The organism is Bacteroidota bacterium, from assembly GCA_016713765.1.
GTDB lineage: Bacteria > Bacteroidota > Bacteroidia > AKYH767-A > 2013-40CM-41-45 > Pollutiaquabacter > Pollutiaquabacter aromativorans.
Map to the genome: position 1 here is coordinate 402137 of JADJON010000003.1, position 787520 is coordinate 1189656.

At 53.1% G+C, this 787520-nt stretch carries 642 protein-coding genes, 4 tRNA genes, 31 pseudogenes and 1 riboswitch (1 of these 678 cut by a window edge); of the genes and pseudogenes, 282 read left to right on the top strand and 395 right to left on the bottom strand.

What is annotated here, in order from left to right; translation table 11 throughout:
- The 3 genes from IPJ96_12530 to IPJ96_12540 all read right to left on the bottom strand — a co-directional run.
- On the bottom strand, positions 1 to 80 hold the start of the coding sequence (locus tag IPJ96_12530; protein ID MBK7911154.1) for a Bax inhibitor-1/YccA family protein. 652 nt of this gene lie to the left of the window's left edge; only the first 80 of its 732 coding nucleotides appear in the window; it begins with the start codon at positions 78 to 80; its stop codon lies off the left edge, out of view.
- A 95-nt stretch (positions 81 to 175) separates the two neighbouring features.
- The gene (gene folE / locus IPJ96_12535) at positions 176 to 793 is read right to left on the bottom strand and encodes a GTP cyclohydrolase I FolE (protein ID MBK7911155.1); all 618 of its coding nucleotides are present in this window, start codon (positions 791 to 793) and stop codon (positions 176 to 178) included.
- 29 nt (positions 794 to 822) lie between these two features.
- The gene (locus tag IPJ96_12540; protein MBK7911156.1) at positions 823 to 1233 is read right to left on the bottom strand and encodes a 6-carboxytetrahydropterin synthase; all 411 of its coding nucleotides are present in this window, start codon (positions 1231 to 1233) and stop codon (positions 823 to 825) included.
- 72 nt (positions 1234 to 1305) lie between these two features.
- On the opposite strand from IPJ96_12540, the gene mqnB reads away from it, so the two are divergent.
- The 3 genes from mqnB to rfaD are packed head-to-tail and all read left to right on the top strand — an operon-like array spanning position 1306 to position 3811.
- Positions 1306 to 1932 carry a futalosine hydrolase gene (gene mqnB, locus IPJ96_12545; protein ID MBK7911157.1) on the top strand — a complete coding sequence of 209 codons (627 nt, stop codon included), beginning with the start codon at positions 1306 to 1308 and terminating at the stop codon, positions 1930 to 1932.
- Positions 1933 to 1958: 26 nt separating this feature from the next.
- The gene (locus IPJ96_12550) at positions 1959 to 2822 is read left to right on the top strand and encodes a 1,4-dihydroxy-6-naphthoate synthase (protein ID MBK7911158.1); all 864 of its coding nucleotides are present in this window, start codon (positions 1959 to 1961) and stop codon (positions 2820 to 2822) included.
- A 23-nt stretch (positions 2823 to 2845) separates the two neighbouring features.
- Entirely contained in the window at positions 2846 to 3811 is a 966-nt protein-coding gene (gene rfaD / locus IPJ96_12555; protein ID MBK7911159.1) for an ADP-glyceromanno-heptose 6-epimerase, read from the top strand.
- A 6-nt stretch (positions 3812 to 3817) separates the two neighbouring features.
- On the opposite strand, the gene IPJ96_12560 is transcribed toward rfaD, so the two are convergent.
- The 3 genes from IPJ96_12560 to IPJ96_12570 form a co-directional block, all read right to left on the bottom strand.
- Positions 3818 to 5974 (bottom strand): S46 family peptidase, encoded by a 2157-nt coding sequence (locus tag IPJ96_12560; protein ID MBK7911160.1) that lies wholly within the window; start codon positions 5972 to 5974, stop codon positions 3818 to 3820.
- 83 nt (positions 5975 to 6057) lie between these two features.
- Positions 6058 to 6513 carry a MerR family transcriptional regulator gene (locus tag IPJ96_12565; GenBank protein MBK7911161.1) on the bottom strand — a complete coding sequence of 152 codons (456 nt, stop codon included), beginning with the start codon at positions 6511 to 6513 and terminating at the stop codon, positions 6058 to 6060.
- A gap of 108 nt (positions 6514 to 6621) precedes the next feature.
- Positions 6622 to 7593: a M23 family metallopeptidase gene (locus tag IPJ96_12570; GenBank protein MBK7911162.1), complete on the bottom strand. Its 972-nt coding sequence runs from the start codon at positions 7591 to 7593 to the stop codon at positions 6622 to 6624.
- 87 nt (positions 7594 to 7680) lie between these two features.
- Between IPJ96_12570 and alaS the strand changes: the two genes are divergently transcribed.
- A complete protein-coding gene (gene alaS, locus IPJ96_12575; GenBank protein ID MBK7911163.1) occupies positions 7681 to 10287 on the top strand; it encodes an alanine--tRNA ligase in 2607 nt (868 codons plus the stop codon).
- A gap of 16 nt (positions 10288 to 10303) precedes the next feature.
- On the opposite strand, the gene IPJ96_12580 is transcribed toward alaS, so the two are convergent.
- The 12 genes from IPJ96_12580 to IPJ96_12635 all read right to left on the bottom strand — a co-directional run bounded on the left by IPJ96_12580 (position 10304) and on the right by IPJ96_12635 (position 23916).
- Positions 10304 to 11212: a hypothetical protein gene (locus IPJ96_12580; GenBank protein MBK7911164.1), complete on the bottom strand. Its 909-nt coding sequence runs from the start codon at positions 11210 to 11212 to the stop codon at positions 10304 to 10306.
- Between the two features lie 12 nt (positions 11213 to 11224).
- Entirely contained in the window at positions 11225 to 12382 is a 1158-nt protein-coding gene (locus IPJ96_12585) for a sigma-54-dependent Fis family transcriptional regulator (GenBank protein MBK7911165.1), read from the bottom strand.
- A 50-nt stretch (positions 12383 to 12432) separates the two neighbouring features.
- Positions 12433 to 13359, bottom strand: a complete 927-nt coding sequence (locus IPJ96_12590) for an exopolyphosphatase (GenBank protein MBK7911166.1) — start codon at positions 13357 to 13359, stop codon at positions 12433 to 12435.
- Positions 13360 to 13364: 5 nt separating this feature from the next.
- Positions 13365 to 14696 carry an ABC transporter permease gene (locus IPJ96_12595; GenBank protein MBK7911167.1) on the bottom strand — a complete coding sequence of 444 codons (1332 nt, stop codon included), beginning with the start codon at positions 14694 to 14696 and terminating at the stop codon, positions 13365 to 13367.
- A gap of 36 nt (positions 14697 to 14732) precedes the next feature.
- A complete protein-coding gene (locus tag IPJ96_12600) occupies positions 14733 to 15662 on the bottom strand; it encodes an ATP-binding cassette domain-containing protein (GenBank protein ID MBK7911168.1) in 930 nt (309 codons plus the stop codon).
- 117 nt (positions 15663 to 15779) lie between these two features.
- Entirely contained in the window at positions 15780 to 16937 is a 1158-nt protein-coding gene (dnaJ, locus tag IPJ96_12605; protein MBK7911169.1) for a molecular chaperone DnaJ, read from the bottom strand.
- Between the two features lie 32 nt (positions 16938 to 16969).
- The gene (locus IPJ96_12610) at positions 16970 to 17545 is read right to left on the bottom strand and encodes a nucleotide exchange factor GrpE (GenBank protein MBK7911170.1); all 576 of its coding nucleotides are present in this window, start codon (positions 17543 to 17545) and stop codon (positions 16970 to 16972) included.
- A gap of 171 nt (positions 17546 to 17716) precedes the next feature.
- Positions 17717 to 18238, bottom strand: coding sequence for a TlpA family protein disulfide reductase (locus IPJ96_12615; GenBank protein ID MBK7911171.1), 522 nt, complete (start codon positions 18236 to 18238; stop codon positions 17717 to 17719).
- Positions 18239 to 18325: 87 nt separating this feature from the next.
- Positions 18326 to 19639 carry a UDP-N-acetylglucosamine 1-carboxyvinyltransferase gene (gene murA, locus IPJ96_12620; protein ID MBK7911172.1) on the bottom strand — a complete coding sequence of 438 codons (1314 nt, stop codon included), beginning with the start codon at positions 19637 to 19639 and terminating at the stop codon, positions 18326 to 18328.
- Positions 19640 to 19777: 138 nt separating this feature from the next.
- The gene (locus tag IPJ96_12625) at positions 19778 to 20737 is read right to left on the bottom strand and encodes a fatty acid desaturase (protein MBK7911173.1); all 960 of its coding nucleotides are present in this window, start codon (positions 20735 to 20737) and stop codon (positions 19778 to 19780) included.
- Between the two features lie 20 nt (positions 20738 to 20757).
- Entirely contained in the window at positions 20758 to 21447 is a 690-nt protein-coding gene (locus IPJ96_12630) for a DUF4290 domain-containing protein (GenBank protein MBK7911174.1), read from the bottom strand.
- Positions 21448 to 21540: 93 nt separating this feature from the next.
- Entirely contained in the window at positions 21541 to 23916 is a 2376-nt protein-coding gene (locus IPJ96_12635) for a UvrD-helicase domain-containing protein (protein MBK7911175.1), read from the bottom strand.
- Positions 23917 to 24222: 306 nt separating this feature from the next.
- Here IPJ96_12635 and IPJ96_12640 point away from each other — a divergent pair, with 306 nt between their 5' ends.
- The 3 genes from IPJ96_12640 to IPJ96_12650 all read left to right on the top strand — a co-directional run bounded on the left by IPJ96_12640 (position 24223) and on the right by IPJ96_12650 (position 26183).
- Positions 24223 to 24753 carry a 30S ribosomal protein S16 gene (locus IPJ96_12640; protein ID MBK7911176.1) on the top strand — a complete coding sequence of 177 codons (531 nt, stop codon included), beginning with the start codon at positions 24223 to 24225 and terminating at the stop codon, positions 24751 to 24753.
- 85 nt (positions 24754 to 24838) lie between these two features.
- Positions 24839 to 25399 (top strand): hypothetical protein, encoded by a 561-nt coding sequence (locus IPJ96_12645; GenBank protein MBK7911177.1) that lies wholly within the window; start codon positions 24839 to 24841, stop codon positions 25397 to 25399.
- Between the two features lie 49 nt (positions 25400 to 25448).
- Positions 25449 to 26183: a methyltransferase gene (locus tag IPJ96_12650; GenBank protein MBK7911178.1), complete on the top strand. Its 735-nt coding sequence runs from the start codon at positions 25449 to 25451 to the stop codon at positions 26181 to 26183.
- Here the strand turns inward: IPJ96_12650 and IPJ96_12655 are convergent.
- The gene (locus IPJ96_12655) at positions 26149 to 27495 is read right to left on the bottom strand and encodes a saccharopine dehydrogenase NADP-binding domain-containing protein (GenBank protein ID MBK7911179.1); all 1347 of its coding nucleotides are present in this window, start codon (positions 27493 to 27495) and stop codon (positions 26149 to 26151) included. The genes IPJ96_12650 and IPJ96_12655 overlap by 35 nt on opposite strands.
- Positions 27496 to 27638: 143 nt before the next feature.
- On the opposite strand from IPJ96_12655, the gene IPJ96_12660 reads away from it, so the two are divergent.
- The 8 genes from IPJ96_12660 to IPJ96_12695 all read left to right on the top strand — a co-directional run bounded on the left by IPJ96_12660 (position 27639) and on the right by IPJ96_12695 (position 33784).
- Positions 27639 to 28679 (top strand): DUF4476 domain-containing protein, encoded by a 1041-nt coding sequence (locus tag IPJ96_12660; protein ID MBK7911180.1) that lies wholly within the window; start codon positions 27639 to 27641, stop codon positions 28677 to 28679.
- A gap of 131 nt (positions 28680 to 28810) precedes the next feature.
- Entirely contained in the window at positions 28811 to 29221 is a 411-nt protein-coding gene (locus tag IPJ96_12665; protein ID MBK7911181.1) for a DUF423 domain-containing protein, read from the top strand.
- A gap of 75 nt (positions 29222 to 29296) precedes the next feature.
- Positions 29297 to 29800 carry a hypothetical protein gene (locus IPJ96_12670; protein MBK7911182.1) on the top strand — a complete coding sequence of 168 codons (504 nt, stop codon included), beginning with the start codon at positions 29297 to 29299 and terminating at the stop codon, positions 29798 to 29800.
- 62 nt (positions 29801 to 29862) lie between these two features.
- Complete coding sequence (gene pckA / locus IPJ96_12675) at positions 29863 to 31479, top strand: phosphoenolpyruvate carboxykinase (ATP) (GenBank protein MBK7911183.1); 1617 nt, start codon at positions 29863 to 29865, stop codon at positions 31477 to 31479.
- 131 nt (positions 31480 to 31610) lie between these two features.
- Positions 31611 to 31976, top strand: coding sequence for a hypothetical protein (locus IPJ96_12680; protein MBK7911184.1), 366 nt, complete (start codon positions 31611 to 31613; stop codon positions 31974 to 31976).
- A 4-nt stretch (positions 31977 to 31980) separates the two neighbouring features.
- Complete coding sequence (locus IPJ96_12685) at positions 31981 to 32697, top strand: 16S rRNA (uracil(1498)-N(3))-methyltransferase (GenBank protein MBK7911185.1); 717 nt, start codon at positions 31981 to 31983, stop codon at positions 32695 to 32697.
- A 19-nt stretch (positions 32698 to 32716) separates the two neighbouring features.
- Positions 32717 to 33379: a DUF4159 domain-containing protein gene (locus IPJ96_12690; GenBank protein ID MBK7911186.1), complete on the top strand. Its 663-nt coding sequence runs from the start codon at positions 32717 to 32719 to the stop codon at positions 33377 to 33379.
- Positions 33380 to 33505: 126 nt separating this feature from the next.
- On the top strand, positions 33506 to 33784 hold the full coding sequence (locus IPJ96_12695) for a hypothetical protein (GenBank protein ID MBK7911187.1): 279 nt from the start codon (positions 33506 to 33508) through the stop codon (positions 33782 to 33784).
- Between the two features lie 92 nt (positions 33785 to 33876).
- Here IPJ96_12695 and IPJ96_12700 read toward each other — a convergent pair whose 3' ends face one another.
- Together IPJ96_12700 and typA are read right to left on the bottom strand one after the other, a co-directional pair.
- Positions 33877 to 35613: a hypothetical protein gene (locus IPJ96_12700; GenBank protein ID MBK7911188.1), complete on the bottom strand. Its 1737-nt coding sequence runs from the start codon at positions 35611 to 35613 to the stop codon at positions 33877 to 33879.
- Between the two features lie 83 nt (positions 35614 to 35696).
- Positions 35697 to 37493 carry a translational GTPase TypA gene (typA, locus tag IPJ96_12705; protein MBK7911189.1) on the bottom strand — a complete coding sequence of 599 codons (1797 nt, stop codon included), beginning with the start codon at positions 37491 to 37493 and terminating at the stop codon, positions 35697 to 35699.
- A gap of 210 nt (positions 37494 to 37703) precedes the next feature.
- Between typA and IPJ96_12710 the strand changes: the two genes are divergently transcribed.
- The 3 genes and pseudogenes from IPJ96_12710 to IPJ96_12720 all read left to right on the top strand — a co-directional run bounded on the left by IPJ96_12710 (position 37704) and on the right by IPJ96_12720 (position 44694).
- Positions 37704 to 39836, top strand: coding sequence for a T9SS type A sorting domain-containing protein (locus IPJ96_12710; GenBank protein MBK7911190.1), 2133 nt, complete (start codon positions 37704 to 37706; stop codon positions 39834 to 39836).
- 103 nt (positions 39837 to 39939) lie between these two features.
- Complete coding sequence (locus tag IPJ96_12715) at positions 39940 to 41769, top strand: PKD domain-containing protein (protein MBK7911191.1); 1830 nt, start codon at positions 39940 to 39942, stop codon at positions 41767 to 41769.
- 148 nt (positions 41770 to 41917) lie between these two features.
- Positions 41918 to 44694, top strand: a pseudogene (locus IPJ96_12720) (sodium-translocating pyrophosphatase).
- A gap of 54 nt (positions 44695 to 44748) precedes the next feature.
- On the opposite strand, the gene IPJ96_12725 reads toward IPJ96_12720, so the two are convergent.
- Both IPJ96_12725 and IPJ96_12730 read right to left on the bottom strand, forming a co-directional pair.
- On the bottom strand, positions 44749 to 45237 hold the full coding sequence (locus IPJ96_12725; GenBank protein MBK7911192.1) for a dihydrofolate reductase: 489 nt from the start codon (positions 45235 to 45237) through the stop codon (positions 44749 to 44751).
- 13 nt (positions 45238 to 45250) lie between these two features.
- The gene (locus tag IPJ96_12730; protein ID MBK7911193.1) at positions 45251 to 46045 is read right to left on the bottom strand and encodes a thymidylate synthase; all 795 of its coding nucleotides are present in this window, start codon (positions 46043 to 46045) and stop codon (positions 45251 to 45253) included.
- Between the two features lie 123 nt (positions 46046 to 46168).
- Here IPJ96_12730 and IPJ96_12735 point away from each other — a divergent pair, with 123 nt between their 5' ends.
- Positions 46169 to 47410, top strand: coding sequence for a nucleoside permease (locus tag IPJ96_12735; protein MBK7911194.1), 1242 nt, complete (start codon positions 46169 to 46171; stop codon positions 47408 to 47410).
- Between the two features lie 64 nt (positions 47411 to 47474).
- On the opposite strand, the gene IPJ96_12740 is transcribed toward IPJ96_12735, so the two are convergent.
- The 3 genes from IPJ96_12740 to IPJ96_12750 all read right to left on the bottom strand — a co-directional run bounded on the left by IPJ96_12740 (position 47475) and on the right by IPJ96_12750 (position 49901).
- Positions 47475 to 48077 carry a bifunctional nuclease family protein gene (locus IPJ96_12740; GenBank protein ID MBK7911195.1) on the bottom strand — a complete coding sequence of 201 codons (603 nt, stop codon included), beginning with the start codon at positions 48075 to 48077 and terminating at the stop codon, positions 47475 to 47477.
- A gap of 76 nt (positions 48078 to 48153) precedes the next feature.
- The gene (locus IPJ96_12745) at positions 48154 to 49131 is read right to left on the bottom strand and encodes an electron transfer flavoprotein subunit alpha/FixB family protein (GenBank protein ID MBK7911196.1); all 978 of its coding nucleotides are present in this window, start codon (positions 49129 to 49131) and stop codon (positions 48154 to 48156) included.
- A 35-nt stretch (positions 49132 to 49166) separates the two neighbouring features.
- Entirely contained in the window at positions 49167 to 49901 is a 735-nt protein-coding gene (locus tag IPJ96_12750) for an electron transfer flavoprotein subunit beta/FixA family protein (protein MBK7911197.1), read from the bottom strand.
- A 261-nt stretch (positions 49902 to 50162) separates the two neighbouring features.
- Between IPJ96_12750 and IPJ96_12755 the strand changes: the two genes are divergently transcribed.
- The 4 genes from IPJ96_12755 to IPJ96_12770 all read left to right on the top strand — a co-directional run bounded on the left by IPJ96_12755 (position 50163) and on the right by IPJ96_12770 (position 54663).
- Complete coding sequence (locus IPJ96_12755) at positions 50163 to 50393, top strand: hypothetical protein (protein MBK7911198.1); 231 nt, start codon at positions 50163 to 50165, stop codon at positions 50391 to 50393.
- Positions 50394 to 50466: 73 nt separating this feature from the next.
- Positions 50467 to 51444, top strand: a complete 978-nt coding sequence (locus IPJ96_12760) for a pyruvate dehydrogenase complex E1 component subunit beta (protein ID MBK7911199.1) — start codon at positions 50467 to 50469, stop codon at positions 51442 to 51444.
- Positions 51445 to 51653: 209 nt separating this feature from the next.
- Positions 51654 to 53546: a DEAD/DEAH box helicase gene (locus tag IPJ96_12765; GenBank protein ID MBK7911200.1), complete on the top strand. Its 1893-nt coding sequence runs from the start codon at positions 51654 to 51656 to the stop codon at positions 53544 to 53546.
- Between the two features lie 52 nt (positions 53547 to 53598).
- Positions 53599 to 54663, top strand: coding sequence for an acyl-CoA desaturase (locus IPJ96_12770; GenBank protein ID MBK7911201.1), 1065 nt, complete (start codon positions 53599 to 53601; stop codon positions 54661 to 54663).
- Between the two features lie 27 nt (positions 54664 to 54690).
- Here IPJ96_12770 and IPJ96_12775 read toward each other — a convergent pair whose 3' ends face one another.
- The gene (locus IPJ96_12775) at positions 54691 to 55692 is read right to left on the bottom strand and encodes a hypothetical protein (GenBank protein MBK7911202.1); all 1002 of its coding nucleotides are present in this window, start codon (positions 55690 to 55692) and stop codon (positions 54691 to 54693) included.
- A 378-nt stretch (positions 55693 to 56070) separates the two neighbouring features.
- On the opposite strand from IPJ96_12775, the gene IPJ96_12780 reads away from it, so the two are divergent.
- On the top strand, positions 56071 to 58260 hold the full coding sequence (locus IPJ96_12780) for a glutamine synthetase III (GenBank protein MBK7911203.1): 2190 nt from the start codon (positions 56071 to 56073) through the stop codon (positions 58258 to 58260).
- Positions 58261 to 58335: 75 nt separating this feature from the next.
- Here the strand turns inward: IPJ96_12780 and IPJ96_12785 are convergent, their stop codons facing one another.
- Entirely contained in the window at positions 58336 to 60438 is a 2103-nt protein-coding gene (locus tag IPJ96_12785) for a M3 family metallopeptidase (GenBank protein MBK7911204.1), read from the bottom strand.
- A gap of 297 nt (positions 60439 to 60735) precedes the next feature.
- On the opposite strand from IPJ96_12785, the gene IPJ96_12790 reads away from it, so the two are divergent.
- The 7 genes from IPJ96_12790 to IPJ96_12820 all read left to right on the top strand — a co-directional run bounded on the left by IPJ96_12790 (position 60736) and on the right by IPJ96_12820 (position 70470).
- The gene (locus tag IPJ96_12790) at positions 60736 to 63189 is read left to right on the top strand and encodes an OmpA family protein (protein MBK7911205.1); all 2454 of its coding nucleotides are present in this window, start codon (positions 60736 to 60738) and stop codon (positions 63187 to 63189) included.
- A 114-nt stretch (positions 63190 to 63303) separates the two neighbouring features.
- Positions 63304 to 64482, top strand: a complete 1179-nt coding sequence (locus IPJ96_12795; protein MBK7911206.1) for a phosphoribosylformylglycinamidine cyclo-ligase — start codon at positions 63304 to 63306, stop codon at positions 64480 to 64482.
- A gap of 68 nt (positions 64483 to 64550) precedes the next feature.
- Entirely contained in the window at positions 64551 to 65621 is a 1071-nt protein-coding gene (gene prfA, locus IPJ96_12800) for a peptide chain release factor 1 (GenBank protein ID MBK7911207.1), read from the top strand.
- 421 nt (positions 65622 to 66042) lie between these two features.
- On the top strand, positions 66043 to 66948 hold the full coding sequence (locus IPJ96_12805; protein ID MBK7911208.1) for a class I SAM-dependent methyltransferase: 906 nt from the start codon (positions 66043 to 66045) through the stop codon (positions 66946 to 66948).
- A gap of 101 nt (positions 66949 to 67049) precedes the next feature.
- A complete protein-coding gene (locus IPJ96_12810; GenBank protein MBK7911209.1) occupies positions 67050 to 67652 on the top strand; it encodes an SDR family NAD(P)-dependent oxidoreductase in 603 nt (200 codons plus the stop codon).
- Between the two features lie 162 nt (positions 67653 to 67814).
- Positions 67815 to 69890: a tungsten formylmethanofuran dehydrogenase gene (locus IPJ96_12815; protein ID MBK7911210.1), complete on the top strand. Its 2076-nt coding sequence runs from the start codon at positions 67815 to 67817 to the stop codon at positions 69888 to 69890.
- Between the two features lie 70 nt (positions 69891 to 69960).
- Positions 69961 to 70470, top strand: a complete 510-nt coding sequence (locus IPJ96_12820) for a transposase (GenBank protein ID MBK7911211.1) — start codon at positions 69961 to 69963, stop codon at positions 70468 to 70470.
- Here the strand turns inward: IPJ96_12820 and IPJ96_12825 are convergent.
- The 7 genes from IPJ96_12825 to IPJ96_12855 form a co-directional block, all read right to left on the bottom strand.
- Complete coding sequence (locus IPJ96_12825; protein MBK7911212.1) at positions 70464 to 71255, bottom strand: SOS response-associated peptidase; 792 nt, start codon at positions 71253 to 71255, stop codon at positions 70464 to 70466. The two genes, IPJ96_12820 and IPJ96_12825, sit on opposite strands and share 7 nt — an antisense overlap.
- A 255-nt stretch (positions 71256 to 71510) precedes the next feature.
- Positions 71511 to 72107, bottom strand: coding sequence for a transferase hexapeptide repeat family protein (locus tag IPJ96_12830; GenBank protein MBK7911213.1), 597 nt, complete (start codon positions 72105 to 72107; stop codon positions 71511 to 71513).
- Positions 72108 to 72531: 424 nt separating this feature from the next.
- Positions 72532 to 73578, bottom strand: coding sequence for an IS481 family transposase (locus IPJ96_12835; GenBank protein ID MBK7911214.1), 1047 nt, complete (start codon positions 73576 to 73578; stop codon positions 72532 to 72534).
- 122 nt (positions 73579 to 73700) lie between these two features.
- The gene (pcaF, locus tag IPJ96_12840) at positions 73701 to 74906 is read right to left on the bottom strand and encodes a 3-oxoadipyl-CoA thiolase (GenBank protein MBK7911215.1); all 1206 of its coding nucleotides are present in this window, start codon (positions 74904 to 74906) and stop codon (positions 73701 to 73703) included.
- 17 nt (positions 74907 to 74923) lie between these two features.
- Positions 74924 to 75346, bottom strand: coding sequence for a hotdog fold thioesterase (locus tag IPJ96_12845; GenBank protein MBK7911216.1), 423 nt, complete (start codon positions 75344 to 75346; stop codon positions 74924 to 74926).
- A 9-nt stretch (positions 75347 to 75355) separates the two neighbouring features.
- A complete protein-coding gene (locus IPJ96_12850; GenBank protein MBK7911217.1) occupies positions 75356 to 76894 on the bottom strand; it encodes a DUF853 family protein in 1539 nt (512 codons plus the stop codon).
- A gap of 13 nt (positions 76895 to 76907) precedes the next feature.
- Complete coding sequence (locus tag IPJ96_12855; protein MBK7911218.1) at positions 76908 to 78110, bottom strand: 3-hydroxybutyryl-CoA dehydrogenase; 1203 nt, start codon at positions 78108 to 78110, stop codon at positions 76908 to 76910.
- Between the two features lie 210 nt (positions 78111 to 78320).
- Here IPJ96_12855 and IPJ96_12860 point away from each other — a divergent pair, with 210 nt between their 5' ends.
- From IPJ96_12860 to IPJ96_12890, 7 genes are all read left to right on the top strand, one after another.
- On the top strand, positions 78321 to 78575 hold the full coding sequence (locus IPJ96_12860; GenBank protein ID MBK7911219.1) for a 30S ribosomal protein S20: 255 nt from the start codon (positions 78321 to 78323) through the stop codon (positions 78573 to 78575).
- Positions 78576 to 78695: 120 nt separating this feature from the next.
- The gene (radC, locus tag IPJ96_12865; GenBank protein ID MBK7911220.1) at positions 78696 to 79391 is read left to right on the top strand and encodes a DNA repair protein RadC; all 696 of its coding nucleotides are present in this window, start codon (positions 78696 to 78698) and stop codon (positions 79389 to 79391) included.
- Between the two features lie 29 nt (positions 79392 to 79420).
- Positions 79421 to 80725: a polysaccharide deacetylase family protein gene (locus tag IPJ96_12870; protein MBK7911221.1), complete on the top strand. Its 1305-nt coding sequence runs from the start codon at positions 79421 to 79423 to the stop codon at positions 80723 to 80725.
- A 1-nt stretch (position 80726) separates the two neighbouring features.
- A complete protein-coding gene (locus IPJ96_12875; GenBank protein MBK7911222.1) occupies positions 80727 to 81641 on the top strand; it encodes a GNAT family N-acetyltransferase in 915 nt (304 codons plus the stop codon).
- 8 nt (positions 81642 to 81649) lie between these two features.
- Positions 81650 to 82297 (top strand): uracil phosphoribosyltransferase, encoded by a 648-nt coding sequence (gene upp / locus IPJ96_12880; GenBank protein MBK7911223.1) that lies wholly within the window; start codon positions 81650 to 81652, stop codon positions 82295 to 82297.
- A gap of 71 nt (positions 82298 to 82368) precedes the next feature.
- Positions 82369 to 82935 (top strand): hypothetical protein, encoded by a 567-nt coding sequence (locus IPJ96_12885; GenBank protein MBK7911224.1) that lies wholly within the window; start codon positions 82369 to 82371, stop codon positions 82933 to 82935.
- The gene (locus tag IPJ96_12890) at positions 82932 to 83627 is read left to right on the top strand and encodes a noncanonical pyrimidine nucleotidase, YjjG family (protein ID MBK7911225.1); all 696 of its coding nucleotides are present in this window, start codon (positions 82932 to 82934) and stop codon (positions 83625 to 83627) included. Before IPJ96_12885 ends, IPJ96_12890 begins: the two co-directional genes overlap by 4 nt.
- 546 nt (positions 83628 to 84173) lie before the next feature.
- Here the strand turns inward: IPJ96_12890 and IPJ96_12895 are convergent.
- Positions 84174 to 84491, bottom strand: a complete 318-nt coding sequence (locus tag IPJ96_12895; GenBank protein ID MBK7911226.1) for a hypothetical protein — start codon at positions 84489 to 84491, stop codon at positions 84174 to 84176.
- 168 nt (positions 84492 to 84659) lie between these two features.
- Between IPJ96_12895 and IPJ96_12900 the strand changes: the two genes are divergently transcribed.
- Positions 84660 to 85892, top strand: a complete 1233-nt coding sequence (locus IPJ96_12900) for an ABC transporter permease (protein MBK7911227.1) — start codon at positions 84660 to 84662, stop codon at positions 85890 to 85892.
- 143 nt (positions 85893 to 86035) lie between these two features.
- On the opposite strand, the gene IPJ96_12905 is transcribed toward IPJ96_12900, so the two are convergent.
- From IPJ96_12905 to IPJ96_12915, 3 genes are read right to left on the bottom strand one after another with little or no spacing between them, the layout of a single operon-like run.
- Positions 86036 to 87541, bottom strand: a complete 1506-nt coding sequence (locus IPJ96_12905) for a T9SS type A sorting domain-containing protein (GenBank protein ID MBK7911228.1) — start codon at positions 87539 to 87541, stop codon at positions 86036 to 86038.
- A 7-nt stretch (positions 87542 to 87548) separates the two neighbouring features.
- The gene (locus IPJ96_12910; GenBank protein MBK7911229.1) at positions 87549 to 91355 is read right to left on the bottom strand and encodes a hypothetical protein; all 3807 of its coding nucleotides are present in this window, start codon (positions 91353 to 91355) and stop codon (positions 87549 to 87551) included.
- Between the two features lie 16 nt (positions 91356 to 91371).
- Positions 91372 to 93051, bottom strand: coding sequence for a SprB repeat-containing protein (locus tag IPJ96_12915; protein ID MBK7911230.1), 1680 nt, complete (start codon positions 93049 to 93051; stop codon positions 91372 to 91374).
- A 306-nt stretch (positions 93052 to 93357) separates the two neighbouring features.
- Between IPJ96_12915 and IPJ96_12920 the strand changes: the two genes are divergently transcribed.
- Positions 93358 to 93510, top strand: coding sequence for a hypothetical protein (locus IPJ96_12920; GenBank protein ID MBK7911231.1), 153 nt, complete (start codon positions 93358 to 93360; stop codon positions 93508 to 93510).
- A 203-nt stretch (positions 93511 to 93713) separates the two neighbouring features.
- Here the strand turns inward: IPJ96_12920 and IPJ96_12925 are convergent, their stop codons facing one another.
- Together IPJ96_12925 and IPJ96_12930 are read right to left on the bottom strand one after the other, a co-directional pair.
- Positions 93714 to 95333, bottom strand: coding sequence for a T9SS type A sorting domain-containing protein (locus IPJ96_12925; GenBank protein MBK7911232.1), 1620 nt, complete (start codon positions 95331 to 95333; stop codon positions 93714 to 93716).
- Between the two features lie 13 nt (positions 95334 to 95346).
- On the bottom strand, positions 95347 to 95532 hold the full coding sequence (locus IPJ96_12930) for a T9SS type A sorting domain-containing protein (GenBank protein ID MBK7911233.1): 186 nt from the start codon (positions 95530 to 95532) through the stop codon (positions 95347 to 95349).
- A gap of 85 nt (positions 95533 to 95617) precedes the next feature.
- Here IPJ96_12930 and IPJ96_12935 point away from each other — a divergent pair, with 85 nt between their 5' ends.
- Both IPJ96_12935 and IPJ96_12940 read left to right on the top strand, forming a co-directional pair.
- Positions 95618 to 95938 (top strand): transposase, encoded by a 321-nt coding sequence (locus IPJ96_12935; protein MBK7911234.1) that lies wholly within the window; start codon positions 95618 to 95620, stop codon positions 95936 to 95938.
- A pseudogene (locus IPJ96_12940) lies at positions 95938 to 96777 on the top strand (IS3 family transposase). Before IPJ96_12935 ends, IPJ96_12940 begins: the two are co-directional and overlap by 1 nt.
- 173 nt (positions 96778 to 96950) lie before the next feature.
- On the opposite strand, the gene IPJ96_12945 reads toward IPJ96_12940, so the two are convergent.
- The 4 genes from IPJ96_12945 to IPJ96_12960 all read right to left on the bottom strand — a co-directional run bounded on the left by IPJ96_12945 (position 96951) and on the right by IPJ96_12960 (position 102730).
- Positions 96951 to 98408: a hypothetical protein gene (locus IPJ96_12945; protein MBK7911235.1), complete on the bottom strand. Its 1458-nt coding sequence runs from the start codon at positions 98406 to 98408 to the stop codon at positions 96951 to 96953.
- Between the two features lie 7 nt (positions 98409 to 98415).
- Entirely contained in the window at positions 98416 to 100653 is a 2238-nt protein-coding gene (locus IPJ96_12950; GenBank protein MBK7911236.1) for a cellulase family glycosylhydrolase, read from the bottom strand.
- A gap of 159 nt (positions 100654 to 100812) precedes the next feature.
- A complete protein-coding gene (locus IPJ96_12955) occupies positions 100813 to 101331 on the bottom strand; it encodes a hypothetical protein (protein MBK7911237.1) in 519 nt (172 codons plus the stop codon).
- Between the two features lie 13 nt (positions 101332 to 101344).
- The gene (locus tag IPJ96_12960) at positions 101345 to 102730 is read right to left on the bottom strand and encodes a SprB repeat-containing protein (GenBank protein MBK7911238.1); all 1386 of its coding nucleotides are present in this window, start codon (positions 102728 to 102730) and stop codon (positions 101345 to 101347) included.
- 228 nt (positions 102731 to 102958) lie between these two features.
- Here IPJ96_12960 and IPJ96_12965 point away from each other — a divergent pair, with 228 nt between their 5' ends.
- A complete protein-coding gene (locus tag IPJ96_12965) occupies positions 102959 to 103498 on the top strand; it encodes a dihydrofolate reductase (GenBank protein MBK7911239.1) in 540 nt (179 codons plus the stop codon).
- Between the two features lie 55 nt (positions 103499 to 103553).
- Positions 103554 to 104381 carry a phytanoyl-CoA dioxygenase family protein gene (locus IPJ96_12970; GenBank protein ID MBK7911240.1) on the top strand — a complete coding sequence of 276 codons (828 nt, stop codon included), beginning with the start codon at positions 103554 to 103556 and terminating at the stop codon, positions 104379 to 104381.
- Between the two features lie 110 nt (positions 104382 to 104491).
- On the opposite strand, the gene IPJ96_12975 is transcribed toward IPJ96_12970, so the two are convergent.
- The 3 genes from IPJ96_12975 to IPJ96_12985 are packed head-to-tail and all read right to left on the bottom strand — an operon-like array spanning position 104492 to position 105595.
- Positions 104492 to 104938: a 50S ribosomal protein L9 gene (locus tag IPJ96_12975; GenBank protein ID MBK7911241.1), complete on the bottom strand. Its 447-nt coding sequence runs from the start codon at positions 104936 to 104938 to the stop codon at positions 104492 to 104494.
- 15 nt (positions 104939 to 104953) lie between these two features.
- A complete protein-coding gene (locus IPJ96_12980; GenBank protein ID MBK7911242.1) occupies positions 104954 to 105223 on the bottom strand; it encodes a 30S ribosomal protein S18 in 270 nt (89 codons plus the stop codon).
- A gap of 12 nt (positions 105224 to 105235) precedes the next feature.
- On the bottom strand, positions 105236 to 105595 hold the full coding sequence (locus IPJ96_12985) for a 30S ribosomal protein S6 (protein ID MBK7911243.1): 360 nt from the start codon (positions 105593 to 105595) through the stop codon (positions 105236 to 105238).
- A 562-nt stretch (positions 105596 to 106157) separates the two neighbouring features.
- Between IPJ96_12985 and paaZ the strand changes: the two genes are divergently transcribed.
- From paaZ to IPJ96_13000, 3 genes are all read left to right on the top strand, one after another.
- Positions 106158 to 108203, top strand: coding sequence for a phenylacetic acid degradation bifunctional protein PaaZ (gene paaZ, locus IPJ96_12990; protein ID MBK7911244.1), 2046 nt, complete (start codon positions 106158 to 106160; stop codon positions 108201 to 108203).
- Between the two features lie 32 nt (positions 108204 to 108235).
- Positions 108236 to 108688 carry a hypothetical protein gene (locus tag IPJ96_12995; protein MBK7911245.1) on the top strand — a complete coding sequence of 151 codons (453 nt, stop codon included), beginning with the start codon at positions 108236 to 108238 and terminating at the stop codon, positions 108686 to 108688.
- A gap of 84 nt (positions 108689 to 108772) precedes the next feature.
- Entirely contained in the window at positions 108773 to 109531 is a 759-nt protein-coding gene (locus tag IPJ96_13000) for an enoyl-CoA hydratase/isomerase family protein (protein MBK7911246.1), read from the top strand.
- 522 nt (positions 109532 to 110053) lie between these two features.
- Here IPJ96_13000 and IPJ96_13005 read toward each other — a convergent pair.
- Together IPJ96_13005 and IPJ96_13010 are read right to left on the bottom strand one after the other, a co-directional pair.
- A complete protein-coding gene (locus IPJ96_13005; protein MBK7911247.1) occupies positions 110054 to 111733 on the bottom strand; it encodes a hypothetical protein in 1680 nt (559 codons plus the stop codon).
- Between the two features lie 12 nt (positions 111734 to 111745).
- Positions 111746 to 114829, bottom strand: coding sequence for a tetratricopeptide repeat protein (locus IPJ96_13010; protein ID MBK7911248.1), 3084 nt, complete (start codon positions 114827 to 114829; stop codon positions 111746 to 111748).
- Positions 114830 to 115018: 189 nt separating this feature from the next.
- On the opposite strand from IPJ96_13010, the gene IPJ96_13015 reads away from it, so the two are divergent.
- From IPJ96_13015 to IPJ96_13025, 3 genes are all read left to right on the top strand, one after another.
- Positions 115019 to 115873, top strand: a complete 855-nt coding sequence (locus IPJ96_13015; GenBank protein ID MBK7911249.1) for a hypothetical protein — start codon at positions 115019 to 115021, stop codon at positions 115871 to 115873.
- 66 nt (positions 115874 to 115939) lie between these two features.
- Positions 115940 to 116143, top strand: a complete 204-nt coding sequence (locus IPJ96_13020; protein MBK7911250.1) for a fructose-6-phosphate aldolase — start codon at positions 115940 to 115942, stop codon at positions 116141 to 116143.
- A gap of 95 nt (positions 116144 to 116238) precedes the next feature.
- Positions 116239 to 116919 carry an ATP-binding cassette domain-containing protein gene (locus IPJ96_13025; protein ID MBK7911251.1) on the top strand — a complete coding sequence of 227 codons (681 nt, stop codon included), beginning with the start codon at positions 116239 to 116241 and terminating at the stop codon, positions 116917 to 116919.
- A gap of 4 nt (positions 116920 to 116923) precedes the next feature.
- Here the strand turns inward: IPJ96_13025 and IPJ96_13030 are convergent, their stop codons facing one another.
- Genes IPJ96_13030 through IPJ96_13040 form a run of 3 tightly spaced genes read right to left on the bottom strand, consistent with a single transcriptional unit; the run spans position 116924 to position 119170 of the window.
- Positions 116924 to 117088, bottom strand: coding sequence for a hypothetical protein (locus IPJ96_13030; protein MBK7911252.1), 165 nt, complete (start codon positions 117086 to 117088; stop codon positions 116924 to 116926).
- The gene (locus IPJ96_13035; protein MBK7911253.1) at positions 117046 to 118050 is read right to left on the bottom strand and encodes a hypothetical protein; all 1005 of its coding nucleotides are present in this window, start codon (positions 118048 to 118050) and stop codon (positions 117046 to 117048) included. Before IPJ96_13035 ends, IPJ96_13030 begins: the two co-directional genes overlap by 43 nt.
- Positions 118040 to 119170 (bottom strand): glycosyltransferase, encoded by a 1131-nt coding sequence (locus tag IPJ96_13040; GenBank protein ID MBK7911254.1) that lies wholly within the window; start codon positions 119168 to 119170, stop codon positions 118040 to 118042. Before IPJ96_13040 ends, IPJ96_13035 begins: the two co-directional genes overlap by 11 nt.
- A 109-nt stretch (positions 119171 to 119279) precedes the next feature.
- Here IPJ96_13040 and IPJ96_13045 point away from each other — a divergent pair, with 109 nt between their 5' ends.
- The 6 genes from IPJ96_13045 (at position 119280) to IPJ96_13070 (ending at position 123302) form a co-directional block, all read left to right on the top strand.
- On the top strand, positions 119280 to 119717 hold the full coding sequence (locus tag IPJ96_13045) for a hypothetical protein (GenBank protein MBK7911255.1): 438 nt from the start codon (positions 119280 to 119282) through the stop codon (positions 119715 to 119717).
- Between the two features lie 158 nt (positions 119718 to 119875).
- A complete protein-coding gene (paaA, locus tag IPJ96_13050) occupies positions 119876 to 120829 on the top strand; it encodes a 1,2-phenylacetyl-CoA epoxidase subunit A (GenBank protein ID MBK7911256.1) in 954 nt (317 codons plus the stop codon).
- 31 nt (positions 120830 to 120860) lie between these two features.
- A complete protein-coding gene (paaB, locus tag IPJ96_13055; GenBank protein ID MBK7911257.1) occupies positions 120861 to 121145 on the top strand; it encodes a 1,2-phenylacetyl-CoA epoxidase subunit B in 285 nt (94 codons plus the stop codon).
- Positions 121146 to 121185: 40 nt separating this feature from the next.
- The gene (gene paaC / locus IPJ96_13060; protein MBK7911258.1) at positions 121186 to 121944 is read left to right on the top strand and encodes a phenylacetate-CoA oxygenase subunit PaaC; all 759 of its coding nucleotides are present in this window, start codon (positions 121186 to 121188) and stop codon (positions 121942 to 121944) included.
- Positions 121945 to 121991: 47 nt separating this feature from the next.
- A complete protein-coding gene (gene paaJ / locus IPJ96_13065) occupies positions 121992 to 122477 on the top strand; it encodes a phenylacetate-CoA oxygenase subunit PaaJ (protein MBK7911259.1) in 486 nt (161 codons plus the stop codon).
- Positions 122478 to 122513: 36 nt separating this feature from the next.
- On the top strand, positions 122514 to 123302 hold the full coding sequence (locus tag IPJ96_13070) for an enoyl-CoA hydratase/isomerase family protein (GenBank protein ID MBK7911260.1): 789 nt from the start codon (positions 122514 to 122516) through the stop codon (positions 123300 to 123302).
- A gap of 64 nt (positions 123303 to 123366) precedes the next feature.
- On the opposite strand, the gene IPJ96_13075 is transcribed toward IPJ96_13070, so the two are convergent.
- Both IPJ96_13075 and IPJ96_13080 read right to left on the bottom strand, forming a co-directional pair.
- Entirely contained in the window at positions 123367 to 123639 is a 273-nt protein-coding gene (locus IPJ96_13075) for an HU family DNA-binding protein (GenBank protein ID MBK7911261.1), read from the bottom strand.
- Positions 123640 to 123810: 171 nt separating this feature from the next.
- The gene (locus IPJ96_13080) at positions 123811 to 124578 is read right to left on the bottom strand and encodes a TIGR00730 family Rossman fold protein (GenBank protein ID MBK7911262.1); all 768 of its coding nucleotides are present in this window, start codon (positions 124576 to 124578) and stop codon (positions 123811 to 123813) included.
- A gap of 88 nt (positions 124579 to 124666) precedes the next feature.
- Here IPJ96_13080 and IPJ96_13085 point away from each other — a divergent pair, with 88 nt between their 5' ends.
- Positions 124667 to 126472, top strand: a complete 1806-nt coding sequence (locus IPJ96_13085) for a DNA polymerase III subunit gamma/tau (protein ID MBK7911263.1) — start codon at positions 124667 to 124669, stop codon at positions 126470 to 126472.
- A gap of 393 nt (positions 126473 to 126865) precedes the next feature.
- Positions 126866 to 128851: a DNA topoisomerase (ATP-hydrolyzing) subunit B gene (gene gyrB / locus IPJ96_13090; GenBank protein ID MBK7911264.1), complete on the top strand. Its 1986-nt coding sequence runs from the start codon at positions 126866 to 126868 to the stop codon at positions 128849 to 128851.
- Between the two features lie 244 nt (positions 128852 to 129095).
- On the opposite strand, the gene IPJ96_13095 is transcribed toward gyrB, so the two are convergent.
- Together IPJ96_13095 and IPJ96_13100 are read right to left on the bottom strand one after the other, a co-directional pair.
- A complete protein-coding gene (locus tag IPJ96_13095) occupies positions 129096 to 130289 on the bottom strand; it encodes an amidohydrolase (protein MBK7911265.1) in 1194 nt (397 codons plus the stop codon).
- 42 nt (positions 130290 to 130331) lie between these two features.
- A complete protein-coding gene (locus tag IPJ96_13100) occupies positions 130332 to 133670 on the bottom strand; it encodes a hypothetical protein (protein MBK7911266.1) in 3339 nt (1112 codons plus the stop codon).
- A gap of 93 nt (positions 133671 to 133763) precedes the next feature.
- Between IPJ96_13100 and IPJ96_13105 the strand changes: the two genes are divergently transcribed.
- The gene (locus IPJ96_13105; GenBank protein MBK7911267.1) at positions 133764 to 134417 is read left to right on the top strand and encodes an MBL fold metallo-hydrolase; all 654 of its coding nucleotides are present in this window, start codon (positions 133764 to 133766) and stop codon (positions 134415 to 134417) included.
- A gap of 425 nt (positions 134418 to 134842) precedes the next feature.
- On the opposite strand, the gene IPJ96_13110 is transcribed toward IPJ96_13105, so the two are convergent.
- Positions 134843 to 135310: a hypothetical protein gene (locus tag IPJ96_13110; protein ID MBK7911268.1), complete on the bottom strand. Its 468-nt coding sequence runs from the start codon at positions 135308 to 135310 to the stop codon at positions 134843 to 134845.
- A 1058-nt stretch (positions 135311 to 136368) separates the two neighbouring features.
- Between IPJ96_13110 and IPJ96_13115 the strand changes: the two genes are divergently transcribed.
- Positions 136369 to 136581: a transposase gene (locus IPJ96_13115; GenBank protein MBK7911269.1), complete on the top strand. Its 213-nt coding sequence runs from the start codon at positions 136369 to 136371 to the stop codon at positions 136579 to 136581.
- 367 nt (positions 136582 to 136948) lie between these two features.
- On the opposite strand, the gene IPJ96_13120 is transcribed toward IPJ96_13115, so the two are convergent.
- Both IPJ96_13120 and IPJ96_13125 read right to left on the bottom strand, forming a co-directional pair.
- Positions 136949 to 137542, bottom strand: a complete 594-nt coding sequence (locus tag IPJ96_13120) for a hypothetical protein (protein ID MBK7911270.1) — start codon at positions 137540 to 137542, stop codon at positions 136949 to 136951.
- A 197-nt stretch (positions 137543 to 137739) separates the two neighbouring features.
- Positions 137740 to 138678, bottom strand: a complete 939-nt coding sequence (locus IPJ96_13125) for a hypothetical protein (protein ID MBK7911271.1) — start codon at positions 138676 to 138678, stop codon at positions 137740 to 137742.
- 341 nt (positions 138679 to 139019) lie between these two features.
- Between IPJ96_13125 and IPJ96_13130 the strand changes: the two genes are divergently transcribed.
- Both IPJ96_13130 and IPJ96_13135 read left to right on the top strand, forming a co-directional pair.
- Positions 139020 to 139955 (top strand): tyrosine-type recombinase/integrase, encoded by a 936-nt coding sequence (locus IPJ96_13130; GenBank protein MBK7911272.1) that lies wholly within the window; start codon positions 139020 to 139022, stop codon positions 139953 to 139955.
- The gene (locus tag IPJ96_13135) at positions 139952 to 141079 is read left to right on the top strand and encodes an IS91 family transposase (protein MBK7911273.1); all 1128 of its coding nucleotides are present in this window, start codon (positions 139952 to 139954) and stop codon (positions 141077 to 141079) included. The genes IPJ96_13130 and IPJ96_13135 overlap by 4 nt, the downstream gene beginning before the upstream one ends.
- Positions 141080 to 141355: 276 nt before the next feature.
- On the opposite strand, the gene IPJ96_13140 is transcribed toward IPJ96_13135, so the two are convergent.
- The 8 genes and pseudogenes from IPJ96_13140 to kynU form a co-directional block, all read right to left on the bottom strand.
- Positions 141356 to 142294, bottom strand: coding sequence for a Dam family site-specific DNA-(adenine-N6)-methyltransferase (locus IPJ96_13140; GenBank protein ID MBK7911274.1), 939 nt, complete (start codon positions 142292 to 142294; stop codon positions 141356 to 141358).
- Entirely contained in the window at positions 142284 to 143147 is an 864-nt protein-coding gene (locus IPJ96_13145; protein ID MBK7911275.1) for an EcoRV family type II restriction endonuclease, read from the bottom strand. Before IPJ96_13145 ends, IPJ96_13140 begins: the two co-directional genes overlap by 11 nt.
- A gap of 389 nt (positions 143148 to 143536) precedes the next feature.
- The gene (locus IPJ96_13150) at positions 143537 to 144949 is read right to left on the bottom strand and encodes a hypothetical protein (GenBank protein MBK7911276.1); all 1413 of its coding nucleotides are present in this window, start codon (positions 144947 to 144949) and stop codon (positions 143537 to 143539) included.
- Between the two features lie 68 nt (positions 144950 to 145017).
- Positions 145018 to 147771: a S8 family peptidase gene (locus tag IPJ96_13155; protein MBK7911277.1), complete on the bottom strand. Its 2754-nt coding sequence runs from the start codon at positions 147769 to 147771 to the stop codon at positions 145018 to 145020.
- Between the two features lie 25 nt (positions 147772 to 147796).
- Positions 147797 to 148267: a hypothetical protein gene (locus tag IPJ96_13160; GenBank protein ID MBK7911278.1), complete on the bottom strand. Its 471-nt coding sequence runs from the start codon at positions 148265 to 148267 to the stop codon at positions 147797 to 147799.
- 472 nt (positions 148268 to 148739) lie between these two features.
- A complete protein-coding gene (locus IPJ96_13165) occupies positions 148740 to 149399 on the bottom strand; it encodes a hypothetical protein (GenBank protein MBK7911279.1) in 660 nt (219 codons plus the stop codon).
- A gap of 6 nt (positions 149400 to 149405) precedes the next feature.
- Positions 149406 to 150754, bottom strand: a pseudogene (locus tag IPJ96_13170) (FAD-dependent monooxygenase).
- Positions 150755 to 150779: 25 nt separating this feature from the next.
- Positions 150780 to 152063: a kynureninase gene (kynU, locus tag IPJ96_13175; protein MBK7911280.1), complete on the bottom strand. Its 1284-nt coding sequence runs from the start codon at positions 152061 to 152063 to the stop codon at positions 150780 to 150782.
- Between the two features lie 69 nt (positions 152064 to 152132).
- On the opposite strand from kynU, the gene hemL reads away from it, so the two are divergent.
- Positions 152133 to 153446 carry a glutamate-1-semialdehyde 2,1-aminomutase gene (gene hemL / locus IPJ96_13180; protein ID MBK7911281.1) on the top strand — a complete coding sequence of 438 codons (1314 nt, stop codon included), beginning with the start codon at positions 152133 to 152135 and terminating at the stop codon, positions 153444 to 153446.
- On the opposite strand, the gene IPJ96_13185 is transcribed toward hemL, so the two are convergent.
- Genes IPJ96_13185 through IPJ96_13195 form a run of 3 tightly spaced genes read right to left on the bottom strand, consistent with a single transcriptional unit; the run spans position 153426 to position 155298 of the window.
- A complete protein-coding gene (locus IPJ96_13185) occupies positions 153426 to 153848 on the bottom strand; it encodes a hypothetical protein (GenBank protein ID MBK7911282.1) in 423 nt (140 codons plus the stop codon). The two genes, hemL and IPJ96_13185, sit on opposite strands and share 21 nt — an antisense overlap.
- Positions 153845 to 154705 (bottom strand): hypothetical protein, encoded by an 861-nt coding sequence (locus IPJ96_13190; GenBank protein MBK7911283.1) that lies wholly within the window; start codon positions 154703 to 154705, stop codon positions 153845 to 153847. Before IPJ96_13190 ends, IPJ96_13185 begins: the two co-directional genes overlap by 4 nt.
- Positions 154705 to 155298 (bottom strand): hypothetical protein, encoded by a 594-nt coding sequence (locus tag IPJ96_13195; protein MBK7911284.1) that lies wholly within the window; start codon positions 155296 to 155298, stop codon positions 154705 to 154707. Before IPJ96_13195 ends, IPJ96_13190 begins: the two co-directional genes overlap by 1 nt.
- 121 nt (positions 155299 to 155419) lie before the next feature.
- Here IPJ96_13195 and gcvP point away from each other — a divergent pair, with 121 nt between their 5' ends.
- Together gcvP and IPJ96_13205 are read left to right on the top strand one after the other, a co-directional pair.
- On the top strand, positions 155420 to 158284 hold the full coding sequence (gene gcvP, locus IPJ96_13200) for an aminomethyl-transferring glycine dehydrogenase (protein ID MBK7911285.1): 2865 nt from the start codon (positions 155420 to 155422) through the stop codon (positions 158282 to 158284).
- A 208-nt stretch (positions 158285 to 158492) separates the two neighbouring features.
- Positions 158493 to 160337 (top strand): T9SS type A sorting domain-containing protein, encoded by a 1845-nt coding sequence (locus tag IPJ96_13205; GenBank protein ID MBK7911286.1) that lies wholly within the window; start codon positions 158493 to 158495, stop codon positions 160335 to 160337.
- A 288-nt stretch (positions 160338 to 160625) separates the two neighbouring features.
- On the opposite strand, the gene IPJ96_13210 is transcribed toward IPJ96_13205, so the two are convergent.
- The gene (locus IPJ96_13210) at positions 160626 to 161375 is read right to left on the bottom strand and encodes an ATP-binding cassette domain-containing protein (GenBank protein ID MBK7911287.1); all 750 of its coding nucleotides are present in this window, start codon (positions 161373 to 161375) and stop codon (positions 160626 to 160628) included.
- On the bottom strand, positions 161372 to 162112 hold the full coding sequence (locus tag IPJ96_13215) for an ABC transporter permease (GenBank protein MBK7911288.1): 741 nt from the start codon (positions 162110 to 162112) through the stop codon (positions 161372 to 161374). The genes IPJ96_13210 and IPJ96_13215 overlap by 4 nt, the downstream gene beginning before the upstream one ends.
- Positions 162113 to 162541: 429 nt before the next feature.
- Between IPJ96_13215 and feoB the strand changes: the two genes are divergently transcribed.
- The 4 genes from feoB to IPJ96_13235 all read left to right on the top strand — a co-directional run bounded on the left by feoB (position 162542) and on the right by IPJ96_13235 (position 167996).
- The gene (feoB, locus tag IPJ96_13220) at positions 162542 to 164824 is read left to right on the top strand and encodes a ferrous iron transport protein B (GenBank protein MBK7911289.1); all 2283 of its coding nucleotides are present in this window, start codon (positions 162542 to 162544) and stop codon (positions 164822 to 164824) included.
- Positions 164825 to 164848: 24 nt separating this feature from the next.
- Positions 164849 to 165505, top strand: a complete 657-nt coding sequence (locus IPJ96_13225; protein MBK7911290.1) for a sprT domain-containing protein — start codon at positions 164849 to 164851, stop codon at positions 165503 to 165505.
- A 125-nt stretch (positions 165506 to 165630) separates the two neighbouring features.
- Positions 165631 to 166872, top strand: a complete 1242-nt coding sequence (locus IPJ96_13230; protein ID MBK7911291.1) for a pyridoxal phosphate-dependent aminotransferase — start codon at positions 165631 to 165633, stop codon at positions 166870 to 166872.
- A gap of 38 nt (positions 166873 to 166910) precedes the next feature.
- Positions 166911 to 167996 (top strand): NTP transferase domain-containing protein, encoded by a 1086-nt coding sequence (locus IPJ96_13235; GenBank protein ID MBK7911292.1) that lies wholly within the window; start codon positions 166911 to 166913, stop codon positions 167994 to 167996.
- 75 nt (positions 167997 to 168071) lie between these two features.
- Here the strand turns inward: IPJ96_13235 and fumC are convergent, their stop codons facing one another.
- The 17 genes from fumC to IPJ96_13320 form a co-directional block, all read right to left on the bottom strand.
- Positions 168072 to 169475 (bottom strand): class II fumarate hydratase, encoded by a 1404-nt coding sequence (gene fumC, locus IPJ96_13240; GenBank protein ID MBK7911293.1) that lies wholly within the window; start codon positions 169473 to 169475, stop codon positions 168072 to 168074.
- A 316-nt stretch (positions 169476 to 169791) separates the two neighbouring features.
- A complete protein-coding gene (locus IPJ96_13245) occupies positions 169792 to 170136 on the bottom strand; it encodes an arsenate reductase (glutaredoxin) (protein ID MBK7911294.1) in 345 nt (114 codons plus the stop codon).
- A gap of 334 nt (positions 170137 to 170470) precedes the next feature.
- Positions 170471 to 171557, bottom strand: a protein-coding gene (prfB, locus tag IPJ96_13250) for a peptide chain release factor 2 (protein MBK7911295.1) whose coding sequence is annotated in 2 segments (ribosomal slippage) — positions 170471 to 171496 and positions 171498 to 171557 — 1086 coding nt in all. Because the reading frame shifts where the segments join, the coding sequence is not laid out codon by codon here.
- A gap of 299 nt (positions 171558 to 171856) precedes the next feature.
- Positions 171857 to 172342 (bottom strand): RecX family transcriptional regulator, encoded by a 486-nt coding sequence (locus IPJ96_13255; protein ID MBK7911296.1) that lies wholly within the window; start codon positions 172340 to 172342, stop codon positions 171857 to 171859.
- 18 nt (positions 172343 to 172360) lie between these two features.
- On the bottom strand, positions 172361 to 173362 hold the full coding sequence (locus tag IPJ96_13260) for an SRPBCC family protein (protein MBK7911297.1): 1002 nt from the start codon (positions 173360 to 173362) through the stop codon (positions 172361 to 172363).
- Between the two features lie 282 nt (positions 173363 to 173644).
- Positions 173645 to 176308: a T9SS type A sorting domain-containing protein gene (locus tag IPJ96_13265; protein MBK7911298.1), complete on the bottom strand. Its 2664-nt coding sequence runs from the start codon at positions 176306 to 176308 to the stop codon at positions 173645 to 173647.
- Between the two features lies 1 nt (position 176309).
- Positions 176310 to 177191: a T9SS type A sorting domain-containing protein gene (locus tag IPJ96_13270; GenBank protein ID MBK7911299.1), complete on the bottom strand. Its 882-nt coding sequence runs from the start codon at positions 177189 to 177191 to the stop codon at positions 176310 to 176312.
- 64 nt (positions 177192 to 177255) lie between these two features.
- Positions 177256 to 179097, bottom strand: a complete 1842-nt coding sequence (locus tag IPJ96_13275; protein MBK7911300.1) for a SprB repeat-containing protein — start codon at positions 179095 to 179097, stop codon at positions 177256 to 177258.
- Positions 179098 to 179390: 293 nt separating this feature from the next.
- On the bottom strand, positions 179391 to 179993 hold the full coding sequence (locus IPJ96_13280) for an SRPBCC family protein (GenBank protein MBK7911301.1): 603 nt from the start codon (positions 179991 to 179993) through the stop codon (positions 179391 to 179393).
- 159 nt (positions 179994 to 180152) lie between these two features.
- Entirely contained in the window at positions 180153 to 181715 is a 1563-nt protein-coding gene (locus IPJ96_13285) for an Rne/Rng family ribonuclease (GenBank protein ID MBK7911302.1), read from the bottom strand.
- Between the two features lie 332 nt (positions 181716 to 182047).
- On the bottom strand, positions 182048 to 182878 hold the full coding sequence (locus IPJ96_13290; GenBank protein MBK7911303.1) for a tetratricopeptide repeat protein: 831 nt from the start codon (positions 182876 to 182878) through the stop codon (positions 182048 to 182050).
- A gap of 5 nt (positions 182879 to 182883) precedes the next feature.
- Positions 182884 to 183198, bottom strand: coding sequence for an integration host factor subunit beta (locus IPJ96_13295; GenBank protein ID MBK7911304.1), 315 nt, complete (start codon positions 183196 to 183198; stop codon positions 182884 to 182886).
- 290 nt (positions 183199 to 183488) lie between these two features.
- Complete coding sequence (chrA, locus tag IPJ96_13300) at positions 183489 to 184595, bottom strand: chromate efflux transporter (GenBank protein ID MBK7911305.1); 1107 nt, start codon at positions 184593 to 184595, stop codon at positions 183489 to 183491.
- Between the two features lie 6 nt (positions 184596 to 184601).
- Positions 184602 to 185030 (bottom strand): DoxX family protein, encoded by a 429-nt coding sequence (locus IPJ96_13305; GenBank protein ID MBK7911306.1) that lies wholly within the window; start codon positions 185028 to 185030, stop codon positions 184602 to 184604.
- A complete protein-coding gene (locus IPJ96_13310; GenBank protein ID MBK7911307.1) occupies positions 185020 to 185529 on the bottom strand; it encodes a hypothetical protein in 510 nt (169 codons plus the stop codon). Before IPJ96_13310 ends, IPJ96_13305 begins: the two co-directional genes overlap by 11 nt.
- Before the next feature lie 15 nt (positions 185530 to 185544).
- Positions 185545 to 186747 carry a T9SS type A sorting domain-containing protein gene (locus IPJ96_13315; GenBank protein ID MBK7911308.1) on the bottom strand — a complete coding sequence of 401 codons (1203 nt, stop codon included), beginning with the start codon at positions 186745 to 186747 and terminating at the stop codon, positions 185545 to 185547.
- An 86-nt stretch (positions 186748 to 186833) separates the two neighbouring features.
- Entirely contained in the window at positions 186834 to 187673 is an 840-nt protein-coding gene (locus tag IPJ96_13320; GenBank protein ID MBK7911309.1) for a helix-turn-helix domain-containing protein, read from the bottom strand.
- Between the two features lie 127 nt (positions 187674 to 187800).
- On the opposite strand from IPJ96_13320, the gene mutY reads away from it, so the two are divergent.
- On the top strand, positions 187801 to 188847 hold the full coding sequence (gene mutY, locus IPJ96_13325) for an A/G-specific adenine glycosylase (protein ID MBK7911310.1): 1047 nt from the start codon (positions 187801 to 187803) through the stop codon (positions 188845 to 188847).
- Between the two features lie 4 nt (positions 188848 to 188851).
- On the opposite strand, the gene IPJ96_13330 is transcribed toward mutY, so the two are convergent.
- The 5 genes from IPJ96_13330 to IPJ96_13350 form a co-directional block, all read right to left on the bottom strand.
- On the bottom strand, positions 188852 to 189379 hold the full coding sequence (locus IPJ96_13330) for a DUF1648 domain-containing protein (protein MBK7911311.1): 528 nt from the start codon (positions 189377 to 189379) through the stop codon (positions 188852 to 188854).
- 22 nt (positions 189380 to 189401) lie between these two features.
- Positions 189402 to 189866: a hypothetical protein gene (locus IPJ96_13335; protein ID MBK7911312.1), complete on the bottom strand. Its 465-nt coding sequence runs from the start codon at positions 189864 to 189866 to the stop codon at positions 189402 to 189404.
- A 189-nt stretch (positions 189867 to 190055) separates the two neighbouring features.
- A complete protein-coding gene (locus tag IPJ96_13340) occupies positions 190056 to 190712 on the bottom strand; it encodes an NAD(P)-binding domain-containing protein (GenBank protein MBK7911313.1) in 657 nt (218 codons plus the stop codon).
- A 191-nt stretch (positions 190713 to 190903) separates the two neighbouring features.
- Positions 190904 to 191326: a VOC family protein gene (locus IPJ96_13345; GenBank protein MBK7911314.1), complete on the bottom strand. Its 423-nt coding sequence runs from the start codon at positions 191324 to 191326 to the stop codon at positions 190904 to 190906.
- Complete coding sequence (locus IPJ96_13350; protein MBK7911315.1) at positions 191323 to 191745, bottom strand: DUF1801 domain-containing protein; 423 nt, start codon at positions 191743 to 191745, stop codon at positions 191323 to 191325. Before IPJ96_13350 ends, IPJ96_13345 begins: the two co-directional genes overlap by 4 nt.
- A 167-nt stretch (positions 191746 to 191912) precedes the next feature.
- Here IPJ96_13350 and ssb point away from each other — a divergent pair, with 167 nt between their 5' ends.
- The 3 genes from ssb to rlmD all read left to right on the top strand — a co-directional run bounded on the left by ssb (position 191913) and on the right by rlmD (position 195794).
- A complete protein-coding gene (gene ssb / locus IPJ96_13355) occupies positions 191913 to 192332 on the top strand; it encodes a single-stranded DNA-binding protein (GenBank protein ID MBK7911316.1) in 420 nt (139 codons plus the stop codon).
- 123 nt (positions 192333 to 192455) lie between these two features.
- Positions 192456 to 194378, top strand: coding sequence for a gliding motility lipoprotein GldD (gene gldD, locus IPJ96_13360; GenBank protein MBK7911317.1), 1923 nt, complete (start codon positions 192456 to 192458; stop codon positions 194376 to 194378).
- Positions 194379 to 194390: 12 nt separating this feature from the next.
- Positions 194391 to 195794 carry a 23S rRNA (uracil(1939)-C(5))-methyltransferase RlmD gene (gene rlmD / locus IPJ96_13365; GenBank protein MBK7911318.1) on the top strand — a complete coding sequence of 468 codons (1404 nt, stop codon included), beginning with the start codon at positions 194391 to 194393 and terminating at the stop codon, positions 195792 to 195794.
- Here rlmD and IPJ96_13370 read toward each other — a convergent pair whose 3' ends face one another.
- From IPJ96_13370 to IPJ96_13380, 3 genes are read right to left on the bottom strand one after another with little or no spacing between them, the layout of a single operon-like run.
- Complete coding sequence (locus IPJ96_13370) at positions 195795 to 196826, bottom strand: COX15/CtaA family protein (protein ID MBK7911319.1); 1032 nt, start codon at positions 196824 to 196826, stop codon at positions 195795 to 195797.
- 55 nt (positions 196827 to 196881) lie between these two features.
- Complete coding sequence (locus tag IPJ96_13375) at positions 196882 to 198375, bottom strand: hypothetical protein (GenBank protein ID MBK7911320.1); 1494 nt, start codon at positions 198373 to 198375, stop codon at positions 196882 to 196884.
- The gene (locus IPJ96_13380; protein MBK7911321.1) at positions 198359 to 199102 is read right to left on the bottom strand and encodes a type III pantothenate kinase; all 744 of its coding nucleotides are present in this window, start codon (positions 199100 to 199102) and stop codon (positions 198359 to 198361) included. Before IPJ96_13380 ends, IPJ96_13375 begins: the two co-directional genes overlap by 17 nt.
- 97 nt (positions 199103 to 199199) lie before the next feature.
- Between IPJ96_13380 and IPJ96_13385 the strand changes: the two genes are divergently transcribed.
- Positions 199200 to 199275: transfer RNA gene (locus IPJ96_13385), tRNA-Phe, on the top strand.
- 20 nt (positions 199276 to 199295) lie between these two features.
- Positions 199296 to 199706, top strand: a complete 411-nt coding sequence (locus tag IPJ96_13390; protein ID MBK7911322.1) for a response regulator — start codon at positions 199296 to 199298, stop codon at positions 199704 to 199706.
- Between the two features lie 100 nt (positions 199707 to 199806).
- Here IPJ96_13390 and IPJ96_13395 read toward each other — a convergent pair whose 3' ends face one another.
- On the bottom strand, positions 199807 to 200178 hold the full coding sequence (locus IPJ96_13395; GenBank protein MBK7911323.1) for a four helix bundle protein: 372 nt from the start codon (positions 200176 to 200178) through the stop codon (positions 199807 to 199809).
- Positions 200179 to 200450: 272 nt separating this feature from the next.
- Positions 200451 to 201908: a hypothetical protein gene (locus tag IPJ96_13400; GenBank protein ID MBK7911324.1), complete on the bottom strand. Its 1458-nt coding sequence runs from the start codon at positions 201906 to 201908 to the stop codon at positions 200451 to 200453.
- A 285-nt stretch (positions 201909 to 202193) separates the two neighbouring features.
- On the opposite strand from IPJ96_13400, the gene IPJ96_13405 reads away from it, so the two are divergent.
- The 14 genes and pseudogenes from IPJ96_13405 (at position 202194) to IPJ96_13470 (ending at position 211259) form a co-directional block, all read left to right on the top strand.
- On the top strand, positions 202194 to 202724 hold the full coding sequence (locus tag IPJ96_13405; protein ID MBK7911325.1) for a hypothetical protein: 531 nt from the start codon (positions 202194 to 202196) through the stop codon (positions 202722 to 202724).
- 244 nt (positions 202725 to 202968) lie between these two features.
- A pseudogene (locus tag IPJ96_13410) lies at positions 202969 to 203313 on the top strand (PKD domain-containing protein).
- Positions 203287 to 203586: pseudogene (locus IPJ96_13415) on the top strand (PKD domain-containing protein). The pseudogenes IPJ96_13410 and IPJ96_13415 overlap by 27 nt, the downstream one beginning before the upstream one ends.
- Positions 203560 to 203826 (top strand): annotated as a pseudogene (locus IPJ96_13420) (PKD domain-containing protein). Before IPJ96_13415 ends, IPJ96_13420 begins: the two co-directional pseudogenes overlap by 27 nt.
- Positions 203827 to 204291: 465 nt before the next feature.
- Positions 204292 to 204564: pseudogene (locus tag IPJ96_13425) on the top strand (PKD domain-containing protein).
- A gap of 15 nt (positions 204565 to 204579) precedes the next feature.
- A pseudogene (locus IPJ96_13430) lies at positions 204580 to 204807 on the top strand (PKD domain-containing protein).
- Between the two features lie 135 nt (positions 204808 to 204942).
- Positions 204943 to 205299, top strand: a pseudogene (locus IPJ96_13435) (PKD domain-containing protein).
- Between the two features lie 27 nt (positions 205300 to 205326).
- Positions 205327 to 205797, top strand: a pseudogene (locus tag IPJ96_13440) (PKD domain-containing protein).
- Between the two features lie 33 nt (positions 205798 to 205830).
- Positions 205831 to 206496 (top strand): annotated as a pseudogene (locus tag IPJ96_13445) (PKD domain-containing protein).
- Positions 206497 to 206631: 135 nt separating this feature from the next.
- Positions 206632 to 206997 (top strand): annotated as a pseudogene (locus IPJ96_13450) (PKD domain-containing protein).
- An 18-nt stretch (positions 206998 to 207015) separates the two neighbouring features.
- Positions 207016 to 207249 (top strand): annotated as a pseudogene (locus IPJ96_13455) (PKD domain-containing protein).
- Entirely contained in the window at positions 207229 to 208578 is a 1350-nt protein-coding gene (locus IPJ96_13460) for a PKD domain-containing protein (GenBank protein MBK7911326.1), read from the top strand. Before IPJ96_13455 ends, IPJ96_13460 begins: the two are co-directional and overlap by 21 nt.
- A gap of 98 nt (positions 208579 to 208676) precedes the next feature.
- A complete protein-coding gene (locus tag IPJ96_13465; protein ID MBK7911327.1) occupies positions 208677 to 209657 on the top strand; it encodes a GHKL domain-containing protein in 981 nt (326 codons plus the stop codon).
- Positions 209658 to 209729: 72 nt separating this feature from the next.
- Positions 209730 to 211259, top strand: coding sequence for a 2,3-bisphosphoglycerate-independent phosphoglycerate mutase (locus IPJ96_13470; GenBank protein ID MBK7911328.1), 1530 nt, complete (start codon positions 209730 to 209732; stop codon positions 211257 to 211259).
- Between the two features lie 139 nt (positions 211260 to 211398).
- Here IPJ96_13470 and IPJ96_13475 read toward each other — a convergent pair whose 3' ends face one another.
- Both IPJ96_13475 and IPJ96_13480 read right to left on the bottom strand, forming a co-directional pair.
- On the bottom strand, positions 211399 to 213612 hold the full coding sequence (locus IPJ96_13475) for a TonB-dependent receptor (GenBank protein MBK7911329.1): 2214 nt from the start codon (positions 213610 to 213612) through the stop codon (positions 211399 to 211401).
- Positions 213613 to 213683: 71 nt separating this feature from the next.
- Positions 213684 to 214181 (bottom strand): hypothetical protein, encoded by a 498-nt coding sequence (locus IPJ96_13480; protein MBK7911330.1) that lies wholly within the window; start codon positions 214179 to 214181, stop codon positions 213684 to 213686.
- A gap of 133 nt (positions 214182 to 214314) precedes the next feature.
- Between IPJ96_13480 and IPJ96_13485 the strand changes: the two genes are divergently transcribed.
- Positions 214315 to 215688, top strand: a complete 1374-nt coding sequence (locus IPJ96_13485; protein ID MBK7911331.1) for a dipeptidase — start codon at positions 214315 to 214317, stop codon at positions 215686 to 215688.
- A 72-nt stretch (positions 215689 to 215760) separates the two neighbouring features.
- A complete protein-coding gene (locus IPJ96_13490; GenBank protein MBK7911332.1) occupies positions 215761 to 218697 on the top strand; it encodes an insulinase family protein in 2937 nt (978 codons plus the stop codon).
- 66 nt (positions 218698 to 218763) lie between these two features.
- Here IPJ96_13490 and IPJ96_13495 read toward each other — a convergent pair whose 3' ends face one another.
- The 3 genes from IPJ96_13495 to IPJ96_13505 all read right to left on the bottom strand — a co-directional run bounded on the left by IPJ96_13495 (position 218764) and on the right by IPJ96_13505 (position 223071).
- On the bottom strand, positions 218764 to 219651 hold the full coding sequence (locus IPJ96_13495; GenBank protein MBK7911333.1) for an EamA family transporter: 888 nt from the start codon (positions 219649 to 219651) through the stop codon (positions 218764 to 218766).
- Positions 219648 to 220928, bottom strand: coding sequence for a DEAD/DEAH box helicase (locus IPJ96_13500; protein ID MBK7911334.1), 1281 nt, complete (start codon positions 220926 to 220928; stop codon positions 219648 to 219650). Before IPJ96_13500 ends, IPJ96_13495 begins: the two co-directional genes overlap by 4 nt.
- Before the next feature lie 97 nt (positions 220929 to 221025).
- Positions 221026 to 223071 (bottom strand): M13 family metallopeptidase, encoded by a 2046-nt coding sequence (locus tag IPJ96_13505; protein ID MBK7911335.1) that lies wholly within the window; start codon positions 223069 to 223071, stop codon positions 221026 to 221028.
- Positions 223072 to 223234: 163 nt separating this feature from the next.
- Between IPJ96_13505 and lptC the strand changes: the two genes are divergently transcribed.
- The 5 genes from lptC (at position 223235) to IPJ96_13530 (ending at position 228128) form a co-directional block, all read left to right on the top strand.
- Positions 223235 to 223819 (top strand): LPS export ABC transporter periplasmic protein LptC, encoded by a 585-nt coding sequence (lptC, locus tag IPJ96_13510; GenBank protein ID MBK7911336.1) that lies wholly within the window; start codon positions 223235 to 223237, stop codon positions 223817 to 223819.
- Positions 223803 to 224021, top strand: a complete 219-nt coding sequence (locus tag IPJ96_13515) for a hypothetical protein (GenBank protein ID MBK7911337.1) — start codon at positions 223803 to 223805, stop codon at positions 224019 to 224021. Before lptC ends, IPJ96_13515 begins: the two co-directional genes overlap by 17 nt.
- 7 nt (positions 224022 to 224028) lie before the next feature.
- A complete protein-coding gene (locus IPJ96_13520) occupies positions 224029 to 224295 on the top strand; it encodes a hypothetical protein (protein MBK7911338.1) in 267 nt (88 codons plus the stop codon).
- A gap of 258 nt (positions 224296 to 224553) precedes the next feature.
- Entirely contained in the window at positions 224554 to 225831 is a 1278-nt protein-coding gene (locus IPJ96_13525; GenBank protein ID MBK7911339.1) for an HlyC/CorC family transporter, read from the top strand.
- Between the two features lie 203 nt (positions 225832 to 226034).
- On the top strand, positions 226035 to 228128 hold the full coding sequence (locus IPJ96_13530; GenBank protein ID MBK7911340.1) for a peptidylprolyl isomerase: 2094 nt from the start codon (positions 226035 to 226037) through the stop codon (positions 228126 to 228128).
- Between the two features lie 135 nt (positions 228129 to 228263).
- On the opposite strand, the gene IPJ96_13535 is transcribed toward IPJ96_13530, so the two are convergent.
- The 7 genes from IPJ96_13535 to purH form a co-directional block, all read right to left on the bottom strand.
- On the bottom strand, positions 228264 to 228638 hold the full coding sequence (locus IPJ96_13535; protein ID MBK7911341.1) for a hypothetical protein: 375 nt from the start codon (positions 228636 to 228638) through the stop codon (positions 228264 to 228266).
- Between the two features lie 115 nt (positions 228639 to 228753).
- Positions 228754 to 230016, bottom strand: coding sequence for a rod shape-determining protein RodA (gene rodA, locus IPJ96_13540; GenBank protein ID MBK7911342.1), 1263 nt, complete (start codon positions 230014 to 230016; stop codon positions 228754 to 228756).
- 2 nt (positions 230017 to 230018) lie between these two features.
- Positions 230019 to 231935, bottom strand: a complete 1917-nt coding sequence (gene mrdA / locus IPJ96_13545; GenBank protein ID MBK7911343.1) for a penicillin-binding protein 2 — start codon at positions 231933 to 231935, stop codon at positions 230019 to 230021.
- Positions 231916 to 232449 carry a rod shape-determining protein MreD gene (locus IPJ96_13550; GenBank protein MBK7911344.1) on the bottom strand — a complete coding sequence of 178 codons (534 nt, stop codon included), beginning with the start codon at positions 232447 to 232449 and terminating at the stop codon, positions 231916 to 231918. Before IPJ96_13550 ends, mrdA begins: the two co-directional genes overlap by 20 nt.
- Entirely contained in the window at positions 232439 to 233272 is an 834-nt protein-coding gene (mreC, locus tag IPJ96_13555) for a rod shape-determining protein MreC (protein MBK7911345.1), read from the bottom strand. The genes IPJ96_13550 and mreC overlap by 11 nt, the downstream gene beginning before the upstream one ends.
- A gap of 160 nt (positions 233273 to 233432) precedes the next feature.
- Positions 233433 to 234455, bottom strand: a complete 1023-nt coding sequence (locus tag IPJ96_13560) for a rod shape-determining protein (protein ID MBK7911346.1) — start codon at positions 234453 to 234455, stop codon at positions 233433 to 233435.
- Between the two features lie 126 nt (positions 234456 to 234581).
- Positions 234582 to 236108 carry a bifunctional phosphoribosylaminoimidazolecarboxamide formyltransferase/IMP cyclohydrolase gene (purH, locus tag IPJ96_13565; protein MBK7911347.1) on the bottom strand — a complete coding sequence of 509 codons (1527 nt, stop codon included), beginning with the start codon at positions 236106 to 236108 and terminating at the stop codon, positions 234582 to 234584.
- Between the two features lie 130 nt (positions 236109 to 236238).
- On the opposite strand from purH, the gene IPJ96_13570 reads away from it, so the two are divergent.
- Both IPJ96_13570 and IPJ96_13575 read left to right on the top strand, forming a co-directional pair.
- The gene (locus IPJ96_13570) at positions 236239 to 237504 is read left to right on the top strand and encodes an ABC transporter permease (GenBank protein MBK7911348.1); all 1266 of its coding nucleotides are present in this window, start codon (positions 236239 to 236241) and stop codon (positions 237502 to 237504) included.
- A gap of 125 nt (positions 237505 to 237629) precedes the next feature.
- On the top strand, positions 237630 to 239549 hold the full coding sequence (locus IPJ96_13575; GenBank protein ID MBK7911349.1) for a hypothetical protein: 1920 nt from the start codon (positions 237630 to 237632) through the stop codon (positions 239547 to 239549).
- A gap of 6 nt (positions 239550 to 239555) precedes the next feature.
- On the opposite strand, the pseudogene mfd reads toward IPJ96_13575, so the two are convergent.
- Positions 239556 to 242746: pseudogene (gene mfd / locus IPJ96_13580) on the bottom strand (transcription-repair coupling factor).
- A gap of 240 nt (positions 242747 to 242986) precedes the next feature.
- Positions 242987 to 244008, bottom strand: a pseudogene (fbp, locus tag IPJ96_13585) (class 1 fructose-bisphosphatase).
- A gap of 135 nt (positions 244009 to 244143) precedes the next feature.
- Between fbp and serA the strand changes: the two are divergent.
- Positions 244144 to 245369: pseudogene (gene serA / locus IPJ96_13590) on the top strand (phosphoglycerate dehydrogenase).
- On the top strand, positions 245369 to 245836 hold the full coding sequence (locus tag IPJ96_13595; protein MBK7911350.1) for a GNAT family N-acetyltransferase: 468 nt from the start codon (positions 245369 to 245371) through the stop codon (positions 245834 to 245836). The pseudogene serA and the gene IPJ96_13595 overlap by 1 nt, the downstream one beginning before the upstream one ends.
- Before the next feature lie 343 nt (positions 245837 to 246179).
- Here IPJ96_13595 and IPJ96_13600 read toward each other — a convergent pair.
- Positions 246180 to 247227: pseudogene (locus IPJ96_13600) on the bottom strand (IS481 family transposase).
- Between the two features lie 137 nt (positions 247228 to 247364).
- Between IPJ96_13600 and IPJ96_13605 the strand changes: the two are divergent.
- Complete coding sequence (locus tag IPJ96_13605) at positions 247365 to 248636, top strand: aspartate kinase (GenBank protein ID MBK7911351.1); 1272 nt, start codon at positions 247365 to 247367, stop codon at positions 248634 to 248636.
- On the opposite strand, the gene IPJ96_13610 is transcribed toward IPJ96_13605, so the two are convergent.
- The 9 genes and pseudogenes from IPJ96_13610 to IPJ96_13650 form a co-directional block, all read right to left on the bottom strand.
- Positions 248630 to 249040, bottom strand: coding sequence for a protein-export chaperone SecB (locus IPJ96_13610; GenBank protein MBK7911352.1), 411 nt, complete (start codon positions 249038 to 249040; stop codon positions 248630 to 248632). The genes IPJ96_13605 and IPJ96_13610 overlap by 7 nt on opposite strands.
- Before the next feature lie 11 nt (positions 249041 to 249051).
- Positions 249052 to 249630: a hypothetical protein gene (locus tag IPJ96_13615; GenBank protein MBK7911353.1), complete on the bottom strand. Its 579-nt coding sequence runs from the start codon at positions 249628 to 249630 to the stop codon at positions 249052 to 249054.
- A gap of 3 nt (positions 249631 to 249633) precedes the next feature.
- The gene (locus IPJ96_13620; protein ID MBK7911354.1) at positions 249634 to 250050 is read right to left on the bottom strand and encodes a hypothetical protein; all 417 of its coding nucleotides are present in this window, start codon (positions 250048 to 250050) and stop codon (positions 249634 to 249636) included.
- Between the two features lie 102 nt (positions 250051 to 250152).
- Complete coding sequence (locus IPJ96_13625) at positions 250153 to 251109, bottom strand: hydroxyacid dehydrogenase (GenBank protein MBK7911355.1); 957 nt, start codon at positions 251107 to 251109, stop codon at positions 250153 to 250155.
- A gap of 53 nt (positions 251110 to 251162) precedes the next feature.
- Entirely contained in the window at positions 251163 to 251948 is a 786-nt protein-coding gene (rsmA, locus tag IPJ96_13630) for a ribosomal RNA small subunit methyltransferase A (protein ID MBK7911356.1), read from the bottom strand.
- A gap of 2 nt (positions 251949 to 251950) precedes the next feature.
- Positions 251951 to 252256 carry a DUF4286 family protein gene (locus tag IPJ96_13635; GenBank protein ID MBK7911357.1) on the bottom strand — a complete coding sequence of 102 codons (306 nt, stop codon included), beginning with the start codon at positions 252254 to 252256 and terminating at the stop codon, positions 251951 to 251953.
- A gap of 8 nt (positions 252257 to 252264) precedes the next feature.
- Positions 252265 to 254118, bottom strand: a complete 1854-nt coding sequence (locus IPJ96_13640; protein MBK7911358.1) for a tetratricopeptide repeat protein — start codon at positions 254116 to 254118, stop codon at positions 252265 to 252267.
- Positions 254118 to 255390 (bottom strand): annotated as a pseudogene (gene serS, locus IPJ96_13645) (serine--tRNA ligase). Before serS ends, IPJ96_13640 begins: the two are co-directional and overlap by 1 nt.
- A 72-nt stretch (positions 255391 to 255462) precedes the next feature.
- Complete coding sequence (locus IPJ96_13650; GenBank protein MBK7911359.1) at positions 255463 to 257814, bottom strand: hypothetical protein; 2352 nt, start codon at positions 257812 to 257814, stop codon at positions 255463 to 255465.
- A 162-nt stretch (positions 257815 to 257976) separates the two neighbouring features.
- Here IPJ96_13650 and IPJ96_13655 point away from each other — a divergent pair, with 162 nt between their 5' ends.
- Entirely contained in the window at positions 257977 to 258642 is a 666-nt protein-coding gene (locus IPJ96_13655; protein ID MBK7911360.1) for a DUF2461 domain-containing protein, read from the top strand.
- A gap of 60 nt (positions 258643 to 258702) precedes the next feature.
- Here the strand turns inward: IPJ96_13655 and IPJ96_13660 are convergent, their stop codons facing one another.
- The 7 genes from IPJ96_13660 to IPJ96_13690 form a co-directional block, all read right to left on the bottom strand.
- Positions 258703 to 259533, bottom strand: a complete 831-nt coding sequence (locus tag IPJ96_13660) for a T9SS type A sorting domain-containing protein (GenBank protein ID MBK7911361.1) — start codon at positions 259531 to 259533, stop codon at positions 258703 to 258705.
- Positions 259534 to 259598: 65 nt separating this feature from the next.
- The gene (locus IPJ96_13665) at positions 259599 to 260429 is read right to left on the bottom strand and encodes a T9SS type A sorting domain-containing protein (protein ID MBK7911362.1); all 831 of its coding nucleotides are present in this window, start codon (positions 260427 to 260429) and stop codon (positions 259599 to 259601) included.
- Positions 260430 to 260617: 188 nt separating this feature from the next.
- Positions 260618 to 261178, bottom strand: a complete 561-nt coding sequence (locus IPJ96_13670) for a DUF2807 domain-containing protein (GenBank protein MBK7911363.1) — start codon at positions 261176 to 261178, stop codon at positions 260618 to 260620.
- 207 nt (positions 261179 to 261385) lie between these two features.
- Positions 261386 to 261658: a hypothetical protein gene (locus tag IPJ96_13675; protein ID MBK7911364.1), complete on the bottom strand. Its 273-nt coding sequence runs from the start codon at positions 261656 to 261658 to the stop codon at positions 261386 to 261388.
- 341 nt (positions 261659 to 261999) lie between these two features.
- Positions 262000 to 262776, bottom strand: a complete 777-nt coding sequence (locus tag IPJ96_13680) for a response regulator transcription factor (GenBank protein MBK7911365.1) — start codon at positions 262774 to 262776, stop codon at positions 262000 to 262002.
- 29 nt (positions 262777 to 262805) lie between these two features.
- Positions 262806 to 263438: a histidine kinase gene (locus IPJ96_13685; protein ID MBK7911366.1), complete on the bottom strand. Its 633-nt coding sequence runs from the start codon at positions 263436 to 263438 to the stop codon at positions 262806 to 262808.
- On the bottom strand, positions 263362 to 263919 hold the full coding sequence (locus IPJ96_13690) for a hypothetical protein (GenBank protein MBK7911367.1): 558 nt from the start codon (positions 263917 to 263919) through the stop codon (positions 263362 to 263364). Before IPJ96_13690 ends, IPJ96_13685 begins: the two co-directional genes overlap by 77 nt.
- A 141-nt stretch (positions 263920 to 264060) precedes the next feature.
- Here IPJ96_13690 and IPJ96_13695 point away from each other — a divergent pair, with 141 nt between their 5' ends.
- Positions 264061 to 264756 carry a DUF1211 domain-containing protein gene (locus IPJ96_13695; protein ID MBK7911368.1) on the top strand — a complete coding sequence of 232 codons (696 nt, stop codon included), beginning with the start codon at positions 264061 to 264063 and terminating at the stop codon, positions 264754 to 264756.
- Positions 264757 to 265203: 447 nt separating this feature from the next.
- Here IPJ96_13695 and rpmA read toward each other — a convergent pair whose 3' ends face one another.
- Together rpmA and rplU are read right to left on the bottom strand one after the other, a co-directional pair.
- A complete protein-coding gene (gene rpmA, locus IPJ96_13700) occupies positions 265204 to 265476 on the bottom strand; it encodes a 50S ribosomal protein L27 (protein MBK7911369.1) in 273 nt (90 codons plus the stop codon).
- 32 nt (positions 265477 to 265508) lie between these two features.
- A complete protein-coding gene (gene rplU / locus IPJ96_13705) occupies positions 265509 to 265820 on the bottom strand; it encodes a 50S ribosomal protein L21 (protein MBK7911370.1) in 312 nt (103 codons plus the stop codon).
- 372 nt (positions 265821 to 266192) lie between these two features.
- On the opposite strand from rplU, the gene IPJ96_13710 reads away from it, so the two are divergent.
- On the top strand, positions 266193 to 268235 hold the full coding sequence (locus IPJ96_13710) for a thioredoxin domain-containing protein (protein MBK7911371.1): 2043 nt from the start codon (positions 266193 to 266195) through the stop codon (positions 268233 to 268235).
- A gap of 133 nt (positions 268236 to 268368) precedes the next feature.
- On the top strand, positions 268369 to 271809 hold the full coding sequence (locus IPJ96_13715; GenBank protein ID MBK7911372.1) for a pyruvate carboxylase: 3441 nt from the start codon (positions 268369 to 268371) through the stop codon (positions 271807 to 271809).
- 35 nt (positions 271810 to 271844) lie between these two features.
- Here the strand turns inward: IPJ96_13715 and IPJ96_13720 are convergent, their stop codons facing one another.
- The gene (locus IPJ96_13720; GenBank protein ID MBK7911373.1) at positions 271845 to 272414 is read right to left on the bottom strand and encodes a hypothetical protein; all 570 of its coding nucleotides are present in this window, start codon (positions 272412 to 272414) and stop codon (positions 271845 to 271847) included.
- Positions 272415 to 272461: 47 nt separating this feature from the next.
- Positions 272462 to 272863: a hypothetical protein gene (locus IPJ96_13725; GenBank protein MBK7911374.1), complete on the bottom strand. Its 402-nt coding sequence runs from the start codon at positions 272861 to 272863 to the stop codon at positions 272462 to 272464.
- Positions 272864 to 273324: 461 nt separating this feature from the next.
- Between IPJ96_13725 and IPJ96_13730 the strand changes: the two genes are divergently transcribed.
- The gene (locus IPJ96_13730) at positions 273325 to 274008 is read left to right on the top strand and encodes a response regulator transcription factor (GenBank protein MBK7911375.1); all 684 of its coding nucleotides are present in this window, start codon (positions 273325 to 273327) and stop codon (positions 274006 to 274008) included.
- Here the strand turns inward: IPJ96_13730 and tsaB are convergent.
- The 43 genes from tsaB to IPJ96_13945 all read right to left on the bottom strand — a co-directional run bounded on the left by tsaB (position 273948) and on the right by IPJ96_13945 (position 323771).
- A complete protein-coding gene (gene tsaB / locus IPJ96_13735) occupies positions 273948 to 274649 on the bottom strand; it encodes a tRNA (adenosine(37)-N6)-threonylcarbamoyltransferase complex dimerization subunit type 1 TsaB (GenBank protein MBK7911376.1) in 702 nt (233 codons plus the stop codon). The two genes, IPJ96_13730 and tsaB, sit on opposite strands and share 61 nt — an antisense overlap.
- A 53-nt stretch (positions 274650 to 274702) precedes the next feature.
- The gene (locus tag IPJ96_13740; protein MBK7911377.1) at positions 274703 to 276115 is read right to left on the bottom strand and encodes an efflux RND transporter periplasmic adaptor subunit; all 1413 of its coding nucleotides are present in this window, start codon (positions 276113 to 276115) and stop codon (positions 274703 to 274705) included.
- Positions 276116 to 276129: 14 nt separating this feature from the next.
- Positions 276130 to 277554: a TolC family protein gene (locus IPJ96_13745; protein MBK7911378.1), complete on the bottom strand. Its 1425-nt coding sequence runs from the start codon at positions 277552 to 277554 to the stop codon at positions 276130 to 276132.
- Positions 277555 to 277656: 102 nt separating this feature from the next.
- Positions 277657 to 278697, bottom strand: a complete 1041-nt coding sequence (locus IPJ96_13750) for a hypothetical protein (GenBank protein ID MBK7911379.1) — start codon at positions 278695 to 278697, stop codon at positions 277657 to 277659.
- A 167-nt stretch (positions 278698 to 278864) separates the two neighbouring features.
- Entirely contained in the window at positions 278865 to 279932 is a 1068-nt protein-coding gene (locus IPJ96_13755) for a threonylcarbamoyl-AMP synthase (GenBank protein ID MBK7911380.1), read from the bottom strand.
- 106 nt (positions 279933 to 280038) lie between these two features.
- A complete protein-coding gene (gene metH, locus IPJ96_13760; GenBank protein ID MBK7911381.1) occupies positions 280039 to 283734 on the bottom strand; it encodes a methionine synthase in 3696 nt (1231 codons plus the stop codon).
- 106 nt (positions 283735 to 283840) lie between these two features.
- Positions 283841 to 283964: riboswitch (SAM riboswitch) on the bottom strand.
- A gap of 140 nt (positions 283965 to 284104) precedes the next feature.
- Positions 284105 to 285718, bottom strand: a complete 1614-nt coding sequence (locus IPJ96_13765) for a T9SS type A sorting domain-containing protein (protein MBK7911382.1) — start codon at positions 285716 to 285718, stop codon at positions 284105 to 284107.
- Between the two features lie 157 nt (positions 285719 to 285875).
- Positions 285876 to 286898, bottom strand: a complete 1023-nt coding sequence (locus IPJ96_13770) for a rhodanese-related sulfurtransferase (GenBank protein MBK7911383.1) — start codon at positions 286896 to 286898, stop codon at positions 285876 to 285878.
- Between the two features lie 91 nt (positions 286899 to 286989).
- Positions 286990 to 287214 carry a hypothetical protein gene (locus IPJ96_13775; GenBank protein ID MBK7911384.1) on the bottom strand — a complete coding sequence of 75 codons (225 nt, stop codon included), beginning with the start codon at positions 287212 to 287214 and terminating at the stop codon, positions 286990 to 286992.
- A gap of 3 nt (positions 287215 to 287217) precedes the next feature.
- On the bottom strand, positions 287218 to 287766 hold the full coding sequence (locus IPJ96_13780) for a DUF420 domain-containing protein (GenBank protein MBK7911385.1): 549 nt from the start codon (positions 287764 to 287766) through the stop codon (positions 287218 to 287220).
- Between the two features lie 54 nt (positions 287767 to 287820).
- Positions 287821 to 288474, bottom strand: a complete 654-nt coding sequence (locus IPJ96_13785) for an SCO family protein (protein ID MBK7911386.1) — start codon at positions 288472 to 288474, stop codon at positions 287821 to 287823.
- A 5-nt stretch (positions 288475 to 288479) separates the two neighbouring features.
- Positions 288480 to 288830: a cytochrome C oxidase subunit IV family protein gene (locus IPJ96_13790; protein MBK7911387.1), complete on the bottom strand. Its 351-nt coding sequence runs from the start codon at positions 288828 to 288830 to the stop codon at positions 288480 to 288482.
- 26 nt (positions 288831 to 288856) lie between these two features.
- Positions 288857 to 289669 (bottom strand): cytochrome c oxidase subunit 3, encoded by an 813-nt coding sequence (locus tag IPJ96_13795; protein ID MBK7911388.1) that lies wholly within the window; start codon positions 289667 to 289669, stop codon positions 288857 to 288859.
- A 65-nt stretch (positions 289670 to 289734) separates the two neighbouring features.
- A complete protein-coding gene (locus tag IPJ96_13800) occupies positions 289735 to 290385 on the bottom strand; it encodes a heme-copper oxidase subunit III (protein MBK7911389.1) in 651 nt (216 codons plus the stop codon).
- A gap of 13 nt (positions 290386 to 290398) precedes the next feature.
- The gene (cyoE, locus tag IPJ96_13805; protein ID MBK7911390.1) at positions 290399 to 291301 is read right to left on the bottom strand and encodes a protoheme IX farnesyltransferase; all 903 of its coding nucleotides are present in this window, start codon (positions 291299 to 291301) and stop codon (positions 290399 to 290401) included.
- A gap of 68 nt (positions 291302 to 291369) precedes the next feature.
- The gene (locus tag IPJ96_13810; GenBank protein MBK7911391.1) at positions 291370 to 292590 is read right to left on the bottom strand and encodes a glycosyltransferase family 4 protein; all 1221 of its coding nucleotides are present in this window, start codon (positions 292588 to 292590) and stop codon (positions 291370 to 291372) included.
- 3 nt (positions 292591 to 292593) lie between these two features.
- Positions 292594 to 294159 carry a heparinase II/III family protein gene (locus IPJ96_13815; protein ID MBK7911392.1) on the bottom strand — a complete coding sequence of 522 codons (1566 nt, stop codon included), beginning with the start codon at positions 294157 to 294159 and terminating at the stop codon, positions 292594 to 292596.
- Between the two features lie 31 nt (positions 294160 to 294190).
- Positions 294191 to 295093, bottom strand: a complete 903-nt coding sequence (locus IPJ96_13820) for a histone deacetylase (GenBank protein ID MBK7911393.1) — start codon at positions 295091 to 295093, stop codon at positions 294191 to 294193.
- A gap of 3 nt (positions 295094 to 295096) precedes the next feature.
- Complete coding sequence (locus IPJ96_13825; GenBank protein ID MBK7911394.1) at positions 295097 to 297214, bottom strand: glycosyltransferase; 2118 nt, start codon at positions 297212 to 297214, stop codon at positions 295097 to 295099.
- Complete coding sequence (locus IPJ96_13830; protein MBK7911395.1) at positions 297211 to 298476, bottom strand: O-antigen ligase family protein; 1266 nt, start codon at positions 298474 to 298476, stop codon at positions 297211 to 297213. Before IPJ96_13830 ends, IPJ96_13825 begins: the two co-directional genes overlap by 4 nt.
- Before the next feature lie 36 nt (positions 298477 to 298512).
- Positions 298513 to 299775, bottom strand: coding sequence for a polysaccharide biosynthesis C-terminal domain-containing protein (locus IPJ96_13835; GenBank protein MBK7911396.1), 1263 nt, complete (start codon positions 299773 to 299775; stop codon positions 298513 to 298515).
- Between the two features lie 76 nt (positions 299776 to 299851).
- Positions 299852 to 301054 (bottom strand): UDP-N-acetyl-D-mannosamine dehydrogenase, encoded by a 1203-nt coding sequence (gene wecC / locus IPJ96_13840; GenBank protein ID MBK7911397.1) that lies wholly within the window; start codon positions 301052 to 301054, stop codon positions 299852 to 299854.
- A 35-nt stretch (positions 301055 to 301089) separates the two neighbouring features.
- The gene (wecB, locus tag IPJ96_13845; GenBank protein ID MBK7911398.1) at positions 301090 to 302214 is read right to left on the bottom strand and encodes a UDP-N-acetylglucosamine 2-epimerase (non-hydrolyzing); all 1125 of its coding nucleotides are present in this window, start codon (positions 302212 to 302214) and stop codon (positions 301090 to 301092) included.
- 62 nt (positions 302215 to 302276) lie between these two features.
- Entirely contained in the window at positions 302277 to 303323 is a 1047-nt protein-coding gene (locus tag IPJ96_13850) for an undecaprenyl/decaprenyl-phosphate alpha-N-acetylglucosaminyl 1-phosphate transferase (protein ID MBK7911399.1), read from the bottom strand.
- Between the two features lie 70 nt (positions 303324 to 303393).
- Positions 303394 to 304992: a hypothetical protein gene (locus tag IPJ96_13855; GenBank protein ID MBK7911400.1), complete on the bottom strand. Its 1599-nt coding sequence runs from the start codon at positions 304990 to 304992 to the stop codon at positions 303394 to 303396.
- A 17-nt stretch (positions 304993 to 305009) separates the two neighbouring features.
- Positions 305010 to 305882, bottom strand: a complete 873-nt coding sequence (locus IPJ96_13860) for a polysaccharide deacetylase family protein (GenBank protein ID MBK7911401.1) — start codon at positions 305880 to 305882, stop codon at positions 305010 to 305012.
- Positions 305879 to 306949 carry a GNAT family N-acetyltransferase gene (locus IPJ96_13865; GenBank protein MBK7911402.1) on the bottom strand — a complete coding sequence of 357 codons (1071 nt, stop codon included), beginning with the start codon at positions 306947 to 306949 and terminating at the stop codon, positions 305879 to 305881. The genes IPJ96_13860 and IPJ96_13865 overlap by 4 nt, the downstream gene beginning before the upstream one ends.
- A complete protein-coding gene (locus tag IPJ96_13870) occupies positions 306946 to 308025 on the bottom strand; it encodes a DUF1972 domain-containing protein (protein ID MBK7911403.1) in 1080 nt (359 codons plus the stop codon). Before IPJ96_13870 ends, IPJ96_13865 begins: the two co-directional genes overlap by 4 nt.
- The gene (locus IPJ96_13875) at positions 308022 to 309149 is read right to left on the bottom strand and encodes a glycosyltransferase family 4 protein (GenBank protein ID MBK7911404.1); all 1128 of its coding nucleotides are present in this window, start codon (positions 309147 to 309149) and stop codon (positions 308022 to 308024) included. The genes IPJ96_13870 and IPJ96_13875 overlap by 4 nt, the downstream gene beginning before the upstream one ends.
- Positions 309137 to 310045: a sulfotransferase gene (locus IPJ96_13880; GenBank protein ID MBK7911405.1), complete on the bottom strand. Its 909-nt coding sequence runs from the start codon at positions 310043 to 310045 to the stop codon at positions 309137 to 309139. Before IPJ96_13880 ends, IPJ96_13875 begins: the two co-directional genes overlap by 13 nt.
- Positions 310042 to 311328: a hypothetical protein gene (locus tag IPJ96_13885; protein MBK7911406.1), complete on the bottom strand. Its 1287-nt coding sequence runs from the start codon at positions 311326 to 311328 to the stop codon at positions 310042 to 310044. The genes IPJ96_13880 and IPJ96_13885 overlap by 4 nt, the downstream gene beginning before the upstream one ends.
- Before the next feature lie 39 nt (positions 311329 to 311367).
- A complete protein-coding gene (locus tag IPJ96_13890) occupies positions 311368 to 312705 on the bottom strand; it encodes an oligosaccharide flippase family protein (protein MBK7911407.1) in 1338 nt (445 codons plus the stop codon).
- Positions 312683 to 313486 carry a 3'(2'),5'-bisphosphate nucleotidase CysQ gene (gene cysQ, locus IPJ96_13895; protein ID MBK7911408.1) on the bottom strand — a complete coding sequence of 268 codons (804 nt, stop codon included), beginning with the start codon at positions 313484 to 313486 and terminating at the stop codon, positions 312683 to 312685. The genes IPJ96_13890 and cysQ overlap by 23 nt, the downstream gene beginning before the upstream one ends.
- A 25-nt stretch (positions 313487 to 313511) precedes the next feature.
- Positions 313512 to 314771 carry a sulfate adenylyltransferase subunit CysN gene (cysN, locus tag IPJ96_13900; protein ID MBK7911409.1) on the bottom strand — a complete coding sequence of 420 codons (1260 nt, stop codon included), beginning with the start codon at positions 314769 to 314771 and terminating at the stop codon, positions 313512 to 313514.
- Positions 314772 to 314793: 22 nt separating this feature from the next.
- A complete protein-coding gene (gene cysD, locus IPJ96_13905) occupies positions 314794 to 315699 on the bottom strand; it encodes a sulfate adenylyltransferase subunit CysD (GenBank protein MBK7911410.1) in 906 nt (301 codons plus the stop codon).
- A 105-nt stretch (positions 315700 to 315804) separates the two neighbouring features.
- Complete coding sequence (gene cysC / locus IPJ96_13910) at positions 315805 to 316401, bottom strand: adenylyl-sulfate kinase (GenBank protein ID MBK7911411.1); 597 nt, start codon at positions 316399 to 316401, stop codon at positions 315805 to 315807.
- A gap of 18 nt (positions 316402 to 316419) precedes the next feature.
- The gene (locus tag IPJ96_13915) at positions 316420 to 317343 is read right to left on the bottom strand and encodes an aldehyde dehydrogenase family protein (protein MBK7911412.1); all 924 of its coding nucleotides are present in this window, start codon (positions 317341 to 317343) and stop codon (positions 316420 to 316422) included.
- 29 nt (positions 317344 to 317372) lie between these two features.
- A complete protein-coding gene (locus IPJ96_13920; GenBank protein ID MBK7911413.1) occupies positions 317373 to 318851 on the bottom strand; it encodes an aldehyde dehydrogenase family protein in 1479 nt (492 codons plus the stop codon).
- Positions 318852 to 318898: 47 nt separating this feature from the next.
- Entirely contained in the window at positions 318899 to 319819 is a 921-nt protein-coding gene (gene deoC / locus IPJ96_13925; protein MBK7911414.1) for a deoxyribose-phosphate aldolase, read from the bottom strand.
- Positions 319820 to 319905: 86 nt separating this feature from the next.
- Positions 319906 to 320514, bottom strand: a complete 609-nt coding sequence (locus IPJ96_13930; GenBank protein MBK7911415.1) for a PorT family protein — start codon at positions 320512 to 320514, stop codon at positions 319906 to 319908.
- Positions 320511 to 321467: an Omp28-related outer membrane protein gene (locus tag IPJ96_13935; GenBank protein ID MBK7911416.1), complete on the bottom strand. Its 957-nt coding sequence runs from the start codon at positions 321465 to 321467 to the stop codon at positions 320511 to 320513. The genes IPJ96_13930 and IPJ96_13935 overlap by 4 nt, the downstream gene beginning before the upstream one ends.
- Positions 321468 to 321470: 3 nt before the next feature.
- Positions 321471 to 323099: a hypothetical protein gene (locus IPJ96_13940; protein ID MBK7911417.1), complete on the bottom strand. Its 1629-nt coding sequence runs from the start codon at positions 323097 to 323099 to the stop codon at positions 321471 to 321473.
- Positions 323100 to 323240: 141 nt separating this feature from the next.
- Complete coding sequence (locus IPJ96_13945; GenBank protein MBK7911418.1) at positions 323241 to 323771, bottom strand: redoxin domain-containing protein; 531 nt, start codon at positions 323769 to 323771, stop codon at positions 323241 to 323243.
- Between the two features lie 241 nt (positions 323772 to 324012).
- Here IPJ96_13945 and IPJ96_13950 point away from each other — a divergent pair, with 241 nt between their 5' ends.
- The 10 genes from IPJ96_13950 (at position 324013) to IPJ96_13995 (ending at position 340300) form a co-directional block, all read left to right on the top strand.
- Positions 324013 to 325674 (top strand): T9SS type A sorting domain-containing protein, encoded by a 1662-nt coding sequence (locus tag IPJ96_13950; GenBank protein MBK7911419.1) that lies wholly within the window; start codon positions 324013 to 324015, stop codon positions 325672 to 325674.
- A gap of 64 nt (positions 325675 to 325738) precedes the next feature.
- A complete protein-coding gene (locus tag IPJ96_13955; protein ID MBK7911420.1) occupies positions 325739 to 326440 on the top strand; it encodes a T9SS type A sorting domain-containing protein in 702 nt (233 codons plus the stop codon).
- Between the two features lie 138 nt (positions 326441 to 326578).
- Positions 326579 to 328852, top strand: coding sequence for an NADP-dependent malic enzyme (locus IPJ96_13960; GenBank protein MBK7911421.1), 2274 nt, complete (start codon positions 326579 to 326581; stop codon positions 328850 to 328852).
- 136 nt (positions 328853 to 328988) lie between these two features.
- Positions 328989 to 330413 carry a hypothetical protein gene (locus IPJ96_13965; GenBank protein MBK7911422.1) on the top strand — a complete coding sequence of 475 codons (1425 nt, stop codon included), beginning with the start codon at positions 328989 to 328991 and terminating at the stop codon, positions 330411 to 330413.
- Positions 330414 to 330491: 78 nt separating this feature from the next.
- Positions 330492 to 331070, top strand: coding sequence for a Holliday junction branch migration protein RuvA (gene ruvA, locus IPJ96_13970; protein ID MBK7911423.1), 579 nt, complete (start codon positions 330492 to 330494; stop codon positions 331068 to 331070).
- Positions 331071 to 331181: 111 nt separating this feature from the next.
- Positions 331182 to 338447 (top strand): cell surface protein SprA, encoded by a 7266-nt coding sequence (gene sprA / locus IPJ96_13975; protein ID MBK7911424.1) that lies wholly within the window; start codon positions 331182 to 331184, stop codon positions 338445 to 338447.
- Positions 338448 to 338502: 55 nt separating this feature from the next.
- Positions 338503 to 338883 carry a glycine cleavage system protein GcvH gene (gene gcvH / locus IPJ96_13980; protein MBK7911425.1) on the top strand — a complete coding sequence of 127 codons (381 nt, stop codon included), beginning with the start codon at positions 338503 to 338505 and terminating at the stop codon, positions 338881 to 338883.
- 6 nt (positions 338884 to 338889) lie between these two features.
- Positions 338890 to 339339 (top strand): VanZ family protein, encoded by a 450-nt coding sequence (locus IPJ96_13985; GenBank protein ID MBK7911426.1) that lies wholly within the window; start codon positions 338890 to 338892, stop codon positions 339337 to 339339.
- Between the two features lie 31 nt (positions 339340 to 339370).
- Positions 339371 to 339940: a UbiX family flavin prenyltransferase gene (locus tag IPJ96_13990; protein MBK7911427.1), complete on the top strand. Its 570-nt coding sequence runs from the start codon at positions 339371 to 339373 to the stop codon at positions 339938 to 339940.
- 174 nt (positions 339941 to 340114) lie between these two features.
- Positions 340115 to 340300, top strand: coding sequence for a hypothetical protein (locus IPJ96_13995; GenBank protein ID MBK7911428.1), 186 nt, complete (start codon positions 340115 to 340117; stop codon positions 340298 to 340300).
- Here the strand turns inward: IPJ96_13995 and queG are convergent.
- Positions 340269 to 341216: a tRNA epoxyqueuosine(34) reductase QueG gene (queG, locus tag IPJ96_14000; protein MBK7911429.1), complete on the bottom strand. Its 948-nt coding sequence runs from the start codon at positions 341214 to 341216 to the stop codon at positions 340269 to 340271. The two genes, IPJ96_13995 and queG, sit on opposite strands and share 32 nt — an antisense overlap.
- Before the next feature lie 75 nt (positions 341217 to 341291).
- On the opposite strand from queG, the gene IPJ96_14005 reads away from it, so the two are divergent.
- Together IPJ96_14005 and IPJ96_14010 are read left to right on the top strand one after the other, a co-directional pair.
- Positions 341292 to 342146, top strand: coding sequence for an SPFH domain-containing protein (locus IPJ96_14005; protein MBK7911430.1), 855 nt, complete (start codon positions 341292 to 341294; stop codon positions 342144 to 342146).
- Between the two features lie 30 nt (positions 342147 to 342176).
- Positions 342177 to 342371, top strand: coding sequence for an Arc family DNA-binding protein (locus tag IPJ96_14010; GenBank protein MBK7911431.1), 195 nt, complete (start codon positions 342177 to 342179; stop codon positions 342369 to 342371).
- 3 nt (positions 342372 to 342374) lie between these two features.
- On the opposite strand, the gene ruvB is transcribed toward IPJ96_14010, so the two are convergent.
- Genes ruvB through IPJ96_14030 form a run of 4 tightly spaced genes read right to left on the bottom strand, consistent with a single transcriptional unit; the run spans position 342375 to position 344958 of the window.
- The gene (ruvB, locus tag IPJ96_14015) at positions 342375 to 343397 is read right to left on the bottom strand and encodes a Holliday junction branch migration DNA helicase RuvB (GenBank protein MBK7911432.1); all 1023 of its coding nucleotides are present in this window, start codon (positions 343395 to 343397) and stop codon (positions 342375 to 342377) included.
- A gap of 41 nt (positions 343398 to 343438) precedes the next feature.
- The gene (locus tag IPJ96_14020) at positions 343439 to 344179 is read right to left on the bottom strand and encodes a hypothetical protein (protein ID MBK7911433.1); all 741 of its coding nucleotides are present in this window, start codon (positions 344177 to 344179) and stop codon (positions 343439 to 343441) included.
- 42 nt (positions 344180 to 344221) lie between these two features.
- Positions 344222 to 344476 carry an RNA-binding protein gene (locus IPJ96_14025; GenBank protein MBK7911434.1) on the bottom strand — a complete coding sequence of 85 codons (255 nt, stop codon included), beginning with the start codon at positions 344474 to 344476 and terminating at the stop codon, positions 344222 to 344224.
- Between the two features lie 29 nt (positions 344477 to 344505).
- The gene (locus tag IPJ96_14030) at positions 344506 to 344958 is read right to left on the bottom strand and encodes a hypothetical protein (GenBank protein ID MBK7911435.1); all 453 of its coding nucleotides are present in this window, start codon (positions 344956 to 344958) and stop codon (positions 344506 to 344508) included.
- 301 nt (positions 344959 to 345259) lie between these two features.
- Between IPJ96_14030 and IPJ96_14035 the strand changes: the two genes are divergently transcribed.
- From IPJ96_14035 to IPJ96_14045, 3 genes are all read left to right on the top strand, one after another.
- Entirely contained in the window at positions 345260 to 345982 is a 723-nt protein-coding gene (locus tag IPJ96_14035) for a hypothetical protein (GenBank protein MBK7911436.1), read from the top strand.
- Between the two features lie 192 nt (positions 345983 to 346174).
- Positions 346175 to 347068, top strand: a complete 894-nt coding sequence (locus tag IPJ96_14040; protein ID MBK7911437.1) for a hypothetical protein — start codon at positions 346175 to 346177, stop codon at positions 347066 to 347068.
- A 15-nt stretch (positions 347069 to 347083) separates the two neighbouring features.
- Positions 347084 to 347581 (top strand): hypothetical protein, encoded by a 498-nt coding sequence (locus IPJ96_14045; GenBank protein MBK7911438.1) that lies wholly within the window; start codon positions 347084 to 347086, stop codon positions 347579 to 347581.
- An 801-nt stretch (positions 347582 to 348382) separates the two neighbouring features.
- Here IPJ96_14045 and IPJ96_14050 read toward each other — a convergent pair.
- The 4 genes and pseudogenes from IPJ96_14050 to IPJ96_14065 form a co-directional block, all read right to left on the bottom strand.
- A complete protein-coding gene (locus tag IPJ96_14050) occupies positions 348383 to 349567 on the bottom strand; it encodes a DUF3238 domain-containing protein (GenBank protein MBK7911439.1) in 1185 nt (394 codons plus the stop codon).
- Between the two features lie 303 nt (positions 349568 to 349870).
- Positions 349871 to 350710, bottom strand: a pseudogene (locus tag IPJ96_14055) (IS3 family transposase).
- Entirely contained in the window at positions 350710 to 351030 is a 321-nt protein-coding gene (locus IPJ96_14060) for a transposase (protein ID MBK7911440.1), read from the bottom strand. Before IPJ96_14060 ends, IPJ96_14055 begins: the two are co-directional and overlap by 1 nt.
- A 16-nt stretch (positions 351031 to 351046) precedes the next feature.
- Positions 351047 to 353455, bottom strand: a complete 2409-nt coding sequence (locus IPJ96_14065) for a hypothetical protein (protein ID MBK7911441.1) — start codon at positions 353453 to 353455, stop codon at positions 351047 to 351049.
- Positions 353456 to 353630: 175 nt separating this feature from the next.
- Between IPJ96_14065 and IPJ96_14070 the strand changes: the two genes are divergently transcribed.
- The 4 genes from IPJ96_14070 to IPJ96_14085 are packed head-to-tail and all read left to right on the top strand — an operon-like array spanning position 353631 to position 356598.
- On the top strand, positions 353631 to 354110 hold the full coding sequence (locus IPJ96_14070) for a DinB family protein (protein MBK7911442.1): 480 nt from the start codon (positions 353631 to 353633) through the stop codon (positions 354108 to 354110).
- Positions 354111 to 354163: 53 nt separating this feature from the next.
- Complete coding sequence (locus IPJ96_14075) at positions 354164 to 354907, top strand: polyprenol monophosphomannose synthase (protein MBK7911443.1); 744 nt, start codon at positions 354164 to 354166, stop codon at positions 354905 to 354907.
- Positions 354908 to 354913: 6 nt separating this feature from the next.
- Complete coding sequence (locus IPJ96_14080; GenBank protein ID MBK7911444.1) at positions 354914 to 356248, top strand: dihydroorotase; 1335 nt, start codon at positions 354914 to 354916, stop codon at positions 356246 to 356248.
- Positions 356245 to 356598: a DUF4296 domain-containing protein gene (locus IPJ96_14085; protein ID MBK7911445.1), complete on the top strand. Its 354-nt coding sequence runs from the start codon at positions 356245 to 356247 to the stop codon at positions 356596 to 356598. The genes IPJ96_14080 and IPJ96_14085 overlap by 4 nt, the downstream gene beginning before the upstream one ends.
- A gap of 18 nt (positions 356599 to 356616) precedes the next feature.
- Here the strand turns inward: IPJ96_14085 and IPJ96_14090 are convergent, their stop codons facing one another.
- Positions 356617 to 357636, bottom strand: a complete 1020-nt coding sequence (locus tag IPJ96_14090) for an NAD-dependent epimerase/dehydratase family protein (GenBank protein MBK7911446.1) — start codon at positions 357634 to 357636, stop codon at positions 356617 to 356619.
- 83 nt (positions 357637 to 357719) lie between these two features.
- Between IPJ96_14090 and IPJ96_14095 the strand changes: the two genes are divergently transcribed.
- Positions 357720 to 359003 carry a tyrosine--tRNA ligase gene (locus IPJ96_14095; GenBank protein MBK7911447.1) on the top strand — a complete coding sequence of 428 codons (1284 nt, stop codon included), beginning with the start codon at positions 357720 to 357722 and terminating at the stop codon, positions 359001 to 359003.
- On the opposite strand, the gene IPJ96_14100 is transcribed toward IPJ96_14095, so the two are convergent.
- Genes IPJ96_14100 through nadB form a run of 3 tightly spaced genes read right to left on the bottom strand, consistent with a single transcriptional unit; the run spans position 359000 to position 361836 of the window.
- On the bottom strand, positions 359000 to 359227 hold the full coding sequence (locus IPJ96_14100; GenBank protein ID MBK7911448.1) for a hypothetical protein: 228 nt from the start codon (positions 359225 to 359227) through the stop codon (positions 359000 to 359002). The genes IPJ96_14095 and IPJ96_14100 overlap by 4 nt on opposite strands.
- 48 nt (positions 359228 to 359275) lie before the next feature.
- On the bottom strand, positions 359276 to 360259 hold the full coding sequence (locus IPJ96_14105; GenBank protein MBK7911449.1) for an acyl transferase: 984 nt from the start codon (positions 360257 to 360259) through the stop codon (positions 359276 to 359278).
- Positions 360256 to 361836, bottom strand: a complete 1581-nt coding sequence (gene nadB / locus IPJ96_14110) for an L-aspartate oxidase (GenBank protein MBK7911450.1) — start codon at positions 361834 to 361836, stop codon at positions 360256 to 360258. The genes IPJ96_14105 and nadB overlap by 4 nt, the downstream gene beginning before the upstream one ends.
- 87 nt (positions 361837 to 361923) lie before the next feature.
- Here nadB and IPJ96_14115 point away from each other — a divergent pair, with 87 nt between their 5' ends.
- Positions 361924 to 362511, top strand: coding sequence for a NifU family protein (locus IPJ96_14115; GenBank protein MBK7911451.1), 588 nt, complete (start codon positions 361924 to 361926; stop codon positions 362509 to 362511).
- Here the strand turns inward: IPJ96_14115 and thpR are convergent, their stop codons facing one another.
- The 7 genes from thpR to IPJ96_14150 all read right to left on the bottom strand — a co-directional run bounded on the left by thpR (position 362512) and on the right by IPJ96_14150 (position 370974).
- A complete protein-coding gene (gene thpR / locus IPJ96_14120) occupies positions 362512 to 363075 on the bottom strand; it encodes an RNA 2',3'-cyclic phosphodiesterase (GenBank protein ID MBK7911452.1) in 564 nt (187 codons plus the stop codon). It lies immediately after the preceding gene.
- Complete coding sequence (odhB, locus tag IPJ96_14125; GenBank protein ID MBK7911453.1) at positions 363065 to 364282, bottom strand: 2-oxoglutarate dehydrogenase complex dihydrolipoyllysine-residue succinyltransferase; 1218 nt, start codon at positions 364280 to 364282, stop codon at positions 363065 to 363067. Before odhB ends, thpR begins: the two co-directional genes overlap by 11 nt.
- 27 nt (positions 364283 to 364309) lie before the next feature.
- Entirely contained in the window at positions 364310 to 367045 is a 2736-nt protein-coding gene (locus IPJ96_14130; protein MBK7911454.1) for a 2-oxoglutarate dehydrogenase E1 component, read from the bottom strand.
- A 105-nt stretch (positions 367046 to 367150) separates the two neighbouring features.
- The gene (locus IPJ96_14135; protein MBK7911455.1) at positions 367151 to 367840 is read right to left on the bottom strand and encodes a DUF2306 domain-containing protein; all 690 of its coding nucleotides are present in this window, start codon (positions 367838 to 367840) and stop codon (positions 367151 to 367153) included.
- Between the two features lie 142 nt (positions 367841 to 367982).
- Positions 367983 to 368840 carry a LytTR family transcriptional regulator gene (locus IPJ96_14140; protein MBK7911456.1) on the bottom strand — a complete coding sequence of 286 codons (858 nt, stop codon included), beginning with the start codon at positions 368838 to 368840 and terminating at the stop codon, positions 367983 to 367985.
- A 66-nt stretch (positions 368841 to 368906) separates the two neighbouring features.
- Positions 368907 to 369881, bottom strand: coding sequence for a deoxyhypusine synthase family protein (locus tag IPJ96_14145; GenBank protein ID MBK7911457.1), 975 nt, complete (start codon positions 369879 to 369881; stop codon positions 368907 to 368909).
- A gap of 46 nt (positions 369882 to 369927) precedes the next feature.
- Positions 369928 to 370974, bottom strand: coding sequence for a hypothetical protein (locus IPJ96_14150; GenBank protein ID MBK7911458.1), 1047 nt, complete (start codon positions 370972 to 370974; stop codon positions 369928 to 369930).
- A 208-nt stretch (positions 370975 to 371182) separates the two neighbouring features.
- On the opposite strand from IPJ96_14150, the gene IPJ96_14155 reads away from it, so the two are divergent.
- Both IPJ96_14155 and IPJ96_14160 read left to right on the top strand, forming a co-directional pair.
- The gene (locus tag IPJ96_14155; GenBank protein ID MBK7911459.1) at positions 371183 to 373957 is read left to right on the top strand and encodes a TonB-dependent receptor; all 2775 of its coding nucleotides are present in this window, start codon (positions 371183 to 371185) and stop codon (positions 373955 to 373957) included.
- A gap of 23 nt (positions 373958 to 373980) precedes the next feature.
- Positions 373981 to 375414 carry a hypothetical protein gene (locus IPJ96_14160; protein ID MBK7911460.1) on the top strand — a complete coding sequence of 478 codons (1434 nt, stop codon included), beginning with the start codon at positions 373981 to 373983 and terminating at the stop codon, positions 375412 to 375414.
- A gap of 63 nt (positions 375415 to 375477) precedes the next feature.
- On the opposite strand, the gene IPJ96_14165 is transcribed toward IPJ96_14160, so the two are convergent.
- Complete coding sequence (locus tag IPJ96_14165) at positions 375478 to 376245, bottom strand: alpha/beta fold hydrolase (protein MBK7911461.1); 768 nt, start codon at positions 376243 to 376245, stop codon at positions 375478 to 375480.
- A complete protein-coding gene (locus tag IPJ96_14170; GenBank protein ID MBK7911462.1) occupies positions 376242 to 376973 on the bottom strand; it encodes a pyridoxine 5'-phosphate synthase in 732 nt (243 codons plus the stop codon). The genes IPJ96_14165 and IPJ96_14170 overlap by 4 nt, the downstream gene beginning before the upstream one ends.
- Before the next feature lie 185 nt (positions 376974 to 377158).
- On the opposite strand from IPJ96_14170, the gene IPJ96_14175 reads away from it, so the two are divergent.
- The 9 genes from IPJ96_14175 (at position 377159) to IPJ96_14215 (ending at position 386630) form a co-directional block, all read left to right on the top strand.
- Positions 377159 to 377821, top strand: a complete 663-nt coding sequence (locus IPJ96_14175) for a CBS domain-containing protein (GenBank protein MBK7911463.1) — start codon at positions 377159 to 377161, stop codon at positions 377819 to 377821.
- Between the two features lie 9 nt (positions 377822 to 377830).
- Positions 377831 to 379240, top strand: a complete 1410-nt coding sequence (locus IPJ96_14180) for a hypothetical protein (protein ID MBK7911464.1) — start codon at positions 377831 to 377833, stop codon at positions 379238 to 379240.
- A 29-nt stretch (positions 379241 to 379269) separates the two neighbouring features.
- Positions 379270 to 380148, top strand: a complete 879-nt coding sequence (locus IPJ96_14185) for an NAD kinase (GenBank protein MBK7911465.1) — start codon at positions 379270 to 379272, stop codon at positions 380146 to 380148.
- Positions 380149 to 380243: 95 nt separating this feature from the next.
- Complete coding sequence (locus tag IPJ96_14190; GenBank protein MBK7911466.1) at positions 380244 to 381137, top strand: hypothetical protein; 894 nt, start codon at positions 380244 to 380246, stop codon at positions 381135 to 381137.
- Positions 381138 to 381181: 44 nt separating this feature from the next.
- Positions 381182 to 382039 (top strand): hypothetical protein, encoded by an 858-nt coding sequence (locus IPJ96_14195; protein ID MBK7911467.1) that lies wholly within the window; start codon positions 381182 to 381184, stop codon positions 382037 to 382039.
- A gap of 137 nt (positions 382040 to 382176) precedes the next feature.
- A complete protein-coding gene (locus IPJ96_14200; protein MBK7911468.1) occupies positions 382177 to 382917 on the top strand; it encodes an isoprenyl transferase in 741 nt (246 codons plus the stop codon).
- A 6-nt stretch (positions 382918 to 382923) separates the two neighbouring features.
- Positions 382924 to 385416, top strand: a complete 2493-nt coding sequence (gene bamA, locus IPJ96_14205) for an outer membrane protein assembly factor BamA (GenBank protein MBK7911469.1) — start codon at positions 382924 to 382926, stop codon at positions 385414 to 385416.
- A 62-nt stretch (positions 385417 to 385478) separates the two neighbouring features.
- A complete protein-coding gene (locus IPJ96_14210; protein ID MBK7911470.1) occupies positions 385479 to 386099 on the top strand; it encodes an OmpH family outer membrane protein in 621 nt (206 codons plus the stop codon).
- 24 nt (positions 386100 to 386123) lie between these two features.
- Positions 386124 to 386630: an OmpH family outer membrane protein gene (locus IPJ96_14215; protein MBK7911471.1), complete on the top strand. Its 507-nt coding sequence runs from the start codon at positions 386124 to 386126 to the stop codon at positions 386628 to 386630.
- Between the two features lie 54 nt (positions 386631 to 386684).
- Here IPJ96_14215 and xth read toward each other — a convergent pair whose 3' ends face one another.
- Positions 386685 to 387452: an exodeoxyribonuclease III gene (gene xth, locus IPJ96_14220; protein MBK7911472.1), complete on the bottom strand. Its 768-nt coding sequence runs from the start codon at positions 387450 to 387452 to the stop codon at positions 386685 to 386687.
- A gap of 135 nt (positions 387453 to 387587) precedes the next feature.
- Between xth and IPJ96_14225 the strand changes: the two genes are divergently transcribed.
- The gene (locus IPJ96_14225; protein MBK7911473.1) at positions 387588 to 391094 is read left to right on the top strand and encodes a hypothetical protein; all 3507 of its coding nucleotides are present in this window, start codon (positions 387588 to 387590) and stop codon (positions 391092 to 391094) included.
- A 56-nt stretch (positions 391095 to 391150) separates the two neighbouring features.
- Here the strand turns inward: IPJ96_14225 and IPJ96_14230 are convergent, their stop codons facing one another.
- Positions 391151 to 392080: a hypothetical protein gene (locus tag IPJ96_14230; GenBank protein MBK7911474.1), complete on the bottom strand. Its 930-nt coding sequence runs from the start codon at positions 392078 to 392080 to the stop codon at positions 391151 to 391153.
- Positions 392081 to 392102: 22 nt separating this feature from the next.
- On the bottom strand, positions 392103 to 392369 hold the full coding sequence (locus IPJ96_14235) for a DUF1844 domain-containing protein (GenBank protein MBK7911475.1): 267 nt from the start codon (positions 392367 to 392369) through the stop codon (positions 392103 to 392105).
- A gap of 120 nt (positions 392370 to 392489) precedes the next feature.
- On the opposite strand from IPJ96_14235, the gene IPJ96_14240 reads away from it, so the two are divergent.
- A complete protein-coding gene (locus tag IPJ96_14240) occupies positions 392490 to 393668 on the top strand; it encodes a hypothetical protein (protein MBK7911476.1) in 1179 nt (392 codons plus the stop codon).
- Between the two features lie 6 nt (positions 393669 to 393674).
- Here IPJ96_14240 and IPJ96_14245 read toward each other — a convergent pair whose 3' ends face one another.
- Positions 393675 to 394391 carry a hypothetical protein gene (locus tag IPJ96_14245; GenBank protein MBK7911477.1) on the bottom strand — a complete coding sequence of 239 codons (717 nt, stop codon included), beginning with the start codon at positions 394389 to 394391 and terminating at the stop codon, positions 393675 to 393677.
- Positions 394392 to 394582: 191 nt separating this feature from the next.
- Here IPJ96_14245 and IPJ96_14250 point away from each other — a divergent pair, with 191 nt between their 5' ends.
- On the top strand, positions 394583 to 395575 hold the full coding sequence (locus IPJ96_14250; GenBank protein MBK7911478.1) for an OmpA family protein: 993 nt from the start codon (positions 394583 to 394585) through the stop codon (positions 395573 to 395575).
- Between the two features lie 98 nt (positions 395576 to 395673).
- On the opposite strand, the gene IPJ96_14255 is transcribed toward IPJ96_14250, so the two are convergent.
- Positions 395674 to 396675: a hypothetical protein gene (locus IPJ96_14255; protein MBK7911479.1), complete on the bottom strand. Its 1002-nt coding sequence runs from the start codon at positions 396673 to 396675 to the stop codon at positions 395674 to 395676.
- 217 nt (positions 396676 to 396892) lie between these two features.
- Here IPJ96_14255 and IPJ96_14260 point away from each other — a divergent pair, with 217 nt between their 5' ends.
- The 5 genes and pseudogenes from IPJ96_14260 to IPJ96_14280 all read left to right on the top strand — a co-directional run bounded on the left by IPJ96_14260 (position 396893) and on the right by IPJ96_14280 (position 402235).
- Positions 396893 to 398158, top strand: a complete 1266-nt coding sequence (locus IPJ96_14260; GenBank protein MBK7911480.1) for an NAD(P)/FAD-dependent oxidoreductase — start codon at positions 396893 to 396895, stop codon at positions 398156 to 398158.
- Positions 398159 to 398192: 34 nt separating this feature from the next.
- Positions 398193 to 398795 (top strand): YeeE/YedE family protein, encoded by a 603-nt coding sequence (locus IPJ96_14265; protein ID MBK7911481.1) that lies wholly within the window; start codon positions 398193 to 398195, stop codon positions 398793 to 398795.
- A 147-nt stretch (positions 398796 to 398942) separates the two neighbouring features.
- Positions 398943 to 400073 (top strand): annotated as a pseudogene (locus IPJ96_14270) (IS630 family transposase).
- Positions 400074 to 400151: 78 nt separating this feature from the next.
- Positions 400152 to 400565 carry a YeeE/YedE family protein gene (locus IPJ96_14275; GenBank protein MBK7911482.1) on the top strand — a complete coding sequence of 138 codons (414 nt, stop codon included), beginning with the start codon at positions 400152 to 400154 and terminating at the stop codon, positions 400563 to 400565.
- 71 nt (positions 400566 to 400636) lie between these two features.
- The gene (locus IPJ96_14280) at positions 400637 to 402235 is read left to right on the top strand and encodes a peptide chain release factor 3 (protein MBK7911483.1); all 1599 of its coding nucleotides are present in this window, start codon (positions 400637 to 400639) and stop codon (positions 402233 to 402235) included.
- 325 nt (positions 402236 to 402560) lie between these two features.
- Here the strand turns inward: IPJ96_14280 and IPJ96_14285 are convergent, their stop codons facing one another.
- The 3 genes from IPJ96_14285 to IPJ96_14295 all read right to left on the bottom strand — a co-directional run bounded on the left by IPJ96_14285 (position 402561) and on the right by IPJ96_14295 (position 404498).
- Complete coding sequence (locus IPJ96_14285) at positions 402561 to 404030, bottom strand: glycosyltransferase family 39 protein (protein ID MBK7911484.1); 1470 nt, start codon at positions 404028 to 404030, stop codon at positions 402561 to 402563.
- A gap of 126 nt (positions 404031 to 404156) precedes the next feature.
- A complete protein-coding gene (locus IPJ96_14290) occupies positions 404157 to 404411 on the bottom strand; it encodes a GIY-YIG nuclease family protein (GenBank protein ID MBK7911485.1) in 255 nt (84 codons plus the stop codon).
- 15 nt (positions 404412 to 404426) lie between these two features.
- A tRNA-Arg gene (locus tag IPJ96_14295) sits at positions 404427 to 404498 on the bottom strand.
- 470 nt (positions 404499 to 404968) lie between these two features.
- On the opposite strand from IPJ96_14295, the gene IPJ96_14300 reads away from it, so the two are divergent.
- Positions 404969 to 405376, top strand: coding sequence for a hypothetical protein (locus tag IPJ96_14300; protein ID MBK7911486.1), 408 nt, complete (start codon positions 404969 to 404971; stop codon positions 405374 to 405376).
- Here the strand turns inward: IPJ96_14300 and IPJ96_14305 are convergent.
- On the bottom strand, positions 405370 to 407403 hold the full coding sequence (locus tag IPJ96_14305) for an O-antigen ligase family protein (protein MBK7911487.1): 2034 nt from the start codon (positions 407401 to 407403) through the stop codon (positions 405370 to 405372). The two genes, IPJ96_14300 and IPJ96_14305, sit on opposite strands and share 7 nt — an antisense overlap.
- Before the next feature lie 65 nt (positions 407404 to 407468).
- On the opposite strand from IPJ96_14305, the gene IPJ96_14310 reads away from it, so the two are divergent.
- From IPJ96_14310 to IPJ96_14320, 3 genes are all read left to right on the top strand, one after another.
- Positions 407469 to 408380, top strand: coding sequence for a hypothetical protein (locus IPJ96_14310; protein ID MBK7911488.1), 912 nt, complete (start codon positions 407469 to 407471; stop codon positions 408378 to 408380).
- Between the two features lie 10 nt (positions 408381 to 408390).
- The gene (locus tag IPJ96_14315) at positions 408391 to 409077 is read left to right on the top strand and encodes a 2-C-methyl-D-erythritol 4-phosphate cytidylyltransferase (protein MBK7911489.1); all 687 of its coding nucleotides are present in this window, start codon (positions 408391 to 408393) and stop codon (positions 409075 to 409077) included.
- 91 nt (positions 409078 to 409168) lie between these two features.
- Positions 409169 to 410137 (top strand): cytochrome c, encoded by a 969-nt coding sequence (locus IPJ96_14320; protein MBK7911490.1) that lies wholly within the window; start codon positions 409169 to 409171, stop codon positions 410135 to 410137.
- Positions 410138 to 410251: 114 nt separating this feature from the next.
- On the opposite strand, the gene IPJ96_14325 is transcribed toward IPJ96_14320, so the two are convergent.
- From IPJ96_14325 to IPJ96_14345, 5 genes are all read right to left on the bottom strand, one after another.
- Entirely contained in the window at positions 410252 to 411319 is a 1068-nt protein-coding gene (locus IPJ96_14325) for an IS110 family transposase (protein ID MBK7911491.1), read from the bottom strand.
- Between the two features lie 306 nt (positions 411320 to 411625).
- A complete protein-coding gene (locus IPJ96_14330; protein MBK7911492.1) occupies positions 411626 to 412645 on the bottom strand; it encodes an IS110 family transposase in 1020 nt (339 codons plus the stop codon).
- A gap of 235 nt (positions 412646 to 412880) precedes the next feature.
- Entirely contained in the window at positions 412881 to 413444 is a 564-nt protein-coding gene (locus IPJ96_14335) for a DUF4468 domain-containing protein (protein ID MBK7911493.1), read from the bottom strand.
- A 173-nt stretch (positions 413445 to 413617) separates the two neighbouring features.
- Positions 413618 to 415150 carry a LysM peptidoglycan-binding domain-containing protein gene (locus IPJ96_14340; protein ID MBK7911494.1) on the bottom strand — a complete coding sequence of 511 codons (1533 nt, stop codon included), beginning with the start codon at positions 415148 to 415150 and terminating at the stop codon, positions 413618 to 413620.
- Positions 415151 to 415531: 381 nt separating this feature from the next.
- On the bottom strand, positions 415532 to 416740 hold the full coding sequence (locus IPJ96_14345; GenBank protein MBK7911495.1) for an amidohydrolase family protein: 1209 nt from the start codon (positions 416738 to 416740) through the stop codon (positions 415532 to 415534).
- A 330-nt stretch (positions 416741 to 417070) separates the two neighbouring features.
- On the opposite strand from IPJ96_14345, the gene rlmN reads away from it, so the two are divergent.
- Positions 417071 to 418147 (top strand): 23S rRNA (adenine(2503)-C(2))-methyltransferase RlmN, encoded by a 1077-nt coding sequence (gene rlmN / locus IPJ96_14350; protein MBK7911496.1) that lies wholly within the window; start codon positions 417071 to 417073, stop codon positions 418145 to 418147.
- 136 nt (positions 418148 to 418283) lie between these two features.
- Here rlmN and IPJ96_14355 read toward each other — a convergent pair whose 3' ends face one another.
- The 10 genes from IPJ96_14355 to IPJ96_14400 all read right to left on the bottom strand — a co-directional run bounded on the left by IPJ96_14355 (position 418284) and on the right by IPJ96_14400 (position 430964).
- Positions 418284 to 419444, bottom strand: a complete 1161-nt coding sequence (locus IPJ96_14355) for an ATP-binding protein (GenBank protein ID MBK7911497.1) — start codon at positions 419442 to 419444, stop codon at positions 418284 to 418286.
- A gap of 2 nt (positions 419445 to 419446) precedes the next feature.
- On the bottom strand, positions 419447 to 420043 hold the full coding sequence (locus IPJ96_14360) for a hypothetical protein (GenBank protein MBK7911498.1): 597 nt from the start codon (positions 420041 to 420043) through the stop codon (positions 419447 to 419449).
- Between the two features lie 193 nt (positions 420044 to 420236).
- Entirely contained in the window at positions 420237 to 421733 is a 1497-nt protein-coding gene (locus IPJ96_14365; protein MBK7911499.1) for an SAM-dependent DNA methyltransferase, read from the bottom strand.
- The gene (locus IPJ96_14370; GenBank protein ID MBK7911500.1) at positions 421730 to 422701 is read right to left on the bottom strand and encodes a type II toxin-antitoxin system death-on-curing family toxin; all 972 of its coding nucleotides are present in this window, start codon (positions 422699 to 422701) and stop codon (positions 421730 to 421732) included. Before IPJ96_14370 ends, IPJ96_14365 begins: the two co-directional genes overlap by 4 nt.
- A gap of 14 nt (positions 422702 to 422715) precedes the next feature.
- Positions 422716 to 424089 carry a restriction endonuclease subunit S gene (locus tag IPJ96_14375; protein ID MBK7911501.1) on the bottom strand — a complete coding sequence of 458 codons (1374 nt, stop codon included), beginning with the start codon at positions 424087 to 424089 and terminating at the stop codon, positions 422716 to 422718.
- Positions 424090 to 424289: 200 nt separating this feature from the next.
- On the bottom strand, positions 424290 to 425750 hold the full coding sequence (locus tag IPJ96_14380) for a putative DNA binding domain-containing protein (protein ID MBK7911502.1): 1461 nt from the start codon (positions 425748 to 425750) through the stop codon (positions 424290 to 424292).
- On the bottom strand, positions 425747 to 428536 hold the full coding sequence (locus IPJ96_14385) for a DEAD/DEAH box helicase family protein (GenBank protein ID MBK7911503.1): 2790 nt from the start codon (positions 428534 to 428536) through the stop codon (positions 425747 to 425749). Before IPJ96_14385 ends, IPJ96_14380 begins: the two co-directional genes overlap by 4 nt.
- Before the next feature lie 187 nt (positions 428537 to 428723).
- Positions 428724 to 429674: a DUF3883 domain-containing protein gene (locus tag IPJ96_14390; protein MBK7911504.1), complete on the bottom strand. Its 951-nt coding sequence runs from the start codon at positions 429672 to 429674 to the stop codon at positions 428724 to 428726.
- A gap of 240 nt (positions 429675 to 429914) precedes the next feature.
- A complete protein-coding gene (locus IPJ96_14395; GenBank protein ID MBK7911505.1) occupies positions 429915 to 430409 on the bottom strand; it encodes a helix-turn-helix domain-containing protein in 495 nt (164 codons plus the stop codon).
- Between the two features lie 45 nt (positions 430410 to 430454).
- Positions 430455 to 430964: a hypothetical protein gene (locus IPJ96_14400; GenBank protein MBK7911506.1), complete on the bottom strand. Its 510-nt coding sequence runs from the start codon at positions 430962 to 430964 to the stop codon at positions 430455 to 430457.
- Positions 430965 to 431231: 267 nt separating this feature from the next.
- On the opposite strand from IPJ96_14400, the gene IPJ96_14405 reads away from it, so the two are divergent.
- The 4 genes from IPJ96_14405 (at position 431232) to IPJ96_14420 (ending at position 436754) form a co-directional block, all read left to right on the top strand.
- The gene (locus tag IPJ96_14405; GenBank protein MBK7911507.1) at positions 431232 to 432470 is read left to right on the top strand and encodes a T9SS type A sorting domain-containing protein; all 1239 of its coding nucleotides are present in this window, start codon (positions 431232 to 431234) and stop codon (positions 432468 to 432470) included.
- A 332-nt stretch (positions 432471 to 432802) separates the two neighbouring features.
- Positions 432803 to 433780: a polyprenyl synthetase family protein gene (locus IPJ96_14410; GenBank protein ID MBK7911508.1), complete on the top strand. Its 978-nt coding sequence runs from the start codon at positions 432803 to 432805 to the stop codon at positions 433778 to 433780.
- On the top strand, positions 433780 to 434784 hold the full coding sequence (locus tag IPJ96_14415; protein MBK7911509.1) for an alpha/beta fold hydrolase: 1005 nt from the start codon (positions 433780 to 433782) through the stop codon (positions 434782 to 434784). The genes IPJ96_14410 and IPJ96_14415 overlap by 1 nt, the downstream gene beginning before the upstream one ends.
- On the top strand, positions 434781 to 436754 hold the full coding sequence (locus tag IPJ96_14420) for a DNA primase (GenBank protein ID MBK7911510.1): 1974 nt from the start codon (positions 434781 to 434783) through the stop codon (positions 436752 to 436754). Before IPJ96_14415 ends, IPJ96_14420 begins: the two co-directional genes overlap by 4 nt.
- A gap of 9 nt (positions 436755 to 436763) precedes the next feature.
- On the opposite strand, the gene IPJ96_14425 is transcribed toward IPJ96_14420, so the two are convergent.
- The 3 genes from IPJ96_14425 to IPJ96_14435 all read right to left on the bottom strand — a co-directional run bounded on the left by IPJ96_14425 (position 436764) and on the right by IPJ96_14435 (position 439619).
- The gene (locus tag IPJ96_14425) at positions 436764 to 438266 is read right to left on the bottom strand and encodes a pseudouridine synthase (protein ID MBK7911511.1); all 1503 of its coding nucleotides are present in this window, start codon (positions 438264 to 438266) and stop codon (positions 436764 to 436766) included.
- A gap of 64 nt (positions 438267 to 438330) precedes the next feature.
- Positions 438331 to 438708, bottom strand: coding sequence for a YraN family protein (locus IPJ96_14430; GenBank protein MBK7911512.1), 378 nt, complete (start codon positions 438706 to 438708; stop codon positions 438331 to 438333).
- Positions 438705 to 439619, bottom strand: coding sequence for an LD-carboxypeptidase (locus tag IPJ96_14435; GenBank protein ID MBK7911513.1), 915 nt, complete (start codon positions 439617 to 439619; stop codon positions 438705 to 438707). Before IPJ96_14435 ends, IPJ96_14430 begins: the two co-directional genes overlap by 4 nt.
- Positions 439620 to 440051: 432 nt before the next feature.
- Between IPJ96_14435 and metG the strand changes: the two genes are divergently transcribed.
- From metG to IPJ96_14455, 4 genes are all read left to right on the top strand, one after another.
- Positions 440052 to 442106 (top strand): methionine--tRNA ligase, encoded by a 2055-nt coding sequence (gene metG, locus IPJ96_14440; protein ID MBK7911514.1) that lies wholly within the window; start codon positions 440052 to 440054, stop codon positions 442104 to 442106.
- A gap of 199 nt (positions 442107 to 442305) precedes the next feature.
- Positions 442306 to 443340, top strand: a complete 1035-nt coding sequence (locus IPJ96_14445; protein MBK7911515.1) for a WG repeat-containing protein — start codon at positions 442306 to 442308, stop codon at positions 443338 to 443340.
- A gap of 345 nt (positions 443341 to 443685) precedes the next feature.
- Complete coding sequence (locus tag IPJ96_14450; GenBank protein MBK7911516.1) at positions 443686 to 443991, top strand: DsbA family protein; 306 nt, start codon at positions 443686 to 443688, stop codon at positions 443989 to 443991.
- A 239-nt stretch (positions 443992 to 444230) separates the two neighbouring features.
- The gene (locus tag IPJ96_14455) at positions 444231 to 445049 is read left to right on the top strand and encodes a DUF2490 domain-containing protein (GenBank protein MBK7911517.1); all 819 of its coding nucleotides are present in this window, start codon (positions 444231 to 444233) and stop codon (positions 445047 to 445049) included.
- Positions 445050 to 445070: 21 nt separating this feature from the next.
- Here IPJ96_14455 and IPJ96_14460 read toward each other — a convergent pair whose 3' ends face one another.
- Positions 445071 to 446378 carry an NAD(P)/FAD-dependent oxidoreductase gene (locus IPJ96_14460; GenBank protein MBK7911518.1) on the bottom strand — a complete coding sequence of 436 codons (1308 nt, stop codon included), beginning with the start codon at positions 446376 to 446378 and terminating at the stop codon, positions 445071 to 445073.
- A gap of 150 nt (positions 446379 to 446528) precedes the next feature.
- On the opposite strand from IPJ96_14460, the gene IPJ96_14465 reads away from it, so the two are divergent.
- The 3 genes from IPJ96_14465 (at position 446529) to infB (ending at position 451265) form a co-directional block, all read left to right on the top strand.
- Positions 446529 to 447002 (top strand): ribosome assembly cofactor RimP, encoded by a 474-nt coding sequence (locus tag IPJ96_14465; GenBank protein MBK7911519.1) that lies wholly within the window; start codon positions 446529 to 446531, stop codon positions 447000 to 447002.
- 6 nt (positions 447003 to 447008) lie between these two features.
- Positions 447009 to 448265, top strand: a complete 1257-nt coding sequence (gene nusA / locus IPJ96_14470) for a transcription termination/antitermination protein NusA (protein ID MBK7911520.1) — start codon at positions 447009 to 447011, stop codon at positions 448263 to 448265.
- 90 nt (positions 448266 to 448355) lie between these two features.
- On the top strand, positions 448356 to 451265 hold the full coding sequence (infB, locus tag IPJ96_14475; protein MBK7911521.1) for a translation initiation factor IF-2: 2910 nt from the start codon (positions 448356 to 448358) through the stop codon (positions 451263 to 451265).
- Positions 451266 to 451346: 81 nt separating this feature from the next.
- Here infB and IPJ96_14480 read toward each other — a convergent pair whose 3' ends face one another.
- Positions 451347 to 451763: an SPOR domain-containing protein gene (locus tag IPJ96_14480; protein ID MBK7911522.1), complete on the bottom strand. Its 417-nt coding sequence runs from the start codon at positions 451761 to 451763 to the stop codon at positions 451347 to 451349.
- A 109-nt stretch (positions 451764 to 451872) separates the two neighbouring features.
- Here IPJ96_14480 and IPJ96_14485 point away from each other — a divergent pair, with 109 nt between their 5' ends.
- The 9 genes from IPJ96_14485 (at position 451873) to radA (ending at position 457866) form a co-directional block, all read left to right on the top strand.
- Entirely contained in the window at positions 451873 to 452247 is a 375-nt protein-coding gene (locus IPJ96_14485; protein ID MBK7911523.1) for an MmcQ/YjbR family DNA-binding protein, read from the top strand.
- A gap of 16 nt (positions 452248 to 452263) precedes the next feature.
- Positions 452264 to 452863, top strand: a complete 600-nt coding sequence (locus IPJ96_14490) for a DUF502 domain-containing protein (protein MBK7911524.1) — start codon at positions 452264 to 452266, stop codon at positions 452861 to 452863.
- A gap of 57 nt (positions 452864 to 452920) precedes the next feature.
- The gene (locus IPJ96_14495) at positions 452921 to 453520 is read left to right on the top strand and encodes a hypothetical protein (GenBank protein ID MBK7911525.1); all 600 of its coding nucleotides are present in this window, start codon (positions 452921 to 452923) and stop codon (positions 453518 to 453520) included.
- Positions 453521 to 453544: 24 nt separating this feature from the next.
- Positions 453545 to 453973, top strand: a complete 429-nt coding sequence (locus tag IPJ96_14500; protein ID MBK7911526.1) for a hypothetical protein — start codon at positions 453545 to 453547, stop codon at positions 453971 to 453973.
- A gap of 68 nt (positions 453974 to 454041) precedes the next feature.
- Positions 454042 to 454395: an aspartate 1-decarboxylase gene (locus IPJ96_14505; protein MBK7911527.1), complete on the top strand. Its 354-nt coding sequence runs from the start codon at positions 454042 to 454044 to the stop codon at positions 454393 to 454395.
- Positions 454396 to 454397: 2 nt separating this feature from the next.
- On the top strand, positions 454398 to 455414 hold the full coding sequence (locus IPJ96_14510) for a flippase-like domain-containing protein (protein ID MBK7911528.1): 1017 nt from the start codon (positions 454398 to 454400) through the stop codon (positions 455412 to 455414).
- The gene (gene rfaE2 / locus IPJ96_14515; GenBank protein MBK7911529.1) at positions 455401 to 455904 is read left to right on the top strand and encodes a D-glycero-beta-D-manno-heptose 1-phosphate adenylyltransferase; all 504 of its coding nucleotides are present in this window, start codon (positions 455401 to 455403) and stop codon (positions 455902 to 455904) included. Before IPJ96_14510 ends, rfaE2 begins: the two co-directional genes overlap by 14 nt.
- 55 nt (positions 455905 to 455959) lie before the next feature.
- Entirely contained in the window at positions 455960 to 456370 is a 411-nt protein-coding gene (locus tag IPJ96_14520; GenBank protein MBK7911530.1) for a hypothetical protein, read from the top strand.
- Between the two features lie 119 nt (positions 456371 to 456489).
- A complete protein-coding gene (radA, locus tag IPJ96_14525; protein ID MBK7911531.1) occupies positions 456490 to 457866 on the top strand; it encodes a DNA repair protein RadA in 1377 nt (458 codons plus the stop codon).
- Position 457867: 1 nt separating this feature from the next.
- On the opposite strand, the gene IPJ96_14530 is transcribed toward radA, so the two are convergent.
- Positions 457868 to 463273, bottom strand: coding sequence for a CotH kinase family protein (locus IPJ96_14530; GenBank protein ID MBK7911532.1), 5406 nt, complete (start codon positions 463271 to 463273; stop codon positions 457868 to 457870).
- 226 nt (positions 463274 to 463499) lie between these two features.
- Entirely contained in the window at positions 463500 to 464915 is a 1416-nt protein-coding gene (locus IPJ96_14535; GenBank protein MBK7911533.1) for a hypothetical protein, read from the bottom strand.
- Between the two features lie 514 nt (positions 464916 to 465429).
- Between IPJ96_14535 and IPJ96_14540 the strand changes: the two genes are divergently transcribed.
- From IPJ96_14540 to IPJ96_14555, 4 genes are all read left to right on the top strand, one after another.
- On the top strand, positions 465430 to 466704 hold the full coding sequence (locus tag IPJ96_14540) for an ATP-binding protein (GenBank protein ID MBK7911534.1): 1275 nt from the start codon (positions 465430 to 465432) through the stop codon (positions 466702 to 466704).
- Between the two features lie 189 nt (positions 466705 to 466893).
- A complete protein-coding gene (locus IPJ96_14545) occupies positions 466894 to 467967 on the top strand; it encodes a tyrosine-type recombinase/integrase (GenBank protein MBK7911535.1) in 1074 nt (357 codons plus the stop codon).
- A gap of 52 nt (positions 467968 to 468019) precedes the next feature.
- Positions 468020 to 468952: a hypothetical protein gene (locus IPJ96_14550; GenBank protein ID MBK7911536.1), complete on the top strand. Its 933-nt coding sequence runs from the start codon at positions 468020 to 468022 to the stop codon at positions 468950 to 468952.
- A gap of 7 nt (positions 468953 to 468959) precedes the next feature.
- Positions 468960 to 469517, top strand: coding sequence for a hypothetical protein (locus IPJ96_14555; GenBank protein ID MBK7911537.1), 558 nt, complete (start codon positions 468960 to 468962; stop codon positions 469515 to 469517).
- A 32-nt stretch (positions 469518 to 469549) separates the two neighbouring features.
- Here IPJ96_14555 and IPJ96_14560 read toward each other — a convergent pair whose 3' ends face one another.
- On the bottom strand, positions 469550 to 469747 hold the full coding sequence (locus IPJ96_14560) for a hypothetical protein (protein ID MBK7911538.1): 198 nt from the start codon (positions 469745 to 469747) through the stop codon (positions 469550 to 469552).
- Between the two features lie 34 nt (positions 469748 to 469781).
- Between IPJ96_14560 and IPJ96_14565 the strand changes: the two genes are divergently transcribed.
- The 6 genes from IPJ96_14565 to IPJ96_14590 all read left to right on the top strand — a co-directional run bounded on the left by IPJ96_14565 (position 469782) and on the right by IPJ96_14590 (position 475415).
- Entirely contained in the window at positions 469782 to 469946 is a 165-nt protein-coding gene (locus tag IPJ96_14565; GenBank protein ID MBK7911539.1) for a hypothetical protein, read from the top strand.
- Positions 469947 to 469954: 8 nt separating this feature from the next.
- A complete protein-coding gene (locus IPJ96_14570; protein MBK7911540.1) occupies positions 469955 to 471712 on the top strand; it encodes a hypothetical protein in 1758 nt (585 codons plus the stop codon).
- A 47-nt stretch (positions 471713 to 471759) separates the two neighbouring features.
- Complete coding sequence (locus IPJ96_14575) at positions 471760 to 472095, top strand: hypothetical protein (protein MBK7911541.1); 336 nt, start codon at positions 471760 to 471762, stop codon at positions 472093 to 472095.
- A 210-nt stretch (positions 472096 to 472305) separates the two neighbouring features.
- A complete protein-coding gene (locus IPJ96_14580) occupies positions 472306 to 473742 on the top strand; it encodes a hypothetical protein (GenBank protein ID MBK7911542.1) in 1437 nt (478 codons plus the stop codon).
- On the top strand, positions 473727 to 474296 hold the full coding sequence (locus IPJ96_14585) for a hypothetical protein (GenBank protein MBK7911543.1): 570 nt from the start codon (positions 473727 to 473729) through the stop codon (positions 474294 to 474296). Before IPJ96_14580 ends, IPJ96_14585 begins: the two co-directional genes overlap by 16 nt.
- Positions 474297 to 474530: 234 nt before the next feature.
- Complete coding sequence (locus IPJ96_14590) at positions 474531 to 475415, top strand: IS3 family transposase (GenBank protein MBK7911544.1); 885 nt, start codon at positions 474531 to 474533, stop codon at positions 475413 to 475415.
- Positions 475416 to 475533: 118 nt separating this feature from the next.
- Here IPJ96_14590 and IPJ96_14595 read toward each other — a convergent pair whose 3' ends face one another.
- The 4 genes and pseudogenes from IPJ96_14595 to IPJ96_14610 form a co-directional block, all read right to left on the bottom strand.
- Positions 475534 to 476406: an IS3 family transposase gene (locus IPJ96_14595; GenBank protein MBK7911545.1), complete on the bottom strand. Its 873-nt coding sequence runs from the start codon at positions 476404 to 476406 to the stop codon at positions 475534 to 475536.
- Between the two features lie 35 nt (positions 476407 to 476441).
- Positions 476442 to 476708 (bottom strand): transposase, encoded by a 267-nt coding sequence (locus tag IPJ96_14600; protein MBK7911546.1) that lies wholly within the window; start codon positions 476706 to 476708, stop codon positions 476442 to 476444.
- A gap of 223 nt (positions 476709 to 476931) precedes the next feature.
- The gene (locus IPJ96_14605; protein ID MBK7911547.1) at positions 476932 to 477573 is read right to left on the bottom strand and encodes a hypothetical protein; all 642 of its coding nucleotides are present in this window, start codon (positions 477571 to 477573) and stop codon (positions 476932 to 476934) included.
- Positions 477550 to 477684: pseudogene (locus IPJ96_14610) on the bottom strand (hypothetical protein). The gene IPJ96_14605 and the pseudogene IPJ96_14610 overlap by 24 nt, the downstream one beginning before the upstream one ends.
- Before the next feature lie 64 nt (positions 477685 to 477748).
- Here IPJ96_14610 and IPJ96_14615 point away from each other — a divergent pair.
- Positions 477749 to 478738 (top strand): IS30 family transposase, encoded by a 990-nt coding sequence (locus IPJ96_14615; protein ID MBK7911548.1) that lies wholly within the window; start codon positions 477749 to 477751, stop codon positions 478736 to 478738.
- A 32-nt stretch (positions 478739 to 478770) separates the two neighbouring features.
- On the opposite strand, the gene IPJ96_14620 is transcribed toward IPJ96_14615, so the two are convergent.
- The 19 genes from IPJ96_14620 to IPJ96_14710 form a co-directional block, all read right to left on the bottom strand.
- Positions 478771 to 480147, bottom strand: a complete 1377-nt coding sequence (locus IPJ96_14620) for a hypothetical protein (protein ID MBK7911549.1) — start codon at positions 480145 to 480147, stop codon at positions 478771 to 478773.
- Between the two features lie 380 nt (positions 480148 to 480527).
- A complete protein-coding gene (locus IPJ96_14625; protein MBK7911550.1) occupies positions 480528 to 481100 on the bottom strand; it encodes a hypothetical protein in 573 nt (190 codons plus the stop codon).
- Complete coding sequence (locus IPJ96_14630) at positions 481097 to 482470, bottom strand: hypothetical protein (GenBank protein ID MBK7911551.1); 1374 nt, start codon at positions 482468 to 482470, stop codon at positions 481097 to 481099. The genes IPJ96_14625 and IPJ96_14630 overlap by 4 nt, the downstream gene beginning before the upstream one ends.
- A 311-nt stretch (positions 482471 to 482781) precedes the next feature.
- Positions 482782 to 483318: a hypothetical protein gene (locus IPJ96_14635; protein MBK7911552.1), complete on the bottom strand. Its 537-nt coding sequence runs from the start codon at positions 483316 to 483318 to the stop codon at positions 482782 to 482784.
- A gap of 333 nt (positions 483319 to 483651) precedes the next feature.
- Positions 483652 to 484929, bottom strand: coding sequence for a hypothetical protein (locus IPJ96_14640; GenBank protein MBK7911553.1), 1278 nt, complete (start codon positions 484927 to 484929; stop codon positions 483652 to 483654).
- Positions 484930 to 485021: 92 nt separating this feature from the next.
- Positions 485022 to 485357: a hypothetical protein gene (locus IPJ96_14645; GenBank protein ID MBK7911554.1), complete on the bottom strand. Its 336-nt coding sequence runs from the start codon at positions 485355 to 485357 to the stop codon at positions 485022 to 485024.
- A gap of 55 nt (positions 485358 to 485412) precedes the next feature.
- Positions 485413 to 486735 (bottom strand): hypothetical protein, encoded by a 1323-nt coding sequence (locus tag IPJ96_14650; GenBank protein ID MBK7911555.1) that lies wholly within the window; start codon positions 486733 to 486735, stop codon positions 485413 to 485415.
- A 462-nt stretch (positions 486736 to 487197) separates the two neighbouring features.
- The gene (locus IPJ96_14655) at positions 487198 to 487701 is read right to left on the bottom strand and encodes a hypothetical protein (GenBank protein ID MBK7911556.1); all 504 of its coding nucleotides are present in this window, start codon (positions 487699 to 487701) and stop codon (positions 487198 to 487200) included.
- Between the two features lie 7 nt (positions 487702 to 487708).
- Positions 487709 to 488971: a hypothetical protein gene (locus tag IPJ96_14660; protein MBK7911557.1), complete on the bottom strand. Its 1263-nt coding sequence runs from the start codon at positions 488969 to 488971 to the stop codon at positions 487709 to 487711.
- A gap of 738 nt (positions 488972 to 489709) precedes the next feature.
- Positions 489710 to 490978 (bottom strand): hypothetical protein, encoded by a 1269-nt coding sequence (locus tag IPJ96_14665; protein MBK7911558.1) that lies wholly within the window; start codon positions 490976 to 490978, stop codon positions 489710 to 489712.
- A 72-nt stretch (positions 490979 to 491050) separates the two neighbouring features.
- Positions 491051 to 491581 carry a hypothetical protein gene (locus IPJ96_14670; protein ID MBK7911559.1) on the bottom strand — a complete coding sequence of 177 codons (531 nt, stop codon included), beginning with the start codon at positions 491579 to 491581 and terminating at the stop codon, positions 491051 to 491053.
- A gap of 26 nt (positions 491582 to 491607) precedes the next feature.
- The gene (locus tag IPJ96_14675; GenBank protein ID MBK7911560.1) at positions 491608 to 492978 is read right to left on the bottom strand and encodes a hypothetical protein; all 1371 of its coding nucleotides are present in this window, start codon (positions 492976 to 492978) and stop codon (positions 491608 to 491610) included.
- A gap of 472 nt (positions 492979 to 493450) precedes the next feature.
- The gene (locus IPJ96_14680; GenBank protein MBK7911561.1) at positions 493451 to 494587 is read right to left on the bottom strand and encodes a hypothetical protein; all 1137 of its coding nucleotides are present in this window, start codon (positions 494585 to 494587) and stop codon (positions 493451 to 493453) included.
- A 46-nt stretch (positions 494588 to 494633) separates the two neighbouring features.
- Complete coding sequence (locus IPJ96_14685) at positions 494634 to 498020, bottom strand: RHS repeat protein (protein ID MBK7911562.1); 3387 nt, start codon at positions 498018 to 498020, stop codon at positions 494634 to 494636.
- A 14-nt stretch (positions 498021 to 498034) separates the two neighbouring features.
- Positions 498035 to 498301, bottom strand: a complete 267-nt coding sequence (locus tag IPJ96_14690; GenBank protein ID MBK7911563.1) for a helix-turn-helix domain-containing protein — start codon at positions 498299 to 498301, stop codon at positions 498035 to 498037.
- A gap of 121 nt (positions 498302 to 498422) precedes the next feature.
- A complete protein-coding gene (locus tag IPJ96_14695) occupies positions 498423 to 499304 on the bottom strand; it encodes a hypothetical protein (protein MBK7911564.1) in 882 nt (293 codons plus the stop codon).
- Positions 499305 to 499462: 158 nt separating this feature from the next.
- Positions 499463 to 499536 (bottom strand) — tRNA-Gln (locus IPJ96_14700).
- A 93-nt stretch (positions 499537 to 499629) separates the two neighbouring features.
- The gene (locus IPJ96_14705) at positions 499630 to 500406 is read right to left on the bottom strand and encodes a class I SAM-dependent methyltransferase (GenBank protein MBK7911565.1); all 777 of its coding nucleotides are present in this window, start codon (positions 500404 to 500406) and stop codon (positions 499630 to 499632) included.
- 530 nt (positions 500407 to 500936) lie between these two features.
- Positions 500937 to 502082 (bottom strand): T9SS type A sorting domain-containing protein, encoded by a 1146-nt coding sequence (locus tag IPJ96_14710; protein MBK7911566.1) that lies wholly within the window; start codon positions 502080 to 502082, stop codon positions 500937 to 500939.
- 329 nt (positions 502083 to 502411) lie between these two features.
- On the opposite strand from IPJ96_14710, the gene IPJ96_14715 reads away from it, so the two are divergent.
- The 3 genes from IPJ96_14715 (at position 502412) to IPJ96_14725 (ending at position 507112) form a co-directional block, all read left to right on the top strand.
- Positions 502412 to 505498, top strand: a complete 3087-nt coding sequence (locus IPJ96_14715) for a DUF2723 domain-containing protein (protein ID MBK7911567.1) — start codon at positions 502412 to 502414, stop codon at positions 505496 to 505498.
- A gap of 85 nt (positions 505499 to 505583) precedes the next feature.
- Complete coding sequence (locus tag IPJ96_14720) at positions 505584 to 506180, top strand: polysaccharide deacetylase family protein (protein MBK7911568.1); 597 nt, start codon at positions 505584 to 505586, stop codon at positions 506178 to 506180.
- Positions 506181 to 506197: 17 nt separating this feature from the next.
- A complete protein-coding gene (locus IPJ96_14725) occupies positions 506198 to 507112 on the top strand; it encodes a hypothetical protein (GenBank protein MBK7911569.1) in 915 nt (304 codons plus the stop codon).
- Between the two features lie 236 nt (positions 507113 to 507348).
- Here the strand turns inward: IPJ96_14725 and IPJ96_14730 are convergent, their stop codons facing one another.
- Positions 507349 to 508803, bottom strand: a complete 1455-nt coding sequence (locus IPJ96_14730) for a hypothetical protein (GenBank protein ID MBK7911570.1) — start codon at positions 508801 to 508803, stop codon at positions 507349 to 507351.
- Positions 508804 to 508897: 94 nt separating this feature from the next.
- Between IPJ96_14730 and IPJ96_14735 the strand changes: the two genes are divergently transcribed.
- Positions 508898 to 509590, top strand: coding sequence for a T9SS type A sorting domain-containing protein (locus IPJ96_14735; protein MBK7911571.1), 693 nt, complete (start codon positions 508898 to 508900; stop codon positions 509588 to 509590).
- A 126-nt stretch (positions 509591 to 509716) separates the two neighbouring features.
- Positions 509717 to 511738, top strand: a complete 2022-nt coding sequence (gene ispG / locus IPJ96_14740; protein MBK7911572.1) for a (E)-4-hydroxy-3-methylbut-2-enyl-diphosphate synthase — start codon at positions 509717 to 509719, stop codon at positions 511736 to 511738.
- Positions 511739 to 512138: 400 nt separating this feature from the next.
- Here ispG and IPJ96_14745 read toward each other — a convergent pair whose 3' ends face one another.
- From IPJ96_14745 to IPJ96_14760, 4 genes are all read right to left on the bottom strand, one after another.
- Positions 512139 to 513323, bottom strand: a complete 1185-nt coding sequence (locus IPJ96_14745) for a T9SS type A sorting domain-containing protein (GenBank protein MBK7911573.1) — start codon at positions 513321 to 513323, stop codon at positions 512139 to 512141.
- 236 nt (positions 513324 to 513559) lie between these two features.
- The gene (locus IPJ96_14750) at positions 513560 to 513865 is read right to left on the bottom strand and encodes a transcriptional regulator (protein ID MBK7911574.1); all 306 of its coding nucleotides are present in this window, start codon (positions 513863 to 513865) and stop codon (positions 513560 to 513562) included.
- A 5-nt stretch (positions 513866 to 513870) separates the two neighbouring features.
- On the bottom strand, positions 513871 to 514464 hold the full coding sequence (locus tag IPJ96_14755) for a hypothetical protein (protein ID MBK7911575.1): 594 nt from the start codon (positions 514462 to 514464) through the stop codon (positions 513871 to 513873).
- Between the two features lie 320 nt (positions 514465 to 514784).
- Positions 514785 to 515750 carry a tryptophan 2,3-dioxygenase gene (locus IPJ96_14760; protein ID MBK7911576.1) on the bottom strand — a complete coding sequence of 322 codons (966 nt, stop codon included), beginning with the start codon at positions 515748 to 515750 and terminating at the stop codon, positions 514785 to 514787.
- Positions 515751 to 515938: 188 nt separating this feature from the next.
- Here IPJ96_14760 and creD point away from each other — a divergent pair, with 188 nt between their 5' ends.
- Positions 515939 to 517291, top strand: coding sequence for a cell envelope integrity protein CreD (gene creD, locus IPJ96_14765; GenBank protein ID MBK7911577.1), 1353 nt, complete (start codon positions 515939 to 515941; stop codon positions 517289 to 517291).
- 24 nt (positions 517292 to 517315) lie between these two features.
- On the opposite strand, the gene IPJ96_14770 is transcribed toward creD, so the two are convergent.
- Positions 517316 to 517879 (bottom strand): hypothetical protein, encoded by a 564-nt coding sequence (locus IPJ96_14770; GenBank protein MBK7911578.1) that lies wholly within the window; start codon positions 517877 to 517879, stop codon positions 517316 to 517318.
- Positions 517880 to 518223: 344 nt separating this feature from the next.
- Here IPJ96_14770 and IPJ96_14775 point away from each other — a divergent pair, with 344 nt between their 5' ends.
- From IPJ96_14775 to IPJ96_14785, 3 genes are all read left to right on the top strand, one after another.
- Positions 518224 to 520017, top strand: coding sequence for a SprB repeat-containing protein (locus tag IPJ96_14775; protein MBK7911579.1), 1794 nt, complete (start codon positions 518224 to 518226; stop codon positions 520015 to 520017).
- 81 nt (positions 520018 to 520098) lie between these two features.
- A complete protein-coding gene (locus IPJ96_14780) occupies positions 520099 to 520968 on the top strand; it encodes a T9SS type A sorting domain-containing protein (GenBank protein ID MBK7911580.1) in 870 nt (289 codons plus the stop codon).
- On the top strand, positions 520965 to 523838 hold the full coding sequence (locus tag IPJ96_14785) for a T9SS type A sorting domain-containing protein (GenBank protein ID MBK7911581.1): 2874 nt from the start codon (positions 520965 to 520967) through the stop codon (positions 523836 to 523838). The genes IPJ96_14780 and IPJ96_14785 overlap by 4 nt, the downstream gene beginning before the upstream one ends.
- Positions 523839 to 524034: 196 nt before the next feature.
- Here the strand turns inward: IPJ96_14785 and IPJ96_14790 are convergent, their stop codons facing one another.
- The 3 genes from IPJ96_14790 to IPJ96_14800 form a co-directional block, all read right to left on the bottom strand.
- Positions 524035 to 524823, bottom strand: a complete 789-nt coding sequence (locus IPJ96_14790; GenBank protein ID MBK7911582.1) for a DUF3108 domain-containing protein — start codon at positions 524821 to 524823, stop codon at positions 524035 to 524037.
- A 249-nt stretch (positions 524824 to 525072) separates the two neighbouring features.
- Complete coding sequence (scpB, locus tag IPJ96_14795; GenBank protein ID MBK7911583.1) at positions 525073 to 525966, bottom strand: SMC-Scp complex subunit ScpB; 894 nt, start codon at positions 525964 to 525966, stop codon at positions 525073 to 525075.
- 135 nt (positions 525967 to 526101) lie between these two features.
- Complete coding sequence (locus IPJ96_14800; GenBank protein ID MBK7911584.1) at positions 526102 to 528888, bottom strand: leucine--tRNA ligase; 2787 nt, start codon at positions 528886 to 528888, stop codon at positions 526102 to 526104.
- Between the two features lie 139 nt (positions 528889 to 529027).
- Between IPJ96_14800 and IPJ96_14805 the strand changes: the two genes are divergently transcribed.
- The 5 genes from IPJ96_14805 (at position 529028) to queA (ending at position 532995) form a co-directional block, all read left to right on the top strand.
- Positions 529028 to 529903 (top strand): ABC transporter permease, encoded by an 876-nt coding sequence (locus IPJ96_14805; GenBank protein ID MBK7911585.1) that lies wholly within the window; start codon positions 529028 to 529030, stop codon positions 529901 to 529903.
- Positions 529904 to 529954: 51 nt separating this feature from the next.
- A complete protein-coding gene (locus IPJ96_14810; GenBank protein MBK7911586.1) occupies positions 529955 to 530200 on the top strand; it encodes a DUF3098 domain-containing protein in 246 nt (81 codons plus the stop codon).
- A gap of 55 nt (positions 530201 to 530255) precedes the next feature.
- A complete protein-coding gene (locus tag IPJ96_14815) occupies positions 530256 to 531074 on the top strand; it encodes an undecaprenyl-diphosphate phosphatase (protein MBK7911587.1) in 819 nt (272 codons plus the stop codon).
- A 10-nt stretch (positions 531075 to 531084) separates the two neighbouring features.
- Positions 531085 to 531816 (top strand): tRNA pseudouridine(55) synthase TruB, encoded by a 732-nt coding sequence (truB, locus tag IPJ96_14820; protein ID MBK7911588.1) that lies wholly within the window; start codon positions 531085 to 531087, stop codon positions 531814 to 531816.
- A gap of 129 nt (positions 531817 to 531945) precedes the next feature.
- Complete coding sequence (gene queA / locus IPJ96_14825) at positions 531946 to 532995, top strand: tRNA preQ1(34) S-adenosylmethionine ribosyltransferase-isomerase QueA (GenBank protein MBK7911589.1); 1050 nt, start codon at positions 531946 to 531948, stop codon at positions 532993 to 532995.
- A gap of 224 nt (positions 532996 to 533219) precedes the next feature.
- On the opposite strand, the gene IPJ96_14830 is transcribed toward queA, so the two are convergent.
- The gene (locus tag IPJ96_14830) at positions 533220 to 534644 is read right to left on the bottom strand and encodes a Glu/Leu/Phe/Val dehydrogenase (protein MBK7911590.1); all 1425 of its coding nucleotides are present in this window, start codon (positions 534642 to 534644) and stop codon (positions 533220 to 533222) included.
- Positions 534645 to 534763: 119 nt separating this feature from the next.
- Here IPJ96_14830 and IPJ96_14835 point away from each other — a divergent pair, with 119 nt between their 5' ends.
- Entirely contained in the window at positions 534764 to 535111 is a 348-nt protein-coding gene (locus IPJ96_14835; protein MBK7911591.1) for a phage holin family protein, read from the top strand.
- A gap of 18 nt (positions 535112 to 535129) precedes the next feature.
- Here the strand turns inward: IPJ96_14835 and recJ are convergent, their stop codons facing one another.
- From recJ to IPJ96_14850, 3 genes are all read right to left on the bottom strand, one after another.
- The gene (gene recJ / locus IPJ96_14840) at positions 535130 to 536899 is read right to left on the bottom strand and encodes a single-stranded-DNA-specific exonuclease RecJ (GenBank protein MBK7911592.1); all 1770 of its coding nucleotides are present in this window, start codon (positions 536897 to 536899) and stop codon (positions 535130 to 535132) included.
- A 163-nt stretch (positions 536900 to 537062) separates the two neighbouring features.
- Positions 537063 to 537512 (bottom strand): cupin domain-containing protein, encoded by a 450-nt coding sequence (locus tag IPJ96_14845; protein ID MBK7911593.1) that lies wholly within the window; start codon positions 537510 to 537512, stop codon positions 537063 to 537065.
- A 112-nt stretch (positions 537513 to 537624) separates the two neighbouring features.
- Complete coding sequence (locus IPJ96_14850) at positions 537625 to 538803, bottom strand: acyl-CoA dehydrogenase family protein (protein MBK7911594.1); 1179 nt, start codon at positions 538801 to 538803, stop codon at positions 537625 to 537627.
- A 116-nt stretch (positions 538804 to 538919) separates the two neighbouring features.
- On the opposite strand from IPJ96_14850, the gene IPJ96_14855 reads away from it, so the two are divergent.
- The 16 genes from IPJ96_14855 to IPJ96_14930 all read left to right on the top strand — a co-directional run bounded on the left by IPJ96_14855 (position 538920) and on the right by IPJ96_14930 (position 553899).
- Complete coding sequence (locus IPJ96_14855) at positions 538920 to 540191, top strand: DUF2029 domain-containing protein (GenBank protein MBK7911595.1); 1272 nt, start codon at positions 538920 to 538922, stop codon at positions 540189 to 540191.
- Between the two features lie 117 nt (positions 540192 to 540308).
- Complete coding sequence (locus IPJ96_14860) at positions 540309 to 541292, top strand: hypothetical protein (GenBank protein ID MBK7911596.1); 984 nt, start codon at positions 540309 to 540311, stop codon at positions 541290 to 541292.
- Positions 541289 to 542752 carry a B12-binding domain-containing radical SAM protein gene (locus tag IPJ96_14865; protein MBK7911597.1) on the top strand — a complete coding sequence of 488 codons (1464 nt, stop codon included), beginning with the start codon at positions 541289 to 541291 and terminating at the stop codon, positions 542750 to 542752. Before IPJ96_14860 ends, IPJ96_14865 begins: the two co-directional genes overlap by 4 nt.
- The gene (locus IPJ96_14870; protein ID MBK7911598.1) at positions 542749 to 543585 is read left to right on the top strand and encodes a methyltransferase domain-containing protein; all 837 of its coding nucleotides are present in this window, start codon (positions 542749 to 542751) and stop codon (positions 543583 to 543585) included. Before IPJ96_14865 ends, IPJ96_14870 begins: the two co-directional genes overlap by 4 nt.
- Positions 543582 to 544991 carry a B12-binding domain-containing radical SAM protein gene (locus IPJ96_14875; GenBank protein ID MBK7911599.1) on the top strand — a complete coding sequence of 470 codons (1410 nt, stop codon included), beginning with the start codon at positions 543582 to 543584 and terminating at the stop codon, positions 544989 to 544991. The genes IPJ96_14870 and IPJ96_14875 overlap by 4 nt, the downstream gene beginning before the upstream one ends.
- 58 nt (positions 544992 to 545049) lie before the next feature.
- Entirely contained in the window at positions 545050 to 545601 is a 552-nt protein-coding gene (locus tag IPJ96_14880; GenBank protein ID MBK7911600.1) for a sigma-70 family RNA polymerase sigma factor, read from the top strand.
- Positions 545598 to 546407 carry an anti-sigma factor gene (locus IPJ96_14885; protein MBK7911601.1) on the top strand — a complete coding sequence of 270 codons (810 nt, stop codon included), beginning with the start codon at positions 545598 to 545600 and terminating at the stop codon, positions 546405 to 546407. The genes IPJ96_14880 and IPJ96_14885 overlap by 4 nt, the downstream gene beginning before the upstream one ends.
- 42 nt (positions 546408 to 546449) lie before the next feature.
- Positions 546450 to 546815 (top strand): hypothetical protein, encoded by a 366-nt coding sequence (locus IPJ96_14890; protein ID MBK7911602.1) that lies wholly within the window; start codon positions 546450 to 546452, stop codon positions 546813 to 546815.
- 3 nt (positions 546816 to 546818) lie between these two features.
- Positions 546819 to 547385 carry a YceI family protein gene (locus tag IPJ96_14895; protein MBK7911603.1) on the top strand — a complete coding sequence of 189 codons (567 nt, stop codon included), beginning with the start codon at positions 546819 to 546821 and terminating at the stop codon, positions 547383 to 547385.
- Positions 547385 to 548269 (top strand): hypothetical protein, encoded by an 885-nt coding sequence (locus tag IPJ96_14900; GenBank protein MBK7911604.1) that lies wholly within the window; start codon positions 547385 to 547387, stop codon positions 548267 to 548269. The genes IPJ96_14895 and IPJ96_14900 overlap by 1 nt, the downstream gene beginning before the upstream one ends.
- Before the next feature lie 79 nt (positions 548270 to 548348).
- Positions 548349 to 549191 (top strand): DUF4271 domain-containing protein, encoded by an 843-nt coding sequence (locus tag IPJ96_14905; protein ID MBK7911605.1) that lies wholly within the window; start codon positions 548349 to 548351, stop codon positions 549189 to 549191.
- Positions 549192 to 549225: 34 nt separating this feature from the next.
- Positions 549226 to 549975: a uroporphyrinogen-III synthase gene (locus tag IPJ96_14910; GenBank protein ID MBK7911606.1), complete on the top strand. Its 750-nt coding sequence runs from the start codon at positions 549226 to 549228 to the stop codon at positions 549973 to 549975.
- Between the two features lie 12 nt (positions 549976 to 549987).
- Positions 549988 to 550392: a ribonuclease P protein component gene (gene rnpA / locus IPJ96_14915; GenBank protein ID MBK7911607.1), complete on the top strand. Its 405-nt coding sequence runs from the start codon at positions 549988 to 549990 to the stop codon at positions 550390 to 550392.
- The gene (yidD, locus tag IPJ96_14920; GenBank protein MBK7911608.1) at positions 550382 to 550594 is read left to right on the top strand and encodes a membrane protein insertion efficiency factor YidD; all 213 of its coding nucleotides are present in this window, start codon (positions 550382 to 550384) and stop codon (positions 550592 to 550594) included. The genes rnpA and yidD overlap by 11 nt, the downstream gene beginning before the upstream one ends.
- 14 nt (positions 550595 to 550608) lie before the next feature.
- Positions 550609 to 552288, top strand: coding sequence for a S41 family peptidase (locus IPJ96_14925; GenBank protein ID MBK7911609.1), 1680 nt, complete (start codon positions 550609 to 550611; stop codon positions 552286 to 552288).
- Positions 552289 to 552303: 15 nt separating this feature from the next.
- The gene (locus tag IPJ96_14930; GenBank protein ID MBK7911610.1) at positions 552304 to 553899 is read left to right on the top strand and encodes an O-antigen ligase family protein; all 1596 of its coding nucleotides are present in this window, start codon (positions 552304 to 552306) and stop codon (positions 553897 to 553899) included.
- Here the strand turns inward: IPJ96_14930 and IPJ96_14935 are convergent, their stop codons facing one another.
- Positions 553900 to 554661, bottom strand: coding sequence for a glycosyltransferase family 2 protein (locus IPJ96_14935; protein MBK7911611.1), 762 nt, complete (start codon positions 554659 to 554661; stop codon positions 553900 to 553902).
- A 79-nt stretch (positions 554662 to 554740) separates the two neighbouring features.
- Between IPJ96_14935 and meaB the strand changes: the two genes are divergently transcribed.
- Genes meaB through IPJ96_14950 form a run of 3 tightly spaced genes read left to right on the top strand, consistent with a single transcriptional unit; the run spans position 554741 to position 558859 of the window.
- Positions 554741 to 555682, top strand: a complete 942-nt coding sequence (gene meaB, locus IPJ96_14940; protein MBK7911612.1) for a methylmalonyl Co-A mutase-associated GTPase MeaB — start codon at positions 554741 to 554743, stop codon at positions 555680 to 555682.
- Positions 555683 to 555712: 30 nt separating this feature from the next.
- On the top strand, positions 555713 to 557758 hold the full coding sequence (locus IPJ96_14945; protein MBK7911613.1) for a gliding motility-associated C-terminal domain-containing protein: 2046 nt from the start codon (positions 555713 to 555715) through the stop codon (positions 557756 to 557758).
- A 12-nt stretch (positions 557759 to 557770) separates the two neighbouring features.
- Positions 557771 to 558859, top strand: a complete 1089-nt coding sequence (locus IPJ96_14950) for a type IX secretion system membrane protein PorP/SprF (protein ID MBK7911614.1) — start codon at positions 557771 to 557773, stop codon at positions 558857 to 558859.
- Between the two features lie 12 nt (positions 558860 to 558871).
- Here the strand turns inward: IPJ96_14950 and IPJ96_14955 are convergent, their stop codons facing one another.
- The gene (locus tag IPJ96_14955; GenBank protein ID MBK7911615.1) at positions 558872 to 561355 is read right to left on the bottom strand and encodes a bifunctional UDP-N-acetylmuramoyl-tripeptide:D-alanyl-D-alanine ligase/alanine racemase; all 2484 of its coding nucleotides are present in this window, start codon (positions 561353 to 561355) and stop codon (positions 558872 to 558874) included.
- 3 nt (positions 561356 to 561358) lie between these two features.
- Entirely contained in the window at positions 561359 to 561949 is a 591-nt protein-coding gene (locus IPJ96_14960) for a thymidine kinase (protein MBK7911616.1), read from the bottom strand.
- 137 nt (positions 561950 to 562086) lie between these two features.
- Here IPJ96_14960 and IPJ96_14965 point away from each other — a divergent pair, with 137 nt between their 5' ends.
- The 3 genes from IPJ96_14965 to IPJ96_14975 are packed head-to-tail and all read left to right on the top strand — an operon-like array spanning position 562087 to position 565601.
- The gene (locus tag IPJ96_14965; GenBank protein ID MBK7911617.1) at positions 562087 to 562932 is read left to right on the top strand and encodes a hypothetical protein; all 846 of its coding nucleotides are present in this window, start codon (positions 562087 to 562089) and stop codon (positions 562930 to 562932) included.
- A gap of 8 nt (positions 562933 to 562940) precedes the next feature.
- Positions 562941 to 563651 carry a 16S rRNA (cytidine(1402)-2'-O)-methyltransferase gene (gene rsmI, locus IPJ96_14970; protein ID MBK7911618.1) on the top strand — a complete coding sequence of 237 codons (711 nt, stop codon included), beginning with the start codon at positions 562941 to 562943 and terminating at the stop codon, positions 563649 to 563651.
- Positions 563652 to 563681: 30 nt separating this feature from the next.
- Positions 563682 to 565601, top strand: a complete 1920-nt coding sequence (locus IPJ96_14975; GenBank protein ID MBK7911619.1) for a T9SS type A sorting domain-containing protein — start codon at positions 563682 to 563684, stop codon at positions 565599 to 565601.
- On the opposite strand, the gene hemW is transcribed toward IPJ96_14975, so the two are convergent.
- The 6 genes from hemW to IPJ96_15005 form a co-directional block, all read right to left on the bottom strand.
- Positions 565588 to 566718 carry a radical SAM family heme chaperone HemW gene (hemW, locus tag IPJ96_14980; protein MBK7911620.1) on the bottom strand — a complete coding sequence of 377 codons (1131 nt, stop codon included), beginning with the start codon at positions 566716 to 566718 and terminating at the stop codon, positions 565588 to 565590. The two genes, IPJ96_14975 and hemW, sit on opposite strands and share 14 nt — an antisense overlap.
- Entirely contained in the window at positions 566718 to 567866 is a 1149-nt protein-coding gene (locus IPJ96_14985; GenBank protein MBK7911621.1) for a HAMP domain-containing histidine kinase, read from the bottom strand. The genes hemW and IPJ96_14985 overlap by 1 nt, the downstream gene beginning before the upstream one ends.
- 87 nt (positions 567867 to 567953) lie before the next feature.
- Entirely contained in the window at positions 567954 to 570491 is a 2538-nt protein-coding gene (locus IPJ96_14990; GenBank protein MBK7911622.1) for a hypothetical protein, read from the bottom strand.
- A 126-nt stretch (positions 570492 to 570617) separates the two neighbouring features.
- Positions 570618 to 571229, bottom strand: coding sequence for a superoxide dismutase (locus tag IPJ96_14995; protein MBK7911623.1), 612 nt, complete (start codon positions 571227 to 571229; stop codon positions 570618 to 570620).
- Positions 571230 to 571331: 102 nt separating this feature from the next.
- Positions 571332 to 572957: a S41 family peptidase gene (locus IPJ96_15000; GenBank protein MBK7911624.1), complete on the bottom strand. Its 1626-nt coding sequence runs from the start codon at positions 572955 to 572957 to the stop codon at positions 571332 to 571334.
- Positions 572958 to 573004: 47 nt separating this feature from the next.
- Positions 573005 to 573481 (bottom strand): dCMP deaminase family protein, encoded by a 477-nt coding sequence (locus IPJ96_15005; GenBank protein MBK7911625.1) that lies wholly within the window; start codon positions 573479 to 573481, stop codon positions 573005 to 573007.
- 112 nt (positions 573482 to 573593) lie between these two features.
- On the opposite strand from IPJ96_15005, the gene IPJ96_15010 reads away from it, so the two are divergent.
- Complete coding sequence (locus IPJ96_15010; GenBank protein MBK7911626.1) at positions 573594 to 574376, top strand: sulfite exporter TauE/SafE family protein; 783 nt, start codon at positions 573594 to 573596, stop codon at positions 574374 to 574376.
- 73 nt (positions 574377 to 574449) lie between these two features.
- Positions 574450 to 575058 (top strand): DUF3267 domain-containing protein, encoded by a 609-nt coding sequence (locus tag IPJ96_15015; GenBank protein MBK7911627.1) that lies wholly within the window; start codon positions 574450 to 574452, stop codon positions 575056 to 575058.
- 2 nt (positions 575059 to 575060) lie between these two features.
- Here the strand turns inward: IPJ96_15015 and IPJ96_15020 are convergent, their stop codons facing one another.
- A complete protein-coding gene (locus IPJ96_15020; GenBank protein ID MBK7911628.1) occupies positions 575061 to 575735 on the bottom strand; it encodes a DedA family protein in 675 nt (224 codons plus the stop codon).
- Positions 575736 to 575866: 131 nt separating this feature from the next.
- On the opposite strand from IPJ96_15020, the gene IPJ96_15025 reads away from it, so the two are divergent.
- Positions 575867 to 576307: a CopD family protein gene (locus IPJ96_15025; GenBank protein ID MBK7911629.1), complete on the top strand. Its 441-nt coding sequence runs from the start codon at positions 575867 to 575869 to the stop codon at positions 576305 to 576307.
- Positions 576308 to 576330: 23 nt separating this feature from the next.
- On the opposite strand, the gene IPJ96_15030 is transcribed toward IPJ96_15025, so the two are convergent.
- Genes IPJ96_15030 through IPJ96_15040 form a run of 3 tightly spaced genes read right to left on the bottom strand, consistent with a single transcriptional unit; the run spans position 576331 to position 581242 of the window.
- The gene (locus IPJ96_15030; protein MBK7911630.1) at positions 576331 to 579333 is read right to left on the bottom strand and encodes an ATP-binding cassette domain-containing protein; all 3003 of its coding nucleotides are present in this window, start codon (positions 579331 to 579333) and stop codon (positions 576331 to 576333) included.
- Between the two features lie 45 nt (positions 579334 to 579378).
- The gene (locus IPJ96_15035) at positions 579379 to 580338 is read right to left on the bottom strand and encodes a class I SAM-dependent methyltransferase (GenBank protein ID MBK7911631.1); all 960 of its coding nucleotides are present in this window, start codon (positions 580336 to 580338) and stop codon (positions 579379 to 579381) included.
- Between the two features lie 49 nt (positions 580339 to 580387).
- Positions 580388 to 581242 carry a hypothetical protein gene (locus IPJ96_15040; GenBank protein MBK7911632.1) on the bottom strand — a complete coding sequence of 285 codons (855 nt, stop codon included), beginning with the start codon at positions 581240 to 581242 and terminating at the stop codon, positions 580388 to 580390.
- 569 nt (positions 581243 to 581811) lie between these two features.
- On the opposite strand from IPJ96_15040, the gene IPJ96_15045 reads away from it, so the two are divergent.
- Together IPJ96_15045 and IPJ96_15050 are read left to right on the top strand one after the other, a co-directional pair.
- A complete protein-coding gene (locus IPJ96_15045; protein ID MBK7911633.1) occupies positions 581812 to 582774 on the top strand; it encodes a serine hydrolase in 963 nt (320 codons plus the stop codon).
- Between the two features lie 119 nt (positions 582775 to 582893).
- The gene (locus tag IPJ96_15050) at positions 582894 to 584741 is read left to right on the top strand and encodes a gliding motility-associated C-terminal domain-containing protein (GenBank protein MBK7911634.1); all 1848 of its coding nucleotides are present in this window, start codon (positions 582894 to 582896) and stop codon (positions 584739 to 584741) included.
- Between the two features lie 4 nt (positions 584742 to 584745).
- On the opposite strand, the gene IPJ96_15055 is transcribed toward IPJ96_15050, so the two are convergent.
- Complete coding sequence (locus IPJ96_15055) at positions 584746 to 586011, bottom strand: DEAD/DEAH box helicase (GenBank protein ID MBK7911635.1); 1266 nt, start codon at positions 586009 to 586011, stop codon at positions 584746 to 584748.
- Between the two features lie 451 nt (positions 586012 to 586462).
- On the opposite strand from IPJ96_15055, the gene IPJ96_15060 reads away from it, so the two are divergent.
- From IPJ96_15060 to IPJ96_15085, 6 genes are all read left to right on the top strand, one after another.
- Complete coding sequence (locus IPJ96_15060; protein ID MBK7911636.1) at positions 586463 to 587035, top strand: RNA polymerase sigma-70 factor; 573 nt, start codon at positions 586463 to 586465, stop codon at positions 587033 to 587035.
- A gap of 4 nt (positions 587036 to 587039) precedes the next feature.
- The gene (locus IPJ96_15065; GenBank protein ID MBK7911637.1) at positions 587040 to 587897 is read left to right on the top strand and encodes a FecR domain-containing protein; all 858 of its coding nucleotides are present in this window, start codon (positions 587040 to 587042) and stop codon (positions 587895 to 587897) included.
- Entirely contained in the window at positions 587845 to 588039 is a 195-nt protein-coding gene (locus IPJ96_15070) for a DUF4974 domain-containing protein (protein ID MBK7911638.1), read from the top strand. The genes IPJ96_15065 and IPJ96_15070 overlap by 53 nt, the downstream gene beginning before the upstream one ends.
- The gene (locus IPJ96_15075) at positions 588026 to 589933 is read left to right on the top strand and encodes a hypothetical protein (protein MBK7911639.1); all 1908 of its coding nucleotides are present in this window, start codon (positions 588026 to 588028) and stop codon (positions 589931 to 589933) included. Before IPJ96_15070 ends, IPJ96_15075 begins: the two co-directional genes overlap by 14 nt.
- Positions 589934 to 590001: 68 nt before the next feature.
- Complete coding sequence (locus IPJ96_15080) at positions 590002 to 590721, top strand: DUF2807 domain-containing protein (protein ID MBK7911640.1); 720 nt, start codon at positions 590002 to 590004, stop codon at positions 590719 to 590721.
- Between the two features lie 162 nt (positions 590722 to 590883).
- The gene (locus tag IPJ96_15085; GenBank protein MBK7911641.1) at positions 590884 to 593241 is read left to right on the top strand and encodes a TonB-dependent receptor; all 2358 of its coding nucleotides are present in this window, start codon (positions 590884 to 590886) and stop codon (positions 593239 to 593241) included.
- A gap of 73 nt (positions 593242 to 593314) precedes the next feature.
- Here IPJ96_15085 and IPJ96_15090 read toward each other — a convergent pair whose 3' ends face one another.
- Together IPJ96_15090 and IPJ96_15095 are read right to left on the bottom strand one after the other, a co-directional pair.
- Positions 593315 to 593944 carry a 50S ribosomal protein L25/general stress protein Ctc gene (locus tag IPJ96_15090; protein MBK7911642.1) on the bottom strand — a complete coding sequence of 210 codons (630 nt, stop codon included), beginning with the start codon at positions 593942 to 593944 and terminating at the stop codon, positions 593315 to 593317.
- Between the two features lie 105 nt (positions 593945 to 594049).
- Positions 594050 to 594982, bottom strand: a complete 933-nt coding sequence (locus IPJ96_15095; protein ID MBK7911643.1) for a ribose-phosphate pyrophosphokinase — start codon at positions 594980 to 594982, stop codon at positions 594050 to 594052.
- A gap of 178 nt (positions 594983 to 595160) precedes the next feature.
- Between IPJ96_15095 and IPJ96_15100 the strand changes: the two genes are divergently transcribed.
- Both IPJ96_15100 and IPJ96_15105 read left to right on the top strand, forming a co-directional pair.
- The gene (locus tag IPJ96_15100; protein ID MBK7911644.1) at positions 595161 to 595628 is read left to right on the top strand and encodes a CopD family protein; all 468 of its coding nucleotides are present in this window, start codon (positions 595161 to 595163) and stop codon (positions 595626 to 595628) included.
- 51 nt (positions 595629 to 595679) lie between these two features.
- Positions 595680 to 595763, top strand: a tRNA-Leu gene (locus tag IPJ96_15105).
- 100 nt (positions 595764 to 595863) lie between these two features.
- On the opposite strand, the gene IPJ96_15110 is transcribed toward IPJ96_15105, so the two are convergent.
- Positions 595864 to 609612 carry a S8 family serine peptidase gene (locus IPJ96_15110; protein ID MBK7911645.1) on the bottom strand — a complete coding sequence of 4583 codons (13749 nt, stop codon included), beginning with the start codon at positions 609610 to 609612 and terminating at the stop codon, positions 595864 to 595866.
- A 943-nt stretch (positions 609613 to 610555) separates the two neighbouring features.
- On the opposite strand from IPJ96_15110, the gene IPJ96_15115 reads away from it, so the two are divergent.
- The 3 genes from IPJ96_15115 to IPJ96_15125 all read left to right on the top strand — a co-directional run bounded on the left by IPJ96_15115 (position 610556) and on the right by IPJ96_15125 (position 612564).
- Positions 610556 to 610999, top strand: coding sequence for a hypothetical protein (locus IPJ96_15115; protein ID MBK7911646.1), 444 nt, complete (start codon positions 610556 to 610558; stop codon positions 610997 to 610999).
- Between the two features lie 111 nt (positions 611000 to 611110).
- Positions 611111 to 611695: an aminoacyl-tRNA hydrolase gene (locus tag IPJ96_15120; GenBank protein ID MBK7911647.1), complete on the top strand. Its 585-nt coding sequence runs from the start codon at positions 611111 to 611113 to the stop codon at positions 611693 to 611695.
- A gap of 92 nt (positions 611696 to 611787) precedes the next feature.
- Positions 611788 to 612564: a T9SS type A sorting domain-containing protein gene (locus tag IPJ96_15125; protein MBK7911648.1), complete on the top strand. Its 777-nt coding sequence runs from the start codon at positions 611788 to 611790 to the stop codon at positions 612562 to 612564.
- Positions 612565 to 612858: 294 nt separating this feature from the next.
- On the opposite strand, the gene IPJ96_15130 is transcribed toward IPJ96_15125, so the two are convergent.
- The 4 genes from IPJ96_15130 to IPJ96_15145 form a co-directional block, all read right to left on the bottom strand.
- Entirely contained in the window at positions 612859 to 613218 is a 360-nt protein-coding gene (locus IPJ96_15130; protein ID MBK7911649.1) for a four helix bundle protein, read from the bottom strand.
- A 297-nt stretch (positions 613219 to 613515) separates the two neighbouring features.
- Positions 613516 to 615921, bottom strand: coding sequence for a ribonucleoside-diphosphate reductase subunit alpha (locus IPJ96_15135; protein MBK7911650.1), 2406 nt, complete (start codon positions 615919 to 615921; stop codon positions 613516 to 613518).
- A 270-nt stretch (positions 615922 to 616191) separates the two neighbouring features.
- Positions 616192 to 617154, bottom strand: coding sequence for a ribonucleotide-diphosphate reductase subunit beta (locus tag IPJ96_15140; protein ID MBK7911651.1), 963 nt, complete (start codon positions 617152 to 617154; stop codon positions 616192 to 616194).
- 684 nt (positions 617155 to 617838) lie between these two features.
- On the bottom strand, positions 617839 to 618423 hold the full coding sequence (locus tag IPJ96_15145; GenBank protein MBK7911652.1) for a DUF3109 family protein: 585 nt from the start codon (positions 618421 to 618423) through the stop codon (positions 617839 to 617841).
- Between the two features lie 292 nt (positions 618424 to 618715).
- Here IPJ96_15145 and IPJ96_15150 point away from each other — a divergent pair, with 292 nt between their 5' ends.
- From IPJ96_15150 to IPJ96_15170, 5 genes are all read left to right on the top strand, one after another.
- Positions 618716 to 620263, top strand: a complete 1548-nt coding sequence (locus tag IPJ96_15150) for a glycine--tRNA ligase (GenBank protein MBK7911653.1) — start codon at positions 618716 to 618718, stop codon at positions 620261 to 620263.
- A 186-nt stretch (positions 620264 to 620449) separates the two neighbouring features.
- Positions 620450 to 622390, top strand: a complete 1941-nt coding sequence (locus IPJ96_15155; GenBank protein MBK7911654.1) for a T9SS type A sorting domain-containing protein — start codon at positions 620450 to 620452, stop codon at positions 622388 to 622390.
- A gap of 406 nt (positions 622391 to 622796) precedes the next feature.
- Complete coding sequence (locus IPJ96_15160) at positions 622797 to 624158, top strand: hypothetical protein (protein ID MBK7911655.1); 1362 nt, start codon at positions 622797 to 622799, stop codon at positions 624156 to 624158.
- Between the two features lie 12 nt (positions 624159 to 624170).
- Positions 624171 to 624401, top strand: coding sequence for a T9SS type A sorting domain-containing protein (locus IPJ96_15165; protein MBK7911656.1), 231 nt, complete (start codon positions 624171 to 624173; stop codon positions 624399 to 624401).
- A 7-nt stretch (positions 624402 to 624408) separates the two neighbouring features.
- Positions 624409 to 625962, top strand: a complete 1554-nt coding sequence (locus IPJ96_15170) for a hypothetical protein (GenBank protein MBK7911657.1) — start codon at positions 624409 to 624411, stop codon at positions 625960 to 625962.
- A 45-nt stretch (positions 625963 to 626007) separates the two neighbouring features.
- On the opposite strand, the gene IPJ96_15175 is transcribed toward IPJ96_15170, so the two are convergent.
- Complete coding sequence (locus IPJ96_15175) at positions 626008 to 626877, bottom strand: hypothetical protein (GenBank protein MBK7911658.1); 870 nt, start codon at positions 626875 to 626877, stop codon at positions 626008 to 626010.
- A gap of 333 nt (positions 626878 to 627210) precedes the next feature.
- Here IPJ96_15175 and IPJ96_15180 point away from each other — a divergent pair, with 333 nt between their 5' ends.
- The 4 genes from IPJ96_15180 (at position 627211) to IPJ96_15195 (ending at position 631365) form a co-directional block, all read left to right on the top strand.
- Positions 627211 to 627882, top strand: a complete 672-nt coding sequence (locus IPJ96_15180; protein MBK7911659.1) for a succinate dehydrogenase cytochrome b subunit — start codon at positions 627211 to 627213, stop codon at positions 627880 to 627882.
- Between the two features lie 29 nt (positions 627883 to 627911).
- On the top strand, positions 627912 to 629837 hold the full coding sequence (locus IPJ96_15185; protein MBK7911660.1) for a fumarate reductase/succinate dehydrogenase flavoprotein subunit: 1926 nt from the start codon (positions 627912 to 627914) through the stop codon (positions 629835 to 629837).
- 300 nt (positions 629838 to 630137) lie between these two features.
- Positions 630138 to 630509: a four helix bundle protein gene (locus IPJ96_15190; protein ID MBK7911661.1), complete on the top strand. Its 372-nt coding sequence runs from the start codon at positions 630138 to 630140 to the stop codon at positions 630507 to 630509.
- Positions 630510 to 630606: 97 nt separating this feature from the next.
- Complete coding sequence (locus tag IPJ96_15195; protein MBK7911662.1) at positions 630607 to 631365, top strand: succinate dehydrogenase/fumarate reductase iron-sulfur subunit; 759 nt, start codon at positions 630607 to 630609, stop codon at positions 631363 to 631365.
- 486 nt (positions 631366 to 631851) lie between these two features.
- On the opposite strand, the gene IPJ96_15200 is transcribed toward IPJ96_15195, so the two are convergent.
- The 3 genes from IPJ96_15200 to IPJ96_15210 form a co-directional block, all read right to left on the bottom strand.
- The gene (locus IPJ96_15200; protein ID MBK7911663.1) at positions 631852 to 632898 is read right to left on the bottom strand and encodes an IS481 family transposase; all 1047 of its coding nucleotides are present in this window, start codon (positions 632896 to 632898) and stop codon (positions 631852 to 631854) included.
- A 204-nt stretch (positions 632899 to 633102) separates the two neighbouring features.
- Entirely contained in the window at positions 633103 to 633534 is a 432-nt protein-coding gene (locus tag IPJ96_15205) for a hypothetical protein (protein MBK7911664.1), read from the bottom strand.
- A complete protein-coding gene (locus IPJ96_15210; GenBank protein ID MBK7911665.1) occupies positions 633527 to 633988 on the bottom strand; it encodes a DUF4920 domain-containing protein in 462 nt (153 codons plus the stop codon). Before IPJ96_15210 ends, IPJ96_15205 begins: the two co-directional genes overlap by 8 nt.
- A 77-nt stretch (positions 633989 to 634065) precedes the next feature.
- Here IPJ96_15210 and IPJ96_15215 point away from each other — a divergent pair, with 77 nt between their 5' ends.
- A complete protein-coding gene (locus IPJ96_15215) occupies positions 634066 to 635928 on the top strand; it encodes a M1 family metallopeptidase (protein MBK7911666.1) in 1863 nt (620 codons plus the stop codon).
- A gap of 515 nt (positions 635929 to 636443) precedes the next feature.
- On the opposite strand, the gene IPJ96_15220 is transcribed toward IPJ96_15215, so the two are convergent.
- A complete protein-coding gene (locus tag IPJ96_15220) occupies positions 636444 to 638336 on the bottom strand; it encodes a DUF885 domain-containing protein (GenBank protein ID MBK7911667.1) in 1893 nt (630 codons plus the stop codon).
- Between IPJ96_15220 and IPJ96_15225 the strand changes: the two genes are divergently transcribed.
- Together IPJ96_15225 and IPJ96_15230 are read left to right on the top strand one after the other, a co-directional pair.
- Positions 638335 to 638871 (top strand): hypothetical protein, encoded by a 537-nt coding sequence (locus tag IPJ96_15225; GenBank protein ID MBK7911668.1) that lies wholly within the window; start codon positions 638335 to 638337, stop codon positions 638869 to 638871. The genes IPJ96_15220 and IPJ96_15225 overlap by 2 nt on opposite strands.
- Positions 638872 to 638874: 3 nt before the next feature.
- Positions 638875 to 639360: an N-acetyltransferase gene (locus tag IPJ96_15230; protein MBK7911669.1), complete on the top strand. Its 486-nt coding sequence runs from the start codon at positions 638875 to 638877 to the stop codon at positions 639358 to 639360.
- 38 nt (positions 639361 to 639398) lie between these two features.
- Here IPJ96_15230 and IPJ96_15235 read toward each other — a convergent pair whose 3' ends face one another.
- From IPJ96_15235 to IPJ96_15255, 5 genes are all read right to left on the bottom strand, one after another.
- Positions 639399 to 641597 carry a hypothetical protein gene (locus tag IPJ96_15235; protein ID MBK7911670.1) on the bottom strand — a complete coding sequence of 733 codons (2199 nt, stop codon included), beginning with the start codon at positions 641595 to 641597 and terminating at the stop codon, positions 639399 to 639401.
- Positions 641598 to 641644: 47 nt separating this feature from the next.
- On the bottom strand, positions 641645 to 643714 hold the full coding sequence (locus tag IPJ96_15240) for a dihydrofolate reductase (GenBank protein MBK7911671.1): 2070 nt from the start codon (positions 643712 to 643714) through the stop codon (positions 641645 to 641647).
- 24 nt (positions 643715 to 643738) lie between these two features.
- Entirely contained in the window at positions 643739 to 645037 is a 1299-nt protein-coding gene (locus IPJ96_15245; protein MBK7911672.1) for an amidohydrolase family protein, read from the bottom strand.
- A gap of 11 nt (positions 645038 to 645048) precedes the next feature.
- A complete protein-coding gene (locus IPJ96_15250; protein ID MBK7911673.1) occupies positions 645049 to 648069 on the bottom strand; it encodes an amidohydrolase family protein in 3021 nt (1006 codons plus the stop codon).
- A gap of 73 nt (positions 648070 to 648142) precedes the next feature.
- Positions 648143 to 649327, bottom strand: coding sequence for a hypothetical protein (locus tag IPJ96_15255; protein MBK7911674.1), 1185 nt, complete (start codon positions 649325 to 649327; stop codon positions 648143 to 648145).
- An 81-nt stretch (positions 649328 to 649408) separates the two neighbouring features.
- Here IPJ96_15255 and IPJ96_15260 point away from each other — a divergent pair, with 81 nt between their 5' ends.
- Both IPJ96_15260 and hflX read left to right on the top strand, forming a co-directional pair.
- Positions 649409 to 650062, top strand: a complete 654-nt coding sequence (locus tag IPJ96_15260; protein MBK7911675.1) for a SirB2 family protein — start codon at positions 649409 to 649411, stop codon at positions 650060 to 650062.
- Between the two features lie 12 nt (positions 650063 to 650074).
- Positions 650075 to 651274: a GTPase HflX gene (gene hflX, locus IPJ96_15265; GenBank protein MBK7911676.1), complete on the top strand. Its 1200-nt coding sequence runs from the start codon at positions 650075 to 650077 to the stop codon at positions 651272 to 651274.
- A 97-nt stretch (positions 651275 to 651371) separates the two neighbouring features.
- On the opposite strand, the pseudogene IPJ96_15270 reads toward hflX, so the two are convergent.
- The 4 genes and pseudogenes from IPJ96_15270 to IPJ96_15285 form a co-directional block, all read right to left on the bottom strand.
- Positions 651372 to 652502, bottom strand: a pseudogene (locus tag IPJ96_15270) (IS630 family transposase).
- 152 nt (positions 652503 to 652654) lie between these two features.
- On the bottom strand, positions 652655 to 653059 hold the full coding sequence (locus IPJ96_15275) for a DsrE family protein (protein MBK7911677.1): 405 nt from the start codon (positions 653057 to 653059) through the stop codon (positions 652655 to 652657).
- Positions 653060 to 653082: 23 nt separating this feature from the next.
- The gene (locus IPJ96_15280; GenBank protein ID MBK7911678.1) at positions 653083 to 654030 is read right to left on the bottom strand and encodes a T9SS type A sorting domain-containing protein; all 948 of its coding nucleotides are present in this window, start codon (positions 654028 to 654030) and stop codon (positions 653083 to 653085) included.
- A gap of 259 nt (positions 654031 to 654289) precedes the next feature.
- On the bottom strand, positions 654290 to 655912 hold the full coding sequence (locus IPJ96_15285; protein MBK7911679.1) for a LysM peptidoglycan-binding domain-containing protein: 1623 nt from the start codon (positions 655910 to 655912) through the stop codon (positions 654290 to 654292).
- Positions 655913 to 656464: 552 nt separating this feature from the next.
- Here IPJ96_15285 and IPJ96_15290 point away from each other — a divergent pair.
- Together IPJ96_15290 and IPJ96_15295 are read left to right on the top strand one after the other, a co-directional pair.
- Positions 656465 to 656800 carry a hypothetical protein gene (locus IPJ96_15290; protein ID MBK7911680.1) on the top strand — a complete coding sequence of 112 codons (336 nt, stop codon included), beginning with the start codon at positions 656465 to 656467 and terminating at the stop codon, positions 656798 to 656800.
- A complete protein-coding gene (locus IPJ96_15295) occupies positions 656787 to 657044 on the top strand; it encodes a hypothetical protein (protein ID MBK7911681.1) in 258 nt (85 codons plus the stop codon). The genes IPJ96_15290 and IPJ96_15295 overlap by 14 nt, the downstream gene beginning before the upstream one ends.
- Positions 657045 to 657049: 5 nt before the next feature.
- On the opposite strand, the gene tatA is transcribed toward IPJ96_15295, so the two are convergent.
- The 8 genes from tatA to IPJ96_15335 all read right to left on the bottom strand — a co-directional run bounded on the left by tatA (position 657050) and on the right by IPJ96_15335 (position 665570).
- The gene (gene tatA / locus IPJ96_15300; protein MBK7911682.1) at positions 657050 to 657238 is read right to left on the bottom strand and encodes a twin-arginine translocase TatA/TatE family subunit; all 189 of its coding nucleotides are present in this window, start codon (positions 657236 to 657238) and stop codon (positions 657050 to 657052) included.
- 121 nt (positions 657239 to 657359) lie between these two features.
- Positions 657360 to 658634 (bottom strand): peptidoglycan DD-metalloendopeptidase family protein, encoded by a 1275-nt coding sequence (locus tag IPJ96_15305; GenBank protein MBK7911683.1) that lies wholly within the window; start codon positions 658632 to 658634, stop codon positions 657360 to 657362.
- Positions 658635 to 659179: 545 nt separating this feature from the next.
- A complete protein-coding gene (locus IPJ96_15310) occupies positions 659180 to 660013 on the bottom strand; it encodes a DUF4292 domain-containing protein (GenBank protein ID MBK7911684.1) in 834 nt (277 codons plus the stop codon).
- A gap of 95 nt (positions 660014 to 660108) precedes the next feature.
- A complete protein-coding gene (locus IPJ96_15315; protein ID MBK7911685.1) occupies positions 660109 to 661848 on the bottom strand; it encodes a tetratricopeptide repeat protein in 1740 nt (579 codons plus the stop codon).
- A gap of 20 nt (positions 661849 to 661868) precedes the next feature.
- Positions 661869 to 662873: an NTP transferase domain-containing protein gene (locus IPJ96_15320; GenBank protein ID MBK7911686.1), complete on the bottom strand. Its 1005-nt coding sequence runs from the start codon at positions 662871 to 662873 to the stop codon at positions 661869 to 661871.
- Positions 662874 to 663019: 146 nt separating this feature from the next.
- Positions 663020 to 663451, bottom strand: coding sequence for a dUTP diphosphatase (gene dut / locus IPJ96_15325; protein ID MBK7911687.1), 432 nt, complete (start codon positions 663449 to 663451; stop codon positions 663020 to 663022).
- 83 nt (positions 663452 to 663534) lie between these two features.
- Positions 663535 to 665034: an oligosaccharide flippase family protein gene (locus IPJ96_15330; GenBank protein ID MBK7911688.1), complete on the bottom strand. Its 1500-nt coding sequence runs from the start codon at positions 665032 to 665034 to the stop codon at positions 663535 to 663537.
- 266 nt (positions 665035 to 665300) lie between these two features.
- On the bottom strand, positions 665301 to 665570 hold the full coding sequence (locus IPJ96_15335; protein MBK7911689.1) for an acylphosphatase: 270 nt from the start codon (positions 665568 to 665570) through the stop codon (positions 665301 to 665303).
- An 85-nt stretch (positions 665571 to 665655) separates the two neighbouring features.
- Here IPJ96_15335 and IPJ96_15340 point away from each other — a divergent pair, with 85 nt between their 5' ends.
- From IPJ96_15340 to IPJ96_15350, 3 genes are all read left to right on the top strand, one after another.
- Complete coding sequence (locus IPJ96_15340) at positions 665656 to 667218, top strand: IgGFc-binding protein (GenBank protein MBK7911690.1); 1563 nt, start codon at positions 665656 to 665658, stop codon at positions 667216 to 667218.
- Between the two features lie 70 nt (positions 667219 to 667288).
- A complete protein-coding gene (locus tag IPJ96_15345) occupies positions 667289 to 667711 on the top strand; it encodes a hypothetical protein (GenBank protein MBK7911691.1) in 423 nt (140 codons plus the stop codon).
- A gap of 68 nt (positions 667712 to 667779) precedes the next feature.
- A complete protein-coding gene (locus IPJ96_15350; protein MBK7911692.1) occupies positions 667780 to 669015 on the top strand; it encodes a retropepsin-like domain-containing protein in 1236 nt (411 codons plus the stop codon).
- 32 nt (positions 669016 to 669047) lie between these two features.
- Here IPJ96_15350 and IPJ96_15355 read toward each other — a convergent pair whose 3' ends face one another.
- The 3 genes from IPJ96_15355 to IPJ96_15365 are packed head-to-tail and all read right to left on the bottom strand — an operon-like array spanning position 669048 to position 673758.
- Positions 669048 to 669830: an enoyl-CoA hydratase/isomerase family protein gene (locus IPJ96_15355; protein ID MBK7911693.1), complete on the bottom strand. Its 783-nt coding sequence runs from the start codon at positions 669828 to 669830 to the stop codon at positions 669048 to 669050.
- Between the two features lie 52 nt (positions 669831 to 669882).
- Positions 669883 to 670290: a cobalamin B12-binding domain-containing protein gene (locus IPJ96_15360; GenBank protein MBK7911694.1), complete on the bottom strand. Its 408-nt coding sequence runs from the start codon at positions 670288 to 670290 to the stop codon at positions 669883 to 669885.
- Between the two features lie 18 nt (positions 670291 to 670308).
- Positions 670309 to 673758 (bottom strand): HAMP domain-containing histidine kinase, encoded by a 3450-nt coding sequence (locus IPJ96_15365; GenBank protein ID MBK7911695.1) that lies wholly within the window; start codon positions 673756 to 673758, stop codon positions 670309 to 670311.
- A gap of 94 nt (positions 673759 to 673852) precedes the next feature.
- Here IPJ96_15365 and IPJ96_15370 point away from each other — a divergent pair, with 94 nt between their 5' ends.
- Together IPJ96_15370 and IPJ96_15375 are read left to right on the top strand one after the other, a co-directional pair.
- Positions 673853 to 675253 (top strand): MBOAT family protein, encoded by a 1401-nt coding sequence (locus tag IPJ96_15370; GenBank protein MBK7911696.1) that lies wholly within the window; start codon positions 673853 to 673855, stop codon positions 675251 to 675253.
- A gap of 1 nt (position 675254) precedes the next feature.
- Positions 675255 to 676217, top strand: coding sequence for a hypothetical protein (locus tag IPJ96_15375; GenBank protein MBK7911697.1), 963 nt, complete (start codon positions 675255 to 675257; stop codon positions 676215 to 676217).
- Here IPJ96_15375 and purN read toward each other — a convergent pair.
- Entirely contained in the window at positions 676151 to 676744 is a 594-nt protein-coding gene (gene purN, locus IPJ96_15380) for a phosphoribosylglycinamide formyltransferase (protein MBK7911698.1), read from the bottom strand. The two genes, IPJ96_15375 and purN, sit on opposite strands and share 67 nt — an antisense overlap.
- Positions 676745 to 676832: 88 nt before the next feature.
- Here purN and IPJ96_15385 point away from each other — a divergent pair, with 88 nt between their 5' ends.
- The 12 genes from IPJ96_15385 to IPJ96_15440 all read left to right on the top strand — a co-directional run bounded on the left by IPJ96_15385 (position 676833) and on the right by IPJ96_15440 (position 694197).
- Positions 676833 to 677480, top strand: coding sequence for a DUF47 domain-containing protein (locus IPJ96_15385; GenBank protein MBK7911699.1), 648 nt, complete (start codon positions 676833 to 676835; stop codon positions 677478 to 677480).
- A 20-nt stretch (positions 677481 to 677500) separates the two neighbouring features.
- Positions 677501 to 679078, top strand: coding sequence for an inorganic phosphate transporter (locus tag IPJ96_15390; protein MBK7911700.1), 1578 nt, complete (start codon positions 677501 to 677503; stop codon positions 679076 to 679078).
- Between the two features lie 380 nt (positions 679079 to 679458).
- On the top strand, positions 679459 to 679695 hold the full coding sequence (locus tag IPJ96_15395) for an acyl carrier protein (GenBank protein MBK7911701.1): 237 nt from the start codon (positions 679459 to 679461) through the stop codon (positions 679693 to 679695).
- Positions 679696 to 679792: 97 nt separating this feature from the next.
- Positions 679793 to 681046: a beta-ketoacyl-ACP synthase II gene (gene fabF, locus IPJ96_15400; protein MBK7911702.1), complete on the top strand. Its 1254-nt coding sequence runs from the start codon at positions 679793 to 679795 to the stop codon at positions 681044 to 681046.
- 20 nt (positions 681047 to 681066) lie between these two features.
- Positions 681067 to 681789: a ribonuclease III gene (rnc, locus tag IPJ96_15405; protein ID MBK7911703.1), complete on the top strand. Its 723-nt coding sequence runs from the start codon at positions 681067 to 681069 to the stop codon at positions 681787 to 681789.
- A 61-nt stretch (positions 681790 to 681850) separates the two neighbouring features.
- Positions 681851 to 682273 (top strand): IPExxxVDY family protein, encoded by a 423-nt coding sequence (locus tag IPJ96_15410; protein MBK7911704.1) that lies wholly within the window; start codon positions 681851 to 681853, stop codon positions 682271 to 682273.
- 20 nt (positions 682274 to 682293) lie between these two features.
- Complete coding sequence (gene pyk / locus IPJ96_15415) at positions 682294 to 683727, top strand: pyruvate kinase (protein ID MBK7911705.1); 1434 nt, start codon at positions 682294 to 682296, stop codon at positions 683725 to 683727.
- Positions 683728 to 683735: 8 nt separating this feature from the next.
- The gene (locus tag IPJ96_15420; protein MBK7911706.1) at positions 683736 to 684782 is read left to right on the top strand and encodes a M42 family metallopeptidase; all 1047 of its coding nucleotides are present in this window, start codon (positions 683736 to 683738) and stop codon (positions 684780 to 684782) included.
- A 90-nt stretch (positions 684783 to 684872) separates the two neighbouring features.
- The gene (locus IPJ96_15425; GenBank protein MBK7911707.1) at positions 684873 to 685940 is read left to right on the top strand and encodes a PAS domain-containing protein; all 1068 of its coding nucleotides are present in this window, start codon (positions 684873 to 684875) and stop codon (positions 685938 to 685940) included.
- A gap of 10 nt (positions 685941 to 685950) precedes the next feature.
- The gene (locus IPJ96_15430; GenBank protein MBK7911708.1) at positions 685951 to 687060 is read left to right on the top strand and encodes a PAS domain-containing protein; all 1110 of its coding nucleotides are present in this window, start codon (positions 685951 to 685953) and stop codon (positions 687058 to 687060) included.
- Positions 687061 to 687330: 270 nt separating this feature from the next.
- Complete coding sequence (locus IPJ96_15435; GenBank protein ID MBK7911709.1) at positions 687331 to 687648, top strand: hypothetical protein; 318 nt, start codon at positions 687331 to 687333, stop codon at positions 687646 to 687648.
- Between the two features lie 189 nt (positions 687649 to 687837).
- The gene (locus IPJ96_15440; GenBank protein ID MBK7911710.1) at positions 687838 to 694197 is read left to right on the top strand and encodes a hypothetical protein; all 6360 of its coding nucleotides are present in this window, start codon (positions 687838 to 687840) and stop codon (positions 694195 to 694197) included.
- Positions 694198 to 694267: 70 nt separating this feature from the next.
- Here IPJ96_15440 and IPJ96_15445 read toward each other — a convergent pair whose 3' ends face one another.
- The 11 genes from IPJ96_15445 to IPJ96_15495 all read right to left on the bottom strand — a co-directional run bounded on the left by IPJ96_15445 (position 694268) and on the right by IPJ96_15495 (position 704333).
- The gene (locus IPJ96_15445; protein ID MBK7911711.1) at positions 694268 to 695647 is read right to left on the bottom strand and encodes a lactate utilization protein; all 1380 of its coding nucleotides are present in this window, start codon (positions 695645 to 695647) and stop codon (positions 694268 to 694270) included.
- A 22-nt stretch (positions 695648 to 695669) separates the two neighbouring features.
- The gene (gene lysA / locus IPJ96_15450; protein MBK7911712.1) at positions 695670 to 696902 is read right to left on the bottom strand and encodes a diaminopimelate decarboxylase; all 1233 of its coding nucleotides are present in this window, start codon (positions 696900 to 696902) and stop codon (positions 695670 to 695672) included.
- A gap of 72 nt (positions 696903 to 696974) precedes the next feature.
- Positions 696975 to 697496 (bottom strand): DUF2480 family protein, encoded by a 522-nt coding sequence (locus IPJ96_15455; protein ID MBK7911713.1) that lies wholly within the window; start codon positions 697494 to 697496, stop codon positions 696975 to 696977.
- A gap of 265 nt (positions 697497 to 697761) precedes the next feature.
- Positions 697762 to 698115: a DUF59 domain-containing protein gene (locus tag IPJ96_15460; GenBank protein MBK7911714.1), complete on the bottom strand. Its 354-nt coding sequence runs from the start codon at positions 698113 to 698115 to the stop codon at positions 697762 to 697764.
- On the bottom strand, positions 698115 to 698540 hold the full coding sequence (locus IPJ96_15465; GenBank protein MBK7911715.1) for a SufE family protein: 426 nt from the start codon (positions 698538 to 698540) through the stop codon (positions 698115 to 698117). Before IPJ96_15465 ends, IPJ96_15460 begins: the two co-directional genes overlap by 1 nt.
- A 3-nt stretch (positions 698541 to 698543) precedes the next feature.
- The gene (locus IPJ96_15470) at positions 698544 to 699809 is read right to left on the bottom strand and encodes a cysteine desulfurase (protein ID MBK7911716.1); all 1266 of its coding nucleotides are present in this window, start codon (positions 699807 to 699809) and stop codon (positions 698544 to 698546) included.
- Positions 699806 to 701131, bottom strand: a complete 1326-nt coding sequence (gene sufD / locus IPJ96_15475; protein MBK7911717.1) for a Fe-S cluster assembly protein SufD — start codon at positions 701129 to 701131, stop codon at positions 699806 to 699808. Before sufD ends, IPJ96_15470 begins: the two co-directional genes overlap by 4 nt.
- A 4-nt stretch (positions 701132 to 701135) precedes the next feature.
- Positions 701136 to 701894: a Fe-S cluster assembly ATPase SufC gene (gene sufC / locus IPJ96_15480; GenBank protein MBK7911718.1), complete on the bottom strand. Its 759-nt coding sequence runs from the start codon at positions 701892 to 701894 to the stop codon at positions 701136 to 701138.
- A gap of 45 nt (positions 701895 to 701939) precedes the next feature.
- A complete protein-coding gene (locus IPJ96_15485; GenBank protein MBK7911719.1) occupies positions 701940 to 702392 on the bottom strand; it encodes a four helix bundle protein in 453 nt (150 codons plus the stop codon).
- A gap of 90 nt (positions 702393 to 702482) precedes the next feature.
- Complete coding sequence (gene sufB, locus IPJ96_15490; GenBank protein ID MBK7911720.1) at positions 702483 to 703928, bottom strand: Fe-S cluster assembly protein SufB; 1446 nt, start codon at positions 703926 to 703928, stop codon at positions 702483 to 702485.
- Positions 703929 to 704006: 78 nt separating this feature from the next.
- Positions 704007 to 704333, bottom strand: a complete 327-nt coding sequence (locus tag IPJ96_15495) for an iron-sulfur cluster assembly accessory protein (GenBank protein ID MBK7911721.1) — start codon at positions 704331 to 704333, stop codon at positions 704007 to 704009.
- Positions 704334 to 704708: 375 nt separating this feature from the next.
- Between IPJ96_15495 and IPJ96_15500 the strand changes: the two genes are divergently transcribed.
- Complete coding sequence (locus IPJ96_15500) at positions 704709 to 706901, top strand: T9SS type A sorting domain-containing protein (GenBank protein MBK7911722.1); 2193 nt, start codon at positions 704709 to 704711, stop codon at positions 706899 to 706901.
- A gap of 191 nt (positions 706902 to 707092) precedes the next feature.
- On the opposite strand, the gene IPJ96_15505 is transcribed toward IPJ96_15500, so the two are convergent.
- Positions 707093 to 707467 carry a hypothetical protein gene (locus tag IPJ96_15505; protein MBK7911723.1) on the bottom strand — a complete coding sequence of 125 codons (375 nt, stop codon included), beginning with the start codon at positions 707465 to 707467 and terminating at the stop codon, positions 707093 to 707095.
- A 372-nt stretch (positions 707468 to 707839) separates the two neighbouring features.
- Between IPJ96_15505 and thiL the strand changes: the two genes are divergently transcribed.
- Positions 707840 to 708892 (top strand): thiamine-phosphate kinase, encoded by a 1053-nt coding sequence (thiL, locus tag IPJ96_15510; protein MBK7911724.1) that lies wholly within the window; start codon positions 707840 to 707842, stop codon positions 708890 to 708892.
- Here the strand turns inward: thiL and IPJ96_15515 are convergent, their stop codons facing one another.
- The 6 genes from IPJ96_15515 to IPJ96_15540 form a co-directional block, all read right to left on the bottom strand.
- Positions 708893 to 710365 (bottom strand): peptidoglycan DD-metalloendopeptidase family protein, encoded by a 1473-nt coding sequence (locus IPJ96_15515; protein MBK7911725.1) that lies wholly within the window; start codon positions 710363 to 710365, stop codon positions 708893 to 708895.
- A gap of 87 nt (positions 710366 to 710452) precedes the next feature.
- Complete coding sequence (locus IPJ96_15520; GenBank protein ID MBK7911726.1) at positions 710453 to 710944, bottom strand: DinB family protein; 492 nt, start codon at positions 710942 to 710944, stop codon at positions 710453 to 710455.
- A gap of 621 nt (positions 710945 to 711565) precedes the next feature.
- Positions 711566 to 714976 (bottom strand): T9SS type A sorting domain-containing protein, encoded by a 3411-nt coding sequence (locus IPJ96_15525; protein MBK7911727.1) that lies wholly within the window; start codon positions 714974 to 714976, stop codon positions 711566 to 711568.
- Positions 714977 to 715444: 468 nt separating this feature from the next.
- Positions 715445 to 716749: an aminopeptidase P family protein gene (locus IPJ96_15530; protein MBK7911728.1), complete on the bottom strand. Its 1305-nt coding sequence runs from the start codon at positions 716747 to 716749 to the stop codon at positions 715445 to 715447.
- Positions 716750 to 716835: 86 nt separating this feature from the next.
- Positions 716836 to 717315: an SRPBCC domain-containing protein gene (locus tag IPJ96_15535; GenBank protein MBK7911729.1), complete on the bottom strand. Its 480-nt coding sequence runs from the start codon at positions 717313 to 717315 to the stop codon at positions 716836 to 716838.
- Positions 717299 to 717649 (bottom strand): winged helix-turn-helix transcriptional regulator, encoded by a 351-nt coding sequence (locus tag IPJ96_15540; protein ID MBK7911730.1) that lies wholly within the window; start codon positions 717647 to 717649, stop codon positions 717299 to 717301. The genes IPJ96_15535 and IPJ96_15540 overlap by 17 nt, the downstream gene beginning before the upstream one ends.
- A 136-nt stretch (positions 717650 to 717785) precedes the next feature.
- Here IPJ96_15540 and IPJ96_15545 point away from each other — a divergent pair, with 136 nt between their 5' ends.
- On the top strand, positions 717786 to 718352 hold the full coding sequence (locus IPJ96_15545; GenBank protein ID MBK7911731.1) for a TetR/AcrR family transcriptional regulator: 567 nt from the start codon (positions 717786 to 717788) through the stop codon (positions 718350 to 718352).
- A gap of 158 nt (positions 718353 to 718510) precedes the next feature.
- Here IPJ96_15545 and IPJ96_15550 read toward each other — a convergent pair whose 3' ends face one another.
- From IPJ96_15550 to IPJ96_15585, 8 genes are all read right to left on the bottom strand, one after another.
- On the bottom strand, positions 718511 to 720127 hold the full coding sequence (locus IPJ96_15550; GenBank protein MBK7911732.1) for a T9SS type A sorting domain-containing protein: 1617 nt from the start codon (positions 720125 to 720127) through the stop codon (positions 718511 to 718513).
- Positions 720128 to 720134: 7 nt separating this feature from the next.
- Positions 720135 to 722378, bottom strand: coding sequence for a cellulase family glycosylhydrolase (locus IPJ96_15555; protein MBK7911733.1), 2244 nt, complete (start codon positions 722376 to 722378; stop codon positions 720135 to 720137).
- 159 nt (positions 722379 to 722537) lie between these two features.
- Positions 722538 to 724451 carry a SprB repeat-containing protein gene (locus tag IPJ96_15560; GenBank protein MBK7911734.1) on the bottom strand — a complete coding sequence of 638 codons (1914 nt, stop codon included), beginning with the start codon at positions 724449 to 724451 and terminating at the stop codon, positions 722538 to 722540.
- Positions 724452 to 724936: 485 nt separating this feature from the next.
- Positions 724937 to 726541 carry a hypothetical protein gene (locus tag IPJ96_15565; protein ID MBK7911735.1) on the bottom strand — a complete coding sequence of 535 codons (1605 nt, stop codon included), beginning with the start codon at positions 726539 to 726541 and terminating at the stop codon, positions 724937 to 724939.
- Positions 726542 to 726630: 89 nt separating this feature from the next.
- A complete protein-coding gene (locus IPJ96_15570; protein MBK7911736.1) occupies positions 726631 to 727215 on the bottom strand; it encodes a PhnA domain-containing protein in 585 nt (194 codons plus the stop codon).
- A gap of 78 nt (positions 727216 to 727293) precedes the next feature.
- Complete coding sequence (locus tag IPJ96_15575) at positions 727294 to 727713, bottom strand: DUF1801 domain-containing protein (protein MBK7911737.1); 420 nt, start codon at positions 727711 to 727713, stop codon at positions 727294 to 727296.
- A gap of 49 nt (positions 727714 to 727762) precedes the next feature.
- A complete protein-coding gene (locus IPJ96_15580; GenBank protein ID MBK7911738.1) occupies positions 727763 to 728284 on the bottom strand; it encodes a DinB family protein in 522 nt (173 codons plus the stop codon).
- Between the two features lie 71 nt (positions 728285 to 728355).
- Positions 728356 to 728724, bottom strand: coding sequence for a VOC family protein (locus IPJ96_15585; GenBank protein MBK7911739.1), 369 nt, complete (start codon positions 728722 to 728724; stop codon positions 728356 to 728358).
- Between the two features lie 254 nt (positions 728725 to 728978).
- Here IPJ96_15585 and IPJ96_15590 point away from each other — a divergent pair, with 254 nt between their 5' ends.
- Positions 728979 to 730325, top strand: a complete 1347-nt coding sequence (locus IPJ96_15590) for a PQQ-dependent sugar dehydrogenase (GenBank protein ID MBK7911740.1) — start codon at positions 728979 to 728981, stop codon at positions 730323 to 730325.
- A 62-nt stretch (positions 730326 to 730387) separates the two neighbouring features.
- Here the strand turns inward: IPJ96_15590 and IPJ96_15595 are convergent, their stop codons facing one another.
- From IPJ96_15595 to IPJ96_15625, 7 genes are all read right to left on the bottom strand, one after another.
- Entirely contained in the window at positions 730388 to 731500 is a 1113-nt protein-coding gene (locus IPJ96_15595) for an acyl-CoA desaturase (protein ID MBK7911741.1), read from the bottom strand.
- A gap of 166 nt (positions 731501 to 731666) precedes the next feature.
- On the bottom strand, positions 731667 to 733304 hold the full coding sequence (locus IPJ96_15600; protein MBK7911742.1) for a T9SS type A sorting domain-containing protein: 1638 nt from the start codon (positions 733302 to 733304) through the stop codon (positions 731667 to 731669).
- Between the two features lie 159 nt (positions 733305 to 733463).
- Positions 733464 to 738266 carry a lamin tail domain-containing protein gene (locus IPJ96_15605; GenBank protein MBK7911743.1) on the bottom strand — a complete coding sequence of 1601 codons (4803 nt, stop codon included), beginning with the start codon at positions 738264 to 738266 and terminating at the stop codon, positions 733464 to 733466.
- Between the two features lie 120 nt (positions 738267 to 738386).
- Positions 738387 to 739964, bottom strand: a complete 1578-nt coding sequence (locus IPJ96_15610) for a hypothetical protein (protein MBK7911744.1) — start codon at positions 739962 to 739964, stop codon at positions 738387 to 738389.
- Positions 739965 to 740169: 205 nt separating this feature from the next.
- Positions 740170 to 740565 (bottom strand): SRPBCC family protein, encoded by a 396-nt coding sequence (locus IPJ96_15615; protein ID MBK7911745.1) that lies wholly within the window; start codon positions 740563 to 740565, stop codon positions 740170 to 740172.
- Between the two features lie 303 nt (positions 740566 to 740868).
- Positions 740869 to 741564 carry a CPBP family intramembrane metalloprotease gene (locus IPJ96_15620; GenBank protein MBK7911746.1) on the bottom strand — a complete coding sequence of 232 codons (696 nt, stop codon included), beginning with the start codon at positions 741562 to 741564 and terminating at the stop codon, positions 740869 to 740871.
- Between the two features lie 168 nt (positions 741565 to 741732).
- Positions 741733 to 742098, bottom strand: coding sequence for a VOC family protein (locus IPJ96_15625; GenBank protein ID MBK7911747.1), 366 nt, complete (start codon positions 742096 to 742098; stop codon positions 741733 to 741735).
- A gap of 241 nt (positions 742099 to 742339) precedes the next feature.
- On the opposite strand from IPJ96_15625, the gene IPJ96_15630 reads away from it, so the two are divergent.
- The 3 genes from IPJ96_15630 to IPJ96_15640 all read left to right on the top strand — a co-directional run bounded on the left by IPJ96_15630 (position 742340) and on the right by IPJ96_15640 (position 744881).
- On the top strand, positions 742340 to 743098 hold the full coding sequence (locus IPJ96_15630; protein MBK7911748.1) for a hypothetical protein: 759 nt from the start codon (positions 742340 to 742342) through the stop codon (positions 743096 to 743098).
- A 79-nt stretch (positions 743099 to 743177) separates the two neighbouring features.
- On the top strand, positions 743178 to 743672 hold the full coding sequence (locus IPJ96_15635; GenBank protein ID MBK7911749.1) for a hypothetical protein: 495 nt from the start codon (positions 743178 to 743180) through the stop codon (positions 743670 to 743672).
- 90 nt (positions 743673 to 743762) lie between these two features.
- Positions 743763 to 744881: a hypothetical protein gene (locus IPJ96_15640; GenBank protein MBK7911750.1), complete on the top strand. Its 1119-nt coding sequence runs from the start codon at positions 743763 to 743765 to the stop codon at positions 744879 to 744881.
- 12 nt (positions 744882 to 744893) lie between these two features.
- Here the strand turns inward: IPJ96_15640 and IPJ96_15645 are convergent, their stop codons facing one another.
- The 11 genes from IPJ96_15645 to IPJ96_15695 all read right to left on the bottom strand — a co-directional run bounded on the left by IPJ96_15645 (position 744894) and on the right by IPJ96_15695 (position 752944).
- The gene (locus IPJ96_15645; GenBank protein MBK7911751.1) at positions 744894 to 745493 is read right to left on the bottom strand and encodes a hypothetical protein; all 600 of its coding nucleotides are present in this window, start codon (positions 745491 to 745493) and stop codon (positions 744894 to 744896) included.
- Positions 745494 to 745549: 56 nt separating this feature from the next.
- Positions 745550 to 745993: a hypothetical protein gene (locus IPJ96_15650; protein MBK7911752.1), complete on the bottom strand. Its 444-nt coding sequence runs from the start codon at positions 745991 to 745993 to the stop codon at positions 745550 to 745552.
- Positions 745994 to 746020: 27 nt separating this feature from the next.
- Entirely contained in the window at positions 746021 to 746863 is an 843-nt protein-coding gene (locus tag IPJ96_15655; GenBank protein ID MBK7911753.1) for an alpha/beta hydrolase, read from the bottom strand.
- 10 nt (positions 746864 to 746873) lie between these two features.
- Complete coding sequence (locus IPJ96_15660; GenBank protein MBK7911754.1) at positions 746874 to 747761, bottom strand: alpha/beta fold hydrolase; 888 nt, start codon at positions 747759 to 747761, stop codon at positions 746874 to 746876.
- Positions 747762 to 747827: 66 nt separating this feature from the next.
- A complete protein-coding gene (gene ygiD, locus IPJ96_15665; GenBank protein MBK7911755.1) occupies positions 747828 to 748712 on the bottom strand; it encodes a 4,5-DOPA dioxygenase extradiol in 885 nt (294 codons plus the stop codon).
- A 50-nt stretch (positions 748713 to 748762) separates the two neighbouring features.
- Positions 748763 to 749215 (bottom strand): GNAT family N-acetyltransferase, encoded by a 453-nt coding sequence (locus IPJ96_15670; GenBank protein MBK7911756.1) that lies wholly within the window; start codon positions 749213 to 749215, stop codon positions 748763 to 748765.
- Between the two features lie 26 nt (positions 749216 to 749241).
- Complete coding sequence (locus tag IPJ96_15675; protein ID MBK7911757.1) at positions 749242 to 749778, bottom strand: 2'-5' RNA ligase family protein; 537 nt, start codon at positions 749776 to 749778, stop codon at positions 749242 to 749244.
- A 142-nt stretch (positions 749779 to 749920) separates the two neighbouring features.
- The gene (locus tag IPJ96_15680) at positions 749921 to 750538 is read right to left on the bottom strand and encodes an SGNH/GDSL hydrolase family protein (protein MBK7911758.1); all 618 of its coding nucleotides are present in this window, start codon (positions 750536 to 750538) and stop codon (positions 749921 to 749923) included.
- Positions 750539 to 750664: 126 nt separating this feature from the next.
- The gene (locus tag IPJ96_15685; GenBank protein MBK7911759.1) at positions 750665 to 751231 is read right to left on the bottom strand and encodes a DinB family protein; all 567 of its coding nucleotides are present in this window, start codon (positions 751229 to 751231) and stop codon (positions 750665 to 750667) included.
- Between the two features lie 13 nt (positions 751232 to 751244).
- Positions 751245 to 752006 (bottom strand): class I SAM-dependent methyltransferase, encoded by a 762-nt coding sequence (locus IPJ96_15690; GenBank protein ID MBK7911760.1) that lies wholly within the window; start codon positions 752004 to 752006, stop codon positions 751245 to 751247.
- Positions 752003 to 752944 carry a LysR family transcriptional regulator gene (locus IPJ96_15695; protein ID MBK7911761.1) on the bottom strand — a complete coding sequence of 314 codons (942 nt, stop codon included), beginning with the start codon at positions 752942 to 752944 and terminating at the stop codon, positions 752003 to 752005. Before IPJ96_15695 ends, IPJ96_15690 begins: the two co-directional genes overlap by 4 nt.
- 222 nt (positions 752945 to 753166) lie before the next feature.
- On the opposite strand from IPJ96_15695, the gene katG reads away from it, so the two are divergent.
- Positions 753167 to 755365, top strand: coding sequence for a catalase/peroxidase HPI (gene katG, locus IPJ96_15700; GenBank protein ID MBK7911762.1), 2199 nt, complete (start codon positions 753167 to 753169; stop codon positions 755363 to 755365).
- A gap of 114 nt (positions 755366 to 755479) precedes the next feature.
- On the opposite strand, the gene IPJ96_15705 is transcribed toward katG, so the two are convergent.
- The 3 genes from IPJ96_15705 to IPJ96_15715 all read right to left on the bottom strand — a co-directional run bounded on the left by IPJ96_15705 (position 755480) and on the right by IPJ96_15715 (position 757771).
- Complete coding sequence (locus tag IPJ96_15705; protein MBK7911763.1) at positions 755480 to 756664, bottom strand: DUF1624 domain-containing protein; 1185 nt, start codon at positions 756662 to 756664, stop codon at positions 755480 to 755482.
- A 53-nt stretch (positions 756665 to 756717) separates the two neighbouring features.
- Positions 756718 to 757161 carry a GNAT family N-acetyltransferase gene (locus IPJ96_15710; protein MBK7911764.1) on the bottom strand — a complete coding sequence of 148 codons (444 nt, stop codon included), beginning with the start codon at positions 757159 to 757161 and terminating at the stop codon, positions 756718 to 756720.
- Positions 757162 to 757288: 127 nt separating this feature from the next.
- Positions 757289 to 757771, bottom strand: coding sequence for a hypothetical protein (locus tag IPJ96_15715; GenBank protein MBK7911765.1), 483 nt, complete (start codon positions 757769 to 757771; stop codon positions 757289 to 757291).
- A gap of 165 nt (positions 757772 to 757936) precedes the next feature.
- Here IPJ96_15715 and IPJ96_15720 point away from each other — a divergent pair, with 165 nt between their 5' ends.
- A complete protein-coding gene (locus IPJ96_15720) occupies positions 757937 to 759340 on the top strand; it encodes a T9SS type A sorting domain-containing protein (GenBank protein ID MBK7911766.1) in 1404 nt (467 codons plus the stop codon).
- 23 nt (positions 759341 to 759363) lie between these two features.
- Here IPJ96_15720 and IPJ96_15725 read toward each other — a convergent pair whose 3' ends face one another.
- From IPJ96_15725 to IPJ96_15735, 3 genes are all read right to left on the bottom strand, one after another.
- Positions 759364 to 760758 (bottom strand): chloride channel protein, encoded by a 1395-nt coding sequence (locus IPJ96_15725; protein MBK7911767.1) that lies wholly within the window; start codon positions 760756 to 760758, stop codon positions 759364 to 759366.
- Between the two features lie 188 nt (positions 760759 to 760946).
- The gene (locus tag IPJ96_15730; protein MBK7911768.1) at positions 760947 to 761288 is read right to left on the bottom strand and encodes a hypothetical protein; all 342 of its coding nucleotides are present in this window, start codon (positions 761286 to 761288) and stop codon (positions 760947 to 760949) included.
- Between the two features lie 8 nt (positions 761289 to 761296).
- A complete protein-coding gene (locus IPJ96_15735; protein MBK7911769.1) occupies positions 761297 to 763246 on the bottom strand; it encodes a tetratricopeptide repeat protein in 1950 nt (649 codons plus the stop codon).
- 140 nt (positions 763247 to 763386) lie between these two features.
- Between IPJ96_15735 and IPJ96_15740 the strand changes: the two genes are divergently transcribed.
- Positions 763387 to 764019: a hypothetical protein gene (locus IPJ96_15740; protein ID MBK7911770.1), complete on the top strand. Its 633-nt coding sequence runs from the start codon at positions 763387 to 763389 to the stop codon at positions 764017 to 764019.
- A gap of 46 nt (positions 764020 to 764065) precedes the next feature.
- Here IPJ96_15740 and IPJ96_15745 read toward each other — a convergent pair whose 3' ends face one another.
- The 22 genes and pseudogenes from IPJ96_15745 to IPJ96_15850 all read right to left on the bottom strand — a co-directional run bounded on the left by IPJ96_15745 (position 764066) and on the right by IPJ96_15850 (position 777031).
- A complete protein-coding gene (locus tag IPJ96_15745; GenBank protein MBK7911771.1) occupies positions 764066 to 765871 on the bottom strand; it encodes a hypothetical protein in 1806 nt (601 codons plus the stop codon).
- Positions 765872 to 766191: 320 nt separating this feature from the next.
- On the bottom strand, positions 766192 to 766596 hold the full coding sequence (locus tag IPJ96_15750; GenBank protein MBK7911772.1) for a lactoylglutathione lyase: 405 nt from the start codon (positions 766594 to 766596) through the stop codon (positions 766192 to 766194).
- 34 nt (positions 766597 to 766630) lie between these two features.
- Positions 766631 to 767182 (bottom strand): antibiotic biosynthesis monooxygenase, encoded by a 552-nt coding sequence (locus IPJ96_15755; GenBank protein MBK7911773.1) that lies wholly within the window; start codon positions 767180 to 767182, stop codon positions 766631 to 766633.
- Positions 767183 to 767206: 24 nt separating this feature from the next.
- Positions 767207 to 767557, bottom strand: a complete 351-nt coding sequence (locus IPJ96_15760) for a VOC family protein (GenBank protein MBK7911774.1) — start codon at positions 767555 to 767557, stop codon at positions 767207 to 767209.
- A gap of 76 nt (positions 767558 to 767633) precedes the next feature.
- The gene (locus IPJ96_15765; protein MBK7911775.1) at positions 767634 to 768416 is read right to left on the bottom strand and encodes a methyltransferase domain-containing protein; all 783 of its coding nucleotides are present in this window, start codon (positions 768414 to 768416) and stop codon (positions 767634 to 767636) included.
- A gap of 15 nt (positions 768417 to 768431) precedes the next feature.
- A complete protein-coding gene (locus IPJ96_15770; GenBank protein ID MBK7911776.1) occupies positions 768432 to 768920 on the bottom strand; it encodes a PepSY-associated TM helix domain-containing protein in 489 nt (162 codons plus the stop codon).
- 203 nt (positions 768921 to 769123) lie between these two features.
- A pseudogene (locus tag IPJ96_15775) lies at positions 769124 to 769458 on the bottom strand (DUF86 domain-containing protein).
- Positions 769442 to 769749 (bottom strand): annotated as a pseudogene (locus IPJ96_15780) (nucleotidyltransferase domain-containing protein). The pseudogenes IPJ96_15775 and IPJ96_15780 overlap by 17 nt, the downstream one beginning before the upstream one ends.
- 141 nt (positions 769750 to 769890) lie before the next feature.
- Positions 769891 to 770340: a hypothetical protein gene (locus IPJ96_15785; protein MBK7911777.1), complete on the bottom strand. Its 450-nt coding sequence runs from the start codon at positions 770338 to 770340 to the stop codon at positions 769891 to 769893.
- 101 nt (positions 770341 to 770441) lie between these two features.
- Positions 770442 to 770807, bottom strand: a complete 366-nt coding sequence (locus tag IPJ96_15790) for a DUF2200 domain-containing protein (GenBank protein MBK7911778.1) — start codon at positions 770805 to 770807, stop codon at positions 770442 to 770444.
- Between the two features lie 122 nt (positions 770808 to 770929).
- Positions 770930 to 771205, bottom strand: coding sequence for a hypothetical protein (locus IPJ96_15795; protein MBK7911779.1), 276 nt, complete (start codon positions 771203 to 771205; stop codon positions 770930 to 770932).
- Positions 771202 to 771405, bottom strand: a complete 204-nt coding sequence (locus IPJ96_15800; GenBank protein MBK7911780.1) for a hypothetical protein — start codon at positions 771403 to 771405, stop codon at positions 771202 to 771204. Before IPJ96_15800 ends, IPJ96_15795 begins: the two co-directional genes overlap by 4 nt.
- 16 nt (positions 771406 to 771421) lie before the next feature.
- A complete protein-coding gene (locus IPJ96_15805; GenBank protein ID MBK7911781.1) occupies positions 771422 to 771847 on the bottom strand; it encodes a DUF1801 domain-containing protein in 426 nt (141 codons plus the stop codon).
- A gap of 39 nt (positions 771848 to 771886) precedes the next feature.
- Positions 771887 to 772307 (bottom strand): annotated as a pseudogene (locus IPJ96_15810) (VOC family protein).
- A 138-nt stretch (positions 772308 to 772445) separates the two neighbouring features.
- Entirely contained in the window at positions 772446 to 772670 is a 225-nt protein-coding gene (locus IPJ96_15815) for a helix-turn-helix transcriptional regulator (GenBank protein MBK7911782.1), read from the bottom strand.
- 3 nt (positions 772671 to 772673) lie between these two features.
- Positions 772674 to 773209, bottom strand: a pseudogene (locus IPJ96_15820) (DUF2975 domain-containing protein).
- 187 nt (positions 773210 to 773396) lie between these two features.
- Positions 773397 to 774299: a T9SS type A sorting domain-containing protein gene (locus tag IPJ96_15825; GenBank protein ID MBK7911783.1), complete on the bottom strand. Its 903-nt coding sequence runs from the start codon at positions 774297 to 774299 to the stop codon at positions 773397 to 773399.
- A gap of 328 nt (positions 774300 to 774627) precedes the next feature.
- Entirely contained in the window at positions 774628 to 774915 is a 288-nt protein-coding gene (locus tag IPJ96_15830; GenBank protein ID MBK7911784.1) for a DUF1905 domain-containing protein, read from the bottom strand.
- A gap of 83 nt (positions 774916 to 774998) precedes the next feature.
- Entirely contained in the window at positions 774999 to 775535 is a 537-nt protein-coding gene (locus tag IPJ96_15835; protein ID MBK7911785.1) for a GNAT family N-acetyltransferase, read from the bottom strand.
- Between the two features lie 139 nt (positions 775536 to 775674).
- Positions 775675 to 776224: pseudogene (locus IPJ96_15840) on the bottom strand (dihydrofolate reductase family protein).
- Positions 776225 to 776354: 130 nt separating this feature from the next.
- Positions 776355 to 776579, bottom strand: coding sequence for a hypothetical protein (locus IPJ96_15845; protein MBK7911786.1), 225 nt, complete (start codon positions 776577 to 776579; stop codon positions 776355 to 776357).
- A pseudogene (locus IPJ96_15850) lies at positions 776576 to 777031 on the bottom strand (SRPBCC domain-containing protein). Before IPJ96_15850 ends, IPJ96_15845 begins: the two are co-directional and overlap by 4 nt.
- Positions 777032 to 778153: 1122 nt before the next feature.
- Here IPJ96_15850 and IPJ96_15855 point away from each other — a divergent pair.
- The 3 genes and pseudogenes from IPJ96_15855 to IPJ96_15865 all read left to right on the top strand — a co-directional run bounded on the left by IPJ96_15855 (position 778154) and on the right by IPJ96_15865 (position 781288).
- Positions 778154 to 778720: a class I SAM-dependent methyltransferase gene (locus IPJ96_15855; GenBank protein MBK7911787.1), complete on the top strand. Its 567-nt coding sequence runs from the start codon at positions 778154 to 778156 to the stop codon at positions 778718 to 778720.
- A gap of 627 nt (positions 778721 to 779347) precedes the next feature.
- Positions 779348 to 780169: pseudogene (locus IPJ96_15860) on the top strand (tyrosine-type recombinase/integrase).
- A pseudogene (locus IPJ96_15865) lies at positions 780166 to 781288 on the top strand (IS91 family transposase). Before IPJ96_15860 ends, IPJ96_15865 begins: the two co-directional pseudogenes overlap by 4 nt.
- Positions 781289 to 781551: 263 nt before the next feature.
- On the opposite strand, the pseudogene IPJ96_15870 reads toward IPJ96_15865, so the two are convergent.
- A pseudogene (locus tag IPJ96_15870) lies at positions 781552 to 782477 on the bottom strand (DsbA family protein).
- A gap of 162 nt (positions 782478 to 782639) precedes the next feature.
- On the opposite strand from IPJ96_15870, the gene IPJ96_15875 reads away from it, so the two are divergent.
- Positions 782640 to 782951, top strand: a complete 312-nt coding sequence (locus IPJ96_15875) for a helix-turn-helix transcriptional regulator (protein MBK7911788.1) — start codon at positions 782640 to 782642, stop codon at positions 782949 to 782951.
- A 134-nt stretch (positions 782952 to 783085) separates the two neighbouring features.
- Here the strand turns inward: IPJ96_15875 and IPJ96_15880 are convergent, their stop codons facing one another.
- The 7 genes from IPJ96_15880 to IPJ96_15910 all read right to left on the bottom strand — a co-directional run.
- Complete coding sequence (locus tag IPJ96_15880) at positions 783086 to 783415, bottom strand: hypothetical protein (GenBank protein MBK7911789.1); 330 nt, start codon at positions 783413 to 783415, stop codon at positions 783086 to 783088.
- The gene (locus IPJ96_15885) at positions 783370 to 783855 is read right to left on the bottom strand and encodes a transposase (protein MBK7911790.1); all 486 of its coding nucleotides are present in this window, start codon (positions 783853 to 783855) and stop codon (positions 783370 to 783372) included. Before IPJ96_15885 ends, IPJ96_15880 begins: the two co-directional genes overlap by 46 nt.
- 109 nt (positions 783856 to 783964) lie before the next feature.
- Positions 783965 to 784543: a transposase gene (locus IPJ96_15890; GenBank protein MBK7911791.1), complete on the bottom strand. Its 579-nt coding sequence runs from the start codon at positions 784541 to 784543 to the stop codon at positions 783965 to 783967.
- A 466-nt stretch (positions 784544 to 785009) separates the two neighbouring features.
- The gene (locus IPJ96_15895; GenBank protein ID MBK7911792.1) at positions 785010 to 785441 is read right to left on the bottom strand and encodes an alpha-ketoglutarate-dependent dioxygenase AlkB; all 432 of its coding nucleotides are present in this window, start codon (positions 785439 to 785441) and stop codon (positions 785010 to 785012) included.
- A 188-nt stretch (positions 785442 to 785629) separates the two neighbouring features.
- Positions 785630 to 786520, bottom strand: coding sequence for a hypothetical protein (locus IPJ96_15900; GenBank protein MBK7911793.1), 891 nt, complete (start codon positions 786518 to 786520; stop codon positions 785630 to 785632).
- Between the two features lie 35 nt (positions 786521 to 786555).
- Positions 786556 to 787230, bottom strand: a complete 675-nt coding sequence (locus IPJ96_15905; protein ID MBK7911794.1) for a hypothetical protein — start codon at positions 787228 to 787230, stop codon at positions 786556 to 786558.
- A gap of 11 nt (positions 787231 to 787241) precedes the next feature.
- Positions 787242 to 787520 (bottom strand): hypothetical protein (locus IPJ96_15910; protein ID MBK7911795.1); only part of this gene is annotated, 279 nt, incomplete at its 5' end.

Genomic DNA, 787520 nt, shown 5'->3' on the forward strand with positions numbered 1-787520 from the left:
CCGGAAATGAAACTACGAGAGACCGCCTGCGATGCAGGAGCGGCCGACTGGCCAAAGGGAGAATTCCATTTATTTTCCATTCGTTGAAGATACGGTTTATGGCAGGTTAAGGTTGTTATGGATTTTTTAATTGTTCAGCGCGCATTTTCATCAAATCTCACGCCAAAGTTCCCATTCATGAAAGATTGGCAGCGATCAGTCGGATGAACTCGGAGCGTGTTTTTTCGTTCTCGAATGCGCCGGTAAAAGCGGAAGTGGTGGCAACGGAATTCTGCTTTTGAATTCCCCGCATGAGCATGCACAGGTGACGAGCCTCGATGACGACCGCAACGCCCAGCGGATTCAGGGTTTCCTGAATACAATCCCGTATCTGGGTCGTCAGGCGCTCCTGCACTTGCAGGCGACGAGCGAATGCATCGACGACCCGCGGGATCTTACTCAACCCCACGATATGGCCATTCGGTATGTACGCGATGTGCGCCTTTCCAAAGAACGGTAGCAGATGATGCTCGCAGAGCGAATACAACTCAATATCCTTCACGATCACCATTTGCTGGTATTCGTCTTTGAAAAGCGCTGAACGGAGGATCCCGGCCGGATCCAGGTCATAACCATGGGTCAGGAACTGCATGGCCTTCGCTGCGCGCTCAGGGGTCTTGGCCAGACCGTCGCGTTCCGGCTGCTCGCCTATCCGACGGATGATGTCTTCATAGTCGGATGCGATCTGCTTGACCAGGACCGGGTTGTACTGGTCGATCTTGGCGTAGCCATCCATTTCATTTTCCTCGTGCATATGGGAATCGATCGGCATGGGCGGGTCAATTATCCGAAATACTCAACCGAGTTCTTTTCGGTCTCCTGTAATTTAACACAGTGCAACGAACAGCCGAGCGCATTGATCGGTTGCTGCAATTGTTTCCAGATCTCCATCGCAAGCACTTCGGTAGAGCTTAACTTCCCTTTCATGAAATCCACATCCAGATCGAGGTTTCGATGGTCCACTTTATCCAGGACATTAACCCGGATTATGTTGCTGACTTCTGCCAAATTGGCTACGAAACCTGTTTCCGGGTTCACTTCACCCTTAACAGTGATCCACAAGGTATAGTTATGTCCGTGCCAGTTCGGGTTGGAGCATTTTCCAAATATTTCCAGGTTCTTTTCCAGCGACCAATCGGGCCGTGATAACTTATGGGCGGCGCAAAAGGTCTCTTTTCGGGTAATATAGATCATGACGGGACAAAGGTAGGAAATCATCGGGTGGGCCTCAGCGCCCGGAATCCTGCCCGTTCGTACCTTTGTACCATGCGAATTTTGGTCGTTTCGGCGACCCAGGCGGAAGCCGCTCCTTTGCAACAATTGTTGACGGAACATCCCGTCGATCACGATGTTCAGTATCTGGTTACCGGCATCGGCATGACTGCAACGGCCTATGCCCTCACCCGGTATTTGCTGACGCTTCCCGTCGACCTTGCGCTCAACATTGGGTTGGCCGGGAGCTTTCGACGCGACCTGGAGCCAGGCGCAAGCGTATGGGTCAAAGAAGATCGATTTTCTGATCTGGGCGCGGAGGATGGCGAGACCTTTCTTGGCCTTCGTGAGATGGGATTTACCGACCCTGTGAACGTGTTACCCTATGGGCTTGACCGAATTTCCCCTCCAGCCGGAATCCCCGGAGCGGTTGGCGCCACCGTTAATACGGTGCATGGGAAGGAGACCACCATTCAGGAATTCCGGAACCGGGAACAAGCCGACATCGAGACGATGGAAGGCGCCGCGTTCTATTACGTCTGCGAACGGGAAAAGGTCGCTTCACTTCAGCTCCGCGGCATCTCCAATTATGTGGAACGCCGAAACAGGGCAAACTGGAAAATCGCCGAAGCGCTGACATCCTTGTCGCGTGCAGCACATTACTTTATCGGGAAACTCTGAACATGCGAAAACTTCCTGACGGCACCTTGCAAATCGATCTGGCTTACTCCCCCTGCCCGAACGACACCTTTATGTTCGATGCCCTGGTGAATGGACGGATTGATACCGGCCCCTACCGGTTCGATGTTCATCTGGAAGATGTCGAGACCCTGAACCAAAACGCGTTTTCCGAAAAGCGAGACCTGACAAAGCTATCCTTCTTCGCTTTCGGCAAGGTGATCGATCGTTATATTCTGCTGGATGCCGGAAGTGCGCTTGGAAACGGCGTAGGCCCGCTTCTCATCACCCGGCCGGGCACGAGGCTGCAGCCTGGCGATGAAACGATCGTTGCCATCCCCGGAGAAAACACCACGGCCAATTTTCTGTTCAGCTTGTATTACCCGCATCTTACCAGAAAGCAGCCCATGGTTTTCTCCGCGATCGAAGACGCTGTTCTGAACCGAGCGGTGCATGCCGGTGTCATCATTCACGAGAATCGCTTTACGTACGAACAAAGAGGGCTGGAAAAGATCCGTGATCTTGGAGAGGCCTGGGAACAGGAAACCGGTAAACCGATCCCGCTGGGTGGTATTGTCGCAAAGCGCAACCTGCCCGCAACTGTGCTGCACGACCTGAATCGCCTGATGGCCGAAAGTGTTCGCTACGCATTCGCGCACCCTACAGCCGCCGCCGACTACGTCGCCTGCCATGCCCAGGAAATGGATCCGGCAGTTCGGCAGCAGCACATCGACTTATATGTCAACCCATACTGTGAAAACCTGGGGATAACCGGTCGTGAAGCCATTCGCTACCTGCTGCTAAAAGCGGCTGCCACCGGCATTCTTTCCGTCAACGCCAATGATCAGTTGTTCATCTCCGAGCTGCAACCATCGTTAACGGATAATTCCTGAACTTTGACCTCCACGTCCGACCTATGATCGTCATCACCGGTGCCGCCGGATTCATCGGCAGTTGTCTTGTTGCCCGACTCAACGAAGCCGGGTATAACGACTTGATTCTGGTCGATGATTTCTCCCGCCTCGACAAAATCAGGAATCTCGAAGGAAAGATCTTCAGCCAGAAAGTTGAACGATCGGAATTCCACGACTGGCTGCGGAAGGAACATCGTTTCGTCCAGTTCGTCTTTCACATCGGCGCGCGTACGGATACCACCGAATTCAGAAAAGAGATCTTTGATGAGCTGAACGTTCGTTATTCTCAGGAAGTCTGGAATAATTGCGTTGAATTCGGCCTCCCGCTCGTTTACGCCTCCTCCGCAGCAACATATGGAGCGGGTGAGTTGGGTTACTCGGACGATCATGCGATCGTATCCAAACTACACCCGCTGAACCCGTACGGCGATTCCAAGAACGAGTTCGATCAATGGGCCTTGACACAGGAGCGCGCACCGTACTTCTGGGCCGGGCTGAAGTTCTTCAACGTCTACGGTCCGAACGAATACCACAAAGGACGCATGGCTTCGGTCATTCTCCATGCCTTCCGGCAGATCAACTCCACTGGGGGCATGAAACTCTTTCGCTCGCATCGCCCCGACTTTAAAGACGGTGAGCAGTTACGCGATTTCGTCTATGTGAAGGATGTGACCAACGTCTGCATGTTCCTCATGCAGCACCGCAAGCACCCGGGCTTATACAATCTTGGTTCGGGCAAAGCGCGCACTTTTCTGGATCTGGCGAAGAGCACCTTCAAGGCCATGGGAAAACCGGAGCACATCGAATTCATCGACACGCCTGCCGATATCCGTGACAAGTACCAATATTACACGGAAGCCGATATGAGAAAGCTGCAATCGATCGGGTACGATCAGCCTTTCTATTCGCTGGAAGCGGGCGTCGAAGACTATGTGCGGCAGTACCTGTTAGCCGACAAGACCTGGTAAAATTCCTTAGCGCTTCTTTGCCGGAGGGTTTCCGGTCCGGATATCCATTTCCCGGATGAATCGTTCCGCCTCTCCATATTTGCTGATCACAAATAGGACGTAGCGAATATCACACGAGATGTTTCGGCTGAAGTCGGGTGCAAAATCGTAATCGCTCATCACGCCTTCCCACACCCGGTCGAAATTGATCCCAACCAATTCGCCCCGTGCATTGAGTACGGGCGAACCCGAATTTCCTCCCGTCGTGTGATTGCTGGCCAGGAATGCGACGGGTAGTTGCTCTTCACCCCTTGCAATGGACCGGAGACGCTGCGGGATGCGGTAATCTTCTTCTCCGGTTGCCGCCTTTTCCAGTACTCCCTGCAAATGGGTTTGCCAATGATAGGAAATACCATCCCGCGGTTGAATGGCCTGCACGCTTCCGAAGGTGATGCGCAGCGTACTGTTCGCATCGGGAAAGATGGGTTGTGATCCGGCACGCGTCATGAGGGCCGCCATGTAGGTCCGTTGCCATTGGTTGATTCGCCGCTGGATCAGCGAGGTGGGACGATCGATCTTGTCTGCCTGAAAGGAGCTTACCGATCGGGCGAAGGAGATTGCAGGATCGGTCGACAACAGTGCCCCGAATGCCGGTGTCCAATTCTTCAATAAGGTGAAGAGCGAATCCGGATGGGTTATTATCGAATGTTGGTAAAGCGAATCTACGCCCCGTTCATTGATCCAGCCGCCCTCTCCGAAAGCAGGTGCGCGCAAGTGATCCGGCAAGGCCTGAAAAGTAGTGGCCAACAACCGCCTTGCGACCAAATTATCCAGCGGTGCATGATAGTTCCTGAAAAAGGCTTCCAGATTTTTTACCAGCTTATTCGCCAAACGCTGTTGCGCATCCTTCGATGAGTCGGCTTCTACCGCCTTCAGCAATGGTTGAAACGAAAGGCTGGTGTTCATCAACTCGATCCCGAACAAGCCTTCCGTATAATAATCGGCCGCATGACTGAGCGGCCGCAGTTCACCGTAGGCCAGGTTCAGTTCATCGAGGCACTGCCGGTAGGATGCTGGAAGGTGCTTGTTTCCTGCCAGCCATTGACGGAAGTCCCGCTCCTCCCGTTGTACCCGGGAAAGCGTTTCGTTCCTCCGCATGCCGATGAGTTCTCCTTTCCACTTCTTATAGGCGTTCGCCAGCGTCCGGTTCTTGGCTGCGTACTGAAGACGAACGGTATCGTTCGCACTCATGGCGGCATCCCATGCTGACAGGCGGGCCTGCCGCAAGGCAATCCTGTTCGGATTCGTTTGGTCATAAACGGTCCGGAGTGCGCTGTACGGCAGATAGGCATTGGTCTTACCAGGAAAGCCCACCACCATCGTAAAATCACCTTCCTGCACACCGTTTGTCTGGATCGTAAACCATCGCTTCGGTCGATAGGGAACATTATCGGCAGCAAAAGGAGCGGGCTGATTATCCTTACCGGCGTAGATGCGAAAGACAGCGAAATCACCGGTATGCCGCGGCCATACCCAATTGTCGGTCTCACTACCGAAATTCCCGATGGACTCCGGTGGCGTACCAACGAGCCGTATGTCACGAAACACTTCCGTTACGTATAGAAAATACGCATTGCCCTGATAAGCCGAGCGCACATAGGATGTCAGGCCCGTTTCGGCATTCACCCCTTCGATCAGGATATCAGAAACGGCGCGAACTGCTTTTTCCCGGTCCTCTTCAGACATGGTATCACCGATCGCCTCCAGGACTTGCATCGTCACATTTCTTACTTCCCGAATGAAGGTTACGGTTAATCCGGGACAAGGTAATTCGGCTTCAAGGGAGCGTGCCCAGAATCCGCTGTCGAGGTAGTTCCGTTCCAGTGTACTCAGGGCTTGTATCTGGCTATAGCCGCAGTGGTGATTGGTCAGCACCAGTCCTTGAGATGAGACTACCTCGCCGGTGCAATTGCTTCCAAATTGTACGACGGCATCCTTGAGACTGGATGCATGCTCCTGATATATGGAATCCGGCGAAAGAATCATACCGGCTTTCCTGAGCTGATTTCCAATCGTAGAGGATGCCGATTGCACCATCCACATGCCTTCTCCCGCCCTGGCGGAAAGGATGTTGACCAGTAACAGAATCAGCAGGAAGGAATGGCGTTGTGTAAGCAGCTTCATGGCGGATGGTGATAAAATTACTCCGGCTGGAGTAAATAAAAAACGACCGCTAAGGGCGGTCGCTTTTCGTAAGATCGGATTCTTCAGGCTGTCAGAACTGCATCCAACTCACGGTCGAGCTCGAGGAGGGTCGAACGCATTTTATGCAGAGAGTCGCGGATCGCCATCTTATCGACATAGTCGCCGGAGAAGAGGCTGCCGGCAAACGGCATAGCAGAAGCCTGATCGACGGGTTGATCGAGTAAGGCCGGGGCTTCCTGATCGGGCTCATTCGAACGCTCACGGTGCCGCTGTTCTTTCAACTCTGTTTTTGCCCCTTTGAGGGTGTAGCCCTTCTCCTTTACGAGATGATAGATCTTCCGGAAGTTATCGATGTCCGCCTGCGTGTAAAGGCGATTGCCTTTTTTATTCGTCGCGGGTTTAATGACGTCGAATTCCTTTGACCAAAACCGGATGTGGGAAGTATTGACCTGAAACAGTTGCGCCACCTCACCGATGGTGTAGTACAGCTTCTCGATTTCTTTCTCTTTGTACGGCATTGTTCAGGGTTCTTTTTTTACGAATATAAGACGGTGCGGGGAATTTACAAGGTTCCGGGGAATCGGTTATGAACCGGGGGAAGGTGAAAAACCCTGGCCATTAGGCCATTAGTCGAAAGATTGTCCAGCTTTCGAAGAAATTTCCAGCATCGTCTGATACTCTTCAGGTGTCAAATCGTTGTAGTAATAGTTGACCGGATTGACCGGTTTACCGCCCTTCAGTACCTCATAATGCAAGTGTGGCCCGGTAGAAGTTCCGGTGTTGCCCACATAGCCGATCAAGTCGCCGCGACTGACCTTTTGCCCGGGCCGAACGAGGATCTTGCTCATGTGACCGTACAAGGTCTGGTAACCGAAACCGTGGCTGATGATCACATTGTTCCCGTAGCCGCGTCCGTCGTATTCCACCTTGTTCACCACACCGTTGCCTGTCGCGTGTATCTCGGTCCCAACAGGTGAGGTGAAATCCATGCCGGTATGCATCTTCTCGGTTTTGTAGATCGGATGGATCCGCATTCCATAGCCCGAAGCTACGCGGGTGAGATCCTTGTTCGCTACAGGCTGTATCGCCGGGATGCTGGCGAGCATGTTGTTCTTGTTCTTCACAAGGTCCCAAACCTCGTCGAAGGATTTGGACTGCACATATAATTGTTTCGACAGTTTGTCGATCCGTTTGGTCACATCCACCAGCAACTCTCCGTTGTAATCGGACCGCAGATTACGGTAGCGTTCCGCTCCTCCAAAGCCAGCCTCCCGCACCGACTGTGGGATCGGTTCCGCTTCGAAGATCACCCGGTAGATCGTGTTGTCGCGTTCCTGAAGATCGCCCAAGACAGCCTCCACCTGGTCGGCTCGTTGTTTGAGCAGTTCCAATTGTAAGGTAGATTCTTCCAACTGACGTTTCAGGCGTTTTTCTTTTGGTGAATCAAAGACGTTATAGGCAACCAGCATGATGAGCGCCCCAAACACCACGGCCGTGGCCAGCCAGCCGAAGACGCGGAGGAGTCGCTTCTTCCAACTGACGATGACCCGCTCGTACTTGAGCGTGGAGGTGTTGAAATGGTATTTGATCTTGGCCATCGGCTCGAATCCCTGAAAAGCTGCTTATCTTCGCCTTCCGTTGCAAAGATACGCCCTGAGCGGCTCTCTCCCAACCCAAGCTACATGCTGACTTCCAACGAAATACGCAAGGCATTCCTGGAGTTTTTCCGGGAACGGGGACATCAGATCGTCCCCTCCGCTCCTATGGTGGTCAAGAATGACCCTACCCTGATGTTCACCAATGCGGGCATGAACCAGTTCAAGGATATCTTCCTGGGGAATGCTCCCGCCAAATACAAGCGCATCGCCAATACTCAAAAATGTCTGCGCGTCTCCGGGAAACACAACGATCTCGAAGAGGTTGGCATCGACACGTATCACCACACCATGTTCGAGATGCTCGGGAACTGGTCGTTCGGTGATTATTTCAAGAAGGAAGCGATCGCCTGGTCCTGGGAGTTGTTGACCGGCATCTATAAACTTCCGGTGGATCGCCTGTATGTTACCGTCTTCGAAGGTGACGCGAAAGACAAACTCGCGTTCGACCAGGAGAGCTATGATCACTGGAAAGCGGTGATTGCTGAAGACCGTATCCTCCGGGGCAACAAGAAGGATAATTTCTGGGAAATGGGCGATACCGGCCCATGCGGACCCTGTTCGGAGATCCACATCGACCTGCGATCCGACGAAGAGCGAAAGAAAGTTCCAGGCAAGGACGTAGTAAATACCAGCCACCCGCAGGTGATCGAGATCTGGAACAACGTGTTCATGGAATTCAACCGCAAAGCGGATGGAAGTCTGGAACCCCTCCCGGCACGCCACGTCGATACCGGTATGGGATTCGAACGCCTTTGCATGGCGCTGCAGGGTAAGACGTCGAACTACGATACGGATGTCTTCCAGCCCACGATCCAGTTCATCGCCGCACGCTGTGGGATCCACTATGGCGCTGCCGAGAAGACTGATATCGCCATGCGGGTGATGTCCGACCACATCCGTGCGATTTCCTTCGCCATTGCAGACGGACAATTGCCCTCCAATAACAAAGCAGGGTATGTCATCCGACGCATTCTGCGACGCGCGGTCCGATACGGCTTCACTTTCCTGAATTTCAAAGAACCCTTTCTTAACAAACTGGTTCCGATCCTGGGTGAGCAGTTCAAGGATGTATTCCCGGAATTGAAGGCCCAACAAGACTTTGTTCAGCGCGTCATCCAGGAAGAAGAGACCGCGTTCCTGCGCACACTGGACACCGGTATCCGCAAGTTCGAGGAATACAAAGGCAAGTCCGTGAGCGGCACGTTCGCCTTCGAACTGTACGACACCTTCGGATTCCCGATCGACCTGACGCAGCTGATGGCGCGGGAAAAGGGAATGGACGTTGACATGACCGAATTCCAGCGTTGCCTGGATGAACAGAAAGAGCGTTCACGTGCGGCTGCAGCGGTGGATACCGACGACTGGGTAGTTGTACGGCAGGAAGAAGAGTCGGTGGAATTCGTGGGCTATGACGCGAATCAATGCTCCTGCGAGATTCTCCGGTACCGGAAAGTCAAGGCAAAAAACAAGGAACAATATCAACTGGTCCTGAACCGGACTCCGTTCTATGCGGAAAGTGGCGGCCAGGTGGGTGACACCGGTACGCTGACCGCTGAGGGCGATACCATTCGTATTCTGGATACGCAGAAGGAAAACAACCTGATCGTTCACTTCTGCGACCGCTTGCCCAAGGACCCGGCATCGACGTTCACCGCAACGATCGATGACAGCCGCCGGAAGCTGATCACGAACAATCACAGTGCAACACACCTGTTGCATGCCGCGCTGAAAGAAGTGCTGGGCACCCACGTCAACCAAAAAGGATCGCTGGTCAACGAAGCCGTTACACGCTTCGACTTTTCGCACTTCGCCAAAGTGACCGATGAAGAATTACAACGCATCGAACACCGGGTCAATGAAAAGATCCGGGAGAACATCGCCCTCGATGAGCGGCGCAACGTTCCGGTACAGGAGGCGATGAACATGGGCGCGATGGCCTTGTTCGGCGAAAAGTATGGTGAATTCGTCCGTGTGATCACATTTGACCCCGCATTCTCCCGCGAGTTGTGCGGCGGTACACACGTCAGTGCAACGGGTCAAATCGGACTTTTTAAAATCATTTCGGAAGGAGCTGTCGCAGCCGGCGTTCGTCGGGTCGAAGCCATTACGGCTGGTGCGGCGGAACAATACATGGAAGAGCAACTCCGGCAACTGCACGCTGTACGGGAGGCGCTGAAACATCCGAAGGATGCCGTCGAAAAAGTGAACCAATTACTGGAGGAAAACGCGCGTTTGCAGGAACAGGTTAAGGCGCTCATCGGAGAGAAAGCCCAGCAAGTGAAAAAATCCATCAGCGAACGTGCCCGGACCGTGAATGGACTCCGCGTTATTGCAGAACGCATCGACCTGCCCAGCGCAGATGCGATCAAGGACATCTCGTTCGAGTTGCGCAATCAGTTCGACGACCTTGTGTTCCTTGCCGGAGCCGAGATCGACGGTAAGGCGCATCTGTCGCTGATTCTATCGGACAAGGTGGTCAGTGAAAAGAAACTGAATGCTTCCGCCTTGATCCGTGAACTTGCCAAGGAGATTCAAGGTGGTGGCGGTGGCCAGGCCTTCTACGCTACAGCCGGCGGCAAGCAACCGGAAGGAATCGTGAAAGCGTTGGAGAAACTGACCGGACTGATCTCCTGACCAGCTTCCGAATCCATTAATAGTACTCGTATTCGTACCGGCTGCCGTAGTGCTTGTCACGGCCGCCACGGGATGTGTCGATCTCGTAGTTCTGCTCCGTCAATAGCCTGCCGTCGTTGTCGTACTCGTAAACGTTCTTACGCAGGAGCAGTCCCGATCCATCAAACAACTCCTGGGTCAGGAGCCTGTGCTGCTCATCATAAGTGAAGCGGGTGATCTTGCTGTAGAAATCCTGGTGCTTGCGTTCGAGGATGTTCCCGTGCTCATCGTAGACCGAGCTGACGGATGAAATCAGTTTCCCCTGCACATTTCGTTGCACGGAACTTACCTCTTTTCCATCCTTGTTGTAAACCGATACGGTCGTGGATACGGGCTTACCTGCCTCGTCAAATTCCTCCTCTTCCAACTTTGTGCCCTCTCCTTCCGGACTGAAACGCATCCGGCTGACCACGACCCCACCTCCACGCTTGCGCTCCCGCATCGTCAGGCTGTCATTGGCATCGTAAGAAAACGATTCTTCATAGTCGAAATCGCCTTCTTCATCGTACCGCTTTAACGATACCAGCAGGTCCTTGTCGCCATAAGTATACACCAATCGTTCGCCAGTATCGTCGCCATAATAACGCACCTCCTCCAACAGCAATCCCTTCTCATCACGCTGAAGCACGCGCCGCTCTGTCACATCGTCAACCGCATAGAACAAAACATGCTCCTCGAGCTTTCCATGAGGACCGAAGCGGTAGGTGTTCCGTTCTTCCAGTTCACCGGACGAGTCGAACTTGGACTCTTCCACGATGTTCCCCTTGGCGTCCATCTCGGTTACGCTTTCGAGGAATTCTTCGTCGGCTTTCGCCATCAGTTCGGAAAAACTGAAATTGCGATAGAGCTGATTAAAACGGCGGACGGTCTTGATCGATTGGGCCATAGCGTAGTAGCATCAACGGGAAGCGAACTGTTTCACATCCTTATCGGTTATCTTTTTATCACAAAGGATCACAAGGCGCTCAACGATATTGCGCAGCTCTCGAATATTACCGGTCCAGTCGAGTTTTTGAAGTTCCTTGAGGGCCTCCGGGGAAAACGATTTACGGGCCATTCCGTAATCGTCGCAGATCTCATTCATGAAATGCTCTGCCAGCATCGGTATATCATCCCGGCGTTCGTTTAGGGAAGGCACATGGATCAGGATGACGCTCAGACGATGGTAAAGGTCTTCCCGGAAATTGCCTTTGGCGATCTCCGATTTCAGGTCCTTGTTGGTTGCCGCGACGACGCGCGGACTTACGCTGATCTCCTTCTCTCCGCCTACCCGCGTGATCTTGTTTTCCTGCAAGGCACGCAGGACTTTGGCCTGGGCTGAAAGGCTCATATCGCCGATCTCGTCGAGAAACAAGGTGCCGCCGGAGGCCTGTTCGAACTTACCGATCCGCTGCTTGATGGCGGATGTGAAAGCTCCCTTCTCATGGCCGAACAATTCACTTTCGATCAACTCGGACGGGATGGCTGCACAATTGACTTCCACCAACGGACCACCTGCACGGTTACTTTTCTCATGGATCCAGCGCGCAACGAGTTCCTTACCGGTACCATTACTGCCGGTAATGAGGACACGGGCCTCGGTTGGTCCCACCCGGTCGATCATTTCCCTTATCTGCGCTATAGACGGAGAATTCCCCACCATCTCGCGGGTCTTGAACACTTTTCGTTTGAGCGTCTTGGTTTCCTGGACCAGGCTATTTCGGTCCAACGCATTTCGAACCGTGACGAGGAGCCTGTTGAGATCCGGTGGTTTCGCAATGTAATCGTAAGCGCCTTTCCGGATTGCATCGACGGCCGTTTCGATGGTCCCGTGGCCCGAGATCATCACTACCGGAAGGTCGGGGTTGTATTCCAACAGACGGGCAAGCACTTCAAGCCCGTCCATCTTTGGCATTTTAATGTCGCACAAGACCAGATCGTATCCGCCTTCTTCGGCTTTCTTGATTCCCTCAGCGCCATCACCGGCCTCGTCCACTTCGAATTTCTCGTATTGCAGAATTTCCCGGAGCGTGTTCCGGATCGGCTTTTCGTCGTCGATGATCAGGATCTTCGGCATAAGTTTGTTTGATTTCCGTGCCCGAAGATACGAAGGAACACGAAGGGAGACTATTTCCGGACAAGCGAAGCCAGCATACCTTCCTTCAGGGCGTACCGGGAAACCATCATTGATCCGACGCCTGATAATTCAAGGACCGAGGCCGTGCAAATACTTGCCATCACGATCAGGTCGCGGCGCATGCGGATGAGGCCGGGCATCTGCTCCCTTTCCCTGGCAGAGGATTTGAGCAAGTCACGGTGAAGCGACCGGTATTCATCCAAACGGAACGTATGACTTTTCCGGCCCTTCAAATAATCGCTACCGCGATGTCGAAGGCCCAGCATCGCCGCATACGTATCGAACGACCCGGAAGAGCCGATCAACACTTCGGGTGGATGCTTCTTCATGGCGGCAGCCAGGGGATCCAGTGACTCCCGAAAGTAGCTCTTCAGGGCGGCCAATTCGGACCGACGGATCGGGTCGGAAGGATTGAAATGTGCCAACATCCGGGCTGCACCGATATTAAAACTTGACTTCCAAAAAACGCGACGCTGATCGGCCAGTATGAATTCCGTCGAGCCCCCGCCAATATCCATTATAAGGGCAACACGATCTCCCCAATCCACGCAGGCCCGTACACCTTGGGCAATGTAATCCGCTTCTTCCTCACCGCTGATGATACGGATGCGGATCCGAGTATGCTTCCACGCTGCCTGCACGAAATCCTTCCCGTTTCCGGCACTGCGGATCGCCGAAGTGGCGAAAGCAATGACCTTATCAACCGCCAGCGTATCTATCCGCTTTCGAAAATCCTGCAACGTCTTCAAGCCACGCGCAAAGGGTTGGGGAGCAATCTCATTTCGATGGATTGCTCCTTCTCCCAAACGGACTACACGGCGTGTCTTGAAAATACGGCTCCAGGAACCATCGGGCTGCAAATCGACCACCAACAAGTGAAACGTGTTGGTGCCGAGGTCAAGTACCGCAACCCGCATCGGAATCAGTTATGGTAACGGAGCCACTTCCACATCTCCTTATAGGAGACTTTCTTACCATACATCAGGATACCGGTACGGTAGATCTTGCCGGCCAGCCAGGTGGTGAATAAAAAACCGCCGATCAACAGTACCATCGACAGGGCCACATGCTCCCAGGGAACGCCAAAGGGAATCCGGACCATCATGACGATCGGTGATGTAAATGGAATAATCGAAAACCAAAAAGCGATGTTGCCTTGCGGGTTGTTGAGCACGTTGATGGCCGCGACGTAGGCCAATATCAACGGGATGGTGACGGGAAACATGAACTGCTGGGTGTCTGTTTCAGAGTCCACCGCAGCGCCAATGGCCGCAAAGAGCGCACTGTACAACAGGTAACCGCCCAAGAAATAGAAAATAAACATGCCGATCAGCAGTGGAAAATTGATCGACCCCATCATCTCCCGCAACTTCGTCCCGGCTTCGTGCGTTTGCTCCGACATGGCCTCGTTCATTTGCGGATTCTGCTGCATGCCCGGCTGAACTTTCATCATCGTTTCGATCTTCTCCTGATCGGACTTTCCGGCCAGCATGACATTGGTGATTCCGGCGTATACGATCATGGTCAGCACGACCCACAGGAGGAATTGCGTCAAGCCCACCAGGGCTACTCCTATGATCTTGCCCATCATTAACTGGAAAGGCCGGACCGAAGAGATCACAACCTCTACGATGCGGCTCGTCTTTTCTTCCAGGACGCCGCGCATCACCATGGCGCCATAGATGAAAATGAACAAGTAGATCAGCAGACCGCCCGCGAAACCAAGTCCGGCCGTCAACGGCGTACTGGTTTCCTTGTTCTCCATATCCCGGGTATTGATCTCTACGTCCGTCTTGATCTTTTCCAGCTTCGCCTGATCAATGCCGGCCTCCACATATTTATAATTGTTGATCTCTTTTTCCAGCGTGTACTTGATCTTGCTGATCACATCCATGCCGGGCTGAGATTCGGAATAGAACGTAACGGCCTTCTCCAAACTTGAAAGATTCTCCGTCGCCGGAATCATCAGAATACCGAAGTACCCGGAGGCCTTGCTGGCACTGCGAAGGCTATCCACCGGACTATCGGAATACACGAACTCGATCCGGTCGTTGCTTTTGAACTTCCCCTTGAAAATGTGGGTGTTGTCGACCACGACAATCGTTTTCTTTTCCGTATCGACTTTGTCAAGCAGGAACATGGAGACGAAGAGCCCACCCATCAGGAGCGGACCGAGGATTGTCATGACCAGGAAGGATTTTTTCCGGACACGGGTCAGGTATTCCCGTTGGATGACCAGTAGTACTTTGGACATGGCGCTACTTGCTTTCGTTTAAATCGTTGAATCGGTTCAATGAATTTCCTGGTTGGAAGCTCCAACCTTCTGGATGAAGATATCGCTCATGGTCGGGATGATCTCGCGCAGTCCGAGGACCTCCACATTCGGCAACAACAATTGCAGCAGTTGGTTCGGGGTATGCCCATCCAGCATCTTGACAAATGCAACCTGATGGTCGTCCTCCTCCTTCACATCGAGCAGCTCGAAACCGGTCCAAAGCGCGTGCGTGAAAGAAATGCGATTACCCCGGAACGAAAGTTCATAGGTGTTGCTCTTATGCGCTTTGCGGATATCGCGTACAGGGCCCTGCAAGACCAGTTGAGAACGATTGATCAGTCCGATATGGCTACACAGTTCCTCCACGCTTTCCATACGGTGCGTGGAAAGGATGATCGTTGTCCCTTTGGATTTCAGCTCCAGCAGCTCGTTCTTGACCAGTTCGGCATTGATCGGATCGAAGCCGGTAAAGGGCTCGTCGAGGATGAGGAAGCTCGGCTCGTGCAATACGGTGGTGATGAACTGCACCTTCTGGGCCATCCCTTTCGAGAGTTCCTCGACTTTCTTTTTCCACCAGGCCTGTATCTCGAACTTTTCGAACCAGTATTTCAGTCGCTTCATGGCATCCGCCCGGCTCAGCCCTTTCAGTCGGGCCAGATAGAGCGCCTGCTCTCCGACTTCCATTTTCTTATACAATCCCCGCTCCTCCGGCAGGTATCCCATCCGCGCGATATGTTCTTCCGAGAGTGGCTTGTCCTCGAACAAGATTCGTCCACTGTCGGGCGCGGTGATCTGCGTGATGATCCGGATGAGTGAGGTTTTACCGGCACCGTTGGGGCCGAGCAGGCCGAAGATGCTTTGCTTCGGTACCTGGAGGCTGACATTATCCAGCGCCTTGTGGGCCGCATAGGACTTGCTGACGTGCTCGATCGTTAAAATATTCATAAGAATCCGGCGATTATTGACCTTCTGGAAACCGGATACGAAGAACGCAGGATCGGAGGACTTTCACAATAGAAAAGGCCGCTTGTCCGGCGGCCTTCATCTTTTCTTTCAGCATGATCAGGAATGGAAAAACTCCCGCATCTTCTCGTAAAAACTCTTATCGTTCTTGCCCGGGTTGGGGCGGAAGTTCGGAGACTCCCGAAGTTTCTCCAGCAGCTTCTTTTCTTCAGAAGACAAGTGTTGCGGCGTCCAGACATTGATGTTCACGAGGAGGTCGCCGCGGCCATACGCATTCACCGAGGGCAGGCCTTTTCCTTTGAGTCGCAGCACTTTCCCGGCCTGGGTGCCCGGCTCGATCTTCACCTTGGCTTTTCCTTCCAGTGTCGGGATCTCGACCGCGGTACCCAGGGAAGCGTCGGCGAAATTGACGTAGAGATCGAACAACAAGTTACTGCCGTCGCGTTGTAAATGCTGGTGGGGCACCTCTTCGATCACGATGATCAGGTCGCCGGGAATTCCTCCGCGTTCTCCCGCATTGCCCTTCCCGCTCATGCTCAACTGCATGCCTTCTCCCACTCCGGGCGGAATATTGATGGAGATCACTTCTTCCCCCTTCATGATACCGGCACCCGAACAGGTTTTACACTTATTGGCGATCGTTTGACCTTCACCGTTGCAAGACGGACAGGTAGTCGTCGTCCGCATCTGCCCGATGAAGGTGTTGGTGACACGATGTACCTGACCACTGCCGTTACAGGTCGTACAGCGGTTGAAGGATGCGCCTTCGGCAGCGCCGCTGCCGTGGCAGGTGCCACAGCCGACATACTTCGCCACCTTAACTTTTTTCTCAACACCATGCGCGATCTCCTCCAGCGTCAATTTCACTTTGATCCGCAGGTTGGATCCGCGGTTCACACGCCGCCCACGACCGCCGCCGCCACCTCCTCCAAAGAAACTTTCGAACGGGCTTCCTTCACTAAAAATATCTCCGAAGTGTGAGAAAATGTCGTCCATCGACATTCCACCACCACCACCGAACCCGCCGTTTCCGCCCATTCCCTGATGGCCGAATTGGTCGTAGCGCTTTCGCTTATCCGTATCACTCAGGACTTCGTAAGCTTCGGCAGCCTCTTTGAACTTTTCTTCCGCCTCTTTATCGCCGGGGTTTCTGTCGGGATGGTATTTCATGGCCATCTGACGGTAAGCCTTTTTGATATCGGCTTCCGACGAGGACTTCTGTACTCCCAGAACTTCGTAGTAATCTCTTTTGGCCATGTCTTAAACGCGAATGGTTCTCAATTATAGGATCATTGACCGACCACCACTTTCGCGTGGCGCAATACCCGGTCATGCAGAAAGTAACCCTTCTCCACTTCGTCCAACACGGCGCCTTTCATGCTATCATCCGGAGCTGGCATACGGGTAATGGCGTCGTGTAATTCCGGATCAAACGGTTTTCCGATCGCATCCATCGGCTTCAGGCCACGCGCCTCCGTTATGGATTTCAATTTGGAATAGATGAGGCGAATACCATCCAGTGCCGGATCAGCGGCAGCCTTTGACTCCATCGCTTTGATGGCACGCTCAAAGTCATCGATCACCGGCAGGATGGCCGACCAGGTATCGGCAGCAGCCATCCGGCTTTGATCGACCCGATCACGCGCCACCCGCTTTTTATAGTTCTCAAACTCCGAATAAAGGCGGAGGTATTTATCCTGCGCTTCGGAGAGACTCGCTTCCAAGTGCGCCACCGGGTCCATTTGTTCGACCTCGGCGTCCGGCAATGCGGCCTCGTTGACCGATTCTGGTGCTGACTCGGCGGTCTTTTTTCCATCATCCATCGGCTTTCCCTCCGTAGCTTCGTGCTCCGAATTGGTCTTCATGTCAGCTATCTTTTGTTTTTATTAGCAAACAGCCCTTTTACAAGGATGCTGCCACTGGTCGAGCCAGGCCAAATTGGCAGTATTCCCCTTTAAACGGCTGCAAAGTTCGCCATTTTCTAAAAAAAAAGAGGCCAAATCATTTGGCCTCTTTCAGCATGAACTCTGGTTCAATTATTTTACTTCCAGCTTTTCCAACTCTTGAGAAAGAGCGGCGCCACGGAGATTCTTCGCTACGATGATGCCTTTATCGTCGATCAACCAATTGGTCGGGATGGCATTCACGCCATAGTTTTTCGCTGCGTCAGAATACCACCACTTAAGGTCGGAGACGTGATTGGTCCATTCCAAACCATCCTGGCGAATTGCGTTCATCCAGGCGGTTTTGTCCTTGTCAAGCGACACGGAATAGACGGTAAATCCTTTTCCTCCCTTGAATTTGGAAGCCTTGAAGCGCTTATAGGTCTGTACAACGTTAGGGTTTTCCATCCGGCAAGGTCCGCACCAGCTTGCCCAGAAGTCGATCAGGACCATTTTACCTTTCAGGGATGATAGCGGAATTACGTTGCCTTCCGGTGAGCTGAGTTTGATGTCCGGAGCGAGGTTTCCTACTTCCGTACCGGTCTTCGGGCTCTGGGCATTTGCGACAAAGACCGAAAAGAACATGATGAGGGCAAATAAGCCTGATTTTTTCATTTTTTGGGTTTTTCGTGGTGCATTTTTGGCAAATACCCTGCCAAGTTAATCAATTTCGGGTCTGTACGCACTTAGGGTTTAGGTGGTTCAGACCCTGCGGATCTGTGCACCGATCGCGTTGAGACGTTCATCGATTCGTTGATAGCCCCGGTCGATCTGCTCGATGTTGTGGATGACGCTCTTTCCTTTGGCAGACATGGCCGCAATCAACAAAGCAACACCTGCCCGGATATCAGGCGACGTCATCTGTATCGCGCGAAGCGGCACCTTACGGTTAAGGCCGATCACGGTAGCGCGGTGCGGATCACAAAGGATGATCTGCGCTCCCATATCGATGAGCTTGTCGACGAAGAACAACCGGCTCTCGAACATTTTCTGGTGCACGAGCACCGTTCCTGCTGCCTGCGTCGCGGTGACGAGGATCACCGACAACAGATCGGGTGTAAAGCCGGGCCAGATCTGGTCGGCCACTGTCAGGATCGAACCGTCGATGAAGGTTTCGATTTCGTAGTGGTCGTGCTTTGGAATGTAGAGGTCATCGCCGCGGAGTTCCATCCGGATACCCAGGCGTTCGAACACACTGGGGATGATTCCAAGATTCGGGTAGCTGACTTCTTTGATCGTGATCTCCGAACGGGTCATCGCGGCCAAGCCGATGAACGAACCTATTTCGATCATATCGGGCAACAACTTGTGTTCAGTACCGCGCAGACTACTCACTCCCTGGATGGTCAGCAAGTTGGATCCGATACCGCTGATCCTGGCGCCCATCCGGTTGAGCATGTTGCACAACTGCTGCACATAAGGTTCGCAAGCCGCATTGTAGATCGTTGTCGTACCCTCCGCCAACACGGCAGCCATCACGATGTTCGCGGTCCCGGTTACCGATGCTTCGTCGAGCAACATGTAGGAGCCCCGGAGCTTCCTGGCTTCTACCGTATAGAAGCTGTCGCCTTCCAAAAACTCGAAGGTCGCACCCAGTTGCTGGAAACCGATGAAGTGCGTATCCAGACGGCGGCGACCGATCTTATCTCCACCGGGTTTGGGAATTCGCGCACGGCCGAAGCGGGCCAGCAAGGGTCCGACGATCATGATGGACCCGCGCAAGGCTGCGGCTTGTTTCTTGAACTCAGGCGTCTCGAGAAAATCAAGATTGATGTTTTTTGCTTCAAAGGAAAATTCCCCTTTGAGTACACCCAGTTGCTCCACATGCACACCCAGGTGCTGCAACAGCTCGATCAGCTTATTCACATCCCGTATGTCCGGGATGTTACGAATGATCACTTTCTCCGGAGTGAGCAATGTCGCACAGATCACTTGCAAGGCTTCGTTCTTCGCGCCCTGAGGTACTAATTCTCCCTGCAGTACTGTCCCGCCGGTGACTTCAAAACTATTTCCCATCGTTCGGTTCTTTCCGTTGCTGTTCCCCGGCATGGGGAACCACGCTACGAAATAAGAACCGGTGCGGTATCCCGCGGTTCACACTGCTGAATAGTTTTAAACAACCCGCATCTGACAGCGGGAAAGCCAGCGCCAGGATCAGTCCTGACCGGGTGTGCGATCGGCGCGCAACATCCGGGAATGCAGCGTGATCGACGGATCAAAGAGAAAGCGGAAAAAGAGCAGGGTCCAGGACCGATGTGCTTTGAGGGTGTTGTAGAATTCCGGCGCACGTTTCCGCAATTCCGGTAAGCGATTCCAGGGAACCGACGGCAGATCGTGGTGTTCGTTGTGATAGCCTACATTGAACGCGATCGTATTGAGGGGTCCGTAGTAGCTATAGGTCTCCTGCACGGGATCAAGTGTAAGATAGTGTTCCTGAATCCAGCGGGCACCCAGGGGATGCAGACCAACGGAGAAGAAGAAGCTCAACAGCAGAAATAAAACCGCCTGAGGACCGAATACGATCCAGATGAAAGCATCGAAGGCGAATTGGACGATCCAATTTGTTACGATCCATCCGTCCAAAGGGCGAATGTGCTTCAATCTGAATGTACGAAACAATTGAAAGAAGGGAAACAAGAGCAACCACAGTGCTTTCGAAAAGGGATTGTTACCGAACCAGGCGGCCTCCTTGCGTCCGGGCAAATCGGCATCCCATAGAAATTCACCCTGGTGCGAATGGTGGATGATATGATACCGCGTGAACGACACGGCACTGGGCAACCCGTGCGGCAGGTTAGCGAGAATGGAAGCCAGGTAATTCCAGGACTTCTTCTTAAAGAGCAGGTTATGCGAACACTCGTGGATCAGCACGAACAACGAATGATTAAAAAATGCTCCGACAAAATAGGCCAGCAGGAGCACCCAGTACCAGGCAGCATCCCGAACCAACCAGGCCAGTGCGACCATGGAGCCGACACAGAACAAGATCGCCAAAAAGGTGGTTGGGTTCTTGCCGATCAGCTCCCGTACTTCCGGGTGACTGGTCAATATCGCTCTGGTCCGCTGCTTATGCGGCTCTGGCTCGTTGGAAAACCGAAAATCCTGTGGTGACATATCCGGGAAGGAAATGCGAATTACTTCTTCCGCTTCTTCTTCATCATCATCATCCGCCCGCCCTTGTTGTTCTTGTTGGTGCCTGCGCTTTCACGCACCTTTTCCTTACTGAGCGCGAGGATCTCGGCGGTGTGATTCAACCGAGCCGACTCCGACATTCTGAGTTTTCCGTCTGAAAGATCTTCCAGGTGGTTGAAGATCGTTTCATCATCCACGGTATCCTTGTTCCAGGTCAGGTACGACATCTTCATGAAGTTGGCCAGGTTTCGCGTAATGATCTCGCGCTGTTGCCCTTCTTCCATCTCACCGATCTTTTCGATCATCTCCTGGGTCGTCTTGCCGTAATACTTATAGCGGATGTCACCGGAAGGATATGCAATCCGTTTGGGCTGCAACCGCATGGCTTCTCTTTCGGGAACCGGATACGGCGCATCGACATCCAGTTTGAAATCCGACATCACGAAAAGATGGTCCCACAGCTTCTGCTTGTAATCAGCGGTTTCCTTCAATTGAGGATTCAACACAGCCATCGCATTGACGATGGAAGCGGCCACGCGGGTGCGCAGGTCGCGATCCGGAATCTCCACGCAATGTTGGACCATTTTCTGGATCGCACGACCGTATTCGGAAATGATGAGTCGATCGCGCTGCGTGTTGTACTCGATCGTATCCACAGGCGGACGTTGAGTAGTCCGGACGGATTTAGCCATTATGAAAGGTATGAGGGAACCGGGAGCGTATTCCGCGTATTCGCAGATGCGAGCTGCCGGGAGCTTTTCACAAATGTAATTGTTGATTCGGTATCAACCAAGAATGCGCAGTTTGGCGAATTTTAGCAGCAATTGCTTATTCCCGACGCCCTGGAAAAATACGGTTGCCTTGCGGTCGTTTTCCCGACCCTCAATGAGCATGACCTTTCCACGACCGAACTTGGGGTGTTCAACCTCCATGCCTTGCTGGATCTGGCTGGTATCATCACCTTCAAAATCCCGCACTTCGGCCGTATTTACTTTCTTCAGGTTCGTCGGAACCGTTCGAGGCGGAGGAACCGGCGCAGAAGGTTTGTTCTTCGGGGGGGTTCCATAGACCGGTTTCGAATTTCCACCATTCCGTAAGCCGGGGCGCTCCCAACGATCTTCCAGGAAATCATCCTGATAACGGGGCTTGGGACGAAGGTTCTTCACGGCTCCCTCTTCGAGGAACTGGGGATCGATCTCTTCAATGAACCGGCTTGGCTCGCAGGAAATCAGGTTACCCCAGCGATACCGCGAATTGGCATACGAGATCGTCAGCTTTTTCTCGGCGCGTGTAACCGCTACATAAAACAATCGGCGTTCCTCTTCCAGGTCGTCCCGGGAGTCGAGCGACATCTGGGATGGGAATAGGTTTTCTTCGAGTCCGACCACATAAACCGCCGGAAACTCCAGGCCTTTCGCAGCGTGGATCGTCATGAGCGATACCGAATCCTCGTTCGCTTTCTCATCGTCGTCGGCATCGGTCAGCAGGGCAATGTCCTGCATGAACTGTTCCAGTGTCCGCAATTCGGGATGCGTTCCCGGTACGACTTCGTCTCCATCCGGAGTGATGCTTCGCCCCGACTCCGTAAATTCCCGGATACCGTTCAACAATTCCTGGACGTTCTCGTATCGGCTGAGGCCTTCCGGCGTCTTGTCGGCGTATAGTTCCCGCATGAGTCCGGAAGCTGACGAGAGCTGACTGGCCAGTTCATAAGCATCCGTGGTTTTCACACGGGCCGCGTACGATCGGATCATGGTCACAAATTCGTTGATGCGGTTCAACGTACCGGCATTGAATCCGCAGGGATTCGCGGAAGGTTCGGCGATCAGTGACCAGGGATTGGTGTCCTTTTCCGCTGCGACCAGGAGGATCTTCTCAATGGTTGTCTTGCCTATCCCCCGTGCGGGCACATTGATGATCCGCTTCAGGGCTTCTTCGTCGTTGAAGTTGATGACCAGGCGGAAATACGCCAACAGGTCCTTGATCTCCTTGCGCTTGTAGAAGGACAGGCCGCCGTAGATCCGGTAGGGAATGTTCCCTTTCCGCAACGCTTCTTCCATCGCGCGCGACTGGGCGTTGGTCCGGTAGAGTATCGCAAAGTCCTTGTTCCTCCACTGCCGGTTCATCTTGGTATTGAAGATGTCGCTGGCGACCATGACGCCTTCTTCGTTATCGCTCAGGGCACGCAGCAACTGGATCTTCTCGCCGATTTCATTCTCCGTCCAAACCTCTTTCCGGATCTGGCGCTCGTTCTTCGCGATGATGCTGTTGGCGGCATGGACGATATTCTTCGTCGAGCGGTAATTCTGTTCGAGCTTGAAGACATTCAGATCCGGGAAGTCCCGCTCGAACGACAGGATGTTGTTGATGTTGGCTCCGCGGAAGGCATAGATCGACTGCGCGTCGTCGCCGACGACACAGATGTTCTCGAACGTTTTCGCCAGCTTCTTCAGGATGACGTACTGGGCGTAGTTGGTGTCCTGGAACTCATCGACCAGGATATAGCGGAATTTATGCTGGTACTTGTGCAGGACATCCGGGAACTTCTGGATGAGGACGTACATATTGTACAACAGATCGTCGAAATCCATTCCCGACGATTTGAAGCAGCGTTTCACATAGAGCTCGAACAACAGTCCCATCTTCGGTTTCCCGGAGCTGTTATCATCGGCGATGAAATCCGTGTTTTGATGATACTCCATCCAGGAGTAAAGATTATTCTTGGCGGCCGATATGCGGTTCAAGACCACATCGGGTTTGTAGACCTTGTCGTCGAGACCTTGTTCACGCAGGATGTCTTTCATCAGACTCTTGGCGTCATCGGTATCGTAGATGGTGAAATTCGACGGGTAGCCGAGTCGCTCCGCTTCGATCCGCAGGATTTTGGCGAACACAGCGTGAAAGGTGCCCATCCATAAGTTCCGTGCTTCCGTTCCGGCGACCTTTGAAATACGTTCGCGCATTTCACGCGCGGCCTTGTTGGTGAAGGTCAGTGCCAGGATGTTGAACGGATCGACACCGGAATGTAACAGGTGGGTGATCCGGTACGTCAATACGCGTGTCTTACCGGAACCCGCACCGGCAATGATCATGACCGGACCATCGGTGTGGGTGACCGCCGCCCGTTGGGGCTCATTCAATTCATCGAGATAATGCTGCATCCGAATTCAGAGACCGGCAGAAAAATTCAGGCCCCGCCCCCTGGCAGGGAATTTCGTACATCCTGTAATCCGCTGGAGATTGAAATTTTTGCAAAAATACGGGAATACAGCCGGTCTGGAGCAGGTTCTTTTCAACAATCCCATCAGGGGTCAATTTCGGTTATTCTATTGAAGCAGAAGGGGCAAAATCTTGGAAATCCGGGAAGAAAGTCGTTTCTTTGCCGTCCTTTTAAACGCGTATCCGGAGAATACGCATCCGCCTGGGTCGGTGGAAAGGATCCGATCAACCATCAAAATTAACAGAAGATGCCTGCAAAGATTCGTCTGACACGTCATGGTAAGAAGCACAATGCTTACTACCACATCGTGGTCGCGGACGGTCGTGCTCCGAGGGATGGTAAGTTTATCGAGGTCATCGGTAACTACAACCCCAACACGAACCCCGCCACCATCAATCTCGACGCTACCAAAGCGTTGAATTGGCTCAACAAAGGAGCACAACCGACCGACACCTGTCGTGCTATCCTTTCCTACAAAGGTGTACTGTACCGTAACCACCTCAACAAGGGTGTCCTGAAAGGCGCGCTCACAGCTGAACAGGCTGATGCAAAATTCGAGCAGTGGCTGCAGGAGAAGAACCTGAAGATCGACGACAAGCGTAAGCGCGTCTCTTCGGAATTCTCCAAAGCAACCGAAGCCCGCATTGCCGATGAATCCAAGAAGAAGGAAGCAAAGCTCGAGGCGATCAAAGCCAAGAACACGCCTCCTCCGGCCGAAGAGGCTCCCGCAGAAGATGCAGCTCCCGCTGCTGAAGGCGAAGCTCCGGCAGAAGCCTGATCCGGTTTCCTCCTTTATATCGAACGGCGGCCTTCTGGCAGCCGTTCTTTTTTTATGCCTGATCCAAAGTCCCTAACTTTCCCCTGTGAAAAAGAGAACACTTCCCGCTTTGCAAGCTGTCGGCTTCGTGGCCCGGCTGCATGGCTTTAAGGGTGATCTGGTGCTTGCAGTGGAAAACGGCGACCCGGAAAAGATCGGTCAGGCGCCGTATCTCTTTTTGGAATTGGAAGGAATACCGGTACCATTCAAGTGCATGGAACACCGGATGCACCGGGGAGATCTGATCATTCACCTCGAATCCATCGATTCCTCAAAACTCGCCGAGCCGCTTCTTCAGTCTGTGGTCCTGGCTGAACGGAAATATAGCCGACAGACCGCCGAACAACCGGGATGGGAAGAATTGACGGGGTACCATGCGATGGACGCATCCTTCGGCAACCTTGGCCAAATCCTGGAGGTGCAGGAATTCCCCATGCAATATCTGGCGCGCTGTGAAGTGTATGGGCAGGAAGTCTTGCTACCCCTGAACGATAGTACCGTCGATACGATCGACGAAGAAAACAGACAGGTGAACTTTCGCTTACCTGCCGGCCTGCTTGATGTCTACCTCAAGCCCGGGGATGACGAAGAAGAAGAGCTGGAATAGCAACCCGAATTGCTCCGCCTGATTTTATGTATCTTGTATCAGGCATTTTATGAGTGAAACCATTTTCCACTTCAAGTATTTCACTGTCCACCAGGATAAATGCGCGATGAAAGTCGGCACGGATGCCGTCTTGCTCGGCTCCTGGGTTAACCCACCGGTTGAAGGGAATATCCTGGATGTCGGCACCGGCACTGGTCTCATCGCGCTGATGCTTGCACAAAAATCAAAAGCGCTTATCGATGCAGTCGACATCGACGAAGGGGCTTACCTGCAGGCGAGGGAGAATTTCCTGCTATCTCCATGGTTTTTTCAATTGACACCGATTCATGCGTCGTTTCAGGATTACGCAGCAAGAACCCGAACACACTATGACCTGATCGTTTCCAATCCGCCCTACTTCCAGCATGCATCCAAACCTTCGGAGGAAGCAAGGGCCGCCGCCCGTCATACCGATATGTTGGCATATGGAGAATTGATCGAGGGGGTGAAAAAATTACTCCAGCCGAACGGACGTTTCTGCGTCATCCTGCCCTTCAAGGAAGGCATGGACTTCCTGGACATGGCCCAACAGCACGGTTTGTTTTGTCAGCGCCTCGCCCGGGTAAAAACGAAGCCGGGCAAACCCGAGAAACGGGTTATGATCGAATTCGGATTTCGTTTTGGCGTCATGACCGAAGAGGAGATCATCATCCAGGAAGAGGACAACAGTTTCAGCGCCCAGTATGTTCGCCTGACGGAAGATTACTACCTCAACCTGCGGTCACCTGCTCCAGACGCTCACTGAAGCGAATGCCCAACGCTTCCAGTTCCTCCAGGATCGGTCGATAGATGTCGGCAACGACCGGAACCTGAACGCCTGTCATCGAGATAGTACCGGCCAGGATGCGACGAGCCGCGATGGCGACTGGCAGTCCGACGGTTTGCGCCATGGCCGTAAAGCGATTGTCCTTTCCTTTCACGATCAGCGAAGCATACTGGCGCCAGGATTTACCATCCGCCCGATACTCGAACTCATGCTGCATGACAATCATGTCCTTATCCGACGGACGTAACAACCAGCGTCGTTCGAGGAGTTGTTGCAGCGCTTGCGCAGGCGTCACGTTGTGGAGACCAATGGTGACAGGTTCAAAGATGCCGGTCCAGCGGACCATGTCCATTTCACGGCCATTCGGATCAAGGTCACACAAAGCGGCAACTTGCGCAGGGAGGTCTTCGCCCTGAAAGCCATCCGGGAGCAAGGCTTCGACCAGCTCCGCATAGGTCATGCGAGCGGATTGCTCGAGGATATAGCTGTCGTCCGTCAGTCCCAGACGTACGAAGACATCCCAGGCAGCACAATAACCTTCCTGCCGGAGCGTACCGCGTATCATGGTCGGAATGTTCTCGATTCCGTAGACTTTTCGGTAGGACAAGGAATCGCGGTTGGCATAGCCGTCGAATGTTCCGGCTCCTTCCACTACGATCTTTCTGATCTGGCGAAAAAGGCGTTGATAAGGAATGTACTTGTAATTACCCTTCTCGATGAATCGGGCAGTACCCTGCCCGGCCAGTATTACGTTACGCGGATTCCAGGAAAACTTATAGCCCCAGGGATTGTCATTCGACTCGGGCGCGACCAGCCCTCCGGTATAGGAACGGAACGCCAGCAATTCACCATCCTGTTGGCGGATCCGGTCGATGACCTCCATGGCGCTCATATGGTCAATACCGGGATCAAGTCCACACTCGTTCAGTAACAACACACCTGCCTGCTTTGCTGCGGTATCAAGCGCTAGCATTTCCGGAGACACGTAAGAAGCTGTGACCAGGTGTTTACCAAAACGAACGCAGGCTTCTGCAACGGGTACATGCATGTGTGCCGGCAGTAAGGAAATGACCAGATCGGCCGCTTTGATCTCCTCATCCCGTAGGCGGGCATCGTTGATATCGAATCGAATGCACCGGGCGGCAGGATGGCCGCCTGCTTTCTCGCTTGCCGAAGCCTCGCTGACATCCCCGATCGTAAGCCGATAGCCGTCCGAATCCGCATGTCGTAACAGGTATTCGATCAGGGAAGCGGAGGAGCGGCCTGCACCGATCAGAAAAATGGATCGCATTTTCAGGGAAATTTCTGCGAAGGTAAATGATTCCACTGCATCAGCCGGTAACACGTATTCTGAAGTCCGGATTATTTAAATTTGCACCTGTTTGGCACGATGTTGGCTTTTCGCCGCATCCGCAATTTCCAGTAAACCAACCCATGAAAAAAGTCCTACTACTTCTTTCGCTCTTGTCCGCCATGATCGGTCGAGCGCACGCACAAGCGAATAACGCTATTCTGTTCACCGAAAACGGCGAACGATTCCAGGTTATCCTGAACGGCGTGTTACAAAATGCCAGTCCGGAAACCAATGTTCGGCTCACCAGCCTGGTCGCACCGAATTACAAATGCCGTATCATTTTCGAGGATACGAAACTGGGGCATCTCGACTTTAATATGTTTTTCAATGATCCCGGTTCTGAAGTAACCTGGAACATCAAGAAGAACAACAAGGGCGAATACGTTACCCGTTGGGTAAGTTCGGTTCCGCTTGCACAGGCTCCGCCGGCACCGGCGAATCAGACGGTTGTCGTTTATACCACCACTCCCCCACCTCCTGTTGCTGTTGCCACACCGGCAACCACCACTACCACAACGACCGTTCAACAATCCCAGTCATCTTCTTCGGGTAACATGGGTATGGGTGATGAAAACATCAGTCTGAACATGGGCATCAACGTGGGCGGCGAAGGCGGCTCCATCTCGATCAATGCCTCCGGTATGGGAATGGATGACGGGATGAGCAGTTCTTCCAGCAGCAGCACGACCACCACCACTACGACGACTCACTCGGTTACCACGACCACGACCGGCGCTCCCGGTACGGTGGTAGTGGCTCCGGCTCCCGCACCGGCTCCTCCCCCTGCACAAGTCGTTTATGTGGTAGGTTATAATGGTCCGATCGGTTGCCCGGTACCGATGGCTCCGAATGATTTCCAGTCCTTCAAACAGAGTGTTCAGTCGAAAGATTTTGAAAACACCAAGCTAACGATCGCGAAGCAGGTCATCCAAAATAATTGCCTCACCGCCGACCAGGTCCGTGAAACGATGACCTTGTTCGACTTCGAGAATACCAAACTTGATTTTGCCAAGTTCGCTTATGACCGGACCTATGACCGTGCCAACTACTACAAGGTGAACGACGCATTCGAATTCGAGAGTTCGATCGAAGACCTCAACCGGTATATCGGTGGTCGCTGATCCCCATGAAAAGCCCCGGCCTTACCGGGGTTTTTCATTAGAACCTATTGATTCGCGCAACGTATCAGGTTCCTGCCCATTGCCTTCGACCGGTATCTCCAACTCCTTCACACGAAGACCTTCTGCCAACGATGACCTCTAAAACGATTTTGATTTCCGGCGCCATCCTGGCGGCAATCGCAGTAATACTCGGGGCATTCGGAGCACACGCGTTGCGGGAGAAACTTCCGGTGGATCAACTCCAGGTATTCGAAACAGGCGTCCGTTACCAATTTTATCACGCATTCGCCCTACTTCTGACCGGAGTTCTGCTGATACTGCTTCCGCATCCGGCAATTCAACGAGCCGGAGTGTTTTTTCTCCTTGGTATTCTACTCTTCTCGGGTTCAATCTATCTGTTATCGACACGAGAACTACTCGGCATTGCCGGATGGAAGTCAGTACTCGGTCCGCTCACGCCGCTGGGCGGGCTTTCCTTCATCATCGGTTGGATCATGCTGACCTATGGCATTCTGAAAAACGCCTATTGGTCAACACATTAAAAGCCCAACGTTTTCTGCAATTCGTCGAAAACGGTTGATTATCTTCACTCACTCAATCAGAACCCGCCACATCCTATGACACGCTACCTCCTGTTGATGCTTGCACTACTTGCATTTGGCAGTTGCAAACAGAAAAAACAGATCACGGCTAACACCCGGACGTTGGGTAAACTGCAACCCTCATCAAACCCGATGCCTCCTAAGCCTGTCGCGGATGTTGCAGAAACTGCCAAGGCCGAAGCTCCCGCTACTCCGGCAGCAGCTCCCGCCGCAACCGATTCGGTTGAACGGGTTCGGCTTGTCATTTCCTTTTACTCAATCGGTATGGGCTCCGATAACAAATCCATCCTGGCCTATGAGGATTTCATCGGAACTTACGCAGGCGAAGTGAAGAAGACCATTGACTATGAGAAAACGGCCTGGGGCCGGGAAGGCGAAACCGATTTTTGCCTCGGTTTGGCAGAACTTAGTCAATCCGAACAAGATCAATTCATTGCGCGATCCCGGGAGAAATTACGGGACGCTAAGTGGGTCAATCTCTACGAGAACAGTCCCTGCAGGCACCGCCGGGCCAAGTAATTGGCCAAACCGGCCTTTTTTACTACATTTGCGCCATCTTTCAGTTACCAAATCACCTGATCATGAACGAATTCGGATTGAAAGCCAAGGATGCCACGATTGCTGATCTTGGCCTTCGTAACGTTGCTGACGCCTATTGGAACCTGACTCCGGCCGAACTGGTCGAAGAAACGATCATCCGAGGTGAAGGCATGCTGACCGACACCGGTGCGCTTGCAGTCGATACCGGCAAATTCACTGGCCGTTCCCCCAAAGACAAATTTGTGGTCTGTGACGCCAAGACGGAAAACTCCGTATGGTGGGGCGACATCAACATCAAATTCGACCCTGATAAATTCGATCGTCTTTACGAGAAAGTTGCAGGATACCTTCAGGGTAAAACCATTTATGTACGCGACGCTTATGCCTGTGCTGATCCGAAGCACCGCCTGAACATCCGGGTCGTGACCGAATCACCCTGGCAAAACCTGTTTGCGTATAACTTGTTCCTCCGTCCGACGAAAGAGGAGATCCTACAAACGGTAAAACCGGAGTGGACCATCGTCGCGGCTCCCGGCTTCGAAGCGGACCCAAAACTGGACGGAACGCGTCAAAGCAATTTCGCCATCGTCAACTTCAGCAAGAAGATCATCCTGATCGGGGGCACCGGGTACACAGGCGAGATCAAGAAGGGTATCTTCTCGGTACTCAACTACATCCTTCCGCACGAGAAGAATGTGCTCTCCATGCACTGTTCTGCCAACATCGGGAAGAACGGCGACACCGCGATCTTCTTCGGTCTCTCCGGCACCGGCAAGACTACCTTGTCCGCTGATCCGAACCGCGGCCTCATCGGCGACGACGAACACGGCTGGGGCGACACTTCCGTCTTCAACTTCGAAGGCGGTTGCTATGCCAAGTGCGTCAACCTCTCGAAGGAGAAAGAACCCCAGATCTTCAACGCGATCCGTTTCGGCGCGCTCGTGGAGAACATCGAGTTCTATGAAGGGACAACGACGGTTGATTACGACAACATCAGCAAGACGGAGAACACCCGGGCCGCCTATCCGATCCATCATATCGACAACGCGGTCGAGCCTTCTGTAGCCGGCACTCCGAAGAACATCTTCTTCCTGACGTGCGACGCTTTCGGCGTCCTTCCTCCGATCTCGAAGTTGGATGCCGGTCAGGCGATGTATCACTTCATTTCCGGATATACCGCCAAGGTTGCCGGTACGGAAGTGGGCATCACCGAGCCGACCACCACCTTCTCCGCCTGCTTTGGCAAAGCCTTCCTGCCGCTTCACCCGACCCGCTACGCGGAGCTGTTGGGCGAAAAATTGAAGAAGAACAAAGTAAACGTCTGGTTGGTCAACACCGGCTGGTCGGGCGGATCGTATGGCGTGGGATCCCGCATTAAACTGTCGTTCACCCGTGCCTTGATCACTGCTGCCCTGAACGGAGAACTCGATAAAGTCGAGTACGATACCATGCCGGTTTTCGGACTTTCCATGCCGAAAACGTGTCCTGGCGTACCGACGGAGATCCTGAATCCACGGAATACCTGGAACGATAAGAACGAGTTTGATGCGAAGGCAAATACGCTTGCCGCCTCGTTTGTCAAGAACTTCGCACAATATGCTGAGTACGCGAATGCAGAGATTCTGGCAGCAGCACCGAAACTCGCTGTCAACGCCTGACTGCTCAACTGATTCGACAAGAAGCCGCCCTCAACGGGGCGGCTTTTTTTTGCGGTCGATTTTTTCATCCAGCATATAATGGTTGGACGACTACCCGGACGTAGGTGAATTTAGCCGCTCATTCGACAACCATGAATCATTCATCCGCTAAAGTCCACACCCATACGGCCATGGTCACCATCCTGGAACTTGAGGACGGAGACGAACTGGCCGGATCCTGGAGCACGCCTGATCATGACCGGTTCGGGACTTTCCGGTTGCTGCTTAAACGCACACCTGACAACCGATTGCTTTGGGCACATTACATCCAGGCACCGGACGGAACAACCGGCATGGTCATGCGTGGAGTGCTTCGGCATCCCGACGAGCTGAAGCAATTGCAGGATACGATCCACCGGACCATCCGGAAAGTCACCGGGGAGGAATTACGTTTGGAAGACTCCGACTATCTTGCGTCTTCCGCCGACGGGATCTCGCTCCGACCCGTACAGGAATAACTGCATGGAACTTTTCTTCTGCAACGCGATCGACGACAATCCGGTTATGCTGGGTCCGGACGAATCCTGGCACCTTTCCAAGGTGTTGCGGTTGCGTGTTGGAGATGCGGTAGCCGTAACCGACGGGCACGGAGGATTCGGGACCGGGGAAATAATGGATATCAATCCCAAGGCAGCGCTGATTCGTTTGAAAGAAGTCAGAAAGGCCTACAACCAACGCCCCTACTCCCTGCACATCGCGATCGCCCCCACAAAAAACATCGACCGGTTGGAGTGGTTTCTGGAAAAAGCGACCGAGATCGGCATAGCTGCCATCAGTCCGATCCGTTGCCAGCGCTCCGAGCGTAAGGATGTCCGCATCGATCGGCTGGAAAAAGTCGTAATGGCTGCAGTGAAGCAATCGCTGCAAGCCTATTTGCCGCAGATACATCCGATGGAAAGTCTTTCAAAATTCCTGGAATCCAACCCTGCGGGTCAACGATTCGCCTGCATTACACATCAGACGCCTGAAGACGGCCTTCAGTTCCTTGCCCGGCCGGGTGGTCGTGTGGTTATCGTGATCGGACCGGAAGGCGATTTTACGGAAGATGAAATCAACCTATTGGTGCAACACGGATACCGAGGATGCTCACTGGGACCCAACCGGCTCCGTACGGAAACGGCCGGTTTAGCCGCCTGCCATACTATCGCGTTGATCAACCAGGTTCGAACGAACGCCTGAGTATTCGTACCTTCGATTCATGGTGCGCATCGTATCGCTGTTGGTTCTGCTAATCTGCCTGACTTCGGCACGGCCGGTGGAACGCTCTTTTCGACTGGGCTTGTTGAAGTACAACGGTGGCGGTGACTGGTACGCCAATCTGGAATCTTCCCTGCGCAACCTTGCGGTCTTTGCCAATGAGCAGCTTGGAACAAACATCGATCCGGAGCAGGGCATCGTAGAGGTTGGGAGTTCCGACCTGATCAATTATCCCTTTGTCCATATGACGGGTCACGGAAATTGGGTGTTAAGTCCTGCCGAAGCCGCCAACCTGCGGAAGTACCTCATCGGAGGTGGGTTCCTGCATATCGACGACAATTACGGGCTGGACCCCTACGTACGTCCGCAACTAAAGAAGGTGTTTCCGGAACTGGACTTTGTTGAACTGCCCTTTACTCATCCGATCTATCATCAACGATTCGATTTCCCGAACGGCCTTCCGAAGATCCACGAGCATGACGGTAAGGCGCCGCAAGGATTCGGCCTCATTTACGAAGGACGGCTGGTTTGCTTTTACACCTTTGAATGTGACTTAGGTGACGGCTGGGAGGACCATGATGTACACAAAGACTCTCCGGAAACTCACCTTCAGGCATTGCGTATGGGAGCCAATCTGCTGGAATATGCCTTTGACCGGGAGTAAATCGCCTGATTTCTCCTAAATCATCCGCTTATTTCAAAAAAATCAAAGGCATTTTGTCGGAATAGAGAAATGTCTTTAATTGCGCCTATCAACGAATACACACCGCTTACTTTTCAGGAAACTTACATGAGCCTTCGGATCGAGAAGCATCCGGAGATCGATCGCATCTCCGAGTATTTCCGCAAAGTCGAGGAACTGGCGAAGCGCATGGGCGTCGATATCGACGATCTTGCCCAGAGCAGGCCGGTTGGATCACTGACCGTACACGTCCCGACGCGTGACCAGCAGCAACGGCTTGCACGTGAACGAGCCAATGTATTCGTTGGTGAGAGCCCGGCTCCGGAAGTGATCCGGGAGATGAGAATCCTTTTTGATCTGCCGACAAAACCGGGAGAAAGCATCTGACCAACTCTACCGCATTCCGCGATGCGCCAAAAGAAAAAGGGTGTCCGACCAAGCAGTCGGACACCCTTTTTTAATGGTGTTCTATGAGTGGATTACTGGATCGAAGCCTTGAAGCCAGCGTCGTTGAACCACTTGATGAATTCGCGGTCTTCAGCGGCAGCAGCCTTGAGGGAAGCGTCTTTTGCACAAGCGTTGCGGAGGTTGTCCGTTACACCGGCAGCGTTTCCGTTACGGGCAGCGATAATGGCTTTGAGGTAGTAACCGATCGCACTGTCTTTGTCGGGCGAAGCCTCGAGCGTCATCATAGCGCCTTCTTTGTCACCCGAGAGCAAACGAGCAAGCGCGGCGTTGAAGGTGGATACTCCGGAGTAGTTGGAGACAGCCGAGCTGTAATTACCGTTGCGGATATCGAGGATACCCATGTTCTCTTTTACTTCCGGACCAGCGTTTCCTGCTGCGGCGTAGGCTGCTGCGGCATTGGCGCGATCACCTTTGCGGCTGTAGCAGGCACCGATGTTGTTCTTCACGATACCGTTATTGGAATTGAGCTGGTCAGCCTTGTTGAACTCGGCCATGGCGCCGTCGACATCACCCTGCTGGAAGAGGATCATACCGGTGTTGTTGGCTGCGCGCCACTCTTGCGGGTACAAGCGCTGTGCCGTGCGGTAGATCGAGAGTTTTTCGTTCAGGTCCTGCGTGAGGGTACCGGCATAGAGGATCTCCTCAACGCTCAGGGAATCCGGATTCGACTTCGCGAGGGCTGCGATCTGTTCGTCGGAGCGACCCACTTTCTCGCCATTGATTGAAATCGCGGAGCGACGCAGTTTCGGCAGTACGCCTTCAGCGATCTCGGTGTAGGCTTTGCCCATTTTCTTGATTTCCATTTCGCGGGCTTCCGGATCAGAGTTGGAAGCTACGATGCGGAGGATCATGTCCTTCTGGGGCATGTTGCCAGCCTGCATCAGGTTTTGGAAACCAGCCCAATCTTCGTTGGTGGAGTTGAGGGTGAACAGGGAGCTGTCGGGGCTCACTTTCATCTTCATTTTCTTGAAGAGACCCGAAAGGTGTTTGGCAGAAGCTTTACCGCGGTTAACGGCAAGCTCGGTGTTCAGTTTCTCGGTACCGTCCGGGGAAGCATAACCCATGATGGAGATGCCCTTCAGGTTGTACGGAGCGATCGTCATGGCCTTGAGGGCGCTGTCGATGGCTGCGAACTCCGGCTTGTTGGAGATGCCGCACTCCTTCACTTTGAAGTTCGGGTTGACGTTGGCCGTGTTGATCAGGTAGTACATGGTGCCTTCGAAAGACACCGGCACGATGCGTACGAACTGATCTTTACCGACGATCGTCTTCTCGTCGTTACGGACCAGCAGCGGGGTCACGATCGTTCCGTCGGCGATCTTCATCGAACCGAGTTCCTTCGTGGTCTTGCCTTTGGTACCGGAAGCTTTCACCATTACATCAGCGGCTTTCATATCAGCCGTGTAAGCGATCTTGTCGCTATAAGTGAAGCTGCCACCCGTCTTGTAGTTGATCTTGTTTCCGGCGGTGGTGGATTTTTCGCCGACGTTGGTCACCGACTTAAAGTTATGCTCGCCGGTGGACGATTTCACCATCGGGGTGACGGTAGCGTCAACCTTTTTGGCGAAGTATTTAGCAGGATAAGAGCCTTTGACAGCGATTGCAACGCTGTCGCCGTGCATTTCCAGCGGGTTAGGCGTGACTTCATACTTCACAGTATTGAAGTTCTTGGCCATTTTGCCGAGTCCGTTACATCCGGCTACTGCCATTCCCAGCAGGATGTAGGAGAAAACTTTGATCTTACTCATGGTGTGGGTGTGAGGACTATCGAGGTTAAGTAATTCGAGGCCGCAAAGATTAAAATATTTTCGTATCGGGAAAATGCTGTAAGTTAATTTTTTGCAGCACGTTTACGATCATTCTCATCGAGCAGGATTTTACGCATGCGAATCGCCTTTGGTGTTATTTCGAGGTATTCGTCCTTCTCGATGTATTCCATCGCTTCTTCGAGCGAGAAATCGATTTTAGGAGTAATGCGCACGTTATCATCACTACCGGCCGCCCTGAAATTCGTCAGCTGTTTTGCGCGTGTAACGTTCACTACCAGGTCACCCGGACGCGTTGCTTCGCCGATTATTTGACCCATGTAGACATCTTCTGTAGGATCTATGAAGAAACGACCCCGATCCTGAAGCTTTTCGATGGAATAAGCGGTGGCTTTACCCTTATCCATGGAGATGATCACTCCATTAATACGACCCGGGATCTCCCCTTTCCAGGCTTCGTATGCCTTAAAGCGATGCGCGATGATCGCTTCACCCTGGGTTGCCGTTAAAAGAGAGTTTCGCAGACCGATAATTCCACGAGCGGGAATACTGAACTCTAAATGAAGAACGTCGCCCTTCGGTTCCATGATCTGCAGTTCACCCTTGCGTTGCGTGACGAGGTCGATGACGGCTCCTGAAAATTGTTCGGGCACATTCACCGTCAGCGCTTCCATCGGTTCCATCCGTTCGCCATCCACTTCCTTGATGATCACCTGCGGTTGTCCTACCTGCAATTCATATCCCTCTCTGCGCATCGTTTCGATGAGGATGGACAGGTGAAGGATACCACGGCCATATACATTGTATGCATCCGGCGAAGAGGTTTCATCAACGCGGAGCGCCAGGTTCTTCTCCGTCTCCTTGAATAAACGATCGCGGAGGTGACGTGAGGTCACGAACTTGCCATCCTTTCCGAAGAAAGGCGAATTGTTGATCGTAAAGAGCATGCTCATCGTCGGTTCGTCAACCGCGATCGGCGGAAGCGGTTCGGGATTTTCAAAGTCGGCAACGGTGTCACCGATGTCGAAGCTCTCCAAACCAACCAACGCGCAGATATCGCCGGCGCTAACCGACTCGTTCTTGCTACGACCCAACCCTTCAAAAGAATGGAGTTCCTTGATCCTGGCTTTGGTAATAGCGCCATCGCGTTTGACCAGGGAGATCGGCATATTCTCGCGCAGTTGTCCGCGGAATACGCGACCGATGGCGATGCGGCCCACATAGCTCGAGTAATCGAGTGAAGAAATGAGCATTTGCGGTGTTCCCTCCGGAATCACCGGTGCCGGAATATGTTCAATGATAGCATCGAGCAAAGGCGTGATGTCGCTGGTGGGTTGCTGCCAGTCGGTGCTCATCCATCCCTGCTTCGAAGAACCATAGAGGGTTGGGAAGTCCAGCTGCTCCTCGGTGGCATTCAGGTTAAAGAACAAATCAAAGACCTGTTCGTGCACCTCGTCCGGGCGGCAATTCTCCTTGTCAACTTTATTGATCACGACGATCGGTTTCAAACCCGCAGCCAACGCTTTTTGCGTAACAAAGCGGGTCTGAGGCATTGGACCTTCGAAGGCATCCACCAACAACAACACCCCGTCCGCCATGGTCAGCACCCGCTCCACCTCACCGCCGAAATCGGCGTGACCAGGTGTGTCGATAATATTGATTTTCACATCCTTATATCGAATCGACACATTTTTTGCCACGATGGTAATCCCTCGCTCCCGTTCCAGGTCATTATTATCCAGAATCAATTCGCCGGTTTCCTGGTTGTCGCGGAAGAGTTTGGCCTGATGTAGCATTTTATCCACCAGGGTAGTCTTTCCGTGGTCGACGTGGGCGATAATGGCAACGTTGCGGATTTGCATTTTCCTTTGAAATTTTGCTAAAAAGCGGGAAAGGGCTTTTCCCTCGCCCTCCCTTCAGCGGGCCGCGAAGGTACGGACTTAAATCCGAAGAAGATAGCCTGTCGTGACATTTCCCCGGTTAACCGATCTCTGGCCCGGAACAGGAGCTTTTTCATTTACCGCGCTGGCGGACTTTACTACTTTCGGCCCGGCCAAAACGGCTGAACCATCATGAAAAACTACCTGCGCATCGGATCACTCCTGACCCTGCTGCTTCTGCAGCTAACCGTTTCCGCCCAGCAACGCGTCCGTTGCTTTACGGAAGAACACAAAACTTACCTCCGGACGAAACAACCCAAGTTGGACGAGCAACTGCGACAAGCCCGAGCCAAAGCGGAACAATGGGCCGCGGCGCATCCTGATTGGCGAAACGAATCCGGCGGCCTGATGACCATCCCGGTTGTCGTGCACGTGGTGTATAATACCACCGGACAGAACATCAGTGATGCGCAGGTGGAATCCCAGATCGATGTGCTCAACGAAGATTTCGCGCGCCTGAATGCCGATACTGCCAACACACCTGCACCCTTCGCTTCCATTGCCGGGCCTACGCCGATCCGCTTCTGCCTCGCGCAGCGTACGCCGGACGACCAGCCCTCTACCGGCATTGAGCGCCGGCAGACCGGTACGAGTTCGTTCTTCGACGACGATGCCATCAAGGCATTCAGTTCCGGCGGACTCGATGCATGGGATCCGACCCGTTTCTTCAACATCTGGGTTGGTCCACTGGGTGGCGGTTTGCTGGGTTATGCCGAGTTCCCCAGCGGAACCATCAGCAACACCTATGGCGTCGTGATTGCCTATGACGCTTTCGGTCGTATCGGAACCGCGGCTTCTCCTTTCGATCTTGGCCGTACCGCCAGCCACGAGATCGGTCATTGCTTTGGTCTCTACCATATCTGGGGGGATGATGGCAACTCGTGTAGCGGCAGTGACGGCATCAGCGATACCCCCAACCAGGGCGGCGCAACCTTCGGTTGCAGAACTTTCCCGGCTACCGACGCCTGTACTTCGACCGGCAACGGCGTGATGTTCATGAACTATATGGATTACAGCGACGACAACTGCCTGAACATCTTTACCGAGGAGCAAGCCACCGTGATGGTCGGGACGATCAACAGCTTCTATTCTTCCCTGCTTTCTTCTGATGGTTGTACGCCCGTCAATATCGCGGCGCTCGACGCGGGGATCAACGCCATCACCTCCCCGACAGGCGCTTTCTGCGACACCACCATCGCACCGGTCGTGACGCTGCGTAATTACGGCGCCAACGTGTTGACCAGCGTCAACTTCAACTATTCCATCGACGGCGGAACGGTCAATACGTATGCCTGGACGGGCAACCTGGCCAGTCTGACCTCCGTGGCTGTCAACCTGCCGGCAATCAGCGTAACCGGCGGACCTCACACTTTCACCTGTTATACCAGTGATCCGAACAGCGGCACCGATGCCAATGCCGCCAATGATTCGGAATCATCCAATTTCAACGTGAACACACTGGGCGCTTCGCTGCCGGTCGTAGAAGGATTTGAAGGCACGTTCCCGCCCGTCAATTTCACGATCGAGAATCCGGATGCCGCTACTACCTGGGAACGTTCCACAGCAGCGTCCCATAGCGGCAGTGCCGTCTCTTTCCTGGATAACTACAACTACAATGCGGTCGGCCAACGCGACGATCTTGTCCTACCCGCCTTCGACCTGACAAGCATCTCCGATCCTGAACTTTCCTTCTGGCTTGCCTATGCACACTACGACGGATCGCTTGGCGTCCTGACCGATTCACTGGAGATCTCGATCTCTACTGATTGCGGCAGCACCTGGACCACGCTTTTCCATGACGGAGGCGCATCGCTTAACACAACGGCGGGCGGCGCGTCGGTCACCAACGAATTCGTGCCGACCGCTGGTGAATGGGAACGATTCGCCATTGACTTGAGCGCCTATTCTTCCGTAACCAGCGCGATCCTGCGATTCACCAACATCAACGGCTATGGCAACCAGATCTACCTCGACGATATCAACATCGACATTGCCACCGGACTTTTTTCCTTTGGCAACAAGAGCAAACTGCTCGTTTATCCGAACCCGGCTCACCATGCCTTTACAGTACAGACGCCGCGTCACCTCAGTGGCAATGGAGAATTGGTCATCCGCGATCTTTCCGGGCGTGAGTTGCGTCGCGAAAATGTCGAGCTTCAAGGACAATTGCTCCAGATTGATGCTTCGAACTGGAATTCGGGAGCTTATCCTGTCGAACTGACTACTGCCGCAGGTCAATTCCGCGTAGTGGTACTTATTCATTAATGATAGTCTCGTCATTTGTTTGATCAAAACAGGCGATCCATTGGGATCGCCTGTTTCATTTCTGCGGATTTCCTGTTAAATTGTCAACGCTAAAAAGGAAATCATGCGCTATCTGCTACTCTTCACCATCACCTGGTTGTCGCTGCAGCACCCTGCATCAGCACAAACTTTCAACGGAAGTGGTGGCCCGATCCACGATCTGAATGGAACACCACAGGCCCAGTATTTTCCGTGTGTCGTGAGTGGCCTACCGAACAGTATCGACAGTACAACCTTCGGACTCGAACGCATTTGCCTCGACATTACCCATACGTATACCAATGACTTGCGACTGCAGTTGATGAGTCCCGATAGTTTGCTGTTGGATCTTTGCAACCGGCACGGCGGTGGCGGTGACAATTTCACCGGGACTTGTTTTCGCGGGATGAGTGTGAACGGTATGATCTCCGCCACCGGCAATATTCCGCCTTACACCGGAGAATATGATCCGGACCAGGATATGGCCTTGTTCAACAACGGGCAGGATCCAAACGGCACCTGGTTCCTGGTCGTAACGGATATGGCCGGAGCCGATTCGGGTACGGTGGATACCTGGTCGCTGACCTTTGGCAGCGACCCTACTCCACACGGTCTGGAACCTTGTAACATGCTGCGACCAGCACTCTGCATTTGCCCGGATGGCACGCAGGATTGCGATTTACTGCCGGACATGACCGCATCCGAACAAGCCATTTTGGATGGATCCTATGAACGCAACGACACCCTGTTCGTCAACAATGCCACGCCCAACATCGGCTGGGGTCCACTCGAGATCCACGGCACCGGTGATTGTTATTGCGATACCGTTCCCGTGAATTGCAGCACTACTTGCCCCGACGGAAGTTCGCCAAAGGAAATCGTACAGCAGACCGTTTATCACAAATCGTTCAATACGATGACCTCCTATGTTCGCCAAGCAGGTACGATGGCCTATCATCCTCAACACGGTCACATTCACCTCGACGGCTGGGCGGAATACACCCTTCGGAAAGCCTGGCACGGCAAGACTCCGCCGGATTGGCCCGTCATCGGCACCGGTAACAAGCAAAGTTATTGCCTGGTAAACCTCGGACAGTGTACAGCCGGAAATGGTTATTGCGTTGATACCACCGGTCAAATCCGCTACAATGCCAACATCGCGAATTACGGTCTTGGATCAGTGACGGGATGCAGCCGCGATCAGGGCATCTTTGTCGGCTCATTGGATATTTACTCGGCCTCACTCTATGGTCAATGGATCATTTTGGACAGCGTCTGCAACGGCGATTATTATATCGTTTCGATCACCGACCCCAACAACTGGATCCTCGAGACCGACGACAGTAACAATTGGGCCGCAGCGCCATTTTCGCTCACCGGCCAGCTCAACGCTCCATTCCCGACCGTCAATTTCACGTACAGTGCTACGGGTTCATCGGTACAGTTCACATCCACCTGTGCCGATTTCGATTCACTCTCCTGGGATTTCGGCGATGGCGATACCAGCACCGCGCTGAACCCCTTGCACACCTATGCATCCACCGGCACCTACGAGGTGGTATTGACCGCCTTCAATCACTGTGGGTGGGAACAGCAGGTGCAATCGTTCACGATCACTGTTTCTGGCCTGGAGGCAATCGGTCATGAAGATCTGTTCGGTCTTCGTGTATTTCCGAATCCTTCGTCCACAGCATTCAATATCGATTTCAGCACGGCAAGCCGCACCGATGTTCGCCTGGAGTTACTCGACATCATGGGACGACCTGTGAGCGTATTGAGTGACCAATCCATGGCCGCCGGCAGTCACCGGTATCGGCTGGATGTTGAATCCGGCAACCTGCAAGCGGGTGTATATTTCCTGCGGGTTCAATCAGACGGTGTAGCACGGTTGGTGCGGCTGGTTGTCGCCCGTTAATTCAAGGCTGGTAATCATCCTGCGAAACTTGCAAGGGCTCCTGCGGGGACCTTGCAAGTTTCTGTTTTTCAGGGCCTTTTACCTTCAAGGGCAATTTGGTTTTTTGCTCTGATGGCTTACCTTTGCAGCCCTTCAAAAAAGCGTTAAAATGGAAAATTTCTTGTACGTCGTACCGGTTCTGGGTGTCGTCGGTCTTCTGTATATGGCCCTGAAAGCCAAGTGGGTAACCGCGCAAGATGCCGGTGATTCCAAGATGCAGGGCATCGCCACCGCCATCGCCGAAGGCGCCATGGCCTTTTGCGTGCAGAATACCGGATCCTGGCCATCTATATGGTGATTGCCGGTACCGCGTTGGGAATTCTGTCTCAAATCGTTGAGTCCTCGCACATCCTGATCGTACTTTCCTTTGTGATCGGCTGCATCTTCAGTGCATTGGCCGGTTTCATCGGAATGCGCATCGCGACCAAAGCCAACGTTCGCACCACGCAGGCCGCCCGCACTTCGCTGGCCCGGGCCTTGAATGTCTCCTTTTCCGGCGGACTCGTTATGGGACTCGGCGTTGCCGGCCTTGCGGTACTCGGCTTGAGCCTCTTGTTCATCTTCTTCTATCAGTACTTCATGAATGGCCAAATGGCCGGCTACGAGCAAATGACCCAGGTGCTCGAAGTACTAGCCGGATTCTCGGTCGGTGCGGAATCGATCGCGCTGTTCGCTCGCGTCGGTGGTGGAATCTATACCAAAGCCGCTGACGTTGGCGCAGACCTCGTCGGCAAAGTGGAAGCGGGTATTCCCGAAGACGATCCCCGCAATCCGGCCACGATCGCTGATAACGTTGGCGACAACGTCGGTGACGTTGCGGGTATGGGAGCCGATCTCTTTGGTTCGTATGTAGCAACGGTGCTTGCGTCGATGGTGCTGGGCAACTACATCATCCGCGATATGGGCGGCATCGAAGACGCTTTCGGCGGGATCGGTCCGATCCTCCTTCCGTTGTCCATTGCCGGTGTCGGTATTCTCGCATCGATCCTCGGTTCTTTCTTCGTACGGGTTGCCGACAATGCACAGGCCAACACTGACACCGTGCAGTCGGCCCTGAACAAAGGCAACTGGTTTTCCATCCTGCTGGCCGTAGTAGCTTCTTTCTTCCTGATCCGGCTCATGCTTCCTGAAACGATCACGATGAGCGTGTTCAACGCAGGAGAGTTCAGCGAGATGACGACCACGTCCATGAACGTCTTCTGGGCGGTCGTGATCGGCATGTTCGTCGGCGGCGCCATTTCCTACATCACCGAATTCTACACCGGACTCGGCAAGAAGCCGGTCCTTTCGATTGTCCAGAAATCCGCTACCGGCGCGGCAACCAACATCATCGCGGGTCTCGGCACCGGTATGCTTTCGACAGCCATGCCGGTCATCCTGTTCGCCGGAGCGATCTGGGGCGCTTACCTGCTGGCCGGTTTCTACGGTGTGGGTATCGCCGCCTCCGCCATGATGGCGACCACGGCTATGCAGCTTGCCATCGATGCATTCGGACCGATCGCCGACAACGCCGGCGGTATTGCCGAGATGAGTGAACTTCCTTCCGAGGTACGCGAGAAGACAGACGTACTCGACTCGGTGGGCAACACCACTGCCGCTATCGGTAAAGGGTTTGCCATCGCTTCCGCGGCACTGACGGCTCTTGCACTGTTCGCCGCATACGTGACGTTCACGGGCATCCAGGGCATCAACATCTTCGACGCGAAGGTGCTTGCCGCGCTCTTCATCGGAGGCATGGTGCCGGTCGTCTTCTCCGCGCTTGCCATGAATTCGGTTGGCAAAGCTGCCATGGACATGGTGAACGAAGTTCGTCGCCAGTTCCGGGAGATCCCGGGGATCCTCGAAGGAACCGGAAAGCCGGAGTATGGTCGTTGTGTACAGATCTCCACCGCCGCCGCTCTTCGTGAGATGATGCTTCCGGGTATCATCACTATTGTCACGCCGATCATCATCGGCCTCGTCATGGGTCCTGAAGCGCTGGGCGCTTATATGGCCGGTGTAACGGTGAGTGGTGTCCTTTGGGCTATTTTCCAGAACAATGCCGGCGGCGCCTGGGACAATGCCAAGAAGTCGTTTGAAAAAGGTGTTGAGATCAACGGCCAGACTTATTACAAGAAATCCGAGCCCCACAAAGCGGCTGTAGTCGGTGATACGGTTGGTGATCCTTTCAAGGATACTTCCGGCCCTTCGATGAACATCCTGATCAAGCTGAGTTCACTGGTCGGCTTAACCATCGCGCCGCTGATTGCCGTAAACGGCGGCGGTCATGGCGCCGGTATGGGCGACGATTGCTGCAAGGCGAAAACCGAATGTCACGGTGAGATGAAATCCTGCGACGGCATGCAGTCGGAGTGCGCGATGGATTCCCTGGGCAACTGCGTGATCGATTCCACGACCTGTGCGCAGTGGATGGCGGAAGGCAAACTCGACAGTACGGATTGTGTCATGACCGAGAACGGCAAGTGCCACGTCCGTCAGGCCGCTTGTATGAGCGTTTGCAAATCGAACGGTTCCGGTTGTCACGGCGAAGCCAAGGCCTGTGACGATGCTTGTAAAAAGCGTTGCGAAGAAAAAGGCATCGATTGCGGAAACGGCAAAGCATGCCCTGAGCATCAAGCTGCCTGTGACGAGGCCTGCATGAAGGCCTGTAAAGAAAAAGGCATGGATTGCGGACACGGAAAAGCTTGTCCGGCAAAAGATAGCCACCACGATTGCGCATCCGGTTGCGATGCCGCCTGCATGAAGAACTGCGAACAAAAAGGCATGAATTGCCATGGCGGCGGCCAATGCAGCGAAGCCTGCATGAAAGCCTGCGAAGCCAAAGGCATCAAATGCGGAAGCGGAACGCCTTGTCCGGAAAAGAAATCCGATTGCTGCAAGAAGTAACTTTCAACCAGCATTAAAAAAAATGTCCGCCAATGGCGGACATTTTTTTTGCAATCACTTCTTTCGTTCGAAGAGCGTAAAGGTACAGGGGTACTCGTTCTTTTCATCCGCAGGAAAACGCTCTTCCCTGATGACCTGCCACTGGTCGGGATCCAGATCGGGAAAATGGGTATCGCCGGTAACCTGACAATGAACGCGTGTATAGTAGATCCGATCCGTGACAGGCAAAGCGGCCCGGAATATCTCGCCTCCGCCAAAAATGAACGACTCCGAATCTGTCTGACTCACCTCGATCGCCTTGTCCAGTGAACCCACCACGATACAACCCGGAACCTGTAAATCCCTGCTACGACTGATAATCACCGTGGTACGGCCCGGTAAAGGCCGACCAATGGACTCATAGGTTTTTCTGCCCATGATGAGGTGGTGTCCCATGGTGATGGCTTTCACGCGCTGGAGGTCACCCGATAACCGCCAGGGCAACTTGTTCCCGGTACCGATCACGCCATTCTCCGAGGCTGCAACTATGATGGATAAGATCATCGTGACAACAGGATCAAACGGCTACCGCCGCTTTGATGTGAGGATGAGGATCGTAGTTTTCGATCACCAGGTCTTCAAAACGGAACGCGAAGATATCTTTCACCTCGGGGTTGAGCCGGAGCGTCGGTAAGGGACGCGGCTCACGGCTGAGTTGGAGCCGGACTTGTTCAAAGTGATTCGTATAGATATGGGCGTCACCCAGTGTATGGACAAAATCACCTACCTGCAGATCGCAAACCTGCGCGACCATATGAACCAGGGCGGCATAGGAAGCGATGTTGAACGGAACACCCAGGAAGGAATCCGCACTACGTTGATAAAGCTGACAGGACAAGCGACCGTTGGCGACGTAAAACTGAAACAGCAGGTGGCAGGGGGGTAATTTCATTTTATCGATCTCCCCGACGTTCCAGGCGCTGACGATGAGTCGGCGTGAGTCCGGATTCTTGCGGATCTGATCGATCACCTGGCTGATCTGATCAATGACACGACCATCCGTCGCCTTCCAGTTCCGCCACTGAGAACCGTAGACAGGACCCAGGTCGCCGTTGGCATCCGCCCATTCGTCCCAGATCGTCACCCCGTTCTCCCGCAGATACCGGATGTTGGTCTCTCCCTTGAGAAACCACAAGAGTTCATGAAAAATGGACCGGGTGTGGAGCTTCTTGGTCGTTACCAGGGGAAATCCTTCCTGCAGGTTGAACCGCATCTGGTATCCGAAAACGGAACGTGTACCTGTACCGGTACGGTCCTGTTTATCGGCACCATGTTCCATGATGTAGCTGAGTAGCTCGTGATACTGTTTCATCCTGCGGTAAAGATACGCACCAACAGCGGGTCTGCTGTTGCTGTTGAAAAGAAGCCCCCGCCCGGGACCGACCCGTTTGTTTCTTCGTCAATTCGACTAACTTTCGACCTCAAATCGATTCCTATGGGCATCAAGCTGCGACTGACCATTCTCAACTTCCTCCAGTTCTTCGTGTGGGGATCCTGGCTGATCTCGATCGGCGGGTATCTGTTCGGCTCCCTGCATTTCAGCGGAGAGCAGATCGGACGTGTCTTCTCTACCCTGGGCATTGCCTCGATCATCATGCCGGCCATTACGGGAATCATTGCTGACAAATGGATCAACGCCGAACGGCTGCTCGGTATTTGCCACCTGCTGGGGGCGGGCATGTTGTATTGGGCTTCCACCGTTACGGATCCCGACACCTTTTTCCTGGTCATGCTCCTGAATTCGTTCTTCTATATGCCCACCATTTCGCTCAACAATACCGTGTCCTACATCGTATTGGAAAGCAACAAGTACGATATCATCAAAGTATTCCCACCGATCCGGGTCTGGGGAACGGTGGGCTTCATTGTTGCCATGTGGACGGTGGACCTGGCCGGCTGGAAGTCGAACAACATGCAACTGATCTTTTCCAGTGTTTCAGCGCTCTTTCTCGGACTTTACGCATTCAGCATTCCGGCCTGTAAGCCCTTGCGGGCGAATAACGGTTCCTCGCTTGCCAGTAAGCTCGGTCTGGACGCATTCGTCCTCTTCAAAGACCGGAAGATGGCGATCTTCTTCTTCTTTTCCATGTGCCTTGGTGCCGCCTTGCAGATCACCAACGCTTTCGGCGGTGCCTTCCTCGACAGCTTCCAGTCGACCTTCCCCGACACCTTCGCCGTTCAACATCCGATCCTCTTGCTCTCCATTTCGCAGATCTCCGAAACACTGTTCATCCTGACCATACCTTTCTTCCTGAAGAAATTCGGCATTAAGAAGGTCATGTTGATGAGTATGTTCGCCTGGGTTTTCCGCTTCGGCTTGTTCTCCATCGGCAATCCCGGCAGCGGACTACCTTTGCTGATTCTATCGATGATCATCTACGGCATGGCGTTCGACTTCTTCAACATCTCCGGGTCGTTATTCGTCGAGAAAGAAGCGCCGCAGAGCATGCGCGCCAGTGCTCAGGGACTGTTCATGTTCATGACCAACGGCATCGGCGCGATGATCGGCGGCTATGGCAGCGGACTCGTGGTGGATCATTATACGTTGAACGGCGTCAGCGACTGGCCCAGCATCTGGATGGTTTTCACCATTTATGCCCTGATCCTCGGGCTGATCTTTCCATTCGCCTTCAAGTACAAGCACGAAACGGGTGCCGTTACCGAAGTCCGTCACTGAACCGCTTCATCGAAATAAAAAAAGCAGCCTGTCCGGGCTGCTTTTTCATTTTCATGAATGCTGATCAGTTGCTCTTTCGTTTGTTCAACTCGTCCCGGATACGGGAGGCGCGTTCGTAGGCTTCCTCTTCGAGCGCTTTCGTGAGCATCTCGTTCAATTCGTCCGTGCTGGCTGCGGACAATTCGCCTTCCGACAATTTCGTGGTGGTCACCGCGGGTTTCTCCACTACCTGTTGCTCTTCTCCGCCTTCAGCGCTCTCGTCAACGATGATGCCGGCGGTAGAGAGGATGAACTCGTATGTGTAGATCGGACAGCCGAAGCGAACCGCGATGGCGATGGCGTCGCTGGTGCGGGCATCGATCTCCATCCGTTTTTCACCGTTGTTGCAAATGAGCTTTGCATAGAACACGCCTTCGAGCAGGTTGAAGATGATGACCTCTTCGACGTCGATGTCGAACGATCCGGCCATGGACTTGAACAGATCGTGGGTCAACGGCCGGGTGGGCGTCATGTTTTCGAGTTCGATCGCGATTGCCTGCGCTTCGAACGCGCCGATGATGATCGGCAACCGGCGCTTCCCTCCTTCTTCACCCAATACCAAAGCATAGGCCCCGCTTTGCGTCTGGCTGTAGCTGAGGCCGATGATGTCCAGTTTTATTTTTTTCATAGAAAAGCTGGAGCTGGTACCCCGGCATTACCTAAACGAATATAAGAAAATTCTCCTGAGTTCTGGGTGAAACGAATCAATTCTGGCTTGCTTTGAACGTCTTGGCAGCCTCGATGAGCTTCGGCACTACTTCGAACGCGTCTCCGCAAATTCCATAATCCGCCGCTTTGAAGAACGGGGCTTCAGGGTCCTTATTGACAACAACAATCACTTTCGACGAACTGACTCCGGCCAAATGCTGGATGGCTCCGGATATACCGACAGCAATGTACAGATTCGGCGAGATGGCGATACCGGTCTGCCCCACGTGCTCACTGTGCGGGCGCCAGCCGGCGTCGGAAACCGGTTTGCTGCAAGCAGTAGCTGCACCCAATACGTCAGCCAACTGCTCGATCATTCCCCAGTTCTCCGGTCCTTTCATTCCGCGTCCGGCGGAGACGACGAGTTCAGCGTCGGGCAGGGAAACTTTATCGGTAGCGCGAACCGTTTCTTTCACCTGCAAGGCAAAGTCGCTGTCGGGAACAGCAGGCGTAAACACTTCTACAGTACCGGCAGCAGCGGCCTCCACTACCTTATAGGAATTCGGCACCAGGCTGATGACCTTGCTCTCGGAGACAACTTCCACGAAGGCGTAGGCCTTGCCCGAGTAAGCACCCTTTTTTACGATGAACGCACCATCCATTTGCGGAAGATCGATCGCGTTATCGGCATAACCTGCACCGAGTTTCACTGCAACCCGTGGAGCGATGGCCTTACCGGAAAAACTGGCCGGCACCACTACGATCTTCGCTCCGGCCGATTTCGCGGCTTCGGCGACCACCGTGCTATATGGCTGGATGTTGGTTTGCCTGAGGCGGGCGTCGGTCGCGGATAGTACTTTCGCCGCACCGTATTTGCCCAGGCGGGCAAGTTCTTCCGCGCTGACCTCGCCAATGGACAAGGCCGTGAGTGGCATGCCGAGTTTGCCGGCAATGGCATTGGCATAGGAGACCAGTTCGAAAGCGGATTTCTTGAACCGTCCCTGGAGATTTTCAACGTAAACGAGTACTGACATGATGATCTGCTAAAAGTGATTGGCCGTGGACCGGATCAGATGACTTTTTTCTCTTCGCGAAGGATATCGAACAACTTCGCCGCATCTTCGGCAGCGATCATTTTCACCGCGCTGCGCGGAGCGGGTTTGTCGTATGAGACGGTCCGGACAAGTTGTGGAACTTCCACCGGCTCGACTACCTGCAAGGGTTTCGTACGCGCGGACATGATCCCCCGCATGTTCGGGATCTTCCATTCGGCCATGCCTTCGGAAGCGCCGACTACCAGCGGTGTGGGGCAGGCAACGATCTCTTTACCGCCTTCGATCTCCCGCTCCATCACGACCTGTCCGCCTTCCACTTGCAAACTCTTGGCGGAGGGCACGCAGGGAATACCGAGCATTTCGGCGATCATCGCCGGAACAGTCGCGCCATTGTTGTCTGACGACTCGCGGCCGCACAGGATCATATCGAAGGGATTCTTTTTCACATAGTCGGCGATCTGGGCGGCAACAAAGTAGCTGTCGCGTGGAGCCGCGTTGATCCTAACTCCGTCGGTAGCACCAATTGCCAGCGCTTTCCGGATCGTCGGTTCGGTGGTACCGTCGCCGATGTTGATCACCGTCACCGTACCGCCGGTGGCAGCAAGGTCCACCGCTTTGGATAAAGCGATCTCGTCGTAGGGATTCAGGATGAAGGTCACGCCGGAAGAGACGAACTCTTTGTTATCCGGAGTGAAATTGATCTTCGCCGTGGTATCCGGCACGTTGGAAATACAAACCAGGATTTTCATGATGACACGTCTGTCGTTGGCGGTCGGACGAACCGAACGTCCGGTTAGTTGAACAGCGGATCCGGAATAAGGTTCCGGCAATACTTCGTAATTTCGTACGAAAGGCCGTTTTTCTTCGACCGCTCAGGCGCGCGAAGATAAGGAATTACCCCTTTTGACCACCGGATGTCAACAGACCGAATCCCATTGCTATTGAGCTACTTACAAGACGATCCCCTGGATTGTTTTTCCCGTTATGCATTGGGACTTGAATATTTCAAAATGAACGAGTTAGACAAAGCCTGGGGATGCTTTGACCACTTGTTGAAGCATGCACATGATTACCTGCCGGCGTACTACCAGGCAGGCCAGGTATTGCTCCGGCTGAACCGACCGGGAGAAGCGGCGAAAGCCTTGCGGGAAGGGCTCGTGGTAGCCAGCCAACAACGAGATGAACATACGCGATCGGAATTGCAGGGAGCGTTACTTCAACTGGAAGATCCCGACGAATGATAAACCCGGAATTACCTACTTTTGCCGTCCGCCGAAGTGATCGTGACGAACGATTGCGAAGAACGATAACGCTATGCGCGAATTACAATTCCGAGAAGCCCTGCGAGAAGCCATGAGCGAAGAGATGCGCCGCGATGAGCGCGTCTTCCTCATGGGTGAGGAAGTTGCCCAATACAACGGGGCATATAAAGTAAGTCAGGGTATGCTGGACGAGTTCGGTGAACGGCGTGTGATCGACACCCCGATCGCGGAACTAGGCTTCGCCGGTATCGGTGTCGGAGCCGCGATGAACGGACTTCGTCCCATCATCGAATTCATGACCTTTAATTTTTCACTGGTAGCCATCGACCAGGTCATCAATTCCGCTGCCAAGATGATGAGCATGAGTGGCGGACAGTACCCTGTGCCAATCGTGTTTCGGGGCCCGACCGCCTCGGCCGGCCAGCTTTCCTCCCAGCACAGTCAGGCATTCGAGAACTGGTATGCCAACTGTCCGGGTCTGAAGGTCGTAGTGCCGAGCAATCCCGCTGACGCAAAAGGCTTATTGAAAACGTCCATCCGCGACAACGACCCGGTGATCTTCATGGAGAGTGAGCAGATGTACGGGGACAAAGGCATGGTTCCCGACGGAGAGTACCTCATTCCGATCGGGGTTGCTGAAATCAAGCGCGCCGGTCGTGATGTCACCATCGTTTCGTTTGGAAAGATGATGAAAGTCGCCCTGAAGGCTGCTGAGGAATTGGCGAAGGACAACATCGATGCGGAAGTGATCGATCTCCGCTCCGTTCGGCCGATCGATTACGCAACCCTGATCAATTCCGTGAAGAAGACGAACCGCATGGTGATCGTGGAAGAATCCTGGCCTTTGGCTTCGATCGCTTCCGAACTGGCCTTTGCCGTGCAGCGTCACGCGTTTGACCATCTCGACGCGCCGATCCGACGCGTGATGGGTGGCGACGTGCCGCTTCCTTACGCTCCCACCCTCATCGAGGCCTACCTGCCGAATCCGGCACGTGTGATCGCGGCGGTGAAGGAGGTTTTGTACCTGTGAAAGGGGTTCCGTGTTCCGTGTTTCGTGTTCCGTGTTTTGAGTTTCCTGCCTTCGCTAAAGCTACGGCAGGCGGGCGGTTTTAGGGCTATTAGTCTGTAATTACTAATTACAAATTACTAGTTACTAGTTTCTTTTTTCCCGTCCCCCCTCCTTTCCCTATTTTCTAATCTCCTAATTTTCACTACCTTTGCACCCGCTATTCCATAACTATGTCCAATTTCCCCGAATTGGGGTTGGGCGAAAAGGTGTTGAAAGCCGTAGCTGCACTTGGATTCGAGCAGCCCACACCGATTCAACAACAAGCCATTCCGCTCCTCCTGAAAGACCGCACGGATTTCGTGGGTCTTGCTCAAACCGGTACCGGTAAGACCGCAGCCTTCGGACTGCCTTTGATCGACCGGGTTGATTTCAAATCCCGCGAAACGCAGGCCCTGGTGCTTGCACCGACCCGCGAATTGTGTGTCCAGATCACGACCGATCTAACCAAGTTCAGTCAGTTCGAACCCGCTGCGCACATCGTGGCCGTTTACGGCGGCGCGAACATCGGAACCCAGATCCGTCAGTTACGCCAGGGCGCACAGATCATCGTCGCTACTCCGGGTCGCCTGATCGACCTGATCGGCAAAGGCGCGGTGGACCTGGAAACCATCCGCTTTACCATCCTCGACGAAGCGGACGAAATGCTGAACATGGGTTTCCAGGAAGACATCACCGAAATCCTGTCGCATACACCGGAAGATAAGAATGTCTGGTTGTTCTCGGCGACGATGCCGCGGGAAGTCCGTTCGATCGCCGAAGAATACATGCGCGACCCCGTCGAGCTGACGATGGGTCGTCAGAACGAAGCTGCCAACAACCTCGAACACCATTACTACGTTGTTCATGAACGCGACCGTTACGCTGCCCTGAAGCGCATACTCGATGCGAGTCCGGGCATCTTCGGCGTGGTGTTCTGCAGGACGAAGATCAATACCCAACAGGTTGCCGAACAATTGATCAAGGACGGATACAACGCCGACGCCTTGCACGGCGACCTGAGCCAGCAACAGCGCGACAAGGTCATGGACCGTTACCGCAACCGCGCTTTGCAAGTGTTGGTCGCGACGGACGTAGCCGCACGCGGTATCGACGTGCGCGACATCACGCACGTGATCCATTACCACCTGCCCGACGAATCGGAAAACTATACCCACCGCAGCGGCCGTACCGCACGGGCCGGTCGATCGGGCCTTTCCCTTGCCTTGGTGAACGTGCGCGAGCTGGACAAAATCCGGCAGATCGAAAAGAAGATCAACGCAAAATTCCACCTGTCACGCATTCCGGACGCGCTGGAGATCGGCGAACAGCAACTGATCAACTTCATCCGTAAAGTTCACGAGGTGGAAGTCGACGAACGCGGTGTGGAAAAATTCACCGAGATCGCGATGCATGAACTGGCGGATCTCAGCAAAGAGGATGTACTGAAGCGCATCATCAGTATGGAGTTCAACCGTTTCATCGATTATTACCGGAACGCTCCCGATCTGAACGTCGACCTGGCGCATCAGGGGAAGCAGCGACAAGACCGGTACCGTTCGAACGGCCCGAAAGTGTTCATCAACCTCGGCACCGTCGATGGATTCGACAAAGGCCGCATGTTGGGATACGTCTGCGACATCACGGGGCTGAAAGGTTCCGACATCGGTCGCATCGAACTGAAGGGGGTTTATTCCTTCATCGAAGTGACCGATGAAAAGATGATCGCCGTGTTCGAACAATCTTTCCAGGGAGAATTCCATCGTGGCCGACCGGTCCGGATCGAACGCACCGGAGGCGAAGAGAGCGGAGGCGGGAAAAGAAATTCGAGCGATTTCAAGGGCAAGGGCAAGCCGGCATTTTCGAAACCTTCCTACGAACAGGATCGTGGTAAGAAAAAAGGTTATCCGAAAAAGGAATACGGCGGAGGAAAGTTGGGCTTCGCGGATAAGAAGACCGGCAAAAACGCCAAGCAGGATAATTACGCCCCAAAAAAAGAAGGATTCTCCATCCCGGAACGCAAGTATTCCGGCTATGGCGGCAAGAAATCTGTGAATAAGAACAATAAAAAACAGGGGCGCTGGTAAATAGCCGAATAATCCGGTCGCTTATCTTAGCAGCAGCCTGTAATACATCTGCATGTCTACTTTGAAATTCAGCGGTAATCATTCCGCCTACTACCTCGAACTCAAGAGTAAAGTCGAAGCCTACTTCGCCGAGCACAAAATCGAAATGCATGGCGATTCGCGCAACGTGATCAAGTCGATCGTGTTGCTTTCGGCGTTCCTGACCTGCTACATCCTGCTTGCCTTCGCGATTGTTCCCGGCTGGTGGGCGGCGCCGATCTGTGTCCTTTTCGGCATTGTTACTGCCGGCATCGGCTTCAACATCATGCACGACGGCGGTCACGGTAGCCTATCGGCCAACCCGGCCCTGAACAAGCTTGCAGCCTTGTCGCTCAACCTGCTCGGCGGAAGCTCCTTCTTCTGGAACATCAAGCACAACGTCATCCACCACACCTACACGAACATCGACGACCACGACGACGATATTCTGATCGAGCCATTCTTCCGGATGACGAAGGCGCAAAAGAAGATCGGCATCCATCGTTGGCAGTACATCTATTGGCCGCTGGCCTACGGCACGATGTACCTGGCCTGGGTTTTCATCCTCGACTTCAAGAAGTATTTTTCACGCCAGATCGGCCAGCGCGACAACATCAAGCTGCCGTTGCAGATGCACATCGGATTCTGGCTGACCAAGATCCTGTATGTACTGTTCTATGTCGTGTTGCCGCTGCAGTTCCATAGTATCACGGCCTTCCTCATCGGATTCGGGATCTACACCTTCACCACCGGCTTGATCATCAGTGTCGTATTTCAATTGGCTCATGCGGTGGAAGAAGTCAACTTCATCATCCCGGCGGCTGATCAGCATCACCTGGACACCGACTGGGCAACGCACCAGTTGCGCACCACGGCCAACTTCGCGACCGGCAACCGCATCGTTTCCTGGTTCACCGGCGGACTCAACCACCAGGTGGAGCACCATCTATTCCCGCGGATCTCCCATGTGCATTACGGAGCCATTAGTCCGATCGTACGCGAAGTGAGTTCGCGGCACGGATTACCGTACTACGAAGCTCCGAGTGTCCGACACGCGATCCTATCGCACGTGCGGTTTCTGCGTCGGATGGGACGATAAGTCCGATCCAGGCAGACAGGCTGCCATTCATTTTATCGTTCCGAGTCTTTTCTCCAAAGCGGGCAACTGCTTCTTGTACTCTTCCACGTCCCATACCAGGCCGAAGTTCAACAGGTAGTCGGAGAGCGGGCCCAGTCCCACCTCGGCTCTGCGCTGATCGACCTGATCGGGATCTTCTAGCGGAGACAGGTATTTCTCGCCCGTCTCCGGATCAAGACCGATCTGGCTACCATAGCGTTGTCGGCCACCTTTCCGCAGTGCAACCCGGTCTTCCAGCAATGCAAGGCTTGATCCGCTGGCTTTCCCGGCCCTTACGGCTTCGCGCATCATGGGCAGGTACTTTTCCTGTACCGGAAGGTCGGCATGCTGAATGACCAGGAAGAGCGCCTGACTTCCTTCTGCTCCTACCAGGTCGGAGCCCAGCCAACCGCGCGTCTCCAGCACCGCGATCACTTTCTCCTGATTCACCGAATCGTGGAACTGGATGCTCCTCCATAGCGAGTCCATTTGTTTGGAGCCTGCGCCGTATCTGCGTTCCACCTCCGCGATCATTTGACGACCGGCCTGGTCTTGCTCAAAGACGGAATCGAGCATGGGCGCCAGGACCGGATCGAGTTTTGCTTCTGCGGCCTTTTTATTCGCCTCGACACGGCTGATCAATTGTTGCCATCGTTCATCCTGATGGATGGGCTGCAGGTCCGGATCCGTCGTGAGATGCCCCAGGTTGGTATAGTTCGCTTTTTCCGCGAGTCGAAAGAGGTGATAGAATGCGGAGTCCGGTCGCCCGGCCAGGGACCAGCTACAGGCTGCATTGTAGCGATCATCGAGGAGTCCTTTCCCATCGAGTGCGGCAAATGCCTGATCGTAGGCACGTGCGGAAGCCAGAAAATCTCCGGTCATATACAATTGCTCCGCTTTTCGCTTCCACTCGTTGTACACCGCATTTTGTGCAGACATGGTGGACGGTGGGAGCAGGAGTAAAAAGATTACCAGGCGGGTCAGCAAGGAAACGGTTACACGCAGTTTCATGATCAAATGTACAGGATACGGTACCAGCTTCGGGCAGGGTGTATTTCCCAACATTCCACCCCGGACCCCCTCATTTTTCAAATACTCCTTCCAAAAAAGCAGGCTTTTCGGACCACCCCTCCAAAAAAATCGAGTCTGGATAGGGAAAAAGTAATGTTTTGAGCATTATTCGCTCCAAATCCCCCTGTTTTGACCGTTACTTGCCATGCATCAAGCCTGGCGGAGACTTTAAATTCAATATTCTAAACCCGATGACTGAAATTTTAGGGGGTCTGTTTAAAAATAATATCATTTTTATTGACACACCCCCCTCTTTTATGATATGTTTGCATCCGAAAATACATTTTTAACGTTAAACCCCTAAAAAAGTAACCCATCATGAGTCACGCGCGCTTTCGGGCCCTGGAGCTGATGTCTGTTCGTCAGCCGATTTCTGTGAACCTGCCATCCGGCAAAGTGTCCGATTATTACGGGCAACACGTGTTCAGCCAGGACGCCATGCAGCGATTCCTTTCCAAGGATGCGTACCGGGCTGTCATGGATGCCATCAATCATGGCGGCATGATCGACCGGAAAATGGCGGGACAGATCGCACTGGGCATGAAAGAATGGGCGAGCGGAAAAGGCGCCACGCATTACACGCATTGGTTCCAGCCGCTCACCGGCCTGACGGCCGAAAAGCATGATTCTTTCTTTGAACTGAACGACGGTCGGGCCATTGAGTTGTTCTCCGGCAACGCCCTGGTTCAGCAGGAGCCGGATGCGTCGTCCTTCCCATCGGGTGGCATCCGCAATACGTTCGAGGCACGTGGTTACACGGCCTGGGACCCGAGCTCCCCTGCCTTTATCATGGAACGTGCCGGCGGTAAGACGCTGTGCATTCCGACCGTTTTCGTTTCCTACACGGGAGAGACACTGGACTACAAAGCTCCTTTGCTGAAGGCCTTGCACGCGCTCGACAAAGCCGCTGTCGATGTTTGTCAGTACTTCGATAAGGATGTCACGAAAGTCATGGCCACGCTGGGCATTGAACAGGAATATTTCCTGGTCGATGCCGCGCTCCTGCAGTCGCGCCCCGACCTGGCCATTACCGGTCGCACCCTGTTCGGCCATTCCCCGGCAAAAGGCCAGCAGCTCGAGGACCACTACTTCGGATCCATTCCGGAGCGGGTGCTCGGTTTCATGCTGGACCTGGAGACGGAGGCCTATAAACTGGGCATTCCGCTGAAGACCCGCCACAACGAAGTTGCCCCGAGCCAGTTCGAATGCGCGCCGATCTTTGAAGACATCAACCTGGCGGTGGACCACAACTGCCTGTTGATGGACGTCATGGACAAGATCGCCCGTCGTCACGGCTTTCACATCCTGTTACATGAGAAGCCGTACGCCGGCATCAACGGTTCCGGCAAGCACAACAACTGGAGTCTTGGCACGAACACGGGCAAGAACCTGCTCTCGCCCGGCAGCACGCCGAAGAGCAACCTGATGTTCCTGACCTTCTTCATCAACACGATCCGCGCGGTCTTCGAACACGCTGACCTGTTGCGCGCCAGCATCGCCTCGGCCAGCAACGACCATCGTCTCGGCGCCAACGACGCTCCGCCGGCGATCATGTCGATCTTCCTGGGCGGTCAGTTGAGCAAAGTGCTCGATGATCTGGAAAAGAGCGTGTCGGAGAAGAAGATGACACCGGACGAAAAGACCGAGTTGAAACTGAACATCGGGAAGATCCCGGAAATCCTGCTCGACAATACCGACCGTAACCGTACTTCTCCTTTTGCTTTCACCGGTAACAAGTTCGAATTCCGGGCAGTCGGCTCCTCCGCCAACTGTTCCAACGCGATGACGGTACTGAACACCATCGTCGCTTCCCAGTTGGCCGCTTTCAAGAAAGAAGTCGACGGGCTGATCGAGAAGGGCACGAAGAAAGACGAAGCCATCCTGAAGGTGTTGCGCCGTTACATCGTCGAGTCGAAGAATATCCGCTTCGAAGGAAACGGTTACAGCGACGAATGGGTGAAAGAGGCGAAGCGCCGCGGACTCTCGAACGTGACCACGACCCCACCCGCACTGGACGCGTACGTTTCCAAGAAGTCGCTCAAACTGTTCGAGGAAGTCGGCATCTTTTCTCACCGCGAAGCGGAAGCCCGCCACGAGATCATGCTGGAGACCTATATCAAGAAGATCCAGATCGAGGCGCGGGTTATGGGAGATCTCGCGATCAACCACATCCTGCCGGCGGCGGTGAAGTACCAGACGATCCTGGCTGAGAACATCACGGCTTTGAAATCGGCCGGTATGAAAGCGGACACGTACAGCATGCAGCTCGAGCAACTGAAGGAGATCTCCGGCTATATCGCCTCGATCAAGTCGAATGTTGACGCGATGGTGGAAGCACGGAAACGTGCCAATAAGCTGGAGAACGTCCGCGACAAGGCGATCGCGTATTGCGACAAGGTGAAGGCCTACTTCGATCCGATCCGCGACGATGTCGACCATCTCGAAATGCTTATCGACGACGCGCTGTGGCCGATGGCGAAGTACCGGGAACTGGTGACCATTCGTTAACAACGAATACAAAATGAAAAAAGGCCTGTCCGAATCCGGACAGGCCTTTTTTTCTTCCTTGCGGAAATCATTGGATTAGTTCGTGAGCGGAAATCCGCGGTCGCGCATCAGTCCATCGATCTTCGCGTCACGACCGCGGAAGTTGCGGTATGCCTCTGCGGGATCAAGGGTGTTTCCTACAGAGAAAATCTCCTTCTTCAATTTCGCGCCAACCGATTTGTCATAGGGCCCACCGGCTTCGGTGAACGCCTCGTACGCATCGGCCGTGATCACATCGGCCCACAGGTAGCTGTAATAGCCGGCGGAATAGCCGTCGCTGGAGAATACGTGACCGAATTGGGGAGTGCGGTGACGCATGACGATCTCCTTGGGCATCCCGAGCTTTTCAAGCGTTACACGCTCGAATTTGTCCGGATCGATCTCCGCTCCGCCCTCGAGGTGCAGTTTCATGTCGACCAACGCGCTTGCGAGGAATTCGGTCGTGATAAAGCCCTGGTTGAAGGTGGCAGCCTTTTCAATGCGTGCGACAAGTTCACCCGGAATGGGCTCGTTGGTCTTGTGATGCAGGGCAAAACGCTTGAGAACCTCGGGAGTCGAGAACCAGTGCTCCAGCAACTGGGAAGGGAATTCTACGTAATCGCGTACAACATTCGTTCCTGACAAGGAGGGATAGGTTACGTTCGAGCAGAGACCATGCAGCGCGTGGCCGAACTCATGGAACAGGGTGTTGGCATCATCCCAGGAGATCAATACCGGCTCACCGGGTTTGCCCTTGACGAAGTTGGAGTTATTCGATACGATGGTCAAAATCTCCCCATCGACGCGTTGCTGGTTGCGGTAGGAGTTCATCCAGGCACCCGATCGTTTTCCTTCACGGGCATAGGGATCAAAGTACCAAAGGCCAATGGCTTTGCCGGAGGTCTTTTCTTTTACCTGCCATACGCGGACATCCGGATGATTGACCGGAACATCGGTAACCGGGGTGAATTCAAAATCGAAGAGTTCACCGGCAACCCAGAACATTCCTTCGCGGAGTTTTTCCAGTTGGCAATATTGCTTCACCTCATCCTGATCCAGGTCGTACTTTGCCTTACGGACCTTTTCAGCATAGTAGCGATAGTCCCAGGGTTCGATCGTGATCTTATCGCCCTCTTTCTCCGCCTGCGCCTGCATATCAGCTACTTCTTCCTTTACCCGGGCAACGGCCGGCGTCCAGACCTTCTCCATCAGTTCGACCGCGCGCTCCGGAGTTTTAGCCATGGAATTTTCGAGGCGCCAGTGGGCATGCGTCGAATATCCGAGCAGTTTGGCTCGCTCGGCGCGCAGCTTCAGAATGTTGGTGATGATCGAATTGTTATCGAACTCGCCACCGTTGTCGCCACGGTTGACGAACATACGCCAGGCCTTTTCGCGCAGGTCACGTCGGGAGGAATAGGTCAGAAACGGTTCGACAGAAGAACGCGTGTTGCGGATCACCCAGGTACCCGGCTCCTTCGCTGCAGCCGCGGCTGCGTCGACGAGTGATTGGGGCAAGCCGGCCAGATCCTCCTTGCTGGTCAGTACCAGACGAATCTCCATCTCGTCGTGGAGCTGATTCTGACTGAACTTGGTGAAGAGCGAAGCAAGTTCCTGGTTGATTTCCGACAGACGCGCTTTCGATTTAGCGTCCAGCTTGGCACCGGCGCGGGTGAAGTTGGTGTAGTAGTTCCAGGTCAGACGCTTCTGTTCGGGCGTCAAAGCCTTCATCGCCGCTTCGTCGGTATAAACCTTTTCGATCCGCTGGAAAAGCTTTTCGTTCTGCACGATCTGGTCGTAGAACGCCGCGAGCTTCGGCTCCATCTCCTCCTCTACACCCTGGAAATCCTTGGTCGACATGGTCGAACTCCAGATACCGTAGATCGTCTGCACACGGTCCAGCAATTTTCCGGAACGTTCCATTTCAACGATGGTATTGTCAAACGATGGCGCTGCGGCATTCGCCGTGATCTTGTCGATCTCGGCAAGGTTTTCCTTCATCGCGGCTTCCAAGGCCGGCTTAAAATGGGCAACCTGGATCTTATCCAGGGGCGGAACCCCGCCGTAATTTCCCGTCCATTTCTCCATGAGCGGGTTTGTGGTAGCGGAACTTTGCTCCGTTTGCAGCAGCTCACCTGCCGCAGTGGCGTTTTGGAAGTTCATCGGAATTGCCATAAGGCAGAGGCTGCCGCCCAGCAGAAGCCGGCGGAACATTCGTGTTTTGTTTTGCATGGATGGAAGTAGCATTTCGTGTGAGGTGTGAGGACACATTGACCTTGACCAAAGGTAAACAATCGTGTTTCCCACCCCAGTTAAAGGATGTTAAACAAAACGTGGGAAACGTCGTAGAACGTCCTCAAAAACGAGCGGAACTTCCATATTTGCCCCCTCGAAAATTCTTCCTTTCTTTGCTTACACGGGAAAATTCCCAACCAATTTCAGGCACCAAATTACCATCCTATGAAATCAAGCAAGAAGCTGATTTTCACATGCTTATTTGCAATCTGCAGCCTCTTTGTCAGCGCCCAGCGCGGACCCACCTGGCAAGCTGACCAGGCCTGGACCAAAGGCGACTATTACGACGCTGCCTTGTTGTACAAGAAGGCTTTCACAAAGGAGAAGAACAAGGCAAAGAAGGCCGAGATCATTTTCAAGGTTGGCGAAGCCTACCGGATGGTCAACGACAGCAAGAATCAGGAGGTTTGGTACGCCAAGGCGATCAAAGCCAATTACAAGAATCCGGAGGTTTTCCTGCGTTATGCCGACGCCTTGAAACTCAACAGCAAGTACGACGAAGCGATCGTTCAGTACCAGAAGTATGTCGCAGCCAATCCGGCCGACCCGAGAGGCGACTTCGGCGTTCGTTCCAGCCAACAGGCGCAGAAATGGAAAGACAAACCGACCCGTCTGAAACTGGAGAATACCGCGATGATCAACACCAAGTACAATGATTTTGGTGTTACGTATTCAAAGAAAGACAAGCGCTCCATTCTCTTCACTTCTTCCCGTCAGGAAGCGATGGGTAAGAACAACGATGGCGGAACCGGCGAAAAGTTTCAGGATCTTTTTGAAGCTACGGTCGATAAGAAGGGAAAATGGTCCTCGCCCAAGCCGCTGCTGGAACCGGTCAACTCCAACGACAACGAAGGCTCCGCCTGTATGGACCCCAACGGCAATCTGCTTTATTTCACGCGTTGCGAAGTGGAGAAAGGTAAATACGGCATTTGCCAGGTATGGTTTACCAAGCGTAAGGGCCAGACCTGGGAAGACCCTAAACTGATTCCGCTTGCAGCCGACAGTTTCACGGTCGGGCAACCCTGCCTCTCTGCCGACGAACAAACACTCTATTTCGTTTCCGATATGAGCGGTGGACAGGGCGGCAAGGACATCTGGCTGACCCGCTGGAATAAGGACAAGAAATCCTGGGGCACTCCTGAAAATCTGGGCGGCCGCATCAATACCGAAGATGACGAGATGTTCCCGTTCATCACCAGCGACGGCACCTTGTACTTCTCTTCGAAAGGCCATTTGGGCATGGGCGGTCTCGACATCTTCTCCTCGAAGATGAGTGGCAGCAACTGGAGCGAACCACAAAACCTCAAGTATCCAACCAACTCCGCGGCCGACGACTTCGCTTATGTATTGAATGAAGTGGCGGGCGACCGTGGCTTCCTGAGCTCGAACCGCGAAGGCGGCAAGGGCGGTGATGACATCTACGCCTGGACGCTCCCTCCGCTCGTCTTCACGGTTTCCGGTAAAGTATTCGATGCCGACACCCGTGAACCAATCGCAGGCGCATCCATCGAATTGTTCGGCAGCGACGGCAGCTCGATCCCGTTCAAGACCGATGCGACCGGCACCTACAAATTCGACCTGAAGCCGGAGACCAGCTACAAGCTGAGCGCCATCATGTCCAATTACCTCAACAAATATCTGGAGGTTTCCACGGTCGGGCTGGAGCAGTCCAAGGACTTCATCGGTGATTTCGACTTCGCTCTCCGCTCCACCTTGCGCGCGATCGAATTGCCGGAAGTCTACTACGATCTCGCCAAGTGGGATCTTCGTCCGGAGTCCAAGAAAGCGCTCGACGGACTGGTGTCGGTGCTGAAAGAAAACCCGACGATCGTGATCGAACTCGGATCACACACCGACTCCCGCCCGATCCCGATGACCAACGACACGCTCTCCCAGCGTCGCGCAGAGTCGGTTGTGAAATACCTGATCAAATCCGGCATCGAAGCCGAACGCCTGGTCGCCCGTGGTTACGGCGCTTCCCAGCCGCGTTCACTCGATCGTGACATGGGCAGTTTCAAGAAGGGCGATGTGCTGAACGACCCGTTCATCAGCGGCTTGAAATCCGTCAAACTGAAAGAAGAGGCGCATCAGCTGAATCGTCGTACCGAATTCAAGGTACTGCGCACCAACTTCGTCAAAGGACAAACCGGCTCCGAGAACATCAACCTGAACGAACCGGCCAGTGGTCTGATCATCGAGAACAACGACCTGAAGGCGAAAGAAGACGCCAGCGCACCCACCAAGGTCGAAGTGAAGGAGGTCCAGAAAACCGAAGCGCCTAAAGTGGAGGAGAAAAAAGGACCCGGCGAGATCTACACCTGCAAGAAAGGCGACACGTACACCGCCGTAGCCAAGCAGTACAGCATGACCGTGAAAGACCTCAAAGCCCTGAACGGCCTGAAGTCGGAAGTGATCTATGAAGGCATGGAACTCAAAGTGGATCCGGCCGGCGATTATTCCGAATACGATAAGAAGTTCACCACGCTTGAGAAAGGCGACGACAGTTGGAAAGCGCTTGCAAAACGACTGAGTCTGAAAGATTCCGATCTCAAGAAGCTGAACAAGGGCATCGACGACGACAGCTTCCGACCAGGGAAGCGGATTCGGATTGCGAAATAATTGAAAGAGAAAGGCCACCCGAACGGTGGCCTTTCTCTTTTCGGCACATGGACAGCATGGGAGCCATAAACCCATCCACCTTCTTCCATCGCCTTTCCGTATCTTTGCATACTCATGACAGGCGGCGATTTATACCTTTCCCGTGGCGCCAGCGCTTCCAAGGAAGATGTGCATAACGCCATCCGCAAGCTCGACAAGGGCCTGTTCCCGAAAGCGTTTTGTAAGATCGTTCCCGACACCCTTTCGGGAAGCGAGGACCACTGCCTGATCATGCATGCCGATGGCGCCGGCACCAAATCCTCCCTTGCCTATGCCTATTGGAAGGCCACCGGCGACCTGAGTGTATGGAAAGGTATCGCCCAGGATGCGATCGTCATGAATACCGATGATCTCCTTTGCGTAGGCGCGACGGACAATATCCTGCTCTCCTCTACCATCGGACGCAACAAGCGACTGATTCCCGGGGAAGTCATTCAAGCCTTGATTGAAGGTACCGAAGCCATCTGCGAACAACTGCGTTCGTTTGGCATCGATATCCGGCTCACCGGAGGCGAGACCGCCGACGTGGGCGACCTGGTCCGTACGGTGATCGTTGATTCAACGGTTGTAAGTCGGATGCGCCGCGACCAGGTGATCTCCAACGACCGGATCCGTGCGGGTGATGTGATCATCGGGCTGGCTTCCTATGGACAAACATCCTACGAGACCGAATACAATGGCGGTATGGGCAGCAACGGCCTTACCAGCGCCCGACACGACGTCTTCTCCAAAGCCGTCGCGGAACAGTTCCCGGAAACTTATGACCCGGAGTTGGACCCCAACGTAACCTATTGCGGCAGCCGCAAGCTCACCGACCCGGTTGATATCGGCAACGGCAAGACGATGCATGCTGCCAAACTGGTTTTGTCACCCACACGTACCTATGCGCCGGTCATCCGCCAGGTGCTGGCCGAAATGCGACAAGACATTCACGGCATCGTGCATTGCAGCGGCGGTGCACAGACAAAGGTGTTGCATTTTGTCGACGGTCTGCATGTGATCAAAGACCAGCTTTTCGCCATTCCTCCGCTCTTTAACATGATCCGTGAATCCAGCGGAGCCGATTGGAAGGAACTGTACAAGGTCTTCAACATGGGCCATCGCATGGAGCTTTATTGCGAAGCCCGACATGCAGAACGCATCCTGGCCATTGCCACAGCCTTCCAACTGGAAGCGAAAGTGATCGGGCGATGCGAAGCGGCGACAGAAAATCGCCTCAGCCTGACCACACCGGAAGGCGTCTTGGTGTATTAGCGACCGGACCGTCGATTTCGCTTCCTTAGGTTTCTCCATACTTCCTTACCTCCCGTTGACCCTTCATGTTGTTAGAACAACTCGACGCTATCAAGCAACGCTTCTTCGACGTAGAGCTTGCCATCAGTTCGCCGGATGCCGTATCCGACCGTAAACGCTTTGCCCAGTTGAACCGGGAGTACAAAGACCTGAAAGCGTTAGTGGATAAAGCGGACGAATACCGGACAGTCGTCAGTAATCTCGAACATGCACGACAGGTTGTCCAGAACGAGAAAGACGAAGAATTCCGGGAAATGGCTCGCCTGGAACTTGATGACCTCAGCGCACGATCCACCGTTCTCGAGGAAGAGATCCGACAACTCTTATTACCCGCCGATCCCGAAGATACCAAAGACGCCATCCTGGAGATACGCGCGGGCACCGGCGGTGACGAAGCCAGTCTTTTTGCAGGCGACCTCTACCGCATGTACACGCGTTACTGTGAACGTCGTGGCTTGCGCGTCGAAACGGTTGACTTCACCGAAGGTACGGCGGGTGGGTTCAAGGAAGTGATCCTGAACATTCATGGCGATAGCGCATACGGAATCCTCAAATACGAATCCGGCGTGCACCGGGTCCAACGCGTGCCGGCGACGGAGACGCAAGGACGCATCCACACCTCGGCCGCCACGGTGGTCGTATTGCCGGAAGCCGATGAATTCGACGTGGACATCAAGGCGAACGATATCCGCAAGGACCTGTTCTGCTCCTCCGGCCCAGGCGGGCAATCGGTCAACACCACCTACTCCGCCGTCCGGCTGACACACCTTCCGACCGGTATCGTCGCGCAGTGTCAGGACGAAAAATCACAGATCAAGAATTACGAGAAGGCGCTATCCGTGCTTCGTTCACGCATCTACGAGATGGAATTGAACAAGCGACTGGAGGAACGTGCGAAAAAACGGAAGACCATGGTCAGCACCGGCGACCGCTCCGCCAAGATCCGCACGTACAATTATCCGCAAAGCCGGGTCACGGACCACCGGATCGGCATGACGGTTTATAACCTTCAGGCATTCGTCGACGGCGACATCCAGGACATGATCGACGCGCTACAAGTTGCAGAGAACGCGGAGCGGATGAAGGAAGGGCGTGGGTGAAGATTGGTGATTGGAGATTTGTAATTGAAAAATGATACGGAGCCGGATTAAGATGGAAGAAAAGTTGGTAACTAGTGATTTGTAATTAATAATTAGAAACTAGAAACTAACTTTAAAAGCCGTGTTCAACTCATAAACGTAATTTTTCTAAGATAACTTGGCTGAATGTGATTTTGAGACATATGCAATCCGTAGATTCAGCTTCTCAGCCAAAAAATACCCCCTGGACCCTATGGTCTTGGGGGTGTCTTTTTATCTTTGGTGTTGCATTTATGACTTGAACTCAGGACTAGTTACGAGTTACTAGTTGCTAGTTATCAATGTATCATTGCCTAACTAGGGTTGACCGTTTTTAGTAACTCCTTTGATTGTTTTTTTGCCTAGTAATTGCGTACTTTGAAACAAATAAACCTGGGTCGCCATGAAGAACATATCTTACAAATTTAGAGTTGTCACTAATTGCGATATGTGTAAAAGTGATTCTTCAAATTTCAAATTGCTTGGTAGGAGGATGAACCGGTCGCAGGGACTAAGCCCGCGAAACAAAGTAGCCTTAATTACATCGATCGAAAAATGTAAGAAGTGCGGATTGATTTTCTCTAATCCACAACCAATTCCATTAAACATTGAGGATCATTATGGGATGGACCCGGTAGAATACTGGCAAGAGGACTATTTCAAACCGAACGTCAACGGCAATAAGGCAATAATAGAGAAGGCGATTCTATATGGCGGAAAGAATGGAAAAATACTAGACATAGGAATTGGGATTGGATTAGGAATGAAAGCCATGTTGGATGTCGGTTTAGACGTAATTGGCGTCGAGCCTTCTGCGGAGTTTAGAAATTACGCAATATCCAAAACAGGCATTCCTGGTGAAAGAATCGTGCTCAGCCCTATTGAAAATGCCAAATTTCCCGAAGATCATTTTGATTATATCAACATGGGGGCCGTGCTTGAGCATCTAGCTGATCCATCCGACTCTATCAAATTAGCTCTCCAATGGTTAAAGCCTGGTGGTAAAATAGAAATCGAAGTTCCCAATGCGGAATGGATGGTGGGCAAACTTTTTAACTTGTATTATTTTCTCACGCTTCAACCCTATGTAGCCAATATTAGTCCTATGCATCCTCCATTTCATCTTTTTGAATTTAATCTGAAGTCGTTCCAATTAAACGGTGAAATAAGTAAATACAAAATCATTCACCATCACTATTTTGTCGGCCCGACCTATTTACCCGCAATTTTTAACAGGCTTATGAATAAAATCATGAAAATTACCAATACGGGAATGCAATTAATTGTAGTTCTTGAAAAACCAAGATAAGAGAGCTGATTTTATGGTCATTCTGTCTTTGACCAGGAGCGTCTTATTTTGTGGGAACTGAAGAAATATTTAGTCAGTCATTAATATCGCATCGGCCGTTCATGACGGGCTGGGATCACAAGGCCTTGTTGAAAGCGCAGGAAGAATTGGATCCATCGGGTGAAAAATCGGTGGTGATTGACCTCGACGTTCGCAGCGCTGAATCGATCCAGGATGCGGTACGACAATTCCGGCGACATTTCGACCGGCTGGACGGCCTGATCAACAACGCGGGTCTGCTGGGCGAGTCCGATGGTTTGACAACTACGGAGTGGCCGGAACTGGACGAGCTCATTGAAACCAATGTACAAGGCCCGCTGCGGGTGATTCGCGCCTTTCTACCCTATTTACATAAGGGATCCGACACCTGCATTATCAATCTCTCGAGCGGCATGGGCGCGTCGGACAGTCTTCACGCCGACTATGGCCCTTACCGGTTTTCCAAGTATGCCATTAACGGCCTTACACGTCAGCTTGCGGAAGAATTACGGGAAGAAGCGATCGCCGTGCATGCCGTATGTCCAGGCTGGGTGCGCACCGATATGGGCGGAGCATCAGCGCCACGCTCCATTCACAAGGGAGCTGAGACACCTGTTTGGCTGGCCGTAACACCCGGGCTCACTACAGGAATGTTCTGGCGAGACAAGGCGATCATTCCCTGGTGATTCGCATTTTCAAACTTCCTCTGTCTCGACCCCAGACGTTGGCAAATGCGTGAAGGTCGAAACCTTTGTCGGGACAGAATGAAGCGATAATCGACTACAAACAAACTACTTATGCCAGTACTGCCGTTTGATTAAACGCCTCGAATCCCGTAGGTTTGCAGTATGCTTACGGAAACGCGCCGGAAGGGCGCCGCATTGGACAAAGCCCTTCTGAGCAAGGCCTGGGAATTGATGACTACCGCCCGGGCCATGTCGGATCTTTACGAAGAGAAATCCCAGATTACCCAGAAATATGTACACGCGACCTCGCGTGGACACGAAGCGGTGCAGTTAGCTCTGGGCCTTCAACTTCGTCCACAGGATTTTCTTTCCGCCTATTACCGCGATGATTCCATTCTGTTGGGCATCGGCCTACAACCCTACGAACTGATGTTGCAGTTGCTGGCCAAGCGCGACGATCCGTTTTCCGGTGGACGTACGTATTATTGTCATCCCAGCCTGCGCCGCGACGACATGCCGAAGATCCCGCACCAATCCTCGGCTACCGGCATGCAGGCGATTCCGACCACCGGCATCGCGCTTGGGGTTCATTACCGCGAGATGACCGGCATGGATCCGGTCAGCAAAGAGGAGAATCCCGTTGTCGTTTGTTCGCTCGGTGACGGATCGGTGACGGAAGGTGAAGTTGCCGAAGCCTTCCAGATGGCGGTACTGAAGCAGCTTCCGATCCTTTATTTCATCCAGGACAACGAGTGGGATATTTCTGCCAACGCGAAGGAGATCCGTGCGATGGACGCCAACGAATACGCGAAAGGATTTCCCGGCATGGAAGTGCGTTCCATCGACGGGACCGACTTCCGGCAGTCGTTTGAAACCGTGCAGGAAGTGTTGGCCCTGATTCGCAAGGAACGCCGTCCGTTCATGATCCACGCGAAAGTGCCTTTGCTTGGTCATCATACCTCCGGCGTGCGGCGAGAATGGTATCGTCATGATCTGGACGAACACGCGAAGCGAGATCCGCTCCCGCGTTTCCACTCCTTCCTGCTGAGTGAAGGATTCACAGTAAAAGAACTTGATACGATCCGGGATCGGTCGAACGTACTCGTACGCGCGGACTTCGAGAAAGCGATGAAGGCGGAGGATCCCCGTCCCGAGGATCTCTATACGTATGACTATGCCCCTACTCCTGTAACCGAAGAAAAAGGAGAGCGCGAACCGTCGGGAAAGGAACGCACGGTCATGGTGGATTGTGCCCTCTTTGCGGTACAGGAACTCATGAGCAAACATCCGGAGTGCCTGTTGTACGGGCAGGATGTCGGCGGTCGCCTGGGTGGAGTCTTTCGTGAAGCCGCTACCCTTGCGCAAAAGTTCGGGGACGAACGCGTCTTCAACACTCCGATCCAGGAAGCATTCATCATCGGCAGCACCGTCGGGATGAGCGCGGCCGGACTGAAGCCGATCGTGGAAGTACAGTTTGCCGATTACATCTGGCCCGGACTGAATCAATTGTTCACCGAAGTAAGCCGATCCTATTATCTGTCGAACGGAAAGTGGCCGGTCAGTTGCATCATCCGCGTTCCAATCGGCGCATATGGCAGCGGCGGACCGTACCATTCCTCCTCGGTGGAAAGCGTATTGACCAATATCCGGGGCATCAAGATCGCCTATCCCTCCACCGGAGCGGACCTGAAGGGCCTGATGAAAGCGGCCTATTACGATCCGAACCCCGTCGTGATTCTTGAACACAAAGGATTGTATTGGTCCAAGATCAAAGGCACCGAAGAAGCTCGGACCATCGAGCCGGACGAACAGTACATCGTTCCATTCGGGAAAGCCCGCATCGTACAGCGCGCGGAGCCGGGAAAAAATTCCTCCCTCGCGATTATCACCTATGGCATGGGCGTCTACTGGGCACGAAACGCCTCGCGCGAGTTGGCTGATCGTGTCGAAATTCTGGACCTTCGCACCCTGGCGCCGCTTGACGAAGCCGCGATATATGCCGCCGCGCGCAAGCACGGCCGTGTACTGGTCGTTACGGAAGAACCGGTCAACAACTCCTTTGCCCAATCCATTGCCGGTCGTATTTCTGAAAATTGTTTTGAATCCCTCGATGCCCCGGTACAGGTGATCGGCTCGAAAGACCTTCCCGCGATTCCACTGAATTCCACCCTGGAAGCGGAGATGGTCCCGAACACGCAGAAAGTCGCCGAAGCGATCGATCGGCTCCTGCGTTACTGATTACTCCGATAACGCACTATCCCGCTTTTATTGGTTGTCCGACTACCGGTCGTGAATGCAACTTCACGCCATGGAATCCACCATCTATTGCCGGATGTACATCCAGTTCATTGTCGCGGTACGGGATGTCAATGCGCTGCTTCCAATGGAAGAGTTGGAAACCGTGCGACAGCACTTCATCCGTTTCTCCAACAAGCAGGGAGTTGACGTGCTTGCGTTCAGTTTCCGTCCGGACCACTTACATGGATTGATCCAGGTCCCCCACGATGTCGTACTGAGTTCTTTCATTCAATCGGCTCGTGCCGATATCAGTCGCTTCCTGCGACGAAGGAAGCCGGAGCAACCGGCCGTACGTTGGCAACGCGAGATCGTACTCTTATCGTACAGTCATTCGCAGTTACCGGCTGTGCGGGAATTCATACTTGGTCAGGAGGAATACCATCAACGCCGGAGTTTTCAGGAAGAACTGGATTATATTCTGAACCGCACGCAAGCCGAAGTCGGCGAGAAACCCTTTGATTATATCCTGGAAGAAGGCCACGAGCGTATGGCGGAGTGCTTTCCGGACGCCGTTCAATGACGGTGGTCCCGCTTGCCGGCGCCCATTCCCTGAAGTCTTAATTCCGTCTTCATGCGCAATTCCAGCTCGGGCTGTAAGCGTTCTCCGACCGGTTCGATCAATTCACGGCCGGTAGCTTTCGGGCTCTTGACCTTGGGCGAGATCGGATAGGCATTCATCTCTTCGGCCGGATAGGGCTCCAACAAAGTTGTGATCTCCTGCAAGTGCTCGGCCCGCAACCAGCGGCGTTCGTCCCGCTCGTGCAGAATGACCGGACTGCGATGGTGAGGGATCTTTTGTAGCAAAGGATTGGCCGTTGTCGTGATGATGGCGAAAGAGTGCACCTCCTGTTCCGTTTCCGGATTCTTCCAAACATCCCAGATACCGGCGAAAGCGAATGGACGACGGTACAGATATACCAAATGCGGCTTGTCCAGTCCCTCTGCATAGCTGCCCTCGATGAAAGCATCGGCGATCACCAGGCAACGCTGAGAACGGATCGGCTTCCGGAAAGACGGCTTGCTGATGATACCCTTGCCGCCTTTGTAGTCCGGATCATTGTCCATGTTGCCGTCACCTTCCGCGCGTGCATTGAACAGGTACATGCGCTTCTTCGCCCAGAAAGGTGTCATCCCGAAGGTGAAGAACTGGAGCTCGTTGGGTTTGTCGTTGGTGATTACCGGCGCGAGGCTGCCGGGTCCCAGGTTAAAGTTCGGCTGAAAATCAAAAGGCAATTGCGCAGCAGTAACCTGAAATCGCTTTTCGATTTCCTCGACAGATGCAACAACGACATAGCGACCGCACATGATGGGGTTCCGGGTTTCCTGCCTGCGCTAAAGCTTCGGCAGGCAGTAGGGTTTGGGGTTTGGTGGTTCCTGCTCTTGTTTGAGGTTAGGTGGTTCAGAAGGGTTCGGAGTCGGAATGTGGAAGGAAATGAAGTTAGCAGGAATTAGTAACTGGTAATTAGTAACTGGAAACTGGAAGTTAAGCAATAATCACCATCATACAAAATCTAGTTACTAGTTACCAGTTACTAGTTACCAGTTACTAGTTACCAGTTTCTATTTCCCAGCTTCCTTCTTCCAATTCGCATAAACCATTTCCTGTCTTGGCCGATTGGGTTCTACTTCGGTGAGTGGTTCGCAGGCTTGCAGGGTTTGGTGCAATTCCGACGGTAGGCGCTGGTAGAGGCGGGTTCCTTCGGTTTTCCAGGCGAGCATTTCATCGCTGACCTCCTTAATGATCTTCGCGGGATTGCCTACGGCGATCTTCCGATCGGGGATCTCCATTCCTTCGGGAACAAAGGCGAGTGCACCGACGATACAGCCCTCCCCCACTTTCACGTTATCCATGACCACCGCGTTCATACCCACCAGGCTATTCCTCCCGATCGAAGCGCCGTGTATGATGGCTCCGTATCCGATGTGCGCTCCTTCTCGCAGATAAACCGTAATGCCGGGAAACATGTGCACGATGCAATTCTCCTGCACGTTACAACCGTCCTCGATAACGATCCCACCCCAATCGCCCCGAATGGCTGCGCCCGGACCGATGTACACATCTTTACCGATGATCACATTCCCGATGATCACCGCCGATGGGTGCACGAAACTGCTCGGATGCACGACAGGACGGAAGCCATTGAATTGGTAGAACATTTGGTGGGGAGTGAATAGTGAATAGTGAACAGTGAACAGTGAACAGTGAACAGTGAACAGTGAACAGTGAATAGTGAATAGTGAATAGTGAATAGCGAATAGCGAATAGCGAATAGTACTTAGTTTCTAATTTCTAGTTACCAATTACTAGTTACCAATTACTAGTTACCAATTACTAGTTACCAATTACTAGTTACCAATTACTAGTTACCAATTACTAGTTACCAATTACTAGTTACCAATTACTAGTTACCAATTACTAGTTACCAATTACTAGTTACCAATTACTAGTTACCAATTACTAGTTACCAATTACTAATTTCTAATTATCTGTAATAGTTAGAACTTCACCTGACAGACAGGGTTGGTTAAAAGTTATTTCCGGTCTGACGGATTTTTAAGGATCCGTCGCCCGGAATAACTTTTAACCGGTTGCTAATTTATCGAGCATTTTACTTTGCGCCAAGGGTATGCTGTCCAGGAATGTCTCCATTGGTGTTTTACCAAAGCAGTATTTTCCGGTGTGTGTCCTTTCACAGTTGTACTCTTCTATCCACTGATCCAGATCCTTCTGTAATTCCTCCAGCGATCCAAAGACCTTTTTTCGGAAGGCAACCGCATAAAACTCGTTCTGGATTGTCCGATGGAAGCGTTCGCAGATGCCGTTGGTTTGAGGATGCCGGGCCTTGGTACGGCTATGATCGATATCCTCCAGTGTCAGATAAAGACTGTACTCATGACTCTCCCGCTTGCCGTTGTACTCTGTACCCCGGTCTGTGAGTACCCGAAGCAGCGGCAAGCCATGCTCCTCAAAGAATGGTAGCACCTTGTCGTTGAGCATATCGGCTGCCGTCAAGGCGTTCTTACGGTCATACAATTTGGCAAAGGCTACTTTGCTGTAGGTGTCGATGAAGGTTTGCTGGTAAATCCGGCCTACACCCTTGATATTGCCCACATAATACGTGTCCTGGGCTCCAAGGTAACCGGGGTGTTCGGTTTCAATCTCGCCAATGGCTTCCTGCTGTTCCCGTTTCTTTTCCATGGCAACCAGTTGCGCTTCGGTGAGAATCAGTCCGTCTTGAGCCACTTTCGCCTCCAAAGCGCTCAGACGCTTGGCAAAGGTCTCCAGATCATGCCGCATCCAGATATACCGTACCCCGGCCGGTGAAACAGAAATCCCCTTCTTACGCAACTCGTTCGATGCACGAAGCTGACCGTAGGCCGGATAGTCGGTGGCCATCTGTACGATGGCGTTCTCCCAGGCTATATCCATCCGATTGGCCAGTATCGGCTTCTTCCGACTGATCTCCTGCAGAGCCGTCTCCCCACCGGTATCGTACAACTCTTTGATCCGATAGAAACTATCCCGTGAATAGCCCATCACTTTGCACGCCTGGGATACATTACCCAATTGTTCGGCTAACTTCAACAAGCCTAACTTGGTTTTGATTAACTTAGCTTCTGTATTCATTGTCTGACAGTTTAGGGGTTATTGTTATGTTTCGTATCCTAAAGATAACCCTTATCTGTCAGATTAAATACTAACTAGTACAAATTATCAATCACTAATCACTAATTACCAATTACCCGCTACTATGCTTTCTCGATAATTACCGCATAACCCTGACCGACGCCTATGCACATGGTGACGAGGGCATAGCGTTGGTTGCGATGATGGAGTTCACGGGCGGCTGAGCCGAGTATGCGTGCTCCGCTCATGCCGAGGGGATGTCCCAAGGCGATGGCTCCTCCGTTGGGATTGATGCGGGGATCGTCGTCGGCTAGTCCCCAGGAACGGATACAGGCCAATGATTGCGCGGCAAAGGCCTCGTTCAACTCGAGGATACCGATGTCGTTCCAGCTCAAGCCGGCTTTTTTCAGGCAACGGTTGGCTGCCTCTACCGGTCCGATGCCCATGATGCGCGGTTCGACGCCGACTGCTGCACCCGTTACGACACGTGCCAGAGGTTTCAGCTTATGTCGCTTTAATCCGGCTTCGGACGCGATCAACATGGCCGCGGCGCCATCGTTCAAACCGGAAGCGTTTCCTGCCGTTACCGATCCATTCTTGCGAAAGGCGGGTTTCAATCGGGCGAGCGTTTCGAGGGACGAATCCGGTTTCATGAATTCATCGCGCCCGAAGAGCAAGGGGTCGCCTTTCTTTTGCGGTATTGAAACCAGAACGATCTCTTCCTGTAACCGGCCACGTTCGTATGCTGCCTTCGCCTTCATTTGGGAATGCAGCGCGAAGCGGTCCTGATCTTCTCTGGAAATCGTATCACGATCGACCAGGTTCTCGGCTGTTTCACCCATCGCGTCCGTGCCGAAGCGTTCCTTCATGACCGGGTTGACAAACCTCCAGCCAAAGGAAGAATCGAACAATTGCGCGTCCCGACCATAGGGCGTGGAGGTTTTGGACATGATCCAGGGTCCGCGGGTCATATGCTCCACGCCACCAGCGACCATGAGGTCGGCATCGCCGGTCATGATGACGCGGGAAGCACTCATAGCGGCCGAGAGTCCCGAAGCGCAAAGCCGGTTCACGGTTTCACCAGGCACGGTGACCGGATAACCTGCCATGAGCAAGGCCATACGGGCTACGTTCCGGTTGTCTTCGCCGGCCTGGTTGGCACAGCCCATGATCACATCACCGATCATCGCGGGATCGGCCGAGGGGTTTCGTTTGAGGAGTTCCTGTAAGACAATCACCGCCAGGTCGTCGGCACGTACGGATGACAGCGTTCCCGCAAAACTGCCGATCGGCGTCCGGATACTGTCAACGATATAAGCTTGCTGCATAATCAGGTTGTTCGGGATCAGACATCCCAGTCGTGGCTCGTGCGGTAAACGGTTCCCTTGAAGAGGGCAACGGTCTTTCCGTCCTGCCGGGTGATGGTGATATAATACACGCCGATCTTGTCGCTCAAAGACACCTCTTCCGCGGTCGCGGTAATAACATCGCCTGTACGGAGGGCAACCGTATGCGAGATCGAAGTCTCAACCGAGACCGCCCTGCGTCCATGACCATTCGACGCAAAGGCCAGGGCGCTGTCGGCCAGTGAATAGGTGATCCCGCCGTGGGCGATCGCGAATCCGTTGGTCATCTCCTGGCGGATGGTCATGCGCAGCACGCATCGGCCGGTGGCGACTTCCAGACGTTCGATGCCGAGCCATTGGCTGAACGCATCGTGGTCATACATGCGGTCAACGACCCGTTCGGCAAGAGGTTTATCGGACATTGGGCTAAATTATCTGCGTCGGCTGGGTTTTCCAAGGAAGGCGCCGAGCAAACCTCGGGTCAGTTCCCGTGCAACTGTTTTGACAAGCGGATTCTTCGTCGCCGAGACGATGCTGTCGAGGATCCCGCCGCCGGCCGATTCTTTTTCTACTTTTTTCTGCTGTGCCGGTTGATCTTCGGCAGCACTTTCCTGATCAGCCTGACGGTCGAACTTTCCCTTCAGGATTTCATAGGCGCTCTCGCGATCGACTGATTCATTGTAAGCACCCGCAAGCGGTGATCGACGCACGATCTCGTCCTGTTCGGAAGGCGTGAGCACGTCCATGCGGGAACGCGGTGCGCAGAGCAGGGTATGAACGAGTGGCGTAGGAATACCCTTCTCATTCAGCACCGTGACGAGCGCTTCCCCGATTCCGAGGCCGGTGAGCAGTTCTTCGGTCTGATAGTAGTTCGTTTCGGGATAGTTCTGCGCAACGAGTTTGATGTCTTTCCGGTCTTTTGCCGTGAAAGCACGAAGCGCATGCTGGAACTTCGCACCGAGCTGACTCAGGATGATATCGGGAATATCGGAAGGCACCTGCGTGCAGAAGTACAAGCCGACACCTTTGGAGCGGATCAGCTTGACGACCGTTTCCAACTGGTCCATCAGCGTCTTGGTCGCGTCGCGGAAAACGAGGTGCGCTTCGTCGATGAAGATGGCCAGCTTCGGAGCGGCCTTATCGCCCATCTCCGGAAACTTCTGATAGATCTCCGCCAGCAGGCAGAGCATGAAAGTCGAGAAGAGCTTGGGCTTGTCCTGGATATCGCACAAGCGAAGTACATTGATCCGTCCCTTCGCAGGATCATCCGACAGGAAATCCTCCACATCGAACGATCGTTCTCCAAAAAAGCGGTCGGCGCCCTGCTGTTCGACCTCGAGTAGTTTTCGGAAGATCACACCCGCGCTCGTGGTACTGATTTGTCCGTATTGTTTGACTTTCTCCTTACCCTCCTCTGTCAGGAAGCGCAAGGCTTCGCGAAAGTCCTTGATATCGAGCAAGGGCAAACGGTTGTCATCACAATAGGAAAATACGATGGTCACGACGCCCTGTTGATTCTCGTTCAACTCGAGGATCTTGGAGAACAGGACGGGGCCGAATTCCGAGACGGTCGCCCGCAGCCGGACACCCTTTTCTTCCGAAATGGAAAACAGTTCTACCGGTGCAGCAAAGGGTTGCCAGGCCTGACCGATCAGTTGATGACGTTCTTCGATCTTCGCATTGGAAGTGCCCGGTTGCGCAATGCCGCTGAGGTCGCCTTTGATGTCCATGAGCAGGACATTGACGCCCTGCTCCGACAGACTTTCCGCGAATTGCTGGATCGTCTTGGTCTTTCCCGTACCGGTTGCCCCGGCGATCAAACCATGACGGTTGACCGTAGCCAGGGGAATACGTACCTGCGTACCCGGAACTGCCTTGCCATCCAGCATCGCGGCACCCAGCAGGATGCTCTTTTGCTGAAATCCATAGCCGGCAGCAATATCCTGTTTGAACTCTTCCGTTGTTGCCATAGCGCCGGAGTAATTATGCGTGGAATTTCTGACCGGATGTGGCCATTTGCTTTAACAAAACACTCGGGCGGTAACGATCCTCCTCGTAAGTTTCCCGTAGTCCGCGCAGCACATTCAGTACTTTATCAGCCCCGAGTTCGTCGCACCAGCGCAACAGGCCTTTGGGATAATTCACACCCTTCGTCATGGCCGTTTCGAGATCGTCGCGGTTTGCGATGCCCATGTGTAAAGCATCCACTGCCTCGTTGATCAGCATCGCGACCACGCGGTCCACGATCTTCTTACCGAGTGCTTCGTCTTTCACCGGTTCGGGCATGACCGCTTCGTTCGTATAGTCGTAATAACCACGTCCGGTCTTCTTTCCGAACCGACCGGCTTCCACTACCCGCTTTTGCGTGAGCGAAGGCCGATAGCGCGGATCATGATACGTTTGTTTCCAAACCGTCTCCGTTACCGTGTAGTTGATGTCGTTGCCGATCATGTCCATCAGCTCGAAGGGTCCCATGCGGAATCCCCCGAACTCCTTCATGGCCCAATCGATCGTAGCCATACCGGCAGGTCCTTCCGGCACACCGTGCCAGCGTTCTTCCAGGATGCGGATCGATTCACCGTAGAATGGCCGGGCGACGCGGTTGACGATGAAGCCGGGCGTATCGCGGACCAGTACGGTTGCCTTTCCCCAGCCATCGATCAGTTGGCGTGTCGCCTGCACCACTGTTGATTCGGTCTGCAGTGCCGGAATAATCTCGACCAACGGCATGAGCGGTGCGGGATTGAAAAAGTGGACACCGAGCACACGTTCCGCTTGCTTGCAGGCGGCAGCAATGCTGGTGACGGAAAGCGAAGAAGTGTTGGTGGCGATCACCGCATCCGCCGCTACCCAGCGTTCGATCTCCGCGAATACTTTCCGTTTGACATCCAAATCCTCGACAATGGCTTCGATTACCAGCTTGCAGGGCGCGAATGCGTCCAGGTTGGCGGCATAGTGGATGCGGGAAAGATTGGCTTTCGCCGCTTCGGGCGTCAGTTTTCCCTTGGCTACCAATTTATCCAGTACCTGGTGATGGATCGCCCGAGCCTTATCCAGCACAGCGGCATTTGCGTCGAGTAGAATCACCCTGTGGCCGGCGCCGGCGGCAACCTGTGCGATGCCATTGCCCATGGTACCGGCTCCCAGCACGCCAATGGTGGCTTCTTTCGTTATTTCAGTGCTCATTCGAAGTACAAAAGTAGCAATAAATCGAGGGTGCCATTTTTACACGGTATCGCCCGATTAGTCATATCTTATTGAATATTAAGTATTTAAATGAATGTCGCCAATTTGAAGAAAAGCATCGGCTGGTATTTGGTTCAATAGTTCCGGAATCGTATATTTGCACTCCTTTTCCGCGATATTGGCGGAATTTACCAACAGCATTCATTACCCATGGCGAATCATAAATCAGCATTGAAGCGCATCCGCAACAGCGAAGCGAAGCGCAACCGCAACCGTTACCAGGCTAAAACGATGCGTAACGCTTTGAAGAATTTCCGTTTGTTGAAGAACAAGAAAGAAGCAGCAGCCGCACTTCCGGGACTTGCCTCCATGCTGGACCGTCTTGCCAAGAAAAACGTCATTCACAAGAACAAGGCGTCCAACCTGAAGAGCGAGTTGGCCATCCACATGAACCACCTGAGCTGATCAGTTCAACGATATTCCTGAAAAGGCTGTCTTTCCCGACAGCCTTTTTTTTTGGCCCTGCTGAATTATTCCGCATCTATTGGATGCAGCATTGCAGACGACTCGCCAACTTGCCCGACCATGGAGCATGTAACCGGGTCGATCAAAGAATGGGCGGAAGCCGACCGTCCGCGGGAAAAGCTGATGCAAAAAGGCCGGCAGTCGCTCAGCGATGCGGAACTGTTGGCCATTCTGATCGGCTCGGGTACCCGACACGAATCGGCGCTCGAGATCGCGCGCCGCATCCTCACGAAAGTCGACAACAACCTCCACGCGCTGGGTCTGATGCCGCTGAACGAGCTGCGTTCATTCCGGGGTATCGGGAACGCCCGGGCGATCATCATCCAGGCTGCGTTGGAACTTGGACTCCGACGCACGCGCGACGAAACCCGTCCGCCGCAGGATAAGATCCGCGGCGCTGCCGATGTCGCGGCCCAATTCCGGCCGCTTCTCTGCGACCTGATGCACGAAGAATTCTGGGTGCTGCTGCTGAACAGAGCCAATACCATCATCGGTAAGGAGCAAATCAGCAAGGGCGGGCTGACGGGTACCGTAGCCGATCCGCGGCTGATCTTCCGCTCCGCCATCGATCGTCGGGCTGCGGCCATCGTGGTCTGCCACAACCATCCGAGCGGGAACCTGAGTCCGAGCGAGCAGGACATCCGGCTGACGAAAAACCTGGTGGAAGCCGGGAAGGTTTTGGAGATACCGGTCCTGGATCATATCATCATTACACAGCATGGTTTTTATAGCTTTGCGGATGAGGGCCGGATCTGAGCAGGAAGACTCCCCGGCCCACCCGTTTCATGTTGCTGGTATTCGTCCGCTCGATCACTCCCCGACTCCGGTACACCTTCGATTTCATTTTCCGGGACATTCTCGGAATGGAGTATTCCTTCACACAGGACGCGGATCAATTCTCCTTTCATACGGGGCCGCGCATGAGTTATACGGACCGGCCGGTGGGCGACGAACCCTTCTTCTTCGCGACATCGTTGCTGTTCGAAAAGGGTGTCCATCAGCAGGAGATCTCGGTCTTCGACTGGGAGAGCGGTAAAGTATTCTTCGCGACCCACCCGAAATTCCTGTTGCCATTCGATCCGTTCGCGGCGACTTTTTATCTGGTCAGCCGGTACGAAGAATACCTGCCACACAAGCGCGACCAGCACGACCGGTTCGACGCGCGAGAAAGTCTGGCCTATCAGAAAGGTTTCCTGCACCTGCCGGTAGTCGATCAATGGGCCTACCGTATCCGCGACCTGTTGTTGCATCACTTCCCGGGTTTGACGTTTCAACGCAGAAGCTATCAGTACATTTCTACGGTGGACATCGATAACGCCTGGGCGTATCGGGAGAAAGGATTCGTGCGAACGGTCGGAGCGCTCGGCAAAGCCTTGTTCCGATTCGACTTCTCTTCCATGGTTGATCGTTGCGCGGTCTTGTTGGGCAGCCGGAAAGATCCGTACGATACGTACGAGTTGCTCAACATCCTCCAGCAGCGCTACCGCTACCCGTCGATCTATTTCGTCCTGTTGGGTGATTATGGCGAATACGATCGAAACGTATCGCCGTATCGTCGTGCTTTCCAGTCTTTGATCAAGTCGTTAGCCGACTACAACCGTTGCGGTATCCACCCCTCGTATCGTTCGGGTGGGGATGCGGAACGTGTTCGGCTGGAGAAAGGACGGCTGCGGAAGATGATTCGACGCGACGTAACCGACAGCCGGCAACATTTTCTCCGGATACGCTTTCCGGATACCTACCGCAATCTGATCGACTGCGATATCACCGACGATTACAGTATGGGGTATGCCAATGAAACCGGTTTCCGTGCCGGGACGTGCACGCCTTTCTACTTTTACGACCTGGAACAGGAACACCCGACGCATCTGCGCATCCATCCCTTCGCGGTGATGGATGCGACCCTGCGCTTCTACCAACGCGTTCGTCCGGAGGAAGCAATGGGGACGGTCGGGCCCTTGATCAAAGCCGTGAAGGCGGTCGATGGCAACTTCGTTTCCCTCTGGCACAACGAATCACTCAGCGAACGCGAGCCCTGGGTCGGTTGGCGAACTGTTTACGAAGAACTGGTAAAATCGGCGAGCGCCTGATATGATCCGCTTCCTGCGTCACGAGGAAATCGACCGGCATCGTTGGGATGAGGTCATTACCCATTCTCCGGAAGGAACCATCTATGCAGAAAGCTGGTTCCTGGACGCGGTTTGTCCGGGCTGGCACGCCTTGGTCGAAGATGACTACAAAGCCGTCTTCCCGCTGACCTGGCGAAAGAAATACGGACTGCACTATCTCTTCCAGCCACCGTTCTGTCAGCAATTGGGACTCTTCAGCAAACAAGAATCGCCGCTGATTGACGCGGCACCCTTTCTCGAGGCCATACCGAAACACTACCGTTTGGTGGAGTTGCAGTTGAACAGCGGGAATCGTTGCACGCATCCGGCGTTTACGGTAACGGAGCGACCCAACCTGGAGTTGAGGTTGCAGCGCGACTACGCGGCACTGGCGAAAGGCTATTCGGACAATACCAGCCGCAACTTGCGTAAGGCGCAGCAGTCGGGGCTGGTCGTTGAAACGGCGGATTCGATCGAGCCGGTCATCCGATTGTTCCGGGACAACCGGGGAAGCACACTGGAGCGTTTTGACGAACAGCAGTACGAGCGACTGCGCAGCTTAGCCGGCAGTGCACTGGAAAAAGGCAGGGGAATCATCCGCCTTGTCCGGGATCCAAGTGGACAGTTGCATGCCGGCGCCTTCTTCTTACAAAGCAAAGACCGGCTGATCTTTCTCTTTTCCGGCACCAGTGCGGAAGCGCGGAAATCGGGTGCGATGAGCGCGCTGATCGATCGTGTCATTCACGCGCATGCCGGAACGAACATGCGCCTGGATTTCGAAGGCTCGGTCGATCCCAATCTTGCACGATTCTACCGAAGCTTCGGTTCGGAGGAAGTCGTATATTTACAAATCCGAAGGAATCGGCTTCCGTTCCCCTTCCGGCTATTCAAATCCTGACCCGACGTATGGTCCACAACCTCAGCCAATCGAACTCCCTCATCAATGAATTCGTATCGGAATTGCGCGATACCGCGATCCAGGGAGACCGGATGCGCTTTCGCCGTAATCTGGAACGTATCGGGGAGATCTTTGCTTATGAGATCAGCAAGACGCTGCCGTATGTCAGTCGTGACGTGACGACACCGCTGGGTATCGCCAACATGCAGGTGTTACGGGAACAACCGGTTGTCGGTACAATCCTGCGCGCCGGCCTTCCGCTGCATCAAGGTGTACTGAACTACTTCGATCGCGCCGACAACGCGTTCATCAGCGCTTATCGCAAGCACCACAAGGATGGCACTTTTGACATCAAGTTGGAATACGTCTCCTGCCCTTCGCTTGAAAACCGTGTGCTGATCCTGGCCGACCCGATGCTGGCTACCGGTTCGTCGATCGTCATGACTGCCAAGGCGATCCGGGAGCGTGGCAACCCGTCGCATACGCATATAGTCGCCGCTGTTGCCAGTACGTACGGCGTGGAATTCGTCAAGAGTCATTTGCCTGAAAACGTCACGATCTGGTGCGCCGCGATCGATGACGAGTTGACCGCGCAGTCCTACATCGTTCCCGGTCTCGGCGATGCGGGCGATCTTGCTTACGGCACGAAACTTTGATCCCGGCCGGGGGTTGATATCTATAGTAAGCACTGACTGCTGCCCCACCGGTGGAGGAACTCCTGAAAATATTGTCCCTGATCCTGATCAGCAGCGTCAAGTTCGCGATCGGACCTCCCCTTGTATATCTCACCGAGGAGTATGATTTCACCTGGCTGGAGACCAACCTGTACGCGATACTCGGCGGCATGATCGGTGTGGTGTTCTTCATGAACTTCAGCGACTGGCTGATCATGGGTTGGAACAAGCTACGCGACTATTTCCGAAAAAAGCCCGAGCCGGTCAAAGACCAGGTCTTCACCGATCCAATCGCCGATACCGACGAACCGATCCACATCCATTATTCCTATGTCGAGCATGGGTCCGTCGTTGTTCCTGAAGCCAGGAAGCGCAGGGTCTTTACGCCCCGCACGCGCAGGATCGTGCGGATCTGGCGACGCTACGGATTAACCGGCCTCGCGGCACTCACACCGATCCTGTTCTCCATTCCCCTGGGTATTTTCTTCATGGTGCGTTTTGAGAAAAACAAACGGAAGATCCTGCTCTATATGTTCGTCAGCATCCTGAGCTGGTCGCTGATCCTGACCACCTTTTTCGAACTCACCCACAAACGAACGTTACACGAGATCATCCGATGAGCAAGTACCGGCATATCTTTTTCGATCTGGACAATACCCTGTGGGACTTCGAGCGCAATTCCCTGGAAACGCTGACCGAGTTGTTCGACAAGTACCGGCTGACCGAGCTGGGCGTCTCTTCGTTTGAGGCTTTTGTCACCGCCTACCATCACCGGAACGAGATCCTCTGGGATGAATACCGGAAAGGGCTGATCGACAAAGCCACCCTGCGCGATCAGCGCTTCGCTTTCACCTTCTGGGACATGGGACTGGAGCCCGGTCTGGCGCCACCGATGCTGGCACACGACTACGTGACCATCGGGCCGCGGAAGAACCGCTTGTTTCCGCACGCGCACGAGACGCTGCGCTATCTGAAAGAGAAGTATACGCTGCACATCATCACCAACGGATTCGAAGAAGCGCAGCACATCAAGATCGAAGCGGCCGAGCTAAAGCCGTACTTCGAAGCGATCATCATCAGTGAGCATACAGGCTTTCGGAAGCCGGACGCGGGAATTTTCCGCTACGCCGAGCAACAGGCCGGTTGTAAACCGGAAGAATGCCTGATGATCGGCGACGGGCTCGAAGTGGACGTCATCGGCGCGCAGGATGCCGGGTGGGACGCGGTCTATTTCAACCCCGGACAAAAGCCGCACACGGCGAAGCCGACGTACGAGATCGGGTCGTTGGATGAGTTGAGGTTGATGCTGTGAAGGAGATGCGAGGGACGTGGGGCGAGGGACGAGAAACAATCACTGCTCACTCACCTTGTTTCTCAAACTCACACTACTTGAGGGGGGACGAGGGACGTGGGGCGAGGGACGAAGAACAATTACTGCTCACTCACCCTGTTTCTCAAACTCACACTATTTAAGGAGGGGCGAGGGACGTGGGGCGAGGGACGAAGAACAATCACTGCTCACTCACCCTGTTTCTCAAACTCACACTACTGAAGGAGGGACGGGGGACGAGGGACAAGGGACGAGGGACGAAGAACAATCACTGCTCACTCACCCTGTTTCTCAAACTCACACTACTTTAGGAGTGACGAGGAGCGAGACCGTGACCGAGGTAAAAAGATGCGGGGTGCGAGAGACAGGGAACATGGAACTAAAAAGTACTGTTCACTGTTCACTGTTTACTGTTTACTATTCGCTGTTGGCTATTCGCTACAGTGACTTATCCCTCTGTCCCGTACAGGGCAAATAAAAAACCGCCCCTTTGCAGAGGCGGTTTCACTTTTGGCAAAAGCGATTGATTTACTTGTTCGGTTGCGTAGCCGGGGCGTCTTTCTCGACAGCCGCTTCGGTGTGCTTGTCGGAGCAGGAATGCGCCTTCTCGGCTTTGGCTTTGTCGCAGGCCGCCTTTTCTTCCGGTGTGCAGGAGGCTGCGGCTTTCTTGCTGCAAGAGGACATGGATGCGCTCTTCGAGCAGCAGGAGTGCTTCGCGCCACTTTCCGATGCCTTGGTCACAGTTTCCGTCTTGGCAGCTTTCTCGGCTGCAGCTTTCGGTTCTTCAGCCTTGGTCACGAATGCGAAGAAGCAGACCAGGGACATCAGGGAGAGGATCTTTTTCATTGTTTGTGCTTGTTGTTAGACAAATATAACGGTTAGACCGGCCAAATGGTGTGCAATCTTTGAGAAAATATCCCCAAAGGCCAGAAAACGCCCCGAAAAGGCCGTTTTTTAACACTGATTAACGCCCCTGGGGCCCGCCGTACCCCCTTTTCGTACTTTCACCCCCGGATGGAAGTCTCCGAAAATGTTAAAGTCGCCCTTCAGAGCGTCCGCAGTCAGCTGTTACGGACAGTATTGACGGCCCTGATCATCGCGATCGGCATCATGGCGCTGGTCGGGATCCTGACCGCGATCGAGGCGATCAAAGGATCGATAAACTCGAACTTTTCGAACATGGGCGCCAATTCGTTCACCATCCAGAACCGCGGGATGCACATCCGCATCGGCAACGCGGGCAAACGACCGAAGCGTTTTCGGGCCATCACGTATCGTGAAGCCACGCGTTTCGTGCACGAGGCGGATTTTCCGGCGACCGTTTCCATATCGGCGATGGCATCGGGTGCTTCGACCGTGAAATTCGGTGACAAGAAAACGAACCCCAACATCCTGGTGATGGGCGGGAACGAAAACTATCTGCAGACCAGCGGCTACACCATCGCATCCGGGCGGAATTTCTCTCCGCAGGAAGTGCAATACGGCGCGAACGTCGCGATCATCGGGAATGACCTGGTGGAAAAGATCTTTCCGAATTCCGACCCGCTCGACAAGGTGATCTCGGTAGGCAACTACAAGTACCGCATCATCGGGGTGCTGAAAGAAAAGGGAACCGCGATGGGATTTGGCGGCGACAAGGTCTGCATCCTGCCCGTCTCGAATGTGAAAGCCAACTTCGCCCGGCCGAACATGTCGTTCTCGATCAACGTCAGCGTGAACGACATCGCCCACCTCGAGATGGCGGTGAGCGAATCGACGGGACTCTTCCGGACCATCCGCGGCGTTGGCATCAAAGAGGAGGACAACTTCGAGATCACGAAGAGCGACAGCATCGCCAACCTCCTGCTCTCGCAGATCAGCTCGGTCACTGTTGCCGCCACGATCATCGGTTTCATCACCTTGCTCGGCGCGGCCATCGGGCTGATGAACATCATGCTCGTTTCGGTGACGGAGCGCACGCGGGAAATCGGGATCCGGAAAGCCCTGGGCGCGACGCCGAAGCTGATCCGCCGTCAGTTCCTGACCGAAGCGGTGATCATCTGCCAGATGGGCGGCATCCTCGGGATCGTGCTGGGCCTGCTGGTCGGGAACGGCATGTCGCTCCTGCTGGAGTCGGGCTTTATCATTCCCTGGAAATGGATCCTCTCCGGCCTCGTCCTCTGCTTTGGCGTTGGCGTGGTGTCCGGCTACTACCCCGCCTCCAAAGCCGCCCGGTTGGATCCGATTGAGGCGTTGCGGTATGAGTGAGTCGGCTGTATGATCGGCATGCAGCATTCAATATTTCAATTTCAAAAAACCGCACGACTCGATTTTCAGGGAGACATTGCGGTGCGCGGGAATTTCCCGGTTCGTGGAGTGTTTTCGGCTCCTGCGGACGCTAAATTACTCCATCACTCCACTTTCACATAACGCTGATATCCGACCTCCGGAGAACCGATAAAATAAATTCCCGGACCCATATCTTCCAACCGGCAATTCATGGGATTTACAATAATTGAAAAATGCTTGATCACTCTCCCCGTCAAGTCTTTGACGTACAAATCCTGGGGTGTTTTATCCGAAAAGTTAATAACAACATGGTCATTACCGGGATTTGGATAGAGGGTAAACGACCGACCTCCCAATTCGTCAATCTTACTTTGCAACGTAGTGTAAGAGACCACCCAATAATCGCTTTGACCGTGATTTCCTGAGACCATGCCATTATTTGAAAAGGTCGTCCCCACCATTAGATTATCCCCGTGCTGATCCAGTCCCATCGCAAAAACGAGGTCCTCGCTGGCGCCTCCAAGACAATAGGAATTCAGAATGTTACCAACTGAATCCACGTGTAAAAACCAGGCATCGATATATCCATGGTTACCCGATACATCCCCATCAAAGGACAAAGTGTTGGCCCCAATTAGTACTTCATCGTCTTGCAAGTGAAATATTGAAAAAGAATATGTATCGCCATTTGAACCACCATAGCATCTTGACCATTGTACCCCCCCCATCGAATCAAGACAGACTAACAGGATATCATAGGAGCCATGATTACCAGTCCCATAACCGTCTATAGAACTTATTCTTCCAGACAATACAATACGGCCTGAACCAAGCTCCGTAATTGAATATGCTTCCTCCATATTGCTGCCGCCATAACTCCCCTGCCAAAGCACATTACCTATCGAATCACATCGCACAGCCCACAATTCAGAACCAATCAGACCAGCTAATAACAGGTCTCCATTATTGGCCTCATAAATATTATTAAAATACTCATTACCAATTGTGCCAATACACTTAGACCAGATTACAGTTCCATTGGTATCCACCTTTACCAATAAACCGTCCTGACGGCCGTGTGAACTTGCCGCTTCATTATTAGCGGAATTCGTCATACCAGAGATCAATATCTTACCATCTCTTGTTTTTATCATCTCCGGATAACGGTCATAATTACTCCCGCCCAATCGTCTACTCCACAATTCATTTCCCACAGAGTCAATCGCCATCACGAACAAATCGTCGTCACCATAGCCAGACGAACCATTGGCAGGCCAATCCGGACTATTGGTGATCCCTGCAACGATAAATATATTCGGGCTAAACTCAATAATTCCGAGGGCACAATCCTCCACTGAGCCGCCATATAAATAACTACTTTGAATATTCAATGCACTATTTAACTTGAGAATCCAAATATCTACTCCTCCTGAAATACTTGCCGACACATCGCCATCCATTGATGTGGTGCAACCACACACCAGATACCCGCCACTTGAAGTTAAGCAATAATGCTCAGCATAATCAAGTCCACTTCCACCAAAACATTTTGATTGGTTTATCACAACTTGAGCAGAAATAGTATTTATACAAGCTATTAAACAGAATAATATATATATATATTTCATGTAATGTTTATCTAAGGACGATTAATTTACCCCTTCGCTCACCTCCTTGTTGCAGATAATAAATGCCGGAAGGAAGTTCCGAAACATCTATACGCGCTTGTCTTTCACGAGGTATTAACTTGAAAATGAGATCGCCGAATGCTGTGTAAATATGCAGCACCTGATTGATTACAAGATTCTCAAGTGTTACACTACCAGTTGATGGACTCGGGTACGCACGTATTTGATCCGCTTTTGAATTGTTGATATCATCCGGCATATACCTCCTTGCTACTGGAAATGTAACTGAACAAATAATGTCGGCAAGTACATACTGGCCATGCACTAACGGAGAACAAGGCGAAGGGCCACAACTAATTTCAAGTTTGGGGATAAAGAGCCTTTCATAAGGTTCAACAATACAAGGGGGCGTTCCGGGTATATAACTGGCATCAGAATAGCCATCCGGAAACCAATCCACACAATAAGTAGCTGTTGATCCAATTGGACCAGGGTCGCAAATCCCTCCGGCGTTTCCACGTGCTAATCTCAATCGACCAACAACATTATTAACACTGCACATATTCCCCCACCAACAGCTAGTCGGGTATGCGTCGTTATCCTGACAAAAATTCTGAGGATTGTGCGGAACAATTGTCACGTTCCTGCCGATAAAATTCGTATTATCCGCCTCTATTAACAATCTAGTCATGCCCCAAGATGTACCAGGTATATCTGTTCTATCCCCCCGAATTTTTTTAAATGTGCAATTTTTAATCAAAGCATGTAAGTTATTTTGAGGGAGCGAATTTATACCACCAGAAATCTTCATCCAGTTTGTAAATCTGTTGCTGATAAATTTACATTTATTAAACTCGACTCTACTCTTATTCAAATCGATATGCACCAAATAAGGCAAAGGACCCAAAGGCGGAGCTGAGCAACTTGAATAATTGTAACTAAAGGAATAGGCGGTGTTAATTTCAGGATCGGTATATTCTTCTTCAAAGCTGCAATTGCTAAAAATAGTTCTATCTATTTCATTATTTAGTGCATCATATGCAGACTGAACCTGTCCGATGAACTTGCAACATTCAAACGTGGTTCTTGCCGAATTCCAGAATGAAGAATAGGAATTTTGACCCGAAGAAACCATAATGCAGTTCTTAAAGGTGTAATTGTAATACTTCCAGTACCATTGCGAAGATTGCCCATTATTCTGGATCGCACAACCGTTATTGTACTTGAACTCGCAATTGATGAATAATCCATTAGCAAGGTCCTCGTAATTCATATTGTCTATTTCTATTTCTAGTCCATCCCTCTCTTTCGTTCCTCCCCAACTACTGAATCCGTTTTGATTCATCTTGACATTCTCAAGCTTCAGGCCCTTCCCGCCATTCCAATGGATGCCACACCGTGCATTATGCTGGCAAACCACATTTTCAATATTGAAATCCATGTGATCAATCGGATCGGGGAAGTTCCGCATGTCTTGAATAATGATTCCGTCCTGACCGAATTTTTCGATATTACAATTTCTTATACTTACATTTTGGCTATGATTCAATTGTATTCCGAAATATGGTAAATTTATTCCTGCCAGATCGGTTGAAAAATAGCCACCTATTTCCTGTTCGTCCAAATTTCCGTTTAGGTTCAGATTTCTGAAATCAATACCCGCACAATTTTGAAGACTGAACATGGCACCTGGATAGGCAGCTAAATAGAGATCATTCACATTGCCGATTCTGGTGCCAGGCGTAGTATTGTGCAGGTGCCGTTTCCCAGTCGCCGGATCAAAGGCACCATAATAGAGACAATCATCAAATTTGATAGTCGGGTTATTACCGGTTATGGGATCCGAAATTCCAACGATTGCAAGATTCTGACATCCGACAAAACACATCACCGTATGACCCTTCTTGTAAGTATAGGGCAGTTGATCCTGTCGCCCCACAATATATTCTCCCGGGGGAATCTCTAATCTGACGGGGTTTACGCCACAGTAGTAGGTGCTGATAAACTCGTTTGCCCACTCGAATGATTCTTCATCGCTGATACCGTCATCGGGAACAGCCCCAAAGTCCGTAACAATGTTCAATTGCCCGCAAGTTGTACACGGATTACAGGTAGTGCAGCTTTGAACGATATTGGGATAACTATAGGGCGTATTGTTGTTGCAATTGGTTAGCGCGGCCAGTCGCAAATCCTTCACTTCTATGGAATCCACGATTGAACATCCATTGGCGTCAAGTATGGCTATGTCGTGTAGGCCGATAGCCAGGGATCGGACGATGAATCCGACGATAACGCTATCAACTGAAACTGAATAGGGCGGCACCCCTCCGCTTACGCTGATTTCCAAGGTTGCAACGGAGTCATTCTCCGCGATCAAGATACTCGAAAAGCTTAGTTTTTCAGGCTGGGTCACCGTTATCAAATTCACACGGGTACTGGAACTTGTATCAACCCAAAGCAAGTAGTAGTTGCCGACCATACAATTGCTAAGAGCATTGCCGTTTCCAATAAACTGCCATTCGCCATCGTACCAGGCCGGATTTCCCACAAACAAGGAATCCAAAATAAGTATTTCTCCGTCCTGACCACCATAACAACTCGGCCCGCTCACCTGAATTCCCAAATTTATCACATCCAATGACCCAAGATAAAAGGTCTTTTCCTGTCGACACCCAGCACTGTCCACAACGCTAACGGTTCTTATTCCATTGACAGCCACCACCTGATTCGAAGGGATAGACACGCCATCCAATTGAAATGAATAGGGTGAATACCCGCCGTCGGAATTCAGGGTCAGGAGACTTGAATCAGTCGATGAGGCGGATGGCTCTTGGGCGAAGGATAGTGTCAGCGGTACCCGATCTGGAATGTTAATCGTTTGAACAGAGACACATCCACTTGTGTCTTCGAACACAAAATCGTGAGTCCCGGCAGCGTAGCGATAGGGCATTTCATCGCACGTGTTTACCGGAACTGCTTCATCCTGAGCCGGTGACAGGAAGTTCAGTATCACCGTACTCGGATCATCACACAGAAAGAGCGGAGTGATCAGGGTGCTAAACTGCGCGCTCATACTATCGCTTAACGAAAGTGTCGTATCTACCATGCAACCCTTAGCATCAAACACCACAAGATCGTATAGTCCGCCCGGAATTCCGGTCAAAATTGAATCCTCTGAGTCATAGCCGATCCAATCATAAATATACGGTCCGCTACCGCCGGTACAAGACAGGCTGATGGATCCGTTGGACAAATTGCAGGTGGGACTAACCCGATGGGCATCAATAACCAGTTCAGCAGGCTCAGCTATTTGAACTGAGCCGGTTGTAATACAGTTCGAGGTGTCAAATATCGTGTAGGAATACGTACCCGCTTTCCTGCCGTTGATGAAACTACCAACCTGACCAAGGTTATCCCATTTGAAGTAATATGGCTCCCGTCCGCCGGAAGACAAGAGTTGCACAGCTCCGTTTGTTCCACCGTTACAAGAAACCTGTGTGACAGTAGCGGTTGATTGCAATGTAGGGCAATTGGCAATTCCAAAAACGTACTTCCCGCACAATTCACCGGCGGATGCAACGAATCCTTCCCGAAGTTGTATGTACTCCGTAGATTGAATCACCAGCGCACGGGCAGTATCTGTAAAGACAAAATTCCCAGTAGAGGGCAAAGAAACAGGACTGTTAAACAGGTAGTTGGTGCTATCCTGATAAATCGTATCGATCCTGGGTTCTGTATACCATTGTGAATATGCTGATGGAATATAACTTGTGTAACAGCATAGTAAGAAAATAAAATTCAAGCGAATTTTCATGGCGCATCAATTGAGGTCATTTCAAATCGGAAAGTTCATTTTCAAGTTTTGAAATCCTTTCATTCTGCTCAATGATGTACAAGGACAATTCCTCTATCTTCTTAAAAGCAATATTCAACAATTTGCCGGTATCAATTCCCTCTCTTTCAATCTCACCCCCGCTTGGCAGGTCCGGCAAATGTTTATGTTCATCAATATACTCCTTCAACAAACTGATCGGCATGAGGGTATAAGAATCTTCAAAGACATAGTCGGGCCATTGCGACTTTAATTGTACACGCACTTCTTCAGCAATCATCTTCCCGCCTACAGCCAATTTGAAACCAGCCGGCACTGAGTTTGCGCCTACGGCCACTGAAATTGAGGAGTCTTTCAAAAACACAATACTACCGGAATCACATCCATTCTGAATCCAATTATTCGTAGGTCTAAGGCATGGAACCCCATTGTTGGCGGGATTATAAATAGCCAGTTCTCCATCCTGATTAACAAAAACATCCCGGGTTGAATCAGTGCTTGATTCAAAAAGCTGTAATCGCCCTCTTAGTGATACAACTCCGTCTTTGTCAATTAAAACACGCTCCGTGTTATTGGTTTGAATGGAAATACTGGATGTATCCAGGGTGCCAAGAATTCCAACACCAGAAGTTATTGTTGTATTACCCATCAACGTCCAATCATCCCGATCCGGCTCCGTCAGGTCGATCTTGACGTCGGGTTTGGTGCAACCGTTGGCATCCGTTACCAGCACCGAGTAGGTGCCGGCCATGAGGTTGGAGAGGTTCTGGGTGTTCTGACCGGTGTTCCAGGAATAGGTGTAGGGCATCACCCCGCCGGTGACGGTGGTGGTCACACTGCCGTTGGAGCAGTTGTAACAGGTCGTGTGGTGGCCGTTGGGGTAGGTCGGGGCTGTCAAATCCACTTCGATCGAACCGGGTTGCGTGAGCGTGATACTGGCCGTTACGCCAACACCGTTCAGGTCCTTGACCAGCACCGTGTACTCACCGGCTTTCAGGTCTGCCAGGTCCTGCGTGAAGTTTCCATTACTCCATTGATAGGTATAAGGCGCAACACCGCCGGAAACCGTCAGGTCAATGGCGCCGTCATCGCTGCTCTTGCAACTGAGGTTGTACCCGTTGTGCAGCGGACTGGTGATGCTGACAATATGCAAAGGCGTGGGCTGCGTCAGACTGGTCGACAGTTGCAACTGGCACTGGTTGACATCCCGGACAATCACCGAATACGATCCGCTCGACAGGTCGTGATTCGTCTCCGTCTCCGCTCCATTGCTCCACTGATAGGTATAGGGCGTCGCGCCACCACCGATGAGAGCGGTGATCCAGCCGTCAGCAGCCCCTTGTGCGGAAACATTGAACCCGCCTCCATAGGTCGAAACGTCGAGCGAACCGGTCAGGGCCTCCGAGGCGATCAGCGTATAGCTCTTGGTGATGGTGTCCTGCGCAGCATCTATGACCGAAATGGAATACGTTCCGGTTGCAAGGTTGGTAATGGTCTTCGTGTATGCACCCGTTGACCATTGAAAAGAATAGGGTGGCTGTCCGCCAACGATGATCGCCTCCAGGGTACCATCACTGGCTCCGTTGCAACTCACATGGTATCCACCATTGAACACGGAAGGATTAAATGTCACATCCAATGACTGTCCGGAGATTCCGAGGGACAACAGCAATAACACAAGCGAAAATCCCCCCCCCCTTAAAATATTCGAAAAACGAAGATTAATAGTATTTGTTTTCATGGCATCGGTTTAAAATCGTTAGCATTATCAAAGGATAACAATGAATTTTAAAAATGCAAGTGTTTCGGAAAATTTAACACTAAAGGCAATGTGCTTTATTCAAGTTAACATCCATTTCCATGAGCACTTCAACTTTTTCGCAAAAATTCTGATTGCATTCTTGAACGCCTTATACCGAAATGACAGACCCACCAGTAGGACTGCATCCTTGGGCTGTGCCAGTCCCTGCCGGTCGGGAACGGCATGTCGCTCCTGCTGGAGTCGGGCTTTATCATTCCCTGGAAATGGATCCTCTCCGGCCTCGTCCTCTGCTTTGGCGTAGGCGTGGTGTCCGGCTACTACCCCGCCTCCAAAGCCGCCCGGCTGGATCCGATCGAGGCGTTGCGGTATGAGTGAGTCGGCTGTATGATCGGCATGCAGCATTCAATATTTTAATTTCAAAAAAACCGCACGACTCGATTTTCAGGGAGACATTGCGGTGCGCGGGAAACAAGCATTGTTATGTACGCTAAGTTCCCAGGACTTATTAGTTACACCTTTGGGGATTTTCGAATTTGAAAAGGCAGCTGTCAGCCGGGAAGGTCTTCATTGCGGTAACACTACTTCACTATCAATCTCCCTGAAAACACCCTTCCATCCTGTTCGAGCCGCAAGACATACTGACCGGGCATGGCATTGTGCAGCCGTACGATGGGTGCTTCTGCATGCGAGTCAAAAATAAATTGCTCTACCAGCGATCCCTTTGAATCGTACACGGTTAAACGAGCTCCTTTGAGGGTGGATAGGGATGCCGGAACACGGATTCGAAAACTGCCATCATTGGGATTGGCATATATCACCAGACCATTACCATCCATTCTTGCCTCATTGGCAATGCCGGTGATTTTATCCATGCGACCGATGAAGGCATCGCCTTGCCCCCAACTCGAAGAGGTTATTCCCTGAACCTGGATAGAATCATAAAAAATTCCAGAAACAATCGGAAAACCACTTATGTCAATTGCAATGGTATTGCCAAAACCGCCTGAAAAAGGCAAAACGCCGATGCAATCTCCAGATCTTGTAAATCGAGAGAGAAATAAACAATCATAACCTGGGGAAAAAAGTTGATGAGTACCGAAAGTTAGGGTATCGGTGAAACCTCCGATTATGTAGAAGGTTGAATCCGTTTCCATTGTCAGTCCGAAACCCCGTGCGTAATTAGATGCCCCGTTCCTTAACCACTGGTTGACTCCATTAGAATCAAAACACGCAATAAATACATCCTGGTAGTTAGTGCCGCCATTATAGTTTCGAATTGAATTTCCATCGGCCAACAGACTGTCATAATAGCTTCCAGAAACAAAGATTGATCCTGCTGGGTCTATCTTCAGCTGACCACCTACACTTCCGCTACGGCCGGATACCAATCGTTTACCCCAGATCGGATTACCACTCAAATCGCATTTTGCCAGAACAATATCCTGGGGATTGGTGCCTACCCACTCAATAGGTCCAAAAGCGGCAGTATCATTTTGCGTCTGGCCGGAACAATAGATCGAAGAACCCTGTATAGCCATGGAATAGAAACGCACGGCAGAGGTAAAGTGATCTTTAACTGCCAGAACATTTCCATCTAGATCCAAAGTGATCAAATACCCCCCCTTCGACACATTGATTGTATCAATGGTTCCCGAATTCTCACCATATACCATCCATAGGATTTTGTCGTCGTAAGTCAAAACTATAGGTCCATACTTATCGTCCATTAATCCTCCCGCAGATTTTAACCAGAGACAATTACCCGAATAATCAAATTTAGCCAAGAATGCATCTTGCCCACCCCTTACAACCGCTTGATGAGCGTCTACAGAGAATGGACCACCAAAAGTTCCAGAGATATAAAAACCATCATTAGAAATAGCCACAATGCTACAATCCTCGAAAACACCAGGTGCATTATACCCTCCTATTGACCGGATCCATAGAATTTCGGACAAGGACTCATTCATAAGGCCAATGAACATGTCTCCCAAGCCATTGGATGAATATAGTGTATCCCCACCGACAACAACACCAGTGCCCCCGTATCGGCCCGCAAATAAAATGCCGTGATCTGAATGGGCTACACTTACAGCATCATCACCATAACCCTGGATCAATGTTATGTCACGAAGTTGTTGCGCTTTGACATCTGCTAAGATGCCGAAACATAGAAATACAATGATTATAGCTCTCATGGTTATTCAAGGCTTATTTCACTATCAATCTCCCTGAAAACACCCTCCCATCCTGTTCGAGCCGCAAGATATACTGACCGGGCATGGCATTGTGCAGCCGTACGATGGGCACTTCGGTATGCGAGTCAATTATAAATTGCTCTACGAGAGCTCCCTTTGAATCGTACACAGATAAGCGCGCGCCTTCCAGGGTAGGCACGGATGCCGGAACTCGGATTGTCTTAGCCCCCTAAATACCTGGACAAATTGTAGAGAACAATTTGTATAGTAAATTTAGGGAAACGATGACAAAAACCAAGCGAACATTTTCGGCAGAAGACCGGATGAGTATTCTGCAGGAAGCAGAACGGACAGGGTTCATGGAAACCTGCCGTAAGTACAACTTATCGCCGAATCTGCTGAGTAGGTGGAAACGGAAATATCTGGCCACAGGCTCCACGGTGAGTAGCAAACCTGGGCGTAAGCCTTTGGATCCTGAACTGGTTCAGTTGCGGGAGGAGAACGAACGGCTCAAGCGTTTGGTTGCACGCCAGGCGTTGGAGCTGGAGGTGAAGACTGAGCTTTTAAAAAAAACTCCACTCCCGTCTCAACGAAGATCGAGCTGATGAAGCACTACTGCACAACTGTTCCTGGGAGCTCGCTTGCTAGTTGGCTGAATCTGGCCCGCAGCAGCTTCTACTACAGACCTTCCTGTGGTAAACGCGGCGTGTTGCCCAGCCTATCGACCTTGCGGAACGGACAGCCGGTGAGCAACGAATCCGTCGTGGAGGAGATCAAGGGCATCCTGCAGGGGCCCTATACTGCTTATGGCTACCATCAAACCGCCGTCGGGCTCAAAGAGTTGGGCTACCGGATCAACCACAAAAAGGTCTACCGGTTGATGAAGGAACACGCCCTGCTGTTGGGAAGCAAGATCAAGACCCGGGGCAAGCGTCAGTTCGTAAAGTTCCGGCGGATCCATACACGCCGACCGATGGAGCACATCTGTCTGGACATAAAGTATGTTTGGGTGCAGGGTGATGGACGTTGGTATTATCTGCTCTCCATTCTTGATGTTTACAGCCGCTTCATCCTGATCTGGACCTTCCAGCCCAACCTGCGCCAACACGACGTAATCCGGCTGATGCGAAAACTGCATCTGATGCACAACCTTAAGAGTGTAACCATCCGTAACGACAACGGATCACAGTTCATCGCTCATAAGGTCCGTGAGTACCTCCGTCAGTTGGAGGCCAATCAGGAGTTTACGCACGTATCGACCCCGGAGGAAAACTCCTACATCGAGTCATTCCACAGCATCTTGCAGCGGGAACTGATCGACCGCTATGAATTCGAAAGTTACTACGAGGCCAAGATCCACTTGGGAAAATACATGTGGTGGTACAACTACCTGCGCCGTCATGGCAGCATTGGAAACATCACTCCGAGCAGGAAATGGGCGCAGGGTATGACCGGAGCGACCGTTAAGCAACTGAAAGAGGCAGACGAGCTGCTCCTGTCAAGGCCGGCAAATACCGCCGGATTAGAGGTGAATCATTTGCCGCCCGGCCTGAGCCTTGACAGGGGCAGTTCGGCGGCCTATCTTCACTTAACGGGCGAGCAGGTCAACCAACAACACTACACAGAATTAAACCAAAAAATTGTCCGAAGAATAGGGGTCTGAGACAGGATCCGAAAACTGCCATCATTGGGGTTGGCATATATCACCAAACCATTACCATCCATTCTTGCCTCATTGGCAATACCGGTGATCTTATCCATGCGACCGATGAAGGCATCGCGTTGGCCCCAACTCGTATAGGTTATTCCCTGAACCTGGATAGAATCATAGAAAGCACCTGAAATTATTGGAAACCCGCTAATGTCAAAAGTGACTGAGTAACCACTACTATTCGCGAATGCTGAACTCCCCATACACTCGCCATCTATTCTAAAGCGAGAAATAAACAATGAACCGGAGCTAGAGGAAAACAGTTGATGAATGCCCATTGTAAGGGTATCAGAAAATCTACCGATAACATAAAATGTTGAATCGGTATCCATATTTAATCCAAACCCCCAAGAGTACCTCGATGCTCCGTTTATCAACCAGAGGTTGGTTCCGTTACTATCAAAACGCGCAACAAAAACATCTTCCGAGTTCGAGCCGGTAACCCTGTTACCATCTACTGAAAGGCTATCGTAGTAACCCCCAGTTACGTATAAACTACCCTCATCATCTACTTCTAGTTCACAGGCACCACTGCCACTTCTGCCCGAGACCAATTGTCTGGCCCATATGGGATTACCATTTAAATCGCACTTTGCCAGAACAATATCTTGCATGTTATTGCCTACCCATTGAATAGACCCAAACGCGGATGAATCATTCTCGGTCTGGCCGGAACAATAGATCGATGAGCCCTGTATAGCCATTGAATAAAAACGCACTGAAGTGGTAAAATGATCTCTAACTGCCAACACACTCCCATCAATATCCAAGGTAACCAAATACCCACCCTTCGATACATTAAACGTATCAATGGTTCCCGAATTCTCCCCATATACCATCCACAGGATTTTATTATCGGCAGTCAAAACAGCAGGCCCTCCTCGATCATTCATTACTCCTCCTGCGGATTTTAACCAGAGACAATTACCCGAATAATCGAATTTGGCCAAGAATGCATCCTCACCCCCCCTTACTAATGCTTGATGAGCGTCGATTGAGTATGGGCCACCAAACCTACCAGAGACATAAAATCCGTCATCAGAAACTGCGGCTACAAAACAACCTTCCAAATCACTGGGATTATTATATCCTCCTATGGATCTTATCCAAATTATATCACTTAAAGACTCATTCATAAGTCCAATAAACATGTCGCCCAAGCCATTGGAGGGATAGATTGAATCTCCACCCACAACAACACCAGTGCCTCCGTATCGACCCGCAAACAAAATACCATGATCGGAATGCGCTATATTTACAAAATCGTCACCGTAACTTTGAATCAATGTTACGTCACGAAGTTGTTGCGCTTTGAGATCTGCGAAAACACTGAAACATAGAAGTAATATTACTATTGTTTTCATTGGCCTGTTATTTAACAATATATACGGGCAAACACCAATTCATATCGCTCGTTTCTATGCGAATCAGATAAGCTCCTGCTTGAATTGAAATAAGGTCAAGGATTTGCATTTCATTCTTCATTTCTTCTTCCAAAATCAACTGACCCTCCATTGACAGCAATTTAAGCAGATAGCGCATATCCGGCCCGTATTCGGGAACTACGACGCTCACTTGGCGAGTTGCAGGATTAGGAAAGCAGCGAACGGTTACTGAATTACTCCTTGAATCAACCAGGAGCACTATTTCATTATTGTTTTCCTGATAATTCAATTCGTTAGAATTTTCGTGACTGCTGTGTCTAAAGCCGGAATAATCGTTACAGTCCGGCCACACAGCTTGTATGCCGGCATCAAATACGCAACCGTTCATCGCGAAGAAGCCTTCCTTGATCTCTATACTCTCCCTTGCCCTGACTGTCATAGAGCCATAAATCTCATTCGTTCCTTCAAAATTAACCCTCGCCCACGCTTGCTCGCTTATCGTTTCGGTCGACAAAACCGTTTGTGTTACGGTAGAAGCATACTTAGGAGTTGCGCCGGGTAGTGTGAATTGAATGTTAGCAGAAACCGGTTGGCCTTGAAGAGTTCCTTCCTCAACAGTTTTATAACCAGGCGCGGTTACCCGAACTTGTGTGATGAATTCATTTAATCCAGGAGTGTGGTAATTAAAGGGAACTAAAACATAATCCCCATTAGAGTCAGAAAAAGTATGGGTCCAATAATAGTGAAAAATATCTCCATCGGAAGGATCTTGTTCGGTGTATAAATAATTCGCCGCCGCTATTACAGCCCCGGCTATTGGTCTTCCTTCACTGTCGCGACAAGTGCCGGTAACCGCTCCTGTCAAGCCCGGATTGGATATGTGATTCAGATAGGGGTCGTAATAATGATCACTCAGTGTTACGGTGTTGGGTGGGTTGATGCTACATGGAGCGGTAGCCGTCCACGGGAAGGTCTGTAAGGTCGAACATGCCGGCTGCTTCATTAACAGATTGTAGCCCCAAGTCGGGTCGGGATCACCGGACATAAGAAAGGCCCATGATCGGCGGGAGTGGTCCAAATTCGCCTGGCCCGGAGGCACTTGGAGTGAACAGTCAGGAGGGGTGTAGCCGTTCTCGAAGCTGTCCTGAAACCCCCACCATGCATAGCCGGACGGGCCACAATCCCGGATGATCGGTAGCAAATCTTGCATGAATGCGTTCAGGTCACTGTAGTCTCCAAAAGTGCCACAATCCCAACTTCCGGAATCATCGCTGGACGTAAATCCCGTCTCTTCCAATATCCAGGGTCGCTCCAGATAAGTGCTGGCCCAGTAGATCTGATCCATCATTCGGTCGATTGCATGTTGCATAACATCTTCCTGGATATTCACACCATAATCATACTGCCATTGCGGTTCCGGGTAGATATGCAAGGAAACAAAATCCGTTTTCATCACACCGGGATCCCATGTCCGGGTGGTACCCGCGTGCCCTAAGCCAATTGTGATCAGGTGGTTCGTGTCGCTTTGTTCTTTGATGGCGTCATACAATTGACCACTGAAATCACAAACCTCATTTTTTTTGCGATTCCAAAGGTCGTTATCATTGTCTTTATAGTTCGGTTCATTGTCCAAATCATACGCCATAATCGCCGTGTTGGTGGCTAAGTAACCGGTCATGACCTTCAAAAAGGCCTTATAGTCATCGACCGCTGTTTGATTGGGTTGTCCAAACCCACCCCTGAAGAGGTCAAACCCGTCTGCTGTGAGCAGGATTACCCGCAAGTCCTCACGATCAGCTACTTCAATCACATCTTCGAGCATTTGTAAAAAGATCGCCATCTGAGGATTGGATGGCAGATCATAAGGCGCCTGTATCGCATAGCACTTATTATTCTTCGCGTTTAAAGAAATATTCTGATTCCAGCCGGAAAGAAACCAATCAAATGAAAATACCGAATTGCCAATAACTCCATTACAGGGGTGACAATAGCTTCCCTGACCAGTGGTACATGGGGGAGTATTGTACCTTTTTAACTCGGTAATAAGTCGGATTGAATTGAAACCCAATCCCCGGATCGCTGCAAAATCCTGGCGAATCTGGTCTAAGCCATCCGGATTTTCCAAATGACGATACTGGCCATATTGCGGCCACGGGCCTACCCACATGTCGCTATTGGAGTTAACTGGGAAGGAATTATATCCGGGTGAAATGGAGTAATTCATGATTTTTGGGAAAAATCGACTTCCATCTCGATCATAAAACTGTTTTCCCTTTATGGTGACATACTGACCATTGCCCGTATGCGCTATTGAAATTAGTATAAAAAGCCACAGCGCTCGCATTATCTTGTCTTTGAAAAGTTTGTATACTGTTAAGTAGAACTATTTGCGGTCTGCCACCAACTGTTCCTCCAGTGAAGAAACTTTCTTTTCCAGGAGAATTACGTATAGTACCAACTCTTCCATCTTCTCCAGCATTTTGGCCTGCATGAAACCAACATCCAAGCCTTCTGACTTAATCGTTCTTGCAGACGGCAGGCCGGGTAGTTTCCGGTTTTCCGAAACATACCTTTCCACCTCTTTCAAACTCATGAGGGAGTAGCCGGGATCAAAAACATAATCCGGCCAGTTACCTGGAAGATCTACCCGTAGTTTTTCGGTACGAATACCCTGGGCTACATAGAGCCGATAACCAGTACTTCCAGTATAGGGAGTTGGGTCAATTCCAACTCCAATTATTGAGTTTGTCCCACCCAGCTGCACATTACCGCCATTCGGACCTGTGCAGATGAAGGCATCCCTGCCACAATAATAGTTCACTAACAGGCGATTGGAATTAGGTGTTTGCGGAGCGCCAACCACGTCTATGAACGAGTTCGTGCCATCAAAACCCATTTCCATAACTCCAATCCCACTACCAGCCGAAAAATTTCCGTAAAGCTGTAGCGATCCCTGAAATTGATAGTTCGTCGGAACGTTCAGTACGGGATTGGCAGGACGTGATCGAACTGATACTCTCATCCGGATCTTGCCCGAAACCGAAAAGACCCACCCCGTTTTGTGAGGATGTACGATAACCCATGAGTCTGCGACCACCCAACGATAAGTTCTGCTGAATGTTAAGACTATCGACGACAAGACCAGATTGAATTGCTACACCTCCGGCTCCCCGGATGCGAATGCGTTCAGCGTTATTGGTCTTGAGGATCAGGCTGGTACTGTCTGTTGTACCCAGGAACTCCGATGAAGAGTCGATTCCGCCATTCCCCGTCATCGTCCAATCATCCCGGTCCGGCTCCGTCAAGTCGATCTTGACGTCGGGTTTGGTGCAACCGTTGGCATCCGTAACCAGCACCGAGTAGGTGCCGGCCATGAGGTTGGAGAGGTTCTGGGTGTTCTGACCGGTGTTCCAGGAATAGGTGTACGGCATCACCCCGCCGGTGACCGTGGTGGTCACACTGCCGTTGGAACAGTTGTAACAGGTCGTGTGGTGGCCGTTGGGGTAGGTCGGGGCTGTCAATTCCACCTCGATTGAACCGGGTTGCGTGAGCGTGATACTGGCCGTTACGCCAACACCGTTCAGGTCCTTGACCAGCACCGTGTACTCGCCGGCTTTCAGGTCTGCCAGGTCCTGTGTGAAATTTCCATTACTCCATTGATAGGTATAAGGCGCAACACCGCCGGAAACCGTCAGGTCAATGGCGCCATCATCGCTGCTCTTGCAACTGAGGTTGTACCCGTTGTGCAGGGGGCTGGTGATGCTGACAATATGCAAAGGCGTGGGCTGCGTCAGGTTGGTGGACAGTTGCAACTGGCACTGGTTGACATCCCGGACAATCACCGAATACGATCCGCTCGGCAGGTCGTGATTCGTCTCCGTCTCGGCTCCATTGCTCCACTGATAGGTATAGGGCGTCGCGCCGCCGCCGATGACAGCGGTGATCCAGCCGTCGGCAGCCCCTTGCGCGGAAACGTTGAACCCGCCACCATAAGTCGAAACATCAAGTGAACCGGTCAGGGCCTCCGAGGCAATCAGCGTATAGCTCTTGGTGATGGTGTCCTGCGCAGCATCAATAACGGAAATGGAATATGTACCGGCTGCCAGGTTGGGAATGGTCTTCGTGTATGCACCCGTTGACCACTGAAAAGAATAGGGTGGCTGTCCGCCAACGATGATCGCCTCCAGGGTACCATCACTGGCTCCGTTGCAACTCACATGGTATCCACCATTAAACACGGAAGGGTTAAATGTCACATCCAAGGATTGTCCGGAGATTCCGAGGGACAACAGCAATAACACAAGCGAAAATCCCCCCCCCTTAAAATATTCGAAAAATGAAGTTTATTCGTATTTGTTTTCATGGCATCGGTTTAAAATCGTTAGCAATATCAAAGGATAATAATGAATTTTAAAAATGCAAATGTTTCGGAAAATTTAACGAAGCACACGCCTGACTTTTCTACACTTGTATACTTATTCATCTTATTTTTGGGATAAACACAATCTAACCCGACACTTTACTACCTCATGCACGCACGCTCCACACACCTCTTCATCGCCGCTTCCCTCGACGGTTTCATCGCGGATGCGAACGACGATCTCAGCTTTCTAAGCAAAGTGGAAGCGCCCGGGGAGGATTATGGATATACCGCTTTCATGGAGAAGGTGGACACGGTGGTGATGGGTCGTCGCACCTATGATAAGGTCATGAGCATGGGCATTCCGTTTCCGCATGCGGACCGTTCCTGCTACGTCATCACGCGCACGCCTCGCGCGGCGATCGGGCGAACGATTTTCCATACCGGCGATCCCGCGGCACTCATCCGGGAACTGCGGGCCAAGCCGGGAGGTATCATCTTCGTGGACGGAGGCGCGCAGGTCGTGAACCGGTTGTTGCAGGAACGCATGATCGACGGCATCACGCTGTCGATCATTCCCGTCCTGCTCGGCGACGGTATACGGCTCTTTTCCGAGGGGGGATTGATGCAGGACCTGGAGCTCCTGGACCATCGCGCCTATCCCTCGGGACTGGTACAGCTCCGTTACCGGATCAAGCCGGGCAGTTGATGCGACTTCCAGCTCCGGCTTAGGTAAAGCGCCGCTCAAACACTACCTTGACACGATGTCGTCACTTGCTGCGCAATTTGAACGCGACGGGTTCCTCGTCTTGCCCGACTTCCACCCGGCCGCGGCCTGCCGGGAATTGATGGAGCGCGGACGACACTTGTCCGAAAACTATCGGCTGGACGGAAAAGGTTCGGTCTTCCAGACCTCGGAACAGACCAAGACCAGCGACGCGTATTTTCTGGAGAGCGGCGAGCGCATCAGTTTCTTCTTCGAGAAAGACGCTTTTGACGAGACCGGCGCTTTAAAAGGCGACCTCTTTCGTTCGCTTAACAAGATCGGTCATGCCTTGCATGACCTGGACCCGGTCTTTGACCGCTTCTCGCGATCGCCGCAACTGAAAGTGCTTTCGGCTTCGTTGGGTATGCAGGACCATCTCCTCATCCAAAGCATGCTGATCTTCAAACACGCCCGCATCGGGGGCGTGGTCGACGTGCACCAGGACAGCACCTTCCTGTATACCGAACCGGATTCCTGCGTCGGGTTCTGGTTCGCGCTCGAAGACGCGACGATTGAAAACGGCTGCCTCTGGGCCAAGCCGGGCGGGCATCGTACCAGCCTGCGATCGCGCTTCGCGCGCGACGGAAAGGGCGGAACGCGTTTTCTCGAACTCGATCCCGCGCCGCTCGAGACGGACGGGATGCAAGCACTCGAAGTGAAGCAGGGCACCTGCATCGTCCTCCACGGTCGCCTGCCGCATTTCAGTCAGCCGAATACCAGCGGCAAATCGCGCCAGGCGTATGCGATCCACACCATCGATCCGACAGCCCACTATCCGATGGACAACTGGCTGCAGCGCGACCGTAGGGCGTTGAAGGGATTTTGAAAATCGCCGACTTCTCCGTCCGCGGTGAACCCAGACGATTCGGTCAGGCACTCTGAAAAAGCAAGAGGCCGTCCTTTCGGGACGGCCTCTGTTGGTCAGGTCAGGTCGTATTACTCGGCCACGACTTCGAAGTTCACCTTGGCCTTTACGTCCTTGTGCAGGTTGACAAGTGCGGTATAGGTACCGAGGGTCTTGATGTGGTCGGTATCGAGCTGGACTTTCTTGCGGTCGACGTTCACGCCGTGCTTGGCCAGCGCGTCCGCGATCTGCAGGGCGGTAACGGAACCGTAGATCTTGTTGTTCTCGCCCACCTTGGCGCCGATCTTCAGCGTCATGGCTTCGAGTTGCTTGGCTACGGATTCTGCGTCGCCTTTGATCTTGGCGGCCTTGTGCGAGCGCTGCTTCATCGTCTCGGCCAGCATCTTGCGGTTGGCTTCGGTCGCCACCACGGCAAGGCCGCGCGGGATCAGGAAGTTACGGGCGTAACCGGGACGCACCTTTACGACTTCGTCGGCATAGCCGAGGTTGTCGACGTCTTGTTTCAGGATGATTTCCATGTGCGTTCCTCCTTCTTATTTTAACATATCGCTCACGTACGGCATGAGTGCCAGGTGGCGTGCACGCTTTACTGCCTGGGCCACCTTACGCTGGTACTTCAGGGAAGTACCGGTAATGCGGCGCGGAAGCATCTTGCCCTGTTCGTTTACGAACTTGATCAGGAAGGTCGCGTCTTTGTAATCAATGTACTTGATGCCGTTTTTCTTGAAGCGGCAATACTTCTTCTTGTTGGTGTCCACCGCCGGGGGGTTGAGGTAGCGGACTTCATTTGCTGATGCTGCCATGTTGTTCCTCGATTAAGCGGTTTGTTCCTCCTGTTTCTTGAGTTCAGCGTTCTTACGCTTCTTCACGTTGTACGCGATCGCGTGTTTGTCCAGTGCCACAGTGAGGAAGCGCATGATCCGCTCATCCCGTTTGAACTCCGTCTCCAGTTTGGAGATTACCTCGCCCGGACCTTTGTACTCGAGCAGGTAATAGAACCCGGTGTTCTTCTTTTGAATCGGGTAAGCCAGCTTGCGCAATCCCCAATTGTTCTCATGAACAATCTCGGAACCGTGGTCGGTGAGGATTTTGCGGAATTTGTTGACGGCGTCCATCAGCTGCTCTTCCGAAAGAACAGGCGTAGCGATGAAGACCGTCTCGTACTGGTTTAACATGTTGGTTTAGTGACCCTTGGGGTTTTTGTACAAGGGGTTGCAAATGTAGGAAAACGAAGCGGAATGTGCAAGTGGGTGGTCGGAAAAGGCTCAACAGGCGGTAGAGAATTGTTACGAGGAACGAGACCGGGACCGAGGGAGGGAAATAGTTGCGAGGAACGAAACCGAGGGCGAGGAAGGGTGAATTGAGCACGACGAGCTGGACCTTTATTCATTTTTTTGCCTGAATATCAGCTATTTGGAGTGTTAATAGTTTAATCTCCAGCATCTGGTAACCAGCCTTCAGTCCCTAGTTCCCTTTCGCCGACCCTCGTCCCAAAACCGTCCATTAACCTCAAACCCGCCTTTACCCTGAACTATTGTCTCCCAATCCCTTGACTCCCTTTCAGTTCGGGTTATCTTTGTAGCGGGATAATTACTTCCGGAAACCGCCTGAACAGGCCAATACCATCGACGAACTGTCGACTCCACGGGGAAGCGGAGTGAACCGGAAACTCAGTTAGAGCAATACACTACTGCCTCCAACTACAGGCGGGCGGAGGGTGTTTGCTTTCTTGATTCAATGGCAACGCAACTTAAGAACTACGCCCAAGGGCAATGGATCGCAGGCGCCGGTAAAGGCATGCCGCTTTACCATGCCATTACGGGCGAGCACATCTATACCGCAGGGAGTGAAGGGCTCGATTTCAAAGGCATGCACGATTATGCCCGTTCGACGGGTGGTCGCGCACTGCGCAAGATGAGCTTTCACGAGCGCGCGCGCATGATCAAAGCGCTCGCCTTATTCCTGAACGAAAAGAAGAAGGACCTCTACGCCATATCCGCCGCCACCGGCGCGACCAAAGGCGATTCCTGGATCGATATCGACGGCGGCATCGGCAACCTCTTCGTATATGCCAGCAAAGGCCGTCGCGAACTGCCGGACGAGACGTTCCTTGTCGACGGTCAGCTCGAAAAGATCTCGAAGAACGGAACGTTTGCCGGACACCATATCTGTGTACCGCTCGAAGGCGTGGCCGTTCACATCAACGCATTCAACTTCCCCGTGTGGGGTATGTTGGAAAAAATCGCGGTTAATTTCCTGGCCGGCATGCCGGCCATCGTGAAGCCCGCCAGCGCCACCTCCTACCTCACCGAAGCCGCGGTCCGTCAGATCGTCGAATCCGGCATCCTGCCCGAAGGCGCACTCCAGCTCATCTGCGGAAGCGCGGGCGACCTGCTCGATCATCTCGATTGCCAGGATGTCGTCACCTTCACCGGCTCCGCGGAGACCGGCAAGATGCTGAAGCGGCACCCATCCATTGTCGAACATTCGATCCGCTTCAACATGGAAGCGGATTCGTTGAACTGCTCCATCCTCGGCCCCGACGCCGAACCCGGAACGGAAGAATTCAACCTCTTCGTCCGCGAGCTCAGCCGGGAGATCACCATCAAGGCTGGACAAAAATGCACGGCCATCCGCCGCGCCATCGTACCGAAGCATCTGACGGAGGCCGTCGCCGCCGCCGTATCCGACAAGTTGAAGAATACGGTGATCGGAGATCCTTCCGTGGAAGGCGTCCGCATGGGACCGCTGGCCCACAAAGGCCAGGTGGCCGATGTTAAAGCGAAAGTGAAACAACTGCTCGGCGCCTGCGAAGTCGTGTATGGTGACCTGGATGCGGTGAACGTCGTCGGCGCCGACAGCGAGCGCGGATCGTTCATGTCGAGCATGCTGTTGCTGTGCAACGAACCCTTCCGCCACCGCGAGCCGCACGAGGTGGAAGCCTTCGGTCCGGTCAGCACGCTGATGCCGTATGCCAATGCCGACGAAGCGGCCGAACTTGCCCGGATGGGTAAAGGCAGCCTGGTCGGTTCCGTCTTTACGAACGACAACCGTTTTGCCAAAACACTCGTACTCGGAGCGGCCAGCATGCACGGGCGGATGATGATCGTCAACCGCGAGTGCGCGGCCGAGTCGACCGGACACGGTTCTCCGCTCCCGCACCTCGTACACGGCGGCCCCGGTCGCGCCGGCGGAGGCGAAGAAATGGGCGGCGTCCGCGGCGTACACCATTATATGCAGCGCACGGCCTTGCAGGGTTCCCCGACCACGCTCTCACACATCCTGAATGTTTATCTCCCGGGAGCGGCGATCACCGAAGACCGGATCCACCCGTTCCGCAAATACTTCGAAGAACTCGCCATCGGCGAAACCCTGATCACACACAAGCGTACCGTTACCGAAGCCGATGTCGTGAACTTCGCCGGCATCAGCGGCGACTTCTTCTATGCCCATACCGACGAGACCTCGCTGGAAGGATCCATCTTCGAGCGGCGCGTCGCGCACGGATACTTCGTCATTTCCGCGGCCGCGGGATTGTTCGTCGATCCGAAAAAGGGACCTGTGCTGGCCAACTACGGCCTGGACAACCTCCGCTTCGTACAACCCGTTTACCCGGGCGACACGCTGCAGGTGAAACTGACTTGCATGCGGAAAACGAAAAAAGACAAACGTGACGACCAGGTGCCGCAAGGCGTGGTCGAATGGTATGTAGAAGTACTCAACCAGCGCAACGAGGTTGTCGCGCTGGAGACCGTGCTCACCCTGGTCGCCTGTAAAGAATAACTCCACTCCCCCACCCTTCAATCCACACCGCCATGATGCTTTACGAAACCCTTGACCGCTTCGAGAAAAAATTCTCGCACCTGAAGAAGAAAGGCCTTCGTATCAACGGCCTTAAGATGACCGATCCGAAACGCAAGAAACACGTGATCGACATCAGTCGTCCGCTCGTGTTCGACAACCGCCTGCTACCGAAAAGCTTCGAGGGGCTCGAGGTGAAGGCGGTAGTGCACGGGGAGATGCCGCAGGAATTCCAGATCGACCGCACCCAGCCCGACTGGCAAAAACGCGAGTACATCTGGGCGCCGGAGCGTTTCGAACATTTCGTCGATCGTTGCAGCGATTACATCCGCAAACAACTCGGCAACCCGAAGATGACCCGCGACGAAATGTTGTCGGCGCTCGCCTTCGGCGACTTTGACGCGCACAAGGAAAAGACCTCCCAGATGATCAAAGAAGGAAAAGTCCCGGCCTTTCCGAAGAATTGATTCGTTCAATCCGTAATCCTCCGACCGCGGCCGACATTCCTGGCCGCGGTTTCTCTTTACCCACTCCTCCTACTCCACTATCCAATGTCCAACGGAACCGTACAGCACAAGATCGCCGATCAGGTATCAACCGTCACCTTTTATCATCCGCAAAGCAACTCCCTGCCGGGTGCCTTGCTGCGCGAACTGGCGGCTACGATCGAAGCCGCGGGGAACGATCCGGGCTCGCGCGTGATTATCCTGCAAAGTGAAGGAGAGAAAGCGTTCTGCGCCGGCGCTTCGTTCGACGAACTGGTTGCGATCAACGACATGGAAACCGGCAAGGTCTTCTTTTCAGGTTTCGCCGCGGTGATCAACGCCATGCGCAAGGCGCCGAAGTTCGTGATCGCACGGGTTCAGGGGAAAGCGGTGGGTGGCGGAGTCGGACTCGCTTCCGCAGCCGACTACGCGATCGCGCACGAAAGCGCGTCCGTCAAGCTGAGCGAACTGGCCGTGGGTATCGGACCGTTCGTGGTAGGTCCGGCAGTGGAGCGAAAGATCGGCACGGCGGCCTTCGGCTCGTTGTCGATCAACGCGACCGAATGGCAATCGGCCAAATGGGCTGCTGATCGCGGGCTGTATGCCGAAGTACACACTTCGATCGAAGGCGTGAACGAAGCAGTCACCAAGCTCGCCAACAAACTGGCCGCTTCGAACCCGGAAGCCATGCTCGAATTGAAGCGGGTACTCTGGCAAGGCACCGATCACTGGGACCAATTGCTCCTCGACCGCGCCATGATCAGCGGGCGGTTGGTGCTTTCGGATTTTACCAGGGCGGCGATTGCGAAGTTTAAGGGGAAGTGAGGAGGGAGGAGTGAACAGTGAATAGTGAATAGTGAAGAGTGAACAGTAAACAGTGAACAGTGAATAGCGAATAGCGAATAGTAAATAGTGAATCTTGCCCGCCGTAGCATTAGCGTTGGCGGAAGCGAATTGTGATTTGTGATTAGTGATTTATAAATTTATCCTTTGACACTCGCTTAATTCAACTTTTTTTGATGTAACATTTTTATTAGCAGTTCTTTTTCGAATACATGATTGCCGGTTTCGAATACATGGCACCCATTCCGCTTCTTGTTGATGTCATTTCTCCTCCAGCAGGTCAACTCCAATAAAAAAGAGGCGTCCACAGGAACGCCTCTTTTTACAACGCGGAAGTAATGAATTAGCTCAGGTTGAGGATTTATCAGAGACCACAATGCTGTTTACTGTTTACTGTTCACTGTTTACTCCCACCTACGCTAAAGCTACGGCGGGCAAGATTCACTATTCGCTATTGGCTATTCGCTATTCGCTAAACCCTCCCATCAACACACATCGCACCGCTCAAAACGAATACGCCACACCGGCCATGACGTTGAAGCGCATGCTTTGGTAGCGGTACCAGTAGTAGTAGCGGCTGAAGCCGAGGTTGTTCAGGCGGACGAATCCGGAGAGGATCTTGCTGTACTTGTACTCCACACCCAGGTTGGCGTCGATCCAGCCGTTGATCTTTTCGGCTACGGCACCGTTGGCATCGAGTGTACGGGCCTGGATGGGGCCGCGTGCGAAGATGGCGGCGTTAACCAGGATCTTGTCCCGGAAGTTGTAATCGGCCCGCAGCGCGACTTCGGTATTCGGCCGGAACCAGGCTTCGGCCTCGGTGTCCATCTTGTAATTGTACTGGTCGACGTGCAGGGAGAGCGCAAACTTCTCGTTTGATTTGTAGATCACTTCCGCATTCAGGTTGAGCACCTTGGCATCGTCGTACAGGACATTGAACTTGTTGAAGTAGTCCAGGTCGTTGTAAAAGAGCTGCAAGTTCTCAATCGTGCTGTAACGGACGCCGGCCGTAAAGCCGATGGTCGAAGAGAAATTGCCCCGCATACCCGCCCGGATGTTCAGCTTTTCGATCGTATTAAGCGGAATGATCGCTGAGGTGATGAATGGATTCTCCTCCGCCAGCGTGTGGAAGTTGTTCTTGACGACTGCGCCATCAGCGCCAACGAAGGCATACAGCACCTGGTCGGCGATCGGCGCCGTGATGTCGAAACGCGGGAAGATGTGGAATTCCGATTTCTTGTTTTTCTCCAGCTCGAAGCCAAGACCGAGCCGGGCGCGGATCTTCTCGCGATCGATCCGTACTTCGGGTCGCAGGCGGACGATGTTCCGGCTCTGATTCGAGAGCAGGGAGAGCACCTGGTACTCGGCATCCTTCTTCTTGAAGAACTCCATGGATACCGGCAGGTTGACATACAGATCATTCACCTGCTTACCGGCCTCAAGGCCGACGCGGATCTCGTTCTCGGAGGCAGCGAAGTTGTCGCTCAGGGTCGAGAAGCCGAAGCGGCCCTGATAGTTGATGCGATCCTTCCGGATCTCGCTGGAGCCGAAGCCCAGGTCCACGCCAAACTTCCCGAACTGCTGGCGGGAGTCTTTCTTGTCGATGACGGTATCGTTCTTGTCGTAGCCGTAGTAATGCACCACGTTCCGGTCGTAGCGGATCCGGCCATCGAAGGTGGCGTTCTCCAGGAAGTACTTCCCGTACACCATGGCCGAGTTATCGCTGAAATCGGCGGGGCCGGCATCTTTCAGGTTCGGCGAGGCGGAGAGGTGACGCAGGGCGAGACCTAAGGAACCGGTCTTGGAGCGCAGCGAGTTGATGTAGAGTTCGCCGAGGTAGGACGTGTAATTCCCAACACCTCCGCGCACGAGCGAGCGATACAGTTTCGGCAAAGGTTCGTCCTTCACCTTCACCGCTTTGATCACCGCGGTTTCGTAGTTCGTTTCCGCTTTCTTCGAGCGCAGGTTGTACTGCATGGGCGGGGCTGTAAAGGTGGAGGTATCGCCCTCGGGCGTGTCGGAGATCTTCGCCGATTCCGCGAGTACCGGACGATAGTCCTTGACGATGATATACTCCTTATCACCGAGGTCGCCCTTTTCCTGTTGCGCGACCACCGCTTGCGGCAGCAGCGAAAGCAACAGCCATCCGAATGAAACGCGCAAGCTTTTCTTGATAGTATGCATAGTGGTGTCGTGCTATTTGATTTCCAGGGTATCCTCTACTGCGGGCTCGCCCTTCAATTTCTCGTTCATTTCTTCTCCGATGACCGGAGGCGTATCTTTTTCCAGTGCCCCGAGTTTCTCCTGGGCGATCGCCTTGAGGTCGTCGGGATCCGACGACTCTTTCTGATAATTATCGACGATGCTCTTGTAGGTCTCCTTCGCCTGGAAGGTGTCGCGTTGCGCGAGGTAGTTATCACCCAACAGGATGAAGCCCTTGGCGATCCAGTAATCGTACGACGGCACCTGGTTCTGGATCTCGAAGATCAGCTTCTGACTTTCCTTATAGTTCGACAACCGGAACTCGATCATGGCGAGGTAGTACTTGCTCTCCGCCGTCATTTCACTGTTCGTGCGCTTCGCTACGATGCTGAGCGACTTCCTGGCTTCTCCCAGATCGTCCTGTTGGAAATAGGATTTACCGGCCAGGAGGTTCGCCTCGTTCTGCAGGTCCTTGTCGGATGTACCGGATTCCAGGACACGATTCGCCATGGCGATCGTCGATGAATAGTCGTTCAGCCGGAAACTGGACCGCATTTGTCCGGCCTGTGCGAGGACGATGTTCTCCTTCACCTCGGCGACCGACTCGAGGGTACGGTAGTACCGCAGGGCTTTCTCGTATTGCTTCAAGCGGTATTGGATGATACCGGCATTGAGAAGAGATTTTTCCGTGAACGGTGAACGCGGTTGGGAGATCACGTATTCATAACCTTCCAGCGCGTCTTCGTACTTCTTGCTCCGGAAGAGACAATCGGAGCGATAGTAGCTGGCGTTGACCCGGAAGATCGCGTCCGGGAAACGCTTCAGGTACTGGTCGAAGTCCTTCGTCGCGTCTTCGCAGTTGCCCTGGGTGTACCGCAGCTCGGCCGCTTCGTAGGTGACGCTGTCCTGTCCGGCGATGGACACATCCGCGTTCGGAACGCCTTTCACATAGGTGAGGTAGTCGTCCACTTTGTTCTGAGCCACCGAGATGTTCTTGATCTGCACCAGGGCGTCGCGCGCTTCGGCGGAGTTCGGATATTTCTCCACGATCCGCTTGTAGGCGGCCATGGCACGTTCGTCCTGACGGGTATTGTAGTACACCAGCGCCTCCCCCAACTCCGCCTTCTTCACGTAGCTGCTGCTCGGATAATCGGTGATGATCTTCCGGAAGTTCTCGAGCGCTTCTTCGTTCTTCCCGATCGTCAGGTTGGCCTGTGCGATCTCGAATACGGCGTCGTCGAAGTACACCGACTTGGGATACTTCTCGACGAGCTTCTCGAGCGTGAGGATCTTGTCGTTGAAACGGCCTTGCACGCCGAGGATTACGCCCTTCTGGTACAGCGCGTAGTCGCCCGATGTGGCGCCGCTGGAAATAGCCTGGTTGTAATAATCCAAGGCGCCGACCTGGTCCTTCAGCATGAACAGGCAATCGCCTACCCGCAGGAGGGCATCGCTGTAGCGTTTCGGGTCGGTCTGTGATTTGTCCTTCACGTACTTCCGGAACGCCTGTTGGGCTTCGGAATAGTTCTCGCGCTTGAAATTGGCGTAACCGACATTGTAGTTGGCCAGGTTATAGCGCGGCGACTTGACCGCGGCCGGCGTAAAGAGATAATCGTTATACGCACGCACCGCCCCGTCGAAATCGTTCTGGCGATACAAGGCTTCCCCTTTCCAGTACTGGGCTTCCGCAACCAACAACTGGTCGACGGGATACTTCAGTGAAGTAGCGAAGAGTGTGACCGCATCTTTCAGTTGGTTGTCCATGTAACACTCCACACCCCGGTAATAAGCCACTTTCTGATAAGCGGCTTTGATATAAGGCGTCTTGTTCTTCACGGCTTCGATAGCCGTGAGCGCGTCCTTGTAGTTACGCGTATTGGCATAGATGCCGACGAGCAATTCGTTCGCTTCGTCAACGTGGGTGCTGTTCGGGAAATCACGCGTGAACGTCCGGAACGCTTCGAGCGCGGCCGACTGGAAATTCAGTTCATAGGAAAGCTTGGCATAGGCGAAGCGTGATTCTTCCTGGATCTCCGGATCGAAGGAAGATTTGCCGGCAGACTGAAAGGACGTCCGCGCGCTGCGTCTTGCATTGGTTTTGAGATAACAATCCGCCAGGTGGTAGTAGGCATTCTGCGTCAGGGAGTCGTCGGCTCCGATCACTTTTTGGAAATACGGGATCGCCGCTTCGTGCCGGTTGGTGCGATAATAACAGTAGGCCAATTGGTACCAGTCGCCACGGCCGGCGGCACCCGAGTTCTTCTCGTAATCCGAGAGGTAAGGCAAAGCGTCCGCATAGGCTTCCTTGCGATAAAATGATTCGGCGACCATGCGGGAGATTTCCATACCGTTTTTCGCGGCATTTGAGTCGAGTGCCCCGGGCGCGAACTTGAGTATCTCGTCGTACTTGCCCTGCTTGTAATAGATCTGCGTGATGTAGTAAGGCGCTACCGGGGCAAAGGCTTCCGATTCGCGGAGCTTCAGGAATTCCTTCAGCGCCGTTTCATAGTTCTGGTTGACGTAGGCCATGTGGGCATAGTAGTAGCGCGCGGCACTGGCGTACTTGCTGTTCCCATCCTTCACGGCATAGAACGAACGGGAGGCTTTGTCGTAATCGTTCGTCATGTAATACCCGTAACCGGTCTTGAAGTTCACCTCATCCTTTCGCTCCTGACTCGCGCGGGCCATGTCGATCCGGCCAAACCAGTCGGCCGACTTCTTATACTTCTTCTGGCGGAAGAGATAATTGCCGGTCACATAGAGCGCTTCCTGGTAGTAGGGGCTTTCCGGATACTCGGTCAGAAACTGCTCCAGCCTGGCCTCCGCATCCTTGTGAAACAACTCGGCCGCACAAGCGCCGATGTAATAGGCGGAACCCATTCGGGACTCTTGCGAGCCCTTGGGATTTTTCAAAACGGCTTCGAAATACTCACGGGCGGCGCCGTACTTCTGTTTACCGAACAGATCGAGTCCTTCCCGGTAGTTCCGGTCGGGGTCAAGGAAGATTGCGGTTTTCTGGGCAATTGCGGGCTGTAGGATCAGCAAAAACGCCAACACGAACCAACGTCGTAAGGTCATACTTGGGGCGGATTTCGGGTGAAACGCTGTAACGAGCAAAGTTATTGGCGGAGCCCCAGTTAGTTCGTTTTGAAGGAGTTGTTATTACCAACACAGTTTTAAACACGGCAACAAATCCGGGACTCGACCGTTTAAGGCTAAACCCTGGTAATACTTTGCAGTCAAAGGTGTCCCGGTAAATAGAAAAACATGAAAACGATTCGCATCACAGCGATTGTCCTGGCCGTGTTCGCCAGCATTACAGCCTGTAAGAAGGATGAGAAAGAAACGCTCGACTTCGACTATCAGTCGGCGGTTGACAACAGCCTTGCAGAAGGTATTTACTCCGACGTCAATAACATATCCAACCAGGCAGTCGAGAACGGCAATACCGGCCTGGCGACCTATCGCACCGGTGAAGGCAACGGCCTGCTGAGTGTGTGTGCAACAGTAACCGTCACACCCGACAGTGCAGGTAACGGCGGCAGCCTGGTGGTGGATTTCGGAAGTACCAATTGTCTGTGCCGTGATTATCGTTACCGTCGTGGCCGCGTACTGGTCGATTATACCGGACGTTATCGCGATTCCGCCTCCGTCATCACCACGACCTTCCAGGATTATTATGTCGGTACCGATTCAAGCAATATGTACCAGGTCCTGGGCAGCAAGACGGTGACCAACAAAGGCCGAAACGGTTCCGGCAACATCTGGTTTACCGTTGAAGTTGACGGTCAGCTCAGGAACAGCAACAATCAAACGATGGAATGGAACTCGAGTCGGACGCGCACCTGGACGGCGGGGGAATCCACTCCGCTCGACTGGCAGGATGATGAATATCTCATCGGCGGAACTGCCGACGGGATATCGTTCGAAGGTCGTCCCTATACGCTGAACATCACCACCCCTTTGCACATCGATTTCGATTGTCGCTGGATCCGTGCCGGCGTGATCGAACTGACCCCGCAGGGTAAATCGGCCCGTATCCTCGACTATGGCCCGGACAACTGCGATGCGGCCGCGACCGTTACGGTCAACGGCACGACGTTCAACATCACCCTTCGCTGATACTCCAAAAATTTAGCGCGGGCTTGCCAAAACCGGCAGGCCCGCTTTTTTGTTAGCTTTGCCGTGATGTACATTTTGAAAGTGAAAGGCACCGCCAAGATCCCCGATTACGTACAGTTGCGGGACGAAAATTTCACTTTGCTGGCTTACTTCCGGGTGGATCGCCCTGAAAAAGCCTTGTCGAAAGCAGGACTTGGCAACCGGGAAGCGGAGTTGATCGAACTTATCCGGAACATGCCCTACGGCAAGATCCAGAAACTGGACGACTGAAGGCGCATTACACGGAAGCCTGTTAGCAGGTGGGCGTAACCACCGGCCAATCCGGTTAACTTCCTCCTACCTTTGCACCATAAGCACCGTCAGCCATGAGTGTCGTCCGACTTTCCAATGCAGAAATTTTTCAGGGAAACCATCTTGTGCTTTCACGTGTCAACCTGGAGATCGGCAAAGGCGAATTCGTTTACCTGATCGGCAAGACCGGCAGCGGAAAAAGCTCGCTGTTGAAGTTGCTTTACGGTGACCTTTCCCTTACGCAGGGTGAAGGTTCCGTCGCGGGTTTCTCCCTTCCGCAGCTGACCACATCGCAGGTTCCCTACCTCCGCCGCAAACTCGGAATCGTATTTCAGGACTTCCAACTACTCACCGACCGCTCCGTCAATGCCAACCTGTTGTTCGTGTTGCAGGCAACCGGTTGGAGCGACAAGGCGAAGATGCAGAGCAGGATTCAGGATGTCCTGGAAAAAGTCGGGCTTGGCACCAAGGGCTTCAAGATGCCGCACGAACTCAGCGGTGGTGAACAACAGCGGGTGGTGATCGCGCGTGCCATGTTGAACGATCCGGAACTGATCCTGGCCGACGAACCGACCGGTAATCTTGACCCGGAGACCTCGGAAGGGATCATGCGGTTGTTATTCGATATCAGCAGGACCGGCACCGCGGTGATGATGGCAACCCACAATTACCTGCTGATCGAAAAGTTCCCTTCCCGCATCCTCAAGTGCGAACAGGGCATCGTGCTCGACTCCAGCGTGAGCGAGCCTGCTTAACACGTCAATCAATGAAGATCATGCCGGCTAGTTTACCGGCATTTTTACGGTTGGAGAAATCGCGATCCAAGACCGACTTCCGCAATTCCTGTTGGGTAGCCGCGTAGTCCTGTTGCAGTAGGCCGGCTACCGCATTCCGGAAATCGTCCGGATCATCTTTATCACACACAATTGTTCCAGGCCTGTTCCGCTGACCATGGGTGTGTTGACGAGACAATAACGACCGGTAAATAGTGCGGCGAGCAATTTGAGCTTGATGCCCGTCGACTGAAAAGTAGGCAGGACGTTGACCTGGGCCTCCCGGACAAGCCGATAGATCGTAGCCGGATCGGGGTCGGCCACCAGTCGGATGTGCGGCTTATCGCTGATCGTCTTTTTAAGTTCCGCTGAAGGACGGCTTCCGGCGATTACCAATTGGAGACCGGGGTTTGCGAAAACTTCTTCCGCGAGCCATACCGCGGCCCGGTTGTTCTCGCCGATGCTCAGGTTACCATGATACAGCGCGAAGTCGCCACGCCCGGGCAGCGCAGCCACTTCGTCGTGTGGATGAAACGCGGGCACACAGTCGACCCGTGCGTATCGTGTGGACAGTTCCAGTGCATCCGCAGGAGCGATCGCGGCAATTGCATGGGCACGAGCGAGGACCGCTTCGTAGGATTTGAGTTTCTCCGCCTCCGCATTGAAATACCATCGCTTGAACGGGTTGCGTTCGACCAGGGCGAGATGACGGTAGTAGTCGTGTTCGATGTTGTGCATGCGCACGACACGTCTCCTTGGCGCCAGGGCCGGCTCGTTCAGCAGCCAGGTCGTATGCAGGCCTTCGAACAGGATGGGGTATTCGTCTTGTTGCAAATCCGCCAGCAACTGATCGGATTGGCGACTCAGGACGATGTACGGGAATGTATGGAAGAGCAACGTCTTGTTGGTCCGGCGAGGATAGTATCGGACCGACGCACATAGATCATCCAACTCAGCGGCAGGCTGGCGCCCGTAGGTGAACGCGTGCAAGTGAACGCGAACGCCCGCTTGCTGAAGTGCCCGGATCTTATGATAGATATCGATCACACCGCCGTAGTCGGCCGGGTACGGAACATCGAAGGCGATGATGTGCAGGTGACGTTCAGCGGGCATGTTCGATAATATCAAGCAGGCGGGTCTTTTCCTGATCCCAATTCAATTCGTCGGCGGCAAGTTGTGCATTTTCTTTCCAAGTCCTGATCCGTCCGGGATCCGAGAAGGTGTCGCGAATAAACCCTGCCAGAACTTCCGGCCGGAGATCGCTTACAATACCACCGACCCTATACTGTTCCACGATGCGTTGAACTTCCGGAATCGACGTGGCGATGACCGGAATACCAGCCTGGATGTAATCGAAAAGTTTATTCGGCAGGGAGTAGCGGTAATTCAGGTTGGTGTCCTTATCGAGTGATAAGCCGACATCGGCCAGGCGCGTGATTGCACGTAATGTTTCGGGACGCTGACGGGGAAGGAAAATGACCCGGTCAGACAGTCCCTTGCTGCTTACTTCTAACCGTAGTTGTTCGTACACATCACCACCGCCGACGAAGACCAGGAGAAAATCGTCGAGGAACTCCATGGCGCGTATCGCTTCCTCCGCTCCGCGGTCGACATTGATTCCGGTACCCTGGAAAACCAGCACCCGGCGATCCCCGGGCCATTGGAGGTCGGCACGCGTAAGTGCAGGAATTGCCTGAGCAGGGAGACGCAAGGGCACATTCCGGACGACCTTGAAATCGACGCCGTATTCTTTCCTGTAGATCGAAGCGATCGATTCGTTCACCGTATAGGCGTTTCTCAATTTCGGCAAAAGGAATCGTTCGATGCGTTTCCAGATATTCCGGGTACGAGGGCGATGCGTCAATTCCGGTACTTCGCAAAACAGTTCGTGGCTGTCGTACACGACCTTGCTTCCCTTGATGAAAGCTGCAAGCCAGACGGCCGGTAAGGTATCCAGATCATTCGCGAGGAGGATATCGGCCTTCTTCGTCAGTAAAAACAAGAAGAGCCGGAGATTGAACGCCGCATAGAACAGCGGACCTTTTTCCCACCACAGCCGAAAACGTCTGACCGCGTATGGACGCTGATCCAGGGGCAAGCTCGCCTTGCGTTGACGGCCAACCAGCAGCACCGGATACCCTGCTTCGTGCAGTGAAAGCGCCGCGCGATGGACCCGTTGGTCGGTGACCAGATCGCTGATGACAGCACTGATGATCCGGGGTTTTTCCGTCATGGTGTCGCAAAGAACGGCAAGTGGTCCGATATTATTGGCCAATGACAGCAGGATTTCTTGGCCGGCACCGGGTATTCCGGTAGTTTTAATTCGTTCAACTTTGTGTGTTATGAAGCGTCAAAGCTATTCCAATCATCGGCGGTTCGTCTGGTGGTTCCACTACCTGCTCTTAGCCCTCTGCGTTTTGTTCTTTCTCGGAACCTCGGTGTATCTGTATCGGGTCGTTCGTCATGCTGCAGGCGACCTGCTGCTTGCATCGCTGATGAGCCTGTTGAGTGTCGTGCTGCTCTTGTTCTATTATACTTTGCGGAAGTTTCCGCTGGGTGTACAGGACCGTATCATTCGAGCCGAAGAAAACTTCCGGCACTATCAGTTGACCGGACAGCACCTGGATCATCGCCTGCATCTTCGTCAGATCATCGCGCTTCGGTTCGCACCGGATGATGAGTTCGTCAACCTGTGCAAGGAGGCGATCGAACGGGAATTGAGCGAAACGGAAATCAAGAAAAAGATACGCCGCTGGCGGGGTGATTATCACCGGATTTGAGTTGATTAACTCAACCAGTCTAATTTTTGGTCCACAACCCGCTTTTTAGGCAATTTTCAAAGCTTACCTTGGATATTTCCGTGAAACTGCATGACTCTGGTCATTGTTATAGCTGGGTGTATTGAGTAAATTCGGAACCCAATAAATCAGCGAATTCCATGATGCAAAGCATGACTGAACAGGAACGGGAACAGGCATTCCAAAATCGTATCGACCAGGGAGAAATCATCGAACCGAAGGATTGGATGCCCGAGCGATTCAAGAAGCAGTTGATCCGGATGATGAGCCAGCACGCACACTCGGAAGTGGTCGGTATGTTACCGGAAGGCAACTGGGTCACACGTGCTCCCAGTCTGCGGCGCAAGGCTGTACTCCTCGCCAAGATCCAGGACGAAGGTGGCCATGGCTTATACATTTATTGCGGAACGGAAACACTCGGTGTTTCGCGTGAGCAGTTGGTCGATGAACTGCTGAGTGGAAAAGCGAAATATTCCAGCATCTTCAACTACCCGGCTCTTACCTGGGCGGATATGGGATCGATCGGCTGGCTGGTCGACGGCGCGGCCATCGTGAACCAAACCGCCCTGGCCAAGTGTTCTTACGGCCCTTATGCGCGCGCGATGGTGCGTATCTGCAAAGAAGAGAACTTCCACCACAAGCAAGGCTATGAGATCCTGGCTACGCTGATGAAAGGAACACCGGAGCAACGTGCCATGGCCCAGGAATCCGTCAATCGTTGGTGGTGGCCTTCGCTGATGATGTTCGGCCCGAGCGACAAGGATTCGCCCAACAGCGGTGAGCTGATGCGTTGGCGCGTGAAGCGTTATTCGAATGACGATCTGCGACAGCGATTCATCGACCGGACTGTTCCGCAAGCGGAGAACATCGGTCTGACCCTGCCTGATCCCGATCTGAAATGGAACGAAGCCCGTCAGCACTATGACTTCGGCACCATCAACTGGGAAGAATTCTACCAGGTCATCAGCGGACACGGTGTCTGCAACCGCGAGCGTCTGAAAGCGCGGGTGAAGGCCCACGAAGAAGGCCGCTGGGTCCGGGAAGCCGCGAACGCGTATGCCCGCAAGAAATCCGAAAAAGTACTGGCCGCCTGAGCCAGATCGCCTACCAACCACACAACCTGAAATGGAAAAAGATCATTGGCCGGTATGGGAAGTCTTCACCCAGAAAAAGTCCGGTTTGCCTTTTGAGCACGCAGGCAGCCTGCACGCTCCGGATAAAGAGATGGCGCTGATGAACGCCCGCGATGTGTACTCCCGCCGAAACGAAGCGACCTGTATCTGGGTGGTACCGGCGGAATCGATCACGTCGAGTACTCCGACTGATATGGGCCCCTTCTTCGATCCCTCGAACGACAAGGCCTATCGTCACCCGAATTTTTACAAAACACCCGGCGCCAGTTTCGACTGATCGCTGAAAAACCGGTCGCCAGCTAACGGCGGCACTAGTCATGACCAAACAAGAAGCGCTCTTCGAATATTGTCTTCGCATCGGTGATACCGGCGTGGTGCTGGGTCAGCGTCTTGGCGAATGGTGCGGACACGGGCCCGTGCTCGAAGAAGATATCGCGATGACCAACATCGCGCTCGACCTCATCGGCCAGGCACGCGGCTTTCTCACCTACGCCGGCGAAGTGGAAGGCAAAGGACGGTCTGAAGACGATCTCGCCTACATGCGCTCCGACCGCGAGTACCGGAATGTATTGCTGGCCGAGCAACCGAACGGCGATTTTGCCGTCACGATGATGCGTCAGTTCCTGATCAGCGCGTTTTATCATCACTTCTTCCAGGCTCTTACCAAAAGCAAAGACAGCACGCTCGCCGCGCTCGGCGAGAAGAGCCTGAAAGAAGTCACGTATCACCTGCGTCACAGCCGTGACTGGATGCTCCGACTCGGCCAGGGTACCGAAGAAAGTCGGCGGCGCTTGCTTGCCGCGTTGGATGAACTCTGGACCTATACGGGCGATCTGTTCGATATGGATACCGTGGATGAACTCCTGGTGCGCGAAGGCATCGGGGTCGACCTGAAGTCCATTCGTCCGCTCTGGGAACATACCGTTCGGGAAACCTTTACCGAAGCGGAGATTCCTTACCCGGCTGATTCGTTCATGCAGCGCGGTTCGCGCGATGGCCGACATACCGAGCACCTGGGGCATCTCTTGTCCGAACTCCAGATCCTGCATCGTTCGATTCCGAACGCGCAGTGGTGAGTAGCCGGCGAGTCCTTGTTTCCTACTGAGTCAATTTGTTTTCAACGATGGTCACCACCGATCAGGTTTGGCGAATCCTGGAAGAGATTCCGGACCCCGAAATCCCGGTCATCAGCATTGTGGACCTCGGTATCGCACGGGAAGTCAACATCCACGATACCGGTGTGGAAATCTGCATCACCCCTACCTATAGCGGTTGTCCGGCCATGCACGCGATTGAGAACGATATCGTGCGCAAACTGACGGAAGAGGGTATACCGAACGTCCGTGTGCGCATGGTCTATTCTCCCGTCTGGACCACCGACTGGATCACCGATGCTGCCAAAGAGCGCCTCCGGCAATACGGTATAGCGCCTCCGGAGAAAAGCACTACCAACAAAGGCGCCTTGCTGGGCAAAACGCGAGAAGTCGCTTGTCCGCGCTGTGGCGCCAAACAGACCAGCCTGGTGAGCGAATTCGGCTCGACAGCCTGTAAAGCGCTTTACCGCTGCGAAGTCTGCAAAGAACCGTTTGATCATTTCAAGTGTCATTGATCGAATCCGGTCAATGATTCCTACCTTCTCCTCCCCATGACTGAACAACACCCGCTTGTTATCACCGAACTCCGTGGTTCGGTCTTGTGCATCACCTTTAATCGACCCGACAAATTCAACAGCTTCAACCGGCAGTTGGCGCTGGAGCTTCAGGCGGCACTGGACCGTGCGGCGAACGAAGCGAATATCCGCGCCGTTTACATGACGGGGAACGGCAAAGCGTTTTGTGCCGGACAGGACCTATCGGAAGCGATCGCGCCTGACGGACCGGGGATCCAGCGCATTGTCCGCGAGCACTACAATCCGGTGATCCGGATGATCCGGAGCCTGGAGAAGCCGGTGATCTGTGCCGTGAACGGCGTAGCGGCAGGCGCGGGTGCCAACATAGCGTTGGCATGCGATATCGTGATCGCAGGAAAGAGCGCCTCGTTCATTCAGGCGTTCAGCAAGATCGGACTGGTACCGGACAGCGGCGGCACGTTCACCTTACCACGACTGATCGGCTGGCAACGTGCCTCCGCACTGATGATGACGGGCGACAAAGTCGGAGCAGACGACGCCCTGGCGATGGGCATGGTGTACAAAGTATGCGAAGACGAAGCGTTGACAACAACCGCTTTCGGAATCGCCGAGACCTTGTCGCGCATGCCGACGAAAGGAATCGGACTGACGAAGCGGCTGTTGAACCAGTCGTTCGACAACAACCTGGAGCAGCAGTTGGCCGCGGAAGAAACGGAACAAGCGGCAGCCGGAACCACCTACGATTACCAGGAAGGTGTACAGGCATTCCTGGAAAAACGAAAGCCGGAGTTCCGGGGCTCATGACCCGGATCAAGTCATAAAAAAACCCGCTCGATGAGCGGGTTTTTTCATTTCGTAGAACTGAAAATCACTTCAGCTTCGAGGACAGTTCTGCACCGGCCTTGAACTTAGCGACTTTCTTAGCAGCGATCTTGATCGGTTTGCCGGTCTGCGGGTTACGGCCGTTACGGGCAGCACGCTTAGACACGGAGAAGGTACCGAAACCCACGAGGGCAACGCGGTCACCTTTCTTCAGGGTCTTGGTGGTCACAGTCATGAAAGCTTCGAGCGCACGGGATGCGTCGGCCTTCGTAATCTTGGCTTCGCCAGAGATGGCTTCGATCAGTTCAGCTTTGTGCATTGTTGTTGGTTTTAGTGATGACGTAAAAGTAACTTCAACTCAAGCGCTTACGACAGTTATAAACACAAATGTTGATAAATACATTCATTTGTTGAAAACTTAACACGCGAATCCGCCACCAGTGCGGCTTGTCGAAGCAGGAGCGTTTGCAGGTCGCGCCAGCAGTACGATTCAGCGAATACGAAAACGACGTTCACCGAAAAACCGGAATGCGCGTGGTCGTCGGAAACGACTCAGACCGAATTCATCGATGGCGTGTTTGCGGATGTGTGCCAGCGCTTGTCCGGGTTCATCGGTAACGATGAGGTGCTCGAGATCTTTTTGCGCAGCGGTGCCTTCGCGTACCATCTGGTGCAACAGGTCGAGCAGCGGTTTCCAATAGTCCTTGCCCATCAGCACCACCGGGAAGTCGGAAATCTTTCCGGTTTGTATGAGTGTCAGCGTCTCGAAGAATTCGTCCATCGTACCGAAACCGCCAGGCATTACGACGAACGCGTAGGAGTATTTCAGCAACAGCACCTTGCGAACGAAGAAATGATGCAGCGTGACGGTACGGTCGAGGTAGGCGTTGGGCTTTTGTTCTTTCGGCAAATGGATATTGCAGCCTACGCTGAAGCCACCGGCATCCTTGGCACCGCGATTGGCCGCTTCCATGATACCGGGTCCTCCGCCGGTCATGACCGTGAATCCCATCCGGCTAAGCGCATGTCCCATCTCCCGGGCCAGCAGGTAGTGCGGATGGTCTTCCTGAAAGCGGGCTGAGCCGAAGACCGTCACACAAGGCGGCAGGAAATGCAACGCGCGGAAGCCGCGGATGAACTCCCGTACAACGCCCAGGGTGAAACCCAATTCCCGCCAGCGGGAGTGTGGTCCCTGCACGAAGTAACGCTCCGCGTCGCGTCGGTGATTGCCGTTCTTTCCCGGGTGTTGTTTGGCCATAAACGCCTGTTAGAATCATCAAATATCGACTTAGTTCCCGATCCCTGAAACTCCGGGAATGGCCGGACAAATCGTATCTTTGGAACCTATGGAACGCTTCATCGTCTCCGCGCGGAAATACCGTCCTGTCACGTTCGACACCGTGGTAGGGCAACCGCACATTACCCAGACGCTGAAGAACGCGATCCGAAACAATCACCTGGCGCAGGCCTTCCTCTTCACCGGTCCGCGCGGCGTGGGAAAAACCACCACCGCACGCATTCTCGCCAAGACGATCAACTGCAGCAAGCTGAGTCCCGAGCTCGAAGCCTGCAATGCCTGTGATTCGTGTACCGCCTTCAATGAAGGACATTCCCTGAACATTTATGAGTTGGACGCGGCCTCGAACAACTCGGTGGACGATATCCGGGCGCTGGTCGAGCAGGTGCGGTACGCTCCCCAGATGGGGAATTACAAGATCTACATCATCGATGAGGTGCACATGCTCAGCGCCTCGGCTTTCAACGCCTTTTTGAAGACCCTTGAGGAGCCCCCCTCCTACGCGGTTTTCATTCTGGCGACTACGGAAAAGCACAAGATCATCCCCACCATCCTTTCCCGCTGTCAGATCTTCGACTTCAACCGCATCTCCGTGGACGATATCGCCGGTCATCTGAAAGGCATCGCGGAGAAAGAAGGCGTCACGGCCGAGGAGGACGCCTTGCATGTCATCGCACAGAAGGCCGACGGCGCGCTGCGCGACGCTTTGTCGATGTTCGACCAGCTTGTCAGCTTTGCCGGGAACAACCTGACGTACAAAGCCGTGATCGAGAACCTCAACATTCTTGATTACGACTACTACTTCCGGATCACCGATGACGTGTTGGCCGGTCATACCGCGCAGGTACTGTTGGCCTTCGACGAAGTGCTGGCCAACGGTTTTGACGGGCACCACTTCCTCAGCGGACTCGCCAGTCACTTCCGCGACCTCCTGGTATGCAAGGACGAAGCGACGCTTCGTTTGCTGGAAGTCAGTCCGAACGTCCGTGAGAAGTACAAGCTGCAAGCCCGTCGCTGTAGTGCCGAGTGGTTGCTCCAGCAACTGGATAATTGCAATCAGTCGGATCTGCAATACAAGTCCGCGAAGAACCAGCGACTGCTCGTTGAACTGTTATTGCTGAAACTTTGCCTGCAGCATGGTGCTGGCGTTGCCACGCCTGCCGCAGCGTCCCCGAAGGCTGTAGTGGCCGCTCCGGCTCCTGCGGCGACACCTGCAGCCAGTCCCCCTCCTGCAGCCGTGCCTGCAAGTCCGGGCGCGACGACAGTACCCGCAGCGTCTCCGCCCCCTCCGGCAGCCAAGCCGGCGGCTCCTGCTACGGAAGCAGCCGCACCCACGCCACCACCGGCTTCCACGCCGCCGCCTTCACGCACAGGCGGTAGCGGTACCCGACGCACGGTTTCCATCAGTGGTTCGCCCCCTCCGGGTCCTGAAAAAAAAAATGACGTAAGCGATCCCAACGCGCCTGCTGATCCTTCGTTGCCACGCCAGCCGTTCAGTCAGGTACAGTTGGAAAAAGCCTGGATGCAGTATGCCCAAGGGCTCGCGGCCGACCGGCCGGCCATGCATGCAGCGCTGACGAAGCGTAAGCCCGAAGTCAAGGAAGGATCTGTATTGCTTTTCACGGTCGACAGTTCCGCCATCGAGAAAGATTTGCAGGAGTTGAAGATCGATCTGCTCACAGCACTGCGTAAACAGCTATCGAATTACTCCATTCAATTGCATACCGCGATCCAGGTCAATGCCAACCCGACCGAAGTCCCGTATACACCTACTGAGAAGTATCAGAAGCTGGCCAGTAAGAATCCGCTCCTGCACGAATTACGTAAGCGATTGGATCTGGAAACGGAGTATTAAAGCCGGTTTTTTCGATCCGGTTTTGGGATCACGATCAATTGTTTTTCGCATTCCTATCGGGTTATTAACAAGCCTTGCTAAAAGTTCGAAAAACGATTAAAAACAAGGTTTTTGAAACTCGCCAAAAGTCAGTTTTTGCTTAAATTTTCAACTTTTCTGGCACCCATCCGGGTCATCGCTTGGGATGGGTAATTATTTGCATGAATTCCAATTATTTAAAGCATTAAAAGCGGCTTTCATACGAGTCCGAAAATGTTGATTTTAAGATAAAATCCGCTTTGTCATGCTGCATCATTTTCGTATCTTCACCAACCAGGTCAAAATTCCGCTGGATTCTTTTGTCAAAAACAGCGATGGACCTGTATCATCGGGGGGGATTATTTTCCATCAATCATGGGCGACCTGATCAACCAAACTGTGGCTGCAGCTAACGAAAAGAAGAACGGACAAGATTATTCGGCCGAGAGTATCCAGATTCTGGAAGGTCTCGAAGCGGTGCGTAAACGCCCCGCGATGTACATCGGCGATATCGGCGTAAAAGGATTGCATCACCTGGTGTACGAAGTAGTCGACAATTCGATCGACGAAGCGTTGGCGGGTTTTTGCAAGAACATCGAGGTGTTCATTCACCCCGATAATTCCATCTCCGTCATCGACGACGGACGTGGTATCCCGACCGACATCCACCCCAAGGAGAAACGCAGCGCGCTGGAAATCGTGCTCACCGTCCTGCACGCCGGTGGTAAGTTCGACAAGGACAGCTACAAAGTATCCGGTGGTCTGCACGGTGTCGGTGTTTCCTGTGTGAACGCGTTGTCGACGCATTTGAAAGTCGTGGTACATCGCGAAGGCAAGATCTTCGAGCAGGAATATGAACGCGGCAAACCGCTCTATCCGGTTCGTGAAGCCGGAACGGCGGACCGCACGGGAACGACGGTCACTTTTCTTCCTGATAATACCATCTTCAACAGCACGGTTTATCATTACGATACCTTGTGCGCACGGTTGCGGGAACTCGCCTTCCTCAATAAAGGCATCCGGCTCAACATCACGGACGAACGTGAAACCGACGCGGACGGCAATCATCCGACGGAATCCTTCTACTCCGAGGGCGGACTACGGGAATTCGTTTCCTACCTCGACGAGAACCGGGAGCGGCTCATCGCCCAACCGATCTACATGGAAGGCGAACGCGCCGGCATTCCGGTCGAAGTGGCTATGCTATACAACAGCTCGTTCAACGAGAACATCCACAGCTACGTCAACAACATCAACACGCACGAAGGCGGCACGCACCTTTCCGGCTTCCGTCGCGCGCTGACCCGCACCCTCAAGAGCTATGCGGATAAATCCGGTCTTCTGGAAAAAGTCAAGTTCGAGATCTCGGGCGACGATTTCCGGGAGGGTCTGACAGCGATCATTTCGGTGAAGGTCGCCGAGCCTCAGTTCGAAGGACAGACCAAGACCAAACTCGGCAACAGCGAGGTCATGGGCGCGGTCGATCAGGCCGTCTCCGATATGCTGGAATCCTACCTCGAAGAACATCCGCGCGAAGCGAAGATGATCGTCGACAAGGTGATCCTGGCCGCTACTGCCCGACATGCCGCCCGCAAGGCGCGTGAACTTGTGCAACGCAAGAACGCGCTCTCGAGTACGGGCCTCCCCGGCAAACTGGCCGACTGTTCCGAAACCGACGCTTCCGCTTGCGAATTGTACCTCGTCGAGGGCGACTCCGCCGGCGGCACGGCCAAACAGGGCCGCGACCGTCGCTTCCAGGCCATCCTGCCGCTGCGCGGCAAGATCCTGAACGTCGAGAAAGCGATGGAATACAAGATCTACGAAAACGAAGAGATCCGGAACATCTACACCGCGCTCGGCGTCTTCCGCGACGACAGCAAGGAAGGACGTCCGTTGAACATGGACAAGATCCGCTACCACAAGGTGATCATCATGACCGATGCCGATGTGGACGGATCACACATCACCACCCTTATCCTGACCTTCTTCTTCCGGCACCTGAAGGAACTGATCGAAGCCGGCTACCTCTACATTGCTACGCCTCCGCTCTACCTCGTCAAAAAAGGCAAGGATTCTACCTACGCCTGGAATGACGAACAGCGGATCGCCGCCATCAAGCAACTCGCCGGCGAGGGTAAAGAAGAGAACGTAAACGTACAACGCTACAAGGGTCTCGGTGAAATGAACGCCGAGCAGTTGTGGGAGACCACCATGAATCCAAGCACGCGCACCCTGCGCAAAGTGACGATCGAAAGCGCGGCCGAAGCCGACCGCATCTTCTCCATGCTGATGGGCGATGATGTTCCGCCGCGTCGGGATTTCATCGAGAAGAATTCGAAGTATGCGAAGATTGATGCTTGAGGATAGTGAATAGTGAACAGTGAACAGTGAACAGTGAATAGTGAATAGTGAATAGCGAATAGTTATTGGGGATTAGGGTCTATTGATTTTCCAGGAGTTCGATTCGAGAATAAACGCCTAGAGTTGCTTTACAATAGTTACTAATCACTAATCACTAATTACCAATTTCCAGTTACCAACCACATTTCCGCGATAAAAAAAGGCAGCGTTTCGCGCTGCCTTTTTTTATTGGGTGACTTGGTTTTTAGGTTTGTTCCAGTTCGCGGATGGCCAGCCAGGCCATGAGACCCATGCCTGTTTCCAGGGCGCTTTCGTCGATGTCGAAGGTTGGGGTGTGAACGGAGGAAGTAATGCCTTTCGCTTCGTTCCGGACGCCGAGGCGATAGAAACAAGCCTTGGCTTGCTGGGAATAAAACGCGAAGTCTTCCGCGGCCATCCAGATCTCGAGATCTTCCACATTCTCCTTGCCGACATACTCCTCGGCCCAACGGCGACTGCGATCCGTCAGGTCTTCGTCGTTGACGAGGAAGGGGTACCCGCGACGGATCTCGAACTCACAACGGCCTCCCATGCTTTCGGCGATTTGTTCGGCCATGTGTTTCATACGCCGGTGAGCTTCGTCGCGCCATTCCTCGTTGAGGGTACGGAACGTTCCTTCCAGGCAGACCTTGTCCGGGATGACATTGGTAGCACCGTTGGCGATGACTTTCCCGAACGAAAGCACAGTGGGAAGTGAAGGCTTGGCAAAGCGGCTGACGATCTGCTGCAAGGCAACCAGGATCTGCGCGGTAATCATCACCGGATCGATGTTCAGGTGGGGCATTGCCCCATGTCCGCCTTTGCCGTGTACGGTAACATACAATTCATCCGTGCTGGCCATGTAGAGACCTTTCCGGAAACCGACTTTGCCGGCCGGGATCTGCGGCATCACGTGCTGACCAATGACCGAAGCGGGTTTCGGATTCTCCAAAACGCCCTCCTTGATCATGAGTGACGCGCCGCCGGGTAATTTTTCTTCTCCCGGCTGGAAGATGAGCTTCACGGTGCCTTCAAAGCGGTCGCGCAGTTCATGCAGGATGCGTGCCACACCGAGCAGTGAAGCAGTATGCACGTCGTGACCACAGGCGTGCATCACCCCTTCGTTCTTCGACTTGTAGTCAACCGCATTCGCCTCCACGATCGGCAAAGCATCCAGATCGGCTCGAAGGGCGACCGTACGCTTGTCGGCGTTCTTGCCCTTTAAAAGCGCGACCACGCCGGTGTTGGCCATGCGCTTAAAATCGGTGATGCCGAACTCCGTCAGACGTGTTTCCACAAACCGCTGCGTCTCGAATTCGTGAAAGGACAACTCCGGATGTTGGTGCAGATGGCGGCGGCATGCGATGATGTCTCCGTGGTACTTGCGGGCGAGGTTGCGGATCGGTTCGAGCAGGGACATGAAGGGAGGGACGAGAGACGTGAATCGAGGGACGAGGCGCTGTCAGAAATCGAGTCCGAGAGAGAAATAGAAGCGGCGAGGCTGGACCACCTGGTCTTCGACCCCCCAGGCCCAGTCGGCGCGGATGAAATAACCGAGCAGGCGGCTGCGCAGGCCGAAGCCGAAGCCACCGACGATCGGTTCACGCTGGCTGATGAGTGTGATCACGAACGGTTGACTAACCAGTGTGCGGTTGTTGAGCGCGTTGGTAGAGTCGTAGGGCGAAGCGCCATTCCAGGCGGTACCAATATCCCCGAAACCGACAACCTGGAAGTTGCGGATGAAATCCGACTTGATCGGACGGTTGAGCAGGTAACGGAAAATCGGCACGCGCACTTCGCTGTTGATCACGACGAATGAATTTCCATTCCGGATATTCTGCTGGAATCCCCGCATGTTCGTAGCCAACGCCTGGTAATAGTAGTTCTGGGAAAAGTCGATTGGCGTATCGTAATTGAAGCGCGGGGTGATCCAGTTATCCGTTCCCCCGAGGAAATGAATCAGACGCTCCTCACCGAATGATGTTCCTCCGGCGACTCGGTTGGCCCAGATGATCTCCCGGTGGAGCTTTTGATAGTGGCGCACATCACCTCCCAGCACGAACATGCCCGTTATCGAGGTATCCACCTGCCGCCAGTACTCCCCGAAGAACTTCAGTCGGGTACCGTTGTACAGGTTGAGGCCGGTCGGTAACGTATTGTCGAAGACGTACTCCAGTTTCCCGGTAGCCCAATTGAGCGACTGGCTCGGGTAGATGAGTGAGAAGTAATCGGTGGCAAGGACGGTAAAGCGGTCGTTCCGGTACGCGAGCGAACCGCGTATGCTGGCTACCTCGCTGAAAGGCCATTTAAGACTTACCCGTGCTTCGTGGGTATGAAGCTTACCGCCGAATTGAGAATACAGGATCGCACCTCTGTAGAACGTGTATTGCTTGTCGAGGCGCTTTTTCAGGTTCTCGTAGCTCATGTAATACTCGTTGCTGTTGAGATCGCCACTCAGGCGGAAGCCGCCGGTGATGCGGTAATCTTCCAACAGGTCGCGGATACCGAGTTTGAAGAAACCGTTGAGTCCGGGATTAAAGAAGATCTCTCCCCCACCCGTAAAGATCTGATACGTCTGGTTCAACAGGGTATTGTCGAGCTGGCTGACGAAGTAGCTCGATGAAAATGCCGGGTCGTAGTTGCGCTGCTTGGGTAGCGAGAGCAGCGTGGAGTCGGCCCGTGCTCCCGAAGGAGTCGGCGCGGGCAGGAACTGGACGGCTTCGCCGTTGACCGGCACGGCGGCTGTGTCGCGGTTCGCGTCCTGTCGGTGCTCTTCCTGCAGCTGGTCCTTCTTACGCTCCTTGCGTTTTTTCGGAAAATCGCTCTGGAAGACGTAGTTGTTGATGTCGACCTTGTTCGTGTCGGCCGGCGCGGCGGGTTCGGCGCCGGGGGGTGTCGTGCCGGGTTCGGCGGCGACGACCGCTTGCACGGGTTGGGGACGTTTGCGGGCCTCTTCGGCGCGGAAGAGCACCGGGCTGAGCTGGGTGCGCGCCGAGGTCGCCTGCGGCTTGCGCTTCACGAGCAGGCGGTACTTGCCTCCGTAGTACACGATCTCGCTCACCCGATTCTGGCTGTAGTTGATGTCCTGGGTGAGGATGCCGCGGCGCTGGTCGGTCTGGGCGAAGTTGTCGACGATCATCCGGTAGTGCTCCACGGTATCGACGTAGGCGATGGCGCTGTCGAGGTGCGCGGTGTACCGGTTCACGATGCCGTTCTCGTCGCTGAGGTACGCGATGTTGGTCGAGTCGTACTGCATGGGCATCGTCTCGTCCGCGTAGGGCGTGCTGGTCAGCCGCCGCAGCACGGAAGAGCGGCCGGCGTAGTCGTAGTAGAAGATATCGAGGTTGTAGTCGGCCGGCAGGATGTTGGGCGCCGGCACGCCGAGGGTGTCGTTGTTGCGGTTCGAGGCGAAGACGATGGCGCCCGACCGGTTGATGAAGCGCGGGTGCAGGTCGTCCCAGAGGTCCTTGGTGACCTGGAAGTAGGTGCGCGTACGCAGGTTGTACACGAAGATGTCGCTCTGCCCCTTCTGCACGCCCGAGATCACGAGCGACTGACCGTCGTCGGAATACGCGAAGTCGAGGACCTTTTCGAAGTTGAACAGTTTGCCTTCCTCGTACTTGCCGGTCTCGAGGGTGAAGGTGCCGTACCAGAGGAAACCTTTGCGTTCGCGGATGATGCCGATGAGTTGTCCGGTCGGATGCCAGGCCACCACCGGGTACGAGAGGTCGGTCTCCTGGGAGTACGAGCGGTAGCCGCCGCGCAGGATGCGACGGGTGCGGTGTTTCTGGTCGTCGTACAGCATCACCTTGTAGCGGCCGATGTCGTTCATCACGTACACGGAGTAGCGGCCGTCGGCGCTGGTGTGGAGCTGGTTGTAGAGACGGCGGGGTTTGGTGCGTTTGAGGACGAGGGTGCCGTCGATGGAATCGCGGCCGGCGTCGGAGCGGGCGTACAGGTTCATCATGGCCTGCCGCCAGTTGTCGGTGAGCGTGCGCATGCTCAAGCCCAGGACGTAGTTGAACCCGCTCTCGACGTTACGGTTGATCCGCGTCATATACAGCAGGTTGGAAACGGAGGACTCGCTGTACGTATCGATGATGTATTTCCAGACGGAATGACCGGCGTATAGCGCGTCGGTGCCCGTCAGGTGATTGAACTTCCTGTACCGGCCGGAGATGATCCCGTCGCGTACGCGGTTGTCGATTTCCGCATCCCAGGAACGAGCTACGTAGGAGATCAGTCCGTTCAGGTACCAGTCGGGCAGGGTGAGCAGCGCCGAGTTCTGGATACGGTCTTTCACGTCGCCGCCGTACATGATCTGGTCGGTCAACACCCGGGCGATGCCGGCCCGGATCTGCCGGTGAAATTCCTCGTGGTTGCCGGTGAAGTACAGGAACACCTTGTTGCCCACGATCCGGGTGACGCCGCCGATGTTGTTGTTGGCGGTCTCTTCGGTCTCCAGGCCGATGTTGGTCTGCTTGGCCTCGCTGAGCTTGTTGTAGATGATGAACTGGATGCGGCCGTCGAGCTTGTAGTCGAACAGCTTCTCGATCTCTTCGAGGTCCTTGTCGGCCGTGCGGCCGGTGAAGGCGGCCAGTTCGAGACCGCCGAGGTAGTAGTAGGTGTCGAAGTTCTTGAACTTCATGAACGTCCAGAACCGGTCGTCGTACTGGACGCGGTTCTTTCCGAACTCCATTTCGTAGCCGTTGTAGAACTGGGCCGAGGCTTGCCGCGCAAACAGGAGGAACAGGAAGACCCGGAGGGCAAGGGAGAGCCGAAACGGTGGTACCGAACGCATGGAAAAACAGGCGGGAAACCTTTTCGCTAAGGTAACTATTTTTGTGGCTGCCACCGGCCGACGCAAGGCCGTTTTGCCCATTCCGGCCGCCCCATGTCAGCTGAACGTAAAACCTCCCGCATCCATTGCCTGCCCTTCAATCCGTTCCAGGAAAACACCTACGTGGTCGCCGCCCCGAACGGGGAGTGTGTCATCATCGACCCGGGTTGTTACGAGGCCCGGGAGGAACAGGCGCTGGAGCGGCTCATCGAGCGGGAGGGCTTAAAACCGGTGCGCTTGCTGAACACGCACGCGCACCTGGACCACATCCTGGGCAACGCCTTCGTGACGGAGCGCTGGAACCTGAAGCCGGAGTTGCACCGTGCCGACCACGACCTGCTCCGGGCGGCGCCGGTCTACAGCGAAGCCTGGGGCATCCGCCTCACGCCCTCGCCCGAGCCGGGGGCTTTCCTGGAGGAAGGCGACTGGATCCGGTTCGGAGGCGTGGAGTTCCGGGTGCTGTTCACGCCCGGGCATTGTCCGGGCCACGTGGTGTTCTACAACGAGGCTGAAGGCTACGTGATCGGCGGCGACGTACTCTTCCAGCGCAGCATCGGCCGCACTGACCTGCCGGGGGGCGATCACGCGCAATTGCTGAGCAGCATCCGGGAAAAGCTCTTCACCCTGCCCGACGCGACGGTGGTCTGGCCAGGGCACGGACCGGAGACGACGGTTGGGGAGGAACGGGTGGAGAATCCGTTTTTGTGAGTGTCCGTTGCGGTTTGGCTTTGGTAGGTCGTGCTGGGGTTTTTGTGCTTCGTAGGTTTTAGTAGCACGGAGTATCACGGAGGGTTCACAGAGGGGCACGGAGTGGGGCTTCGTTGATGCGTGCGGTGATGACTCGTTAGTGTATAACCCTAATCACCTGTTTTGATGTTCCCATGACTACAAACTTTGAGCTTACGAATTCACCGTGTCGGGAGCAACCTTGCTTTAGCCTTTGGGAATACTATAACCTGGACCGCCTTACCGCTTTTCGGTGCCGGTGTTGGGCGCCTAGTAGACGGAAAAAAAGTTTACTGACCATATATGTCAGGATTAAATAGCTCTTTGCTTGCAATATAGCTAACCAATAAACAATTGTTACGATCGTATATACATTTGTTATTCTGCAAAAGGTAATTATCTAACCCTCATAGCCTGTCCATAAAATAGTTATAGCCAGGGCACTCTTTCTCCATCAAGTCATTATAAATGAATTCTAGTAAATCCTCAGTATTTTCAAAAGTTCCCTCAATCTGTATCTCGCCTGATTCCCATAGTTTGGCAAGCTCCCCGTTGATTGATGACTTTATAAGTGATTCAGGTAATTTCATTATACCAATAAGCCTTTGGATTGATATCTGATCGCCGGTCAATATAGCCCCTTCAACTACAGCTCTCTCTATCAAAGTATTATCTATATTCAGTTTATACTCAAATACATATAGCCTTAACTTTTCAACTATTTCAGTTAGCTTGCCGAAGCTAATGGAATCTTTAAATAAGTTGAGCTCAGATGAAACGTCATGTGTAGTTTTGTAGTAAATCTGCTTTTCCTTATTTGAACCAATGAAATGTTCAATGTTAACTTGACAATCTTCGTTAAAGAGAGATGTCAACTTCGACCATGATAAAGGTTCAAAGTAACATGAATATGCGTTTTTTGAACTTTTGTACCAATATTTCATCACTTCATATATATTAACCGGGCTCCGTGCAACAATGGCTTCATTGTCCGCCCTCCGGACACAACGATAACTTGTTTGATAGGAAATCTTGCCTGTCCTTCCTGTCAACTTCCCCAATCTTCGTCCATTTAAAATTAGTGGTTTAGCCGCAGATCCGCAAAATCGGATCGAAGCGATTGAATCTAAAAACTAACTTTAAAGGAAAAACCATGAAAAAAAGCGAGATTTACTGAATCGCCGTTTGTTGCCATCATGAATCAGCACAAAGGCGGTGTCCGTGTTGCTGACATCTGCCGGGAATTCGGCATTAGTGTGTAAACTTTCCTTAACTGGATAGCCAAATACGGGGAAATGACTATGAGTGAGGTGAACAACCAGAAGGATTTGGAAGAAGAGAACTTCCGGTAAATGAAGATATATGCGAAGTTAAGCCTGGCCTACAATGCCCTGAAGGATGTAATGGAAAAAAGGTTCCAGGCCTGAAGTAAAGCCGGAACTAGTAGTCGAGTTGATTAACGCTGACGGATTTTCAAAGCGACAAGCCTGTGCAACAATTCGTTTATCCCGCTCCACATACAGATACAGACGACGTCCGGATAAGAACAGTCGGATCATTGGTGGGTTGGGGAAACATGTCGAAAAGTAACGCGGCATTGGATTCTGGAGTAGTTGTCATAACTTCCGCAGAAACCACTACTTGAATCATAAGAGAATCTATAATACATATACAACCAAGGGACTAAGCATACGGAGAAATGCTAAAAAGTGGCTTCCAGCATGCACTAAGCAAGCGCTCTTTCAACCCGAATCTCCAAACCGGTTTTGGTCTATAGATTTTATCAGCGATAGTCCTTGGGATGGAAATACATTCTGGTTGCTAAACAATCTCGATGATTACAACCGCAAGATGTTGAGGATCGAAGCCAACACTTCACTGCCTGCCTTACGTGTCATTCGAACTTTGTAATCGTTGATCCGCGTAAAAGGGAGTGTCTGAAATGATCCACTTGCATAATGGGCCGGGTTTTATCTCCAATCAACTGGACGCATGGTGTAAAGATCATAAGATTGAGCAGACAATTAATCAACATGGGAAGCCGATGCAAAACGGTTTTATAAAACGTTCGAATGACTCTATCCGAATGAAACTCCTGAATACCTATGTGTTCCGAATGCTGAATGAAGTACGTATTATGCGATAGAAAGGCGTGTGTACAACAACAATCACCGGCCCTAGAAAGCCTTGCCCGAAAGACCAATTAATAAATGCTCTTTAACTTAATACAGCTGGTTTAAATTGAACCGAAAAACGGAGAATCCGACAGATTGAAGCAGGTGAGTAATACGGGTGACAAAAGTTGTGTGAGCTATGATGTTTATACAAGTCAAAATGGTTGATGAATCACTAAAACCTGACTTTCTTTATTTCACTAAACTTAGCAGCACTTGTATCTTATTGTGATATTATGTCTCAATTTGCTGTTAATCTATCCACCGCTGCTGTGCGATAGCGTGGGATTGCGAGCGCAAGGATGTTGGAATTAAAAGCTGAGATTTACCCATTTGCATTCATCTATCCGCAGGATAATAGCCATAGAAATAAACTTTTGGAAAATGTATTTTATCACTATTGGTTATATTTTTTGCCATAGTCATACATAAAACAAAATATCGCTTTAACTCCTTTGTATCAATCTTAGGATGTCCTTGATAACAATATGCTATATAATGAATTTCTTTGTAAGGGACATGCGGGTGATAAATAAACGCAAGTCGCGAAAAGAACTTTTTAGCAACTTGGTCTGCACGGTTCGCATCAAATTCAATAATAATAATCCTTTTCTCCTTTTTATCCAGTCTAATCAGGTCAAATTGAGGGTTTATTTCATTTAAATCATCGTGTGCTATTTTGATTATTTCCTTTGCATATTTCCAGCTTAGCCGCACAAACCATTTATTATAAATAAATTCCCTTCTTTTACCTTTTATAGGAATATTTGCATTTAATTTTCTACTGAAATGATTCTCAATAATTAATCCTTGCTTTCGATTGTTTCTCCAATTATATTCCTTCGGACTATTTAACAGGATTCTGTGCAATGCACCAGGAGGTTGAAATTGTTGTCCTTTCGAAGATTGAGGCTTATACAACTGCGGCTTCATTTTGCTCCCATTCATAATTACCAATGCTAAAATCCTAGTAACTCTTTTATTTTTTTTGCATCCGACTTAGTGAAGTTCTCCGCACGAATAACACCTTGACCATAACTATAAATAATTATATCGGTACCAATTACGCCAACATTCAAATCCACAGAAGATATTTTATCTATCGGAATAGTGACTGACTTACTTTCCAATTAATATCTCATTCCTTTTTTCCAGATTACTTTACCAGCCTCAATGATGATTATATCAGGATTCATTACATCACCGCCTCTTGTGATCGATGAAGTAAAAACATGCTTATCGTTGTAAGAACCGCTCTGAGCATTGGCCAGATCATCCTTAGCAGAATCTAACGATTGACGAGCCTTATCTCTTAGTTTAAATATCTCCTCTCTCAATTGCCGCTTGATTTCCTCTTTATCACGTTCTTTTTTTTGCTCTTCTTCATAGTTACTATCATTCTTTTCAAAGTTGTACTCGTCATCTTCGTTTACTACACTATCTTCGGTTTCAACCCTTTCTTCATTTTGCTTTCCCCTTCCTTCTCTTTTCTTTTCAACTATTTTATTTTGCTTTTCAATTTCAAGTTTTTTTTCTAAGTTCTCTCCTCCTACAATTTCACCAAAAAAATCGTTCATTTCTTTTCTAATTTCATTCGCCCACGATAGAGCACACTCGCCATCATAATACTTCAGGATCAGAATAATATCTTTGGTTGTAATAAAATATACCTGATCCTTCAGATTAATAAATTCTAATTCAGTGATTAACTCGATCTTTGGCGAAACGGTTCCTATTTTTATTTCTAATTTTCTTTGTTCTTCATCCACCCATTTAAATTCAATCGGATCTCCAGGATCTGAATCCCAAATTTCAAACGTACTATCTGTCTTATTCACAGCACCATAAGTGCCATTTATTACTTTTCGTTCGGATGGAAGCGAATCTTTATCAGGGGTAACAGAATTTGAATCATTTAATAATTCCATTTCAATTATTGTCTCTAATGAACTCGAGTCTATACCAAGTTCTGCTGCCTTTTTTGCAAGAATTATTTTTTCTACGGATGTAATTTTTCCATCTTTGGCAAAATCTTTGACAAGTTTTAAAAATTGTTCAATTGAGTCCATGATTATTTTTTAGCTTTTAGAATGACGAAGATAATTTAATTAATTAATTAATTGGTGAGTGTACCGTTTTTCTTCTTTTGAATTCGTACGATATTTATGAGCGGCGGAAGGCTTGCAGAGAACGTTCTCGGGCTTTGCGTTCGGGCGGGTTTCGGAGCACAAAGTTTCAATTTATTACTGAAGTTCATTAGAAGCACAAAGCTCCAAGTTTGCACGTCAGCCCGCCTGACGCAAAACCCGTGTTGCACTAAACCCCGCTATCGCGGGGTAGCCTGTGATACCTGAGCAGAACCGATTTCAGACGGATCGTCGTAGAAGGTTTTACCACAAACATTCTATGTATGAAGAACAAATCTGAAAAACAGCCCTACAGGACGCTGGTAAAACAAGCCTGTTTAAAGGTACAGGGATTCGAGGATTTTTACAAGCGCCTCGCGCGCAAGATCCGCATCGCGGGGAAGAGTCCCAGTACGTTGAGTAATTACACGCGCTACCTGGCACAGATGGCACTGCATTTTGAGTGCCTGCCTACAGAGTTGGATACCGAACAGGTGGAGGAGTATCTGGAGCAGATGCTCGACCAGCACGATACACCCTCGGAGTCCTACTTCAAGTTCGTGGTGTACAGCCTGCGATTCGCGTTCAAGGCCGAGGGGTTGGATTATAAGCGGTTCACCCTGCCGAGCATTAAGCATGAGAAGAAGTTGCCGGTGATCCTGAGCCGGGAGGAGATGCGGCGATTGTTGCGGGCCCCGGCCCTGCTCAAGCATCGGCTGCTCATCGGTCTGCTCTACGGCTGTGGCCTGCGGTGCATGGAGGTGCGCAGCCTCCATATCAAGGACCTGGACCTGGACCGCCGGCTTTTGCACGTGCGTAAAGGCAAAGGGCGGAAGGACCGGTATGTGCCGCTGGGCGAGTTGCTCTGTCGGGGTGTGCGCAGCTACCTGGAAGCGGAGAACCCGCAGACGTTCCTGTTCAACGGCAAGCCCGAAGGCCGCAAGGGCGGTGATTTTGACAGTCGCTACTCCCAACGCGGGGTGCAGTGGGCTGTACAACAGGCAGCCAGGGCGGCCGGCATCAGGAAAGACATCTCGGTGCACACCCTGCGCCACACCTATGCCACCCACTTGCTGGAAGACGGACTGGACATTGTCTCCATCAAAGAACTGCTGGGCCATGAGCGCATCGAGACCACGATGGTGTACCTGCACGTGGCCAGGCACGGCCGCAAAGCGCCGTTCAGTCCGCTGGATACACTCTTCGCTCCTGCACTGTGAGGCCGGCCTGCGAAGTAGCGCAGGTCATACGGCAAACATGGGCACAGGTTGAGCAGAGCACGCAACTCAACAACTGGCAAAAGCGCACCCTGCGCCTGATCCGGGACTGCCGCACCGCGGCCCTGGGCGGGCATTTGGATCAGTGCCCCGCCTGTTCCCACCTGCGCATAAGCTACAACAGTTGCCGGAACCGCCACTGTCCCAAGTGCCAGGTCCTGGCCCGGGAAGACTGGGTGGCAGCCCGCAAGGCCGAGCTCTTGCCGGTGCCGTACTTCCATGTGGTGTTCACCCTGCCCGGGGAGCTGAACCGTTTGTGCCTGTATGGGCCGGATCGTGTCTATGATGCGCTCTTTGCCACAGCCTGGAGTGTGATCGGTTCCTTTGCCGGCGATCCCGCCCACCTGGGAGCGCACACGGGTATGATCGCCGTGCTGCACACCTGGGGTCAGAACCTCTCCCTGCATCCGCACCTGCACTGCATCGTACCCGGCGGGGGCATCACCGCAGCCGGGTTCTGGAAGAGTGCACGCTCCAAAGGAAAGTTCCTCTTCCCGGTAAAGGCGCTGAGCCGGGTGATGCGCGGTCGGATGGTGGCGGCACTGCGCAAAGCCTTCCCGGGAGAAGATCCGCAGCTCTTCCGCACGCTCTTTACAAAGCCCTGGGTGGTCTATGCCAAGCGGCCCTTTGCCTCTCCCGGTGCGGTGATCGATTACCTGGGCCGATACACGCACAAGATCGCCATCAGCAACCATCGGCTCTTGTCCGTTGACAAAGACCGTGTGCGCTTCCGTTACAAGGACTACCGCGACGGCAGTCAGAAAGTGATGGAGCTTGCGCCGATGGAGTTCATCCGCCGCTTTGCGCAGCACATCCTGCCCAGGGGTTTTGTGCGCATCCGGCACTACGGCATCCTCTCCAGCCGCAAGAAGGCCGGGAGCATCCCGCAGATCATACTACAGTTGCAGGGAAAGACCATTACCCTCAGCCGGCACCTGCGTAGCAAAACCCCGGCCGTGCTTTGTCCCTGTTGTAAAAAGTCTCTGATGAAAACCATCCTGCGGTTCGATCACCGCGGCCCGCCCGCGCGCTATCGATCACTGCTGAACAACACTTCCTCACAATGAAAAAAACACCTGCATGACGGGCTGGAGTTGTATTGCTCATGCCTGAAAATCTGCTGAATGATACGAACGCCACTAAGCCCTTTTACGCGCTGATCCGCCTCTGACCGGCCCCAGTATCTACCTTTGTGTGATCGGAAGCGATGACGAAACGACACACATTACTCATTCAATCCCCATAGTAACCTGCACGGCGCCGCGATAGCGGGGTTCCGTGCAACAGCGGCTTCATTGTCCGTCCTACGGACGCAACGAAGCCTTAGTTGTTATGCCCAGTGCTTATTTATCTGTCCAGTTTAACTCCAACTGTTCAAGCTTCACCTTGTCTTTTTGCCCGTGATTATGCTGGTCAATTTGGTCTGTGTCAAAATTGCAAACCAACGCTTCCACAACAGTCCTCCTATTTTCAATGCTTCCCCCGTTATGATAAAAATGGTCTTTGGTCACAATATTGAACTTATTCCAAAACTTACTTATCATATCATTTTCTCTCCAGTCATTATGGTGCCAAGTCGAAAGAATGAATTTTGCTTTTGTTTCAGAAAGTAGGGTGAATAATATTTCTTCGTCTTGCTCTGTCCAGCCGTTGTAATAGTCAACGTGCCTGCCGTAATAAGGTGGGTCGCAATAAATAATGTCGTTTTCAGTCGCTAATGGTATAATGTCAGCAAACGATTTATTATGGAATGTCCAGTTTGGTTCAGGTTGAATAATTTGAGAAACTGTCGCAACCTGATTGGTGATTTTTGTGATGTATGCTTGTGCAAAACGGTCAGGCTTTTTGCAAAAAGGAATATTCCAGTTTCCTTTGCTACCAAACCGCATCATTCCGTTAAAACCTGCCCTTGAAAGGAAAATAAAGTCATATGGTGAAAATTCGCCACCATTAAAGCGAGAACGAACTTTTAAGTAATGCTCATACCCGTTGTTTTCTGCTTCACTTAGATGTTTTCCTTCTTCTTCCAAATATTGTTTCATCAAAGGAGCAGAAATGGTTTTGTTCTGAACTCCTTTATAAAAGCCAATAATGTGAGGATTTGTATCATTTAAGATTGCCTTTTTAAATCCTGAATTAAATGCAACTACGCCAGTTCCTAAAAATGGCTCAATCCATTTTCCATTTTGGTTGGCAATAGTTACTAAATCCTTTATCCAAGGGATTAGTTTGGTCTTAATACCTTGGCTTTTGATTGGCGGTATGACAATTCTACTCTTCATCTCCTTCTAAATCTTCATTAATTTCTTCCTCATTCATTTCGAGAATTTCGGCTTTATGTTCACGCAGTGTATCTATTCCTTTACTCTTGTATTCTAAGTAGGTCTTTAGATTGATATATGGTCTTTTTATCTCAAGAGCTTTTGCCATATCATTTGTCAAGTAAAAAGTCCAGTAATCGTCATAAACTTCCTCTCCAAGTTCGGAAAAAACACCTTGTCCGTTTATTAGCTTCTCTAAATTGTTAACTGCACCTATGTTTTTCGTATTTCCACTTCCAGGACTTGCGGCTGCGATTTTATATTTTGGCTGTACAAAGAATTGAAAGTCTTTAATCACAGATTCAATACTTTCTATCTCATCTAAGCTATAAACTTCCTTTTCATTAGCTGATTCAGCTACTTGAGTATAAATCACGCCCAAAACCAAATGGCATTGATATTCTTGATAAGGAAAAGTGGTATTTTTTGTTGATTCTCGGTTTCTAAAATAGCCAGTAAATGCTCCCAAAGTCATACTCTTAATTTTATCCTTTGAGTCCTTAAAGGTGCTTTTGATGTCTACGGCAAATTTGTTGCCCGTTTCGCTACAGACAAATGAAAGGTCAGGATAGAAGTTTTGTTGTGCTGGAAGAATTAATTTAAGATTGTACTTTTTTGCGAACTTCTCAAACTCAGGGATTAGTAATATCTCAATAACCTTTGAAACTACCTTTGTGTCAATAGAAATTGTATAAATGTTTCGGTATATGTCAATAAATCCTTTAACAATCCAATCTCCCTTTTCGGTGGCGATTATCTTGTTGTATTCTAAGACCTCTTCTTGTAATGCTTTTAAAAAATCTTCTTTTGTCATCTGTCAAATTTACTAAATTTTTGGTCGTTTTCTCTGTGAGTTGATGTCCGCACAGTTGCTTGGTAGCATTGGGCATAACGGTTTCGGGCTTTGCGAAGGCGGGGCGTTTCAGCACTCACTTTGCTACGAAGAACAAAGTTTGCCTTACTACTTTCCTGTCCTACGAAGCACTGCACCCCCGCTTTTGCAAAGCCCGTGTTACCAGCATACCCTTCTTTTTCTGTCGTGCTGTGTCGGTGTCTGTCCGCTGTAAACTTTGTTGTCATGGCTTGCGTGTCGGGTGTTTTAATTTTTTTATTTAAGCGTTGGAAAAAATTTAAAATTCTTCTTGCGTGGCGAAAAAATACTCTCTTAAAAGCTTTGGTTCGTGGGCTGGCTTGCAGCGGTTTTTAAGAGTGTATTTTTTCTGCGTTGGCATATTGTATTTCTTTTTCAATTCCATTTTCTACAAAGTCTTCAAAGTTTTTGTAAACTATTGTTTCAATATTCGGTCTGCTTAAAAGTTCCTTCAAGTTGTCCGCAACAATTTTGTCATTTGGGTCTGCGATAACAACTTTGCGAATTTTATGTGCATGTGTCAAAAGCTGTCTGTTGAAAGCATCTTCATTTCCTTTCCATCCAATTAAGATTAGCGTTTCCACATGAGAGAAATAAAACTGCATGTTGTTAAAGTGTCGCAATGGCATTGTAAACTCGTCCTTGTCCCGATACGGAAGAAGCAATGCGGGATAGTAATTATTCAAGTTGTCACTGCCGATAATTTTCAGTTGCGATTTGTCAATGGTGTGTCTGCCTAAATGATGTTTATTGAGCGATGCTTCAAGTCCCCAAGTTGCCCAGTCAATCATGTTCACATGGTCGCCAAGCAACTCAAAGTAGAGATTGAAAAAATTCTTGTTGTTGTCAAACAGCCAGTCAGCCGTTTTGCCTCCAAACATCGAACTGTCGGGAAACTTCCAACCCCAATTCCATGAACCGTGCGGTTTGAAAAGACAAAAAGCATTTTCATTTATATTCACATAATCGTCAAGCGAGGCAAGCGGTTGATTAAATTGCTCTGAAAGAAATGCGTCAAGAATGGTATCCTGATTGAATGAAACGAACGCAAATTTTTTGCACGAATGATTTCCGTAATGATTTTTCACACTTGCTGCGTAAATCTTTTGAAGTTGGTTTGCCAACTTCGCATAAAGATTTTTGGCGAAATATTCTTCTGTTACTTTTTGCGAAATATCTCTCAAAAGTTCCTGCAAGTAATACTGAATGTTGATGTGCCGTTTCATTACGGCTAAGTTGTTTTCTTTGGAAATGTTTTTCCATTCCCGCTCAAACATTTCCTCAACGTCAGGATTGTCGCCTTGCAGAAAAGTGAGTGATTGTTTTACTCCTTTATATCGGCTATAATAATTTTTGAACCGTTTGTCAAATAAAGAAGGTCCTAAAGGCGGTCTTAAAACATCGCTTCTGAAATCTTCGCAATCGCTACCGTAAACGCAATTAGCCGATGCACCTGCACCAAACACAAACATTACTTTCCTGCCGTAATCTCCATACCATGTGTCGCTTTGCTGATGGTTGCCTTGCGGGTCAAAATTTTCTCCGTTAATTGTACTCTGAACTGCTTCGTTTGCAACTACCCAACCGTATTCACAAATCTTTTCAATCGTTTTTTCAGAGTGAGGCAACTCTCGGTAGTCCTTAATTTTTGAAAACTGAATAATAATAGTGTAATCCCGCAAGTGCAATTCATTCCACAATGCACCTGCATATACAACACCATATTTGGTATAAACATAAGTCATTCCGTTTCTCACTTTAAGTGGCTTACAAATGTGTGTAACTATTGCGTTTGATTATTCATTGCCCAAAATTATCGTGTCAATACTAACCGATGATTACTTGAATTATTATTAGTTTCAATTCGCAGGTTATAAACACCATCAGAATACTTGTCAAGAGCAAGAGTTTCAATATGTCCAGACGGTGTGTTGCGAATAAAATGATTATAAACTTGTCTGCCGGAAAAGTCATAAATTTCAATTTTTATATTGCTCTCCGTCCCTGTAAATTGAATATTAAGTAATCCACTCGAAGGATTCGGATAAATTGCAAAAAATGAAGCATTGCTATTTTCGGCAATACCTGTTACTGTAACAGAAACGGAACTGGATTGATTGGAACAATTGTTTGAATTTGTAACAATTACATAATAATTGCCGGTCTGCTGTGCTGTATATGTTTGCTGATTAGCACCAGATATTATGTTCCCATTAAAATACCACTGATTGCCAGTAGCTGAACTTGATGTTAATAAATTTCCATTTACTGTTATCGTTGGGATAGGTGGATTAGAATTTACAGTTACTGTTTTTGAAGCAGACCATGGGCTAATAAATCCTTGACTGTTTGTAACCCTCACTGAAAAATTACCTGCTGTCGTAACATTAATTGTTTGAGTAGTTGCATTGTTTGACCATTGGTAAGTCGGATATCCACTCGTTGCAGATAATGTTGCAGATTGCCCTTGACAGAATGAAACAGTTCCCGCAGGTGAAATTGTCGGTTGTGGTGGTATTTTAGTTAGTAAGTCCTTTAATCCTTCATGTGCGTCAATTTTACCCCAGCCCCAAGTATTACTACCATTTGCAGGAATTGTCCCGGTGTAGCTGTCAGTCCATGCATTATCTTTCAAAAGAGTTTTGGCTTGTGCAGGTGTCAAATTCGGATACGCTTGTAACCACAGAGCTAAAATACCTGTAACCATTGGCGAAGCCATTGAAGTCCCTTGCATTTTTGCAAACCACCAATTATTGGTTCCGTTTGTTACTCCCGAAACAACATCATTGCTGCTACTTGGATAATTGCTGTCAAAACGATTTACAGAGGATACAATAACATCTCCCGGGGCTGTAATATCTGGTTTTGTCCTGCCATCAGCAGTTGGACCTTTACTTGAAAAGTTTGCAATCGCACCATTAGTTGCTCCACTTGATTGGTTACTACCATTATAAGCAGTCCATGAACTTTTTGACGTGTATGCTCCAACAGTAATTATATTATTTCCCGTTCCGCCAATTTCACCAACGGTTGAATTGGTTGAACCATTAACCCAAGGATAACCCTTGCCATAGTTTGTAAATTCTGCATGTCCAGGTGAACTTTGTATATCATCTGCCCACATTTTTGTTTGTGTATTATATGCGATAATTTCAATCATAGCCCACCTGTAACTGTCATCTTGAGCAGTATGGTCAATTCTTACATAAGCTCTTGGCTTATTATTTAAGCCATTTATTTCTGTTGCAATAGTTACAGAACATGCATCTGGCGAAAAAGTATCATCATCATATAATGTATATGAATTAGCAGTATTTGAACTTGCCGATATGTAAGGAGTCCAATCCTCAAAAGAATTTGAATTTGTATTGTATATATTTACAGCAACCCAAAAATTTTGACTTTGAACACCCCAAATATCTATACTGGTTTGCCCATTTGTTCCTTTTGATGAATAAGGAAATTGAACAAAGGAATATAATACTGTGTCGGAAGATGTATAGGATTTACCATAGTATAATGCCTTACTACCTTCGTTACCCGCTGCACCAACAAGTATTTTCCCTTGTCCAACCACTCCATCACAATATTGATCTAAAAACGAAGTCCCATCGTGTGGTCCAGTATGTTGCCCTAAACTCATATTAATGACGCAAGGTTTACCAACTGAGTTTGCATAGTTTATAATGTATGCAATTCCATCTGCCACAGAAGTATTATTTGTTGAACCTTTATATGCAACAAGAACAATATCGCTTTCTGGAGCAACTCCTATATAGGTGTTACTTGCACCCCCGCCTGCTCCTGCTGCAATCCCTGCCACATGCGAGCCATGCGAACCATTTGCACTACTTGTTTGAGCATTTAATATTGCTGTTTGTGTTGCTAATTCCCTTCCATAAGAAAATCCGCTTGGTGGCGTTCCTGTTCCATTTTGCTCCCAAACTCTTTTAATCCTATAATTATTAGAACCTGTTCCGTCATAAAAATTCGGATGTGTATAATCAAAACCCCCATCAATAATGCCCACAACAACACCGTTACCTTTATACGATTGTGGTAATTGATTACCTTGATGAACCCAATCAACCCATGTTGCTGCTCGTGCTGCATCCATTAGAGGTTTAGCGGGTTCGCCAATCTGAATATACTTAACCGAACTGTAATTAGAAATTGCAGCGATTTTCTCAATAGGAATTAAACCCGTAATAATTTCTCCTGACTGGCTACCAGATAAAAAACCTAATCCTGAAAGATCCTCTTGATTATAATTGTCTGAAACGACAATAAACGCATTTGCATAAAGCGTGTTGTTTATGTTCTTTAAGCCATATTTTTCAATTAATAAACTGTCCATATAATTTCTGTTTCCAGAAATATTCTCTTGTGTTTTTAAATCTGTAATTAAAAACGCTGTAAAAGGTGAAATCCCTTTTGCCGAAAATTCAAGATTTGATTTTCTCGGTTCACCTTGCTTTTTTGGCAATTGAATTGGAGAAACAAAATTTTGGGCAATAGTTACATTGAATGTTACAATTGCTAAGAGAAATGTTAAGTGTTTTTTCATTGTGATAATTTTTAACTGGTTATTATTATTTTGATTGAGCCTTAGTTGAGATTTCAAAATATTCAATTCCTTTATCAGAAAGGAAATCGGGTAAAACATAAAGTGGAACATTTACAGTTACTATTTGCCCAGACGGTTGACCGAATGTAACTCCTGATTTTTCTAAATTTGATTTATCAAAATGTTCATTAGTTTTTATAAAGCCGCTTATCAAAAAAGATGTTTCATTGACTTGTTTAATATTGTATTCGTCAATAAGTTTTTTTGAAGGGGAAAATGTTTTCAGATTTTTATTACTTTCTGAAAGTTCCTTTTCAAATTCATTTAGAAATTGTCTGGTTTTTGCAGATATGTTGTATGTTACTTGTAATGATTCCGTTTGGATGACTTTTTCATTTTTCTGGGTTGCGGTCTGCTTGGTTCCGTTACAGGAAAAGGTCACTGAAGTAATAAGTAAGAAGCAAACAAAAATTGTCCCAATAGATTTTCTTTCCATGTTAGTATATTTTGAGTGTTGATAAAATTTGGCTCTTTGGCTTTTGTGAAGCGTTGGATTGTGTGTCGGACAAAAGGCAATGTGCCAAATGTGAGGCTGCGAATTTAAAATTTTTCGTGCGGTGGAAAAAAAATTAAAACACGATGCGGTCGGCTTATCGTGTCGGAAAGTTGTCCGCACCATACGGTTAAAGAAATTGACTGCTTGTATATGTCTCATCATTGTCAAGGTTGCACTGTCGTTTTTAGGGTTGCTGGTAACTCTATATTAAACGAAACAACCCTTCGCTTTATCCCTCTACTTTTTTCGATTGCACCCTAAAATACAAGTTTTTGAAAGATAAAAGAAGTACGTATTATCCTCAAAGGGGACTTCGCTTTATCCTCCTGGAAGCATGGCTTGGCGAAGGCGGTGATGGTTTGGGTTTGTGGTGGCGGCGGCTTGCTTGCAGGGAAAATACACCTGCAAGGGATTAGGCAACCGGCGGATGCGCAAGGCCGAGATAGCGCTGCACCCACACCCCCGCCCGATAGCTCAAAAAAGTCCCCAGAAAGGCGGCCAGGACGTCTACGGTGTAGTGCACGTGTTGGAGGAGGACGCCGATGGAGACGAAGCCTGTGCAGAGCAGGAGGTATTGGCGGGCGGTGCCTTTGGGGAGGGCGAGGTAGAAGGCGAGGATGGTGGAGACGTGGCCCGAGAAAAAGAGGTCTTTGGAGATGATGGTGCCGCCCGGCGTGAAGAGCTGCACGAAGGGCTCCTGGAGCGGGATGTAGCCGACGGGCGGCTCCAGTGGGATCAGGCTGAGGCTGAGGACCCGGAGCAGGTTCACGCCCAGGTAGGTCTGTATGGCCAACAACAGCCGGTCGGGCAAGGCCCGCAGCCGGGCGAGGCCCAGCAGCACGCCGGAATACAGGAAAAAGAAGACGACCCAGGAGACGTCGCGGCCCGGCAGCGTTTCCAGCAGCGGGTCGGACCAGCGGTCGCCCGTGCGGGCTTCGATGTAGCCGAAGAACCAATGAAAAAAGACGGGCATGGCCGCCAGCAAAGCGAGGCAGGCCAGGAACAGGTACCGGAACGCGGGCAGGCGCCAACGGCTTCTCCAGGCTTCCCGCAGCGGACTGTGCGCGCGCATGTTCACTTAACCGGCGATGGCCTCCAGCACCATGCGTTCCACTTCGGGTGAATCCCAGCGCCGGTCGATGTCGGGCAGGGCCATCACGCGCGCCATCACTTCTTCCTGCCGCAGCCCGTTGGCCAGGGCCACGCTGTACGGGATGTCGCTGAAGGTGACCTGCGCATACAGCGGCAGCCATTTGTCGGGATGCCGCTCGTGGATCCGGGCTTCGATCTTCTTCTGCAGGAGGAAGCGCGGGTCCCCTACCCGGTCGCGCATTTCTACGAAGTTGAGGATGGCGAGGTCCGCGATCGCGTCGCCGTTGGGCTTACGCGCCTGCTGGTAGGCCGGCAACACCTTGTCCCAGTCGTCGCCGTGCTCGTCGAGCAGGGCGTTCAGCACGGTGCAGTCCTCGAACCCGCAGTTCATGCCCTGCCCGTAGAAGGGCACGATGGCGTGCGCGGCGTCGCCGATCAGCGCGAGCTTGTCTTTGTAGGTCCAGGATAACACTTCACGGTCACCAGCGAGCTGGTGGGGTTGGCGAAGAAGTCCTCGGCGAGCGTCGGCATCAGCGGCACCGCGTCGGGGAACACCCGGTGGAAGAAGGCCATCACGTCGTCCTTCGATTGCAGGCTGGCGAACGACTCCTTGCCCTCGAAGGGGAAGAAGAGCGTGCAGGTGAAGCTGCCGTCGAGGTTGGGCAGGGCGATGAGCATGTAGCCGCCGCGGGGCCAGATGTGCAGGGCGTGCTTCTCCATGCGGAAGCCGCCGCCCTCGGCCGGCGGGATGTAGAGTTCCTTGTAGGCGTGGTCGAGGTAGTGCTGCTTGTACTCGAAGCGGTCGGTGGAGAGCTGCATCTGAAGGCGCGCGGCGGAGAAGGCGCCGTCGGAGCCGAAGACGAGGTCGGCGGTCACGGTACTCTCCTGCTTCGTCTGCGTATGCTCGAAGCGGGCGGTGGCCGTGTTCAGGTCGATGCCGGTGCAGCGCTGGTTGAAGTGGATGGTCGCGCCCGACTGCTCGGCGAGGGTCATCAGCTCGCAGTTGAGGAGGCCCCGACTGGCGGCGTAGATCGCCTGGCCTTCTTCGCCGTAGCGCTGGTAGCCGAGCTCGCCCTGCACCGGATGCAGCATGCGGCCGTGCATGGGGATGGCCACCTTGCGGATCGCTTCCTCGATGCCCACGCCCTTCAGGCCTCGCCAGCCGCGGTCGGAGAGCGCGAGGTTGATCGACTTGCCCGCGGAGATGTTGGCCTGCCGCATGTCGGGGCGGCGTTCGTACACGGTGACCTTGTAGCCGCGGCGGACGAGGTAGATGGACAAGAGGGAGCCGACCAATCCGGCACCCAGCAGGGTGATGTGCTTCTTTGCGGGCATGATGCTATCGGGATGGCTTGGTCAGTCAGCCGCCGAGGGCGGATTCCAGGAGCTGACCAAAGCGGTACACGTCTTCGAAGGAGTTATAGAGCGGCACGGGGGCCGCACGGATCACGTCGGGCTCGCGCCAGTCGACGATGACCCCGTGTGCTTGTAAGGCCTCGAACACTTTCCGACCGTTCGGGCGAACGATCATGGAGAGTTGGCAACCACGTCGCGCCGGTTCGGATGGTGTGATGATCGTAACGGGCGGAATTTGGTGCTGACGATTCACCTGCGTTATGATGTACTCCAGGTAACCGGTCAGTTCCAGGCTTTTCCTGCGCAGCGGTTCCATCATGCCGGCCTTTGAGAACACATCGAGCGATGCGCGCAGAGCCGCCATCGAAAAGACCGGGGCGTTGCTTTGCTGCCAGGAGCGCGCTCCCCGTGCCGGCGTGAAATTTCGCGGCATCTTGAAGCGCGAATCAGGATCGTTGCCCCACCAGCCGGCCAGGCGCGGCAGTGCAGCATCGTCGGCGAAGCGCTCGTGCACGAAGATTCCTGAAACACCACCGGGGCCCGCGTTCAGGTATTTGTAAGAGCAGAAACAGGCATAGTCGACGTTCCAGGCGTGTAAAGACAAGGGCACATTGCCCGTAGCATGAGCCAGGTTGAAACCGCAAGTCGCGCCCACCGCGTGCGCAGCAGTCGTGATACCGGCAAGATCGAAGAACTGTCCGGTGTAATAGTTCACGGCACCCAGCATAACCGTTGCCAGCGATTCCCCGTGTTCGCGGATCGACGCAAGAATATCTTCGTGACGGAGGGTGTGTTCGCCTTCGCGTGGTTGGAGGTAAATGACCGCGTCTTCGGGATCGAATCCATGATACCGCGCTTGCGTTTCAACCGCGTACAGATCCGATGGAAACGCGTCGTATTCCACCATGATCTTGTACCGCTTCGAAGTAGGACGGTAGAAGGAGACCAACAGCAAATGCAGGTTGGAGGTCAGCGATCCCATGGAAACGACTTCGACAGGTTTCGCACCCAGCAATTGAGCAAGCTGGTCGGTCAGGAAGTCCTGATAACGGAACCAGGGATGCCGTGCGTGGAAGTGGCCTTCGACACCAAGGTTGGCCCAGTCCTCCAGATCGTCGACGATGTAATCCTGGGTAGACCGGGGTTGGAGTCCCAATGAATTACCGGCAAAGTATACTGCCGGCTGGTCGCCAAAGACCGGAAAATAAAACTCTTCGCGTAGCAACCGCAAGGGGTCTGCAGCATCGCATCTTCTTGCGAAATCCAGTGAATTCTCGAATCGGGACATAAAGGCGTTCCGGATTTCTTTCCGACCTTTGCGACAGCGAGATTACTTCATTTCGCGAGATCCTGCAATATGCAACGTCAGCAATCCGAAGCCCTCTTCGAAGAGGCCAAACGATATTTTCCCGGAGGAGTCAACTCCCCAGTCCGTGCTTTCCGATCGGTTGGTGGAACACCTTTGTTTTTCGAAAAAGGTGATGGTTGTCATGTCTGGGACGCGGATGGGCAGCGCTACATCGATTTCTGTTGTTCCTGGGGGCCACTGATCCTCGGTCACAATCATGCTAAAGTACGGGAAGCGATCGTCGATGCAGTCGGCCTGGGCACTTCCTTCGGCGCGCCGACGCGCAAGGAGAACGAGCTGGCCAAGCTCATCCTGGAAAACAACCGGTACATCGAGATGATCCGGTTCGTGAGCTCCGGCACGGAAGCGGTGATGTCGGCGATACGGCTGGCTCGAGGTGTTACCGGACGCCCCCTCGTTATCAAGTTCGAAGGATGCTATCACGGTCACGTCGACGCCTTATTGGTCAAAGCCGGTAGTGGCCTTTCCACGTTCGGAATCTCTTCCTCTGCCGGTATTCCGGAAGCGGTAGCCAACGACACCATCGTTGTTCCGTTAAACGACCGCCGCGCTCTTGAAGTAGCGATCTCGGATTATGCGCACGACATCGCGGCGGTGATCATTGAACCGATCCCCGCTAACAACGGCTTGCTGTTGCAGACGAAAGAGTACCTGGAATTCCTCCGGGATATTACCCGGCGCCACGGCATCCTGTTGATCTTCGACGAAGTGATCTCCGGATTCCGCGTCGGCTTCAGCGGTGCCGCGGGCTACTATGACATTCGACCCGACATCATCACCTATGGAAAGATCATCGGCGGCGGAATGCCGGTCGGAGCCTATGGTGCAAGCCGGGACATCATGCGACACATCGCGCCGGAAGGCGACGTCTATCAGGCCGGCACCCTGAGTGGCAACCCGGTGGCGATGGCTGCCGGTCGTGCACAACTGACCGAATGTCTTCAACCGGATTTTTACCAGGACCAGGCGCAGCGAACGGAAGCATTCGTAGGCCGACTCAACCGCTTTGCCGTCGCTCAGCAAATCCCGTTCAAGGTATTCAGTATCGGCTCCATTTTCTGGTTTGCTTTCACGGCGAAGGAAGCAATCCGTTCTTCGGACGAGATCGATCCGAAGAGCATGGAGCATTTCCGGGCATTGCACAAAGTGTTATTGGAACGCGGCATCTACCTTGGCCCATCGGGCTATGAAGTAGGATTCGTGTCCTCCGCTCATACGGAAGCGGTGCTGTCGGAAGCGGCCGGTCTTATCGAAGCTGCGCTCGCGGCGGTCTTCAACCGCTCAGCGGAAGGGGTTGCCTAAATTGATCAGGCTCCAGAAGAAATTCTTATCGCGTTTTTTCCTTCGTTCATCCAATTCTCTTGCGATGAGCAACAAGCCTTTTTCACCGGCCTTGATGAGCCACTGAACGGCTCCGGCCTGACCGTTGCAGGCATCTACAAAAGCCGCCAGTTCCCGCTGCCGGTTCGAGAGTAACCACACTTTGGCTTTGTCGTTGCCATTCATGGCGTCAACGGTCGCGGCGAGTTCCGGAAAACGGTTTTCCATCAACCATTTGAACGAGCGTTCCACATTCTCCAACGCGTCCCAGAAATGCGGCAGTTCGGGATAACCTTCACGATCCAGCCAGGCCCGTGCCTCCACGTCCTCATCGCGTACCAGCAGGAGCAATTGCTCGAACACCTTGGGTGAATAGTCTCTCATAGCTTGCTGAATAAATATAATACAAAAAAACGCAGCAGCATCATGCCATCCACCACACCTTTGTAAAACCAGCGTTGCGGAAGCGGGTGCTTCAAGGGTATCCAAACCACGGACAAGGCGACAACGACGCTCAGCAGCCAGGATTGCCTTGGTTCAAGATAACCCGGAACATGCTGCAACGCGATCAAAAGAAGAGCGATACCATACGCCACCCAACGGGTAAACCATTCGCCGTGTAGTACGGCAAATGTCAAGACTCCCTTCTCCTGCTCCTTTTTGATGTCGCGCAATTCGAACGGAATACAGAGCAGGTAGATAAAGCCAGCGACGTTGACCGTCAGCAATATCGGACGCGTATCGGAGAGGGGTATCCCGGATTCCAGCAGCGGGAGGGTGACCGTCATCACAGCCCAAACGAAAGAAAGCACGGATAATTTGAGGTAGACCAATTCCCGCAACCGTCTTTTTCCTCCGGCGAGCGGGATAGCCGGAACGGAATAAGCCAGCGAAACCGTTGCCATGACCATACTGACGAGGCTGATCAGCCAGCCAGACTTATAAAAAAGAACCGGCAGCCAGAGTATCGCGATGAGGAATAACCACCGGTCGAGGGGTCGGACCGGGGCCCGGATGCAGGACCTGAAGAACATACCCGGAGAATGCAGGGAAAGGTGGCCCGCGTACTTATGCAGGTTGTAGTAGGAAACCGTCAGTAAGAAAACCAGTACGGTGACCGGTGTCAGTGACAACGGCAATTGGAACAAGAGGCGGGTCGACTGCACCATGGAGGCGGCGCAAAGCCCGAGGAAGAGGTGGCTGTAAAGGAAACGTTCGCCGATCCTTTTCAGCAGTTCCATCAATTATTGGCCAGGTTCAGCACCACAAAGCCGGTTACAAAGCCGGCCATGCCACCGATCAATGCATTCCGGATCTTCCGGTCCCTCGCTTTACGTTCGTAGCCCTCCCGGTATTCGGAAACATTCAGCAGGTTGATGTCGGTCTGATACTTCTCAATGCGTGGTGAAAAGGAACCGATAATGGTGGCATACAAGGGTGGAATTACCAAACCATAGATCGTAAAGTAAGAGGCGCCGCCGCCAATGAGAAAAGCCGCGACTTTATTGGTCGTGTTCTTATAATATCGGTCGGCATCCTGCTCGCCCCGGATGAACATGCGCATTTGCTCCACCGAGAAATCCACCGGATCCAGGCTATCGCGTTCATAGATCACACGTTCCGTCCCGTCGGCATAGGAGATGGAAAACACCCGGTACGGGTCAATGGTACGTAAGCGGTTCTTACCCAGCGTCCGGTACGCGATTGTAAAATCCTTCAGGTCGACGGATTTGACGATCATTGTTTTACCGTTGATCAGGAGCAGTGTATCCTGCGCGAGGGCCGGTACGGAGGTGAGGAGAAAAATGAGCAACAGCCCGGAAAGGAATCTCATAGGAAGGAAGGCAAGCTTTCAAAGTTAAGAAAAAACCAGTGGTTCCGGGTTACCAGGGTCATACCCTACCGGTCCCCCGGATTCCTTACCTTTGCACCGCAAAATCACTGACCTGTCCATCATGTCCAATCGTCCGTTTTCCGCCCGCCATCTGGGTCCGCGACCGCAGGATGTCAACACCATGCTCAAGAGTATCGGCGTCGGCTCCCTGGACCAACTGATCGCCGAAACCGTTCCCGCCAGCATCCGTTTGCCAAAGGCTCTGCGCCTGCCGGCTGCCCTTAAGGAGCACGAGTTCCTCCGCGAATTGCAATCGATCGCTGCGAAGAACCAGGTGTTCAAGTCGTATATCGGGATGGGCTATTACGACACCATCGTACCGGGTGTCATTCAACGCAACATCCTGGAAAACCCGGGTTGGTATACCGCCTATACGCCTTATCAGGCGGAGATCGCGCAGGGGCGTCTGGAAGCCCTGTTGAATTTCCAGACCATGATCATCGACCTCACCGGCATGGAGATCGCGAACGCGTCCCTGCTGGATGAGGCGACTGCCGCGGCGGAAGCTATGCACATGTTCTATGCTTCGCGCCCGAAAGAAGTAGCCGCCCGTAACGCGAACAAACTATTTGTTTCCCAAACCTGTCTGCCGCAAACCCTCGACGTTCTGAAGACCCGTTCCGAGCCACTCGGCATCGAACTCGTCATCGGCGACGCTTCCGCATTCAAGGCTGATCCGGCCGTGTTCGGCGTGATCCTGCAATATCCCGACCTGAACGGTGAAGTCAACGACTACCGGTCCCTTATCCACTCGGCGCATGCGGCCGGCATTCAGGTTGCTCTTGGTGCCGACTTAATGGCCTTGGCGCTTGTAACACCTCCGGGCGAATGGGGGGCCGATGTGGTCTATGGGAATACCCAACGCTTCGGGGTTCCGATGGGCTTCGGCGGTCCGCACGCCGCTTATTTCGCTTCCCGCGAAAGCTACAAACGCGAAATGCCCGGCCGTATCATTGGTGTTTCGATCGACAGTCATGGTCACCGTGCGTTGCGCATGGCGCTTCAGACGCGCGAACAGCACATCCGTCGGGACAAGGCCACTTCGAACATCTGCACCGCGCAGGTGTTGTTGGCCGTTATGGCGGGGATGTACGCGGTGTACCACGGTCCCGACGGTATCCGTGCCATCGCACAGGACATCCACGATAAGACCCGTCGTTTCGTTCACGAAGCTTCCAAGCTCGGGTACACGATCGAAACCCGTACCTATTTCGATACGGTCGTCATTCATACCGGAAAGCATACGGATGCCTTGCACCGGAAAGCCGAAGAAGGACGTATCAATCTTCGCCGCATCGACGGTGAGCGCGTGGGTGTGAGCATCGACGAGACCACTTCAGGGGAAGATTTGCACCAACTGCTGAACGTATTCGCGGCCGTTGCCGGCAAGGCATATGCCGGACCGAACGGCACCGTTCCGGCGGATGTTATCACCGGCGATCTTTCCCGCCGTTCCGACTATCTCACGCACCCGGTCTTCAACAAACACCATTCGGAGCATGAAATGCTTCGCTATATCACCGCCCTGGAGAACAAGGATCTTTCGCTCAACCACTCGATGATCGCGCTCGGATCCTGCACCATGAAGCTGAATGCTACGGCTGAAATGGCGCCGGTAAGCTGGGCGGCTTTCAACAGCATCCACCCGTTCGCACCGGCTTCGCAAACCGCCGGTTACCAGCAGATCACCCGCGAGCTCGAACAATGGCTGTGCGAGATCACCGGCTTCGATGCGGTTTCGCTGCAACCCAACTCGGGCGCACAGGGCGAATACGCGGGCCTGATGGTGATCCGCGCCTATCATTATTCGCGTGGCGACCAACACCGCGATATTGTGCTCATCCCTTCCTCCGCGCATGGCACCAACCCCGCCAGTGCAGTAATGGCCGGGATGAAGGTCGTAGTCGTAAAATGCGACGATCATGGAAACATCGACGTCGCCGACTTGCGCGCGAAGGCTGAACAGCACAAAGCGAACCTATCCGCCTTGATGGTGACCTATCCGTCGACGCACGGAGTATTCGAAGAAGCGATCCGCGAGATCACGCAGATCGTTCATGAGTGCGGCGGACAGGTTTACATGGATGGCGCGAACATGAACGCGCAAGTTGGTCTGACGAATCCCGCCACCATCGGCGCGGACGTCTGTCACCTCAACCTGCACAAAACCTTCGCCATTCCACATGGCGGTGGCGGCCCCGGCATGGGCCCGATCGGCGTGGCCAAACACCTCGCTCCGTTCCTGCCCGGACATCCTGTTGTCAAGATGGGCGGCAATACACCGGCCGTATCCGCGGCACCCTGGGGCAGCGCGAGCATACTCCTGATCTCGTATGCCTATATCCGCATGCTGGGTCCGGACGGAGTCACCGACGCCACCCGCTACGCGATCCTGAACGCGAACTACATGAAGTCGCGCCTGGAGCGGGACTTCCAGGTTCTTTACGTCGGATCGCACGGCCGGGTCGCGCACGAGATGATCATCGACTGCCGTTCCTTCAAACAGGCGGGAATTGAAGTGGAAGACATCGCCAAGCGCCTGATGGATTACGGCTTCCATGCACCGACGATGTCGTTCCCGGTACCGGGCACGATCATGATCGAACCCACGGAGAGCGAACCGAAGGATGAATTGGATCGCTTCTGTGACGCTTTGTTGAGCATCCGGAAGGAAATCCAGGCTGTAGAAAACGGTTCGGCGGACCGGAAGGACAACGTCCTGAAAAATGCTCCGCATACCATGCACGAAGTGACTCGTGACAACTGGTCGCACACCTACAGCCGGCAGGAAGCCGCCTTCCCGCTACCTTATGTGGCAGCGCATAAATTCTGGCCATCGGTCGGACGGGTCGACAACGCCTATGGTGATCGCAACCTGGTTTGTGCTTGTCCGCCCATGGAAGCGTATGAAGACGTGGTAGCGTAAACGCAACCCATACAGCTCGAAAGCCCGGTATTTCCGGGCTTTTTTCATTTGAAACGGGTATTTTCCGGGGAGGCCGGAATTCGAACCCGGCAATGTTGCAATAGGCTGACCTTGTGGATAATAATTAGCGAGAAAGCACATTTGCGGAACCCCGCCGGATGAGTACATTTGTCGTCCTTATACTTAGTGTCTAACCTTAACCAACATCATGAAAAAGTTCTACTTTCTCCTGACCGTTGCCGTAGCGCTCGGCCTCGCCGCATCCGCGCAACTGTCACGTAAGGCTTCGACTGGCAAAAACCACGCGCGTTCCTCGAACGTTGCTGTTGCCCGTCAGGCTAATCCGCTGAAGAAGCACTCCGCTTCCATCCAGCGCACCGCTACCACCTTATGGTCGGATGATTTCAGCGTCCCGGCAAACTGGACCCTATCCGCTTCGGTTGGTACGGATAACTGGGTCATCGGCGTCAACGGCCCGAGTGGTTCGTTCGCGATCGATCCGATCAACTCTACCTCCGCAGCCAACGGTTTCGCCATGTTCGATTCCGACCTGCTGTGCAGCGGCGATCAGGTTGCTGAGCTCACGCTTGCCAACAACATCGACCTGAGCGGCACTACTTCCGCTCGTCTGGTATTCGAGCAGTACTACCGTCGTTTCTTCGACTCCACCTACGTGTTCGTATCCAATGACGGCGGCACCACCTGGACCCAATACTCGGTCAACGCCAACACGGTGAACAACAACTTCAACTCGAACAACGCTCCGTTCGGTTCCGAGTCGAACCCGGACGTGGTTTCCATCGACATCACCAGCGTTGCTGCCGGTTCTTCCCAGGTACGCGTTCGCTTCCAGTTCTACTCTCCGGCTACGCTGGATCCCAGTGCCGGCTGCGCTTACGCGTGGATGGTTGACGATGTCGCGATCGAAGACATCCCTGCCAACGACATCGGTATTGCCGAGACCGCTAACCCGAGCCAGTACAGCTCGACCCCGATCCTGCAGGTTACCCCGTTGACCCTGGCTGCCCGTGTAGTCAACAACGGCGGCGCTGTTGCCACCAACGTTGGTGTGACCATCGACATTTTCGATGCCAACCTGAACAACGTCTTCACCGGAGCCACCAGCACGGCATCCAGCCTTGCATCCGGCGACACCACGGCGCTGCTGAGCACCGCAACCAGCTTCACCCCGGCCGATACCGGCATCTATTACATCCAGTATGTATGTTCGATGACCGATCCGGACGCCAACACCTCGAACGATACGACCTACTCATTCGTTTACGTTGACGATTCCACCTACGCGCGCGATGAGACCTTCTTCGACGCTGCTACCTACCTCGGCGGCTTCGGTTTCAACGGCAACACCGGTTACCTCGGACACATGTTCGATATCATCCAGGCTTCTTCACTCACCTCGGTTTCCTTCTTCCTGGATGCCGCCACGCTGGGTGATGTAATGTCTGTCGACGTGTTCACGGTTAGCGCTGGCGAACCGAGCCTGGTCATTGGCGGAACCGGCAACTACACCATCTCGGCGGATGACACCGGTGGCGCTTTCATCACGCTTCCGTTCCTTTCCGCTATCAACGTGATCCCTGGCCAGTATTTCGTAGCTGTCAACCAGCAAAGCACGAACAACATCACCCTCGGCGCTTCGAGCGGTTACTTCACCCCGAACACCGGTTTCTTCCAGGTTGCCGGCGGCGCATGGACCGCTCTCGAGACCGTGTTTGAACTCTCGTTCATCCTCCGTCCGAACAACCCGTCTTCGACCCTGGTTGGCGTGAACAACGTCGAACTGAACAAGAACATCACCGTGTTCCCGAACCCGTCGAAAGGTTACGTCTTCATCATGACCAACAACGGTGCTGAGAAAGACGCGCTGGTAACCGTGAGCAACACCATGGGCCAGATCGTTTACACCAACACCTTCTCCGCTCTGGACAACGCGAAGATCGATCTCCGCAACCAGGCTGACGGCATCTACACCGTACGCGTACAAACCGCGAACGGCGTGATGACCAAGAACATCATGGTTTCGAACAAGTAATCGATTCCTCGAATAGCTGAAAAGGGCTGCCCGGGAGGGTGGCCCTTTTTTTTATAGGGACGAGGGGCGAGGGACGAGGGACGAAGGACGAAGGACGAGGGACGAGGGGCTAGACCGAGACCGAGACCGAGACCGAGACCGAGACCGAGACCGAGGGACGTGGGACGAGAAGCAAGAAGCGATACTTCCACATACTATTAATCAAATAAAAAAACCGAAACCCGAAACGCGTCTGCCTGCCGAAGCTTGAGCGGAGGCAGGAAACTGGAAACTCGAAACTGGAAACCCTCAAACTTTCTTGATTCCTTTGGCCAGCTTGGAGGCGAAGATGAAGTCGTTGAGTTCGGGGTTGTCGGTGCGGAGGATGTCTTCGACGGTTCCCTCCCACCACTTTTGCCCTTTGTGCAAGTACAGGATCTTGTCCCCGATCTCCAACACGGAGTTCATGTCGTGTGTGTTGACGATCGTGGTGATGTTGAACTCCTCGGTGATTTCCTTGATCAGGTTGTCGATGACGATCGACGTACGCGGATCGAGGCCCGAATTGGGTTCATCGCAGAAAAGGTATTTCGGATTCGGAGCGATCGCGCGCGCGATGGCTACACGCTTTTTCATTCCGCCGCTCAGCTCCGACGGCGTGAGTTTGCTGGCCTGCGGAAGATTGACCCGGTTGAGGCAGAACTGCACTCGTTCGCGTTTCTCTTCAAGCGTTTGATCGGTGAACATGTTCAGGGGGAACATGACATTCTGTTCCACCGTCAGCGAATCGAACAAGGCTCCTCCCTGGAAGACCATGCCGATATCCTGGCGAAAGGGCTTCCGCTCCTTTTTGCCGAGTCCGGAAAAAATGTGACCGTCGTAGACGATCTCGCCACTGTCGACTTCTTCGAGGCCGACCATGCATTTCATCATGACCGTCTTCCCGGAACCGGAGCCACCAATGACCAGGTTGATGTGCCCTTTCTCGAAAACGGTACTCACGTTGCTGAGGATCGACCTTCCGGAAAAACTCTTCGATATGTTCCGGATCTCGATCATGTCAGGATGAGCTGAGTGAGGATGTAGTCGAAAATGAGAATGAGGATACTGCTGTAGACCACACCCTGGGTGCTGGATTGTCCGACTTCGAGCGCGCCACCGGCGGTATGGTAACCATGGTAGGCGGCAACGGTGGTGATGATATAGGCAAACGTCACCGTCTTGATGATCGCGAACACCACGTTGAAAGGCACGAACTGATCCTGCAAACCGGTGATGTAATCGGCGGATGAGATCACACCCGCCGCAGTGCCGGCCACCCAGCCACCGGCGACACCCAGAAACATGGATATCGAGACAACGAAGGGGAAGATCATGATCGCGGCCACGATCTTGGGTAACACGAGATAGGCTGCCGAATTGATGCCCATGATCTCCAGGGCATCGATCTGTTCGGTGACCCGCATGGTACCGATCTCCGAAGCGATGCTGGAACCGATCTTACCGGCCAGTACCAGGCAGATCATGGTGGGAGAGAATTCGAGAATGATGGAATCGCGGGCGACGATGCCGACCGCCGACATCGGCACCAGGGGATTGACCAGGTTGTAAACCGTCTGGATCGTGATTACGGCGCCCATGAAGACCGAAACCAGGGCCACAATGCCCAGTGATCCCCAACCGAAGTTGTCCAGTTCACGGACCAACTGCTTCCAGTAGATTGAGAACTTCTCCGGTTTACTCAGCAGGTCCCTGATGAAAGACCAGTACCTGCCCATGTGAAACATCCAATTCATACGCCGCGGGCCAAAAATACGAAAAGCGAATCTGTGAACATTCCAGCACAATTCGCCAATCAACAAACCGTTGTGTATGTACCTTCGCTGTATGCTCCGTCGCCGGTCGTTCTTCCTGTTGTCTCTGGTCCTCCTGCTCTCCAGCGGTTGCGGCATTTTTAAGAAGAAATGTGATTGTCCCCGCTTCGGAAGCGCCGAAAACCGGATCAAACACGGTTGATCGGCAGTTTATTGGAGGAATTAAGGTTTATATGACGTTTGTAATGCTGTTTTTCGAGGAATAACCCTACTTTTATCCCCCTATTTAAATTCATTCTAAATAACGATGGGGGCAGAAAACCGCTACTTATCCCAGCTTAAAAGGGGCCAGAAAGGCGTCGTGGAGAGTTTCACCGACTACGCGCTTTCGCTTAAACTCCTTGAAATGGGATGCATCCCGGGAGAGGTGGTGGAAGTGCTGCGCATCGCTCCTTTCGGCGACCCCATTGCCATTGCCGTTTCGGGTTATCAACTCAGCCTGCGAAAGGACGAAGCCGCCACGGTTCGCGTCCGATTGATCTCCTGAAGAGTACCTTACAGCCCTTGTCGAACAACTTGAAAATAGCCTTGATCGGTAACCCCAATTCGGGGAAGAGTACCGTATTCAATGCCCTGACAGGGCTGAACCAAAAGGTCGCCAATTTCCCCGGTGTCACAGTCGACAAGCGCACCGGCACGACCGTCATTCGCAGTGAAAGCGGAGAAGCCGTGAACTGCGAGTTCATTGATCTTCCCGGTACGTATTCGCTTTACCCCAAGTCGCCCGACGAACAGATCCCGTTCCAATTGTTGTGCAACCCGGACCACGAACTGCACCCGGACCTGTCGATCGTCGTAGCCGACGGCACCAACCTGAAGCGCAACCTCTTCCTTTGCTCGCAACTGATCGACCTGCGCATCCGCGTGATCCTGGTGATCAACATGATGGATATCGTGCGCGCGCGCGGAACGGACATTGACCTGGATTGTCTTTCGAAAAAACTGGGCGTGACCATCGTTCCGATGAATGCACGGCGCAGCGACGGCCTGGAAGAACTGAAGCGTGCGATCGTATCCGCCCAGCCTGTCTCGAATGCCTTCTTCCTCGACACGCGCGCGTTCGCTCCGCAACTGGTGGATCGCATCCGCGAGGAAGTGCGCGTCAACAGCGATTACAACGCCTTCCTCGTAGCCAACAACCTCGGACTGATCGAGACCTTCGCGCTGCCGGAGTTCAAACGCGAAAAGATCCGCGAAGCCTGCCAGCAGTTCGGCTACGACCCGCAACAGATGCAGGCACGGGAATCGCTGGAACGATACAAGGCGATCACCAACATCCTGCAAGAATGTGTACGATCGGAAGAACATCCGGTCCGCAAATCGGGCACATACAAGATCGACTCCATCCTCACCCACCGGGTGTTCGGCTATCTGATCTTCCTGTTCATCCTCTTCCTCATCTTCCAGGCCATCTTCGCCTGGGCGACCTATCCGATGGACCTCATCGACCGGGGCTTCGCGACCCTGAGCCAGCGGCTGCACGACAACATGGCGCCGGGTCTGCTGACCGATCTGCTCATCGACGGCATCCTCGCCGGCTTGAACGGTATCGTGGTCTTCATCCCGCAGATCGCCCTGCTCTTTTTCTTCGTCGCCATCCTGGAAGATTCGGGCTACATGGCGCGGGTCTCGTTCCTCATGGACCGTCTGATGCGGCGGTTCGGGCTCAACGGGAAATCCATGATCCCGCTGATGAGCGGTGTGGCTTGTGCCGTACCGGCGCTGATGAGCACCCGCACGATCCAGAACCGGAAAGAGCGGCTGATCACGATCCTCGTGACGCCGCTGATGAGTTGCTCCGCGCGTTTGCCCGTCTATACACTCCTGATCGCCCTGGTCATACCGAATGATCTCATGCTGGGCATGAGCATGCAGGGACTGGTGCTCATGGGTCTTTACCTGCTCGGTTTCGTATCTGCTCTTTTCGCGGCCTTGGTCTTCAAGTACATGCTGCGTTCGAAGGAACGCAGTTTCTTCGTGATGGAAATGCCGCTGTATCGCTTACCGCGCTTCTCGACCGTTTTCCTGCACATCCTGGAAAAGGTGAAGATCTTCCTCTTTGATGCCGGTAAGATCATCATCGCGATCTCCATCGTGCTCTGGTTCCTTTCCTCCTTCGCGCCCGGTAACGCTTTTGAACAAATCGAAGCAACCTACCGGACCGAGAAGATGAGACAATTGCTACCCGCGGAAGAGCTCGAACACCGGATCCAGACCGAGAAGCTGGAAACCTCCTATGCCGGTCGCCTCGGACATTTCATCGAACCCGTCATCAAGCCGCTGGGCTTCGACTGGAAGATCGGCATCGCGCTCATCACCTCCTTCGCGGCGCGGGAGGTATTCGTGGGGACCATGTCGACGATCTACAGCGTGGGTGATGAAGAATCCGCTTCGATGACGGTCAAGCAGAAGATGCGGGGAGAGATCAATCCCGACACCGGCGGGCCGCGGTATACCCTGGCGGTCGGGCTTTCGCTGATGTTGTTTTACGCCTTCGCCATGCAGTGCATGAGCACGGTGGCCACAGTGTTCCGGGAGACACGACGATTGAAGTATCCGGTCTTCCAGGTCGTGTACATGAGCGGCATGGCCTACCTGGCCAGCCTGATCGCTTATCAGTTGCTCAAGCCTTAATTTCCGCTTCGTATTTTTGCGCGGATGTCGGTCACGATCGAAAGCGTACTCGCGAAATATCTCCCTGCGGAATGTGTCCGCGAATGCGCGAGTTGGATCGTACACAAGAACATCCACTTGCGGATCACCGGCATGCGGGCTTCCAAGCTTGGCGACTACCGTCCGCATCCCACCGGTAACGGACACCAGATCACGGTCAACCACGACCTGAATCCGTTCGCCTTCCTGATCACCTTCACGCACGAAGTCGCGCACCTGGTCTGCTACGAACGCTATGGCCACCGGCACGAGCCGCACGGGCGGGAGTGGAAGCACCATTTCCGTGAACTGCTCCTCCCATTTCTTGATCGAGGCATTTTCCCTCCCGAGCTCGCGCAGTTCGTTTATGCCTATCTCCGCGATCCCGGCGCGTCCAGTTGCAGCGATCCCGGATTGATGCGGGCCTTGCGCAAGCACGATGAACGCGGAAACGACACAATCGTTCACCTGGAGGACCTCCCGGAAGGTTCGCGCTTCAAACTTGCCGGAGAACGCAGCCGGCTGCGATTTGAAAAGGGTCCCCGCCTGCGGTCCCGCTTCCGGTGCTTCGAAACCGACAGCGGAAGAGAGTACCTGGTGAGCGCAATCGCGGAAGTTCTGCCGCTGCAGGAAGCACCTCCGGCGGCCTCCGCAACGAGTTGATCCACAGCGCCATTTCCCGCTCCCAGCGCGGCACTCATTCGCATATTTGGCTAACTTTGCGCTACAACCAAAGTAGCATGGCAAACACCACGCAAGCCACGGCCGTTCACCTTCCGGTTTCCGATATGGCGGAAAACCTGATCGGTTCCGAGATCATCAAGCTGGCAGCGGAGATCAACGAAAAGATCCGAAACGGAGAACGGATCTTCAACTATACCATCGGCGATTTTGACCCGAAGATCTTCCCGATCCCTTCCGAGCTCAACGACGAGATCATTCGCGCCTACGAGCAACACCATACGAACTATCCCGCAGCCAACGGAATGCCGGAGCTCCGGAAAACCGTTGCGGAATTCCTGCGCGACTACGAAGGTCTGAACTATACGGCCGACGAGGTGCTCATCTCCGGCGGCGCGCGCCCGCTCATCTACGCCACGTATCTGACACTCCTGGATCCGGGCGACACGGTCATTTTCCCGGTACCGTCCTGGAACAACAACCACTACACCCACCTCTCACGCGCGAAAGCCGTATTCGTCGAGACCCGGCCGGAGAACAACTTCATGCCTACGGCCGAGGAGTTGCGGCCCCATCTGGCCGGCGCCACCCTGCTTGCACTTTGTTCGCCGCTCAACCCGACGGGCACGGTCTTCAGCAAAGAGCAACTGCTGGCGATCTGCGACCTGGTCGTGGAAGAAAACAAACGCCGCGGCCCCGACGCGAAGCCCTTGTACCTCATGTACGACCAGATCTACTGGGTGCTGACCTTTGGAAAGACGGAACACTACAACCCGGTCAGCCTGCGTCCGGAGTTGCGCGATTACACCATCTTCGTCGACGGCCTGTCGAAGTCGCTCGCCGCTACCGGCATCCGGGTCGGCTGGTCCTTCGGTCCGCAACGCATCATCGACAAGATGAAGGCGATCCTCTCGCACGTCGGCGCCTGGGCCCCGAAAGCGGAGCAGGTCGCTTCGGGCAAGTACATGAGCAACCGTTCCGCGATGGACCGCTTCGTTACCTCCTTCAAAGGCGAGATCTCCGAGCGGCTCGACGGATTCTACCACGGCTTCCTGGAACTGCGTAAGGAAGGATTTTCGGTGAATGCGATTCCACCTCAGGCCGCCATTTACCTGACCGTTCAGTTCGAACTCGTCGGTAAGAAAACACCCGACGGCCGTGTGCTGAACAATCAAAAAGCCGTCACCCAGCATATTCTCGACGAAGCGAAGCTTGCACTCGTTCCGTTCTCCGCGTTCGGAGCTTCGGACGATTCGAACTGGTACCGCTTGTCGGTGGGCACGTGCAACAAGCACGAGATCGGTGAAGTATTTTCCACCCTGCGCCGCGTACTCAAGGCGCTGGCTTAATCTTTCTTCGGTCGCGTACCGGGGAATAAGCAATTGAGATGAAGAACAATTACTGCATCATCATGGCCGGCGGCATTGGCAGCCGCTTCTGGCCCATGAGCCGGAATAATTTCCCAAAACAGTTTCTTGACATCCTGGGCACAGGCAAGACACTGATCCAGCAGACGTTTGATCGTTTCCGGTCGATCTGTCCGGTGGAGAACATCTACATCGTCACCAACGACAGCTACCTCGAGCATGTGTACCAGCAGGTACCGGAAGTGCCGAAGTCGCAGGTCCTGGCCGAGCCGCAGCGCCGCAACACCGCGCCCTGCATCGCTTACGCGGCCTTCAAGATCGCCGAGCGCAATCCGGACGCGAACATGATCGTGGCGCCTTCGGACCACATCATCCACGACGAAGCATCCTTTCACGCGGCGCTGACCAAAGGGCTTGCTTTCACCGCCGGCAACGACAGCCTCCTCACGATCGGCATTCATCCCAGTCGTCCGGATACCGGCTATGGTTACATCCAGTTCCAGGAAGAGGGCGGGGACGACAAGTTCCGGATCAGCAAGGTCAAGACCTTCACCGAAAAGCCGAACCTGGAGATGGCGAAGTTCTTTCTCAAGAGCGGCGAGTTCGTCTGGAACGCCGGGATCTTCCTCTGGAACCTCCAATCCATTCTCAAAGCCTTCCAGCAGCATTTGCCCGATATGTACCACCTCTTCGAGGAAGGCAAGGGCATTTACAATACACCCGGTGAAGCGGACTTCCTGCGCAAGACCTACGAATTGTGCACCAATATCTCGATCGACTACGGTATTCTGGAAAAAGCGAAAAACGTTTATGTCCTGAGCGCCGAATTCGGCTGGAGCGATCTGGGGACCTGGAAATCCCTGTACGAAGAGCTGCCGAAAGACCCCGCCGGCAACGCCGTGGTCGGCCCGCATGTGATGCTGGACCGCACCTCCAATTGCATCGTCAATTTCCCGAAAGACAAACTGGCCGTCATCCAGGGCCTGGAGAATTACATCGTCGTATATGCCGACGATGTCCTGCTCATCTGCCCCAAAGACGACGAACAACAGGTGCGCAACCTGGTGAATGATGTGAAGATCAAGAAGGGGGATAAGTTCGTTTGATATCCTTGCCAGATCGATGAAATAAGAAAGGCTGTCGCGAATCGACAGCCTTTCTTATTTCATTCGTCTCCGGGATCACTTATTCTCACCCACCATCTCCTCCGGCTTGACCCATTCATCAAACTGTTCGGAAGTGAGATGCCCGAGTTCGATCGCGGCCTGCTTCAGCGTAAGGCCTTTCTTGTGCGCGGTCTGTGCGATCTCGGCTGCCTTGTAGTAGCCGATCTTCGTGTTGAGTGACGTTACCAGCATGAGCGAGTTCATGAGGTTCTTCTCGATATTCTCGCGGATCGGTTCGATGCCGACGGCGCATTTGTCGTTGAAGGAGACGCAGACGTCGCCGATCAGGCGGGCGGAGTGCAGGAAGTTATAGATCATCACCGGTTTGAACACGTTCAGCTCGAAGTGTCCGGTGGCGCCACCGATGTTGATCGCTACATCGTTGCCCAGCACCTGCGCGGCGACCATGGTCATGGCCTCGCACTGGGTCGGGTTGACCTTTCCCGGCATGATGGAAGAGCCGGGCTCGTTGTCCGGGATGTGCAGTTCGCCGATGCCGCAGCGCGGGCCCGAGGCCAGCAGGCGGATGTCGTTGGCGATCTTCATCAGGGAACAAGCGACGGTCTTCAGAGCACCGTGGGCTTCCACGATCGCGTCGTGCGCGGCCAGCGCTTCGAACTTGTTCTCGGCGGTGACGAACGGCAGGCCGGTCAGCTTCGCGATGTGCTTCGCTACGTTGACATCGTAGCCTTTGGGTGTGTTGATCCCCGTACCGACGGCCGTTCCGCCCAGTGCCAGTTCGGCCAGGTGGGGCAGCGTATGCCGGATCGCGCGCAGGCCGTGTTCGAGCTGGGAGACGTAACCGGAGATCTCCTGTCCGAGCGTCAGCGGGGTCGCATCCATGAGGTGGGTACGACCGATCTTCACGATGTTCTTGTATTCCTTCGCCTTCGCCGCGAGGGTATCGCGCAGCTTCTCGATGCCCGGGATGGTCACATCCATCAGGATCTTGTAGGCGGCGATGTGCATGGCAGTCGGGAAGGTATCGTTCGACGACTGCGACTTGTTCACGTCGTCGTTCGGGTGCACGGCTTTCTTCTCGTCGGTGAGCTGACCGCCGCTGATGACGTGTGCGCGGTAGGCGACCACCTCGTTCACGTTCATGTTCGACTGCGTACCGGAGCCGGTCTGCCACACGACCAGCGGGAACTGATCGTCCAGCTTACCCGCCAGGATCTCGTCGCAGACCTGTCCGATGAGGTCGCATTTCTCTTTGGGTAATACGCCGGCATCAAGGTTAGCCAAAGCCGCAGCTTTTTTGAGGTAGGCGAACGCGCGCACGATCTCCTTCGGCATGCGGTTGATATCCTGCGCGATCCGGAAATTATCGATCGAACGCTGCGTCTGAGCGCCCCAGTAAACATTCGCGGGCACTTCCACGACACCCATGGTGTCTTTTTCTTTACGGTAGGATTGCATGGTTTGGTGTTCCGGGTTTCGGGTTTCGGGTTTCGAGTTTCGAGTTGCTGAACCCGATAACCCATCTACTTTTTAGTGCTCACGATAAGCTATTGACTAATCGCTATTGGCTCAACTCAGCTTACTGTTTACTGTTCACTGTTCACTGTTCACTGTTCACTGTTCACTGTTCACTGTTCACTGTTCACTCCCGCCTACGCTAAAGCTTCGGCGGGCAGGATTCAATATTCACTATTCACTATTCACTATTCACTATTTACTATTCGCTATTCGCTATTGGCTATTCGCTAAACACTGTTTACTGTTCACTGTTCACTCAATACAAGTCCAGCACCCTCTCCGCCGGTCTCCCGATGATCGCCTTTCCGTCTTTGACGACGATCGGGCGTTCGATGAGTTCGGTGTGTTCGCACATGGCGGATATCCATTCTTCTTCTGAGAGTTCCTTACCGGCGTATTTTTCGGCAAATACCTTTTCGGATTCCCGCACGATATCGCGCGCCTTCAAGCCCAGTAACTGCAACGCTTCGCGCAGGTCTTCGGGTTTCGGTTGCTCTTTCATGTATTCGAAGATCTCCACGTCCTCTTCACCCTGGTCCTTAAGGTAGGCCAGCGCGGTTTGGCAGGTAGAGCAGGTGGGTTTGAACCAGATCCTTAACATAGGGACGAGGGGCGTGGGGCGTGGGGCGAGGGACGTGGGACGTGGGACGTGGGACGTGGGACGAGGGGCGAGGGACGAGGGACGAGGGACGTGGGGCGAGGGGCGAGGGAAAATTGTTCCGGGTTCCCTGCCTTCGCTAAAGCTACGGCAGGCAGGCGAGTTCGTTAGCTCAACTCACTATTCACTGTTCACTATTTACTATTCACTATTCACTATTCACTATTCACTATTCGCTATTCGCTATTCGCTATTCGCTATTGGCTCCTGCCTTCGCTAAAGCTACGGCAGGCAGGATTCGCTAAACACTGTTCACTGTTCACTATTCACTGTTCACTCAATGCACACTCTCCTGCATCAAAAACGCCTTGATGAACGGATCCAGGTCGCCGTTGAGGACGCCCTGGGCGTCGGAGGTTTCGACGTCGGTTCGGAGGTCTTTGACGAGCTTGTAAGGATGCAGCACGTAGTTGCGTATCTGCGAGCCCCATTCGATCTTCTTCTTGCCCGCCTCGGTGACGGCCTTGGCTTCGTTCCGCTTGCGGATCTCGAGTTCGTAAAGCTGCGAACGCAGCATGTTCATCGCGCGCTCGCGGTTGGCGCCCTGGGATCGTTCCACCTGACAGACAACGACGATGCCGGTCGGCTTGTGCGTGAGCTGCACCTTGGTTTCGACCTTGTTCACGTTCTGTCCGCCCGCGCCGCCTGAACGCGAGGTCTGGATCTCGATGTCGGCGTCCTTGATCTCGATCTCGATCGTATCGTCGACCATCGGATACGAGAACACGGAAGCGAAGGAGGTATGTCGGCGCGCGTTGCTGTCGTAGGGCGAGATGCGCACGAGGCGGTGCACTCCGCTCTCCCCTTTCAGGTAGCCGTAGGCGAATTCACCGTCGATCTGGAGCGAGCAGGATTTGATCCCCGCCGCTTCGCCCTCGGACAATTCGAGTTCGGAGACCTTGAAGCCGTGCTTCTCCGCCCACATGATGTACATACGCATGAGCATGGAAGCCCAGTCCTGGCTTTCGGTACCGCCTGCGCCCGAGTTGATGTTGATGATGGCGCTGAGGTGGTCCTCTTCGGAGCCCATCATGTTCTTGAACTCGAGGTCTTCGAGCAGCTCAAGGGTGTGGGCGTAGGCAGCGTCGACTTCCGCTTCGGAAGCGTCGCCGGACTTTTGAAATTCGAAGAGCACGGAAAGGTCATCGTACGAACGTTCGATGGCCTGGTAGGCGTCCGTCCAGTTCTTCAACTGGCGGATGGATTTCATCACTTTCTCGGCTGCGGCGGGATCATCCCAGAACCCGTTGGCCAGCGAAAGCGCTTCTTTTTCTCTTATCGATAACAGCTTGCTATCGACGTCAAAGATGCCCCCTTAGCGAATCCAGGCGCCCTTTGAGATCTTTTAGTTGATCGGTTGTCATTGCGGGCGCGAAGGTAGCAAATAGTGAATAGTGAATAGTGAACAGTGAACAGTTTGGAGGGAATCCTGGCTGATGAAGCTTTAGCGGAGGCAGGAGCGAATAGCGAATAGTGAATAGTGAATCTTGCCCGCCGTAGCTTTAGCGTAGGCGGGAGTGAACAGTGAACAGTGAACAGTGAACAGTGAGCAATGTTGAGGGAGGATGGGGTTCGGGACCCTCGCCATTAGGAAGATTTCGGACCGAGGCTCCTGAGAGTTCGCGGTTAGCAAACTCAATATTCTGATAATTAATTACTTAGATTATTCCTGGTCGCGGAGGATGGACCAGACCAGTTCCGGTTCGAAGCCCCGGCGGATGGCGTAGTCGGCGGCTTTGCGGTTGCGGATGAAGGGGTCGCTGTCCTTGCTGGCGGCGAGGCGGGTACGGAGGAGCGTTTCGAGGGTCTTCCGGTACTCGCGATCGTCGATGCCGGCCAGGGCCTGGCGGATGAGCGGGGAACTGACCTGCTTCCCTTTCAGAGCCTGCTCGATGCGGACACGGCCCCATTTCTTAATGCGGAACTTACCGCCCGCGAAAGCATGGGCGAAGCGTTCCTCCTTGAGGAAGCCGTCCGAAATCAGCTCTACCAACAGCGACTCGACTTCACGCCGGTGAAGGCCCCAGCTATACAACTTGTCGCGGACCTCCTGCTGACTGCGTTCCTGGTAGGCACAATAGCGCTGCGCCCGCTTGAGCGCCTGCTCGGGCGACAGGATAACCTTTGGCTTTGCTCTCCCCTCTTCCATCGCGTCAAATAAGCCGGATCACTGCAAGGGGTAGTAGATATCGGTCTCCCACTTCATCGTATCCTTCTCCATCATCGGGTCGGTCACGTACGACTCCCAGGGAGCGCCGGCGATCTGGAGGTTGTTGGCGCCGAGGTAGGCATGAATGGCGGCATGTCCGTCGCCGGTTTTTTCGTAGGGACCGTAGAAACGAACCATGGCAACTTTTCCGGCCTTCACTTCGCCGGGCTTCACCTGGCCATCCGCCTTACCGGGCTTGTCGACCGGGATGGCGATATCCATATCGAATACCGTACTGCTCTCCGAATAGTAGAACGCGGAAGGAGCGCCCGCCATGTTCAGCCCTTGCTTACCCATGACCTGACCGATCCTGCCGTATCCTTGGCCGAGCTTTTGCCCGATGGTGGCCAGCGAGGCGGTATCGCGCAAGGCGAGGTAGTGCATACCGGGGAAGTCGATCACCTCGACACTCAACGCAGGACCGGCCGGCATTTTTTCCAGGATGCTCTTCAGGCGAGCAAGGCCCTTTTCGAAGTCCTTGCCGACCATGCCGTCCATGAACTTACCGATGATGCGCAGCAGCGGGTTCATCCCCACTTCGAACTCAAACGCCCAGGTCACCCTGGTGCCTGCTTCTTCCGGAGCAAAGGTGAAGGTCGCGAAGGCCGAGCCTTCGTCCATGAAGCTGAGCTCCTCCCTGATCATCTGCCCATCGACCACCTCGACGAACTTCATCATGCCCTTCCCAACATCCTTGTTGTTGGACTCCCACTTCATCGCTGCACCGACGCCGGTTTCCGGCCCTTCGTAGGTGTAGGTCGCGGCCGTATCCATATCATGCCAGGGCGACCAGCTATTGAAATTGTGGAGGTTGTTCACATAAGCAAAGACTTTTTCCTTCGGTTGGTTGATGACCGTAGCCCGTTCCACATGGACCTTCGACGGGAACATAAAACCAATAGCGGCAATGACCAACAAGAGGATCGCGATGGCGATCAGGACGCGTTTGAAGATTTTCATGACTGTGTGGCAAACAAGGTTGAGGGGGATAATGTCGTGATTTTTTCAGAAATACAGTACAATTTGCCCTGCCAACGAGTCCTGTCATGTCCTATAGTAACCTTAGTACTGATACTGAAGGATATACCGCTCAGCAGCAGTTCTATCAATTTCAGTCCGGTAGCTAATCTTAGCTAAATTCGCGTACAGTTCAAGCAAAAGAACTGCACTGATTCAAACCTAAAAACTATTTAGAGAATTGGGGGTTGAGACAACTACTTTGCAGCAGCCTTGACAATTGACCTATATTTTTACAATCTTTCTCACTACTTTTCCAACATTGGTATAGACAATTATATAATAAATTCCGCTATTCCAGGATGATGAATCTACAACTTTTACATCGCCTCCCAATTTCCCATTTGCAATTACCGTACCTGATACATTAATTACATCGTACTTCATCCAGTTTAAATCGGAAAATAAGTCCAGCTTAATACAAAATGATTCCTTAACAGGGTTTGGAGCGACCAGTAAATTAAGTTCCTTCCAACCTGTTCTATTACCAATCTCCTCATCCGATAATTCAGAAGCTGTCCGCATTGATGACCTCCCTGTCACACAATCCCGAATAAAAGCAGTAAAATCAGAGCCCTCAGCCGCCTCGAATCCTGCTGTCAAAGTAACTTCATAAGTTGACCGATAGGTAACTTCTTGATTAGCTGCTATTTTTTCTTCTGAAACTAAATTTCCTATACTCTCCTCAATCTTATTAGATTGCACGATGCCAGTTAAAAACAAATCAGTATTAATCGGGCAGAACAAATGCGATTTCCATGCCCCTCGTCCATGGGTGGCAGCGAATATTTCATTTGATCTATAATTTATCTTAGTACTTAATACCCATACCCGTGGTAGTAAATGATTAAATGCCTGCCATTGTCCAACATCATCATTATAAACATATACTCCATTAGATGCCGCTGCATAGATATTCTTTGAGCCCTTCTCAGTACATAGGCCATAAAAATCGGCGTCATCCGGCAAGCCTTGCATAAAGTCAGTCCATGTCATCCCTCCATCACTCGAGCACATCATCCGGTGAACAGTTCCTTTAAAAGATACAATTACTCTTAGGGGATTATATGGGTCGACTGCAATGCCACCGATCTCCCCACCTCTTAATCCTTCAAGGCCTGGAGTCCGATCCAACCAAGTAACTCCTCCATCCGGTGAATACCAAAACCATCCTTCGAGCGGAGCCGGGTGCCATATTGTATATCCATAATTAAAATATATATGTTCCGGTTTCAATTCACATATTGCAATATTTTTCACCTTTTGAGTTGCTGGCACATTTGTAATTTGCGTCCAAGACAATCCATAATCAATACTCTTAAATACATTTTCAAAACCAACATACATAACATTAAATTCCTCTGGGTGTTGAACAAGGGGAAACCTAGAATCATCAGACGTCGTGCCTGGCGGCCTAAGATTACTGGTCCATGAATATCCATTGTCATTACTTCTTAATATGACTCCTGGAGTTTGTGCATCTGTATGATAATAATATTTAGCTTCAGAATTATCTATTAATGTGGTAAATCCGTCGCCTCCCATTATTTTTGACCAACTGTTTGACAAATTACCAATATCACCGTCATGCAATATGGTACCATTATCCTGTGTCCCAATTATGATCTTCGTGTCCTCATTTTCATCTGTATCAATATCCCACAATTGAGTTATTCTTAAGCCCTCATTCAAATAAACCCAAGTTGAGCCATTATCGTATGAGACTGACAATCCGCCATCTGTGCTAGCGTAAATAACGTTTGTATTTGGTTCGAATTTCAATTCATGAACATCCATGTGTGGAATTGGCAGATAAAATGGGCTTACACTCCAAATACCATTGACATTAACCACACGTTTAATGTAATTACTAGTAGTTACATAAATATTATTGACATCTGTTTCGTCTACTGCTAAACTTGTTCTAGATGGAGGACTTTTGTCTAACTGCGTTATAATAGAATATGAATCTCCTCTATCCGTAGATATATATAAATAATTAAAGTGCAAAGTTGGATTTGAGCATAAGACATATATGGTATTATCATTACTTTCACTCATCTCGATTTCGGATCGCTCTACTCCTGCATTAATACTAAGGCCATTTGCACTTTCGGACCAGTTTTCACCTCCATCGACGGATTTATATACTGAAATACCAGAAAGAAACATTATTTCAGGATCAGAAGGACAAAATTCTAAATCACTCAACTTTTCACTGAGAAACACATGCTTAATATACCAATCCAAGCCAGAGTTATCTGACTTATACAAATAAGATACAGGCTGATGCGCCGCCCAATTATAAGTCTCTATAATTGAATATATTTCCGATGAGCTCCCGGGTTTAAATGCAATTCTTCGTGCCTTTTTTTGCGATGGGAAGTCCCAAAAATTTGTCAAAACAGTCGATGAGTTCAAATCATACCAATTTCCAATTGCTGTTAGGGACCATGTAATACCTCCGTCCATCGACCGAAAGATACCTCTGCTGTGTTCAGCTGTATTACCTAGATATGTTCTATTAAAATCCATCGGAGCATCTGGGTCTCCTGTTGAAACGTAAATAATCAGCGGATTATTTGAATCAACGATGATGTCAGATATACCTATATTTGGAAGAGCATCTGTATTCATAATCTCCCATGCACTTCCTGACCCTAATGTTCTTTTCCATAACCCTCCAAGTGGAGAACCTACAAACAAGGTACCATTAGAGGCAAAATCCGGGTGAAATCGAATACAAGAAGTTCTACCTATGCCTCTGCTGCCTAAATTGCTTGTTAACAAATCAGGTGTTTGAAATGGGCCTAGCTCTATCCAATTCGCTGTTTGAGCTAGACTAAAGCTATTTAAAAACACTATGATAATAAATACACCTTTCTTCATACTAGTAAATAACTATATATTTTACATAAACTTTTTCTTCAGTAAAAAGATGAATGAGGTACATGCCCGAAGTTAATGTTGATGTAAGGTTAATAGCTGTTCTTTTTTCTTCCCCACATATTAACATTTGTTTCACTTCTACTCCTGATATAGTACTTATTCTTATTTCTTTAATAGGCAGTAAAGATTGAATATTAATATCGCCATTACTTGGATTAGGGTAAATTGATACTTTTTCAGCCTCATCCTGAGTTTCAATAATATTTGTAACTAACTCCCCACACGTGTAATTAGGCATATTGAATAATACTACTCCCGTCTGCTGAAAGCAATTGAGTCGAAAATATTGCTCGAACATGTCATATTGATAGAAGCCCCCTAATGTGCTTCCAATCCCCTCAATTATTTCAACTCCGGTTACTTGGTGAGATCCATTTTCGAGTGTGTATTTTTTTCGGTAATCTGATCCAATTAAAACTGAATCTATAGAATGAATGTAATTATATAATCCAGTTTGCATAAAACAATTTAGGTTAATTACAGAGTCACCGACTTCTAAGTTAAAATTGTATAAAACACTATCACATGTATTGCATGTTAAACTAAATATGTCCTTAAAATAAACAATTTTCTGAATTGTATCCTGCCATAAATATCCGAATCTTCTTTCACCGTAACCGTATGACCATGGATGATTGATCGCATGCTCAATCTTTATATTTAGTATACTAATAAGATTTCCATTGTAAAGCGTATCTCCAACAAAATAGATTTGGTAATCGCTAATCTCTACCCCACCCGGATAGGAATAATCATATTCAGTCACACGCCAAAAGGCATCTGATTGAGGAAACGGGAAATACCGTGATGTTTGCGCAAGCACTCTACTGTCCCATTGAATAAAGTGAATTAGTATCCCGAGGGTTACGTATCTTAATATCCTCATTTCAATGTTGATTTTCCAATTTTTGAATACGTTTTTCCTGCTCAATAATATAGAGTGTCAGCTCTTCTATCTTAAGGAGCAGCAGCCTAGATGTTTCGCTTAAGGATATTCCCCCATCTGCTTTAACCTCAGCGGCTGATTTCAGCCCGGGTAAACACCTGTTATCCTTAATAAAAGCTTCCAATTCTGTCAGGCTTCGAAGCGAATAGTTATCCCCAAATACAAAATCCGGCCAATCTGCATGCATCTTAACCTTGATTTCTTCACAAATAATCTTTCCATTAACCCCCAACTTATAACCAGTCGGAATTAATGAGGTATTTATTGCCAGCGAGTTTACTACTCCTGATCCCGTATTTCCGATTTTGAACATTACATTATTGTTATTGTCCACGACTTGTATCGGATCAGATGCATCCGGGTAATTATTCATGGTTATCTTTAATGCAACATTATCGGAGTAATTCAGATGCAAATGCGCCTGAGGATCGCTTGTTCCAATCCCAACATTTCTGGTATCACATAAGAATATATTCTCCATGGTAGCATCCTCGGAGTACCAGGGAATTACAGGTGCATAACAAAAAGGTAGTTGATTTCCGCCTCCACCTGTACCAGGGTTTGTTCGAAACAAATTTCCTAAACTGTCAACAAACAGGTAATTAACATAATTGCCTCCAGCGAGCGCAGAAAATCGAATATTACCCGATGAATTTATCTTGATCCCTTCTACATTATTGGATTTGAGAACTAACTCCGTTGAATCTGTCGTTCCAATAAAATCGGTTTCCTCGTTCAAGAACGAATTACCATTAATCGTCCAATCATCCCGATCCGGCTCCGTCAGGTCGATCTTGACGTCGGGTTTGGTGCAACCGTTGGCATCCGTAACCAGCACCGAGTAGGTGCCGGCCATGAGGTTGGAGAGGTTCTGGGTATTTTGACCGGTGTTCCAGGAATAGGTGTACGGCATCACCCCGCCGGTGACGGTGGTGGTCACACTGCCGTTGGAGCAGTTGTAACAGGTCGTGTGGTGGCCGTTGGGGTAGGTCGGAGCTGTCAAATCCACTTCGATCGAACCGGGTTGCGTGAGCGTGATACTGGCCGTTACGCCAACGCCGTTCAGGTCCTTGACCAGCACCGTGTACTCGCCGGCTTTCAGGTCTGCCAGATCCTGCGTGAAGTTTCCATTGCTCCATTGATAGGTATAAGGCGCAACACCGCCGGAAACCGTCAGGTCAATGGCGCCATCATCGCTGCTCTTGCAACTGAGGTTGTACCCGTTGTGCAGCGGGCTGGTGATGCTGACAATATGCAAAGGCGTGGGCTGCGTCAGACTGGTCGACAGTTGCAACTGGCATTGGTTGACATCCCAAACAATCACCGAATACGATCCGCTCGGCAGGTCGTGATTCGTCTCCGTCTCGGCGCCATTGCTCCACTGATAGGTATAGGGCGTAGCGCCGCCGCCGATGACAGCGGTGATCCAGCCGTCGGCAGCCCCTTGCGCGGAAACGTTGAATCCGCCTCCGTATGACGAAACATCAAGCGAACCGGTCAGGGCTTCCGAGGCGATCAGCGTATAGCTCTTGATGATGGTGTCCTGCGCAGCATCAATAACGGAAATGGAATACGTTCCGGCTGCCAGGTTGGTAATGGTTTTCGTGTATGCACCCGTTGACCACTGAAAAGAATAGGGCGGCTGTCCGCCAACGATGATCGCCTCCAGGGTACCATCACTGGCTCCGTTGCAACTCACATGGTATCCACCATTGAACACGGAAGGGTTAAATGTCACATCCAATGACTGTCCGGAGATTCCGAGGGACAACAGCAATAACACAAGCGAAAATCCCCCCCCCCTTAAAATATTCGAAAAATGAAGTTTATTCGTTTTTGTTTTCATGGCATCGGTTTAAAATCGTTAGCAATATCAAAGGATAACAAGGAATTTTAAAAATGCAAGTGTTTCGGAAAATTTAACAGCTCTGACTTTACTCGCATCCGACTGATTAAAAGATTCGGAGCTCAGTACTTGTGTCCTGTTGCCCATTGCTGCTATGCTGAACCAAGTGTAACCAATAAAAAAGCCATCTGACTTTCCAGGCAGATGGCTGCACAATAAAATTGAATTGATCAATTCACCGCAGTCGTATCCGAAGCGGCAGCGGTGCTGGAATCTGTCGCCGCCGACTGGATGTTGACCGAAGCGGCTTTCGCGGCTGCTTCGAGGCCGGTGAGTCCCTGGGTGAAGGTTTCGCCGAGCATCTTGTCCATCATCGGACCCATCAGGCGGAAGATCGGGTTGTTGCCGAACTCGGCATCGAGTCCCCAGGTCACCTGCGTGCTTTCACCCTGCGGCTCGAGGCGGAAATAGCCGTACGCTTCCTTCATGCCGTCGAACTCCAGCTTGGTCTTGATGTATCCGTTATCCTGCACTTCGACGATGGTCATCTTCCCTTTGCCCACGTTCTTGTTGTCGCTTTCCCAGGTGTACCAGGCGTTGAGTCCGGAGGATGGCTCGCTGTACACGATCTTCGCGTTCGGATCGAGTTTGTACCAGGGCGACCAGTTCGGCCAGTTCTTCAGTTCGTTGATCTGTCCATAAATGGCCGTTGCCGGGACGCCCATGGCGACCGAGCGTTCGATCTTGCGCGAGCCCGGCATCAGGAAGCCGATCACGACCGCCGCCAAAACAAGCACCAGCAAGACAAGGAGAATGCGTTTTACAATTTTCATGTTTTCCGGTTTGAAGGTTGGTACAAAATAAGTACAAGGAACCACCGCCGCAATCCGCAAAAACCGACTTCTGAACAAGCCGACCTGCACAGCCCGCCGATTGAAAATAAAAAAGCGGGAATTCGTTTCCGTTCCCGCTTCTCGTTCCGGCAGATCCGGTCAAATCTTGATTTCTTCCTCCGATTTATTGAAGAAGTGATACTCCATGATGTGGTAGGCCGAATTGCCCGTCACGCGGATCTTCGCCTTGAATTTCTTCTTCCACTGGTGCACCATGCTGTTCCACAGCAGACCCTTGTTCAGATAGGCCTCCAGGTACGGATGCACCTGGATGTGTAGTTGCTTTTCGTTCTGCTCCTGCACGAAATAGCGCAGGTTGTTCTCGATCTCGTCGATCAGCAGGATGCTGGCCTTGATCTCGCCCGTTCCTTCGCAGGCCGGACACTTCTCGACGGTGGTGATATTCGTCTCCGGGCGCACGCGCTGCCGGGTGATCTGCACCAGACCGAACTTGCTCGGCGGCAGGATGGTGTGCTTGGCGCGGTCGCGTTTCATCTCCGTGCGCAACTTCTCGTACAGCGCTTTCCGGTTGTTCGGATTGTGCAGGTCGATGAAGTCGACCACGATGATGCCGCCCATGTCGCGCAGGCGCAACTGGCGCGCCACTTCTGTAGCCGCGTCGAGGTTCACTTGCAGGGCGTTGTTCTCCTGGTTGCCTTCGCTGTCGGCGCGTACGCGCCCGCCGCTGTTCACGTCGATCACGTGCATGGCTTCGGTATGCTCCACGATGAGGTAGGCGCCGTTGGCCATGGTGACCGTCTTGCCGAAGCCCGACTTGATCTGCTTCTCGATCCCGAAGTGCTCGAAGATCGGCTGCTTGCCTTTGTAGAGCTTGACGATCTCGACCTGGTCGGGGGCGATGCCGCTGATGTAGCTGCGGATCTCCTCGTACATGACCTGGTCGTCCACGTGGATGTTCGCGAAGTTCGGGTTGAGCAGGTCGCGCAGGATGGTCGAGGTGCGGTTGAGCTCACCGACCAGCTTGGCCGGGGGCTTGGAAGTCCCCGCGTTGGTGATGGCCGATTTCCAGCGGGTCACCAGGTCCTGGATGTCCTTGTCGAGTTCGGCCACCTTCTTGCCGTCGGCCACGGTGCGCACGATGAGGCCGAAGCCTTTCGGCTTGATGCTCATGGCGAGGCGCTTCAGGCGTTGGCGTTCTTCCGAACTTTTGATCTTTTGGGAAATGGAGACGACGTCGGAAAATGGTACCAGGACGACGTAGCGGCCGGCGAGGGAGATCTCGGAGGTGATGCGGGGACCTTTGGTGGAGATCGGTTCCTTGGCGACCTGGACCAGCACCCATTGGTTGGCCGACAGCACGCCGGTGATCTTACCGCCCTTGTCGATATCGGGCTCCAACTGCAGGTTGGTCAGCAGCGGATCCGGATTCTTCCCGGTGGTGGCCAGGCGTACCAGTTTCAGCAGCGACTGGGCCTGAGGGCCGAGGTCGAGGTAATGCAAGAACGCGTCCTTTTCGTGACCTACGTCGACGAATGCCGCATTCAAACCGGGAATCAGTTTCTTGACACGTCCCAGGTAAATGTCACCGACCTGGAACGACTGATCCTTTTTGTCGTTGTTCAGTTCAACCAGTTGCTTGTCTTCCAGCAGGGCGATGGTGACTTCGCCATTGGTTGAATGAATCACCAATTCGTTGTTCAACGAAATATGTTTTAGCGACCCGATTGGCGCGATGGCCGAGGGGTAATCCGCAGAAAAACACCGAACAGCCGGAACTGTTCACGCATCCGTATGCAGGGACCGGTTGGAGTGCCGGCGACGCATCGCGCGGCGAAGGGAGTGATTCGAAAAGGCCCTGTTTTCCCGTGGGAAAAGTAGGATACGGAAAACGGGCGCGGAAGCGTTCACTTCCGCGCCCGGCAGTATTACCGGTTCTTCTTCTTATGTCTGTTCTTTCTCAGGCGTTTTTTACGCTTATGCGTCGCCATCTTGTGTCTTTTTCTCTTCTTACCGCTTGGCATAGTCCTACGGGTTTAGTGGTTATTTTGAATCTGGTTTATTAACTGATCCGCCTCTTTCAACAGCTGCGGATCCGAACTTTCTTTTTTCACCTGTTCCAGCGCGGCGAGCGCTTTTTCCTGCTGCCCCTGCTGGGCGTAGACCCTGCCGATCATGAAACGCGCCAGTGTTCGTTTCGGATCGATCTCCAGCACCTTGGAAAAGCGCTCGAGGGCCTTGTCGTATTGTCCCGACCTTACCGAAAGGATCCCGAGGTTGAACTGGGCATTGGCGTGCCCGGGATTCTTTTCGACCACTTCGCGCAAGAGCATGATGCCTTGCATCGGCGTGGTGGTTCCTTCGGCATAACAGATACCGAGGTCGGTTTTGGCGTCGAGGTTGTCGGGATTGATCGCGAGGACCTTTCCATACGACTCGATCGCCTGCTGCACCATCATGGACTGGAGCGTGGAATCGCCCGAGAGCTTGAAGGCATCGAAGTAGCGGTAGGCTGCGTTGATCCAGGTGTTCTCACCCGGCGCCGCTTCGGCTATCCGGCGGAAATATCCCGAAGAGATGGCCGGAAATCCGAGCCGGTCCCAGGACCTTCCCAACTCGCCCAGCACCGCGGTATCCTGCGGAGCCTGTTGCAGTTTGTCTTCCAACTGGTTGATCGGGTCCAGTTCCTGCCGCTTCACCTGCGACTTCGCGTCGGCCAGGAGGCCTTCGAAGGTGTAGGTGGATTGACGGGTCTGCGACTGGATCGCCGCTTTCTCTTCGGAAGTCTTGCGTGGAAGAAGATACAAGACTCCGGTCAGTGCGATGGCACCCGCTACCAGGACCAACTGTGTACGGCGGGCACTCATCGGGATCAATCGATCGCTTCGGAGGTTTGGTTCTTCTTGATCTTGGCGTTCTTCACCTTGTTGGCAAAAGTCTTGGCCGGCTTGAAGGACGGAATGTTATGCTCCGGGATCACGATGGTGGTGTTCTTGGAAATGATGCGGCCCAGTTTCTGAGCACGCTTCTTCACGATGAACGAACCGAAACCGCGCAGGTAAACGTTCTCGCCATCTGCCATGGTGTTCTTGATCACCTTCATGGCTGCCTCTACTGCCTGGAGGGCTACCGTCTTCTCAATACCCGTCTTGGTGGAGATCTCGGCTACTAGTTCTGCTTTCGTCATTGCTTTGACTATTAAGTAGTTGACCTTAGGGGGCGCAAAGATAATGCTTCCGGCCCAATGGAAAAAGTGCTAATAATCATATAGTTCCGGATAATTGACCGGAGCGGGAGAATTTTCACTAAAATCGACGAAAATGGAATAAAAAACGACAATTGGAACGATCTTCCTTTTATTAACAATCTGACTCGTGTCGTTTACACCTCTAACATAAGCCCAACCCGGAGGTCAACAACTCTATGCCCGCTCTTCTACTGGCCTCGCGCGGAGGGTATAGGTGATCGGGAAAGCTACTATATAAGGTAGAGCAGAAAGCCCGCAGCCGCTCCTCCCAGAACAATCCAGGCCGAATTGATTCTGGGGTAACGAAAGGTCAGCAACAAACCGGCGAAAGCGATCAGGATTGTTCGCCAGTCGTTCACACTTGCTTTCGCCATGTCGAAGCAAACGGCAACGATGATCGCCACCGAGGCCACATTCACCGCATCGAGAAAAGCCGAGAAACCGACCGAGTTGCGCAACCGGCGGACAAGCGGGTTGAGCATTGCGACGAAAACAAAAGAAGGAAGGAAGACACCCAGCGTCGCGACCATGGCTCCGCTCCAATCCCCGATCTGATAGCCGATGAAGGTGACCGCGGAAAAAACCGGACCCGGCGTGAACTGTCCAACAGCAATCGCGTCTATCAATTGCTGCCGGCTCAACAGGCCGGTTGCCACCAATTCAGTATCAAGAAACGCGAAGAGCACATATCCACTCCCATAAAGTACAGCTCCTATCTTGAGAAATATCCAGAACAATTGTGCATTTGAGGCCGACACGAGTACGGTTGACGGCAACTTTAAAAGTGTCAGCGGAAACAGGGAACCTTTTCCGCGACCCGGGCCGACTCGTTTCCAGGCAAGGTACGTCAGTCCTGTGCCGAACATCAGATAGATCTCGTTGCAACCCGCGAGGGAGAGCACCAGCACGACCAGTCCGGCGATCGCCAATTCCACCGACTTAAACGAGCGTTTTGCAAGTGGAAAGACGGCCGACAACACAACCGCGATAATGGCCGGTTTGATCCCGTATAGATACGGCTGTAAATCGGGAAGCGTACCATAGCGTTTATACAACCAGGCCAGGCAGGCTGTCAGGACAACAGCGGGAAAAATGAAACAAACGCCCGCGAGCAGCAAGCCTCTCCAACCGGCACGTTCATGGCCGATGTGTATGGCCAACTCGGTGCTATTCGGGCCCGGTATCAGGTTGGTCGCGCCCACGAGATCGAGGAAATGATCATGCGTCATCCACTTCCTCTTCGTAACCACCTCCTCTTGCATCATGGCGATGTGTACAGCCGGTCCTCCGAATGCTGTAAATCCCAACCGGAAAAACAAAGTGGCAAGTTCTTTCATCCCGGGCTATTGCTTGTCGCCAAACCAACGATGATCCAGAGACAGCCGTCCACCGCCATAGCGGACCAACATCAGGAGCAGAAGAGTCATCGCGAAATCCGTCCTGTATTCGTGCGCCATCGGAAAGAAGCCTTGTTTGACGAGGGTAGGATACTTCGTCGTAATGAACGCAACGATCATCACGACCAACAATGGCAGGGCAGCCAATCGGGTAAAAAGTCCGAACAGCACCAACAGTCCGCAAACAATCTCGAAACACCCGGTAAAACCAGCCCAGAATTCAGCGTTCTCAAAGCCGATTTTCGCGAACCTTCCCGCTCCAACACTGTCTGCAAATGTGAATTTCTGAATCCCTTCCGAGAGGAATACCAGTCCGACAATGATTCGCGGAATCAATGTCGGCACGGTCGATGTAAGCAACCACCTATTGACCATCCTTCAACTTGAATTCCTGGTTTGTGAATGGCGGCTCATCGGGGATCTTCACCACATTGAATCCGAAATCCGTGGCCCGATGACAATCGTTGCAGGCGTCGGTCAGCAATGCGTATTGCTCGCGGAACCGATCGACCTTTCCTTCCGATACAGCTAATTGAATACTGTCCAATCCCGGGAGCAGCGATCCGGTCATCCGACTCTCCTCACGTTCCTGTTGAAACTTCGTGATCTGTTCCAGTGTTTCCTGAATCTCATGGATCTCGAATGCCGCAAGTTTCCAATTCGCGTTCACACCTGCGAACCAGAGTTTGTTGTGATGGACCTGAATGCTTCCCATCATTTCACCGAATCCCGGCTTGTATGCTTCGGACAGCCTGGCTTCCAGACTATCCAGCCTGATCTGCGTGTTTGGCTGCTCTACGTTCCCCGATCCGCAACCTGACAAGGCCAGCAGGAGGATCATTGAATAATACCGCTTCAGCTTTTCTTGCATCATGCAATTCCCAATCCGTTAACGATTAATTAACAAGATTTCCCGGTGAAGCAATTTACCATTTTCCATTAGTTGAATGACATACTGCCCCGAAGGAACATCCGTCAAATCGACGCTTCCCTGAACTCCACTGATCGTCTTACGATGCACACACGCACCTTGCATATCCACGATTTCCATCAAACCTGTGCAGGCACTGAGGGTTTCCCAATGAAGTACGGTCCCGTTCGCCAATGGGTTTGGGAAAACTTTCATATCGGTCGCCCGGGGAGGGATGTGAATAGCAGTACTCCCTGAGGATTTAAAGATTGCACCCATATCACCGACGACGAAACCGGTCTGCGCATCGAGAAAGCGAACCGCATACAGGTTGCCCGTAAATCCGGGAATCGTATCCTGGCTCCAGGTATCGCCCCCGTCCTGGCTCCGGCAAAAAGTCGAATGCCAGCCGCAGGCGAATCCATGCAAACTATCCGGGAAATGAATGGAGTAAAGATCGACCGGACCTGCGGTTGCCAGGTCGCTCCAGCTTACACCACCGTCATCCGTTCCGACGAAGGTGGCGATGTACCAACCGCCGATGAATCCGCGGGTCTCACTGGTGAAAAAGACCGCTTCCAGCGAGCAGATATTACCGATCGGGCGGATGGTATCCATCACCCAGTTCAGTCCGCCATCGGTGGTCTTCAGGAACTGCCAGTTATATCCGACCCCCGTCGCGTATCCCACCTGTGCACTGGGAAACGATAGCGATGCCAGCTTACGTACCAGGGGTGTTGAAAGGATGGTCCAGGTTTGTCCGCGATCCGCCGTACGTGCGATCTTCCCATCCTCTCCCGAGACAAATCCGGTGTTCGCATCGGAGAATTCGATATCGTACCAGCCGTCGCGAGACAGCGAAGGCTCCAGGGTCCAGGAATCGCCGGCGTCCATCGTATGATAGAGGCCGCTGTCACTGGCCACCCAACCTTCGTGTCCGTTAAGAAAGTGAACGGCATTCAAGCCGGCACTTGTCGGGAACGATAATGCCGACCAACTTTCTCCTACATCGAACGAACGAAGTATCACACCGTCTTGTCCGACCACATAGCCGGTATCCCGATTGGGAAAATAAAGATCAAATAACGCAACCGAAGTACCGGATGCTTTCTGAACCCACTGGGCAGAAAGGTCGAGGGCGGACAGGAGCAGGCATGTACAGGCAAGCAAATGTGATTTCATGATCAGGGAGTTTAGTGACTCAAAAATAAATCAGGCCTGTTCCGACCCACAGGTTGAATCCTCGGACTCAAGGGTAAAAAATTAACCTAACGGATACCGGCCCGGTACTCCAGGGGCGTAAATCCGGTAGCGGAGCGAAAGTACTTGGAAAAATTACCCGGCTCGTCGAAGTTCAGGCGATAAGCGATCTCCTTTACCGAAAGGTCAGTATGATACAGGAGCTTTTTGATCTCCGCGACAAGATGGACGCGAATGATGTTGAGCGGCGTATTCCCGGTATGTTCCTTACAAACAGCGATGAGGTGCTTCGGGCTGATGTGCAGCAAGTCCGCATAATCCTCCACCCGCTTGTGATCCGCGTAATGTCGCTGCACGAGGAGCATGAAGCGGTCGACCAACGGATTTCCCACACGCAAAGCCGCTCCCGGCCGGTCGCGTTCCCAGAAGCGCGACAAATAGATTGCCAGCGATTGCACGAGCGAACGAAGCACCAGCTCGTTCCCGGCAGCCTGTTCCCGCGTTTCAGTACGGATCAGGTCAAGGTAAATGAGCGCCCGTTTGAATGCGGCAGCCGGCAACTGAATCACCGGTCGCTCGGTACCGAAAGGTAGGGATCGAAGCAAGGGCCGGTCGATCACGCCGGGAAGAAACAGCAGGGTGCAACCCGAAGATGCTTTTTCACGAAAGACGAGGTGCACGTCGTCGGGTCCGACGAAGTGTATCTCGTATTTCTTCATCGGCAGACTGGAAAAATTGAGGTCGTGCTCGCCTCCGCTGCCGGTGATGATCAGCAGTTCGTAGAACTGATGCCGGTGCGGCTTTTCCGGCGCGAAAGCCTTTGCACGCGGCGCCCAGTCGATGAGGTCGATCTCCCGGATCGTGCCGGGCGGCGGTTTCAGGATATGCCGAGGGATGGTACCGGACATGTTGTCGAAAATACTGATTCCGGGGAAATGCCTATTGGGCTCCGAATTATTTGCACACGGATGACACGGATAATGCGGATGATCACGGATTCAAAATTCACACTTGTCGTACCTTGTGTGGAGATTTATGGCGGCATTCGGCGGTACGTTATTGCGTTGGTATAAAAAGCACGCGCGGGAATTGCCCTGGCGGGAAACGCGTGACCCGTATGTGATCTGGTTGTCGGAGGTGATCCTGCAACAGACCCGCGTCGAACAAGGGCTTCCCTACTTCCATCGTTTCACCGAGGCATTACCGACCGTCCACGATCTTGCCCGCGCCAAAGAGGAGAAAGTGATGAAGCTCTGGCAGGGTCTGGGGTATTACAGTCGTGCCAGGAACCTGCACAAGGCGGCCAAGGTTGTGGCGAATGAATATCAGGGAAAGTTCCCTCGCACCTTCGACGAACTGCGCAGCTTACCGGGTATCGGCGACTACACCGCTGCGGCCATCGCTTCCTTTGCCTTTGACCAGGCAGTCGCCGTGGTCGACGGTAACGTGTTCCGCTTTTTGTCGCGTTGCTTCGGTATTGATACGCCGATCGACTCCCCACGCGCGAAGCGGGAATTCCGGGAACTCGCGGAGTCGTTGATGGAAGGCCATGCGCCTCACCTGTTCAACCAGGCGATCATGGAGTTCGGGGCGATCAGTTGCAAGTCGGCACAGCCGTTGTGTGCAAGCTGTCCTTTCCGGGATACCTGTCATGCCTTTCAACGTGATCTGATCACCAAGCTTCCCGTAAAAGCCAAAAAGCAAAAGGTCCGTGACCGCTACTTCCACTATCTGATTCTCAACACGCCGAAAGGCGTGTACTTGCGGCAACGAGCTACCGGCGACATCTGGGCGAAGCTCTACGAATTTCCGCTCATTGAAACGGATCAGCCCACTGAACCGGCATCACTCATGCGTTCGTCCGCCTGGAAACGCATCCTGGGAAAGCAACCGATCCATATCCGACAGATCAGTCGGGAATACAAGCACCTGCTGAGTCACCAGCGCATCCATGCCCGCTTCTATCTACTGGATGGCAAGGTGAAGCCGGAGCAAGATTGGATACTCGCCGATAAGGCGAAACGCAAACGGCTGGCCGTATCGCGCCTGGTCGAGACCGGCTTAGAGCAGGCAGGCTTTTGAGGGATCAGCCTTTGTTGCGCAGCGAGAGAAAAATGTAGCCGGCTGTCGGCAACAACAGCAATGCGAGCACGATGAACAAGGTAGCGCTGTCCGGCGGGCCGGATGATTGCGCCGCAGCCCGGATCGAAAGACGGACAACAAGTCCCAGCACAACCAGGATCGACAATTTCAGCACACGCAGAAAACGCGTTGCCAACCGGTATTGAAAAGCCGCATTGTCCTGCGTGATCTTCAAACCGTAGTTGAACAGGTGCGGGAAGCGTCCGATCACCGTCATCACCAGAAAAACAAACGTCCCGATCGCGGGAAGGATCAGTAACGACCATCGGCTTCCGAAATCATTGGGAGATCCGCTGCCGTCGAAATGGGTGGGCACGGTTTCCGGGGCCTGGAGCACCGAAGAAACGGTGTACGTCCACAGCACCGCCAGTGCAATCCAGCCTGAAACTTCGAGGATACGATCCAGCGGTCCGCTTTCCAACGAAAGTCGGGGCCTGCCTTTGTAGGAAGGATCACCACTCAAGATGCCCATAGGTGTCGGTTAAACTGCGAAGTTACAATTTCCGCATCGGGAGTTCCTGCCGCCGAAAGGTCCCTTCGATCATGCCCTCAATGGACGCGACCAGGGAATCGCGGCCGACGCGCCGATAAACAATGCGGCTCGGGAAATCGTGCTCCGGGTTCACAAAGCTCACGCTATCACCGGCATGATCGGCCATCCGGAACACAACCGACTTCCCATCGTTCTGTCCGCTAACGGTCGGCACGTAGAAAACCTCGGTACCGCTCAGATAGCACTCCATCGTTTCCGAAAAGACCGTATCGCCCTGCACCACCTGGTAGCTGAATCCCTTCATCAGCGTATCGTTCACCTTCGTCCACCGCTCCACCAGCCGCCCCTCAGCATCGGCCATTTCCCATTCACCAATGATCCACTCCGGAACAGACCGGGGTTCTCTCCAGTTGCAGGCAAGGAGCAGGGAGAGGAGAAAGGTGGAAAGGACATGGCGGGTGGGCATGGGTGGTGGTTGGTTGGTGGTTGGTGATTGGTAACTAGTAACTAGTAACTGGTAACTGGTAACTGGTAACTGGTAACTGGTAACTGGTAACTAGAAATTGGCTACTAGCATAATCTCTTTCAATTACTAATTTCTAGTTACTAATTTCTAATTACTAATAACAAATTACTAGTTTCTAGTTACCAGTCCTCACCGAACAATTCCAAAGTTAAACACTCCCGTCTTCGTTGCTCCCCAGACGCGGAGCCAGATAGGGAGGACGGCTTCGGTGCCGCGGGCGTTGGTGATGTCGCCGAGGTCGAGCAATTGCTCGTCTTTCCAGCCGAAGGTCTTGAGCAGCGCGCGGACTTTTTCCTTCGCTTCGGCTTCGTTGCCGCAAAGGTAGTTGATGTGGTTACCGTCGCCGATCATGCGCGGGTTGATCATGAGTCCGCACCACATCGTGTTGAGGGTCTTCACCACCTTCACATTGGGAAACGTCCGCTGGATCTCTTCGCCCAACGAGTTGAAATTGCTGAGCGCGGGCACGAGTCCCGGCGGCATACCGCGGGAGAAGTCGAGCGGATTGGCCACATCGATGAGGATCTTCCCGTCGAGTGCGGCTCCGGCGAGTTTCAAAGCATCGAGGCTGGCTTCGCCTTTGGTACAGTTGAAGATGATCTCTCCGAATGCCGCCGCATCCGCAAAGGTGCCGGCGGAAGCCTTTCCGCTCTGCTTAGCCACGAAGGCCAGGGCCTTTTCGTTATTCGCGCTGCGCGAACCCATCATGACATCATGACCGAGTTCGACCAGTTTACTACCGATTGTATCACCGACGTTGCCGGTGCCGAGGATGGAAATACGCATTTTCAGTTTAGAGTTTCCTGCCTTCGCTAAAGCTACGGCAGGCAGGCGGGTTCCGCGTTTAATTAGTTTTTCCTTAACTTGTATGGTTTATCTTCTATTCGCTCCCGCCTACGCTAAAGCTTCGGCGGGCAAGATTTACTGTTTACTGTTTACTGTTTACTGTTTACTGTTCACTGTTCACTGTTCACTATTCAAGCTTTCTCCAACGCCGCAATCTCCAGTTTGACCATCTTCAACAACACCGGCCCGACGCGTTTGGCCCGTTCGGGATCGCTCATCCATTCGCCTAGTTTTTTCGGGATGATCTGCCAGGAGACACCAAAACGATCCTTGAGCCATCCGCAACGGCTTTCTTCACCGCCGTCGAGCAGTCGGTTCCAGTAATGGTCGATTTCTTCTTGCGTATCGCATTCCACGACCAGCGAGACCGCTTCGGTGAATTTGTATTTGGGCCCTCCATTGAGGCCCATGAATTTCCGGCCATTCAATTCGAAGGTTACAACCATCGGATTTTCCTGCAGGATCTTCGAGTTGGGAAAAATCGAACAATAAAAGTCCGCTGCTGCACGCGCCTGACCGTCGAACCAAAGACAAGGATGAATGGGGTGGCTCATTTTTTCGTAGTCAATTTCTTCTTCGAGGATATTTTAAGAGCTGCTTTCTTCGCAGTCTTCAGTGCCTGCTGTTCGCGCTCCCAGGCAGCGCGGTATTTTACAATTTGAGTAATCAACTTCTTCGGGAGTGGTTGATCGAGTGGCAGATGGATGCTGCCCTTGGTAAAGGTGAACCCCTCGAGTTCATTGGCAAATGCAGCAACCCCGGTGCCGGTCGGGTACAAGCCGATGTGGTTCTTACAGGCGGCGAAATAGACCAGCACTTTCCCTTCGCGAAAGGCCGGCATGCCGTAGCTGATCGTTTCGGTGGATTTCGGAGCAGCTTTTTTAATGATCTCCCGGAGCTCGCTGAGTTTGGGTCGAATCCCGCGTTCACAGGCGGCAATGTACTGATCGATGGAGGTGACGGATGTGCGCATAGCTGTCTGAAATTTATCAATTCTTTCGAAAATAAATGAACCGAACCGGAGAATATCCAACCGAGTTCGCTCCGCATTTATTATCCCGCATCTACGGTTTTACATCGCCCGATTTCGTACCTTACATTTGTCGGATAAACCATTATCTAACCTCAAATCACAATTCCATGAGCGGAGTGAACAAAGTGATCCTGGTCGGCAACGTCGGTAAGGATCCGGAAGTGCGGTACCTGGAAGGAGGCGTGGCAACGGCCCGCTTCCCGCTGGCGACCTCGGAATCGTACAAGAACCGGGAAGGCCAGAAAGTCGAAACCACCGAATGGCACAACATCGTGTTGTGGCGCGGTCTGGCGGAAGTGGCGGAGAAATACGTCCGCAAGGGCAAACAACTCTACATCGAAGGACGCATCCGGACGCGCTCCTACGGCGAAGAGAACAACAAAAAGTGGATCACCGAGATCGTAGCGGATACCATGACCATGCTCGGCGGACCGCGCAGCGAACAGAACGGTTCCGAACCGGCCGCCGTCCAGGCACCGATCGAAACCAGCGCGATCCCCACGGGCGGCGACGACCTTCCGTTTTGATTGTTAGGCTAGTCGGAAATTGTTGAAAGTCAGCTTTCCCGGCTGCCAACCCGAAGTACAGCTAAGCGTGAAGTTTTATTAGCTTTGCGCTTAGCTGTTTTTAGTCAAAGAAGTTAATTCCCCTTGGATCCCGGCCCTGACCCCCTGCTCCTTTCCGTATTCTCGGTCCTTAACCCCGCTTTTACTTTCTCCTTTTCCTTTATAGTCGAGTCGGTCGTACTGGTCGTGTTGCTCTTCCTGTCCGGTTTCGTCTCCGGAGCGGAAACCGCCTTCTTCGCCATCACACCTGCCCAATTCATCGGGTTGCGTAACGCCCCGGGGACCGCTTCCCGGATCGTCTACAACCTGCTGAATCGACCCAAGCGCCTGTTGGCGACTTTACTGATCGTTATCAACTTCATCAACATCGCCATCGTGGTGATCTCGTCACTGCTGATGGAACAGGTCTTCGATTTCTCCAGTCATCCGTTGGCTGGTTTTCTTATCCAGGTGGTCGCCGTCACCTTCGTCATCATCGTCTTCTGCGAACTGATGCCGAAGATGTACGCCACCCAAAATGCCATCTGGTTCTCCAACCTGGCCGCGCTTCCGCTTTTCGTGGTCGACAAACTGCTCCGGCCCATGTCGTGGCTGCTGGTCAAATCGACCGCGCTGGTCGACCGTCGCATTCAAAGTAAAGGGTACGACGTGACCGTCGATGAGTTGACGCATGCCATCGACATCACCTCCGACAAGAACACTCCTGAAGACGAAAAGAACATCCTGAAAGGCATCGCCCGGTTCGGCAACATCGATGTCAAGCAGATCATGAAGCCACGGATGGATGTCTTCGCGATCGAACGCGAAACGCCGTTTTCGGAAGTGATCAAGCTGGTGAACGAACACCGGTACTCCCGCGTTCCGGTTTTCGAAGAAAGCTTCGACCGCGTCTCCGGCATCCTGTACATCAAGGACCTCCTGCCCTACCTCGACCAACAGGACGGCTCCAGCTTCGACTGGACGAGCCTCCTCCGCCCGGCTTATTTCGTTCCGGCCAGCAAGAAGATCAACGACCTTCTGCAGGAATTCCAGGAAATGAAGAACCACCTGGCCATCGTGGTGGACGAATACGGCGGCTCCTCGGGCATCGTGACGCTGGAGGACATCCTCGAAGAGATCGTGGGCGAGATCAACGACGAATTCGACGACGACGAACTCAACTATTCCCGACTCGACGACCGCAATTTCGTGTTCGAAGGCAAGACCTTGCTGAACGACGTCTGCCGCATCACCGACCTCGACCGGAAATCCTTCGAGCTTGGCGAAGAGGAAACCGATACGCTGGCCGGATTCCTGCTGGCGGTGAAAGGCGGACTCCCTCAGGTGAACGAGGTGCTGCGTCATAACGGACTTGTGTTCACCATTGAGTCGGCAGATCGTCGTCGTATCAAGCGCGTAAAAGTTACTCTGCCGGAAATTGAACCTTCCAACGGAAGATCGCTGGCAGCCTGGCTCCTGCCCCTCGGTTTCGCGCTCTTGCTGAGCGGTTGCGACGAACCTTATAATCCCAAACCGCGTGGCTATTTCCGGATCACACTCCCGGAAAAACAATATGCCCTGTGGGAAAGTCCCGGATGCCCCTTCGGCTCCGAGCTACCCTCCTATGTGCAGGTGATACCCGACACCAGTGCCGAGGCGGAGCCCTGCTGGATGAACCTGGAGTTTCCGGATTTCAAAGCAACCGTTTACCTCACCTACAAGCCGGTCAATGGAAACCTGAACCGATACATTGAAGACAGCCGCACCTATGCCTACAAGCATGTGACGAAAGCTTCGGGTATCGACGAGATCATCCTGCATGAACAACCCGGCGTGAGCGGACTGTTGTATAAGGTCAAAGGCAACGCGGCTTCTCCCCTGCAATTTTGGTTAACGGACAGTACCGCCCATTTCATCCGTGGTTCACTCTATTTCTACGCCGTTCCGAACCCGGATTCGATCGCGCCGGTTCTCGACTTTGTACAATCGGATGTACAGCATTTCCTGGAACGATTCCACTGGAAGTAATTTACTCCTTCGATGAAACTGGGTCGACGCGTCGAAGAATTCGCGATTACCGCCATCGACCGAGACGGACTTCCGTACGGGCCGTTCGAAGGAGGAAAACTCTACGTCGACAAATCCCTTCCGGGAGATATCGCCGATGTGCAGGCGATCCGCGTCAGCAAAGGCGACTTTCCCGTCTCCACCGGAAGGATCGTCCGCTTGTTACAAGCGAGTCCCGATCGCATCGATCCGTTCTGTCCGCACTTCGAACACTGTGGGGGTTGTCAATGGCAGCATACGTCCTATGCGCACCAACTGGAGATCAAGCACGGACAAGTCAGCGAACTGTTCGCCCGGCATCTTCCCGACGGGATGACGGTCCCTCCGGTCTTGCCATCACCACAGCAACTGCGTTACCGCAACAAGATCGTCTTCACCTTCTCCAACCGGCGTTGGATGACGCCGGAAGAAAAGACCTCGCCCGATACCATTCGGCGTCCTGCCGCCGGCTTCCTGATGCGTGGCAAGTACGATCACACCCTGGAGATCCATGAATGCGCATTGATCGACCCGATCGCCGTCCGCATCCTCCACCGGCTGCGCGACATCGCACTCGAAGCAGGCATGAAGTTCTACGACATGCGCGAGGAATACGGCTTCCTGCGCGGACTGGCACTGCGCTTCGGCGATCCCGGCCATCTGCTGGCGGCCATCATCACGGCGGAGCAGGATGATGAAAAACTCAACGTGCTGACAGAAGGCCTGACCCGTGACTTTCCCGAGATCACCGGTTATTTTCAATTGTTCAACCCCGACAAGAGCGGAGTCAACATGGATGCTCCTGCCCGACACCTGCGGGGTGAAACGCAACTGCCCATGAGCCTGGATGGCTTTCAGTTCCTGGTCAGTCCCAACGCCTTCTTCCAGACGAATACGGGGCAAACACTTCGTCTCTATCAAACCGCATTGGATTTCGCCGCATTGAAAGGAAGCGAACGTGTGCTTGACCTCTACTGCGGTACCGGAACCATCAGTCTTTTTCTTGCACGACAGGCGGCATTCGTCACCGGGGTAGAATTCGTCGATGCCGCGGTGAACGATGCACGAACAAATGCCAACCGGAACGGAATCACGAACGTCGATTTCATCGCCGGCGATCTGAAGGACGAAATCAGTCGGTTCACGGAATCATCGACCGAAGTGATCGATGTGGTGGTAACCGATCCGCCCCGTGCCGGCCACCACCGGGCGGTTAATCAGGCTTTACTAAAACTCGCGCCTAAGCGTATCGTTTACATCAGCTGCAATCCGATCACCCAGGAACGGGACACCCGCATGCTGTCGGATCGCTACCGGCTCACGCGCATTCAGCCGGTCGATATGTTTCCGCATACCGGTCACGTGGAAAACGTCGTGTTGTTGGAACGTCGCGACTGATCAGGCAGTCAGGGCGGTGCCGCGAAAACGGAACTGCACGTAGATCATCGCGGTGAACAGGAAAAAAGCACCGATCTGGTGCACGGACGCGAGCACGATCGGCGCCTGGTAAAGGATCGTCAGCACGCCAAGGACAAACTGCACTGCCAAAGCCGCATAGAACCAGTTAAGCGCCGTCCGCTGGCTCGTTTCCATTCGCTCGTTCCGGGCCAGGTTCCACACATAGCCGGCCATGGCGAGGAGCGTGAACGCGAAGAAGCGGTGAATGAACTGCACCAGCTCCGGGTTATCGAAGAAGTTGGCGATACCGTCTTCCGCATACCAACCACCGACCGGAAACACCTGTCCGCTCATGAGCGGGAACGTGTTGTGCAACTTACCGGCATGTAATCCCGCGACGAATGCTCCGTACACGAGCTGTGCCATCAGCACCGAGAAGGTGGCTACGCCCAGCTGCCGGAGCTTCGTCGAAGCCGGCACCAGCGCGCGTGGATACAGCAACTGCAACGCGTACCACCAGGTGAAGCCGAAGGTGATGAAGGCCGTGATCAGGTGAATGGCCAGCCGGATGTGCGACACACTCGTACGTTCGGTGAGCCCGCTCTTCACCATGAACCAGCCAAGGAACCCCTGCAAGCCACCGAGTGCGAACAGGAAGAGCGCCTTCCGGGTCATGGCGCGATCCAGTTGACGGGTGATCAGGAACCAGATGAACGGCAGCAAGAAGACCACACCGATCAACCTGCCTACCAGGCGGTGAATGAACTCCCACCAGAAGATCGCCTTGAAATCCTGCAATTCGAAATGCGCATTGATCTTCTCGTACTGGGGAATCTGTTTGTACTTCTCAAAAGCTTCCTGCCACTCCTGGTCGTTCAAAGGAGGTACAGCGCCCATGATCGGAGCCCATTCCGTGATGGATAAGCCGGAACCGGTCAGGCGGGTGATGCCGCCGATGACCACCATCGCGAAGATCAGGAAACAGCCGCTCAGCAGCCAGATTGCGACGTAACGACGAGATCGATCGTTCATATGCTTTGCAGCTATAACCATTCCGGTACGGCAAAGTTCAAATCGAAGCAGGAGATCAGTCGTACTTCGGCTTGAGGAACCAGCGGTCGGAAATGGTAAAGCCCAGGGTGAAACGCAGGTAACGTTCCTTGAGCAGGTCGGATTCGACCGTACCGCGTTCGCCTGCCTCCGCAGCGAACTGGATGAAGGTGGAAGCACGCCGGATCGGAATTCCGAGTCCGATGCTCACACCCATTTCGTTCAACTGGTTACCGCGCAATTGGAGAAATGTACGGGCATAGTGGAATCCGGCACGGTACTGAACGGTCTTATAGCGGTTTTTCAAGACGCGATCATTCGGAGTGAACTGCCCGCCGACGGAAACGCGCCAGCTATCGGCCAGTGAATCGGATGCACCGAAGTAACGATAGGTATTCCAATTCTGCGTCTGGAAGTCGGCGCCGGCCAACCAGCGCGTACCCTGCCGGATAGAAGCGCCGAAGCCAAGGCCGACAGGAAGTTTGACACGCCCCTCTGCTCCTTCAACATAAGCGATCGTATCCCGCACGACAATCTGGTCGCGCGAGGAATTGTCGAAGTACTTGAACGAAGTGGCCGTATACGTCTGCCGGGCATGCAATTCGGCGGCAGGCGAATACGTCGCGCCGAACGTCAGGCTCCAATCACCCCGTTCACGCCGACGCTTCACGTCTCCCCGTTCCTGACGGAGTTGCCGAATGCGGTTTTTCAGGAATTCGCGACGCTCCGCATAACCGGCTTGCAGGCTGTCGGAAGCTTTGCGCGCAACATCGTCCAGGTGCACGAGCGAATCCTCCAACGGACGAATGAGCTTGTCGAACTCCAGCAAGGAATCAGACGGAGAGAGCCGCAGACTGTCGATGGTGTATTGAACACCGAGGTTATAGGTAAACCAGCCGAGCGATGTATTCTCCAGTAAACGCGTGTTGAAGTTCACCGGATTGTCGAATTCGATCCGTCGGTCCTGACCGAGTACACCGAAGAGGTACGAGACATTCGCGCCGATACTCAACGGCGTATTCTTGAAGGGACGAACTCCCGTAGAAATGAAAAAGTTGTTGAGCCCGCCGCTTCCCTGGTAAATACGTGTCTCCACTTCACCGAGCACATTGGTCTGCGGATCTTTAACGGAGTACCCGATGTTGCTGTAGGGCATGAGTCCGAAACCGAGTCCCCACCGCTTCGACTTGAGCGGCACTCCGAGCGCGAAGTAGCTGAAGGAAACCGTATGCTGTTCCTGTCGGGCGTCGGCTGAATTGATCTCCATCAAATTGGCATTGGCGCCCAACTCGAAGGTGGTCAGGAAGAGGTTGGAATAAGCCGCGGGGTTCTGAAAGTTCAGTTGAAGGTTGAGCGGAACACCGATGGAAACGCCCCCCATCCCGAGGTGACGAGCGCCGCCCTGGAATTGCAGGTCGCCGATGCCATACCGGGAGTAAGGCGAGGAAGTAGCATTCTGAGAACGCGCGGAAAACACGCACAGGAAAAGCGCCGCCAGCAGTAGGATGCCGGACTTAGCGGTTCGCGTCATGGTAACGATAGATTTCATAAAGTCCGTAGAGGACCAAATCAGGGGCGGCAAAGATGTTGATTTTTAGCCGTTCAGCCAAACCGGCCGCGTCTCCGCCGGTGATCAGGACTTTCAGCCGCGGATACATCTTTTTGTACTCTTTGACCATTTCACGGATCTCAGCCATTGCCCCATTCATGACGCCCGAACGCATACTGGAAAGCGTGTCACTGCCAAGCAAGGGATTATCCCATTGCAGCTTCACTTTCGGCAGTCCTCCGGTAAAGGCATGGAGTGCTTCAAAACGCATGTGAAGGCCGGGGGAAATACTGCCGCCTATATAGGTGCCACCCGCTTGAACCAGATCAAAGGTGATGCAGGTCCCTGCTCCGATTACCAATACGTGCTGACGGGGGTAACGGGCCGCCGCTGCTACGGCCATCGCGATCCGGTCGCGTCCCAGCGTAGCCGGCGATTTGTATGCATTCCGGATAGGGAGTGGAGTACGATGAGAGAGTTCCAGGAAACCGGGCAACTTTTTTAAGAATTTTAATACCGGAGCAGGCAGTGGTGCGACGGCAGATAATATGGCACCGGAAAATTCGAAACGACGCGAGAGCGATTGCAAGCGGTTCAGGCTCAGCACAGAGAACGCCTCCTGGTGGATCAACGTACCGCCCGAAAAGACACCGATTTTCACCCGGGTGTTACCGCGGTCGATGGCCAGCAAAAGAGCTTTGCTTTTCATGCGGTCAAGATACGCGGGTACATGCGGGCGGAAACGCGGTTTTTGAAAAGAAATTTTGTGAATTGAAAATTTCCCTACTTTTGCCCCACTCTAAGCCGGTGATGTAGCTCAGTTGGTAGAGCAAAGGACTGAAAATCCTTGTGTCAGTGGTTCGATTCCACTCATCACCACCACTTTAGGCCTCCATAGGTCAATGAAACAAACGGATAAGCCCTTCAAGTTTCAGCGGGTCCTCCTGATCGACGACAACGACATTGATAACTTCATCAATGAGCGTATGATCACGACCAATTCCTTTTCGCAGCAGGTCGTCGTGAAGAATTCCGCCGAAGGAGCTCTCCAGTTTCTCCGTGACAATGCATCCAATGCGGCCGTGTTGCCCCAGGTGATTTTCCTGGACCTTAACATGCCTGTGATGGACGGTTTCGGTTTTCTGGCCGAATACGAGCAGTTGCCCGAGAGTATCCGTTCCTTCTGCAAGGTGATCGTGCTTTCCTCCTCCATCAGTCCCGAAGACATCAACCGGGCCTCCACGAATCCCTATGTCGTCAAGTACGTCAACAAGCCGTTGAACGAAAAGTACCTGGACGCGATAAACTTCTAGTAGTAATTAGTAATTGGTAATTAGTAATTAAGGACTCAGCGTAGTCTTTTTATAGATTGTTTCCGCACGCTAATCAGCGTTTTTTCTTTCTGTCCGGAAATCATGTATCACCGCCCGATTTCCTGGCTCTATTGATAAAGGCGTTCAGTAACGGACCTATCTGGGTGACCAGCCTGGTCACTTGTTCCACCTCTTTTTCTGCCAGCACTTTTCGTCGGATCAATTTCCTGGCGAAGGCTTTGGATTCCTCGAATGAGCCGCGGGCACAATAATAAAATCGCAAGCGGTCCCTATAGTGAAACCTTCCGAAGCCCTCCGCAATGTTTGCGCTTATACTATCCGCCGCCCGGATGATCTGTAAACCAATCGTCATTTGAACTTTCTTAGGCCACTTATCATACTCTTCCCAAAACACATCCGACAACTGCTCGGCGTACTGATAGACCAGAAACTGCGTCACATCCTTATTCACCCAACAAAGTAAATTTGAATTATGCCGGATGTCAACCGCATAAAAGCGGGAAAAGGAATCGGAATGAAATATTTTTCGTGAAATGGAAACTGGTAACTGGTAATTGGTAACTAGTAATTGGTAACTAGTAATTGAAAACTAGTAATTCGTTACCGGTTATCAGTTACCAGTTTTTAGTTACTAGTTACTAGTTACCAATTACCAGTTACAAAAAAAAAATGCCTCCCGGCGAAGTTCTCCGGGAGGCATAACCTGGCGGGGCAAAAGAAAAATCAGTCTTTGATCGGGTTCGCCATGCGACGGATCATCTGCTCGTCGAGCTGGATGTACCAGAACATGCGGTGCGCACCCTGATTAACCTGGCGGAACTGCTCGTTCAGCTCGGTGAGTTTTTTCACCTTCTTACGGAATTCTTCGGGTTTGATAGCCGCCTTCAGCATCTTGATCAGGTGCAGGGCAGGCTGGTAATTGTTGTCGTTTTCGACGATCTGGCGCTTCACGCTCTGGAGGAGCTGGTTGCACAGTCCGTCTTCTCCCTGGAAGCAGTACTGCATGGCCTGGAAGAGCTTGTACTCCACGTCGGTGAACAGAAATTTCTTCAGGCTGGTCTCGTTGCGGAGGTTGTTGATGATCCGCGCAGCCCCGGCGAAATCCTGCTGGTAGAACTTACCGATGGCATTGAAACGCTGGAAGCTGATGTACGGATAGGGTTCGTTCACATCAACGTCGAAGTTCGATTCGAGCTCGGCGTTAAGGTCCAGCAATTGCTGCGTATCGCGGGTTGCGAGGAAGCGGGCGACTTTGCTGTTCAGGAATTCGGTCACATAGAAGCTGAAAGCCGGCTTGAAAGCGATGTCCGGCACCTGCTTGTTGATCATTGAATAGTAATGATCGGCGCGGACCTGGTTTCCGGTACGCTGGTAATATTCGAAGTACAGGAAGTCGACGAGGAATCGTACGCCCTGATAAAAGGTATCGAGCTCGTATTTCTCAAAGTGCTTCCGAATCTGCTGGAGGATGGAATCCACCTCGATCTCGAGCGCTTTCAATGTCTCCACCCGGCTGGTGAACAGACAGAGGTAGTAAATGCGCACCAGGTTGTAGAGCACGAACAGGCGGTGTCCGTGATACAGTTCGGAGATGTTGGTCAACTCCCGAAGGATGGACTGCACCGCTTCGAAATCGCGCTCGTCGCGGGTCAGCTGGTAGCTGCCGGCACGCTTCACGAATTCGTAGAAGAGATCTTCCGCCTTCACCACCGCAAGGGAGTACGCTACGTGACGGTTGTATTCTTTCTCGTAATAATCGAAATCGCCGTTATACATGCTCAGGCGTGCCAGCGCTTTGTAAACGACGATCAATTCATTCGAGAGATCATATTCGATCAGCTGCTTTTCGAGGTTCTTGAGCGCACGAATGGCCACATCGCGGTCGTTGCTGAACAACATGGCCGGCACGAGGGCCACCTTGTCTTTCAGCGCGGAGATCGGGTTCTTGACGTTCGTCGACAAATACTGTGCGATGCGTTCGTTCAGGCGCGACTTGAGCGTATAATAGGTACTCGGGTTCACACCCAGCATATCCATCATCTGGCTTTCAGTATAGCTGCCGTTTCGCGCGGCTTCCAATACCAGATAAGGCTTGTTGTTCTTTCGGCCGGCAACCGCGGAAAGCAGTTCCTGATACTCGCCATCACTCAGTTTCTTGATCGTTTTGTTCAAAGTATCCATGGTGCGCTGTAATAGCTGTGGAGCGTTTGTTCTGAAGAGGTTTAACGGGGGTGACCGGAGAAGGATACACCGGAGTCAAGAGGAATTGAGGGCTTGGGTTTGCAAGGGTCTCAAAAGGTTAAAAGGGCAAATTCTCCGTTTTTTCAAAGACTATAAGCCGGATCTGGAGGAAAATGCAGCGGAACCGGACAAAACCTTACATCCGTAAGATGCGCCGCTTATTGCGGGAACTGCCGGGGAGCCACTCAGTATATATTGTCACTAGAATCCTCAAAAGCTCTCACGATGAAAACTTTTATCGCGAAATCAACGGACGGCATGATGCAGCCCACGATCCGACAGAACATGAAACAGAAGATCGCGGGCAACCGCTTCTTCGTGTACGCCCTCGAACTGGTACTCCTATATGTACTGGTGTTCGCGGCAGTCAGTGCCTTCGCACAGGAACCCGCCACCGCCTCGAAAGAGCCGGGTAAGCTGGAGTTCGCGAAGGAGACCATTGTCTATAATTCGGGCAAGGTCTACATGAACTGGGTGGCAAAAGCCCATTCGGAAGACTGCATCTACGTCATCGAACGCTCCGTCGATGGACAGGAGTTCGAACCGGTAGGCCTTAAAGAAGGTATCGGATCCCCGCTGGAACTCCTCTATAGCTGGGTCGACACCAAGCCGGTTGCCGGCACGGTGCACTACCGCATCAAACAGATCAATAATGAAGGGAACCTGGTAGCCCAGGCCGAGCCGAAAACGGTGACGTCTCCGGATGCCAGTCCGCTCTTCATGGATAAGAGCAGCCGTATGGTGCAGGTCAAGTAATTGACCTGCCCGTAAGGGCACTCGAAGGGTGTTTAGGGTGTAAGATCGTTCAAACAAGACAATGGGAAACCAACCGACCACAGGCTGGGGTGAATGCCTGGGACGGATGGCGGGATTCCTGATACTGCTGACACTGTCGGCCGTCCTTCGGGCGGGCGCGGTACCGGTAGCCTCCTTTTCCGCCAGCCAAACCACCGGGTGTCCCCCGTTGAACGTACAGTTCAACAACACGTCGACCGGCGCCGTGTCCTACTACTGGGACCTCGGCAACGGCAACACGTCGACCCTGGCGAATCCGTCGAATACGTATACCGTTCCGGGCACGTACACGATCCGCCTCGTGGCGATCGATGGTGCCGGCAACCGCGATACGCTGACCCGCGTGAACTATATCACGGTGGTAGGTCAGCCCTCGGCCGACTTCTCCTCGTCGGTACGTTCTTCCTGTCTCGACAACAACAGCTATTCCTTTAGCAACCTTTCGACCGGCGCTGTCAGTTACCTCTGGGACTTCGGCGACGGTACCACGTCCACCCAAAGCAATCCGACACACAGCTATGCGATGTCGGGTGTCTTTACGGTGACCCTGATTGCGACCAACAGCTTTGGTTGCCAGGATGTGGAAATCAAAAACACCTACATCACGATCTTCCCCAAGCCGGATGCCACCGTCCAGGCCACCTTTACTTCCAGTTGTGATCCGGCTACGGCTTTCCAGTTTTCCAACAACGCCCAAGCCACCAGCTGGCTCTGGAACTTCGGCGACGGAACTACAGCCAATCAACAAAATCCTTCGCACGTTTTCTCGACCCCGGGCACTTACAACGTAAGCCTCATGGCCACGAACGCATTCGGATGCAGCGATACCTCCGATGTTCCGGCCGAAATCAATGTCGGTGTCGCCAACTGGGCGAACTTCAGCGTTGCCTATGATACCGGTTGCGCTCCCTTCACTGCGAACTTCTCCAACCCGAATACCAACTTGCTGAGCTGTCATTGGGATTTCGGTGACGGTACCACCTCCACCGATGTTACACCTTCACATATCTACGTCAATCCCGGAACCTATACGGTAACACTTATCGTCACGACGAACTCCGGTTGTGTGGATACGGTACGAAAAGTGAACTACATCCTTGTCGGCGCGAAGCCTAACGTGAACTTCTCCTACAACATCACGAATGGCTGTGCTCCGCTCTCGGTTCAATTCACCAACCTGTCTTCGGGATACGACAGTTGTCAGTGGATCTTCGGTGACGGCACCAGGTCCAACGACATCAGTCCCCTGCATACCTACACGGCTTCCGGCGTATTCTCCGTCACGCTGAAATGCTGGAGTCCGAGCGGCTGCTCAAAGAGTGTCCAGTTGGACAGCATCATTTCCGTCACCTCCACTCGCGCGCTCCTCAATGCCAGTCCGCGCGTCGGTTGTCCGCCACTTTCCGTCAACTTCAATGCCCTGTCTCCGGGCAGCGGGCTGAACTACTTCTGGTCGTTCGGCGACGGTACGACTTCCACACAACAGAATCCAACACACAATTACACCACCTCCGGTTCATTCGATGTCATGCTGGTCGTGGCCGACTCGCTCGGATGCTCCGACACCCTGCGCCGACCGGCATACATCCAAACGACGAACCCGGCCGCCAACTACGTGCCACCACCTACCACCGTAGGATGCGCGCCGCTCACCACCCAGTTCACCGACGGAACAGTCGGAGCGAACGGCTGGGCCTGGGATTTCGGTGATGGCTCCACATCCACGCAACAAAATCCGGTTCACACCTACTCCACCCCCGGCTTTTATACGGTCAGTCTAACCACCACTACTGCCAACGGCGGTTGCGAACAGACCATATCGAATTTCTCCACCTTCGATGTCAGAGGAGGCTATGCGGGATTCACGCATTCGGTAACCACCTGCCCTCCGTACGAAGCACAGTTCACTGACACCTCGAGCAACGCTGTTTCCTGGTTGTGGGATTTCGGCGATGGCACCACGTCGACGGACCAACATCCGAATCACACCTTCGCCAGCCCGGGTTACCACAGTGTTTCATTGACGATCACCACTGCGGACGGATGCACGTACACCACCATGCAATCCAATGGCGTGTACTTCACACCCTTCGGAGCCAACTTCTACGGCATCCCGCAAGACACGGTGTTCCCGATGCCGGTACAATTCTATGCCAACTCCGTTGGTGCCACACAATGGTTGTGGGACTTCGGCGACGGCTCTACCTCTACGCTGGAGAATCCGTTCCATACTTATCAGTCAAACGGCAATTACAACGTAACACTCTGGATCAGCAACGGCGTCTGTACGTTATTCTATGATCCGCCACCCTTCAACTTCGGGGAACCCGATACCACTCCGGTGGACGTCGGTAACCCCGGCGAGCCGGTCGTACAGCAGGGATGTGCACCGCTGACTGTTACATTCACCAAGGACCTTCCGAGCGCGGCAAGCTGGAACTGGGACTTTGGCGACGGACAAACCTCCACCGAAGAATTCCCGGTACATACCTATCTGAATGCCGGGATCTACACGGTCGTCCTGACCGTAGTGGATACGCTTGGTCTTACGTCCGTGATCCAAATGGACAGCATCGTAAGGGTTTCCGGTCCCAGGGCCGGGTTCATTATCCAGCAGGCCGGCAGTTGCACCAACACGACCATTACCCTCATCGACACGTCCGCGAATGCCACTTCCTGGCTGTGGAACCTGGGTGATGGCACCACCTCCACCCAACAGAACCCCGCACACGTTTACAATACGACCAGTCCGAATTTCATCATCACCCAGACCGTGAGCGATACGATGGGCTGCTCTTCGTCGATTTCGACCAGTATCTATTCCAACTTCATAGCGCCTGCATTGGTCAGCGAAAGTGAAGTATGCGGTCTCGATACGCTGCAGTTCTACACCAGCATGCAGAACTACGCAAGTTACCTGTGGGATTTCGGCGATAATACGACCTCAACGGCTGTCAATCCGTCGCATAGTTTCACGCAGGAAGGCACCTTCCAGGTGTCGCTCACCGTGACCGACAACAATGGCTGCGCGCAAACCTTCCAGGTGAATCCGCCGATAACCGTCAGCATGCCTGTGGCCGATTTCTCGACCTCCACCAGTCGCCAGGCATGCAACAAACTGAACGTAGTCTTTACAAACCTGTCACAAAACGCAGATATGTACCTGTGGAGTTTCGGAGACGGCAACAGCTCGTCCATTGAAACGCCTACCTATCGCTATCTGGAAGCGGGTGTATTCGATGTCAGCCTAACGGTGTTCCGCGGAAATTGCGTCTCCAGGATGGATAAACCGCAATACATCAAGATCGATACAGCGCATGCCGAGTTCAACCTTGCAGTCGATCAGCCTTGTCTACCGTCAACGGCAACCTTCACGGACCTGAGTGCGAATCCGGTCTCCTGGACCTGGTACTTCGGCAACGGCGATTCCGCTACGGTTCAAAACCCGTCTTATTATTACTCCGAGGTTCCTGCACGATATCCGATGCTGGTCATGACGGACATCAACGGTTGCGTCGATTCTGTCATGCACGACATGAATTACCTGCTGTTTGCGGATTTCGACGTGTCGGTTGACACTGGATGTATACCGATGCAAGTTGATTTCCAAAACCATTCTTCAGCAATGGCTACTTCCTATCAATGGGACTTCGGCGATGGGATTAGCTCGACTGATGCCAACCCTACGCACACCTATATCCAGCCCGGCAATTACGACGTAACGCTTGTTGTCAGCTCAATGTGGCTCAACTGCACTGACACTTTGCACATCCCCACTCGTATCCTTGTTAAAGAGCCATTGGCCAACTTCGTCACCGATGACCGTTCGGCCTGCGCACCGTCCGTGGTAAACTTCCAGGACCTGTCCGTGGATGCGGAATCGTATTTATGGGATTTCGGCGACAGCACGTCGTCCACGAATGCCGTCACCTCACACATTTACAATACTCCCGGGGTATATACGGTCTCGCTGATTGTCAGTGCCCAGGGTTGTTCGGATACGCTGGTACGGCCACAATACATTGAAGTGCTCGGACCCCGTACTGATTTCACTGCCTCGGCATTTGAAGGTTGCGTTCCCTTCACGGTTGACTTTACCGATCAGTCGCAAAACGCTATCGACTGGAACTGGAACTTCGGCGACGGCTATGCCGGAATACCCCAGCATCCGACCCATACCTACCAGGATACCGGCACCTACATCGTTTCACTGGTCACCCGTGACACTTCCGGATGTTCCTCTTTCTACGAAATGCCGCAACGCATCATCGTACATCCCGTCCCACAAGCCAACCTTACTGCGGCCAACATCTCCGGCTGCCAGCCTATCACCGCAACCTTCCAAAATCTCTCGCAGGGAGCTACATCCGCGGTCTGGAACTTCGGCGATGGCGGCACCAGCACCGACTTCTCCGCCTCCCACGAATACACGGAGGCCGGCAACTACCTGGTCGACCTGATCGCAATGAACCAATACGGTTGCGCGGACACCATGCAATCCCAACAACCGATCAATGTACTGGCCGCGCCACAACCATTCTTCTCCGCCAATAACACCACCGGCTGCGCTCCGTTGAACATTACCTTCTACAACGGCAGCTTGAATGTCGAAGGGCCCTCCTACCTGTGGGACTTCGGCAACGGCCAGACTTCCACGGCCGCCAACCCGCAAGTCGTTTTTGACGCGCCTGGTTTCTACACCGTCTCGCTGACGGTGACGAACGCCAACGGCTGCACCGATTTCCTGTCGTTCCCCGCCATGATCCACGTCATGGATACGTTACCACCGCCGGAATCGAAGATTTACAGTGTTTCCGTGCTCTCCAACACCAGTGTGGAAATCACCTGGGAGAACAACCCAGCGATCGACCTGGGTGGTTATATCCTGTACCGTCTGAATCACCATAACGGGTACTACGAAGTGATCCACACCGAAACGAATATCCAGAATACCGGGTTCTCGCTGAACCCGACGTACACCGATACTGGCCTGAACTGTCTCACGACGACGTATACGTACAAACTGCAAGCCTACGACATCTGCGGCAACGTCATCCCACTGGATCAGTTGACCGCTCATACCACCATCAATGTTTCGTCGCAGCGACAGGGGAATAACATCTACGTGAGCTGGACTCCGTACGGCGGCTGTCCGGTCAGTTCCTACGAGATCTACCGTTGCGAGCCGGGCGAAACCCCGACTTATCTGACCACTGTTGCCGCCAGCCAGCTCGATTATCTCGACACGACCTTTACTTGTCCGAATCCCTATTCGTACAAGATCATGGCGACCGACTTGTGCGGAAATCCGTTCACCAGTTTCTCCGATACCTCGGTCACGATCCCGCTGAACTACCTGGCCAATCAGGTGGTCGACGTGATCCGCTCCACGGTGGTTGATAATCAGTATGTGCTGACCGAATGGCGACAGCCGTCCGTGCGTCCGGAGATGGTTGCCCAATTCGACGTCTATCGTTCTACGGACAACGTCAACTTCAACTACCTGCGTACGGTACCGGCACAACAGACCGACCTGAGCGACTATGCCGTCGATGTGCAGAACAATCGTTACTTCTACAAGATCCTGGTCGTGAACACCTGCGACATCACGCAGGACCTCAGCCCAAGCACGAATACGATTCTGCTCCGGGGCGAAATGGATGAAGCACGACAGGTCCATCTTCAATGGACTCCTTATTCGGCCTGGGAAAACGGCGTCGAATATTATATCCTAGAAAAACTTGACGAGCAGGGACACTGGCAAGTGCTCCGGCAGGTCGACGGACAAACGCTCCGTTACGATTACCAGGAATGAACGATCCACTGAAACACCCTCCTGGTGAACGAGTGCCCTCACCCCGGGCGCTCGTTCATTTTTTATAGGCTTGTCAAAAGGCGTATCTTAGCCATGCCATGCGCCGGCCGATACTGATCCTCTATATCCTGGCTTTTTATGTGATCTTCCAGTTCTGCTGGTGGGCCTATCTGTTACTGGACCTGAACGTGGAGATCTACGAGCACAGGATCGAGAACGTCCGCTTGTCCGTCGATGACAAACAACAACAGGAAGACCTGATCGCCGAACTCGAAGAAAGGAATCAGCAGCGTCATTGGATGGTGCTCGGTGAAGGAGGAGTATTTCTCGGATTACTGATGTGGGGAAGTTTTGTAACCCTACGCTCGATCCGCAAGGAAGTCGGACTGGCACGACAGCAGAAGAACTTTCTGCTTTCCATCACCCACGAGTTCAAGTCACCGCTTGCCTCGATCAAACTCTACTTACAGACGCTCCAACGTCATGACCTCGACGCGGACCGCGAAGCCGCGTTCATCCAGGGAGCCATCAACGACACCGAGCGCCTCAACAACCTGGTCGAGAACGCGCTGCTCGCCAATCTCATCGACCATAACGGCTACTCCTTCAACAAGGAAGAACTGAATCTCTCCGCGTTCATCCGGCTGCTGCTCCAAAAACTACCCGGCGCGAATCAACGCAACCGGATCGACGGGCAGATCGAAGACGGCATTTCCATCTTCGCTGATCGCAACGCGATTTCCGTCGTCTTCAGTAACCTTTTGGAGAATGCCATCAAGTATTCACCCGCCGACTCGACCATTCGTATTACACTGGTCAAGGATCGCGGACAAGCACGCTTACAATTCATCGATGAAGGCATCGGCGTTCCGGCCGCAGAGAAGAAGAACATTTTCCGAAAATTCTACCGCATCGGAAAAGAAGAAACCCGAAAGACAAAGGGAACCGGCCTGGGTCTTTACATCGTCAAATACATCATCGATGAACACGGTGGCGACATCACGGTAGCGGATAACACACCGAAGGGTTCCATTTTCGACGTGCATCTGCCGATCTCGAAAACAGCGGGGAACGGCTAGTCGCCTCTTTTTCGTATCTTTGCATGCTGAAAAGGCGATTTTAAGGTCTTTTCACACAAATTCTCCATCCACATGGCGAATGCCAATAAAGTCGTCCTCATCGTCATGGACGGCTGGGGGCACGGTCCAAAGACTGATGCCAACGCGATCTTCAAGGCGCGTACCCCCTTCATCGATTCCCTTTACGCGAATTACCCGAATGCCGAATTGCTCACGTCCGGCGAAGACGTTGGTTTACCGGCCGGACAAATGGGCAACAGCGAAGTCGGTCACCTGAACATCGGTGCCGGACGCGTCGTGTACCAGGATCTTGTCCGCATCAACCTCGCGATCCGTGACGGATCTATCTTCCGGGAAAAGACCCTGGTGGAAGCATTCGCTTTCGCGAAGGCGAACAACAAGCCGGTTCATTTCCTGGGTCTGGTTTCCGACGGCGGCGTTCATTCGCACCTCGAGCACCTCAAGGCCCTTTGTGACGCGGCGAAAAAAGACGGGGTGCAGGATGTTTACATCCATGCCTTCACCGATGGACGCGATACGGATCCGAAGGGTGGCCTGGGTTATCTGCGCGAGTTGCAGGAACACTTGAAACATTCATCCGGTAAAATCGCCAGCATTGTCGGCCGGTATTACGCGATGGATCGCGACAAACGTTGGGAACGCGTCAAGGAAGCCTATGATCTGCTGGTATCGGGCCATGGCACGCCCGCAACCGATCCGCTGAAAGCAATTGAATCTTCGTATACTGCCGGCATAACCGATGAATTCATCAAACCGATCGTTATTACACGTCCCGACGGACAACCGACGGCGATCATACGGGAAGGCGATGTCGTTATCTGTTTCAATTTCCGAACCGACCGCTGTCGGGAGATCACGCAGGCGCTGACACAGCAGGATTTTCACGAGCAGAACATGCACCGCATGGATCTGCACTACGTGACGATGACGAATTATGACGATACGTTCCGGAACGTTCACGTCATTTACGATAAGGATAACCTTGCCATGACGCTTGGAGAAGTGGTGGCCAATGCGGGTTTAAAACAGATCCGGATCGCGGAAACGGAAAAGTACCCGCACGTTACGTTCTTCTTTTCCGGCGGTCGTGAAGCACCCTTCGAAGGCGAGCAACGCATCCTGGTCCCTTCTCCGAAAGTCGCCACCTACGACCTTCAACCCGAGATGAGTGCCGAAGAGGTTACGCGTAAACTCTGCGCCGAACTGGAGAAAGGCGAAGCCTCGTTTGTCTGCCTGAATTTCGCCAACTGCGACATGGTCGGACATACTGGTGTGTTTGACGCGGTTGTCACGGCTGTCGAAAAAGTGGACGACTGTGTTCGTCGCGTCGTAGAGACCGGTCAGCGCAACGGCTACTCATTTCTGATCACCGCCGATCACGGCAATGCCGATTACATGATCAACGAGGATGGATCACCGAACACCGCTCATACGACCAATCCCGTTCCGGTTTTTCTGCTCGACTCCCATCACCGCACACTCCAAAACGGCCGCCTTGCCGACCTAGCTCCCACCGTGTTGCACCTGATGGGTTTGGAGATTCCGAAGGAGATGACGGGAAAGGTGTTGTGCGGAACCTGATGCAGAGGCAGAAAAAATCCGGCATCGTGATGCAGGTAATTAACAACTGGAAAACTGGAAGAAGAAACTTCTCCAATCACCAATCACCAGTTTCCAATTACTAGTTACTAGTTACTAGTTACTAGTTTCCAGTCTCCACCTACCAATTCACCCTTACCGCCGCGATCAAATTCCTTCCCGGCGCCTGGATACCGCTGGCGAATGCCCGGTAGTTTTGATCCAGGATGTTATCGAGCCCCAGCTGCAGGGTCAGGAATGATTTCAATCTGTACTGCGTGCGCAGGTTGACGGTATACCAGGAAGGCATGCCGTCGGCGGTAGCGTACTGCTGGTTATCTTCTCCGAAGGGATTGTAGTCGTCGATATCTTTCTTACCGTTGAATACAGTAGACGCTTCAGCTTCGAATTTCTCGTACTGATAACGCACCGCCAAACGACCGTAGAGCGGAGGAATATGATCCAGCGGAATTTCCACTGTATCGGTTTTCACCCGTCCATAGGTGTAATTGACCGATCCCACAATATGCCAGTCGCGGGCAGCTTCAATCTCGATGGCGGAACTGAAGCCATAGATATAGGCTTCCTGCTTATTCTGATTGCTGTAAACACGGCTCATGGTCCCGTCGTAGAGCACGCTATCCTGCCCGTTGAATTTCGTAATGTCCGTTACGATGGCATCGGTAAACGCCGTATAGAACCCGGTATTTTCCCACCGTACATTCTTACCCAGGAAAAGCGTGACCCCAAGTTCCCCGGAGGTCGTCCGTTCCGGCTTGAGATCGGCATTGGGAATGATCAACTCACCGGGCGTTGATTCGAATACCTTGGCCAGGTCATCCACATTCGGTGCCCGGAAACCCGTGGTTCCCAGCAACGACACCTTCACGTGCAGGTCGGGGCGCCATACGACTCCCAGGTTGCCGGCCAGCACGGTATTCTCCTGCGTTACACCGCTGACCGGGAACGGGAAGAAACTGGTATCCTCGAATGAACTCTCCAAACGCAAACTGGTGAACCGTAGTCCGTCATGCACGGAAAACTTCGGGGTCACCTCCCAGGTATGTGTGACATAGGCCGCGATTGAGTTCATGGAATTGTCGCCGTCAGGATAACGCGTGCTTTGCGCAGACAACGCACCCGTGTTCACGTTGTAGCGGTTGGCAACAGAGTTGACCGCACTGTACTGACCATCGATACCGAGCCGCAGTTGGTGCGGTCCGCGGTTGCGATCGAGTCCAAACGTATAACCCGCGACATTCACGTACTCCACCCGGTTGGTCCGGTTGGATCCGCCAAAGCCGCGGTTGTGGCGGCTTTCGACGACATACTGGTAACTCAAAACGGCGCGCGCGGCATCGAAGAAACCTCGGGTAAGTTTACGGTCGTAATGATAGGCGGCCAGGAGGCGATCTTGCGGACCGTAATACCACTCAGCGCTGTTCAAGGTAGTGGAAGCGTTAGGATCCGTCAGGCGGTCGTAGCGTGGAATATCGGTAGATGTACTGTACTGCAGATTGAGACCGTGCACGGTATGTTCGCCTGTCTTCAAGCTGAACTTCTGCATCAGGTCCAACTGGTCGTACCCGCTGAATTTCTGCACATACGGGTCGTCGTTTATAACGAGTGAATCTTTCCCGTTGATCCGTTCCACATAGTAATACCGCTTTCCCCAGACGGAGTCCAGCGAACCGGCTTGCTTGCCCATCCGCAAGTCATCGAACATGCTGTAGGTAATCGAGGTCAGGGATGCGAACTTACTTTTACCCAGATTCACATTCGCCTGGACGGTCCGTTCCCGGTTAGCTGAAGCATAGCGCATCATGCCCGAACCTTTGGCCAGCAAGGTTCCGTCGGTGGAGAATTCCGGTTTGCGTGTACGCAGGTGGACGACACCGCCCAAGGCATCGCTGCCATAAACGGTTGAGGATGGTCCGTACAATACCTCGACGCGATCCAGGATGTTCGGATCGACGGTGATGACATTCTGCAAGTGGCCGGCCCGGTAGATCAGGTTGTTCATCCGGACGTCGTCGATGACCAACAGCACACGGCTGGCTTCGAAGCCGCGGATCACCGGACTTCCTCCTCCCTGCTGGCTCTTTTGGACGAAGAGGGTGCCGGAATTCTGCAACACCTCGGCCATGGTCGGGAAGTTGCCGAAGCGGATCTTGGAAGCCGGAATGGCGGCGACCTGCTGCGGAATGCTCATGCGATTCTGCAGGGTACGGTTGGCAGAAATGATCAGTTCCGGAAGGTCTTTTTCTTTATTGGTAGTATCGTTTGATAGGGTTTGTTGTGCTGAGGCCGGGATGCCGAATAGGCACGCCGCCATCAGCCATAGGATGGTACGCATTGATGATTGGTTTGGAAAGATGAATATTCGATCAGCCTCCGCGCAGGCAGGCCGTAGCTAAAAGGAAACCATTAACCAAACATCAATGGAGGTGGCACCATCGGGCTAACGATGGGCTCGGGTAGTCCTTGAAAGGGTTCTGCGAACGCCAGTTCCAGACAAAACTGTTTATTCCAGGCGGGTGTTTCAATCGATTCCAGGTATACCGGCGGCAACAACACCGGCGCCCAGTCCTTTCCCCGCTTTCCGATCTCTTCGGAAAAACGGTGCACCCTTTTTAACAGATCATCCTCGTCGTCATCGTAATGACCGGTGACATACAAGTGTCCTTCTTTCTGGTCGAAACGCTTCACATCGAACCAACGACCGTTGAGCCTGATCTCGCAAGCGCCCTTCAACAAGTCGGGATGATCGGGCGCATTCACCTCGACCGTTTCATGAGCGGTGTGGCTCATGCGCGCCATCCGGTAATGGTGCAGATGCAAATGCAGCGTGGCGAATACCAGCATTCCCGCCGAAGCGGATAAGATGGCTAAAAGCAGAATCCAGGCGGATAGCCGACGATGCATACGACCAAGGTAAGGCAATTCTCCCTGCTTTAACAAGCAGGCCGGGAAGGGTATTTGGTTAACTTTGCACCTCTCCTGACGGGCCGGTTTCCGTCAGCTCGATCCAACCCGGAATTCCTTAGACTTATCCGTCATGCAACAGATCCTCGATTACATCAAAACCAACGAACAACGATTCCTCGACGAGCTTTTTGAGCTGCTACGCATACCGTCCGTAAGCGCCGACAGCAAGTATAAACAAGATGTCGCACGGGCTGCCGAATTCATCAAGACCAAGTTGATCGAAGCAGGTGCCGATAAAGTGGAAGTTTGCCCGACAGCCGGACACCCGATCGTGTACGGTGAGAAGATCATCGATCCGAAGAAACCGACGGTAGTGGTCTATGGTCATTACGATGTCCAGCCTGCCGATCCGGTAAACCTCTGGACGACACCTCCCTTCGAGCCGGTCGTTCGGAACGGGAAGATCTATGCCCGCGGTTCCTGCGACGACAAGGGCCAGGTATACATGCACATCAAAGCGTTCGAGTTGATGATGCGCACCAACTCCCTGCCGTGCAACGTCCGGTTCATGATCGAAGGCGAGGAAGAAGTAGGTTCCGCCAACCTGGGCGACTGGATCAAGGCAAACAAAAGCCGATTGACCGGCGACATCATTCTGATCAGCGATACGTCCATCGTTGCCAACGATATTCCCTCAATTGAAGCCGGGCTGCGTGGACTGAGCTACGTGGAAGTGGAAGTAACCGGTCCGAACCGCGATCTTCACTCCGGGGTGTACGGCGGCGCGGTCGCCAACCCGATTCAGGTCTTGTGCGAGATGATCGCCTCGATGAAAGACGAAAACCAGCACATCACCATTCCGGGATTCTACGACAAAGTGCTCGAACTCTCCAAAACGGAACGCGAAGACCTCAACCGGACACCCTTCGACCTCGATGAATACAAGAAGGACCTGGGCGTGGAAGACGTGCGCGGCGAAAAAGGATATACGACCCTGGAACGCACCGGCATACGGCCCACCCTCGAGCTGAACGGTATCTGGGGCGGATATACCGGCGAAGGCTCCAAAACCGTACTGCCATCGAAAGCCTTTGCGAAGATCTCCATGCGCCTCGTCCCCAACCAGTCGAGCGACGAGATCACAAAACTGTTTGCTGACCACTTCAAGAAGATCGCGCCGAAATCGGTGAAAGTGGAAGTCCGTCCGCACCATGGCGGAGAACCCGTCGTTACCCCGACTGATTCCGTCGCGTTCAAAGCAGCCAGCATGGCCATGGAACAGACCTTCGGCAAGAAACCGATCCCGACACGCGGCGGTGGTTCAATTCCGATCGTCGCCTTGTTTGAAAAAGAACTCGGCCTCAAATCGGTACTCATGGGCTTCGGCCTGGATTCCGATCTCATTCACTCCCCGAATGAAAACTACGGCCTGTTCAATTTTTACAAAGGCATCGAAACGATTCCGCTGTTCTTCAAGAACTTTGTTGAATTGAACGGAAAATAATCAAGCAGAAAGCCACCCGTAAGGTGGCTTTCGCTTTATCCGACCATTAACCTACTCACACCTCCTACCATTATGCGCAACACCTATCTCGCCATCCTTGGCTTCCTGCTTGCCTTGAATCTACATGCCCAGCCAGCGGGTTTCAGCTGGACGGAAAAAACGTCCGCCGGTCGCACGTACCGTACGGTCACCAACGATCCAAGCGGCACCCGGTTCTATACGTTACCGAACGGCCTGACGGTCATTCTCTCGGTAAACAAGAACGAACCGCGCATCCAGACGCTGATTGTCACCAAAGCCGGCAGCAAGACCGACCCGTCAACGAACACCGGTCTGGCGCACTACCTGGAACACATGCTCTTCAAAGGCACCGATAAATTCGGCACCAGGGACTGGGCGAAGGAAGAACCCCTGCTGAATGAGATCGACCGTCTTTATGAAGTCTACAACAAGACGAAGGATCCTGTAGAACGCACCCGCATCTATGCGCAGATCGACTCGGTAAGCTACGTCGCTTCCGGCTACGCCATCGCCAACGAATACGATAAGATGTGCTCCAGCATGGGCGCCAAAGGCACCAACGCATCCACCAGCTTCGATCGTACCGATTACATCAACAACATCCCGGCCAACATGCTGGACAAATGGCTGGAGCTCGAAGGGGAACGCCTCCGCAAACCGGTGTTGCGCCTCTTCCACACGGAGCTCGAAGCGGTTTATGAGGAAAAGAACAACGGATTGGACGATGATGACCAGAAGGTCTTTGAAACCATCTTCGCCAACCTCTTTCTTAAACACAACTACGGTCTGCAAACGACGATCGGCACGATCGATCATCTGAAGAATCCTTCCCTGAACGAGATCCGGAAGTATTTCTATGCCAATTACGTTCCGAACAACATGGCCGTGATCCTGGCGGGTGATTTCGATCCCGATGCTGCCATCGCCAAGATTGAAAAGACCTTTGCATTCATGCAACCCAAGCCTGTAGCCAACTATACCTATCAGGCGGAAACGCCGATCTCCCAGCCGGTTGTCCGGGAAGTGTTCGGCCAGACTACATCCAAGGTCAACATCGCGTTCCGGATGCCGGGGGCGGCTACCGACGACGCCATGATGCTGTCGCTGGTCAGCAACATGCTGAACAACGGCAAGGCCGGCCTCATCGACCTGAACCTGGTGAAGAAACAGCAGTTGCTCGAGAGTTACGCATTCAACTGGAACCTGAAAGACTACAGTGTGTTGTGGCTTGGCGCTACGCCGCGTGAAGGCCAGTCGCTCGAAACCGCCCGCGATCTTTTGCTGGGTGAAATTGAAAAACTCCGTAAAGGAGATTTCGACGCCAGCCTGATCACCTCCATCATCAACAACAACAAGCGACAGAAGCTGGAGACCTTCGAGACCAATATGGGGCGCGCATTCACGCTGGAAGAATTCTTCTACAATGAGGTCGACTGGACCCGTTACTTTTCGGACGACAACTTCTACTCCAAAGTGACGAAGGAAGACGTCATGGAATTCGCCAACAAGTATTTGCCTGCCAATGGCTACGTCTGTGTCTTTAAACGCCAGGGCGAAGATCCGAACGTCCTGAAAGTCGACAAACCCAAGATCACACCGGTGCAGGTCAACCGCGACGACCAGTCCGATTTCCTGAAACAGTTCCTCGCCAAACCGGCCGTGCCGCTGCAGCCGGTCTTCCTGGATTACAACCGCGACATTGCCCGCGCCGCCGTTGGCAACAACAAGGTGCTGGCCGTTCAGAACAAAGACAACAGCCTCTTCTCTCTCTACTACGTTTTCGAGATGGGTAAGAACAACGATGCCAAGCTGCCCCTGGCCGTGAAATACCTGGAGTTTCTCGGAACGGACAAATACTCCTCCGAAGCCATCAGCAAGGAATTCTATCGGCTTGCCTGCAACTTCAGTGTTTCGAGTAACGACGAGCAGACCTATGTTAACCTGTCCGGCCTGCAGGAGAACTTCGCTGAAGCGCTCGGACTCTTCGAACACCTGCTTGCCAATTGCAAACCGGATGAGACGGCCTTGAAGAACATGATCGAGGACGAGATCAAGGCTCGCGAAAACAACAAACTTGAGATCTCTTACATCAGCGGTTCCGCCATGAACGCCTATGGCAAGTACGAAGGAAAGAATCCGTTCAACGATGTACTCAGTTCGGAACAATTACGTGCCCTCAAAGGCGGCGAACTCACGGAGATCCTGCATGGTCTTACCGGCTATGCACACAACATCCTTTACTATGGACCGCTCGCGGTAACGGAAGCGACGGCCGTTGTGGCTCGTCATCATACCGACGGAAAGGCCCCGAAAACCGTTCCGCCAGCGAAGCAATACCGCTACCGTACGGTGACCGACAATCAGGTGTATTTCACCCAGTACGACCAGATGGTGAAAGCCCAGATCAACTGGACACGGAATGTCATGCCGTTCGACGTTGCGGTGCTTCCGAAAGTTCGTTTGTTCAACCAGTATTTCGGTGGCGACATGTCTTCGATTGTGTTCCAGGAGATCCGCGAAAGCAAGGCCCTGGCCTACTCCAGCTATTCGTTCTTCGCCGCGCCCGGTCGCAAGGAAGATCCGTACAGCCTGTTTGCCTACATCGGCACACAGGCCGACAAGATCACCCAGGCGATCCCGGCCATGAATCAGTTGCTGACCGAACTGCCAAACTCGGAAAAATCGTTTACGCAGGCCAAACAGGCCATTCGCAACAACATCGCCGCTTCCCGGATCACCAAGTCGCAGATCCTCTTCGATTACCTCACTGCACAGCGTCGCGGGATCGAATTCGACATTCGTCGTCCGGTTTACGAACAAGTCGAAAACCTGAAGTTCGAAGACATTCAAACCTTCTACAACGAACACATTTCCAAAAAGCCGTTCGTGATCACGGTTCTCGGCGATAAGTCCAAAATCGACCTCACCTCTTTGGGAAAATTCGGGGCGGTGAAAGAACTTTCAATGGAAGAATTGTTCGGCTATTGATCCGGACAAGAATCCAACAAGAAAGCCGCGCTGAACAACAGCGCGGCTTTCTTGTTTAAGGCGATCTCACTTCCCTCCCCTGCCGATCAGGTAAACGCCTGAAAGGATCAGTCCGAGTCCCGCCAGGTGCAGCAGTCCGATCTCTTCGTTATCCAGAAGCCCCCACAGCGCGGCAACAGCCGGCGCCAGGTAGGTGACTGAACTTGCCACCAGCGCGCCCGACTGCTTGATGAGGCGGTTGAACAGCACGGTAGAAAAGGCGGTCGAGAGCATGCCCAACAGTAAGATGCTGCCCATACTGACAAAAGCCTTCGGGTGTTCCGAAGTCCGGGTGACAAAATCGGTAGTGAAGAGATAGATCCCCATCGGTGTCCCCATGAGGAGCAAAGAGTAAGAAGTCGTTGAGATGGGATCAAGATCGTGGAGCTTATGGCGGAGAATGTTCACGCTGAACGCGTAACAAACCGTTGCCAGGACCACGAACATGGAGTATCGCGCATCCGCGGAGGCTTCACCCCAGCCACGTCCCAGGATCAACAAGACCGCGCCGGCAAGACCGATCAGCAGTCCGAGCATGCGGTAGCGGGTAGCTTGCATACCGAACATCAGAAAACCGATCAGCAAGGTGAACAAGGGCGTCAGGGTATTGATCATCCCGGCAAGGGCGCTGGAGATTCGTGTTTCGGATAACGGAAAAAGGATCGAGGGGATCGCGTTACCCAACAGGCCGGTCAGGATCAGGAACTGCCAGTGGTGGCGCTGCACTTTCGCGCGCGATCGCCACGCAAACGGCAACATCACCAGGCCAGCCGTGAAGATGCGCAAAGCGCCAATCTGCTGTGGAGAGTACGCCAGCAAACCGCGCTTCATCAGGATATACGAACTGCCCCAGATGATCGCCAGAATGGCCAATAAGAAGTAGGTATCGCGACGCGTGTGTGTCGGGGCGTTCATGAACGACGCTTTTTCGTTTTATCGGATTTGCGTTTCCGTTCGTGAAAGGCTCCCTGATAAGTGGGATCCTCCTTCCGTCGCTGCATGTCGATCTCCCGCAAGATGCGTTGTTGTTCTTCGAAAGGCGTTTCCGGCACCTCCACCCGCTCCGGCAACGACACAACGGGAATTTTCTCACCGATCAATTTCTGGATCTTACGCAAGTGGTACTCGTCATCGGGCGCACAGAAGGTGATTGCCGCCCCCGTTTCAAAGGCACGCCCGGTGCGTCCGACCCGGTGCACATAATCTTCGTACACCAGGGGAACATCGAAATTGAAGACGTGCGTAACGGACGGAATGTCGATACCGCGTGCGGCGACATCGGTGCTGACCAGGAAGCGTACCTCATGACGGCGGAATTGTTCTACCGCGTTCAGGCGCGTATTCTGCGCCTTGTTGCCGTGGATCACCCGGACGGTCTCTTCACCGTACTTTCTTGACAAGTAGCGCGCGATGTTGGTAGCGGTCTCTTTCGTCTTACAAAACAGGATGACCCGGTTATAGCCATCGGCAGCAAGCAACTCTCCCAGCAAATTGATCTTGGTCTTCAGGTTGGGTGTGAAATAGACCGATTGCGTGACCGAGCGAGCTGGCCGGATTCGCTCCTCGATACGGATTTCCATGGGCGCCACCAGGAATTCTTCGGAGATCCGTTTGACGCGGTCACCGAAGGTGGCGGAGAATAACATGTTCTGTCGTTTTCGCGGCACTACTTCCAGGATACGACCGATCTGTGGCCGAAAACCCATGTCCAGCAGTCGCTCCGCTTCATCGAGGACCATCGTCGTTATCTTCTTCAACGAAACATGACCCGGCAGGTAGAGGTCCATGAGGCGGCCTGGTGTCGCGACGATGATATCGCACCCGGCTTCAAGCGCTGCCGCCTGCGGTTTGATACCCACGCCGCCGTAGAGCGCTACCGTACGCAGGTCGGTGTTCTTTCCAAGGGCTTTCACCCAATCCGCTACCTGGATCACCAACTCCCTCGTCGGAACGAGGATCAAGGCACGCGGATCTTCCCCTTGCGCGTATTTGACCTTCATCAGGATGGGCAGCACATACGCGGCTGTCTTACCGGTACCGGTCTGGGCAACGCCCAAGATATCGTGGCCGGCGAGGATCTGCGGTATGGCCTTCTCCTGGATGGGTGTGGGCGCTTCCCATCCCTGGTCGGCGATCGCCGTCAGCAGTTGCTTGTTGAGTTTGAAATCGGAAAAGGCGGTCACGGGTGGAATTGGCTGCAAAGGACGCAAAAGTAAAGGAGAAATGCAGTGGACTAAAAACAGGAAAGCCCCGGAATGTCCGGGGCTTTCAGTTTATACGTACAATCGATTACCAGATCTTGGCACGGGTAGAATCCGGACGATACAGGGCATCTCCTTCTTTGAGGCCGAATGCGCTGTAAAACTCCTGCAGGTTACTCAACGGGCCATTCACGCGGTATTTAGCGGGCGAATGCGGGTCCGTGATGAGGCGCTGTGCCGCCATCTCGGGACGGATGCTGCCGGCCCAGATCGTTGCAAAGCCCATGAAGAAGCGCTGATCCGGCGTGAGGCCGTCGATCTTTTCGTTGCCTTTTCCTTGCGGCGTACGCTTGAAGGCTTCATACGAGATGCTGATACCGCCGAGGTCGGCGATGTTCTCGCCCAGGGTCAGTTCGCCGTTCACATGCAGGCTGTCGAGTACCACGTAGCCGTTGAACTGTTCTACGATGCGCTGCGCCTTCGCCGTGAACTTCGCGGAATCTTCCGAGGTCCACCAGCTGTTCAGGTTGCCGTGCGCGTCGTAGTTACGACCTTCGTCGTCGAAGCCGTGGGTGATCTCGTGACCGATGACCGCGCCGATGCCGCCGTAGTTCACCGCGTCATCCGCCTGTGCATTGAAGAACGGAGGCTGCAGGATGCCGGCCGGGAATACGATCTCGTTCAGGGAAGGATTGTAGTAAGCATTCACGGTAGGAGGCGTCATGCCCCACTCGGCGCGATCCACCGGTTGGCCGACTTTCTTCACCATGTATTCGTAGTTCCATTTGGCGGCATTGAGGATGTTCTGGTAGAACGAGCTCCGGTCGATGCTCAGACCCGCATAGTCCTTCCACTTGTCCGGGTAGCCGATCTTGCGTTGAATGGTGCTGAGTTTCTCCAGCGCCTTCTTCTTCGTTTCGTCACTCATCCAGTCGAGTTTCTGGATACGGTCGTTGTACACGGCCATCAGGTTCGACACCAGCTCATCGGCCTTCTTCTTGGCTTCCGGCGGGAAATACTTGGCAACATACATTTGACCGAGTGCATCGCCGACCATTCCGTCGGTCATCGCGACCATGCGTTTCCAGCGTGGCTGGATCTCTTTCTGGCCGTTCATGAACTGGTTGTTGAAGCGGAAGTCCTCCATCACGAACGCGTCGCTGAGGATGTTGCCGGCATTATTCAGCACATTCCACTTGAGGTAGATTTTCCAGTCGTCCAGCGAACTTGATTTGAGTTGCTTCTCGAGCTCTTTCAAAAAGTCGGGCTGACCCAGCACCAGGTAATCGTACTTCTTCGGTACTTCCAACTGGTCCATCATCGTAGCCCAGTCGATGCTCGGCGTGAGTTTGTTGAGGTCGTCGATGCTGACCTTGTTGTAGGTCTTGAACGGATCGCGTTGTTCCACGCGGGTCATCGACGCGTTGGCAAGCGCCGTCTCGATGCGCAGGACCGTATTGGCGTATTTCGTTGCCGTTGCGTTGTCAAGTCCGTAGAGTTCGAACATCTTCACCACGTGAGCGATGAACTCCTTCCGTACTTCCTGGGAACGCGCGTCCGTCTTCACGTAGTAGTCGCGATCCGGCAGGGAGAGGCCGCCCTGGTATAACTGCGGAACAACGACTTCGCTGTTCTTGGGATCCTGGTAAGCATAGAACGTGAACATCGGATTGGCTCCCCACTTCTGCAGGCGGGAAACGTATTCCAACACGCTCTTCATGTCCTTCAGACCGTCGATCGTGCTCATGTCGCCCTTGATCGGTTCGGCACCGGCTTTCTCGATGCTGACGGTATCCATGGCGGTGAACCAGAAATCGCCGACCATTTGTTCAGGACTTCCTTTCGCGGCGCCGGTCTTGGCGGCTGCTTCTTCAGCAAGGCCACGCAGGTTTTTCCGGTTGTTGTCGCCCAGGATGTTGAATGTGCCCCAACGGGATTGATCGTTCGGGATCGGATTGGCTTTGATCCAACTGCCATTGGCAAATTGGAAGAAGTCGTTACCGGGAGCTGCGCTCGAGTCGATGTTGGCGAGATCGACGCCGACACCCTTCTTCGCTTCCGACTGTTTGCAAGCGGTCGTCGCAAGCGCAGCTGCGGCGGCGGCCAGCGAAACCAGGAGGAGAGTACGTTTCATTACAGGTTGTTTGGTTTAAGGCTTGCAAAAATAAAAGAATCAATGCAGGGCACTTGACCCTTAACCAACCTTAACACAAACCAACATTCTCATTCTCAATATGTAGGATTATTCCTGAAAGAACAGGCCATTTGCCGTTCACCGCAATTCGGCTTAGGTTTGCATGGTGAAGGATGTTAAGACGGAAAATCGCCGGAGTCCACTGTGGCTGCTCATCCTGAGCATGGCTGTGCTGACTTCCTGTGAGAACGACCTTGAAAAAGTCAAACTCTACGGAAAGGCGAAGGAACTTCCCGTCGAAACCGGAACAAACATCAAGATCCTGTACAGCGATTCCGCCCGCGTGCAGGTAGAAGTCAATGCGCCGGTCCTCGACCGTTACGACCAGGAGAACCCCTATGTCGAGATGCCGAAAGGATTGCGTGCGTTCTTTTATAACGACCGAATGGAAGTCAAAAGCCGGTTGACAGCCGATTATGGCATTCGTTACGAGCGGCAGCAGCGTATGGAAGCGCGAAAAAACGTGGTCGTTGTGAATGAAAAAGGCGAACAATTGAATACCGAACACCTTGTCTGGGACGAAAAACAGGAAAAGCTGCTGAGCGACGAATTCGTCAAAATCACCACAAAAGACGAGATCATCTTCGGAAACGGTTTCGAGGCTAACCAGGATTTCTCGAAATACCGTATCTTTAAGATCAAAGGAACCATCTCCATCAACAACCCGCGCAATGCTTCGCATCCTTGAACTCGCCTGGCTTGGCATCGCGCTGGCCAGTGCCGGTATAGCGGTCTATCAATTCATCAACGACGGATCCGAATCCGCCATCTGGATGCTTTTCGTCATGGTCGTTTCCGGCATCATGTATACGATCCGGCACCGCCAGCGGGTTCGTTACGACCAGGGCCGTCAGCAACCGCAACAGGACGAAGAAAGCCGCTATCACTAATCCATTCATGTACCAACGCATCCGTGCCTGGGCTTACCGGAACCTCATTACCCGCTTCCTGTTCCACTTTTTACAGAACATCGTCCTGTGGTTCGTCGTGTTCTACGCGCTCCACCTGATCTGGCCCGACGAAAAAGAACAGGTCTTCTCCCGCACCCTGCTGCGCGCAGGCTTCCTGGCCATGGTCCACACCCTGATCCGACAAGGTGTCACAATCCTCGAAGAGGAAGAAAAGGCCGGAAGAAAAGGCGAAGAAGGGGGGACGGGAGAATAGTAATTAGTAATTAGTAATTAGTAATTAGTGATTGGTGATTGGTGATTGGTGATTGGTGATTGGTGATTGGTGATTTGAAACCGGTGGTATAGGATGAAGTGTAAGAAGCATCTTTCAACTTTCAACCTTCAACTTTCAACCTTCAATTTCCAACCTTCAACTTCCACCCCACCACTCAACCCCTCCTACCTCAAACGCACATCTGTTCACTGTTTACTGTTCACTATTTACTGTTCACTATTCACTACCTTCGTCCGCATGTCCGACTGGACGATCATTCTGCTAACACTCGTTTTTTCCGCCTTTGCCGCCGGTAGCGAGATCGCATTTCTTTCTTCCAACAAGTTACGCATCGAGCTCGACCGCAGCCAGGGAAGTTTTCCGGCCCGGATCATCTGGAACTTCGTCAAGTCTCCTTCCCGCTTCATCGCGACCATGTTGGTGGCCAATAACATCTCGCTGGTCATTTACAGTATCGTGATGTCGGAGCGGCTACTCACCCACGAGGTGCTCACGGACCGGCTGCCGAAGGGACTGCATTCGGAAGGATCGCTGTTGCTGATCCAGACGTTCCTCAGTACCATCGTCATTCTCATCTCGGCGGAATTCATTCCCAAGGTCTTATTCCGTTTGAACCCGAATGGCATCCTGAATATCCTTGCCCTCCCCATCCAGGCGGTGTACTATCTGCTCTACCCGATCGTATGGGTATTGCTGGGCATTTCGCGTTTCATCATGCGCAGGGTTTTCCGTATCGATTATGTGGAGGAACGGCCCATTTTCGGCCGCATCGACCTTGATCTGTACATCCGCGATATCACCAGTAAGAACTCCCAGGCGGAAGAAATGGATACCGAGATCCGCATCTTTCAGAATGCGCTTGATTTCAAAGACGTCAAAGTCCGCGAGACGATGGTCCCGCGCAATGAGATTGTTGCCGTCGACGTGACCGAATCCATCGAAGAGTTGCGGAAGTTATTCGTCGAGACCAAACTTTCCCGCATTCTCGTGTACCGGGAATCGATCGACAACATCATCGGATTCGTTCACCATTCGGAACTGTTTCGCAGACCCGCAACCATCCAGGAAGTCCTGTTGCCGGTCAGCATCGTACCGGAAGTGATGAACGCGAACGACCTGCTCAAACAATTCACCGCCCAACACCGCAGCGTTGCCGTCGTGGTCGACGAATTCGGAGGCACGGCCGGCATGGCGACTTTCGAAGACGTGATGGAAGAGATCTTCGGCGAGATCCAAGACGAACACGATGTTCCCGAGGAAATCGAAAAACAACTCGGCGAACACGAGTACATCTTTTCCGGCCGACTGGAAATCGACTACCTCAACAAGAAGTACGGCCTGGAAATCCCGGAACACGAAGCCTACGAGACACTGGCCGGATTCATTTTCCACCACCACGAGAACATCCCGGAGCAGAGCGAAGAGATCGTGGTGCCGCCTTACGTCATCACCGCGTTGAAAGTGCGCAACAACCGCATCGACCAGGTGCGGTTACGGGTCAGCCACGAACGGTGATACCGGCAATGCGGCCTCTGGCTTGATTTTCAAGAGTTCACGCCCTTTTGTATATTCGCCGCTCGTTTTCGGGAAGCGTTCAGCCGAATTATATTTAAGTGATTGTTTTTCAATTACTTATCATTAATCCGTAACCTTCGCTTTCGCTTCCCGTCCAACGAAATCTTATTTAATTGTTCAACCCTTAATTAACACGACCTGCAATGGCCGTAATCGGAAGAATTCGGAAACGCGTTGGCCTCGTAATCGCCTTCGTTGGTATTTCCATGTTGCTCTTTATCCTCGGTGACCTCGTTACCTCGAACACCGGACTCATGAACCGTAACAGCGATGTGGTTGGTGAGATCGGCGGAAACAAGATCCGTTACTCGGAGTTCGAAAAACGCGTGGAGACGCTCACCGAGAACTACAAACTCAACACCCGTCAGGAAACTGTCGATCAGAACACAACCGACATGCTCCGCGAGCAGGCCTGGTCGCTTTTCACGAACGAACTGACGCTGGGCGAAGAGTACAAGAAGCTCGGCATCTCCTGCTCCCCGGAAGAACTCTACGATATGTGTACGGGTAAAACGCCCAATGCACAGGTTGCACAGGCCTTCACCGATCCGAAAACGCAGCAGTTCGACCCGAACGCTGTGGTGAAATTCCTGAAGGACCTTCCCAACCGTGAAGAGAACATCCAGCGCCAGTGGAAGAACTTCGAGGACGCCATCAGTGAAGAGCGCATCGCGGAAAAATACCGTTCGTTGATCAAAGGCGGTTTGTACGTGACCACCGCGGAAGCCAAGCGCAACTACGAGGAGACCAACCGCATGGCCGCCCTGCGCTTTGCCCGTCTCGACTTCAACACCATTCCGGACTCCTCCGCCAAAGTAGAAGACAGCGACCTGCAGGCTTACTACAATGCCAACCAGAGCCGTTACAAACAGGCTGAAACCATCCGCAAAGTGGAATACGTCGCTTTCGACGTGACGCCTTCAGGCGAAGATCGCCAGGCTGCCATGGAATGGATCTCCAAGAAGAAAGAAGAACTGGCTGTTGCTACGGATGTTCCGATGTTCGTGAACCAGAACAGCGATACGCCCTTTGATTCCACCTACCACGCCAAAGGCTCGCTCAAGCCGGCCGTTGATACAATCGCCTTTACCGCCACCCCCGGCACGATCATCGGGCCCTACGAAGAGTTCAATTCCCTGAAGGTATCGCGCGTCATGGGCGATAAGTTCGTCGCGGACTCCGTGAAGGCACGCCACATTCTGATCAAAGCCGACAATGGCGATACGGCCAAAGCCCGTGCTACTGCCGACAGCCTCAAGAACGCCATTCAGAAAGGCGCATCGTTCGCCGATCTCGCGACCAAATTCTCCCAGGACCCCGGTTCCGCCGTCAAGGGTGGCGACCTGGGTTGGTTCCGCCAGGGTGTGATGGTTCCTTCGTTCAACGACGCTTGCTTCAACGGCAAGAAAGGCGATATGCCGATCGTGAGCTCCCAGTTCGGGGTTCACCTGATCGAAATCATGGATAAAGGCGCTCCTTCGCGCCAGGTTCAGATCGCTACCATCGAACGTAAGATCGAACCCTCCCAGCGTACCTACGACGATTTCTTCAACCGCGCCAGCCAGTTCGCCGCGTCCTGCACTTCACCGGAGTTGTTCGACAGCCTGATCATCAAGCAATCGATGGCCAAGCGCATTGCGGACAACATTCGTGAGTCGGATAAGAATGTGCCCGGCCTCGAACAGCCACGTGAGCTCGTTCGTTGGGCGTACGGCGCCAACAAAGGCGATATCTCCAAAGTATTCACCTTCGGCGACAAGTATGTCGTCGCGAAACTGGTCAACATCAAGAACAAGGGAATTCTCCCACTGGAGGAAGTGAAGGAAGCCGTCACCGCCGAAGCACGTAAGCAGAAGAAGGCTGAAATGCTGGTGGCCAAATTCGAAGGCGCAAAGGCAGGCTCCATCGACGAGATCGCTGCCAAGCTCAACATCACCGCCACCGATGCCGAGAACGTCAACTTCGTCAACGGCTACGTACCGGGAATGGGTAACGAACCGAAAGTCGTCGGTGCCGTCTTCGCGATGAAGCAAGGTCAACTCTCCGGTCCGCTCACCGGCGAAACCGGTGTTTGTGTAGTTTTCGTAAAAGGTTTCACTGAGCCGGGTCCGACCACTGACTATAGCGCACAAGCCAAGTCATTGGCGGAGCAACGCCGCTCCCGCAGCGACTACGAGGTAGGCGCCGCGCTGAAGGAAAAAGTCGGAGTAGAAGACAACCGCGGTCGCTTCTATTGATCAACGGAAAGACTGTCAATAAAAAAGCCGCATCAACTGAGTTGATGCGGCTTTTTTATTGACACACACTATCGCCGGTTCAACCGGCGGAGGTCCGTTCGCCCACACACAGGCAAACCAGACTTATTGGAAACCTCACTGATTAAGGGCCGCCTTGTGGCAGGAATTGCAACTCGTACCGCGGGAGCTGACGCCGTCGATGACATTCCCATCGGTTGTAAACCGCGCCCACAAGAGGCCGCCGACCGCATTGGGATCATTTTCGGCTCTTAAAACGACGTCGTGTACCAGCTGGCCGTCTACCATGTGACTATGCACCAACGACTCCCGGTTCCGCAACGAAAGCACGCCATCGTTGAGGTCACCATTCTGATTGGAGACTGACGATTGACCGATACGTGCAGACAGTGCATTATCGGAAAGGCCGGCGGAAGAATCAGCCTCTTTCATGCAAGCCGAAAGGCTCAATACAGCGGCGATGACGCCGAGGGTTAGGAGTCGTTGTTTCATGGTTGGATGGTTTTAACGTAAATGTAACCGGACACAGCCTGCGGAGTGTCGGCGGATTGTCAGCTTATTGCCTGAAGATGAAGATGTTAAAACGCGATTGTACGCTAAAAACGAACTAACGCAGGATCTGAAGCCGATAGGCATCCAGCTTAATGAAGACAAAAAGGAGGATCGTGAACGACCAGAGCGAAGAACCTCCGTAGCTGAAAAAGGGTAGCGGAATACCGATAACCGGTGCCAGTCCGATCGTCATGCCAATGTTCACCATAAGGTGAAAGAACATGATGGACGCGACACCATAGCCGTAAATCCGGCTGTATTGGGAGCGTTGTCTTTCAGCGACCTGAATGATGCGTACGAACAGGAACATGAATAGCGCGATCACAATCAGGCTGCCTACGAAGCCCCACTCCTCCCCTACGGTGCAGAAGATAAAGTCAGTACTCTGCTCCGGAACGAAGTCATACTTCGTTTGCGTTCCCTGTAGAAACCCTTTGCCCAAAAAACCACCGGAACCGATCGCGATCTTACTCTGGTTGACATTGTAACCCGCCCCCTTCAAGTCGGTTTCCTTACCCAACAACACATCGATGCGGGTGCGCTGGTGTTCCTGCAAAACGTGCTTGTACACGTGGTCGACGCTATAGACAATGCCCGCCGCCATGATCGCGCCGGTGAGGATCACCGCGATGTTACGGCGCGTCTTGCGGACCAGAAAAAAGAACACGAGGGCTATGGCTCCGATCACGCTGAACAGAATCATCTTGTCGACCAACAGGGATAAGATGAACAGGACAACCAGCAGGAAGCCCAGCAGCAGTACATTCCCGGAGAGTCCTTCGCGATACAGGACAAAGATGAAGGATCCAAAGACCAGCGCTGACCCGGTATCATTTTGCAACAGGATGATGAGTGTCGGCACCCCGATGATGATCGCGGAAACCACCTTGGTACGCATATCCTGTATCCGGATACCGAGCGTGCTCAGGTACTTCGCCAACGCCATATTGGTGGCGAACTTGGCGAATTCAGCCGGCTGCAGTTTAAAGGACCCGATATCGATCCAGCCGTAAGAACCTTTCACGTCGCGCGCAAGGACGAACGTGGAGAGGCACAATAACAGCATCACGCCGAAGATGGGATACGAGAAGGCCGCGTAGAATTTACCGTCGATCACCAGGATCATCAACGCCAGCAAGACGGAACCACCGATCCAGATGGCCTGGCGACCGTAACTCTGGGAAAGGTCGAGGATACTGGTATGCTCCTCGTTGTAAACGGCGGCATAGATGTTCGCCCAGCCCATGAACATCAGGAGCAGGTAGAGCCCGACGAGCACCCAATCGAGGTTTTGCCATATGCTTCGTTGCTCACGCATGATCAGTGCTCTTTCAGGACCGCCTCCCTGCGGACCTTCACGGCGGTAACCGGGGATGTCTTGGGTTGTTGCTTACTGGTGTCCTTGGGTTGCGGACGGAATTGCGCGCCCTCCGGCAGGATCACGCCTTCCCGCATGCGCTTGTCCAGATCGGGACGGGAGATGGAATCCCGAAGATACTCTTCGATCATCAGTGTCGCGATCGGCGCCGCCCAGGTGCCGCCCCACCCGGCATTCTCCACTGTAACCGCGATTGCGATCTTCGGATTATCCTTCGGCGCGAAAGCGACGAATACCGAGTGGTCCTTGCCGTGAGGGTTCTGTGCCGTACCGGTTTTTCCGCAGATGCTGATGCCCTTCACCTTTGAAGCGGCAGCCGTACCGGCTTCCACCACGTTCTCCATGCCATCAATCACCACGGGAAAATACTGGGCGTCAATTCCCAGGCTGTGCTTCACTTTGAATTGCTCCGGCAGATAATGGCGGGAACCGATCTCCTTCACGACGTGAGGTGTGTAAAACCAGCCACGGTTCGCGACCGCCGCGAGAATGTTCGCGTTCTGCAAGGGCGTGATACCCAACTCCCCCTGGCCGATACCCAGGGAAATGATGGTGGATGATTTCCAGGACCCCTTTCCGAAGTACTTGTCATAATAGGCGATGGTCGGCACCGACCCCCGCAACACACTGGGCAGATCGGAATCCAGCTTCACGCCGATGCCGAACTTGGCAATGGCTTCCCGCCAATGCGTGAACGCCGCCTCCGTGTTGCCGAACTTCCGGTTGTCGATGACGGATCGGAAAACATAGCTATAGTACGAATTGCACGACTGTGTGATCGACCACTGCAGATCAAGGGGAGACGCGTGCGGGTGACACTTGGGTTTACCACCCATCGGCGGGTACCCGTGCGCGCAAGGGTAACGGGTCGTGGGGAACAAGACACCGTCCTGCTGCGCCAGCAGGGCCATCACCAGTTTGAAGGTCGAACCCGGCGGGTACAAGGCCATCTGGGAGCGGTTGAAGAGCGGCTTGAACGGATCAACCAACAGCCTGCCGTAATTCTTGGTTCGCGACCGACCGACCAGCAAATTCGGATCGTAAGCAGGTGAGCTGACCATGCAGAGGATCTCGCCGGTAGCAGGCTCGATCGCTACCACGGACCCCACTTTGTTCGCGAGCAATTGCTCACCGTACTCTTGCAGCTTGGCGTCGATGGTCAGGGTCAGGTTCTCTCCCGCCACCGCGACAGTATCGAACCGACCATTCTGGAATTTTCCCTTCTCTCGGTTGAATACATCCACCATCACACGGTGGGATCCGCGCTTCCCGCGAAGGGCTTCTTCGTACGACAGCTCCACACCGCTTTTCCCGATATAATCACCCTCTTTGTAATAAGGGTTCTTACGGGTCGTGGCGGAGTCGACTTCACCGATATATCCGAACAAATGCGCCGCGACCGGTTTGGGATACTTGCGCAAGGTGCGCGGCTCCACGAAGAACCCCGGGAACTTGTACAACTTCTCCTGAAGCGTCGCGTAGGTCTCGACCGATAATTGCTTTTCAAACAACGAAGGCTTCACCGGCGAATAGGCTCTGGCCTTCTGAAACTTGGCGATGTAATCTTCCTTCGTGATGCCGATCAAACCGCACAATTCCAGAGTATCCAGATTTCGGGCCTGCTTCGGAATGATCATCAGGTCATAGACCGGTTCATTGTAGACAAGCAATCGTCCCTTGCGGTCATAAATCAAACCGCGTGATGGATAATCCGTGATGATCCGGATGACGTTGTTGTCCGCTGAATTCTTATAGGAATTGTCGAGCACCTGCAGAAAGAACAGGCGCATGAGGTACACCAGTCCAACCGACAGGAAAATGAAGATGATGACGTTCTGTCTACCCGAGGATGCGCTCATTGGATTTTCCCGAACGGATGAACAGGTAGGTGCCCATGACGATGAGCAGGAGCGAAACCGCGGAGTTGATCACCACCTTCAGGAAGGTCATGCCGAACTCGGTAAAGCGAAAGACCTCCAGATAGAAATACAGGAGGTGGTGCAGGAAGGTGAGAATACCCGCGTAGGTCAAAAACCAGTTCAATCCCATCACCTGGGGAATCAACCGGACCTCGGCATCATACCCGTCCCGTGGTGCGATAAGGCGTAAGATCCCCGGACGGGCGAACATCAGAAACACGCTCGCCGCGGCGTGTAAACCGCTGGTATTTCCGAACATGTCGATGACCAGTCCGGTTACGAGCCCGAGTACGAGTTGCAGAGCCTTGGGAGTCTCGACCGGCAACAACAAAAGGAATAATATATATACATACGGGTTCACGTACCCGCTCCACTGTATGTGATTCAGCACGACCACCTGGATGGCGACCAGGAAGAGGAACCGGATGAGGTTCTGGATCAGCTTAACGATCATTCGATAGCGAGTCCTCCAACGCTCGTTGTTCTTCTTTGTACAGGTTGCCTACGATATAGACATAACTGAGGCTGGCAAAGGGTGTCGACAGCTTCACGTCAATGTCCTGAAAATTATCCGATGTCTCCGGGTTCACCCGGTCGATCACGCCGATCATCACGCCTTCCGGGAAGATGGCAGAGAAGGAACTGGTGACGATCGTATCGCCCGGAGCGAGTTTTACGTGCTTTGCGATGTCGGTCAATTGCCCGTGCGCGTCGTCCGTGCCGCCCCAGACCATCGACCCGATATAGCCGTTCTTCCTGATGCGCGCGCTGATCCTGGAATCCTTGTGCAGGAAGGAGATGACCGAGCAATAATGCTCTGATACGTCTTTGACGATGCCGACAACGCCGTCTGGACAAATCACGCCCATTTCCGGCTTCACACCCTGAAGGCTGCCGCGATCAAGGGTTAAGTAGTTACTCCGTCGGTTCACCGAGTTGTTGACGACTTTGGCGGTCAGAAACGTGTATTGCTGACGGTAGTTCGTATCACTGACGGTTCTCCGCAGGGCGGAATCGATGTAGTAAACATCCGGAAAGAGTCCCCGCAAGGTCGCGTTTTGTCGCGCCAGCGCTTCGTTGGTCGTCCTGAGGTTGATGTATTCCGTCACGGCGCTCACCCCGGAATTCACTTCCGCCGCCACACGATTGGTGGAATTGATGAAACTTGCCCGCCGATAGTTGCTGTTCTGCACGATCAGATAAATGCAGCATGCTTCCAACAACAGGAAGAAGATGAAAAAATTGTATCGCCAGAGAAAGAGGAAGAGGTTCCTCATGGGTTCATTCCCGGTTTTGCGGTCGTACCGGCCCGGGACTCACCGCAAGACAAAGGTACGGCTTCCCGCGACGGCAGGCTCGGTAAAATCCGAATAATAGGCTGGAATCCCGCAGGTACCACAGGACTGATTTCACACGGGAAGATGTTCATGACCCCGATCAGGGGATGAGGAACTTGAAGCGACCGATATTCTTCAGCGCGATACCCGTTCCACGTACAACCGCACGCAGGGGGTCTTCAGCTACGTGTACCGGCAGTTTGGTCTTCCGGGAAATGCGCTGGTCAAGGCCTCGCAGGAGTGCCCCGCCACCGGTCAGGTAGATGCCCGTCCGGTAAATATCAGCGGAGAGTTCGGGGGGCGTCATCTCCAACGCCTTCAGGATGGCCTCCTCGATCTTGGAGATGGATTTGTCGAGCGCATGTGAGATCTCCTGGTAGCTGACGGTAATCTCCTTCGGGATACCCGTCATGAGGTCCCGACCATGCACCGCGAAATCGGGCGGAGGATTGTCGAGTTCGGGCAAAGCCGATCCAACCTGGATCTTGATCTGTTCCGCCGATCGTTCCCCGATCATGATATTGTGCTGGCGGCGCATGTAATCCCAAATGTCGTTGGTGAAGACGTCACCGGCCACACGGATGGATTGGTCGCAGACAATGCCGCCAAGGGCGATCACCGCGATTTCGCTTGTACCACCGCCGATGTCGATGATCATATTGCCCATCGGCTCCTCCACATCGATCCCGATGCCGATCGCGGCTGCCATCGGCTCGTGAATGAGATAAACCTCTTTGGCTCCGGCATGCTCGGCGGAGTCGCGTACGGCACGCTTTTCCACTTCGGTAATACCGGAAGGAATACAAATGACCATCTTCAGGGATGGCTGGAATAACCGGCGCGCAGGATTGATCATCCGGATCATTCCACGGATCATGTGCTCTGCCGCATCGAAATCCGCGATCACGCCGTCCTTCAGCGGCCGAATGGTCTTGATGTTCTCATGGGTCTTCCCATGCATCATCATGGCCTGCTTGCCGACCGCGATCACCTTTCCGGTCATCCGGTCAATGGCAACGATGGAGGGTTCATCCACCACCACTTTGTCATTGTGGATGATCAGCGTGTTGGCGGTACCCAGGTCAATGGCAATTTCCTGGGTGAGAAAATCAAAAAATCCCATGTGGGGTCCTGTTGTTGTTTTTGGGGAGGGGACAGAGGACACACTCCCGGTCGCCTATATACGGGTGCGAAGTTAATAGGTTGTGTTTTGCATTCGGGAATCGGAAAGAATTTCCCGGTAAAATCCTTAGTGCTTGAAGTGGCGGATACCCGTCATGACCATGGCCATCTCATGCGCCTCGCAGTAGTCGACCGACTCCTGGTCTTTAATGGAACCGCCGGGCTGTACAACCGAACGAATGCCGGCCTCACAAGCGATCTGAACACAGTCGGGGAACGGGAAGAACGCGTCGCTGGCCATCACCGCGCCATCAAGTGAAAAACCGAAGTGACGAGCCTTGGCAATGGCCTGCTGCAAAGCGTCTACGCGCGATGTCTGACCAGTGCCACTGGCCAGTAACTGGCGGTCTTTGGCCAAGACAATCGTATTCGATTTGGTGTGTTTGACCACTTTGTTCGCGAACACCAGGTCACGTAATTCAGCAGCCGTCGGCACTTTGCGGGTCATCGGCTTCATTTGTTCGGCCGTTTCGGTCGAAACATCGCGATCCTGCTCCGCAACCCCGTTCAGGATGGTCCGGAACTGCCGGGGCGGAAGAGAAAACTGCTTCTGTATCAATATGATACGATTCTTTTTTTGCTTCAGGATCTCCAGTGCTCCGGCATTGTAGGCCGGCGCGATGCAAACTTCGAAGAAGAGGTCGTGCATGGCCTGGGCGACGGGTTCGGTCACTTCCCGGTTACACACAAGAATGCCGCCGAACGCGGAAACAGGATCACCGGCTAATGCTGCTTTCCAGGCATCCAGCAGGAGGTCCCGACTGGCAACCCCGCAGGCATTGTTGTGCTTGAGAATGGCGAACGTCGGTTCGTCAAACTCCGCGATCAGGGCTACGGCCGCATCGATATCGAGCAGGTTATTGTAAGAGATCTCTTTACCATGCACCTGGTCGAAGAACGCATCGAAACTGCCGAAGAAGCGTGCCTGCTGATGAGGATTCTCCCCGTAGCGAAGTCCGCGCGATTCGAGGATGCTTTGCGCGAAAGCGGGAACTGCCGCGGTACGGTTGAAATACTGAAAGATGGCCGTATCGTAATGCGAGGACGTCAGGAAAGCTTGTGCCGCAAAGCGCTTCCGGTCATCCAGCGAGCTGCGACCGGAGCTGTGTTCGAGGATCTTCAACAGATCCGTGTATTGTTCACGGGAAGAAACGATCAGCACATCGTTGAAGTTCTTAGCACCAGCCCGGATCAGGGAGATCCCACCGATGTCTATTTTTTCGATGATGTCGGACTCCCCTGCTCCGGACGTAACAGTCTGTTCGAACGGATACAAATCAACGATCACGAGGTCGATATCCGGAATGGCATATTCGGCTACCTCCGCGACATCGTTTTCGTGGCCGCGACGGCTCAGGATACCGCCAAAAACCTTCGGATGAAGGGTCTTGACCCGGCCGCCAAGGATCGAGGGATAATTGGTCAATTGCTCCACTGGAACGACCGGAATGCCCATTTTTTCAATAAAATCCTGGGTTCCGCCGGTGCTGTAGAGGGTTACACCCAACTCATGCAACCTGCGAACGATCGGTTCGAGGCCGTCTTTGTGATAGACTGAGATCAGGGCGCTACCGATCTTTTTTTCGCTGGACATGAAGGGTGTTTTTGGCTGGGGCAAAGGTAGAAAATTCGGGCCCTGCCCTTTCCGGAATTCAACTGCATCCACGACGTTAATTTGCGTTAAGTATCCATCGGCCGAAGTTGCGCTGCTTACATTTGCCTCAATGTCGCGCTTCCGCATTTTCTTACGCCTTTTCAGGGAAAGTTTCCTCTTCGCCTTCGAAGCTTTGCGCGTCAATAAACTACGTACCCTCCTTTCGTTACTGGGCATCACCATTGGCATTTTTGCCATCATCTCGGTTTTCACCGTCACGGATGCCCTCGAGCGGAAGATCCGTTCCGATGTGGAATCACTCGGCGACAATGTCATTTACATCCAGAAATGGCCCTGGGTGCCGGAGGGCGGAGAAGAATACCCCTGGTGGAAATACATGAACCGACCCTTGCCCGGTTACAAGGAAATGACCGAGGTAGGTAGAAAGGCCGAGTCGGCAGGAATCCTGGCGTATGTCGCTACGCTCGGCGGACAGGTGATCAAATACAAAAGTTCATCGGTCGAAAACGCTACCGTACTGGCGGTATCACACGATTACGACCTGATCAAGAGCATGGAATTGACCGCCGGACGCTACTTCACGGAGTCCGAATCCGCCGGCGGTCGCCCCCTGGCCCTCCTGGGTTCCAGTGTTGCTGATGCGCTCTTCCCGAACGGCGACGCGGTAGGAAAGGAAATTTCGGTGAGAGGATACAAGTTCGCTGTGATCGGCACGATTGAAAAGGAAGGTTCGAGCATGGTGGACAACTCGAACGACAACAACGTCATCATCCCCGTCAATTACGCGCGCAACATCATCAACCTGCGATCCGACCAGATCGATCCGTTCATCATGGTCAAAGCGCGTGAACAGGTCCCGACGCAGGAAATGAAAGAAGACCTGCGCGGCGCGATGCGCTCCATCCGACGTATTCACCCGAAGGAGGAAGACGATTTCGCCTTGAATGAGACGAGCCTGCTTACCAACAGCCTCCAATCACTCTTCTCCACCCTCGGACTTGCGGGATGGATCATCGGAGGATTCTCGATTCTAGTAGGCGGCTTCGGTATCGCCAACATCATGTTCGTTTCGGTGAAGGAACGGACCCACATCATCGGTATCCAAAAATCGCTGGGTTCGAAAAATTACTTCATCCTCCTGCAATTTCTGATTGAAGCGGTGGTGCTCTGCATCTTCGGCGGATTGATCGGCCTGCTGCTGGTCTATGGCCTGACCTCCGTAGCCAGCAGCATGACCGGTTTCGACCTTTCGCTGACAGCCGCCAATGTTTTCATGGGACTGATCATCTCCGCGACGATCGGTATCATCAGCGGTTTCGTTCCTGCCCATCAGGCTTCTCGGATGAATCCGGTCGACGCGATCCGGGCTAACTGATCAGGGTTTTCAACAGCTGTGGTGACAAATTCACCCGCAAAGGGCGCGGTTTTAAAGGGGCTCCGGGACTTGTTTTTCCTAAGTTTGTGCTCCACGCTATGCCCAATTTCGCAGGAATACCTCACTTGCCTCATTTCAAGTCCATCGCACACGGACTGTTCTTTCTCCTTCTCGCGACACTGATCATCACTACCGGTTGCGGCTCCGATCGGGAAGGGGATGAGATCGGCGCTCTGCAACAGACCGAATACCCGGAGACGTATGACGTCCGGAAAAATGAGTTTTACCAGATCCCGGGTGCCCGCGGACCGGAAGACAAATCCGTCCTGGCCGAACGTGTTCCCACCCGCTGGCAGAAATACTCCGGAGGCGCCGATAGTCGCCTCTGCGTCCTCCTGACCGACACGGCTTCCTCCTGGCTCGGTGTCGCGCATGGCCTGAAATCGTTCGGCATCCCGTTCAGCATCACCACCGACTACCGCGTCGCGCTGCAACATAAGGTCGTTATGGCGTACCCGGTGATCTCCGGAGCGGCACTGGCACCGGATGCTTTGCAGGCACTAGCCGCCTATCCGCGCAGTGGCGGCACCTTGATCGGCATCCAGGTTCTCGGAGCCTTGAACGAAGTGTTCGGATTCAAAGAGCCGGTTCCCTCCCGCCAGCATTTCGAAGTCAACATCGTCAACGACAGTTCCGCCATTACAGGAGAATTCACCGACCCGAAGGAGTTGCGCATTTCCCTCGGCAACAAAGAGCGTTTCAAGGAAACCATCGGTACGTACAGCTATAGCGGCAACCAATTGCCCGCACTCGCGGTGTACGAAGACAAGTCCGCCGCCGTCTCCTACAAATTGTATGAAGGCGGGGCCGCGTATGCCTTCGGATTCGACATCGGTTATTTCATTCTAAAGGGACACAACAACCGGCACGAAGATTTCCATCACAACGTCGTCAACGAGTTCGAACCTTCGATCGATGTGATCATGCGCATGATCCGGAACATCTACCTCTCCGGCAACCCGGATGCCGCCTGGATTCCCACGGTACCGTACTTCAAGAATCTCTCCGTTGTCATCACGCACAACGTCAACTTCGGAAAAGCGCTGGATGAATCCGTCGAGTACGCCCGCAAGGAGCGTGAAGCCGGCATGCTCTCGACCTACTTCATCCAGACCAAATACATCAACGACCGCAGTCCGTTCATCCTTTCCAAGGACGAAGACCTCACCCACCTCAAACAGATCCATGCCGTTGGTCATGACCTGCAGAGCAATTCCGTGATCGGCTCGCCCTTGTTCGATCAGTTCGAACAGGGAACCGGCGACGAGACCTACCCGGATTACAAGCCTTACGTCATGGCCTGGGACAAAACGTACCACGGTACGATCTTCGGCGAAATGCGTGTCAGCCGTTACCTCATCGATCGCATCGTGCCGGGCAACCAGACGCTGGCATTCCGCAATTCCTACCTCTACACGCCCTTCACCTACCCACAAAGCCTGCTCGCAACTGGTTACCGCTTCAGTTCATCGGTCGCGGCGAATGCGCACCTGACCCATCTCCCCTTCCAGTTGAATTACAACCGAGAGTTCGACTCCGAACTGGAAGCGTTTGAATTCCCGGTTACGGACGACGATGAACTCCCGCCCTACAACATCACACGGGCGCAATCCGCCATCCGGCTGGCGAAGAAAATCGCCCGCTACGGCGGTTGCTTTATCGGACAGGTTCACCCGAACGCACTCGGCTGGAAAGTCCAGAAAGCGTTCTACGATGATCTGAAAGACGAAGCCTGGTTTGGTACACTTCGGGATTTCGGTCTGTGGTGGACTGCCCGCAATGAAGTCAGCATCGACATCACGCGCGAAGGCGCTCAACGGGTTGTTACAGTCAATGTGCCCAAACGGATGGAAGGCCTCGCGATCATGCTACCGATCCGCTCCACACCGGTAGCGGTCACTGGCGGCGGAAAATACTCCGTCGACGGCAAGCTGATCATCTTCGAATTGGCGGAAGGCACCATTCGGATCACCCTGAATAACTAAGCTGGTTTACTGTTCCGGATACGCGAGGATTTCGCGCAACACCGCGTTGGCATCGTCGACGCCCGGTACCGACTGAATCGTGATGGACAATTTGTCCTTCTCTTCTTTCAAGCGGCAACGGTTCGGATGCTTTTGCACATACCGGATCATGCGCATGAAAGCGATGGATTGGTAAAAAGGTGACTGCTGGTTGGTCACGAAGTTGCCGAAGAAGCGGCTGTTCTTCAATTGAATCTTCTCGAACCCAAGCTCCTCCGCGAGCCAGCGCAAACGGATCGTGTTAAGTAATTCGCTCGCCGGCTTGGGCAAGGGACCAAACCGGTCGCGCAATTGCGCCTCATAGGCAACCAATTGCTCTTCACCGACCAGGCTGTCGATCTCTTTATACAACTGCAAACGCTCGGTCACGCTGTTCACATAGTCGGACGGCAACCGGATCTCCAGGTCAGTATCGATCTGGCAGTCCTGTACGAACTTCCGCTTCTCTTTGATCTCCTCCGAGAACAGGTCGGAAAATTCCGTTTCCTTCAACTCCTGAATCGCCTCGTCAAGGATCTTGTGGTACATCTCATAACCGATCTCGGAGATGAACCCGCTTTGTTCTCCGCCCAGCATATTGCCCGCACCCCGGATATCGAGGTCGCGCATCGCGATGTTGAATCCGGAACCAAGGTCCGAGAACTCCTCGATGGCTTTCAGTCGCTGACGCGCCTCGGAAGTCAGGACCGTAGCCGGCGGAGCAAGCAGGTAGCAGAATGCCTTCTTGTTCGATCGGCCTACACGTCCACGCATCTGGTGCAGATCGCTCAGACCGAAATGGTGCGCCTGGTTGATGATGATCGTGTTCGCATTCGGAATATCGAGACCCGATTCGATGATCGTGGTAGAAACCAATACATCCAATTCCCCTTCGATGAAGGAGAGGAGTACTTCTTCCAACTGCTCTCCACTCAACTGGCCATGCCCTACTCCAACCCGGACATCCGGGACGAGTTTCCGGATCATTTCAGCCAGATCATAGATGTCGCTCACCCGGTTGTGGACAAAGAATACCTGCCCGCCGCGGGATAATTCGAAGTTGATCGCTTCCCGGATGATCTCGTCCTTGAAGGTGTGCAACTCCGTGGTCACCGGATAACGGTTTGGCGGCGGTGTATTGATAATGCTGAGGTCACGCGCACCCATGAGCGAGAATTGCAGCGTCCGGGGAATGGGCGTAGCCGTAAGCGTCAGCGTATCGACATTCACCCGCATCGCCTTCAGCTTCTCCTTGCTCGCGACACCGAACTTTTGCTCCTCGTCGATCACCATCAGCCCGAGGTCGCGGAACTTCACGTCCTTGCTCAACAGGCGATGGGTCCCGATGATGATGTCGATCTTGCCTTGTACAAGATGCTCAAGAGTTTCCTTTTGTTTGGCGGCACTTTTGAATCGGTTGATATAATCGACGGTCACTGGGAAATCCTTCAGCCGTTCCCGGAACGTATTGTAGTGTTGCAGCGCGAGGATTGTCGTTGGCACGAGCACGGCCACTTGTTTCCCGTCCGTCACTGCCTTGAAGGCCGCGCGCAACGCGACTTCCGTCTTCCCGAATCCGACGTCTCCGCAGATCAGCCGGTCCATCGGATAGGGACGCTCCATGTCTTTCTTTACATCGCGCGTCGACTTCACCTGATCAGGCGTATCCTCGTAAATGAAACTGGCCTCCAATTCGTTCTGTAGATACGTATCCGGTTGAAAAGCGAATCCTTTGGTCGCGCGACGCTTCGCATACAACTGGATCAGGTCCTTGGCAATGTCCTTGACCTTCTTCTTCGTCTTCTGCTTCAGCGTGCTCCAGGCGGTGCTGCCGAGTTTGTGTAACGAGGGCGTAGTCCCTTCTTTACCGGTATACTTGGCGATCCGGTGGAGGGAATGAATGCTGACGTAGAGGATGTCGTTGTCCTTGTACACCAACCGCACCGCCTCCTGCGGCTTGCCATTCACCAGGATGGTCTCCAGGCCGGCGAAACGGCCGATGCCATGATCGATATGCGTAACGAAGTCGCCGGGTTTCAGCGCATAGAGTTCCTTTAACGTGATCGCCTCGCTCCGGCTGTAATTCTTCCGCATCCGGAAGCGGTGGTACCGGTCGAAGATCTGGTGATCGGTATAACAGGCGAGGTTCAGGTCCTCATCGATGAATCCTTCGTGTAACGAGAGTAAGAGGGATGTGAACTCCACATGCCCTTTGATACCGTGCTTCTTCTCGAGGTCTTCGAAGATGGCGTAAAGGCGCTCGATCTGACGGGCGGAATCCGCAAACAACACGTTCGTCAGTCCTTTCCGCTTGTTCTCCTGAAGGTTGGCGATCAACAGGTTGAAGTTCTTATTGAACGAAGGTTGCGGGTGCAGCTTGAACTTCCAGGCATGGTCTTCCGGAAAACGGAATCGCTTCCCGAACTCCACCGTCGTGAACTTCGCCCAACGCTCTTCCTGCTCCGGGGCCGGCTCGAAGACCAGATCCAGTTGCTCCGGCTCATAGGTCTTCTCTGCCGCCACCAACTGTTTGACCTTGCTCAGGCCTGTTTCCAGTGCAGACAAGGCCGCGCCCGCGTCGCGGAACCAGACGGCGGTATTGCCAGAAATGAACTCGAAGAACGAGGATCGGCTCTCTTCCAGCAACTTCGTCTGAACATTCGGCATGATCATGACGTGATGCATGGCCTGCACCGACAACTGGCTCTCCGGGTCGAACGTCCGGATACTTTCCACTTCATCACCGAAGAACTCTACCCGATAGGGCAGTTCGTTGGCAAAGAGAGAATATCCACGATTCCGCCGCGTACGGAAAATTCGCCCGCCTGCGCAACGAAATCGACACTTTCAAAGCCATGGTGTAATAGGAACTCTGTGATGAAATCGGTGGAGATCTTCTCCCCCACACGTAACTCAATGCTGTTTTGTTCCAGGTTGCGTTTGGTGACAACCCGCTCCGCAATCGCTTCCGGATAGGTCACGACCAAGGTCCGGCTTCCGCGGTTGATGCGGCTGAGGACTTCCGCACGCAACAGAATGTTACCATTGTCCGGATCGTCGAGTTGGAAGGATTTCTTGTAGGATGCCGGAAAGAACAACAAGGCTTCTTGTCCCAACAATTGCTCCAGATCATTCAGGAAATACGAAGCATCTTCCCGGTCATTCAGTACGAACAACATCGGGACTTCGGTCGATCCGGCAACGGCTGCTGCAACGACTGCATCGGCTGATCCCAACAAGCCGTGTAAATGAAGATGAACGCGCTCAGGCTGACCCAGGCGCGCACTCAGAGAAACGACGGAAGGCCGGGAGCGGTAGGCGCCCAGCAATTCTTCAACGGTCACAGGCAATGTGCCGGCTTGAAATACCGGCGCTGCGAAGGTCGGAATTGGAACGCAATCGCCCTAACAGGAAACGCCTTAACTGGCGGTAACCGGCGAGTAGCGCGACATGTACTCCTCTGCCATCGTCACCATGTCTGCGCTGCCGATGAAAAGCGGCGTGCGCTGGTGCAGGGAAGTTGGCTGAACGTCGAGGATACGGCGGAAGCCGTCGGAAGCCTTTCCACCGGCCTGCTCGATGATGAAAGCCAATGGATTGCATTCGTAAAGCAGACGGAGTTTGCCTTTCGGCGATTTGTGCGTGGACGGGTAAATGAAAACGCCGCCTTTCAACAGGTTGCGGTGAAAATCAGCCACCAGCGATCCGATGTACCGACTGGAGTACGGCCGCTCGGTCGCCGAATCGATCTCCTGGCAATACTTGATGTACTTCTTAACACCGTCGGGGAAATGCGCGTAGTTGCCTTCGTTGATCGAATAGATCTTGCCTGATTTCGGGCACTTCATGTCAGGGTGCGAGAGGCAAAATTCCCCAATACTGGGATCCAACGTGAAGCCGTTGACACCCTTACCGGTCGTGTAGACCAACATGGTTGATGATCCGTAGATGATATAGCCGGCGGCGACCTGCTCGGTTCCCGCTGCAGGTAATCGGTCTCCTCCACGATCCCGCCGAAGGAGGTACGGCGATAGATCGAGAAGATCGTACCGATCGAAACGTTCACGTCGATGTTGGATGAACCATCAAGCGGATCGACGCACACCACATACTTCGCGTTCTTGGACACTTCCGAATCGATGTTGATCAAGCCTTCGTTCTCTTCGGACGCCACAGCGCAGGTTTCACCGCCTGCACTCAAAGCCGAGATGAACTGCTCGTTGGCAAAAACGTCCAGTTTCTTCACTTCTTCCCCCTGCACATTCATGGTTCCGAATTCACCCAGGATGTCCACCAGGCCGGCCTTGTTCACTTCCCGGTTCACCACCTTGGCTGCAATACCGATATCGCGCAGCAAGCGGGAAAGCTCCCCTTTGGCATACGGAAAATCGGATTGGCGTTCGATAATGAACTGACCGAGCGTGGTGACGAGTCTTTTCATAAGGGCTTTTTCAATGCGGGCTCAAATATCGGAAAAACGGAGGAACATGAAGGAAGACAAAAATCAGGTCAATCGTTGATATTTCGTCAGTCAAAAGCCGCGCTCATTGCGCCGACTCCTTACTTTTGAAGGCTTATGCAAACTTCCTATCCCCGGGAAAAAGTGCGCGTTCTGCTCCTGGAAGGCGTACACCCCTCCGCGGTCCGCATGTTCCGCGATCACGGTTACAGCCAGGTTGAATCCGTGACCGGCGCTCTCAGCGAAAGCGAGTTGTGTAAAATGGTCAAGGACGTTCATTTGTTGGGCATCCGTTCCAAAACCCAACTCACCAAAAAGGTCCTGGAATCCGCTGATCGCCTTTTGGCAGTTGGTGCTTTTTGTATCGGGACCAACCAGATCGATCTTCCAACCGCTACCGGACTTGGTATCGCGGTATTCAACTCCCCGTTCTCCAACACCCGGTCCGTAGCGGAACTGGTGATCGCTCATTGTATCAGCCTCCTGCGCCGCGTCCCGGAAAAAGCGAAGCCGCGCATAAAGGCGAATGGCTGAAGTCGCACGAGAATTGCTTCGAAGTGCGCGGAAAGACGCTCGGAATTGTCGGCTATGGCCACATCGGCTCCCAGGTATCAGTCCTTGCGGAAGGCATGGGCATGCAGGTCATCTTTTACGATGTGGAACCTAAACTCAGCCTGGGCAACGCGCAGTCCGTCCGATCCCTCGACGACCTCTTGCGAAAATCGGATATCGTGACCCTTCATGTTCCGGGAGGTGCGGGCACCAAAAACCTGCTGAACGCGGCTCGTTTCGCCAAAATGAAAAAAGGCGCGACCCTGATCAACTACAGTCGGGGTGATGTCATCGATCTTGAAGCCCTGGCGAAAGCAATTCGCAACGGACACATCCTCGGCGCTGCAGTAGATGTGTTTCCCTATGAACCCAAGAACAACAAGGAAGCGTTTGAAACGCCATTGCAGGGTTTACCGAACGTGATCCTTACTCCCCACATCGGCGGATCAACGCACGAAGCCCAGGCCAGCATCGGCCTGGACGTCGCCGGCAAACTGGTACAGTACCTCGAAACCGGTACCAGCGTCGGATCCTTGAGCGTTCCACCCTTGACTCTTCCGGTACAACAGGACACGCACCGCATCCTCCACATCCACGCCAACCGGCCCGGTGTCCTCGGCGAAATCAACAGCAAGCTCTCCAAATTGAACGTCAACATCCTCGGGCAATACCTGCAAACCAACGAACGTATCGGCTATGTAGTAACCGATATGGACAAACGCACATCGTCCAAGGCATTGGAAGCGCTGAAGAAAGTCAAGCATACCATTCGCGTCCGCAACCTGTATTGATGGCGAACTTGCAACCATTTATCATCCGTCCGGCGCGTGCAGCGGATGTACCCGCGATGTTCGCGCTGGTAAAGGAACTGGCACTCTTCGAAAAAGCGCCAGAACAGGTTACCAATTCCGAAGCGGACATGCTCCGCGACGGATTTGGGGAACAACCCGTGTTCCGCTCATTGGTTGCTGAATGCGAGGGCCAGGTCGTGGGGCTGGCCATCTTCTTCGTAAAGTACTCCACCTGGAAGGGTAAAGGCCTCTACCTCGATGACCTCATCGTTACAGAAACGTACCGCGGCCGCGGCATTGGACTGGCACTGCTCAAGGCCTACCTCGAAGAAGCCCGACGCTCCGGTGCCCGCCAGGTGCACTGGCAAGTCCTCGACTGGAACCAACCCGCGATCGACCTCTACAAGAAAATGGGCGCAAGTTTGGAAGCGGAATGGTTGGATTGCAAGATGAATGTTGGTGAATAGTGAATAGTGAACAGTGAACAGTGAACAGTAAACAGTAAACAGTAAATAGTAAATAGTAAATAGTAAATAGCGAATAGCGAATAGCGAATAGCGAATAGCGAATAGCGAATAGCGAAAAATAAACTGTAAACAGTGAATAGTGAATTTTAGCTGCCGAAGCTTTAGCGTAGGCAGGATGGAATAGTGAAAAATAGTGCGACCGACTGCTTTCGCAAGGGTTATGGAAAAATTATTTGCAAATTTTATCCTATGTAATAGTTAGAACTTCACCTGACAGACAGGGTTGGTTAAAAGTTATTTCCGGTCTGACGGATTTTTAAGGATCCGTCGCCCGGAATAACTTTTAACCGGTTGCTAATTTATCGAGCATTTTACTTTGCGCCAAGGGTATGCTGTCCAGGAATGTCTCCATTGGTGTTTTACCAAAGCAGTATTTTCCGGTGTGTGTCCTTTCACAGTTGTACTCTTCTATCCACTGATCCAGATCCTTCTGTAATTCCTCCAGCGATCCAAAGACCTTTTTTCGGAAGGCAACCGCATAAAACTCGTTCTGGATTGTCCGATGGAAGCGTTCGCAGATGCCGTTGGTTTGAGGATGCCGGGCCTTGGTACGGCTATGATCGATATCCTCCAGTGTCAGATAAAGACTGTACTCATGACTCTCCCGCTTGCCGTTGTACTCTGTACCCCGGTCTGTGAGTACCCGAAGCAGCGGCAAGCCATGCTCCTCAAAGAACGGTAGCACCTTGTCGTTGAGCATATCGGCTGCCGTCAAGGCGTTCTTACGGTCATACAATTTGGCAAAGGCTACTTTGCTGTAGGTGTCGATGAAGGTCTGCTGGTAAATCCGGCCTACACCCTTGATATTGCCCACATAATACGTGTCCTGGGCTCCAAGGTAACCGGGGTGCTCGGTTTCAATCTCGCCAATGGCTTCCTGCTGTTCCCGTTTCTTTTCCATGGCAACCAGTTGCGCTTCGGTGAGAATCAGTCCGTCTTGGGCCACTTTCGCCTCCAAAGCGCTCAAGCGCTTGGCAAAGGTCTCCAGATCATGCCGCATCCAGATATACCGTACCCCGGCCGGTGAAACAGAAATCCCCTTCTTACGCAACTCGTTCGATGCACGAAGCTGACCGTAGGCCGGATAGTCTGTGGCCATCTGTACGATGGCGTTCTCCCAGGCTATATCCATCCGATTGGCCAGTATCGGCTTCTTCCGACTGATCTCTTGCAGAGCCGTCTCCCCCACCGGTATCGTACAACTCTTTGATCCGATAGAAACTATCCCGTGAATAGCCCATCACTTTGCACGCCTGGGATACATTACCCAATTGTTCGGCTAACTTCAACAAGCCTAACTTGGTTTTGATTAACTTAGCTTCTGTATTCATTGTCTGACAGTTTAGGGGTTATTGTTATGTTTCGTATCCTAAAGATAACCCTTATCTGTCAGATTAAATACTAACTAGTACATATCCTATTTACTGTTCACTGTTTACTGTTAACTAAAATCGAATAATCAATCCCCATGCTCGTCTTCAAATTCGGTGGTGCTTCAGTCAAGGATGCGGATGCGGTGCGCAATGTGGCCGCGATTCTTGCCGAGTATAAGCGTGAACAACTGGTCGTCGTAGTTTCGGCCATGGGAAAAACGACCAACGCGCTGGAGGCGGTCGTTGACGCGTACATGAATCGCTCCTCCGATCTCGCCGACAAACTGCAGGTGGTTCGCGAATTCCACGAACAAATACTGGACGGCCTCGGATTCGAAGCCAATCATCCGGTTCGGACCGAGATCAACAATGTGTTCGTGGAGATCGACTGGGTATTGGAAGAAGAACCCAGTCGGGGATACGGCTATAGCTACGACCAGATTGTCGCGCAAGGCGAACTGCTTTCCACCCGCATCGTGAGCGCTTACCTCGAAAAAGCCGGCTATGCCAACACCTGGCTCGACGCGCGCGACGTCATCCAGACCGACAACAACTACCGCGAGGCAAAAGTGAACTGGGACACCACCACCAAACTGGTCCGCTGGCGGATCCCGGAACTGATGAAAAAGCATAACATCATCATCACCCAGGGCTTTATCGGTGCCACCTCTGAAAACTTCACGACCACATTGGGCCGGGAAGGTTCCGATTATTCAGCCGCGATCTTTTCCTTCTGCCTCGACGCGCAGGAAATGACCGTTTGGAAGGACGTTCCCGGCGTCCTCAGCGCCGACCCTAAGTTCTACGACGACGCCGTCAAGCTCGAACAGATCAGCTACCACGACGCGATCGAACTGACCTACTATGGCGCAACGGTCATCCATCCCAAAACGATCAAACCGCTCGAGAACAAAGGCATCCCGATGCGGGTACGCTCGTTCAAAGCGCCCCAGGAGAAAGGAACGAGCATCGGCAACTACCAGGCGACCAAACCCCTGGTACCCTGCTTTATCTTCAAAACAGATCAGATCCTGCTCTCCATTTCTGCGAAGGACTTCTCCTTCATTGCCGAGGACAACCTCAGCCGGATCTTCTCACTCTTCGCCGAACACCGCGCCAAGGTGAACCTGATGCAGAATTCCGCCATCAGCTTCTCCATCTGTCTCGACAACGATCCGCACAAAGTCCCCACGCTACTCGAAGCCCTGGGCCGGGATTTCCGTGTACTCTACAACGACCAACTGAAACTGGTTACTGTCCGCCATTACTATCCGTCCACCATCGAACAACTGACCAAAGGAAAAACGATCCTGCTCGAACAGCGAAGCCGCCAGACGGCACAGGTGGTGATTCGGGAAACTTACTGATTACTTGATTTTTTCTTTTTCAAAGCGAAATCAACAAAATTTACGGGAGGTAATATAAGTGGCCCTAAACCCGCCTTTACAGCCGTGCTAGCAACGTGCTCCCTGATAAACGGAAAGATAATAGAAGGCGCGTTCACATTTGCGAAATCTGTTGTACTTAACTTAGGTTGACCAATTACATTAAAACTACCTCCAAAAGTACAGGACATTGTGGCAACCTCTTGATCTTCAATTTTAAAACTGACAGAGAAAAATAGTTTACATAGAATTTCCTTTTCATTGATCACTACTGAATAATCGATATTTGGAGTGACACTAAGCTCCTTCTTAAAGTCGATGATCTCATCTCGATCTAATTGTGAACTTAGAAGCCAAATTGCAGTTGGTTGATAACCTGTATTCATATGTTATTTTTTCATGCTGCTAGAGCATAATTTTCGTCAGTAATATCCTCCACACTTCCAATGTCAACATTCGACTTCATGCCAATGTTGAGCCAATTGAAAGTGAATTCGTTGAATGATAAACTCCCCATTGTATGAGACAATAAGAAGTTGCTACACTCTAACACCTTAAATTGAATCTGATTGTCTGTCTTCTTTGGAAAAGCAAATTCATAACCAGGCAAATGATACCAGCTTGGATTATCATATGGTATCCAATCTTTATCACCTGGTATTAATATTGGAAAGTAATTACCCCAATAGAGCTGAATTTCCGAGCTATGCGATTTCCATAGTTTTCTAGAATTAGTAGAAAACACAGGGGAATTCTTATCTATTACACAAATCGAGTGGTTATCAAAATCACTCTCGAACTTAATTACCAGATCATTTAGAATATCCCTAGTAGTTTCATCAAGAATCTGAAACGATGGTTTTACAATCAAAAAATGAACATAAGAACCTTCGTCAAAGAAATAGGCCACCTCTTCTAGCTGAGTCTTATCAACGTTTTCAATTATCCAATCATTAATATACTCTATCGGTTCCATTTTCTAGGAGGTTGTTAGAATGTAATTTAAAAGAATCCTATGCACATCTTTAGCTATAGAATATGCATTGCTACTCTTCTCAATAGTAATCTCAAGATTTTCATAGTCAGCTTGATTCCTGAGAGATTGTAATTCTGAAATTCTGTTTACATCACTTATTATTTCTCTTCTATCTATTGATATTCTCTCAATTGCAATCTTTTTATAATAAGCATGAGTTCCTCCTTTCATTTCCCTACTTCGTATTTCTCGCCACATTTCAGAATCAGACTTACCGACTATTACTTTAACTATGTGTATTAGTAACTGTAAACAACTGTAATATGAACAATGAATAGAAGAGCAATGACTTGGGGGGTCAAATCTTAACGAATTGGCAGCGTTTAAGTTAGCTTTTGCTTTTTCAATTAAAAAACTCATAAAATGAATCAAATTCTTATAAAGTTACACAATAGATACTTATTTCGTTAAGATTTTAACAATATTAACTATATACGCTTCATCACTAATTAATAATATTGATTAGGAAACATTCATTATATCTAATATTTTGATAATCAAACATTTACATATCCTTTCGTGCGATTCAAAACTCCAACCCGCAATGTGCGGCGACAAGACGACCCGGTCGGAGCCGGCCAGGTATTTCCAGGTGTCTGAATCGAGGAATCCCGCTGTCCTGGGATCGAATTTTTCAAAGCTGAGGTCTTCGTATTCCAGCACGTCGAGACAAGCGCCGGTGACTTTGCCTGCTTTCATCGCGGCAACCAGGTCGTCGGTTCGGACGCATTTCCCCCGGGCAGTATTGATCAGGACGATGGACTTCCGGAAACGGTCCAGGAACCCGGCATTCACCATGTATTCGGTATCCGGCGCCAGCGGAACATGCAGGCTCACGATGTCGCAGCTTTCGTATAACTCGAACAGGTCGGACTCCTTCGCATACGGATCGCTGTAGTTCTTGCGGTACTTGTCGTAGGCCAGTACCTCGCAATCGAAACCGACCAGCTTGCGGGCAAACGCTCCACCCATGTTCCCGTATCCGATCAAGCCCACGGTTTTACCGCCCAGCTCCGTACCGCGGTTGGCTTCGCGTTGCCATTCACCGGATCGTACCTGCCGATCGGCCCGGCCCAGATTGTTCAGCAGCATCAACAACATGCCCAACGCGTGTTCACCAACGGCATCCCGATTGCCTTCCGGCGAATTCAGGCAGCGCACACCTTTCGCTTCCGCATACGGCACGTCGATGCTTTCCATGCCCGCGCCGGCACGGGCAATGAACTTGAGCGCGACCGCAGCATCCAACAGCTCCCGGTCGATGCGGATCCGGCTACGGATCACCATGCCGACCGCATCACCACATTGCCGCAACAGCTCTTCTCTGCTCCAGCCACTGGCTTCCACGCAGACGAATCCCGCCCGCTCCAGGCCTTGCCGGAGTGCAGGATGAACCGTATCGATGAAAAGAACCCGCATATCGGATAGCTTACCGCCAAGTTCGGAATAATCCGGCATATGTACCGGCGCGATCAGTTACCGGGAAGCTGTGCCACGGCATTCGTGAGGATTTCAAACTGCTGCCAGCTCAGGGCTTCTGCCCGCAGTTCCAAATAGGGTAACCCGGCCATTTGCTCTTTGGGCACCAGCGATGACAAGGCATTGCGAAGTGTCTTGCGTCGTTGATTGAACGCCGCTTTGATGACCCGCTTGAAGAGTACTTCGTCGCAAGACGGCACCTCGGCATCCTTCCGCTTACACACGATCACCGCGGAACGCACCTTCGGTGGCGGCTGGAACGCTTCCTGCGGCAGTGACAACAACAACTGCACATCGTACCAGGCCTGCATCAGCACGCTGAGAATGCCGTAATCCCGGTTACCAGGACGCGACGCGATCCGTACCGCCACTTCCTCCTGGAACATGCCGACCACTTGCGGAACGCGATCACGAAATTCGAGTACGCGAAACAGGATCTGTGTCGAGATGTTGTACGGAAAATTGCCGATCACGGCGAACTGCCCGGAGAATATCGTAGCGGGATCCCATTGCAGATAATCCGCCTCGACAATCTGTTCCGAGTGTGCGGGGTAATGCTTGCGCAAGAAGGAGATGGACTCCGTATCAATATCCAGGAGGATCGTCCGAAGGTCCTCCCGCTTCAAAAGGTATTTGCTTAAGACACCCGTTCCCGGGCCGATCTCGACAACATCACGATAACCATTCGCGTCCAGCGCGTCAACGATCCGTCCTGCCGCATCCTCGTCGATCAGGAAGTGCTGGCCCAGGTGTTTTTTCGCGCGAACGGGCTGACTCATGTTCAGTCGATCACTTCGAGAAGTGTCCGGAAAGCGACAAATTTATTCGGGTAGCGGCGCAAGGCATCAGCCCGCAACTTCTCCGCGAACTCGCGTTCATACCGCTGGAAGTCCTCCATGCTCGCGCAGGAATATTGAATCGAATAGGTAGTACCGCCGCTTTCCTCCTGACTCATCACACGCAACATCCGGTTTCCGGAAAACAGTCCGGTGGCCAGTACGTCCGGAATATGAACGGACCGCATCCAGTGCAGCCATTCATCGTGCACACTATCGTCGATATTGACAGTCACATTGTAAATGATCATCGCTTCGTTCAATTGACCAGGTCGCCACGCAGGGCACGGTAACGCTTGCGGGCATCCGCCGCGAACAAACTGCCCGGGTAGTTCGTGAGCAGTTCCTGGTAGAGCTCCATGGCTTTGGTGGTGTCCTTCAGTTTGTTCTCATACAATTCGGCCCGGCGGTAAAGGGCATCATCGGCCAACACGCTTTCCGGAAATCGCTGAAGGATCTCCTTATAGAGCGAATCCTCCGCACTCCAGTTCCTGCGTTGGTCTTCGATCTCCGCCATCTTGAACCATGCCTCATCGACCAGTGAATGATCGGGATATTCCTTCAAGAGCGAATCGAGAACGGCCATGGCGTCGTTCTGCTTATTGCGGTATTCCAGCAAGTCGGCGCGCGCGTACAGGTTCAGCGCATCGTACGTTGAATCGAGGCCGATGTTGTCGCTGATCAGCAACGAAAGGGCCAGTGCATCGTTGGCGATAAGTTGCGACGTAGCCGACTGCAGCACATCGAGTTGAGACTGCGCCCAGAGGAAATCGCCCCGGAAATAGTCCAGGCGCGCGCTGCGGAACTTGGCTTCCTGTCCGAGCGGATCGTTCTTGAAATCCTTATCCACCTGCGCATACAGCAGGTCGGAATCCCACACGTTGCCGATGAAAAGCAAGATGTCACCCAACTCCAACTTGCATTCCGCCTGGCTCTGGCGCGAGATCCCCGGCAGATCGATCGCCGCTTCAAGGTCGGATGCCGCTGAATCCGGTTGGTCAAGGTAAAACGCCCGCAGGTGCGCGAGTCCCCGCACGAGCTGCGCTGTACGACCCGTCCGCCCAAGTTCATTCAGGGTCGACAGATAATCGGACTCCAACTGAACCAGCTCCGCACGGGTATAGGTATTACCGCTGGTCAGCTTCCTGTTCCGCGCCTGGAGGAGCTCCATGCGCGCCGGGAGGTACTGGCCATTATCCGGGCCTTTGCTCACAACGTATTCGTAGCATTGAATGGCCGCGTCGTACTGCTGATTGGCCATCGCGAGATTTCCAAGGGTGATCACCCGCGTTCCGTCTTCTCTCAATCGCTTGTCCAACGCTTTTGCCTGGATGAAGGCGGAGCTGAAATCCTTCTGCTGAATGAACAGCCAGATCAGCATTTCCGCATAGACCGGCTGATCGGGATTTTTCTGAATACGACGCAGCAGCGACTGCCGCAAGACGTCCGCTCGTCCGTTCTCGGGATCGTAACCCACCCTGGCCTGCAGGATATTGAGAATATTCTGTTGCATCTGCGGATTGTCCGCAACCGCATCCAGGTACTGATCGATCATCCCCTGGGCATCTCCTTTTTGAAAGAACACCTCCGCGGACTCAAAGAAGAAACCATACTGCTCGCGCAGACTCTTTTGTCCGTACTGGTAGACTTGAAGCGCATAATCCCATTGCTGTCGCTGGGTGAACGCGCTGCCCATCATCATGACATACCCCTGATCGGGTTTAAGAGAGCGAATGGCTTTATCGTACTGACCCTTTGCTTTGTCTCCGGAACCCGCCGCCTCATACACAAACCCGAGATCGACCAGATACTGGGGATTCTCCGGTGACTTGCGCGTCATCTTTTTGACGAGCTTTTCCGCGTCCTCGAAACGCTTCAATGCCAGAAGGGCGCGCAGATATCCGCCGTACGTGAGAAAAGGGTCTTTGTCGAATAACCGGTCATACAACTCGGCAGCTTTCTCGAACTCCGAACTGTTCAGGTACTGCTCCGCCAATTGCCGGTCCGTATTCTGCTGGGCCGTGACAGTACTTGTTCCACCGACGAAAAATACCGCCAGCAAAGTCAGGCAAGCGAGCGAGCGTAACAGTCGTTGGCGGAAGTGAGGGGTCATCAATTGATTCGGTCGAAGCCGGTATAGGCCCGGAGCGCGTCCGGTATGACAACGCCGTCCGGGGTCTGGTTATTTTCCAGCAAGGCAGCGAGGATGCGCGGCAAGGCCAGGGCGCTGCCGTTGAGCGTATGGGCGATCTGGGGCTTGTCCGATCCGCTGCGGAATCGCAGCTTCATTCGGTTAGCCTGGAAGGTCTCGAAGTTGGAAACACTGCTCACTTCCAGCCATTTTTGTTGAGCTGCCGAATAGACTTCAAAGTCGTAGGTCAAAGCGGAAGCAAAACTCATATCGCCTCCACAAAGCCGCAGGATGCGAAACGGCAACTGCAGGGCACGCAACAAACCGGTCACGTGCTTCACCATACCGTCCAGTGTTTCATAAGAACGATCCGGGTGCTCGATCTGCACGATCTCGACCTTATCGAACTGATGTAAACGATTCAGTCCGCGCACGTCTTTTCCATAGCTGCCCGCCTCCCTGCGGAAGCAGGGCGTGTATGCGCACATGCGGATCGGCAACTCTTCCGTCTTTACGATCACATCCCGGTAGATATTCGTGACCGGCACTTCCCGCGGTCGGGATGAGATAGAATTCGTCAAGTCCGACATGATACATCTGCGCATCCTTGTCGGGCAACTGTCCGGTGCCGAATCCGGAATCCTTGTTGACAAGGATCGGCGGCTGCATTTCTTTATAACCCGCTTCCGTTGCCTTGTCGAGGAAATAGTTGATCAGAGCGCGTTGCATGCGTGCGCCTTTCCCTTTATAAACGGGAAATCCCGCTCCCGTCAACTTTACGCCCAATTCAAAATCGATGATGTCGTATTGAGCTGCAAGTTCCCAATGCGGTTTTGCTCCCGCGGGCAATACCGGAATCTCCCCTTCCTGGTGGACTACTTCATTGTCTTCCGGCGTACGTCCCTTCGGAACCTTCTCGGACGGCAGATTCGGCAGCTTGACCAACTCGTCTTGTAAAGCGGATTCCAACTCACCGAGACGACGATCCAGTTCCGCGCTCGTCGCTTTCAACGCAGCGCTCTTGTTCTTCAGATCGTCAGCCTCAGCCTTTTTGCCGGTCTTGTACAATTCGCCGACCTGACGGGCAATGGTATTTTGCTGATTCAGCAGTTGATCAAGTTCGGCTTGAACCTTTCGGCGGTCTTCGTCGAGCTGAAGAATACGATCAACGACGCCTTTCGCATCAAAGTGCTTAACGGCCAGTCGTTCGACTATGAATTCCGGCTTGTCCCGGAGCAAGGGTAGCGATAACATGAGAATACGGAAACCTCAAAAGTAAGCAATTGAAGCCTGTAAAAGGTGGATTTCCGCCTGTTTTATCCCCTTTTATCGACCCGGAGTCGACTTTTTCCAGCCGTCTTTATATCCCTTTTCGAGCGCTTTCAGACGCTTATCCGCCTTGGAGTGCTGCAATACCGCCTGCTTCCAATCACCACTGACGCCCCGCTGCCGGTCTTGAAAAGCCAGTGCACGTCCCAGCCGGATCAGTGGTTGCCTGAAATTGGCAGGAGGTACATGACGGGTCAACAATTCCCGGGCGGCCGTCAGCGCTGAGTTCGGATCCTGCTGGTTGACGAAATGATCGATCAGGTGTATCAACCAGCCTTCGCTGCCATACTGTTGGACGAAAATCAGAAACGCGGGAAGTTCCACCTTGTAGCGCGACAGCATAGCCCTGTCAGTCTCCCGATCGAGTTTCAGATAAGCTTCGGTTGCCTCCGCATACCGTCCATTGCTTTGCAAGGCGTTGACGTTGCGCAATTCGCGACCGAAGACGACCACCGGTCGAATACTATCCCGGACCGCCTTGAAGGCCTGATCGTTCAACGCGCAATCTTTGTTGTCGGCCGCCAGTCGGATGGCCCGCTCCATCTGCTCGTCGGCGAGGATGTAATCTCCAAGCTCCATCGATTGTCGGCTGGCACTTGCCAGGGAATCCATGCTGCGCTGTGCATTTTCACATTCCTTGGAGAAAATCCGTTTACGTAACTGATCCAGGGTGGCGTTGACATCCGCGTCGATGTCCAAACCGTTCTGCAATTGCAGGGCCTGCGCCTCCCGCAGGGTTACGCGTGCACCGGAGAGGTTATTGGCGGCGGCTTGTACGTTACCATTCGAAAGTGCCTGCAACACCAAGGGCTTTGCCGCGCTTCTCCGCAATTCCATGTACTGATCCGGCAAAGGGAAACCGTATTGCTGTTGGATGCGACTTGCTTCGTCCAGTTTGGCGACCGCAGCGCTATACTTGTTCTGGGTAATCTGCGCGCGCGCGTCATTCAGCATACGATCGAAACGCATCCGGTATACCCCGTTCAGCATCTCCTTCGCGTCGACTGCACTGGGAATGTACTTTGCATGCCGGTCCTGATAGTTAATGGCAGCACGAATCCCACGTTCCGCGCCATCGAGGTCACCGGTCTGGTAATCGCGACGCGCCTGATCCAGCATCGAGCGATACACACCACCTCGAGCCTGGCGAAAAGCTGAATCCAGCCGGTTGTCGCAGCGCAGTCCGTTCAGGTCCTGACAGAGGTTGCGTGCTTTCATCAACGGATCCAGCGCATCTTCCCAACGGGAAGCAGCCAATTGTCCAAAAGCCTGTTGCAGATAACCCTGGTAAATACCGGCAGCCAGTTGCTCGGAGGATCTCCGGGTGTCCGGGTCGGGATCCATGTTTTCCAGGATCTCGCGGATGCGACATTCTGATTCATGTATCCTGCCATCTTCGAAATCCAGTACGGCCAGTTGATAGGCAGCCGGAGCAAAAACCGGAAGCGCGACCAGAGACCGACGGAAAGCTTCCCGTGCCTGTAAAGGACGATGCTGATCCAATAGGCGCAGACCGGCATTGTAATAGAACAAATGGAGCGTTGCACGCGCCTGATTGATGGCGACTCGTCGCTGGGCGGCATCCTGCTGCAACTGACTCAGACGGCGCTCGAATTGTATGGGATCAAACGTGTGGAGTGGCAAACGGTCGTCGAGCCCTTTGTCGGCAAGTCCTTGCAACAAGCCTTCCGCTTCGGTCAGCGTGGCGTTGTGGAAATCGAGGGCTTCCATGTCACCGGGGTTCACCGTTGACAGACGGCTCATGGCCCTGTTCAGTACGGCATCCGCAGCGTAATACTCCCGAATGGCATCCAGGTATTCGTCGAGCTGCTGCAGCGCGCTCGCATCGTAGTTGAAACGAACTTGTACCAGCTCCAGTTTGACCCGTTTGCTGATGCTGTCGTTCAGGTTCACAGTGGCTCGCTCAACAGTTCGATCGTCGATCGCGCGGTTGGTTTCAAATTTCATGGGCACCTGACTCAATCCGTCCAGCGTCGTAAACAAGAGGGAAAGATCAGCCGAGGACGGCATCAGGTATTGCTCAACATTGAACCCCTGCACCAGGAACTGACCGCGAAGGCGCAAATCCCGGATGTCGGCAGTGAGGTTGATCTTCCTTGGATTCTCCCGCGATACCCGCAGTTGCTGTTCCGTCTCCAGGGTGAAGTCGACACTGGTTGCCGGTCGGCCCTGTGCCTGTGCCAATTTATTGATGACCTGTCCGATCGACGAACTGCTGTTCGACCGGAACAGATAGGCTTCCCGCCGGGTCTCGTTGAACAGCAAGGCGGATTGCGACCAGGCCTGGTTGGACACCAGGAGCAAGAGCAGAAAAAGGATACGTTTCATAGGAGCGGCAGAATTGGCAAGGATGGTGCCATGAGCGAAAATAAGTCGTGGCAGCTTACCACCCGTTAACGGCAGTTGGAAATTATACCGCAAATAGTAACTTGACCATCACGGCTCTGACGGTATTGCGATCCGATAGATTTTCGTCCAACCCGACTACCCATGACAACCATTCAACCCAAGACGTTCGCCTTCCTGAAGGCATTGAAGAAGAACAACAATCGCGACTGGTTCAACGACCACAAATCCGAATACGAAAACGCGAAGGACAACGTACTCGGGTTCATCCAGGAGTTGGTTGTCGCGTTCAGCACCTTTGATTCGAGCCTGCGCGGACTGGAAGCGAAGGACTGTCTGTTCCGGATCTACCGGGACACGCGTTTCTCCAAAGACAAGACGCCCTACAAGACCAACCTGGGGGCTTCCATCAACGCGGGTGGAAAGAAATCGATGGGACCAGGTTATTATGTGCACCTGGAGCCCGGCGGAAGCTTTATCGCAGGCGGCATTTGGATGCCGCCTGCCGATGAAGTCAAAAAGATCCGGCAGGAAATCGATTATAATGGTAAAGACCTGAAGAAAGTCCTCACCAAACCTTCGTTCAAAAAAGCCTTTGGCGGGTTAAGTCGCGAGCATGCCTTAAAGACCGCGCCTAAAGGCTACCCGAAAGATCATCCGGATATTGAACTTCTTAAACTGAACAGCTTTATTGTTTGGAAAAACGTTTCCGATAAAGACATCCTTGGGCCGAAGTCGATCAAAACACTGACAACGCTTGGCAAGGAAATGAAGCCGTTGATGGATTTCCTGAAGACGGCTTTGGATTGACGTGAGTTGAAGGTTGAACGTTTGAACGTTACAACGTTCAAACGTTCAAACGTGCAACGCTTATTTCACTACGACTTTTACGACTTCGTTGGCCTCGCCGGAGACAAGGCGCAGCAGGTAAAAGCCTGGAGCAATACCGTTGAGGTCTATTTTGCGAGCTTGTTGATTCACGGCCGCTTCGAAATTTTCCGCAAACACCGATTTACCCTGCAGGTCGAGAAGTTGTGCATGGATCTGGCCGCGCATATTGCCGGATGGCACATAGAACAAATAGCTGCTGGCCGGATTCGGGAACACTTTCAATTGATCAGCCGAAGCCCGATCCTGGATGTCAGTGGATGTGGTAAGTTCCAAATCATCTACGATAAAATAAGAACCGACCGTGCCATCACCGGCTCCGGAGGTATCCGCAATGGAGAAGAAGATTTGATAAGAGGCCGTCGGCGTACCGTTGGTAAAGATCGGAACAGTGAAAGCGGTGTATCCGGCACTGTTGCCAAAGTAATCGCTACCACCACCGACCGGGTTGTTGGATGCATCGTAGGCCGCGATCGTGATCTGAATGATGTCGTTATTCAACACATTGCCTTTGTACCAGCCGATCAGGCTGGTGTAATCCTGCGTGACCGGGAATCCGCCGCCTCCGTTGGCAACGTACAGCAAAGGAGGAACGACACTGCCGAAGAAATCAACGATTTCTCCGCGCGCCGCGGACGTGCCGGAATGAACATCCGCAGATTGGGTTACCGGAGTATAGGTCCCCGGCACATTGTTGGACAACCAACTATCCGGGTTGCCACTCGTCCAGGTTTCGAAGCCGGCATTGGGGATTTGAGCGAACAAACCGCCCGAGAAGAGACCGGCTGCAAGCAGCGTAAGGATTTTTTTCATGATGGTAGAATTGGTACGTAAAATTACCAAGCCTGCCGCATGAAACCAATGACCTCGGATATTAATTACCGGACAACGAATCGTTGTTTCGGCGTGTCATTCAGGACAAGGGTATATGTCCCGGGCTGCCATCCGAGGATATCCAGGCGGATTTCGGCAACATCCCGTTCCTGACGTACCTGTTGACGGAACACTTCCCGCCCCTCCTGGTCCAGCACGAGGAGATCGGAAGTGCTTTGCGCACTGTTCCGACCAGCCGGTGGCAGCAGGATCCGAACAACTTCCCGTGCCGGATTCGGAAATACGGTCAACACAGCCTGTTCTGACGCGAGATTTTTCGTTCCACTCGCTACCGAAAGTGCCTGCAGGTCATCAACGACAAACGATGATTGCAAATGGGCCGGGACAGTTCCGCTGCCGTCCACGATGGTCATCGCAACCATCGCAAAGGCCGCTCCACTCCCGAACACGGTAACCGGAATATTCAACAAGGTGAAATCCGCGCACGACTGGGTGATCATGACCGATCCTCCGCCTACCAGCGCGTGACCGGCGTCGTACACATAGACGTTTGCATTGAACACATCACTGGAAAACAACTGGCACTTGTACCAGCATTGCACGGCCGTGATCGGTTCGTCCAATGGAAATCCTACGCCGTTGGTTTGAGATTGTAAGAGTGGCGGCACCGCGACACTGGTGGTGCCGGCTACCACTTCTCCGCGTACCGCATAACTACCCCCGTGGGCATCAATGGTCCGGGTAAGGGGTAGCACAGGGCCATTGTTGTTCACCGACCAGCCAGCTGGTGTGCCGCCGTTCCATTCTTCAAATCCGGGATTCGGTACCGGATTTTGTGCATGAGCGGATCGGGGTCCGATTGCTGTCAGGAGCACGATTAGTATGAAAGGTAACCGCAGCGTAGTTTTCACTTCATAGGGCCTGCGGTCGGGAGAGTACCGCCTCGACCGCAACAGAAAGATAGGTCGCGTGATTACCGGAAGAATAAAAAAAAGCCCCGCACCTTACGGCGCGGAGCCCCACACTTGAGAAAAAACAAATTATCAGGGTTTCCGGGGAGGGATTACAGTACGCGGGCTTGACGCAAAACGACATCCAGGCCTGAAATATCGAGCAGCTTGCATTCGCTGGCGGAACAGGTAAGGTCGCCCGTGGTTCCGGTGAGGCGGATCTTGCTGCATCCGAATACACGGGTTTTAACCTGCAGCGCACGAACATCCAGGTTGACCGTCGCGCCTTCGTTCGCACGAATGCTCAGGATATCGGTATTGATGTGGCCGCTGGCATAGACGGACGTATTCCCTGTGACATCCAGCAAAGCCAGGTCTTTTACACGAATCTCCACGCGGGCAGGAGATTTACGTCGTCCGTTCTTATTCACTTCCGTGATGTAGAGCGTGTCATTATTTCGGTAAACCGAGACATTCCGTACCTGATACGCGGTGCCCTGTACCGCTACTTCGAAATTCTCGGAGGGTACAAGCACGACTTCCAGGTCTCCCTTGATCACGATCGCGTGATAAGGATCAGACTGTAAGGTTTCAGTGACCGGCTGCCTGGTGCCGGCAAATGCAGCACTGACTTGGAGGACAAGTGCGGCGAGGAGGGTGAACATTGTTTTCATGACGTAACGGTTTGAGGGGGTGTTGCGGGAGCAAAGATGCACCCGACAATTGCGGTCAGACCGGAAGAAATGACCGAAGCGACAGAAATGCTGGTTGAAACGAAGACATGCGATTCGAACCTTTAAATTTTCGCGAATCGAAGAATGGGTGGAAATAAAAAAAGCAAACGATAACGTTTGCTTAAGAATAGCAGCTTGCGTGGCGGATCAATGCGGCATCAGCTTATCAGCTCCCGGCAAACAACGCAAGAGTGCAGGGAGGGCTTTATCCGTCATCTGACTCGCCGCGTCCTTGCAGGCAGGCTCGTCATTATCACAAAGTCCGGAAGGCTCCTGGCAACGGGCCATTTGCTCGGTTTCGCGCTCTAAGGATTTCGCATATAAGTGCATTCCCAATCCGATCCCAAGCATCAGGATCAACATTCCACCAACAACGATGGTGAGCAGGTTCTTGAAGGTCATGGCTGAAAATTTCTTCAATGATGGCGAATTAAGTCAATTTAAATATCCGAAATCTTACCGAAACGTTAATCTTCCGCACCGAAGCGTGTTGAAAGGAGGGACGAGGGGCGAGGGGCGAGGGACGTGGGGCGAGGGACGTGGGGCGAGGGACGTGGGACGAGGGACGTGGGGCGAGGGACGTGGGGCGAGGGACGTGGGGCGAGGGACGTGGGGCGAGGGACGTGGGACGAGGGGCGTGGGACGAGGGGCGAGGTGCGAAGAGTTTAACGGGGTAATTACGTAATTTTCGGCGTTTCAGTGAACCCGAAACCTGCCTGCCTGCCGAAGCTTTAGCGAAGGCAGGAACCCGCACCCCTCCTTCACTCCCCCATCCACGCCTTGAAATCCCCTGCCTTTTCCCGGGAGACGATCACTTCTTCTTCGGTCTTGGGTCGCACGTTGACTTTCAGTTTTCCATTGAACCAGGTGTGGACTTCTTCGATACAGTAACTGTTCAGAATGAACTGTCGGTTTGCCCGGAAAAACCTGCGCGGGTCTAACTGGTGTTCGAGTTCGTCGAGGGTATAATCCAGGACGAACTTTCTGTTATCGCAGGTGCGCAGAAAGACCAGTTTGTCCTCTGTAAAGAAGTAGGCGATCGCGTCTGAACTGACGGGCATGAGGCGCTGACCGGATCGTACGAGAAAGCGTTCGCGGTATTGCGTTCCTTGCTGTTGCGCGACCAGGGTTTCGATCAGCTTGCCGATATTCTGCTGGGTCGCGCCTTCCGAGATCTGACTTTGGCGAAGCGAGCGGAATTTTTCCAGGGCCGTTCGCAACTCTTCCGGCTTCACCGGTTTCAACAGGTAATCGACACTGTTCACCTTAAACGCCTTCAGCGCAAATTCGTCATACGCAGTTGTGAAGATGACCGGGCAACGGACATCGACCCGGGAAAAGATCTCGAAGCTTTGTCCATCGGCCAGTTCGATGTCCATCAGGATCAGGTCGGGTAATCCGTTTTCCTTGAGCCAGGATACCGTACCGGCAATACTGTCCGTGATGGCCAGGCAGCACATGTTCGGCTCCAGCTCCAAGACCATCTTGTTCAGCTTTCGGGCAGCCAATTCTTCGTCTTCGACGATCAGGAGATTCAGTGATTCTTTCATGGGCAGGGAAGGCTACTTCAGGAAGCAAGGCTGACATTCTCGGCACTACCGGCGAAGGGACGATACGGCATCCGGCTGTCCATGAGCGGAATGCTCACACGGAATTCTGTTGCCGTCTCGTTGATCTGTGGCTGCGGTTGTTTCAGCAAGCGGAACTTTTCGGTGATGTTGACAAGACCGAGGCCGCTGCCGGGAACCTGTTGGATCTTGCGCTGAAGGTTATTGACCACGTGCAACCAACCGTCGGAGGTGGCGGTGATGCGAACAAGCAAGGGACGTGAAACGGAGATGACATTGTGCTTAACCGCGTTCTCGACCAGCATCTGCAGGGTAAGCGGCGGCAACAAACGCTCCCGCATCCCGTCGGGAACCTCGATCAGCAGGTCGACGCCCTGGCGGAAGCGCGTGCGGAGCAGGAAGAAATAGGCTTTGATGAAGTCCAGTTCGCTTTGCAGGGTGGTGAGCTCCCGCTCGTTGCTTTGCAGGAGATAGCGATAGACGCTCGACAGTTCCGCGATGAAACTGACGGCCTGTTCCTTGTCTTCCTCCACCAGCGAGGACAACGAGTTCAGGCTATTGAAAAGAAAGTGCGGATTGACCTGGTTCTTCAGTGAATCGAACTGGCTCTGGAGATTGGCCTGTTTGAGCAACTCCGTCTCGGCGAGCAGTCGTTGCCATTGGTGGGAAGTAGTACAGCGATTCGTAAATGCCCGTGATCACCAGCGCGTAGAACATGTTCATCCCGAATCCATAGAAGTAGTCGAAGATGCCCGAATTCATTTCGCCGTAAAACTCGATCGCGTCCTGGAACCAGACTTTGAAAATCGACAACGCTACGGTTGCCAGGGTGACGTAGATCGTCAGGCGGATGATCCGGGTGCGCATGTTCTGCAGACCGGGAAAACGTTTCCGTACCTGCAAGACAACCCAGCGGGTGACTTCCCACGACAGGAAGACGAAAAACGTACTAAGCAGAAATATCTTCCAGAACGGAATGTTCTTCTCCTGCGAAAGGTGCAAATAGAAGAAGATGTTCAGAAAAATGTTGAGCGCGGTAATACCGCCGACCCTGAGCCAGAAGTCATTCACACGTTCCCGAACGGGTTGGGGGCCTTCATTTTCCTGCTTCATCAAGCTAAAAATAGGCAAATGATCCGGAGGGCGTCGCTTCCGTACTCCGAAACGTCGGATTCGCCCACCGAAACGGCATTACGACCGGATAGAGGGTAAAAAGAGAATTCCTAAATTGCCCTTACTTCAACCGTTTCGCGTATGTCCGAACATCATCCCCAGCCATCTCCGACTGAGGAGATCCGCAAAGAATTCCAGCTCGAGCGCATGATCCTGTTCAGCGATGCCGTGTTCGCGATCGTGATCACGCTCATGGCCATCGAGATCAAATTGCCCGAAAGCGATGGCCCGCGCACCGCGGAGCAGCTCATGCATGGCATGCACCACCTCCTGCCGATCCTGCTGGCTTACGTCGTGAGTTTCTGGTTCATCGGCATGTTGTGGTACCAGCACCTCAAGCTGTTCGGCCACCTGAAAAGTTACGACAAAGGACTGGTCTTCCGTAACCTCCTGCTGTTGTTCTGTGTCGGCCTTTTCCCCTTCAGCGTCTCCCTGCAAGTCAGCGGCTACCACGATTCCCTGATCCCGTTCACCATCTATTTCTCCGTCCTGGTCGCCTGCATGCTGGCTCAGGTCGTCCTCGTCCACTATGTTTTGGTCAGCCGTCCGCAACTGCGTATCGGATCCGACATCACCGACGACCTGCGCGAACTGAAGAATAAAAAAATAGGACTCCTCTCGCTGCTGCTCTGTTTTACTTTTAGCACGATCACGTATTACATGATCGGTGATGAAGAGCTGAAAACAATCGGTACACTCTGGTTCACCCTCATGTACCCCTTCATGCGACTGATGGGTTATCAGAAAAAGCCGAAAATGCCCAGGCATGCGGATTAACGTAACGCCAGTCGATCATATAACGATGACCCCATAGGGGTCTCATAATCCTATCCATTGGGATATATCGCAATGGAATTGCATTTCGATGACCCCGTAGGGGTCACAGTATCCCAGGGGGTCGTATAAAGGGTTCATCGGGCAAGCGGCTTGGAATTACAGCAGGACGGTCCCCCTTGAGGCGAAGCCGAAACGTTGCAGGCTAGCCCCGGGTGAGTGAGGCGCTCCCTGCGTTGAACAATGCAGGGGTGTTGATGCGCCGAGCGAACACGGGACCGGTGGTGAGAAGGAAGAAGGCGGTGCGCTGCTGATTATTCCAAATGAAGGATAGTTATTGGACAGGAGATCATCCAAGTCGGTCTACCGGAAAAAGTCCAAAACGACAAAATGGTAGAAACAAAAAACCCCGCTAGTGCGGGGTTCTTCATGGGTGTCTTCGGTTCAGGATCAAGCCTGGGCTTCGCTGCTCAGCGGGAGAACAGAGACAAAGCTCTTGTCCTTCTGGCCCTTCTTGAAAACAACGGTGCCGTCGATCAACGCGAACAGGGTGTGGTCCTTGCCGATGCCGACGTTCTGGCCCGGGAAGTGTTTGGTACCACGCTGACGCACGATGATGTTGCCGGCAATGGCCGACTGACCACCGTAGATCTTGATGCCAAGTCGTTTACTGTGTGACTCGCGACCGTTCTTGGAACTACCTACGCCTTTTTTATGTGCCATGGTATGAGGATGCTTTAGTTGTTAGGATTGAATCAGGCTTTGATGCCTTCGATTTGCAGGACGGTCAGGTCCTGACGGTGACCACTCTGCTTCTGGTAACCTTTCCGGCGCTTCTTTTTGAAGATGATGACTTTGTCGCCACGCTTGTGCGTAACGATCTTGGCCGAAACGCTGGCTCCCTTCAGAACCGGAGCGCCTACTTTCACCTTACCGTTGTCGTCGACGAGAAGAACGTCGCTGAACTCCAGCTTTTTGCCTTCTTCGCCTTCCATGCGGTTGACGACGACTTTCTGGTCCTTGGCAACCTTGAGCTGCTGGCCGGCAATGTTGACGATAGCGTACATCGTATTGATAATTAACTGTTTACAAGAATTTCCCTGAAATGCAGGGATGCAAATGTACGGAATGGTTGAGAAATGGGCAAAAAAATTAGAGTAGAAAATAGGGGCTGGTAATTAGAAACTGGTAATTAGAAACTGGTAATTAGAAACTGGTAATTAGAAACTGGTAATTAGAAACTGGTAATTAGAAGCTGGGATTGGGGAGATTCAGAGCGACTTGGGCTGAATTATTTAAATTTTGACTAATTTGTTGGGTTTTTCTTCTCCTCGTCCCTCGTCCCTCGTCCCTCGTCCCTCGTCCCTCGTCCCTCGTCCCTCGTCCCTCGTCCCTCGTCCCTCGTCCCTCGTCCCTCGTCCCTCGTCCCTCTCCTTCCCATGCCCAACCGTCTTCTCCACGAATCGAGCCCTTACCTGCTCCAACACGCCCACAACCCGGTCGACTGGTACCCCTGGGGGGAAGAAGCCTGGGAGAAAGCCCGAAAGGAGAACAAGTTGGTTCTGGTCTCGATCGGCTATTCGTCTTGTCACTGGTGCCATGTCATGGAACGACAAAGCTTCGAGCAGGAAGCAGTGGGCAAGCTGATGAACGAACATTTCGTCTGCATCAAGGTCGATCGGGAAGAACGGTCGGATGTGGACCAGGTGTACATGTCGGCGGTGCAACTCATGACCGGCGGCGGCGGCTGGCCACTCAACTGCTTTACCCTGCCCGACGGCCGTCCGATCTACGGCGGCACGTACTTCCCGCGACCTCAATGGGAAGATTTGCTGGTTCGCCTGCATCATTTTTACCTCACCGATCCCGAACGCGCCCGCACGTACGCGGATGAGCTCATGAACGGTCTCCGGCAGATGGAGCAGTTTGCAACAAAGGCCGGTCATCCGGAATTCTCCATGACCACTATCGACGAAATGATGGTGAACTGGAAGCGTCGCTTCGATCCACGCGAAGGCGGGCCGGACCGTGCACCGAAATTTCCCTTGCCCAACAACTACAGTTTCCTGCTTCGTTACCTCAGCTGCGCCCATGATCCGGAAACCGAAGCGCAGGTACACCTGACCCTCGGGAAGATGGCCATGGGCGGGATCTACGATCAGATCGGCGGCGGCTTCTCCCGCTATTCCGTAGATGCGGAATGGAAAGTCCCGCACTTTGAAAAAATGCTCTACGACAACGCCCAGTTGGTCACCCTTTATGCGGAAGCCCATCGGCGTTCGCCGAACCCGCTCTACGAAACGGTGATACGCGAATCACTGGCGTTTATCGAACGTGAACTCAGTGACCCGAACGGTGGAGGTTACGCAGCCCTCGATGCCGATTCGGAAGGCGAGGAAGGACGATTCTACACCTGGGAGCCGGAGGAACTTCGCACGGTGATCGGTCGACTGCAATTCGACCTGCCTCCGGGTATCGACCCGGTGACACTCCTCTTCGACTATTATCGCGTAGGTGCCGAAGGTCACTGGGAATTCGATCGCAACATCCTGCTTCGGAAAGAACACGACGACTCCTTCGCTGCACGGCATCAACTTTCACAGGAGACATTGCTCGCGTTTCTACGAACAGCGAAAGCAGGACTGCTACACTCCCGGGAAAAACGCGAACGACCCGGACTCGATAAAAAGATCCTGCTTTCCTGGAATGCCCTCCTCCTGGAAGCCTGGTGCGAAGCCTATCGGGCGCTCGGCGACCCGGCGTTTCTTGAAAATGCCATTCGGTTGGGAGAGCGATTACGTTCACATGCACTGGCGGATGGTCGTTTGCCCCATCTGCTGGAGAACGGGCAGAAGCCCGCCAACCCGGGGTTCCTCGACGACTATGCCTTCTTTGCACAGGGCATGATCTCCTTGTATGGCGTCACCTTCGACGAAGCGTGGCTCTGGTCGGGACGGAACGCGGTTGCGTATGCGTTGGAACATTTTTCGGATCCGGAAAGTCCGTTGCTTTGGTATACTTCCGATCTCGACCCGCCATTGGTCACGCGCAAGAAAGAGGTGCACGATAACGTGATCCCCGCTTCCAACTCCTGCATGGCCCGGGTGTTGTTTACACTCGGTCGTTACTTCGGTGAAGAGGCGTGGATGCTGCGCGCAAGACAGATGCTGTTTCAGGTCACCGGTGAAATGCCCCGGTACGGAAGCGGTTTCTCCAACTGGGCGATCTTGCTGCTCGAACAGCTCTTCCCGTCGCGCGAACTGGTCTTGGCCGGCGAACCGGAACCTAGAGCCTTGGACCATTTACGTTCCGCCTGGCATCCACACCTCCTGCTTGCCTGGGCCCGGACCGGTCAGGAACGCCTGCCCCTGTTGCAGGGACGATACCTGCCTGCCAAGACCCTCTATTATGTCTGTGAAAACGGTAGTTGTCATTTGCCTAAGGACAACTGGGCGGATGCGCTTGCGGAGATCAAGGGTTGAACCCGGGAACCCTGGATTACATTTCGCCGCCGGACCCGAACTCCGAACATCCTTCTGTTAAAACTCCCCTGCTCTCCTCGGAAAGTGAGGGGCGCGGTTGCTTTTCTTTGGATGGCCAATATTTTCCTCTTCCATGGACCGTATCCAGAAATTGCTGGTCGCCAACCGCGGCGAAATCGCTATTCGTGTATTGCGTGCAGCCTCCGAACTCGGCATTCGCACCGTCGCGGTATTCACGTACGAAGACCGTTACTCGCTCCACCGTTTAAAAGCCGACGAAGCGTATCAGATCGGACAGGACAGCGATCCGCTGAAGCCCTACCTCGATATCGAAGAGATCCTGCGTGTCGCGAAGCTGAACAAGGTACAGGCGATCCATCCCGGCTATGGTTTTCTCTCGGAGAACGTCCAGTTCGCGCGTCGTTGCCGGGAAGAAGGCATCATTTTCGTCGGCCCCGATCCGGAAGTCATGGAACAACTGGGCGACAAAGTCCGCTCGAAAGAAGTGGCACGTGCCTGTGGAGTACCGGTCATCGAAGACAACAAGGAACGACTGGAAGATATTTCGATGGCGTTGAAAGAGGCGCGGCGCATCGGCTATCCGATCATCTTCAAGGCCAGTGCCGGCGGCGGCGGACGCGGAATGCGGGTCATCCGGCAGGAGGAGGAATTGGAAAAAGCCTTCACTGAAGCGCGCCGCGAAGCAGGCAATGCCTTCGGCGACGATACCATCTTCATCGAAAAATACGTCGACGACCCGAAGCATATCGAAGTGCAGATCCTCGGCGACCGGCACGGTAACATCGTCCATCTGTTCGAACGCGACTGCAGCGTACAGCGTCGATTCCAGAAAGTGGTCGAGATCGCGCCGGCTCCGCGTCTGCGGCAGGAAACACGCGAAGCGCTCTATCGTCATGCACTCGCCATCGCGACGAAGGTCGGTTACAACAACGCCGGCACGGTGGAATTCCTGGTCGACCACGCGGAGAATGTCTTTTTCATCGAAGTGAATCCGCGCATCCAGGTCGAGCACACGGTCACCGAAGAAGTGACCGGCATCGATCTCGTCCGCAGCCAGATCCTGATCGCGGACGGACAACCCCTGCATTCCTCCATCATCGATATCCAGGGACAGGATAAGATCCGCTGCAATGGGTTCGCCATCCAGTGCCGCATCACCACGGAAGATCCGCAGAACGAATTCAAGCCCGACTACGGCACCATCATCGCTTACCGGCATGCCGGCGGCTATGGCATCCGACTCGACGAAGGCAGTTCCTACCAGGGCGTGAAAGTGTCGCCTTTCTTCGACTCCATGCTTGTGAAAGTCACGGCCAAGGGACGCACACTGAAAGGCACCGGGAAGCGTTTGTACCGTGCCCTGTCGGAATTCCGAATCCGTGGCGTGAAGACCAACATCGAGTTCCTGCAGAATGTGATCACGCATCCGGTGTTCGAAGCCGGGGAAGTGACCGTACGTTTCATTGAAAAGCACCCGGACCTTTTCCAGGTACGCGCCAAACAGGACCAGGGCACCAAGCTGCTGCGTTACCTGGCCGACGTACTGGTGAACGGCCATCCCGACGTACCGAAGCCGGACCCCAGCCGTGTGTTCCAACACGCGGTGGTTCCTTCCTGGGATCGTAGTGTAAAAGCGCAATCCGGAACCAAGCAACGCCTCGACGAATTGGGGCCGGAGAAGTTCGCCGCGTGGATGAAAGAACAAGCTGGCGTTCAATTCACCGACACCACGCTCCGGGACGCGCACCAGTCGCTGCTTGCCACCCGGGTGCGCACGCAGGACATGCTGCGCGTAGCCGAAGCCTTTGCTCAGCACCATCCGCAGCTCTTTTCGATGGAAGTCTGGGGCGGTGCGACCTTCGACGTAGCGCTCCGCTTCTTACACGAAGACCCGTGGAAGCGTTTACAATTGCTCCGTTCGGCTATTCCGAACATTCTCCTGCAAATGCTCATCCGCGGCGCCAACGCGGTCGGTTATACCTCCTACCCCGACAACCTGGTGGAGAAGTTCATCGAAAAAAGCTGGGAGAACGGCGTCGACGTCTTCCGCATCTTCGATTCGCTGAACTGGATCAAGAGCATGGAAGTAAGCATCCGGGCTGTTCGCGAACGCACCGGCGGACTGGCGGAAGCCTGTATCTGTTACACCGGCGATCTGCTGGACCCGAAGCGCAGCAAATACAACCTGCACTACTACCTCGACATGGCGCGGCGACTGGAAGATGCCGGCGCGCACGTACTCGGCATCAAGGACATGGCCGGTTTGCTGAAGCCGTACGCGGCGGAAGTGCTGGTGAAAGAACTCCGCAAAGCGGTCAGTCTGCCGATTCATTTGCATACACACGACACCTCGGGCATTCAGTCGGCGACCCTGCTGAAGGCGATCGAATCGGGCGTACACGTGGTGGACGTCGCCCTGGCGTCGCTTTCCGGGCTAACCTCCCAGCCCAACTTCAACGTACTGGCCGAAGCCCTGCGCAATACGCCACACGCGACCAATTTCAACATCGACTCCCTCAATGCCTTCTCCAACTATTGGGAGACGGTCCGTGAATATTACTATCCTTTCGAATCAGGCCTGATGGCCGGAACGGCCGAAGTGTACAAGCACGAGATTCCAGGAGGCCAGTACTCCAACCTGAAGCCGCAAGCCATCTCGCTCGGCCTGGCCGATCGGATGGATGATATCAAGAAAGCCTACGAAGAAGTGAACCTCTTGTTCGGGGACATTGTGAAGGTCACGCCTTCCTCGAAGGTGGTGGGCGATCTCGCCATGTTCATGGTCACGAACAAGCTGACCAAAGAAGACCTGTTCACCCGTGGTGAAACGCTTTCGTTCCCCGAATCGGTGAAAGGCATGTTGCGCGGCGACCTTGGTCAGCCCGACGGCGGCTGGCCGAAGGAACTGCAACGGATCGTCCTGAAAGACGAGCAGCCGTACACCGACCTTCCGAATGCCCACCTCCCGCCGGTGGATTTTGAAAAGGAATTCGAGACCTTCCAGAAGCAGTACGACAACTACCAGGGATTCTCAGACTTCCTGTCCTGGAAATTCTATCCGAAAGTATTCGACGAGTATTACCGCTTCCGGAAGCAGTACGGCGACGTGAGTTCGCTGCCGACGGTGAACTTCTTCTACGGCATGAAACCGAACGAAGAGATCCTGGTCGACATCGGCACGGGAAAAACGTTGCTCATCCGTTTGCTCTATGTAGCAGCCGAAACCGACGACAACGGCAACCGCGCCGTGTTCTTCCGGTTGAACGGACAGACGCGCAGTGTGGAAGTAAAGGACCGCAAGGCGCAGGTGAAGAAAGTCACGAATCCCAAAGCGAGCGGAGCCGACCAGATCGGCGCACCCTTGCAGGGACGGCTTTCGAAAGTCTTCGTCAAGGGCGGTGAAGCGGTGAAGAAGAACACGCCGCTCTTCACCATCGAAGCCATGAAAATGGAAACCACCATCACCGCTCCCCGCGACCTGACCGTCAAGCAAGTCAGCCTCTCGGAAGGCTCCATGGTGGAGACGGATGATTTGGTGGTGTCGGTGGGTTAATATACACCGGTCTACTTCCGGAATACTGCCAGGAATTATTGTTGTCGTTTTATCCTGTCAAAGCAGACGAAATAGTGTTGAAAAACACAGTCTTTGTTCTGCAACAGGTCTTCCTGCCATTTTGGTAAATGCTCCTTGGCTACTGGACCCAGAAATCGGCCCCAGGCTATCAGGATGGTATACGATTTCCCCGGCGGAAGAATCGAAGTCACAACACTAGAATCGCTTTTGCGGAGATTTGAGAGATAATACTCTACTTGCTCGGATGAATCTGGGGATGAAAACGTGTAATTGCAGAATTCTTTGGCCAAACTAAAACCGGCTGCATTACAGGCTGCATTATCTCGATAGGGCAGCCAATTACCATTACTATCAAATACATATAAGTCAGGGATATAATTGAACTTTCTCCAAAATTTAGCTTTAGCATCAGACGATGTCCAGAAGAGAATCCGGCTTGTATCTATGCCTATACTCTGGGCAAATGAAATTACTTCTTCCAGGGCAACCGGTTTCTCAGGGTTACGCATACCGTTCATTCTCAACAGAAGCGAATTACAGGATGACAATACGAGTACAAAAAAAAGGAAGACGGTGTTTTTCATCGTTATCTTAAATGTCCCGGAATTTACGGATTCCGGGACATCTTCTCTTACTGCTTGAAATAAATGGTGTAGCCTACCTCCGTCTTCTTCATGTCATGCTTTCCGGCCCGGATAAACAATTGCTTCTTTGCGCCTAAAGCTTTACAGATATCCGACGGGATTTGATACTCTTCGTCCGCCTGGAAAACTGATCCTGAAAATTGCTTTTCATAACCCTTCGTCAACGCTAAAGGCACGTCCATGATTACGGTGCCTTGGTCCGAAGATAGGCGCACCTCGGACAATGTCCCAAAGCCAACAGAAATTCGAAGACCACAAATTCCAAAGCCGGTGCAATCGTGGCGCGGGCGACCCCAATCGCCTTCGATGCGAATTTTCGCAAGTTGAGCGAAGGAGAAAGAAACGAGACAAGTAAACAGGAATGAGAGAATAATCGATTTTACTTTCATTTTAATTTGATTTTAGTGGTTAATGAATGATGAATGATTGTTAATTTCTGTACTAATGCAGTTCCTTAATCAACATCGGAAACGATGATGCTTCGGGCAACGAAAGGGCGGAACAAAGTAGTTCATGCCTATTTTTTGAGTTGTTGTTTTAGACTACCGATAACATATTATTTCTGATTCGCCAGATCCGTTGACGGGACTTGTGTATCAGTCATTCATGCAGTGAATTGTTGCCAGTTACTGCGATGTGCTCGACGCCTTAATTCAATTGCAAAACAAGAGTTCAATAAGCCAATGAAAGGCTTAAAATCTTACCAGTTTCAGTAAGCCATCTTTCCGCCATCTATGCACCTGCATTTATTGAACAGCCTGCTCTACTGACAGGTGCTTGTCAATAGTGTTGTCATTCAACTGCATTAATTGAACGGGGAGAAAGCCGGCGTGGCGGCACATTCGCCTGCATGAAAACATTCCCCGACACCACCCTGACCATCGTCGCGCCGGCCTGGGCGCAGGCTTGGTTGCGACAATTGGCTGCGCCCCTGACCTTCCGGATGACCGCGCCGGAAGAGATCGGGCAGCAGGAGCCGGCACTACTCCTGTTTCTTGTGCCGACGCATGCTGCCTTGTTCGAACGACAGATGCGCGAATGGACAGCACGCTGGCCCGCTTGCCGGTTCATCGGCTGGACCGCCGCGCATCGTCCCGACGATTCAGACATCTTCCGACTGCTCAATGCGGGCGTACAGGCCCTGTTACCCGAAACTTCCGACAGCGAAGACCTCTACCGGGCTTGTCGCGACGTGTTGCAGGGCGACATCCACCTCAACTGCCATGTGACGCAGGCGATGCTGCATTTCCTCCGGCGGCAGCAAATCCTGAAAACAAAAAGCGCCGACGGTCTCATGAGTCCCCGTGAATGCCGCATGGTCGAACTGCGGCGGGAAGGAAAGACCGCGGAAGAGATCGCCGATCGCCTCTGCCTGAGCCGGAAGACGGTCGATAAACTCTTCTGCGAGCTTTACAGGAAAACGGGTACCCGGAACTTTTTCGAACTGCTGAAAGAGTACGAACAACGGGCCTATCAACCCTGGGCCGGTCCCGGGAGTACGGAGCCTTTTCCGGCTACGAACTCTTTGAGATAAAACGGCTCCGAAAGTCCGAGGTGCTCGAATCGTCGGTCTTCCCAGGCCCGCAGCGCCGGTTGAGCATGATGCTGCGCGGAACACAGCACGTCCGGCAGGAAGCGGGCGTTCGGATGAGCCGATAACAAGGGGCGCGCTTTGGTCAACGCATCGCCGAGAAACCACACCGGCCCCTGCGCCAGTAACGCAGCGAAAGCCTGTTCGTCGAGCACAAGTGCTTCAGGTCCTGATTCGGGATGGCCGCTGAAGTCGTACACCTGCGTGTACACTTCCATCCGTCGGGCGTCGAGCATCGGGATGATGCGATCACCCGCCTGCACGACGGAGGTTGCGGCGAAGGCGAGCGCATCCAGCGTGGGTATCGCGATGAGGGGCTTGTCGGCAGCGAAGCAAAGTCCTTTCGCCGTGCTGATCCCGATCCGCAGACCGGTATATGAACCAGGACCTGAACTATAGCTGACCGCATCCAGGTCAGGTGCCTGTATACCGATTTCGTCGAAAAGTTCCCGGATGAAAACAGCCAGCATGGCCGCATGCGCCTGCGGCTCCAAAGTTTCCCGCAACGCCAGGAGCTTGCCGTCGCGGCTGATGGCCGCGGAACATACCGCCGTCGCGGTCTCGATGTGCAGGAGTGTGGGCATAAAAAAACCGGGTGTAAAGGTAACACCCGGTTTTGATTCGCTCAGGATCAGCGTCAGTCCTTTTTGTTGAACAACTGCTCTTTGGGTACGACTTTCACGGGATCGCCGTCCTTGAGAAACTTCGCGATCGCGCTGTAAGGGGACGAAACCACCTGGTCGCCGACTTTCAGGCCGGCTTTGATCTCGATGTAGCTGTTATCCTGAATGCCGGTTTTCACAGGTACGAGTCGAACTTTTCCGTTGTCCAGCAGAAAGACGCATTCGACACGCTTATCCGACTCATCCAACTGATCGGCCTTTTCCGCTTTCTCCGCCTTTTCATCCTTGACGGTGATCTCGGTCTCGTCCTCCATTTTATTGTCTCCGCCTTTCATACCCGTCGTGCCTCCGCCTTTCTCGGTCGTATCGCGCGTGGTGACCGATTGGATCGGTACGGATATGACATCGGAAACCCGCTTGGTCATGATATCGACCGTGGCCGACATGCCCGGATGAAAAACACTCCGTTCAGGATGCTCCGGATCGGCCATCTGTTCATACGACTCGCGCAGTACGCGCACCTTGACGGTGAAGTTGGTGACCTGATCCACGGTCAGTCCCGAGATGTTCGCGGAATTCGCCACTTCGGTTACCACACCTTTGAACTTCTTCCCCATATAGGCATCCACCTCGATGGTAGCCGTATCGCCGGTATTGACCCGAACAATGTCGTTCTCGTTCACATCGACACTGACTTCCATCTCGTTCAGATCGGCCAGCGTCATCATCTCGGTTCCGGCCATCTGGGAAGTACCCACGACCCGTTCGCCTTTCTCTACATTCAGTTTGCTGATGGTACCGTCGACCGGGGCGAAGATGGAGGTCTTGCGCAGGTTGTCCTGCGCCTCTTTCAAGGAAGCCTCCGAACTGCGTACGCTGTAATCGGCGGCGGAAACACTTTGCTCCGATGCGGAGACTTCGGCTTGTGCCACTTCGTAAGCGGATTTCACACCTTCCCATTCTTGCGGGGAGATCAGCTTCTCGTCGAATAGTTTCTTGCTGCGATCGTAGGTCTGCTTCGCTTTGTCGAATTGGGAGCGGGCCTGCACCAGGCGGGATTTGGCATTTTCGAAATTGGCTTTCGACCCGTTCAAAGCCGCTACGGAGCGATCGACATACGACTGATAGATGTCCGGTAGGATGCGGACAAGCAGTTGTCCTTTCTTCACACGGTCGCCCTCTTTCACCGGCAGTTCGACGATCTCTCCGGAAACGTCCGGGCTGATCTTGACGGATACCTCGGGCTGGATTTTTCCGCTGGCCGATACGGTTTCGGCGATGTTACGCTTTTCGGCTTTCTCCACGGCTACTTCCTTTTCCTCCGCTCCTCCTATCCATCCGGCTTTCTTGCCGACAATGGCAAAGACGATCAGGACGGCTACCGTGATCAAGAGCCATTTCATCAGGTTGGACTTTTTCTTGGCCATGTGCGAAGGGGTGATTAGAAGGACAACGGTTTGCCCTGGTAGAAGTCAAGTACTTTTAAACGAAACAGGAAATCGTATTTGTTCTGCAAGGCCGTTGCACGGGCGCGGGCCAGGTTGTTTTGCACCAGCAGGAAGTCATAGGTAGAGATCGCACCTACCTCGAAGCGTTTCCGGTTTTCCTCGAAGGAACGTTCGAGTGCCGACAAGCTGCGGTTGCCGGATTCATACCGCGACGAAGCTGCCTGGGCATCCGTTACCGCCTGCTGAACGGATTTGTAGAGTGTCTTGCGGGTCTGCTCACGGCTGATTCGGGCCTGTTCGAGTCCGATCCGGGCACGCGTAACATTGTTGCGCGCGGCCCAGCCGTTGAAGATCGGAACCGACAACGTAAAGCCGACCGATTTACCCAGGTTGTCTTCGAATTGCTTGGAGAAGGGTGTTTCCCGGGTCTGAATGACGTTGTTGGGAACAACCGAATAAACAGTATCGCCGCCGGAGGTGAATCCTGACTCCACGATCGAGGGAGGCAGGGCCAGAAAACCGGTTACTTCCTGAGCAGAACTGGAGATGTTGGTGTTGAGGTTACCGGACACGGAAAGTCGCGGATAGCGTGTGCCGCGAGCGATCGACAGTCCGCGCTCAGCGCTGAGGTAGCGATATTCCGAAGCACGGATCTCGGGCTGATTGGTCATGGCGGCGTTGAAGACGACCTCGACCGACGCGGAAGTGGCGTCCCAGGCAGGCAGCAGGACGTCGGGACGCGTGATCTGGAAATTGCTGACCGAATCCAGTTCCAGGAGTTGGGTCAAGGAAAGGCGGGATTGTGCCAGTTGCGCGCGTGCGTTCACCAGGTTGAGGTCATCGGTGGCGAACTGGGACTCCAGATCCAGGTAACCCGACTGCGCGATGGCACCGAGTTCGTACTGGCGTTTTGCCCGGTCGCGCTGCTGGCGGGACGATTCCAACTGTCCTTCGGCTACGCCGACGAGGTCTTCGTTGTACAACACCTGCAGGTAAGCCGTCGCGACGTTGAGCGCGATATCGTTCCGGATCTTATCAAGGTCCGCCCTGCTCGCCATGTAATTCAGTTTGCTTTGGCGCAGGGTGTTCATCAACTGAAAGCCTTCGAAGATGCTCATCGATGCATTCAGGTTGAAGTTATTGTTGGTGATCTGCTGATTGGCGAAGACGTTGGTGAACGGGTCGATGCTTCGGCCGAAGAAATAGCTCTGGGAAGCGGAACCATTCACCGAGGGGAATAGCGTGGCGGTGCTTTGCTGTACCTGGCTTTTGTTCTGGTCGACGCTCAATTCCGATTGCCTCACCTGCAGGTTGTGCGACAAGGCATGGTCGATACACTGCTGCAGCGTCCAGGCTTGTTGCGCACGCAGGGAAAGCCCGGTTAGGAGCAGAAAAAAGGTGAAACCGATACGTCGCATGCGGAAGGGGTAAAGGATCAGGGACGGGTCAAAGTAAGGGAATCAATTTTAACATTTGGAAGCCCTTAACGTAGATTAACGTTAAAAAAAGGCATTTCGGAATCAATCCCGGAAGCCCGTATCTGGTTCGAAGAGTTGATCCAGGGAGATCCTGAGAATATCGCCCATGCTTTTGGACTTGTTGAATTGCGGGCGGTGGTAATGATGAGCCATCTCTTCGCGCAGCTGCTCGACCTTCACCTTGAGCGAAATTTCGTCGCGGATCATCACGTCGAGCAAAGACGCCACCCGGAAGCGCGCGGTCTTGACCCGGCGGGCCATGAGTGTACGCTCTTCGAGCTGGTACTGCCGGGCGGTTTCCCGGTTGATGAACTTGACACAGAGGTTGACGTAGGGATTGTTCTCCTTGAAATATTGCGGCAGGTACAACGACTTCTTCCCTTCGTAGCATTGCTGGTCGAAGTCGATCGCGCGGAAGCGGAACTGCGTATCGTCGAAATCGGCGGTCATGTCGATGACGAAGTTGTAGGACCGCATATCGCCGAGCAGGCGTACGAAGCAGCGTTCGTTGAACTTGATGAACTCCTTGGCAAGGCGCGTCGGGTTGACGGCCTGGTCGTTCAACTGGTTCTTGATAAAGAGGTCGCCGGGAATACCGACGATGTGTTCTTCGATGAGCGTATCGGCATCGACCAGGTAGTTGATGCGGTTCGGCGAGAGGAGATCTTCCAGTTCCAATCCGTAGACGCGCGAAGCATCGGCGAGTTTGACATAGAAGTAGTCGTAGTTGTCGTTGTACTGGTTCTTGATCCGGATGCGAAAAGGCCGCGAGTTGCCGAAGGGGCAGTAGTCGATGCGGTCGACGTACAGGTGCTCCATGAGGCTGATGTTCCCTTCCACCTTCATCATGGCGTAGGTCTTCACGAGTCGCTGGTTGAGCTCCTCCATTTCCGTAGGCTGGAAATAGACCGTTTCCCAGAGCGTGTCCTTCCCGTACTTGTCGTAGAGCGGTACGCTGTAGGTATACCGGAGCAGGTCCGGATACCGGAACGGAAGTTCTTCGAGCCGGCCGAACTCTTCGAGGTACATGAACAGTTCCTCGTTGATGCGGTAGCTGAGCTTCTTCTTTGAAATGGAATTCATCCCGCTACGAAGATGCGGCAAGGGAGGCGGGGTTCACGCTGCAGGCTGCGGAGTTTTCAAACAACAGCCTGCGGATATGCCTCATCGCCGGTTTGTCAGCGGCTCGAAGCCGGAGACGTTCCAGGCCAGCCCCGATGGAGCCCCGGCACGCCATCGCCAGTCGAATATCAACGGGCAGCCGCCCGGGCGGGACGGGGCGAGAGCGGGACGGGTGGCGATGTGAAAACGTTCGGCTCCGCTCCTGTTCTTTCAAATGCGGCTCTGCGCAAACGGTCGTTGAGGGCGCGACCGATGCCTTCGTCGGGGAAAGGTTCAACGATGATGCGGTCGGGGTCGGTTTGCTCGGCGAGTCGGAGGACGTGGAACAAGTTGCGCGCGGCTTCTCCCATGCTGCCCTCGGGAGAAAGCACCCAGGATCGCTCGGGTAGTGGCCCGGTCGGTAAACAAAAAAAGATGCGTGCCAATTTCTCGCCGGGGTACTTGCCGGATCGTTCGCGGGGATCACCGATCTGCAAGGGGCAGCGTGGCGCGTAATGCCGACTCAGCATGCCGGGTGCTTCCTGCAGGCGGTGTTGGTCGATGCTGGCAGCTTCCTTCCACAGTGATGGATGGAGGCGCACAGTACCGATACGCTCCTCGATCAGTTCCAACGGTACTCCGCCGTGACGAAGCAGTACGGGTTGGGGTTCGAGAAAAGAAAGGATGGTGGATTCCAGTCCGATGGCACACGGGCCGCCGTCGAGGATGTAGTCGATGCGATCGCCGAGGCCTTCCAGCACGTGCCCGGCGCGGGTCGGGCTCATGTAACCGCTCGGGTTGGCACTCGGTGCTACGAGGGGGAAATCGAGTTGCTGCAACAATTCCAACGCAAGCGGGTGTGCGGGGAAGCGCACGGCAACGCCGGCTTGTCCGCCGTTCACCTCCGGTATAACCCGACGGGAAGCAGGGATGACAAAAGTGAGCGGACCGGGAGAAAATTCACGGGCAAGTTCTTCGGCGAGTGGTGGCAGGACCATTCCCCAGTCTGGTAAACGTTCGGGATGATCCGTATGCAGGATGAGCGGGTTGTTCGAGGGGCGTCCTTTCGCCGTGTAGATCGCGCGTACGGCTTCCGGATGGAACGCATGAGCCGCCAGGCCATACACGGTTTCAGTCGGGATCGCGACCAATTTTCCGCGCTTGAGCAGGCGGGCGGCCCGACTGATATCCGTACCCACCGAACAGGACAACGACATGCCACAAAGTTACGGGCATTTTTGAAAAATAATAGTATTACTATCTTATAATAGATTAAACCTATCATTTTCAAATTTTTCGACCAGGCCTCCTGCATGGAAGTGATCAGTACGCCAGGTTCGGGCCCAGCCAGCGTTCCATCTCCTCGAGGGAGAGGCCTTTGCGTCGCGCGTAATCGGCGACCTGATCGCGCTGAATACGACCAATGCCGAAGTAGTGCGCGTCGGGGTGTGCGAAGTAGAGACCCGACACGGCAGCGGTGGGGAACATGGCCAGGCTTTCGGTGAGTTGAATGCCGGTATTCTTCTCCACGTCGAGCAAGGACCAGAGCGTGCGTTTCTCGGTATGGTCGGGTTGCGCCGGGTAACCGGGTGCGGGACGGATGCCGCGGTAGGACTCGCCGATGAGTTCTTCGTTGCTGAGCCGCTCGTCGGAGGCGTAGCCCCAGAACTCCTTGCGCACACGCTCGTGCAGTCGTTCAGCAAAAGCTTCTGCCAGGCGATCGGCGAGTGCTTTGAGGAGGATGGCGGAATAGTCGTCGTGGTCGCGTTCGAACGCAGCGACGCGTTCGTCGATACCGAATCCTGTCGAGAGCGCGAAGGCACCAACATAGTCGGCGGGTGTCCCCGGGATCACCGGCTCGCGAACGAAATCAGCGAGCGCCAGGTTATGCTGCCCGGCCGGTTTCTTTGTCTGCTGACGCAGGGTATGAAAAGTACAGCGTGTGTGTTTTCCTTCCGGGTCGAAAACCAACACATCGTCGCCTTCGCGGGAAGCGGGGAACAGACCGATCACGGCACGGGCCTGCAGCCAGCGCTCTTCCACGATGCGTTTCAGCATCGCCTGTGCGTCGTCGAACAGTTTCTTCGCTTCCGCGCCGCGTTCCGGATCCTGCAGGATCTTCGGATACGAACCTTTCAACTCCCAGCTATGGAAGAAGGGCGTCCAGTCGATGTACGGAACCAATTCGGCCAACGGATAATCGTCGAGCACCGTCACGCCCAGCCGATGCGGTTTCGGTACCGGTTGGTCGAGGTGGTTACTGACGAAGGCATTCTCGCGCGCGAGCTGCAATTGGAGATACTTATCGGCCGCGTTCGCCTGCTTGTGTTGTTCGCGGACACGGGCATAATCGGTTCGCTGCGACTGCACGAAACCATCGCGCTGCTCCCGAGAAAGCAAGGCGCTGACAACGGGTACGCTGCGGGACGCGTCGTTCACGTGCACGACCGGTCCGGTGTAGTGTGGTTCAATGCGCACGGCGGTGTGCACGCGCGAAGTCGTAGCGCCGCCGATCAGCAGCGGCGTCTTGAAGCCTTCCCGTTCGAGTTCCTTGGCCACGTGCACCATTTCATCGAGCGAAGGGGTAATGAGTCCGCTGAGGCCGATGACGTCCACCTGCTCCTTCCTCGCGGCTTCCAGGATCTTCTCGGCCGGCACCATGACCCCCAGGTCGATGACCTGGTAGTTGTTGCAGGCCAAGACCACACCGACGATGTTCTTGCCAATGTCGTGTACATCGCCCTTGACGGTAGCCATGAGTACCTTGCCCGCGCTGCCGGGGCCGCCCTTCCCTCCCGTCTTCGCGTCAGCCTCCGCGGCCGCGTTGATGAGTGGTTGCAGATACGCGACACCCTTCTTCATCACGCGTGCGCTCTTGACGACCTGCGGGAGAAACATCTTGCCGGCACCGAACAGGTCGCCGACGATGTTCATGCCCGCCATGAGCGGACCTTCGATGAGTTGCAGCGGCTGCGGATACTTCTGGAGCGCTTCTTCCAGGTCCTGTTCGATGAAATCGACCACCCCTTTCACGAGCGCATGCGCGAGCCGGTCTTCGACAGAACCCTGTCGCCAGGCTTCTTCCTTTTCCTCCTTCTGGAGGCCCGTACCTTTCAGCGTTTCCGCGTGGGCGATCAGCCGTTCCGTCGCATCGTCGCGCCGGTCGAGCAATACGTCTTCGACCAGTTCCAACAGATCTTTCGGGATCTCGTCGTACACCTGGAGTTGCGCGGGGTTGACGATACCCATGTCCATGCCTGCCTGTATGCCGTGATAGAGGAAGGCCGCATGGATGGCTTCGCGTACACGATCGTTGCCGCGAAAGGAGAACGAAACGTTACTGACACCTCCGCTGATCTTGGCATGTGGAAGATGTCGCTTGATCCAACGGGTAGCCTCGAAGTAATCGAGCGCGTTGCGCCGGTGCTCATCCATGCCGGTGGCGACCGGGAAGATGTTCGGGTCGAAGATGATATCCTGCGGCGGGAAACCGACTTTCTCCGTAAGGATCCGGTACGCGCGTTCGCAGATCTCGATACGACGGGGTAGTGTATCCGCCTGGCCCTTCTCGTCGAAGGCCATGACGATCACCGCGGCGCCATAGCGGCGTACGAGCTTCGCCTGCCGGATGAACTCTTCTTCGCCTTCTTTCAGGGAGATCGAGTTCACGATCGACTTCCCCTGCGTGCATTGAAGGCCCGCTTCGATGACGTGCCACTTGGAGGAGTCGATCATCACCGGCAGTTTGGCGATGTCGGGTTCCGAGGCCATGAGGTGCAGGAAGCGGGTCATGGCGTCGGCCGCGTCGAGCATGCCTTCGTCCATGTTCACGTCGATCGCCTGTGCTCCGCCTTCGACCTGGTCGCGGGCGACGCTGAGCGCTTCTTCGTAGTTTCCTTCCTTGATCAGTCGCAGGAACTTGCGTGAGCCGGTGACGTTGGTGCGCTCGCCCACGTTCATGAAATTCGAATCCGGTCGCAGCACGACGGCTTCGAGCCCGCTGAGGCGCAGCCAGGGTTCTACCGAAGGAATGACGCGTGGCGGTGTTTTCTTCGCCAGCGCGGCGATGTGGCGGATATGATCGGGCGTGGTCCCGCAGCAACCACCGACGATGTTGAGGAAACCACTGCGCAGGAAGTCTTCGATCTGGTGGCCCATGTGGTCGGGCGTCTCGTCGTATTCGCCGAACTGGTTGGGCAGTCCGGCATTGGGATACGCGCTCACGAAGAAGGGCGCCTTCTGGGCGAGTTCTTCGATGTGCGGGCGCATCTCCTTAGCGCCGAGCGCGCAATTCAATCCTACACTCAGCAGATCGAGGTGCGATACGGAAATGAGAAACGCTTCCACCGTTTGTCCGCTGAGGGTTCGTCCGCTGGCATCGGTGATGGTGCCGGAAACCATGACGGGCAACTGCACGCCTTTTTCGTCGAAGACGGTTTCGATGGCGAAGAGAGCCGCCTTCGCGTTGAGCGTATCGAAAATGGTTTCGACGAGCAAAACGTCGGCACCGCCGTCGATGAGGCCGCGGGTTTGCACCGCGTACGCTTCGACCAGGTCGTGAAAGCTCACGGCCCGGAAGCCGGGATCATTCACATCCGGAGAGAGCGACGCAGTCTTGTTGGTAGGCCCGAGCGCGCCGGCAACGAAACGCGGCGTGCTGTTTGGATGGTCCGCCGCGAAACCGGCTACGGCTTCTTTCGCGAGGCGAGCGGCGGCGAGGTTGATCTCGTACGCAAGGTCCTCCATGTGGTAATCGGCCAGGGAGAGGGCTTGCGCGTTGAAGGTGTTGGTCTCGATGATGTCGGCTCCAGCCTCGAGGTATTCCCGGTGGATGGCGCGCACGATCTCCGGTCGGGTCAGACAGAGGAGGTCATTATTGCCCTTCAGCGAATGTGGAAAATCCCGGAAGCGATCGCCGCGGTAACCGCCTTCGTCGAGACGATACCGTTGGATCATGGTTCCCATGGCCCCGTCGATGACGAGGATACGTTGTTGCAGTGCAGCTTTAATCGGATGCATAATCGTTCAGGTTCCTTCCGCTCCGCGACCCCAGGAGAAAAAAAAATCCCTCCTGCGCTAGTCAGAAGGGATCGTATGGCGATTTCGATTGGGCAACGATCATTCTGACTTATCTCTCTCCACCAAATGGCGGAGTGCGAGGTGGCACCTTATTCTATTGTTTTTCAACAATTTAGAACCGGTTGCCAAGGCTTCACAGGGCGCAATCCCTCAGCCTTTCTGGATAAGCCGTCTCGTCGAAAGACGAGAGGAGGTGGAAAGAACTGGTGCAAAGATAACGAATTTGCTTTCGTCTAAAAGTGACTCGCATAAATACTTAAAAACACGAAAGCCTCCCCGAAGGAAGGCTTTCATGTGATGATCATTGGGATTAACGCTGCAACACGATCGGCTTGGTGATCGAGCCGTTCGGAGTTTCCACTTTTACGAAGTAGATACCGTTGTTGTAAGCACCCAGGTCGAGCTGGAGGCTGACGAGGTTATCGTTGTTGAGCATTTGCAACTGGCGGCCCATGCCGTCGAACAGACGAACCGTGCACTGACCCTTCATGTTCGGGAAGAACACGTTGAGCAGTCCATTGGTGGGGTTCGGGTAGAGCACCGAGCCGTTGAGTTCCGGCGCGATGGTACCGACATTGAAGTCGAGGCCGATCAGGTAGTCTTCCGTTTCACCGGAACCGAAGGTCAGGCAGGAGCTGGTAGCGTCGTTGGTATTGTTCACCAGGCGGGAACGCACACGCATGATCGCGGGGCCCTGGGTGGCGCCGCCCGGAATGGTCCAGTTCACTGTGTTGGGAGTGCCGGCGATAGAGGTCGTGCAAACCTGTACCCACTCGTCCGCAGCGAGGTCGCCGTTGGCGTTGAAGTCGATCCAGATCGAGATGATGTTGTCGTCGTTGGTGGTGACGCTGAAATCGTACGCATTGCCGCGTACCAGCTCCGCGGTAGTCGATGCTGTCACCGGCCAGTAGGTGTACGCCACACCGGTCTGCTGGTCACAACCGGAGCTGTTGTTCAGCGAGGTGCCGGTGATGGTGACGTTGTCGATCTCGGAGTTCACACCCAGACAATCCACGCCTCCATGGTCACCTGGGCAGGGACAGAGGTAAGCGGGCTTGTTATCGACCATGATGGAACCGGAAGGCGTGGTGCTGCCGGAGCAGGTAACCAGGCACTGGTAGTAGGTCATGGACGACTGGTTGGTGTCGAGCGAGGAGGCGGTGGCACCGGGAATATCGGTCCAGGTGCTGCCGTCCGGCGAGTTCTGCCACTGATAGGTGATGCCGATGCCGTTGTCGTTGCCGACAAGTTCGAGCAGGAAGTTCTCGTTGGCACAGACCAGCACCGAAGACGACGTGGCGTCTCCGGCCACCGGAGGCGCGGTGCAGTTCGGGTAGCTGATGACTTCGACATTGTCGAGTGCCCACCACCAGTCCCAGGAACCGGTCCAGGTGAAGCGCACTTGAAGCGCGGTCGCGGTGCCGATGAGGCTGCTGATATCGTAGCTTGAATGGACCGCCGGATTCGGGTAGCCAAGATCCACACTGTCTAACACTAAGGTCGTCCAGGTCGCGCCGCCATCGGTCGAATATTCGATGTGACGAGCGGAGCCGCCTTGTCCCGGGCCAAGGAGCGATCGGTACTGCTCGTCCACTTCGATGAAGAGCGAGATCGTAGCCGTACTGATGTCGATGCTCGGCGTGGTGAGGCTGGCGAGTTCGTCGATACCGTCGTCTGTGCTGCCCTGGTCGGAATCGAAGATGGCAAAGTTGGCATCAAAGCCGGCGCCGGTGATGGCACGGGCAAACGGATTGTTGAATTCCCAGGCGAGTGCGGGCACGTTACCCAGACTGTCGTTCGTCCAGCCTGCCGGCAGACTTTGGGAAGCAAAGTCCTCTGTAAAGAGAACCGTTTGTGCACTTGCTCCGAACGGCAGAGCCGCCAAAGCAAACGCAGCGATCGTGTTGCGTAGTTGTTTGATCATCGGTTGGTGGTTTTAGGTGTGTATCGGTTAAAAGGGATGCCTCCGGGTTGGTGCCGGGGGTTGACCGAAGTTAGATAAAAAATGTATCCGGAGAAAAGAGCGGAAGGGGCAGGCCGGTATCCGGTTTTGGTCTTTCGGGGAAAAACGGCCGAAAAAACTACTCCTCCAGTCGCTGAATCGTGGGCCGGTAAAGTTGGTGCACTTCGGTGTGCCGGCCTTTGCGGCGGGCCTTTTGCTCGGCCAGCGGGAGGTGGACTTCGTCGCGGCATTCGACGGAGCAGCATTGTTCCATCTTCGCGGCGCATTCGGAACACTGGATAAAAAGCACGTGACAGGCTTCGTTGGCGCAGTTCACGTGGGTGTCGGCGGGCTTTCCGCACTGGTGACAATGCGCGATGACATCGTCGGAGATCCGCTCGCCCATGCGTTCGTCGAAGACGAAATTCTTTCCGATGAAACGGTTCTCCAAACCCTCCGCCCTCACCTGCCGGGTGTAGTCGATGATCCCGCCGTGCAGTTGATTCACGTCTTCGAAACCATGATGCCTTAAAAAAGCGCTGGCTTTCTCACACCGTACACCGCCGGTGCAATACAACAACACTTTGCTTTGCTCCTTGCCTTTCAGGCTATCGAGTACGAGCGGCAGTTCTTCGCGGAAGGTGACGACGTCCGGACAAAGGGCGCCGGGAAAGCGGCCCACTTCGCTCTCGTAACAATTGCGCATGTCGACCACGATGGTATCGGGTTGCGCCAGTGCGTCATTCCAGGATTTCGCGTCGAGGTGACGACCGACGTTCGTCGTGTCGAATGCGTCATCATCGAGGCCGTCGGCCACGATCTTTTTCTTCACCTTGACGATCAGCTTGAGAAAAGACTTTCCGTCATCCTCCACGGCGATCTTGAACGGGATTTGTTCGAAGCCGGGGCAGGCATCGATCCAGGCACGGAATTCGTCGAGACGCGCGGCCGGTAACGACAACTGTGCATTCACTCCCTCCTTCGCCAAATAGATCCGACCACGAATCCCCATGCCCGGCCATTCGGTGAACAGCCGCTGGCGCAGCGCGGAAGGATCGTCGATGTTGACATACCGGTAAAATGACAGCGTAGTACGCGGTTGATTCTCCGCTTCCAACTGCCGGATCAGGGTGTCGCGATCGAAGGTGTTATAACCTTGCATGGGGCTGCAAAGGTACGGAACTAAAAAAGGTGTGTCAAAGACGCCTTTTTATGATAAAAATCAAATTTCTAAGATCGAATTGAGGGCGGCGCTATTTTTTCCGGGATTTCATCCAGGAGTAAATCCCGATGGCGCCCATGAGATAGGGAACGGCCATGAGGTACAGAATGCCCTGGTTCAGCCCTTTTCCGACCTTGTTGGTACCCTGCTCACGATTGGTTTCCACATTTCGCTTGCACATGGCGCATTGCGCGGACACATCGGATGACGCGAGGAGCAGAAAGATGGCGAAGAAGGGTACTGCGAGGCGTTTCATGGTTCAGAAACGATAATGGGGCGCGATCATCAGGTAGACAATCACACCAGTGAAGGTTACATACAACCAGACCGGATACGACCAGCGGACGATTTTCCGATGACGATCAACCTGGTTGGTCAATCCGCGATACAAAGATAGCAAAACGAGCGGGAGGACAATGGCCGCCAGGAGGATGTGGGTAGCAAGAATGACGAGGTATACGGGCCGCAGTGGATCATCGGCCGGAAAGCGCGTTTCTTCCACGAAGTAATGGAAGGTCACGTAAGAAGCCAGGAAAATGACCGATAAAGCCGAGGCCAGCAGGTTCAGCCGGCGATGCATCGGAATGTTGCGCTTTCGGATAAACCAGAGGGATGCCAACAAGAGGAAAAAGCAAGTGCCGTTGATGATCGCATTGAACGCCGGCAGTTGTTCGACCCAGGCCGGATGATCGGGTACTTTCGGAAGTCGACCGAGTACGGCTACCAGGGCAAAGACGACCACCGAGAATATCCCGATGATCCAATAGACCGGGCGATCGTTGGCCTTGTTGAGAGAAGTTGAATGCATGGCAGAAGTCGGTGACTGGAGAACAATCGGATCGGTCCGATGTTCGCGTGCGGCTTACTTTTCCTCGACGTACTCGTGCAGGAGCACCTTCATTTCGGCGATAAGGGTATCGACCGCGTAAGGGTCCATGCCGTCGTACAAGCCGCGAATGCGTTTCTCCTTATCGATGAGGATGAGCTGATCGGAATGGAAGAAATCTTCGGCTGTCTTACCGGAAGCCGCCGGCACGAGGTAGGATTCTCGGGCCAGGGTATAGATTGAATCCTTGTTACCGGTCAGGAACCACCAGAAGGAATTGTCGGCGTACATCTTCTCGGCGTAGGCTTTCAGGGCAGGAACCGAGTCCTGTTCGGGGTCAACGGTATAGGACACCATCCGCACGTCGTTGCTTCCCTTGAATTCCTGCTGCACTTTCCGGAAGTTTTCGTTCATCTTAGGACAGATGGTGGGACAAGTGGCGAAAAAGAAATTGGCGACGTAGATCTTGCCGGTGAGATCAGCCTGTGTAATGACCTTTCCCTCCTGATTGGTGAGGGAAAAATCGGCAATCGTATGGTAAATGGTATCGCCGTTGGCGGCAACATCGGCAGGACCTATGACGGGCAGCCGTTTCAAGTGGTTTTCCCCGCGCGAGATAATCAGCCAAAAGGCGACGGGGAAGGCAAGGATGATAAGCGGGACGGCCAGCCGCTTCCAACGGGCAGCCATGGCGGTCAGTATCCGACGGATGTACCTGCCATACTGAGCGCGGAGCCTTCGTAGAGGGCGATGAAGATCAGGTACACGATCAGGATGAACGGCAGCAACACCGACCACTGGAACGGCATCACCTCGAACTTCATGTGCATGAAGTAGCCGACGATGTAGTATGACTTAACGATCGTCAGGGCGATGAAGATGTACATCAGGATCGTCGGTGAGATCGAGGTGAACGCGATGCCGACTTCGAAGATGGTCACGCCAAGCAGGATCCAGAATACTTTCCAGATCACTTTGGTATTCAAGGCAGAGTGCGCCTTGTCTTCGCTGGCGTGGGAGATGACTTCGTGATGGATATCAGACATGGTGATGCGTATGCGGAGTTAGACGATCAGACGAGGTAGAAGAAGGTAAACACGAAGACCCAGACCAGGTCGACGAAGTGCCAGTAGAGACCTACTTTTTCGACCAGTTCATAGTCCTTTTTCTTTTCGCAGAAATTCTGGTAGACCAGCGCGAGCACGATGATGTTAAGCACCACGCCGCTGAATACGTGGAAACCGTGGAAGCCGGTGATGAAGAAGAAGAAATTGGCGAAGAGGGGTGTACGGCCGTATTCATTCTCCTTCAGGTTCGCGCCCTGGATATTGCGAACCGCCGTTGACATGAGTTCCTGGGCTTCGGCGCCTTCCACTTTCGAATGGTCGTGGAAGATCAGCGTGCCCGGTTCCAGATCATCGGTACGGGCAAAACGGCCGTCGGCGAGGATGAAAGAACCTTTTTCAGAACCGTGAATGAAGTGATACCATTCCCATGCCTGAGAGCCAAGGAACATGAAGCCACCGATAATGGTCAGCCACAACCAGCGGATCACACCGTTCTTTTTCAGACTGTGTCCGGCGTCAACGGCGAGCACCATGGTCACGGAAGACATGATCAGGATGAAGGTCATCAGACCGACGTACGCCAGAGGCACGTGCCCATGGATGAACGGGAAGTGCGTGAATACGTCGCCCGGCTTCGGCCAGATCTCCGTGAAGCGGTGACGCATATAACCATATGCGATCAGAAGACTGGAAAACGTGAAGGCGTCGGATACGAGGAAGAACCACATGAACATCTTCCCCCAGCTTACCTGGAAAGGTGAGCGACCGCCTCCCCAGACGGACTGTCCGGATTCGGCTACGGCAGCGTGATTGGCCATTTATTTCGCTGAATTATGAGTTTTCGGTGTCGTTGTACTCCGGGAAAGCCCCAAAGTTGCTTTTTTTAGCGGACGTAAAGTAAAAAGAAAAACAGGTACAGCCACAAGCCTGAAAGGAAGTGCCAGTATAGTGCGCACATCCTCACGCCATTATGCTTTTCAACCGTGTATTTCTTTCGATTTGCGCGCCAAATTACAATAAATAGGGCGATCATACCGCCCAAGAGGTGAACAATATGTAGGCCGGTAATGACATAGAGAAACGAACCGGCTACATTACCGGCGTCGCCAGCCTGTTCAAAGGTTTCCTTTCCGGAAGGGACGTAAACGATGTCGGTGGTCTTGATGTCTTTGATCCGGCCGGTGAGCGCGATACCCTGGGAGAAAAGCTCGGTCCAGGCGATGTACTGAACCAAGACGAAGCCGATACCCAGCAGGAGTGTCAGCCACAGGGCGGTGACCAGGTTTTTTTGGTTACCCTTTTCGGCCGACTTGACCGCCCATTGCATCGGCACGCTGCTGGCAAGAATGACCAGGGTACTGATGATAAACGTATTCGGGAGAGCGAACTGCACCCATTTGCCGTCTCCCATCCGCACGATGTAAGCGGAGGTCAGGCCGGCGAAGAGCATGACGATGCTGATGATGCCGAACCACATCAGTCCGCGCTGCGCTTTCACCTTATCGAATCCGGACTGTTCTGTGCTTGCCGTCATGGTAGTCATGGTATCAGACGAGTTTATCGAGCATCCAGATCAACTGCACAACCGGTAGGTAAATGAAGGATCCGAACATGAGTTTCTGTGCGTCTTTGATTTCGAGCGAACGATAGAGGCGGATTGCCTGCAGGGAAAAGTAGATTCCACAGGCTGCCAGCAGCAAGGCGGTGAACCAACCGGTGAAGTGAAATGCCAATGGCAGAAAAGCCATGGGTACCAGACCGAGCGTGTACACCATGGTCTGAAACGCTGAAGAACGATCGCGCCCGTGGGGTCCGGGCAACATGCGGAAGCCGGCCTTCAGGTAATCATCGTGCAAGACCCAGGCAATCGCCCAAAAGTGCGGGAACTGCCAGATGAACTGAAGGGCGTACAGGATGAGTGCCTCGAGTCCGATCTCACCTTTACCGGCCACCCAGCCCAGCAGGGGCGGAAAAGCTCCCGGGAACGCGCCGATCAATACCGCGAATGGAGTCACCCGCTTTGCGGGCGTGTAGATGGTCGTATAAATGACCAGACTGACCAGACTGAGAATTCCGCACAAGGCATTGATTCCCAACCACAATATCAAGACCCCCGAGACACCCATCAGAACGGAAGCAACAAGGGCTTCGGGGACGGACATCCTGCCGGCGGGTAGCGGGCGATTGGCCGTTCGGTCCATCAATTTATCCAGATCACGCTCAATGACCTGGTTGAACGCGTTGGACGACCCCGTTACCAGGAAGCCGCCGAGCATGAGCAACAATAAAGTAGACCACTGAAAGTCAGCGCCTTCCGCGATGATGTAACCCGTTGCCGCTGAGAATACTACCAGGGAAGAGAGCCGAAACTTCGTGAGCTGGATGTAATCCTGGATGCGTGCCGAGAGGGTCACGGGTTTATCCGATAAAGCGATTGATTTTTGCGCCATCCGGTAGCAGGGATGCCTTGTAAAAGGGCTGCAAGTTTAGGGAATTCCGGGAAGGGTTCCAAGGCGCGTCAGGCCTCCCGAAGGGACCAATCCGCTCTGCTCTGAGCATCCATCCCGATGGGCTCGAGAACCGTAACCCGTTCCGCTGGATCTTTTAACAAATCAAGGTAGCGGAGGTTCAGGTGCTCCCGGATGAAATTGGACTCCACACGCAGGATATTAGCGAATGAGCGGGGCGGAGTCAGCGTCTGCAGTTGCCGGATCGCGCGGCGCAATTCTTCCTGATCCTCCTGCCGAACGATGAATACATTTTCGAAGTCTTTCAGGAAGCGGGCGGCCTCCCCGTTGCCGTAGAACAAGACCGGTAATCCGGTGGCCAAATACTCGAACAATTTACTGGGCAACGCGCTCTGATAATTCTTGCCGAGACGTGCGAGGAGAATGGATGAAGTCTGATAGAACGGCAACAGACGATTCCACTTCATCTTTCCGAAAAACTGCACGTTGCGGATGTTTTCCTGCCGGATGTATTTTCGGTAGCGTTCCAATTCGATGCCATCGCCGATCAGGTTCAATTTCACGTCCGGCAAATGGCGCACCACATCGATCACAGGCCCCAGGTCCTGTCCATTGCCGATGTTACCGATGTAGGTAATGACCAACGGGTGCTCCGGCGGATAGTAGGCGATATTACTGAGTCTGCGGAATCGATCCTGCGAAAGTCCGTTGCTTACTATGCTCAGCCGGGCACGAGGAACAGCCGCCGTTCGGATCATCCACTGTTCTTCGCTGCTGTTGGTTACGGTGATGTGGTCGAATTTCCGCAGGGACCGTACGATCACGCGTTGCAAGAGGGAGCGAATGGCCCGCTGGAAGATGTTACGGTCCGGCATGTAGCACCATACGAGGTCGCGGACATCCATGATCTTCCTTCTTCCGCGACCGAAGAACGCGATAGCCGGAATGAGGAACATGAAGGGCGAAGTCGCGATCAGCCAATCGGAACGGCGCCGTGTGGCCGCAAAGGCCAGGCGAACCGAATACCAGGCTTCCACGAATGCGCGAAGGAAGAATAAGGCCTTGGGGTATTCCGGCAGCGCGATGTAGCGCACCGTCAGGTTGTCCGACAGCATCACTTCCTTCTCGGCGGGTGTGACCCCGCGTTCAGTCAGTGCATACACGATAACCTGGTGCTCGCGGGAAAGCGTGTTCGCCAACGCTTCCATGCGATGTGCCGCGGCGGTGATTTCCGGCGCAAAGTGCGGTGTGACCAGGTGGACCTTTGACATCTTTCAACTCATGGACGCCTCCCGCAATATGAAGCGGGTCTCAAGACGTCTCCGAAATTCAACTTTTACCGCAACAGCTTCCTTGAATAGTCCGAAATCAACGGCATAGTGAAATTCCGATAACTCAATTCCAACAACTCCGTGAAATTGAATCGTAACAAACTTAGTCGTTAACATTCCATTCTTCAAGACCGGACCGGTTTTTTTATCGACAAGCCAACAGGCAAATGCAGGTTCCTCCGATGAGATTTCATCTACGACCTTCAGTTCGTGGGAGTTCAACTGAACCTGGCGCTGATGACGATACGTTGAAGTCAGTTCAGCCAAAACTTCATTCACCGACACATTCATCAACTTCACCCCGGGCGATCTGCCAAGTCGAAATGCCCCGAGCAATTCTGCCGGATCATCTCCCCGCTGATGAACAGTGTTGTGAAAATACACTGAACGTTCCCGGCTTCTTTGCTCACCTGCTGCATAGGTACTTGTACCGGGGTCCACCAAAAGGGATTCTCCATGCACATTCAGCAATAGTTGTAAAGTGTCGGAATGTGCGTGTCCCGGACAATGCGCGGGCTCCATACCGGACACATCGAAGCAACATTCGAAGCTATCGTTGGTCAAACGAACCTGCGGACCTGCGACCACCGGCTGCTGCTGATCGATCCCCAACGCGCTCAGCGCCGCGCTCAGTTCGGAAAACTCGGGAAGCGGCCGTTCTACGCTGTCGTTGATTACGGGAAAAGCACCGTTCCGCCATTGCAGATAACTTAACCATCCTGCCAAGGATGCAACAACCGGTACCAGGAATCCTGCTTCCGTTTCTTTGCTGCAATTCCGCATGAGCGCAATGGTCTCGATGCAGCGGGCCAACAGGATATGCTGATACATCGGGGATTGCTCCGAATGGCTACCCGAAGGAAGCACCTGGCTTTGCCAGGCGGTTCGCAGGATGTCCAATCCACGGGAGCGATACGAGGCATTGTCCAGGATCAAGCCCGCCCAACACAGGGCGAAACCGTTTTCGAGCAAATGATTGTTGGATAAGTGCTCTTCCGTCAGCCAACGCAATCGTGCGGCTGCATCGGCAATGTATTGCATGACGATTACGTCGGCCCGGTCATGATAACCCAGCCACCAACATGCATGTTGGATCCGCAGCGACAATTCATACGGCTCCGCACGATACGTGAAACCATTCTCCGTGGCGATGAAATCCAGTAATGCTCCAAGCGCGTGTTCTTCCTTCAATCCTTCGGTACGCAACCAGGACCAACCGCGAAGTCTGATCCCAACAAGTGCTTCCCTCCTGCTCTGCTGCCAGTCCATTCCGTGGCTGAACGGTATGTCGTGCGAGTCGATCCGGAATCGCTGTCCGTCGAAGTACTCCGACTGTTGCAGCCGGAACGTAAACAACCTGCCCGGCCGACGCGTCGTTGAAACGTCCCGCCGTTTGTACCAACCGGCCTGTACGATTCGCTTCGCGACCATCAGTCGGGCTGCCGCGAGCCATTGGCTGGCACGGTAGCGGCGGAACGATCGCCAACCTGCGGTCATTGAAACGGACATGCGCACAAAATACGACCTCGGCCGTTAACCCTCAGCAATACAGATCTCGCGCGATCCGAAAAGTATCGCAATGCGCCTCGACGATGGTTCGCAGGTCGGGCGAATAGCCTCCGCCCATCGCAACTGCCACCGGGATGTTGCGGTCACGAAACGTCGAGAAGACGATTTTGTCGCGCTCCTGACAAGCTGCGCGGGTAAGTTTCAACTTCCCGAACTTATCAGTAGCCAGCACATCAACACCCGAAAGGTAACAGACAAAATCCGGCGAGAACTCCCGGAGTAGTTCCTGCAGATGATCGCGAAGTAAACCCAGGTATTCGTCGTCACCGATACCATCGCGCAACGGCACATCACGGTCACTTTGTTCCTTGTGAAAAGGATAGTTGTGCGCACCGTGCATGGAAAACGTGTAAACGCGATCATCCTGATGAAAAATCGCCGCTGTACCGTTGCCCTGGTGTACATCGAGGTCAACGATCAGGATCCGATGAGCCCTGCCCGATTGCAACAGGCAGGCAGATGCCACGGCAAAGTCATTCAGCAGACAAAACCCCTCGCCCCGATCACGAAAAGCGTGGTGCGTTCCACCGGCAACGTTCAGTCCCACGCCCGCCGAACTGGCCGCAACACAGGCGTTGATCGTTCCCTGCACGATCCGGAATTCGCGCTCAACGAGTAATGGAGATTGAGGAAACCCGATCCGGCGCTGCTCGCGCTCGTCGAGTTTTAGTCCGTTGAGTTTGTCCAGGTAAGCCGGGTCATGCACGAGTGCGGCAATTTGATCCGGACATCGATCCGGAGCGTCGAGGTCGTCCGCGGTGATTACACCTTCCAGCAATAGCTGCTGCGGTATCCAGTCATACTTCGCCATCGGGAACCGATGTCCCGATGGTAAAGGATGCGCATAGATCGGTGCGTACGAAACGTGCAACACGGTTTAGCGGACAGACAAGCGGCGATAGAGGGAGATCAAAGGCGCGAGGTGGTCCGGCTGGACAAACACCTTGCGTTCCGAATTGTTCAAGACCGCTTCCAGGGCTGTTGCCAGGGCATCGACTTTTCCCGACGGAAAGATCGTGACACCGGTCGGACGCGGCGCGACATCACTGGCAATGACGGGCACCCCGGCTGCCAGCGCTTCCCGAACCGCGAGGGCATCACCATCCGATCGGGTCGGACGCACATACACCGTGACCCAGGGTAAGATGGAAGGCAGGTGAATCTCTTCTTCGGGGTACCAGCAATCGATTCCTGCTGTCCGCAGTTGCTGCAACAGTGGCTCATAGGTTGCCCGCATGGTACCGGCAGGGTCCAGGAGCACGATACATGTTCCTTCCCGGACGGCATCCGGAAAATTCAGCGCGGCTTGCAGCAACAGGTCAAAACCGTAAATATCCCGGCCATACAACATCGATGGTCGCCCCGGAAGATGAAAGGCGCTGGAGAGCATTACATGCCGGTATCCTTGCAGGCGCGCGGCCACACCGGCGCCAACACCGGAACGCGGACGGGAAGGCAGATAAGCAGGAATCACCTGCACCCGTTCTTCCGGAATGCGTACGTCTTCCAGAGCGCCCGGGGTGACGAGCACCACCTGATGGGCAAGCCGCATCGTCCACCGCGTATCAAAGCGCTGCAACTCCCGGCTGTTGTGGTGCGTGTACACGAGCTTCTTTCCGCTCATGCGTGCCCAACATGCGATCAGCAATTTGACTGGATGCGCAAGATGTAAGTGCACGATCTCTGCTTTCCGGAAATAATGAAGTAAGGCGACGAAGCCTGTAGCACGGCGTTCTTGTCCGATGAGCACCCTTTTGCGGAAGTCGGCAATGATGAAACGGAAAGGACCCGCGCCGGCATGTGCTGCCAGGCGTTCGAGATGGGTGGACACGCCTCCGCGGGGAGGAGCGACAGGCCCGACCAGCATCACCAGGTGTTGACTGCGCTCCGGCAACAGTTCGGCCGCGAGATCTTCATAACGGATCGCGACACGATTGGCGTGAAAGTCCTTTACCGCATCTTGCAACACATTCGAAGGGATCGGTGAACGCAGCGTCTTCTTGATTGCCTGTGCCAGCGCGGCATCATCACCAACGGGAACGAGCTCACCGTAAATCCGGTCGCCTTGTCGAAGGATTTCGCCGGAACCTCCCGGACAATCGGTGCTGACGACCGGGCAACCCAAGGCCATGGCCTCGATAAGCGCTAACGGCATTCCTTCATAGTCGGAACAGAGGACGAACAAGTGACTTTTCCGGATCCAGGCGTAGGGGTTACTAACCGCGCCCGGCAAATCGACGATGTCGTCCAGACCCAGTTGCGTGACGAGACCTTTCAACCTGTTCCGTTCAGGTCCATCGCCCAGGATGATACAACGCAACTTGACCTCGTCACGAAGACGCGCAATCGCCTTGAGCAGTAAGGGAAAGTTCTTACTCTCCACCAGGCGGCCAACCGCGACGATGACGCGCGTTCCGGACCTGAAGTAAGGGTGATCGACAGCTTCGTTGCTGAGGGAAGCGAGTTCATCGGTGACGGCGGGATTCGGAATGGCGCGTATTAGCAGACCGGCCGCCGGAAATGCCTTTCGGAGACTTTCAGCCGATGCTTCGGACACAGCTGTCCAGGCTGCGATTCTTTTCCAACTGCCTTTCAACCACCGCTTCAGCAACCAACCCTTCCAGCCTTGTCGTCGCAGGTTTTCATCGAGCGAGCTCTGTTCATTCAGGATGAGCGGAACCGACTGCTTCAACCGGTTGTTCGCACGGAGGACGGCCCATTGCATATGATTCTGAACGGCCACCAGCAGGTCGGGCTGAAGTCGTTCCAGCAGGATGGTCAGTGAGGGCACTGCCCTGCGTGCACGGTCGACGGGAAGCACGTGCACAGCTACAGCGGGATTCAATTGCTCACGCAGGGTGCCATCCTCATGCAAGAGCACAAGGCTGACGCGATGTCCGCGACGTATCAGTGCATTGGCCAGGTTAAGGGTAGCGCGCTCCGCACCACCGGTACGCAGGGATCCGAGCACGAAGGTCCAATGCAACTGATTCATGCTTTGACTTCCTCCCTCCGTTCCTTATCAAAGAGTTCCCACATGCGTGTGCCCAACAGCATACCAAGACCGATGGAAAACGATTTATGATAGAAGCTGTGGTAGAAAAGGAAGATCATCGGTATCATCAATGCGAAAACAAAGATGGCGGACTTCCTCCGGTCGCCTTCGATCCGCGTGTCTACGGCCCTGGCGTACTCCCGTATCAGCAGAAAGAAGAGGATCAGCGCCGGTAAACCCCAATAGATCCACACCTGAAAGAATGCGTTGTGTGCGGCCGCCGCCACTTGCGGTGAGAACCGATCGGTAATCCCCGAAGCGACCGCCCATCCATCCCAGTAATGCCCGGATCCAACACCCGTCAGAACATAGTCGTCGAAGTTACGCAGCACCGCTCCGTAAACCCTTGTACGGGAATCCTGTTCCTGCAATTCAGAAAAACGCATGAGTGAACCGAGCCGTACCCAGACAACCTCCGGCACGACCACGATCAGGAATACCAGAAGGGTGAGTGCCGGAATCACCCAACGGCGAAGGCTGAAACCCGAACGCCACAGGAACACGAGCATGGAAGCGAAGAAGATGACAGCGCCGGTACGGCTGGCCGGAAGAAAGACACCCAGAATGGACGGGAACGTCAGCGACAGCAAGAGTACCTTTTTCCAGGTTTCCCGTTCGAAGTAAGACCAGATGATCCCGATGATGGCTCCGATGGAAGAGAAATAAGAGATATCATTGAGGTTGCCGCGCAGGTAAAACTCCTCAAAGGCCTGTAGTCGAACACGGGAAGCATCGTAAAAACCATCCGCCGAAAACTGGTGGAGGATGTTGAATGTACCGGTGATCAGGATCACCGATTGCAAAGCGCTGGCCAGGACGAAGGTGAAGAGCGCGATGTCGAATGCGACCAGGTCCCGGCAAAGTACCGCGATACAGAAAATGCCGATGGTCATGTTTAGGAATCGCGTGATGAAATCATAGGTCGGGTCCGGGTGCAGGTTCTCCATGAACAGACACGTCAGCGCGAATAAGAGGGAAACGATAAAGTATCGGCTGGACAATTGTCTGAGCAGGCTGCGCCCCCTGTAAAAACTCAGGTACGCCAGCGTGAACGCGAAGAGGAGAAACGGAGTGCTCGCCCTTCCGACAAAGGGCAGATTGGCTTCGAAGTAGATGCTGAAAACCAGCAGGAAAATCAACAAGCGGTCGAACCAGGTGGATCGAATGGATAAATCCGGTGCGGCCGCAGACTCTACAAGCATCTTGCCGCTAAGTTAGTCAAAAGCGACGGGCGTTGTTCAGACGGAAGCCACCAGGTCGAGCTTACGCCGCAGGTACGTGTAACCCAAAAGATTCAGGGCAATCAGCGCGGTTGAAGTAGCGATCGCCGCGCCGGTCATGCCGAAGGACGGAATGAGCAACCAACTCAGCGTCAACTGAACGAGAAAAGCAACCAGATTGAATAAAACAAAAATGCGGTGATGCCCGGTCATGCTCAACACACCGCCTACCATGCCGGTAGCTGCATTGACCGCCTGACCGGCGAGCAGGATCACCAAGGGCAAATAGGCATCCCGGAACGAATCGCCAAACCAACCCAACAGCATCTTTCCCGCGATTGCCAGTAACAGAATCACCGGCACGGAGATCAACAATATCTGACGGCTCGCCTGTCGCAGCATTTCCTGCAAGGCTCTTTTCTTTTCCTGTTGGAACAAGGCCGCGATACGGGGCATGTAAACAAAATCAGCGGCCGACAATCCCAGCGCTACGAGCGATGCCATGCGGGCGGCTGCTCCATAGTATCCGGCCTTGGTATGGTTGAGCAAATGTCCTACATACAGTACGTCCGCTTGTTTCAGGGCCAGGTTGAGCAGCGTCGCCACCAGGAAACTGGCGGCTACCGGCATCCAGGTCTTGCGCTCGAACTCCGGCTCAGCCTGATCAAGGCGACGATGCACGTATCGGTTGAGCCAGCGGTTGAGCACTATACTGACCAATATGCCGCAGAGGATATACAGGGCAAAGACCGCGTCGGCCGTCAGCCTTCCATACTTATAGTAATGCAGGAGTGAAGAGATCCCAAGCAAGACCGGCAACATCAGGTACACCGGAACCATGGCCAGGTTCGTACGCTGCAAGGATCGCAGTACGGCACTACCCTGATAAATGAACGCAAGGATGGGTAAAAGGAACAAGGACCAGAAGAAACCTTCCGCAAAGCTCACGGAACTTTTCTTAGCGGTAGTCAACAGGAAGATGAATGCTATCACCGCACATACAATCGCCATGATGGTGATGAAGCGAAACGAGAACTTCAAAAAGCCCTGAGCCTTGGAGAAGGACTTTGCCTTGAACAGGGAAGGCAGGAACCGCAGCGCGGCCGTATCAAATCCGAAGATGCTGACGACCAGCAAGACGTTCAACCAGGCTTGTATGACGGTAAAATCACCGAAGCCCTTCGGGCCCATGAGCCGGGCCAACAATACCTGCAAGAGGTAGATCAGGCCTAAACCTGAAACCCGCAGCAGCAGTGTATTTCGGACGTTGGGCGATATCATCAGCAATCAAACGAAGAACCCGGTCCTTACCGGATCGGGTTCGGGACGGTGAATTCGAGCGAACCGTACCTCACCATCAACGGGCGATGCCGCAGAAGTCGAGGATGATCTTACCGCTACCGGGATCAAGATTCCGGAATTCCTTGTGCGCGACGAGGTAGACAATGATATCCGCCTCTCCGACAGCCTTGAGCGTATCGGTGATCTCAAGTTCCGGGTGTTTGCGGAGATTGGGTTCCACGGCCATTACCCGGAATCGTTCCTTTTCCAGATCATGAAAGATCTCCAATGCCGGAGATTCACGAAGATCGTCGATATCGGGTTTATAGCTCAGACCCATGCAGGCTATCACCGGCGCCCGTCCGTTCTTTTTCTTGAACTCGTTCGCCTGTGAACGGATCTTCTTCAATACCCAATCCCGCTTGTTATTGTTGATCTGACGGGCGAGCCGGATGATGCGCGCATCGGATGGGAATTCAGAAACAATGAACCACGGATCGACCGCAATGCAGTGCCCCCCGACACCCGGCCCGGGGCGCAGGATCTTCACCCGTGGGTGCTTACTGGCAAGGTCGATGAGTTCATTCACATCGATCCCGGCTTTATCGCAGATGATGGAGAGCTCGTTCGCGAAGGCGATGTTCACATCGCGGTAGGCGTTCTCTACCAGTTTGCACATCTCGGCGGTCTTTGAGTTGGTCTTGTGCAAATTCCCTTTCACGAAGCGCCCATAAAACCGGACGGCCGCGTCGGTCGAAGCGGAATCGATACCACCGATCACCCGGTCGTTCTGCTGCAATTCATAAATGACACTACCCGGCAAAACACGTTCCGGGCAATAGGCGATGTGGATTTTTCCCTTGAGTTCGGGTCGATCCTTGAAAATGAGCTTTGCCATCTTCTCCGTCGTCCCGACCGGACTGGTGGATTCGATGATGAACAGGTTCCCGGCTCGCAACTGCGGCAGGATCATACGGGTTGCTTTCTCGACATAGGCGAGGTCGGGCTCGTGGTCGCCTTTGAAAGGCGTGGGTACTGCGACGAGAAACACATCGGAGCTCTTCACACTGGTACTGGCAACCAGCAAACCCTTTTGTACGGCATAATGCACAAGGCCTTCGAGGTCGGGTTCCACGATGTGGATCTTTCCTTTGTTGATCGTATCGACGACCTTTTTGTTGACATCCACCCCTTGCACCGGAATTCCCTTGCTCGCGATCAAAGCCGCGGTCGGAAGTCCGATGTACCCCAAACCCATGATTGTTACCTGCGCAGACATGCTATTCCTTCAATAGGATCCGGAGACCCCGTTTATCAAATCAATTCGTTTACTTTTTCCACGATCTTCCTGCAGGCCGTGCCGTCTCCGTAAGGATTGACAGCTTTGGCCATGCGTTCATACTCCGTTTGATTAGTGAGGAGTTTGTGCAATTCCGTTTCGATCAATTCACGGTCAGTACCCACCAGTCGGGCCGTACCCGCATCCACACCTTCCTGCCGTTCGGTGACGTTGCGCATCACCAGGACCGGTTTCCCAAGCGCCGGAGCCTCTTCCTGAAGTCCGCCCGAATCGGTCAGCACGACCGACGAACGGTTCATCAACCAGATGAAGTGCGGATAATCGAGCGGGCTGATCAGGTGAACATTCTCCAATCCTTGCAGGATCCTGTTGACCGGGTCCTGCACATTGGGATTGAGGTGTACCGGGTAAACGAATTCCACATCCGGATGGGCGATCGCGGTATTCCGGATCGCATGGCAGATCTGCTCAAAGGGTGCGCCGAAACTCTCCCGGCGGTGGCCGGTGATTAAAACCAACTTCCGGTCAAGGTTGACCCCGTTAAAGGCGGCACGAAAAAACGCTTCGCCTTTCGGTCGCAAGAGATCAAGACCCAGAAACAAAGCATCGATCACGGTATTCCCTACGTTGAAAACCTGTTGGGTGATCCCCTCCGCCGCCAGGTTCCGGTTCGATTGCTCCGTTGGTGTGAAGTGAATATCCGCCAGATGTCCCGCCATGATCCTGTTCATTTCTTCAGGATAGGGCGCATACTTATCCCCACTGCGCAGACCCGCTTCCACGTGAGCGACCTTCACCTTTTTGTAATAAGCGGCCAAGGCTCCAATGAAAGAAGTCGTGGTATCGCCTTGTACAAATACAAGGTCCGGTTTCGCATCATCGAAAACCTGTTGCAAGGCCTTCAGGCCATCGGCTGTTACGTCGAACAGGGTCTGATTCGGCCGCATGATGTTCAAGTCATAGTCGGGTCGGATCGAGAAGAATTGCAACACCTGGTCCAGCATTTCCCGGTGCTGCGCCGTCACGGCAACCTTGACGGTGAACCCGGGTCGCCATTGAAATTCACGGATCAGGGGAGCCAATTTGATGGCTTCCGGACGAGTTCCGAAGATGAATAACAGGCGTTTACCGGGTGACATGAGTAGATTCCGGACCTAAGTCCGGGACTTACCTTATACCAAAAGCAACGGTCAGGGTTGCACTATTTCAGTGCAGAATCGCTGATTTTACGCCGCAAAAGCCAGTACGGAAGCTGAGAAAAGAGCAATCCCATCAGAAGGGTAATCAGAAAGGTTTGAGATGGCGACCCGATTCCCGAAGCGAACACGGTGAAGGATAAAAAGCCCAGGTTCACCACGAACAAGGTCAGGCTGACACGCCGATGTGACCAACCGAGTTCCAGCAATCGGTAATGGATATGGTAACGATCCGGTGAAAGGGGCGACTTTCCGGCAAACACGCGCAAGGTGATTACCCGAAGCAGGTCAACGACCGGTACAATCAACAAGCCCAGGAGAATCGAAGGCAGCTGGCCGGCCGGGAGAAAATCCAGGTCAGGTGATAAAGCAAGCATCCGAATGGAAAAAACCGCGAGCAGAAGCCCAACCGGTAAAGAGCCGGCGTCCCCCATAAAGATCCTGGCGGGTTGCATGTTGAACGGAAGGAAACCAAGCAGTGCGCCGGCTAAGGACGCAGCCATCAGCGCGAATAATTGATCACCTGCCAGGGAGAAGATGGCTACGAATGCAATCGAGGCCATGCCGCTCAGCAGTGCTGCTAAACCATCCGCGCCGTCGATGAAGTTAAAGGCGTTCATCACAAAAAGGACAAAGAGGACGGACAATGCAACGGACAGTCCGCCATCCAACAGATGCATCCCCAACAAGCCATTCAAGTCATGCAACCGGTAACCGGCAGGTACGACTACGATCAAGGCTGCAACACCCTGGCCGGCGAGTTTGAGCTGTGGCCCGAGCGGCAGCAGGTCATCGCGCAGTCCCATCAGGAAAACCACCAACAAGGCTGTTAGCAGGAAAAGTTGTTCAGGGACAAACCAGGGAGCAGACCAGAACAATACGGCAAGGAGAAACGAGGAGACAATGCCAAGGCCGCCCAGGAGGGGAATGGGCCGCTGATGCAGTTTTCGCTGGTCGGGCAGATCAACAAATCCACGTTGCTGCGCGATCCGGATCAGGACCGGCATGGCAGCCAGCGCAAGGACCAACGCTGTCAGGAAAGACTGAAACACGACCATTCGGGATACGAAGGTAAAGCAACGGAACCAAAGTGGATGTTAAAGTGAAAAGTACCGGACAACACTAAAAATCGAAGTAGTGCTGATCCAGGCTGGTACGCAAACCGAAGAATATCAACTGCGTTGCCTGTGTGCCGTCATCGTTGGATCGTTCCCGTTGGGTCAGTCCGGCTTCCAGCACCAATCCCGTTGCCGGGTTGATGCAATAGGACAATTTCCCGGTGAAGGCGGTGAGGTTGGTGCGCAGGCCCTGGTACATGCGGTTCCCATATTCACCCTGACGCGTTTCATAACTTTTGAAAATGTCGTTACCCAAATTACTGGTTCCGGTATCCTGTCCGGAAACCGCGTATTGGAACCGCACTTCAACTCCGAAAGAACGCCAGCGGTAATTGGCAAAAGCCAGCCACTCCGTAAAGTCAGCTCCCAACGGATGGGCCAGCGGCTGGTTCGCATGCGTGTAATCCTGAAAATTCGTTCGATGCTGGTACGTGAACGGGCGAACAAAATTGATCTCCGACTGAAATCCCAGTGCAGGAACGCCGAAAAGATCGAATCCCTTATAACCGAATTGAAGTCCCTGTTTGTTTCCCCACCAACCCTTGCCGGCCCTCACCTCGTCCAACAGGAATTCGTCGAGCAACAACTGCCCGTACACGACATGGCCCTTGTGGATATTCCAACGGACATTGAGACCCAGCAGTGCATTGTCAGGTGAATCCAGCGAATTCTCCACAGGGCGCAGGAAGAGCATCGGATTCAGGTAATGCAGTTCAAATCCGCGATATGCCGCGGGCTTCCATAAGACACCCTCAAACAAACTCAGGTTCAAACGATTCATCCGACCGACATTGACACTCAGGTAGTGGATCGTTGCGTACTTTCGAAAGTATCCCGAATTGTCGTCGTGCGGTTCCCGCATATTCTGCAAGACGGTATAATAAACGGCATAGCGGAATTTCCAAAAAGACATTTGGGCACGAAAAAACGGATAACTGTAGGCATTGTCTGACAACAACAACGAACGATACCCATCACCCAGAAAGTTCTTATCGGTAGCCAGCAGGAAATCGAAATGCTCGTTCAACCGATAACCAAGGCCGCCAACCGCCTGACTAAAATCGAATGTTTCCGATTCGAGGAATTTCACTTTTCCCTGTCCCGGCACAACCGAGTCCCGCCTTACCAGGCTGTCGACATAATTCACGAATCGCTCCTGATTCTCGTAGAAGCGCGTGTAGAAATAGAATTTGTCTTTATAGTCGCCTTGCACCATCACACCACGCGTGTTGGTGAATACATTTCGGCCCTGCTCCTGTTCCCGTCCCATTCGAAGGTTGACAATCGGATCAATGTCCAATCGAAAATCATCTTGCCGTACCTGGAATAGATGTTCTTTCCGGAGCTTGCGCCCGAACCAGGTCGATAGCCATCGCGCATCCCTACCATGATACTGCCGCAATGAATCATACGGCATGATGTTCCGAAGCTCGCATGCCATATATGGCCTGACGGAAGTATAGAACCCGGTAGTGTCAACGGAAAGGAACCCTCCGGTCAGTATAGCCCAATCCCGGTGCATGGGTGAAAAAAACTCCTGAGCCTTCAGCGGGAGCAGGCTTACATAGAGCGGGATAAAAACCAAAAGGAATCGCAGGCGCATGCTGAAAGGTAGATAAATCAACGGAAAAGTTCCTCGTGCCGGAAGACGGGTCGATCCGACCAATCGATCGTCCGGTCAGCTGTTTCGATGGATGAGAATTCGAAGTCCAGTATGTACTGCCTGAATTTCGCCGGTGCCGTGCGTAAGCCGGTATAGGACATCCACTGGCGCTTTACCGGCAATGAAGACAATACCGGCTGGTCCGGATCGAAATCGCGCGGATGGAAATAGGTCATTGTATAATCGGCACGCGCAGTAAATCGTCGGATCAGCGGATACGGCAATAACCGGAAGTATCCACCTCCGCTGAATACTAATCTACGACCTGCTATGGTTTGATACATCAGCGGAAACTCCCGGATCTGCCAACCGTCTCCCTGAACGATAAACGGCTTGCTCCATTGCGCTCCCGGAAGTCCGCCATGATTGCGGGCAGCCGGGAAGATCGATCCATCGATTTCAATTCCCGCATGAGCAAGCTCTTCGAAAAACCAGGGCGTGGCTTTCGTAACAGAGAAGCCTCCGGCCCGATAGACCGATACGTCACGACCGATGGCCTGTCGGATGCATTCCAGACACCTGCGTGTATCCTCGCGAAAACTTTTACGATCGGACTTGTACACTAACTGGTGGGCATACCCGTGCGCGGCTATATCATGTTCCGCAGCGATCCTACGGACCAGTTCCGGATATCGTTCCGCCACCCAGCCCAGCACGAACCAGGTTGAACGGACCTTCCTTTCACGCAACCAGTTCAGGATGCGCTCGGTATTCCGCTCGATGCGGGATGGGAAGGAGATCCATTGTTCCGGTCGTTCCGTTTCCGGATGGTCCAGGATGTGGTACCAGTCTTCCAGGTCGAATGTCAGTAGCCGCAACGAGGGTTTCACAAGACGTCGTAGTCCCCAAAAGTAAGAAACCACGACCGCAAGTCCGTCGGTATCCCAGAACTGGACTGAGGGATGTGGGTACGCAGGATCATATTCAGGGGTTGAGGTAAAAATCGTACCGGCACACGATAAAATCCTTCAGCGATCAGTTGATCCGCTTCTTCCGATGCAGGGACGGCTGCAGCGACAACGGTTTCGAGACCCGATGCCTGAAATCGTCCGATGGCAAAACGGAATAGCTCTGCCAGCGCCGACATCGTATCGGGCAGGCATCCGAAGTCTACCAACACGCCACTGCGCAAGCCGGACAATTCGAGTGCGCGTATGACGACGAACCCCAGCATACGTGTCCGACCAGGATCGGTGATGCGGAGAAAACGATAGTGGCGCGTCGGGCACTGTTGGTACCGCCACATTAAATAAGCCGATGTGCGGTGGGTGGTCGCCAGCTTGCTTTCATGAAAATGCCGGAAGAACGTTTCGGACAATGCCCCCGGTTCCCAATCTTCAATACAGTATTCTTTGCTCCGGTAAAGACAAGGTGACGGTAAGGCAATGGGAAGGTCGGAACCCTTCCGCTTTCTGGTACGACTTACCAATCGCCTGAGGATACCCGTCCATCGCAAGGGCATTGCCAGGAATTCGAGATTGCCCAGTGACCGGAATTCCAATCGCCCGACAAAGCCCGAATGCGATTGCCTGTTCGGAAAACCGATGGTGAATGCCAGTCCCTCCTGTTGACAGGCCGAATAGGTTGCTTCAGCGAGCCGAACAAACCAACCTTCGCCCCGATGCATCGGATCCGTCAGCGTATTGACCGATAGCGATCCCATGACAGGTGCTCCGCTGATCCAATAAGTGTGCGGCACGACCAGATACTGGGCAGCGACCCCTTGATCCGACTGTCCAAGATGCAGCAGAACAGGGCCATCCGGATTCCTGCGATATTGCCAATCAAGGTAATCCTCGCTGGTCAGTTCCTGCCCTGGATAAGTGGTCGCTGCAAGACGAAGGAGGGGCGCCAGGCTATCCCCGACTCTCCAACGAGCGATCTGATCGGCATTCATCGTCCCGCAAGTTCGAACAATTCCAAATACTGGTCCACAATCCGTTCCCAGCTATAGCGCTCCTGAGCCAGTTGCAACATTTGCAGGCGTGCAGCCTGTCGCTGTCCGGCAGATTGCTGTTCCAGTTCAATCAGCTTCGACGACAGTTCCCGGTCGCTCGAGAAGTAAATTGCTGCACCAGCCGTTGTCTCCCGGTTGAACGGATTATCATGGCAAAGACAGACTGCCGCAGCCGCCATCGCCTCCACCAGGGCCGGATTCGTTCCACCTACCGAATGTCCATGCAGGTAGGCGAAAGCGTGAAAGCGCAGGGCCGCCAATACCATCTTGTCATACACGGGGCCGATAAACAAGATCCTTTCCCGATCCGCCTGGCTTAAAAAATCATAGAGCATTTCTTTCCCGGTGGACCCTACGATGACCAGATGCTTCGGGGTACCTGAATCGGACCATGCACGCGCTATCATGGCCAGGTTATTCTCCGGCACCGGTCTGGCCACCACGAGGTAATACTCGCCAGGCACGAGCGATTCCGACAACAGCGAACGATCCGCAACAGTCACAATATCCGCTCCATACATGATCGTACGCAGCAAGCCCTTATGCTCCAACTCCTCACGCCAATAAGCGGAGACGGCCGCCGAATCTGAAACGACCGGGGCGGAACTACGACACAACAATCTCTGCGCTTTCCGAACATACCATTTCTTCAAGCTGGAAAATTTGTCCCGAAGATGCTCCAGTCCGTCGACGTGCGTGATGCGAACGCCTTCCTTCATTGGATAGAGCGAATAGAATGGCGCCCCCCCCACTCCACAGACCAATACGCGATCAAATCCCTGTCTGGAAAGTCGAAGACTTTCCAGGTAGAACAGTACGGGGTGATCCTGCTTCTGAAAGCGGGTAGGAATTCTTTTAATTCCCTGCCACCGATCATGCGCCGAACCGGAATTTCCAATCACGGTTACATCATGCCCGCGCGCATGAAGTCCGAGCGCAAGACGCTCGGCCAGCGTTTCAAAACCGCCATAGGCTGCGGGGATGCCGCGGGTACCCACGATCGCGATGCGCATCATGCCAGCAAGTTGGAAAATTCCCGCGCAATATCCTTCCAATTATGGTCGCGCACCAATCGCTTGCGACCACCCTCCGACAAGGATGAACGGAGTGAACCGTCATCCTTCAAACGCATGATGGCCTTCATGAGGGCTTGTCGATCACCTGCCGGAACGAAGAGCGCGTCCGACCCCTCCGCTGCCACCTCCCGAAATGCAGGCAGATCGGAAAGTACTACTGGTATTCCTTCACACCAGGCGCGGAGCAAGACTCCGCTCTGGTAGACACGACTGTATGGCAAGACTACAACATCGGCAGACTGGAAAAACGAACTGACCGCTTCGGGAGGAATTGAATGAAGAAAAAGTCGGGCACGCCCTTCACGCTCGAGCGCTTGCAAATCCCTGATCACAGACCCTTTCATACCAGGCCGAGTCCGTCCGGCGACCAACAACTTCACATCGGGCGGCAACGATGCCATCGCACCAATTACGGTTTCCAAACCCTTCGTCGGTTTAATCATGCCGAAAAACAGGATCGTGAACGCCTTTTCCTGACCAACCCTGAATGACTCTTTCCCGATAACAGGCGCTTCCTCACCCGGAAATTCCGCGACCTGACCGTGTGGAATGACCCTGATCTTTTCGCCCAACTTGTTGCCTGAAATACGCAACAACTCATCACGACTATATCGGTTATGGACGACCATCCGGTCCAAACCATGCTGAACGATGTTCAGCAATCGCCGATTGTTCGTGGGCCGGACAAACCCTTCAACATCGTGGACGATACCGATGAGATAAAAACCCATCCGCCGGGCTTTTCGCACCAGCCAGGCGTCGAACTGGTTGAAATGAAACAAGTGGATGATCAGCGTTCCTACGTGATCAGTCTTACACTTCCTCAAAACTTGAAGATATCTGAAATACAAGGCCGCCAAATTCCACCAACGCACTTCTCCACGCCCGAAACTATTAAATGACCGCACGCGGCTTTCATCGCTGGTGAAATTGGAATGTATATCCACTTCATTTCCGAGTTCCGCTAATCCTCGCGCCAAACCGAGATCATAGTGATCCATCCCCGCCTTCATGCCCACCGGATCCAGGATAGCAAGCCTGCCACGCGATTTCATTGCAGCCATGACGCAAGATTTCTTCCGGTTATCGATTGTACCGCCAGGATGTCCTCGGTGAACCGCTCCGTGAGCTGGCGACGATACTCCGGATCCAACTGCTCCTCTGCGTGTTTAACAGCATTGATCTTGGTAAAGCCGGCACGGATGGAATCACGCCAATGTCCAGGAATCCTATTAAGTAGCCGGTATTTCAACGGGTGCTCGAAAGTGACCAACCTGCTCAACCAGGGATACCGTGGCGACCAGGTCCCGTTCACTTCCCCGATGGCTTCAAACGGAAACTCCGGATCGACTCCCAGGAATCTACAAAGCCCTTGCATCACCAGCAGCGGATCCTTCCGCAGGTCTTCATAAAAAATAATGTGTACATGCAGGAATTGATCCCGGTAAGCTTGCAAAGCCGCAGCATAATAGGAACGTTCCAGGTAGAGATAGTCAAAACTGAATCCTTCTCTTTTCCGGATCGGTTCCGCCGCTACCGCTTCAGCGAAACTCAACTCCTCCCGGCCATCCCGCAAGCGCCAGCGATACTGTGAATAGGCCCGATCGACCGGTTGACGCAACAGGATAACGATTCGCAATCGTTTCGGATCAGGATGATACCGCTGAATGTTCTCCAGGGTCTGCTTGTAAAGGAACAGGTAGGGTGTGGAAAGATCTCCCGCCAATTGATTGGGCTTTCGGTCCTTGAAGAGTTTTTCATAAGATTCGGAGTCCGTCACGGCAAACGAGAACTTTCCCCGCTTGTATTCAGTTGTCATTCCTGCAAAAGCGAAAAAACAGGGCTCCTTGACACGGGGTAAGAAAATTTCCGGATGTTGTCGCAAATAACGATCAATGGCGGTAGTACCGGCTCGCGCAGCTCCCACGAGAAGAAAGTCCGGATAATGCTTCTTGCTCATCCGACTACGGCTCGCTCGTTCGCAGTGAAATAGTAGAACCGGAAATAATACAGCAGGCAAACAAGGAACATGATGCTGCTCGAGTCCCGGATATTCACGGCAGAGAAGAACATCGACAGGAAAAAGAACAACAACATGTATTCACAGGTTTTGAAGAATACGTCGTTGGACCGGATCTGCTTTGCCAGGGTATACGAGTAGGCGTAGGGCAGGTAAAGGAGCGTAGTACCGATCACACCGAACACGAAAATATTGCCCAGCAAGCCGATATCGACCGGATAGAAATAACCCAGGATGTCATGCCAGCCTCCATTCCATTGATTGCTGATGAATCCGTTACCCAACAGCGGGTTCTTACTGATATAATCGAGGGCAATGTTCATCTCCATAAAACGGACCGCGGAGCTGGCTTCGTCCGGCGACTCTCCGATGAATACGTTGAAGACATTCTTATACAGTACCTGGTATTTGTCAAAAAGCGAGGTATAGCCCAAGCTGAAAAAGATCGCGACCACAACCAGCGCAAAGCCCCCATACAATACGGTGTTCCGGAATTTCTCGCGGAGAGAAAAATTCCGGACGAAAAAGATCAGGAGCGTGATGGCCAGTACCGCCAGCGTCGTCCTCGACTGCAGGTACCAAATCAGGTAGAACAGGATCAACAGGACAACGATGTAATACCGGCTGCGTTTTTCCAGGGAGATCTTGAACAAGGAGTAAAACAGGAGCATGATCACCAGCGCAAACTGAAACCGGTAACGATAACCCCGTATCGGGCTATAAGCCACAAATTCCGCATCGAGGAATTTCACCGGGTTGACGAACAGGAAGAAAAAATAGAACACCGCCAACAGGACCAGGGACAACACGACAAATGTCCGTTCCACCTGCCGGATATGGATCATCCCCCGGTTCATCATTGAAATCAGCAACACGCCCGAGATCGACAACAAGACGGATCGCTGCGCCATGATGCCGAAGTAATACGGCTGGCCGAAAACAACCCGACCCTGATAGGCCGCAAAGAAATTGACCAGAATGAAGATCCACATCAATACATCCAGCCAGGTCAGGCGGGAGGCGCGCAGATCAACATAAACACTACCAATATAATAAAGTGTCAGGCTGATGATCGCGACGGAAGAAAGCGTCTGATGAAGGGTTTCGAGCGGCAACGTAGCGAAGACCCGAAATGTCGACGTGAAGACCAGGAACAGCAGGAGATAGGCGATTCCCGGCGGAAGCCGCCGTCCGCTCATCGCAACCGGTTCGAGACGGTTCATCAACATGCGTCGAAGTTACAAAGGAAATAGCAGCGGGCTTCAGAACCGGACCCCGGACCAGAATCCGAACTCCTTGTAGACTGCATAGACGCAAAGGCTGTTCCAGACCAGTGTGCCGACGATCTGAGCGATACATGCTCCGATCACCCCGTATGCCGGGATCAGGAACAGGCAGGAGCCGATATTGATAACCGCAGAGACGATGGAAATATTCCGCAAAGCAGCCTGCCGGCCGGTCATGTTCAGGAGTTGCGATGGTAATCCGACCAGTACCACGACAAACTGACCCGCCAATAGCAGATAAAGTGGAAGTTCATGTCCGGCAAAGTCTTTCCCGAAAATGGAGAGCAGGGTTGCAGGGAATATGGCCAGTATCAGGAAGATCGGCAACGAACTCAGGAAGATCATCCTCGCCGCTGATCGTGTGGTTTGACGGAGGGCTTGTCGGTCGCTGGAGGACCAAGCCTCCACAAACCGGGGAAGCGCGATACTGTTGATGTCCAGGATCGTGATATTCGTAAAAACGGAGATACGCACAAGTGCGTTGTAGATCCCGACTTCCGCTTCGGGCACATGGGAAGCCAGGATCAAGGTGCCCGCCCAGGACATCAGCAATTGCATGATCGTGGTGGTGAACATTGGACCGGCGGTGGCGCGCAATTGCTGACCGCTCACCTCATGCCGGGTGGCACTTTGAAAGAACCTGCTACCCCGGAGCCAGATCAGGCAGGATGCCAGGCCGACCAGCGTGATGCATACGAACTGTATATACACAGGGATGAATCGGCCGGTAGCGACCGTCATCATCAGAAACAACAGCAGCGTCGCAGCAGTGGATACCGCGGCGGTTTGGAAAAAGGTGTAGGATCCGATGTGCTTCAACCCACGCACCGCCTCCGAATGCAACAGCAAGAGAACGAGCGGAAGGGTGCACCATGCGTTGATCCGAAGGACAGGAGCAAGATCCGGCTTGTGAAACAGTTGGTCGGCCATCGGCTCTGCAAGTAACCAGAGCAGCACGGCGATCCCCAACGAAATCGGAACGACATGGCGCATCGCCGTCACATAGACCCCTTTGATGGAATCGAATTGCTGCCGGGTTGCAAAACCGGTAATGAAGCGCATCAACGCGACATCCATGCCGAGTTTTCCGAAAACCGACGCGAGACTGAGAATCGCAACACAGATCGAAACCACACCCAACGCATCGGCACCATAGAATCGAGCGGTGATCCAGGTGACCAGGAAGCCCGTTGACACTCCCAATCCTCGGATCAGTAGAGAAATGAAACTGGAATGGAGCAGTTCACGGTGAGCAGGATCCTGACGGTATCGCTGCCATAGATCCGATATCCTATCGCGCGATGAACCAGCCATTACCGAGATCAGGTTTATTGTATGGGAAAATGGCATACCCCGGATAAGACCGGACATCTTTGCCCGCAGCCAGCAGGATCGCGTGGCCCGCGGCGACATCCCACTCCATCGTACGCCCAAACCGCGGGTAGATATCCGCCTTGCCTTCCGCTACCAGGCAAAACTTGAGTGAACTACCGGCGGAAACCAGCGCAGCTGAACCGAACTCCTGTTTTAGCTCTTCAATGAACCGGTCGGTTTCCGGCGTACGATGAGAGCGACTGGCAACCACCCGAATACCGCCTGTGACAGATGCAGGCTGGGAAGCCACTCTGAAATCGCCGAGTCGATGGAGCGAATTCCTGTTGATCCGGGATGCATCCTGAATAAGATGGAACGCATGCCCCGCCACATCGCCCGCATACAACACATCGATCACAGGAGCATAGATGACGCCGGCGACGGGCCGGTCATTTTCCATCAACGCGATATTGACCGTGAACTCACCGGTGCGCGCGATATACTCTTTGGTTCCGTCCAATGGATCAACGAGCCAATAGCGGCTCCACGATTTCCGGGTAGCATATGGGATCTCCTTCCCTTCCTCGCTCAGGATTGGTAAACCGGTTTCAACCAAAGCCTGTTGAATGACTGCGTGAGCAGCCTTATCCGCGGCGGTGACGGGACTGCGATCATCTTTCAACTCTACCTGGATGTCGCCGGAATATAAGCGCATGATCGAGCGCCCGGCTTCAATGGAAGCAGTGATCGCGGTGATCAGTAGGTCGGAAATTGCCGTCACGAACTGGATGTGCTAAACGTTGGTTTCAAAGGATCATGGCCGCTCCGACCGTTTCGTTCGTGTGTTCGTCGATCAGGATCAGGCTACCTGTCAACCGGTTCCGACGATAACTGTCGTACGAAAGCGGCACCGTGGTCCGCAGTTGTACCCGACCGATATCATTCATGCCAAATGTCCGCTCCTGTTCCAGCCGCCGCAAGGTCGTGATGTCGATCTTATACCGGATGTCTTTTACGATACACCGTGCTTCCCGAGTAGTGTGCATCAACACATACCGTCCGCCGGCCTGCATCGGTCGTTCGTGCAGCCAACAGAGCATTACATCGAGATCCTGGCCGCTCTGCGGAACGTTATTCTCCCGAACGATCATATCACCCCGGCTGATGTCGATATCATCTTCCAGCCGGATACTGACCGACATCGGGGCAAAGGCTTCCTGCACCTGCCCTTCGTAGGTATCGATTGATGCAATTCTGGAAGTGAATCCGGACGGTAAGACCATCACACGGTCTCCTTCCCGGAAAACACCAGCCGCCAACCGACCGGCATAACCCCGGTAGTCATGAAAATCATCCTGCTGAGGTCGGATGACATATTGAACCGGGAACCGGCAATCGACATGGTTGATATCTCCGCTGATGTGGACGTTTTCCAAATGATACAGGAGCGTGGAACCTTCGTACCAGGGCATCCTGTTCGATCGTTCCACGACATTATCGCCTTTCAAAGCACTGATGGGAACAAATTGCACGTCCTGAATATCGAGCCGCGAAGAAAAATCGCGAAAAGCCTCTACGATGCGGTCGTAGGTCTCCTGGTTGTAGTCGACCAGGTCCATCTTATTGACACATACGATCATGTGCGGAATGCGCAACAGCGAGGCTATGAATGCGTGGCGGCAGGTTTGTTCCAATATTCCTTTCCGCGCGTCGATCAGGATGAGGGCAAGATTGGCGGTGGACGCACCGGTGACCATGTTCCGGGTATACTGCCGGTGCCCCGGGGTATCCGCGATGATGAACTTCCGCTTAGCGGTGGCGAAATAACGATACGCCACGTCGATGGTGATCCCCTGCTCGCGCTCCGCTTTTAACCCGTCGGTAAAAAGCGACAGGTCCACATAATCGAATCCTCGCTGTTTGCTGGTTGATTCGATCGCAGCCAGTTGATCGTCGAAGATGTTTCTGGTGTCCAGTAACAATCGGCCAATGAGCGTACTCTTTCCGTCATCTACACTGCCTGCAGTCGTAAACCGCAACAACTCCGATTCGCCTCGATTAGCCATAGCTGAAGACTGAACTTACTGATTAAAAATAACCCGCCCGCTTACGATCCTCCATAGCCGACTCGGAACGCTGGTCATCAATGCGTGTACCACGTTCCGTCAGCCGGGAGGCGGAGATCTCGTCAATGATCTCGCGCACACTGTTGGCGCCTGAGACCACCGCGCCCGTGCAACTCATATCCCCGACGGTCCGGAACCGCACTTCCTGTTCTTCGATCTTTTCCTCCGGGCTGAGTGGAATAAAATCCGCCCAGGCATAGATGTTCCCGCTTCGTTGGAAGACTTTACGACGATGACTGAAATAGATGGACGGAACCGACAATTGCTCACGCTCGATGTACATCCAGATATCCAACTCCGTCCAGTTACTCAGCGGGAAGACCCTGAAATGCTCCCCGGGAAGATGCCTGCCATTGTACAGATTCCACAATTCCGGTCGCTGGTTCTTGGGATCCCATTGCCCGAATTCATCGCGGTGGGAAAAAAAACGCTCCTTAGCCCGCGCCTTCTCCTCGTCCCGTCTGGCCCCTCCGATGGCAGCGTCGATCCGCATCTCCTGTATGGCATCGAGCAAGGTGACCGTTTGCAGCACATTCCGGCTGGCATTCAAACCCTTCTCTTCCACTGCTCGTCCGCGGTCAATCGAATCCTGAACATATCGCACTTCCAATTGAAACTGCATGTCCCTCGCCCATTTGTCACGGAAGGAGATCGTCTCTGGAAAATTGTGTCCGGTATCTATGTGCAAGAGCGAAAACGGGACCCGTGCAGGAAAAAAAGCCTTTCGTGCCAGATAGGACGCCACAATGGAATCCTTACCCCCACTGAAGAGCAGAACCGCCCGGGAAAACTGCGCGGCCGTTTCCCGAAGCACGCCGATGCTCTCCGCTTCCAGTTCCTGGAGGTGACTTAATTTATAACTGAACATACCAGCGTCGACGACAGGTTATCCCGGTAAAGATAAGGCTTCCTGAGCAGTCCGGCATTTCGAAATTGGATCCGTCTCTTTCCGACCAAGCTCGTCACCGCAACCTCAAACGGTCTTTGTGATGATCGGTATCAGGTAACGTAATAATTGATCAGCCGATTCTCCCGGCGATTGCTGTCCGGTTGGAACCCGGAGCTCAGGATGCAAGGGTTCCTCGTAAGGAGAATCGATTCCGGTCATGTCGGATATCGTTCCTTCCCGCGCCTTTCTGTATAACCCCTTCGGGTCACGTTGTTCACAAATTGCAAGGCCCGCATCCAGGTAAATCTCTGAAAACGCACCAGCGGGAAACAACTGCCGAACCTGGTCACGATCACGCCGAAACGGAGAAACGAATGTCGTGATGACTACCAGCCCGGATTCCCACAGCAACCGACAAACCGCTCCCGCACGGCGAATATTCTCTGTTCGGTCAGCAGGGCTGAATCCAAGGTCCTTACAGAGCCCCCCGCGTAAATGGTCGCCATCCAGGATGAAGGTCTTGAAGCCGGCAGCATATAGTGCCTGCTCTACCCGATCCGCCAAGGTGGATTTACCCGAACCGCTAAGGCCTGTAAGCCAAAACACGTGGGCGCGCTGTTGCAACAGTTTTTCCCGTTGCTCCCGCTCAATACGGAAAGCGAATGGATGCAGGTCGCTCATCAAACTTCCGCCAGCGCTTTATTGACCGATCGGATGCCAGGTCGTCTTCACTTCCTGTAAGTCCATGATCCGGTAAGGGCCTTGGGCCGTTTCAGCGGTCCAATCGCCATGATAGAAGAATGGCCGCTTCACATTGAGGGCCGCATGCTCCTGAATGGTCTTTCTGAATCCGGCATCGTCGCCGCAATACACAACAGCGTTCACGTCCATGTGATTGGAAAAATGCGCCACAAGCTCCGCCACTTGCCCGGTCAGGATGTTGACTACACCTCCCGGAAGGTCGGAGGTATGCAACACTTCGGAGAAAGTGATCGCTGTCAGCGGATGCGCTTCGGAACTCAGCACGATCACGGTATTGCCACCTACGATCGCAGGTGCGATAACCGAAACAAGTCCGAGCAGCCCATGTGCCGCGGGGGCGATCATGCTGACAACACCGGTCGGTTCCGGCATCGAAAAATTGAAATGGGACGATTCCACCGGATTCACCGCGCTGAAGACCTGCTGGTACTTATCACTCCAGCCGGCATAATAGATCAACCGGTCCACCGCCGCGGAAACTTCCGCGCCGGCAGCGGCAGGACTGAGCCCTTCCGTTCCCAACTCCTCGATGAATTGTGCACGCCGGCCTTCCAGCATCTCGGCGATGCGGTACAAGATCTGTCCTTTATTGTACGCTGAACGCGCCGCCCATCCGGGTTGCGCCTTGCGCGCGGCAACGACGGCGTCGCGAAAATCCTTCCGGGAAGCTCGACAGATGTTGGCGATGGCCTTTCCCGAGGCGTCCGTGAAAATATCGTAGCGTCCGGATTCTGTCCGAGGGAATTTCCCGTCGATGTAGAGTTTATAGGTTTTCATCACCCCGATGCGTCCCGCTCCGGCAGCCTGCCCGTTGCCGACAGCCTGCTGACCAGTCAGGGTGGAAGATTTCTCGTTTGCCATTGTTTCGATTCTTAACTACTGTTAGCGGATCAGGCGTTGATCTTTACATAAGGATGCAAGCCGTGCAGGCCTCCTTCACGGCCCATGCCGCTTTCTTTGTAACCGCCGAATGGCGAGGTGGGATCGAATTTATTGTAGGTATTCGCCCACACCACCCCGGCACGCAATTGACCGGTGATCTTGAAGATGCGTGAACCTTTGTCTGTCCAAACACCACCACTCAATCCATACGGAATGTTGTTGGCTTTCTCAATGACTTCTTCAATGGTTCGGAAAGTCTGCACAGCGAGCACAGGACCGAAGATCTCTTCTTGCACGATTCGAGATGACTGCGACACATCGGTGAACAAGGCAGGACGGCACCAATAGCCCTTTGACGGAACCGCGCAGGAAGATTGATACAGGGTGCCGCCTTCGTTCACTCCGATCTTGAGGAACTGACGGATCTTTTCCAGCTGGGGTTTGGAGTTGATGGCACCTATGTCGGTATTCTTATCCAGCGGATCGCCGACAACCAGCGTCTCCATGCGATCCTTTAGTTTACGGATCACCTTGTCGGCAACGGATTCCTGCACGAACAGGCGCGACCCGGCGCAACAGACGTGACCCTGGTTGAAGAAGATCCCGTTGATGATCCCTTCCACCGCCTGATCGATCGCGGCATCCTCGAAGATGATATTGGCCGCTTTGCCGCCCAACTCCAGCGTATATTTCTTATCGGTCCCGGCCAACGCGCGCTGGATGATCTTACCGACATCGGTCGAACCCGTGAAGGCCACTTTATCGACTCCCGGATGATTGACGATGGCCGCGCCGGTAGCTCCGGCACCGGTGATAATATTGACAACGCCGGGGGGAAGGTCAGCCTCCTGTATGATTTCAGCCAGTTTCAGGGCGGTTAGCGGCGTGGTCTCTGCCGGCTTGATCACTACCGTATTTCCGGCGGCAAGCGCAGGCGCGATCTTCCAGGCCGCCATCAGGAGCGGGAAGTTCCACGGAATGATTTGACCGGCAACTCCCAGGGAGCCCGCACGAGCGCCCGGCATCGCGTAATCCAGCTTATCCGCCCAGCCGGCGTAATAGAAAAAGTGCGCAGCCGCTAATGGAACATCGATATCGCGTGATTCACGGATCGGTTTACCGCCGTCCATACTCTCAATCACCGCCAGTTCCCTTGCACGCTCCTGCATGATGCGCGCGATGCGAAAGATGTACTTACCCCGCTCGCGCGCCGGGAGCTTGCTCCAAACCTGCTCGTAGGATTTCCTGGCGGCCTTTACGGCAATATCCACATCTTCCGTTCCCGCTTCAGCGACGGAAGCTAATTTTGCTTCCGTGGCCGGGTTGATCGTATCAAAATACTTCCCGCTCTTCGGGGCAACGAATTTTCCGTTTATGAAGAGATCGTACTGCTTTTGCAGGCGGATATGATCCTTGCTTTCCGGCGCGGCGGCATAATCCCATCCTCCGTTGAACTTCAGACCTGCGATTGGTTTTTTCTTTGCCATCTGTTGAATGCCTGTGAACGGTTGCGGCCAGGCTGCCGTTCCCCTGATTAGTCTTTGGAAAAATAATCGATGCTCTGATACACGCCAGTCTGCTCTTTCAGAATCTGCATGAGCAGATCGTTGGCCAGAGCGCTTGCTCCGAAACGGAACAGATCGGCGTTCAACCAATCCTGTCCAAGCGTTTCACGCACCATGACCAGGTATTGCAAGGCCAGCTTGGACGTGGCGATTCCACCTGCCGGCTTCATCCCGATCTTCACTCCCGTGTTGTAATAGTGGTCGCGAATGGCTTCCAGCATGACCAGTGTAACCGGCAAGGTGGCGGCCGGCTGGATCTTACCCGTACTGGTCTTGATAAAATCCGCTCCGGCCTGAATGGCGAGATCACTCGCCCGGCGCACGTTGTCCAAGGTGCTCAACTCGCCCGTTTCCAGGATCACCTTCAGGTGAGCCTTTCCACAGGCTTCCTTTACCGCAGCGATCTCATCGAATACAAAACCGTATTCACCACGGAGGAAATGTCCGCGCGAAATGACCATGTCGATCTCATCCGCACCTTCGTCGACTGCCCAACGGGTCTCTTCGAGTTTCACTTTACGGGTAGACATTCCACTGGGGAACGCTGTGGCTACCGCGGCAACTTTGACCTTCGAGCCCTGTAGCGTCTCTTTCGCGACTCGTACGAGGTTGGGATAGACACAAACAGCGGCAACGGAGGGTATGCCAGGAACCGCATCGTGCGGATGCATCGCCTTGATACACAGTTGACGGACCTTTCCAGGCGTATCCCGGGCTTCCAGGGTCGTCAGGTCAAGCATGCTCATGGCAATCTTGAGTGCCGACAACTTCGACTCTTTCTTGATACTCCGTTTGCCCAGCCGGGAGATCCGCTCTTCCACGCCAACCTGATCGACGGGCGGACTGTCCCATGCTCCGAATACGGCAGCACGACGTTCTTCTCTCATCATGAAAAGTTATTCCTACGAAGGTAGGAAATTACGGGAAAAATGAAGGAATGGGAAAGACCTCTCTGGCTATTGCAAAAGCCGACTGATCAGAATGCGAAATAGAAGCCGCCTTGAAGAACAGCATTGTACTGGCCGCGGTCCCAATAGTTGTAATTGTAGGATCCTTCAAATGTCCTGACCGGCGTGATCGAATGATTGTACCGGATATTGAAGAGTACCTTTTCGCCTAAGGGATAATCCATTCCCAGTATCCAGGACAATTCGTACTTACGGAAAGGGGGTGTTCCCAGGATCTCCCCGAGTTCATTGTCCTCCTGTGAGAATAACATCGATCCATACGTCGCTCCGGCCTCAAATGTCCATTTCTTGCCCGGTTTGACACGCAACAACACCGGCACCTCAGCGTAATGCAACCGCATCCGGTAGTAGGTATTGTCGTCCTTGTTGAGTGGTTTCCGGCTTCCTTTCTGAATGAACTGGATTTCCAGTTGCAATGCCACCTGTTCACTCAGATCCCGTCGCACGAACATGCCGGCCGCGAATCCTGCTTTATCGAATCCCGACAGACGATCACCTGAAACCTGGGAAGCACATAGCACCGCCTTGATTCCTGCTCTGAAATCCTGCGCGTTAACGGACAGGTTACAGGAGAGCAGGAACAACGTGATCCCGGCGATACAACATGCATTTCTCATTCGATGAGGGCGCGCTCGGCTACTTGCAGGACTTCGTAGGTATCGGCATTATAAATAAAGGCGATCGCATAGCAGTGAGCGGCGACCTGCCCCGCAGGCAATGTTGCGCTATAACCGCGCAGCACTTTGTCGCCGGCAGCGACAGTCCCTTCGTAGATCTTTTCACCGAACTCCGAGTTCAGGGAACTGCGCAAGACGTGACGATGCAGGAAACTGGGATCGTATTCCGGCGTACGGGGAGGATACCAGACCTGCCAGTCGACAAGACTATCCTCTGTGATGACAACCTGCAATTTATAGGTGGCATTCAGCGCGGCGACATTCTCCGATTGCACCGCAACTTTCACTTCGCGGGAAGCGTCCACGAATTCCGTTTGGATACGCAACCGGAACGGCGTGCTCTCCAGCAATCTGTTCTCGATCAAGCCCCGCCATTGGTTCGGGAACTTCACCTGCTGGTTGGTCGGATACCCGATCCGGTCAACGAGTCCGTTCGGGTTACCGGCATTGGAATTTCCAAACTTGGTGTCCCAGGCATCGCCAACGGCTGTACGAAAATCAGTCTCCAGGGCACCGGCGGGTTGACTTCCGGAACAGGCCAATCCCTGCGGACAAGGATCAGCAAAGAATCCCGCATGCACCGCCATGGCCACCAGGCGATCGCCGAACAACGGTTTGAGGGTGTCGTTCAGTTTGAGTCCGGCATACGGGCAATTGCCACATAGGATGCCGGTGTAATCTTCTATGAGCACATGCTTTTCAGGTGTGGTGTTGTCTGCCGGAAACTCAAGGGTGTCTCCGTTGATGACCACCGCATCATCGCTCAGGTAAGTCACACCGACAGCCGTTTGCTCGCGGTAAGGGGCATCGATTTTGTCGCATGCGCTGAGACTGATCAGGGCCAACAACAGAACTCCACAGGAAGCGGATAAGAGGAAACGATAGTTCTTCATGCGTCAGAAGCTACTGGTAACAGATAAGGTAAAACCATTGGCGGCGGGCACATTCCGGCAGACACCGCCCACGCACAGGATACCCGGGCGTTGGCGTCCGTACCCGACTACCACACGATTGGAACCGCGTGTATAACCGAATTGCCCGGTGATGTAATGAAAGCGTTCGTTGGAATCGTCGTTGCCGTAATTCCACTGGTCAAATGCCGCCACAAACCAATGCGGTGCCACGGTATATTCCGCTAACAGCACAGCCCAGCTCTTCGTATTCTGTTCGGTGTACATGTGCTGGAGCTCTGTCCGGAAATTCTTCTTCGGACTGATACGGTAAAAGACTTCGGCGATCCCGATGTGGCTGTAAATATGGCCGAAGCCGGTTCGCCCTTCGATGACATCGCGGTTGTAATTTTGATAGAGGTAGGTGAGCACCAGTCGGACTTCCTTGCTAAGCTTCCGGTTCAATTCGATGTTGAAGTCTTCAAAATAGACTTCCTTACCCAACGCAAAAAAATCCGATGTATAGCCAAGATCCGCCTGCTCAGGATCGGTGATCGCCTTCTTTTCGATGGATTGAGCGCGGGAATAATTAAGGTTGATGTCCGTGCCGTACTTACCCCCAAGGCCACCGGGCTTCAGCTTGTAGAACAATTCTCCCTGGAAACCAAATTCACCGTTCGGCTGGGTGGCGTAAGGATAAAACGCGGCCATCAGGTAGGTATGGTTTTTCGTCAGGGCGGGAAGATAGTTGACGAGTAAACTGTTCACCGTGGCATAGCGGTCGCTTCGGAACGACATGTTGTCGATGCGCTTGGCACCCAGGACGAATCCGAATCCTTTCTTCGTATAGGACGCATTCAACAAAAGCGCCTGACCTTCCTTAAAGATGAAGCCGTTGCTGGCGGAAGGGTCATTGGCTTTATAGGCATACTCGGCACTGGCCGACCATCCGCCATTCGTAAATGAAACGCGTCCGGAACCCGAACCGACATTCTCCGGCAAGCGGAATGTGGGATCCTCATCCGACTGATACTTGCTAACGTAATTGCCGCCAATGATCCACTGGGTTTTTGCTGCGGCTCGCGACTCGAAGGATTCGTTCACCACCCACTCTACATCACCACCACGCACGATGCCCTGGCCCAAATTGAAAAAGTCGCGTTGCTTACCGATCACTCCTTTGAAATAGACGCCCTTCGCAGGATTATACATGAAACGAAATCCGTCGATGGCGTTGTCGTAGCCCAGTCCCCGCTCCTCATAGGCACGAAGCAGGATGCCGCTACCGAACTGTTCGTAGAAGGTGCCGGCGGTGATATCCAGTTCATTGTTCTTGTAACGGAGGAACCGGTACGGAATACCGCTTCCTTTGTAGCGTTTGTCGAAACCGAGAATCGGGTTCTGATACGATTCATAACGCAGGCCGGCCGAAAAATTGTCTTTCTCGTAGGTAAAGTTGGCGAAACCGTTGAACAACATCTGCTCCGGTACGTCCGGTGCACCGATCAGGCTGTCCTCAAAATAATACTGCGCGTCCAACTGAACATTACCGTGAATAGGCAGGTTGGGTAACCCCTGGGCTTTGCTCGCGCCGGCCAGGGCGAACAAACCCAACAGACATAGAATACGCTTCACTGGAGGTGGATTAGGTGTGGAATGGTCAGCCCGAAGGTACCGTATACAAGTTTATGGAAAAAGGCCGGCGGCAGGATGGTTCGAAATACGGCAATAAAAAAAGCCGCGGTTGCGGCTTTTCAAACGAGCTGGATAGCCCGGTCACTTCTTTTCGTCGAGGGGCTGGCCAGCGGCCACTTTCTTGACAACTTCATACAATTCCAACTCATTCCCTTCGGCAAAACCGACGTGTTGCCAAACGATCTCTCCCTTTCCGTTCAGGACAAATGTGTGCGGCGGCATGTTCACGTTCAATGCCCGGGCGAGATCCTTGTTGGGGTCGACGTAATTCTCATAGTTCCATCCACGGCCATTCACGAATGGCGCCACGCGCGTCATGGTACGCTGATCATCCATGGAAACGGCGATCAGTTTCACACCGGTTTCCTTTTGCCAGTCGGCGTACAGATCATGAATGGTCGTCAACTCCTCGATGCACGGCTTACACCAGGTTGCCCAGAAATCGATGATGATGGGCTTCCCGTCGTTTGCGATCGTTTCGGTATTCACCGTCTCACCACTGAGGGTCTTGACATTGACTTTGGGCAATGGCCGAACGGTGGCCGGCTGGTCCTGCGCAAAACCGGTAAAAGCGGTCAAGAACAGAAGGACAACTACTAGGCTTTTTTTCATTTTTTCGATCCGATAAGTGATAGAGGCCGGATGGCAATTTTTTCAATTTCTGGAGCCCTCCAGCAAATTCCAGTCCGAAATAAGGCAAACGCGGTCGGATTCCCTATGCCGGTTTATCACAGATTTGTTAAAAAGCTGGAATTCAAAGCGAAATCAGCCCAATGCCGTTGGATTTTTCCCAAAATTTTACTTGCTTTGGTGAACTGCTATAAAAGCTAACCAACCAAACACCAACTGCGAAATGAAAAAACTGTTACTAAGTCTTGTCGCGTTGTTTGCCCTCGGTACCGCCACTGTGAACGCACAGATGGCCGCCGGTAACATCGCACCCGATTTCACCGGTACCGATATCAACGGTAACACCTGGAACCTGTATTCCCTGCTCGATCAGGGTAAGACCGTTTACATCGACGTATCCGCCACCTGGTGCGGCCCTTGCTGGAATTACCACAACGGTCATGCGCTGGAAGACCTCTATGCTGCGCACGGCCCGACCGGTACCACATCACAGGATGTAATGGTCTTCTTCGTTGAAGGGGACGCTTCTACCACCCTGGCCGACCTGCAAGGAACCGGCGGTAATACCCAGGGCGACTGGGTGACCGGCACTCCTTATCCGATCATTGACGACGCCACCATCGGTGACGCACTTCAGATCAGCTACTTCCCGACGATCTACATCATTTGCCCGGATCGTATCATCAAGGAAGTCGGACAGTTGACCGCTACCGCTTTGTATGCGCAACGTAACTCGAACTGCTCCTTCGCAACCTCAACCGACGATGCCGGCATCACGAACTCCTTCACCGCACTCAACGGAACCCTGGCGACCTGCGACGTGGTTGACCTCGACTACCGCCTGTGCAACTACGGTACTTCCCCGCTGACCAGCGCCACGATCGATCTCACCGTGAATGGAACGGTTCAACAGTCTTACAACTGGACCGGTAGTCTGAACACCTACAACTCCGAAGTGCTGACCTTCTCTGGTGTAACCGGAACCCCGGGCACCACCAATGCGATCACCTTCACCGTTTCGAACCCGAACGGAAATACCGACGGCAACTCGGCCAACAACTCCCGCAACGCATCCTTCATTACTTACCCGCTTGTCGGCGGCCCGGCTGTGAACGAAGCGTATGCAGCAACGGCGTTCCCTCCTTCAGGCTGGTACCTGCTCAACGGTGGCAGCTCGCCTACATGGACCCGCAGCACCGCAGGCCTCAACGGCGCAGGTTCGGCGAAGATGGACTTTTACAACTCGCCCAGCGGTGACCAGGACATTCTGCAACTTCCGGCCATGGACCTCAGCGGCCTCAGCGACGCTGTCCTGACGTTCGACCTTGCACATGCCCTTTACGGATCGTCCAACGACAACCTGAAGATCAAGATCAGCACCAACTGCGGTACCACCTGGACCACCCTCTACAACAAGACCGGCGCTGCCCTTTCTACGACCGCGGCCAGCACTGCCGCCTTCACGCCTTCGAATGCCGCTCAGTGGCGTAACGAAATCGTGAGCCTGAGCAACTACATCGGCAACGACAACGTGTTCATCAAGTTCGAAGCCAACTCGAACTACGGTAACAACGCCTATGTCGACAATGTGAACGTCTCCTTCAACACCGCCGTTGGTACAGTGACCAAGACCATCTCTTTCGAAGTTTACCCGAACCCGGCTTCCAGCGTGGCTTCGGTCGACTTCACGCTCGACAGCAAGGACGATGTGACCGTGGAGGTATTCTCCAAGGTGGGCACGCTTGTTTACAGCAACACTGCCGCCAGCCTGAACGCCGGCGACCACTCCTTCAGCATTCCGGTAGAAGGCTTCGCGAAAGGCCTTTACATGGTGAACATCCGCACCTCCGCCGGCTCCGTGATGAAGAAGCTCGTAGTGGAATAATTCTTGCTTAGATCAACGGAGCCGGATATCCGGCTCCGTTGATTTCTTAAAAACACTACCCCGAATGAAAAAACTGCTACTTCTCGCCTCCTGTTTCCTGCTGATCACCGGAATTTCCGGAACTCGGGCACAATCACTGCAGATCACTGCCGATGAGTTGGACCTGACCGGGCCTGCGAATCTGACCATGACATCGCACATCGCGATCTCCAATATTGGCAGCGGAACAGTCTCGCTTGTTATCGAGCGAATCACGAATGACCTGGCGACCGGCCACTCTTCTTATTTCTGCTGGGGCGCGTTGTGCTACCCTCCTACTACCAACGTTTCTCAGCAATTCATGGTCAACCCGGGTGAAGGGGACACCATGAAGGCCTACCTGAACCCCACCGGAGATGTCGGCACCAGTCACGTGACCTATCGTGTGTACGATGCCGACAATCCAACCGACAGCGCTTCCTTCACGATTACGTACAATGCCACGACCGTTGGCGTAGAAGAATTGTCGCTCGACAAGATGCTGTCTCCAGCCACACCCAATCCGGCCGACCAGTATACGCGCCTGAACTACAACGTCAATTCACTGAACAGTAAGATCGTCATCACGAATCTGCTGGGCGGAGTTGTACGCGAGATCCCGTTGACCGACAAGAAGAACACCCTCTTGATGCCGACCAGCGACCTGCGTGCGGGCATCTACCTGTATTCCCTCATCGTTGACAATCGAACGATCGGTTCGCGTAAACTGATTGTAACCCATCGTTAACCTTCTGGAATTCCTGGTTAAAAGCCGGCACCAACAGTGCCGGCTTTTTTTATGCTCCAACCGCGGCCGACGGTTTAGGTTGGGATGGATAGTCGGGATTGATACCTTTGCTGGTTCCCACTGAAACCGAAGGGAAATATGCCAAGCAAAAAACTCAACCAGGAAGCGTTGGATTACCACGCGATGGGACGCCCGGGAAAGATCGAAGTAATCCCGAGCAAACCCTACAGCACCCAACGCGACCTCTCCCTCGCCTATTCGCCCGGAGTAGCAGAACCGTGCCTGCGCATCGCCGATCAACCCGAGGATGTATACAAGTACACCGCCAAAGGAAACCTGGTCGCGGTGATCTCTAATGGCACGGCTGTGCTGGGTCTCGGAAACATCAGACCCGAAGCAGCCAAGCCGGTCATGGAAGGAAAAGGGCTGCTCTTTAAGATATTCGCCGACATCGATGTCTTCGATATCGAGATCAACGAGACCGACATCGACCGTTTTGTTCAAACGGTAAAGGCCATTGCACCGACCTTTGGTGGCATCAACCTCGAAGACATCAAAGCGCCTGAATGCTTCGCGATTGAACAGCGTCTGAAAAAAGAGCTGAACATCCCGATCATGCACGATGACCAGCATGGCACCGCCATCATTTCCGGCGCCGCGCTGTTGAACGCACTCGAACTGGCCAGAAAAAAGATCGAGGATATCCGGATCGTGGTGAGCGGTGCCGGCGCCTCCGCGATCTCCTGCGCCAAACTTTACCTCTCACTCGGGGCCCGGAAGGAGAACATCATCATGTTCGATTCCACCGGCGCAATTCACAGCGATCGCACCGATCTCGACGAGAATAAAATATTCTTCGCCAACAAGACTTCGGTACGCACCCTCGATGAAGCCATGAAAGGAGCGGACGTCTTTTTGGGGCTGTCCAAGGGTAACATCGTCAGCCAGGACATGGTCCGTTCCATGGCGAAGAATGCGATCGTCTTTGCACTGGCCAATCCGGATCCGGAGATCACCTATCCGGAAGCACTTGCGGCACGGGAAGATATCATCATCGCCACCGGAAGATCCGATTATCCGAACCAGGTGAACAACGTTCTCGGATTCCCTTACATCTTCCGCGGCGCACTGGATGTCAGGGCCACCCAGATCAACGAAGCGATGAAACTCGCTGCTGTACGCGCCATCGCGGAGCTCGCCAAAGATCCGGTTCCGGAGATCGTTAACCTGGCTTACAACCAGAAGAATATCGTGTTCGGCAAGGATTACATCATTCCAAAACCGCTGGACCCCCGTCTCATCACGACCGTTGCACCGGCTGTCGCTCGCGCAGCCATCGAAAGCGGTGTCGCGCAGGCGCCGATCGCGAACTGGAACCACTATGTCGAGAACCTGCAGAAACGACTGGGGCTCGACAACAAGCTGATCCGCGTCGTTACCAGTAAGGCCCGCCAGAATCCCCAGCGCGTGGTCTTCGCGGAAGCCGACAACTACAAGATCCTCAAAGCCGCTCAGATCGTACGCGATGAAGGGATCGCCAAGCCCATCCTCCTTGGCAACCAGGAGCGCATCCGTGCCTTGCTGGAAGAGAATAAGCTGGACTTGGGCGACACGCCGATCATTGACCCGCGCCGGGAGGAAGAGAAGCGTCACGAATTCGGTGAGATCTTTTTCCGCAAACGCAAGCGCCGCGGCTTCACGCTGTATGAGGCGAAGAAGATCATGAACGAGCGCAACTACTACGGCGCCATGATGGTGGAGACCGGCGAAGCGGACGCGCTCATTTCGGGTCTCACGCGAAAATACAGTGACACGATCCGTCCGGCCTTGCAGATCATCGGCACCCAGGAGGACGTGAAAAAGGTAGCTGGCATGTACATCATGATGACCAAGAAGGGTCCGTTCTTCTTTGCCGATACCACCATCAACGTGGATCCCACGGCGGAAGACCTGGCAGAGATCACGGTCCTCACAGCCTGGGCAGTCCAGCAGTTCAACGTCAAGCCGCGGATCGCCTTACTTTCCTTCTCCAACTTCGGCGCGCACGACGACCCGCATGCGAAGAAAGTGCGTGACGCGGTGGCGATCCTTCATCAGAAATATCCCGGTATGCTCGTCGATGGCGAGATGCAGGCCAATTTCGCCCTGAATCCCCATCTGCTTTCCGACAATTTCCCGTTCTGCGAATTCGCGGATCAGGGTGCCAATACGCTCATCTTCCCAAGCCTAGATGCCGGCAATATCGCCTATAAGCTCCTGCAGGAAATGGGCGGCGCTGAAGCCATCGGCCCGGTCCTGCTCGGCATGAAGAAACCCGTTCACATCCTCCAGTTGGGAAGTTCTGTACGCGAAATCGTGAACATGGTCACCATTGCCGTGGTCGATGCGCAATCGAGAAAGTCGACCCGCTGAGTAACCGCATCCGCTGAAAGCTCCGTCGTCAAGCACCGACGGAGCTTTTCATTTTCAGCACAGGTTCTCCGCCACGATTGCACAAGCAATAAAGCTACCTTCGTGACGTTGATTCATTGAACGATCCACACTTGCCATGATGCGTCTGCTTTCTGTTTTCGGATTACTGTTGTTGATGGTAATTCCATCTTCCCATGCACAAGAAATGTGGGGCATCAGCAACAGCAACTACGCCGGGAATATGGGAATATTCCTCAACCCGTCGACGATCGTACACGCCCCTTATCGGTATGAGCTTAATCTGATCGCATTCGATGCATTCGCGGAGAATAATTATTTCTTTTCACCGCGTGACCGGCATTTCGTTCCCCGGACGCTATTCGGAGGCGACGTAAAGGAACGGGCCTTTCTCCCGGAAACCGCAGCCGGTTACTACGACGGGTTTTCGCACTTGCTGGTCATCGGCCCCTCGTACATCCGCAACCACGGCGACCATGCCTGGGGAATCCATACAGCCCTGCGGGCTTCTGCCAGTGCGCAGAACTTTCCGGAGCCGCTCGCCCGTTTGCTCTACGAACGTTACGGCTACGCGCCCTATGCCGGCCGGAAGTTCGAATCGGAGAAAACACTGCGCAGCGACATAGTCTCCTGGTATGAACTGGGAGGTACGTATGGCCGTGTCGTATTCGATAGTGAAAAGCACATGCTGAAATGGGCGGTAAGCGGCAACCTGTTGATCGGCACCAACGCTTTGCACCTGCAAGCTGATCCGATAGCGTATTCCGTTGCGGATACCGGTACGGTCATCGCCACCGATCTCGACGCACGGCTTCGTTATGCGCTCGATCCCGAAGGTTCGACGCTGGGCAATCTCCTCGCCCCACGCGGCGCCGGACTTGGTACAACGATCGGCGTCACTTATTTCAAGCCCTTTTATCGTGGCGGCTTTGATTGTAACCGAAGCAATGACCGGGTAAAAAAATACAAGTACCGGATCGGAGCATCCCTTATCGATATCGGACACATCCGCTGGTTCCGACAGACAACCCAGGTCGACATCAACGCGCAGGGTAACAGAGCCTGGACCCAACTGGATTCGTTGCGGTTTTCCTCCATGCAGGCGGTACAAAACAGTGCCGTGAACGCCCTGGGGGGTACGATTTCCGATGCTGGTTTCGGTTCCTGGTTACCGACCGCCCTGAGTGTTCAAGCGGATTATTCCATCCTGCCAACCGTGTACGCCAATCTGAGTTGGGTGAACCGGATACGATTCGCTCCCAACCAGGCCGTACGCGGAAATCAGGTAACGCTTTCAGCGCGGTATGAAACACGCAACTTCGAAGCGAACATCAACTCGAATCTTTACGAGTACGAACGCATTCACCTCGGCCTCGGCTTGCGCTATCGTTTTCTGGTTATCGGGACCGATCGCTTACCGGAACTCCTGGGCCTCAACAATACCCGAAGTTTCGATCTGTATTTCGGCTTGAAGTTCCAATCCTGTACACAGCTCTTCAAGCGCAGTGAACCCGACTGTCCCGGTGTCTTCAGTCTGCGCTGAGGTCGGAAACGAATCCGTACTTTGTGGCAACCGCTGTAGAGGGGAACTCTTCTGCCTGGCGAACTTCCGAATCCTACCATGTACCACCACCTGCAGGGCCGACTGATTGAAAAGAATCCCGCGTATATCGTAATCGAATGTGCCGGGGTCGGTTATTTCGTCAATATATCGGTTCACACCTATTCAAAAATAGGTGATAATGAGAACTTTAAGATTCTTACATACCTTCAAATAACCGAAGACCAGCATGCGTTATACGGCTTCGCCGAAGAGGAAGAACGGCGATTGTTCCGGCTTCTGATCACCGTTTCAGGGGTAGGGTGCAATACGGCCAGGATGATGCTGTCGTCCATGAATCCGGGAGAAATCGAGTCCTGTATCCTGCAGGATGATGCCCCCAGGCTCAAAGCGATCAAAGGGATCGGTGAAAAAACCGCTCAACGCATTATTCTGGAATTGAAGAGTAAACTGCGGAAAGACGTCAACGCACCGTCTGTTTCCGTTGCTTCCTTCAAAGTCAAGGATGAGGCGCTGACCGCCCTTCTGACCCTGGGATTTCCACGTGCCAGCGTCGAGAAAACACTCGACAGTCTGGTTCGACAACAACCCGCGGCAGGTGTGGAAGACCTTATTCGGTTGGCCTTGAAAAACCTGTAATTTCAGGCCTTCGAATAGTTGAAAAGCGCTATTTTAGGGGCTGCTAACCACACCACCATTGCGCGACCACAACTTTTATAAGTTGCTGTCGCCCAGATCATTATTTTAACCTTGAAGAATATAAGGCGATACGCTTTCGGCATTGGCACCGCCTTGTCCTTTATCACCTTCGTCTGGGCTGCTGACCGGCCTGCCCGATTCGCGGACTTTAGTGAGAGAACAACTGATACGGAGGAAAGTTTATCTCCCCCTGACAGTGGTGATGGCGACCTGCACTATCCGCTTCAGGACCGCTTTTCCGATCCGTACAATTCTCCGGTCGATCACAATCCACTGCTGCTCGGGGATCCGTCGAACATCAAGACCAATGTCGAGTACGACACGGATGAGAACAAATACATCATCAACGAAAGCATCGGTTCCATGTTCTATCGAAATCCGTCGTACATGGATTTCGACGAGTTCGTAGAACAGGAATTCCGAAAGTCGACCGGCGACTATTTCCGTCAGCGCGCTTCTGAAGAGGACAAACTGAGCAAGAAAGCCTTCGCGCCAAAGATCACGATCAATTCGCAGGTGTTCGACCGCATCTTCGGCGGTAATACCATCGATATCCGCCCGCAAGGTTCGGCCGAACTCAGTTTCGCGCTCAACACGAACCGGAACCAAAACCCCGCCCTTCCCGAGCGACAGCGGAAAGTGACTACGTTCAACTTCAACGAACGGATCCAAATGAACGTGATCGCCAACATCGGCGATAAGATGAAGCTTTCCACCAACTACAACACGGAAGCGACCTTCGACTTCGAGAACCGGATGAAGATCGAGTACACCGGTTACGAGGACGATATCATCAAGAAGATCGAAGCCGGTAACGTTACTTTCCCGATCAATAGCCAGCTGATCCAGGGCTCCCAGAGCCTCTTCGGTATCAAGACCCAGTTGCAGTTCGGACGCTTGATGGTGACCAGCGTGTATTCGCAGCAGCGCGGTCAGGCGCGTACCATCGATGTTCAGGGCGGCGCGCAGACGACCAACTTCGACATCCGCGCCGACCAATACGAATCCAACCGCCACTTCTTCCTCGCCCAGTATTTCCGTAACAATTACGATCGTGCCTTGCGCGACCTGAATCGACTGCAGACCAACATTATCATCACACGGATCGAAGTTTGGGTCACCTCGCGTACGTTCGTCGCCTCCCAGAACCTGCAGAACCGAAACATCGTCGCGTTCGCCGACCTTGGTGAAAACAATCCGGATACGACGCAGTCGTTCATTCCGGATTTTGTACCCGGCTTTGACATCGCCGAACCTTCGGATTCCTCGAACGGTCTGTACCCGACCTTAGGCACCGCCAATCTCACCGCGCTCCGACAAGTCTCGAATTCCTCCTCCATCCTGGACCCGTTGGGGATTCCGTTCAACTTCAGCAGGAACAAGAACTTTGAAACGGTTGAAAACGCCCGACTCCTTCAACCCAACGAATACACCCTGAATTCCCGACTCGGCTACATCTCACTCAACACCACCCTTGAACCCAACCAGGTTCTTGCCGTCGCATTCGAATACACGGCGAACGGTATGGTACACCGGGTGGGTGAACTGACCGCAAACAATACGGGTACGACGGGTACGGAAGCCTTGTTCGTCAAGCTTATCCGCAGCACCAACTTCACCCCGAAGACCTACACCTGGGACCTGATGATGAAGAACGTCTATTCACTCGGCGGCTTCAATATCTCGCAGGAAAAATTCCGACTGGATGTATTGTATCAGGATGATCGCATCGGCGGATTCGTGAACTTCATTTCCGAAGGCTGTTCCGACGTCAAAGGACTTCCGCTGTTGCGCGTCCTGAACCTGGACGACCTTAACCCGAACGGCGACCCGCAACCCGATGGCGTATTCGACTTCGTCGACGGATTGACCATCAACCGGCAAACGGGTCGCATCATCTTCCCCGTCCTCGAACCGTTCGGCAGTTCTTTGCGAGCCAAGTTCTGCGGCGATTCCCTGTTGGCGGATTACTATTGCTACGATCCGCTCTACGATTCGACGAAAGTCGCCGCCCAGCAGATTCCGGAAAAGAACAAGTTCAGTCTGCGTGGTACGTACCAATCCTCTTCGGGCTCGGACATTCCGTTGAACGCCATCAACATTCCGCAAGGATCGGTGAAGGTTACCGCCGGCGGTGTGCCGCTGCGGGAAAACGTGGATTATACGGTCGACTACACGCTCGGTCGGGTGAAGATCATCAACGACGGACTGCTCAAATCGAATACGCCGATCCGGGTGTCGCTCGAAAGCCAGTCGCTATTCAATCTGCAGCAAAAGACCTACATCGGTAACCGATTCGACTACACCTTCAACAAGGACTTCCAGGTAGGCGCAACTGTCCTCCACTTGAACGAGCGTCCGCTCACCCAGAAGGTGAACATCTACGACGAACCGATTTCGAACACCGTTGTTGGTGTCGACGGAACCTATCGGACCGATTCGCGCTTCCTCACCCGCCTGCTGGATAAGCTGCCCTTCTACAACACGAAAGAAACCTCGACGCTGACTTTCAGCGGCGAAGTAGCGAAGCTGTTCCCGGGTCACAACAAGGCCATCGGCCAGAACGGTGTCTCCTATCTCGACGACTTCGAAGGCGCCATCACTCCGCTTGACCTGCGGGTTCCCGGCAACTGGTACCTCGCCAGCGCTCCGCAGGGGCAAGTGCAACCGGGAATGTTCCCGGAAGCGCAATACAACGACAGCCTCGTTTACGGTTACAACCGCGCGAAGGTCGCCTGGTATTATGTCGACCCGCTGTTCCAGCGCGACCAGCCCGGTATTACGCCTGCCGACATCGACGACGACGACCAGAGCAACAACTTTGTACGGGAGATTCCGCAGCGCGAGATCTTCCCGAACGTTTCGCAGCCTACCGGTCCGCAGGTCATCACCTGCATGAACTTAGCCTATTACCCCACCGAACGCGGCCCCTACAATTACGACGTCGACAGTGTCCCGGGGCTTTCCGCTGGTATCGATACCGACGGCCGACTGCGCGACCCTGCTTCACGTTGGGGTGGAATCATGCGTCGTCTGGAAACCACCGACTTCGAAGCGAGCAACATCGAGTTCATCCAGTTCTGGATGATGGATCCCTTCGCAACCGGTACAGAGAACGACGGTTCGGGCGGTGAACTCTATTTCAACCTCGGCAACCTGTCCGAAGACATCCTGCGCGACGGACATAAATCTTTCGAAAACGGTCTGCCCGCTCCGACGAACAACTACACGACGGAGAATTCAGCCTGGGGCCGTTATCCTGTCGTTCAAACGGTCGTCAACGCGTTCGACAACGATCCGGCCAGTCGCGCGTCCCAGGACATCGGCCTCGACGGTCTTACCACGACGGACGAACGGAATTTCTTCCAGACGAGCTACATTGACCGTGTTGCAGCGCGTTACGGAACCGGATCGGTCGCCTACCAGCTCGCGGTGCAGGACCCGTCCAGCGACGACTACGCCTACTTCCTCAACCCGGATTACAGTACCACGAACACAGCGCCGCTCGACCGCTACAAACGATTCAACGGACACGAGGGTAACTCGCCGGCCAATGGAACCATTGACGGTGTCCAATCCACCGCGACCACGCTTCCTGACATGGAAGACGTGAACCGCGATAACAACATGGAGATTGGCGAGAACTACTTCCAGTACAAAGTCCTGCTCAAGCCGGCGAACATGGTGGTAGGTCAGAACTACATCACCGACATGATCGAATCGCCGGTGCGCTACGCGAACAACACCACCGGCACCGTGAAGTGGTACCAGTTCAAGGTTCCAGTACGCAGCCCCGATCAGGTCATCGGAACGGTCGACGTACAGAACATCCGCTTCATCCGGATGTTCATGAAAGGCTTCCAGACACCGGTTGTCGCCCGCTTCGCCCGTCTGGAACTCCTCCGCGGCGAATGGCGCCCCTACATTTATTCGCTGCTCAACACCGGCGAATACGCGCCCACACCGGAAGTTCCCGGAGACACCAAGTTTGATGTCGGCGTCGTCAGCATCGAAGAAAACGGCAGCCGCATTCCGGTCCCGTACGTGCTGCCTCCCGGTATCGATCGGGAGCGGGATGTATCGGCCACGCAGTTGGCTACGATCAACGAAGCCTCGCTCTCCATGCGCGTTTGCGAACTTTCCGACGGCGACGGACGTGCCGCTTATCGTAACACCCAATTCGATCTCCGCTCTTATAAAAAGCTCCGGATGTTCGTTCACGCGGAATCCCGCGGCGCATCCGATGGGTTGCAAAACGGCGACCTGCACATGTTCGTCCGACTCGGAACCGACCTGAGCGACAACTACTACGAATACGATATTCCGCTCGTCGTAACGCCCTGGGGAGCTACCGCGCGTGATCAGGTTTGGCCGGAAGCGAACAACATGGAGATCGAGTTGAACAAGCTCGTGCAGGCAAAACTCGCCCGCAACAACGCGATGCAGGTAAACGGAACGGTAACCCTTCGCACCCCTTTCGCCGTTCAGGATGGTGACCGTACGATCACCATCAAGGGATCTCCGAATCTCAGCAACGTGCGTTCACTGATGATCGGTGTCCGCAACCCGAAAGACCCCTCGGGGACCGGGCCGAAATTGTGCGCGGAAGTCTGGGTGAACGAATTGCGCTTGTCCGACTTCGACGAGAACGGCGGCTGGGCAGCCACCGCACGCATCAATGCGAAGCTGGCCGATCTCGGAAACATGACCATCGTCGGAAACCACAGTGCGGCGGGCTGGGGAAGCATTGAAAAGAAAGTGAGTGAACGCGACCGTCAGGATAAAACCGCTTACGACTTCTCGACCAACATCGAGCTCGGAAAATTCCTGCCGGAAAAATCGGGTGTCAAGGTTCCGATGTACTTCGGTTACTCGGAGCAATTCATCAAGCCCCAATTCAATCCGCTGGACCCCGACGTTCCGCTCAACCAGGCAATCGACGCGATCCCGAACGCCGAAGGACGCGATTCGTTGCGGAAGCAGACGATCGATTATACGCAACGGAAGAGCCTCAACTTCACGAACGTCCGCAAGACCAAGACGGGAGCCGCTCCCAAGACCAGGATCTACGATGTAGAGAACCTGAACTTCACCTACGCCTACACCGAAATCTACCAGCGTAATTACAACATCGCGTATAGTCTGTACAAGACCCATTCCGGCCTGATCGGGTACAACTACAACAAGACCGGTAAACCGATCCAGCCGTTCGAGAAAGTCCCTGGCAAGCTGATCAACTCGAAGTGGATGAAGCCGGTGAAGGAGTTCAACTTCAACCCGCTTCCGTCCAGCCTGACCTTCAGCACCGCCCTGGACCGTACGTATTCGGAAACCCAACTCCGGAACAACAGCGGATTGCTCTTCAGCATCGATCCGTTGTTCATCAAGACCTTCATCATGCAGCGCCGCTATGGCCTGAACTGGGACCTCACCCGTTCGCTGAAACTCGATTTCAACGCCGATGCAAACGCGATCATCGATGAGCCTCCGGGAAAACTCGATACCCGCGAGGAACGGGATTCGGTTCGGACCAACCTGATGCGCCTGGGTCGTCTGCAACGGTACAACCACACCTCGAACCTGACCTACAACCTTCCGTTCAACAAGATCCCGGCGACCGATTGGGTTTCGGGTAATGTGCGCTACGGCGCAACTTACAATTGGCAGACCTCGCCACTGTATCGCGACAGCGTGACCAACGAGATCGTTCCCAACCCGTTCGCCAACACGATCCAGAACTCGCAGACGATCGCGTACAACGCCAACCTGACCTTTACCACGCTGTACAACAAAGTGCCCTTCCTGAAGAAGATCAACCAGGGTGCTCAGCGACCAGCGGCCGACCGACAGCCGAAACCGAAAATCAAGAGCCCGACCGACAGCCTGAACAAGGCTCCGAAGGACAGTCTGCGGGAGAAAAAGTCACCGCTTGAACCGGTGTTCCGCGGATTGGCCAACCTGCTCATGAGCGTCAAGTCGGGTAACATCACCTATACCGAGACCAACGGTACGCTGCTGCCGGGTTTCCGCGGCAAGCCTGATTACCTGGGCATGGACTTCAATTATGCCGGGAACTCGAACGCTCCCGGATGGGGTTTCCTCTTCGGCAGCCAGCGCGACATCCGACCCGACGGGATACGGAACAACTGGTTCACCTTCGATACGACACTCAGTTCGTTCTTTACCCGAACGCAACTGCAGAACCTGACCGCCCGACTGACTGTCGAACCCGTGAAGAGCTTCCGGATCGAACTGACCGGCAACCGCAACTACACACTTAACCGAACCGAAAACTTCCGTTACGGATCGGACGGCCAATTCCGCAGTTACAGTCCGGTGGAGAACGGCAACTTCTCGATCTCGTACCTGACGTGGAATACCCATTTTATCAAGGACGCCAACGACTATTCGAATAAGAACTTCGATGACTTCCGCGCGTATCGTTCCCAGATGTCGGGGCTACTCGCTGCTGAAAACAGCAACTACGTATCCGGCAGCGATACCATTTCCGGTTTCAAGAACGGTTATGGTCCCGCGCAACAGGAGGTGGTCGCCTACGCTTTCCTGGCAGCTTATACCGGTCGGAAGCCATCGGATCGGTTCATTGATCGCTTCCCGAAGATCCCGCGCCCGAACTGGCGTATCACCTACGACGGCTTGTCGAAGCTGAAGTTCTTCCAGAAATTCCTGCAGTCCTTCTCGCTTTCTCACGGCTACCGCTCGATCTACAGCATCAACTCCTTTAACCAGAATCTGCTATACAGCGAGGCCGGCGGAGATCCTTTCAAACGTGATACGGTTGGCAACTTCATCCCGCGCTACGACATGCAACAGATCACGATCGCGGAACAATTGGCGCCGCTGATCGGCATCGACATGACCTGGAAGAACAGCCTGCAGACTCGCTTTGAGATCAAGCGCGACCGCACCCTGACTCTTGCCTTCTCCAACATCCAGGTCACGGAAGTTCGCGGTACGGAGTACACCCTCGGACTGGGCTATAAATTCAAGCGGGTGACGCTTCCGTTCCGGACCGGCAACGGCCGGCAAAAACTCAGCAACGACCTGAATGTGCGTGCGGATTTCAACTGGCGGGAGAATACCACCATCCTGCGCAAGGTGATCGAGAACACGAACCAGCCGAGCGCGGGCAGCACCGTGCTGAGCATGAAGTTCAACGTGGATTATCCCGTCAACGACCGGTTTAACGTTCGGGCCTTTTACGAGTACAGTTCGAACAATCCGTTCGTCTCCTCCACCTTCCCGACCTCGACCACCTTCGCCGGATTCGCGATCCGGTTCACCCTCGCCCAGTAAGGACGGCCGGTCCCGGGCCATCCCGGATTCCGAAAAAGTACGTACGTTTGGGGCCATGAATTTCCCGGACAATCTGAAGTACACCAAGGACCACGAATGGGTCCGCGTAGATGGAAACATCGCCACCATCGGCATTACGGATTTCGCTCAAAGTGAACTGGGCGATATCGTGTATGTAGACATCAATACGGTCGGCGACACACTGGACAAGGAAGCGGTCTTCGGTACCGTTGAAGCCGTGAAGACCGTATCGGATCTTTTCATGCCGGTCAGCGGCAAGGTGCTCGAAATGAATCCCGGCCTGGATGGCAGTCCCGAAAAAGTGAACAAGGATCCTTACGGCGATGGTTGGATGATCCGCGTCGAAATGACCAACGCATCCGAAGCTGCCGGTCTGATGTCCGCAGCCGACTACAAATCCAGCATCGGCGCCTGATCCGGCATGAAGCTGAAAGCCCTTGCGCCCGCGCTGGTGTGGGCTTTCATCGTACTGGTCCTTTGCGGGATCCCGGGCAGCCGACTCCCTGAACTGAGTTTTTGGCAATGGCTTCGGCCCGATAAGATCGTACACCTCGTACTTTTCGGTACGCAGTCGTACCTGTTGCTGGTTGGTTTTACAGGTATCCCTGTCACCAGCCGCTGGCATCAACAGGCCGGCTGGCGCGCGGTCACGATCAGCATCCTTTATGGAGCCCTCCTAGAATGGCTCCAGGCCCACGTTTTCATTCAGCGCTCCGGAGATGTCCGGGATGCGATCGCCAATGCTCTCGGCGCCATCCTGGGCTGGTGGCTCTTTCCAGGTTCCACCAGCGCCTGCTTCGGCGATTGCGGCGGGAGGCCTGATGCCGCGCCATCCGATTGCTTATCTTTAACCTGGTACGCTTACGCATGAACAATGCGGGACTCCAATCGTTCTAACTCCCATGACCTCCGCCAGAAAAATCGTTGTTGCGGTCACCGGTGCCAGTGGCGCGATCTACGCCAAGGTACTCTTCGACAAACTGACACGTCTGCATGATCAAATCGGGGAAGTCGGGGTAGTCTTTTCCGACAATGCACAGGATGTCTGGAAATTCGAATTGGGGAATGAATCCTACCGTGAATTGCCATTCAAAACATATGGCAAGAGCGACTTCATGGCCCCCTTTGCTTCCGGCTCCGCCCGCTTCGATACCATGATCATTTGCCCATGTTCGATGGGGACACTGGCCCGGATTGCTGCGGGTACCAGCAACGACCTCATCACGCGGGCAGCCGATGTTATCCTGAAGGAACGCCGGAGACTGATCCTCGTTCCCAGGGATACCCCCTACAGCCTGATCCACATCCGGAATATGCAAACCGTAACGGAAGCAGGTGCGATCGTTTGTCCCGCAAGTCCCAGCTTCTACTCCCGACCTGCTGATTTCGAAGCGCTTGCGGCTACGGTAGTGGACCGCGTCATCGACCTGGCCGGTCTGCAACAATCTTCCTACCGCTGGAACGAGTCCTGAGCGGGCCTCCAACAAGTTCCGTGCAACAGCCTGTTTTTCAACCGATCCTGTTGAAATCCGGTAATTAGAATAAAATTGGCTTTCACACGTTTCCTTCAAGGGTAAGGTTTTACGTTAAATCGCTTGACACTAATTCGGCTTACGGCTAAATTCACGTCACCTTAACGGATCAACATGTTCGAATACACGAAGCAGATTCTAACCAAGGTTAGTTTCGACCGGAACCTCTTCCGGAAGGAGTTGGTGAAAGCTCTTCAATTGCTGAAGAAGGAAGAACGAAGAATGTTGAAGATATGGTGCGTGGCCTCTTTCGCCGCGTATTCCGATATCATTCTGGAAGTTTACCGGAAGGTTTACTGAGGAACACCAGGTTCCGCATCAGTCCACGGTAGCCCGTACGCTTTACTGCTGAATTTCTAAAGACCCGACGGAAGACATCTTCCGTCATTTCCTCCCATTCCTTCCGGTTCATTGTTTTCAATTCCTCGGAAAGACTAAAAGCCTGTTCATTATGCGGCTTGGAGAACCGGTTCCAGGGACAGACATCCTGGCAAACATCACAACCGAAGACCCAGTCGTCGAATCGACCTTTCATATCTTCCGGTAAGGCGTCTTTCAATTCAATGGTAAAGTAGGAGATGCAACGACTACCGTCGACCACATAGGGCTCCACGATAGCGCCGGTCGGACAGGCTTCCATGCAGCGGTTGCAGGTGCCGCAATAGTCGCGCATCGGCGCATCGGCTTGTAACGGAAGATCGATGATCAATTCAGCAATGAAGAAAAAGGATCCCTGCTGACGGGTGATCAGGTTACTGTTCTTCCCAACCCAACCCAAACCGCTCTTCTTTGCCCAGGCACGTTCCAGCACCGGCGCTGAATCGACGAATACCCGTCCATTGACTTCTCCAACCTGCGCCCGAACCGCGTCGAGTAGTTCGCGCAGCTTATCCTTGATCACGAAGTGATAATCGGTGCCGAAAGCATAGGCCGATAATTTCGGCGCATCGGGATCCGTGGGGCGCTCCGGCGGGTAGTAATTGTACAACAGGGATACGACCGACTGCGCGCCGGGTACCAACAGGCGGGGATCCAGGCGCTCGTCGAAGTAGCGCTCCATGTAACCCATTTTTCCGTGCCGGTTGCCTGTCAGCCATTGCTCCAGGCGGGGCGCTTCTTCATCCAGGAATCCGGCCGTTGAAATGCCACAATGGTGGAACCCCAGTCGCCTGGCCGATTCCTTAACAACCTGTGTAGCTTGTTCCCGGTTTGTCACGCCGAAAAATACTAAACAAGGGGACTTGACACGCACGATTCAATTATATATCTTTGTGATATCAAATTAATATCAATGGAAACTGAAAAATCCCTCCGCCCCCTTTCCGGTTACGTCTTGTTACTCATCAGCCTGCTGGCGCTGGCCGGATCCGTCTATGCTTTCATACTCCAGTTGCCGGTGGTCGGCGGTGTACTGCTGCTGACATCGGTTTTCCTGATGTGCGGCTTCATGGTGGTCAATCCGAACGAATCGCGGGTGCTGACCCTCTTCGGCGATTACAAAGGCACCGTCAAAGCGAATGGTTTCTTCTGGGTGAACCCGTTCATGACCAGCAAGAAGGTATCACTTCGCGCCCGCAACCTCAACGGACAAGCCCTCAAGGTGAACGATAAGATCGGTAACCCGATCGAAATCGCAGCCGTCATCGTCTGGCAAGTCGAGGACACCTGCAAGGCGGTCTTCGATGTCGACGATTACCAGACGTATGTCTCCATCCAGAGCGAGGCCGCGGTACGTCACCTCGCCGGCACTTGTCCCTACGACAACTTCGAGGACAATGATGCCGTCGTGACCCTCCGCGGATCAGCCGAGAAAGTACACGACATGCTGGTGACCGAACTGAATGAGCGACTTTCACTCGCCGGTATCCGGGTATCGGATGCCCGCATCAGCCACCTGGCGTACGCACCCGAGATTGCCGGTGCGATGCTGCAACGACAGCAAGCCACCGCCGTGGTCGCCGCCCGGCAGCAGATCGTGGAAGGCGCCGTGGGCATGGTACAGATGGCCCTGGAACGTTTGTCGCAGCACGATATCGTCGAACTCGACGAAGAACGAAAAGCGGCGATGGTCTCCAACCTGTTGGTTGTCTTGTGCGGCGATAAGAATGTGAGCCCGGTGGTCAACGCGGGGACGCTCCACAATTGATGTTATCGGCTTTGGTCCAATCACTCCTGAATGGCTAACGAGAAAAAAGCGTTCATCCTGCGGGTCAGTCCGGACTTGCTCAAAGCTCTTGAGAAGTGGGCCGGCGATGAATTCCGCAGCGTGAACGGCCAGGTCGAATACCTACTGCACAAAGCGCTGGCTGAGAGTGGACGGCTGCGAAAAAAACAGGATGGTAAGAGCGGAAAAAAAGATGGCGACCACTAAAAGTTAGAACAACTCTCCCGGACGTTTTTGTGAGGCACCGAGATGCAGATAAGCCTTCTCGGTGGCTTCCCGTCCGCGCGGGGTTCGTTTGAGGTAACCTTCCTGAATCAAAAAAGGTTCGTACACTTCCTCGATGGTACCGGCTTCTTCGCCGACGGCCGTAGCAATGGTACTGAGGCCGACAGGACCGCCTTTGAACTTTTCTACGATCGCGGCAAGTATCCGGTTGTCCATCTCGTCCAGCCCGTGTTGATCCACGTTCAGCGCGGACAACGCCAGGTGAGCAATCTCGAGCGTAATGGTTCCGTTTCCTTTGATCTGCGCGAAGTCGCGGACGCGACGCAGCAACGCGTTGGCGATACGCGGGGTGCCGCGACTCCGTCGGGCGATCTCGTGCGCGGCGTCTTCCTGCATCGGCGCGCGCAAGATATCGGCACTGCGTTGCAAGATGCGTTGAAGCAAAGAGGCCGGATAATATTCCAGTCGGGATGTTATTCCGAAGCGGGCACGCAGCGGCGCGGTCAATAGTCCCGAACGCGTCGTAGCGCCGATCAGGGTGAAGGGATTGAGTTTGATCTGCACCGCCCGGGCATTGGGACCGGTCTCGATCATGATGTCGATCCGGTAGTCCTCCATGGCGCTGTAGAGATACTCCTCCACTACCGGACTTAGACGGTGGATCTCGTCGATGAACAGGACATCGTTCGGCTCGAGGTTGGTCAGCAATCCGGCCAGGTCGCCGGGCTTGTCCAATACCGGGCCCGAGGTGGTACGGATATTTACACCCAGTTCGTTTGCCAGAATATAGGCAAGGGTCGTCTTCCCGAGACCGGGAGGACCGTGTAAGAGCACATGATCCAAGGCTTCGTCTCGCAATCGCGCCGCCTCAACGAAGACTCTGAGGTTGTCCAGGATCGCGGCCTGCCCGGTAAATTCCTCGAAGCCCTGTGGCCGCAATGCTTTCTCGATCTCCTGCTCGGTAGTCGAGAGCTGGTCTTTGTTCGGGTCGAGGTTCGGGTTGGACATGACGTTCCAAAGGTACGGACTCTGATGGCTGGCAGCTCAGCTCATCGTTCCCATTCTTCCACAGGCGTGGGGCGCTTTTTTCTGAAAATCCCGTTGGGAAACAGGCTCTTGTAGATCTCGTCGATGAAGATCTTGACTCCGGCGGAAAAGGCCGGGGCGCTGAAGTCCTCCCGAAGTTCCCTGGATGAATAGGCCGTGAACCGGTAACCGGCGTTGGCGGTCAATCCGAACCATCGTACGATGTTGAACTGCCCGGTGAGTTCCGGCTGGAGGATGAAAAGAAATTCATCCGGCGTGGAAACCCGTCGGTTCGTGTCGAGCCGGCTATTATACTCGTAATGCGCCCCGCCGATACCGGCCTGGAACGGAATCGCGGAGAATTGCCAGGGATACTTCGAATAGAAAATATACTCTCCACTGAAGGTCAGGAACGTGGTCTTCAGTTGACCGTTGGTGATGTAGGAGATGTCCCCCTCCCGGATGGAAACCGCGCTCACCACGGCGTTGCCGTCGAGGGTCAACAGACCCATCCCGAAGCGCAGGCGATGATTATAGTTCAACCCCATCCGAAAACCGGAAAAGTTGGCAAAGTCGCTACTGACAAAACTATTGAAGGAGGTAAGTTGGAAAAAGAATTTGGGGCGCTGATGCAAACTGTAACGGAGCGTATCGACCCATGCCGGCTGTGCGTGCAGACTTTTCCGAGAAGCGACCAACGAGAGCAACAGGAAACAAAAGAAGAAACCCGCAGACCCCAGTGGTCGACGGGTTTTTTGTTTCAAGCGGAAGCTTTGCTGTTGGTGCATGCGAGGATGCGTCGTCGATCAACCGCCAGCTCCCTTTTCCAGCGCTTCCATGATGATCAGTTTTTTCCCGACCAGTTCCTTGCCTTGCAATTCATCCATCGCCTTCATGGCATCCTGACTATTCTTGAATTCCACAAATCCGAAACCGCGGGATTCCCAGGTGATCTTATCGTACACGATCTTGGTGCTGACGATCTCGCCGAATTGCTTGAAGATGGCTTCCAGTAACGCTTCGTTTACGGACTCCTCGATGTTTTTGACGAATAACTTCATTGCCCTAAAGGTACCAATAATCCAATGGTTTATTCCGTGTAAAAGAGATCAAATTTGCCTTCGGTCACCGACAGGTTACCCGAAAGCGGGCTCCGCAAGGTCACCGTGAAGGTGCCTTTGATCTGGTTCGTCGACGTATTGTTGGAGGTGATGACGAGCGTGCCCGGATTATCGTTGGTCGATTCCCAACCGTCGCCATTGAGGTAGATCATGTGATTGACATCCTCCGTGATCTGATAGGTTCCCGGCATGACGCTGTCCAGTTCCAACGTCAGGGATGAACCATTGCCATTCAACCCATTGATCGTCATGACAACGGCGAGATCTCCGAAACAACTCTGATCGGAGCACCATTCCTGATTGGCTATTTTCGCGGAAAGTTTGTTGGGAAGAAGGCTCGTACAACCGGTAGCAGCCGGCGGATTGGTTGTTGATGAATCGTCGTCTTTCTTGTCACACGCGACCAGGAATCCGATCATCATGGTGCGGCAAATATCCGGGCATGCTGCCAACAGCAAAGAGTTTTTCAGGTATGTTAAGCTAAGCCAAAGTTATATGGATAAAGAAACCGAAAAGGTATTTGAAAAGTTAGAGTTTAGAAATGTTGCTGTTAGCTAAAACCTCAGCTAATTAGAGACACAGATTGCACAGATTAACACAAATTATTTTTATTAAATTAAATTGGTTACATCTAACATTATTAGCGATAATCTGTGAAATCTGTGTCAAGTATTTTTTATTATAATTGTAAACAAATTCCTAGCATTATTAAAAATTTAAACTATGTATAAAGCTAAATTATTGTTTACAGCACTAACCCTCTCATGTGTAAGCGTTAGCGCGCAAACTGTTACCGAAAAAGTAAATACAATTTTGTATGAGAAGAAGACACCCGATGAACAACTCAAAGCACTTAAACCATATGCCTGTAACTTTTATAAATCTATTGAGGATTATTATAACGATAAACCTGTTGAAGGCAAAAGGGTTAAACCTCGTAGCTACACCGTTGATATTGCAGGTGTAAAAATTGAATCGTGGGCAAACGGAAAGGCTGAAAAAATAAAAGTATCTGAATTAGCGGGGCAATACCTTACTAACGAGCAAGGCTTTTTGAACCGTGTTGAAGGAAAAAATTTTTACGTTTTAGCTATTGATGGCCCCTTTTGCTATTACATAAAAGTAGGCGACCATGATGGCGTTGCAGGAGAGCCCACCTATGAACAGGTTAAAAACGGTAAAACAGAAGCTAACTTTTCTTTTGGGTTAGGGCAAGATAATTCTATTGATGAGTATTACTCCCTGACCAACAAAGGTGAGTTAAAAGACTGGAGCAATAAAGATTTTGAAAAACTCTTGGAAGAAAACGGCTTAATGGAACAGTATAAAAAAGAAGGCAACCCTAAAAGAGAAATGCGCGATACCGTTGATGCATACAAAAGTAAGGTGATGAACAAAAAAATAAAATATATAAGATTGCTTAACGAAAAGATGAGTAAAAAGTAACCTGAAATTTTAATTTTTAAAAAACTACTGCACGTTTATTTTGCAGTAGTTTTTTTTATGCCTTTTTTGGCAAAAAATTAAAGCACTTTTTTGCTGTTTTATGTGTTATTAGGCAATAAACTACCTGTTTAAAAGCCAATAAAAATATTATAAATCAATCTTTTAGAAAACGAATATTACTATCCGTTCGGGATGATTATGCCCGCAAGGGATTTTAGCAGCAGCGGGTATAGGTACGGGTTTAATAAGGGGTCAGAAAAGGATAATGAAATTGCTGGAAACGGTAATTTTTATACAACACATTTTCGTGAATATAACTCCCGTTTAGGTATCTGGATGACGGTTGACCCTAAGGATGATTTGCAGCCATGGCAATCACCTTACTGTGCAATGAACGGAAATCCAGTATTATTCTCTGATCCTAATGGAGATATAGTTCCAATTATATTTGTTATATGGGCTGTGGCTGAAGTAGCCATGACAGCTTATGATGCATATGATACCTACAAGACTGTTTCAGATCCCAAATCGACACCTGCTCAAAAAACCGCTGCAGTCGCTGGATTTACTGGCGGGTTGCTTCTACCTGGTGGAGGATATGGTGTTGCTGCAAAACAGACCGTTAAAGTAGTAGAAAAGAAGATTCTAAAAGAAACAGCAGAGACAATCAGCGAGCAAGCAGCAAAAAATATTGAGAGATTAGCAGCAATTAAAAAGTCTAATTTTGTAAAATCAGCCGATGGTGCATGGAGTGCTAATTCTTACAGAAAGAATCTTCAAAAGTATACCGGAAAATTGGCAGATGGGTTTGATGCTCATCATACATTACCTAAGTCAGCAGAATTTGCAGCTTATTTTAAGAAGGCTGGCCTTGATGTTAATGATCCCGTGAATATGGTTTGGAGAGAGGCTAAGGAACACAGTACTACAGCGATTGGGCAAGCAAAATCAAAGGAACATCTTAAACTATGGAAGGATTTTATGTCTGGCAATCCTAAAGCAACGAAAGAACAAATACTTAAACAAAGGGATGTTATTGAACAAAAAATTTGGGGAAACGCGAAAGGTAATACGCCAACTCAATAACTATATTTGCAAAATATGGAAAAAAAGTTTTATAGGTTTAGAGCAGAGGATAAAAAAGGCTCTGTAAGAATTAAGTCTAAAGTTGATTATGATACTTTAGATATTCTCAGGAAAGATTCTCCACTTATTGAGAACAACCAATTCTTTATTGCAAACGGGACGAAGTTTTTTGATATTGTCCAGTTTGATGATAGTTTAAATTTTGCAATATCAAAAAAAATGAAGAATTTGTTGGATTCAAATAATATTACTGGTTGGAGGTGCTTTCCAATTGTTATCGAAAATTCTAAAGAAGAGTATTTTGGATTTCAAAACACAGGAATAGCAGGTCCGATAACCAACTTGGAGGCTGTGAATAATTATGAGACCGAGTTTAGGGAATTTGACATTACTACTTGGGATGGGTCTGATATTTTTAATTTGGATGGAAGTTTGTTCAACGTATGTACAGAAAGGGTAATTGATTTATTACAAAAGGAAAGAGTTAGTAATTTAGAGATAGCATATCTGTAATTTTCCTGTAAGTATCCCCAAAAACCGGACAATTTAAAAGTAGAGAAAAAAGCTCTAATTTTAATTTGTAATGAAAAAAAGCAAATTCACCGAAACACAAATTATCACCATGCTCAAGGAGCATGAGAGTGGTAAAAAGACGACAGACATATGTCTTTTTTATGAGGATTTATGAAGGATGTGTTGTTTGATTTTTGCAAACAAATAGGGAGCCACAATGATTAGTATTGAACTGGTAAGCGAAGTTGATAAAAATGGAATTGAACTTTGTGATTTATCTTTTGACATAGCTACAAACCAAATTAAGCTTAACAGTAAATTAATGTAAGAACTTCTTAATCTTTGTTTTGTAAATAACGTAATAAAATAAAATAGAATTAAATAAAATAAAAAAAACATAATAGTTTTGTATGTAATTATCCATACAACAAACTGAACGTTTTCAATAAATAAATTAGCTAATGAAAAATCAAAAAGAAAAGAATTGCCACTATAGCAAATTATCAAAATTACAAGTATCTCAATTAAACCCTGAAGAATCCAATATTTACAACCTTCTATTAATACATTAAAAATATTTTTCATTTCACTTACTAATTACAGTAATGTAGGCAAAATTAGATAGTTCTTTTTAGGCCTTGTTGTTTCTATTGGCATCTAATATCTCTACCAAAACCCAACAGTAGTCCATTTTATTTTTCAATTTTAGCACAATCTTAAGCAATTTTATTATTCCCATCCTAAAACCGTTTGGAATCCACCTCCTATAAAGTTTAGCCAACTATTTCTGTTTATTGTTTATCAATTACAACCATCTCCTGTACATTCTTCTGAATTTTTAGAATCACTAAAATTAACTTGGGTTGCTGGAGTTTCAGTAGAGCTATTCCCAGTAATACTATACTGATGTTCCATAGGTGGAAATAATGAACCTGGTCCCTCTCCGGATTGAGTTGGTGTTCTATTAAATAGAAGATATGAATTTCCGCTTTTCTCATCAGTTATCCATAATTCGTAAGCAGGAAATCCATCAGTAGTCCCTTGTATTTTATAATCGAAAGTTTGATTTCCGGATTTATCAAGAACTGGGCTGCCATCTGAATTTACATTTGGAGTAATTGTAACTGCGAGATAATAATCTATTGAAGGAGCGCCTGGCGCCAATTTATTAGAAGCATTAACGGTCAAATAAACTGTTGTTGATGTTCCACTTTCTAAAGCCGGTTTATCATAAGTTGGAGTGGGTCCAGCTTCTCCAAGGGAAGAGGTCTGGGTAACTGTCGTTCCGTCAGAGGCTAGCCCAGTACTCGAACTTGCTGTATTATTCAGTTTTGTAGCCGTTTTATTTTCAAAATCAACTTTAACTTTTTGTTCTGTTCGATAAGCTGTTGAATTTACTGAATAAAAATTTCTATTATCTCCAGCAAAATACTTTGTAGGATTACAAGGGATATAAGGAGAAATACATGGAATATATTGAGGGTTGTATACTTTCTCCATTGGTATAAAAGCTCTTGCCGTAACAATATATTTTTCTAAACCTTCTAAATCAATAGCCCGAATTACATCATTTTCTGCAAATGCATAAGGGCTATTCCAAGCATATGACTTTGCAAACGGATCGATACTTAGGAATTTTCCTAATCTAGGGTCATAAATCCTAAATTTAAAAATATAGCTATTCCCCACACCCTTCACCTCATCATCTTTCTCCTCACTATTAAACCCGTACCTATACCCGCTGCTGCTAAAATCCCTTGCGGGCATAATCATCCCGAACGGATAGTAATCTTGTGCGTTAACAATGTTGGCAATGTAGTAGTCGGCAATGCCATTGGCGGTGCTGTTTGAGCCATCGTCAACGGGTATTTTAAAGTCGAGAACTACAGCCTGTACATTACCTAAGTGGTTGCTGATTTCGTACTGGCGCTTACCAAGCAGGTTACTAATATTAGTTGGTGCAGGTGTACCATTTGTACCTAACATATCTACCAAAGTAACGTCCATTCCCAGCCTGCTTGAGCCATATATATGCCGCTCCATGAGGGTAAACGCAGGCTCATTGGTGTCTCAGACCCCTATTCTTCGGACAATTTTTTGGTTTAATTCTGTGTAGTGTTGTTGGTTGACCTGCTCGCCCGTTAAGTGAAGATAGGCCGCCGAACTGCCCCTGTCAAGGCTCAGGCCGGGCGGCAAATGATTCACCTCTAATCCGGCGGTATTTGCCGGCCTTGACAGGAGCAGCTCGTCTGCCTCTTTCAGTTGCTTAACGGTCGCTCCGGTCATACCCTGCGCCCATTTCCTGCTCGGAGTGATGTTTCCAATGCTGCCATGACGGCGCAGGTAGTTGTACCACCACATGTATTTTCCCAAGTGGATCTTGGCCTCGTAGTAACTTTCGAATTCATAGCGGTCGATCAGTTCCCGCTGCAAGATGCTGTGGAATGACTCGATGTAGGAGTTTTCCTCCGGGGTCGATACGTGCGTAAACTCCTGATTGGCCTCCAACTGACGGAGGTACTCACGGACCTTATGAGCGATGAACTGTGATCCGTTGTCGTTACGGATGGTTACACTCTTAAGGTTGTGCATCAGATGCAGTTTTCGCATCAGCCGGATTACGTCGTGTTGGCGCAGGTTGGGCTGGAAGGTCCAGATCAGGATGAAGCGGCTGTAAACATCAAGAATGGAGAGCAGATAATACCAACGTCCATCACCCTGCACCCAAACATACTTTATGTCCAGACAGATGTGCTCCATCGGTCGGCGTGTATGGATCCGCCGGAACTTTACGAACTGACGCTTGCCCCGGGTCTTGATCTTGCTTCCCAACAGCAGGGCGTGTTCCTTCATCAACCGGTAGACCTTTTTGTGGTTGATCCGGTAGCCCAACTCTTTGAGCCCGACGGCGGTTTGATGGTAGCCATAAGCAGTATAGGGCCCCTGCAGGATGCCCTTGATCTCCTCCACGACGGATTCGTTGCTCACCGGCTGTCCGTTCCGCAAGGTCGATAGGCTGGGCAACACGCCGCGTTTACCACAGGAAGGTCTGTAGTAGAAGCTGCTGCGGGCCAGATTCAGCCAACTAGCAAGCGAGCTCCCAGGAACAGTTGTGCAGTAGTGCTTCATCAGCTCGATCTTCGTTGAGACGGGAGTGGAGTTTTTTTTAAAAGCTCAGTCTTCACCTCCAGCTCCAACGCCTGGCGTGCAACCAAACGCTTGAGCCGTTCGTTCTCCTCCCGCAACTGAACCAGTTCAGGATCCAAAGGCTTACGCCCAGGTTTGCTACTCACCGTGGAGCCTGTGGCCAGATATTTCCGTTTCCACCTACTCAGCAGATTCGGCGATAAGTTGTACTTACGGCAGGTTTCCATGAACCCTGTCCGTTCTGCTTCCTGCAGAATACTCATCCGGTCTTCTGCCGAAAATGTTCGCTTGGTTTTTGTCATCGTTTCCCTAAATTTACTATACAAATTGTTCTCTACAATTTGTCCAGGTATTTAGGGGGCTAAGACAATAATCAACACCCTGTACCTGGTTTTGTCCCAGTTCTATGCGCGCTAAGGGACCATGGTCATAATAATCGTAACGGGCATCTTTAGTCCAAACTATATTGTCTTTACTTGTTTTAACTTCTGTAATGCGGTTATCGGCATCGTAAGTATAAGCATGTATAAACTGGTCGTGCAAATCCTTTTGGTAAGTAACCTTGTTTACCTTTCCGCTTATAAGATCATACTCATAATCAAGTCTCTTATATTGTTCGTTAGGGTCTGTTGCACTTAGTTTTTTATTATCCTGTACAAGAGAGTTAACATTGCCATGTATGTCATAATCGTAATGTGTGGCATGTTCGTAGGAGAGATCGTTAGGTTCACCTGGAGGAATGCTTGTGGTAAGTCTGTCAAACCAATCTTCGTATGTTATAGAAGCAACACGTTTACGCATTGTTTCCTCACTTTGGGTAAGAACTGCTAAAGGAACAATAGAATTTGGTGTATCATAAAATGTTCTTACAACCTCGCGTTTGGTTTTGTAATCGTTTACTGTAGTTGAGTTGGTGTTGTCAAACCATTCAATGAAATCTAAATATCTATCATCATCAATCAATTTGGGATTGTAAACACCGCCCAATGTTGAACCAAATATGCTTTGGAAATGTGGGGGCTCAACAATCAATCCGTATGGGTTCTCAATTTTTTCACCCACCTCCTTAATGCGACCAAGTTCATCGTATAAAGTGTAGCTGTATCTTGGTCTAGTGTTACCAGGCACACCGTTACCATTAAATTGCTTGGTGTTTTGCGAAAGAATTAATCGTCCTAATTTATCATACCAAAAACGTGTTGAATAAAGTCCGCTTTCGCTATGGTATAATTGAGCATATAAAGCATAGCTGCTGCATGCTGAGTTGCTACCACCAATAAACCCATCTAGCCTGCTTGGGAAGTTTACAGTTGTAAGATTGATGTTTGCAGAAGTTGTTGTGCAGACATTATTAGCTTTAGTGGGTAAATCGCATGTTACCTCAAACTGAACAACGCTTGGCGGTGCTGAAACCGGTATTGGTCCTCCATAGTTGGCATATCCTGATGCAGATTTTGTTCTCCAAGAAACTCCAGTGGAACCAACAATGTATCCTACCTTATCATCAACAAAAGTTACATCAGTTAAAATTGCCGATGTCAAATTAGGCATGTTGGTAGTCTGGTATTGGTGATTAATATTTTGATTTGCAGTAGTTAAATCGCCATAAACAACAGTACTACCCTCACCCACACCAACAAAATGCATGTTATCAAAAATATGTATGGCATTAACATCTTTGGTTGTTGCATTTGATGGTAACGTAAATGGGAATTGACCAGCTAACGTAGGAACAGTTGCAATTGTTGTAAAGGTAACTGGGTTTATATTTGAGTTAACAACAGAAGATCCATACCATGTATTTCCATTATCATTCGTTTTGTAGTAAGTAATTCGTTTTAAAGCACCAACCAATGTGCTGCCTATAATCAAGCCTCGTCCGTTCTTAAAGTCTATGTCCTTTAAAATAATATTAGGATAACTTGCATTTGAATAATATGTGCCAAATAAATTACCGTTTATACGACCCATAAATGACATTGCACCACCAACCATGGCTTTATTGTTTGTAATCATGTGTACTGTTTTTGCAGAAAGCAAAGTAGTACCGTTGTAAACAGGGGGGATTACGTTCCAAGATAATGATGAATTGGTGGTTGAACGGTAAATACCAGATTCGCCAACAACATATCCGTTAGGTGCATCATAAAAATTAACATCGTTAAGTTTAGACAGAAACAGATTATTAACCTTCATTGAATAGCCAGTTCCATATAAATACATCTGCCCGCCTGAGGCTGCAATATAGGTATCTGTGGTAGTTGGTTTTAAGGTAACGCCTTTATAGTTTAAACCTGAATTTATTGTTCCGTGTTGAGTAATAACAGGATTTACAACAGTTAAATCGCTACTTGTCTGTTGGATTCCTCCATTGCCTACCCACACCGCATTACCATTAGCATCAGACTTTAGGTCGTTTATGGATGACATAGAACCCGGCAGAGTAAATTCGCTTGATGTAACTACATTACCAACAGTTGAAACAATCTTGTTTAGTTTTCCATTATCGGATCCATACATCCAGAAAGTTGTTCCTGATTTAGTATAAAGGTTGGTAGGGTTTATGTTGAAGGTATGATCGTTTTCAAGTTCTAAAGTAGCAATAGAGGCTACGTTAGTAACATCGGCATTAGAAGATGAAATCATAGTTCCATTATCACCTACAGCTAAAATATTAGATGTATTCCTTGCCTCTATATCTCTTAGTGGCAAAAGCTTTACTGTCAATAAATTTGTAGATGAAATTGTAGTAGTAATAGTATTATAGGTATGAATGGCTCTTCTTAATTTTCCGCTAACAGTACCGAGTTGTACATTTCGGTTTGTACCATACGAGGAAGGGGAGCATTTTTTTCATAGGTTGCGAAATTAATAAGGGATTGTTTTCGTTTAAAGCCTTACCATGAATCATACCACTTCTACCGTCTTCCAAACGGATTTCGCCTTTACCCTGCACCGTCAGCTCAATCTGTTGGCGGATGAAATCCGCGCGTATCCTTCCGACACCGCCCTATGGATCGTCCCGGCCGGTATTACCAATTCAGGCGGAAATCTATGCCTGCACCTGATCGGTAATCTGCGCCATTTCATCGGTCACCTGCTGGGTGGAGGAGACTACGCCCGTGACCGGGAATACGAGTTCAATGCGAAAGACCTGACGCGCGCGCAACTGCTCGACCTCATCAACACCTGTCAGCATGAATTTGATACCGGCCTGGCTAACATTGAGACCAACCGGCTCGGGGAGATCGCCCCTGCAAAGGCGGCCGGTCATGAGGTGACCGTTCGCCAGTTGATGTTCCATCTGCTGGCGCACTTTGCCTATCATCTCGGCCAGATCAACTACCACCGTCGCTTCGGAATGAACGGCAAAATCGCCTGAAAATCGGGTTTACGCCGATTCCGTATCTTGCAAACTGTCTACTCCCCCGGTTTGTGAACGACGAATCTTTGGTATTAATTCCTACTTACAACGAGAAGGAGAACATCGAACGGATGGTCCGCAAGGTCTTTTCCCTTCCCCACCCGTTCCACCTGCTCATCATCGATGACGGCTCTCCGGATGGAACAGCCGACATCGTCAGAAAGCTACAGTCCGAATTCCAGGGTCGTCTGTTTTTGGAAGAGCGGAAAGGAAAGCTCGGTCTGGGCACAGCCTACATTCATGGATTCAAATGGGCATTGGCAAGGAGTTATCAGTACATCTTCGAGATGGATTGCGATTTCTCACACAATCCCGACGACCTCATACGACTGTATCAGGCCTGTGCTGTGGAAGGGGCCGACGTCGCGATCGGCTCACGCTATATCCGGGGTGCCAACGTCGTGAACTGGCCGCTCGGACGGGTCATCATGTCCTACTACGCTTCCGTTTACGTGCGGATCATTACCGGCATCCGGATCATGGATACTACGGCCGGATTTATCTGCTATCGTCGACGCGTGCTGGAAACGATTGAACTCGACCGTATCCGTTTCATCGGATACGCGTTTCAGATTGAAATGAAATTCACCGCATGGAAGCACGGCTTCCGCATTGTTGAAGTTCCCATCATTTTCACCGACCGTACCGAAGGCACGAGCAAAATGAGCAAGGGCATCTTCAAAGAAGCCATACTCGGCGTGATGCAGATGCGATGGAAGAGTTTTTTCCGTAAGTACCAAAAAGTAAAGAACTGATCCATGTTGCCCTCGTACCTCATCCGTAATGCACGCATCGTGAACGAAGGTCGCATCACGGAAGGCGATGTCAGGATCCGAAATGGCAGGATCGATGCGATCGGCACCCTAACGGCTTCCAGTCAGGACCGGGTGATCGATGCACGCGGCCATTACCTCCTTCCCGGCGCCATCGACGACCAGGTACATTTTCGTGAACCCGGACTCACGCACAAAGGCGATCTTCATACCGAGTCAGTGGCCGCCGTTGCCGGTGGCATTACCTCGTATATGGAAATGCCCAACACGCAACCTCCGGCATTGACCCGCGACCTGTTGGAGGACAAATACCGGCGTGCGCACGAGGTGTCCCTGGCCAATTACTCGTTCTACATGGGCACTTCGAACGACAACCTCGAGGAAGTTCTGCGAACGGACAATCGCACGGTCTGCGGAGTGAAGATCTTTATGGGCTCCTCCACCGGCAACCTGCTGGTGGACGAACCCAATACACTCGAGGCCATCTTCGCACGTTCGGAATCTCTCATTGCGACGCATTGTGAAGACGAAGCGACCATCCGTGCCAACCTGGAAGCTGCCCGAATTCGATATGGAGAACAGGTTCCGATCCGGGAACATGCAGACATCCGCAGCGAAACCGCCTGCTATTTGTCCAGTTCCTTCGCTACCGGGCTCGCGAAAAAACACGGCACCCGCTTGCACGTGCTGCACATCAGCACGGCCAAGGAGTTGGAACTCTTCAGCAACGAGCTGCCGCGCACGCAGAAAAAGATCACGGCTGAAGCCTGTCTTCATCACCTCTGGTTTTCCGAAACCGATTATGACCGCCTCGGAACTCGCATCAAGTGGAACCCCTCCATCAAGCGTGCTGAAGACCGCGACGCGATTCTAAAAGCCGTACTCGACGGACGGATCGACGTGGTCGCCACGGATCACGCCCCGCATACTGTGGAAGAAAAAATGCGCGACTACTTTCAGGCGCCTTCCGGCGGACCTTTGGTACAACACCTGCTGCCGGCACTTTTCGAATTCGTGAAACGCGGAACGATGAGGGTAGAAGACGTCGTGGACCGCAGCAGTCATGCCGTAGCCGACCTGTTCCGCATCGTGGACCGTGGTTATATACGCGAAGGTTATTGGGCAGACCTCGTACTCGTTGACCCGGATCAAGCCTGGACGGTACGAAAAGAAAATATCCTCTATAAATGCGGCTGGAGTCCGTTCGAAGGAGAACGCTTCAGCAGCCGGGTTACCCACACCTGGGTGAATGGCCACCTGGCTTACGAGCAGGGGCGTTTCGACGAAACCCGTAAGGGGCAACGACTCAACTTCGACCGGTGACGCGTTTCGGATTCTGGCTGATAAGCATCACGTTCTTCTTCTCCGCATGTTCACGGAAAGAGACCCCGTTGCCGGAAGGCATCCTGGACCGAAAAGCATTGGTACCCGTTCTGGTGGATGTACACCTGGCGCAAGCATCCGTCGCCATCCTGCGAACCGCCGATACTACTGCCCATGCCATGGGCGATTACATGGATTTCATTCTCCGGCAACACGGATTGGATACCGCGACCTATGCACGCACCATCCGTTATTACGGTGAGCATCCGGATTTGCTCTCTGAGCTTTACGATGATGTCATTGACGAACTGAGCAGGATCCAAGGGGAAGCACAGCAGAAAAACGACTGACCCGCCACCGGTGTCAGTCTAGCGTATTGAATCCAGAAAGATCCTGCAATTTTCCAGTACCGATTCCCTGACCGGAATGAAATCCATTCCGAGCACTTTTCGCGCTTTGTCATTCCGGTAAACCCACTGCTTACCGCTGCTGCGTGCCGTCTCCCGGGTTACCAGTGGTTTTCGCCCCGTGATGCTGGAGAAAAGCGATTCCCACCGCCATGCCAATCCGGCCATCCAGGGTTTAACCGGGATACGTGGCGCCTCTTTGCCAAATCCTTCACTCATCCACGATAACAGTTCTTTATACCCGACGTTTTCTGACGAAAGCAGAAAACGTTCACCTGTGATGCGTTGATCCCAGCAGCGTAGTAGCGCACTGCTGACATCCCGAACGTCGACGAAGCCCGTCGATCCCAACGGGTAGAGACGCAGGCCTTCGTATACACGCCTGAACAAAGCGGAACTTCCGAAATTCCAATCACCCGGGCCCAATACAATGGTCGGATTCACCATGCAGGCGTTGAGTCCTTCCTCCATTCCTCTCCAAACCTCCCGTTCGCCTCCGTACTTGCTGATGGCGTATGCGGTATTGTAACGCGATGTCTTCCAGAATGTGTTTTCATCGACCGGCACCCCTTCATCCGTCCTGCCAAGTGCAGCTACTGAGCTGACGTACCCCAACCACTCCACGCCCAACTCGAGGCAGGCATTCACGAGGTCCGCCGTCACGTCCTTGTTGACACGCAAAAGCAGATCACGGTCGGATGGGGCAAAGGAAACCAGGGCCGCGGCATGAAAGACGAAACGAATCCCCGAAAGCGCTTCGTTGATATCATATAGGTCAAGCAGATCGCCTTCGAACCAGTCTACTCCTTCCAGCAGGGATTCCTGCCCCCGGAACATGCGGTTAACCACACCCATGGAAGAAGTCGGCCTCCTGAAAGCCCGGACTGAATGGCCACGCATACGGAGATCCAGCAGCAGGCGAGCGCCCACCAGGCCGGTTGACCCGGTCAGCAGGATATCCGGTTTGGCGCTTCCGTTCATGGCCTGCGAAGATGGGAATAGTTTTGAAAAAGGAGGGTAGCCATAACGTAGATGACGGCTATCTTTGACGCCAAATCCGATCTATGAAAAAGGACTTTGTCGAGGAACTGAAGTGGCGGGGCATGTTGCAGGATATGATCCCCGGGACCGATGAACTTTTAAGAAAGCAGATGGTCCGCGGGTATATCGGATTCGACCCGACCGCTGATTCCCTGGGTGTCGGCAACATGGTGCAGATCATGACCTTGCTGCACTTCCAGCAAGCCGGGCATCAACCCATCGCCCTCATCGGAGGCGCTACGGGTATGGTCGGCGATCCTTCCGGCAAATCGCAGGAACGCAATCTTCTGGATGAAGCACAATTGCAGCACAACCTGCAGCGGCAGAAGGCACAATTGGAGAAATTCCTTGATTTCGATTGTGGCGCGAACTCAGCGCGCATCGTCAATAATTACGACTGGTTCCGCGAATTCTCCTTCCTCGATTTTATCCGGGATGTGGGAAAGCACATCACGATCAATTATATGCTGGCAAAGGATTCGGTTCAAAAGCGCCTTGAGACCGGCATGTCGTTTACGGAGTTCTCCTACCAGTTGGTCCAGGGCTACGACTTCTATCACCTGTGGAAAAACGAAGGAGTCCTGTTACAAATGGGCGGCTCCGACCAATGGGGCAACATCGTGACCGGTACGGAGCTGATCCGCCGCAAGTCATCGGGAGAAGCTTTCGCGTTGACCACTCCGCTGATCAAGAAATCGGACGGAACAAAATTCGGCAAGACGGAAGGCGGAAATGTCTGGTTGGATCCCAAGCGGACCTCTCCGTACAAATTCTACCAGTTCTGGTTGAACGCTTCCGATTCCGACGCATCGAATTACATCCGCATTTTCACGCTCCGTTCCAAGGAAGAGATAACCGCAATCGAAGAGGAACACGCCAAGGCTCCACACCTTCGGTTTTTGCAAAAAGAACTCAGCGCCGATATTACCGCGCGTGTTCACTCAAAGGCGGACCTGGACGCAGCTATCGAGGCCTCCGAGATCCTGTTTGGCAAAGGGACCGCCGATGCCCTGAAAGCATTATCGGAGGACGACCTGTTGGCGGTATTCGAAGGGGTGCCACAGATGAGGATCGCGCGCACGGAACTGGAAAATGGAATTCCCGTGATCGACCTGCTGGCCGACAAGACCGGGATTTTTCCGTCGCGCGGTGAAACGCGCAAGATGTTGCAGGGTGGCGGAGTCTCCATCAACAAACAAAAAGTGGAAGACATCGAGCGGGTCGCCGGAAAGGATGACCTGCTGAACAACCGCTATCTCCTCATTCAGAAAGGCAAGAAGAATTATTACCTGATCATCGCCGATTAAGGCTGATCCTGCTGATCATCGGATTGATCGCGCTTGTTCATTCTCCCTAAGAAAATCATCAGCCCAACGACCACTGCGGCCGCGAAAATGAAATTGAACATCAGGCTCATGTAATTCTCGCGGCTCAGGTGGCCCATGCGTTTTTGCATGATCCAACCGGCGAGGAGGCTGCCGATGGTGACGGAAATGATGACAATGAAAATTCGGCGGCGGTTGGAAATCATACGCTGAGTATAGGCGGCAAAGGTAGGAAGTTTCCGAGAGTAGCCCGGCTATAACACCAGGAGGTTGCAGCCACGAATATCCGCATGGTCGAAGCGACCCAGCACTTCAAAACTGCCTGCTCCGGCAATTCGACCGAGGTCGCCGGTCTCCAGGAAAGAACATGAATACAGGTTGGCCAGGTCGATCACGTTGATGCCCCCGCTACCGCTGTTCCTTGTCTCGAACGGATCATTGGGATCCCGAATCACGATGCGCATCCAGGGTGGCGTTCTGAACAAACCTTCCCCGCTCGAGTAGGCTTGCGACAACAACTCCGTCATGCCGTATTCGGAATGGATCCGACTTACACCGAAGGCCGGGCACAGGCGTTGGTGCACTTCGGCTCGTACCAGTTCTTTCCGGCGGCCCTTCATACCGCCTGTTTCCATCACAATCAGTTCGGGCCAATTCAGTTGGAATCGTTCCGCGAAATCGAGCAGGGCGAAGGTGACACCGAGTAGAAGCGTGGGCTGAGCCTGCTCACGCAACCGCAGCAGGGCATCGTGCAGATGGTCGAACTTGTCTAAGAAAAACCCTGAATCAGGATGGGCGGATGCCCGGATCAAATGATCCGTCATGTAGACAAGGGAGGAATCATTCCGCTCCAGGTAGGACGGCAACAAGGCCAGGATGCAGTACTTTTTCGGATCACCGTAAAACAACCGGAAGCACTCCAAAAACGATCGCTCATAGAGTTTCCGATCAAGCACGTGATGCAGACTACCCGACAGACCGGTCGTGCCGCTGCTGTGGAAAAGTACGGCGTCCGGCGACGGACCGGTCACGACACGATGGGTGCGGAAGAAGTCGATGGGAAGGAAGGGTACCTGGCGCAGTTCGCGAAGGTCGGCCGGATCGCGCTGGAGTTGTCGCAGGTATTCCCGATAAACAGGGTTCTCCGATGCCTGATACCGGAATACCTCCATCGCGACCGATTCAAACTCCTGTTCGTTGCGGATGGAAAATACCTGATCAGCGAACGAGCGGTTCATGCTGATGTCTCCTGATTCGCCGGAGGGTAATCGAGCGTATAATGAAGCCCTACGCTTTCCGGTCTAGCCATGGCCGCTTTGACGATCAGATAACCGATCGTTATCATGTTGCGAAGCTCGCACAACATCGGACTCAGCACCGTGCGTTCGTAGAGGGCTTCTGTTTCCCCATAAAGAATGCGTAATCGGTCCAAGGCTCGTTTAAGGCGAACGTTTGACCGGACAATGCCCACATAACTGCTCATCACTTCCTGCAATTCACGGCGGTTGTGGGTGATCAATACCAACTCGTTCGGCTGGGTGGTACCTTCCGCGTTCCAATCGGGTACGCGCTCTTCGAAGCGGATACCGTCGATCACCTCTTTCGCATGCAGCCAGGATCGATGCGCATAGACCAAGGCTTCGAGCAGGGAGTTGGATGCCAATCGGTTCCCGCCGTGTAGTCCGGTACAGGCACATTCACCGGCCGCATAGAGGTTTTGAATACTGGAACGGCCATGCTCGTCGACCAAAATCCCACCGCAGATATAGTGGGCGGCCGGCACCACCGGTATCATCGCTTTACGAATGTCGATGCCGAGCGATTCGCACTTCGAGAGGATATTGGGGAAATGAGAACGAAAATCCTCCAGGTCCAGATGACGGCAATCCAGAAAAACGAAATCCTCCCCGGTGATCTTCATCTCGTTGTCGATGGCCCGCGCCACAATATCGCGGGGAGCAAGTGAGCCACGTTCATCGTACCGTTTCATGAATTCCTCTCCAGCCTCGTTGCGCAATACCGCGCCGTGCCCCCGTACCGCTTCGGATATCAGGAAAGACGGATGCTCACCGGGATTGTACAAGGCTGTCGGGTGAAACTGAATGAACTCCATGTCCTTCACCTTCCCCTTGGCGCGATACACCATGGCGATACCGTCGCCGGTCGCGATGATGGGGTTGGTCGTTGCCTTGTAAACCTGTCCGGCGCCTCCGGTAGCGACCAACGTAATGCGGGAGAGTACGGTCTCGATCTCGCGTGTCTGGGTGTTCAACACATAAGCGCCATAGCAGGCTACACCGGGCATACTGCGACGGACTTCTTCACCCAGGTGATGCTGGGTGATCAGGTCGACCGCGAAGTAATGCGAGTGGATCTCAATGTTCGGATGTTTGCGAACCTGCTCAAGCAAGGCCCGTTCGATCTCGTTCCCGGTCGCGTCCTTGAAGTGGAGCACCCGGTGTTCGCTATGACCACCTTCCCGCGCGAGGTCGTAGTCGCCCTGCGCATTACGATCGAAACGTGTCCCCCACTCGATGATCTCGCGGATCCGCTCGGCACCTTCGGTGACCACCATGCGGACCACGTCCTCCCTGCACAGTCCGGCACCTGCGATGAGGGTATCCCGGATGTGCTTTTCGAATGTATCCGGCGCATGCATGACACCGGCGATTCCTCCCTGGGCGTATTTGGTGTTGGATTCATCGGCTCGCGCCTTGGTCATAATCATGACCTTGCCCTTTTCCGCCGCTTTCAGGGCGAAGGTGAGCCCGGCAATGCCGGAACCCAGAACGAGGAAATCGGTTTCCTTGCGCATAATGCCGTTTCAGGCGATAAAAATACAAAATGCCCCGGCCTGCCTGAACTTTCCTCCTCCGGTAAGGGTTCTTACCTTTGCATTATCATGATAGCGCCGAAGAAAGTCTGGACCGTTTACGCCGAATCGACCCCGAACCCTGCGACGATGAAATTCGTCGCCAGCCAGTTTCTCCTGCTGGAAGGGCACGTTGAATACACCGATCCGGCACAGGCAGGCAACTGCCCGCTCGCGCGCCGGCTGTTTGAATTTTCCGGAATAACCGGGGTGTTTATCATGAGCAACTTCGTGACGATCACCAAGCGCGAAGGAATCGAGTGGTTTGAATTCATGCCGATCCTGCGGGAGTTTATCAAAAGCTACCTGGAATCGGGAGACCCGGTCTTTACGGGACCCGCTAACCAGATGGCCGATGCTTCGATCGGACGCACCACGGTCGGAAACGAACTGGAAGACCGTATCATCGCAACACTGGATGAATACGTTAAGCCGGCCCTCGAACAGGACGGCGGAGCGATCCAGTTCAAATCGTTCGAAGACGGAAAAGTCACCGTGATCCTTCAAGGCGCATGTTCGGGTTGCCCCTCCTCTACCATGACGCTGAAATCGGGAATCGAGCAATTGCTGCGCACCATGATTCCCGAAGTAAAGGAAGTCGTCGCGGAAGCCAACTGATCACTCCCGCAGCCGGGATTCGCTGAGCCGTTCATAATGAACTCCGGAAGGGGTGGAATGCGTCCTCCACAGTCCGATCCGATCAACCTTTAATGCTGCCGGAAGTTCATCCGGAAGTACCACTTCCGACCGAACATCATGACCGCCCCGTATCCTCGCCAGCGTTATATGTGGTACGGGTTGCTGAATCGAATTCCCCGTATTCTGAAAGGTTGCCAAAGCAAGTCGCAGCCGGTCGTGCAGCTTCAGGAAATCAACTGATTGTTCGAACGCCAGCCAGATCATCGACGGGTGTGCCGCCTTCCCTCTGAATTCGAAAATCCGCGGAGATAAGGTGAAAGCCGGTAATTCGAGCGCGATCCTTTCCACGTTCGAAAGAATAACGGGAGTCAATTCCGCTTGAACAGGACCGATAAAGTATGCGGTCAGATGAAGATTGGACCGAAGTGTCGGGCGGACACCGGCTACGCCGGCAAGGTGATCCAGAAAAGGCAATATGGCATGCTCTAGTTCCGCAGGTAACGGAACCGCGACAAACAACCGGTGTTGGGGATCAGAGTCCAAGCAACGAACGCATCGGATCGCCTCCGCCGAAGAGCATCCGGATCGGATCTTCCAACTGTTGTTTCACCTTCACCAGGAACCCAACCGATTCACGGCCGTCAATGATGCGGTGATCGTACGACAGCGCCACGTACATGACCGGTCGGATCTCCACCTTGCCCTGAACCGCCACCGGTCGTTCCACAATGTTATGCATGCCCAGAATGGCACTTTGCGGCGGGTTGATGATCGGTGTCGAGAGCATTGAGCCGAAGACTCCGCCATTCGTGATCGTGAACGTTCCCCCGGTCATCTCTTCCAGTGATAACTTGCCTTCGCGTGCACGGCCGGCCAGTTCGAGGATGGTACTTTCGATCTCGGCGAGCGAGCGTGATTCCGCATTCCGGATGACGGGGACCATCAAGCCTTTGGGAGCACTCACGGCTATACCGATATCGCAGTAATCGTTGTAAACCAACTCGCTTCCGTCGATACGGGCATTCACCGCCGGGAACGCGGCAAGGGCTTCACAGACCGCTTTGGTGAAGAAGGACATGAATCCCAGGTTGACGCCGTGAGTTTCTTTGAACGTATCCTTGTACTGCTTCCGGATCGCCATGATGGCACTCATGTCGACTTCGTTGAAGGTGGTCAACATGGCGGTCTCTTGCTTGACTGCGACAAGACGTTCCGCTACCCGCTTGCGCAGCATCGACATTTTCTCTCTGCGTTCCTCTCTGCTGCCGGGCTTCCGCGACGGGGCAGGTGTTGCAGCCATCGCATCAGCTTTGGTGATCCTTCCTCCGGGGCCACTGCCATTCACCTGGGCGGCTTGCACGCCTTTTTCCCGAAGAATCTTATCGGCTGCAGGAGAAGGGATGCCTGCTGCAGCGGCTTTAGCCGGTTTAGCGGCAGGAGTTGTTGCAGGAACCGCTGCAACTGCCGGAGCAGCTTTGGGTTCCGCCTTCGGTTTGGCGGCGGGAGCTGCTACGGACGAATCGATGGAACAAACGACCTTTCCGACCGGAACGGTCTCGCCTTCCGCTACCAGGATCCGGATCTGACCGGAGGCTTCGGCATTCAGCGTCAGGGTCGCTTTGTCTGAATCAATCTCGCAGATCTCCTCGTCCTTCTCGACATAGTCGCCATCCTTTTTCAGCCAGCGGGCGATTTGAACTTCCGTGATCGATTCGCCGGGGCTCGGCACTTTCATTTCTACAACAGCCATGATTATTCGGAGTAGTAAGGGTAAAAATCAATGGGCGACCAGGTCGCGTGCGAAGGCACGGTTGATCAGCTCGCGCTGCTCGCGTTCGTGCGTTCGGTGCGAACCGGTAGCCGGGCTTGCACTTTCTTCCCGGGCAATGACCTTGAACGGAATATCGCGTAAGACGCGGAGGATATACGACCAGGCACCCATGTTGACCGGTTCTTCCTGTAGCCAGATCCAGTCCGTCGCATTAGCGTATTTCTTGCGCACAGCTTCGATCTGCTTGAGCGGAAGCGGATACAACTGTTCCAAGCGCACGATCGCGACATCGTTCACCTGGTCCTTTTCTTTTTGCTCGAGCAGCTCGTAATACACTTTGCCACTGCAGAAGACGACACGAGCGACTTCGTTCGGCTTGGCCGTGGTGTCGTCCATGACCTCCTGGAAACCGCCGGTAGAAAGCTCGGCGATATCGGAAACACAACGTGGATGACGCAACAGGCTCTTCGGCGTGAAAACGATCAGCGGTTTGCGGAACGGACGATGCATCTGCCGGCGCAACAAGTGAAAGAAGTTGGCGGGAGTCGTACAATTCGCCACCTGGATGTTGTTCTCCGCGCACAGGTTCAGGAATCGCTCGAGTCGGGCGCTGGAGTGCTCGGCGCCCTGCCCTTCATAGCCGTGCGGCAACAGCAGCGTGATGCCGTTCATCCGGTTCCATTTATCCTCCGCGCTGCTGAGGTACTGGTCGATGATGATTTGCGCACCATTCATGAAATCGCCGAACTGCGCTTCCCAGATCACCAGCGAAAAAGGAGACGCAAGCGCGTAGCCGTACTCAAAACCCAGCACCGCGTATTCCGATAGAAGTGAATTGTAGATATGGAATGGTGCCTGTTCTTTTCCAATGTTCGCCAACGGAACATACTGGGCCTCGGAATCTTCGACACGCACGACGGCATGTCGGTGGGAGAAAGTACCCCGCTCAACATCCTGACCACTGAACCTCACCGGATGACCTTCTGACAACAGGGTTCCGTATGCCAACAGTTCAGCCATGGCCCAATCGAAGCGGCCTGATTCGACCATTTTTGCGCGCTCGGCAAACAAGCGCTCGGTCTTGTTGAAGAATTTATTGCCTTCCGGCAAACGTGTGATTGCAGCACCGATCGCTTTGAGTTTCCGGATATCGACTCCCGTATCCGGTGAACGGTCAAAGTCTTTCGGTGTCGCAAGGCGTAATCCTTTCCAGGAGCCTTCGAGGTAGGGAGATACCTTCTTGTTCTTTGCCTGCTTGGCCGTATCGAGGCTCTTTTGAAGCGATGCTTTGAACGACTTTTCCATCTCCCGGGCCAGATCAGCTTCCACAGCTCCCAACGACATCAGCTTATCGTTATAGACTTCACGCGGGTTCGGATGCGCGGCGATGGCTTTGTAGAGCAAGGGCTGGGTGAACCGGGGTTCATCGCCTTCGTTGTGGCCATACTTCCGGTAGCCAAGAATATCGATGAATACATCGCGGTGGAACTTCTGTCGGAATTCCATCGCCAGTTCAATCGTGTAGACCAGCGCCTCCACATCGTCAGCGTTGACGTGAAATACGGGCGACAAGGTGACCTTAGCCACATCGGTACAATAGGTACTGGAACGCGCGTCCAGGTAGTTGGTCGTGAATCCGATCTGGTTGTTGATCACCAGGTGAATCGTGCCGCCGGTGCGGTAACCGCGCAGCAGCGACATCTGGATGACTTCATAGACGACTCCCTGCGCAGCCACGGCAGCGTCGCCGTGAATGAGGATCGGCGCGATCTGACTCTCGTGTCCGCCCGGGGTATTGTCGATCTTGGAACGCACGATACCCTGGACAACCGGATCAACCGCTTCGAGATGGGAAGGATTCGGTGCGACACTTAAGTGTACAGACTTGCCGGACGGCGTCGTCACATCGGAAGAATAGCCGAGGTGATACTTCACATCACCCGCATAGCCCTCTTCGTCGTACTCGAGTCCTTCGAACTCCGTGAAGATCTCTTCGTACGTTTTGCCCAGGATATTCGCCAACACATTGAGGCGCCCGCGGTGGGCCATCCCGATCACAAATTCCCGGATACCAAGATCGGCACCCGAACTGATGACCGAGTCGAGCGCCGGGATGAGCGTTTCACATCCTTCGAGTGAAAAACGCTTTTGTCCGACGAACTTGGTATGAATGAAATTCTCAAAGGCAACTGCCTCGTTGAGTTTTTCCAGGATTCGCCGCTTCCGCTCGATGCTGAAGGCGGGGGTATTCTTCCGGCCTTCCATCCGCTGCTCCAGCCACTCGACGATCTCCGGATTCCGGATGTATTTGTATTCGGCACCAATGGAAGCGCAGTACGTCTGGTGCAGGTGCTGCACGATATCGCGCAGCCGGGCCTTCCCGATACCGATGAGTGAACCGGCCTGGAACTCCTGATCAAGATCCTCCTCGCCAAGTCCAAAATTGACCAGGTCAAGGGTCGGGGTATATTTCCGACGTTCCCGAACCGGGTTCGTATCCGTAAACAAGTGGCCCCGGGTCCGGTAACCATTGATCAGGTTAATGACGTTGAATTCCTTTCGCAGGTGCTTCGGCACCACGCTTCCGCCGGCATCCAGATCATAGTTGGTACGTGCGAACTCAAACCCGGAGAGAAAATTACGCCAGCCGGCATCGAGGCTATCGGGCTGCTGGAGAAATTGCCGGTAAAGTTCCTCCGCCTGGTTGACATCCAGGTTGGAGAGGAAGGAGAATCGATCCATGGGAGGGGTTATTCCGGTACACTAAACAAACGCGAAGGTACGAAGTTCCCTGCGCGCTGGTTCCGGACTGCGCCCTTTACGTGTCCCGGCCCTGCGGGTTACCGCTCATGAATTGCGGATTTCATAGCGTTCATGGTCCGATCGCCCGCTCTTGCGATGACGGCGATATTGGCTGGTGAAGTAGAATATGACCGGAACACCTATCATCGTCGGCCACAACCATTGAAGAACGGTTGGCATCCAGGAGAATCCCAGATTAACGGCTGAAAATGCGGATACCGCGGCTATGTAACCACCCATCATACCGGTTATATGATTCACCAGCCACTGCTTTTTGTTCTCGACCGGCCGCTGGAAGAAATGAAGATCCTGCCGGGTGTAAGAAAGGCCTATTAATCCAAAGACAATGGATATGTAACCGAACGCATCGGGCAGGAGGGTGATGCCCAGGATCAATAGGCCTACTGCAAAGAGTGCATTCAGACCGGAAATGACCCAGTCGATCAACGGTATCTCGGACCGGCTGCGCACTTTCTTTCTATAAACTGCCCGGTAACCCGAAAAAGCCATATAGAAGCTGAAGACAGCCACCAGCGTCAGGAACCAATTCTGCTTATATGGTGCCATGACCAGGGCAGAAGCCGCAGCTCCGGTCATACTCCAAAAAAACACCTTACCCCACTGGCGATGAGCATTGCCTCCTTTTTTTACTGCCAGCGCGACCGGGGCAACAAAGAACCCGGTGAAGCCGGTTATCACATGGACAACCAGCATTATTTTCATGAGTGTTTCCATTGTTTCCATTGGTTTGATTCGGGCACAAGGATACACCCATACTAAGTGAAAAGATTAAAATTTGGGCCAAAATGCAAGTTTAGGGACGATTGGCAGGGCTGGAGACCGTTTGTATACCCGACTGGGATGTTTGGCAACCGGATCAAGACCTCCGAAAGTAACGGTGCAATTCGGGACCTGCCTTTCTGGACACCGGTATGCCATCTTCCAGGCCTTCAAAATGTGCCCGATAACCCTGCGAGTTGCCGGTGATGCGTCGGACTGATCGGAGATTGACGAGATAAGAACGATGACACCGCACGATGGAAGTACCACTTAACTGCTGTTCCAACATCCGAAGACTTCCCCGCAGCAACTGGCGCCGCAGCTGTTTCCCTTCCCGATAACAAACCGAGGAATAATTGTCTGCGGATTCGATAAACAACAGATCGTCCAGCTTCAGGCTCAGGCTCTCTTTCCCATTTTCCGCGGTTAACACGATTGTTTCACCAGTCGCAGGTACGGCTTGATCGTGCAGTTCCTGATCCAAGGACTTCGCTTCAGCTTCATGGAAGCGGAGATTCCGGGTATACCGGAGAAGCGTGAACATGGAAGCCACGACCGCTCCGACCGATAAGGTGCTGATCTGGAAGAAGAGGAATCCTTCCGGTCCGACGTGTTTGCCAAGAACCTTTGCGGTGTAAAAGGTATTCCCAAGTCCGATGCCGGTGATCAGGATGGTATAGAACAGGATGTTCTTGCCAATGGTCCATCCGGATTCCTGAAACCAGGCCGGAATCAAGATGGGAACCACCACGACCAGTAGTCCTGCTACCAGGAAGGTAACAAGTCCGTAACCGGCTATGAACAGATCGAGCGACTCCACTTCCACCCGGTCGATACCAAAAGGCCGGAAGACCCAGAGGAATAGGAAAACGATGACGGCACTGATCGAGACGAATCGCAGTCGCTTCAGCGGGTTCTCTTCGCGCGGGTAGGGCTGGTTCAACAACCGGAACATCCAACGAAAATAGAAAGCGGAAGCAGCAATCGCTACTTCCGCCGCATGAAGTTAATTACACGCTGATCACCAACCGAGCACCCAGGCAAAAATCAAGGGAGCAACGATGGTCGCATCACTTTCCACGATGAACTTGGGAGTATCGATCCCCAGTTTACCCCAGGTGATCTTCTCGTTCGGGACAGCGCCTGAATAGGAACCAAAGCTGGTCGTTGAATCGCTGATCTGACAGAAGTAGCTCCACAGGGGCACGTCGTGCCATTCCAGATCCTGGTACATCATGGGCACCACGCAAATCGGAAAATCACCGGCAATTCCGCCTCCTATCTGGAAAAAGCCGACGCCTTTGCCCGAGGAGTTCTTGCGGTACCAGTCCGACAGCCATACCATGTACTCGATGCCGCTCTTCATGGTCGACGCCTTCAGCTCGTTCTTGATCACGTACGAAGCGAAGATATTGCCCATTGTCGAGTCTTCCCATCCGGGAACTACGATCGGGATATTCTTCTGAGCGGCGGCCAGCATCCAGGAATCACGCGGATCGATCTCATAGTATTGTTCAAGCGCGCCGGAGAGCAGCAGCTTATACATATACTCGTGCGGAAAATAACGCTCACCCTTGTCCTCGGCGCTCTTCCACACTTCGTGGATGTGCTTTTGTAAACGACGAAATGCTTCCTCTTCCGGAATGCAGGTATCGGTCACCCGGTTGAAATGGTTTTCGAGCAGGTCCCACTCATCCTGCGGCGTCAGGTCACGATAATTGGGTACACGCTTATAGGAATGATGGGCCACCAGGTTCATCAGGTCTTCTTCCAGGTTGGCCCCGGTACACGAGATGATGTCCACCTTGCCCTGTCGGATCATTTCAGCAAGTGATTTGCCTAGTTCTGCCGTCGACATGGCGCCGGCGAGTGTAACCATCATTTTACCGCCTTCGAGCAGGTGTTTTTCATACCCCTTGGCAGCATCCACCATGGCGGCGGCATTGAAATGGAGATAGTGTTTCTCCATGAACTGGGAGATCGGTCCGCGATTCATTTTTCTATTGGTAATTAGGATAGGGAACGAATGGAAAGGACAAGCATCAATCGATCTGCTTGAGCAACACCAGGTAGGTCGGGAAGTGATCGGAATACCCGCCCGCATACCGGTCGAAGTCATACGTTCGCTTCGGGTAGCCTTTCCAACGGCCGTCGGTCTGCATCATCCAGGGTTTTGAGAAAATATGCCATTCCCGGTAGAACCAACCGCTTTGATGCTGGTCGAGGAAACCGTACGAAATCATGATCTGATCAAACAGATTCCAACTGTCATTATAAGCCAGCGTGCCGATGCCTTCCTTATACGGTTTGACCCAGGGATTGAACATTCCGCCCGGTTGAACCTCTGATTTTTCGCCCTTTGAGCCGATCACTTTGGCTACACTCGGGCTCACCGGATCGTCGTTGAGGTCACCCATGACGACGATCTTTGCCTTGGGATCGATCGCTGTGATGGAATCCATCTTCTGCCTTACAATGCCAGCAGCCTTCGCCCTTCCCGGAGCACTGGCCTCTTCCCCGCCTCTGCGCGACGGCCAGTGATTCACAAAAATGTGCAGGGGTTCCCCATTGAAATTTCCCTTTACGTAAAGGATGTCTCGCGTATAACGGATGGAACCATCCGGATCATGCAGTTCGACAAAAAGCGGTTCGCTGTGTTCCGGGTTGAAATATTTCGGGTTGTACAACAATCCTACATCCACCCCGCGAAGGTCCGGTGAATCATAGTGAACGATCTTGAGGTTTCGTTCCTTAAGTTTGGGCTGACTGATCAGATCCTGCAACACCCGGTCGTTCTCGATCTCGGCACATCCCAGGATCGCCCAGCCGTCGGGCGATTTGTCTGTACCGACCTGGGACAACACTTCTGAGAGTTTTCCGAGTTTATCCTGGTAAACTTCCGATGTGTAATGCTTGTTTCCTCCCGGAAGGAATTCTTCATCGCTCTTGTTCGGATCGTCGATCGTATCGTACAGGTTCTCGAGGTTGTAAAAGGCGATGATCGACACCTTATACTGATGCGATTGTGCGCATGCGATACTCGTCCAGGAAAGGAGGATCGCGCTGATGAGGAGTTTGTTGATTTTCATCTTTTAAGGGCCGGCAAACTTACAAAAACCAAACCGCGGTTCCGTTAAACTAAGCTGAAGATTAAAATTGGCCGGTTTAACCTTGAAAACGCCATTATTCTTGTAAATAATCAAGAATTAACCTAACCATTTGAACCCTCGCGGCTTAATTCGTTAGCTTTGCCGCCCCTCCGCCGGAGATTCCGGTAAAAGGCTATAATCAAACCCTATGAAACGAAGGATACTCCTTCTTCCCTTCCTGCTCCTGTTGCCGTTCCTATCCCTGGCACAGCAGGCGGTTCTGTCCGGAACCATCCGTGACGAAAGCAACCAACCCGTTACCGGAGCCAATGTTTCGCTGAAAGGAACAAACTTCCAAATGGTTACCGATTCACTCGGCGGATTCCGCTTCGACAAGGTGCCATTCGGCGATTACCAATTGGAAATCAAGCGGGTCGATTTCGCGCCGGTCAGCCAACCCGTCAAGGTGGATGCACCGGAATCCTTCTTCGGAACGATCCTCACCGGCGTTAACAACGAAGTGACGGTCAACAATGCCGACAACATCCCTACGGTGTCGCTGAACGACGAAGAGGTGAAAGAATCCTCCTCGACTTCCGTGGCCAGCGTCCTGAGCGCGGCTCGTGATCCGTTCGTCTCCGCGGCGACCTTCAACTTCAGTGCCGCCCGATTCCGGATTCGCGGCTACGACGACGAGAACTTCCTGACACTCATGAACGGCGTTCCCATGCAGGATCTCGCCACCGGTCGCACGATGTATAACACCTGGAGCGGTCTCAACGATGTGATGCGCAGCCGGGAAAACTCCATCGGACTTTCCGCCGCGCCTTTCACATTCGGCGGTGTAGGTGGAGCCTACCACATCGACAGCCGTGCCTCGAAGCAGCGCCGCCAGCTTTCGGTCGGTTACGCCGCGTCCAATCGCGCCTATGAGAACCGCTTCATGGTAACCTACGGTTCCGGCATCATGAACAAGGGTTGGGCCTACTCCCTCTCCTATTCCCGCCGCTGGGCAGAGGAAGGATTCGTTCCCGGAACGTTCTACGACGGACACGCCTACTATGCAGCGGTCGAGAAGATGATCGGCGACAAGCATTCGATCTCGCTTACCGGTTTCGGCTCCAGCGTCATCAATGGCCGGGGCGGTTCCGCCATTCGGGAGATGTACGATATCGCCGGCACCAACTATTACAACCCGAACTGGGGTTATCAGAATGGTGAAAAGCGCAACGCAGTCGTGGGCAACAACCACCAGCCGGTGATCATTCTCTCCCACGAGTGGAAGATCGACGACAAGGCGAACGTCCAGACTTCGATCGGCTACACCTTCGGCAAGACGCGGCTTTCGGGCATGGACTGGTTCAACGCCGCTGACCCGCGTCCCGATTACTACCGCCGCCTCCCCTCCTTCGATCCGAACTACGGCGAAGATCCCGCAGCCTATGCCGAGTACAAGGCCCAGATCGACGCGCTGCTTCGTAACAACGAGGAAGAACGTCAGATCAAATGGGACCAGTTGTACGCCGCCAACGCGATGGCGGACACCAACTTCAACGGTACCACGGGTAAATGGTCGAAATACATCATCGGCGATCGCGTGACCGACAACAAACGCCTGTTCGCCAACATGATCTACAACCGTGTGATGAGTGACCACGTCACCCTCGACGCGGGCTTGCAGTACCTCACGCAGACTTCCGAGTATTACCGCGAAGTCAACGACCTGCTCGGAGGCGACTTTTACGTTGACCTCAACCAGTTCGCCGAATTGTCAAATCCGAACGATTCCGCCGCAGCACAAAACGACCTGGACAACCCGAACCGCATCCTGAAAGAAGGCGACAAGTACCAATACGACTACGTCGCGCACATCAACCGCGCCGGTGCCTGGTTCCAGTCGACCTTCAAGTACGACCGGATGGATTACTTCCTGGCGCTGAATCTTTCCTCCACCTCCTTCTTCCGTGAAGGAAAGGTCCGCAGCGGCATTTTTTCCGACAACTCGCTAGGCGACTCGGAGAAACAGAATTTCTTCAACTATGGTTTCAAGGGCGGTGCCACTTACAAGTACAACGGCCGGAACTATTTCTTCGCCAACGCGGCCTACATGACCCGCGCGCCTTATTTCGACAACGTCTTCATCTCTCCCCGTACCCGCAACGAGATCGTGAAGGACCTGACCGACGAGAAGGTCTTCTCTACGGAAGCCGGTTACCTGCTGAAAGCACCTCGGATCAAGGGTAAAGCCGTTGCGTACTACACGCAATTCATGGACGCTACCGACTCCAAGATCTTCTACCACGAAGACTTCCGCAACTTCGTGACCTATACGTTGACCAACATCGATCGCCGTCACGTCGGCGTTGAGATCGCGGTGGAAGCGGCGCTGGGCAAAGGATTCAGCGCGAATGCGGTGGCCGCCGTCGGCCAGCACGTTTATTCCGATCGCCCGATCGGAACGGCTGCTCTGGATAATGCCGACTCCCTGCTCGTCGAGAATGAGACGCTGTACATGAAGAACCTCCGCGTATCGAACGGTGCCCAAAGCGCCTACAGCTTCGGTCTGACCTATCGTTCCCGCCGCTTCTGGTTCGTGAATGCCAACCTGAATTACTTCGACAATCTCTACATCGACGCCAACCCGGTTCGCCGGACCCTGGCAGCGCTCGACCTCGTCAACGAAGGCGATGCCTTGTGGAAGCAGATCCTCCAACAGGAAAAAACCGAAGGCCAGTTCACCCTCGACCTTTCGGGCGGCTGGTCCTGGCGGCTGAACAACAAGTTCAAGGATCTCAAGCGCCAGACCTTCCTGGTGTTGAACCTGGGCGTGAGCAACGTACTGAACAACCAGGATCTCGTCACCGGCGGGTTCGAGCAACTACGCTACGACTTCGCCGACAAAAACGTCAACAAATTCCCCACCCGTTACACCTACGCGTTCGGAACGACCTTCTTCGCCAACATCGTCCTGCGCATCAACTAATAGAAAAAGAAAACACCAAGGATATGACCAGCTTCAAGCACCTCTTCCGTTTCTTCCTGATCGCACTCACGGCAGCTTCGCTGTCGGGTTGCGTGAAGAAAGACTACGACGAACCGGAAACCGCCAACGTGGACCCGGACCTGACCGTCGACTTCACCATCGCGCAATTGCGTTCCATGGCCGTCGGCACTGCTCCCATCGAGATCACCGGTGATTCCATCATCGCCGGTATCATCGTAGCCGACGACGAATCCGGCACGTTCTACAAACAAATGATCATCCAGGATTCGACGGCCGGTATCGCCATCAACCTCGATATCTCCAACTACAACTCCGACTACCCGATCGGGCGCCGTGTGTTTATCAAGTTGAAGGGTCTTTACATCGCCAACGACGGAGACGACAACTACTCGCTGGGGGTGAAAGACAACGCGGATATCGGACGTATCCCGGCAGCGCTCGTCAGCCAGTATATCATCAAAGGCAAATGGGGCCTTGAGGTTACTCCGGTGGCGGTGTCGCTTTCGACCTTGAACTCCAACGCGAGCGATTATACCCAGCGACTGATCCGCCTCTCTGGCGTAGAGTTCGCATCCGCCGACGCCGGTGTAGCCTGGGGCGGCGACCCGAACAGCACGTTCGACAACAACCGTACGGTTGAGGACTGCTCCTCGCCGACCAATACGGCGATCGTGTACACCAGCAGCTTCGCCAATTTCGCGAATGCGCTCACCCCGACCGGCAACGGCCCGATGACGGCCATCTTCACCATCTACAGCGGTGACCCGGAACTGATCCTGCGCACCACCGAAGACGTCTCCGGCATGACCGACACACGCTGCGACGGTACGTCGGGCACCTTGACCGTCATGAGCATCGACAGTGTTCGACTTGCCTACACGGGCACCACCACTACGGCGCCTTCCGGTAAGAAGATCCGGGGCATCGTTACCAGCGACTACACCAACAGCAACCTCGTCAGTCAGAACCTCACCATTCAGGACGCCTCGGGCGCAATTGTCGTTCGTTTCGGTTCGAGCCACAGCTTTACGCTGGGTACCGAGATCGAGGTGAACATCTCGGGACAGGAATTGTCTGAGTTCAACGGTTGGTTGCAGGTGAACAACGTTCCGCTCGGCAACGCCACGGCGGTCGGCACCGGTACTGTGACCCCTCGCACCGCCACGATCGCGCAGGTCCTGGCCAATTACGATGCCTGGGAATCACAACTGATCAAGATCACCGGCGTTACCATCAGTGGAACCGGCACCTACAGTGGATCGCAGACGCTCAGCGACGGCTCCGGCACGATTACCATGTTTACGCGTACCGGCGCATCGTTCTCGTCTCAGTCGTATCCGACCGGAACGGTTTCGGTTACCGGAATCCTATCCGAGTACTCACCCAGCACGTTCACACCACAGATCATCATCCGCAATACCAGCGACGTGCAGTAAGTCACTTCGCTGAATGAGAAAAGCCATACGCAAGCCGCGTATGGCTTTTTTTATTCCCATCGATCAGGAATTCAGAAAGGGGAGAACGGCTTCCAGAAAGCCTGTGGGATTCTCGGCATGGACCCAATGACCGGCGGCTGGAACGGTGACCACACTCGCCGTGGAAAAATGTCGGCTGATCTCCACTTCATCGCCCGCTGTGATATAACCGGACCGCTCGCCCCGCACAAATAAGGTCGGGGTTTCGATCACCCGGTCGTTGGGCATGGCATCGCCAACCGAGTCGATCGAGCGGGAAAGAGTATCCAAATCGAATCGCCAGGCGAGCCGGTCGTCGCTTACCCAGTAAAGATTCTTGAGCAGGAACTGCACCGTAGCTTCTTCGTGCAATGCGTTTCGCAGCATGTCTTCAACTTCCTTGCGCTTTCGCATCTGGTCAAAATCCACCGCGTGCAAGGCTGCCAACACCGCCTGGTGGTGAGGAGGATAGTAACGCGGAGCGATATCGACCACTATGAGTTTGATCGCAATCCCCGCATGATCCAATGCAAATCGGATGACCGTCTTGCCGCCCATGGAATGTCCGAGCAGGATCGGTTGGCTGATTCGTTGGTCTTGCAGCAACTCGAAAAGGTCTTCTGACATCAACGGATAACTGAAATCCGGACTGTGCGGACTGCGGCCATGATTTCGCTGGTCGACCAGGTAACAGGCAAATCCATGGGTAGCCAATTGACGAGCGATGGTCGCCCAGTTATCCCCCAGGCCGAACAAGCCATGCAGAATGATCAGCGGCCGGCCTTCGCCGATCTTATTGAAGAAAAGCTTCATGCAGGGTCCACGTTGCCGCGCAAGGCACGCAAATAAAGTTGAACTGTATTCTCCAATCCAAAATAGAGCGCGTCGCTGATCAACGCATGCCCGATGGAAACCTCTTCCAGTCCGTGAATGCCTGCTGTGAAATATCGCAGGTTTTCCAGACTGAGATCATGTCCGGCGTTGATGCCGAGGCCTACCTCCCGGGCTTTCGCCGCCGCCGCCGCGTAGGGAGCGATCGCCGCCGCACGATCGTGTGAGAAGTTGGAAGCATAAGCCTCCGTGTATAACTCGATGCGTTCCGTGCCAACGGCAGCGGCCGCTTCGATCATTGCCGGATCCGGCGCGATGAAGATTGAAGTGCGTATGCCGTAACTTTTGATCTCGGCGATCAACTCTTTCAATTGAGCAGCATGGCGAACCGTGTCCCAACCGGCGTTCGATGTCAGGACATCGGGCGGGTCGGGTACCAGCGTAGCCTGCTCGGGATGGACCTCACGGATCAACTTGAGGAAGTCGGCGGATGGATATCCCTCGATGTTGAACTCGGTGGTAACCACTTCACGCAACGCATATACGTCGGATCGACGAATGTGCCGCTCGTCGGGTCGAGGATGAACAGTAATGCCGTCGGCGCCGAAACGCTGGATGTCGATCGCGGCCTTCACCACGTCGGGAATGTTTCCGCCCCGCGCGTTCCGCAGGGTGGCGATCTTGTTGATGTTGACGCTGAGCCGGGTCATCCGTTTGTAAAGAAGACCAAATTTCCCGGTTCTGTTACAACAATGCAAACGACTGCGTGTTTTACTGATGAAAGGGGCAGAATGTCATAAAACTCGCATCGGGCGCGCCGTTCCCGGCATCGGCACGAAAAATGCGTATACTTGTCGCCCGAAAACCTTCCGGGTACTTACAACGTAAACCCAACATGATCGCGCGCGAACTCGTCAACGACTCGATCCCTCCACTCAAGCTCAGCGATACCGGACTGAAGGCGCTGAACTGGATGGAGGAGTTCCGTGTCGAACATCTGGCGATCGTCGATGGCGTCAGTTATATCGGGCTGATCTCTGAGGAAGACATTTTGAAACTGAGCGCGCTGGACCAGCCGTTGGCCAACTCCAAACTCTCGCTAATCCGCCCTTACGTACGTTACAACCAGCCGGTCTTCGAAGTAGTGCGGCTGATGTCGAAAGACAAGCTCACGCTGGTCCCGGTGCTTGATGCATCCGATCATTATCTCGGCCTCATCACCCTGGGCGATGTCCTGAAACACTACTCGGACAGCGGCATCTTCGAAGACGCCAACGGCGTGATCGTTCTCGAGATGAGTCCGAAGGATTATCTTCTTTCGGCCATTGCCCATCTGGTGGAATCGGAGAACGCGCGGATCCTCTCCGCCTACGTCACGCCCAATCCGGAACACGAGACGATCGACGTGACGATCAAGATCAACCAGCCCGAGCTCACCCGGATCCTTTCTTCCTTTACCCGTCACGGATACCTCGTCAAAGAGCATTACCATCAGAGCGAATTCATGGACGATTTGAAATCACGCTATGATTCGCTCATGAATTACCTGGGCATTTAACTTTACGGAATGCAGCCCCGGCGCATCCGCAGGCCGTTACTCAGCACGGTTTTACTGATCATTACCCTGATCGCAGATTTTTCGGCCTTTGCCGATGAGCCCGGACTCGTCGTGCTGGATGTCACGTTGATCGGTAACCGGCACACACGCGACCACATCCTCCTGCGGGAACTCACCTTTGCCAAAGGCGATACGCTCCCGACCGGCGAACTGGAGAAGATCTTCAAGCGTTCGGAGGACAATCTATTCAACACCTCGCTCTTCAACTCCACCAAGATCACCTGGCTGCGCGATGGCGACGGCATCCGGGTCTTTGTCATCGTCACCGAACGCTGGTACATTTTTCCTGTCCCCATCATCGAAGTGGCGGAACGCAACCTCAACACCTGGTGGAAAACCAAGGATTACTCGCGACTTATCTATGGCGGGTCGTTGGCCTGGAACAATTTCCGGGGACGACGGGAAACCTTCTCCACCACCCTGCGCCTGGGCTATACACAACGCATGAATTTCTATTACAGCGTTCCTTTCCTCGACAAGGCCCGGCAGTGGGGGGCCTCGGTGAGCGCTGCGTTTTCAAGAAACCGACAGAACGTTTACAATACCGTCGATAACAAGCAGCTTAATTTTCGCTGGGATGACGTCTATTCAAAAAGCGAATACAGTTTTTCAGGAGCCGTCTCTTACCGACCCGATCTGTATGAATCACATTTTGTGGAAGCCGGATTTCGTCACATCGAAATAGACGATACGCTGCTGAAACTCAATCCCGATTACCTGATCAACGGGCAGCATACGCAACGCGCCATTTCGCTTCGTTACCTTTTTCGGGTGGAGCACCGCGACCTGGTGGTATATCCCCTCAAAGGGACCTATTTCGATATCGAGCTCGGTAAGAACGGGTTTCCGGTACTCGGCGACGACATTAACATCGTTTACCTGGCATCACGTTTCAAATGGTATGTGCCACTCAGCCGACGGTGGTATTGGGGAAGCAGTTTATCCACGAAACTTTCGGGGACCGACGGCCAGCCGTTTATCAATACCCGCGGATTGGGCTACGGACGCGAGGCGATACGGGGTTATGAGTACTATGTCATCGACGGGCAACGGTACTTCCTCACCCGGAACAACATCAAGTTTGAACTGATGTCGAAGAAAGTGGTCCAGGCAGGATTTATTCCGCTCAACAAGTTCAATACGATCCCCTTTTCCTTCTACCTCAATCTCTTTTTTGATGCCGGATATGTGCGGGATGCATTGTACTTCAATGGGAATCCCCTGACCAATAGCTGGCAATACGGCTATGGGGCCGGTCTGGACCTGTTCACCTACTACGACCTGGTCTTTCGTCTGGAGTATTCGTTCAATAAATTGGGGGAATCCGGAATTTTTCTTCATTTTACTGCTCCGATTTAGAAGGAAGAGATCGGAGCCCTGCCAACACTATGCACATCGCTTTATACGGTCGTCCGGTCAACCTGAACCAGGTGGAATTGGCCGAAGCCGTTTTCAACCTGCTCCGGCAGGCCGGGTGTACGGTCAGTATGCACGCACCGTACTATAAGTTCCTGCATCAGCATCTGCCCACCATCGGTGACCTGCCCCTGTTCGAAAGTCACGGCGATCTTCGAAAAGGCGTCGACTTCCTGTTCAGTATCGGCGGTGACGGCACCTTGCTCGACACGGTATGCCTGGTCAAGGATGCGAACATTCCGATCGTCGGTATCAATGCCGGTCGGCTCGGATTCCTTTCGAGCGTTTCGCGCGAAACCCTCCCGTTAGCGATCGAAAGCATCCTGAAAGGTCATTATACCCTCGACGCCCGTACACTGCTCAGACTGGAATCGAACAAGCCCATCTTTGCGGGTGAAAACATCGGACTGAACGAATTCACCCTCCACAAGAAGGAAACTTCGTCCATGATCACGATCCATACGTACCTCAACGGGGAGTACCTCAACTCTTATTGGGCCGACGGGATCATGATTTCCACGCCAACGGGATCCACCGGTTATTCCCTCAGTTGCGGCGGACCGATCATCGTTCCCCAATCCGAAAGTTTCGTCATCACGCCGATCGCTCCACACAACCTGAATGTTCGACCGATCGTCGTTTCCGATAAAAACGTCATTTCCCTGGAAGTGGAAGGCCGGTCGCAGCATTTCATGGCAACCCTGGATTCGCGTTCGGTGACAATCGACAATAGTTACCAATTAGCCGTACGAAAAGAGTCGTATGCCATTCAGCTGGTGCGGCTAAACAATGAAAACTTCCTCAATACCCTCCGGAAAAAACTCAGTTGGGGACTGGATACACGTAATTGACAAAATTTAAGCCCGGATGGAACATATCGGGTCATTATAAGCGTATACTGCCTCATATTGTTAATTCCTTATATTTGCCCGGCTCGCTGATCCGTATGAAAAAAGCCCTATTGCTTTTCCTGCTTTCGGTCACGCTCCTGCCGCTTGCGTCTGAGGCGCAACGGTGGAAGCGTCAGCGCTACGAATTCAGCTTCGGGGCAGGAGCCAGCAACTTTTTAGGTGAATTGGGCGGCGCCAATCAGATCGGCACCAACTACTTCAAAGACCTCGAATGGTCTCAGACCCGTTTCGCCGTCGCGATCGGCCTTCGTTACAAGCTATCCAATTATTTCGCACTCAAGAGCCACCTGACCTACGGTCGCGTTGCCGGGGATGACAAACTGACCACGGAATACTTCCGGAACTACCGGAACCTGAATTTCTTCTCGGACATCTATGAGTTCAATGTCAACTTCGAAGGCGCTTTCCAGCAGGAACAGGTAGGTCACCGCTACCGCCTCCGCAAGGTTCGCGGTCTCAAAGGCTATGAACTTTACACCTACGGCTTCGTCGGCGTCGGCGTCTTCTACTTTGATCCGCGTACCGATTACCTCGGTTCAGTCGTGCGCCTCCAGCCTCTGGGAACCGAAGGACAGGGCCTGATCGCTTCCCGTACCAAGTATTCGCTCATCGGAATCTGCATTCCGGTGGGTATCGGATTCAAATACACGATTGACCGCTACTGGGGCGTCGGCCTTGAAATAGGACTGCGGAAGACCTTCACCGACTACATTGACGACGTCAGTACAACCTACTTCGACTTTGCCAATTACCCGGATGCGAACGATCTGGCAGCCGTACTGGCTGACCGTTCCAATAAAAGCGACCCGAAAGTCACCACAGCGGGCCAGCAACGCGGAGATCCCCGCGATAAGGATTCTTACATGTTCGGGATCTTCAGCCTGAACTATAAGCTCCGCACCGGCAGGAATAACCTGCCCCGGTTCTGATCTTCAATTTCTCCCCGAATTTTCCGTTAACGGAGGCCTTGGGCATGCTTCAGAAAAAAAGCATACTGATTATCGTTGTTTCCGTCCTGTTGTCAGGGTCACCAGCCCGTGCGCAATATGACGAGATGGGAATCGTCCTTGGCGGATCAAACTACAAGGGTGAGCTTTCCAACCACCTCTTCAATACCGACTTCCTGCATTTCGCTGCCGGGGGCTTTTTCCGTCACAATTGGGATCGTCACTGGGCCTGGAAACTGGCCATCAACTACGGTAAAGTATCCGGCGATGACGCGAAGTCGAACGACGGATTTCAACTCGACCGTAACCTGTCTTTCCATTCTACGATTCTGGAGGTTAGTCCTCAGATCGAGTTCAATTTTTTTCCTTACGAAACCGGCAGCTATCAGTATCCGGTAACGCCCTATGTATTCACGGGCTTTTCCGTTTTCAAGTTCAACCCGAAAGCGGACTTTGGCGACGAGACCGTTGAACTGCAGCCGCTCGGCACCGAAGGACAAGGCTTCGACGGAAAGAAAAAATATCGTCGCTTCAGTTTCGCCCTCCCGATCGGCGGAGGTATCAAGATCTCTGCAGGGAAGATCGGCATCGGAATAGAAGTCGGTGCCCGAAAGACCTTCACCGATTACCTCGACGATGTCAGTACCGTTTATCCCGATCCGGTAGCGCTGCGCAGTAATAACGGCAACCTCGCGGTCGCACTTTCCGACCGTTCATTCTCTTCCCGCGATACCTTGATGGTCCTGACCGGTATCAAAGGGAAGCAACGGGGAAATTCTTTCGACAAAGACTGGTACCTGTTCGGCGGCATTACCCTTTATTTTCGCGTCGGTAGCATTCTGCGCGATATCTGCGAACCGTTCAAACGGCGTCGGTATTTCTGATCCGAAAGTTTAATAGTTTTTAGCTTTTTTATATTGTCATTTGCGTGAAGTTGGCGCATTTTGAATGTTCATTTACACAAATTCAACCAAGTTCCTTCATTCCCTTTTAGTAAATTGCGCCTCCTTTTCACGGAGGAATGAGCCTAAAAGACAAAATAATTCCGGAAAAATTGCCGTTGCATGTGGCTGTCATCATGGACGGCAATGGACGTTGGGCGCAACGGCAGGGCCAGCTGCGTGTATTCGGCCATCAACATGGGGTAAAAGCCGTGCGGGACACGACCGAAGCCGCCGCTGAACTGGGCATCAAATTCCTCACCTTATACGCCTTCTCCACGGAAAACTGGAACCGCCCCAAGGAAGAAGTCGATGCCTTGATGGAATTGCTCATCCACACGATCCACCAGGAAAAGGAAACCCTGAACAAGAACAAGATTCGTTTGCAAGCGATCGGTGATATGGACGCGCTCCCGCCGAAATGCCGGGAGGAATTGAACGCCGCCATACGCGACACCGCCACGAATGATCGCATGACGCTGATCCTCGCCCTGAGTTATTCCTCCAAGTGGGAATTGAGCCGCGCCATGCGTTTGATAGCCGAAGATGTGAAAGCAGGTCGTCTGGATCCCGCATCCATCAGCGAAGAACACATCGCCGATCGGCTGTGCACCCGGGATTTCCCGGACCCGGAACTTCTGATCCGAACCAGCGGAGAACATCGGATCAGCAACTTCCTTTTGTGGCAGATCGCCTATGCCGAATTCTACTTTACCGATAAACTCTGGCCGGAATTTGGCAAAGAAGACTTCTATGCCGCTATTGCCGACTACCAATCCCGCGAACGACGATTCGGTCTCGTCAGCGAGCAACTCAAATAACCTGTGATCAAGCGACTGCTTTTCTTTTTCGCCGTATTGCTTAGCACCCCGGCGCTGGCACAAATCCAGATAGGCGGCGATTCCCTTTCCGTCGACTATGGCCGGCCCAAAGACTTCGAAATCGGAGGCGTTACGGTAAGCGGAACCCAGTTCCTGGACCCTGGCGTACTGATCAACATCTCGGGCCTGACCATCGGTGATACGATCGCCGTGCCCGGTGACGATATTTCAAATGCTATCCGCAACCTCTGGAAGCAGGGCCTCTTCTCCGATATTAAAGTAATCGCTACCCGCATCCAGGGAAGCACCATTTTCCTGGAACTCCGCCTCACGGAACGCCCGCGCCTGTCGAAGTTCACCTTCAAGGGTGTCAGCAAGTCGGAAGCCGACAAGATCCGGGAAAGCATCAAGCTGGAGCGCGACAAGGTCATCACCGAAAACGTACTCAACAATACCCGCAACTCCGTGCGAGCGTTCTTCATTGAGAAAGGATATCTCGATACGAAGGTCGACATCCGTGAGATCCGCGACAGCAGTTATGCCAACCGCGAGATCCTGGAGATCATCGTGGACAAGCAGGAGCGCATCAAAGTCGGACGCATCAACTTCATCGGCAACAATTCGCTGCCGGCTTCGAAACTGCGTCGGGCCATGAAGGATACCAAAGAGAAGCGCTGGTACAAAGTCTTCACCTCTTCGAAATACCTCGAAGACAAATACGCCGACGACAAGGTGAAAGTCGTTGCCAAATACAACGAAATCGGTTACCGGGATGCCAAGGTCGTCCGGGATTCCACCTACCGCATCGACAAGAAGCGGATGGGCATCACCATCTGGGTCGACGAAGGCAACAAGTATTTCTTCCGGAACATCAACTGGGTCGGGAACACCAAGCACACCTCCCAGGAACTCTCTAACATTCTCGGCATCAAACGTGGCGATGTCTACGACCAATCAGTCCTCGACGAGCGACTGTACATGAACCAGAACGGCCGCGACGTCAGTTCGCTCTATATGGACGACGGATACCTGTTCTTCCAGGTGACACCGGTCGAAGTGGCGGTGGAAAGCGACTCCATCGATCTGGAGATGCGCGTTTACGAAGGCCGTCAGGCCCGCATCAACCGCGTAACGGTGAGCGGCAATTCAAAGACCAACGACCGTGTGATCCTGCGGGAGATCCGCACCAAACCGGGCCAGTTGTTCAGCCGCTCCGATATCATCCGCACCCAGCGGGAACTTGCGCAGCTCGGTTATTTCGACCAGGAAAAGCTGGGAGTAAACCCAAAGCCCAACCCAACCGACGGCACGGTCGATATCGACTATACGGTGGAAGAACGGCCGTCCGACCAGCTCGAACTTTCCGGCGGTTACGGCGCGAACCAACTGGTCGGTACACTCGGTATTTCGTTTAACAACTTCTCGGCCCGGAACTTTTTCAAGAAAGGCGCCTGGCACCCGCTTCCATCGGGCGACGGTCAGCGACTGAGCCTGCGTGCGCAGACCAACGGTAAGTTCTTCCAGAGCTACAACGCTTCCTTTACCGAACCCTGGCTGGGTGGCAAGAAGCCGAACAGTTTCTCGGTAACAGCCTTCCACTCCATTCAGTCGAACGGCAGGACGAAAGAGGATCCACTGCGCTCTTCGATCAAGATCACCGGTCTGTCGGTCGGACTGGGCAAACGGCTGCGCAAACCCGACGATTACTTCACGATCTACAACGAAGTCAATTACCAGTACTACGAACTGCAGAACTACGGATCGACCTTCCTTTTCAGCGACGGTACGGCCAACAACCTGAACTTCCGCGAAACGATCTCCCGCAATTCGGTCGACGCGCCGATCTATCCGCGCAGCGGCTCCAACATTTCGCTCTCGCTGCAATTCACGCCTCCTTACTCGCTGTTGAACAACGTCAACTATAAGACGGCGACCGACCAGGAGAAGTACAAATTCATCGAGTACCACAAGTGGAAGTTCACGTCTCAGTGGTACACCCGCCTTGCCGGCAACCTGGTGTTGCATGCCCGCATCCAGTACGGCTTCCTGGGTCTCTACAATCGCAATCTCGGCGCTTCCCCGTTTGAACGCTTCTTCCTCGGCGGCGACGGACTTTCCGGCTTCGCGCTCGACGGACGCGAGATCATCGCGCTGCGTGGCTACCAGAACAACTCGCTTACCCCGATCGACGCCGGTACCGGTCGCCAGGTGGGTGGCACAATCTTTGACAAATACACGCTCGAAATGCGTTATCCGCTCTCGCTGAATCCTTCCGCCACCATTTTCGCGCTGGCGTTCGCCGAGGGCGGTAATTCCTGGCTTCGTTTCCGCGAATTCAATCCGTTCGAAGCACGCAGGTCACTCGGTGCCGGTATCCGCATCTTCCTGCCGGTCTTCGGCCTGCTTGGTCTCGACTGGGGCTACGGATTCGACAAACTCCCGGATGCTCCTGACGCCAACGGCCCGCAATTCCACTTCTCCCTCGGACAACAGTTCTGATTACATTCCTACATTTGCAACCCTTCAAAACAGAAAGGAGCGAACCCATGGTCGCAGTACAAATGAAAAACCTCCTCCGTTCCATTTTCATCGCCGCAGGATTCCTGTTCGTAACGACAGCAGCCTCTGCACAGAAATGGGCCTATGTCAACACGCAGTATATCCTGGAGAACATCCCGGAATACAAGCAGGCGCAGCAACAGCTCGACAACCTGAGCGTTCAATGGCAGAAAGAGATCGAAGACAAGTACGCGATCATCGACAAGCTTTACAAAGCCTACCAGGCTGAGCAGGTATTGCTGACGGAAGAGATGAAAAAGCGCCGCCAGGACGAGATCATGCAAAAGGAGAAAGATGTAAAAGACCTCCAGAAGCAGCGTTTCGGTTTCGAAGGCGATCTCTTCAAGAAGAAGCAGGAACTCGTGAAACCCATCCAGGACAAGATCTACAACGCCATCAAGAAACTGGCAACGGACCAGAGCATCATGGCGATCTTCGACAAATCGGGCGACCTGACCATCCTCTACGCCAACGCCAAGTACGACAAGAGCGACGATGTCCTGCTCGCGCTCGGTTATAAGCCCGCCAAGAAAGACGCGGCCGGCAGCGGCAAATCGGGCAGCGGCGCTCCTTCTTCCGGCGGCGACAAGGCGCCGGCTATGGAACAAGAACCCAAGAAATAATCCATTCTAAACCACACCTGAACAATGAAACGTATTCTCTTCCTGGCCTTCGTGCTGACTGCCTTTGTGCTGAATGTCCACGCCCAGGGTCCTAAACTCGGCCACATCAATTCCGCCGAACTCATCCAGATGATGCCGCAGACCAAGCAGGCCGACAGTACCCTGCGTCGTTTCGCAGAATCGCTCGACGGCCAGATGAAAACCATGACCGCCGAGTACCAGGGCAAGCTTCAGACGTACCAGTCGAAAGTGGACTCCATGCCGGAAGCCATCCGCACCACGAAGCAACAGGAACTCCAGGATCTCGGAACCCGCATTCAGGATTTCCAGCAAAGCGCGCAGGAATCCATCCAGAAGAAGAAAGAAGAGCTCTACAGCCCGATCCTGCAGAAAGCTGAAGATGCCATCAAGGAAGTCGCTAAAGAGAAAGCCTACAGCTATATTTTCGACACCAGCGTAGGCGCTGTCCTCTACTCCACCGATAGCGACGACATCTTACCGCTGGTGAAAGCCAGACTGGGTATCAAGTAATCCGCAGCCTTCAAACAAAAAAGCCATCCGCCTGAAACGGATGGCTTTTTTATTTCACTTCAGCGATGTCTCCAACAACACCGGGCAGTGATCGCTGTGCACAGCCTGCTGCAGGTGGACGCAGCGCTTCAGACTGGAGGCCAGCGGATCGGTAACGAACTGGTAGTCGAGCCGCCAGCCTTTGTTCTTTGACCGCGAGCCCGCACGAAAACTCCACCAGGTATATTCATCCTTACTATCTGAAAAATGCCGGAAGGAATCGATCCAACCTTTCCCGGTGAACCGGTCCATCCAGGCCCGTTCCTCGGGCAGGAAACCGGAAGAAGTGGCGTTGCGGACCGGGTCGTGGATGTCAATGGCCTTATGGCAGATATTGAAATCGCCACAAACGATCAGGTTCGGACGCTTCTTCCGCAGCTTAACCAGAAATCCGTCAAAGCGCTCCAGCCAGTCCATCTTGAACGACTGCCGCTCCTCGCCGGTTGTACCTGATGGCACATAGACGCTGAGTACGGACCAGTCGCCAAAATCGGCCCGGATAACGCGACCTTCCATATCCGAGGGATCATCCATACCGTACACGACGCGATCCGGCTCCTTACGGCTCAGGATCGCTACTCCGGAATAGCCTTTCTTCTCCGCCGGAAACCAATAGGCCCCATAGCCGATACGTTCCAGTGTACCGGACGGAAGCTGGTCCGGCATCATTTTGATCTCCTGTAAACACACGATATCCGGCGCTACGGTTCCGATCCACTGGTCCCAACCCTTGCTGAGCGCGGAGCGCAAACCGTTTACGTTATATGTCAAGATACTGGCCATGGCACAAACATACGGGCTGCGCACGAACCGATGAACAAAGCCTTCCTTACCTGTCGAATTTTCCGGGGTGATGCTGGAAAAACAAGGCTTCCGGTGTCCGCAGGCTCCCCCGGCAACCTGTACCTTTAAACGTTCATGCGGCTGCAACGACTCCTGGTTCTTTTTCTCCTGACCGCAGGGCTGTTCCCGTTCCGGGGATGGGCCCAGTTGAGTTCATTGCGGGAGATGAGCATACCCGTCAGAGCGGACTCTGTCCAACTCGATACGCTCAGCATAGCACCCGGAACCTTTCAGCTCAGAAGAGGATCAGGTGAAGCCGTCGATAGTTCAGCCTACCGCTTAGACTGGGTGCAGGGCCGTTTGTACTGGCTCCGCAATGCTCCGGCTTATAAGGCCTTAACCATCGACAGCGTCCGGGCGCGGTTCCGGGTATTCTCTTTTCTCTTCAACAATACGGTCCGGCACAAAGATCCGCAGCGTATCGCCAGGGGAACCGGAGGCGCGGTAAACCCGTTCGTTTACGAACCCGGCGCGCAGGAACCGATGTTCTTCCGGTCACAGGGACTGCAACGCAGCGGTACGATCTCACGCGGCATCACGTTCGGTAACAATCAGGACGTATTCGTGAACTCCAGTCTCAACCTGCAACTTGGCGGTAAGCTGAACGACAATGTCGAGATCGTTGCGGCCATTACGGACGAGAACATTCCCATCCAGCCCGAGGGAAATACCCAGCAGTTGCAGGAATTCGACCGGGTGTTCATCCAGTTGAACGACGAGCGCAACCGACTGATCGCGGGCGATTTCGAACTACGAAGACCCGACAGTTATTTCCTGAACTTCTTCAAACGCAGTCAGGGTGGTTACTTCACCACCAATCAGCCCGTCGGGAAAGGTACCGACGGCAAACCGAACATCCTCCGCGCCGGCCTGAGCGCGGCCGTGGCCAAAGGCCGGTTCGCCCGGAACACCTTCACGGCACAGGAAGGAAACCAGGGCCCCTACCGTCTGGTCGGTAACAACGGAGAGACTTTCATCATTATCCTCGCCGGGACGGAAAAAGTGTACATCGACGGCGCGCTCATGCAGCGTGGAGCACAAAACGACTATGTGATCGATTACAATACCGCAGAACTGGCCTTCACCCCACGCCGACTGATCACCAATCAGTCGCGCATTGTGATCGAGTTCGAATATTCGGACCGCAACTACGTGCGTTCGCTCTACTTCCTGAACACCGAATACGAAACGCGCAAGACCAAGGTCAAGCTCAACTTCTACTCGGAACAAGACAGCAAGAACCAGCCCTTGCTGCAGGACCTTGACAGCGCACAGCAGGCGACCATGGCTGCCGCCGGTGACAACATCCAATTGGCGTTTACACCAACTGCCGACAGCGTCGCGTTCGACGGCACCCGGGTACTGTATGCCAAACGGGATACGATCGTCGGGGCGGAGCAATTCAGTATCTATGTCTATTCCACCAACCCCGACAGCGCCTACTGGGCCGTGACCTTTACGGAAACCGGCCCGAGGCAGGGAGATTATATCCTCGATGTCACGTCCGCCAATGGCCGCGTATTCCGATGGGTAGCACCGGTCAACGGCATCCCGCAGGGTAATTACATTCCCGAACGTTTGTTGGTCACGCCCAAACGTCTGCAAATCCTCACCATCGGTAACGACTGGCAACTGGATGCCCGCAACAGGATCACGCTGGAAGGCGCTTTTTCCCGTAATGATATCAACCTGTTCTCCCGGCTCGACAAAGCGAACGACGACGGTTATGCAACCAGAATCACCTTCAACAACCAGACACCGCTTTCCGCCGATACAGCCCGCGGCTGGCGACTGGACAACATGGTCAGCTACGAATACGTGGCACGCGACTTCAAGCCGCTCGACCGGTTCCGTCCGGTGGAATTTACACGTGACTGGAATACCGCTTCCGTCACGCAGCCGCAGGACGAGCACCTCGCCGGTTTGCAATCGACACTCGTCCGACCCGAATTCGGCAGCGTGGGCCTGCAGGTAAAGACGTTTCAACGGGGTAGTCAGTACAACGGCCTCCTGAACGGCATGAGCACCCGGATCAACTGGAAGAAGATCGTGATCAACAGCGACGGCAGTCTGCTTTCCACTTCGGGCAGTGGACTGAACACGCGCTACCTCCGCCATATCGTCGATGTTTCCCGTGCATTCGGGCCGATCATACTCGGCTTGCGGGAGTACGGAGAATACAACCGGTTCCGCAGCGACGCCGCCGACACGCTATTGGCCTCCAGTTTCGGCTGGCAGGAGTGGCAGGGATCGCTTGGTTACGCCGACACCAGCCGCGGAAGAATTCAACTCAGCTACAAAAAACGATACGACTTCGGTCCATTCGGCGATCTGCTGCGACAACTGACGGAAGCGGATGAAGCCAGTCTGCAGACGGAGTTCAGTCGTAATCCCAAACACACGCTGCGGACCACGACGACCTACCGAGAGTTGCGCATCTCCGATACGACGCGCACGACGCAGGAACCCGCCAAGACACTGCTGAATCGCATCGACCATAGCCTGACACTCTTCAAGAACATCCTCATCGCCACCACCTATTTCGAGATCGGTACAGGTCAGGAACGCCGGCAGGAGTTCTACTACCTTGAAGTACCGGCCGGGCAAGGCACGTATGCCTGGCTGGGCGACCTGAACGGAAACGGCGTAAAAGACCTGGACGAATTCGCCATCTCCAATTTTCCGGATCAGGCGAAGTATGTGCGCGTTTCCGTCAACACCAACGATTACATCACTGTTCGCAGCAACCAGTTTTCAGAGGTACTGAACATCAATCCCGCCGCGGCGCGCACCAACTATTCCGGTAAGCCGAGATTCATCGAACATTTTTCCAATCAGTTCCTCCTGCGTCTCGACAAGAGAACCCGGGGTGAAGAGTTGTTGTCTTCTTTGAATCCATTCTCCCGGCGCCTCGACGACAGCCTCCTGGTGACAATGAACTCCAGCTACCGGAACATGTTTTTCATCAACCGGAACGATCCGGTGTGGGGCATGGACTACACCTGGCAGCAGAATCGTAACAAGTCGTTCCTTTCGAACGGTTTCGAATCGCGCACACTCACGACTCAATCCATCAACGGGCGCTGGAACATGAGTCAGCACTTCCAGCTTTCAGGAACTGCCGAACAGGAACTGCGGGAAAACAACTCGGAATACTTCAAGACCCGCAACTGGCGGATCTTGTCAAACGCCCTGGAGCCGCGCATCAGCTATCAACGCGGGGTAGATTTTCGTACTACCCTCTCCTATCGGTATACCGAAAAGCGCAATTTGTACGGGGACACCGGCGAAAAAGCCGTCCTGCACAAGTTGGGAATCGACAGCCGGCTCAACTCCGTCAATGCCGGTACTTTTAACGCGCGTTTCAACGTCATCCGCATTGACTACAATGCTCCCGACAACAGTCAATTGGCCTACGAATTATTGGAAGGCTTGAAAGACGGCGACAACTATACCTGGGGTCTTTCCCTGCTGCGTTCTCTTGGAAAATCGATGCAGCTTACGCTGAATTACGACGGGCGGAAGTCGACCGGAAGTCCGGTCGTACATACCGGCGGTGTTCAGTTCCGGGCATTCTTCTGAGCGTGACAAAAAAAAGCCCGCCAAACGGCAGGCTTTGGTTATTATTCGCTTCAGGCTTACTTGAGATCGATCCCTGATTTCCCGACCACCAGTCCTGCGTGGTAGATCTCGACCGTGTACTTTCCTTTGGGGAATTCCGACCCTTTTGCCCAGCTTACTTCCACCGGCGTGTCGGAGTTGGTGTATTCCACCGTTTGCTTCAGGGTAAAGTTCAGATCGTTGCCGTTGGCCTTAAAGGTCTCGGTAGAAGCCGACATGACCGCGCCATCGGGACCAATGACCCGGATGTAGAGATCGACCGGACCGCGATCGATGACCTTGTTTTCCGCCAGCGTGAATTTGGTTCGGATCTTCTGCACCTGCTTAGCCTTGTTGGTGAGCACTTCCTTTCCCGTACTGCGGAACCGGACGCCTTCGGTGGTAACATTCAGGGCCTTCAGGACCGAGCCGGCAGCTACTTTAGTGGACAACCGGTTGTTCTCGCTACTAAGATTCTCGGAACGGGAACGCTCTTCAAGCAAGTTGGAGTTCAGGTTCATGTTCTCCGCCTGCAGCTGGGCATTCACCTTGTTCAGCGAGTCGATCTGAACCGTGTAAACCTGGTTCATCTCCTTCAACTTTGCCAACTCCGCCTTGGCCCGCGCGATCTGGGCCGGACCACCCAACGCGATCAGGCGCTGGATCTCGGCCATTTTGGATTTGATCTCCTCATCGCGCTCCGCGAGCTGCGACTGAAGGCCGGCATTGTCCTGTTTGATCTTCTCGTACTCCGCCCGAACCTGGTTCAACTGGTTCTGCAACGCGTCCTTCTCGGCCGTGGTGCTGAGGATGGTCTGGTTGGCGGCATCGAGGCTGTTCTTTTTCTCGAAGAACTGCCACAACAAGAGACCGTTGGTGCCCAAGAGAATGGTGATCACAATGATCACGATCCCCTTCTTGGGGCCTTGTTCCTGGTAATCGGTCTTGTTGGCGTCTTGTGAATCCATGGATTCGTGTGGTTAGGTTGGGTCAGTTAGCGCTGATCTTGTCTTTATTGACTTCGTCGACGTAATTCAGGCGGAGCTCGGTAAGGACCCCGTCCAACATACGTTGTTCCTCGTCGGTCAGTCTTCCGCTGGTCTTGTCTTTCAACATTTCCAACATTTCAATCGACTGCTTGGCCTGTCCCAGGTCGCGTTCGATCTTATCGGTAGCCGGATTCTTCAGCTTTCCGAGTGCGACCATTCCGGAGGAATGAAAGATATAAATCAGCTGAACGAAAGGAGGCAGCTGCATGTTACTTTTGGTGTTAATTAGCGTAAAAAACAAAGGTAATATTTTTTTAAAGCAGGCAAAGTTTGTCTTGCCCGGCACTTATTACCTTTTGCAACACTCATCATCGGACCAAAATCGGATATGGCGGCATCGAGGAAAAAGTACAGCCTGCGCAACCGTGTAGCCTTGCTGCGCAGTGGCGAACGCTACTTCGAGGTGCTGTTGCGGATGATCGCGGATGCCCGGCAGGAATTTCATCTGCAGACCTACATCCTGGAGCCCGATACCACCGGCCGTCTTGTGCTGGAAGCCTTGATCGCTGCAGCGGCAAGAGGGGTCGCCGTTTACATCCAGTTGGATGCATACGGTTCAGGAAAGCTGGATGACACCTTGTTGTCGGACCTTCGAAGTAAAGGCATCCGCATCCGGAAATACGGTCGGCTCATTTCCAGGGGAAAGCTGCACCTGGGGCGCAGGATGCATCACAAGATCACGGTCATGGACAACCATACCGCGCTCGTGGGCGGGATCAATATCTCCGACAATTACAGCGGTTGGAACGGCAAACCGCCCTGGCTCGATTATGCCGTGGTCGTACAGGGCGAAACCGCCCGCCAGCTCAATCGCATTTGCCGGAAACGCTGGAAAGACCCGGATCCGCAGCATGAACTTCCTTCCCGCGAGTCGGATCGAGTGCCGTTCGAGGGATTGTCAGCCAACGACCGCGTTCCCGTCCGGATCACACAGAACGACTTCCTGCGCCGTAAGCAGGAAACGGCGGCTTCGTACCGGCAGGCGATCCGACAAGCACGGAACAGCCTTGTGTTCGTCGGCGGCTACTTCCTGCCCGGCGGGCTTGCCCGACGACTCTTGAAAAAAGCGGCACGCCGGGGAGTAGCCATCAGCCTGATCGTCTCGGCGGAATCCGATGTGGGAGTGGTGCGGAACAGTCGACGCTACCTCTACGGCTGGCTGTTGCGCAACGGGATCCGGATCTTCGAATATCATCCGTCCAATGTGCATGGGAAACTGCTGTTGAAGGACAATAGCTTTGTCAGTATCGGGTCCTACGACCTGAACAACCTGAGTACCTATAGCAACATCGAACTCAACCTGGATATCCGCGATCTGGAATTCTCGGAAATCGTGCGGAGTGAATTGGAAGCGGTCGTTGCCGGATCGTGTCATGAAGTGACGCGGACCCAGCACGGACAGGAAGGCATTTTCAGGAAGTTCGTCGATTGGGCCTCGTACCAACTGGTCAAGACGCTGTTTATCCTCAGCGTATGGCTGGCAAACCGGGACGACCGGGACATCTGATCCGCCTCAGGCAGCGGTCGATAAGGCACGCACCAGGGCACGCTTGGCGATCGGCAGGAAGGTTTCGTCGAACGGCAGCAGGAACTCCGACTCGATCACGTAGGCTGCAGGGTTGGGCAGGTTCCGGTGGAAACGCAGGAGATCCGACTTGATCGATTCATACGTATTCAAAAGTCCCTTTTCATAGGTCGCTATATAACCGACCTGGATACCCCGGAAGCGTTCGTGCGGACTTTCGTATATGCTCAACTGGTATTCGTAAACGATCGTATCCGAAACATCGCCGGCACGCAGGAAAATATAACCCGCGTCTTTGTTCAACGGCAGAAGTCCTACCGGAAAAATCCGGCAATGTTCTTCGACAAAATCATAGATCTTCTTGCCTTCCCGTAGTGCAAGCTCCATCTGGGGAAGCGAAAAATCGATGATGCTGTTCAACTCCTGCATCAGGTTGTCGTCACGGATCAGCTTTTCGTACACCAGCCGGAATTCCTCCAGCCGTGCGCCGTTGAGCCGCTCGGGGAACTGCTGGTAGAGCTGATTCTTGTTGTCTTTCAATTGTCGCAGATCGCGGTAGTGCTCGATCAGATCGGCCAGGTGGGGATACAAGCGCTGCTCCGTGAACTGACCGGACACATGCTGCAGGTACGCCAACAACAGGTACTTCTTGTATTCGAAGTCGATGTGATGTTCGGTGATCCAGTTTTTATTCAACTGCCGCATAGGAGTATGGCTTATGACAGGTTCTACGAACACCCGTAAAACCGGGTTTCTCGGTCGGTATGTTGATAAACAACGTTTATCTACGGCGGGCATTGAAATCGCCCGACTAATTTTGGAAGGATAAAACTATCCTAATTTAAACGAAAATGAGGTCAAGGGCAAGAAATATCACGTGGATCCTCACAATTCCGATGGTAATCGCCATGTTTTGGGGGTGTGTTCCGGCACGACAACTGGAAGATTCCAAGGCACGCGAACAGCAGTGTCAGGAAGAGAACGCCAAGCTCAAGGACTCCAATCAGCAACTGAACACGGGCAACAACGAGCTCAAAGCCAATGTGGAGAAACTCAGCAAACAGGTCGGCGACCTGGTGGCCGACACGACCGAGCAGGGTCGTTCCTCGCGTCGACTGTCGGACCTGTACAACGAGCTGATGAAGTCATACGACAAACTGTTGGCCAACAACGAAAAGCTGCTTTCGGGTAATACGGAAGAAACCCGCAAACTGATCTCACAGCTCAACGATCTGCAGAAGGACCTTCAACTGAAGGAGGATCGTTTGCGCCGCGACTCCCTTGCTCTCCTCGAGCGGGAAGGCAAACTCGGCGAATTGCGCACCAGCCTGGAAGACCGGCAGCGCCGCGTCGACGAGCTTCAGGGCATCCTGGGCAAGAGCGACTCTACGGTCGGCGCACTGAAGAAAGCGGTCAGCGATGCCTTGCTGGGCTTTGAGAACAAAGGACTGACCGTGAAACAAGACGGCAGCCGGGTGTATGTCTCCATGGAAGAGCGCCTGCTTTTCGCTTCCGGAAGTACGGCCATCGAGAAAGAAGGTGAGAGCGCTTTGCAGGAGCTGGCCAAAGTGCTTGAGAAGAACCCCGACATCAACGTAACCGTCGAAGGGCATACCGATAACATCCCCATCAACGGTGTCCTGCCCAGTGGCGCGCGCGACAATTGGGAACTCTCCGTACTGCGCGCGACTTCTGTCACGAAGATCCTCCTGAAAGGAACGACCATCGATCCACTGCGTGTCACCGCAGCCGGTCGTGGCCCGTACATGCCGGTAGATCCGGCCAATACGACCGAAGCCAGGAAAAAGAACCGCAGAACGGAAGTGATCCTGAGTCCGAAGTTCGACGAATTGCTGAAAGTGCTCGAGCAACTCGGTCAACAGCAATAAAGCGGATCCGGCTTCAACGAAAAGCGAAAGGCTGCCCTTGTTCCTCAGGGCAGCCTTTTCCGCTATGAACGGAGCAGTTCAAGGTGTTTCATGTCAAGTTACTGTCCGTAGATACCTTTCTTCTTGTAGTAGAACTTCCAGGCAGCCTCCAGCGAGACGTAGGTAAATGAATCGTTCTTCGATGGATTACCGCGCGGACTGGTGACCGGACCGATGAAACCGTTCGTGCCACGGCCGGTCGGGTCGGAAATGTATTTCGCCAACTCGAAGGTCGCGTCGTCCGGGAAGGCCGCGCGAAGTTCTTCGTAGGTAGCGTAGCGACCACTCACATCATCGACGTAATCCGTGATCAGATAATAGTAATTGAATTCCGCCGAGAGGGTCAGCATCTTGTTGTAGTGATACCGGACGCCGAAGCCCGTCGGCACGCCGAGGTTGCACAGTTCGTACGGCGCCTTGCGGTGGATTTCGTTGTTATAGCCCTGTCCCTCGGTATAGAAATCACGCAGATTGGTTTCGTACTTCCCGTCTTTCTTGATCTCCTGCCCGATGCCCTGTGTATTCTGCGGAGCATTCCGGATGGTGCCATCGTTCCAGAAGTAGTAGCGATTGCTCAGATCCTGACTGCCGTTGAACAGGTCTGCTCGCGGTGTTCCGTAGTAGGCGCCGATACCGGCCATCACGAAAAAGCTCCAACGCGGCTTCCACAGCGGGGTGGCCTTGTTGGGGTAGATGTTGTAGGTAATGCCGACTTCGGTTCCGAAGAGGTCGTTTCGGAAACTCAGGCCGCGGAGGTAATTGCGCAGGTCCATGCCCTGCTTACCGTTCAGCGGTTTTGTCTCGTCGTACTGCAATCGGTGCCAACTCAGGCGCACCTGCAGGTCGAAGGTACTGTTGACCGAATTTCCGCCGCCGAGGAAATTTCGCAGCGTGACATTCGCGCCATTGCTCAGGGAGCTGAAGGGAAAATACTTCTCGTTGCCCAGGTCACCCATGTAATTGGTAACGCCGGTAGAGACTGCCACGACCGCGGCTTTCTGAGCGGCCACCTCCGTGAGCGAGAGGGGTACCAACAGGAGGAGAAGGAGAGCTTTCTTCATGACACACACACCTGTTTTAGAACAAGTCGTGGAAGATAACGGTTTTCCTGAAAGCTGCAACCCCGATTTTGGCGAACTAATCAAAAGGTCGGGTGATCGCATTTTCCCGTTATTTGAACGAATTTTCATATGTGACGAATTTCAGGTTCCTACGTGAGGATGGTCACATAGTAAAACCCATATCTGAACTTTCTTTGATGTACCAATTCAGCATATCATGAAAACCCATTATCAGGTACTCATCATCGGCGGCGGAACAGGCGGCATCATGACCGCAGCCCAATTCCGCCGGAAACGTCCTACGGCTTCCATCGCCATCGTGGAACCGAACGAGGATCACTGGTATCAGCCTGCCTGGACACTGGTGGGTGCCGGAACGTTCGATTTCGAAGCGACCCGCAGAAAGGAATCGACCGTGATACCGGCCGGGGTGGATTGGATCAAGGATAAGGCGACGGTTTTTCTTCCCGAAGAGAACAAGATCCGTACGGAGAAGTCGGGGGAAATCTCTTACGATTACCTGATCGTAAGCGCCGGCATTAAAATGGACATCGACGCCCTGCCGGGTTTGCGTGAAGCCTTGCAAACCGATTTCGTTTGCAGCAACTACCTCGACCCGCGGAAGACCTACCGGTTACTCAAGAATTTCAAAGGCGGCAACGCGATCTTCACCCAGCCTACCACCCCCATCCGCTGTGGCGGCGCACCACAGAAGATCATGTACATGGCCGAAGAATACCTTCGCAAGCATGGCTTGCGAGAGAAAACGAATATCCTCTTCGCCACGCCGGGTTCGGTCATCTTCGGTGTGAAGGAATTCGCCGACACGCTCAACAGTATCATCCGCAGTCGGAAAATCATCTTCAAACCCTTTTATGCTCCCGTACGGATCGATCCTGTCAAACGCGAGATCATCTTCAAATACGTCAACCCGAACGCGGCGATCGATCCGAACAGCCTCAACGGCAATCTCGGTGAAAGCCTGAACGATCAGGGCGAAGTGGTGATGAAATACGACTTGCTCCACCTGGCTCCGCCGCAGGCAGCACCCGACTTTATCCAGTCTTCTCCGTTTGCCTACCAGGACGGACCGAACAAAGGCTGGATGGAAGTCGACATCCACACGCTTCAACATCCCCGTTACCGGAACGTCTTCGGCGTCGGCGATGCCGCAGCACTTCCCACCGCCAAGACCGGAGCAGCCATTCGCAAGCAGGCCCCGGTGGTCGTAGGCAATATCATTCACCTGATGGAACACAAGCAGGAGGCGATGCAACAGTACTCCGGCTATTCCTCCTGCCCGATCGTCACCGGTTATGGCAAGATGCTCTTGTGCGAATTCAAATATGATAACGTCCGCGACAGCGATCCGTTCCTCAAACGGTTCGTGGACACGACGAAGGAACAATGGAGCATGTGGATCCTTAAAAAATACGGCCTGCCCTGGCTCTATTGGAATATGATGCTCAAAGGACGCATGTGAAGCTTATCTTGTTGTCCTCCCCAAATCACCCTATATGCTACTCAACATCCTGATTGACCTGAAGGATCTCATCTCCCAGCCGTGGCCCTGGTACGTGGCCGGCCCGATGCTGGCGATCCTCATGTTCATTCTCCTCTACTTCGGCCACGAATTCGGCATCTCGGAAAACTTCCGCATCATGTGCGCAGCCGACGGCGCGGACCAGTTGAACGAGTTCTTCAAGTTCGACTGGAAATCCGGTGGCTGGAACCTGATGGTCGCGCTGGGAGCGGTCTTCGGCGGGTACATCGTCTCGCACTACTTCCTTTCGCCTTCCGGCAACTACGCCAACGTTTCTCCGGCAACCGTCAACAGCCTGGAACAGCTCGGCTTCAAATTTGAGAACGGCAAGGTGCCCCTTGTACCCTACTTCTACGACTGGCAGTACCTCTTCACCTGGCGCGGATTCCTGATCATCGTCGGCGGAGGATTCCTCGTCGGCTTCGGAGCCCGTTACGCCGGCGGCTGTACCTCCGGACACGCCATCAGCGGCCTCTCCGCCCTCCAATTCCCGTCGCTCATCGCCGTCATCGGCTTCTTCCTCGGCGGATTGCTCATGACCTGGGTGGTGTTTCCGATGATGTTTCCGTGGAAGTGATGGGCGAGTGAACAGTGAACAGTGAACAGTAAACAGTGAATAGTGAATAGCGAATAGCGAATAGTATTGTAGTTACTAGTTACTAGTGTCATGTCAAGTGTAATATGACGCAAAATAAAATGTGTATTTTTGTCAAAACCTTATCCTATGACAAAATACACCATTCATCTAACCAAACCAGAACGCGAGGAACTGATGACCATCATTAATAAGGGTTCTCATTCTTCGCACACATTCAGAATCGCATACATTTTGTTGAATTGTGACCGGGGCAAGTTTGCTGAGCCCGTTACTAATGAACAGATCAGTACGGTATTGAAAGTGGGTATGCGAACCATTGATCGGGTAAAAAAGCGCTTTATAGAGGAAGGTCTTGAGAATACTTTGGAAAGAAAGCCCTCCACGCGCAATTATGAGAGAAAGGCTGACGGTGAAGTTGAAGCAAAGTTGGTGACCCTTTGTTGCAGCAAGCCACCAAAAGGCCAGGCCAAGTGGTCTTTGCGGCTTCTGGCAGACAAAATGGTCGAGTTAAATTATGTAGATAAAATCTCTCACGAAACGGTGCGAACCGTTTTAAAAAAACGACTTACGTCCCTGGAAGGTAAAAGGATGGGTTATTCCGCCAGAAGCTAACGCCGAGTTTGTTGCCAACATGGAGAAAGTACTGGATGTTTATAAAAGGCCTTATGACAAGGCGAATCCAGTTATCTGTATGGATGAATCTCCAAAACAACTTATCGCAGAAGCCCATCGAAGTATTGAAATGAAACCGGGACAGCCCGCCAAAGTTGACTACGATTACATTCGCCATGGAATGTGCAATGTTTTTATGGCGAATGAGCCCTTGAAAGGAAAACGATTCGTAGATGTAAAGGAGCAAAAACAAAAATTGACTGGGCAACCTTTGTAAAAAGAATTGCGGATGAATGGTATCCCAAAGCCAAGAAAATCACTTTGGTCATGGATAATTATAAAACTCACAGTCCAGGCGCTTTTTATGAAGCTTTTGAACCAACAGAAGCAAAGAGAATCTGGGATCGATTTGAATTTGTCTATACTCCGAAACATGGAAGTTGGCTCAACATGGCCGAAATAGAACTCAATGTCCTAAGTCGAAAATGCCTAAACAGACACATTCCCACAATGGAGGCGGTAACCGAGGAAGCGCTCGCATGGCAAATTGATCGGAATAAAAAAACGAAAGCAATCAACTGGCAGTTCACTACAAAAGATGCCCGCATAAAACTAAAGCGCCTTTATCCGTCAGTCCATGCTTGACATGACACTAGTTACTAGTTACTAGTTACTAATTACTAATTACTAATTACAAATAACAAATAACCATTCCCTCACCCCATGAAAATGTCCCGTTATATCCTGGTTGGTATGCTGCTGGGATTCATCCTTTATAAGAGCGAAGCGGTTTCCTGGTATCGGATCTTTGAAATGTTCCACTTCCAGAGTTTTCATATGTTCGGCATCATCGGTTCCGCCATTGTCTCCGGCATCATTGTCGTGCAGCTGATCAAGCGGGAGCATATGAAGAATGTCGAAGGACAGGAAATCACGATCAAAGACAAGAACAAAAGCGTACCGCGCTACCTGATCGGTGGCTTTATCTTCGGTTTGGGTTGGGCGCTTGCCGGTGCTTGTCCGGCCCCGATGTTCATCCTCCTGGGCAGCGGATACACCGTGTTTGTGGCCTACCTCCTGGCCGCTATGACGGGAACCTTCTGCTACGGATTGCTCCGCAAACGGCTACCCCATTGAGCCTTGCGGGCAAATGAGTACTTTCGCGCCGCGCCGGGAATTCCGGCGCGGCTTTTTTATCCTCCCGTTCCATGGAGCTCGAAAAGGAAATCGCGAAACGCCGGACTTTCGGCATCATCAGTCACCCCGACGCCGGTAAGACGACCCTCACCGAAAAATTCCTCCTCTTCGGCGGCGCGATCGTCACGGCCGGTGCGGTGAAGAGTAACAAGATCCGAAAAGCCGCTACCTCCGACTTCATGGAGATCGAGAAACAACGCGGTATCTCGGTTGCCACCTCGGTGATGGGCTTCGATTACCAGGGCCGGCGGGTCAACATCCTCGATACGCCCGGTCACAAGGACTTCGCCGAGGACACCTATCGTACGCTGACCGCCGTGGATTCGGTCATCCTGGTGATCGACTGTATCAAAGGTGTCGAAGAGCAAACGGAGAAACTCATGGCGGTCTGCCGCATGCGCAGTACGCCTGTGATCATCTTCATCAACAAGATGGACCGGGAAGGCAAGGATCCCTTCGACCTGCTCGACGAATTACAGGAGAAACTGCACATCCATGTCCGGCCGCTGAGCTGGCCGATCAGCCAGGGTGAAAGCTTCCAGGGGGTTTACAACCTCTACCGGAAAGAACTCAACCTCTTCGAAGCGCACAAGACGCGCATCGGCGAAAGCAAGGCGAAGATCTCGGACCTCGGCGATGAACAACTCGACGAATTGGTCGGAAAAAAATTCGCCGACAAACTGCGGGAAGACGTGCAACTGGTGGAAGGCGTCTTCGAACCCTTCGATACCGGCCTTTATCGCGATGGACTGCTCGCTCCCGTGTTCTTCGGAAGCGCGATCAACAACTTCGGTGTGCAGGAACTCCTGGAAACGTTTCTCGAGATCGCACCGAGTCCGCGTCCCCGCCCGACGGTGGAACGGGAAGTCTCCCCGACCGAGCAGAAATTCAGCGGCTTCGTATTCAAGATCCACGCGAACCTGGACCCGAACCATCGCGACCGGATCGCCTTCCTGCGTGTCTGCTCCGGAAAATTCGAGCGCAACACCTTCTACTGGCACACACGGCTCGACAAGAAAGTCCGCTTTTCCAACCCGACCAGCTTCATGGCGAACGAAAAATCGCTCATCGAAGAAGCCTATCCCGGCGATGTGGTCGGACTCTACGACAACGACATCTTCAAGATCGGCGATACCCTGACCGAAGGAGAAGAACTGCATTACAAGGGCATTCCCAATTTTTCGCCCGAGATCTTCCGCGAGTTGGAAAACAGGGACCCGTTCCGCACCAAGCAATTGGAAAAAGGCATCCAGCAACTCACCGAAGAAGGCGTCGCGCAGTTGTTCGTCCAGCAACCGGGTAACCGGAAGATCATCGGCACGGTGGGAGAACTGCAGTTTGATGTGATCAAGTTCCGCCTGGAGCACGAATACGGCGCCAAGTGCGATTTCCGTCCGCTCAATTTCACAAAGGCCTACTGGATCACCGCCGATTCACCGGCCGAGCTGCAACAGTTCATGACAAGCCGCGCCAGCTCGATCGTCTACGACAAAGAGAACCGTCCGGTCTTCCTGTCGGAAAGCGACTGGATGATGAAGATGATCAAACAAACCTTTGCGGCGATCCACTTTCATACCTCCTCGGAAGCGACGACGAAGGATGAAGAATAGTTCCGCGTTTCGGGTTCAGGGTTCAGGGTTCAGGATTCGTTGAACGTTTGAACGTTTAAACGTTGAAAATTGAAAGTTGAAAGTTGAAAGTTGGAAGTTGGAAGTTCGCCGACAGAAGGTGGGGCGAGGGACGAGGAATAGTTCCGCGTTTCGGGTTCCGGGTTCCGGGTTCGTTGAAAGTTTGAAAGTTTGGAAGTTTGAAAGTTTGAAAGTTCGCCGACAGAAGGTGGGATGAGGGACGAGGAACGAGGAAAAACAACCTTCATCCCATACTATTCGCTATTCACTATTCGCTATTCGCTACCCACTGTTTACTGTTCACTGTTCACTCAATGCGATATACATACGCCGTAAAATTCGCGTTGTGGTGATTGAGCCAGTGCATGACCTCGTCGACGAAGCTCGGATAAATGGTGGTTTCGTAGGTTAAACCCGGGAACTCCCGATTGAACGCGGCGACGCGCGCGTCGATATCGTCTTCCTGGTTAAAGACCACGTAATTCGGTCGGTGCGCCGGTATCCGGGCTGCCATTCTTGCTTTGAGCGTATCCATCGTGATCCCGCTGTGCAGCTCCAGCGGACTGGTCCAGTGTCGCAGGTAGAACAAAGGCGGCTGGGTGGTATAGTCGTGGTTGGTCTCTTCCACGATCAGCTCACGGAAGTCGGCTTTCCTGGAAAGATAAACCATCGCTTCTACCCTGCTGCGATGGGAATACGTCGTGGAAACAAACAGCAGCGGGGCCAGGTTCACCGACCAGAAGAAGATCCAGATGCCGCGGTAGAGTCGGGTGTTGCGCATCCAGAACTGCGAACCGGCATGGAAGGCCGACCAACCGATTGATCCGAGGATAATGACAAACGGAATGGCGGGCAGGATGAAGCGCTCTTGCTTATTCGGGAAGGACGAATGGAACAAGAGAAAAGCGAATGCAGGGAGGAAAAGCAACAGATGTTTCCGCCAGGAACGGAGGTAGCCGAACAACAGGAACAGGCTGACCGGCGGGATGAGGATCCCGGACAATAGCAGGATGTAATTGTACCAGCGCTGCACGCCGTAGGTCTCGGCGTTGTCGATGTTGTAGCGGATGTAGGCCATCAGCTCCATGAACGGCGTGCCCCAGATGATCATGTCGGTGACCATCTGCACCAACACGAGGCTTCCTACGAAGCCTGCACCCAACGCAAACGCCTGCCGCCAGCGGCGCAGGATCAACAAGGCGAGTCCCATGCCGCCGGAAAAAACGATCGTTTGGAACCGCACGCTGCACGCGAGTCCGAGTAAGAGTCCGGCCAGCAGCAGGGGTTTCCAACGTTGGTCGTGCTCTTCCCGCACGGCGATCACACTGGCGTACAACAGCGCCGGAATGCACACGAACTCCGCCAGGTTGCGGACGCTCATCATCGGCATGAAGAACAACATGCCCAGCAGCAGGCCCGCGATCTTTGCCGCGCCCTTTCCCTGCAGGCGGTCCGCCAGTCGATAACCCATCACCACGATGGTCATCGACAGGAGCGCATGGAGCAAGCGTACGACGTACATCTTCGCCTGCGGGTCGAACATGCCGATACCTTCAAGCAGGCGAAAAAGGAAGTAGTGCAATCCCGGATAAAGCAGGCTATGCCCCGTCGGTTCCGTGACCTGCGGACTGAGTGACGGGATCCAATAGTTGTAATCTCGTCCATCGACCCAGCTTTGCGCAGCCTCGATCACCAGGAAATGATCGTCGTGCATGCCATAGCCTTTGCTGAACAGGACAGCGAGCAGACGAAAAAATGCGGCACCGATAAGGATCAATGCGAGCGGGGCACTATTCCATAATTTTTGGATATAGTTCGTTAATGTCATGTTTGATGCAATCTACAAAAGTGAATAAAACTGGCACCAAATCCTTCGAGGCAAGTAATTCTCAATCACGAATTCTCAGTGAATCTGAAATACAAGTAATCTCTTCAATGCCTCTTTACCTGAGCCACTTTTAAAGAACTTTTCACGATCACGTGCTTTCGCCCTATCCACACACTTTTCCGAATAAACCAATTCCCATGGGCGATACCCTTTTGTAGATTTTGTTGATCCCATGTTATGTTGATTCAACCGCTTGGCAACATTCTCTGACATACCAACATATATTCGACCATCCTTCAAACTACGAATCGCATAAACAAAATACTCCATATGAATAAAACTATGCAGCCCCGACAGGAATCGAACCTGTATCAAAAGTTTAGGAAACTTCTATTCTATCCGTTGAACTACGGGGCCGTTGATTACTTATTTCCCCTGTCAAAGTTTAGAAACTTCCCTGCCTAACGGCAGGCAGGTATTCTATCCGTTGAACTACGGGGCCGTTGATTACTTATTTTCCCTGTCAAAGTTTAGAAACTTCCCTGCCTGACGGCAGGCAGGTATTCTATCCGTTGAACTACGGGGCCGTTGATTACTTATTTTCCCTGTCAAAGTTTAGAAACTTCCCTGCCTGACGGCAGGCAGGTATTCTATCCGTTGAACTACGGGGCCGTTGATTACTTATTTTCCCTGTCAAAGTTTAGAAACTTCCCTGCCTGACGGCAGGCAGGTATTCTATCCGTTGAACTACGGGGCCGGAAATTCCCCTTCGCCTGATGATGGGGAGCGCAAAATTACTATTTTTCGGGGCATTTAGCGCAGAATTCCGGGTGTTCGTCGACTGTGATGAACTATTTGTAAACGTCCTTGTTTACCCGTTTAAAGCCATGCCACACCGTCGCAATCAATACAAACCGGGTGTATGCAACATCGGACAGAAAGAGGTTTCCGTCCGCTGGAAATTCATTCGGCTTTTTCTGCCGGTGACGGCCTTCTTGTCCATCGGCAGCTTTTATTGGTGGGACTCGCTTTGGGTCTGGTTCTTCCTGCTGTGCTCCACGTTCTCCCTGCTGGTACTATGCTGGGAGGTGCGTACCCGCTTCTGCATCATCTTCGGATTTTTCAGCCTGCACAATTTCCGTCACCTCGGCGAACTGGAAGAAGTGGAGAATCCCGACGACATCCGGCGCGATCGCAAACGGGTCTGGGAGATCACCCTCCAGGCGATGGCGATCGCACTGGGCTACGCCACCTCGGTTCATTTACTCGCCTCCTATCTGGGGCTGCATCACTGACGCGCTTCCGCCTGCTTCCAGGCTGATTCGATAGCCCGCTTCAGGTTCGCTGAATCTCCTTTGCTTCCGATCAACACCTCCTGCCATCCCTGGAAGCCTTCGATCCATGGAAAATAGCGCGCGGTATCGCGTACCGCATTCATATCGGAACGGGCGATCGCGCTGAGGATGACACGCGCGTAGGTCGTGTACTTCTCCCGTTCCGCTTTCCGGAGCGTAGCAGGATCGAGTTTTTCCAAGGTGGCCGCAGCCTGCCAGGCACGACCGGCATTGAACCAGGCCGCGGCGAGATTCAATCTTCCCTCGACGAAATGCGGTGTGATGCGCAACCCCCGTTCGTACAAGCTTACTGCACTGTCGCGCTTGCCCAACTGCTCGTAGCAAGTCCCGAGATCGTTGATGACCCGTAAATGCCAGGGCGATAGTTGTGCCGACCGCTCGAAATAGGGCAAGGCCTTCGCCACTTCTCCGCGATAGAACGCGTGGGTGCCTTCGTACCAGATCAGCGGCGTGGTCGTAAAGTCCACTTGCATCCAGTATCCCGCGGCCTTGCGCACCTCCCGGATCTGTCGCTCCGGCTGACGCTTCGCCTGCCAGACGAGCGACTGAAAAAAGTGCAACTCGGATCCCAGCCGCTGCCAGAGCACGCCGAACGAGCCGAGGAAAAACAAGGCGAGCAACCACCAGCCGCGTCTGCCCGCCTTCAACGATAGGTTCGTGCCGATGGTCCGCGGAACCACGACGATCAGGATCGCCGCGTGCAGTTGGAACAGCATCCGCTCCATCGGTCGCAGGGCCGGATACGCCAGCATTGACAACACCAGGAAACCCGCTACTCCGGTCACGCTCCAACGGGCTGCCTGTCGGGCCGGGGAAGTTGCCTGGTCATCTTTCATCAAACGCCAGGCCGGCACGAGCAGGGCCGTGATCATGGCCAGCCAGAGCAGGAGACCCGGCAAGCCTTGTTCCGCCAGCAACAAGAGGTATTCGTTGTGCGGATGCTCAAAGCGAACGTGCCCGCTGTTGAGGTGCGGCGTACCACCGACTCCGTATTGCGCCTGCAACATCCTGTAATTCGAAACACCCGCGCCGAACGCCGGATGATCCCGGAACTGCAACCAGGCGTTGCGGAACATGAGCTCCCGTTCGAAGAGCGAATTCTCGTTTCGCAGATCGGCTTCCGCGATGCGCTCCGCGATCGAACCGCCCTGGCGCAGGTCCTTCACTTTGCCGATCAGCAATTCGTCGTAATTGGAATAGCCGCTGATGGCAAACACCCCCGCGATCAGTACTCCAACCACTCCGGCGCTCCACCGGACCAGCTTCAAACGCGCAGCAACACCTCCCGGCAGCAGTACCGATACCAACGCCATCGCCAGCAGCGCGATCCAGGCGGCGACCGATTGCAAGAGCAGCAATTGCAAGACGACCAATACGACGGCGACGCGTCCTGCGGTACGCCATCCGCTTTTTTCAGTTGTCGCCTGCGCCAGTGTGAAAGGCAGCAACAGGATCAGTACGCCGCTGTAATAATTCTTGTTGCCGAAAAAGGATGACAAATGATAGTCGACGAAGAATCCCTTCGGATGATTCATCGCTTCCACGACTTGGATCACCATCGGGATCAAGCAAAGCAAGACCGTGAACAAAGCGATCCGGCTTACGATCCGCATCGGATCGGGCAGCAAACGCAAGGCCGCCACCAGCAGGATCGTCCAGCCCGCGTATATACCAAACCGCAGAAGATCGAGTATCCCTTCGCCGGCGATCCAGGAGGTCCGCAAAGAAAGCATCATCCACAAAAACTGGAGCGCGCTCAGCAGGTACCAGGGATGCAACAAGCCGTCCAATTCCTTCCCGGGTTTCCGGAACGAAAAATAGCAGGAGAACAACAGGCCCGCGAGGGCGAGGAGCAGTTGCGGTGGGGTGAACGCCGGGTCCTGCAAGGCCAACAGCCTGCAACAGGGTAGCAGCAACAAGACAACACCGACGACCAGCGGTGACCAACGCGAAGAAACGGCGCTCATGGAAACGGAACCGATGATACGATTTTTTTGGTTTGTCGTACGGGTCTTTCTATACTTACAGAAGAATGGCGACGGAAATCACCACACAGGAAATTCTGCAGGAGGCCGGGAAGACCAAATTCCGGACGATCCTCCTCACCGTCCTGCTCTCCTTCGCCACGTTTTATTTCTGTCGTTTCCATCTTTTCCTCTACCAGTCGGAAGCGAAAGTGACCTGGGTGGACCCGACGGTCGTTGATGCACGCATCATCGAGGATCAGGGCGCCAATCCGTTCAAAAGCGATTTCTACAACCGGTTGTTCGCCACGGTGCACTCGAACGACATGTACCGGCACCTCATCCGGAAGTTCGGCTTGTTGCAACACTATGGCATCGATACCACCAAAGAATTCTACGAAGAGCGCGCCATCCGGATCCTGAAGTCCCGTATCAAGCTGGTCAAGACGCCGTTCAACCTGATCATCATCTCGGTGGAAGACGCTTACCGCTATCGCTGCGCCGAGATCGCGAACGAGGCCGCCACCTATGCTGACGAGCTCAACCGGAAGAACACCGTCACCGCGCTGCGCAAACGACTGCGCATCAACGAAGAGATGATCGGGAAGCTGCGCGCGGAACACGATGCCCAGGCACAGCGTCTGCAGAAGAGCCTGGATGAACTCGAAGGCCTTCCCCACTCCGCGACGATGGACCGTTCACAGGAGGCGCTGGCTCAGACGATCTACGCTTTGCACAGCTCGACCGATCAGCTCATCAACGCCGGCAAGTACTACCGACTCCTCGAAGCCTCGCTCCTCGACCGCAACCTGCCCAGCATCGTCACGGTGGAGTCGGCGCGGGCCAGCGCGTCTTCGCTGAACGGAAAGGCCGGACTCATCGCCGGTCTCGTCGCGATCGGCTGTTTCCTGTTCGCGCTCCTTTCCACTTATTTCCGCTTGCGGTACCAGCACCTCGCAAAGGCGTATCTTCGCGGCTGAGTTCAGCACGATGCGCAAGATCCTGATCCTGGTCGCCGGAGGTTCCGGAAGCCGCATGGGAAGCGATGTTCCCAAGCAGTTCCTCCTGCTCAACGGCAAACCGGTCCTGCTGCATACGCTCGAGCAGGCACACCAGGCCGATCTTGCGCTGGAGATCGTCGTCGTACTTCCCGCCACTCAACTGGAACGCTGGAACGCGCTCTGCCGCGAACACGCTTGCGCGGTGAGCCATCAAACCGTCGCCGGCGGCGCGACCCGCTATGAGAGCGTCCGCAACGGACTCTCCGCGGTCAGCGCCTCCATCACCTCGCCCGCGCAAACGGTGATCGGCATTCACGATGGTGTTCGACCTTACCTGCCGGAAGAATTTCTCCAGCGTTGCTTCTCTGAAGCCAGCGAAAAAGGAACCGCCATTCCCTGCCTGCCGGTGACCGACTCGCTGCGACAGCAAATCGGTGATCGGTACTCGGCCGTCGATCGCTCCCGCTTTTTCCTGATGCAGACGCCGCAGTGTTTTCGCGCCGACCTCGGCTTGCGCGCTTACGCGGGTGAAGAACAAAGCGGCTTCACCGACGACGCTTCGGTGCTGGAACAAGCCGACATCGCCCTGCACTTCGTGGCCGGTGAGCGTTGGAACATCAAAATCACGTACCCGGGCGATCTTGCCGTTGCCGCCGCGCTGCTTGCCGGGAAGTAGGATTTTTCTCCGAAAAAATTGACCGATTTCCGGCTGTTGTTCAATGCAAGGAATTGCATTCTAATTTTCTAATCCCCCCAACTCTTTGATCATGAAAACGTTCCTTCGGATCCTTAAAAGGATCGGTTTGATCCTGCTTGTTATTCTGGTATTGTTTGTCGCTGTTGTTTACATCCGGGCCGACCGGACTTTTGAGGCCCCACTGCCGGAGATCTCCGCGAGCCGCGACAGCGCCGTAATCGCACGGGGCGAGTACCTGGTGTACGGTCCGGCACACTGCGCCGACTGCCATACTTCCCGCGACCAGCGGGCGGATGTGCTCGCCGGTAAGCATGTGCCGCTGCACGGCGGCGGCTATTTCGATCTGCCGTTCGGCAGGGTGTACACGCACAACCTGACTTCGGATGCCACGGGCCTGCTGTCGTTCAGCGACTACGAGATCGCCCGCTCGTTGCGGTATGGTGTCGCGAAGGACGGACACGCGCTGCTCGACTTCATGCCGTTCCACAACCTGAGCGACGAGGACCTGACTGCCGTGATCTCCTTTCTCCGCACCCTGGAACCGGTGAAGTACGAGGTGCCGAAAACCGAATTCAATTTCATCGGCAAGGCGATCAAGGCGTTTATGATCAAACCGATCGGGCCGGATGGCGAGGTGGCGAAAAGCGTGACGCCTGCTTTGAGTGCGGAATACGGAAAATACCTGGCGAACAGCATCGCGAACTGCCGCGGTTGTCATACGAACCGGAGTCTGGCGACGGGTGAATATACAGGACCGTTCTTCGCAGGTGGATTCCATATGCCGGTCGATGATAAACCGGGCGTGTTCGTGGTTTCACCGAACCTGACGCCGGATCCGGAGACGGGACATATCGCGAAGTGGAGCGAGGATGATTTCGTGAAGCGTTTCCGGGAGGGGAAGAAGATCCCCGATTCGCCGATGCCCTGGGGACCGTTCTCCAACTTCAGCGACGACGACCTGCGATCGATCTATCGCTTCCTGCATACCATAGAACCCGTCAAACAAGTGAATGGCCCGACGATCGTGGTGGAGAACTGAGTACGCTAAAAAAGAGTAGCACAGAGTAACGCGGAGGGCACACAGAGATTCTGTGTTAACCGCCAAATTTCCGTGTTAGATTTTTTTCTAAATTCGGGATTACAAAGAACGGCTTTAAGCCAGTTCCGTTAGGGCAGGTCTTCGGGTCTGCCCTAATTCATTTTGTTGCTTTTTTGATTCGTAGTTGGGGTCGTAGATTGTTCCGTTTTTCCAGATCGCATACATCATGACCAATAACTTTCTTTGAACCGCAACCGCTGCTTTCATCGCAATTCCGTGTTTGCTGATGAGCCTGTTGTACAACGCCTTATGGTCATTTGAATGACGTGCTGCAGTCATGGCCGGGAAGTACAGGCACTTTCTTAAGTACCGGTTCCCTCGATGCGATATGCGGGACCTTCCCCTGACCGATATACCGGATGTCCTTTCCACCACATCCAGCCCCGCATAGCTGACTAGCTGTTTCTTGTTCCTTACCAGATTGAATCCATTGGTTTCCGCCAGCACCGTTACTGCTGTGAGCATCCCAACACCTACAATCGATGTCATGCGTCTTACAGCCTGATCAATCTCAGGTGATTCAGCAACGACTTCCCGGATGGACGTTTCCACTTCTTCTACCTGTCGTTCAATCAAAGACAATCGTTGATTCATCCGTTTAATGCTTGACTTGTTGGGCCAGGCTCCGCTCTCTTCTGCGTGTAACTGACATTTGATCTGCGTACTTTCCGCTTTGAGCTGATCTCGCTCCCGGGTTAGCTGCCGCAGCTGATTGTAAATCGGATCCGGCGGCGACCAGACGTCCAGTTTCTTCTCCAGGCCCATGGCGGCCAATGTCTGGGAAGATACTTTGTCATTGACCGTCTTTACTGTAAGTGTCTTGGAAAAGTACTTTGCCCGGTTGGGAAGTACTACGCTCACCGGCCAGCCCTTCTCCGTAAGGAAGCACGCCAGCGTTTCATGATAAACACCGGTGGCTTCCAACACAAACTGACAGGGCATGGATGGATCCATCAGCTTCCGGATCCATTTGGAGAGCTTGACGAAGCCTCCCGGGCCATTGGGGATGGTCAGCGTCGATACATACTCCACCCGAAGGTCGGCATACATGCGGCTGAAGCTGGCAACATGCTCCTTCATCCCGCAATCAATTCCAATGCATTGGCGAATAACGTTCTCCATGACTGAATGGGTTTTGATCTCGGATGATAAGCATACTCCCCCTCGTCTTTACTCGTAACCTACTCAAGCTGTCTCTGACATCCAGGACGCCTTGGATTCTGTTCAGACTCTAAAGAGTAAGAAGATGACGGGGGCATATCTCTGTGAGAGCATGTCTCACGGACTGCTTGGGCACGGATCACCTCCCGCCACCTTACTTATCAACCTTGCCTCTAATTTCCTATTTTTAAGGAATGGCGCTAACGTACGAGTATCACAGAGTTCGATCTCTGTGGGACTCTGTGTGCCCTCTGTGTATTCTAAGACTTACGCAACGTTTTGATTGATTTTTTTCTCGTAGGTTAGGACGAATGGGGTTTTTCTTTTAATGACTGCAAAGACCCGATTGATCAGTTTGCAGGCTACGGCGTTTGCGATGACTTTGTGGTGTTTGCCCTCGGCCTTTTTCCTTTGGCAGTAGACCCTTATTTCAGGGTCGTAGATCATGGCGCTATTGGCTCCGTTGAGCAAGATTGCTTTCATCTGCTTATTTGCCATGGGATGTACCCTGGTCCTTCCCTTGGTTAATCCGGAGGAGTGTTCAAAAGGCGCCGTTCCGGCATAGCAGGCGAACTTACGACCATCATCGAACTGAGTGAAGTTCTGGGTTATAACGAGCATCATCGTTGCAGCAATGAGTCCTATTCCCTTGACAGATTGTATCAGATCAAAATTCTGTTTGAGCTCCGGATCGGAGGCGATCACTTTTTCAATGGCCTCGTTTACTGCCTTAATGCTCTTTTCCAGCCGTTGAATGTGTTGTTCCAGATCCTCGGTAACCAGGTGATTGTCGATCACAATATTGAGCTTTGAGCGGCTCTTGAGGCTATTGACATTCTGGGTATGTTGCTGCACCAACGAGGCGCGGTAGGAGATCAGCTCTTTGAGTTGAAGGATGGATTTTTGAGGGATCACAAATGGCCGGAGCTTGTGATGATGGATCAAGGCGTAAACGCCGATTCGCTCTGCATCCGTCCGGTCACTTTTACCTCGGGTTACGCCCAGGGATTGTTGGATCTCTCTTGCCGGTATTACCGAATAGGTCATACCCTTTTCCTGTAACAGGCAACACAAAAGCAATCCGTAGTTGCCGGTGTGTTCCATGCAAAACCAGGGAGGTGATCCCGCTGGCACCTCCTTTTTCAGGCGTTTAAACATGGATTCAATTCCCTCCTGGCTGTTCTTCACCCGGAACAGACTCAAGGGTTTGGCTGAAGGGTCCACTACCAGCGCTACATCCAGCCATTGCGATGAGATGTCAATGCCAACGGTACAGACTGTTTTCATAACTTTGGTTTTAAGGTTTATTTGTCTGTACTGGAACAGGATGTGCTGCTAAAACCTTTAATAGGCCTGGATGCCTATGATTCTAACTGGCACCGCACCCTGAAAAGAGATAGAGGACTGATACACAGATTAGCCCTGAAGGCTCTAACTCTGCTTAGTTCACCTCTATCTCTTCCAGCACAGTCAGCTTGAAGTTACGAAGGCAAGTCTAAAGGAAACTCTGTGTTACTTGAATTCACCAATTGTCCCGATCCTTCACCGGCTTCTCGTGGGTCATGGCCTCGTGGAGCTTCGCGACGAGGTCTTTGACGTAGCCGTCGACCTGGGTGAGGTAATCGTTGTAAACGGGTAGATAAGTCTGCGACTTGGTATCCATCCAGCGCTCGCAAGGATAGTAGCTGAGTTGCTTCCAGTTGAACTCGGTAAGCTCGTAGCGGAACCGGCCATCCTTCACCGCCAGCGTGATGGTGTATTGAACCAGCCCGGCTTCGGTCTTGAGGCCGGTCTTGTCGGGCGCGTTGTAGATCTTGAAGCGCGGCTTGCCGGTGATCTTGAGTTTGATGGAGTCGTTCTCGCGGATCACTTCGCCGGGGTTTTTGTAAAAGCCGCGGAACCAGGTGAGCGCGCGCTGGTACAAGGCATCGGCGCCGACGCCCTTGGCTTCGAGTACGCCTTCGTAAGTGATGAGTTTGGTGATGCTGTCGACCGGTAGTACGACCGGCGCGACGGGCGCGTTCTTCTGCGCGAATGAAATCTGGGCAACGAAGACCAGCAGGAACAAAGCAAGCGATTTTTTCATCGGATCAAGATCAGTGTTTTGGCCGCCGCCAAAATACTAAAATCATGCCGAGGTGCTCATTTAGTGATCGATTCAATGGGCAGTGGATGGTAGGCAGTAGGCAGGAGGCAGTAGGCAGTAGGCGGTAGGCAGTGGGCAGTGGGCAGAATTACCCTCGCATCACACACCTCGCATCATCCTTTGACCGGGACCTTTAACTTCTGTCCGGGTTTCAGGCTGCGGATGTCGTGGATGTGGTTGAGTTCTTTCAACTGCTCCACGGAGATGCCTTCGTATTTGCGTGCGATGGAGAAAAGCGTATCGCCCGGGGCGATCGTGTGGTAGATGAAATCAGGTTTCGGTTTCGCCGGTGCCGGCTTGGCTTCGGCTTTCGCGACGGCTGTATCCGGCGCATCGGTATCGGTGACGGTGGTCTTGCCCGCCATCAGGGTCTGGTTATCGTCTTCCTCGCCTCCGTTCGCCGGCTTGGTCATCCAGACCTTGCGCGAGACGGTGGTGTACACGTTCAGGCGTTGTCCGGCCAGCACGCGGCTCGACTTGATCCGGCCTTTGTTCCAGGAACGCAGTTGCGACATGGACACACCATAACGATCGGCGATGCCGCTGAGGGTTTCGCCGCGACGGACGGTATGTTGCTTGCGTACTTTCTCCTTTACGGTGATGTACTCGCCGTTGCTCGCGGCCGGCTTCACGGTATCTACGCCCGCCGGCGCGGTGGTGGCCAGCAGTCCGGGAGGCGCCACGCAGGGTCCCAGCGGATCGAGGTGGATCGAGGTGTAATAGTTGTTGAACAGGTCGCGCACCAGCTCGTTGCGCAGTGCCGGTCCGCGGCAGCCGAGGACGACACTGATCAGACGGTGACCGCACTTCGCGGTCGTGCCGACGAGGCAGAAGCCGGCGCGGCGGGTGTAACCCGTCTTCAGGCCGTCCACTTCACCGGTGTATTGGATCGTCAGGCCGTTGTGGTTGCGGATGACGCTGTTGCTTTTGCCGTTGTCGATCTGGGCATAGCCCTGACCGGTCACTTCGAGGATCTCTTCGTACTTCAGCATCTCCAGCGCGAGCCGCAGTTGGTCGGTCGGAGAAGAATAGTTGTCGGGGTTGCCGCCGGTGCCGGGTAGTCCGGTAGGGTTGCCGTACCAGGTGTTGCTCATGCCCAGCGAGGCGGCCTTCTCGTTCATGCGACGCAGGCTCGACGCCAGGTCGCCGCAGCCGAGGAAGCGGGCCATCTGATCGGCGCATTCGTTGTTGGACGCGATCATCGACGCCTTGAAGACGTCGTACAGCGAGTAGTTCACGATCGTGCGGACGATCCGGCGGTGCTTGCGGCGACCGACGACCGTCTCGCGCGTCCACTGCACCCGGTCCTCCCAGCGATACTTGCCGGCGCGCACGTCTTCCACCGCCAGCAGGGCGACCATCATCTTGGTCAGCGAGGCGATGGGATAGGACGAACTCATGTTCTTTTCCCAAACGATCTTCTGGTTGACGGCATCGTACAGCAGTCCGGCGCGGATCTCGCCTTCGTTCACCTGCAGGTTGGTGTCGGGCTGGTACACGAACTCGTTCGTCACCATGGCCGCCACATCCGTACGCACGGAATCCTCCGGTCCCGCCCATACCGCACCCGTTACGCTGAACAGCAGCGTCAGGCTCAGGCAGGTTGCGAGCGCACAAAAAGAATACTTACGGCCGGGTTTCACCATGACGGGGTCGTAGGCAATGGATTAATTTACGCGTTTCGGTAGCTTTTGGTCCTTAAAAAGGCCAAAATTCTTGCAGTTTGCTCCACCCGATACGATGACTCTAAGATAACGTTTCCGGATGAAGGAAATTTAATTTTTTGGGCCGAAGGAGAGGGACGTGGGACGAGGGACGTGGGACGAGGGACGTGGGACGAGGGACGAAAAGGGAGGGACGTGGGACGTGGGACGAGGGACGAAAAGGGAGGGACGAGGGACGAGGGACGAGGGGCGGGGGGCGGGGGACGTGGGGAAAATACTGCCTGCTGCAAACTGCCTACTGCATACTGCCTACCGCCTACTGCCTACTGCCAACCGCCTACCGTCCTTCGCCTCCGTGTGCCATCAAATCGAAGCAATCAGCCTCGAACCCGATTCTGGCGTCAAAGCCCCCGAAACCGGATCGAGACCGCTCAGATGCACCAGCCCAGGTTTCGTTCCCACCGCCAGGCTGCCCAGCTCCCTGTGCCAACCGAAGAACTCCGCCCCGTTCCAGGTCGCCCAACGGATCAGCTCCTCCGTCGCGATCTGCGGAAACGCCTGCGCAAGCACCTTCAGTTCATCCACGACCGACAACGTATCATTCGAGGCCAGGCTGTCCGTTCCCACGGTCAGCTTCACGCCCATGCGTTGCAGCATCGGCACATCGGGCAGGCGGTCTTCGATGTAGCGGTTCGCGCGCGGGCAGAGGCACCACCACAGGCGCAAACTGTACAGGCTCGCCCACTGCACGTCCTCTTCGGTGCTCAGCGTATTGTGCACCAGCAGCAGGTTGTTGCAGGTCGGCAGGTGCACCAGGGTCGAGGCGATCGATGAAAAGCCGGTAGGTATCCAGTCGTTGTAGAAGGGCGTAGCCCTGCGCAGGAACTCGAGCAACTCGCCATCGCCGCTGCGGAACATCGCCTCCTCGCCGGGCGTCTCCTGGTTGTGGAGCGTGAGCGGTCCGCCCTGCTCCTTCGCCTCGCGGTCGATGCGTTTCAGGAGTCGTGTCGAGACCGTGTAGGGCGCGTGGGGAGCAACGCTCGCCGACAATCCCGCCGCCAGGTAGCGGTCGCGCAGCGCGATCTTTTTCTCGAACTCGGCTTCGGCACGGTCGGGGTGCAGGTCGAAGGCTTCGATGAACGTATGGTAGCGCAGCGGACTCTTCCGTTTCAGTTCCAGCGTATGGTCGGTGTTGGCGATATCGCCCGCGCCCACCACACCCGCTTCACGCATGGCCCGGTCGCCGGCGACGATGGCTGACCCAATGATTTCCGGATCGGCGGCGCGTTGGGCATTCACCGCCGCCAGAAATCCCGGCAGGCGCGTATGCCGCGGCAGTTGTCCGAGCAAATGCGAAAGCTCCAGGTGCGTATGCGCGTTGATGAAGCCCGGACAAATCCCGCCCCGCAGCGCCTCCAGTTCTTCCCGGCCGTTCAACATCTGCCAGTCCGCGCCACGCGTAGCAGGATCCACGATGTCCACGATCCGGTCGTCCTGATCCAATACTACGATCCCTTCCCGAATCAAAGACTCGTTGCCGGGGTAGAGGAAGTCGGCTTTGAGGATACGCATTGCGGGTTGTTTGTTCCGGGTTTCGGGTTCCGGGTTCCGTGTTCAAGCGGTTTTATTGGAAGGCGTGAACGATGGAGTAAAAGTAGGTTTACCGACTTGAAAACAGTTATATTAAAACAACTGAATCCCAAAACTCGAAACTCGGAACACGAAACCCGGAACCTCATAGGGACTGCGCGTTCTATGTAACGGATGGCACGCGGATAACGCGGATATTGCGGATTAACGCAGATACTATCCGCGAGCATCCGCTTAATCCGCGGAATCCGCGTGCCATCAATCACTCGCCACTACCGCTTCCCCTGATTCTCAGTATCTTTGCACCCAGAAATGCCCGAAAACACCACAAAAAAGAACATCCGAGCGCTGAGCCTGGAAGAACTGCAGGCCTGGTTCATGGATCACGGCTATACCAAGTTTCGCGGGAAGCAGGTCTATGAGTGGCTGTGGAAGAAGACCGCGCACGAGTTCGATGTGATGTCGAACCTACCCCTGCCCCTGCGCGAGACCCTGAAGGAGCATTTCGTGATCAACGGCGTGGCGATCGACACCTTCCAGGTGAGCAGCGACCGCACCATCAAGAACGCTTTTCGCTTACACGACGGCAACATCGTGGAGGGCGTACTCATCCCCACCGACACGCGCATGACCGCCTGCGTCTCCTCGCAGGTCGGCTGCAGCCTCACCTGCAAGTTCTGCGCGACCGGTCGCCTCGAGCGCCTGCGCAACCTCGACGCCGACGAGATCTACGACCAGGTGGCCCTCATCCGCCGGCAGTCGGAAGAACGGTACCAGCAGCCCCTGTCGAACATCGTCTTCATGGGCATGGGCGAGCCCCTGCTCAACTACGCCAACGTGCTCCGCGCGATCGACCGCATCGGCTCGCAGGACGGACTGGGCATGGCCATGAAGCGGATCACCGTGAGCACGGCCGGCATCGCCAAGATGATCAGGAAGCTGGGCGACGACAAAGTGAAATTCAACCTCGCCCTCTCCCTGCACGCCGCGAACGACGCCAAGCGGGCGCAGATCATGCCGATCAACGACACGAACAACCTCGACGTCCTCGAGGAAGCCCTGAACTATTTCTACGAGCACACCGGCTCCCGCGTCACCTTCGAGTACATTGTCTTCAATAATTTCAACGACACCCTCCAGGACGCGCACGAGCTCCTGCTCTACTGCCGCAAGGTGAAAGCCAAGGTGAACATCATCGAATACAACCCCATCGAAGGCGGGGAATTCAGCAACGCCCGGGAAGACCGTTTCAAGGCCTTCATCCAATACCTGCTCGACAACGGCGTCATTCTCAACATCCGTCGCTCCCGCGGCAAAGACATCGACGCCGCCTGCGGGCAGTTGGCGAATAAGAATGAGGGGGCGGTGGTGAGGTTGAAGAGGGGTTAATCAACAATGACCTGACAACCCTTCTTTAGTAGATAGATAATTTTCAACAACTCATATTTTAAATACGCCTAAAAGCGGGACTGCTGGATCGCCAACATTTATTATAGACACTCGTTCAAGGAACACAATAAGATTATTAACCGTTGGCACCCCACTTATCGATACAATAATTTACAATTTCTTCTATTTCAATAATTCTACGACTAGAAGCCTCACCTCTTACATAGAATTCCTTTTGATCTCCATTTTTCAGAAATATTGGCCTACGCTTGCTGGGCATAACAGATACCATGAATATCTCGCTCCCATTTATCTCATAAAATTGAGTTGATACATAATTTCTAACAACAGGAGACATAAAATAGTCAATCATTTGGTCGAATTCCAGATGGATAAAGTCTCTTTTGTTCTTTGAATCTGAGAGCGAATAGTCAAAGGACAAACCTTGCGGAACACCTTCATCAGTAACTCCAATAAACAATAAGCCTCCATTTGAATTCAGGAATGCACAAATGGTTTTAGCGATAATATTCTTAATGCCAATACCGGCTTTCCCGGTTTTGAAATTATAGACTAAAGCTGGCTTAAATTCCACCGTATTGCTTTCTCCTTCTCGTAGAATTTGCTCTATGGATTTAGGTGGTGGTTGCAACTCTGAGACCTTTTCCACCCGAGGCTCTCCCCACCAAAAGGGTTTGTCAAGCCCCGACCAATCGAAAGGGGTCTCAATAATGTGATACTTTGCCGGCTCTTCTTCCCAATGACCCGCCTCCCATTCATCTCTGCTGCAATACACTACTTCAATATCCTGATTATTGGTATCGCAATGATAGGATTGATAGTAATTATACTCCTCTTCCAGGTGTAAAATCAAATCGTCAGAATCAAATGGGAAATAAGCGATATTGCCGATTCCGTGAATAAACAACTCTTCACTTACTGATTCAGAAAATAGAGTGCCTTGATCCGGGGCGTTCAGAACTAAAAACACACCAATCCCATTACCAAAAGCATCACTAAATTCAACCTGCTTGTTTTCAATATTTATCTTTGATTTAGTGCCAGGATCTATAAATGATACCAAATCCACCCTAGCCTGCTTGTCTGATACATACTTTTTGTTCTTTCCCTCTAAAAGTACATCTATGTAGCTTTGATAACGTTTAAAAGCTAAATTTCTTGCCTTTATCGGATTATCATCCTCAAACTTTTCTTCAAATTGCAAAAACTCTAACTCGCCATCTTTTTTCTTATGTCGAATTAGTTTAGCCTTAACTACATAATGGAATGCCGGCATAATTAGCTTAATTTTAATTTTAATAGTTCCTCTATTTTATAAAAGGCCACTTTACCCATTCCAGATATCCCAGCCACCTCGAACTCATTTATACGCAAAGTTGGATTAAGTCCATGAATCTCCGGGAGAAGATCACGGAAGGAGTCTAAATACGCTCTTTGTGCTGTCCTTCCACCAATGAAATTGAAATCTGCCGTTTTCTTAGACTTTCGATAATTGTCCGCCTTATCCTTGTGTTTATTGCATAGTTGTTTCCAACTCTCCAAATCGAAGTTGAGTTTTAAACCTGGTGGGTAGCAATCGATTGTTGTTAGTCTGGAAGAACTAAAGTGCTGAAACTCATCGAACTCGAAAATGAAATTGTACTTTCCTCCGAAGTAAGCATCGCAGTCAAGTGATACAGTACGCTTTTCCTGATTTGCCGTTACATCGCCATTCAAGACTTCGAATATTCTACCAATAGTAAAATAGTACTTGCGAAAGTTCTCCTTCGTATGCTTATTAATGAACCAATCAAAACGCTTTCGAGTTTGTGCTGGCTCATTCAGCACCTTGCTGATAATTTCGGTTATGAATTTTTGCTTGTCTCCTACTGCCAACTTTGCGATATTTTATTTAATTGACTTAGACACACAATCGCTGCTAGATCTACCTCCACATAAGATAGGAATCCTAACACACTCTACGCCTCGACTCACCTTTCTATGATTTAATTTCAAGATGATCGTACATAATTTGACCATATCTGCAATTTGCAGCATTTAAATTAATAACTACAAATTTCCACGGTCTTTACCTCACCCCCGCCATCACCTCCCGAAAGCTCTCAATCCCCGCTTCCAGGTTCTCGATGATCTCCTCGGCCAGGACGTCCGGGTCGGGGAGGTTGTCGAGGTCGGTGAGGCTTTTGTCTTTGATCCAGGTGATGTCGAGGCTGGTCTTGTCGCGGGCGATGATCTCCTCGTAGGTGAACCTGCGCCAGCGGCCTTCGGGGTTCTTCCGGGCGTCGTAGGTTTCCTTGCGTTTGGCGATGTTCTCCGGATGGTAACACTTAATGAAATCCGCCAAGTCTTCGAATCGTAACGGATTCTTTTTCAGGGTGAAATGGATGTTGGTCCTGAAATCGTAGAACCAGACCTCTCTGGTCCAGGGCGTCTTGGAGGCGGGCTTGTTATCGAAGAACAGCACGTTGGCTTTTACGCCCTGCTTGTAGAAAATGCCGGTGGGCAGGCGCAGGATGGTGTGCAGGTTGGTCCCTTCCAGCAGCTTTTTCCGGATGGTCTCTCCGGCTCCGCCCTCGAACAACACGTTGTCGGGCAGTACCACCGCTGCTTTGCCGTCGGCTTTGAGCATGGTTTTGATGTGCTGCACGAAGTTGAGCTGCTTGTTGCTGGTGGTGACGAAGAAGTCCTGCCGGTTATAGGTCAGGTCTTCGGTATCCTGCTCGCCTTCTTCGTTGGTGAAAGTCATGCTGCTCTTTTTACCGAAAGGCGGGTTGGCGAGCACGTAATCCACGCGGAGGCCGCTGTCGGAGATGAGGGCATCGGCGGGTGAAATGAAGTTCTCGCTGTCGAAGTCGCCGATGTTGTGCAGGAAGAGGTTCATCAGCGCCATGCGGCGGGTGTTGGCTACGATCTCGTTTCCGTAAAAGGTCTTCAGTTTCAGAAACTCCTTCTGTTTCTTGTCGAGTGTGTAATTGTTCCGGTCGGCGAGGAAATCGTAGGCAGCGAGAAAGAACCCGCCCGTGCCGCAGGCCGGGTCGGCGATGGTCTTCATGGGCTCGGGACGCACGCAGGCCACCATGGCCCGGATGAGGGCCCGCGGGGTGAAGTACTGTCCGGCGCCGCTCTTGGTGTCCTCGGCGTTCTTCTCCAGCAGGCCTTCGTAGATCTTGCCCTTCAGGTCGGCACCCATGGTGCTCCAACTTTCCCCGTCGATCATGGCGATGAGACGGGCCAGCTTGGAAGGATCGTTGATCTTGTTCTGGCTCTTAGTAAAGATCTGCCCGAGGAAGCCCTTGGCGTTGGACAGCGTGTGCAGGGTGTTCACGTAATGATCGAACAGCTCCGCGCCTTTCTTGTCGGTCAGACTTTGCCAGTTGTACTTCTTCGGGATCTTCAGGTCCCGGCTGTAGGGCGGCTTGCTGAACTCGTCCGCCATCTTTAAAAACAGCAGGTAGGTAAGCTGCTCCAGGTAATCGCCATAGCCCACCCCGTCGTCGCGGAGTACGGTGGCGAAGCTCCAGACTTTGGAGATGATGCTGGAAGTGTTCTGTTGTTCAGTACTCATTGTTTACTCCGGTTAAGAATGCTAATGATCAGTCGTTTCACTGTATCCATTTCTTCGCTTTTACTTGAAGCGACAAATAGTGTAAGAGCGGCCAGCGCGTCATTGCTAATGATGGCACTGCCGTTGGCATCAAAGAGCAATTGATTCCGCTCTAAAAAAAGTAAAAAGCAGGCCGCTGCAATGCGTTTATTGCCATCCACAAATGCATGGTTTTTTACAATCAGATACAATAGCACCGCGGCTTTTTCTTCGATGCTGGGGTATATGTCCTTTCTGCCAAAGGTCTGCCGGATCTGATTGATCGCACTATCAAAACTGTCATCTTTCTTCTTACCAAAAAGATCCGAGTTAAAGCTCGAACGCATATGGTCAATGATAGCCTTGTACTCGACCGGGGTTGGGAAATACGCGGCGGCCTTGCGCTTTCCGCTTCGATCAAGCTTTTCATGATCGTAATCATCGAGCAGCTTTAATCCCTGGCTAAATTGCCGGAGCCAAGCGTTCTCATCCTGACCGGTTTCTTGCTCGATGACCCTGCTGAGAATCCTGATCCCGTCGTGTAATATTCTGATTTCCTGTTCCTTTTGCTGTAGCCGTTTCTCGTTTATGGCAAGCCCTTCTATCAGGTAATCTTTCAGGCGTTGTGTTGCCCACTGTCGAAACTGAGTCCCCCGGTTGGATTTTACTCTATAACCTACTGAAATGATCACATCCAGATTGTAATACTCAATCTTCCGGGTAACCTGCCTGTTCCCTTCTTTTCGAACTGTCAAGGATTCCTTGACAGTTGCTTTTCTTGATAACTCTTTCTCTTTAAAACAATTTGTTATATGCAGGCTGATATTTTGTTTAGTCTGCCCAAAAAGTGACGCCATTTGAGCCTGACTCAGCCATACGGTCTCTTCTTCAAACCGCACCTCCACCTGAGCTTTACTGCCCTTGTCTTTATATATTTCGACACGTTGCATGTTGGCAGCCTGTATTATGCTTTTACTCTTCGTCCTTTTTTCGCCACGGGTTTATTCAAGGGAGCTGATGCAACACGACCGGCCCGGATCCGCTCCAGCAACACACTGGCCGGTTCTTCGTTGGGGTCCTGGGATACCAGCTTGCCTTCGAAGGCCTTTTTAAGGATGCTTTGGCGGAGGGCTTCAGATTGATGGAGTCCTAATTCGATGATTTCCCTCAAATTCTCGCTTGAGGATAGGCGCGCTTCTATCTCCTCCACAACTTTCAGTTGATAACGTGAGGATGTCGGAAGCGAAATAGGAATCTGACGACAGGTTGAGACTTTGACATTCCATTGACCCGCAGTCGCTTTTGATGTATTTTCAAGCCAATCTATAGTTACTGGCGATTGCAAAAAGTAAGACAAATATTTTGATGAAACTTTAGCATTAGGCCTGAATAAAACTATTGCTTGATTAATATTCCATTCAGGATAATGGCTTGTAACAATTGACACCTTGCCTAGTGGTGGTCCAACAATGTTGATTAATACATCTCCGGGATAACATCTTGATCTCTTCAATTCCCTTTCATGAATTGACCTTGGAATAAATGTTGGATTCTTCTTATAATTTAATGTACCATCAAAATTCAAATTGTAAATTTTAATAAAGGGAATTTCCCCCTGAGCGTCTGTTAAGTACTTCTTATCAGGTGTATATCCATTGCTAATTGTCTCAATCAGTTTACCAGTAGTAGTTTTTATCCACCCCTCCGGCAACTCCCCCTCCTTCAAATCCGGATGGGTCAGCCGCCCTTCAAACGCATACTTCAACACCGCCTGCCGGTACACCTTGAGCTGCTGCTGCGCGGTCTTGAGGGCTTCGATGCCTTTGTCCAGACTGGCAAACAACTCCTCGATCTTGGTTACGATGCGGTGTTGTTCGGGGAGGGGAGGGAGAGGAAATGAAAATTCAGCAGTAAGATTCGGATTTGCTCTTGTCAGTGACCCTCCCACACCAGATATCGTTTTCATAAATTTCTGGTGAAAATCATAACTCAACAGAAAGTATCTCAGATACTCTGCTGAAATCTTACTGCCATCAAAGATTATCCATTCACTGGATCCAATCTGTCTTCTACCTTGACTTGGACCCACAATCCAGCTTCTTTGAATGTGAGGGACGATTCGCGACAACAACACATCGCACTCTTGGACAACCTTTTTTGATGATCCAATTTGTGTACCTAATAGTTTCTCTGGGACAAGATTGTCATAGGCCGGAATACTATATAGGTCGAACTCTTCCTTCGGGAAAAGAGCCGGGTTAACTACGCCAGTACCTCTCTTCATGAAGAACCCTAGCTCAATACAAACCCATCCTTTAGGCAAACTATCTTTTGTCATGCCGCCAACACTACATTCGGTTCAACAATAATATCATTCATCTCCATTCAAACAAGAGGTCTCTGACAGTTTCGCATGAGCTACCACGACTCTGGGGTTGTCAAATAACAGTCAAATAACAGTCACATTGTATTTCATTGATTTTCAGTGCTAAACAGGGCCAAAAACACCCCGAAATCAAATAACCGTCAAATAAGAATTTAGACCCAGAATGGAACATACTTTACGTGTTTTCTGGAAGAGTTTCGAGGATCAGAGTCTTTCACCAAGCCTCTGTCGATCGTATCTGAAATGATACGGGAAGCTATTGCAGCATTGTGGTCGTCGATTCCAAAACGTTCACGAAGTGACTGGTTGGTCATGTATTGACCGGAAACGTACTTGAGGCATGCATGGTGGTAACATGCCCTGATCTTTTCACCTTTATCAAGGTCTCGAAACGGGCGGGGGCCGTAAAGACTAATCCGCGTATGGTTATTCCCAACATCAATCTTAGGGGAAGGAAGTTTATGTTCTTCGCAGGCCAGGATGACCTTATCCATTCCACTCCCGCGTTCTTCACAAATTTTCAATCTACGCATCATACGCGCGAGCAACTCATTTCGGCTTTCCGGGCTATGGTCAACAAAACGCAGAGCTTCGATTAACGGTCTACCCGGATTAGTGATCTCAATTCGATCATCAAACATTTCTACCATGGGAGACGCCCCTCCCACAGAAAAATCCTGGTGAATCAGGGCATTTGCAACAAGTTCTCGAATGGCAATAACCGGATAATCTGGCAGTTCCTTTCTGAGAGCCCCTTCGATCACTTCTCGACTTGGTGCCTGTTCCGAAATAAAACGTACCAAACCCTCGAACCCAATTGCATATCCTTTGCTTCCGACTTGTTCCCGCTTAGTCTTGGTACGATTTACACCTTGATATACAATGACGCGTACAGACTTTCTCGCCAATCGACCGAATCGCTCAACATCTTTCCCGATGGCAAGAGCTCCCAGATTCGTAATGCGATAAACACCCTCCGTACGTCTTGCAATAAGCTTATCATCCGTTAAACGGGCTAAGATTCCTTGCGGATCAGTTGGTACTGGCATACCGAGAAGCGTGAAATAAGAACCGAAATCGAGCAGTTCTAAAACTTCAGCACCTGAAATGTCTTGTGTTGCAGATTCCGATTCGAAAAACGCATTGTCCTCTCGTCTCCAGATCTTACGCTCTCGCTCAGGGTGATCATCGAGTCGTTTCTTGTAAGAACCAACACGTATATACGATTCGCCTTTGAAAAGTACCGGTGTATTTCTGGTAGCCTCTATTTGGAAGAGTGCGAAATGCTTCCCTTCAAAACTGAATTCATAGATAGCGAAGTCAATCCGGGGATCAAGTTGAGTAGCAAGCCAATTCTCCAACTCCTGACTCCCCTTCTTCTCAGTCAGAGGATGAAATTTCGTGCCAATCAAGGCATGACTTCCATCCTCTACCCCATAGACCAGATAGGCTATTTTCACCCCATGATAACAAGCGCTGTTACTCAACGCAGAAATCAGTTCACCGATCTCCTGCGGATCACTGTTATTCAACTTGAACTCAACCCATTCACACTCTCGTGGCATGGCGGTGAGCTCCTTTAACAGGATAATAAGTTGCTCCTGATCAATCATGCCGCCAACACTTCATTCAGTTCAACAATAATGTTCTCCGTCTCTGCCCCGAAGAGCTGCCACATTTTGCCCCGGCCACCGAGGGCGTCGAAGGGGGTGTAGTCGAGGTCGTCGGCATCCAGGTGGATGCTGCCGGCGATGTGGTCCTTGATCATGCGCAGCCAGTGCATGTGTTCGTCGGTGAACTTCATGCCGGCCCCGGCCTGGCGTTTCCAGACCCAGTCGGCGAAGTTCTTGTCCACGGTCTTGTCGTAGCTGGTCAGCGTCTGGTCGATCCCGGCCACGCGGCGGATGAGCGAGACGAGGGCTACGAGTTCGTTCTTCGGGGAACCTTCGGCTTGCTCCAACTCGGCGTAGGCCTTCCATACTTTCATCGGGGCCAGGAGCGGTCGTTCCAGCAGGATCCGTTCGCTGAGCTCCCGGATCATCTGGTAGGTGAGCTCGCGCCGCCGGTAGGGCTGGCTGTAAAAGATCTGCAGGGCTGTGATCTCGTTCTTGTGCTCCTCGATCCAGACCTTGAAATGATTCACCAGCTCTTCCGCATGGGACTTCTGGTCTTTCACCCAACCGCTTTTGGTCACCGAGTCGAGGTTGATCACGTCGATGATCTGGTCGTATTTCCGCCGCACATCCACGATGTATTCGCGCAGGTCGGGGTTGTGAAAACATTGCACCGATTCTTCCAACAGCTTTTGCTCCCGCTTTTTGATCTCTTTGTCGATCGCGATCGGCGCCTGTCCTTTCATCTCCTTGTTCACCGCCACGCGAATGTCATCCCGGACATCCGGGTCGTGGGCGGTCAACAACATCCGCACCACCTGTTGGATGCTCTTACCTTCCGCTTTTTGCACGAACTGTTCTTTTTCGTGCTCGTTGATCTGCTTGTCCAGCCGCAGCAGGCGGTTGGCCAGGGTGGTCATCATCTCTTCGGAGCGGTCGCCCACGGCAATACGCTCAAGTACTTCTTTCAACGACATGCCCGGCGCTTTTTCGAGCGGCCGGCTGTCGGTCTTCTGCGACTGCTCAACCCCGATAGCGTCGATGATCACGAAATGATCCTTGGAAAAGCGGGCGCTGGGCGTACCGGTTTTACGCAGTTCTTCCACGGAACAGGTGCGGGTGCCCCGGCCTTTCATCTGCTCGTAATAGCTGCGGCTTTTCACGTCGCGCATGAAAAGGAGCACTTCGAGGGGGCGGATGTCGGTACCGGTGGCGATCATGTCCACGGTGACTGCAATACGCGGGTAATAGCTGTTCCGGAAACTGTTGAGGATGGTCTTGGGGTCCTCCTTACTCTGGTAGGTGATCTTTTTGCAGAAATCATTGCCTTCGTTGAACTCCTCCCGCACGATCTCGATGATGTCTTCCGCGTGACTGTCGGTCTTGGCAAAGATAAGCGTCTTGGGTACTTCGAACTGGCCTTCCGCATCGAACCGATCGGGGAACATGTGCTTGAGTTGTTCCTTCACCTCGCGGATGATGGTCCGGATCGTGCTCGGGTTCACAATGTCCTTGTCGAGTTGCTTGCCGCTGTATTCCACATCCTCGTCCACCGTCTCCCAGAACTTCTTGCGCGTGAGCCGCTCCCGCTTGTCCACCCGTTCACCCATCTGGATGGCTGCGCCATGCTTCGTGATGTGGGTTTCGATGGTATATACATTGTACGGGACCAGCACGCCGTCGATCACGGCCTTCTCGTAGCCGTAATCGGACACCACGTTCTGATTGAAATAGCCGAAGGTGCGGTTGTCGGGCGTAGCGGTCAGTCCCACCTGCAGAGCGTCGAAATAATCGAGCACCTGTTTCCAGACGTTGTAAATGCTGCGGTGGCATTCATCGATGAAGATGAAATCGAAGAACTCCACCGGCAGTTTCGGGTTGTACACCACCTGGTGTTGCTCGCCGTTATTGGAAAACTCGTTGGGGTTATCCTGTTCCGCGCTTTCGTCCAGTTCCGTACCCCGCAGGATGCTGTACAGGCGCTGGATCGTGCAGATGTACACCTGGCTGTCGGGCGGGATGTAGGAACTCGTCAGGCGGGTTACCCCGTAGAGCTCGGGGAAGAGGCGGTTATCGTCCTGGGGCTGGTACTTGCGGAACTCGCCTTCGGCCTGCTCGCCCAGGTTTTTCGTATCGACGAGAAACAGGACACGGTCAGCCTTGGCATGTTTAAGCAACCGGTACACCGAGGTGATGGCCGTAAAGGTTTTGCCGGATCCGGTCGCCATTTGCACCAGAGCCTTGGGCTTAGCCAAGGCGAAGGACTTTTCCAGATTCGTGATCGCGTCAATCTGGCAATCGCGCAGTCCTTCGGTGATCAGAGCAGGGATATCGTTGTGCAGGGCCTTTCGCAACGACTTGCCCTTACGCATCCACTTTGCCAAAGTCTCCGGCCGGTGGAATGTGAACACCTCCCGGAAACGGGGCTTCGGGTCCCGGGCATCAGTAAAGCGGGTGAAATCTCCGGTACTCAGGTAAATGAACGGAAGCGGCTCATTATCAATATATTTAAGCTTGGATTTGGAGTATTCTTCCACCTGTTTCTCGTGGGAAGACAGCTTGCTCCCCTCCTCAATCCGCTTGGCTTCGATAATTCCAACCGGCTTCTGATCAGCAAAAAGTACATAATCAGCCGGACCCACATCCGTCTTGTATTCACGCACCGCCACCCCCATACCGGCAGCCAGGTTCATCCGCCTAAAATCCTGCACCAACCAACCGCTTTCTTCCAAAAGCTGATCGATCCGGTCGCGGGCGATTTGTTCGGGGTTTTGGTTGCGGGGCATGGGGTAAAACAAAGCTAAAAAGAGTCTTCTCAAATAATCAAAACTTACTTATTGGCCCTACTAAACCCATTAGTCGTGGGCCACAACAACGGAATGTCACAAGACCACTAATTTCTGGTGTCGCAGATGTCTAATTCAAACATAGTAAAATTCATCTCCATCAACAAAATAGTTGAGGATCACAAAACTATACAAAAGCTCGCGCAGCTTTCAACTCTTTAAACTTTAGTGCACTATTTCTCTTTTCATCAATCCAAATCTTTTCATTGTTGGAGTAACTGAAAATGTAGAGTGACGGATTAGTGAGAGCTTTCGATACAACACAAAGTCGATAGTTATTATCCTTTCTCTTTAACTGGGAATACTCATTATGCGTAAGCTGAACACTTATAACGTCTCCGGAAAGCCCTTTAACCTCCAACATCAATCTTGACCTACCCCTTGTAGCCTCTAAGTCCCATCCAACTTTTTCTTCCTCTACAGAAGATATCTTATACCCTAATCTCTGGTAATATTCGCATATTTTACTGATTGCAATTTTCTCGACTTTTCTCCTTTTCAAACTGTCCACCTGGAATGATGCACCAACACCTCTAGCCCTAACTTTCGGTAATTTCCCCTTGTTGATATAATCTAAGACTTTTGAAACATATTTTTTGTTATTGAAAGCATACCAAATATTTCGCTGCCCAAAACCACCTTTGCCTCTGGGGACTTCAAATATCCGTTCATCTTCCGTCAACAAAGTCGCCTTCTTCTGAGGGCACACTACTGAAAAAAGAATTTTTGATTTACGAAATGCACGAGGCTGATTCTGCATAGATCGATAAAGCGTGGCATTCTTATACCAGCCGATTATCACATTGCCACCTGTAGGTCTTGTCGCAGTCCAAACAACTGTAACGCCTTCAATAAAATCATCAGAACTGTCTGCTCCAAGTCTGTCAATATTGATATCTCCTTGTGCTGCGACGTAGCCAAACACTTGACCTTTAAGTGGCGAGAAGTTAAATATTTCGTGCCCCCATTTATTCTTTTTTATGTAGGCACCTCCCCCAATAGCGGTGTCGTTGCGCAATCCAGTATAGCTGCGCATCCAGGCAACGTTGAAAAAAATAATTTTTTTACCAGTACTCATCGGTAGTTAGATCTGCATGCTGAAGATAGTACATATTCTTAATTGCTGATATTTCGCCACGATTTTAATATCTCGCCTTCACATTCTTTACGGCATTCACCAAATATTTTCGATGTCGACTTCGATCCACCATTGAATTGAAAGCAACAAAGCACGCCCTCGATAATCCAGATGACGAATCCCAAATTTACAGGAAGATTTTTCGTCCAAAATAAAACCCAACTACACCTTTAAAACTACTCACGAATCCGCCTTCTGCAACACTACCTTTTGATAGTCGTACTTCCGGTACTTCCTGATCTTCTCCTTCTCGCCGGCCAGGTCGAGCAGCTCATTCTTGACCTGGAGGTAATACCAGAGCTCCGGCGGTGTATGCAGGAAGTGGCTCAGCTTCATGACCAGATCGCTGTTCAGCTTACGTTCGCCGGTGAAGTATTTGTAGAGGTTGGAATCCTGCATTTCAAAGATGTCCGCCAGCTCCCGTTGGCTGATCGACAGGGCCTTCAGGTACAACTTCACGAAATCGAGCACGCTCATTCTATGCTCGTGTGCATCCCGCTCGATATAGTCTTCCAGCTGATAGCGGATCGCGAGTAATTCATTCCGGAGTTTCCGCTCCCTGGACTGTTTCGCGGATTCGGTCAGGATATGTTCCCGAAGCTTTGACACTTTACCGGTTTCCCGGATGCGGTTAGCATCCGTTTCTTTGGTTTTCGTCTTTCTTGCAGTCTTCATCGTTCGAGTATGGTTCGTTGGTTGTATCAGGCTATCCGATCGCGATCACCGCAGGTACCGGTCTATCAATGCCTCTCCGTCTTCCGGGCTGATCACCAGGGTGGTCGTGCCGGCCAATCGCTTCGCTTTGTATTGGGTGCAATAATGCGCCATTAATTGGATCTCCTCTTTCTTGTCGGGCTCCTGCACATCGAAGGCCAGCCATCCCTTATAAGGCCCCTCTCCCAGGATAAAACTCAAGCGGCAGGCAAACGCGATCAGGCATCCGGCAACCCGGTCGTATCGTTTGCCTTTGCCCCGGTTATGCGGAGCAAGCTCGATGAACGCCATGTAGGGCTCGGTCTCGTTCAGCATCTTGTAGATCAGGCATCCTTCGATCTCCTCCGGCGACGCGTGGGTCACCAGCACATAGGTCCGGGCACCCTTCGCCTTCGCATGTTTTGGGAAGTTGAAGCGCCAACCTTCCTGAAGGGATGGCAGGCGTGTCCCCTTGTTGTTTTCCCGAATTTCTGCATCAACTTCCTTCCCTTCCTGATCCAGGAGCCTGACTCTCATACCTTAAAACTTGATATTTCCCATCCAATACGAATATACAAAATGTATAAGATTATACAAAATGTATCATGTTGAATTTTAGTACTGTCTTGATTATAAATACATTACAATCATCGTAGCAGCCCGCTTTGCTTCCAAAATACTGCAGTATTGCCGAACCAGGTAGTTATCCGTTGCTTCCAACGTGCACAACGGTTTCGATTATTCCCCATGGACCATCGCTCGCTGATTGGCAGTCAATTTCTCTACCTTAGTAAAAAACCCCCCATGCGTAGCCTGCTCGCCATTTCCGTTCTACTCCTCGCCTCCCTCCCCGCCTCCGCCCAGAGCGACACGCCCTGCAACGCTCCCCTGCTGCCGGTGGCGGAGGATACGTGCAGCTTTGTGACGGTGAACACGGCCGGGGCGCTGTATCAATCGGACCCGGCCAACGGCGGGCTCGCGCCCTGCGCGTTTCCGGGATCGCCGGATGTGTGGTACGCGGTGATCGTGCCGCCATCGGGCGCCATCAGCTTCACCACCCGCGAGGGCAGCATCACCGACGCGGGCATGGCCGTGTACGCCGGTCCCTGTACCGCGCCCGTCCTGCTCGAATGCGACGACGATGACGCCGCCGGCTTCATGGCCGTGGTCGATCGCAGCGACTTCCCGCCCGGCGATACACTCTTCATCCGTCTCTGGAAAGCGGCCGGCAGCGGCACGGGCACCTTTGAGCTTTGCGCGGTGGAGTCGCATGCCGACTGCCGCGTGGCCACGCCGATCTGCGAGACCACCCGCGTCGAAGGCAACGCCTACGGCCCCGGCTCCAACCAGGACGCCTTCGCCAACTTCTGCGATATCTCGGAGTTCCAGTCGCACTGGTTCACCTGGCGCTTCCTGAGCTCGGGTACGTTCTGGTTCAAGATCTTCCCCGACTCGGTGGCCACGGGCTTCTACCCCGACTACGACTGGCTGCTCTGGCAGGACAACGCCCCTGGCTTTTGCAGCGCGTTCAACAACAACCTGCCGCCCATGGCCTGCAACGGCAGCAGCTCCACCGGACCCAGCGGCGAAACCGGCCTCGATACCAGCGGCACCTCATTCTCCGTGCCGGCCGGACCGGGTAACCCCTTCTGCCCCATCCTCAACGTGAACGCCGGCGAGACCTACTACCTCCTGCTGAACAACTTCTCCACCAGCAGCACCGGCTTCACCCTCCGCCTCGGCGGCAGCGCCGTGACGGATTGCGACATCCTCACCTCCGTCGCCTCCGCGACTTCAACCACACGCAACAACCGCTTCGACTGCTACCCCGTGCCCGCGCGTGAGCGCGTGTACCTCCGCGCACACGTGCGCACCCAGGGCTACACCTACACCGTACTCGACCTCCTCGGCCGCACGATCCTCCCCACCCAAGCCCTCCAACCCGACACCTTCCTCGACCGCGCCACCATCGGCAGCGGCACGTTCTTCGTCATCATCGGGAATGGGGAGTGGCGGGAGGTTGAGCGGGTGGTGGTGGAGTGAGGGACGAGATAGAGTTGCGAGGAACGAGACCGAGACCGAGGAAGGAGGGACGAGGGACGAGGGACGAGGGACGAAGTAGAGTTGCGAGGAACGAGACCGAGACCGAGGAAGGAGGGACGAGGGACGAGGGACGAGACCGAGGGTTAGATGCGAGGAGCGAGGAGCGAGGAGCGAGAAAATGGATGCGGTTTCGGCTCTGGCTGTTACCAAAAACTATTCGCTAATCGCTATTCGCTATTCGCTACTTACTGTTCACTAAAAAAACTATTCGCTGTTCGCTATTCGCTATTCGCTAAGAAGCAAACCGCCAATCCGTACCTTTGCCGCCTGCTATGTCCCAAAAACTGGACGAAATAAAGGCGCCGATCGCGCCGGTGATGGAGGAGTTCGAACGGAAGTTCCGGGAGTCGATGAAGAGTCCGGTGCCGCTGCTCGACCGCATCACGCACTACATCGTCAAGCGCAAGGGCAAGCAGATGCGGCCGATGTTCGTGTTCCTCTCGGCCGGACTGCACGGACCGGTGGGTGATACCAGCCACCGCGCCGCCACGCTCATCGAGCTGCTGCACACGGCCACGCTCGTCCACGACGACGTGGTCGACGATTCCAACGAGCGCCGGGGCTTCTTCAGCCTGAACGCGCTGTGGAAGAACAAGATCGCGGTGCTGGTGGGCGACTACCTGCTGAGCAAGGGCTTGCTGTTGTCGATCGGCAACAAGGACTTCCGCCTGCTCGAGCTGGTCTCCGAGGCCGTGAAGGTGATGAGCGAGGGCGAGCTGCTGCAGATCGAAAAGGCCAGGCGGCTCGACATCACCGAGGACATCTACTACGAGATCATCCGCCGCAAGACGGCTTCGCTCATCGCCGCCTGCTGCGCCTGCGGGGCTTCCTCGGCCGGGGCGAGCGACGAGACCGTGCAGCAGATGCACCGCTTCGGCGAACTGATCGGCATCGCCTTCCAGATCAAGGACGACCTCTTCGACTACGGTCCCGAAGGCGTCATCGGCAAACCGACCGGCATCGACATCAAGGAAAGCAAGATGACCCTGCCGCTGATCCACGCGCTGTCGAAGGCCTCACAGGCCGACAAGAAGCGGATCATCCACATCATCAAGAACCACAACACGGACAACAAGAAGGTACGCGAAGTCATCCGCTTCGTGGAAAGCTCCGGCGGCATCACCTATGCCACCGAACGCATGTACCATTATCAGGAGGAAGCCTTCCGCCTGCTCGACACCTTTCCGGCCAACGCCTACCGCGATTCGCTCCGCAGCCTCGTTCGTTACACCACCGAACGCCCGCTCTGATGAACCTGCGCAAGTCGTACTACCTGCTGTCAACGCTGCTGTTACTCGGCGCGGCCTTTCTTGCCCTGTCGCCTTCGTTCGTGCAGCCGGATTTCATCCTGCCCAAGCGTGTCGATTCCCTTTTCGTCATTTACGAAACCGAAACGGCGCATCGTGTCAACCAACAAGCCGACACCCTGCCGCTGGCCGCGCCGCTCTTCAATCCCGGCGAACTGGGACTGGCGTACGAACAACTGCGCATCTACACCAGCGACAGCATCGTCCTGCACGGCTGGTATGTGCCCTGTGGGGACACGGCTGCGAATACCTTGCTGTTGGTCCACGACCTCAACGACAGCAAGCTGCGGCTGCTCGACGCGGTGAAACAGTTCCACGACCGCGGCCTACACGTGGCGGTGTTCGACCTGCGCGCGCACGGCGAGAGCGAAGGAAAGATCTTCTCGCCCGGCATGATCGCGGTGGAAGACCTCAAGCACGTGACCGACGCCCTGCTGCGACGAACGGAGACGAAGCACATCTGCCTGATGGGCTACGGGATCGGTTCGGCCATCGTGTTGCAGTCGGCGGTGGTCGACGGACGCGCCGACGCGCTCGTGTTGCAGAGCCCGTTCGCCAACCTCGAGAACTACCTGGCCCGCTATGCCTACGCGAAGTGGGGACGGCTGAAACCCCTTTGGTACCCTGTTTTCCACCGGAAAACGGAACAATTGCTGGGCCACCCCGTCGAAGCCATGGACCTGCCCCTGCTCGCCAGCGTGGTGAAAACTCCCACCCTGGTCGTGACCGGCAGCGAGGACGAGCTGGTCTTCCCGACCGAATCCCTGGCCGTTTTCGACTCCTCCGCCGCTCCGAAAAAAGACTTACTTTTGATACGCAAGGCGGGGCACCAGAACATCGACGAACTGGGCGGGGCGGACTATTACAACCGCATCGCCGCGTTCCTGGTGACCGCGGTTCCCAGAAAACAGCAGAAAACGCGTTTCAAACGACTGGCGCAGCTATGATCGCGCGCGAGACCATCGACCGGATCCTTGACGCCGTCCGCATCGATGAGGTGGTCGGCGATTTCGTCCAGCTTAAAAAGCGTGGCACGAACCTGCTCGGCCTTTGCCCGTTCCACAACGAGAAAACCCCTTCGTTCAACGTCAACCCGGTCCGCAACATCTACAAGTGTTTCGGCTGCGGCAAGGGCGGCGACGCGGTGAACTTCGTGATGGAGCACGAGCACTACAGCTACCCGGAAGCCCTGCGGTACCTGGCCAAGCGCTACAACATCGAGATCGAAGAAACCGCGCCCGACCCGCAGGAAGCGCAACTGCGCGACGAACGGGAAAGCCTCTACATCCTCAACAGCTACGCGCAGCGCGTCTTTTCCGAGCAGTTGTTCGAGGACGAGGAAGGCCGTGCCATCGGCATGTCCTACTTCCGTGAGCGCGGATTCTCCGAAGAAACGATCAAGACCTTCCAACTCGGCTTCAGCCGCTCCGACTGGAGCGCGTTCGCGGAGCGCGCGGTGAAGGAAGGGTACAAGGAAGAGTACCTCGAAAAGACCGGGCTGTGCATCCGCAAGGACAACGGCAAGCTGTTCGACCGCTTCCGCGGGCGCGTCATGTTCCCGATCCACAACCTGAGCGGTCGGGTGATCGGTTTCGGCGGGCGCGTGCTGAAGAAGGACGACAAGACCGCCAAGTACCTCAACTCGCCCGAGTCGGAGATCTACCACAAGAGCAAATCGCTCTACGGGATCTACTTCGCCAAGAAGGCGATCGTGCAGCTCGACAACTGCTACCTCGTCGAAGGCTATACCGACGTGATCTCGCTCCACCAGGCGGGCATCGAGAACGTAGTGGCCAGCAGCGGCACCTCGCTCACCAGCGAGCAGATCCGGCTGATCGGTCGTTATACGAAGAACATCACCGTCCTGTACGACGGCGACGCGGCGGGCATCAAGGCCTCGCTGCGCGGGATCGATCTGATCCTCGAAGAAGGACTGAACGTGAAGGTCGTCCTCTTTCCTGACGGCGACGATCCCGACTCCTATACGCGGAAGCACGGCAGCAGCTCGACGGTCGATTTCATCGAAGCGAACGCCAAGGATTTCGTCCTGTTCAAGACCGGCCTGCTGCTCGACGACGTGAAAAACGACCCGGTACGCAAAGCCGGGCTCATCCGCGACGTGGTGGAAACGATCGGTCACATTCCCGATCCGATCCTGCGTTCGACCTATACCAAGCAGTGCAGCGCCTTGCTCGACATCCAGGAGAACATCCTCGTTTCGGAGCTGAACAAGATCCGCCGGAACCAACTGAAGAAAGAGACCGGCGCACCGGAAATCGACGAGCTGTTGACGGTTACGATCGCGCCGCCACAGACACCGGCGGACGACCTTTCGACCGAAGCGCAGGAGCAGCACATCATCCGCCTGCTCGTGCAGTACGGCGAAAAGGCGATCGAATTCAAAGAGGACATCGAAGACCCGGAGCGGCCGGGGCATTACGTGCAACAGGTCCATCACGTCAGTGTGAGCCGTTTCATCGTGGAAGAGATCGCCCACGACGGGATCGAGTTCGAACATCCGGTGTACAACCGTTTACTGCGTCTGTACGTCGAATCCGCCAAGGCGAATCCCGATGCTTCACCCGATGTGGACCGCCTCATCCAGGAATCGGACGCGCCGGTTCGGGAAGTGCTGGTGGAACTGCTGAGTCCGCGTTACACGCTCAGCGACAACTGGGCCATCATGCACCAGATCGAGGTGCCGCTGGAAGAAAATCTGCTGCGGCAGCAGGTGGAACAGTCGGTGTACCACCTCAAGAACAAGAAAGTGATGCGCCTGCTGGAAGAAAGCCGTCAGCGACTCAAAGAAGCGCACACGAACGGCGAAGACTTCACCGCGCTGCTGGAACGCCACCAGCACCTCGAACGGGTGAAGCAGGAGATCTCCCGGATATTGGGGATCGACGTACTCCGATAAAATTTACGATCAGTCTTCCGCGTACTTGCGTCCGACCTGCATGTGCAGGTTGGCCACTTCGAGCGGCGTAAGGAAGCGCCAGCGACCGCGGGGCAGGTCCTTTTTGGTCAGGCCGGCGAAGACGGTGCGGTCGAGTTTCTGGACTTCGTAGTGCAGGTGTTCGAAGATGCGGCGCACGATGCGGTTGCGGCCGCTGTGCAGTTCGACCCCGATCACTTTGCGGTCGCGTCCTTCGCCCGTATAAGCGATATCGTCGACCTTGATCGGGCCGTCTTCGAGGGTCAGGCCCTTCGAGATCTTTTCGAAATCTTCCGGGCTGAGGTTCTTGTCGAGTTCGACCTGGTACACCTTCTGCACTTCGAAGCTCGGGTGCATGAGGCGGCGGGCGAGTTCACCGTCGTTCGTAAAGAGGAGTACGCCTGTGGTGTTCCGGTCGAGGCGACCGACGGGATAGACGCGTTCCTTGCAGGCGTTGGCGATGAGTTCCATCACCGTATGCCGCTTGCCCGGATCATCGACGGTGGTGATATAATCCTTCGGTTTGTTGAGGAGCAGGTACACGGGGCGTTCGCCGCGCAGCACCTGGTTGTTGTATTTGATGGTATCGGTGAGGCCGACCTTGGTACCGAGCTCGGTCACCACTTCACCGTTCACGGTGATGACGCCGGCGGAGATCAGCTCGTCCGCTTCGCGGCGGGAACAGATGCCGCAGTTGGCGATGAACTTGTTGAGGCGTACGCGACCGTCGTCCTCCTTCGGTTCCGCGAACTTGGAACGCTGGGGAGCGAAGCGACCGGCAGGCGATCTCTTCTTTTCAAATTTCTTCTTGGCGAATTTCTTCGCGCCGAATTCCCGGGGCGAGCTGCCGCCCTCGCGTCGTGAAAAACCGCCACGCTCGTCGTCGCGCTCGCGCGGACTGAACGAACGCTCACGCGATTCGGAGGAACGACCGCGCGGGCCGGAGGAACGTTCCCGCGATTCGGGAAAACGGCTACGGGAACCGGGTGCGCGCTCACGCGACTCGGTGGAACGACCGCGTGGACCGGAGGCACGCTCACGCGATTCGCCGGTACGACCACGCGGGCCGGAAGAGCGTTCGCGGGATTCGGACGAACGGCCGCGGGGTGCGGAAGAACGCTCGCGCGATTCATCCGATCGGCCACGCGGACCGGAGGAACGTTCGCGCGATTCTGAAGAACGACCGCGTGGAGCGGAGGAGCGTTCACGCGATTCGGAAAAACGCTCGCGGGAAGCGGGGCGTTCCGAGCGGCTGCGGGGAGCCGGTGCTTCCTCTTCCTTCACGTTGCGCTGACGACGCTTGCGGCCATCGGCATGAAAACTCGGACGATCGTTCTTGTTGGGATCATCTTCGAAATACTTCGGCCGGGGTGCGGGACGTGCAGTTGCCCGGGCAGCCGGACGTCCTTTGCCGCCACTTCTTGGCGATGAATTGCGGGACGCGCCGCGTGTACCTTTCCCCCTGTCCTGTCCGGAACCCCTTGAATTTCGCATGAATTTGAAGATGAAGCTGCAAAGATACGGAATCCCCGCGAGGGGCCCCGAAAAGCGCTGAAAATCAAATTGTCGGGTAAAACGCGTCTTCGATGTGATCGATCCGCGTGTACTCTGTGTTGTGCACGATGATGATGATGTCGAAACGGCTCGGCCGTTCCTCGTTGCGCTCTTTCAGGTAACCGTCGGCCGCTTTGATAAGCTGGCGTTGCTTCTTGAGCGGTACCAACTGGATCGGTTCGGTGAGGTAACTGCTCTCGCGGGTCTTGACTTCGGTGAAAACCAGCATGCCGCCGCTTTCGGAGACGATGTCGACCTCCGCACGATCGTACCGGAAGCGCCGATTGAGGATCGTATGGCCTTTCGACCGAAGGTGTTCGCTGGCGATCTTCTCTCCTACCTCCGCCAGTTCCTTCTCCCGCTGCGAGTTGGCTCCGCTCATGCCTGGAAGGTGAGTTCCATTTTTTCCGTCACGTTGAGCGTGACCTCCCGCCCGAAGATGAGCGGGTAGTTGTTGGGGATGTGACCGGCCGGGAAACCGTACACAACCGGGTAGTCGTACTCCGCCACTGCTTCGGCGATGATCTCCTCCGCTGTGCGGCCAAAGGGTGTGGGATTGTCCTTCATCTCCGTCATGCCGCCGACGATGAGTCCTTTGAGTCCGGCGAGCTTGCCGTTCCGCTTGAGGTTCATCATCATGCGGTCGATGTGGTAGAGGTATTCGTCAAGGTCCTCGAGGAAGAGGATCTTGCCATTGGTATCCGCATCGGAAGCGGAGCCCATCAGCGAATAAAGGATCGAGAGGTTGCCACCCGTAAGCACGCCGCTGGACTTGCCCTTGCGGTTGAGCTTCTCGAGGGCGGGTTGTTGCTTCGAACTGGAGTAACGCAGGCGTTGTCCGAAGAGCGCGTCCTTCAGCACCTGCAGGCACTGTGCGCTCAGCTTGGGCAGGTTGAGGCACATGGGCGCATGCAGGGTTTCGACGGAGCTGTGCCGGTGTACGTGGTTGTGAATGACGGTGATGTCGGAGAACCCGATCAGCCACTTGGGGTCCTTGTTGAACTTTTTCCAGTCGATGCTGTCGATGATCCGCACCGATCCGTAGCCGCCGCGGGCGAAGAAGACCGCCCGTACGTTCTTGTTGTTGAGGGCTCGTTGCAAGTCACCGGCGCGGTCTTCGTCGGTTCCGGCGAACTGCCGGTCGTCCTTGTACAGGTTCTTACCGGCCTGCACCTTCAGTCCCCAGGATTCGAGGATGCTGATGGCGGGACGCATCTCCGCTTTACTCACTTTTCGGGCCGTCGCGACGATGGCGACAGTATCTCCTGCCTGTAGGAAGGGGGGTCGGGTCATTCTTGTATCTTTGCGGCGCGAAATTCGGGAATTTGGGGGGATAATTGGTTGCAGAAAGTAGGGAAAGTGAGGGAGAGGGGCGAGGGACGTGGGGCGAGGGACGTGGTAGAGTTGCGAGGCGCGTGACCGAGACCGAGGAGGGAGGGACGAGGGACGAGGGACGAGTAACTAGTAACTGGTAACTAGTAACTAGTAACTAGTTACTAGAAATTAAAATAAGATCGTCTCACTCATTCTTCTGGAATGCTGAAAGCCAAAATCGAAACCTGATCCTAAATCCTGCCACCAGAAAGAACCAATAAAACCAGTTACTAATTGCAAGTTTCTAATTACCAACCACTAATTACTAATTACTAATTACTAGTTACTAGTTACTAGTTACTAGTTACCAGTTACTAGTTAATAGTTCCCTCTCACCCACCGCTCCGCTCCATGCCCCACCACCTCATCACCGCCGCCCTGCCCTATGCCAATGGTCCTGTTCACATCGGGCACCTGGCGGGGGCTTATTTGCCTGCCGACGTGTATGTGCGTTACCTGCGGGCCATGGGCGAGGATGTGGTGTTCATCTGCGGGTCCGACGAGCACGGCGTACCGATCACCCTGCGTGCGCGGAAGGAAGGCGTCTCGCCGCAACAGGTGGTGGACAAGTACCACGGCATCATCCGGCAGAGCTTTGCCGATTTCGGCATTTCGTTCGATATCTACGACCGTACCTCGTCTCCTATTCACCACGAGACGGCTTCGGATTTTTTCAAAACACTTTTCGGGAAAGGCGAATTCACCGAGGAGTCGAGCGAACAATACTACGACGAAGAAGCCGGCCTCTTCCTGGCCGACCGTTACATCACCGGCACCTGTCCGAATTGCGGCAACACCAATGCCTACGGTGACCAGTGCGAGAAATGCGGCAAGAGCCTTTCGCCCCGTGAGCTGATCAACCCGCATTCGCAGCTCAGCGGCAAGCCGCCGGTGTTGCGTCAGACCAAACACTGGTACCTGCCCCTCGACCGCTACCAGCGCGAATGGCTGGAAAAATGGATCGACGGCCACCGCGACGACTGGAAGCCGAACGTATTCGGTCAGTGCAAGTCCTGGCTCGACCAGGGGCTGCAACCGCGCGCGGTGACCCGCGACCTCGACTGGGGCGTTCCCGTTCCGCTGCCCGACAGCAAAGGCAAAGTGCTGTACGTCTGGTTCGACGCGCCGATCGGCTACATCTCCGCGACAAAGGCGCTCTTCCGCCAGCGCGGTGACGCGAACGGTTGGGAAAAGTACTGGAAGTCGAAAGACGCGCGGCTCGTGCATTTCATCGGCAAGGACAACATCGTTTTCCATTGCATCATCTTCCCGGCCATGCTGCACGCGCATGGTGGTTATGTATTGCCGGAGAACGTTCCGGCCAATGAGTTCCTGAACCTCGAAGGCGACAAGATCTCCACCTCCCGCAACTGGGCGGTGTGGCTGCACGAGTATCTGCAGGACTTCCCCGGCAAACAGGACGTGCTGCGCTACGCGCTTTGTGCCACGGCGCCGGAGACGAAAGACAACGATTTCACCTGGAAAGATTTCCAGGCACGCAACAACAGCGAGCTGGTCGCCATCCTCGGCAACTTCGTGAACCGCACGCTGGTGCTGACGGCCAAGTATTACAACGGAAAAGTTCCTGCCGCGCACGCGCTCAGCGATGAAGACCGCGCCTGCCTCGAAGCCATTCAGGCAGCGCCGGGCAAACTGGGCGATCTCATCCGTCGCTACAAATTCCGGGAAGCCCTGTTCGAGCTGATGAACCTCGCGCGACTCGGCAACAAGTACCTGGCCGACAACGAACCCTGGAAGAAGCAGGCGACCGATCCGCAACGTGTGGAAACCATTCTGCACGTCTCCCTGCGCATCACGGCCGCCCTCGCGCGTCTGATGGAGCCCTTCCTGCCGTTTACCAGTGAGAAACTGCACGGCATGCTGAACCTCGTGCATGCGAAATGGACGGCTGCCTGGGACGAGACTCTGTTGCCTGTTGGTCACCAACTCGGCGAAGCCGGCCTTTTGTTCGAGAAGATCGAAGACCCCGCCATCGAAACGCAGGTAGCACGTCTGCAGGCCAGCAAGGCGGCGAATGAAGCCGCCAGTGCAGCGGCACCGGCCGTGAGTCCGCAGAAAGCGCCGACCTCCTTCGATGACTTCCAAAAGATGGACATCCGCATCGGTACCATTCTCGCCGCGGAGCGCGTTCCGAAGACGGAGAAGCTGCTGAAGCTGACCGTGGACACCGGCATCGATCAGCGTACGGTGGTTTCCGGCATTGCCGCACACTACGATCCGGAAAAGATCGTGGGGCAGCAGGTGACCATCCTCGTGAACCTTGAGCCGCGCAAGATCAAGGGCATCGAATCGCAGGGCATGATCCTGATGGCCGAGAACGCGAAAGGAGAACTGGCGTTCCTGCAACCGACGAAAGCGGTGGAGAACGGCGGTACGATCTCCTGATCCCCGACGGATCGTATCAACTTATTCGTACGGGCAGTCGCGAGTCGTTATTTCTACCGGTTTAACCACCTCGTCTTGTTGTACTCTCTATGGTCGATGATACGACCAGGCACCGTCGAGGTGGAACGCATCCTATCCCCAGAATATCGGATTCCATATATTTACATCCATCCCCATTACACGAGAGCCCGTTGCTGTTATGAAAAAAATTCTCTCCATCACCCTCTTGCTTTTCAGAGTTGTCGCCGCTGTTGCCCAAACGCCGCTATCTTTCAAGGATCCGTTGACGGGCATGTATGGTTTTAAAGACGCTCAGGGCAAAGTAATCATACCTGCTGTGTTCAGGGCAGTCACCCAGTTTAACAGCGACCTGTCCCTTGCGCAGGAACCAACCGGAGGAATCGCCATCCCGATTAAACCCAGTGGCTTCCCTTTAGGCAACGATTACCATATAGCAGATGCTCAGAAAGTACTGCTTGGTGGGCTATATGGAGAACACGGAGGCAAGACGATGGAACCGAAAAACCCGGAAGCCATCCCGTCAACCTATAACTCCATTCTTTTTAGCTATGTGGAACCCGCTAAGAGAATGTCCGTTGTCAAAAATTCAGCACTATCGGTCAACAAGAACGCGAAAGAAGGTGAAGTGCCTGTCGTTGTGCATAAAAAATCAGGACTGAGTTACATGCACATGTATACTTTTTTCGATCGCGAAGAACATTCAAGCATCATTGCCAATTCCTCCCTTTTCAGAATGCGGATTCCGATAGAATTCGTGTCTGAAAAGACCGATGCACCGTACGGCTTTGGACTGGAGTTTCAGTTCTGGCTCGACGGGAGTGGCGAATGCAAGGACGCGCAGCACATCGCCCTGATTGTGAGGAGCGATAACACCCTCCAGGTCTTTGACAAGCGAATTCCTTATGCAGACAACTTTGTTTGCGGTGGATGGAATTGCTGGAACGGAAAGAAAAAGATGGAATATCAAGATATCGGAAACTACAAACAAGTTGCGACTTATTCGACTGACAAAGGCAAACCTGTTGTGCTTGAAGTGATCAGAAACCGTGAAGAATTTTACATCTACCTGAACGACCAGTTAGCTTACCAATCACCCATACCCGCTTGCGATTTCGGGTATGGGGATTTCCCAATCCCGCTATTTTACAATAAAGGGGAGTTTCGGTTTTTACCCGGTACAGAATATACAATTTACAGACATAAAAGCCGCTAGTCGGAAGATCCTCCCACATCCCTATTTCAAGCGTGTTTCACTTTGTCCAAAGCGTATCGGATAGGGAGTTAGAATAAACAAAAATGTACAGAACGTTTGGCAAAAAACCTGTCTGAAATAAAGTTTTCTGATACTATGCTGTTCGAATAACGGAACAAGAACTAACGTGTAACTTTCATAGATAGATTGAACGAGCCGTTTGAAATCCTGAGATGGCATACTCCTTTTGAAATTCTGTTTTTCAACTGAAATGATTTTGGTTGTCCTTACTGAAAATCCTCTTTACGCGAATAGAAAAGGACCCCTCCGTTACCACCCAGGAAGCAATCGGCTATGGAAACGAAAATAAAAGTGGAGATCTGGTCGGACGTGCAATGTCCGTTCTGCTACATCGGCAAACGGCATTTCGAGCAGGCGATGGCACAGTTCGCAAATGCCGGACAGATCGAAGTGGAGTGGCACAGCTTCCAGCTCGATCCGGAACTGCCCAAGCCGGCGAGCCACCTGAACATTTACCAGTACCTGGGGGTCGGTGTGGTTGATGTGGCGCCTGGATGCGGGGAAGGTGTGAGATTAGATTTATTTCACTGCTCACCCACACTGTTTCTTAGTCTTGCACTTAAATCTCCCCACAAAGAAAATCCAGTGTAAGTTTGAGAAACAGTGTGAGTGAGCAGTGTTTTTCAACTGGCACGGGAGATCGGACTGGACGAAGCCGTATCAGGCGCGCAACCGTCGAATGTTTTCCTGTCGGCTTTGCTGAAGTCGTTCGAGGAGTGGAAGACGTCTGCCCGCTAATTCCTTTCGGGTGCGGTCTGTTGGAGCACCACTGATTATTCGTTGACCTTCCTTCCCTGCGTAATTTCCTTTTAACTTACGCGAATATGCCCATGCTTTCCGAAGGACGATTCCTTTCAACCCGCGCACGGTCTAACAGGATCGTGTGGTTCGTGCTGCTGTTTCAAGTAGCGACCAGCATCGTTTCGCAGGCGGCGACCAATCGCATCCGGACAGCGCACAGCATCGGCTGGTACAACACTTTTCTCACGTTTCGCCTTTCCGACAAGAGCAGCATCCAGGCGGAGTACCAATGGCGGCGGGAGGAATGGATCTCCAACTGGCAACAGAGCCTGTTGCGGATCGGGTATCATGTGCAGTTGCATCCGCGCGTGACAGCGCGCCTGGGTTACGGTTGGATCGAGACCTTTCCCTACGGTGACATCCCGCTGAATGGTTTTGGAAAGCAGTTCACCGAGCACCGCCTGTTCCAGGCCATCGTGCTGCAAGACGAAGTAAAGCGCTTGTCGATCTCCCAACGCTGGATGCTGGAAGAACGCTGGCTGGGACGGTATGCCAGTGCCGCGTCCACGAAGGAGGAAGGCTTCGACCTGCTCGGGCGCATTCGCTATCAGGTTCGCTTACAACATCCGATCTGCAAGCCCGGCGACGGCCAGGGCCATTTCTACATCGCCACCTACGACGAACTCTTCATCGGCTTTGGCAAGAACGTGAAAGAAAACGTGTTCGATCAGAACCGCCTCGCGGGTTTGATCGGCTTTCAGTCACGTTCATCGTTCCGCGTCGAGGCGGGATTCCTGCAGCAATTGCTGCAACTGGGAAGGGAAGTGAACGGTAAGAATGTGTTTCAGTACAACAATGGGGTTACGGTGAACCTGTATTACATGCTGGATCTGCGGAAGCGAAACTGACGCAGCACTCTCCGATGTTTTTCAACTATTGTTCGTTCGGCCTTTGTACGGTCGTATGATCAACCGGATCGCCCGGTCGTAGGAAAAGTAGTTCCAGATCCAGTTGAAGAAAACCACCACACGGTTGCGGAAGCCGACGAGCAGCACGAGGTGGATGAACAGCCAGGCCATCCAGGCCGGGAAGCCTTTAAGGCGAATGCCGCCGGCCAGTTCCGCGACCGCCTTGCTGCGGCCGATGGTGGCCATGGTGCCCCGGTCTTTGTACACGAACGGCTGCCAGGCCTGACCTTTCGGACGGTTGAGATTTTTCGCGAGCAGCTTTCCCTGCTGCATGGCCACGGGACCCAGCATCGGATGCGGAGCACTGCCGCCTTCCGTCATCGCCGCCACGTCGCCGATCGCGTACAGACCATCCGCACCGGCCACGCGATTGAACGAGTCGACGCGGATGCGGTTACCGCGTTCCAAACCCTGCTCGGGGATGCCGGCGATCACCGCACCCTTGACACCGGCGGTCCAGAGCAACGCGCTCGTACGGATTTCGGTACCGTCGTTGAGTTTCGCGACCATCCCATCGTAGGACGACAAGCGAACGCCGAGACGGAGTTGCACGCCCAGGGCTTCCAGTTGCGCGCGCGCATTGGCGTAGGTCTTGTCGCTCATGCCGTTCAGCACGTGTTCGGAGGACTCGACGAGCGTGATGTGCATGTCTGCAAAATCGAGTTCGGGGTAATCGTGCGGCAGGACATGCCGCTTCAGTTCGGCCAGTGCGCCTGCGATCTCGACGCCGGTGGGTCCGGCGCCGACGATGACGAAGTTCATGCGACTGGCTCGCTGTGCAGGGTCTTTTTCGAGCAGCGCTTCTTCGAAATTCTGCAGGATGAAACTGCGCATGTCGAGCGCGTCGCGCACCTGTTTCAACGACAGGGCATGCTGTTGCAGTTGTTGATCCCCGAAAAAGTTCGTCATCGAGCCGGTCGCGATCACGGCATGGTCGTAGGGTAAGGTCCCGATGGACGTCACCACTTGTCTGGCGATCGGATCCAGGGATTCGATCTCCGCCACGCGAAACAGCACACCCCTGTTCCGGCGAACGATCTGCCGCAAAGGATACGCGATCGAATCGGGTTCCAGTCCGCCCGTGGCGACCTGATAGAGCAAAGGCTGGAAGGTGAAATAGTTGTGTCGGTCCAACAGGAGGACTTCGAACCTTCGGGTATCGAGCCGGAGCGCCGTTTCGATGCCCGCGAAACCACCGCCCAGGATCAGCACCCGTTCCTTGTCGGGCGACTTTTTAAAAACATCGAAAATTTGGCTTTTTTCAGCCATTTAGGAAAGTGTCCTGCGGGACATTGGGAGGCACTAAGTTAAAGCGCATCCGGGGGCTTTTGTTTTCATTATCAGAAGATTTTGCGTACATTTGCAGTCAACTTCCAAACGTAAAGGGGGTCCCTCGGGGGCCCTTTTTTGTTGATAATCATGACTCTGCACGACGAGATCGCCCGGTTGACCCAGGAAAAGATCGCCGGCAGTCCGCTCTTCCTGGTGGAAGTCAAGGTTTCCCCGAACAAAGTGACGGTGTACCTGGACCATCCAAAAGGAGTCGGAATCGAAGATTGCGTTGCCGTTTCCCGGCATTTGCAATCGGCCTTCGACGGCACCCCGGTGTTCGAGCAACATGAATTGGAAGTCAGCTCACCCGGCATGGATGAGCCGCTGAAAGTGCTGCCCCAGTACCACAAGCGGATCGGCCGGCGGGTGAACGTGATCACCTTCGATGGTCTGAAGCACACCGGCACGCTGGTGTCGGCCGACGACCTGGGCATCGAGCTTGACCGCGAGATCGCCCGCAAGGTGAACGGACGAAAGCAGATCACGCACGAGTCGGTGCGTCTGCCGTTTGAACAGATCAAGGAAACACGAGTTATCTTTAATTTCGACCAACTGCGTTAACGCGTCATGAAAAAGACACTGACCCGCAACGAGCACTCTGAACTGGTAGAAGCCTTCTCCGAGTTCAAGGACTTGAAGAACATCGACCGCGCGAGCATGATGAGCATTCTCGAGGACGTGTTCAAGAACATGCTGAAGAAGAAGTACGGTACGGCCGACAACTTCGATATCGTGATCAACACTGACAAAGGAGATCTCGAGGCTTTCCGTAACCGCCTGATCGTGGACGACGGCGCGGTGGAAGATCCTTCGACCCAGATCGAGTACTCGGAAGCGATCCTGATCGAGCCCGACTTCGAAGTGGGCGAAGAAGTGTCGGAAAAAGTCCGTTTCACCGACTTCGGTCGTCGCGCCGTGCTGGCCGCCCGTCAGAACCTGATGGCCCGGGTGCAGGAACTCGAAAAAGAGAGCATCTTCCAGAAGTACAAGAACCGCGTGGGTGAGATCATCACCGGCGAAGTGTACCAGGTCTGGAAAAAAGAAATGCTGGTGATGGACGACGACGGCAACGAGTTGATCCTGCCGAAGTCGGAACAGATCCCGGCCGACTTTTTCAAAAAGGGCGACGCCGTGCGCGCCGTGGTCTTGCGTGTGGAGATGATAAACGGTACGCCGAAGATCGTGTTGTCGCGCACCTCTCCCCTCTTCCTCGAAAAACTGTTCGAACTCGAAGTACCGGAAGTATTCGACGGGCTCATCACGATCAAGAAGATCGTGCGCGAGCCGGGCGAGCGCGCCAAGGTGGCCGTTGAAAGCTACGACGACCGCATCGATCCGGTGGGCGCCTGCGTCGGTATGAAAGGTTCGCGCATCCACGGCATCGTACGTGAGTTGCGGAACGAGAACATCGACGTCATCAACTATACGAACAACATTCCGCTCTTCATCTCCCGCGCCTTGTCGCCGGCCAAGATCTCTTCGATCAAGCTGGACGACGAGAAGAAGCGCGCTTCGGTGTTCCTCAAGCCGGACCAGATTTCCCTGGCGATCGGCAAGGGCGGTAACAATATCAAACTGGCCGGCCGTCTGACCGGCTTTGAGATCGACGTATTCCGTGAGTCGGAGGAAGACTCGGAAGACGTGGACCTCGACGAATTCACCGACGAGATCGAACCGTGGATCATCGACGAACTCAAGGCGATCGGTTGCGATACGGCCAAGAGCGTACTCGATCTCCCGATCGACGATCTGGTTGCACGTACCGACCTGGAGGAAGAGACGATCCGCGAGGTCATCCGCATCCTCCGCGCGGAATTCGAGTAATGGAACGCGCGATGAGAACGTTCATCTCCAATTAACCCCCGTCGCGGGAACGGGGGCAAGCAATAAAAACACCCCCGTCAGTATTTCGCTATGGCAGAAGCAGAAAAAACGATCCGACTCAGCAAAGCGGTCAGGGAATTCAACCTGAGCATGGACCACATCGTGGACTTCCTGACCAAGAAAGGCATCCAGGTTGAAAGCAACCCGAACACCAAGTTGCCCGGGGAGGCATATGCCTTGCTGTTGAAGGAATTCCAGCATGATAAGTCCCTGAAGGAAGAAGCCCAGCAATTGGCTCAGTCCAAAGTCAAGCGCGAAGGCGCTGTGGTGCTGGACGCCCAGGATCAGAAGAAGCCTGCTTCCCGCAAGGAAGATGAGTCGCGTGAGATTCTGATCAAGAACGTAGCCGGTGCAACCGGTGCGCCGACCGAGACACCGAAGAAGAAGAAGGCCGAACCGGAAGCCAAGCCGGAAGCGGACGTCAAACCTGCCGCAAAAGCCAAGAAAGCCAAGGAAGAAACTCCTGCCGAAGAAGAGGTCATCAAAGCCAAGGCCGAAAAGGTCGACGGCCCGAAGGTTTTGGGCAAGATCGATATCGAAGCTGAAACCAAGGCACCGAAGAAGACCACCAGCCGTAAGAAGAAAACCGACGAACCGGAAGCAGCCGCACCGGCTGAAGTTCCGGCTCCCGCTCCTATCCCGACTCCGACACCGGTTGCCGAAACTCCTGTGGTTCCGGAAGCACCGGTAAGTCCGGCTCCTGCTGTAGCTGCCGAAACACCGGTCACGCCCGCGGCACCTGCAGCACCCGTTGCGACACCGCCCGCTACTCCCGAGACGCCGGCCAAGGACGCCGACTCCGAAGTTCACCGAGTACAGTTCGCCAACCTGACCGGTCCGACCGTACTGGGTAAGATCGAACTGCCGACTGAAACGCGCCGCAAGCCGGCCGCGTCTTCCGACGGCGAGAAGAAAAAACGCAAGCGTACCGAACGCAAAGGCGGCGGCACACCTGTTCCGCAGGACAAGCAACGCGGCGCGGGCTCTACGGACCGCAATGCCCAACAGCAGAAAGCCCGCAAGCCGGGCGAGAAAACCGAGATCAGCGACAAGGAGATCCAGGACAAGATCAAAGCTACCCTGGCCCGCCTGAGCGGTGGCGGAAAATCGAAGGCTTCCAAGATCCGACGTGCCAAGCGCGAAGAGCGTGCGGAAGAGCGCGAACTGGAATCACTCGAACAGGGCCAGAAGATCATCAAGGTCACCGAATTCGTTACGGCGAATGAACTGGCCAAGCTGATGAACGTCACGGTCACCGAGATCATCTCGACCTGTATGTCGCTCGGTCTGTTCGTTTCGATCAACCAACGCCTCGACGCGGAAACCCTGAGCGTGGTCGCGGAAGAATTCGGCTTCAAAGTCGAGTTCGTCTCCGCCGACGTACAGGACTCCGTGAAAGTGGAAGAAGACAGCGCCGACGACCTCAAGCCGCGCAGCCCGATCGTCACCGTGATGGGTCACGTCGACCACGGTAAGACCTCCCTGCTCGACTACGTCCGCAAGGCGAACGTGATCGCGGGAGAAGCGGGTGGCATCACCCAGCACATCGGCGCTTACGAAGTACAGCTCGAGAACGGCAAGAAGATCACCTTCCTCGATACGCCGGGTCACGAAGCCTTTACGGCCATGCGCGCACGCGGCGCCAAGGTCACCGACGTCGCCATCATCGTCGTTTCGGCGGATGACAGCGTCATGCCACAGACGGTGGAAGCCATCAACCACGCCCAGGCGGCGGGGGTACCGATGGTGTTCGCCATTAACAAGATCGATAAGCCCGAAGCCAACCCCGAGCGCATCAAGGAACAACTTGCCAAGATGAACATCCTCGTGGAAGACTGGGGCGGTAAATACCAGTGTCAGGAGATCAGCGCCAAGAAAGGCCTGAACGTCGACAAGCTGCTCGAGAAAGTGTTGCTGGAAGCCGAACTCCTCGACCTGAAAGCCAACCCGGACCGCCGCGCGAACGGTACGGTCATCGAATCCTCGCTCGACAAGGGCCGCGGTTACGTGATGACGGTACTCGTACAAGGCGGCACCCTGCGTGTCGGCGACATCCTGCTCGCGGGTTGCTACAGCGGCCGCGTGAAAGCCCTCTTCAACGAACGCGGCTTCCGGTCGAAAGAAGCCGGTCCTTCGGCTCCCGCGCAGGTGCTCGGTATGACGGGCGCTCCGCAAGCCGGCGACGTGTTCGTGGTCATGGAAGACGAACGCGAAGCGCGCGACATCGCCAACAAGCGACTCCAGTTGCAGCGTGAGCAGGGCATCCGTACCCACAAGCACATCACCCTCGACGAGATCGGTCGTCGTCTGGCGATCGGCAACTTCAAGGAGCTGAACGTGATCATCAAGGGCGACGTGGACGGTTCGATCGAAGCGCTCACCGACGCCATCCTGAAACTTTCCACGCAGGAAGTACAGGTGAACGTGATCCACAAGTCGGTGGGTCAGATCTCGGAATCCGACGTACTGCTCGCCTCGGCCTCGAACGCGATCATCATCGGCTTCCAGGTCCGTCCTTCCACCAGCGCGCGTAAACTCGCCGAGAACGAAGAGATCGAGATCCGTCTTTACTCGATCATCTACGACGCGATCAACGAACTCAAGCAGGCCATGGAAGGCATGCTGGCGCCGGAGTACCAGGAGAAAATCGTCGGCAACATCGAGATCCGCGAGATCTTCAAGATCCCGAAAGTCGGTACGGTGGCCGGTTGTATGGTGCTCGACGGCAAGATCTCCCGCAACACCAAGGTGCGGGTGGTCCGCGACGGTATCGTACAGTACAGCGGCGAACTCGGCTCGCTCAAGCGTTTCAAGGACGATGTGAAGGATGTATCGGCCGGCTACGAATGCGGTCTGAGCGTCCAGAACTTTAACGACATCCGCGTGGGCGACATCATCGAAGGTTACGAGCAGGTGGCGGTCAAGCGTACGCTGGCCTGATCCATCTGAACATACAGCAATAGAAAACGCCCCGGTAACCGGGGCGTTTTTTTATGGTGGTGCGTGAAGAACAGTGACTGATTATTTCAATCCCGGCAGCCGTACCTCGTCCGGCACGATGAACATCGTCGGATACTGGCCTTCGATCTTTCCGAGAAACTGCTGCGCTTCGAGGCGGGAGCGGAAATCGCCGACCCGGACCTTGTAGTTCGGCTGCTGATAGGAAAGGTAGGCCGGGACGTCCGGGTAGCGGGACGTGAAATCGATCTTGACTTCCGAAGCTTTTGGGCGGTTCGAACCGAAATAGATCTGTACCCGGTAACCGGTTACGGTCTGGCGGGTGATGTTGAGTCGGCGTTGCTTGGCCACCAACAGATCGTAGCGCTTGTCGCGCCCGATGACGAGCGAACTGTCGGCGTTGGAAGTGACGATCCAGTCCTGTGCCGACACGCTAATGCCCGACAGGAAGAGAAGCGAAAACAGCCACGACCTTTTCATGGCTCAAAAATACGGTTTGAACCGGAGATTAGCGCTTTTTCGACGCTGGGTTCATTTTCCGGTCAGGTTCATCCGGGGAATCGCTAAATTCAGGATCGAATACGCGGCGATGAACATCGAAGAGCTTCGAAACTATTGCATTCGAAAACCGGAAGTCACCGAGGGCTTTCCGTTCGACAGCGAGACGCTTGTCTTCAAGGTTGCCGGTAAGATGTTCCTGCTCGTATCCCTTGATGAATCGCCTTTGCGCTTCAACGTCAAATGCGATCCGGAGCTGGCGATCGAGTTGCGGGAAAAATACCCTTGCGTGCGACCCGGATTTCACATGAATAAGAGCCTGTGGAACACGGTTACAGCCGACGGATCTGTCGGCGCTAAACTCCTGCAGGAATGGATCGATCATTCGTACGCGGAGGTCGTGAAGAAACTCCCAAAAAAAGATCAGGCGCGCCTCCGCGAAGGCGCGCTCAATTCGCATCTTTGAGGCTCAGTTAACGCCCATGAAACGTCTGCTCAATTTCTTCTTCCAGGGACTCTTATTCGTCGTACCCATCGCGGTGACCCTCTGGGTGCTTTTCCGGGCGATCCTCTGGGTTGATGGCTTGCTACCCTTTCAGGTTCCCATCCACCTGCCCGGGAAAACCGAGATCGACATTCCCGGCCTGGGCCTCATCACGATCTTCCTGTTCATCGCGGCGGTGGGCTGGCTGTCGGCACGCTACATCCGCAATCCGCTCTTCAGCTACCTCGAGCAACTGATCGATAAGGCGCCCCTGGTCAAACTCATTTACTCCTCTGTGAAAGACCTGGTGCAGGCATTCGTCGGTGAGAAACTTCGTTTCAATCAACCTGTCCTCGTCCGACTGGAGAAGGAATCCGAGATCAACCGCATCGGTTTCATTACGCAGGAAGACCTCAGCGATCTCGGGCTGGAAAAGGAGAAGGTCGCCGTCTATCTGCCCTTTTCTTACTCGTTCGCCGGGGAACTGATCATTCTTCCGCGAGAGAACATCCGGCCGTTGAATGCTTCCGGTACGGATATGATGAAGTTCATCATCAGCGGCGGCGTTACCGAAATCAAGGAAGACGGAAAGAAGTAACGGATCCCGGGCTCAGTCCTATTATCGCATGCAGCATCAGTAGTCGATTCGATCATCATGTCCTTTCGTAACGTTTTCAAGCAGGACGAAACACGCGAGTTCGGTTTCGGCAGCCGGGTGGAAGGCCGCGACCAGCGTCTGATGAACCGCGACGGTTCCAGCAATGTCCGCCGGAAAGGCCTCCCCTATTTTCAACGGTTCAACGTCTTTCATGAATTGATCCGGATGGCGTGGTGGAAATTCTTCACTATTCTGTTCTCGACCTATCTGGTCATCAACCTGATATTCGCATCGCTCTACTGCTTCACCTGGCCGGACAGTATCGGCGGTATGATCTACCAGAGTGAATGGGAGAAATTCCTCGAGATCTTTTTCTTCAGCGCGCAGTCGCTTACGACGGTCGGTTACGGTCGGCTCAACCCGACCGGGGTCTTTGACAGTGCCCTGGCTTCGATCGAAGCGATGGTCGGGTTGTTGGGTTTCGCCGTCGCGACCGGTTTGTTGTACGGACGGTTCAGCCGACCGGTCGTCCGTTTGTTGTACAGTGAACAGGCGGTGGTGGCGCCCTATCGCGACCGCAGCGCGCTGATGCTGCGCGTCGCGAAAAAGCATCGCAGCGAACTCATCGACATCCAGGCAAGCATCGTGATGTCGTAGGTGTTGCAGGAAGCCGGGAAGCCGGTGCGAAAATTCGCCAACCTCAAGCTCGAGTTCACGCGCGTCAACCTGCTCACCACATCCTGGACCATCGTACACCCGATCGACGACGAAAGTCCGATGCTCGGCTGGAGTGCCGACGACTTCGTGAACAACCGTACGGAGCTGTTGGTGTTGTTGCAGGCGTACGAAGAGACCTTTGCCAACAACGTGCATTCCCGCACCAGCTACAAGGCCAATGAAATCGTGGTAGGTGCCCGATTCATCTCCATGCTGGACGCCGTGAAGAAGGATCCGTTGCCGTTCACCTGGACCGGATCTCCGCCTACGAGCCGGCGGCACTTCCGGTCGAATCCGGTTCCGGGCGTTCTTCTCTTTCGTGAAACGCCTTTCGTCCGCCTGCGTATGAGCAGCATGGTTCGCAACAATGCCGGAACCTGGTCAATATTCTGAAATTCAATTAATTACCTGTTCACAAGGTTTGGCCGAATGCGCTGAAGTCCGTAGGTTTGCAGCCCGCTATGATGATCCGAGTACTGAAATCCAAAATACACCGCGTCAAGGTAACCGAAGCCGATCTCAACTATGTTGGCAGCATCACCATCGATGAAGACCTGATGGATGCCGCCGGACTGATCGAGAACGAGAATGTTGACGTTCTGAACGTCAACAACGGCGAGCGATTCGATACGTACGTGATCAAGGGCAAGCGCGGCACCGGACAGATCTGTCTGAACGGTCCTGCCGCCCGTAAAGCAATGGTCGGCGACGTTGTCATCGTCGTCTCGTATGCGCTGATGGATTTCGAAGAAGCGAAGACGTTCAAGCCGACGCTGATCTTCCCGGATGCACACAACCGCGTGCATCCTTCTTGATCGTGCAAAAAAAAGCGCTGTCCATCTTCCGCAACCTGCTGCTCCTGGCGATCGCCGGATTGCTGTTGTGGTGGTCGTTCCGGGGTGTCGACCTCCGCGCTACCCTTTCCGAATTTTCCGAAATCCGTTGGGGCTGGTTGTTGCTCTCCGTAGCCGCGTCGCTCATTGCCTTTCTCAGCCGTGCTGAACGCTGGCGGTTGCTGATGCGCCCGCTGGGGTATCATCCCGGACTGGGCGTAACCTCGCTCAGCCTGATGACCGGCTATCTCGCCAATCTGGCCTTACCCCGCTTAGGTGAGGTGACCCGCTGCGGTTCGCTCAGTCGCGCCACCGGCATGCCCTTCGACCGACTGCTTGGTACCGTGATCGTAGAGCGAGTCATTGATGTGTTGTCCCTCGCCGCGTGCATGCTGGGTACCGCCTTGCTGGAACGCGAACGGCTCGGTGGATTTCTCCACGACAACCTTTTCGGACCGCTCGGCGAGAAGCTGTCGGGGCTTTTCGGTAATCCGTTCGTGTGGGCGACGCTTGTCGCCGTCACGCTCTTCATCATCTGGTGGAAGCGACGGTCCCGTGCCGCCGGCACCCCGAAGGCAGGATTCCTGCAACGTCTCACCGGAATGTTACAGGGCATTCTCGAAGGATTCCGTTCCGTACGCAAGCTGGATCGTCCGTGGGCATTTCTCTTTCATACGGTGCTGATCTGGGTGATGTACTTCCTGATGTCGTACACCTGTTTCTTCGCGCTACCCGCAACCGATCAGCTCAGTCCGGCAGCCGGCTTGTTTGTCCTGGTCGTCGGCGGGATGGGGATGTCGGCGCCTGTACAGGGAGGCATTGGCGCCTATCACCTGCTGGTTTCCCGCGGACTGATGCTCTACGGACTGACGCAGACACACGGGCTGGCCTTTGCCACCCTGATGCATACCTCCCAGACACTGGTGGTCCTCATCCTGGGTAGCATCTGTTTCGGTATCTTAGTGTTCATGCAACGCAAACAGGTCGATGGCAACGCTTGATATCATCCGCCGGAAAATTCTCGCACCGGAGCAGGTCGCCAATTGGGTAAGCCTGCAGCGCTTCCTGAGTAAGCGCATCGTCTTCACCAACGGATGCTTCGATATCCTGCACCTGGGGCACGTCGATTACCTGGCGCGTGCGGCGGATGAGGGCGACGTCCTGGTCATCGGTTTGAATACGGATGAAAGCACCCGCCGGCTGAAAGGTCCGCACCGTCCGATCAACGATGAAGTGCAACGCGCGATGTTGCTGGCGAGTATGCACTTCGTGGACGCGGTGATCTTCTTTGGTGAAGACACCCCGCTTGAGCTGATCCGCAAGGTCATGCCGGATGTGTTGGTAAAAGGTGCCGACTATTCGCTGGAAAACATCGTGGGAGCCGATCTTGTATTGGCCTCCGGCGGGCGGGTCAAGACCATCGAGTTCCTACCCGGATATTCAACAAGTGCCATAGAAAAGCGGATTTTGGACGGAAAAAGCCGTCCGTAAGAAAGGTGAAGGATTTTGAACAACTTTATTCCGTATCTTTCATAAAACCAGTATCATGAAAAGGATCCTCATCCTCGCGCTGTTTCTTATTACTGCCGGCTTGTCTGGTTGTGAGAAAGTTGAAATGCTCAAATCTGAAAAGAGCGTTGAGAAAGAACTGGAAGGTACCTGGAATCTGATTCCCATTCCGCGAACGAATCCGGCTGAAGAATGGGCATTCCGGGAGAATACCATCATTCGAAGCCAGATGCTTGGCAGCGTCATGACACCGATCGATACCGGTCACTATACGATCAGGACAACCCTGATGAAATCATATGTCAAGTTTGAAGACTTTAGTCTGGTGCTGGATGAATTGAATGGCGAATGGCAGATCGTTGAACTAAGCAGCAACGTCTTCGTGATCGCTACTGACCATAACGGAGCAACCGGTATCATGGAACTCGACTTTTCAAGAAAAGACTGATTCCTCTATCCCCCTCATTTGAAAAGCGAAGGCATCCCCTTCGCTTTTCTCATTTTATGGAACGGTTATAGCCAGCCGACTCTGAACGCAACGTAGAATTGGCGTAACTTCGGCGCGCCGTGGCCAAAGCGAAAACCGTCTTCTATTGCCAGAATTGTGGCGCCCAGTCACCCAAGTGGGTCGGACGTTGCGCATCCTGCGGGCAATGGAACACCTATGTGGAAGAGGTGGTCCAAAAAGAAACTTCCGCGAATCTCTGGAAGAAGCCCGACGACCGTAAACGCAAGACGCCGAAGCCGCAATTGCTGCAGGACATCAGCGCCGGTGGTGAGAAACGCGTGGTCTTGCCGGATGCGGAACTGAATCGCGTGCTGGGCGGCGGACTGGTACCTGGATCGCTGGTGTTGTTGGGTGGCGAACCGGGGATCGGTAAATCCACCCTGGTGCTGCAGGTCGCCCTGGGTATGAAAGGAGTACCGGTCCTGTATGTCAGCGGAGAAGAAAGCGAGCAGCAGATCAAGATGCGCGCCGATCGGCTGAAGCTGCGCAACGACCGGTTCTATGTGCTGACCGAGACCCAACTCGAAAACATCTTTCAGCAGGTTGCCGAGACTGATCCGGGCTTGCTGGTCATTGATTCCGTTCAAACGATTTTCACCGATAAGATCGAATCCTCGCCCGGAAGCGTTTCGCAGATCCGCGAATGCACGGCTGAACTGCTTCGCTTTTCCAAACAGTCGGGCGTACCGGTTTTCCTGATCGGACACATCACCAAAGACGGCACCATCGCCGGACCGAAGATCCTCGAACACATGGTCGATACGGTCCTGCAATTCGAAGGCGACCGGCACCACCTCTACCGCATCCTCCGTTCGGTCAAGAACCGTTTCGGATCGACCGCCGAGTTGGGTATTTACGAAATGCAAAGCAGCGGCTTGCGCGAGGTATCCAATCCTTCGGAGGTGCTCATCGCTCAACGCGAAGAGTTACTGAGCGGAGTCGCGATCGCCGCGACGATGGAGGGCGTTCGCCCCTTGCTCATCGAGACGCAGGCACTGGTCAGCTCGGCGGTGTACGGCACGCCCCAGCGTTCTTCGACGGGATTCGATCTTCGTCGTCTCAGCATGTTGCTGGCCGTACTCGAGAAACGTTGCGGCTTCCGGCTGGGCGCGAAGGATGTATTCCTGAACCTGGCCGGTGGCATCCGCGTGGAGGATCCGGCGATCGACCTGGCCGTCATCTGCGCGATCCTTTCTTCCAACGAAGACATCGCGATCACGCCGAAGATCTGTTTTGCCGCGGAAGTCGGACTGAGCGGAGAGATCCGGCCGGTGGCTCGCGTCGAACAACGGATCGGCGAAGCCGAGAAGCTCGGCTTCGAACAGATCATCATCAGCAAGTACAACAAGAAGGGGCTCGACCTCTCCCGCTTCAAAGGCATCCGCATTCATGCCGTATCGAAAGTGGAAGAGGTCTTTTCGCTGCTCTTCGGTTGAATCAACGGTGCGCGATCACCACCGGCAGATTCCACACCTTTCCTTCGAACTCGACCCGCAATCGGTACAGGCCGGAAGGCCATGAACCGGTATCGATCCGATAGAGTGTTTCGGCCGTAAGCCTCGGCACATCGTAGAGCACGATCCTTCCGGCTCCGTCGTACACCGTGATGCCGACCTCACCCTGCAGTCCGTTGTGCAAGAGCAACAAGTGGTCGCCCGCCGGATTGGGATACGCGATCACCCGCAGATCGCGCGGCGTCAGGTTCGCAGCTGCCGTAGCGACATTCACCACGACCGTATCGGAAGCCGAACAACCGTTGGCATCGGTCACCGATACCGCATACGTACCATCCGAATTCACCACCAGGGTTTGCAGCGTTGACCCATCCGACCAGAGATACCCGCTGAATCCGGCGCCCGGATCGAGTACCGCAGAATCACCGGAGGCGATCAGCAGGTCGGGGCCGAGATCCGGCGACGGCAGTGCATGCACCGTGGCAGTTACCGCCACCCAGTTGCTTGGACAAAGTGTCCCGGCCTGCACATAGTACGTGGTGTTCACCGCGATGATGGGCGTGAGGTAGGTTCCGCCGGTTTCGACCACGGCTCCTCCCGGTGTCGCCGCCCAACTCATCGGATCAGCGGCGCTGGCGGTCAGCAGCACCTGGCCGAATCCGCAAACCGAACCGCCGGTGACGACCGGATCAACACTGACCAGATTGATCTGTGCCAAGACCGGTATGAAGTTGCTCAGGCAACTGCCGCTGCCGGACTGCGCGTAGTACGTGATATCGACACTGATCGAAGGCGTGGTAAAGCTCAAGCCTGTTCCCAACAGGTTGCCGCCGGGGGCGTCGTACCAGGAGACCGGATCGCTGCTGACGGCAGCGAGTGTCAGCGTTCCGCTGCCGCATCGTTGCGCGCCAGTTACCTGCGGATCGACCGGGTTCGAGGTGATGATCGCGTCAACGGAGATGCGCGCCGACGGACAACTTATTCCGGCCTGAACATAGTACGTCGTGGAGGTGTTGAGGACCGGCGTCGTGTAGGTGTTACCGGTTGAAAGCAATGTCCCACCAACAGCGGCATCGTACCAATACAGTGTCGCGGTATCGCCCGGTGTGGCCGTCAGCAAGAGCGTACCCGGACCACATCGGGTGGCATCCTGCGTTGCAGGAAGAGCAGCGCCGCTAATAATGATCGCATCGGCAGGAATCCGCTGGCTCGGGCAAACATCGCCGGCCTCCGCGTAGTAGGTGGTCGTTGCGGTCAGTATCGGGGTAGTGAAGCTACTACCGGTAGCCAGCAAGGTGCCGCCGACCGGCGCATCGTACCAGCGGATCTGCGCGGTATCGGTTGCCGTCAGCGTTACCGAGCCGGGTCCGCAGCGGCTGTCCGACTGTGTGACCGGATCGGCGGTAAGCGGAAGTATCGTTGCAACCGCCGGCACGCGGTTACTCGGACAAAGCGTTCCTGCTTCCGCGTAATAGGTCGTCGTGGTGGTCAGGGCGGGCGTGACGAATGTGTAGCCCGAAGCCAGTACGCTGCCACCACTTGCGGTTGCATACCAACGCACAGCGGCCGTATCGGTTGCAGTAAGCGTCAGGCTGCCATCGCCGCAGCGACTATCGTCTTGTGTTACCGGATCCGCGGTAACGGCATTCACTACCGCGGTCACCGCCACCAACGGGCCGGGACAGTTGCCTGCGGCCTGGGCATAGTAGGTCGTCGTTGTCTGAAGTACCGGTGTGGTAAAGCTCGTGCCCGTTCCTACCAAGGTCCCGCCGCTGGCGGCATCGTACCATTCGATCGGGCTGGTGGACACAGCCTGCAATTGCACACTGCCGTCACCGCAACGGGAAGCGCCGGTGGTTGACGAGAGTGAACTGATCGCCGAAACGGTTACCCGCAGCGTGTCACTCAGTCCGGTACATCCGCCCGCGTTCACCCGCGCACGATAGACACCGGTAAGGGAGGCGACGTAATCGACCGCGGTCGCACCGGGAATATCGACACCGTCGCGCTGCCACTGATAAGTTGTCGCGTTGGCGGGAGATGCCGTCAGCGTGACGGTTGCTCCCTGACAAAGCTGTGTCGTGCCAGCAGCGGTGAGTCCGATGGTTGGCGCACCATAGGCGCGTCCAGGAGAACCGCCGTAGCAGCCGGCGAACCAACTGGCCGGATCATTGGGATCTGCAGACCCGGCGACACGCTCGAGTGTGAAGCCGGCTCCATCGGCGGTAACCGGCCAGGGCGCGAAGTCGTCATAGAAGACCGAGCCGAACAATTGGTCATCGCGGTTAAAGAGCCGGAGCTCTTCGCCTCCATTATTGAAATCAAATCCGAAGTCGCCGATCACATTGGTTACTGCCGGATTGATCGAAGCGAACTTGTCAAGATCCGAGGCCAGGACCAGGTAACCGCCCGCCGGGAGTACGGTGCCGGTCGGAAGGGTGTAGGTATGATTATCGGCATCGTCGCGGAATTTCCAACCGGAGATATCAAGATCGAAAGCAGCAGGGTTGCGCAACTCGATCCAGTCGCCGGTGTTCCAGGCGGAATCGCTGTTGAAATTGATCTCGCTGAATTCGACCTGCGCAGCGGCCGCGCTGCCGTTGAAGTAGGCCGTGATCGCGTCGCTGGAAGTGAAATTATAGGTGACCGAACGGTTCGGGTTGTTCGAGCTGATGGTCGTGTTGGAACGCCAGTGATCGAACGAATAACCAGGGTTGGGAATGGCGGTGATCGTCACCGGATTGCCATTGAAGTAAACGCCGGACCAGGGATAGGATGTCGGGGTGATCGTGGAGATCTCGATACGTCCGGCACCGGCCGGTTGGACCTGGAGCGTCAGCGTGACCTGACCGGAGAGTCCGAACTCACTTTGAATTTGTCCGCGCACGTTCGAAGGTCGCTGACTGGCAAAGGTCAGCATGCTTTGAATGTTGCTGAGCCAGTCGGAGTTATTGCTGCCCCAGGCGAATTGGTACGCCATGTCGGTCGAGATCGTATCCCGATACATATACGCCACCTGCTGCACGTTCGACGGCAGGAAGATGGTGTTGATCAGGTCCGCGTAACGGTTGATGAAGTAGCGACGGAAGACCGTGTTCTGCGTCAGCGCGTCGAAGATGTCGGAGTTGTAATTCTGCGGGCTGGGATTGCGGGCCACGGACAACATGTTATTCGTGACCGAACCGTACAGGCCCAAACCGAAGTCGAGGTCGTAGATGAGGTAGCGGAATTTGCCTCCTTCCTTCCGGGGCCGCCAGAGCTTCAGGTTGTTGTTGCCTCCCCCCATCCAGTCGTCGTTCGGATAGTAGGTTTCGGCGATGAAGTAATCGGCCATGTTCTGAAGGTCCAGCATGGACGCGACGGAATCGTAGTAGGCAGGATCGGAGGGCGAAACCGTCGTAGCATAGTTGTACAACTTCCAAAAGGCATCGGTGCTTCCACGCTTGACCTCGATGCCGGAAGCGAAATAACTTTCCTTCAGGAGGTCGATCTCATCGTCGTCGTAGCCGTAGTTGAGTTTGACCCAGTGATGGTCGTCGTTCTCCCGGGTATAGTACACGCCCCAGTTGCCGCCGTTGAGGAACAGGAGACAAGGCTCATAGGCCACATAATCGTTGAACGTCGTTCGGAGAAGTCGTTGCATGAGGGGATCCCGCATGCGCGCATTCGACCGATCATTGCCGGTCATGTGCAGGATGAAATTATCCCAGCCGGTCATCCAGGGTTTCAACGACTCCATCGGGTAGTCGAGGCTCGACAAACCGTAGCGATCGCCGAGGCTGATCTCGAAGCTCTTTTGCGGCGCGGAACGCGACCAGCCGCCGGTAATCTGCAGTCCGCCGTTGAAACGAAAAGCACGCTGGCGCGCGCGGTCGAAGAACTCGACCGTGACCGGCTTTTCCCAATCCATCCAGTAGTTGGCGCCCCAGTGCGGAGTGTTCGGATCGGCGTTGGGTCCTTCGACGTATATGCCGGTGTTGTAATCCCAGAGGTTGTCGGGATCGGTGGTCAGAGAATACACCGGCAAGCGACTGTTCACACCGATGAAATATGAGTTCGTAATGGTAGTACCCGGCAATACGCCGGAGGCGAACACCCGGGCGCGTACGGTGATGGCGGTATCGTTCAAGGTGATCGGACCGGAAGCAAGCGGAGATGAGGATGTCACATCACTGCCGTCGAGCGTATAGCGTACCTGTCCGCCCGGATAGGTGGTGGTGATCGTCAGCGATTGCGCGGATGCATAGAAACCCGCGGCCTTCGAGAAGACGGGAATGCCGGCATACCCGCTTCCGCAGGAAGAGGTGTTGTTCGAAGCATCGGGTGTCGGTTGGTCCGTGAGGCACCAGGAGCCACCGTCGGGAATGCGGGCAACGGAATGGTCCGCTTCGAGACTTCCGGTAGCTTTCGAGTCAAGGACGTTTCCCGCAGGATCGGAAAGCCAGACCGTCTCACCGGTCCGACTCAGTTTGAAACCCGTATGGAAATACATCTTCGCCGGAGCGCGGAACCAGGAAGGAAGACTGTAGAAGGAACCCGCGCCGGGATTGCACAGGAAGCTCAACCAGAAACGACCGCTGAGGTCGGTGTTGGTGGAGTTCAAATTATGGACCTCGATCGCGAGGACATTATTCCCGGGCAAGAGTGCAGCCTTCAGTGTCGCTGCGTCCACATGAAAAGAATCGGGTAACTGTCCCTGGTACATCACCGCTTCGTGCGAACTGGCCGAGACGGCATTCCAGGCGGGACGAATTCCGGGTACGCCGATGTTGGCGCGGGCGATCTCGATACCATTGAGGTAGGCGACGAAAGCGTCGTCGTAATCGGCATGGAATACCGCGTCGAGGATCTTCGCTGTATCGGCAATGGAGAATGTACGGCGAGAATAGGCCGATATCGTGGTGGAGATGGTCGTACCGTCATCCCCATCGCCGTAGCCGATGCCTCCGGTACCGGAATTCCAGGAACCGTCGTTGAAGGACGTGTTGCGCCAGTTCGTATCGGGTGGCGCGGAAGTGTTGGCGCGGTAACGCCAGGTATCGTTCTCCCGCACGGCGGTTTGCCAGGTGGCGGTGATCTCCGTTTTCACCGGATCGGCAGCCACCAGCAGCAGGTGGTCTTGCGGTCCGAGCGAATACGACGGAAAGACGAACTTCCGCAAGTCGAGTGAATCGTCCGAGATCGCGTAACCGTTCAGGTCAACCGGAGAACTTCCGCTGTTGAACAATTCGATCCAATCATCCGACTCCTGGTACTCGTCGAGGAAGGTCGCAAGGTTAGACGGTTGAATCTCGTTGATGCGGATCTGCGCACTGACGGTATTCAATGAAAAGCATAAGAGCAACAGCCAAAGCCGAAAGATGGCCTGGCCCGAAAAAAAACGGTGCATGAGAGGGTCATTGGTGTGTGTTACGAAATTGTATGCATTTCAATCGGAGCAGGAAGCAATCTGAGCCAAATCTTACAACTGCGTTTTTTGCCGGGATACTCAAGGGCGTAGCAGCTACTGCCCTTTCGATTCGATAGCTTCATGCTAAACTACTGAAAATCAGAAATCATTATGTTAAACAAGTTGCCGAAAAGCAGGCTGGGAGCGGCTTTGAGCCATCAACCCCTTATTTCCCCGGCCCCGAAGCCTGAAAATATCGCCGATCGGCCGGAATAACGCCCCAATGATTCAAAAGCATACAGTTCAGGCGGGATTCCTCCAGGTTCCGGATCGGCCACCATCCCATGACGGGTTGGTCATCCGGCAGTTGAACGACGGGTTGGGAAGCATGCATCAGTTGGTGCAGGTAGCGTCGCTCTTCCCGGTTGAGTTTCATCAGGGAGGCATCCGCGATCGTGAAGTAAAGTATCACCACCAGCACCCCTGCTCCAGCGACCTGTGTAGCGGGTGTACGAATGAAGGCGATCAACAGCCGCGAAGCGAAAAAACCGAACCAGCCGAACAACCAGAGCATCACCGGTTGCAAGGTGTCGATGCGGACGATCAGCGGACGATACGTCCGATAACCACCAAAGGGCAGCAGGAGCAGATAAGCCAGGACCAGCAATCCTGAAGCCGTGAAAAAGTACTTCACTTCTTTTGTGAGCATTTCCTTCCTGGCGGCATGAACGTAACTGACCAGCACCACCGACAGGACAACGATCAAGGATGGATAACTGAAAAAATAGTCGGTCAGTCCCTGGAGGAGTAATCCATACCGACCGATCAACGACGGTCCGTTGGCTGGGTTTTCCGCATTGAACGAACCGAGCCAGAGTGAATAGCACGACAACACGAACCACCATGCCCACGATAGGCTCCAGCCACGGAGCAGCGGACGATCCGTCCATCCCTGCTTTTGCATCATCCAACGCTCCATCAGGTGTGCGCCGCCCAAGAGGCAGCCGATCGCGGGCGAAAGCGGACCCTGAAAGGCCATGATCACCGGCAGCAAGAGCAACAACACACGACTCATCCGCGATCGGGCAGTCCATCTTCGCTGCAGCAGGATGTATCCCGCGATGAAAGCCGAAGGAAGCGCGTAGAAACAGGTGTAGGCAATGGCCCGGTCGATCACCCCCATGCTGGTGTTGAAGCCGTAGTTCTGGAACAATGGTTCTATGCAGAACGCCGCGGCGATCCAGGCCGATGACGTAACGCGTTGGTTTCCGGCAACGAGTGAGGACAAGAAAAAGAGCAGGGAAAGTTGCACGATCAGTTTGATCAGGGAGCAGGCGGCGTACACCGCATCCACCGGATCGGCGAACGGCCTGAACCAGTCCGGAGCATGCAGGAACCACCACTGCATAGACGCGTGGGCGAAATAGCGATTGGTCGCGTAATACGGCTGGAAGTCTTTCCAAAGACCGAAACCGAACGGATCGCTCAGCACGCGCTGATAAGCTTCAGACGGCACGACGACTGAAGCGATATCACCATCCAATGGAAAACGACCGAATTGGATAAACGAATAGATGAGATCCGCCAGCACCAGCAGTGCCAGCAGCCAGGTCCAGGTGCGAATTGATCGGGAAGTGGTCATGGATAGGAATACATACACCCGGGTGCGAGCCGCTGCATTGCCATCTCGAACCTTTGCGTTAGAAATGTACGCCGAACAGGTAGATAAATCCCGCGAATAGCACGCGTTGTATCCGCAACCCTATACAGTAGCCTAAAGAAGCATCCATAGGAGCGGGAACAAATGCACGACTTAACCCGAAAGTACGCTTCCGGTTTCCTGCAGGATTCAGGCTTTGAGCAGCGGACAGTGATCAACCATATAAGCGAGGTCTGCTGTAGGTCGGGCACCTTCCAGTTCCTTACAACGGAGTTAATCAACCGGTTCAGACACATTCACGTTCCAGGATGTTGAACATTTGTTGTCAGTTCAATATAGGTATGGTAAGATCTAAAACAGGGTTCGGGCAAGTTTTGGAGAATAAGGGAAAAACGATGCAAACGCCAGGAAACGCGATAAAAATTGAAAATATGTAAGATATTATTTTACATTTTTGTAAATCACTTGACTAAAATTATGTAAATTATGCCTAAATTTGAATGAAAACATTGTCCTGATGCCATACCTTGCCCGAATCACCGACTTAGAATTAAGACGAAAATTATCCGCTTCCGGTGCTGTGCTGGTTCGCGGCGCGAAGGCTTGCGGTAAGACCGAGTCGGCCAAGCAAATTGCCGGAAGTACCCTGCGCGTTGATCAGGACGAACAGGTTCCTGCGCTGATCGATACGGCTCCCAGGCGTTTGTTATTGGGAGAGACACCAAGGCTGATCGACGAATGGCAAGCTCAACCTAAGCTATGGGACTACATACGACATGAAATCGATGACCGGCGACAACCCGGACAATTCATCTTAACCGGCTCGGCGAATCCGGAAGAGACGGTCAGGATGCATTCCGGGGCGGGGCGTTTTACCATTGTTGAAATGCGCACGATGACCTGGCAGGAACTGGGCTACTCGACCGGAGCCGTCAGTTTGGCGAATCTCTTTGAAGGAAAAAGTATTGATGTGATTGACCAGCCGACAGCGCTTGAATTCATCCTTGAACGGTTGATCATCGGTGGTTTTCCCTCCCTGATCGACAAGTCTGTACAACAGGCAACGGATATAAATCGTGCTTATGTTGAGTTGCTTGCCGAAGTGGACATGAGTCGTGTTTCGGAAATCAAACGAGATCCAAATAAAGTAAGAAGTCTACTCCGGTCCATCGGAAGAAACACCGCCACGCTTGCGGAGATCACCAGGTTAGAAAGCGATATCCGGGAAAAAGAAAGAACCTCCATCACCCGGCCGACCATTTACGATTATCTCGACGCGTTGAAGCGCCTCATGATCATCGAGGAGCAGCCTGCGTGGAATACACATATTCGTTCATCCTATTCCTTGCGTAAATCTTCCAAGCATCACTTTACCGATGTCGCGTTGGCAGTCGCCGCCCTGGGAGCCAATGAGCAATCCCTTTTAAACGATTTGCATTTCACCGGCTTTTTATTTGAATCACTGGTCACCCACGACTTGCGGGTCTATGCACAGGCTAACGATGCCAAGGTCTATCATTACCGGGATTCCAGCGGATTAGAAATCGACAGTATCGTTCAAAAATACAATGGAGATTGGTGTGCATTCGAAATAAAACTGGGGAGCGGACAAATTGAGGCAGCCGCGAAGAATCTCCTGAAGTTTGTCTCGATCCTTGATACTAAAAAGATTGCGCCACCGAAATCGCTCAACATCATTACCGGAACCGGGATCAGTTATACGCGAAAAGACGGCATTCATGTAATATCGCTTGGGTCATTGGGCGTTTAACGACAAAAAGGGAAAGGCTGTGCCGCCAAAAGAGGAAACGCTTTTAACCCCGCATGCTACTTTCGATCTACATGCAGCAAAATCATCGCATCACGGCACCCAATGCCGCCCGGTTAGTAGGCTGTTCAAGGCAGGCCTGTCCTTTTGCAATATTGATCCATCCGGATTCGTTGCCCGGAAAAACTCAAGATGGCTTCTCGACCAGGTGCCGCTCAACTGCCATTAGTACAGGCATTCGAGCAATTTATCCATGAGAGCGCTTCTGGCTTGCGGCGCAAGCCCGATGGCACCAAACTACTTACCGGTAGTGTCCAGAATTACCGTGCCACCCTGGAAAAGATCAAAGCCTTCCAAATCGAGTGCGGTACCGATTTGTTGTTACACGACCACCATCGGCTCAGTCTCAAGCAGGTGGAGCGTGAAAACGCTCGTTGGAAAAGGTTCATCCGACGATTTTCTGAATTCCTGAGAAGGCACAACGTCCGATCCGATAATTATCTCGGCTTTCATTTCAAGCATCTGAAAACATTTTTGCGCTACCTGGAGGTGGCGCACGGTTGGGAGTTGGGTAATATTCCCCGGCTGTTCTTCGTGCGCAAAGAACCCGTACCCATCGTTGTGGTGCCGTTACATCGCATCCGTTCCTTGCTTCAGGATCACGGACTGTTGCAACGCCTCAGCCCGGAACTGCGACAGGCCCGCGACATCTTCCTGGTCGGTTGTTCTACCGGTTTGCGGGTGTCCGATCTTTTGTCACTCCAACGGTCCAACCTTGAGCAGACCGGTTCGGCTACCTACCTGGTTATTGCCAGTCGTAAAACCGGCTCATTGCTTCGAATCCCTCTACCGGCGTATGTTCTCGAGATCTTTCGCCGGTACCGTTCAAGAGGAATCCGTCTCTTACCCCACATCAGTAACTCCTGTCTGAACAAACGTCTAAAACTGCTGGGAGAGGCTGCGGGCTGGACCGAACCACACATCCTTTGGCGAAACCGTGATGGCCGCCCGCGCATGGTCTTTAAAGACCCAACCAACAAAACTCACTTTCGATTCTGTGACCTCATCACCTCCCACACGATGCGCAGAAGCGCCATCTCCATGCTACTGGCCAGCGGCATGGCCGAACACCTGGTGCGCAAAATCTCCGGCCATGCACCCAACAGCGCCGAATTCTTCCGGTATGTGGACATCAGCCAGGACCAACTCGATACGGAAACTTTGAAATTCTACGCCCTCTTAGAGGAAAAACCAGCCTTGAATTGATGGAATATGATCGAAAAATGTATCTTTCCCGGGTCTTTTCGATCAGCGTATCATGCTTTCGATCAACTACTTATACGGTTTTGATTATTATCCCTTCGGGATGTTGATGCCTGGAAGGAACTACAATGCTTCTGACTACCGATTCGGACACGGTGGCCAAGAGAAAACGGATGAAATATCTGGTGTAGGAAACCATTACACAGCACTATTCTGGGAAATGGATCCGCGAATTTTGAGAAGGTGGAACCAAGACCCTAAGCCGAACCCTTCCATATCTAATTATGCCATTTATGCCAATAACCCGATCTGGTTTGTAGATGTATTGGGAGATACAGCATATCAGTTTAGGCTGGACGGTTCATTCTTTAGAAAATTTGATGATGGCAAAAAAGACGTGATTGGTCAGTTTTTTCAAACATCCACTTCCAATTATGATAAGGACGGAAACTTAACCTCTTACACATATAGTGACCCTGTAAACTTCACGTTCAATGATTTGGATTTAGACAGGGAAGCTATTGTAAGCGGAAGCATGAAAGCAACGTTAATTACGGAAAATGATATTGACGCTGCAATGGATTTTAATGGGGTTAAAACTCCAGAAGCCCAAAATAGTCCATGGACCTATATTGAAAGGGAAAGCAGACCAGTAGGTGACGAATCCATTCTGTCAGGCAAAAGCACTGGGTTGTTGGATCATTACTCAACGAGCCCCATTGTTAAAAGTGGATACCTTCACGTGGTTAAACCTGCTTCTGGAAGCACGGGTTTTGGAGCAGGGTATAATGATATGGATTTTGGAAATTTCCTTTGGGGACACTCAGGGAAAATGTTAGGCTTCTCTCTTATTACTCTTAAATCAACAGCCCATCTTAATAATGCTGTTAATGGCCGATCTGATAACCCAGGGAAAGATGTGCCTTTATTAGATGCAGAAGCCGATCAAAGAGCAATAAAAGGAGGTTACAATTATCCTGTTAAATAGTGATCCTATGGTAAAACTCCTAAGTTTATTCATGTCTCTGTTGTCGGTGCTTTGCTCTTGTAATAGTCAAACAACTGTGGAAGAAACCGAGAAATATAAGTTTATTGACAGCCTTTCTTTAGATGACTTGGAAACGTTGAGAGGTGTAAATATTGCTGTTAGAAACAAAGAAGATGCGGCATACTCTTTTGGGATATTGCTAAGAGACATTTACTATCGAATACCAGCCTATGATACCTTGAAAGAAAGAGAAATAATAATGAACCCGAATTGGTATGATGTGGTGAAGTATGCAAAAGCTAATAATGTTGATAGTACGCAGGCGTATGTTTTTGTCAAGATAATCAGTGATAAAATTACTTCCGTATTTCATAGGGCAAACGTTTACAGCATCAAACAGGATGCTTCTTTAGGCGACTTTGTAATTTTTGAATTGAGTAGTCCAGAAATTGATAAGCCTAAAGAGAAAATTATTTGCTTATATCCCTCTGGTGAGATAAGACACCAATACTGGAAAGATTATTTTACAAAGGCAGAAAAGATTAAGGACGGTTGGTATAAATAGAATGCGAAAACTGGCCTGTCCGGAATTTTTCCTTATTCCGAATACGCCTTTTTCATTTTCCTGTCTCTGAGGAAAGCATCCACCATCTCAAAGACGTGCGCCTTGTCCGCTTCGTTCAGCTTCTGAACATCCTGCAGGCGTTTTAGGGTTTTCTTATCCAGCTCCACGGAAGTTTTACCGAGCAGGAAATCCAAGCTCACCTCCAGCACATCGGCAATTTTAGAAGCCACTTCCTCGGATGGTTTTACTTCGTCCCGTTCCTACTTGCCTACTGGCTCAGCCAATCCGCAATTCGGACGTGATGCGTTCTCCTATTCGCTGGGTTATCACGATGGCGACTACGAGCCGATCGGACAAGTTTCACCGGTGGCCGGCAACTTCAACGAGGGAACTCACTATACAAATATTCATACCGGTACGACCAGCTGAACCGGCTGGTGGGTAAACAAACCTATCACAATTGGTGGAACCGGGCCGACAACCTCTTCGTGACCGGAGGGACGCAGGACAAGCGTTACGATGAAGGCTTGTCGTATGATCCTAACGGGAATATCCTGGAATACCTCAGAAATGGGGTGGACGAAGCACCCATGGTCCTGGATATGGACAGCCTCCATTACCACTACGATGCAGGCACGAACCGGCTGAACCACGTCACAGACGGGGTAAATTCGGCCAATTATGCCGAAGACCTTGATTCTCAATCGCCGAATAACTATACTTACGATGGCAACGGCAACCTGACCGGGGATGTCTCGGAGGGTTTGACGATGTATTGGAACAATTACGGCAAGCTGGATTCGTTGAAGAACACGAACAAATCAATCGCCATGAAGTTCCGCTACGACCCGATGGGCAACCGGATCGAGAAACGATTGTACCATCTGGACGGCAGCGGATCGGTTATTCGTCAGAGCGCCACGCACTATGTACGGGACGCGCAGGGAAATCCGTTGGCGGTATATGATCTCTTGGGCGGAGATACCATTGTCCTTAGCGAGTTTAATTTATACGGCACTAATCGCCTGGGCATGCTGACCACAGCGGATACGTTAGTATGTGCAACCTGCACCACCGCGACGGCTCCATCTGTCTACCTGAGTCCTGTGGGAAATAAACGCTATGAGCTGAGTAATCACCTCGGTAACGTCATGACAGTCATCAGTGACAAGCCGGTTCCGATCGATACGACCAGTGATGGATTGTGGGATTATTTTAATGCTTCCATGATTTCTGCGACTGATTATTATCCCTTCGGGATGGGGATGCCGGGAAGAGTCTTATATGCTGATAATTATAACTATGGTTTTGGATCCCACGAAATTCTAAAAGAAGTTACAGGGACAGGTAATCGGGTAGACTTAGGTGATCGATGGTTAGATGTAAGATTGGGAATATCAAATAAGCCAGATTTTAAGGCGAGCAAGTTTCCTGATACTTCTCCTTATTCTTATTCATCAAATAGCCCCATCCTCTTTATTGATCCCGATGGTATGGAAGTAAAGGCATATTCCTCTGCTTCACAAGCTCTAGTATTAAGAACACTTAACTATGCTTTTGGTAACCAGCATGGTTTTAGTTTTGTCAATAATGTACTAATTCACAGTGGCGTTTTACCTAAAGATATAACACCACAGCAAACGCTTATATTTCACTATATCAACGAAATATTAGTCAAATCTACAACTCAAACATTAATTACGGTAAACTCATATACATCTGCCCGCATTGATGCTGAAGGCAATTTGCAAATCGGAGGCATAGTTAATGATGGAGAGGCAATGACATTTAGTTATAGTTCGTCAAAGAGTATAGGAAATAATGAGTTAGGCAATTTGCCATTGATTTTAGCCGTCACTCCATCATCCAATGAGATTGTTATTACGCCGAAGCTAATATCAAACGGAATTTCTTTGGAAACGGAAGCTGGAACTAGAATTTTTGGCGATGATCATGCTACACTACACGAGTTTGGTCATGCTATAGTAAATACAATAATGACAGAGTTTAATGGAGAGTTTAATGGTATTAAGTTTGATGCAATGACTAAGCAGCAAAGAAGCGATTGGGCAATTCAATTTACAAATACTTTGTTACAATCTTTACAGAGTCCATTGGAAACAGGTGTTGGACAGCATGGTAAAACGCGAAGTCATAAAAGTAATAATAATGAAGTTCTACCGCTGATAAAGTAAGATGCATGAGACATATATTTATTATTTTACTCATCTATACCATTACAATGAGCAGTAAAATATTTGCTCAGGATAATGAAGAGATTGTTATTAAATCCTTGTTGTACTTTAACGAAAAATTATCGCTACATCTAGAATTAATGGGGAAACCTATATTAATATCTTACAACAATAACGAATATATATTTAATATGTTTGTGAATCAAAAGGAATTGCAACCACTGGAGAAGTTACAATTCAAGTATACCCTGAAAAAGGTAGAGAGTAGTAAGTATGAGTTTGCATTAAATGTTGTGTCCGTATACAATGGCACATTTAGAGTGAATGAAGATGATTCAAAAAAACTAATTCGAAGTGTATCATATGTTGAAAGTCTAAAATAAGGGACTATCAGATTAGAAATAAATTTATTTATATTTCCCCAAAAATCTAGCTAAGAGAGCAAACTTTTCTAATTCGTACATCATTCGAAGCAACATTTTTTGAAATGCGCTATATATATGATGGAAGCCATTTCAAATATCCTTTAGCAATAGGGCCTCCATTACCACTACGATGCAGGCACGAACCGGCTGAACCACGTCACAGACGGGGTGAATTCGGCCAATTATGCCGAAGACCTTGATTCTCAATCGCCGAATAACTATACTTACGATGGCAACGGCAACCTGATCGGGGATGTCACGGAGGGTTTGACGATGTATTGGAACAATTACGGCAAGCTGGATTCGTTGAAGAACACGAACAAATCAATCGCCATGAAGTTCCGCTACGACCCGATGGGCAACCGGATCGAGAAACGATTGTACCACCTGGACGGCAGCGGATCGGTTATCCGGCAGAGTGCAACGCATTACGTGCGGGACGCGCAGGGAAATCCGTTGGCGGTATATAATCTCTTGGGCGGGGATACCCTGGTGGTGAATGAGTTCAATCTCTATGGAAGCAACCGGTTGGGTATGCTTACGACTGCTGATACGCTAGTATGTGCAACCTGCACCACCGCGACGGCTCCATCTGTCTACCTGAGTCCTGTGGGAAATAAACGCTATGAGCTGAGCAATCACCTCGGTAACGTCATGACAGTCATCAGTGACAAGCCGGTTCCGAGCGATACGACCAGTGATGGATTGTGGGATTATTTTAATGCTTCCATGGTTTCTGCGACTGATTATTATCCCTTCGGGATGGGGCAACCCGGAAGGTCGTTTTCTAGTGCAGATTATCGGTTTGGTTTTAACAGTCAGGAGAAGGTGGGTGAAATAGCAGGTAGCGGTAATCACAACACCGCTTTATTTTGGGAATATGACACGCGATTAATACGAAGATGGAATATTGACCCTGTGGTAAAGTCATGGGAAAGTGGCTACGCAGTTTTTGCAAACAATCCTATTTCTTTTGTTGATCCTTTCGGAAGCGATTCAGCATACTTCTTAGACCAACAAGGAAATCCCGATAATAAGAGGGTTTATACAGCGGATGTGTATATTGTTAAAGACGGCAACGTAGTTGGTCACTACTCAGGGAGCACTTTTCCTAACGACGCTTCTAGGCATAACACTGTTCAGTCAGGAGAATATAATTACAATAATAAAGCCGGACATAAGGGCGGCACAAAGAAAGGGTTAAATATTGTCAATGAAAGAGGAGTTCGTGAAGCTCCTGGCACTGACCCTAATGGGAATGATATTACAATGATCTATGTAAATATTCATTCTGGTGTTCCACCAGAAGATGACCCCGCTGGACTAAATAGACAAAATAGAGGATCAGAAGGTTGTCCAACAATTCACCCCTCCGATGCGGAAGCTTTTTTTGGCAATTTTAATTGGACAAATACTAATCAAACAACAGGAAATAGTACCGGGACGGTGATTATAATGCGAAATCCTTCGTCGCAAGAAAATTTAAAACAGGTACTTGAAACGAAGCTATTATTGTATAGACAAAGTTTACCAACTAATGAAGGATCTGAAATTAAGCTTGATAACCAGCAGCGTAATACTTTATCGATATGGCAAACAAAATAGATCATGTTTTTGCATTTTCTGCAATCCTAATACTATTAAATCCAATCAAATCATTTTCTAAAATAGATAGCTGCGATATCAATTTATTGATTGAAAAACAAATAATATATTTAACTAATGCCCCTAAATCAAATTACGATTCCTTGATATATTTAATGAGAATAAACACTATTGATAAAGTAAGGGAATGTTATTTTCCTAAAAATGATTTTCAGCAGAACTTATTATTCCATCTTATTGACTCCTGCTATGAAAGAAGTAAATCAGATATTAATAGTTTAAGCTTCTTGATTAGTCTGTATTTGAGCGAAATGTACAACATTGAACTTAGAGAATATGTAGCAAGCATTATTCCATATGCAGTTATTAATAACCCGCTTAATTACGTATTACTTTATAATCGTTTAAAATATGATGAAAGGCAAATTATTAATGGAACATTTGTGTACTTAAAAAAAGAATCCGATATTAAATATTTAATTGATCGTTTAGATTCAATAATATTAGATGTTAATATATTAAGAGAGAAGATAATATTAGAGATAAATAAGTGATGTTATGTTGTATCCCTCCCCTAATTCGGACTGCATTCGAAGTTACATTTTTAGTTAATGTGCTGTAGATCGGAAGTATTCCGGTATGGAAATCTCCGAGTTGAAGCGACTCAAGGAAATGGAGCAGGAGCTGGCCCAGTTTAAACGAATTGTGGCGGATCTGACCCTGCAGAACCGGGTATTAAAGGATGCGATCGAAAAAAAGCTCTGAGGCCTGCACAGAAGCGGGAGCTGGTGGATTATGCCAGGTCCAGATACAAGGATCTGAGTCTGCGGCAGGCCTGTCGCATCTTCAATATCAGCAGTTCGGTCTACTGCTATCATCCGCTCAAACGCGCGGATGATAGTGCGGTTTATGATCGCCTGGTCGGTATGGCAGAAAAGTGGCCTACCTGGGGGTTTTGGAAGCTGAACCACCGGCTAAGGCTGGAGGGTAGTAAACTGAATCATAAGCGTGTTTATCGGCTCTACAAGGAAGCCCGGTTACACCTGCGTCGCAGAACCCACAAACGTGTTCCGGCCCGTATCAAACAGCCCTTGCTTCAGCCATTGGTCCCTAATCTGAACTGGAGCATGGACTTCATGCGCGATACGCTCTGGATCGGAAAACCCTTCCGGACGTTCAACATCATCGATGACTTCAACCGGGAGGCCCTTAACATCACCATATCCAAAAGCATTACCAGTGAACGGGTCGTAAAGGAGCTGACAGAACTGACCCAGTGGCGGGGCCTGCCGTCTTCCATACGCGTGGACAACGGCCCGGAGTTCATTGCACAGGCGCTGAAGGAATGGTGCGAGCATCCTTCCAGGAATATCGAGCTGATCTTCATTGAAAAGGGAAAGCCGAGCCAGAACGGATACATTGAACGGTTGAACAAAACCTTCCGGGAAGATATCTTGGACTCCTACCAGTTCGAAGAAGTCTCTCAGGCTCAGGCGTTCGCCTATGAATGGATGTGGATGTACAACAACGAAAGACCCCACGAGTCGCTCAACAATCTTCCGCCAACCCACTTCCTGTTGAAATATGGAAAACTCCATCCCCACCCACGGGGCTATACCGAGTTTCCCACATTTCAACAGGACATTAACACAGACAACTTTTTATATATTTGAGTGTAGCTGAAATAGGGAAGCCTTCAACTTCAGTTATCCTTTAGCAATAGGGCCTCCATTACCACTACGACGCAGGTACGAACCGGCTGAACTGAAGGCTTCCCCTTTTCAGCCACACTCAAAGATATAAATTGATGTCGGTATTAGTGTCCTGTTGAAATGTGGGAAACTCGGTATAGCCTCGCGGGTGTGGATGGAGTTTTCCATATTTCAACAGGAACTGTGTTGGTGGTAGTTCGTTGAGTGATTCGTGCGGTCGTTCGTTGTTGTACATCCACATCCAGCGATGAGCGTACTGCTGTACCTGGGGGAGTTCTTCAAATTGATAAGCGTCCAGAATGTCCTCCCGGAAGGTCTTGTTCAGTCGTTCAATGTAGCCGTTTTGGCTGGGTTTGCCTTTTTGGATAAAGTTCAGCTCGATGTTGCGTGCAGGATCCTCGCACCAGTCCTTAAGTGCCTGCGCAATGAACTCAGGCCCGTTGTCGACGCGGATCGACACGGGTAGTCCCCGCCATTCTGCCAGTTGATTCAGTTCCTTCATCACGCGTTCGCTGGTGATGCTTTTTGCCACGGTTATGTTGAGCGCCTCGCGGTTAAAATCATCCATGATGTTAAAGGTGCGGAAGGGTTTACCGATCCACAGGGTATCCCGCATAAAATCCATGCTCCAGTTCAGGTTCGGCATCAGGGGTTGAAACAAGGGTTGTTTGACGCGCTCCGGGACACGCTTACGGGTCCTGCGCCTAAGAAGCAGGCGGGCCTCTTTGTATAGCCGGTAAACACGCTTGTGATTGATCGTACAGCCCTCCATCCGTAGACGACTGTTAAGCTTCCAATAGCCCCAGGTGGGCCATTTAGCTGCCATGTCAACCAACTGATCGTACACCGCTGCATCGGCCTCCTTCTTCCGGGGCTGGTAGCGGTAAACCGAAGTGCTGATCTGTAACAGGTCACAGGCCTGCCGCAGGCTTAGTTCCTTGTAGTTGGCCAAGGCATAGCCTACCAGCTCTCGCCTTTGGGCAGGCCCTACAACTTTTTTTCGATCACATCCTTTAGCACCCGGTTTTGAAGGGTCAGGTCGGCCACGATTCGTTTGAACTGCGCCAGTTCCTGTTCCATCTCCTTGAGCCGCTTAAGTTCGGAAACTTCCATCCCCGAGTACTTCCGCTGCCATTGATAGAACGTCGGCTGGCTGATACTGTGCTCCCGGCAGATATCCGCCACCTTAACGCCTTGTTCATACTGCGCCAGGATGGCCACAATCTGAACCTCTGTGAACTTTGATTTTCGCATACGCTTTACGAATTTGGTAGTTTAGAGCGTAGCTGTTTTTGGGGAAGCCTTCAAGCAAATCTTCATTATTTGTGATGGATATCGATTTGCTTGAAAGACTATATGAAATAATAAAGCTGCCAATGATTAAACAAACTGAATTCTCTATCGTGATGGATGCCTACCTTCGGGATTAAAGAACCAGTTTTGCGTATAAAAAGTAAAAAGTTAGGGTTTGACTAATTCAATATTTTGGAAGTTTCCGTGTATAGGAACTTTTTCCATCTTTAGCCACTTTAATCACTAACGTATCGCTCAACGTAGTTGATGTAAGGGTATCTTGAATCCGGGCGATGTGCAAGATGTACAGGTCGTTTTCAGGATTTTGCTGCCGGCTGTAATTTACCCGGTTGAACTCATCGGGGTTGTAGGTTTTTTCGTTTTTTGCATGCGCCTGTAATAAATCCCAATCGCTTACTGTTACCTCCGTTTTACAGTTGGGGGGATCGGATACAAGTAATTCTACGCTAAACTCTTTTCCTAATGGATATTCCTTTTCCTGTACCCAACTGTAAATAAGGTCTCCATCGTATTTTTCAGGCTTCCCAAAACTGTCGTATTGAATGATATACATTAATTCTTCATGGTAATTGTTCGCTCTGTAATATTCCAAAGTGCCATCAGAGCGGTATGTGATTCCGTTCCTGTATTTATTATTGATATAAGTCGACAAGCCATAAATGTTTCCATTTTCATGATATTCATAGCGTTTTCCATGGAACTTGTTGTGGGTTATTTGTGCAGAATCTTTCAATATACCACTGGGATAAAAATAGCGGTATGTTCCGTGCTCAATACTGTCATTAATATATTCCTGTTCTTTCATCAACTTACCGTTTTCATAATGCCACTGGCGTATACTAATGGGTGATTTATCCACATGCTTACAACCGAATAAAACAACATAAGCCATTATACATAACCAACACTTGTACATGCTTACTTATCTTTTCTTACTTTCAAGTTCCTAACGCAACATAAAAATAAACATATGTTGCATCATGGGCAATTACAAACGAATTGATTTTCAGGAGCGAATCCGGATTGAGACGCTCCTGAGCCAGGGATTTACCTGTACGGCGATAGCTGAAACCTTGGGCCGCCATACCAGCGCCATAACGCGTGAGCTGGATCGGTTAAAGGGGTACTATTCTGCGGTAGAAGCTCAACTGGTGGCTAATGAAAGGCGCATAACCCAGCGGAGAACAAGGAAGCTGGATGCCAATCCCGAGTTACTTGATGCTGTGCGCCGGTTACTGAAAAAGCGATACTCTCCCGAACAAATTTCCAGACATTTGAGGAAAGAGTTCGCAGACGAATCAGGTATGCAGATTTCGCACGAAACGATCTATACGTTCATCTATATGATGCCTCGTGGAGACTTACGCAAGCAGCTAGTGGAGAGTCTGCGGCATAAGAAGCGGAAGCGCAGTAAGCGTGGCTTGACTATTGAGCGCAGAGGGAAGATCCCGGATATGGTAAGCATCGATCAGCGCCCTGACTACATTCTTCGCCGTTCCGTTCCCGGTCATTGGGAAGGGGACCTGATTATGGGAAAGCGGCATCAATCGGCTATCGGCTCCATTGTAGAGCGAAAAACCAGGGCGGTAATTCTGGTGAAACTGAAAGCGAAGGATGCAGAAAGTGTCCGAAAGGCCTTCGAGAAAGAGTTCAAGTCTGTACCAGCCCAATTGAAGAAAAGTCTGACGTATGACCAGGGCCATGAGATGGCTGAGCATAAGCTCTTCGCCAAGAATACACGGATGAAAGTTTTCTTCTGTCACCCTGGATCACCATGGGAGCGAGGGTCTAACGAGAACATGAATATGCTGATCCGCGACTTCTTTCCAAAAGGCACCGACTTCAATTTAATTACTCGAAAGAAACTCAAGCAAGTGCAGTATCTCTTAAATGAACGACCTCGGAAGACGCTCAATTGGAAGTCGCCCTTCGAGGTCTTCGAAGAGGAAATCATGAAAAAATGCATTTAACGGTAATGTTGTACTTTTAACTAAATGTTGCGCTACAACCTTGAATGTACCTTTGGAAATGATAAAAACGGACCGCTTTCCCTACCAAGACTTTCGTTATGTCCTGCAGTATCATATGCAGGGAAGTCACTATTACAGGTAGGACAAGTATAAGTCACTCCAGAAGTTGATTGACTTGCACCCTTCTGATTTTTGTTGTATTCCACCACTTCCTTTGTTTTATCCATTAGCTCAGCCAACTTGGTTCCTGAAAATTCAGATTCTATTGTATTTTCCACTTTGGAAGAGATGGAAGTATTTACCAAGCCCATATATTCACTAAACTCGCCAAAGTCAAATGAACCCCACACTTTCCCTTTTGTTTTTGTTCCTGGAGAATCTTTACTAGAACTGGCAGAACCATAAATCAACAATCCTCCAAAATCCGTTAAATCATTATACTCTTCTAACCAGCTGTCCGGTTTTGTATCTCCCGCTTCATCGCCTCCGAACCAAACATTGTCTGAATCTTTGTACTTATCATATAGGATGGTGGATGCTGAGCTTTGTGTTACTTTTCCGTCTGCTCCAACTGTTCTTAGCGTAGTGGTTGCATAATCATAGTAGTCATTCTCATAGTGCCATGCATTGCTTGGGCCTCTCATGTGCTTTACACCATCGGTCATTACACGATTGGCTTTCATGGTTTCAATTTTTGTTTCTCCTGTTTTCTGATTTTTAGTAATAATTGTAATGTACTCAGTCTCCCCTTCTGGGTCAGTGAATAGAATAGGATTACACAAAAAGGCTTTATAAGTTGACCATCCTGGTTGTAGTTTAAACAAAGGGTCTGGAGTCCACCATCTGATTAATCTTGGGTCGTATGGTCGTGCTTCCGTTGTGTAAATGTCTTCGTTCCCATTTACTTCATCATCCTTTTCATATCCGAAAGCACCGTATTTGTAACTATTGCTTGTGTAATTCCTTCCAGGCATCCCCATCCCGAAGGGATAATAATCAGTCGCAGAAACCATGGAAGCATTAAAATAATCCCACAATCCATCACTGGTCGTATCGCTCGGAACCGGCTTGTCACTGATGACTGTCATGACGTTACCGAGGTGATTGCTCAGCTCATAGCGTTTATTTCCCACAGGACTCAGGTAGACAGATGGAGCCGTCGCGGTGGTGCAGGTTGCACATACTAGCGTATCAGCAGTCGTAAGCATACCCAACCGGTTGCTTCCATAGAGATTGAACTCATTCACCACCAGTGTATCCCCGCCCAAGAGATTATATATCGCCAACGGATTTCCCTGCGCGTCCCGCACGTAATGCGTTGCACTCTGGCGGATAACCGATCCGCTGCCGTCCAGGTGGTACAGCCGTTTCTCGATCCGGTTGCCCATCGGGTCGTAGCGGAACTTCATGGCGATTGATTTGTTCGTGTTCTTCAACGAATCCAGCTTGCCGTAATTGTTCCAATACATCGTCAAACCCTCCGTGACATCCCCGGTCAGATTGCCGTTGCCATCGTAAGTATAGTTATTCGGCGATTGAGAATCAAGGTCTTCGGCATAATTGGCCGAATTTACCCCGTCTGTGACGTGGTTCAGCCGGTTGGTGCCTGCCTGCTAGTGAAAAGGGAATCTGCCCGAGACTCTTTGGGAAAACCAATAAATCACTTTACAACATCATTGGCTCACTCATTACCAAAAAACGGTTAAAAGATAATTTACAAAACCTTCTTAAGGGATAAAACCACGCCGGCCAAGCTGCAAGTCTAGGCGGTGTGATTTTTGTTCAAGTTTTATTTCTCTGACAAAATACTTCTAAATTTATCAATATCTGTAAACACGATCGAGTCTTCTGCTGCGTAAAATTCTATACGCTTACCTTGTAAATTTATTTTATGATCTTCACCTGCTATTCGCTTATAGTTATACATTGGTTCGTTTGCAGCCATAAGGCGAAAATAGCAGGTGTCATCCAAGCCGTTATAACAACCAAATTCCAATTGAGCTTCTGAACCTTTGTAATTTTTAAAATTGTTTTTTGCTACATGGTCCATTCTTTGATAGCAATATGTGCGTCCAATTTCACAAGGAGCAATCCAATTATTCGCTATAAATAAATCCATACCCGCATTAGATTTTTCAACTTGCCAACTATCACTATTGATATAAGCAACCGTATCATAAGCAAGTATGTGGACATAAGACATGTTTTCAAATAGCCATAAAAACTCCTGATCACTTGTTTCAGTTCGACTACAGATATAGAAGCCCTCAAGCCCATTACTATCATCACATTCGCAGGAATTACACCCTGAAAATAAACGTGAAAATATAAATAACAATCCTATTAAACTAAGCTGTCTCATTTTATTCTTAATGAACTAATGTCAAACAAGCCTAAATCTATTTTCATCTCGACAGTGCTTAAAGGCCCTGTTTTAGGCGGATTATCATAAGCCCATTTTGAATGCAGCAACAAAGAACCCATTGACATATCATTCACCAAATGAATGCGAATAATATTTTCATCGCTTGTAGGTGTAATTATTGCTGTATACCCTCCAACTGAAAGTCGGGCTAAGTTACCGTTTGTTAGGAAATCCAAATGGGCTTCTATTGAAGTCGGCAATGTTTCCCAAAACATTTTCATACTTGACGTATTGGGACTAAAACCATAAGATGTCTTTGTTCTGTCCTTATCATTCAAATAATTGTCTAAAGCATTTCTTACACCTGGTGAGTTTTTCATCATATATGAAAAACCTGAACTTGGTTCAAAGTATTTTTTGTTATCGCTTGTTCCTAAGAAAAAGGTTGTAATTTGTCTTTCTGCGGAAAGTGTTCCTGCAATACGTTTGAAAGGATTTTCAAATAATGGGTCGCTCCAAAGATTACTTATATCTTGCACTTCTGCACTGCCTTTTCCAAAATAATTCTGCTTGAAGTAGTGGGCCCAATCCCCATCCTTACCTCCAGCAAAACCATATTCATCCCCACTTTTGTATACATTTCCCACATTATATCCAGCAGCTTTTGCTTCACTTCTCATTTGTCTTGCCTCTCTTTTTGCACCATAAATCCCTAATGGGTCTGAGAATAAAATAGGATTATTGTTGTTTACGGAATAATGGGATTGATATGGATAACCAGCAGGGTCTAAGTTCCACCTTCTTCCGGTTCTTGGGTCATACTCCCAATATGGTGCAGCGTAGTGATTTCCGCTTCCTGATACTACGTCCACTTTTTCTTGGGTGTTGAACCCGAACCGATAATCTGCGTTAGAAAATGACCTTCCGGGTTGCCCCATCCCGAAGGGATAATAATCAGTCGCAGAAACCATGGAAGCATTAAAATAATTCCACAATCCATCACTGGTCGTATCGATCGGAACCGGCTTGTCACTGATGATTGTCATGACGTTTCCGAGGTGATTGCTCAGCTCATAGCGTTTATTTCCCACATGACTCAGGTAGACAGATGGAGCCGTCGCGGTGGTGCAGGTTGCACATACCAGCGTATCCGATGTGGTAAGCATGCCCAGGCGATTAGTGCCGTATAAATTAAACTCGCTAAGGACGATGGTACCCCCACCCAACAGGTCATATACCGCCAACGGATTCCCCTGAGCGTCCCGTACATAGTGCGTGGCACTCTGACGAATAACCGATCCGCTGCCGTCCAGGTGGTACAATCGTTTCTCGATCCGGTTGCCCATCGGGTCGTAGCGGAACTTCATGGCGATTGATTTGTTCGTGTTCTTCAACGAATCCAGCTTGCCGTAATTGTTCCAATACATCGTCAAACCCTCCGAGACATCCCCGATCAGGTTGCCGTTGCCATCGTAAGTATAGTTATTCGGCGATTGAGAATCAAGGTCTTCTTGATAACTGCCCCCCCTCTCTCTTCCAGCATGTAATTTAGTCTTCTGCTACTGGCATTGTAACGGTAGTGCCTTTCGGATTATGATATGGGTTACATCTTCACTTAAGATACTAGTATCCATATAGAGTTATTTCCATCATCATGTCACTTTGAAGTAAAAGATATTTAGTTAGGTTCAATTTTAAAACTCTTTACAATTTCTTTGATTAGATTGTTGTACCTATTTAGTTCCGCATATTCAATAACAAATGTAAGTAGATATGTCTTAGGATGGCCTGTTTCTACGAAGTAGAATGCTAACACACTTGCAACTTTAGTATGTTTTACATTATAAGATACAACTACAATTTCAGTGTTTTCATTCTTACAATCTACTATATCTCCAATCTCAGTTGATGTTAACTCTGTTACATCTGTGAAACTATTTCCTAAATCTTGAAGATTTAATATTATCATGGAATCTCTTGAATAGTTTGCCTCTAATTCAACAAGTGTAAATCCGGGTCCTATTTTATTTATTTGACTTGTGTCAATCGCGTATATGATCGGATCAACAGAAGATATATGTTTCCAGTTATTGGGTGTCAGAATACTTACACCAGCAGTATAATTCGAGACTTTAACTAACTGATATGAGTCATTTACAATGTTTAGATTGCAACTCAGGATTAGCAAAATAGTAAAAGAATATATTAGTTTCATTAAACTAGAATGTCTAATACTAATTTCAATGCAACTAATACAATAATATAAATTATTATGTAATATATTGACCTCCTAATCAATTTATTATATTGATATATTGCCAAATTTAGATCTAGGTCATCAGATTTAGTCTGGATATAATAGGGGAATAATATTAACTGATTTCTATCTTGATATACTGAATTTAAACTACTGGAATTCATTTGATGCAACAGCTTGTTGCACTTGTCCAAAGCAGACTTTATATTTATAATACAGTGCCAAAAACCTACTAGTCCTGTTATGGAAATAATTGCAATTAGAATGATGAGAAATGCACGCATTTTATCTCTATTCAGTAGAAATAATTTCAGTCGTGGTTTCCGCTTTGCCGCCAAGAATAAAACTAACCTGTGTAGCCACTTTCGCAGCGGCTTTAACTTTTGACTTACCTTCAATAGAGATATTACCTGAGGCTTCTGCGCCGCCAAAACTAGAAATACTTAAATCTTGAGATACGCTTCTTTTCGTAGTTGCAGGCTTCAGATTCCCGTTTAAGTCAATTTTAAATGATTGTGATATTGTAAAGCTACTTCCAGGAATTTCAAGTGAGGCTTCATTCTGAATTTCACCATTAAATATCTCAAACCCAAACGACCAACTACTTTTACCAGAATTTAGTTCACGCTTTTTTTGCACAGTGAATTCCAGTAAATTGAAGTTTATTGGTGTAAAGTTAAATCCGAAACTTGACTTGCCTTTCTCACGCTTAACTCCAGCTTGCGCGCCTATTGTTGCTTGAAGGGTCATGGTTGTAACAACCATCATTCCCTTATCAGGATTCTCGCTCTTATAAAGATAACGCATTACAGTTTGCGGGCTGCGTTTAATGTTCTCTTCGTTGATAACGGTGATGCTTTTAGGGCCAGTTACGATTTGACCTATGTTTGATATTTGCAATTCACATCCTTCCAAGTCTCGCCCCACAATGACAGAATTTTCAGCAAATGCAAATGAGCTATTCCATGGATATACTTTAAAAAGTGGATCCGGACTAAGGAAGCGTCCCACCGATGAATTATACTCTCGAAACTTGTAACTTAATAGTGTGAATTGATGATATATTTCGTTATTAATTTCTTGTCCATTGAATCCAAATCTGCTTTGGTTAATTTGAAATACTCTCCCCGGCATTCCCATCCCGAAGGGATAATAATCAGTCGCAGAAACCATGGAAGCATTAAAATAATCCCACAGTCCATCACTGGTGGTATCGATCGGAACCGGCTTGTCACTGATGACTGTCATGACGTTACCGAGGTGATTGCTCAGCTCATAGCGTTTATTTCCCACAGGACTCAGGTAGACAGATGGAGCCGTCGCTGTAGTGCAGGTTGCACATACCAAAGTGTCAGCTGTGGTAAGCATGCCCAGGCGATTAGTGCCGTATAAATTAAACTCGCTAAGGACGATGGTATCCCCGCCCAACAGCTCATACACCGCCAACGGATTTCCCTGCGCGTCCCGCACGTAATGCGTTGCGCTCTGGAGGATAACCGATCCGCTGCCGTCCAGGTGGGACAATCGTTTCTCGATCCGGTTGCCCATCGGGTCGTAGCGGAACTTCATGGCGATCGATTTGTTCGTGTTCTTCAACGAATAAAAATGAGATATGCAACTCGATAGGATAAGTAATCTGCATTGCTACATATACTTGATTCTCAATGAGCGATATTCTTATAATAGTAATAATTATCTACATCAAAGTAAATGTTTTCTATCTTTCCGAAATAGTTACTCTTAAAGCTAAATGCAACAGAAGTTTCTGAACTTGTTTTAATTATATTGTCTGTTTCGCCATGACTAATCCAATTATTAAACCATAAGCGCTTTTCACGTAAGAACCATGTACCACTATCTCTAATAATATTTTGGTTATTGTAAATAAATCTCTTATAGTTTCCGTTATTGTAGATGAACAAACTGTCTTTTCTATTTTTTGTGGAAACAAAGCGTTCCTCTGTATCAAATTGAGCTTGACAACTTAAAAGTATCATCAAGAAATAAATGTATATGTATTTCAATTTATACATATTCTATTTTGTCTGGTCTTTAGTTTCCTTTTGCTCTCAATTTCAGTTCTCTCATAGTAACAGTAAAATCATATGTCTGTATTGTCTCGCCCATAATTGGGTTTTCTATTCTTTTATGTCTATCGGTGTTCGGGAAATGATAAAGAAAGGAATATTCATTTTTAGTATCATATACTTGAATATTAAGTATATTAGATTGTATATCAAGCGAAAAATTAAACATTGCCGTTCCTGTAAACTGTGCCGATGACCATCCATCCTTTGCATACTCTTTAAATGGTCCAGTGTCACCATCAAGAGGATAGAAATAGCTAAAGTCAACTCTATACTGCGTTGGCACGTTCTTTCTATTTCCCTTTAAATAGTCTTGATATCCCACATAAAAAGCCTTCAAAGCCTCAGTTGTAAGATTGGAATTTTTCAAGGATTGTGTAATTGGTTCATTTGGGCCGAAGTTCCTAACGTCTGGTCCTTTCCCAGTTAAAAATTCTAGTGTTGTCCCAATTTCTTGCTGTTGAGCTATTGTTGTTTTTTCTTTGACCTTCTCTGATATCCTTTCCGCGGCATAATCAGATGTAAACTCATACAATCTAGCAATTATATAGGAAGTAGCTTTGTTTAAGATTGTAATTCCGGCTCTTTTACCCGATTCAAATAACTCATTTGGAATTCCTTCAGCACCATCAAGGTCAATATTTAATATTGGGTTATTATTATAGAATTGATATTGTGATAGTCCCGGGTACTGTTTAAATAGTGGATCTACGGATATTGGTCTGCCAGCTTTGGAATCGTAAATTCTTAAGCCATAATCGTAGAAACTAAAACTCGTTGAAATTTGATTTTCCATCTCTTTGCCATTAATTCCATACCGATATGAGCTACTTTCCAAATGTCTCCCTGGCATCCCCATCCCGAAGGGATAATAATCCGTCGCAGAAACCACGGAAGCATTGAAATAATCCCACAATCCATCACTGGTCGTATCGATCGGAACCGGCTTGTCACTAATGACTGTCATGACGTTACCGAGGTGATTGCTCAGCTCATAGCGTTTATTTCCCACAGGACTCAGGTAGACAGCTGGAGCCGTCGCGGTGGTGCAGGTTGCACATACTAGCGTATCAGCAGTCGTAAGCATACCCAACCGGTTGCTTCCATAGAGATTGAACTCATTCACCACCAGGGTATCCCCGCCCAAGAGATTATATACCGCCAACGGATTTCCCTGCGCGTCCCGCACGTAATGCGTTGCACTCTGCCGGATAACAGATCCGCTGCCGTCCAGGTGGTACAATCGTTTCTCGATCCGGTTGCCCATCGGGTCGTAGCGGAACTTCATGGCGATTGATTTGTTCGTGTTCTTCAACGAATCCAGCTTGCCGTAATTGTTCCAATACATCGTCAAACCCTCCGAGACATCCCCGATCAGGTTGCCGTTGCCATCGTAAGTATAGTTATTCGGCGATTGAGAATCAAGGTCTTCGGCATAATTGGCCGAATTTACCCTGTCTGTGACGTGGTTCAGCCGGTTCGTACCTGCATCGTAGTGGTAATGGAGGTTCTATTGTTAGAGGATACTTGAAATGGCTTCCAACACATCTACAGCACATCAACAAAAGATGTAACTTCGAATGCAGTCCGAATTAGGGGAGGGTTACAGGATGGCCACAAGCTGAACCTTTGTGAACTTTGATTTTCGCATACCCTTTACGAATTTAGTAGTTTAGAGCGTAGCTGTTTTTAGGAAAGCCTCCAGTTCTACTAAATCGAATGCATAGAAATATTTCAAATTTATTTTGCACTAAACTTTAAAAAACTCCTTCATCAGACTGCTCCTATATATGTAAGATACTGTGCCATAGATTAGAGCAGAGGCTACTAAACCAATCGCAAAATATTGCGCACTATTTAAATTTGAGTCTTTCTTCGCTAGCATATATATAGTAATAGTCGTGACTGGAATTAACCAAAGAGTGAGTTTTGAGAAGTATATCCTTGCTTTATCAAATCGATAAATTAATCCAATTCCGTAAGACATCAATAATAAAGATATTGGAATATATACTATATTATTAATTACAAACACGTTCCCATCTAATAAAGATAGATTATCTCTCCAAATTGCTATTGTTTTATTTTTATCTGAAATTAATTTACCTATGATTGTAAATACATCAGCATGAATTACGAGTGTAGCAATTGTCACAATAAAATGTATAGATTTAGCCAATACATGACCAGGGCCTATAGACTTATATTCTTTTAAAATGAAGAATGCAGCTATAATTCCAATAACAATATTCATATTAATATTATTTGTGCTCGAGCATTTTCGGTTTTTTTGAATTCATCCAATTATGTATATATTCGAATAATTGGCCTCCCATTTCTTGGTAAACATCATCCGATGTAATCGGTCCCATGGGCGCAGGTGTTTGCTCTCTCACAGCTTTTAGTGTTCCCCCAAGGCCTATTCCATAAATAACTTGTCCAACAGGCGTATTAGTGCCAATAATTGCCGTTTCCGCAGCCTCTTTAACTTGAAGAATAGTCCTTGATGCCGCTGGAAGATTGGGCAGTACGGTTGCACCCAAAACAGTGCCGACTACAATGACTCCGCTTACAGCCATTGCTTTTGTTGCCGGATCATACTTTGCTAATTGTAAGTACTGATGATCCAATGCAGGCGGTTGCATTTCTGGAGTTTGGTATACTATTCCTTCTCCAGGTAAAGGCTTAACAGGTATAGGTGCTTCGGGAAGCATACCCGTCCGTAATGATTGATTAATTAAAGCTTCTGGTACAGGTATATGTGTAAGGTTATCTTTTGCCGTGGCAAGTTGAGGACGGAGAGGAGTCGGATCCTTGGCTGGTTTCCCAGTCGAATGATCGTCTGGATCAAACTCTTTCAACCCCAGTAAATCAATCTTCCAAATCGGTTTATTACCAGCAAACTGATAGTTGGCGTAATCCGGATAGTTTCTAAACAGAGGATCTACAGACCAAAATCTACCGCATCTTGCATCATACTCTCGGTATCTAAATTCATAATGATCTGAGATACCGCTCACGTCGTTGAACTTTTCAATTCCATTAAACCCAAACCGATATTCCGTCGCAGAGAAGTTTCTTCCGGGTTGCCCCATCCCGAAGGGATAATAATCAGTCGCAGAAACCACGGAAGCATTAAAATAATCCCACAATCCATCACTGGTCGTATCGATCGGAACCGGCTTGTCACTAATGACTGTCATGACGTTTCCAAGGTGATTGCTCAGCTCATACCGTTTATTTCCCGCAGGACTCAGGTAGACAGCTGGAGCCGTCGCGGTGGTGCAGGTTGCACATACCAGCGTATCCGATGTGGTAAGCATGCCCAACCGGTTGCTTCCATAGAGATTGAACTCATTCACCACCAGTGTATCCCCGCCCAAGAGATTATATACCGCCAACGGATTTCCCTGCGCGTCCCGCACGTAATGCGTTGCACCCTGGCGGATAACCGATCCGCTGCCGTCCAGGTGGTACAATCGTTTCTCGATCCGGTTGCCCATAGGGTCGTAGCGGAACTTCATGGCGATTGATTTGTTCGTGTTCTTCAAGGAATCCAGCTTGCCGTAATTGTTCCAATACATCAATAACAACTATGAAACATTTTCGTTTGGATTACCAAATTATTTGTGTGTAGCGCATTAACTATTTTACCAAGCAATATGTTCTGAATATTTATCGAAACGTTGTAATAATGACTAGGCTATCACAAAAGTCCATAGAATGAGCTAACATCGAGTCTATTCTATTATTCCACAACGATTGATTATCCCGACTGAGACTATGGTTAGTTTCTAAATCATACGCTTCATGTAGTGAATCTTGAAACTGCTGACATCTATTAGAATAAGTATATAGTAATTTTATCGCTTCAAAATAGGTTAAGGGTTCAATATCAGCACAAAGTTCTCTAAACTTGCGTACAGAGACTTCTGCGATATTAAAATGCCCTTGTTCATGAATTAATCCATACAAGGATGAATCAGACTGGAGCCTCCAGGATTCGGTTGGTAACATATAAGCTCTACTAGTGACATAAATCAAAGAGTCCACTTTTCTTGTTGAATATTCAAAATTCACATAAACAGCAGCGCTAAAATTTTGGCCTGAAATGTCTTTGGGATCACTTCTGACAGTAAACATATTCCAACTTAGATTGATATGAGGACTCCAAAATACTTTTGTGTCTGTATAATCTTGGACATCACCATTGAAAATACAGTAAATGTAACTCAATAGAATAAAACACTTCAACATAAATGTTAATCTACTTTAATTTGCGATTCTCCCTCGTAGTATATCGAAATATCATTCTTGCTATCAATTTCACTGTTGATCTTGTCTATGTTAACCGTAGCATTTGGATAAAATTTAGAAAGTAAATGTAATATTCGTTCACTGTAGCGAGTATACGCATCCGTTGCAAGTCCGACATTGATTCTTTTTACGTCTTCCCTTGTTTGACGATACTCTTCTTGATTTGAGTTGATGAGTAATTGAATCTTATTAACTAAGGAATTTGCTCCAGAAGTTAAGTCATTATAATCAGCAATTATACTATTGGTAGAACCACCCCAACCTGATACTGGTTTCACTATTTCAGGCTTCCTGCGCCTTTCTACTTTGCTCTCAAGTTTTTCAGCATACCAGTAGCCCATAAATCCATTTTGCCCATTTACTCCATTCATTCCTCTAACTTCTGGATGTTCGGGGTCTGCATAAGGCATATAAATGTATGAGTAACCACTTCTAGGTTTTACTCCGCGTAAACCGCTGGTCTCATACCAAAGCTTCACTTGCGAATAAATGTCGCTAGTTATAGGAATAGCAGTTCCAGTTTCATTTGTTGGGCTTGTTATCCAACTGCTATTGGCGGCATTATAACCCTCTAACCCGTCAAGATCGATATTCAGAATGGGGTTTAAAGATGAAAATTGATACGGTGATAATTCCGGGTATTGCTCGCATATGGGATCAGAACTGCAAAATCTGGAAGTTAATACCGAGTAGTATCTATTTCCATAGTCTTGCATACTTGCAACTCCGTTCATATTGTCAGTCTCTTTCTTATTAAACCCAAATCTATAGTTTGACGAACTGAACGCTCTTCCCGGCATCCCCATCCCGAAGGGATAATAATCAGTCGCAGAAACCACGGAAGCATTAAAATAATCCCACAAACCATCACTGGTCGTATCGATCGGAACCGGCTTGTCACTGATGACTGTCATGACGTTACTGAGGTGATTGCTCAGCTCATAGCGTTTATTTCCCACAGGACTCAGGTAGACAGATGGAGCCGTCGCGGTAGTGCAGGTTGCACATACCAAAGTGTCTGCTGTGGTAAGCATGCCCAGGCGATTAGTGCCGTATATATTAAACTCGCTAAGGACGATTGTATCCCCGCCCAAGAGATTATATATCGCCAACGAATTTCCCTGCGCGTCCCGCACGTAATGCGTTGCACTCTGGCGGATAACCGATCCGCTGCCGACCAGGTGGTACTGCCGTTTCTCGATCCGGTTGCCCATCGGGTCGTAATTAAAATTATATTAGCATCTTTATTCATATAGAAAAAATATATATTTGTCCAGATATCTTTATTATCGTTTAATTCTGGCAGGAACCTCTAAAATTAGTTGCCTAGAATTTTCCAAAAATATATCTGTATTTATATATATGTACTGATCTAACTTGCTAATAACTGGATTCGTATCATTGTTTGCTCTTTTAATTTGATTCATTACAAATTTGACAACAACATTGCTATCACAATTGGTAAATGGTTTAATATTTTTAGCCGCTATATCTGCAGTGTATTTACTCGATTTATCTATTTTGAATGTTGTAATCTGATTGTACCTTGCTGGCTCAGAACTTGATAAATTATCAATAAAGACATACTTGATTGAGTCACTTTCGACTTCTTGAGCTTCCCAACCAATAGGAATATAATAAGTGTACTCATCACAAGTTGAATTTATTTCCAAATGAAATGAGCCATTTAATATATTATAATCAGACAATTGTATATTAATACATTCATCAGTAATATTAAATAATATAGGGTTATGCCCTTGGCAAACAGATGAGTAAATAAAAGATAATATTAATATAAATCGAGTAGAGTGCATTGAAAATAAATAATTATGCATATAACTTACTCTATATCAGCGACTCCAGGTTGTGCGGATCTGCTATAGTATCTTTCTTCTGCTTCGCTTGCAAGTTGATGCGCACCATTTTTGTAACTATAGTCATATACATAATCATGGATGCCCAATTCAATTGCGTTACCTTTCGAATCAAACTTTGGCACTCCCCATGGTTGTCGATTCGTAGTTCTTTGATAATTTTCAAATAATTCATGAAATACAATTGATCCCCGAGGTTTGGCTCCGTAGTCATCAACAAAACTAGCAATAGCTGAAATCACAACGATTCCATCGTATTTTCTTGAGGATTCATCCACTTTGGGTCTATGTTGTTTGCTTGACGGTGTATTCTGAAACCATGTTTTCCATTCTCCTAGTGTATTCGGCTGCATCTTGGTTTTCGACCAACTATAAATACCATTTTCTGAAATACCTAGTAAGTCATATTTCGGCGTTGAGAGATTGCCGGCAGCATTGACTAATTGAATGTGTCTATTCGCGCTCATATACATGTAATTTTCTTCTGCACTAGCAAGGTTGTAAAGCAAAAGTAGACCTTCATCCTCATTTTGTTTTAAAACAGGGGTTACAGCTGAAGCGGTTAAGTTAACAAGTAGTTCACCATCAGCAGTAAAACTAATTCGATCTTGATACTTGGTTTGCACCAGCAAACGAATGTCAGACTCTGCATTTTCACCACTTAGCCAGAGACGTCCACCATCCTTGTCAACAAGTTTTGTAGGAGTGTTTCCCATCCCACAATAACTACTAAGTGTTGGATATAGCGAAGCAAAAGGATCGGGCGAAACCCACCTGCTAATTCTATTATCGAAAATGCGATGCCCAAAGTACATTAGCTGAGTACTACCTGAACCAAGTCCCTCTTTGCCGCTGTGACCAAACCTATAATTAGGCTCAGGTAGTGAGCTCCTCCCCGGCATCCCCATCCCGAAGGGATAATAATCCGTCGCAGAAACCACGAAAGCATTAAAATAATCCCACAATCCATCACTGGTCGTATCGATCGGAACCGGCTTGTCACTAATGACTGTCATGACGTTACCGAGGTGATTGCTCAGCTCATAGCGTTTATTTCCCACAGGACTCAGGTAGACAGCTGGAGCCGTCGCGGTGGTGCAGGTTGCACATACCAGCGTATCCGATGTGGTAAGCATGCCCAACCGGTTGCTTCCATAGAGATTGAACTCATTCACCACCAGTGTATCCCCGCCCAAGAGATTATATACCGCCAACGGATTTCCCTGCGCGTCCCGCACGTAATGCGTTGCACTCTGGCGGATAACCGATCCGCTGCCGTCCAGGTGGTACAATCGTTTCTCGATCCGGTTGCCCATCGGGTCGTAGCGGAACTTCATGGCGATTGATTTGTTCGTGTTCTTCAACGAATCCAGCTTGCCGTAATTGTTCCAATACATCGTCAAACCCTCCGTGACATCCCCGATCAGGTTGCCGTTGCCATCGTAAGTATAGTTATTCGGCGATTGAGAATCAAGGTCTTCGGCATAATTGGCCGAATTTACCCCGTCTGTGACGTGGTTCAGCCGGTTGACGCCGGTGTTGTAATGGTAGAGGAGTCACCAATGTTGGCTGTTACGAGTGTGGCGATATGATGCCATCAGTGAAGATTGCTCTCATGACTCCAGAAGCGCTGGAAGTGTCTTTAGATTTTTTTGGTCAGCAAATCTTCATTACTTGTGATGGATATCGATTTGCTTGAAAGACTATATGAAATAATAAAGCTGCAAATCCCTAAACAAACTGATTTCTTTAACGTGATGGATGCTTATCTCAGAGATTACAGAACCAGTAAAGCGTAGAGAAAGTAAATCAAAATTCTCTGTAATAAATCTTGTTACCCTCTGCTATACCCATTAGCACTCCATTGTTAAAACTTATACAAGACGCATCGGTAAAGTAAGGGAAGTTCTCTTTGTGCCAGGATTTTTCATTGAACTTCTTATAAAGCAGGATATAAGTCGGGATAAAATTTGTCATATCCATATAAACTACTATGAACTTGTCTTTGTGGATAAACAATTCAATAGGGGATTGGTCTTTCGTTAGCTCAAAGTTCTCCTGTACCTCTATTTTTTTATCGTTAACATTCATCTTCCATATATGCCCCATGTTTTTGGTTTCATCCTTGCCTAAAAGGTAAAGGGTTTCATCTTGAGCTACTATTTTGGTTATTTCATGAGTATTGGCTCTCCTACTTTTTCCCTTTTCATCAGTATAGTCATGAAGGGTTCCAAGAGGTATTTCGTCAATTACTTCCCATGTATCAAGGTTGATGGATACCAAAAGGTGCTGGGTGGTTTTTCCTTCTATATATTTAAACCGGATACCCCATAGTTTATTTCCCTGTACACATTTCTCATAAAAATGATCCCACATATGAAAGGGTAAAGAATGTTCTATCCAATTTTTCCCTCCATCCCGAGTTACCAAATAAAAATAAGGCTGGCTTTCATCTCTTTGTTTGTTTCCTGCAATGTAAATCTCACTAGAAATAATTTCGGATAAGCCGCTTATTCTCTCATCTGTTATTTTTAACTCTTCCCATTTGTTTTCTGCTATATAAAACTTATAATATTTATGTGCAATGTCGCTGTACAGTGAGCCGTCCCTATGATATTCATGATTTATCCATCCATCAATGATAATCACAATGTCATTGAAAAACAGTATCTCATTCAAGGAATTGCAGTCAAAATCAGTTTTTTCTTTCCATGATTTTCCGCCATCGGTAGAAATGCGAAAAAAAGGGCGATCAGTTTTTAAATCCCAATTTGTGGGGGCAATGGCTTTAGCGCCTATTAAAAAAATAATGGAGTCCCCCACATGATGCAGTGCTTTGACACTTTGTTCCTCTGGTTTGACATCAAATCTTATTTCCCTCCAAAAGTCATTATTGTTCATCGGCACACAAGCCATTAATAAAACCGTTAGCAATATCGATAACATAAATCTCTCCATCTTTCATACTATTCTCTATCTGTGTAAGATGAGATCATCTTGTGATTTCCTTTATTCCTTTCTCGAATATTGCTCTTTGTATCTCGTATTTCTGATACTGATACTTCAACAAGTGGATTCCCAACACATCCGGATTATCTTTATAATATTTCATCTGTAGGGTCATCATGGTTCTTACCTGCTGCATACCTTCATCACTTGTAATATGGCGAAGGGGTGGCGTGAGGCCGACATATGTCTTATCCAAAAAATCTAATCCTAAAAATCCTGCTCTTGCGTAAACAGGTGCATGAGACTGGAAGGCAAAACCTCTGAAGTTACCTCCTAATTCAAATCTTGCAGCAGCACCTTTTTCCTTAAACGAACTAAATTTATTTTCAATGGCTCCCTGTAAACCTACTGCTGCCTTGTCAATAAAACTCTTACCAGCATCAGACACTTTAGAGTACGTTTCCCCTTTGAATAATCTGATATTTACGTCCCCATATTCCATATAATAATCTGGTATTTCTTCAGCGTCCCTTGTCAATCCGGTTCTTATAGAAACATCCTCATACCTGAATTTATAATAATCTTCGCTTCCCAGTTTTTCCTTTGGAAAAGCAATAGGATCAAATAACTGAATATTGTATTGTTTAGATAAATCCGATACATTGGCTGCTTGCCCATTAAAGTAAACTTGTTCTGTAGGGTTCTCCAATGGTTTAGCATTCCAATCGTAAGTTAAACTAAAATTCCCTTTATCATCTTGATTAAGTACATGGGCTTCCAATCCCTCAAACTCAATCGCGTCAATCAACCTATTTTGAGAGAATGTATAAGGACTCCATCCCGGATAACTTGATTCTAAAGGATCCGGTGACCAGAAGCGAATTAATCTTGGGTCTTCTTCCCTAAACTCAAATGAATAGAGATTTCCAGAACCGTAGACTTCATCCGTTTTTAACTGCCCCTGATAACCGTAAGTATATGATGTTGAGTTGAAAACTCGCCCGGGCATCAACATCCCGCCGGGATAATAATCAGTCGCAGAAATCATGGAAGCATTAAAATAATCCCACAATCCATCACTGGTCGTATCGATCGGAACCGGCTTGTCACTGATGACTGTCATGACGTTACCGAGGTGATTACTCAGCTCATAGCGTTTATTTCCCACAGGACTCAGGTAGACAGATGGAGCCGTCGCGGTGGTGCAGGTTGCACATACCAGCGTATCCGCTGTGGTCAGCATGCCCAGGCGATTAGTGCCGTATAAATTAAACTCGCTAAGGACAATGGTATCTCCGCCCAAGAGATCATATACCGCCAACGGATTTCCCTGCGCGTCCCGTACATAGTGCGTGGCGCTCTGACGAATAACCGATCCGCTGCCGTCCAGATGGTACAATCGTTTCTCGATCCGGTTGCCCATCGGGTCGTAGCGGAACTTCATGGCGATTGATTTGTTCGTGTTCTTCAACGAATCCAGCTTGCCGTAATTGTTCCAATACATCGTCAAACCCTCCGAGACATCCCCGGTCAGGTTGCCGTTGCCATCGTAAGTATAGTTATTCGGCGATTGAGAATCAAGGTCTTCGGCATAATTGGCCGAATTTACCCCGTCTGTGACGTGGTTCAGCCGGTTCGTGCCTGCATCGTAGTGGTAATGGAGGCTGTCCATATCCAGGACCATGGGTGCTTCGTCCACCCCATTTCTGAGGTATTCCAGGATATTCCCGTTAGGATCATACGACAAGCCTTCATCGTAACGCTTGTCCTGCGTCCCTCCGGTCACGAAGAGGTTGTCGGCCCGGTTCCACCAATTGTGATAGGTTTGTTTACCCACCAGCCGGTTCAGCTGGTCGTACCGGTATGAATATCCCAGCGGATCCAGGTTCTTCCCAAAATCATAAACCGCATGCCGGATGTTGCCATTGTATAGTGAGTTCCCCTCGTTGAAGTTGCCGGCCACCGGTGAAACTTGTCCGATCGGCTCGTAGTCGCCATCGTGATAACCCAGCGAATAGGAGAACGCATCACGTCCGAATTGCGGATTGGCTGAGCCAGGAAGTCCGTCCTGGCCCATGTCGTGCCAGGGGGTACTCATAGAGGAGTTCATGGATTTGATCCAGCCCTGCAGTGTATAGGCGTAGTCCAGCCCCTGGACCTGGTACTCGCCCAACTCGGTGCGGTACAAGGGGCCATGCAGGTAGTACTCGTAACGGGCGTCGCGCTCCCACAAGATGCCGTCACGACTGGTCGTCACTTCCGTCAGGCGCAGGTTCGCATCGTACCGATACTTGTGGATGAATTGGTCCAGCGAATCGCGCTGATAATACACCACATTCACCTTACCGCTGACCAGGTCGTAGTCGTAGTCGATCCGCTTGAACTGCCGGTCTGCAATTGCCAGGCTGCGGTTTTCCTGAATCAGGGCATGCACATTCCCGGCTACGTCGTAGGAGTAATGTGTGGCTGCGTCATAGCTTGCATCATCCGGATCGTACACATCGGAATAGGTTACGCTGGCAACACGGTTACGCAGGTTGGTGGGTTCCAGCACCGAAGCAGGCAGAAGCGACTCATCGTAGTAGGTCCGCGTCACTTCCGTACGATCGGCAGTACTTACCGCGGCGATCCAGGCATCCGTGCCGGATTGACTACTGCTGATGGCATCGGTCATTGCCGTCGTCGGCTGATGGATCTTGCCCACTTCCCGGATCCGGCCGAGGTTGTCATAGCGGGTATAGCTGTAATGGTCGGTGGTGGATTGTTCGGCATTCTGCGATACGACCAGACGACCGAGACGGTCGTACCAGAAGAATGTTGTGCCGGCATCGGGTGTTTGCTGTCTGACGACCTGGTTGAAGCTGTTGTAATAATATTGCGTTCGTAATGTGTGAGCAGGATAGATTTCGGATATGCCGGGATTTACCCGATGCGCTGCAGCCTGGCTGCTTTGGGTTGCATCCAGCAGTTGTACTCCGGCCGGCGGAACGGTCATGGTCAGGTTCCCCGCCTGGTCATAATAATAGAGGGTGAAATGATACTCGCTGCTGGGTCCGGTAACCGTGTATTCCTCTTCCAACTTACGGGAACAATGGTCGACATAGTTGCTACGGAAAATTCCCCGAACCGAATCCTGGTAGGCGGTATAAAGGGTGACCGCATTGGCGAAGGCGGCAGCATAGGCCTCCTCCATGCAATGATCGGCCGTATCGTTGCTTAGCGTTATCTCAGGAAATACCGGACGATCACACAAGACCAGGTTGGGTTGTGCACCGTTACAAGCCCGCAACATATCGCGGTATTCTGTCAGGGTGTGGATTCCGAAGTAGTAGTTCATGTACGCATCGAGAGGACCGGGGTAAGGTAGCGCCAGGTAGCGGTCCATGGCGGGATTCTCGTTAAATGATAAGGAGAGGCCAGGATAGACCATGATAGCAGGCAGTTTCAATTTTTCTTCAGCAGGGCGACTACTTCCGACATCAAAAAGTAGACTTTGGCTCCCATATACCGCCGCTTTAGCTTTCCGCTCCTGCACCAGGCGTTGATGGTGGTGAGAGAAACGCCGAACAACTCCGCGATCTCCCTCCGGCTCAAGATGCGGTCCTCTTTCTGGTTCGTACCGACGGCGGCGAGCGCAGTGGTGATCGCCGTTTCGATCAGGTGCTGGAGCTCTTCGCGTGTGAGCTGGAGAATGAGAAGCCGATTATCCAAAGTCCGAGCTTGCTGAATGTCAGCTCGAAAGTCGATCATCAGGACCGCCAAGTCAATTTGAAAAAACCAATCCGAATCAAATTGACAATTCAAAAAACACTTTACTGATTGACTATCAAAATCACACAAACAATTCCAGCCGGTCAACGAAATCGAAAAGAGCTGATGTTTGTGCATTCAACTTCGTACCATTTTCGAAATCGTAACTATAGGTGCGTAGCGTCTGGCTCATGCTTTCCTGCTTTAAGGGTTCAGCGGACTTATCCCTGAACAGCTTCATCACTACCAGGTGTATTGGCTCCGCTTTATAATCTCTTCTAAAGCGATTCAGCTTGAAAAAAAGTCCTACGAGTATTTTTTTCTCACCCAGCCAAGGTGTAGCATGCTTAGGGTTCACATTATAGTCACGGAAGGAATCCATGAAGTAAGGATTCTCCGCGATCAATGCATGATCCAGAAGGTATTCGTACAACCGCTCCAGTTTTGCAGGTGGATGAGGCCAGTAGTGCAAACGATCCTTCACGGTTCCGGGCTTGGGCGCGATAACCGCTTCTTGTCTCTGATCCCGGAGCCAATCCGCCATGTACCGGGTGCGTTGGTCTGTATCCGGTGTGTTCCAGTGGTGTACGTAATCCATCAATCGGAACTCGACCAACTTCAGAAACTGATTCCGGGATTCGTCGCTGTCCTGATGGTATTGCTCCAGATGATGGTCGAGGATGAACCGGACCTTTACCGGCGGCTCAACGGACAGGCGCAAGGCTAACCAGTGGGGATAGTTCACGGATTCCGGGGTGATCACCCTCAGTGGCAGGCTCGCGGCCTGAGGATCCAGGCCGAACTCATCAAGGACCACCTCCTTCAGCAATTCAAGCTTTGCTACTTGCCGCTCGCGAACCATCTCCGAATAGCGGTTGGCCGGATCCTGAAAGATCCTTTTCGCCCCGTCGATGATCGCAGGTAGCAAAAGGTCGTAGCGGTGATAGTTGACTTTGGAACTCATGGGCGGCGGAAGGTGAAAGTAAGACCCGCGCCGGGAAAAAGTAAGGTCGTAATCAGGGTTAACGAAAAGAAAAAAGGGGATTTTACATTCCCCTATACATTCCCCTGTCAAAATAAAAGCCCTGATTAGTGTTGACTATCAGGGCTTTATGAGGAATTTGGTTGACCCGTAAGGATTCGAACCTTAACAGACAGAATCAAAATCTGTAGTGCTACCGTTACACCACGGGTCAATCAATGGGAGCGCAAAGGTAATAAATGGTTTGAAATCCAAGCAGGTGGAGGGCAATTTTTTGCGAAAAAACGCCCTTTTTCGCTGATTCCTCCTATTGGCGAGTGCCAATGAGGTAGATATCCCAGGTGTCGTCGAGCGCGTTGTCCTGCAGGTGAAAATCGCGGGTGGAGATGTCGACCGTCTGCTTCACCTTGTCCTTCAGCTTGTTCCGCATCAGGTTCGTGATCAGGTTGTAGGGCGCCGTCAACCAGGAGGCCGGCAGGATCTTGTGCAGTCCGAAGATGTCGAAGCGCAGGATCATGCGCACGAACTTGCCGTTCTCCGCGTAGTAGGTGTTCACTTTCTCGTTGCCGTTGAGCCCTTTCAACTCGAACTGCTTCGTGAGCGAACCGATCTCCGAACGCATTTCGTCGAAGGTGTACTCGTGCACGTGGAACGGATTCCGCGCGAGCGACTTCTTCACGTTCGGAGTCGTGACCAACAGTCGCCCTCCGGGGCGCAGGACGCGCAGGCACTCGGCCAGAAACTCCTTCCGCTTCTCGATGTGCTCGATGAACTGAAAGGCCGTCACCACATCGAACGACTGGTCCGGAAAAGGCAAGGGCGGCACCGCTCCCTGTCGGAACGAGAGGTTGGTGATCGAACTGTAACGCTGCGCGTTATCGGCCACCGTGGCCGCGTCGTAATCGACGCCTTGTATGTTCCGGGCCGAACGCGCCATCAGAGCCGTTCCGTAAGCATTGCCACAGCCGACATCCAGTACATCTTTGCCTGTGATGTAGGGTACGGCGAATTCATACGCGAACTGACATCGCTGATACGTAACGTTGTTGGCCTCGTCCTGGTGGGCGCGTTCGTGGGTGCTCATGGGGTGGCAAAGATAGGGAAAGGGAGGGACGAGGGACGTGGGAAGTAGTTGCGAGGAGCGAGACCGTGACCGAGGGACGGGGGACGAGGGACAGGGGAAGTAGTTGCGAGGAGCGAGACCGTGACCGAGGGACGTGGGACGAGGGACGGGGGGCGTGGGACGTGGGAAGTAGTTGCGAGGAGCGAGACCGGGACCGAGGGACGAGACCGAGACCGAGGGACGTGGGACGAGACCGAGGGACGAGCGATGTGGGGCGGGTGACGAAGTGAGGTTTGGTTGTATCACGCTATTCAGCTACAAGAATGAATGACGAAGAATTCCCTTGACAGTATGAATTACCTCCGTAATTCGTCGCTCGTCCCTTGTCCCGTTTCAATAGGTAAATGCTGAAGACTTCCCATAACCACACGAATAACCTTCGCCATTCGTCCCTCGCCCCACGTCCCTCGTCCCGTTTCATCACAATGGCCGTGCTCTGAAACGAAAAAAGCCCACCATTCGGCGGGCTTTGATATCGTTGGAGGAACTGTTTATCGGCTGATCAACACGCGTTTGCTGCCGAGTTCGCGGTTGTCGAGAAAGAGCTTGCAGAAGTAGACGCCCTGCGGGAGATCGGCTACGTCCATGCGGAGTTGTTCCGTGGCGCTTTCGCGGCGAAGGGTGCGGACGGCTTTGCCCGTGAGGTCGTAGAGTTCGAACAACAGGCTGCCGTTGATGTTCCCGACGTTCGCCTGGAGGAAGTTGCGCGCAGGATTGGGATAGACCGAGAAGTCGACGCTCTCGTTGATGTGCGACAAGCCGGTGGTCATCGCCGGGATCCACGGACTGAGGTCGATGTAATCGAGTTCGTTGCCGTCGCCGGCGTCTTCATTCGAGAGATAAATCTCGTTGTTGCTCCAGAAGCTGACGGCCTCGCGCTGTGCCCAGGTGCCGTTGATGCTGATCAGGGTATGCTGACCGCCGAAGAAATCATCGCCACTGAAACCGCGGAACAGGTGGATACGCGTGTTGGCAATGAGAATGACGCTGCTGCCGTCGGGACTGATATCCGCCGAGGTCGTGCGGTCGTTGGTGTAAAAGCTGTCGACAAGCGTCGCGCTATACGAGCCGGGATCGTCGGACAAGCGGTACATCTTCGTGTAACCGATCGCGTCGCCGTCCGCTTTGGTGAACAGGTACAGGTGGCCGTTGAAATGAAAGAAGGCTTCCACATCAAAGTTCATCCAGGGAGACGGGAACGCATGCTGGTCCGGAAAGGTGAAGCTGATCTCCTCCGCCGTTACCGTCGTACCAGAGACATAGGACGGATACGGTACCCGGTAGATCCGGAGGTTGGTCCGGTCACAATCGTTATTACCGAAATCACCGATGTACAACCAGGTGCGCGAAACATCGTGGCAGAGGTCTTCCCAATCGTCGTTCACCGCGTTCAGCACGGTGACGGTGCGTGAAAGCGTTCCGGTATTGGAGACCTTGTAGAGGTTGTTATCGCCGTACCCGTCGTTGTGCGTCCAGAAGCTGGAACCGCCGGTGAACGAAAGTCCGGAGGACTCATTCACCTGGGCAGGAAGCGTACCCATGTAAACCGGGTTGACCGCCATCGACGGCCAGGCCGCTGCCGTGAGCAGAGCGGCCAGGATGATCAACCGGAGTATGTTGCGTAGGATGTTATTCATGTGTCGAACTTTGAGGTTTCCCGCGCCTGCGGGAACTTTTCAAAGTATACGGCGGCGGCAAATGTAAAAAAATGATAAACAGTTGTTTACCTTACAATGAAAGTAGGTGCCCACCCTTTCCAACCATTCATTTTCAAACCTACTTTTTGCCATTGACAGACGAAAAAGCAGCCCCATTTGCGCCTTCAACTGCCACCTTGTTGCATTCCTCTCATTTTGGGAAATCCGGGAGATTAACCGATGTCCCAAATTCACCTTAAAAAGGCTTCCTTCCTTAAAATTTTTACCTTCGCACGCACTTCTTTTTGCTCCCAACGAATTCAAATTCCATGAATTATAACCGCATCAACAACCTGGTGGGCTGGCTGGTCTTCCTGATCGCTTCCTACGTTTACATCTCGACCATCGAGCCTACCGGATCCTTTTGGGATTGCGGCGAGTTCATCGCCACCGCCCACAAACTCGAAGTCGGTCACCCGCCGGGCGCTCCTTTCTTCCTGCTCCTCGCGCGCGTGTTCATCATCTTCGGCGGACCCGACAACATCGCCCACGTACCGGTGATGGTGAACATCCTGTCGGCGCTGATGAGCGCCTTTACCATCCTCTTCCTGTTCTGGACCATCACGGCTATCTCCAGGAAGCTGACGATCGGCAAGGGTGAGGTAACGACCGACAAACTCGTCGCCGTCATGGGTGCCGGAGTGGTCGGTGCGCTGGCCTATACCTTCTCGGATTCATTCTGGTTCTCCGCTGTCGAAGGGGAAGTTTACGCCAGCTCCTCGTTCTTCACGGCGATCGTCGTGTGGCTGATCTTCAAGTGGGACGCCGTCGCCGACGAGAAGCACAACCTGCGCTGGCTGATCCTGATCGCCTACCTGATGGGCCTCTCTGTGGGAGTTCACTTGTTGAACCTCCTCGCGATACCGGCCCTTGCCTATGTGATCTATTTCCGCAAAACGCAGAAGGCGACCACCAAGGGGATCATCTACACCTTTCTCATCAGTTGCGCGGCACTGGTCTTCATCCAGTATGGCGTCATCCAGGAAGTCATCACCCTCGCCGGCTCTTTCGACCTGTTCTTCGTGAACACGCTGGGCCTGCCGTTCGGATCGGGTATCATCTTCTACGGACTCCTGATCGTCGGCCTGCTCACCTGGGCGCTGATCTACACCAAGCGCAAGGACCTGCCGGTCTGGAACACCTCGATCCTGTGCGTGGTCTTCATCCTCATCGGTTACACCTCGTTCGCGCAGATCCTGATCCGCTCGAACGCCAACCCGCCGCTCGACGAGAACAATCCGGAAAACGTTTTCAGCTTCATCTCTTATCTGAAGCGTGAGCAGTACGGCGATCGTCCGCTCTTCTATGGTCAGTTCTACAACGCGAAAGTCGTTGACCAGAAAGAAGGCGAGCGCACCTGGGCCAAGGTGCCGGGTGAGTCGAAGTACGTGGATGCCGGCCGCAAGTTGGAAGCGGTGTACGAAGCCGACAAGACCACCATCTTCCCGCGCATGTGGAGCAACCAGGCCAACCACGTACAGGAGTATAAGAAGTGGGCTGATGTCAAAGGCGACCGCACGCCGAGCTTCGGTGAGAACCTGAAGTTCTTCTTCGTCTATCAACTGGGCGAGATGTACTGGCGTTATTTCATGTGGAACTTCGTCGGACGTCAGAACGACCTGCAGGGTCCCGGCGGCATCACGAAAGGCAACTGGCTTTCGGGTATCAAGTTCCTCGACGAAATGCGTCTCGGTCCGCAGGACAAGCTGCCCGAAAGTATGACCAACAACCGGGCGCGCAACACCCTGTACTTCCTGCCGTTCATCCTCGGCATCATCGGACTGATCTACCACTTCAACCGCGACAACAAAGACGCCTGGGTCGTGTTCCTGCTGTTCTTCATGACCGGCATCGCGATCGTCATTTACCTCAACGGTACTCCGCAACAGCCGCGCGAGCGTGATTACGCCTATGCCGGCTCCTACTACGCCTACGCGATGTGGATCGGTATCGGCGTGCTGGCGATCTACGACTTTTTGCGAAAACGCATTCCGAGTACGGTGGCGGCCTTCACCTCCACCCTGCTCTGCACCTTCGCCGTGCCGGTGGTCATGGCCAAAGCCGAATGGAACGACCACGACCGTTCGAACCGTTATACCTCGCGCGACTTCGCCGTCGATTACCTCGAATCCTGCGAACGCAACGCGATCCTGTTCACCAACGGCGACAACGACACCTTTCCACTCTGGTACGCCCAGGAGGTGGAAGGCGTGCGCACGGATGTGCGGGTCGTCAACCTGAGCCTGCTGAATACCGACTGGTACATCGACCAGCTCCGACGCAAGTATTACGATTCCGACCCGATCAACATCAGTTGGACGCAGGACAAGTACATCCTGGGCCGTCGCGATTACGTTCCGTTCTACGATCGCGGCATGACCGAGCCGATCGAACTGAAGAAGCTCGTGGATTTCATGGGCAGCGACGATCCGGCTGCCAAGGCACGCACCCAGGGCGGTGAGATGATCAATTACTATCCCGGAAAACGCATCAAGCTCACGATCGACTCCGCCGCGGTGATGGCGAACGGCGCCGTATCGAAAGAAGACGCCGATAAGATCGTGAAGGAGATGGTGTGGGACGTTTCGGGCAACTACCTGATGAAGAACGATCTCATGATCCTCAACATCCTGGCCAACAACAACTGGAAGCGCCCGATCTATTTCGCCACCACCGTTGGTTCCGACAATTATCTGAACCTCGAGCCGTACTTCCAGCTCGAAGGCCTCACCTACCGCATCGTGCCGATCCGCAACGACCAGCGTACCGACATCGTTCCGGGCCGCGTGAACAAGGACATCATGTACAACAACGTGATGAACAAGTTCGTGTTCGGCAACATGAACGACGAGCACGTGTACCTCGACGAGAACAACCTGCGCATGACCACCAACTTCCGCATCAACTTCTCCCGCCTGGCGGAAGAGCTGATGAATGCCGGTCGGCGCGACTCCGCCATCAAGGTGCTCGACAAATGCGTGGAAGTCATGCCCGACAAGCAGGTTCCATACAACTACTTCATGACCAAAGTTGCCGAACTGTACTACCGTGCCGCCGGCATCTACGGAGTGACCGATACGCTGGCGGGCAACGATCTGGAGCTCAACCGCAAGAACGAGTTGATCGGCAAGGGCAACGCCATCGCGGAACGCATCTCGGAGATCTACAACAACAACATGGAGTATTACCTGTCGCTCAAAGGCACTCCTTATTACAAGTTGGTGGATACCGACATGAACCAGGCCCTGTACATCCTGCAGGCGCTTTCCGGTACGATGAAACAAACCAACCAGAAGGAACTCGCCGACAAGATCGAGAAACGCTTCATGGAGCAGGCACAGAAAGCCGGCTTCTGATCGGAACGTCCTATCTTCGGGTTCCGGCTCGGAACGAAGGAGACCACTCTTTCGCCCGGCCCGGAACCCGAAGTGTTTTCAGCCCATGCTGTTGCTTCAACAACTCTTTCGTTCGCTGCTCTGGCGGGTGGAGACCACGGAAAAGGTCCTTTACCTGACGTTCGACGACGGGCCCATTCCGGAGGTGACGCCCTGGGTGCTGGAGGAATTGCAGCGTCATCAGGCGAAGGCGACTTTCTTTGTGGTGGGCGAAAACGTCCGGAAGCACCCCGAGCTGTTGCAGCGCCTGCAGGCCGGCGGTCACACGGTAGGCAATCACACGGAACATCATGTCAACGGCTGGAACACCCCGACCCGCGCCTATCTGCGCGAGGTTCAGGAATGTGATCGCCGTGTCGGATCCCGGCTGTTTCGTCCGCCCTACGGTCGCATCCGACTGACGCAGATCCGGGCGTTGCGCAAACGTTTCCGGATCGTCATGTGGGATGTCTTGAGCAAGGATTACGATCGCGGCATCCAGCCGAACGAATGCCTGCAACGCGTGTTGCGCAGTGCAAGGCCGGGATCGATCATCGTTTTCCACGACAGCCTGAAAGCCGAAGAACGATTGCGCCACGCGCTTCCCCGGGTTCTCGGACATTTTTCGGAACTTGGTTATCGATTCGAGGCCTTACCCGCCTGATCCAGCCTGCGCCCTCCATGTCGTTCCATTACCGCATCCGGTCAGCCGCGCGTGCCGCAGGGATCCTGCTGCTGTTGCTGGTATGCTTACAACGAAGCGCAGCTCAGGAACAGCGCGGCGTGATGGGCATCGGCATCTCGGCCGGCGGCACGAATTACATCGGCGAACTGGACGACAACTTCACGCTGGTGTTTACCCGGCTCGGTGCCGGTGCGCACGTCAACTTCCTTTTCTTCTCGCGCGTACACATTCGCCTGGCCGCTTTCCATGGACGGGTGACGGCCGACGACGCGCGCGGTACGTTTTCCGGAAACGAATCCCGCAACCTGAATTTCTTCAGCGACATCGACGAGGCCGGCATCCACGTCCTGTACAAACTCGAATCGCGCAACAAAGGCTTTTCGAAGCGCAACCGGATCGCGCCTTACCTCTTCGCCGGTCTCGGCTACTTCCGTTTCGATCCGAAGACCACGCGCAACGGCGTCACGTACCGGTTGCAGAAAGTCGGTACCGAAGGACAGTACCTCTCTTCGGGCAACTATCCCGATCCATACAAATTGCAGCAGTTCTGCATTCCAATGGGCATCGGTTTCCAGGTGAAGATCACGTCCAACTTCGACTTCGGTGTGGAGACGGGCTTTCGCCGGCTGTTTACGGATTACCTCGACGACGTCAGCGGTCGCTATCCCGACAAAGCGCAAATGTTACAGGAACAAGGACCCGTCGCGCTCTACCTTTCCGACCCTTCCAACGACCCTGATCTGCCAAACGGAAAAGCCAGCTTCTCCAAACGCGGCAACCCCAAGGCGATGGACTGGTACGTCTACACCAACGCCCATCTCACCTACTATTTCACCACAGCACTCTTCGGTTCCTATAAATTGAAAAATCAGTTCCGGGACGGGAGTTGTAAGGGGTTGTTGAGGAGGTGAACGTGGTGATTGGTGATTGGTGATTGGTGACTAGTAATTGGTAATTGGTAACTAGTAACTAGTAACTAGTAACTTGAAACTAGTAATTGGTAATTGGTAATTGGTAATTAGTTCTTAGTTACCAGTTTTTAGTTTCCAGTTTCTAGTTACCAGTTTTTAGTTTTTAGTTACCAGTTTCTAGTTACCAGTTTCTAGTTACCAGTTTTTAGTTACTAGTTCCCAGTTCCCAGCTCCCCCTACCCCAGCTTACTCTTCAGCCAATTCCCATACTGCAGGATCTCCGCGTCTTCGGTTTCGGGTGTCGGGGCCAGGAGTTCCTGGATTTGTTTTTGGAGCACTTTGTCTTTGTGCAGGTTTTCGCTTTCGAGCATGCGTTGCAGGATGTGGAGCATCTTGACTTCACGCGGATGCTGGCGTTTGGTGATGAGGTCGCGGAAATCCTTTTTCGCTTCGCGTAGTTTCCGTTCGAGCAGTTCTTCGTCTTGCAGTTCGTAGCGGATCATCAGCTCGGCGATGGCGATCTTGAATTGCAGGGAACGATCGGCATCGCGGTAGGCGTCGAGCAGGTAGAGGCGGCTGAGTTGGCGGATGGATTGTCCGAACTCGGCTTTGTCGAAGTAGAGAACCGCCAGGTTGAGGTACACGAACATCTCGTAGAACGGTGTCGAGCGGATGCGTTCGTTCGCCTTCATCTCCTGCAGGATGGCGATCGCCTTGTCCTTATCCAGTTTCGAATAATTGATGACCAGCGCGTTGTAATGGAAGAACAGGTACTTGCCATAGAGGAACTTCTGGTGCTCCTCCATGGCGGTATGCAGGATGGCGGCATAGTGGAGCGATTCCTTGCTCTTGCCGTTCTTGAACAGCGTATTGACGATGAAGACCAGCATCTGCAGCTTCGCGTCGTGGTTGCCGCGGTTGAAGAGTTTCGTCTCGTTGAATTCCTTCCAGGTCCCCAGGAGGTACTCTTCCAGGGCAGGGTAGTCGCGCTTCTGCAGGAGAATGCGGGTGACGGCCTCATACAACCGGAAGCGTACCTGCGGATTGCGCAGCAGTGCCGGGTCGTGCGCGTACTCGTTGACGATCTTTTCGAGCAGCGGCATGACCGGATTTTTTCCGCTGCCGAAATTCTGGGTCACGCGCATGCGGTAGCTGACGGCCGCGAGGAGATCATCGATCGCGCGCACCTGGTGGATACGCTCCAGGTTCTCGCGGCGGCGTTTGATGTACTCTTCGGGATTCACCGAGACCTGCTCGTGCGATAGGCGGATGAGATCGCCGTAGATGAGGTCGAGCAATTCGTACTGGTTCAGCTTCACGGCCTCCGACTCCGCCCGGCGCAGGTAGTAGTGCGCCGCCCGGGTGTTGCTTCGTCCCAGGTGGAACTTCGCCAGTCCGAGCAAATGCAGCGCGTGGACGGTATCGTCGTCGTCGAAGTGTTGGAGTGTGAGGCTCTTGCCGACATCCTGCAAGAGGCGGTTCTTGAGCCGGTAATAAGCGTTCTTGTTTCCTTCCTCGTACAAACGTTCGAACACCTTGTCGTCGTCGTACTCCTCCCCGGCCTGTCGGATGAGATCGAAAAGTCGCTTGTCGAGCCGGTCGGCACGATCGTGACTGCGACCGCTGAACAGCTTGAAAAACCTCACTTCATCGCGGGTCATGCGGTGAATGACCGAAGGCAGGATATCCATGATAAACAGGCTTTGAACGCGTAAGGAAATTTACAAATTCTGTGGGAAACCGCCAAATCCCGCCGTACTTTTGATTTGGGTTAATACCAACGCTATGAAACGGCTCCTCACCTCTGCAATTTACGTGTTGATCGTCGGCCTGACGAACTTCACGACCCTATACGCCCAGGCTCCCCGCCTGACCATCACGTCGATCACGGGGATACCGACGCAACAGGGCGATACCATTACGGACACTACGCGCTACACCTTCAGTGCCGTGGTCCAGAACACCGGTGGGGGAGCCTTTCAGGGCGCCATCGACATTCTGGCCATAGCGAACCCGCAGCTCGTCGACACTCTGGCCGGCGACTCGGCCAACTTCATCCTCACCCCCGGCAGCGCGGCCACCTTATCCAATCCCAACCTGCAGTTCCGTCCCACTTACTATGACGGAGGCGACAACATCATTGTCGTTTGGCCGGCAGCGCGCGGCATGGTGGTTCCCGCCGACAGCATCACCCTGCAACTGTATTACCTGCGGCTGACCCAGACGGCTCCCGAAACCCGTCTGGAACCGATCCGCATCCGTCCGAACCCGGCGACCGATCATATCCTGCTCGAAACCGGCGAAATTAAATCCCTTGAATGGGTAAGAATCTACGATACTCGCGGGGCGATGGTCCGGAGCATCCCGCGTCCGGAATCGAGCCTGATCCAGCTGGGTGACCTGCCGGCCGGACTGTATCTTTTGGAGATCACTCAAAGCAACGGCGCGCGGTTGAGCACGCGTCTGATCAAAGAATAGTTCCAGTTTTGTGTTTCAGTGGTGTGTCACTGCGTGTTCCCCGCAGTACCAAAGCCGCCGGTCGTTTTCCGGCGGCTTTTTTCGTGGCCTGCCCGTACCGGTGGCCTGAACCATTAACCCCTATCTTTGTTTCAAGATTTTCAGGTTCCCGTGAATCAGCCGCAACGTCCTTACTGCAACGATCTGCTACACTACTCCCGCTTCGTGACACGAGAGGTCAGGATCGGCGAACTTTTAATGGGTTCGCATCACCCGATCCGGGTGCAGTCGATGACCACGACCGACACGATGGACACCGCCGCCACCGTCGCGCAGAGTATCCGGATGATCGAAGCAGGCTGCGAGTTGGTGCGGATCACGGCGCCCAGTGTGAACGAGGCGAAGAACCTGGAAAACATCAAGGCGGAACTGCGCAAGCGCGGTTATGCCACACCGCTCGTCGCCGACATCCACTTCACCCCGAACGCGGCCGAAGTCGCCGCGCGGATCGTGGAAAAGGTGCGGGTCAATCCCGGCAATTACGCTGACAAGAAGAAATTCGAATCCATCGATTATACCGATGACGCCTATGAAGCCGAACTGGATCGTATCCGGGAACGCTTTACCCCGCTCGTGCGCATCTGCAGGGAATACGGTACGGCCATGCGCATCGGCACCAACCACGGTTCGTTGAGCGACCGCATCCTGAGCCGCTACGGCGACACGCCGCTGGGCATGGTGGAATCGGCGATGGAATTCCTCCGCATCTGCGAAGCGGAAAACTTCCACCAGATCGTGCTTTCGATGAAAGCCAGCAACACCCAGGTGATGGTACAGGCGTATCGCCTGCTCGTGGCGACCATGCGCGAGCACGGCATGAACTACCCGCTGCACCTCGGCGTCACCGAAGCCGGCGACGGCGAAGACGGCCGCATCAAGTCGGCCGTAGGCATCGGCACCCTGCTGGAAGACGGACTGGGTGATACGATCCGGGTATCGTTGACGGAGGATCCCGAGTTCGAAATTCCTGTCGCACTGGCGTTGGTTAGGAGGTACGAGGAGCGAAAAGGGAGGGACGAGGGGCGAGGGACGAGGGACGAGACCGTTGGACTGTCCGCCTTCGCTGAAGCTTCGGCGGATGGTGGATGGAGTTTGCCTTATTCGCCTTATGATTATTCGCGGAGGGAGACGCGGGAGGTTTTGCATGTGGGTGGCAAGCAGGTGCCGCGGGTGATCGCGGACTATAGCAAGAAAGAGACGATCACGCCGGCTTCGTTGTTCGGTGTGGGTTATCAGTATTCGGTTCCGCTTGACAAGTGGAACCTGACGGATCAGGCGTGTGATTTCCTGTACACCGGCGATCAGGTACTCGACTTTGAAATCCCCGGCACGCTGGGGATCATCGTGAACTCCGGGACCTTTGCAAGGCTGGAAAATAAAGAACGCTACTATCCGCTCTTCTGTGCCGACGAATACTTCCGGGCGAAGAAGCGTTCCGAACGGTTGAACTTCGTTGTCATTGATCGGAAAACACTTACAGAAAATTCCGCATTCGATCTCCAGCGGCTCGATGCGACGGTCGTGCTGGTGGTCGACACCATGGCGGAACACGGCATGGCGGAAGAGCGCGACGCGATCCGGATCCTGATGGAGCGCAGCTGTCCTTGTCCGGTCATCCTGAAGCGCAACTACGCCAACTTATCTCCGGAGCAGTTACAGCTCTTCTCCTCCACCGACCTGGGCGGGCTTTTGCTCGACGGCATGGGCGACGGCATCTGGATCAAGGCACCGGGTGTAGCGTCGGAAGCGACGATCAACAGCACCGGCTTCGGCATCCTGCAGGCGACACGTACACGCATCTCGAAGACGGAATACATCTCCTGTCCGAGTTGCGGACGTACCTTGTTCGACTTACAGGAAACGACGGCGAAGATCCGCGCGCGTACCGATCATCTCAAAGGCGTCAAGATCGGCATCATGGGATGTATCGTGAATGGTCCGGGTGAAATGGCAGATGCCGACTATGGGTATGTCGGCACCGGCCCCGGTAAGATCACCCTCTACAAAGGCCGCGAAGTCGTGAAACGCAACATCGACGAAGCGGAAGCGGTGGATCAGCTCATCGGGCTGATTCGGGAGCATGGGGATTGGGTGGAGATAGGGAGGTGAGGCGAGGAACGAGACCGAGACCGAGGGACGAGGGACGAGGAAAGTTACGAGGAACGAGACCGTGACCGAGGGACGAGGGACGAGGAAAGTTACGAGGAACGAGACCGTGACCGAGGGGCGAGGGACGAGGGACGAGGAAAGTTACGAGGAAAGTTACGAGGAACGAGACCGTGACCGAGGATCGATGGAAGTTACGAGGAACGAGACCGTGACCGAGGGACGAGGAAAGTTACGAGGAACGAGACCGTGACCGAGGGACGAGAAAAGGTACGAGGAACGAGACCGTGACCGAGGGAAAGTGGTGCGATGGAATAAAAGACTAATAACTAATATCCAATTACCAATATCTCCCAACAAAGTATCCTGACCCTTTTTTCTGACTTTTTCCTGCGCGTACGGATCAGAACTTCACGAGACGAGTGACGTTTCCATCTTCGAGTTTCAGCCAGTAGATACCTGCTTCCACGGAAGGCAACTCCAAGGGTATGTCATCGGATACCGTTCCGAACCAGACGCACCGTCCCTCCGCCGAGAGGATCTCCAGTTGGTGAATGCCTCGGTCGGCGAAATTGAAACTGATGCGGTCGAAGGTCGGGTTCGGATAGACGGAGAAAGCCGGCGTACCAATATCCGGCAGACCGGAAAGGATTTGTCCGCATTGCCACTGACTAAAATCGATGCCGTTCGTATCGCGCCAGTTGAGGAATGCGTCGAAACTTTCACGGATCGTTGCCCATTGCAATTGTCCGGCTGGAAAGGTGTTAAGGGAGTCGATTACCCGCGCGATCTTCTGAAAGAACATCGGTCCATATTCCCGTTGGTTCGTCATGATACGGGTCACATAGAAGCGATCGGGCGGCCATAACCCCTGTTGGATGCTATCGACCTCCCGCCGGATCTGATCGATAATGGATTGTTCGTCGACCATCGAATCCAGCAGCGGGGCGCAACCGGTTCCGATACACCACAACTCGCGCGCCGGATTGTGCTGGTAGAAATTCGTGGTCGTGTCCGGCTTGAACACGCCGAAGTCGTTCAGGTCGTTGCAATGCGGTTCCAGGCTTCCTGCACCTGAGAGAAGATCGAAACGCACGCGGTTACCGTACACGTTACCGGCGAGCGTATCGGTGTATGGCCACCAGTCGATGAGGTTCTGGTTACCCGGGGGGCAGACGTAATAGATGAATCCCCCGACTGTCGTTGTCGGATGCGCTCCGAGGGAATCGAGCAGGTACCACTGATCGGCGATGTTCCTGCCGGGGAAATTCTTGCTCCGCGGGTCGATCTCGATGTTATCGTCGTAGGGCGGAGCAGAAAGTGTCGAAAAGATATTGGTGCCCGACGTGCTCTGATCCTGACGCGCCCCGAAAACGAAGCCGTCGGAAGTCTGGAGGTTCCACTTCGCGTTCTTGGCATCGACGATGGCTGCCAGTTGCAAGGCATTCGCTTTCGCACGGGCGTAGCGGGCCGGCTGTTGCAAGGTATCGGTCGGTTCGTTATGCGAAACGATGTGGATGTAAAGCGGAGGAGGCTGCGCGGTTGCAAACGATGCCCAGCCCAGAAATAAAAGTAGGAAGCGGCGCATACAGAAAGTTATGGGCGTGGCTCAGTTTTCGGAATCATGTTCGGAAAAAGTTTTCGACACGGTAGGACGAGGAAAGTTACGAGGAACGAGACCGTGACCGAGGATCGATGGAAGTTACGAGGAACGAGACCGTGACCGAGGGACGAGGGACGAGGGACGAGGGAATAAAAAAACCCAATCACTATATCCAATTACTAATTACTAGTTACCAGTTACAAGTTTCAAGCCTCTACCTTCTACTCTCCCCCCTTCTTCCCCACACCCCCCAAATACGCCTTCAGATCTTCCACGTATTTCTCCATCGCTGTTACGCCTTGTGGGGTGATGGCGCAGATCGTCAGTGGATATTTCCCGCGAAAGGTTTTGTTCATCGTGATGTAGCCGGCTTCGGTGAGTTTCGTGAGCTGCACGCTGAGGTTCCCGGCTGTCGCTCCTGTCTTTTCCTTGAGGAAGTTGAACTCCGCATCCTTGACGGAGATCAGGAGCGACATGAGGGCGAGCCGCAACTGGGAATGAAGTACCGGGTCGAGTTCGTTGAACATCGTACTCAGGCGGGATCAGCGATGCGGTTGCGTTCCATCTTGAGCCAGTGGCCGGGGATGATATAACCCAGCAGCACGGCCAAAGCCAGCAACAACAGTTGCGTGCTGAAACCTACGGAAAGGCTGACAATCGCCAACACCCAGTTGATGATGCCGCCGACGAGGAGCGGCTTGAAGCGGATGACGCCTCCTGATACGAAGAGCCACATGCCATACACGAGTATGACCATCGGGTACGTGTACAATCCGAGTTTGTTCATCGACACGAGCACGATCATCAGGCACACGACGAAGGCGATCAACGGGTATTTGAGAAACACCTCCGCGTGGGAGCGCGACTTGCGGCGCTTCTCCTGGCGGATGCCGTAGATCATCGTGGCGATTCCACCCAAGGGCATCAGGATGGCCCAGGGCAACCACGCAAACTCCGCAAAGCGGTCCATCAAAAAGAAATGTCCGAGAGCGGCGGCAAAAACCAACCAACCCCAGACGAGGTAGTAGAAACTGTCGTCGTCGATATCCGACTTCGCACGCTCGATCATGGTGCGGATCAACTCGAAGCTCTCGCGTTCGTTGATGTTTTCGTTCGTTGCAGACATGGGATGTGAAGTTTGATGGGGACAAATGTAATAAAGTAGTTTACATTTTAAACTACATCATCGACCAATATTGCTATTTAATTGATATTCAATACATTAATTTTAATGGGACGAGGGACGAGGAAAGTTACGAGGACCGAGACCGTGACCGAGGGACGAGGGACGAGGGCGAGTGACGAGGGCGAGTGACGAGGAAATGATACCGGGCAGACTGCCTACCGCAGACTGCCCACCGCCCACCGCCTACCGCAATCCGCCTACTGCCTACTGCCTACCGCAGACTGCCAACCGCCTACTGCCAACCGCAATCTGCCAACCGCTTACCGTACTCCAAACACCTCACGCGTAACCCAACTCTTCCCCCACTCTGCCAGTTCCGCTTCGGACCAGAGTTCGGGATAGAAGATACGTTTCTGGAAACGCGGTGGCAGGTACTTCTGCCAGTTGGTGCCGCCGGTGGCTTTGATGTCTTCGGGATCTTTTTGCAGGTAACGGACCGCCGACTTGTAATGGCTGAGTGGCCAGTTGACGTTCACGTTGACGTCGAGCATGCGGAACGCGTTGCGGAGCGCTTCGTTCTGTTGCTCCTCGGGAGAGAGTCGCGAAAAGATCTGCCAGAGGTTCTTCTTACCGTAGGCTTCGGCCAGGGCGATCAACTGCTCCGAGTACTTTCCCTCGAACTGCTCGAGCGTGAGCGTCTTCTTTCCGCTCTTCAGTTCGGTGGCGCCGGCTTTCCAATAGATGTGTTCGAAGAGCTCCCGCACCGATTTGTTCTGACCCTGTAACTGCTCGCGCACATCCTTGCTCACGAGGCGGATGAAGTCCGTCGCGCAGATCTCGATCATCCGGTACTGGGCGCTTTGGAAGCCGCTGGCCGGCAGCAGGCTCATCCGGAACTTGAGAAACTGTTCCGGCTCCATGCCGTCAACCATGATGTCGAAGGAGCGTACCAGGTTTTCGAAATACCCATTGATCCGCTCCATCCGGCGAAGCAGGAACTTACCGTCGACCGTCGCGCGATCGCTGATCTGTTCGATCTCGCTCAGACAGAGCTTGAAATACAGCTCGGTGATCTGGTGATAGATGATGAAGATCTTCTCGTCCGGAAAGCTGGTCTTGGGATTCTGCAGCGACAGGAGCGTATCGACGTGGATGTAATCCCAGTACGTGAGGTAATCGGCATACAGCAGGCCGTCGAGGTACGAGAGGAGGTCCTGTCCCATGACGTCGTACTTCTTCTGAAGCGCTTCGATGCGGGAGAGGATATCGGGCGAAGGACCGGACATTTGAACCAGAGTTTATCGATCAGAGCGCTAAAAGTATTGAAATCCTCCGAAAGCTGCGGCTGACCGGCATCAGTGCGGTGGGTATCTTTTTGCAGGTCGACCGACACCGCTGACAGGAATTAACGTTACTTAACTGCCGCGGAATACACGATATCGAACCGGATTCCGTTACCAGTCAAACTCCCTCCATGGACCAACCCTCCCTCTTCGAACGACTGAACGCCTGGGCACGCCGTTCCGTCACGCTCAAGCTTTTCTCGATCGGCATCCTCATCCTGTTGCTGCTCATTCCCTCCACGATGATCCAGTCGCTGGTGTATGAACGGCAGTCGATCCGTGCCAGCGCTGTGGAGGAAGTGAGTTCGAAATGGGGCCGCGAGCAGACCGTGGCCGGGCCGGTGATCACCCTACCCTACCTCGAGCGGCGCACGAACGAGAAAGGACAGGTCGAGCTGGTCAAGCAATACGCGCACTTTCTGCCGGACGAATTGAACGTCAGCGGCGACCTGAAAACCGAGGAACGCCACCGTGGCATTCACGTAGTCGTGCTGTACACCGGAAAGATCCGGGTACAGGGACGATTCAAAGCGCCCGACATCGGATCGTTGGGGATCGCCGCTGCCGATGCGCGGCCGCAGGAAGCGAGCATGATGCTGGGCATCACCGACATGAAAGGGATCAAGGGCGAAATCAACCTACGCTTGAACGACACCACCTACAGCTTCGGGCCTGGGCTGCCGGCGAAAGACCTGTTCGCCAGCGGCGCCAGCATGCCGATAAGCCTTACCGGCGATACGACTTACACCTTTGATTTCACGCTGGACCTAAACGGAAGCAGTGCCCTGCATTTTCTGCCGTTCGGACGCACGACCAGCGTGACCTTGAAATCACCCTGGGCGAGTCCGAGCTTCGAGGGCTACGCGCTTCCGGAGTCGCGGGACGTACAGACCAGCGGCTTTACGGCGACCTGGAAGATGACGCAACTCAACCGGAACTATCCGCAGCAGGGCTTGGGCAACTTCATCGGCGGCAACGCGGATGAATACAGTCTGGCCAATCAGGAAGCCTATGCCGGATTCGGTGTGCGGCTGTTGTTGCCGGTGGACCATTATACCGAGACCTACCGCTCGGTGAAGTACTGCCTGATGTTCATCGTGATCACCTTCCTCACCTTCTTCTTCGTGGAGATCCTGAACAAGCGTCGCATCCACCCGATCCAGTACCTGCTGGTAGGTTTCGCGATTTGTCTCTTCTACGTATTGCTGCTGTCGATCTCGGAGCACCTGAACTTCGGCAAGTCGTACCTGATCGCCTGCCTGGCGATCCTGGGCCTGATCACGTATTACGTCTGGCACATCTTCCACAACCGGAAAATGACGCTGGTATTCACCGGCCTGCTCGCGTTGCTTTACGGCTTCTTCTACTCCCTGCTCCAGTTAGAAGACTACGCGCTGCTGCTCGGCAGTCTCGGACTGTTCGTGATCCTGGGGACGATCATGTACCTGACGCGGAAAGTGGACTGGTACGCGGGTCGAAGTTGACGGTCGCCAAGACCGCCGCAAGTCTCAGACGTACAAGCCCCATTCGTCTTCGAACTCGTCTTTCCGGAACTCCTTCACCCAGTCACGGAAAGCGAGACGGAACTGCGTGATTTCCCTGCGGACGGCATCCACGTACGCGCGGCTGACCATGTCTTCGGCCGCGAAGAGCAACAGGGAAGAAAAGATCATGCGCGCCTTGGCGCGGATCTCCGAAGCGTTTTCCATCCGGATGATGTAGAGGCAGTGACCGCTCGACTGCAGCTTCACCTGCGCCAGCATCGCCTCCGAAAGGATCATTCCGGCGTGATGACTCAGGAAGTCGCGGGCATCTTCCGGCCCGGGTGTTTTATCGGGATCAAACTCGGCCGGCGGCAGGGAATGCACATCCTCCGGGGAGGTCGCGGCGGTGGCGGGACCTTCCAGGGCTGCTTCCAGCAGGTTCATCACGCTTTCCCAGCGCTTGCAAGCAAGCTGCCAGGTTTCGTACAAAGGGCCGGACTTCCACACGTCATTATCATCGTCCAGGTAACCGCTGAATTCGTGTTCGAAATCCTCCTCGTCATCAAAAGGATTGTTGTCGTGGTTCATGTTGGTTGGTGTATGGGGCAAACCTACCACGGCACTTGGACAAGCGCAACCGCATTTATGCGGGAAAAACACAGGAGAAATAATTCAAAATAATTTTTAGGAAAATATTGTATATATCAAATATTATATTATCCTTTGCTGTAGTTAAAGTTTTAATCAAACCATCATGAAATCAACCCAATCGAAAAAAAATTCCCTAAAAAATTTATGGGGGGGGGGTATTTTCAGCGGTATTGCTTGCGATTAGCGTCTCCGCCTTCGGTCAATCCCTGGATGTCACATTCAACCCATCGGTGTTCAACGGAGGCTATCACATCAGTTGTAACGGGGCCAGTGACGGATCGTTGGAGGCGATCATTGTAGGTGGACAGCCGCCTTATTCGTTCCAATGGTCCACGGGAGCTTATACCAAGACCATTACGGGATTGTCCGCTGGAACCTATTCGATTTCCATCACGGACGCTGCCCAGAATACGATCAGCAAGAGCTACACGCTGATCGCCTCCGAAGCGATGAGCGGTTCCCTCGATAAATCGACGTACGGCGGAGGTTATAACGTTTCCGCGCAGGGTGCCAGTGACGGATGGATTACCGCGGTGATCGGAGGCGGCGCGACGCCGTATTCCTATCAATGGAGTAACGGCGCCGAATCGGAGACCAACCACGACCTGCCCAGCGGCTCTTATTCGGTGATCGTTCGGGATGTGAACCAGTGTCAGTTGCAGCTTTCGGCCAACCTGACCCAGCCAACACCCCTGCACATCGTAAGTATCACAAGTCCCTTGCACAACGGATACAACCTGCGTTGCAAGAGCAGCGATGATGGCGCCATTGATCTGACCGTTTCCGGCGGTGTTGCGCCTTATACCTATCAGTGGAGTAATGGAAACTTCACGCAGGACCTGGCCGACCTGAAAGCGGGTGAATACACCGTACTAGTGAAGGATTTAAACGGAGTGGGCGTTACGGCCAGTATCACCCTTACCCAACCCGGCTCCATCGAAGTAGACCTTTCTGCCCCTACCTACCCCAACGGCCACCACACCACCTGTTACAACTGCTCCAACGGCAGTGTGACCACCACCGTGACCGGCGGGGTGATGCCCTATACGTACTCCTGGAACACCGGCCAAAGCAGCCAGAACCTCGCCAACCTCATGGCCGGGACCTACGCGGTGCAGGTTACCGATGCCAACGGCTGCACCAAAGCCGACGTCAAGATCGACCTGACCCAGCCGGATCGGGATGATTGGACGATGGTGGGGAATAGCGGTATTGATTCGACCAGTGAATTCCTGGGAACAACGGACAGCACCAGCCTGGTTTTGAAAACGAATGGAGCTGAAAGGCTTCGCCTGAGAGGGACCGGGGGTGTCAGGATTCAATCCGGACTCTCGGTTGATAGCCTTGACATCTTAAACAACGTGTCCCTGGGGGGTAGAAGATTAATGGGGTATCGGGTTTCATCACAAACCGGAACAGGCTTGTTCGGTTTTGGACAGGACCCGGACGAATCAATCAACGGAATAACCTCGTGTACAAGCCCCGCTCTTAATGTTCCGACTAATTATCAGTTTCAGGGTACCCTTCAGCTATATGGTAATTTTTCTACTGGAAGCGGGATTGGTGTGATGGAAATGGGATTTGATGGGGTGAATTCGTTCATTGATGTAGTTGGCTCAACACAAGATCCCAACGCGAATCGCTTGTTAATAAATTATTACTGTGGTAAAGACGTTTTTATTTGCTCAGGGCAAAGTGGAGGAAGGATTCAGCTTGGAGGAAGTAATACAATTGTCGGAATAGGTATTGACCCTGCAATTTCTGTCAACCAAAATGGTGATTATCGATTATTTGTGGCTGACGGAATTCGTACAGAAAAAGTGAAAGTTGATTTAAAAGGGAATTGGCCAGATTATGTTTTTAACTATAGCTATAAGTTGATGAGTTTGAATGTGCTTGATGAGTACATAGAAAAGAACAAACATTTACCAGGCGTACCTTCAAGTAAAGATGTGCAAGATTCAGGTATTGATTTAGCTGAAAATCAGATTCTATTGCTAAAGAAAATCGAGGAACTTACACTATATATTATCGAGATTAATTCAGAAATCGAGAAATTAAAAAAACAAAAGTAAGCATAGGGTAAAATAATGATACTATCTATCGGTCAATCCATTGCAAGAGGCTAACAAATTCAAATTGAATCAAAGTATCAAATGAAAAAGACGCTTAGAATTGGTTTGTGTTTTTGTATCGTATTATTATCGAATTCTAGTCTTGCATTTATTCCTTTCCCATTTAATAATGCGGTTTGGAAATATGGCAGATACGATTTCAGCTGTCCAGGAATGGGAAACTATTGTGGACAAATTGTGTATAAATTTCTAGGAGATACTACGATTTCAGGGAGAAACTACAATAAGCTATACAGCTCTTCCTTTCCAGATACTAATTATCTATATACCGCAGCATTACGACAAGATTCAATAAACGGCAATATTTATATTGTAATGGCAAATGGACAATGTAACTCGGCCGATACTTTATTATATAACTTTAATTTATCTCTAAACGATACAATTAATCAATGTATATATTTCCTTGGCCAATTATATACTACAATTCAAGAAATAGATTCCGTAAACCTAGGAGGTCAATGGAGGCATCGAATAAAATTAAGCGACAACAATAACTCAAATTTAATTGAAGGAATAGGATCTACTAGTGGGTTGATTGGTCCATGGAATGGGTGGCTTGGAGGTTATTTATTACTTGAGTGCTTTGAACTGAACGGTACTGCGATATTTCCTTATTCAAGTTGCTTTTCTACATCTGCTGAAAATCCAATTCAGGAAGCGGTAATGGAGCCAGTGATCAACTCTGGCAAACTTTTGCTGCGAATACCAAGTTCCCAATCATTTTCCAACGCTGCATTGTATTCAATCACTGGACAGTATATTTCTTCATTGAAGAAGGAAGGAAGTTTTTTTACATGTGATATCGAAATGATTCCATCAGGAATGTATATTATCAGAGTGTCTTTATATGGTCATTTAATAAATATTAAATTGTTTTTAGTCAAATGAAAATATATATATCATTCATTTTGATTCTGTGTTCATTTTTGAGCTATGCTCAGGATTATGCAACAATTAGAGCTAATTTTTTGCAGAATTACGATAACATTACTGATGAAAACGAAGGCAGTCCCCTTAATCAGTTTTTACGATTAGATAATTATCAACGATTGAGATTAAGTTACGCGAATAGTCTTCAGGAAATAGAAACCTCCTACAAGGATTATTTAATAAATAATAATTTACATAGAACCCAAGGCGTACAAGCCGTAGCAAATTGGGAATCAATAGGTCCCAATAAACGTCCTATTAGCGTTTCGCCAGTTCTTAATTATGCCTCAGGAAACGGACTCTTTACAACGATTCGATTAGATCCTGTTGATCTAGACAGAATCATTATTACATCTGCCCATGGAGGAGTATGGGAAACGACTAATTCTGGAGGTTCATGGATAAATCTATCTGATTTTAGTTTGCCATCCGTGCAAGTATCTGATATTGCAAGAGATCCAACAGATCCGAATTTTATGTATGTGGCGATGGGGAATCGTGATGACTACCATCAATTGACATTGTGTAGTGGCATATATCGTAGTAACGATGGCGGGGTTTCTTGGAATGCAGCCAACAATGGGTTAAATAGTTTGATTGGATTTGAGTCAATTTCTAAAATATTAATAGATCCACAGGACCCTAACATAGTTTATTTAGCAACTTCAAATGGTATTTTTAAAACAATTGACGCGAAAGGAGCCTGTTCATGGATTCAACTGTCGGACCCACTAGTTTACAATAACTATTTCCGGAATGTTCTTTATATACCAAATGGTCAGAATAATGTACTATTAGCATCTGGCGTAGATGTGGTAAAAAGTCATGATGGAGGGCAAACCTGGATCAGTTTAACGGGTGTTGGAACAGGAATGGATTTCTCCACTTTTGTTGCAACGCCTTTTGTATCGCGTATTAATATTGCAGTCACACCTATTAACCCTGATGTAATTTATGCATCAGTTATATTGAAAGATACCCCTGGGTTGCCGCAGTGGAATACTACTCGTAGGCACTATTTGTTTAAGTACAATCGTTCAACCTGGAGTCAAAGAAACAATATTCCACCAAATTACAATTACAATGGCGATCATACCGAAAGCTGGATAGCAATCGATGTTTCACCGGTTAATGAGAATATGATTGCGGTAGGTCATTCATCTGGTTTTTTCAGTTTTGATGGAGGATCTACAAATCTTACACCAGCATATGTTTACTTTGGAGGAATCGTACACCCAGATGTGCATGACATTCAATTTAGTAGAGATGGCTCTTCTGTTTATTTTGCTACTGATGGTGGCGTTTATAAATACTTATTTTCCACTTCTACATGGAGTATGATTTCAAATGGTATAGCAGCAAATACAGTCACAAAAATAGCTCTTTCAGATATTGACCCTAACTTGATGCTGATGGGGGCATTTCACAGTGGGAGTAATAAATATGACCCCATTAATTTACCTCCAACAGACCCATGGGTGATCTATAATGGAGGTGACGGCACTGAGCAAGGGGTGGTAAAAAACCTTCCGCACATGTTATTTGCCTCGTCTCAAAAGAACACGATTAGTTTGTCTATGAATCGCGCAATCTCGCAAGCTGCGCCTATTTCTAGACCATTAGATCCTGGTTGCTCTAATGGACCAGAAAACTCAAGATTTGTTGGAAATTACAAATTGGATCCCTCTGAAAGCACCACAGTAGTTGTAGCGTATACTGATTTATATAGCTATAATTCAATCAACTCTGTATGGAAAAAACTAACTGATCTACCGTCTGATTTTGGGTTTAATGATTGTAATCAAGGAGTAAATGCAGTTTCTATTTCAGAATCAGATCATAACTATATATATATATCTGGTGAGAATGCAAATAGGTTGTTCAAGACAAATACAGGAGGTTATGGAAATCAGTGTACTTCGAATTGCTGGACAGAGCTTTTCCCACCAAATCCATTACCAATAACTTCAATTGCAATTTCATACACCGATCCAAATAAAATCTGGGTGGCCTATTCAGGATATATTTCTACCGAGAAGGTGAAATACTTTGACGGATTTAGTTGGATAGATTATTCAAGTGGCCTGCCTAATCTTCCAATGAATGAGATTGTATATGAAAAAGGATCTAATGATGCTCTTTATGTAGCAACAGACATTGGAGTTTATTATCGCAATGCGACTATGCTTCAATGGGAACCATTTATCGACAATCTTCCGAATGTAATGGTGTCTGATCTCGAGATTAATTATGCAAACAACACAATTGTAGCAGGCACCTTTGGGCGAGGTGTTTGGCAATCTGATCTTAATTGCCCTCAATCTTTCGATTTAACAGCACAGCCAGGGGTTAATTTTTATGAGGCGGAGAATAACTTGTTAGCGTTTTCATCGTTTACTCTATCCCCAACATTGACGTTTAGGGCGGGAAACACTGTGAAACTTGATCCGGGTTTTGAGGTGGCATCAAGTTCTGCCGGTTATTTTCAAGCATTCATACACCCTTGCAACCACCCCGGAAACAGCTTTAAAAAACGTTTTAACCAAGTATCTGGCGGCCTAAAATCAATAAGTGAACCTGAGTTTTCAATTTCAGTATATCCTAATCCCACTCAATCATTAATAAACATTGAAGTTAATACAGATTCAGATGAAGATTCCTATGTAATAGAGATTTATAATGTAACAGGAAATAAGTTAGCTCAGAAGAATGAAAATAAATTTCCTTGTTTAATTGATATGACCAAATTTGGGCAAGGAATTTATTTTGTAAGAATATTTTGCAAGCAACTTAATCGTTACGAATGCAAAAGAGTTGTAGTCATATAGAATATCAAGTAGTCAAACTACTTTAAGGAAATTTGCTAAGAGGGTGTTACAAAAAGTATGTCAATTTAAAGGAAGTACTTGAAGCCTTCCCCCAAAACAGCTACGCTCAAAACTATCCAATTCGGTAAGCTGCCGGGTAATTCCATTTTCATCCGGAAGGTATCCGGGAAAAACCGCTACACCTGAACTGTTTTTTTTACTTCCCGACGATCGCCGGCTGGTTGGCGAGGTTCTCGTAACCGACCAGGTCCATTTTGATGGAACCGACGAGGATGTCTGTTTGCACGCGGACGGGAATGCGGTTGGAGTCGTCGCTGACCCAGACGGTCATGTCTTCGTTGTCCTTGAACACGCGGCCTTCGACCAGCATGGGGCGGAACTTGATGCAGCGGAAAGTGCCCATCTTGGTCTTGATTTCCTCTTTACCGATGTATTTGATGTTCATCGGAAAAATGGCGTCGTCGAGGTAACCGTTGATGGGGAATACATCGCCTTCTTTGGCGTTGCTGAAATCGATGGTGCGGGCGTAGTAGAACGCGGACACGAGGTCCTGGGTGTTCTCGGGGATGGAGATGGTGGCCTTCTCGCTCTTCGCCGAGTCGCTGAAATGGTTGAAACTGACGTTCTGGTTGATGATGTAACCGCCTTCGTTCACGCGGCGGATGAACAGCCAGGGCAGCATGGCGTCCTTATCGATGACGGATTCGTAGCGGTCGCGGACTTTGAAGAACCAGTCGAAGGCGCCGACGGAGCGACCGGTGCCGACGACGTGGTAGCAGTCGCGGTTACCGAAGTTCTTGAGTTCGGGTTTGACTTCGAGGGTGGCTTCGCCGGCATCCATGAATCCGTAGTGGATGCGGAATTTGAGCACTTCGCCGGGACGGAAGGCGTTGTGGTTCAGGGAGCGGAGTTTCTTCTGGCCGGCGGCGCTGGTGATGGTGCAAGCGGCGAGGAAGAGGATCAGGAATCGGATGCGAAGATTCATGGCGCCTTGACTTGGCAAAGATTGTTCCAAGGAGTAAAATGCTGGTTTACAGCCTTATTCTTTAGCAAAGATAGGGTATGGAACAAAACAATCGAATGGATTAACGGAGGATTAACTATTTCGATTGTGGCAACTGCCAGGTAAAAAAACCACGGAGGACACCGAGGGCGGAAGGCAGTTGGCAGTATGCAGCTAGCAAGACCCTCGCACCTCGTCGCTCGTCCCACGTCCCTGATCGAACGATCGGAATTACTCGCTTTCGTTCCGGAAGGGCGCTTTTTCGTCAGCCGCTTCGGATTCAGGGGCGCCGGGCTGGTTTTCTAAAAAAATCTGCTTGCGGTCGGGCAGTTCGAGGTCGGCGGCTTCGCCGGCGGCGGGCGGAACCGCTTCGTTCAGCTCCTCCGCTTCTTCGCTGAGCATAACGGGCGCGCTGTAGTCTTCGGAGCCCATGAGCGGCGCTTCGATGGTGTCACCTTCTTCGTTGAGCGTTTCCGAGAGTACCGGTGTTTCGGAACCGGCTTCCGACATGGCCGTCACTTCGCTGTCCTGCGTGTTGGCTTCCGTTTCCGGCTCGGCTTCCATGAGTTCGGACGGCTGACCGATCTCGTTCTGTTCGAGGTGGAGGTCTTTGAGCTGCGGCAGGTCTTTCACCGACTTGATGCCGAAGTAATCCATGAAACTGTCGCTCGTGGAGTACATGATCGGTCGGCCGGGGCCTTCGCTCTTGCCGGAGATGGCAACGAGTTCTTTCTCCAGCAGCTTCTGGATGGCGTAGTCGCAACTGACGCCGCGGATGTGTTCGATCTCCGACTTGGTGATCGGCTGCTTGTAGGCGATGATGGCCAGGGTCTCCATCTGGGCGACGGAGAGTTTCTTCTTGGCCTTGTGCTGTATGAGCGCGCTGACCGTCGGGTAGTAGTCCTTCTTGGTCAGGAACTGGTACCCTTCCGAAATCTCTTCCAGGCTGAAGGCGAAAGTCTCATCCTGATACTTTTCGCGGATCTGGGCGATTGCGGCCACGATCTCATCGTCGGTCAATTCCCAGCCGTAAGACAGCTTAAGGGAGGCGGCGATTTCGTCGAGTGTAATGCTTGTTTCCGAGCAAAAAATGAGGGCTTCGATATGCTGGTTGAGGAGATTCATCGGTCGGGAGGAGGCGAACGGCGATTGCCGCCGTTCAGACTCCAATATTAGAAAAATTCCGGCTGTTTCATCCAAATTTTCAGGAAAAATCAGGATAAAAGGCTGTTCTTAAACAGGATAAATTCTACACCTAAATCAAACGACGATGTTCACGATCCGACCCGGAACAACGACGATTTTTTTCGGTGTTTTTCCGTCGAGCAGCTTCAACACTTCTTCGCGTGACAGGACTTCCTTTTCGACGTCCTCCTTGGACAGGCCCAGGGCGATCTCGATGTTGAATTTCGTTTTACCGTTGAGCGAAATCGGATAGGCGAACGAGTCCTCGACCAGGTATTGAGGGTCGAGTTCAGGAAACCGGGCGTGCATGACCGAGCCTTTGTTGCCGAGCAGTTCCCACAACTCCTCCGCGATGTGCGGAGCGAAGGGAGCGACCAGGATGGCCAGGGGTTCCAGCACCGCACGTTTGTCGCACTTGAGATCAGTGAGTTCGTTCACGGCGATCATGAAGGCGCTGACCGAGGTGTTGAACGACAAACGTTCCGCGTCTTCTTCCACCTTTTTGATCAACTTGTGGAGCGCCTTGAGTTCGTCGCGCGAAGCGGCCTCCTCCGATACGCGGAAGGATCGTTCCGGACCGGCATGATAGAGGCGCCAGAGTTTGCGGATGAAATTCGAGGTGCCGCTGATGCCGCTGGTGTTCCAGGGCTTGGAGAGTTCGAGCGGGCCGAGGAACATCTCGTACAGGCGGAAGCAGTCGGCTCCGTACTTTTCGATCATGTCGTCGGGGTTGACGACGTTCCACTTCGACTTCGACATTTTCTCCACCTCCGCGCCGCAGATGTATTTTCCGTCTTCGAGGATGAACTCGGCATTGGAAAAATCGGGGCGCCACTTGCGGAAGGCTTCGATATCGAGTACATCGTTCTCGACGATGTTGACGTCCACGTTGAGCGCCGAGGTTTCGTAGTTACCGCGCAGGTTATAAGAGACGAATTTGTTTGACTCTTTTACGCGGTAAACGAAATTCGACCGCCCCTGGATCATGCCCTGGTTCACCAGTCTGCGGGCCGGCTCTTTCACCGGAATGTGTCCGAGGTCGTAGAGCACTTTCGTCCAGAAGCGGACGTACAAGAGGTGACCGGTCGCGTGTTCGGAGCCGCCGATGTAGAGGTCGACGTCGCGCCAGTAGTCGATCGCCTCTTTCGACGCGATGGCCTTGTCGTTGCGCGGGTCCATGTACCGCAGGAAGTACCAGGAAGAAGCGGCCCAGCCGGGCATGGTGGTCGTTTCGAGCGGATGGCCGCGGTAGGTCCAGTTGTGCGCGCGCGCGAGCGGCGGCTCTCCGTCTTCGGTCGGAAGGAACTTATCGATCTCGGGCAGGCGAAGCGGAAGATCCGCGTCGGAGACCGGGAAGGGGATGTCGTCGTTGTAATAGATCGGGATCGGTTCGCCCCAGTAGCGTTGTCGCCCGAAGGCGGCATCGCGCAGGCGATAATTCGTCTTGCCTTTGCCGTATCCGCGGGCTTCGATCTCGCCGATGATCGTGCTGATCGCCGTTTTGACCTCGAGTCCGTCGATGATGCCGGAGTTGATGCAACGGCCTTCCTTACCGTCCCAGCTCTCGGCCTGGATATCGTGGCCGGCGGGCGCTTCGATGACCTGCACGATGGGCAGGTTGAAGTGGCGTGCGAACTGGTGATCGCGCGCGTCGTGCGCGGGCACGGCCATGACGGCGCCGGTGCCGTAACCGGCGAGTACGTACTCCCCTACCCATACCGGCACTTTCGCGCCGGTGAACGGATGGAAGACGTATGCTCCGGTGAATTGTCCGGAGACCTTCTTCTCGGCCTGCCGTTCGCGTTCGGTCTTGTTCTTCGCCACATTCACGTAACGATTGACCGCATCGCGGTATTCCGCTGTGGTGACGCGGTCGACCAGTTCGTGTTCAGGCGCCAGCGTGACGAAGGTGACACCGTAGATCGTGTCGGGACGCGTGGTGAACACCTCGACGGAGCCGTTGTGGCCGTCGAGCTGGAAAAAGACCGAGCAGCCTTCCGACTTTCCGATCCAGTTGCGCTGGTGTTCTTTGATGGAGTCGCTCCAGTCGATGCCGTCGAGGTCCTGCAGTAAACGTTCCGCATACGCAGTGATGCGCATGCTCCATTGTTTCATCTGCTTGCGCTCGACCGGGTAGCCGCCGCGTTCGGAGACGCCGTCTTTGACCTCGTCGTTGGCGAGCACGGTCCCGAGGGCAGGGCACCAGTTCACCCAGGCATCGCCCAGGTAGGCCAGGCGGAAGTGCATGAGGAGGTCGCTGCGTTCTTTTTCGGAGAGCGCTTTCCATTCTTCCGCCGTGAAGGGTTTGACGGGATGTTCGATATCGCCGGTCAGGACGCGATGGTCGCGACCCTGGCAGCCGTGCGCTTCGAACTTGTGAATGAGTGTTTCGATCGGCTCCGCTTTGTTGGAATCATGGTTGTACCAACTGTTGAAGAGCTGCAGGAAGATCCACTGCGTCCAGCGGTAGTACTCCGGATCGCAGGTACGTACTTCGCGGTCCCAGTCGTAGCAGAAGCCGATGTTGTCGAGTTGTTCGCGGTAGCGGCGGATGTTCTGCTCGGTGGTGACGGCCGGATGCTGACCGGTCTGGATGGCGTATTGTTCCGCGGGCAGACCGAAGGCATCGTAGCCCATCGGGTGGAGCACGTTGAAGCCTTTGAGCCGCTTGTAGCGGGCATAGATATCGGAAGCGATATAGCCCAGCGGGTGACCGACATGCAAACCCGCTCCGGACGGATAGGGAAACATATCCAGCACATAACACTTCGGCCGGGAGGGGTCGATGTTCACGCGGTACACCTGGTTGCGTTTCCAGGCTTCCTGCCATTTACGTTCTATGTCACGAACGGGGTACTCCATAAAGGGGGATCGGTGCGGATGAGGAGAAAGGAAACGAGGCTTCCCTTCTGAACATGCGAATGTAGAAAAAAGCGGCGGAGGGAAGCGGATTGCGGACTCCCGCGGGGAGGCTAATGCGTACTTTTGCAGGCACTTCCAGATGGAAAATCCTCAAGACGGTAACCGCAGGCTTCGCAGCTCCTATGTATCCGCGATCATCAGCATCGCGTTGGTGCTGTTCCTGGTCGGCTTGCTGGGTCTGCTCATCCTGGAAGCGCGCCGGCTTTCGGAGTATGTGCGGGAGCACGTACAGGTGAGTATTTTCCTGCAGGATAATCTGAAAGACGAGCAGCTAAACGCGTTCATGCAGGAACTGGAAAGCATGTCGGAAGTACGACAGGCACGCTACGTTTCGAAGGAAGCCGCGCTGGACAGCTTGAAAAAGGAGCTCGGAGAAGAAGCGACCGGTATGCTCGAGGCGAATCCCTTACCGGCCACGATCGACCTGAAAGTACGCGCGGAGTACGCGGATCCTGACAGCCTGAAGGCCTTGCAGACGCATCTGCAGGCACGTTCGGAACTGGTACGGGAAGTGGTTTACCAGCAGACGGAAGTGGAGCGCATCAACAAGAATTTCCGGACGGTCGCCTTGGTGGTCTTCGCGTTCAGCCTGTTGTTGCTGGTGGTCGCGATCGCGCTCATCAACAACACCATTCGTCTGACGCTGTTCTCCCGACGGTTTACGATCAAGAGTATGCAACTGGTCGGAGCGACCCGCGGGTTCATTCGCCGTCCGTTTCTGCTGCGTTCCTTACTGCACGGGATCTATGCGTCTTTGATCGCCTGTATCCTGCTCTCGGGACTCTATGCCTTGCTCTATGCCCGCGTTCCCGAGCTGGCAGGCTTGCTGGATTTCCAAACCCTGGGTCTGTTGTTCGGCGGTGTCGTGGTGCTGGGGATGATCATTTCCGGCGTAAGCACCTTTTTCGCCGTGAACCGTTACCTGCGGCTTCACCTGGACGAGCTGTATTACTAAGGCCGGCATTTTTCCGGAAAACGCTATACTTGCATCCGCAACCGCATTTCCATGGCCAAGAAAGAGACCAAATCCACGATCGACTTCCCCTTCGGGCGGGAGAACTATGTACTGATGCTAATCGGTATAGTGGTGATTTTCATTGGTTTCGCCCTGATGGCCGGCGGCGGATCCGACGATCCTGCCGTTTGGAATCCGGAAATCTTCAGTGCACGCCGCATTACCGTGGCCCCGATCGTTGTCATGATCGGATTCGTCATTGAGGTCGTTGCCATCGTGAAGAAGTCGAAGGAATGATCCGTTCCACGCTTCGACGACCGCTCCTTTCCCACCCGATCAACTCCTTATCTGCATGAACTACGCTCAGGCAGTGGTCCTCGCTATTGTCGAAGGCCTGACCGAATTCCTGCCGGTCTCTTCGACCGGGCACATGATCATCGCTTCTTCGGTGATGGGCATCGCGCAGGAGAGTTACACCAAGACCTTCACCGTGGCCATTCAGTTCGGCGCGATCCTGTCGGTGGTGCTGTTGTATTGGAAAAAGTTCCTGCCGCAGGGCAGTGACTGGGCGGGGATGATCCGGTTTTACCGCAGGCTGATCATCGCGTTCATTCCCGCGGTGATCTTCGGTTTGCTCTTGAAAAAATACATCGATCAGTTGTTGGAGAACGTGATCGTTGTCGCCGTCGCCTTGCTGGTGGGCGGTATCATCTTCCTCTTTCTCGACAAGTGGTTCAAAGCCGCGGAAGAACGCGGCGAGCCCGAGCTGACCAACGACGGTAAGGCGTTCCGCATCGGCTTTTTCCAGGTGCTGGCGATGGTTCCGGGAGTTTCGCGTTCGGCCGCTACCATCATTGGCGGACTCACCCAGGGTCTGAATAAAAAAGCGGCGGCGGAATTTTCCTTCTTCCTCGCCGTGCCGACCATGTTCGCCGCCACGGTCAAGGACCTGTGGGACTTTCACCACGAGGGTGGCGGATTCACCGGCGATCAGTTGCCGGTGCTGGTCGTTGGCAACCTGGTAGCATTCGTCGTTGCCGTCCTGGCGATCCGATCGTTCATCGGCTACCTGACGAAGCACGGCTTCCGGGTGTTTGGTTACTACCGGATTCTGGTCGGACTGGCGATCCTGGTGCTGCATTTTCTGGGCATCGACCTGCAAATGTTCTGATCGCGCGGACATGTATTCTCCCGAAACGGACCTGCTGACAGGGCGGGTTTTACTGATCGACAAACCCGAAGGCTGGACCTCGTTCGATGCCGTGAACAAAGTGAAGCGAGCCTTGCTGCATGCGGCATTGCAGGGTGTGGAACAAGCAGAGGAACGGAAGCGCATCAAGAAAAAACTCAAGATCGGTCATGCCGGAACGCTCGACCCGTTGGCGACCGGATTGTTGGTCGTGTGTACCGGTCCGAAGACCAAGACCATTTCCGAAATTCAGGATGCGGAAAAAGAATACACCGGAACCATTTTGGTCGGTGCGACGACACCTTCGTATGACCGCGAGTTACCTCCGGACCGGCACTACCCGACCGATCACATCCGCGAATCGGATATACTGGAAGCGACCCGTTCGCTGACGGGAATGCAGGAACAATTGCCGCCAGCCTTTTCCGCGCTGAAGGTCGGTGGTAAACGCGCCTATGAACTCGCGCGACAGGGGAAGGAAGTGGAGATGAAACCGAGGACCGTCGAGATCCTGGAGTTTACGATCACTGACAATCGGTTTCCGGAACTCGACTTCCGCGTCCGTTGCAGCAAGGGCACCTACATCCGGACCCTGGCGCATGACCTCGGAAAGCGGCTCGGCTCGGGTGCCTACCTGCTCGCCCTGAGACGGACCCGTATTGGGAATTACCGGGTAGAAGATGCGCGGACACCGGAGGCGATCGCAGCTCAATTTGCTGAATAGCAAATCATTAACCCCATTTTGAACACGACAAATTTTTATCGGCAAACCCTTTACAAGGGGGGTAGCACGATTGTATCTTTGCCGCCCTCTTGATTTTCAGAGGGTTTGTAAAAGTCTACTGCTCCAAAGATGAAGCTGAGTCAATTTAAGATTTCCGTGCCTGATAACCTGATCGCCACACATCCGGCAAAAAACAGGGAAGACGCACGGTTGATGGTGTTGGACCGGAAGACCGGGAAAATCGAGCACAAGAAATTCAAGGACATCCTGAATTATTTCGACGACGGGGATTGCATGATCGTGAACAACACGCGCGTGTTTCCGGCCCGTTTGTATGGTAATAAGGAAAAGACCGGAGCGAAGATCGAAGTCTTCCTGCTCCGCGAGCTCAACCGTGAAAGTCGTTTGTGGGATGTGCTGGTGGATCCGGCCCGGAAAATCCGGATCGGCAACAAGTTGTACTTCGGCGATGACGATCTGTTGGTCGCGGAAGTGATCGACAATACCACGTCGCGCGGACGCACCCTGCGTTTCCTGTTCGACGGCCCGTACGAGGAGTTCAAGAAGACGGTCTTGTCGCTCGGACAAACCCCGCTGCCGAAGTACATCAAGCGCAAGGCGGAGCCGGAAGATGCCGACCGTTACCAGACCGTGTTCGCACGGCACGAAGGAGCCGTTGCCGCTCCTACAGCCGGCCTGCACTTCAGCATGCCGCTGGTAAAGCGCCTTGAGCTGAAAGGCGTACACTTCGCCGAAATGACCTTACACGTCGGCCTGGGCACCTTCCGTCCGGTCGAGGTGGAAGACCTTACCAAGCACAAGATGGATTCGGAGCAGGTGATCGTTCCGAAAGACTGTTGCGATATCGTCAACAAGGCGAAGACGGCCAAGAAACGTATTTGCGCAGTCGGCACGACCGTGATGCGCGGCGTTGAGACCAGCGTATCCACGCAGGGCGAGTTGAAGCCCTTCGACGGATGGACGAACAAGTTCATTTTCCCTCCCTACGATTTCTCGATCGCCAACTGCATGATCACGAACTTCCACATGCCGGAATCCACCCTCTTGATGATGGTAGCGGCCTTTGGAGGTTATGAGCACATCATGCACGCCTACAAAGTGGCGGTGAAGGAGAAGTATCGGTTTTATAGTTATGGGGATGCGATGCTGATTATTTGAAGAAGGGACGAGGGACGAGACCGAGGGACGAGGACCTGCCTGCCGAAGCTTTAGCGAAGGCAGGGGAAGAAGGTGCGAGGAGCGAGACCGAGGAAGAAGGGACGAGGGACGAGGGACGAGGGACGAGAAATTGATATAACTCGAAACCGGTAACAAGAAACCGGTAACTTTCAACAACAAAAAAGCCCCGCTGTGCGGGGCTTTTTTGTTTGGGTGTTACTTGATTACGGGAAGATCCCGAGTGACTGGTAGGATACCCCGAGTTTATTGATGCCGCTGACGAATGCCGCGGTGCGGAGGTCGGAGATGCCGCTGGTGCGGTTCCGGATCTCGCGGATTTCGTTGTAGGCGAAGATCATCGTTTCTTCGAGGCCCGAGCGGACCAGGTCGATCTCGTCGGCGCCGCGGGTGAGCAGGCTACGTTCGCGTGCGTCGAGGTATTTACCGGTGATCTTTTCGATCGAACTGAGCATTTGCAGGTTCGTCATTTCCTGGAAGCGCTTTTCCATGCGACCGAAGCGGACGTGCGAAAGGTTTTTCAGCCATTCGAAGTACGAAACCGTCACGCCGCCGGCGTTGAGGTAAAGGTCGGGGATGATCATCACGCCACGCTGGGTCAGGATCTCTTCGGCTTCTTTGGTGACCGGGCCGTTGGCGCCTTCGGCAATCACCTTGGCCTTGATGCGGGGAGCGTTCTCAGCGGTGATCTGGTTTTCCAGCGCAGCGGGAACGAGCACGTCGCAATCAAGTTCAAGGGTCTGCATGGTGTTCTCGACATTCTTCGCACCGGGGAAGTTGAGGATGGAACCCGTCTCTTTACGGTGCTTGAATACCGCTTCGATGTCGAGGCCGTTCTCGTTGTAGATACCGCCTTCACGTTCGGCGATCGCGACCACGATGCCTCCGCCCTGGCTGATGAACTTAGCCGAGTAGAAGCCTACGTTGCCGAGACCCTGCACGATGACACGCTTACCTTCGATGCCGGTAGACAGTCCGAGCTTCTTCATGTCTTCCGGCCAGCTCATCGCTTCGCGGATTCCATAATAGACACCCTGTCCGGTAGCCTCCGTGCGTCCCTGGATACCGCCCTGTCCGAGCGGTTTTCCGGTCACACATCCCAGCGCGTTCAGGTCGTCGTAACGGAAGGTCGCATAGGTATCGGCGATCCAGGCCATTTCGCGGGGACCGCTGCCGTAATCGGGAGCCGGTACGTCGATGGCCGCGCCGATCATACTCTTCTTAATGAGTTCCGTGGTATAGCGGCGCGTGATGCGCTCCATTTGCCGGACATTCATTTGAGCAGGATTCACCTTGATGCCGCCCTTTGCTCCGCCGAACGGAACATCGACGACCGCGCACTTGAAAGTCATCAGGGTAGCCAGCGCTTTTACTTCGTCTTCATCGACGAACTCGCTGTAGCGGATACCACCTTTCGTCGGAGTCTTGTGGTGACTGTGTTGTACCCGGATGCCTTCGAAGACCTGGATCTTGCCATCGACTTCGATCGGGAAATAGAACTTGTAGGTACTGTTGCAGATCTTGATCTGGTGCAACAAGCCGGGCTCAAAACTGGTGAAAGCGGCGGCCTTGTCGAAGGTGGACAGCACGTCGTTGTAGAACTTGCTGCCGCCCGAATTCGCATTACTCATGATGATGATTTGTCGCGTTTGGAGGCGTAAAGGTAAAAAAGTGCCGGAAGCCCCAAGGTGATGAAACCGCTTTCCTGCGGTTGTTTTCCCGGTAAGGGAGGTGTACCTTGCAACGACCCATGGAATTTCTTGCCCGCCTGATCACCAGCGCTTTAGCCGTCATCGTGACCTCCTACCTCCTGCCCGGAGTACATGTTGACGGGGCCATTACAGCCATCATTGTGGCGGCCGTCCTCGCCTTTCTGAACGCGATCGTCAAGCCGATCCTGGTGCTGCTGACCATTCCGATCACGGTGGTCACCCTGGGACTTTTCCTGCTGGTCATCAACGCGCTGATGATCCTGGCCGCGCAAAAGATCGTACCGGGTTTTTCGGTCGACGGTTTCTGGATCGCCTTGTTGTTCTCGATCGTGTTGTCGGTCGTGAATGCCGTGTTCGAAGGCATCGCCGGCAGCTCGAAAAATTAAGCGTAGAATCTTACGGGATCAGTGGACTTTAATGTCCTTCACATTCAGTTGAATGGTAGTCTTGCCATTGAACGTGTTTTCTTCGATGGTATAACAAATGTCGAAGGGGATCCGGCGGGAGATGAACGGATAGAACTGTCCGAGCTGGAAGGCGATGCCATCCATACCGAAACGGGTCGTTTCGTCCTCCGCCAGGTTCAATTTCAAATGGTTGTTACCGACGATGCGTGAGAGGCCGGTATCGCGCACATTTTCCGTCCGGAATACCGGATTCATATTACCGGGACCAAAGGGTGCAAACTGCTTGAGGACATTAAAAAATGAAGACGTGATGTCGGTCAGGCGCAGGTCGGCATCGATCTCGATCTCCTGTACCAGCATGTGGTCCTGGATCGTGGCTGCGACGACCTCTTCGAATCGTTCGGAGAATTTTTCGAGGTTCTCCTTACGCAAGGTGAGACCAGCCGCGTACATGTGGCCGCCGAACTGTTCGAGCAAGTCGGAGCAGGATTCGATGGCATTGTAGATATCGAAATCCTTGACGGAACGGGCGGAGCCGGTGATGATATCGTCGCCGGACTGGGTCAGGACGATCGTGGGGCGGTAGAATTTTTCCGTCAGGCGAGAAGCAACGATACCGATGACGCCTTTGTGCCAGTCGGGGCGAAAGAGCAGGGTCGCCTTCCGCTTGGCGAATTGGGCATCGCCTTCGATGATCTCCATCGCTTCCTGGGTGATCTTGACGTCGAGGTTTTTCCGCTCCGTATTGTGATCGTTGACCGTGATGCTGTTGGCCAGGGCGTCGGCGGAGTTGTCGGAGATCAGCAGGTTAACGGCGTGGCGCGCATCGTGGATACGACCGGCGGCATTGATGCGTGGCCCGATGATGAACACCAGGTCGCTGACCGTGAGATTATACCGTTGAACAACCGTTCCGTCCTTTTCCGCGAAGGGCTGCCGGGTGAGGTTATTCAATTTCAGGATGGCCTCAATGCCGTGGCGCGGGTGTTCGTTCAGCCGCTTCAATCCCCAGTAGCACAAGACCCGGTTTTCTCCAACGATAGGGACGATGTCGGCGGCGGTGCTGACGGCAACGAGATCGAGGTAGCGTTCCAATTGTTCGAAAGGAATCTGGTGGCGCTGGGCATAGCCGCACACCAACTTGAAACCGATCCCGCAACCCGACAGTTCGTTGAAGGGATAGGTATCGTCTGAGCGTTTGGGGTCGAGCACCGCGACCGCAGCGGGAAGTTGTTCGCCCGGACGGTGGTGATCGCAGATAATGAAATCGACACCGTTCTGTTTTGCGTAATCGACCTTGTCGTTCGACTTGATACCGCAGTCGAGGGCGACGATCAGGGAGAAGCCATTTGCAATAGCAAAGTCGATTCCCTGGGTAGAAACACCGTACCCTTCCTTGTAGCGGTCGGGCAAATAGAAATCAATGTTCGGATAAAACGAATGGAAGAACGAATACACCAGGGCGACCGCCGTAGTACCATCGACATCATAATCGCCGTAGACGAGGATCTTCTCATTATTCTGAACAGCGCGCGTCAGGCGGTCGATGGCAAGGTCCATGTCCTTCATCAGGAACGGATCATGCAGATCGGATAAGGCGGGACGGAAGAACGCGTGGGCTTCTTCGTAGGTGGTGATACCGCGTTGTACGAGCAGGGAAGCGAGCGTCGGGGTGATCCGGAGGGCTTGTGCCAACGCGGCGACAACCCCTTCTTCGCTTGAAGGTTTCGCTGCCCATCGTTTCTCCCGGATATCCAACGTGATCATTGTTTCGCTTAAGGCGTGCAAATTACGGATTAAACCCCCGTTTGCGCACATCATTTAAGCGGGTTATTATCAGATTCTGTGAATGAAAATGAAGTGAAGCATTCATTCCGGCGGTTACGAAATCCTACTAACCGAACGGTCAACGGGTGAATTTCCGTGATTATTATTCTTTTCGACTGATAAATTCAATTCCCCAGGGACCCTGACAGGTAAGCTGGATGACGGCTCCATCCTTACCGCTGTACACATAGTGGTGCAAACCGGCGGGGTTGACATAGAAACAACCGGCGGTAAATTCCCGTGCGGAGGAGGCGTCCAAGGAATCGCCGACACCCACGAATACATGGCCCGATAAGACGGTTACCCGTTCATCTGTGGGATGCGTATGCGGTGCGAGGGAATAATTCGGAGGAAGACGAAGACGCATGGTAAAGATCCCGTCCGACTTCGGGTCGCCTTCCAGCAATTCTGCTTCCGCTCCGGCCGGCAGCGGGGGTTTTACCGGCGTCCAGTGTTCCGGTTGCTGACAATGACGAAGCGGAGCAGTGGTTTGAGCGCGGGCTGAAAGGAAGTATATCGAGAAAGCCGCGAGTAAGATTATCCGTCGTAACATGTATTTGGGGCTGGGTCCCAACAAGGTAAGGAGATTCGGATTGTGAGGGTGTACATGAGCTGTATCCATAAAAAAAGGGGCCGAAGCCCCTTTGACACTTTTGTAGATTCTATTATTCGAAAGCGTTGATGCCCGTCACGTCATAACCGGTGATGAGCAAGTGGATGTCGTGTGTTCCCTCGTAGGTGATCACGGATTCGAGGTTCATCATGTGGCGCATGATCGGGTATTCGCCGGTGATACCCATACCGCCATGGATCTGACGGGCTTCCCGTGCGATCTGTAGCGCCATGTTGACGTTGTTCCGTTTGGCCATGGAGATCTGCTGGGGTTTCGCGCGGTTCTCATTCTTGAGCACGCCGAGTCGCCAGCAAAGGAGTTGCGCCTTGGTGATCTCGGTGATCATCTCGGCAAGTTTCTTCTGTGTCAGCTGGAAACCGCCGATCGGCCTGCCGAACTGGATGCGTTCTTTCGAGTAGCGCAGCGCGGAATCATAGCAGTCGAGCGCCGCGCCGATCGCGCCCCAGGCGATGCCGTAGCGGGCGGAGTTGAGGCAGCCGAGCGGACCTTTCAGGCCTTTGACATTCGGCAGGAGGTTTTCCTTGGGCACCTTTACGTTATCGAAGACCAGTTCGCCGGTGGCGCTTGCGCGCAGCGACCATTTACCGTGCGTTTCGGGAGTGGAGAACCCGGCCATGCCGCGCTCGACGATCAGTCCGCGTATGACACCCTCTTCATCCTTCGCCCACACGACCGCGATATCCGCGAAGGGCGCGTTGCTGATCCACATTTTCGCTCCGTTGAGGAGATAGTGATCGCCCTTGTCCTTGATGTTGGTGATCATGCCGGCAGGGTTGGAGCCGTGGTCCGGTTCCGTCAGACCGAAGCAACCCACCATCTCACCGGTCGCCAGTTTGGGGAGGTACTTGCGCTTCTGCTCTTCGCTGCCGTAAGTGAAGATCGGGTACATGACGAGGGAGCTTTGCACCGACGCGGTCGAACGCAGACCGGAATCGCCGCGCTCCAGTTCCATCATGATGAGTCCGTACGCGATCTGGTCCATGCCGCCGCCGCCGTATTCGGTTGGTATATATGGACCGAAGGCACCGATCTCTCCGAGGCCTTTGATCCATTGCCGGGGGAATTCCGCGCGTTGACAATAGTCTTCGACGATCGGCGAAACCTCCTTTTTCACCCATTCGCGAACAGAATCGCGTACGAGTTTGTGTTCTTCACTCAGGAGTTCATCGACTTGGTAATAATCGTGGTACTGAAAACGGTCTTTGGCCATGATTGACAGGGTGATCTTTGAATACGTCCTGCTTCGGACGGGGCTGCGAATTTACGGAGTTCCGTGGGAGAAACCCCTTGAATGGCTGGAACAGTCAAATTTGTTTCTTTGTTGCGATGCCACTGCCCCGACTCTTGTCCGGTAAAGTCAATTTGTTGAAATACATGTTCTTATGTATAGCTGGTGGATTGATTTTTTTAGCCGGCGTACGACCTGGCTGGCAACGCATGCAAAGTGACTTTCCGAATTATTGGCTTGGCTCACGACTTCTGGTGGAGCAACATGCTTGCGACAGCCTTTATCACAATGATTGGTTTCAGGAGTCCTTGCGGAAACATGGCTTTACAGAGCAAGGCAAGTTTTCTCCGTTTCCTCCGCCGACCACCTATTTGTTTTTGCCGTTGACTCCGCTCCCACCCCTTGTGGCCAAACGCGTGTGGATGGTCATCAGTCTGCTTCTGGTAGCTTGGATCATTTGGCTCTTTGGAAGGATTTCCGGGATGAATGGGCGGGATGCCACCGCCTGGGTGTTGGCAACGGGCCTGGCACTGATCAACAACCTTTACCTCGGACAAGTGTATCTCCTGATGGTAGCCTTCATGCTGTATGGGTGGATTCAATTCCGGAAAGGGAAAACGATCGAACCGGGCATATGCTTCGGCATTGTCGCCGCGATCAAGTATTTCCCGCTCGTCATGTTACCTGAATGGCTGCTGAAGCGACGTTGGAAACTCATCCTGACATTCGCACTTACCATCACCACGCTGGGTTTGGTTTCGCTTTACAGTCCGGGTGTACCAGCCTGTCGGGACTTCCTGAACCGGGTCGTCTTCGCGCATCTGGACGGACGACTGGAAGGGCAATCACCCTTCGCGACTGCTTTCCAATCCTGGAACGCGCTTTCCCATCGTTTATTCCTGTTCGATGCTGCAGAAAACCCACAACCCTGGTTCCACGCGCCAATGTTGTTGCAACTGGTCCGACATGGAATTCCGGCATTGCTATTATTCTTCGGGATTGTTCACGCAAGGCGATTGATTCTGCGAAATGCCAGCGGAGCAGGTGTGGCGATCCTTTGCCTGAGTATGTTGGTTGCTTCACCTGCGTCGGCGTCTTACCATCTCCTGCTTTTACTCTTTCCAATGGCTTTGCTCCTGGAAGATGAAACCGGCAGATCCCGGATGAGTCCTGCTTCCACCCGACTTTCATTTCTCCTCCTGATGGGAATCGGTTGGGCGCCGCTTTTCATTGGAAAATTCTTAGCGCCCGCTACCTGGCCGATACCGTTTCAATTCTATCGATTGTGGTTGATGCTGGTCATCTGGCTGGTCGCCATGCGACTGACAAGTCATCGCTTCCAGGTCAATCCTGACCGTTTCATCCTCTGATTTTACCCGTTCGTCATGATTTTGTGTGGGAATCGTCATGGGCGTGCATAATTCGCAGGCTGGCAACAATTCCCTTGCGGGAAGATTAGTAGCTTTGAAACATTCACCTTAACACTTGTGACCCCTCCTCTGACCACCACGCTTACGGCGCCGGAAGTACAAGTTGTCGCCCAACCCGAACCTAAGCGGGCGGTGGTCAACGCCGTTCTGCGGTGCCTCCTTTACTTCGATATTTTTCATCACCCGCTGGACGCGAAGGAGATTCAGGAGTGCCTCTCCGTTCCATGCGATACCGGCGCTTTGGAAGAGACCTTGTCGTATTTATTGGAACAGGGAATGATCCACCATACGGATGGTTATTTTCGGATCAACCAGGACGCTTCGATCAATTACCGGCGTAAGTCGGGTATGAAACGCAGCACGGCTTCGTTGCAAACGGCGATGCGCTATTCACGCCTGATTGCCGCGTTTCCCTTTGTTCGCGGGATCAGTCTTTCCGGCTCGCTCTCCAAGGGCTACATGGATGAGCAAAGTGATATCGATTATTTCATCATCACCGCTCCCGGTCGGCTTTGGTTATGCCGCACACTGCTGGTCATTTTCAAGAAGATCTTCCTGTTGAATTCCAAGAAGAATTTCTGCATCAATTATTTCGTCTCCGAGGACGCCTTATCCGTCCCCGACCACAACGCCTTTACGGCAACCGAGATCGCCTTCGTTATTCCCACTTATAACTACACCCTGTACCGTAAGTTCCTTCATGCGAACGACTGGTACCGCCACCACTATCCGAATTTCCCGCAACGTGACCAGCGTTACATCGTGCAGGAACGTTCGCCCCGCATTAAACGATCCGTCGAATTCCTCCTGAGTGGTCAACCCGGCACCTGGCTGGACCGGTGGTGTTTTGTCAAGACGCTTGGTTTCTGGAAACGAAAATTCCGGCATTTCGATCCGGGAACGTTCGACCGACGACTACGAAGCCGCCGCAACGTGTCCAAGCATAATCCGTTGGGTTATCAGGACCGGGTCCTCCGTCTGCTCGACGAACGCTTACGTTCATTCGAGCAACGGTTCGAACTGGCGCCCTTCTCGCTATGAAAAGGCTGCTGTTCACGCACAGTTACTTTTTACGCTTCGACCCCAAACAGTGGAAAGCGCAGCAAGCCTTTCCGCCGCTGGGCACCCTCTATGCTGCCGGTGTTGCGCGCGAATCGGGCCATGTCGTATCCCTGTTTGATTCGCAGTTTGAACGATCACCGGAATCGTTGCTCCCGCGACTGGAGCGTGAGCGTCCGGAGGTACTGGTCGTATGGGACGACGGCTTCAACTACCTGACCAAAATGTGCCTCACCAACATGCGCGAGGCCGCGTTGCACATGATCCGTTCGGCCTCGGAACGTGGTATCACGGTGCTGGTATCGTCCAGCGATGCCAGTGATCATCCGGAGTTGTACCTAACTGCCGGAGCAAAATATGTACTGGCCGGAGAAGGCGAACAGACCTTGAAGGAATTGTTGGATCAAGGCATACCCCCGTTTGCCCCGGAGATTCCCGGACTGATCTGGCAGGAAGCGGGCGTTTTGAAACGTTCGGCAGCCCGTGAAGTCCTTCGCGACTTAGACCGGCTGCCCCGGCCGGCCTGGGACCTCGTGGACATGCAATCGTACCGTGAACGCTGGCTGAAATCGGCCGGCAGGTTTTCACTCAACATCAGTACGACCCGTGGATGTCCGTTCAAATGCAACTGGTGCGCGAAGCCGATCTACGGGAATCGCTACAACATACACGGTCCGGAGCGGGTGGTGCAGGACCTGATCTACCTGAAAGAACAGTATCAACCCGATCATCTTTGGATCACCGACGACATCTTCGGGTTAAAGCCAGGCTGGGTGGAAGCATTCGCCGGGCTGATCGAAAAAGCGGGCATCCGCATTCCATTCAAGATACAATCGCGCGTTGACCTGTTGCTGGAGGAGAATACCGTCGCCGCTTTGGCACGTGCCGGTTGTGAGGAAGTCTGGGTAGGCGCAGAAAGCGGCGCGCAACACATTCTCGACGCGATGGACAAAGGCACCACGGTGACACAGATCCGGGAAGCGACGCGATTGTTGAAGTCACACGGCATCCGACCCGCCTTCTTTCTCCAATTCGGTTATCCGGGGGAAACCCTCGAAGACATCCGTGCAACCATTCGGATGGTAGAAGAACTGGAGCCTGCTGACATAGGCATTTCGGTGAGTTATCCCCTGCCCGGAACGGTATTCCATGAACGTGTGCGATCGGACATGCGATCGAAACAGAACTGGACCGACTCCGATGAACTGGCGGTGATGTTTCGCAGCACCTATCCCGGCTCCTTCTATAAAGAATTGCAACGCTATGTTCACCGGCGTTTCCGCGCCCGACAGGCATTAGCAGCCTTGCGCGGATGGAGGGCGGAGCGCTCCCTCTCCCCGAAAGCATTGCGTCGCATCGCGGCATTACCGGTTTACTATACCCGTGCGCTGCTGCACCGGCGAAAGCTGGAGGCGCAGTTGGAACAAAAACTCCTGGCATGAATCCCACCGTGCCGTTCGATGCGGTCGCGCAGGCGTACGACCAACAGTTCACCCGGAGTGCCACCGGCCGACTCCAGCGTGAACGCGTCCATCGTTTTATCGAAACGATGCCGCTGTTGAAGAAGCCCGCACGCGTGCTCGAGTTGAATTGCGGCACCGGAGAAGACGCGCTATGGCTGGCCCGGAAAGGACATCAGGTCACCGCCACCGATAACTCAGCAGGCATGCTGGATGCCGCGCGAGAGAAATTCCGGAATGCCGATCCACTGCACGGTAGCGTTCGCTTTCTTCATTATGATTTGAACGGCCCCCCGGCAGCGGGTTGGCAATCCTCCTACGATTTGATTTTCTCGAACTTCGGCGGACTCAACTGTCTGGACGCGTCATCGATCCAACGGCTGTCCGGAAAGCTGGTCCAGTACCTGCGACCGGGAGGCAAGCTCGTGCTGGTGATCATGGGACGCCGTTGTCTGAGTGAGCAATTGTATTTTCTATCGAAAGGTCATCCGCAAAAAGCCTTTCGCAGGAAGAGCAAACAACCGGTTACCGTGCATCTGGCCGATGGCCATGAACAATTGACATGGTACTACCGGCCGGGCGAGTTGGACCATCTCCTCAACCCGCATTTTCGGCGTTCTCATTTGGAACCCGTCGGCTTTTTCCTGCCGCCGAGCTATCTCGATCATCGGGTGGCGCGGCATCCCCGGTTGTTGCGCCTGCTCAAACGGTTGGAAGACTCCCTTCAAGGCTGGTCGCTGCTCGCCGACCGGGCCGATCACTACCTGGCTGAATTCACTTCGCTGCGTCAGGATAATCCGGTCAAGACCGCTTGAAAATCCTCTTTACCCACGGCTATTTCCTGAGGGAAGATCCGCGTGAACAGCAGATCATGAAACCCTATCCGCCACTGGGCATCTTGTATTTGTCGGCCTGGCTGGAACAGAACGGCTTCATCAACGAAGTCTTCGACTCGACCTTTTCGGATTTCGAAACGCTCTGCCGCAAACTCGAGCAAGAACCTCCGCAGGTGCTGGCCGTGTACACGAACCTGATGACGAAATTGAACGTCCTGCGCCTGATCCGTCATGTACGTTCAACCGAAGCCTTGTCGGGTACGCGGATCGTGCTGGGCGGACCGGAGGTTCGGAATCACGCGGAGAATTTTCTCCGTCACGGCGCCGACCTGATCGTGGTTGGCGAGGGGGAAGAAACGATGCTGGACATTGTACGACGTTTACAGGAACGCGGAGCAGGTATCAGGAACTTCGAACTCGCAACGGGAATCGACGGCTGTATCACGCTTGATGATCGCGGCGAACTGAGCCAATCGCCGGAGCGCCGGCTCCTCCGCGACCTGGACGAACTGCCGGCTCCCGCGCGACATCAGATCCAATTGACGCGCTACCTGGATGCCTGGCGATCCCGTCACGGCTACAGCGCCATCTCGGTGAGTACCATGCGCGGATGTCCGTATACCTGCAAGTGGTGCAGCCGGGCCGTGTATGGCCAGACCTACCGAAGGCGCAGTCCCGAAAAAGTCGTGGATGAACTGGCACAATTGAAACAGCGTTACGACTTCGACACCATCTGGTTTGTGGACGACGTGTTCACGATCAGTCATCGCTGGCTGGAAGGATTTAGGGACGCGTTGGTGAACCGCGGGCTTGACCTCCGGTTCGAATGCATCACCCGGGCCGACCGGATGAATGAAACCGTCATCCGCTTGTTGAAGGAAAGCGGTTGCTTCCGCGTCTGGATCGGGGCGGAAAGCGGCTCACAGTCGGTGATTGACGCGATGGACCGGCGCGTCGACGTGCAACAGGTGCGAACCATGATCCGGGCAACGCGTGCCGCGGGGATGGAGGCCGGTACTTTCCTGATGCTGGGATATCCGGGAGAGACGGAAGCCGATATAGAAGAAACGATCCGTCATCTGAAGGATTCACGTCCCGATCATTATACCATCACCTTAGCCTACCCGATCAAAGGCACCCCCTTGTACGGCGAAACGGAGGGATCCTTCCTTCATGATCCGGATTGGGCTCATTCAACCGACCGGGATATTGATTTTCAAAGAACCTATCCGAGGAAATTCTATGACTACGCGATCAGGAGGATGCACAATGAAGTTGCCTTCACACGCGCATGGGTCGCCGGGGGACGTGGAATTGCCCGTGCTTTGGTATTCAAGATGAAATCATTGGCAGCCAAAGGCGGTATGTTGATACACCGCCGTTGAAACCGGAATAAAGCCGGGGCTTTTTCGTTTCTTTAACCTCCACATTCACCCCTTACCAGTGGTTTCCAGAAAGACGATTCCCGAACAGGAACTGATCGAACTGCTTGCATCCCGCGATGTCAAGGGACTGGAATACCTGTACGATCGCTATTCGGCTGCCTTATACGGTGTGATACATCGCATTGTGGGCGTGCAGGAACGTTCAGAGGAGATCCTGCAGGAAACTTTTTTGCGCATTTGGGAGCGGGTCCGTCATTATGATCCTGCCAAGGGCCGTTTGTTCACCTGGATGTTGAACATTGCGCGCAACCTGGCGATCGATGCCGTTCGCTCACGCGAATTCAGGGAACACCGGCAAGACGATCCGCTGGAAAAAGCGGAACATTCCCACACCCGAAACGGCTTTAACCCGGAAACCATCGGGCTACGAAACCTCGTAGATACCCTTGACGCGGATTACCGGGAGATCATCGATCTGCTGTATTACCGCGGTTTGACCCAGGCCGAGGCGGCGCTGAAACTGAACATTCCGCTGGGAACCGTCAAGACCCGATCGCGGGCGGCGCTGCTGAAGTTGCGGGCCTTGTTTGAAACAGAAATAGAGCATTGAACGGAAGCATGGACGTGAAGGAGTACATAGAATCCGGAATTGTGGAGCTGTACGCGATGGGCAACCTCTCGTCGACCGAGCGCATGGAGTTCGAGCAGCGCCTGCTCCTGTATCCGGAATTGCGAGCTGAATTGGATCGGGTCCAGCAGGCACTTGAACAGTATGCCGAGGCGCATTCCATCAATCCACGACCCTCGACGCGTCGACGGCTGATGGATCACGTGCGTGAACAACAACGTTCCGAATCCGGGGAAGCACAGCGTGACCGCTCCTTCTACCTCACCTATAAATACCTGATCGCGGCGAGTCTCGCGGCCTTGTTCATCAGCACCTTCGCATCCTGGTTCTTTTATTCCCGCTGGAACGATGCCGAAGAGCGCTATACGGCGGTGCTGCAGGAAAAACAATCACTTTCGCTGAATCTGAATACGCTCCAGGCTTCCTTCGATAAACTGTATGCGGACCACATGATCGGACGTGATCCCGATGTCAGGATCCTGACACTTGCCATGGCCGACTCCAGCGCGAAACCGATGGCACGCATCTACTGGAACCCGCGCTCCCACGAGACCTGGGTCGAAGTATTGGAACCCATGCCGGCCGAAAACGGCATGCAATACCAGTTGTGGGCCATGGAGGCCGACACGCCTGTCAATGCCGGCATGTTCGATATGCCGGAGGAGGACGGTATGTTCCGGGTAAAGGACGTCGCCATCGCGACCGCCTGGGCCGTCACCGTGGAGCCGAAAGGCGGAAGCGAACGACCCACCATGGAACGAAAGGTCATGGTCACACCGGGTAGTTAAAGCCTACCGACGCGTTTACCTTTTTCTATCTTTGAAGGAGTCATGCGCCTCCTGTTCACCGGCCTGCTCCTGCTTAGCTCGCTTTGGTCGTGTACCAAGGATAAGCAAACGATCTTGTTCGTCCGGCCTGCCGGATGCGACAGCAGCCTGGTCAGTTACAGTCGTCAGATCCGTCCGATCATCCTGAACAACTGCGCTTTCAGCGGTTGTCATGTGGCCGGAGGCGAGGGCGCGTACGACTACCGGACCTACGGGGTACTGGCCGACCGCATCCGGAGCGGTCGATTGTTGCAGCGACTTCGGTTGGATCCGGAAGACCCGATGAAGATGCCGGAAGATTTCGAGATGAATCCCTGCGACCGGTACACGCTTGAATTATGGATACAACAGGGATTTCCAGACAACTGAACCATGCGGCTCTCCCCTCTCGCCATCATGCTGCTGATTTCCTTCCTGTTCGTTTCAACATGCACAGAAGGGCAAAGCGTCTACATTACCGATAAAGGATTCGTTTCATTCTTTTCCGAAGCGCCGATTGAGAATATCGAAGGCCGCCACCTCGGACCGCAATCGATCCTGAACCTTCCCAAACGTGAGCTAGCATTCATCATTCCGATCCGGGGATTTCATTTTGAAAAGTCGCTGATGGAGGAGCATTTCAACGAGAAGTACATGGAGAGCGACCGGTTTCCGAACGCCACCTTCACGGGAACCCTCAGCCAACCGATCCATCCGGGCCTTGACACGTCGATGGCCATGGAAGCCGCGGGAAAGATGACCATCCACGGCGTCGAGCAAAGCCTGCAGATTCCCGGTAAAGCCGAAGTTCGGAATGGCGTGATCCGTCTGACTGCCAGCTTTCCAATCGCGGTCAAGTCTTACGGGATCTCCATCCCAAAACTTCTTACGGAGAACATTGCGGATACGGTCCGCGTGGATCTGGACATTACCTACAAGCCATTTCGTAAAAACGACTGATGGTCAAACGACTCCTTCTGCTATCGTTGCTGGCCGCTTTGTGCGCACCGGCGTTCGCGCAAGACGACCTGTTGAATCAGTTGCGACTTGAGAGCGGGTCGGGTGAGCACGAGCGCGTCATGGCCACCTTCAAGGGCAACCATGTGGTGAACATGCAGAGCACCGAAACCGTCCGAAAGCACAACCTGGATTTCCGTGTCAGTCATTTGTTCGGCACCATGGGAACGGAAAGCGGCGGAGGAAAGCACACCTTGTATGGGCTGGACCAGTCGAATGACATCCGGATCGGGCTGCATTTTGGCATCACCGACAAGTTGATGGTCGGTGTGGCCCGCTACAAACGCATGGAGAACTTTGAAGGATTCCTGAAGTACCGCATCCTGGAGCAAACGCAGGATGATCACGTTCCCCTCGCGCTGACCGCATTCTCCAACGTAGCGCTTTCGGCTGTCGCCGGGGAAGTGATTGAGCGAAACACCGACCGGTTGACCTATCACAGTTCGCTGATCATCGCCCGAAAATTCTCTCCCGGCTTCTCGCTTGCTGCCGGTGGAGGTTTCCTTCATCGCAACATTACTGCGGATGGCGATCCTTCGGATCTGTTCAGTTTTCAGGCCGGTGTTCGCTGGCGATTCACCAAAAGCGCATCCGTTCTCGCCGATTACTCGCACGCCTTCGGCCGCGAAGAACTTCTGCCGGATTATCAGGATGTGATCGGTGGCGGGCTGGAACTGGAAACAGGCGGGCATGTCTTCACGATCATGCTGACCAATGCAAGTGGATTGATGGAAAACGATTTTCTCGTGAACACGCTTGATTCCTGGAGCAAGGGGGGAATGAAATTCAGTTTCATCATCTCGCGCGTTTTCGGGTTGAAGAAATAATCCGGGACAGCACATTCCGGAACGGGAAACTCTTCCAGACGGTATTCCTGACAGCGCGTAAACTGCTTACCTTCGCGGCATGCCGGACACCTTGAGCCTGATAGGTTTGCCGAACGACAGCCTGGCCTTTGCCGACTCTGTCGGGGTGAGCGCTACCGACAGTCTGGTTCGGATCGTGCCGGCCCCGCCGGTCAAGACCAGCCCGGCGATCATCAATCTGTACGGTGACCACGCGCTGCAGCCGACACACAACGGACCGATCGACCGGCCGTATGTTTCGCCGGATTGGTTGTTTCCAATCCTGCTGCTGATCGCGGCGGTGTTCACCTGGCTTCGCGTCTTCTACAACAAGTACTTTACGCAGCTCTTTGAGGCGGTCGTCAACAACAACCTGACGAACCAGATCGTACGCGACGAGAACATCCTGGTTCAACGCGCTTCGGTTTATCTCAGCATCGTCTTTTACCTGGTAGGCGCCTTGTTCCTGTACGAATTCAGCCTGCATCGGAACTGGCCGCTTGCCGGCATTGGCAGTGGATTTCCCCGCTTTCTTTTCTTCGCGATCCTGGTGTCAGCCGTCTATGCTTTGAAATTCCTGATATTAAAAATCGCCGGCTGGCTGTTCGATGTAGAAAAGGAGACCGCCCTCTACATCTTCAACGTCTTTCTCCTGAACAACCTGTTGGGCATCCTGTTACTGCCTTTCATCGCATTGCTGGCCTTTCACGGAGCGCTGCCGGGAGACCGCTTGTTCCAGGCCGCCTTGATCCTGATCGGCCTGGTTTATCTGTATCGGCTGTTTCGCGGATTCCTGGTCGGGATAGGAACCTCCGGATTCTCACCGCTTTATTTGTTTTTGTATCTTTGCACCCTTGAAATCGCCCCTTTGTTGGTGCTCCTGCGCCTGGCGTCAAGGAGTTGATTTCGACTGACGACCGAAACGGAAATTGCAGCCCATGAGCCTGAAAGTGAAGACCATTCTGGTTACTCAGCCGAAACCTGAAACCGATAAGTCTCCTTATTACGATTTGGCGAAGAAGTTCAGCCTCAAGATCGACTTCCGTCCGTTCATTCAGGTCGAGCCGATCCCGGCGAAAGACTTCCGAAAAGACAAGGTCAATCTCGCTGAGCATACGGCGGTCATCCTGACGAGCCGAAACGCCGCCGATCATTTTTTCCGGGTTTGCAACGAATTGCGCGTCACTGTGCCCGAAACGTTAAAGTACTTCTGCATTTCGGAATCGACTGCTTACTACCTACAGAAATTCGTTGTCTACCGGAAGCGGAAGATCTTTTTCGGCAAGCAAACCATCAGTGATCTGATGGACGTCATCAAGAAGCACAAGAAGGAGAAATTCCTTGTTCCCTGCACCGATATCCACAAGCAGGAAATTTTCGAGACCCTGGACACTCATCACATCGATTATACCAAGGCGGTCATCTATCGAACCGTTGCCAGCGACCTATCCGACCTGGCCAATGTGAACTATGACGTGCTGGTATTCTTCTCCCCTTCCGGCATCACTTCGCTCCTGAAGAACTTCCCGAAGTTCAAGCAGAACAATACCCGGATCGCCGCTTTCGGACCGACCACCGCGCAGGCTGTGCTGGATGCGGGTCTTCGTCTCGACATCCAGGCTCCCGTACCGGCAGCGCCTTCGATGACGATGGCGTTGGAGCAGTACATCAAGAAAGCCAACAAGTAATTCCCGGGCGGCATGGCAGCGCTCCGCCGCAATACGTTCCGTAAACTGGAGCGACTCGTCAGTCGCAAGTCCTTCGAAACCCTCGTTCAGGAAGGTCAATCCGTCCATCATCCCCCTGTTCGCCTGACCTGGCAACGACAGGTCCTTTCCACGGGATTTCCGGCAGCCACGGCCTTTTCAGTACCAAAACGAAACTTCCGCAGGGCGGTGGACCGGAATCGCATCAAGCGGCTGTTGCGCGAAGCCTTCCGGAAAAATAAAGCGGAACTTTACACGTTGCTGGAAGAACGCAAACAAGAGGTCGCGCTTCTGTTCGTGTTTACCGGCCGGAAACTCCCCGACTACCGACAGGTGGAAACCCAGGTCATGCGTTGTCTGCAACAACTGACCGGTCAATTGCGGAGCCATGATGAGTAGACTATTCATCGCGATCATCCGTTTCTATCAGGGTGCCTTGTCGCCCCTGCTCCGTCCGAGTTGTCGTTTCACGCCCACCTGTTCGCAATACGGCATTGAGGCGATCAAAAAGCACGGTGCATTCCGAGGCGGATGGCTTACCTTGAAGCGCATCGCCCGGTGTCATCCCTGGGGAGGACACGGTCACGACCCTGTTCCCTGAAAAAAATCGTTGGAATGAAATACAATCTGCGCCGTCTAAAAACCGCCCTGCTGGTCCTGGGCACGGTAGTGGTCACGCTGGTCAGTTCAGCATTTGTTGACGACTATTTCGAGGTGTCAAAGAACCTGGACATATTCTCCACCCTCTACCGGGAGGTGAACATGTACTATGTGGATTCTACCGATCCGGGCAAGTTGATGCGGAAAGGCATCGACTCGATGCTGGAAAACCTGGATCCTTATACGAATTACATTCCGGAATCCGACATTGAAGATTATCGCTTCATGACTACCGGGCAATACGGTGGAATCGGCGCACTCATCCGGCAGCACGGAGATTACATCCAGATCAGCGATCCGTACGAAGGGTATCCGGCGCAACTGGCCGATTTGCGGGCGGGCGACGTCATTCTTGAAATCGACGGCCGCAGTGCAAAAGGAAAGAAGACCGACGAAGTGAGCCGGGCGCTGAAAGGATCACCCAATACGGACGTCAAGTTGCTCATCCGACGCGAAGGCGAAGAAAACCCGATCCTGAAAACGATCACGCGGAAAGAGATCAAAGTGAAAAGCGTTCCCTACGCCAGCCGGATCGGTGACAATATCGGTTACATCCGCCTCAGCAGTTTCACGGAGAATGCAAGCGGGGAGGTCGGCGATGCGCTCAAGCGACTGAAGCAGGAAGGCGAGCTAAAAGGCGTCATACTTGATCTCCGCGGAAATCCCGGCGGTCTCCTGAACGAAGCGGTCAATATTTCCAATCTGTTCGTGGAACGCGGACAGGAGATCGTCAGCACCCGCGGTAAGATCCGCGAGATGGACAAGAGTTATAAGGCCCAGAACAATCCGCTGGACCCGCAGCTACCGGTGGCTGTACTGGTGAACAGCGGCTCAGCGTCCGCCTCGGAGATTGTCAGCGGTTCATTGCAGGACCTCGACCGTGCCGTCGTGGTCGGACAACGCACATTCGGCAAAGGCCTTGTACAAACGACGCGTCCACTCTCCTACAATGCGCAATTGAAGATCACGACCGCCAAATACTACATCCCGAGCGGCCGGTGTATTCAGGCATTGGATTATTCCCACCGCAATGAGGACGGCAGTGTAGGCAAGATCGCGGATTCACTGACGCACGAATTCAAAACCAAAGCAGGGCGAACGGTCCGCGACGGTGGCGGTATTCTGCCCGACCTGATCGCGGAATCGGACAAGCTCAGCAACATCGCGCAAAGCCTGCTGAGCAAAAACCTGATCTTCGATTACGCGACCCGCTATCGTCGCAACCATCCAGACATACCGGCTGCCAGGGATTTCCGATTAGGCGATGCTGACTTTGCCGACTTCGAGGCCTTTTTGAAAGACAAGGATTACGATTATTCCACCCGCAGCGAAAAGACGCTGGAGGAATTGCGCAAGATCGCCGATGAAGAGGCTTACCTCACAGCTGTAAAGACGGAATACGAAGCCCTGAAGGCCAAACTCTCCCACGATAAGCAAAACGATCTTCGGAAAAACAAAGCCGAGATCCTGGAACTGCTTCAGGAAGAGATCGCTTCCCGTTATTACTATCAGGTTGGCCGTATCGAAGCCGCCCTGCAACACGATCCGCAGCTGAATGAAGCTTCCAACTTGCTCCGCGATGCCACCCGCTACAGTGGAATATTGAAAGGGACCATCCGCGCTGAAGCGAAATAAGTTGGTACCGCCTGCATGAAAGCGCCCGGCTATTTCCGCGACAATCGACTTTATACACTCGGGCTGGTGCTGCTGGCAGCGGGCTTGCCGCTATCGCTCTTTCTGACCAGCGTATCCCAGTTCGTACTGGCCGGCGCCTTCTTACTGGACGGCGGCTCCGTTCGTGAGAAGTTCCTCCGCTTTTTCCGCAACAAGGCCGCAGTTGCGCTTGCCGGGATCTGGTTGCTGCACGTGATCGGATTGGCATGGACACACGACCTGGCAGAAGGTTGGAAGGATGTCCGCATCAAGCTCCCGTTGCTGGTGCTTCCGTTGATTTTCTCCGGTCACTCGCCCCTGTCGCGAAAGCAATTCCGCCTCGTGGCCGACATCTTGCTATTGTCATTTCTCGCGGGAAGTTTGGTCAGCGTAGCGGTGCTCCTGGGCTGGATCGACCGACCGGTGCATACGGTTCGCGACGTTTTCATTTTCGGCATCTCGCACATTCGCTTTTCACTATTCCTGTGCGTAGGCGTTTATCTGCTGGCTGACCGCCTGCTTCGAAAGGAACCGGCCGGCCCGATCGCACGACTCTTTGAGTTCCTGCTGGCCGTATGGTTCATCGTCTTTCTCGTGATCATCGAATCGATCACCGGCCTTGTGATCCTGCTGTTGACGGCAAGCTTCTTCCTCCTCCGCGCCTTGTTTCAGCGGGGACGAAGCTGGACCAAAGCACTCGCGTTGATCGTCCTGATCGCCATTCCGGTGGTGGTGATCAGCACCGTCCGGACGGCCTGGCAGGAAACCTCCGTGCGTCATCCTTATCCGATCCGGCAATGGGAAAAGACGCAGTACGGGAATCTTTACACCTTTGATCTCGAGCAGCCGACCTATGAAAACGGTTATCCGGTCAATGCGTACGTATGTGATATCGAATTGCGCGAACATTGGAACAAAAGGAGCCTGCATGCATTCGACTCCACCGACCTGCGCAACCAACCCTTGCGTTGGACGCTCGTCCGCTTTCTCGCGTCAAAAGGTTGGCGAAAAGACGGCCGGGCCGTGGACGCGTTAAGCGCGACCGAAGTCGCGTCGATAGAACAAGGTGTGGCGAACGTAAACGATCAGGAACGGAGCAGTCTCAGCGGACGCATCCGTCAGATCGTGTGGGAATTCGAACGTTATCAGCAAGGAGGAAACCCCAGCGGCCATTCGGTCACCCAACGCCTTGAATTTTGGAAAGCCGCCATGGGTGTGATCCGTTCCCATCCGCTTTTCGGGACGGGCACCGGCGACCTCAAGGAAGCATACCAGGCAGAATACAAACGAATGGGAACACAACTCCGGCCGGAATTTCGTTTGCGTGCGCACAATCAATACCTGGCTGTAACCGCGGCACTTGGCATATTCGGTTTGGCGGTATTTCTCGCTTGCTGGATTTATCCGGTGTTCGCATTTGGAAAAGCTAAGGGATTACTGGTTCAGGCAGCCTGGCTGATCACCACGATTTCCATGCTGACGGAAGACACGCTCGAAACCCAGGCGGGCGCCACGTTTGCGGCTTTGTTCATCAGCTTGTTCCTGTTTGCACAACCCGGGAACCCGGCGGAAGAGCGACAGGAGGAATCCTGATCAGGCCTTCTTCTTTCGCTGCAATTCGTACAACTTGACGTACTTCAGAAAGTTGGCGTGCGCTGAAATTCGTGCAGCGATGAATCCGTAGTAGCCATCGAGAAAGCCCGCCAGAAAAAAATAGTCGCGCAAAAACTTAACCGCGGGCCGGAACAGCAAGGCCAGCCAGGTTGTGCGTTTTCCGCCGCGATAGGCTGCTTCCGAAGCGATGTCCGTGAAGCGGTTCATTTGCCGGATGTGTTCGGAGACACTGAAGTACGAATAATGCAGGAGGTCGCCCTTCAGTTTACCGACTCGTGCGGGATCGTGCGGAATGAACCGATCGTGTGGGTTCTCCCCACCCCAGGCGCCCTTGCCCCGGACGAAGAGGCGCACTTTCGTATCGGGATACCAGCCACCATGTCGCATGAAACGTCGGCAATACCAGGTCAGGCGGTTGAACGAGTAAGCATCCAACTGCCAGTTCGCCTTCAGGTCCAGGATGGAAGCTCTTAACTGAGGGGATAGTGCTTCGTCAGCATCCAGGGAGAGCACATGATCGTAGTGCGCCAGGCGCAGTACTTCGTTCTTCTGTTCAATGTAACCGCCAAAAGGATGACGAATGAAACGGACTCCGTGCTCCCGGCAGATCGATTCGGTCTGGTCGGTCGAGAAAGAGTCCAGCACGACGATCTCGTCCGCCACGCCCTTGAGCGACTCCAGGCATCTGCCGATGTTCTTTTCCTCGTTGAAGGTGATGATGACGGCGGAAAGTCGGATCATGACTTATGAACCCCGGCAAGTTAGGGATAAATACAGGAAGGGATTGATGGCAAACGATCCGAACCTTTACTTTGTCGAGATGCAAGAACCCGGATACGATGCCGCTGCCGACCTGTCCGCCATTCGGGGCGGAGACCGTAAGGCACTCGCACGCGCCATTACCCGGGTGGAAAATGAACTTACCGGATATCGGGAACTGCTCCATTTGCTGACACCGGAAACAGGTGTGCCGGTCACAGGATTTACCGGACCGCCGGGTGCTGGTAAGAGTACCCTGATCAATGCATTGGTACGCCATTTACGTAAGGCCGGTAAAACGGTAGCGGTCATTGCGGTAGATCCCACCTCTCCGTTCAACTACGGTTCGCTGCTCGGTGACCGGCTCCGGATGCAGGAACACTTCAACGACGAAGCTGTCTTCATCCGCTCCATCGCTACCCGCGGTTCCCTCGGTGGGCTATCGGAAAAGGTCATCGAGCTCGTTGACCTGATGCGTTGTGCAGGTTTCGACCACATCATCGTGGAAACCGTCGGCGTCGGACAATCCGAAGTGGAAATTGCCGGACTTGCGGACACCACCGTAGTGGTACTTGTACCGGAAGCGGGCGACGAGATCCAAACGCTTAAGTCCGGCATCATGGAAATCGCGGACGTATTCGTAGTCAACAAAGCCGATCGCGAAGGCGCGGAAACCTTTGCCAACAATCTGCGCAAACTGGCTGCGCATCCGCGTCCGGATGGGTGGGAAGTCCCGGTCGTTAAAACAACCGCCAACGCGGATGTGGGCGTACAGGAAGTCGTAGACGCGATCGAACGTCATCATACCAGCAGCAGCATGAATGCCAAACGCCCTTACCTGCTGGCTGAAAAAGCTTTCCGGCTCATCCGCCGCGAACGGATGCGCGGGCTGACCAAAGCCCAATTGAAAGAAGCTTTGGAAAAGGAGCTCCACGCCCCCCGCTTTAACTTGTATCAGTTTGCCGATCAATGGGTTAGGCGAATTGCCCGGAATGACAATTAGTTGTAAATTGAACCGCTTTCCACGATTGATATGAACCTACGCTCCCGCGCAGGCAGGGTTTTCCGTTATCTCTTCCAGACCTTTCTGGTGCTGCTTTTTGCCGGCATGAACAACGCTGTGCAGGCACAGTTTTTCTGGGTAGAGGATTTCGGAGACAACGGCGGCATCTGCGACTCCTATTCGTTTGCGAACAATTACGTCACGGCAAATGGAATGTGGGAAGTGGCGCTGATCGGCGTCAACGATACTGCAGCCAACGACTTCTTCATCAGTGCGGGTGAACCCGGTAAACCGGAAGGCGACTGCAGTTCGGAAGGTTGTTGGAGCACAGCCATTTTCGAATCCAACCGAACCTTACACGTCGGCAACGTCACCAATTCTCCCAACGCCTTGATCATTTGTCCCGCGGGCGACTGCGGCGCACTCTACGATCCGGGTGGATTTCAGAATGCTGTTGAAACGAAAAAACGCGCCCAGTCGCCGGTCATCGATTGCAGCAGCCAGAACAACGTCGTGCTGACGTTCCTCTACATCGAGAACGGCGATGGCGCTACGGACAACGCGCTGGTTGAATACTACGACGGCACCACCTGGTCCGTCATCGGCGACATGCCCAAGTCCACGAGTTGTGGCGGTTATTCCACCTGGACGCGTTACACGGTCGCACTTCCTACTTCTGCCGATTTCAACCCGAACGTTCGTATAGGTTTCACCTGGGTGAATGACAACGGCGGAGTCGGCCTCAACCCTTCGTTCGCAGTCGACAGCATCGCACTGGCCGGTGTCCCGGCCCCGGTCGCCGACTTTGAAGCCAGCGATACGTTGATCTGCGTAGGCGATTGCATTGATTTCTACGATCAGAGCCTCAACTTTCCGGATGCTTTCACCTGGAACTTCTTTGGCGGCACTCCCGCAACTTCATCTTCTCAGAATCCGACGAGTGTCTGTTTCAATGCGCCCGGCACCTATACGATCCAATTGATCGTTGGCAACGCTGCCGGCAGCGACACCCTTACGCTTGCCAACTACATCCGTGTTGAACCCTGCGTCGGACCTACAGCCGATTTCTCGGTCAGCGACTCTTCCGTCTGTGAACGCAGTTGCGTTGACTTCACCGATCAGAGTGTGAACGGCGCGCTCAGTTGGTTGTGGCTGTTCCCCGGCGGAACACCCTCCACTTCCACGGACCCCAGCCCTACCGGCATTTGCTACAATACTCCGGGTTTGTACGATGTCACGCTCATCGTATCGAACGCCTTCGGAGCCGATACGCTCACGAAGTCCGGTTACATGAACATTGAAACCTGTCCGTTACCGGTCGCCAATTTCGCCACCTTCACGCCGGCGATTTGTTCGAATCAGTGCGTCGACTTCTTTGATCAGTCGCAGTTCACCGATACTTCCACGCAGTGGTTTTGGTATTTCCCGGGTGCCACTCCCGACACCAGTACGCTCCGCAACCCGACCAACATCTGTTACCCGCAGGACGGACTGTATGACGTACAATTGATCGTAACGAATTCCTACGGCTCCGATACCACCTTAAAATATTCGTTCATCCAGGTTGAGAGCGTCCCCACAGCCTTTGTCGGGCCCGATACCTCCATGTATTACGGCAGTTCCTACCAGCTGACCGCCGGCGGCGGGGTGACCTACCAATGGTCACCGGCGGCGGGGCTGGACAGCGTGAACAGCGCGACACCGATCGCGACGCCGAATGAAACCACGATCTACACGGTTCAGATCGGTGACGGCACGGGGTGTACCGCTGTCCGTCAGGTGTTGGTGGAGATCCTCTTCAACAACAACTACTTCGTCCCGAATGCCTTCTCTCCGAATGGCGATGGAGCGAACGACTACTTGTTCGTACGGGGGAACAACTTCTTCAGCATGCAATTCACCGTCTTCGACCGCTGGGGCGAACAGGTCTTCGAGACCAAAACGCAAGAGATCGGTTGGGATGGAACCTATAAGGGTAAGGATGCCGTATCAGGTGTTTATACCTGGGTGTTTAAACTATTCTATGCAGACGGTAAAACGGTCAACCAGACCGGCACCGTCCTGTTGATCCGGTAAAGAGGAAAAGGCATGCAACGCATTGATCAAATCCTTCGCGAATTCGGGCGCCGCTTTCTGGCGGTGGCTGCAGGATGCCTCCTGACCGGATCTCTCATTGCCCAGGATGTACATTTCTCCCAGTGGCAAACGACCCCCATGCGGATCAACCCGGCCATGACCGGAGTATTCGACGGTACGGTACGTTTCTCGAATAACTACCGGAGTCAGTGGTCATCGCTCGGTAAGGGTTACAAGACCATCCATGCCTCACTCGACGCACCGATCGGAAAAGGCAAGCTGAACAACGGCAGCTTCTTCGGCGGTGGCCTGCTGGTGATCCAGGACAAGGCCGGATCTGCGGAACTGACCTCCACGTATATTGAAGGTTCTCTTTCCTACACCATGGCCATGGACGATGCCGGGGATCACTGGTTCTCGCTCGGTTTCCAGGGAGGGCTCAACCAGTTATCGCTGGATCTCACGAAAACGACCTGGGATGCGCAGTGGAATGGGGACAAGTTCGATCCGGCGCTGCCTTCCATGGAATCGATCCAGTTGCAGCAGTTCGCCTACCTGGACTTCCACGCCGGGTTCATGTACTATTTCGTTCCCAACGAATACAATGCCTTCAATGCCGGCGCCAGTATGGCGCACATCGGCAGCCCGAACATTTCGTATTTCGTCAACGGAGAGGACGCGCTTCCCAGCCGGTACACCATTCACAGTTCAGGTCTGCTTTCGATGAACCGCGACAACTTCCTGTTCTTCGAACCCCGCTTGCTTGGGCAACTGCAGGGAAAACAGCTGGAGGTCGTGGGTGGCGGTCTCCTGCGTAACAAGCTCCAGTTCAAGTCGCGCTACACGAATTTTCGTAAGGAGATGTATTTCAGCTTCGGCGGCTACTACCGGTTCAAAGATGCGATCATCGCCGCGGCCCGGTTCGAATTCAAGTCACAGAAATCCGCCTTTGGACTGGGTATCAGCTACGATTTCGGCACCTCGCGTCTTGCACGCCTGGGAGGTTCTGCGAACGCGTTCGAGATCAACCTCAGTATCGCCGGTCTGGTACCGCGCGGCCAGCGCGGCAGTCAGTTCAACAAGATGCCGCTCTTTTTCTAAGCCGGCACTCGATTATTCCTGATAATACACCCGCTTTACCCGCTGGGAAATACCGGCGAGTACTTCGTATGGGATGGTACCCAACGACTCTGCCAGTTTCGTCACGGGCAACTCCGGACCGAAGACAATGACCTCGTCGCCTTCGCGCACGGGAATGTCAGTAACATCCAGCATGCACATGTCCATGCACACATTGCCAACGATCGGCGCCAGGCGTCCGTTGACGAGGAACTTCCCGATGCCGTTGCCCAGTCGACGGTTGATGCCGTCCGCATAACCGATGGCAACGGTTGCGATCACCGAGTCCCTTTTAAGACGACCTTTTCTGGAATACCCGACGGTTTCGTTCAACGGCACGTGTTTGATCTGCGACACGGTCGTGCGCAGGGTCGCGACCTGCTGCAATTGCTGTTGCTCATGGCTCGTAGAGGCGATGCCGTAGAGACCGATCCCCAGTCTGACCATGTCGTACTGCGCTTCGTTGAATCGGAAAATACCACTGGAGTTGAGGGCGTGCCGGAGAAACGGCTGCGGGAGCGCTTCTTCCAACACGGCGCTCATGCGCTCGAATCGCTCGAACTGAAGGCGGGTAAATCCGTCGTGCTCCGACTCGTCGCTGGCGACCAGGTGGGTGAAAACGGACTGCACCCGGATGTTCCTGTGGTTCCGCAGACGAACGGCCAACTCATGGATGTCTTTCTCTTCAAACCCCAGACGGTGCATGCCGGTATCCAGTTTCACATGGATCCGAAAAGGATCGCCGTCGTGTTTGCGCAGCATGTCGACCAACTGACCCAACAGGCGGAAGCTGTAAATCTCCGGCTCCAGGCGGTAGCGCAACATCGCTTCGAAATTTTGCACTTCCGGATTCATGACCATGATCGGCAAACCGATTCCGGCTTTCCGCAGCTCTACCCCTTCATCGGTGTACGCTACCGCTAGCCAGTCGACATGATGGAACTGCAAGGTATTGGCGATCTCGTAGCTGCCGCTGCCATACGAGGCGGCTTTGACCATCGCCATGATCTTCGTGCTGCCGCGTAGCCGGGACCGGTAATAATTCAGGTTATGCACGAGCGCATCGAGATTGATCTCCAGCACCGTCTCGTGCGCCTTTTGCTGGAGGAACTTCCCGATCTGTTCGAATCCGAAAGGGCGTGCGCCCTTCAGTAAAATAGTCTCATCGCGGAAATCGGCCGTGGTCACTTCCCGCAGGTAGGCTTCGGTAGAGCGATAGAATTGCGCCGGCATGCGGAACAATTCGCGCTGCCGGAGCAACGCATCGCCGATCCCGATCAGCCGGTCGATCTTGCGGGCTTGCAGGAGCGCTGCCACTTCCTCGTAGAGCGTTTCTTCATTGCGCCCGCTTTGCAGGATATCGGACAGGATCACCGTCCGCTTCGCGTGCTGCTTCTGCTGACAGATGAAATCCAACGCGATCGTCAACGAGCCGAGATCGGAATTATAGCTGTCGTTGATGACCGAACAATTGTTGATGCCATTCTTCAGCTCCAGGCGCATCGCCACCGGGCTGAGGTATTGCATGCGTTCCGCAATCGATTCCTGGCTGAGGCCGATGACCAGCAACACGGCCCAGCAGTGAATGGCATTCTCGATGGACGCATCGTCGGTAAACGGAATGCGGATGCGTACGAACCGGTCCTGCCAGATACCCTGGATCTCCGTATCGTCGTCCTGACGGGTGATACGACCGATCTGCAGATCGGCTTTGACCTTCCGCGACCAGGTGAAACGCTTGCAGGCAGGATCGCGGAATGGCAATTGTCCTACCGCAGCATGGATCTCCGGGAAATCTCGACAATAGATCAAGGTGTGAACGGATGGGAAGAGCCGGAGCTTCTCTTCCACTTTTTGGACCCTGTTCTCGAAATTTTCGTCGTGCGGGGCGCCGATATTGGTGATCAATCCGATCGTCGGCTCAATGATCGCCGCCAGTCGGGCCATTTCGCCGGTCCGGGAAATACCCGCTTCAAAGATTCCCAGGGCGTGTTCGGGCTCCATTCCCCAGACCGACAAGGGTACGCCGATTTGTGAGTTATAGCTTTTCGGACTACGTACAATGTTTTTATCCGTGCGCAGCAATTGATATAGCCATTCCTTGACAATGGTCTTTCCATTGCTGCCGGTGATGCCGATGACGGGTATATTGAATCGCTTACGGTGAAAGGATGCCAGTTTCTGGAGCGCGACCAGGGTATCGGGCACCAATGCAAAATTGGCCGGAAGGTCCCGCAAGGCGTCCGTAAGCCGGCTGACGACAAAGTTCTTTACACCTTGTCCGGATAGTTCATGGATAAAGCGATGGCCATCGTGCCGTTCGCCACTGAGGGCGAAGAAAACGGTCTCTTCGGGATGAACGAGTTTTCGGCTGTCGGTCAGGAGTTCGGTAAATCCGTCGCGGTCCGGTGCGTTCAGCAACAGTTCCGCTCCCGCGATATCAGCAAGTTCCCGGAGTGTATACGTCGTTGCGCTCATGCATCAGGTTCCGGGCGTGTTCTTGAGTTCTTCGTTGAAGCAGGCTCTGCACAAGGGAACATACGACTCCTGTTCGCCCAGCAGGATCCGCGAAGAATTCTGCACCGTGCGGTGCGAATAGTTGGCCAGGTTGCCGCAACGGATGCAGATGGCGTGAACCTTGGAAACATACTCCGCGATGGCCAACATCTGGGGCATCGGGCCGAACGGACGGCCCAGAAAATCCATGTCGAGACCGGCCACGATCACGCGTATCCCCCGGTTGGCAAGCGCCTGACAAACCGCCGGCAGTTCATCGTCGAAAAATTGTGCTTCGTCAACGCCCACGACTTCCACCTCGTTCGCGAGCAGCAGGATATTGGTGGAGGAGTCCACCGGTGTGGAAGGAATGAAATTCGAGTCGTGCGATACGACATTCACTTCATCATACCGGGTGTCCAGCTTCGGCTTGAAGATCTCCACTTTCTGGCGGGCGATGCGGGCGCGCTTGAGGCGACGGATGAGTTCCTCCGTCTTGCCGGAGAACATACTGCCGCAAATCACTTCGATATGTCCCCGGTGGGGATCGGAATTCCTGAGGTGCTCGAGAAACATGGGAAAAGGCCGAACAAACCTACCGATTTCACGGAAAACGGCCAAGATGAATGCGCCCGGGAGACACGATACACGGGGGTTTGTTCGTTATTCAGCCATACCACGGCCTTTCCGGTCGGGGCGTTACGTAACTTTACATGAAGTACCGAAAAATCATGGACCAAATCACCCTTCATCGCCTCATCCAGGAACACCTGGAACGGATGCGTGATCTTCACCGCAGCATGCAGCTTCATACCGGCAGCATCCCCTCATCGGAGATCGACCGGTTTCTTGCCGAATTGCGCGGGACCTACGAATTGGCGCTGACCCTTTACCACCGCAACGCCATCCGGAGCATGGATGATCTCGAGGCGGTAATCGGAAACCGCTATACGGCGGAGTCAGGCCCCTTACGGGAGATCGAACAACGCGCAGGCGAACGCATGATGGGTAGTTTTAATATGCCAAAAGAAACGTCGCCCGAAGCTGTGCCAATGAAAGAACCCGTCGCAGAAACCCCGGCTCCGACGCCTGAAGCCGTAGCGGCCACCCCGTCCACGCAGCACATTTCCTCCGATCAGTTGATGGTGGATGCCATGACGCATGCAGAAGAACTTCAGTCACGCGCGACACGCGACCTGAACGAGAAATTCGAAGAACAGCCGACGCTTGCCGACCGGTTCGAAGAGAAGACCACCCTGGCTGAACGCATCGCTCCTTCGAATTCCTCCGCGCGCGTCGCGGAAAAGATGCAACGTAAACCGATCCGGGATTTGAAGGCAGCGATCGGGATCAACGAGCGTTTTCTTTTCATCAATCACCTGTTTGCAGGCGATTCGAATGAGTACCACAAAGCCATTGACACGGTCAATGGTGCCGCAGACATCCAGGCTGCGCGCAAGTTCGTGGAAGAGCAATTGATCGCCCGGTATAAGTGGAACCTGAGCGGTGATCCCGCCGACGCGTTCATGGACCTGCTCGAACGCCGTTTCCTGGCCTGACACCCGGCATGGCAAAACTGGTGCTGGTACCCACGCCTATCGGCAACCTGGAAGACATCACCCTCCGGGCTATCCGTGTACTGACCGACGTCGACCTGGTTCTCGCCGAGGACACCCGCACCAGTGGCAACCTGTTGAAGCACCTTGGTCTGAGTAAGCGACTCCAATCGTACCATGCGCACAACGAACACCGGGTGGTGGAAGAACTGGTCAAGCGCATTGAGCTGGGACAATCCGTAGCCCTTATCACCGATGCCGGAACTCCGGGCATCTCCGATCCGGGTTTTTTACTCGTACGGGAGTGCCTGCGGCAAGGCGTAGAAGTGGAAACCTTACCGGGAGCCACCGCGCTGATACCAGCACTGGTCAATAGCGGACTACCCTGTGACCGGTTCTGCTTTGAAGGATTTCTTCCTCAAAAAAAAGGACGTCAAAAACGGCTGGAACAATTGCAATCAGAAGAGCGAACCCTGGTCTTCTATGAGAGCCCGTATAGACTTGTCCGGGCGTTGGAAGAGTTTGTCCAGCATTTCGGAAAAGACCGGCTGGCAAGTTTATCCCGTGAATTGAGCAAGTTGCACGAAGAAAACAAACGCGGCACGCTCGAGGAGTTGCTCGCCTATTTTGGAAATAAAGTCGTTAAGGGAGAAATCGTGATCGTTGTCGCCGGTGCACGCTATCAGGCCGGTACTGCCCCTTCCGAGACGGAATCGGATTGACCGTTCTTCATCGGCGACTGATCTAATACCATGCATCGCCTCCTCATCCTGCTGTTGTCCGCGCTCCTGCATACAGGAATATCGGAGGCGCAACCGGTCGTGAGCTATTGCAAACGCCGACCGATCGATACCACTATTCCCTCCTCACTTGTCAGCCGCAACCTGGATCTTTTGCACCAGGAATGCAGATTCCGGGTCGACCCCCAGGTGGCCGCAATCAGCGGATCGGTCAGATCGACTTTTCGAACAACAGCGATCGTTGATGCGATCGAGTTCGATGCCTCGGATGCGCTTGTGGTCGATAGCGTAGTGTATCACGGTATCAGGCTTCCAGCAATTCGTCCCGGCGACGACCTGATTCGCATTGAACTTCCCGCAACACTGGCCAACGGCTCCTATGATTCGATCGACGTCCACTATCACGGCACCCCTTCCTCCGGCGGATTCGGTTCATTCGAGACGGCGCAACACGACGGGCAACCGGTGTTGTGGACCCTGTCGGAACCCTATGGCGCCCGCGACTGGTGGCCCTGCCGGCAGACCCTCGACGACAAGATCGACTCGCTCGATGTCATCGTCACCAACCCGGCCGGTTATCGCAGCGCGTCGAACGGCCTCCTGGTCCTCGATACGATCATCGGTAACGAACGCGTCACGCATTGGCAGCACCGCTATCCTATTGCCACGTACCTGGTGGCGATCGCCGTTACCAACTATGCGCGCTTCAACCTGACTGTTCCGCTGCCGGGTGGCGACGTTCCCGTGATTAACCTTTGCTTTCCCGAGGACAGCGTCTATGCCGCCACGGGCGCTTCCGTAGTGATCGGTCAGATGCAACTGTTCGATTCCTTGTTCGGCGCCTATCCCTTTCGGCAGGAAAAATACGGACAGGCGCAGTTCGGCTGGGGTGGCGGAATGGAACATCAAACCATGACATTCCTTGGCAGTTGGGAGAAAGAGCTGATCGCCCACGAACTTGCCCATCAGTGGTTCGGCGACATGATCACCTGCGGGAGTTGGGAAGATATCTGGCTCAATGAAGGCTTTGCCACGTACCTCAGCGGGCTCTGCTATGAATTCCTCGAACCCGAGCTGTGGAAACCGTTCCGGGAAAAACTGGTGGCAAACGGCACGCAGCTTGACGAAGGCAGTGTATTCTGCGATGACACCACTTCCGTCAGCAGGATCTTCAGTGGCGCACTGAGCTATTCCAAAGGCGCGATGGTACTCCACATGCTGCGGCAACTGATCGGAGATTCGGCTTTCTTCACCGGTGTCCGTCACTATGCGCTGGATCCGACCCTCCAATATTCCTTTAGCCGTACGACTACCTTGATCGCGCACGTCGAATCCGCCTGCCAATGCGACCTTGACCTGTTTTTTAATGAATGGTACGCAGGTAGCGGCTTCCCGCGTTACACCGCCTATTGGGAGAACCTGGAACAAAACAAGGTCCGGGTACAGTTGTTTCAATCCGGAAGCGCCGGTGATGGCCTATTCTTTCACAACCCCATCGAACTGGGGTTTTCAGGAGCAGCTCAGGATACCGTTGTACGCATACTACCACAAAGCTCTGGTGCGTTCTATGAATTCGAACCGGGATTCCGCGTAAGCGATATCACGATTGATCCACACGTGAATACCTTTACTGCCGGGAACAGGGTGTATCGGAAAGCTGTAAACGCTGAAGATGAACTCGTACTATTTCCCAATCCCACCGACCGGGAAATCACTATTCGCTGTGACCGCCCGAGCCTGTTCAACCGAACTGTATCGGTCAATCTGTTTAGTACGGATGGGCGATTGGTGTATTCCGAAAAAACAGCGTTCACCCCCACTGCATCCTGTTCGATATACTTAGATGATCTTCCTTCCGGCTTGTACCTCGTGGAGTTGACCGATGACCAGGGTCTGCGATGGACCCGGAAGTTGGGTGTTACACATCCTTGAAAAAGCCCGCTGCGACCGTATCGGCGAAGAATTTTCCTTGCCGGGACAAACGGAAACCTCCGGCATAGGACTCCAGCCAACCTGTTTCCCGCACTTTCTCCAGTTGTTCCATTACCTGCTTTAATGCGGCTGATCCGAATCGCGCCCGAACATCTTCAAAGGGCACTCCCCATTGCGTACGCAGACGGGTCAAGAGATACTCGTTGAATACTGAGGCCGGAGCGATAGACTCCCGTTCAAGCGGCAGTTGGCCGGCTTGAATGCTGCGGATATATTCATGATTGTTACGAATGACGGCCGAACGGATGCTGCCGTCGAAGGAATGAGCGGATGGCCCGACACCCAGGTAGGGCGCTCCGAACCAATACGCGGTATTGTGCTGCGAGTACCTTCCGGGTCGAGCGAAGTTGGAGATCTCGTAGTGTTCGAACCCGTTGGCCTCCGCCCAATCCAGTAGTAGTCCGAACTGGCGTGCCGCCTGCTCTTCATCCGTATCGTGCAGTACTCGTTGCCGGATCAATTTGTCAAGGGCCGTGCGGGGTTCTACCGTCAGCGAGTAGGCGGAAAAATGATCCAGCCCGAGTCCGCGCAACACTTCCAGGTTCTCCAGCCACTTTTCATCATCCATTCCTGGCGTGCCGTAGATGAGATCGATCGTCAGCAACTCAAAACTCGCGGCGCGTGCCCGTTGAACCGCTGACAAGGCTTCCTCCGCCGTGTGGACCCTGTTCATGTAGCGCAGATCGGCTTCGTGAAAACTCTGTATCCCGACCGAAAGCCGGTTGATCCCCAAGGATCGCCAGGCTTCCAGTGCAGCAGGATCAAGATCATCCGGGTTGGCCTCCAGGGTGATCTCCGCCGTCTCGGACACATGGAACAATTCCCGGATAACGCGAAACGTCGCTTCGAGCTCACCGATTGGAAGCAGGGAGGGCGTACCTCCGCCGAAATAAACGGTATCGATCGTTGGTCCTGGAAGTTCGGCCGCACGCATCCGCAACTCCTGTCGCATCGCGCCCATCAGGTCGGGAAGAGACTTCTGAACCGTACTGAAATGGAAATCGCAATAATGGCAGGCCTGCCGGCAGAAGGGAATATGCAGATAGAGACCGGACATCACTTCTTCAGCACGATCCGGAAAGTCGTTCCCTTTCCGATCTCCGAACTCTTCACGAAAATCTGTCCGTCGTGGTATTCCTCGATGATCCGCTTACTCAGGGATAAGCCCAACCCCCAACCGCGGTTCTTGGTCGTGAACCCTGGTTTGAAAATAGTCTTGTAGCTCGATTTGGGAACACCTTTGCCCGTGTCGGAAATGTCGATGTAGACGAACTGTTGCTGGTCGGTGATCATCACCAGGATTCGTCCGTTGCCCTCCATGGCGTCCAGGGCATTCTTGAGAATATTCTCCACCACCCACTCGAACAAGGGAACATTCATCGGCGCCTGGATGTCGTAGGCCGGCGCTTCGAGCGAGAAGGTGACCTTGTCCGACGAACGTGTCCGTATGTAGTCGATGCTGTGCTGCATGACCGTGCGCACATTTTCCTTCTTGAGACTCGGAGCGGAGCCGATCTTCGAAAAGCGGTCGGTAATGGTTTGCAGCCGTTGAATGTCCTTTTCTATTTCATTCGTATACTCCGAAGAAGTCCCTTTTATCTTGAGGAACTCCAGCCACGCCAGCAGCGACGAGAGCGGTGTACCAAGCTGATGCGCGGTCTCCTTCGCCATTCCGACCCACACCTGGTTTTGTTCCGCCTTTCGGGAACTGGAGAAAGCCAGGTACGAAACGAACAGGAAAAGCGCGATGACACCCAACTGGAAGTAAGGATAATAACGTAATCGGATCAGGAGATCCGAATCACGGTACAAAATGTATTGCTTCAGATTCTGGCCGATCCTGATCTCAATCGGATCATGCTCCGTGCGCATGATCAGGGCTTGCCGGTTGAGGTAAGTCGAGTCGAGTGCTTTGAGTGAGTCGAGATTCCGGTATGAAATGACCTTGAACTCCTCGTCGGCCCAGATGACCGGGATCGAATTGTTGTTGCTGATAACGGAGGAGAGGAAGTTGATGTCCGTATTCATCTCCGTCACATCGGCGAGCCGACGGGTCGCCTCCGCCCAGAGCTGGATACGCTTGTATTCCTCTTCCGACAGTTTATTGACCAACTTGTTGGTATACCACAGCGAGGCGGCGCCGATGAGTAGCGCGGCCACCAACAGCAGCAATTTCCAACGTTGTTTTTGGGTGTAAATGTTCACCGTGGAGGACGGTTTTTCCCCGTTTTCAGGCCTAAAAGGCCATTCGGACAGGTTGGCAAAGATGGCAGAATTTCAGAAAACGGGAAATCAATCCCCGTTATTATCCCAATCCACCTGCAATTCCTCCTTTTTCCTTGCAGGCGGGGCCTTTGCGGTGTCCTTGCGGAACAGCCCGAACTCCTCTTTCAGCATCGACTTGATGGTCTGCTTTTCACGGGCCAGGTCAGACCGCACCTTCTCCCCTGCACCTTTCCGGTCGTATCCGATCTTGGGATCATCGACCGGACCTTTCATGCTAAGAAAAAGGCGGGTACGTCCCAGGCCGTCGTCTTCGACCTCTCCGAATTCCGAATTCTGTTGCTTGACCTTTCGACCCAATACATCCGATAAAAGGAGCTGAAGGCGGTAGTCAACGATGTTGTCGAAGTCATGCACACCGCTCAGGGAAAGGTTCAGGGCGCTGGATTGCACTTCCATCTGCGGGATGTTGATCCGCCTGCGCTCGATGGTGATGGTATTGCGGAGTGTGGAAAATCGGATGCGGTTCAGATCGGATAAGTGAATGTACTTCGCAACCGGTTGTAAGGGCGCGAAGTCATTGAGCTCTCCGTTCTCGATGGTCAGTTCGATGGCGGATCGGGTCTTGCGCGGATCATTCACCAGCCCGCTGGTCCAGGTGGAACTGAACTGTACCGACGCGCTGACCAGCCCTTTGACGTTCTTATCCGTCATCGTTTCCTGATCGAAGTTTTCCAGCTCGTAGAACAATTCCCGAATGTCGATGCGCTTGATATCCGCCACACAGCGCATGTACACACTGTCGTCGCGTGCCGCGTCAATCGTAGCGTCCATCGTACACGTTCCGTTCATCGAACGGAAACGCAGCTGTCGCCCGGTGATTACTTCGTGATCAAGCAGGATCCTGCCGGCAATGTCCTCCGCTTTGAATCTCCTGAACGTAAGTTGACCGACTTCAACGTCGAGGTCCGCGCGCAAACGTGGATTGAATTTCAATTTGTAACTGGTATCCTCCGCACTCGTGGCACTCTTGTCGGACAAGAGTTCATCCAATTCCAGACGCGAGCTTTCCAGTCGCGCCCGCATGTAACCGGGTTGATTCGGGATGAGCAGAAACGTGATGAAATTGTCGAACGTTCCGCTCATCCGGAGATCGCTGGAAGAGATCCTGCCGCTGAGCGACTCCACGTCCACTTTGTTATTGTCGAGATGGAAGGAGCCGTCGAAATCCCGGAACTCCAGCGGATTCCGCTTCAGGGTGAAGGCCACATCCGTCAGGCGAACGGATCCCGACGCCTGCACCTTGTAGAGATTCTCTGCGTTCACGCGCGGCAGGTCGCTGACCTTACCGGCAAAGGATACATCCAGGTCCATGCGCCCTCCCAAACTGGCGAGGGTATCCATCGGTATGAAGCTGCGCACCTGTGCGAGGTCCAGCCCGCAGGAGGCATGCAGCGTCAGGTACGGATGCTCCAGATCGTCCAACCGAAGATCGGCCTTGATCGGATGACCGCCCAGCTGCGCGGCCAGTGCCGGTATGACCAACTCGCTGCTCCCCTTCGCATTCCTGCTTCGAAACGAGCCGTTGAATTGAATCCGCTCGAGTGCCACGTCTTCTCCCTTTGGTTGCAATCTTCCGTCTCGGATGGAAAAGTCGACCACAATGGCGGGGGATGATTGTTTGTTGGCAGTTCCACGGATCGTTCCCCGGAATAGAAAACGGCCCGACGTCTTGTAATCCTTAAAATAGACCTCGTACCCGGCAGGCAACAGGCTGATGAATTCTTTCAGTCCCGCTTCGCTTGCTTCTACCGTCAGGTTGAGTTTCGTGGCAACGGAGTCAACGGTGAAATCTCCGCCGACATTGAAATCGACCGCCGCGACTTTGAGCCGGGTCGGTTCGAGCCGGTATTGTCCGGTGGTCGTGTTTACATCAAGTGCTCCCTCGAGGCGCACCGCTTTCTCTTTCAGGTAAACCGTTGAGTCGGATACGAACCGTCTGCAAAGCAGGTCACCTTCCGCTTTCAGGTTGAAGCGGTCGGAGGAGAATTTACCCGCAATGCGGGCGTCGCGGAAATTGAAGTCGTAATCCTGCCGGTTCTTTCGATCATCGTATCGCACATCCATGCGCAGCAGGTGCACAAGGGATAAATCGATTCCACCGCTGCCGGTCGCGGCCGTTGAATCCGTTTTCCAGATAATGTAATTCGGTTCCCCTTGTTCGTCTATCCGAAGCCTGATGAATCCGTCGTTGGCGGTGATGCGGCGGATGACAATGTCTTTACGTAACAGACCGGCCAGGTTGAACTGCAGGGAGATCCGTTCGGCCCGCAACAAGGTGTCGCTTTCTTTCCCCGCGACCGCGTCCATTGCCGTCACCTCCTTCATTTCAAAGGAAGCAAAAGGGAAGTGGCGCAGCAGGGAAATATCGAAATCACTTACTTTGATCTCCGACCGCAAATGCCGGTTCAATTCCGAAATGATTTTCTGCTTAACCTCCGCTTCGTAAAATACGGTGACCACCAGCACCAACGCCAGGAATGCGCCACCTGCTACCAGCAGCAGGCGGAGGAATATGCGCAACAGGCGAGAGCGGGCGAACTGCATCCGATCGGATGAACGAAGACATCCTTCAAAGGTTGCATAACGCCGGGGAGCCGGGGGAATTGTTATCCCGGGGACAAAAAAAGCGAACCCTCGGGTTCGCTTTTTAAAGCAAGTTTGCTGGAATAATCACTTCATCGCAGCAGTGAAACGACGGGCGACTTCGTCCCAGTTGACCACATTCCACCAGGCGGAGATGTAATCGGGTCTGCGGTTCTGGTAATGCAGGTAGTAAGCATGTTCCCAAACGTCGAGTCCGAGGATCGGCGTCCCTTTGAGATCCGAAATATCCATCAAGGGGTTGTCCTGATTCGGGCTGGATCCAATGGCCAGTTTCTTCTCGGGCGTTACGACCAGCCAGGCCCAACCGCTTCCGAAACGTGTCGCGCCGGCCGTGGCGAACTTGGATTTGAATTCATCCACCGAAGAGAACGTGCTTGTGATCGCGTCCGCGAGCGGGCCGGAGAGCGCGCCGCCACCCGGCTTCATCAGTTCCCAAAAGAGACTGTGATTGTAGTGGCCGCCGCCGTTATTGCGTACCGCGACCGGAAGTGTCGAAATCTTGCGGCAGATCTCTTCGATGCTGAGTTTCTCCGCATCGGTTCCTGCAATCGCGTTATTGAGATTGGTTACATAAGCCTGATGGTGCTTACCGTGGTGGATCTCCATGGTACGCGCATCGATGTGCGGCTCCAGCGCGTTGAACGCATAAGAAAGGACGGGAAGTTCGAATGCCATGATGTGTCTTTTTTAACAATAGTTGGACGGGAAATCCGGATGATTTCCTGATGCAAAAATACGAGAAATGAACCAGTAATATCCTGCCAATACAAGGCAGAAAAATCAACTCCCCTTGACCGCTACCTGCTGCTTGCCGATCAATTCGAGTGCCTGTCGAAGTGTCTGGTCCAGCGAGTGGATAACCGGATAAAAGCCATCGTTCTTCCAGATCTGTCGGGCAATGAGGGCCTTGAGCTGCGTCCGGATGATGGCCGATGAAATACGCGCCCCGGCAGGGTCCGCCTTCATGCCGGACTTCCGGGCATAGGTCAGGAATTCGTTGTAGATCTTATCATCGACATGGAAACCCTGGTTGAAGGCGTCGAAATCCTTGTACCCGGTAATTTCCTTGCGGTGCAAGTCGAGGTAATCGTAGGCAAACTGGTTGATCAGCCCCTTACCGTTCGCTTCACTGTAGTAATCGGATGTTCCGGCAGTGTCGAGTGGAACGAATACATCCGGCATGATGCCACCGCCACCGTAGACGATCTTCCCGCCGGGTGTTGTATATCTTAAAGAATCCGCGAATTTGATGCTGTCCTGCGAGAGCAATTCTCCATGCTGGTACCGCGAAAGCAGTTCGGTCTCGTACTGCTCATAACCGGCCGTGTAGGGCTTTTGAATGCTACGTCCGGTCGGTGTATAATAGCGTGCGACGGTGAGCCGAACCGCTGAGCCGTCGGGAAATTCGCTTTGCTCCTGGACCAGGCCTTTACCGAACGACCGACGGCCAACGATGGTGGCACGGTCCCAGTCTTGTACGGCTCCGGATACGATCTCACTCGCCGAAGCGCTGCCTTCATCGATCAGGATCACCAGCGCGCCCTCTTCAAAGAAACCGCGGGAGGTTGCCCGGAAGGTTTCCTTGGGACGGTTCCTTCCTTCGGTGTAAACGATCATTTTTCCGTCCGGGAGATATTCATCGGCAATCTGGATGGCCGTTTTCAAATATCCTCCCGGATTTCCGCGCAGATCGAGGATCAGGTTTTGCATACCCTTCTCCTTCAGGTCGGCGAAAGCCTTGAGGTATTCATCATAGGTCTTGTCTGCGAAGTGGCCGATCTTGATATAACCGGTTTCACGGTTCAGCATGTAGCCTACGTCGACACTGTAGATCGGAATCTTACCACGCTTGATGGTGAAATCGATCGTTTGTCCGGTTGAACGACGGAGAATCGTCACCTTGACCATGGTCCCGCTTGGTCCGCGCAACAATTGCATGACCTGGGTGTTCGTGATCTTGATCCCGCCCACATTCTTTCCTTCGACACGGATGATGCGGTCACCGGCCTGGATTCCCAGTTGCTCCGAAGGTCCTCCCGCAAGGGCGGAAACGACCATGATCGTATCGTCCTGAATGTGAAACTCGACGCCGATTCCGTCGAAGTTCCCTTCCAGCGGTTCATTCATCGCTTGCAGGTCTTCGCCCGGTATGTAAGAAGAATGCGGGTCGAGCTGGTGCAGCATATCCTCGATCGTACTTTCGACCAGCGCGCGGGAGTTCACCGTGTCAACGTACTCGTTCGAGATGTAATTGATCACATCGTTGAGCTTGTTGAATTGCCCGGTCCGGAACGTGAAAAAGCCCCGCGAGCTGCGATACGGTTCACTCATCCGCATACCGATATATATGCCGGCCGCCAGCATGATCGCCAGCAGTAAGGGTTGCCAAATCCTGGAACTACGCACGGATGATTACTTGTAAATGAGCGATAACGTAAAACGCGGAAAAAGGTTCAACTATTGAGTTCCGGGGCTGGTGCATATTGCCGCACTTCTACCCCGAATCGACGCAGGAAATCAACGCCTTCGTCGGTTCCGATGCCCTTATAGGTCGCGTAGGACTGCAGGTAAAAGACCCGCTTGATGCCCATGGTATAGATGATCCGGGCACAAGCCAGACAGGGCGACAGGGTGATGTACAACGTACAACCGTCCACTGAAACATTGTTCTTGGACGCGTACAGGATGGCATTCTGTTCGGCATGAAGGGCCAGGGAGCAGGAGCCTTTGCTGTCGCGCGGACAGCCTGTCTCAGGCCATTCTTCGTCACAGTTATGGGTCCCGGCAGGCGGACCATTGTAACCCAGCGAAACGATGCGGGTGTCTTTGGTCAATACGGCACCGACTTTGATCTTGACGCAATGCGACTTACGGGCCAGGTTCTGGGCCAGATCCATATAGATCTCATCAAACGAGGGTCGGTCTTGCATGCTGTAAAGATAGCGAGAATTCCACCTTTCGACTTTCCGGCTGTAACGGAATAGGACAATCCCCGTACTACCAGTTTAAATCCGGTTTCGGCCTTGAGCCGATTGCTGCGCGATGAATCCATTCGAAGCTCTTCTACTTTGCCTGGTAGCCTTTGGCGGCAGCCTGCTGACCTTCTTTTCCGGTTTCGGCCTGGGTACACTCCTGATGCCGGTGCTGGCCGTATTCTTCCCGATCGAGATCGCCATCGGGATGACGGCAATCGTACACCTGAGCAATAACCTGTTCAAACTCGCGCTTGTCGGCACCAAGGCGAAAAGTGATATCATCCTTCGTTTCGGAATCCCGTCCGTATTGGCCGCCTTGATCGGTGCATTCCTGCTGAATTTCCTCACCGAGATCGCGCCTTTGCACACCTGGCAGTGGGGAAGCCATACCTGTACCATCACACCGGTAAAATTGGTGGTGGCGATCCTGCTTGCCTTCTTCTCCGTCTTCGAACTCGTGCCCCGGTTGCGTCACTGGCAAGTCGATCAGCGCTATATGATCCACGGAGGACTGTTGTCCGGTTTCTTTGGTGGCTTGTCGGGGCATCAGGGAGCCTTACGCTCCGCCTTTTTGATGCGGGCAGGCATGGACAAGGAAACGTTCATTGGCACCGGCGTGGCGATCGCTTGCATGACCGACCTGGCCCGTATGTCGATCTATCTCGGTCATTGGACACAACTCCCTCCTGAAACCAGCATTACCCCGATCATTCTGGCCATCCTTTCTGCTTTTGCAGGCGCTCTGATCGGCCGGCGCTTCCTTCGGAAGATGGGAATGAAGACCGTTCAAAACGTCGTAGGAATCGCGCTGTTGCTGTTTTCCGGCTTACTCGCGGCAGGCATCGTCTGATTAGAGGGAGTACCCCTATTGTTGATTTTCAGGATTTTTCTTATTTTCATCCTAACAGGAACTGGAACATCCTATGCAGCTGAGTCCGGAACAACTCAGCGCGAATGGCTATCGCTTTCAATCCAGTATACGGTTTGAAAGCATCAATCAATTCGTGCAAGATCGATTGCAGCGAGGTGGTGCATTGCTACGCCTTTACTGGCTTTGCGTGGTTGCCTCGGTATTTGCCATGTCGCATGTCCTTTGGAAGCAGGATATCGTGACCCTCGACCTGCTGGCGGGTGGGATCGGATTCGGACTTGCAGGATTTCTTGTCATCGTGTTACCGGCACACGAAGCCATCCACGGTATCACCTATAAATTGCTTGGCGCCCCGAGCATCAGCTTTCATGCCGACTGGAAACGCATGTTTTTCTTCGCCGCGGCCGATCGCTTCGTACTCAACCGACGCGAATTCATCCTGGTTGCCGCAGCTCCTTTCATCCTGCTGACCATCGGATTGCTGGCTGCGCAGTTTTTCACCAACGGCATGTTACAGCTCGCCATCGCGACCAACCTGGTGCTGCATACCGGCGGCTGCATTGGTGATTTCACGCTGGTAGCCTATTCCATGTCACTCGGCGAAAAATTCTGCACCTACGACGACCTGCAGAAACAGGAAACCTTCTTCTATCAGAAGTGAGTTTATTGCGACTTTCCTGAAAAACGGTGACGCAACCAGGTGATGATCATCGGAAGGATCGAGAGGAAAATGATTCCCACCACGACCGCCTCGAAGTGCTTCTTGACCCAGGGATTCTGCCCCAGCGCGTAGCCGGCAAGCGACATGGAAGCGATCCAGAGGAAGCCTCCGGCGATATCGTACGGAAGGAACTTTTTCTTGTAGTTCATCCTGCCTACACCGGCTACAAATGGGGTGAACGTGCGTACGATCGGAACGAAGCGTGCCATGATAATTGCCTTGGTCCCGTACTTTTCGAAGAACGTATGCGTGCGGTCCATGTACTCCTGCTTGACGAGTGCTTTCCCGCCAATTTTCATTTTTAATGCGCGTTGTCCGAAAAATCTCCCGATCGCGTAGTTGGAGTTATCCCCCAACACCGCCGCTATGAACAGTAGCCCGATCAGGAATCCGATCTGTAAAGGCGCATCCGGCTGATCGGCCGTGCGTGCGCATAACGCCCCCGCCGCGAACAACAAGGAATCACCGGGAAGAAACGGCATGATCACCAGACCCGTCTCCACGAAAATGATCAGGAACAGGATGGCGTAGATCGTACTGCCATATTGAAGGACCAATGCATCCAGATGGTCGTTGATGTGCAGGATAAAATCCAGTAAGAATTTGATCGTTTCCAAGAAGAGCCGGTTGAATTTGCGTAAAAGTACTATTCGGGACGCACATAACCCGGTAGCCATGACGCCGGTCAAAGAAGCGCCTACGGTTCGGCAGAAAGAATCAGCCGGCAGAGCAATACATTTGCCCGATGATGGCCTGGTTGATCTTCTTTCATCTGGTCGGTGCAACGATCTGGACAGGCGGTCACCTCATTCTTGCGACGCGTATCCTTCCGGAAGCGTTGCGGAAACGGGACCCCGCGATCCTGAAAGTCTTTGAAGAGCCGTTTGAAAAAATCGGCATACCGGCCTTGCTGGTGCAAACGATTACCGGCTTATTGCTTGCCGGACATTACCTGAATCATTGGTGGTATGCATTCAGGTTCGAAACGCCGATGCATACCTGGATCGCCTGGAAACTGATGTTTCTGGGAGCGACGATCCTGATTGCCGCACACGCCCGCATACGGCTGATCACGCGACTCAAAGAAGAGAACCTCGGCTACCTCGCGGCCCACATTATCGTGATCACCCTGCTGTCCATCGCATTCCTGGTGCTGGGCACAACCCTTCGCATGGGCGGATGGAGTTGATCACCCGGTCGTAAAATGCCGGATCAACGTTTGGAAACTCTTGCAAAGAACTGCAGCAAGCGGCGTAACAGGTCGGTGTAAAGGGTAACGAACAGCAACAGGCACATCGACCAGATGACGAGCAGGTTGGACGCATAGGTCGACATGCTCGTGCCGGATCCAACCGGCTTATCGGCAATGAAGAACGGGCTCGAAAAAAAGCGCTTGTTACCCGGATCCTGAAAGACCGGCTCATAACGCTGATAGATCCTGTTGTTCACGACTTCCACCCGCTCTTTCACGGTGGCACCCCGCACCAGGTCCGAGAGGCTCTCGTTAGAGCCTTTGCGGCGGACTACCTCCAGGGACTCATCGCTTCCAAATCGTTTTACCTGGGCGGCATGAGCACGTTCACGCGCTTGTTCGGCGTTGTTGTATTGTCGGATGTACACGTCCTTCAACTGCTTCAGGAGATTCCGGGCCGCTTCAATGGCCGCCATGTTCGCTTCGCCTGCGTTCCCTTGCAGGAAAGTCGCGGTAGCCAGCCGGTAACGCGTGGCTTCAGGACCCAATTCCTCCCTGACCAGTTGCCAGGACTGTGTTGCTTCTTTGTCGCGCTTGCCCGCTTTGAGCAACCGCTCGCTGCGATCAATCCGTTCCCGCACCACCGGCATCCACCAGTCCTTTCGATACGTCGCCCGGCTCATCGCCGCGTCGGAAGCAAACAGGGGTTGCTCGAAATCGTTCTCCCGAAACTGCGCAACCGCCAGCGCTTCAAACGCCCAGCGGGAAGCCATGATATCGCCGATGACCGGTACGGAAGTAGCGGCACCAATGACCGGATTGAGTTTATCAAACCGCACGATCACGCCGCTCAGCAAGATTTGCGGAATGATGAGAAACGGAATCAGAATGTAAACGGTCACGGCGGAATCGAACGCCGAGGAGATATTCAACCCCAGGAGATTGGAAAAACAGGAGACCGCGAAAAGTATCCCGAAGTACGTCATGCCCATCCCCTGAATATCCAGGATAAGATTGCCGACCAGGATGAATGTTGAAGTCTGAATAGCCGAGATGAGGAACAGGATGAAGATCTTCGACAACAGGTAGGCCAACGGACTCAAATGAAGGAATGATTCCCGCCTGCGAATCTTCCGGTCACGCAGTATTTCTTCAGCACTGACCGATAATCCCAGGAATAAAGCCACGATGACACAGATGAACAGGTACGCCGGTACGTTCGGATTGGCTGACATGCTGTAGTCCGTATCGGCCGGCGCATACCGGAGTATGAACCCGAGTACCAGGGCCAGGATAGGCGCTTCCAGCAGGGTGATGGCCAGGTACGAAGTATTGGCCAATTTCGATTTGATGTCGCGCAGGAAGAACACCAGCCATTGCCCGAAGAACCCCGCCTTCCTCCAGGGCGGAGGAGGGAATAGAATTCTACGCGACTCCGCTTTGGGGCGCGCTTCCACTTGTTGGCGGTAGGGCGCGTACCACTCTTCCGGTTGCACCTTCCGCTGTTGCGTCGCGAAGCCCGCGTCATCCAGTACCGGCGCTTCGAGTATGTTGAAGATCTCTTCCGGATTGAGGTGACCACAAGTGGCACACTCACTATCGTCCGCATCGGCTTGTCCCGACAAACGCCGGAACCAGGCAACGGACTCTACCGGATTACCGTCGTAAACCGGATATCCTCCGCGATCCAACAGCAACAGCCGGTCGAACAATTTGAATATCTCCGACGATGGCTGGTGAATGACGACGAATACCAGCTTGCCGTTCAGGGCCAGTTGCTTCAACAGGTCCATCACGTTCTCCGCGTCCCGCGACGACAGACCGGAGGTCGGTTCGTCTACGAACAGGATGGACGGTTCCCGGATCAGCTCCAGCGCGATGTTGAGCCGCTTGCGTTGCCCGCCGCTGATCGTCTTATTCAGCGCATTGCCCACTTTCAGGTCCCGGGTCTCGCTGAGACCGAGCGCCTGCAACATATCGCTCACTTTCCGGTCGATCTCGCTGGAGTCAAGCTGACCGAAACACAACTTCGTATTATAGTAGAGATTCTGGTAAACCGTAAGTTCTTCGATAAGCAAATCATCCTGCGGGATGTTTCCGATCAGTCCCTGAACCTTGCGGGCATCCGCGTAGAGGTCCAGTCCGTTGATGCGGATCGCGCCTTCCGCGGGCTCGGCAGTCCCGTTCAGGATCGACAACAAGGTCGACTTACCCGCTCCACTGCCACCCATTACACCGACCAGGTTACCCCCGGTCACTTCAAATCGGAAGGGATGCAAACCGGTCTTGCCACCCGGGAACAGGAACCGTACTTCGTCGACGAGATATTGAATGCGGTTTTCCGCTTCGCCCACCAGGAATCGTCTTCTCAAATCGGAGAAGTAGAGCGGTTTCATCCTGCCGCCCCGTATCACGGTCCCTTGCGACAGCGCGGCGATGGTATTTTCAGGAAGCGGACTTCCCCCTGCGGATAGATTTTCCAGGCCCTCATATCGCAGGTACAGCAAGCGCGTTCCGGCGATGTACAGGACCCAGAGTCGCCCGCCCAGTCCTTCGTGGACTCCTGACTGAATCAGCGGATTGGTCACCTCATGCTCCTGCAAGAGCAGGATGTTGGGTTCTTCCTGCTCGCCCAGCGACTTCAACGGATCCCGCCTGGCGAAATGCCGGCAGCGCAACCGCTCTTTCTTTCCAAGGCGAAAAGCATCCTGGATCTGATCAAGCCAGTCTTCCTCCGCCGGCTTTGCATCCCGGTCGAGTAGTACCAACTCACAGAGTTGCAGGAAGACGGTATACTTCTGACGGATACTCAGTTCGCGAGCCGTCGATTGCAGTAATTCCGCCCGCAGATCCGACGCGAGCGAGGAGCCCCAGTTCTTTTGCAGAAATACTTCCGCGGCCGTCCGGCTCATCTGCTGTTGTACCAGCGATTCCGCCGCACGACGCGATGCGTCCACCCGGTCTACCAGGGTTCCGGTGGTGACAAAAAGCGAAAGCAGCTTTTGGAGTACCTGCTCATTCATAAATTGCGGTAAGGCTCCCGAATGTAGTAAATTCCCCTGAAGGACTTAATTTCCGATGTAGGGATTACGGGGTAACGGTTCGAATACGTAGCCGGCAGCTTTCAATGTTGAAACGGTGGCGGCAGCTGGCTGTTGTTTGAAAATGACAAAGGTGATCATGGTCGGAAAGTTTGTTCCCTTCGATACCTGACGATCCCGTCTCCGGATGCCTGCCGCGATCTTCTGATACAAGGGGCCTCGATCAACCAACCGTTCTTCGGCAGCGCCTTCCTCATAATGGTCATTGAACCCTTTCCAGGCGATGGCCGGATAGTTCAGGGCGATGGCAACCTTCTTCAACTCATGATAGTTGAGCGTAAAAACGAAGTTTCCTGCCGGTTCATAGAAAAGAGTATAATCGAGTGCGGGTTTATCCGAAGGGCGCAAGATCCGGCTAAGGCTTTTCTTAAGCGTACGGACGAACCAGAAGAAACCATTTTTCAGGTTGAGATCCGGTAAGGAGATCGTATCCTGATCATTGGGTTCGATTAACACCACACCCTTTTTCGCCACCCGGAGCATCTCGTAAAGCGCGATGTACGGGCGGGGAAAATGATGAAACGCTTCTTTTACCAATGCAAAATCAAAGCTATCGTCACCGAATGTCAGGTGTTCCGCGTTTTCGATCTTGAATTTCCGAATGAATCCCAACTCGAGCGCAAGATCATAAGAAGGATTATTCAGGTCTGTTGCGGTCGCATCAGCACCTTGACTTAGCAGATAATTTGCATCCTTTCCGAAATTTCCGTCGCCGATCGTGATCCAACTTGCACCCGGATAATGTTGGAGAAGCGGCAGCAGGGTGCTGTACATCCGCTCATGCCGCCAATAGTCGACCGTGGATTTATCCATCACCAACTCTGCAGACTTGCCGGAGAATTTCCGACCGTCCTGATGTGCTTTATAGCTGGCTTCTTTGAAATCAACCATGGACTCCATACAGGTGATCTGGCCTGATCCGGACAACCCGACAGGTACTGCCGGTTATTTCAGGATGATAAGCTGAAAATACTCCTTAATTGGTCATGCGGTTGCGGACCTTATCGACCGTGACCAGCAGGTTCGTGAGACGATCCTTGGTCAACTCATCCGCCGATTTGACCGCGTTAAACGCCGCCTGCAATTCCTGGAGGTCTTTCAGTAGTTTGCCGCTGTCCGGATCCTTTTCAAACTCCTTGAACAGGTTGACCAGATTGTCCAGGTACATCCGCTGATTGAAGATCTTTTCAAAGATCGCAGCGTTTCCGGGAGTGCGCTCCTGTTCCTTCATGAGCGCGATGCTCAGGTGTTGAACTTCGATGATCGCGCCGGCAAGCACGTGGGCAGCCGTCATGTACCGGCCGTTGTTGCGCAGATAATTATCGGTCTCCGCATAGGCTTTATCGATCATCCGAACCAGGGAATCCTGGTTGTCGGAGTTCTTCTGAAAGCTCTCGGTATACCGGTCGAAGGTTTCCTGAACATTCATCTTTTCGGCCAGGGCTTTTGTCGTAGAATAATAGGAAAGCAAGTCCTGGTTCTGACCATAAAAGGCGGCATAAGCCATGTCGATGCCGTAGATGCCGTAGTTCACCGATTTTTTATAGGCGCTGGTGTATTTCTCCTCATGGTCGGTCGAATTGAGCAAATCGCTGTTGAATGGCACCTCATTCTTGTAGATATCGTTGATCAACTCCATGGGAGAAGGCAAATTCGCCAGGGTGAAGAAGAATTTGAAATCAACGAGTTCCTTCTGCTCCTTGGACATCGTATCCTCAATGGTCGGCAAGGTGTCCTGCGAACTGGCAGAATCGGTCGAAGTCTGCTTACAGGCGGTGGCGGCACTCAGTAGGACCGAGGCTACAAGCAAGACTCGTTTGTGGAGTTTCATACGAGAGACGGGTTTCCTGCAAAAATAGGAATAGAGGGCGGAAATGAAAGTAAAATGTTAATCCCATTCTGCGCCGAATCAGCTCAGACTCGGGGCGGTAGGCGATTCCGGGTGAGCACCGGCGCCGGGAACTTACAGGATTCCGGCGCCGGCAGATGCGTTACGGCGCATCTCCTGGATGGTTAGTGGCTGGAGGTCATTGTTCTTGGTCCAAATCACGGTGTAAACGCCGGGTGAATGAACCCTGCCTGAACAACTGGCAGGTTTCCCGGATATCCGGCGGAAGGCTGAGCAGTTGCTTCACACAACCTGATAAAAACATGACAATCATCCGGGAGTTTTTTCGCCAATTTGTACAGAAGCAACGGGCCAGATTCACCGACCAATAACTTCCGTATACCGCTCATTCAATTTCATTCGCCCGAATTTCATTTTGACATTAAAATGTCAGGGTAGATTAGGCGTTCTTCCACCATTGCTTCACTGATCGGTTTACATCCCCGGCTACTCAAGTCCTCACTGCCCTACCTATGCAATTGCTATTGAAACCCAGAGTCCCTCTACTTTGGGTGTTTCTCCTGCTGCTGGTGGCATCAGGGGCTTCCTATTATGTAGCCAATCGGGGTAAGACAACCGTTAAGAGTGAAGTCGTTCCGGTACCTGCCGGTAACGATGTCAAAATGAACCGGAATACCGCATTTCGGTTCATCCGTCCGCTGCTTTTTACGGATTATAGCCTGGAGGATGAGAAACTGATGCCGCTGAAAGGCGATATCATCCGCTATATCGAAGGCCAGAAGAGTTCCGGGAATATCCAATCCGCTTCCGTTTACCTGCGCAGGTTGAATTCGGCCTCCTGGATGACCATTAATCCGAAAGAGGAATATCCGGTCGCCAGCCTTTTTAAAGTACCCGTCATGATTGCCATCCTGATGACGGCTGATCAGGACCCGAGTTTCCTGAATAGGAAGATCTTTTACCCGGAGTTCCCGGCAGGCGTATTTCAGCACAATGTCGCTCCACTGCCAACGAATAAACACTATACGATCCGGCAACTTCTGGAAAGCATGGTGGCTCGTTCCGACAACGAAGCCTATGACCTGCTCTGGAAAGCGATGGATCAGCGCAACTTCAACAAGATGCTGTTCGACTTCCAACTCAAGTCGTTTCAGATCCAGGATACTACCGATTACAGCCTGAGTGTGGTAGACTACTCCCGATTCCTGCGTGTACTTTACAATGGCGGTTATCTAAGTCATGAACGAAGTGAGATCGCGCTCGACATCCTCTCCAAATGCGATTATAAGGAAGGACTGATCCGTGATCTTCCGGCTGATCTGATCTCCTCCCGAAAATTCGGTTATCGTGTCAAGCCTGATCTTGCTGCTCTCAGCGAGTTCGGAGTTTTTTACCTCAAAGGTGAGCCGTATCTCCTTGGAGTCATGACCAAGGGTCTTAATTACAACCATCTTACCGAGACCCTGGCGCATATTTCGAAGCTGGTATATAACTCCCAGTTACCCAACAGCTGAGTCGGCACAGGATTTCAACAGCTGTTTCCTGCACTCCATCCTGATTCTCCTACATTTCCACAAGGAGATCGTGGCAACCTGCCCAATTGCCAGTAACTTGGCGTGTACGCTGTAAGGCCATGCCCCGGATCCTGTTACTTACCCTTTTGCTGGCTCTGAATTCGATCACGCTACTTCGAGCCCAATCCTACTTTCTCAAAACTTACGGAACGACTCAATCCGAATACGGCACCTCCCTGCTGGCCATGCCCGATTCCGGATATATCCTGCTGGGGACCTGCTTCCTGACTCCCAGCCGGATCGCGTTGGAAGTGGTGCGAACCGACCGAAGAGGAGATACGCTCTGGACCAGCACCCTCCTGGTCGATACGACCAACGTGCCCGTAAAACTCCTGCCTACGGAAGACGATGGAGCTTTCGTGCTGGCCAACTGTTGGTCCGACAACTGGAACGATGCGTACATGGCGCTGTTGCGGATGAATTCGGACGGAACGGTTCGCTGGTGCAGAAAGATCGATGCCAGCGCAAACGACCTGGCGAATGATATGGTGCGCAGCGGAAATGAACTGGTCCTCCTTTCCACCACCGACTACAACCTGGGTACTTACCCCGGTATGCTGCTGACCGGCCTGGATACCGCCGGTAATCTGCTCTGGTCACAACATCATCTGGGTAACCTTATGACACTGCCAGGGGGTATCGCCGTTCAGGATGACGGCTCACTGGCCGTCGTTGCCAGCCAAAACGGTTTCGGTACCGGAACCCCCAGTTTTTACAATGGCCTCTTGCTCCTGCTTCATCCGGATGGAACACTTCGTTCCAGCCTCAGCTTCGGAACCTATTACGACGAAGACTGGCTGCGCGTCGCTGCCGCTCCGGGTGGCGGTTGGGTCGTCAGCGGCAAAGCCTATTTCATCAACCACGAATGGGATGGCATGCTCTTTCATTTCGATGCAGACGGAGGATTGCTGAACAGTCGGGCCTACGATGCCGGCACCAACAACGGCGAGATCTTCCGCAATCTACTGATTGAGCCGAATGGCAACCTGGTTGTCATCGGCGACAAAGGCACGTTCGACGAACGCAACATCTTTCTCACGCGCATCGATCCGCAATTGCAGCCGTTCATCACGAATGAATATCCGTTCTCGGTAAACTTTACCAACTATCCGTTCGATGTCAAAGTCACGACCGATGACGGATATGCCATCACCGGCGATATGCGACCGCCTTCCTGGTACCGGGATATCTTTCTGCTCAAAATTGACCGGAACGGACGGGCGCCTTGTCAGACCGTAGGATTCGATTTTACGACCCGATCCGAAACGGTGGAAGTTACCGCTGCCGCAACGACTCCCGGCAATGCAGTACCGGTACTAACCGCCGTTGCAACCCTCCGCATCCGGCCACTGCTGCGTCAACAAGTAGTCTGTGAATCGCATCAGCCGTTAGCGGTCTTTTCGGAATCGCCGGACGATAGCTGTAGTCTGTGTTTCGACTTTACGGACAATAGCATCAACCAGCCGACGAGTTGGAGTTGGGAATTCCCCGGAGCGACGCCTTCCACCTCCGATCAACAGGCTCCGACAGGCATTTGCTATCCGGAAGCCGGCGAATATACCGTCCGCCTGACGATCGCCAATGCCACCGGAACTTCCGTAGCCGAACGATCGATCAGCATCGATGCGTGCGATGTCTGGTTCATTCCGAATGTCATCACACCGGGAACGGATGGCAAGAACGACCGTTTTGTTATCAAAGGGTTGAAAGAACCTTACGAGTTGAAGATCTTCAACCGTTGGGGAAACGAAGTCTTCCGCTCACAGGAACTGGCATCCACCTGGGCAGGTGAAGGCCGACAGGATGGAAACGTCAGTGCCGGTGTCTACTTCTACGAACTGAAGGTGGTGTCCGGGAAAAATGCCGGACAGTATCACGGTACGATCGAAGTACTGCCCGAAGACTGACGACTTAACCGTGCGCTTTACGAGGCGCAGGCTTCCGGTGCCTGGATTTATTCGCGCTCTTTTTCGGTGCAGCACTCTTCGAAACCGGCCGGGACGTATGTCGGTGATGACCGCCGGCTGAATCGGTTACTGGTGGAGGTGCAGGCAAGTCGGGCGTAGGCAAGATTGGAATGGTGCGCTTCAAGAGTTTCTGGATGTCGCGCAGGTACTCGATCTCATCCGGACAACAGAAACTGATGGCGACGCCGTTAGCACCCGCGCGACCGGTGCGACCAATACGGTGCACATAGGTCTCCGCAACTTCCGGTATCTCGAAATTGATCACGTGTGAAAGCTTGTCGACGTCGATGCCGCGTGCTGCGATATCGGTTGCGACGAGTACGCGCACCTTACGGTCTTTGAATCCTTGCAATGCCTTTTGGCGTGCCGTCTGGGATTTATCACCGTGGATGGATTCCGCACGTATGCCGGATTTGGTCAAATCCTTTGCAACTCGGTCGGCGCCACGTTTGGTGCGGGTAAACACCAACACATGATCGATGCCCTGGTCTTCGATCACCTTCTTGAGCAGGAAGCGCTTTTGCAACTTTTCTACCAGGTAAAGGGATTGTCGGACCGTTTCCGCCGGAGTTGAAACCGGTGTGACATTCACTTGCACAGGTTTCTTGAGAATGCTGTCGGCCAGCGAACGGATCTCCTGCGGAACCGTCGCCGAGAAGAAGACCGTATGTTTCTGCTCGGGAAGTTTCGGCAAGATCTTGCGGATGTCGTGAATGAAACCCATGTCCAGCATACGGTCCGCTTCATCCAATACAAAGTACTGGACCTTGTCGAGGCGAACCAGCCCTTGCTGCATGAGGTCCAGCAAACGACCGGGTGTGGCGACCAGGATGTCGACGCCTTTTCTCAGTGCCTGTTCTTGCGGAACCTGCGAAACGCCGCCAAAGATCACCGCATGACGCAGTCCGAGGTGCTTGCCATACGCTTCAAAGCTTTCACTGATCTGCAAAGCCAGTTCACGCGTTGGCGCGAGCACCAGCGCATGTACGTGGGGATTCTTTGCCGGATGATTCTTGGCGTGCAGCAGTTGGAGGATCGGCAAGGCGAAAGCTGCCGTTTTACCGGTTCCGGTTTGCGCGCAACCAAAGACATCATGTCCCTTTAAAATGTGCGGAATGGATTGTTCCTGAATCGGGGTTGGGGATTCATACCCTTTTTTGTGCAATGCCTCCAGGATGGGAGGGATTAAATGCAATTGCTCGAATTTCATCGAATTTGGAAGGATTTGGATAAAAATTGCCGCTGCCGGCAGGGCCGGTAAGGATGGCTGGCAGGAAATTCAAAGGAAGAAGAGGCCCTAAGCCCGGTGAATTCCAAAGCCGCTGATCTCAGCGTTTTGCAAAGATACGAAATATCAGGGACTTGGTTCCAGGAGACGAGGAACGCGAGGACAGTCGGCAGTAGGCGGTGGGCAGTAGGCGGTGGGCAGTAGGCGGTGGGCGGTGGGCAGTTGGCGGTGGGCAGTAGGCGGTGGGCGATGAGCGGTGGTTCAAATTATAGTTTCCAGTACCGTTTACTGTTCACTGTTTACTGTTCACTATTCGCTATTCGCTATTCGCTATTCGCCATAAAAAAAACACACACCAATAGGGGTCACCGCCTCTTCGGGTGTCTTTCCTTCAAACAGGGCTTTCGTACTTTCGTGACCGACACAGATAAACGTGGCCGTTAACGAACAGGATATTCGAAATGCTCTGGTGCAGGGCGACCAGCGGGTCTTCGGGGAATTTTTCCGCGACCACTATGCCCGCCTCTGCACCTTCGCGCACTCGTTCGTCAAAGACCCGGATGAAGCCGAAGAAGTCGTTCAACAGGTCTTTATCCAACTCTGGGAAAAACGGCTTCACGTGGATATCCAACTCTCTGTCCAGGCGTACCTCTTCCGCGCTGTCCGCAATTCTTGCCTGAACAAAATCCGGCACGAACAAGTGCGGCGTGCGTATGCCGATGAGCAGCAGGCACTCGCCGCGGAGTCTCCTTCCGCATCCGGTCTGGCCTTCAAAAATGAGTTGCAGGAACAGATCTTCAAAGCCATTGAAAAATTGCCGGAACAATGTCGGTTGATCTTCCGCTTGTCCCGTTTCGAAGAACTCAAATACGCGGAAATCGCCGAACAGCTCGGCATCTCCGTCAAGACCGTCGAAAACCAGATGGGAAAGGCGCTTCGCATCCTGCGCAATGAATTGCAGGAATACCTTGTGCTCGCCATCGTCTTCCTCCACCTGCTCGACTGACTCCATGGATCCCCGGTTTGAACATATCGACGACGTAATCGCCCGCTTCCTGGCCGGAGAGGCTGGAGCGGACGATCTGCGCCTGCTCGAAGCGTGGAAGGCTTCGGATCCGGCTCACGCCAGGGAGTTCGCCCAGCTCGAACGCATTTTCTCCGAAAGCGCTTCGTTGCGAGAAGTGTTGCCGGTCAATACCGATAAAGCCTGGGGAGAAGTACACGCCAAACTAGGCGGCGGTAAGGTGATCACCCTCCGTCCTAACTTCTTCGCCTCTCCCGCACTGCGTATCGCAGCCATGGTGTTGCTTGTGCTCGGACTTGGCTTGCTGATCCGCTTCCTCGTCGCGCCGGTAGCCGGACCTGAGACCATCCTGGCGGCTGCGGACTCTTCCATCACCCGTGCATTACCCGACGGGTCCACCATTTCCCTCAACCGGGGCAGTACGCTTACTTATGCTTCCGCTTCCTATGCCAAACAACGCCGCGTCAAACTGAAAGGCGAAGCATTCTTCGACGTACGCCACGATGCGGAGCATCCATTCATCGTCGAAGCAGGCGGGCTTGAAATCCGCGACGTTGGTACGGCCTTCAACATCCAGGCCCGTGAAGACAATCGGTTGGTCGTGATCACCGTGACCGAAGGCGAGGTCAGCGTCAGCATTCCGAAGCATGGCGATGAAGCCCTGTGGCCTGGCCAGGAACTGGTCTACGATACCGAAGCGGGCAGCGTTGAACGCCGGGAGAATAACGACCCGAACATCGCCGCCTACAAAGGACAAAATCTTCATCTTCGAAGACGCCTCCCTCGGCGTGGTGATCCATACGCTCCAGGATGTTTATTCCGTACGGATGTACCTGGAAAATGAACGACTCGGTGACTGCCGCATCACGGCAACTTTCAATGACGAACCGATCGAAGAAATCACTCAGATCATCGCTGAAACGCTTGGCCTGGAAGCCAGTCGCACCGACAGCGGGTATGTTTTCAACGGCAATGCGTGCTACTAACCTCCTCCTCCTTTTTCTGTTGACTTTCTTTTGTGCAGGCGTTTCGCGTGCACAGCAGATACCCTTACTGGAACGCAAGATCAGCATTCGGGCAGTCAATCGCCCCGTTGATGAATTCCTGCAGGAAACCGGCGTCGTCGCGGGCTGCACCTTCAGTTACGCCGTAACGGTGACCCGCGGCATGCAACCGGTGACCCTGGATCACCGCGACCGTCCACTGCGGGAATTGCTCGACCGAATATTTTCCGGAAAGGTCAACTACAAGGAGCGCGGAACACATGTCATACTCCTACGGGTGCAGCCGATTGATCAGGAACCGGAGCCTACCCTCTTCTCCGTCGCCGGTTACGTGACGGACGCGTCAACGGGAGAACGCATTGCATCTGTGACGGTGTACGACAAGTACAGCCGCGCATCCGCCGTTACGAACGAATACGGCTATTATTCACTCGACATAAAGAATAAGGAACGCTTACGGGAAGTCACCTTGTACATCAACAAGGAGCAATATGACGATACGATCGTTTACATCCGGCAAACCGGCCGCAGCGTGGTGAACCTGACGCTTTTTCCATTGCACGTTCAACCCGTCAGCATCGACTCTACGGCGATCCACGACAGCTTGTTCGCCGTCAATCAACTCGCGCTGGTCAAATTGATCCCGAGTGAAGACGAACAGACCAATACGCGCAACGTCCGCGATACGCTTTACCGGAAATTCCAGGTTTCGTTCATCCCCTATATCGGCTCCAACCTGAAACTGAGCGGGAATACGGTCAATGACTATTCCTTTAATATTCTAGGCGGCTACGCCATGGGGACACGCAAGCTGGAAGTGGCGGGACTTTTCAATATCGATCGCGACTCCGTAAGCAGCGCTCAGTTGGCCGGACTGTTCAACATGACCGGTGGTCCTGTCAAGGGCGTACAAGGTGCCGGCTTGTTCAATCTGAACCTTAAACCGGTGCGGGGCGCGCAGTTCGCAGGATTGGTCAACGTGAATTATGACAGCATCAGCGGTGCGCAGGCGGCAGGATTGATCAATGTCAATTTCAAACCATCGAGCAGCGTCATGATGGCGGGGCTCACCAACGTCTCGCTGAAGAGTACGGCAGGTCCACAGTTCGCTGGCTTGAACAATGTCGCCTTGGAAGAAGTCAGCGGCGGACAATTTTCCGGCTTGCTCAACACCGCGTTGAAACGCGTCGGCGGCGCGCAGGTAGCCGGCTTGTTGAATGTCGGCTTGCAGGAAGTGAACGGAGTACAGGTCGCCGGCTTGATGAACGTGAACGGAACCGATGTGCGCGGCGCCCAGGTCGCCGGTCTGCTCAATGTAGGACGACGCGTTCATGGAACGCAAGTTGGTTTCCTCAACGTCAGCGACACCTGCGAAGGGGTTCCGGTTGGCTTCCTCAGTTTTGTACGCACAGGATACCACCAATTCGAACTCTCCGCTGACGAAACGTATCCGCTCAATGCCTCACTGCGCACCGGCATGCGACAATTCTACAACATCCTCAGCGCCGGAATGAAACTCGACAGTACGCAACATCATACCTGGGTCTTCGGTTACGGACTCGGCAGTGCGATCAACCTCGGAAAGCGCTGGCAAGTGAACCTTGATCTGACCATGCATCAACCGATGCAGGAGAATCATCTCCATCAATTCAACCCCTTAACGAAATTTAACCTAACGGCTGAAAAGCGTCTTTCAAAATACTTTTCGCTCGCAGCGGGGCCCAGCCTGAACGTTTTTTACGCCCACCTCGACGACCCCGATTATGCGCAGGTTTTCAGCCAATTGCCGCCTGCGTCCCTGCTCGACCGACAGACGATCGGGAACTACGATCGCAGCATCTGGCTGGGAGGGAAAATAGCGCTGCGCTTCTTCTGATTTTTTTTCGCGAGGGATAGGGGTAAGACCCCTTGGACTTGTCTTCTGTATATAAACAGAACAAGCCCATGAAACCTACCCGCCTTTTCATCAGCATTTTGCTCCTAGTGTCCATTGCAACGCTCAGCTCTTGCCGTAAAGACTGGAACGGCGTTCGTGGTGATGGTCCCATCCTGACGGAAGACCGCATCGTCTCTTCCTTTCACGGTGTCGAATATCACCTGGAAGGTGATGTAAACATCCGCCGTGATTCCATCTTCTCCGTAACCGTTAGCAGCTATGGCAACTACCTGCCGCTGATCCGTACGGAAGTGATCGGCGGGAAACTGATCATCAACTCGTCAAAAAGTCTCCGCGACAACGAGATCACTGTCGATATCTCAATGCCCTCGCTCGATCACCTCTCGCTTTCCGGCTCGGGCGACATCCGTACGATCGACCGTTTTTCCGACGCGTCCCTGTATGTCAATCTTAGCGGATCGGGAAAGGTGAGTTACTTCGGAGACGTAGACGACCTGCGTGCCAACATTTCCGGCAGTGGCATGATGGACCTCGACGGTACTGCCAACGACGCGACCATGACCATGAGCGGTTCAGGAAAGATCGCCGCGTTCGGCATGATCACCAACAACAACTCCGCTACCATTTCGGGCTCCGGCAACATTGAAACGTTTGTCAGCAATCACCTCGACGCCACCATCTCCGGATCCGGCACGATCCGCTACCGCGGCAACCCTTCGGTTACGACGCACATCTCGGGTTCTGGTTCGGTGGTGAGAGTGCCTTGAGGGAGTGAACAGTAAACAGTAAACAGTGAACAGTGAACAGTGAACAGTGAATAGTGAATAGTGAATAGCGAATAGTAAATAGTAAATAGTGGATACCAAAACGAATACTAGTTACTAGTTACAAGTTACTAATAACCAATTACCAATCCCCCCCCTCCAATCATGAAAAACAAACTTCTTCTGACGATTCTTTTAACCTTCTTACACTATTTCTCCTTTGGTCAGGTCTTGACGCAGACGGTGCGTGGTACGGTCGTGGACATGATCTCGCAAGCTCCGCTTCCCGGTGCGACGGTGGTGGTGTTGGGTGTTGAGCCGATCATCGGTACTGCCGCTGATATCGACGGCAATTTTCGTTTAAACAAAGTGCCGGTTGGAACGCGTTCGTTGAAGATCAGCTTCCTTGGTTATAAGGAACGTGTCCTGCCGAACATTACGGTCACTTCAGGGAAAGAAGTGGTTCTGCAGGTGACGCTCGAAGAAAACGTGGTGCAGGGAAAAGAAGTCACCATCGTCGCTCAGGTGGAAAAAGACAAACCGCTGAACGAATTCAGCACTGTCAGTGCCAGAACATTCTCCGTCGAAGAGACCCAAAAATACGCGGCCGCGGTGAATGACCCCGCCCGAATGTCGTTGGCCTATGCCGGTGTGGTGGCAACGGACGACGGCAACAACAACATCGCGATCCGCGGCAATTCCCCGAACGGATTGTTATGGCGTATGGAGGGTGTGGAGATTCCGAATCCAAACCACTTCAGCAATGTCGGAACTTCAGGAGGAGGAATCTCCATCTTGAGCGCGCAGACGCTTACCAACTCCGATTTCATGACCGGCGCATTCCCTGCAGAATACGGCAACGCGAATTCGGGTGTTTTCGATTTGAAGCTTCGCAAAGGGAACAACCAGAAGACCGAACGCACCATCCAGGCCGGATTTCTCGGAACCGACCTGGCGATCGAAGGGCCTTTCAAGAAAGGGTATAATGGCTCCTATCTCATCAACTACCGCTACTCCACCCTTTCCATGCTCGGAGCCCTGGGTGTTCCGGTTGGCGACGCGATCACCAACTTTCAGGATATCTCTTATAATGTCTTCCTCCCTACTGAAAAAGCCGGGAACTTTTCCCTCTTTGGATTCGGCGGTTTGAGCAACCAGAATTTTGACGCCAAGAAAGACTCGTCTGCCTGGAAGAACAACTACGACCGCTACAGTTGGAACTTTCGCAGTAATACCGGCGCGGCGGGACTTACCCACTTCTTACAATTGGATTCCAAAACTTATCTGCGAAGCGTTTTCCTGGTCGCGGGAACTGGAAAAGGCTATGAAGAAGAACGGCTCGATGACGAATACGCAGCCGTCAGCCAGGGCGAGCTCGTGTATGACCAGCACCGCGTCACGCTCAGCACATCGTTGACGCGGAAGATCAACGCGCAACACAGTTACAAGACGGGCATTATCGCGAATGAATTGTTTTACGATTTCCTGAACACCGACCGAAAGGACGAGGAAGACAGGATCGTCACCGTCATCGACCAGAAAGGTCAGGCAACATTATTACAGGGTTATGGTCAGTGGAATTACAAGCCGAGTGAACGCGTAACCATCAACGCCGGCTTGCATGCACTGACGCTGACCACCAACAAGACCTACTCGATCGAACCACGGGCATCGGTAAAAGTGGATATCCGCCCTGGCCAGGCGATCAGCTTCGGTTACGGTTTGCACGGACAAGTCCAGCCGCTGGGTGTTTACTACTCACGGCAATACACCTCTGACGGAACCTATACAGAACCGAACAAGGATCTTGGCTTCACGAAATCACATCACTTCGTCTTGGGTTACGATCGCTCCCTGAACGAATTCACCCGGGTAAAGGCGGAAGTATATGCCCAATTCCTCTACAATGTTCCGGTCGGCACGGAAGCGAACAGTACGTACTCCATGTTGAACAGCGAGGGCGGGTTCACGGACAAGGAACTGCGTAATAGCGGACTGGGTCGCAACTACGGGTTCGAGCTCACCGTCGAGCGGTTCCTGCACAAGGACTTTTACTTCCTGCTGAGCTCCTCGGTATACGACTCCAAGTACAAAGCACAGGACGGTCGTTGGTACGATACGCGCTTCAATGGGAATTTCGCCGGAAGCTTCACTGCAGGTAAGGAGTTCCGCACAGGAGAAAAATTCAAGAAACGCATCGTGGGCGTCAACCTGAAAGCGATCTACACCGGCGGGCTGCGGAACACTCCCATTGATGTACCGGCTTCCGTTGCAGCCGGAGAGACGAAGTATCAGGAGGACCGTCCGTTTATATTACAAGCACCGAATTATTTCCGCACCGATGTAAAATTCAGCCTGAAGCGGAACCGGGAAAAGAGCAGCGTCACCTGGAGCCTGGATCTGCAGAACGCGACCAACCGGAAGAACGTGTTTGGTGATTACTTCGATCCGAAGACCGGTACGACCAAGACCGCTTACCAAATGACGATGATCCCGGTACTGTCCTACAAAGTGGATTTCTGACCGGATCAGGCAGCAATAAAAAAAGAACGGCCCTTCCTGGAGAAGGGCCGTTCGCATTTCCAATCGTAGGAAATTACTTCTTGGCAGGCGCGGGTGCGGCGGCAGCAGGAGCGGCGGCGGCGGCGGCGGGTGCAGCGGCTGCAGGAGCAGCGGCTGCGGTATTCCGGGTCGTCTTCACGCCGGTCACAACGCTCGAAGCCGTATCGAGGAAAGTGACGCCCTCGAGCTTCAGGTCGCGAACGCGGATATCGTCGCCGATATCGAGGTTATCGACCTTCACTTCGATGGAATCCGGCAGGTGCTTCGGCAGGGCCGAAACTTTCAGGCGGCGCAGTTTGGTGATCAGGGCACCACCGGCGCGAACGCCGATTGCATTACCCGATACCTTCACCGGCACTTCCATGACCACCGGCTTGTCGTCGCGCAGCTCCATGAAGTCGATGTGCTGCAGCGCGTCCGTCACCGGATTGAATTGCAGTTCTTTCATGACAGCCTTGTAGGTCTTGCCAGCAATGTTTAGTTCTACCGTATACACGCTCGGGGTGTACACCAGGTTCTTGAAGTCAAGGACCGGTGCGCTGAAGTGGACCTGTTCGGAGCCACCATACAACACACACGGAACTTTACCCTCTGCTCGCAGTTTTTTCAGCTCCTGCTTAGACTGAGCTGCTCTCAAGTCTCCGTTAAGTGTGAATGATTTCATTTTGATGTTGGAATTAGTAATTGGTTACTAGTAATTAGAAACTAGTTATTGAATATTAATTATTGAGACTACTGTTTACTGTTCACTATTTACTGTTCACTCCCCTCACACCAGGAACAACTGGCTGATACTCTCATACACATACACCCGTCGGATGATGCGCGCGAAGAGTTCGGAGGAAGGGAGTACTTTGATCTTATCACATTGTTCGCGCAGCGGGATCGTGTCGGTGACAACGAGTTCGGTTAAACGCGATTTGTTGAGGCGTTCGTAGGCGCTTCCGGAAAGTACCGGGTGGGTACAGAAAGCACGAACGCTGTTCGCTCCTTTATCGAAGAGCATATCCGCGGCCTTGGTGAGGGTTCCGGCAGTATCGCAGATATCATCCACGAGAATGACATCGCGACCTTCCACTTCTCCGATTACCGTCATTTCCGCGATCTCGTTGGCCTTCTTGCGGTGCTTGTCGCAGATGACCATGTCGGCGTTGAAGTACTTCGCGTAACCCCGTACCCGGTTCACACCGCCCATGTCGGGAGCTGCGAAACAGAGGTTGGGCAGATTAAGCGATTCGATATAAGGGACGAACAACGAGGAAGGTTCGAGATGGTCGACGGGGATGTCGAAGAATCCCTGGATCTGCGGAGCGTGCAGGTCCATGGTCATGATTCGCGTAACGCCGGCAGCGGTCAACATGTTGGCCACCAACTTGGATGCGATGGAGACCCGCGGCTTGTCTTTCCGGTCGGAGCGTGCGAAACCGAAGTAGGGAATCACCGCGGTGATGTAGTGGGCTGAAGCGCGCCGGGCGGCGTCGATCAGCATGAGGAGCTCCATCAGGTTATCGGATGGCGCGAAGGTGGATTGGATGATGAATACATCACAACCGCGCACCGACTCATCAAAAGCAGGAGAGAATTCGCCGTCGGAAAAACGGGCTACATTGACTTGCCCGAGGGGCAGGCCGTAGGCGCCGGCGATCTGTTCGCCCAGGTACCGCGTGGCGGTACCGCTGAACAGTTTGACATTACGCTCCATGATGCTCGTGGGAACCCTTTTTTCGGGGATGCAAAGGAAGGCAAAAAAGGGCTAAAAAACAAGGCCGAAACGGCATAAAAGCCCTGAAAATTAAGGGATTTTGCCAATTTAGGCCTGCCTGCGCTGCTGAAATCCGGGGGGAACCCGAACCGTTCCTACCGCTTACCTTCGCATCAACATGATGGCGTATCAACTGAGCGTACTGGTCCACCTACTCGCCGGAGCCTGCTGGATCGGGGGTATGCTCTTCCTTCCCCTCGTCCTTTTGCCCGCCTTAAAAGGTCACCCGGAGCGAAGGCGACTCCTGCTCTCCACCGGTTTGAAATTCCGGACGGTCGGTTTAGCGGCGCTGGGAATATTGTTCATCTCGGGCCTGACCAATATGCATTTCCGTGGAATACCCTTTTCCCTGGATTTCTTCCGACAAACTAACTACGGAAATTTGGTCCTCTGGAAAACCGTCTTGTTCCTGCTGCTCATTGGATTAAACCTGGTTCACGACCTCGCTTATGGCCGAAAAGCAGTAAGAGAATCAGCTGTGGAAAATCCACGACTGGTCCGATTGGCAAGGTGGTCGGGACGACTAACCTTGTTAATTTCCCTCCTGATGGCATGGCTGGGCGTGATCATTTCACGTGGCGGCTGAGGATGTAGATTTTTCCAACGATTAAACCGGATTACTTATCTTCGCGTCCCTGCCCGGGTGGCGGAATTGGTAGACGCGCTGGTCTCAAACACCAGTGAGCTAACACTCATGTCGGTTCGATCCCGACCCCGGGTACGCAAAGAGGAGTGACGATTACGTTCACTTCTCTTTTTAATTAGACAGGGGTTGTAAGTAGCTACTTACAACCCCTGTGCTTTTCTTAATACTGGTTGTTCTATTCGATGATCACGCGCTGTACCGATGGTGTACCGTTCGTGGTCATGAGTGAGAACAAGTAAATGCCGCGTTCGAGTCCGCTCAAGTCGATCTCGTATTCATTACGACCTTCTGTAGCGCTCAGTCGATGGATCGCGACTTCTTTTCCAAGGAGGTCGCTGACCTTCAACAGATACTCCAGCGTACCCGTGGAAGCAAACTGCACCCGGATGCGATCACGCGCCGGATTCGGGAATACCGTCATCGCGGTCGCTTGATCGGGCTCGCCCGCTGTGCGGCAGGCGAGGTTAACGACGACGGCCAGGCTGCGAGCCGGACTGAATCCACAGGCGTTGCCGGTGCTGACTTTCACTATGGCTGAACCCGATAGCGCCGAATTGAAATTCACAATGGCTGAAGTTCCCTGAGGCGCTATGGCAGCGCCACCGGTGACCGTCCAGTTATAGATCGAAGCGCCGCTTACCGAAGCAACCGAGTAGGTCTGCGTGCTCGACTTACATACCGAAGCAGGTCCGGAGATCGTCGCAGGCTGCGCCGGTACGAGTGTGACGGCCAGACAACGCGCCGGGCTGGCACCACAGGCGTTGTTCGCGATCACGCAAATGTTACCGGCTACACTTCCGAAGTTCACCGTAATGGCTGTTCCGGAGTTGGTTACGATCGTTGAACCGGCAGGCACGGACCACGAATAACTCGTCGCGCCGGCGACCGGAGAGATCGAGTAGGCGACATTCGTACCATTACAAAGCGCGCTGGCCTGACCGGTGATGCCACCGGGCTGAGCAGTCACCGAACGGATCGTAAAGGTCCGCTGGAAAGCTCCGCAGGTATTGGTCGTCGTTACCGTGAGGTTGCCACTGGTCCACGACGGACCGAAGTTCACCGTAGCCGAAGGGCCGTTGCCGTTCACAACCGTAGCATCGCCGGTAATGGTCCATGCATACGTGTCAGCGCCGGTGACGCTTCCGATGGAATAGTTCACGCCGTTCGTTCCGGCACAGACGTAGATCGGTCCGGTGAGTGAATAAGAATGGAACGGCAGACCCGTGATCGCCATGGCACGGCTCGGGCTGTTTCCGATACAGTTCACGGCATCGACACGAACACTGCCCTGTCCGAAACCGGCCGGAACCGATACCGTGATGCTGGAAGTACCCTGTCCGCTGAGGATGCTCACACCGGTCACTGTCCAGCTATAACTGGTCGCTCCGATCACCGGAATCACCGAGTATACGGCTGTCGTACCGCCGCAAACAATCGCCGGTGCAGTGTTGAACACCGGTCGTGCAGGCCGTACCGCTAGGAGCGGAACGTTGATGCACGAAGATGCTCCAGTGCCGCATGGGCTGATCGGAGTGACACAGATGAAACCTCCTGCATAGGAAGGTCCAAACGAAACAGAAATGGTGTTGCTGGTTGAAGTTCCACTCGCACCGCCAGGGAGCATCCACTGATACTCGCTGGCATTCGCGACCGGATCGATCGAGAAGACGATCGTCGAGTTACGACAGGCGCCGGAAGGCCCAATCACAGGTCCTGCCGCAGCCGGTGAAGTGCCGGTTCCGGTCACCTCGATGGAAGCAGTGCCACTGCAGCCGGAGCCGTCAGTGATCTGAACCGTGTACATGCCGGCGGTCAGACCCGTAGCCGTCGCGCTCGTTTGTCCGCCCGGACTCCAGAGGTAGGTATAACTACCCGTACCACCGGTGGCTACTACCGTAGCAGTACCGGTCGCACCACCACAATCCGAAGGTGTAGAAGAAGTGGAAAGCGCTTCGACTTTCGCAGGCTGACTGATCTGTCCGGTGCAACCGCTGATACAACCGTTTGCATCGGTTACATTGAAGATGTAATACTCACCGGCGGGTACCGAGAAGGTTCCGGTACCGGTCGTAGCCCCTACCGTTCCGGTCGCCTCGACGAGCACGGTTCCGTTCTCGCCATAACACGTCGGTTCGGTCACGGTACAATTGACCACGATGGGATCCGGTTGTGTTATTGTCACGGAAGCCGAGGCGGTACAGCCATGCCAATCTGTGACCGTGAAGGAATGGGTACCGGCAGGCCGTAGGATGGTGCCGGTTCCGCTGTAGGAATAGCCCCAGCAATTGAAAAACGGAGTACCACCTGTTGCCGACACGGTTACGTTCGTCGTGCCGCCAGCACAAGTGATAGTACCTGCCGTGGCAGTAACTGAGAGCGGAGCAGCGGGTTGTGAAAGTGATACAGATGTGGAAGCTACGCAACCGTTGGCGTCGGTAACGGTGTATACCGTAGTGCCGGCCGACTGGTTGTAAGTACCTGCTCCCGTGTAAGGTCCTGTGCCACCAATCGCTGAAACGGTGATCGGCACTGAACCGCCATAACAAAGGATCGGCTGCGGCACATCGTATCCGCCGTCGCAATCCGTTCCCGGCAGGAGGAACAGCGGACGGGAGGTCGTAACCTGCAGTTCGGCAGGCTGGTTCACCGTCGCGCTGCAGGAGGCCGTACAGCCGTTCGCGTCGGTCACGGTGTAATTGTAGGTACCGGCAGGAACCGAGAATGTACCGTCGCCACTGTAAGGCGACGTTCCGCCGGTGGCCGATACCGTTACCGAACCGTCACCGCCAAAGCATACAGCATCCGTTGCCACGCAGCTAGCTACCAGCGATACCGCCGGAGCGATGGTCACCGTAGCTGAGGCGGTACAACCATACCAATCCGATACGGTGAACGTATAGGTTCCCGCCGGGCGGGTGAAAGTACCGACGCCATAATAACCAGGACCGCAATACGTCGGAGCTCCGCCGGACGCGGTGACGACCACGCTCGTTGTACCGCCAAAGCAATTGATCGTGCCTGGGGTCACGGTGATCACGAGCGGTGCAGGTTCGGTGAGCGTCAACGGGGTCGATGCGACACAGCCGCTGGCGTCCGTTACCGTGTAAACCGTAGTGCCCGCCGACTGACTGAAGGTGCCGGTACCGGTATAAGGTCCGATTCCTCCGGAAGCCGATACGATCACCGTTGTGGAACCTCCGTTACACGTAATCGGTTGGGGAATGTCATATCCACCATCACATCCCGTGTCGAACAGAAAGAATGGTGGGCGTGTGACTACAGCCTGGAGTTGGGCAGGCTGGTTCACCGTCGCGCTGCAAGAGGCCGTACAGCCATTCGCGTCGGTCACGGTGTAATTGTAGGTACCGGCAGGTACGGTGAATGTACCGTCGCCGCTGTAAGGCGACGTTCCGCCGGTGGCCGATACCGTTACCGAACCGTCAGCGCCATAGCACACTGCATCCGTCGCTACACAAGAAGCGATCAGTGGAACCGGCTCTACTACTGTAGTAGTGCAAGTGGCAGTACAACCCAGGGCGTCTGTAACCGTATAGGAATAGATACCAGCGGAGACCGTGAAGATGCCTTCACCCGTGTAAGGACCTGTTCCACCACTGGCTGTTACCGTGATGGTGCCGGTATTGCCAAAGCAGTTCATACCGGACAATACACAGGATACGATCAGCGGCTCGGGCAATGTCAGCGTTCCCGGCTCGTAGGTAATCACGTAATTCGAATCTCCCGGGAACGTATAACCGTACGGCATGATTTCATACTGGCCGGCTGTGGCGGGTTGTGTCACGAGGTCGCCGTTACTGTCACGCAACTCGAACTGCGGCGGGGTTCCGTCGTAGAGATGCAGGGAGTCCTCGTATTGAAGTCCCATGATCGAATCACGGAATGCCGGTACCACGAAACAATCCGGAGCGGTATCCAGCGCATATACCGTAACCGGTGCAGGCTCGATGGTCAGGCTGCCCAGTCCGTAGCTGATGGCGAAGTTGTCGTCGAAGAACGCTCCGGGTACGATCAGCCAGGTTCCGACCGTCGTACCGGTGATGAGGTTGGCCGACTTGAGTTCCGTGCTGGTGTCCGGCTGGGTCACGTCATCCTCGTCGAGGATGACCGCGATGTTGTCGCTCGAGCTGGTGTTCACATCGAAGCTATCGACTTCGGTGCCGCCGTTGGTCACCACGCGCGGGTTGGTCACCACGCGCGGATTGGTTACCACACGCGGGTTCGCCATGGCACGACTGCGCATACCGGCAGTTGGCGTTTCCAGGATGATGACCGATGAATCGTTGTCGTAGTTGAACACCGATTGAGCGGACAGGTCGATCAACTCCATGGTATCCACCATGAAGGTGGCGTTGGTGACCACGCGCGGGTTCGTGACGACACGCGGGTTCGTCACCACGCGAGGATTCGCCAGCGCCTTGTCGGTCACGACCATCGCCAGGTTGGCGAAGTCGGCATTGGTGACCACACGCGGGTTGGTTACCACACGCGGGTTCACCAGGATCAAGGCGTTCGAGAGTGTAAGCTGGTGCGTCTGGCTGATCGAATCGATCAGGAACGGACGCATGGCCGGATCAACATTGCTTTGGTCGAAGTCGTAATTGAATTGGATACCGCCAATCTTGTCGCCAAACAACAGGGTGGTGTCGCGCGGCGTGATGGTGATCGGCATCTTATTTATCTTCAAGACTCCCGGGAAGAATTCATATTCGTAGGTGGTATCGCGCGCGATATCATCGCCGTCGTTCAGGTCCAGCGGTTCCATCTCGGCAACGACCTGGTAGAAGCCGGTAGGACTGAGTTCGGTCGCCTGCGTGAGGAAGTGCATGTCTTCCAGACCGAGATCTTCCAACGACAATCCGGTTGAATCCAGCGGCTGACCATCAACAAGGATCGTGGCCGTAAACTCCGGCAGGGATTCACCATACCGTTTGGTCGTATTGTCGACGCGAACGGTGACAATCGCTTCCGGATTGTAATAGAAGTAATACCCGTTCGAATAACCGCCGTCAGTTCCATTGGAGGTAGAGGGCGAATTGAATACCTGCAACATCGGATTGCCGATGAAGGTCGGAATCTCTGTCAGCAGGTGTTGCTCGTCCTGATAAACGGTCGGCAGTGCTGCTCCATCAAGATAAACCTCCGCTCCATTCACGAAGTGGTCACCGACCACCGTAACCGAAACCGGCGCCTGTCCGAACACAGCCGAGGGCAGGTCCGGAATGACCGTATCGACCTGCGGAAGCGGACGCGCGAATGTGCGTACGGCGGCCATCGGGTTGATGAGGCCTGCACCGGTCGTAAGATCGAAACCGTCGCCTCCGATATCAACTGCCGTTGCCTTCATCAGGTTGCGGAGGGAATCGGGTGAGAGTTTCGCATCGTTGAACTTCTTGGCGGCTTGCTGGATCAGCGCGGCTGCACCGGCGGCATGAGGAGCCGCGCAGGAAGTACCATAGAAGTTGTAGAGGCCGTCACTCTCCAGATCGCGCGAGAAGAAATTGACCGACGTGTTGACACCGTTTGGTGCGCTGAAGTCTGGTTTGTTACGCACGACGCCGCGAACTGCCGTACCACCGCGAGAGGTAAAGCTCTCTGGTTCCGGCACCTGGCCGAACGCGGGGGTCTTGGTATAGCGCACCGCGCCAACAGACATGGCTCCATCACAGTTGGCTTGTCCGATGATGGTCGAGCTGCCGGCCTGGTGCTCCAGAATGGTAGCGTCGCCGCGGAAGATGATGTACTTGATCTTCATCGGCGGGCCCATCGGATCGTCGGTCCAGGTGCGGGTGATCACGATGTTGGCCAACACATCCGCCGTTACGGTAAAGGGCAGTACTTCGATCGGGTCACCCCAGTTGTTCTGGCGGTTTAATCCGAACAATTTGGTACCGGTCAGGTCGGTGAGGTAAATGTCAAAGTTGTTCCGTGCACCCGGCAATTGTCCGAGTGAATACAGGGAATCATCCCATTGCATGACCAGCGTGTAGGTACCGCGCTTCAGGCTGATGGCCTGGAGATAATCTCCTCCACCGAAATCGTGGACCATGCCCGGAATGCTTGCAGGTCCCTGCATCGGGTTGTAGTAGGACTCGTAGGATACTCCACCGAAGTTACCTGCTGAAGTGAAATAGGCAACGCCCTGATCACGCACTTCATTTACTGCGCGGGAAACGATACCGTCCTGGAAGTAAGGTTCGGTGATGTAGGTGACGTCGTCCACGATGATGTCGCAGCTATCCTGCTCCGCCAGTGCGTGGATACCTTCAGCCATGTCGCCGGCGGTGATGAAACCGGTGCGGAAGGAAAGTTTCGCTTTGGGCGCGATATCGTGTACGATCTGCAACATGGCACGACCTTCGTCAAGACCACGTCCATACGGATAATCGAGCATGACGTTGACCGGGTTGGCGTTAACCGGGTTGCCGGCACCGGGGAGGTCGCGGTTCACGATATCATTGCCTGCCGGATTACCGGGAAGCGTATTGTAACTGTCGGAGATCACACCTACCCGAATGCCGTCGCCATCGAGGCGGAAGAGCTTGCGGGTGGAATCGGACTTCATGGCGCGGTCACCCTGCGAAAGGATGAGACCGGCACTGTTGACCGGCGCGTACTTCGGTCGGGCGAAGTTGACCAGCGCCGGGATCGAATCCAGTTTGCGCAGATTGGCTACCGGATAAAGACCCGTGATGATCAGCGTGGAATCACCGTTGTCGATCAGGTTGGTCATGCCATAATCAGGCGACTGCAACAAGGGTAGCAGGGTATTGTACTGTCCGACATTGGCAATGACATCGATGAGGACGGAACCGGCATTGACCACCTGGAAGACCTGGTTATTGCTCGACGGGCCGGCGGAATCGGGATCTTCATACAACTGCGTCAGCTCGGGACCAAGCGGAGTAGTGACGATACCGGAATCCGGCGGATTATAGTAAGGAATGATACAATTCGTGAGAATGACCTGCGTGGAAGCAGTGTAGGAACATCCATTCGCGTCGGTGACCGTATAAGTATAGGTACCGTTGCCGAGACCGGTGGTATCGTCGCCCGTATAAGTATACGGCGGTGTACCTCCAGAAGTAGAAAGCGAAACCGAACCGGTGATCGCGTTTTCCAGACAAACAATCGTTGAATCCGTCACGCCGGTCAGTACCAGCAGGTCGGGTTGGGTTACCGTTACCGGGAACATCACCAGGCAACCTACTGCATCCGTCACAGGGTAGAAGAAGGATGTATCGCTGCCGGCAAAGCCCGGGAAGGTCTGAAGGCCATCGCCCGTGTAGGGGGGCGTACCGTCAAAGACGTTGAAGTTGATGGAATAACCATCCCCATGGCAGGTCGGCGGAGTTGCCGAGTAGGAGCCTGCCAGCGACGGATGAACGGTGATGGTAATGGTACCGCATGCACCATCCGTAATACAGCCGCCTTCGCCGCGCACATAGTAGGTGGTCGTCAGGAGCGGTACAACCGTCAGTGAATTACCCGTCGCTACAGGTGTTCCACCGCCACAGGAGCCCTCGTACCAGGTCCAGTGATCGGAGCCATTGAGGTTACCACTGGTAACGGAAATGTACACGTTGCTTCCGGCACAAATGGTGGTCGAGGTGGCGGAAGCGATGGGTTGATCGGCAACCGTACAAGCCGGTGCGCAGTTCGTACCGCTCACTACACCACCCGGAGCAATGAAGTTGCCGGTGGAACCGGTCAGCGGGAAGTTGACCAACGCGCCATCGTTACCCAGGCCGCTCGCATCCGTGAGGACAGAGATGGCACTGTTGTCGCTGCTTGCCTGGCCCTGGTTGAAATAGTAATTGGCCAGTAAGCCATTACCGGTAGCCGTCACTTCACAGTTCATGTTGGCCTGGATCTCGGCCTGGGTAAGGCCGCGGTCCCAGATACGAAGGTTGTCGATCCCGCCGATGAGCGTATATCCGCCCGGATCACCGCCAATGAACAGGTTCTCGGCGCTGGTGCTGACCGGTCCCGTATAGTTCAAGGTGGCATTCAACGAACCGTTGACGTAGATCTTCACCTGGGAACCATCGTAGGTACCCGCGATGTGGTACCATACGCCTGTACTCATCGGTGTGGTCGTTTCTACCATTCCGCTGCCCCAGCCGTTCATGTAGAACTGGTAACTGGTATTGTCCACGTTCGCAACCAGGCCGTAACCACCGGCAAAGGTGACCGGTTGCGACTTCATCGCGATGACCGAATAGGAAGTGCGGGTATCCATGCGGATCCAGCCTTCGATGGTAACACCGGCGGTGGGATTCAGGCTTGGGTCATCCGTTACTTCGACACGGTTGTTTCCGTCGAATTGCAGCGCGGCTCCGGGAGGCGCACACGATAAGCTGAAAATCGTTCCCGGATCAATGGCCGAACTCCAGTTGGCATTGGCAAAGGAAACGTTGGAAACCTCAATGCACGAAAGACTCGGAAGCGAAGTGGCCTGCAGTGCGCCGACAATCGCCACGTTGCGAAGGTTCAGGCTGGCAAGCTGGCTGTTGTTGCTGCAATAGAGCAAGCTCAAGGCAGGGCAGCTGGATACGTCCAAAGCAGTCAAACTTGTGCTGGAGCAGACGATATCCTCTAACACGGTGTTCTGCGAAAGGTCCAGGCTGGTTATCGGGTTGTTCTGAATGTTGAAGTGCCTCAGATTCGTCAGGTTCGTGATGGTGAGCGTACCAATGTTATTGTAGCCCGTGTATAAGTAAACCAATAAAGGATTATTGGATACATCCAGTGCGGTGAGCAGGTTATCGTTGCAGGTCAGGTTATCAAGCAACACATTCTGACTTATATCAAGTGTCGTGAGTTGGTTCTGAGAACAGTTCAACTGCTCCAGCGCGGTGTTGGCGCTCACATCCAAATTCGTCAGTTGGTTGTTCGAGCAGTTCAGGGACGTGATATTGACGAACGCCTCAATGCCGGTAAGATCGGTGATGGACAAACCGTCTACCTGGATCTGTCCGGTGTAAGCCGCAGCTTCGTAACACTGAATCTCTCCATCGCTGTTAGTGTTGATGGAGTTGTTCGCCAACAGGGCGTTCTTGAAGTTCGCGTCGGGAATGCTCACGATGCAGGAACAATCGGTGCTGAATGACGCAGAGGCGTCTTTGGCAGCACTCCAGTTCGCGTCCATGAAGGTTACGTCGTCGACTTGTATACACGTCAGGGACGGGTTGCTGGTTGCGCTGAACGTCGTGAGTAAGTTGTTGCTGCCGTTCTGCATATTCAAACTGGTCAGCGCGTTGTTGGAGCAGTCAAAATAAACCACACCTGGGTTCGCCGACAAGTCGAGGCTTTCAATCAGGTTACCACCGCACTGGACACTCAACAAGGTATTGGTTGAAGGCAGGCTGAGGCTGCTGAGTTGATTCGACTGACAGTTTAATTGGATAAGCGCGGTATTGGTTTGCAGATCGAGCGTGGCGAGTTGGTTGCCGGAGCAGAGGAGGTCGGCCAGTGCGGTGTTCACAGACAGATCCAGGCTGGTCAGTAAATTGGCTCCGCAATGCAGGGAGTAGAGGCTTGGGTTCGTAGAAAGAGCCAGGCTGGTCAGTTGATTGTTGTAACAAGCCAGATTAACCAACTGGGTATTCATGCTGAGATCTAAAGAAGTCAGGCTGCAGTTGTGGCAATCTAAGGTAACAAGTGAGGCGTTAGAGGAAAGATCGAGAGTCCCCAAAGGATTACTATAACAACGCAGTGTCTGGAGTGCCACATTGGTGGAAAGATCCAAACTAGAGAGACAGTTCTCACTACAATCAAGTTCTACCAGCGCGGTATTGTTGCTGAGGTCCAGTGTAGTCAGACAGCTCATGTAGTTGCAATGCAGGATCGTCAAAGCAGTATTGGCGGAAACATCGAGCGTTGAAAGCGAAGTGTTGTTGTCGCAATACAATTCGGTAATGTTGACGAATGCTTCGAGTCCTGTCAAATTGTTGATTCCAAGATTCGAAATCGCAAGCGCTCCGGAATAAGCGGTCGCTTCCGAACATTCGATTTCACCGTTGCTGTTGGTGTTAATGGCGGGATTGGACAGCAGGGCGTTTCGGAAATCCGAATCCGGGATATAGACCATGCACACCGAACAGTTGGTGCTGAAAGTAGCCGAGACATCCTTCCCAGCGCTCCAGGCAGCATACGCGGCGTAGGTATCATCTACCTGTATGCACGACAACGAAGCGTTGCCATTCGCCAGGAAGGAAATGAAGTTGTTATTATTGCCGTTGTTAACCAGCAGCGACGTCAGGCTGTTGTTCCGACAATCGAGTTCATTGAGCAATGGGAAACCGGACAAATCGAGAATTGAAAGCTGGTTCGAGGAGCAATTCAGATTGGTCAACGACAGGTTGGTAGAGAGATCGAGACTGGTGATCTGGTTGTTCTCCAGAATGAGCGCCACCAACTGGGTATTGGTAGTGGTATTCAGGGCCGTCAACTGGTTGGCAAACGCAGCCAGACCCTGTAAGGCGGTATTGCTGCTGATATCCAATGCGGTCAACTGGTTGGCTCCCACGTTCACATTCAACAATCCCGGTGCTCCTGAAAGGTCGATCGTGGTCAACTGGTTGCCTTCAATGTTCATATCGGCAAGCACGGGGTTGTTCGAGATATTGACCGAAGTGAGCTGATTGTAATAAGCCAACAGCTCCGTCAGGTTCGGGGAGTTGGATACATCCAGCGTGCCGGTGAGGAGGTTGCTGTAACAACGCAGGCTGGTCAGGCCGGTGAAGGCTTCGATGCCGGTGAGGTCGGCGATGTTCATGTTGTTCACATCGATGCCGCCGGTAAAGGCCGCGGCTTCCGAACATTCGATCTCGCCGTTGCTGTTGGTATTGATGGAAGGGTTCGCCAGCAGATACGATTTGAAGGTGGCGTCAGGGATGTTTACGAAACAAGCCGCCGCCTCCCCAATCTGGAATTCACTGAAGGAGGTAAGGTCGAGCACTGATAAGCTGGTTCCGGTCACCGTATTCACCGGTGGCAAGGACCAGGTACCGTCTTTCTTCGCCAGTACAAAGTTGGCGGGTGTTGCGGCGCCGTCTACGTTAGCTGGATCCCAATTGAACACGACATCGCATTGACTGAAACCGAGGCTGAGGTTTGTGATCGTCCAATTCCGGTTGACGGTCTTGTTCGCGTCGATTCCGGAATTTCCAATATCAGGATGGTCACCCGCATCTGTACGAACCAAGACGGACCCTCCTCCAGTAACATCAGGATCCAATGTAACCGGTGTAAAGGAAGTACCGTCGCCGATGGGGAACTCCAATGCCCCAGGGGCTGAGAAGAATCGTTCAACATTTCCGTTCACATAACTGGCAGCGGAAGCGTTCGTCACCGTGGAACCGGAACCCAGCACGACCCGGTGGGCACCGGTTTGAACCACACCATTGACCAGGTCCAGGGTCTGCAAAACGGTGGCATTACCGATCAGCTCGACACCACTTGCCGCATCCACCCGAAGATTATTGATCGAGCCTGTACCGCCCAGTCGCTGCAGGTCAGCACCGTTCATGTGCAACAGCGGCAAATTGATGGCGCCATCAACCTGTACCGTATCGCCGGTGAATGCAATTTGAGCTGTACCGTCCACGATGCCTGCAGCGTCCACTTTGATATTGCCGCCGTACTCACCGGCCGACTCGTAAAGCGCTAGCGTACCATCCTGAACATGGATGGTTCCTGCATTGATAAGATGTACATCGGAGGTGATCGTACAGGTGGTGGACGGACTGTTCACATTCAACCTGCCGGTATTCCTGAAGATGCCTCCCGGCGGGTTGCTGCTACCGATATACATCCCGTTAATCAGGTTCAACTCATTTTCGTTTATGACTTCTGCGCCGGCCTGTATGTATAACTGGAGGCTCGGGCGGGTAATGCTTGCCTGGTTATAAAGCGTGGACTCGAGGTACAAGAATCCATCGGTGGCGTTGATGAAGTTGCATCCATTCAGCAGTGTCATGTCTCCCGGCCCGCCCAGAAGGCCGTCCGCGGCCCATTGAAACGTGCCATCAACTTCAATCATCCCTTCGTTGATAAGGGTCGAGGCCGACAACTCCAGTAAGCCATGGACAGAAAGATCCAAATCGTATCCATCAAGAATCGTTAAGCCGCCCAGTCCGACGAAGACTTGTGCACCGGCTTCGATGGTCATTTCATCCGCTGAAGCCGGGATGTTATCGTTGATGATAATCGTATGTCCGTTGCGGATTGTAATCGCTCCGCTATTGGATCCATCCGGTACATGGGGAGCCGGCTCGAACAAGCCGGTACCGACATTGTACACCTCCCAATTCGCGACATCTTCCCATGGTCCCGAATTGGTTGTAAAAAACGCCCAGGTGGAATAATCGAACTCCAGGCCGAGTTGAATATCCCGGACGGTGGTGGGATTGAGATCGTCGATAATAAGGTCGATGTTTCCGGAAGCGTTTTCATTAACCGAGAGACTCGACCAGCTGCCACCTGCATAAGCATAAGCACCGAGTAGCATCGGATCGGTTAAAGGGTCAAGGTGCGAAGCATCGAAATTGAACACGCAGTTGAGCGTGCCCGACATCGGGTTGGCTTGTTCGATGCGCCAGTGCAGATTGCACGATTGATTCGGGTTGATGGTTGAACTTCCGATCGAAGGATGGTCGCCAGGGAACAGGGAAATCGTTACATCGGCATCGTCATCCGGGGTCACCGCAACCGGCAGATAATGGGTACCATCACCGAGCGGATAGACCTTCAGATCCTGGTAGTTCAACTGCTGTTGCAGGTTGCCGATGACGTGGCTGTTGTCGTTGCCTCCCGTGAGGGTTGCCGACGAGCTCAGGATCAGCCGATAACCGTTGGTAGTTATCAGGCCCTGTGTCAGTACAAGGCTTTGGCTGATGGTCAGATTATTTCCAAGGTTGAGGCCGGCTCCGTCGATTTCCAGGTACTGAATGGTTCCGGTACCGTCAGACAATTGGGTTGAACTGCCCGTCAACTTCAGCAAATCAAGGAATACGCTGCCGTTATTGGTAAAAGTATGACCGGAGAAACTTACCGTGTTGGCGCCGGCTAAATTTGCACCGCTGTCAATGATCAGGGTGCCGCCAAAATTGTGCGTTGTAGAAATAAATGCAACGCTTCCGTTTATGATGTGAAATGTGGAAGAGGAACCGCCATTGAAGATAATGTCGGCGTTGATCGTGAGTGTAGCGAAGTTGTTGACTTCCAGGGTTCCGTCATTCTGGAAGGTTCCACCCAAGGTGGTAGCGAGATCGGCGCTATTAGAAAAAATTACCGTTCCATTATTTTGAAATACCGCGCTGTTGTCGATGGTCAGTGCATTGCCGAAACCGATGTTGTTGAAATCAATGCTGGTATTGTTCACGAAATCGGCATTGATCGTCCTGTTACCCGTCGCGGCGAAATCAACCGCTGAGCCGGCATCTAGGGTATACGTTCCGGCTCCGCTGAGTACGGAATTGAATCCCCAACCGAAGGTGGAACCCGATTCGAAGCGTACCACGCCGCTGTTCGTCATGGTTCCCTCCTGGGTATAGAGGGTTCCCTGACAGACCAGGTCCTCACCTGCTCCGTTCAAGACATCAAAATCCGTTTCCGCGATGTACAACGTAGCACCCGATTCAATGACCAGTTCGTCGGCGGTGACCGGAACCGTAGTGGTCACCGATACTGTCATCGGACTTTGAATCGTAATCAGGCCACTGTTGGTGCCATCCGGAGCAGCCGAGGCCGGCTGCCAGGAAGCGCCGTCGTAGGTTTCCCAAGTGGAGATCGTAGACCATTCGCCCGTGGATGCGCTGCGGTAGTCTCCGGCGTTCTGCGCGCGAAGGGTGTTGACTCCGAGCAGCAGCGTGGCAAGCAACAGGGTGTAGATGTGCTTCATGTATTGGTTGTGTGTGTGTTACAATAGTTCATTCCATCCGATTCCGCTCCGTCTCAGCAGATGACCGGCATGGTACTTCCTGTCGTTGCATCATCGTCGCTTCAAACTAGGATGCAGCGTCAGGTACTTTGGTTCTTGTTATGAATAGATGATATCGGAGTTGCTCACTCCGCGATGCTGTGTGTTTGCTGACATGGATAAATGTTAAATACCTTTTACAATCATTTTTTATAGCAACAGGACATGATTAGAAGCCATGTCCCAATCAACCGCCACATTAAAACATCAATAGGGGTTCAATATATCCAAAATGCATGAAAATCAAAACATTTTTGGGTGAATGTTAGATTATCAATTCAACTTTATGCCTCGAATTTGGTCATTTTTAATGTCAAATTGGTTAATAATGCCCTTTTCGTGGTTAATGATCGGTTGTAAACCTGGAATCCAAGAAATTATCCAACACTTGTCTTACCCTGACAGGCAGACGCTGGAAACCATATAAAACATTTATTTTACTTATTTTCAGTCACTTATAAAAATCAATGTAACTGCTGACCCGTATCGAATTCGTTAAAATTTCTGTATTGCGCTGTATTTCAGCTATATAACATCGTTTAGCCAACCCCGGCGCGGTGAATTCACGGTAGATCGAACTAATGAAGACCCGCCTACGGGCCATACTAGCTCCTGATCGAGGGTCCGTTGTTGCGGTACTCCGCAGGAAAGAGCCTGTTTGATAATACCCAAACGTCATACCTGATTTGCCGGGCTTGTGCGCGTGACTTCCTCCAATTGATGGCTGATGGCAGACAATCGACTTTTCCTTTCAAAGAATCAATCATCCGTTTCATCCGGTTATTCCGACCGTCTGTCGGACCGCAGGCGCGAACTTCCATTATCTGCCTACCTTCGGCGAATAAACCAGTTGCAACTAACCCTTATGAAAAAAATCCTCCTCTTCGCACTTCTGCTGGGCGGCACCCTGACCGCTTCCGCACAGGAATTCAAGATCATCACCATCATTGAATCAATCGTACCCGGCGGTATGGGACGTTCCCGCATCGTGGAAAATCAGGGCGCCGTGAACATCGAGGCCATCACCACCGAACGTGACGGCAAGAAAAGCAATGCCGACAAAGTGGATCGTGGCGATCTCAAGGATGCTGCTGACAACCTGAAAGAGACCAAGCTGCTCAACTTCTACTCGCTCGTCGGTATCAACTTCGGCAACATCGCTTCGAATGACGCGATCATCGCCGCCAAGATCAACGAGATGATCGGCAAAGGCTGGAAAGTCTCCTACATCACCAGCGGCGTCGAAGCCGATGCCGGCAAGGACGACGGTACCGGTATCTTCATTACCCGCATCTTCTTTACGAAGTAATACGTTCCCGCATCTTTTCAAAGCCTGTCGCCACTCAAGGTGCGACAGGCTTTTTTAGTTATCACAACCATCGGGCGACCTGACTATCTTTGTCGGCCACCTGCAATCGTCATGAGTAAGTTCTTAATCGCCGGACTCGGTAACATCGGAGAAGAGTACACGCGCACACGGCACAACATTGGCTTCCTCGTTGCCGAACGCCTGGCTGCCGACCTGAACAAGGATGAAACCGGCGGGAAATTGTTCTCTACCGACCGCCTCGTTACGATCCATCATACCCGGTTCAAAGGGAAGGGCGTGGTCGTCATCAAGCCCACCACCTTCATGAACCTGAGCGGCAAGGCTGTGCAGTACTGGTTGCAGGCTGAAAAGATCCCGGTGAATCACCTGCTCGTGGTAACCGACGACCTGGCCCTGCCTTACGGCACCTTACGGATGAAAAAAAGCGGCGGCGCCGGTGGCCACAACGGTTTGACCGATATCATCGATACGCTTCAAACCGAAAACTTCCCCCGGCTTCGGTTCGGGATCGGTAGTGAGTTTCAACGCGGGAAACAGGTGGATTATGTTTTGGGCGAATGGAGCGAAGACGAGCAAAAGATCCTGAACGAGCGGATCGATCAGGCTGTTTTGATGATAAAAAGCTTCATCGGCATCGGCATTGACCGTACGATGTCGGATTTTAATAATAAATAAGGCCTTCTCGCCAATACTTGACATTTCCATAACGGGCCGCCCCTTTTCCGGCATCGTGGGAATGCTTAATTTTATCCCCCAATCCAAATTCGATGAAAAAGATCTTTACGCTACTTGCAGTACTAATTGGTCTGGGCGCACAGGCTCAAACCATTCTCGTTCAAACCGACTTTGCAGGCTACAACGGCCTTCCGAATTCCGTTCCTTTCGGCTGGTTCATCAGCAACAACGACACGAGCTCGACCGGTAAAACCTTTTACACCGGCGCCAGCACCTGTGGTGTGACCTGTCCGGCTTACAAATTCAACCTGACGGGCGCTGAATCCTACATCATCACCCCGCAGTTCAGCAATGCCGACTCCGTTCACTTCTACATGAAGGGCAACGGCACCTACAAGCCGAATAAGTTCCGCGTGTACGGCGGTGCCGACACCACCACCTGGACGCTGATCCAGCAGTTCGATTCCGTCTCTGCAACTTCCCGCACCGTGAGCCTGCCCGTCGGTCCGGCTTACAACTACCTCAAGTTCGGCTACCTGAAAGATTCCACCGGTTACAACGTCGGCTTCGATGATGTCATCATCTTCCAGGGTTCGCTTAGCTCGGTACCGGTGACCGAAAATTTCTCGGCCAACCTCTACCCCAACCCGACCAACGGTGCTCTCACCATCGACCTCGGCAGCCTGCACACCAAGAGCCTGAACGTGACCGTCATCAACGTGATCGGCAAGGAAGTGAAAGCCCTTACGCTTAACACCTACTCCTCCGAATACACGATCGACCTCGGCGACCTCGAAGCCGGCGTCTACATGGTACGCGTCCGCTCCGAATACGGCGAAACGACCCGTCGGGTGGTTTTGAGGAAGTAACAGCGGTTATTATTTCATTCGCAGACGCCTGAGGTAGATTCCTCGGGCGTTCTTTTTTATAGTAAGGAACGAGACCGGGGAACGAGACCGAGGAAGATTGGGAAGTCGCGAGACCGGGTAACGAGTCCGAGGAAGATTGGGAAGTCGCGAGACCGGGGAACGAGACCGAGGAAGGTAGGGAGTCGCGAGACCGGGGAACGAGACCGAGGAAGGTAGGGAGTCGCGAGACCGGGGAACGAGACCGAGGATTTTGCGTGTATATTTTTCTATGTATTCCTTACCTGTGATCTCTAATTATAACTTTCTCTCAATGCTTTTAATGATTCCATTTTGCATGCTGATGATCTCATCAAGGAGTAAGATTCTTTCCTTCACAACGTCCTTTGGTAGCAGTAATTGACCACGCAGGTACCAACCTCGGCTTTCGCGTGCAGACCCTCTTGAATACCTCAGGAATTGCATATACTCTTTGCCAAATCCTCGTCCCAGCCCTTCTTCAATATTAGCAGAGATTGAGCCTGCTGAACGGGTCAATTGCCTTGCAATCTCGCGCCCTCGCAGATCGGATTTCAGTAGATCAAAGTCATCCCAAAAGTTGGTCCATAATGTCATTGACTTGGTATGGCATTGGTTGTTCTCTAACAGATCCTTCATCTTTTTACCGTAAATAAACTGGCAACTCAAGGATCTGACAACCAATAAAAGCGGGATAATGTGAACGGGTAGACACTCCAAATCTCATTCAATTACCACGTCTAAATAATTGCCCATCTCGCGACTCCCTGCCTTCTTCAGACTCGTTCCCCAGTCTCGCGATTACCTACCTTCCTCGGTCTCGTTCCCCGGTCTCGCAACTTCCCGTCCTCCCTCGCACCTAAAAAAAAGCCCCCGAAGCAAACTCCGGGGGTGTGTATTGCCGGGAGTCGTCCCGACCTATGGCAAAAGCAAAGATCAACTGCCGCAGGCAATACAACTATCGGGATCGTCGAGGGAGCAGGCGACTTGCGCCATGGCTTCTTCGTGACTGATCGTGGCGGTGGCGGTGGCCGTCGCGACGGTGGCTGCTTTACCGCCCGTCTCGGCGACTTGCTTGAGGATGTCGCGGTCGACGGTGAATTTGATCGCGTCGGCGGCCGACTTCGAACGCAGGTAGTACATGCCGGTCTTCAGGCCTTTCTTCCAGGCGTAGAAGTGCATGGAGGTGAGCTTGGCGAAGTTCGGGTCCTGGATGAAAATGTTCAGCGACTGGCTCTGGTCGATGTAAGCGCCACGGTCGGCGGCCATGTCGATGACGGAACGCTGCTTGATCTCCCACACCGTCCGATAGATCTCCTTCAGTTCTTCCGGGATCTCGGCGATACCCTGGATGGAACCGTTGGCGGCGATGATCTTGCTCTTCATGGTGTCGTTCCACAGGCCGAGCTTCACGAGGTCCTTGAGCAGGTGTTTGTTCACGATGGTGAACTCGCCCGAGAGGACGCGACGGGTGTAGATGTTCGACGTATAAGGTTCGAAGCACTCGTTGTTGCCCAGGATCTGCGAGGTCGAAGCGGTCGGCATCGGAGCCAAGAGCAACGAATTACGTACGCCGTACTTCTTCACTTCGGCTTTCAGGCCTGCCCAGTCCCAACGGTCCGAAGGCGTGACGTTCCACATGTCGTACTGGAAGATGCCTTTCGAAACCGGCGAACCTTCGTAGGTCTCGTACGCCCCGAATTCCTTGGCCATGTCCTTCGACGCAGTCATCGCGGCGAAGTAGATCGTTTCGAAGATCTCGCTGTTCAACTGACGCGCTTCGTCGCTGTCGAACGGCATGCGCAGCATGATGAACGCGTCGGCCAGGCCTTGCACACCAATACCGATCGGGCGGTGACGGAAGTTGCTCTTCCGCGCCTCTTCGATCGGGTAGTAGTTGATGTCGATGATCTGGTTCAGGTTGCGGGTAATGACCTGGGTGATCTCGAACAGCTTCTGGTGGTCGAACTGTCCGTTGATGACGAAGCGCGGCAACGCGATGGACGCGAGGTTGCAGACGGCCACTTCATCCGGCGCAGTGTATTCGATGATCTCGGTGCAGAGGTTGGAGCTCTTGATCGTACCGAGGTTCTGCTGGTTGCTCTTGCTGTTGCAGGCGTCTTTGTAGAGGATGTAGGGTGTGCCCGTTTCGATCTGCGACTCGAGCACGGAGAACCAGAGCTCCTGCGCCTTCACCGTCTTGCGTGCGCGGCCTTCCTGTTCGTAGCGCGTGTAGAGCGCTTCGAATTCGTCGCCCCAGCAGTCGGACAGACCCGGCGCCTCGTTCGGACAGAACAGGCTCCAGTCGCCGTCGGCTTCGACGCGTTTCATGAACAGGTCGGGGATCCAGAGCGCGTAGAACAGGTCACGGGCGCGGAGTTCTTCCTTACCGTGGTTCTTCTTCAGCTCGAGGAAGTCGAATACGTCGGCATGCCAGGGCTCCAGGTAGATCGCGAAGGAGCCTTTGCGCTTGCCGCCACCCTGGTCGACGTAACGGGCGGTGTCGTTGAACACGCGCAGCATCGGTACGATGCCGTTGGACGTGCCGTTGGTGCCGCGGATGTAGGAACCGGTCGCCCGGATGTTGTGCATGTTGAGTCCGATGCCGCCCGCCGACTGCGAGATCTTGGCGCAGTTCTTCAGCGTGTTGTAGATACCGTCGATGCTGTCGTCCTGCATCATGATGAGGAAGCAGGAAGAAAGCTGCGGCTTCGGCGTACCGGCGTTGAAGAGGGTCGGCGTGGCGTGGGTGAACCAGCGCTCGCTCATCAGGTTGTAGGTCTCGATGGCGGCTTCGATGTTCTCCTTGTGGATACCGACGGCGACGCGCATCAACAGGTGTTGCGGACGTTCGGCGACCTGGCCGTTGATCTTCAGGAGGTAGGATTTCTCCAGCGTCTTGAAGCCGAAGAAGTCGTAGCCGAAGTCGCGGTCGTAGATGATCGTCGAATCGAGCACCTCGCGGTTGTCCCAGATGATCTTGAATACATCATCCGCGATCAGCGGAGCCGTCTTGTTGGTGTGCGGGTCGATGTACTCGTAGAGGTCCTTCATCGTCTGGCTGAACGACTTCTTCGTGTTCTTGTGCAGGTTGCTGATCGCGATGCGCGATGCCAGCAGGGCGTAATCCGGATGGCGGGTCGTCAGCGACGCGGCCGTCTCGGCAGCGAGGTTGTCGAGTTCCGTCGTGGTTACGCCGTCATAAATGCCCTCGATTACTTTCTGTGCAACGAGAAAAGGATCGACGTGTTCCGAAAGGCCGTAAGCCAGTTTCTGGATACGGGCAGTGACTTTGTCGAATCGAACCGCTTCCTTGCGGCCATCGCGCTTGAGTACGTACATGTGTGTGGAAAAGGGTTGTTGGTTTCGAGTTTCGGGTTCCGGGTTCCGGGTTCGGACTCAGGAGCCGAAAACTTTAACCCGAAAACCTATTAATTATTCAATACCTTGTATGGTTTATCTTCTATTCGCTATTCGCTATTCGCTATTCGCTATTCGCTATTCGCTATTCGCTATTCGCTATTCGCTATTCGCTATTCGCTATTCGCCTACGCTAAAGCTTCGGCGGGCAAGATTCACTATTTACTGTTTACTGTTCACTATTCACTCTCTTCAAAAATCCTCATCCAGCTTAAACACATTCTCCTCTTTCTGCTGACCGACACCGGCTTTCTTGTATTCGCTGACGCGTTTTTCGAAAAAGTTGGTTTTGCCTTGCAGGGAGATCATCTCCATGAAGTCGAACGGATTCGTGCTGTTATACACTTTGTCGCAGCCCAGGGCGAGCAGGAGTCGGTCGGCGACGAACTCGATGTATTGGCACATCAGTTTGGAGTTCATGCCGATCAGGGATACCGGCAGGGCGCTGGTGACGAACTCGTGTTCGTAGGCTACCGCTTCGGTGATGATCTCAACGATGCGGGCTTTCGGTAGTTTGTTCTCCAGCATGCTGTAGAGCAGACAGGCGAAGTCGCAATGCATACCCTCGTCGCGCGAGATGAATTCGTTGGAGGTGCTGAGGCCCGGCATGAGGCCGCGCTTCTTCAGCCAGAAGATGGAGCAGAACGAACCGGAGAAGAAGATGCCTTCCACCGCCGCGAATGCGACGAGTCGCTCGGCAAAGCTGCCGTTCTGGATGAAACGAAGAGCCCAGTCGGCCTTCTTGGTCACAGCCGGTACGGTCTCCACCGCGTTGAAGAGGTAGTTCTTCTCGGCGGTATCCTTGATATAGGTGTCGATCAGCAGCGAGTACATCTCGGAGTGGATGTTCTCGATCATGATCTGGAAGCCGTAGAAGCAACGGGCTTCCGGCAACTGCACCTCGCGCATGAAGTTGACCGCGAGGTTCTCGTTCACAATGCCGTCGCTGGCCGCGAAGAAGGCCAGTACGTGCTTGATGAAGTGCTTTTCGTCGGCCGAAAGACGTTCCCAGTCTTTCAGGTCGGCGTGCAGGTCGATCTCTTCGGCGGTCCAGAAGCTCTGCTCCGCCTTCTTATACATTTCCCAAATTTTCGGGTATTTGATTGGAAAGAGTACGAAACGCTCTTTATTCTCTTCTAACAGGATCTCGGCCATAAATTCAATCTAAACGGTTAGGGGTGTGCACTATTTCGGATTAGGGGAGACACTTCCTACGCCCTCGGGAACCTGGTTTTTAAAAAACGCCCGTGGGAGGAGGGTTATTTCCTTTAAAGTCGCTTGAATTCGCACATCGAATCATTCCCGGTGTGCGAAACAAAAATTCTCATCTCTATCCGACCCTGCAATAGTCGCCCGGGATTTTTTTCGACAATTATGCACCGCATCGTGTGAAAAAATCCGCTCGACCTCAGCAAACCCGCTCCAGTCAAGGGTTTCCGGAGGTATGAACAAATTTTGTTCAAAACTCCTGCTTGACAATCATGCAGGATTTCCTAACTCAGGAAGCACCAATAAGCGTCCGAAAAATTTTTTGAATTGATAATCAGGGAGACGCCGGAAATGGCGCTGGGGGTTGTTGCAAATGTCGGTGAGACGGGTTTCAAGTTTCGAGTTTCGAGTTTCGGGTTCCGAGTTGGTTGAAAGTTGAAGGTTGAAAGATGAAAAAGTCGATGCGAGAAGTAGGGTGTTCCGGGATTCGAGTTGGTTGAAAGTTGCAGGTTGAAAGTCAGGTTCCTTACGCCGTCCCTGCCTTCGCTAAAGCTACGGCAGGCAGGCCTCGCCCCTCGTCGCTCGTCCCTCCCTTCCAACCCGGAACGCGAAACCCGAAACCCGGAACAATTAAACTCCCTTAGCGGCTTCGTACTCCTTCGCCGCCAGTTCCAGCTTCTTGTACCAGGCCTTTCCGTACTTCCGGATGAGGGCGTCTTTGAGAAACTTGTAAATGGGTACTTTCAAGCTATCGCCGAGTTTGCAGGCCGGGCGACAAACCGACCAGCGGTCGTAGTTGGCGGCCTCTAGTCCGCTGCGGTGCTTGTTCAGGCGAATCGGATACAAATGGCAGGAAATCGGTTTCCGGAAACTGATCTTGCCGTCAAAATATGCCTTCTCGATCCCGCATTTGGCTGTACCATCGGCCTCGAAGATCGTGTACGCGCATTCCTTACCTTTTACCAATGGCGTTACCCACTCTCCGGTGTTGTAACGCAGGTAAAGCCCTTGTTTTTCAATGGCTTTCACCCCGGAGGCCGGCAGATACGGCTTGACTTTCGGGTACACCTTCTCCAACTCCTTCAATTCCTCCTCTTCCAGGGGAGCCCCGTAATCGCCCTTTACACAACAGGCTCCTTTACAGGCATTCAGGTCGCACACGAAGTGCTTTTCGATGATCTCGTCGGAGACCAGGGTATCGCCGATGGCTAACATGGGGCAAAGTTAGTTGTTTCGGGTTCCGAGTTCATAAGTAGGAACGAGTTGCGAGACCGTGACCGAGGGACGTGGGACGAGGGACGAGGGACGAGGGACGTGGGACGAGGTGCGAGGTGCAAGGAACGAGGATGGCCAGCAACTTTCAACCTTCAACCTTCAACTATGAACCAACCCGAAAGCTGCCTGTCTTAGCTTAAACGCAGGCCGTGCCACGGGCGAACTGCCTACCGCCTACCGCCATCTGCAATCCACCCAACCGCTACCATTCGATTTGTCGTATTTTCGCGCCATGGCCAGCACGAACCAGGACGACCTCTTTAAGAACATCATTTCCCACGCCAAGGAATACGGCTTTATTTTCCAATCCAGTGAGATCTATGACGGACTCAGCGCCGTGTACGATTACGGCCAGAACGGCGCCGAACTGAAAAAGAACATCCGCGAATACTGGTGGAAGTCGATGGTCCAGATGAACGAGAACATCGTCGGGATCGACGCCGCCATCTTCATGCACCCCACCACCTGGAAGGCTTCCGGGCACGTGGACGCGTTCAACGACCCGCTGGTCGACAACAAAGACTCGAAAAAACGCTACCGCGCCGACGTGCTCATCGAAGATCACGTGGCCAAGATCGAAGGCAAGATCCGCAAGGAAGTCGAAAAGGCCCGGACCCGCTTCGGCGACAGCTTTTCCGAACACCAGTTCCGCACGACCAACGCGCGGGTCCTCGAATACCAGCAACAGATCGACACCATCAACCAGCGCTTCAAAGCCGCGCTGGAAGCGAACGACCTCAACGAAGTCCGCCAGATCATCCTCGACCTGGAGATCGTCTGCCCGATCTCGGGCACCCGCAACTGGACCGAAGTGCGTCAGTTCAACCTGATGTTCTCCACCCAGCTCGGTTCCGTCAGCGAAGAGGCCAGCACCATCTACCTTCGCCCGGAAACGGCCCAGGGTATCTTCGTGAACTTCCTCAACGTCCAGAAGACCGGACGGATGAAGATCCCCTTCGGCATCGCGCAGACCGGCAAGGCGTTTCGCAACGAGATCGTCGCCCGACAGTTCATCTTCCGCATGCGGGAATTCGAGCAGATGGAGATGCAATACTTCGTCAAGCCGGGTACGGAGATGGAGTGGTACAACTTCTGGAAAGAAGCCCGCATGAAGTGGCACCGCGCCCTCGGCTTCCCCGACGGCAAGCACCGCTTCCACGACCACCTCAAGCTGGCCCACTACGCCAACGCCGCCTGCGATATCGAGTTCGAGTTTCCGTTCGGCTTCAAGGAGCTGGAAGGCATCCACTCGCGTACCGACTTCGACCTGGGCAACCATGAGAAATTCTCGGGTAAGAAACTACAGTACTTCGATCCCGAACTGAACCAGAATTACGTGCCGTACGTCGTCGAGACCTCGATCGGTCTTGACCGCATGTTCCTGGCCGTGCTCTCCACCGCCTACGCCGAAGAACAACTCGAAGACGGCAGCGAACGCGTCGTGCTCCGCATCCCGCCTTTCCTCGCTCCGATCAAGTGCGCGGTGTTGCCGTTGGTGAAGAAGGACGGTCTGCCCGAAAAGGCGCGCGAGATCATGGACCGGCTCAAGTTCGATCACCTCTGCGTGTACGAGGAAAAAGACTCCATCGGCAAACGCTACCGCCGCATGGACGCGATCGGAACGCCCTTCTGCATCACGGTCGACCACGACAGCATCGAACAAAACACCGTCACCCTCCGCGACCGCGACAGCATGCAACAAGAGCGCGTTTCCATCGACCGCCTGCCGGAGATCGTAGGCGAAAAGGTCGATATGCGGAAGGCGCTGCGGGGACTTTAGGGAGGATCGAGGGACGAGGGACGAGGGACGAGGGCGGTTTGGTGGGGGGCAGTAGGCGGAGGGCAGTAGGCGGTTGGCGGTAGGCAGTAGGCGGTGGAGGGGCTTGTTGGTTGTGTTAAGCAGTTACTATTCGCTATTGGCTATTCGCTATTCGCCAAACTATTCACTGTTCACTATTCACTATCCATGCGCTGCATCATCCTCTGTTACTTGTTGATTCTCGCTCTGCCTCTGTCCGGACAAGTGGCGGACTGGCGGATCGGGTTTGAGTATAACGAGACTGATCCGGGACTTTTCGGGATCACCGAGCAGACGCACGATTCCCTGCTGAGCCGGCTCGGCGAGGTGACCCGCAGCCAGTCGGTGCGCGGGGTGGTGAACATCAACTCAATCGGCGGCGGCTGGGAAGGGATGCAGTCGGGGCCGACGGCCACGATCAATTTCAACTCGACGGACAACTGGGTACGGCGCTTGCAGCGGAACGGCTTCGGACTGGTCTGGAACCTGGAACCCAACGCGCGCTGGTCGTTCGCGCAGAATCCGGATTGTATCACCCCTCCCCTCTTCCAGATCACCGAGTGCGCGCCCGACTCCCTGCACTGGCAGCACTGGTACGACTATGTGCACGCGATCGTGGAACGCTACGACGGCGACGGTACCGACGACATGCCCGGACTGGTACTGCCGGTGCGGTATTACGTGATGGAACAGGAAGCCTACTTCGGCGGGGCAGCCAACGGGATCGCCGGCGACAGCGGCGAGGTGCGGGGTTACGGCTATTGGGAAGACAACGTACACAACCTGTTGCGCTTGCACGAAGTGGCGTACCAGGCCCTGCAGGACGCCGATCCGTCGGGCAATACCAAACTCATCGGCAGCGGCGGATTGCTCTTCGATCTCTACGGCGATTTTCCCGATTACCCCGATCCCGATGGTCCTGTCGTACAGGCGCGACTGGCCGGTAACAACCTGATGAGCGCGGACTACCGCCACGGCTGGGACAGTCTGAAGACCCTGTTGCGCGGACTGGCGGTCGATACTCCGCTCAGGCGTTGCGACTACATTGGCTGGCATCCGCATCTGGGGTGGAAGTCCACCGATCAGTGCCTGCGCCTCATCCGACAGGAAGCGCCGGGTAAACCGGTCTTCATCGACGATATGTGGTCGGCGATGCTGACCACGACCTTGCCGAATGGCGGCTTCACCCAGTTCATCGGCGGCGATTCGCTGGAACGCGATTTCCCGAACGCGACGGTTAGTAGTTATGCTGCGCTGCTCAACGGACTCGATGCCGGCGACAGTACGGTGATCGACTGGTACAACGCCCACACCGCACGCGAAATCGTGAAATGTTTCAGTCTGTGTTTCGGAGAAGGAGTGGAACGCGCCTCCTGTTCCATGGCGAACGATGCCAATCCGAACCATACCCTGCTTTGGCCCTTCACCGGACCGTATCGTTACACGGGATTGCACGCCAGCGCGCCGAACGGTTTCGCGGCCAAGCCTGCCGCCTACGCCTTGCAACTCCTCTGCGACCAGTTGCACGATTTTACGAGCGCGAGTCCTCTTGTGGTGAGCGCCGATCCTTACACCCGCGCCTATCGCTTCGAGCGACAGCGCGGCACAGCCTGTGTGGTGGCCTGGAGCGAATCGGCGCAGGACCCGGCCGATCCGCACCTGCCGAACGGCGAATCGGTCAGCATCGGCTTCGCGACGGATTCGATCATCCTGCACCATCCGGTCGTGACAGCCGGCACGACCGTACACGACAGCACGGTAATGGGTCTCGCAGTGAGGACCTGGAACGGGACCCTTGGATTTGAGCCGGTGCTACTCGAAGAAGTTGGCGGCAGCACCGGTATCGGGGAACTCACGCAGCCACGCTTGTTGCTCGCGCCGAATCCGGCGCAAGAGGTCGTACGCGTCAGCAGTTCTAACAATGCCATGATCCGCACCATAACCTTATCGGGAGCCGATGGTCGCGCGATCGGTTTACCCGCCGGCATCAGCAGGGAGGAAAACGGCTTGCTGCTGCCCTTAGGTGGAATACCGGACGGCATCTACCTTCTCCGCGCGACACAACAAAACGGCGAAACGATTCAGCGCCGACTGGTTATTCTTCATTGAGCGGATTTTACGTTCCCCGTACATAGCACGGGGCGGAATGCCATTTTCGAGCAAATCATCGAATTTATCGGAGGGGATGATCGTAGTCGCGTCGTTTTGAAATTTAATTTTCAGGACGCTCTGATTTGTCAACCACCTAGAAATTCAATTAGTTATTCGCTCGAAGAATGCGTAATTTAGGTAGCGGATAAACGGTGCTTATCACCCTGTTACGATGAAAGCCATTTTTCTTTTCATTCTGCTTGTACTGAATTACAATTTGAGCCTAGCTCAATTCTGCCACAATTATGGTGGTTCCGATTGGGACGAGTTACTTTCTGTTACAATTAATCGAAGTAGTCAAAATATTATTGCTGTCGGAACCTCTTACTCTTCTAACTATGATGTTGTTCCTGTAACCTATCCTTTGAATTTTGGCGAAGATGCCTGGTTGCTCGTTCTAGATAGCTTTGGAACCATACTTGATTCCAGGTGTTATGGTGGTGATCAGAGAGAAGGTTTTAACAAAATCATTACTACCGCCAATGGCGGCTATGCCTGTATCGGCATTTGTGAGGAAGACGGTTTTGATGTAAGCGGCACCCATGGCGCCACCGATATGTGGCTGGTGCAACTTGACTCCAATCTCCAGATCCTCTGGCAACATGCCTACGGCGGTACCATGCTGGAGAGCGGGTACGACCTGCTCCAACTCGACGATGGCGGCTTTGTCCTGACCGGTCAGTCTCATCTGGCAAACGGTGACATCACTGCCAATTACGGTGAACGGGACTTTTGGATCATACGAACCGACTCATTGGGTAACATCGTCTGGCAATATTCCTACGGAGGCCCTTCATTCGACCAACCTTATTTTATCAAAAAATGGGGAACCCGCTTCGTTGCCGGAGGTTATCTTTATCAGCCCGGATCCGGTATCTCCGGATACCACGCCCTCGACGAGGCATGGCTATTAGTGGTGGACGAGAACGGAAACCCGCTTTGGAACCGTTGTTATGGAGGATCAGGCTCTGAATTTCTTTCGGATGGAATCGTGCTGGCTGACGGCAATCTGCTTATGGTGGGTTACAGTTCCAGTAATGACGGGGACCTTAGCTCGAATGCCGGAAGCACGGATGGCTGGCTCATGATCATCGATACTACCGGTGCGGTGGTACAATGCAAATCCATCGGTGGTCCCTGGGGCGAATACTTCTCGGCCATCACCCCGTTGGATAACGGAAACTATGCTTTGACCGGCACTATCGGCTCCCAGCTTCCGGGCAGTAACCCCGTTCACGGATCCTTTGATATCTGGCTGGCCGTAGTAGATCCCAACTTTGACCTCGTTGCAACCCTCTGTATAGGAGGTAGCGCTTATGATGAGGGAACAGCGGTCACCAATACACCCGGCTCGGTTGTTATTGCCGGGATCAGCGAGTCGAATGATGGAGACTTACCCGGAAATTATGGATACAAGGACGGAGCAGTTTCCAGTGTCAGCAATGGCCTGATCAACTCCGTCGCCTCCGTTGGGAACTCCATTGGTTTTGAGCAGGCCGGCAGCCGGCTGTCCTGGACCTTTGGATCTGCCGGTAACGGACAAGCCGTGACCGAACTGGTCGACCTGCAGGGGCGTGTGGCGGCACGCAAGGCATGGAGCGTATTCCCCAGCGGCAACCGCATCGAATGGCTGCTGCCCGATGGCCTGGCCTCCGGTATCTACCTGGCCCGTATCAGCCTGCAGGGCGAGACAAGGACCGATCGTGCCTGGGTGCGCGGGTACTAATGAAAGTATCGAATGATACAGGATCAGGACATCTCCATCACCAACCCGGTCCACAATATGCTATCCGGGAAAACATCGATTGCCCCGGGATCCTATTCCATTTCAACCATCGATGGAAGGACAGTCCTTTCCGGGACAATAAACGGAACCGAAAATTTTGAGATCAATGTGGAGCGTTTGCTTCCGGGCATCTACATCCTGAATGTCAATTACCAGTACAAATGCAAGTTTGTAAAAATGTAGTCATTGCATGAAAAACATAGTCATCATAGCAGCCATTGTCTTTCACTCCATCGGTGTTACTGCCCAATACTGTCGTCATTACGGTGGTTCAAATTGGGATGAATTATTCTCTATAACAGTTGACCCTAACAATGGCAGATATGTTTCTGCAGGACTTACATATTCCCACGACCTTGATGTAGTTCCTGTTCTCTATCCGTGGAATTCAGGGTCAGATGCATGGATATTGGTGCTGGATAGCACGGGTACTATCCTTAATTCCAAATGTTTTGGCGCAGATCAGACCGAGGGGTTCTACAAAGTAATTCCCACTGCCAATGGCGGCTATGCCTGTATCGGCATTTGTGAGGAAGACGGTTTTGATGTAAGCGGCACCCATGGCGCCACCGATATGTGGCTGGTGCAACTTGACTCCAATCTCCAGATCCTCTGGCAACATGCCTACGGCGGTACCATGCTGGAGAGCGGGTACGACCTGCTCCAACTCGACGATGGCGGCTTTGTCCTGACCGGTCAGTCTCATCTGGCAAACGGTGACATCACTGCCAATTACGGTGAACGGGACTTTTGGATCATACGAACCGACTCATTGGGTAACATCGTCTGGCAATATTCCTACGGAGGCCCTTCATTCGACCAACCTTATTTTATCAAAAAATGGGGAACCCGCTTCGTTGCCGGAGGTTATCTTTATCAGCCCGGATCCGGTATCTCCGGATACCACGCCCTCGACGAGGCATGGCTATTAGTGGTGGACGAGAACGGAAACCCGCTTTGGAACCGTTGTTATGGAGGATCAGGCTCTGAATTTCTTTCGGATGGAATCGTGCTGGCTGACGGCAATCTGCTTATGGTGGGTTACAGTTCCAGTAATGACGGGGACCTTAGCTCGAATGCCGGAAGCACGGATGGCTGGCTCATGATCATCGATAGCACCGGGGCGGTGGTTCAAAGCAAATCCATCGGTGGTCCCTGGGGCGAATACTTCTCGGCCATCACCCCGCTGGATAACGGAAACTATGCTTTGACCGGCATTATCGGCTCCCAGCTTCCGGGCAGTAACCCCGTTCACGGATCCTTTGATATCTGGCTGGCCGTAGTAGATCCCAACTTTGACCTCGTTGCAACCCTCTGTATAGGAGGAAGCGCTTATGATGAGGGAACAGCGGTCACCAGTACTCCCGGCTCGGTTATCATTGCAGGGATTAGCGAGTCGAATGATGGGGACTTACCCGGTAACTATGGAGACAAAGACGGGGTAGTTTCCGCTATTAGCAATGGCCTGATCAACTCCGTCGCCTCCGTTGGGAACTCCATCGGTTTTGAGCAAGCCGGCAACCGACTGTCCTGGACCTTTGGATCTGCCGGTAACGGACAAGCCGTAACCGAACTGGTCGACCTGCAGGGGCGTGTGGCGGCACGCAAGGCATGGAGCGTGTTCTCAAGCGGCAACCGCATCGAATGGCTGCTGCCCGATGGCCTGGCCTCCGGTATCTACCTGGCCCGTATCAGCCTGCAGGGCGAGACACGGACCGATCGTGCCTGGGTGCGCGGGTACTGAACGCGCAACGAAGCCTTATCCGTACCGCGTACCGCGCAGATCCCCTCACTCCACCAGCGTCTCGATGGGCCTGTAACTATATTCCAGCCGGTTCTCCGCGCGCGTCCAACTGAATTCGAGGTAGTAGTTGTCGCCTCCGCAAAGGGAGCACATGCCGCCGGCCAGCAAGCGGATGTCGTCGGCGGTCGTGTGTTCGAAGCGGCGGACTTTGTAGCCGATATCTCCCGCGATGCACCATACGCCGATACCGCGGTCTTTCAGTTGCACGAGTAGGGGATAGATGTCGGTGTAAAAGTTATTGGGGTTCACGCAGAAGAAACAACTGCCGTAGTATCCGTTGCTCACCGAGTCGATCATCGCCTGCAAGGGACCGTTGTCGGCCATCCAGATCATCTTATGCGTCAGGACGAAAACCTGTTTGGATTCCCGCACGGTATCGAGCACCGCCCGCGCGTAGAGCAACTGATCCCCCACGATGTTGCTGAGGCTGTCCTGCGTATCCAGCACGAGGAAGGTGATGCCGTTGTGGTACCAACTGTAATACAACGGCCGTCCCACCAGGTCGCGCACGCGCCAGGGATCGTCGTAGTCGTGGTTGCCGATGGCCCACAGGGTCTTCTCGTCGCGGAAATCAAAGATCGAATCGGCCCATTGCAACGTGGCCGGGTCCAGCGAAGTGTTCGGAAAAAGGTCGCCGCCGAGCATCACCGCGGCATAGCGGGAATAGTCGGCCCGCTCCACGAAGGTGTCGATGTCCTGGTAGGTGAGGTACGGCACATACGTATGCCCCAGGTGCAGGAAACGTTCCGTCACCGGCCCGGGAGCCTGCTCCAACTCCGGCTCCGGCAAATGATCGTACCGGCAACCGAGTGTCGCGAGGAGGAAGGTGGTGAGGAGGAGGAAAGGGCGAGGCACGCGGGTTTCCAGTTTCGGGTTTCCGGTTTCGGGTTGATGCGATACGAAACTTGATGCAAAGTATCCCATTTAGCCGAATGCATAACCAAACCCGAAACCGGAAACCGGAAACCCGAAACTATCCAACCTCCCATGCTCCAACTGATTATTAAGCAGTTACACCCCCGCCGCTGGCCTGCTTCACCTGCTGAAAGCCTTTTGAAATGCGGCCTTGCCTAGATACATTTGACACGCCAAAAGCGGAACCAAATTGACCCGTGCTTGTTTAAATGCCGGTACAAAGACGGTTCCTGTCCTTATCGTTCCCTTCAGACCATGATCGCATCCTTACGCATGTTTTATTCTTCGGTGGGCCGCAAATTGTTGATGGCGTTGACCGGACTCTTCCTTTGCCTGTTCCTGCTGGAACATCTGTACGGCAACCTGCAATTGTACAAGATGGACGGCGGCAAGGCCTTTAACGAGTACGGCGAGTTCCTCGTGGGCAACATCGTGATCCGGACGGTTGAGTTCGCCTTATTCGGCGCGATCATCCTGCATATCCTCGACGGCTTGTACCTGACCCTCTCCAACCGCAAGGCCCGCCCGGTGCGTTACGCCGTGAGCCATTCCTCCGGCAACAGCAGTTGGTTCTCCCGCAACATGGGCCTGACCGGCTCGGTCGTCTTCATCTTCCTCGTCGTTCACCTGAAAACCTTCTTTGTCGAACATCGCTTCCTCGGCGCGGAAACGTCCATGGCGCACGATGTGGCGTCGGCTTTCCAGTCGAATATCTACAGCGCCCTGTATGTGGTCGCGATGGTACTCCTCGGCGCCCACCTGAACCACGGCTTTCAGTCGGCCTTCCAGACGCTCGGCTGGAACAACCACAAATACGCCAAAGGCCTGAAGACCGCCGGCACCGTCTTCGCCATGCTGATCATGATCGGTTTCGCTTCGTTCCCGATCATGTTCTACTTCGACATCTTCGGTGTCGCTTCGAACATTCTCAACGCCGGTATCTAATCCTTCATCCGTAAGCTGTACCCCACCCTATGGCCTCTTCTCCTAAACTGAATTCCAGGATCCCGACGGGTCCGATGGCCGATAAATGGACCAACCTTAAATCCTCCGTTCGCCTCGTCAGCCCCGCCAACAAGCGCCGCCTCGACGTGATCGTCGTCGGCACCGGACTGGCAGGCGCTTCTGCCGCCGCCGCGCTCGCCGAACTGGGTTATAACGTCAAGGCGTTCTGCTTTCAGGATTCCCCGCGTCGCGCGCACTCGATCGCGGCTCAGGGCGGCATCAACGCGGCCAAGAACTACGCCAACGACGGCGACAGCGTACACCGTCTCTTCTACGACACCGTGAAGGGCGGCGACTACCGCGCCCGCGAAGCCAACGTCCACCGCCTCGCCGAGGTCAGCACGGCGATCATCGACCAGTGCGTGGCCCAGGGTGTCCCCTTCGCCCGTGAATACGGCGGCCTGCTCGACAACCGCTCCTTCGGCGGCGTGCAGGTGTCGCGTACGTTCTACGCCCGCGGACAGACCGGACAGCAGTTGCTGCTCGGCGCCTACAGCGCCCTGGAGCGCCAGGTGGCCAAAGGCGCGGTGAAGATGTACTCCCGTCACGAGATGCTCGAAGTGGTGGTGATCGACGGCAAGGCCCGCGGCATCATCGCCCGCAACCTGGTGACCGGCGAACTGGAACGTCACTTCGGCCATGCCGTGTTGCTCTGCACCGGCGGCTACGGCAACGTCTTCTACCTCTCTACCAACGCCATGGGCAGCAACGTCACCGCTGCCTGGAAAGCCTACAAGAAAGGCGCCTTCTTCGGCAATCCCTGTTTCACCCAGATCCACCCGACCTGTATCCCCGTTTCCGGCGAGTACCAGTCGAAGCTGACGCTGATGTCGGAGAGTCTGCGCAACGACGGTCGCGTGTGGGTCCCCAAGGCCGTCGGCGACAAGCGAAAGCCCGAAGACATTCCCGACGAAGAGCGCGACTATTACCTCGAGCGCCGCTATCCGTCGTTCGGTAACCTCGTGCCGCGCGACGTTGCCTCCCGTGCGGCCAAGCAGGCCTGCGACGAAGGCCGCGGGGTGGGCGCTTCCGGCCTTGCCGTGTACCTCGACTTCCGCGATTCGATCAAACGGCTGGGCCACCATGTGATCAGCGAACGCTACGGCAACCTGTTCGAGATGTACGAGAAGATCACGGGCGAGGATCCGTACAAGACACCAATGCGCATCTATCCGGCCGTGCACTATACGATGGGCGGCCTGTGGGTCGACTACAACCTGATGACCACCGTGCCCGGACTTTACGCGCTGGGCGAGGCCAACTTCTCCGACCACGGCGCGAACCGCCTCGGCGCCTCGGCGTTGATGCAGGGCCTGGCCGACGGTTACTTCGTGATCCCTTACACCCTCGGCGAATACCTCGCCGACGATATCCGCACACCCGCCATCGCCACCTCCCACCCCGCTTTCGAAGCGGCCGAGAAGGAAGTACGCGACCGCATCGAACGCCTCATGAACGTGAAAGGCAAGCAGACGGTGGAAGACCTCCACAAGAAGCTCGGCAAGATCATGTGGGACTACTGCGGCATGGCGCGTAACGAACAGGGCCTGAACAAGGCGCTGGGCATGATTCGCGAGCTGAAGAGCGAATTCTGGAGCGACGTCCGCATCCCGGGCGCGATCAACGAATTCAACCCCGAACTCGACAAGGCCGGCCGCGTGGCCGATTTCATCGAGCTGGGCGAGCTGATGGTGCAGGACGCGCTGTACCGCAAGGAATCCTGCGGCGGACATTTCCGCGAAGAGTCACAGACCGAAGACGGCGAAGCGAAACGCGACGACGAGAACTTCAGCTTCGTAGCCGCCTGGGAATACACCGGCGACTCCGCTCCCACCCTCCACAAAGAGGAACTGACCTTCGAGATCGTGAAACCGACGCAGCGGTCGTATAAGTAAATAGTGAATCCTGTCCGCCGAAGCTTTAGCGTAGGCGGGAGCGAATTTTACCTGCCGAAGCTTTAGCGTAGGCAGGAGCGAATAGCGAATAGCGAACAGCGAATAGTAAAAAGTGAATAGTGAATTTTACCTGCCGAAGCTTTTGCGTAGGCAGGAACAAATAGTAAAAAGTGAATCTTGTCCACCGATGCTTTTGCTTAGGTGGGAGTGGTAGAAATAGAATCCATTATTAATTCTAATAAAAGAAACAGCATCTATGGCGTTGTGAAAATGGGTGGGCGGTTGGAATCTTTGAAAAAGATGATACAAAGCTTCAAAGACCTCCAAATCTGGAACCGATCCGTTGACTTATCGATCGAGATCTATCAGGCAACTGCTACCTTCCCAAAATCTGAACTCTTCGGACTAACCAGTCAGATACGCAGAGCAGGGGTTTCACCAGCAGCAAATATCGCTGAAGGCTGGAGCCGGAAAACCAGCAGAAGCTTTCACCACTTCCTCGATATCTCCCGAGGATCACTCGCCGAACTCTATACGCACTTGGAAATATCCCGACGATTGGATTTCATTCCTGATCTCTCCGCCCAACGACTAATGGTCGAGAGTGACGAAATCAGCAAGATGATCCACGTCATGCAACTTAAAATAGACCCTCAACATAAGCTGAGATAATAATCGGATCGAACCGCAGCAACTGCGATCCCAAATACTATTCGCTGTTCGCTATTCGCTATTCGCTCCGCTCGAACCTGACTAAATAAACCAACATATGGCAGAAACCATCAACCTCAAACTGAAGATCTGGCGTCAGAAGAACCATTCTGACCGCGGAACCTTCGAACTTTACGACATGCCGGGCGTGAGTACGCACATGTCGTTTCTCGAGATGATGGACGTGTTGAACGACCGCCTCATCCGGGAAGGAAAAGATCCGGTCGCGTTCGACCACGATTGCCGCGAAGGCATCTGCGGCATGTGCTCGATGTACATCAACGGCCGTGCACACGGACCGCTGAAGGGCACCACGACCTGCCAGCTCCACATGCGCCACTTCTCCGACGGAGAAACGGTCACCATCGAACCCTGGCGCGCCGAGGCGTTCCCGGTCATCAAGGACCTGGTGGTCGACCGCACCGCCTTCGATAAGATCATCGCCGCCGGCGGTTATATCTCCGCCAATACCGGCAATGCTCCCGACGCCAACGCGATTCCGATCGAGAAGGCGAAGTCGGACGAAGCCTTCGACGCGGCCGCCTGCATCGGCTGCGGCGCCTGCGTGGCCTCCTGCAAGAACGCTTCCGGCATGCTGTTCCTCTCCGCAAAAGTCTCCCACCTCGCGCTGCTGCCGCAAGGCGAACCCGAGCGCCGCGAACGCGTGCTGAAGATGATCATCGCCCACGACGAATCCGGCTTCGGCAGCTGCACCAACACCGGCGCCTGCGAAGCGGAATGTCCGAAAGGCATTTCCATCAGCCACATCGCCCGGATGAACCGGGAGTATGTGCGGGCGTCGTTGACGAAGGAGTGATCTTAGTGAACAGTAAACAGTGAACAGTGAACAGTGAATAGTGAATAGTGAATCCTGCCCGCCGAAGCTTTAGCGTAGGCGGGAGTGAATTTTACCTGCCGAAGCTTTAGCGTAGGCAGGAGCGAATAGTGGCGAATAGCCAATAGCGAATAGCGAATAGTAAAAATTAAATAGCGAATCCTGCCTGTCGGAGCTTTAACATAGGTAGGAGTGAGTAGTTTTCTTTTATGATTGTAGCCTGCCCAGGCATGCCTGGGTGGGCGATGGTAGTTCGGAGAAGAATTGGTTAGTGAGCAGTGAATCCTGCCCGCCGAAGCTTTAGCGTAGGCGGAAGCCAATAGCGATTAGTTTATTGAGATTGGATTGTGAAGTAGAAGCGTTAGACGCTTGAATTGTAATAGTTAGAACTTCACCTGACAGACAGGGTTGGTTAAAAGTTATTTCCGGTCTGACGGATTTTTAAGGATCCGTCGCCCGGAATAACTTTTAACCGGTTGCTAATTTATCGAGCATTTTACTTTGCGCCAAGGGTATGCTGTCCAGGAATGTCTCCATTGGTGTTTTACCAAAGCAGTATTTTCCGGTGTGTGTCCTTTCACAGTTGTACTCTTCTATCCACTGATCCAGATCCTTCTGTAATTCCTCCAGCGATCCAAAGACCTTTTTTCGGAAGGCAACCGCATAAAACTCGTTCTGGATTGTCCGATGGAAGCGTTCGCAGATGCCGTTGGTTTGAGGATGCCGGGCCTTGGTACGGCTATGATCGATATCCTCCAGTGTCAGATAAAGACTGTACTCATGACTCTCCCGCTTGCCGTTGTACTCTGTACCCCGGTCTGTGAGTACCCGAAGCAGCGGCAAGCCATGCTCCTCAAAGAATGGTAGCACCTTGTCGTTGAGCATATCGGCTGCCGTCAAGGCGTTCTTACGGTCATACAATTTGGCAAAGGCTACTTTGCTGTAGGTGTCGATGAAGGTTTGCTGGTAAATCCGGCCTACACCCTTGATATTGCCCACATAATACGTGTCCTGGGCTCCAAGGTAACCGGGGTGTTCGGTTTCAATCTCGCCAATGGCTTCCTGCTGTTCCCGTTTCTTTTCCATGGCAACCAGTTGCGCTTCGGTGAGAATCAGTCCGTCTTGAGCCACTTTCGCCTCCAAAGCGCTCAGACGCTTGGCAAAGGTCTCCAGATCATGCCGCATCCAGATATACCGTACCCCGGCCGGTGAAACAGAAATCCCCTTCTTACGCAACTCGTTCGATGCACGAAGCTGACCGTAGGCCGGATAGTCGGTGGCCATCTGTACGATGGCGTTCTCCCAGGCTATATCCATCCGATTGGCCAGTATCGGCTTCTTCCGACTGATCTCCTGCAGAGCCGTCTCCCCACCGGTATCGTACAACTCTTTGATCCGATAGAAACTATCCCGTGAATAGCCCATCACTTTGCACGCCTGGGATACATTACCCAATTGTTCGGCTAACTTCAACAAGCCTAACTTGGTTTTGATTAACTTAGCTTCTGTATTCATTGTCTGACAGTTTAGGGGTTATTGTTATGTTTCGTATCCTAAAGATAACCCTTATCTGTCAGATTAAATACTAACTAGTACACTTGAATTGCTATAGAATTTAAAGCCAATAAAAAAGCCCCGCATGCGGGGCTTTTTTATTGTTGCCTTACTATTCACTGTTTACTGTTCACTGTTTACTGTTCACTGTTCACTATTCACTGTTCACTCCTTAATCGCCAACTTCCGGATCCGGCTCACCGGCCCCGGACAATGTTGCGAATGACAGGCCAGACAGGTATTGACGACGTTGTTGTAGTTCTCCGTGAGTTCTTCCGGCTTGCTGGCGAGGAAGGACTTTACGGACTTCAGATAAATGTCGGCGAACACCGGAAAGGCTTCGGTCTTGGTCTCCGCGTCGGTCGGCTTGGCGGTGTTGATCTTGTCGATCTCCGTCGGATAGTTGCGGTCGTTGAGTTTCCCTTCCAGCACACCGGGGCGCGCGTCCACGAGTTGCTTCTCCATGCGGCGCATGAGCAGGGAAAGCTCGCTCGATCCGTTCGGATTGCGATCCTGCACCGGTTCCTGGGGCGTCATCCAGGACGCCAGCAAGACGACCGATGCGACAACGAGGGAAGAGATCCAGTGCTTATTCATAGAGCAATACGCCGTCGGCTTCGAACGAAAGTGATTTCTCTTCTTCCGTGATCTTTTCGATTTCTTCTTTCGACTTACCCGCGTCCTGGGCATAGTGGCGAAGTTCTTCCACCGTCGTGACCTCGTAGGTAGCGACGCCGTTCAACACCAGTTTCTTGCCCGCGCAATCCTTCGGCAGGAAGAAGCCGTAGTCTTTGAAACGGATCATCATCGTTTCGCCATTGCCGACGTCCATCTTCGCCCAGCAGCCTTTCTTCTGGCAGACTTCGTTGACCGTTCCGGTGATTTTCGCCTGGACGTTTTCTTTTCCTTTCAGGAGCTCCGGCAGCTTGGATGCCTCCATGGCATTGTCGGCCGTGATCTTTTCGCCGAACGATTTCGGTTCGGACTGTTTCTGTGCGCTGACCGCCAAAGTCGTGACGACCAGCAGGAGCAGGGTGATGATTCGTTTCATGATCGGTTTTTCGTTAAACAAAGTTAGCCAATTTACCCGGAAGGGGCCGCCTTCCGCCGGATTGCTATTTTTACGGCATGATCAAACGACTGGCCCCCTGGATCTTTTCTGCGCTTTTTGCAGCCTGCGCTTCCAAAAAAGAGGCCAACCATGAAAAAACGTTCATGACTACTCAAGATCCGCACACCTTCGCACAACCCGATTCCGCCCGGATGACCCACCTGAGCCTCGACCTCACGGTCGACTTCAAACGCCAGGTCCTGGAGGGCACCGCTACCTGCTCCGTGGACGTCCAGCCGGGCAGTACCAGTGTCATCTTCGATACGCGCGACCTCCACATTGCATCGGTCGCCGTTGACGGACAACCCGTTCAGGATTTCCAGCTCGGCGATTCCGTCGAATACCTCGGACAAGCCTTGCGCGTACCGGTAACCACCGGTAAGCATTCCGTCTCGATCCGCTATTCGACATCCCCACAAGCTGCAGCGCTGCAGTGGTTGAGTCCGCAGCAGACCGCCGGAAAAAAGTACCCTTTCCTGTTTACCCAGTCGCAGGCGATCCTCGCTCGCACCTGGGCGCCGGTACAGGATAGTCCGGGCATCCGTTTCACCTACGACGCGACCCTGCATGTACCCGACGGGCTGATGGCCGTGATGAGCGCCGAAAACCCGACTGCCCGATCGAAAGACGGTGTGTACCGATTCAAGATGGAGCAGGCGATCCCCGCTTACCTGCTCGCGCTGGCGGTCGGTGATTTCGACTACCACCGCTACGACGATCGTTCCGGTGTTTACGCCGAGCCCGCCACCCTGCCGATGGCCGCCGACGAATTCACCGACCTGCCGAAGATGATCACGGCCGCCGAGCAATTGTACGGACCGTATGCCTGGGGACGTTACGACCTCATCATCCTGCCGCCCTCCTTCCCCTTCGGCGGCATGGAAAATCCGCGCGTCACCTTTGCCACGCCGACCATCATCGCCGGCGATAAGTCCCTCACCACGCTGGTGGCGCACGAGCTGGCCCACTCGTGGAGCGGCAACCTGGTGACGAACGCGACCTGGAACGACTTCTGGCTCAACGAAGGCTTCACGGTGTATTTCGAGAACCGGATCATGGAAGCCTTGTACGGAAAAGATTTCGCCGACATGCAACGACGGCTCGGACAAGACGACCTGCTCGAAACCGTCAAAGACCTCGGCGCATCCAATCCGGATACCCGACTCAAACTGGATCTCAAAGGCCGCGACCCCGACGAAGGCGTGAGCGATATCGCCTATGAAAAAGGCAACAACCTCCTGCTGGTGATCGAACAATACACCGGCCGGGAAAAGTGGGACCGCTTCCTCAACGATTACTTCCGCAAACACGCGTTCAGCACGATGAACACCGAGGCATTCCTCGAAGAACTGCGCGCGGGCTTGTTTGCCAATGATCCCAACGGCTGGGACTCGCTGAAGATCGAGGCATGGGTTTACCAGCCCGGCCTGCCGGCGAATATGCTGCGCATCGAATCGGAACGCTTCAGCAAAGTTGAAAAAGTGATAGCCGACTGGAAAGGCGGCGTTGCGCCGACAACGGAAGCCACCAACGGCTGGAGCGCGTTCGAATGGGTGCACTTCCTCCGCTCCCTGCCCGACAGTCTTCCGCACGACGATCTACGCTACCTCGACCAGACGTTCGGGTTCTCCCGGACGGGCAACAACGAGATCCTGTTCAGCTGGATGGAATACTGCATCCGTGATCGCTACACCGCAATCTATCCGGCACTGGAAGCTTTCCTCAACGAAGTCGGCCGCAGGAAATACGTCAAGCCACTCTTCCAGGCACTGCTGCAAACTCCCGAAGGAAAGATCGAAGCAAAAAAAATCTACGCCGCCGCCCGACCGAACTATCATTTCATTACACAGGCAACGGTGGATGAGTTGATGGCGGAATGAGGGACGAGGGACGAGGGGTGTGGGATGAGATGCGAGATGCGAGGTGCGAGGAGCGAGGAGCGAGGAGCGAGGAGCGAGGAGCGAGGAGCGAGGAGCGAGGAGCGAGGAACAAATTGATACAGGCAAAATATACTGGCAAAATATTTAGCGAAGGAAGGAAGGATTTTGGGAGCGCAACGCCCTCACGCTGCTCACCAGCGGTCCCGTGTTCTCTCGTCATGTAAACGTTCGTCCGCTTATCAGCCAGATACGTGACGAGATCACCCGGGGCTAGACCGGAACGGTCTTCTTCGCCTCATCAGCAGACCGGATTCGCTATTCACTCCCACCTTCGCTAAAGCTCCGGCGGGCAGGATTCACTGTTTACCAAAAAACTATTCGCTATTCGCTGTTCGCTGTTCGCTCCTTCCTTCGCTAGAGCTTCGGCAGGTAAAATTCGCTCCCGCCTACGCTAAAGCTACGGCGGGCAGGATTCACTATTCACTGTTTACTGTTCACTGTTTACTGTTCACTGTTTACTGTTCACTCTTTTTCTGCTCGATCCAAACCCTCACCTGCTCACCCAGAATATTCAGCGGAAGCGGTCCGTTGGTGAGAATGACGTCGTGGAACTCGCGGAGGTCGAATTTCGGGCCGAGTTCGCGCTGTGCCATTGCGCGTAATTCGAGGATACGCAGCATGCCGATCTTGTAGCCGGTCGCCTGTCCGGGCCAAACGATGTACCGGTCGATCTCCTTGCGGCAATCGCCTTCGGGATTCGGCGTGTTTTTCAAAAAGTACTCGAACGCTTGTGCGCGCGTCCATTTCTTGTAGTGAATGCCGACATCTACTACGAGCCGTGCAGCGCGGAAGACCTCATTGGACAAACGGCCGAAATCGGAGTACGGGTCTTTGTAGAAACCGATCTCTTTCGGCACCAACTCCGAGTACAGCGCCCAACCTTCCACGTACGCGACGTTGCCGCCGTGGCGGCGGAACTTCGGAACACCTTTCAGCTCCTGCGCGATGGCGATCTGCATATGGTGACCCGGTATGCCTTCATGATACGCCAACGCCTCCGCCTGGTAGATCGGCTGGTCCTTCATGTTGTACAGGTTGATGTAGTAGGTGCCGGGACGTTTGCCGTCCTCCGAAGGATCTTCGTAAAACGCGCCACCCGCCGACTGCTCGCGGAATGGTTCTACCGGCTTGACGACAATCGTCGCCTTCGGTTTGGTAACGAACAATTCGTCGAGGTGCTGCCGCATGGTATCGATGATGCCGGTAGCCAACAAGCGGTAATTTTCTTTTCCCTCCCGCGTGTCGGGAAAATAGAACTTGGGATCATCCCGCAGGTAGGAAAAGAAAGCGCTGATATTGTGGTCGCGCCATTTCACCTGTTCCATGATCTTGCGCATCTCGTCGTGAATGCGCTTCACTTCCCGGAGGCCCGTATCGAATACCTGCTCCGGGGTCATGTTCGTAGTCGTGGTTTTCTCAAGCGCATGACGATAGAACTCATTCCCCTTCGGGAACTTCCAAGCGCCGTCGTCATCCTTGGCCCGCTTCTCCTGCTCCTTCAGATAGGCCATGAGTCGTTCATACGCCGGCTTCACGACTTCCACCAATGCACGGGAAGCTTCACCCTGCAATCGGGCGATCTTCGAACCGTCGATACCTTTCAGCGCTGACAGCTTTTTCGAGAAGTCCTCATACAACGGACATTTACCGCTACCGCTGAACGGATAACCGCTGATCAAGTTGTTACAGTCGTTCAGGACCATCGGATAGACAAATCGTGGAGGAATGATCCCAAGGCTGTCGCGTACCCGCAATCCATCCAGGACCTGATCCATCAACGGTCCGATTCCCTTCAACCGTTGCACATACGCTTCCGCGTCCCCGATGGAATCGATCCGGTGCATGTTGATCAGGAATGCCGGAATACCCGATTGAACGCCGTCCATCTGGTTCACCGGATAATTGTGATAGCGCCACGGAAACGCGTCGAACAGTTCCTGCGTGTCGTGTTCGAACAAGCGGTAACTGAGTCGCGCCTGATCGTCCAGCTTGTCGAATTCGACCGTCTTCTTCAACTCCTCCAACTGCCGGCGCGCAAGTTCATTTCGCTTCACCTGAAACGAATCCGAACGATCGGTCCACTGACCGTAATCCTGCTTGATCCCGAGGTAGGTTTGTAGTTCGGGATCCATATCGACCATCTCATCGAAGCAACGATCGAAGAAGGCATTCGCCTTGGCGGACTCCGCGGTAACTTCCTCCGGTGTGAATTTTTTAACAGATGACTTCGAATCCTGACGGCAGGATGAAGCGAATAAAATCAGTAATAGAAACGTTAAACGAAGGGGATTAGCTGCTGCCAATGCTTTATTTTTGAATGTCGAACAAAGATAAGGGACGAACGCCATGGCCAGACTCAAAAAATCGAAAAGTATCCTCCGACTGGTTTTCATAACCACCCTCCTGCTCTGCTCAACAGTTCATGGGCGCGCGCAAGGCGGCTATAAGACCGGACTCGGCTTTCGCCTTTCCGGTGTCACCTCCGGCATTTCCATCAAGCATTTTACCGGCGGTACCGGCGCGATCGAAGGGATCATCGGCTTTCGTTATCACAGTTGGATCATCACCGGGCTGTACGAAAAGCACCAGGCCATTCCGAATGCGGAAGGCTTGTCTTGGTTCTACGGCGGAGGCGCGCACATCGGATTCTACGACGAAGGTTACCGTTACTATTATTACAAAGTGCGTGGCAATAAATACGTGATCGTCGACGAAGATCGAAACGAACGCATGGCGCTGGGCGCGGATTTCATTCTGGGAATGGAATACAAGTTCAAAAACGCTCCCATCACGATCGGGCTCGACGCCAAACCGTTCATCGACATTGTACCGGATTTTTCCGGCTATTGGGACGCGGCACTTTCCTTCCGCTTTACGCTTTGATGCATGCTCATTCGACCGGCAACGCTGCAGGATCAGCCAGGCATTCTGGAAATTTACAATGAATCCGTCCTGCATTCCACGGCGACATTCGATACCGATCCACGTTCGCCGGAAAAACAACTGGAGTGGTTCAACCGCCACAAGGCCAACCATCCGGTACTGGTAGCAGAAGACGATGGCAAGATCGCCGGATGGGCGTCGCTAAGTCCCTGGAGCGATCGCTGCGCGTATGATTCAACCGTTGAGGTCAGTGTCTACCTCGCGCCGGAGCAGCGCGGAAAGGGATTGGGATTTCAGCTCTTGCAGCAGGTAACGGAAGCAGGCAGGAAAGCCGGCAACCACACGGTCATTTCCCGCATCTCGAGCGACAACCTCGCCAGCATCCGCATCCATGAAAAAGCCGGATACAGTACAGTCGGGACCATGAAGGAAGTAGGTTTCAAATTCGGACGGTTCCTCGATGTGGTGATGATGCAGATCGTCTTTTAACTCCTACTCGCCTTTACCGCTCTTCAACCAGGCCACATTCACAATACGACAAACCGGGTGATCCGTGGCAGACCATTCCGGTCGATTAGTCGTAGCACATAACTTCCGGCTGCCAGTCGTGAAAAATCGAGCCGGAACCCCTGGTCGTTTCGCGGACAAGCAATCGTTATCGTTTTCCCTTCCGGGCTGATCACCTGCGCGCTGACCGGCAGATAATCATCATCCCAGGTCAGGGAAAGGTGCTTTGAACCCGCATGATAATGGATCCTGAACGGTCGTTCTGCCGGCACTTCCGGCGCATCGAGTACTACTCCACCATCGCGATAAGCAAAAAGCCCGACCGGATACCCGAACCAGACATTGCCGTACTTATCCGCCTCCACCGCGGTGCAATTCACGTCCAGCGGGCTGTTGGCGGCATCGAATAGCTGCCAATTCGAACCGTCGAAACGCGCCACATGCGAATAGCTCGCGGCCCAGACCGACTGATCAGCGGCGACCGCAAGGTCCTGATAGGTTCCGAAACCGAAACCGAGCGGGTTCGGGTAGGTTGTCCAGGATGTTCCGTCGAAACGCGCCAGACCGAAGTCATTCAACGACACCCAGATGCCGCCGCTGGAATCCTCAGCGAGTCGCGAATTGCCATTCAGTCCCGGAGGCTGCGGTGGTTGTATCCAGCTCGTGCCGTCGTAACGCCACAGTCCGAGTGATACCATCCAGACCGCATCGTTACGATCGATGAACAAATGTTCAACCGGTCGGTCCGGCAATGCGGAGTTGGTATCGCACCAGACCGTCCAGCTTGCTCCATCGAATCGTGCGACGCCCTCATGAAACACCGGGCTACCGCCCGGGGAAGTGACGTAAGCGACAACATCGGTCCAGATGTTATTGGCGCGATCGATCTTCATCTCGTGCAGATCCGTGTAATAGATCGTAGCACCCGACAAGGGCCAGGACAAGGTATCCCATACGCCGTTGATCAGGCGGTGGAGGTTGTCCCGACGTTTGATGTACAGTTCAGCACCGGGTCCTATGGCCGTCGCCAATGGATTGTTACTAAAATGTCCTTCCGTGCCGGTCCATTGCACTCCGTCAAAAAGCACCAGGTCACCGGAATATTGAAACGGATCCGCATAACCACCACCCGTGAAGACCTTACCATCCGGATGAACGAGCAAGGTCGCGATCGACGGATGCGTCAGACCGGAGTTCTTTACTTCAAGCGGATAAACGATGCCGGCATCCAGATTCGCAATGGCGCCATCGGTACCGCCCACCCAGGGTCGACCGCTTTCATCGAGGTCGAGTGCAACCTGCGACAAAGGCGGCATATCCGAATTGGAGGTGTCGTACTTCATCCACTGGGTTCCGTCGAAACTTTGCAGACCACCCGAACAGGGTGAACAGGCCGGACCGAAATACTCACTGACCGCCATCCATACCACATCGTTGGCATCGACGCGTAAGGCTTCCACGTGCTGGTTCGGCATCGGGGAATTCAGATTATCGTAGAAAGCATACGAACCGTTCCGGTAATGATACAGGCCGTAGGCGTTGGAGAACCAGAGCGAAGAATCACTCGCCTGGCCGATCGCCTGCACCAGACTGGAATTAAACCCCGAATCGGCAGGGTTGATCACATTCCAGTTGGAACCGTTGTAGAAGAATAAGTCGCCGGAACTGCAGCCAACCACCAATTGACCATCCAGTGCCTTGTACAAGCGACGTGCCTGCCAGGGCTGCAAGGGCGAGTTGGTCGTGTCGAATGTCGTCCATTGGATTCCATCGTACCAGTGCAGCCACTCCTGCGCCACCCAGCCCGACCCTGCTGTATCGGCGAGGACCGCAGCGATGATTTGTCCGTTCAGTATCGGCGCATTCTGTTGATCGTAAATCGTCCAGGTTACGCCGTTCCATACAGCAAGACCATTGTCGGTTCCGATCCAGAAGGTTCCATCAGCCGCGCGGTCCATGCAATCGATCCGGTAAGAAGGCAGGGCGGAGTTCGACGGATTGTAAAACTCCTGCGCACCGGAAGCACGATCGACTCTGGCCAGGCCGGAATAGCCGCCGACCCAGACGTACAGTGAATCAGCGATGATGGCATTGACCTGATAAGCTCGCGTGAAAAAGAGCCAATCCGGATTACTTGCTTGCGAGTGAGCGAAGACGCATGAACAGGCTATTAAAAAAAATAACCGGAGACGGGACAGGAAGAATGCATTCCAATACATTCCACCAATTTACCGATTCCGGTTTTATGGTTGCTGTCAGACGCCTGTCAGTTCTTCACCGGCAGCAGCGAATAGTGCTTCCCGTACTCCAGCATCTGGTCGAGGAAAGCCTTGGAGTACTCCACCCTGACATCCATGATCTTTTCTCCGGCCATGACAGGAACAAGTTTAGGTTGGATAAAACCCATATACGGCGCGATGTCCAGTTTGGCGTAGCGTTCCAGAACCTCATTATGCAAGGCAGGTTCAATGCGTACACCATAGGTTTCTACCAGGTTCTTTCCGGCTTCGAAATCGCCTTCGGATTTAATCCGCTGGATCTCGCGTAACAATTGCCCGAAAAGTCCTCGGAGTTTGGCGTAATCGTTGATCACAAAATAGGTTTTGCCGTTCCGGTTTTCGCGCGTGATCACCCGCTCCTGTTGACCTTTATCGACCGCCCAGGCCGAGATCAACTGCCGGTTCCGCATGTGCGACTCTTCAAGATTCTTCCCCGGCTCGATGCGGTTGAGCTGGGTCATGAGGCCGTTCATGATGTAATTGTCGTATTGGGCTTTCCCGACTTCCAGGCTTTCCATCACGCCGATCTCGACCAGTTTGGGATCGTAGATATAATACAAGGCGACCAGGTCGGCGCGTGCTTCCTCCAGAACGCCGGCATAGTTCTTCAACGTCTGATCGGTTGTTCCCACGCCTTCGTTGATCTTACCGGAAGCATGGCCGATCACCTCGTGCATATCCGTATGCAACTCGCCGGAATAGGCGGCATGCTTCCGTGCGCGCTCGATCACTTCAGGAGAACTACCGAATTCGTCCATCAGCGGGCTCCGCGAACGATAATAATTGTAGGCCTCGACGATATTTCCGAGCGAAACGGATTTGGAACCATAGTCTTCCCGGATCCATTCGTTGTTCGGCAGGTTGATCCCGATTGGCGTGGCCGGGCCGGCATCGCCGACCTCTCCCACTACCGTGATCACTTTGGCCGAGATGCCGGTCACGACCTTTTTCTTGTGATCATCCATGATCGGCGAATGGTCTTCGAACCACTGCGCTTCCCGGGAAATGGCCGCGATCCGCTTCGTCGCTTCCAGGTCTTTGATCGATACGATGCTTTCATATGCACCCTTCTTCTGCAGGGCATCCTGATACACCTCGATGAAGCCGTTCACGAAATCTACGCGCGCGCTGGTGTCCTGTACCCAGGCGATGCTGTAGTCATCGAAGTGCTTGGGATCGCCGGAACGATAAAAGGTGATTAGCTTAGCGATGGTGGTCTTCTGCTCCGGCGTCTCCGCAACGTCTTCCGCTTTCTCCAGCCAGTAGATGATCTTGTCGATGGCCGCGCCATACATTCCACCCGACTTCCATACCTGTTCCACCAGTTTGCCGTTCTCTTTCACCAGACGGGTATTGAATCCGATCTGCGAACGATTGGAGGTGTCGGCTTCCTTGATGCCGTCGTAATAGGTCTCCACTTCCTGCTGGGTAACGCCGGAATAAAAATTGTTGCAGGACGCGACGATCACGTCTTTGGCATCCAGATCAACTTCCTTTGCATCGACCTTCGGATCGAAAACGATCGGAACGATCCAGGCGGTGAAAGCTGCAGGCTCGCGGCCATCCAAGGGCAATTGCCCGACGTCTGATTTCCGGATCAGCTCGGTAAAGTACGCCTGGCTGCAGCCCGGCATCATCTTCTCGGCGCCGTAATGATGGTGATTGCCGTTCGAAAAGAAGAAGCGCTTCGCGTAGGTTTCAAAGTCCGCCCATTCCTTGCCGGCGCGCTCGCCCTGGTAGGTATTCAGGATCGCTTCCAGCGTCTTGCGGATGGTCAGACCATAGCGATACTTCTGGTCATAGAAAATATCGCGGCCGCTGAGTCCGGCTTCATAGAGGTAATACGCCAGTTTCTTTTGCTGCAGGCTGAGGGTTTCCCATCCACGCACCTCGTAACGCAATACCTGGATGTCGGCAAAGCGATCCGCGATGTAGTCGAATGCGGGCGCATCGGTCGTTGTGGCCTTGGCCGACGGATTGTTGTTCCCGGAACCGTAAGCAACGAACAAGCCGCTGCCGGCCAACAGCGTGGCCAGGAGAATGATCTTTTTCATCATGAAGTGTATGGTGTGATGTACGGCTTACTTGGTTAAGCCGTATTTATCGGAATACTTTTGGTAGAGTTGTTTCTGCACATTGTCCAGGCTGATGCTTCGTCCGTTGATGAACGCCTGTTCAACCGTCGAGCTGCGCATATCGAGCAGATCGCCTGAAACGATGAGGAGGTTCGCGTCTTTTCCTGTCTCCAGTTTACCGGTACGATCGGCGATGCCGAGGATGGCGGCCGGCGAAGCAGTAATCGCGGCAAGCGCTTCCTCTTTGGTCAGCCCGTAACCGGCGGTCGTGCCGGCCATGTAGGGCAGGTTGCGCAACTGCCAGCTGCCATCGATGCTCAACGCGAATACGACACCCGCTTTCCGGAGCAACCCCGGCAGTTTGTAGGGCAAGTCCGTATCGTCGTCTTCGCGCGGCGGCAGGGAATGCGTACGTCCGAGGATCACCGGCACCTGTTCTTTGCGCAGCAGGTCGGTGACCCGCCAGGCGTCCGCGCCGCCGACGATCACCAGCTTCGCGCCCCAACGTTTGGAAAATGCCACGGCGGCTTCGATCTCCTTCACGTAGTCGCAATGCACGAACAATTTCTTCGAGCCGTCGAACAAGCCGCGCATCGCTTCGAGCTTGACGTTCTCTTCCAGCGGTTTTGCGCCAGCCGCATACGCTTTCGCTTCTGCAAAGAGTTGTTCCAGGGCGGCGAGTTCCCGGATGGTGGTGTTGCGTTGGTTCTCTTCCTGTTCAGGACTTGAACGATAGACGAACATACGCGGCCAGTTGAGGTGCAGGCCGATGTCGGTGCGCACAGCCGCGTCTTCCCAATTCCAGGCATCCAGTTGCACGATCGAAGACTGTCCGGTCAAAAACGAACCCTGTGGAACGACCTCCGCGAGTAACACGCCGTTGGAACGAACTGTCGGGATGATCTTGGAATCGGTGTTGTAAGCGATGATGCTGCGGACGTTGGGATTCAGTTCCCCGACTTCGTTGTAGTCGCGCGTCGAACGGACCAGGTCGATCTCGGTCAGGCCGAGTGAGCTGTTACAGGCGATGAGTCCGGGATAGACGTGCTTGCCGGCCGCGTCGATCATGCGGGCGTACTTCGTCCGATCGATGCGAATGGTGGTGGCATCGGCTACGAGCGTCAGTTTTCCGTTCTCGAAGCCGATGGCGGCGTTCGGGATGACTTGTCCGTCGCCCAAATGCGCGGTGGCGTTGAGGATGAGTGTGGCTTCGCGCTGAGCGGGCGCCGGCGCGGGATTCTGGGCCTGCAGTCCGAAAGGCAGCAGCAGGAGGAGGGTGCGGAGCATTCTGTTCATGTTCTTCATGGCTGCCGTGATCATTCGAAGTGATGGATTTCTTCTTCAACGCAGTGCTTGATGACCTGCGCGTTCATCGAAGGTTTCTGTACGTTCTCGCCGCGCCCTTTGGCGTCGGCTTGTTGCTGGGTCAGGCGTGCCCGTTCGGTGCGGATCTCTTCACGCAACGACTGATCACGCTTCAGGTCGAAATAGCAGGTGCCGTCCACGTAGGTGCGGGAAGGCTTGGCATAAATGCTCATCGGGTGATCGGTCCACAGCACCAGGTCGGCATCCTTGCCGACTTTGATACTGCCCACGCGGTCGTCGACGCGCAGCATCTTCGCCGGGTTGAGGGTGACGAACTTCCAGGCTTCTTCTTCGCTCACGCCGCCGTAGAGGACCGCTTTCGCAGCTTCCTGGTTCAGGCGACGGGCCATCTCCGGATCGTCGGAATTGAAGCCGACGGTCAGACCGAGTTTTTGCATGATCGCTCCGTTGTACGGGATGGCTTCGTACACCTCGTACTTGTAAGCCCACCAATCACTGAAGGAGGACACGCCGCGAACGCCGTGCGCTTTCATCTTGTCGGCGACTTTGTAGCCTTCCAGGATGTGCGTGAAGGTGTTCATCTTGAAACCGAAGGAATCGGCTACGTGCATCAGCATGTTGATCTCGCTCTGCACATAGGAATGACAGGTAATGAAACGTTTGCCGTTGAGGATCTCGGCCAGCGCGTCCAGTTCCAGGTCGCGGCGGGGCGGGATTCCGCTCCGCAGCTTCGGATCACCCTTGCTCCAGGCGTTCATGGCCTGGTCGTATTCGCGTGCGCGGGTGAAGTAATCGCTGTACACCTGCTCCACGCCCATGCGTGTTTGCGGGTAACGAATGACTTGCTTGTCGCCCCAATGGCTTTGCTTCACGTTCTCGCCCAGCGCGAACTTGATGTATCCGGGCCAGTTTTCGAATTTGAGTTCTTCGGGAGAGCGGCCCCAGCGCAGTTTGATCAGTTGCGTTTGTCCGCCGATCGGATTCGCCGATCCGTGCAACAGGTGAGAAGCCGTTACGCCGCCCGCCAGTTGGCGGTAGATCTGGACATCGTCCGCGTCCAATACGTCGCCGATGCGCACTTCGGCGGAAGACGACTGTGTGCCTTCGTTGACCGAACCGCTGACGGCGATGTGCGAGTGCTCGTCGATGATGCCGGCAGTGAGGTGCATGCCGGTCGCGTCCACGACCTCGGCGCCTTCCGGAGCTTTGATGCCGCTGCCGACCTGCCGGATCTTGCCATCGCTGATCAGGACATCCGCGTTCTTCAGGATGCCGTCGGATTCGTTGGTCCATACGGTCGCGTTGCGGAACAGGACGGTCGTGGCTTTCGGAAGTTCCTTCCAGCCATAAGCCATGTTCGGATAGCGCACGGTGGCCGTCACCGGCGCCTCTTTCTTCGCGCTGTCGGTTTTCGCAACGGGGACGAAGGCGGAATCCAGCGTTGCGGTCCACGCGCTCCACTCACCGGAAGGCAACAAGACATTTCCGGAGAAGGCGGATTTCTCTGCAAGGCCGGTGAAGCGGTACAATCCTTTCGGCTCACGCTTCTTCGCTTCGAAGCTGAAGTTTATTTGTTGACCCAGGCGACTTGCGGCAGCCTTGATGGCCGAGGTATCGTCGTAGAGGTACCATTCCGGAGCAGCGGCTTCTCCGCCTACTTTCAGGCGCAGGCTGTTGCCGTTGGCAATGCGTACCGTATAGTTGCCGCGGAGATCGGACAGTTGCGGGTCAACGAACTGATAGCGCTTACCCTTCACCCAGTTTTCCAGGATCGCATTGTCCTTTTCAAACAGTCCCTTCGACGTCACGAGGAAATTGGCCAGCATGCCCTTGCGCAGTGCCCCGACCTTGTCGGACAGGCCCAGGAAGGAAGCGGGGGTAGCGGTCAGTGCTTTCAACGCCTGCTCCTCGGACAGTCCGCGCGCGATGGCTTTCCGAATGTTCTTCCAGAAGTCGCCGCGGTTTTTCAGGTCGCTGCTGGTCAACGCGAACTCGATGCCTTGCTGAGCAAGCGTGGCAGCATTGCCGGGAGCCAACTCCCAGTGGCGCAACTGGTGCAACGAAATACCGAGCGCATCATACGGATCCGAGAGGTCGTACGCATCGGGGAATGCAACGGGAACGATCAGGCGGCAACCGGCGGCTTTGAGTTCCGCCGCGCGCTCGTACTCGTCTCCGCTTCCTTTGATAAGAAAGTTCACCCCGAACTCTTTGCCGATCCGTGCGACCCGGAGTTCGTTTTGTTTGTCGCCTGCTTCAAACCATTGCGGCAGCTCGAGGTTACGGTTGAACGATTCGAGCGTGATGTTGTATTCTTTCTTGTTGCCGCCTTCCTTGTACCAGCGTGCATCGTACCAGGTCTGGCGCAGCAGGGCGATGCTGCCCATCAGCGACGAAGGATAATCCTGCGTCGAGATGCCTTTGTCGAATGAATAGGCCGCGGCAGCGCGGTCGCGCAGGATCAACTCATGCTCTTCGCCATCGCCGAGCAGGACACAGGCCGCTGTGCCGCGAACGACGCCGTCGCGTTGCGTCGAGAGTACCGTTCCGAAACCCAGCTTACGCCACTCTTCGGCTTTCTTGGTATCGGCGACAAAGCTGCGATAGGCATCCACCTCCGCCTTGACGGCCTGGTTCCAGTCGTAGGCGCCTTTGGTATTCGTCAGCAACTGCGGGTCTTCGAAATTTCCCTGCGGACGCTTCAGCTCGGGTTGACCGTAATCGGAAACCAGTTCGATCAGCGACGGATAGATCGACTTTCCTTTGTAGTCGTACACGACCGCGTCGGATGGAACCGTGACACCGGCGCCGGCCTCCAGGATCAATCCATCGCGTACCAGGATGGTGGCGGGATCGACCACGGTCTTGTAGTTCACGTAGAGGCGGACATTCGTGATCGCATAGGTGATGTGCCGGGGGTCGGTGGGACCGTTGACAGGAAAGGTTTGCTGCGCGTTGGCGTTGATGAACAGAAAGAACAGGCAGCACAGGAGCGTAAAGAATCGTTGCATGCAGGTCGTTTAAGGCGACCGAAGATAACGATTCGTCAAGTGTTAAAAGGTGAATGAAACCTTAAAATCGGTGTTAACGGAGAACCTTTCCGGCCCAAATAACCATCGAATTACGCTCCCAGCGCAGCAGGATGGCTCCAGGTGGCAGCACCGGCAGGTTGAGCCGAAATTCATTGGCCGCCGCCGGCAACCGATGGAAGGCCAACTCCCTTCCGGATAGGTCCGACAACCTGACAGCATCACCAGCTTCCAGGTTCAGGCCGCTGAACAGCAGTTGGTCGCCGGACGGACTCAGTGTCACGCTCGGCCCAGCCTTCGCAGGAGGAGAGATTGCCGTTGTGACACAGGCCGCACAAGTCCGCTGAACCGATACGCTGGTATCGTTGAGCACAAGCGAATCGAAAATCAGACCGGCCGCGCAATCGGCTTTCAGTTGTGCGTCGAGCCAGGGAAGCAGGAACCGGTTGATGCAGTCGTGCTGGACCGTGCGGGAAATCGCGGGAGACGGAGTGCAACTGGCCTCACCGATGTTGCAATAGAAATTCGATTCCGCCATCTGGCAATGACTGCCGCCCCGGATAGTCACGAGGTTGCGGCAGTTGCTGCCGAGCGCATCGTACATGGGTTGTTGATGTGCCGCGATCGGTGTCACGCAGTCATTTTCACCGGCAAACAAAAGTGCGGGAAGGTCGATGCCAGCCGCAGCGGTGATCGCGGAAGGCGTTGTTTCGGCAGCAGCGAAATTGACGAGCACACGGAAACCCGTATCCTGTGCAGCAGCCAGAAAGCTGGCGCCTCCGCCCATCGAATGCCCCATGGCGGCGGAAACCGTTGCAACGCGCTGATAGAAAAAGCCGGAAGGATCGCTGTTTTCATTGAGCAGGGCGGAACGCACAAAGGCGATGTCCTGTCCGAGTGCGGCATGTTGGGGAGACAAGCCGGTTTCGGTGCGCGGAAACGCGATGATGTAGCCGGAAGGAACGACCGCTTCCCAGATGTTCTGATACGCATCCCAACTCATCACGAAGCCGTGTCCGAATACCAACAAAGGATACGCTTCCCCGTTGCCCGCAGCGACCGGAACACCGTCGCCGGCCTGGTCCGCAGGATAGTAGATCTCCACCGGAACCGGTCTGCTTCGGGCAGCATCCGTATAGGTGGTGCTGAGATGACCGATGGCAAAGGGCTGGGCAAAGCCTTGAAAGCCTGTCAGCATCAGTCCGAAAAGGGTAAACAGCAGTCGCCTGGTCAGTTCCATAGGATCGGAAACAAGTTAAGCCGATTTTCTGTTCAGAAGAACACGCTTAAAAAGCCTACTTTTGACGAAAATCCTCCCCCCATGAGTTCCGCCCTACTCGCCAAGATCCACTTTATCAGCGCCCTGCTGTTCCTGATCCTGTACCTGGTCAAGCTGATCTTACTCTTCACGAACAAGAAGGCATTGCAGTCGATGACCGCCGTGACGAAAGTTCCGGAAATGATCATCAGCACGCTCTTTCTGGTGACCGGCGTATGGCTCTTGGTGATCCTTGGTGGAATCAAGCTGTTCCACATCATCAAACTGGTCTTCGTGTTCCTCGCGATCCCACTGGGGGTGATCGGCTTCAAGAAACAGCGCTATGCTGCCGCGATCCTGTCGGTGCTCTTTATCGTCCTCGCGTACGGCATGGCGGAGATGAGCAAGAACAAGCCCTTCCTGCCGGCCAAGGTGGTGATGAATAACGACGACGGCAGTCCGTTGGCACAAGGCGCGAAAGTGTATCATGCCAACTGCGTGTTCTGTCATGGCACCGACGGCAAGAAAATGTACCGTACCGCGCCGGACCTTAGCACAAGCAGCCTCGACGCCCTCAGCATGCAAGGCATGATCACCGATGGCAGCAAGGGTAAGATGCCCGCCTACGGCAAAGTGCTCTCCGCCGATGAGATCGCGCAGGTCGCGCTCTACGTGCAATCGTTGAAGACCGGTTCCAACATCCAGGTGAATCCCTGAGCATAAACATCCTTGTCCAAACACCTTCACCCGACCGGTCGTAAGCAGGAAACTGCGGTGCTCATCGGCCTACTGCAGAAAGGACAATCGGACCGGCAGTTGACCGAATACCTCGACGAGCTGGCCTTCCTGACGGAGACGGCCGGCGCCCTCACACTGCGTCGCTTTTCCCAAAAGCTGGACGCGCCCGACTCCAAGACCTTCATCGGCAGCGGCAAGCTGAACGAGATCCGTGATTTCATCGCCGAACACAAGGTCGATCTGGCGGTCTTCGACGACGAACTGAGCGGCACACAGATCCGCAACATCGAAAAGGTGTTGAACTGCCGCGTGCTCGACCGCAGCAACCTCATCCTCGACATCTTCGCCAAGCGTGCCCGCAGCGCACAGGCCAAGGCACAGGTGGAGCTGGCGCAATACCAGTACCTTCTCCCCCGCCTTACCCGCATGTGGACGCACCTCGAGAAGCAACGCGGCGGCATCGGGATGCGCGGTCCGGGCGAATCGGAAATTGAAACAGACCGTCGGGCCATCCGGGACCGACTGGCCCGCCTGAAGGAACAGTTGCGCGCGATCGAAAAGCAAAGCGCCACCCAGCGCAAGCAACGCGGAGAATTCGTGCGCGTGGCCCTGGTGGGTTATACGAACGTCGGGAAATCCACGCTGATGAACCTGCTCAGCAAAAGCGACGTCTTTGCCGAGAACAAATTGTTCGCCACACTGGACACCACCGTTCGCAAGGTGGTATACGACCGGATCCCGTTCCTGCTCTCCGATACGGTGGGATTCATCCGGAAGCTGCCGCACGGACTGATCGAATCGTTCAAATCAACGCTCGACGAAGTTCGGGAAGCGGACGTGTTGTTGCACGTGGTCGACATCTCCCATCCGCAGTTCGAGGACCAGATCGCCGTGGTAAAAGAAACCCTGGCCGAACTGGGTACGGCCGACAAGCCCACCCTGATGGTGTTCAACAAGATCGACGCCTATCATTATGTACCGAAGGAAGAAGACGATCTGACGCCCGAAACGAAAGAGAACCTTTCGCTGGAAGAATTCAAAAAAAGCTGGATGAGCCAGTTGGGCGAGCAATGCGTATTCATCTCCGCCGCCAATCGGACCAATATCGACGAGTTGCGACTACGCCTTACTTCGATGGTGAAGGAGATACATTTGGTGCGGTATCCGAATTATTTGGGGAGTGAACAGTGAACCTTGCCCGCCGTAGCTTTAGCGTAGGCGGGAGTGAATAGCGAATAGCGAATAGCGAATAGCGAATAGTAAAAGGTGAACAGTTACTAGTGTCATGTCAAGCATGGACTGACGGATAAAGGCGCTTTAGTTTTATGCGGGCATCTTTTGTAGTGAACTGCCAGTTGATTGCTTTCGTTTTTTTATTCCGATCAATTTGCCATGCGAGCGCTTCCTCGGTTACCGCCTCCATTGTGGGAATGTGTCTGTTTAGGCATTTTCGACTTAGGACATTGAGTTCTATTTCGGCCATGTTGAGCCAACTTCCATGTTTCGGAGTATAGACAAATTCAAATCGATCCCAGATTCTCTTTGCTTCTGTTGGTTCAAAAGCTTCATAAAAAGCGCCTGGACTGTGAGTTTTATAATTATCCATGACCAAAGTGATTTTCTTGGCTTTGGGATACCATTCATCCGCAATTCTTTTTACAAAGGTTGCCCAGTCAATTTTTGTTTTTTGCTCCTTTACATCTACGAATCGTTTTCCTTTCAAGGGCTCATTCGCCATAAAAACATTGCACATTCCATGGCGAATGTAATCGTAGTCAACTTTGGCGGGCTGTCCCGGTTTCATTTCAATACTTCGATGGGCTTCTGCGATAAGTTGTTTTGGAGATTCATCCATACAGATAACTGGATTCGCCTTGTCATAAGGCCTTTTATAAACATCCAGTACTTTCTCCATGTTGGCAACAAACTCGGCGTTAGCTTCTGGCGGAATAACCCATCCTTTTACCTTCCAGGGACGTAAGTCGTTTTTTTAAAACGGTTCGCACCGTTTCGTGAGAGATTTTATCTACATAATTTAACTCGACCATTTTGTCTGCCAGAAGCCGCAAAGACCACTTGGCCTGGCCTTTTGGTGGCTTGCTGCAACAAAGGGTCACCAACTTTGCTTCAACTTCACCGTCAGCCTTTCTCTCATAATTGCGCGTGGAGGGCTTTCTTTCCAAAGTATTCTCAAGACCTTCCTCTATAAAGCGCTTTTTACCCGATCAATGGTTCGCATACCCACTTTCAATACCGTACTGATCTGTTCATTAGTAACGGGCTCAGCAAACTTGCCCCGGTCACAATTCAACAAAATGTATGCGATTCTGAATGTGTGCGAAGAATGAGAACCCTTATTAATGATGGTCATCAGTTCCTCGCGTTCTGGTTTGGTTAGATGAATGGTGTATTTTGTCATAGGATAAGGTTTTGACAAAAATACACATTTTATTTTGCGTCATATTACACTTGACATGACACTAGTTATTAGTTACTAGTTATTAGTTACTAGTTCCCGGTAATAAAAAAAGAAACCCCGTTCGCCGGGGTTTCTTTTTTTGTTATCGGGGTTTATCGGCCGGCTTTGATGTAGCTCCAGCCTTCTTGTTGTTTGTCGCTGAGTTCGATGATGGCGGCGGGGACCACGTCGGATTCGGGTAGCAGTTGCTCCGCTTTGATGTTCATGCGTTTCATCGAGTTGCCGCAGGCTTTGAACTCCACCTGTTCCTTTTTAAGGCTGACGACTTGTTCACGAAAAAAAGTGCTGTCGGTCATGAGCAGTTTCACCGCCGGGCCATGGCAGACAAGTTCCAGTTGCGCCTGCGGGTCGGCATTACGGAAGTTGCGAAGTTGCCGTAGCGTGACCGACATCACCGCCGTGTCTCCGCTGGAGAGGTCGACCACCGCTTTGCGCTGACTGGTTTGAGCAATGCCCTCGCCGGCCAGCAGCAGCATGCACCCGCAAAGCAGAAGCATCCGAAAGTAACCCATGGTTGAGATCAATGCTGGATGGATACCGGCTTGGATGAGAAAACCTGTCCGCGCTCGTCGGCGATGTTGAGCAGGTAATTGCCGGCCGGCAGGTTGGCAACATCGAGACGTCCGCGGTTCGATTCAAGCGCCTGGGTGAGTACCAGCTTACCGGACAGATCCAGCAGGCGCGCTTCGAGTTGCAGCGGGCGCTCCAGCTCGAAGGATACGTTCAGGTTGGCAGCGGCCGGCTGGGGGAACACGCTGAGGTTCTTCACGGGCGAAGCCAGTTCGTCGATGCCGACGGTACCGGAGAACGCGAGGTCGTCGATCCACAATTCCGTGCCCACTGTGCCCGAATTGAGTGCAAGCGGACCAGTGGCGATATACATGAGCATCGAGTCCGGCTTGTAGCCTTCTATATAGGTCAGGTCAAGATCAAAGGATACGTAAGCGGTGCCGCTCGTGGATTCGCCGATCTGCAGCGTACCGGCTGCAACGGTTTTGCGGGTATTCGTACCCGTGTCATACTTATAGAGTCCGACCACGATGGAGGCCGTGTCGTTACCAGCTTTGGTATAACGGTAGTACCCTGTCAGTTTACGGTGACGCACGGTATCGGGTGTGCCGCCGATGATCGACAAGGTCGTCGTGTTGATGCTGCCATTGGACGCTACACCGGGAACAGGCGCATTGATCGGAAGCGGAATGTTCAGCGGCCAGGTCTTGAGATGCAGGGCCGAAGCACCGCCATGCACATTCGCGGTTTCGCGGATGGCGCTTCGCTGCAAAGGACCGTTGGCCATCGACACGCTATCGGTGGTCTTCCAAAAGTCGGGCAGGTCATAATTATACGAGCCGGTACTACCGGAACCGGTAAAGGTGGCCCAGTCTTCGAAACCACCATTGGGAACGTCCTGCGCAACGGCAGTGAAACTGAAGAGGCAGATCGCTGCCAGGTAGGAGAGAAATTTCATGAGGGAGAATGGTTGGTGAACCAAAGATAAGGAATTGCGGGGTTCGGGTTCCGGGTTCCGAGTTCCGAGTTTCGGGTTTCCTGCCTTCGCTAAAGCTTCGGCAGGCAGGCGGGTTTGATATAGGGACGAGGAGCGAGACCGAGTAGCTAGGAAATATAGCAGAAGTCCAACGTTCAAACGTTGGAACGTTGGAACGTTAATCGGATAAAATGAAAAAAGCCGGTAAAAACCGGCTTATCAATATTCTTGTAGCACTTCATCAACCGCCTATGACCACTTTGAGCTTGGTGCCTACTTTGATCTCGTTGTCGCGGAGGGCGTTCATCTCCTTGATGCGCTCGACGGTCACGCCTTCGTAGCGTGAGGCGATATTCCAGAGCGTGTCGCCGGGTTGAACTATGTGGTAAACCACCTTCATGTTGTCCGGCGTCGGGATCGAGGGTCCGTTATGGGAAGCCGTGGTGTTTACGGAGGCAGTGGATGCTGTGGCTTGCGCGGAATCGTTCGCAGGAGCGGCCGTGTCGGTACCGGCAGGTTGGGGCGCCGGTTTGACGCGCGCCGCCATCACCGGCGATTTCTTCTTCACGCTGACGTACACGGCGAGGTTTTGTCCGGCCATCAGGCGGGTGCTCTTCAAGCGGTTCCAGCGCTTGAGGTCGGATACGGTGCAATTGTACTTCCCGGCGATGCTGCCGAGGTTGTCGCCGCGACGCACTTTGTGGTACTTCCTGACGGTCTCGCTGACGTAATCCGCTCCGTCGTCGTCGGACGCTTCGTTCGAAGCAAACAGGGCGGATGCTACCGGGGTCTCTTGCGGCTTGTAAATGCGATCGAGGCTGCCGAGGTAGGTGTTCACCTTGTTCACCGGAAGACGCAGCGCCTGTCCTTCCTCGGCATCGGGGATGATACCGCGTTTGTACACCGGGTTGAGGTACGCGAGGAGGTCGTACGGGATGTCGATGGCGTCGGAGATATCACGCAGGGCGACCTTCTGGTCGACCAACACCGTGTCGATGTCGAAGAAATTGACCACCGGAGGAACCGCGGTGAGGTTGTGTTCGCCGGTGTAGTTCATCAGGTAAGTGACGGCGATGAAGGCCGGTACATATCCGCGTGTTTCCCGCGGCAGGTATGGACTGATCTCCCAGAACGAATGCTTGCCACCCGAGCGGGTGATGGCGCGGTTGACGTTGCCGGCTCCGCAGTTGTACGCGGCGATGACCAACAGCCAGTCGTTGTAGATCGCGTACATGTCCTTGAAATACTGACAGGCGGCATAGGTCGACTTCACCGGATCGCGGCGTTCGTCGATGAGGGAATTGACCTTGAGACCGTACAAGCGACCGGTCGGCAGCATGAACTGCCAAAGGCCCGTCGCGCCGACCGGCGAAACAGCCATCGGGTTGAGCGCGCTCTCTACAATGGAGAGGTATTTGAATTCGAGCGGAAGTCCCTGCTGGTCGAGGATCTGTTCGTAGAGCGGGAAATACAGGTTGGCCAGTCCCATCACGCGTTCGGTCAGACCGCGCTTTTGAACCGCGTACATGTTGATGTAACGCTTGACCTCGTCATTGAAGGTCATCGGGATGGGCGTCTGGATGCGTTCCATCCGCTTTGCGTAGATGTCGTCGTCGTAGATGGGAACCTCGAACGGCTGAAAGGCCGTGGAGCTATTGGTGTTGGCAGCGGCGTACATCCGTTGCACGAAGCTCTGGTTCACCAGGCTGTCGAGCGTTGCGGCGATCGGGTCGTAGCAGGCCGGGGAGGCCGGGTCGCTGCAATCGGGGCCCTGTGCTGCAACGGGTGCAACGGGTACTATGGCTGCGGCCAGGAACAGGAGTCCTGACAGAAGGGATAAACGGAGATTGAGCAGGCGCTTCATCGGGATGGCGTTCGGTCAGAGGTCTACTTCGTGGCAGAATCTCGTGAAGTGGGTCGCAAAAATATGATTTCGTGGCCGTTATAATCTAAATGTACGATGAAGCGAACCCCAGGATCATGGTAAAAGCCTGATAATCTTACCCTTAAAAATGGGCCCCGACCGGAAGTGGTCTATCTTATTGAAATTTAGATTGTTACGAGTCTGGCGGGAAGATGAGGGGGGGTGGTGATTGGTTATTTGTGATTTGTGATTAGCGACTGGGAATGTGAAGTTGGAAAAAGGAGACTGCCTGCTGCCTACTGCCAACCGGGGACCGCCTACCGCCTACTGCCAACCGGGGACCGCCTACCGGTACCCCTCACCCTTCCTCCCCGGCCCCTCGTCCCTGCTTCCGGCCATTTGGCGGGATTTATTGGACTTCCGGCCGCTGCAGGCCCATTTTTGTCATCGTCTAATCAAGCGCCGTCCCGCTCTGCGAAATGCGGGAAAGGTGAATCCTCCGACCAGTCTGGGAATAACGCCCGCTTAACCGCGGCTGAAAATGTATTGCCCATGGCAATGGAAACGGCGCTGCTTGGCTGCGCACTACCGGTAGTGGCTCACCTGCTCGAGGACTTCCTCCGCAGCAGGGGCTATCAAATCGAGTCCGACAAGGACCATCCTGAACACATCCTGGCTTACCAGGATGGTTCCTGGTTCAGGAGTCCCCGACGGGTGGAGATCAACCTCCTGCCCGTCGGGGAGAAGACCACCCGGGTGGAAGTCACCGCCGAAATCGAATCACGCAAACGTAACGAGGAAGCCGAAGAGATCCTGGAAGAGAAGATCATCGAGGCCATTTGTAAAAACTACCAAACCACCCTACAACAGAACAATGGGCTACGATGACATCACCCCGCATCTGAACAAGATCGCCACGCTGTACCTGAAAGGCAACAAGCGAAAGGTCGGCTGGATCTTTGTCGACCGCAAACAAGCGAACTCCACACCGCCTGCGGAGATCTCCTTCATTAGTGTACAAAAAGGAAAACGCCTCCTGGAGGCGTTGGAAAACCGGGAAACCGAAGCGCTCGAGCCCTTCCGGGAAGTGCTTCCCGTCATGCTGATCGAACGTATCCGTTCGAGCAAGTAAGGGTTTTACTTGGCGTCTTCTTTGGAGTCGGAGCCGTTCTTGGCGTCTTTGAACTCCTTGATGCCCTTGCCGAGACCCTTCGCAAGTTCCGGAATGCGCTTGGCGCCGAAGAACAAGAGGAGGATGACGAGGATGATGAAAATCTCGCCGCCACCAAGGCCTCCGAGGAATCCGAGCAGAATGGATGCTAACATCGCTGAATGAATATGTTGCAAAAGTAATCAATTCCCGACCGCCGGCGGGTGAATTCCGGCTGAACCGTCCCGCTTACGATCGCTTTCGCCCTTTTCAGGCGAATTGAGCAGTTTCCGAAGATCACCGGGAAGCCAGCCAGCCTTCGGGATCCATCTTCGTACTGCCTTTCCAGATCTCCAGGTGCACTTCCGTACGCCCGTCTTCGTCGCTGGTCTGGATCCGCCCGATCGGTTGCCGGGTGGTCAGTTTATCCCCTGCTTTCACGAAGACTTCGGAGAGATTCGAATACAAAGTGAAGTACTCGCCATGCTGAACGAGCACGGCGTACTTGTCGACCACCATGATCACGCGCAGTACCTTTCCTTCAAACACCGAACGCGCGCGTGCGCCGCGTGCGGACCCGATGTCGACGCCGTTGTTGTTCACCACCACATCGCGCCAGACCGGGTGGGGATGACGACCAAAGGAACTGGTGATCACGCCCTGCTCGACCGGCCAGGGCAAACGACCGCGGTTGTTCTCGAAGTCGCTGCTCAGCTTCGCCGCTTCCGGCGTATTGGAGAGCACGGAAGGTGAATTATATTTTTCCGTCGTACGGGTGACGTTGTTGCTCTTGCTGGCGGTAGCGCCCGACGACGAACGTTTTCTCGCCGCAGCCTGGGCCGCTTCGATCTCCTTCCGGATGATCGATTCGATGCGGGCCGAAAGCTGCTGTTCCTTGCGTTGCTTCTCGCGCAACTCGGCGCGCAATTTCTTTTCCTTCGCGCTGAGGTTACTCAGCAGCGAAACCTGTTCCTTCTTCTCCTTGTCGAGCTCTTTCTTCTCCTGCTCCTTCGCCACGAGCAGTCCGCTCTTCTCTTTGCGTACATCCTGCAACTGACGCTTCTTGCCGCTGAGCGAATCCTGGATTGCGACGATCATGTCGTGCTGCCGATGGCGGTAGCGGCTCAGCTCGCGCAGGTACTGCATGCGCTTGAACGCCTGGTTGAAGTTCTCCGCCGAGAAGACGAACAGCAGTTGCGAGGCCGGGCGCTGGTTCTTGTACGCGTAGTACAGCATCCGCGCATACTGGTCTTTCAGTCTTGCAAGACGCAGGTTGAGCGAATCGATGTTCGTCTCCACCGTACCGATGTTCTTATCGACCGAACCGATCTCCGACTGGATCGTCTGGATCAATTCCGTGCGCCGGTTGATCTTCCGGTTCAGGTTGACCAATTGATTGAGGGACGAACTCTTGTTCTTCTTGGTCTCCTTGAGCAATTGGTTGGTGTACTCGATGTCCTTGTGCAGTTGCGCTTTCTTGCGTTCCAGCTCTTTCTTACTCTGCGCAAACGCGCCGGAAAGCAGCACCAGCAGGCAAATGCCTACCAGTCCGAGCGTCCGGACAAGACTCACAACTTGCTTATTTTCAACAAAAAAGGACATTTCTACTGCTTGCCAACTCTAAGATAACGGAGAATTCAGCAAGGAAGTTGAACGGGGAAATGGGGAAAATGTTCGGGAATGTTACGGTTTCGGGTTCCGAGTTTCGGGTTTCGAGTTGTTGGAATGCAACTGTCTTCAGGACTTATGAAATAAGGAATTACTCATCCCAAAACCGGAAACCCGAAACAGGAAACTGGAAACCCGAAACAACAAACAACTGATACAAGCTACCAACCATGCAACCTAGCCCCGGGTGAGCTCGTCGAGCAGTTCGTTGAGAAACGGATCGGCGCTTAGCTGACGAGCGAACACGGGACCGATGGTGAGGAATGCACGTCCGTTCAGCTCCTAATGATCATGATGGATCCTTTGCGACTTGCCTGAGGAAGGTGCGGGGGAGTTCCGGGTTCCGGGTTCCGGGTTTAGTTCGGTCAAGTGGTGTTTGGGATAATCCTCGACGCCCATCTTCAACTCCATAACCCGGAACACGAAACCCGAAACCCGGAACAATAAACTCACTTGCGTTCGTACTTCTCCGGCACGGTAAACGGCATGGCGACGGGTTCGTCGGGGGTGATTTTGTCGTAGGTGATCTTCATGATGACCGGTGTGGAGCCGGAGACCGTGACGATGACTTGTTGCGGGAAGAGGCCGGTGGAGACGGAGTCGAAGGCGGTATAGCGTGCTTCGACCCAGCGGTCGAGTTTGTCGTCGGTGATCTTAGCTTTGGCGATGCGGTAGTTGCCGTCGATCCAGAAATCCTGCACGACCGGCGTGTTGGGATCCTTCTCCTCCATCGCGCGTCGGGCCTGGCGCTTGTTGAGGGTGCTGAGGATGAAGTAGGGTTCTTCCTCGTAGAGGGATCTGATCTTTTCGTTGGTACGGTAAGGAAAGTAGTTGCCGGCGATCACCGCCTGGATCATCGCGAAGCTGACGGGCGCGTGCAGCATTTCCTCGAGGTAGTCGTACTTGCGGATCGCCACTTCCTTGTGTACGCGGTCGAGGATGACGATCGAATCGGGCGTGATGAGTACGCGGGCCGCTTCGATGCCCAGCAGCGGGGTGATGGAGATCCACAGCAGGCTGTCCTTGCGGAGCCGCATGTTCACGTCGAACGAATTGGTCTCGCCGCGTTTGTCGGTATAATCCACCTGCGCTTTGGCGGTGAGCCATTCGCTGCGGAAGGCACGGGCCGAGACGCTGTCGAATACCGCTGCGGCATCATCGCCTTTCACCTTCACCGGGACCGGCACGGACTCGACGATCTTCTTGCTGGTTTTGCAGGACGAAAAAAGCACAAGTGTGCTGATCAAAATGCCGAGTGCTATTCCGAAACGTGTGGAGTTCATGGGCCGGTAACGAATGTAGGCATCCTGCACGAGATCAAGGCAGGCGGGCGGGGCCGGGTTGCAGGTACACGATAAACAGGAAGGAAAGCGGCAGCTTACTCGACGTACTTCCGCTCCAGGATCTTCTTCTCCAAAAACTCGGAAGCGCCTTCGCCGGCATTCTTTGCGCGCTGCCAGTAGTCGAGGGCGCCGGCGCTGTCGCCCAGCTTGAACAATACATCGCCGTAGTGTTCGAGCACCGTGGCGCTGTTGTCGCTGCCGTTCTTCAGTGACTTGCCGATCCACTCTTTGGCGTCGTTGTACCTGCCGAGGCGAAACATGATCCAGCCGTAGGTGTCTTCGTAGGAAGCCTGGTTGGGTTCGAGCTCGTTCGAAAGCTTCGACATCTGCTCCGCCTTTTCGAGCCGCTCGCCGCGGACGGACAAGTAATAGGCGTAGTTGTTCAGCACGTTGGCGTTCTTCGGATCGATATCCAGCGCCTTGTCGTAGTTCTCGTCGCTGCGCGCGAAGTCCTTCAGCTCCTGGTAGGCGTCGCCGAGGCTGGCGTAGAAATTCGATTCGAGCTCCTTGTTATCGACCACCAGCTTGACGCCGGCATTGAGCGAAGCCACCGCTTTGGCGAACTGTTTCTTCTGGCTGTTGGCGATGCCGTTGAAGAAGTACACCAGCGGCTGGTCGGGGAACAGGTTCATCGCCTCCTCGCTGTCGCGGATCATGGCGTCCCAGTCCTGCAACTGTGAGTCGAGGAAGAGGATCTGGCTGATGACGGTGAACTCCTTCGAGCCGAGTTCCTGTGCCTTGCGGTAGGCGACGCGGGCTTCTTCGTACTTTTTCTCCTGGATCAGGAAATCGCCGCGGACGGCGAAGGCGCGGGGATCGCTCGGGTGGGTCTTGACCAACAGCTCGGTCATCTCCATGGCCTGCTCTTTGAGTTCCGGATGAAGCTCGATGAGGGCGTAGTACGAACTCAGGATACTGATCTTGGTTTCGATGCCCAGCTCCGGGTTGTTGAACGCCTTCTTGAGTTCGACAACCGACTTCTCTTTCTCGCCATTGCTGCGGTAGTAATCGGCCAGCGAGAGGTGGATGAAAGGATTGTCCGGGTCGATCTCGAGGATGCGGTTGTAGGTCTCGAGCGCTTTTTCCTTCTGTCCCATCGCCTGGTAGACCTCGGCCAGCATGCCGTAGGCCTGGGGATCGTTGGGGTCGTTGGCGATGAGTTTCTGCAATTCGGATACGGCCAGGTCGTTCTTGCCCATGCGCTGATAGATGCGCGCCTTGGCCGTGCTGATGTCTTTGTTGACGCCGGTGCGGTCTTCGAGCTTGTCGTAGGCCTTCACCGCTTCGGCGGGCTTGTCGGCGAAGATGAGCGCGTCGGCCCACTGCAGGTAGAAATCGGAACGGTCGGGGTTCCGCTTCACCTGTTGTTCCCAAACGGCGGCGGCTTCGGTGAAGCGGCGGTTGCGTTGCAGGACCTCCGCGTAGGTCTGCGCGTACCATTCGTTGGCGGGATTGATGCTGTAGGCCGACTTGGCGAAGAAGAGCGCGTCGCCGAACTTTTTCTGCTCGATGAAGATGCCGGCCAGCTCGTACATGGCGGCGGCATTACCCGGGTCTTTTCGGATCACCTCCGCGAACAGGTCGGCCGCGGCGTTGTAGTTGCCGAGGATCTTTTCCTTGTTCGCGTTGAAGAAGAGGTAGGTCACGTCCGCCCGTTGGGAGGGCGTCAGCGCGTCTTTCGCAGCCGGGGTTTGCACGCGCGTGGTGGCAGACTCCTGACTTTTACAGGCGCCAAGGAGGAGAAGCGCGAACAGGAAATAGCGGGAGTTACGCATGCGGGCGGGTTGATACCGGATCAATGGTGGGACGTGGAGTAATCGCTGATGCTCAATTGCTCGGGGCGAAGGTGCAGTTGCGCGGAATGCCCGATCATTGAGTTGTCGACATTGGCATGCTTCAACGTCACGCCGGTTTGGAGGATGCTGTTACTCACCACCGACGACTCGATGCGGGAATTGGCGCCAATGCTAACGAACGGACCGACTACGGAATTTTTCAAAACGACATTTTCTCCGATAAAACAGGGCGGGATGATGACCGAATGCTCCTGTTTAACGGAAGCGGCCACGGTCGCGGCGCCGGCCTGGTAGTCGAGCACGCGCTTGTTGGTATGCACGGTGGCGTCCTTATTACCGCAGTCGAGCCACTCTTCCACCTTACCCGGGACGAAACGCGTGCCTTTACGTTTCATGTTCTCGAGCGCGTTGGTGAGCTGGTACTCGCCTTTTTCCCGGATGTCGTTGTCGAGCAGGAACTGCAGCTCCTTGCGCAGGTATTCGCCGTCCTTGAAATAATAGATCCCGATGATGGCCAGGTCGGAGATGAACTCCTGTGGTTTCTCGACAAAATCGGTGATGAATCCTTCACCGTCGAGCTTGACCACGCCGAACATGCGGGGGTCGTCGATGCGGTTGACCCAGATTACACCGTCGCGGCTTTCGTCGATGGTGAACTCGGCACGGAACAGCGTATCGGCGAAGGCCACGATGACCTTTCCCTGCAGTGCGCTCTGGGCACAGAGGATGGCGTGGGCGGTACCCAGCGGCTCGTCCTGGTAGTGGATGGTTCCGCGGGCGCCAAGGCGTTCGGCGATGGCAATGAGTTGCTTTTCCACTTCGGCTCCGAAGTCGCCGATGACGTAAGCGATCTCGTCGACCTTTTCCTTACAGGTACGCGTGATGTCTTCCACCAGCCATTCGACAATTGGTTTTCCGGCTACCGGAATGAGGGGTTTCGGAACGGTCAGCGTATGCGGCCGCATCCGTTTGCCCATACCGGCCATGGGGACGATGATCTTCATTTGTGGGTTGAATGTTCAGGGTTCCGGGTTTCGGGTTTCGGGTTTTGCATGCCCGCGTTACCTTCCCGATTCTATCGCTACCCGATTTATTGATTGAAGTTAAACTTGAATGATTTCGTCAAATGCACCATCCAGGTGGCCTTGCCTTATTTTCCTGTTGAACCGAAACCACCGGCGCCTCGATCGGTGAGGGAGAGTTCTTCGGCATCGGTCCATTCCACCCGTTCGTGGCGGGCGACGACCAGTTGCGCGACGCGTTCGCCGTCTTCGATGCGGAAGGTTTCGTTGGACAGGTTCACCAGGATCACCTTGACTTCGCCCCGATAGTCGGCGTCGATCGTGCCGGGGGAGTTGAGAACCGTTACGCCGCGTTTGGCGGCGAGACCGCTGCGCGGGCGCACCTGCGCTTCATAACCAACCGGAAGTTCGAGGAACAAGCCCGTGGGTACGAGCGCGCGCTCGAGGGGTTTCAACTCGATTGGAGTTTCGAGGAAGGCGCGAAGGTCCATGCCGGCGGCGTGGGCCGTTTCGTAAGCAGGTAGCGGGTGTCGGGAACGATTGATGATCTTGACGTTCATCGTGTAGAGTTTCGATGGTTTTAAAAATGAAATGACGGTAGAAAATCCGCGTATGACATTTCAAATGGCATTTTCGCGAATTGTTACCGACTCCATAGTCTCGACAAAGGTAGCTTTTTCCGATGCTCATAGGCCGCTGCAACACCTATCCAGGTCAGGAGGAGGCCGGAGTTGATCAGCGTAGTTTGCCAGGTAGAACCGCTGAATCCGCGAAGCCATTCGCTGAGGAAAAAGATGAGGAGTGCCGAGCCGATCAGGTAGGCGAAGGCAGCCAGGTCGTACGGGACGGGATAATACCGCTGGCCATAGTAGTACGATACCGCCATCATGGAAGCATAGCAGACGAGCGTCGCCCAGGCTGCCCCGAGATAGCCGAAGAACGGGATCAGCAGGACGTTTAGCACCACGGTGATGACCGCGCCAAAAACCGAGAACCAGGCACCCCATCGGGTATGTCCGGTGATCTTGTACCAGAACGACAGGTTGAGGTAAACGCCGAGGCAGAGGTTGGCGATCAACAGAATCGGGACAACGACGAGCCCGGATCGGAAATCGGGGCCTATGAACTCCTGGATCCAGTCCATGTACAATTGTACACCGAGGAAGATCAGCGCCCCCGCCAGTACAAAGTAGTGCATGACGGTCGCATAGAGTTTCGGCGCGTCTTCCTTGCCGGCTTGAGTGAAGAAAAACGGCTCGGCCGCGTAGCGGAACGTCTGAACGAACAGGGTCATGAGGATGGACAGCTTGTAGCAGGCACCATAGATCCCCAGTTGCACCATGGACGTCGAAGGGTCGCGCACGAGTTCCGGTAACAGGATCCGGTCGATGGTTTCGTTGATCATCCCGGCGAAACCGGCGATCATCAATGGGAAGCCATAGCGCAGCATGTTTTTCCAGAGCGCCGTGTCGAAGCCCCAACGTACAGGTAACAACTCCGGCAACAAGAGTAATAAGGTGATGCCGCTCGTAACCACGTTGATCACGAAGACATACCCTACTCCGAACGAAGGATCATAGAGCGCTGCGCAGAAACTGTTCGGGTCCTGCCTGATCGCGTAGGGGCAGTAAAGCAGGAAGAAGCAATTCAATCCGACGTTCAGCAGGATGCTGATCAGCCGGATGGTCACAAAGCGCGTGGCGCGATTCTGAAGGCGTAATCGTGCAAACGGCAGGGTGGCGATGGCATCGAAGGCGAGCACAGCCGCGAAACAGGAAATGTAGAGCGGATAATCCTCCGTGCGTGTTCCTTCGCTCAGCTCACCGGACAACCAGCCGGAAGCGAGGATGATCGTTACTGCACCCAGTACCGAAGTCAACAGCAGGGATAAGAGTCCGGTTGAGTAGACCTTTTTGTTATCACCGGATGTTTGGGAAAACCGGAAGAAGGCGGTCTCGAGTCCGTACGTAAAGAGCACATTGAAAAATGTCACATACGCGTACAACTGCGTCACCACCCCATACTCCGCCGTGTCAAATACCCGTGTGTACAAGGGTACCAGCAGGTAGTTCAGCAGACGCCCGAGGATGCTGCTCAAACCGTAAACGGCGGTTTGGGAGGCGAGCTTTTTGAGGAGAGACAAGGTGGGTTTAGGGTTCCGAGTTTCCTGCCTTCGCTAAAGCTTCGGCAGGCAAACGGGTTTCGGGTTTCGAGTTTCAGGTTGGGAGCGTGTTATGGTTCCATCCGGGATAAACAATACACTACCTCCATCTGAACAGCATCTGCTTGGTGCGCTGTCCCGGTCAGGAGTTCACATTCCGGCGGTAGTTCCGTACGCCCAAACCGATTCCGATAGTCGTTTCAGGATCAGTGCTAACGAAAACCAGGTGGTCAAATTTCCTTCAATGCTCATCTCACAATGACGAACTCGCGGAAATTTTTCAAGGGGGTGGGGTGGATTTCTACTTCGTCGACGCGCGCGGCCTCCGGTCCTTCGTGACACCAGTGGATGAATCGCTGGAGTCGTTCAGGGTCCCCTTCGGCCACGACCTCCACCCGGCCATCGGGAAGGTTGCGCACCCAACCCCGAATATTGAGCTCCAGGGCCTTCAGATGCGTGAATTTTCGGAAAAACACACCCTGTACCCGTCCCTGAATCAGCAAATGCACCGCCTCCATCTGTGGCTAAAGTTAAAGCGGCTGCTGAAATTCCGGATAAATCATCCTTTTTATAACTTGATGGGCTCAGTTCAACCTTATTATCATGCGTTTACGGCTACTCTGCGTCTTACTCGGCCTCAGTTTGTTTGCCAGTTCTTCCCGGGGACAATCCACCCGGGGAACGGAATTGTGGCTCACCTTCGGCGAGAACCTGGATCTCCTGTTCAATGGCATGCCGAATTTTTCGGTGATCGTCAGCAGCCCGGTGAACACGCAGGGCGCCGTGTCGATTCCCTTCACCGGATTCTCGGTGCCCTTTATCGTCACTGCCAACCAGCCCGTGGAAGTGCAACTTCCCCAGAATATCTATTATGGAACCGGCGACGAAGCCATCTTCAATTTTGGCGTCAAGATAACCGCCAACAATCCTGTGGATGTTTTCGCGTACCATCATCGCCTCTACTTCTCGGACGCGTCGATCGTATTGCCGATCGACGAGATGGCGACGGAATACACCGTGATGGCCCAAGAGGATCTGTCTGGAAATTCACCCTCCGAATTCGTGGTGCTGGCCACACGAGACAGTACCGTATTGGAAATAACGCCTTCGGACGTGACCATCAACTTCCGCCCGCCGAATGTACCTTTCAACGTACGCATCGACGAAGGGCAAACCTTCCAGTTGCAATCGTACGGTGACCTGACCGGCAGCCGGGTGCGGGTACTCACCGGCGGTAAAGTCGCCGTGTTCGGCGGCGCCCGTCAGGCGCATGTGCATTGTCTGGGAGCCGACAATACCTTGTACGACGAATGTTATCCCATCGAACGTTCCGGGAAGTTCTATGTTACCGTTCCGTTTCTCGGTCAAGGCGGTGATATCTTCCGAACGCTTTCCCTGCAGGACAGTTGCATCCTGAGCATCAACGGCACGACGGTGACTACGCTGAATCGCGGAGAATACTTCGACACCCTGCTGGCCACGGCTTCCACGTTCAGTTCGACGAAGCTGATCCTGATGAGTCAGTTCAACAAGAGCCAACAATGCAACACCAGCATGCTGGGCGATCCGTCGATGGTGAACTTGGTTCCCCTTGAATTGAAAAAAGAAGATGTATCCTGGGTCTCACTGGATGGCCCTTCAGGACAACAATATGTGAGCAGTCATTTCGTGAACATTCTCACAGCTACTTCCGGCGTAAACGCATTGCAATTGGACGGCAACACGGTCAACTTTTCTCCGGTCCCTTCCCTGCCCGGCTTCTCCTTCGCCCGAGTCGCGATCAACTCCGGCCCGCACCGACTGACCAGTCCACTTGGTTTCCAGGCGGTGGTCTATGGATTTGGTGATTACAATGCCCATACCTTTCACCTGGGTTACGATGATCCGGACAGTCCGGTGGATGTGCTCGATTTCGAATCGGACGGTACGTTCGTCGAATGGCCGGAAGGCGGTTCGGTGAGGATCACTCTTTCCGATGCATTGCTGGCTCTGAAAGGAACGCTTCGACTGGAACTGTTCGATGCGACCGGAAGGTCCTGCGGAAGTTATCCGCTCGACCACCGCTCGGTGCAGCGCCTGCAACCGGAACTGGCGGCAGGAATTTATCTCTACCGGCTGACCAGCGACGGCGAAATCCTGACGCACGGTAAGGGTTATTTACGCTAAAAGTCGCTACCAGCGCGGGTTTGGAGGGCTTACGCAAGTTGACTACATTCGTGCACCACCATCCGATACCATGAAACGCGCAACCGCTTCCCTCCTGCTCCTTTCCCTTTTCGTCGTACTCTTCGCCTGCAATAAGGACGAAAATCCTATTGTAAAGGAAGACACGGTCGAAAGCACCATGAAGCAAGGCAGTTGGCAGGTTACGCAGATCCAGGATCTCGGCACCTATTACTCCAGGCAGTTCAAAGGCCGCACCTTCGTGTTCAATTCCGACGGCACCGCGACCTCTACGGATTCCCTTGGCCAAACCGTTCGTGGCAGCTGGTACATCAATGCACAGGGCGACATGGGCGTGAAGATCTCCTTTGGCAACGCCAATCCCGAGAACCGCCTGAACCGTACGTTCAAGGTCCGCGATTTTTCCAATCACAAGTTTCGCTTGTATACGAATGGCGCTACGGCCTCGGCCACGTACGTGACCTTCGAACGCTAACCAACCCTTAACGCTTCCGGAAAAACCGGGAAGCTATCTTGCGCCCGGAACTGATTCACCTGACTCAGATGGGAGCAGTACGTGTCTGTATACTTTTTCATCTTTTACTTTCCGGCATCAGGGCGACTGCCGCAGATGATTTCCTGACCGCTTTGCAACGGCGTGACTGGCAAGCGGCGTCCCGGTTGGCCAATCGCGCTGACGGCGCTGCTGCGGATCGCAGCCGCCTCATCGACGGATTCCGGTTATGTCTTTCCGGCGCTTACGCTGAAGCCCAGCGCACTTTTCATACCCTGCTGCAATCGGACGACAGCCTGACTCGCGCATTGGCGATAGAAGCAGACGGTCAATTGTTATTCCTGGCCGGCGAATGGAATGCCCTGGCTGATCTTCCCGCGACACCGGGCGCTGATACCAGCGGCCAGGCCGCCGAACGGGACTTTTACCGATTCTTCGGAAGGCACGAGCGTCAAACAGTCCGCTTTGATCGCGACAGCAGTACGGTTCCCATGCCCTTGCGTGTCTCGGAAAATCCTACGCTCGAAGCCGTCATCAACGGAAGAAAAGCCCGGGCTTGCTGGGACACCGGAGCCGGCATCTGCATTCTTTCGTCCAGCCTTGCTTCTAAACTGCAGGTGAAAACGGATGGAGATGTCACTGCGCCGGTTAGTTCCGCTTCAGCAAAGCAACTTCGTATGCAAGCGGGAATCATCGACAGCATCCGGATCGGTGCTATTACCTGGCGTAACGTGCCCTGCGGTATCCTGGACGACCGACTGCTCGAGTTCCGTGTCGCGGGAATCCGCGTTGCCGGTTTCAAGGCGATCCTTGGGTGGCCATTGATGCAATCGGTAGACATGACCCTCGACTTTGCAGCTGAACGTCTGACCCTACGCCGCCCGCAACCGGCAACGCAGCCGCGCAATCTGTCGTGGTACGGCATACCGCAAGTAACCACGAGGATGGAAGGTTGTCAGGATACGTTGCTGTTTCAGATCGACTTCGGCGGTTATCCGACGCAGGCATTCGCCGCGATGCATGGAAGGATCCAGGACAGCAGCAGGATCGATTCGATCGAAACCCGGATCGGCGGGGCAGGTGGATTCACGAACTACCGTGCTGCAACCTTTTACGACGTGATCCTTAATGCCGGTGGCAGGAGTCGCGCGCACACGCGACTGGTTGAACGGATCGAAAGCGGTAACCTAAACGGGGTTCGACCGGAAGGGGTCTTCGGGGTCGCCTTTGTGGAAGAGCATCGCGTACGGATGGACTTCACGAACGGCGTTTTTATGGTCGAATGAATACGACATTCCCGGGCTAAGTAAACTCGAGATCAGGAACGCACGAAATTGGCTTTCCGTTTTTCCAGAAATGCCGACACGCCTTCCTTGAAATCGTCGGTACCGAAGCAGCGTCCGAACTCTTCGATCTCGAATTGGAATCCGTCGACACCTTCCTTGTAAAAAGCATCCACACAGCGCACGATACCGGCGATCGCGCGGGGAGATTGGGCTGTGATCTTGCTCATCAGTTCCAACGTCTTTGCCATGAGCTGGTCCTGCGGTACGACATAGTTGACCAACCCCAGCCGGTGCGCTTCCTCCGCTCCGATCATGTCGGCCGTCATCAACAACTCCAGTGCCTTCCCTTTTCCGATCAACTGGACCAATCGTTGGGTACCCGCGTAACCGGGGATCAGGCCCAGCTTCACTTCGGGTTGACCGAACTTCGCATTGTCGGATGCGATACGCAAGTGACAGGCCATGGCCAGTTCGCAACCTCCGCCCAGCGCGAATCCGTTTACGGCTGCGATGACCGGCTTGGTGCAGCGCTCCACGGAATTGAAGACTTCATGTCCGGCAGCACTCAGGGCCTGACCCTGTTCGATGCTGTAGGAAGAAAATTCGGAGATGTCGGCACCGGCGATAAATGCCTTGGCCCCCACACCGGTCAGGATGATCCCCGCGATCGCAGGATCCCGCTCCGCCGTTTTCACCGCGTCACCGATCTCCTGGATGGTCTCTTGGTTGAGTGCATTCAGCTTGTCGGGACGGTTCACCGAGATGGTAAGGATTCCGTTTTCGATGTGGAGGAGAATGTTGGTGTAGGTCTTCATGGAGATGGGGCGAGGGACGAGGGACGAGGATAGACGACTGAATCTTGAAGGATCAGTTTCTGCGACGAGCGTCGACTTCGTTGCGGATGTAGTCGACGACGACATTGGTGTCGGTACCGGGCGGAAACAGCCGGCCGACGCCGAGATCCATGAGTTTTTTCATGTCGGCATCCGGAATGATTCCGCCACCGGTCAGCAGGACATCGTTCAGGCCTTTGTCCTTCATGAGTTGGATGATCTTCGGGAACACCGTATTGTGCGCGCCGGACAGGATACTCACGCCGATCACATCCACATCTTCCTGCAGGGCGGCATTCACCACCATTTCCGGCGTCTGGCGCAGCCCGGTGTAAATGACTTCCATACCCGCGTCGCGCAGGAAGGAAGCGATGACTTTCGCGCCGCGATCATGGCCATCGAGGCCGACCTTGGCGATCAGAACACGGATCGGACGTGACATAGTCTCTTGAGTGGACGGCTAAGATACGGTTTCGGTACGGGCTTCGGGAAGCCAGACGTGAAACCGGGTACCCAGGTTTTCCGTGCTTTCGTATCCAACACGGCCGTCGCTCTGTGTCACGATGTTGTACACCATGGCGAGGCCAAGTCCGGTACCGCCCGACTTGGTCGTAAAATTCGGCACGAAGATCCGCTCGCGCTGCGATTCCGGAATGCCGATTCCGTTATCTGTCACGGATACTTCCCAGCCGGAATCCTTCGCTTCCAGTTTCACTTCGATCAATCCCACGCGTTCATCCGGAATTGCCTGAACAGCATTCTTCAGCAGGTTCTGAAACACCCGCGAGAGCTGGTCCTTGTCGGCCAGGACAAAACATGCCCGCGCGGGTTCGGAATAGTCGATGCGCAAGCCGGGAGAATCCCGGAATAGATCAACGGTCGGGCGTAATACGCTGCGAAGATCAAGTACCACGCGCTGTGCTGCGGGCATGCGGGCGAAGTCGGAGAACGCGCCGGCGATGTTCGACAGGGTTTCGATCTGCTGCAACAGGGTTTCCGTCACGCGACGCACTTGCGCAGCGTCGGTCGTTCCGTCCGAAACCGTACGCTGAAGATGTTGTACCGACAATTTCATCGGTGTCAACGGGTTTTTGATCTCGTGTGCTACCTGACGCGCCATTTCCCGCCAGGCGGATTCGCGTTCGCTGCGTGCCAGTTTGTCGGCGCTGATCGCCAGTTCGGAGACCAGCCGGTTGTATTCGTTCACCAGGGCGCCGATCTCGTCGGCTCCCGAATAGGCGATCTCCTCGTTCCGGCGGCCAAGTCGTATGCCGGCAAGCTTTTCCTGCAAGACGGAAAGCGGCTGGGTGATGCGCGCGGAGATCAGCAGGGTAAAGAGCAAGGCGATGGCGAAGAGCAATACATAGATGTTGAGCAAAGCGGAGATAAATCCGGAGATCTCCTGGTTGAGTTCGTTTTGCTTTTCGAAATACGGTAAGTGAAGATACCCCGTGATGTTGCCGCGTTCATCGGTGAACGGCGCATAGGCGGCGACATACCGCAGTCGACCCACACTTTCCCGGTGGATGAACTGCGTGCGTCGCTCCTCCTGCAATTCGAGAAACGCTTCCGGATTCATCCGGGTCGAAACGATTCCCTGGTCGAAGATGCGCGGCTGGGAAGAATAGTAGAGTTGTCCGCGTTCGTCGAAGAGGTTGTAGTCGATGTTCGTGTTCGCGGCGACGCGCGAGAGTGTCGGCTCGAACGGAAGCGGTGAAGTACCCGATAAGGGCGAATGTACCGACGGTTGATCGTTGATCAGCAACCACAAGCCGTTCACCTGTTCCGCGATGCTCTTGCGCTGATCGTCGGCATACTTCCGTTGGATGTACCAGACCGTGCCCGTACCGATGGCTGCGAAGGAGAGAACAACGAGGGAGAAGACCGATACCTGTATCCTGCGGGTCAAGGTTCCGGTTGATGCGGTTTGACCGGAGGTCAATCGATAGACCATCCAGGCGATCGCCAGAAAACCGCCGATGAAACTGAAGACCCAACTGAAGAGCGTCAATACATCGATCGGACGAGGTGCCGGGCGGCTGACCACGATGAGTGTACCGGTTGATGGGCGGTACAAGAGGTGCTCGAAGCCGTTCCGAACCACCTGCGTGTAGTCACTGGAATCCGTCGGGAATTCGTCAGGAGTAAACGCGTACGAATAACTGCCATATTCGAATACCAGGGCATCGCGGTTGTACCGGGCCAAAGAATAGGCTTCCGGCCAACGGCTTTCCCGGGCTGTGCCACTCACGAACAACTCCGGAAAACCGGAACCGGCGGGGAAGAATCTTGCGTCGAACGTCAGGGCTAACCAGGTAGCGGCCGTATCCGAACCCAGTCGCACAAATCCGATGTAGGCGAGTTGTCCGGATTCATTCGGTAAATAATACAGGTCCGGAGCGATGGTCGGGCGGCCAAGATCGACCGCTGCACGGCGGAACTCATCCAAGGTGCGGGTATCGGCGGAATCCTGTTGCACACCATCGGATCGGAACAGGCGTACCGACAGCTCGAACTTGCTCAGATAGCCTGTCAGGTTGGTCGTGGCGATATGGGTTTTGATCGCTTCGGCGCGGTTGAACTGGAGATCCAGCAGTTTCTTCAGTTGCTGATCGCGCGGAATCGACAGCAGTTGCTCCTGCAACAGGTATTCCGCAACGTGGTCCTGTCGCGCATCGATCTTCTGTGCCAGCAATTTCCGTGTCTCGAGTTCTTTTTCCCGGTTGAATGACTGAAACGCAACCGCGGTATAACCGCTCAGCGCGAGGAGTACTACGAAACCAAGCGTATCCGTATAACGAACCGGCCATGACAACTTAACCAGAGTAGCCAGGACCAGCAGCAGGGCCGTCAACCACAGTACTACTGAAGCGCCAGCCAGGAGTGTATAACGGTCAAGCGAAGAAAAGTCAGCGACATTGAACGATATCCTGGAATTGAGCACCAGTCCGTGCAGTAGATCATGCAAGGACAACAGCACGATCACCGCGGCGAGCAGGCAGGCGATCACGGTGATCGGTCGGATACGTCGCGTTTTCCGGGCCCTTCGGTACACGACATATGCAGTACCAACGGCCATGAAAGCATTCAGCAGGAAGTCGCCGAGCGAATTGAAGAGTACAGAACTGGCATAGTACCGCGGGCTGAACAGTTCCCCTGTGTACAAGGCAGCCGGCCAGTGGGCGATGATCATGAACAGCCGCAACGTCCAGGGCAGAAGCGTCAACAATATACCCGGAAGGAGATGGAGACGTACCGCCCACAACCAGCAGCCAATACTCGCGAGTAAAAAGGCGAGTAGTGTTGCGGTCCGCTGTACCGGTCCGCTGTTTTCCTGCGGATTCCAGTCGAGCCGGAACCAGGATCTTCCGTCGGGGCCCGATAATTCCGCCCCGGCAGTTGGAACTTCCTTGGCTGATTCCGGTATTCCGAGAACCGGATTGAATGTATTCCGCAGATATTGATTCTCGTAAGCGAAGGCTGTACGAACCTCCAACAGCACAAAGACGGTCCGGTCTCCGGAAGTAGCCGTGCGCAGGTAATACCATCCGTTCGGAAGCCGCAACAAACGGCGGTCCGTAAGCGAATCGGGTGGCTGGTTGATGAAGTCGGGATTGTTATCCGACCAGTCGGTTAACCAGCCGTGTTCGCGTACATAGACGCTGATTCCGTCTTCCGTTCCGTTGTCGTGCAGAAATCGTTTGTGGAACTCGGAAGATGCGACGGGGCCCGAAAGTTCGCGGGTCAACTGGCCCATCCGCTCATCCAGTTCGGCCAGACGAACAGATGCTTCCTTCAGGACCTCCGCAGGAGGCGCGCTGCCGAACCGCATGGCAAGCAATGCGACGATCGCGAAGATCAACGCGAACGCAAGCGATGAATTTGCCGGATTTCTGAACAGATGACGCACGCCGGTGAATGGAAACAAATGTCTGTTAACGATAAAACGACACAGAAGTTCATCTTCTCAAAACTATTCTTTTTTTTACACGCCCTGCCGAAAGATGCTGTTCAACTCCCTCGCCTTCGCGCTGTTTTTTCCCCTGGTGACGTTCGGGTACTTCCTGCTGCGGCCAGGGCAACGTTGGTGGTGGTTACTACTGGCCAGTTGCGTGTTTTACATGTACTTCCGGCCGGTTTACATTCTTGTTCTGGCACTGACGATCGGTATCGACTACGCCGCCGGCCTGCTGATGGAACGCAGCAGCGATTTCCGGGTCCGCCGGAGGTGGCTGGGTGCCAGCCTGATCGCCAACATCGGCATTCTGGCGTTCTTCAAGTATTGGGGGTTTCTGGACGAAAACCTGGCGGCGCTGACCGGCTGGACCGGATCCCCCTTGCGATTGCCCGTGCTGGATGTGGTGCTGCCGGTCGGGTTGAGTTTTCATACGTTTCAGGCGATGAGCTACACCTTCGACGTGTACTACGGCCGGCAAAAAGCCGAGCGCCATCTCGGCATTTACGCGTTGTACGTCATGTTTTATCCGCAATTGGTGGCGGGTCCCATCGAACGACCGGGACAATTGTTACCGCAATTCCGGGAACATCATACGATCGATTACGGACGTATCAGCAAAGGGCTGGTGCGTATGCTCTGGGGGCTTTTCAAAAAGATCGTCGTCGCCGACCGTTTGTCTTTGTTTGTGGATCCCATCTTTCGGGAACCCGAGGGATATGGCGGCATCACGATGGTGTGGGCGATTCTCTTTTTCTCCATTCAGATCTACGCGGATTTTTCCGGGTACTGTGACATCGCATTGGGCGCCGCGCAAGTAATGGGTTTCCGGTTGATGGAGAATTTCCGTCATCCGTATTTCAGCGCCAGCTTCCGTGAATTCTGGACCCGTTGGCACATCTCGCTTTCACAATGGTTCCGCGACTTCGTCTACATTCCCCTGGGCGGGAATAGGGTTCCGATCATCAAAGAAATCCGTAACCTGCTGATCGTTTTCGCGCTGAGCGGTCTCTGGCATGGCGCGAGCTGGACGTTCGTAGTCTGGGGACTGATCCACGGTTTCTTTCTGATCACCGAGCGCCTGTTATTCCCCAACGGTCGAAGTTCAACGATCCTGAATCGCCTGCTCACCTTTACGGGCGTTTGCCTGGCATGGGTCTTCTTTCGCGCCGACAGCTTCGACGACGCTATGCAAGTCTTTGCCGGCTTGTTTCGACCATCGGCAGGATGGATCGGTCTGCCGCTCATCACTACACAGTCGTTCATTACGGATCTGCTCCTGCTGCTCCTGCTCTTTCTTGCCGAATGGCGTCAATGGCATCAACCCGGAACAGCCTCCGCTGCTCCTTCCCGGCGATGGGCGGCTTACGGCTGGCATGCAGCCCTGGCCGTGCTGATCCTGTTATACGGCGTCTTCGAGGCCCAATCGTTCATCTATTTTCAATTCTGACATGCGCAGGCTGATTCTGGAACTCTTTCTTCTATTAGCCTTCATGGGTGTGGTGTATGGCTTGCTTGAATGGCGCTACCGCGACTATTCCATTGGCCTCGACGGACAGTACGCGCAATTCCGGATGGAACAAACCCAGGCTGAAGTGCTTTTCCTCGGCAATTCGCATATCATACCCTTAAAAGCCGCCTCGGATTCCATGCGCAAGGTGCGCTCCGCCTCGCTGGCATTTGTGGGGATGGACTTGTTCTGGACAAAAGTGCTGCTGAACCGCCAGCAGGATGCTCTTCCCCGTCTGAAAGAAGTGGTCTTGTATGCCGATCCGGAAATACTGGGCTACAATCAGACCTTACACGGCCAGGCCTGGATCAACCGGGTCTTATATCGTTACGGTGACACCCTGTACAATGATCGCCTTTCCGATCGCTGGATGGCGCGCAGTAATTTTTTCCGGTCAAATCGGGACCTTTCGTACCTGTTCAAAGAGCGGAACGGAAGTGCCGAACTTCCGATCGTTCGCGACCGACTCTCCCTGCCACTGGACGATACGATCGCTTGCAAAGTCAGGGCCATCGAAAACAGCAGATCAAGATTTGACGAACGCCTGTTTCCGGAAAATCTACGCTACCTGAACACGATCCTTGATTGCTGCAAACAACACGGGTGGCAGGTAACGCTTGTGCGCACACCGAAACGATCCGCTTTCCTGCGCTACTTTGAACATGCCGGGATCGAACGGGCCCGTTTAAACTTGGATTCCCTGGCAAAAGCCAGAGGCTTGTTTCTGTTTGAACCCGGCTGGTCGGCTGAAGACGATCGGTTGATCGCGGATCCGGATCACCTCCTGCTGGATGGCGCGAAACGATTCTTAGAGGAACTTGATTCGGCAAAGGAGCATCACGCGCGCGAATCCGGGATGGGCAATCCGGATTCGATCAGCTTTTCGATGACTACCGGAAAATAACGGTGTTCAAGGGCATGGATCTTGAGCGCGAGCTGATCGGCGTTGTCCGACCGATCAACATGACAGGCGGCTTGAAAAAGTATATCGCCCGAATCGAACTGCTCATTCACCGCGTGTACCGTGATGCCGGAAATCGGCTGGCCGGACTCGATGACAGCACGGTGAACGTGTTCGCCGTAAAAACCCTTGCCGCCGAACTGCGGTAGTAAAGCGGGATGGATGTTGATGATCCTCCCGTGAAAAGCGTCGATCAGGTTGGCCGGCACCAGCCAGAGAAAACCGGCAAGGACGACCAAATCGATCTTCTCCGATTTCAGGAATTCGACTACAGCGGTTGTTTCGCGGAATTGCCGTCGGTCGAACAGGTGACAAGGGACATGCAGCGCTTTTGCACGACCGATCACACCGGCATTGGGATTGTTGGTCAACACCCAACTGACCCGTATCGCCGGATGTTGTTGAAAATAACGGATGATTTTTTCGGCATTACTTCCTGAACCGGAAGCGAATACAGCGATGCGCGTCATGCCCGCCAAAGATAGCAAATGAGGGTACTTGGGAATCCCGTGTTCCTTGCTTTTTCGTTACTTTGCCCCCGTTCAACTTCCACACCTCATGTCGGCCAACAGTTTCATTCAACTCTTCGTTCCCAAAGACCGGAAATTCTATCCCATGCTCGAACAGGCTTCCGCCAACCTGGTGGCGGTTTCCAAAGTCCTGTACGAACTGATGAATACCTCCAGTCCGGAAAAACGCATACCGCTTTTCCGCCAGATTGAAAAACTGGAACATACCGGCGACGAGATCACCCACCAGATCTTCAACGAAACCAGTAAGACCTTCATTACTCCCTTCGACCGGGAAGATTTGCAGCGCCTCGCCAGCGGACTCGACGACGTACTCGACTACATCCACGGCTCCGCCAAACGCATTGAACTGTACAAGGTCGAAACGATGCACCCGAGCATGGTCAAACTCGCCGAGTTGATCATGAGCTGTTCCAATGAACTGTACAACGCGATCAGCGGATTGCGCAGCATGAAGAACCAGATGAAGGTCCGCGAAGCTCTGGTGCGTGTCAACAGCATCGAAAACCACGCGGACGACATCTTCGATAACGCGGTTGCACGCCTGTTCGAAGACGAAAAAGACGCCATTCAGATCATCAAGATAAAGGAAGTGCTCAGCGCGCTGGAAACGGCCACCGATAAGTGCGAAGACGTCGCCAACGTCATCGAAACCATCATCGTGAAACAGGCCTAAACGGAACCGCCGAACCATCCATGACACTGCTGATCACCGTCATCGTCCTCGCCCTCCTGTTCGATTTCATCAACGGGTTCCACGATGCCGCCAACTCCATCGCTACGGTTGTATCGACCCGCGTCTTATCGCCGGTCAGCGCCGTGATCTGGGCGGCTTTGTTCAACTTCGTCGCCTTTTTCATCTTCAAGGACCACAGCGTCGCCAACACGATCGCCAAGACCGTTCAGGACCGCTTCACCGCTCCTGAAATGAGCCCTTTGCCGATGATTCTGGCCGGACTGCTCGCAGCCATATCGTGGAATCTCATCACCTGGTGGTACGGGATTCCATCTTCTTCATCCCATACACTTATTGGCGGATTCGCCGGCGCTTTCATCGCTGCTTACGGTTTTGAAGCCGTTCGATCCGGTGTTGTCTGGGCAACGGCCATCTTCATCGTCGTCGCCCCGGTCGCAGGTATGTTGATGGCCTACCTCATCTCGCTCTGGTTCCTGCACAGTTTCCGAAAATCCCTGATTGCGAAATTCGTATCCATCACGATCATGGTCGGCGTGGCATGGGCTGTCTGGAATACGTTGGAATTCAAGAAGGATTTCAATGGCGGCGCCTCCTATACCTACATGTTCGATCGCAAGGTGAGCAAGGACGAGTTGAAGAAAGCCCTTACGTTCAAGGACGATCACTACAAAGAATATGCTCCGGTCATTGCCGCCGGTAAGGACAGTCTCGGCCAGCCGGATGCCAGTGGAACCGTGTACACGATCAGAACGGACTACCTGAAAAAGCCCGGACAAACGACCGAACTCTCCGAACTGACCGTGGCGATCGAACAAGGAATCGGAAAGACCAAAGCGGGTTATCGCTTGCTGGAAACACACCGCATCAGCGAACAGGCTGATCCGAAAGAACGGTTCGATACTTCCAATCTGAAGAACGGCTTCGAAACCTATTGGCTGAAGGTCATCTTCCATGGCGCGAACTTTAAATGGATCCTGCTCGGCTTCATCGTGTTGGTAATCGGCGGCACGACGCTGGTCCTCAGTTCCATCAACATGTCGCAAACCAATACCCTGTTCAAGCGCCTGCAACTGTTCTCTTCCGCCGCCTTCTCGATCGGTCACGGTGGTAACGACGCGCAAAAGGTCATGGGTATCATCTCCGTCGCGCTCATCGCGAATGGCAACATCGCGAGCATGAAAGAGATGCCGACCTGGGTGCCGCTTGCATGTTATACCGCTATTGCAGCCGGAACACTCAGCGGCGGTTGGAAAATCGTTAAGACGATGGGCGGAAAGATCACCAAGGTGACTCCCTTCGAAGGTGTTGCAGCCGAAACAGCCGGCGCGATCACGCTCTTCTTTACCGAAGGCCTGAAGTTCCCCTGGAAGATCGGCGGAGAAGTCATCAAAGGCATTCCGGTCAGTACTACCCATACGATCACCGGATCGATCATCGGTGTGGGTGCTACGAAACGACTGTCGGCGGTACGCTGGGGTGTTACCATCAACCTCGTTTGGGCCTGGATCCTGACCATTCCGGTGTCCGCTTTGCTGGCGGCTATTTTCTACGAGTTGATCAAACTTTTCCTTCGATAAACACGTCGAATCATGGTATTGAAAGCCCTTGCCAATGCGAGGGCTTTTTTATTGTCATTCTGTAAACTGGAAATAATCGAACCGCATTTTTTCTTGAATTAAAATTTTCAATCATCATTACAAACAATTAAATGGCCAATTTGAAGGCATACCCGATGGTAATCGTCTTTTCAAATGTTCTATTTAGCAAGGCTTCACCCGGACATCCACAGGCCGGCCGGGCGGAAGCGAGCCGCGGATTTCTATTCACATTAAAGCTAAATCGTTCATTATAAGCAAGAAACACGCCTGTCCGAATACCCTTCCTATTTTGATATTAAGGTGAATCCCCTTTATTTTGCACCTCATTCAAATCCCTACACAACTAAAACGGATCTACAATGGCTGACATCGCAGCAAAAGTGAAATCCATCATCGTCGACAAACTTGGTGTTGATGAAAAGGAAGTGACCCCGGAAGCCAGCTTCACGAACGACCTGGGCGCTGATTCCCTCGACACCGTGGAACTGATCATGGAATTCGAAAAGGAATTCAACATCGCCATCCCGGATGACCAGGCCGAGAAAATCTCTACGGTCGGTCAGGCCATCGAATACATCGAGAAAAACGTGAAGTAATCACGATTCTCCTTTCAAGATCCCCGGCCTTGTCGGGGATCTTGTTTCTCCCTCCCTCCTTTTTTCCGTCTCTCAACCTCTAGGTTTCCCGCCTCCTATGCAGCTCAAACGCGTTGTCGTGACCGGTCTTGGAGCGCTAACACCGCTCGGTAACTCTGTTCAGGATTATTGGAACGGCTTGATCCAGGGTATCAGCGGAGCGGATTTGATTACCAAATTCGACGCGTCGAAATTCAAAACGCGTTTCGCCTGCGAAGTCAAGAACTTCGACCCGAACAACTACTTCGATCGCAAAGAAGGCCGCAAACTGGACGGCTTTTCACAATACGCCTTGGTTGTAGCGGACCAGGCTGTAGCAGACGCCGGCATCAACCTGGAAACGATCAACCACGACCGCGTGGGGGTCATCTGGGGTTCCGGTATCGGCGGTCTAAAAACCTTTCAGGACGAAGTAATCGCCTTCGGTCGTGGCGACGGCACTCCGCGTTTCAATCCTTTCTTCATTCCGAAGATGATCGCCGACATCGCGTCGGGTCACATCTCGATGAAGTTCGGTTTCCGCGGCCCCAACTTCACCACCGTTTCCGCCTGCGCTTCCTCTACCAACGCGCTCATCGACGCGTTTACCTACATCCGCCTCGGCAGGGCGAACATGATCCTGTCCGGCGGTTCCGAATCCACCGTCAACGAGACTTGCGTCGGCGGCTTCAACGCCTTGCAGGCACTCTCCCAGCGCAACGACGACCCGAAGACCGCCTCCCGTCCGTTCGATCTCGATCGCGACGGCTTTGTCATGGGTGAAGGCGCCGGTTGTATCATCCTCGAAGAACTCGAGCACGCCAAAGCACGCGGCGCAAAAATCTACGCGGAAATCGTCGGTGGCGGTATGTCGGCCGATGCGTATCACATGACTGCACCGCATCCGGAAGGACTGGGCGCAGCCTTGGTTATGCGTGGCGCGTTGGAAGATGCCGGCATGACGACCTCCGACATCGACTATATCAACGTTCACGGCACGTCAACCCCGATCGGCGATCCGCAGGAAATCAAAGCCATCCAGACCATCTTCGGCGAGGATGCGTACAAGCTGAACATAAGCTCGACGAAGTCGATGACCGGTCACCTGTTGGGTGCAGCCGGCGCCATCGAAGCCATCGCGTCGATCCTTTCCGTCGTGAACGATATGGTTCCGCCGACCATCAACCATTTCACCGACGACCCGGCCTTCGATCCGAAACTGAACCTGACCTTCAACAAGGCGCAAAAGCGCACTGTTCGCGCGGCCTTGAGCAACACCTTCGGTTTTGGCGGGCACAATGCTTCGGTCATCTTCCGCAAGTACGAAGGCTGAGCACAGCATCGTCCAACCGATTGAGTTTCCTCTCCGGCATACGGCACCTCTTTTCCAAGGACAAATCGTTCGTCCGCGCCCTGCGCAACCTCCTGGGGTTTACGCCGCGTAACCTTTCCTTATACCATCTTGCGTTCAAGCACCGGTCCACTGCCGAAGAACATCCGAGCGGCATCAAGATGAGCAACGAACGCCTCGAGTATCTGGGAGACGCGGTTTTAGGAGCCATCATCGCCGAACACCTCTTCAAACGATTCCCCTTTCGAGAAGAAGGCTTTCTCACGGAGATGCGCAGCCGGCTCGTCAACCGCGAACAATTGAACAAGCTGGCGGTAAAGATCGGTGTCGACCGCTTCATGCAGAACTCGATCGATCCCGGCGCGAAGAACCGCTCCGCTTACGGCGACGCGTTCGAAGCCCTGATAGGGGCCGTTTACCTGGACCAGGGATACAACGTCACCCGGCAGCTCGTCCTGAACCGCATCTTCCGGCATCACATCGACGTCGATGTCGTTGAACAGACCGACAGCAACTTCAAGAGCAAGCTCATCAACTGGTGCCAGAAGGAGAAGCGCACGGTCGACTTTGAATTGGTGGAGGAAGTGGAAAATGGCGGGAAACGCCTGCTTCGCGTCCGGGTACTGGTGAACGGCGAAGAAGTGGCGCAGGGCGAAGACTTTTCGAAAAAGCGGGCTGAACAGATCGCTGCCGAAAAAGCGATCGGCATTCTGGGAATTTCCTGAAGTCAGTAAGATTCCGGCGGGGCGGACGACGGTCGCATAATCCTCCGTAATTTCACACGGGATGAAAAAAGTCGTGTTGCGGATCGACGAGGATGAACAGTACGGATTCGTGCTGATCGGAATCGTTTGCCAGCACCGCGATTATCGGCTCTGCCGGGAAATCAACCTGGCGCTCGACATTTCCCTTGCGCGTGATAACGATTTCGAGGTCTTCACCAAAAAGCGCATGGAAGCGATGACCTTCACCCGCTTCTCCTTCATCAACGAGGAAGAGGACGAATATTATATGTTGGCGAACAAAGGCGACGGCGGAATGTTACTGCCGGAGCAGAAGCAGATCGATTACTTCCTCCTCATTCGCCCCGGGAGGAACGAGATCGACTCCGGCAATCTCTTGCCGGAACTGAAAAAAATCCCCATGATCCTCGGCGCCTACGCCTTCGAACCGAAAGAACTCAAGTCGCGCGAGAACCTGCTCTTCTGAGCTCCTTCCCATCCAACCTTATGGCATCCATTCCTTTCAATAAGACCAAGATCGTCGCGACGATCGGCCCCGCATCCAATACCTATGAAGTATTGCGCGAACTGATCCGTGCCGGTGTCGACGTCTGCAGACTGAACCTCTCCCACGGCGACTATTCCGTACACCAACAGGTGATCGAAACGATCCGACGGATCAACGAAGAACTGCGTGTCCATACTGCCATTCTGATCGATCTGCAAGGCCCGAAACTTCGTATCGGCCAGGTGGAAAACGAACCGGCCCTGCTCGTACGCGGCGAAGAACTCGTGTTCACCTCGCAGGAATGTACCGGTAACGCGCAGCAGGTGTACATGAACTACCGTCAGTTTCCGCAGGACGTAGCCATCGGCGACACCGTGTTGATCGACGACGGGAAACTGTCCCTCCGTGTCACCGGCACCAACCGCACCGACCGTGTCACGGCGGTCGTGGAGATCGGCGGCCCCCTTCGCTCACGCAAAGGCGTCAATTTACCCAATACGAAAATCTCACTGCCCAGTCTTACCGCGAAGGACCTCGACGACCTCCAGTTCGCGCTGCGCATGAACGTGGATTGGATCGGTTTGTCCTTCGTACGCACCGCGCGCGACATCATCGAATTGAAACAGATCATCGCGCGCGAGGGGAAACGCGTCCGGGTGATCGCGAAAATCGAAAAACCGGAAGCGCTGCAGGAGATCGACCACATCATCCGGGAAACCGATGGCCTGATGGTAGCCCGGGGAGATCTTGGCGTGGAACTTCCGATGGAAGATGTCCCCCTGATCCAAAAGATGCTCGTCGACAAATGTATCCGTGCATCCAAGCCGGTCATCATCGCCACGCAGATGATGGAAAGCATGATCAACAACGCCACGCCTACCCGCGCGGAGGTGAACGACGTGGCGAATTCCGTACTCGACGGAGCGGACGCCGTCATGCTGAGCGGCGAAACTTCCGTCGGCGAGTATCCGGTCCGCGTCGTGGAAAGCATGCGCCGCATCATCCAAACGGTCGAAACACAGGGTTATCGCTACAACCGCAATAACCAGCCCGACATCACCAGCGATACGTTCATTTCCGATTCGGTTTGCTACAATGCCGGCGTCATGGCTTCCCAGGTCGGCGCGCGCGCAATCGTCGGTATGACCCGTTCGGGATACACGGCTTACCGCATCTCCGCGCAACGGCCCTCCGCCGACATCATCATCTTCACCGATGTACCGTCGCTGCTCAGCGTCCTGAGTTTGGTGTGGGGCGTCCGCGGCTATTTTTACAACAAGGCGGTCTCCACCGACCAGACGATCCGCGACCTGCAGCAAATCCTGAAAGAACAAGGCCACGTGAAATCCGGTGATATCATGATCCACCTGGCCAGCATTCCGCTCGAAGAACAAGGTCGAACGAACATGATCAAACTCGGACGCGTCAACTGATCCCGTATATGGCTCTCAACATCTCCCTCCTCAAAGAAATCTGCGAAACGCCCGGGGCACCCGGCTTTGAACAACGCGTCCGCTCCGTCGTACTGCGTGAATTAAGCAAGTTGCCGGTTGATGTCAGCATCGACAACCTCGGCAATGTCACGGCTTTCCGACGCGGCCGCTCGCCGAAGAAAGTGATGATCGCCGCGCACATGGATGAGATCGGTTTCATCGTCACGCACATCGACGACAACGGATTCCTGCGCTTTCATCCGCTCGGCGGTTTCGACCCGAAGACACTGACGGCTCAACGCGTGATCGTGCACGGCCAACAGGACCTCATCGGCGTCATGGGCAGCAAGCCGATCCATCTGATGTCGCCGGAAGAACGGAACAAGACCGTGCAAATCCAGGACTACTTCATCGACCTCGGGCTTTCAAAAGAAGAAGTAATCAAACACGTAAGCATCGGTGATCCGATCACCCGCCAACGTGAGTTGATCGAGATGGGTAACTGCGTCAACTGCAAATCGATCGACAACCGAGTATCCGTATTCATCCTCCTGGAGACGATGAGTCGTCTGAAAGATTTCCCTTACGATGTCTATGGCGTTTTCACCGTTCAGGAAGAAGTCGGCACCCGCGGCGCGAATGTAGCCGCGCACCAGATCGGTCCCGACTTCGGCTTCGGACTGGATACCACCATTGCCTTCGACGTACCCGGATCACAGGCGCACGAGCAGGTGACCAAACTGGGCAAGGGAGCCGCGATCAAAATCATGGATGCCTCGACCATCTGCGATGTCCGGATGGTGGATTATATGAAAAAGACCGCTGACAAACATGGGATACCGTGGCAGCCCGAAATCCTGGCCGGCGGAGGAACGGATACGGCGCCGATTCAACGCATGGGGAAAACCGGTTCGATCGCCGGGGCGGTATCCATTCCCACCCGTCATATCCACCAGGTGATCGAAATGGCGGATCGAAACGACATTGATGCGGCCATTCGCCTGCTGACCGCTTGCATCGAAGGACTGGATACTCATTCCTGGGAATTCCAGTAAGCGAAATTTACCCGTGATTATTCTGCGTCTGCGAAAAAGTGGTTTTGCAAATTGGCGCGAAAGATTATCTTTCCGTGAATTTCCTTTTTCATGATTGCTCCTGCACTTGAGTTTCTGCAACCCGCACTTCCGGTGTTCGACACCTCGGAAGATGCCGTGTTGCTGCTCGACCTGCACGGCATCGTTCAATATGTAAACGGTTGTTTCCTGGACCACCTCGGTTTCAGCCGACAGGAAGTGCTCTATTCCCCCTGCACACGATTTCATTCCGAACTGAGTTTTCGCTTCGATGACTTATTGTCGCGCCTGGCCATGGAAGAGACCGTGGTACAGGACGTGACCTGTCTCGATAAAAAGCGACGCGAAAAACAATTCAGGCTCGTCAGCACTTTGCTCCGCGACATACAAGGACAAGTCCGCGGAGTCATGGTAGTCCTCAACGGGCGGAAATCGCTCCGGGAACAGGAAATGAAACACTTCGAGAATCAGCGCATGCTCCTGTCCGCGCTCAATGCTCGCAGGAACGAACTGATCACGATCATCGATGTGCAACTACAATTGACCGTCTTCATCTCCAATTCCGTGGGTTCGATCCTCGGATGGAGGCCACAGGAATACCTGGAAGGAGGATGGCCGTTTGAGTTCGCCAATTTCCATCCGGATGACATGAATCTCATCGCCCTGGTGTACTACCGGGAAATGGTTCGCCGGAACCAGAACAAGGAACTCGACGACCAACCCATCAAATGGGAATTCCGTCGTCGTCACCGAACCGCTACCTGGCGATGGATCCGGAGTGAATCGTACATTCTTGAACGTGATGAACGCGGCAACATCAAATACCTGATCAGCTTCGAACAGGACATCACGGAAGAAAAGCAGGGAAAGAACGAAACGGTCAGGCTGGTGGAATCACTGCTGGAGATGCCAGCGAGAAAATTCCCCGACCCGTTTGTCCTGAGCGGATATAGCCTCTCTCCGCGCGAAAAGGAATTGATCGGTCTCTTACAACGCGGATTGTCTGCCAAGGAAATGGCCCTCCGAATGGGCTTGACCCTTTATACGATCAACTCCTACAAGAAAAAACTACTGGCGAAGTTGAATGCCAGGAATTCCGCCGAGCTGGTGCGGATCGCGATTGAACATCACCTGATCTGACTCGTTTTTTATGGCCGGCGCCAAACGGTTCCTCCAACCGATCCGAAGCATCCTGGAAACCTCCAGAAGCGGAATTCTCATCGTGTCAACGAATGGGAAGATCACGTTCATGAACGAAAGTCTTGAAAAACACTGTGGGATCTCGTTCAACGCTTTACGTGGAAAACCCCTTTCGCATTTGTTTCCTGAGAACAGTGTGGATGACCTTAAGGAGGTCACCGAGGGCTATACGATTTCCAAAAAGTTCCGGATGCAGATGCGTCATGCCAGCGGTTTGCAGAATAACTTCGTCTTCGTTTCCCGGATTATCGAACAGGCTAAACCGGAAGGATTCCTGCTCATCATTCAAGCTTCGGAAAAAGTCAGGGGCAAGGGGTTGGCAAAGGACCAAAACTCGATCCTGCGGGTCATGGACCGGCGCACCAATGAAGCGTGCTTGATTACCGACATCCTTACGGGTGAAGATCATTTCATGAGTAACTCCATCCGGCAATTGACGGGATGGGACAAGGAAGATTTTCTCAAAGGCGGCTTCGGATTCGGTCTGTCACTCATTCATCCCGACGATGTTTCTCAGGTCATGAAGATCTATGAAACCGAAGTCGAGAAACGAAACCGGGAACCCTTCCTGCACGATCATCTTTCCTGGCAGGTGGAATTCAGGTACCGTCGGTCCGATGGCCGGTATGTGTGCCTGGCGACCGAAACGATCGTGCTCGACCGGAACGAGCAGCAACACGTACGCATGATCATGACCACCTTCCGTCCGGCTGAACACCTTCGGGCTTCATCCAATTCAATTGCAGGCGGCTTGTCGGAAGAGTCCATTCGCTTGATCGACGGTAAACCGTACATCGATATCGGCTACCTGAACAGACTCAGAAGCCAAACACTCACACTTACGCCGGCCGACCGGCCGGAACAACCGAACCTGACCAACCGGGAACTCCAGATCCTCCGCCTGTTGGCGGACGGGTTTTCTACCGAGAAAATATCCGAAAAATTGAATATCAGTTCCCATACGGTATCGACCCACCGGAAACAGTTGTTAAAAAAACTGGACGCCCGAAATGGGGCAGAATTAGTCACCAAGGCCCAGAAACTGGGTATTCTGACGTAGAAGGAGTCGAATAAAGTAGGGTATTCTTTCGCCAAATCAGGCGATTTTAATGGAAAAATCAACCTCTCACCTTTGAGGTCAGTTTTTCCACACTAGCTCCACTTTCTTTACACCGTTTTGGCAAAACCCGGCGGACGCAGCTGCCGGGTTTTTTTATTTTTTCACGGTGATTTTCGATGGATTGGTCCGGTTGAGGCTGAGGTTTACCAACAATTCTTGAATACCCCCCGTCCCGGGAGTTTCCTTTGTTCCGAAACAAACAACTTCCTCATGACGGCAATAGAACTTCAGGATTTTCTGCACGTGTACAGCATGATCTCTTTCCGCGACGGCAGAAAAGAGCCCGGCTTACTCTTGAACAAGTACGACGCGGTACTTCAACAAGTACGTTTTTACTTCATTCCCCAGGCGGAAATGCAGGCATACAAAACCGCCTTTGACCGATACGATCGGGAAGTGTGTAACCGGATCCTGCAGCCGGTCGAACCGACTCAAATACTTGGTGTACGACCGGTTTCACTCAGCGACTACAAGATGATCCTGCAACTGCTGCATGACAGAAATCAGGAACTATCGCAAATGCGCTGATTTGCTCAAAAATTCATGGTCAAACCCGCCGGAAATTGATTCCGGCGGGTTTGTCATTTCATAACGGTTTATTGACCTCAAAGTAATGGACTGGAAGCCCCTTTTTTCATTACTTTGTAACCCCTGCAACCCGCATCCTGAGCGGGTTTTAGCCATTATTCAAGTTTCGAAACACACAACCAAAATACCATGCGTAAAAACAACTTGTTGCGCGGATTGCTGTTCGTAAGCGGCATTCTGCTGAGCTACTTTGCAAATGCTCAAACCAACCCGACAGCGCAGTCGCTGCCGTATTCACAGAATTTCGGTACCACAACCTTCTCGACAATGCCTACGGGCATGGCTTCGTGGGGAGGATTGAATGGCGCGAGCATTACCACACAAACACTTGCGGAGGGCTCAGCACCCACCGCCAATGCAACCGTGACAGCGCAGGCTACAGTCACCACCACGGGTGGAACATTCGGATACAATGCCACTGCCACCACCAATGCGAAGGCCTATATCCAGACATCCGGCAACGCAACAGCTGGTGTAAATCAATTGGTACTTGCGATCAACACCACCGGCAAACAGTCCATTACTCTTTCATACGATGTTGAGATCCTATCCGCTCAACCACGAACGATCGGCGTCGTCGCCCAATACCGCATCGGTACCAGCGGTTCATGGACGACGATCACAGGCTCCGGCAACCCCTACAGCCAGGCCGGTGGCACCACCGGCCTTAAGACAAGTCCGTCACTCACCTTACCTGCTGCTTGTAACAACCAAGCGGTTGTCCAGATTCGCTGGGCCACCTGGCGTGGTACAGAATCGGGTAACAGTTCGGGTCTGGCTATCGACAACATCAGTGTCAATGGCTCCAACTTATCCCCCACGATTACGTTGAGTAAGGCTACCATCAATTTTGGTAATATTCAAGTTGGATCAAACTCATCCGATTCGGTTTATGTTGTTTCCGGGCAGGGACTTTCTAATGATGTAACCATCACCGCCCCGACAGATTATACTATTACGCTCACAAGCGGCTCTGGCTATACCAGCACTCTTACGCTTACACAAGTAGCTGGCAACATCGCCAACACCAATATCTACGTGCGTTTTTCACCTTCCGTTGCAGGTCCAAATGCAGCTTCAGTTACGCATGTTACAACTGGCGGTAATAACCCTGCTCTTGCTGTCACCGGTACCGGTGTTTCTTGTTCGCCACCCACCATTTCCCCTGCCGGACCTCTCCTGCTTTGTGACGGTGCCTCTCAACTACTGACGGCGAGCAGCGGCGCCAGTTATACCTGGTCGACCGGTGCCACTACGCAAAGCATCACTGTTTCCACTGCCGGCAGCTATTCCGTTACAGTTGATGATGGTGCGGGATGTGTAGCTACCTCTGCACCGGTGGTCATCACAACCAACACGTTCAGCTATACCGGAACGGTCTTTTCGGAAAACATGGGAACCACAGGTGCCAACACGCTCGTTAATTCGTTCACGGGTTGGCAAAATAACGGCACCTTCTCGTTTTCTTCAACTACTGCAAGCCAGCCTGATGTCCGCACCTCATCCCCCTCCAGCTACGTCGGTGCTTCCGGATCTGACAACGTGTTCTTTACCTCCGGCGCTGCACGTAATTTCATTATCAGCGGCATCAATACGACGGGCTATACAGGCCTGACCATGACATTCGGGATGTTACAATCCTCCGTCGCGGGAGGTACGGCACCGCTTACCCTGGAATTCAGTTCCGATGGCATCAACTGGACGCCTATCACCTACGGCACCCCAACCGGCGCCACGTGGCAGCAGTACACGATCAGCAGCGGTATCCCTGTCACCGCCAATCTCCGGATCCGATTTTCCAAGACATCCAGTAATTCCGCACAGCATCGCCTGGACGACGTCGTAATAACGGGGACCACCACCACTGCCAACATTGCCTCGACTACGGGTACAGTAATCTGCGGAACAGGCAGCATCCACCTGATCTCCAACATTCCAAGCGCCAACCTTTGGAACACGGGGGCGACGACGCAATCGATCGATGTGAATACCAGCGGAAGCTACAATTCGGTTGTAACCATTGCTAACGGATGTTCTAAAACCACCAACACTATCAACATTATCGTTGCAACGCCCCCGTCTCATACGGCAACAGGTACCAACCTGAGTTGCAACGCGAGTATGGACGGCTCCATCGGCTTCAGTGTAACCAACGGAACCGCTCCGTTCGAGTACTCGGTGAACAACGGCAGCACCTACCTGCCCGCCTCGCCGGTAACCGGACTCAACACCGGCACGTACGTGACCATTGTGCGCGACGCGAATGGTTGCACCAGCCCGGCGCAAAGCGTCACCCTTACCCAACCCTCGGCCATTACGTTCTCCGCTTCGGGTTCCCCGGTAAGTTGTGTGGGCGGAACGGATGGAACGATCACCATCACCGGTGAAGCCGGTGGTGCCGGTGGCCCTTACGAATTCTCCATCGACAACGGTGGCAGTTGGCAAACCAGCGGCAGTTATACAGGACTTGCCGCCAACACTTACCAGGTTCGTGTCAAGGATGCCAGTGGTTGTATTTCGCCAGCCTCCCCGGTGGTCGTTGGTACCAGCCCCATCGTTTATACCATCAACGCTACGGCTGGCTCGAATGGTTCGATCAGTCCGGCAGGAGTTTCCAATGTCGACTGCGGCACCAATCTAAGTTACACCATCACGCCCGGCAGTTGTTATCAAATTGATGATGTACTGGTGGATGGAGTTTCTGTTGGCGCGGTAAGCAGCTACACGTTCTCGAATGTAACCACGAACCATACGATCAGCGCTTCCTTCAGCATCATCACCTATACCGTCACCTCCACTGCCGGTGCAGGTGGTACCGTAACTCCGCTGGGTGTTCAGACGGTCAATTGTAACGACAACAGCAGCTTCACCATCACGCCCGATCCCGGTTTTGTCATCTTGGACGTAGTCGTTGACGGTGGTTCCGTAGGACCGGTAGCGTCTTACACGTTCAACAACGTGGTGGCTAATCATACCATCGATGCCACCTTCGCTGCTTGTAACAATCCCGCTACCGCCAATGCCGGTCCCGATGCAGCTGTTTGCGCAGGTTCCAGCATTGCACTGGCAGGTGTGATCGGAGGCGGCGCCAGCGATGGCGTTTGGTCCACTTCGGGAAGCGGCTCCTTTAACACCAGCACATTGTACAGCCAGGCAACCACGTATACTCCCTCGCTCGCTGATATCACCTCCGGCACGGTCATACTGACGTTGACTTCCGACGATCCCGACGGAGCCGGCGGCTGTCCGAGCGTTTCCGACCAATTGGTCCTGACCATTAACCCGGTTCCGGTCGTGAGCATTGGCGGCAACAACTTCTTCTGTACCGGCGGCAGCACGGTACTGAGTGCAAACGTCAGCGCAGGCGGACCCGCCACCAGCTGGTCATGGTCGATCGGAGGTTCTCCGATCTCCGGCGCGAACAGCGCCACCTATTCCGCAAGCGTTGCAGGTGATTACACCGTGACCGTTTCGAATAGCTTCGGTTGCTCATCGACCTCCTCCATCCTGACTGTTTCCGAAAATACACCGCCGACTGCGCCGACGATCAGCCCGGCCGGTCCGGTTTCTATCTGCAACGGCAGCTCGGTTGTGCTGACGTCCAGCTATGCATCCGGAAATACATGGAGCAGCGGCGCCACTACTGAATCGATCACCGTCACTGCAGATGGAAGTTATACCGTTACCTACACCGATGGCAACGGCTGCAGCGCAACTTCTGCTCCTGTCAGCGTGACGGTCATCGTCGCCAGCGCCAGCGTTACGCCCGGCGGACCGACCACCTTCTGTGCCGGCGACTCCGTATTGCTGAGCGCCAACAGCGGCTCTGCCTATCTCTGGTCCAACGGCGCAACGACCCAGGACATCTATGCCACAACCGGTGGCAACTATACCGTTGTTGTGACTGATGGAAACGGATGTACGGCCACTTCCGCTCCGGTTACCATTACGGTGAATAATTACAGCTTCACCGGCATCTTCTTCTCGGAGAATATGGGGGTACCGACCGCGAATACGGACATTACCGCCTATACCGGATTCCAAAATCAGAATGTGCTCTTGTATACGTCATCCACCAGTCCGCAAAGCCAGGTACGCTCTACAACAGCGTCAACCGGTTATACCGGTGCCAGTGGTGGCGGAAACGTGTTCATGGGCTTCTCCGCGACGCTCGGTAACAACCGCGACTTCATCATCAGTGGAATTAACTCCCAGTATTATACCGGCATCACACTTTCTTTCGGTCTTCTTCGCACAGATGCGGCGACCAGCATGGTTGTCGAAACCAGTACCGACGGTGTCAATTACACCCCGCTGACGGTACCGCAACCCGGCACGAACAACCAATGGACGAAAGTGACCGCTTCCGGTACAATTCCAGCCGCTTCGAATTTATATCTGCGCTTCCGGAAGAGCGCTGCCAACACGACTCAATTCCGTATCGACGACATCCAGCTCAGCGGTACCGCCAGCCAGGTAGCGGTAACGGCTCCGTTTGGTACGAACATCTGCGACGGTGCCTTCCGCCCGGTTCTTTCGAATATCCCGCTCGGCAATAACTGGTCGAACGGCGACATCGCCCAGGCGACTTTCGCCTTCTTTGGCGGCGACTTCTTTACGAATGTCACCGATGGCAACGGCTGCGTTTCTTATTCGGATACCGTGACCATGACCGTCATCCCGAATCCTACCATCGTTACCTCGACCCAGGATCCCACCTGCGGCGTGGATACGAACGGTATCGCGATTGCGGAAGGCCAGAGTGCAACAGCACCGTACACGTATTCGTGGAACACGGTACCGGTAACGCTGAATGACACGGCAAGCAATCTGATCGCCGGCAGCTATACCGTCACCGTCACCGACGCAAACGGCTGTTCCGCTCAGACCAGTGTAACCCTCAACCCCGCACCGGTAGTCGACTTGTTCGTAACGCCGACCATTGCCTGCTTCGGCGAGTGCAACGGTACAGCTACTCCGACTCCGCTCAGCGGCACCGCTCCCTACACCTATGTGTGGGATACAGTAAACACCAACATCGGCAGTTTCTATAATATCGATGTTACGCCCAAGACCGCTGCTCACCCCTTCTTTGCTCAGGGTAACGTGAACGGCTACTCGGTCAACGGTATCGAAGGCCGCGCCCTTACACTCGTACGTGGTGTAACCTACACGTTCAATGTCAATGCAACCGGATTCCCCTTCATCATCAGCACCGACTCCATTGCCGGAAACTATACCGGTGAAGTACTCAGCGGCGTGACCGGTAGTCGTGTTCAAACCGGCTTCCTGACCTTCACGCCGAACAATACCCACCCGAGCCTGCTGTACTACGCCAGCGGAACAGGAACCCTGATGGGTTACCGCCTGAATATCGTAGACGGTCTCAGCTCGACTTCCCTGACGGATCTCTGCACCGGTGTCTATACCGTCCGTGTGGTGGATGCCGCAGGTTGTTCCGGTCAGGTGACCACCTATGTCGCGGAGAACGCTCAATTGATCGCCACCTGCTCTGCTTCCGATGCTACCTGTTTCGGCGGTGACGGATCGATTACCGTGAGTGCTACCGGCGGATCTGAGCCGTACAGCGGTGTCGGCACGTTCAACGTTCCGGCAGGCAACTATACGTACACGGTTACCGACTTTGCAGGTTGTACTGCATCCTGCTCCGCAACGGTGGCAGAACCTGCCGAGATCATTGTTGCTTCGTTCACACCGACCAGTGGCTCGGTTGGCAATAGCGTCACGATCAGCGGCTCCGGCTTCACCGGCGCTACCGATGTTTCCTTCAACGGAACGTCGGCATCGTTCACGGTCGACAACGACGGCCAGATCACCGCTACCGTTCCAGTTGGCACCACCAGTGGACCGATCACGGTCTTCGTTGGAAGTTGTTCGGGAATTTCCGCCACCAACTTCACCATCAATACCACCCTGAATGTGAAAGCGTTTATCCAGGGCTATTACGCTGGCAGCGGGATGATGAATTCGCCGATGTTCAATAACGGTGTTTCACCCGATCCATCGGATTGTGATACGATTACCGTCTGCCTGATGGATGAGTTCACCTATGCTTCCGTAGCCTGTGCTACCGTTATCCTGGACGTTAATGGTCAGGCGGATTTGTCGGTGTCCATTCCGGGTAATTACTGGATCAAGATCACGCACCAGAACGCTCTTCAGACGTGGAGTGCTGGTCCGATAAGTATCAGCGGAACGACCTCCTACGACTTCACGACGTCATTCACACAGGCATTTGGCGGCAACATGGTGGAAGTAGAAACCGGAATCTGGGCATTCTGGAGCGGCGACACCAATCAGGATGAGTTGATCGAAGCGACCGACTATAGCAATGTCGAGAACGATGTCGTAGGCTTCCTGTTCGGCTACCTGGGAACGGACCTCACCGGCGACGGACTCGTAGAGGCTTCCGACTATTCACTCGTTGAAAACAACGCACAAGGTTTCCTCTTCTCTGTACATCCGTAAACGAAGAGGTAGAAAAAATGAAAAGGGCCGGCTCATTCGAGTCGGCCCTTTTCATTTTAGTACACAAAGGTCATCTCTTCATCCGCTCCCGCCATTGCTGATTGAACGAACGGTCAGCCACCTTCGGCAACTCGCGCCGCGAACCCCAGGACTTGCTGAAGAAATTCTTCAAAACGAAATTCCGGATGCCCGAACCTCCGAGGTTCATCAGCGTCCGGCTGAGCATGGCCCTTTTCCAGATCGCATACACCCAATTTTCACTTCTGGGCTGCGTGTGCTGATCCACCGAATCCCGACGATTCAGCAAGAGTAGTTTGTGTAACTCGATTCGCACGGGGCAGACTTCCGTGCATTTACCACAAAGGGAAGAAGCATAGCTGAGGTGCTTGAATTCTTCCATACCCTTATAATGCGGGGTGATCACCGAGCCGATCGGACCGCTGTAGGTGGAGCCGTATGCATGTCCGCCAACACCTTTGTAGATCGGACAACCGTTCAGGCAGGCGCCGCAGCGAATGCAATACAAGGCCTGCCGCTGCTCTTGTTGAGCGAGCAATTGGGTGCGACCATTGTCCAGCAGGATCACATACATCTCCTCCGGCCCTTCGGTTTCGTCCTGCTGCCGGGGACCGGAAGAAATACTGTTATACACGGTGATGTTCTGACCCGTTCCATGCGTTGCGAGCAGCGGCCAGAAGATATCCAGGTCGGTCAGCGACGGAATGATCTTCTCGATTCCGGCGATGGCGATTTGCACACGCGGAAAGGAGATCGACATCAAGCCGTTGCCTTCATTCTCCGTTACTGCCACACCGCCCGTATCCGCGATCAGGAAATTCGCTCCCGTGATTCCCACTTCCGCCCGCTGATACTTCTCACGCAGGGTCTTGCGCACAAACGCGGTGATCTCTTTCGGCGTACTCTCGATCGGCAGCTGGTACTTTTCATGAAACGTCTTGGCCACGTCTTCCTTCGAAAGATGCATGGCGGGCGTAACGATGTGATAGGGATGCTCCTCGCGAAGCTGAACGATGAACTCCCCGAGATCGGTCTCGATGGATTCAATCCCCGCTCCGGCCAGCGCTTCGTTCACGTGAACCTCTTCCGTCGTCATCGACTTCGACTTGACCACGGTTCGTGCGCCGACCTGCTTCAGGATCTTCAACAGTTCCGCCTGCGCTTCTTCCGCATCGCGCGCCCAAATGACCCTGCCTCCCCGGCGGATGAAATTCGCCTCAAACTCGATCAGGTACTTGTCGAGATTCTCCATCACCTTCCACTTCAGGAAATTCGCGCGGTGACGGGCCGTATCGAAATCAGCGTACTGCTGCTTCCCTTCAACTACTTTCTTGTCGTATTGGTGGATATTGAACGCAAGCTTCCGCCGGTGTTCGGGATCGAAAACGCGTTGCTCTGCGTCGGCTAAAAATTGTTCAGAGGCGGAAGACATGAGAAGTCACAAAATTAACGAATCAGAGTGGTACCTCCACCTGGTTGCGGAGCAGGTCATCCAGGACTTCCCGCTTCCTTGCCAGGTAAGCTTTCTCCTTGTAAATCAGCACTTCAGCCGGTCGCAAGCGGGAATTGTAGTTGTTGCTCATGGCAAATCCGTAAGCGCCGGCATTGCAGATGGCGAGTACATCACCCTCCCGCACCTCATTCAACCGTCGGTCAAGTCCGAAGGTGTCCGTTTCACAGATATAGCCGACTACGGTATATACACGCGGCTTACCGGCGGGATTGGATAGATTGACGATCCGGTGATAAGCGTCGTAAAACATCGGACGGATCAGATGGTTCTGTCCGGAGTCAACCCCGACGAAAACCGTCGCCAGCGTTTGCTTCACGACATTGGCACGAACCAGTAACAGACCGCTTTCACTCACCAGGTACTTGCCCGGCTCGAACCACAACTGCAACGGCCGACCATAGGCCTGACAAAACTCCCGGAACCGGGCACTCATGTCCCGACCGAGTTCCTCCAAATCCGTTACGACGTCGCCTTCTTTGTACGCTACTTTGAAACCGCTGCCAAAGTCGATGAACTCCAGATCGGGAAACTGACCCGCTGCTTCGAACAGTAATTCCGCAACGCGCAGGAAGACCGATGCATCCAGGATCTCGGACCCGGTATGAATGTGAAGCCCGTTGATGCGAAGCCGGTAACTTTTTACGATCCGCTCGATGTGTCGAAGCTGGTGGATCGAAATGCCAAACTTGGAATCGATGTGACCGGTCTGAATGTGCGTATTTCCTCCCGCAAGAATATGCGGGTTCAACCGAATGCAACACGGATAACGATCGGCAAACTCGTTGCCGAATTGTTCGAGCGTGGAAAGATTGTCGATGTTCACCACAACGCCGGCCTGAACACCGCGACGGATCTCCTCAAACGAAACGCCGTTGGGCGTAAACAGGATTTCCGCAGGGGCGAAACCTGCCAGCAACCCCAACTCCACCTCTTCCATCGACACCGCGTCCAATCCGGCTCCGATCGAACGCAAAAACCGAAGCAGCGACAGGTTGGTGTTCGCCTTGCATGCATACTTGATCTTCAGATCGACATCCGGAAAGGATCGTACCAGGGACAAATACTGGGACCGGATCTTGTCGGTATCGTACACATACAAGGGCGTCCCGAATTGCGCGGCCACTTCCAATAAATCAACTCCACCGGCACGGTATCGGTCCTTGGTCAGTTCCATGGGTAAATCGTTTACCCAAAAGTAGAAGTTGGAAGTAGCGGTCCGAAACCCGCCTGCCCGAGTTATTAGCCGTCAGCTATGGGAATCATCCTGCGATTTCGGGCGCTTGTACACCGGTACTGTGCTGCAAGGTTCGCCGTAATGTATACTGCGGGCGATGGGGCGAAGAAAGGTTGTCAAGGCAGTATAGGCGGAAATCGGTACGGGCACCTTGCTGCAACCCTTGATGACGATCCGCTGGTCCCGGTAAACCTCCGGATCAAGCGCGGCGATTTTCTCAGCATACAGTATTTCGTCCAATCGGTCCGGCGTTCCGAACACCACCCGCCTGGCAACAGGCTCCAGCCAGCTGGCCGCCAGCATGAACGCCCAGGTCGGTACGATCGCGTCGGCGCTGCACAGGAGCGAGACCAATTTATTCTGATACCGGGAAAAATCATGCTGCTTCAAGCCTTCCCGAAAATCCTTCTCACGCAAGATCAGCCCTTCAAACAACCAGTCTTTCAGATCAAAAACCATCCGTTCCGTCGGATCATACCAATCCTCCAGGTCGATGGTCAGCAGACCGCTTTGGGCGACTTTGTTGGGAAGCATGAGAGGGGGTTAGTAGTTCCGGGTTCCGTGTTTCGAGCTCCGGGTTAGTTGAGTTTACCTTTCAGGAAGCGCGTCTCGGGAGGGAAGTAATTGGTAATTGGTTATTGGTTATTGGTAATTAAAAATTTGCCAATCGTTGTATGGTATTGGCGATTGAATCTCGTTTAATTGAAAACTAAACTATTTACTATTTACTATTCACTGTTCACTGTTCACTGTTTACTGTTTACTGTTTACTGTTCACTATTCACTATTCACTACCTCATCACCAGAACCCCAACTCCATCCTCGCCTCTTCACTCATCATATCCTTATCCCAGGGCGGATTGAAGGTGATTTCTACTTTGGCGGAATTGACATCCGGTATGTTGCGGACTTTTTGCTCGACATCCGGTGGAAGCGTCTCCGCTACCGGACAGGCCGGTGAGGTGAGTGTCATGAGAATGTGGACATCGTTACCATCGCTGATGTTGATCTCATAGATGAGGCCGAGCTCGTAAATGTCAACGGGAATCTCCGGGTCATAGCAGCTCTTGAGCACGTCGATGATCCGATCGCGTAGCGGCTTTACCGGAGTATCCGGCGCAGGGGAAGCGGCTGGTGTCTGAGGAGTATCCATCAAATATGCTGCGACTGGAATCCCAGTGCATAGAGTTTAATTTGTTTGATCATGGCTGCCAGTCCGTTCGCCCGGGTCATCGCAAGGTGCTGGCGTAGTCCGATCTTATCAATGAAACTGAGTTCGGATTTTAATACATCTTCCGGTGCTTGTCCGGATAGCACACGCAACAACAAAGCGATCTCCCCTTTCACGAAGGTGCTGTCACTATCGGCTTCGAACCACACTTTTCCATCCTGCATGGAAGCCGACAACCAAACACTGCTCTGACAACCCTTGATCTTCCGGTCTTCGGTCTTCAACGCATCAGCCATCTCGGGTAACTGTTGCCCCAATTCAATGATGTACTGATATTTCTCCGTCCAGTCATCGAACAGGGCGAAATCCTCCACGATCGCGTTTTCCAATTCTTGAATCGTTGCCATGACTCAGCCTTTCCGGAGTAAGTGAATCGCTTTGCGCAGCGCTTCGACGAATCGATCGACTTCCTCCGCCGTATTGTAAAACATGAACGATGCCCGTACGGTTCCGGGAATACCGAACCGGTCCATCACCGGCTCGGTGCAATGATGACCGGTACGCACGGCAATACCCTGGGTGTCGAGGAACATGCCAATATCCAGTGCATTAAGGCCTTCAACGATGAATGACAGGACTCCGGATTTGCGCTTTGCTGTTCCGATGATGCGTACTCCGGGAATCGTTGCTATGGAGGCCGTGGCGTAGGCGAGCAATTGCTCCTCCCATTCAGCGACAACCGTTCGATCGAGGCTAGCCCAGTAATCCAGCGCGGACCCTAAGGCAATCACATCCGCGATATTCGGGGTGCCGGCCTCGAACTTGTAAGGAAGTTCATTGAACGTGGTGCCGTCAAACGAAACGGAATGGATCATCTCGCCTCCACCCTGATAAGGTGGCATGGCTTCCAGCAACGCTTCCTTTCCATAGAGCACTCCGATGCCGGTTGGACCCAGCATCTTGTGTCCGGAGAAGACGAGGAAATCACAATCCAACTCGCTTACATCCACGGTTCCATGCGCAAGCGTCTGAGCGCCGTCGACGAGTACCGGGATGTTCTTTGCATGAGCCGAGTCGATCATGGTCTTCACCGGATTGACGGTTCCCAACGAGTTACTGGTATGGACGACAGCCACCAATCGAACCTTCGGCCCGAGTAATTGATGATAAGCGTCAAGATCCAGTTCACCGTTATCCAGGATCGGAATGTGCCTGACCGTAGCGCCGCGTTCCGCACATACCAGTTGCCAGGGCACGATATTGCTGTGGTGCTCCATGCCGCTGACCAGCACTTCGTCTCCCGGGTGCAGGTTGGCACGTCCCCAGGAAGAAGCGACCAGGTTGATCCCTTCCGTCGCGCCCCGTACGAAGACGATCTCCCGTTCGGAAGCCGCATGAATATAGTCGCGTAACTTCAACCGTACTTCATCGAACTCCTGCGATGCCTTCTGGCTGAGGAAATGTACGCCGCGGTGGACGTTTGCATTCGAGGTGCTGTAGTAACGAACCAACGCGTCAATGACCGCCTTCGGCTTCTGGGAAGATGCGGCATTGTCCAGATAAACCAGGGGCTTCCCGTAGGCGCGTTCGCTGAGAATGGGGAAATCCGCACGGATCTTCCCCAGGTCCAGCTGGGTGGACGGAACCGAAATTGCCGGTGACGCGGCGGTACTCATGGAGCGGAATCCAATAGTTTTTTCTCGATGCGCTGCATCAATTGCTCACGCAATGATTCAAGCGGAATATTGTTGATCACATCGGCTGCAAACGCGATGTTGAGGAACGCGCGCGCGCCAGCTTCACCGATACCGCGGGAGCGCAGGTAGAACAGCGCTTCTTCGTCGAGTTGTCCGGTGGTCGCCCCGTGCGAACACTTCACGTCGTCGGCGAAGATCTCCAGTTGCGGCTTCGCGTTCATCACGGCATCGTCGCTAAGCAGGATATTCTTGTTCGACTGATACGCGTTGGTCTTTTGCGCGTCCTTGCGGACGAGGATCTTGCCGCTGAAGACGCCTTCCGACTGCTGATCGAGTACCCCTTTGTACAGTTCATTGCTGAGCCCGTGGGGAACCGCGTGATCGACCAGCGTGTGATTATCGACGTGCTGGTTGCCCGCAAGCAGGTAGAGGCCAAACAAATGCGCCGTCGCATGCTCTTCGGACAACAGGATGCCCAGGTTGTTGCGCACCAGCGCGCCACCGAGGGTTATGGTATTGATGTTGAAGGTAGCGTCGCGCTGAACCGTGGCCTGGGTATGACCGATGTGCAGGGCGGAGCGGTCCTCCAGTTGCAACTTGACCAGCTCCAGTTTCGCGTTCCGACCGGTAAACGCTTCGGTAACCGCGTTGGTGAATCCGGACTGACTGCCGGGCAGCGAGTGCCAGGACTCGACCACGACGACGGAAGACGACTCCTCCGCGATGATCAGATTGCGGGGAAAAGCAACCGATGCTTCTTGCCGCGCATCATTCACGAAAACGAGGTGGATCGGTTGTTCGATCTGCACGCCCCGTGGTATGAAAACGAATGCCCCGTCCGGCATGAAGGCGGTATTGAGCGCGACGAATGCTTCGTTTTCCAGCGGAAGGTTCTGTTGGAGATACTCCTTCACTTTCGGGTGGTCGTGGTGACGAGCAAGCGACCCTACGATAGCGCCGATAGGCAAGGACTGTAAACTGCTGAGCGATTCGCGGTAACGACCGTTCTCGAAAACCAGCCGGATGCCGTCGAGCCGTACCGCTTCCAGTTTTTCCAATTCCAATGCCTGCAATTTCTCGGTGGAAGGCGCAGGCACAAAGGGCATGGCCGACACCTTGGCAAGGTTGGTATAACGCCAGGCTTCCGTACGGGGACCGGGTAGGCCGATCGATTCGAACGACTGCATCGCCGAACGGCGCATGGGCAACCAGGTATTGTCCTTCTCACCGGAAAATAGACGGTCGAACGTCTCCCGGTAAACCGGTGCAAGCTGCAGCGTGGATGTTGATGTCTTGCTCATGGGATCAGACTCCTGCCGACACTTCTTCTTTGATCCAGTCGTAACCCTTGGCTTCGAGCTCAAGGGCGAGTTCCTTCGGACCCGATTTTACAATGCGGCCTTTGTACAGGACATGCACGACGTCGGGCACGATATAATCCAGCAATCGCTGGTAATGGGTAATGACTACAAAGGAACGTTCGGGAGATCGCAGGGCGTTCACGCCATTGGCGACGATCCGCAGGGCGTCGATGTCGAGCCCGGAATCCGTTTCGTCGAGCAGGCACAGCGAAGGTTCCAGCATGGCCATCTGGAAGATTTCGTTACGCTTCTTTTCTCCGCCGCTGAAGCCCTCGTTCACGGACCGCTGGGTCATCGCCTTGTCCATTTCCACAAGGGCCATCTTCTCCTTCATCAGCGCGATGAAGTCCTTGGAGTCAAGCGGGTTTTGTCCGCGCGCTTTCCGCACTTCATTCACAGCGGTTTTCAGGAAATTCGCGTTGCTGACACCCGGTATCTCGACAGGATACTGGAATGCGAGGAAGACGCCCTTGCGCGCACGGTCCTCCGGAGAAAGTTCCAGCAGGTTCTCGCCCTTCAGACTGACCGAGCCGCCGGTCACTTCATACTCTTCGCGTCCCGCCAATACGGAAGCAAGCGTACTCTTACCGGAACCATTCGGCCCCATGATTGCATGGACTTCTCCAGGCTTAACTTCCAAAGAAAGTCCGTGCAGAATCTCTTTTCCTTCGATGGAAGCGTGGAGGTTTTTTATCGTTAGCATCTCTAATGATGTTCGTTTAAGGTTGAATGTTGGCAAGTTGAAAGATCACGGATTATTGACCTTGATTCTTTGCTTGATGATCCTTTGATATAGTGCTTCAGGTTCAGTTACCTGGTAGTTCTTCTTTCGAAGGTTGGCGTTTTGAAGATAGCTCATCAAACCGGAAAGCATCTTGCTTATCGTGGTGACTTTATCGTATAGTTCCTTGAATTCTTTTTTATCGATGTAATTCTGGTCGAATGACAAATAAAGTTGTGCTCTGAGTTCTCCAGCACTTCCTTTCGCCATGGAAAGAAAATGGACGAACTCTTTCGGGCTATTGCGCTCGAACCCCTCTGCTATGTTTGACAGAATGGAGACTACTGCTCGTCTGACCTGATCCCGCAGAACAAAATCTTTTTGGAAATTTGATAAAGAGGATACCCTATAAGTCAGGTTGGCCAACACACGTGCTTCCTGCCAAATTTTCAGATCCTCAAACCGCTCAATAGTAGCCATTCCAACTTTCAACTTTCAACTTTCAACCTTCAACTTTCAACGTGAAAACGTTCAAACGTTACAACGTTATAACGTTCAAACGCCCCCACATCACCCCACCGACCCCTCCAACGATATCGCCAGCAACTTCTGGGCTTCAACGGCGAATTCCATCGGAAGCTGGTTGAATACTTCTTTGCAATAGCCGTTCACGATGAGGCTGACGGCATCTTCGGTGGAAATGCCACGCTGGTTACAATAGAAGATCTGGTCCTCGCCGACTTTGGAGGTCGTCGCCTCGTGCTCGACTTTCGCATTCTTGTTGTGCACTTCGAGGTACGGGAAGGTGTGCGCCCCGCAACGATCGCCAAGTAGCAGCGAATCGCATTGGGAGAAGTTCCGGGCGTTGTCGGCTTTCTTGCTGATCTTCACCAGTCCCCGATAGCTGTTCTGACTGCGCCCGCCTGAGATTCCTTTTGACACGATCGTGCTCCGGGTATTCTTTCCGAGGTGGATCATCTTCGTGCCGGTATCGGCTTGCTGGTAGTTGTTCGTTACGGCAACGGAATAAAATTCTCCGATGCTGTTGTCACCTTTGAGGATGACACTCGGGTACTTCCACGTGATCGCTGAGCCGGTCTCCACCTGCGTCCAGGATATCTTGGCATTCGCCTCCGCACACAGACCGCGCTTGGTGACGAAATTGTAGATACCTCCTCGCCCTTCTTTGTCGCCCGGGTACCAGTTCTGGACGGTGGAATATTTCACCTGCGCGTCCCGGTGCGCGTAGATCTCGACCACCGCCGCGTGCAACTGGTTCTCGTCGCGCATGGGCGCTGTGCATCCTTCGAGGTAACTCACATACGCGCCTTCGTCGGCAACGATCAGCGTACGCTCGAACTGCCCCGTGCCGGCAGCGTTGATCCGGAAGTAGGTCGATAACTCCATCGGACAACGGACGCCTTTCGGGATATAACAGAAAGAACCGTCGCTGAAAACGGCGGAATTGAGCGCGGCGTAGAAATTATCAGTGTGCGGAACTACCGATCCCAGATACTTCTTGATCAGTTCCGGATAGTCGTGCACCGCTTCACTGAAGGAGCAAAAGACAATACCTAATTCGGCAAGCGTTTCCCGAAAGGTGGTCTTGACCGAAACACTGTCGATCACCGCGTCGACGGCTACTCCCGCGAGTCGTTTTTGTTCTTCGAGCGAAATACCCAGTTTATCAAAGGTCGACTTGATTTCCGGATCCAATTCGTCCAGGCTGTTCAGTTGTTTTTTCTGCTTGGGAGCGGAATAGTAGATGATGTCCTGGAAGTCGATCGTCGGATAGTGAACATTGGGCCAGGTCGGCTCAACCATGGTCTGCCAATGCCGGAACGCTTTGAGTCGCCATTCGAGCAACCATTCCGGTTCGTTCTTCTTCATGGAAATGAAACGAACGATGTCTTCGCTCAGACCCTTCGGAGCCGTTTCCGACTCGATGTTGCTGACAAAGCCCCACTTGTACTCGCTTTGCGCGAGATCGTCCAGTATTTTCTGGTCGTCTGACATATCGGTCCGTCTAATGCACCATGAATTCCGATGCTTACGGTTTAATTGGACTAATTCTAAATTAGGCGTTAAAAAAAATCAGACTGCGAAGCTTTCACCGCAGCCGCAGGTGCGTGAAGCGTTCGGATTGTTGAACTGGAAACCTTTTCCGTTCAATCCATCCGAAAAATCCAGTTGCGTTCCGACCAGGTAGAGGAAACTCTTTTTATCGCAGACGATCCTCATCCCCTTATCTTCGAACACCTTATCGTCGGGCTGCGTGACGTTATCGAATTTCAATTCGTAGGTCAAACCCGAACATCCCCCTCCAGCCACGCCGACCCGAATAAAGGAATCGGATGGCCGGTTTTCTGCCTTGATCAACTCCAGGGCTTTCTCTTTTGCCCGCTCGGTTACCGTGATCATTTCTTCGTTTTTACTTAATTATCAGGCACAAAGGTACGGATTAGCCCGCTAGGAAGCAATCTGATTCCCCTGCCCTGATGCCGAAACACCTGGGAAGCTAAAAGGTTGTCCGACAATGGATAAAATAGCTAAAAATCGAATATATACTCATTCATGACTTTTTGAAATTTAGCATATTATTGAAAATTAATAATTTATGAATAATGACGGCTAATGGCCTGAATTTGACTTAAAAAGCTACAGAAGGTGCCTGCAACCCATCAATCTGGCCAGGTAGTGTCATTTTAATAAAAACATCGAATTTCTTACGCTTTCCCAATTCGGGACAACTACTTGACCCAGAGATCGTAATGATTCCTTAGTTCAGTTAGAACCATGGCCTCCCGACTCCGTCGCAGAACCCGTCAACGCCAGCGCATGAGCCCTACCCTTCGGTGGGTAGCTTACAGTGCGGCATTCTTTTTCCTGCTAGCAGGTGGCTTCTTCCTGATCGGCAACCTGGGTACTTCTCAGGATGCAGTGGCCGGTCTGGGACAACACGGTGCCAAGACCGTTACTACTTCGAATACTATCCTGAACGAATACACGGCCCTGACCAATAATGCTTCTGCCGGTTCGACCAATATCCGGGTGACCAGTTCATCTTTGAATGCCAATGGCAGGTTCAGTGCCGCTCTGGAAGCAGGCGACCTTTTGATGATCGTGCAGATGCAAGGAGCCAGTATCAGCGTCGCGGATGCCTCCACCTACGGTCAGATTAGCAGCTACAACAATTGCGGGAACTTCGAATTTGTTCAGGTGGCCAGCGTTCCAAGCGGTACACAGATCAACTTATCCACGGGTCTTGCCCGTTCCTATAGTATTTCGGGTAAAGTACAGGTGGTTCGAGTACCACGCTATTCTTCACTGACCATCAACTCAGGTGCCAGCGTTACCTGTCCTGCGTGGAACGGAACCACCGGCGGTATCGTGGCAATCGAATGCAACGGCGCTACGGTCATCAACGGCAGCATCGATGTTTCCGGAAAAGGATTCCGCGGCGGTGCAACCGAACAAAACACATCTACTCCTGGCAATTCAACGATCTGGCGATCCACCCTGGATACCGACGGCGCAGAAAAAGGTGAGAGCATCGCCGGTCCTGCCAGCAGCCTTTCCAACGGCCGCTATGGCCGTGGCGCTCCTGCCAATGGCGGTGGCGGCGGCAACTCCCACAACGGCGGCGGTGGCGGCGGCGCTAACGGTGGCAGCACGGCCCTCTGGAATGGAAAAGGCAATCCACACAACCTCAACGCCAACTGGACCACCGCCTGGAACCTCGAAGCGGTTGGCTTTGCTCTCAATACTTCAAGCGGAGGCGGACGTGGCGGTTACTCCTGGTCCAGCAACTTCAACAACCCGATCACCACTGCCCCCGGTAATGCTGCCTGGGCAGGCGACAACCGCAAGAACGTGGGTGGTTATGGCGGTCGCCCGCTCACCTATGCTGCCGGAAAAATTTTCATGGGCGGCGGCGGTGGAGCCGGTGATTCGAATAACAACGTCGGCACTCCGGGTGGCAACGGCGGCGGAATCGTTTACTTGTTGAGCGGTTCAACTGTTAGCGGCAGCGGTACCATCAACGCGAACGGCGCTTCTGTCGCTACGTCCTCGGGAACTCCTGGTGATGCAGGCGGCGGCGGCGGCGGCGGCGGAACCATTTTCATCTACAGCTACAGCGCTACGGTAACAGGACTTACCCTCAATGCCAACGGCGGCAATGGCGGAAGCCAGAACCTCAACAACGGCGGCGAAGTGGAAGGCAACGGCGGCGGCGGCGGCGGCGGATACATCAGCACGACCAACCCTGTACTTCTGACCAGAAACGTAAATGGCGGCACATATGGCACAACGAACGCTCCGCCCATGGTGAACTTCACCGCCAACGGGGCCACTTCGGGAGGCGCAGGAACCATCGTGAATAATCCAACCAATCCGTACACGACTCCCACCGCCCTGCCGATCGAACTGAAATCCTTCGACGCGAATCCGGAAAGCGAAGGAAGCGTCACGCTGAGCTGGGTCACGGCTTCGGAGATCAACAACGACTACTTTACACTTGAACGCAGTACCGACGGTATGCATTACTCCGTCATCAACAAGCAACCCGGTGCCGGCAATTCCACCACCGAACGCTATTACAGTTTTACCGATACGGAACCGGATGACGGCGATAATTTCTACCGGTTAACGCAAACAGACTACGACGGCAAATTCGAAACGTTCGACCCGGTCCATGTCTATGTAAAGAATAAAAATGCCTCCGGTGCGGCGATCGCCAACGCCTATCCCAATCCGTTCAGTGATCGCTTCGAAGTAAACATGAAAGGGGTGTTGGATTCACGCGGTGAACTCACCCTGGTGAACAGCGGCGGCGTCACGATTCGCAGTATTCCCATCGGACCCGACGACATTTCCCGTACCCAGGCGTTCGACAACCTCGAGGGTCTGCCTTCCGGTCTCTACATCCTCTACCTCACCGACGCCGAAGGCAAAAACGCGTCGATGGTGAAGCTGGTGAAGCGTTGAGGGGATCATCACTGCTCACTCGAACCGTTATTTACACACACACCAGGATATTGGAAGAGTGTCCGGAGAAATGAACTGGTAACTAGTAACTGGTAACTAGTAACTAGTAATTAGTAATTACCATTCTTTAGTTACTAGTTTTTAGTTACTAATTTTTAGTTACTAGTCTCAAGTCACCAATTTCCTTTCCCTCACCTTATCCTCAACTTCCTCAACTTTCCCGTTTCATCGCGAAAGTGATAGCGTCCGGGTTTTAATCCGGATATCACGACCATCTGTACTTCTTTTCCAGCTGGCAGAACATGCCCCTCCGCGTCGAGCAGGAGAACTTCACCCGGCGCTTCAAGATACAATTCACGTACCGGGGTTGATTTTGCAGACACTTCCTGCCCTGCAACATCAAACAACTTCTTGCCTTTAACGGACGACGCTTCGACTTCAGGCTGCCTGGTCGCACTCGAATCCGCTTTGATTTCCCTGGGCTCCAGAGCCGTTGTCAAAAACGGATGCAGCAGGAATACCAATACATACAAATAATGCTTTTTCGCTTTCAACAGATTTTTCATGCTGCAAAGAACTTCCCCTAACATTACGTCACGTTCAACCCACGCTGAGTAAAAAGTTAAATTGCTGTGAAGGCGATGTTAGGAGGGGGTCTTGAAGGTTGAAGGTTGAAAGTCTAAGGTGGGGAAATAAAGGGACTCTCCTCACAGGAACTTCTTCCCTTCCGGAAAAATCTGCTGTAAAGACAACACTTGAATTAATTCGTGTTAAGGGATGGTAGCCCGAGATAGCCAACCGAAATCGTTCGAACGCTAATACCCTAAAATGGGCCAGTCCAAATCAACCAACATTCAGTCGATCATCCCGAAATCCAACTTTCAACTTGCACCCTTCAACTTGCAACCCAATAAAGTTCAACTAACTACCTTTACAACATGTTCCAGGACAACACCTCCCGCACCGAACTCGGGCAAATGGGCGAATTCGGCTTTATTGAACACCTTTCACGCTCGGTCAAAATCCATCATCCGGAGGAATCATTAAAAGGCATCGGCGACGACGCGGCCGTTTTGGATACGAAGGGGGAGCTGTCGGTTGTCTCAACCGATATGCTGGTCGAAGGGGTGCACTTCGATCTTGCCTTTCACCCGTTGCGCCACCTGGGATACAAGGCGGTCGTGGTCAATGTATCCGACCTCTGCGCGATGAATGCGGACCCTAAACAGGTATTGGTCAGCATCGCTGTATCCAACCGCTTCTCGCTCGAAGCCCTGGACGAACTGTACGAAGGCATGCACCTTGCCTGCGAACGCTATAAAGTCGACCTGGTCGGGGGCGATACCACTGCTTCCCGTTCCGGTCTTGTCATCAGCATCACCATCCTGGGCACCGCGAAAAAAGAACAACTGGTTTATCGAAACGGCGCCAGGGCGAAAGACCTGCTGTGCGTGACCGGCGACCTCGGTGGCGCCTATATCGGACTGCAGGTGCTCGAACGTGAGAAAAAGATCTTTCTGGAAAATCCCGGCATACAACCCGACCTGTCGGGCAACGAGTATGTGATCGAACGGCAACTCAAACCGGAAGCCCGCCGGGAAACGATCCTCAAACTTCGGGAACTCGGCGTTCATCCGACCTCGATGATCGACATCTCCGATGGCTTGTCGTCCGAAACCCTTCATCTTTGCCGGCAATCCGGAACGGGTTGCGACTTGTACGAAGACAAATTTCCCATCGATCCGCAGACGTACGACCGGGCACGTGAGTTCGGTCTCGACCCGACCGTCTGCGCTTTAAGTGGCGGAGAGGATTACGAACTCTTGTTTACCATCCGCCCTGACGATTACGAAAAGCTCCGGGAGCACCTGGATGTTTCGATCATTGGTCACATGACCGATCAGGCATCCGGCGTGAACCTGATCACGCGCTCCGGCGGATCGGTACCGATCACTGCGCAAGGTTGGGATGCGCTGCTATCGCAGAACTGATCAGCGTACGATCAGCTTTCGGCTGAGCGATTTGCCATTGCCTGCCAGTTGCAATTGATAGATGCCGGCCGACAAGCCATCAATCGGCTGCTCCACCGTTTGCTTACCGGCGACGACATCAAGCGCACGGCTTACAATACATCGTCCGGTCGCATCAAGGATCTTCAATTCAAGATTTTGGCTCTTAGGAGACTGGAAACTCATCATCAGTCGTTCTGCGGCAGGATTCGGACTCATGATAAAATCCAACAAAGGCTCAGCCGGGTCAATTCCTACTGGCGCCTCAATCACAAAGGAGTGAGCATACGAATTCCCGCCGAAGTCTGCGGCGAAAGTCCAGGTACCCGGCGTCCACCAATTGTTGAGCACATAGTACCACTGGACCCAGGTAGTCGCACCGAAAAGCCACGGGCTGTCGAAGTCCCACGTGATCTGTTGTACGCCATTCGGATCCAGGATACGGAGCGTTGTTCGTGCATTGTTGTCGAGGTCCCGGTAATAGAGTTGCAGGACGAGCGAATCGCCCCAGGCAAAGGTGTCTTTCTCGTAGGTGATTTCGGGGTCGGGACAGGAATAGTATTCCGTGGTAGTGGATTTCGTCAGGATCCTGTTGATGCGTGGAATGATGTAATCCGGCTGTGACTGCCACCAGGAATCCGGGTTGAAATTGTTACAGGGACCCTGGTAGGGATCGATCAGTGCACCGGTGTTATCCAGAACCTGGAAATGCAAGTGGGGCCAATTGGAACTGCCGGAGCTGCCGGCCGTTCCGAGGTACTCGCCTTCCGAAACATAATCGCCCACACCTTTTGTCGTGAGTGAGCCGGACTTGAAATGGAGGTACCACGACTGCGAACTGTCGGCATGCAGAAGATGAATGGCGTTCCAGACTCCGGTACCATTGTTCACGCACTGCCGGTCGAAATTACCGTCGACCTTGTTGATGATGACGCCGGGAGCAGCCGCCACAACTTCCATCACCTGTTCGTCCATCCTCCGCCAGGGATAGGGCCAAAGGATGATATCGGTTCCTGCATGGTTGCCGGTCCCCCAGTCGTAGGTACGCATACCGCAATTCCAGTCCTCCAGGAGGTTGGGAAATCCCCAATCATGATCGACGAAGTTCTGGACGGTATAGTAGCCATAATCGGAAAAACCCGCCTTGGATCGAACCGGCCAGGCGAAAAGCGGATGAACCTGCGAACGCCGCTGCAGAAGGTCGGGGCGTTGCAACTTCAAACGCTCGATGTTCGTCCGGATATCAACCTTCATCTGTTCCATATCCGTTAAGGACAGGCACTCGCCTGACGACACATCGACGCGTACTGCACGAGCAGGAGATGGGGGCTCGGGGTTGCCCGAGACCAGATGCCGATTGGGGACCGTGCGGGATTCACTTCGCGGTTGTTCCGCCCGTGTCATCATGGATACCAAAGCGAAGAGCAATACGGAGAACAGGTAGCGTTGCACCATGGGAGCGTACTTTATTACGATTGGAGAAATCTTTAGTCGAACTAAAATACGAAATCATCAAAATCCGGAAAAGCCTTTACAGTGGCTTTAATCCCGGGAAAACGCAATCAAATCCGTCGAGAACAGTTTTTTAAAACCCAACTGCCGGAACATCGTGATCAACTGACCACGATGAAAGGTGCTGTGGTTCATGCAATGCAGCACGGCTTCGGCGACCATGTTGTGATACTCCGTACCGTCCAGCGACTTGTACCGGAATTGGGTCTGTAAAAATGCATCCCCGCTGGTTTCGATGAAATCGATCCAGGCTTTGTCGTTCTCGATGATCTCACCGTACAATTCCTGAAAACTACCGCCGAACTCCATCCACTTCCAGGTAGTCGGGGATTCGCCCTTCAGGCGCATCAGCCAGATGCATTCCGCACCCCACAGGTGCAACAAGGTCGTCCGCACCGACGGGAAGCTGCTCACGATGGACTGCTCCAGTTGTTCCGGTTTAAAATTCTCCGAGACAAACGACAAGAGCCGGTCGTTGGCCCACTGGTTGTAGGTGACGTAGCGAAGGAGGATGGTTTTCATATGTTGTATGGACTAGGTACCACTCACTGCTCACTCGCCCTGTTTCTTAGACTTGCACTGAGGGTGGGACGAGGGGCGTGGGGCGAGGGACGAGGGACGAGGGACGAGGTGCGTGGTGCGTGGGACTAATCACTGTTCACTCGCCCTGTTTCTAGCTCTCACACTACGACAGGAAGTGCGAGGTGCGTGCTCCGAGGAACACCACTGCTCACTCACCCTGTTTCTCACCCTCACACTACGAAAGGAGGGGCGAGGGACGAGGTGCGAGGTGCGAAGACCAATCACTGCTCACTCACCCTGTTTCTCACCCTCACACTGCGAAAGGAGGGACGAGGTGCGAGGTGCGAAGACCAATCACTGCTCACTCACCCTGTTTCTCACCCTCACACTACGAAAGGAGGGACGAGGTGCGAGGTGCGAAGACCAATCACTGCTCACTCACCCTGTTTCTCACCCTCACACTGCGAAAGGAGGGACGAGGTGCGAGGTGCGAAGACCAATCACTGCTCACTCACCCTGTTTCTCACCCTCACACTACGCCAGGAGGAGCGATAAACAAATCTATCAAATTTCCAATGAACTCGACATGCCTACCGCCAACCGCCCACTGATCCCCCCCCCTCATTCCACTACCAGCTTCGCTACCGACCGTACGGCGGTTTGATCTTCCGTGAATGACAGCGTATAAACGCCGGGCTGGACTCCTGCCAACTGCATGGCAATATTGATTCCCTGTACCCGATTGGAGCGCAGGGTTCTTCCTTGCAGATCGACAAGTTCCAGCAGTCCACTTCGATTCCGGTCTTTGGACAAAGTAACCAGAACCCGTTCGTGTGCCGGATTAGGCTGTACTTCGAGCGAGTGGGTTTGCTTTGCTACTACCACCGGAGTTCCCATGATGAGCGAATCGAGGTCGCAAACCGGCTGACCAATATCGTACCGGTAGAAGTGGTTTCCGAATCGCGGCCCCTGGTCGTAAGTCAGCGTACTAAAGAACACCTGGTTGTTGATCGTGAAGCCTGCGCTGAAATCGACGGAAGTATCTCCCGGCATGACCAGTGTTTGCAGGGGGATCACTTTCATTCTTTGCAGATCGATTTTCCTGATGTACTCTCTGAACAGAAACGCATCATTGCCCACCACAGCTGCAAAAGGTTCCCCGCGCAATCCATCCCATTCCAACAATTCATCCGACCATTCACCGGTTGCCGGATCATATGCGTAGAGACCCGGGTACGGTCCTCCATCCATGAGTACATTATACCCGGCGTATACTTTACCATTCCAGGTGAACGCTATAGGTGTCGCTGAGCCGGACTTGCCATAAGGCCATCCCGAACTTGTCCAGGTGTCGGAAGAGAACGAATATTTATCAATCTGCCCGGGATTGTTGAACGGATAATAACCCAGGCCGGCATAAGCCGTATCGCCAAGTACTGTCGCGCACAGTTCGTAACGTCCAATACCGGGGATCGGCGACTGCTGCGTCCACACATCCAGGGCCGGATCGTACTTCCAGGTCTCGTTGAAGTAACAGGACATACTGCCGAAGCAACCTTTGTTTCCACTGCTGATATATCCATAATTGTTGTTGGCAAAACAGGCTGAGCCGGTCCGGTCATCCGCCGCGGGCAATGAAGCGCGCACCGACCAGGTATCCGATGCGGGGTCGTAAGCGTACCAATCCTTATAGGCTTCCACCAGGATATCGACGTACTTGTTTCCCATGCCCATGTACCCGGTATTGCCGATGCTGAACGCGTTCATGGTGTGCCGGATATTGTATTGTCCCAAGGGCATCTCCGCCCGAGATTCCACATTATAAATCGGATGAGCGGTCTGATAATAGGTTGTAGTATCGGCACAGCCGGATCCGGTAACGATGAACCGGAGTTGGTGTTCTCCACATTGGCGAAACGTATGCTCCAGGGTGGTCTCAAAGCCATTCACCGGAGTCACCGACTGCCCGTCAACCAATAAGGATAACTGCGACGAATCTTCCGGTAACTGCAGGAAACTATAGTTGGAGAACACATGCGGTACGCCGATTCCGGCTTCATCAATCTCCACCGGAACATAATAGGGCAAGGTGGTACAGGCAAGCTGTTCGTAACGACAAATGGCTGTACTCTTGGAACTGAGAAACTGACCGAAACAATAATAGAATCGCCCATCGATTTTCATCCCGGTGGCAAATGCAGTCGTGTTCGTAGTTCCTGTTGAAGAAAAGAGCGAAGCCGCAGGACTCCGCAACCCTGTGAGGAGATCAAAGTAATATCCCGTATTCAGATAGGATAATGGAGAGGTGCCGCTTACTTTCCCATTGACCACCCAGATTTTACTTCCATCCAAAAAAATGACCGCTCCCGCCCGATTATCCGGCGTGAAGTTGCTGGTTAATAGGCCCCAGGAATCGAGTGAAACATCGTACTTCCATATCGAACCGGTACCCGACACTTGTATGGAATAGAGATCACCCTGAAAGTCCACCATAGCATCCGCGAAGGTCAAGGTTGGATGAGATGCCAACGCTGTCCATGTCGAAGAAGGTATATCGTACCGATACAACTCTGCCGCGCCTCCGAAACATAAATACACCTGGTCATTGATTACGCTCGCAGCAGCAAAAGCCCGGGCTGGTCCCGGGAAATCCGGCAGTCGGTTCCAGCCGCCGGTCGCGGGAATGAACTCGTAAAAAAGATTCGTCTTCCACGGAGCAACATTCGTATCGCCTCCGAGTAAGAAATAATGTCCGGCCGCAAAGATGAATTTGCCGTAACGCACGGGGCTAAAAGGAAAATCGGGTAATCGCTCCAACCGCTGACTGTTGCAATCGTACCGCCAAAAGTCGCGTAACAGATTATTGTCCTCATCATTCCCCAAACCAAAGTAGGCGACTCCGGCGTTACCGGCTCCTACTGCGAAGTTGCGTCCTTTGGCTTCCAGCGGCAAAGTGGTCTTTCCGGACCACATCCCTTGCGCGATGTGAACTCCCGTTGCAATGGAGTCGTAACAATAGCCATTCGTTGCCACCATGGACACCGGCACTGTACCATAACGAAAGGCTACGACAGCCGTATCGCCGGAAAACCAACCCCAGTCGGCCGTATCGACACGCCAGTGATATAAAAACTGGCTGGTCGTTGGAGCGATCGAACTGGAATTGAGGAGGGGATTTCTTGCGCCAACAAAACTCGTATCGGGAGCTGTAATAGCGGCCGTGATGGTGCTGGCACATCCGGGATAGTACGTCCATACATCCTGTGTGAAAGCCGACAAGCCGGTACCACCGCCAATTATTTTTACTGAATCGGCGAAAGCCATAAAGGCCGTCTCCGAATGAAACAAATTATTATGAAGGTTGGTGCCACGCAGCCACGAAGAGCTGGGAAAGTGAGCATACTTGACAAAGTTTTCGGTAAAACAATGAACTACTCCTTGAATGGTCGTTGAAAATACCGGAGCACCGGTTCCACTTCCCGCTGCATTCGGCCAGCTGTTGGACCAGGTCTGGGAAGAGAAATCATAGCTATAGGTCCACGCGCCGGATGTGTCCAGAAAATAAACTTTGTTCCCCAGGACGGCTCCGCGGCTAACTATGCTGACAAAGGGTACATCGGCCAATTGATTCCAACTGTCGGTTTGAGGGTCGTATTCCCAAAATTGTGATGAGGCTGAAGATGATCCGCAGGAGGCATAACCAAAAACGACGTAACCTTTTCCGTTATAAGTGAATGCCGCATATTGGTTCCAGTTGTTGCCGGGAAAATCAGTTCGCTGCAGCCAGCTATCGGTCGCCGGATCATACTGCCAAAGGTCCCGGTAACAATTGGCGCCCTGGTTGCCACAGCCTAAATAGATTTTCCCATTGATCGACCAGGTGAATGCTTCCCGACGGGACGGCCCTGGGAATGTATCTTTCTGGGTCCATTGCGATGTCAACTCATCGTACTCCCACACGTCGTTTATGTAAAAGCCTCCGGCGATGAAACCGCAGAAAAGGTATCCTTTGTAACCCGACGTTTCAGCCATACACCTGGTCCTCGGCGAACCAGGGAAATCGGAGGACTGAACGCAGAAACCTTGTGAAAATGACCTTTCCGGGACTACCGCAAACAACAACAGGAAAGCAAGGAAATATCCGTGGGAACGGCGTAGGAAATGCATATGGTAAGGATTTGATCTAAACCAAATGTAGGTATTCCTGTTGAAGTATCTCCATGTCAGGAAGTGCGAGGAACCATCACTGCTCACTCTCCCTGTTTCTTAGTCTCACACTGGGGGGGGGGGACGAGGGACGTGGGACGAAGACCACTCACTGCTCACTCACCCTGTTTCTCACCCTCACACTACTTCAAGAGGGGCGAGGGACGAGGCGCGAGGTGCGATTGACACAACCAACAAACAAGTCAAAGAATGCAACATGTCCACTGCCTACCGCTGTCCGCCTACCCCTACCAGCCCACTGTTCACTGTTTACTGTTCACTGTTCACTACGAATCAAGCCATCACCTTCCGACTCGCCATCAACGCCTCGATCTCCTCGATCTCGATCGGAATGGCGGCCATCAGGTCGACGGGGCCTTTGGCGGTGATGAGGATGTCGTTCTCGATGCGGATGCCGAGTCCTTCTTCCGGGATGTAGATGCCGGGCTCGCAGGTGAAGACCATGCCGGCAGCCATCGGTTCGTAACGGTTGCCGATGTCGTGCACGTCCAGTCCGAGGAAGTGCGAGGTGCCGTGCATGAAGTACTTCTTGTACAGCGGCTGCTTCGGGTCCTGGCGCTTCACCTCCTCGGCTTTCAGCAGTCCGAGTTTGATCAGCTCGTCTTCCATCACCCGACCCACTTCTTCGTGGTAGCGTGGGATCGTATTGCCGGGTACCAGCATCTTCATGGCCGCGCGCATCACGCGCAGGACCGCGTTGTACACGTCGCGCTGCCGCGGACTGAACTTACCGTTCACCGGAACGCAACGCGTCAGATCGGCCGCGTAGTTGGCGTACTCGGCGCCGAAGTCGAGCAGGATCACGTCGCCGTCGTTGCAGGGACGATTGTTCTCGTTGTAATGCAGGACACAGGCGCTCGGCCCGCTGGCGATGATCGGCGTATAGGCATGTCCGGTCGCGCGGTTCCGGATGAACTCGTGGATGATCTCGGCTTCGATCTCGTACTCCATCACTCCCGGACGCGTGAAGCCCAACACGCGACGGAACGCTTTGTCGGTGATGTCGATCGCGGTACGCATCAGTTCGATCTCCGTCTCCGACTTGATCGACCGCAGCTTCGCCATTAAGGGGCCACTGCGTTCGAAACGGTGGTGCGGATACTGCGCGCGGAGTTTTTCCGCGAAGCGCACATCCCGGTACGGCACTTCGGTGACGAAGCGGTCGTTCTCGTTGAGGTTCAGGTAAACCGTATCGGTATGGTGCATCAGGACCGGAAGGATCGCCGCGAAATCGTCGACCCAGTAGATCGATTGCACGCCCGAAACTTCCCGCGCTTCTTCCTTGGTGTATTTATGTCCTTCCCAAACGGCAATGTGCTCGTTCGTCTTCCGCAGGAATAGGATCTCCCGGTATTCCGGCAGTGGATGCTGCGGCGCCAGCACCAGGATCGTCTGTTCCTGGTCGATGCCGGTCAGCCAGAACAGGTCGCTCTGCTGACGGAACGGGAAACTGGTATCTCCGCTGCGCGGCATCTCGTCGTTCGCGTTGAAGAACGCGATGGAGCGCTCACCCAAATGGCTGAGGTACTTTTTCCGGTTTTCAATGAAAAGCTGGCGGTCGATGGGAAGGTATTTCATGATGGAATAGCTTGCTTCCGTAAAAGTAGCAATTTTCCCCGCTACGAACCGGAGATCGGGGGCCTACCGCGTCCGCTGCACCAGCCTCAGCTTCCGGAAAACAGTTTCTCCGCGTACGCTACGAGCTTGTTCAGCGTCTGCTTTCCGCCTTCAATCGCGTTCACCTTTTGGTTGAGTTCTTCGATCACGGCCTTGGAGGAGAACTCCGAGCGCATGGTCAGCCAGGTGCCTCCCTCCTGCTCTTCCAGGGTTACCTGCACGTCAAAGCCATAGGGATTGTCGATAGCGCCGTTGCGGAAACACAGCGTATGCTCGGGCTCGATCCGGGTGTAACGGATGTCGTTCTGATAGTCCTTCCCGAATCCGTGCATGACGAAATTCCAGCTGCCTCCCGTTTGCAACTGCAGCTGCGCGGTGGTCAGGGTGTATCCTTCCGGGCCGTACCACTTGGCCAGGTGCTCCGGTTTGGTCCACACTTCCCAGACCAGGGAGAGCGGCGCCTTGATGAAGCGCTTGTGCTCGATTACCTTGTCTTCCCAACGAAAGGAATCATTTCTTTTTTCCACGGTGTTTCTTTTTTGATTGTTGCAACTGATCGAGGTAAGCTTCCAGTCGGTCGAATTTCCGTTCCCAGAACCGGCGGTACTGATTTACCCAGGCATTCACCTCCGCGAGCTGATCCAGACGGGCTTCGCAAAAGCGCTCACGTCCCTCCTGCCGGACATGCACCAGGCCGCATTCTTCGAGCACCTTGACGTGCTTCGATACGGCCGGTCGGCTGATGTCAAAGTTCTCGGCGACCGCGTTGACCGAGAGCGATTGGAGCGCCAGCAGGCCGAGGATCGCCCTGCGGGTCGGGTCGGAAATCGCCTGGAAGACATCGCGTCGCGGGGAGCTCATTGTGTAACCGTTTGGTTACAAATATACGCGTAACCCTTTGGTTACACATATTGTCGCTTAACTTTAACACTTGAACAGGTAGAATGCCTGTTTCTGCCAAATTTTTAAAATTGTAAAAGGGTTATTTTTACCCGGCATGGTTTCCAAGAACGAACTGCCCTGGATCGAAGCGGGCTACGAATTGTTCGCCGCGCAAGGACCGGACGGCTTGCGGGTGGAGACTTTGGCGCGCAAGGTGGGCATCAGCAAGTCTTCGTTCTATCACCACTTCGCCGATATTGATGTCTTCACCGAACGGCTGCTGGAATGGCACCTCGACCGCGCGGTGGAGATCGCCGGACGCGCTTGCGACTGCCGGACGTTCGATCCCGACTTTTTGCATTTACTGGCCGAATATCCCGGCGACCTGCTTTTCAACCGGCAGTTGCGCGTACACCGGGAGAACCTTTCCTACCAGCTTTGCTTCACCCGCGCCATTGCATTCGTCGAAGACGCGATCCTCCCCTGCTGGTCAGCAGAACTCGGTATTGCCGGCAAACCGGACCTGGCGCGCAGCCTCTTCGCGGTGATCAACGATATGTTCTACCAACGTGTGACCCGGGAAAACCTGCACTATGCCTGGATGAAACAGCTCCTCGGCGAGATCAAAGCGATCCTCACCGATATGATCAGGGGGAGTGGGATGGGGAATGAGTTGAAATAGTCCTACGTTGAATAAATTCAGGAATTCCGATCCAATAAAGCCTCGGCTGTCATTAGCAGGACGCCGGCCGTCTGATACCGTACTGCTGGAATTTAAACTTTTCGACAATGAATCGGAAGAGCGTAGGTATAATCGGCGGAAGTTTTAGCGAGAGGACCCTACTTTAATATCAATCGTCCGGAAAACGCCCTCCCATCCTGTTCGAGTCGCAAGACATACTGGCCGGGCATGGCATGGTGCAGCCGTACGATGGGTGCTTCGGTATGTGAGTCAATTTTGAATTGCTCTACAAGGGCCCCCTTTGAATCGTACACAGATAAGCGCGCGCCTTCCAGGGTAGCCACGGATGCCGGAACTCGGATCCGAAAACTGCCATCATTGGGGTTGGCATATATCACCAGACCATTACCATCCATTCTTGCCTCACTGGGAATACCGGTGATCTTATCCATCCGACCGATGAAGGCATCGCGTTGCCCCCAACTCGTATAGGTTATTCCCTGAACCTGGATAGAATCGTAAAACGTTCCAGAAACAATCGGAAAACCATTTACATCCATTGTAACACTATTACCAAAACCGCCTGAAAAAGGTAAAACGCCCATGCAATCTCCAGTTCTCGTAAATCGAGAAAGAAACAAACAATCATTACCAGGGGAAAACAGTTGATGAGCCCCCAGCGTAAGTGTATCCGTGAACTCTCCTGTTACGTAAAAAGTAGAATCGGTATCCATAGTCAATCCAAAGCCCCATGAGTACCTCGATGCTCCATTCCTTAACCAATGGTTGACTCCATTCGAATCAAAACAAGCAATGAATACATCATGGTAGTTAGAGCCATTATAGTTTCGAACTGAATTTCCATCCGCTATAAGACTATCATAATAGTTTCCAGTAATATAAATTGATCCGGTTGGATCTACCCTCAATTGGCCGCCAGAACCGCCGCTTCGGCCTGATACAAACCGTTTACCCCAGATGGGATTACCACTCAAATCGCATTTCGCCAGTACAATATCCTGGGGATTGGAGCCTACCCACGCTATGGGCCCAAATGCAGCAGTATCATTCTGCGTCTGGCCGGAACAATAAATCGAAGAACCCTGAATGGCCATGGAACCGAAAATTACGGCAGAGGTAAAGTGATCTTTAACTGCCAGAACGTTTCCATCCAGATCCATGGTGACTAAATAACCACCCTTCGATACATTAAACGTATCAATGGTTCCCGAACTCTCACCATATACTATCCAAAGGATTTTATTATCGGCAGTCAAAACAGCAGGCCCGCCACTATCATCCATTACTCCTCCCGCGGATTTCAACCAGAGGCAATTACCCGAATAATCAAATTTGGCAAAGAACGCATCCTCGCCCCCCTTTGCTATTGCTTGATGAGTGTCGATGGAGAATGGACCACCAAACCTACCAGAGACATAAAAACCATCATTTGAGATTCCAAGTATTGCACAATTTTCCCAATCTCCGGGATTATTATAACCTCCCATTGATCTTACCCATAGCATATCGGTTAATGACTCATTGATAAGACCAATAAACATATCACCCAAGCCATTGGAGGGATAAAGTGTATCTCCGCCCACAACAACACCTGTGCCCCCATAACGTCCGGCAAATAAGACACCGTAATCCGTCTGAATTGCATTTATTATATCATCACCATAACTCTGAATAAGCTTTACGTCTCGAAGTTGTTGCGCTCTGACATCTGTCGAAATACCGAAACATAGAATTATTATAATTATAGCTTTCATTAGCCTGTTATTTAACAATATATACGGGTAAACACCAATTCATACCACTCGCTTCTACGCGAATCAGATAAACTCCTGCTCGAATTAAATTAAGGTCTAGGATTTGTATCTCATTCTTCATCTCTTCTTCCAAAATCAACTGGCCTTCCATTGACAACAATTTAAGCTGATAGGCCTTATCCGGCCCACAATCGGGAACTACAATGGTCAATTGGCGATTTGCAGGATTTGGGAAGCAGCGAACAGGTACTGCATTATTCTTCGAATCCAGCAGGAGGGTTATTTCATTATTGTTTACCTGATAATTCACTTCGAAGGAACTAGCGTGATTGGCGCGTCTAAAGCCCGAATAATCGTCGCAGTCCGGCCACACAGCTTGTATGCCGGCATCAAATATGGAACCGTTCACCGCGAAGAAGCCTTCATTGATCTCTATACTCTCCCTCGCCCTGACTGTCATAGAGCCCTGAATATCATTCGTTCCAGTAAAATTAACCCTCGCCCAAGCTTGCTCGTTTACCGTTTCGGTCGATAATACCGTTTGTGTTATAGCAATAGCATACTTAGGAGTTGCGCCGGGTAATGCAAATTGAATGTTAGCAGAAACCGGTTGGCTTTGGAGAGTTCCTTCCTCTACTGTTTTATACCCGGGTGCGGTTACCCGAACTTGCGTGATGAACTCATTTAATCCAGGGGTGTAATAATTAAATGGAATTAATAGAAAGCTTCCATTAACATCTGAAAACGTATACGTCCAGTAACTTTCATACCCTATAACTTGCATAGTCATAGGGTCAAACTTCGTATATAAATAATTCGCCGCCGCTACGACAGCCCCGGCAATTGGTCTTCCCTCACTGTCGCGACAAGTGCCGGTAACCGCTCCTGTCAAGCCCGGATTGGATATGTGATTCAAATAAGGGTCGTAGTAATGATCACTCAGGGTTACGGTGGAGGGAGGGTTGATGCTGCAGGGAGCGGTTGCGGTCCACGGGAAGGTCTGTAAGGTCGAACATGCCGGCTGTTTCATCAACAAATTGTACCCCCAAGTCGGGTCGGGATCACCGGACTTCAGAAAGGCCCATGATCGGCGGGAGTGGTCCAAATTCGCCTGGCCCGGAGGCACTTGGAGTGAACAGTCAGGAGGGGTGTAGCCGTTCTCGAAGCTGTCCTGAAACCCCCACCATGCATAGCCGGACGGGCCACAATCCCGGATGATCGGTAGCAAATCTTGCATGAATGCGTTCAGGTCACTGTAGTCTCCAAAAGTGCCACAATCCCAACTTCCGAGATCATCGCTGGACGTAAATCCCGTCTCTTCCAATACCCAGGGTCGCTCCAGATAAGTGCTGGCCCAGTAGATCTGATCCATCATTCGGTCGATTGCATGTTGAATAACATCTTCCTGAATATTCACACCATAATCGTACTGCCATTGCGGTTCCGGGTAGATATGCAAGGAAACAAAATCCGTTTTCATCACACCGGGATCCCATGTTTGCGTGGTGCCCGCGTGCCCTAAGCCAATTGTGATCAGGTGGTTCGGGTCGCTTTGTACTTTAATGGCGTCATACAATTGACCACTGAAATCACATACTTCATTTTTTCTGCGATTCCATAGTCCATTATCACCGTCTTTATAATTCGGCTCATTGTCCAAATCATACGCCATAATCGCCGTGTTGGTGGCTAAGTAACCGGTCATGACCTTCAAAAAGGCCTTATAGTCATCGACCGCTGTTTGATTGGGTTGTCCAAACCCACCCCTGAAGAGGTCAAACCCGTCTGCTGTGAGCAGGATTACCCGCAAGTCCTCACGATCAGCTACTTCAATCACATCTTCGAGCATTTGTAAAAAGATCGCCATTTGAGGATTGGATGGCAGATCATAAGGCGCCTGGATCGCATAGCACTTATTATTCTTCGCGTTTAAAGAAATATTCTGATTCCACCCGGAAAGAAACCAATCAAATGAAAATACCGAACTGCCAATAATTCCATTACAGGGGTGACAATAGCTTCCCTGACCAGTGGTACATGGGGGAATATTGTACCTCTTTAATCCGGTAATAAGTCGGATTGAATTGAAACCCAATCCCCGAATCGCTGCAAAATCCTGGCGAATCTGGTCTAAGCCATCCGGATTTTCCAAATGACGATACTGGCCATATTGCGGCCACGGGCCTACCCACATGTCGCTATAGGAGCTCACTGGGAAGGAATTATATCCGGGTGAAATGGAGTAGTTCATGATTTTGGGGAAAAATCGACTTCCATCGCGATCATAAAATTGTTTTCCCTTTATGGTGACATACTGACCGTTGCCCGTATGCGCTATTGAAATTAGTATAAAAAGCCACAGCGCTCGCATTATCTCGTCTTTGAAAAGTTTGTACTCCGTTAAGCAGACCTATTTGCTGTCTGCCACTAACTGTTCCTCCAGTGCGGAAACTTTCTTTTCCAGGAGAATTACGTACAGGACCAGTTCTTCCATCTTCTCCAGCATTTTGGCCTGCATCAAACCAACATCCAAGCCCTCCGACTGAATCGTTCTTGCAGACGGCAGGCCGGGTAGTTTCCGGTTTTCCGAAACATACCTTTCCACCTCTTTCAAACTCATGAGGGAGTAGCCGGGATCAAAAACATAATCCGGCCAGTTACCTGGAAGATCTACCCGTAGTTTTTCGGTACGAATACCCTGGGCTACATAGAGCCGATAACCAGTACTTCCAGTATAGGGAGTTGGGTCAATTCCAACTCCAATTATTGAGTTTGTCCCACCCAGCTGCACATTACCGCCATTCGGACCTGTGCAGATGAAGGCATCCCTGCCACAATAATAGTTCACTAACAGGCGATTGGAATTAGGTGTTTGCGGAGCGCCAACCACGTCTATGAACGAGTTCGTGCCATCAAAACCCATTTCCATAACTCCAATCCCACTACCAGCCGAAAAATTTCCGTAAAGCTGTAGCGATCCCTGAAATTGATAGTTCGTCGGAACGTTCAGTACGGGATTGGAGCAGGACGTGATCGAACTGATACTCTCATCCGGATCTTGCCCGAAACCGAAAAGGCCCACCCCGTTTTGTGAGGATGTACGATAACCCATGAGTCTGCGACCACCCAACGATAAGTTCTGCTGAATGTTAAGACTGTCGACGACAAGACCGGATTGAATTGCTACACCTCCGGCTCCCCGGATGCGAATTCGTTCAGCGTTATTGGTCTTCAGGATCAGGCTGGTACTGTCTGTTGTGCCCAGGAACTCCGATGAAGAATCGATTCCACCATTCCCCGTCATCGTCCAATCATCCCGATCCGGCTGGGTGAGGTCGATCTTGACGTCGGGTTTGGTGCAACCGTTGGCATCCGTTACCAGCACCGAGTAGGTGCCGGCCATGAGGTTGGAGAGGTTCTGGGTGTTCTGGCCGGTGTTCCAGGAATAGGTGTACGGCATCACCCCGCCGGTGACCGTGGTGGTCACACTGCCGTTGGAACAGTTGTAACAGGTCGTGTGGTGGCCGTTGGGGTAGGTCGGAGCGGTCAATTCCACTTCGATCGAACCGGGTTGCGTGAGCGTGATACTGGCCGTTACGCCAACACCGTTCAGGTCCTTGACCAGCACCGTGTACTCGCCGGCTTTCAGGTCTGCCAGGTCTTGTGTGAAATTTCCATTACTCCATTGATAGGTATAGGGCGCAACACCACCGGAAACCGTCAGGTCAATGGCGCCATCATCGCTGCTCTTGCAACTGAGGTTGTACCCGTTGTGCAGCGGACTGGTGATGCTGACAATATGCAAAGGCGTGGGCTGCGTCAGGCTGGTCGATAATTGCAACTGGCATTGGTTGACATCCCGGACAATCACCGAATACGATCCGCTCGGCAGGTCGTGATTCGTCTCCGTCTCGGCTCCATTGCTCCACTGATAGGTATAGGGTGTAGCGCCGCCCCCAATGACAGCGGTGATCCAGCCGTCGGCTGCCCCTTGCGCGGAAACGTTGAATCCGCCTCCATAGGTCGAAACGTCGAGTGAACCGGTGAGGGCTTCCGAGGCAATCAGCGTATAGCTCTTGGTGATGGTGTCCTGCGCGGCATCAATAACGGAAATGGAATACGTTCCGGCTGCCAGGCTGGTAATGGTCTTCGTGTAGGCACCCGTTGACCACTGAAAAGAATAGGGCGGCTGTCCGCCAACGATGATCGCTTCCAGGGTGCCATCACTGGCTCCGTTACAACTCACATTATATCCGCCATTGAACACGGAAGGATTAAATGTCACATCCAATGACTGTCCGAAGACTCCGAGCGACAACAGCAATAAGACAAGGGACCCCCCCCTTAAAATATTCGAAAAACGAAGTTTAATAGTAGTTGTTTTCATGGCATCGGTTTAAAATCGTTAGCAATATCAAAGGATAATAATGAATTTTAAAAATGCAAATGTTTCGGAAAATTTAACACCTTCCGTGACTTAAAAAAGTTGTCCTTGTCTATCCGGTTTTTCGAATCATCGCAATTGATGGAATCTTGTAAGCACTAATCTCAGTAGCGCTTTTCCATTTTTTGTTTAAAAGCCATAGTGCTTGTTACCAAAGAATCTGAATTTGCCAGGAATTTTCTTCTCCATGCTGGTATAGACGATTAAGAAAAAAATATGATTGCCTGCCGAGACCGTTGGTCGAATTCCTGAGTTATAGTGGAATTAAGCCGTAAAATAATCAGCCCCGTATCCTGATTTCAAATTCAGGATCCGGGGCCGGAAAACAAGTGACGAACGTTGGTTCGTCAAATGATCAGCGGTACTTATTCCACCACCAGCAATCGCGTCTGAGCCAGATTGCCGTTCTTGTCGGTCATCCGCAGTTGGTAGGAACCGGCTGCAAGCGTTGCCGGCAGGCGGATCTCGATGGTGGATTGCGCGAGGGCCGGCGCTCCTGCATGGAGCAGCGTGGTCCGGCCGTAGAGGTCGGTCAGTTCGATGCGCTCCGCCTGGAGGGTGGACGATACATGCAGTACGGATCCCGTCCTGACCGGTATGGGCCAGCAGCTCAGGTTGGCTGTTGCAGTTGGTTCGGTGATGCCGACCAAGAGATCGTTGTTGAATCGCATCACGGCTACGTCGTTGTTCGGACCGGTATTGCCCTTTCCAGCCGCGAGGATCTTGCCATCGGCCTGCAGGCAGATCCCGTTGGCTTCGTCGAAGGCGGTCGCTACCGTGGTGACCGAATAGCCGTCGCCGTCGAAATCCGTGTCGAGTGAACCGTCGGAACGGTAACGCACCAGTAAGAAGTCGCGATCATCCATGAAGAAACCGCCGGAAGTGCCGGCCAGCAGGGGCTTTCCATCGGGTTGCAGGACCATATCGTACGCCACATCCTGCGCGGCGCTATCCCAGATGGCGATGCCGTCGGTATCGAAGCCGGTATCGAGCGTTCCGGTACTGTCGTACTTCGCCAGCAACAGGTCGAACGAAAAGTCGGGTTGCGTGGTGTAACCGGCTACATAACAACCGCCGTCCGATGTCAGCGCCAGACCGAAACCGTCTTCTACATATTCGGCCGAATAGGGCGTCATGACGATCCCGTTCGTGCCGAAACCGTTGTCCGGCGAGCCGTCTTCCCAGTAACGCGCAACGAGCACGTCAAAATTGAACTGGCCGGAACCGGTCAGACCCTGGTCATAGTGGCCGCAAGCGGTGATGCGACCGTCCGCCTGTACGGCGATGTTCCAAAAGCGACTGTCCTGTCCCGTCACCGGCATCGCCACCACGCCGTTGGTGCCAAAGGTGGAATCCAGCGAACCGTCCTCTTCGAGTCGAATGATGACGGGCGCCTTGTTGAAGGCCGGATCGGTCATTTGTCCCGCCAGGAGGATGCGACCATCGTTCAGCTCGGTCATGCCGTAGGCGATATCGTCACTCGGGCTCAGGTCAACACTTGCGATGCCGCTTTGGCCGAAGGTCGTGTCGCGACTGCCGTCCTCGAGGAAGCGCATGACGAGGAAGGAAAAATTATAGGACGGATCACAGGAAGCGCCGCCGACCAGAATCTTACCGTCGTCCCGGACGATCACACGATACGCATACGATTCCGTGAAATCGGGAACGGTCAACACGCCGGTGCCATTAAACGTGGAATCGGGCGTACCATCGGTCAGCAGCCGGATCACCAGGAGCTGTCCCGCGAACGCGGGCGTCAAGGCAGTACCCACGGTGACCACCTTCTGGTCGGCCGGTTGCACCGCGATGTGCGTGAGGTTGTCCTGGAAACCGAAGTCCTGTACATAACGACCGGCGTTTCCGAAGGAAGGATCCAACGTACCGGCCGGTTGCGCAGAAGTTAATAAGGGCAGGATCAGCACAAAGAGGCCGGCTGATCGAACACAAAGGGAGGTAAGAAGTTTGCTCATCCGGCGAAGATAAACCCAACGCCCGGATCACGATTAGACGGGGCCGTACAACTTTCAGGATTTATTCTGCGAATCGGCCAAATTTTCGTTCAGGCCGTTGTCTTACGCACATATTTGGTCAGGATAACGATCTGCTGTCCTTCGATCTTACCCTCGATCTGCTCCGTGTTATCCGGAACAAGTTTGATATTCTTCACCGTCGTCCCGATGCGGGCGTTGATCTGGGAGCCTTTTACGTCGAGCGATTTGGTCAGCACGATCGTATCCCCGTTCTGCAGGCGCGCGCCGTTCACATCCTGGTGTACGGCAACGGGGTCGCGGTCTTCATGATCGCCGGTCGCCTGTGCCCACTGCAACAGTTCGTCGTCGAGGTAAAGTTGATCCAGCGCATCCTGCGCCCAGCTCTCGCTCTTCAGCCGGTGCAACATGCGCCAGGCCAGCACCTGGACAGCGGGAACCTCGCTCCACATGCTGTCATTGAGGAAGGTCCAGCGGGAGGGCGTCAGTTCATCTTGCCCGGAAAGCTGGTGCAGACAGTCCTGGCACACCAGGATGGCCCGGTCGGCCGAAGGTCCTTCGTCGGGCGGTACCGCATAAACCGATAATTGATTGGAAGCGCTGCACAATTCGCAGCGGTCGTTGGCCCTGGCTCGGACCTGCATTTCAACGGACATGTTAACGGGTTTGGGGCTGCAAACTTAAGAGAATGCCCCGTTCCGGGAAAAGACCATGGTCATTGGAGCCGATGTTCCTTACGGGTACTTCGACTTGATGTACCGGATGGACTCCTTCATGAGCCGGATCAGTTTCTGCCGGTCGATATCGCTGAGCTTGTTCACATAGATGCAGACTTTGCCGATTTTATACTTTCCCAGTCCTTCCAACAGGTGTTCGTGTTCGTCGAGTCCGGTGTACACATAAAGTGAAATGGCCGCTTTTCGCGGAGAAAAGCCGATGATCGGGGCGTCGCCTTCATGCCCGCTCGCATATTTGTAATGATACGAGCCAAACCCGATGATACTGGGGCCCCACATCTTCGGTTCGTGACCAGAGACCTTCTTCATCAGGTCGATCAGCTCATAGCTGTCTTTCTTCTTCTGTTCGGAATTGGCAAACGTGCGGATGAATCGTTCGACGCTTGCCTGAGTGGGTTCGGTCTTGTTCTTAGCCATTGAGGATGGTTATTTCAAAAGCAATAGGATCATCGTGTTGACATCAGGTTCATTGAAGTATCCTCAGGTAGGCGGTCCAGGGTCCGGTCGCAGCTTGATACTGTTTCGCCATGACCCGTGCGATTTGAGCAAGGTGATCCAGGTCGTGTACCATCCAGGTAGCGAGCAATTCAGAAAGTCTTACTGCTCCGAAAGCGGGATGAATGCCGGTGCGTTCCAGTTGTTCGTCGGACAGGTTCAATTCCCGAACCTGTGTAATATTTCGCTTTCGAAGCGCTTCGAACTCATCCAACAATTGCAACATGTCCTTCCCCCTACTCTCCTCCAATTGAGCGAACCGGTCAAAAGGTCGAAACCTCCGCTCTTCCTGATCGGAGAGTATGATGCGTGTGCGTTCCATCCAGTCGGTACGTTCGCCGTGTATGAGGTGACCGAGCACATCGAACGGACTCCAGGTCTCCGCTCCTTCGTTGGCATGTGCCCAGGATTCCGGTAACCCGCCCAGCAGGTGGCGAAGCACACCCGGAGTGCGGGAAAGTATATCGAGTGATGGATCGATCGCGTACTGCATATTGCATAGTTAAAGAGGAAGAAGAAACATTCAAGCGGTCAATCGAAAACAGCCTGTGCAGTGGACACTGCTCATTTCGCCTGCGGATCGTTCTGATAAAGCCCGTGGATGTTTCCATCCGGATCCTTGAAGTAGGCCAGCCAACCGACCGTGGGGATCGGCATCTTTGGAACGACGATCAGACCGCCGGCTCCTTCCACGCGGCGTATCGCTGCATCCATATCCGGTACATCGATGGAATTGACGATCGGCTGGTTGGGATCCCGTTTGCGCATCACGGCGCCGTTGATACCCGGACCTTCGTCGTTACCGGTGATGGCCAGCCAATAATCTTCCTCGCCGAATTTCTGGAATTTCCAGTCGAACGCTTCTTCAAAAAACCGGATGGTCTTCTCCGGTTGGTTACAGGGGATCTCGAAATGGACGATGCGGTGGCTCATGGCGGTCATGGAATCATTGGTGAAATTCCAAGATAGCGGCTTGAAGGATTCGGTTCAATTCAGCAACACAGTTTAACATTCATGCGACAGGACAAACTCCGCTTGCAAGAGTGTTCTACGAAAAACTGGTACTTTTTTAAGTCGGGTCGTGAAACGATCCTGCTTCATGACCACCTGTAATCGAATATAGTTTGCCCAACATCTTCTTCCATTCGGGTTCCGGCCACATTCCGGCAAGCCGTTATCTTAGCCTGATGAATCGCCTCCTCTGTCTTTTACTGATTTGCATCATCGGACAAATTCGATTGTCGGCTCAAGGAATCCTGGATACCCTGGGGAATACCATCGTACGGATTGAAACCGCGGTGGACAGCGCGCAATTCGCGGGCGGTTATGCCAGCGGGCCCTGGGACCTGCACATGGGTCCTGACGGGCAATTGTGGTTCACGGACCAGACAGCCATTCGCCGTTGGCATCCGGTCACGGGTGTGATCAGCACCGTATTGCGTGTGCCCAGCGGGTACTTCATGGGGCTGGCGCATCACAGCGATTTCATTCATCAGCCCTACGTATATGCTACGATCGATACCGGCTATTACTACGGACAAAGCACGCGCATCGAAGTGTGGCGCTATCGATACAATTCGGCTGTCGACTCACTGGAAGATCCATTGTTCCTGCTTTCCTGGTACCACCCGGGTGAACACTCAGGCGGACGCATGGTCTTTGGTCAGGATAGCTGTCTGTATATCGGGACGGCCGATTATGCCGGACTGCAATGGCAGGATACGCTGTTCATGAATTCGGGCAAAGTGCTGCGGGTACGTCCCGACGGTTCCGTGCCGAGCGACAACCCACGCCCCGACTACAGCTGGACCTGGGGACACCGGAATCCGCAGGGAATCGTACAGGTACCGAATGGCAACATCATCGTATCGGAGTACGGACAGATCAACGACGAACTCAACCTCATCCAACCGGGCAATCATTACGGCTGGGTGATCTTTGATGGGAACCAGTGCATAGGAAGCATTGACACTTGCAACGCCTATCAATCCAGCCTGACCTTCCCGATCGATGTCGGCCAGAACCCTCCCTCGGGAATCACCTGGTACGACCATCCGTCGATTCCGGAGTTGCACGGACTGGTACAGGCGGTGACCGGCATCAACCAGGGACTCATCGCCTACACGATGAACGCAACGATGGATTCCGTCCTCAACAAGCAGTACTTTCTGCGTTACGAGTACGGTCGCGTCCGCGATGCCTGCGCCGGCCCCGACGGAAGTTTGTATTTCATCGCCTACGACCGTTCCTCGCCGCGGATCATGCGGGTGCGGAACGCGTTGAATACGGGCGTGTCATCCACAACATTCCCCGAGATAGCGGTATTTCCGAATCCATGTACCGATCGAATCCGGTTTTCGACAGCACTTCCTCCCACGACCACCTCCGCCGTCCTTCGCAACATACAAGGCGAAATCGTGTTACACCAAAAAGTCGAAGGAAATTCCGACCTGCTGGATGTCGGGATGTTGCCGGCAGGAGTGTACTACCTGCAGGTCGGCAACAGCGTTCCGAAAATGCTGCTAAAGTTGTAAGTAAATTCCGTGAAAATCCGTATGCTCCGTGTGCCTCAATACAAGGCACACCGGTCCACCGATCAACCCATCGTTTCAATCAGGTGGAAATAATCCTTCCGCCCCAGCTTCTGCAGCATCCGCACATGTGAACGAAGCGCCTTTCCGAAAGATGGATAAACCGTATACGGAACACCGAACTCCTTCGCTGTCTGTGCAACGATGGGCGCCAGCTTGGGGTAATGGATATGACAGATCCTTGGAAAGAGGTGATGTATGGCCTGGTAATTCAGTCCGCCGACATAAAAAGTAATGATCGGGTTACCCGGCGAGAAATCCGCCGTAGTCCGCAACTGGTGAATGGCCCATTCCGTCTCGAGGTTGCCCTCCGCATCCGGCATGGGAAATTCCGCTGCTTCCACGACATGCGCAAGCTGGAAAACCACACTCAGTACCGTGCCGGCGATCAGGTGAAGCAACAGGAAGCCGGCGAATAACTTCAGGAATGAAACCTCCAGTACGAGTGCCGGCAATACGAGCATATAGCCTACATAGAATAGCTTCCACACAACCAGCGAAAGGATGGTGCCCACTTTCTTCCAACCGGTTTCTTTATTCAATCCTTTGCGCTGATAACGGAAATGCTGAATCAGATCCTTGAGCAGCACCCAATAAAAGGTCATGATCGAATAGAGCACGAAGGCATACAGAAACTGGAACCGCTGAATGGAACGGTGCTTACCGGCCGGCGAGAACCGCATCCCCAACTTATCGTTCACGTCTTCGTCCGCGTTGTAAACATTCGTATAGGTATGATGCAGGATATTATGCTGGGCCTTCCAGTTGCGCGCGTCTCCTCCTACTACATTCAAGGTCTTACCCATGATATAGTTCACGGTGTCGCTCGACGAATAGGCCTTGTGATTGGCATCGTGCATGACGCTCATGCCGATTCCGGCAAGGCCGAAGCCCATCAGCGCCCAGCAGGCCCAAAATCCCCAACCGGTAGCCGTTCCGCTGATCAACAAGGCATACGGGACGAAATACAAAGCCAGCATGAAGATGGTTTTGAATACCATCGCTGCATTCGCATGCGGACTGATACCATTGGAGGTGAAGTAGGCATCAACTCGCTTTCTTAATTCGAGAAAAAATCGGGTATGACTGGAATTGACGAATTTCAGTTGATGATCCATAATAATACTGGAATTTGTGGGAAAAATACAAAGTTTTCCCTCGACCTATTCCGGCAAGTAAGTAAAAAAACGGCAGTTTAACCCTGACATTTCTCTGCAATTTCAAAGATTCGGAGCATTCTTCCTCTAAATCCCTGCGATACCCGGAACCGCATGGGCATCAACTCTAACGACGATGTCCATTTTTTACGACCAAACTGCAATGGCTACGATCACCGAACTGCAAGCGCAGCAGGTAGATTCCCTCCGGCAAGGCTCCAAGGTCGAGTTGATCGGTATGCGCGATCGCGTAAACTTCCCGACCGCTGAGATCAGTTACCTGCATCCAATCGGGAAAGAGCCCTGTGACCCGAATTATTCCGGTGGTCGGGTTCGGAAAGATGTTCAGCGTCTCCGCTCCATTTTCCCCGAGCGTTGTCGGCAAACGATCGGAAAACTGCTGCACGACTGTCGTGACGTAATTGCCGCTCAGCCAATCGGAGCGGGAGAGATACACATTGCACTCCGCATCCAGCGTCATGCCGCCGGGCTCCATGACCATGCGGGTCGTATCCATCCACCGCACGGTCCCCGAGGTATCGAAGCTGTTAATGGCCAATACGGTTCGTTCACTATCGAGCGCGTGCCGGCTCAACACGTAAAAATCTCCTCCGCAGGCACCGATCAGAACCGCGCCGCCGGTTCCATTTTGTACAGCGAGTGAGTCGAGGTCACTCAGGTAATCGCGCCGGAAAACGGATACACCAGCCGTATCGTATTTATACACCGAATAGTCGAAGTTGGTCCAATGACCACCCGAAAATGAACTGTCGGGAATCCAATAGCGGTAGTTGAACAAGAGATACGGGTTGGCACCGTCGAACGCCAGGTCCACCGGCGCGATCGAAGCGGAATCATGCGTATAGGGCAAAGACCAGACGTTTGAACCGGTCGCGACATCCAGCTTCTGCAACCAGAGTTGTCCGTTCTGTCCGTGAGAGCGATAGAAATAACCGAGTCCGTCAAGCTCCAGCCGGCTAGTGCTCGATGGAATCAGGTTCCCATTGGAGAAACGAATCCAGTTCAGGCTTCCTGCAGGACTCACGCTGAAATAATAGCTGCGGATGATCGCGGCCAGGCCGTTCCCTCCGTTTCCGGTGCAGATGATCGTACCGGCGGCATCAATCTCCATATCCGTGATGGTCTCAAACAAATTCACCCCGACAGGACCCTGGTCCGGGATCGAGATATCCCATAGCAAGGTCCCATTCGTCGTATCGAAAGCAGCCAGCGCGAAGTCGTCACCATCCACGGGGTTCACTTCGTTGACCATGGCAACCACGAGTGAACCGTTCGGACTGAACCTCGCGATCAGCGGTCGCACCGACATATAGGGATAGGCCCAATCCTGTTGCCAGCGCAAGGTGCCGTCGAGGTTGTAGCGTCGCAGACGGAAATCCCGGTTCATCAGCGAGTCGTCATAACCACCCAGGAAGATCGCGCCGTCGTTATCCACCGGAACGACCAGATGATAAATCGCCTGGCAACCGCTGAAACAACTATCATTGACGATCTCCCAGCGTTTGTTACCATGTACATCGTAGGCGAAGAAGCGATCGATCAACCAAAAGCTGGTCGCGTCCTGGGTATTCTGGATCGTGTAGGTGTTGCCGAACGCATCGGTTGCCGCCGCACGTAGCATATTGGCCTGCGCTGTCGGGGTTCGCTCGCTGACGGTCCATTGCAGGCGTGACTGTGCCAGACAAGCGGTCGAGATGAGCAGGAGAGTAAAAGTGGAATAAATACCGCATGGGAGACGATTCAAGCTTGAACGAACCTCGAAAGAATGCCATTAATAACCAAGCTGAAATTGACGGAAACCCATTCCGGAGTGGTTAACAGGCGTGATTTTACACTCGGCTGACAGCTTTCTTTTCCAGTAAGGGTGCGCCGGATATTCCGAAGAGTACAGACCCAAGTCGGATCAGTATACTACGATCCGTATCCGTTCACCGGTGCGAGCAAGCAGAACATAAACACCGCTCGCAAGACCCTGAAGGTCCATGGACGTCTGGCGTTCAGTGAACCTAAGCATCCGACCGGTCTGATCGAACAGGCTGGCGTCGATGCTCCGACTGAAAAAAATCTGTCCGTCGTGAACGGGATTGGGCCATACCAGCAGCTGTTTCGCAACCGGAGCATTCGGCAATCCAACCGACAGGTCCACATTCGTAGAATCCGGCGTCGGGATGGAGAAGTCGCGCCAATCCGGATCACCGTCGCCGTCACGTCCATACGAATGATCGGGCTGTACATTGGTATAACAGATCTGGTCGGAGACATTTTCATCCGGTTTGATCAGGTAAACGCAATCGTTCAGACCATTCAGCACGAACCAAAGGTGCAAGGCACCCTGACCCGGTGCTGCATCGGCCCACAACAGGCGGAAACCATCGCCGGGGATCTTGGTGGAATCGTTGTCAAACGGGAAGCGGTACCAGGTTACCGGATTGCCCAGGGTGGCGGTGTTGGCCATGTACCATCCGGCCAGATCGATCGTGTCCGGGAAGGGGTTATACAATTCGACCCAGGCGTCGAACTCACCCTGCTCGTCGGCGATGGTCGACAGGTTGACCGGCTGCACTTCATTGATCAGTACATTGACCGGCGTAAAGTTCCAGTTCGTTCCTCCGGGCGTCGGACCGGTAAAGGTGACCAGTACAGGATCACCATCCGCGCGACGACCATACGATTCGTCGGCTGCAAGTAACGGATAACACAACGAATCGGAACGCGTGAGGCCGTCGGGCTTGGTGAGATACACACATGCCGGCCCGTTCGACAGGATAAAGTTGGCATGTGCCGCTCCTTCAACCACTTCATTGTCCGACCATACGAGGAACAATCCACCGGGAGGTATGCGCAGTGAATCGTTGTTGAGCGGGAAGCGATGCTTCAACGGTTGCGACGAAACATCGCTGATATACCAGCCGCCTAAGTCCAGCGTATCCGGATTGGGGTTGTAGATCTCCACCCAGGGATCGAAGTCGCCGTAATTATCGGCAGCGGAATTCGTGTTCACCGGCTGAACTTCATTCAGCAAGGCCGTGGCAGCTTGCGGACTGTAATTGGTTGCCCCCGGCGTCGGCACCGGGAAGTTGATCCATACCGGATCATCGTCGAACTGGCGTCCGTAGGACTGATCAGCGGCGATCGCGCCGAAACAGATCGAATCGGAGCCCGCTTGATCCGGTTTGTACAACCAGATACAGGCGGGGCCGCCATTCAACTGGAAGGGTACATGCAGGCTGCCTTGCCGGGTTTCATTGTCCGCGTACACCAACAAAAATCCGCCGGGCGGAATACGCAACGAATCGTTGTCGAAAGGAAAACGGTACTGTCCGGGATTCCCGACGAGGTTGAACAGGAACCAGCCACCCAAATCAACCGTGTCGGGATTCGGGTTGTGCAGTTCGATCCAGGGTTCGCGTTCTCCGAAATTATCCGTAACCGAATTCGTGTTCACGGTAAGTACTTCGTTGATGACGATCCGCTCCGCTCCTACCTGTACGTTGGTCGCGCCTGGTGTGGCGGGATTGAAGTCGATCCAGTTGTTGGCTCCATCATACGTGCGCCCATACGACACATTGGCCACGGCAGCACCAAAGCAAATGTTATCGGAGATGGAGATCGCATCCGGTTTGTATAGATAGACGCAATCACCGGAAGCGCTCAGCCCGAATGTCGCATGCAAGACGCCCTGCTCGGGTTGCCCGTCGGCCCAGACGATACGGAAACCGTAGGGCGGCACTTTGGTGGAATCGGTTCCGTGCGGGAAACGGTACCGGGTCGGATGCGCGGGATCGTCGCTGGCAAACCAACCTGCGAGATCAAGGGTGTCGGCGGTTGGGTTGTAGAGTTCGAACCAGTCGTCGAACTGCCCGTAATTGTCGGCAATCGTTCCGGTGTTGGAAGCCATTACCTCATTGATCAATAAACTCGCGGCCGGGATCTCCTGATTGGTGGCGGCCGGCGTAGGCGTTGTAAAAAACACCCATGTGGAGGAAGCGTCATACGAACGGCCATAGGATTGATCCGACAGGATCGACGGTAACCGAATGGAGTCTTCCACGCTCGAGGCATCCGGACGATACAACACGACCAGGTCGCCCGAAGCATTGAACTTGAACGGAAGGTGCAGGGCTCCTTGCTCCGCGTCATCGTCGGCCCATAAAAGCAGATGTCCGTACGGGGCGATCTTTGTTGAATCGTTTCCGACGGGAAACTGAAAGCGCGTCGGCAGAATCAGATTATCGGTGACATAATACCCGGCCAGATCGACCGTGTCGGCGTTCGGGTTGTAGATCTCCAACCAGTCGTCGTATTCCCCGTAATTGTCCTGCACGGTGAAATTGTTCGAGGCTTGTGCTTCGTTGATCACGACCCGCAAAGGAGCACGATAGGATGTATCGATATCGAACAAGGCTGTCAGCACCGTGTCGCTGACGAGGTTAAGCTGGATGGTCGCGTTGGTGTCGTTCGACTGCAACCAGCGTACGAAGCGGTAGCCCGGTTTTGGTACTGCCGTGAGCGGAACCGGTACGCCCTGGAAGTAATATCCTGCCCATGGAAAAACGTTGGTGGTAGTGCGCGGTGTTGATGGATCGAGAAAAACGGTATTGACGCGGATGTTCCCCTTGGCGGTATCGCTTACGTTCAACGATACGCGTCGAAACGCGGGTAGGGAAAAGGTTGTCAGGATCTGCTGCCGGCAGAATTGCTGCCGCAGGTTGACCCACCACTTCATACTGTCCGTCTGCGCCTGCCAGTTGGCGTTGCACTGCCAGCGGTCGCGGTACTCCTGCATGTAGGGTGATAACTCGTTCCGCAATTCGTCCACCTTCGCCTGCATGAGCGGGGGCAGGAAGTTGGTGTTCATGTAATCCGCGAACAGGTTGATCCAATTGTCACGGAACCCGGTATTGGCCAGCAGCGCGACCAGCATGGGAGATGGACCGTAACCCCTGCTGCCGAGAATCGCCTGCTGGAACATATCGTACCATGGATTCAGGTAATAGGCGGTAGTGTTGTCCATGTCCCATTGGATCCATTTGAACTTCCCATCCGGTGTACGCGGACGCCAGACGGCTTCATTCTGCCCGGGCCAGTCGCCACGGGAGAAGTAAATGCTCGAAACGTAGTTGAGCATGAAATTCTCGACGTCCATCTTCGTCTTTACGTACGCATAGTTGGCCGAATCCGCCATGTTATTCGTCGTGACGAACTGCTCGAGCTGCGACCAGGCAAGCGTATCGCCCTCAATGGCTATGTTATCCTGCAGATCGACGATATCGAACCCGGGATTGTCCTTATCGATCAGGTAATGGTCTTCGAAATATTCTTCGTTCCGGTTCCGCTCTCGCAATTCGTGCAGTCCCCAATATTCTCCATCGATGAAGACGACACAGGGACGATAAGCTTCATAGTCGAGCGTAGTTTTATGGAAGAACTGAGCCGTATAGGCGTCACGGAAGAGCGCGAACGCGCGATCGCTGCCCCAACTGCGTAGCTTGAGTTTGTCGAAGGAAGTAAGATAACGCGCGGGGCCCGGTGTATTCGCGAAGAAGGGATAGCGGATCTTTCCTTCCCCAAGATCGGAAGTCGCGGTGATGTCGAGGCCCTTCTGTGGACTCGACCGGGAAGTGACCCCGTTGATGGAGATCCGGAAGTTACTGTTCACGACCTGCTGCCCGCCCGGCATGAAAAACTCGACGTTCGCCTGCCTGTTCCAGTCGAAATAGTAGTTCGCCTGAAAGGTATTGGGCACATAGTTGATTCCCGGCACGTAAATGCCGATCGTATCATTGAACAGGTTGCGCGGATCGGAGACCAAAGAGACCACCGGCAGATTTCCATACCGCGTTGCCATGGCCGGATCAATGAAATACGATTGCGTGGAAACGGGGCCGGGCAGAAACGAACTCTTGAAGGCGCGCGCCCTGACCACGTTGCATTTGTAGACATTACCCAAAGGTCGGTTCCAGTCGGGCAACCAGGCGTGCACTTTGTAACAGGTCCGGATCGTGGAATAGAAATTCGTATCGGCCGCACGGCTGTCTACCGTGATCGGTCCGGTGTATGGGGTCGAATTCGCTGTCGGCTCGGAACCGTCGAGGGTATAACGGATGGTGACGGTAGGGTCGGGATGCGACAGGGTGAAGGTCTGGGCGGAAGGATAAAAACCGCCGGCCAGCGAAAACGTTACCGGCTCGGTGACTGCGCCTTGAAAAGCCGTCGCGAAATTGTTCGATGCAGCCGGTGTGGCAACCGAGAGGTAAAACTGGTTGACGCTGCCATTCGGCAGACGACCGAACGAACGGTCCGGAGGCATATAAATGGCCAGGAGATTATCCTGTACGGCGCCGGTGGAGTCGCTCAGGTAAATGGTCTCGCCGCGCGAATCGATCGAGAAGCTGGTATGAAAAGGAGTAGTGACAGCCCTGTTCTTTCCCGAACACCAGATGCGCAGGAAGCTACCCGCATTCAGCGTGTAATTCGGAAACCGCCATTTGAACAGACTATCGACATTGTCGGACAATCCCCAGTTCAACAAATTGACCGGCGTGGCGGATGTATTGTACAACTCGATCCAGTCGGAATAGTCGCCATCGGAATCGGTGACTGTGCCCTGGTTGTTGGACATGAACTCGTTGAAAACGACGGCTGCTTCCGATCTCTGAAGGGAGAAGCACAGGAGAAGCAACAGGAATATGCGGGGTTTTCGCATGATCAGATTAACAGATAACAACCCGTAAAGTTCCTCGCTGGAGGGCTAGCCGGAACATCGGGAGTCAACGGCTTTCACACAAGCGCGTGTCAGCAGTACGATTAGCGACAAGAAGGCACCTCAAGGCCGGATAATGCTAACCGCCTTCGTGCGCAGGACACCATCGGCCCGTAAACTCAACTGGTAGCGACCCGATTCGAATCCTTCGATCTGAATGGTGGCGTGCTGCAAACCGGAGGTACTTCCAGCGTCCACTTGAGCCTTCCAGACAATTCGTCCGATAGGATCAGTGAGTATCAAGATAGCGCCGGAGGACTTGGGTAGGAAGTAATCGAAGTCGAGGCGATCGCTTGCAGGGTTAGGATAAGGGGAATTCAACTGCGGTGTATGGGCAATCGGACTTGCCAGTGGAGGAAGTCCGGTCGCGACTACGTTGCTGTCGATGATGATGTTCTCGTCGCCCGGCAGGTAATAGGTATAGCTGAAATAGACGAGCATCATCTCGTCGGTGGTCGCTTCACCGAGAAAGACCGGCGCAGGTGGATCGTTGGGGTTTTCCGGATTGTTGGTGGTATTGTCGTAAAAAGCTTCCGAGTACAGGGTGGTGCCGGCAGGCAGGTGGAGAACGCGAGGAAAGGTGTAGAGTCCCTGCCAATGGAAATCCCATTCGGGGATGTCGATGAACGGGATCGTATCGTTGGAGGACGTCACCCCGAACGATCGTATGCTGCGTCCGATCAGGTGCATGTGCGGGCCAACGGAAAGGGCCGAAATACCGAACGGCAACTGGTAATGAGCATAAAACGTGCGGACGGAATCAGCGGGAATGTAGAGTGGACCATTGTCGAGGTTGAAGTGCGACAGGGGCGATGCGATGTAGACCCGTCGCAGCGGACCGGGGTTCAGCCGGAAGCGCACTTCGGTGGAATCGGTCTGCCCAATGGTACCACCGGGATAGTGGACCTGGAGAATGATATTGGTGTTCGCCGGCAGCAGGATGCCCATGCCGTTGGGTTGGGACATCATCCCCTGTCCGGGTACCCACACACCGATCAGGTTGGAACTCGAAGATCCGGTTCCTCCAAAGTTGGTGTAGCCGGGACCGGGATCGGCGGCGTCGAGCTGGGCCGGAACGCCGGAGGTGTCTTCGAAGATCAGGACATGGTGTACGATACCCCGGTTGCCCGGCAGCGCTTCGATTTGCGTGATGTACTGATCGGCGGATAATCCGGTCGGGATAACGAAGCAACGATAGAGATCCGTCGAAGTGTTTACCGTATAAGGAGTCATGCGACTCACCAGATCGGGATTCTGGAGTTCCGCGAGTCCGGAATAGACCGGCGGATCGGGAGCCAGCGCCGTATCCCCTTCGGGTGCGCCATCGGTCAGCCAATCGGCAATGCGATCGCGATCCGACTGACTCAACACCCGTTGATGCGCAAATCCGCTATAAGTGGGATCGGGCGGCCAGGGCGGCATCGTGCGGTCGGCTACCGCATCGGCGATATCATTCGCATTGTCATAGGCATCCGCATAGCTCATCAACGAAAACGGCGCGATGCCGACAGCATTGTGACAGGATGTACAGTGCGCGTAGAGGATCGGCGCCACGTGCTCGGACCAGGTGGTCGTTTGCGCGAAAGCCGGGATAAGAGACAGGCTCACCAGCCAGGTAAGAATACCGGTACGAAGGATCATGAGGGGGTGTACTTATCCCTTGAAGGTACAGATTCTTCCGGAATCCGTAATGAAGGATCGCCGGGCACGACGGGGTAAACCATTCGACCTGCAAACGTTTCATCGGTGGTGACCCAACGAGCACAGAATGCACCATGCGAAACCAGTTCCGCGGGTCCGGGAGCTATCAAACCTTCCCTGCCGGAAAAACTGCTGCGTTCGTGTTTTAGGGATAGCAATAAGGTTCGTGTGCGTCAATCATGCGCCGTATGTTCTCCAGAACCTGGTTCATGTATCTTTTCCAGAACAACTTCGCAAACAACCAATTCAATGGATATAAGATCGGATTCCGGGCGTAGAGGGTGTAGGTGTAATCGACCAGAATCCTGCCCTGCTCTGCCGGTGTAGTCCGCCATTCGCCCACAAACTTGTAGAAGCCAAGCATCCACGCCTGAAAATCGCTTACCTCGATCTTCCAGTAGGTATTCTCAATACGCGAAACGACTCTATCGACGGAACCGAAGCCCCCTTGGTGCGTCAGGGATTTCTCGACGAATACTTTCTTGGTGGAACCCGGCTGTCCCCACTGCTCATCGTCGGTGCAGTGCGTCACGCGGGGCATTATGCCAAAGCCCGTGTGTACTTTAGTCACGTCACACAGCATCGGTGTTTTAAATGCACGTTCAAGCGAACTCTTATAGTAGGTTTTTACATTAACGCTAAACTCCATGGATCCAGGCGTATGATATCAGTATTGTGTGCATTCAACTTTAAAGACCAAAGGTATGGATGAAATGAAACATTTCCAGAAGCAGGGAAGTGTTGGCCGCATCAGGGCAAGAATGTGACCCGGCCTGGGGCGCGGCGCAAGCAGTGCAAACATCGCATCGCTGATCGCCTTAGGCGTTATCGCTAAACGATTCGGCTATGGCGTATGCACCGGGGGGAAGCGACGCACTAGAAAATAGTTTACAACAAGTACCGCTAACTTTGGCGCCATCAGCATCGTATAAAATGCCAGATAAGAAATGGTCACTTCCGGTGGCGGAGCTGCCAACATGAAGAGATGCTGTCCTGAAGCCGAATCGGGGAATACAAAGTTCTGCACGTAGTTCCAGCCAAAATGAATTGCGAAAGGCAGGAGTATGGAAAAAGTTCTGGCGTACGCATAGGCCAATAGGAGTCCCATCGTAAAAGTGAACGAGAAGACGACGATCATCTGTGTCAGGTTTCCGAAGACTCCCGCGTTCATCCAATGCAGCAGCGCGAAGAGAACCGAGGAAACAACCACGGCATTTCTCCGGCCGATTCTTCGGATCAGGATATACAACAGCGCGCCTCTGCAGAGCAGCTCTTCCGTCAAGACCGTCCGGACCTGATACCAGCTCTCCTGTAATACCGAATTCAGTGTCAGGGAAGGCGCAAGCGCATAAACTTCCTTCACGAAATACATACGAAGTAAATATGCCGATACCGATACGACCGCCGAAGTAATCAAGAGCCATAGGAAGTACTTCGATCGCTGCACGGTCGGAGTCAGTCCCAGAACAGCCAGGTCCTTTTTCTCCAAGAACCGAAGCAGCAACCAGGAGACCGCCAGTAAACCGATCAGTTGCAGCATTGCTTTATTCCAGAATATTGAGGTTGGAAATGACGATCACTCGCCGCTATATAACACACAGTGGTAGCGTATAAAACAATAAGCGGAGAAGCGCATCCTTGTATATACTGTTAGATAAAGCAAACAGGTCGGCATGGAAATGCATCCCATCCATTTCCCTGCAATGCATCACTTCATCGAATGCAGCGCCACCCGGTTTCCTTCAGTATCCATGAAGTGGGCCATGAAACCGTTCTGACCGATGGACGTTTTGTGCATCAGAATCTTGCCTCCTGCTGTTTCCACCCGCGAAAGCGGACCGCTGAGGTCCTCGCCTCCGTTGAGGTAGACAATCGTCCCTTTGTCCGATGGTTCATATCCTTCGCATTGAACGAGTCCGCCGCCCACCCCTTCCTGATCCCACGCGATGATCCCGTACCGACCGTCCGGAAACGGCATCTCACCGATATCGGTGCCCAGTACTTTTGAATAAAATGTCTTAGCCCTTTCGAAATTCTTGACCGGTATTTCAAACCAGTTGAGTGCGTTTTTCATCGTGTCAGTTGAAATTGATTGTTGAATAGCCGAAGGCTCATGCATTGTTGGTTGATTGTCCGGCCATCATACCTGTGCCGTGGAAGTTACAAATTCATGCATTGCGAAAGAAACAAACCACAGTTACAAGTTTCAAGTTACCGTAACCGCATAAGGACTGGGGGGAGAGCAAGCAGGGCACCCTGGTTTCCGCCCTTCTGCTGTACCTAAGCTCCGGCACAATCGTTGGTTAGCGATCCACATGCGTTACTTCACAGCCCTGCTGCTCTTCTTCTCTACCATCGCCTTCGGGCGGGAACCCAGAACCCTGAAAACCGACACCGGACAGGTGGTCCTGCATTTTCACCGGAACGGGCATACTTCGACGGTGGAATGGACGGACCTTGCAGGTCGCTATGGCGTCAGTTACGCGCTCGATGCGAAAGGGAAAGAAATCCTGCGCTTACAGACACGACGCTTCGCGGGACATGCAACAGTACACTTTTCCTATCATGCAAACGGATCGGTAGCGCTGGCCGAATATTCGAATGCGCCGGATGCCGGTATCCAGTGGTACCGGGCAAGGTATCGCTTCGATGAATCAGGAAATCAAACAGGTTTTGAAGAACAAGGACATGATAATTACGGTCCGGTGCCACGGCCCGGGATAAGGCCATCTGAGCGGATGCCGGCACCGCGCGAAGCCTGTCAGGAACCGGTGATCAACACCTACTTTATCGTGAATCCGTTGGACTATCCCGTTCTGGTCCACCTGCTACCGAAGCATCCTTCACCTGCATCGAAGGACACTGCCTGCATTGTCTATCCGGCCGATACACTCAAAGGCGGAGCCTGGATCACGGGGGATGCCACTGGGGATGTTGGTGCTGTTTTAGACTGGCGGCTGACCGCCTTGAAAAACGGGAGTTTGAACATCCAACCGATCATTGTCAAAACAGAAATTCGGGTTCAGGGCTCCAGGCAACGCGACCATTTTCTGGTCCTGGGGGTCGGCCGGTGACGGAAGTCAGTATTTTTTCTGATCTTCATCAAAGCGTACGCATTCAGCTATTGATATTTTTAAAAATGTCGTTCGATTGATGATGAAAACACCTGCTTCGCGCCTGGCATTTTTACTTTTAATCCTGTTGCATCTGACCCTGGGCTTTTCGGCAATCGGTGGCGGACTTTTGCTGATGCTGGAACCCGACGGCGGGCTATTGCACATGCAACAAGGGTGGTTGCATGGATCCGTGTTTCCGAATTTCTTCCTGCCGGGACTGATGCTCACCACAGTGATCGGGATCATTCCCTTACGTGTCGCATTCGGGCTGAATAGCGGTTTAAAGCGTTGCAGTCCTGGTTATATCAATGTGTACCGCTCCAGACACTGGGCCTGGACCTGGTCACTCTACTACGGAATCATCCTGTGCGCTTGGATCGCTATCCAGCAATTGCTGACCCAATACTTCATCCTGCAGCTGGTCATCCTGCTCTCCGGGATCCTGATCATCGTCCTCACACTGACACCCTCCCTGATGCACCGCTACCACATGAACCCCAGGGAACAACTGGAAGCGGAGACCAGAGAATGAGGGTGGTACAGGGTTCCGAGTTCCGGGTTTCGGGTTGACTACTATGACCCGGAACACGAAACGCGGAACCCGGAACAATCAACCCAAATCATGCGCATTTTACTACTCATCCTCCTTCTGCTCCATGGCCTGATCCACCTGATCGGTTTCGTGCATGAGTTCCAGTTGGCAAATGTCCGACAACTGAGTGGCAAGCTATCCGTGCCCGTGGGTTCGATCGGCTTGAAGGTGTTGGGTGTACTGTGGCTTGCAACGACGGTTTTATTCCTGCTCGGCGCAGTACAAGTGTTGCGTTCACAGGAAAACTGGTCTATCCTGGTATTGATCGCGATTGCGCTTTCACAGCTACTCATCCTGCTCTACTGGAAAGATGCCAAAGCGGGCATGGCGGCGAATATCCTGCTCTTGCTCCTGGCACTGCCTGCACTTAAAGAAGTGCGCTTCAAGTCGGAGAACGAATCGTTGAAGCAGGCAATGCTCGATCAAGCAGAAATTTTCCAGCCGGATTCCAATCGGATGGGTGAACTACCAGCGCCGGTTCAAGCCTGGCTACTTTCACATGCCGGAGGCCACCTCTCCGGAAAGCGATATGTTTCGCTGAAACAGACCGGCAGTATGCGGAGCAAGACGGATGGAAAGTGGGTGCCGTTCCAGGCGGAACAGACGGTGACCTGTAATCCTGCGGCTTTCCAATGGAGTGTCCGTATGGACATGGCGCCCGGTTTGTTCGTGCTGGGTCGTGATCGGTTTGAAAACGGCAAGGGCCGAATGTTGATCAGGATGTTAGGACTGTTCAGTATCGCTGACGCGCAGGGACCGGAAACCGACCAGGGGACGCTGGTTCGTTACCTCGCGGAAATGATCTGGTACCCCTGGTTCGCTTTATCACCTGACATCCTTTGGGAAACAATCGATGAACACCGCGCAATGGCAACTCTCCGCATCCGGGGAACGGAAGGCAGCGGAGTTTTTACTTTTAACGATCAGCATCGTCCCGTAGCGTTCAATGCACAACGTTATTACGACCGAAAAGGAACCTCGACGCTCGAACATTGGCATGTGGAGATGGACCCGACTTCCTACCGGGAGTTCGATGGTGTTTCAGTTCCGACAAAAAGTGTCGTGCGTTGGGATCTGGAAGGTGGAAAATTCGAGTGGTTGCAATTGGAAGTCACGAGCATGACCATTCGGGAAAATCGTCAACCCTGATCGTGTATTCATTCACCGGCCGGTTGGTATCAGGCAGGTCTCCTTTCGCCAGGTACGCAGCGAACGATCTACACGTTGTCCGGCGCAGTCGAGAAATTCACCCTGTCCGTTCTTGCGCAGCTTTCGGGCACGGCCGTGGCGGATCTCGTCGATGAGGCGCTGCTCCAACTGTTCTTTTGAAAAATGCGCGCAACCTTCGCCTATGCCCGCGCCCAATCGGTTGTTCCAGCGGTCCATCACCGATGACATGGAATCGGGCAGATGGACCTCTTCCACTTTTCCGCTTAGATAGTCCTGATAATTGCCCAACTCATGGGCTTCGCCGAGCTTCAACGCTTTCTTCCTCCCGATCGACTGCGTGAGTCGGGCCATCCAGTAAGCATGCCGGAACGCGTCCACTTCCCCACCATCCTTATCGTGATCCAGTCGCGCGTCCTGTTCCAATTTCGTTGCACGGTCACGCGCCTCCAGCGAAATACGGTAAGCGCGTTTCGCGACAAACAGGTGCCCGACGACCCACCGCTTTTCCGCTTTGCTGAGACGCTTCCAGGCGGCCGGCGTTTGCGCTTGGGAAAACGTCACAAACAAGAACTGGAAAGCCAAAATCATCATGAAAGCTGATGTATGAGAAGGACGGGGATCCGCTAAAGCATCCATGGACAACACTTTCAAGCTCGCAGATAGGATAGACAGTTGGACCACACCAACCATAAGAATGTGATAGCAAAGCTGATGAAGAGGGTATTCATAAGGATCTCCCCCACTTTGAACTTCAGTTTTCTAGGGATCTGGTACATCGGATAATAGCTGAACTGGGTTAGGACCTTTCCGGTCCAATATGCGGCAATAAGACCGGTCAGCGCGACCGACAATCCAGTACCGTTCTTCAATTCTTCGGTGAAAAGCAGGCTTATGATACCGAAAGCGAAATTGAGTCCCTGAATATACCGGCCATACGTCTTGGCGATCTCCTGATTCAGGGGCTTCAACTTCTTGATGTCGTTATACCAGTCAAAGACCGCATGTCGTATATAGGGATAGACAATGGCGGTAAAGATCTGTCCGATACCACTTGCTACAATCAGCTCATTGGGAACTTCCCACGAAAGCATATCCGGATCGATTATTACTTGAATAGATTAGTCCTGTAACCCCTCATAGGCGGCGTGCAGCAGTATCGAACCATGGTTCTCCTTCTTGAAAAAGTGAAAACGCAATCGTCGCTTGTCTGCGTAGAAAGGTCGCAGCTTACGGTAGAGCGCTTTCGCGCCGCGTTCCATTACACGCCCCTCCTTCCCGACCGCGATCCTGACATCGGGCTGCGTCGTCAGGGTGACCGTCCGGTTCAGAAGGCTTTGGTTGTCCCACCACAAACTTGGGCTCACGATCAGGTACTTCGAGAACCAGTCGGGATGGGTAAACAATACTTCGGTAGCCAATAGTCCGCCGAATGATTGACCAATCAGCGTACTCGTATTATTCGTCTTATAACGGGACCGTATGTAGGGTATCACCTCTTCGCCAAGATATCGGATAAAGGCTGCCGAGCCGCCGGTGGTCGGGAAATCCTTCTTGTCTTTCTCGACGGTCGTCGGGAAGGTGTAGTCGCGTTTCCGGTCGACGTTGGCGATCCCCACTACGATCGATGGCGGACACAGGTTGAGCCAGGGAAATCCGAGGAAATACACCAGCCCGGCCATGTGAATGAAATCCTCATCCACCGAGCCGTCGAGCAGATAAATGACCGGGTAACGCACACTGTCTTGTTCGTTATAACCGGGCGGCAGGTAGATGTTCAGGGTTCGCTCCTCGTTCATCACAGTCGAGCGAATGATATCCGTGATCCCCAGCACGAACGGCTCGGTTCTCACCGGTCCGATTACAGCAGGTTGCGCTTGCAGACCGGTCAACGTCAGAAACAACAGGCAAGTGAGTACGGCCGTTCCGCGGAAGTGGTTCAGGAGAAAGATTCGTCGCAACATCATAGCGGGTCTAATTGGCCAGGTTCACCATGGCGCGAATGCGCTGAGCGATCTCATCGGCATAAAATTCAGGACCGCAGATGTGTGGATGGCGGATTTCGAAGAAAGACTTCGGCTCATGCGCATGATCGAATAATTCCCTTCCTAGTCGAAACGGGATCACTTCATCTTCCGTGCTATGGATGACCAGCAACCGTTTTGTCCATTGCCCGATCGCCGCCTTGCCGCTGTATTGCTCGCGCACAAGCAGGCGCCCGATGAAGCCCATTTTCTCCGCAGCGATATCGTCGTGGGAGGAGAAAGCGCCCTCAATGACCAGAGCGTCGAGGGAGGTCGATTTCTCCGGACCGACCACGGCAGCCAGGTGACCGCCGAGCGATTGTCCGTATAAGACGAGCCTGGTACCGTTCACATCAGGACGTGATCGGACGTAGTCCACTGCCGCACGACCATCCAGCAAAACCTGTTCGCGGGTCGCCTCGCCTTCCGACATACCGAAACCGGAATAATCGAAGGCGAATACCTGGAATCCTTTCTCGACCAGTGGCACCAAGGCCTGGTATTGTGATAACAGACATCCTGCGTTGCCATGAAAATGCAACAGGGTAATATCCGGTTTCATTCCGGTCGGACGGATCATCCAAGCGTTCAGTTTGTGGCCTCCGGATGTGGTGAACCAGGTGCTCTCCACGGTAAAGTTCCGTTTCAAGGTGTCGCCTTTACCGGAATAAAAAACCGGTTGACGAGTATCCCCCTGGAATTGAACGCGTGTAGTATCCCATTTGGAACTGAGTGTTGCGCCCTTTGCGTTGATCGGGATCGTTGTGGGATGCAGATAGGTTCTGTTGAACCCACATGCGGTACAGCATAATGCGAACGTCAAAATGCCCCAACGCATCAAACTGGTTACAGGATCAACCGCGCTGGAAAAAATCATTTTGTCATGGATTAAGGTATGGGCACATCATCCGATCCTTACCGATGTCATGGTTAACGACCCGGCGACAGCCTTGTCATTGAAGAGACTTACTTCATCCTTTTCATCCTTCAACGCGACAGTATAAAGGAGCGGTAAAAAATGTTCCGGAGTCGGAATGGCCAGATCAAACGCCTTTCCCTGCGAACGGAATTTTACCAGCGACTGGTGATCGCCTTCCAGAATGAAGCGTTTCATTTTCTCACTTGCCTCCCGGGCCCAGTCATAGGCGTAATCGACCGCATTGAGCTTATCCCATGCCACCATGCCGAGATTATGCACCATGTTTCCGCTACCGATGATTATGATCCCCTTGCGGCGTAAGGACGACAACTCACGGGCCAGTTCATAGTGATACTCCGGTGTCTGGTAATGATCGAGACTCATCTGAATGACCGGCACATCCGCCTTTGGGTATAGATGCTTGATGACCGACCATGCTCCATGGTCGAGGCCCCATTTGTCGTCGAGCCCGACTTCCGTCTTCTTCACCAACGCTTTTGTCTCCCGCGCCAGTGTCGGGCTTCCGGGTGCGGGATATTGCACGTCAAACAGCGCTTTGGGAAATCCACCGAAATCGTGGATGGTAGGAGGATTGGGCATGGCGGTTACGAAAGTCCCGCGAGTCTCCCAGTGCGCGGACACACACAGGATTGCACGGGGCTTGGGCAATCCGGCCGCTACGGACCGGAAACCCTGCACGAATTCATTCTCCTCGATCGCGTTCATGGGACTGCCATGTCCGAGAAAAAGTACGGGCATTTTCTCTGTTGGCGCGAATGTCTCCGCCAGTGCGCCCAATTCACCAAGTTTCATTGCTGCTGCAGTAATTGGCAGGATCGCCAGTCGTCTAAGAAATTCGGATCGGTCCATGGAACTGACCTTGCTGATTCTTTAAAGGTACGGAATCCGTTTTGGAAGCGTCATTCCAGTGTCTTATGAAAACAAACGCTGGTGGCCACCTGCGCGTATTGCCCATAGTTCGGAATCCGCTCATACCCGCATCGCGTGTAAAGGGCGATCGCTTCGGGTTGACGCTCGCCGGTCTCCAAGATGCAATTTCGATAACCGGACTCCCTGGTCCATTTTTCCAACTCCCGCAGGACGCTAACGGCTATTCGCTTGCCGCGCGCTTCCGGCCGTACATACATGCGCTTCACTTCCATGGTACCGGCATCGTAGGGTTTGACCGCTCCGCAGCCCACTGCAATTTCACCATCATAGGCTACGACCACCTGCCGGATCTGGTCGATCTTATTGAACTGCGCGAAGAACGCATGTTCCTCGCCGTCGCGCTGCCGTAACTCCGCATCGAGGAGCTGAACTAGTGACTGGAAATCCGGATTGGAGGAATCGGTCCTGGAAAGACGAATCATCATGAATGCACTTGAGCGTCGAAAGGCTAACGCAAAGGTAACGGAATGCGTTCAAGTTCCCGGATGGCGACGCCATCGTATTCGATCAGGGTTAGCGCCTTGACGCTTCCCCGGATCTCCAAAGTCTCGGCGTTCCACTCGTCCGTCCAGCGCTTGCACACCTCCGGGTCCGGATCGTTGGCTACACCGATGTGTGGAATAAAATCGATATCGAATCGATGATGGGGCCGAAACCGGCCTGCATACAATCGGTCGTGCAGTTTGACCTCGCTGAATCCTTCATCGGGCACCAGAAAGACGTGATACATATTGGAAAAGGCATCTCGGTTGATCAACGCGCAGCGCAAAGCGAAATCGATCGGGCCGGCATCTCCCAAACGCGTCCTGACCTCTGCGGAAAATGCTGTCGGGTCGCCATCTGGAATTGGAAAGACCAGCGTGAAATGCGGTTCCACTACGCGATAAAAAAGCGGATCGCGGGTGGAACGATACGCTTGCAGCCGATCCCGGTCCGAACCGGATAATTCAGGATAGGCGATAACCAGATGGGATACTGCTGCCATTACAGTTTGGACAAGCTTTACACGCTATAACTATTGCCGCTACGGTCAGCCTTCCTGTCAAAGCCTCAGCAGGTAATCGATAGCCGAATCCTGCCCGGCTGCAGGCCTTGTATGCGAACGGAACGGCACGACAAGGGATTCGTCATCGCGCGACCGTCAGATGTTCGGAACGACCCTGAGGCTCCTCCAGCCCTTTGTCTTTGAGCAAATAATCCGTCAATTGCCTGGCGGCGTTCTCGCATCCCTGCTGATTGAAGTGAACACCGTCGAAGAAATCCATGTCATGGAAGCTCATCGCAAGTGACCGGAGGTCATGCTCACGAGCCAGTCGCTCGATAACAGCATTGAATTCCTCGACCTTCTCGTTCATGGAATAATTGTATGGGTAGACGACTTTCTTCGTGAAGCGCGGGATGTGCAGCAACAGTACATTGTTATTCACAGAAAGCAATCGGAGTTTGACGATCAATTGCCGATACGCGATTTCAAAATCGGCCAGTGATACCTTCTGTTTTATATCGTTGGTTCCGATCATCACGGTGATGATGCCCGGGTGTAAACTTTTGAAATTCTGCATGAGCGGATTGATGGATCGCTGAAGGTCCATCGTCGTGAATCCATTGGTTGAATGATTGACCACATGCCAGCTTTTATGCAAGTGTCGCATGAGATGATCTCCACAAATCTCCGGGTAACCCAAATAACTGCGGGCGCCGAATGTAATGCTGTCACCGAATGATAAAAGTGTCTCCCAATTCATGGAATATGTTTTAGAATCTGGTTAGGGGAATATTCCTGCTTCTGCCAGGCAATTGGAAACTGATTCAAGATAGGCTCAAGGAATGAAAGATAGGATTTTAACATTATCCGTACTGTCACCAGAGCATCAGTGATGAAAATACATGACGCAAATATGACGAAATCTCAGCAAGGGCGGTGCCATAAGGGCTTGCCGCGGATCACTGATTTTCGCCCTTAGGGCTCCCGAGGCCGGTTCTGTACATTTTTTAATGATCGCGATCTGTCCAAGGTGATAATGCGTATGCTCAATGAGCCCGTGAATATTCCGGAACCAGGTCCCGTATTTCTCCTCCACGAAGATCGCTTCCAACCGGCTGTCGGGCAGTTGAGCGATCATACCGGCTGCTTTTTCCGCATTCGATAGCGTCTGGGCGACCAGGGCATTCCATTGCGCTGCCGATTCCAGGGGTGGGAGATCGAAGCTGAATTTATCACTCGCATTTAAAGGTTGATCTTCCAACACCGACAGCACCGCCCGGACATAATAGCCGATATGGAAAGTGAGCACCGCGATGGTGTTGAAACCGTCGAGCTTGTAGGTCGCCATGTCCAGATCGACATCCGACAATTGGTCCTTTACATTGGACCAGGTCCAGTTGCCGCCGAAGAAAACTTCGCGTAAGTGTTTGGCGGATTGTTGTGTTACGGTCATCTGAGGTGAAGATTCAATTCGGTTTTACGGCACGCGTTGCCATGAACGCCCTGAAGTACTGGTCAAAAACATGATTCCCGCCCCATCCATCCTCGAACAGATGCGTCAGGCTGAAACCTGCCTGCAACTGACCTCCCAACTGATCGGTCCAGGTGTGACCGAACAACAGCGGCTCCTGCTTCTCGGTGAAGGCTTCGAGTTTTTCTTTGGGAAGGGAATGCAGGTCTGAATAGGGTTCGGCATACTTCAATTTCAAATACTCTTCGTCGATCTGGTACGCGAGTGGATTCAGTAAGCCGGTCATGAGGATGCCGCCGGGTCGCAACACGCGGTAACATTCCTCCCAGACAGGCTGCAAGGTGTCCACGAAGAGGATCGAACAGGGATTGAAGATCAGGTCGAACGAACCTGGTTCGAAGACCGACAAGTTCCGCATATCCCCCTGGACGGTACGAATGCCCAGATCGTGTGCATCACTCACTCGACGATCCTGCTCCAACTGTTTGGGTGAATTATCGAAGATGGTAACCTCCGCACCGGCCGCAGCGAAGAGCGGACCCTGCTGCCCTCCTCCCGAAGCCAGGCCCAACAGCCGAAGGCCACGCAGGTCCGGAAACCAGGTACGCGGCACGGGAGTAGTCGGCGTCAGCAAGACGGACCATTCCCCCTTACGGGCCAACGCGATCTCGGCCGCTCCAACCGGGACGGTCCAGCGATCTTTCTTATCCACCTGCGCGTCCCAGGCCTTGCGGTTGTATTCGACGATATTGGTCATGATCCGATTGGATGAAGCATCTGTGACTTGGCGTCCAGTTTCGGCAGTAGTCCGTATGTTCTGGCGATGATCCGGTCACGCAGGATGTTCAGCAGTTTCTTTTTCACGAAATGTTGATGCACGATCAACCCGATCGAACGGTACGGCACCGAAGCCGAGAACGGACTGAGGTGGCGCCTTTGCTCTGGTGTAAAATCCAGGGTTGACAGGTACGGCAGCAAGGTTGAAAACTTGTTTGACTTTACAAACCGGATCAGCCCGTCAATGGATCCGGCCTTGTATTCAAAATTCAGCGTAGCGGGTTGTTTCGCTCCACCCGGATTACAGAGCTCCGCCACCTGGGTGCGCATACAGTGCCCCTCTTCCATCAGGCAGAGGTTCTTCGACTTCAATTCCTTCAAGGAAATTTTCTTTCCGGAAACATGCTTCGCATCGTAAAACAGAAACGGCTCATCGTAGAGTTTCAGTTCGACCAGTTCCTTGTCGTGCAAGGGAATGGAAACAATGCCGATATCGATCTCGCGCGATTTCAACTTTTTCCTGATCTCTTCCGTTGTTTCTTCCCGCACGACGATGTTCAGTTTCGGAAATTGCAGCGAAAACTCCTGAAGAAAGAGCGGCAACAGGAAAGGGGCAACCGTGGGGATCACCGACAGGTTGATGTCCCCGGCCACCTCTCCCTTTATCTCCCGGGCTATTTCGAACAATTGATCGATATCCTTTGAAACGATCTTCAACTGGTCGACGATCATGGCACCTTCCAACGTCAACTCGACCGGCTTTTTCTTGCGGTTGAAGATCCTGACGCCGACCTCTTCTTCGAATTTCGCGATCATCGTACTGAGCGTCGACTGACTGATGTGACACTTCTCCGCCGCCAGTTCGAAATGCCGGAATTCCGCCACCGCCAGTACATAGTGGAACTGATGAATGTTCATCTATTTTATCAATATTATGATCTAAAATATAGTTTTTATCAATCGAATGTACTGATTACTTTTACTTCACCAAACGAGCCACATCCCGATAACCGGGTTGACCCGAAATTGCCCGCTTATATTTCCTAACTTCATAGGGCAATTTCGTTCTGCTCATTTTTCACGGAACAACACAAATCAACTATGTCGAACAACGCCTCATCCCCCGTCGCTTCTCCGCACATGAACGGTGAAGCCAAATGCCCGTTCCACAACGGGACCGTTACCCATTCCGGGGCCTCTACCAACAGTCATTGGTGGCCCAATCAGTTAAACATCGGGATCCTCCACCAGCACGCCCCGGCTTCGAATCCGATGGATAAAGGATTTAACTACGCCAAAGCGTTCAAACAATTGGACTACCCGGCCCTGAAAAAAGACCTCGTAAAGCTGATGACCGATTCGCAAGACTGGTGGCCGGCCGACTGGGGTCACTACGGCGGGCTTTTCATCCGCATGGCCTGGCACAGCGCCGGCACGTACCGGATTGCCGACGGTCGCGGTGGTGGCGGAACCGGCAATCAGCGCTTTGCTCCGCTCAATAGCTGGCCCGACAACGGCAACCTCGACAAAGCGCGCCGACTGCTTTGGCCGATCAAGAAAAAGTATGGCAACAAGATCTCCTGGGCGGATCTCATGATCCTGGCCGGCAATGTCGCGCTCGAGTCGATGGGTTTTAAAACCTTCGGCTTCGCGGGCGGTCGCGCCGACATCTGGCAACCGGAGGAAGACATCTACTGGGGAGCAGAAAAAGAATGGCTGGCAACAAGCGAAAAGGCCAACAGCCGCTACTCCGGCGACCGCAAACTCGACAACCCGCTGGCCGCGGTACAGATGGGGCTCATCTACGTGAACCCGGAAGGCCCCGACGGAAAACCCGATCCGGTCGCCTCCGGTCGCGACGTACGCGAGACCTTCGGTCGCATGGCGATGAACGATGAGGAAACCGTCGCACTGGTCGCTGGTGGTCACACCTTCGGTAAAGCACACGGTGCCGGCGATCCGAAACTGGTCGGACCGGAACCCGAAGCCGCACCGATCGAAGCCCAGGGCTTGGGCTGGATCAACGCACTCGGTTCGGGCAAGGGCGTTCATACCACCACCAGCGGTATCGAAGGCGCGTGGAAACCGAACCCGACGAAATGGGACAACGGCTATTTCGATATGCTGTTCGGCTACGAATGGGAACTCACGAAGAGCCCGGCCGGCGCGCACCAGTGGGTGGCGAAGAACTGCAAGCCGGAACACATGATCCCCGACGCGCACGACCCGAACAAGAAACACCCGCCGATGATGACGACCGCGGATCTCTCCCTGCGCTTCGATCCCGCCTATGAGAAGATTTCTCGCCGTTTCCACCAAGACCCGCAGGCGTTCGCCGACGCATTCGCGCGCGCCTGGTTCAAATTGACGCACCGCGACATGGGCCCGCGCGCCCGTTACCTCGGACCGGAAGTGCCGAAAGAAGAGTTGATCTGGCAGGATCCGATCCCGGCCGTCAACCATCCGCTGGTGAATGAACAGGACGTTGCCTCGCTGAAGAGCAAAGTGCTTTCGTCCGGTCTTTCGGTTTCCGAACTCGTTTCGACCGCCTGGGCTTCCGCTTCGACTTTCCGCGGCTCCGACAAGCGCGGCGGCGCGAATGGCGGACGTATCCGGTTGGCTCCGCAGAACACTTGGGAAGTCAATCAGCCCGAACAACTCAAAAAGGTATTGGACAAACTCGAAGCGATCCGCAAAGAGTTCAACGCTTCCGCTTCCGGCGGTAAGCAGATCTCCATCGCCGACATGATCGTGCTCGCCGGTTGCGCCGGTGTGGAGAAAGCCGCGAAAGATGCCGGCCATTCGGTCACGGTGCCGTTCAGTCCGGGGCGCGGAGATGCCACCGCGGAACAAACCGATGTGGAGTCCTTCGCCGTCCTGGAACCGGAAGCCGACGGTTTCCGGAATTACCAGAAGAAACAGTATTCGGTGCCAGCCGAAGAGATGCTGCTCGACAAAGCGCACCTGCTCACCCTGAGTGCTCCCGAAATGACGGTACTCATCGGCGGATTGCGGGTACTGGGCGCCAATGCCGGTGGCTCGAAACACGGCGTGTTCACCCAACGCGTCGGTCAATTGACCAACGACTTCTTCGTGAACCTGCTCGATATGAATGTGGCCTGGAAACCGACCGGTTCCAACTCCTATGAAGGGCGCGACAAGAAGACGGGCGACCTGAAATGGACGGGGACGCGCGTCGACCTCGTCTTCGGTTCCAACTCTCAACTGCGTGCATTGGTAGAAGTATATGCCCAGGACGATGCGCAGGACAAGTTTGTCCACGACTTCGTTACCGCCTGGAACAAGGTGATGAACCTTGATCGCTTCGACCTCCATTGATCGAATTCCGTTGTACACTAAGAGCGGCCCGGTATGATCGGGCCGCTTTTTTTTGTCATGAAGTAAACGCGCAACCTCCGTTGGAATACCGGCGCGCCTGACAAGCGCCTGCCCTTACAGATAACTCAGCCACCACCGCTCCTTATGCGCCCGCTTGTGGCGATCGAACCACCTGCACAGCGGATAAAGGAGCAGGATGACGCTCGCCCAAATCAGGTAAACGGCCCCCAGCCCGACCCCGAACCCCTGCAGGTCGACTTCCATCCCGGTCTGTACCATGATCTCCCAGCCGAAGCCGCTCAGTTCGGCAGCCAGCATCGCCAGTCCGTGAATGAGGTACAAGTGCAGGACATAATAGAAGAACGGTACACGGCCGAAGACGCTGAAGAAATCGACGATACGGCCTTTCCACTTTTCGCTGTTGGCCAGGAAAAAAAAGGTACCGGTCAGGGTCGCCGCCAGGTACAGGAAGGAGGGCGGATACTTGCTCAGATGAAAGAACGAAAAAAGGGTGCGCCACCACTCCGGAAATGTCCGCCAGTTCGCCGGCTCGCCGTAGAAATTGGTCCAGCGGATCGCGAGGAAGCCGACCAATAGCGATACGCCGATCCCGTTGAAGAGCTTTTTCCGGTGCGTCGCCGGAACGTCTTTTCCGTAACATCTCCCAAGCCAGTACCCGAGCGACATCACGCCGATCCAGGGTACCGCGGGATAGAAGACGTGCAGTGTCATGTTGGCGCCGACCGGAAATGAAGCCGGTTCGTGCAGCATGCTCCACAAGAGATTGCCTTCGAAATGAACATTGTCCAGCAGGTTGTGGCCGGCGATGATCACCAGCGAAAGGAACAGGTTCAACGCGGCGGGCAGGTGGATGAACAGCGCGAGAAAGATCATGCTGATGCCGAGCGACCAGATCACCGCCAGGTCGTTATTGCGGTACTGCACGTCGAAATACCAGGCGAAGCAGATCACGGTCATCTCCAGGAGGATCAGCCATAGGCCGCGCTTGATCAGGAACATCGACAACTCCGCCTTCGTCATCCGCCGGCCCATGATCCAGGCCGATACGCCGGCGAGCAGGCTGAAGGTCGGCGCGCAGAAATGCGTGATCCACCGCGTGAAGAACAGCGCCGGCGTCGTATGCTCCGGGTCGGTCACGTTCAGCATACTGAAACTGCTGTAGAAGTAATCACGCGTATGATCGAGGGCCATGATCACCATCACCAGCCCCTTTAAAAGGTCCAGCGAGCTGATCCGGTTGCCCGGCGAGGGGGCGGGTAATTCTACTTGATCGGTCATAGTGAAAGGTCGAAAGAACGGGTCGTTTTTTTTAGGTAAACAGGGCGGATCGCTCAGGGGCGATACACCCACTTCCAGGCTTTTCCGATCTCGTGATCTTCTACTTCACCCGCGTATTCGAATCCGTTCTTACGCAGGATATTGGTAGAAGCGTTTTCCTGTGGCATCGTCTTCGCGAATACTTTCAACTTCGGATCGTGCATGAGCGCCAGGCGGACCAGCTCCTTACAGATATCGGTTCCCAATCCCTGCCCTTCGAATTCCTGAAACGCCCAATAGGAAACTTCCACTTCGCCATCGACAGGCCGTCCGGTGAATGCACCGGATCCGACCGGCACCCCATCCTTCAGTGCCAGGTAACCGACCCATGGTGCATGATAACCGATCGCTTTATAATAAGTATCCCACATATCGAACAGATTCCGGCAATGTTCGGAGGTGAATTTCAGTCGTAACTCCGCTGTATCTTCAGGTATGGGAATAAGCTCGAACTGCATATAAGAGGAGTACCCAATATAATCACTCCGCCCTATCCCAGCATGATACGCAGATGAAAAATATCCTGATCGAAATGTGCATCATTCATGCGGCTGCTTCTGATTTTCCTGCATTGCACCCTTCGAATCAACCACTTTTGCTCAGTTGAAACCGCCTCACCACCTCGTCGGTTGACAAACCCGAGGCGCGTGTCGCATTGTAGGCGACCAGGTATTCCGGATGATCACGATACGCTGCCAGAAGCGCATCGGTTCGCGGATCATGAAAATCCGGTAAGAGGTAGATCAGGTCGATGAGTTCCTGCCAGTTGGTGATCTGCTGACTTGCCTTAAGGATTACCGGAATGATTCCGGGATCTTTGCTGATCTTCCAGATCGCATGCGCGATGATGGCTTGCAGCGCCGGCTTGCTATCGTTCAAGATTCCTTTCAGTTCCGGCAGGGCCTTGACCGACCGGAGATGACCCAGTCCTCGTATTGGCCAGTCATCACCCGAATGGATTCGCCGGATGAGTTCATCCTCCGCGATCGCGCGTTCGTCGTCCGACAGACTATCCAGAAGCTGAAGCGGTGGTCCGTCTTTGCGCAGTTCCCAGGAATCCGCATTCAAATAGTTTCTTCGGAACGCATCCAAATTAGCACCTATAGAACTGAAGATTGAAGATGCAAGCAAGCTTTGGCATTGAAAATACACAGCTTTCCTTACACAGCCAATGAATCCCGTCATTTCAACAACCGGATCATCATGTATCTTGAGTACCCGAATCAAACGATCATGGATTACCGCCTCCTCGTCGCTTTCATCTTGATGGCGAATCAAATCACGGCAACTACCTGGCAAGTCGGTCCGACTCGCACCTACCCGTACTGCAGCCAGGTCGCACCCTTGGTGCAGGACGGCGATACGGTGGCGATCGATTTCGCGGTCTACGTCAATGATCCGCAGGTGGAGTGGACCGCCAACAACCTGTATATCGTAGGTGTTGGTGGCCGACCGCGGCTTGAAGCGGGTAGCATCATCGCGAACGATGTATCCAATGGCAAGGGCATTTTTGTGACGAGCGGCACGGGCATCGCCATTGAAAACATCGAATTCGCCCTGGCACAGGTACCCGACCATAACGGTGCCGGCATCCGGCAACAAGGTCCCGACTTGCAGGTGATCAACTGCCGCTTTGATGGGAATGAAATGGGTATCCTGGCGGGCAACATTTCCAACTGTACCACTATCATAGAATACACGGAATTCCTGAACGGCGGAAGCGCGCTCAATCCGGGCTATCAGCACAATGTGTACATCAATCACATCGACACGCTGGTGTTCCGGTACAACTACAGCCACGACGCAATTGCCGAAGGACACGAATTGAAAAGCCGCGCGAATTATAATTTCATCGAATACAACCGCATCGCCAACGAGACCAGCGTCGACAGCCGCACCATCGACCTGCCGAACGGTGGAACAAGTGTGATCGTCGGTAACATTGTGGAGCAAGGGCCCAACTCCGCCAACAGCAACCTGCTCGGCTATGGCCTGGAAGGCCTAACCAATCCGGCACCTCACGCATTGTATGTAGCACACAATACGTTTGTCAACAAGAAACCGACCGGCAGTTTCATTCAACTGGCGAACGGCACCGATTCCCTTTACCTCTGCAACAACATCCTGGCCGGTGCGCATACCGGTGGCTACCTGCTTGGTACGCCGGATGTTCTTGATTCGACCGGTAACATGCTCGCTGACCTGGTTACTGATCCGGGCTTCGTCGATCCCGTCGTGTACGATTATCACCTGCAAGCCGGCTCATCTGCACGGGATCATAGCAGTCCGTTGAATAAAGTCGTACTCGGTCACTCATTGGATGCGACTCTGGAGTATGTGGATCAATGCGATCATTCGATTCGTCCATCGGACGGTATTCCGGACGCGGGCGCTTTCGAGTACAACAGCCCCGTGAGTATTGCAGGACCGGCGGTACACCATCCATATCCCTTTCCCAACCCCTGCACCGATCGATTGATCCTGCAACAGGCGCCTTCGGAAGAATACGAAGTGCTGGACGCAAGCGGTCGTTGTTTACTTTCCGGCAACGGAAACGAAGTACCAACCAACCGGCTTAGCCCGGGATGGTACATCCTGAAAACGAAGAGCGGACAATCGCGCTTTATCCGGGAATAAAAGAAAAACCGATCACACCCGCCCTACTCCTGTGCAGTCCGGTCCACCTGCTTCAGGTAATTTTCCTTCATCTGATCATAGAAAGAACGTCGTGAATTGATCGTAGCGACCACGTTGGCGATCAACGTTCCCAGAAGCAGGAAAAAGATGATACTGTGCCGGTCGGTCATCTCGAAGATGATGATTGAACTGGTAAAAGGCGTGCGGGTAACGGCCGTCAGGAAGCCGGCCATACCGACGAGGATAAGCACGTTGGCATTGTCGCCGACCAGGTGCAGCGCATGCGCCACGAATGCGCCGAAGGTTGCACCCGTACTCAAGGAGGCCGCGAAGATCCCTCCTGCTCCACCCGAAGAGAAGGTCGCGATCAAACCATTCATGCGGACGAACGGCATGTACCATTCGACCTGTTTGTCGGCGGTAAACAGGTAACGGTCGAGCAGGTGCTTCCCGGATCCCATCGCATCCGTTCCAATCAGGAAAATGAAAAAAGCAACGAAGAACGCGCCGCCCAACACCATCAACAATTCCGTAGTACTCCCCCGCCGTCTCCGCATCACTTTCATGATGCGCAGGATCACCGAGCACATCACGCTTCCGAAGTAGCCGGTCACGATCGCCACGAGTATGATTCCTGGATAGATCCACCAACCGTCGTAATTGGTGGCGGCCTGCCCGAGATACAGGTAGCCACCTCCCAATCCCTGCGCTGCAAGACCCGAGATGATCACCGCGATGAACAAGGCCGACTTATAGAAACGGATATGGTGTTTCGACAATTCCTCGATCGCAAAGACGATTCCACCGAGCGGCGTATTGAATGCCGCAGCCAAGCCGGCTGCCCCGCCCGCCAGGATCACGTTGCTCGCGGTAACGGATGTCCACCATTTCGGAAGCCGGTCGTGCACCAGCTTGAAGATCGCCGCTGCGACCTGTATGGTCGGACCCTCTCGACCGAGTATTCCACCGCCGATGACTTTGATGGTACTGGAGATCACTTTCACGAGGATGATCTTCCAACTCAGCAATTGATCTACGAACGGGTTCCTGCCGCGCTGACTCAATTCGATCGAGGCCATCACTTGCGGAATTCCGCTTCCGCGGGCAAATGGCGCATAGCGCCACACCAGCCACCAGGACGCCAGGAAACAAACCGGCGTGACAACGAAGATCGCGTACCGGTTGTAGGCCAGTAGTGTGTGCGAAAACACCTCGGCGTAATGAAAGACCCGGCTGTAAGCATACGCGAATACACCGGTGATCGTGGCGGCTACGATGAATGGGAAGAACTGCAGGAACTGCAACTTCAACCTCGAGCGTGTCTGAATCGCCTTGTCGTATCGGTTCTTCAGGTACGTGTTGGTGTAACGAACCAAACGGGTACGTTGCAATCGTTGCCACCAACCTTCGTTCATCATATTCCTGACTGATTCGGGCACAAAATCCGACTCCCAAAGATGGTCGGCACTCAAATCACAACAGCCCTACCGTTGAACGAATATAAGAAAGATGTGCAGAGGTGAATAAGTCGACAATAGGAAGAATCCGTTAATGCGTTAACCTTAACATGGCAAACATCCGTCTACGCCAGCAGGAACCGGATGCTTCATCCGTTCATCACCCGGACAAGCGTAGCAATGGCGATGCCCACCACGATCGTCGTATAGATCTCCTTGTTATACTTCGCCAGCCATTCGGGCAGGTAAATGTCGAAGTTCGCCTTGGTCGAATCGGAATACCGCCTCGCCCAAACCGTTAGCGGACAAAACATGTTGAACAACAACAAGGTCAATCCTTCGCCAACGATCAAGCCATAACAGATCCAGAGTCGCCGATCGATCTTGCCGACAATCACGGCATACAGCATGTACCCGATGACCAGGTTGAAGAAAATCCAAATCGCGGTATGGACCAGCTTGATCAGCCGAAGTTTGATTTGGTCCGTCATCATTGGGATCACATCGGTTCCACGAAGTACATGTCGACCTCGCCTTTGCCTTTCGCGCTGATCTTTCCACGATGACTGCAAGCGAAACGGTCCTTAACTAATGCATAGGTCGTACTGGAAACATTGACCTTTCCCGCTTCGCCGCTGCTCTCCATCCGACTGGCGGTGTTGACCGTGTCGCCCCAGATGTCGTATTGGAATTTTTTCACGCCGACAATCCCTGCCACGACCGGGCCGGTATGCACGCCGATGCGCACTTCGAAATACGGATGGCCGGCGGACAGTTTCTTTGATTTACCCGCTGCGATGAAGTCTCGCATCTCCAGCGCGGCCCTGACTACATCCGCGGCATGCGTCGAATTGGGCGTGGGCAATCCCCCGGCAGCCATGTAGGAGTCGCCGATGGTCTTGATCTTCTCGATCCCGTACTTTTCGGTGATCCGGTCGAACGCGCTGAAGCACTCGTTGAGATCACGTACCAGTTCCTTCGGACTGAGCGATTCACTCATCGCGGTAAAGCCTTTGAAATCGGTGAATAGCACGGTCGCCTGATCGATCTGCACGGCATCCGCTTCGCCTTTCGCTTTCAGTTCCTCGGCCACTTCTTCAGGAAGAATGTTGAGGAGCAACTCGTCGCTTCGTTTTTTCTCCTTGCTGATCCGGTTACGCTGCCGGTAGACCACGACCAGGAAGATGAGCGCACCGCCCAGGCCGGCCGTTATGGAATTCCGGATGTTCCGTTGCCGAATATCCTTCTTCTCCTGCTCAGCTTTCGCGGCCGCTTCCTTCTTTTCAAACTCGTACTGAAGGGTCGTCTGAGCGAACTTGCGGTCGCGTTCCATGTTGAAGATGGAATCGTTGAGCATCTTGAAACGTACCTGCTGTCGATACGCGGCACTGAAGTTGCCGGCCATCGCCTCGATCTTACTCTGGGTCTCAAGTGCATTCGACAGTGCGTTGAGGTCGCCTAGGGATTCCAGTAAAGTAACGGCACTGTCGGCATGCATGCGGGCCATCCGGACGTAATGGCCCGGCATGCCATTCACCGGTTTGGTCTCCGCGAGTCCGAGGTAGGTTCCCGCAAGGCCGGCGTGTTCGTAGCCGGCATTGGCCATGAGTTCGGGTTCGCGCGACAAGGCCAGGGCGGAGTCGAATCGTTCCAACGCCACTTCGTAGCGCTTCATGAGCAGGGCCATCTGCCCAAGGTTACTGAGGTTGCGTTCGACTCCTTCGAAATCCTCAAGCTTCCGGTACAGGTCGAGCGACGCGCGGAAATACCCTTCGGCCTTGAGGTGTTCACCCATGGATCCATACACACTCCCGATGTTACCGACGGCCAGTGCCTTGCCAGCGGTTGCGTTCAGGTCCTCATAGACTTTCTTCGCTTTGAGGTAATACTCCAGTGCTTCCTTGTAATCGGATTGCGCGAGGTAGTGATTGCCGATATTGATCAGGCAGTTGGCTTGCCCGTTCTTATTACCGCTCTTTTCGAAATACCGTAAAGCATCGAATGCATACTCCAATGCCTTGGGGAAATCCGACATGCTTGCATAAATACCTCCGATGTTGTTCAATATCGAAGCAATCCCTTCTGCGTCGTCGATTTTTTTCTGGTGCTCCAGCGACCGGAATAGATAATCCAGCGCGAGTTTATACACACCCATCTGCGTGTACCAGTTGCCCAGGAAATAGCAGACTTCCGAAACGACCTTTTCATCTTTGAGGGCTTCGGCGGTCTTCAACGCCTGCAAGCCGTATTCAATGGAAGATGCCGAGTCGGTAAAGAACGTAGCCCTGCTCAGGGAAAGCAGGATGGTCACTTTGTTCGTGTCTTGCGGGGCCTTGGACAACGCCAGCGTAAGGGAGTCGATCCGGTCTTGGCCGCGCAACTGCGCGTTTGCAAAAGGCGCAAGCAGCATCAGCAAGCACAGGAGAGAGAGGGGCGTAAGTGCTTTCATACGTGTATTCGTTCAAATCGTGATTGGACCGGCAACCATCGGATGGCCCGCATCCAAGATAATAAAAGGAGCTGTACCGGATTCCTTACCGGAACTGGATTTTGTTGGTACATTTCGGGAGTTTCAACGTTCTTCCCGGCATGAAAATCCTGGCTCTTGTACTCATGGTCCTGACCGTTCTGGTCATCGCCGGTTTCGGATTCGCCTATTTGCTCGGATTCGTGATGTCCTTCGACGCCCTGGGCTCCGACAAGGATCCTGACGCCTGGAGTTTTCGGATCCTGATGCTGGGGCCCATCGTGATTTTTCTTTCGCTGTTTGTCCTGTCCATCCGCGCCTACTCAGCCGGCCAGTACAAGCGCTCCGTCCTGATGGGAGCTGCCACACCGGTGATCGGACTTGGAATGTTCGGAGCCATGTCCCTTTCGTCTGTCGCTTCTTATAAATCATACCAGAAAGAAGAAGCTCGACAACGCGAACTGGAAAAGCGTTATCCGGTACAACGCTTTACCCGTCCGGCGGAGGGCGGGACCGACACCCTGATCGTATGGCCCAGCGGAATCGTGGCTTACCGCCTCTATATGGGACCCGACAAACCCGTTTGGGGAGGACCGTTCGGCGACCTGAGCGATGATCGCCGTACTATTCTTTACAAGGCGAGTAAGGATAATAAGTTAAAGCCGGAAGAGCTGGATCAATTCAAAGATGAAACCGGCCGCAACCTGACTGAAGTTTATACTGTCATCAATAAAACAACAGGAGGGGATTTCTAAGTAGTACTTGCTATCAAGTGCAAATCTCCGTATGCATTGCCGGTATTTATCGAACGACAGGCAAAGAAATTGCAAATAATTCTTCCCGTACTTGCGATAACTCCATTTTCATATTTTCAATGGCAGCTTCCGAATCAAATTTGACTTTTATAAGCAATTCGCGATAATAATCTATTCCGTTAGCAAGGTTCTCACGAAATGTCAAAAGACCTGACTGCTTACGGTCGGACCAAATTGCTTGTACTTCCCTCACTTCCTTGCGAAAATGATTCATGTACAATTTCAACTCATTTATAAATACCGAGGGTCGATACAAGCCATTCCGAATATTCCCTCTTCCGTAGATATGATCTGCCATCTCTCTTAAAGTAAAGGTCCCGGAAAAATAAGCAAGGTTCGGTCCCGGACAAACCGACACTGCCGGTACCTTCTTAGGGTTTGAAAGTTGGTTTGTAATCATTGCCGGTGCAGCCAATCCTTCGCACAGGCACTCCTTTTCCAATATGCTCTGTTCTGCTCTAAGCCGTTGCTCACCTTCTGGAAGTTCTTGTTTGATTTTATCAAGCTTCTTTTCCTGATAAGCCCGTGATGAAGTACATAACGGCATGCCTTCAAATTCGGTGTTAAACGCAAGAAACTTCTTCTTACAAGGACTCCCGGGCCGGCCCTTCCGAATCCGTTCATTCCGTTCTACATTTCCACTGCTCTTTCGGAAATTATGGAATGCTATTCCCAAGGGGGAAGCGTTACTTAAATAATAATCTTCCGGCGAGGCGGTGCTGAGCTGACCTAAGGTATAGGGATCCACGTTTGTCGCCTCCGGGACCAAGAGAAATGGGCTTCCCCAGCCTGTAGCATAAAGATCATAATGCTCCAATAGGAACTGTTGCTCTGCAAAAGTCCCTATTCCTCCTTGCGCTGTGATACGGATGGAAGGTATTTCAAGAGGCAAGGGAAGTTGTCGACCCTTCAATGCGGAAAGATAAAGCGTTTCCAGTTCCTTGATCAGCTCGTGACGACGGGAACGGAATTCCTCGAGTATAGGCCCTAACAGATAGCCATCGGTGGGGAATGCATGACCACCGCAATTCAATCCGCTTTCTACCCGAAACTCCGATACCCAGAGTCCTCGCTTTGCCAGGAATTTACCCTGAATAAGGGCCGAACGGAAATCACTGACCTTCAATATGATCTTCTTTCGTATCAACCCGGATGCATTGGGCAGGAAGTCGGGAAATGATTCACAATAAGAATAAAGTCGTGGATTCATCCCCGCGGAAAAAATGACAGCAGATTCCAGATCACTGTTTGCAAAACCTCGTAACGCGGCCATTGCGTCCGCAAATTCTGCCGGGAGGGGCTCTCCATTCCTATCATAATTGATACGGTCACACTTTGTCATGATGTTAACATCAATACTTCCGGGACGGATCAAAGCACGCAATTCCTCCTGCAACTGAATCCTGTTGGCAGGGTCCTTTTCCCTTAGCATCTGCTCATACCGTATCCGAATCGGAACACCATCCGGTAACATCTCAAAATATTTCATCAGGTCGCTGCCACTTTCAAAAGTGCCTGATCGTAGAGCAGTGAATTGCCGGTCAACGATACGACCCATCAAATTCAGGTATTCGGTAATCCTCCTTGACCGATAATCAGGCTCCTTTTTGGAAATAGGGAAATAATTCTCCCCCATTTTTTCGCAATAGTGTTTCCGGATTTCTTCGACAAGATTGTCCTCAATGATGGATATCACGGAAGAAATTCCATATCGTGCGACTTTTGCAGGGGTATCGATAGTATACCCAAGCCCCATTACGGGAATGTGAAACGTGTGACCGGAAGGATACATGGAAGGGGATTAGCCGAAACCGAAGTAGCTACAGCAATAACCATCAAAGGAGGAGACTATCTACTACTTTAACCATGACACGCGTCATCATTTCTGCTCTGAAAACGTTTGTGTCAGATCAGTTACTGTAGCACTGCAGCTAGAAAAACCTCATCTTTAAATCTCTTTAATGGAATCATCTGCCGCCATTGCCTGGATAGTGAAAGGAACCTATTTGCTGCGAATCAGTAAGCTGAGTACAAGTGCAAATAGTAATTCGTTGAGCAAGCTTTAAATCCTGCCACTGCAGTGAACGTACATACTCCGTAATCCGATTACCTTCAACCCCCAGTCTTGATATACTGTGCCAGGGCGATCACATGTCCGTCCGGGTCCGCGACGTAACCCACGCGATCGCCCCAATCGCGATCGGCAACCGGACTGACTAATCGTGCTCCGCAGTGCATCGCGTGTTTAAAAACCTCCCGTGCATCTTCCACAATCAGATAAAGTTCACAGCGGGGAATACCCGTTCCGATCTCCGGATGCGGTAAGGTTTCGCCAATGATCCTGGCAATTCCTTTGTTCGGCATCAGTCCAAGCTTACAACTATCCGTCAGCGCGAACTCGGTCATGCCGATCACGTCCAGGACAGGTTCGGATTGAAGCAATGTCTTATAGAAGGTTTTGCTCCTTTCCTGATCACTCACGTAAAGTATGAACTCAATACTTCGGAAGTTCGCCATGACATCATACGATTGAATACATATTCGTCAACGATTATCGGTACAGCCACTTCCGCAATAACCGTGTATAAGGCGGCATCACCACATAGACCATGAGCGAGCAGATCACACCGGATACGAGCAGGTTGTCGAAATAATGAGACGGAGGAATGCCGCATGCGCGCAAAGCCGGCAGGATCAGCAGCGGGATCAGCAACACCAGCGGAAAGATCGCTGACCAGGTGATCAACACCTGCTTCCAACGAACCGGCGAGGTGGTGGAATCGTCCTCCGGTGAAAAGAGAAAATCGAGTCCGCTGTGAATGACAAAGTGATCGCCTTTTCGCAGGAAGGGCCTTGCTTTTTCGATCAGGCGCTTCCGTTCATCCGACTCGATCCACTTTCGCAGGTTCGCTTCGCTGTCATACCGGATGATGACCGTATAAGTAAAAGTCAGGTCCTTCACCGGCCGGATGATTTGCCAGTCGATGAGTCCTTCGGAACGGCGACAGATCGGACCGATCTCATTCAACCAGGCTTCGTACTCCGTAATGCGATCGGAAAGGACGTGATTCGTGATGACGACGGATGCTCCGGTAGTTTCCATTGGCAATGTTGAATGGAACAAAGGTCACACTTCCTGACCAAAGGTCAAGAGGTTGTGATCAGGGTCCAGCAGTGAGAACTCGCGCTGCCCCCAGGGTTTGCTTTCAGGTTGTTCCTTTGGTAACAGCGGCACGCCCGCCTCCCGGAATGAACGGTGCAATTGATCGATATCGGACACCCGGATGTAAACCTGACCGTAATTCTCCTTGGGATCCAAGGAAACGAATTCGAAAAAATGCCATTCCACCTTCTCCCGCTCCACGATCAGGTAGTTGCCGTAATCGGCTGTTACTGTAAAGCCGAGCTTCTCCGTGTAAAAGCTACGGGTGACGGCAACCTGCCGCATGGGTAGTTTAGGGTGAACGCTTCGTAACATTTCCAACCTGATAGAGCCGGTAGCAGCTAACGGTTGCAAGTTCGTGATCCTGGCAGTACCATCCGCTTCCGATACCTTACTTTTTCGCGATCACGATCCGGAATTTGTTCCGGTAAATGACCCGACCATCCGGCTTCACAAAAGGCTGCATCGATTGCCGGAGTTCCGTTCGTACCCGTTCTTCACCGGAATGCGCGATGGCCGCCGCCGCCGGCCCGGCCGAGAGGAGTCCGCGAAGAGCCGTGTCCTGATCCGGATAGATCCATGCGTTTTCCCGGTCCACCTGATGGTGAATGGTAAAACCGGCTTGCCCGATCAGGTTTTCCAGTTTACGATCCGACGTCAAGGCGAAAGGACCCGCTCCCGGGGGCATTGTGGACGGCATCAGTCCGCCCAGGGCTTTTAAAAAAGTCGCGGCTTCGCAGTCTTCCCGCTCCCCCCAGATCATCGCCACCAGCGTCCCTCCGGGCTTCAGTACACGCCTTGCTTCGGCAAACGCGTTCAGCGGGTTGGCGGCGAACTGAAAGGAATTGAACCCGCAGACCAGGTCGAACGCTTCGTCATCAAACGGCAGTCGCTCCATTTCACCGACAGAGAATTCAACGCGCGCGTTTCTCTTTCTTGCCGCGGCTATCAGGCCGTCGCTCGCGTCCATTCCGGTAACGATCGCGTCACGTGTTTGAGCGAGATGACAGAACAGGCCCGAACCGCAGCCAATGTCGAGCACGCGTTTATCCTTTAGTGCCGGTAAATACTCCAGCACATAGCGATAACAATCTTCCAAGGTACCTTCCTGAATAGCCGCCCAGTCATCGGCGCCGCGACTCCAGAGTTGGTTTTGTGCTGCTTGCGATCCCATTGGTTAGGCTATCTACTATCGAGAAATAAGCATGACCACTACCAATATCACCCCCGCCCCTACGAACCACATTCCCTTCTTAAACGTCTTTGCATGTGGCGGAAACATCCAGAAGGAGGAAACGACAAAGAAGAACAGCGAGCAGGCAAAAAAGACGTTCATGAAAAACAAGGGATCGGCAGTACGCGACGTGTGCAGGTCGGTCAGTTTCTCGATGTAAGCCGGCCATTCCTTCGTGGTAAAAGTCGCCTTTCCGCTGGCCTTGTCGTACTGTCCGTTATCGAAATAGATCGTAGTGGAATCTTCGCGGGTCACCTTGAGCCGACGCTGTTCGATCGCTTCACCCAGCGCGCTACCCGGGAGGTTCGGTTCTACGGTGCGTTCCCAGGTCTTGTCGAACTTCAAAAAATTCGTGTCACGAAAGGTCATGATGAAGCCCGTGACCGCGTACACCGCCATCATGCCGGTGAGAAAATAACCGAGATAGCGGTGGAGAATGCGCATTTGTTTCATACGTGTACTAACAATAAAGCAAGATACGAAGTGCGATTGTCAACAGAAGTCAAAAGCATCTGATTTGCACATATGACGATGAATGTATAATCAAGATAATCTGCTCAAGGTTCAGCTGACATCGACAATCCTAATGTACGAACCCCCTTGAAGGTAACCGGAAGAACCAAACAGATGTTCGCGATCTTCCCGACCTAGCTAGGAGGCAAAAGCAATTGTACTTCTCTTTTGAGAAGAGGTAAATCACGAATGACAATAGACCACAAAATTTCAGCCGATACACTATCATAGCCGTGCGATATGCGATTTCGTGTATCAACGATCTTTCGTGCGCTGGAAATCGAAATCTGGGACGGACTCTCAGGATCCGGCTCATCGATTCGCCCATAATCTCAATATTTCGTTCGATAGCACGCCTGGTTCTAGGTCTTCTTGAAAGGTTAAGAAGTTCTTTCTACAGGAAGAAACGCTTGATCTCCCCGATGGCGTTCAAAATATCAGCCAACCAAGCGTTAATTTCCTCTTCCATATACCAGAACTTTGGTCTGATCAATGCGCTGCTTAATAAACTGATTGCTTAGTGCCTTCATCTCCAGCAAATCAATCGGCCTATCAAAAAGTTGCTGTAAATTGAACTTTAAAGCAAAATAATTATCAGAGTAAATGATTGGATCAGAACTTTCAAAATCGACAAGAAAATCTACATCACTTCCGGCTTTTAGGTCGTTTCTCACTGCTGAGCCAAATGCAAACAGATACCGGACGGATACTGGTCACACAAAGCACGAATTTGAGATATGTTCTGCGAAATCAAGTCCATTGCTCCTGCAAGATAATGAACTATCAGCATTCAAGCATTTGCTTCCATGATGTTGCGGCAAGCGATTCTATCCATCAGATCCGAACTGTCGGATTGGTATAAAAAATCGAGCGATTCGTACTCCAAGTACGGCACCCCAATTCATTCGACATTAAGGCGACACTTACTGTCAATATTCGTACGCGGATCGAACCGGAAATCAATAAATCGTGCTTCCTTTTGCTTTCCCTCCACCTCGACGGCAGCGCGACCCATCTCCTTGTCGCTGCTGTCGAATACCCGTGCGGTCAGCGCTCCGGAAAAATCCTGGTTGAAGATCACGTATTGCGACAAGAGGTTGTCGGTCCCGAGGCTGTCGCTCGAAACGGTGGATTTTCCCAGTTCAATGCCCTTGCTCTTCAGACTTTCCGATAATTCGACTTTCACGTCGAACGCCTTCTGAACGCCCTTCGAAGCGCCTTCGATAAATTCGCCTGCCGTCTGCCCGGCCACATCACCGGCCTGGTTGATCTTTTCCTTGATGGTGGAAGAGTTGCAGGCGAACAGTGAGAAGGCAATCGCAAATAAGAGGAACCTCGTGTGTTTCATCATACCATTAGCGACTTGAAAGTTCAGATTATTTGACTCGTTCGTGCCAAGTCCCGGAACGAAAGTTATTCATTTATGGAAACTGTGCCCGACGAAGGCCAGGTTCAAGCCTTCCGCAGTATCTTCTCCATCGTCCTGCCTTTCGCCAATTCATCCACCAATTTGTCGAGATAACGGACCTGACGGATCAACGGATCCCCGATCTCCTCGATCCGGTAGCCGCAAATGAGGCCGGTGATCAGATGAGCATTGGGGTGCAGCCTGGCTTGTTGGAAGAACGCCTCAAATGTAAGCTTGTCGTGTATCACCGCATCCAACCGCTTTCCATCATAACCGGTCAGCCAGTTGATGACCTCCCGAAGTTCCGCTTCCGTCCTGCCTTTCCTGGTTACTTTCTGAAGATACAACGGATAGACCGACGCGAAAGTCATCATGGCGATGCGCTGACGCTGTTTCTCGTTTTGTTGCATAAATTACGCTAACGAATTACTAAGTTAAGGGCAGGATCTGGATTGAAAAGCGGCGCGCGCTTGCAGTTACTATTTCCAATCTGCGGGATATGATCTCCATGGCTGTGTTCCGAATCGAAAAGCTATTCCCGAACAACAAAAACATTCGAGTTAAGAATCGAACTGCTGCTCCTTACCTCGATCTGGTATCGCCCGCGCTTTTCGATCGCGGGAATGGACCAGGTTCCACCTTCCTTGAAATTCGCGTACCGGACCTTGCACTGGCAACGCGGGGCGGTCGGGGCTTCCGAGTGATTCAGAAATACGGTCCGGCTTCGAGATCCACGGCCCTTGCCCAGGCGGTAAACGACATAATAGAAATCACGGTCGCTGCAGGAACACGACATGGTCGGGATCATGCGGCCGCTCCCGGGGGCGCTTCCTTACTCAGGTGGACGGTAAACGCGATCGGCTCCGTGCTGGTATACACCTGCTTTCCCGTCAAAAGCGAATCAACGGGCATCCTGCCTTCAGCAAAGTGCGGGAGGATGAAGAGGCTCCAGAGCAACAAGCGTAGTGGAATCCGAAGCAGCAACAGCCTGATGCTCGTTCGTTTCATGCTGACATCTTTCAACCTAGTTACCATACTCCATACCGAACCGAATCGCCTTTTCCAATACGTCCAATTTGATATCGCTGATCGTTTTGAACTTGATGCAATAACCGGTCACACTGGCCTTGCCGATCGTCTTTCCGTAAGCCTTCGCGAGATGCCCTTTATCCGCAATGCCGAGCAGGTAAACCGAAATCCCCGTCTTGTTGCCACTGATCCCGATCCGGAACCATTCCCGCGTCTTGCCATTCGCATAGCGCAATACCTGCGTGCCGTACCCGATGGTCGGATTGGCGACGATTTTTCCCTGTTCGTCCTTTCCGTCGTAATACCACAACTTGCAGCCTGGATCTACCGATAACACCAACTCATGCAGAGTCGACAGCTCACTCCGCTTCGGTTCGGGATGGGTAGCGATGTGGCGGGTTATTTCCTGTTGTGCTTTCATGTTGATCAGTCCGGCTGCGACACGCCAGCTGTTACTTGCTTAGCGGTCCGTCTCCACAATCCACTCAATGCCGTACTTATCACGGAACATACCGAAATAAGTTCCCCAGGGACTTTCGCCGATCGGTGCCTCGACAGTTCCTCCCCTGGGATAGTCCGTGATACAAGCGGTCCGCCTCTTCCCGGCTCACGGCGCGGACCGAGATCTTGGAGCGATTTTCCTGCTCATTCACGCGTCCGAGGAAGGAAGGAACGTCGTTTCCGATCAGCATACCTGTGCCGACCGGCAAGGCGATGTGGAGGAGCTTGTCGGCGTCTTCGTCCGCTATCGGAACATCCGGTCCCGCCAATTCCTTCAGGTACAGGATCCGGCTGAACTCACCACCGAAGACCGAACGATAGAACTCAAAAGCTTCCCGTGCGTTGCCGTTGAAGTTGATGTGGGGATGGAGTGTGGCCATATCACCGAAGGTCGGGTATTACCGGCGATTTCCATTGGACCAATTGTTAAAGCGGTACTTGCAAGTATTCGGATGAATGACTGCCCATCCTTCCGGATTGAAACAAGAAAATACCAGCAGGCCGTTGCAACAGCTGACTTACTCGATCTCCCCTTCCCGGTCGGCGACATATTCGAGCAGATCGCCCGGTTGGCAATTCAGCGCCTTGCAGATCGCTTCCAGCGTGCTGAAGCGGACAGCCTTGGCTTTTCCGGTCTTGAGGATGGAAAGGTTCGAGAGCGTCAGGTCGACTTTTTCCGACAGTTCGTTCAGCGACATCTTTCGCTTCGCCATCATGACATCCAGGTTTACGACGATCGCCATGGCTTATACGGTTAGATCGTTTTCGCTTTGAATGTCCACGCCGCGTTTGAAGATGGCGGCGATGATGTAGATCACCGCGCCCATCAGCACAAAGGCCTGACTGTCCTCCCAGAACTGGTGCAGCCCGTCGGTGATCAGTCCGTGTTGCTGAAGATTCCTGGCAAACTGCCGGGCGATATAACTCAAAAACCGACCGACAAGGTGAAATAACTGATCCGCAGGATCTGACTGAAACAAAAAAGGTCGAAGGGTTTCGACAGGTTCATGGTATGCATCAGGCGGATGACAATGTAGAAGAGGAAGGACTTCAGCAGCGCTATCGACAGGATCAGCGAGTAGATCCCGAAGAAAGATGCCCTGCTTTGCGTCAGCATCTCGCGCAGGTCCAGCTTCTGGTAAAGGTTCACCACGAAGTCGGGCCGGTACAGGTGAAAGAAGAAATTGACGACCAGCCCACCGGCCTCAATGCTCAAGCCGACGAAGATGAGCCAGGCGATAATGTATAACGCCTTGAATACGAGGGAATTTGTCTTTGACATACCGCTTTATGATTATAAATGCTGCGGCAAATATAATAAATATTTATTGTTTGTCAATAAATATATGTGTTTTATCGAAAAACTCAAATTTCAACGCAATACGGTTTAGCTCTGGGGAATGTGGCCTAATTTACTGAATGTCATGCATATATAATGATTGTTCAGCGCAACGATTCCAATTGGCCTTTCAATGCTGAACCAGGAAGCGCTTCACTGCAAATATTCGATTGTCGGAATATTTCAACCAGTAAACACCATCAGGAAGGTGCCGTGTTTCCAGGCCTTCTTCCGAAAAATTCCGGCTCTCGTAAACCAGTTCGCTGTTAAAATTGAAGACTTGAACAGATCGCGCGCCCGTCCCTCTCTCACATCGCAAACTCAACCATTCATTGGTCGGGTTGGGATAAATGGATACCCGGTCATCGTCTCGCATGAAAGGAACCCCTTCGATCCAATCCTCGAAAACCAGATCGTCAAAGATCAAACCGTCTTTGTTTGTCTGAATACTATCGCTGATGAATGTAAATCGAAAAAGGATCGTATCGTTGAGCTGTACATTGAATAACGGTCCGAGTGGCGACAGCCAGGTAGAAAAGTACTGCCAGCCGTTTGAATTCCCGCTTAGCACCGGTACCGTTGACCACCACTGATAGTACGCGGAATATAAGGTATCGTTGATCAAATCAATCCAGGTAGTTCCATTGTCGGGAGAAAGTTCGATCGTACCAAAATCGGTCAGCGTATCGGAATGCACCTGATAGTATCCGGATAACATTACTGTATGGGGATACAGCCAACCGTACCCGCTCGCAATATTCACCACGGTAAAACTGCTGGTGTCGTTTACCGGGTAGGGCTGAACAGTGTCGGTGACAATGACCCTGGGAGGTGACTGGGCTGAAGTGAAGACAGCCTTTTGCGGACTGCCAACTTGCCACAGGCCATTCCGATTCGATATTGAATCCATTCGCAAGTGGGGCAGTGTGGCAGTGTCTTCAAATGTGAGTACATAGTAGTCATCGCCCAACCGTTGGGGATGCGAAATGACCGTAAACAATACGAACCAAAGCGTAAGTTGAAGCCTTCTCATGGTCTGTTTAGTTTCTTGTTTGTACAAAAGCCAGTCCCTGGCAGAGCATTACCCTGAACCGTTAAGGTAAGGTAATTTCCTTCCCTTACTGCAAGTAATCTCCTTCTTCAGTGTCCGTTCCCTACAACACAATCGGGCTTGCTAAGTTGTTTTTTAGCCCATGATGAACACGAATATCAAAGCCAGCGTCCAAGAAAAAAAGCAGCGACTCCAGAGACCAGCATTTAATTAGAAATTCGGAGGTTGGGTATAAAAACAGCGGTTTCAGTGGCTCTGACAGTCATGAAGTATCCGGCTTTCGGAGGCCACAACCACTATCAAAGAGGATTCACAACCACAGGATCGTGCTGAAACTTTTGTCGACGATGAGCCCTTCCGACTTCCGAACCTCTCCCTTTACAGGCAGCAAGTAAGTATCCTGCTTTGTATCGAACCAGATCGCGGTCTTCCATTCGCTTTGTCCGATCCGTGCGGTAGCCTGCAACCGGCCCCATCCCTGCTCTTCCGATCGTAACAGCTTGCGGATCTCCTTCGACATCTTCTTCGGGAGCGACACGAAATGCCAGCCGCCAGCTCCGGCATACTGCCAAAGCGGGGCGGTGAATTCATACCGGATGCCTTTCACGAACACTTCCAGCAAGGTAGAAAAGAAGTTGTTGTTGAATCTGGAGCAACGCCACCAAACGGACCGCTCATTCTTTACTGCGGTTCTTTGGTTAAGTCCAACTCCATAAATAACAGATAGGCTTTAAAGGCCTCCGGAATTTCCACTTCCGGATAGGCATCAATATCACGGAAGCCAACACTTCTATACAAAGCATGCGCAGCTTCCATGAACCGGGGACTGTCGAGCCGGACCGTTTTGTATCCGATCTTTCTTGCCTCTGTCAAGAGTCCTTCCAGTATGGCTCTGCCGGCCCCTATTCGTCTGAGGCCCGGATCCACGAACATTCGTTTGATTTCACCGACATCCGCGCTGATGCTCTTCAAGCTTCCAAGTCCACAAACCCTGCCTTCATGTACTGCCAGCAGCAGTTGACCGTGCGGTGGCTGGAACTTACTGATCTGACGTATATCCTGTTCCACGGTCTCCGCAGGATGATGCGGATGAACACCATACAGTTCCTGCATTTTATTGTTACCCCAACTCAGGTAGTCCATCCACAATTTTCTGACGGCTTCCAGGTCGTCCGGAAGCTCCAGGCTTCGTACAGTCACTTTAGGGGATACGTTCATGTAATGCTGTTCTTGTTCCAATTTTTACACTTGCTGTCATAAGCAAAGGACGAAAGGCGCGCTCTTACCAGGTTCATTTTTTACACATCGATTGGCGTTTGAACTTTCCGGCCGGAACCTGTCGAAGCCTCTCTCCATATCACGATGCTTCCTGTTTGTAGTATAACACGATGGCACCGCCGTCAAACCGCTTTGTGTTGACCAGACGAAGGACGATCCGGTCCATGTCTTCAAACAGCGAGGTGCCCTTTCCTGCTACGACCGGGTGAATGCACAATTGCAATTCGTCTATCAGCCTTAGCTTCATCAATTGTTGTATCAGACTTCGACTTCCTGATTAGAATATCCCTTCCCGGTTGCCGCTTATATAGTTCGACGGTTTCTTTCAGTTCCCCTTCAGCAAGACTGGCACTCTTCCAATCCACTTGCTTCAAGCTCCGGGAGAATATGATCTTGGGGATCCGATCGATCGCCGCGGCGAATGTATCCATCGCCTTCTCTCCGGAAGGATTTTCCAAAATGGTCCGCCAGAATTCCATCAACTGGTAGGTAGTCCTGCCGTAGAGGATGACATCGCTGCGATCTAAGAGGTCTGAATAATGCCGATGCACCACCTCGTCCGGCAGGCCTGCCGTATGGTCGCAGTTCCCGTCGAGGGTCATGTTGAAGGCTGCGATTACTTTTCGCATGTTCCGTTTTCAATTACAGGAGACGTTCCATCGCTTTTGGCAGCGTGCAGGGTTTATCGGCCGCACGGCTTACAGGTTCAGGAATCAGGCCGCCGGATAAAATCACCTTCTATGGAACACTACCGGTCCTTCACTTCAGCGTGATCTTGGAGATGATCTTGCCTTTCGATTTAGTCGGCTTTTCCATGTCCTTGATGGCAAAGTCGATGGCTGCTCTGATCAGTGCTTTCATTTTCGGATTCCGGCAGTCGGTCGCTTTCTTAATATCTATATGCCGGATCAGATTACCGGTACCCGTCTGCAGTTGATGCGGGTCTTTTAACAGGGTGCCCTTATTGAAGCCCAGTCGGTTCAAGCTTCACATATCTCCCGCAACCTGTCGAGGGCTTTGGGGTAAGTTTGGCTCATGTAATCTGAAAATTCCTCGTTCGTATCGAGCTCAACCTTGACAGTCGTGATTCCGTCGGCTTCTTCAAACGAATAGTTTTCAGCCATTCGCCCATTTCTCCACATCCGGCCCTTCCGTGATCTCCGCATTCGCTTTAACAAGGCCGTAGTGCCGAATGGAAACAAATCGTCCCGGAACATTTTCCGAAATCTCCGAAACCATGCCGCCCCTTTCGCCTTTCTCATCCGTACCTACGAAATAGATCTTGCTTCCCTTTTCCAATTTCCCTCATAGGTGGAAGTTGGATTGAACAGGGCGGTCCATTGCTCGTAGGTCAGCTTACTGCTGATACCCAACATCCGGTCATAGACTCTTCCGGCCGGCGCCTTAATGCTTACGTTGAACTGCAATTTTTTCATGTCTTTCGATCGATATTGCGATTAACCTTTTATCCTGAACGCTGATCAGGAATCCAACCCCTGAATTAAGACTCAAGATATGATAAAAGAGTTGAACGGGAGTGACGGCATGAACTGAAGTGTTCCCTTGGTCCGTTTCAACAAGGTGGTGGCAGGTCGATCAGAAATGTTAAAATTCGATACGCTGCATTAGTAAGCTTGTTCACTTCGTGGTGCGCTTGGCCATTCCGTCTTTTTGCATTGCAGCTAGTGGTTCCGGTTAACTTTATTTGTCAGGTATAAAAGTTCAGGACTGTCCCTGAATCCCAAGTCTGAAGTGCTCGGTTGGTTATACAGTTGACCGACATCCCGACTTATGCGTACCGTGATAAGTGCGGTGAATCCCAAATCCGAAGTTCGATTCTTTTCAGCTGATGTTCACAAAGGCAGTCCCGCCTGTGACGGAATCCAGCACGACGCCTGATACGCTTATCTGCGCGAAGGCGGGGGAACACACCTGCAAATAAAAAGTAACAAGACGGCTGCCTGAGGTTTCATGCACGAGGATTGAGGTAGTCGATCATGGGATGTTGCCCCCGCATGCGGATACGATGTTCCCTGTCACGTGCTCGCATGCTCCTGATGGATTACATCCCAAAATAAACAATTCCGCGCCATGGCCATTCTGCTCCTTACGCCAAGCTGTTGATGGACAAACCCGGATTCAGTATCTTGTCTGCTCGATCGGTAGAGCAGTACGCTCAATCGACGAGTCGCCCCCACGAGTCAACGAATCCCGGGTAAGCATTGCAGCGCCAAGAAAACGACCTGTACATGAACGTTAAGACCTTGTCTGATACTGCCTACGAGTTCCCGTGCAACCTTTGCAGCTCGACGTCTCATCGTTTGCTTTTTGTTAAGAAGAACTTCCCGATCGTAAAATGTCTTTCCTGCGGCCTGGTGTCGACAGTGTTGCCCGCCGATTTCGACCCGCTCCAGCATTTACGACGAAACCTATTTCAACGGTGGTCAGGTCGACGGCTATGGCGATTATGAATCCTCTGAAATCATCCTGCGTGCTGAGTTCAGAAAGATCGTCCGCGAGATCCTGAAGTACATTCCACAACCCGAAGGGAAAAACTACTGGAACTGGGAAGCGCTTACGGCTATTTTCTGAGTGAGGCCTCGGCATACTTTACCTGTTATGGTGTGGAAGTCAGCAAAGCCGGCGTTCAGAAATCCGAAGCGCTTGGTTTGCGGGTATTTGAGGGGGCGCTGACCGCGGACGTTCTCCGCGAAACGGGAAAAGTGGATGTAGTCGTCATGCTGGATGTCATCGAGCACCTGACGGATCCGATGGCGACACTCGGGCTGGCCTATTCCGCCTTGAATCCCGGTGGCGTGATGTTGATCGTTACGGGCGACCATGGGTCCCTGCTTAGCAAGGTGATGAAAGCAAACTGGCGGTTGATGACGCCCCCGCAGCACACTTTTTTCTTTACCTCGAAAACACTACCGGCCATGGTCGCAAAGGCGGGTTTTACGGTCAAGTCGGTTACAGCGCCCTGGAAGATCGTACCACTGGGATTACCGTTCTATCAGGTGGGCAGAAGAACCGGCCTACGCGTCCGGGCATTGGAAAACATCAACAACTTTGGTATCCCGATCAATCTGTTTGATACGGTACGGGTAATCGCGGTGAAGCCTTAACGCCGCAGATCGTATATGATCTGACGATTACTACGACGTCCCGACAGACGAATGCTGCCCCTTTGTCCCGCGCTGACTTTCTGTTCACTTCTGTAAGGTCAAATCGCTTGAGCTGATATTCCCCACGTTGATTTCCCGCTCACCGGCTAACAAATGGTGAAGGCTTCAGCCTGTCTGCGATCAAATCCGGTTAGGTATTTCATGGGAAGCGGATTATTCTCTCCATATAATCAGCTACGCCTTTAAAGAGATCGAAATTCTTTAAACAGGGAGGGAGGGTTTTTGCACAGTCTGACGTTTTGGCGCTTGGCGCAGTGGCGGACTTAGAAGCACGAAGTTGTCAAACAGCACAAATGCCCAATGGAAGCACTGCACCTGATTTAACCACTTCACCCGCCATTGAGCCAAACGCCTGTTGCACTAAACCCCGCTTTCGCGGGGTAGCCTGTACTACCTGAGCAGAACTGTTTTCGGATTGATCCTCGTAGAAGGTTTTACCACAAACATTCTATGTATGAAGAACAAATCTGAAAAACAGCCCTACAGGACGCTGGTAAAACAAGCCTGTTTAAAGGTACAGGGATTCGAGGATTTTTACAAGCGCCTCGCGCGCAAGATCCGCATCGCGGGAAGAGTCCCAGTACGTTGAGTAATTACACGCGCTACCTGGCACAGATGGCACTGCATTTTGAGTGCCTGCCTACAGAGTTGGATACCGAACAGGTGGAGGAGTATCTGGAGCAGATGCTCGACCAGCACGATACACCCTCGGAGTCCTACTTCAAGTTCGTGGTGTACAGCCTGCGATTCGCGTTCAAGGCCGAGGGGTTGGATTATAAGCGGTTCACCCTGCCGAGCATTAAGCATGAGAAGAAGTTGCCGGTGATCCTGAGCCGGGAGGAGATGCGGCGATTGTTGCGGGCCCCGGCCCTGCTCAAGCATCGGCTGCTCATCGGTCTGCTCTACGGCTGTGGCCTGCGGTGCATGGAGGTGCGCAGCATCCATATCAAGGACCTGGACCTGGACCGCCGGCTTTTGCACGTGCGTAAAGGCAAAGGGCGGAAGGACCGGTATGTGCCGCTGGGCGAGTTGCTCTGTCGGGGTGTGCGCAGCTACCTGGAAGCGGAGAACCCGCAGACGTTCCTGTTCAACGGCAAGCCCGAAGGCCGCAAGGGCGGTGATTTTGACAGTCGCTACTCCCAACGCGGGGTGCAGTGGGCCGTGCAGCAGGCGGCCAAGACCGCCGGTATCCAAAAGGACATCTCGGTGCACACCCTGCGGCACACCTATGCCACGCACCTGCTGGAAGACGGACTGGACATTGTCTCCATCAAAGAACTGCTGGGCCATGAGCGCATCGAGACCACAATGGTGTACCTGCACGTGGCCAGGCACGGTCGTAAAGCGCCGTTCAGTCCGCTGGATACACTCTTCGCTCCTGCACTGTGAGGCCGGCCTGCGAAGTAGCGCAGGTCATACGGCAAACATGGGCACAGGTTGAGCAGAGCACGCAACTCAACAACTGGCAAAAGCGCACCCTGCGCCTGATCCGAGACTGCCGCACCGCGGCCCTGGGCGGGCATTTGGATCAGTGCCCCGCCTGTTCCCACCTGCGCATAAGCTACAACAGTTGCCGGAACCGCCACTGTCCCAAGTGTCAGGTCCTGGCCCGGGAAGACTGGGTGGCAGCCCGCAAGGCCGAGCTCTTGCCGGTGCCGTACTTCCATGTGGTGTTCACCCCTGCCCGGGGAGCTGAACCGTTTGTGCCTGTATGGGCCGGATCGTGTCTATGATGCACTCTTTGCCACAGCCTGGAGTCTGATCGGTTCCTTTGCCGGCGATCCCGCCCACCTAGGAGCGCACACGGGTATGATCGCCGTGCTGCACACCTGGGGTCAGAACCTCTCCCTGCATCCGCACCTGCACTGCATCGTGCCCGGCGGGGCATCACCGCAGCCGGGTTCTGGAAGAGTGCACGCTCCAAAGGAAAGTACCTCTTCCCGGTAAGGGGGCGCTGAGCCGGGTGATGCGCGGTCGGATGGTGGCGGCACTGCGCAAAGCCTTCCCGGGAGAAGATCCGCAGCTCTTCCGCACGCTCTTTACAAAGCCCGGGTGGTCTATGCAGCGGCCCTTTGCCTCTCCTGGTGCGGTGATCGACCTGGGCCGATACACGCACAAGATCGCCATCAGCAACCATCGGCTCTTGTCCGTTGACAAAGACCGTGTGCGCTTCCGTTACAAGGACTACCGCCACGGCAGCAACAAGGTAATGGAGCTGGCGCCGATGGAGTTCATCCGCCGCTTTGCGCAGCACATCCTGCCCAGGGGTTTTGTGCGCATCCGGCATTACGGCATCCTCTCCAGCCGCAAGAAGGCCGAGAGCATCCCGCAGATCATACTTCAGTTGCAGGGAAAGACCATTATCCTGATCCGGCAGCCACGCAGCAAAGCCCCGGCCGTGCGTTGTCCCTGTTGCAAAAAATCCCTGATGAAACCATCCTGCGGTTCGACCACCGCGGCCCGCCCGCGCGCTATCGATCACTACTGAACACCACTTCCTCACAATGAAAAAAACACCTGCACCACGGGCTGGAGTTGCATTGCCCAAACCTGTAAGACCAGTGCCTGATCCGCTACTCGCTACGCTTTTTCACTCTCTGATCCTCTTCTGAACGGTGCCGATATCAACCTTTGTGTGATCGGAAACGGTAGCGAATCAACACACGCCACTTATTCAATCCCCATAGCAACCTGCACGGCGCCGCGATAGCGGGGTTCCGTGCAACAGCGGCTTCATTGTTGGCCCGTTGGGCCCAACGAAGCCTTAGTTGTTATCGGCTGGTATTCTTCAAAGTCCACATTGCTCCATTTTTTGTTGTCAGTTTTTCTAATTGTCCTTTCGCTGTTAAGTCGTCCAAATATTTTTCACTTTCGTTTCGTGGTGTTCCTGTTAGTTCAGAAAATTCTTTTGCTGTCAATGAATTGTATTTTGAAAATACAGCATTCCAAGTTTTATCATAGGTTGTTTTGGTAGCAGACGGAATCAATTTAAGTAAAGCACTCTCAAATGTGCTATACGGTTTTGAGCCATAAACCATTTCTTTCTGTCCTGTTGTGTCTATAAAATACATTGTAGGGAAGCCCCTTACGCCTAATTCTCTGCCTAATTTTAAATCTTCTTCAAAAAGTCTTTTGCTTTTCCTTCATAATCCGTTTTGAGCTTAACAATGTCAAGCCCAACTTTTTTTCCTGCTAATTCTAAATGTTCCCATTTTGTGATATTCTTTTTTTGAAGAAATACCATTTCTCGTATTTCACGAAGAAACAAAATTGCTTTTTCATTGTCTTGCATTTGTGCTGCTTTAAAAGCAATTGAAGGTGGATATGAGGAATTTAATGGGTCTTCAAGCCAAACATTTCCGTCTATTGGCATATCATAATAAACACTTACCTCGTCCCAATGGTGAGCAACATCAGAAGGTTTGCTAATTCCACCACTATTGTAACTCCAATTAGGTAGCAAACCACCCATTCTGTATTCAACTTCAATATTGTTTCCATATTCCAATTTGAGTTTTCGTAATTGTGGCTCAATTCCCCAACAAGAAGAGCAAATAGGGTCGGTGTAATAGATTATTTTTACTGGTTTCTTGTCTGATTTTATCAAACTGCTTTCTGCTGAACTTATTTTGTTAGTAGGTATTTCGCAAATACCACTTTCTGGGTCGCACATTAAAGGATTGTTTTGCTCTTGCATATTTTTTTTGTTTTGAGAATGACAACTTGTATTGCCGATTGTGAATGTTGTGATTAAAATAAGATAAGTTAATTTCATTTTATGTAAAGTGTCTTACACCATTTGTTTATCTTTGTGCAAAGTTGAGGACTTATATTCAACTACGCAATAAGTCAGAAAATTATGACTACCAAAAAAGAAATTATTGATAACGAAACTTGTCCTGCACAAGGGCTTTTGAAGTCGCTGTCTGGCAAATGGAAACCTGAAATTTTTCGTTTGGCTGTTGAAGCACCTTTGCGTTTTAGTAGTTTGTTGCGTCAAATTGAAGGTTCTAACAAACAAACTTTGTCTGTCGCTTTAAGAGAGTTAGAAGAAGTCGGGCTGTTAGAAAAAGTTGTCATTCAGCAAAAGCCTTTGCATATAGAATATAATCTTACCGAAAAAGGGAAGTCGTTAATTCCTGTCTTTAAGCAGTTAGAAAGTCTTGGGTAGTGTCGGTTATACTTGCCGCTAACGTCAGTTCGTGCAACAACCCAAAAGATATTCAGCACCACCCTTCCCGGACGATAACAGGGACAAGCTGACTGCCCGAATATCTTTGGTATTGTCCTGCATCACGGATCGCCCTATCCGTAAAAATAGAAAAAAGCAGCCTGGTCAGCCACTTTTTCAACTTCGGCGGGCCCATGATGTTCATTACCCTCCGAAAATTGTAAATGAGATAGATTAATCCGAACTCGCCTTCGTTTTTTCTGCAGGCCTTTCATCAGGATGTGATCAAAGCCCCATTGTCGTTTGATGGTACCGAAGATGTGTTCGATGATTTGCTGGCGCAGGGAATAGGTCGATGTGTTTTCACGCACCCGGCGGTTGTTGCGCTCTACCGCGCCGGCATGTTGAGACCGTTCGATCAGGCGCCCTTGGGGTTGCGGGTGCACAGGTGTTTGACCGCGCAACTGCCGCAGGCCTTGGTCTTGTAGTGCTTGACCTTGTGTACCGACTCGTCGTACAGTTTAGTATACCAATGGCCGGTGGTCTTCAAGATGTGACCCTGCGGACACTTGTACTGGTCCTTCTTCGGGTTGTACCGGAAGCGCTCGCCGTAATACTCCGGTGTCGGCACGGGATGACTGCGGGGTACTTCCTGATAGGCTACGATGGTGTAGATGTCTTCCTGCTCGCAACCCGTAAGCTGCTCGCCGTTGTGGTAGCCCTTGTCTGCCAGTACAGCCACGGCATCCGTATCGCAAATTCGCTTGGTCTTCTGCGACATCGGCAGCAGGGCTTTCCGGTCGTTCTGGTTGGTGACCTCATACTCCAGCACCAGCTTGTTGGCCGCATCCGCCACGGTCTGTACGTTATAGGCTACTTCGATCACAGACCCGTGCAGAATCATGGTCCGGGCATCCGGGTCGGTGGTGGAGATTTGGTCCAGGCCGCTGGATGATAGTTGCTTTTCAATGCGCTTGTACTTGCGGCGTTGGGCCTTTTGCTTTTTCAGTTTCTCAGCGATCGCGGCTCTCTGGCCTCATCCAGATCGCCTGCGTTGAGTTCCTCGATGTAAGATTGGATCTTGTTGTCGATGTACTCCAGTTGCCGGTCGATCTTTTCTGGTTGTAGTTTTTCTTCTTGGAGTTGACCGCCCTGAACTTGCTTGAATCGAGCGCCACCAGCGTTTTCCCGGTCAGGCCCTTTCGGTTGATCTGCCGGACGAAGTGGGTAAACGCATTGCGGAACAGTTTTGGGTTGTCTGACCGAAAGCCGGCAATCGTACGAAAGCAGGGTTGTAGTCCCTTCAGTAACCAGAGCAGTTCGATGTTCCGCTGGCACTCACGCTCCAGCAGGCGAGAAGTCCGTATGCGGTTCAGATAACCGTACACACACAATTTGAACAGATCCGCCGGGTGATACATCGGCCTGCCCTCTTCCGCAGGTTCATTTTCTAAAAATCCCAGTTCTTTCAGCGGCAACGCGTCTACGAATAAATCGATAACCCGCACTTCCGCATCTTCCGGGATCAAATCATCGATACAAGTCGGGAATAAAGTGGCCTGCCTGCGGTCGAATCCGGTTAGGTATTTCATGAAAAGCTGATTATTCTCTCAATATAATCAGCCCCGCCCGGAAACAGATCAAAATTCTTTAAACAATAGGGGAGGGTTTTTGCACAGTCTGACGTTTTGGCGCTTGGCGCAGTGGCGGATTTCGGAGCACAAAACTGTCAATGCACCACAAAAGTTGATGCGAGGTATAATGTTCAATTAACCACGTCACCCGCCATTGAGCCAAACGCCTGTTATCGCTTCGGTGTTCTTTTTCGTCCGTTGGTTTGTCGGTCGTTTTGGTCGTGCGTTGAGACAGACACACTCTTTGCCAAGCTTGGGATTGAGCTTGGGCTAGTGCGGCTTGGCAATGTGTGTGGCTGTGAAGGGTTGGCTTCATTCTATTATTACTTTTCTAAATGTTATTGATACTCGTCTTTCTCTTTTAATTGTTTCACCATTAAACTTGTCGTTTTTACGTTGGGGAATTCCGTGATACCAATTATATCTACTTTCTTTCTTCATTACAACAAAGTTCTAGGTTCAAGGAATAATTCAACTTTGTCTTTTGAGTGTGTTCTTGTTCAAAGTTCATAACACAACTTGAACCAAGAGATAAAGAAATAATTGTGTCGCCAAAACAAGGTTCGCAGTCAATATGAGGTGCAATACCTTGTCCGCTTTCATATTCATTTATGATAGCTTGGTCAGGAATAAAATTGATATATTTTTCATCATATATTTTCAAGGCAATTTCAGTCAGCCATTTTGGTAGTTGTCCGATAAAAAATGAATTATCAATCTTTCTTGCTTTGTAATCATACTTAAAACCATAGTGTTGTACTCTTCTTGAAAGGTCATTCAGCCAAATAGAATTATCAATTAACTTCAATAATTCCGTTTCTGTCTTTCTATCTATGAAATCAGGATAAATCTCCAAGCCTAAAATTTCCTTAGCATTTTTCAGCGTGACTTCTATTTGATAATTTGCTATTTCCGAAAAGGTCTGTTTGCATTAGTTACTAAGTATTTCGTATGTAAAGGTTTCTGATTTATCATACCAACTTTGATTGCTATTTTTGTATGATACAGTTTCTGATTTTCTAACAACTGAATGGTCAATACCTTTTAAATGATTTTTAAACCTTGTGAAATTATGGTGTCTGTGTACAGGTTTTGGTAAATTAAAACGTATTTGTTCAATGGATATTTCTTTACCAATTGGTTAACATCATTCACTAAATCATTAATCTGTTCAGTATTCAAATTTGCAAAAAGATATGAAAAGTTGAGAACTACTAAATTTGAAACTCTGAACCATTCATCCAATGTGTTTTCTTCCAGTTGTTTGAATGAAACTAATAACCTAAACTCAGTATTTTTCTTAAATAGAATACTTTTAGAAAATTCAGTTGCTTTGTTGAGCATAGCATTTGAAATGTCAATGCCAACATATTTCATTGAAAACTCATTGTTGTGTTTAAAAGTCTGATTAAAAGCTATGCCAGACGTTAATGGACCACAACCAAAATCAAAAAATGTAGTTCTTCCTGATATTTGCTTCAATTCAATCTCAAAAAACTCTTTATAGCTGTCAAAAATAGAAACACCTGAAAAATAGTGCTTACGCATATTGTAGAAACAATACAAATTGACCTTATCTTCTTTGCTAAAGGATTGATTAAATAAACTTGGTTGTTCAAAATCAAAATCTGCTCTCCCAAATTCAATAACATTAGTTCTAATGAAGTCATTGGATTCTCCTAAAAGAACTTGCCACCAGTCATTTTGGGTTGATTCCATTGCTTGTAATGTACGTGGGTCATTCTTTAGCTTATTAATTACCAATTCATCATAAACTGTAGCAAATTCATCATCTGGGGTGTAGGTTTTACCTTCTATAGTTTCATCTGAATCAAAGTAGTGAAACTGTAGATTGTCATTAAGAACATCAGTTATTGAATCCCAAATGTATCCACCTTTTGATTTGACAAATTCAATAAGTTTATAGTAAACCAAATTGTTTGACAGGAGGGAATCGTTTCCTATCAAAATCAATTGTTCTTTGCTCTAGTTAATGCAACATTAAGTTTTCTGTCAACCGTTCCATCATCATTTAAATTGACAATCCCATTAAGTTGAAAAGGATTGTTGATGGCAAATGAAAATATTATAATATCTCGCTGGCTACCCTGATAGCGTTCTACTGTATCAACAGTTATATCCTCAAAATTTGGGATATTTGCTTCTTCTAATTTCTGCTTTATTAAGGCAATTTGATTTCTAAAAGGAGTGATTATACCAATTGTTTTCTTTTCACTAAATGGTCTTGAGTTGAAATCGTATAATTTTTTTATTGCTTGAACTATTCTAACTACCAAGTCAGCTTCTTGAATATTTTTCTTCCCAAAGTGATTACTTTTATCTTCCTTGCTTTGAAAAAATATTAGTCGCTTTCGAGCAAGTAAATCTGTTAAGTCATTTTTTGTTGGACTTGACAAACTCAATGGCCGAATTTGACGCTTTAAACCTTCTTTAGTTTTTATTGGGAGATTAGGTATGTCAAATGCTTCTTTTAATTCTGATTGATAAAAACTGTGATTAGGAAATAAGGCAACTTCTCTATGCATCCTGCCTTGATAGGTTAGTTTGTCATAAGCAAAGTCAAACTTATTTTTCTCGCAATAAGTGTAAAGTCTTTCAAACAGTGAATTCTTTCTATTCAGCAAACCAATACTTTCTAAAAGTTCATTGTTGGTTTTAGAACTTTAGGGTCTTGTAATACAATTGCGGGTAATTGTTTGTGGTCGCCAATTAAAATGAATTTTGAACATTTCGGAAGTATTCCAACAATTTGAGGTTCTAAAATTTGTGAAGCTTCATCTACAATTACAATATCAAACTTCTTTAAGTTGAAAATGTCAGTTTTGCCGGAAATAGAAGCAACTGTTGAGATAAAAACCCTATGTTTAGCTAAAACTGTATTGATACTTTCTACTGAATTTTCGCCAATATTTTT

What these genes read in the sequence shown, in the direction of transcription:
- folE (MBK7911155.1), bottom strand. Translation starts at nt 793, where the DNA reads ATGCACGAGGAAAATGAAATGGATGGCTACGCCAAGATCGACCAGTAC.
- IPJ96_12540 (MBK7911156.1), bottom strand. Translation starts at nt 1,233, where the DNA reads ATGATCTATATTACCCGAAAAGAGACCTTTTGCGCCGCCCATAAGTTA.
- mqnB (MBK7911157.1), top strand. Translation starts at nt 1,306, where the DNA reads ATGCGAATTTTGGTCGTTTCGGCGACCCAGGCGGAAGCCGCTCCTTTG.
- rfaD (MBK7911159.1), top strand. Translation starts at nt 2,846, where the DNA reads ATGATCGTCATCACCGGTGCCGCCGGATTCATCGGCAGTTGTCTTGTT.
- IPJ96_12560 (MBK7911160.1), bottom strand. Translation starts at nt 5,974, where the DNA reads ATGAAGCTGCTTACACAACGCCATTCCTTCCTGCTGATTCTGTTACTG.
- IPJ96_12565 (MBK7911161.1), bottom strand. Translation starts at nt 6,513, where the DNA reads ATGCCGTACAAAGAGAAAGAAATCGAGAAGCTGTACTACACCATCGGT.
- IPJ96_12570 (MBK7911162.1), bottom strand. Translation starts at nt 7,593, where the DNA reads ATGGCCAAGATCAAATACCATTTCAACACCTCCACGCTCAAGTACGAG.
- IPJ96_12580 (MBK7911164.1), bottom strand. Translation starts at nt 11,212, where the DNA reads ATGGCCCAATCGATCAAGACCGTCCGCCGTTTTAATCAGCTCTATCGC.
- IPJ96_12585 (MBK7911165.1), bottom strand. Translation starts at nt 12,382, where the DNA reads ATGCCGAAGATCCTGATCATCGACGACGAAAAGCCGATCCGGAACACG.
- IPJ96_12590 (MBK7911166.1), bottom strand. Translation starts at nt 13,359, where the DNA reads ATGCGGGTTGCGGTACTTGACCTCGGCACCAACACGTTTCACTTGTTG.
- IPJ96_12595 (MBK7911167.1), bottom strand. Translation starts at nt 14,696, where the DNA reads ATGTCCAAAGTACTACTGGTCATCCAACGGGAATACCTGACCCGTGTC.
- IPJ96_12600 (MBK7911168.1), bottom strand. Translation starts at nt 15,662, where the DNA reads ATGAATATTTTAACGATCGAGCACGTCAGCAAGTCCTATGCGGCCCAC.
- dnaJ (MBK7911169.1), bottom strand. Translation starts at nt 16,937, where the DNA reads ATGGCCAAAAGAGATTACTACGAAGTTCTGGGAGTACAGAAGTCCTCG.
- IPJ96_12610 (MBK7911170.1), bottom strand. Translation starts at nt 17,545, where the DNA reads ATGAAGACCAATTCGGAGCACGAAGCTACGGAGGGAAAGCCGATGGAT.
- IPJ96_12615 (MBK7911171.1), bottom strand. Translation starts at nt 18,238, where the DNA reads ATGAAAAAATCAGGCTTATTTGCCCTCATCATGTTCTTTTCGGTCTTT.
- murA (MBK7911172.1), bottom strand. Translation starts at nt 19,639, where the DNA reads ATGGGAAATAGTTTTGAAGTCACCGGCGGGACAGTACTGCAGGGAGAA.
- IPJ96_12625 (MBK7911173.1), bottom strand. Translation starts at nt 20,737, where the DNA reads ATGTCACCACAGGATTTTCGGTTTTCCAACGAGCCAGAGCCGCATAAG.
- IPJ96_12630 (MBK7911174.1), bottom strand. Translation starts at nt 21,447, where the DNA reads ATGGCTAAATCCGTCCGGACTACTCAACGTCCGCCTGTGGATACGATC.
- IPJ96_12635 (MBK7911175.1), bottom strand. Translation starts at nt 23,916, where the DNA reads ATGCAGCATTATCTCGATGAATTGAATGAGCCCCAACGGGCGGCGGTC.
- IPJ96_12640 (MBK7911176.1), top strand. Translation starts at nt 24,223, where the DNA reads ATGCCTGCAAAGATTCGTCTGACACGTCATGGTAAGAAGCACAATGCT.
- IPJ96_12650 (MBK7911178.1), top strand. Translation starts at nt 25,449, where the DNA reads ATGAGTGAAACCATTTTCCACTTCAAGTATTTCACTGTCCACCAGGAT.
- IPJ96_12655 (MBK7911179.1), bottom strand. Translation starts at nt 27,495, where the DNA reads ATGCGATCCATTTTTCTGATCGGTGCAGGCCGCTCCTCCGCTTCCCTG.
- IPJ96_12660 (MBK7911180.1), top strand. Translation starts at nt 27,639, where the DNA reads ATGAAAAAAGTCCTACTACTTCTTTCGCTCTTGTCCGCCATGATCGGT.
- IPJ96_12665 (MBK7911181.1), top strand. Translation starts at nt 28,811, where the DNA reads ATGACCTCTAAAACGATTTTGATTTCCGGCGCCATCCTGGCGGCAATC.
- IPJ96_12670 (MBK7911182.1), top strand. Translation starts at nt 29,297, where the DNA reads ATGACACGCTACCTCCTGTTGATGCTTGCACTACTTGCATTTGGCAGT.
- pckA (MBK7911183.1), top strand. Translation starts at nt 29,863, where the DNA reads ATGAACGAATTCGGATTGAAAGCCAAGGATGCCACGATTGCTGATCTT.
- IPJ96_12680 (MBK7911184.1), top strand. Translation starts at nt 31,611, where the DNA reads ATGAATCATTCATCCGCTAAAGTCCACACCCATACGGCCATGGTCACC.
- IPJ96_12685 (MBK7911185.1), top strand. Translation starts at nt 31,981, where the DNA reads ATGGAACTTTTCTTCTGCAACGCGATCGACGACAATCCGGTTATGCTG.
- IPJ96_12690 (MBK7911186.1), top strand. Translation starts at nt 32,717, where the DNA reads ATGGTGCGCATCGTATCGCTGTTGGTTCTGCTAATCTGCCTGACTTCG.
- IPJ96_12695 (MBK7911187.1), top strand. Translation starts at nt 33,506, where the DNA reads ATGAGCCTTCGGATCGAGAAGCATCCGGAGATCGATCGCATCTCCGAG.
- IPJ96_12700 (MBK7911188.1), bottom strand. Translation starts at nt 35,613, where the DNA reads ATGAGTAAGATCAAAGTTTTCTCCTACATCCTGCTGGGAATGGCAGTA.
- typA (MBK7911189.1), bottom strand. Translation starts at nt 37,493, where the DNA reads ATGCAAATCCGCAACGTTGCCATTATCGCCCACGTCGACCACGGAAAG.
- IPJ96_12710 (MBK7911190.1), top strand. Translation starts at nt 37,704, where the DNA reads ATGAAAAACTACCTGCGCATCGGATCACTCCTGACCCTGCTGCTTCTG.
- IPJ96_12715 (MBK7911191.1), top strand. Translation starts at nt 39,940, where the DNA reads ATGCGCTATCTGCTACTCTTCACCATCACCTGGTTGTCGCTGCAGCAC.
- IPJ96_12725 (MBK7911192.1), bottom strand. Translation starts at nt 45,237, where the DNA reads ATGATCTTATCCATCATAGTTGCAGCCTCGGAGAATGGCGTGATCGGT.
- IPJ96_12730 (MBK7911193.1), bottom strand. Translation starts at nt 46,045, where the DNA reads ATGAAACAGTATCACGAGCTACTCAGCTACATCATGGAACATGGTGCC.
- IPJ96_12735 (MBK7911194.1), top strand. Translation starts at nt 46,169, where the DNA reads ATGGGCATCAAGCTGCGACTGACCATTCTCAACTTCCTCCAGTTCTTC.
- IPJ96_12740 (MBK7911195.1), bottom strand. Translation starts at nt 48,077, where the DNA reads ATGAAAAAAATAAAACTGGACATCATCGGCCTCAGCTACAGCCAGACG.
- IPJ96_12745 (MBK7911196.1), bottom strand. Translation starts at nt 49,131, where the DNA reads ATGTCAGTACTCGTTTACGTTGAAAATCTCCAGGGACGGTTCAAGAAA.
- IPJ96_12750 (MBK7911197.1), bottom strand. Translation starts at nt 49,901, where the DNA reads ATGAAAATCCTGGTTTGTATTTCCAACGTGCCGGATACCACGGCGAAG.
- IPJ96_12755 (MBK7911198.1), top strand. Translation starts at nt 50,163, where the DNA reads ATGAACGAGTTAGACAAAGCCTGGGGATGCTTTGACCACTTGTTGAAG.
- IPJ96_12760 (MBK7911199.1), top strand. Translation starts at nt 50,467, where the DNA reads ATGCGCGAATTACAATTCCGAGAAGCCCTGCGAGAAGCCATGAGCGAA.
- IPJ96_12765 (MBK7911200.1), top strand. Translation starts at nt 51,654, where the DNA reads ATGTCCAATTTCCCCGAATTGGGGTTGGGCGAAAAGGTGTTGAAAGCC.
- IPJ96_12770 (MBK7911201.1), top strand. Translation starts at nt 53,599, where the DNA reads ATGTCTACTTTGAAATTCAGCGGTAATCATTCCGCCTACTACCTCGAA.
- IPJ96_12775 (MBK7911202.1), bottom strand. Translation starts at nt 55,692, where the DNA reads ATGAAACTGCGTGTAACCGTTTCCTTGCTGACCCGCCTGGTAATCTTT.
- IPJ96_12780 (MBK7911203.1), top strand. Translation starts at nt 56,071, where the DNA reads ATGAGTCACGCGCGCTTTCGGGCCCTGGAGCTGATGTCTGTTCGTCAG.
- IPJ96_12785 (MBK7911204.1), bottom strand. Translation starts at nt 60,438, where the DNA reads ATGAACTTCCAAAACGCCACTGCGGCAGGTGAGCTGCTGCAAACGGAG.
- IPJ96_12790 (MBK7911205.1), top strand. Translation starts at nt 60,736, where the DNA reads ATGAAATCAAGCAAGAAGCTGATTTTCACATGCTTATTTGCAATCTGC.
- IPJ96_12795 (MBK7911206.1), top strand. Translation starts at nt 63,304, where the DNA reads ATGACAGGCGGCGATTTATACCTTTCCCGTGGCGCCAGCGCTTCCAAG.
- IPJ96_12805 (MBK7911208.1), top strand. Translation starts at nt 66,043, where the DNA reads ATGAAGAACATATCTTACAAATTTAGAGTTGTCACTAATTGCGATATG.
- IPJ96_12810 (MBK7911209.1), top strand. Translation starts at nt 67,050, where the DNA reads ATGACGGGCTGGGATCACAAGGCCTTGTTGAAAGCGCAGGAAGAATTG.
- IPJ96_12815 (MBK7911210.1), top strand. Translation starts at nt 67,815, where the DNA reads ATGCTTACGGAAACGCGCCGGAAGGGCGCCGCATTGGACAAAGCCCTT.
- IPJ96_12820 (MBK7911211.1), top strand. Translation starts at nt 69,961, where the DNA reads ATGGAATCCACCATCTATTGCCGGATGTACATCCAGTTCATTGTCGCG.
- IPJ96_12825 (MBK7911212.1), bottom strand. Translation starts at nt 71,255, where the DNA reads ATGTGCGGTCGCTATGTCGTTGTTGCATCTGTCGAGGAAATCGAAAAG.
- IPJ96_12830 (MBK7911213.1), bottom strand. Translation starts at nt 72,107, where the DNA reads ATGTTCTACCAATTCAATGGCTTCCGTCCTGTCGTGCATCCGAGCAGT.
- IPJ96_12835 (MBK7911214.1), bottom strand. Translation starts at nt 73,578, where the DNA reads ATGAATACAGAAGCTAAGTTAATCAAAACCAAGTTAGGCTTGTTGAAG.
- pcaF (MBK7911215.1), bottom strand. Translation starts at nt 74,906, where the DNA reads ATGCAGCAAGCTTATATCGTTGACAGTATCCGGACGCCGATCGGCAGT.
- IPJ96_12845 (MBK7911216.1), bottom strand. Translation starts at nt 75,346, where the DNA reads ATGTCCGATAAACCTCTTGCCGAACGGGTCGTTGACCGCATGTATGAC.
- IPJ96_12850 (MBK7911217.1), bottom strand. Translation starts at nt 76,894, where the DNA reads ATGGCAACAACGGAAGAGTTCAAACAGGATATTGCTGCCGGCTATGGA.
- IPJ96_12855 (MBK7911218.1), bottom strand. Translation starts at nt 78,110, where the DNA reads ATGAGCACTGAAATAACGAAAGAAGCCACCATTGGCGTGCTGGGAGCC.
- IPJ96_12860 (MBK7911219.1), top strand. Translation starts at nt 78,321, where the DNA reads ATGGCGAATCATAAATCAGCATTGAAGCGCATCCGCAACAGCGAAGCG.
- radC (MBK7911220.1), top strand. Translation starts at nt 78,696, where the DNA reads ATGGAGCATGTAACCGGGTCGATCAAAGAATGGGCGGAAGCCGACCGT.
- IPJ96_12870 (MBK7911221.1), top strand. Translation starts at nt 79,421, where the DNA reads ATGTTGCTGGTATTCGTCCGCTCGATCACTCCCCGACTCCGGTACACC.
- IPJ96_12875 (MBK7911222.1), top strand. Translation starts at nt 80,727, where the DNA reads ATGATCCGCTTCCTGCGTCACGAGGAAATCGACCGGCATCGTTGGGAT.
- upp (MBK7911223.1), top strand. Translation starts at nt 81,650, where the DNA reads ATGGTCCACAACCTCAGCCAATCGAACTCCCTCATCAATGAATTCGTA.
- IPJ96_12890 (MBK7911225.1), top strand. Translation starts at nt 82,932, where the DNA reads ATGAGCAAGTACCGGCATATCTTTTTCGATCTGGACAATACCCTGTGG.
- IPJ96_12895 (MBK7911226.1), bottom strand. Translation starts at nt 84,491, where the DNA reads ATGAAAAAGATCCTCTCCCTGATGTCCCTGGTCTGCTTCTTCGCATTC.
- IPJ96_12900 (MBK7911227.1), top strand. Translation starts at nt 84,660, where the DNA reads ATGGAAGTCTCCGAAAATGTTAAAGTCGCCCTTCAGAGCGTCCGCAGT.
- IPJ96_12905 (MBK7911228.1), bottom strand. Translation starts at nt 87,541, where the DNA reads ATGAAATATATATATATATTATTCTGTTTAATAGCTTGTATAAATACT.
- IPJ96_12910 (MBK7911229.1), bottom strand. Translation starts at nt 91,355, where the DNA reads ATGAAAATTCGCTTGAATTTTATTTTCTTACTATGCTGTTACACAAGT.
- IPJ96_12920 (MBK7911231.1), top strand. Translation starts at nt 93,358, where the DNA reads ATGTCGCTCCTGCTGGAGTCGGGCTTTATCATTCCCTGGAAATGGATC.
- IPJ96_12925 (MBK7911232.1), bottom strand. Translation starts at nt 95,333, where the DNA reads ATGAGAGCTATAATCATTGTATTTCTATGTTTCGGCATCTTAGCAGAT.
- IPJ96_12935 (MBK7911234.1), top strand. Translation starts at nt 95,618, where the DNA reads ATGACAAAAACCAAGCGAACATTTTCGGCAGAAGACCGGATGAGTATT.
- IPJ96_12945 (MBK7911235.1), bottom strand. Translation starts at nt 98,408, where the DNA reads ATGAAAACAATAGTAATATTACTTCTATGTTTCAGTGTTTTCGCAGAT.
- IPJ96_12950 (MBK7911236.1), bottom strand. Translation starts at nt 100,653, where the DNA reads ATGAATTACTCCATTTCACCCGGATATAATTCCTTCCCAGTTAACTCC.
- IPJ96_12955 (MBK7911237.1), bottom strand. Translation starts at nt 101,331, where the DNA reads ATGGAAATGGGTTTTGATGGCACGAACTCGTTCATAGACGTGGTTGGC.
- IPJ96_12965 (MBK7911239.1), top strand. Translation starts at nt 102,959, where the DNA reads ATGCACGCACGCTCCACACACCTCTTCATCGCCGCTTCCCTCGACGGT.
- IPJ96_12970 (MBK7911240.1), top strand. Translation starts at nt 103,554, where the DNA reads ATGTCGTCACTTGCTGCGCAATTTGAACGCGACGGGTTCCTCGTCTTG.
- IPJ96_12975 (MBK7911241.1), bottom strand. Translation starts at nt 104,938, where the DNA reads ATGGAAATCATCCTGAAACAAGACGTCGACAACCTCGGCTATGCCGAC.
- IPJ96_12980 (MBK7911242.1), bottom strand. Translation starts at nt 105,223, where the DNA reads ATGGCAGCATCAGCAAATGAAGTCCGCTACCTCAACCCCCCGGCGGTG.
- IPJ96_12985 (MBK7911243.1), bottom strand. Translation starts at nt 105,595, where the DNA reads ATGTTAAACCAGTACGAGACGGTCTTCATCGCTACGCCTGTTCTTTCG.
- paaZ (MBK7911244.1), top strand. Translation starts at nt 106,158, where the DNA reads ATGGCAACGCAACTTAAGAACTACGCCCAAGGGCAATGGATCGCAGGC.
- IPJ96_12995 (MBK7911245.1), top strand. Translation starts at nt 108,236, where the DNA reads ATGATGCTTTACGAAACCCTTGACCGCTTCGAGAAAAAATTCTCGCAC.
- IPJ96_13000 (MBK7911246.1), top strand. Translation starts at nt 108,773, where the DNA reads ATGTCCAACGGAACCGTACAGCACAAGATCGCCGATCAGGTATCAACC.
- IPJ96_13005 (MBK7911247.1), bottom strand. Translation starts at nt 111,733, where the DNA reads ATGCATACTATCAAGAAAAGCTTGCGCGTTTCATTCGGATGGCTGTTG.
- IPJ96_13010 (MBK7911248.1), bottom strand. Translation starts at nt 114,829, where the DNA reads ATGACCTTACGACGTTGGTTCGTGTTGGCGTTTTTGCTGATCCTACAG.
- IPJ96_13015 (MBK7911249.1), top strand. Translation starts at nt 115,019, where the DNA reads ATGAAAACGATTCGCATCACAGCGATTGTCCTGGCCGTGTTCGCCAGC.
- IPJ96_13020 (MBK7911250.1), top strand. Translation starts at nt 115,940, where the DNA reads ATGTACATTTTGAAAGTGAAAGGCACCGCCAAGATCCCCGATTACGTA.
- IPJ96_13025 (MBK7911251.1), top strand. Translation starts at nt 116,239, where the DNA reads ATGAGTGTCGTCCGACTTTCCAATGCAGAAATTTTTCAGGGAAACCAT.
- IPJ96_13035 (MBK7911253.1), bottom strand. Translation starts at nt 118,050, where the DNA reads ATGCCCGCTGAACGTCACCTGCACATCATCGCCTTCGATGTTCCGTAC.
- IPJ96_13040 (MBK7911254.1), bottom strand. Translation starts at nt 119,170, where the DNA reads ATGACGGAAAAACCCCGGATCATCAGTGCTGTCATCAGCGATCTGGTC.
- IPJ96_13045 (MBK7911255.1), top strand. Translation starts at nt 119,280, where the DNA reads ATGAAGCGTCAAAGCTATTCCAATCATCGGCGGTTCGTCTGGTGGTTC.
- paaA (MBK7911256.1), top strand. Translation starts at nt 119,876, where the DNA reads ATGATGCAAAGCATGACTGAACAGGAACGGGAACAGGCATTCCAAAAT.
- paaB (MBK7911257.1), top strand. Translation starts at nt 120,861, where the DNA reads ATGGAAAAAGATCATTGGCCGGTATGGGAAGTCTTCACCCAGAAAAAG.
- paaC (MBK7911258.1), top strand. Translation starts at nt 121,186, where the DNA reads ATGACCAAACAAGAAGCGCTCTTCGAATATTGTCTTCGCATCGGTGAT.
- paaJ (MBK7911259.1), top strand. Translation starts at nt 121,992, where the DNA reads ATGGTCACCACCGATCAGGTTTGGCGAATCCTGGAAGAGATTCCGGAC.
- IPJ96_13070 (MBK7911260.1), top strand. Translation starts at nt 122,514, where the DNA reads ATGACTGAACAACACCCGCTTGTTATCACCGAACTCCGTGGTTCGGTC.
- IPJ96_13075 (MBK7911261.1), bottom strand. Translation starts at nt 123,639, where the DNA reads ATGCACAAAGCTGAACTGATCGAAGCCATCTCTGGCGAAGCCAAGATT.
- IPJ96_13080 (MBK7911262.1), bottom strand. Translation starts at nt 124,578, where the DNA reads ATGGCCAAACAACACCCGGGAAAGAACGGCAATCACCGACGCGACGCG.
- IPJ96_13085 (MBK7911263.1), top strand. Translation starts at nt 124,667, where the DNA reads ATGGAACGCTTCATCGTCTCCGCGCGGAAATACCGTCCTGTCACGTTC.
- gyrB (MBK7911264.1), top strand. Translation starts at nt 126,866, where the DNA reads ATGGGCGACCTGATCAACCAAACTGTGGCTGCAGCTAACGAAAAGAAG.
- IPJ96_13095 (MBK7911265.1), bottom strand. Translation starts at nt 130,289, where the DNA reads ATGTCCCTGCTCGAACCGATCCGCAACCTCGCCCGCAAGTACCACGGA.
- IPJ96_13100 (MBK7911266.1), bottom strand. Translation starts at nt 133,670, where the DNA reads ATGCGTTCGGTACCACCGTTTCGGCTCTCCCTTGCCCTCCGGGTCTTC.
- IPJ96_13105 (MBK7911267.1), top strand. Translation starts at nt 133,764, where the DNA reads ATGTCAGCTGAACGTAAAACCTCCCGCATCCATTGCCTGCCCTTCAAT.
- IPJ96_13120 (MBK7911270.1), bottom strand. Translation starts at nt 137,542, where the DNA reads ATGAAGCCGCAGTTGTATAAGCCTCAATCTTCGAAAGGACAACAATTT.
- IPJ96_13125 (MBK7911271.1), bottom strand. Translation starts at nt 138,678, where the DNA reads ATGGACTCAATTGAACAATTTTTAAAACTTGTCAAAGATTTTGCCAAA.
- IPJ96_13130 (MBK7911272.1), top strand. Translation starts at nt 139,020, where the DNA reads ATGAAGAACAAATCTGAAAAACAGCCCTACAGGACGCTGGTAAAACAA.
- IPJ96_13140 (MBK7911274.1), bottom strand. Translation starts at nt 142,294, where the DNA reads ATGAAGAGTAGAATTGTCATACCGCCAATCAAAAGCCAAGGTATTAAG.
- IPJ96_13145 (MBK7911275.1), bottom strand. Translation starts at nt 143,147, where the DNA reads ATGACAAAAGAAGATTTTTTAAAAGCATTACAAGAAGAGGTCTTAGAA.
- IPJ96_13150 (MBK7911276.1), bottom strand. Translation starts at nt 144,949, where the DNA reads ATGACTTATGTTTATACCAAATATGGTGTTGTATATGCAGGTGCATTG.
- IPJ96_13155 (MBK7911277.1), bottom strand. Translation starts at nt 147,771, where the DNA reads ATGAAAAAACACTTAACATTTCTCTTAGCAATTGTAACATTCAATGTA.
- IPJ96_13160 (MBK7911278.1), bottom strand. Translation starts at nt 148,267, where the DNA reads ATGGAAAGAAAATCTATTGGGACAATTTTTGTTTGCTTCTTACTTATT.
- IPJ96_13165 (MBK7911279.1), bottom strand. Translation starts at nt 149,399, where the DNA reads ATGCGCGCGCACAGTCCGCTGCGGGAAGCCTGGAGAAGCCGTTGGCGC.
- kynU (MBK7911280.1), bottom strand. Translation starts at nt 152,063, where the DNA reads ATGTCCCGATTCGAGAATTCACTGGATTTCGCAAGAAGATGCGATGCT.
- hemL (MBK7911281.1), top strand. Translation starts at nt 152,133, where the DNA reads ATGCAACGTCAGCAATCCGAAGCCCTCTTCGAAGAGGCCAAACGATAT.
- IPJ96_13185 (MBK7911282.1), bottom strand. Translation starts at nt 153,848, where the DNA reads ATGAGAGACTATTCACCCAAGGTGTTCGAGCAATTGCTCCTGCTGGTA.
- IPJ96_13190 (MBK7911283.1), bottom strand. Translation starts at nt 154,705, where the DNA reads ATGGAACTGCTGAAAAGGATCGGCGAACGTTTCCTTTACAGCCACCTC.
- IPJ96_13195 (MBK7911284.1), bottom strand. Translation starts at nt 155,298, where the DNA reads ATGAGATTCCTTTCCGGGCTGTTGCTCATTTTTCTCCTCACCTCCGTA.
- gcvP (MBK7911285.1), top strand. Translation starts at nt 155,420, where the DNA reads ATGTCCAATCGTCCGTTTTCCGCCCGCCATCTGGGTCCGCGACCGCAG.
- IPJ96_13205 (MBK7911286.1), top strand. Translation starts at nt 158,493, where the DNA reads ATGAAAAAGTTCTACTTTCTCCTGACCGTTGCCGTAGCGCTCGGCCTC.
- IPJ96_13210 (MBK7911287.1), bottom strand. Translation starts at nt 161,375, where the DNA reads ATGATCGAGATCCGGAACATATCGAAGAGTTTTTCCGGAAGGTCGATC.
- IPJ96_13215 (MBK7911288.1), bottom strand. Translation starts at nt 162,112, where the DNA reads ATGAATTGGATGTTTCACATGGGCAGGTACTGGTCTTTCATCAGGGAC.
- feoB (MBK7911289.1), top strand. Translation starts at nt 162,542, where the DNA reads ATGCATCCCGGGAGAGGTGGTGGAAGTGCTGCGCATCGCTCCTTTCGG.
- IPJ96_13225 (MBK7911290.1), top strand. Translation starts at nt 164,849, where the DNA reads ATGTCGGTCACGATCGAAAGCGTACTCGCGAAATATCTCCCTGCGGAA.
- IPJ96_13230 (MBK7911291.1), top strand. Translation starts at nt 165,631, where the DNA reads ATGGCGGAAAACCTGATCGGTTCCGAGATCATCAAGCTGGCAGCGGAG.
- IPJ96_13235 (MBK7911292.1), top strand. Translation starts at nt 166,911, where the DNA reads ATGAAGAACAATTACTGCATCATCATGGCCGGCGGCATTGGCAGCCGC.
- fumC (MBK7911293.1), bottom strand. Translation starts at nt 169,475, where the DNA reads ATGCAATCCTACCGTAAAGAAAAAGACACCATGGGTGTCGTGGAAGTG.
- IPJ96_13245 (MBK7911294.1), bottom strand. Translation starts at nt 170,136, where the DNA reads ATGTTAAGGATCTGGTTCAAACCCACCTGCTCTACCTGCCAAACCGCG.
- IPJ96_13255 (MBK7911296.1), bottom strand. Translation starts at nt 172,342, where the DNA reads ATGGAAGAGGGGAGAGCAAAGCCAAAGGTTATCCTGTCGCCCGAGCAG.
- IPJ96_13260 (MBK7911297.1), bottom strand. Translation starts at nt 173,362, where the DNA reads ATGAAAATCTTCAAACGCGTCCTGATCGCCATCGCGATCCTCTTGTTG.
- IPJ96_13265 (MBK7911298.1), bottom strand. Translation starts at nt 176,308, where the DNA reads ATGAAGAAAGGTGTATTTATTATCATAGTGTTTTTAAATAGCTTTAGT.
- IPJ96_13280 (MBK7911301.1), bottom strand. Translation starts at nt 179,993, where the DNA reads ATGAAAATTGTAAAACGCATTCTCCTTGTCTTGCTGGTGCTTGTTTTG.
- IPJ96_13290 (MBK7911303.1), bottom strand. Translation starts at nt 182,878, where the DNA reads ATGAGTGCCCGCCGTACACAGTTGGTCCTGGTAGCGGGTGCCATCGCA.
- IPJ96_13295 (MBK7911304.1), bottom strand. Translation starts at nt 183,198, where the DNA reads ATGACGAAAGCAGAACTAGTAGCCGAGATCTCCACCAAGACGGGTATT.
- chrA (MBK7911305.1), bottom strand. Translation starts at nt 184,595, where the DNA reads ATGAAAGAACTTGCCACTTTGTTTTTCCGGTTGGGATTTACAGCATTC.
- IPJ96_13305 (MBK7911306.1), bottom strand. Translation starts at nt 185,030, where the DNA reads ATGGTCAATAGGTGGTTGCTTACATCGACCGTGCCGACATTGATTCCG.
- IPJ96_13310 (MBK7911307.1), bottom strand. Translation starts at nt 185,529, where the DNA reads ATGATGCAAGAAAAGCTGAAGCGGTATTATTCAATGATCCTCCTGCTG.
- IPJ96_13315 (MBK7911308.1), bottom strand. Translation starts at nt 186,747, where the DNA reads ATGAAATCACATTTGCTTGCCTGTACATGCCTGCTCCTGTCCGCCCTC.
- IPJ96_13320 (MBK7911309.1), bottom strand. Translation starts at nt 187,673, where the DNA reads ATGTCCGGTACCATCCCTCGGCATATCCTGAAACCGCCGCCCGGCACG.
- mutY (MBK7911310.1), top strand. Translation starts at nt 187,801, where the DNA reads ATGGCGGCATTCGGCGGTACGTTATTGCGTTGGTATAAAAAGCACGCG.
- IPJ96_13330 (MBK7911311.1), bottom strand. Translation starts at nt 189,379, where the DNA reads ATGGGCATCTTGAGTGGTGATCCTTCCTACAAAGGCAGGCCCCGACTT.
- IPJ96_13335 (MBK7911312.1), bottom strand. Translation starts at nt 189,866, where the DNA reads ATGCCCACCCGCCATGTCCTTTCCACCTTTCTCCTCTCCCTGCTCCTT.
- IPJ96_13340 (MBK7911313.1), bottom strand. Translation starts at nt 190,712, where the DNA reads ATGCGTATTTCCATCCTCGGCACCGGCAACGTCGGTGATACAATCGGT.
- IPJ96_13345 (MBK7911314.1), bottom strand. Translation starts at nt 191,326, where the DNA reads ATGAGCCACCCCATTCATCCTTGTCTTTGGTTCGACGGTCAGGCGCGT.
- IPJ96_13350 (MBK7911315.1), bottom strand. Translation starts at nt 191,745, where the DNA reads ATGCGCACATCCGTCACCTCCATCGATCAGTACATTGCCGCCTGTGAA.
- ssb (MBK7911316.1), top strand. Translation starts at nt 191,913, where the DNA reads ATGAGCGGAGTGAACAAAGTGATCCTGGTCGGCAACGTCGGTAAGGAT.
- rlmD (MBK7911318.1), top strand. Translation starts at nt 194,391, where the DNA reads ATGAAACTGGGTCGACGCGTCGAAGAATTCGCGATTACCGCCATCGAC.
- IPJ96_13370 (MBK7911319.1), bottom strand. Translation starts at nt 196,826, where the DNA reads ATGAACGATCGATCTCGTCGTTACGTCGCAATCTGGCTGCTGAGCGGC.
- IPJ96_13375 (MBK7911320.1), bottom strand. Translation starts at nt 198,375, where the DNA reads ATGACGCGAACCGCTAAGTCCGGCATCCTACTGCTGGCGGCGCTTTTC.
- IPJ96_13380 (MBK7911321.1), bottom strand. Translation starts at nt 199,102, where the DNA reads ATGAAAAGCAAAGCTCTTTTGCTGGCCATCGACCGCGGTAACACCCGG.
- IPJ96_13390 (MBK7911322.1), top strand. Translation starts at nt 199,296, where the DNA reads ATGAAACAAACGGATAAGCCCTTCAAGTTTCAGCGGGTCCTCCTGATC.
- IPJ96_13400 (MBK7911324.1), bottom strand. Translation starts at nt 201,908, where the DNA reads ATGGATACTTTGAACAAAACGATCAAGAAACTGAGTGATGGCGAGTAT.
- IPJ96_13405 (MBK7911325.1), top strand. Translation starts at nt 202,194, where the DNA reads ATGAAAACTTTTATCGCGAAATCAACGGACGGCATGATGCAGCCCACG.
- IPJ96_13460 (MBK7911326.1), top strand. Translation starts at nt 207,229, where the DNA reads ATGAACCAATACGGTTGCGCGGACACCATGCAATCCCAACAACCGATC.
- IPJ96_13465 (MBK7911327.1), top strand. Translation starts at nt 208,677, where the DNA reads ATGCGCCGGCCGATACTGATCCTCTATATCCTGGCTTTTTATGTGATC.
- IPJ96_13470 (MBK7911328.1), top strand. Translation starts at nt 209,730, where the DNA reads ATGGCGAATGCCAATAAAGTCGTCCTCATCGTCATGGACGGCTGGGGG.
- IPJ96_13475 (MBK7911329.1), bottom strand. Translation starts at nt 213,612, where the DNA reads ATGCGTACCATCCTATGGCTGATGGCGGCGTGCCTATTCGGCATCCCG.
- IPJ96_13480 (MBK7911330.1), bottom strand. Translation starts at nt 214,181, where the DNA reads ATGCATCGTCGGCTATCCGCCTGGATTCTGCTTTTAGCCATCTTATCC.
- IPJ96_13485 (MBK7911331.1), top strand. Translation starts at nt 214,315, where the DNA reads ATGCAACAGATCCTCGATTACATCAAAACCAACGAACAACGATTCCTC.
- IPJ96_13490 (MBK7911332.1), top strand. Translation starts at nt 215,761, where the DNA reads ATGCGCAACACCTATCTCGCCATCCTTGGCTTCCTGCTTGCCTTGAAT.
- IPJ96_13495 (MBK7911333.1), bottom strand. Translation starts at nt 219,651, where the DNA reads ATGAACGCCCCGACACACACGCGTCGCGATACCTACTTCTTATTGGCC.
- IPJ96_13505 (MBK7911335.1), bottom strand. Translation starts at nt 223,071, where the DNA reads ATGAAACGTACTCTCCTCCTGGTTTCGCTGGCCGCCGCCGCAGCTGCG.
- lptC (MBK7911336.1), top strand. Translation starts at nt 223,235, where the DNA reads ATGGTGAAGGATGTTAAGACGGAAAATCGCCGGAGTCCACTGTGGCTG.
- IPJ96_13515 (MBK7911337.1), top strand. Translation starts at nt 223,803, where the DNA reads ATGCTTCGCATCCTTGAACTCGCCTGGCTTGGCATCGCGCTGGCCAGT.
- IPJ96_13520 (MBK7911338.1), top strand. Translation starts at nt 224,029, where the DNA reads ATGTACCAACGCATCCGTGCCTGGGCTTACCGGAACCTCATTACCCGC.
- IPJ96_13525 (MBK7911339.1), top strand. Translation starts at nt 224,554, where the DNA reads ATGTCCGACTGGACGATCATTCTGCTAACACTCGTTTTTTCCGCCTTT.
- IPJ96_13530 (MBK7911340.1), top strand. Translation starts at nt 226,035, where the DNA reads ATGGCCGTAATCGGAAGAATTCGGAAACGCGTTGGCCTCGTAATCGCC.
- IPJ96_13535 (MBK7911341.1), bottom strand. Translation starts at nt 228,638, where the DNA reads ATGAAACAACGACTCCTAACCCTCGGCGTCATCGCCGCTGTATTGAGC.
- rodA (MBK7911342.1), bottom strand. Translation starts at nt 230,016, where the DNA reads ATGCGTGAGCAACGAAGCATATGGCAAAACCTCGATTGGGTGCTCGTC.
- mrdA (MBK7911343.1), bottom strand. Translation starts at nt 231,935, where the DNA reads ATGAGCGCATCCTCGGGTAGACAGAACGTCATCATCTTCATTTTCCTG.
- IPJ96_13550 (MBK7911344.1), bottom strand. Translation starts at nt 232,449, where the DNA reads ATGATCGTTAAGCTGATCCAGAACCTCATCCGGTTCCTCTTCCTGGTC.
- mreC (MBK7911345.1), bottom strand. Translation starts at nt 233,272, where the DNA reads ATGAGGAACCTCTTCCTCTTTCTCTGGCGATACAATTTTTTCATCTTC.
- IPJ96_13560 (MBK7911346.1), bottom strand. Translation starts at nt 234,455, where the DNA reads ATGGGATTTTTTGATTTTCTCACCCAGGAAATTGCCATTGACCTGGGT.
- purH (MBK7911347.1), bottom strand. Translation starts at nt 236,108, where the DNA reads ATGTCCAGCGAAAAAAAGATCGGTAGCGCCCTGATCTCAGTCTATCAC.
- IPJ96_13570 (MBK7911348.1), top strand. Translation starts at nt 236,239, where the DNA reads ATGTCGCGCTTCCGCATTTTCTTACGCCTTTTCAGGGAAAGTTTCCTC.
- IPJ96_13595 (MBK7911350.1), top strand. Translation starts at nt 245,369, where the DNA reads ATGGCGAACTTGCAACCATTTATCATCCGTCCGGCGCGTGCAGCGGAT.
- IPJ96_13605 (MBK7911351.1), top strand. Translation starts at nt 247,365, where the DNA reads ATGCTCGTCTTCAAATTCGGTGGTGCTTCAGTCAAGGATGCGGATGCG.
- IPJ96_13610 (MBK7911352.1), bottom strand. Translation starts at nt 249,040, where the DNA reads ATGAATACAGGTTATCAACCAACTGCAATTTGGCTTCTAAGTTCACAA.
- IPJ96_13615 (MBK7911353.1), bottom strand. Translation starts at nt 249,630, where the DNA reads ATGGAACCGATAGAGTATATTAATGATTGGATAATTGAAAACGTTGAT.
- IPJ96_13620 (MBK7911354.1), bottom strand. Translation starts at nt 250,050, where the DNA reads ATGAGTTTTTTAATTGAAAAAGCAAAAGCTAACTTAAACGCTGCCAAT.
- IPJ96_13625 (MBK7911355.1), bottom strand. Translation starts at nt 251,109, where the DNA reads ATGCGGGTTCTTTTCATCGATACGGTTCATCCTGCACTCCGGCAAGGC.
- rsmA (MBK7911356.1), bottom strand. Translation starts at nt 251,948, where the DNA reads ATGAGTCAGCCCGTTCGCGCGAAAAAACACCTGGGCCAGCACTTCCTG.
- IPJ96_13635 (MBK7911357.1), bottom strand. Translation starts at nt 252,256, where the DNA reads ATGATCATTTACAATGTGACTGTCAATATCGACGATAGTGTGCACGAT.
- IPJ96_13640 (MBK7911358.1), bottom strand. Translation starts at nt 254,118, where the DNA reads ATGACCCCTCACTTCCGCCAACGACTGTTACGCTCGCTCGCTTGCCTG.
- IPJ96_13650 (MBK7911359.1), bottom strand. Translation starts at nt 257,814, where the DNA reads ATGAAACGTATCCTTTTTCTGCTCTTGCTCCTGGTGTCCAACCAGGCC.
- IPJ96_13655 (MBK7911360.1), top strand. Translation starts at nt 257,977, where the DNA reads ATGACAACCATTCAACCCAAGACGTTCGCCTTCCTGAAGGCATTGAAG.
- IPJ96_13660 (MBK7911361.1), bottom strand. Translation starts at nt 259,533, where the DNA reads ATGAAAAAAATCCTTACGCTGCTTGCAGCCGGTCTCTTCTCGGGCGGT.
- IPJ96_13670 (MBK7911363.1), bottom strand. Translation starts at nt 261,178, where the DNA reads ATGAAAACAATGTTCACCCTCCTCGCCGCACTTGTCCTCCAAGTCAGT.
- IPJ96_13690 (MBK7911367.1), bottom strand. Translation starts at nt 263,919, where the DNA reads ATGAAGCAGGAAAATGAAGGCCCCCAACCCGTTCGGGAACGTGTGAAT.
- IPJ96_13695 (MBK7911368.1), top strand. Translation starts at nt 264,061, where the DNA reads ATGTCCGAACATCATCCCCAGCCATCTCCGACTGAGGAGATCCGCAAA.
- rpmA (MBK7911369.1), bottom strand. Translation starts at nt 265,476, where the DNA reads ATGGCACATAAAAAAGGCGTAGGTAGTTCCAAGAACGGTCGCGAGTCA.
- rplU (MBK7911370.1), bottom strand. Translation starts at nt 265,820, where the DNA reads ATGTACGCTATCGTCAACATTGCCGGCCAGCAGCTCAAGGTTGCCAAG.
- IPJ96_13710 (MBK7911371.1), top strand. Translation starts at nt 266,193, where the DNA reads ATGCCCAACCGTCTTCTCCACGAATCGAGCCCTTACCTGCTCCAACAC.
- IPJ96_13715 (MBK7911372.1), top strand. Translation starts at nt 268,369, where the DNA reads ATGGACCGTATCCAGAAATTGCTGGTCGCCAACCGCGGCGAAATCGCT.
- IPJ96_13720 (MBK7911373.1), bottom strand. Translation starts at nt 272,414, where the DNA reads ATGAAAAACACCGTCTTCCTTTTTTTTGTACTCGTATTGTCATCCTGT.
- IPJ96_13725 (MBK7911374.1), bottom strand. Translation starts at nt 272,863, where the DNA reads ATGAAAGTAAAATCGATTATTCTCTCATTCCTGTTTACTTGTCTCGTT.
- IPJ96_13730 (MBK7911375.1), top strand. Translation starts at nt 273,325, where the DNA reads ATGAAAACATTCCCCGACACCACCCTGACCATCGTCGCGCCGGCCTGG.
- tsaB (MBK7911376.1), bottom strand. Translation starts at nt 274,649, where the DNA reads ATGCCCACACTCCTGCACATCGAGACCGCGACGGCGGTATGTTCCGCG.
- IPJ96_13740 (MBK7911377.1), bottom strand. Translation starts at nt 276,115, where the DNA reads ATGGCCAAGAAAAAGTCCAACCTGATGAAATGGCTCTTGATCACGGTA.
- IPJ96_13745 (MBK7911378.1), bottom strand. Translation starts at nt 277,554, where the DNA reads ATGCGACGTATCGGTTTCACCTTTTTTCTGCTCCTAACCGGGCTTTCC.
- IPJ96_13750 (MBK7911379.1), bottom strand. Translation starts at nt 278,697, where the DNA reads ATGAATTCCATTTCAAAGAAGAAGCTCAGCTACCGCATCAACGAGGAA.
- IPJ96_13755 (MBK7911380.1), bottom strand. Translation starts at nt 279,932, where the DNA reads ATGTCGTTGTCCTGTTCGGTGGGTACGGATATCAGTCGGGCCGCCCGC.
- metH (MBK7911381.1), bottom strand. Translation starts at nt 283,734, where the DNA reads ATGCATCCGATTAAAGCTGCACTGCAACAACGTATCCTCGTCATCGAC.
- IPJ96_13765 (MBK7911382.1), bottom strand. Translation starts at nt 285,718, where the DNA reads ATGATCAAACAACTACGCAACACGATCGCTGCGTTTGCTTTGGCGGCT.
- IPJ96_13770 (MBK7911383.1), bottom strand. Translation starts at nt 286,898, where the DNA reads ATGCAAGGTTATAACACCTTCGATCGCGACACCCTGATCCGGCAGTTG.
- IPJ96_13775 (MBK7911384.1), bottom strand. Translation starts at nt 287,214, where the DNA reads ATGAAACGCCTCGCAGTACCCTTCTTCGCCATCTTTCTGCTCCTCGCG.
- IPJ96_13780 (MBK7911385.1), bottom strand. Translation starts at nt 287,766, where the DNA reads ATGCATTCAACTTCTCTCAACAAGGCCAACGATCGCCCGGTCTATTGG.
- IPJ96_13785 (MBK7911386.1), bottom strand. Translation starts at nt 288,474, where the DNA reads ATGGCTGCCCGTTGGAAGCGGCTGGCCGTCCCGCTTATCATCCTTGCC.
- IPJ96_13790 (MBK7911387.1), bottom strand. Translation starts at nt 288,830, where the DNA reads ATGTCTGATATCCATCACGAAGTCATCTCCCACGCCAGCGAAGACAAG.
- IPJ96_13795 (MBK7911388.1), bottom strand. Translation starts at nt 289,669, where the DNA reads ATGGCCAATCACGCTGCCGTAGCCGAATCCGGACAGTCCGTCTGGGGA.
- IPJ96_13800 (MBK7911389.1), bottom strand. Translation starts at nt 290,385, where the DNA reads ATGACGGCAAGCACAGAACAGTCCGGATTCGATAAGGTGAAAGCGCAG.
- cyoE (MBK7911390.1), bottom strand. Translation starts at nt 291,301, where the DNA reads ATGGCGCAAAAATCAATCGCTTTATCGGATAAACCCGTGACCCTCTCG.
- IPJ96_13810 (MBK7911391.1), bottom strand. Translation starts at nt 292,590, where the DNA reads ATGTCAAAGGTCCACCTGGTCACACCGCACTTTGCGCCGGAAATCACC.
- IPJ96_13815 (MBK7911392.1), bottom strand. Translation starts at nt 294,159, where the DNA reads ATGTCCGTTTCAATGACCGCAGGTTGGCGATCGTTCCGCCGCTACCGT.
- IPJ96_13825 (MBK7911394.1), bottom strand. Translation starts at nt 297,214, where the DNA reads ATGAATCAGTTGCATTGGACCTTCGTGCTCGGATCCCTGCGTACCGGT.
- IPJ96_13830 (MBK7911395.1), bottom strand. Translation starts at nt 298,476, where the DNA reads ATGCTTGTAGAGTCTGCGGCCGCACCGGATTTATCCATTCGATCCACC.
- IPJ96_13835 (MBK7911396.1), bottom strand. Translation starts at nt 299,775, where the DNA reads ATGATATCGCCCAACGTCCGAAATACACTGCTGCTGCGGGTTTCAGGT.
- wecC (MBK7911397.1), bottom strand. Translation starts at nt 301,054, where the DNA reads ATGTCTGCGCAGGTAACAATCATGGGTTTGGGGTACATCGGACTTCCG.
- wecB (MBK7911398.1), bottom strand. Translation starts at nt 302,214, where the DNA reads ATGTCACCCGGTAAACGCCTGTTATTCATCTTCGGAACTCGTCCGGAA.
- IPJ96_13855 (MBK7911400.1), bottom strand. Translation starts at nt 304,992, where the DNA reads ATGCGCCTGCGATTCCTTTTGGTTTTTATCCCGCTCTATGTAAGCCTG.
- IPJ96_13865 (MBK7911402.1), bottom strand. Translation starts at nt 306,949, where the DNA reads ATGAATGCCGATCAGATCGCTCGTTGGAGAGTCGGGGATAGCCTGGCG.
- IPJ96_13870 (MBK7911403.1), bottom strand. Translation starts at nt 308,025, where the DNA reads ATGATGCGCATCGCGATCGTGGGTACCCGCGGCATCCCCGCAGCCTAT.
- IPJ96_13875 (MBK7911404.1), bottom strand. Translation starts at nt 309,149, where the DNA reads ATGGCTGCAATGAAATCGCGTGGCAGGCTTGCTATCCTGGATCCGGTG.
- IPJ96_13880 (MBK7911405.1), bottom strand. Translation starts at nt 310,045, where the DNA reads ATGAGCAAGAAGCATTATCCGGACTTTCTTCTCGTGGGAGCTGCGCGA.
- IPJ96_13885 (MBK7911406.1), bottom strand. Translation starts at nt 311,328, where the DNA reads ATGAACCGTCTCGAACCGGTTGCGATGAGCGGACGGCGGCTTCCGCCG.
- IPJ96_13890 (MBK7911407.1), bottom strand. Translation starts at nt 312,705, where the DNA reads ATGGCTGGTTCATCGCGCGATAGGATATCGGATCTATGGCAGCGATAC.
- cysN (MBK7911409.1), bottom strand. Translation starts at nt 314,771, where the DNA reads ATGGCTAATCGAGGCGAATCGGAGTTGTTGCGGTTTACGACTGCAGGC.
- cysD (MBK7911410.1), bottom strand. Translation starts at nt 315,699, where the DNA reads ATGTTCAGTTATAAATTAAGTCACCTCCAGGAACTGGAAGCGGAGAGC.
- cysC (MBK7911411.1), bottom strand. Translation starts at nt 316,401, where the DNA reads ATGAGCGACCTGCATCCATTCGCTTTCCGTATTGAGCGGGAGCAACGG.
- IPJ96_13915 (MBK7911412.1), bottom strand. Translation starts at nt 317,343, where the DNA reads ATGGCAAACGAGAAATCTTCCACCCTGACTGGTCAGCAGGCTGTCGGC.
- IPJ96_13920 (MBK7911413.1), bottom strand. Translation starts at nt 318,851, where the DNA reads ATGGCAAAGAAAAAACCAATCGCAGGTCTGAAGTTCAACGGAGGATGG.
- deoC (MBK7911414.1), bottom strand. Translation starts at nt 319,819, where the DNA reads ATGATGAGAGAAGAACGTCGTGCTGCCGTATTCGGAGCATGGGACAGT.
- IPJ96_13930 (MBK7911415.1), bottom strand. Translation starts at nt 320,514, where the DNA reads ATGAGAAATGCATGTTGTATCGCCGGGATCACGTTGTTCCTGCTCTCC.
- IPJ96_13935 (MBK7911416.1), bottom strand. Translation starts at nt 321,467, where the DNA reads ATGAAGAACTATCGTTTCCTCTTATCCGCTTCCTGTGGAGTTCTGTTG.
- IPJ96_13945 (MBK7911418.1), bottom strand. Translation starts at nt 323,771, where the DNA reads ATGAAAAAAAGCCTAGTAGTTGTCCTTCTGTTCTTGACCGCTTTTACC.
- IPJ96_13950 (MBK7911419.1), top strand. Translation starts at nt 324,013, where the DNA reads ATGAAAAAACTGTTACTAAGTCTTGTCGCGTTGTTTGCCCTCGGTACC.
- IPJ96_13955 (MBK7911420.1), top strand. Translation starts at nt 325,739, where the DNA reads ATGAAAAAACTGCTACTTCTCGCCTCCTGTTTCCTGCTGATCACCGGA.
- IPJ96_13960 (MBK7911421.1), top strand. Translation starts at nt 326,579, where the DNA reads ATGCCAAGCAAAAAACTCAACCAGGAAGCGTTGGATTACCACGCGATG.
- IPJ96_13965 (MBK7911422.1), top strand. Translation starts at nt 328,989, where the DNA reads ATGATGCGTCTGCTTTCTGTTTTCGGATTACTGTTGTTGATGGTAATT.
- ruvA (MBK7911423.1), top strand. Translation starts at nt 330,492, where the DNA reads ATGTACCACCACCTGCAGGGCCGACTGATTGAAAAGAATCCCGCGTAT.
- gcvH (MBK7911425.1), top strand. Translation starts at nt 338,503, where the DNA reads ATGAATTTCCCGGACAATCTGAAGTACACCAAGGACCACGAATGGGTC.
- IPJ96_13985 (MBK7911426.1), top strand. Translation starts at nt 338,890, where the DNA reads ATGAAGCTGAAAGCCCTTGCGCCCGCGCTGGTGTGGGCTTTCATCGTA.
- IPJ96_13990 (MBK7911427.1), top strand. Translation starts at nt 339,371, where the DNA reads ATGACCTCCGCCAGAAAAATCGTTGTTGCGGTCACCGGTGCCAGTGGC.
- IPJ96_13995 (MBK7911428.1), top strand. Translation starts at nt 340,115, where the DNA reads ATGTTCGAATACACGAAGCAGATTCTAACCAAGGTTAGTTTCGACCGG.
- IPJ96_14005 (MBK7911430.1), top strand. Translation starts at nt 341,292, where the DNA reads ATGGAAACTGAAAAATCCCTCCGCCCCCTTTCCGGTTACGTCTTGTTA.
- IPJ96_14010 (MBK7911431.1), top strand. Translation starts at nt 342,177, where the DNA reads ATGGCTAACGAGAAAAAAGCGTTCATCCTGCGGGTCAGTCCGGACTTG.
- ruvB (MBK7911432.1), bottom strand. Translation starts at nt 343,397, where the DNA reads ATGTCCAACCCGAACCTCGACCCGAACAAAGACCAGCTCTCGACTACC.
- IPJ96_14025 (MBK7911434.1), bottom strand. Translation starts at nt 344,476, where the DNA reads ATGAAGTTATTCGTCAAAAACATCGAGGAGTCCGTAAACGAAGCGTTA.
- IPJ96_14030 (MBK7911435.1), bottom strand. Translation starts at nt 344,958, where the DNA reads ATGATGATCGGATTCCTGGTCGCGTGTGACAAGAAAGACGACGATTCA.
- IPJ96_14035 (MBK7911436.1), top strand. Translation starts at nt 345,260, where the DNA reads ATGTATAAAGCTAAATTATTGTTTACAGCACTAACCCTCTCATGTGTA.
- IPJ96_14040 (MBK7911437.1), top strand. Translation starts at nt 346,175, where the DNA reads ATGATTATGCCCGCAAGGGATTTTAGCAGCAGCGGGTATAGGTACGGG.
- IPJ96_14045 (MBK7911438.1), top strand. Translation starts at nt 347,084, where the DNA reads ATGGAAAAAAAGTTTTATAGGTTTAGAGCAGAGGATAAAAAAGGCTCT.
- IPJ96_14050 (MBK7911439.1), bottom strand. Translation starts at nt 349,567, where the DNA reads ATGTTAGGTACAAATGGTACACCTGCACCAACTAATATTAGTAACCTG.
- IPJ96_14060 (MBK7911440.1), bottom strand. Translation starts at nt 351,030, where the DNA reads ATGACAAAAACCAAGCGAACATTTTCGGCAGAAGACCGGATGAGTATT.
- IPJ96_14070 (MBK7911442.1), top strand. Translation starts at nt 353,631, where the DNA reads ATGAATCATACCACTTCTACCGTCTTCCAAACGGATTTCGCCTTTACC.
- IPJ96_14090 (MBK7911446.1), bottom strand. Translation starts at nt 357,636, where the DNA reads ATGAACGGAAGCGCCAAACCGGATATCCTGCTGACCGGGTCAACCGGC.
- IPJ96_14095 (MBK7911447.1), top strand. Translation starts at nt 357,720, where the DNA reads ATGAAAAAGGACTTTGTCGAGGAACTGAAGTGGCGGGGCATGTTGCAG.
- IPJ96_14100 (MBK7911448.1), bottom strand. Translation starts at nt 359,227, where the DNA reads ATGATTTCCAACCGCCGCCGAATTTTCATTGTCATCATTTCCGTCACC.
- IPJ96_14105 (MBK7911449.1), bottom strand. Translation starts at nt 360,259, where the DNA reads ATGAACCGCTCGTTCGCTGATCAGGTATTTTCCATCCGCAACGAACAG.
- nadB (MBK7911450.1), bottom strand. Translation starts at nt 361,836, where the DNA reads ATGCGCAAGGAAACCGATTTCCTCGTTCTGGGTTCCGGCATTGCCGGG.
- IPJ96_14115 (MBK7911451.1), top strand. Translation starts at nt 361,924, where the DNA reads ATGATAGCGCCGAAGAAAGTCTGGACCGTTTACGCCGAATCGACCCCG.
- odhB (MBK7911453.1), bottom strand. Translation starts at nt 364,282, where the DNA reads ATGGCTGTTGTAGAAATGAAAGTGCCGAGCCCCGGCGAATCGATCACG.
- IPJ96_14130 (MBK7911454.1), bottom strand. Translation starts at nt 367,045, where the DNA reads ATGGATCGATTCTCCTTCCTCTCCAACCTGGATGTCAACCAGGCGGAG.
- IPJ96_14135 (MBK7911455.1), bottom strand. Translation starts at nt 367,840, where the DNA reads ATGGAAACACTCATGAAAATAATGCTGGTTGTCCATGTGATAACCGGC.
- IPJ96_14140 (MBK7911456.1), bottom strand. Translation starts at nt 368,840, where the DNA reads ATGTTCCGGTTGTTGAACCAGCCCTACCCGCGCGAAGAGAACCCGCTG.
- IPJ96_14145 (MBK7911457.1), bottom strand. Translation starts at nt 369,881, where the DNA reads ATGAATCGCGGACCGATCTCCCAGTTCATGGAGAAACACTATCTCCAT.
- IPJ96_14150 (MBK7911458.1), bottom strand. Translation starts at nt 370,974, where the DNA reads ATGAAAATCAACAAACTCCTCATCAGCGCGATCCTCCTTTCCTGGACG.
- IPJ96_14155 (MBK7911459.1), top strand. Translation starts at nt 371,183, where the DNA reads ATGAAACGAAGGATACTCCTTCTTCCCTTCCTGCTCCTGTTGCCGTTC.
- IPJ96_14160 (MBK7911460.1), top strand. Translation starts at nt 373,981, where the DNA reads ATGACCAGCTTCAAGCACCTCTTCCGTTTCTTCCTGATCGCACTCACG.
- IPJ96_14165 (MBK7911461.1), bottom strand. Translation starts at nt 376,245, where the DNA reads ATGAAGCTTTTCTTCAATAAGATCGGCGAAGGCCGGCCGCTGATCATT.
- IPJ96_14170 (MBK7911462.1), bottom strand. Translation starts at nt 376,973, where the DNA reads ATGACCCGGCTCAGCGTCAACATCAACAAGATCGCCACCCTGCGGAAC.
- IPJ96_14175 (MBK7911463.1), top strand. Translation starts at nt 377,159, where the DNA reads ATGATCGCGCGCGAACTCGTCAACGACTCGATCCCTCCACTCAAGCTC.
- IPJ96_14180 (MBK7911464.1), top strand. Translation starts at nt 377,831, where the DNA reads ATGCAGCCCCGGCGCATCCGCAGGCCGTTACTCAGCACGGTTTTACTG.
- IPJ96_14185 (MBK7911465.1), top strand. Translation starts at nt 379,270, where the DNA reads ATGCACATCGCTTTATACGGTCGTCCGGTCAACCTGAACCAGGTGGAA.
- IPJ96_14190 (MBK7911466.1), top strand. Translation starts at nt 380,244, where the DNA reads ATGAAAAAAGCCCTATTGCTTTTCCTGCTTTCGGTCACGCTCCTGCCG.
- IPJ96_14195 (MBK7911467.1), top strand. Translation starts at nt 381,182, where the DNA reads ATGCTTCAGAAAAAAAGCATACTGATTATCGTTGTTTCCGTCCTGTTG.
- IPJ96_14200 (MBK7911468.1), top strand. Translation starts at nt 382,177, where the DNA reads ATGAGCCTAAAAGACAAAATAATTCCGGAAAAATTGCCGTTGCATGTG.
- IPJ96_14210 (MBK7911470.1), top strand. Translation starts at nt 385,479, where the DNA reads ATGAAAAACCTCCTCCGTTCCATTTTCATCGCCGCAGGATTCCTGTTC.
- IPJ96_14215 (MBK7911471.1), top strand. Translation starts at nt 386,124, where the DNA reads ATGAAACGTATTCTCTTCCTGGCCTTCGTGCTGACTGCCTTTGTGCTG.
- xth (MBK7911472.1), bottom strand. Translation starts at nt 387,452, where the DNA reads ATGGCCAGTATCTTGACATATAACGTAAACGGTTTGCGCTCCGCGCTC.
- IPJ96_14225 (MBK7911473.1), top strand. Translation starts at nt 387,588, where the DNA reads ATGCGGCTGCAACGACTCCTGGTTCTTTTTCTCCTGACCGCAGGGCTG.
- IPJ96_14230 (MBK7911474.1), bottom strand. Translation starts at nt 392,080, where the DNA reads ATGGATTCACAAGACGCCAACAAGACCGATTACCAGGAACAAGGCCCC.
- IPJ96_14235 (MBK7911475.1), bottom strand. Translation starts at nt 392,369, where the DNA reads ATGCAGCTGCCTCCTTTCGTTCAGCTGATTTATATCTTTCATTCCTCC.
- IPJ96_14240 (MBK7911476.1), top strand. Translation starts at nt 392,490, where the DNA reads ATGGCGGCATCGAGGAAAAAGTACAGCCTGCGCAACCGTGTAGCCTTG.
- IPJ96_14245 (MBK7911477.1), bottom strand. Translation starts at nt 394,391, where the DNA reads ATGCGGCAGTTGAATAAAAACTGGATCACCGAACATCACATCGACTTC.
- IPJ96_14250 (MBK7911478.1), top strand. Translation starts at nt 394,583, where the DNA reads ATGGTAATCGCCATGTTTTGGGGGTGTGTTCCGGCACGACAACTGGAA.
- IPJ96_14255 (MBK7911479.1), bottom strand. Translation starts at nt 396,675, where the DNA reads ATGAAGAAAGCTCTCCTTCTCCTCCTGTTGGTACCCCTCTCGCTCACG.
- IPJ96_14260 (MBK7911480.1), top strand. Translation starts at nt 396,893, where the DNA reads ATGAAAACCCATTATCAGGTACTCATCATCGGCGGCGGAACAGGCGGC.
- IPJ96_14265 (MBK7911481.1), top strand. Translation starts at nt 398,193, where the DNA reads ATGCTACTCAACATCCTGATTGACCTGAAGGATCTCATCTCCCAGCCG.
- IPJ96_14275 (MBK7911482.1), top strand. Translation starts at nt 400,152, where the DNA reads ATGAAAATGTCCCGTTATATCCTGGTTGGTATGCTGCTGGGATTCATC.
- IPJ96_14280 (MBK7911483.1), top strand. Translation starts at nt 400,637, where the DNA reads ATGGAGCTCGAAAAGGAAATCGCGAAACGCCGGACTTTCGGCATCATC.
- IPJ96_14290 (MBK7911485.1), bottom strand. Translation starts at nt 404,411, where the DNA reads ATGGAGTATTTTGTTTATGCGATTCGTAGTTTGAAGGATGGTCGAATA.
- IPJ96_14300 (MBK7911486.1), top strand. Translation starts at nt 404,969, where the DNA reads ATGCCACACCGTCGCAATCAATACAAACCGGGTGTATGCAACATCGGA.
- IPJ96_14305 (MBK7911487.1), bottom strand. Translation starts at nt 407,403, where the DNA reads ATGAGCGCCGTTTCTTCGCGTTGGTCACCGCTGGTCGTCGGTGTTGTC.
- IPJ96_14310 (MBK7911488.1), top strand. Translation starts at nt 407,469, where the DNA reads ATGGCGACGGAAATCACCACACAGGAAATTCTGCAGGAGGCCGGGAAG.
- IPJ96_14315 (MBK7911489.1), top strand. Translation starts at nt 408,391, where the DNA reads ATGCGCAAGATCCTGATCCTGGTCGCCGGAGGTTCCGGAAGCCGCATG.
- IPJ96_14320 (MBK7911490.1), top strand. Translation starts at nt 409,169, where the DNA reads ATGAAAACGTTCCTTCGGATCCTTAAAAGGATCGGTTTGATCCTGCTT.
- IPJ96_14325 (MBK7911491.1), bottom strand. Translation starts at nt 411,319, where the DNA reads ATGGAGAACGTTATTCGCCAATGCATTGGAATTGATTGCGGGATGAAG.
- IPJ96_14330 (MBK7911492.1), bottom strand. Translation starts at nt 412,645, where the DNA reads ATGAAAACAGTCTGTACCGTTGGCATTGACATCTCATCGCAATGGCTG.
- IPJ96_14335 (MBK7911493.1), bottom strand. Translation starts at nt 413,444, where the DNA reads ATGAAAAAATCGCTTGCTTTGTTCCTGCTGGTCTTCGTTGCCCAGATT.
- IPJ96_14340 (MBK7911494.1), bottom strand. Translation starts at nt 415,150, where the DNA reads ATGGTGAAACCCGGCCGTAAGTATTCTTTTTGTGCGCTCGCAACCTGC.
- IPJ96_14345 (MBK7911495.1), bottom strand. Translation starts at nt 416,740, where the DNA reads ATGCGTATCCTCAAAGCCGACTTCCTCTACCCCGGCAACGAGTCTTTG.
- rlmN (MBK7911496.1), top strand. Translation starts at nt 417,071, where the DNA reads ATGCCCGAAAACACCACAAAAAAGAACATCCGAGCGCTGAGCCTGGAA.
- IPJ96_14355 (MBK7911497.1), bottom strand. Translation starts at nt 419,444, where the DNA reads ATGCCGGCATTCCATTATGTAGTTAAGGCTAAACTAATTCGACATAAG.
- IPJ96_14365 (MBK7911499.1), bottom strand. Translation starts at nt 421,733, where the DNA reads ATGAGTACTGAACAACAGAACACTTCCAGCATCATCTCCAAAGTCTGG.
- IPJ96_14370 (MBK7911500.1), bottom strand. Translation starts at nt 422,701, where the DNA reads ATGCAACGTGTCGAAATATATAAAGACAAGGGCAGTAAAGCTCAGGTG.
- IPJ96_14375 (MBK7911501.1), bottom strand. Translation starts at nt 424,089, where the DNA reads ATGACAAAAGATAGTTTGCCTAAAGGATGGGTTTGTATTGAGCTAGGG.
- IPJ96_14380 (MBK7911502.1), bottom strand. Translation starts at nt 425,750, where the DNA reads ATGATTGATCAGGAGCAACTTATTATCCTGTTAAAGGAGCTCACCGCC.
- IPJ96_14385 (MBK7911503.1), bottom strand. Translation starts at nt 428,536, where the DNA reads ATGCCCCGCAACCAAAACCCCGAACAAATCGCCCGCGACCGGATCGAT.
- IPJ96_14390 (MBK7911504.1), bottom strand. Translation starts at nt 429,674, where the DNA reads ATGAGTACTGGTAAAAAAATTATTTTTTTCAACGTTGCCTGGATGCGC.
- IPJ96_14395 (MBK7911505.1), bottom strand. Translation starts at nt 430,409, where the DNA reads ATGAAGACTGCAAGAAAGACGAAAACCAAAGAAACGGATGCTAACCGC.
- IPJ96_14400 (MBK7911506.1), bottom strand. Translation starts at nt 430,964, where the DNA reads ATGAGAGTCAGGCTCCTGGATCAGGAAGGGAAGGAAGTTGATGCAGAA.
- IPJ96_14405 (MBK7911507.1), top strand. Translation starts at nt 431,232, where the DNA reads ATGCGTAGCCTGCTCGCCATTTCCGTTCTACTCCTCGCCTCCCTCCCC.
- IPJ96_14410 (MBK7911508.1), top strand. Translation starts at nt 432,803, where the DNA reads ATGTCCCAAAAACTGGACGAAATAAAGGCGCCGATCGCGCCGGTGATG.
- IPJ96_14415 (MBK7911509.1), top strand. Translation starts at nt 433,780, where the DNA reads ATGAACCTGCGCAAGTCGTACTACCTGCTGTCAACGCTGCTGTTACTC.
- IPJ96_14420 (MBK7911510.1), top strand. Translation starts at nt 434,781, where the DNA reads ATGATCGCGCGCGAGACCATCGACCGGATCCTTGACGCCGTCCGCATC.
- IPJ96_14425 (MBK7911511.1), bottom strand. Translation starts at nt 438,266, where the DNA reads ATGCGAAATTCAAGGGGTTCCGGACAGGACAGGGGGAAAGGTACACGC.
- IPJ96_14430 (MBK7911512.1), bottom strand. Translation starts at nt 438,708, where the DNA reads ATGAGCGGAGCCAACTCGCAGCGGGAGAAGGAACTGGCGGAGGTAGGA.
- IPJ96_14435 (MBK7911513.1), bottom strand. Translation starts at nt 439,619, where the DNA reads ATGACCCGACCCCCCTTCCTACAGGCAGGAGATACTGTCGCCATCGTC.
- metG (MBK7911514.1), top strand. Translation starts at nt 440,052, where the DNA reads ATGCCCCACCACCTCATCACCGCCGCCCTGCCCTATGCCAATGGTCCT.
- IPJ96_14445 (MBK7911515.1), top strand. Translation starts at nt 442,306, where the DNA reads ATGAAAAAAATTCTCTCCATCACCCTCTTGCTTTTCAGAGTTGTCGCC.
- IPJ96_14455 (MBK7911517.1), top strand. Translation starts at nt 444,231, where the DNA reads ATGCTTTCCGAAGGACGATTCCTTTCAACCCGCGCACGGTCTAACAGG.
- IPJ96_14460 (MBK7911518.1), bottom strand. Translation starts at nt 446,378, where the DNA reads ATGGCTGAAAAAAGCCAAATTTTCGATGTTTTTAAAAAGTCGCCCGAC.
- IPJ96_14465 (MBK7911519.1), top strand. Translation starts at nt 446,529, where the DNA reads ATGACTCTGCACGACGAGATCGCCCGGTTGACCCAGGAAAAGATCGCC.
- nusA (MBK7911520.1), top strand. Translation starts at nt 447,009, where the DNA reads ATGAAAAAGACACTGACCCGCAACGAGCACTCTGAACTGGTAGAAGCC.
- infB (MBK7911521.1), top strand. Translation starts at nt 448,356, where the DNA reads ATGGCAGAAGCAGAAAAAACGATCCGACTCAGCAAAGCGGTCAGGGAA.
- IPJ96_14480 (MBK7911522.1), bottom strand. Translation starts at nt 451,763, where the DNA reads ATGAAAAGGTCGTGGCTGTTTTCGCTTCTCTTCCTGTCGGGCATTAGC.
- IPJ96_14485 (MBK7911523.1), top strand. Translation starts at nt 451,873, where the DNA reads ATGAACATCGAAGAGCTTCGAAACTATTGCATTCGAAAACCGGAAGTC.
- IPJ96_14490 (MBK7911524.1), top strand. Translation starts at nt 452,264, where the DNA reads ATGAAACGTCTGCTCAATTTCTTCTTCCAGGGACTCTTATTCGTCGTA.
- IPJ96_14495 (MBK7911525.1), top strand. Translation starts at nt 452,921, where the DNA reads ATGTCCTTTCGTAACGTTTTCAAGCAGGACGAAACACGCGAGTTCGGT.
- IPJ96_14505 (MBK7911527.1), top strand. Translation starts at nt 454,042, where the DNA reads ATGATGATCCGAGTACTGAAATCCAAAATACACCGCGTCAAGGTAACC.
- rfaE2 (MBK7911529.1), top strand. Translation starts at nt 455,401, where the DNA reads ATGGCAACGCTTGATATCATCCGCCGGAAAATTCTCGCACCGGAGCAG.
- IPJ96_14520 (MBK7911530.1), top strand. Translation starts at nt 455,960, where the DNA reads ATGAAAAGGATCCTCATCCTCGCGCTGTTTCTTATTACTGCCGGCTTG.
- IPJ96_14530 (MBK7911532.1), bottom strand. Translation starts at nt 463,273, where the DNA reads ATGCACCGTTTTTTTTCGGGCCAGGCCATCTTTCGGCTTTGGCTGTTG.
- IPJ96_14535 (MBK7911533.1), bottom strand. Translation starts at nt 464,915, where the DNA reads ATGACCACTTCCCGATCAATTCGCACCTGGACCTGGCTGCTGGCACTG.
- IPJ96_14545 (MBK7911535.1), top strand. Translation starts at nt 466,894, where the DNA reads ATGGCTTCTCGACCAGGTGCCGCTCAACTGCCATTAGTACAGGCATTC.
- IPJ96_14550 (MBK7911536.1), top strand. Translation starts at nt 468,020, where the DNA reads ATGCTTTCGATCAACTACTTATACGGTTTTGATTATTATCCCTTCGGG.
- IPJ96_14555 (MBK7911537.1), top strand. Translation starts at nt 468,960, where the DNA reads ATGGTAAAACTCCTAAGTTTATTCATGTCTCTGTTGTCGGTGCTTTGC.
- IPJ96_14575 (MBK7911541.1), top strand. Translation starts at nt 471,760, where the DNA reads ATGAGCAGTAAAATATTTGCTCAGGATAATGAAGAGATTGTTATTAAA.
- IPJ96_14585 (MBK7911543.1), top strand. Translation starts at nt 473,727, where the DNA reads ATGGCAAACAAAATAGATCATGTTTTTGCATTTTCTGCAATCCTAATA.
- IPJ96_14600 (MBK7911546.1), bottom strand. Translation starts at nt 476,708, where the DNA reads ATGCGAAAATCAAAGTTCACAGAGGTTCAGATTGTGGCCATCCTGGCG.
- IPJ96_14605 (MBK7911547.1), bottom strand. Translation starts at nt 477,573, where the DNA reads ATGAAAGAACAGGAATATATTAATGACAGTATTGAGCACGGAACATAC.
- IPJ96_14615 (MBK7911548.1), top strand. Translation starts at nt 477,749, where the DNA reads ATGGGCAATTACAAACGAATTGATTTTCAGGAGCGAATCCGGATTGAG.
- IPJ96_14620 (MBK7911549.1), bottom strand. Translation starts at nt 480,147, where the DNA reads ATGAAGTTCCGCTACGACCCGATGGGCAACCGGATCGAGAAACGGCTG.
- IPJ96_14625 (MBK7911550.1), bottom strand. Translation starts at nt 481,100, where the DNA reads ATGAGACAGCTTAGTTTAATAGGATTGTTATTTATATTTTCACGTTTA.
- IPJ96_14630 (MBK7911551.1), bottom strand. Translation starts at nt 482,470, where the DNA reads ATGAAGTTCCGCTACGACCCGATGGGCAACCGGATCGAGAAACGATTG.
- IPJ96_14635 (MBK7911552.1), bottom strand. Translation starts at nt 483,318, where the DNA reads ATGAAACTAATATATTCTTTTACTATTTTGCTAATCCTGAGTTGCAAT.
- IPJ96_14640 (MBK7911553.1), bottom strand. Translation starts at nt 484,929, where the DNA reads ATGAAGTTCCGCTACGACCCGATGGGCAACCGGATCGAGAAACGATTG.
- IPJ96_14645 (MBK7911554.1), bottom strand. Translation starts at nt 485,357, where the DNA reads ATGATACTTTTAAGTTGTCAAGCTCAATTTGATACAGAGGAACGCTTT.
- IPJ96_14650 (MBK7911555.1), bottom strand. Translation starts at nt 486,735, where the DNA reads ATGAAGTTCCGCTACGACCCGATGGGCAACCGGATCGAGAAACGATTG.
- IPJ96_14655 (MBK7911556.1), bottom strand. Translation starts at nt 487,701, where the DNA reads ATGAATATTGTTATTGGAATTATAGCTGCATTCTTCATTTTAAAAGAA.
- IPJ96_14660 (MBK7911557.1), bottom strand. Translation starts at nt 488,971, where the DNA reads ATGAAGTTCCGCTACGACCCTATGGGCAACCGGATCGAGAAACGATTG.
- IPJ96_14665 (MBK7911558.1), bottom strand. Translation starts at nt 490,978, where the DNA reads ATGGGCAACCGGATCGAGAAACGGCAGTACCACCTGGTCGGCAGCGGA.
- IPJ96_14670 (MBK7911559.1), bottom strand. Translation starts at nt 491,581, where the DNA reads ATGCACTCTACTCGATTTATATTAATATTATCTTTTATTTACTCATCT.
- IPJ96_14675 (MBK7911560.1), bottom strand. Translation starts at nt 492,978, where the DNA reads ATGAAGTTCCGCTACGACCCGATGGGCAACCGGATCGAGAAACGATTG.
- IPJ96_14680 (MBK7911561.1), bottom strand. Translation starts at nt 494,587, where the DNA reads ATGTTATCGATATTGCTAACGGTTTTATTAATGGCTTGTGTGCCGATG.
- IPJ96_14685 (MBK7911562.1), bottom strand. Translation starts at nt 498,020, where the DNA reads ATGGTCTATCCTGGCCTCTCCTTATCATTTAACGAGAATCCCGCCATG.
- IPJ96_14695 (MBK7911564.1), bottom strand. Translation starts at nt 499,304, where the DNA reads ATGAGTTCCAAAGTCAACTATCACCGCTACGACCTTTTGCTACCTGCG.
- IPJ96_14705 (MBK7911565.1), bottom strand. Translation starts at nt 500,406, where the DNA reads ATGAGCACCCACGAACGCGCCCACCAGGACGAGGCCAACAACGTTACG.
- IPJ96_14710 (MBK7911566.1), bottom strand. Translation starts at nt 502,082, where the DNA reads ATGAATAACATCCTACGCAACATACTCCGGTTGATCATCCTGGCCGCT.
- IPJ96_14715 (MBK7911567.1), top strand. Translation starts at nt 502,412, where the DNA reads ATGAATTATAACCGCATCAACAACCTGGTGGGCTGGCTGGTCTTCCTG.
- IPJ96_14720 (MBK7911568.1), top strand. Translation starts at nt 505,584, where the DNA reads ATGCTGTTGCTTCAACAACTCTTTCGTTCGCTGCTCTGGCGGGTGGAG.
- IPJ96_14725 (MBK7911569.1), top strand. Translation starts at nt 506,198, where the DNA reads ATGTCGTTCCATTACCGCATCCGGTCAGCCGCGCGTGCCGCAGGGATC.
- IPJ96_14730 (MBK7911570.1), bottom strand. Translation starts at nt 508,803, where the DNA reads ATGGATATCCTGCCTTCGGTCATTCACCGCATGACCCGCGATGAAGTG.
- IPJ96_14735 (MBK7911571.1), top strand. Translation starts at nt 508,898, where the DNA reads ATGAAACGGCTCCTCACCTCTGCAATTTACGTGTTGATCGTCGGCCTG.
- IPJ96_14745 (MBK7911573.1), bottom strand. Translation starts at nt 513,323, where the DNA reads ATGCGCCGCTTCCTACTTTTATTTCTGGGCTGGGCATCGTTTGCAACC.
- IPJ96_14750 (MBK7911574.1), bottom strand. Translation starts at nt 513,865, where the DNA reads ATGTTCAACGAACTCGACCCGGTACTTCATTCCCAGTTGCGGCTCGCC.
- IPJ96_14755 (MBK7911575.1), bottom strand. Translation starts at nt 514,464, where the DNA reads ATGTCTGCAACGAACGAAAACATCAACGAACGCGAGAGCTTCGAGTTG.
- IPJ96_14760 (MBK7911576.1), bottom strand. Translation starts at nt 515,750, where the DNA reads ATGTCCGGTCCTTCGCCCGATATCCTCTCCCGCATCGAAGCGCTTCAG.
- creD (MBK7911577.1), top strand. Translation starts at nt 515,939, where the DNA reads ATGGACCAACCCTCCCTCTTCGAACGACTGAACGCCTGGGCACGCCGT.
- IPJ96_14770 (MBK7911578.1), bottom strand. Translation starts at nt 517,879, where the DNA reads ATGAACCACGACAACAATCCTTTTGATGACGAGGAGGATTTCGAACAC.
- IPJ96_14780 (MBK7911580.1), top strand. Translation starts at nt 520,099, where the DNA reads ATGAAAAAGACGCTTAGAATTGGTTTGTGTTTTTGTATCGTATTATTA.
- IPJ96_14785 (MBK7911581.1), top strand. Translation starts at nt 520,965, where the DNA reads ATGAAAATATATATATCATTCATTTTGATTCTGTGTTCATTTTTGAGC.
- IPJ96_14790 (MBK7911582.1), bottom strand. Translation starts at nt 524,823, where the DNA reads ATGAATCTTCGCATCCGATTCCTGATCCTCTTCCTCGCCGCTTGCACC.
- scpB (MBK7911583.1), bottom strand. Translation starts at nt 525,966, where the DNA reads ATGAATCTCCTCAACCAGCATATCGAAGCCCTCATTTTTTGCTCGGAA.
- IPJ96_14800 (MBK7911584.1), bottom strand. Translation starts at nt 528,888, where the DNA reads ATGGAGTACCCCGTTCGTGACATAGAACGTAAATGGCAGGAAGCCTGG.
- IPJ96_14805 (MBK7911585.1), top strand. Translation starts at nt 529,028, where the DNA reads ATGGAAAATCCTCAAGACGGTAACCGCAGGCTTCGCAGCTCCTATGTA.
- IPJ96_14810 (MBK7911586.1), top strand. Translation starts at nt 529,955, where the DNA reads ATGGCCAAGAAAGAGACCAAATCCACGATCGACTTCCCCTTCGGGCGG.
- IPJ96_14815 (MBK7911587.1), top strand. Translation starts at nt 530,256, where the DNA reads ATGAACTACGCTCAGGCAGTGGTCCTCGCTATTGTCGAAGGCCTGACC.
- truB (MBK7911588.1), top strand. Translation starts at nt 531,085, where the DNA reads ATGTATTCTCCCGAAACGGACCTGCTGACAGGGCGGGTTTTACTGATC.
- queA (MBK7911589.1), top strand. Translation starts at nt 531,946, where the DNA reads ATGAAGCTGAGTCAATTTAAGATTTCCGTGCCTGATAACCTGATCGCC.
- IPJ96_14830 (MBK7911590.1), bottom strand. Translation starts at nt 534,644, where the DNA reads ATGAGTAATGCGAATTCGGGCGGCAGCAAGTTCTACAACGACGTGCTG.
- IPJ96_14835 (MBK7911591.1), top strand. Translation starts at nt 534,764, where the DNA reads ATGGAATTTCTTGCCCGCCTGATCACCAGCGCTTTAGCCGTCATCGTG.
- recJ (MBK7911592.1), bottom strand. Translation starts at nt 536,899, where the DNA reads ATGATCACGTTGGATATCCGGGAGAAACGATGGGCAGCGAAACCTTCA.
- IPJ96_14845 (MBK7911593.1), bottom strand. Translation starts at nt 537,512, where the DNA reads ATGTTACGACGGATAATCTTACTCGCGGCTTTCTCGATATACTTCCTT.
- IPJ96_14850 (MBK7911594.1), bottom strand. Translation starts at nt 538,803, where the DNA reads ATGGCCAAAGACCGTTTTCAGTACCACGATTATTACCAAGTCGATGAA.
- IPJ96_14855 (MBK7911595.1), top strand. Translation starts at nt 538,920, where the DNA reads ATGCCACTGCCCCGACTCTTGTCCGGTAAAGTCAATTTGTTGAAATAC.
- IPJ96_14865 (MBK7911597.1), top strand. Translation starts at nt 541,289, where the DNA reads ATGAAAAGGCTGCTGTTCACGCACAGTTACTTTTTACGCTTCGACCCC.
- IPJ96_14870 (MBK7911598.1), top strand. Translation starts at nt 542,749, where the DNA reads ATGAATCCCACCGTGCCGTTCGATGCGGTCGCGCAGGCGTACGACCAA.
- IPJ96_14890 (MBK7911602.1), top strand. Translation starts at nt 546,450, where the DNA reads ATGCGCCTCCTGTTCACCGGCCTGCTCCTGCTTAGCTCGCTTTGGTCG.
- IPJ96_14895 (MBK7911603.1), top strand. Translation starts at nt 546,819, where the DNA reads ATGCGGCTCTCCCCTCTCGCCATCATGCTGCTGATTTCCTTCCTGTTC.
- IPJ96_14900 (MBK7911604.1), top strand. Translation starts at nt 547,385, where the DNA reads ATGGTCAAACGACTCCTTCTGCTATCGTTGCTGGCCGCTTTGTGCGCA.
- IPJ96_14905 (MBK7911605.1), top strand. Translation starts at nt 548,349, where the DNA reads ATGCCGGACACCTTGAGCCTGATAGGTTTGCCGAACGACAGCCTGGCC.
- IPJ96_14910 (MBK7911606.1), top strand. Translation starts at nt 549,226, where the DNA reads ATGAGCCTGAAAGTGAAGACCATTCTGGTTACTCAGCCGAAACCTGAA.
- rnpA (MBK7911607.1), top strand. Translation starts at nt 549,988, where the DNA reads ATGGCAGCGCTCCGCCGCAATACGTTCCGTAAACTGGAGCGACTCGTC.
- yidD (MBK7911608.1), top strand. Translation starts at nt 550,382, where the DNA reads ATGATGAGTAGACTATTCATCGCGATCATCCGTTTCTATCAGGGTGCC.
- IPJ96_14925 (MBK7911609.1), top strand. Translation starts at nt 550,609, where the DNA reads ATGAAATACAATCTGCGCCGTCTAAAAACCGCCCTGCTGGTCCTGGGC.
- IPJ96_14930 (MBK7911610.1), top strand. Translation starts at nt 552,304, where the DNA reads ATGAAAGCGCCCGGCTATTTCCGCGACAATCGACTTTATACACTCGGG.
- IPJ96_14935 (MBK7911611.1), bottom strand. Translation starts at nt 554,661, where the DNA reads ATGATCCGACTTTCCGCCGTCATCATCACCTTCAACGAGGAAAAGAAC.
- meaB (MBK7911612.1), top strand. Translation starts at nt 554,741, where the DNA reads ATGCAAGAACCCGGATACGATGCCGCTGCCGACCTGTCCGCCATTCGG.
- IPJ96_14945 (MBK7911613.1), top strand. Translation starts at nt 555,713, where the DNA reads ATGAACCTACGCTCCCGCGCAGGCAGGGTTTTCCGTTATCTCTTCCAG.
- IPJ96_14950 (MBK7911614.1), top strand. Translation starts at nt 557,771, where the DNA reads ATGCAACGCATTGATCAAATCCTTCGCGAATTCGGGCGCCGCTTTCTG.
- IPJ96_14955 (MBK7911615.1), bottom strand. Translation starts at nt 561,355, where the DNA reads ATGAGCGCAACGACGTATACACTCCGGGAACTTGCTGATATCGCGGGA.
- IPJ96_14960 (MBK7911616.1), bottom strand. Translation starts at nt 561,949, where the DNA reads ATGTTTCTCGAGCACCTCAGGAATTCCGATCCCCACCGGGGACATATC.
- IPJ96_14965 (MBK7911617.1), top strand. Translation starts at nt 562,087, where the DNA reads ATGAAGTACCGAAAAATCATGGACCAAATCACCCTTCATCGCCTCATC.
- rsmI (MBK7911618.1), top strand. Translation starts at nt 562,941, where the DNA reads ATGGCAAAACTGGTGCTGGTACCCACGCCTATCGGCAACCTGGAAGAC.
- IPJ96_14975 (MBK7911619.1), top strand. Translation starts at nt 563,682, where the DNA reads ATGCATCGCCTCCTCATCCTGCTGTTGTCCGCGCTCCTGCATACAGGA.
- hemW (MBK7911620.1), bottom strand. Translation starts at nt 566,718, where the DNA reads ATGTCCGGTCTCTATCTGCATATTCCCTTCTGCCGGCAGGCCTGCCAT.
- IPJ96_14990 (MBK7911622.1), bottom strand. Translation starts at nt 570,491, where the DNA reads ATGCAGTTCGCCCGCTCTCGCCTGTTGCGCATATTCCTCCGCCTGCTG.
- IPJ96_15005 (MBK7911625.1), bottom strand. Translation starts at nt 573,481, where the DNA reads ATGCAAGACCGACCCTCGTTTGATGAGATCTATATGGATCTGGCCCAG.
- IPJ96_15010 (MBK7911626.1), top strand. Translation starts at nt 573,594, where the DNA reads ATGAATCCATTCGAAGCTCTTCTACTTTGCCTGGTAGCCTTTGGCGGC.
- IPJ96_15015 (MBK7911627.1), top strand. Translation starts at nt 574,450, where the DNA reads ATGCAGCTGAGTCCGGAACAACTCAGCGCGAATGGCTATCGCTTTCAA.
- IPJ96_15025 (MBK7911629.1), top strand. Translation starts at nt 575,867, where the DNA reads ATGGCCTGGTTGATCTTCTTTCATCTGGTCGGTGCAACGATCTGGACA.
- IPJ96_15030 (MBK7911630.1), bottom strand. Translation starts at nt 579,333, where the DNA reads ATGAATGAGCAGGTACTCCAAAAGCTGCTTTCGCTTTTTGTCACCACC.
- IPJ96_15040 (MBK7911632.1), bottom strand. Translation starts at nt 581,242, where the DNA reads ATGAAACTCCACAAACGAGTCTTGCTTGTAGCCTCGGTCCTACTGAGT.
- IPJ96_15050 (MBK7911634.1), top strand. Translation starts at nt 582,894, where the DNA reads ATGCCCCGGATCCTGTTACTTACCCTTTTGCTGGCTCTGAATTCGATC.
- IPJ96_15055 (MBK7911635.1), bottom strand. Translation starts at nt 586,011, where the DNA reads ATGAAATTCGAGCAATTGCATTTAATCCCTCCCATCCTGGAGGCATTG.
- IPJ96_15065 (MBK7911637.1), top strand. Translation starts at nt 587,040, where the DNA reads ATGGATCCCCGGTTTGAACATATCGACGACGTAATCGCCCGCTTCCTG.
- IPJ96_15075 (MBK7911639.1), top strand. Translation starts at nt 588,026, where the DNA reads ATGCGTGCTACTAACCTCCTCCTCCTTTTTCTGTTGACTTTCTTTTGT.
- IPJ96_15080 (MBK7911640.1), top strand. Translation starts at nt 590,002, where the DNA reads ATGAAACCTACCCGCCTTTTCATCAGCATTTTGCTCCTAGTGTCCATT.
- IPJ96_15085 (MBK7911641.1), top strand. Translation starts at nt 590,884, where the DNA reads ATGAAAAACAAACTTCTTCTGACGATTCTTTTAACCTTCTTACACTAT.
- IPJ96_15090 (MBK7911642.1), bottom strand. Translation starts at nt 593,944, where the DNA reads ATGAAATCATTCACACTTAACGGAGACTTGAGAGCAGCTCAGTCTAAG.
- IPJ96_15095 (MBK7911643.1), bottom strand. Translation starts at nt 594,982, where the DNA reads ATGGAGCGTAATGTCAAACTGTTCAGCGGTACCGCCACGCGGTACCTG.
- IPJ96_15100 (MBK7911644.1), top strand. Translation starts at nt 595,161, where the DNA reads ATGATGGCGTATCAACTGAGCGTACTGGTCCACCTACTCGCCGGAGCC.
- IPJ96_15110 (MBK7911645.1), bottom strand. Translation starts at nt 609,612, where the DNA reads ATGAAGCACATCTACACCCTGTTGCTTGCCACGCTGCTGCTCGGAGTC.
- IPJ96_15115 (MBK7911646.1), top strand. Translation starts at nt 610,556, where the DNA reads ATGAAAAAAATCCTCCTCTTCGCACTTCTGCTGGGCGGCACCCTGACC.
- IPJ96_15120 (MBK7911647.1), top strand. Translation starts at nt 611,111, where the DNA reads ATGAGTAAGTTCTTAATCGCCGGACTCGGTAACATCGGAGAAGAGTAC.
- IPJ96_15125 (MBK7911648.1), top strand. Translation starts at nt 611,788, where the DNA reads ATGAAAAAGATCTTTACGCTACTTGCAGTACTAATTGGTCTGGGCGCA.
- IPJ96_15130 (MBK7911649.1), bottom strand. Translation starts at nt 613,218, where the DNA reads ATGAAGGATCTGTTAGAGAACAACCAATGCCATACCAAGTCAATGACA.
- IPJ96_15135 (MBK7911650.1), bottom strand. Translation starts at nt 615,921, where the DNA reads ATGTACGTACTCAAGCGCGATGGCCGCAAGGAAGCGGTTCGATTCGAC.
- IPJ96_15140 (MBK7911651.1), bottom strand. Translation starts at nt 617,154, where the DNA reads ATGGCCGAGATCCTGTTAGAAGAGAATAAAGAGCGTTTCGTACTCTTT.
- IPJ96_15145 (MBK7911652.1), bottom strand. Translation starts at nt 618,423, where the DNA reads ATGTTAGCCATCGGCGATACCCTGGTCTCCGACGAGATCATCGAAAAG.
- IPJ96_15150 (MBK7911653.1), top strand. Translation starts at nt 618,716, where the DNA reads ATGGCCAGCACGAACCAGGACGACCTCTTTAAGAACATCATTTCCCAC.
- IPJ96_15155 (MBK7911654.1), top strand. Translation starts at nt 620,450, where the DNA reads ATGCGCTGCATCATCCTCTGTTACTTGTTGATTCTCGCTCTGCCTCTG.
- IPJ96_15165 (MBK7911656.1), top strand. Translation starts at nt 624,171, where the DNA reads ATGATACAGGATCAGGACATCTCCATCACCAACCCGGTCCACAATATG.
- IPJ96_15170 (MBK7911657.1), top strand. Translation starts at nt 624,409, where the DNA reads ATGAAAAACATAGTCATCATAGCAGCCATTGTCTTTCACTCCATCGGT.
- IPJ96_15180 (MBK7911659.1), top strand. Translation starts at nt 627,211, where the DNA reads ATGTTTTATTCTTCGGTGGGCCGCAAATTGTTGATGGCGTTGACCGGA.
- IPJ96_15185 (MBK7911660.1), top strand. Translation starts at nt 627,912, where the DNA reads ATGGCCTCTTCTCCTAAACTGAATTCCAGGATCCCGACGGGTCCGATG.
- IPJ96_15190 (MBK7911661.1), top strand. Translation starts at nt 630,138, where the DNA reads ATGATACAAAGCTTCAAAGACCTCCAAATCTGGAACCGATCCGTTGAC.
- IPJ96_15195 (MBK7911662.1), top strand. Translation starts at nt 630,607, where the DNA reads ATGGCAGAAACCATCAACCTCAAACTGAAGATCTGGCGTCAGAAGAAC.
- IPJ96_15200 (MBK7911663.1), bottom strand. Translation starts at nt 632,898, where the DNA reads ATGAATACAGAAGCTAAGTTAATCAAAACCAAGTTAGGCTTGTTGAAG.
- IPJ96_15205 (MBK7911664.1), bottom strand. Translation starts at nt 633,534, where the DNA reads ATGAATAAGCACTGGATCTCTTCCCTCGTTGTCGCATCGGTCGTCTTG.
- IPJ96_15210 (MBK7911665.1), bottom strand. Translation starts at nt 633,988, where the DNA reads ATGAAACGAATCATCACCCTGCTCCTGCTGGTCGTCACGACTTTGGCG.
- IPJ96_15215 (MBK7911666.1), top strand. Translation starts at nt 634,066, where the DNA reads ATGATCAAACGACTGGCCCCCTGGATCTTTTCTGCGCTTTTTGCAGCC.
- IPJ96_15225 (MBK7911668.1), top strand. Translation starts at nt 638,335, where the DNA reads ATGGCCAGACTCAAAAAATCGAAAAGTATCCTCCGACTGGTTTTCATA.
- IPJ96_15220 (MBK7911667.1), bottom strand. Translation starts at nt 638,336, where the DNA reads ATGGCGTTCGTCCCTTATCTTTGTTCGACATTCAAAAATAAAGCATTG.
- IPJ96_15230 (MBK7911669.1), top strand. Translation starts at nt 638,875, where the DNA reads ATGCTCATTCGACCGGCAACGCTGCAGGATCAGCCAGGCATTCTGGAA.
- IPJ96_15235 (MBK7911670.1), bottom strand. Translation starts at nt 641,597, where the DNA reads ATGTATTGGAATGCATTCTTCCTGTCCCGTCTCCGGTTATTTTTTTTA.
- IPJ96_15240 (MBK7911671.1), bottom strand. Translation starts at nt 643,714, where the DNA reads ATGATGAAAAAGATCATTCTCCTGGCCACGCTGTTGGCCGGCAGCGGC.
- IPJ96_15245 (MBK7911672.1), bottom strand. Translation starts at nt 645,037, where the DNA reads ATGAAGAACATGAACAGAATGCTCCGCACCCTCCTCCTGCTGCTGCCT.
- IPJ96_15250 (MBK7911673.1), bottom strand. Translation starts at nt 648,069, where the DNA reads ATGCAACGATTCTTTACGCTCCTGTGCTGCCTGTTCTTTCTGTTCATC.
- IPJ96_15255 (MBK7911674.1), bottom strand. Translation starts at nt 649,327, where the DNA reads ATGGAACTGACCAGGCGACTGCTGTTTACCCTTTTCGGACTGATGCTG.
- IPJ96_15260 (MBK7911675.1), top strand. Translation starts at nt 649,409, where the DNA reads ATGAGTTCCGCCCTACTCGCCAAGATCCACTTTATCAGCGCCCTGCTG.
- IPJ96_15275 (MBK7911677.1), bottom strand. Translation starts at nt 653,059, where the DNA reads ATGCTTCTGCTTTGCGGGTGCATGCTGCTGCTGGCCGGCGAGGGCATT.
- IPJ96_15280 (MBK7911678.1), bottom strand. Translation starts at nt 654,030, where the DNA reads ATGAAATTTCTCTCCTACCTGGCAGCGATCTGCCTCTTCAGTTTCACT.
- IPJ96_15285 (MBK7911679.1), bottom strand. Translation starts at nt 655,912, where the DNA reads ATGAAGCGCCTGCTCAATCTCCGTTTATCCCTTCTGTCAGGACTCCTG.
- IPJ96_15290 (MBK7911680.1), top strand. Translation starts at nt 656,465, where the DNA reads ATGGCAATGGAAACGGCGCTGCTTGGCTGCGCACTACCGGTAGTGGCT.
- IPJ96_15295 (MBK7911681.1), top strand. Translation starts at nt 656,787, where the DNA reads ATGGGCTACGATGACATCACCCCGCATCTGAACAAGATCGCCACGCTG.
- tatA (MBK7911682.1), bottom strand. Translation starts at nt 657,238, where the DNA reads ATGTTAGCATCCATTCTGCTCGGATTCCTCGGAGGCCTTGGTGGCGGC.
- IPJ96_15310 (MBK7911684.1), bottom strand. Translation starts at nt 660,013, where the DNA reads ATGAACTCCACACGTTTCGGAATAGCACTCGGCATTTTGATCAGCACA.
- IPJ96_15315 (MBK7911685.1), bottom strand. Translation starts at nt 661,848, where the DNA reads ATGCGTAACTCCCGCTATTTCCTGTTCGCGCTTCTCCTCCTTGGCGCC.
- IPJ96_15320 (MBK7911686.1), bottom strand. Translation starts at nt 662,873, where the DNA reads ATGAAGATCATCGTCCCCATGGCCGGTATGGGCAAACGGATGCGGCCG.
- dut (MBK7911687.1), bottom strand. Translation starts at nt 663,451, where the DNA reads ATGAACGTCAAGATCATCAATCGTTCCCGACACCCGCTACCTGCTTAC.
- IPJ96_15335 (MBK7911689.1), bottom strand. Translation starts at nt 665,570, where the DNA reads ATGGAGGCGGTGCATTTGCTGATTCAGGGACGGGTACAGGGTGTGTTT.
- IPJ96_15340 (MBK7911690.1), top strand. Translation starts at nt 665,656, where the DNA reads ATGCGTTTACGGCTACTCTGCGTCTTACTCGGCCTCAGTTTGTTTGCC.
- IPJ96_15345 (MBK7911691.1), top strand. Translation starts at nt 667,289, where the DNA reads ATGAAACGCGCAACCGCTTCCCTCCTGCTCCTTTCCCTTTTCGTCGTA.
- IPJ96_15350 (MBK7911692.1), top strand. Translation starts at nt 667,780, where the DNA reads ATGGGAGCAGTACGTGTCTGTATACTTTTTCATCTTTTACTTTCCGGC.
- IPJ96_15355 (MBK7911693.1), bottom strand. Translation starts at nt 669,830, where the DNA reads ATGAAGACCTACACCAACATTCTCCTCCACATCGAAAACGGAATCCTT.
- IPJ96_15360 (MBK7911694.1), bottom strand. Translation starts at nt 670,290, where the DNA reads ATGTCACGTCCGATCCGTGTTCTGATCGCCAAGGTCGGCCTCGATGGC.
- IPJ96_15370 (MBK7911696.1), top strand. Translation starts at nt 673,853, where the DNA reads ATGCTGTTCAACTCCCTCGCCTTCGCGCTGTTTTTTCCCCTGGTGACG.
- IPJ96_15375 (MBK7911697.1), top strand. Translation starts at nt 675,255, where the DNA reads ATGCGCAGGCTGATTCTGGAACTCTTTCTTCTATTAGCCTTCATGGGT.
- purN (MBK7911698.1), bottom strand. Translation starts at nt 676,744, where the DNA reads ATGACGCGCATCGCTGTATTCGCTTCCGGTTCAGGAAGTAATGCCGAA.
- IPJ96_15385 (MBK7911699.1), top strand. Translation starts at nt 676,833, where the DNA reads ATGTCGGCCAACAGTTTCATTCAACTCTTCGTTCCCAAAGACCGGAAA.
- IPJ96_15390 (MBK7911700.1), top strand. Translation starts at nt 677,501, where the DNA reads ATGACACTGCTGATCACCGTCATCGTCCTCGCCCTCCTGTTCGATTTC.
- IPJ96_15395 (MBK7911701.1), top strand. Translation starts at nt 679,459, where the DNA reads ATGGCTGACATCGCAGCAAAAGTGAAATCCATCATCGTCGACAAACTT.
- fabF (MBK7911702.1), top strand. Translation starts at nt 679,793, where the DNA reads ATGCAGCTCAAACGCGTTGTCGTGACCGGTCTTGGAGCGCTAACACCG.
- IPJ96_15410 (MBK7911704.1), top strand. Translation starts at nt 681,851, where the DNA reads ATGAAAAAAGTCGTGTTGCGGATCGACGAGGATGAACAGTACGGATTC.
- pyk (MBK7911705.1), top strand. Translation starts at nt 682,294, where the DNA reads ATGGCATCCATTCCTTTCAATAAGACCAAGATCGTCGCGACGATCGGC.
- IPJ96_15420 (MBK7911706.1), top strand. Translation starts at nt 683,736, where the DNA reads ATGGCTCTCAACATCTCCCTCCTCAAAGAAATCTGCGAAACGCCCGGG.
- IPJ96_15425 (MBK7911707.1), top strand. Translation starts at nt 684,873, where the DNA reads ATGATTGCTCCTGCACTTGAGTTTCTGCAACCCGCACTTCCGGTGTTC.
- IPJ96_15430 (MBK7911708.1), top strand. Translation starts at nt 685,951, where the DNA reads ATGGCCGGCGCCAAACGGTTCCTCCAACCGATCCGAAGCATCCTGGAA.
- IPJ96_15435 (MBK7911709.1), top strand. Translation starts at nt 687,331, where the DNA reads ATGACGGCAATAGAACTTCAGGATTTTCTGCACGTGTACAGCATGATC.
- IPJ96_15440 (MBK7911710.1), top strand. Translation starts at nt 687,838, where the DNA reads ATGCGTAAAAACAACTTGTTGCGCGGATTGCTGTTCGTAAGCGGCATT.
- IPJ96_15445 (MBK7911711.1), bottom strand. Translation starts at nt 695,647, where the DNA reads ATGTCTTCCGCCTCTGAACAATTTTTAGCCGACGCAGAGCAACGCGTT.
- lysA (MBK7911712.1), bottom strand. Translation starts at nt 696,902, where the DNA reads ATGGAACTGACCAAGGACCGATACCGTGCCGGTGGAGTTGATTTATTG.
- IPJ96_15455 (MBK7911713.1), bottom strand. Translation starts at nt 697,496, where the DNA reads ATGCTTCCCAACAAAGTCGCCCAAAGCGGTCTGCTGACCATCGACCTG.
- IPJ96_15460 (MBK7911714.1), bottom strand. Translation starts at nt 698,115, where the DNA reads ATGGATACTCCTCAGACACCAGCCGCTTCCCCTGCGCCGGATACTCCG.
- IPJ96_15465 (MBK7911715.1), bottom strand. Translation starts at nt 698,540, where the DNA reads ATGGCAACGATTCAAGAATTGGAAAACGCGATCGTGGAGGATTTCGCC.
- IPJ96_15470 (MBK7911716.1), bottom strand. Translation starts at nt 699,809, where the DNA reads ATGAGTACCGCCGCGTCACCGGCAATTTCGGTTCCGTCCACCCAGCTG.
- sufD (MBK7911717.1), bottom strand. Translation starts at nt 701,131, where the DNA reads ATGAGCAAGACATCAACATCCACGCTGCAGCTTGCACCGGTTTACCGG.
- sufC (MBK7911718.1), bottom strand. Translation starts at nt 701,894, where the DNA reads ATGCTAACGATAAAAAACCTCCACGCTTCCATCGAAGGAAAAGAGATT.
- IPJ96_15485 (MBK7911719.1), bottom strand. Translation starts at nt 702,392, where the DNA reads ATGGCTACTATTGAGCGGTTTGAGGATCTGAAAATTTGGCAGGAAGCA.
- sufB (MBK7911720.1), bottom strand. Translation starts at nt 703,928, where the DNA reads ATGTCAGACGACCAGAAAATACTGGACGATCTCGCGCAAAGCGAGTAC.
- IPJ96_15495 (MBK7911721.1), bottom strand. Translation starts at nt 704,333, where the DNA reads ATGATCACGGTAACCGAGCGGGCAAAAGAGAAAGCCCTGGAGTTGATC.
- IPJ96_15500 (MBK7911722.1), top strand. Translation starts at nt 704,709, where the DNA reads ATGGCCTCCCGACTCCGTCGCAGAACCCGTCAACGCCAGCGCATGAGC.
- IPJ96_15505 (MBK7911723.1), bottom strand. Translation starts at nt 707,467, where the DNA reads ATGAAAAATCTGTTGAAAGCGAAAAAGCATTATTTGTATGTATTGGTA.
- thiL (MBK7911724.1), top strand. Translation starts at nt 707,840, where the DNA reads ATGTTCCAGGACAACACCTCCCGCACCGAACTCGGGCAAATGGGCGAA.
- IPJ96_15515 (MBK7911725.1), bottom strand. Translation starts at nt 710,365, where the DNA reads ATGGTGCAACGCTACCTGTTCTCCGTATTGCTCTTCGCTTTGGTATCC.
- IPJ96_15520 (MBK7911726.1), bottom strand. Translation starts at nt 710,944, where the DNA reads ATGAAAACCATCCTCCTTCGCTACGTCACCTACAACCAGTGGGCCAAC.
- IPJ96_15525 (MBK7911727.1), bottom strand. Translation starts at nt 714,976, where the DNA reads ATGGCTGAAACGTCGGGTTACAAAGGATACCTTTTCTGCGGTTTCATC.
- IPJ96_15530 (MBK7911728.1), bottom strand. Translation starts at nt 716,749, where the DNA reads ATGAAATACCTTCCCATCGACCGCCAGCTTTTCATTGAAAACCGGAAA.
- IPJ96_15540 (MBK7911730.1), bottom strand. Translation starts at nt 717,649, where the DNA reads ATGAGCTCCCCGCGACGCGATGTCTTCCAGGCGATTTCCGACCCGACC.
- IPJ96_15545 (MBK7911731.1), top strand. Translation starts at nt 717,786, where the DNA reads ATGGTTTCCAAGAACGAACTGCCCTGGATCGAAGCGGGCTACGAATTG.
- IPJ96_15550 (MBK7911732.1), bottom strand. Translation starts at nt 720,127, where the DNA reads ATGAAAGCTATAATTATAATAATTCTATGTTTCGGTATTTCGACAGAT.
- IPJ96_15555 (MBK7911733.1), bottom strand. Translation starts at nt 722,378, where the DNA reads ATGAACTACTCCATTTCACCCGGATATAATTCCTTCCCAGTGAGCTCC.
- IPJ96_15565 (MBK7911735.1), bottom strand. Translation starts at nt 726,541, where the DNA reads ATGAGCAAACTTCTTACCTCCCTTTGTGTTCGATCAGCCGGCCTCTTT.
- IPJ96_15570 (MBK7911736.1), bottom strand. Translation starts at nt 727,215, where the DNA reads ATGTCCGTTGAAATGCAGGTCCGAGCCAGGGCCAACGACCGCTGCGAA.
- IPJ96_15575 (MBK7911737.1), bottom strand. Translation starts at nt 727,713, where the DNA reads ATGGCTAAGAACAAGACCGAACCCACTCAGGCAAGCGTCGAACGATTC.
- IPJ96_15580 (MBK7911738.1), bottom strand. Translation starts at nt 728,284, where the DNA reads ATGCAGTACGCGATCGATCCATCACTCGATATACTTTCCCGCACTCCG.
- IPJ96_15585 (MBK7911739.1), bottom strand. Translation starts at nt 728,724, where the DNA reads ATGAGCCACCGCATCGTCCATTTCGAGATCCCCTGTAACCAACCGGAG.
- IPJ96_15590 (MBK7911740.1), top strand. Translation starts at nt 728,979, where the DNA reads ATGAATCGCCTCCTCTGTCTTTTACTGATTTGCATCATCGGACAAATT.
- IPJ96_15595 (MBK7911741.1), bottom strand. Translation starts at nt 731,500, where the DNA reads ATGGATCATCAACTGAAATTCGTCAATTCCAGTCATACCCGATTTTTT.
- IPJ96_15605 (MBK7911743.1), bottom strand. Translation starts at nt 738,266, where the DNA reads ATGCGAAAACCCCGCATATTCCTGTTGCTTCTCCTGTGCTTCTCCCTT.
- IPJ96_15610 (MBK7911744.1), bottom strand. Translation starts at nt 739,964, where the DNA reads ATGATCCTTCGTACCGGTATTCTTACCTGGCTGGTGAGCCTGTCTCTT.
- IPJ96_15615 (MBK7911745.1), bottom strand. Translation starts at nt 740,565, where the DNA reads ATGCCCCGCGTGACGCACTGCACCGACGATGAGCAGTGGGGACAGCCG.
- IPJ96_15620 (MBK7911746.1), bottom strand. Translation starts at nt 741,564, where the DNA reads ATGCTGCAACTGATCGGTTTACTGGCGGTCTCCTGGTTGCTGCTTCGG.
- IPJ96_15625 (MBK7911747.1), bottom strand. Translation starts at nt 742,098, where the DNA reads ATGAAAAACGCACTCAACTGGTTTGAAATACCGGTCAAGAATTTCGAA.
- IPJ96_15630 (MBK7911748.1), top strand. Translation starts at nt 742,340, where the DNA reads ATGCGTTACTTCACAGCCCTGCTGCTCTTCTTCTCTACCATCGCCTTC.
- IPJ96_15635 (MBK7911749.1), top strand. Translation starts at nt 743,178, where the DNA reads ATGATGAAAACACCTGCTTCGCGCCTGGCATTTTTACTTTTAATCCTG.
- IPJ96_15640 (MBK7911750.1), top strand. Translation starts at nt 743,763, where the DNA reads ATGCGCATTTTACTACTCATCCTCCTTCTGCTCCATGGCCTGATCCAC.
- IPJ96_15645 (MBK7911751.1), bottom strand. Translation starts at nt 745,493, where the DNA reads ATGATGATTTTGGCTTTCCAGTTCTTGTTTGTGACGTTTTCCCAAGCG.
- IPJ96_15650 (MBK7911752.1), bottom strand. Translation starts at nt 745,993, where the DNA reads ATGCTTTCGTGGGAAGTTCCCAATGAGCTGATTGTAGCAAGTGGTATC.
- IPJ96_15655 (MBK7911753.1), bottom strand. Translation starts at nt 746,863, where the DNA reads ATGTTGCGACGAATCTTTCTCCTGAACCACTTCCGCGGAACGGCCGTA.
- IPJ96_15660 (MBK7911754.1), bottom strand. Translation starts at nt 747,761, where the DNA reads ATGCGTTGGGGCATTTTGACGTTCGCATTATGCTGTACCGCATGTGGG.
- ygiD (MBK7911755.1), bottom strand. Translation starts at nt 748,712, where the DNA reads ATGGACCGATCCGAATTTCTTAGACGACTGGCGATCCTGCCAATTACT.
- IPJ96_15670 (MBK7911756.1), bottom strand. Translation starts at nt 749,215, where the DNA reads ATGATTCGTCTTTCCAGGACCGATTCCTCCAATCCGGATTTCCAGTCA.
- IPJ96_15675 (MBK7911757.1), bottom strand. Translation starts at nt 749,778, where the DNA reads ATGGCAGCAGTATCCCATCTGGTTATCGCCTATCCTGAATTATCCGGT.
- IPJ96_15680 (MBK7911758.1), bottom strand. Translation starts at nt 750,538, where the DNA reads ATGAATTGGGAGACACTTTTATCATTCGGTGACAGCATTACATTCGGC.
- IPJ96_15685 (MBK7911759.1), bottom strand. Translation starts at nt 751,231, where the DNA reads ATGACCGTAACACAACAATCCGCCAAACACTTACGCGAAGTTTTCTTC.
- IPJ96_15690 (MBK7911760.1), bottom strand. Translation starts at nt 752,006, where the DNA reads ATGACCAATATCGTCGAATACAACCGCAAGGCCTGGGACGCGCAGGTG.
- IPJ96_15695 (MBK7911761.1), bottom strand. Translation starts at nt 752,944, where the DNA reads ATGAACATTCATCAGTTCCACTATGTACTGGCGGTGGCGGAATTCCGG.
- katG (MBK7911762.1), top strand. Translation starts at nt 753,167, where the DNA reads ATGAACGGTGAAGCCAAATGCCCGTTCCACAACGGGACCGTTACCCAT.
- IPJ96_15705 (MBK7911763.1), bottom strand. Translation starts at nt 756,664, where the DNA reads ATGACCGATCAAGTAGAATTACCCGCCCCCTCGCCGGGCAACCGGATC.
- IPJ96_15710 (MBK7911764.1), bottom strand. Translation starts at nt 757,161, where the DNA reads ATGCAGTTCGAGCTTATTCCCATACCTGAAGATACAGCGGAGTTACGA.
- IPJ96_15720 (MBK7911766.1), top strand. Translation starts at nt 757,937, where the DNA reads ATGGATTACCGCCTCCTCGTCGCTTTCATCTTGATGGCGAATCAAATC.
- IPJ96_15725 (MBK7911767.1), bottom strand. Translation starts at nt 760,758, where the DNA reads ATGATGAACGAAGGTTGGTGGCAACGATTGCAACGTACCCGTTTGGTT.
- IPJ96_15730 (MBK7911768.1), bottom strand. Translation starts at nt 761,288, where the DNA reads ATGACGGACCAAATCAAACTTCGGCTGATCAAGCTGGTCCATACCGCG.
- IPJ96_15735 (MBK7911769.1), bottom strand. Translation starts at nt 763,246, where the DNA reads ATGAAAGCACTTACGCCCCTCTCTCTCCTGTGCTTGCTGATGCTGCTT.
- IPJ96_15740 (MBK7911770.1), top strand. Translation starts at nt 763,387, where the DNA reads ATGAAAATCCTGGCTCTTGTACTCATGGTCCTGACCGTTCTGGTCATC.
- IPJ96_15745 (MBK7911771.1), bottom strand. Translation starts at nt 765,871, where the DNA reads ATGTATCCTTCCGGTCACACGTTTCACATTCCCGTAATGGGGCTTGGG.
- IPJ96_15750 (MBK7911772.1), bottom strand. Translation starts at nt 766,596, where the DNA reads ATGGCGAACTTCCGAAGTATTGAGTTCATACTTTACGTGAGTGATCAG.
- IPJ96_15755 (MBK7911773.1), bottom strand. Translation starts at nt 767,182, where the DNA reads ATGGAAACTACCGGAGCATCCGTCGTCATCACGAATCACGTCCTTTCC.
- IPJ96_15760 (MBK7911774.1), bottom strand. Translation starts at nt 767,557, where the DNA reads ATGTTACGAAGCGTTCACCCTAAACTACCCATGCGGCAGGTTGCCGTC.
- IPJ96_15765 (MBK7911775.1), bottom strand. Translation starts at nt 768,416, where the DNA reads ATGGGATCGCAAGCAGCACAAAACCAACTCTGGAGTCGCGGCGCCGAT.
- IPJ96_15770 (MBK7911776.1), bottom strand. Translation starts at nt 768,920, where the DNA reads ATGCGCATTCTCCACCGCTATCTCGGTTATTTTCTCACCGGCATGATG.
- IPJ96_15785 (MBK7911777.1), bottom strand. Translation starts at nt 770,340, where the DNA reads ATGATGAAACACACGAGGTTCCTCTTATTTGCGATTGCCTTCTCACTG.
- IPJ96_15790 (MBK7911778.1), bottom strand. Translation starts at nt 770,807, where the DNA reads ATGCAACAAAACGAGAAACAGCGTCAGCGCATCGCCATGATGACTTTC.
- IPJ96_15795 (MBK7911779.1), bottom strand. Translation starts at nt 771,205, where the DNA reads ATGATCCCGACCATGTCGTGTTCCTGCAGCGACCGTGATTTCTATTAT.
- IPJ96_15800 (MBK7911780.1), bottom strand. Translation starts at nt 771,405, where the DNA reads ATGAAACGAACGAGCATCAGGCTGTTGCTGCTTCGGATTCCACTACGC.
- IPJ96_15805 (MBK7911781.1), bottom strand. Translation starts at nt 771,847, where the DNA reads ATGAAAGCACAACAGGAAATAACCCGCCACATCGCTACCCATCCCGAA.
- IPJ96_15815 (MBK7911782.1), bottom strand. Translation starts at nt 772,670, where the DNA reads ATGGCGATCGTCGTAAACCTGGATGTCATGATGGCGAAGCGAAAGATG.
- IPJ96_15825 (MBK7911783.1), bottom strand. Translation starts at nt 774,299, where the DNA reads ATGAGAAGGCTTCAACTTACGCTTTGGTTCGTATTGTTTACGGTCATT.
- IPJ96_15835 (MBK7911785.1), bottom strand. Translation starts at nt 775,535, where the DNA reads ATGAACGTATCCCCTAAAGTGACTGTACGAAGCCTGGAGCTTCCGGAC.
- IPJ96_15875 (MBK7911788.1), top strand. Translation starts at nt 782,640, where the DNA reads ATGACTACCAAAAAAGAAATTATTGATAACGAAACTTGTCCTGCACAA.
- IPJ96_15885 (MBK7911790.1), bottom strand. Translation starts at nt 783,855, where the DNA reads ATGATTCTGCACGGGTCTGTGATCGAAGTAGCCTATAACGTACAGACC.
- IPJ96_15890 (MBK7911791.1), bottom strand. Translation starts at nt 784,543, where the DNA reads ATGAAATACCTAACCGGATTCGACCGCAGGCAGGCCACTTTATTCCCG.